Source organism: Bradyrhizobium prioriisuperbiae (assembly GCF_032397745.1).
Taxonomy (GTDB): Bacteria; Pseudomonadota; Alphaproteobacteria; order Rhizobiales; family Xanthobacteraceae; genus Bradyrhizobium_A; species Bradyrhizobium_A prioriisuperbiae.
The window spans coordinates 7,562,402-8,485,147 of the sequence record NZ_CP135921.1; the positions used below are offsets into that span (position 1 = coordinate 7,562,402).

Genomic DNA, 922,746 nt, shown 5'->3' on the forward strand with positions numbered 1-922,746 from the left:
TCCTGATGCACGGCTCCGGCGGCATCGGCCCAAATGTCGAAGTCTGGGCACGCCAGTTCAACGCCATGGGCATCTCGACCTTCGCGATCGACGGCTTTACCGGGCGCGGCATGACCGCGGTCAACACCAACCAGGCGGCGCTGGGCCGTCTCGCCTTCACACTCGACATCTATCGCGCGCTGGACATTCTCGCGAAACATCCGCGAGTCGATCCTAGCCGCGTGGTGCTGATGGGATTTTCGCGCGGCGGACAGGCCGTGCTCTACGCCAGTCTCACCCGCTTCCAGAAATTGTGGAACACATCGGGACTGCAGCCTGCGGCCTATATTCCGTTCTATCCCGACTGCATGACGACCTATGCCGGAGACACCGACGTGGCCGGCAAGCCGATCCGGATCTTTCACGGCGAGCCCGATGACTATAATCCGGTCGCGAGTTGCAAGGCCTACCTTGCCCGCCTCAAGGACGCCGGTCGCGACGTGACGCTGACCGAATATCCGGACGCGCAGCATGGCTTCGACACGCCGTTCCCGCTGGGCTCCCTCGTTGCCGCAAACGCACAGACCGTTCGCAATTGCCGCATCCACGAGGCCGACAGCGGCACGCTACTGAACGTGTCGACACAGCAGCCGTTCAGCTACACCGATGCCTGCGTGCAGTCCGATCCTCATGTCGGCGGCAATGCCGAGGCCGCACGCGCCGCGCACCAGGCGGTCGGCGATTTCGTGAGGCAGGTGTTCAAGCTGGACTAGTCTCCGGCCCGCGGTTCCGGCCGGGCAGCGACCACGGGCAGATCCGCCCGCTCCCATCCGTCGGTCCCTTCGGGATACCAGGCTACGTTAGGATAGCCGTAGGACAGCGCGCGCCGGGCCGCGTTCCACGACATCCAGCAGGCCTGCTGACAATAGAACACCAGGAGTTTCGCCTTGTCGCCGCTGCTGGCGCGCGCGAGTCCCTGCCGCAGATAGTCTTCGGTGGTGGCGGCCAGCGCACCGTAACCGGTGTCGGGCAGCCAGACGCTGCCGGGAATGTTCGAGCGCGGCGTCTCCCGCCATACCGTTCCCACAGGAAGATTTTTGGGTTTTGGCGGATGCGGCAGCACGTCGACAAACACAGCGGCCCGGGCGTCCCAGATCGCTTTCGCGGCCTGCGTCGTCAGCACGCGGGCGCCCTTCAGCGTCGCGGGCACGGGGGCGCGATAATCCTCCATCCGATAGCCGTCCGGCTCGGGCGCAGCATCGCCGGCCAGCGCCACCGTCACGGACAGCAGCATGGCCACGGCGACGCGCACGAGCCCCCCGGTCATGGAGGCTTGGTCGAGCTTTGTGCCGTGATCGGCCGGTCGTTGTCGTCGAGCAGCGGCACGCCGAAGTCGAGCAGTATCTTGTTGATGTCGCCCTGGCTGTCCTGGATCAGGCGGTTGAGCTGCCGTTTCCAGTTCTGATCGGCATAACGCACGCCCATGCCGATGCGATAGGCGAGTTTCGGCCCGGCCGTCTCCTTGACCAAAGGCACCACACGCAACGGCGGATCGGACTTCTTGGCATAGTAGCCCGCCATCGGCCCCCATAGCACCCCGGCATCGACCGCGCCCGACGAGATGTCCTTGATCATCGCTTCGGCCGATGAATCGATGCGTGTGTCGATCATCAAAGGATAAGGCCTGGCGTTACCCATCAGGCCGTTGGCGGCCATGTCGGTGCCCGGAGGCGTGCCGGCGACGATGCCGATGCGCTTGGTCTTCAGGCGTGGGTCACCGAGCGTGGTCACCTCGGCAAGATCGCTGCCGGATTTGGTGACAAGCGCATAGGCTGTACGGTAGTAGGGGTTGGTCACCTGCACCAGATCGTCGCCTTGCGGAAAGCCCATGATCAGGTCGCAGCGATGCGAGCCGAGAGTCACGCGGACAAATCCCGTGGCCTGCGGAAAGAACATGTAGTCGAGCTTCTTCTGCAGTTTCTCGGCGAACAGCTCGGCGATCTTGTTCTCGAACCCCTCACCCTTCTCATTTGAGAACGGCAGGTTGTGCGGGTCGGCACAGACCCGCAGCACTTTCGGATCAACCAATTCGATCGACAAATCGAGTCCGTCCTGCGATTGTCCCGATCCCTGCCCCTGTGCTTGTCCCGGCGCCTGTCGAAGCACTTCTCGCGGGACCTGGGCCCACGCAGCCTCACGATCGGACGCGACGACCAGGGCGATCGCCAGCACCGGAGGCGCCAGCCAGCGGCGGAGATGAGCCGGTGTCATTGCAGCCTCCTTAAGCTTGCCATGCGGCCACAATGATGCTGCCGCATGCGCTCCACCCTTTTGTGGCCCACCGGACCTCCGTCACTTATGTCCCATGCAGGTGTTCTCCGCTTTGGTGAAGGCTTCAGGCTTGCCTTCGTTTTTGGCGGGCCGCACGCGGCCGACGGCGTCATTGGCGCGAGCGCGCAGATAAATGTAGATATCGTCCAGGTAACAGACCACATTCTGATTGTCGCCGAACGCGGGCATGACATTCTCCTGCCCCGACGACACGTTCTTGCGGCCGCTCGCCACCACACCCAGGAAATCGCCGTAACTCATGGTCTTGAGTGAGTCCTTCAGCGCCGGCGCATAGGTCGAGCCCATGCCATCCGGGCCGTGGCACACATGGCATTCGGAATGATAGCGGCGGTATCCGGAGTACGTATACCAGTCGACGGTGCCGTCCGCGCCGACCTTGAACGTTGGATTCCCATCCTTGTCGAAATATTTGCCGTCTTCGGATTTGACCGCTGCCGGATCACCGCTGCCGTCGGCAAAAGCAATCCCACCGAATGCAACAACAGCGATCGCTGCAACCACACATATGGCGCGCAAGAGCTCACCCTCTAAGTTCGAATGAAAATTGGGCGCATAACTGAACGAACCGGCGCGTGGAGTGGTTCCACGCGCCGGAGCGATGATCGATCGTTCAGTTCGCGTTCGGCAGCGAGAACACCGTGAGTGTTCCGCCAAGAGCCGTATAGTTGCTCAGTGCCGCATAGCCGCCGACGGCGCCGAGGCCGGCGGTCGGATCGGTCAGCCCTGCTGCCAGGCCGATACCTGCCCAGCCACCAACACCCGAGAGAATGGCAATGAACTGTTTGCCGCCATGCTCATAGGTCGTCACGTTGCCGATGATGCCGGACGGGGTCTTGAACTTGTAGAGTTCCTTGCCCGTCTTGGCATCGACCGCCTTCAGGTAGCCTTCCAGCGTTCCGTAGAACACCACGCCGCCGGCTGTCGCAAGTGCGCCTGACCAGACCGAGAACTGTTCCTTGTTCGACCAGACGATCTTGCCGGCCTTGTTGTCCCAGGCAATGAAGTTACCCATGTGGGACTCGCCGGCGGGCGGATACATGGAGAGCGTCGCCCCGACATAGGGCTGGCCCGCCGTGTAGCTCACTTTGAACGGCTCATAGTCCATGCAGACGTGGTTGGTCGGCACGTAGAACAGTTGCGTCTCCGGCGAATAGGCCGCCGGCTGTTCGTCCTTGGTGCCAAGCGCCGCCGGGCAGATGCCCTTGACGTTGACATCTTCGCCCTGCTTGTCGGTCGAATACTGATCAAGAACCTTCGGACGACCATAGGTCGGCGAACTCTTGTTCATGTCGACGCCGCTGGTCCAATTGACCTTCGGGTCATACTTTTCGGCGACCAGCAATTCGCCGCTGGCGCGGTCGAGCGTGTAGGCCAGACCGTTGCGATCGAAGTGCGTCAGCAGCTTGCGGGCCTGACCGTTGACCTGCTGATCGGAGAGGATCATTTCGTTGACGCCGTCATAGTCCCACTCGTCGTGGGGCGTCATCTGATAGACCCACTTCGCCATGCCGGTGTCCGCGTCGCGTCCAAAAATGGTCATCGACCACTTGTTGTCGCCCGGGCGCTGCTTCGGATTCCAGGTCGAGGGATTTCCCGACCCATAATACACCATGTTCAGGCCCGGATCATACGACAGCCAGCCCCAGGTGCAGCCGCCACCGATTTTCCATTGGTCACCCTGCCAAGTGGTCAGGCTCGAGTCCTTTCCGACCGGCTTGCCGAGCGCCATGGTTTTTTCCGGATCGAACTTGATCTGATCGTCCGGACCTTCGGAGAAGGCACGCCAGACCTGCTTGCCGTCTTTCATGTCGTAGGCCGTGACATGGCATTGGACGCCGAACTCTCCGCCGGAGATTCCGATCAGCACCTTGTCCTTCACGACGAGCGGCGCGGAGGTGCCGGTTGCCCCCTTGCCGGGATCACCATTCTTTGTCGACCACGCAACCTTGCCGGTCTTGGCATCGAGCGCAACCAGCGTGGTGTCGGCCTGGTGCAGGAAGATCTTGCCGTCACCATAAGCGACGCCACGATTCACCGTGTCGCAGCACATCACCGGAATGACGTTCGGATCCTGCTTTGGCTCATACTTCCAGACGATCTTGTTTTCATTCGCCAGGTCGAGCGCATAGACCATGTTCGGAAATGGCGTATGCACATACATCATATTGCCGATGATGAGCGGCCCACCTTCGTGGCCGCGCAGCACACCAGTCGAGAACGTCCAGGCCACCTGCAGCTTGCCCACATTCGCAGCGGTAATCTGCTTGAGCTCCGAGTAACGCTGGTTGGCATAATTGCCAGCCGGCATCACCCACTCTTTTGGATTCTTCTCCATCTTGATCAGTTCGTCGTTGGCACTTGCAGCGCCGATCGTCAGCGCCGCGACAGCACCAAGACAGCTTGTAAGCATCACCTTGCGCATAGCGAATCCTTCCCACGGTTTATTTATTTGACTCAAACTTTAATTCGTCGCCGGGCTCTCATCCGCGTCCAGCGTCAACTCTTGGGGGATGGTCTTCCAACGGTGTGCAATCGCTCCGGCGAGATGAGAGACAACGCCCCTGCCTTCCACTCGCGAAGCTCGCCTGAACTTCAGCTATCCCAACCAATCTGAAATCCGGCGAACGACAACTCGATACTCAGGTCAGATATCCAGTCCAATATCCCGATGGATCTGAGATCAACATCCCGATGAACTCTGGTCCATTGTCCCGATGCTATGCTTGCGAACTTTGGCGTGCAACAAGAAATCAATCGCGATCAGATTTCGACACGCTCTCTCGCATCGAGCGAGCGTTTAACTCACGTGAATGCAAGTTTTCGCTGCAAATAAAGGGTTAAATCGGAACTGCGGAATGATCGATGTCGCGTTTTATTCGCTCATGCAGCGACGCAAACGCGGTTTGTGTTACACCAATACTACATTCGAACCCCGACGCCTGATGGTGCCTCCGATGATTCGTCGCCTTGCATTGCTTGCCGCGTTTGCAATCACCGCCGCACCATTGCTCGCACAGACGCAGCAATCCTCTCCTGCACTCCCCGTTTCTGAAATCGCGCCCGGTGTTTTCGTTCACGTCGGCGCAATGGAGCTGATGACGATGCGCAACGAGGGCGCCATCGCCAATGTCGGCTTCGTTGTCGGAAAAGAGTCCGTCGCCGTCATCGACACCGGCGGCAGCGTGCGCGAAGGGCGACGCCTGCTCGCGGCCGTGCGCGCCCATACCGACAAACCGATCCGCTATGTCGTGAACACCCACGGCCATCCCGATCATGCTTTTGGCAACGCTGCATTCGCAGGCGATGGTATCGATTTTGTCGGTCACAAGAATCTGCGGCGGACACTCGCCACGCACGGGCAGCTTTACCTCGACGCATTTCGCCGACTGATGGGTGACGAACTGATCGACGAGGTGAAGATCATTCCGCCGACGATCCCGGTCGATGGCGAACTTACGCTCGCTCTCGGCGACCGGCCGCTGATCCTGCGGGCCTGGCCCGCGGCACACACCGACAGCGACCTCACGGTCCTCGATTCCACCAGCGGGACCCTGTTTGCCGGCGATCTCGTTTTCCTGGAGCACATTCCCGTGATCGACGGCAGCATCCGCGGCTGGCTCGCAACCCTCGACCAGCTTGCCGGTATCTCCGCCCGGCGGGTGGTACCGGGACATGGCCCTGTCGCGGCCTGGCCCCAGGCCTTGAGTGACGAGCGCCGTTATCTCGAAAAACTGCGAACAGACGTCGGCACGTTGATCAAATCCGGCGTGCCGCTGGCGGCAGCGGTCAAAACCGCCGGAGCATCCGAACAAACCCGGTGGAACTTGTTCGGGGACTACAACGCGCGCAACGCAACTGCAGCATTCTCCGAAATGGAATGGGAATAGACGTCAACCTTGGATATGCTGATGATGACGCTTCGTTGATGGCAGGAGCACCCGACCGTGCGCCGAACAAGCTTCCACCTCTCGCCTCTATTCCGCTGGTCAGGTCTTCACTGGACCTGCCTGGCGGCTTGTCTGGCGGCTGTGCAGATCGGCGTCTCCGTCGCACGCGCCGAGACATCCACCCCGCCTACAGCAAGTGCAACACCCAGCGATGTTGCGCACAATGTCTGGCCGGGCCTGGTGCAAGACATCTTCAACAATCGCCCGATGCAGGATGGCGCGGGTGTGATTGCGATCGAGATGCCCTACCGCGCCGAGGATGCGGCGATCGTGCCGGTCACACTGCGCACCATGCTGCCATCCGGAGACCCCCGTCGCGTCGTCGCCATCACGCTGGTGATCGACCAGAACCCCGCGCCGATGGCGGCGCGGTTCGACCTCGGCGCCGACGCCGCCGTGTCCGAGATCTCGACCAGGGTTCGCGTCAACAACTATACCGACGTGCATGCGGTCGCCGAACTGAGCGACGGCAAGCTCTACATGACCAAGACTTATGTGAAGGCGTCAGGCGGCTGCTCAGCCCCGGCGGCGAAAAATGCTGACGAGGCCAGGAACCGGCTCGGCAAGATGCGCTTCAGGCAGTTCGCAAAAGCCCGCGACGCGCCGTCCAGCGGCGCCCGCGAAGCCCAGCTCATGATCGGACACCCGAACAATTCCGGGCTGCAGATGGACCAGATCACCCATCTTTATGTGCCGCCCTTCTTCGTCAACGAGCTGCGCATCTGGCAAGACGACAGGCTGGTGCTGGCGATGGACGGTGGCATCTCGATCTCGGAAGATCCGAATATCCGTTTCACCTACCGTCCTGGAGAGGCCAAAACGTTTCGCGTCGAGGCGAAGGACACCGATGGTCACGTTTTCCAGGGCGAATGGCCGGTCGAGTCGTCCGGGATGTAGCGAGGCGAAGCGGCCTGCGGCGAGAAGGCTGCGCTAGAAACACCGCACCTCGGCTTCCGCTTGCGCGCGGCGCAGGTCACTGACCGCGCTCGTCGCCTGTTCGGATGAGCGGAACTGACCGCCGAGATTGCCCTGCACCTGCGCCATGCTCAACACCGTCTCGGCGGTGACATAACGGTCGTAGGGCAACAGCGAAGCGACGACGTCGACGGAGCACGAGCACTGATCGAGCGAGCGTTGCGTCTCGCCGTTGGCCTTCATGCAGCCGAACACATAGTCGGCGCGCGCCGTCGTGGGATAGTCGTTGACGCCGGCTGCGTGGGCGACAACACCGTTCATGCAGTGCAGCACCAGCGCGCCAAGCAAAAATCGTTTCAATGCAATGCAAGTCACGATGTTTCTCCTGCTGCTGATGGTCGCAGCCCCACCACGATAGACGAGGACGGATGCAAAGTGAAAACTTCCCGGTTTGCGGGTTGACCTTTGCACCAAGATGCTCCGAAATATCCACGCATGAAAAATGCCGTCAAGTCCGCCGCCGGTTGCCTGCTCGCGGTCGTCATCATCGCTCTCGCCTCCGCTCGGCCATCGTGTGCCGCTGAAACTGTTCGCCTGGCGGTGCAGAAGACCGGTACGCTGTCCTGGGAACTTGCAGTTATTCGCGCCCGCGGGCTGGACAAGCAAGCCGACCTCATCATCGAGGCCGTCGAGCTGGCGAGCCCGGAATCCGGCAAGATCGCGCTGCGGGGCGGTTCCGCGGATGTGATCGTATCGGACTGGCTGTGGGTCTCACGAGAGCGTCAACTTGGCGCGAAACTGACGTTCTATCCTTATTCCAGCGCGCTCGGCGCCGTGATGGTGCCGGACGCCTCCCCGATCCGAACCCTGGCCGACCTGAAGGGCCGCAAGCTCGCAGTCGCCGGCGGCGCCATCGACAAGAGCTGGCTGCTGCTGCGCGCCTTCATGAAGCGTGACGGCATCGACCTGACATCGGACGCCACGATTGCGTACGGCGCGCCGCCGCTGCTGGCGCGCAAGACCATCAGTGGCGAAATGGACGCCAACCTGAACTACTGGAATTTTTGCGCGGCGCTGGAGGCCAAGGGCTTTCGCCGCCTGGTCGGGATGGAAGACATTCTGCTGAAGCTCGGCGCCAAGGGCCGCACGGCGATGATCGGGTATGTCTTCAACGAAACCTGGGCGGCCTCGCACCGCGAGGCGATCACACGTTTCCTCGCCGTGACAGGGCAGGCGAAAGAGATCCTCGCCACCTCCGACGCGGACTGGGACATCATTGCCCCCCTCACCGGCGCCACCGACGCCGCAACCTTGCGCGCCTACCGCGAGCGTTACCGCGAAGGCATTCCGCGCCGCCCGATCGCCGAAGAAGAGGCCGACGCGCGCACGCTCTACCGCGTGCTGGCCGGGATCGGTGGAGCCGAGATCGTGGGACCGGGCCAGGATCTCGACCCCGGCACCTTCTATCGCCCGGCGACCGGAGGCTGACATGCTCCGGCTCATATCGCTCGCCTTGTTCGTCGCCGCGTGGTGGATCGGTTCGCTGGTCGCGGGCAGCGAGCAACTGCCTTCGCCGCCCACCGTGCTCGCCGCCATCGTCACCGAGGCACGTTCGGGCGCGCTGTTCTTTCATCTCGCGGTCACGCTGGCGCGGGTCGCCCTCGCCTTCACGCTGGCGATGGCGCTCGGCACCGCCATCGGCTACCTGATGGGTCGGGTGCGGACCGCCGATCGCCTAGGCGATCCCTGGCTGATCGTGCTGCTCAATCTGCCGGCGCTGGTCGTCATCATGCTCGCCTATATCTGGGCGGGCCTGACCGAAGTCGCGGCGATCGCGGCCATCGCCATCAACAAGCTGCCCAATGCCGTGGTCACCGTCCGCGAAGGCAGCCGCGCACTCGACCCATCACTCGACGAGATGGCGACCGTATTCGCGTTTACGCGCTGGACCGCGTTCCGGCACGTGGTGCTGCCGCAGCTCGCGCCCTATATCGCCGCCGCCGCCCGCTCCGGCCTGTCGCTGGTCTGGAAAATCGTGCTGATCGCCGAACTATTGGGGCGTCCCAACGGCGTCGGCTTCGAGATCGGGACCGCATTCCAGCTGTTCGATATTCCCCGCATCCTCGCCTACGCCTTGTGCTTCTCCGCCATCGTGCTGGCGATCGAGATCCTGCTGGTGCAGCCCTTTGAAAAACGCGCGTCGCGCTGGCGGCAGCATGCCGCTTGAGGTTGCAATCGCGCAGAAGGTTTTTGTCAATGCCGCGGGCGAGCGGGTCAACGTGCTGCGCGATCTCGCCTTCACGCTGGACCATGGCGAACTGGTGGCGCTGGTCGGACCATCCGGCTGCGGCAAAACCACCATGCTGCGGATCGTGGCCGGCCTCGACCCCGACTATCATGGCCGTATCGCGCTCCCGCCGAACACCCGCATCGGCATGGTGTTCCAGGAGCCGCGCCTGCTGCCGTGGCGAACGATTGACGACAACGTGCGGCTGGCGGCGCCGCATATCGATGAAGCCAGGCTCGCCGCGCTGTTCGAAATCCTGGAATTGAGCGCGCACCGCTCCCATTTCCCCGGCGAACTCTCGCTCGGCCTTGCCCGGCGCGTTGCGCTGGCGCGCGCATTCGCGATCGAGCCCAATGTGCTCATTCTGGACGAGCCGCTGGTCTCGCTCGATGCGGCGCTCGCCGCCCGCCTGCGCGACGAGATCGCCGCTCTGGTCGAGCGTCGCCCGACCACGACACTGCTGGTGACCCATGACATCGACGACGCGGTCCGGCTGGGCGATCGCATCCTGCTGCTCTCGCCCCGCCCAGCCCGCATTATCGCTGACATCCCGATCCCCACGCCACGCGCGGCGCGCAATGCGGCGGAGATCGCCGCGATCAAGGCCGAGATCGCGCAACACAGCCAAAACGGCCATGACGCGCGGGAGGCCTCATAGCATGCGAAGCTGGGTCAAGATCCGTGCGATGATGCGACTGGTCGGAGCCGTTGCACTGCTCGGTTCCGGCTTTCTTGCGGTGGCCGTCGCGCAGGACATGATGCGCCATGTCGACCTGTCGTCACCTGACATGGTCTCGGCCGAATTGACCCGGGAGGATGTCGAAGCCGTGCTGGCCAAAGCGACGGTCGCTGCCCCCGCCGACTTCTCCGGCAAACGCCTGTCCGGTCTCGACCTGTCCCGGCTCGATCTGTCCGGCGCATCGTTTCGCGCGGCCAAACTCAACAAGACAAAACTTGTCGAAGCGAAGCTTGATCGCGCGGATCTAAGCCAAGCCTGGCTGATCGAAGCGGACCTCACCGACTCGAGCCTGAAAGGCGCAAGCCTGTTCGGTTCGCAGATGCGACGCGCGCGCCTCGATCGCGCCGATCTTTCGCAGGCACGCATTACGGCCGACCTCACCGGCGCGAGCCTCGTCGGCGCGTCTGTCGCGGGCGCAAATCTCAGCGCCGATATGCGCAACCAGTCGATGGGGTTGATGCGCGCGGTGCTAAAGTCGGCTCATCTGGAGCGACTGAACGCGCGCGGCGCGGATCTCTCCCGCGTCGACCTCGAATTCGCCTCGCTCAGCGGCGCCGACTTGACGGATGCCTCCCTGAAAGGAGCGCAGCTCGGCGGCGCCGACCTGACGGGCGTCACCCTTGTCGGCGCCGATTTCGATGGGGCCGATCTCGCCTCGGCGAAGCTGATCGCGCCGATCGGTCTCGACAATGCCAGGAATTTCGACGCCGCCAAAAATCGGGATCGCATGATAAAAGAATCACGGGAGTAACGGCCAACTTACAAATGGCCAGGATGACCAAGGGAGGACACAACAATGCAACGATGGATATTGGTTTCTACTGCCCTGCTGCTCGCCAGTTCGACCGGGGCGTCCGCAGCGGGCAAAGGCATCCGGTTCTGGAACCTGACGTCGGCGACGGTGTCGAACCTGCAACTCTCACCTGCCGGCAAGGACACCTGGGGATCCAACCAGACCCTGAACGACAAGGACAAGGAGGTCGATCATGACGAGCGCGTGCGCGTCACGGACATCGAACCTGGACGCTACGACGCCAAGGTCGGCTATCCCAAGGGCCGCATTTGCTTTGTGCGCAACATCGAGATCGCCGCCGACGCGGTGTTTTCGTTCGCCGATAAGGATTTGAAGGACTGCAACAAGAAGTGACGCCACGCCGGACGGTCCGACGGCACTCAGGCCGCCCGCACGCGTGGGATGGCTTCGGTCCTGTCCGGCGGGTGCGGATATTCGCAGCGCCAGCGCACCGCACTCCATTTCGGGTGGTCGCCGATCCACTGCGCAATATAAGGCGGCGCGGCATTGGCGCATTGCTGCAGCGAGCCACTCCACTGGAACTCGAGATGTTTCTCTTCACAGTTGGCAGGCGCGGCCAGCGCACACACGGTCACAACCAGATCGATCAGATCCATGGCGACACCCCTTTTCGCTGAGATGATCATATCAGCAACGGATGCGATCAGCTGAAGTTTCAAACGTACGCGAGATCAGGCCTGTTCAGCTGTTGCGCCCGAACCATATCGCAGCGCACCACCGCTCAGAAATTCACGCCAAAAATCAGCCGCGCCTGGTGGCGCTCGAAATCAACGAGATTCAGCGGCCCCGCCCCGCCCGCCGCACGCCCCCACGCCTGGAAGCTCCAGGCTGCGGTCAAGCGCGAGCGCTCGGACAACTTGATGAAGGCCGTGGGACCGACGAACAGCGCCTGACCGGCCAGTTCGTTCAAACCAAGGCCTTCATACTTGCGCAGATAACGCGCCTCGCTGCCAATGAAGAGCCCGGGCCGGACCTGCGCCATCAGTGATGCCGCAACACCGACCGTTGCATCCTGGTCTCCCGACCCAGACGCAACGACGTGGGTCCACTCCGGCTGATACATCAGATTGACCGCCGCCAGCAGCGTGTTCGGAATCAGCTCCCGATCGAATGCGAGGGTGAATTCCGTGCCGTACTGCCGGACCTTGGCGGCCGTGGTCTCGTCGATCCGCTCGGCGTGGGTCTCGACTCCAAACAAAAGACCAAACGGCGCGACCTCGCGATCCAGCAGGCGGTACCGCAGATCGAGTGAGAGGCCCTGCAACGCAAGCTGGCGGCGGTTTTCGAAACCGGACACGCCGCCGATGTCGTGGGAGGCAAACGCGCCGCCGAGTTCCAGACGAAAATTCGGGGCCGGCACGAACTCGAGTTCGAGCTCCTGGGAGACCGCCCGGTAGGTCCCGCCGCTTTTGCCAAACCGTCCCGTGGTCTGGCTCTGGAATTCACGCTCGCCGACGGTGCCGATATCGGATCCGAACATGAAGCCGAACAGGTGCTCGGTGTCGAATCCCTGATCAGATCTGTCGTTTGATCCGGAATTGACCCCCTGGCTGACGCCGCGATTGACGCTCCCTTTGACGTCGTCCGCATAGCCTGCGGCCGGCAGCAACGCCGAAAAACACAGCGCCACCGCCCAGATCAAGTGTGCGCCAGCAGGCATCTCGAACATCACAAGGTGTGAACAATGGTCGATCGAGACGGAAAGCTAGCACGATTTTTCGCCGGCCGTTCACCAGGCTTGGGTTCGGAGGCGGGTCATGTTGGATAAAAATGCCTTATGCGCCCGGCTGGTGGGCTTGCTGGCATCGCCGGCCGTGCAGCAGATCGATTTCAGCTTTGGGCAATATCGCGTCAATTCCAGCGGCTTCCGCGCGGTCAGTACGGCGTTATTGATGAAAACGCTGGGCTATGTCGGCATCGATATCGACATCGGAGGCGTGCCGATCGGCGCGGGAGCAGCTTATGATCCGAACACCGACAAACTTCTGTTTCCGACCGCGACCTTCGGCGGCACGCTGACGGAACAGATGATTATCGTCCACGAATGCGTTCACGCGATCTTCGACATCGAAGGCTTCAAGTTCACGGGCACTTACACCGAAAACGAAGGCGCCGCCTACGTCGCGGGAGCGCTGTATTATCGCCGTTCGAACGGCGGCGGGCACTTCGCCGACGAGCCCAAGAAAACGGCTGATAGAATCGCCAGATCGATCATCAATGCGCAAGGCGCCGTCGTGCCCTCCGACCAGGTCATCGCGTTGCGGAGTGTGATTGCGAACCACCCCGAATATCGCAAGCTCGGGGTCACCATGGGGACACTCGCCCTCGACAGCGGCCTGAAGCACTGAGTGCGGGGAGTTGATGCCGTGCTGGATGGTGCAGTGGGGGTATCCCTTGCCCAGACACGAGCGCTCGCGGCAACCCCAGGCTGGAGCCAAGGGCTTGAACAAGTGATTCGGTGTCAGCAGGGCCAATGCGAGGAATATGGTCGGAGCGAGAGGATTCGAACCTCCGACCCCTAGTCTCCCAGACTAGTGCGCTAACCGGGCTGCGCTACGCTCCGTGCCTCGCGGCCCGGATGCTGTAGCGTCGTTCCCGCCGGGACGCAAGAACCGTTCGAGAGCCGTTTGGGCGGTGGCCCCTTTTGCGGGAAACGCCCGTCATTTGCGGGGAAACATCTCGGCCGGGGCGCTCTTGAGCGCGTCATCGATCAAGCGTTTGCAGGCCATCAGTTCGTCCAGGGCACCTCTCAGTTTCCGGGCGTCCGCCCCGGACATCCCCTGTTGGCCCCCTGGAGCACGTTCCTGCGGTGCGCCGCCCGGCCGCGGCACGGTGATGGTCGGTTCCGGGCGCGCGGCGCCCTCGAAAGGATTGGCCGGCGGCCGGGTCGCCACCCGTTGCTGCGGGGGGATGGAGGCTGCCGTTTCCTCCTCCTCGTCGTCATCGTCTTCAAGGCCGGTCTCGTCCGGATCGAGTTCATCCAGAGCTTGCTCGTTCAAACCCGGCTCGTCCGAGTCGGCATCATCAATATCTTGATCGGGAAGATCGTCGTCATCCTCCGGCGCGGCATGGTGACGGTCCCCCACCACCGAGGGCGGCGCCGCGGCTTGATCCGCCAGCCCCTGCACGGCCTTGATGCCCTGCTCGCGCAGGATCCGCTGCACGCCACGGATGGTGTAGCCTTCGCCATAGAGCAGACGGCGGATGCCCCGCAGCAGATCGACATCGTCGGGGCGATAATAGCGGCGGCCCCCGCTGCGCTTCATCGGCTTGATCTGGGTGAACCGGGTTTCCCAGAACCTTAACACGTGCTGCGGGATATCGAGCTCGTCGGCAACTTCGCTGATGGTCCGGAATGCGTCGGGGGCCTTGTCCAATGCCTCATCCTTTCGAGGGAGCATGGCGCGCAAGACCGATGTCCGCAAAATTACGTACCGGCCTCGCGATCAGGACGCACGCTCACGCTTGAGACTTCCACAACGCTTGCGAATGGCACGTCCGGCGCAGACGCAGCCGGCGACGTCAGTCGGCTTTGGTCTCGACGCCGTTGCCGTTGATACGCTGCTTCAGGATCGCCGACGGCTTGAACACCATGACGCGCCGAGGCGAGATCGGGACTTCGGTTCCCGTCTTCGGATTGCGGCCAATGCGCTGGCCTTTCTTGCGCACCATGAACGAGCCGAACGAGGAGAGTTTCACGGTCTCGCCCTTTTCAAGGCAATCGGTGATCTCCTTGAGCACGAGTTCCACGAAAGCCGACGACTCCGTTCGCGACAGTCCTACCTTCTGGTAGACCGCCTCGCACAGGTCGACTCGTGTCACAGTCTTTCCGGTTCCAGTCATCGCCTGCCCCAATCCGGCGAACAATTCGCCCCTGAAATTAGGAGTTTAGCGCCCAAGGGTCAACTCTGCTTGAGCATCAAATTGCGACGCAGCCTACAAACAATTCGATTCAAATCACCAGCGGATCAGCGCGGAGCCCCAGGTAAAGCCACCACCCATCGCCTCCAGAAGCACCAGATTTCCTTTTTTAATCCTGCCATCCGCGACCGCGGTCGAGAGCGCCAGCGGGATCGAAGCCGCCGAGGTGTTGCCATGGCGATCCACCGTGAGCACAACCTTTTCGGGTGCGATATGCAACTTATGCGCGGATGCATCAATGATGCGCTTGTTGGCCTGATGCGGCACGAACCAGTTGATGTCGTCGGCGGTGGTGCCGGTCGCCTCGAACGCAGCGACAATGACATCGGTGATCATGCCGACCGCGTGCTTGAACACTTCGCGGCCTTCCATGCGCAGGTGGCCGACGGTCTGGGTCGATGACGGACCACCGTCGACAAACAATTTCGACTTGTGCTGGCCGTCGGAACGCAGGTGCGTAGTGAGCACGCCGCTGTCCGCCAGGGTGCCGGACTGCTGCTGCGCATCCAGCACGATAGCGCCGGCGCCGTCGCCGAACAGCACGCAGGTGGTGCGATCGTTCCAGTCGAGCAGACGCGAAAAGGTTTCGGCGCCGATCACCAGCGCGCGCTTGAACGCGCCGCTGCGCAGGAAGTTGTCCGCCGTCGCGACCGCGAAAACGAAACCGGAGCAGACCGCCTGCAGATCGAATGCCGCGCCGTGATGAATGCCGAGCGCGTTCTGAATCGCGACCGCAGTCGCCGGGAACGTGTTGTCGGGCGTCGAGGTGGCGCACACGATCAGGTCGATCGACTGGGCATCGACGCCGGCATGCGCCAGCGCTGCCTGCGCGGCCTTGGTTCCGAGATGCGACGTGAACTCGCCCGGCGCGGCGATGTGGCGTTGCCGGATGCCGGTTCGCTGCACGATCCATTCGTCCGAAGTGTCGATCTTCGCCGCCAACTCCGCATTGGTCAGAATCTGCTCAGGCAGATAGGACCCACAGCCGAGCACGACCGAACGCGTCACAGTCACGAGCTAACCTCCTGGGCGGCCGGCGCCAGTACAAGCGCTCCGCCTTCGCGATGAAGTGTCTGGTTGATCTTGGTCAGGAGATCGTATCTGACCATCTCATAACCAACGTCCACGGCCGACGCAAAACCCTCGGCATCGGCGCCACCGTGGCTCTTGATGACGATGCCGTTCAGTCCAAGGAACACCCCGCCATTGCCTTTGCCAGGGTCCATTTTATCGCGCAGTGCGCGGAATGCGCCTCTGGCGAAGATATAGCCGATCTTGGAACGCCACGTTCGCGACATAGCACTCCGGATGTATTCTGCAATCTGTCGTGCGGTCCCTTCTGCAACTTTCAGGGCGATGTTACCGGTAAATCCTTCGGTAACGATAACATCGGCGGCGCCTTTGCCGATTCCGTCGCCTTCGACAAAGCCGATGAAGTCGAGCTGCGGCAGGTTGAGCGCGCGCAACAGACTCGCGGCTGCCTTGACCTCCTCGACGCCCTTGATCTCCTCCTCGCCGATGTTCAGCAGGCCCACGGTCGGCCGTTCCAGATCGAATAGCACACGGGCCATGGCGCTGCCCATCAAAGCGAGCGCCGCCAGATGCTGCGCATCGCCGCCGATCGAGGCGCCGACATCGAGCACGATCGATTCCCCGCGCAGCGTCGGCCAGATCGCGCCGAGCGCGGGCCGCTCGATGCCCGGCAGCATCCGCAGGTGCAGTCGCGACATCGCCATTAGCGCGCCGGTGTTGCCCGCCGAGATCGCAACATCGGCCTCGCCACGCTTGACCGCATCGATCGCGAGCCACATCGACGAGGTCTTGCGGCCGCGGCGCAGCGCCTGGCTCGGCTTCTCATCCATGCGGATCGCAACGTCGGTGTGGACCACGCGGGACGCGGCCTTGAGCGCCGGATGGGCATCAAGCTGCCGCCCGATCAGGGCGCTGTCGCCGACCAACACGAATTCCGTCTCAGGGTGTCGGGTGAGCGAGATCGCAGCGCCGGGAATAATAACCGCAGCGCCGACATCGCCCCCCATGGCGTCCAGCGCGATTCGAACCTTTTGAGGCATGAATGTCCCGGCAATCCGATTCTGCGGCCCCTGGCCGCGAGCTTCAAGCAACTTACCGCTGGCGCGGCCTCACAGGGCCCTGTGTGACCCCCGCGGGCGGCGACAATACCGTGTCCCCGCACCTATTCAACATCTCGACGTGGCTTTTGCGCGGTTCGCTGCCCTGCGGTTTCGCGGTCCCCAACCAGCTTCCACGCCCCCTTGAGCTTCCAACCGTCGCTTCAAGCCTTTTTCAGTCCTTGGGCTTTTTCGGTTTGGGCGGCGGCGAATCACCTTTCAGTGCCTTCAGGGCGGCAAATGGGTGGCTTTCCGGATCCTCGGCGATCACGGGAGGCTCGAAAACCGCATCGGGCTTGCGGGGATAGGGATCAATTCCCAAAAACAGCGCATCTGCCGCCAGGTTACCGAGATCGATGGTGCCGTTGACGATGGCCTCCGGCGGATCCTGGACCTCGCCGTCGGTTTCAGCTTCCTCTTCCATGGCCTTGGCGATCGCGGCAACCTGGTCCTCAGGGGCAAACAGCAGGTCGACCGGTTCGTCGATTGCGACCTCGATGGGGTCCAGTGTCACGACGCAGGTCTGGCCGATACGTGCGGTGACCCGCCCGGTCACCAGCACCCGATTCCGGCCCGCGTGGCGAAGCTCGAATTCCGCACGCGCCTCGGAAAGATCGCGAAGTCCCGCCAGATCTCGCATTGCAGCGCGCTGGGATGGGTCGGCCTCAAACGCCCGATGCAAGCCGGCTTCCGGGATCTGGTCGACAATCACCTTCACACTCCAGGGATGGGGCGCGGCGGCGGCTTGTCCTTTGGCGTCGCTCGGGCCGCGCGTCATGCCAGCACCCGCGGGGCTGTAAACTGCCATTGTCCCACCTCCAGGGCGGCCCGTTCAACTGTCGCCATGCGCGCCACCGTCTCTTCCACATAGTTGCAGAGGCTGGCAGCCCGGGATGGATCGGGGCTGTTCAGGATATTGCGGGCCAAAGCATCCGCCAAGGCCTCCCGACCGGTGGCCAGTGCCTTGTCGTAGGCTGCGGTCCGCCCGTAGAAAGCCTCGCCGAATTTCTGCATCCGCTTGGGCACAGTCAGATCCCCGACACCCATTTCCCTCAAATTGGCGTCCATATCGCTGCAGAATCGGTCGAACAGGGCCTGACTCACCATCATTCCGCTCCCCCCGGCCTGCAGCGGCCGCAAAACCAGCCACAGATGCAGCACGACCATGTCAAAACGGCCGTTTACCGTATCCGGGACGTTGAGTGCTTGATAAAACACAGGTTCTCGCGCCTGCGCCACGATCATGCCATAGATGGCTTCAATGGTGCCGCGCGATGGTGTCTGGGGATTCAAAAAGCGTTTGAAGGGCCAAAGCATTACCGGTTCCGCGGGCTGATCCGAAAGGAGCTTGTCAGTTCGGGCTTGTCATCGACAGGCCTGTGTTGCAAGCCGGCGCCCTGCCCGGTACGTCAACGCCCCGCGCGATGCAAGAGGAAGGGGCAAGCCCCGGAATGACCGATTCGACTGCAGTGAACGTCCGGACCACCCCGTCCCGTACCGCCAAGGCGCGTCGGCGCGGCTTGAGCCTTGTTGTCGCAGCCGCCCTAGCCTGCGCCTCATTGGGCGCCTGCACCTCCGAGCAATATCAGAAGGGCTACATCCTGCCCGAGGGCGCGCTGGAGCAGATCCCGATCGGCGCCAGCCAGGACCAAGTGCTGATCGTGCTGGGTACGCCATCGACGGTCGCCACCCTGAACGGCGAGGTGTTCTATTACATCTCGCAGCGCGCCGAGCGCAAAGTCGCGTTCATGAACCAGCAGGTCATCGATCAGCGGGTGATTGGGGTCTATTTCGATAAAAATCGGCACGTGATCCGCCTCGCCAATTACGGCCTGCAGGACGGCAAAATCTTCGACTTCATCAGCCGCACTACGCCGACCAGCGGCCAGGAAATCAGCTACCTGACCCCGATCTTCAAGCTGATCTCGTTCCGCTAAAAATCACCGCCGCGAATCGCATCGGCGATCCGCGCGAGCGCCAGCGAGCACAGCAAAGCCGCACGCCGGTTTCCCAGCCTGCGACTTTGTGTCTGTGGTCTGGTGGAATCGTCCGGCTGTGCTTAGACGGCAGCCAGTCCCTGGTCGATGAATTTATATCCCGCCTCCCAGCGCGCATGCTGTTCGGATTCCTTGGGATAAGGATTGGTGTTGGATTCGCCATTGAATCTGGCGAGTTTTCCCTGCTCGAACGGATCGCCGTCGTCCACCGCCATTGCGTGCTCCCCTGCTGACGCGGGACGGATAACGCAGAACCCGTGATCGGGTTTCAGCCGGTGCCGTGAATTTTTCTCAAATATTGGTCTGAGGAATTGCGGCCGTTTACACACAACTGTCTTCAAATCGCAACAAAGGATCCGGCCGCCGGCTGTGCGGCGGCCCATCCCGCTACGCGATCCGAATGATAGAATCGGACCACTACTTGCCGAGGATTTTCTCGGCTGCGTTGACGATGCTGATGTTCGGATTGGTCGCGCAAAACGCGCCGAACTTCTTGGCGTTCTCGACGAACACGTTGGTGTCGATGATGGCTTCGTCGCTGTCGCCCTTGTACCAGCCGTCCATCCAGGTCAGCACCATCTTGATGCCGTCGTCCCCGCTCTCGAGGAATTGCTTGCAGCTCAAGGTCGACAGATCGATCGTCTCGGCGTGGCCGGTGGAGCAAACCATAAGGGTGGCTGCGGACAGAATGATCGCGAGTTTCTTCATGACGGTCTCCGATTGAACGCGGTTGCACATCAAGCAGTAACGATTCGCATCGGTGGTGTCGTCTCACCGGGCGCAAACACATCACCCGGCAAGTCTGTCGCGACACACGACAACGCCGACGTTCGACGATGGCGGCCAGCGGATTATTTTCGGTCGACGATTGCTTGACGGTAATCCATTGGTACCTCGCCGAAAGCTTTTCGAAACACCCGATAGAACGTCGCGAGACTGTCGAAACCGCACGACAGCGCAATCGTCGACACCGTTCTCTCGGCCGGCTGCATCAGCAAGACGCTTGCATGCTCCAGCCGATTCGACATGAGATAACGCGCGAAGCTGGTCCCGGTCGGCTCGAACAGCAGATGAAGCTGGCGAACCGAAATGCCGAGCATTCCCGCGATCATCGCCGGCGACAGCTCGGCGCGATGGAAATATCTGGCAATCAGATCCTGCGCGCACATCAGGCGGCCTGCGCGGACCGCCGAGCGCACCGGCTCCTCGTAGCTGGTGACGAGACCACGCACGGCAAGCGCGATCTGCGCCAGCGTCAGAACGCCAGCCTGCCGCTCGGCTTCGGTCAGTTGCGGTGCGCGCGCGAGAAATGCGGAAAAATAAGCCGACAGCAGCGCATTCAACCTGCCGTCGCGATGCAGCAACTGCGGCGACAGATCCTGCTCCTTACGCAGAAACGGCATACAGATCGTGAAAGGTATCTTCAAGACGCGAAGGTGGAAACCCTCGTCGGTGGTGGGGCGGGTCGCGTAAGGCAAGTCGGTATGGCTGGTCGCCACCGCTCCCGCCGGCACCGTGAACTCCGCATTGCGGGCCGTGCCGAACCAGGCTTCACCCCGAATTTGCTGATAGAGACAGACGCTGTTGCCGGGCGCGCTGGAGATATCAGCCGCTGTCCGCTTCACGGCGTAGGGCGATGCATGCAGCTCAACCAGCGTCGCCTCCGCAATCGGCTCGGCGGAAAACACGCCGTGGAATCCCGCACGTTTTGACGGCTCGAGTTCGGCCGACACGCCGAACAGGTGTTTGGAACGCACCTCGCGCCAGAACGAAAAACGATACGCCGCTGGCAAGTCCTCGGTGGACCAGGTTGGCATGAAAAAGCCCCGATGAAATCAGCTCGATCCAATACGGTTCGAACACTAACATCAATTTATCATTTCGAACGACAACACCGTGCATGGGATGTGAACGTCAGTTCACATCGAGATAGCGCCAGCACAAAAACCGAAAGGGCCCGCGCTGGTGCGGACCCTTCCTTATCCAACAGACGCCGAACGGCTTAGTGGGCGAGGATCGCCAGCAGCAGCAGCGCGACGATGTTGGTGATCTTGATCATCGGGTTGACGGCGGGGCCCGCCGTATCCTTGTAGGGGTCGCCGACGGTATCACCGGTCACCGCCGCCTTGTGGGCATCGGATCCCTTGCCGCCGTGATGGCCGTCCTCGATGTACTTCTTGGCGTTGTCCCAGGCGCCGCCGCCCGAGGTCATCGAAATCGCGACAAACAGGCCGGTCACGATGACGCCGAGCAGCATGGCGCCCACGGCCGAGAAGGCCGCCGACTTGCCGGCCACTCCGCCACCCGCGATCGCGTAGATCACGAAGTAGACAAAGATCGGCGACAACACCGGCAGCAGCGACGGAATGATCATTTCCTTGATCGCCGCCTTGGTCAGAAGGTCAACGGCCTTGCCGTAATCCGGCTTGTCCTTGCCCTGCATGATGCCCGGCTTTTCACGGAACTGGCGACGCACCTCCTCCACGATGGCGCCGGCCGCGCGGCCGACCGCCGTCATGCCCATCGCGCCAAACAAGTACGGCAGCAGACCACCGAACAGGAGGCCGACCACGACGTAGGGGTTGTTGAGCGAGAAGTCCGGTGCGACGCCGGCGAAGTAGGAGTTCGGTGCCGCGTTGGCCACGAAGAACTTGAGGTCTTCGTTGTAGGCCGCAAACAACACCAGCGCGCCGAGGCCGGCGGAGCCGATGGCGTAGCCCTTGGTCACCGCCTTGGTGGTGTTACCGACCGCGTCGAGCGCGTCGGTGGCCTTGCGCACTTCCTTGGGAAGACCGGCCATTTCGGCAATGCCGCCGGCATTGTCGGTGACCGGACCGAAGGCGTCGAGCGCGACCACCATGCCGGCCAGCGCCAGCATGGTGGTGGTCGCGATCGCAATGCCGAACAGCCCCGCAAGGCCGTAGGTGACCAGGATGCCGGCGATGATGACGATTGCCGGAAGCGCGGTCGACTCCATCGAGATCGCCAGACCCTGGATCACGTTGGTGCCGTGGCCGGTGACGGAGGCCTGGGCAATCGATTTCACCGGACGATAGTCCGTACCGGTGTAGTATTCGGTGATCCAGATCAGCAGACCCGTCACCGCAAGACCCGCGATGCCGCATTCGAACAGCGCCAAACCAGTGTAGTTGACGCCTGCCAGCGGACCGAAGCCGATCAGTTGGTTGATCACGAAGCCGACGCCGACCAGCGACAGAACGCCGGTGGCGATCAGTCCCTTGTACAGCGCGCCCATGATCGACTGACTGGCGCCGAGCTTCACAAAGAACGTGCCGATGATCGAGGTAATGATGCAGATGCCGCCAATCGCGAGCGGCAATGTCATCATGTTGACCAGCAATGCCGATTTGGCAAAGAAGATCGCGGCCAGCACCATGGTGGCGACCGCGGTCACCGCATAGGTCTCGAACAGGTCGGCGGCCATGCCGGCGCAGTCACCGACGTTGTCGCCGACGTTGTCGGCGATGGTCGCCGGGTTGCGCGGATCGTCTTCCGGAATACCGGCTTCGACCTTGCCGACGAGATCGCCGCCGACGTCAGCGCCCTTGGTGAAGATGCCGCCGCCGAGACGGGCGAAGATCGAGATCAGCGAGGCGCCGAAGCCGAGCGCCACCAGGGCGTCGATCACCGTGCGGCTGTTCGGAGCGAGATTGAGGAAGTGCGTCAGATAGCCGAAGTAGATGGTGACGCCGAGCAGAGCGAGACCGGCCACCAGCATGCCGGTGATGGCGCCTGCCTTGAAGGCGAGTTCGAGCCCGCCAGCCAGCGACTTGGTCGCCGCCTGCGCGGTCCGCACGTTGGCGCGAACCGACACGTTCATGCCGATGAAGCCAGCGGCACCGGACAGCACAGCGCCGATCAGGAAGCCGACCGCGACCGGCAGACCGAGGAAGTAAGCCAGCAGTGCGAAGATGACGACACCGACGATCGCGATGGTCGTGTATTGGCGGCGCAGGTAAGCCTGTGCGCCTTCGGCAACGGCAGCGGCAATTTCCTGCATACGGGCGTTGCCAGCGTCAGCGCTGAGGACCGACGAGGTCGCCCAGATGGCGTAGACAATGGAGAGTGCTCCAGCGAGCACGATCAACCATAGAGTTGTCATGAATTCAGCCTCAATCCTTATTTGTTTCCCCACGACGTCCCCTCACCCCGAAAGCCGGAGGACGTCAAAAAATAAGGCAGGCCCCGCCAAAAGGCAGAAGCTGCCTTAATTCGGCGCGAACAATGCCAAAATCGTCCCCCCGACGCAACGCCACGCGGCAGGCGCCGGGCGCGCGCCTCCCAACAATAGGTCAACGCTTGCGGTGAAGACCGGGAAACGCTCAGAAATGGCTATAGGACAAGCGTGAAAGGGCGATCGTGCGCCCCTGCCCGTCGACAAAGGCCGGGGCCGACGACCCTGCCAGCACGGCGCCGATCTCGGTCACGGCAACGCCCGTCCCGACCGCCTGGGCCAGGAAATCCGCCAGGCGATTCTCGGGCACGGTGCACAGCACCTCGTAGTCGTCGCCGCCGGCCAGGATGGTTTCCAGGGTCGCCGCCCCCTTCGCCAGCGCGGCCCGGGTCGCCGGCGACACCGGGACGGCATCGGCCTCAATCCTGGCGGAGACGCCCGACGCCGCGCAGAGCTTGGCGAGATCGCCGGCCAGACCATCCGACACATCCATGGCGGCGCTGGCATGATCGCGCACCACGACCGCAAGTGCATTCCGCGGCGCGGGCACCCGGTAGCGGCCGACCAGTGCGACACGGGACGCCGCATCGTCGGCCAGCGCCGCAGCGACCTTGCCGTCCCGCAGCACGTCAAGACCGAGCGCCGCATCGCCGATCGTGCCGGTGACGCAGATCCGGTCGCCGGCCTTCGCGCCGGTGCGGCGAACCATCCGGCCCGGCGGCACCCGGCCGAAGGCGGTGATCGAGATCATCAGCGGGCCTGGCGTCGACACCGTGTCCCCTCCCAGAATGGGACAGCCGAACGTGGCCGCGTCCTCGCCAAGCGCCCGCGCGAACGACGACAGCCAGGCATCGTCGGCGTCACGCAGCGCCAGCGTCAACACGAAACCGGCCGGCGCCGCGCCCTTGGCGGCCAAATCGGACAGGTTCACCCGCAGCGCCTTGCGCGCGATGGTGTCGGGCGGATCGGCGGCAAGAAAATGCACGCCTTCGACGACGGCATCGGTGGTGACCACCAGATCGTCGCCTAACGATGTCAGGATGGCGGCATCGTCGACCAGGTTGAAAGCGCCGGGATCGGTGGCGAGCGGCCGGAAATAGCGGGCGATCAGCGAATCTTCACCGGATGCGCTGACACCGGACGCGGTCATGGCTAGCCGCCGGCCCGCGTGAATTCCTCGGCGCGGAAGTGGCGGCCGAGCTGGTCGAGCACCGCATTGACGAGGCCGGTCTCGTCACGATCGACAAAGGCGTTGGCGACGTCGACATATTCCTTGATCACGACGCGGGCCGGAACGTCCTTGCGGTGCTCAAGTTCGTAGGCCCCTGCCCGCAGCACAGCACGCAGGATGGCGTCGATGCGTTTCAGCGGCCAGCCCTTGGACAGCGCATCATCCAGAAGCGGATCGATCTGGGCCTGGTCGCGGACCACCCCGGAGACGACGTCGCGGAAGAACGCGGCTTCGGCCGGTAAATAAGTGTCGCCCTCGATCTCGTTGCCAAGCCAGTGGCTTTCGAACTCGGCGAAGATATCGTTGATGCCCGCGCCGGCGATGTCCATCTGGTAAAGCGCCTGGACCGCTGCAAGCCGTGCGGCCCCGCGCCGGTTGGCTTTGCCATCGCCTTTCTTAGGGTCAGCTTTCTTCGAGTCAGTTTTCTTGGCGTCGGCTTTCTTCGGATCCGGCATGATCACGCCCTTGCCAAACGGCGCTTGATGCGCAGCATCGCCAGTGCCGCGCGCGCCGCGTCACCTCCCTTGTCGAGTTCGCCCTTGCGCGCCCGCGCCCAGGCCTGCTCGTCGGTGTTGACAGTGATGATGCCGTTGCCGAGCGGAATGCGGCGCGCCACTGACAGGTCCATCAGCGCGCGCGAGGATTCCATCGAAACGATTTCGAAATGGATGGTGTCGCCCCGCACCACGCAGCCGAGCGCGATCACCGCATCGTACGGCTTACCGGTCTTCTCGGCGGCATCGAGCGCGATCGCGATTGCCGCCGGAATCTCCAGCGCGCCGGGAACGGTCAGGATATCATGGGTCAGTCCAGCCGCATCCAGTTCGGCGCGCGCGCCGTCCAGCAGAGCGTCCTGAATGTCATCATAGAACCGTGCCTCGACGATCAGCGCGCGGGCGCCGCGAATGTCGGTCTGGTCTTTCAAAGGTGCGCGTCGGGCGTCGGCCATCGTTCGTTCCGGTCGTCTTCTGAATGGGGCTGGCGGGTTTTAGTCGCAGCGCAGCAGGAAGCCAAGCCTAATACTGCCCGACAATCGAGATCTGCGCGAGGCGGAGGTCGGATCGTCGGGCAGCCCCCCAGCATGGACCGCTTACCTTTCGAGCAGGCTCAATTTCAGGGCGCGTGCCATTCGGCTGGAATCTCCCCAGGTGGACAACCAGATCAGGCCGTCCGTCACCACCGCGATAGTTGCGCGCAAACCACGAAGAAACACCCCTGGCGACCGCAATTGCGCCTCGGCGTGATGCAGATGCGCCAATTCCTCCTCCCGGATCGACAGGATGATCTTGTGCAGTTCCGCGTCGCGGTCTTTCAGGAAATGAAGTTGATCGTCGAGATGACGATGCACGGCGGCCTCGACCGCTGCCGTACAGGCCCAGATCCCCTGCCGACCCAGACATGCCGTGAGGAAACCAAGCAACCAGCCGCCGTAACTCCAGAAGTGCATGACACGACATGGCCGCGATTGCCGGGACGGCATCGCCGCACCAAAAATCGCACAGTGATTGCGTTCGTGCCGAAGCATCTCCGACAGCGCGGGCCGACAATCAGGCCAGAGCCATCCGGAGACGACGATCTGGGCGGAATAAATTCTGATGGCACCGAATTCGCCGGCATGATTGACCTTGACGATGCGGGCGATGGTCAGTGCGTCACGGGCATCGATCGGCGGAATCTTGCGAGCCGCCTCCGGATGCGACCCGCTCACGGCAGCACTTTGTAATCAAACAGGTATCCTTCCAGCACCGCTTCGATGGCAGACCGCCTGGGTGCATGTTTGGCATGCAAGGTCACCGTCACATCGGTGCCACGCTTGCCACCGGCGGTGACCTCAATACCGACATCGCCGTCGCCGGCGGCCTCCGCGATCCGGTCCGCGAGCAGCCGCTGCACCGCATCGTTGCGCAATTGCGGCTTGAATATCTTGCCGACGCTGGTCATCGGGATCGCATCGATGACGAAGACTTGCTTCGGCCAGGCCGGCCGCTCCGCGATATGGGGCTCGGCGAAGGCCCTGAGGTCGTCGGCGCTCACCTGTGCACCGGGCTTCAGCGCCACATAACAGACCGGCAGCTCACCGGCATAGCGATCCGGCTGCCCCACCGCCGCCGCCATCGCCACCGCCGGATGCGCCAGCAGCGCGTCCTCGATCAGCTGCGGGTCGATGTTGTGGCCACTGCGGATGATCAGGTCCTTGGAGCGGCCGGCGATGAACAGCCGCCCCTGCTCGTCGGTATAGGCAAGATCGCCGCTGTTGAGCTGGCCGTCACGCAGCGAGCCGGCATTGTGGGCGGGGTCGCGATAGCCCGGCGTCACGTTCGGCCCCGATACGGTCAGCACACCGATCTCGCGCGGGGCACAGGCATCACCGAGCGTGCAGTCGGGATTGAGCCTGCGCACCACGACGCTGGTGTAGGGCAACCGGCAGCCGACCGAGCCCGGCACCGGCTCGGCCGCCGCCGGATCGATCGCCACCAGCCCGCCGGTTTCGGTCATGCCGAGAATTTCGTGCACCTTGGTGCCGGTGATCGCCTGGAATTTTTCCGCGACGGTGCGCGGCAGCAGCGATGCGCCGGAAATGCTGTAGCGCGCCGACGAGATGTCGGCATCGACCGGCACATTGATCAGGGCGGCCAGCGCCGTCGGCACGCCGCCGATCACGGTGGCACGATAACGCTCGACGATGCGCCAGAAATTCTTGATGACGACCGGATTGCGCATGCCAGCCGGCGACAGCACGAGCACATTGGCGCCGGCGATGAAGAACGACAGCCCGCACGAGATCGTTGCCGCGACATGGAATAACGGCAGGCCGTTGGTCAGCACATCGGTCTCGCTGAGATCCTGCAGGATGGTGCCGCCGAACGCCGCCGCGATCTGGTTGCGGTGGGTATGAACCACGAGCTTGGGCAGACCGGTGGTGCCGCCGGTGTGGAAATAGGCCGCAACATCGTCGCCGCCGCGCGGCTTGCCGAACGTAAGCGCGCTGCCGTCCTGCAGTTTCAGGGTCGATGCGAAGCCGATCACGCCGTCCGGCAACGGCGCATCGGACACCGCCACCTGCACCAACTTGAGGTCGGGCAGCAGCTTGCCGACGGCGACGGCTTTGTCCCAGATATCCAGCTGCGGGTGGGGTCCGAGCGCAACCAGAATGGTGGCGCCGGAGGCGCGGACCAGGTCGGCGATGTTCTGGGCCTGCAGCAGGAAATTGATCGGCACCGCGTAACCCGCGGCCTCCGCCCCCCACAGCGTGAAGTGGGTCTCCACCAGGCTCGGCAGAATGTAGGCCACGCCGGGCGCGGGGCCGCCGATCGCGCTGAACAGGTTGGCGGCGCGGGTGACGCCCTCGAGCAGTTGCCGGTAGGAGACGAGGCGCGGCGCCTCATCGTCGGCACCGGTCATCAGCATGGTGAGCGCGGTGCGGTCCGGAAAGCGCGCGGCGCCCTTCTGGAAGATCTCGTAGACGCTGTGCGCATCGAAACGCTGTTCGAGCGTTTTTTCGGTTTCGAAACGGACGATGTCGGCCAGCGTTGCAATCGGATAGTCGTTGAACGCCGACATGCAGTCCCCCCAAGGCGAGCCAGATAGAGGGCATTTTGAGCGACAGCGGCAGCGCTGTCTACACGCGCATCTCGGTCAGCCGTGCGGCATAGCGGGCCATTAGATCGACCTCGATATTGACCTCGCGGCCGGCCTGCCAGTCGCCCAGCGTGGTCACCGTCAACGTGTGCGGGATGATCAGCACGGAAAAAATGTCGTCCGCCACCGTGTTCACGGTCAGCGAGACGCCATCAAGGGTGATCGAACCCTTGGGCGCGATAAAGCGGGCGAGCTCCCGCGGCGCGCGCAGCTCAAAACGCGCCATATCGGGCAGATCGTCGCGCACGACGATGGTGGCGATGCCGTCGGCATGGCCGGCGACGATATGCCCGCCGAGCTCGTCGCCGATCTTGAGCGCACGCTCGAGGTTGAGCCGGGTGCCTTTGGTCCATTCCCGCGCCGTGGTCATGCGCAGGGTCTCAGCCGCGGCATCGACATCGAACCAGGTCAGGCCGTCCGTGACGCCGGAGGCGACCACGGTCAGGCAGACGCCGTTGCAGGCGATCGAGGCGCCATCGGCAATCGTGGTCTGGTCATAACGGCAGGTGATGCGCAGCCGGTGCAGCTGGCCTTGTGCCGTCGGCGAGAGGCTGGCGATGTCGCCGACATCGGTGATGATACCTGTGAACATTTAAGCGCGCTCGTAGATCGTCAGAGTGTCGGAACCGAGGGTTTCGGTAGCACGTGTCAGCCAGTCCAGCGACTGGGTGATGGCCGTCAGCGGCATTGCGTCCAGCGCAGGCACGCCGTCGTCACCGATGGCCCGGGGTCCGCGCAACAGCCAGATCTCGTCGACAAGGCCGGCGCCGACGAACGATGCCGCAACCCTGGCGCCGCCCTCCACCATCAGCCGCGTGATGCCGCGACGCGCCAGGTCGTGCAGGACGTCCGGAAGCGAGAGGCCAGCCGGCCCCGCCGGGAGCCTGACAATCTGCGCGCCCTCGGCGCCGAGAATGGCAGCGGCCGGCGCTTCGGACGACGGCCCCGTCACCACCCAGAGCAGCGTCTGGCGGGCGGTTTTGGCCAGCCGGCTCGCCGGCTTCAGGCGCAAATGGGTATCCAGCACTACCCGCACCGGGGATAGCCCCTCCATACCCGGCAGCCGGCAGGTCAGCAGCGGATCATCTGCCCGCACGGTGCCAATACCGACAAGGATGGCGTCGCTCTGCGCCCGCAGCAGGTGGACGCGGGCCTGTGCCGCGGCGCCGGTGATCGCCACCGGCGTGTGCCCGGCCGCGGCAATACGATCGTCGGACGAGACTGCGAGCTTGAGAATGACATGGGGGCGCTTGTCGCGGACGCGGCGGAAGTGCCCGGCATGGTCGCGCGCCGCCTCATCCGCGTACAAACCGACATCGACCGTGACGCCGGCGGCGCGCAGCCGCGCATGGCCCTGCCCGGCCACTTCGGGGTTAGGATCCTCGACGGCACTGACCACCCGCGCGATGCCGGCTGATATCACCGCGTCGCAGCAGGGCGGCGTCTTGCCGTAATGGGAACAGGGCTCAAGGGTGACATAGAGCGTGGCGCCTCGTGCAGCCTCGCCGGCCCGCGCCAGCGCCTGCGGCTCCGCGTGGGGCCGGCCACCCGGCGCGGTCCAGCCACGGCCGAGGATGACTCCATCCTTGACCACAACGGCGCCGACGGCGGGATTGGGCCAGGTGCGGCCGCGGCCACGTCGTCCCAGCGCCAGCGCCAGTTGCATATAACGCCGGTCGGCGGCTTTGGCGTCGTTGAACTCCTGCGCGACTCGACCCTCCAGGATGCGGAAGATCATTTTCGCACGAGCAGCGGGCGCGGCTCGTCGTCGCCTGAGAGTTCGCCGAGCACGGCCTCGAAATCCTTGGCTTCGCGGAAATTGCGATAGACCGAGGCGAAGCGCACATAGGCCACGTCGTCGAGCTGGCGCAGATGCTCCATCACGATCTCTCCGATCGCCTCCGAGGAGACTTCGGCTTCGCCGCCGCTTTCCAGCTCGCGGACGATGGTCGAGACCATCTTTTCCACCCGCTCCGGCTCGACCGGGCGCTTGCGCAGGCTGATCTGCAGCGAACGTACCAGCTTGTCGCGATCGAACGGCACCCGCCGCCCGTTGCGCTTGATCACGGTGAGTTCGCGCAGCTGCACTCGCTCGAAGGTGGTGAAGCGGAAATTGCAGGCCATGCAGACGCGCCGGCGCCGGATCACGGCCGAGTCTTCGGTCGGCCGGGAATCCTTCACCTGGGTATCGAGGCTGTTACAGCTCGGGCAGCGCATCCAGCAGGACCTTTACTTTTGACTCAGCCTTACTGGTAGATCGGGAAGCGATCGGTCAATTCCTTGACCCGCTCCTTGACCGAGGCCTCGACCAGCGGGGCCTTGCCGTCGCTGGACTGCGCCACCGCATTCAGCACTTCCGAGATCAGCGCGCCGACCTGCTTGAACTCCGAGACGCCGAAGCCGCGGGTGGTTGCCGCCGGGGTGCCCAGCCGGATACCGGAGGTCACGAACGGCTTCTCGGGATCGAACGGGATGCCGTTCTTGTTGCAGGTGATCGCGGCGCGAACCAGCGCCTTCTCGGACACATTGCCCTTCAGGCCCTTGGGCCGCAGATCCACCAGCATCAGATGGTTGTCGGTGCCGCCGGAAACGATATCGAAGCCATTTGCGCGCAGTGATTCCGCAAGCGCCTTGGCATTTTCCACGACATTCTTCGCGTAGATCTTGAAGTCCGGCCGCAGCGCTTCGGCAAACGCCACCGCCTTGGCGGCGATCACATGCATCAGCGGGCCACCCTGCAGACCGGGGAAGATCGCCGAATTCAGCTTCTTGGCGAGAACCTCGTCGTTGGACAGGATCAGGCCGCCGCGCGGGCCGCGCAGCGACTTGTGGGTTGTCGTGGTGGTGACATGGGCATACGGCACCGGCGAGGCATGGACGCCGCCGGCGACCAGACCGGCAAAGTGGGCCATATCCACCAGGAAGTACGCGCCGACGCTGTCGGCGATCTCGCGGAAACGCTTGAAGTCCCAGGCCCGGGAATAGGCCGAGCCGCCGGCGATGATCAGCTTCGGCTTGACCTCTTCGGCCTGCTTCGCCACCGCGTCCATGTCGATGATCTGGTCTTCGCGGCGCACCGTGTAGTGCACCGGCTTGAACCATTTGCCGGACATGTTGACCGGAGCGCCGTGGGTGAGATGGCCACCCGCCGCAAGATCGAGGCCCATGAAGGTGTCGCCGGGCTGCAGCAGCGCCAGGAACACCGCCTGGTTCATCTGGCTGCCCGAGTTCGGCTGGACGTTGGCGAAATTAGCACCGAACAGCCGCTTGGCGCGGTCGATGGCGAGGTTTTCGGCCACATCGACGAATTCGCAGCCGCCGTAATAGCGCGCGCCCGGATAGCCTTCCGCGTACTTGTTGGTCATCACCGAGCCCTGCGCCTCCAGCACGGCGCGGCTGACGATGTTTTCCGACGCGATCAGCTCGATTTCATGCCGCTGACGACCGAGTTCACCCTGGATGGCGGCGGCGATCTCCGGGTCGGCTTCAGCAAGCGAGGCGGAGAAAAACGAGTCGGTGATCGAGGTGTTGGTCGAGGGTTTGGCGGACGAGCTCATGGGCGGAAATATCTCCACCGCCGCGGCCCTTTTTGGCCAGGGCGCGAACGGTCACGGTTGCAATCGAAAGCTGTTTGCGCGGGATACCATATCTGGAAGGGATAACCAAGTTCCGGTGCCGCGTGGCTGTTATTATACCAGATATGGAGCTTTTCGGCCGGCTTTGGTGTCATTTAGCCGGCAAATCCCGTGTCCAGCCTACCAATGCCCCTTCCACCGATTCCAAGCGTAAAGCCCATCGGCGAAGCGATCGTAGCCGAAACGCGTGACCGAGCGAACCACCGGCAGGCCGAGCAGGCGCCCGAGCCATCCCTCGCCCGGCGTCCTCAGCCAGATGGCGATAGCGCAGTCGGCCCCGACATACAGCCGCCCCTCCGCGTCCACACCGTACAACCGGCGCCGGACATCCTCGAGCCGTGCGCCGAAGCGGGAGAGCGCTTCCGGTTCGAAATTAATGTCCTGGAACTCGATTGCACCGGCCCGCGCCGCACGCACCAGCCGGCTGCGCTGCCAATCGATACCGGCGTTACCGACCGGACATTTGGTGTTGTACCAGACGGTGAGCTTCGAAAGCGGTCCCGATAGGAGCATGACGACGTCCCGGTGCGCCGCGTGTTTGCGAGCATCAGGAGCTTAACGTGCGTCTCGACAAAAAAGCACCGACCCGGAGACCGGATCGGCGCATGGCAGGGGAAATTGTTGTTGTGTCGTGGGGCCACCCGTCTTGCGCCGGTGTGCCCGTAATTGTGGTTTGATCGAACTCAGAGCCGATACAGGATCTGGTCGGTCCAGAAGCGCTCCAGGCGATGCAGCGACTTGTTGAGGCTCGCGAACTCCTCGTTCGAGATGCCACCAACCTGCTCCACCGTCTTGACGTGCTTCTGATACAGCGCGTCGACGATGCGGCGGATTTCCTGGCCCTGGGCGGTCAGACGGATGCGCACGGAGCGACGATCAACGCGCGAACGCTGATGATCGAGGAAGCCCATCTCGACAAGCTTCTTCAGATTGTACGAGACGTTCGAGCCGAGATAATAACCGCGGGTGCGCAGTTCGCCCGCCGTCAGTTCCTTGTCGCCGATATTGTAGAGCAACAACGCCTGCACCGAATTGATGTCGGCGCGGCCGCGACGATCGAACTCGTCCTTGATGACGTCGAGCAGGCGGCGGTGCAGACGCTCTACCAAAGTCAGTGCTTCAAGATAGAGCGGCTGCACGGCCTGCTTGCCGGCGTCGCGTTCAACGGGTTCAACCGCCGTAGCTACGGCTTTAATCATGACACTTCCCCTGTCGTCGTTTTATCGACTTGTGCGACGAAACTTGTGTCCCGTCTGATAACGCGAACGTAAGGGTCGCTTTTGAAGATCAGCTTAAACAACAGCATAAAGAGATCATGAATTTAAGAGAGTGAATCCTCGATTAAGCCCGAAAACAAAGGGCTTTTTGTAATCTTTAATTGAGGAAAAGGTCGCTCTGTTCACGCTTCGTCTGACGCGCTGTCGCGTTCCGGAACAGGACCGTTCAAATTCGAAATATTGCGGTAAGACCTGTGCCCGTTCGCCGTTCAAAATTCGATAACTATGGCGGCCCGCATACGTAAAAAAACGAGTGTCATTTCGATACAATTGAAAAGTTCTTATTCCCCGCACCGCAAAAATCTTGCGGCCATCTCGCTTCGCGAGGTCGTGTCGCCAAGTTCTTGTCGCTCTATCACGCTCGCGTTCTCAAATTCCGCGTCGCGCGTTGCCTGCACCGCGCATCTCTATGGCGGCCGCTCCAGTGCTGCCATCCACGCCAACGCGAGATAGCCGAGCAGCAGAACGCCTTCGACCCCGATGATCGCGATGCTGCCGCCATAGATGGTGGGAAACATCAGCTCGATCACCGCCATCGACACCACGGAGGTCAGCCACACCACCGCGCCCCACGGTGTCGCGAGCCACAACCCGACCGCCGCGACGAGTTCGATCACCGCGAAGTAAACCGTCGCGGTCTGCCAGGCCATCGACTGATTTTCGAACGCCTCGTCTTCGCCGCCGATGAAGCCGGTGACCTGGGCCCAATGATAGAGGCCCTTGATGATGGCAAGCACCGCCATCACCCGCAGGAAAATCACCAGCCGCCGCGTCCAGGCGCCGTCGCCGGATTCGGATGCGTTCGCGGCCACCGCCGATGTCATCGGCATGGTGTCGCGCGCGGCGTGATCGTGCGTGGTCGGGTCACTCATGAAAGATCGCGGTCATCTCGATATCGGTCGATGTCGACGGCGGCATGGGCATTATGTCCACGCCAGTCGCCTTCATTGTCCCTATATACGACCAAAATCAACCCGCGATCGTCCGATGACGGCAGCGGCGTGGGATGCTAGATCTTGACGTCAAACGGAGACCTGATCATGGCGATTAAGTTTGGACGGCCGATCGAGATGCGCGGCGAGCAGCGGGACACCGCAGTTGCCGCCCCCACCCTGGATCTGGCCGTTCGCCCGCGCCGCAACCGGAAAGCCGAATGGGCGCGCCGGATGGTGCGCGAAAACGTGATCACCACCGACGACCTGATCTGGCCGATGTTCGTGGTGGACGGCAGCGACAAGCGCCTTCCGGTGGCGTCGATGCCCGGCGTCGACCGCCTGACCGTCGACCAGGCGGTGCGTGATGCGGAGCGCGCCGCCAAGCTCGACATTCCCTGCATCGCCCTGTTCCCCTACACCGACCCGTCGCTGCGCGACGATGTCGGCAGCGAAGCGCTCAATGCGGACAACCTGGTGTGCCGTGCGACGCGCGCCATCAAGAAGGAATTCCCCGACATCGGCATCCTGTGCGATGTCGCGCTCGACCCGTTCACCAGCCATGGCCATGACGGCCTGCTCCGTGACGGCACCATCCTCAACGACGAGACCGTCGCAGTGCTGGTGAAGCAGGCGCTGGTGCAGGCGGAAGCCGGCTGCGACATTATCGCGCCGTCGGACATGATGGACGGCCGCGTCGGCGCCATCCGCGAGGCGCTCGACCACGCCGGCCTGATCGATGTGCAGATCATGGCCTATGCCGCGAAATACGCATCCGCCTTCTACGGCCCGTTCCGCGACGCCATCGGTTCGTCGAAAACGCTGACCGGCGACAAGCGCACCTATCAGATGGACTCAGCCAATTCCGACGAAGCGCTGCGCGAGGTCGAACTCGACATCGCCGAGGGCGCCGACATGGTGATGGTAAAACCCGGCCTGCCCTATCTCGATATTGTGCGCCGCGTGAAGGACACCTTCGCGATGCCGACCTTCGCTTATCAGGTGTCCGGCGAATACGCGATGATCGCAGCCGCCGCCGGCCATGGCTGGATCGACGGCGACCGCGCGATGCTGGAAAGCCTTTTGGCGTTCAAGCGCGCCGGCGCCGACGGCGTGCTGACCTACTTCGCACCCAAGGTCGCCGAGATGCTGAAGGCGCATCGCTAATGTCTGTCTGATTTTTAATCCGGCGAGCCCGGGTTCCGGCCCGGACCTCCCTCTTGTGCCCCAATTTGGGGATATCCATCTTTCGGTGGTCCGGAGGGAACTTGAAATGTCCGACTCATCGCGTGGCAATGGCTATCAGACTGGGACGACTTGGCGCAGTGGCGGCGGCTTTGACGCACAGCCTCACGCGTATGATCCCGCGACTCAGCCGGAGCTGTTCCGCGGCGTGCTGATTCGCCGGGTCGTGGCCTTCATCATCGACCTGATCGTGCTGTCGATTCCGATCCTGCTGTCGATCATCTTCATTGCCATCTTCGGCGTGCTGACGCTGAGCCTAGGCTGGATGCTGTTCGGGCTGGTAACGCCGTTCTCGGTGATCTGGGCACTGATCTATTACGGCATGACATTGGGCGGCCCGCATTCCGCCACCGTCGGCATGCGGCTGATGGACCTGCAACTGCGTACCTGGTACGGCGCTCCCGGCTATTTCGTGCTCGGTGCAGTGCACCCCGTGCTGTTCTGGGTATCGATCTCGGTCCTGAGCCCGCTGGTCGTGCTGGTCGGCCTGTTGAACGGCCGCAAGCGCCTGCTGCACGACATCGTGCTCGGCACGGTGATTATCAACAGCTCCGCACGGGTCGCCGCGTTCCAGCCGGCCCGCACGGTGTGACGAATTCGAAACACGTTGACCGCTACACTCCGGGCAGCGATCATACGTTATCCGGAGGCCCCCAAGTTCCGTGACGCAGCATTCGCGCGATACCCCGCAATTCTATCTCACGGCGCCCTCGCCGTGCCCTTATTTGCCGGGGCGGCACGAGCGCAAGGTGTTTACGCACCTCGTCGGAGACAAAGCCGGCGATCTCAATGACCTGCTGACCCATGGCGGCTTCCGCCGCAGCCAATCCATCGCCTACCGGCCGGCCTGCGACAATTGCCGGGCCTGCGTGTCGGTGCGGGTGATCGCCAACGAATTCCGCCCATCCCGCAACTTCCGCAAGGTGCTGGCGCGCAACAGCGACATCGTCGGCGAACTGCGCGCCGCGGCGCCGACATCCGAACAGTATTCGGTGTTTCGCGCCTACCTGGACGAGCGGCATCGCCATGGCGGGATGGCCGACATGACGGTGCTCGATTACGCCATGATGGTGGAGGACAGCCACGTCCAGACCCGGCTGATCGAATACCGCACCCGCAACGCCGACAGCGGCATCACCGGACGCGGCGACCGCCTGATCGCGGTTGCGCTGACCGATGTCCTCAGCGACGGACTGTCGATGGTGTATTCGTTCTTCGAGCCCGACGAGCGCGACCGCTCGCTGGGCACCTTCATGATCCTCGACCACATCACACGGGCGCGCCGGATGGGGCTTCCTTACGTCTATCTCGGCTACTGGATCGAAGGCTCGAAGAAGATGGACTACAAAGGGCGCTTCCTGCCGCAACAGCGGCTGGCCCCGAGCGGTTGGCTCCGCGTCGACGCCAATGGCGGCATCGCGGAGCCGCAGGACTGACTTTCTGCCAATAAAATAAAATATTTAGCTGAATTTTCTCATTTTGATTATCAACGCGTGCCGATCGCGTCTCAGGCTGCGCGGAGGCTGGTGGCAGCCTGCAATGCCGCGGAGAGCGCCTTCTCGCGCTGCTCGGGGCTGATCTGGATTCCGTCGGCGCTGATGATCTCGAGATCGGTGACGCCGATAAAACCGAACACCCAGCGCAGATAGGTCTCCAGGTGCTCCCCCGCCGCGAACGGCGTATCGGCGCCGTAGAAGCCGCCGCGCGAGACAACGACGATCACCCGCTTGCCGCCAGCCAGGCCCTGTACGCCCTTCTCGGAATAACTGAAGGTCTTGCCGGCAACCAGGATGCGATCGATCCAGGCCTTGAGCTGGCTCGGAATGGTAAAATTGTACATCGGCGCGCCGATGACCACGATGTCCGCCGCCAGGAACTCATCCAGCACGGCTTGGCTGGCAGAAATGTCCTGTTCCATGGCGACAGTTTCGGGCACCGCCCCGTGGGCGGCGGCCAGATGGGCGCCCGAGAGATGCGACAGCGGCGCGGAGCCGATATCGCGGTAAGTCACGTTCAGCCTGGGCGATGCCTTGTGCAAGCGGTCTACGACCGCCGCGGAGAGCTGCCGGGAGACGGAATTGCCGCCAAGAATGCTGGCGTCGATATGCAGAAGTTTGGTCCCACTCATTAGTCACCTTTTGGTATTAGGTATAAAATTGTACCCTAGACTATATGAGTGACCGCGCTTATATCCCGCAAGAAGGCACATTTTTGAGACCCGGACACATCCGTTGAACCCGCGCACATCGACCAACCCAAGTAACCTCAATGTTCTCGGCCTGACCGAGGCACCCGAGCACAGTGATTGTCGTGCGGTCAGCACGGTCCTCGCCCGAGTGGGCGACAAATGGAGCGTACTGGTCATCATGCTGCTGGTTGACGGTACGAAACGCTTCAACGAGCTGAAGCGAATGATCGGCGGCATCTCGCAGCGGATGCTGACGCTGACCCTGCGGGGCCTCGAGCGGGATGGCCTTGTGACCCGAACTGTCTTCCCGACAATCCCGCCGCGGGTCGACTATGAACTCACCGACCTCGGTCGGTCACTGGCCGAGCCTGTGAAAGCGCTCGGCATGTGGGCGTTCGATAACATGCCGGACATCCAGGCCGCACGACAGCACTTCGACACCAAGAACGATTGAGAAGCGGCCGACGCGATGAACCTCGCCACCACATGGCGCCGCATCAGCCAGTCACGAAATCCAGCACCAGCTTGGCGTTGAGCGCGATGATAATGGCCGCGATCAAAGCCGCCGCCATGGTCAGCCAGCGCGGCGCCACGAACACGCCCATCTTGGCCCGGCTTGCGGTGAACATCACCAGCGGCACGATCGCGAACGGCAGTTGCAGGCTGAGCACCACCTGGCTGAGGATCAGAAGCTGCCCGGTGCCCTTCTCGCCGTACCAGACCGTCACCAGCGCTGCCGGCACGATGGCGATCATGCGAGTGATCATGCGGCGCAGCCAGGGCGCCACCTTGATGTTGATGAAGCCTTCCATCACGATCTGACCCGACAACGTCGCGGTCACGGTCGAATTCAGGCCGCAGCACAACAGCGCGATGCCGAACAGGGTCGGCGCCAGCGCCGATCCCAGCAGCGGCGCCAGGAAGGCATGGGCCTGATCCAGCTCGGCGACATCGGTCTTGCCCGCCTTGTTGAAGGTGGCGGCGGCCAGGATCAGGATCGAAGCGTTGATGGTCAGCGCGAGGCACAGCGCGATGGTGGAATCGATGGTGGAGAGCTTGATCGCCTCGTGCTTGTCCTCGTCGCTGTCGCCATAGCCGCGGGTCTGCACCAGTCCCGAATGCAGATAGAGATTGTGCGGCATCACGGTGGCCCCGAGAATACCGAGCGCAAGATAGAGCATGTCTTTGTTGGCGACGATGTCGACGGTGGGGGCGAAGCCGCGAATCACCGCGCCCCAGTCCGGATCAGCCATCGCGATCTGCACCGCGAAGCATGCGGCGATGACGCCGAGCAGCGCCACCACGAAGGCCTCGACCCAGCGGAAGCCGAGCCACTGCAGGCCAAGGATGACGAACACGTCGACCGCGGTAATCAGCACGCCGATTTCCAGCGGAATCCCGAACAGCAGATTGAGCCCGATCGCCGTGCCGATGATCTCGGCGAGATCGGTCGCCGTGATGGCGATCTCAGCGAACAACCACAGCGGCCATGACGCCCATTTCGGAAACGCATCGCGACAGGCCTGCGCCAGATCTCGGCCCGAACCAACGCCGAGCCGTGCGCACAGCGCCTGCAGGATGATCGCCATGATGTTGGAGATCAGCGCGACGGTGAGCAGCGCGTAGCCGAATTTGGAGCCGCCGGCGAGCGAGGTCGCCCAGTTGCCGGGATCCATGTAACCGACGGCGACGAGATAGCCAGGGCCGAGGAAGGCCGCCAGCTTGCGCCAGAACGAGCCGCCTTTGGCCACCCGGATCGAGCCGAACACATTGGCCAGCGACGGCTCGCCACGCGCGGTGCGCCAGCCGCGGTTCGGCATGATGTCATGGGGCACCGCCGGAATCGGTTCCGATGGCCCCAAGGGGGTTTTTGCATCCATGGTGGCAGAACACCACAGAACGCCCTTTGTTGCAAATAATTTGCAACTGCATCTGATCCCAAGGCCGTGTTCCCGCCCGCATGTCCGAAATCGGGTGGGTTGGCCCCTCGCCGTCCCCTACCGTCGGGTCATTCAACGATGAAAGACCGGACCCATGCCGATTCCCCTCACCCCGCAGTTGCCCTCCTCGTTCAATCGCCTGGCGTGGTCTAACCTCGCCGCGCAATCCGCGGAGCAGATCGCGCTCGCCACCGCCCCGATCGTCGCCGTGCTGCTGCTGGGTGTCGGCGAAGGAGAGACCGGCGCGCTGCAGACCGCACTGACGCTACCTTTCATGCTGTTCGCCATCCCCGCCGGCCTGCTGGCCGACCGGATGTCGCGGCGCTGGCTGATGACCGCGGCCGAGGCTCTGCGCGCCATCGCGCTGTTTGCCATCCTGGCACTGATCTCGCTGAAGCTCCTGACCATGCCGCTGCTGGCGCTGCTTGGTTTCATCTCGGTGTGCGGCACGGTGATATACAGCGTCGCGGCACCGGCGCTGGTGCCCTCGCTGGTCAATTCGGACACACTCGCCGCGGCCAACGCACGCATCGAACTGGCCCGCACCGTGGCGTTCGCCGCAGGCCCTGCGCTCGGGGGCGTGCTGGTGGGGTTTCTCGGGGCAGCGCCGGCGTTCGGTGTTGCCGCGGCTCTCTCGGTGATCGCAGTCGCGATGCTGATGCGGGTGCCGGAGCCAGCGCGGCAGCCGATAGCGCAGCGTCATCCGCTGCAGGAGATCAAGGAAGGCGCCGCCTTCGTCTTCACCCACCATCTGCTGCGACCGGTGTTCATCACCCAGTTCATCTTCAACACCTCGTCGTTCATCGTGCTCGCGGTGTTCGTGCCGTACGCGGTGCGCCACCTGCATCTGTCGGCCACGGGCGTCGGCACGACGCTGGCCATGTACGGCGTCGGCATGATCATCGGCGCGCTGCTGGCGACGCGGGTGCTGCGCAGACTGCCGTTCGGCACCGTGGTCGGGCTCGGACCGATCTCGGGCTTCCTCGCGGCCGCCATCCTGGCTTTGACCGTCCATGCACCGATCCCGGCGCTAGCCGGCCTCGGCTTCTTCTTCCTCGGGGTGGGGCCGATCCTGTGGGTGATCAGCACCACAACACTGCGCCAGGCGGTGACGCCGTCACGCCTGCTCGGCCGCGTCTCCGCCATCAACATCATGAGCTATGCCGCGCGTCCGCTCGGCGCAGGGATCGGCGCGATCACCGGCGCCGCCTATGGCGCGGAAGCCTGCCTCTACCTGGCGGTGGCCGGCTTCGGCCTGCAGGCGCTGGTCATCCTGATGTCGCCGGCCGTGGGGCTCGCCCGACAGCCGGAGATGTTCGACGAGCGCAAGGTGGCGTGCCAGAAATCATGACGGCAACGGGTCGGCGATGGCGATCACGTATCCCCGACCTGAAAGTCCCCCGGCTGCGGCGGCGCGATGGGGGTGAAGGCGCAGCGGTCCGGCTTCAGGTCCACCAGCGGCGTGCCATCGAGGCAATCCAGTCCGCGCACCAGCACGGTCGCCCCCTCGATGCCGACGAATTTGGCAATCGACGTCCCCAGCGGATTGGGCCGCACCGGCGAGCGCAACGAGAAGGTCCCGCGGGTATTGGTGTCGCTGGCCGGGCTCTGCAGCACCAGATCCCGGCGAGACTGGTGCAGCCAATAGATCACCTCGACCTGCTGGTACAGATCGAGGCCTTTCAGCGCCGGCACCCATGGATCGAAAATTTCGATGCGGCAGACCGGCCCATCCTGACGTCCCTGCCGCGGCGTCTCTAGCCGCGAGGTCCAGGGCGTGCGAATGCGGCCGATGAAGATCAGCCCGGCGTCGGTTGGCGGGGGCAATGCGACGGCGACTTCACCTTCGCGGATTTCATTTTCACGGACCATTCCCATCCCCTCGACCAGCAAGTGTGGGAGGAGTGTAACCGCCACCGCGCGTCGGGCAAATCACGACGCGCGGATATTATTAGGCGATCGGCTTGCTGAACTTGTTGGACTTCGGGAAGCCCTTCGGCGGCAGCCGGCCGGCGTCGGCGCGGTTGCCGCGCCAATCCGTCAATTCCTTGTTGGTCGCGCTGAATTCGCGGCCGGCGGAATCGCGCCAGGTCAAGCCATCCTTGGCAACGAACGTGACGATATCGGACAGGCCACCATCCTTGTATTTCTGCAGCCGCACGCCGCGCCCGCGCGCCATTTCCGGCACCTGGTCGAGCCCGAAAATCAGCATCTTTCGATTGTCGCCGATCACCGCAATGCTGTCGCCGTCGACCGTGGTCACCGCGCGCGCTTCGTTCGGTGGCGTGACGTTCAGCACCTGCTTGCCCTTGCGGGTGTTGCCGACGCAGTCGTCCTCGTTGACGATGAACCCCTGCCCGTCATGGCTCACCACCAGGAACTTGCGGCCACCGGTATTGACGAATAGCGAGACGATCGAGGCGTCCTGTTCCATGTCGATGAACATGCGGATCGGATCGCCATGGCCGCGCCCACCGGGCAGCTTGGCTGCGTCCAGAGTGTAGAACTTGCCGTTGGTCGAAAACAGCAGCAGCTTCGAGGTGGTTTCGGCGAAGAACACGTAGCCAAGGCTGTCGTCGGTCTTGAAGGTCAGGTTCGACAGATCCGCGACCTGGCCCTTCAGGGTGCGGACCCAGCCCTTGTCGGAGACAACAACCGTGATCGGCTCGCGCTCGACCAGCGCCTCTTCGATGGCCGCAAGATCGTGCTCCGGCGCGTCGGCAAACTGGGTGCGCCGCTTGCCGAGCAGGGTCTTGGGGCCGAACATGTCGCGCACGGTGCGGACCTGCTCGGCGACCTTGGCCCATTGCTCGGTTTCCGAGCCGAGGATCGACTTGATGCCCTTCAACTCCGCACGCAGGTCCTTGTCCTCGCGCCGGATCTCCATCTCCTCTAGCTTGCGCAGAGAGCGCAGCCGCATGTTGAGAATGGCGTCGGCCTGGACCTCGGTGAGCGTGAAGGTCTTGATCAGGACCGGCTTGGGCTCGTCCTCGGTGCGGATGATCTTGATCACCTTGTCGAGGTTGAGATAGGCGATGAGATAACCGCCGAGCACTTCCAGCCGATGCTCGATCTGGGTCTTGCGATAGTTGGAGCGGCGCAGCAGCACGTCGCGCAAATGATCGAGCCATTCGCGCAGCACTTCGGCGAGGCCGAGCACCTTGGGGATGCGGCCCTTCACCAGCACGTTGAGATTGAGCGGGATGCGGCTTTCGAGCTCGGTGAGCTTGAACAGCGATTCCATCAGCAGCGCCGGATCGACCGTGCGCGACTTCGGCTCGATGACGATGCGGACGTCTTCCGCGGATTCGTCGCGAACGTCGCCGACCAGCGGCAGCTTGCGCTCGTTGAGCAGCTCGGCAATCTTCTCGATCAGCCGCGACTTCTGCACCAGCCACGGAATCTGGGTGATCACCACCACCCAGGTGCCGCGGGCGCCGTCTTCCTGATTCCAGGTGGCGCGGGTGCGGAACGAGCCACGCCCGGTGGCATAGGCTTCCGCGATGCTTTCCTTGGAATCGACGATGATGCCGCCGGTCGGGAAATCCGGCCCCTTGATCCAGCGCAGCAACACTTTCGATTTGGCGTCGGGCTTCTCGATCAGATGCAGCGCAGCATCGCAAAGCTCAGCGGCATTGTGCGGCGGGATTGCGGTGGCCATGCCCACCGCAATGCCCTGTGCGCCGTTCGCCAGCAGGTTCGGAAACCCGCCGGGCAGCACCGAGGGTTCTTTCGACTGGCCATCGTAGTTGGGGCGAAACTCGACCGCGTCTTCGTCGATGCCTTCCAGCAGGAGGCGGGCGACGTCGGTCATCCGCGCTTCGGTGTAACGATAGGCGGCGGGATTATCGCCGTCGATGTTGCCGAAATTGCCCTGCCCGTCCACCAGCGGATAACGCGACGCGAAATCCTGCGCCAGACGCACCAGCGCGTCGTAGATCGACTGGTCGCCATGCGGATGGAAACTGCCCATCACATCGCCGACGATCTTGGCAGATTTCTTGAACGTGGTGCCCGGATCGAGGCGCAGCAACCGCATGCCGTAAAGGATGCGCCGGTGCACCGGCTTCAGGCCATCCCGCGCGTCGGGCAGCGCCCGGTGCATGATGGTCGACAGTGCATACGCAAGGTAGCGCTCCTCGAGCGCGTCGCGCAGAGCGACGTCCTCGATGTCCGCCGGCTCCGGTGGAATCAGTCTCTTTCCCATGGGATGGGGTTAACCGGTGCGCAGTCAATGGACAAGAAATGAATTCGCCGGTCATGCCTTGTTCGTCTTCGCCATGCCATAATTTCGGCCTTTCCGGATCATCACGGAACCGTAGGTGCAAGATCCAATGGTTCCGGGGTATTTTCCAAGGTGGCCGAGCCCTTATATTGTCGGCGGTCCTGACGGGATCAGAGGAGTGAAAGAGACATGCGTCGTTTGATGTTTGCTGTCGCGACCGTGGCGGCGCTGGCCGGGGCCGGGACGCTGGCCGGCGGGCGCGCCGAGGCGATGCCCCTGACAGGCGCCAGCCATCTCGCCGGCACCGCCGCCGAGCCAGTGTATCTGCGCTGCAGGCGGCTTTGGAATGGTTACCGATGGGAGCGCAGCTGCGTCGATATCATCCGTCCGGGATACGGCTACTATGGCGGCTACGGCCCGGGTTACGGCTACGGTTATGGTCGGGGCTACGGGTACGGCGGCGGCTATGGATATTACGGTGGCTGGCGTCCGCGCTACTACGGCTACTACTGATCGCGGATCAAACAACCGAAGGGCGGGACGGGACGTATCGGCCCGCCTTCGATTCAACGCGGTCCATCGGTCATTCGCGGCACCCTGCCGCGTGTCACCGCGGCAATGAATCCTTCGCGCGCGTCGGAATGCCGTTGCCCGCGCGGCTCCAGGACGTGACGGAGCAAGAACAGCCCGGTCAGTTGAAAGCCGTCCAGCAGGTCTCCCTCGGACCAGCCGGGGTCAGTAACGTCATCGCGCAAGAAGGCCGGCAGCCGCAACAGCTTGTCCTGCCACGGTTCGCCCGCCTGCCGTGACACGGCATTGCCTGACTTCGGCGAAACGTAGATCAGATCGTCGGTGGTGCCGGTCGCGGCGCAGTTCGCAAGATCGAGGCCGAAACCGAGTTCGGCGAGCATCGCCAGTTCGAACCTCACGGTGTGCACCGCTGCGTGCCCGACATCGTCGAAATCCTCGAGGATGCCTTCGAGCATCTCGTAGATCTCTTCATGTGGATCGCGTTCCGGCAACAGCCGCGCCAGCGATGCCAGATGGGTGATGCCATAGACCGCATGCGACGACGCCAGCATGGTCCCGGCACGCAGCCGGACGCCGTCGACCTGATAGTAACCGAGGTGTTCATCGAGCCGCGCGCGCCATACCGCGTTGACCGTATTGCCGGGCTGCAGGGTCGGTCGCATCCGCGAGCCACCTCCCCCGCGCACCATCCCGAGGTGACGACCGTGCCCGCGCGTCAGCAGCTCGACGATGGCGTTGGCCTCGCCATGCCGCCGCACCCCCAGCACGATGCCTTCATCAGTCCATTCCACGATGGATTTCGCTTGTCGTCCACGACAGTCCGCACACAGACCCGACGACGGACATGTGGCTCATTCCTTCGGAAATTCCAGCCCCATTTCGCGGTACCGTTCCGGATCGTCGCCCCAGCCGTCCCGCACCTTCACGAACAGAAACAAGTGCACCGGCTGGCCGACGATCTCGGCGATCTCCCTGCGCGCATCGGCGCCGATCGCCTTGATGGTGGCGCCACCCTTGCCGAGCACGATCTTGCGCTGGCTTTCGCGCTCGACAAAAATCGTCTGCTCGATCCGCACCGACTTGTCCTTGCGCTCGGTCCAGGTGTCGGTCTCCACCGTCGACTGGTACGGCAATTCCTGGTGCAGCTTGCGGTAGATCTTTTCGCGGGTGATCTCGGCCGCCAAGTGCCTGATCGGCGCATCCGACATCTGGTCTTCGGGGTAATGAAACGGACCGGGGGGCACCGCTTCAGCCAGCGCCCGGCGCAAGTCGTCGACACCATCACCGGACATCGCTGAAATCATGAAGGTCTGCTCGAACGGCAGTCGCGCATTCGCGGCCTGCGCCAGCAGCAACAATTTCTCCCGCGCGACGAGGTCGACCTTGTTGATCACCAGGATCTTCGGGTGCGCCACGCTGCCGAGCTTGTTCAAGATCGTATCGGCTTCCTCATCGATGCCGGCGCGCGCGTCCAGCAGCACGCAAACCAGATCGGCATCGTGGGCGCCGCTCCATGCGGTGGAGACCATGGCGCGGTCAAGCCGCCGCTTGGGCGCGAAGATGCCGGGGGTGTCGACCAGAATGATCTGCGACTGTCCCTCCACCACGATGCCGCGGATCAGCGCCCGCGTGGTCTGCACCTTGCGCGACACGATCGTGACCTTGGAGCCGACCAGCGCGTTAACCAGCGTCGATTTACCGACATTGGGTGCGCCGATCAGAGCCACGAAACCGCAGCGCGTGGAAATATCGTCGGCCGTCTCAACCATCATTATTGCCGCTCGGCACGCCTTCCTGTTTCAACATCGCCAGCGCTGCGAGCTTTTCCGCCGCGCGCTTGCTGCCGCCGACGCCCTCGGCCGGCGTCAACCCGGGTAATTCGACCGACACGCGAAATTGCGGATCATGGTGCGGGCCGGTGCGTTCGATCTCGCGATAGACCGGCGTCGGCAAGCCCTGCCCCTGCGCCCATTCCTGTAGCACCGTCTTGGCGTCGCGCAACGGTCGCACCGGTTTGCGCATGCGCTCGGTCCAGTTGGACTCGACGAAGTGCGCAGCAGCCGCGTAGCCCCCATCGAGGAACACCGCGCCGATCACCGCCTCGCAGATGTCGCCAATCACCGACTTGCGCAGCCGCTCGCCGACGCCGGGGCCGACGGTGCCGAGCTTGATCGCTTCATGCAGCCCCAGCGTCTTGGCTACGTCGGCGCAGGCTTCCTTGCGCACCAGATCGGCCAGCCGCTTCGATAGCTCGCCTTCGTCGGCTTTCGGAAAGGCGCGATACAGCATGTCGGAGACGATCAGCCCCAGCACGTGATCGCCCAGGAATTCCAGCCGCTGATAGCTCTCGGTCCGATTGCGCGACGACTTCAGCGCGGAGACGTGGGTAAACGCCGTGGCCAGCAGCGTGGGGTCGGCGAACGTGTGGCCGATGCGCTGCTCGATGGCCTTCGCCGCTGCCTTGGCGCTGACGCGCCGGCGCGGCTTCTTGGCCGGCGCCGCCTGCTGCTCAGCCGCGACCGTGCCAGCGTTGTCGTCAGCGTTAGACGGATGCGGAATGAGAGGCGTGTCGTCGCTCATCGCACAATGGAGAAGATGCGATTCCAGCGCACCGCAACCGGCCAGCGCCAGATCTGCCACGCTTGCTCGCCTTCTGCGATCGAGAAGAAGATCATCTGGGCCCGACCGACGACGTTCTCCAGCGGCACATAGCCCACCTGCGACAGCACGCGGCTGTCGGTGGAGTTATCGCGGTTGTCGCCCATCATGAAGAAGTGGCCGGGCGGCACGGTATAAACGGTGGTGTTGTCGTAGAAACCGTTGTCGACGCAATCGAGCGTCTCATAAGACACGCCGTTGGGCAGCGTTTCCTTCCAGCGCTTGACGCGCGCGGTCGCATCCGAGCCGCAGGGATCCTCGCCGACGAAATCCGACAGCCGCTCGCGCGGCACCGGCTTCTCGTTGATGTAGAGTTGCCCCTCCTTGACCTGGATGCGGTCGCCCGGAAGCCCGATCACGCGCTTGATGTAATCGGTGGTGTCGTCCTTCGGCAGCCGGAACACGACGATGTCGCCGCGCGAGGGTTCGGAGCCGAAAATCCGGCCGGAGAACAAAGGCGGCGACAGCGGGATCGAATAGTGGCTGTAGCCGTAGGAATATTTCGAGACGAACAGATAGTCGCCGACCAGCAGCGTCGCCTTCATCGAACCCGATGGGATGTTGAACGGCTGAAACAGGAAGGTTCGGATGACCAGCGCGATAATGAGCGCATGAATGACGACACGGACGGTTTCACCAACGCCGCCCTCGGTCTTGGTCCCAGATGTCACGCTCATTGCCGTTCTTCGTTCCTGTGGGAGCCGCAAAACGGCCCAATCAAAGCGCCCGCGGGCGTTGTAGACGGTTGTCCGGGCACGCGCAATCAAGGCACCCGAGAAAACTTGCTAATCATCTGACGAATCAGTGATTTTTAGTTTGAACTGCGATCGGGGGCGCCTGCCGCCCCGCGATCAGGCTTTGCCCACCTCGACCGCCGAAATTATGACAAAAGCCTGCGCCAGCGGCCAGTCATCGGTGATGGTGAGGTCGATGCGCGCCTCATGGCCCGGCGGGGTGAGCTGGTCCAGCCGCGCCTTGGCGCCACCGGACAATTTCATGGTCGGCCGGCCACCGGGCAGATTGACCACCCCCATGTCCCGCCACCACACCCCAAGCCGGATGCCGGTGCCGAGCGCCTTGCTGCAGGCCTCCTTGGCGGCGAATCGCTTGGCATAGGTGGCCACCACCAATTTTGGCACCTTGGCCCGCCGTTCGGCCCGGGCGCGTTCGGATTCGGTGAAAATACGGTCCAGAAACCGCTCACCATGCCGCTCCATCACCTTCTCGATCCGGCGGATATCGATCAGGTCCGAGCCGATGCCGATGATCATGCGGGGAGCCCAACCTTCTCACGGCCCCGGGTCATGGCCGCCCGCATGGTTCGGACGGTCTCACTGAGGCCGACGAACAGCGCCTCGCCCATCATGTAGTGGCCGATGTTGAGTTCGACGATCTGTGGCAGGCCGGCGATGGCCTCGGCGGTCGCGTAGTCGAGCCCGTGGCCGGCATGCACCTCGAGCCCCACAGACTGCGCCAGCGCCGCACCCGCGACGATTCGCTGCCATTCGGCCTCCGCCTTGTCCGGCTTGCCGTCGATCACCGCATGGCACCAGGCGCCGGTGTGGATCTCGATCACGGGGGCCTTCAGCCTCGCCGCGGTTTCAATCTGGCTGACATCGGCTGCGATGAAAAGCGAGACGCGGATGCCGGCGTCGTTCAAACGCGCGATGAACGGTGCCAGCACATTGTGCTGCGCGACCACGTCAAGCCCGCCTTCGGTGGTCACCTCTTCGCGCCGCTCGGGCACCAGACACACCGCGTGGGGTTTGGTCGCAAGCGAAATCCGCAACATTTCCTGGGTCGCGGCCATCTCGAAGTTCAGCGGCTTGGAAATCTCGGCCTTCAGGCGCGCCATGTCGTCGTCGCGGATGTGGCGGCGATCCTCGCGCAGATGCGCGGTGATGCCGTCGGCGCCGGCCTCGATCGCCAGCAGCGCCGCGCGCACAGGATCCGGCAGGCGGCCGCCGCGGGCATTGCGCAGCGTCGCGACGTGATCGACGTTAATCCCGAGACGCAGCGGAGGAGCTGTGGACATAAGACACTCGCATGAGGACCTGAAAAGGATTCAACCGTTGACGCGCTCGACCCGTGCCACCACGGCCTTGGCACGCAACTGGGCGATGATAGCGCTGAGATGCTTGAGGTCATAGACCTCGAGATCGATGGTCAGCTCGGTGAAATCGGGCGATCGGCGGCTCATCGAGATATTGTCGATGTTGCCGTCGTGCTCGGCGATGACGGTGGCGATCTGGGCGAGACTGCCGGGCTCATTGACGTTCTGCACGAACAGCCGCGCCGGAAACCGCTGCGGCGTGTGCTCGTCGACGTCCCAGCGCACGTCGAGCCAGCGCTCCGGCATCTCCTCGAAATCCTTCAGCGCCGGCGACTGGATCGGATAGATGGTGATGCCCTCGCCCGGCGCGACGATGCCGACGATCCGGTCGCCCGGCACCGCGCCACCGTTGGGTGCGAATTTCACCGGCAGATCGCTGTTGATGCCTCGAATCGGGATCGCGGCCTTGCCGGTGCCGACCGGGGCCGGCTTGACCTTCGCAGGCCCTTCCTTCTTGGCTCCGAACACGCCGAGCCGCTCTTCCTTGTAATCGGGGTACATCGCGCGCGCGACATTGGAGGCCTTCATCTCGCCGCGGCCCACGGCCGCCATCACATCCTCGATCGAGGTGCGGGCCAGACGCGGCAGCGCGCCCTTCAGCTTGTCGTCGGCGTAGGCGATCTTGGCGCGCAGGAACAGCCGCTCGACAATACGGCGTCCGAGACCGGCATACTGGTCGCGGACCGCGGCACGCGTGGCCCGCCGGATCGCCGCCCTCGCCTTGCCGGTGACCGCAAGCGATTCCCAGGCCGACGGCGGCGCCGATTGCGCCCGCGAAGTCAGCACCTCGACTTCATCGCCATTCTGCAATTCCGACGACAGCGGCGAGAACTTGCCGTTGATCTTGCAGCCGACCGCGCTGTTGCCGACGTCGGTGTGCACCGCATAGGCGAAGTCGATCACATTGGCCTTGCGCGGCAATGCGATCAGCTTTCCCTTCGGCGTAAAGCAGAACACCTGATCGTGGAACAGCTCAAGCTTGGTGTGCTCGAGAAACTCCTCGGGATTGGCGCTTTCCGACAGCACCTCGATGGTGTGCCGCAGCCAGGCGAACGCATTCGACTCGCGGTTGAGCATCTCCGTCGGCGATCCCACACCCTCCTTGTAGAAGGCGTGCGCGGCGATGCCGTATTCGGCGATGCGCTCCATTTCCTCGGTCCGGATCTGCAGCTCGACCCGCTGGTTGCCGGGGCCGATCACCGTGGTGTGGATCGAGCGATAGTCGTTCTGCTTGGGCGTCGAGATGTAGTCCTTGAACCGCCCCGGCACCACCGGCCAGACCGTGTGGACGATGCCAAGCGCGCGATAGCATTCCTCGACCGCCTGCACGACGACACGAAAACCGAAGATGTCGGACAACTGTTCGAAGCCGACGGATTTGCGCTCCATCTTGGTCCAGATCGAAAACGGCCGCTTGCGGCGGCCCACCACGCGGGCCGCGATGCCGTTCTGCTTCAGGTTCGCGGACAGCTGCGTCTCGATTTCGCCGATCAGATTGCGGTTGCGTTCGGCCAGCGCGCTGAGCCGCCCGTTGACCACCGCATAGGCCTCGGCGTCGAGTTCGTGGAACGACAGGTCCTCGAGCTCCTCGCGCATCTCATGCATGCCCATGCGGCCGGCGAGCGGCGCATAGATATCGATGGTCTCCTCGGCGATGCGCCGGCGTGACGCGGGCGGCACGAATTCCAGCGTGCGCATGTTGTGGAGGCGGTCGGCGAGCTTGACCAGCAACACGCGGACATCGTTGGCGACGGCCAGCAACAACTTGCGCAGGTTTTCCGCCTGCTTGGCCTCGCGGGAGACGAGCTCGAGGCGCTTCAGCTTGGTGAGGCCGTCGACCAGCGCCCCGATTTCGTGACCGAAGACCTGGTCGATCTCGGTGCGGGTCGCCTCGGTGTCTTCGATGGTGTCGTGGAGCAGCGCTGCAACGATCGTTGCATCGTCGAGCTTGAGGTCGGTGAGAATCGCCGCAACCTCGAGCGGGTGTGAAAAGTAGGGATCGCCGGACGCCCGGGTCTGCTCGCCATGGGCCACCATGGCGTAGACGTAGGCGCGGTTGAGCAGATCTTCGTCGGTATTGGGATTGTAGGCCCTGACCCTCTCGACCAGGTCATATTGGCGCATCATCCGGGTGGGCGAGCGCTTGGCAGGCTTTGCTACCGGCGCGGGCGGTGGCATTGCGGCGGCAGCAGTGCCGGCCGCGGCTTCCATTTGACGGGGACTACGGCGCCAGTACGCCATTTTTCATTACCTCAATGAGTTCCGCCACTTAAGGGGAACCCGCATTCCCATTCCAATCACGACCGAACCCTATCGCATCAAAACCTCAAAAAAAGTCAATAAATGCAAAGGCCCGGAGGATAATCCGGGCCTTTGACGAATTCGGCAGCGCCCGGTCGGGCTAACACGGTCGCGGATCGGCTTATTCTTCTTCTTCGGGCTGCTCTTCCGGCGGAGCCAGGCCCTCAAGGCCCTTCAGGAGCTCCTCTTCGGTCATCCGTTCGACGGCGACCTCTGTGTCGTCGGCATCCACGCTGGCCCCGGCCGAGCCGATCAGCGGAACGGTATCGGGCTCAGGCTCGTCGACTTCGACGAATTTCTGCAGCGAATGCACCAGTTCTTCACGCAAATCTTCCGGAGAAACCGTCTGTTCGGCGATTTCGCGCAGCGAAACAACGGGATTCTTGTCATTATCGCGGTCGATCGTGAGCTGCGAGCCAGACGAAATCATCCGCGCCCGATGCGCGGCCAAAAGAACCAGGTCAAACCGGTTGTCGACCTTGTCAATGCAGTCTTCCACGGTGACGCGCGCCATAGACTGTCGCTCCGTTAAATTGGGTCCGATGCTTCAGATTATGCACGCTAGGTATAGCGGACCCGGGTCATGCGCAAGCAACAATTGCATTGCAATTTGCATTTTTGGGGCCGTGAGAGCCTAATGGGCAGGCTGCGATTGCAGCACTTTTTGGTGAGCGATTGGTCGCATGGACACCAAAAGGCTTCATTGCTTCACCAGACTTCGATGCTTCGTTTATTTCCGCGCCTCGGACTGGCTTAAACATCGGACTGGCTTACACAAATGAATTCAAATTCGAAGCATTGAAACGACGACCGGACGTGCGGCTGGATGGGCCGCCACAACGTTCACAACAACAAAAATGCGGGACAACGACTAATGCCTTCTGCTGCCTCCAACAAGATTGCGCTCTTTATCGATGGGGCCAATCTCTACGCTACCGCCAAAACACTGGGTTTCGACATCGATTACAAAAGATTGCTGCGCGAATTTCAGGGTCGGGGGACATTGGTCCGCGCATTTTACTACACCGCGATTATCGAAGATCAGGAATATTCCTCGATTCGTCCGCTGATCGATTGGCTCGACTACAACGGCTACACCGTGGTCACCAAGGCGACCAAGGAATTCGTCGACCAGGCCGGCCGCCGCAAGGTGAAGGGCAACATGGACATCGAGCTCGCCGTGGATGCCATGGAGCTCGCTGAACATGTCGACCAGATCGTGCTGTTCTCCGGCGACGGCGATTTCCGCTCGCTGGTCGAGGCCGTTCAGCGCCGCGGCGTCCGCGTCACCGTCATCTCGACGATCGCCAGCCAGCCGCCAATGATCGCGGACGAGTTGCGCCGTCAGGCGGATGTGTTTACGGATCTGGTTGAATTGCAGTCCAAACTGGGACGCGATCCGGCGGAGCGCCCTGCTCCGCGCGACCATCGCGAGCCTCGTCACACGCCGCAGTTCCTCCAGCGTAGCACCAGCACGATTGCGCCCAGAGGCGATGAGGAAGAATTCGACGACTGAGGTGACGAAACAGAGCCGGCGGTCCTCCGCCGGCCCTGTTTCACATCGCGTTGCGCTCGAATCAGAACCCGGCCGAGACTGCCCGCTGTGTCCCCGGCTGGTGGCGTTTCGGGAGGAGCTTCGTGCACGTGAACCGCACTGGTTCAACGCCCCTGTCCTGCCGTTCGGCGACCGCGAGGCCGCACTCCTGATCGTCGGGCTCGCGCCCGGCCTGCAGGGCGCCAATCGCACCGGCCGCCCCTTCACCGGCGACTATGCCGGCGATCTGCTGTACGGCACGCTGCTCGAATATGGCTTTGCGCAAGGCGTCTATCAGGCCCGGCCCGATGATGGATTGCAGTTGGTCAATTGCCGGCTTGGCAATGCGGTGCACTGCGTGCCACCGCAGAACAAGCCACTGCCGATCGAGATCAAGACCTGCCGCCAGTTTCTCACCGCAACCCGCGACGGCATGCCAAACCTCCGTGCCGTGGTGATGCTCGGCCGCGTCGCTCATGATACGACGCTGAAAGCGTTTGGCATTCGCGCGGCGGAGGCGCCGTTCGGTCATGGCGCCGAACATCAGGCCGGCGAGATCCGCCTGTTCGACAGCTATCATTGCTCCCGATACAACACCAACACCGGTGTGCTGACACCCGACATGTTCAGAGCGGTGTTTGCCAGGGTGAAGGCCCATCTGGCCACGACTTAGTTAGAGCGCTTCAAATCCGTTCAAGGATAAAGTCACGCGCCGGCGTGATCGCCGGCGCGCGCACCTCACGGCCCGTACTCACGGTCCATATTGGGGGGCCGGCGTCTGGTTGAAATCATGGTCGTGATCGTCAACACAGCTAAAATTCGCCGCAACGGCGGTGCTGCCGCTCCCCTTGTATTTTGCAATCTTGGGGAAAACGCAGAGCGGCCGGGTCATCTGGACAGCGGGCGGCGTATCGTTGACGAATTTGGTGGCGAGGATCGTTTCCGGCGCCACGCCCGTCTCGACCCAGGTCACCAGCGGGGTGAGCGCGTCGAACACGTTGGGGCCCGGGCCGCCGGAACAGTGGTACATCCCCGGCATCATGAACAGTCGGGCATAGTTCTGCGTCCTGCGGAGCGCCGAATTTCCACCGAACGTGAAGCCCACCTGCTGGACGCCGCGACCGTCGTCGTTCTGTTGCAAGCTAGCCTCTTGAGAGCCGAAGCCATGCCCGTGGCGCTCTACCAACGCGTTGAAATAGTTGATGCTGCTCTGCGCGGGAATAAGCGGATCCGCCCAGCCGTGATACATGATGAGCTTGCCGCCCTGCTCACGGAATCTGCCGAGATCGGTGCTGGTCGCGTTCAGCACCGCGGCAAGCTGATTGTCCACGGTGCGGATGTCGCGATGGAAGTCGAAGTTCGCGAAGTTGGTGGCGCTGGCCGGATAACCAAAACTCGGGCCGAACACCCAGTAGAACAAGCCGTCGAAGGCCGGCTCCGGAAGCTTCTCCTGAAATGCGAGCCCCAGCGCCAGGACATTGTCGGTCTCGTTGCCGCGCGGGGAGCCGGGATTGACAAGCTCGCCGGTCACCGGGTCGATGGTCCCCCGATAATAATTCCGCATCGTCGTGACCTGATCGGCCGTCAGGCACGCCGGCGGCACGTTGCCACCCGTGCACTGCAGCACCTTGGGATCGAAACGACAGTCGCGCGGATCGGTCAGGAACGGATCGGTGCCGACCCCGCCGTCGCGGCCCGCGCATTGCGCGAGCACTGCCTTGTTGATCAGCGACATCTGGCCGGGCTGGATCAACCGCCCCGGACTGGCATGGGTGTTCTGCCACACTGAAAGCCCAGCCATGTGCAGGTGCGTGCGGTTGAACGCCGCCGCGCCGGCCAGGATGCCGTCATAATCGTCGGGGAACCGCTGCGCCTCCATCAGCGCGTTCTGGCCGCCGGTGGAGCATCCAGCGAAATAAGCCTTGCCGGCGTTCCGCCGATAGAACGCGTCGACGATCTTCTTGCCGTGCACCGTCATCAGGTGGATCGCACGGTAGCCGAAATCCTTGATCCGCTCGGGATGCCCGAACAGGCCGGTCGAAGGCGCCGCCTGGTCACCGAACTGGATTGCCAGGGGATTGCCCATGTTGCCGTTCGAGCCGCAATAAAGCGGGCTGCACCCGGAAACGCCGGTGCCGAGATCGCTGTTGGTGGAGGCAAATCCGCCCTGGATGCCGCTGGCGAGCGCGCTATAGCTGATGACACCCTGGAAGCCGCCGCCACCTGTGCCGAGAAAGCGCCCGTTCCAGGTCGTTGCCGGGAGCCACACCTCGATCTTGATCGAGGAGTCGGACATCGGCGTAAGGGTTGCCGTGACGCGACAGAACGCGGGCAGCCCGGTGATGGTTTGCGGCGGGTTGGAACCGGGCACCACGAACACGCCGGTCGTGTTGTCGGTGGCCGAGGTGATGGTCGCGTGTTCAAGAGCCAACGATTGCAGATTGGTACATGGGGTCGCCGCGGCGGGCGTGCTGCCAACAGCGAGAAAGGCAAGCAGGGTCATCGCCGCGCCGACAAGACAAGGTCGCTGACGCATCATATCTGTCCTCCCTGATTGTTATCTTTGTGGGGACCGACAGGCTAACCGATCGATATGACAACTCAAGGATGATCGCGTGCAAGGTATCAATATGGGTCAGCGTTCAACCGAAACGGGGATCTGACTTGCGACTGCCGCTGCAAGGCCCTCCGTCCGTGCTCAAACCTGTCCCAGCAAGCCCTTCAGCACATCGGCACCGAGTTCGGCACGCCACGGTGGATCGGCCCCGGGGCGGCTGCAGGTGAAGGCCGCGCAGGTGGCCGCGAACGACAGCACGCGGCGAAGCTCATCGGCGCTGGCGTGCGCCAGCGAGGCCGGACCGATCCGCCCGATCGCCTGCAAGGCGAACAGCAGCGCGGCCTGGAAACTGTCGCCGGCCCCGACGGTGTCGGCGACATCGACCTGTGGCGCCGCAACATCAACCGTGCCCGCCCTCTTGTGCCAGGCCTGGGCACCCCGGCTACCGCGTGTCACCACCACCAGACCGGCCCCGGCCGCAAGCAGCGCTTTCGCCTTGGCGGCGTGATCGCCGTCGCCATAAAGAAACTCGAAGTCGACATCCGACATGCGGACGATGTCAGCCGCCGCCGCGAACGCTTCCATGCGCTCAAGATAGCGTGCCTTGTCCTTGACCAGATCGGGCCGGCAGTTCGGATCGAATGAGACGGTCGCAGCCCCCCGCGCATCGCGGACCATGGCGAGCGTTTCCGCCGCTCCCGTCGAATCGACCAGGGTGGTCGAGCCGACATGGACGGCATCGATCTGTCCGAATGGGATGGCGTCGTGCCGGTAGGTCCAGCTGCGCGATGCCGTGTGCGCATCGTAAAACGCATACTGCGGCTCACCACCCACATGGCGCACGAACGCGAGTGTCGTCTGATGGTCGCTGCGTGTGGCAAAGCGCAGGTCGACGCCCGAGGCCTCCGCGTGGCCAGCGACCATGCGCCCGAACAGATCGGTGGAGATACCGCCGACGAATCCCGCCACTGCGCCAAGACGCGCCATGCCCACCGCGATATTCAGGCAGGAGCCACCGACCACGGGGACCAGCGCATCCCGCCCGTCCACGGCCGTCACCGGCAGGAAATCGACCAGAGCGTCTCCGCAACTCAGCAGCATCATACAGGCCCGGTTTCGTGTCAGCCCTTTGTCGTCCATGCTCGCATCGCGGTTCGGCCTGGATCGAGATTCCGCGTTAGTCGCGCGCTCTCCCGGCTCAGGATTAGCTCGAGTGCCGCCGACCTGAAGTTCCTGCATTCCTTGCAGCAAACTCAACCCAGGAACCTCAGATCGAAAAGCGGCACTCGAATCATAGACTTGCTAGTGCCCCTTATGCATCCGAAGTTCGTGTCAGAGGGTGCTGCGATGTATCACGAATTTCGGATGCGGGGCACTAGCCTACCAGCAAGTGTAGCCGCCATCGACCAGAACGACACTGCCGGTCATCAGGCTGGCGGCATCGGACGCCAGGAAAAGGACGACCGAGGCGATTTCATCCACCTCGCCCATCCGCGCCATTGGGGTGCCGCCGATCCAGGCCTCGTACATCTTCGGGCTGTTCTTGACGAACGCATTGAGAGGGGTCGCGATATAGGTCGGTGCCACCGCGTTAACGCGGACACCCCGGGCGCCCCACTCGGCCGCCAACGACTTGGTGAGGTGATGCACCGCGGCCTTCGAGGCATTGTAGTAAGCCTGTTCCTGCGGCTTGTTGACGATGAAGCCGGACATCGAGCCGATATTGACGATCGCGCCCGATTTCTGTCCCAGCATGTGCTTGCCGAAGGCGCGGCAGCACCAGAACGTACCATTGAGGTTGACATCGATGACGTTCAGCCAGTGCTCGTCAGTGACGGTTTCCGCTGGTGTCTCGCTGCGCGCGATGCCGGCATTGTTGACGAGGATATCGACCTTGCCGTAACGGGCGACCACTTGATCCGCTACTTCGGTGACGCGTTTGGAATCCGTCACGTCCATGATGATGATTTCCGGATCGTAGCCCGCCGCTTTCAGCTTGGCATGGCCCGCTTCCGCCATCGCCGGATCACGATCGGCAACGATCACCTTGGCGCCGGCCTCCGCCAGCGCTTCGGCGCTGGCCAGACCGATGCCCTGCCCGGCTCCGGTGACGAGGGCAACGCGGTTGCTGAGCCTGAATTTTTCCAGATACATTTTCTTGTTCATCCTGTTTGACAGATCGTCCAGCGGCAAAGCGCACGTCCCAGCCCGTGCGCGTTCCCCGTTCATCCAGCGGCATTCAAGACCAGAGCAGCGCGCCGCTCATGCGCGAATGGCCAATCCTTCCTTGTCGAAACGATGCAGGCGGTCCGGTTCCGGTGCCAGCACCACACGGTCGCCGGCGGCGAGCCCCTGCTCGCCGATGCAGCGCGCCGTCAGCAGCCCAAGCTCGCCGGCATCGACATAGATGAAGGTATCGCTGCCGAGATGCTCGGCAACCGAGATGGTACCGGGCCAGCCCTCGCCACCGCCCTTGCTGACCTTCAGATGCTCCGGCCGAATGCCGATGGTGGTGGCGCCATGGGCCGCCGCGGTCGCACTGGAGATGAAATTCATCTTCGGCGAGCCGATGAAGCCGGCGACGAACATGTTGGCCGGACGCTCGTAGAGCTCCAGCGGCGAGCCGTATTGTTCGATGCTGCCCCCGCTCAGGACCACGATCTTGTCGGCCATGGTCATGGCCTCGACCTGGTCGTGGGTGACGTAGATCGCGGTGGTCGCAAGCTGCTTCTGCAGCTTGGTGACTTCCATGCGCATCTGGACGCGCAGCGCGGCGTCGAGGTTGGACAGAGGTTCGTCGAACAGGAAGGCCTTGGGTTCGCGCACGATGGCGCGGCCGATGGCGACGCGCTGGCGCTGGCCGCCGGACAGCTCGCGCGGCTTGCGCTCGAGATACGGCGTCAGGTTCAGCGTCCCTGCGGCAGCCTCCACCTTGCGGTCGATGTCCTGCTTCGGCAACCCAGCCATCTTCAGGCCGAACGCGATATTGCCACGCACGCTCATGTGCGGATAGAGCGCATAGGACTGGAACACCATCGACAACCCGCGCTTGGCCGGCGGCACGTCGACCACGTTCTTGCCGTCGATCAGGATCTCGCCACCGCTGACGTCTTCCAGGCCCGCGATCATGCGTAGCAGCGTGGTCTTGCCGCAGCCCGAAGGGCCGACAAACACCACAAAGGACCCATCGGCGATCTCGAGGTTCGCCCCCTTGATGATGTTGACCGGTCCGAACGACTTGCGAACATTCTGAAGCGTAATCTGGCCCATGATCTGTCGCCTCCGCGTTGCTATTTGACGGCGCCAAAGGTCAGGCCGCGAACGAGTTGTCGCTGACTGAACCAGCCGAGGATGAGGATGGGAGCGATCGCGAGCGTGGACGCCGCCGACAGCTTCGCCCAGAACAGGCCTTCCGGACTGGAGTACGACGCGATGAAGGTGGTGAGCGGCGCGGCCTCCAGGGTCGTCAGGTTCAGGGTCCAGAACGCCTCGTTCCAGGCTAGAATGAAGTTGAGCAGCAGTGTCGATGCCAACCCCGGGACCGCCATCGGCGTCAGAACATACACGAGCTCGCGGCCGATGGTGGCGCCATCCATTCGCGCCGCTTCAAGGATGTCCTTGGGGATTTCCTTGAAGTAGGTGAACAGCATCCAGATCACGATCGGCAGGTTGCCAAGGCACAGCAGCATGATCAGACCGACGCGGCTGTCGAGCAGGCCAAAATACTTGAAGATCAAATAGATCGGCACCAGCACACCCACCGGCGGCATCATCTTGGTCGACAGCATCCAGAGCAGGATGTCCTTGGTGCGCTTGGTCGGCGAGAACGCCATCGACCACGCCGCCGGCACCGCAATCAGCATCGCAATCAGGGTCGAGCCGCCGGCAATGATGACGGAATTCAGCGCATGGTGGAAATAGTCGCTGCGCTCCTGCACGGTAGCGTAATTTTCGGTGGTCCAGTGGAAAACCAAAAACACCGGCGGCGTCGCGAAGGCGTCGAGTTCGCTCTTGAAGCTGGTCAGGATCATCCACAGGATCGGAAAGAAGATCATGAACCCGAACAGCCAGGCCGCCGCTGTCGACACCACCACCTGCCTTGTCGTCACCATCCGTGCCATGGGTCAGGCCTCCAGGTTCCGTCCGACGATCCGCACCAGGAAGAACGCCACGATGTTGGCGATCACCACCGCCACCAGGCCGCCGGCGGATGCATTGCCGACGTCGAACTGAATCAGCGCCTGGGAGTAGATCAGGAATGCGATGTTGGTGGTCTGCAGGCCGGGTCCGCCGCCGGTGGTGACGAAAATCTCGGCGAACACGGTGAGCAGGAAGATCGTCTCGATCAGGATCACCACCGTGATGGGACGCGCGAGGTGCGGCAGCGTCAGATAGATGAAGGTCGACACCGCTCCGGCACCGTCCATCTCGGCTGCTTCCTTCTGCTCCCCATCCTGCGACTGCAGCGCGGTCAACAGGATCAGTGTCGCGAACGGCAGCCATTGCCAGGCCACGATCAGGATGACGGCGAGCATCGGCGCGTCGGTGAACCAGTCGATCGCCGGCAGACCGAAAAGACTGGCGATCCAGGCAAACAACCCCGAGACCGGGTGCATCAGCAGGTTCTTCCAGACCAGCGCGCTGACAGTGGGCATCACGAAGAACGGCGCAATCACCATCAGCCGGACGATGTTGCGGCCGATCACCGGTTGATCCAGCAGCAAAGCAAAGGGCACGCCAAGCAGGATGGTAATGGCAAGCACCGCGCCGACCAGCACCAACGTGTTTTTCAGCGAGGCAAGGAAGGCGGGATCGGTGAGAAAGTACTGAAAATTCTCCAGCCCGACAAAACTTTCCGATCCCGGATCGAGCAGACTGTAATGCAAGGTCGAGAAATAGATCGTCAGCGCCAGCGGAACGATCATCCAGATGAACAGCAGGATCACGGACGGCGCCAACAGCATCCGTGCGAGACCTTGGGTCTGTTGTGTCGCCATCGCCACCTCCGTTTTCGGGAGAAAAGGCGGCCATCCTGTCCCGAGGGAACGGGACGACCGCTGAGTTTACGGCTCGGGAGGGTGAGCCGACGGGCAGATCGCTTATCGGACGCTTACTTGATGTAACCCGCGCGCTTCATTTCACGTTCGGCCGCGGACTGCGCAGCCGTCAGCGCCGCATCCACCGAACTCGACCCCGACAGTGCGGCGGAGAACTGCTGACCGACGGTGGTGCCGATGCCCTGAAATTCGGGTATAGCCGCATACTGCACACCGACATACGGCACCGGCTGCACGGACGGCTTGTTCGGATCGGCCGCATCGATCGAAGCTAGGGTGAGCTTCGCGAATGGTGCGACCTTCAGGTATTCGGGATTCTGGTAGAGCGAGGTGCGCGTGCCGGGCGGCACGTTGGCCCAGCCTTCCCTGGCGGCAACCAGTTTGGTGTAGCCCTTGCCGGTGGCCCAGGCGATGAACTTCACAGCCGCCTCGACCTTCTTCGATCCCGCCGGGATCGCGAGATTCCAGGCCCACAGCCAGTTGGCGTTCTTGCCGAGCCCGGCGTTCGGCGCGAGCGCAAAGCCGACCTTGTCGGCCACTTGCGATTCCCTCGGATTGCTGACGAACGACGCCGCCACGGTGGCATCGATCCACATCGCGCATTTGCCGGAGTTGAACAGCGCCAGGTTCTCATTGAAGCCGTTCGAGCTCGCGCCGGGAGGGCCTGCGGCTTTCATCAGATCGACGTAGGTCGACAGGGTCTTCTTCCATTCGGGTGAGTTGAACTGCGGCTGCCATTTCTCGTCGAACAAGCGCGCGCCGAACGAATTGGACATGGCGGTCAGGAATGCCATGTTCTCGCCCCAGCCGGCCTTGCCGCGCAGACAGATGCCATAGACGCCGGCGGTCTTGTCGGTGAGCTTCTTCGCCGCATCGATGATGAAATCCCAGCTCGGCTTTTCCGGCATGGTCAGGCCGGCCTTCTGGAACAAATCGGTGCGGTACATGGTCATCGAGCTCTCGCCGTAGAACGGCGCCGCATAGAGCTTGCCGGAGACGGTGACCGCCTCGCTGATCCGCGGCAGGAGGTCGGCGGCGTCGTAATCGGCGCCGAGCTTGTCCAGCGGAACGAGCCAATCCTTCTTGGCCCAGATCGGCACCTCGTAGGTGCCGATGGTCAGAACGTCGAACTGGCCGCCCTTGGTGGCGATATCCGTGGTGACGCGCTGGCGCAGCACGTTCTCCTCCAGCGTCACCCATTTGACCGTGATGTCGGGATTCTTGGCCGTGAACTCGCCCGCCAGGGCCTGCATGCGGATCATGTCGCCGTTGTTCACGGTGGCGACGGTGAGTGCCGTTTGTTGGGCAATCGAGGGGACCGAAACGATCAGCGTAGCCGCGCCCAGCAGAGCGCCAAGGACGTGTTTCACGGAGACCTCCCATTTTCGCGCCTTGAGCCCGTTTTGAGTATATGCTCACGCGTTGAAAATATGTTCACACCAGCCTATGGACTTGTCAAGGCGAGATCGCAGCCATCCGCAACCGCGCAAGGTCCCGCGGTGCGGCCGAACGCATTCCGCCAGGGGGTCGGTGGCCCGGCTTGCGGACATGATCAGTCCTTGAGGATGGCGCTGGCGGTTGTTTCGTCGGTGATCAAGCCATTGATCAGACGGCCTTTCAGGGCCGCGCGGATGGCGGGCACCTTGGCATGGCCGAGAGCCGCGCCGATGGTCTGGGCGGCAGCTGGAACGATGGGTGGAATGCTGGTCAGGCGACGATTGGTGCCACCATCGATGACGCGGCCGTCGGCATCGAAGGCCCAGCCGATCACTTCGCCGGTGGCGCCCAGCCGCCGCATCTCGAACAGTTCCTCGCGGCTGACGAATCCATCGACATGGACCTGCGCGCTCTGGTCCATCTGTCCGATGCCGATCAACCGCAGGTCGGCTTTGGCGGCAATCGCCCTCACCCGCTCCACCGACGAGATCCGCAACATCTGCGCACGCTCCTCTTCGGATGACATCAGGAACGGCAGCGGCATCGGGTAGTGGCGCGCCTTGGTCCGATCGGCGAGACGTCCCACGGTGTCGTAAAAGCTGGCAGAGCCGTCGGTCGAGATGTTGCCGACCAGCGACACGATCTCATGATGTGGGCAGTCGATTGGCGACACCCGCTCGACCGCGGCGCGCACCATGCGCCCGGTGCCCAGCGCGACGATGGTGGGCTGCTCGCTGCGCAAGGTCGCCTCCAGCACGGCCGCGGCCCGCTCCGCAATGCCGGCGGTCGACAATGGCGCCGCCGGATCGGCCGGCACCACCTCGCAAGAGGCCAGGTGAAACACATCCTTCAAACGCGCCGCGAGCTCCATGCAGGCGGCAATCGGATGTTCCAGGCGAAACGTGATCAGGCGCTCAGCCAGGCACAGCGACACCAGCCGTTGCGCCGACGCCCGCGACACTTTCAGCATTTTCGCGATTTCATCCTGGGTATGCCCGGCGATGAAATACAGCCAGCCGGCGCGCGCGGCCTCGTCCAATCGCGATTTGTCGCTGTCGGTCGCCATCGTGCCCTACCGATCCGCTCGCCAGAAATCCGCCATGCGGTCGAACACGCGATCCGCTCCCGCCTCGACCAGCGGGCCCCGGCCATCGTGCGAGCCGTAATGGCCACCGCCGACAAATCCCCAGACCTGCATGCCCGCGGCCTTGCCTGCCGTCACACCGCTGACGCTGTCCTCGATCACCAGGGTGTGGCGCGGCTCCGCGCCCATTCGCTCGGCCGCGTACAGAAACAGATCCGGCGCGGGCTTGCCGTGCTTCACCATCTGCGAGGTATAGAGCCTGCCGCCGAAATACGATGCAAGCCTTGTCAAGGACAACGACAGGGACACGCGATCGAGGGCACTCGACGACGCAAGACAGTACGGGATGTGGCGACCGTCCTGCTGCAGACCCTCCAGCACGCCCGCGATACCCTCGATCGGACGCAGCGCAGCCTGAAATGTCTCGCGCACCTTGGCCGCGAAGTCGTCGGGGAACGTCGAGGGAATGGGCCGGCCCGCGTCCGCGTAATGCTGCACCACTGCCGCGGTGTTGCGGCCGAGAAACAGACGAACGATCTCGGCCGTGCCGATCGTGATGCCGTATCCAGCCAACACTTCGGACAAACAGCGGCAGCTCAGGACCTCGCTGTCCACCAGCACGCCGTCGCAATCGAAAATAATGAGGTCTGGTGTGATCATCGCGGTTTCCGTTTGTCAGTATGATCATATACTCAATAGTTGGGCAATAACCCATTGATCGAACCGGAGGAATGCCTAATCATCTGCTCGGCGGCGCAATCAACGGCACGAGATGTGCACGTCTTTGACGGTGTTATTGCCATCCCAGCGACATCAAACGTGCCCAAGGATGTCGCTCCACGAAATGAGAGACCCGCGTGACCAGCCGGATTGTCCCCGTCAAACCCTTCGACCTCGTGATTTTCGGCGGCACCGGCGACCTCGCCTACCGCAAGATCTTCCCGGCACTGTTCCACCGTTATCGCGATCGGCAGTTCGGCGGCGATACCCGGATTGTCGGCACCTCGCGACGCGCCATGACCAGCGAAGCCTACCGCGCCGCCATCCGCGAAGCCCTGCTCGGCTTTGCCGGCGCGACCAGCGCCGACGCCGAAGAACTGGATGGCTTCCTGGCGGTGGTGGATTTTGTCGCGGTCGATGCGCAAACGGACCAGGGCTGGTCGGACCTGAAGGACTGGTTCGGGCCCAAGGCGCAGGAGGTGCGCGGCTTCTATCTCGCGACCGCGCCGGACTTGTTCGGAGGGATCGCGGCCAGGCTCGCCGCCCATGGGCTGGTGACACCGACCGCGCGCATCATTGTAGAGAAGCCGATCGGCACCGACGGCGCCTCCGCTGAACGGATCAACGACCAGCTTGGCGCCGTGTTCAAGGAAAGCCAGATCTTCCGCATCGATCACTATCTCGGCAAGGAGACCGTGCAGAACCTTTTGGCGCTGCGGTTCGCCAATATCCTGCTCGAGCCCCTGTGGAATTCCAACTACATCGACCATGTGCAGATCACCGTGGCCGAGGCGCTCGGGGTCGGCGGGCGCGGCGCCTATTACGATCACTCCGGCGCACTGCGCGACATGGTGCAGAACCATCTGCTGCAGCTGTTGTGCCTGGTCGCCATGGAGCCGCCCGCCTCGCTCGATGCAGACGCGGTCCGCGACGAAAAGCTGAAGGTGCTGCGCTCGCTGGAGCCGATCGATGCCGGCAATGCTGCGACGCTAACGGTCCGCGGGCAGTACAAGGCCGGCGCCAGCAATGGCGACACGGTGCCCGCCTATCTCGACGACGCCGGTGCGAGCGCCAGCACCACCGAAACCTTCGTCGCGCTCAAGGCCACCATCGCCAACTGGCGCTGGAGCGGCGTACCGTTCTATCTGCGCACCGGCAAGCGGCTGCACGAACAGCGCTCCGAGATCGTGGTGGTGTTCCGCCGCGTGCCGCATCTGCTATTCAAGGGCGTCAGCGGCCTGATGATGGACAACCGCCTGACCATCCGCCTGCAGCCCGACGAAGGCATCAAGCTGGGGCTCACCATCAAGGAGCCCGGTCCCGGCGGCATGCGGCTGCAGCACGTGCCACTCGACATGAGTTTCGCCGAGGCCTTCAATGCCCGCGCCCCGGAAGCCTATGAGCGGTTGTTGATGGACGTGATCCGCGGCAATGCCACCCTGTTCATGCGCCGTGACGAGGTGCAGGCCGCATGGAACTGGATCGACCCGATCCGCGAGGCGTGGTCGCGCACCTCGGACGCGCCGAGGCCCTATGTGGCCGGCAGTTGGGGGCCGGCAGGATCGGTCGCGCTGATCGAGCGCGACGGGCGGACGTGGAACGAAGAGTTCGCGTGACAGCGATGGCGCCGCTCATTCCGTCGCGGTGCTCGAGTCGCGCATCATCTGTGCGTAGACGTTGACGACGAGAGCGATCAGCAGAATGAGGCCACGGATCAGGATCTTCAGGAAACTGTCGATATTGACGTGATCGAGGCCGTTGTTGAGCACGCCCAACACCAGGAGCCCGATAATCGTGTTGCCAATGCCGCCCCGCCCGCCAAACAGGCTGGTACCGCCGACAACGACGGCGGCGATGGCGTCGAGCAGGAATGTGTCGAACTGATTCTGCTGCGCACTGCCGAAATAGGCGACGCCCAACATGCCTGAAAAGCCACTGAGCACCGCCGAAATCACCATCACCGCACCGATGATGAACTTGACGTTGACGCCCGAATACTCAGCGGCGTCGCGGTTGCCGCCGGTCATATACACGTAGCGGCCGAAACGCGTGTAAGTGAGAACCAGATGGGCAATCAGCAGCACCAGCATGGCGACGATAATCAGCCATCGCACGCCGATATATTGCCCCGAGCCGAGCACCTGGATGATGTCGGGAAATTTGTAGGCAATCTGTCCCCGCACCAGCATGGCGGAGATGCCCGCGGCGATCTGCATCATGGCAAGCGTCATGATGAAGGACGGAATGCCGATGCGCGTGACGCCAAAGGCCGTGACCAGGCCAAGCAAACCGCAGGTCGCGAGCGCCAGAATCACCGCGACCAGGCCCGGCAAGGGCAGATTCTGGATATTGGCGTAGGCCGGCTGCAACGTGAAGAAGGCTACGACAATGCCGGTGGCATTGGCGACGGCGGCGACCGACAGATCGATCTCGCCGGTGAGAATGACAAAGGTGAGACCGACGGCGATGATCGAGGTCAGTGACACCTGAGCCAGGATGTTGGCGAAGTTGTCCAGCGTCATGAACGACGGGCTGGCGATCGAGAAAAACGCGACCAGCGCAATCAGCGTGATCAACGGCGCGATGTTGCGCAACTGGTTGCGCAGCACATGGGCCAGATCGAGCGATTTGCCGGCGGGCTTGGCGGCGTCAGTCATGTCAGTCCTTCTTTTGCGATCGCACATCCGTTCACCGACAGGCGGCCCTTCCGCTCATCGTCTTTTGCCCCTCACAGGGAGGGGGTATTGCCTGGCGGCGGCCGCGGCGGGCCAATCCAGGACGACCGTCTCATTCCTCACGCCGCGGCCAGCAGATCCGCCTTCTCGACGCGCCCGTGTTCGAATGCCTTCACTACGCGGCCGCGCTTCATCACCACCACCCGATCGGCCAGCGTCAGGATGGTTTCCGGCTCCGTCGACAGCACGATCACGGCGACACCCTGATCGCGCAGGGCCTTGACGATGCGGATCACATCTTCCTTGGCGCCAATATCCATGCCGCGCGTCGGCTCGGAGAGGATGAGTACCTTGGGCCTGTAAGTCAGCCACTTCGCCAGCGCCACCTTCTGCTGATTGCCGCCCGAGAGCTGCCCTACCTGCATTTCGGCATTGGCCGGACGGATCTGCAGGTCGGCGATCTGCGTCCGGGCGATGTGCCGTTCGGCCTGCGGCTTGAGCCAGAGCCGATGGATGCGTTCCAGAATGGAAATCGAAATGTTCCTGTAGATCGGCTCCGTCCGGAACAGCATCATGCGCCGGTTCTCAGGCACATACGCAATACCGGCGCGGCGCGCGGCAACCGTGGAACGGAGCACCAGAGGCTTGCCCTCCAGCATGACGGTTCCATCATCCAGCGGAAATTTGCCGAACAGGCAGCGCGCAAGTTCGATCTGGCCGCAGCCCATGAAGCCGTAGATACCGAGAATTTCGCCGGCACGCGCCTCGAACGACAAGTCCTTGAGCACGCCGCCCTGGCTCAAGCCGCGCGCGGCCAGCACCACGGGCCTGGTTTCGCTGCCGGTCAACTCGGCGCTTTCGCCGGCCGACAATTCGCTCGCACCGCGGCCGATCATCTGCGAGATCAGTTGATCCTTGCTTGTCGTGGCGGCTTCGACCGCGGCTACCTTACGGCCGTTTCGAAAGATGGTGACGTGGTCGGAGATGGCGAGCACATCTTCCAGAAAATGCGAGATGAAGATCAGACTGCGGCCTTCCTGGCGCAGCTGGCGCAGCGCCTTGAACAACCGCTCGACCTCGGGCGGCGACAATGCGGATGTCGGCTCGTCGAGAATGATGATGCGCGCGCCGGAAAACAGCACGCGGCTGAGCTCGATCAACTGCTGAATGCCGACGGGCAGCGAGCCCATGCGCGTGCGCGGGTCAATATCGAGGCCGAGACTGGAAATCTGCGTGCGCGCGGCTTTCTCCATACGCGCCCAATCGACGATGACCCCTGCCTTTGTGGGCTGGGCGCCAAGAAACACATTCTCGGCCACCGTCAGGTCGGGAACCACCGACAGTTCCTGATGCACCATGCCGATGCCGACGGCGAGCGAGTCATGCGGACTGCGAAACCGCACCTCGCGTCCGTCAATCAACATCTGCCCCTGAAAATCATGGTGCACGCCTGCGATGATCTTCATCATGGTCGATTTGCCGGCACCGTTCTCGCCGACCAGACCATGAATTTCTCCCCGCGCCATGGAAAAATCGACATCCCGCAACGCGGCAACGCCGCCAAAGCTCTTGGAGACGTGCTTCAGTTCCAGCAGCGGCAAGGGGCTGGCCTGTACAATATCGGGCGGAGTCATTCTCTGCGCATCCCGGTCGTCCATCCTCCGTCCCTCCCCCTTAAGGGGAACCAGGACGGGGCGGAGTGTTTGCGGATTATCCGATCCCAAGGCTGGAGCGGGGACGCTGAGCCCCGCCCCAAACCAGTCCGATCGTCAGATCAGGAAGTGGCGCTCCATCCACGCGATGCCGGGGGCCGTTTCCTTGGTGATGACCGGGCCATCGGTGACGATGTTCTTGGGGATGCCCTTGCCGGTCTTTTCGCCGCTGACAACAGCGGCGACGCCCGCGGCAACGGCCCAGCCGTGAATACGGCAGGACGGGTTGCGCACGGTTGCCAGCATACGGCCGTCGATGACGGCTTCCAGCGCCGGCGGCATGGCATCGACGCCGCCGATGATGATGTCGGTCTTGCCCCGCGCCTTCATGACATTGGCGGCAGCCAGCGCCATGTCGTCATTATGGAAGAAGGCGGCCTTGATGTTGGGATACTTGGTCAAATGCGTATCCCAGATGCGGGCGACCTTGGTGACGTCCCAGTCGGCAGGATCGGTGTTGAGCACCTGTATCTTGGGATAGTTCTTGATGATCTTCTCGAAGCCCTTGGCACGGCCCTGGGCACCCGAGTGCCCCAAAGCACCCTGGGTCATGATGATCGTCCCCTCGCCGCCCATCGCGTCGACGATCTGCTGGGTCACGGAGGCGCCCATGAAGACGTTGTCCGGCGCCAGCATCGTATGGACGTTGATCGTGTCCAGCGGAGCGATCAGCGTATCGAGGTCGATGACCGGGATACCCGCGTTGATCATCTTATTGACGGGATCGACAAGCGTGCCGATGCCGAAGGCCTGGATGGCGACGAAGTCCCATTTCTGCGAGGCCATATTGTCGATGGCCGCACGCTGCTTGACGGCGTCGAGCTGACCGTCAAACCAGGTCACCTCCACATTCATCAGTTTGCCCCAGGCCTCCGCCGCCTGCTTGCCCTGGGCGCACCAGGTGGCCTGCAGGCCGGCATTGGAAAACGCCGCCTTCAAGGGCTTTTCCGATCTCAGCAGTTCATCGGCCATGGCCGGATTGAAACCGGCATTGGCCATATAGGCCCCGGCCATGCCGATCATGCTGGCGCTCAGCATGAAATCGCGACGGTTCTGTTCGATTTTGTTTTTGGCGTCAGACATTTGGGCTCCTTGGCGTGTGCAATACAGCCGTTGGCTTCAAGCAGCTTCCGTTCCCTAAAAAACGACCAGGTTGTTCCCGGTTCGCAGGCCTGCAGCATCGACGTGGACGATTGCGGATGTCAACAAAATCCAATGCGCCATGAACCGATGGTCGAGTTTGGCGTCTGGGGCGCGCAGAGCCTGAGCCGGTGATGGTGCGCTTTGCTCGCTGGAGGACGAGGAGCTGAAATCCCAGTTTCTGCACCATGAGCCCGTTATCCTAGCACTGCCTGACTGCACTCGGCACCAAAGCGCTGCGGCTGGCAGCGCTGAAGGGCGAGACATTCATCCTGTATCCGCGCGATCCACGCCCAAGCTTTGCCGATTACATCCTGAAGGTTTACCTGAATGAAGGATTCATGCCGAAGTCACCCGTGATGACACAGGACTATCAGACCACTGTCAGCCTGGTGTCTGTCGGCGTCGGCGTCGGCGTTTCAGTTGTGCCGTAGTCGGTGCCCCAATCGGAACGTCCGGGCGTTATTTTTCGCCCCCTTCTCCGGTCATAACCCGGGCACCTCGCTGTCACTGAACTATCGGCGCGACAACAGGACGCCGCACGTATTCAATTTCCTGAAAGTGACGCAGCAATTTCACCGGCAGCCCGAAGGCAAGCCTTGAGCGCCTTGCGTCGTCGAAGTGTTGCCGTGGGCGAAACACCGCCTTCGGAAGCGCCGCTGCCCCATGTGGCCGGCAGCTCGAGCCGGCAGGATCGGGCGCGCGGCGAGTGCATGTGGAACGAGCAGTTCACGTGAACTTGTGATTGCGTGACTTTCGGTCGACCGGACCAGTGTCGATGCTGCCCCCGTTTCACCGGCCATTTCGTAGCCCGTCCCATGGCGGGGGAGATTGGTGCGACATCTCCGTCACGGCCGCGGCAAGTTGTCTCCTTTGGAACTGCCGGGTTCGGCTAGGCGTAGTCTCTCCGGATGAATACGTGAGCAAGCACGATCCGTAAGACCTGCTGCTTCGTGGGCAACGGGGGGAATGAACAAAGGGAAATTCAATGACCATTAAAACTATCGGCGCGCTCCTGTTAGCCGTCGCGCTTGCATCAACATCTCCAGCACTGGCCCAATTTGGTGGAGGCGGCGGAGGTGGTGGTGGCGGCGGGGTGGAGGCGGTGGCGCTTCCGCCGGTGGGGGCTTTGGCGGCGGAGGTGGAGGTGGAGCTCCTTCAGGAGGGGCGGCAGCGCCGGCCGCGGAGGCGGCTTTGGCGGTGGCCAGATTGCCGGAGGCGGCGGAGGCTGGCGTGGCGGCGGCGGCGGTGGTGGATTTAGAGGCGGTGGCTGGCGTGGCGGCGGTTGGCACGGCCACCATCACCATCGTCACCGTGGTTACTGGCCAGGCATCGGGATCGGTGGAGCGTATGCCTCTCCGTACTATTACGACGACGACTATTACGACGATGACGTTGCGGTTGATGTCGCGCCCTCAGGCGGTTCGGTCGCCTACTGCAAGAGCCGCTTCAAATCCTATAATCCGGCAACGGGGACCTATCTCGGCTACGATGGCCGGCGTCACCCCTGCCCGTAAACGAGTACAGGCGTCTTAATGGAAAGGCCGCCGGCATGATCGCCGGCGGTCTTTCACTTGATAAGCAACGCGCGAGCGATTTTTTCAAGCCGCCGGAAGGATGATCTCAGTGCGCGGTCATCCAGACGCGAGCTTCCCGCTGCGCCAAAGCGATCTCGGTATCCGACATCATCGCGGCAACCTCCCGGCGCATCGCGATTGCGTCCACTCTGCCCTTGAGAGCCGCGAGATTGAACCATTTATGAGCCGCAACCAAGTCGACGATGCCCGAGCGCCCGCTCGAATAAACCATCCCGAGATCAAACAGCACGTCCGGATTGGCGCTCACCTCGACCGGCAAAGCCGTGTCGGTCTGAATATCGATCTGCAACATCTAACTTCCCCATCTTTGACGGCCGAAGTGCGAACGGACCGTGTCTCCGGTCGATGCACCGCCGCGGCTCCTGTCCAAATACGTCCAACGGCCTGCTATTCCCCACCGCCGTTGTGCCGGCGTGTTGGGATGATCATGACCCATCAAATTTGAAGAGCAGTTTAAGTATCGCGATGAATCGAAGATGAACGCCGCTCGGGTGAAAGCACCGACGAAGTGAGAAATTTGTTGTTTTTCAATAACTTTCGAGACAGGGCAGCAATTGATTTACCGTCGCGCTTGGCGGACCGATAACCATGCTCGAAAGCAGCGCCCCAAGCTCGCGAGGCCGTCCGACTTTATCGCCGGGCACGACAAAGCGCGGCATCAGTGGCGACAGGAAGCAAAATTTTGGAAGATGTCTTGGGGGGCCGGCTAGCTCGGCCGGTACGAGAACGAGGGCGTCGGTGAACACGTCAGGATCAAGATCTCACACAGGCGAAGCTGCCGGTAAAATTGCGGACCACTGATCCGCAACGATTGAAGATCGTTTTGCTCTTCTACCAGACCGACCTTCATCCGAGCGAACTCTGATGAGAGGAACGATCTGGCCGCCTGACCTGATGTCTCGCCGACACCCTCTTTCGTCGTTCAGAGCAGTCCGGTCGAACTCCGCGTCGCGGATATCTGCGGTGCTCTTATGACGATACCGGCAATGACTGCCGGCAATTCATAAGGCAATGCCTTACTTCTTCTTCTTGGCGACCTTGCGGGTCTTCTTCGCAGTCTTCTTCACTGCGGACTTCGCCTTCTTCGCCTTCTTCGCTTTCTTGGCCATGTTGCCCTCCATAAGATGTGAGATGGCTTAATCGCTGTGTGCACTCGGGAATCGAAATGCACTTCTCTTGGATTACACCAACAGATGGAAAAAAACAGTGTCTCGCTTAAGGAAGTGTTGACGTTCTCGACACGCGGCGTGTTGCGCACATTCAGCTTCGACAACGCAGCGAACGCGCGGCGTGATGCGGGTGACATGCGAGAAACCCAGACGCCATCGTGTCAACATCGACGAAGTGCCTTAATTAAAGGCCTATTCTTCATTCGTGTTGATTCAATTTTGCATTCGACAGTCGCCGAACCGAGTCGCGGAAGCATTCAAAATCGCGTTTCGCGGACTCTGAGTCGCCAAACTTGGCAATAAAATTATTTTCAAGGGTGTGGGTATAAAACGTCGCCGATGCTGGCCAACCGACCTGATTTGAGCGAATCGCTGATAGTGATTCGCACCCGGAGGTCGGCCCGTTTATCGTCTCGCGAGACCGCGAGGGTCGTGATCTCGCCCCCGCGTGCACCCGATTTTTCCAGAAACGAACTGCGACGATCGCGCGTCGCGCACTCGGTCAAAGGCCGAGTTTGGATTTCAGCAGGTCGTTCACCGCCTGCGGATTGGCTTTGCCACCCGACGACTTCATCACCTGGCCGACGAACCAGCCGATCATCGCCGGCTTCGCCGTAACCTGCGCCACCTTGTCCGGATTGGCGGCAATGATGTCGTCCACCACCTTCTCGATGGCGCCGAGATCGGTGACCTGCTTCATGCCGCGCGCTTCCACCAGCGCCCGCGGATCGCCGCCCTCGCTCCAGACGATCTCGAACAGATCCTTCGCGATCTTTCCGGAGATGGTTTGTTCTCCGATCAGGTCGACGATCGCGCTCAATTGCGTCGCCGACACCGGGGATGATGCAATGTCCTTGCTCTCCTTGTTCAGGCGCCCGAACAGTTCGTTGATCACCCAGTTCGCCGCCAGCTTGCCGTCACGCGCCTTGTCGGCGAGCGCCGCCAGCACCGCCTCATAGAAGTTGGCGCTCTCCTGCTCATTCACGAGCACACTGGCATCGTACGACGACAGGCCGAAGTCCCTGATGAATCGCGCTTTCTTCTCATCGGGCAATTCCGGCAGGTGCGCCTTCAACTCGTCGACGAAGCTTTGCGTGAACTCCAGCGGCAGCAGGTCCGGATCCGGGAAATAGCGATAGTCATGCGCCTCTTCCTTGGAACGCATCGACCGGGTCTCGCCCTTCACGGCGTCGAACAGCCGGGTCTCCTGGTCGATGCTGCCGCCGTCCTCGAGAACTCCGATCTGGCGGCGCGCCTCAAACTCGATCGCCTGACCGATGAAGCGGATCGAGTTGATATTCTTGATCTCGCAGCGGGTTCCGAACGGCTCACCGGGACGACGCACCGACACGTTGACGTCGGCGCGGAGGCTGCCCTTCTCCATGTCGCCGTCACACGTTCCGAGATAGCGCAGGATCGAGCGCATCTTGGTGACGTAGGCACAGGCTTGGTCGGAGGAGCGGATGTCGGGCTTGGACACGATCTCCATCAGTGCGACCCCGCACCGGTTCAGATCGACAAACGACAGGGCCGGGTGCTGGTCGTGCAGCAATTTACCGGCGTCCTGCTCCAGATGCAGGCGCTCGATGCCGACGCTGAAGCTCTCCCCGTCCTCGGTTTCGGCGATGACGATGCCTTCGCCCACGATCGGCGACTTGTATTGGCTGATCTGGTAACCCTGCGGCGAGTCGGGATAAAAATAATTCTTGCGGTCGAAGGTCGAACGCAGGTTGATCGCGGCCTTCAGACCGAGGCCGGTGCGAACCGCCTGCGCCACGCACTCCGCGTTGATGACCGGCAGCATTCCCGGCATGGCGGCATCGACCAGCGACACATGGGCGTTGGGGTCGCCGCCGAACGCAGTCGAAGAGCCGGAAAACAGTTTGGACTGCGACATCACCTGGGCGTGAATTTCCAGCCCGATCACCACTTCCCAGTCGCCGGTGGCGCCCTTGATCAGCTTCGACGGTTTGACGGGTGCGTTCATGACGGTATCCAATAACAGCGGCGTTCGACCATTTTCGAGCAATTTCGCCCTATCGCTTCGCCCAATGGATGAGGCCAGTCAAGCCCGGGACAGCCCGGCAGGACGGTTTACAAGCCCCTGCGGAAGGACTGAAAGGATTGGCTGCTGCGCAGAGCATCCGCCCCTCCCTGGATCAACAGATCGACCTGCTCCGCCGGCAGCGTCAGCCGCGTCGGAACGGCTTCCAGGATGCCGGCCCGCGCCGTACCCAGCCGATCGAAGCCGATCCGGTCGACGAATGCGCTGACGTCATTGCATTTCCAGCCCGCCGGCAGGCCGAGACGAGCCCGATCGGCCCCCGACAGCCCGCAGCGCCAACGGCGCACCTTCACGGTCCAGTCGTTCACGAGAGCGCTGAAGGCGGCGTAGCTCGAGCGCACACTCGCATCGATCGCGGTGTCGGCGGCGGCCGCGACCAGTTCGGGACCTGATGGCCCTTCAAGACGGTTAGCCCAGTCGCCCGACGGCCCGCGCCCGGCATCAACGACCAGGAACATGATCCGCCGCACGCGCGCAGCCTGGCGTTCGGTCATCGGCTCATAAGCGCGCTCCGCGGCCAGCATTCCGATGCTGAGACCGGAGAGCCCGTAATTGTCGACCAGGCCGCCATCGAGCAGCTTGACGTATTTCATCGAGCCATCGTGGTAGCGTCCCAGCGCCTGCGCGTAGGAGCGCAGCAGCGGCTGCACGTCGGGATTGTTGCGGGCCTTGTCCACCCAAGCCGGCAGACGCGCGCCGCATCCGCCCGGATACGTCTCCAGCACGATCGGCGCGAACGCCACCGGCACCGCGGCTGATGCGGCAACGGCATCGGCTAATCGGTACGAACCGATATTGCTGCACAGCGCATCGAACGTGGCTTTGCCGAACACGAACGGAACCCGATTGTAGATATCGGACGCATTGATCAGGATCTGCGGGCTGCGATCGCTCGGGAATGCTCCGAACGTCGCCCCGTCGAACAGATTTTGATCCAGCCAGCTCGGAAACTGACTGCTATTGACGCCGCCACCGAGCGCGCGACCAAGATTGCCGAGGCTGATCTTGGTGTTCAGCCCCTCCTCCGCATTGCGCAGCAGGAACCGCTCGCGGAAATCGTCGAGCGCGGCCCGGCGCTTCAGTCCGAAATAAGCTGCCGTGATCGAGCCACCGGACACCCCCGACACGAAGTCGACGCGATCGATCAGCGACCCTGACCCGGTGCGGGAGCGTTCGAGTTCGTTGAGCACACCGAACGAGAACGCGGCAGCGCGTGTTCCGCCGCCAGAGAACGACAGCGCCAGGAGCACGTCGCCGGTGAACACGGGATCCATTCCCGCGACGGTGTTGACGGGCTGGGCCGCGGAGAGCGGCTGGTTGGATGGCAGGTTATAGACCGAGGCGCAGCCGGACACGGCCACCACGCAGGCCGTCAAGACAAACGCCAAACCCCACGACCGCACACAACGCTCCCGACGACACGTCCCCGTGCCCATAATGTACCGCACTCCGGCGCCGTTCGATCAGCGTCGGCATCAGCGATACCTAATAAGGTTAATTGGGGTGGGATTACGGTCGTTACCACCATCTCGTGGGCGTGAAGCGCCCGGCCGCCTGCTCGATCACTTCACCGAGCGAGAACAGAGTGCTTTCTTCGAACGGGCGACCGATCAGTTGCAGGCCGAGCGGCAGCCCCTGCCCGTCCTTGCCGGCGGGGACCGCGATGCCTGGCAAGCCCGCCATATTCACCGGCACCGTGAAGATGTCGTTGAGGTACATCTCGATCGGATCGGCTTTTTCACCAATCCCGAAGGCGGCCGACGGCGTCGCCGGCGTCAGGATCGCGTGCACCCCCGTGGCGAAACAATCTTCGAAATCCTTCTTGATCAAGGTGCGGACCTTCTGCGCCCGCAGGTAATAGGCATCATAATAGCCGGCCGAGAGCACATAGGTGCCGATCATGACACGGCGACGCACCTCGGCACCGAAACCAGCAGCTCGGGTATTCTCGTACATCTCGATGATGTTGCGTCCCGGTTCGCGCAGGCCGTAACGCACGCCGTCGTAACGGGCGAGATTGGACGAGGCCTCGGCGGGTGCGACAATATAGTACGCCGGAAGCGCGTACCTGGTGTGAGGCAGCGAGACCTCGACAAGCTCGGCGCCTGCGGCTTTCAGCCACTCCGCACCCCGACCCCACAGTTTTTCGATCTCCGCCGACATACCGTCGAGGCGATATTCCCTGGGGATACCGATCTTCATGCCTTTGACCGATTGCCCGACCGCAGCTTCGAAATCCGGCACGGGCTGATTTGCCGAGGTGCTGTCCTTCGGATCATACCCGGCCATCGAGCGCATCAGGATCGCGGTATCACGCACGGTCCGGGCAAACGGGCCCGCCTGATCGAGCGACGAGGCGAACGCGACAATGCCCCAGCGCGAACAGCGACCGTAGGTCGGCTTGATGCCGACAATGCCGGTGAACGCCGCGGGCTGGCGGATCGAGCCGCCGGTGTCGGTGCCGGTTGCGCCCACACAAAGACCGGCGGCAACCGCCGCAGCCGAGCCGCCCGACGATCCACCGGGAACGAGTTTTGTGTTCGCGCCTTCGCGGCGCCAGGGATTGACCACCGAGCCGAGCGCGGAGGTCTCGTTCGACGAGCCCATGGCGAACTCGTCATTGTTGAGCTTGCCGAGCATCACCGCGCCGTCGCGCCAGAGCTGCGAGGTCACCGTGGATTCATAAGGCGGCACGAAGTTGCCGAGAATCTTGGAGCAGGCCGTTGTCCGCACCCCTTTGGTGGCGAACAGATCCTTGATGCCGAGCGGAAGGCCGCTGAGCGGACCGCCCTCGCCCTTGCCTATTTTGATGTCGGCGGCGCGCGCCATCATGCGCGCTTCGTCCGGTGTTTCCAGCACGAACGCATTGAGCGCCCGCGCCTGCTCGACAGCCGCGAGATGGGCGTCGGTCAGTTCGAGCGAGGTGAAGGCTTTGGCTTTCAGGCCGTCGCGGGCCTCGGCCAGCGTCAGCGACGTCAGGTCAGTCATTCGTCAACCGGATCACAGGAAAAAGGAGAACGAGGGGCGGACGGCGTGGACACCGCCGGTGTGTGAATCGAGAGCGTGGTGTCGGCGACCTTATTCGACGAGGTCAGGGCTGAAATAGCAGCATCCATCGCCTTGTCGGGATCGGCGCCCTTGCCCTGGCGCTGCATGTCATCGAGATAGGCCATGTACGCCTGATAGGCCTTCTCGTCATCGCAGAGCAGACACATCGCGGTTGGCTTCCTGGGCTCGCGTTCGACTTACTCGACGACTTTCGGCACCAGGAAGAAATGATCTTCCGTCGCCGGCGCATTTGCGATCACGACATCGGCGATTTCGCCGTCATTGACCAGGTCGGGCCGCTTTTTCATCTCCATCGGCGTCACCGAGGTCATCGGCTCGATACCATCCACATTGACCTCGGACAGTTGCTCGACAAAGGCTAGCATGGCGTTCAACTCGCCCTGCAGATGCGGAACCTCGTCGTCCTGCACCGCGATCCGCGCAAGATGCGCAATCCGGCGCACGGTGGCTGCATCGACTGACATGGCGACGGTCCCTAAGCTCCCAACCGCTGCCCGGCCCGGCCGGATCGGCCGCACCGCGTGCAACGGGTAAAAATGGGCGGCAAACGCCGCGTTCCGCTGCCGTATAGAGCATTTTTGAGCGGTTCGCCAATGTCAATTGGACCGGACAAATGCTCGCCGAACGGCTCATCCGCAGGCTGCCGGGGCCGTTGCATACCAGCCGCGCGAGGCCACGACCGCCCGGATCGCCTCCATGAGGCCGAAGGGGCATGATCGTCGCGACTCTCGTGGCCTCTGTCGCTTTGCGTCAATTGTATCGCGCGTGTTAAGCGATGACGATGCCGGCACAAATCCTTCCTCTGATCGACGCTGCAACCCATTGGCCGGATCGCGGACCGCTGATCGGCCTCGATCTCGGCACCAAGACCATCGGCGTTGCTGTGTCCGACCCTGATCGCAGGCTGGCGACCGGGGTCGAGACGATCCAGCGCAAGGCGTTCACGGCGGACGCCGCACGGCTGTTGGCGCTGGCGGGCGAACGGAAGGTGGTGGGGTTCGTGCTGGGGCTGCCGATCAACATGGATGGCAGCGAAGGTCCACGCGCCCAATCGACCCGTGCCTTCGCCCGCAACTTTGCCCGCCTCACCGATCTCGCCATCGGTCTCTGGGACGAGCGGCTCTCCACCGCGGCGGTGGAGCGCGAACTGATCGCCGCCGACGCCAGCCGCGCCAAGCGCGCCAAGGTGATCGACGAGCACGCCGCAATCTTCATTCTCCAGGGCGCGCTCGACCGGTTGGCGAGCCTGCGCCATTCCGGCGGAACAGCCTGACCATGCTGGTGGTACTCACGGCGCTTGTGCCGATCTTCATGCTGATCGTGCTCGGCTATGGCTTGAGCCGCACGCTGTTGTCGAACTCCGCCCAATGGGTCGGGATCGAGCAGCTCAGCTACTATGTGCTGTTCCCGGCGTTGCTGATCTACACTCTCGCCCGCGCGGATCTCTCGTCCGTACCGGTGTTCGGGGTCGGCGGGGCGCTGTTGCTTGCGGTGCTGGTGATGTCGGCTCTGTGCTTCGCCTTGCGCCCGCTGCTCGCAAACCGTTTGAACGTGGACGGCCCGGCATTTTCGTCGGTGTTTCAGGGCGCGACGCGCTGGCAGACCTACATCGCGCTCGCGGTCGCCGGCAATTTGTTCGGCTATCGCGGCCTGGCGCTGGCGTCCGTCGCCATGGTGGCGATGATCCCGATCCTGAACGTGATGTGCGTCTCGGTCCTCGCACATTATGCGTCGCCGCAGCGGCTGCCGCCGATGGCGCTGCTCAAGGCGATATCCGGCAATCCGCTGACCTGGGGCTGCGTGATCGGCCTTGCGGTCAATCTGTCTGGGGTGCCGATCCCGACCGCGCTGAATGACTTCGTCGATGCGCTGGGACGAGCATCGCTGGCCACGGGGCTGCTGACGGTCGGCGCCGGGCTCGATCCGAAAGCGCTGCTGCGCCCGACTGGTGCTGCAATCATTGCCGTCGCGTTGAAGCTTGTCGTGATGCCGCTGATCGCAATCGCGCTTGCTTTGCTGTTCGGCGTCGGCGGAGCGGGTCTCGTGGTTGTGGCCTGCTGCTCGGCGGTGCCGACGGCCTCGTCGGCCTATCTGCTGGCCAAGCAGATGGGCGGCGATGCGCCGCTGATTGCCCAGATTGTCACCCTGCAGACCGCTTTTGCAGCTATCACCATGCCGATCGCGCTGGCGCTGGTCCAATAACGTGCTTCAGAACTCCGGCAACGCCCGCGCCAGCAGGGCACGGCTGTCGTCAACAGACAGGTCAGCCGCGCCGTAGAAATGACCGGCGTCGCCGGTCAGGCGGGTGGCGGCGAACAGGGCGGCGTGGTCGGGTTGGACCATTTTTAGACCAGCGACTGCCGCGATCAGCGCGAGCTGTTCGACCGCGGCGCGTGCCAGACGCTCGGACTCCGACCCGCGCAAGGCCTTGCCGACAAAGGCAAATGCCTCGGCGATGCCGGGAAGCCCCCGGGTCTCGTCCGCCAGCGCCTGCAACACGGCTTGCGCAGCCTCCGGCTCACGGCCGAGCGCGCGGAGCACGTCGAGGCACATGACGTTGCCGGAACCTTCCCAGATCGCATTCACCGGCGCCTCGCGGTAATGGCGCGCCAGAATGCCCTCCTCGACATAGCCGTTGCCGCCCAGGCACTCCATCGCCTCGTAGAGGAAGCCTGGCGCACTCTTGCAGGTCCAGTATTTCACCACCGGCGTCAGCAGCCGCATCCGCGCGGCCTCACCGGCGTCGGTCGGCGCAAGATCAAACGAATGGCAGAGCCGCATCACCAGCGCAGTCGACGCCTCCACATGCAGCGCCATGTCGGCGAGCACGCTGCGCATCAAGGGCTGGTCCACCAGATGCTTCTGGAACACGCTGCGATGTCTTGTGTGATGCAACGCATGCGCGAGGCCCGAGCGCATCAGACCGGCCGAGGCGATGGCGCAGTCCTGCCGGGTCAGCGACACCATCTGGATGATGGTCGGCACACCGCGGCCCTCCTCGCCCAGGCGCAGCGCATGAGTGCCGGTGAACTCGACCTCGGACGAGGCATTGGAGCGGTTGCCGAGCTTGTCCTTCAGGCGCTGGAAGTGGATGGCGTTGACCTGACCATCGGGGGTGAAGCGCGGCATGACAAAACAGGTCAGCCCGCCCGGCGCCTGGGCCAGCACCAGGAACGCGTCGCACATCGGCGCCGACATGAACCATTTATGCCCGGTGATGCGATAGGCGCCGCTGCCGTCCGGCTCGGCCCGGGTCATGTTGGCGCGCACGTCGGTGCCGCCCTGCTTTTCGGTCATGCCCATGCCGATGGTCATGCCGCGCTTGGACGGCCATGGCGCAAAACTCGGATCGTAGCTGCGCGTGCCGAGTACCGGCATGACCTTTTCCAACACCGCCGAATCGACCGCCAGCGCACCGACCGCGGCGCGGGTCATGGTGATCGGGCAGAGGTGCCCGGTCTCAACCTGCGCGGCGATAAAGAATTTGGTCGCCCGGATCACCTCCGCGCCATCCCCCATGGACGCGCCCAAACTGGTCCAGGTCGAATTGTGCAGCCCGGCACGGGCGCTGTGCGCCATCAGCTCATGATAGGCCGGATGAAACTCGACCTCGTCGCGCCGAAAGCCCTTGGCGTCGAACAGCCGCAGCTTTGGCGTGTTCTCATTGGCAAGCCGGCCGCGCTGCGCCATCGCCGCCGAGCCCCAGTGGCCGCCGAATTCGATGAGTTCGGCGTCGGCCGCAGTCCCCGCGGTCGCCGCTACCGCGTCCCGCAGCGGCTGGTCCAGCGTGAACAGATTGACGTCCTCGAACGGCGGCGACTGGTTGAGGACATCGTGGGTGGCGAACGAGGCCTGCGTCATGGGACTTTTCCTGCCGAAACAATCTTCGCGCAAATCTATGCCCGCGCAGCGCCGATTTCACGCGGCAACGCACGCGACATCAGCGCGCAATCGGGAAATCGTAAGCTGCGCCGCCGATGCCGGGCAACGAGAAATGCCACCACTCCTTGGCGTAATTCACGAAACCCACTTTCGTCATCGCGGCCACCAGCGTCTGGCGCCGCTGCCGCTGCGCCGGCGTGATCCCGGCCGCGGCAGTATGTGCTTTGGTGTCCGAGCAGTCGTAGCCGGTTCCCATGTCCACGGCATCGTCGGGCGCGCGCTGCCGCACACCCGCGGTGCAATCCCCATAGAGTCGTCCCGGATCAAACGCCTCCACCTTCGGTGCCGGCACCTCCACCAGGGTCAGGTCGACGGCCGCGCCGGTCGAATGCCCGGAATGCTCGGCGATGTAGCCGAGCCGGAACAAATCCGCCTTGCGCATCCCGGGATTGTAAGTGTGCTGCGCCGGTGTCTCCCGGCCGTCTTTGGACCACACCACCATATCGTGCACCGCCCGCGCCGGCCGGTAGCAATCGTACATCTTCAGGGATAGCCGCCGCGGCGCAAGATCGCGCTGCACCTGCGCCAGCGCCCGGGCCACCGCCCGCTTCACCACACATTCGGCAGCGTCGTAGCCCGGCAGGCGTCGCCCGACAAAATTATTGAGTCCGGCATAGCGGATGTCCTGCCGGATGCTGGGATCGACGTCGCGCAGAAACACGAAATCGTCAGGCAGCCCCTGCGCCGCGGCGGCGGAACCCAGAACCAGCGCCAGCAGGCAACCCAATCCTGCGGCGATGAGGCTCTTCACGTCAGGCATCTCAACTTGAACCCTGTCTGGACCACCCGGGAGACCCACCGACACGCATCGTCCCATTTCAAGACTTTGCGAGGCCTGCCGGAATTGGCCGGGGATAAGTCCGCGGGGGGCGAATCCGCCTTGCCCTCCCCGGCAACTCTCCCTATAGCTCTTGCTTTAATGACTAGCGCACCAAAATCGTCCTTCGTGTTCGCCCATCGCCATCTGCTGGGGATCGAAGGCCTTTCCCATCACGATATTTCCGGCCTGCTCGATCTGTCGGAAGAATATGTCGAGCTCAACCGCCAGGTCGACAAGAAGCGCTCCGACCTGCGCGGGCGCACCCAGGTCAACCTGTTCTTCGAGGCCTCCACCCGCACCCAGTCCTCGTTCGAGATCGCCGGCAAGCGGCTGGGCGCCGACGTCATGAACATGTCGGTGTCATCGTCCTCCATGCGCAAGGGCGAGACGCTGATGGACACCGCCGTCACGCTGAACGCCATGCACCCGGACATCCTGGTGGTGCGGCATCACGCGTCGGGCGCGGTGGAACTGCTGGCCCGCAAGGTCGACGGCTCCGTGATCAATGCCGGCGACGGCGCCCATGAGCATCCCACCCAAGCCCTGCTCGATGCCCTGACCATCCGCCGCAACAAAGGCCGGCTCGAGGGCCTGCTGATTGCGATCTGCGGCGACGTGATGCATTCGCGCGTGGCGCGTTCCAACATCATCCTGCTCACCACCATGGGCGCGCGGGTGCGCGTGGTCGCGCCGTCGACGCTGCTGCCGCCCGGCATCGAGCGCATGGGCGTCGAAGTCGCCCGCGACATGCGCGAGGGATTGCACGGCGCCGACATCGTGATGATGCTGCGGCTGCAGCGCGAGCGCATGAACGGTTCGCTGATCCCCTCCAGCGGCGAATACTTCCATTATTATGGCCTCGACCAGAAGAAGCTGTCCTACGCCAAGCCCGACGCCTTGGTGATGCACCCGGGCCCGATGAACCGCGGCGTCGAGATCGACTCCATCGTCGCCGACGGCGCCCAGTCGCTGATCCGCGAACAGGTGGAAATGGGTGTGGCGGTGCGCATGGCGGTGCTGGAAGCCCTCGCCCGCAACCTGCCGAACGCGTGATATCATGCTGACTGACCGCCGCCCCATCCTGCTCGCCAACGCCCACATCATCGATCCCTCGCGCGATATGGACGGCCCCGGCGACGTGCTGATCGCCGACGGCGTGATCCGCGATGCGCGGCGCGGCATCGGCGCCGCCGGCGTCCCCGAAGGCACCGATATCGTCAACTGCGCCGGCAAGGTGGTGACGCCAGGCCTGATCGACATGCGCGCCTTTGTCGGCGAGCCCGGCGCCAGCCACCGCGAGACTTTTGCCTCCGCCAGCCGCGCCGCGGCGGCCGGCGGCATCACCACCATCATCTGCCAGCCGGACACCTCGCCTGTGATCGACAACTCGGCGACGGTGGACTTCGTGCTGCGCCGCTCGCGCGACACCGCCATCGTCAACATCCATCCGATGGCGGCGCTGACCAAGGGAATGCGCGGCGAGGAGATGACCGAGATCGGCCTGTTGAAGGCCGCAGGCGCGGTCGCCTTCACCGACGGCGCCCACAGCGTGATGAATGCGCAGGTGATGCGCCACACCCTCACTTACGCCCGCGACTTCGACGCGCTGATCGTGCACCACACCGAAGATCCGAACCTGGTCGGCGAAGGCGTCATGAACGAGGGCGAGTTTGCCTCGCGCCTCGGCCTGCTCGGCATTCCCAGCGCGGCGGAAGCCGTGGTGCTGGAGCGCGACATGCGCCTGGTGGCGCTGAGCGGCGGCCGCTACCACGCAGCTTCCCTCACCTGCATGGAATCCCTGGAGATCCTGCGCCGCGCCCGCGACGCCGGGCTGAACGTCAGCGCCTCGGTGTCGATCAATCATCTGACCCTGAACGAAAACGACATCGGCCCCTACCGCACCTTCCTGAAGCTGTCGCCGCCGCTGCGCACCGAAGAGCACCGGCTGGCGCTGGCCGCCGCCATCACCTCGGGCCTGGTCGATGTCATCATGTCGGACCACAATCCGCAGGACGTCGAGACCAAGCGGCTGCCGTTCGCGGAAGCCGCCGCCGGCGCGATTGGCCTGGAGACCATGCTGCCGGCCGCGCTGCGTCTGGTGCACAATGACGGCCTCAAGCTGAAAGACCTGATCCGCGCGATGTCGACGCGCCCGGCGGAACTCTTGGGCCTGCCTGGCGGCACGCTGCGCCCGGGCGCGCCGGCCGACCTGATCGTGATTGACACCGAGGTGCCGTGGGTGCTCGATCCGGCCGACCTGAAGTCGCCGTGCAAGAACACCCCGTTCGACGAGGCCAAGTTCTCCGGCCGGGTCGAGCGCACCATCATCGGCGGGCGCACGGTCTACGAACACGTGTGATCGACGATCGTTCGATCACGAATTGAGATGCAACTAGGTTGTCCGTCATCCTGAGGTGCGAGCCGTGCGGTGCACTGCACCGCAGGGTGAGCCTCGAAGGATGGACGGCCGGGGCCGTCGCCCTTCGAGGGCCGCGCTACGCACGGCCACCTCAGGATGACGGAACAACCGGCTTCGCGATTGGTGACTGACAAGGAACGCCGATGTCTCCTGAACTGATGCTGCTGCCGGCGCTTGTGCTGGGCTACCTGCTCGGCTCGATTCCGTTCGGCCTTCTGCTGACGAAACTCGCCGGCACCGGCGATGTGCGCGCCATCGGCTCCGGCAATATCGGCGCCACCAATGTGCTGCGCACCGGCCGCAAGGACCTCGCTGCGCTGACCCTGATCGGCGATATGCTGAAGGGCACCGCCGCCGTGATCATCGCAGGCCTCATCGCCGGGCCGCAAGCCGCCATGGTGGCCGCGCTCGGCGCCTTCCTCGGCCACCTGTTTCCGGTCTGGCTGAAATTCAAGGGCGGCAAGGGCGTCGCCACCTATATCGGCGTGCTGCTGGGCCTGTTCTGGCCGGCCGCGGTCGGCTTCTGCATCATCTGGCTCGCGACAGCTTTTGCCTCGCGCTACTCCTCCCTCTCCGCGCTGGTGGCCAGCGCGGTGACGCCGATCTCGCTGTGGTGGTTCGGCTACTATCCGATGTCGCTGCTGTTCCTGATCCTGACCGCGTTGCTTTGGTATATGCACCGGCCGAACATCCAGAGGCTGATGAACGGGACGGAGGGCCGGATCGGGTCGAAGGGCTGAGGCTCCCAACCGATTACAGATCAACGAAGGGGCGCCGGTCTTTCGACCCGCGCCCCTTCGGCCTTATCCCTGCCCCTTCGGCCTTATCGCCTACCTACCTTGCCAGCGTCCCGTAACCGCTCGCACCCTCAATGCCATGACGGCGCGATCACGGCGGGCACCGGCGGTTTCGCGGCATTGGCAGCTGCGATCGCGAGGAAGCCTGTATCGCTGACCGAGTGGGTTGCCATCGCCTGGACCAGCTGATTGAGCTCCGACTCGATGCCACTTTCCCAGTCGGAGCCCGCAAAGCCCTGGTGGGGCTCATCCGTATTTCGGTGACAGTGCATAAAACTATCCATCATCCCCCTCCACGTCCGTCCGCGGCTTCGGTCCACGCTTGCGCGGCTTGAGCTGGCGCTTGGTGGCGCGTTCGATGCGGCTCAGGAAGCGGTCGTCGCCCAGTGGCCGGCCGATACTCTCGGCGGCGCGCAGCCGGTCGAACACCTCGACGTCTGTTTCCGCCGCGAGCAGATCCGCAAAGCGGGGAAAGCGGTCACGAACAGGCTTGCGTTCCGTGATCCCGTCATCCTTACCCGACAGGTGCGCCCGCGTGCTCGCCCAGCGCCAGTCCTGCGCGCGGGCAACCAGCCGCGCCCGCACCAGATTGAGCGACACATAGCGCAATACGGCGGCGAGATGCGCCTCGTCCATGGCGACGGCGCCGAAGCGCCCCTGCCAGAAATGCCCGGTGCGCTTGCGCCGCGCGTGGATGATGCCGGCATAGCGGCGGTGTGCCGCCGCCAGCGCCCGGCGCAGCCCGTCGATATCGGACGGGACCAGGATGAGGTGCACGTGGTTGGGCATCAGGCACCAGGCCCACACCTCGACCCCGGCCTGGCCGCAATGTTCCGCCAACAGATCGCGATAGAGCGCATAGTCGGCGTCTTCGAAGAAGGTCCGCGCGCGGCCGTTGCCCCGCTGGGTGACGTGGTGCGGAATACCGGGAACGACGACGCGGGCGAGACGGGCCATGCCCCGACGATGACGCGAGGTGGCCGCGATGTCAATTTAGTGCACTGAAGATCATCTAGCCGGCCTTCGCAACACAGAAGGCGGTGGGGCTAATGTGAATTCGGCATCACCGAATCACTTTAGGCCACAAGGAGGCGAAGATGATGTACAGCGGGATTGATCTGCATTCCAACAACAGCGTTATCGCGATCATCGACGATGCCGATCGCGTTGTGGCGCAGAAGCGCCTGCCGAACGACATCACGAAGATCGTCGGATTTCTAACTCGATGGCAAGATGACTTGGCCGGCGTCGTGGTCGAGTCGACTTACAACTGGTATTGGCTGGTCGACGGGTTGCAGGACGCGGGACTCCACGTGCACCTCGCCAACACCGCCGCGATCAAGCAATACGACGGACTCAAGCACAGTGGCGACGAGACGGATGCGCAGCACCTGGCCCACCTGCTGCGGCTGGGTATCCTGCCGACGGGCACGATCCTGCCACGAGAGCACCGCGTCGTCCGCGATCTGGCGCGCAAGCGCATGCAGATGGTGCACTGCTGCACCACGCATGTCCTCGCGGTCGAGAACATCATGGCCAGGCAATTGGGTGGGCGGATGACCAGCAATCAGATCAAGCGCCTGACCGCCGACGCAATCGACAATATGCCGCTGGCGGCCGATGTCGGCCTGGCGATCAAGACCAACGTCGCGGTCATCGCGACCCTGCAGTCACAGATCTCGGTCCTCGAAAAGCGCCTGCAAGAATGCGTCAAACCCCGACCTCACTACGGCTTCCTGACTAGCGTACCCGGCATCGGCCCGACGCTCGCCACCGTCATTCTTCTGGAAACCGGTCCGATCGATCGGTTTGCCGGCGTCGGCAACTTTGCGTCCTACGCGCGCTGCGTCAACAGCGTGCACACCAGCAATCGCAAGAAGAAAGGCGAAGGCAACGTCAAGAACGGCAATAAGTATCTCGCCTGGGCGTTCGTCGAGGCGGCGAATTTTGCCGTGCGGTTTTGCCCAGAGGCCAAGCGTTTCCACGAGCGCAAGAAGGCCCGGACCAACAACATTGTCGCCACCAAGGCGTTGGCGCACAAGCTGGCGCGCGCCTGCTACCACATCCTGAAGGAGAGCAAACCGTTCGACGTAACGCGCTGCTTTGCCTGAAGGACGACGACGATCCGGCGAGCCACGTACGGTGACTGGGGTCGCAACCAGCTGCACTGAATTGGACGCCGGATCGCCGTCACCAGTTGCAGTGACGACGATCGCCCGCACCGCAAGCCATTCGGAGATTGGCGCCGGCACGCCGGTAGCCACGGTTCTGTGAAATTCTTTTGGATGCGGCTCGGTACCAACGTTCTTCTGGGGCGGCTATGCCGCCAGGGCGCAGGCCTCAATCGGGCCGATGCTTGATCCTCATGGGTGTCTGGCGCGATCCGTGATGCGGCGCAGCCACAAACCGAAGAAACGGGCGCGGCTCGAACACTATCGCTGGAACGACGAACGAAACATTGAGCAGCTCGCGCTGCTGAAAAGTAGTTTTGCACCCTTGACGAGGGGCCGGCTAATGGGTGTCACCGTAATTCTGTCACCGTAATTCCTTGTCGCCTATGTCGGGCTACTTGCACGACACCAGGATGTGCTGAAACCGGCGGTCCTGAGTGGACTCAATGTCCTCCCGCTTCCAGGGACGAAGCAAGGCTTCACCAACCCGCAACGACTGTATCGGCGTATCAAGTCGAAGAGTCATCACTGGGCTGCGATCTGTCGCCATTGACCTCCCCCAGAAAGGTACGGCGTTCCATGACGGGGGCTACCATGCCTGGAATATACGAGTCTGAGACGAAGCGGCGGCAATGTTCCTCGAAGACTGTGACCAAGCGAGACTTGCGGCTCTGCGACAACGTCAGCACGCCGATCACCATCGGCCTGTGGTCACCGGACAAGCGAACCCGGGAGACGCGCCGTCCGTCCAGCGCGAGTTCGCAACGCGGGCGAACGTTCGCCAGCGTGTAGCCGTAGCCGTTAGCTACCATCGTCCGAATCACATCCTGGTGGGTCGAGCGCGACGCAATGTTGGGCTCAAGGTTCTCCTTCATAAACATGCTGAGAAAATACTCGCGGCTGATCGGCAGATCCAACAGGATCATCGGCTCGCGCGCCAGTTCCTGCAGACTGACGGCAGAGTGTCGCGCCAAAGGCCCCGCCTCGCTGACTACGACGTGTGGCGGCAGGCTCGCCAATGGCAGAAACTCGAACTCGTCGGGAATCAACAGATCATAGGTGATCGCAACGTCGAGTTCGGCACTTAGCAGACGCTGCAGCAACTGCTCATGGTCTGCGACCGTCTGGACGATGCGCGATTCCGGATAGGTCGACGTGAACGAATGCGACAGCTCCGGCATCACCATCGGCGCGAGCGTGATGAAGCAGCCCAGCGACAATTGTCCACGGACGCGCTCCCCGACCTCGGAGGCGACTGAATAGACGTGTTCAGCCTGTTCGATCAGTTGCTTCGCCTCGACCAGCAAAAGCCGGCCGGCCGACGTGAGCGAGAGCCCTTGCGCATGGCGACGGATGAAGAGCTGTGTTCCGAGTTCCTCCTCGAGATGCGCGATCGCCGTCGAGATCGAAGGCTGCGATATGTTGACGCGCTCTGAGGCCAGAGTGATGCTTCCCGTCTCGGCCGTCGCGATGAAGTACTCGATCTGGCGTAGCGTGTATCTCATGTGGTGCTATTGATCCCTGCGGAACATGGCCGATAGCGACCACACCGTCTCGCTGGCATGGGCGCCAATCGCGTTTCTCCGGACTGAATATAGCAGGATTAACCGGGCTGAACCGGACCATCGGCCGTTCAGATCCGGCTTTCACCGGCCACACCAAAGCGGGGCGCTTCGGGCGGATCGCTCGCGACCGAATATGGTCTTCGACCTGGGGTTCGTAGCAGATCCAGGCCTCATCGAGCGCGGCGATCGGCCGGTCGCTCCAGTCGACCCGCAAGTCCACAATCGCCCAGAACAGATCTCGCACCACGCGAAGACCCGTGGAGCGGACCGGGCCAGCCTCCCCCTGGTCAAGCCCCGCCTGCAGGGCTGCGACCAGCCGCGTTGCAAACGGCTTGCGGGCGGTGGTTTGATAATCTTGGACCATCGCGGCCCGCACCTGATCATTGGCCAGCAGGTTGCCGGCAGCAATCACGCCATCGCCAGGATCGATGGCGTGGATGCCGAGCGTGTTGTGGATGCGCGTATGGGTCATCGGGCTGCCCCGGGTGGTCATTGGAGCGATAAGGCCTGACTGGCGGCACGACCTCGTGCCGCAGGCGGTTATGGTTACTTTGGCTCGGGTGAGACGATGCGCTCGGCTTTGCCATAGGCGCGGTCCGCGTAGATCAGCGCCGTGCCCAACCCCATCGTCACCGAACCCACCGCGCCGATGAAGATGTGATGTGTGCCAACCCGTTCGGCTGACAGCACGCGGCAGTCGAACGCTACGACCGCGTCAGCCAAACGCGGCGCCCGCGTGTCACCCTCGACCCATTTGCCACAAGCAAACTTGTCGGCATCCCCGAGCTTGCGTCCACCGAAGCAGTCGGCGATGCTAGATTGATCATCGCGCAGAATGTTGATGCAGAACACGCCGTTTTCGACGATCGCCGCCGCCGTCTTGCTCTGGTGGTGGATGCAAACCAGCACCGTCGGGCTGTTGCCGTCGGCGGAAATTGATGACATTGCCGAGACCGTAACACCGGCGCGGCCTGCCGGGCCGTCAGTCGTCACGACGTTCACGCAGAATGCAGCACGACTCATTCCATCGAGAAATTGCGCACGAATGTCCGGCGCGGCCTGTTCCCGGCTGATGGCTGACACGAAAGACCTCCTCTGCGTGTGTTGCTATTCGGCGGCGTCCCTGACCTGACCGAACCATTGGCTCACGGCGCGATCACCGGTCCGGCCGCCCTTCTCGTCGAGGACCTTTCTGGACAGTCCTGCGGATCTTCGGACGAAATCCAGCGGACCGTCCCAATCAAAATTGCGGTAGACCGCGGCAAGATGCGCAAACGGCGCCGATTGCGCGAACAACTGGAACGTCAGGCGATGACCACCATAGTCGGAGTTCAGGAGATCGCGCGCAAAGGCAAGCAGCCGCCGCCTGTCGTCGGCGATCCATTTATCATTGATCGTGTAGAATTTTTCGAGCCAGGGGCCGGCCTCGGCATCCTCGAAGGCCGCCTTGTCCGGGGTTACGCAAATCTGGCCTCCGCACAACTCGCGCGCAATGTGCATCATCTCGTGGAGCTGCGAGCAGGCCAGCACGCGTCCGGTATAGAGCAGCGACTGGTTCGGCATCATCAAGCCACCGGGACTGCGCTCGGGCAACGCGATCGCCGCGGTGAGATGGGCATTGATGCCCTCCCGATAGATGGCGAGCCGCGAGAGCTTTTCCTGCACCGCCTGCTGCTTCTCAAGCCCGGTTTGACGGACGTTGAAGAGTGCCGCGCCGATCAGCATGTCGGCGAGCTTGAGATTGCGCTGCACGAAAGCAAAGGCCGAATAGCGATGCAGCGTGGCGCGGATGAACACCGCGGCCTTGGTGTGCCGGTAGAACAGGACGTTCTCCCAGGGGATCAGCACGTTATCGAAGATGACGAGCGTATCGACTTCGTCGAACCGGTTCGACAACGGATAGTCATCGATCGGCGCGCGGCCGGCGAAGCCGGTCCGGCAGATGAATTTCAGTCCGGGCGATCCGAGATCGCAAATGAATCCGACAGCATAATCCGAATACGCGGCATCTCCCCAATTGGCGATCGTCGGTTTGGTGAAGGCCTGGTTGGCGTAGGCGGCGGCCGTTTCATATTTTGCCCCGCGCACGATGATGCCGGCATCGGTCTCCTTGACGACATGCAGCAACATGTCCGGATCCTGGTCCTGCGGCGCCTTCGAACGATCGCCTTTGGGGTCCGTGTTCGCCGAGACATGAAAGGGATCGGTATGGAGAACCTTGAAGATATGGTTGCGGATGTTCTTCGAGAACTGCGGATCGACCTCGTTGAGCACGTCCTGCCCGTCGAACAGTGACCACATTTCGCCGACGGTCTCGTCGCCGACGCGCGTGACCACGCCGCCGACATCTTCCAGCACTGTGTCAGTCGCGCGGCGCTTGTCCCACCAATCCTGCTGGCTCAGCGGCAGCTTATTGTTGATGGCATGGATTTCGCCATCCTCCCGATAGGTCATCAGGTGACGGGTCGCCGGGTCATGCTGGAGGTCGTAGATGCGGGCGCGGATATCGACCAGCGGCTTGAACGACGGATGAGTGGTGACGTCCTTGATCCTCTCACCGTTCATGTAGACGGCGCGGCTGTCCCGAATGGAAGCTTTGTATTCTTCACCAGTCCGTATCATGTCCGCTCCTGCTTCGTCTTCTCGGTGGCCTGGTTGGCACTATCGCGTGTCGGCAAAGAAAAAATAAAACTTTCCGGCGCTCTGCCTAGCGGCAGCCGAACCACAGCGCTCCGAGGCGTCCATGCCTCCGCCACAGCTCAGTGCGCGTACGACGGATCTTCGGCATCAAGAATGCGCTTCATCTCCTCGAAATGAGCAATTGAGAAGTCGGTGATCCGCTCCCAATCCTGCGCGGTGCTTTCGGCGACCTCGTCGGGCAGAACCTTGAGCGGCTGACCGGTTGCGTAGGCCTGCACCAGGATCTGACAGCTGCGCTCAAGCGTATAGATGTCATCGAAGGCTTCGCCGATGCTGCTCGCCGTGACGAGCACGCCATGATTCCCCATCATCAGCCGCGACTTGTTGCCGAGCAGCCGGGCCAGGCGGGCACCCTCCTGCTCGCTGTCGGCCATTCCGGCGTAGCTTTCGTCGATAGCGAGTCGGTTGAAGTAGCGCGCCGTATTCTGATCGATCGGCCTGACGCTCGGATCGGCCAGCGACGCGATCGTCGTCGCGAAGGGCGGATGCAGATGCATCACGACCCGGGCCTGGGGCAGTTGCTTGTGCACCTGGCCATGGATCGCCCATGCCGTCGGATCGACATCGGGCCTGTCTTTCACGCCCCTCGCATCATCGAGATCGAACAGCACCAGGTCGCTGGCCTTGATGCGGGAGAAATGGCGCCACTTCGGATTCATCAGGAATTTTCGGCCGTCGGCCGAGACGGCAGCGCTGAAGTGGTTCGCGACAGCCTCGTGCATGCCGAGTCTAGCGATGATGCGGAACGCCGCAGCGAGATCAATGCGGAGTTGCTGTTCATCCGGCGCTGCGGTGGAGGGGTTCATCTGTCGCTCCGAAAAATCTGAAGGCGTCTCGAATGGGGCAGCTTAGATCTACGGACTCCGCTCCATGGGGTAAAATAGGAAAATCGTGGCCGGTGATTACTGTGAAGCTATAGCTGCAAGTGCCGCCGCATCGGGCGCAAAGATCAATGCATAGCCAATCATCGCCCAATAATTCCGCACTCCAGCCGATTAGGCCTCGTCTAAGCAAAGGGCCCGGATTTCGTAATTTACACATTGCGGCTCGGGACCGCTTACTTTGCGCAAGTTGACCCGACAGGACCTGTCATGGACGCGATCCGCGCCTTTCCACCCCTTCGAAGCCGCCGTCACGATGCGTTTCGGATGTTGTGGCGATTGGCGCGTAACGACTTCGTTCCGGAGGTCGACGATGTGGCATCCGACCAGGCTCCGGCAGGTGAGCCCGCGCAGCAGTCATCGCGGGTCAAACTGCATGTCCGCGGCATCGCGAAGGCGTACGGCACCTCGATGGTGCTCAAGCCGCTCGAATTGAAGGTCATTGCCGGCGAGCTATTGGCCGTTCTCGGCCCGTCGGGCTCGGGGAAGACGACGTTGCTGCAGATCATCTGCGGGCTGGTCGAGCCGTCAAGCGGCCGTCTTGTCATCGACGGTCGTGATGAGACCGACAATCCCGCCGACAAGCGCGATATCGGCGTTGTCTTTCAAAGCTATGCGCTGTTCCCTCACCTCACCGTGCGGGAGAATGTCGCATTTCCGCTGCAGATGCGCGGATTGCCGGCAGACAAAGTGCGGAGCAGGGTCGAGGCGACGCTCGCAATGGTCGGACTATCCGAGTTCGCCAGCCGCTTCCCCCGGGAGCTGTCAGGCGGCCAGCAGCAACGCGTGGCGCTTGCCCGCTGCTTCGTTTACCGGCCGTCGCTGATCCTGATGGATGAATCGCTGTCCGCGCTGGACAAGAAGCTGCGCGACAGCATGCGGATCGAGATCAAGCGGCTGCATCGCGAGACCGGCGCGACCATCATCTTCGTGACGCACGACCAGGACGAGGCGCTGGCGCTGGCCGACCGCATCTGCCTGATGAACGACGGACGGATCGAACAGCTAGGCAAGCCCGAGGACATCTACGAGCGGCCCGCCAACACATTTGTCGCCGACTTCATCGGTGCGTCCAACCTGATCTACGGGACTATCACTGCGGGCGATCGCATCGAGACTTCCGATGGCGTCTTGCCGCTGCCCGACGGTTGCTCCGCGCCGGTGGGCGAACAGGCCGCACTGGTCGTCCGCCCTGAAAAGCTCGTGCTCTGCAAGAATGATGACGGCTTCCTGTCCGGCCGTGTCGAGGAGAGCATCTATGCGGGCTCGGAGACGAGACTTCTGGTCCGGCTTCCCAGCGACACCGTGTTGACCGTACGCCGTGGCGCCGGTTTGCCGCCGGTTGCTATCGGCGAAAACGTCTTCCTGCGCTGGGACCGCCAACAGGCCTGCCTGCTCGAGGGCCGCTCAGCCGCGGCGATCCTATGAGGAACACCTGCGAGCGCCGCCACGCGCTGTTTCATTACCGCGACAATTGCATCACGGAGAAAAATAATGTCTGCCATCACCACGATCACGCGACGCAAGCTTCTGAAGGCTGCCGGCGTGGCTGCATCGGGCGTTGCACTCCCCGCGGTCTGGAGCGGGCGGGCCGGCGCGGCCGAGCAGATCACGGTCGCCGACGTCGGCGGCGCGCCGGGACAGGCGCTGCGGACCGCCTTCTACGATCCTTTCGAGAAATCGACCGGCATCCGCGTCGAAGGAGTCGCCCATGAATCCGATCCCGTGACCCAGTTCAAGCTGGTCGTCGACACCGGCAGCAAGATCTGGGACGTCTGCATGGTGACGCCGGATGACGTGGCGCGGCTGACCGCGGACAAGAACTATCTCGAGCCGCTTGAGATATCCAAAGGCCCGGATGACGAGCTCATTCCGGGCGCGCTGTTGCCGAACTGGTTCGGCTTTTCGGCCTACGCTATCGTCATGGCCTATCGCAGCGACGTCTACAAGAAGGATGCCCCAACCGGATGGGCGGACTTCTGGGACATTGCCAAGTTTCCCGGGCGCCGCGGCCTGTATCGCAATCCGAAAGGCGTGATGGAAGCGGCACTGCTGGCGGACGGCGTGGCACCGAAGGATCTCTATCCGCTGGATATCGATCGCGCCTTCGCCAAACTGGACAAGCTTCGCTCGGATGTGGCGGTGTGGTGGACGAGTGGCGCCCAGAACACCCACATCCTGCAAAGCGGCGAAGTCGACATGGCCGATACATGGTCGGCACGCGCCTTTGCCGCGATCGATGCCGGCGCTCCCGTCAACATCGTCTGGAAGGGCCTCTATTCGATCGACGGCTGGTCGATCCCGCGCGGCACGCCGAAGCTCAAGCAGGCCCGCCAGTTCGTGCAGTTCTGCATGCAGCCCGAGCGGCAGGCTGCCTATTCGAACGTCGTCGCGAACGGTCCGAGCAATCTGAAGGCCTACAAATTCATCGCGCCGGAGCGCGCGAAGGTGCTTCCGACTCTTCCGGAAAATCTCGCCGGCCTCACCGTGCGCGACTACGCCTATTGGGGCAAGAACTACGCAGCGGTCTCCGATCGTTTCCAGGAATGGCTCTTGATGGGCGGAAAGCGCTGACGATCGGCGTCAGGCGGGCAAACAAAGATCGGGAGACGATTATGACGAAGAAGCAGATGGTGATCGGCGCGTTGATTCACGCCAATGGATCGCACGCGGCGTCCTGGCTGATGGACGAGGCGCGGCCAAACGCCTCGACCGATATCGACTATTTCCGCGAGATGGCGCAACTGGCCGAACGCGGCAAGTTCGACTTCTTCTTCATTGCCGACACCCCGGCGGCCCGGACTGAGAACCTCAAGGTCTGGAGCCGCTCCCCCCTGTTCATGAACGTGCTGGAGCCGATCACCCTGCTGTCGGCGATCGCCGGCGCCACCACCCGTATCGGCCTCGGTGCGACCGCTTCCACAAGCTTCTTCGAGCCCTACAACCTCGCCCGGCAATTCGCCTCGCTGGATCACATCTCGCACGGCCGGGCCGCCTGGAACGTCGTCACCTCCGCCAACGACTATGCGGCGCGCAATTTCGGGCTCGATCGTCTGCCCCCGCATGCCGATCGCTATGCCAAGGCAAAGGAATTCGTCGATGTCGTCGAAGCGTTGTGGGACACGTGGGAAGACGGCGCTTTCGTCTACGACAAGACGACCTGCCTGAGCTTCCTGCCCGAGAAGCAACACCTGCTCGACCACAAGGGCAAATATTTCACCGTGCACGGCGCCCTCAACCTTGAACGGCCGCCGCAAGGCAGGCCGGTCATCATCCAGGCGGGCGCATCCGATACCGGCAAGGATTTCGCGGCCGAATACGCCGAAGTGGTATTCGGATCGAGCGGCAATCTCGAAGGCGCCAAGGCATTCTATCGCGACCTGAAGGAGCGGGTCGGCAAGTTCGGCCGCCGGCCGGACGATCTGAAGATCGCCTCGGGCATTTCGGTCGTGATCGGCGAAAGCGAGCAGGAAGCCCGCGACAAGCTCGATAGCTGGCAGGATCTCATTCATCCCGATGTCGGCGTGATGCGGCTGGGGACGGACCTCGAAACCGATCTCTCGGATCTGCCGCTGGATGAGCCGGTGCCGAAACATCGAGTTCCGACATCGTCCAATCAGCACCAGGCCTATTTCAACGAGATCGCCGGGATGATCGGCGAGGGCCTGACTTTGCGCGAGATCGCGAAACGCTACAATCGCAACAAGGCGACGTTCTGCGGCACCGTCAAGCAGATCGCCGATCACATGGAACACTGGATCGAGGCCGGCGCTTGCGATGGTTTCATGATCTCGTTCGTCGCCCTGCCGAGCACGCTCTCTGATTTCGTCGAGAAGGTGGTGCCGGAGCTGCAGCGCCGCGGCGTCTTCCGCCAAGACTATGAAGGCCGCACGCTGCGGGAGCACCTGGGCCTGTTGCGTCCGGAAAATCGCTACGCCTCATCCACACCCGCATCGCCGGTCGCGAGGCGCGCGTAACCGGCGACGTCCAATTGTTGCAACGGATCGAACAGGGACACTGACCGATGGCCGAGATTGCTTCCCTCGGAATGGCCGAACGGTCGAGGCGTCGGAAGCTGAAGCTTGATCCGTTGTGGCTTGCCCTGCCCGGCCTCGCATTCCTGGCTCTGTTTCTAATCCTGCCGACGGCGCAGATGCTGTCGCTGAGCTTCTTCGACAGGATTACGGGCGCATTGAGCTTCTCGGCCTTCAGCAGGATCTGGAACGGGGGCCCCTACCTTGCCGTGCTGTCGACGACCTTCTCGGTCGCGCTCTGGACGACCGCATTGTGCGTCGGACTTGGTTATCCCCTGGCGTATTGGCTGTCGCGCAAGCCGCCGCGGCAGCAGCGAATAGCCGCGCTGTTCGTGCTGCTGCCGTTCTGGACCAGTGCGCTGATCAAGAACTTCTCCTGGCTTGTCCTGCTTGGACGCAACGGAATCATCGCAAAGACCATGGCGGCGATCGGCGTCAAGGGCGGCGACCAGTTGCTGTTCGGACGCACGACCGTCGTGTTTGCGATGGTGCACACCTTGCTGCCGCTCGCGGTCGTGACAATGCTGCCCGTGATGAACCAGATTGATCGCCGCCTGATGATGGCTGCATCCACCCTGGGCGCCAACAATGCGCGGGCATTCTGGCAGGTATTCTTCCAGCTCTCGATGCGCGGCGTGGCGGCTGCCGGCTTGTTGGTCCTGGTCGCCTCGCTCGGCTTCTTTATCACCCCCGCACTGGTGGGCGGCGCGAAGGATACGATGATCGGGCAGCTTATCATCCTGCAGATCAATGAGTTGCAGAACTGGCAGCTCGGCAGCGCGCTGGCCACGATCCTGCTGATCTCCACGATCGCCACCTGCTTCGCTTATGACCTGATCTTCGGCCTGTCGTCCGCGACCACAGGGGGCGAACAGCCGACGCGGCCGGATGGCCTGGTACGCCGGGCGGGGCTTGCAATCGTCAACCTCTTAGGGATGATCTGCGGGCGCGTCGAAGAGGTGTGGAAACGCAACATCCGAGGCCTCCGCGGCGGCGCCCTCCTCTCGATCTATGCCTGGGCCATGATCGCAATGCTGCTGGTTCCGATCATCGCCTTCATTCCGATGGCGTTTACCGGGTCGACCTTTCTATCGTTCCCGCCGCCGAGCTGGAGTGCGCGCTGGTTCGAGCAGTTTGCCGCCTCGCCGCTCTGGCTCGGCGCGATGATCCGATCCTTCAGCATTGGCTTTGCGGCCGCGGCGATTACGTTGCTGATCGCGGCAATGGCGGCCCTCGGCGTTGCACGAACGCGCAGCCGGCTTGGCAGTGTCGCGTTCCTGCTGTGCCTGTCCCCGATGATGGTCCCATCGATCGTGATCGCGATCGCCCTGTTCTACCTGTTCGCGCGGATATCGCTGGTGGCGAGCGACATCGGCATCATCATCGGCCACACCGTCATTGCCATGCCGGTCGTGTTCATGGTGATGCTGGCGACCTTCAAAGGATATGACTGGAATCTGGACGCGGCGGCCTCGACGCTCGGGGCAGGACGTCTGCGCATTTTCTGGCGCGTCACACTTCCACTGGTCACGAGCGGGTTGGCGGTCGGCTTCGTGACCGGATTCCTGCAATCCTTCGAAGAATTGACGGTCGCGCTCTTCATCGGCGGCGGTATCAAGACGACATTGCCCAAGCAGATGTGGGACGGGATTCTCCTTCAAGTCAGCCCGGTCATCGCCGCGCCGTCAGTCGTCGTCCTCATCGTCGTCATCGTCATGTTTGCGATAATAGAATTCGTTCAGAGCCGACATCCACGTTCTTCGCCGTGAGCTTCGAGGGTGAAGAGCTGACGAGGTTCGTCATTCTGACAATCTATAGGCATCTTCCGTTGCGTCGGCGCCGCCGTACCTCGTCCTGCTCGACGCACGAAGCCACCAATTCAAGGCAGCCGTAAAGCTACCGGCTGCCGGACAGCTTGATCGGAACATGCGGCGCCGTGCTCACCACCCTCGGCCCGCCGTCGGGGTAAGTCGCGCTCTTGTCCGACATGTGGCTCCTGATCGTTTCCAGAAGCAGAAAGAACTTCTCGGCAAGCATGGGGGTGCCTCCCTTGCGGCTTTGTTCTCTATCTTGTGTCGGAGCCGATCGATCAGAAATTCAATCACTTAAATGAGAGCGCAGGATACCCGGACAGGCGGGCCCTCGATATCCACCGATTGTCGGACGGGCAAAGTTAGGCGATGCTCCCTTTTGGGGGGCCGCTGCGTGGACACCAGATCGCCTGACACACATCAATTGACCAACGCCGAGCGGCTGGACCGGCTGCGGCTGATCCGCAGCGAGAATGTCGGTCCGCGCACGTTTCGTTCGCTGCTGCGGCATTTCGGCAGCGCGCGGGCGGCGCTCGAGGCCCTGCCCGACATGGCACGCCGCGGCGGCGCTGCGCGGGTCGGCCGGATCTGCACCGTGGCGGAGGCCGAGCGCGAGATCGCCCATGGCGCGCGGATCGGCATCAGCCTGAAAGCGCCGGGCGAGCGCGGCTATCCGGAGCGGCTGGCGGAGATCGACGATGCGCCGCCGCTGCTCGGCATCCGCGGCAGCGCAGACGCCTTGTTGCGGCCGATCATCGGCATCGTCGGTTCGCGCAATGCCTCCGGCGCCGGGCTGAAGTTCACCCAGACTCTGGCGCACGACCTCGGCGACGCCGGGTTCGTGATCGCCTCGGGGCTGGCGCGTGGCATCGACCAGGCGGCGCATCGCGTCACGCTGCAGAGCGGCACCGTCGCGGTGCTCGCCGGCGGGCATGACCGGATCTATCCGCCCGAGCACGAGGACCTGCTGGCGGCGATCGTGGCCTCGCCGGGATGCGCTGTCACGGAAATGCCGCTCGGGCATGTACCGCGGGCGCACGATTTTCCGCGGCGCAACCGGCTGATCTCGGGCCTGGCGCTCGGTGTCGTGGTGGTCGAGGCGGCGCATCGCTCGGGCTCGCTGATCACCGCCCGCTTCGCCAACGAACAGGGCCGCGAGGTGTTCGCGGTGCCGGGCTCGCCGATGGACCCGCGCTGCGCCGGCACCAATGCCCTGATCAAGCAGGGCGCGACGCTCACGACCGAGGCGGCAGATGTGATCGATGCGGTCCGCCCGATCATGGGGCGCCCGGTCGCGACATCACTCAGCGAACCCGACGACCTGCCGCCGCTCGGCAGCGATCCCGCCGAGAGCGATCGCGCTGCCATCATCGCCCTGCTCGGCCCCTCGCCGGTCAGTCTCGACGACATCATCCGGATGGCGGGAGCATCGCCCGCGGTCGTGCGTTTGGTGCTGCTGGAGCTCGAACTGGCCGGGCGGCTGGAGCGCCATGGGGGTGGACTGGTCTCGCTGGCCTGACCTAGCGAATGCCGCCGCAAATTTTCGCAGCAGACGTGCCGGCAATGCGGCCCAGCACCGTCGCCGTCAGCAGGCCATTGCCCGAAAGGTATCCGCTGGCCCGCGACCCGGAAACCCCGGCCGCCGCGCCACCGGCGGCGAAAAGGTTGGGCAATGTGCAGCCGTCCCGACCCAGCACGCGGGCCTGCCGATCGACGGCAAGGCCGCCCTGGGTGTGGAAAAGCGCCCCCGTCACACGAACAGCCTTGAGGGGAGGCGACAGCGGCGCGACGCCGGCGAATATCCGCCCGAATTCGTCGGTGCCGTCGCTTTGCTTGAGACGTTCGACCGCTGCGAACGTCTCTCCAAGGGCATCTGCCGACAGTTTGAGACGGGCAGCCAACTCCGCGATGCTATCCGCTTCGATCACCGCACCGCTCGCTTCCGCGTGCCTGAAATCCTCGAACTGGCGCGCGATAACAGCAATCCGCTGGTCAAAAATACTGAATGCAATCGCCTCCAGTTCGGCAATCACTGCAGCCGCCTGCTCGGAATAGCCGAGACTCTCGTTCGAGAAGCGCCGGCCGCTGATGTTGACCTGGAAGCCTCCTTCCATGATCGCGGCCCAGGTGATCAGAATGCCGTGGGGATGCGCCACCGACCCGTGCCCCTGATAGCCGGACATATGGGCAAGTCTTGCACCCAGCGCCTCGCCCCAGAGCACCGCATCGCCGCGGTTGCCCGGATGACCGAAATAGAGAGCGCCCTGCATCTCCGGGATGTGTTGCGCAACCAGGGCCGAATTGCCGCCATATCCGTTGCAGGCGAGGATCAGTGCATCGCAGCCGATCAAGTCCCGCGTTCCATCCGGTCGCGTCACCTCGACCCCGTGAATACGACGCTCAGTATCGCCAAACAGTGCGGTGACGGTCGCTTGCGTCATCAACGGCAAGCCGGCCTGCTCGACCGCCTGCCGGAGACGATCGATCAACTCGCCGCCGGAGCGGCTCGGCAGACCATGCATCCGGCGCGCCGCGTGGCCCGGATAGTCGAAATCATGCACCACGGAAAACGGCAGGCCGTAGCGATCGGCCAGCCACTCGACCGTGGGACCGGATTGCGCGGCGACCAGATCGACAACCGCGTCATCGGCTTCGCCATGAGCCTTCTTGCGGATATCCGCGGCAAAAAGCTCCGGCATGTCGACGATGCCGCGCGATTTTTGAAACCGCGTTGCCGCGGCTGGAATCAGCCCGGCTGATAGCGCGGTCGAGCCGCGTGGCAGGGGATCGCGCTCGAGAATCGCGACCTCCGCTCCGGCCTCATGGGCGGCGAGCGCGGCGCAAAGACCCGCCGCCCCACCCCCGACGACAAGAATGGGAATGGTCGACTCAAACTCCTCGGACGGCACCGGCTTGATGGTCACGGCGTCGTCTCCGCCAGCATGTCGGCAATGGCTGCCACGCGGGCCACCGGCTTCAGTGCCGCGATGGCGGTCTGGTGGGTGGCCTCATCGAAGGCGGCACAGCCGTCGGACAGCACGACGGCCTCGATGTCCCGCACATGCGCATCGCGCACCGTCGACGCCACGCCCCCATTGGTGACGATGCCGCCGACAACCAGCCTGTCGATGGCAAATTTGCGCAGAAGCCATTCAAGCCGCGTCATGTAGAACGCCGAGTAAGCGATCTTTTCGATCTGCAGGTCCGAAGGCTTGAGTTCATCGACCAGCGCATGACCCCAGCTGCCCGGCGCGAAATCGCCCTTGCGCAGGAACGGCCGCAGCGCTTTCAGATGCGGCGCGATCAGGGGCTCGCCATTCCTGCCCGGAACCAGGGTGAAATGCGTCGAGATGATCCAGCCGCCCGCCGCGCGGACAGCATCGGCAAGCGACCGTAGCTTCAGAGGCAACGCAGCGATCGAAGCGGCGCCATGCCCGCCGCGCGCATAGGCGCCGTCGGCATGCAAAAAATCGTTCTGCAGGTCGACGATCAGCAATGCCGTGCGCGCCATCGGAACCGGATCAACACTCATGCCGATTGCCTTTCGATGAGGAGATTGCCGAGGGTATCCACGCGCGCGACCAGGCCCGGTTCAACCACGGTGGTGGCGTCGCCTTGCTCCAGGATGGCCGGACCGGATATCACCGCGCCGCTCGGCAATTCGAGCCGCGACCAGATCGATGTTCGATGCCAGGCACCGTCGAACCAGACATTGCGGTCTTCGAGTCTCGCCTTGTCGATCGATGCTTCGGGAGACGGTGCCAGCGCGGCGAGGTCGAAATGCGGCCGACGGCCGATGGCGGCGGTGCGCAGCGTGACGATCTTGACGGCAATGCCCGGCAGCTTGCGGCTGAACTGCGCCTGATAGGACGCCTCAAAGGCCTGCCTGATCATCCCGGCATCGATACCGGTGGTCTCGCCGCCGAAAGCGGCCGGCAGCGGCACGCCGATGGTGTGGGTTTGCCCGACATAATGCATATCGAGTTCGTAAGTCACGTCGATGCGATCGACCTGCACGCCAGCCGACGCGACCACCGCATGCGCCGCCTTGCCTTCCGCGACCATGCGCTGGTCCAGCCCGGTTGCTTCGAGACCATCCAGCATCAAGTTGACGGTCTGCACCTGGTCATGCCGGAGATCGGCGATGACGCAGCCGAGCGCCGACGTGATGCCCGGAAAACGCGGAACCAGAGCCAGCTTCAGCCCGACCTCACGCAGCAGCGCGCCGGCATGAAGCGCGCCACCGCCACCGAACGGCATGATGGCGAAATTGCCGGGGTCATGACCGCGTTCGATCGACACCAGCCGGATTGCACCCGCCATGCGCGCATTGGCAATGCGCACGATGGCTTCCGCGGCCGCCATGGCATCCAGTCCCAGCGGGTCCCCGACATGGCGAAGAATGGCCGCTTTCGCGGCCTCGACGTCCAGTCGTGCAAGCTTGCCCCCGATCGGCTTGTCGGCGTTGATACGGCCGAGCACCACATTGGCGTCGGTCAGTGTCGGCCGGTCACTGCCCGCGCCGTAGCAGACCGGTCCTGGCACCGAGCCGGCGCTCTCCGGGCCGACCTGCAGCAACCCACCGCGATCGACATGCGCGATCGAACCACCGCCGGCGCCGATCGTCGTGATCTCGATCATCGGCGTGCGGATCACCACTCCGAAATCGATGGTGGTCTGCGCCGCAAGCGATGCCTGGCCGCCCGCGATCAAAGACACGTCGAAAGAGGTGCCACCAAGGTCGCCGGTGATGACATTCTCAAAACCGGCGGCGCGGGCAATCGCGCCGGCGGCAATCACGCCGGCGGCGGGGCCGGACAGCGCGGTGCGCACCGGGAATTTCCGTGCCATCGCCGTCGACATGACGCCGCCATTGGACTGCACGATATGAAACTGTCCATTGAAACCTTCGCCGGTCAGGGCATCCTGCAGCCTGCCGAGATAACGCCCGACCAGCGGCTGCAGATAGGCGTTGAGCGCGGTCGTGGAGGTTCTCTCGAACTCACGAATTTCCGGCAGGATTTCGCTGGAAGCCACCACGTCGCCGTTGGGCCAGACCGCGCGGGCGGCGAGCAGCGCCGCGCGCTCGTTGGCGGGATTGGCGTAGGCATTGATGAAGACGATCGCGAGTGCTTCGGCTCCCGCCGCCAGCAACTTGCGCGCCTGCACCTGAATTTCCGCAGGATCGACCGCGGCGCGAATGCTGCCATCGGCCAGCACACGTTCATCGACCTCAAGGCGCATATCGCGATCGACCACGGGCACGAAATCGCCCCACAGGCCCCAGGTGTGGGGACGGTCGCGGCGGCGCATTTCCAGCACATCGCGAAATCCCATGGTCGTGATCAGGCCGATGCGTGCGCCCTTGCGCTCCAGCAAGGCGTTGGTTCCGACCGTCGTGCCGTGCACGATGGCGCCGAAATGGCTGATCCGTCCAAAGGCCTCGAGGCCGAGCAGAAACCCTTCAGCCTCATTGCCACGCTGCGAGGGCACCTTGGCGGTGCGGAATTTGGCCTGGCCCTCATCATAGAAGAAGAGATCGGTGAAAGTCCCGCCGACATCGACGCCAATGATCGAGGAGCCGCTCATGACGTCTCTCCGGAGGCCAGATCTGCCGAGGCCAGATCTCCCGAGGCCACGGCATCCCTGCTGACGTAACCCAGACGGAGATCGCGCGCGACCTTTGCCGGATCCCGGCGAGCCGCGGGACCGAAGCCACCACCGCCCGGCGTTTCAAGCCTGACCCGCTGGCCTTTGGCGATCTTCACGTCGGTGATCTTTGACGCCAGCGGCGGCATCGCCTTGCCACCTGGCGTATCGAAGATGAAGCGGTTCAAGGCAGCCGCGCCGCCCCCGTTGACGCCAAAGGGCGCGAACCTTCCCCGCTCGCCCAGCAGGAACACGTCGGCGCCGGTCTCACCGAGCGCCTCGATCTCATAGATGGCTCCGAGGCCGCCGCGATGCTGGCCGGCACCGGCACTGTCCGGACGCAGCGCCCACTGCGTGAACATGACCGGATAGGACGCTTCCAGGATCTCGACGGGCGGAATGGTGGCCATCGAGATCGGATTGTTGCCGTGGTTCAATCCGTCACTGAGGGGATTGCCGCCGAGACCGCCGCCGAAAAACGAGAACATCACCCAGCGCGACCCGTCATTGCGATGGCCGGCGAGCGACAAGGCATTGATGGTGCCGAACGGCGCCGCCATGGCACGCTCCGGCGCCGCGATGGCGATGGCGCCGAAAACCACACCGATGACGCGCAGGATGGTTTCGGTATAGCCGCCGACCGGACGCGGCGCCTTGACGCCGAGCAGGGTCGTCTCCGGAATGATGAAGGTGATCGGCTCCAGGCAGCCGGCATTGGCCGGCACATCGGTAAAAACGTGCTTGAGCGCCACGTAGCAGCAGGCAGCGGCGGTCGCATAGGCGATGTTGAGCGGGCCGGCGCAAGGCGGCGACGACCGGGAGAAATCCAGCACCATGGTCTCGCCGGCGATGGTGAGGTCGAGCGCAATCTTCAGCGGCTGGTCGGTGACGCCGTCATTGTCGAGGAAATCCTCGAAACTGTAGACGCCATCGGGCAGAGCGCGGAGATTCTCGCGCATCAATGCCGACGCCCTGTGGGTGAAGACATCGAGTGCTGCCGAAATCGTGCCTTCGCCATAGTCGTCGAGAAGACTGGCAAGGCGGCGTTCGCCCAGCGCCAGCGCATTGAGCTGTCCGTTCAGATCGCCGAAATTCGATGTCGGCACGCGGCTGTTGGCGGCCAGGATATCGATCATATCCTCATTGATCACGCCGGCGCGAAACAGCTTCACTGGCGGAAAGCGCACGCCCTCCTGAAAGCTTTCGGTGGCGCGCGAATTGAAACCGCCGGGCACATTGCCTCCAATGTCCAGCCAGTGGCCGACCGAGGCGATCCAGCAGAAAACCCTGTTGTCACGATAGATCGGCCTGACCAGCCGGAAATCGTTGAGGTGCGTCCCGCCGTCATAAGGGTCGTTGAACAGGAACGTATCGCCGGGTTGCAGCGTATCGCGACCGGTGGCGGCATCGCGCGCGACCTTGTCGATCACGGCCTTGACGGCAAACGCCATGGCACCGACAAAGATCGGCAGGCCGGTTGTCCCCTGAACCAGCGTGGCACCGGTCTGCGCGTGATAGAGGCCATGACAGGCATCACGGGCCTCGGCGATGATCGGATTGAAGGCGGAGCGATAGAGCGTGGCGTCCATCTCGTCGGCAATCTGCTCGAGACGGCCCTTGAGCACAGCCAGGGTGACAGGATCGATCGTTTTGGTCATCTGTGCCGCCGTCATCCGGTTTTGCCGCTGGGGCCGTTCGCTGGAAATTCGTAGCTCTGTCCGAGTTCCAGCATCTGCGGCGTGCCGATGATCGCATTCAGCGCATCGAAATCGAACATGTCGTTGCGAAAGGCTTCGGAGGTGCCATCGCGCGCCAGCGTTTCGTAAAAAGCCCTGGCTGCCTTGGCGACCGCACGAACGATGCCGCCTGGAAAGATCACCAGCGAAAAGCCTAGCGCCTGAAGCTTGTCCTTGCCGAGGATGGGTGTCTGACCACCCTCGACCATGTTCGCCATCAAGGGCAGCCGGTCGCCGAGTTTCTGCGAGACCGCCAAGAGCTGCGCCTCATTACGTGGCGCTTCGACGAACAGCACATCCGCGCCGGCTTCCGCGTACCGCCCGGCGCGTTCGACAGCCTGCTCAAGCCCTTCGACCGCCACCGCGTCGGTTCGCGCAATCACCAGGGTTTCGCTGCTGAGGCGCGCATCGGTCGCCGCCCTGATCTTGCCGACCATCTCCATCGCCGGAATGAGACTCTTGTCCTGCAGGTGGCCACAGCGTTTTGGAAAGGTCTGATCCTCGAGCTGGATCGCGGTCGCGCCGGCGCGTTCGAACAGACGCATGGTGCGCTGGACGTTGAGGGCATTGCCATAGCCGGTATCGGCATCGACGATCACAGGCGTGGCGACACGGTCGCGGATCAGGTTCAGCGTCTCGACCACCTCCGACATGGTCACGAGCCCGATATCGGGGCGCCCCAGCCTGGTGTAGGCGATGCTTGCGCCGGACAGATACAGCGCACGAAATCCCGCATCGGTTGCCAGCGAAGCGGTCAAAGCATCGTAGATGCCGGACGCCAGCACGATGTCCGGCCCGTGCAGCATGGTCTTGAGAGACATCCGATCAGACATGATGCCCTCCCCGATCAAGCTGCGAGCAGACGGGACAGAGCGGCAAGATCGGGCGATCGGTCCAGATCCTCGACCGCTTCAAGAATCATTGAACAATGCTCGTCGTTCCAGATCGATCCTGCGACCTCGCGGAACTTGTCCCGGACTTCCGCTGCGCTGTACGGATCTTCGGTATCGCCCTTGTTGGTAAAAGCTTCGGCGCTGAGAACGCGACCGTCGACCAGCGTGATCTTTACACGCGCCGGTCGAAGGCCCGGCAACATCGCGGTGAGCGCCTTGTCCTCGCGCACCGTGATACGCCCCGCCAAAGCGAGCGTCGCGGCATCGCGCCGCGCGGCATCGCGAAAGGCAGCGATCGAGGCCGCGCCATTGACAACAGTCGTCGCCAGCGAAAACGGCAGCGAGAACTTGGCCGCCAGCATGTTGCGAGGCTGCTGACCATCGAGCTGCGCCGCCCAGATGTAGGTATCGACATCGATTGCAGCGATATCATCCGGCCTCAGAGCGCCGCCGGCCTCCGCGATCAGGCTTTGCAACGCATCGAGCGCACCGTGGTTGTAACGGCAGGCGGCGTGTCGCTTGAAATAGTTGCGCGTGATCTCCCAACGCGAGCCGAGATCGGCGATCATCTCCCCAGGCTGGAACTGGTCGGCGATGACGGTGCCGTAGACCGTGCCGATGCCGTCCGCCTCGCCGACAAATCCGGCATCCACCATCTCCCAGGCGCGCAGGCCGATTTCGTTCGAGAAGCCGGCGAAGCTGTTGCGCACGGTGCCGCCTTCCAGCATCGTCCGTCGACTTGTCGCCAGCCCGAGTGTCGATGAGACGTTGATCACTTCCGCCATCTGTTCGCGGGTGGCGTGACGCAGCCTGGCCACGGCCACAGCCGCACCCACCGTGCCCCAGGTGCCGTGCGGGTGCATCGTCACGCGCAGCTTCGATGCGATACCGACGCGCGAACCGATTTCATAGCCGAGCGCGATAGCCAGCAACACATCCGAGCCGCGGCTGCCAAGCTCTTCCGCGGCCGCCAGGACGGCCGGCACAACATGGATCCCGGGATGACCGCGCGCGAACTGATTGCCTTCGTCGATCTCCAGCATGGTGCCGGCGGTTCCGTTCAGGAAGGCCGCGAGACCAGCCCAGGCACGGCGGCCGGCGCCGATCACGGGAGCTGCGTCATCAGCGGACCCACGGCAGAGACGGGCCGTCAGCCGCTGCATCTCCGGCTCCTGCGCACCCGCGGCGATCGCCCCGATGCAATCAAACAGCACTTGCTTGGTGCGCACCACGACATCCCGGGAAACCGAGTCCGCCGTCACGGTGGCGGCGAACTCGGCCCATTGGTCGAGCCATTGCGGCCGCTTGGTCTGGAACGAAGCATTTTGCAACATCATCACATTCCCAAATAGGTCTTGGCCAATTCGCTGTTTCCGATCAGTTCGGCTCCGGTCCCGGACAGCACCAGGCAACCGTGTTCCATCACGTGGGCGGCATCGGCGAGCTCCAGCGACTGCATGACGTTCTGTTCGACGAGGAGGATCGTCAGTCCCGCTTCATTCAAGCGACCGATCAGTGTGAACATCTCCTCGACCAGAAGCGGCGCCAGCCCGAGCGAGGGCTCGTCCAGAATGAGCAGCTTTGGTTGCCCCATCATGCCTCGACCGATCGCGACCATCTGCTGTTCGCCGCCGGAGAGCGTTCCGGCGCGCTGGTCAAACCGCTCCTTCAGGCGTGGGAACACGCTCAGCACCTGGTCCATGGTCCGGGCACGCTGGGCTTTGCCGCGTCGGTAAGAGCCGAGTTCCAGGTTCTCGCGCACGCTCAGATCGGGAAACAGCTTGCGGCCCTCGGGCACGTGCACGAGACCTGCCGCGACGATATCGGCGGGGCTTTTTCGATCAATGCGCCGCCCGTCGAAGATCACCTCGCCGCGTTGCGGGCGAACAAGGCCCGACAGCACCTTGTTCAAGGTGGTCTTGCCGACGCCATTGGCGCCCAGCACGGCGACGATCGAACCGGCCTCGACCTTGAGGCTGATGCCACACAGCACGGAGGTGCCGTCATAGCCGGCCACGAGATCTCTGACTTCGAGCAGAGCCTCAGCCATGGCTGGTCGCCTCCGACGCGATCCGCGCAGCAGCGCCCGGCCCGAGATAGGCTTCGATGACCTTCGGCTCGCGCGTCACCTCGGCCGGGGTGCCCTCGGCAATCATCCGGCCTTCGGCCAGAACATAGACGTGATCGCACAGGCTCATCACCGCCTGCATGACGTGTTCAACCATGAGGATGGTGATGCCGTCGGCGACGAACGCCTTGATGACGGGAATGATATCGCGCACCTCGGAGGGGTTCAGCCCGGCCAGAACTTCGTCGAGCAGCAGCAGGCGCGGTCTGATCGCCAGGGCGCGGGCCAATTCCAGGCGTTTGCGCGCAGACACCGTGAGCCCGGCGGCCGGAGCCTCCAGCCGGGTTGCCAGACCAACGCGCGCGGCAATCGCAGCGGCACGATCCATCGCCTCGTCGCGGCGATGGCAGTGCAGATAGGCGCCGACGGCGATGTTCTCACGCACGCTCAGGCCGGCGAACGGCTGGACGATCTGGAACGTCCTCGCGATCCCGAGTGACGCCCTGCGATGGGGCGACAGGTGTGATATCTCCGCCTTGTCAAAGGTGATCGAGCCCGATGTCGGCGGCTCGGATCCGGAGATCAGGCTGAAAAGCGTGGTCTTGCCGGCGCCGTTCGGCCCGATCAGACCGGTGATGCCGCCGGCTTTCACCATCAGGCTGGCATTGTCGACGGCCAGGAGACCGCCGAACCGCTTGCTGGCATTGGCGACACTGAGAAGCGGAGCCATCATGCCGGTCTCCGGGTACGCCAGAACCGAGACAACCTGCTGAGAAGCCCCTGCAATCCATCACGCGCAAAGGCGATGATCAGCACCAGCAGGATACCGAACAGCGCCAGATCGATGCCGGGAACCCGGCCCGCGACGGCTTTGGCGAGTTCGCCAAGGAAATGCAGCGCGAGGGCGCCAAGCAACGGCCCGAACACGGTGCCCAATCCACCGATGATCGGCGCCAGCAGCGCCTCGACGGAAATCCAGGTGCCGAAGGCGATCGAGGAATCGACGAACAGGAAATACTGAACATAGAAGGCCCCCGCCAACGCTGTCATCGCCGCGGACAGCGTCATCGCCCGGAGTTTGACATCGAACGTATCGACGCCGAGCGCCGCGGCGGCATTTTCGTTCTCGCGCACGGCAACGAGGTAGGCGCCGAAGCGGCTCCGCTCGATGCCGCGCATCAGCAGCATGGCGGCGATGACCAGTGCAAGGATGATCCAGAAATAGAACGCCCGGCTCGCAAACTGAAAGTTCGCGGCAGCGACCTGCAGCTTGATCAAGGTGCCCGCGGCACCGCCTGTGGCCGGTGTGGCATTGGCGACGATCCGGAACACCTCGGCGAAAGCCAGCGTGATCAGGGCAAAATAGGAGCCGCGCAATCCCGATCGGAAACTCAAATAGCCGATGATGGCACCGACAAGCGCACCGATGGCCGTCGCGACCAGCATCGCCGCGTAGGCATTGATGCCGTAACGGGTTTGCAGAATCGCATTGCCGTAAGCGCCGGCACCGAAGAACGCGGCATGGCCGAAGGAAAATTGCCCGCCGTAACCCGCCAGCAAATTCCAGCCTTGCCCGGCCAAGGCGATGATCATCGCCGTGACCAGCGCATTGATGACCGTGTTGGACTGGACCACCACCGGCAGCAACGCCAGCAGCAGGGCCGTGATCGCAATCGCGCCGTAAGCCCGGACCGTGCTCATGCCTTTCGTGCTCATGCCTTGGCTCCGAACAGTCCGGTCGGGCGGATCAGCAGCACAAGGATGAAGATGACGAAAATGCCGAGCTGACCGAGGCTTTCACCAAACACGAGGCCGCAAAGGCTCTCGACGACGCCGACGAACAACCCGCCCGCGATGGCGCCGGGGATCGATCCCATGCCGCCGAGTACAACGATGGTGAAAGCCACGAGCACGTAGACGTTGCCGACGCGCGGATGCACATAATAGGTCGGCAGCAGCAGGCACGCCGCGATGGCAAGGCATGTCGCACCGAGCCCGAAGGTCACCGCATAGACATGAGCCACATCGATGCCGGCCAGGGACGCTCCAAGCTTTTCCCTGGCGACCGCGCGGATCGCCTTGCCGGTGTCGGTATGTGCCAGCAGAATCCAGAGCAGGACGGCGACGAGGCAGGAGACGCCGAAGGCAACCGCACGCGGCACGGCGAGGAATGTGAAGCCGAGGTCGAACGTCGAAAACCCGTAGGCGACATCGACGGTCCTGGTATCGGAATTGAAGACGGCAAGCAGACAATTCTCGATGACGATCGACAATCCAAGGGTGATGAGCAAGATGTTTCGATCATCGCCATGGCTGGCGGGCCCGATCACCAGGCGCTGCAAGCCATAGCCCAGCCCGAAAAAAACCAGCGCCAGCGGCACCATTGCGGCATAGGGATCGATCCCCGCCTGGAACGCCAGATAGGCCGCGAACATCGCCGCGCTCAGCATGGCGCCATGGGCGAAGTTGATGATGTGCAGCACGCCGTAGACCAGTGTCAGCCCCACCGCGATCAACGCATAGACCGCCCCGGACATCAGGCCGTTCAGCACGGCGGCAGCCAGTATATCGGGCGACATCATGAAACCTTAAGCCTTGTTGGGCCCCTGCTGGCCCTTCGCGAGAGCGACGGAATTGGCGACAAAGCCCGGGCGACCGGACTTGTTGCGCGATGCGGCTGAGACGATCAGGCCGGGACCGGGAACGCCGGCTTCGCGTCGGCAAAGCTCGACGGGAAGATGACCTTGATATCGTTGTCCTGAACCTGGGTGTTGACGGGCGCCGCACCGGTGTTCTGACCGCCGACGAATTGGGTCGGACCATAGGGCATGATGTGACCGGCAAAGGTCGAGGATGCCAGAGCCGCCACGATCGCCTTGCGGTCCGCGGACGCGGCGCGCTCGATCGCATCGGCAAGCAGCAGGACACCGGAATAATTCAGGGAAACGTTGTAGGTGAAGAATTTACCCGACGCCTCGACCTCCTTCTTCAGGGCTTGCGCCACCGCATTGCGCGGATCGTGCCAATGGTTGCAGTCCATGACGTTCTCAGCCGCTTCCGGAAATTCCTTGACGAAGCGGTAGTTGGACGCGGCGCCGTTGAGCACGCAGAACACCCCCTTCGGCTTGATCTTCTGCTGCTGCATGGTGCGCGCCAGCAGTACGAACTCGCCGTAATAGCTCGACGGGATGATGAGATCCGGATTTTTGGAGCGGATCTGCAGCGCTACGTTCGACATGTCGCGTGCCGGCGTCGGATGCGCGATGGTGTCGAGGATCTCGAAGCCGCGCTTGGGCAGCTCGGCCTGCATCAGCTTGGCAAGGCCCGAACCGAACAGGCCGTCCTCATGCACCAGGACCACGGTCTTCGCCGGCTTGCCGGCGGCATCATTGATGGTCACCAGATTGTCGAGCGCGCTCTTTGTGACGATGCCAAAGCCAGGCGCAAAGCGGAAGGTGTTGGTCAGGCCGCGCGAGACGATCTGGTCCGAGACGCCGACATCGACGATGTAGCCGAGATCATAGCGCGAGGCCGCCTGCGTTGCCGCAAGGCAGATCGGACTGGCGAAGCCGCCGACGATCGCCGCGACGCCTTCTGCCGCCATGCGCTCGACTTCCGCGGTGCCCCCTTCGGGGGTGGAGCGCGCATCGCCGAACACCATCTCCAGCCTGGCGCCTCCCAGCGATTTGATGCCACCCTTGTCGTTGATCGCCTTGATGGCAGCCACGGCACCGATCTGGCCTTGCGCGCCATCGAAGGCCAGCGCACCGGTGACCGGCTGCAGAATGCCGACCTTGACCGTCGTGCCCTGCGCCCGCAGATAGGCCGGCATCGCCACGGTTCCGGCGACCAGAGCCGCACCGCCCTTGAGGAGGCGGCGGCGCGACAAACCGGTTCTACCTGTCTTTGTCATACTGTTCTCTCCATCCTGTTGCCGCCGATGTGCGGACCAAAATCATGACGCTTTCCTGGTGATCTGATCGCCAGCCGCCGGCGCCAGCACGGTGGCCCAGCGGCGCACCCCGGCGGCTTCGGTGCGCACCATTTCCATGTGCAAGGCGTAGCGATCCGGCCGATACAATGCGCTGAGATGCTCGACGCCGCTGCCGTCGGCGGCAAAAACCGTCCGCGTCGTGCCGAGCAACGCCGAGCCGACTTCGACATCGAGCGCGGCCGCGACGTCGGGCGTCGCCAGCACCGCAGTCACTTCCTGTGTCGCGCGCTCGATCTGCACGCCGGAGCGCTCCAGCAGGGACAGCAGCGGGCGAGCGGCAAGATCAGCCTCGGTGTAAGTCAGGCCGATGCGCTGGGGAACGTGGGTGGTCAAATGCGAGAAGGGCTGGCCGTCGATCAGACGGACCCGCACCGAGAACTGGGTCTTCTCACCGGCGCCGAGCTTGAGCGTGGACGCAATCGCCGCCGACGGCTCGCGATAGTCGAAGGCAAGCAACCGAACCGCGGTTTCACGCCCCATCGCCACCAGGTTGGCCAGCACGTCGGAAAAATCCGCCACGATCGGCTTGGCCCCGCCTGCGCCAAGCACGAACGTCCCCGCGCCGCGGCGGCGGGCGATCAATCCCTCCTGCTCCAGCTCGGCCAACGCGCGCCTGACGGTGACACGCGACACGCCATATTCGGCCGCCAGCGCCTGCTCGGCCGGCAGCGTCCCCTCATGGTCGAGCCGGCCACCGGCGATCCGGTCGCGCAGCACCAGATAGACTTGTCGGGTCTTTGATGGCTCGACACCGGCCATGCGGCACCTTGTTCCTAATACATTTAAATGTATAATGCATAAGACAACTTGATACCGCAAGCCCCTTCGATCTGGCCGGACACAGGCGACACGAACCCGGATGCACCATGGCGCGCAGTCAACCGGCGATGACGATTATCGACAAGCTCTGGGATGCCCATGCCATCACCACGCGCGAGGATGGCCAGACGCTGCTGTTCATCGACCGGCACATTGTTCATGAAGGCTCGTTTCACGCCTTCAATCAGCTCAGGACTCGCGGCGCGACACTTGCACGACCCGACTTGACGTTCGGAATCGCCGATCATTATGTGCCGACCCGGCCGGCCTCCAGCGCCGCCAACACCGAGGCGGCGGGCATGATCGAACAATTGGAGCGCAACGCCCATGAACACGGCATCTTGTCGTTCGGTCAATTCGACCAGCGCCAGGGCATCGTTCATGTCGCGATCCCCGAGCAGGGCCTGACATTGCCCGGACTGTCGATCGTCTGCGGCGACAGCCATACCTCGACCCACGGCGCTTTCGGCGCTTACGCCTTCGGCATCGGCGCTTCGGAAGTCGCACATGTGCTGATGACACAGACCCTGTGGCAAAAGCGGCCGAAGCGGATGCGGATTGTCGTGGATGGGCAACTGCCCGCAGGAACCGGCGCCAAGGATATCGCGCTGACGATCATCGCAAGGATCGGCGCGGACGGCGCGCAGGGTCACGCCATCGAATACGCCGGCAACGCCATCGCAGCATTGTCGATGGAAGGCCGGATGACGCTGTGCAACCTCTCCATCGAGGCCGGCGGACGGCTCGGCCTGATCGCGCCGGACCAAACAACTTTCGACTATGTGCGCGGGCGTCCGTTCGCTCCCCGGGGTGATGATCTCGCGCGCGCCATCGAAGACTGGCGCTTGCTGGCCAGCGATGCCGACGCGGCGTTCGATCGGGAGGTCGTGCTTGATGGGCGCGAGATCGCGCCTGTCGTGACCTGGGGGACCAGCCCGGAACAGGCAGCTCCCATCGACGGGTCTGTACCGGATCCAGCGAGGATGGGCGATGAACACAAAGCCCAAGCTGCGCGAGAGGCCATCGGCTACATGGATCTTCGTCCGGGGCAGGCGCTGAACGAGATCCAGATCGATCGGGTTTTCATCGGCTCCTGCACCAACAGCCGGATTGAAGACCTGCGCGCCGCCGCCGCCATCCTCACAGGCCGGCGCTCGCGCGTGCCGGGCCTGGTGTCGCCGGGATCGTCGGCGGTGAAGCAGCAGGCGGAGCAAGAGGGCCTCGATCGGATCTTTCGCGACGCCGGGCTGGAATGGGTCGCCTCGGGCTGTTCGATGTGTGTCGGGATGAATGGCGATACGGTCCCGGCCGGCGAACGTTGCGCCTCCACCACCAATCGAAATTTCAGGGGACGCCAGGGGCGGGGCAGCCGGACCCACCTGATGTCGCCGGCCATGGTCGCCGCGGCCGCCGTCGCCGGTCACCTCGTCGATAGCCGTCTCCTTGCCCGGGAGTAGATTTCGGATGCGTCCGTTCACCACCATGGCCGCCCTCGCCTGCAAGCTGGCGATCGACAATATCGATACGGATCAATTGATCCCCGCCCGCTTCATGCGGCGCCCCCGCTCCGAGGGCTACGGCAACTTTCTGCTGCATGACCTGCGCTTCGACGCCGACGGTGCATCGAAGCCGCAATTTCCCTTGAACGATCCAAAACTGTCCGGATGCGAAGTGATCCTCGCCGGCCGCAACTTCGGATGCGGATCGTCCCGCGAGGCCGCGGTTTACGCACTCGCCGATTACGGCATCCGCGTCGTGATTGCGTCGAGCTTCGGCGATATCTTTGCCTCCAACGCAGTCAAGAACGGCGTTCTCCCGGCTCACATCAGCGAGGAAGATTCTGAGCGGCTGTTGCGCGCCGATGACCTGGTCGCTCACCGGCCCTTGACGATCGACCTTGGCGCGCAAACCATCACCGTCGGCAATCTCGTCGTGACCTTCGCCATCGACCCGGTCTGGAAGAAACAGTTGCTCAACGGTTGGGACGACATCGATATGACCCGGAGCGAAGCGGGGACCATCGCGCGGTTCGCCGAACAGGACGAAATTCGGCGTCCCTGGATGAAGCCTGCCGGTGTGCCTCCTCCAACCGCCCCGCGGGGCGGGAAGACCCGGTAGCAGCCTCGCGCCATCGGGACCCGCGCTGCGCCGGCACCCGCGATCGTGCGCATGGTGCTGCTGGAATCTGATCTGGCTGGCCATGCATACGCGACTGCCATAGCCTGTGACTTCCATAAATAAGAAACGGGGAAACATCGTGCCGGGGCTCATTCTTATTGTCATCGCAGCGCTGTTAATGGGCGGCCCGCAATCGGCCTTGGCCGCGAGCCAAAAATGGGTCGCGACCTGGGCGGGCTCGGCGCAGGGCCCCTATCCCGTCGGCAATCCATCGGCCCAGCCGGACCAGCAGTTTGCGTTTCCGTCGGCGGCGACCGGCGCCAGGGACCAGACCTTTCGCCTGATCCTGCGGCCATCCGTCTGGGGGCGGCAGGCCAGGATCCGGGTGACCAATGTGTTCGGCACGCAGCCGCTGAGCATCGACGGCGCGTTCGTCGGACTGCAGCTGGGCGGCGCGGCCCTGATGAAGGGAAGCAACCGTCCGGTCACGTTCGCGGGCAAAGCCAGCGTGACCGTGCCGGCAGGACAGTCGACATGGAGCGATCCGGTGACTTTAAGTTTTGTCCGCGATCCCGATGCCGCCGAATGGGCCGGGCGCAAGCTGGCCCTGAGTTTTCATGTCGCCGGCGACAGCGGCCCGATGACCTGGCACGCGAAAGCGTTGACGACATCTTTTGTCATCGAGCCCGGCGCCAGCGCCAAGGGACAGACGGAGGACGAAGCCGCCTTCCCCTTCGCCACCGCATCCTGGTTCTTCATCGATGCCGTCGAGATGAACATGCCGGCGGACAGTTTCGCCGTGCTGGCCTTCGGGGATTCGATCACGGACGGCACGGCGTCCACCATGAACGGCGACGACCGCTGGCCCGATGTGCTGGCGCGCCGGCTGCGCGCGGTCCACGGCAACCGCATCGCTGTCATCAATGCCGGCATCGGTGGCAACCAGATCGCGGGTCCGGCGGACTATGGCGCGTCGAAGCCGTTTCCGGGTGGTCCCGCAGCCGAACAGCGGCTCGATCGCGACGTGCTGGCGCTGTCGGGTATCTCCGCCCTGATCTGGCTGGAGGGCATCAACGACTTCAGCAGGAACGGCAACGCCTCGGTCGACACCGTGACGGGTGCCTTGAAAAGAAGTGTCGCCCGCCTGCGCGCCAGCCGGCCGGACATGACCATTCTCGGCGCCACCGTGGTCAGTGCGCTCGGCAGTTCAAGCGCGGCGCACGGTTTCCCGGAGCAGAACGACAAACGCAAGGCGCTGAACGAGGTCATCCGCACGTCGGGCCTGTTCGACGGGATCGTCGATTTCGACAAGGCGACCCTCGATCCACAAACCGGCGGTCTCAAGCCGGAATTCGTGCCCGACAGCACCACCGGCGGACCCGGCGACAAGCTGCATCCGAACCGGACCGGCTACCTGGCGATGGGACAGGTGATCGATCTCAGCCTGCTGAAGCCTCGGCCAGCCGCCCGCCGCTAGAGGCTTGTGGACGATCCGCGATCGTGCGCTGGGTTGGCGCCTGTCAGCCGATCTGGCGCCCGTCGTAAAAACCCTTATAAGTTGCAAAATACTACTTTTGATTGCACAAAAAGAGCAGAAAATTCCCCGATCTCTTGCGTCCCTGTTAAGCGATCACCGCTTGTCCATTTGACAGCGGGGGGCGATTTACCCATGTATCCGCCAATGCGGCCAGCGCGACTCCCGCTGACTCGGCCTGCTGTCTCCCCTTAAGTTATTGGAAAGACATGAATATCGTTATTGTCGAGTCGCCCGCAAAGGCCAAGACGATTAATAAGTATTTGGGCTCCTCCTACGAGGTTCTGGCCTCTTTCGGCCATGTCCGGGACCTTCCGGCCAAGAACGGATCGGTCGATCCGGAGTCGAATTTCAAGATGATCTGGGAGGTCGACCCCAAGGCGGCCAGCCGGATGAACGACATTGCCCGCGCCGTGAAGGGCGCCGACAAGCTGATCCTGGCAACCGACCCCGATCGCGAGGGCGAAGCCATCTCCTGGCACGTGCTGGAGGTCCTGAAGGAAAAGCGAGCCCTGAAGGACCAGCCGATCGAGCGCGTGGTCTTCAACGCCATCACCAAGCAGGCCGTCACCGACGCCATGAAACACCCGCGCCAGATCGATGGTGCGCTGGTCGACGCCTATATGGCGCGCCGCGCACTGGACTATCTGGTCGGCTTCAACCTTTCCCCCGTGCTCTGGCGCAAGCTGCCGGGCGCGCGTTCGGCCGGCCGGGTGCAATCGGTCGCGCTGCGGGTGGTCTGCGACCGCGAGCTCGAAATCGAAAAATTCGTGCCGCGCGAATACTGGTCGCTGCTCGCCACCCTGTCGACGCCGCGCGGCGACAGTTTTGAGGCCCGCCTGGTCGGCGCCGACGGCAAGAAGATCCAGCGCCTCGACATCGGAACCGGCGCGGAAGCCGAGGACCTGAAAAAGGCAATCGAGGCCGCGAACTTCACCGTGGCCACGGTGGAAGCCAAGCCCGCCCGTCGCAATCCCTATGCGCCCTTCACCACCTCGACGCTGCAGCAGGAGGCGAGCCGCAAGCTCGGCTTCGCGCCCGCGATCACCATGCGGATCGCACAGCGCCTGTATGAAGGCATCAATCTCGGTGGCGAAACCACCGGCCTCATTACTTATATGCGAACCGACGGCGTGCAGATCGCCGACGAAGCGATCGCCGAGGCCCGCAAGGTCATCGGCGAGGATTACGGCAAGGATTACGTGCCGGGCGCGCCGCGCCAGTATCAGACCAAGGCCAAGAACGCGCAGGAAGCCCACGAAGCCATCCGCCCGACCGACCTGTCGCGCCGTCCGCGCGATCTGGCCGGGAAACTCGATTCCGATCAGGCCAAGCTTTACGAACTGATCTGGCTGCGCACCATCGCAAGCCAAATGGAATCCGCCGAACTGGAGCGGACCACGGTCGACATCACGGCCAAGGCCGGCGCCCGCACACTGGAACTGCGCGCCACCGGACAGGTGGTGAAGTTCGACGGCTTCCTGGCGCTGTATCAGGAAGGCATCGACGACGCCGGTGACGACGACGACAGCCGCCGCCTGCCCGCCATGAGCGAGGGCGAAGCGCTGAAGCGCGAGGCGCTGGCGGTGAACCAGCATTTCACCGAGCCGCCGCCGCGCTTCTCGGAAGCGTCGCTGGTCAAGCGCATGGAAGAGCTCGGCATCGGCCGTCCCTCGACCTACGCCTCGATCATCCAGGTGCTGAAGGACCGCGGTTACGTCAAGCTGGAGAAGAAGCGGCTGTACGGCGAGGACAAGGGCCGCGTCGTCATCGCCTTCCTGGAGAATTTCTTCGCCCGTTATGTCGAGTTCGACTTCACGGCCAATCTCGAAGAACAGCTCGACCGTGTCTCCAACAACGAGATCTCCTGGCAGGAGGTGCTGAAGGATTTCTGGCGCGACTTCATCGCGGCTGTCGACGGCATCAAGGACGTGCGCGTCTCCGAAGTGCTCGACGTGCTCGACGAGATGCTGGGCCCGCACATTTATGCACCGCGTGAAGACGGTGGCGATCCACGCCAGTGCCCGACCTGCGGCACCGGCAAGCTCAATCTCAAGGCCGGCAAGTTCGGCGCCTTCGTCGGCTGCTCGAATTATCCGGAATGCCGTTACACCCGCCCCCTTGCCTCCAGCGGCGAAGGTGGCGGCGACCGCGTGCTGGGCCAGGATCCCGAGACCGGGTTCGACGTCGCGGTGAAGTCCGGCCGGTTCGGGCCCTACATCCAGCTCGGCGAGCCGAAGAACTATGGCGAGGACGAGAAGCCGAAACGCGCCGGCATTCCCAAGGGCATGTCGCCCGGCGATGTCGAGTTCGAACTGGCGCTGAAGCTGCTGTCGCTGCCGCGTGAAGTCGGCCTGCATCCGGAAGACGGCGAGCCGATCAAGGCCGGCATCGGCCGGTTCGGCCCCTACGTGCAGCACATCAAGACCTACGCCAGCCTGGAGGCCGGCGACGAGGTCTACACCATCGGCCTCAATCGTGCCGTGGCGCTGATCGCCGACAAGATCGCCAAGGGCCCGAGCAAGCGCCGGTTCGGCGCCGATCCGGGCAAGCCGATCGGCGAGCATCCGGAGCACGGCACCGTGGCGGTCAAGAGCGGGCGCTACGGCGCCTATGTGACCGCCAACGGCATCAATGCAACGATCCCCAGCGACAAGACGCCGGAGACGATCACGATCGGCGAGGCCATTGCGCTGATCGACGAACGCGCGGCCAAGGGCGGCGGCGGCAAGGCCAAACGCGCCGCGCCGAAGAAGGCCGCGAAGCCGAAAAAGGCCGCGGCCAAGGCTGCGGCAACGGACGCTTCCACGGAGCCGAAGAAGCCGGCCGCCAAACCGGCAGCGAAGGCGAAGGCCGCCACCAAAGCGACCAAACCGCGGGAAGCCGCGGCACCCAAGGCCGTCAAGGCGGCCCCCAAACCTGTCGCAAAGAAAGCCGCCGGCAAGGCCCGCGGCTAGCGGGATGAAATGAAGTTATCCCGTCATCCTGAGGTGGCCATGCGCAGCATGGCCCTCGAAGGGCGACGGGCCCGGGCGTCACGGGCCGTACATCCTTCGAGGCTCGCTTTCGCTCGCACCTCAGGATGACGGTTAACATGATCATGTTCCCGCATGCGCAACCATTAAAATGAGGCATGATCCACACAATCGGGAATCGGTTGTGGGGTCATGTCCAAACAAACGAAAGACAAAGACTCATTGAAGAAACCACATGACGCAGCCGATGCCTTCCCGAGCCGGGACAGCATCGTTGCGTTTATTCGCGCACAACCCGGCAAGGTCGGGACCCGCGAAATCGCCCGCGAATTCGGGCTCAAGAATGCCGCCCGCGTTGAATTGAAACGCATTTTGCGCGACTTGCGCGAAACCGGCGTCATCGCCAAAAAGGGCAAGGCGCTCCACGACAACGCAACGCTGCCGCCGACCATCGTCGCCGATGTCACCGGCAAGGATGCGGATGGCGAATTGATCGCCTCCCCCGCCGAATGGGACGAGGCGGACGGCGAACCACCGAAAATCCGGCTCTATCTGCCGCGCCACCCGCAACCCGGCACCGCCGTCGGTGTCGGCGATCGGGCGTTGCTGCGCATCGACAAGCTCGAGGATGACGATGATGCCGCCTATCGCGGCCGCGTCATCAAGGTGCTGGATCAGGCGAGACATCGCGTGCTCGGCATCTACCGCGCCAACCCACCGACAAGCCGACAAGGCGGAGGGCGCCTCATCCCCGTCGACAAGAAACAGGCAGGACGCGAACTCGCGATCGCGGAAGCCGATCGCGGCGGCGCGCAGGACGGCGATCTCGTCAGTGTCGACCTGTTGCGCGGGCGCGGCTACGGCCTGCCCGCGGGCCGGGTCAAGGAACGGCTGGGATCACTGAAGACCGAAAAGGCGGTCAGCCTGATCGCGATCCATGCGCACGAGATTCCGCAGGAGTTTCCGGCAGACGTGTTGCGCGAGGCTGACAGCGCCGAGACGGCAACGCTGGAGGGCCGCGAAGATTGGCGCGATGTGCCCCTCGTCACCATCGATCCGCCGGACGCCAAGGACCATGACGACGCCGTGCATGCGGAGCCGGACAGCGATCCCAACAACCGCGGCGGCTTCATCGTCAATGTCGCCATCGCCGACGTCGCATTTTATGTGCGGCCAGGCTCGGCGCTCGATCGCGAGGCGCTCAAGCGCGGCAACTCGGTGTACTTCCCCGATCGGGTGGTGCCGATGCTGCCCGAGCGCATCTCCAACGATCTGTGTTCGCTGCGGCCGTCCGAACCGCGCGGCGCACTCGCTGTGCGGATGGTGATCGCGCCCGACGGGCGCAAGAAATCGCACACCTTCCACCGCGTGCTGATGCGCTCGGCGGCGAAGCTGAGTTATGCCCAGGCACAAGCCGCGATCGACGGCCGGCCCGACGATATCACCGGCCCGCTGCTGACACCGATCCTCGAGCCGCTGTACGCGGCCTATGCCTGCGTCAAGCGCGCGCGTGACGAGCGCGATCCGCTCGATCTCGATTTGCCGGAACGCAAGATCCTGCTGAAGGCGGATGGTACCGTCGATCGCGTGGTGACGCCGGAGCGCCTCGACGCGCATCGGCTGATCGAGGAATTCATGATCCTCGCCAACGTGGCGGCGGCGGAGACGCTGGAGAAAAAAGCGCTGCCGCTGATCTACCGCGTGCATGACGAGCCGACCACCGAGAAGGTGCACAACCTTCAGGAGTTTTTGAAAACGCTGGACATGAACTTCGCCAAGTCCGGCGCGTTGCGTCCCGCGATGTTCAACCGCGTGCTGGCACAAGTGAAGGGACATGACGCGGAGCCGCTGGTGAACGAGGTTGTGCTGCGCTCGCAATCGCAGGCCGAATATGCATCGGAAAACTACGGCCACTTCGGATTGAACCTGCGGCGCTACGCCCACTTCACCTCGCCGATCCGCCGCTACGCCGATCTCGTGGTGCATCGTGGCCTGATCCGCGCGCTGGGGCTTGGCGCCGGCGCCCTGCCGGAAACCGAAACGGTGGAGACCTTGAGTGAAATTGCCGCAGGCATTTCGCTCACCGAACGCCGCGCCATGAAGGCGGAACGAGAGACCGCCGACCGGCTGATTGCGCATTTCCTGGCCGATCGCGTCGGCGCAACCTTCGAGGGGCGGATTTCCGGGGTTACGCGCGCCGGATTGTTTGTAAAATTGACTGGCACCGGTGCCGACGGTCTCATTCCGATCCGCACGCTGGGCAGCGAGTATTATAATTATGACGAAACGCGCCACGCCCTGATCGGCTCGCGCAGCGGAGCCATGCACCGTCTGGGTGACGTGGTTGAAGTTCGTCTGGTAGAAGCTGCCCCAGTCGCCGGCGCGTTGCGCTTTGAACTGTTGTCCGAAGGCACTATATTAACACGGGGCCGACGATCGGATCGCGGCCACAAAGCCGATCCCGCAAGCGGCGTGTTTCGCAAGGATGGTCCTCACAAGGAAGCTCCTTACAAGGACTCGGGCAAGCGCAAGGGCGGCAAGGGCAAACCCGGCCGACATCCATCGCGCAAGGGCAAGCCGAAGAAAGGCAAGAAGGGATAAGTCATGGCTCAGGATGCATTGACTCAAGATGCAGTGGCGACTTCGGAGCCGAAGGCCTGGACAGCGAACGACTCCGTGCAGCCGAAGCGCGATGTGTGGCAGGCGATGCGGCGCGGCTTTCGCGGCCGCTGCCCGCGCTGCGGCGAAGGCAAGATCTTTCGTGCCTTCCTGAAGGTCGCTGACAACTGCTCGGTGTGCGGCCAGGACTTCAGCCACCACCGCGCCGACGATCTGCCCGCCTATCTCGTCATTGTCATTGTCGGTCACATCATCGTGCCGCTGGCGCTGTGGATCGAGACCGACTATGCGCCACCGGTCGGCCTGCAACTCGCGGTTTATCTGCCATTGACGCTTGTGGCGTCGCTTGCTCTGCTGCAACCTGTCAAAGGCGCGGTTGTCGCACTGCAATGGGCGTTCCGGATGCATGGCTTCGAGGGCGAGGCCGACGGAAATTCCGGCGCGGGTGGTGCGGCGCCGACATAATTCCGCGAGACAAAAATAAAAGGCAGGGAATGAACGCACCAACATCTTTCTTCAAGGGTGAAAAAGAAGACGACAGTCATCCCTACTTCCGGCCGAAGGATGCAGCGACGCTGATCCTGATCGATCGCAGCGGACCAAAGCCGAAGGTGCTGGTCGGCCGGCGTCACGACAAGGTCGTGTTCATGCCAGGCAAGTATGTGTTTCCCGGCGGGCGTGTCGACAAATCCGACAACCGCATTCCGGTCGCTGCACCGATTCCGGCCGAACTCGAAGCCAGCCTGATGCGCGGCAGCCCGAAGATCGCGCCCTCACGCGCACGGGCCCTGGCGGTGGCGGCCATTCGTGAGGCCTGCGAAGAGACCGGGCTCTGCCTCGGACGCAAGAGCGACGCCGCCAGGTCCGCGAAACTCGACGGCGCCTGGAAGCCCTTTGCCGAGGAAGGTCTACTTCCCGATCCGTCCAGCCTGTTTCTGATTGCACGCGCCATCACCCCGCCCGGACGCGTGCGGCGTTTCGATACGCGCTTCTTCTCGGCTGAGGCGTCCGCTATCACCCATCGCGTTCCCAACGTCATCCACGCCGACGCCGAACTGGTCGAACTGGTGTGGGTGGAAATCGGATCGGAGCCGCTGGCGGCCGCGCACAACATGACCAAGGCGGTGCTGCACCAGCTCGACAAGCGGCTGGCCACTGGCCCCCTGCGCCACGACGCGCCGATCCCGTTCTTTCACTGGTACGGTGGCGCGATGCAGATGGATACCCTTGCGCCGGACGCCTGACGCCCTAGATCAATCCCCACGCCGGTTTGGCTCATGGTGTCGGGGGAATTGATCGATGGCCGAAAAAAAGCAGCTGCGCCTTGGCGCGTTCATGCGTCCGATCAGCCTTCATACCGGGGCGTGGCGTTACCCCGGCGCGTTTCCCGACGCGAATTTCAACCTGACGCATCTCAAACGTTTCATCCAGACGCTGGAACGTGGAAAATTTGATGCGTTCTTCATGGCCGACCACCTGGCCGTGCTGAACATGCCGATCAATGCGCTCAAGCGTAGCCACACCGTGACGTCATTCGAACCCTTCACCCTGCTCTCGGCGCTGTCCGGCGCCACCGAGCGGATCGGCCTGGTCGCCACCGCCTCTACGACTTTCGACGAGCCCTATCACATCGCCCGCCGGTTCGCCTCGCTGGACCATATCAGCGGCGGTCGCGCCGGCTGGAATATCGTCACCACCTCGAACCCGGACGCGGCGCTGAATTTCGGCCTCGACGACCATATGGAGCATGACGAGCGTTATGCCCGCGCGCGGGAATTCTATGACGTCGTCACTGGGCTCTGGGATTCCTTCGCCGACGACGCTTTCGTGCGCGATGTCGAGAGCGGGCTGTTTGTCGATCCCGCAAAGATGCACACTCTCAATCACAAGGGCAAATATCTTTCGGTGCGTGGCCCGCTGAACATCGCCCGCCCGATACAGGGCTGGCCGGTGATCGTGCAGGCCGGCGCGTCGGAAGCCGGCCGGCAGCTTGCGGCCGAGACCGCCGAGGTGATCTTCGGCGCCTCGGCCAATCTCGCCGCCGGCCAAGCCTTCTACGCCGACGTCAAGGGACGCCTCGATAAGCTCGGACGCCACCGCGACCACCTCAAGATCTTGCCCGGCGCGTTCGTGCTGGTTGCCGACAGCGACGAGCAGGCGCGCGAAAAACTCGCAGTGCTCGACAGCAAGGTGCATTATGAGAGCGGCGTCGCATCGCTCTCGATCGCGATCGGACATGATGCCTCCGGCTTCGATCCCGACGGCCCGCTGCCGGAGATTGCCGAAACCAACGCCAGCCAGACCAGCCGCGCCCGCGTGGTGGAAGCCGCCAAACGCGACAATCTCACGGTGCGCCAGCTCGCGCGCCGGCTCGGCGGTTATTCCGGACTGAAGTTCATGGGCACGCCGAAAACCATCGCCGACCAGATGGAGGAATGGCTGGTTACTGAAGGCAGCGACGGCTTCAACATCATGTTCCCGTATCTGCCCGAGGGCCTCGACGACTTCGTCGGCAAGGTGGTGCCGGAGCTGCAGCGGCGCGGCATCTTCCGTCGCGACTATGAAGGCACCACATTGCGCGAGCACCTGGGACTGCCGCGGCCGAAGAACCAATTTTTTCGCTGAGGCAAACCGCCATTTGGGCTATAACTTCATCCATCTGACGATGTGAGGTCGAGATGCTGGCGAAATCCGTTTCACCTGATCCGCAATGCTTCGACGCATTGCAGGGCGCCGACTTCGCCGATGCCTTTCGCCTGCAGACCACCGAGCCCGGCCTCGATGCGATGACTGCGGCCGAGCGCGTCATGAATGGCATTCCCAGCTGGATCACGGCACTGATCACCGTCCGTAATGCCCTGGTGGCTCCGTTCGGCCTGAAGAGCGGCCATGAGCCCCTGCCGCGCGGCGGCCGCCGCATCGGCCTGTTTCCCCTTGTGAGCGAGGCACCGGGACAGGTGGTGCTGGGAATGGACGACAAGCATCTGGATTTCCGGCTGGTGATATCCGCGCCCGGCACCGGCGCCATCACGGGGACCACCCTGGTGCGGACCCACAATCTGCCCGGCCGAATCTACCTGCAGCTGGTGCTGCCGTTCCACCGGCTGATCGTGCCCCGGATGATGCGCCAGATCCTTCTTCCCCGGGGTTAAGGGCCTGAAAACACCCGCTTTTACGGCCAAGCCGCTGAAAACGCGGGTTTTTCCCCGCACAAAAGCTTGACTTTGCGGCGTTCCCGGCTAGTTTGCCGCCCAAACGCGGGTCCGGCGTGGCTGGCCCGCTTTTCTCATTTTCAGATACCACGTTCAGGCATTCGAGGGTTTCGCCATGGCCAAAGCGGTCACCATCAAGGTCAAGCTGGTTTCCAGCGCCGACACCGGCTTCTACTACGTGGCCAAGAAGAACTCGCGCACGATGACCGACAAGCTCGTCAAGAAGAAGTACGATCCGGTCGCCAAGAAGCACGTCGAGTTCAAGGAAGCCAAGATCAAGTAATCACGCCGCAGATCGATGCGAGCGAAGCAACGGGGCCTCTGGGCCCCGTTTTTGTTTTTGGGCACACGAGATGCTCTACGGTCGCAGGCTTCGTTGCAGAAACCGCACCGCGTCAGTGATCGACTGGTCGCGGACCGCCGCATCGAACACCATCGAATATCCGGGAGCTTCAGCCATGCAGACACCGATGGAATTCGGGTCGAACGGCTTGGTCTGATCGCCGCTGAGGAACAGCGGCCGGTTCGGCCCCAGCAGAATGAGCGGACATTTTTTCGTGCTGACGTACTGCGGGTAGAAGCGCAAAGGCCCCAGGCTGGAAACCGTCCACGCATGGTAAGCACCCGGATAGGTCACGGTTTCGATCGGCGCCGGATGGCCCGCGGCCCGCGCGTAGGCCAGATAACTTCCGATCTTCGCCAGAGGCAGATTGTCGTCCTTTTCGCCGAGCAGCATCAGCACGGGCGATCCGGTGTAGGCACCGTGGTCGGCAATCACACCAAAGCTGCCGGCGGGATAGAAGGCGACATGGGCGGCAAATCGCAGCGGACCGGGATCGAGCGCCGATCGCAGCGACGCGAAGGCTGTCATATGAGCGATCTCTCCGCCAAACGAGAACCCCATGATGGCGATGCGATCGGCGTCGATCCTGGGATCGCTCGCCAGCCGCCGCAACGCGGCGTAGGCATCCGCCGTGCCGGCGATCAAATAGGCCGGGGACGCCGACATCTCCGCCCCCGAGCTTCCGCGGGCGGCGAAGCTGTCATAGGTCAGAGTCGCAAAGCCTGATTTGCGCAGCTCGGCGGCGACATAACCTTCATTGGCATCGCGATAGCCGCTGATCGTGTGAACGACAATAACAACAGGATAGCGATCCTTTTTCTGGTCCGGAAAGCCCAGCGACGCGTGAATCGTCACCGTTGTGGTTGCGGGCTCCCGCGCCAAAAGCTGACGAAAGTCGCCGTACGTGGACGATTGAAACGTGACCTCGGTCACCCCGGCTTGAGCGCTTTGGCAATGCGCTGTCGCCGTTCCATAGACGAGCGTCGCCACCAGGACGCAGAGCATCTGGTACATGGGGCATCCCTTGCTTTGTAGGTCGTGCAGACGACCATGGATGGAGGTTGCGGTTCACTCCGTCCGTGGCGCGATCACACTGGCGACCACCTGCAACGCTTCGGGCGCCCTGATCATGTCGGCGTGTTTCATGCGCGGCACCACCGTGACTGGAATGTTCAGCCCAAGGCGCCGCATCAGGGGCGCGAACTGATCCGCGATCACCTGCTCGTCGGCCTCTCCCACAAGCACCACAGCCGACCGGCGAATATGTCTGAGATAGCTTTCGTACTGGCGCCCGGCGCCGAAATTCAGCGACAGCCGGTAAGAGTAGCTGGCCGTCACCGATGACGACATCTCCGGAGACACCGCGTAGCTGAGGACGGGATATCCGTCGAACCAGTGAATGCCCAGGCGATCGAGCGACGCGATCGTCATGACGCGCGGGAGGGAGATGCTGGTCCAGCCGCCGGCACTCGGGCGCAAGGTCGGCGCTCCCGGCAGGATCGGAGCAAGACACACATAGCGGTCGAACAGCAGGCCATAGGGACCGCCGGCAAAACGAACGGTGAATCCGGCACCGGCGGAGAATCCGACGAGTGTGCGGATCTCGCCGCTCCTGGCCGGCCCAAGCTGGGCGACGAAATCAGCGAGATCGTCATCGATCTGTCCGATGTAATCGATGTCGCCGCGCCGGCCCGAACCGCCGTGGCCTCGAATATCCGGCACATAAGCCGTGATGCCCGCGGCGTGCAGCGCTTGCGCGAGGGCATGCATGCTGGTGGCGGGAAACGCCGAGCCGTGGATCAGAACGGCGACTTTGTCCGTGCCGGCGGGATAGGCATAGTATTGCAGGCTGGCGCCGTCCCGCGCCTGAAAGTGTCGGGGTGCCGGAAGGTCCGTGATGATTGGCCGGCTGGTCGCCACGGAGGCCATGGCCGGCGGAGCTATCGGTGCGCTGAACACGATGATGACCACGGGAGCGAGTGCGGCCGCAGTGAGCAGGCCCAGCAGTCCCAACAGCAGCTTGTACATCGGTCCCCTCCCTTCTCCGCGCTTCACGCGGCAGCTCAGGTGGCATCTCCGATCCAATGCCGATCGGCCGGCGCTCGCCCCGCATCCTGTTTCGGTTTGAGCAGGCGGTAATGCAGCCGTGCGTAGCGGCCGAGCATCTTCACCGCGCCGTTGAGCGCGAGCAGCAGCAGCACGCCGCATCCCGCGCTGGCCGCGATCAACCCGACGCCCGCCACGGCGCGCAGCACCATTGCGGTGATCGATGCGAAGTGTCCGACCTTGAAGAGGCTCAGCAGCAATCCGAAGCCGACAATGCCCAGAACGAAGACCACAAGGCCGATGACGAACACGATTAGCATCATGGCGAACAGCAGCGGCAGCAGAAACAGGATGTCGACGGTCGCCAGTCCGCCAAGCGCCAGTAGGACGGCCGCGGAATTGCCGAGACTGTGGTTGTTTTCCCAGCGGCGCAGCCCGGTTTCGGCGCGCAATTCCCGCGCCAGCCGCCGGGGATCGCCAAGCGCCGCGGCCACCTCCTCCTCGCTTCGCCCGAACGCACGTGCCTCGTCGAAATGAGCGGCGTAGTCGGCGAGGATGTCGTCGACGTCCTGCTCCGGAAGTCCGGCAAGCCCATCGCTGAGGATGCTGAGGAAGGCGAGACGATTCATTCGACTTCTCCGATCAGCTTGTTGACGGCCTCCGCGAACATCCGCCATTCGCGCTTCTGCGCCGCAAAGGCGGCCCGGCCGGCGGCTGTGAGCCGATAGTATTTTCGCGGCGGACCGCTGTTGGATTCCTCCAGACGGGTCGCGACCAGCCCGTCATTCTGCATGCGCCGCATCAGCGGATAGATCGTGCCCTCGCCCATGTCGACACCGGCCGCCAACGTGCTGGCGATCTCGTAGGCGTAGCTTTCCCGACGCGCCAACAGCGCCAGCACACACAATTCGAGTGTGCCCTTCTTGAGTTGAATCTGGATCGACTCGGTCATCCAGCCTGTGCGTTGAAAATGAGCATCTACAATGAAGATACCGCAAGGTACCAACTAATGCAAGATACCTGTCAATGCAATATTAGAACCCGCCGACCTTGCCTGCAAACTCAATGATCAGGAACGGGAGTTCGCAAAGTTCAGAACGCGCAAATCGCCGCGAGCACGGAGGATTTAAACCGTCCCTTCTCCTGAGTATGCGCCAGCATATTCTGCCGTTGGTAAACGCCGAGACGATGCAATACGCTGCGAGCCGCAAGCGTCAAGGAGTTCTTCGATGCCAGACGAGACCACAATGCGCGACCTATTCGACCGATGGGAGCGGGTTTGGCATGAAGGCCGATATGACCTCATCCCGAGCTGCGTCGGGGCGCACTACATCCGGCATGACGAAAACGGCGACCGGACCGTGACCCGGAACGTCTACGCCGCGGAGCTTGAGGCTGTCCATAAAGGGCGGCCGGGCATCCGTGTCGTGGTGTACGATCACTCATTCACGGATGACCGTGCGTGGTTCCGCTTTTCGTTCAAGTGGCCTGATCCCCAAACGGGTGAGCAACGCAGTCGGGCCGGAATGCAGAGCTACCGAATCGAGGACGGCAAACTCGCCGAGACTTGGATTACCTTGCTCCCGCTTGGCACTGCGTGGACGGACGCAGTTGCGCAAGAACACTGGACAAGTCCGTCGTCCATAAAATAGGGGCTGGCTGCATAAAGCATGCAGCCAAGGGTAGGTGGATTGCGCCTGCTATGGCCACGCCCCTCACCAAGCACGTATTCCGCCATTGATACGCCGAGACGGTGCAATACGCTGCGCTATTGCGCCCTTACAAGCTTCACACGCTCAAGTCTAATCCAGCTTCACCCCGGCCTCGGTCACAACCTTGCGCCAGCGCACGACTTCCGCCGACACCATGGTGGCGAACGCCGGGCCCGTCACATCGGGCACGTCGGAGCCGTTGCGCTCCCAGGCCTCCCTGACGGAGGCCGTCTGCAGGGCCTTCTGCAATTCGCTGGTCATGCGCTCGACGATCGCCGGCGGCGTGTTCTTGGGTGCGAACAGGCCGTACCAGGTCGCCACGTCATATCCCGGCAAGCCTGCTTCCGCGGCAGTGGGAAGATCGGGGAATGCCGCCACCCGCTTGGGGGCCGCGACCGCGAGCGCGCGCAAAGCACCGCTCCTGATCTGCGGCGCCGACGAGCCCAGACCATCGAACACCACCGGCACGTGGCCGGCGACGAGATCCTGCATCGCGGGCCCGGCTCCGCGATAAGGAACGTGGAGGATGCGGGTCTTGGTCAGCAGTTTGAACAGTTCGCCCGCAAGATGATGGGTGGTGCCGGCGCCCGCTGAGCCGTAGTGCAGTTTATCGGGATTGGCGCTGGCGTAGGCGATGAACTCCGCCAGCGTCTTGCGCGACCTTGTCCGGATTGACCACGACCACCTGGGGCGGCCGCGCGATCAGGGCCACCGCAATGAAGTCCTTCTCGATATCGTAGTCGAGGTTGGGATAGAGCGATGGCGCAATGGCTTGATGCGCCGCGCCCATGAAGAAGGTGTAGCCGTCGGGCGCGGCCTTGGACGCCTGCGATGCGCCGATCGTGCCGCCGGCGCCGGCGCGGTTTTCGATCAGCACGCGCGTGCCCAGCTGGGTGTCGAGCTGGGCCGCCAGCGGCCGCGCAAAGGCATCGGTGCCACCGCCGGCCGCAAACGGCACGATGACGGTGATCGGCTTCTGCGGCCACGACTGGGCTTCCGCCTGACCAGGCGCGACGGACAAACCCGCCAGCGTCAACAAAGCGAGCCGAACGATTTTGGAAATCACGGGTGTCCTCCTCCAGGATCGGTGACGGTACGGCCGCGTTGGCGGCGTTTTTTGTGTTGCCGCATGATCCTGTAAGTCGGTCCCCTCGGACAAGGCTCGACAACTGGGGCGTATGGTCGCTGCCAGCCGTTCGGAGCGGCGCAATGCGCTTGCGCCCTACGGCCTCATGAGCGCGCCGTCACCAGCGGCGGCTCCGAGGGGCGGATCAGCGCGTAGGCCACCTGGACGATGCCGGCCGCGAGCCCGGTCGCGACGCCAATGCGCCAGGCGAGGGAGTAGCTGCCGAGCGAGTCATACAGCACCCCTCCCCCGTAGGCGCCGACAAAACTGCCGACCTGATGGCTCATGAAGGCCAGCCCCTGGATCATCGCCTGCCACTTCAAGCCGAACATTTCGGCCACCGCGCCCGCCACCAGCGGACCGACGCCGAGCCACAGGAAACCCATCATGGCGGCGAACAGCAGCGTGGTCGCCGGGCTGGCTGCGTGCATGAAATACCACGCCAGCACCAGCGAGCGCGTGATGTAGATGCCACCGAGCAACGCCAGCTTGTTCCAGCGTCCGCCGGCCCAGCCGAAAAACAGACTGCCCAGCACATTGAAGCCGCCGATCACACCGAGCGCCTGCGCGCTCAGCATCGGATCCAAACCGCAGATCTGCAGATAGGACGGCAAATGCGTGGTGATGAAAACGAGTTGCATGCCGCAGACGAAATACGCACAGGTCATCACCACGAACGGCGCATTGGTGAACGCAGTGCGCACGGCCACGCCCGCCGAGGTGTTGCCGATCTCGTCGTTGGCCGGCTTCGGCAATGGGATATTGTCGACCCGGCCGGCAAACCAAGCGGCGGGCAACAGTACCAGCGACAACACCACAAAACCGACGAGACCTACACGCCAGCCGTAGTCCTGGTTCAGGATCTGGCCGAGCGGCGCCGCCATCAGCGCGCCGAGCGAGCCTGCCGCCGACACCATCCCGAGCACGGTGCTGCGCACCGTGACGGGCACCGAGCGCGTCGCCACCGACATGGCGATCGCCGCCGCGGTGCATGCCAGCGACACCCCGATCAGCACGCCGGCGCCGAGCAGAATGCCGAGCATGCCGTGCGCCGACGCCATCAGGACAAGGCCGGCGACATACAGCAGCGCGCCACCAAGCATGATCGGGCGGAAGCCGTAACGCACCGTCAGGGCGCCGGCCAGCGGCTGCAGGAAGCCCCAGGCGAGGTTTTGCACGGCAATGGCGAGGGTGAAGTCCGCAATCGAAATGCCGACATCATGGGTGAGCGGCTGCATGAAGATGCCGAGGCTCTGGCGCAGCCCCATGCTCAGACTCAGCATCAGCGAGGCGCCGATCAGAATGGGAAGCGCAGGACGCAGCGTTTGCAGAAGCGGGGTTCGCAGCACGGTCATTGGTCTTCTCCCGTTGTTCTTGGTCTTATTTTGCTTTTTGACCGCACCGGTCGCTTTGTGCAGGGCAGCCGCTTGATTACACCGATCTGAGTAATTATTCTCTTGTCGACCGCGACCGTCAAGTGAAAAGAACACAGGTCTGTGTAATGGCGCTCACCTCTAAATCCAGTGCGGACAAGCCAATGGCGAAGCCGACCATGAAAGAGCGGATCCTGGAGACAGCGGACCGGCTGTTCTATCTGGAGGGTATCCGCGCGGTGGGCGTCGATACCATCGCCGCCGAGATCGGGATCAGCAAACGCACGCTGTACAACCATTTTCCGTCGAAGGACGAGCTGATCGCCGCCTATCTCACGGGGCGCTCCAAGCCGATCCCGCCGTCCGACAAGCCGCCGATCGACCAGATCCTCGGCAGCTTCGACCGGCTCGCACGCAACTTCGGCCGGCACGAATTCCGCGGCTGTCCGTTCGTCAACGCGGTCGCCGAACTCGGCAGCGAGGATCAGGCCGCACGCAAGATCGCCCTCGCCTTCAAGGAAAGCCGCCGGCTGTGGTTTCGCGGGCTGTTGCTGCAACTCGGAGCCCGCGATGCCGACGGCGTCGCGACGCAGCTTCAGTTGCTGGTCGACGGCGCGATCGCCGCGGACCTCGTGCGCAAGGATCCGGCGATGGCGCGCGCGGCGAAGGCGGCTGCGCGGGTGTTGCTGATCAATGCGGGGGTGGGTGTGGATGGCGTGAAGGCGTGACCACGGTGCGCCCGACCGGCTTACGCCGCGTCGGAGACCACACGGTTGCGACCGTCGTGCTTGGCACGGTACAGCGCCTGGTCGGCGCGCTTCATCACATCGGCCAGCGGCTCGCCCTTGCGGTCCAGCACCGAGAGGCCGATGGAAATGGTGACGTCGATCCGCCGTGTGCCCTTTTCGATGGTGAAGGGCTCGCCGGCGATCGAGCGGCGCAGCCGCTCCGCCACCATGCCGGCGACATGCAGGTCGGTCTCCGGCATCACGATCACGAACTCCTCGCCACCGTAGCGGCAGGCGAGATCGATGCCGCGGATCGACTTGCGGATGCGCACGGCGAATTCCCTGAGCACGTCGTCGCCGGCGTCGTGGCCGTAGCTGTCGTTGATCGACTTGAAGAAGTCGATGTCGAGCATCATCAGCGAGAGCGGCTTGCCGCGCGAGGCCGCCTGCTCGGCCAGTGTCGCCAGATGGCTTTCCATGTAGCGGCGATTGTGCAGGCCGGTCAGCGCGTCGGTGATCGCCATCTCGATCGAGTTCTGCACATTGTCGCGCAGATGATCGGTGTAGCGGCGGCGGCGGATCTGGGTCCGCGCCCGCGCCAAGAGTTCGTTCTTGTCGACCGGGCGCAGCAGGTAATCGTTGACCCCGATCTCGAGGCCGCGCAGCAGCCGCGCGTTGTTGTCGGCATCGGCAATGGCCAGGATCGGCACCTGGCGGGTGCGCTCCAGCGAGCGCGCCTGGCTGCACAGCCGCAGGCCGTCGAAATTCTCAAGCCCCAGCGACACGATCAGGAGATCGTAGTTGCCCTCGGCCGCATGAAACAACGCCTCGCCTGGATCGGTCTCCACATCGACCGTGTGCTCGCCGCTCAGCACCGGCGCCAGCCGCTGGTAGGAGGACGGACGATCGTCGACCAGCAGGATCCGCCCGCCCTTGCCGACGTCGGCGACGGCTTCGCGTTCCGGACTCTGGATGCCGATTTCGAAAGAAGTAAGCGCGCGCATGCGCAGCTCGTCGGTCATCATCTTCAGCCGGGTGAGCGAGCGCACCCGCGCGATCAGCACCACGTCGGAGACCGGCTTGGTGAGGAAATCGTCGGCGCCCGCTTCCAGCCCCTTGACGCGATCGGACGGATTGTCGAGCGCCGTCACCATCACCACGGGAATGAAATGAGTCTTGGGATTGGACTTCAGCCGCCGGCAGACCTCGAAGCCGTCCATGTCCGGCATCATGACGTCCAGCAGCACGATGTCGCACTCGGCGCGCTCGCAGATTTCCAGCGCCTGCGCGCCGCAACTGGCGGTCGAGACGTCGAAATATTCAGCCGACAGCCGGGCTTCCAGCAGCTTCACATTGGCTGGAATATCGTCGACGACCAGAACACGCGCGGACATCGTACACCTTCATCCAATAAATTGCCGGACCGTCTCGATGAACTTCCCGACCGAGATCGGCTTCGATAAATAAGCTTCGCATCCGCCTTCGCGAATCCGTTCCTCGTCGCCCTTCATGGCGAACGCGGTGACGGCGACGACGGGAATGGCGCGCAGGTCGGGATCACCCTTGATCCAGCGCGTCACATCGAGACCGGAAACTTCGGGCAACTGGATATCCATCAGAATCAGATCCGGGCGATGCTTGCGCACCAGATCCAACGCATCAGTGCCTCGGTTGGTTGCAATCGTCTGATAGCCATGGGCTTCCAGCAGATCGCGGAAGAGCTTCATATTGAGTTCGTTGTCTTCCACGATCAGGACGGTTTTGGCCATCCCGTCCCTCCAATCCCCTTGTGACCCGCGACTGCCGCGAAAAACCCGGGCAGCACATGCTTGGCACGAACCGGATCCCGCTTCGCTTGATAACGCTCCGGTGACTCGGGCATGATGCCAGCCAAAATAGAGACGATAAGTTACGGAAAGGCAAATACCCCCGATGGCAAAGCGGTCGTACAATCCCCGGGAAACCGCTGAAATCGTGGCGATTCAGGCGCTTTCCTTTGTCGCAGGCGATCCCGAGCGGCTGGGCCAGTTCCTGGCTGAGACCGGCATCGGGCCCGAGACTCTGCGCTCGGCGGCCAAAGATCCCGGATTCCTCGTCGGCGTGCTCGATTTCCTGCTGCGTGACGATGCCATGACCAAGGCCTTCTCCGAATCATCGCACCTCGATCCCAAGATCATTTCCAACGCCCGCGAGGCACTGGGCGACCCTGCCTGGGAGCGCGATGTTCCGTGAGCCAATGTTCCGAAAGCAATGGCCCGCTATGCTTTTGCCGGGACTGCCTGACTGACCTGCCGCCATCTGCCGTCCGTTGCCGGGACTGCGGCTCGCCGCGGCTGGTGCGTCACGGGGCGCTGCCGAGCCTGACACTCGCGCACATCGATTGCGATGCGTTCTATGCTACCGTCGAGAAACGCGACAATCCGGATATCGCCGACAGACCGGTGATCATCGGCGGCGGCAAACGCGGCGTGGTCTCGGCCGCCTGCTACATCGCGCGCACCTATGGCGTGCGCTCGGCGATGCCGATGTTCAAGGCGCTGGACCTGTGCCCCTCCGCCGTGGTCATTCCGCCTGACATGGCGAAGTATGTCCGGGTCGGGCGCGAGGTGCGCAGCGCGATGCTGGCGCTGACGCCGCTGGTCGAACCCCTGTCGATCGACGAAGCGTTTCTCGATCTCAGCGGCACGCAGCGGCTGCACGGCATGATCCCGGCCAAGGTGCTGGCTCGGTTCGCCAAACAAGTCGAGCGCGATCTCGGCATTACCGTCTCAGTCGGGCTGTCGGTCAACAAATTCATCGCCAAGATCGCGTCCGATCTCGACAAGCCGCGCGGTTTCGCCACCCTCGATCAGGCCGAGGCCAGTGCGATGCTGGCGACAAAGCCCGTCAGCTTCATCTTCGGTGTCGGCCCCGCAACGGAAAACAAGCTCAAGCAACATGGCTTTCGCCTGATCAGCGACCTGCAGCGGGCCGATGAAATCCAGCTGATGAAGCAGTTCGGGCCGGAGGGGCGCCGGCTGTGGCGGCTTGCGCGCGGCCATGACGAACGGCGCGTGGTGGCCGACCGCGACGCCAAGACAATCTCCAGCGAAACCACCTTCGACGTCGATCCCAGGGATTTCCAGACCCTCGAAAAAGTCCTGTGGCGCCTCTGCGAAAAAGTCTCCGCGCGCTTGAAAAGTGGCGAGCTCGCCGGCTCCACCATCACGCTGAAACTCAAGACCGCCGATTTCCGCCAGCGCACCCGCTCGCAATCAATCAATTCGCCGACACAATTGGCCGGCCGCATCTTCGCCACCGCCCGCGACCTGCTGGCAAAGGAAATCGACGGCACCGCGTTCCGCCTGATCGGCGCCGGCGTCAGCGCGCTGAAGCCGGGCACGATGGCCACCGATGACGCCGACATGATCGACCGCCGCAATGCGCATGCGGAGCGTGCGATGGATGATCTGCGGAAGAAGTTCGGCACCGCCGCGGTCATCCGCGGCATCGCCTATGACGGGCCGACGAAGCAGGACTAGTCAGCCCTACCCGTTATTTACCCTACCCGTTATTTACAAGGCTTGGTGTCCTTGGCGTCGATCTTGCCCATGGCGCCGGCAATGACGAAATCGTTGTAGTCCAGCACCAGCGCGCGCGAGACACCGTTTTCATAAAGCTCGAACGACATCGCATAGACCGGGGTCTGCTCGCCGGTCTCCGACTTCGCGGCACGGTCGTAATAACTCACCGTGACCGGCCAGCGGGTCATGGCTTTCAGGGCGTCGCTGCTGCTGGAGGCATCGGGCTGCGGCGGTTTGCGGTCGCCGGGGATCGGCTGGCCGATCACCGTCAGCGTGTTGTAGACTTTCTCGCCGTCATCAGACCCGTCATAGACCACGAGCTCGAGCACCGACTTGCCCTCTTTGGCGGCGGCGATGATGCGCTTGACCTGTTCGGTCGGAAACACCGTGCCCTCGTCGAGGGTGAAGGTCTTCTGCTTCGGCTGTTTCAGCTTGACCGTGATGGTGTGGCCGCTGCGCTCGGCGATGCCATCAACGGCCGCTGGCGCACTGTCGTTCATGCGGGTTTCGATCTTGAAGCGGTAGCTCTTGCCGTCGGCATCTTCCCAACTGGTGGAGCGCAAGTCGCTCATCGTGGTCTTGCTCTCGCCGCTCTCGAGCTCGGACACCTGGCGGAAGTCGGTGGTGTAGCCTTCGCAGCTACTGCCGGTGAAACTATAGAGTATGCGGCCGCGCGCATTGTTGACCGAATTGCCGCGCGCCTTGCGCAGGCTGAGGTCGTAGACCGCCTGATGCGCCAGGAACGGCACGCTGGTCGCTGCGCCCGGCGCGGCCTTGGCCGCGCTCCCGGGACCAGCCATCAGTACAACCGCGAGGCCCCCGGCGAGAGCACACGACACGACTGCAAAGCGGGATAACAACTGCGAGCGACGCATGCCGCCTCCTTGGGAACAGACGAATCAAACCATAGTTGTCGCCTCACCACGCCGCAATCGGGACGGGCCCGGAAATGGCGTGAACAAGCGTCATAAATCCCCCGCCAAACCACAATTTCCGGAGGTTCCAGACCACTTGCATGCGGGCCCTTGATGGGCGAAATAAGGCCGCCCGGTCACTTCGGCTTGACCTTTTTTCGAGCACCCTCCGAACACCCCTTTGAGGCCGGCGCGCCAACCGGGCACGACACCCTTAATCCCGCAATCGACGACAGATATCGAGGACCCACCCCATGGCCGGAACAGTTGAACAGAAGCTCGCGACTTTGGGCATTACCCTGCACACGCCGCGCTCACCCGTGGCGAACTATGTCGGCTTCGTGCGCACCGGCAATCTGCTGATGGTGTCCGGCCAGGTCTGCTACGATCAGGACGGTCAGCTGGTGGCCAAGGGCAAGCTCGGCGCCGGCGTCACGGTCGACCAGGGCGCCGCCGCGGCGCGCGCCTGCGGCATCAACCTGCTGGCCCAGGTCAAGGCCGCGCTCGGCGATCTCGACAAGGTGACCCGCGTGGTGCGGCTCAGCGGCTTCGTCAATTCGGCGCCCGACTTCCTCGAAGGGCCGAAGGTGCTGAACGGCGCCTCGGACCTGATGGTCGAAGCTTTCGGCGACAAGGGCCGTCATGCGCGCACCACCGTCGGCGTGGCCGCGCTGCCGTCGGATGCCGCGGTCGAAGTCGAAGCCATTTTCGAAGTGGCCTGACGGATTCTTGCATAGGATTCTTGGATGCGCGCTCCCGATTGGCTGACGGCCCGGCCCGTGGCCCATCGGGGGCTGCATGACCGCAACAGAGCCATCATCGAAAACATGCCCGCCGCGGTCGTCGCGGCGGTCGCCGGCCGCTTCAGCATCGAGGTCGACCTGCAGCTGTCCGCCGACGGCGAAGCGATGGTGCACCATGATGCAAAACTCGGGCGGCTGACCGAGGGCGACGGCGCGCTGATCGACAAAACGGCCGCGCAACTCAAGCAAGTGGTGTTCCGCGACACGCCCGAGCGGATGATGACGCTGTCCGACCTGTGCACGCTGGTCGCCGGCCGCGTCCCGCTGGTGCTCGAGGTGAAAAGCCATTTCACCGGTGACCGCAAGCTGGTCCGGCGCATGGTGCAGGTGCTGGCGTCCTACAGCGGCCCGGTGGTCGCAATGTCGTTCGATCCGGACCAACTGCTGGCGGTGCGCGAGCTTGCCCCCGCTCTGCCGCGCGGCATCGTCGCCCAGCGCACCTACGACGACGATTACTGGACGTCGCTGTCGCCGGCGCAGCGCCAGAGCATGGTCGCCCTGCGCCATGGTTTTCAGACCCAGCCGCATTTCGTCGCCTACTGGATCGACCAGTTGCCGGCGCCGGCCCCCTGGATCGCGCGCAACATCTTCGGCTGCCCGCTGCTGAGCTGGACGGTCCGCACGCCCGAGCAGCGCGCCCGCGTCGCCCGGCTCGCCGACCAGATGATTTTCGAGGGTTTCGTGCCGGAGGCGTGACGGTTCACGCTTGCAAAACCGCGCGGGCGTCCCGATTTATGGTAGGGTTATTGCCATATCGAGCGATCCACGAACGGCTTGAATGAAACATGCGCTGATCATCATCGATATGCAGCAAGCTTCGTTCAGCAGGCCGCAACATGATTCCGGCGGCCTTGTCGAAAGGCTGAACAGGCTTGCACGTGACATCCGCGCCGCGGGCGGCATTGTGATCTTTGTCCAGCATGACGGTCCGGAGGGGGATCCGCAGCATCCGGATCTGCCGGGATGGCAGTTGCTACCCGATCTGAGTGTCGAGGCCTGCGACGTCATCGTGCGCAAGACATCCTGCGACGCGTTTCTCGACACGCAGCTCGACGCCCTGCTCAAGGCGCGCGAGGTCGAGCGGCTGATCATCACCGGATCCGCAACGGATTATTGCATAGACACGACGGTGCGCAGTGCCCTGGCGCAACGCTATCCGACCATCGTTCCCGTCGACGGACACACCACGGCCAACCGACCGCATCTGACGGCCGAAAAAATCATCGAACACCACAACGCGATCTGGGCCGACTTCATCGCGCCGGGCGGTCCCGCTTTGCAGTGTCCCTGTTCAGAGGTTCCGCTGTCCTGACGAAATTGGCCGCCGAACCATTGCGTGTTCAAACCGAGATTCGACTGAATGCCTGAGCCTGAAATTTCGCTGGAAGCCGTCCCCTCTGTTGCGAAAATCTCCGCCACGGACTGGGACGCCTGCGCCAATCCCGACAGCGCCAGCTTCAACCCGTTCGTATCGCACGCGTTCTTCTCCGCGCTGGAAACCTCCGGCTCCGCCGTCGGCAGGACCGGCTGGGGACCGCACCATCTGGTGGCACGCATCGATGGCGTCATCGCCGGCATCGTGCCCTGCTACCTCAAATCGCACTCGCAGGGCGAATACGTGTTCGACCATGGCTGGGCCGACGCCTATGAGCGCGCCGGCGGAAGCTACTACCCGAAGCTACAGGCCACCGTGCCGTTCACGCCGGCGACCGGGCCGCGCCTGCTGATCCATCGCGACGCCGACCGCGACACGGTCGCGGCGGTGCTGGCCAGGGGGCTGATCGCGCTATGCAACGCCACCAAGGCGTCCTCGGTGCACGTGACGTTCGCGCAGGAAGAAGAATGGGCCTGCCTCGCCGAACAGGGCTTTTTGCAGCGAACCGACCAGCAGTTCCACTGGCATAATGAAGGTTATGCGACGTTCGAGGATTTCCTGAACACCCTCGCCTCACGGCATCGCAAGGCGATCCGGCGCGAACGCCGCGACGCGCTGGGCAACGGCATCACCGTTCATCAGCTCACCGGCGACGCCATTACCGAAGACGCCTGGGACGCCTATTTCGAGTTCTACATGGAGACGGGCTCGCGCAAGTGGGGCCGGCCCTATCTGAACCGCAAGTTCTATGCGCAGGTCGGCGAGACCATGGCCGACCGCGTGCTGCTGGTGATGGCCAAGCGCGACGGGCGCTGGATCGCCGGCGCCATCAACTTCATCGGCTCGGATACCCTGTTCGGCCGCAACTGGGGCGCGATCGAGCACCATCCGTTCCTGCATTTCGAGGTCTGCTACTATCAGGCGATCGATTACGCCATCGCCAACGGCCTGCAATGGGTCGAGGCCGGCGCGCAGGGCCAGCACAAGATCGCCCGCGGCTACCTGCCGCAAACGACCTATTCGGCGCATTACATCCCCGACCCTGGATTCCGCCGCGCGGTGCGCGACTATCTCAAGCATGAGCGCGCCCATGTCGCCGAAGCGGTGCGCGAACTGACCGACGCCGGCCCTTTCCGGAAAACCGACGACGACACCTGAACGGCTTGACCGGCTCAAAGCCGGCGGCGACAGTGCGGACGAACCGGCGCCGAAAATACGTGCTGCCGCCAGGGAAGATCGTTCCATCAAGAGGTTTGCATGACCTACGACACCAACAACATTTTCGCGAAAATCCTGCGTGGCGAGATCCCCTGCTACAAGGTCTATGAGGATGACCACACCCTGGCGTTCCTCGACATCATGCCGCGCTCGCCGGGACATGCGCTGGTGATCCCGAAGGCCCCCGCTCGCAACATTCTTGACATCTCCGCCGACGACTTCGCCCATGTCGCCCGCACCGCGCACAAGATCGCAGGCGCCGCAAAAAGGGCTTTCAATGCCGACGGCATCACCGTGCAGCAGTTCAATGAGCAGGCCGGCGGCCAGGCGGTATTCCACCTGCACATGCACGTGATGCCGCGCAGCGCCGGCGTCGCCCTGCTGCCGCCGATGAGCAACAAGGAATCGCCGAAGGTGCTGGAAGACAATGCCACACGCCTGATCGCGGCGCTGTCCGGCTGACAGCCGCAGGCCTGCGCCTACTCACATTCGTGTGAGATGACGGCCTGCGCGGGCGAAAACCACCCCTGCCTTTTTGCAGACGAAGGCTCCGGAAACTGCATAGGACATTGTGAAGAGATATGCGCGAAACGTCGCAGGAAAACGTCTGTTCCGTTTCCGCCTGTCATTTCAGCGTCTTGTTCAAGGACGCGGCAGTACGCGTAAAATACGATTCTCTCGCCGCCGCCACAGAAAAGCCGGAACTTTTGAATGGTTCCACCAAATTTGAAAATATCATGACTTTTTCAAGGAGTTAGCGGTTCCGTTTTTCCGCATGAAGCCCGCCGGTGTTGCTGCTGCGTCACAGCATTCTTAATGGAATCCCTGTATCACCCGCTCATTCAAGCGCACGCAAATTAAGCAGGCGCTGGGGATGTAGTGGAGAATACAAATGAAGAAGATTTTGCTGGGTAGCGTGGCGCTGATCGCGCTGGGCACGGCATCGGCTTTCGCAGCCGACCTGCCGGCACGCAGCTACACGAAGGCTCCGGCCTACGTGCCTGCTCCGATCTATAACTGGACCGGTTTCTATATCGGTGGCCACGTCGGCGGCGCGTTCGCCGGCAACTCGGACTTCGGCAACAACGACGGCCGCTTCCTCGGCGGTGTGCAGGTCGGCGCCGACTACCAGTTCGCTCCGAACTGGGTGCTGGGCATCGAAGGCCAGTACTCCTGGACCGGCCGTGACACCCAATCGGCGGCGTTCGTTCCGCAGGGCTTCACGATCTCGAATCGCAGCAGCGACCTCGGTTCGGTCACCGGCCGTCTCGGCTACACTTGGGGCCCCGCCCTGCTGTACGCCAAGGGTGGTGTCGCGTTCCGCGAGAAGAACAACGTGAACGTGTTCAACACCGCGACCCTCGCGCCGGTTACCTTCTCGTCCTCGAGCGACGACGTTGGCTACACCGTGGGTGCCGGCCTGGAATACCTGTTCACTCCGAACTGGTCGGCCAAGGTCGAGTACCAGTATTACAACTTCGGCAACACCGACGTGACCGTGCCGTCGACCAGCACCATCGTCAGCTTCAAGAACGACGTCCACACCGTGAAGGCCGGCCTCAACTACCGCTTCAACTGGGGTGGCCCGGTCGTCGCCAAGTACTGAGATCGGAAGTCTGGACTAATCCAGTCCTGATCCGTCAGGACGACAGAAGCCCGGCCCTCGCGGCCGGGCTTTTTGTTTTTGCAGACCTGCAATGACTGGACCCGCCACCATGACCGACACTGCCCCCACGACCGAGCTTGTCCGCGACATTCATGGTGTGCGGATCCTGCTCTGCGCCACCGATGGACCGCGACTCGACGCCAACGATATCCTGAGCGCGGCCTGGAGTGCGGACGCGGCGATGGTCGCGATCCCGGTGCAGCGGCTGGACCCCGGCTTCTTCCGCCTCAGCACGCGCATCGCGGGCGAGATGCTGCAGAAGTTCGTCAATTACCAGATGCGGATCGCGATCGTCGGCGATGTCTCGATGTGGACCACACAGAGCGAGGCGCTGCGCGATTTCGTTTATGAAACGAACCGCGGGCGATCCGCATGGTTCGTGAACGACATCGACGAACTGGAGCGGCGGCTCGCCCATCAAACGACCTGACGAAAAAAAGCCGCGCCTCGAAAGGCGCGGTCTCAATTGTTTTCAAATGTTTCGGAAGCAACCGACAGCTATTTGCTTTCGCCGGTCGCGCCAGCATCCGGACTGTTGCCGGCTGGAGCACTCATCGCTTTTCCGCCCTTGTGAGCGGCCGAGCCGGTCGTGCCGGAATGCGCGCCTGTGTGCTTCGACTTGTCGGTTTTCGCCATTGTGCCTTTTTCGGAATTCGGTGTGGCGGCCTGCGCGAAAGCGACTGTTGGCGCGATCGCAATCCCGATGGCGGCCATGGCCGCAATCAATGAACGTGTCATGCAGAGGATCTCCTTGGAGCAAAGCGCCCGAGGGACGCGCGGCGAACCAATCGAATTCCCCCTGCGATCGTTCCTGGCATCGCCGATCACTCGCAGGTGATGCGAGGTTCGGTTGCAATCAACCCAGCCACCACTTGCCGAGCACGAGCACAAGTTCGCCACAGATGACACTGGCGAGCAGCGAACGGCGCGCCAATAGAAACACTGCGAAACCGACGATCACCGCGCCAAAACGCACCGGCGCGGAAACGCTCGCCAGCGCGCCGGGCGGCGTGATCAGGATTTGTGCGATGACGCCGGCGAGAATCGCGGTCGCGACCGCCCGCACCCAGACCAGAAACTCCGAGCTTTCATCGACGCTTTTGCCGACCCAGAACCCGAGCACGCGCCAGATCTCATTCGGCAGCACGCCTGCCAGGATCAGGACGACAAACGCATGCCAGTCGCCGAACACACTCATGCCGGCTGCCTCTGCCAGCGGTGACAGCCATAGGCGATCGAGCCGGCAAGAACGCCGGTGATCAAGAGATCGACGCCGGTCTGCGCCAGCGCCACCACCGGCGTGAGCACGAGCCCAAGCCCGAGCGCGATCTTGTCGACCGCCAGCCGGCTGTTGCGCGCGGTCGAGACCAGGAATGTCATCGGAGTCAGAAACAGTACCGCCGCGCCTAGCAGCGGCGGCAGATTGGCCGCGAGGACGAAGCCGATCGCGGTCGCGATCGACGACATCGCGACCAGGCCGCAACCGAGACCGTGAACGTAGGCGACCCGACGCGGCCGCGGCACATGCGGCAACAGACGAAAGCATTCCACCCACACCGTGATGGCGATGAAATGCGTTGGCAGGATCAGATGGCGTGAGCGGGTGTCGCGGTCGCGCATCATCGGCAGCAGCGTCACCACCATCGGCATCAGCCGGATCGCGCTGAGCGTGACGGCCAGCGCCGCCTGCACCAGCGTGCCGCCCGCCCCCAGCGTGGTCAGCAGAATGATCTGCGCCGGCGCGGCCCAGATCAGCACGGTGGCGAGCACGGCCCAGACAAACGAGAAATGCAGGTCGTGGGCCAGCGCACCGACGCCGATATAGGTCGCGAACAGCGTATAGGTGAGGACGGACGTCAGCGCCCCGCCCACGCCCCGCAGGAAGGCGGCGAACGAGGTCGGAAACCTGTCCGTTTCAGCGGTATGTGAGGTCACGAGGCGATTCGGCCGATCATTACGGAGGTGTCGCACATCAGGCTCAACCCCTCACCTACCGTCAAGTCCTGCTCACGCTTACCCCGGCCTGACCGGATTGCGCAGCACCAGGCAAGCCTGACCGGCGCGCCGGATGCGGCCGCAGAGTTCATCGGCGGCGGGGCGCGTGTCGACGCCGACCCGCACCTGGTAGAATGTGCGCGTGCCCCTGCTGCGCAGCACCGAGCCCAGGAGATTGGGATCGCGGTCGCCGATCACGCCGCTCAGGCGCTGCATCGCCCGCGCATACATCGACAGTGCGCGGTCTCGCGAAAAGCCGGCTCCGAGCTGCACGCCCCAGGGGCTGGCGGCGCCGAGTTTGACCCGCTGCTCGAGCTGAGCGACGAACGGGTTCGGCGCCCGTGTCAACAGCGCCATCAAGTCGCGACATCCCGGCGCGGCGCGCGGCGGCGCGCTGGGGTTGCGCCCGGCATCGCGCCAGTCCTCTACCGAGGTGCCGGTAATAACGAACACATAGTTCCGGGTTTCCGACGGCATGTAGCCGGTGCCGGCAAGCCATTCCTGCACCCGCCGCGGCCCGGCATTGTAGGCCGCCGCAGCAAGCCCGAGATTGCCGAACTGGCCGCGCAGCTCGGCGAGAAATTCCGCGGACTTGGGCAGCGCCTGCACCGGATCGAAGGGATCGAGCAGTTGCCGCTCGCTGGCGGTGCCCGGCATGAACTGCGCGATACCCTGGGCGCGTGCGCCACTGCGCGTCACAGGGCCCACGGCATCGGACTGGAAGCGGCTCTCCTGCCAGATGACGCGGGCAAAGAACTCGAGCGGCAGATCATGCGCCCGCGCCGCCGACTCGATCATCAGGCACATCGCTTCGCGGGTGTCGGGGTCGGGCTTGCTGCCAGCCTCAGTGTCAGTCTTGTCAGCGTCAGTCTTGGTGTCGACCTTGGTCTCGGTCTTGCCGTCGGGCGCCTTGTCATCGGCGGGCTTCTGGTCAGTTGTCTTTTGATTGGACGGGACTTGATCAGGCGCCTTTTGGTCGGACGTCTTCTGATCGGATATCTTCGGCGCGTCGATGATACCGGACGGCACCGGCTGGTCCTCGGCGATGGCCGGGATTATCCACGCGCCGCAGAGCCCGAGCACGGCGGCGATCCGGATGAACGCCATGATGTGACTGCGTATCGCCATGCTCTGCGAGAAGATCCCTTTTCGTTGGCCGGGCCCAACCTAGCGCATTATCATGTGGCAGATATCCGTATTGCGGCCTCGTGAGACACAGCGGAACCGGGCCATGACAGACACGACGAACGCCAAACCGACCGACGCCGCTTCCGCCTTCGCGCCCGATCTGGACGAGCCGATCCGCTACATGCAGCGCACCCGCGACTATTATCGGGCGATCGGCTATGACGCGCCCTATCGCTGGGCGCATCATGATGACGCACCGTTCCAGCGGCTACGCAAGCCGCTGGCACAATCGCGCGTGACCATCATCACCACCGCCTCGCGGTTCGATCCGGCCAAGGGCGACCAGGGACCGGGTGCCGCCTACAACTCCACCGCCAAATTCTATCAGGTCTATGATGGTGACACCGCGCAGGACCACGATTTGCGGATTTCGCACATCGCCTACGATCGCGTCCATACCAGCGCCACCGACAGCCGCAGTTGGTTCCCGCTCGCCGAACTCCGGCGGCGTGCGGCCGAGAGCCGCATCGGCGAGGTCGCCCCCCGCTTTTTCGGCGCGCCGACCAACCGCAGCCACCGCGTGACCAGCGAGACCGACGCCCCGGACATTCTGGCCCGTTGCCAGGCTGACAAGATCGATGCGCTGGTGCTGGTGCCGAACTGCCCGGTCTGTCACCAGAGCGTCAGCCTGATCGCACGGCATCTCGAAGCCCACGGGATTTCGACGGTGATCATGGGCTGCGCCAAGGACATCGTCGAACATGCCGGCGTGCCGCGCTTCCTGTTCAGCGACTTCCCGCTGGGAAATTCCGCCGGCAAGCCGCATGACGCGGCCTCGCAGGCGCAAACGCTGGAGCTTGCGCTGACGCTGCTGGAGACAGCCGGCGGCCCACGCACGACCATGCAATCGCCGCTGCGCTGGAGCGACGACGCCTCATGGAAGCTCGACTACAACAATGTCGCGCGCATAAGCGCGGACGAGCTCGCCCGGCGGCGGCGTGAATTCGAGGCGCAGAAGGTGATTGCCAAGCAGGTGCGCGACACCGCCGCGTAGATTACCCAGCGCTTTCCGTTCCAAGATCTGCGGCATTGAGCAGACCCGTCTGCCGATGGCAGTTGAGATACTCGAAATATTGCTCATCGGCGCGCACGACCGTGACCTCGTGGTAGAGCCGCAGCTTGGCGGCCGGACCAAGCGTCGACAGATACTTCATGGCGGCACCAAAAATCCGGACATGGGTGGGGTGCGATTCCGCCCAGCGCTCCAGCGCGGCGAGACTCTTCCACCAGCTCATGCCGTAGGATTTTTCGGTTTTGCCGCCGTCGGCCGCAACGACGTCGACATAACGGTTGGCATAACATCCAATCGCCGTGCCCTCGTCGCGCAAAAAATCCATCCCGTCGCGTAGCACCGGCTCGACATCGTCGAGATACATCGCCCGCTCGCCGCTCTCGGTGTCGCTCCAGTCCTGGCCCGAGCGGATCAGGCACAGATTGTCCGGCGCCAGCACGCGGATGCGCGAACCGTCACGGACGACGCGCACGGTGCCCTGGGGGGCCATCTCGCTGGTCTGCGACAAGGGAATGCGATCGCGCATGCCACCCCAGTACGCATGCTCCTGCACCTCGCCGCTCATGTCGTCGGCGAGAACCGCGATGCCCTCGGGGCGCCCGAGCGATGAAAACAGCGTCTCATAGGTGTCCACCGACGGCCGAATCACCTCGATGAAAAAGCCGCAGCCCTCGCCTGCACGATGATCGCCGAGCCAGCCGTCGCGCGCTGATACGAACCAGCGATCGAACGATGCGACGTCATCCCAGTAAGCGACCGAAATCACATTTGCATATCCGGCCTGGTCGACGTACTGCGCGCGGTCCCAGTGCGATGGAGCGTCGCCGGCGCCGAAACGCTCCCCGATCCATGTCAGCGCATGCGTCGCAACCGCCGGCGGCGCACCGCGATACTGCACGCCAAAATACGCCATCACGACCCGGCTGACGCTCGGCTTGTGCCGGGCGACGAACGACGGATAAGGCGGCTGATAGTCGTCCGGCACGCGTTTGTGCCTGGTGCGGGTGGTGCGCAGATGAAGCGGAATGGCCGAGTCCATGACGATGCTCCTCGCAGGTACGCTTCAACTCGTCGGCGCGACCGTCTCCGCCGCGGCCTCGCCGTCCACCGGCAGGGAAAAATGCTCGACGCGGCGGGCCGGAGTCTTGTTGAACAGCAGCCGCGTCACGTCCGGCCGTGAATAGTGCCCCGCGGGATCGGCGGCGTTTTTCGCCACACCGATCGCCCCGAGATCGATGTCCGCATACAGCAGGCCCTCCTGGTCCGGCGCGAGCTTTTCGGCAAGCGAGCTGCCGTCGGGGCCATAGATCGCGGCAAAACCACCGCCGGCGTGCAGCAGTGCGTGCTTGTCGGGGCGATCGCAGAGCTCGTCGACCATCGCCTGCGACACCGTCGCGCACGGCGCCAGCACGAAGCAGGAGCCTTCCACCGCATAGACGCGCGAGGCGGCATTGTTGACCTCCGCGCCTAGCGCAAAGGCGAACGGATCATACAGCGAGAAGCTGGGCCACGCCGCCACGTGCACCTGTTCGTTCTGGGCGTACATGGCGTATTTCGACAATGGCTGCAGGTGCTCCCAGCAGCAGAGAGCGCCGAGTCGGCCGATGCCGGGGCGATCGTGCACGGCAAGATCGCTGCCGTCGCCCTCGCCATAGACGGTGCGCTCGGCATGGGTCGGCCGCAGCTTGCGGCGCCTGACGATGGTCTCGCCGTCGGGCCCGAGCAGCCATTGGGCGAGATAGAGACTGCCGCCATCCCGCTCGGACAATCCGAGCACGGCGGTCAACCCGCTGCGCCGCACGGCGCTGCGCAGCTTGTCCGCCTGCGGGCTGTCGTAAGCCAGCGAGTTGTCGAAATAGCGCTGCACGAAGCCGCGGCCAATCGCCCAGGCCGGGGAATCCATCCAGATATGCCAGGGGTAACCGGGGATGAAGGCCTCCGGAAATGCGATCAGTTTTGCACCGTTTTCGGCCGCCTCCTCGATCAACCGAATTGTTTTGTCGACGGTGCCGTCTAGGTCGAGCCAGAGCGGTGCCGCCTGGACCACGGCGACCTTGTACTTCGGATGTTCGATGCCCATGCGGTAGCTCCCCTTGCCCAAAATGTCAGCGTTGCTGGCCGATCACCCGAGTTGATCTCGCCCCCTGCTCCATGACAGTTTTGCCGAGGGCGGGTTTTCAGGCTCGTCCCACAGGGAAGAAAAACTCGACTGCACGATCGGCAACGCAGCCGCATGAGGGATCAAGGCCTATGCCGGTTCAGCTCTCGACGGACAGTGCGCCGCAGCACCGCAAGCTCGCGTTCTGGCAGGACATCGTCTGCGACGTGTTCGTCGGGCTCGATTGCACGTCCGATCTCGGCAACCGGTTTCGCGGTTCGGTCAGCCGCTCGATGCTGGGCGGCGTCGCCTGCACCCAGGTCACCTCTGGCGCGCAGCATGTGTTTCGTACGCCCTCACGCATCGCCCGTGCGCACGAAGATTTCATCCTGGTGGCGCTGGGACGAGAGGGCGTCGGCGGCGTGGTGCAGGATGGCCGCGAGACCACAATCCATCCCGGTGAATTCGCGCTCTACGATACGACACGGCCCTACCAGCTGCTGTTCAGGGATGACTTCAGCCAGACGATTTTTCAGATCCCGCGCAGTGCACTGCTGAAGCGGATCGCGGGCATCGAAACCCTGACCGCCACCAGCTTCGACCGGCAGCGGCCGCTGGACCGGCTGGCGCTGGAATTCCTGACGGCGGTGTCCGGCATGGTCGACCAGTTCGACGACATCACAGGCGCCCGGCTGTCCGAACAGGCCCTCGACTTGCTAGCGCTGGCGATGAGCGAACGGTTGACGGGCAACAGGCTTCCACCCTCAACCCATCGCGCCGCGCTGTTGTACCGTTTGAAGGCCTATGTCCGGGCGCACCTGTCCGACCCGGAGCTGTCGCTGTCCGACACCGCGGCGGCGCTCGGCATCTCCTCGCGTTATGTCAACACGCTGCTGGCGGACGAGCAGACCTCGTTCCAGCGTTATGTGCTGAGCCAGCGGCTGGAGCAATGCCAGCGCGATTTGTCCGCACCGGCCCACGCCGGGCGGCATGTCGGCGAAATCGCCTTCGCCTGGGGCTTCAACGACCTCTCGCACTTCGGCCGGGCGTTCCGCGAGCAGTACGGCCTGTCACCCCGGGAGTGGCGGCGCAGCCAGTCGGGCATTTGAGCAGGTCCACCCGATCAACGAAAACGGCCGGATCTTGCGATCCGGCCGTTTCAATCTGTGGATTTGCGACAGCGATCAGGCCTTCACAAGGGGGCCCTTGCTGGCGCCCTTCGGGCCATCGTCATCCGAGCCACCTTTCGGCTTGCGTGCGGCCGCGCGCTTGCGCGCACCGGGCAGCTTCTCCGGCTTCGGCGTGACCGGCCCCTCGACAAAGTCGAAGCCGATCTTGTCCTGATCGTTCTCGTCCTTGATGAGCACGACGCGGACGTGGCCACCGCCCTTGAGCTTGCCGAACAGCAATTCGTCCGCCAGCGGCTTCTTGATGTGCTCCTGGATCACCCGCGCCATCGGCCGGGCACCCATCTGCTCGTCATAACCGTGCTGGATCAGCCAGGCCTTGGCGGGCTCGGACAGTTCGATGGTGACGTCGCGATCCGCCAGTTGCGCCTCGAGTTGCAGCACGAACTTCTCGACCACCATGCCGATGACTTCGGCGTTCAAGTGACCGAACGACACGATGGCATCGAGACGGTTGCGGAATTCCGGCGCGAACTGGCGATTGATGGCCTCTGCGTCGTCGCCTTCCCGCTTGTTGCGGGTGAAGCCAAACGCCTGACGCGCCAGATCCGCTGCACCCGCATTGGTGGTCATGATCAGGATCACGTTGCGGAAGTTGACCTGCTTGCCGTTGTGATCGGTCAGGCGGCCATGGTCCATGATCTGCAGCAGCACGTTGTACAGATCAGGATGCGCCTTCTCGATCTCGTCCAGCAGCACCACGCAATGCGGATGCTGGTCGACGCCATCCGTGAGCAAACCGCCCTGGTCGAAACCGACATAGCCGGGAGGCGCGCCGATCAGGCGCGAGACCGTATGCCGCTCCATGTACTCGGACATGTCGAAGCGCAGCAGCTCGACACCGAGCGAGTCCGCGAGTTGCTTGGCAACTTCGGTCTTGCCGACGCCGGTCGGGCCCGAGAACAAATAGGAGCCGATCGGCTTCTCCGGCTCGCGCAGGCCCGCCCGCGCCAGCTTGATCGCCGCCGTCAGGGCCTCGATCGCCTTATCCTGGCCGAACACCACGCGCTTGAGCGTCGATTCCAAGTGCTTGAGCACCTCGGCATCGTCCTTCGATACGCTCTTGGGCGGAATCCGCGCCATGGTCGCGATCGTGGTCTCGATTTCCTTCAGGCCGATGGTCTTCTTGCGCTTGTTTTCCGGCACCAGCATCTGCGCCGCGCCGGATTCGTCGATCACGTCAATCGCTTTGTCCGGCAGCTTGCGGTCATGGATGTAGCGCGCCGACAGGTTCACCGCGGCTTCGATCGCCTCGGCAGTGTATTTCAGCTTGTGATAGTCCTCGAAGTACGGCTTCAGCCCCTTCAGAATGCCGATGGCATCCGCGACCGACGGCTCATTGACGTCGATCTTCTGGAACCGGCGCACCAGCGCGCGATCCTTTTCGAAGTGCTGGCGGTATTCCTTGTAGGTGGTCGAGCCCATGCAACGGATGGTGCCCGAGGCCAGCGCCGGCTTGAGCAGGTTGGACGCATCCATCGCGCCACCGGAGGTGGCGCCAGCGCCGATCACGGTGTGGATTTCGTCAATAAACAGGATCGCATTCGGATGCGCTTCCAGTTCCTTGATGACCTGCTTCAGCCGCTCCTCGAAATCGCCGCGATAGCGGGTTCCGGCCAGCAGCGTGCCCATGTCCAGCGAGAACACGGTCGCGGCGCTCAGCACTTCCGGCACGTCACTCTCGACAATGCGCTTGGCGAGGCCTTCGGCGATCGCCGTCTTGCCGACGCCCGCTTCGCCGACGAACAGCGGATTGTTCTTCTGGCGGCGGCACAGCACCTGGATGGCGCGGTTGATCTCTGCGGTCCGCCCGATCACCGGGTCGATCTTGCCGTCGCGCGCCTTCTTGTTCAGGTTGACGCAATAGGTCTCGAGCGCGTCGCCCTTCTTCTTGCTGTCGCCGTCGTTCTTGTGCTCGGTCTCCTCGTCAACGCCGCGCACCGGGCGAGATTCCGAGACACCAGGACGCTTGGCAATGCCGTGGCTGATGTAATTGACCGCGTCGTAGCGCGTCATGTCCTGCTCCTGCAGGAAATACGCAGCATGGCTTTCGCGCTCGGCGAAGATCGCGATCAGCACGTTGGCGCCGGTGACCTCTTCGCGTCCCGACGACTGCACGTGAATGACCGCGCGCTGGATCACCCGCTGGAACCCCGCGGTCGGCTTGGCATCGTCGCCGCCCTCCGCCACCAGATTTTCGAACTCGGTCTCAAGATAGTTGACGAGGCTGGCGCGCAGCTTGTCGAGATCCACGTTGCAGGCGCGCATCACCGCGGCGGCGTCGGAATCGTCGATCAGCGAGAGCAGGAGATGTTCGAGCGTCGCGTACTGATGATGGCGCTCATTGGCGATCGCCAGTGCACGATGCAAGGATTGTTCAAGGCTCTGAGAAAAAGTCGGCATTCGCGTCCTCTGTGGCCCCCACAGTCGTAAGCCTGGATTTACGTAAGCTTGAATCCGCTTGAGCTTAATTTGTTATCTTGGCCGTCTTATTCAAGCTCTCGTATTCAAGCTCCCGTTTCAAACTCCGATCGTGAGGCCTTCGCTTCAAGCTCTCGATGGCCGGAACCACCCGACAGCCGATGCTACTTCTTTTCCATCACGCATTGCAAAGGATGTTGGTGCTTGCGCGCAAAATCCATCACCTGCGTCACTTTGGTCTCGGCTATTTCGTAAGTGAACACACCGCATTCGCCGATCCCATGGTGATGAACATGCAGCATGATCTGGGTCGCAGCTTCAACATCCTTGTTGAAGAAACGTTCTAAAACATGAACGACGAATTCCATCGGCGTGTAATCGTCGTTGAGAATCAACACGCGGTAGAGGCTCGGCCGTTTGGTGCGCGGCTTGACCTTGGTGATGACGGAAATACCCGGCACGTTGGGGCCGCCGGGGCGGCCCTCATCGCCGCTCATGCGAAAGGTCGATGCGACAGACGACGCGGTCGCCGCGGTTCCAGAATGTCCAGATGGATGCAGCATGGCTTAACGTTCGAAATTCCCCTTTTGCGACCGGGCCTGTGGCGCCCCTCGCGGCTTTCTGGCCGGGAGGACACGGATTTGGCCATTTTTCGGGTCCGCCGCCGATCTTGGCGGACTCGGAAAGGTCATATCTGCCGAGCGTTGCGAGATTGATGTGTCTCGTCAACACCGGCACCGCATCCCCATGTGAATTATTACCGATATGGGTCCACACCCCCACCCCCGCAAGGATGCGAAAAATGGGCCATTCCGGGCGTCCGGGGCCATCCAGCCACCCCGGTTCCCCGATCAGGCCTCCTGTCGCGGCCCCCTCGGCAGATCCGGCCCTCGGAAGGCCCCCTGCCCAAAGCGTGCACAAGGCTCGCCGCGATAGTTAACGAAAAGCTCCAGGATAGCAGAGGAATAGCGTGCAGGCGTTGAGGGAGCGTTGAGCATAATCTGACGAGAACTCATTAAATTACCACCGAATGCGGTTGTTTTACCAAGTTTCAGAGCATCACTTTACCCACTCTTCACCGCATAAACCCCACAACTCGCACCGGACCAGCGCTCTCGTCGCGAGAGCCGTTTTCGGTGGGAACCATGACCGCGCTGTTAAATATGACCGGGGTGAAGCGCCAGATTGCTCGTTTCGTCCGTACGGACGACGGCAGCATCCTCCCCATGTTCGGATTTACGTTGCTGATGCTGCTGTCGATGGTCGGCGCCGCCGTCGACTACGCCCGTGTCTACAACGCGCGCACCGCCATGCAGGCCGCGATCGACTCGGCCGCTTTGATGATCTCCAAGGATGCGTCGGCCGCGAATCCCCCGATGACCCAGGCGGACATCCAGACCAAGGCGGAGGGATACTTCAACACCCTCTACACCAACTCTTACACGCCCAAGACCGGCTTCAAAGCAACCTACACCCCGCCCAGTTCCGGATCTCCGGGGACCATCAAGCTGGAGGCGTCGGGAACGATGCCGACGGAACTCCTCAGAGTTGCCGGTATCACGAAAATAGACTTCAGCATCAGTTCCACGGCAACGTGGGGCAACAGCAGACTGCGCGTCGCGCTTGCCCTCGACAATACCGGTTCGATGAAGGACAACGGAAAAATTGGCGCCCTCCAAAAGGCGACAAACGATCTCATCACCAAGCTCAGCCAGCTCTCGACGGTCGACGGGGACGTCCTCATCTCGATTGTTCCCTTCGCCAAGGATATCAACGCCGATCCCACCAACTACAACCAGGCCTGGATCGACTGGACCGATTGGGAAGCCGAGCCCCCCGTTCTGGTGACGAGCAAACCCGCCTACTGGTCCAGCTATGGACCCGGATCTTCATGTCCGTTCACAAATCAGCAGGGCTTCGGCTGCATCGCCGGCCCCGCCAACTACACGACAGCATACACAATCCCCTCAAGCGGATTGATCTGTCCGGGTCAGGACGGCACTTACGCCAGCTACTACAACGGCTGCTACAATAGCGTCGGTACGACGACGTCGACGACCAACCAGGTCTGCTCCGGAAACTCCTGCAGTTGCGGCTCGCGCAGCAATTGCTCTTGCAGCGGAACCGGCAAAAATACTGTCTGCTCCCAAGTCGTGACAACGACCGGCGCACCTTACACGCATACGTGGATCCCCAACGATCACAGCACATGGAACGGCTGCATCACCGACCGCACCCAGCCGAATGACGTCAAGAACGTCGCCGCGACGAGCACGGCCACAAATTTTCCGGCGCAGCAATACAATGCCTGTCCGACGTCGGTCATGGGCATGAGTTCTGACTGGGCCACCCTCAAGAAGAAGGTCGGATTGATGACCCCGAACGGCGGCACCAACCAGCCGGTCGGAATGGCCTGGGCGTGGCAATCTCTGAGCAGCGAAGGTTCGGCTCAGAGCCAACCGATCAAAGCTCCCGCGGAAGAGTCCAATTATATCTACAAAAAAATCATCATCCTCTTGTCCGACGGGCTGAACACGCAGGATCGCTGGCCCGCGTACGGAAACGGCAGCAAACAGGTCGACGGCCAGATCGATGCCCGCCAAAAACTGCTGTGCACAAACGCAAAAGTGGAAGCAACGGTCTATACCATCCAGGTCAACGTCGGGAGCGTGGATCCGCAGTCGGCAGTTCTGCAGGGATGTGCAAGCGATACGAGCAAGTTCTACATGCTGACGGACCCCGATCAGATCATCACCACGTTCAACTCTATTCTCATCGACATCTCGAAACTGCGCATCGCCTACTGAACAGCCGTCCGCTCCCGATAGGACACAACAAAAAAACCCGGCGCGAGCCGGGCTTTTCGTATCCGCCAGGGATAAATAAAATCAGCGTGCCGCTAAATCAGTGCGACGTGGGCGGCGTGAACTTGGCGACGTAGCCTTCAAACGGCTTGTAGGCTTCCTTGGCAAGACCGGCATAGAGCTCGGTGATCTTCTTGGATTCCGCCACGAAGGTCTCATAGGCCGTCTTGGTGAATTCGGTCTGCAGTTCGATCGCCTTCTCGAGCGACTTCACGCCCGACAGCTTCTCGACATAGGCACTGGTGTCTTCGAACGACTTCTTGGAATAGTCAGCATAGGCGGTGGCGATCGCCTGGTAGCCTTTGGTGAAATTGTTCACCGACGCGAGCGCCGCTTCGTACTGCTCTTTGCCGAAACTCTGGAAGTCCTCAACTTTAAAAACCATGTTGGATCCTCTCCCGGACTGCTGCTGCTGAAGTCACCGGATTGTCCCGGCTCCCGATAACTACCTGAAGTTTATAGTGCAGCGCACAAAACAGTCAATCATCTTGTGCGTCGCACAAGATTTTCTCAAATTATGAGAAAAGTCAGGCGATGCCGGCAACGGTTGCTTAACCTTTTGGAAACTCCGTCGCCCTACTTTGGGTCCCTGCGTTGCTGACAGTCCGGAAGAATTCCGAAAAAGACGTTCAGGCACAGTCTCTTAGCCAGAATGGCAGCCCGCGGCCGCCTGTCTTTTTCGAGATTTGCCCCGTCAACGCGCAGCAGGCCGCTGATTTCCGGGCGTGCGGGCACAATTTCGCCTCACGGACCGGTGATCTAAGTGTCTTCGAGCGAAGTGGCTTCCAATTCGCATGAAGACGTTACGCGAATTGGAACATGGGGAGCGTCTCCGGGAAAGAAGCGGGTTTTCCAGGATGCGCTGTCGCTGGAAATCGGACGGGGTAGTCAATGTTTCGTGCAACCTCAGCGTCTTCGCGGACGCTACGCTTTTGCATCCTCGGGCTTGCGACGGTCACCGCAGCCGTCCTTTTCACCAACGATACAGCTGACGCCAGGCGGCGGCATCACCGCTCGCGCCATCACGTGCGGGTCTCCAGCTACGCGCCGCCGTTCTCCTCGATCATCGTCGACGGAAACTCGGGCGCCACGCTGCAAGCCAACAGCGCCGACGGTCCGCGGCATCCGGCATCGCTCACCAAGATCATGACGCTCTATTTGCTGTTCGAGCGGCTGGAGAGCGGCAAGATGACCATCGATACCCAGATGGCTGTCTCCGAACATGCCTCCGAGCAGGCGCCGACCAAACTCGGTCTGCGCCCTGGCCAGAGCATCCGGGTCGAAGACGCGATCAAGGGCCTGGTCACCCGTTCCGCCAACGACGCTGCCGTGGTGATCTCCGAAGCCATCGCCGGTGACGAAGACGACTTCGCCAAGCTGATGACGCGCAAGGCGCGCGCGCTGGGCATGAGCCGCACCACCTACAAGAACGCCTCCGGTCTCCCGGACGAGGACCAGGTCACCACCGCGCGCGATCAGGCCACCCTCGGCCGCGCCATCCAGGACCGCTTCCCGCGCTACTACCGCTACTTCGCGACCAACGATTTCCACTACCGCGGCAACGTCATCCGCAACCACAACCGCCTGCTCGGCCGTGTCGAGGGCGTCGACGGCATCAAGACCGGCTACACCCGCGCCTCCGGCTTCAACCTGGTCACCTCGATGCACCGCGGCAACCGCCATCTGATCGGCGTCGTGCTGGGCGGCCGTTCCGGCGGTTCGCGCGATGCGACCATGCGCAACCTGCTGGCCGAAAACCTGGAGCGCGGCGCTACCAAGCGCACCGTTGCCGCCATCACCGAACGCAACCCGTCCGACTACAAGGTCGCGAGCGCCGATGCTGACGATGCCCCGGCGGCCGCCCCCGCGCCGGAACCAAAAACCAGCCGCGCGATGTCCGCCATGCAGGTTCAGGGCGCGATCCAGACCGCTACTGCCGCCGCCGAGGTCGATGAAACCGCCCGCTCGGCCATGCCGATGCCGGTGGCGAGGCCCATCCCGCCCCAGCAGGTCGCTCAGGAGCAGCCCAAGCCGGCCCCGGCCCCGCTGACCTCCGGCGTGATTTCGCAGCCGCTGCCGATGATTCCCGGCTCCGCCGAGCCGATGACGCCGGTGCGGGTGAAGACGGTTCAGATCAAGTCGGGTCAGACCCGCATTGCCTCCGCAGCCCCGGTTGCCGGACCCGCCGCCACCGCCTCGATCCCCGCCCGCGCCGAAGTCGCCGAGACCTCCAACTCCATCGTGGCAAAGGCAGCCGACCTCAAGGCCGCGGAACTGCCGCCGCAGAACCCGAAATACGGCACCGGCCAGGGCATCCTGGGCACGCTGCCCGCCTCCGCCCTGCAGCAGCACTCCCAGACCATGGCTTACGCGGAGCCGGCTCGCATGCCGCAATCCCAGCAGGTCGCACTCGCCGCACCGACCCAGACGATGCAGCAGAACGGCGCCATCAAGGCCACGACGCGCTCGGGCTGGATCATCCAGGTCGGCGCACTGGAAACCGAGGGCGAAGCCAAGCAGCGCCTGGACGCCGCTCGCAGCAGCGCAGGCAGCCTGCTGGGCAAGGCCGACCCGTTCACGGAGACCGTCTCGAAGGGCGGCGGAAAGAGCCTGTACCGCGCCCGCTTCGCCGGCCTCGACAAGGACAGCGCCGAAGCCGCCTGCCGCACCCTGAAGCGCAACGACATCTCCTGCATCGCCATCAAGAACTGATCGCAGCTTCGATCACAACGAAAAGCCCGGCCTCAGTGCCGGGCTTTTTTGTATCCGCGAACGACACCGGCCGCGCTCGTTCGCCGGCATTTGAAACTTCTCGTCAACATTTGGTCGGTAAAAATAAACCATAACAGCGGCACCGCCGGTCAAGGCGGGCCGGTGCCTGTTTCCGGCCAACGGAGCATCAGGCGCCAGATTATCGGGATGCAGCTTCATGCACCCGGGGGCATCGATCAGAGAGACGAACAGCTGCTCGCAGTGAGTTGCGTAGTGTTGCGTGCTGGAGTTAGCTGTGATGAGTGCGAAGCAAGGTCTCCTTGGCCTCGTTGACACGGGCCGCGAGGTACGTCGACCCCCCCTGGTCGGGATGCAGTTTCTTCATGAGCGACCGGTGCGCACGCCCGATCTCGTCTCGCCCCGCTCCCGGCTGCAGGCCAAGGATCTGATAAGCCTCCTCCGCCGTCATTTTGCCGCTCGCCGCCTGGCCGCGCTGCCCCCCTGCCCCTGCGCCCTGCGTGTTCTGACGCCATCCGGCAAACCGGCGGTCAAGATAGCTTTCAAGTAACGCACAGCTCTCGGCATCGAAGGTTTGCATCATCGCCGCGAGTTGCGGCAGGTCGAACGCATCCAGCGACCGCCCGGCATGGGTGCCGGCGATGATGGTGCCCTTCAACTCGCCAGTGTCGTGATCCAGCGTCATGTCGAGAAAGGCGGAGCGGACCTGCGAGGCCTGGCCGCTGGACCGGCTGCCGCGGCCCCAGTTGCCGAAACCGCCCAAATTGCCGAACACGTTTGCCGCCGGCGACCAGCCGAGCAACCCCGCCCCGAACAGGCCAAGCGGAATGGCCACCGCGAGTTCGCCCTTGACGCCGGTGAGGGCGGCCACCGCAAGGCAGACAACGCCGCCGGCGAGCTTGACGCCGCGCGCCAGCAACGCCGGGTTCGCCGCGCGGAACATCTGCAGCAGCATATAGAGAACAAAAACGGCGACAGCGCCTGCGATCAGGGTTGGCATGGAACGATAGATAGTCGGTCACGCGCACCGGCGAAAGACGACCGGGTCGGACAGCCGCAGGCATCCACGGCAAAAACCGTAACCGGCTCTATTTGATCTGGCCCAGCAGCGCCGCCGCCCCGCTTGCCGTCGTCGACAGGCGCTGCAGCGCCTCGCGCCCGCCGGCTGCGTAAGCCGCGACCGCACGCAGTAGGTCACGCAACTGCGCCGCCGCCCCCGGATCGAACCGGCAATAGGCACCGCCCGACAGCCGCGCGATCTCGCGGAACGCCTGCTCGGTGACCGCGTCGTGTCCCTCCTGGAACATGAACACCGGGACCTTCAGCAGACCGAGCTCGCCAGCCTTGGCGCTGAGGTCATCGACATTCTCTTCCATCGCGTCGCCGACGAACACCAGCGCACGCACGCCGTGGGCCACCGCTTCCCGCCGGGTTTCCGAAAGCACCTTGTGGATCTGGGTATGGCCGCCCTCGACCGTGATCCGGCTCATCAGCCGCGCCAATTGGGCGGCGTCGGAAATCCACGGGCTGGCGCGGCATTCACCCAAGCCGCGGAAATACACCAGCCGCACATCGAGGCCGCCGATCGATCCGGCTTCGCGAAACATCTCGGCCTGAAGCTGGCAGGCCAAGTCCCAGGTCGGCTGGCGGCTCATGGTGGCGTCGAGCGAGAAAATCAGCCGACCGCGCGCGCCCGCCTGCGGCGTCATCACCCTCGCCTTGGCGACGAAGGCGGCGATGTCGGCCGATGTCGATGCCGCCTCCGGCAACGACCCGGCTTTTCCCGCCGTGGGTGATTTGCTGTCGCTCGACATCGTGGTTCGCGCTGCCTGCACTCCGCTGGTTGCTCTCGTTTATCTGGGAGCCACCTTGCGGCCGTCAAGCTCGGCCGCGAACCCGTCAAGGAGAGACCGCCCTTCGGCGGTCTCTCCGGACGCCGTCAACCCTTGATGAAGGCCAGCAGGTCAGCGTTGACCGTCGCGGCTTCCGTGGTCGGCATGCCGTGTGGAAAGCCCTTGTAGGTCTTCAGCGTCCCGTTCTTCAGCAGTTTTGCCGACAACGGCCCGGAGGCGACATAAGGAACGATCTGATCGTCTTCGCTGTGCATCACCAGCACGGGCACGGTGATCTTCTTCAGGTCCTCGGTGAAATCGGTCTGCGAGAAGGCGACAATGCCGTCATAGTGCGCCTTGGCGCCGCCCATCATGCCCTGGCGCCACCAGTTCTGGATGACGGCCTCCGAGACCTTGGCGCCGGGCCGGTTGAAGCCATAGAACGGCCCCGACGCCACGTCGCGATAGAACTGGGAGCGGTTGGCCGCCAGTTGCGTCTGAAAATCGTCAAACACTTCCTTGGGGAGGCCGTCGGGATTCGCCGCCGTCTTCACCATCAGCGGCGGCACCGCGCAGAGGATAGCCGCCTTCGCCACCCGGCTTTCGCCATGCCGCGCCAGATAATGCACGACCTCGCCGCCACCGGTGGAATGGCCCACATGAATGGCGTTCCGCAGATCGAGATGCGCCGTTACAGCCGCGAGGTCGTCGGCATAATGATCCATGTCATGCCCATCGGCCACCTGGCTGGAGCGGCCGTGGCCGCGGCGATCATGGGCGATGACGCGATAGCCGTGATTGAGGAAGAACATCAGCTGCGCATCCCAGTCATCGGCCGACAGCGGCCAGCCATGGCTGAACACGATGGGCTGACCCTTGCCCCAATCCTTGTAGAAGATCTCAATACCGTCTTTTGTTGTGACGACACTCATGCGACTGCTCCGGGGTGACTGCGCGACCGGGCCATTTCATACGCGCGAATATCGGTGTTGTCAGGATCGGCAATGTCGCGCCCGCGCCGGAACGCGACGGCTTTGAATTGAAACGTCACCGCCCGCTCGACTTTTGATTGACCATGCCGGCGCGCAGCGGTGATCGATCGCTGTTGAGGCCGTTGAGCCGATCTTGGGGCGATTCTGGAATGAAGGCGATCAGAGCTGCCGATGATGCCGCGCGATGACGGACGGCGGGCGCAGAACGTCAGGCTGGTTGATTTACGGCATCGCCATTTCAGGCAGCGATAGTGCGGCGGCGCGCTGCGACGCATCGTGGCCCGCCTTCGCGTCTCGCAGACCAGCGTCCTGCTGCTTGGCGTCCGGAGCTTTCCTGTTGCTGGAGATGGTCAGCTTGTCGCTCCGCGCCGGGCGCAGATCGCTGTCCTCGCCGAGGAACTGGTCCAGCGCTTTCTGAATCTTTTCCTTCACGACCTCGGGGCCGCGGTCGCTCATGTCGGTGTGCTGAGCACCGGTCTTGACGACCTCGATGCCGGTCTTTTCGCACTCCTCGTCGTCGGGCACGACGCCGGGATCGGGCACGAAGTGCTCATCCTTGGAGCGGAACGAGAGGATCTTGAACTTCGCCTCGGTAAGGAACGGAACGCGCAGATTGTCCAGGGTGACGACGCGCTTGATCATCTCCGGATGTTCCTTGGCGAAGAACATCGAGATATCGCCGCCATTGGAATGACCAACCATCATCAGCTTGTCATAGTCGGCGTAGGCCATGCGCTTCTTCATCTCGCCGACCGCAAACATGATGTTGGTGACGCCGCGTTCATAGACCGGCAGCCGCCCAACATAGAGCTGGCCGACCTTGGTCACCAGCGGCGCGTCGGTGGCGAGATCGTGCTGGATGCTGAGCACCAGATAGCCGCGCAGCGCGAGCACGTTGGCGAGGAAGGAATACTCGGTATTCTTGACGGTGTTGCCGTGATTGACGATGGCGACCGGCAGCGCCTTCATGCCGGCCATCGCCCGCATCTCGGAATCGCGCCGCACCGCAACATTGACCGCGATCACGCGGTCGCGCGACGCATCATAAAGCTCGACCATCTCATGCCGGACCGCCCATTTGCTGAACGAGAAATAGGCTGCGGCGACGAAGGCCACGGCAGCGACAGCAATGATCAGGCCACGTTTCATTCAAGTCCTCGGCGGGCAATCGCTCTTAAGCGGTAAGCGGGTCGGGGTCGGTGGTCAGTCTTCGGTCAGCTTTTCGAGTCAGTTCTCAGCGGTCAAATTCGTGTTGGTCCATGAAAGATAGACATAACATCGCTGTGACAACAGCCGAAATGTTGGGAAGTTTCCGTCTTTTAATTGTGCAAAGCACTATAAGATTGTGCAGTCGCACAAGAAGCAAACCTTCTTACCATGGCCTCGTGAACAGCAAGAGTTTGTCATCGGCCACCCTGATGGCAGGATGAAACCAGCGTTCAAGCCTTCGGTTGCATTTTCATAAAATTGAAAAACAACCGTCCAGCAAAGCTTTACAAGCGATCGCCCCTGTCGAATCGCCGCCCGCGAAACAAATCGCCGGCAGCGAATACGGATTCATTTTTCTGTCACAACGAAATGTGGATTCAGTTTTAGGAGCACTCAGGCACCGATGATGTCGTCCACCACCAGCGGCTGGTCGACCTGAGAAAACCACTCAGCCCGCGCCGCGGCCCGGCGGCGGCCGCGCTCGTCCAGCGGCAGCTTCAATTGCCGCAGCAGCCCGATCACCTCCTCGCGCGCCGTGACATGGCCCATGCTCGGCCGGGCGCCGAGCGTCGCCTCGTCGAGATTGTCGAGCGCCGTCAAACCGCGCGGGAAGAATTCGCGGTACACCACGCGCTCGGCAAAGCCATCGATGGCGCGGAAGCCGAGGCGGAACGACAACTGCTTCAATCCCTGCGCCACCAGTTGCTTGTTGCGCGAGCCGAGCATCGACAGACGGTTGCGCACCACGATCCAGTCTGTGGTCGCGCCGTCGAGCTGGCGACGCTGCTTGCGCGCCTCGCGCACCATGGTCGCGTAATGGCTCTCGCCGGTGCAGGCATAGGTCTGCGGATCGACGGTGCCGAGCACGTCGAAATCCAGAAAGCTGTCGTTGATCGGCGTCACCAGCGTATCGGCCATCGAGTGCGCAAGCCGCATCAGATAGCTGTCGGTGCCCGGCGTATCGATGACGACGAAGTCGAACGCGCGTTCGACGGCACTGACGGCCGAGGAGAACTGCTCGAGCTCCGACGCTTCGTTGTCCGCCACCATCATGCTGGTGCCGAGTTCGATGCAGCGATGATGCGGCAGTTCGAGATCGAGCCCGGTGCGGCGCGCCCAGGCGGCGCGGTTGGCGATGTAGCGGCTGAAGCTCTGTTGCCGGCAATCGAGATCGATGGTCGCGACGCGCTGACCGGCTTTCAGCAGCGCCACAGCAATATGCAGGCCGGTGGTGGACTTGCCCGACCCGCCCTTCTCGTTGCCGAGCACGATCACATGTGCCGTGCCGGAACGGCCCTGATCAGCCTGCCGCGCCATCTCAAAATATCCCCTCGCATTATCTTCAAATCGCGCACTGTCGCGGTCAAGCGAAATGCGCCTGACATGCACCTTGGGTCGTCATTCATCATGAACGCAGGGACATGCGGCAAAGCGCCGGCCAACGGGTTCCGCAACCGGCTTTACTCAGAACGCTGTCCCGCGCTACCACGGCATCCCGCTCCGCCAACGCCCTCGAGTACAAATGCCCCAAGCGCCCCTGATCGCCCGCACGCTTCCATCCCTGCATCGCGCGCTGGATCGCCTGCGCGCACGCAACGCGACCGTCGCGCTCGTCCCCACCATGGGCGCACTGCATGAGGGCCATATTTCGCTGGTCCGGCTGGCGAAGCGACGGGCCAAGCGGGTCGCGGTGTCGATCTTCGTCAACCCGACCCAGTTCGCACCCCATGAAGATCTCGGCTCCTATCCGCGCACCTGGAAAGCCGACATCGCCAAGCTGACGGCCGAAGGCACCGACCTCGTCTGGCATCCCGATGCCGGCCTGATGTATCCACCCGATTTCGCCAGCCGGATCGCCGTCGAGGGGCCGGCCACTGTCAACCTGGAGGATCGCTTCCGTCCGCATTTCTTCGGCGGCGTGGCGACCGTGGTGGCGAAGCTGTTCACCCAGGTGCGGCCGGACGTAGCGATTTTCGGGGAGAAGGATTTTCAGCAGCTCAAGGTGGTCACCCGCATGGCGCGCGACCTCGATCTCGGCGTCAAGGTCGTCGGTGCGGCGATCGTGCGCGAGCGCGACGGCCTCGCGATGTCGTCGCGCAACGTCTATCTCTCAGCGGAGGAGCGTGCGACTGCGCCGGTGCTCTATCGCGCGCTGAAAGACACCGCGAAGCGCCTGCGCGACGGCGACAGCCTTGCCGCCGCCCTCGCCGCCGGTGCCGGCAGCATCACCCATGCGGGGTTTGCCCTCGATTACCTCGAGGCCAGACATGCGGAAACGCTGGCGCCGATCGCGAGCGTCAAGGATGGACCCGCACGCCTGCTGGTGGCGGCCAAGATCGGCACCACGCGCCTGATCGACAATGTGAAGGTCTGAGTTGAAGGCCTGAGCTTTCAGCCGCGCCAGCCGCTATTACAGCAATCCGAGTTCGCGCAGCTCCCGCCGCAGCGGTTCGGGCATTGCGGCAATGCCGTCACTGGCGCGCTTGCCGAGATCGGCGGGCGCATCCTTCACCGTGAGATAGCGCCAGCCCTGGAACGCGCGCATCGGCCGCGGCGCCACCGGAATCAGCTTCGGTTCCATCACCAGGCGGCAACGGCCGATGCCATCCTTGTCGCGAAACGGCTCGATGCCGATCAGTTTTTCGCGCACCAGGATCTCGCCCTTGATCACCCAGAAGATCGACCCGCCGTCGAGCAACTCTGTGTCGCGCTTCGGGGTCATCCGGGTGATGTGGACGTGGCGATTAGCCTTGCTCTTCTTCATTCGCTCTTTGATCCAGCCGTCGAGATCCGCGATGGATTCGGCCCCGACGCTGAGTTTGATGAGATGAAGCGGCATGACGTGACGTGCAGCGTAAAAGTTCAGGAGAGATCAGGTCGCCGCCGAACCAGGACGGCCGCGGCAACCACGATCCGATGAGCGTCAGTTATCCTCGCTCGCGGCAGCAGGCGCAAGCGGGACAGGTGCAGCCGGCTGTGGAGCGGCGGCATTCTTTTTCGGCGCCTGTTTCTTTGGCGCGGCCGGAGGTGCCGGCGAAGGTGCCGCGGCCGTCCGTGGCACCGCGGCCTGTGCCGCATTCGGCGGCGATGCAGCAGGCCGTGGCGCGGCTATGGAGGCCGGCTGCTTCGGTGCGGCGGCGTTCGCCGCGGGCCTCGGCGGCGGCGCAGGCGTTGACGACTCCGGCGCCATAATGCTGACGGCCGGAATCGACGAGGAACTGGGAAAGTCGCCCGACAACGGCTTGCCGGTCGGGACCGACGGCGGCAGCCCTGCCAATCCCATGCCTGCGCCAGTGCCCACGCCCGTCGCCACCGGCACTGCCGACCCCGGCGTATTCCAGGCCAGCGCGTAGCGCCCGATCAGGTTCTGATAGGTCCGGTCAGACATGTTGGCCGCGATCACGTTGTGGTCGGACAACGACTTGTAGACGGCACAGTCCGATGGCGTGCAGCCATCACGGGTGACAAGCACATGGGCGACAAGACCGTAGCGGTCGCGCTCCACGGCGCGGCGAAGTGCCGACAGGTCGGAGGTCATCGCCTTGTCGGCGGTGGCTTCATCGCCGAAGCTCGTCAGACGGCTGATCTGGGCCGCGGTGTAGGACACCGCTGCCGCCGCGGAATCGGCGGATGCGAACAGCGCGCGTTCACAGGCCGCAGCGACGGCGTCGCCGGCGAGATCGTCAAGGCAGGACAGCGCTGGAAGCGAGGCCACCGGCCGCGGCGAACGTGTGTCCGCGGTCGTCTCGGCGTCGCCGAAGCTGCGCACCGTGGACGCCACCGCAATGGTGATCGCCAGCAGCGTGATGACGGTCAATGCGCCGTTCGCCACCGATTTCTCGGCGCGCAGCAGTGTGACCAACAGGACAAGGGCGAAAAAGAGTGCAGCCGCCAATGTGACCCACATTGGCAACGAAGGCGAACGCCAGAGCTGATCAAGCGACGTGGTCCAGGCCCAATTCATGCGAGACGCCCCTCAAGACAAACCCCCACAAGACAAACAATGAACGCGAACGCGTCCTGATCTGGAGGTTACTCGATCCCGGCTCGTCCCGCGCAGCGGCCTTCAGTGACCGATCGATGCGACATGAATAGGGCGAAAGGTCCGCTTATGCAGCGGCGAGCTGGCTTTCCTTGGCGACGCGCTCAAAGGCTTCGGTCGAACTCTTGATGCGGTATTGGCAATCGTCGCCATCCGTCGGCAGCTGGCGGATCACCTCATAGGTTCCGCTGGCCGCAGGACGCGCCACATTGCTGGCCGTGAAATAGACCGTCTCACCAACGACGAATTTGTGCTTCAACACCCTCTCCATCACGCGATACGAGAAAAAGCCGGCCTCAATGTCCCAAAAAGGCCTGACTGAATGCCCGGCAAGCCTATAGCACGGGGCGAGCAGGTTTGGCCAGCCATTTAACAAGATGGAAAATGCCAAAATATTTCAGCTTTATCAGTAAGATAGATCGAGTTTTTGGACCACAGGAAAGGGCCCGGGAAGCCTAAAACGTGTGCAGCGCGGCAAGGCGCCTGGCTATCGCGCAGGCGCCTTGAAAAGTCACTTTGGAAGGTCCCGGGACAGGCCGGAAAATGCCGCGACCGGCTCACGCCGACGGGGGCAGCGTGCCGTTCGGGCTGGCATGGTCCACGGTCGCCGGAAGCTGCTTGGCAAGCGCGTCCAGCACCTGGTCGATCGGAATGCCGAAGCTGGCCGCGAGCTGCTTGACCTGATCGCTGTTGAGCACCTGCTTGAGCTGGTCAGCCGAGATCGGAAGGTTCTCGCCATTGCCGAGCCAGGATTTGACCTGATCGCCCAATCCAGCCTGCTGCAGCTTGGCGAGAATAGTGGAAAGCCCGCCCTGCCCGCCGCCACCCAGAACCTGGTTCAGGATTGTCGGCAGCACACTCGCCTCCAACTGGCCCAGAATACCCTTGAGGGCGGGCGAGTTGCCGAGTTCATCGAGAATACCCATCGGCCGATGCTCCTGTTGATTCACAGTTCTGTTTTATAGACTTCAGTGGATCGCAGCGAGAGTATCGGGGGCCTCGCTGCCGTCTGCTGACAATTCCGTGATTTAGTCGTTCTCGAATTTTTCGATCACCAGCGTTTCCGCCAACCCCGCCTCAGTCCACTGCCGGAACGCGGGCAGCGCCTGCATGGCCTCCATGTAAGCACATACCGGCGGCGTGACGTTGACGGCGTAGATGCGCAACCGGTGCACCACCGGTGCGTACATGGCGTCCGCACCACTGAAGCCGCCGAACAGGAACGGGCCCTGCGCGCCATAACGTGCCCGGCAGTCGGTCCAGATCTCCTGAATCCGCGCGATGTCGGCCTGTGCCTGCACGGAAAGCGCTTTCGCCCGCACCGGACGATGCAGGTTCATGCCGCACTCGTTGCGCAGGGCGCCGAACGAGGAATGCATCTCCGCCGAAATCGAGCGCGCATGGGCCCGCATGGCGCGGTCCTGCGGCCAGAGTTTCGCTTCGGGAAAGCGCTCGGCGGCGTATTCGATGATGGCCAGCGAATCCCACACCGTCAGGTCGCCGTCCACCAGCGCGGGCACCTTGCCGGACCTGGTGACGTCGAGGATGCGCTGCTTGTCGGCGGCGTCGGTATAGAGCGGAATCACGATTTCGTCGAACGCAATGCCGGCGGCACGCAGCGCCACCCACGGCCGCATCGACCATGACGAATAGTTCTTGTTGCCGATGACCAGCGTCAGACTCATGTCCGGGACTCCGAGAGGATGCGCCACCTTGCACGCGCGGCGCGCGGCGATCAATCCGGCACGGCGACAAAGGCGTTGTGCGCCTTGCAGCCTCGTGGCGGATGCGTCATGGCAGTGCCATGACCCCATCCGATTCGACCGCTCCCCCCGCCCAGCTCGACAGCGCCATCCTGAAGGTCCTGAGCGAGGTCGGCAGCAAGACGCTGAGCCCGCCGGAGATCGCACACGCCATCGCCAGCGACGGTGACTGGCACGACCTGCTGGTGCCGATCCGGCGCGCCGCGGTGAGCCTGGCGCTGGCTGGGCGCCTGGTGATCTATCGCAAGGGCAAGCCGGCCGATCCCAACGACTTCCGCGGCGTCTACCGGCTCGGACTGCCGCGGCACGATTAGAGCTACCGGGCCTACTTGGTGGGCCTCGGAAACAGCTCCCGACTTTTCCCCGACAGCCAGTAGGCAATCAAACCGGTCCATTCGTGGCTGGCGATGTCGGCGCGGGCGAGGCCCCGCGTCAGCGTCTCGATCGGCACCGCTGCATCGATCCAGCCCCGGGTGCGCCAATCGACCGGATAGGCCTCGACCTCGAAGCCGGCGGCGCGGAACACGCCCATCGACCGCGGCATGTGAAAGGCCGACGTCACCAGCAGCCAGCGCTCGCCCGGCTTGGGCGCCACCAGATCGCGAGTGAAAATCGCATTTTCGTAGGTCGTGCGCGAGCGGTTCTCCAGCGTCACGCGATCGGGCGCGATACCGAAACTCGCCAGCAGCTTGCCGGCGATCGGCCCCTCCGGCACCGGAGCCGTGGTCAGATTGGCACTGCCGCCGCTGAACACGATGCGCGCCTTGGGATATTGCCGGGCCAATTGCAGCATCGCCAGCACCCGCTCGCCCGCCGCGTCGAGCTCGACGGTGTGGCGCGCCTCCGACGTCTCCGGATCAATCGCGCCGCCGAGGATGACGATGCCATCAGGGTCGCGTCCGCCGGCCTGCTGCCAGGCCGGAAAGCGCTCGGTCAGCGGCAACAGCGCGAGATTGCTGACCGGCCAGTATCCAACCAGCAGCAGGAGGATGATCGACGTCCCGATCACGCCCCTCGCCCCGCGCTTCAAGCCGACCACGTACAACAGCGCGCCGAACACCAGCAGCGACGCGATCAGGTTGGACGGCAGCGCGAAGAATCCCAGAACCTTGGACGCAATGAAGAACATTCGGTCAGCCTGACCTTTCCAGATGCTGGGCCTGCATGACCGATCGGCCGCGCAAGATCAATCGGTGACAAGACCGTGCTTGGGCTCGCGATCCTTTAAGCCGGCGGAGCCGGCACCAACCCGTGACGCAGCATCGTCTCCCTCATCTTCGTCGGATCGGGGGCACCGGTCGCCAGCAGGGCCGCCATTTCCCGGAAGTATCCGGGGTCGAGCGCCGCCGGAGTCAGGATGCAGAGACAGTTCGCCGGCACCTGGGTGTCGTTGCGGAAGCCGTGGACAACCCCACGCTTGATGAAGAGGTTTTGTCCGAGCTCAAGCGTTACGTCGCGCTCGCCGAGCTGCCAGGTCGTCACCCCGGCCAGCCCATAGATGGTTTCGTCCCAACTCTCGTGATGGTGAGCGATCGGCATCCGGGCATTCGGCTGCACGGTCATCTCGAACAGGCCGAGGCTGCCGTCGGTGCTGTCGCTGCTCAGCAGGAATCGCAATTCCAGGCCGCCGATACGCATGACTTCCGGCATGGTCATCTCTGGTCCTTCGTTCATGACTTGCGCAGGGATCTCAATCCCAGTTCGGTGCGAAGGCGAAGTTGGTGAGCCGGCCCTTGCCGGTCGCCATCGCAAAAATCTCATCCATCTCGCGATCGGACAAAACAAAATCGAAGATGGCGAGATTTTCCGACAGACGTTCGACCCGCGAGGTGCGCGGGATCGCCGCGACGTTCTGCTGCACCAGCCAGCGCAGGCACACCTGCGCAACTGTCTTGCCGTATTTCTTGCCGATACGCTCCAGCGTCTCGTTGCCCTTGATCCGCCCCTTCGCGATCGGGCTGTAGGCAACGAGTGCCATGCCGTGACGCCGGCAGGCATCGAGCACCTTCGATTGACTGAGGAACGGATGATACTCGACCTGGTCGCACACCAGCAGCTCCGGACACAACGCAATCGCCTGCTCGATCAGCGCCACCGTGAAGTTCGACACGCCGATGTTTCTCGCGAGCCCGAGTTGCTTGACGCGGGCCAGCGCGCCCAGCGTTTCGCTCAGCGGCACCTGCGGGTTGGGCCAGTGCAACAGCAGCAGGTCGACGTCGGCCAAACGCAGGCGCGCCAGGCTTTCCCGGGTCGAGCGCTCGAGTTCGGTCGGCGCGAAATGAGTGGTCCACACTTTGGTGGTGACGAAGATGTCGTCGCGTACGATGCCGGAGGCGCGGATGCCCTCGCCGACCTCGCGTTCATTGTCATAGACCTGCGCCGTATCGATGTGGCGATAGCCGAGCTTGATGGCCTGCTCGACCAGGCGCGCGCAGGCCCGCCCGCGCAGCTCCCATGTGCCGAGGCCGAGCGCGGGGATGGCCGCCCCGTTCGCTTCGATCATCTGCATGGGCGTCTCCAGAACAGGTTCAGGATGGCCGCTTACGCCGAGGCGTTGGCTCCGGCCAGCGCCGCAAACACCGTCTCGGGCGCATGTGCGATCACCGCAAGCAGCGCCCGCGCCGGGCCACGCGGCGAACGCTTGCCCTGTTCCCAGTTGCGAATGGTTTCGATGGGCACGCCGAGCTTGGCGGCGAACTCGGCCTGGGTCAGGCGCGCGCGCCGGCGCAGATCACGAACGGCGGGCACGGCCGCAACGGGCGGCATCGCCGGCGCCGGGAGCGGCATTTCGCGGCCCTCGCGCAACTCCACGATCCGTCCGTCGGCCTTCAATCTCAAACGCTGCATCTTCGAACCATGTCATAGCCGCGCATAGGTATTTTTGGGCTACTTCTCGATGCATATGGTCCGCTATGCGCGTTAAAGTCTGATGAAGATGCGTTTGCGCGCTACTTCAGGCCGAACCAGAGCGTCGCGATGCCGAGGAACGAGAAGAAGCCGACCACGTCGGTGATGGTGGTGACGAACACGCCCGAGGCCACCGCGGGATCACCGCGCACCCGCTGAATCGCAAGCGGGATCAGGATGCCACCGAGCGCGCCGGCGACCAAGTTGCACATCATCGCAAGGCCGATGACGATGCCGAGGCCGGGGATCCTGAACCAGGCCACCGCGACCACGCCGGTGATGACGGCGAAGCCGAGGCCGTTGAGCAGGCCGACCAGCCCTTCGCGCAGCACCACCCGCCGCGCATTGGCGGCGCTGAGGTCGCGGGTGGCGAGCGCGCGCACCGCCACCGTCATGGTCTGGGTCGCGGCATTGCCGCCCTGGCTTGCGACGATCGGCGCCAACACCGCGAGTGCCACCATCTTCTCAAGCTGGCCCTCGAACATGCCGAGCACCGAGGACGCAAGGAAGGCGGTGGCGAGATTGACCAGCAGCCAGTTGAAGCGGCCCTTGACGATGGTCCAGAACGTATCCGAAAGCTCTTCGTCGCTGGTGACGCCGCCGAGCGCCTTGATGTCCTCTTCGGCGTCCTGCTCGATGACGTCGACCACATCGTCGATGGTGATGACACCAACCAGTCTGCCGCCGTCGACCACCGGTGCCGCCACCAGATTGTACTTGCCGAACAGCCGCGCCACCTCGCTCTGATCGTCGGTCGGCGAAACGTGACGGGTGTCCTCGTGCATCAGGTCGGCGATGCCCACCGGACGGTTGGCGCGCAGCAACGTGTCCAGCGCGACCACGCCGCTCCAGCGGCCGGTCTCGTCCACCACATAGATTTCGTAGAACCGGTCCGGCAGGTCCGGCGTTTCGCGCATGTAGTCGATGGCCTGTCCCACCGTCCAGTCGGGCGGCACGGCGATAAACTCCGTCTGCATGCGACGGCCGGCGGAATCTTCCGGATAGTCGAGGATGTGCTCGAGCGCCGCCCGCTCCGATATCGGCAGCTTCTCGAGAATTTCGGCCTGGTCTTCTTCCGTCAGGTCCTGCAGCAGTTCGACGGCGTCGTCGGATTCGAGCTCGCGAACGCCCTCGGCCACGGTCTCCGGTTCGAGCTCTTCGAGGATCTCCTCGCGAACCGTGTCGTCGACTTCGTTCAGCGCCGAGAAGTCGAAATCCGCACCGGTCAATTCGACCAGCCGCGGCCGCAGATCGGCCTCCAGCGCCTCGATCAGATTGCCAAGGTCAGCCTCGTGCAACTCGGCGACCAGTTCGCGCAGGAATGCGGAATCGTCGGCTTCAACCGCCTCGGAGACGCGCGCCACGAACTCCGGCCGCACCACGCCGTCGTCGTCACGCATCGGGAAACGATCAAGCATGGATAACGCGGGCTCGGCCAGTTCCAGATCCTCTGCCATGCCGCGCCTCACATTGCGAAAGATTGCTCGAGTGGAGTCGAGGGAGGGCTTACCCAATCGTCGCCGGATCGCGCAATGACAATCTGGGTGGATTGTCGTAAACCGCAGGAAACCCGGACCCTGTCATGCTTCTGCTGCGAACTGCGTTGCTTGCACTGACTGCCCTCGCCGCCTCTGCCGCCATCGCCGAGGCCGCCGAGTGTCCGCGCGCGGACGCACTGGGGACGTCACGCGTTCTGCAGGTGGACCCGAAGGCCTGGCCGCGGGTCGGGACCAGAAGCTTTCCCCAGACACTGCCGCTGGCCGACAAGGAGGTGGTGCTGACCTTCGACGATGGCCCGAACCCGCCGACCACCAAAAAGGTGCTGGCGGCGCTGGCGCGCGAATGCGTGCAGGCCACGTTCTTCCTGATCGGCCAGAGCGCCGCAGCGCACCCGGGGCTGGTGAAAGCGATGGCCGCCGCCGGCCACACCATCGGGCACCACACCTGGTCGCATCCCAACCTCGGCCAGATCCCGGAGGCCGAGGCGCTGGCCAACATCAACCGCGGCATCGCGGCGGACGAGGCCGCGCTGAACGGCAAGCCGACGGAGACGCCGAGCACGCCGTTTTTCCGCTTCCCGTATTTCGAAAGCAGGCCGTCCCTGCTCGATACGCTGCAGGCCCGCGGCATCGCCGTGTTCGGCGCGGATCTGTGGGCCAGCGACTGGACCGAGATCACGCCCCAGCAAGAACTCAATCTGGCCACCGAGCGGCTTCAATCCGCCCGCAAAGGGATCATCCTGTTCCACGATACCAAGACCCGGACCGCGGCGATGCTGCCGGATTTCCTGCGCTATTTGCGCACCAACGGCTACCGTGTGGTCCATATCGTGCCGAAGCAACCGAACAGGGATGCCAGCGTCGCCCAATGAACCGACACCGTCCCTCCACCGACTCAAGAGTCGATGCTTGAGACGGCCGGCGGGTTAAGGCCTCGTTCATTGGCGGAGCGCTATTTTTGTCCGCCATCTGGATAGTGCGGTGAGATGATCAATTTCGTGTCGGTCGGCCATCGGGCGCGACCCTTGTCTGTTCTGGCGTCGGCCTTCGGCCTGGCGCTCCTTGCAACATCACTTCTGGTCCCGACGGCGGCCCGCGCCGACGGCTGCCCCGGCAATCCCGGCGCGCTCGGCACCTCGCGTACCCTGGTGATCGACCCGACCGAGCACACCAAGGTCGGCACCATGCAGTATAGCGAGACGCTGCCGTTGAAAGATCACGAGGTGGTGCTCACCTTCGACGATGGCCCGCTGCCGCCGCACAGCAACCAGGTGCTGGAGACGCTGGCTTCGGAGTGCGTCAAGGCGACGTTCTTCATCATCGGACGGATGGCGCACCAGTTTCCGGACGGCGTGCGCCGGGTCCGCGACGCCGGTCACACCATCGGCACTCACAGCGAAAACCATCCGCTCAGCTTCAACCGCATGCCGGTCGAACGCGCGATGCAGGAGATTAATGACGGCATCGAGCACACCGCCGCGGCGCTGGGTGATCGCAGCGCCATCGCGCCGTTCTTCCGCATTCCCGGACTGCTGCGGGCCGAAGGTGTCGAAGAGTATCTGGCTTCGCAGGGCATCATGACCTGGAGCGCGGATTTTCCGGCGGACGACTGGCGACACATCTCGTCGGCCCAGGTGCTGCATCTCGCTCTGACCCGGCTGGAGGCCAAGGGCAAGGGCATCCTGCTGCTGCATGACATCCAGGGCCGCACCTCGGCGATGCTGCCGACCCTGCTGCGTGAGCTGAAGGCGCGCGGCTATAAAATCGTCCACGTGGTGCCGGCAACGCCGGACCGGCCGAAAACACCGACCGAGCCGCGTGACTGGCTGCTGCATCCGGATGCCGCGCCCGCCGCGGCCGTCGCAAGCTGGCCCGCCGTGCCCCGCTTCGTCTACACGCAGACTGGCGCGATGGTGGCGCCCGGTCTCGAGGACACCCGCTACGCCGACGACATGACGGTTTTCCACAGGCCGCGCGACCGGGTCTTCCGGCCCGGCCGCTTTGCCGCCGACACCGTGCCGCTGCCACCCGAACCGTTGTGGCCGCGCTCCGCGCTGAAGGCCGTGTCGCCGGTCAACGACCTGCCGGCGCCCGACCGCTCGGTGTTTCGCGCACCGCCGATGCCGCGCGCCGAACTCAAGCTGATGGCCCGCCACGGCACCCAGCATGCGCAGCAGTCCCCGTCGGCCAAGGTCGACACCGCCGTCGAGACCACCGGTTCAATCCGGGTTCAGCCCACCACGGGCCACCAGCAACTGCCGGGAAGCTGGCCGGTGACACCGATCGGGCTGCACCGCGGGCCGCTGACACTGCGTTAAGAGCGTTTTCCAGCGAAGTGGACACCGGTTCGCGTCAAGAAAACGCGTCAAAATAAGAATCTAGAGCTCGCATCTCTCTCAGGCACCGCTCAGCTGCCGATGATCTTCACCAGGCAGAGCAGCACGATCAGGCAGAGAAACAGCAGGTCGATGTAAGACTTGACCTCGCCGTGACGGCGCAGAAGCGCCACCTCGCCGACGACCTGCTTGCGCTGGTTATCGGGTACCTTGGCGGCAACCGCGAGCCGGCGGGCTTCGATCTCCAGCCGCTCGATGCGCTGATAAAAATAGAACGAGCGCAGCGCCGAGACGGTGCGCATGGAGGCATAGACCAGCACCAGGATCGCGACGATCGCCTTCTGCTGATACTTGTCCATGAAGTTCAGGCTGAAATAGACCATCGCCATGAACAGGAAGTTCGAGACGAAGCGATAAGCGTAGCTCAGGAAGGTCATCTCGGTGTCCCGGAGTTCGATCGAGGCAGACACGCCGGAGCACGGCCCCGGCGCCAAAATCGCTATGTTTCAAGATATTTCCGACGATCGGTCGATCGCGGAACAGTCGACGTCAACGCAAATCACATCGGCGTCACGGACACACACTTTTTCGCGCTTCACGCCGCATTCACAACCTACGCACGAAAAATTCAATGACGTGATCATGCCCAGACGCAACGACCGAGCGTATGAATCCGTCCGCAAATTTCGGCAATCATGCCCGATTTGTGTTTAGGAAACATGAGGCACATCATGATCGGCAATCTCAGCAAAAATCTTTTTGGCGCCGTTGCGCTCGCGACCCTTGCTCTTTCCGTCGCGCCGGCCTCGGCCGCGTCCCACCACCGGGGCGGGATCAGCTGCGGAGGCGACACCATGGCCAAGGTCAACGACTACGTGTCCGGCCTGCCCGACGGCGATCCGAACAAGTGGGCTGCGGTCAAGGAGATCGCACTCGCCAACACCGCGCTCAGCGAATCCAAGGACGGTGAGTGTGCGGTGCACCTCAGCCGCGCCGAGCACATCGAGCCGATGCACTAGCAAGAATTGGCGCCAACGAGCTCGCGAATCGATGGGGCCGCAGCCGGTTCGGCTGTCGGCCCCCTTTGGGCCCCCCGGATGGAAACCACCCGCATGAAAAAGGGCACCCCTTGAAAACCTCGGCGGTTCTCAAGGGGTGCCCTTTTCCATTCAGGTATCAGGCTGGTGCGGTCGAAAGGACTCGAACCTTCACGATTTTACTCACTGCCACCTCAAGGCAGCGCGTCTACCAATTCCGCCACGACCGCAGGGATAAGGCGCTGAGCGTTGAATCAACGCCGGCCCGACCGGCGCTCCTGTAACAAATCAGCGATGCAGGGACAAGAGCCGAACCACTATCTGTGATCAGGAGTTCGGGGCAACATTTGCTTGACTTCGACCGCGATCCTGTTGCGATTGACCACAACCACCCCACTTGCAATCGGCAGGTTGTTGGCCAGGACCCTGACCTCGTCCTGCTCGGTGGCGTCGAGCTCGATGATGGCGCCGCGGCTCAACCGCATCACCTGATGGATGGGCATGGTGGTCGTTCCGAGGACGACCATCAGGTCGACAGAGACTTTATCGAGGGTTGTCACAGGGAATCCAGGCTCACGCTGAGGGGCGATGAGTGAGAGATCAACACGGTTATGGTTAGTTAATGGTTAATAGCCGCCAACAGCTTGATTTGACGGACTTTCGGGGCCCTGACGGCTCCCCGGTCGAATGGCTGATATCGGACGCCCCGGTGACCTATCCGGACGCCCTCGCCGCCATGGACCAGCGGGCGGCGGCGATCGCCGCGGCCGAGGCCCCCGAGCAGGTCTGGCTGCTGGAACACCCCCCGCTCTACACCTCAGGAACCAGCGCCCAGCCAGCCGACCTGCGGAACCCTCGATTCCCGGTGTTTTCCACCGGCCGCGGCGGCCAGCTGACCTATCACGGCCCCGGCCAGCGGGTGGTTTACCTGATGCTGGACCTCAAGCGCCGCCGCCCGGACGTCCGTGCCTATGTGGCCGCTCTGGAGGAACTCATCATCCGGACCCTGGCCGCCTTTAACGTGCGGGGCGAGCGGCGGGAAGACCGGGTCGGGGTCTGGGTGGCCCGGCCCGACAAGGGCCCGGGCCACGAAGACAAAATCGCCGCCATCGGAGTCCGGTTGCGGCGCTGGGTGGCCTTCCACGGCATCGCCATCAATGTGGAACCGGATCTCGGCCATTTCGCCGGGATCGTCCCCTGCGGCGTCGTGGACCCCCGCTACGGCGTCACCAGCCTGGTCGACCTCGGGCTGCCGGTAACCATGGCCGATGTGGACATTGCGCTCCGGCAGGCGTTCGAGGAGATTTTCGGCCCCGCGATGGTGCACCTGCCGGAAACCGTGGCCTGAATCTTTTTAGTTGAGCATGATCTTTCGGAAAACCGGTTCCCACTTTTCCGGATCATGCTCGCCTCAGGCCGCGACACTCTTCAGCGCCGCCAGCTTGCCGGCGATATAGCGCCGCTCCTGGGTCAGGCCCCCGTAGCCATAGGCGTCCCCGCGCACGTCATTGACGTGGACGTAGGTCTCGTTGTGCAGCGGCCCCAGCAGGTCGCCCATCCGCTTGAATGCGGCAGCGACGAAATCGGCCTTCTCGTCCTTGGTGTTGGTGCCATCGGTGATTCGGATGTCGAGCCAGAAGCTCGCCAGCTTCTGCTCGGCGAGTGAAGTGCCACCGGCAAACCAGTCGGCCGGATTGACGGTTTCCACGATCACGGCGGTGACCTTGGGATCCTTGTGCAGAATCTCGGCGGCAAGGCTGCTGGCGAGGCCAGCGACCTCGGCCTTCAGCGTGGGCGAGGTCTTCGAACTGGCGTAGCGAACGGTGATGAGGGGCATGGTCGTTCTCCTTGAGGTGCGTGACGCGATCGATCGCGTTGCCAGGAACCTAGTCTTGCCCTCACCATTCCGATATCTTATCTTTGTTGATATCAATAATAACTAATTCTGATGATGAGATGACCAGCCTCGACATTCCCTCCGTTCACGCCTTCCTGCTGGTCGCGGACCTGCAGAGCTTCACCCGCGCCGCGGAAGCGCTGGGCACGACCCAGGCCGCCGTCAGCATGAAATTGCAGCGGCTGGAGGCCCTGCTCGGCCAGCGTCTGGTCGAGCGCTCGCCACGCTCGGTGCGGCTGACCGCGGACGGCCAGGCCTTTCGCGACAACGCCCAGACGCTGATGCAGGCGCACGACCGCGCGCTGGCTGGCACCCATCCGGTGCGCCAGCAACTCAGCCTTGGCATCAGCGATCATGCCGCCGGCCCCGAACTGGTGCCGCTGCTGGAAAAGCTGCGATCGGTGGCGGCCACGCTGACGCTGTCGGTCAGCATCGGTTTCTCCCGCGACCTGATGGATGCGCTCGACGCCGGCAAACTCGAGGCGGTGATCGTGCGGCAGGAGGCCGGCCGGCGCGGCGGCGAAATGCTGGCCGATGACGAATTCGGCTGGTTCGCCACGCCGACATTTCAGGTGGCTCCGGACACCAAGGTGCCGCTTGCCGTGCTGGCGGCGCCCTGCGGCGTGCGTGCGCTGGCGGTCCGCGCGCTGGACAAGGCCGAGATGGATTGGACCGAAGCCTTCATCGGCGGCGGCGTCAGTGCGGTGACCGCGGCGGCGCAGGCCGGCCTCGCGATCGCGCCACTGGCAAAACGGATCGCCCCACCCGGCCTTGTCGATGTCGGCCCCGCCAACAAGCTGCCGCGCATCGGGAGCTCGAAGGTGATGCTGCATTCCCGCGTCAGCGACGCCGGCAAGCTCGCCGCGCTGCGCACGCTGGCGGCAACCTTCCGCAAGGTAGCGACGGCGGCGTAACTCAGAGCGTGGCAAGCACCGCAAACCGCTCGCCGGGCGGACGCAGGTTCAGCATATCGGCCGTGGCAGGCTGATCGTCCACGGCACTGACGTGGGCCAGCCGCGGACCGTGGCGGCAGTCGGCGATCATCTGCGTCACCTCATCGGCCTCACCCGCGAACACCGCTTCCACCGAGCCATCGCGACGATTGCGCACCCAGCCTTCGAGATCGCGCTGCCGCGCGGTGTGCGCGACCCAGGCGCGATAACCGACGCCCTGCACCCGGCCGCGGACCGCGGCGTGGCGAATGATCACAGCGTGTGTCTCACCCATGCTGATGTCCGGCTGTTGCCGCCCGATGACCTGCCGCTGCCCGCGTCAACGCGGTGAGGCCTCGGCCGCAGGCTGCTGTTGCGCCAGTTGGATAAGCGATTGCAGCGTGGAACGTGTCGGCGCGAAAAACGTCGTGCCCGTGTGCGGTGTCGAGAAGTCGAGCAGCCGGTCGTAAGCGCCGGGCGGATCACCGAGATACATGCGCTGAAGCATTTTCTCGATCACCCAGAGATAGCGGGAATAACCGATGAAATAGGTGCCGAATTCCCGGTGCCCCGGACGGCCGAAGGGCATGTTGTCGCGCAGGATGTCGTACTCGTTGCCATCGGCATCTTCGATGGTAGCCAGCGACTTGTGCGATTTGCGCGGCGCGTCGTCGTCATCGATCTCGATATTGTCGATTTTGGTGCGGCCGATGATCTCCTCCTGGAGCGGCGTCGGCGTCCGCGCCCATGCACTCAGATCATGCAGATATTTCTGAATGACGACGTAGCTGCCTCCGGCGAAATCGGCGTCTTCATCGCCGACAAGCGCCGATGCGGGCAGATCGAGGCCGGTCGGGTTCGCCGTGCCGTCGACAAAGCCGAGCAAATCACGCGCATCGAAATAGCGAAAGCCCGACACTTCGTCGACAACAGTCACGGCGGCGCCGAGATTGTCGAGCAGAATCCGTTCAAACTCAAAGCAGAGATCGGGACGCTCTGACCGGATATGGAACAGAAGATCGCCCGGCGTCGACGGCGCCGCATGAACCGGCCCCTCGATCGTTGCGAACGGCTTCAGCTCTTTCGGCCGAGCACCTGGACGCAGACGCCCCCAGAGATCGTGACCGATTCCGGCGATGCACGACAGACGGCCGGACAAATCACGAAAGCCGACGGTCTTGACGAGATCGTCAAGCCCATCGAGGACAGAGCAAACCTTCGCGAGATCCGCCGGTTCGCTCCCGACCGTCACCACAAGGAAGATCGCCGCCGTCGACAAGGGAGCATCGATGCTCTGCGCATCGATCGGCACTCTGTCCCAACTGTTCCCAGACATTCCGCCTCTCCGACAGGCCTCAGCGCTTCAAGCCGAGCACATCGGCGATTCGCTGCTTCACCACACCGTCGCGCATCACCCGCGCGGTCAGTTCAGCCGATGGCAATCCCTGCAGATCCTTCGGCCGCGTGCCCTCGCGCAACGCTTTCAGCGTGGCGTACACCGCTTGCGTCGCCGCGGCGATCGGCGCATGGCCCTGATTGGCGATCCTGACCCGCTGGCTCGCCAGAAACACGTCGTCGTCGAGATCACCGTCGACGGTGCCCAGCATGATCGGCAGTTTGGTGACTGCGGCGATCGCCTGCACCTCGGCGCGGCTCTTGATGCCGGTAAAGAACAGCGCGTCGACGCCCGCGGCCTCATAGGCCTTCGCCCGCGCCACGGTATCGTCGATGCCGCTGATGGACGCGGCTCCGGTGCGCCCGAAGATCACCAGCGACAGGTCGCTGCGGCCGTCGCGCGCGGCCTTCATCTTGCCGACGCCCTCCTCGATCGAGATCAGTTGCGGCTTCGCCTCGCCATAGGCCTGCGGCAACAGCGTATCCTCGATGGTCAGCGCCGCGGCGCCCGCGGCCTCGAGCTCCTGCACGGTCCGGCGCACATTGAGCGCATTGCCATAGCCGTGATCGGCATCGACCATCACCGGCAGCTTGCCGGCGCGGGTGATGCGCCGGACCTGCTCGGTGAGCTCGGTCAGCGTGATCAGCACCAGATCCGGGTCGCCCAGGATCGCCAGCGACGCGGCCGAGCCGCCGAGAATACCGATCTCGAAGCCGAGATCCTCGGCGATGCGCGCCGACACCGCGTCGTAGACCGATCCGGGACGGATCACCTTCTGTCCCGACAACACCGCGCGAAACGCTTCGCGCCGCTCCTGAGCAATCATGACAGCCTCACGCGAATTCGAGGATCAGCGCGTCAACCGCGAGCGTTGCGCCCGCCTTGGCATGGATCGACTTCACCACGCCGTCGCGCTCGGCGCGCAAGACGTTCTGCATCTTCATGGCCTCGACCACCGCAAGCGTCTCGCCGGCCTTGACCTCCTGGCCCTCGGCGACGTCGATCGAGATCACCAGGCCGGGCATCGGGCACAGCAGCTTCTTGCCGCTGTCGGCATTGGTATTGACCGGCATCAAGCGCGCGGCATTCGCCTCGCTCTCGGTGAAGACGCTGACCGCCACGTCGTAGCCCTGATGCGCCAGCTTGAACCCATTGGCGACCGGACGGACCTGGACGGCGATCGCAAGCCCGTCGAGGGTGCCATGCCAGACGCCCTCGCCGGGCTTCCAGGCGGAGACCAGATGATGCGGCTGGCCGAGCGAACCGTCGGCATCGACAAAGCGCACCGCGATCGCCTCGCCGTCTCGGGCGATCTCCAGTGGAATTTCCTGCCGGGCCAGCCACACCGCGCGCCGCCGCTCGCGCGACACCTCGCGGCCATTCATCTGCCCGGAAATCTTCCGTTTGCGCTCGCCGAGCACATGATCGATCGCGGCACCAACCGCGGCGATGCGGCGCGCGGCATTGCCCTCCGGCTCGCGCGCACTGAAGCCTTGCGGAAACTCCTCGGCGATAAAGCCGGTCGACAGCTCGCCCTTGCGCCAGCGCGGATGATGCATCAGCGCCGACAGGAACGGGATGTTGTGACGGATGCCGTCGATGTAGAACGCGTCCAGCGCTTTCGACTGGGCTTCGATCGCCGCCGCGCGCGAGGGGCCGTGGGTGACGAGCTTGGCGATCATCGGATCGTAGAAGATCGAGATCTCGCCGCCCTCCTCGACGCCGGTGTCGTTGCGCACGGTGATGCCGTCATGGCTCGCTTCCGCCGGCGGACGATACTTTACGAGGCGTCCGATCGAAGGCAGAAAATTGCGGAACGGGTCTTCGGCATAGACGCGGGATTCCACCGCCCAGCCCTTCAGCGTCACGTCCTTCTGCGCGAGGGTCAGTTTCTCGCCGGCGGCAACGCGGATCATCTGTTCGACCAGGTCGATACCAGTGACGAGTTCGGTGACCGGATGCTCGACCTGCAGGCGGGTGTTCATCTCCAGGAAATAGAAGCTCTTGTCCTGCCCTGCGACGAACTCCACCGTGCCGGCGGAGTCGTAATTCACGGCCTTGGCCAGCGCCACGGCCTGTTCGCCCATCTTGCGGCGGGTGGCCTCGTCGAGCAGCGGCGACGGTGCCTCCTCGATGACCTTCTGGTTGCGACGCTGCACCGAGCATTCGCGCTCGCCGAGATAGATCACGTTGCCGTGCTTGTCGCCCAGCACCTGGATTTCGATGTGCCGGGGATCGACAATGAATTTTTCGATGAAGACGCGGTCGTCGCCGAACGACGCTTTCGCTTCTGCGCGCGCCAGCTTGAAGCCTTCGGCAACCTCCGCCCTGCTGTGGGCGATGCGCATGCCCTTGCCGCCGCCGCCGGCGGACGCCTTGATCATGACCGGATAACCGATCTCGTCGGCGATGGTCACCGCATGCTTGTCGTCTTCGATAATGCCGAGATGGCCCGGCACGGTGGAGACGTTGGCCTTCGCGGCCGCCTTCTTGGATTCGATCTTGTCGCCCATCGCGGCGATGGCGCCGGGATTGGGACCGATGAAAACCACACCCGCCTCGGCCAGCGCCCGCGGAAACGCCTCACGCTCCGACAGAAAGCCGTATCCCGGATGCACCGCCTGCGCGCCGGTCCTGCGGCAGGCCTCGACGATCTTCTCGATCACCAGATAGCTTTCTGCGGCGGCGGGCGGGCCGATCAGCACGGCCTCATCGGCCATCTCGACATGGACGGAATCCTTGTCCGCCTCGGAATACACCGCCACGGTCTCGATCCCCAAACGACGGGCCGTTTTGATGACGCGGCAGGCGATTTCGCCCCGATTGGCGATCAGGATGCGTTTGAACATGAGATTTTTCTTGTGCTTTCTTCGACCCGGGCTGTGGATAACTTTCGGAGCTGCCAATCTGGCACGGGGCCGCGCCTGTAACAATTCCGTCGTAACGGAAATTTATACCTTGAAAAGCCTTCAACCGAAAAAGAGATTTTTTATGCGCACCTGGATCACGGCCCTCTCCGCAGGGTTTCTGGCGCTGTCGGCCCAAGCCGCATTTCAAGCCGCATTTGCACAGACCAATCAGCCCCGAAACGTCATTCTGTTCGTTCCGGACGGGTTGCGGGCCCTCAAGGTGACCCCGGAGACCGCGCCGACCATGGCCGCGATCCGCGAGAAGGGCATCAACTTCACCAATTCGCACTCGTTGTTCCCGACCTTCACCATGCCGAATGCCTCGGGCATGTCGACCGGCCACTATCTCGGCGACACCGGCATCTTCAGCAACACCATCAATACCGGCTATGCGGTCGGCACCGCCAACGGCAGCGTGACGCCGTTCATCGAGAACGACCCCGTGCTCGGCGACATCGACGATCATTTCGGCGGCAATTATCTCAATGAAGAAACCATCCTGAGGATGGCGCGCGGCACCGGCTATTCGACGGCGGCCGTCGGCAAGCTCGGCCCGACCCTGATGTTCGATCACAACGAGCGCACCGGCAAAACCATCATCATCGACGACCAGACCGGCAGCGCCGCGGGCGTGCCGCTGACCGACGACTTCAAGAAGGCCCTGACCGACGCGGGCCTGCCCACCACCGCGCCCTCGCGCGGCGACAACGGCAAGGCCGGCGACTTCAAGACCGCCGGCACGACCATCGCCAACGTCACCCAGGGCAAGTTCTTTGCCGATGCGGTGACCAAGGTCATCCTGCCGATGTTCAAAGCGCGCAACAAGCCGTTCATCATCGTGCTGTGGTCGCGCGATCCGGACGGCTCGCAGCACAATCAGGGCGACAGCCTGAACAGCGTAACGCCGGGCATCAACGGCCCGACCTCGCTTGCCGCGATCAAGAACGCGGACGACAATCTGGCGCAGGTGCGCCAGGCGCTGAAGGATCTCGGTCTCGAGGCCTCGACCAACGTCATCGTCTCCGCCGACCACGGCTTCTCGACGATTTCGAAGGAGAGTTCGACCAGCCCCGCCGCCAAGGGCAAATACGCCGACGTCAAGGAAGGATCGCTGCCGCCGGGCTTCGTCGCGCTCGATCTCGCCAAGGCGCTGGAGCTGCCGCTGTTCGACCCCGACAGCAAGAACGCGGCCGTGGCCGCCAAGGACGCGTATCCGCGTCTCGGCAACGGCCTGATCGGCAAGGACGCAGCCAAGCCCGACGTCATAATCGCGGCCAATGGCGGCTCGGACCTGATCTATCTGCCCAAGAACGATCGCAAGCTGGCGCGCCGCGTGGTCGACGCGCTGCTGGCGCAGGACTATGTCAGCGGCATCTTCGTCAATGACGATCTCGCACCGATCCGCGGCACGCTGCGGCTGTCGTCGGTCGGCCTCGACGGCAAGGCGCTGACGCCGCATCCCTCGATCGTGGTGAACTTCCGCTCCTATTCAACGGGCTGCGACCAGCCGGTGCTCTGCACCGTCGAAGTCGCCGACACCCGGCTGCAGCAGGGCCAGGGCATGCACGGCAACTTCGCCCGCTCCGATACCCAGAACTTCATGGCGGCGATCGGACCGGACTTCAAGGCGGGCTACGTCAACGCCCTGCCGGTCAGCAATGCCGACGTCGGCATGACCATCGCCCGCATCATGGACATGAAGGCGTCGCCGAAAGGCAAACTGGTCGGGCGGGTGATGACGGAAACCATGCCGAACGGCGTGACGCCAAAGGCCTACACCGGCACGCTGGCCTCGGCGGCGAGCTCGAATGGCTTGCGTACGGTGCTGCACTTCCAGCGCGTGCTGGAGCAGCGCTATTTCGATGTCGCAGGTTTCCCGGGCCGCACCGTCGGCCTCGAAGCCGACAAGACCGCCAAGCGCTAGACTTGAAGCGCAGGACTTAAAGCGCAGGACTTAAAAGCGCAAGACTTGCACTTATCGAAGAGGTTCGGTCCCCGAGGGATCTCACACGCGCGGTCGCGCTGGGCGACGGCCATCAGGACTGGTCAACGGCGCTCGCCCGGATCGCGCGTGGCACGACGCAGCGCCAGGACTAGATCATCCGCAGCGACTGGAAAAGTTCGATTTTTTTGAAAATGACGTCGCGCCCAACGGCCCGACGCCGGATCATCACATCCCAAGATCAAGCAGACCCGGCAGCGAGTGCGCCAGCGGCAGCGTGGTGGCAGCCCCGATCAGCGTTGCGACCAGCGACATCAGGAGACGGTTGTGACGGCGCTTGCCGCGCATCTGGGCGGCGATCCATTCCAGCACTTCGATGTTGACGCCGATGGCCTTGGTCGGGGCCCAGCTTTCGATGGCGGTCTCCGGCGACAGCGCCACAGCGCGCGGCGGCACCGGCAGGCCCGATGACGACGCGGCGTGATGAACGATGGCCTTGGCGAACAGGTCATCGAAACGACCGTCGTCCATGCGCTCGGTGGCGGCGTCGTTGATCTGGAACAGGGCTTCCGCTTCAGCACGGCTGACCGGTTGATGGTCGAGGGCTGCGGCGGTCAGGATACGCGCGCACCAATCGGCGTCGCCGGTATCGAGCGAACGGGAGAAATGAACACGCCCTGCTGCCGTGGGTCCCTCTCCGGTCAGAACGCCATCACGGACAAAAGCCAGTGCCTGCGCCGTTGTGTCGCGATCGACGATCGGCGAGGTTTCGATGGTACGGATCAGGTCGGTCAAAGTTCCAGCAGGGGCAGACATTTCACTTCTCGTTGGTTGGTCGGAGACCATTTTGGGTTGCTCGGAGGCCACCATTTTCATGCGGCCGTGAATCAAAAGTTAAAAAACTGTGTTTTCAACCGCTTGATTTGAACATGGTGTACATTGGTCGCATTTCAGCGGTTGAGGTTCATGTCCATCGCAATCCCTCCCGGCGGCGTTGGGGCGCGGATGCGGTAAAATCGGGGCATGACCAAACGGTTTCGTGAAGGGATGAATTTCCATTCATCGAGTCCGCGGAAGCGACGAAATGATGCAAATGGCCGCGCGCCAGCAAGGATTTTGTCCTTTTCCCGGAGCGGTTCCGCCTGTCGCGCGCGGGCTTTATATCAATCGTGGAGATTCGGTCCACACAGGAGGAGGTAAAAACATGACATTTCAGATTGGCGCGACGGCGCCGGACTTCGAGGCTGAAACCACCGAAGGGCCGATCCGTTTTCACGACTGGATCGGCAGCAGCTGGGCGCTGCTGTTCTCGCATCCGAAAGACTTCACGCCGGTCTGCACCACCGAGCTCGGCACCCTCGCCCGCCTGAAGGGCGAGTTCGACAAGCGCGGCGTCAAGCTGATCGGCCTCAGCGTCGATCCCGTCACCAAGCATTCGTTGTGGGCCGAGGACATCCGCGAGACCCAGGGCGTGGCACCGAACTATCCACTGATCGGCGACACCGACCTGAAGATCTCGAAGCTCTACAACATGCTGCCGGAAAGCACGTCGGGCGACGCCAACAACCGCACGGCCGCCGACAATGCCACGGTGCGCACCGTGTTCATCATCGGCCCCGACAAGAAGATCAAGCTGGCGCTGGCCTATCCGATGACCACGGGCCGGAACTTCGACGAAATCATTCGCGTGATCGATTCCCTGCAGCTCACCGCCAAACACCGCGTCGCGACACCGGCGAACTGGAGACAGGGCGAGGACGTCATCATCGCGGGCTCGGTCAGCGACGACGAGGCGAAGACGATCTATCCGAACGGGTGGAAATCACCGAAGCCCTACATCCGGATCGTGCCGCAGCCGAAATGAGGGCTGCCCGTCAGGCCGCATGAAAACAAGAAAGGCTCCGTTTTACGACGAAGCCTTTTCATTTTCGAAGCATCATAAAAGCGACCGTTAAGGACTTGGCCCGATGCGTCCTGCTCTCCGCAGGGGGCGTCGACGCGAAAATGAGATCGTCCGCCGCATAATCAGGCGCCCGACCTCACCGTCCGCCTCATAATCAGGCGCCCAACCGTCGCCGCCTGCCGCATAATCAGGCGTCCAACCTCAACGACTGACTCTATAATAGAGATTGTCGCGCTCGGTCGATCTGGCTCCGAGCGAGGGCCCGCTGTTTCCTAGACTCACGGAGCGAGAAATCGATTTTAAGAGTGAGGATCGCGATGTTGGATCTAAAGGCGCTCGAAACTTTCGTTTGCGTCACGGACCTCCAGAGTTTCCGGCGCGCCGCCACCAAACTCAACGCAACCCAGCCCGCCATTTCACAGCGCATCGCACAACTTGAACGCCTGCTCGGGCACAAGCTTTTGCATCGCGACGGCCGATATGTTGTGCCAACTCCGCACGGTCGCGAACTCCTCGATTACGCGCTACGCATCTTGGTTCTTCGCGACGAACTCATGCTGGCCGTTGGCGGAGCCGCATCGTTCACCGGCGTGCTTCGGCTTGGATCGTCGGAAACGCTTGTTCATACTTGGCTTCCCGATTTTATTCGCACAATCAATGAAAACTTCCCAAAACTCATTCTTGAGATAGAGGTCGATATCTCGGCAAGGCTTCTTGAGCGCCTGTTCAGCTTTGAAATCGACCTCGCCTTTATGGTCGGCCCAGTTGCCCTCCCGCAAATCCATACTCGGCCCATCTCACGCTACCCGGTCGCTTTCATTGCAAGCCCGTCTCTCGGCCTCGGCAAAACGCAGATCTCGATCGAGACGCTTTCCAAGTATCCCATCGTGACGTTCCTTCGTCGCACGCAGCCTTTCCATGCGGTTGAAACCATGTTTTTCGGCGGCACGCGCAGGCTTCCGATCCGGCTACATGCCAGCGCATCGCTTGCCACCGCCACCCGCATGGCACTCGACGGGCAAGCAGTTGCGGCGATTCCACCCGCGATCCTGCTGCCACACCTGAAAAGCGGTGAACTTGAAATCCTGGATGTCGATGCGGAGTTGCCCGATCTGCAATTCATTACGGCGTGGCATGACGCGAAAACCAGCCCAGCCATATTTGCCCTGGTGGACAAGGCCTCGAAGATCGCGAGTGAAAACAAAGGCTGTTGATCCGTCGTCGCGCTACCACGAAAACAACTGCGCGCATGACATCAAGATTCCGATGATCCGGCTTGTCCGCCTAGAGCCTCCGTTCTGGTTGAATCAGAACGGAGGCTCTAGCTTTTTGTTTTGACGCGTTCTCTTCACGCGAACCGGCATCCACCTCGCTCGAAAACGCTCCCGTTTCAGCAGCACCTGATCCAGAAGCCATCACCCGAGCGGGCTGAAACAACTGCTGCAAAAAACCACGCAATCTGTCGCTTACACAAATCAACCCAACCAGAACCAACAGGGTGCCGGCGAGGCCGAAGATGCCATATGACTCTCCGAAATAAACATACGATGCCGACATCGCTATGATGGGCACAAGTATAGCAAATTGAGAAATGACTGCTGGTGAGTATTTATGCACCATGTTCGCCCATATGCCGTATGCAACGATGGTCGACACTATTCCCGTGTAACCAACGGCAAGCATGCCTTTAAAATCCAAACTCGCGAGATTATCGATGATACGCCCTTCAAACATTTCGGAAGCCAAGAACAACGGAATGGGAGGGACCAGACACATCCACAATGCGAGTCGAAATCCATCTACTGTCTTGGCTGACCTCAAAATGACGTTGTAGCTTGCCCACGCAATACCGGCACCTAAAACCAAAGCGTATCCTAAGAAGTGGCCCCGCTCCGATCGATCAAATCCCAGGAATATCAGCCCGGCAGCGCAAAGGAATATCGAGACAGTCTGCCACCGGGACGGGTACTCCCTGAGCAGCAGTGCAGCAAGAATGATGGTGAAGAATGACTGACTCTGAAGAGCAATTGAAGCCAAGCCTGGAGCCAGGCCGATATACATGGCTATAAAAAGCAATCCGAATTGAACAATTCCGACAAGCGCTCCAGAAGCCAGAATAAGCCGCCAGGGAACATTATTTCTTCCAAACATAAAGGCCCAAGGCAACCCAGCAATCAAAAACCGCATCGCTGAAAACAGCAGCGGAGGAAGCTCACCCAGACCGATTTTGATGGCTAGAAAATTCAGTCCCCAGATCAGTGCAACAAGAAGGGTCAAACCGATGTCACGTATACTCATGTCACGTGCACTCATCCGTTCAGCGCTCTGTGGAAACGATTGACATTTTCGCCGCTCGCCAAATCACGACAAAGGTATTATTCGCCTCATCTTGCCTGTCTTCTTGTCCGGGCCAATCTCACGTTTGTGCTCCGTAGAAATCGATAACGCCCCGTTATCCTTCAGAAGTTTTCGGATCTCTGCTTCCAACACTAGCCCAACATGTGTTGGGTCACCCCCGAACGAAACTGAGTAGCCGATGTTGAGCGCATCGGGCCGTGTTTGATGTAGTTGATAGTTCGCGAGTCCGGGCACCGCAAAACCAGCCAACTCGCGTTCGCAAACTTCGAATACGGATCCGTCCACCTTGAATTTCAAGACGGTGGAATTTCTACCCATCAGAAAAGACATCGTCGGCCGACCGTCATCAGTGGGCAGCCAGCAGGCCTGATCGCCCAAGTCGTACCGCAGCAACGGCATGACCGTATTGTAAGTATTCGAGACAACAATTCGGCCATACTCATGAAAGCGAGTTATCGGAACGCCGCTTTCATCCACGATCTCAACGTAATTGAGAGCCGGATAGCAAGTCAGACTCTCAACATCAGGGTCGAGCTGGAAGCCTATTGGTCCGGTTTCCGTCGTTGAGAAGCTATTGTGAGGAAGCGTCTCAAAACAGCTCGATATCGACTGTGCATCGGGCGGGGTTAAGCCCTCTCCGACCGAGATCAAGTGGGCTCCCTTAAAGGTCAGTCTCCCCTGAGCTTTTCCGGACAATCCCAATTCGCGAAGCAGGTGCGGTCGAGTCAATATAACGCTGGGACAAAAACGGGAAATCTCGTGAAGCAGATGTTCGAGATCGTCAAACAGATCGAAGAGCGCAACATTTGCGTGACCACGAAGGTGGTACATCCATTGATTGCCCCCGTTATACCTGTCCAACAATCCCACATACGCCACGCGAGCAGGATTGCGGACATAGGGCTGCATGCACATCCCATAAAAGGCGGCAAGAGATCTTCCAAAGTCGAATAGGTTGTAAACGGAAATTGAACGATGCCCACTGGAGCCCGATGACTCGAAAGCCAAGTAGCGGTCATGAAGGCAATTGGATAAATCGAAGCGTTCGGCAAGATACCCTTCTACGATGGGCCGATTGATCCCTTGCGATACGACAAGGTCTTCAAACATTTTCGACACTATGATCTTGTCAATGATCGGCAGACTGTCCCATTCGTTGGGATTTTTGCCCGAATAGAGCTTTGCGTACATTGGATTTGTGCGACTTAAACGCAACGCCGCAGCCAACCGATCCTGATATAAAAACTCGCTGCGCTCGGTTACGGATAGATCGGCGACCCGCCTTTCCAACGACGACTGAAAGGCATAGCCGGCTTCAATGTAGGGGTCCGCAGCTCCCTCACTTGAATAATGGAATTTGAGCGACGTTTTCATGCGGCACGTGAATCGACGACGAATGAAAACTTGGAGAGCGCATCAAGCATTGTGCGCTCAAGAACCCCCCAATCCGGGTGCTGAAAGACAACGTGCGCGTTGCACCTCGACGAAAGCGGAGCCCGATATGCCATGTCTCCGATATCGTCGTAAATCTGGTGCTCAATGTAGGTGGGCGCCGTGACGAGGTGTGATTCTCCACGAATAGCGGTGATACGCCCGGTCGCCGGGGCAAACACAAGGGGAGAAATGGTCGGCACGGGGGCAGTCACACTTAATGTCAGAGTCTCGTTCCTTGATAGAGCAATGAGAATGTCAATGAAATCGTTGCGCGTTGATAGTTTCAGGGATCGATATACCGGTCCTCCACCGAGTCGAATGCCAAACTCCAGGAGAACCAATCTGTCGGCATATGATCGAAACTCGGTATGAAGAACAAATCCACCAGGACCAAGCCCGTTATGAATTCTGGTAACGTAGTCATGGGCCTGACGGACCAACTCGGCCGGCATCCTGGTCGGCGTAGAGATAACGACTTCCTCAAAATAAGGACCGTTTGCGGGCAGCGGCTTGTCGTGGATGGCGAGGACATGCGTACGACCTCCAAAGCTAACGCTCTCAACAGAGAATTCGCCCACAGCAGCCGGCATCAGAGTAGCGAACGTGTTGACACCTTCGACCAACTCTTCAACCATAAATGGATACTCGTCGTCCTTACTCAGCGTCTTCGAGATTTGAGAGTCCTTTCGATAGATCTCACGCGCATGAGCCTGCAATCTTTTGAAGTTGTCTTTCAGATCGCTGAAAGAATCGAACCGTTCTACCAACGTGGACCCGCCACCGACCACAGGCTTAGCAATGACCGGGAACTGGAAGCGCGCAACTTCGGCCAGAGACCGACTCGTAACTTTAGCAAAATTTGGTATCGGTATGCCCAAATTGCCGGCAAAGCGCCGCATGTTGTATTTGTCCCTGCCGACTTCAGCTGCTGCGCGCGAAGGCGCGCAGATCCCGAACTCCTCCCCCAACAAAACTTGAACCGGCAAGCACGGCTCAGAAAGATTGAGCAGCGCGTCGGGTATGCGATGATTACGGATCGATCTGACGATTTCCGCTTCGTGCTGATGCGTATTGGCGATTGGCAACCGCAGCACGTGATCGACGAATAAGGCCTGCCAGCCGACCGGCTGATCCTCGTCCATGACGAGCGTTATTTCAAAATCGCTTCGCAGCTCTCCAATCTTTCGAATATGTGCCAGTCGACTCGGATTATGAGAGTACAGGACGATGAGTTGGGGCTTTAGGGAGCGCATACTGTCGACCTCGAGTCAAATGAGGGATACGACGTTACTTTCAGGCGCAAACGACGGCGTTCCCAGCGGCCGAGACACGCCGATGGTATGTTGTGAAAGTTCAGCGACCTCGCACAATATTTTGCCGTATCTATTGCCCAGAAGATCTTCGAGCTTTGCATCTTCTTGTTTAACGAAACCCCGTCGGGGCAGAGCGCCCGTAAAGAGCAGCTCCACCATGGCGCAAACTCCCAGCGCCGTTGTCAGTTCAATTGCCGTCCAGATACGCCCTTTCCGCTCCCGGGACCGCACCTCCATCGAGTAGCTCGACTCTTCCAACCGATCGTCGCGCATGCCGGTTCCTGAAACGAGCAGAACTACAAAATCTTGAGTGATTCTAGGGATCGCTTTTTCCAGGATAGCGATCAACGTCGGGCGATCCTTCGACATCTGAAGATCACGGAGCAGGAATTTTATTCGGTCACGATGCCCAGGGTACCGCAGGGTCTTGTAGGACAGCTCGTTCAGACGCCCCAACCAGGATTCACATAACGAACCCAATCCTCCTGATGTGTTAAATGCTTCAAACTCGGTCCCGTTCACAACAATCCTCTCGACATCATTCAACGGTTCAACAGATGTGGAGACACCGTCAATAATCGCTTCGCAGGAGTTGCAGTACTCGTTAATCAAACCCTCCGTACTCCAAGTCAGTCCATATCCCAGAGAATTGGTCGAGTACTGCGGAAGCGCGCCGACTCTCAGTTGCAGACTTAAGGCGTCATCGAATTGTTGAGCAATTGTGTTGCCGATAACACAAACCAGGCCCGGCGCCAGTCCGCATTGGGGAACAAATGCGGAGCTAGCCCCAACAGCCAGCCGCTTGACCTCACGGGCTACCGCTACATCTTCCGTTAAGTCGAAATAGTGGACATCCGCACTGGCTGCCAATCGGGCGACGGTGATGTTGTGTCCAAATGGCAGGGCACTGATGACGGCGGCATGCCTTGAAATCTCGGCAGACAGAATCGTTTCATTGTTGATGTCAGCGACACAAACGTTGCAATTAAGGAATCCTAGCCGGCTCAGCGCCGCAGACTGGACATCCAATACCGTGACGCTATACCGCCCTTCGATCAATAATTCTGCAATTGCAGCGCCAATCTTTCCGGCGCCAAGAATGAGAACATCGGTTCTATTAGGCACTCGCATTTCAAGGTCTCCAGTTGATCGGAAGGATTGCAAAGACCAGTGGCCGCTCTTGGCAATCCAGATCTTGGCAATCCGAAGCCACCTGCCTGCTCTGGATCGAGCAAGACTAGATCGAGCAAGAGCAAGACATGCATTACGCGAGATCAAGTAACTAGATTCCAGATACCTGGATTTAAGGCTGGTCTTCGATTTAAGGCTGGTCTCGTCCGGGAATGGACCGCCATCCTCGCCAGCGCATCACACGCCGCGCTGGCGCTTCGCAGGTTCAATCGAACGAAATTCCACGTCGGCTTTGTCTCGTTGCTGTGAACGCAGAAAGCCGCAACAGTGACTGCCTTTTCAAGTTTCTACGACACGCGCCAACTTGCCCGCCAAACGGGCGAGCGCTTGGTTAACTATGCAACGTGCCAAGCCAAAGCCGCTTGAGCTCTCTGGTTCGATCTTGATATGCGTCCCTCGAGTGCAGTATCCGAAAGTTGTCCCAGATCAAGAAGTCGTTCTTCGACCACCGGATGTACTTATGATCCGTTTTGAACTGATCGACCATCTTCTCTGAAAAATCCTCTGCAATTTGATCTCCATTTCTCTCCATGCAGTTGTAACTAAAGCGCAGGATCGGGCGACCACCATTCCGCTTCTCGTATATTTTATGGCGCGCGGTTTTACCCAAACTTGACGCTTGAATGCCTGAGCTGGATACGAATGAGAACTCTCGTTCTGAAATATAGCTCTGCACCGAGGTATCGAGCTTGCCAACGAAATCGACCGCATCAAACAGTTGGGTTTTTCCACCATCATCCGCTGGCGGTTTGACGCAATACAAGACCAGATATTCCGGAGGCGTACCGTCAAATTCGTAGCACTCCGTATGAGGGTTGAGCGCTTTTGTATTCAACGAATGATAGTGTTCATCAAATTTCGGATCTGCCTTGATGGACCAAATGAATCTGCCATCGTATTGCGGTTGCAGCGGTGAGAACTGTTCCGCAAACATGACATGATCGAAATTATCCGGCAGTCCGGTGAGGTGCAGGTAACCTTGCGCGCGGAGAAGCTGTTTGTAGGTGGTCAGCACCGATGGCGACTGCAATTCTTCTTGGGACGTTGGAGTTGATGTAGCAGCTTGAGACACGGTTAAATCTCCTTGGTGCAGGAACATTTCACACGCCAGCTTGCGTGAATAACCCTCGCCTATCGCGGTCATGCTGTCCAATCGTTAGTTTTTATCCGTTGCGATAAACTGCACTGATCGGATTCAGCCGATAGACCCCAATCCCTCGACAGAACCCTGAGGTGGCGCCGGACTTCGAGGCTGAAACCACCGAAGGACCCATCCGTTTTCACGACTGGATCGGCAGCAGCTGGGCGCTGCTGTTCTCGCATCCGAAAGACTTCACGCCGGTCTGCACCACCGAGCTCGGCACCCTCGCCCGCCTGAAGGGCGAGTTCGACAAGCGCGGCGTCAAGCTGATCGGCCTCAGCGTCGATCCCGTCACCAAGCATTCGTTGTGGGCCGAGGACATCCGCGAGACCCAGGGCGTGGCACCGAACTATCCGCTGATCGGCGACACCGACCTGAAGATCTCGAAGCTCTACAACATGCTGCCGGAAAGCACGTCGGGCGACGCCAACAGCCGCACGGCCGCCGACAATGCCACGGTGCGCACCGTGTTCATCATCGGCCCCGACAAGAAGATCAAGCTGGCGCTGGCCTATCCGATGACCACGGGCCGGAACTTCGACGAAATCATTCGCGTGATCGATTCCCTGCAGCTCACCGCCAAACACCGCGTCGCGACGCCGGCGAACTGGAAACAGGGCGAGGACGTCATCATCGCGGGCTCGGTCAGCGACGACGAGGCGAAGACGATCTATCCGCAGGGATGGAAATCACCGAAGCCGTATATCCGGATCGTGCCGCAACCAAAATAAGGCCGCGACCAATCCAATTGACCGGGACAACACAAAGGCCGCGACAGCGGCCTTTGTCGTGAGGCAGGTTCGTTGCGGTAAGTTCCACTGTCACGACGGCTTTGCACGACGGCTTTGATTGAATCGCCGCTACGCTCTATCCTTGCGCGCTTCTGACAGGGATCGCGGAAACGATGAAGACGATCGGGCTGATTGGCGGCATGAGCTGGGAAAGCTCCGCGCAATACTACCGCATCATCAATCAGGAGGTGCGCGAACGCCTCGGCGGCGTGCATTCCGCCCGCAGCCTGATGTTCTCGGTCGATTTCGGCGAGATCGAACGCCTGCAGCACGACGGCAACTGGCCGGCGCTGACCATCGCGATGGTTGATGCCGCGGAGCGGTTGCAACGCGGCGGGGCCGACTTTGTCGTGATCTGCACCAACACCATGCACCGGATGGCCGACGAGGTGACGGCCAACATCAGCATCCCGCTGCTCCACATCGCGGATCCGACGGGCGAGGTGATCGCGGCCGCGGGGTATCGGCGAGTTGGCCTGCTCGGCACCGCCTTCACCATGGAGCAGGAGTTCTACAAGGCGCGCCTGGCCGGCAAGTTCGGGCTCGACGTGATCGTGCCCGACGACGCGGACCGCGCCGTGGTGCACGAGATCATCTACAAGGAGCTGGTGGCGGGCACCGTGTTGTCGCGCTCACGCGCCGCCTATCGCGCGATCATGGCGCGCCTGGTGGAACGCGGTGCGGAGGCCATCATCCTCGGCTGCACGGAAATCATGCTGCTGGTCGGCGCCGACGACAGCTCCGTTCCGCTGTTCGATACCACGACACTGCATGCGCAGGCCGCTGTCGACGAGGCGCTCGCCGGCGACACACCGGAGAGCATTTCCGGGTAAACTAGGCGCGCGGCGCGATCCTGTCGGCAATCATCAGGCCGAGCGTCGACGCCACCGCGGTCACGAACGTGCCCCAGGCCACATCGACCAAAACCACCGGCCATGTCCAGTGCTTCAGAAGCGACAATGCGGTCAGCTCGAACGTCGCATAACAGAATAGGCCGAACAGCGCGCCGTAAAGCAGGGTCGATTGCGGCGTCGCGGCCGCCGAGGCATTGACGAAGATCAGAATGCCCGCGACATAGAGCAGATAGAACAGCACAGCCGGCGCCAGGCGAATTGTGCCCAGCATGTCGCCCACCTGCGACGTGAAAAAACCCTTCGCCACCAGTCCCAGAAACAGGAAATCGATCGGTACGATCACGATCAGGGTGGCGAGATAGAGGATGGCATGGCGCTTCACGTCGACCTCCGCATCGATCTGTCGATCGAACTACGTGCCACACCTCTCGCGGGTTTCAATCCGCCTCCTCTGCCTCAGGCCGCCCGCACGCTGTCGAGAAACTTGTCGACCTCGGCCTTGAGATGCACGCTCTCGCCCGACAGTTCCTGCGCCGACCGCAGCATACGGCTCGAGGTCTCGCCGGTCTGGCCGGCGCCGGCCGCGACACGATCGGCGTTGTCGGCCACATCCAGCGTGCCGCTGGCGGCGGCCTGAACGCTGCCGGCGATGCTGTGGGTGGCGGTGCCCTGCTGTTCGACGGCCGCCGAGATCGACGTGCTGATCTGGCTGATGCGCTCGATGGTCTGGCCGATTTCCTTGATCGCCTCGACGGATTCGTTGGTCGCACGCTGCATGTTGACGATATGGCTGCTGATCTCGTCGGTCGCCTTCGCGGTCTGCCCGGCAAGGGTCTTGACCTCCTGGGCGACCACCGCGAAGCCGCGGCCGGCATCGCCGGCGCGAGCCGCCTCGATGGTGGCGTTGAGGGCGAGCAGATTGGTCTGTTCGGCGATCGACGTGATCAGCTTGAGCACGTCACCAATGCGGTCGCCGGCTTTGGACAACTCCGCCATCCGCTGGTCGGTGGCGGTGGCCTGGCGGACGGCATCGGCCGCGACGCCGTTGGATTCCTGAACCCGGCGACTGATTTCGGCAATCGAGTCCGACAGTTCGCCCGACGCGGCGGCAGCATTGCGGACATGCTCCGAGGCCTGCCGGGATGCGTTTGCGGACCGGCCCGACAGCGCAGCGGTCGATTCCGCTGTGGTTGAAAGTTGCTGCGCCACCGTCTCAAACTGCCTGGACGACTCCAGCACGCGTTCGATGACGCCGCTGATCTTGCCGCGAAACGCATCGACGAAGGTGCTCATGTCGGCTTTGCGCCGTTCCATCGCCAGCCGCTCGGCATTGACACGCTCGCTCTCGAGCTGATGGCGCTCAATCCGATTGGTCCTGAACACCTCGATGGTGCGCGCCAGCGCGCCGATTTCATCGTGACGTTCGGAATGGCGCACTTCGACATCGGTGCGGCCTTTGGCCAACCCGGTCAGGGCTTCGGTCACGGCCTGCAAGGGACGGGTGACGCGGCGAACGATCAGCATGGTCAGGCCGAGCACGAGCAGCGCGGCAATCAAGGCCGCGATCGCCATGGCTTGCAGCGCCTGCCACAGCATGGCGTCAAGCTGCGCCGTCGGGATCCCGACATAGACGATCCCGATCACCTTGCCGCCGGCATCGAAGACCGGCTGATAGGCCGTGAAGAAGCGCTGGCCGAACAGCACCGCCGGGCCCTTGTAGGCCTGGCCACGCCGCAGCACGGCCTGCGCGGGATGATCCCCCGCGAGTTGCGTGCCGACGGCGCGGTCGCCGTTTTCCTTTTTCAGATTGGTGGTGCGGCGGACGAACTGCTTCGACGCGTCGTCATAGACGAACAGCGTGGCGGTGCCGCCGACATAGGACGTGGCGCGATCGACAATGGCGTGATCCTTGAATTCGGGCATCGCCGGAATTTCGATGCGGTCCACCACCCCGTTGCGAACCGCGATCTTCGCGTCGCGAAAGCTCTCGCCGACCGCCAGGCTGAGGGTGCGGAGGTTGACGTCGATGTCGCGCTCGGCGCGGGCATCGAAATCCCGGGTCAGCGACCAATAGCCGGCCCCGACCACCAGCGCCGTGTTGATCGCAATCAGCAGCGCGGCGCTGAGGACGGCTTTTGTCCCCAGGTTGAAGCGCAGGAATGCGAAGGCACTTCCCTTGATGGCCTGGGCCATGCCAGCTTTCTCCGTGAATCGGGTGGTGATGAAAACGCCCGATTTTAAGAGTTCTTATTTACCGTCGGCTTAATTTGCGCTGGATGAGAGTTCCAAGGCCGAAGCAACCCAGGGCTTCATTTTTTGGTGCCTAAATACCGGAGTTGAATGATTTCGCCATCCGTCAAACCGGTACTGGTCTGGTTTCGCGACGATCTGCGACTGTCGGACCACCCGGCGCTGGCCGCCGCTGCCGCGCGCGGCGCCCCGCTGATCTGCCTTTATGTCCTCGATGAAGAGAGTGCGACGCTTCGCGTGCCGCAGGCCCGCCCGCTCGGCGGCGCCGCGCGCTGGTGGCTGGCACAATCGCTGCGCGCCCTCGCCCAGAGCCTTGCCGCGCATGGGCTACAACTCGTGCTGCGCAAAGGAGCAGCGGCCAAGGTGGTGGCCGAGGTCGCGCGCGAGGCCGATGTCAGCGACGTCGCCTGGAACGAAATCGACATTCCAGCCCATGCCCAGGTTGCCGGCGACGTGGCCCGCGAGATCGAGCGCGCGGGGCTCGCCTGGACGAGCTTTCGCGGCGACGTGCTGGTCGGCCCCGCCAACCTCCGCAACAAGGAGGGGTGCGGGCTGAAGGTGTTCACGCCGTTCTGGAATCGCGTGCGAGGCCTTGGCGATCCGCCGAAACCGCTTCCGGCGCCCAGGGAGCTTCGCCCTGGCCCCGCGCTCGGTGACGACTTGGAGACGACACTCGCGCGCTGGGGGCTTTTGCCGACACGGCCGGATTGGGCCGGCGGCCTGCGTGCCACATGGACACCGGGTGAAGCCGCGGCGCAGCGCCGGCTCGGCGACTTTCTCGACGGCGCCATCGCCGGCTACTCCAATGGCCGTGACCGCCCCGATCACGACGCCACCTCGCGGCTGTCGCCGCACCTGCGCTTCGGTGAAATCAGTCCGCGCCAGGTGTGGTATGCGGCCCGCTTCGCTGCGGCCGAGCGTCCCGCGATCGCCCCCGACATCGACAAGTTCCTCAGCGAACTGGGCTGGCGCGAATTCTGCCGCCACCTGCTTTACGATTACCCCGATCTCACCGAGCGCAACCTGCAGCCGTCCTTCGATGCATTCCCCTGGCGGCATGACGAGCGCGGACTCGCCGCCTGGCAGCGCGGACGGACCGGCTATCCGATCGTCGACGCCGGCATGCGCGAACTCTGGCACACCGGCGTCATGCACAACCGCGTCCGCATGGTGGCGGCCTCGTTCCTGATCAAACATCTGCTGATCGACTGGCGGGAAGGCGAGTGCTGGTTCTGGGATACCCTGGTCGACGCCGACCCCGGCAGCAATCCGGCGAACTGGCAGTGGGTGGCCGGCTCCGGCGCGGATGCCGCGCCCTACTTCCGGATCTTCAACCCGGTGCTGCAGGGCGAGAAGTTCGATCCCGACGGCGCCTATGTCGCAAAATGGGTGCCGGAACTGGCCAAGCTGCCGCCGAAATTCATCCACCAGCCGTGGGCCGCAATGCCGATTGAACTGGCGAGCGCCGGTGTCATGCTTGGGCAGACTTATCCCGAGCCGATTGTCGATCACGCCGCTGCCCGCGCGCGGGCGCTGGCGGCTTATGCGAAGACACGCGGCTAGGATTCGGCGCTAGTTCAGAGTCTCGAAATGGCGCAGAATCCACACCAGCAGATAGATCAGGCTGCCGATCACGAGCACCGCGTGAAAGCGGCGATTGGGCGTGATCATCGCGATCCCGCACAGCGTGAAATAGGCCGCGCCGCGCGCGACATACTCGACACCAAACCGGTCGATATGGCCGACACCTTTCACCAGCGTATCGGCGAGATCGAACACGAAGGTCAGCGCCAGCAGGCCGAAGAACCATTTTCGCCGCGAGAAGAAGTAGTCGTCATACCCGCGGTATTCCTTGATGTCGTCGGGAAACAGCAGGGTGCAGAGCAGATAGAGCACGATCGTGTAGCCGAACAGGACCAGGTAGATTTCGAAGGTCCACTGCTTGATGGCGGACAGCCAAAATTCCCACCACCAGAAATGGACCAGCGAGACCAGCATGAAAACCACCCATCCGAGGTGGATCCATGACAGCTTGGCCCCCGAGGGATGCTGGATGAAACGGGAGGCCCCGCTCAGCAGCCGCGCGATGCTCAACGCGACAACGACGCCCATGATGATCCGGACGTGAAGAAATATTTCCCAAGTGCTGTCGTGTGTTGCCATGAATGCGCCCCGAACCGGATATTTCCGAATTCACCCGATTCGGGCCAGCGTATTCTCCGCGCAAACGCTTCGCGTGTGCCGCGTGGGAAAACCGGTACTCACCCTCGGGTCAAGCCCGAGGGCATGCTTCGGCTGGAAAACGCTCTACTGCGGCGCCGCGCGATTGACGATGACCACGCCGATCGCGCACAGCACCATGCCGCCGATCGCAAGCGCATCGAGCCGCTCGTCGAACAAGACATAGCCGAACACGGCGGTGACCGCGGGCGTGAGATAAAACAGGCTGGCGACCGCGGTCGCACCGGATCTGCGGATCAGAAAGTAGAACAGCGACACCGAGCCCACCGACAGCGCCAGCGTCGCCCAGGAGACGGCGAGGATAAATTGCGGATGCCAGTGGATGGCGCGGGTCTCGAACAGCAGCGCGCCGATGCCGAAGAAAATGCCACAGGCGGCATACTGGACGATGTTGCCGGTACGCCAGTCGATGCGACTGGAAAACCGTTTCTGGTACAGCGTGCCCAGCGTGATGCCGATCAGCGACACGATGGACGCGACCCAGCCCCAGCCCGCCTGCCCGGTCAGCGAGCGGTTATGCAGCACCAGCACCACGCCGGCGAGGCCGAGCAGCAGGCCACCCCATTGCAGCGGCGTGACCCGCTCGCCGAGAAAGCGGCTCGCCAAGGTCGATGTCAGGATCGGCTGCAGCCCCGGGATCAGGGCCGAGAGCCCCGCCGGGATCGAATGGGCAATCGCGATGGTGACGCCAGCCAGATAGACGCCATGCACCAGCAGCCCGGCGACGGCGCTGTGAAAGATGCCGCTGCCCTTCGGCCAGGCCGGGCGGGTGAGCGCGACAATGATAAGCAGCAGACAGATGGTGATCGCCATCCGCAGCGCGAGCCAGGTGAAAGGCTCAGCGCCGGTCAGGGCCAGCTTGGTGGAGATGAAGCCGGTGCTCCAGAGCACGACAAAAATCGCCGGCGCCGCGCGCACGGCGAGATTCGCAATTGAAAGCTTCATGATGGCGCCTGATTGCCCGATGAGGCGCCCCCTCGCAATCACAATTCACGCAGGTCCGACCGGCCCAAAATGCTTGGCTGCAAACGCTTTGCGGATTGTGCACGCGCGAAGCCGTGCCGGCTGACGCCCGGACAACATTGCACCGGGAGCAATGTTCAGGTTGCACCGCACCGATGTCCTCGGTCATTGATGGAGAAGAGCCTCCGCAAAACGCGAGCCCCCGATGCCGAAGTTCCTCAATTTTACCACTCTCGACGTGTTCACCACCGACCAGTTCAAGGGCAATCCACTTGCCGTGGTGCGCGATGCCGTGGGCCTTTCGACGGCGCAGATGCAGGCGATCGCCGCCGAATTCAATCTGTCGGAAACCACCTTCGTGCTGCCGCCGAGGGATCCCGCGAACACCGCGGAGGTTCGCATCTTCACACCCCGCGCCGAGATGCCGTTCGCCGGCCACCCCAATGTCGGCACGGCGTTCGTGCTGGGGCGTGCCGGGGAAAGCTGCGGCAGGCCCATCGCCGGCGATCGCCTCATCTTCGAGGAGAAGGCCGGGCTGGTGCCGATCGATCTGATCCGGGATGGCGCGACCGTTGCAGGCGCCCAGCTGGCGGCACCGCAGACGCTCACCATTGGCAAGGAGATCGCGCCACTGGCGATCGCGGAGGCTTGCGCGCTTCCGCTCGAGGCGATCGAACTCGCCAACCACCGGCCCTGCGTCGCGTCCTGCGGCGCCGGCTTCATGTTCGCCGAGGTCCGGGACCTCGCAGCGCTGGCCGCGGCCACGCCGCGCATCGACGCATTTCATCGGCACGTCACCACTGGGCCGACCGGCGTCTTCCTCTATGTCCGCGTCGGAGACGGCGACGTCGATATCCGTTGCCGCATGTTCGCGCCGCGCCACGGCATTCATGAAGATCCGGCCACCGGATCGGCCAATGTGGCGCTGGCCGGCCTGCTGGCGCAGCTGCGCCCCGAGGCGGACCTGGCGCTGTCCCTCACCATCATACAGGGCGTGGAAATGGGCCGGCCAAGTCGGCTGGAAGCCCAGGCCATCAAGCAGGACGGACGGGTGACGCAGACCTCAATCGGCGGCCGCTGCGTGCCGGTGATGACGGGAACGCTGCAACTCGCCTAGGTCCGTGTGGGACAGGCTAGCGCGGGCCGCTCAAAAATCTTCCGGACAGGGATCGACGATCTTCCAGAGATCCATGCCGTTCTTGATCTTCTTCATCTCGGTGGTGAGACCGCCGTTGCGGCGGATCCAGTCCTTTACCGTGCTCGGGTAATAGGACATCAGGTCGGACGTGCCTTCGTAACTCGTCACCTTGATGCCGAAGGTGAATGACTTGTCGTAATAGGCCTGATGGAAACCGAGGCTGGCGCGCGGCGTGACGCAGATCTTGTTCATCGGCACGATGCCGAACACCATGGTGCAGGCCGAATTGCAGATGCCGTCAATGATGACGCGTTCGCCGTTCTTGCGGATCTGCTCGTACTTCGCCTTGTACTCTTCGACATAGCCGCCATGGTCGCGGGTAATGCGCAGGTTCGCATGCGCGCTGGTCGCAACAAGCAACGAGATCAGCAGGACGATGAATCGCATGGGCAGTTCGGCAACCGGATGGGTGATGCGGCCAGAGGAGCTGTGCCCCGAGACCTTAGCGAAGAGTCTGGCGTTAGTGTGTTTGAATTTCGTTAAGCATGGCAACGCTCATCGAAAATCTTCGAATATCCGAACAATTACCTGAAGCATAAAGATAAAATCAGACAGAGATCCAGACCTCAGAAGTTCGCCTGAAGGCCCACGAGCCCCCGGCGAACCACAATTCCAAGGCGCCCAAAGCCGAATCTGGCCGGTGTGACGGATGTCCGCCACACCGGCCCGTATCAGCTCATTTCGCCGGCGGAGCCGCGGCCTGGGGCCGGATCGCGTCGGCGGTGCCCTGGATGAAGGCGATGATCTTGACCACGTCACCGTCCGACAGCTTGCCAGTGAAGTCCGGCATGCCCTGCGACTTGAACGGACCGTTGAACACGATGTCCTTCAGGTTGGTGATGGTCTCGGGGCTGACATAGCCGAGGTTGCGGATGTTGCCGCCCCTGTCGACACCGGGAACGCCGTGGCAAGTCGCGCAGCTCGACACATAGAGCAGCGTCCCCGGGCCGACGTCGGCGGGATCGTATTTCACCCCGGCGAGCAGCCCCTCGGTCTGGTACTTCGTGAAGGCCGGCAGCGGCGCCTTGCCGCCGACTGCGAAGGTATAGACCGTGCCCGGACTGTTGAGTTCGGTGGCGCGCTGGCTGAGGCCGAACACGCCGCCCCACCCGACCGCGACCGAGACGTACTGCACGCCGTCGATCAGGTAGGTCGACGCCGCCGCAACCACGCCGGTGCCGGTCGCCGTTTCCCAGAGCTTCTCGCCGGTGGTCGCGTTATAGGCCACGAAGCGGCCGTCAGCGGTGCCCTGGAACACCAGGTTGCCGGCGGTGGTCAGCGTGCCGCCATTCCACGGCGCCACATGTTGCTGGCTCCAGACCTCCTTCTGCTTCACCGGATCCCACGCGATCAGCCGGCCGAACGGCAGGCTCTTTGGCGGCGCGACGTTGAGCGAGAAGCCGAGATTCCAGCCGGTGTTGCCGCCGAACTCGCCGGGCTTGTTGCCGTTGTGCTTCCATTTCGGCTGTCCGGTCAGATTCAGCGGCACGTTCTGCGCCGGCAGATACACCAGACCCGTGTTCGGGTTGAACGACATCGGATGCCAGTTGTGCGCCCCGAACGGCCCGGGAATGGAATCGAACGGTTTGTCGAACGAGCGCGCCTCAGCCACCTCGATCGGACGGCCGCCGGCGTCGTAACCGGTGGCCCAGTTCACATCGACGAAATTTTTCGCCGAGATGAATTTGCCGTTGGTGCGGTCGACGACGAAGAAGAAGCCATTTTTGGGCGCGTGCAGGATCACCTTGCGCGGCGCACCATCGATGGTCAGGTCAGCCAGGATCATCGGCTGGGTGGAGGTGTAGTCCCAATTGTCGCCGGGGGTTTCTTGGTAGTGCCAGAGGAATTTGCCGGTCTCCGCGTTCAACGCCACCAGCGAGCCGAGATAGAGATTGTCACCGCCGCCGGGGCTGCGCACGTCGCGGTTCCACGGCGAACCGTTGCCGGTGCCGATATAGACCATGTTGAGGTCCGGGTCGTAAGTGATGGTGTCCCAGGCCGAACCACCGCCGCCATTCTCCCAGTATTTGCCGGACGGATCCCAGGTCTTGGCGGCGGCCTCCATGGATTCATCTTCAAACGGCTTGCTGGGATCGCCCGGCACCACGAACCAGCGCCAGACCTGCTTGCCGGTGTCGGAGTCATAGGCGGTGACATAACCACGCACGCCGTATTCGGCGCCGCCATTGCCGATGATCACCTTGCCATTGGCGACGCGCGGTGCGCCGGTGATGGTGTAGGAATGGGAGCGATCGATGACCGTATCGGTTTCCCAAACCTTCTTGCCGGTCACCGCATCGAGCGCGATCAGCCGGCCGTCATAAGCGCCGACGAACACCTTGCCCTTGTAGAGCGCGACGCCGCGGTTGACGACGTCGCAGCAGCCCTTGTAGCCGATCTCGCGCGGCACGCCGGGATCGTAGGTCCAGATCTTCTTGCCAGTGCGCGCATCGATGGCATGGACAACGCTCCAGGAGGCGCTGACATACATAATGCCATCGACCACGATCGGCGTCGCCTCGACGCCGCGCGAGGATTCGAGATTGTAGGACCACGACAGGCCCAGATTTTTCACGTTATCAGTGCTGATCTGGTTGAGTTTGCTGAACCGGGTCTCGCCATAATCGAGCCCGACCGTCGGCCAATCCTTCGAGGTGGCGGCATTGGCGCGGATCGATGCGCCGTCGACCGCCGATGTCACCGCCTTGATATGCTCGGGCGAGCCCTTCGCCTCTTGCGCTGCAGCGCCCGAGCCGAACGCGAGAGCGGCCACGCCCAAGACCATCGCAGTCTGTACGCAAGGGGACAGTAACCTTCTGGAAACCGCGCTCAGAACATCACGCGCAAACGCAGCGCGAACGGCAACTCGATCGGAGCAAGCCATACATATCCTCCCAACAGTCTCTCACGGACTTGTCGAGATGTTGGCGTGCGTGAGGAGTCCCGTCAACAGATGCTCGCGTTACATCTGAAACATTCGGCTGATGCGTTTCGCACAGCGGGATTGGTGAAACGTGCAGCGACGATTATCGTCGTCCCAGCGTCACTTTGGGATGGCCCCGCAAGAACGACCGGGACAAATTCCCGACGTGTGCGCGGTGCTGCAACGCACCGCGCACACAACAATGCGCCATCAGAACGACAAGCTGTCCTTGGTCAGGACCCAGCGGCCGTTCTTGACCTGCTGCACCTGGGTGATGGTGCTGGCGAGATGATTGGTGCTGGAGAATTTGGTCGGCGGCGAACTGAAGATGTCCTGGAACACGTCGCCGGATTCCAGTGCGGTCAGCATCTTCTGTCCGGTCAGGTCCTTGCCGGCCTTGTTGGCATAATGCGCGAACGTCATGATCGCGTTGTAGCCGATGATCGCCTGGGTGTTGGCATCCACGCCGTACGCCTTCTTGTAGTTGATCAGCCAATCCTTGACCTTGCCCTTGGCGGTGTCCTCATAAGGAATCTCGAAGCCGGCGGCGGCATACAGTCCCTCAACCACCTCCTTGCCGAGCGCGGGCACCTCGAGCACGTTGGTCGGCGTGGCGCCGAGGAAGGTCACATCCCATCCCAGTTTCCTGGCTTCACCCATCGCGCCGATGGTCTCGCGAATGACAGTGCCGAGCACCACCAGATCGCAACCGTCGGCCTTCATCTTGGCGACCTGCGCGCTGAAATCCGATGCGCCGCGCTTGTAGCTCGTGACTGAAGCCGCCGTCAGCTTCATCGCCTCGACCTGCTGGGTGAAACCATCGAGCACGTTCTTGCCGTACTCGTCGTCCTGGTGCATCACGCACGGCTTCCCAGAGTTCTTCGCCTCGATGATGTATTTGACCGCGGCGCGCGTGCTTTCGACATAAGGCAGGAGATTATTGAACTTCAGCCGCTCCTGCGGCTTCGCCGCATCGAACTTGAAGGTGAATTCCGCCGCCGTCAGCGGAAACAGCTGCAGCACACCGGCGTCGAACAGGATGTCCTGGGCGGCCAGCACGGTGGGCGAACCCATCGGGCCGATCATCGCAAAAATCTTGTCGCGCTCGATCATCTTCTGCGAGGCCAGCACCGCGCGCTTGGGATCGTAGCCTGAGTCCTCCACGATCAGCTTGAGCTTGCGGCCCTGGACGCCGCCGGCGGCATTGAGCTCCTCGACCGCCATCTTCATGCCGTTGGCAACCGGCACGCCCCAGCCCTTGATCGGGCCGGACAGATCCTGGTGGCTGCCGAGGACCAGCTCCGCCGCCGAGATGCCGTCATTGGTGACCTTGGTTTGCGCCATCGCCGGCAGATGAGCCAGCGCAAGGGCGCCCGCCGCAAGGCCAAACGCCTTGAACGATTTCGACATGTCAGTCTCCTCTCCGTTGGCCCATATGGAGCGAAGGCCCGGGGCCGTCAGGCCTTCGCCATTTCGATCATCGTATGCCCACACACAGCGAAGATGATTGCGACCTTATGCCACCGCCTGTCCCGCATACATGGCGTCGATCTCGACGGCGTACCGCTTGTTCACGTAGTTGCGCTTCAGCTTCATGGTCGGCGTCAGCTCTTCGTCTTCAGGGGTGAGTTGTCGTTCGATCAGGAAGAAACGCTTGATGGTCTCGACCCGCGCGAAGTTGGCGTTGACCCCCTCGATCTCGCGCCAGATCAGGTCCTGCACTTCCGCCGCCCGACACAGGCTGGCGTAATTGGTGAAGGGAATGTCGCGGTCCTGGGCGAACTTCTCGACGTTCTCCTGGTCGATCATGACCAGGCAGGTGAGATAAGGGCGCTTGTCGCCGACCACGACGGCATCGGAAATATAGGGCGAGAATTTGAGCTGGTTCTCGATCTCCGACGGCGTGATGTTCTTGCCGCCGGCGGTGATGATGATGTCCTTCATCCGGTCGGTAATCCGGACGAAGCCCTCATTGTCGATCGAGCCGACATCGCCGGTGTGCAGCCAGCCCTTGGCGTCGATGGTCTCCGCGGTCTTTTCCGGCTGGTTGAGATAACCCATGAACAGGAAGTCGCCCTTGATCAGGATCTCGCCCCGCGGACAGATCTTGACCTCGCCCCACGGCGCGGCCTTGCCGACCGAGCCGAGCTTGATGCGGTCGGCCGGCATCACGGTGGCCACGCCGCAGTTTTCGGTCTGGCCATAAACCTCGCGCATGTCGATGCCGAGCGCCAGATACCAGCGGATCAGGTCGGGCGCGATCGGCGCCGCACCGGTGAACGCCAGCCGGCAGCGATCGAGCCCAAGCATGCGACGGATGTTGCGCAGCACCAGCCAATAGGCCATCCGGTTGGCGAGCTTGAGCGCCAACGGCGGTTCAACCCCTTCCACTTTGCAGTCGACCAGGCGATAGCCGGTGCCGATGGCGTAACGGTACATCCAGCGCTGGAACGGCGTCGCGTCCTTCAGCGCAATGGTGATGGCCGAGTAGAACTTCTCCCAGACCCGCGGCACCGCGAGGAACGCGGTCGGCTGCACCTCGCGCAGATTGTCCGGCACGGTCTCCGGGCTTTCGGCAAAATTCATCACCGAGCCCAGCGCCAGCGAGGTGTAGTAGCCGCCGATTCTTTCGGCCACATGGCACAGCGGCAGGAACACCAGCCGCTCCTCGCTGTCGGTGGACTGGAACAGGTCGCCGGCGTGGCGCATCTGATGGGTGACGCTGCGATTGGCGTGCATAGCGCCCTTCGGCGGCCCGGTCGTCCCCGAAGTGTAAACCAGGATGGCGAGATCGTTCGGGCCGCGGCTGGCAAGCATCTCATCCCACAGCGCGGCGCGGTCGTTCATGTGGTTGCGCCCAAGCGCAGTGAATTCCGCCAGCGACATCACCATAGGGTCGCTGAAGCCGCTCAGCCCCTCCATGTCGAAGACGACGATCTTTTCCAGTGTCGGACAACGCGCGCGGCACGCCAGCAGTTTGTCGAGCTGCTCCTCGTCCTCGACGAAGATCACACGGGTTGCGGAGTCGTTGACGAGATACTGCACTTGGGTCGCGGAATCCGTCGGATAGATGCCGGAGGAGACGCCGCCGGCGCACAGCACGCCCATGTCGGCGTAGAGCCATTCCGGCACCGCGGTGGCGATGATCGAAGCCACATCGCCCGGCCGAAAACCGATGGCGTGCAGGCCATAGGCGATCTCCCTGGCGGCCACCATCCATTGCCGCCAGCTGACCGGCTGCCAGATGCCGAACTTCTTTTCGCGGATCGCCGGGCGATCGCCGCGCGTCTCCACCGCGAGCACGAAGCTTTTCGCAATGGTGTCGGCGACCGTCAGCACTGCAGGTCCGGCCATGGATTGCATCCTCCTCCTCGTCGACGTGCCTTCCTGTTATCCGGGCCCGTTGATCGGGCCTCTCGTTTTGATGTCCTGTGGCTCTCTCAACGCCACGTCTTCTTTTTCTTCCAGCGGCGTTCGCCCCGCGCGCCTTGCTCCTTGGCACCGAGATAGAATTCCTGGATATCCTGGGAGTGCATCAGGCGCTCACAGTTATCGTTCATGACCACGCGGCCGATCTCCAGCACGTAGCCGTAGTGCGCCGTCTCCAGCGCTACCTTGGCGTTCTGCTCGACCAGCAGGATCGACATGCCCTGCTCTTCATTGACGCGCCGGATGATGGTGAAGATCTCCTTCACCAGCAGCGGCGACAGACCGAGCGAGGGCTCGTCCAGCAGCAGCAGCGCCGGCCGGTTCATCAGCGCCCGCCCGATCGCCAGCATCTGCTGCTCGCCGCCGGACAATTGCCCGGCGGGCTGATTGAGCCGCTCGCGCAGCCGCGGGAAATAACCATACACCCGCTCGAGATCATCGGCGATGGCCTCGCGGTCGCGGCGGGGAAACGCGCCCATCATCAGGTTTTCGCGCACGCTCAGGAACGGAAACACCTCCCGCCCCTCCGGCACATGGCTAAGGCCCAGCCGGACGATCTTGTCCGCCTCCATGCGCTGGATCGGCTCACCCTGGAATTCGATGGTGCCTTTCTGGGGATCGAGAATGCCGGAAATGGTCTTCAGCACCGTAGTCTTGCCGGCGCCGTTGGCGCCGAGCAGGGTCACGATCTTACCGCGCGGCACCTCCAGGCTGATGCCGCGGATCGCCATGATCGGTCCGTAATAACTCTCGATGTTGCTGAGTCTCAGGATGATGTCGGGTGCGCTCATGGTTTTCACCCCCTCAAGCGCCGAGATAGGCGGCGACGACATCGGGATGCGCCTGCACCTCGGCCGGCGAGCCCATCGCCAGCACCCGGCCGTAGTTCAGCGCGATCACCCGGTCCGACACCCGGTTCACCAGGGTCATGTCGTGCTCCACCATCAGCACGGTGACACCGAGCTCGTTCTTCATGTCGCGGATCCAGAACGACATGTCGTCGGTCTCCTCCACATTCAGCCCGGACGACGGCTCGTCGAGCAGGATCAGCTTCGGCTCGGTGCACAACGCCCGCGCCAGCTCGATCACCTTGCGCACACCGTACGGCAGGCCGGAGATCAGCTTGTCGCGATAGGCCTCGAGATCGAGGAATTCGATGACCTGCTCGACATGCCGGCGATGCGCCTTCTCGTTGCGGCGCACGTTCGGCAGGAACAGGAGCTCCTGCCACAGCCGGGTGGTGGAATGGCGGTGGCGGCCGACCAGAAGATTGCTGAGCACGGTGGCGTTCTCGAACAGCTCGATGTTCTGGAAGGTGCGCGCGATGCCAAGTCTCGCGATATCGCAGGCCGGCTCCTGGGTGATGTCGCGGTCCTCGAAAAACAGCCGCCCGGAGGTCGGGTTGTAGATTCGCGAAATCAGGTTGAAGATCGAGCTCTTGCCCGCGCCGTTGGGGCCGATGATGGACAGGATCTCGCCCCGCTCCACCGCGAAGTTGACGGCGTCGACCGCCTTCAGACCACCGAAATGCAGGGACAGGTTTTCGACGCGGAAATAACTCATCGGTTCCGCTCCGATTTCACATAGATCTTCTGCCGCTTGAAAGTGGCGCGCTTGTACAGCGGGAACAGCTGGAAGAAGAGCTTGATCTTGAGCCAGCGCCCGTAAAGGCCGAGCGGTTCGAACAGGATGAACAGCATGATGATCAGGCCGTAGATCGCGCCCTTCAGGCCGTTCGCCGAGGCGAACGCCGAGACCGCGTTCTGGATGCTCGTGGCGCGCGCGGAGCCAGCGCCGAACGCGGCCGCGACACCGGCGACCACACTCGGGATATCGTCCTTGAGGAAGGTCAGGAACGGATCGACCATCACGATGAAGATCGCCCCCAGCACGGCGCCGTGCAGGCTGAATACGCCGCCGATGATGATCACCATGATGAATTCGATCGACAGCTGCAGGGTGAACATTTCCGGGCTGATGAAGGAGAGCTTGTGGGCGAACAGGCAGCCGGCGAAACCGGTGATGGTGGCGCTGATGGCGAACGACTTCACCTTGTAGAGCGACACATTGATGCCCATGCTGCGCGCCGCCGTCTCACTGTCGCGGATGGCGACAAAGGCGCGCCCCGTGGGCGCGCGCAGCAGGTTGAGCGCGCCGACGATGGTCAGCACCAGCACCCCAAGGCACAGGAAATAGAAGGCGGGACTGTCGCGCGGCACACTGGTGCCGAGCAACTGGATGGTCTTCACCCGCATGCCCTCGTTGCCGTGGGTGACGCTCTCCCACCGCGCCAGCACCTCCTCGATGATGAAAGCGAACGAAATCGTAGCGATGACGAGGTAGATGCCCTGCAGCCGCAGCGCCGGAAAGCCGACCATCGCGCCGATCACGCCGGTCAGAACACCCGACGCCAGGAAATACACCGGGAACGACACGCCGAGCTGTTGCAGGTAGGCGGTGGTATAGGCGCCGATGGCAAGGAAGGCCGCGTGACCCAGCGACGCCTGGCCGGTGAAGCCGGTCAGGATCAGCAGTCCGACGCCGACGGTGGCGTAGATGCAGACGAACACCAACTGGCTGACCAGGTAGCTCGACAGCACGAACGGCGCAATCAGCAGCAGCGCGAGCAACACGCCGTAGGACACCACGTAGCCGCTGTGCGGCACCAGCCGGATGTCGTCGTCATAGTCGGTCTTGAACTTGAACCGCATGGACGCGCCTCAGACTTTCTTGCGCGCATGAAGGCCGAACAGGCCTTCGGGCTTGAGCAGCAGCGCCAGCAGCAGCACGATGTAGGGCGCGACATCCTTCCAGCCCTGGGGCAGGTAGAAGCCGGCCATGCTTTCGATCACGCCGATCAGCACGCCACCGACCACGGCGCCGGGGATCGAGCCGAAGCCGCCGAGCACCGCGGCGGGAAACGCCTTCAGCCCGAGCACCAGGCCGACATTGGAATGGATGAAGGTGATCGGCGCCAGCAGCACGCCGGCGCAGGTGGCGACCGCGGCGCTGATTGCCCACACCATCGCCACCACCCGCTTGACCGGGATGCCCATGTAATAGGCGGCAAGCATGTTCTCCGAACTCGCCCGCATGGCGGTGCCGAGCGTGGTGCGGTTGAAGAACAGATACAGCAGGGCGCAGAGGATGATGGTGGCGGCGATCACCGAAAGCTTGTCATAGGCCAGCACCAGCGAACCGATCCGCAGCACACCCTGGCTGAACGGCGTCTCGATCTTGAGATCGTCGGTGCCCCAGATCATGCCGGCGATCGAGCGCAGGAAATAACCAAGCCCGATGGTGGCCATGATGATGGAAAACTGCGGATAACCCAGGATCGGGCGCACCACCATCCGCTCGGCCAGCATGCCGAACAGCGCCATGGCGGCGACTGCGCCGGCAAAGCCGATCCAGTAATTGAGGCCGAGAATGCTGATGAAGGTGAAGGCGAAAAAGCCGCCCAGCATCATCAGATCGCCCTGGGCGAAATTGACGACCTCGGTGGCTTTGTATACCAGGACGAAGCCGAGCGCGATCAGGCCATAAACGCAGCCGAGCGCGACGCCGCTCACCAATTGCTGAACGAAGTCCAGCATGAACGATATCCCTCCCCCTGATGCACGGCAATTCTGACGACCGCCTTTTGTGCATCTTGTGTTTAGTCGCTATCCCACCTCACGCGGACGAAAAACCGAATAACCAACGCCAATCATACAGCCGAAATCGTTGGGGCGTGTCAACAAAACGCTGGTTGCCCATGGTGTTGAGCCACAGCGTAAATCGAGCAGCCGCCGATGCCGTCAAGTCAATGCGGCATGATGCATCGCCCGTCATCTCCCGGAGCGTCCCGGACGGTGACCGCCCCGGTCACAAAGCCCGTTGCGTCATCGCGGCCGCGGCTGTGTAAATAGACGTATGATTCCCGGACCCGGCGACAGACGGATCGTGCTGATCAATCCGAACAGCGCACAGGCGACCACCGACATGATGGTGGCCATCGCCCGCGGCGCGGCGGGCGATCGTGCCCCCGTCGTCGGCGTGACGGCGACCCGCGCGCCGGCCATGATCGTGACGCCGCACGAACTGGATGCCAGCGCCGGTGAGGTCGTTGAGCTCGGGCTCGCGCACCGGCCCGGATGTCTCGGTTTCATCGTCAGCGCGTTCGGCGATCCCGGCCTGGAGGCCTTGCGCGAACAAACCGGCCTTCCCTGCACCGGTCTGTGCGAAGCCTCGATGCGGGCAGCCCATGCGGACGGCCGCCGCTTCGGCGTGGCCACCGTGACCCCCGAACTCACCGACGCCATTGCGGCGCAGGCCCGACACCTCGGATTTGCGGCAACCTATACCGGCCTGCGCAGCACCCAAGGCGACCCCAGAGCCCTGGCGGCGGATGCCGGACGGCTGCGCGCGGAGCTGGCCGACGCGGTCAGGGCCTGCATCGCGCTGGATGGCGCCGAGGCCGTCATCATCGGCGGCGGCCCGCTGGGCGACGCCGCCTCGGATCTGCAGAGGATGTTCTCCGAGCCGATCATCGCGCCGATCCCGAGCGCGGTGAACCAGCTTCTCGGCATGATCAATCGACCGTGAACGTGCGGGTGGCTTTTTCGCCCAGCCGGAGCTCTGGAACACCCCCAAAAATCCTTTCGCAGAGCAACATTAAGACTGGAAATCATAAATCGCCGGGCTATGGTGGCGCCGCGCGCACTCGTAGCTCAGCTGGATAGAGCATCGGATTTCGATTCCGAGGGTCGGGAGTTCGAATCTCTCCGAGTGCGCCAATCCCACCGTCGCCGCTCTTCACATCCCATTGCCGCCGTTCGCGACAATATGCAAAAAGCCCCAGTGCCGCAGGGGCTTTTCGCATCGCGGACGGCCGCATGCGGTCGCCGGCCGTCGGTAGCCACCTGCAGAGCAGCTGCCCTTCAGCTGCCCCTTCAGCTGCCCCTCGATTTGAGTTAGAATCTCCACCCGGGCCTCCGCCAGCTCAGGCCCTTATGGAAGACCATGGCCAAGTCAACCAAACCGAAAATCAACGGGAAGAACTACCTGACCGTCCCAGCCGGCGAATACCCCTGCGGCAACAACCTCTATCTCACTGTCGCAGAGACCGGCGGCCGGCGCTGGAGCTTCCGCTATCAGCGCCGTGGCATCGTCAAAAGAATGGGCTTGGGGTCGGCCAGGATCGTCAAATTCGGCGATGCCAAGACCCTGGCCCTCAGTGCTTTGCGCGATCTCGCTCACAACATCGACCCCAAGGAACAGCGCGACGAAAAGCGCCGCACTGAGTGCTCACGTCTGTTCGGGGAGTTCGCCGACGAATGGCGGGAGACCTTCGAGACGGGACTGAAGCACCCCGCTGCACGTCGCAAGCTGAAGCGCATCGTCGAGGTGATCTGCAGGCCGCTTCGCAAGCTTCCGCTCGACGAGATCCAGACCCAGCACGTCGTCGCGGCGCTAAAACCGGTTTGGCACCAGCGCGAAACCTCACGCGACGCACGCCAGCGCATCAAGAAAATCCTCGACGCGGCCATCGCCCACAATTTTAGGCCGAAAGACAATCCGGCGGATTGGGATAGCCGCCTCTCACCGATCATGCCAAAGCAACCGCGACGCGGCACCACGCGCGGCAGCCACAAAGCGATGGACTATCGCGACCTGCCCGCCTTTATGCAGACGCTCGCCACCATTCCTGATCAGAGTGCGCGGGCGCTCGAGGTCACCATTTTGACCCTGGCGCGCACCAATGAGGTGCAAAACATGTGTTGGACACACCTCAACTTCAACGAGCACCTCTGGGATCAGACCCACCGTGACACCAAAAACGAGCGCGCCAAGCGCACGCCGCTACCGAAGCAGACAACAAGCTACCTGCGCGCAGCTCACGAGGATCGCATCAGCGATTTCGTCTTCCCCGGCCGCAGCCTTAAACGGCCAATATCCAATATGACCATGCTCAAGCATTTGAAGGAAATCGCCGGCGACAAGAAGCTTACTGTGCATGGCTTCCGCTCCACATTCCGCACATGGGCGCAGGAAGAAACGGACTTTGAGGAGGAGATCATCGAGCATTGCCTCCATCACATTACAGGTGATGAGACCGAAAAGGCCTATAAGAGGGGCGAGGCCATAAAGAAGCGTCGCATCGTCATGCAGGCCTTTGCCGATTTTGCAACGCGAGCCCCTAAAGTAAAGACGATGCCGGTTAAGGCGGCCTGACGACCAAGTGGTTATCGAGACTTTGGATCAGCCGATCCCGAAACTCTTCCTTGCGAGGGCAAGCTGTCGAGAAACGAAGCGAGATCGGCACGGGTGATGATCGTCCGCGTACCGTATTTGCGGTGACGCAAGCGTCCCTCGCGAATCGCCTTGTAGATCGATGTCTGCCCCAGCGATGACAGCTGCGCGGCTTCTCGAATCGTCATGGCAAGTTTTTCCAGTGGAAACTCAAGCACAGAATCGTGTCTCGTTATGCCTCTCATGGTGGGCCATCTCGCGTTGCTTTCCGATCCCATGTGGCTGCTCGCCTCAACATGCGTGCCATTGGTCGACGAGATACCGACATAGCCGCGCGAAGCTTTTGAAGTGGACGTATAGACTTGCTTTCCCTCTATTCAGTCCCGAAGGCACAGAAATTCAATCCTTGTTCGAAATGCAAATCAGCGATGAGCCACAGTTAGATCAATGCCCTTCTGTCGAGTGCTAGTGCGACGCAATCAAAGCCATCACCGAGAGATGCTTCAAAAAGACGTGAAGCATCATTCCATGTTGCATTACTTTTCCATACCGCCGCACCGGGCCTCGAAGTCGATTTGACCTAAACCCTTAGGCCAACGTTCGGCTCAATCGTCTTTTGCGCGATAAGAACTCGATGAGGCGTCGCCCCCAAGAACACGGGGTCATCACTTACTCCAGCCTCAGGACAATTCCGAAAACTCGCGCGGCAATTAGGGTCAGGATTCGTCCATCCGATGCGATTATGGATCGCGCAAGTCCCCGCGCCCGCCGGGTGCAATCGGAGTGAGCGACCCCCTGCGTCCTGAACGCAGGGGTTGCCAGCCAAGTATTGTTGCAAGCCGTGTTATCCCGTTTTGTTCATGCTCGTTCGGGATTGAAGCTCGAGTGCTTGCCTCTCGGCACGCTGCTTCACATGGGAAACACGGCGAGCGTTGAATTGACCGGTCTGCGAACACCCTGCGTTTTGATCGACCGATTCAAGAAAGGCCTGAAGCAACACATGATCAACAATGAGAATGGACCACCGTACAGATGTGGCGTGCTAGCTGTCGCGCTCCGGAGGTTCCGTTGGCGCGGGCGATCGAGGGTTCCCTCCCCGGTGAACGGTGAGTGCAGCGTTCACCCGGGCATGCGAGAAGCTAAAGATCGACAACCTGCATTTCCACGATCTGCGTCACGAGGGAACAAGCCGACTGTTCGAGGCGGGACTCCCGATTGAAAAGGTCGCACTCGTCACGGGTCACAAAGATTGGCGGCAACTGCGGCGCTATACAAATCTCATGGTCGAAGATCTTCTCAAGCTGCAGAATGCGTCGCAGCCGTCGATGGAAGAATTCCTGGAGGCGTTGGTTGCTTCGTGAGAGGTTGTCGCCGAACGAATCGCCCTCTGACACAGACACAGAACTGTTTGCATCAAATTATTTGTTAAATTTTAGGATATCAAGAAACTTTCTGCTCTCTATGGTCCCATGATGATCTCGCTTACATTAAGCGGAAAATGCTCAGGCTCCCTTCCTTGCTCAAGCCGTTGCTATAGGGGTTATACGACGGTTCGAAGCTCACAATCTCCGCGTCGACTTACTCGCGCTAGACACACAACAACAGAAAACATTCTTTCGTATAGATTGTAAGTCATATTTACAGCGCAATCTATAATTGTAACTTAGATAATATTCTCAAAAATAAGATTATGGCGAGTGGCGTTAGTGGGGTGAGCAATGTCGTTGGGCACCACGGTCTCGGCCAGCCTCTGTGGGGCTGGTGAACATCAGCTTAAAGTGACTTCGTCTAACGTTTATGATTATTTGAAGGGGCGCCTCATACGTTATCAGTTTCGACCGCGAGAACGGCTCGTCGTTGCGGAGCTTGCTGACAGCATAAAGGTCAGCAGCACACCAGTCAGAGAGGCTTTAAGCCGCCTTTGTGTGGAGGAATATCTAGTCTCCGTGCCAAATCGAGGGTTCTTCGTCCGCCCCCTAAGCGTTAAGGAAATGCGCGATTTGCTTGAGTTTGGATGGTTCTTGCTTCGAGATTCGATCGAGCTTAGCAGCAAGAAACGCGAAAAGATGCCGCTTAGTGACCGTCCCGAGATGCTCCCGATCGAAAGCGCAAGCTGCGATAGTGCCGCAGCTGTTGTGTATATCGAGACAGCCTACAAGCGGATTTCTGCGCTGACACCAAATTCCGCACTGAGTCGAGCCCTCTCTAATTTTGTCGACCGGACGCATTACATTCGGTCTCTAGATATCGAGGACTATGGGTCTCGGGGCAAACTCGTCACGGACATCGGCGAGATTGACCAGCTACTTCACCGGGGAGAGATCTCACCGGCGATCTCGTGCCTGGAACTCCATTTTGAAGAACAATACGAGCGGTTGCCAAGCCTCGTAAAAGAAGGCATCAGCAGACTTTACGCTGGGACATCTGCCGATCAATAGAATGCGGAGCCTGCAGGCTTTGCGGTAATCGCGCCGCTGTGGAATTTCCCACAGGCGTCGAATTGTCGTTGATGGCGTGACCACTAAACAAATCTCGTCATTATTTGAGGCCCGTTGACGCCAGTACTTCGATTTCGCTTCGAACGTTTTTTGCTTCGACGGCTAGGCAGGCCAGCGTGTTTGGCAGACCTTGCGTTCGCTGACCGACGCGGTTTACAGGTCGCGGCGGTTCGCCGGCTTCAAGGCGGGTGCGCCCCCCGTACAAATTTTGCTCTGAACGGTGCCGCGCACGGTTGCGATCTGGCACTTATCGAACCGATCATCCACTGCAGGTGCGCTGTCCGGGTCTCGCTCGCAAACACTGCTGTGTCTTCGTGCATAGGGACCCCGCGTAGAATGCAAGCAATGGATTGTCGTACGCATTCTTTTTGGCATCGTACTATGTACTCGCCACATCTCGAACCTTGCTGCTTTACTGCGAGGCGCACAAACGCGCCGATCGTGGCATCTCCCCAGTTCATGCGAAGCATCGCTCGGATTACGTCCTTGTGCGCGGTCCTACCGGAGAATCAGCATGGCCGTCACCGAGAGCAGGCAGCGTGCGTCGTCCGATCAGCTAAGCGCGTCTAATGCCAAGTCCCTTAAACCAGAATACCCAATGCTCGGACTCTTGAGAGACGCGTTTCCATATCGGATCCCAGGCCCGAGATTTGGACGATATGCATCTTTGGTGATGGTCGCCCCATGCAATATGGCGTGTCCCTATTGTGATGTCGGTGGATACGCCAAGGACGACGATCACAATCTACCTGGCTGGTCTCCCATTTCTCTTAGGGAAATCGAAGCTTTCGTCGACGAAGAGGTCGACCGCGGACGGATAATCTATCTTACCGGAGGCGAGCCTCTCATGTTTCCCGAACTCGTAGCTCATATTGGCGCGAAAGTGCGAAGGCGCGGCGGCTATACCAGCGTGGCTACCAACGCAAGTGCGCGCCAACGACTTCGTATGGTCAGCCCTCACGTCGACGAGTTTAGCGTCAGCCTTAAGGGCACACCACAGACGGCAGCGAGCACATCAGGCGTAACCGGACGCCTGGCATTCGACCTGCCTCATCAAAACACACTTGGCCTTCTGAATACTCCTGGCATTACCCTTGAGCTCGTGGTCGTTCTGTTTGATGCGCTCACGTACGAGAACTTCTGCGAGATCTATCGCCCATTCTTTGGCCGGGCCTATCTCACGTTGAAGCAATACCGGCCGAAGATTACGACCGTTCACAAGGAACATTCATACACTACCGTTCTCCTTGAGGATCGCGCGCACGCTGAGGTGCAGCCTATGTCGCTGGATCGCGCGCACGACCTCTTCAGGCGGTTGGTGAAATCGTACCCGGAGCATGGCGCGTATTTCGGTCTTGTTACCGGTGGTGGCGGCGATCAACACGTATTCAGGGGTGACGAAGAACATTTTTTTCAGCGCTAGTGGAGAGCGCAATGTTAAATCATGTGTTTATACGTCTGCTCGATACCTGCAATCTTGAATGTGCGCATTGCTACGCATCTTGCGGGCCGAAGGCCCCTGACCGTCTTCCGATGGAGGCCGTCCTCGGTCTTACTAGACAGCTCGGGTCGTTGCAGCCACGGCACGTCCACCTAGAGGGTGGTGAGGCGTTTGCTTATCGAGGCTTCTGGGATGTGCTCGACGCGCTGAATTTGAACAATATCAAGCCCGCGATCACGTCGAATGGCCTGATCGTCGACGAGCGTTTAATCGCAAGACTTGTCGGACGCGTGAGCAAGCTGACCTTCAGTATCGATGGACATACTGCGGAGGTGCACGACCAGATTCGACGACGCAAGGGATCGTTCGATCGAGCGGTAAATGCCGTCCAGCTTTCGGTGCAGGCCAAGATACCAACACATATGATTTCGGTCGTTTGGAAGAAGAGCGTCGACCATGCCGACGATCTGGTTGCCCTTGCCGAACGTTTGGTGGTCGAAAGGCTATTGCTCTTCAGCTGCGGGCGCATTGGCGCGGCTGTGCACCATTGGGAGGAGCTTAGCTGCGACTTCGAGGCCTGGACTCGATACCTGAAGCGAGTAAGAGTGCTGGCAAGGACACGGCCTTGGATCTGGTTTGAGGTCGATCGTGTGCGCCGCGAAGAACTGGGTTCCTATATCGACGACGACTACCGTCCGATCTGTGTTCGCGCACCACGGGACTCGGTGACTATCGACCCACGTGGAGATGTCTATCCCTGTGGCTATTTCATCCCGCTCAAGAAATCCCTTGGAAGCATCCTGGAAGCACCGCTTGCCGAAATTGTACGGCGTGAACAAGACGGCGAGCGATACAGCGGCGCCTGCAAGGACCCTTGGAAGGTCCGCTCCGACGGTATTGTGGAGCTCTGCAAGCTATACTCAGTGAACTATGCCGGGTTGCCCGATGCGTCACGGCCGGCAGGGCAGACTGCAGAATAATCACGTTACATTTGGAGAACCGCGAGCTGAAATGGAGATAGATATGCGGGACACATCTAAATCAAATAGATCATTGGTCGATCAGGAACGAGTGCTAGAATATGCAGAACATGGCTTCACGCTCGGTGACCAGCTTTTGACTGACGACGAGGCCGATGAGCTTTTTGAGATCATCAGCTCCGTAGTGACCGATGAGCACAACCCCCATCATCAAAGGGTACACGACTTTCGACATGGAGGGCGCCCCCTCCTACATATTCGCAATATGTGGCAGAGATTCGAGCAGTTCAACCGGCTGCATAAAAACGCACGGCTCATCAACGCTCTGAGCGACCTGACCGGAGCTGAAAGCTTCAATCTTTGGCAAGATAGATTCTTCTACAAGCCGGCGGAATCTGGTGGTTTTCACACGTGGCACCAGGATGCTGCGTATTTACCCTTCATGCACCCATACAACCAATTGACGGCCTGGATCGCGTTAAATGACGCCGACGAAGAGAACGGAGCCATGTCTATGGTTCCTGGATCGCAGAATTGGGGCGACGCCAGCGAGTTTATAGAGGAGATCGCCTCTTACGCGGGCGACGACCGTCCTTTGCCAAACAACTATGGCGGTCGCGCTGTCGATGTTGAGCTGTGCCCAGTAAAGAAAGGCTGTGTGCATTTCCATACCGGCCTGACTTGGCATGCATCAGGCCCAAACTGGAGCTCACGTCCACGCTGCGGAATTGCACTCCATTATGTGGTTGCGCCGGTGCGGTTCGATGCAACGCACAAATTTGCGAAGGACTACGGTGGCGCGCATGGCAATCTGCTGGATCCGGAACTCTATCCACTTGTCGCGATCAGTCACCCGGCAGTGGCCTAGCTCGGATCGTTTTTGCCATATTCGATCTTCGGAGTGACGGTATCATGCACTCAAGTTCACGCGCATCTCGAACAGCGACGGCGGAGGAGATTCCAATTCTGGATCTCGCGCTGAGTTCTCAGTCCGGTGGTTTTGCCTCATTAGCTCAGAAACTCAGGAGCGCGTGTCAAACTTATGGCTTCTTCTACGTTTGCAATCATGGAATTCCGCGGGAAATATCCGACGCCGCTTTTGCGGCGTCGCGTCGGTACTTTGCACTTCCGTTCGAAGAAAAGCTCAAAGATAAGATAGACGAGAGGTTTCGACGCGGGTTCATGCCGCAGGGCATCAATCAGCATGCGGGCCACGTTCCAGATCTGCATGAGAGCTTTGACTTTATGATCGATCTGCCGGTCGACGATCCGGACGTAGCTGCTGGCCTCCCTCTACATGGCCCAAATCGATGGCCGAGCGCCCACCCGTGGTTACGCGAAGCTTCGGAAGCGTACCTCGTGGCAACTATCGGACTTGGTCAGAGGCTCCTGAAGTTATTTGCAGCCAGCCTCAGCATGGACGATGAATTCTTTCTACGCTTTTGCAGAAAGCCGATGGTCGCCGCACGACTGCTCCATTACCTGGCACAGTCGGCAGAAGACAATGGCTTTGGCGCTGCACCGCATACCGACTTTGGCATGATCACGATTCTGGCGCAGGATGATGTAGGAGGATTAGAGATACAAAAACGAGACGGAAAATGGATCGGCGCGCCATTTATCCCGGATACGTTCGTCGTAAATCTTGGCGATCTATTCAAGATATGGACAAACGACGTGTATGTCTCGAATCCTCACAGGGTGATAGCTCCTGGCGGGAGAGAGCGCTTCTCGATCCCGATGTTCTTCAACCTTGACTATCGTACACCCGTTCAATGTTTGGATGTTTGCCTGCGTGAGGGCGACGTGCCGAAATACAAACCTACAACGTCCGGCGACTATCTCCTCGGCCGATATAGGGAGGTCTTGAAATACGACTGAAAGATTAGTCAAGTCATCGGACTAACGACCCAGCAGCTAGCAAGACGCGGCCCCCGGAAATCAGCATGAGGTAGCTCCGGGTGTCCGTTTTCCACCTGGTGAAACATGACTCAGCTAACGATCATCGGTAGCGAAAAATCTCGCACAATGCGTGTGTTGTGGATGGCCGCCGAGCTCGGTCTGGAATTTCGGCATATTCCCTGGGGAATCGAAGACGATGCATTGAGAGACGACCGCTTTCTACGTATAAACCCGAATGGGCGCGTCCCTGCGATCATTGATGGCAGCTTTAGTCTATGGGAGTCGCTGGCGATCAATATGTATCTCGCCAAGAAATATGGAACAGTAAGCGACGATTCTGCGCCGCTCTATCCTAGGTCGCTTGAGGGAGAGGCACTCGCCTGGCAGTGGACCCTTTGGGCAATGGCCGAGCTTGAGAAGCCGCTTGAAGCGATTCGATTTCACCGGTCCTTACAATCGGCTGATTGCAACGAGGCCGCTGCAATAGCGGCAATTCGTGAGCTGGACAGGCCCATGGCAGCCCTTGAGTCTGTGCTGATCCACCAGGAATATTTGCTGGGCAGAGATTTTTCCGTCGCGGATATCAATGTTGCTGGCGTTCTATCGCCCTCGCGTATCATCGAGCTACCGACGGACCGATATCCCGCCATCCAGGCATGGACGCGTCGCTGCCACGGTCGTGACGCGGCGGTTCGTGTCCGTCGAAATGGTGGACGACACGACGCGCCTAGGTCCTTTCACCGAAAATAAATTGGCACCGGCTGAGCGCATAGACCGTGACCGAAGATTAAGTGGCCAAGTGACCTGACCAAGTAATTGTCGTGATCACTTTACGCCTATGTTACTGCGCGACGGCGAGCGCGGATTTACCTACAAACACCGACTAACTCATCGCACCGAGTGGACACCTTGGAAAGCTCGCGTGCTTTGCAAGCGGGACGATAGTCACGGATAGCCGGAACCGGGAGCTTCGACCTCAAGGAGGTCGATCCGAGCAGACGACCTTCCGTGTTTGAGCTCTTGAGGAGAAGTAGCAGCACTTAGGCAAAACAGTGTTTTTCTATCATCACCGCCGAGAGCGCAAGCGACGCCTCGCCGTCCCGGAAGGTTAATTCTTCGCCGCTCTCTTCCCTCGCTGTCCAGCTGGACAAAGGCGCCCTCGCCAAATGAGGCGACCCAAATCGATCCGTCACGATCCAAACAAATGCCCGTGGGTCCTTCAGCGCATTCGAAACCTCGATTGAAGCGCAAGCCGCCGTCGGTATCGATGTCATACTCAGCCAGATATGCGCGATCCATCTCGGCAATCGTGAGCCGGCGGTGATCGGCGGAGACCGCGATTCCGGTAGGAAAGTGTAATCCCTCGGCTACGACGCGCATCTTGCCATCTGGCATGACCAAAATGATACGACCCGTAGCTCCTCGCTTTAGGGCTAGCGGCCAAGCGATGCCAAGGTCGCCGACATACGCGCGCCCCAATCCGTCGACGACCATATCGCCCAGCGTGCCGGCGGCAATGTGGGACAAATCCGCATAGAGCGATAGTTGCTCATTAGAGAAAGCGAGCAAACGCCTGCGAAAAGTTGTCAGAACCACAAGCCTACCGTCAGGCAGGACACCCATGCCGCAGGGAGCATCGTTAAACGTTGCATGTTGCCGAAGGTCTCGTGAAGGGCCAATACTCAACAACTTTCGGGCGAGGCAATCGACGAACCAAAGTCGCCCTTGATGCCATCGCGGCCCCTCAAAATATTTCCCTCCATCGATCGCAGCTGTCATTCTCGATTTCGTCAAATCGGTCAAGGCCCGCCCCCTTCTCTCCGCTTTTCGGCTTGTATGAACTCAGCGCAATCATCGACGCTGTGTCGAACTTGGCGTGGTCGCGATGCAACCGCGAGAATATTCTGCTCTGTAAAACAAAGTATGCTGGCACCGCGTGCTCGGCTTGGCGCTATATTGAAGCATCCATGCGAGAGACCGAGATTCAGTCTTTTACAAGAATTAAGGGAGAAGTTCTTGGAAGCGCATATCTGGGAGAAATCATATCCCGTTGGCACTCAGTGGGGAGCTCCGTTGCCTCCAGCCGCGACTATCGAGCACTTCCTCGAGAAGGCAGCAGATAAGCTGCCGGAAAGGGCAGCAGTCACATTTTATGATCAGGTCTTGACCTATTCAGAGTTATGGCAGCTTGCAAAGCGAGCGGCCAGGGGATTGCAGCAGCAGGGAGTGGGTCCGGGCGTGCAAGTCGGCCTACATCTTTCGAATTGTCCGCAATTGGTCATTTGTTTCTTCGCGATTCTGGTAGCCGGCGGACGTGTCGTGCTGCTTAATCCAGAACTGGCTGAAGGCGAAATACGCAATCAAGTGGCGGATTCAGAGATCCGTTTAGCCATTACATTTGCAGCGACCAAAATCTCCGAACGCATCGCTCCGCTGCTGAAAAGTGGAGATCTAGATACACTAGTCGTTTGCACGGCGGAGGACCTGCCCTGCAGAGGGATTCTCTCCGTATCGCCCTCGTTTTACCGCACGCCCGAGCCGCGCGAGATGAAATTCAAGGACCTCATCGCCAATGACGGCTTGTTCGTTTACCATCCCCGGGGGGCACTGGATCGAGAGATTGCAGTCATTCTTTACACGGGCGGGACGACAGGGCTACCGAAGGGAGTGATGCTTTCACATGCAGGCCTATGTGCGATGGTCAATATTGACCTCGCCTGGACTGGCAACTGCCGACGCTACGGAAAGGACACGACGTTGGTCGTCCTGCCTCTCTTCCACGTCTTTGGCATGTCGATTCTTATGCTTTCTTCAATAGCTGCAGCTGCGCACATAGTTCTGCACGTGCGTTTCGATCCCGAACAGATTTTACTCGACATCAAGCGAATGCGCGTCACCACTTTTGCCGCTGTTCCAACCATGTACGCCGCGATTATTGATCTGCTTGAAAGCAAGATATCTGACCTGTCCTCGCTAAGATATTGCACCTGCGGCGGCGCACCTATAGCCGCGGATATGCTTGCCAAGTTTGAGACGCTAACGGGGCAAATGCTGAGAGAGGGCTACGGCTTGACCGAGACCGCGGCAGTGGCAGCAATGCATCCCCTCGAAGGTCCGATACGGCCCGGCACCGTTGGCGTCCCTCAACCACACACCGTAATAGAAATTGTCGACTTTGAAACGGGTATGACTGTTCTGCCTCACGGCGAGCAAGGAGAGGTCTGCATTCGTGGCCCTCAATTGATGAGCGGGTACTGGAAGCAACCGGATGAGACGGCTTTTGTCTTTCGCGGTAACCGCTTCCACACGGGCGACATAGGCTTCCTCGACCAGGATGGCTACCTTACTCTTGCTGATCGCAAGAAGGATATGATCATCTCGCTTGGCCACAAGGTCTTTCCTCGGCAGATTGAGGCGGCCATCTACATGCATCCCGATGTCAACGAAGTAATCGTGATCGGCATTCCGCACCCCGAACTTGGCCAGGCCGCCAAAGCATTTATTGCGTTTAAACCTGGCCGACCAGAATTGAGCTTAAGGAAGGTCGCAGCCTTTCTGTCAAATAAGCTAGCCTGGTTCGAGATACCGGTTGCTGTGGAGATTCGGCCTAGCTTGCCGAAAACTGCTGTCGGAAAGCTCTCGAAGAAGAAGTTGCTAGACGAAATAGACGTAGCAACACGGCTTTCATCCGCATCAGATGCTGCCTATTAGTGGCCACCAACTCTGGACAGTCCCTTCTGGTGAGGAATCCTGCGCGTGACGTGGGTTAATTGAGATGATTCGTGAGCATTCACGCGCGGCCAGAGCACAGCCAGAGAGGCCAAAATGGATATCTTCCTGGACGCTATTCACTACAAGCTCGGCGATATTCTGCCTATTGACGAGTTACCCGAATTTGAAAACAGAGCCAAGGACCTCGACCTTCTGAAGACGGTGGGCCACCAATCGTGTTCGGTCTATCAGGGGAGCGCTGAGGATCTTTTCGCGCAAATGTGCGGCCAATTTAGTGATGCAGAACCTGAAAAAATTCGCAAAGTTGATACGCTTATAACGACAGCTAAGATTGACAGTCGATTCTTCTATCGGACCCTGCTGTCCCTTGGAGTTAACGACGTATCTGTAATTGAGATCGGCGGCAGCCACTGCTGCAGCACGCTAACTGCTATTAAAATAGCCTCCAGTCTTATAAAGGCTGGAAGGGCGGAAAACGTACTTTTACTCACCTGCGATGTATGGCCGAACACCAAGCCTAGAGGCTTTTTGGGGGGCTTCGCATTATTCGGCGACGGCGCCACCAGTTGCCTGATCTCAAAAGACGTCGGCGCTTACCGTATTCTGGATGAAGAAGATATTGTGCACTGGAAACTTGTAAAGAGTGACCCTAACAGGGACTTCTCAGAAAGATTTCCAAAACTCTGCTATGAAGCTCTAAGCAACGCGCTTGTCTCCCTAAAGAAAAAAATGTCGGGGCGACTTACATTCGCGAACAGCAAAACAGCTTTGATTACAGTCAACGTTGGTATCGTAGCACAAACCCAGCATTTAGGGCTTGGCGTTCCGGTGATGCCGGCGTTCGTCAAGAACATCGAGCGGACTGGACATATTCTATGCGGCGACTACCTGCTCAATCTAAGGGACTACAGCCAGGAGCAGGCTGCGCAGCCGGTCGAACGGATTCTTCTCGTGGGAACTGGCATGTCGACAGCCACGTTTCCTTCGCAAGACGAGGCAACCGTAGCGGGCGCGCGCGGCATTCTCGTGTTGGAGCCGACCTAGGAAACGGCGAACCAATTATCGTATCAAGCACTTTGGGTTCGGGAGATTGGTCGTGCGCACTGAAGCGGAAATTGGAAACTGGCTAGTTGCGCAAATCGCAGCGCGGTGTAGTCTCGAAAAATCTCAAGTTGATCCAGATCGAGATCTTGCCGAGTATTGTTTGGAATCAAGTGAAGCCGTCGACCTTGCCCTTGCGCTGGAGCTTTGGTTGGACAGAGAAATCGATCTGACGCTTTTTTGGGAAGAAAAGACCGTCAATGACTTCGTAAGAGCCATCTGCCGACAAGCTTGATCGATCCTTTGAAGGTCGAGCTTCGATCGAGGGCTGGGAGCAGCTTAAGTGACTGATATGGCGCCATCGTCCCGCGGTGCACCGGCTGACGAATTCCGGCGTGGATGGCCAGTCGTGGCTGCCTGCTTTTGCGTTGCAACATTCGCCTGGGGTTTCGGCTTCTATGGTAAGTCTGTGTATGTCGGTGTCTTGCATGACGCGCGTGGCTGGCCACTTTCGTTGATTACGACGGCGACGACGATTTTTTATTTCGCGGGCGGTGTTGCACTCATCTACGTTCATCGCGTCATTAGAACCTTAGGACCTCAGTTCCTGCTCTTTTTGGGTATTGTGATCCTCGGTGTCGCGACCATCGGCTTCACCTGGTCGCAGTCTCCCTGGCAGCTTTTCGCCTGGAGCCTTCTCATGGCCGTCGGTTGGGCCTGCACGACTGTCACAGCGATTGCGATTACAATTTCGTACTGGTTTGACCGCCGCCGTGGGTTTGCCTTGAAGATGGCATTAAATGGCGCAAGCGCTGGCGGCTTTACGATAGCGCCGTTGATGGCCAGCGCCATTGATCGCTTTGGCCTCGAGAACGGAGTTGCGCTACTGGTCATTGCATGTCTCGTCCTCCTCGTCCCAACGATCTTCATCGGAATAAGGCGCAATCCGCCCTCGGCTGTTAGCGTTGTCGGGCCAGAGCAGGCTTCAGCAAAGCACGATGATCGTCCGGCTCTTCAGAATGAGGGAGAGGCATTCCGCAGCCTGCATTTCTGGTCGATTGCCCTGCCTTTCGCATTGTCACTTACGGCGCAAGTTGGCTTCATCATCAACCAAGTTGCTCTGTTGTTGCCCCATCTCGGCATCGACGGCGCTGGCATCGCGATCGCACTTACCGCAATCGCAGCAGTTGTGGGGCGGTCCGCCTTGGCTCCGTTTATCGACAGGCTGAACCAGCGACGCGCATCATCTATCGCTTTCGCTTGGCAGGCGGCGGGCCTCGCCGTGATAATAATCATGCCGGATAGTACGGCCGCTCTCTACATTGGTTGCATCATTGTTGGACTTTCCGTTGGAAATATTGTCTCTCTGCCGATACTTGTCATCCAGCACGAGTTTGCTCCCCGTTCGTTTGGTCTCGTCGTTGGCCTCAACTCTACTGTGATTACGCTGATCAGCGCCGCGGGACCGGCCCTCTTCGGTCTCGCGCATGATTTGAGTGGAACCTATGCGGCTTCGCTTTGCCTTTGCATTGGCCTACAAATGGCAAGTTGCCTTACAATTCTGTGCTCACCGCGGGCTGTTCGTAGTTCAGCGGCGGTAGCTGAAACCGGCTAGCCTACGCTCCAGATGTTCGCACTTTGAGCCCATGTCCTTTACGATGCGATGAATGGTAGGCCGCACTGCACCGCGAGAAATATGCAGACTGCTGATGGAGGATCTCATGAAAGGGACGCCCCAATGACGTCCGCGGACGTGGACCCGAACTCGGCGAAGCGGGTCAGACAGGTGACGGATGTCGAATTGGTCAAGGTTTGGGCAGAAACATTGCAGCTTGAGCACGTGGATATGGATGCAAATGTGTTCGAGCTTGGTGCGGATTCTCTCGCTATTGTGCAGGTATGTATGAAACTGCGCGAGATATTCGATCAAGAAATCCGCGTGTCGACATTATTTCGGTTCCCTACGATTCGTAGCCTTGCGGAGCATTTAAGGCAGCAGAGTGACCGACGCGCGTCGCGATATTAATCTACCGCGCTATCAGAGGCTCCAAGTGCGATTGAGCCTTGCTGATAACCCGTAGCGATGTTTTTGCGTCAACCACCCCCAGGAGAACGACGATAAGGTGGTGACGACAATCGACCTCGTCCAATGTGCGATCGCGGATCAAAATAACCATCCGTCGAGAATCGCGGATTGGACGAGCGCCGCGCGACGGCCGCCCCTCAAGTGGATTCACGCCGGCTTGCTCCAGTTCTTGCGTTGCCCAGCGGGATGTAGCGCGCATTTAAGGTGATCCATCAGACCTATCGAGCTGGACCGAGCGAACCCCAGTGTTGCGCCCGAGTCGACGCAGATCATCTGATGCTGCACAACAGCATGTCCATCCTTGTGTGTACGGAGAAGAATTCGCGTTCGTGCACGATCGAATGGATTGGCAGGCCCGCGCCGCGCTTGTTCTAATGGCCTCAAGCAAGGCTGAAACCAGCAAGTCAGTTAGAGTCAGATCGCCTAGAGCGCCTCGAAGTATTCCGATTGCATCCAAATGGGCTAGCCTGCCCTACTTTACGAGAGGTCATATGCCAGTTCCGAGCCGCCTCCAGTATCCCGCAGACATCGAGCCATTGGTAAATTTCATCGAGGAGACGCCGACAGAAGTGGTCGTTGAGCGTTTGTTGGAGAAGCTGCGTAACGGGCTTCCGCTCCAGACAGCATTAACGGCCTCGGCCCTGGCGGTGACTCGCTCCACCGATATGCCATCACAGCATCACGGCGGCCCTCTGCATTCGTTGGCGGGACTCTACGCGACCTCTAAGTTAGCTCATCGGCTCGACGGTGAGCGACGCTTCATCCCGGTGCTGCAACACGTAGTGCTTTCCAACAAAAATATCCGACACCCCGCGATGGGGCCATACCAGTTGCTCGAGTTCGAACCTCTTGATGCTGGCGGTGTCGAGGCTACCAAGTCCGCATTCCAGGCCGCCGTTGCGTGGGGCGACTACAACCATACAGATCATCTGTTTCTTTCACTCTGGAGCCAGATGCCAACCATAAAAGCCTTCGATCTCCTCATTAGCGTGGCGATTCGAAAGAATTTCCATGATGATCATTATTTCATCTTGCCGGGCCTCCTGTGGCGCGCGTTTGAAACAGGCGTAATCGACAAGAGATACTTACCGCTGCTGATGCGGCCGGTCGTGCGCTACGTGACACGGCATCCGATTGTTTCCGATGATACGATCGCCTCGCCAATGCCGGCAATAGACGCACTAATCGAAAAGCACGAACTTTTGACCCGTGTCCTGCGTCAGAAGACGGGGGACGATGAAACCCACGAAATCGGTCGCCTCGGCGAGGCCCTTGGCCGATGCGATGACTACGGCGATATTCCGCCGATGATCGCCGACGCGCTGGCTCGAGGATTGTCAATAGAGGGCGCTGGCGAGGCTCTCTCCATCGGTGCTTGCAGCCTATTCCTGCGCTCGCAGACCGGCAACCCAATGGACGTTCATCTTCACACCAGCGCAAATTTGCGACGCTACTTACTTGGTGTCGACGGTCTCAGCGTGAGCAACAAATTACTGCTGCTCTTAACCTGGCATACCGGACCAGAGATCCGTTTGACGCAGAGCCGAATGGATCCTGCGCAGCGGTCGACCCAGCCAACGGCCCCGTCCGAGCCTGGGCGCTCGCAGGCAGGCCTCCTGGACGCTATAATTCAGAGTATTCATGCTCAGCCGCCGACCGATTGGTCAAAGGTGGTAAGCCAAGACCTCATGCTAGCCGTACCGGAAGTCAAGACGACTGTTAACCTGACGCAATATTACGTCCAGCATGGCTACAATTCGGAGGCGCTTATCGGAAAGCTAGCTGAAATTGCGTGTCACGATGACTTTACGGAAACCCACGCCGTCAAGCACCATCAATCTATCGTCGAAGAGTTTCATACTACGCGCGAACCTTGGCGATGGATGCATTTGGTATGCGGCGCGAAAGCAGCAGCGATCTCTTTCGGCAAGAGCACGGCCGTCTACGAGGAGTACCTGAAACTGGCGACGGCGGCTTAGCTGCCCCGCGAGCAAGCCACCCATCTCCCTCGCAAAATACTCAACTCGTCAGCAACGCCGGCGAATACTATCGGCGATTACGAACCAGCGCAACGGACCTGATCCGACCTGGCCCGTGCGAAGAAACGTTCTTGGCTTGACTTCATCAGAACGACAACACCGGGCCAACAGCAGCTCCAACGGTCGGATCCGAAGCATTCGACGAAGTAGCTCGAGCATTTGTTTTTCGTATCAGCCGGCCTGCCGACGTTGCCGTGCGCTTGAGGAGAACTGTCAATCCAATCAGCTTGCAGCTCAGTTCGCAGCCCTGTTTTGTTTGGAGTAAGGCCTCATGATCCGGCGAAGATTGGGAAAGTCCGATCTCCATATCACACCCCTCGGCATCGGGACATGGGCGATGGGTGGTCCCATCAAGAACTGGGGTCGAGGTCCTCAGTCCGACCACGACTCGCTCGCTGCGATGGAACGAGCACTTGATATGGGCGTGAATTGGATCGACACCGCACCGGTCTACGGCATCGGTCATGCCGAAGAGCTTGTCGGTACCCTGCTCAAACGTAGGGCCGGCGGAACTAGGCCACTCATCTTCACAAAATGCGGAATACGCTGGGACAAGGACGAGAACTATACCTTAAGCCTCAGCGAGGCGTCACTGCGGCGCGAACTCGAGAAAAGCCTCCTAAGGCTCGGGGCGGAGGTCATTGATCTTTACCAGATCCATACTCCGTCTTATCCGCGGCGTTCACCGTACAAAGGTGGAATCGAAGAGGCGATGGTCGCTATGTCACGGTTCCGCGCGGAGGGCAAGGTCCGTGAAATCGGTATCTCAAATTGCGACGTGCCGCAAATCCAAGCCGCATTGTCGATCGCCGAGATCTCATGCCTGCAGCCACAATATTCGCTGCTGCAGCGCGAGGTTGAGCAGCAGGTGCTACCCTTCTGCGCCCAGAAAGGAATCGGCGTAATAGTCTATTCGCCCATGCACTCAGGACTGCTTAGCGGCACGACATCAAAAGAGAAGTTGGCAAGCTTGCCTGAGGATGATTGGCGGCGGCGCCAGCCTGACTTTCAGGAGCCGAAGCTGTCTGTAAATCTAGAGCAGGCCGAACGGGTGAAGCGGGTCGCGAGGCGATATGGCTGCACGGCCGCGGAGATCGCGGTAGCTTGGACGCTGCGTACAAATTCGGTCACAGGTGCAATTGTTGGTCTACGAAAACCTGAACAGGTGGACGCAGTGTTCGGGGCCGCGAGCCGCATCCTAAATAATAATGACATTGCTGAGATTGAGGGGGATCTGATTAGGTCGCATAATGACCGATGAGCCAGCACACCTATTTTGTCGCCCCGACGCCGGGCACAACGGTCGACGGACACAGGTGAGAATAATGTCTTACAATGCTTCGATAGCAGTGTTCTGCGGAGGAAGGCCCGGAGTTGACCCCTCCTTCTCGGTTGCGGCCGCCGAGCTCGGGCGAGGAATAGCAAAATTGGGCTTCCGCCTAGTATACGGGGGTGGTGGCGCTGGCATCATGGGTGCTCTTGCGGAGGCGGCCTTGATGGCCGGGGGCGATGTCGTAGGCGTGATCCCGGAATTCTTTATGATGCGCGAGTCGGTGAACAGGCGCTGTACAGAGTTGATCGTGACACCAAACATGCACCTGCGGAAACGCCGCATGTTTGACATCGCGGATGCCTTCGTCGCAATGCCAGGCGGGTTAGGCACTCTGGATGAGACGTTCGAAATGTTGACGTCGCGTCAGCTAGGTCTTCACGACAAACCAATTCTTATCTGCGACGTAGCAGGATCGGCAGCTCCTCTGCTTGATGCGATCAGCGATCTAACCCGCATGGGCTTTGTTGCGGCGCCGGAACGCCTTTTCGAGGCGTTCCCATCCATCGACGCACTGCTTACCCGACTTCCCGCCATTTGGCCCCAAGGGCTGTTGGAGGCGCCCTAATGCGAATCTTCGCGTAGGCGCTCAAACGCGGCCCCCATATACCAACTCCATTCAGAGCGTTAAGATACGAATCTCGAAGCATCCGGACGAACTTGCATATTTCCCGCTGAATCCGTTCCAAGAAGAAAGCACGCCTGTTAGCCCGATAGGAGTTAGCATATGGCAGAATGGCACCTGCTTCAGCTTGGGTCGGCAATGCCGGGACCATACGCAACGGCACTAGATAGAGCCGGTCGGATCTTATCTGAATTTGTGCCCACGCAGGTAATTCCCCCCTGTAGGGGCGGCCTCCTTCACCAAGCGGGGTCCGCGCGCGCGCGGGCGGCGCTCCTTACGCGGACCCTGTCCAGCGGCGCCGTTGCGGTACTTTCCGGCGGATGCGGCTTCAATGGCATGTCACTCGGCGATGCGATGCTCGCTGAAATCCTGCCGCATCTTCCGCAGGCTATGACGGGAACCATCGTTGGTGCAGCGGCGCATGCGCATGTATTGAGCGTACTAGCAACGCGTTTTCCAGGGCTGAGGGTCTTGGTTGGGACGCCAGTTGTGGAGACCATCGGTATGCCTGAGGATAGATCGTCAGCAGAAGCTGCAGCGCAGCAGTTGGTTAAGCTCTACCGAAATGGACCGCCGTTGCGCGAACTGCTCAAGAGAGCGCCGTGTGTTGCCTCCCACACCTGCAATACAAACGAATTAGAGTCGGGCGAGGCGCAGATTGTTCAAGCAGAGATACTCCGGGCGGGAAACGCCACCGGCGTGGCGATTGCGGGAAACATCTCCGCACTGAGCTTGCTTTCTGGCGGTCCCGACTGGCCCGAATCGACAGGCGCGATATTGTTTTTACAAAGCGCCGAAGCACGCCGACGAGATCTCGATCGGGCAATGAGCCGGCTCAAACTTCTCGGCGTTTTGGAACGTGCCGGCGCCATCATTGCTACGGTTCCGATTGCCGAAATTAGGACTCCGTTGGATCCATCACTCAGTAAGCTCTTTTCCGACGTCATGGAGGGCACGACATGCCCTGTCGTGATTAACGTGTTCGACGGACCCGGAGTTCAATCGTTGGAACTTGCGCTCGGCCGCCGCGCAATCATTGAAGTCCATCCAAGTCATGGGATCTTGAAATGGGAGGCAGATGGATGACGGCGAACTCGGTTTCACTCGAAGTGGCTGGTTCAGGCTTCGATCTTCGGCGCGCACCACACCTGTCGGTCGGAGATACCATCCGGGTTGTCTGTCCCGGATGGCCGGCGCTAGCACTTATGAGCGAAGCGCGACGCGAGCGCGCGGAAGCCGCGCTCAGGGCTTTGGGCCTCAAGGTTAGTTATGGTAAGAATGCATTCGCGCCTGTTGCACACGCCGCCGGCTCGGCGGCTGAACGCGCATCAGACATCAACGACGCTTTCAGAGATCCATCCGTCGCTGGCATCCTGTGCGCGATCGGCGGCGTTCATTCGCTCGATCTGCTGCCGCTGCTTGACTACGACTGCATCGCTAGTAATCCAAAAATTTTCATCAGTCATTCAAACAATGCATCTCTCAACCTCGCGATCCTCGCAAAGGCGCGGCTAATCTCCTTTCAACCGGTGTGCTTCACCAATCACTTTGGTGAATTTCCCGCACCAGCCCCAGAGACACTGCAGAACTTTCAAATCGCTTGCATGAGCTGTGATCCAATTTATTTGCGACCGGTTGGGACAAGGACTGATGCGCCGTTGCCGTTTCTATTCGACCCGAGCCATGATATGGCTGGCCGACCACGAAACCTGTCCGGCGGATGGCGTTGGCTCAGGCACGGTTGTGCGAGCGGCCCTCTTATCGGCGGCCTTCTTTCAACGCTTGTCGATGTAGCTGATACCGATTGGGCTCCATCTTTCGCGCGAGCAATTCTTTACTGGGACCTCACCCATTACAACGGCAATGTCGTGGCAGCGGATGCTTACCTTGCGGCGATGGCAAGACGAGGTATCCTTGCGCAGCTCTCAGGTATGATCGTCGGTTATCCGTGCCGGGTGCCTCGCCACGATTCGATGGCCTCACTCGATGAAATAGTTGTGAAATGGTGCGCTGAGTTTGACGGGCCTATACTTGTGGATGCCGACTGTGGTCACACCGATCCGACCTGGGTGCTTCCACTCGGATCAGATGGCCATCTCGATTCGCGCGCCGATGCGTTCTGGTGCGCCCCGGGCACAATGCCCACGTCCAGCCGGCCAGATCGCTCGCTCGCTAGGTAGCTGTTCAATGGACACGTTGACGGACATGATCGACTTTTACGCCGACACCTCCCCTGAGGCGCGAGCTCTCGTCTTTCTCAACAATGGCGAAGAAGTCGAGGCTTCGCTGACCTACCGCGAATTGCGGACGCGCTCTATGTTTTTAGCCTTGACTATGCGACGTTATGTTTCACGAAATTCACGAGCCGTATTGCTGTTCCCGCCCGGGCTAGACTTCATCGTGGCGTTCTTCGCGGCCCTTTACGCTGGTATTATTGCTGTTCCTCAGCCGCTGCAGCGACGCCACCTCAAAAAGCTGGAAGCCGTGATCTGGGATAGCGGCGCGTCCATGGTGATTGGACCAGAGTCAGCGCTAGCCCGGGTCCAACGAGAGTTGCAGATGCAGCGCCCAATGTATTGGATTCCCTATCCGGCGCCCCCCCCAACACAGGCTTCGGATGATGCTCTTGAGCCCCGCATGCGCTCCGACATTGCTTTGTTGCAATACACGTCGGGTACGACCGGCGGGTCGAAGGGAGTAATTCTGACGCACGGCAATATCATGGCCAATCAACGCCACATCAGCGACTGCTTCGGTCACCAAGCCGGTCTCGTTGGTGTCAGTTGGTTGCCTGCTTATCACGATATGGGCTTGATCGGTGGAATCCTGCAGCCGCTATTTAAGGGAGGAGTTGCCGTCCTGATGTCGCCTACCGCATTCTTGCAAAAGCCGGTGCGGTGGCTAGCTGCCATTTCCAGATTTGAAGCGCATTCTTCGGGCGCCCCGAACTTTGCTTACGATATATGTGTAGACCGCATTTCTCTGGAGCAGGAAGATTGTATCGATCTCCGTCACTGGCAGGTGGCCTTTGTAGGCGCAGAGTCCGTGCGATCCGAGACGCTCGAGCGCTTCGCGCAACGATTCGCCCGTCGAGGACTAAGCGGCGGCGCTCTTTACCCCTGCTATGGCCTAGCCGAGGCAACCCTTTTCGTGACCGGCGCGGAAAAAGGGCATGGGCCTACTATCAAATCGTTTGATTGGGGAAGCGTTTATGGGCTTCGCAATGAGACAAACGAGAGGGGGGAGCGACCGCTCAGATTGACCAGTTCAGGTCGTATCACCAGTCACGTCCATGTCACCATAATTGATCCGTCTTCTCGTTGTGTTCTTCCAGAACGTACGCTCGGGGAGATCAAGGTCGATGGCCCTAGCGTATCGCCTGGGTATTGGAGTGCAGATGCAGACAGCGGAAGAAACGCATATCCTCACATAGATGGGGCTCTACCTCGCACGGTTCTAACGAAGGATCTTGGTTTCGTCTGCGACGGAGAATTATTCGTAGTCGGACGCAGCGATGACGCCATCGTCTTTGACGGCCGCAATTTCTATCCGCAGGATTTCGAGGTAGCGTTGTCGGCGTTCGACGAACTATTAAACCAGAGCCGGGCTATCGTATTTGCCACCCTGTTGACTGGGCGTCCAGAACTGGTACTTGCCGTAGAGCTAAACGCTCATTGCAACTCTGAGCCTGCTCGGCTGAGCGACATCATCTTCGACGTTCGCCAAGCCTTTGCAGACGAAATGAACGTCATATTAAGCGGCGTTCAGGTGCTTCCCAAGGCAGCGCTGCCGATGACGTCCAGTGGCAAAGTTAAAAAGCTCGAGTATCGGCGGCTTTTCGAGATGAATGCCTGCAATCCGCTTGCAGAATGGGTCTCGCGTGGTTTGCGAAATAAACTTGATCAAGGCTCTGGAGTCAATGCGCCCGCGCATCCCTAATGACTATCGATGCGATTCCGGGCAGGAGCGAGGATGACTCTGTTCGATAGACATTTCTTGCATGATCCGTACCCAGAGTACGCACTTTTGCGCGACACAAAACCGGTAATGCAGCTAGGTTCGCTCAGCGGAAAGATTTGGTTCGTGACGCGATACGAGCATGTGCGGGAGGTACTCGAAAGCGACTCTTACGCTGAATACGACCTGCCAGCGATTATAGAGGCCAAGGTTGATCGCACGTCGGGCCGCGACAACGGTGAACTTGGCAAACGGCTTAGTAACTGGCTTTTCTTTATGTCACCTCCAAAGCATGCGATCATGAAGCGTTCTTTGGCTCCGCTTTATGCCTTGAGAAATCTTGATCTCGCGCGGAATGCGGTCTGGTCGTATGCGCGAAGAATAGTGTGCAAGAGCACGCTAGAAGGCCCATGTGACACGATCCGTCAACTAGCGTCGCCGCTGCCGGTGGTTGCTACATCCACTCTTCTAGGCATATCGATCAACGATCGTGAGCACATCGCAAATCTTGCGTCCCAAGTACTAAGAGTGTTTGAACCACTTCAGCGCATGAGCATCTATGAAAGCGTTCAGGGCGGCTTAAACGGCCTTGACGTCGCGTTGTCATCACTTTCTCACGCTGAGGAGAGCCTGCGTACACTGGCCCGCCGAGCGGAGGCTAGCGCTTCACTTGCCAACTTGCCATCCGACGAGCTGCGTGCACTAGTCATAATGTTATTCGCTGCTGGACAAGACACCATATCCGCATCAATCGGAAACGCTGTATTCACTCTTGCAGCATCTCCCGAGTACTTCCGTTGCCTTCGGAAACACCCTGACATCATACCAAATGCAGCGCGGGAGCTAATTCGATTCGATCCTCCAGTGCAAATTGTCGCTAGGGTGGCGAACAGCGATCAGGATCTGGGGGGGGCGTTCATACGAGTTGGCGAGCGTGTTTGCGTCGCACTCGGATCCGCCAATCGAGACGAGCGTCACGTTCCAGATGCAGGCACTTTGAATCTTGAACGCAGCGGCCTTGCTCACGTGTCGTTCGGACTTGCTAGGCACTACTGTCTCGGCGCGCAACTCGCTTTAACGGTCCTTGAGGCCTTTCTTACCGCCCTTGTAGAGTGCGCAAGCAGCATCCAGTTTGCCGGACCCTACCGCCGGCGCAGCAGCTACGTGTTCCGCGGGTTTGCAGAACTGCCAATTAAGTTTGCTCCATGAAACTGTCGACGTTGTCATTCAGCGCGCAACGGTATTATTCCTCCACATGGAGCCCATCTCCATGAACATACCAATCAGCTCGCGATGACCAATGAGCATGTTGCTCGGGAGCAGCGCCAAGCGGTTCATCGAATCCCCCTGCATGAACGATCGCCTCACGGCCGCTGCGTGTCAGATGCGGCATTGGGCTTCCGCAGTTCTTGCAGAACGCCGTTGCAAAGCTTCGGGCTTGCGGCAGGTCGAAACGCACAACAGACGCCTCCCCCCGAAGCCATCGAAACGCCGCCGTTTTGACAATTACCTCGCAAGAGTGAGCCGTCCCTGTTGCTTTCCGGCAACGCGAACAATGGCAGTTTAGGAAGCGATCAAATGGTCCATCAACCTCAAACGCCACCTCTCCACACAGGCAGCTTCCCCGAAATGTCGGCATTTTTGTCTCCTCTTCTGGTATTGTCCCCGCAACTCACTATCGAAGGCCGGCTCTTAAGGAAGCGGCGAAACTCTGCTCAAAGCCTTCCGATACTTCCGTGGATATCAGCCGCGTCATGCCCGACGAACCTGAGCCCAAAACTTCTGCGCAACGAACGCTTCAATGCCACTGAGCGAGCCCATGGACGCGAAGGATTCGAACCTTGGTGAAGCGCTTCACTTTCCCGACAATGCCGAAATTTCTATACGAATTTCAAGATGTTACGATTTTGGAACACTTTAGTGTTGGACGTTTGGTTGAACACTTTTGGCCTGCTCGTTGTGACGCAGACGCCCAGACCTACCTCTTGTTAGGCACCGTTACCTTCGTTGCTCTAGTTTGTTCGACTATTGCCTCCGGCTGCTTGCGGTCGGCGCGAATAGGATCCCACACCCCCAAATCGACAGATGACCTACCTCAACTGCCAGCCATTAAATTCGATCGTGCCGAGATGAGTAAGCCGCGTCTGAGAGACCAGCAGGCCGACGCCTGGACCCGTGGCGGACTCTGTCTCCGCCAAGCACCCCAATTCTTTCGGTTTTATCAAGCGGTTTCAATTACTTAATAAACGTCGCGTGTGACGCGTGTGCCGAATTGTGTGACGTTTTGTGTCACGTTCAGCCCATTTTTGAGCTCTCCCACACGCCGGTTTTCCACGGATTTCACAACCACAGAAGCGGACGCAGTACGCGCTGAAACGAGCAGTCAGCGCACATGATTCTCAACACCTTCATGCTTCGCAATTTGCGCGCACCGGCCTCCTCTCAGCACGTCAAGATCTGCGGTCCCGATCTATTCGACTTATCGTCAACTCGATCTGCGGTTGACCTTGCCCCCCGGGCTTAATCCAGTTTGAAGTTCGCTCTGGCCCATGACAAGGACCAGAGCATGAAGCGCAGCCGTTTTACGGAAGAGCAGATCATCGGGATTTTGAAGGAGCACGAGGCCGGCGTCTCGGTTGCGGATTTATGCCGCAAGCATGGCGTCAGTGACGCCAGCATCTACAAGTGGAAGGCGAGGTTTGGCGGGATGGAGGTCTCGGAGGCCAAGCGGCTGAGGATGCTGGAGGATGAGAACACGCGGCTGAAGCGGTTGCTGGCCGACGCCATGCTGGACAATGTGGCCCTGAAGGACCTTTTGGGAAAGAAGTGGTGACGCCCGCGGCCGAGCGGAAAGCTGTCGCCCATCTCGTGGATGCCCACGGAATGAGCGAACGGCGGGCGTGTAAAGCCATCGGCTGCTGCCGTATGACCATGAGATACCGTTCGACCCGAACGGACGATGCGGGCCTTCGCCAGCGCATGAAGGTGATCGCCCATGAACGCCGCCGCTTCGGCTATCGGCGCCTGCATGTCCTGCTCAAGCGGGAAGGCTATGCGATCAATCACAAGAAGCTGTTTCGGCTCTACCGGGAGGAGAGGCTTGCGGTGCGCCGCCGTGGCGGCCGCAAGCGGGCGATCGGGACCAGAGCACCGATGCTGGTGCCGATAGCGCCGAACGAACGCTGGTCGCTCGACTTCGTGTCGGATCAACTCACCGACGGCCGTCGCTTCCGCATCCTGACCGTCGTGGACGACTGCACGCGCGAATGCCTGGCGCTGGTGGCCGACACCTCACTCTCCGGCGTCCGTGTGGCGCGGGAACTGGACCGCCTGATAGTCGAGCGCGGCAAGCCGAAGATGGTGGTCAGCGATAATGGCAGCGAATTGACCAGCAACGCCATCCTGACCTGGGCTGACCAGAGCCGCGTCGCATGGCACTACATCGCGCCGGGCAAACCCATGCAGAATGCCTTCATTGAGAGCTTCAATGGGCGCCTGAGGGATGAATTGCTGAACGAGACGCTGTTCACGTCGCTTGCCCAGGCTCGCGTCATTCTCGAATGCTGGCGGGCCGACTACAACGACGCTCGACCACACTCGCAACTTGGATGGAGGACGCCTTCCGAGTTCGCCTTCACCTTCCACCCGCGCCGGGATCTGACGCTGCGCTATATCGATGGCTCCGCGCCAGCTCCCGTCGCTTCCACCGCCCACACGGGCAAACCCAACAGCCAGAGCGAACTCAGAGTTGGATAAATCTTGGGGGCAACGTCAGCACCTCAGCCGTGACAGGGAAGGCCGATCGATCAGGCGGTTCGCTACCCCTTCGCTTTTCAGCCTCCCAAGATCATTGTGATCATCGTAATTGCGCCAGACGCGATGAGACTACCAGCAGCGCCAGATAGCGCATTTCTTAGATCAGCCAACGCGCCTCGCGCAGCCTTCTGGTCCGGGGCTTCCGATTTCACCTGTTTCGCAAGCTCAGACAGGGATTCGTCCATAGCGCTACTATCGGCACCTGCCACCTTTAAGGCGGAGAGATGCGGCGTGATCTGTTTGATGAGCTCACTAAGATCGTTGACAGAAATTCCTGCCGCCGATATCTCGCCGGAAACATTGTTAGCTCCTAGATTTCCAACCATCGAGCCAATTGAGCCCACGTTAATTGTGGTGGATGCAACTTTTGCCAACTGCTTTTCCTCTCGATTGAAACTCATGCCCTCGCCGTTGATACCTGCTCGTTCTAATTTCAGCGCCCATTCTAAAACTAAATTTCTAACAGCATCGAGCAGTCCATGAATTTGGCTGATCGAAAGGTGGACGGCCATCGTACCGAAATTTATTCCCATTATTCTGTTGATTTCGATAATCGTTCCAGGCGCGATCGGAAATTGAACGAAACTATTCTGATTTCTCTGTATCAAAGCCTCCAAAGAAGCGACCGATTGTCGAACACTGCAAGACGAAAGCCCTTCATTGAGTTCTTGTTCGTCAAATATGATGGGAATCCATCCTCTAAAGGGGTTTAGAGCTTTTGGATGTCCTTTCAACTCTCTGTATTCTGGCGGCGCCTCATTGTAACCGCTGAGCTCTTGTTCAACCCATTTTTCCGTTGGAGCCAAGTTTAGTTTTGAGGCAGCCACTTTGACTTTGCGAAGAAGTGCAGACACCTGCACCTTAGGGTCAATCGCGTCACGTTGAATTTCATCAATCAAACCTGACATCGGTTACTCTCGCGTGATTACCGACACTCTGGCAAAGCCAACAGATTGTCGTTCCAATAGCCATCTGCGTAGGTCCGTAGGTACTTCCCGTTCGGACCATCAACGACGCCAATGTCGGCTCTCTTTCCGCCGACATACGTAAAGAACGTATGCGACCTAAGTTCAATCCATTCGACGACTTGCTGACGTGTCCACTTTCCGGTCGAATTTCCAAGATGAGTGATACCCTCATGCGGGTCGTTGCGCGGTTGCTTGTTGATGCAGGTGATCTGAACGTCTGACATCGCCTATTCTCCTATCCAACCGATTGGCTGGGCGGACATATATAGAACAAAATGTGGCGAATTGACTATACGTTCCGCAACTTACGCACGATTCCCACAGATGGTGAGCTATCGGCCGTTTCTAAATATTACAGGAACTGACACTCAACAGGCGCAACGGCAAAGAAAACTTTCGCCATTATTACAATTGCTTAGATAACACAACGGTTCGATGCGAACTTCTCGATCTACCCCCTGAACGCTCACTCTAAACACGACGCCTGCGACGAAACAGCTCTTCGGCGTCAACCCTAAGCGCTGCAGCTATCCGCTCGAGAACGGCCACGGAAGCATTTCTCTTTCCGGTCTCGACGCCGCTCAGGTAGGTCTGATGAACATTGGCAAGATGGGCAAGCTCCTCTTGGCTGAGCTTCTTTGCTCGGCGCAAGTCCTGAATGTTTTGTCCGACTCGGTCCTGCAAACGCATTCAGGCAAAGCAAAAGAACCGGTCGCTTTGGCCCATAGACTATGAGTCATAAAATCACTAACCTCTAATTGGCGATTTCCTGGTTTGAGCACAGTGACAGTGTATACCGCTTCACAAGTAGAGCCGTTTGCTGAGCGCTGCGGCGCGACGTACCGAATCGGATATCGGGGCACATCTGGGGGAGAAACAATTACGTCAGTGGAGGTTCCTCTCGAATTGCTTGAACAGACAATTGCGTCGAACAATTCATTGGAGCTTTCCATCTCATGTGACGGAAGCATCGTAGCTTGTCATACTTGCGCTCGACCGAGTGTTGTTCCACTGGACGAACTTGTGCAGATTTACCTAACCGCGGACAGCCTCAGGATGGAAGAAGCAACAATCATCGAATTGCAATCTTTTTCGGAGCGTCTTCAACGATCTGTCCTTGCAGTTAATCAAGCCATCGAATTTTTGAAAGCGACGCAGATCTGAATTATGAAGATGGATCACCTTTTGTCCGTGTTAGTCGCCGAAAATCCGCGTCGCCATCCATAAACGACTCAAGCATAAACGGCACGAGGTCCGCGACCTCCTCCCGGCTGCCATAAGTCTCAGCATAAAACTCCGCATAACCCTGCAACCGCGCCGCAAGCTGAGGCCGCACAACGATCGTGAACTTGACGGGAGCTCGGTCCGGCAGTTTGGACAGCTTCATGCTCTCACCTTGCTTTGGCGGCGGTCTGCACCGCGTCGTACGGCTTCAGCACCAGATCCTTTGAAACAATCACCCGCAGCGGCCAACCAGGCCGAACCGTGATCGTCGGCTGGACGTCCATCTCGCGCTCGACAAGTCGCTGTCCCGCCCGATTGGTGGTCTGCTGAACGCTCTCCCGTAGGGCCTTCACCAGATCACTTTCATCTGTCCCGAGCGAAAGCTGCGTCCCTACCCCCAGCAGCGTCGCCATCGCGATCCCCTTCAGCAATTGCCAGGTGTGCATATCAACCTCGTCCTCGAGGCCGGCATAACCCGCGACGTCGGTCGCCGGCAGGTTATCGATGACGATGGAATTTCCATCGGGCAGGATGAGCCGGGTCCAGATCACCAGCGCCCGCTTCTGACCATAAGCAACGACGCTATCGTATTTCCCGATCAGCCGCGTCCCCTGCGGGATCAGAAGATACTCGCCGGTGACGGTGTCGTAGACGTTCTCGGTCACCTGAGCGATCGTCGCACCTGGCAGATCCGAATTCAGGCCAGTGATCAGGCTCGCCGGGATGATCGACCCCGCCATCACCGAATATGGCGACGGCGCGGCCGCGAGGCTGTGCGGATTGGTGGTTTCCTTGTCCGGCTTGGTGCTGACAAACGCCAGCTTGCGCGCTTGCGACGACGGGATGATTTCGCTGGAGCGATCCGTCAGGCCCTGAGCGGCCTTGGCCGCGAGCTCAGCCGCCGATGGACCGCCGTCCGCCGAAGCCGGCCGGAACGGCGAGGCTTGAACTGTAGCCTTTTCCGCGGACGCCGGTTGCTTGCGTTGGCTCTGCTTCTCCGACAGGCGAACAAACAGGCCGGACTCCTTGGCCTGCTGATTGATCCGGCCCTGCCGAATCCGCTCCGCCCGCTCGGCATCCTCCTCCGGGTCCGCCCGGAATGGCGCCTCTGACGTCCCGACCTTCTTTTCGCTTTGGACGAAAGCGTGGCCAATATCTCCCGGCGACGGAGGCCCAAGCTTCGGCACGTCCTCATAGGATCTCGGAAGTTTGGACAGCCCTTCGGCGGTTTGCTTACGGTCCGTGTTGTAAAGCTCGGATCGATCACCCTGCTTGAAGATTTGGCCTGGACGGAGCGCCACAATCGCGGCGCCCGCGACCAATAGTGCGACAATCGAACAACCGAGCATTAACGCACGCCTGTTCAGCCTGCGAATTGCCCGCGGCCGGGCGCGCAACTCGAGCCGCTCCGGTTCGACCTTGCCAAAGTCGTCCGTCACGATCCGCCTCCGATGTTGAACAACTGCGAGACCGGCCGGGCGTCGGTGCGGATGATGCGAACGGTGCGCTGGGGGTTTTCTCCGAGGCGGAGCTCGGCAGCGCCAAACATCCGGTCGACGATGTAGTACGTGCCCCGCACCCGGTAATTGACCAGATTGGGTCTGCCGTCCGCCCCCGCCACGAACAGCGGCGGCGCCTCTCCCTGCGGCAGACCCGACGGCATCTGGATGTAGACCTTGCGACCGTCGTCGAAGGCGCGAAGCGGCCGCCACGGCGGGGCATCCCCCTCGATGCGGTAGCGGAAGTTCAGATTATCCAGCCGCACGCCACGATCGGCGACACGCTCCTCCGCTTCACGTGCGACAATGTTCTGCTTGTGCAAGGCGACCAGACTATCGCTGGGATAATTCCAGGATATCGAGGCCATGTAGGTCTGCTTGGTCGACACCAACTCGATGTGATAGGTGCGCCGATCCGTGAGAACTACGAGATTGGTCTGGATATCCGGCAGGGTTGGCTTGATCAGAATGTGGACACGCCGTGTGCCTCCCTGCCCGCTTGCGGTATCGCCAACCACCCAGCGCACCGTGTCGCCGGTCGAGACATCGATCAATTCCTCGCCGGCCTGCAGCGCGATGGTCGAGACTTTTTCCGGGCTCGCGTAAAGCCGATAGAGCGCCCCGTCTGTCCAGGGATAGACCTGAATCGCATTGAGATAGCCGGCACGCGATGGCTCGACCCGAGCCGCCTTGTTGGCCTTTGCGATAGCTTGTTCCGGAGGGAGTTTCTCCTCCTTGGCGATTTTCGGCGGCCACGGTTTGAGCTGCCCGGGCAACGGCAACACCTTGGGCACTTCCACGACTTCCACCGGCTTCGGGGGATCAGCCTCCGGACGCGCCTGCTCAAAGGTAAAGTCGTCGAGGGGGGCTTCCAGGTTGAACTTGGTCGCGCATCCGCCAAGCGACAAGGATAGTACGAGCACGCTCGCCGACGCTTTGCACTTCATGCCACAGGACATCATTTCGGGTCTCCGATCAGGTCGCGCGACCAGTTGAGGGAATGGACGTAGAGGCCGAGGGGATTCTTCCGCAGCGTCTCGGCCGTGATGGGGGATTTGAGGATGACGGTGACGACGCCCGTGAAACGCTCGGTCTTGGCCACCGCACCGTTCTCGTAGGTGCTTTCCTTCCAGCGGATCTCGAAACTGTCTCCGGAAGCGCGAACCACCGAGGTGACCTCGGCGGTGGCCGTCTTGGCACCGATCTTGGTGAAGGGATCGGCTTCACGGGCATATTCATTAAGCGCCTGGGCGCCGCGATCGGTCACAAAGTCATAGGCGTGCAGCCAGTTCGTGCGGACGATCACCGGGTCGATCGAGAGCGAACGAACATTTTCGATGAAGCGCGCAAGAAAGTGCGCGATCTGCGCGTCGGAAGGTTGGTAGGCCGTGGCCGCCGGACCGACTGCGCGCACCTCGCCGAGCCGGTCGACCTCGACAACATAGGGAACGACGCCCGAGCGTCCGATCTCGACCGCCAGTGTTCCTCCCAGCAGGCTCGAGAGCCCGATTGCCGCTAACGCGGCCAAGCGCCAGTTGCGGGCCTGGACGCGAGCCGAGCCCAATCGCTCGTCCCAGACCTGTGCCGCCTTCTGGTAGGGCGTCACCGGCTCCGGCATTTCGCCGTACCGAACCGAGGGACGTCGGAAAGGATGATCCATCGCTCAGTCCTCCCCCAGTTTCGGGCCCGAGGAGTGGCCGCCCTTGTCACCCTCCTTCAGGGTGTGACCAGCGACATGCAGCGCTTCCTTCACCTGCTGGCCGTGTTGCGGACCAGCTGCGGCCCGGGACGCTCCACCGCTCGACGTTGGGTTCGTCGCCGCGGCGCCAGCAGAGCCTGCCGGCGAACCTGCGGCAGCGCCGGCCCCCGCCGCAGACGCTCCTGCCGCCCCGCTCCCAGCGGACAAACCTGTCAGCGAGGCCGCGGCTCGCACCGCACCCATTCCGCCACCGGCCGCCGCCCGCAAACCACCCATCGCGAGGGCACCGCCGCCGATTCCAATTGCGGCCGCGCCAGCCACCGTCCCGGCTGCGGCGCCGGCGCCAAGTTGAGGAGCACCGGACACCAGACCCGCTGCAATGCCTGGAGCGAAGATCCCCAGCCCGAACAGCGAGAGCGCGGCGAGCAGCAGGCTCATGGCTGAAGCAACGTCGATCGGCCGGGTCAGCGTTGTCGCAAGCTGTCCGAAGATGGTCGAGCCGATGCCGACCACGATCGCCAACACCATGACCTTGACGCCGGACGCCACGACATTGCCCAGTGTCTTTTCAGCGAGGAAGGCGGTTTTGCCCCACAGCGCGAACGGCACCAGGATGAAGCTTGCCAGTGTCGTCAGCTTGAACTCGATCAAAGTGACGAACAGCTGAACGGCGAGCACGAAGAACGCCAGCACGATCAGGAGCCAGCAAATCAGCAGGATCAGGATCGTCGGCAGGTTGGTGAGGACGTCAAAACCCGAGAACTGGCCGGTTTCTTCCAGCAGCGGATGGGCCGCCAGGAAACCGGCGGAGGCGACAAACCCGGGCCGGGTCAGATCGGCCGCCGTCAGCGTCCCACCACCGGTCTTCAGCCCGATGCTGGAGAACGAGGTGAAGACGATGTCGGCAAGCGACTTGAAGTTGCCGATGATGAAGGCGAAGACACCGACATAGAGCACCTTCTTTGCCAGCGTCACGAACAGATGGTCATCAGCCCGCATGCTCCATGCGAGCCCGGCCAGGGTGATGTCGATTGCGATCAGCGTCGAGGCGAGGAAGGAAACGTCCCCACCGAGAATACCGAATCCGGAATCGATGTAGCGCGAGAATGTCTCAGTGAAGCGATCGATAACCGAGAGATCAGCCATGTGCCCTCCCTCCTCTACTTGCCGGCCGAATATGCGCGGCCATTGCCGATGAACCGGGTGAAGCGCTCTTGCGCGGCGGCGGCCGAAGATTGCTGCTCAACGGCCCGCAAGGCATCGGCGCGAGCCTGGGTGGCGATCAGTGCCTGGGTCTGCAGCGACTGCTTGATCTGGAGGGCGAGCAGCTCGTTGCTCGATTGAAGGGCCTGCAGAGATCCAGTGGCGCCGGAAGAGCCCGCCATCAGGGTCTTGAGCGTCTGACCGTCCTGCGTGAGGTTTGAGGCGATGGTCGCCTGGGTCAGAAGCGTTTGCCGGAACGCCTGATAGGTGTTGTCCCAACGGCTTGTGGCGTCCCGCACCATGCGATCCGAGGACACTGCGGCGCTGTATTGGCGCGGATAAAGCCGCTCAAAGTCGCTGGAGGTGTTCTGGATATCGAAGGTGATGCCCTTGGCCTGGGCAATCAGGCTGTTGATCTCGTTGATGTGGGACGTCAATTGGCCGACGACACTGCTCGGCAGGCTGGCCAGGTTCTTGGCCTGATTGATCAACATCTGGGCCTGGTTCTCGAGGGACCTGATTTGATTGTTGATCTGTTCGAGGGTCCGTGCGGCGGTCAGAACATTCTGGCTGTAGTTCGATGGATCGAACACGATCTGGGCGCCGAGCCGCCGCGATCCGTTCACGGCGATCACAAGGACGAGCAGGATGATGGCCACGATGGTCAACGGGTTACGCAAGGACACTTTGCTGATGAGTTTTCGAAGCATGGCGAGACTCCAAGTTTATGGGGAAGTCGGTTGGTTCGGGCGACGACATCAGGCGTCGCGGGTTCTCTCGAAAGCGGACAGCAGGTTGGCCGCCCATGGCAGCCCGCGTTCGATGAAGTAGCGTTCGAGAAATCGTCTCTCGCCAAAGCCGGCCAGGATCGCATCGATCTGTCGCTGATCGTCCGGTGAGGCGGCGGCCGCCAGCGCAAGCGCGACCGGCCCCAGGCCGAGCTCGAACATCCGATTGCCGGCGCGGGATTGCAGGTAGTAGTCGCGCTTTGGCGACGCTTCCGAGATCAGCCGGATCTGAGCCTCATTCAGACCGAAGCGGCCGTAGGTGTCCGACTGCGTCGGCTCCTGCGCACGCGGGTTCGGCAGGAAGATCCGGGTTGGGCAGGATTCAATGATCGCCGGCGCGATGTGGCTGTTGGCGATATCGGAAAGCGACTGCGTCGCGAACACGACTGCCACGTTGCGTTTGCGCAGCGTCTTCAGCCATTCGCGGATACGGCCGGCGAACAGCGGGTCGTCGAGGAACAGCCAGGCCTCATCAAGAACCAGAAGCGTCGGCCGGCCATCAAACCGCGCATCGAGCGCATGGAAGAGATAGGTGAGCACCGGCGCCACCAGCCCCGGCAGCGCCATCAGCTCGTCCATTTCGAAAGTGAGGACGTCGGCCCCCGACAGCCGATCGGCATCCGCATCCAGGAAGCGGCCGTACGGTCCTTCCAGGGTGTAGGGATGCAGAGCCTGCCGCAGGGCATCGCGGGCGAGCAACGCGACCAGCCCGGTCATCGTTCGCTCCTGCACTGGCGCCGAAGCAAGACTTCTCAGAGCGGACCAGATCGTCTCCTTAACCTCGGGTGTGATCGCGACCCGCTCGTGGGACAAGACCCCGCACAGCCAGTCAAGCGCCCAGAGCCGCGCGCCCTGGTCGTCGACATCCCGCAGCGGCTGAAACGACAACCCTCCCCTGACCCCGAGTTCGTACCAGGCGCCACGCAGCGCCAGTGTCATGACCCGGGCGGAGCGTCCCTTGTCGAAGACGATCAGCTGAGACTGTTCATACCGGCGGAACTGAAGTCCGAGCACCGCCAGCAGGACCGATTTGCCGGCGCCGGTCGGCCCGACAACCAGGGTGTGGCCAACGTCGCCTGCATAAAGCGAAAGCCGGAACGGGGTCGCACCTTTGGTTTTCGCGACAAGCAGCGGCGGTCCGTCGAGATGATCGCACCATTGCGGGCCGGCCCACACCGCCGACAGCGGGCACATGTGAGCCAGGTTGAGGGTGTGAACGATCGGTTGGCGGATGTTGGCATAGACCTGCCCCGGCAGGCTGCCGAGCCAGGCTTCCACCGCGTTGATGCTCTCACGGATGGTCGTGAACCCGCGATTATTGATTGCGCGTTCGACAAGACGAATTTTCTCGTCCGCACGATGGCTGTCCTCGTCAGACACCGTGACGGTGACCGTGATGTAGCCAAAGGCGACGAGATCGTCCCCGAGCTCCTGAAGGGCCGCGTCCGCATCGACCGCTTTGTTGTCCGCATCGGTGTCGAGCAAGGCAGCCTGCTCGTTGAACATCACCTCCTTGAGAATGGCGCCCAGCGACTTGCGCTTGGCGAACCACTGTCGTCGGTAGCGCGTCAGGGTCGCGGTCGCCTGGGTCCGGTCCAGTGGCAGGAAGCGTGATGTCCAGCGATAGGCAATCCCGAGGCGATTCAGATCGTCGAGCAGTCCCGGATAGGTGACAGCCGGAAAGCCCAGCACCGTGACCGTGCGCAGATGGCTGCGGCCGATCGCCGGCGAGAGCCCGCCTGTCAGCGGCTCGTCGCTGAGGAATGCGTCCAGATAAGCCGGAACGTCAGGCACCCGCACCGGATGACGCTTGGTGGAGATGCAGGCGTGCAGATAGGTGAGCGTGTCCTGGTCGTTGAGCGGCGCGATCTCCGGCAGCACCGACGCGAGCAGATCGATAGCGCGGTCTGTCTCCTGGATGAACCGGTCAAGTTGTTCCCGGTAAGGCGTCCTCGGTGTGGGGGTTGTCTCGTCCTCCGGCGGTTCGGTCGCATCCACCTCCTGCGGTGACAGACGCTCCGCCCCACCGGACGCGCGTGGCTGACGATTCCCCCAAGGGAGTCGCAAGTCGTCTTGCTCGGCTGCGCCACGGCTCGGAGTTTCCAGGAAGAAGCCCTCCAGACGCGAGACCCGCTCGGCCGGCGGCAGATAGGTCCATGTCAGGTAAGACAGGCTCTCGAAATGCTGCGCGAACGCAGTTGCCGGCTCATCTGTTGAACCATCGCCCTCGAAACTGGCGCGACGCTCCTCGTCAACCAGCCACGACACCGCGTCCGGGAACGTCGAACGCGGATAGTCCGAGGCCGGTATCCGAGTGGCATCGAACAACAGCGACCAACCGGATCCGAACCGTTTCAGGACGTTGTTGACCCGCGACACCGCGCTCATCAGCTCGGCCTCGGTGGCGCTGTCGAGGTCTGGTCCGCGATAACGCACCGTCCGCTGGAAACTGCCGTCCTTGTTCAGGACGACGCCGGGCGCGACGAGGCAAGCCCAGGGCAGCCAGTCCGCAAGATGATGGGCACTGGAGCGAAACTCGCGCAGGTTCAGCATGCGAGCCACCCCTTGTGCTTGGTGTGCCTGATAGCGACGTCGACAAAGGCGGGATCGCGTTTTGCAAGCCAGACCGCGAGTCCGTGTCCCGCAATCCACAGGATCAGGCCCGCGATCCACAGGCGCAGGCCAAGCGCCAGCACCGCGGACAGTGTCCCGATCAGAATGGCCGCCGCACGCGGCGCCCCACCGAGCAGGATTGGTTCGGTCAAAGACCGATGGAGAACAAGTTCGAAGCCGGGGCTGCGCATCAGATCAGCGCTCCCCCACCGAACGAAAAAAACGACAAGAAGAATGAGCTTGCAGCGAACGCGATCGACAGGCCGAACACCACCTGGACCATCTTTCGGAAGCCGCCCGACGTGTCGCCGAACGCGAGCGAGATGCCCGTGACCGTGATGATGATCACGGCCACGATTTTCGCGACGGGCCCCTGGACGGATTCCAAAATCCGTTGAAGCGGTGCTTCCCACGGCATCCCCGAGCCTGCGGCGGACGCGCTGGAGATCGGCAACAGCACCATCAGCGCCACCATCCCGGCATCGATAATGAAGGGGACGGCGATGTCGTAGGCTCTTTGAAATTTTGACAGCCGGAAGCGTTCCGGGAATCCCAGGTTCATGACGATCTCCAATGATGGTTCGATGGTTGGCTGGTGTTCAGAGCCCGGGTGGCGTCTCCAGCACGTAGTCGCCGCTCGAATTCAATCCCTTGACCTCAAGGATGCTCTCGACCCGGCGTGCCGGACCTCGCCCCTTGATGAAGACGACCAGGTTGATCGCGTCCGCAATCAGCCGGCGCGGAACGGTCGCCACCGCCTCCTGGGTTAATTGTTCAATGCGATAGAGCGCGGCGCGCGCTGAATTGGCATGGACCGTGGCGATGCCACCGGGATGGCCGGTATTCCAGGCCTTGAGCATATCGAGCGCCTCGGCGCCCCTGACCTCACCCACGATGATCCGGTCGGGCCGCAGGCGCAGCGTTGAGCGCACGAGGTCGGCCAGCGAGACGACGCCGGGTTTGGTCCGCAGCATCACTGCATCCCTGGCATCGCAGCGCAGCTCCCGTGTGTCCTCGATGATGACGACGCGCTGGTTGAGGGCAGCGACCTCCGCCAACAAGGCGTTGGCAAGCGTGGTCTTGCCGGACCCGGTCCCGCCGGCCACAAGGATGTTGCGGCCCTCTTCGACAGCCGCGGCCAAAACCTTCGCCGCGTGGCGAGAGAGGGTTTGGGCCGTGATATAGTCTTCTAGTCGAAATGTGGTCGTGGCCGGCTTGCGGATGGCGAAGCACGGACCGAGGACGACCGGCGGCAGCAGCCCCTCAAAGCGTTCGCCAGTTTCCGGCAATTCTGCCGACACGACCGGCGCGCCACTGCCCGCCTCGGCGCGAACGTGACTCGCCACGAGGCGGATGATGCGTTCCACCTCATGCGGAGTGAGTACCACGCCGGTCTCAGAACGTCCTGAGCCATGTCGGTCGAGCCAGAGGTGACCATCGGGATTGACCAGGACCTCGACAACGTCGGGCTCATCCAGGGCAACGGCAATGGCCGGGCCCATGGCCGTGCGCAGCATGCCGCGGCGTCGCTCGCGGGTCTCGGACGAGAGGAGATCAGACATGGTCGACCCCCTCCCGTCCCGCCGGAGACGGCCCCGGCGCCCGACCCGTCGCGTCCTGCGACCGGGTTTCCGCGTTGACGTTAGGCTCCGTCGCGCCATGGGAAGTTCCCTCCTCGAACTGCCGGACAAACAGGTCAGGGTTGGTGGCACCGAGACGGTCCATCACATCGGCGACAAGCCGGCCACCCGATGCAATTCGCTTGGCGACCTGGGCCACAAAGATTTCGAACCGTTCGCGGCCGAGCGCACGCGCCGCGTCCTGGTCGCTGCCCGGCAGGGGCGGCGTGATGGTCAGGTAATAGCGAACATAAAGCGCGACGGTTTCGGCGGTGACGGCAAGGTCGCGGTCGATATGCCCGAGTTGCCGGCTCATGCGGTCCAGGCGTCGCAGCAGCGCGGCATCGCCCGCTTGATCCCGCTCAGGATTGAGAAAACGGTCGAGGGCTGCATCGACGATCGCCGACTTGTTGCCGCCGGGGCGTTTGGCGGCCAGCACAAGGCGCTCGGCAACACTGTCGGACAGATACACGGATATCTTCATTTTCATTGACTGAACTCGTCAAAAGGAGGGAAGAAGATCGTCGCCGTCACGGGTGACCGCGTGAGCGCGGCTGATCGTTTGAGGGCCTTGCGCCGCGCGCTGAATCTGCTTGCGATCAGCGGCCGCGTCGCTGTCATCATCGAACAGCCGCTCCTCGGCGAGAGCTGCGTCGATGGGCTCTTGGGACGGTTGGTCGAGCGGCACGAACTGCTGCCTGAGCCCGCCCTCCTCATCGGTGGCTTGAACAAGATCGCGGTAAGGCAGTGCCGCGAGCCGCAGGTCGATCAGCCTGACCTGATCGCACCAATCGTCGACGCGGGGGCTTGGAAGATCAGGGTACGACCGGCCAACGAGTTGCGGCGGTGCAAGGGCACGGCCAGCAAAATTGGCGTCCTCGTAGTGACGCAGTTTTTTAGCGCGAACCGGTGCAAGGCCGGACACCAGCACGATCGCCTCATCCTGCGGCAATTGCATCACTTCGCCGGGCGTCAACAGCGGCCGCGCGGTTTCCTGACGGCTGACCATGACATGACCGAGCCACGGTGCCAGCCGATGGCCAGCATAGTTGCGCTGGGCCCTCAGTTCGGTTGCGGTGCCCAGTGCATCCGAGATCCGCTTGGCGGTGCGCTCGTCATTGGCCGCGAATGCGATGCGGACATGACAATTGTCCAGGATGGAATTGTTCTCGCCATAAGCCTTGGCGATTTGATTGAGCGACTGCGCGATCAAATACGCGCGAATGCCATATCCCGCCATGAACGCGAGCGAGGTTTCAAAGAAATCCAGGCGACCAAGGGCTGGAAACTCGTCCAGCATCATCAGAAGCTGACGTTGCGACACCCTGCCGACGGTCGTGTTCAAGGTTTCGGTCAGCCGGCGGCCAATCTGATTCAAGATCAGGCGGATCAGCGGCTTGGTCCGGCTGATATCAGATGGCGGCACCACAAGGTAGAGCGTGACCGGCTTGTCGGTGGAAATCAGGTCCGCAATCCGCCAGTCGCACGCCGCGGTGTTTCGGCGAATGGTCGGGTCCCGATAGAGCCCAAGGAAACTAAGGGCCGTCGACAACACGCCGGATCGTTCGTTCTCAGACTTGTTGAACAGCTCCCGTGCAGTCGAGGCGACAACCGGATGAACTTTTGGGGCCTCCGGCGTACCCAGATGATTGGTCGCCATCATATCGCGCAGGGTCTTCTCAAACGTTTGCGCGGGATCGGCGAGGATCTCGGTCACCCGCGCCAGCGTCTTTTCCTGCTCGGCGTAAAGGACGTGAAGGATGACACCGACAAGCAGGGAATGGCTGGTCTTCTCCCAGTGACTCCGGCGTTCCAGCGCGCCTTCGGGATCGACCAGAATGTCCGCGATGTTCTGCACGTCCCGGACTTCCGCCGGACCCTTGCGCACCTCGAGCAACGGATTGTACCGGGCGCTTCGCTCGTCGGTCGGATCGAACTTGAGGCAATGCGAGAAGGACGCCCGCCAGCCGGCTGTGAGATGCCAGTTCTCGCCCTTGATGTCGTGAACCACAGCGGACGACGTCCATGACAACAGCGTCGGGAGCACCAGGCCGACGCCCTTGCCGGAGCGCGTCGGCGCAAAGCACATCACATGTTCCGGCCCATCGTGGCGCAGGTAACGGTGATCCACACAGCCGAGGAACACCCCTCTCGGTTCGAACAGCCCTGCTTTCGCAATCTCCTTCGAACTGGCCCAGCGCGCAGAACCATAGGTCGTGACGAGTTGGTTCTGCCGCGCACGCCACACCGAGTTGACGACAGCGAACAAAGCACCGGCGATGCCACCGCCCGCGGCGATCGCACCCGCACGCTCAAAAATCTCGGGCGCATATGCGTCGTAAGCATACCACCACTCGAAGACGCGCCATGGCAGATAGACGGGATAGCTTGAAACGCTGAACCACGGCGAGCCAAGACCCGCCTGATAACCCAGCGCATGGGCAGCCCATTGCGTCGCGCTCCACGTCGATGTGCTGACGATGCCGAACACGACGGCAATCTGGCCTACGTAGATTTTTGCCGGAAACATCCCCGCCCCACTCACATTTCGTGAATGACGCGATGAAAAGGCCGAGAACGATTTGCGTTCAATCGAATTAAATTTCGCAGTTCGCAACGAAATCCACGCCAATCAACCATCCTGACGCGAGATCTTGCGCGCGCCAATGTCGGCGAACGTCAGGAGGTAGCTCAATAGAATGTGAGCGGTCTGACCAAATTTGACGACGTTGCCAGAGTGATCCGAGCCGCGTCTGATCATCGGCACATGGGACACGCTAGGCCACAATTCGACTCGCACACGCGTTGGCCGCCCCGGATTTCGAGGTCAGCACTCCAGCGTCGAGAGCTCCAAACCGTATGCAAACGCGGATCCACGCGTCATTTTGTGCGCGGCGTCGATGCATCGGCTGGCTGATCGACAAGATCGTACTTGGCGGGGTCGGAGCCGAGCTCTGTCACACCCTTCGCAAGTTCGGTTCGGAACGAGTTATGGACGTCGTTGTCGTAGGTCGCAAGGCTGGTGCGGATTGCGGCCTTCCAATGATCGCCGCGATCCCACGCTTCCATGAACACCGAGGCGAGATCAGCGTGCTGCCGGTTCGCGATCATCACCTCGATGATTGATTTGGCCTGCAGCCGGTCCTTCGAACTCTTTGCGGTCGCATCGCGTTCCTCCTTCCGGCGGGATCCAACGATGAGTTTGTGGATGGCGTACCGTTCCGGCGACGGGATGAGCAACGGCACGCCGGCACCGTACAGCAGCACCGCGCGGATCGGTTGGTAGATCAGGTAGTCGAGGAAGCGTAGCGGGAACGCCGCGGCCCCGCCCAATGCGGGCATCGGGACTGGCTTCCCTTCCTGGTCGTCGGTCCCCCGGTTCGGTGTCAGGAATTCCACCTTGAATTTGCTTCTCGCGACGAACTGGGTGGAGACCCTGCCGTCGGTCTGGCTCGGCACCTCGCGAAAGGTCGGATCGGCCTCACGAAGCACCCCTAGGATGGGCGGTATGGAATCCTTGATTGCCACCGAGGTTTCATGGAATTGCGCAAAATCGGCGTCGCCGGTTTGCATGGCGACCGCGTCCAGGCGTGTACCGAGCACGGCAGAGTAACATTGGTAGGCAGCGGTGCCGACGAGCACGCCACGCAAACGAAATAAGCCGGCCTTCGCCAGTGCTTCCACCACCTGGCCAGCGATCGGGAGGGGCCGCGGCAGATACGCCTCGCGCGTCAACGTGGAGACGAGACGGCGACGCCCCTTCAAGTCGGCCTTCAGATCCTTGAACGCCTCGACCCTTTCGGTGATTTCGGGATCGTCCACCGGTCCGACGTAACGGCGATCCTGACCGCCGCCCTCAGACTTGGGCGTGTCGAAGTACCAGTATTTCTTGTTTTTGACCTCCACGGCCACGAACCGGCCGTCCGCGCGGAACTCGGAGGTAAAGCTCTCGTCGAGGCTACGCTGGACCAGCTCGGAATAGAGCGTCTGGTAGACCATATCGAGACGGCGAGTGGGAGCCATGATCAAATACCCGTTATACTATTTTTGCGAATATAGTATAACGATGAAAACCAGCAGAACAAGTCGGTTATACTACAGTCGCAAAAATAGTATAACACATTGTATTTCAGCTACTTGAAGCGCACCCCCCTCCTTAGGTGAGCTACAAACCCAAGCCGCGCTTTTGCCCGATCGACCACGAAATTCCCTCCCCTCCAACGATCCCGGTGACGCTCTGGCCCTTGGCGCGTTCGAGAACAGGCCGCCATGGGACCAGGCTGAACTCCTGCGCGCCCTCGATCAGGGCAAACCGTCCGCTGTTCAGTGTCAGCGTTCGCCGATAAGTCCCGGTTAGCCGGCCTCCCCGCTTAGTCTCAGCAAACCCAAGACCGGTTTCGCCTGCGATCCGCGCGCCGACCTCTGCAACCTCGCGCCGTTCCAGAACTTGCAGCAGATTGCGTGCATAGATGAGGCGGCCGCCGTGCTCGCGCGCAAGCCCCTGCTCAAGCAGCCATTGGCGCCGAGCCCGAAGGGCCATACCGATCTCCGCGCCCAGTCCTGTGGGCGCGAACACCTCTGGCTCCTTGCCGACGAGCTGCCGATCGAGCCACGTCGCACCGACGGCGCCCGGTAGGTCACCGAGGTTCTGCCAGGATAGCATGGTCACTCGCACCGGTCGTTGCGATCGGTTGATCTCCTCGAAACGCGCCGCCCGGTCGAGATGATCTGGCCCGACCTGCCATTCTCCCTCCGGCAATCTTTCAGCGAGGCCCTCCCGCCGCATTGCCTCGAGGCGGCGGACATGGCTCTGAATAAATTCAGCGGACGCGCGCGGATCGGCGTTCCGATGAAGGTCGGCGCTGTAGCGACCCTGATTGCGGTACGCGATCTCCGTGACCGTGCGGTCGACCGCTTTCGGGGCGACGTCCCGCCCGCGCAGTTCCACGATCGTGTTGCGGACGAACGGCTCGTCATCCACTTGACGCGACCTAAGCTCGGCATAGTGCGTCCGACCATCGACCCCGTCGACGATCACGTAGCGCCGCTCGTTCAATTCGTCCGAGAACCCTTGTGCGATCAGCCGGCCGACGATCCGGCCTCCTCCCGCCGGATCGAGGATCGAATGCCCGCCGGCGGAACGATCGATTCCCGCGGCCTTGAGGTCGCGGTGCATGGTCTTGATGATGTCGCCGCGCTCACCCATCCGCCGCAAGGTCGGCTCCAGCTCGGCGTCGAGCCGCCAGAGACCGGGCGTTGTCTCCTCCGCAAGTCCCAAACGTTCGAGTGTCCGCAGACGCCCCATTCGAGTTGCATGTCGCATGGGATCGCGCTCCGGCTTGGCCGCCAGGGCAAGTACCCCTTCCTCAGCGTCGCGGAGGATCGCGCGATCGAGCCGGGTTAACCTCTCAGCGCCAACCTCGTGTTCCAGCTTGCGGGCAGCCTCGATCTCGGTTTCGGGACCGAGCTCGCGGGTGATGAGGCCGCCCGCCCGCGCGCGTATGCCGTGGGCGATGTAATCGCGCGCGATCACCAGATCCTTGCCCAATTCATCCTTGCCGCGCACCACGATGTGGCTGTGCGGATGCCCCGTGTTGAAATGATCCGCCGCCACCCAATCGAGCTTCGTGCCGAGATCCGTCTCCATCTGTCGCATCAGGTCGCGAACAAATGGCTTCAGGTCGGCCAGTTCGTCGCTGTCCTCCGGCGCGACGATGAACCGGAACTGATGGCGATCCGCGCCGCCCCGCGCGGCGAACGCATTACCGTCGGCGCGGTCCGTGTCCGCATCATACAGTTCCCCCGGCGTGCCTTCGCGGGTCACGCCATCGCGTTGAACGTAACGCAGATGAGCCCGAACGGCGCCGGGATCGCCGGCCTTGACCCGAACGAGGCGTGCCTTGACCACGACGCGCCGCTGACCCGCTGTCCCGTGGCGGGCCGCGGAGACCGCGCCCTGGGCTCGCCCCCGACCGAGGCGCGCACCAGTGAATGCAGAGCCGCGTTCAGCGCGCGCCCGTCCGGCTCGTTCTGTGGCTTGGCGGATTCGGTTGAGATAGCGGGACTCAGTGCGGCCTTTGCGATTGCCGATCCGGCCCAGCTTGACGCGAAACTCATCCTCCGGGTCCGACATGACCGCGTCCTTCCATGACAAGGCGCGGATATGTGCGCGGTTCTTCCAATCACAAGGCGCAGACGCTCTTTTTCAGCATTGCAAAGGACCTGCGCGCTGCATGGCGACAGCGCTCACGGCCGTGGCGCTAATTCTTGGATGTGCAGACAACCACTTACACCGCGCATGGCGCCGGTGCTTTTATCTTGCCCTCCCGCTGACTGTTGCTTGCTTCAGATCGGCAATTCGCGACACTATGGCGATCAGGCTTCATATCGCGGCACGATCGCATGACCAAGGCGAACCAAGACTGGTTTTTGGCCTATTCAGATCACGAACTGATCTCAAGATCGATCAGGGGCCGACGCCGTCGTATCCATGATCTTGAGCTTCGGCTCAATGACGCTCTTCTCTACCAGGCACGCAACTGGACCGGCGATTTCGACGTTGTCTCTCGCATTTCCCAGGCCGATAATGCGCCCCTGCTTCTGACGGGCAGCATGACCGAAATAGAACAAAACAACGGAGCAAAAGCAGGGAAAGCTCACAAGCCCTTCTGCGCCATTCCCGTCCAAACCCATTTTGCCCAACGCGGTTGGGTCCCTCCCGACGAAAGGCGCCGACAGGAAGATGCCTATCTCTTGGCCCACGAAATGTCGGTCGATCGGATTCCAAATATCCTGGCTGAGGGCCAGGATTTTCCTTCCTGTTACTATTGCCAACATGCCATGCGGGTCATAGGCGAAGCCACCATTCCCTACCGTTACGTCCATATCGAGGAAGATATCCCCAACGGATGCGCGGTTGCCGAAAGAGGGTTCGAATGCCCCAATTGCGGATGGTGGGCCCTCGAAGCCGAGGGGCAGCATGAGTACGCAAACGGCGGCGACGGCGATGGCAGCGACTACTCGAACCACTACCGTCTCATATGTGGCGTCGCCCGAAAATTTCCTTTGTCCGCCTCCGAAGTACCCGTCGCCGAACTGCGCCGTTGGATCACCAAACATCCCGACCATGTGGCTCTGGTCGACCCGTTCGTCTTCGAAGAAATCATTGCCGATTGTTTCAAGGATCATTTTCCGAATTCGCAGGTCACCCGCGTCGGCGGCCGGAAGGACCGCGGTATAGACATCCACATCATCCATAACGATGACGAACAGATCCTTGTGCAGATCAAGCGCCGCTCCAACCTGCTTTCGACGGAAAGTGTCACTGTTGTTCGTGAACTGAATGGTGTCCTGTTTCGCGAGCGGATTCCCAAGGGAATTGTTGTCACAACGGCGAAAACATTTTCTCCCGCGGCCAAGGAGGAGATTGCCCGTGCGGCGGCCATGAACAGGGATTCGTCCCATTTCGAGCGCTACGACGTAGAGCTTTTCGATCACCAGGCCGTGATCGAACTGCTTAATCTGAGATCGCAACGACGTCCCGCTCCGTGGGCGGGACCCTACGCAAGCAGGGGCGCGCTGCCTGAAGACGAGGTCATGGGCAGCGTACCCTCTCGTGTTGGATGACCCAAACCCGAGAGATCTCGGTTTAGGTATTGTCGAGCTGAGGGCTAATCTGGCGGATTCCACGTCCAGATCGGATGTGCCACCCCCAGAATGTCGCAGCGGAGCATCGGCCCGAAATAACGACTGTCGAACGAATGCGGATGGGGCTGTAGCAGAAAGAACTCGCCAGCGATGAGGCGCAAACAGCCGTCCCATGATGGCAAGGCACGCTCCAGCCGATCCTTCTCATAGGCCTCCGCGACGACGTGCCCGTTGATTGTCACGATTCCGACCTCGCCGATCCTGGAGCGGCAGACGATGTCGCCCCCGATAGCAGCGACCTGCTTCACCAGCGGGACGTGCGCTGGAAGCAGTCCCCGTCCGACCAGCATGAGTTCGATGGAAGGTGGCGGTTCCACCACCGCCATCTCCCCGCGTCCAGGCAGCCGAAGCTCGACCCAATAGAACCCCAGGGGCGCGCTTCCCGAACCATTGTAAACAACCAGGGGAACACGGACGTTGAACGTGACAAGTGTTGCCACGAACACGGCCGAGATGACGGCAAAGATGACTAGCTTGGGACGCAAACGGTCAAAGTCATTTCGCATCGGAGGTCGACCTCCGCTTGCTGGCTTCCGACCAGGCCTCCAGGTCTTTCTCGTGGTAGCGGACGTAGCGTCCGTGTTTGCGGTAGTCCGGCCCTGTGCCGTTGACCCGCATTTTCTCAAGGGTGTTCTTGCTCAATCGGAGCCAGGCCGCAGCCTCTTTGGTGTTGAGGAACGGCTCACTGGGAGGATTTGTCGGATCGCTTGTCATTGTGCGCCACCATCGCGCCGGAGGATTCCGGCAAGAGGGGCAACGTCGTCAGATTCGTGGAAACATCAGGAGTGGCGATGTTTGTCGGGCGGATTCCGCCACCCTGGTCATCTTGCGGTGGGTCTCTCTCAAAGCAAGTCGCGATAGCCGCCCCGCATCAGCTCCCTGCCCTTTGCGACCAGGCGCCTGGCACGATCCTTCAGAGATTCGTCGCCACCGCGTAATGCCTCGGTCACGCGCCGCTCGCCGTAGATGGCAATCGCGATCTGCCGATAGGTTCTCCCGGCCAAATCGCCATCGAGCGCTATCAGCGTGTGCCGGAGCCGGTGGTCGTGCCCGAAAGCCGGTTCCGGCGGCGGATCGTCGGGACGCAATTGCATGAAATGATGCAGCGTCTTCAAGGCGTCCGCATGCCCGCCGAGATCGTCAAGGCGATCGAGTTCGACGATCAGAGGCACCGGCCGCGCCAGCGCCGGCACGTCCCTAATATCGAGAGATACATAGGCCGCGGGACCTTTCAGGGTCACAATCTGAGTGCCATCGACCCCGATAACGGCCGTTCGTCTCACGCGAAAACTTGCAAGCTTCAGCCGCGACGGAGCATCACGTTCTCCGCTTGAGACACCTCGCATCCGGATCATTCTGCGAGCCAAAGTCGGAAGCCAGAAGACCGGCTTGAAACGCGCCGCCTTAAAGGGATCAGCGAACGCGTAGAGACCCCAGCGCTCCGCAGCTGGATATCGTCGACGTAGACGCAGCAACTGCGTGCCGTCATCCAGATGCACGATGGGCAGCGATCTGGGTACGGCGGCACGCCAGTCTCGCCGGTAATCCGGATGCCGGCGCAGAAATTCCCAGGCCCAGTCGCTCATATCATAGGTGCTGTCGCCGCCATTCAGATCGGTGCGTCCCGTGCCTTCCACTCTGCCACCATCGACGTCGTTCAAAGTCCGCCCTCGTGCCGATCAACGCGGCGTCGTGATCGTCCGAGCAATTGAGGCACAAGAATGGCTCCCGCGCCATGCGCGGGAGCCGGTGCGGAGGTGTCAGTCCTGGGGATTCCAGATCAGGGCGAACACGTTCTCGTCGTCCTGGCCTGCGGCGCGGCCGAGGTTCGCGTAGATCTTGCGCGGCCCGAACTCAGGAGCGGCGAGCGCAAGGCTGACATAGCCCTTGCCGCTGGTCTCGCCCCGCCGGATCCAACCCGCGCCGATCTCGACGCCTTGCGTGAGGACCCGGAAGTCCGGCTGGGTGTCGGCGCTCTTGTCGCGGTTCGGGACGATGTCGATGTCGGCCCGGATCGAGACGGTCTTCAGCTGGCCCTTGTAGCCGTTTTCGGTCTTGGTGACGTGTCCGATGGCAGTCATGGTCTGTCTCCTTTTTGAGGCCGCAAGGGTCGATCCCCTGCGATGGCGAGACCGTGATGGGGCGCGCAACGCCACCGAACCCGCTTGGGGCGAAGCGCAGCGGCGCACCCGAGTGAGCGGCTTTTTTGCAGCGAAGCGGCCGCGAGGAGCCGGCCCCGGCCGGCGGGGAAAAAAGTTGATGGCGAGGGTTTCGGTGGCGGGGCGCGTCCCATAGGTCGTCACGCCCATGAGCAGGTGATCGTCCCATGAGGCACCGGCGGGAAAGACAATGACTGGTGTCGAACCGGCTTGCCGAAGAACATCCGACCCAGGGCCCGGCTCCATCTCTTCGCCGCCCATCACTTGTTCTGACCGCGACAGCCGCGCCGACGCTCGGCCGGACTTCCGGGTTCTCACCCGGGGCGTCGAGATCGGCGCGGGCTGGGTCCGGCGCGGCGAGACCAGCGGCGGGGACTATGTCAGCCTCTCGCTTGCTGCCGTTATGTTCGCTCTGCGTGAGATCAACGCAATCTCGGCTATGTCGCCCCCGCCGACGACAAGAACGTGTTTGCTTTGATTTGGAATACCGTGGACTGACGCACAACCGTGCACCTTGCTCCGCATGAAGCACGTTCGGATGCACATCTCACGACGCGATCGTGCACAACGTCGTCGCGATTGCACGAGGCAGTATTCAGTTTGCAAATTCTGTGTATGCTGACATTGCGTCCGCCTTGAAGTGGCGCGCGCTTTGATCCAACCCACAGAAGCAAGAGGACGACATGGCTAAGAAAGCGAAGAAGGCAAAGAAGGCGGCACCGGCAACCAAGAAGGTCGCAAAGAAGACCTCTGCCAAGAAAAAGAAGTAAGCGCGGACCAGTCCGCCAAACGACGACCGCCTGGAGACATCACCTCTCAAAGGATGTGCGGTCGCCCAAGCCCTTCGCTCCGAGCTCCATTTGAAGAGCGGAAGGCACGACGACAATGAAACCGGACCCATGTGCACGTGGCGGGGGCAGCCAGAAATGATGCGCATGGGTCCGGTTTTCAGCGGTCAGCATTCGATCTCCAGGCGCCCTTGCTGCCTGCAAGACGACATCATCTGCGTGGGGCCGTCCGTACCGCCGCGAGCGCGAGGACGCATCCCCTGATCTAGTATGTTCCGGCAAGTAAATCCTGAGCAAGCCGGGACTGCACAAGACCTGGACTTCCTCAGGGAGCGCCCACAGTCCAAAACGCCATGACCTGGGCCAACACCACGACGGTCGCAGTGAGCGTCGAAGCTCCAACAAGGAGCTGGGCGAGGCACCGCTTCAGCATCGCGCTGCTGTCAACAAAGACGTTGAATGCGTATTGCATCGATCCGCTCCGTAACGTTCGTCCCGTCCACCCCAAGGCAGATATAAGCCGAGTCGCGGCGCGGCCGCCGCAGGCTTATTTCTTCGGGAGTTAGGGTTTGATTCACGACTCGGGACTCAGCGGACCCGGCTGCGGCACCTACCACCGCAGCCGAGTCCATTCAATTATTCGATACAAAACAGAAACTTAACCTCCTCCCAGTGACGTGCTGCTTGAACCGTCTTGGCGCCGTCGTAAGGACTCGCAGGAAAAGCCATGTAGCGGGGCACCCAGCCCTCGACCTTGTCACGGCCTTCGCCCCGGACGCAGTCGCCAATGATCTTGCGCTGAACCTTGGCGGCTTCCGATACGTTCGCGTCTGCACTCTCACGGCCGGCGACCTCGGCCAGCATGGCATTGATGGCGGCCCGATCATGGACGAGATCGAGGAAGGTGTCGTCAGCTGTCCACCACCGTACCACGTCGGGTTTCAGGCGGGCGCCTGCCGCCTCGACCAGCGGCGATCCCGCGCACAGGCTTTCCGCCATGGCGAGGGTCAGCACACGCAGCACCGTCTCATCCGGTAACGTCAGCAGCCGCGCCAGTAGCGCGGCGGCCCATAACGCATCGCCATAGGTTCGGGTGAGCGTCCCATAGTGGCTGCGCTCGACCTGCAGCAGTTCGAGAATGGCGCTTCGTTCGGCCTCGACGCATTGCTGCGCCTTCGCCGAGGCAACGCTCAAGGCGATGGCTTCCTTCTCGGCGCGCTGCGGGTCCGGCTTGACGCTCCACAACGGCGAACCGGCGATCATGTGGACGACCGCAAGCCGCAAGGCGAGAGCCGGCCGCGACAGGAGTTCGGCGCGAACGATGGCGTGGCGATGCAGCGCCATGTAGTTCTCGGCCGCCTTGGTCAGTTCCGCCTGCGCTGGCACTGCTTGTTTTGCAGGATCGCCCTCATCCGCCCCGACCTCGTCAGTCCGGGCCTCCTCCTCCCCGGACTCATCTTCGTCGCGGTCCCGGTAGCCTTGGTGCACATCGACCTCTCCGTCATTGCGGACCTCGATGAATACGCGGCCCCCATCCTCCATCGTCACTTCCCGATACTGCCACTCAGCGAAACGGCGGCCCCGTTCCATGATGGAGACCTGCTGCCATCCCTTGGCCAGCAGGTCATCGCGTAGCCGGGCGACAGCCAAGTTTTGCAGCCGCCAGAATGCATCGCGGTCCACGAAGTATCCGGTGTCGCCGAACAGATCGGTGATGATCGCGCCGTGAAAGTCATCGAGCGGGAACCGCGCCGCTTTGGTCGCGATCTGGTCGGTTCCGAACAGCCAGCGCTTGAGGTTGAAGCCCCTTGGCGCGCCTTCGCCGTCACGATCCCCGTCGTCATCGCCTTGGGCTTCCAGCGCGAAGGACTCCAGCCATTCTTTCTGCTGCCCCTTGGTCGCTGACGTCAGCAGCCGCAAGTCGTCCGCCTCGATGCGCCCGGAACGGAAGGCGTCCTTGATCTTCGGCTGCAGGCCGGCCAGGGCAAGGCGCTGCTTGACCCGAAGTTCGGTCACGGCGAAGACCTGCGCGATCTGCTCGACCGTGCGCCCCTGCTTGAGCAGACGGGCATAGGCCTCGTATTCCGAGAGCTCGTCCATCGGGGCGCGGGCCACGTTCTCGATCAGCGACGCCTCCAACGCCGCGACATCGTCGCCCTCGGCTATGACCGCGCACGGCAACATGGCCTCATCCGGCGAAAGACCCTGCTCCTCGGCAGCCTGGTTGGCCGCGAAATAGCGACGCCGTCCGGCGACGACCTCAAAACCCTCGCCACAGGGGCGCACCAGCACTGGCTGCAGCACGCCGCGTGCGCGGATCGACGGCAGGATGTCCGAGACATCGGGCGCTTTGCGCCCGTGCCGGACATTGAGGGTGGCGATCTTCAACTTATTCAGGGGAATATGTTTCAGGTCCATGGAGACCTTCTCCTTGAGGCTTAAGAGCCCGGTCTGACGTCAGGACCTCGCGACGGGCCCGATCCGCGAGGCCAAACGCGACCGAGGGCGGGGGCGTGAGCCCGGAGCCCCGGTCGCGAATGCCGCGCTAGGCCGGATCGCCTTCGCTTGAGACAGCTGCTGTGGGTGTCGGAGACTGATCGGGTTGCGGCCGGAAGGCGAGCAGAACATCCGCCGCCTTCGAGGCCTTGCTGGCCGCGCGAAAGATTGCGCGGCTATCGCCACGCAGCACGCCGAGCCACATACCGAGGTAATCCGCGTGCCGCACCGTCGGCACGATCCCGAGCGAGGCGCAGACGAACGCCGCCGTCATCTCGGCCACCAGCTCCTCGAAAGCGTATGGCGTCGAGCCGAACGCACCGCTCTGGTCGCGGTTCAGCCGCCGGGGGTGGCCTGTCCAGTGGCCAAGCTCGTGAAACAGCGTGCGGTAATAATTGATCTGGTCGAAAAACGCGGGCTGATGCGGCAGGCAGATGGCATCCGCGTCGGGGGCGTAGAACGCCGCGTCTCCACCATGGCGAATATCTGCGAGCGTGGCCCGCGCCAGCGCCTCGGCCTCAGGCACGATCTCGCGATCCGGCAACGAGGGAGCCGGCACCCCGCATGTGGCGGGCAGCCCCTCGCATTGCGCAACGTTGAACACCGTGTAGCGCCGCAGAAACGGCACGGGCTGACGCTCCTGCGCATCACCCTCGCCTTTGCCCCCGCCCCGGCGTGGCTCCTTCGGCACATAGCGGTCCGCATAGAAGACGCCGACCCCGCACTCGCCCTTTGTGACCGTGCCGCCGAGCGCCTTCGCCTGCCGGAATGTCAGCCAGCATTGCGAGAGATAAGCCGCGTCAAACAGGCGCCCCCACAGGATCAGGATGTTGATGCCCGCATAAGTGCGCCCGGTCACGGCGTTGCGCGGCAAGCCAAGCGCCGCGCCCTCTAACGCCCCCCACGGCCGCACCCAAGGCACGATGCCTTGCCTGAGATCGCCAACAATACGGTCGGTGATTTCTTGATAGAGACTGACGCGCGGCTTCTCCGCGCTCTCCGGTTCTGTATGTGGCACTTGCCTTCTCCGCTCTTTCTTTCCCGCCGCAGGTCCCCGGAAGGCGGGGTGGGCGGCGAAGAGCGACCGGACAGCCCCGAACGCAGAGGCAGGCCGCACCGGAACGGCCGGAGCGTCAGCGGAGGACCGCGGGAGAGAACGTTGTGGGAGATGTCGAACTGAACGGCCCGCGGTTGCGGCTTGCCGGTTCGGGGCTATACGGGAGCGCCGCCCATCCTGCCGACGTGGGACCAAGCAATAACGTCGGCCGCTTGGCGGCCGTCCACAGACGAGCGCCATCGGCGATCATCCGCACTCAAACGCGATCCATCATGCCGATGATGGGAACAGCCCTCGGAAAGATGAGCATATGGCCGAGAGCGTCAGCGGACGGCCATTCGCGCGACCCAAGACCGGTTAAAAGGGCAGCCGCAGGAGCGTCAGCATAGCGCCGCCGCCAGGCGGGACGCGGGACCGACTGCCCCCGGCGAGAGTCTCATTACCCCTTGCTTCCGCCAGGTATCGAAGCCGAAGGCCGCAGACCGCGCCAGCGGGCTCGGTTCACGAGAGACCGACCGGCGGCCAATCAGGTCAACAACGCCCGCACCTGCGCAATCGTCTTCCGGTCGTCGCTATAGGCCGCCCACTCCAGCAGAGCCTGTCGGAGCGTCACCATCAAGATGCCGTGCATGGTGGCCCGATCTGTTACCAGTTGACGATCGGCCTCCCGCCGACACCGGGACATATCTGTCAGAATCCGCACATCATAGCCATCCGAAGCAGCGCGGATAGCTGCGATCAATACGTCTTCCTCGAGCCAGGCGCCTCCAAAAAACAAGGCCGCAGCGGCATCCAATTGGACCGGCGGCAATTCACTGGATCGCCACATGACCAGGGGATCAACATCCAGGACAACATATCCGCTTTCGGACACATCCGTGATTCCCAAAGTCGCATCTCGTTCTCCGATCAGAATGGGACTCATTGCAAACATCGATTGTAACACGGGCAACAGCGACGCACTTTCGCGCCACCCTGGTAAGCAATCGTCTCTGTTACCTGCGACGCAGCGGTCTGGATTGATCAGCAGAACCCGACTTCGATTGGGATCCGCCAGCAAGATACGGCCTCATCGCGCCGCACGCATAACGGGAGGCAGGCTGAGAACTGGACGCTCAAGACGCGCGTATTGGCATATGGTGGTCAGCGCGGCTTCACTTCGATGCAGGTAGCCCGCGAGCGCCATCGTCTTTCCGATAGGTTGCGGTGCTGCGATCCGCTCCAACGGCCAACCTGCGCGTCGCAGAATCCGTTCCATGCGCAAGTCGGTCACTGTCACGATCGACATTGCATCGACGGTATGAAGATGCTCGATCATCGCGGCGAACAAGAGGAATGTTGCCCTGTTCAGGCCTTGACCACCTACTTTTCCGGCGATTGTCGTATCAACGCAGAAGCGCGAACTTTCGAGAACGGTCGCGCTGTGCGGAACTGGACCGCCGTCTAGCAGCGCGGCGAATGTTTCGGCAAGCATGGTTGGCCCTGTCGTTGGCAGCAACCGTACGCTTCCCACGACATCACCGTCGTCAGACAGCACCAGGAGATAGCACGGATTCAATATGTCGAAGATATCGAGCTCAAAGCCGTCCGATATTGCGACATTCCAATCGAGCCGATCCCGGAACACCTGCCGACGCAGACGATACATGGCCTCAAGCAAGTGAAGCTGGCTGCCGAAGTCCTCTCTCTTGAGCACAATTGCCCTCATGATCCCCCCGCGATGCCGAGAGGGTCACAAAAGCAGACTGCAACCGCTGCTTCACCTAGCGGATTCTACAGGGAGCAGAATGTCGACAAGCCATAATGCATACGGGATACGACCTAAAGGCCCGCCTGCGAGCCGGATGAGCCCATTACCAGTTTCGAACTGTTAGCAGGGTCTGGCAGAGATCAAGTTCGTCAGGTCAGAAGCCCGCGACGCATGGCTTCGCCGACGCAATGCGCGATCGATACCGCCTCAAGTTTCCGCCGGGCATTCTCAAGATGGAATGAGACCGTGCTTGGTGCGATACCGACTAGACGAGCGGTCTCGGGCACAGTCTTACCCTCCGCTATCCAAACCAGACACTGACGTTCGCGCTGTGTAAGGACATCTTTTGTTGGCCGCTTCGCGCCGTGCCCTGCACTAAGTCGCGCAGTTGCGTGCGCGTGAAAGTGCACTCCAGCCGACTGCACAATCTCAAGCAGCTCTCTTGCGGGTGTCCCAGCTAGCGAAATCGATTCATCATGGGCGAGTGTGAATGCGATCGTGCTGCCAAACGCTCCCTTGATCGGCACTGTAATTCCGGATCTGACCCCGAAGACCATTGCCTCATCGAAAAAGCGACCTTGCTCGCGAGTTGATGGCGGCTTTCGGATGCGCCCGTCCCAACTGAACAACGTCCGCTCTCGTCCGGCGCGGCGCACAACCGGATCGACCAAGGCGTAACCGCGTTGCACATAGCGGCGCACCCAATCACTTGGATAGGCCGACAGGATAAAGGGATCCCCTCCGGAGATGCTCAGGTAGGCAAACCACCTGAATCCGAGCTGGCGCGCGAGCCGCGTTCCCACTCTACGAAGGCCCGCAGCGTCGCCCGCCGTCTGGATCGCGTCCGTAAATTCAAGAAACGCGTTCTCAATCCTACTCATCAGATTCTAGCTATATCGCCTCGGTATCGAGCCAATTGTGCGGTGTCGAGCAAGCTACGTTGTTCAGCCACAGCGAACCGAGGACCGTTACACGGGTAGCGAGGTTGCTAGATCTTGAGGCAAGCGACGACCGCAGGTAGCATAGACGAGCATGATCACGTCATCATCCTGCCCGGCACATTCGGTCCGAAACAGGGCACGCATCCTAAAGGGATCTATTAGCTACGCTTTCGAATGGGCTACTTATTCAAAGCCGTCGCCAGTCCATATTGTCGGACTGACCACCAAGCCGAGCAGTCAAGGCCGTGGTGCATCGTGAAGGACACGAGGCAAATGCGAAGCCAAATAGTCAATGAAGCTACGCACCTTCAATGTGACTTTCTGCCTGGAAGGATGGACGGCAAATAATCCTGGCCGATCGACTTGAAACTCCTCCAGAACCGGGACCAACCTTCCGGCCCCCAGATCTTCCTCAACCTGATACCGTGGTGCGAGCACAAGGCCCAAACTTCTGTTGGCCGCCACCCGCAAGAGTTCTCCATTCGATGCCCTTAAACGCCCCGATACGTCGACGGATTCGCGCTCACCACTTCGCGATACAAACGTCCAGCGCCCCTTCGGCAAGCGCAATGTGTACACAAGGCACTGATGGCGAATAAGATCATCCGGCCTCTGCGGATGGCCATATTGCTTCAAATAGGCTGGCGAAGCGCAGAGAATAAGCGGGACGTCGGCGATCCGTCGCACGATCAAACTTGAATCGGCCAGGTTCCCGATCCTGACCGCCACATCGTACCCCTCCTGAAGCAGATCGACGGTCTGATCGCTGAGCGTCAAGTCGATCTGCATCTGGGTGTTCTCGGCGAGGTAATCGGCGACCACTGGGGCGAACTTGAGCATACCGAACGTAATTGGCGCCGTGATGCGTAAGACACCGCGTGGCGTTCCCTGAAGTTCAACAGAAATGAGCTTCGCTTCCTCCGTCTCGTTCAAGATTCGTCGAGCCCGTTCGAGAAAGAGTTCGCCCGCCTCGGTCAACGCGATCCGACGCGTGGTGCGATGGAGAAGCCGTGCGCCCAACCACTCCTCCATGGCACGGATGTGATTTCCCACCGCAGCGGGAGACAAGCTGAGATCGCGCCCCACAGCGGAGAGGCTGCCGCGTTCCACGACGCGAACGAACACTTCTATGCTGGCCAGCCGATCCATTCACGACCTTTTAGCGACACTCACAAGTCAAGTTAGCTTTCACAGGATTATGTGGCAACCGAAATGAGGCATTCCTGGATCAGGGCGACGAAGTGAACATATCCACGGAGATCTAGCGATGAGTTTTGATGGAAAGGTTGCGCTTGTCACAGGCGCATCTCGCGGTATCGGCGCAGCTGTGGCAAGGACACTGGCTGGGCGCGGCGCCAACGTGGCAATCACCTACAAGGAGAACCGTCGGAGCGCAGAAACGCTCTCATTGGCTATCTGCGATGGTGGAGGAACGGCCACCACATTCCAGGTGTCGATCGAAGACAGCGATTCCGTCCAACAGTTGATAGCCAACGTCGTGGAAAGTTACGGGCGCATCGATATCCTGGTCAACAATGCCGGTGTCGCGGGTGCCAGAGCGTTCAGCGAGATCGACTTCTCGTTCTACGCACAACAGTTTCATACCAATGTCTGGGGCACGATCCAGGTCACCCAGGCGGCTGTCCCGCATTTTCCCGTTTCGGGCGGACGGATCGTCAACCTCTCGTCGCAACGGGCGTTCTCGCCTCGTGATGGCATGGGCGTTTACGCGGCGAGCAAAGCTGCGGTTTCGACGCTGACGCAGGCCATGGCGATCGAACTCGGGCCAAGGAATATCACCGTCAACGCAGTAGCGCCGGCGGTCACGGAGACCGACATGACAGCGAAGATGCCGGCCGAAAAAAAAGCGGCTTTCGCCGCGCTCACGCCGTTGAAGAGACTGGCTGTCCCCCAAGACGTCGCCGACGTCATAGCCTTCCTGGCATCTGACGAAGCGCGCTGGATTACCGGACGAACGATACTGGCTGATGGCGGCCTGACGTAATCCATATTTCCAACTTCGTCCTCGCACTACGGACTCGGCAATGAAAATTAATGCCATCTTTGAGAAGACGATTCAGGTCGAAACCTCTCTGCGGAACTCTCGCGTCGACTTCAGCAAACTGACGGCGACAATTGTCGCCGTCGCCACCGACGTCATCATTAATGGGGAACCAGTTGTCGGATACGCCTTCAATTCTATCGGCCGGTACTCATGCGGCGCTCAGCTACGGGAGAGATTTATCCCTCGCCTGCTTGGTGCCAACGCCGAAGATATCCTGGACGAGGAACGCGCCAATTTCGATCCGATACGAGCTCGAAAGGTGCTTGATCGGAACGAAAAGCTTGGAGCGCATGCGGAACGCTCGGCGGCGATCGGGACGCTGGAAATTGCGCTCTGGGACGTGGTCGCGAAAATCGAACAGCGGCCTCTCTACGCCGTTCTTGCGGAACGGTTCGGAGTGTCACCGGTCACTGGTTTATTGCCCTGCTATGTCGGGGGCGGATTTTACCAACCCGGAGGCACGCCGAACACGCTGCGCGACGAGATCAGGGGCCACTTGGACGCGGGTTACGCGTTAGTCAAGATCAAGGCTGGCGGACTTCCAGTTAAAGCAGACCTTGAACGTATCGAAGCCGCAGTCGACCTGCTCGGCTCTGGCGAGCAGCTTGCCATCGACACCAGCTGCTGTTTCGATCAGAACTCGGCAATCCCGTTTGCAAGAGCTATTGAGCCATTTGGCCTGCGCTGGTGGGAGGAACCCTGCGCACCCGATGATTTCGACACTTACCGCGCAATCGCAGAGCAATACGACGGCACTCTGGCGGGTGGTGAAAATCTGTTTGCCGCTCAGGAAGTCGATAACTTCCTTCGTTATGGCCGCTTTGACGGCAAGATCGTCGTACAACCCGATCCACCTCTGGCCTATGGTCTCGGCGAATTCCTCAAAATTATCGCGGTGGCGGACTCCCACGGCGTTCCGCGCGCCAACATCATCCCTCATGGCGGCAACATGATGTCGCTCCATATCGCGGCCGGCCTGGGCCTGGGAAGTGTCGAGTCCTATCCGGGCCTTTTCGGAGTCCTGGGCGGTTTCAGCCGAGAAGTTGAGATCGTCGATGGCAAGGTCACTCTGCCAACCGCGCCGGGCATCGGATTTGAAGAGCAACCTCGGCTGATCGACGTCATGCGAAGCGTTCTGGCCGATGGCAAGTAACGGGAGCTACCGGCATCATGCGTACTGCAACAACGATCTTTGTGGGCTCCGACTTTGTCTTGGATCCAGCGCTCGATGAAGTCGCTCAGGCGCTGTACGATCGGGGGCATCGGATCATTCGCGGTCCCAAAGCGGTTCCCGGTAAGCAAACGATTTTCGCGCCGGGCGATTACGAGCGATATTTTGGCGATATTGATGTCCTTGTAATCAGTTCTCGCTCATTGGTGACGGCCGGCATGCTCGCGGCCTCACCAAGGCTCAGAGGGATCGTGTTTCCGTCGATTGGCACGGAATCGCTCGACCTCTCCCTTGCCAAAGCGCGGGATCTGATTGTTGCAAACGGCGCCACACCAGAGAATTTCGAAAGCGTGGCGGAGGCAACCGTCATGCTGATGCTAAATCTCTTTTACGATCTCAAGGGTACCGAGCACGTTTTGCGGGCGCAGCTGCCGCGCCCGCGCGATCTCAAAGCAACGATGCTGAAGGGCAAGACTGTCGGAATTATCGGCTTCGGGCGGATCGGCAGGGGTGTGGCGCAACGGCTCAGCGGCTGGGATATCGATATCCTCGTTAACGATCCCGGACTTCGCGAGCAACCGTCGAACAACGTCACGCTTGCCCCGCTCGACGAGCTTCTTCGCAGCAGCGATATCGTCACGGTTCATGCCACGCCCGCCGCCGACGGAACGCCCATTATCGGCGCCGGTGAAGTATCAAGGATGAAAACGTCCGCCTTCCTGGTGAACACATCGCGCGGACGCTGTCTCGACGAAACGGCCGTCTTTGAGGCACTCAGGGATAACCGCATCGCCGGTGCTGCCCTTGATGCCTTCCTCGTCGAGCCCCTGCCCGCACACAGCCCGTTGCGGGATCTAGATAATGTTATTTTAACCCCGCATATGATTGCCCACACCCGAGAGCTGTTCGCGTCCTTTGCTCCGACTTGCGTCGAAAATGTAGAGCGTATTCTGCAAGCAAAGCCGCCGCTCTATATCAGAAACCCGGATGTACTGGAGCGCTGGCAGCACCGCGTCAAAATTTGCAGGCTTGCTGCTCAAGGCGATGACCCCGCGTGAAACCGCCTCTCTCCTCGGCGGCTGCAGAAACCACACGCAACGACTTGGAAAGGCTTGCCGAGGCATTGCTCATATGGAACGGGCTTGACTCGCAAGCCGCCGCCGCGGCAGCGGCTACCCTGGCCGCCGGCATGGCCACGCAGCGGGTGAGAGTCCAGAGGACCTACGACGACCTTCCATTGTCCTCCGAGCCTGATTGGTTTGCCGTCGAATTGACGAGAGTGCAATGATGGCAGCCGCTCATATCCGCCGCGAGCTGAACCGGCTCGACCTGAGGGAAATCGCCACGGCACTACGGACCGGCCAGACATCAGCGGCTGCACTGATGGAATTGACGCTGGATCGCGCGAAAGCACTTAATCCAAGGCTGAACGCAATCGTCTCTCTTTGGGAAGAACGCGCACTGGATGATGCAAGGAAAGCCGACAAGGAACGTGCGCTAGGCTTTTTTCGGGGCCCCCTACACGGCGTACCACTCGCGCACAAAGACATGTTTTATCGAGCTGGAGTGCCCTGCTCGGTCGGTCTTTCGGTGCCTTTTGCGATACCGACCGACACGGCTGCAGTCCTGGAACGTCTCGATAGCGCCGGGGCCATACAATTTGGTGCGTTAAACCTTGCGGAACTGGCCTACGGTCCGACAGGGCACAACTATCATCTGGGCCATTGCCGCAATCCCTGGAATACGGACTACATCAGCGGTGGATCGTCCAGTGGTTCTGCGGTCGCCGTCGCGGCCCGACTGTCGTTTGCGGCGCTTGGCTCGGACACGGCAGGCTCGATCCGGCTTCCGGCAGCCGCTTGTGGTGTGACTGGCCTTAAGGTCACGCAAGGTCGTATCAGCCGCACCGGCTCGATCCCGGGATCCTTTTCGATGGATACCGTCGGCATCATTGCACGCAGCGCCGCGGACTGCGCCATGCTACTCGACATTCTTGCGGAACCAAAAGCCGGAGGTCGCATCCCAAGCGGCAACCTGGCAGGCGATCATGTCGGAGTATCGAACCGGAAACCGCCGGTGTTGCGCATCGGCGTGCCGAAGCTGAGCTCCGATGACGTTTCCCCGGAGATTGGCCTCGCAATCGAAGAAGCGCTGAATATGCTGGGTGAGCTCGGTTGCAAGGTTGTGCCTGTCGTCCTGCCGGACCTAACTCGCTATGACGTCGCCGGCTTTCAGGTCATGGCTTCCGAAATCTCAGCGACGTACCGAACCCAGCTCACTCAGTCTCCGCACACTTTTTCCGATCAAATGCAGGCACGGCTTCAGCGTGGGCTAGTAATCCCGGCGACAACATATATCGACGCCCTGCGCTTTCGCGGTGTCGCCCTTCGCGAGTTTCGAAGCCAGGTTTTCGGATCCGTCGACGTTCTCGTGTTGCCTTGCCTCACCCTGCCAACGCCGACGATCGCGGAAACGGACATAGGCGGAAGACCGGACATTGACCAAATGATCTCCAGGCTGGTGACGTATTTGCGGCCCATCAGCTTTCTCGGGCTTCCCTCTCTATCGATCCCAATCGGTTTCCAGGCCATTGGCCTGCCGATTGGGATGCAACTGGTGGGCAGACCTTACGATGAAGCGACGCTCTTGAGCGTCGGTGAAGCCTTCCAGTTCCAGACGGATTGGCATCGCCGGGTTCCACCGCTCTGCTGATCGCCGTCTTCGAGCGGCTTCGTTTGCCGAATCCCTCCAAAGGCAGGGCAACAGGCAGGCGTATGCGGACAATTCTCGGTGCGAGACCCCCTCTCTTCGACGAGGCGATCGGGCCTGACCGAACTTCAAAGCGCCACTAACAAATCCAGTTAGAGCGCCCTGCTTTTTCGGCTCAAACCGACCGGGCAAGATCACCACCAGCGTCATAAAAGTAAAAAATACAGGGAGAACATAATGCCCGGGCCTCCGAGCCCGCCCACAAACCCTCGCAAAATCTTCCCTGAGCCGCGGTGGGATCCCAGGACACGGATTCCGCGCCGCGCCCTCGTAGTGCGGTGGCATCCGAACCGCGATCCCTAGATCAATCGTATCGGCATCTCCGCGCCGACAGTCACTTCTTGTCGAAAGAAACCTAAATGCTGCCAACTCACGATCGCTTTCCCTATTCCGCCATCGCCAATCGGCCAAACTTCTCCTGGCCGGAGGGCCGGAGACTCGCGTTTTACGTTGCACTGTGCGTGGAGAGTTTTGCGTACAATTGCTCCGGTCTTGGTACGCCGCTCACTCCGAATCATGGTCACCCGAACAAGTTCAACTGGTCATGGCGAGAGTATGGAAATCGGGTCGGCGGCTGGCGCTTGATTGACTTGTTCGATGAATTTCGACTTCCACTGACGGTACTGCTTAACAGCGCATGCTATGAGCATTGCCCCGAACTCATTGCCGTGCATCGTGGCCGTGGCGATGAAATCGTCGGCCACGGTCGCACCAATTCTGAGAACCAGAATGGCTTGTCACTCGAAGAAGAGCGCCGTCTTATCCAGGAAGCAACAGAAGCCTTTCGTCGGCATGAGGGTGGGTCTCCCCGCGGCTGGATGAGCCCTGGCGCCAACGCAACCATACAAACAGAAGATCTGTTGGCGAAGGAAGGTTATCGCTACACCCTCGACTGGCCGATCGACGACCAGCCCGTATGGTTGACGACCGACGCCGGCCCGCTTCTGAGCGTGCCTTATGCGCATGAACTCAACGACATCCCAATGGTGATCTTCCACGACGCGACCGCTCAACAATTCGCTGACAGCTCGATCGACAATTTCGACGAATTGCTGTGTCAATCGAAGCAACAGCCGCTTGTGTTCGGTATCACCATTCACAATTTCATTTTCGGTCAACCGTTTCGGCTGAAGCAGCTCCGACGATTGCTTGAGCACGTAACGAAGCACCGCGATACGGTTTGGTTCACAACGTCCGGCGCCATCGCCGATCACTTTGCGTCGGTCGTGCCGCCGCCGGAACCTGCGATGCTATAAACTGGCCGATGAGTTGCCGGATCACGCTGCTTTTAATCGGCGCGATCCAGAGCGAACCGCCTCTCGATTAAGCCTGTTGTGTGCGCGGTCGAACGATCGCGCGCGCCTGGCATCGGGCACAAACCGACTGCGGAGTCCGCATGACCATACATCGCTCACATACGTCCAGCGTGGCCACGTTGCCAGACCCGCCGCGTCATCCCCTGCTCGAGCTCCACAACATCTGCAAGAGCTTTCCAGGTGTGAAGGCCCTCGATCACGTCAATCTGTCGATTTGGCCGGGCGAGGTTCACATGCTCCTGGGGGAAAACGGAGCTGGCAAATCCACCCTTATGAAAGTTCTTTGCGGTGCTTACGCACGCGATGCCGGCAGCATCTTGAATGGGGGGAAGTCGGTTGAACTGCGATCGGTCGCAGATGCACGACAACTGGGTGTCGCCGTCATTTTTCAAGAATTCTCCCTCGTCCCTTGTTTGGACATCGCGCACAACATCCTCTTTGGCGAAGAGCCTGCGGGCCGCCTGCCGGGATCGATCGACCACCATGCCTTGTACTCAAAGGCAAAGCGCGTTCTCGATCGTATCGGGTTCGATATAGATCCACGCACACCAATACATCGGCTTGGTGTCGCACAACAGCAGATGGTTGAGATCGCCAAGGCGCTATCCCGAGACGCTCGCATTCTCGTCATGGACGAACCGACCGCCGCCCTATCGGATCGCGAGTCCGAGCAGTTGTTCGCGATCATGCGCCAACTCAAGGCGCGGGGCGTTGCCATCGTCTACATTTCCCACCGCATGGCCGAGGTTTTCGACCTGGGCGATCGCGTGACTGTCCTTCGGGACGGTAAAAATGTCGCCAGCATGATGGTCGGCGACGTTACAGCGGAGGAACTGGTCTGCCTAATGGTCGGACGGCTCGTGGATGCGAGTTATACCCGCTCGACACGAGCGGTACCGGGTAAAGCTGTCCTCGAGGTCGAAAACCTGTCGTCATCCAATGGAATTCGCAACGCCAGCCTGGTCGTGCGAGCCGGCGAGATCGTCGGTTTATGCGGTTTGGTTGGTTCCGGCCGTACCGAACTCGCTCGGGCAGTCTTCGGGGTTGATCCGGTGACGTCGGGCGAAATCCGAATTGCGGGCGCGAAGAAGGCCAACAATCCGCGATCGTCCAGCTCCATGGGAATAGCCTTCATTCCGGAAAACAGGAAATTGGAAGGTCTGTTGCTGACCCATAGTGTCAAGGACAACCTCCTTGTCGCCGCGCTCGAGAAGCTCTTCCCCACGCGCGTCCTCAATGTCGCCAGGGCCAACCGTGTTGTCAGTGAACTCGTTGAGCGCCTGCGTATTGCAACGCCGTCGATTGCCAAACCAGTGGGCGAACTCTCCGGGGGTAACCAGCAAAAGATTGTCATCGGCAAGTGGATTGCCAACGGTCCGCGGCTCTTCATTTTCGATGAGCCGACACGCGGAATCGATATTGGTGCGAAATCAGAGATCTTCGCCCTGTTGTACGAACTCGTCCTAAACGGAGCTGCTGTGCTGATGATCAGCTCCGAGCAATCGGAGATAGTCAACGTCTGCGATCGAGCCTACGTCATGAAAGGTGGGCGCATTGTCGGAGAGCTGTTGCATCCAGCTCTGTCCGAGGAAGCTATCGTTCGACTGGGAATGCATCATGTCTAAAGTCCTTGCCGTGAACAGGCGAAACTTCGCTGCTTCAATTCCTGGCGCTTCGGTCATGCTTATCGTTCTTACGATAGTATTTGCGTTTGTGAGTCCGGACTTCGCAACGCGCAGCAATCTCACCAATATTCTGGCTCAGTCCACAATCCTGCTTGTCGTCGCCCTTCCGATGACATTGGTGATCCTGACCGAGGGGCTGGACCTTTCAGTCGGCGCGGTCGCTTCCCTCGCGTCGATGGTGATCGCAAGCGTTGCCGTCGTGACGGGCTCGCTCAGCGCAGCAATCGGCGCGGGCCTACTCGTGGGGCTGGGGTTCGGATTGGCGAATGGCGGATTGATTGCGGTGCTCGGGATCCCCCCCTTCGTCGCCACACTTGGCACGCTCGGGGCGGCGCAAGGGCTCGCCCTTGTCATAAGCGACGGACAGAGCGTCACGGGGTTTGGGAGTGACCTGAGCGATCTGTATTACGGATCGATCGGCCCGCTTGCATTGCCGATTATCTATTCGGTCCTGCTCTACCTCGCCTTTCACTGGCTGCTTGACCGCTCTCGTTTCGGCGTAGCGGTGCGAGCATTAGGTGGAAATCGTCAAGCACTAGCGTTGAGTGGACGCAGCGTCCGATTGCCGTTAATCGCCGTCTATGGCCTAAGCAGCGTAATGGCGGGCTTCACCGCACTCCTGATGACCTCACGCATGAATGCGGGGCACCCAACAGCGGGGCTCGGCCTCGAGTTTGACGCGATTGCGGCAGTCGCGCTGGGTGGAACCTCATTCGAGCGGGGACACGGTTGGCTGGCCGGAACGTTACTCGGCGTTCTGACGATCAGCATCCTACGCAACGGCATTACACTCCTGTCGATTCCTGCGGCGGCCCAAGTCACAAGTGTTGGATTGATGGTGATCATCGCCATGATCATCGATCGGCATGGACGGGGCGTGCAATGACCATCCTAGATGCACAATCGGTGGCGCCTTGGTCCAACAACACCAGGCGGCTGGGCTATCGTTTCCTCACGATCGGCATGGTCATACTCGCCCTAACTACCCTGTCGGATACGTTCTTCACGGCGAACAACGTCCTCAATATCTTGCGCCAAGCCAGCTTGCTGTTTCTTCTCTGCTCCGGCTTGACGCTCGTCATCCTCGCCGGCGGCCTGGATCTGTCCATCGGTGCCAATATCGCGCTGTCGGGATGTCTCGCTGCAATGGTGATCAAGGCCACCGGCACACCTTGGCTCGGCGCTATCATCGGTTTCGGCGTCGGCACGATTATTGGCCTTCTGAATGGCTTCCTCGTCACATCGCTTCGCTTGCCGGCCTTCATCGCGACCTACGGGATGATGTGGGTTGTCAATGGTTTGACCTATTACGTCATGGCGGGCCGCACGATCGGCGACTTCCCCGCCGCGTTTCGCCAACTCGGCAGCGGGTATGGCTTCGGCATTCCAATCCCAGTCTACCTAATGGCCGCCTCCCTGCTCATCGGCGTCGCCTTGATGCGCTGGACGATCTACGGCAAACAGATCTACGCGATCGGAGCCAATGCCACAGCCGCAGAGCTTTCCGGCATCCCAGTGAGACGACGTCTGCTGTTCGTCTACGCAACGTCGGGCGCCATGGCTGGTCTCGCAGCCCTCGTGTTCCTCGCGCGGCTCAACTCCGCTGACGCGAACATGGGCTCGACACTCCTGCTGCCCGGCCTCGCTTCCGTGCTTGTCGGCGGCGCATCACTGTTCGGCGGCACGGGCTCCATTTTTGGAACGTTCACCGGGGCGGTGCTGCTCACCCTCATTCTAAACGGAATGAACATCCTTTCAGTTAGTTCGAATTGGCAGCCGCTGATTACGGGACTGATCATCGTCGTGGCCGTTTTCGCGGACGCGACACTGCGTAGAGAGTCCAACACAAAATAGGGGGAAATACACAGATGAAGAAGATTGCCCACTTTGTTGCAGCTTTTGCCGCGATCGGCGGAACAACGCAAGCTTCCGCGGACGGAGAGCGGATCGCGGTTTTTACGAAAAACCAGGTCGCATCATTCCATCAAGTTGTCCGCGCCGGTGCAGATGCCGCAGCCAAACAGATGAATGTCGTCGTTTCCCATTACATCCCAAATCAGCCCGACAGTATCATTGAGCAGATGTCGCTGATCGAGGCTGCAATCATCAAGCGGCCCGATGCGATCCTGTTCACGCCAGTCGATTATCGGGCCATGGTCCCAGGCGTTCGCAAGGTCAACAATGCCAACATTCCCATCGTCAACGTCGACGACCGAAGTCCTGACGGTAATTTTGTCACCTATGTCGGTGCATCAAGCTATGAAATCGCATTGGAGACCGGCCGCTACTTGCTCCGCGCCATGAACGGCAAAGGAAATGTTGTGATTATCGAAGGCGTCAAGGGCGCCGTCACGAGCGTCGAGCGGGTCCGAGGCTTTAGGGATGCAATCAAGGAATTTCCCGAAGTAAAGCTCCTGGCCTCCCAGGCCGCGAATTACCAGCGCCTGGAAGCTCTTCAAGTGACCGAAAACCTGCTCCAGGCCCACTCCAACATCAACGGCATCATGGTCGCCAACGACGGAATGGCGACCGGCGTGATCGAGGCACTGAAGGCTGCCCAACGCAAGGCCTTTGTCGTCGGGTTGAATGGCGATCCCGAAGGCATCGCCGCAGTTAAAAAGGGGGACATGCTGGCTACGGCCGCGTATGACGGTTTTCTGATGGGGTGCATCGGCGTTATGGCGGCGGTTCGTCAGCTTCACGGTAAGCCAGTCCCCACGGAGATTGTCCTCGATACACCGATCATCGACAAGTCCAGCTATCAAGCTTACGACGTGTCGCTTAGAGATCGGCAGTGCCCCAAGTGGGAAAGCGTGGTGCCCGGTATAGCGCGGAAATAGATCCTCCCCGTCATAGCTCCCAGCCCAAGCGTCTAGCTGTAAATGGCGGATCGAACCGTTGCATTAACGCGTAGCCGGTCCGCCCTCTCCAGTTGGTCGAACTCTAACCAGTTGTGTCGGGGAGGCCACGTAAGGGCATAGCGACGACGCCCCATGTAGCAAATTGGACCTCCAACGACGTCATTCGTCGGGCGCCAGAATTAGCCAAGGCACTCCAAAGCGGTCTGTGACCATTCCGAACAGCCTAGCCCAGTCAGCCTCGGCCAGAGGTGTTGCGAATGTTCCGCCTTCCGCCAAGCCACCGAAGATCCGTTTGGCCTCTTCAGTGCTATGAACATGCAGCGATACATTGAAGCCACTCATCTGGACGAATGCGTCGTCATTCAGGTCGTTACCGCGCAACAGATTGTCGCCAAACCGAACTTCCGCAAAACGAACATTCCCCGCTGGGCCAGCCACCGATCCTGACGGCAGGGCGCGATCTTCGCTCCCACCGAACGTGTTCATAATCATGATCTCGCCACCAAGCAGTTTTGCGTAAAATTCAAAGGCCGCTCGGCACTCCCCTCGAAAGGTAAGCTGAGGTGCAATATTCGTTGTGTGGCCTCCTGATACATCCTTACTTAAAATCTGTATTTAAGGGCGATGTTCCCGCCATAGTCGTTGCCGGAGCTTCGCGCAAAGATCGTTGCTGCTCCCAGAGCCACCGTCGCCTGGTCGCTGAACGCGGCACTCAGGCCAGCCTGCACCGCGCCATAGGTTTCCCCGCCACGGCCGGGAACCGGCGTATAGATCGAAAGCAACGGCGACTGCGTGAGCGTCGCCAAAATTGTCGGCCCGCCGCCACAGAAGTCATGCTCGGCGGTTAGATTGACATAAGGCGAAAGCGGCTGATTATTGATCATCAAGGGGAACCGGAGCTGCACGCCTGCGCTGCCTGTGAGACTGTCCAGCTTTTGGCCACCAACTTCAAAGGTCAGGAGTGGATCGCCAGTCTCGGCGAATCCTCGAACGCTTGTGCGGGCATAAGTCAGCCCGGCCAAAGGCCCGACCTGCATTCGGGGCATCACATCGAACAGGTAAGCCGCCCTTACGCCGATTGCGAAGCTATCGGATTTGGTATCGCCGTAGACGGTGTCGATCACCCCGGGCCGTTCGATCTTCAGGTTGCCGCGGCTATAGAGTGCCATCACGTCGGTGAACCAGCGCGAATACGAGAATGAGGCATATGCACCATACTGGTATGCGTCTTGATCGATCTTGCCACCGCCCTGCCGCAGCGAGAATTCACCCGTGGAAAAGTTGAACACCGCACCGAGTTTGACGTTGGGGGTGAGCCGATATTCCGCTCCGATCTGGCCGCCGCCCATACCATAACGCATGCCAAGTGCATCGGTCAGATTGGTGGTCTTACCCGCGACGCCGGTCGCCCCGAGGTAGATCGAGATGGGATTGACCGGCGCGAATGTGCTCGCCGGCATATTGGTCATCATCGCCATTGTCGCGTTCGTGGCGCCGAACCCGGCTGAGCGGCTGGAGTCCAATTGCGAGAAGATTAACCGGCCGAAACCGGTTGCCGCAATGTGAGCAACGTCCGCTTGCGCCGGATATGTCGACGGCGCCCGAAGCAAATTGACGAGATAACTCGCCGTAAGCGCAAAGCCCTCGGTCGACCAGTGCACGTTATCATATATGAACAGGCTCTTTAGCCCCGGGACATAAGCTGCCGATTCGAGTCCATAGGCCCTGGGGTTCGCTGCCACCCGATCAATGAGCCGCGTCTCGTCAAACAGGAATATCCGCGCTCCTGCTTGGGATAGCGGTCGCATCTGCTGCTGCAGCGTCGCATAATAGTTCGCGCTGAATTTCTGGGCCGCCGGCCCTGCTGCGGGTCCAAATCCTGGGTACAGCGGGGGACCGAATCTCGCGTCAAAGATCGGCGCCCGACTGGCATCCGAGAAGCCGACAAAGGCGATCGTGCGCGCGCCGGCCTGCACAAATCGTCTAACAGCGGCCGCGGCGTTCGCCCCTGCCTCTATTCCGGACGGAACGGGCAATCCTTGTTCCAACGGGGAGGCAAGATCATTCAGGCCGATATGGATCGTAACCAGATCGCGGTTTCCGAACGGGCGCCCGCCCCAGGCATTCAGCTGATAGGACAACCCTGCACCGGGCAACGCGATGTTATAATCGGAGGTCGTCGCGCCACCCACTGCATAGTTTGTGAGTTGGTTATTTGCGAGCCCAAGTTTTGATTGAAGTGGATAGGGAAAACCAACGTAGCCGAGAGGTGCTGTGCGATTGAGATTTGCAAGATCACCGCCGTGGCTCGGGTAATTTGACTTGTCGCCTGCAAACAGCGGAAGGATGTTCAACCCGTGGTCCGCAAAGCTGTCGCCAAAGGCCGTCACGGACGTGAATTGCGACTGTGCTTGCAGTGGAGCCGGTACTGCCACAATCGCGCTGACAGCGATCATGCACGTCAACAATGCGCGGCGTTTGGCGCACACCCGCTTCTCAAGAACTGTCGTCTCCATGAATCCCCCCAATTATTTTTTGCTGCGCAGCAGGCCTTCTTGCTGCCCACCGACACTACGGATTCGGTCGAGAGGGAGAATTCACCGTTAGTCGGCGTTTCTTGTCGCTCCATGCATTTTGCTTGTTCTCGCACGCAAGCGCCCGCCGACAATCAGTGGCGCTCTGGCAAACCATTCGATAATCGTGCGCGGCCGCTCCGGGGGTAGACGCCATCTCGCAGGAGTCGCACGCGCATCGCGTGGGCTATAGCCGAACTCGGCGCGAAAGGCCTTGCTGAATTGTGCCGGGTCCGAAAAGCCGTAGCTATATGCGATTGTTTGGATACGTCGAGGTTCGTGCGGGTCGGCGATCGCTGCATGGCAGGCTTGTAACCGCCGCCGTCGAATGTATTTGACGACGCCACCCTGGCATTCGAAGAGATAATAGAGCTGCCGTAACGAGACGCCGGCCGCTCGCGCCACCAGAGCCGGAGTCAGTGTGAGGGAACTCAGATGCTCGTTGATGCATTTGCAGGCGAGCTTGAATTGTGTGGCCCAGATAGTCACCCGGGGGTCCGTCGTTCTTGCCGCCGACTGAGCGAGACATGCATCGATAAATGCGGCTATTGAATTAACAATAGTTGGGGCATCGGCAGCGGACAAATTTGGAAGTTGCAGCACGATACTGCTTAGAAAAGCGCCTATGAAAGACGACATTCGGTCAGACAACACCGTGTTCGTAAAACGGTCTATCGTTGCTGCCAGCTCCGGACATGCGTCACGCTCAAAGACAATCGAGATCACCTCGGTGGAATCGATCGACAGTTCAAGTGGCGATGCCAAAGATCCAATCAGCCCTGTCCCCGCTGACATACGAATAGATTCACCCGCGAGTTTACCAATGATGGATCCCTGCCGAAGGAAAACCAAAAGCAAATGGTCAAAGCAGCCTTGACGAATTGTATCCTTCGATCTTCGAGCGAAGACTCCGTCGAATCTCCCCGCAACAATCAGCAGCGGCCCGAGATCGAATGTGCCGGCGTCAACGACGCAAGTATCAGAAGGTGATCGGGCCGCAGGCCAGTGAAGCTCCATGAGCGGCGCCATGGCGTTCTGCCATTGCCGGAACTGATCTTTTCCAGCAACGACGCGAGTTGTAAATCGTCTGTGAGGGATCATCCGACCGGCGTCGCTCAATCAATGCTCCCGATCCAGCGTTACCCACGGCGATAGACGCCTCGCGGCTTCGACACGGATTAATCGGAATTTTTCGCGCCGCCGCTGCTCAACCAAGCCGTCGGCACGCATGGCGGACGAGCCCGCTTCACCATGAAGCATGTATGCTCGACGCCATCCGATGAGCCCCGGCGATCACGACCTCCGAAATGTCAGGATGCGCCGTATGTGGCGAATGTTGGCGGGCCCGCCTTCTCATACGTATGAATAGCCAAGCCACCGACTGTCCGCTCCACGTTTGCCAGCTTGAATCCGGCCGGAGCTCCGCCATCAATAAAGAGCTTTCTGCCCTGCCCGAGGACGACCGGAGCGATCACGAGCCGGAATTCATCAATCAACTCTTTAGTCAGAAGCGAGTGTGCGAGGCGCGCGCTTCCATGGATTTGTAGTTCGCGACCAGGCTTTGCCTTGAGTTCAGCGATCTCTGCTCCGACATCTCCGGAAAGGATTGTGGATGGCGACCAAGAGGCTTCCTTGAGCGAATTCGAAGCCACATACTTCGGCAACCCGTTCATCTTGCTCCCGATCGGGTCATTCGGATCATTCATCTTCGGCCAATCGCGCGCGAAGTTTACGTAGGTTCGACGGCCAAACAGAAATCCGTCCGCCTGCCCGACCCAAGTCGCGACCGTCTCCATAAAACCTTCTTCCAGGTAGGGAACGAACCAGCCGCCTCGAATGAATCCATCGGTCGTGTCTTCATCCGGCGCCCCTGGGCCCTGGCTCACCCCGTCGAGTGTCAGGAATTGCATCAAGACAAGCTTCATCTTGCAACCTTTCGCTGGTTTTGTTTCGCGTTAGCGCGCTCTCGTTACTTAGCGCAAAAGCTTACTATTTTAAAAAACCACTTACCGCAACAGCTAAGTTATTGACGCAGCGAGGCACAAAAGCACCTATTTTTACGAATTTTCAGGCCGACGCGTCCGCAACAAAGATGTATTGAACTAAGTAAATCAGAATGATAGTTAGCTTCATGGAACAAACAAAGGCTGATTTGGACGGCATTTTCCAGGCCCTAGCCGATCCCACCCGCCGCGCCGTTTTGGCGCAGCTTGGAAACGGGCCGGCAAGTATCAGCGACCTGGCAAAACCGTTCGATATGGCTCTGCCGTCGTTCATGAGACATATCCATTTTCTCGAAGAACAGGGGCTGATCAGCAGTCGCAAGGAGGGACGCGTGCGGACATGCGCGATCGAGAAATCTGCCGTTGAGGCCGTCGAGAGCTGGCTAACCACTCAAAGAGCGATTTGGGAAGCCCGCGCCGATCGACTTGAGGCACTGGTAACAAGTATGCAGGCAGAGGGGAAATCGCGATAACAGAGACGTCCGCAATTGTAATCGATCGTCTCAAAACGGCGCCCTCGCCTTTGCTAGCCATGACTCGTCGAACAACTCCCCTTGCGTCGAGCATTTCTCAAATTTGACGCCTGCTCTTGCCACCGCCTTGATGTGATCGACGACAGCATTTTGCCGATCCACTGGGATGCCGTGATCGTTCCACAACGCACGAAGCTCAGTCTCCGCATCGGGCGATGAGCGGTTCTTGTTGCGTGGCATGTCTTCAAAATTGGCGCAGACGATCTCGACGCTCGGCGCAATGCCTCTCCATTGATCGCGATAGTAGCTGCAATCCACCCCGCACCCAGCCTCCAGATGAATTCCAGTTTGCTGCGTGAATTTCAGGTAATCCGCGCTCGGGCGCTCCCGATAGCATTGCACGCCGCTGTACTGAAACGGCGCCGACGTCTGTGGGATAATGAACGTGCCGTGATCAGCGATATCGGATGCCAAATCGATCAGATGAAACTCAAACGCGCGCCCGGTGTAGCGCGGCCCTGCTCCGGTCCTGGCCGTCGCCCCAAACGGTGGATTGGCAATTGCCGTCCGAAATTGGCCGAGGCTCGCAAAATCGAAGCCGAAGACATCGGCACAGATCCAGGTCGCTTCCGGCAGAACCTTGCGGCCAACATCCACATAGGCCGGGTTGATCTCGATACAGAGGATCTCAGGGGATGGCATGTTGCGCTCTCGTCCGTAAAATCCGCGCCAATGGACATGGAACGCCAATGCTCCAATTCCGGCGCACAGATCGATTGTCCGTCCACCGCCGGCATCGATTGCAAAATCACCGGCAAGCCCCACTGGCGTGAAAAACGCGCCTGCCACGCCGTTGATATGGTTTGCCCCCTCGTTCCAGTTCTCCAGAACGAACAGGCGTTCGTCATACGTCAAGACGTCCTTGTCCAGCAGCTCCAGGGCCCGGGCATGCGCCCTCGCCTCCGCCTTCGTCAATTTAGCCATTGTGAGTGTCTCGCCTCTGAAGCCCATCGAAGGGCGTGCCATCGGCAAGGGCGCACATGGCCCTCGCCATGCCGCCTGCCCGTCGGCGAGACCGGGGTTTTGGGGCAAGATCTTGTTTCGGCGGCGGCATCGCCGGCGCGCAGCCGAGGATGCGCAACGCGGTCGCATCGAGCCACCACCCGCGACGTGCGACCGACTTGCTGCAGAGGAGGACGAAAGAAGATCTTGCTGGGGAAAGGGGCAGCGCCCCTTAAACCCCCTGGACTTTAGCGCGATATCGTTGGACCTGCAGGCGCTTCAAAAATCAGGCGCGGGTTCCGCAAGTCAGAGAACCACGGAACTGAAAGTCGTTGCCTGAGATAGCTGGGCCTCACGCGGCCGTCAGCCCGCGTGGCTAAACGTCACTTGGGGAATTCGCCAGCTGTCACACCGAGATGTCGTGTCTTACCTGCGCGGCTGCGTCGTACAATCGAACTTGCAGAATGGGAAATCGGCGCTTCAGCTCGAGCGCCACCTGCTCGGCACCCTCTTTGGTCGCAAACTCGGTTTTCAGTCGGCCGTCCACTTCCAACGCATAGGGAAGTTTCGGCAGTTCGATCGAATGGCGCCCCATCTCAAATCCCGAGTCAGCTGCTTTATGCTCTTGGCTAGCGTGAGTCTGGGCCAGCGGGCAAGCCGCGACACGATGGAATACCGACGTCTAAACTGCGGCGATAAGCTGCTTAATACCGCTTTCCTGCGTAGCCTTTCCCGAAGCAGGGGGCCGGGTTTACGAGAATCCGGCCCGCTTACGCCGGTGCACGATTGCAGTTCACGTGCCCGACGGCCAACGTCGCGGGTCTCCCTGCCGCTCGGAATTCGGGTGACGGGTGAGAGAGAGGCTCACCACTGATACTTCACGCCGCCCTTCCCCGCATAACTGCGGGTCACATCCGAGAACTCGCCCTCGAAGGTTGCCGAGACCGACCAACCGCTCAGCCAACTCATCTCGACGGCGGCCGTTGTCAACGCAGCATCGGCGGCTTGCGACGCGCCGTTGACGACGAAGCTTGCGCCGGGCAGCGCCTGGAATGTTGCGGCGACCGACCGGTCCGTATTGAAATCATGCGCCCAGGCAACACGGCCACGCAGCCCGAGAATACCGTCGGCGAATACAAAAAGTTTTTCCGTCCGCAGACCGAGCTCGCTGCGGGTGTTCGTCACACTCCTTGATCCATAGGCCAGTACGAAGGTCGGCGTGCCCGAGAGAACCTTTTCCGCATAAGCCGGAAGATCGAGGGTCGTGAACTGCCCGGCCGCATATGGCGTCACCGCGAGCCCGCCCAGCACCGGCGCAACAAGGCGGTAACCGCCTTCAATCCGGCCGGAATAGGTGTTGGCATTGAACCGCGCCTGCAGCCGGTCGACACCACTGATGGTCACCGTGCGATTGGTTGTGACGTCCTGCCAGCCGTACGCCAGCGCCGCCTGGACGTAGGCTTGGCCGTGGGCCTGGCGAACGAAGCCTCCCGCCTGAAACAGATCAGATCGGCCCGAGCCGAGATTGCTGACACCGAAGCTGGAGCCACCGCCAGCGAGCGCAAAACCCAAGGTGGTGCCCGGAAGAAGCCGGTAGTCCGCCCCAACCGCGGTCCCGTAGATTCTGCTGGTGGTGTCGCTCGAGCCGGCTGCAGCGTTGCCATCGGTTGACTGGGATCCGCCGAAGCCCGCCGCCCAAACGCTCCAGCGACGCGCGACAGCCGCAGCTGGCGGAGCCTTGGTGAACATCGCGAAAGCATCAGTGCGTGCGTTTCCGGTCCCGGTGTAGGTGCTCGCTGCCTCTTCTGCCAAACCGGTTGCGCCCCCTGGCCAGCTCCCGCTTTGCCCACGACCTGAGAAGGGATCGGTCAGGATCCCCATGAATTGGTTCATCGCATTGAACGAGGTCTGCTGCGAGCTCGTTCCGGACTCACCGGAGGCCTGTGCCAGACCGCTCGCGGTCAGACCACTATAGACCAGCGGAATGCCGCCATTGCGATCGAAAAAGCCGGCAATGGCGTTGCCGACCGATTGCTGGTTGCCGCTGAGGCCGCTGCCGGGCGGTGCAACGAACTTCAGTGATAGATCGAGATAGGCGTGAGTGGCGTCGTAACTGAGATCCGTCTTGAAGTTGGCCGGCAGGTTGCTGCTCGTCACGGCCGGCGCAAACGTGCCGGTCACGCCATCGCTTGCCGTCAGGATCGTGTATTTCTTCTGGACATAGCTCCCCGACGCAAACGCCGCGTTCACCGTTGCCCCACCCAGGGACGCCGTTCCGGTCACACTCGCGAACGACGCTGTGGCCGGATTGACCTGTACCAGATAGAGAGCGCCGGCCTGCAAAGCGAGATTGCCGACGATGTTGATCGACGAGCCCGGTGTTCCGTTGCCAGGGGCAAACCTGCCCGAGGATGCGACGGTGACGGCGACTGGATCGATCGTGCCCCCTCCGGTGAGAGTCCCACCGCTGTCCACATTCACTGCAGACGTCCCGATCAGCGTGCCCGCGACGTTGAGGACACCACCGTTGACGTTGGTGGCCCCGGCGTAGGTGTTGACGCCGCCAAGCGTGGTCAAACCGGCGGTGGTGGTGAGGCCAGCGCTGCCGCCAATGCCTGTGATCGTGCCACCGGTAGACGTCACCGATCCGTTCAGGTTGCCGTTTTGCAGGACGCCCCCAATCAGCATCACCGCGGACTGCTGCTGGCTGGTCCAGCCGAGATCAAGTGTGCCGGCAGCGTTGATCGTTGTTGACCCGGCGGCGGCACCCAATGTTCCGGCGCCGACAAGCAGCAGCTTGCCGGCATTGACGGTAGTCCCGCCCAGATAGCTGTTTACGCCCGTGAGCGTCGTGCTGCCGCCGCCGATCTGCCGGAAACTGCCTGTACCCGAAATCTGTCCCGCAAACGTCACGCTATCGGACCGGTTGACAGCGAACGTGCCGTTGTTGACGACGTCACCGAGGATAGATCCCGCAGTGCCCCCATTTCCCAACTGAAGGGTGCCGGCCGCGATCGTGGTGCCCCCGCCATAAGTATTGGTGGCGGTGAGAATCGTCGTGCCGGGACCGGCCTGGCGAAAACTGCCGCTCCCCGAGACAGCATTGTCAAAAACGAAGGCGTCGGAGCGATTGACGACGAGACGGCTGTTGTTGGTCACATCGCCGAGGATCGAACCGCTGGCGCCGCCATTGCCAATCTGCAGGGTCCCCGCGGTGATGGTCGTTTCACCACGGTAGGTATTCTCGCCGGACAAGATGAGCACGCCTGTCCCCACCTTCTCGAGCACGCCCGCGCCATCGATCTTGCCACTGACCTCGACATTCAAGTTGTTGCCGCCGGTCGAGAGACGGCTGCCAAAAAGAATAAACCGGCCCGCTCCTTCGATCGAGCCGGCCGCGATCGGCCCCGTGGTTGCAAAGCCGAACGTTCCGCCGGCATTGCTGACGAGGCGCGCGTTTCCCGCGCTGCTGCTGTCATAGAAATACGTCTTGCCGCCGCTGTTGCTGATAATCGTGGCGTCGGCAGCAGTGCTCGTTTCAAGAAAAGCCGTAGTCCCGCCGTCGTTGTTGGTGATGGTTGCCTGCGCGGCTGAGCTCCCCCCTATAAAGCCCGTCGAGCCGAACTGATTGTTCGTGATGGTGGCACTGCCGGCGCTTGAATTGCCTGTGAACAATGTGCCGGAATTCCATTGGGTGCCCTCGTCACGTCCGCTGTTGGTGATCGCCGCGCTACCGGCGGTGCTGTTCTGACCGAAGTCAGTACGTGCTCCGGCCGTGTTGGCAATGACGGCGCTGCCGGCGGTGCTGCTGTCTCCGAACGATATTGCCGTTTGTGTTTGAACGACACCGAAGCTGAACACGCCGGCGTTATTGATGGTCGCAGATGCCGCCGTGGCTGTGTCGGTAAACAGCGTGCGGGCGCCGTTGCTGCTGCTCAACATTGCGGATCCCGCCGAGCTCCCGCCGGCGAACGATGTCAGCCCCCCGGTGCTGAAATACAAAAGCGACGCATTGATCGTCGCGTTTGCCGCAGTCGCGGTGCCCGAGAAATATACCCCGCCGGTCGATGTAATCGTCGCCGAGCTGGCGCTACTGGTATCACCAAACGCGACAGAACTGAATGCACCGCCTGATTCAGCGTAAGTGACAATGGTCGCATTTGCAGCCGTGCTGCCGTTATGGAAACTGAGCGCTGCGAACGGCGCAAAGATGACTGGTCTACTCGAATTATTGACGATGCCGACATCTGTGAACGTAAGGTAGCTCGGTTTGAAGGTATAGTCAGGACTACCGGCGTCGATCCGGATCGTCCCGACAGAAACGGGATGAAAGAAATCATTGTCTGAGAACGTAATCGTCGTCCGGCTCGAAGCTCCGAAGATTGCCGTCCCTGTGGGCTGGGCCGCCGGGCTCCAGTTCGCCGCTGTCTGCCAGTCTCCGGACGTTGCACCAGTCCACGTCGCGTCCTGGGCGTTCGCCGCCGTTGCTGTAGCAACGAACAGCGTCAGGCCAGAAACCAGGCGGCTTGCCGGTGACAAATACCACCTTCCACCCAGCCCTGCGTTGAATTGAAATGACAACGATGAACGACCGCCACGGAAAGCGGCGATCAACAACGCGATACACTGCACCACCAGGCCCCCGCCCTTAGAATTCCAAGTCAGACGGCGGCTGAGTTTGCACCCACCAGCGACCTTGCTTCCGCTTGTCATTCTGCGGAGAGACGAGGCCGGTCTCGCTCCCGACTGTGTCTGTATATTTCCAAAGGTTGCCGACGCGGGCAACCTCAACCTACAGGCGCAGCAAGGCTTTTCACCCGATGTGTCTGCATTGCAACACCCGGATGCAGACGAACTGCTGCAATGTGAATTGAGAGACTGCGAGAGGGATCGAAGCCGGAAGGCCGGGACGCGAAGCGGCCCGGTTCACGAGAGCCCGGCCCGCGTCCGCGGGCGCGCCACGGCCTGTTCAATTGCCCGTGTCTTCCTTCGCTTCGCCTCGCATCAACTCCACCACCCCCTCATCCGGCAACGGTTTCTGCAGCTGCTTCGCCTCGTCCCACGGCGCCCGCATCCAGACTTCATGCTCTTCCCTCGTGGTCAGGACAACCGGCATCGCCTTCTTGTGGACCGGCTTGACCACGGCGTTCGCTTCACACGTCAGGAACGCGTAGATCAAATGCGGTCCAGGTACGGGATTGGACTTCGTGCCACGCTCCCCTCCCCATTCCGTCCAGATCCCAGCGAATGAAAACATCGGCCGCGAGCGATCCAGTGCAAACCAGACCACATCCTTCTTACCCGCCATCGGATGTTTCGAGCCATCGGGATTCTTCAAAGACCTCGGATTCGGCTCGTCGTTGTATTCAGAAAAACTGGTCGCCGGCACGAGGCAGCGATTGGAGGGCTGCGTCCACCGCCGCCAATGCGGTGAGTCAGCGTTGCGCACGTTGGTGTTGATGCCTGGAATTCCCGCCGGGTTCGGCAACCCCCATCGCATCTTCAGAAGTTCGCGACCGCTCGAATGATTGCGGATCACCGGTGCTTCCCAATCCGGAAACACCGCCGGCATGCTCGGCAGATTGCCGGCGCTGTCCAGCGTCACGCCGAACAGTGCGCGGATCGCTTCCTGGTTGGTGGTGATGCTGTAGAGCGTGCACATAACAGTCTGTTCCCAGGCTGGACCGGCGCGACAGGCCAAAGGCGGGAGTATGGCGGACCGGGCGCCCCACGCAACGGCATTGAATCAACTCAGGAATTTCAGCCGTCAAAAGGATGAGTTGACTCTGCCTGCGCTTTGGATGTTCTCTTTTTGTTCTAATCATTTCTGCAAGGGAACTCCGACCATGCGCAGCACCATGACCCCATTGTCGGACGGGCCCGCCCAAGGCGGATCCGCCCCACCGCAAGACAACTTCAGGTTGGAAAGTGACGCTTCATCCGAGCGCGAGATCGCGATCGAAGCCGAGGCACGGCAGATGCTGCCGGTATATCGCCTGCATCCCGAGACGGGCATGCCGGCCGAGACACAGATGCGCTGGGGCCTGATCCAGCACTACGCCGATAAACGGCCGCATGTTCAGCCGACCCATGCGCGCTCTGAGACCATCTTCGAGCAGCGGCTGTTCTGCGACGCTTATCACAAGCGGCGCTGCATCGTGCCGATGAGCGAGTTTTATCTGAAGGACGCGCGCAGCAAACGCCACGCCATCAGGCGGAACGACCGCCAGCTGTTCGGCGTCGCCGGCATCTGGGAGAACTGGCGCGAGCCGGGAACAAACCAATGGCTGCGCACCTTTGCCATCGTCACGGTCGAGGCCAACGAGGTCGTGAGGCCGATCCACGACCGTATGCCGCTGATCCTGGCGCAGAACGATTTTCCGCGCTGGATGGGTGGAGAGCACGATCCGCGCGACCTGCTGAACAAGCCTCTTGCTTCATCGCTGCTGTCGATCTCGCCCGGCCTTGGCAAATCACGACGCGCGACCGGTTGAGGGGCGATGCCACCGCCCCTCACCGCTTCGCCGGCCCTGCTCGCCGAGCTCAGGCAGACGATGGAGCGCGTCTCCAGCAAACGCCGGCGCCGCGAGGTGCTGCCGTTCGGCATTGCAAGTGTCGACGTGGCGCTGCCGTCCGGCGGCCTTGCGCTCGGCGCCGTCCACGAGATCAGCGAAAGCGGCGTGCGCGGAGCCCAGGCGGCTGTTGCGCCATTGTTTGCGGCCGGCATCCTGGCGCGGATCGGCGGCCCGGTGCTGTGGTGCCTGCACAGCCGCGACCTGTTCGCGCCAGCGCTGGCCCGGGTGGGCCTGCATCCGGATCGCGTAATCTATTGCGAGACCTGGAAGGACTCCCAGATCCTTCCCGCCATGGAGGATGGCCTGCGCCACCGCGGCCTCGCCGGTGTGGTCGGCGAACTGGTGCGCCTGCCTTTGACGCCATCGCGCCGGTTGCAACTCGCAGCCGAGGATTCCGGCGTGGTCGCCCTGGTCATCCGCCGCTCATCGCAACATCTCGAGGAGACCAACGCAGCCTTCTCACGTTGGCGCGTCTCGCCCTCGCCCTCCGCCGCCAACCAGCCACTCGAACTGGGACGCGCCCGCTGGAATGTCGAACTGCTGCGCTGCCGGGGCGCCGAACCACACTCCTGGCTGCTGGAGGCTTGCAATGCGAAGGGTCGTCTCTCTGTTCCTGCCGACGTACGCGACGGATCGCGTCCGGCGGAAGAACAAGAGCGCGCCAGCGCATGACCGGCCCATGGTCACGCTGGTCCAGGACGGCAACCGGCGCCTGATCGCCACCGTCGACGACGCCGCGCGCCGGCAGAACCTGCGTCCGGGAATGACCGCGGCTCATGCCCAGTCGCTGATCCCGGACCTGGTGCTGATCGATGCGACGCCCGACGAGGATGAAGCCGCGCTGACAGAGCTGGCGTTGTGGTGCACCCGCTATTCGCCGTTGGTGACCCCAGATCCACCGGCCGGCGTCTTCATCGACATTGCGGGGTCCTCCCACCTGTTCAAGGGCGAGGCCGCGGTCATGAGCGATCTCTGCGCACGGCTCGAGGCCGCGCGATTTTCCGCGAGGGTCGCTGTAGCGGATACACCCGGCTGCGCCTGGGCAGTGGCGCGGTTCGGCCGTCAGGACATCGTCCCACCGGGCAAGATGTCGGACGTGCTTGGCCCATTGCCGGTCGCTGCGCTGCGTCTGCCGGCTCACACGGTCGAAAGCCTGGCCGATGTCGGGATCGAGCGTATCGCGCAGCTCGCCAGCAAGCCGCGCGCATCGCTGCAGACCCGCTTCGGCGGCGATCTGCTGCTGCGCTTCGACCAGGCACTCGGCACGGCCACCGAGGCGCTCGTCTCGTTGCAGCCCCCGGAGGTCCCCTTCGTCACCTTCGCCTTTGCCGAGCCCATCGGCGATCCCGCGGATCTGCAGCGGATCATCGTTCGGCTCTGCCGGATGCTGGCAGACGCGTTGGAAACAAGAGGCATCGGCGCACGCCGGCTCGATCTGGTGTTCCAGCGGGTCGACAACATTGCCCAGGCCGTGCGCATCGGCACCTCGCGGCCGACCCGCGACGCCAAGCATCTCGGCAAACTTCTGTCTGAACGGCTGGTGCTGGTCGATCCGGGGTTCGGCATCGAGCGCGCGACACTCACGGCATCCTGGGTCGAGGCCCTGAGCGAGCGGCAAACCATCGGGCGTCACGTCGCCGATGATGAGAGCGACGCGGACCTGGGGATGCTGGTCGACACACTGCGCACCCGCCTTGGCCCGGGACGCGTCTATCGTCTGGCGCCGGTCGAGAGCGATATTCCGGAGCGCGCGGTCGAACGTGTAGCCCCCGTCGCGCCGCCCAAGGGCCTGTCCTGGCCTGACGATCTGCCGCGCCCGGCCCGGCTCTTGTCGCCACCCGAGCTCGTAAACGCCATCGCGCAAGTCCCCGACGCGCCGCCGGCCTTCTTTGTCTGGCGCAAGAACCGCCATCGCGTGATCAAGGCCGACGGGCCGGAACGCATCCTTGGCGAGTGGTGGGTGTCGGACAAGGATATCGGCCTGCAGCGCGACTATTACAGGGTCGAATGTGCTGACGGAGAACGTTTCTGGCTGTTCCGTGATGCGCCCGCGCATGCCGGCGGACGCTGGTGGCTGCACGGGTTGGGTGAAGCATGAGTTATGCCGAACTCCAGGTCACCTCTCAGTTCTCGTTCCTGCGTGGCACGTCGCGCGCCGAGGAGTTGTTTGCGACAGCTGCCGTCCTCGGCATCTCCGCGCTCGGCATCGTTGATCGCAATTCGTTGGCCGGCATCGGGCGGGCCCATGAGGCCGCCAAGGTCACCGGCGTACGCCTGATCGTCGGGTGCCGGCTCGATCTTGAGGATTTCCCTTCGCTGCTCGTCTACCCCACCGACCGTGCGGCCTACGGCCGGCTGTGCCGGCTGCTGTCGATCGGCAAGGGACGCGCCGGCAAGGGCAAATGTTCGCTCTCGATCACCGACGTGGAGGCCTGGTGCGAGGGCCTGATCGCCATTCTTGTGCCCAACACCGCAGACGACGCCCTCCCCACAAATCTCCAGCGGCTCAAGGCGGCGTTCGGCAATCGCGTCTATTGCAGCCTGACACGACGGTTCAGGCCGAACGATGCGGCGCGGCTTCGCGCCATCGCTGAGGTCGCCCAAGCCGCCGGCGTCCCAACGGTCGTCACCGGCGATGTGCTCTATCACACGCCGGAGCGGCGGATGCTTCAGGACGTTGTGACCTGCATCCGACTCAAGACCACGATCGACAAAGCCGGATTCCTCAAGGAAAAACACACCGACCGTTTTCTGAAGCCGCCCGCGGAGACCGCGCGGCTATTCCGGCGCTATCCCGACGCGGTCGCCCGCACCCTCGATATCGCACGCCGCTGTACGTTCTCGCTGGACGAGCTCACCTACAGCTATCCCACCGAGAGCCTGGACGGCCTCTCCGCACAGGACCGCCTGGAAAAGCTGACCTGGGAGGGCGCAGCCCAACGCTACCCCGATAGCGTGCCCGACAATGTGGCGATGCAGCTTCGCCACGAGCTGAGCCTGATCGAACGAATGGGGTATGCGCCCTACTTCCTTACGGTGCATTCCATCGTCCGCTTCGCCCGCTCCAAGGACATTTTGTGCCAGGGCCGCGGCTCGGCGGCCAATTCCGCGGTTTGCTTCGTGCTCGGCGTCACCGCTATCGATCCGGTGCGTCAGGGCCTGCTGTTCGAGCGTTTTGTCTCCGAAGAGCGCCGTGAGCCACCGGATATCGACGTGGATTTCGAGCATGAGCGGCGCGAGGAAGTGATCCAGTGGATCTACGAGACCTATGGCCGGCACCGCTCGGCGCTGACCGCCACCGTCTCCCGCTATCAAGCGCGCGGCGCTGTCCGCGAGGTTGGCAAGGCGCTGGGTGTGCCGGCAGACATCACCGGCAGCCTTGCGCGGCTGGTCTGGGGCTGGAGCGAGGACGGGGTCACCGAGGCCGAACTCAAGGAGTTGAACCTCAATTCTGAGGATCGGCGCCTGCGGTTGACCCTTGAGCTGGCGCAGCAGCTGATCGGCACGCCGCGCCATCTCTCCCAGCATCCAGGCGGGTTCGTGCTGACACTGGACCGCCTTGACGAGATGGTTCCGATCGAGCCCGCCGCGATGGACGACCGGCAAGTCATCGAATGGGACAAGGACGACATCGAGGCGCTTGGCTTCATGAAGGTCGACGTGCTGGGCCTCGGCATGCTCAGCTGCATGCGCCGCGCCTTCACCCTGCTCAAATCGGCCAAGGGCATCGACCTCGATCTCGCAACCATCCCGGCGGAGGATCCGCAAACTTACGCCATGATCCGCGAGGCGGACACGGTCGGCGTGTTCCAGATCGAAAGCCGGGCACAGATGGCGATGCTGCCGCGCCTTGCGCCGCGGCACTTCTACGACCTGGTCATTGAGGTTGCGATCGTGCGCCCCGGTCCGATCCAGGGCGATATGGTGCATCCCTATCTGCGCCGCCGCGAAGGCCGGGAGCCAGTCGCCTTCCCCAAGCCCGAGCTGGAAAAGGTGCTCGGCAAGACCCTCGGTGTGCCCCTATTCCAGGAGCAGGCCATGCAGGTGGCCATGGTGGCCGCGGGATTTTCCGCCAGCGAAGCCGATCAGTTGCGCCGCGCCATGGCGACCTTCAAGTTCACCGGTGGCGTCAACAAGTTCCGGGACAAGCTGGTTGCCGGCATGATCGACAATGGCTACACGCCCGAGTTCGCAGAGCGCACGTTCAAGCAATTGGAGGGCTTCGGTTCCTACGGTTTCCCGGAGAGCCATGCGGCGTCGTTCGCCCTGATCGCCTACGCTTCGAGCTGGATGAAATGCCATCATCCGGATGTGTTCTGCGCGGCCATCGTCAATGCCCAACCCATGGGGTTCTACGATTCCTCACAGCTGGTCCGCGATGCCCGCCAGCATGGCGTCGAGATCCGCCCGATCGATATCAACGCCTCCGATTGGGACTGCACCCTTGAATCCCTGGACGACAAACGCCGTGCCGTCCGGCTCGGTTTGCGCCTGACCCGCGGCCTTGCTGAAAAAGATGCCCGACGGATCGTCACGGCTCGCAACGCCCCCTACGCCAGCGTGCTCGATCTGTCGCGCCGTGCCCAGGCGCCAGTCGCCGCCCTTGTCCAACTGGCGAAAGCGGATGCATTCGGCTCCCTGGGCTTGGGCCGTCGGGAGGCGTCATGGGCCATCAAGGTTGTGCACAATGACCCCTTGCCGCTGTTTCGCGAGGCCGACCGGCGCGAAGGACAGTTCAAGCCAGAAGTTATCGAACCAGCGGTGGCATTGCCCTCCATGACCGAGCGGCGCGAGGTGGTTGAGGACTACCGATCCCATGGCCTGACCTTACGAGCGCACCCGCTCTCGTTCGTCCGCGATCAGCTCAGCCAGTCCGGCATCTCGACCTGCGCACGGCTGCGCGACGCGCCGGACCGCTCTCGCATCACCGTGTCGGGCCTGGTGCTGGTGCGCCAGCGCCCCGGCTCGGCCAAAGGCGTCATGTTCATCACGCTGGAAGACGAGACCAATATAGCCAACCTCGTGGTGTGGCCGTCGCTATTCGACAAGCAGCGCAAGATCGTCCTGGGCGCGCAGATGATGGCCTGCCGGGGCACAGTGCAAAGCGTTAGCGGCGTGGTTCACCTGGTCGCTGAATATCTGATCGACCAATCCGACCTGCTGCGCAGCATCAGCGGCATCGACGCGTTCACCCTGCCGGCCGGCCGCGGCGACGAAGCCAAACACGGCGGCAGCGGTTTCGACAGCCGCGAACCGAAACTGTCCCCCACGGTCAAACCGCGGGACATCTATATTCCGGATCTCCACATCGACACGCTGACTGTCAAGGCGCGGAATTTTCGGTAGAAGTCTCTAGATCATGAAACTCTGTTCGATCTGGCGGCCGCCTTCCGAAACGGCGCGATCGGTACTCTCAACATGCTTATCCTAGCTGACCTCAATCAAGCGCTCAACGAGAAGTGCGCCCGCTGTGCCGAACGACGAATTGGGTTAAAATTCACCAAACCGGCGGTGGGTACCGCCGCAGGCGCCGAGCACACTCGGATTAACGCACAACTACCCCAAGTATTTCTATTATTTGCTACTCTTCGAAATCGTTGACTTCCCAATGGACCTGACTGCTACCCGCTCATTTGATGATGGGAAAGTACCATTCAGAAATCGATCTATGAGCGACGTAAGATGAGCATATTGCAGATCCTGGGCATAATGCCCTGCTCCACTTATCTCTGCCAACGTCACGTCATTTCCCCAAACGTCCAACACGGATGACACGTACTCGCTATTCACGATGTTATCGTGATCACCAGTGATCAATAGAATTGGCGCAGCAACACGTTTCAACGCTTCATGGATCTGATACTCGCTATCTGAAAGATCTCGTGCTGCATAATTGCGCAGAAATTCGCAATCCAACATTGACGCGACAAGCGCACCGGCGCGTCTCTTCGCTGGCAGCTTAAACAGAGCAGCGCCACGCTTGATGGGATCGTGCAAATTTCTCGCCCAATCACCTGACTGCGCAAGCTTCTCGATACTTCGAACGAAAAAATTTGCTGCGGCTGGATTTTGACGCACCGTGGTGCACATCTGCCCTATTCCACTCTCGAAACCGGTTAACTGCGGCCCGACCCCTGCTGCACCACAGAATGATGGAGAGACGAGTACGAGGAAACTCACCTGATCGGCACCTCTAACCGCCAACTCTGTGGCCGCCCGACCTCCGCTACACCAGCCCAAAACGGAGAATTGACCGATCCGTTCTCGAGAAAGAGCGCTGTAAATCTCCTCCACATCGGAGCCAAGGTCCACATACCTCCTCATGCCTCCATTAAACAAATCAGCACACTGACTCTCGACGATAATGATACGAAGGTCGTGAGATCGGTCCGCGATCAACTGAGACCATGGATCCAGCGGCGCACCAATCGCATTCACTAGAACGACCGGGATGCTGCCATCGCGCCGCACGAAATATCGCGATCCTCGCCGTGTGGTGCCTTCCCGATAATCGACCCGTATACACGACATTAGGTCAAGTTCATCAGCATGCAGGCATATCTCGGAAAGCGGGCGACGACCCGCGAGTGCAGTCTTGAGTATCATGTCGGCGACAGGATCACGGGCAGAGACATCTTGTCGTATCGTCGCGCCTCGTGCGCGACATTGCGACACCGTGGTGGCGAGGATCTCAGCCGTCTCTGTGTGACTTGACGAACTCAAGCCATTCTCACTCTCGGCCGGCAGCCCCTCCGACACGGGAAACACCAGCGGAAAGCGCTCGAAATAGGTTGAGTCTCTCCGTAGTATCTCAGCTATCGCGTCGTCGATCCAACGGCAGAGCCTACCAGACATCCCGCCCCCAAACTTTCCAAGATCCGATGCCGGGACTATCGGCGAGCCGCGAACGTCAGCATCGTGACGTCTCGCGGTGGCTCAAAGATCTTGTTGCCTGTTCCCTTGCAATTTGTGATTGTATCTCAACCTTGGCGGAGAATGAAGCGACAGGGTAGGTGCGCCGCCCGCCTGGACAAATAGGATTAGGCGAATGGCAGCCCGGTACGACGCTATTATCGTAGGCGCCCGTTGTGCCGGATCGTCCGCAGCGATGCTACTGGCTCGCCGCGGTTGGCGAGTTTTGCTGCTTGACCGGGTGGCCTTTCCCAAGGACACCATCTCAACCCATCTTGTGCAACCGCAGGGCGTTGCCCGATTGGCCGAATGGGGGTTGCTGGACAAGCTTACGGCCTCTGGATGTCCTCCCATCCACACCTATTCATTTGATTTCGACAAAATCCAGATTTCCGGCTCTCCGGGAACGCCGGAGATGCCGGTGGCCTTCTGCCCTCGGCGAACCATTCTCGATAAGCTCTTGGTGGACGCAGCGGCTGCATCGGGCGTCGAGATTCGAGAAAACTGCACGGTCGAAAACCTCCAATTTGGAGATTCCGGTGTCATTGGTGTCAAAACGATCATGAGCGGAAAGCAACATTCGGAACGGGCCCAGATTGTTATCGGAGCCGACGGTCGCAATTCGGTTGTTGCGAGGCTCGTAAGAGCGGAACAGTACAACGAACAACCCCCTCTCTCCGCTCTGTATTACGCGTACTGGAGTAACGTTTCCAAGATCGATCGTTTTGAAGCCTACAATCGCCCCAACCGGATGATCTCCGCGGCTCCGACAAACGACAATCTTACAATCATATCGGTCGCTTGGCCGTTCCATGAGCACGAAAAAAACCGTATCGACATCCAGAGCACATACTTGGACGCCCTTGCCCAAGTACCGGAACTGGCCGACCGCCTCAGTTCGGCGCACCGAGATACAAGAATCACCGGGATGGCCGTTCCTAATTATTTCCGAAAACCGCACGGAAACGGATGGATGCTAATCGGAGACGCCGGATACAGCAAAGACCCAATGACCGCGCAGGGGATTGCCGATGCATTTATTGACGGAGAGCGCGGCGCTGACGCCTTGCACCGCGCATTTGGAAACCCCGACGAGAACCAGGCCCTAGAAGCCTATCAGCGACTTCGCGACGAGCGCGTTATCCGAATGTATGAACTCACGTGCCGAACGGCAAAACTCGACCCTTTGCCCGAAAGGATGCGGCAGGTCTTCGAGGCAATTCGAGAAGATTCCGATTGCATGGATGATTTTGTTCGGATGAGTGCCGGAACCATACTCCCGACGGAATTTTGGTCACCTAAGATAATGCAGATGTTGGTCGCCGCACGCCGATCCCGCACATAGCGATATTCCGATGCGAATCCAAGACGCCACGGTCGTTAGTTGAGGAGCACTAGGATGCTCCAGCCTGAGCAAGCCCCGCCCAGTGAGCCAGAGATTGCCGCCTTATTTCGATCAATCCTGCCTTACGGAGTATTCGTTCACGGTGGACCGATCGCTGCACCGCTCACAACGCTATTTGATAGCGAGTATGAACTGGTGCGCTCAGCAGTCACAAAGCGTCAGCGGGAATTCGCCGCCGGCCGGCACTACGCTCACCTGGCATTGGCGTCCGCGGGTTTCCGACCCGCGCCTATCCATCCCGCGCCTGATCGGGGCCCGATCTGGCCAAGCGACATAGTTGGCAGCATATCACACACCGACTATTGTGCCGTCGCTGCAGTTGCCAGCGCGAGCATCCTGACAGCTCTTGGAATAGATCTGGAGCACCGTGTTTCTCTCGCGCCTAACGTAATTGCACTCATTGCAGACCGTGATGAACGCGCGTTATGGAACGACAACAAGTTGCCTATCGAGCTTCGAGACAGCACTGCACCGCTCACATTCTCGGCGAAGGAAGCTGTTTTTAAAGCATACTATCCCAAATTTCGCAGACGAATATCATTCGGCGATATACAAATTCGATACACGGGCGTCCCTAGCCGCTTTTGCGTGCAGGCTCCCCAGCTACCTGACCCGGATCAATCCTTTCTTGCTTCAGTGGAGGGGCGTTTTGCGATCACGACCAACTATATAGCGACTGTCGCGCTAGTCCTCCGCTGCACTTAAAACCCGCATTCTTAATCTTCGGGAAAGAACCCAGCAACGGCCGATCCTCCCAGATCACGACGGTACTTATTGTAGATCACACGGCCTACGGCGAGATCCAGAATTCCAAGCCCGAACGGTGAAAACAGTCGAGGGCGATCATTGTCTGCGCGCATCTCGCCCGCAATTAGTTGAGAAATTGTGCCGCTAACGAACTTGCGATGACCGAGGCATTGCTCTGTGAGATGGACCGACGTGTTCGCTTTCAAGCAATGCTCCACGTCATCGACGATGTTCTGGCACGACAAAACATTTTCAATCGAAAGATCTCTAAGCGAAAGGTGCAGGACAGTTGGATTGTGCCGGAACAGCTCGACATCATTGATGTAAGGCGCAGCCGCCGTCGTCGCAAACAGTACCAAATCGCTGGCTGAGAGCACGTCTTCGTAACGATCATACACCGCAGCTCGCTGATCACACGACGTCAACTGATCCGCAAATACTTCTGCGCGCGCCTTCTCCAGATCCAACACACGGAACTCACCAACTTTCCATCCTGTACGAATGAGATATTCACAACTTGTTCGTGCGATTGGGCCCGCACCAATTACTCCCATCCGACTGACAATCTTTCCCGACGGATGTAGCAGCTCCGCAGCACATACAGCCGAAGCGGCTGTTCGCGCAGCACTGATGTTGGATCCTTCCATGCAAGCCAAAGGATAACCGGTCGCATAATCATTGAGGATTAATACGGCCGACGCCCTATTCAATCCATAGGAGAGGTTCTCCGGAAAACTCGATATCCATTTCAAACCAACGATTGGCTCCTGATCCTTAATTGCTGCTGGCAATGCAATAATGCGCGCTGACGGTCGCCCCGGAAATCGAAGAAAATAGCTATCCGGATTGATCGTCTTCCCCTCTCCATGAATTCGATAGGTCTCTTTGACCAAATCAACAATTTGAGCAACGTTTTCAGTAGTGAATTGCTTGATGTAGTCGCTACCAATAACGGAGAATGCTCTGGCCGACACCTCTGCCATGAGGCTACCTCTTACAATGTCAGTCTATGCACGGATCAGCGGCGCATATCAAAGTCCGGATATCTCTCTTTGACCCACTGGTCCGCATAAAGAGTGCCAGCATAGCGCTCGCCAAAATCGGGGCTAATCGCAACGATGGACGAGCCAGGCGGTATCTTATTCGCGTAGAGACGTATTCCCGCCAGTACCGTCCCGGTCGACGCACCAATCAAAAAGCCATGTTCTCGCCGAAAATCCCAACAAGCGCGCACGGTATCGATCTCCGGAACCATAACCTTGTCGTCCAATAACTGCGGGTCAAACAGTTGCGGCTTCTGGCTGGCCCCCAAGCCTGGCAGATAACGTCGTTGCGGCTCGGCGCCAAACGTCACAGATCCGACACTGTCAACCCCGATCACCTGCGTGACCGGAGCATGCGCCCGAAAATACTCCGCACAGCCCATGGCCGTGCCAGACGTTCCAACACCAACGAACAAGAAATCTATCTTCTGAAACCGTCGCGAGATTGCCGGCCCTGTCCATCTGTGATGAGCCCACTTCGCGGCTGGATTCGCATACTGGTTTGTCCACACGACTTCGGGAGATCCTCTCCTGAGTTCTTCAATTCGAGCAAGCCGCGTGCCCAGAAAGCCGCCGTTGTTGTCGGTGCTCGTAACTTGCTCGAGCGCACCTCCGTGTGCCTCGATTAAGTGCCGCGTATCAGGAGAAATATTCGGGTCGCAAACACAGATGAACCGAAGGCCGAGCGATCCGCTTAAGATCGCCAGAGCAAGACCTAAATTGCCCGAAGATGACTCAACTATCGTCGACCCGGCGCGCAAGCTGCGAGCACGTTGAAGATCTGACATGATAGCTAATGCGGTTTTGAATTTAATCGACCCAGCGGGATTGAACGCTTCGATTTTCAACTGCACTTCTATCGCGGTCCTAGGAAGATGAATTGAATAAAACACATCGTCCTGGATCATTTTTTCAAATTTTTCCAGGCCGGCAAGGCTGGGCGGGACACGAAACGGTGGAGCGATGCTCGGAGACCGAGTGCGGACGGGGATCCTACTCTTGATAGTAATCAGATCGTCAGGCATGGACGCCTCGCAGTCGCTCGACCAGCTCCACGAGAGATCCAAAGCTGTCAAACTTGGATGGATCTAGATACTCATCTGGCAGTACAATCTCGAATATTCGTTCGACCTCTCCTAAGATTACGACAAACTGCAAGGATGACAGTACGATATCATGCAGCGATGCCGCCATCGGGATCTCGCTATCGATATGCTTCGATCCGATCGCCTTAAGGATGATCGCTCCTAGTTTCTTTCGCGTGTCCATCTTACACCACCGCCGAGAGTTCAACCGCAACTGATGTCAATTCCCGATCAGTCGGGTCGGTGCCAAGCCTCCGGAGAGCTCGAACGACTATATCTGCCGCCTCCTTCGGTCGCGTCTTGATGAAGTAGTGCCCTCCATTTTTGAGAACCACCAAACCGACGCGGTCCGAAAACATTCTCCAGTTTTCATGCCGCTTACGGTAACTTCTCGTCAATGGATCGTCCCGCGTGACAACCGCGAGGATCGGCGACTTAACCTTTGTCGTCGATGGGTATGTACTAGCCCGATCAAAGAACCGCGCAGCGGCGACAGCATCTTGCCGGAACGCCTCAATAATGATCTGCGCTTCTGTTTCACCCAGGCTGTCAAAGCCATCGAACCCGGATCTATAGATCATCCAACGTTTAATTTGCTTGGGAGACATGGTCTCGGCTGAAACGGGCAATAGCAACGACAACGCTTGTTTCAGATGCCGCCGAATCTTCGATACAACGGGCGTGTTAATCAGCTTCCCGCCAAGAATCACCAGGCGGACGTCAACTTGATAACTCTCCAGTTGCCTCGCAACCTCCAGCGCGAGTGCTGCACCGGAACAGTGTCCCCACAGCACAACCGGGACTCGAATATTTTCCTGAATCTCTCTTGCACACCGCTGCGCAACCGCCGTGACATCCTCCACGATCGGTACCTTGCGCGGCACTTCTACTGCGTAACAGCTGAGATCCGTTCGTTGGGCGCTAATCGCATCGAATAAGGGCTTAAAATTTGCAGCGTGTCCACCAGCATAAGTAAAACCGATTATCGCGACACGTTCGGCGCTGGACGCGTAAAATTCGATGAGCAGTCGTTCTTCATCTTCACCGAAATTATACTCAATTCGCCGCGCCAATTCATCGAGCTCCGGATACTTGAATACATCATTTATCGAGAAACGGTCTTGAAGCCGCATCACCAGCTCCATAGCTTTCAACGAGTTTCCGCCAAGTTCAAAGAAGTTACTGTTACGATTGATCCGCTTAGCATCGACCTCGAGCAGCTCCGACCACACTGTGCTCAATTCCAGCTCCAATGCAGTTGTGGGAGGCGAAATTGGGACGATCTCGTCTTCGAGACCCTGCAGCAGATCGCTTAGCTTCTGTTTAGCGATTTTACCATTCTCCGAGAGAGGCAACTCATCAAGTTGAATGATACGACTAGGAACCATGTGCTCTGGCAGATTGAAGGATAACTGTCTTCGGACTTCACGTGGTCGCACTTGCCATTGCGCCACGACAAATGCAGCCAACGACTGCCTAACCTCGTCATGAACCGCGGCTGCCCCAACGACCCCAGGGCACCTCAGGAGATTCGCTTCAACGTCACCCAACTCGACCCTGTTACCTCTGACCTTCACTTGTTCATCGACGCGACCCACGAGTTCCAACGTTCCGTCGGGGTTCCAACGTCCCAAGTCTCCCGTTTTGTACATTGGCTGTCCTGGCTTAAATGGGTCTTCCACAAAGACAGCCGCCGTTCTCGCCGGGTCATTCACGTATCCCGCTCCCACACCTATGCCCGACACACAAACCTCCCCCACAGTCCCAATCGGGACGATCTCCCGGCGCAGTTGGTGCAGCACATAGACGTTCAAATTGGGAAGTGGACGCCCAACCGGCACGCGCTCCCCCGGCGGCGGGCTGATCATGACGTGATGGCAGATATCATCTGACGCTTCAGTTGGCCCGTAAGCGTTCACAATCGGGATCCGAGGGAATTTGCCGAACCATCGCTCCAATACGCGCGCGCGCACGTGCTCTCCCGTGACAAGGAGCCAACGAAGACTATCGAACTCAACCTGTCCGGATTCGCAGTGATCCAACAGCACTGCTAGGTATGATGGCACAACCTCCAGAACAGACACCTCTGTCGTCCGAAGCCTCGCTATGAAACGTCGGATGTCGAGCAACTCATCCTGCTCGACAATGACAACTCGGGCGCCCACCAGAAGCCCTGCCAACATTTGCCAAAGCGAGACGTCGAAACTCTGCGAGGCATTCTGACCGATGACATCGCCCTCAGACATCCCAAGGCAGGACACCTTCGCGAACAGATGGTTCAACATACCGCCGTGCCGAACCATCGCACCCTTTGGCGACCCCGTCGACCCGGACGTGAACATCAGATACGCCAAATCATCGTGCGACACATCGACCACCGGCGCATGAATCGTCCCAGCGCCGATTTGATGTTCCGCAAAAATCACCAATATTCCGCCGCGGCCAACCACCGTTCTTATAAACTCACTCCCCTCTTCTTCAGAAATGGCGACAATCACCGTCGCACCGCTCTTCGAGAGCATTTCCTCACGTCTCTGCAGCGGATAGCTGTCATCTATCGGCAGATAAGCACACCGTGTTTTGAAGCACGCGATAACAGAAGCCACCCACATCGCACTGCGTTTCATCGACACGCCAACGACTATAGCTTCTCCTCTGGTACGTGCGTAAATTGCTCCGGCGATACGGTTTGCTGCTTGATCAAGCTCCGAGTATGTCCATTCGTTACGACCACAGACTATTGCAATGCGATCAGGGTGCGATGCCGCCCTTCGCTCAAATAACGTGTGGAAGCATTCACGCGGAATCGACTGCTTTTCTCGATTGAACCCGGACAGCTGCTCCTGACATTCAACCGCACCAATAACTTTGCCGGCGTCGGGCAGTAACGCTGGATTGTGAACGATCTCCTCGAGGCAGCGCACATAGTACTGGCCGATCCGTTCGATTTGCGTCTTTTCAAAGACGTCTGCATGAAAGTGAATCCACAAGAGGATAACATTGGTGAACGGGTGAATTGAACATTCGAACCTGAAGGGAAATTCCGTCTCTGCCCGCACCATCACATCCATCATTTTAAAACCGGGCAGATTTTGGAGCTCCGTCAAAATATGGAAGTGGGTAAAGTTGAACACAGTCTCAAAGAGCGGCCCTCTGCTTTTCCGATCCTCCTTGATTTTAGCCATCGGATAACGTCGGTACGCAATAAAATCGACCTCTGTGCGATACGCAGACAAGATTATATCCTGCCAAGTCATCCCTTCTTTCACTTCCATACGGAAGGGAAGCGTATTGAGAAAAAGCCCAATAACGTTCGCGCTATCTTGCAGCTCCGGCCGCACTCCGTACTCGTAACCCGTTACGATATCTCGCTCACTTGTCAGCAACGACAACACGTAGACATGCGCGGCGAGCAGCACGGTCTTTACGGGAACGCCTAAACGAGCTGCAACTTTTTTGATGTCATTGGACAATCCGACGTCGTCGGAAACGTGGTGCACGTTGACCTTTGTCGAAGCCGCGCGCTTCGCATTTCCCCACCTAGGGAGCCGCAAGCAACTACTTCCGGCCAGAACACTGTCCCAATATGCCTTGTGTTGCCGGTCCTTCGAGACACTCCTCTCTATCGCAATGAATTGACGAAACGTCGATGCCGGGCGACCGGGCGGATCGACTCTTCCGTCGAGGGCGGCATAATAGTATTTGAATAGATCACGGTGAATAAGATTGACACTCCATCCATCGAGAGCGGAATCGTGGAAGTCGATTGTGTAGGTATATTCGCTCTCGTTGAGAACATGGATATGGAATCCAACCAAGCCCGTATTTTCCCAATCAAAGTTCTTATCGCGGATGGAACGGATATCCGCCTCAATGATCTCGCCTTGTTGCACGGCCGCTAGACCACGAAGGTCACGAATGGTGAGCGGCAACGGAATGTTGGGATGAACGATTTGTATCGGCTCGGAAACTCCGCTTAATCGATAACTTGTGCGGATGATTGTGTTAGCTTGGCACAATTTCGACACAGCGACCTCGAAGGCGCCTCTGTCAAAAACTCCCTTGATCTGATAGCTGAACACATCGTGATACAGCGGGCTTTCTCTTATGAGGTGAGATTGAAAGATGAGGCCATGCTGAAGCCATGACAGCGGGTAAGCGTCTTCTGCCCAGCCAGGCACCCGCGCGCGATCCTCCGCCCGCAACAGGGCGAATGGACTCTCATTGGATTGGATGGAATTCGTAGTTGCTTCGCGAACAACCGATGCAAGCTCTCGAACCGTGGGATTCCGATAAACGTCTTCCGCAGATACCGCTTTGCCGTATAACTTCACTTTCGACACCACCGAGAGAACCTTGATAGAGTCCCCTCCGGAAGCAAAGAAGTTGTCGGAAACACCAATTTCGGGCGCCTCGAGCACATCTCTCCAGACCTGGACCAAAAGGCCCTCCAGAGGCGTCGATGGCTCCTCTCCTATTGATGTGGGTGATAGCCCCAGTAGCGCGACTCGATCTGCCTTGCCGGACGGCCCAACAGGGATGCTTTTGATCTGACTGATCGATGTCGGCACCATGAATGAAGGAAGGCTCGCGGTCAGAAACTCTTGAAATGCCCCCTCAGAGCATTCTGACTTAAGTACGACGAACCCATGGAGACTGTCGGTCCCCAGATTCGACTTTCGAACGGCCACCACGGCATCCTTGACTGCCGGATGGTTGCGGAGCGTAGATTCGATTTCTCCGATCTCTATTCGATACCCGCGAACTTTAACTTGATCATCGTTCCGCCCAAGATACTCAACTTCCCCGTTAGGAAGCCACCGCGCGACGTCACCGGTGCGATATAGCCGCTCCGTTGGTGAGTAAGGATCGATGATAAAGCGCTGCGCGGTCAGTTCATCGCGATGCAGGTAACCACGCGCCACCCCAATGCCACCTATGTAAAGTTCTCCCGGCGCATGAATAGGCTGCAGTTTACATCCAGGACTGAGGACACGTAGGTAGGTATTATCGATCGGCCGACCAATCGGAACGCGATCGCAGGGACCCGTTCCCGAGCAATCGTGATAGGTTACGTCGATCGTTGCCTCCGTCGGACCATACAGGTTCGTTAAACTAACGGAACCGCCGAACAGGCGATTGAAGGCGCCGACTTGATCTGGTCCCAGCGCTTCGCCGCTGGCAAACACCCGCCGCAAGCTTCGCAACGGATGCAGGTCCGCCCAGGATTCGAGATGATTCAAAAACGCCTGCAGCATTGAAGGAACGAAATGAATGACCGTCACGTGAAATTCGTCAATCCGCTTCACCAATTCTTCTGGGTTCCTCTCGTCTCCCTGCTTGGCAAGACAAAGTGAAGCACCCGCCAGGGCCCACCACAGCAATTCCCACACGGAGACATCGAACGAAATAGATGTCTTCTGCAGCAGCACGTCTTTGTGGGTCAGAGGGTATTTTCTCTGCATCCAGTGCAGTCGGTTGACAAGTGATCGATGCTCGATCATTGCGCCTTTCGGTTGTCCGGTGGACCCCGAGGTGTAGCAAACATAGGCTAGATCACGGGCGCCGGCCATTTCATCGACCGGCCCAACCGTCTCTTCGTCTAACCCCACTTCGACGAGGTCAAATCCAACCAGGTCCGCGGTCGAGCCGACACGGGACACAAGGCAAGCTGCACTGCAATCTGCCAATATGAACTGAATACGGGCCACAGGATAACTCGGGTCGATAGGAAGGTACGCTGCTCCGGCTTTCAATATTCCGAGAATACCTATTAGCAGCTCAGCTGATCGCTCCAACATGATTGGAACGATCGCTCCTCGTCTAATGCCGCGATCGCGCAACAGACGAGCGAACCCATTTGCTCGACGATGCAGCTCTGAATACGATAGGGTTGCCGTGTTCGAGTATATTGCCGGTCGATCGGGATTCCGAGCAACCGCGGCATCGAATAGCTGCACAATGGTTTGATCTTCAGGATACGCTGCGTCGGTGGAGTTGAACGCGTCGAGCAAGAGCTGCTTTTCGCTCTCACAGACGACCTCGACTTCCGCGATCACCGCCGCAGGGCTTTCCGCGACCATGCGCAAAACGTGAGCCACTCTTGCGCATATTCGGGTCGCCTCAGCTTGATCGTACTGCGATGCGTCGAAGTCAAGTTGAGCAAATTGTTGGCCGATCTCAACCGTAACGCTCGCATTAACTTGATCAGGCCTCTGTGTTGCCTCATAACCAAGATCAACGATAACCCCGTCAAATCCAACAGGACAGAGATGGGAAACACCTTGCACAATTTGCGCCCTGACCTGGTCTACCACCGATCTGATGCTTGCATCCTGCTTCACGATTATTTTCAAAAGACCATCGCGCGACTCATCCTTATCGATTCCGCGAATTCCAAGTAGAACTTCATCCGCGGCACATGCGCGGCTTAGAAGAATTCCTAGTGCGCTCAGTACCGAGACGCCGCGGTCTGCAACTGAGATAGTCGGGTATAAGGCCCACGCAATTTCCAGAATGTTCGGCAATGGGCGCCTTTCGCCTCGAACGCAGGGCTCCCTGGGCCGACGACGCCCGTCACTCGGGAATTTACCGACTTGCGGATTAGGTTGGAGCTCTACATCGATGGAAACTGGCACCTCCGGCCATGTGCGCCGAACCAGTTGCTCACTCACGCAAGAGTCTGCCGCGTCCTCACCTTCCCCCTGAGATAGGCCGCTGGCTAAGATCGACACCAGATGGTCGACGTCGGCATCCGAATAGTGCGCACGCTTGTAATTGATATCGAGCTCAATCGCCCCTGCCGCCGACCATTCTTTCACAACGACGTAGAGAGGAAACAGCTGGCAGCCGACGTAACATTCTTCAACTGACGGGCCATGATCGCCAATCCGCGCTGCTTGCGTTAGGTCCGTGTTGTATACGTTTATGCAAGCTTGAAACAACTGCCCGCCTGCTCGACTGTCTGACAGCTCCCGGACGAGAAGATCGAACGGAAATCGTTGATGTCGATAGCATTTAGCAACGGTGCCTTGAACCCGTTGATACAATGCTGCGATGGACTCACCCGCTTTGAACTGAATTCTAACCGGCATGGTGCTAGTGAACATACCAAAGGAGCGTTTCTGAACGCCAACACGATTTAATACAGGCATGCCGATTACAATATCGGTGGCCTTTTGAAATTCCGCCACATACAGAAAGAGCTTGGCTGTAAGAAGCGAGCCCAATGACACCTTGAGATCGCGCGCCGCCTGCCGCAGAGCCCGCGCACGCTCCGGCGCTATCGACACCTTTCGCTGCACTCCGAGGATCCCTGCGCGATCGACAGGACAGAGCTGAAACCCTTTGAGTTCACGTAACCAGAATATTTTGCCCTCTTGGCATTGCGGCGACTGCAGATAACTGAGTTCCTTGCCTGCAAATTCGAAATAAGACGGGCCCTTCTCTATTTGATCGCCTGAGCCATTGTAAGCCGCCGTCACAAAGGACGCCACGAGCTGCATCGACCAACCGTCGCAAATCAAATGATGGCAGTTGACCAAATAGCCACACACGTCCTCCGAAATTCGGAAGAACGAAACGCGCATTAAAGGAGACTCAATAAGCTCGAATGGACGCCGAGCCTCAATGTCGCGCCACCTTTCGAAGGCCAGCCTGGAGTTCTCGATTGCGGAGAAGTCGACAATATTAATCGCGAGCGCTGCGCAATCGGCGACGTACTGCTTTGGCTCGCCGGCATCGGATCGAACGAGCCGTATCCTGGTTGTCGCATACACGTCGGACAGCTGATTGAAGGCCAATCTCAATCGTTCAAAATCCAGGCTGATTGCGTAGGTGACTGACCCGGCCAGATTGTGGATCGGCGTTCCGGGATACAGTTGCTCCACCAGCCAGATGCGCTTTTGTGGATGCGTAAGAGAACGCAACGAAGCCTGAGGCTGTCCAATCATCGGTGTCCCAACGTAGTGCGACCTAGAAAGAAAAGACGCGAAAGCACGTCCGTTCTAACGAACAGCTCACCGCACGCCACAGATATCCGCCCCGCACGGCTCTGAAGCCGTGCGCTAGCGGGCAAGAACATGAAAGCTATTGCTTCAAAGCGCCTGGTTCGATTGAGGGAAGCTCGACCACAGAGTTTTTAACGAAGAGATAGTCAATATCTCGCGTCTCTCGGAACGTTAGATCGAAATTGCTATTACGGCTCTCTCGATTAAACGCTGTTCGCTTTTTTAACGTTCTTGTGAGGCGATACCAGCGCGCAGCAATCTCCGCTGGCTGGACTTGCGCTTCGAACTCAGCAGCAGGCGCGCCAGAGATTGCGCTGTATCCGTTGTGTTGCACGTTGTCTATGTAAGGCTCGTCTTTGAAGAACGCTTGAAGATCATTGAACATGGCCTCCGTCTCTCCTGGGAAGCCAACTATGATGTCGACACCCAGGTATAACTCAGGGCACGCCTGCTTTAATCGTACGACGGCTTCATAGATCCTGGAGAATGGGATGCCTCCCCTTCCCATTCTGACCAGCAACTCATCATTATTGTGTTGCATGCCAACATGAAGCTGCTGAACCAAGCCGCGATTGCACATCGAAATGATTGCATCCGTATATTCGACCAGCCATCGATGGTCGAGATTGCCGAACTGGAATTTGAGCTGCGGATGTCGGGCAGCAATTTCTTCCACAAACTCAATGATTGTGGTTCCCACATCAGTCCCGTAAGCGAAGGTATCCTCGCCCATCAGGAATATGGTCTTGTAGCCTGCGGCGACGCCGGCATCTATCTGCCTGTATAAGTCGGCCGCCGGAATGCTGCGAATCTTTCCTTTCGCCTTATGAATCACACAGAACGTGCATTTGCGGATACATCCATCAGCGACCTTGACGTGAAGGATGCGATCCTCCTCTCTGACGATGGTGTCGTGATGCGGCTTCAGAATGTTAACTGGTTGAAGCTTCTTAAACGGCACCTGGGCCTTGATAATTTCATCTAATGAGGCCTCGCCGCTGAGCTGCACTAGCGTTCCTCGAAAGCCCTTCTTCCATTCCGCCGCATGCGTCGTAGGAATGCATCCTGTCATCACCAGTTCGCCGGCAAAATTGGCTTCGTCGAGATCTCCGAGCAGCTTTTTCACTTTTTCCAGCATCATATTGTGGAAACCGCATCCACTGATGACAACCATATCGACGTCAAACGTATCCGAGATGATCCAATTGTTGGCCATGAAGTACTTTTCTAGGGTCGAATAGTACTGAACGTGGCGCTCACAGTTGGTGTTGTTGGTAATAATGGCGACAGTTCGTGGCACCAAGACGCTAGACAGCTCCGCTTCTTGTTCACCTCGGATTTCAACTGCAGGCATCGGCCTTCTCCCTTGCGTGACAACTCGATCACTGGCGGCACTGGCTCAGCGGCGGATTAGAATTCACACGGTGTGGGCTCCTGCACCATGGCAGCTCACCTCCGCAACGGGGTTAAAAGCCACCGCGCAGCGTTTGCACACCATGGCGCAGAACTGATTAGCCTGCGCGAAGCAACAATTCCTCAGAGCTCGACAAACAAAATCGAGATAAAGCGAAAAACATTCAATCGGGATCGGGAGGCGCCAAAGCGCGTCGAAAGCGAAGAGCTCGCACTAGGAGATCAGTGCCCTCCATCTTCCCGGCAATAACGCAAGGGACATGCCTTCTAGATCGAAACGCACCGTCCCCACCCAAAGTAGCCACTTTTCGCGTCGAGGTCGTTTCTCTTGAAAGTATACATCTCATATTTTCTCACTTTCAAGTTGATTCCCGTCATGAGCGAGATATTATTTTGGTACAAGCCGTCAGATGGAAATGCATCGCTCTCAGATCCTCATAGAAAAGTGCGGAGCCAAGGGAACTCATGGCTGAGAGTGCTTTGAGGATAGGATTGGTTGCAGCTCCGTTTCCAGCGTCGTTCGAACAAGCGCTTAAATACGTTGAGCGCTACGTTCACATGGCTGCGAGAGGAAACGCAAAAATTGTCTGTTTTCCAGAGTCATACGTTCCAGGCATGCGAGGTATAGACGAGCCGGTTGAAGCTCACGCGCCTGACAAACTCTTATATGCCATCAGCTTCGCCCAAGACCTCGCACGAGAGACAAATACGGCTTTGATCTTACCGATGGATCGGGATTGCCGAGGCTCAATCCAGAATGTTGCCGCGGTGATCTCACCTCACGGTGAGTTGCTGGGATACCAGACAAAGAACCAGCTTGATCCATGCGAGGACGATATTTTTGTGCCGGGCACGGACCGACGCGTTTTCGACCTGTTCGGCATAACCATCGGTATCAGCATTTGTCATGAAGGCTTCCGCTATCCCGAAACCGTGCGTTGGGCCGCTGTGCGCGGTGCGCTCATCGTATTTCATCCGCATTGTACGGGGAGTAACAAGACCGGAATCCGACCAACTGAATGGCAAGGTCGGGATAACGATTACTATGAACATGCAATGATGTGTCGCGCGTTAGAGAACAACGTCTATTTTGCCAGCATAAACTACGGATTCACGTTTCCGCAGTCTGCGACCTGCGTGATCGCGCCAGATGGCAGATGCATCGCGCAACAGCCCTACGGCGAACCCGGCTTACTGGTTGCAGATATCGACCTCGAAGCCGCCAGCCGGCGGCTCGCACTTCGATATAGTCCAAGGACTTACCCTGGGGAGCCGTAACGTTATCGCCTCTCACCCTAAGCAGTGACGTAAAGCCAGAGGTGAAGATGCCCTTTGAGGTCGACCTGAACAACGTGATCCCCGCCCTTCGCGCGGGCGGAGATAACTACATTGAGTTCTATGAACCGGGCGGCGTTCTTCGGAAAACAATTAGCGAGATCAGCATCGACGTCATAACGGCGGAACGCTCGCTCGATTTTCTTGCCCTACCTCCGCGAGCTCGTATCGGAATTACCGGTGCGACCAATTACCAGTGGCTGGTCACCGACCTAGCATGTCTTGCCAAAGGTAATATCACGATTCCTTTCGATCCGGACGTCACCTGGGATCGCCATCGGATAACGGAGCAACTCCAGCTAGACGCACTGTTCACTGATCGCCCCGAATATATTCAAGGCAATCATCGCGCGCACACTTTCGCAAGCATTTGCGGGGACGACATCCAGCAAACGGAGACCTCCGTGCCTGCGTTCTGGGATGCTGACGAACCATTCACGGCTACATTTACATCTGGGACAACCGGAAGCCCAAAGGGAATTCTCGTCAAAAAGCGATGTTTTGATGATCAGTTTGTCAATGCAGTGCAGATGTTTTCGGTCGATGAGAATGACAAAATGCTCGTGTTCTTGCCATTCCACATCTACCTAGAGAGATGTTTCGTCTATCTTGCGATTCTACGCGGTTTTAATGTCGTTTGTGCGCCGCCGCGCTTTATCCCAAAGGTACTGAGAACCGCTGGTTTCACATTCTCGGTTGGCGTTCCACAATTCTTCTCCAGCCTGCGAGATCTGTTCCTCGCCCAGGCAAGAGAGAATGGACGACTTCGTCTTCTCTTCGAACTGCGTATGCTCGCCCATCGCTTCGGACTTGGCGGACTTTTAAGGAGGCCTTTTCCCCCTTTCCAAAGGATGTTGGGAGGACGTGCACGTTTCTTTCTCACGGGGTCGGCATCATGTCCACTTGATGTACTGGCGTTTTTTCGCGACGCTGGAATCCCGCTCTACGAGGGGTACGGTATGAGCGAGATCGCTGGGCTGATAGCTCTGAATTATCCCGGAAACGTCAGGCTAGGAACTGTCGGAAAGCTTTTTCCAAACAAAGAGCTCAAGTTCACGGCTGACAATCAAATACTGGTTCGCGGGCCGAACGTAGCAAATTCACAATATTGGCTCGCAGACGAACAAGAGAACGCAAGCACATTTCTGCCGGACGGATGGGTCGCTACCGGAGATGTCGGCCATATCGATCGTGACGGTTACCTGACACTCGACGGCAGGGTCAAGGACGTCATCGTCCTCTCTACTGGTCAGAAGGTGCAACCCGCTCCGATAGAGGCTCAGCTCAACCAAATCGTCGGTGTGGACAATAGTGTAGTACTCGGTACCGCAAGGCCCTACTTGGTCGCACTCATCGCAGCAAAGAGAGACCAACTTGACGAGCACGCAATTGAAGAGCGAATTCGGCGGATCAACGAAACAAGACCAGACAGCGAACGGGTTAAGCGATTCCGGATTCTAAATGATACATTTAGCGCCGAAAACGGCTTGCTAAATGCCTCGCTGAAGCTCGATCGAAAAAGAGTTGTGTCAACGTATACAAATCTCATACAGCAGTTGTATGAAACATGATCATAGATGCTCATGCGCACGTCGCCGACCTCTCGTTGTTCCCAACGCATTTTCTGAATGGCATGATGGAGGTTTTGCGACAGCGGGCCCTCGACGAGCAGGGGGTTACGTTGCAAACAACTCTGTTGGAGCGGATCGCCAAGCATCAACTTAGCGATCCTGAGTGCACAAAACTACTTTCGGAAATGAAAATTGCGCGAATAGATAAGACTGTTTTGCTCATTGCTGATTTCGGCTTCGGCGAGGAAGATAGTGGGTCGTCCTTGAAAAGCCTCTACCATCAATACTCGAAGGTCCTTCAAGCCAATCCGGACAAATTTGTCGTCTTCGGCGGAACAGATCCGCGGCGAGGACAATGGGCCGTGGATCTGTTTGAACATGGAATTACACAATTAGGCTTTCGCGGCCTAAAGCTGTATCCCCCATGCGGATACGATCTCGACGATCCGTCTTTGGATCCATACTATGAGTTGTGCCGTGCGCACGGGATTCCTGTCCTGGCCCACACCGGCCCCTCCCTCAGATCGATGCAGGGAGATCAGCGATATCCCCTCTCGATCTTGCGAGCGGCTGATCGGTTTCCAAGCGTCAAGTTTATTTTGGGGCATGCAGCGTTCCAGAGCTTTGAAACGAACCCTTCGATCGCGGTGCAACGACGGAACGTGTATTTAGAAACCTCTGGATTCCAACGTCTCCTCGATAGTGTAGAAGCTATTCGCAATCACCTACGGACGCTTTTCGACACTATTCCACATCAGGTCGTCTTTGGCACCGATTGGCCCGTGTTCAACATCCGGGCAACGCAACGCGATTGGGTCTTATTTTTTGAGAACCTCAATGTTCTTAGTCGTGCCGAGAAAGAGCGCTTCTTTTATCTCAATGCTCAAGAGGCACTCGGTCACTAAGCGGGTTTGTGTCCAGTTAACAGGCCCTAACAAGTCAATCCACCGTCTACCGTCAATGTCTGACCTGTCATGAACTGCGCCTCATCGCTAAGCAAAAAGCGGACAACTGGCGTAACATCACTAACGTTGCCGAGCCGGCCGATCGGTGTTCGTCGCTCGATCTGAGAACGCTGTGATGACGACAAATTATCAGACATTTCAGTAACCAGGTAGCCAGGCGCAATCGAATTGACCGTAATCTTCCGCGGACCCACCTCACGGGCAAGGGATCGCGTCAAGCCGTCTATTCCAGCTTTAGATGCCGAGTACGCGGCCAAGCCCGAATATCCTCTTGATCCAATGATCGACGAGATGTTGATGATTCTACCCTCCGTACGGGAATGCAAAAAGCTTCTGGTCATTAATCGTGCTACTCTCAACGCGCCAAGCAGATTGACCTGAATTACACGCTCTAGGTCTGCCGTCGGGAATGTCGCTAAGATTCCCTCGGCGGCTATCCCAGCGTTGTTTACCAAGCCATAGGGCGTCGCAATAGACGCCCACTCGAAAAACTGCGAAACGGCTCGATTTTCTGAATTAGGTAGCCCGATCTCGCACTCCGTCCAGAGGAAACGTTCTTCCGAGAACTCGGTTTCCAGCCCCACCAGTTCGGGAGAACGATTTCTGCTACACGCGGCCACGCAGTATCCAGCGAGAAGGAGGTCACGAACGATCGCCAATCCAAGCCCGCGGCTTCCACCGGTCACTAGTACTGCGCGCTTTTTGTTAGCCATGATGCATCTTCACCCGGCGCAGCTTACCCGCAACACTGCGATCTACCGATGTGACTTCATTGAAACGTACCGGTAGCTTGTGACGTGGTAGAGTTTTACTTAAATTTCTTAGCGCCAACTCTCGAAACGTCGGTCGATCAACTGTACTATCCAACATCAAGTCGGCTACGACCACTGATCCGAGGAGCGCGCTCGGGTGTGCATAAACGAAGGCGTCCAACACACCTGGCACATCCAGCAACGCCAATTCAACTTCTTCTGGATTTATCTTGTGTCCACCGACGTTGATCATGCTATCTGCACGCCCCTTGAATAAGATCCTCTCATCACGAAGTTCAACTAGATCCCCGGTATCGGCAAGCACAATTCCTTCCGACAAATGGCCCGCCGTGTCCTTCGCACAATGCTGGCTCGCGCGCTTTCCTCCAACGTACAGATGGCCATCAACTATGGCGATTTGGAATTCCATATCCTTGCGCTCAAGCCAGTCTGCCGGCAGACCTGCCTTTCCATCATCCACAGGAGCAAGCGCTCCAAACTCTGTTGTCGCATAAATATGACGGATACGCGTCTCGGGATATCTAGAGCGAAGAGCATCTAATATATTTTGGTCAACAATCTCACCTCCAAGGGTAACGTTGCGTAGCGGAAGAAGCGCTGCCTCCTTCCCCATCGCGAGCAAGAACGCGCGCCAGAAGCTCGGTGTTCCGCTGATCACATTTGGAGGAAAGCGGTGCGCAAAATCAGCCAGCGACGAGATACTATTCTGTTCAGTATAGCAAAGCTCCGCTCCCGCAGTCATTGCCGAGAGCAGAAACTGAATCCCCGCAAAGGTCGCAACATGAAATGACATCAAGAATTTGGAGCCGGCTAACGTCGACGACTTTACTTCTGCTGAACTGAGAAGTGCCTCAAGTGAATGCGTGACCCATTTTGGAGTGCCTGTGGTGCCCGACGTTGGAATCAGAAGCCCAAACGTACTTGGCGCTCGACTTCCGCTCTGCGTGCTGTGCACCCTCTCTCCATCAAACCAGCCGTTAACTCCTAAATCCTTCAATTCGTCGACTAGCCCACGACCAGAAGGCAGTTGTCCACGATGAACCAAAACCTCTCCACCGATCTGGTGCAACGCAACGAGGGCAATCGATAGTGATATTGGATCATGGCCAACCACAGCGAGCCGTCCAATCTTAAGCTTCAGGCAGATTTCGGCCAATTCACGGCTGTGGCGAAGCATCGACTTGGCATTTAGAGTCCTCCCATTGCAGTTCAAGGAGAACTCGTCCCTGAGGGGGAATTTAGGTCGGGCGTCATTCATCGCCCTGTTGCCGCGACATAGAGGTTGGCTAACTCGGCGGCTGTTCTGAAATCTTTAAATCCGTCAGCAAACGGATCAACATCGCAAAAGAGTTCGAGTTCAACCAGAAGTGCCGCCAAGTCCAGTGAATCGATTCCCGTATCCCCTTTCACAAGGATAGTCGTAGGGCCCAGCAAGGGTGGATCCAGGCCTTTAGCAAGCAATAAATCCCTGACGCCGCTCAGGATGCGATCCAAGAGCATTGCGTGATCGAACTGCTTTCTGTCAGGTTCCTCCGGCAAGTACGTCCTCCCGTGGCGTTCGATCTGCGTGCCCAAGGCAACTCAGGCTCACTCATCATGCATCGATAAGCATTCGCTTCTCGAGCCACCTCATAATTGGCTCGATATGTTCCTTCGAACGAAGATGAGGAAAGTGTCCACACCCGTTTAGCGTCAGGCCGTCACAGGCAGGGTTCACGTCTCTCATTTTTTCAACGGTTGACTCACTCAGCCATTGGGATTCCTTCCCACGAACAACAAGGGTCGGGCAACGGACGGAGTTCCAGCAATCCCAGAGGTCGAGATCGCCCCGCTCTTCACCCAAGAACTGCCGCGCAATGTTAGGATCATAACTTAATCTATATTGATCTCCGTCCGCCGCTTCGATGCTATCGAGCGTGAATGCATGCCATTCCCTGGCAGTCAGATAGCCAACCGATCGGAAGGCAAATTTTATAAACTTCTCGGCGTGCGCCAAGTTAAGGAATTTAATTTCAGATGCCAGCGCCTCATTGAATCCGATAAAATTTTCCCGACAGCAGAATGCACCTATATCGTTCAAAATGAGTGTCGAGATCGGAGTGTTGGGTTGAGCCGCTAAAAGGATTCCGATAACGCCGCCAAATGACGTACCGAGGAAAGTAACCGTCTTCGCTCGCAGGTGCGCTAACAACGTAACGACACAGTTGACCTGGGCATCCCATCCCGCCGCACGATAGGCCTCGGCCGACGGCAATCGATCGCTCCGGCCCATTCCCAGCAGTGTCACACCAATCACCCGAAATCGCTGGCTAGCGATCTCTGCGACATCACGGAAATCCTGATAATTCCTTGTGATACCGGGCACGCATACCAAAATCGGCTTGGTCGAATATCTGTCCGTATCCCCGTAGACGATCGTTCGCAGCCCGCTCGGTGTCCATACCGGCAACGCAAACTCGTCAAAGGAACTGCGATCGACAGAAATTTCTGTTGGGCGATTCATCAAATCATCGCTCACTAGGCTGACCAATACGCCCAAGCCATTTTGAGAACGTCTTGATGGCAAAGGTCAGACGATCAAGCACATTTGTGGCGCTCGCGATCGATACGATAATCAGGAGACCTCCCAACATCTGCATGGGGGTCAATCGTTCGCCAAGCAACAAAGACGCCCAGATCACCCCGAAAAGCGGAATGAAGAACGAAACGAATGTAGCATTCAAAGGTCCGGCAACCTTCACAAGTCGATAGTATAGGAAAAGTGGCAGGGCGGTCGAACAGGCACCCAGCAAACAAACCAGTCCAACGATCGCGGGAGAAAGATTCGAGAGGGCAAACTCATTAGCGGCTGGAATGATCAATAAAATTGCCGAACATAGGGACGGCCACATTGCGAGGTCGGCGGTGTCTGTAGTCGACATCCGCGCCTTAACATAGATCGCCCCGCTCGCGTAGAACGCGCTCGAAAGAAGCGCAATTAACAAGCCAAACAAGCTACTTCGCATCTCTCCAAAAGACGCAGCAATGAGCACAACACCCGCAAACGCAATAGGCATACCAATCAGTCGCCTAAGACCGATGCTGTCCTTTAAAAACAATTTGGCATAGATTGCGGCAAAGAATGGAACGGTCGCATTCGTGAGGGCAAGCAGCGAAGCGGAAATCTCTTTTGCAGCCAAGCCAGCGAGCACAAAGGGAAGCACGAGCCCAATGACTCCGAGGGTAATGTAGTCAACAATGCGTGCCGGTGGTTTGTCAGCATTCGCCCTCATACGCAGAAGAATCACATAGATAATCAGGGCGACCAATATTCTCCCCTCTGCAACAACAAATGCGCCTAGAACAGGCGCTGTGGCTCTTAAGAGCACGAATGACAAGCCCCAGAGCGCTCCCAGCAGAGGAATCTGAAGAAAAACACCCAGCGTCATATTCGGACACTCGCCTGACCAATGGTTGATTCAGTAACTGATGGTTCAGGCGACCGTATAGTCTCTCCTTCGGTCTTGAAAAATTGCGCCACTTCTTCTGCGATGTCAGGTTCTCTAAAATGAAAATAGTGGTCTCGATCCGAGTAGATCTTGCTACGACCATTCGGCAAAGCTTTGGCCACCAACTCTGTCTCGTCGGGGTCGGCAATAAGATCCCTGCTTCCAGCCATCATCAGCACGGGCTGTCGAATCTTACCAATCCAGGTCTTCGGACTCACATCTGCGAGCGAAACAACTAGCCGACTATACATATAGAGATTTTTCACAGATTCGAACGGCCTAGAAACAAGTGGAGCGACATCAGCAGGAACTCGACCGCCAGCAATACCGATTACATTCTGTCCATCCGGAAGCGACGTTCCAAATAGGGAGTTCATTAGATCGCGATGCGCTGTTGCGTGTCGCAGGCTCCTGCTAATTCCGCCCATCAGAACGCGATAGCTCTTCTGATAAGAATTCGGCGCCAACAGATTATATGAGCCTGCAAGCAGTACAGCTTTCGCTATCGCATTAGGCTCAAGCAACATCGCCCTGAGAGTAACCAACGGGCCGGTACACCAGCCAACCACGTTTACCGTTTCAGCCCTGCAGAATTTCACGACTTCCAACAGATCCTGCACTTGCAGATCAAAGGAACAATCTGTCTGTTCTGAATAGATGTACTTGTCTGTGGTAATTCCCGCAGTGTTCCAAGATACGACCCTGAGGTCGCGTTGCTGCAACGCATTTACAACAAAGCGCCAAATACCGGGGGGCATAGCATATGCATTAGCCAAGACCACCACGCCTGGCGCTGGCCTACCCCAATCATAGATAAGAATTCTTTCCCCGGGGCGATGCGGCACCGGCAGCGCCGAGACCGACGCCATTTCGAGCACGTCAGACATATCAGCTCTGCCCCTCCACGAAAGCGGTCGCGGTTACGATCTGTCGGGAAGCCTAGAACAAACGTTGCAACTCCGTTGCAAAAAACGTTTTCTCGATAACCGCTAGCGATTTAAATGCCTCCGGCACGATCTCTTCGAGAGCAATCGGCTCTCCTCTCAATTCCTCCACGAGGAAGATGAAAGACGTAATCTGTAGGGAATCTATCAGCTGGTTTTCAAACAGATCCGTTTCATAATCGAGCGAAGCAAGGTCTTCGTTCTGCTGGAAGATCCATTCGGCGATCTTCTGAATCTTACCCTGCCCCCCCTCCTTGTCGCGAATGAAAAGCACAGCTGGTCCTCCCCTCAGTGCGCCGACAAACCGCTCTTTGCAACAAACTGGCTTGCTCGACTAAGTGCTTCCGCATGAAAGTTAGCTCGCCCGGGATCCAGCAGCAGAGCCGAGCGTAGCTTGTAAGGCTCGGCTATCCCGGCATCATGATAAACCTCGGGATTGTAGAAGAGCTGCATCATGGACGACATAAATTTCTGAAGATAACGCGCCACTCCTTGAACTGACTCTTCTCCGCAGGCTTGCTTTGCTCGCTCTGTGAGTTGGGTAAGCAGCGAATGGCCCATCGCAATGTGGCGCGACTCATCCAAGTGATGAAGACGATTCAGTGAACGCACGACAGCAGGAAGCCGCTCGTCCGTCATCATAAATTTATTAAAGTGGTCACCGACGGATTCGAAAATCAAGATTTGAGCAAAGGCGATGATCGCAACGAGCTCTTTTTCCGCGAACGGCATCGTTCCAATACTGAGCCCTTTGGGTTGGTATATTTTCTGGCCATAGCGGTTACAGAACTGAGCGAACAACCACATATGTTTCGTCTCTTCCTCGACGAAATGGTGGAAATATTCGGCCGCCTCGGCGCAAAAGGGTTCATGCATGTGCTTCAGAACGGACAGGATTAAGTCGCGCTCGCCGTAGACACTTGCGCTGTACATGTTGATGCTTTCCCACTTACTGAGACGCATCAACCCTTCTGTTCCTAGTTGGTCGTAGTGCACAGTTCCGTAAACGCTGAGCAACTCTGGACTAAACCAAAAGCAATCGTCCGCAATCTTGTCCGGCCACTCAAAATCTTTATACGGATTGTAGTAATGTTGAACTGACAGGCTTGAAAGCCGCCCCATCAAGGCTTCCAGAGCCCCCGCGTCGGGCAGCGATTTTCCATGATTTTCGACAAAGCCAGCCATCGTCGCGCCGCCCTTGCTGACATCTCGTATTGTCACTCAACTTAAACGAGCATATCGATAACTGATATTGTTTACAATCGCTAGTTTGCCATTGGAGAAATGTTGGGTCTCAAAGGGACCCACAGGCTCGGGGAACATTATGCAAGCTTCATTTTGCCATTCGGCGATTTTGTATAATCAACCGGCTTGGCGCTCTGGATCTCCGGAGGACGCCACCGAGCAATTCGCTCGGGAGCCGAAGTCTCGGCGCTAAAGCACTCGCTGACCGTAGGTTAAAGGCTTCGCGAAGTCGGTGGACATTCTTGCCGGTTATAAGGTGCAAGCTAAGTCTATCGAGGGGCCTGCCACGGACATCAAGCTGCAGATACGCGATCGGTGACGCCAGCGAAGTATCGACGCGTAACGCACGCGCCACCGATCGCGACACTTGGCCGATATGCGTTTTCTTCCATGATGCCAGACTATCGGGATCGCCCGGGAAGAACGATCCTCGCAGGCTTGCTTTAGGAAACCAGAGCGCTGCGTCAATATTCGGCCAGCGCTTTTGAGATCTCGACCTCGAACGGTGCAGGCCTTAACGCTGGTGAAAGACTGTCGCTCGTTCAGCCCACGGCAAGTTGGCGAGCCGAGTCCTGCCAAATGCATCGCGTGAGGGCGAACGTGCGCGTCAAGAGCGTTATGCCTCGTATCCATCCGGTGAAGGCCGCGGTCAGGTTCGTCGCCAGAGTGTTTGTCGCCCGTTCATATCGAGGAATCGAGAATGACGATCGAGGATGGCTCGCAGCTGGGGCGCGACTCGATCATCAGGTATCGGTTCGAATCCATGTCGATGGAATCATGGTCCATTCCAAGGTGGCGTTCGAAAAGTAGCCAAGGTTACGGCTGAAGCTCCAGCCCTAGTCGCCCGTAAGAGCGAGTGCGTAAGCAGGTCAGCACCAATCCCGCGGCCGCGTACTTGGGGAATTACAGAGATGTTGGCGAGGTAAATAGTATCGCCATGCGATTGTAGCAGGACGAATCCGACAAGAGCCTCATCGACTTGGGCAACCCAAACTTCGCCTGTGGCAAACCGTCAATCGGGAGCGGTTGATCGAGTTCGGACGAAAACGCGCCAAGGAAGAAGCCGGTCCGGCAACCCTCGCCATCGACATGTCCTTCATCCGGACGATCATCACCCACGCGGCGGCGGTCCACGGCATTGAAGTTTCAGCTGAAGAAGCCCTCTTGGCGCGCGTTGCGCTCAAGCACCTCAATCTGGTTGGAAAGGGCAAAGAGCGGGACCGGCGGCCCACCCAAGACGAAGTCGACGAGCTCATCGAATACTTTGAGACCAACCGGCGGCGGCCTGCCCGTACATGTTGCGACTAGAGATAAACACTAAGAGGAGGAGAGGAAACGCTTGTGCCAATCAGAGACGACATTAGGGACTGGGCGCGACGAAGTGCCGAAGCGAACATCTTGGACGCCACTACAACTGACTACCGCAAAATGTCAGCGGCCTATTTAGCCATCGACCGCTAGTTGTCGGTAGCTAGGACCGCGCTGGTGGCGGTGAAAGTAGTTCAGGCCAAAATCAAAGCGTGGCGCGCAAATGGAGTTGGCTTGGAGCAGCGGAAGGTCATCGAGGATGCGATGGACGCCATAAGCATATAGATACTTCTACTTCTGTCATGAAGTTACATGAACCAAATCATGGCCTATTGCGACCAATCGCAACGTCCCCGCCCCGGATTGGGACATTAAGGTGGGAAGCCATGAATTCATTGCCAGGTTTGATAGTTGCCGCCACACTGTTAGGCGTTATGCCTGCCGCCATCGCCGCACCGAAAGACCCAGTCGCGTCCGCAGAGGTACAGAAGGAGTTCGCCGCCTTCATCGACAAATTCCGTGCTGCACTGAAGGCAAACGATTTAGAAGCCGTCGTCAATTTGAGCAAAATGCCCTTCTTGAGCCACACCGACGAGTACAGCGCTGAAGCGTTCCGCACTAAGGTCTACAAGAGAGAATTTACAGCGAGGACTCGCGCGTGCATCCAGAGCAAAAAAGCCACCTACGATCACTCGCCGGACAACACAGAAAGTTACTCTATCTTCTGCGGTGATGAGATATTCATGTTCACGAAGATGCCTGCGGGCTTCCTGTTTACGGAAATCGGCGTCAACGACTAATCGCAGCTTCCGGCGAGCTGGCACCATGCCAAACGTCGACCCCTGCAAGATAAGTAAGCCGCTGGAGACCCGCCCTTAGGGTGTGTTAGCTTTTGGTGGGTTCGGCGCCTCCTCCCCACCCATCGGCGCGAACAAGGCCCCCTTCGGGGGCTTTTGTTTTGGTAGCAGGTCTAAAATATCACACGCAGGGGGCAAAATGGACTCATTGAAGACCATCGAAGAGGCGCTCGACGTTCTGAGCAAAATCGCGAAGGAATACCCCAAAGACGAGGTTGGTCTTTGGGCTGGCCCAATGAGCTTGGCCGTACGCCCCGATATCCAGAACATGGTGACAAAGAACTTCCCGGCCGACCGCAAGGCGGCAGTGCTGAAACGGGAACGAGAACTTGAGAAAGTGCCGGCGCAGTTTGTCGAGGCCGCAGAGAAAGCCGTGGCGAAGAAATCTCCGACCTACAAGACACCGGTCTTCAAATGCCTTGAACACTTCGATAAGTGCACTAAACACCGAGCCCACGGCAAACACGTCTGCAGAGCCCCATTTGGCCATATTGACGTTGCCCCCAAGATTTATCCAACTCTGAGTTCGCCCTGGCTGTTGGGTTTGCCCGTGTGGGCGGTGGAAGCGACGGGAGCTGGCGCGGAGCCATCGATATAGCGCAGCGTCAGATCCCGGCGCGGGTGGAAGGTGAAGGCGAACTCGGAAGGCGTCCTCCATCCAAGTTGCGAGTGTGGTCGAGCGTCGTTGTAGTCGGCCCGCCAGCATTCGAGAATGACGCGAGCCTGGGCAAGCGACGTGAACAGCGTCTCGTTCAGCAATTCATCCCTCAGGCGCCCATTGAAGCTCTCAATGAAGGCATTCTGCATGGGTTTGCCCGGCGCGATGTAGTGCCATGCGACGCGGCTCTGGTCAGCCCAGGTCAGGATGGCGTTGCTGGTCAATTCGCTGCCATTATCGCTGACCACCATCTTCGGCTTGCCGCGCTCGACTATCAGGCGGTCCAGTTCCCGCGCCACACGGACGCCGGAGAGTGAGGTGTCGGCCACCAGCGCCAGGCATTCGCGCGTGCAGTCGTCCACGACGGTCAGGATGCGGAAGCGACGGCCGTCGGTGAGTTGATCCGACACGAAGTCGAGCGACCAGCGTTCGTTCGGCGCTATCGGCACCAGCATCGGTGCTCTGGTCCCGATCGCCCGCTTGCGGCCGCCACGGCGGCGCACCGCGAGCCTCTCCTCCCGGTAGAGCCGAAACAGCTTCTTGTGATTGATCGCATAGCCTTCCCGCTTGAGCAGGACATGCAGGCGCCGATAGCCGAAGCGGCGGCGTTCATGGGCGATCGCCTTCATGCGCTGGCGAAGGCCGGCATCGTCCGTTCGGGTCGTCCGGTATCTCATGGTCATACGGCAACAGCCGATGGTTTTACACGCCCGCCGTTCGCTCATTCCGTGGGCATCCACGAGATGGGCGACAGCTTTCCGCTCGGCCGCGGGCGTCACCACTTCTTTCCCAAAAGGTCCTTCAGGGCCACATTGTCCAGCATGGCGTCGGCCAGCAACCGCTTCAGCCGCGTGTTCTCATCCTCCAGCATCCTCAGCCGCTTGGCCTCCGAGACCTCCATCCCGCCAAACCTCGCCTTCCACTTGTAGATGCTGGCGTCACTGACGCCATGCTTGCGGCATAAATCCGCAACCGAGACGCCGGCCTCGTGCTCCTTCAAAATCCCGATGATCTGCTCTTCCGTAAAACGGCTGCGCTTCATGCTCTGGTCCTTGTCATGGGCCAGAGCGAACTTCAAACTGGATTAAGCCCGGGGGGCAAGGTCATCTCCCATCTTCCTCATTGTTGATAACGTTTGTTGGCAAGCCCACGATGCTTCTTTCTCAGCCATCGGCGCCCGTGCACGAGGGTCAGGCCGGATAGTGTCCTTCCCCAGACACCAGAGCATTCGCGATTGATTCAGCCATACCGCCCCACCTCAGGTTCTAAGTTCTTGAGGCGAGGAGCCGTTCGAAACACGAAGGTAATCAGCCCAAAGCGAGGCATATCGGCTTGAATTCTGAAGAAGATCATCGTGACGGCCATCACCAACAAGACGGCCTCCATCAAGCACCAGAATTCGTTCCAAATTCCGAGTGGCCGCAAGATTATGGGATACGAGGACCAGCAGTCGCTCCTGCCCCCAACTCGCGAGTTTACGCTCCAGGGCAATCGCTGCTTCAGCATCCAAGAAAGCGGTCGGCTCGTCGAATAACGCAATCTTCGGGTTTCTAATAATCGCCCTCGCGATGGCCAACCGCTGACGTTGCCCCCCAGACATCGTCCGCCCATACTCGCCTATTTCAGCGTCCAACCCACCAGGTAGGCTTTCGACACAATCCAACGCACCCGAGAATCGCAGACCTTCCCGTATCGCCGCGTCGTCCACCACTCGCCCGCCAGCGAGATTCTCCCTAATGGTTCCGGAAAAGAGCACCGTATCCTGATAGACGACGCCGAAATTTTTGCGAAGCGCTCTCGGGTCGTAATTTTTCAGATCGTGCCCTGAAATTTCAACCCGCCCGGAATAGTCGGTGCAAAGCCCCAGCAATACCTTGATCAAACTGGTCTTACCGGAGCCATTCCGGCCGACGAGAGCGACGATGCCACGTTCAGGCAAAACAAGATCAATATTGTCCAGCGCAACCTGGGTAGATCCAGGATAAACTAGGGTGACGCCACGAAAGGCAATTTCTCCTGGGCGAAGCTGGCTTAGTGGCGGGTGAATTGCAGCCCGTTCGCGAGGGCTTGCCAAGAATGCATCGATTTGCCCGATCGCTACATTTGCCTCCTGGTACTGATCCAGGAAGTTGCCACTCTGAAGCAAGGGGTCCGCAATCCTACTTGCGAGCAGCTGAAGAGCCAGGAGATCGCCTACCGAAATTTGTCCTTGGTAAAGCCGCAAACATCCGAGAATCAGAACGAATAACAAAAGCGAGCGCGAACCCAACTGGGATCTTACGGCAAATGTACGATTCAGCCGCAACAACCTACGCAATGTGCCCAATGTTGTTTCGGTTGAAGCGATCCACCGACGCATGCGCGTACTTTCGTCGGCCAGCGCCTTGATAGTGGCAATGCCATTTACAGTTTCCGCAGCAAGGTTATGGCGCCTTCCGACATCTTCGTAGTACGCCTCGGACGCTCCATAAAGTTCATCCAATGGCTTCCGTATGGCGGCCATAGATAGCAGCGCTATGACAAGGAAACCGCATGCAATACCAAAATCGTAGTAGAACATTACCAATAACGAAACGGACGCACTTCCAACTTCAAATACGATGTTAGGCAGATGAAAGATAACGAAGTCTCGAATCTTCGTAACTTGCTGAAAGTGATTAATCGTCTCTCCCGACGGAAGCTCGCCAAATCTCGTCTTAAGCCTTAATAGGTAAGCAAAGACCCGCCTGGCCATACGTCGATCAATGAAGGTCGCGAGCTCTATTGTTAGGGTTTGCCTATAGTAAGACAGTGCAGACTCAGCAAGTATCGAGGCCGCAACAACCAAGACCAAACCAATCAGCCATCCGACAGCTTGACCTGCGACGATTACATCCAATGCCTTCTGCGCACTGATAGGCAGCACGAGAGCTGTTCCGTATGTCGATAAGATTACGAAACACAGCAATACTATTTGGCGTTGGCGCAACAAAAGCGAACGAGCAATCCAACCCCAACTAAAGTGAGCAGCTCCGGCTAACCTCATTGATGCGCTCGAACCCGACATTCCCAATTCCCAACACGCGGCGCTTCGGCCAATTTCTGAATTCTCACTTAAAAACTGTTATTGCTTTGCCTCTGGCTACCTTATTCGATGCTGGGAATCGTCCTGGTCATTTGGGCCTGGCGCCCCCAATGAGGATTTTCCAACACCACTTTCTCCCAATACGGGAACAAGCCGCCGCTTCAAACTGTGTTGTAGGGCTCTCCTAGATAGCTCAGCAAGCTGTGGTCCGCGCCCCAAAATACGGGCGCGCGTTCAGGGTCGTAAGCGGCAGGTCCATAGGAACCTTTGCATGGCGATCACAGAAAGAACAATTGATCGAAGGTGCACACGGACATCGCGTGCAGTTTTCACAATTTCGGTATTTTTCGTCGCATGACTGCAAATGCTTGCGCGCGCAGCTTGACAGAAATAAGCTCGCTCGTCGCTTGGCATGCGAATGCTTGGATTGGAGAGTCAGTTATGAATAGCGATGATGACGATGCTGACGTGCTCTACTACGTCGTAGTCAACGCCGAGGAGCAATATTCAATTTGGCGCGCCAGCAAGAAGGTCCCAAACGGCTGGTCCATTGTTGGCGAGAAGCGCAAGAAGCAGGAATGTCTATCTTATATCAATGAGGTCTGGACAGACATGCGACCGCTCAGTCTTCGAAAACAGATGGCTTCGTAGGTCGAGCTGGCGGTCATCGCTCGACCGAGAGCAGGAATGCAGGGTCGTGCGGGGGCGTCCGAAAAGCAAGCGGTATCATCCCAGTTCAAGTGCGGGCGAGGCGCTGCAAGAGGCATGGCACCGCCACCAAGACCGAAATATTGCTGAATCAGCCAACCGCTGAAACGCACGAAGCTTTCGGCTTTGGTTTGATTACACTTTACGTTCAAATCCATCATCGCTCCAGTCTTCGCTGCCGACTCCATGGTGGACCAGGAACAGACAATCGGGATCATGGCGACGCTTGACTTCGCGTAGTCGCTGATAATTGTCACCCCAGAATGCTATCTGCCAATCTTCCTGCCAAGACGCCACGGAAAATTCTGATGGTAAACTCCGGAATGATGACGGCTCCTGAACGGTGCCAACCATTCGCCAGCAACCATTTGAACCTCCACGGGCTCATGTCGCTAGAGAGAATCCTGAGCCTTTGCTCGCTATATGTAGCTGGCTTAATCGCCCTTGACCATTTTCGGCGCCTTCGGCTGGTGGACGGTCGATGCGCCTTGTGAGGAGAATCGCCGCACACGTGTCGAGCGACCGTTCTGATCGCCGTCGACGGTCCTTACCGAGATCCGTTCGTCAAATGCGCGACTTGAAATACGTTCAAATGATCATTCCGATATTCGATGGCATTGAAGTGCCAGACCTTTCGCGGTTGCGGAAGCCGCCGCACGCGCCTTCCGCTGGTTCTGACCGTATCGTGGAATGAAAATCAGTATGCATCCCTAGCAATTTCAATGGGTATTCCGACCGGATCGCCAAGTGGGCCCCTAGACTTATCAACAAATTTGCCATTCGGTCAGAATGAAAATTGCTGCGACTATAGGCGGTCAACCTGTTGTCGGGGATTGGTAGCGGGGGACGCTACCGCTTTTCCACACACCAAACGAACCTCCGATATTCCGGCCGTTCGTCTACCGACGGGCTGGACGAAGCCCGCGTCGCGCGACCGATACCTTCTTCCGAAGCCGAAGATCGCTGGGCCCACAGATCGGACTATTTTCGCAGCTTCTCGCGTGCGACCGAACTGATCGTCACTTGTGTGGCGCGCATGACACGAGGAATGAAGGCTGCCGCGTGGAGTGCTGCCGGGAGCATCATCGGCGGCCCACGCGTCACGGGCTTGTAACTGGCGATGCCGCATGGTTCGCAATAAGGTCCGCCGCCCGTTCCGCGATCATGAAGGTCGCGGCATTGGTATTGGCGCTAACAATCGTCGGCATCACGGATGCGTCGACCACTCGAAGTCCGTTCATCCCATGAAGCTTGAGATCTGGCGCGACGACGCTGAGCGGATCCGTCCCCATGCGACAGGTCCCCACGGGATGGTAAATGGTTTGGGCGCTTGCGCGAATCCAAACGTCGAGTTCTTCGTCGCTCTGACGACCGACGCCTGGCGCGTGTTCGGGTCCCCGAAATTGCGCGAAGGCCGGTTGTGCCACGATTTCCCGCATAATTCGGACCGCGCGCCGCAGAACGGCGACATCCTCCGGATCATGCAGGTAATTGGGGTCAATAAGAGGTGCAGTTTTGGGATCGACGGAAGCGAGCTTTACCGTTCCAACACTACGTGGCCGGGTGCCGTAGATCGCTGCCGAAAATCCTTTTTTTTGGACAATGTCTCGGCCATGGTCATTGAACATCAGTAGCGGGAAATGCACCATGAAATCAGGCGCCTCAAGGCCGGTCAGCGTTTTCAGAAAGGCGATGACCTCCAATCCGTTGCTCGTCGCCGGACCGGTCCCCTTCAGTAGATATTCAAAGACGTCTTGGAGCCCTTTCAGAGGTCTCGTATGTGAGAGCACAGAATACGGCTTGGTCATCTCCTGTTGGAGCATCACGTCGACATGATCTTGCAGGTTCTTCCCCACGCCGGGCAGTTCGTGAACAACCTTCATGCCCGCAGGTGCCAAAATCTTCGGATCCCCGATGCCGGAAAGTTGCAGAATGTGCGGTGAGCCAATGGTGCCGCCACACAAAATGACTTCCCCGCCCGTGCGCAGGGTATGCCGCTGCTTTTTTCGTTCGTACTCGACGCCAGCCGCTCGCCCATTTTCGACGAGCAGCCGGGTTACCTGTGCGCCCATGATAACTTGCAGGTTCTTCCGATCTAGAGCTGGGCGGAGGTATGTGGCCGAGGCGCTTTGTCGCCTGCCGTTTGCGATCGTGCTATCCCCGCGACTAAATCCTTCCTGGTGAGCGCCATTGGAATCCTCGCTGATCGGATATCCGCCACTCGCTGCAGCTTCCATCCACGCGCGACTTACCGGCGTCATCTGCGAAACCGGTGGCGCCCTCAGGACGCCGACTGGTCCATCACCACCACGATATTTGTTTGCGCCAGCGGACCAGGTCTCCGACTTACGAAAGTATGGTAAGCATGCTTCGAAAGACCAGCCGGTCGCACCCATCTGCGTCCACCCATCGAAATCAGCCGGATTTCCGCGAGCGTAGACGAGGCCATTGATAGAACTTGAGCCGCCAAGCACCTTGCCCCGCGGAAAATAAACGACTCGTCCATTCAATCCAGCCTGAGGCGTCGTCGAGTAGCCCCAGTTTCCGCGGCCGGTTCGCATGAGAACGGAGAAACCCGCCGGCATGCGGTAGAACAGGCTTTTGTCAGATCCACCGGCTTCCAGCAGCACGACGTTGCAAGCTGGATCAGCGCTGAGGCGGTTTGCCAACACGCACCCGGCGGTGCCAGCTCCTATGATGATGTGGTCCGACATCATTTCCCCGCGCGCTGACGGATGCTGCTGTTCTAAGAGCGTCAGCGGCTCCGAATTTGCAGAACGCTTTTTCCAGAGGTCTTCCTGCTCGCAAGGACGTCCATTGCGGCGCACACCTGCTCAAGTCGGGACTCGGCTGTGACACGAGGCTTGAGGTTTCCCTGACTGATCCGGCCGAGCAGGTCTGCGTGTATCTTGGCTGTGGCCGTGAGGTCTCGATCCTGCCCGGCTCCGTATTTCACTCCGATCAGCGAACTCTGCATTGCTGCCAGACCGACGCCGCCTGCAGCACCCATGACAACCAGCCGCTCGCTTGGGATCAACCGCACCCGCGTGTTCAGCGCGTAAAGCGTGGAGCAGTACGGGGCACGATAAGCGGCCGCGGAACGAAGGTCAACATCTTCAGGCAAGCGCACTGCTCTCGTTGCGAGCGAGATCATCTCTTCGGCGAAGGCTCCCCGTCGTGCTGCCCTTAAGCTGCCGTTGGCATCATCAAATCGCGGAGACGAAATCGCGCGTGGCTGTATGGCCATTGGGAGGGCCGGCGCTGGAGGTATGTTATTCAGGCGGCAGGACCAATACTTCCACGCGACCTCATACGCTTCCGTTTCCGCCAACTTTTGCTCCGCCACTCCATGCATCGCACAAAATAAGATCGATACCAAAATGAATTCTAGCTCGATCGCTTGGTAGAAGGCTGACTTGCAGCGTGAATAGCGGCCAAACATCCGTGCGCATGATCTGGTGCGACAACTGCTTGCGAATGCCATCTAGCCGCTCACCCGGGTCCGCAATGTCACTTAAGTCGTTGATAGCGCAGCAATGTCGTGTGGTGGACTTCTCTAAGATTTTTTGTTGCCCATCGGGAAGAACTACCGCGCGCAACATATCATGTCGATCGATCAGGGACTGTCATGCCAGGATGAATCTGCTTACATCAAAGTGCTCGGCATCAAATTCAAAGTACGTATACGCGACCGACCCAATCTGTCTTCTCCCGTCCTCGCCGCGAAATCTCCGGCAGACTTTCGTTCGTCGCCACTCCTTGCGCCGACAGCACTCGCTCGAGCAGGTACCTGGCGATCGCCGCCGGTGTCTGATAGTCGAAGGCCAGCGTCGCCGGCAGCCGCGCCCCGGCACGCTTGCCCAGCGCATTGCGCAGCACCACCGCCATCAGCGAGTCGAGCCCCAGCTCCTTCAGCGGACGTTCCGACTCCACGGCATCGGCCGCACCCAGCGACAGCACACGCGCGACCTCGCCGCGCACCACCTCAATCACCGCCGCCGCTCGATCCTTCTCCAAAAGCAACGCCAGCTCGGCGGCCCAGCCGCCACGCCGCGGCGCCGCCGTTGCCCGCCGCGGTGAGCGCACCAGCTCCCGCCACAACGGCGGAACGGTCCCCTCAAACGACTTGCGCAGCACTCCAAGGTCAAGCGGCACCGGCAGAAGCTGCGCTTCGCTCCGGCCGAGTGCCGCCTTGAACAGCGCGATCCCGTGCAAGGGATCTACCGACCCCAGCCCGCTCTTGGCCAGACGGACCTGCCGCACTCTGTCCAACCCGGACGCCAGACCTGCCGCCTTCGACGACGCGTCGGTCCACGGGCCCCAGGCCAGGCTCTGCCCCGGCAGCCCCGCCGCTCGGCGACGCGCCGCCAGCGCGTCCAGACACGCATTCGCTGCCGCATAGCCACCCAGACCGGCCGGAACGATGGTGCTGGCCACCGACGAGAACAGCACGAAGACGTCCAGATCCAGTCCGCGCGTCTCGGCATCCAGATGACAGGCGCCGCCAACCTTCGCCGCCATCACCCGGGCGAACCGCTCCGCGCTCTGCTGCACAAGCATCCCGATGTCTGAGATTCCCGCCGCATGCACCACGCCGCGCAGCGGCAGCTCCGACGGGATCGCCGCCAGCAACCCGTGCACCGCAGACCTCTCCGACACGTCGGCCGACGACACCGTCACCCGCGCACCCAGCGCCTCAAGCTCTTCCACCGCCTCCGCCGCACCCGGCGTCGCAAGTCCGCGACGGCCCGTCAGAACAATGTGCTTGGTCCCGCGCTGCGCCAGCCAGCGCGCCACATGCAGCCCAAGCGTACCCAGACCACCGGTAATCACCACCGTCCCGTCTGTCCGCACCTCGCGCAGAACCGCGCTCTCCAACGCCCGCCTCAGGCGCGCCACATGCCGCTCGCCGGCGCGCCAGGCGATCTCCTGTTCATCGTCTGCCGAGCTCAGCTCGCGCACGATCTCCTCGGCCATGTCCGCCGTGGCCTCGACGTCGACCAGCGTGCAGCCCAGCTCCGGGTGCTCCTGCATCACCGTGCGCCCAAGGCCCCACAGCGACGCCTGCGCCACCTCCGAAGCCTCCGCCGCCGTCACCGACACCGCACCGCGCGTCACCCACCACAGCCGGGGCGCCCGCTCCTGCTGCGCCAGAAGCTGCACCATCGACAGGCCCGCGCTCGCAACCCGTTGCGCCGCTTCCGCGTCTTCGACCTCCGCGCCGCGGCCCCACAGGCACACCACGTGATCGGCAGGCAACGCCGCCGACAGACCCGAGACATCCACGCAGGTACACTCGGCACCCGCCTGCCGAAGCCGATCGACCACAGCCGCCGACGCTTCGTCCTGACCCGCCACTACGACCCACCGACCAGAAGGCGCCGACACCTGCGGCGACGGCGACGGCGACCAGCCGAGCTGGTAAAGCGCGTTCGCAGTACCTTCCGAGCGCGGCAGAGAGCTCTCCTCCGCAGCACGGCTGCGCAGGCCAACCACCTCCACCAGCACATCGCCCTGCGCATCGCTCAACGTCACATCCACCAAAAGCCCTTCGCTCGCCTCGCCCGCCGCCTCCGGCCGCGCCCGCACATGGACCCACGCCGCTGCCGCGCCCTGCGCGTGCACCACCACCCGGTCCATCGCAAACGGCAGATGCAACGATGAGACTTCTCCAATCCTCAGCAGCGAGTGGAACGCCGCATCGAGCAGCGCCGGGTGGATGCCGTAGCGCTCCGCCCCCTCGACACCGTCCGGCAGCACCACCTCGCCAAGCGCCTCGTCCGTCCCCACCCACAGCGATTGCAGGCCGCGGAACGCCGCCCCATAGTCCAGCCCGAGCGATGCCAGCGTCTCGTACGCCTGCGCCACCTCGACACGCTCGGCGCAGCGCGCCCGCACCGCCGCCAGATCGAGGCGCGGCACCGCCTCCAGGCGCAGCCGCCGCACTTCGCTGCTCGCGTGCAGCGTCCACTCCGTGGCCGCAGAGGCGTCCGACGGCTGGCTGTAGACCGAGACCTCCGTCCGGCCATCCTCTTCGCTCACCAGAACCTGCACCCGACGGCCACCATGCTCGGGCAGCACCAGCGGCGCCTGCAGCACCAGCGACAACACCTCCACCGCCTCGCCAAGACAATGCTCGCCGCCCGCCCGCACCAGCTCGCACAGTCCGGCCCCCGGCATCAGCGCCGCTTCGCCTACCCGATGGTCGTAGAGCCAGCCATGCTCCCCGCGCGACAGCACCGTCTCGTACATCACCTTGCCGCCGGCCAGCGACACCCGAACTCCCAGCAGCGGATGGCCCGTCGCCTCCCCGGCACGACCCTGCAGCGCAGAGCCCTCGAGCCAGTACCGCTGCCGATCCCACGCATAGGTCGGCAGTTCCACACGCTTCCCGCCGCCCGGGAAGACACCCTCCCATTGCACCCGCCCGCCTCGGGCATGGTGGGCACCCAGCGCCTCCAGGATCGTCACCGCCTCCGCCCGTTCCGAACGAAGGCTGGACAGCAACACCGGTTCGTTCGCACCCATGGGCAAGCACGCCGGCACCAGCCCCAGCAACGTCGGCCGCGGACCAAGCTCCAGGTATTCCATCACTCCTGACGCATGCAGCGCGCCAATCCCATCGGCAAAGCGAACCGCTTCGCGCACATGCTTCACCCAGTACTGGGCCGTCGACAGTTCGTCGCCGGCCGCCTGGCCGCTGACGTTGCTCACCATCCCGATCCGCGCCGGCTGATACGCAACCTGCTCCGCAACCCGACGGAACTCCTCCAGCATCGGTTCCATCAGCGCCGAGTGGAAGGCGTGCGACACCGCCAGCCGCTTCGCCCGCGCGCCCAGCGCCGCAAACACCGACGACACCGCCTGCACACTCTCTTCAACGCCCGAGACCACGATCGACGACGGACCGTTCACCGCCGCGATCGACACCCGGCCATCCTGGGCCTCGACCGCCCGCGCGACCTCCGCTTCCGGCGCCTCGATCGACACCATCGCCCCGATCCGCGGCAGCGCCTGCATCAGCCGGCCGCGCGCCGCCGCCAGGCGCGCCGCATCCGCCAGCGAGAACACCCCCGCCACATGCGCCGCCGCCAGCTCGCCGATGCTGTGGCCCGCCACCACGTCCGGCTCCACGCCCCACGAGCGCCACAGCGCCGCCAGCGCAACCTCCAGCGCGAACAACGCCGGCTGCGTCCAGCCCGTCTCGTCGAGCAGAGACGCGCCAGGGCGAGCCTCCCACATCACCTCGCGCAGCGGCGCCTCGAGGTGCGGATCCAGCGCCGCACACGCCGCATCGAACGCCTCGCGGAAGGCCGGCCATTCCTCCCACAGCCCGCGACCCATGCCGACGTATTGCGAGCCTTGACCCGTGAACAGCCACGCCGTCTTGCCGCCCGCCCGCGCAGCTCCTCGCGCCGACCCAATCGGCAATTCGCCGTGCGCCGCCGCGGCCAGGTCCGACACCAGCGCCTCGCGCGTCGCCGCCACCACTGCCAGCCGGTGCTCGTGCTGGCTGCGCGTCGTCGCCTGGCTGTAGGCAACGTCGCCCAGGCTTTGCTCGGGCCGCGCCTTAACATGCGCCGCCAGACGCTGCGCCAGCGCCGCCAACGCCGGCGCGCTCCGCGCCGACAACACCACCAGCTCCGCAGACCGCGCCGCCGACGGCACCGCCTCGGCCGCCTCTGCCTCTTCCGGCGCCTCCTCGATCACCACATGCGCGTTCGTCCCGCTCATCCCGAACGAACTCACCCCGGCGAGCCGCGCCACGCCATTGCGTTCCCAGGGCACAGCCTCCGATGCCACCTGCACCGGCAGCTCGTCCCAGGCGATATGCGGATTGGGCGTATCGAAGTGCAGGCTCTTGGGGATCCGACCGTGCTGCAGCGACAGCACCACCTTCATCAGCCCCGCAACCCCGGCCGCCTCTCCTGTATGGCCGAGGTTGCTCTTCACCGAGCCGATGATCACCGGACGGCTCCGCTCCCGACCCTCCGCCAGCACCGTGCCCAGCGCCTGCACCTCGATCGGATCGCCCAGCACCGTCCCCGTGCCGTGGCACTCCACGTAGCCCACCTCCGACGGACGAGCCCGTGCATCCGCCAGCGCCCGACGAATGACGTCCTCCTGGGCCAACCCGCTCGGCACCGTCAGTCCCTGCGTCTGCCCGTCGTGATTGATGGCGCTTCCACGTATAATCGCCCAAACACGATCTCCGTCCTGTTTCGCCATGCTAAGTCGCTTGAGGACAATCATCCCGCAGCCGTCACTACCCACGATCCCATCTGCCGTCGCATCGAATGGCCGGCACCTCCCGCGACTACTGATGTGGCCCAGCATTCTCCATGGCTCCGCTCCGCGCGACATTCGAGGAATCGCTGCCACTCCGCCAGCCAGCGCCAGTGAACATTCGCCCGCACGCAGCGCCTTCATCGCCACATGCACTGCAACCAATGACGATGAGCACGCCGTATCGATGGTCATCGCAGGGCCGCGAAGCCCCAGCAAGTAACTCACTCTCCCGGCGATCATGCTCGCAAGCGATCCCGTCACGTCGTAGGCTTCCGCCCGAATATCGGACCGAAACCAATACGCAGCATAATCGCTACTAGACGCGCCAACATAAATGCCGACGCGGGCTCCTTTTAGCGTTTCCGCGGGTATACTTGCTTGTTCCAGCGCCTCCCAGCTCGTCTCCAGCAGCACCCTCTGCCGCGGATCCATTCGCTGCGCCTCTCTCGGTGATATCCCAAAAAAATTTGCATCGAACTCCGCTATCGTGTCGATCACACCGCAATCGGCCCAAACCCCATCATACACAATGCTCGTAATAAGATCGTTGCCGCTATCCAGCAGCCGGAAAAACTCCTCCACAGTTTCGCTTCCAGGCATTCGGCAGGCCATGCCCACGATGGCGATCGGCTCAGTGCGCTCGTATTCGACTTTTTGGTTCTGAGCTTTCAGTTTTTCGATGGCAATCAGCGCATCGCGTTCCAAACTCATTGGCTGGACTCCCCGGCGAGCACTCGTCGTAAGTTTTCGCGTAGCTCACGTTGCAATTCTGTCGGAGATAGCTCGTCGATCTCTCGAATGCGGTCCCGCAGCGCCTTGTCGTGTTCGAGCGCGTCAGTTTCCTTCGTCGTATGCTCGAGCTTCCCATCCGCCCGTCCGATGTATTGTGCAAGATTCTCTATGGTTGGATATTTGAAGAGATCCGCTGCGGCGATCCCCATCCCCAGACTCACGCGAATTCGTTGCTGGACTTTTAGGAGCCGAAGCGAAGTCCCGCCTTGCTCAAAGAATGTCCTTTTGGTGTCGACGGCCACAACATTGAGGACATCCTTCCAGATCTCGGCCAGCGCTTGCTCCAACCCCTCCCTTGGGGCTATGTGAGATTCTCCAAGGTGCGGCAGATCATGCGCGGCAAGAGCCTTCCGATCTATCTTGCCATTGAGTGTAAGCGGCAGATCGGTCAGTGGCACGAAGACGGCTGGCACCATATGTTCAGGCAGCGATAATCGCAGATACTGACGGAGTTCGTGCGGATCGACCGCATCCCCGGAGGCGACATAAAACGCAATCAGCTGTGAATCGGCCTCCTGAGGGCGGGTAGTCACGGCGCATCGGCTGAGCCGCAGATGGGTTGACAGCACCGCCTCGATCTCCCCCAGCTCGATGCGATGACCTCGCACCTTAACCTGGTCATCCAGCCGACCCAGATATTCTAAGTTCCCATCCGCCAGCCAGCGTGCCGCATCCCCCGTCCGGTACAGCCGCTCACCCGCCCCGAACGGGCTCGCCACAAAACGATTCGCCGTCAGATCGGGCCGGCCCAGATAGCCCCGCGCCAGTCCCACGCCGCCGATGTAAAGCTCACCACGCACCCCGATCGGCACAGGCTCCAGCAGCTCGTCCAGCACATAAAGCTGCGTGTTCCAGATCGGCCGGCCGATCAACGATGCCGGCGAGGCCGCATCGCAGGCCCAGAACGAGACGTCGACCGACGCCTCGGTTGGTCCGTATAGATTCTCCAGACGACCCGGCAGCTTGCTCGTACACTCCCGAATCAGTTCGATCGGCAATGCCTCGCCACTGCAAATCACCTCCCGAAGACTGGTGCAGTCCGAAACCCGCGGCTGCTGCAGGAACAGCCACAGCATCGACGGTACAAAATGCACCACCGTGATGCCCTGCTCGATGATCAGGTTCGCCAGATAGTCGCCTTCGCGATGGCCCTCGGGCCGGGCCAGGACCAGTCGCGCTCCCTTCAGCAACGGCCAGAAGAACTCCCATACCGATACGTCGAAGCTGAAAGGCGTCTTCTGCAGAACGCGATCCGAGGCAGCCAATCCATACGCATCGTCCATCCACGCTATGCGGTTGACCACACCGCCATGGCCGATCATCACCCCCTTGGGCCGGCCGGTGGAGCCCGACGTGTACATCACGTAGGCCAAATTGATCGGCGTAACGTTGCCGGTAGGCGGGCCGTCCGGCTGCCGGGCGATGCTCCCCCAGTCGTCATCCAGCCGCACCACGTGCACATCGGCCGGCAGCAACCCCTCCAGCGAAGTGAGCGTCAGCAGCACCCGCGCTTCGGCATCCTCCACCATGTACGCCAGACGCTCCGCCGGATAGCTCGGATCGAGCGGAAGGTAGGCTCCCCCCGCCTTCAGGATCCCCAGCAACCCAACCACCATTTCCAGCGACCGCTCCACGCACAGCCCCACGATCACCTCTGGCCCTACGTCCAGACCGCGAAGGTGATGCGCAAGTTGGTTGCTGCGACGCTCCAGCTCGCCGTAACTCAGTTCCCGGTCCTCGTGGACCACTGCCACCGCCTCGGGTGTCCGCGCCGCCTGCTCGCCAAACAGCTCGTGCACGCAGCGATCCCGCGGATAGTCCGCTGCCGTCGCATTCCACTCGACCAGCAGCTGACACCGTTCCCGTATCGTCAGGAGCGGCAGCTCCCCAATAGGTCGATCCGGCTCTCGCGGGGCCGCGTCCAGCATCGCCACCAGATGCGCCGCCATCCGTTCTACTGTCGATGCATCAAACAAATCCGTTGCGTACTCCAGCGTTCCGAATAGATGTTCCTCAGTCTCAAGAAGCGTCAACCCCAGATTGAACTTCGCCGTTGCCTCTACGCCTCCGTCTGCACGGACACCCTCTATCCAATCCCACTTCACTCCCTTCGTTGCCATCACGCACGGCGCGCGAACAAAGTCGAAGTTGGCTTGAATGAGCGGATTCAAATCTCGGTCACGCTCGCCTCCGTGCTCCTGTACTATCTCGCCGAACTCCACTTCCTGGTGCTGAAGCATCTCGACCACTGACTCTCCCATCTGATGGGCAAGTGTCCGGAACGTCGGCCTTCCGGACACGTCGCAGCGCACCACCATCGTGTTTACAAAGAAGCCCTGAACATCGTTGAATTCACTCCGGTCTCGGCGGGCCACCAGCGTCCCGATACCGAAATCCGTCTGCCCTGAATAACGATGCAGCACGCACGCCCACGCCGTCAGCAGCGTCACAAACAGCGTGCAACCTTCACGACGGCAAAACTCTCGTAACCGCTCCGTCAGCTCCGATGAGATCTCAATCGAAATCGCGTCCCCTTTGTGCCTGGGCATTACACACGGCCGGCTGCCGGGCAGATCAAGCCGCGGCAGACCCTCGAGTCGCTCTTTCCACCACGCTAAGTTCTGGCGGTGCGTCTCCGTTTGACGCAGCGCCCGCTCATAGCGCACAAAGTCCAAATAATCATACCCGAGCTTCCTAAGCGCCGAGTCTTGAGCCCCCGACTCGTACAGACTTGCGAGTTCCTCCATCAGCCTTACTGTCGACCACCCATCGGTGATGAGGTGATGCTGGGTGAACAGCAACAGATGCCGCTCCTCCTCCAGCGTTATCGCCAAGCTCCGCCACAGCAGGCCGCGCTTGAGGTCGAACGGCTTCGTTCGATGCTCGAACGCCAATCGTGCCGCCTGCACCTCCTTGTCGGATGTATCCCTCAGGTCCACCACCTCCAGCGGAACTGGGCCCTTTGACATGATCAGCGCCCGCGCCGTCTCCACTTCTTCCGGCCACACCGCCAGTTCCTGGATCGTCGTGCGAAGCACTTCGTGACGCTTCACCAACTTCGAAAGGCATGCGCGCACAAGATCCGTGTCAAGCCGTCCCGAGATCTTCAGCCCAAAATGTACATTGTACAGCGCACTGCCCGGCGTCAGCCGCTCGATGAACCACAGTCGCTGCTGGCCAAGCGACAACTCGGCGAGGCGCCACTCCTGCTCGTCCGCCTGATCACTTCGCTGCGGTATCGTCAATGGCCCACTATTCGTTGTGAGCGCCTCCCCTATCCACATTGTCTCCAGCAGGTACTTTGCGATGGCGGTTGGCGTCGGGTAATCGAACGCCAGGGTGGCCGGCAGCGAGGTGCCGGCGCGCCGGCCCAGCGCGTTGCGCAGCTCCACCGCCATCAGCGAGTCGAGCCCCAGCTCTTTCAGCGGACGCTCTGACCCCACCGCATCAGCCCTGCCCAGCGACAGCACCCGCGCAACCTCGGCACGGACCGTCTCGACCGCCGCCGCCAGCCGATGCTCCGCCGACAGCGACGCCAGTTCGCTCGCCCAGCCGCCACGGCGCACCGCTGCCGCCGCTCGCCGCGGCAGCCGCACCAGCTCCCGCCACAGCGGCGGCACCGTCTCATTGAACCTCCGCCGCAGCGCGCCCAACTCGAGCGGCGTCAGCATCAGCTGCGTCTCGCTGCGCGCCAGCGCCGCCGCGAGCAGCGCCGTCCCCTGCACCGGATCGAGCGCACCTATCCCACTCTTCTTGAGGCGCGCCTGCTGCACCTGGTCCAACCCCGACGCCAGACCCGCCGCTTGCGAGGAGTCGTCGACCCACAGGCCCCAGGCCAGGCTCTGCCCCGGCAGCCCCGCCGCTCGGCGACGCGCCGCCAGCGCGTCCAGACACGCATTCGCTGCCGCATAGCCACCCTGGCCCGCCGAGCCCAACGTCCCCGCAGCCGACGAGAACAGCACGAAGACGTCCAGATCCAGTCCGCGCGTCTCGGCATCCAGATGACAGGCGCCGCCAACCTTCGCCGCCATCACCTGGGCGAACCGCTCCGCGCTCTGCTCCGACAGCACACCGTCGTCCAGCACGCCCGCCGCATGCACCACGCCGCGCAGCGGCAGCTCCGACGGGATCGCCGCCAGCAACCCGTGCACCGCAGACCTCTCCGACACGTCGGCCGACGACACCGTCACCCGCGCACCCAGCGCCTCAAGCTCTTCCACCGCCTCCGCCGCACCCGGCGTCGCAAGTCCGCGACGGCCCGTCAGAACAATGTGCTTGGTCCCGCGCTGCGCCAGCCAGCGCGCCACATGCAGCCCAAGCGTACCCAGACCACCGGTAATCACCACCGTCCCGTCTGTCCGCACCTCGCGCAGAACCGCGCTCTCCAACGCCCGCCTCAGGCGCGCCACATGCCGCTCGCCGGCGCGCCAGGCGATCTCCTGTTCATCGTCTGCCGAGCTCAGCTCGCGCACGATCTCCTCGGCCATGTCCGCCGTGGCCTCGACGTCGACCAGCGTGCAGCCCAGCTCCGGGTGCTCCTGCATCACCGTGCGCCCAAGGCCCCACAGCGACGCCTGCGCCACCTCCGAAGCCTCCGCCGCCGTCACCGACACCGCACCGCGCGTCACCCACCACAGCCGGGGCGCCCGCTCCTGCTGCGCCAGAAGCTGCACCATCGACAGGCCCGCGCTCGCAACCCGTTGCGCCGCTTCCGCGTCTTCGACCTCCGCGCCGCGGCCCCACAGGCACACCACGTGATCGGCAGGCAACGCCGCCGACAGACCCGAGACATCCACGCAGGTACACTCGGCACCCGCCTGCCGAAGCCGATCGACCACAGCCGCCGACGCTTCGTCCTGACCCGCCACTACGACCCACCGACCAGAAGGCGCCGACACCTGCGGCGACGGCGACGGCGACCAGCCGAGCTGGTAAAGCGCGTTCGCAGTACCTTCCGAGCGCGGCAGAGAGCTCTCCTCCGCAGCACGGCTGCGCAGGCCAACCACCTCCACCAGCACATCGCCCTGCGCATCGCTCAACGTCACATCCACCAAAAGCCCTTCGCTCGCCTCGCCCGCCGCCTCCGGCCGCGCCCGCACATGGACCCACGCCGCTGCCGCGCCCTGCGCGTGCACCACCACCCGGTCCATCGCAAACGGCAGATGCAACGATGAGACTTCTCCAATCCTCAGCAGCGAGTGGAACGCCGCATCGAGCAGCGCCGGGTGGATGCCGTAGCGCTCCGCCCCCTCGACACCGTCCGGCAGCACCACCTCGCCAAGCGCCTCGTCCGTCCCCACCCACAGCGATTGCAGGCCGCGGAACGCCGCCCCATAGTCCAGCCCGAGCGATGCCAGCGTCTCGTACGCCTGCGCCACCTCGACACGCTCGGCGCAGCGCGCCCGCACCGCCGCCAGATCGAGGCGCGGCACCGCCTCCAGGCGCAGCCGCCGCACTTCGCTGCTCGCGTGCAGCGTCCACTCCGTGGCCGCAGAGGCGTCCGACGGCTGGCTGTAGACCGAGACCTCCGTCCGGCCATCCTCTTCGCTCACCAGAACCTGCACCCGACGGCCACCATGCTCGGGCAGCACCAGCGGCGCCTGCAGCACCAGCGACAACACCTCCACCGCCTCGCCAAGACAATGCTCGCCGCCCGCCCGCACCAGCTCGCACAGTCCGGCCCCCGGCATCAGCGCCGCTTCGCCTACCCGATGGTCGTAGAGCCAGCCATGCTCCCCGCGCGACAGCACCGTCTCGTACATCACCTTGCCGCCGGCCAGCGACACCCGAACTCCCAGCAGCGGATGGCCCGTCGCCTCCCCGGCACGACCCTGCAGCGCAGAGCCCTCGAGCCAGTACCGCTGCCGATCCCACGCATAGGTCGGCAGTTCCACACGCCTGCTATCTTCACCGTACAAGCGCTCCAGCCGCAGCAGACCGCCCACCACATGAAGCTTGCCCGCCGCGGCCAGCATCGAGGCGCGCTCCGGACGCTCGCGGTAGAGCGAGCCGGTCACCGTTCCCGCTATGCTGCTGTCGCCGACAAGCTCGTCCAGCGCCGGCAGTAACACCGGATGCGGGCTCAGCTCCACGAAGATGCTGTGTCCCTGCCCCAACAGGGCCTCCACTACCTTCGCAAACCGAACCGGTTGTCGAACGTTGTCCATCCAGTACGCTGCATTCAGCTCACCGTCACCGACCGGCTGGCCGGTCACCGTCGAGTGCATCGCCAGTGCCGGCGCCTGCGGCGACAGATCCGACAATGCAGTCAGCAGATCCTCGCGCAGCACATCCACCTGCGGACTGTGGCTCGCAACGTCCACCTTCACGCGCTTGCAGAAGATGCCCTGGCCCTCGAGCCTCGACAGCACCGCACCCATGGCTGCAGGCTCTCCCGACAGCACCGTCGAGCGCCGGCTGTTGCTCACCGCAACGCTCACCTGCGCCTCATAGCCAGACAGCGCCGCCTGCGCCTCGTCCGCCGGCAGCTGCACCAGCGCCATCTCGCCCTGGCCGCTGATGCTCTTGAGCAGGCGGCTGCGTCGGCAGATCACCTTCGCCGCGTCCGCCAGCGTCAACCCACCTGCCACATACGCCGCCGCAACCTCGCCCATGCTGTGGCCGACCACCACGTCCGGCTCCACTCCCCACGACCGCCACAGCTTCGCCAGCGCAACCTCCAGCGCAAACAATGTCGGCTGCACGACCTCAATGCTCTCCAGACGAGACGCCTCTGCGGCTCTCTGCAGTTCTTCAATTACCGACCAGCCCGTCTCCAACGCGATCGCCGCCGAGCACTCCTCCAGTGCCTCTCGGAACACCGGCTCCTCTGACAGCAGCTCTCGACCCATCCCAAACCACTGCGAGCCCTGGCCGGGGAACACGAACACAACCTTTGGACGGCCCACGCTCGCCCGATCCCGGCTCAGTCCTTCCACCGGCTGGTCGCGCGATGCCGCTTCAAGCCCCGCAACCAGCTCCGCGCGCGTGGCCACCGCCAGCGCCAGCCGGTGCTCGTGATGGCTCCGCGTCGTCGCCAGGCTGTATGCGATGTCGCCCAGCGCCTGCTCCGGATGCGCCTGAACATGCGACGCCAGACGCGATGCCGCCGCATCCAGCCCCGCCGTACTCTTCGCCGACAAAACAACAAGCTCCGCCGAGCGTGGTGGCGGCGACGGCAATGTGACCTCGGCCTCGCGCGGCGCCTCTTCCACCACCACGTGCGCGTTCGTCCCGCTCACCCCAAACGAGCTCACCCCGGCAATCCGCGCCACGCCGTTGCGCTCCCACGCCACCGGCTCCGACGCCACCTTCACCGGCAGCTCGTCCCAGGCAATGTGCGGGCTCGGTGCATCGAAGTGCAGGTTCTGCGGGATCCGCTCGTACTGCAGCGATAGCACCACCTTGATCAGGCCCGCCACCCCGGCCGCCGCATCCGTGTGACCGAGATTGCTCTTCACCGATCCGATGATCACCGGCCGGCCGCTGTCACGTCCCTCCGCCAGAACCGATCCCAGCGCCTGAACCTCGATCGGATCCCCCAGTACCGTTCCGGTCCCGTGGCACTCCACGTAGCCAACCTCCGACGGCTTCACTCTCGCCTCAGCCAGCGCTCGACGGATGACATCCTCCTGGGCGAGCCCGCTCGGAACGGTCAATCCCTGCGTCTGCCCGTCATGATTGACCGCACTCCCGCGGATCACCGCCAAAATACGATCGCCATCTTGCTGCGCCGTGCTCAGGCGCTTGAGCACAACCACACCGCAGCCGTCGCTGAACACGGTTCCGTCCGCGGACGCATCGAACGTCCGGCACTTCCCACGCTTGCTGATGTGACCCATCGCGAATCCCGACTGGGCGTCTCTCAGTATTCGAGACAACGTCGAAACACCGCCGGCGAGTGCCACCTCACACTCGCGCGCGCGCAAAGCCTTTATCGCCACATGCACGGCGACCAGTGACGACGAGCACGCCGTGTCGATCGTCATCGACGGGCCGCGAAGCTTCAGAAAATAGCTCACCCGGCCGGCAATCACGCTCGCGAGTGAGCCTGTCACATCGTAGGCGTCTGCCTCGGTATCTGGCCGGCGCAAATGCGCTACGTAACCGCTGCCAGACGCACCGACATAAACGCCGATGCGCTCTCCATCAAGCGACGCCGCCGGAAGCCCGGCATGCTCCAACGCCTCCCAGCTCGTCTCCAGCAGCAGACGCTGTCGCGGATCCATCCGCTGAGCCTCTCGCGGCGATATCCGGAAAAAGTGCGCATCGAACTCCGCCATCGTGTCGATCACGCCACATGGAACCAAAGTTCCGTCCCACGCGAAACTCGCGATCGGATCGCCCCCCGCCTCCAGCATGCCCCACAGACCTTCCGGTCCTTCGCTGCCAGGCATCCGACAAGCCATCCCAACAATCGCAATCGGCTCGGCCTCCCCAACCGCTGCGAGGCGCTTCCTCAGATTTTGGATGACGGCAGCAGCTTGCCGGAGGTTCTCCTCTCTCTTATCAGAGCCGGCCATCGCTCCTCTCCTCATACTCATAGTCGACTGACTGACGTTCGCGTCGTGAGCCACCAGCATTGAGTGTCGCATATTCGTCTTCGATCAGCCGTTGTACCTCTTCGACGGACATTTGCGTCGCTGGACCCGAGCCATGCGTTATTCCGTCGCCCGCTTCGACTGCGTTGCGCTCTGCAGAACGCATGCGGTCTATTCGGCGCCGTCCAAGATAGCTCGCAAGGGTATCAATGGTGGGGTATTTGAAGAGGTCGGCGGCGGCGACGTTCATCGCCAAGTTCGCTCGAATGCGTTGCTTGACACGGAGGATCGTCAGCGAATTACCGCCATGCTCGAAAAAGGTTCGACTGGCGTCAACAGTGGGGACGTTCAAGACATCTTTCCAGATCTCCGCGAGCGCTTGTTCCAGCCCCTCCCGGGGCTCTACCCGCGACTCTTCAAGCTGCGGCGCATCACGAGCGGCGAGAAGCTTGAGATCCACCTTGCCGTTGGGCGAGAGAGGTAGATCCGCTAACGCTACGAACGTCGCAGGTATCATGTGTTCGGGCAGTGACACTCGTAGATGTTGGCGGAGCTCGCGCGGAGCCACTGCGTCGCCGGCCGGAATGTAATACGCCACCAATTGTGAATCGCCGTTCTCGGTGCGAACAATCACGGCGCATTGGCTCACCCTCGAATGAGCCGTTAGCATTGTCTCGATTTCCCCGAGCTCAATACGATAACCGCGAATCTTTACTTGTTGATCCGCACGACCGAGATATTCGAGTTCGCCATCAGATCGCCAGCGAGCAATATCCCCGGTCCGATACAGCCGGCCACCGCTCCCCCCAAAAGGATCTGGTACGAACCGCTCCGCCGTCAGATCATTTCGACCCACGTAGCCCCGCGCCAATCCAGCACCGCCGACATACAGCTCGCCGGAGACGTCCACCGGTACCAGATGGAGACTTTTATCAAGCACATAAAGTTGCGTGTTTGCTATCGGGCGACCAATCGGAACGACGCCTCCCTTCCACCGTTCAGCCAAAAAGCAGGTCGCGTCTGCGGCAACCTCCGACGAACCATACAGGTTTATGAAGCGACACTTTGGAAGAACGTTCAAAAGCTGTCGAAGCAAGTCTTCGCTGAGGGCCTCGCCACTCAATGTCCAGCTACGGAGCCCAACCACAGAGTTCTTGATTTGCGGTTCCTCAATCAGCGCCGATGCGAGCGACGGTACGGTGATAAGATGGGTAATGCGCTCGCGCGCAACAATCGAGATAAGCTCGCTCGGATCTTTGCTGGCGTCGTCGCGGACGATCACCAAAGGCACGCCCCTTGTTAGAGGGCCAAGCAGTTCGAAGACCGCGTCGACAAACCCAATTGAAGTCTTCTGGCAACAGACATCGTCATCACTGAGCACCGCAATCCCGGTCTGCGCCGCGATTCGGTTCACGACCCCACGATGAGTTGCCATCACGCCCTTCGGCCGACCCGTTGATCCGGACGTGTAGATCACATAGCAAAGGTTCTCATGGGCCACTCCACTCGCTGGCAACGTCGCAGGCTGTTTCGCGACATCTGTACGATCTCGGTCCAGCAGAACCACGCGTGAGCAATGCGTGGCCAGATTTCCTTCCACATTAGACTGCGTCAGCAGCACCGAAACAGCCGCGTCTTTCAGCATATAGGCAAGCCGCTCTTGAGGATAACTCGGATCCAATGGCAGATAGGCCCCACCTGCCTTTAGGATGCCGAGCACGCCCACCACCATCTCGATCGATCGCTCGACGTAGATGCCTACAACCACCTCCGCGCCAACCCCGAGCCCGCGGAGATGATGTGCCAGCTGGTTTGAGCGTCGGTCCAACTCGCCGTAGCTCATACGACAGTCCTCATAGAGAACGGCCACCGCTTCTGGCGTCCTAACCGCTTGGTCAGCGAAAAGCTCGTGAACGCACTTGTCCCGCGGATAGTCTGCCGCCGTTGCATTCCATTCAACAAGAAGCTGATGTCGTTCCTCAGCGGTTAGCAGAGGTAGCTCTCCCACGCATTGCTCTGGCGTCAGCATCGCCGCTTCCAACGTCACCTTCAGGTGTTCCGCCATCCGCTCCACAGTCGACGCATCAAACAGATCCGTGGCGTACTCCAGCGTTCCAAGCAGGCCCCTCTCCGTTTCCTTCAACGCAAGCCCAAGATTGAACTTCGCCGTTCCCTCCACACCTCCATCTGCACGCACAAAATCTACCATATCCCATCTCGCTCCATTCACCTCCAGCGCTTGCGGCTCGGAATTGAAATCGAAGCTCGCTTGAATAAGTGGATTCAAATCCAGATCACGACGGCCCGAGTGCTCCTGCACGATCTCACTGAATTCCACGTCTTGACGTGCCAGCGCCCCGAGAACCATCTCTCCCATTCGGTGCGCCAGTGTCTTAAATGTCGGCTCCTCAGACAGGTCACAGCGCAGCAGCAGCATGTTTATGAAGAAGCCCTGCACATCGTCGAACTCGGCTCGGTCTCGCCTTGCCACCATGGTCCCGATCGCAAAGTCCGTTTGCCCCGAATAACGATGCAGCACGCATGCCCAGGCCGTCAGCAGCGTTACGAAAAGCGTGCAGCCCTCGCGTCGACTAAACTCCCGCAGCCTTTCCGTCACTGCGGCCGGGATCTCGATCCGAACCGCGTTGCCCTCGTGCCTTGGCATCAGCCGCGACCGGCTGCACGGCAGATCCAACCGTGGCAACCCCGTAAGTCTCTCTTTCCACCACGCCACGTTCTGACGATGTTCGTCCGTCTGACGCAGCGCCCGCTCATACCGCACAAAATCCGAATAATCGTACTCACGCTTCCCAAGCGCCGCATCCCGAGCTCCCGACTCGTAGAGCGCAACCAGATCTCTTATCAATCTCATCACTGACCAAGCGTCCGTGATGAGATGATGCTGCGTGAACAGCAACAGATGCTGCTCCTCCTCCAGCGTTATCGCCAAGCTCCGCCACATCGGGCCCCCTGCGGCCTCAAACGGCTTCGTCCGATGCTCGAATACCAATTGCGTCGCCTGCGCCTCTTTGTCCTCTGCCTCCCCGAGGTCCACCACCTCCAGCACAACAGGACCCACCGGGCTGATCAACGCATGTGCTGTCTCCATCCTCTCCGGAAATACGGCAATCTCCACAAACGTCGTCCGCAGAACCTCATGACGCTCCACCAACTTCGCCAGGCATTCGCGCAAAAGCGCGATATCGAGCCGTCCCGAGATCTTCAGACCGAAGTGCACATTGTATAGCGCGCTGCCAGGCCTCAGCCGCTCGAAGAACCACAGCCGCTGCTGGCCAAGCGAAAGCTCCGTCATCCGGCACTCTTGCGCGTCCCAATCTGTCTTCTCCCGTCCTCGCCGCGAAATCTCCGGCAGACTTTCGTTCGTCGCCACTCCTTGCGCCGACAGCACTCGCTCGAGCAGGTACCTGGCGATCGCCGCCGGTGTCGGATAGTCGAAGGCCAGCGTCGCCGGCAGCCGCGCCCCGGCACGCTTGCCCAGCGCATTGCGCAGCACCACCGCCATCAGCGAGTCGAGCCCCAGCTCCTTCAGCGGACGTTCCGACTCCACGGCATCGGCCGCACCCAGCGACAGCACACGCGCGACCTCGCCGCGCACCACCTCAATCACCGCCGCCGCTCGATCCTTCTCCAAAAGCAACGCCAGCTCGGCGGCCCAGCCGCCACGCCGCGGCGCCGCCGTTGCCCGCCGCGGTGAGCGCACCAGCTCCCGCCACAACGGCGGAACGGTCCCCTCAAACGACTTGCGCAGCAATCCAAGGTCAAGCGACACCGGCAGAAGCTGCGCTTCGCTCCGGCCGAGTGCCGCCTTGAACAGCGCGATCCCGTGCAAGGGATCTACCGACCCCAGCCCGCTCTTGGCCAGACGGACCTGCTGCACTCTGTCCAACCCGGACGCCAGACCTGCCGCCTTCGACGACGCGTCGGTCCACAGTCCCCACCCAAGGCTCTGAGCTGGCAAACCCGCTGCGCGGCGGCGCGCCGCCAGCGCGTCCAGACACGCGTTCGCCGCCGCATATCCGCCTTGGCCGGCAGACCCCAGCGCCCCAGCAACCGACGAGAACAGCACGAAGAAGTCCAGATCCGAGTCCCGCGTCAGCGCATCCAGATGACACGCCCCACCCACCTTCGCCGCCAGTACACGCGCAAACCGATCCGCGCTCTGCTCCGACAGCACACCATCATCCAGCACACCGGCCGCATGCACCACGCCGCGCAGCGGCAGATCCGAGGAGATCGCCTCCACCAACGCGCGCACCGCATCGCCGTCCGATACGTCCACCGCCGCTACCGTCACCCGCGCACCCAGCGCCTCAAGCTCCTCCACCGCCGCGGCCGCGCCCGGCGTCTGCTGGCCGCGACGCCCCGTCAGCACAAGGTGCTTCATTCCGCCTTGCGCCAGCCACCGCGCCACATGCAGCCCCAGCGCACCAAGCCCGCCGGTGATCAGCGCCGTTCCATCCCAACGCAGCTGCCGCACCTGATCAGCGGCAGCCGCCGCACGCTTCAATCGCGCGACGCGCCGTTCGCCTGCCCGCCAGGCGATCTCCCGCTCCTCGTCCGCAGAACACAGCGCGCATAGGATCGCATCGTTCATATGCGGTCCGTCCGCGACGTCGAGCAGCGTGCAGTCCAGCTCCGGGTGCTCCTGCATCACCGTGCGTCCGAGACCCCACAGCGAAGCCTGCGCCACCTCGGCCGGCTCCTCGGCCGTCACCGCCACTGCCCCGCGCGTCACCCACCACAGCCGCGGCGCTCGCTCCTGCTGCGCCAGCAGCTGCACCATCCCCAGCCCGTCGCTCGCCATCCGGTAGGCAGCCTCTGCCGCGGCCGCTTCGTCGTGGGGACGACCCCACAGGCACACCACGTGCTCCGCCGGCAACGCCGCAGCCAGATCTTCAAACGCGACTAGCTTGCAGCCGGCGCCCGCCGCGAGCAGGCGCTCAACGAGCGCAACGGACAGCGCATCGTCTGCAGCGCCAACCACAATCCACCGCCCCGAAGGCGTCGACGCTGGCGGCGCCGGCGACGCCGGCCAGCCAAGCTCATAAAGTGCGTTCGCAGCCTCTTGCCGCTGGTCGAGAGCTTCGCCTGCAACAGGACGGCTGCGCAGCCCAATCACTTCGACGAGGACATCGCCTCGGTCATCCGCCAGCGTCACATCCGCTGCGCCGTTCTCGCCGCCGGCCTGCTCCGAGCGCCGCACATGGACCCACGCAGCAGACGCTCCCGACGCGTGCACGGTCACCCGGTCCATCGCAAAGGGTAGATGCAGACCCTGCTTCTCCGCAGCCACCCCGGAGAGCGACTGGAACGCCGCATCGAGCAGTGCCGGATGGATGCCATAGCGCTCCGCGTCCTCGACCTCCTCGGGCAGAGACACCTCGGCCAGCGCTTCGTTCGTCCCGCGCCATAATGTCTGCAGTCCCTGGAACGCAGGGCCGTAGTCCAGGCCTACCGACGCAAACGCCTCGTAGGCTTGCGCCACCTCGACACGCTCAGTGCAGCGCGACCGCACCGCGTCGAGATCGATGTGTCCAGCCTCACCCGCACTCGATCGGCGCACCTCGCCGCTCGCGTGCAGCGTCCATCCCGCTTCCGTCGATGTATCCGACCTCTGACTGTGAACCGATACTTCCCTTCGGCCGTCATCGTCCTCGCGCACAACCACCTGCACGCGCTGACCGCCATGCTCCGGCAGTACCAGCGGCGCCTGCAGCACCAGCGACAACACCTCCGCCGCATCGCCGTCAAAGCAGTGCTCGCAAGCCGCCCGAACAAGCTCCGCCACTCCGGCTCCCGGCATCAGCGCCAGCTCGCCGACCCGATGGTCGTAAAGCCAGGAATGCTCCGCCCGCGACAGCACAGACTCATACACAACCGCGCCGCCCGCCAGCGACACCCGCACGCCCAGCAGCGGATGGCCCGTCGCCTCGCCGGCCTGGGCCCGCAGCGACGCCTGTTCAATCCAGTAGCGCTGTCGCTGCCACGCATATGTCGGCAGATCTACACGACTGCCGCCGTTCGGAAAGACCCCGTTCCACTCGACCCGGCCGCCCTGCGCAAAGTGCCTTCCCAGCGCCTCGAGCGCCGCTGCAGGCTCGGCCCGCTCAGCTCGCAGGCTCGCCACCAGCACCGGATCCTTCGCTCCCGCAGGCAAGCACGCCGGCACCAGCCCGAGCAGCGTCGGCCTCGGCCCCAGCTCGACATACTCCGTCACCCCCGCCGCATGCAGCGCGCCAACGCCAGCCGCAAAGCGCACCGCCCCCCGCACATGCCTCACCCAGTACTCGGCACTCGACAGCTCACTCCCCGCCACCTGACCGCTGACATTGCTCACCACTGCAATCTGAGCCGGCTGATGGGCAATGGACTCCGCAACCCGCCGGAACTCGTCCAGCATCGGCTCCATCAGCGCCGAGTGGAATGCATGCGACACCGTCAACCGCTTCGTCGGCGCGCCCTTCGCCGCAAACGCCTCCGACACCGCTAGCACGCCCGCTTCCGCGCCCGAGATGACCAGCGACGACGGGCCGTTCACAGCCGCAATCGACACGCGGCCCGCCTGCGCCTCAACCGCATCCGCAACTTCCGATTCCGACGCCTCAATCGACACCATCGCGCCGCCCCGCGGCAGCGCCTGCATCAAGCGCCCGCGCGCCGCCACCAGACGTGCTGCATCTTCCAGCGAGAACACGCCCGCCACATAGGCCGCCGACAGCTCCCCGATGCTGTGGCCCGCTACAACGTCCGGCGCCACTCCCCACGACCGCCACAGCTTCGCCAGCGCAACCTCAAGCGCAAACAGCGCAGGCTGCGTCCACCCTGTCTCATCGAGCCTCGACGCACCCGATGGCTCCGCCCACATCACCTCGCGAAGCGGGCGCTCAAGGTGCGGATCCAGCGCCGCCCACGTCGCCTCCAGACCCTCGCGGAACACAGGCCATTCCTCGTAAAGACCTCGCCCCATCCCAACCTGCTGCGAGCCCTGACCCGTGAACAGCCACGCCGTCTTGCCGCGAGCGCGTGCCTTCTGCCCTCGGGCGAGCGCCATCTCGCCGCGCGATGCCGCTTCAAGCCCCGCAACCAGCTCCGCGCGCGTGGCCACCGCCAGCGCCAGCCGGTGCTCGTGATGGCTCCGCGTCGTCGCCAGGCTGTATGCGATGTCGCCCAGCGCCTGCTCCGGATGCGCCTGAACATGCGACGCCAGACGCGATGCCGCCGCATCCAGCCCCGCCGTACTCTTCGCCGACACAACAACAAGCTCCGCCGAGCGCGGTGGCTGCGACGGCAACGTCACCGCGGTCTCATGCGGCGCCTCTTCCAGCACAACATGCGCGTTCGTCCCGCTCACGCCGAACGCGCTCACTCCGGCGATCCGCGCCACGCCGTTGCGCTCCCACGCCACCGGCTCCGACGCCACCTTCACCGGCAGCTCGTCCCAGGCAATGTGCGGGCTCGGTGCATCGAAGTGCAGGTTCTGCGGGATCCGCTCGTGCTGCAGCGACAGCACCACCTTGATCAGACCCGCTACCCCGGCGGCGGCTTGCGTATGCCCGAGATTGCTCTTCACCGACCCGATCATCACCGGCCGGTCGCTGTCGCGGCCCTCCGCCAGAACCGCGCCAAGCGCCTGAACCTCGATCGGATCCCCCAGTACCGTCCCGGTCCCATGGCACTCCACATACCCAACCTGGTGCGGCTGCACTCTGGCCTGCGCCAGCGCACGGCGGATCACCGCCTCCTGCGACGGACCGTTCGGCGCCGTCAGCCCATTGCTGCGGCCATCCTGGTTCACCGCAGAGCCGCGGATCAGCGCCAGCACGCGGTGGCCGTTCCGCCGCGCCTCGCTCAGACGCTCCAGCACGACCATCCCGCAGCCTTCAGACCAGCCGGTACCATCCGCGCTCGCTGCAAAAGTCTTGCAACGACCGTCCGCCGCAAGCCCGCGCAGCCGGCTGAACTCCACGAACGAGCCCGGCGTCAGCATCACCGCCACGCCACCCGCCAGCGCCATCGAGCACTCTCCCTGGCGCAGCGCCTGGCACGCCAGGTGCACCGTCACCAGCGATGACGAGCACGCCGTGTCCACCGTCATGCTCGGACCCTGCAACCCAAGCGCGTAGCTGATCCGGCCCGACGCCACGCTCGCCGCGCTTCCGGTGCCGACATAGCCGTCGAGCCGCTCGAGCCCGCCGCCCAACATCCCGTACTCCTGGTATGTCAGCCCGACGAACACCCCGGTGCTGCTGCCCATCAGCTGCCCTGCTGCAACGCCAGCGCGCTCCAGCGCCTCCCAGCTCGTCTCCAGCAAGAGACGCTGCTGCGGGTCCATGCTCACCGCCTCGCGCGGCGCGATCCCGAAGAATCCGGCATCAAAGCGATCGATCTCCGGCAGGAACCCGCCACTCCGCGTCGTCATCTTGCCCGCCGCATCGGGATCCGCGTCATAAAGCGCATCGACGTCCCAGCGCTCACGCGGCACTTCGCTCACCGCATCGACGCCTTCCTCCAGCAGACGCCAGAAGCTCTCGGGATCGGCAACGCCGCCTGGATAGCGGCAACCGATCCCCACAATCGCGATCGGCTCCTCAGCTGGACGCGCCACTACCGCAGTCGCCAAGGCCGACGGAGCCTCCGACAGCAGCAGCACTCGCTCGAGCAGGTACCTGGCGATCGCCGCCGGTGTCGGATAGTCGAAGGCCAGCGTCGCCGGCAGCCGCGCCCCGGCACGCTTGCCCAGCGCATTGCGCAGCACCACCGCCATCAGCGAGTCGAGCCCCAGCTCCTTCAGCGGACGTTCCGACTCCACGGCATCGGCCGCACCCAGCGACAGCACACGCGCGACCTCGCCGCGCACCACCTCAATCACCGCCGCCGCTCGATCCTTCTCCAAAAGCAACGCCAGCTCGGCGGCCCAGCCGCCACGCCGCGGCGCCGCCGTTGCCCGCCGCGGTGAGCGCACCAGCTCCCGCCACAACGGCGGAACGGTCCCCTCAAACGACTTGCGCAGCAATCCAAGGTCAAGCGACACCGGCAGAAGCTGCGCTTCGCTCCGGCCGAGTGCCGCCTTGAACAGCGCGATCCCGTGCAAGGGATCTACCGACCCCAGCCCGCTCTTGGCCAGACGGACCTGCTGCACTCTGTCCAACCCGGACGCCAGACCTGCCGCCTTCGACGACGCGTCGGTCCACAGTCCCCACCCAAGGCTCTGAGCTGGCAAACCCGCTGCGCGGCGGCGCGCCGCCAGCGCGTCCAGACACGCGTTCGCCGCCGCATATCCGCCTTGGCCGGCAGACCCCAGCGCCCCAGCAACCGACGAGAACAGCACGAAGAAGTCCAGATCCGAGTCCCGCGTCAGCGCATCCAGATGACACGCCCCACCCACCTTCGCCGCCAGTACACGCGCAAACCGATCCGCGCTCTGCTCCGACAGCACACCATCATCCAGCACACCGGCCGCATGCACCACGCCGCGCAGCGGCAGATCCGAGGAGATCGCCTCCACCAACGCGCGCACCGCATCGCCGTCCGATACGTCCACCGCCGCTACCGTCACCCGCGCACCCAGCGCCTCAAGCTCCTCCACCGCCGCGGCCGCGCCCGGCGTCTGCTGGCCGCGACGCCCCGTCAGCACAAGGTGCTTCATTCCGCCTTGCGCCAGCCACCGCGCCACATGCAGCCCCAGCGCACCAAGCCCGCCGGTGATCAGCGCCGTTCCATCCCAACGCAGCTGCCGCACCTGATCAGCGGCAGCCGCCGCACGCTTCAATCGCGCGACGCGCCGTTCGCCTGCCCGCCAGGCGATCTCCCGCTCCTCGTCCGCAGAACACAGCGCGCATAGGATCGCATCGTTCATATGCGGTCCGTCCGCGACGTCGAGCAGCGTGCAGTCCAGCTCCGGGTGCTCCTGCATCACCGTGCGTCCGAGACCCCACAGCGAAGCCTGCGCCACCTCGGCCGGCTCCTCGGCCGTCACCGCCACTGCCCCGCGCGTCACCCACCACAGCCGCGGCGCTCGCTCCTGCTGCGCCAGCAGCTGCACCATCCCCAGCCCGTCGCTCGCCATCCGGTAGGCAGCCTCTGCCGCGGCCGCTTCGTCGTGGGGACGACCCCACAGGCACACCACGTGCTCCGCCGGCAACGCCGCAGCCAGATCTTCAAACGCGACTAGCTTGCAGCCGGCGCCCGCCGCGAGCAGGCGCTCAACGAGCGCAACGGACAGCGCATCGTCTGCAGCGCCAACCACAATCCACCGCCCCGAAGGCGTCGACGCTGGCGGCGCCGGCGACGCCGGCCAGCCAAGCTCATAAAGTGCGTTCGCAGCCTCTTGCCGCTGGTCGAGAGCTTCGCCTGCAACAGGACGGCTGCGCAGCCCAATCACTTCGACGAGGACATCGCCTCGGTCATCCGCCAGCGTCACATCCGCTGCGCCGTTCTCGCCGCCGGCCTGCTCCGAGCGCCGCACATGGACCCACGCAGCAGACGCTCCCGACGCGTGCACGGTCACCCGGTCCATCGCAAAGGGTAGATGCAGACCCTGCTTCTCCGCAGCCACCCCGGAGAGCGACTGGAACGCCGCATCGAGCAGTGCCGGATGGATGCCATAGCGCTCCGCGTCCTCGACCTCCTCGGGCAGAGACACCTCGGCCAGCGCTTCGTTCGTCCCGCGCCATAATGTCTGCAGTCCCTGGAACGCAGGGCCGTAGTCCAGGCCTACCGACGCAAACGCCTCGTAGGCTTGCGCCACCTCGACACGCTCAGTGCAGCGCGACCGCACCGCGTCGAGATCGATGTGTCCAGCCTCACCCGCACTCGATCGGCGCACCTCGCCGCTCGCGTGCAGCGTCCATCCCGCTTCCGTCGATGTATCCGACCTCTGACTGTGAACCGATACTTCCCTTCGGCCGTCATCGTCCTCGCGCACAACCACCTGCACGCGCTGACCGCCATGCTCCGGCAGTACCAGCGGCGCCTGCAGCACCAGCGACAACACCTCCGCCGCATCGCCGTCAAAGCAGTGCTCGCAAGCCGCCCGAACAAGCTCCGCCACTCCGGCTCCCGGCATCAGCGCCAGCTCGCCGACCCGATAGTCGTAAAGCCAGGAATGCTCCGCCCGCGACAGCACAGACTCATACACAACCGCGCCGCCCGCCAGCGACACCCGCACGCCCAGCAGCGGATGGCCCGTCGCCTCGCCGGCCTGGGCCCGCAGCGGCGCCTGTTCAATCCAGTAGCGCTGTCGCTGCCACGCATATGTCGGCAGATCTACACGCGCACTACCCGCCGCATACAAGCGCTCGAGATGCAGCGGACCACCGAGCACGTGAAGCTTGCCAGCTGATGCCAGCATCGACCTGCGCTCCGGACACTCGCGATAAAGCGAACCGACCACCGCACCACCCGCCTCGCTGTCGCTGCATAGCTCCTCCAGTCCAGCCAGCAGAACCGGATGCGGGCTCAGCTCCACGAAGATGCTGTGTCCCTGCCCCAACAGGGCCTCCACTACCTTCGCAAACCGAACCGGTTGTCGAACGTTGTCCATCCAGTACGCTGCATTCAGCTCACCGTCACCGACCGGCTGGCCGGTCACCGTCGAGTGCATCGCCAGTGCCGGCGCCTGCGGCGACAGATCCGACAATGCAGTCAGCAGATCCTCGCGCAGCACATCCACCTGCGGACTGTGGCTCGCAACGTCCACCTTCACGCGCTTGCAGAAGATGCCCTGGCCCTCGAGCCTCGACAGCACCGCACCCATGGCTGCAGGCTCTCCCGACAGCACCGTCGAGCGCCGGCTGTTGCTCACCGCAACGCTCACCTGCGCCTCATAGCCAGACAGCGCCGCCTGCGCCTCGTCCGCCGGCAGCTGCACCAGCGCCATCTCGCCCTGGCCGCTGATGCTCTTGAGCAGGCGGCTGCGTCGGCAGATCACCTTCGCCGCGTCCGCCAGCGTCAACCCACCTGCCACATACGCCGCCGCAACCTCGCCCATGCTGTGGCCGACCACCACGTCCGGCTCCACTCCCCACGACCGCCACAGCTTCGCCAGCGCAACCTCCAGCGCAAACAATGTCGGCTGCACGACCTCAATGCTCTCCAGACGAGACGCCTCTGCGGCTCTCTGCAGTTCTTCAATTACCGACCAGCCCGTCTCCAACGCGATCGCCGCCGAGCACTCCTCCAGTGCCTCTCGGAACACCGGCTCCTCTGACAGCAGCTCTCGACCCATCCCAAACCACTGCGAGCCCTGGCCGGGGAACACGAACACAACCTTTGGACGGCCCACGCTCGCCCGATCCCGGCTCAGTCCTTCCACCGGCTGGTCGCGCGATGCCGCTTCAAGCCCCGCAACCAGCTCCGCGCGCGTGGCCACCGCCAGCGCCAGCCGGTGCTCGTGATGGCTCCGCGTCGTCGCCAGGCTGTATGCGATGTCGCCCAGCGCCTGCTCCGGATGCGCCTGAACATGCGACGCCAGACGCGATGCCGCCGCATCCAGCCCCGCCGTACTCTTCGCCGACAAAACAACAAGCTCCGCAGAACGGGTCGCCGCAGCCGCTGCGCCCACCTCCGTCGTGGCTGGCGCTTCCTCTAAGATCATGTGAGCGTTGGTGCCAGAGATGCCAAAGCTACTCACGCCGGCACGCCGCGTCCGCTCAGCACGACGCGACCACGAGCGCGACTCTCGCAGCAGCGACAGGCCACTGCCCTGCCATGCGATGTGTTCACTCGGCGTTTCCACATGAAGCGTCTTGGGCAGAAGCTCGTGCTGCAGGGCCAGCACTATCTTCATCAATCCCAACACCCCCGCGGCAGCGCTCGCATGGCCCAGGTTGGATTTGCTCGAACCGAGATACAGCGGCTGATCTTGCTGTCTTGTCGGACTAAATACCGCAGTCAGTGCTCCTGCCTCGATCGGATCGCCCAGCATCGTGCCCGTGCCATGCGCCTCCACCGCATCGATGTCGTCCGCCGCAAGACCGCTCACAGACAGCGCGCGCCGGATGACCCGCTGTTGGCTCGGACCATTGGGCGCCGTCAGGCCCTGACTCCAACCATCCTGGTTGACCGCACTGCCGCGCACTACAGCCAGCACCCGATCGCCGTCCCGCTGTGCATCCGACAAGCGCTTAAGCACCAACACTCCGCAGCCCTCAGACCAGCCGACCCCGTCGGCGGACGCCGAAAACGATTTGCACCGACCGTCAAGAGCCAAACCACGCAATCGGCTGAATTCGACGAAGAAGGCCGGTGTGCTCATCACCTGTATGCCCCCCGCCAGCGCCAGGTCGCACTCCCCTTGCCGCAGACCCGTACATGCCAGATGCAAAGCCACCAGCGACGACGAGCACGCCGTGTCCACCGTCATCGCCGGGCCTTGCAGGCCGAGCACATAAGACACGCGCCCGGAGATCACACTGCTGGCCTGCCCGGTGCCAAAGTGGCCGTCCATCGCCTCAAGAGAGGCATTCAGCTGGCCATAGTCCGAACCCATCGAACCGAGATACACTCCCGTCATCGATTCACTGAGTGCATCCGGCCGGAGCCCCGCTCGCTCCAGCGCCTCCCACACTACTTCGAGCACCAGTCGCTGCTGCGGATCCATAGCAATCGCTTCGCGCGGCGAGATTCCGAAAAAGCCCGCGTCGAATTGGTCCACATCCTGCAGAAATCCTCCCTCGCGCGTGTAGCTTTTGCCTGCCGCATCAGGGTCCGGATCAAAGAGTGCGTTGGCATCCCAGCGTTCGGGGAACGGTCCAATAACATCCCGCCCCTCCTTCAAAAGCGCCCAGTAGCTCTCAAGATCAACTACGCCTCCAGGAGCGCGGCACCCCATCGCTAGAATCGCGATAGGCTCTCGCGATGCCGTAGCCTTATCCAGAACTGTGCGCAGCCGCTGAACCTCAAGCAGACTCTTGCGCAAAAGCTCGCTGGCACTCCTACTGGTCATTTGCCTAGGATCCTCTCCGCGAGAGCGAGCAGATCATCTTCCCCGATTTCGCGAATCATTTTGGAAATGCCCGTTGACTCTTCCGTCTCCGGCGGGGCCAAGGCGCGCACGATGGCCGCCACTGAGGGGTAGTCGTACGCCAGCGTCACGGGCAGCGGACGGTTCAGAGCACGCCCGAGCCGATTCCGAAACCGCAACGCCAACAGCGAGTCGGCTCCCAGATCAATGAACCGAGTCTCGATAGGCACTTCTTTGACTTCAAAGGTCTCGGCCGCCACCCGCGACACAATCTCCGTCAGTTCGATGATCGACTGGGTGGATTTTCCGCCCAGCGGAGCGGCGGGTGTGCTTGCCCTTGCAGGCACATGCCAGGCTTGTTTGCTCAGGACCGCTCGATCCACCTTGCCATTGGCATTCAGCGGCAATGACTCTCGAATCTGGAATTGCACCGGCACCATGTACGCCGGCAGCACCTTCTCACAGTACGCGCGCATTGCGTCGCCGTCGGTGACATGTGATGGAGCTGGCAAGGCTTCCGCAAGGAAAGGCCACCCTCGCTGCTTCCCTGACCACTCTGCGACCCCACCGACCAGAGCGTGCACGTACAACTCGGTGGGACTCAGATCGAATGCGGCCTCCAGCCCTCGAAAGTTGAACGAGGCTTGGCACAGACCGAGGCCGTGGATTGAAGCTTCATCCTCGAGGCTCTGACAGAGCCGGCCGGCTTCTAACCGGCACACAAGCTCACTCTGACTGCCGCAGAGCGGAGCTATGCGTTCCATCTGGCCTACGACAAGCAGCACGAACGCCGCTGCTTCGAACATTTCCCGGTTGGCGGGCGGGATCCGTTTGGTCTCGAGGGATACGGGCCCACCCACCTGGATGAGAGCGTGTGCGACGGGATCGTAGCGGTATGTTCCGCTCTCAAGCTCCTCGACCCGGCCAGCCTTCACTGACACGTACAGATGTACCGGATACAGATGGCCTGAAACAGCTGCACCGTTTCGCGACCCTTCGTGCATCCGGCGCAAGGTACCTAACAGCCCGGCCAAGCTCTCGAGCGGTACCGCACGCGGCAGGTAGGTCCGAAAGCTGCGACGACTCACCCAGTGCTGTTCTATCTCCTCGTCCGACCGCCAGCGCGGGAGTGCGATCGACGGTGCAGCGATGCGTCGAATGCTTCGATGATCCACCTTGAATTGCATGCGCTCCGCTGCGCTCTGTAGCGGCGCAAACTCCAAGAGGTTAGCGCTTGGCTGGGCGCGCTCCGCGGCGGCAAGCACGACGGACCAGCCCTCCCCGCAGGGGACTGCCAGCTCGCTCCCGCCCACCAACGCGTGCAAGCAAACATCTCCCGGCGCGAGCCCAAACACTGAGGCGAGACCATCGAGTTGAAGGCCCACAAGAGAGTGCAATTGCACCCCCTCCTCCGTCGCAGCGCGCTCCAACAGATGACTCATCTCGCCCGCTTCCAACGCGCAGAACGGCTCGCTCAGCCGGCCGTACGCAGGAGCGATGGCCGCCAAGTGCCCGATCAGCAGCAGAGTGAACGCGGACGACTTCAGCAGATCTTCCTGCTCAGAGACTCGCCCGGACAGAGGAGACACTCGATTGGAGAGCTGTACCAACGTGTGCTCGATCGGATGGTAGTAGTACACGCCTCCGGTCAGCCCATCGATCCGATCTGGCGCCACACACACCAGGACTTGCACGGGATACAGGCTTCCTGGCGACGCATAGCGGGCTTTCGGTAGCGGCGAGTAATCGTTCGGCACCCGTCGCAGGGTCTCCAGCATCCTGGCCAGCGATGTCACATCGATTGCCGCGCCAGTTGCTCGACGCTTCGGGGACGTGCAGGTGGGCGCAGGTTGCCCTTCCGACAACCCCACGACGGGTACATTTTGTCGTCGCGCCAGCGGCGTCGAAAGCATCGTCTCGACTAAGGCACGTCGTGCTGCTGAATCTTGCACCAGCGCCAGCTCACGCCACCGTGCGCTGCCTGGCTCGGCAAGAAAATCATCCTCCGAAGCGCCCAGTACCACATGCGCCACCAGGCGCTTTTCTCGCTCTCCTACTGCAACCACCACCGCCTGCTGGACATCGGCATGACGCTCGAGCACCGCTTCGATTTCGCCTAGTTCAACCCGATAGCCATGCACCTTCACCTGTTGATCGCGACGGCCCAGAAACTCGATATCTCCGCTAGGTAACCAGCGTCCCCAATCTCCCGTGCGATACAGCCGCTCCCCGGTGCGAGGGTGCAAGATGAAGCGCTGCTGGGTCTGCTCCTCATCACGCCAATACCCCTGGGCCAGACCAACGCCGCCCACATGGATCTCTCCCGCTACGTAGGTCGGACATGGCTCCAGGCTCGGACTGAGTATCCAAGCCGTTTGATTGGCCATGGGTTTGCCCCAAGGAATACTTGGCCAGTCCGGCTCTACCCGACCGATGTGATACAAGACTGCATTGATGGATGTCTCAGTGGCGCCGCCGACGCTGATGACAGTCGAATTGGAAACCTGGGAGCGGAAGGCGTCGGGCAGACTTACGGGTATCCAATCCCCGCTGAGCATGACCTTCTGCACACTGCCCATGGCCTCCAGCACCTCGGGACGCTTCTCCGCATGATCCACCAGCAGCCCAAGCAATGCCGGCACCGAGTTCCACACCGTCACACCTTGACGAAGATACTGCGCCCAGAATGCGGGATCTCTCGCCTCTCCGGCCTCAGGCAACACCACAGCGCCGCCGGCCGCAAACATCCCGAACATGTCGTAGACTGACAGGTCGAAGGACAAAGACGACAAACCGAATGCGCGGTCCGTCGATCTCACGTCCAGATGGGCATTGATATCGAGCAGGTAGTTTACCGGACCGCGATGGTCGAGCATGACCCCCTTGGGTTCGCCCGTGGATCCAGACGTGTAGATGATGTAAGCCAGATCAGCAGGTGTTTGAACGAACTCCAGCGCCGGAGCCTCGTTGTCAGCGAGCAAATCGCAATCGATCACCAAGCGCTGTACTTCGGCGAGCCCATCCAGCTCCACCCAAGGCTGAATCAAGGCCAGGCTCGCCCCGCTTCGCTCCAGAAGCGATCGGCGGCGGGCCGGAGGAAGGCCGGCATCTATCGGCAGGTACGCCGCTCCGGAGTACAGAACACCCAACACCGCGGCCACCTGCTCCCAGCCCTTGTCCATCACAATGGCGACGGGTGTATTGGGCTTCGCACCCAGCTCGCGCAGGCGATGCCCGAGCTGCCGCCCTATCGCGTCCAGCTCTCCATAGGTAAGCGTGCGCGCCTTGGCGATCACCGCAGGCTGATCGGGTTGAGCAACCGCCTGAGCCGCAAACAACCCGTGTAAGGTCTGCGACGACGCGGGGCCGGTCGTGTCGTTGGCGGATGCGATGCGCGACTGCTGGTCTTCGGCCAAGAGCGTCGGCCAGCACGTATCCCAGGCCGTCGGCTCTCGCGCCAGCGACGTGATCCGCGCCGTGTATGCGGCCGTCATCTCCTCGACCATGCCTTCGGGGAACAATCCCTCGATGACATCCCAGCTGTACCGTAGCTCCCCTCGCACCTCCTGGATAATGTGATCCAGCCAGACCTGCGGGGTCTGAGTGAGTTCGAAGATTAACTCCCCTAACCATGCATCCGCCGCTTCAACGGCGGAGATTGGCAGTCCCAACAGGCTTGTGAACACCACGGGCGCCATCACCTCTCGGCCCGCTCGCCGCCAGGCGCGCAACACATCGACCCCATCCACTGCGCTATGCTCCAGGTGCTGATGGAGCTGCCGCTGCAGGGCAGCAGCCCACGTCCGCAACGGTGTCCCCGCCGGCGGTTGGCATTCGAGGAACAGCAGGTTGGTGAAGTCGCCCGCGATATCGTAGATATTCTGGTGGATCGGCGGACGCGTGAAGTGCGTCAGGTTCAGGAGGAAGGGCGCCTCATTCGACCAGCGGCTCAGCACTTCTGCAAACGCACTACACAACGCCATGGTCGGCGTGATGCCTCGGCCTCGTGCTTCGGCGCCAAATCGCTCCCAGTCTGCCGCGTTCAGGCGGCCATGGTACCGGATGTTACGGTGGCGCTTCACCCGTTCCTGGGATTTGGCAAGCGGAAATTGCGGGACAGGATCGAAGCTCGGGCAACGCCCCTTCCAATACGCCAAGGCGTTCCGATGCGTCTCGGTATCGCGCGCCGCGATGCCCGTTCGAACGATCGCCTCGAACCCTCCAGGCATGAGTGCAGGTAGTTTTGCTGCTGGATTCTCGTAAAGACGCTGCCAATCGTGAAGGACGATCTGTAGACTCGCGCCATCCAGGCACAAAAGGTCGAAGTCCAGGCAGTAGCGAACGCGTCCCTCGGGCAGCAAGAACACGCGAAACTCGAACAACGGCCACTCTTCAAGCGAGCGAAACGCGCCCGACAATTCTGCCCGCACCTGAGTCAGGCGCCCCTCTCGCGCCTCATCGTCCACGGTACGCAGATCCTCGACAGGCAGCAAATAGTCGGGCACCTTCGGAAGCACCCGCTGATGCCCATCCGGGGTGAAGACCATTCGCAACGCCTCATGACGTTGTATCACCGCACGCCATGACGCCTCCAATCGCGGCAAGTCGACGAGTGATCCTTCGATCTCGCGGTACCAATGATACGCTACAGCTCCCGCGGAACCGGTTTGCCGTCCCACCCAGTACGCCTGCTGAATCGGTGAGAGCGGAAAGGGCTTGTAAGCAGATTCTGGGTCCCCGTTGACTTTGGATGCTTCGGGCGGACTTGCGGCGGCGCAATTTCCTCGCGCTCTCCGTCCAATTGCGACGACGAGGCCGGCGATTGTCGCAGCGTCAAAAAATTCTTCGAGCGTCAGATTGATCCGCAGTGCCTGACGAAGATCGGTGAGGATTTCGACGGCGCGCAGCGAATTGCCTCCAACGTCGAGGAAGTTTTCCGACACTGATGTCGTTTGCCGCCGGAGCCGCCGATTCCAAGCGGCGGCGACGAGGAGCTCCAGAGATGTCGGCACTGCAACGCTCTTGCCTCGCGTTGGTGTCTCGTCGGCGTGCTGCTGCTCGTTCAGCAACTCCACCATCAGCTGTTCATGCTCTGAGCGCGCCGCTGCCACAAGTTGCTGGAACAGCACATCCTCGGCCGTGGATTGTGATCGTTTCGTTGCTCCTTGCTCTTCGTGGCCTGACCCGACGGCGCCTTCGAGGTCGTTTATCTCCTCCAACCTCCGTTTCAAAGCGCTCAGGAACCGCATTGCCTCCGCGCCGTTTATGACACGGTGGTCGTATGCCAGGCCGACTGTGGTCACACGCCGACGCGTCACGCGTCCGTCATCGCGCAACGCCAGCTCTTCTTCGACAGCCGCCAGCGACACCATGCATGTTTGATTTGGTACAACCAATGGAAGCGAGAAGACGATCCCGCTTTCGGGATTCAGCGAGATCGATATGTTGCCGCCGCCGAACTCACTTTCTTCAAATCCATCAGACATTGCCTTCGTCTTGTACGCCATCAATTTAGCTGCGATGTCGGAGAGCGACATGGACGCGGCGTTCTTGATGACTGGAATGAACAACCCATGTCCTGCGTCGAGCGTGACGCCGACGTGAGCTCTCTTCGCCGAAGAAACCCTCTCGCCGTCCACAAAGTTAGCGAGCACCGCCGGCTGCTGTTCAGCGACTACGGCGACCGAATGGACGATGAGTTCAGTCAGCTCTACCGCGCGCCTGGTTCGCGCGCGAATTGCCGCAAGCGCGTCCAACGCTTGATCGCAGCTGATTTTGACCGCGAGAAACGCCTGTGGGATCGTTGCGTGCGATGTCGAAACAACCCGTGCCACTGCGGCCTGCCGCTTCGACAACGGTTCGGTTACCGAGCCTTGGGCAGACGATGATCCTCGACGGCGAAGTAGCTCTTCCACGTCGTTGCGCTTGATCAGCGACCGGCCAAGAGATTCGACCTCCCTCGCATCAAGCCCGTTTGCGGCCATCAGCGCTTGCGCATCCCTTGTCACCGTTACGGCATGTTCTCCTCCAGATGAGGCGGTGCGTCGGTTCCCGTCGACTGTTCCTCCAAGCTCTTCTAAATCTGCATGAACGTACGCAGCCTCTGACCCGACGGGACAAACGCTGTCGACCTGAACTGCATGACGAAGAAAACCATCAGTGGTGGAGACGAGCTCGAATGCTGCTTTTGACGTCTCCAAGAGAGCGATTACCTCGTCGGCACTCACCCGGGCGCCGTCAGCGACAATCCACTCTTTGAGAACACAACTATCGTCGTTGCTCGTGAATTTTGGGATTTGAATCGACTGCACAAGCCGCCTCCCGAACGATGCGGTAGATACCCTCTTTTTGTATCAGTACCTGCCTCTCTAGATGACGCGCGGCAGGGATAATGCTCGGCTCCGAGCATATGATTCCGATCGGATTCCTCAGCTTGCCCCATAAGGCGCCGTACAACCCCGCGGCCACCTCGTTTCCCCATCCACCTCCCCGCACGCCCTCTTCGACGGTGAAGATGAACTCCGATGTCGCAACTGCGTTTGCCAAGGGCGCCAAGGCAATCGGATAGAGTCGCGACGCCACGATGATCTGACATTCCACCTCGACGTCGATGATGAGATCCCGGATCGCGTCAATGCATCGCAGCGCTGCGCCTCCCGTCGTGATAATCGAGCAGCGCACTTTCCGGAAATCCGCGCAGTAAATCCGCGCGTATATCTGGTCTTTGTCGATGTATTCGAACGAGAAGACATCGTCGACACGACCGTCGCGAAACATCTTGTTCGTGTAGAGGACCTTGTCCTCAAAAAAAAGACAGGGCCGACCGGCGTTTAGAAGCTTGAAGAACACTTCTCTGTTGTCCACGAAGGGAGATAATTCGTAGAGATCGAGGTTCGGAATTCCAATGAAGTGTTTCTGCAGAGACTGACTGTGTGTAGGGCCGTAACCACGACCGCCACCAATCGGGACTCGCACTACACAGTTCAATTCGCAAGGCTCACCGTACATCGTCACAGACTTCGAGAGGAAATTGACGATTTGGTCGTATGCGAGTGTCACGAAATCACCGAACATGATCTCGACGATCGGCTTCTGTCCCATCAGCGATAGTCCAGCGGCGAAGCCGACGATGGCCGCCTCGCTTATTGGGGTCGTTAGCACGCGGTCACCGAACCTCGTTGACAATCCCCGAGATACGCCGAACGCACCGCCATACGGATCGAGAACATCTTCTCCAATGAACGACACACGCTCATCGTGTGCGAGAACCTCGTGCAACGCGCGATTGAGATTTTCTGAGACGCGCTCAGGTTGCAGTGCGTTCATGCGCAAAGCCCCTTCCACGTACTTGGCGGCCGATCGAGCACACGTCGAGCGAGGGTCGTGATCTCATCGTCGACACGAGCTCGTATCGCGGCATACTGCTCGGGAAACTTCACTTCGTAACATGTGAGGACGTCGCGTTGTCGGGCCCGCGCAATCTCGTCGGCCGTACGCGTATCGTCCCCTTTGCTATGTGGGCCGAGACGCATGGTCTCGAACGTGATGACGACTGGGCTTCGCTGCGTTCGCGAGAGCAAAAACGAAGGCGAGAGAAGCCTGCGGATCTCAGTTATGTCGGTGCTTGTAACTTCTTCGTATTCTATGCCGAATGCTCGGACGCGGGCTTCGATATTACCCGCCATCTGCAGCGCTGTTGGTGTCGATTGGGCAATGCCATTGTTCTCAACGATCAGCGCCAAAGGAAGTTGCCAAAGAGCAGCTAAATTCAATACCTCGTATACAATTCCTTGGCCCCAAGTACCGTCACCTACATACGCGATCGCCAGTTCATTAGAGCCAAATCGTTTGAAATGGCCCGCAACACCTGCAGCAATCCCAAGACCTTCACCTTGAATACCCGTCGACAGATAAGACCCACGCCGATAGATGTGCTGACTGCCCCCGACGCCATGACAGATGGCGCCCTGCCGTCCCGTTATTTCCGCTAGCAGGCCCTCAGCGTCGTCGAACCTCGCAATGTAGTGCCCGTGCCCTCGGTGATTGCTGAATACAAAATCACCAGGCTCGATCAAAGTGCGCAAAGCCACCGGGATGTACTCTTGCCCGAGGCAGGTATGCGTCGTTCCACTCAACTGACCTTGAGAGAAGAGTTCTAGTAAGCAGGTCTCGAAGAGTCTAATGCGGAGGAGACACTCAAGATCCTCGTCGCTCAGCTTTCCAAGACGACTCGACATCTTAAACGACACCTCGGTCGGAGCAACGAGAAGTGTGACCGGAGCTAGGCGGCTACCGTCAACACACTTAATAGTACAGTTGTGAATAGGACACAATTGTGACGAGTATTGCTAGTCGTCGATTTATTTGATCGGCGGCAGCGCCCAGTCACTAGTGTGTTCGCAAGACGACCGACTTAGGACGGTTCTTCAATTGTCTTCAATTGCTTTCGTGAATCAGCACATTGTGAGCAACGCGATGGCCAGTGCAGCGAGAACACCTCATGCATCTACTCTCGCACAGCAGGCACTTGTCCAAGGTCAGCCGCGTGTTGGTCAACCAATCCACCCGCCTTGGAAATACTGGTAGCGTTGAAAACGGAATGCCCTTCTCGGTGATGTTGTCCCGCGGAATGCAGGGGGGGCTCTACGATTACTGAGAATGTCAACTGGCACCATTTTTTGAATTATACTTGGATCTCCGAGCCAATCGCGCGGGCCAGGCCTCGTTTAAAAGAGCTCTTTGGGCGCCATTGGCGGGATTGTTGACGCGCTATACGAAGCTCGATCTTTGGGCCGAGCTGGCGAGCGACCTCACCCGCTTTTGAACTCAGAAGAGTTTTCAGAGAAACCTCATGAGTTCGGGCAGCACAGCGCTCTGGCGCTCCCTTGGGCAGGCTAAATTCCATATCGTCCGTTACGCGAACAAAAAAGACTTGCGGAGGAGCCGCGCTTACTCTTGTTTCAAATAACCAGACGACGCCGAAGGTAGCCGTTTCTGACACCTGAGGGCGATCATCGGATCCAAAAGCGATCAGAGGAGCAGGAGTGAATGGATACTGACGGCACTCAGGAAATTCTGGCGCGGTACCAAAAGATGCGCAAAGCGCTCGTTGGTGCATCCGCGGTGCTCGAAAATAATGCCGATCAACGTCGGTCGGCATTTACTATCTCCCTTGGGGGCGTCCATGACTTTCTGATCGCGTTTCCTGGGCTGAATGACCCAAAGCCCTTATTCGCCTTTCGTAAATTGATGAGTGCTCTCTGGGATCTTGACCAGGGCACCACGGTCCCGCTTTTGCGAGCAAACGTCATCGGCCGCCGCATTCGATTGCCAAACAGGGATTTTTTGTATTGGCGGGAGCCGTGATGGAATTACTGCGGAAGGGTCAGGTCAAACGCTCAGAGGCGGCATACCGGGTCACTATCGTCACCACACATCGCGCTTGTCATGGCGCTTCAACAATGAGTTTTTGGGGTCCTCGTCATGGAAACTCCCTGGATTTTTCGGCTAGCACCTCGCCCGGATTCCAAGCTCCGATTAATTTGCTTTCCGCATGCAGGCCGCGGACCTTCGATGTTTAATTCTTGGGCGCGGGAACTCCCAGACGCCATCGAGGTGTGCGCCGTACACCTTCCCGGACGCGAGAGCCGCATCCGAGAGCCAAGCCTCAAAGCGATGTCTGACCTCGTCGAGAAACTCGTTGATGGTCTCGACAGCGCGATCGGTGGCCCCTATGCGATTTTTGGACATAGCGTTGGAGCCTTAATGGCTTTTGAGTTCACACGCGAGCTTCGGCGACGGGAAAAGCCGCTGCCTGTACATCTGTTTGTCTCCGGACGTCGGGCGCCGCAGTGCCCGCCAGGCCCTGCCACTCACCAGCTGAACGATCAAGATTTTTTGGCCGACGTTACCAGCCGATACGGAGAGATGCCTGGCTCAGTCCTTGCTGATCCGGAAATTCTCGCCGTCTTCTTGGACATTGTCCGCTCTGATGTGCGCGTAATGGACACGTATAAATACAAGGAGGAGCCCGCCTTCCCCGTGCCGATTTCCGCATACGGCGGCAGCCTCGATCAAATGCTTACCCGTCCGATGCTCGAAGCATGGCAGACACATACCAATTTGACGTTCCGGCTGCGCATGTTTGACGACGGACACTTTTTCCCAGATCTACTGCGCGCCCAGCTTCTTCGCGCCGTCATCGACGATCTTGGACTCCTGACCTCATAACCGACAATTGTTTCGCACTCTGTCTGACGGAAATGGCATCTCAAGGAAATGGCCCAACGTTCGTGGGTCGCTCAATCATCAAAGCCACTCCCGATCGCAGTTCGTCCGGCAAATGGAACAGGCGTTCGCCAGACCGTCAGATTCCTTGGCTGAATTTCCATACGATTTCGACTGCTGCGCGACTATTGAGCATCGCGAAAGTTAATGGAATTCTATTCTTCTAAACAGCGGTGCGGCAACACGAAGCTACTAAGCTCACGCCGAGATCGAAAAACTTTCTAGTTGATGTCCAGAGCCGTCCGCCGGGTTACGGCCGCGCATGAACGCTGCTTTGGCCGGAATCTGACCCCCGCTGGCACATCTCGGGGCGGGCATCGCGGCCAAGCCGCGCCAGCACGCCGGGGAATCTTGCCGCGAGCCGCACCACTGCAAAGACGAACGCGAGCGCAATGCCGATCCAGATTCCGCTGCCGCCAAATCCAAGGCCGAACGCGAACAGCACGGCGCCGCCGAGCCCGACGCCCCAGTAGCCGAGCATGACGCGCCATAGCACGGAGTTGGCGTCGCGGAGCCCGCGCAGGATGCTGCCCATGACGATAACGAGTCCCGACAACAACTGGACCGCCGCGCAGAAGCGGAAGAAGCCGCGCGCGGTTTCGATCACGGCCTCGCTGCCCGACGACCGTGACCACAGCAAGAGACGGACCAGGGTGTCAGAGCACGTGACCAGTACGACGCCGACCGCAATCGATGCGGCACTGCCGGCAATGAGCGCCACTGTTATGGCGTGCCTGATGGCGCCGACATCGCGCTGACCGAGCAGCAGCGAGATCCGCGCCATGGCGGCCTGCGAAATCCCGATCGGGATCATCAAACAGATGTTGAGCCACAACACGACGATGCCATGGGCACCGAGTGCGACCTTGCCGAAATAGCCCATCAGCATGGTTGAGGCTGTGAACATCGATGCTTCGGACAAGAAGATAGCGCCAACCGGAATGCCGATTCCAAGCACCTCGCGCACGGCAAGCCCGGCGCGGCGATCGCGCAGGCCTTTCGGAATGCGCGGCGCATGCCACATCGCGATGGCGAGCAAGCCGAACATCAGCCAGTTGGTCAGCGCAATAGTCAGACCGATCGCCATCAAGCCGTCGATGGCCGAGGCGCCGCCGGCAAGCAACAGATTGCAAGCGAAGTTGAAGGCCGTGCCCGCGATGATGATAGGGTTGAGCCATTTGAGATCGTTCGCCGCGATTAGGAAGAATCTCAGCGCGACCACGATGATGCCCGGCAAATAGCCGGGCAGCAGTCCCCAAATGAAACGCTGCGCGAGCACGACCAGCGCCGGGTCCTGACCGGTGCGCGCGAGACACCATGGCACTCCCGCCATGATCGCGGTCGCGCCGAGGCCCATCATGACGGCGAGGAAAAGACCGCCGCGGATGGCGCGCGTGGCCGCCGCATCGTCACCGGCTCCGATGCCCATGCTGACGAGCGGGACCAGGCCTTGCAGCACGCCAAGGGCGGTGATGAACAACAACAGCCCGATGCTGCCGACAAGGCTGCCAGCGGCCAGCGCGTCGACGCCAAGCCGTCCGGTCATGCTCGTTGTCACGAACGGGATCGCGAGCTGCAGCAGCTGGTTGAATGCGAGCGTCAAGCCCGAACGACCGAGGTGACGGGCTTCCTGCCGCCACAAGGCGTCGCGTGGTGCAGAGGGGACTTGCATGATAGGCGCCCGTTATAGCGGACCGACCGGAAGACACAGCTCGCAATGGAGTTGCCCCCCCACGGCGCGCAGGCCCGCGCCGCCGGCGCCGACCACGACGACGTCGTAGGTGTGGTCTTCGATCGGATAGGCCTTGCCGTTGGTGGCGGGGCCATTGGATTTGATCGAGTTGCCGGTACCGTCAGCGGCCATGGATCACACTCCCGACAACAATCGAACATTGAGAGGGCCGCCAAAATTGGAGGTTGCATGAACCTATATCCTCAATCCTTCGCCAATGGTAGCCCGCGAGCCGTGAGCCAGTGCGATAAGTTCCTCTGACCGGGCGTGCGGGAAGAAATGGTCCCCGGAACCACCATGGAAATCGAACGTTCGAAGCGCGTAGTCACTCCAAAGCGCCACCGCCTCGGGCGGCGCCGCACTGTCCCGTTGGGCTGCGACCGCCGCGAGGGGAATACTGACCCCGCGTGGCCGTCCGCGGTCTGCCAGTTCTCGGCGATGCTGAGGTCGGCCTGTATCAGCGGCAGGATGGCATCCAGCACTTCCTCATTTTCGAGGACCCGATCGGCCAGTCCCCCCAATGTCTTCAACCGGTCGATGAGTTCGGATCGTGACAGAAGATGCCACGGCGATATTCTTCCGCTGCTGGGCGGGCGTGCCCCGCAAAGCACCAGCCTGGTGGGAACCCCGCCTTTGATTGATTCCAGACGTTGAGCCAAGCTGAAGGCCACCAGTGCGCCCAATGATCGAATAAGGCGCAGCCTCCAGCCACCCCCGCAGGTCGCGTGCCAGTCCGCCCGCCAAATCCTCGATGGACGTTGCCAGCGGCTCGTCATGCCGAATGCCGCGACCCGGATATTCGATCGAACAGATCACCAGACCCGGACCGTTAAAGCGACGGTCGTACCGCTGACGCTCTGTCACATTGCTAGTCTCAGCGCGATCAACCAACTGGCGTTGGTGGCCGGTTCTGTCAGACGCCGTAAGGGTCCAACCGCCGCGCCCCGATTGCCCTTGGGAAAGTACTTCGCCAGGAATTCGTCGAAGCGGCGGATACCGGAATCGTCATTCCATTGGGCATCGGCGGCATCCCTCAGATAAGCAGCAGAAACGATGCCCTGGCCGTTCTCCAGACCGGCCGGCTCCATTACCCACCACCGGCGCTTAAGGTCTTCACGACGCGAGAAATCCCGCGACAGTCGGCAATGCCGGTGTGTCCAATCATTCCGCCTGCCCTGCTCAAGTTGGCTGTTGCAAGATTTTTCCCGATCTCCCGGTGCACACGCCGCCCTCTAATTCATTGAAAATTTGAACTTTCTGTCCAATCCATCAGCCAAGACGTCGGGTTGCTCTCTGCCGAGGTCGACCAAGTTTGACGCCACGCTACTCCCAAAGACTCGCCCCTCATCTTGTCCCTCGGGCAAGGTTACAGAAAAAATCAATAGAGATTTCAGAACATTATACGAACTGTTCGAATCTCTCCGAGTGCGCCAGTCGAGCGGTTTCGTGCAGCCATTCTCAACGCATTGCATTGCGCCAACCGCCAGATCGCTCGTTCTCAAAACGCGGACATCAGGCGACGATGCCCCGTCCATCGCGGGCATCACGAAACGATGATCCTGCAATTTAAAGCGTTTGGTGCGACCGCCGCGACAATCTTGAACCGGAACGCACAGCCTCTATCTGCATTCCATACCAGCACGTCGGAGGTGTCCCATGCGTATCCTTGCGGCTATCGGTGCATTGGCAATCGCGATCGGCCTTGCCGCCGCGGCATTCTTCTTCGGCGGGTTTTATAGCATTGCAGGCACCACGGAAGATCCCGCTGTTGTCACCTGGGCGCTGACGCGCGTGCGCACGGCGTCCATCAATCGCCACGCGACCGCAACAGCGCCCGCCTCCTTCAATGACCCCGCCACGGTGCAGTCCGGCGCTCGGGCTTACGCAACGTTCGGCTGCGCGACCTGCCACGGAGCGCCCGGCGTCAAATGGCAGAAATTCTCCGAAGGCCTGCATCCTGATCCGCCGGACCTGAAGGAGGTCGCCGGCGAGCTCTCCCCTGCCCAGTTATTCTGGGTCATCAAGAACGGCATCAACATGACGGGCATGCCGAGTTTCGAGCAGGCCGGCGCCACGGACACCGAGATCTGGTCGATCGCGGCGTTTGTCAAAAAGCTGCCGGTCGTTTCCGATGCCGACTACAAGACCTGGACCGCGTCCCTCGATCCGGCCTCGCCCGCGAAATAGTAGATTTGATCTCGGCAGGCGCTGGTTCAAGTCTCCAGGGAGTCGCCGCTGCGCCAACCCGACGCGGCGACAAAGGCACCGGCGATGCCGGCGATCACCGCCCAATAGCCATAACGAAAGTCGGGCGCCACACCGACGAAAAGGAAGCTCAGGATGTAAATCGTCGCGGACCCGCACAATCCAAGTGCGAAGACGCCTTCGCGCGTGTCACGTCGTCGCCAGCCCACACCGCAGACGACGAGACACAGCAACAACCACGCGCCGAGACGAAACAAGGGTGTCGGTTTCAACCAATCATGCACCGAGACCAGAGCGTTGAACGCCGCCCGATCAGGGAAAACCGTCTGATTAGGACGTTCGATATCAGCGAGCCACATCGTCAGATTGCCGGCGGTGAGGAAATTCCAGAAGTATGCAGACCGATGTTCGAGATAGGCGACCGGATGCCGCCCGATCGCGCGCAGCCACGCGTTGGAGATCGCGGACGTTCCGAACAGGCCTTCTTCCCGCTCGATCTTTCGCATCACAAAATCGCAGGGAGCCAGCCGCCAATAGACGTCCCACTGGCTGGCGTCATAGCAGGTGTTGAGCAACTGGGTGTTTTCCGACGCACTCCATGTGACCGGATACTGGTTCTCCTTGGCAAAGTGGCTGATGCCGCCGAGATCGAAGATCATGATCGATTGCAATGGATGCTGCCGCGTTGCTCCCAGCACGCCATAATAGACCAGTTGTACCGTGGCGAAGAGGCCGATCGCCGCCGGCACGAAGAGGATGGCCGTCCGGCGCAGCGACATCCGCTGTGGCCAGATCACATAGGCGATGAGGATCGGCGCAGCGAGCAGCGCATTCGGCCGCAGCAGCACGCCCAGGACAACCAGCGCAAACGCCAGCCATTGCGCCGGTCGCCGAGCCGACGACGGCCTCCCACATACCGCACACACGATGCTGGCAGCGAGCAACCAGCAGCCGGCCAGCAGCACGTCCCGCCAGATGATCCCGACGAAGACCAGTGCGGGCGGCAGCAGAGCCAGAATCGGCAGCACCAACGCGCTGCGCTTGCCGCGGCTCGCCTCGACAACCGACAGGACCCCAAAGCCAAGCCAGTACAATGCGGCCGCCAGAAGAAAAATGCTGGCTGCACCGGGGGCGATCGGATCGATCACACCCCACAGCCACGTCATGACCGGCGACTGCCAATCGCCATACGTGCCCTTGGCGATGTCCTCGTAGACGTATTTGGCATCGAAGGTCATGATGCCGGGGTAGAAGATCAGCAGGGTCAGGCCGTAGCCCGCGGCGACAAGCGCACCAACGGCCCCGACCAGACGCCATTGCGATTCCGGCCGGTCAGTCCGTGACGGCATAGATATCCCCGGAATTGGCCTCCTGCGGCAGATCGAGCAGCCAGCGCGAGACGTCTGCAGCGCTCATCCAGGCGCCGACAAAGGCCTGGCTTTCACCGAGTGCGGCATTGAACCTGTCATAGCCCAGTGCCGAGCAGCGCGTGATGCAGGCAAGCCCGACCTCGCGCTGAATGGTCGTGAACTCGAACGACAATGCGCGTACCGCGCGGGACAGTCCGTGCAAGGCCTCTGCCTCAAAACCTTCCACATCGAGTTTGATGAAAGTGGGAGCGCCATGCTTGGCGATCAGTGCGTCGAGCGTGGTGACGGGAACGTTCACGCTTGCGGTCCAGCGTTGCGATGTCCAGCCTGGCGCGTCGCGCGCCGCGGCAATGAACGCGGCTGATATCGACGACACCGTAGGATTGTCGGTGTTGATCGTCATCGGTGCCGTCCCCGGTTCGCGTCCAACCGCCACGGCCTCGATGGAAACCGAGCGGCTGCGGCCATACAGGAGCTTGAGAACCCTGACCATCGCAGGCTGCGGCTCGACCGCGACGACCCGGGCGCCAAGGCGCCGAAACGAGGCCACCCGGTCGCCAACATGCGCACCGACATCAAACACCAGGTCTCCGGGCCGGACAAAATCGCCGTAAAGCCGGTCCATGGCGGCGGTGCGTGCTTTGTCGCCGTAATAAATCCGCAGGGAACGAACGGCGGCGCGTACGGTCCGGAGAGCCCCGAGCACCGCTTACACCGAAGTCGGCACGACCGGCCGAACCGCCGATTGAAGCGCAGGCAACGACAGCGCCAGCAAATCCTGCGGAGTTGTCGTCTCTTCTGGAAGCCGGCCAACACCGATACGTGCCGCAAGTGCGCCGAGCCGCGGCCATGACGTCACCATCGCAAAGGGGACGGCCAAAGCCGGACCCGCGGCCAGCAGCAGGATGTAAGGCAACGCCGCCGGTTGTGTCGCGGCGACCGCGCCGATCGCGGCCCATCCGATCAGTGTCTGCGGCCACAAATTGCGGAACGCCAATGTCAGGGGCACGGCGTGATCGTCGCGAACCTGGCCGATCCAGCCGATCTCGCGGTTGAACAGCAGGCCGAGGAGAAAGATCGTGTGACTGATCCAGAGGATCGGGCACAGCAGCAGCGAGTACACCGTTTCGATGGCGAAGTTGACGAGAAAGCGGCCGGCCCCGCCGAAGGCATGGCGCGCATGTGGCCGAAGCAGAATGTCGACGGCGCTGGCGATTTTCGGCGCAAACCACATCGCCAGGATCCAGGCGAACAGCACGCTGCCGACATCGGCGCGAATGATGCTGGCCGGAGTGTCGCACAGCGCCAGCGCGATGGTCGCGAGTCCAAGCAGGCCGATCCAGGCTGGAGAGCCGATGAACATCAGAATGGCCAGCACCAGCTGATAGCGGCTCACCGGCCGAAGATTAGGAAGCGAGAGGAACGGCCAATACTGCATGTTGCCTTCGCACCAGCGCAGATCGCGGCGCATGAATTCGAGCAGGGTCGGCGGATTTTCCTCCCACCCCAAATCCTCCTGCGCGACCACGCGCACGTGGTAGCCGGCGGACCGCATCAGCGCGGCTTCGATCTGATCGTGGCTGAGGATATGCCGCTCCTCCTCGCCATCTGTGGACAACAGAGGCAGCCGGCAGTGCGTCATGAAGGGGTCGAGACGCAGAACCGCATTGTGCCCCCAGTAAGGGCCGCAATCGGATTGCCACCACGCACTGCCGACGGTGTAGGAGCGCATGCCGAGACGCATGCCGAACTGGAAGATGCGGGCGAACAGGCTTGTCGACGGCAGGCCGACGATCAGCCCCTGCAGGATGCCGAGCCTGGGGTCAGCCTGCATGATGCGCACCAGGCGCAGGATCGCGTTGGCCGTCATGAAGCTGTCGGCATCCAGCGTGACGGCGAATTCGTGATCGCGGCCCCAGCGCTCACAAAAATCAAAGACATTGCCGGCCTTGTAACCGGTATTGACGGTGCGGCGCCGGTAAGTGATTTCGATGCGATCACGCCACCGCTGCGCCAGGGCGGCGAAATGTTCTTCCTCCCTCGCTGCGACGTCGGCGGAATCGCTATCGCTGAGCACGTAGAGATGGAAGCGCCCGCCATACCCCGATGCGTCGAGGCCCGCGAGCATCGGCTCGAGATTCCTGAGGATTCGATCCGGCAGTTCGTTGCGAATACACAGCAGAATGGCGGTCGACGCGGTCACGGCCTCGTCCCCGCGAATCCGCGCCTCGGCCGGCAGCACCGCGACCGCTGGATCCATGGCGGACCGCAGCAGGACAAAACCGATCACGGCATTCCAGAAGCCCGCGACCATCCATGGCAATGTGACGGCAAACAGCATAAGCGCCACACAATCGAGCAGTCCGAAGCCACCCGGCGCGAGCGTCAGCACCGCAAGCCACAGCGATACAGCGATCGTCACCACAAAGAGCAGCGCGAACATCACGCGCCGGGCGAGCACGCTCTTGTCGGCCACATGATTTTGTATTGCCTGGGGTGCGGTTTGCTCTAACACGAGGGGGAACGACTTCTCTTTCATCGGCGGGCGGTGCAGACTGCACCTATAACACGTCAACCTGTCGGGAATTCCAGTCCGAGATGGAAAAAATGGCTCTGAACGGGACCGGCGATGTTGCCTCGGCGCTCTGGTACTGTGGACCGGAACAGGTCGAGATTCGCCAGGACATTGTCGGACCGCCAGGACCAGACGAGGTGCGTGTCAGGGCACTTTATAGTGCGATCAGCCGCGGCACCGAGTCGCTGGTATTTGGCGGGCGCATCCCCGAAAGCGAGTTCGAACGAATGCGTGCGCCTTTCATGGCCGGCCGCTTTCCGTTTCCCGTAAAATATGGCTACGCGACCGTTGGCCGGATCGAGGACGGCGTCGAAGCATTGCGCAACCGGACGGTGTTTGCACTCTACCCGCACCAGACCCTGTTCAACATCGCCGCCGGCTCCGTCGCGATACTGCCGGACAATGTGCCTCCGCAGCGGGCGGTGCTCGCCGCCAACATGGAAACCGCCCTCAATGCCGTCTGGGACGCCGCACCCGGGCCATCCGACCGCATCGCGGTCATCGGCGCCGGCGTGGTCGGTTCTCTCGTCGCCTACCTCTGCGGGCAGCTTCCGGGGACCGACGTCACACTGGTCGACATCAATCCGGCCCGGGCGGAATTAGCGCGCGCGCTCGGTGTTGGTTTCGCAAGGCCGGGGAATGTCAAAGGCGATTGCGATCTTGTTGTTCATGCCAGCGGCGCGCCCGAGGGGCTGCGCACGGCTCTCGAACTGGCCGGCGAAGAGGCCACGGTGCTAGAGATGAGCTGGTATGGCGACACTGCGGTGACAGCAATGCTGGGCGGTCCCTTCCACAGCCGCCGGCTTCGCCTGGTCTCGAGCCAGGTCGGACAGATCGCGCCATCGCACCGGCCGCGCTGGACACATCAGCGACGGCTTGCTGCGGCCATTGCGCTGCTGAGGGATCCACGGCTCGACGCGTTGCTGGCGCCCCCGGTCGCGTTTCCGGATTTGCCTGAGCGCCTGCCAAAGATCCTCGCTGCTGGAAGCGGAATCCTCTGCCAGCCCATCGCCTACTCTTAAGGAGCTGACTTGTTCACCGTCGAAGTTCGTGACCACATCATGATCGCTCACTCCTTCAGGGGCGCGGTTTTCGGACCCGCACAGGCGCTGCACGGCGCGACATTCGTCGTCGACGCGGCGTTCATCGCCGAGACCCTCGACGACAACGGCATCGTTATCGACATCGGCCGTGCGCACGACGCGCTGCGTGCCGTGCTGTCGCCGCTGAATTACCGCAACCTCGACGACATACCGGAATTCAAGGGCAAAAACACAACCACCGAATTTCTCACCAAACATATCCATGACAGCCTCGCCAAGGCGGCGCGCGCGGATGAACTGGGACGCAACGGCCGGAAGCTCAAGGCCATCCGGGTGTCGATTTCGGAATCCCACGTCGCCCGCGCCCACTACGAGGCGCCTTTGTGGTGAAGCGTGTTGCCTTTGCCGTGCCGGGCAGTCTCGAGACCCCGACCGGCGGCTACGCTTATGACAGGCGCATGATTGCCGAGATCGAACGACTGGGCTGGCATGTCGAACTTGTCGATGTGGGCGAAGGATTTCCATGGCCGAGCGAGGCCATCCGATCCACCGCCCGTGCCCGGCTCCTGACGGTGCCGGCCGGCTGTCCACTCATCATCGATGGTCTTGCGCTGGGCGTCTTGCCGGAGGTGGCGGCAGAGCTCGCCGGCCATCATCCGTTGCTCGCGCTGGTGCATCATCCTCTGGCTCTGGAGATGGACCTTTCCACCGAGCAGGCTGATATCCTGCGCCGCAGCGAACACTCTGCCCTGGCTGCGGTCGCGCAGGTCGTCGTAACCAGTCCGGCCACCGCGCGGATCATTGCCACCGATTACGGTGTGTCGGCCGACCGCATCACAGTCGCACGGCCCGGCAATGACCCTGTCCCGCGTGCGCGCGGGAGCGGGCAGGATACGCTTCATCTGCTTTCAGTGGGTAGCGTGATACCCCGCAAAGGATTTGACGTGCTGGTCGGCGCGCTTGCTCCACTTGCCAGCCTGCCTTGGCGCCTGACGATCGCCGGCGATCTCACGCGCGATCCAGCGGCGGCTGCAAAGCTTCGCACCGATATCACCCACTACGGGTTGAGTGACCGCATCGCTGTTCTCGGAGCCGTACCGTCCCAACAGCTGGCCACGCTCTATGATAGAGCCGATCTGTTCGTCCTTGCATCGTCCTTTGAGGGATACGGAATGGCCTATGCGGAGGCCCTGGCGCATGGCCTGCCAGTCATCGGCACCACGGGCGGGGCGATCCCGGAGACCATTCCCCCTGACGCCGGCCTGCTTGTCCCTGCAGGTGATATCGCCGCGCTAACGGAGGCTTTGCGGCGCACCATCACGGATAGCGCTCTGCGGCTGCGCCTGTCGGTGGCCGCACTTGCCGCGGCCAGACGGCTGCCGACGTGGCCGCAATCCGGAGAGATTTTCGCCTCCGCCCTCGCGAGGCTGGCATGACTGGGTTCTCGGCTGAGTGGCTCGCCTTGCGGGAACGCCATGATATCGCAGCGCGGAATCCGGACGTTCTTGCCGCCGTCACGGCTTCACTGGAATCCGCGCCTTCAGTTCACGTCACCGATCTCGCGTGCGGGGCCGGCTCCACCCTCCGCACTCTCCACGCCCGCCTCCCGGCCCAGCAACACTGGGATCTGATCGACAACGACCCGGCCCTGCTCGCTATCGCGGGCCGCACCAGTGTTCCTGAGGATATCGAACTGAATACGGTGCAGTTCGACCTCAGTCGCGATCTGGACACAGCCCTCGACCGCAAGACCAACCTGATCACAATCTCGGCGTTGCTGGATCTGGTCTCCCTGGCGTGGCTGGACCGGTTTCTGCGCCAAGTCGCTGTGCGGGCGTTACCGGTCTACGCCGCGCTGACCTATGACGGCCGCGTCGATCTCTCACCGATCGATCCGTTCGACACAGCTATGATTGCCGCTGTGAACGCACATCAGCGCACCGACAAGGGCTTCGGCCCGGCGCTCGGTCCCACGGCGGCTCAGGCGGCCATCGGCGGCTTCGAGGCGCAGGGCTACGCTATTATCCAGGGACAATCCGATTGGATGATTGGGCCAAACGATCATGCCATGCAGATCGAATTGCTTGCCGGTTGGGCTGGCACCGCACGCGAGATGGGAACGCTATCCGACGCCGATATCACAGGCTGGCTCACGCGGCGCAAGGCTGCTGTCAGCCAGAAACCTTCATCGATCCGTGTCGGTCACGTGGATGTCTTTGCGACGCCGAGGGCGATGCGCTGAGCGGTCAAGTCGCAGTCGAACAGCACGTCTTCCGCGATCCTGTGCACACGTACCGGCATGCGTGGTGCTTCGTCGGCTCGCTCCAGTGACGGCAGGGCGATGCCCGGTCCACCGGACCCCAAGATGACGGGCGCGACGGTCACGTGCAGCCGGTCCAGGCATCGGGACACCAGGAAACGCGAGACCGTATCGGCACCACCCTCGATCAAAATCCTTCGCATCCCGGCGCGGGCCAACGCGCCAACGATGTCCGCCGGGGCAATGTTGCCCTCATGGGCCGGCAAGGCGACGATCTCGACGCCAGGAGGCGGCGTGCAGCGCGTGCCCTCTGCGGTGATCAGGATGCGGCGAACGCCGTCATCCCGGAACAGCTTCGCACACGGCTTCAGGCGCCCCTGCGGATCAATCACGGCACGCACAGGTTGCGGGCCGGCGACCTGCCGGACGGTCAATTGTGGATCATCCGCGATCGCGGTGCCGACACCGACAACAACGATATCGACCAATGCGCGCAACCGATGCAGGTGATCGATGCCGGCGGGACAATTGATGTATTTTGAATGCCCCGATGCGGTCGCGATCCGACCGTCAAGCGACTGACCGACCTGGCCGACGATCACCAGATCGTCGACCGCGCCCTTGCGCAGGGGACCGAACACATCCCCCCACACCTGCGGAAGCGTCTGCTGCCCTCTGCGAAACAGATGGACGAACTCTTCCCAGTGGTCACCGGGTGCGAATTTGCTGGTGGGAATGCTGCTGAGCTGCACGGGTGAAATCAAAGTCGGGGTTCGATCCGATAAAAATGCGCCGATGGCCCAGTTTGCCATAAAAATCATTGGGTTTCGACCGGAATGATTTGGGACTAATGGTGTTTGTGCGGGTGCGGCCAGCAAAAGAGAGCACGCGCGAACAGACGCAGCGATGCGTTTCGGACATCACATCCTGAACAAAAGGTCTCAGTCACCGGAAAGTCCGGGAATAGTTGACCGCGAGAGGCTGGACGCCTTTATTCGCGTTGAGCGGCTTGGTGCCCTGCGCGGAAGGTCGGTGGAATGTCGGGCTCCTCCTTGTCCCGTTTCGATGCACACACATTGCGACTTCTGATTGTTACGAGCGCTTTATGCTGGTCCGCCGCGTTCGTTATCGTTGCGATGCTCTATCAGCTCGAGCTCTATGGCGACGGCGCCATGTTTTCCTATGCCGTTGCCGTCCAGGACGCCTGGGCGTTCCACTGGCACAACATCTCCGGCCGGACATCGGTTTACCTGCTCTGCCTGCTCCCGGCCGAGATGATCGTCGGACTCACCGACAAACCGTGGGCAGGAATCCTGGCCTATGGGTTTCTTTTTTATGTCACTCCCCTGGCCAGCTTGATCCTGACCTTTGTCATCGATCGCTCGCGCGGCCGCTTCCTCTTTCTTGGCGCCTGCTGCTCCACCACCCTGCTCTGCCCGCTTGTTTTCGGTTTCCCGACGGAGATGTGGGTCGCCCATGCGATGTTCTGGCCGGTACTGGCGATCTGCCATTACGCCAGACGGACTTGGACCGGAGCCGCGCTGGTTTTTATCGCCCAACTCGGCCTTGCCTTCACGCACGAGGGCGCCCTCATCTTGCTGGTCGCCATTGTCGTGACGCTGGCCCCGCGCGGCCTCAGGAACGGCCCGTTCGTGCGCGCCGCAACCAGTCTGGTCGTCGTGGTCGTGCTGGCCGTGATTTCAAAACTGATTCTCCCGCCCGACGACTATTATGCCAGCGCCCTGCTGCGGGCCGCCCTGCACGTCTTCGACCCTGCAATCTTCAAAGTGGAGGTCGTGCTGCTGTTGCTCGTTTCACTCACGTCATACGGTGTATTGTACGCCGCGGTTCGTTTGGTGGCGCCGGCCCGCGCTCATGTTTATTCGCTGGGCGTGCTCCTGATGGCCCTCATCATGTACTGGCTCGCTATCGACCACGCCGTGCTTGCGAACAATCGCTACTACCTGAGAACGCTCATGGTGATCGGCACGCCGATATTCGGCGTGCTGGCCGCGCTGGCCGCCCTGAGCAGCGACGGCATCGTGGTCCGTGGTTTCGCCAGACTGCAGTTTGGTTTGACCTCACCAACCGACAACACCATTCGAGCATTTGCCGCAGTGCTGCTGCTGACAACAGCAATCCATGTGGTCGAAACCGGAAAATTCGTCAGCGCGTGGACCCGCTATCGCGCGGCGATAACGGCGCTTGCGACGGGACAGAACTCCGACCCGCAGCTCGGGAATTCGAACTTCGTATCGTCGTCGCGAACGCCGCCAGGCCTTGCTCCCTTGGCATGGTTCTCGACCATTCCGTATCTGTCAGTTATGGTCGCCAACTTTTCGCCCAGCCGCCTCGTGATCGATCCGGCGGGGAATTATTTCTGGTTATCGTGCGAGACGGCGACGACAAACAGGAATGCCGCGCGTGCGGCTCCGGTCGAGGCGCGCGAGTTCGTTCGTATCTATTCATGTCTCCATCGGTAACCTGTAAGGTCCAAGGTATTTTCACGTGAAGCTGATCATCTTCGATTTCGACGGAACGCTGGTGGACAGCCGCCCATTGATCTGGGAATCCCATCGCATCGTATTTTCCCAATTCCAGCTGCCGCTTCCTCCGCCAGACATCAGCCTCGCTCTGGTCGGGCAATCCCTCAACGTCATCCTGGCCCAGCTTGCGGGTGCGTCGGCGCCGATACAGGACATGGTAAGAGCCTATGATCTGCTGCTGCCGCAGCTCCGAGCGAACCCTGCCTTTGCCGAGAAGCCGTTCGATGGAGCGGATTCCCTGTTGTCCGATCTGAGTAGCAGGCCGGACACGATCCTGGGACTGGCGACCGGACACAGCTCCCTCACGGTCGCCCCGGCGCTGGAGGCGCTGCACTGGCGCGACCATTTCCGCACGGTACAGGCCGCCGACATGGCGCCGTCCAAGCCACATCCGGCAATGCTGTTTCAGGCGCTCGCGGCGACGGGCGTGACAGCAGACAACGCCATTTTCATCGGCGATACGACGTACGACATGGACATGGCCCGAGCAGCCAATTTGCGATCGATCGGTGTCAGCTGGGGATACCACAGCAAGGAGCGGCTCATTGCGGCAGGCGCGCAGCGTATTGCCCATACCATCGACAAGCTGAGAAATCACCTCCAGTCAGTTTAGCAATCGAAAGCGCACTGCACGTGACGTTGACTATGCGCGCCCAGTGGCAACATCGAGCGCAGCCGAAAGCGCGCCGATCTCGGCCGCAGTCGCGGCGTGCTGCGGCGGGCGCAGCGTATCACTCTCAAGATGGCCGAGAAGCTTCAGGCAGGCCTTGAGTCGCGCCGTCGCCCGCCCGCCGGGCGCGTCACGGTAGACCGCGACGGAGAGCGGATAGAGCTTGTCGTGCACCGCACGCGCTTGCGTCCAGTCGCCGGCTTCGGCCGCGGTCCAGAGCGCGACCACGAGTTCCGGCACCACGGCTGCAAGACTGACCTGGCTGCCGGCGCTGCCGACGATGTAGCTCGTCAGCAGATGCTCGTCGCCGGAGCCCAGCACACGGACATCGGGACGCAGCGCCCGGATCAGCCGCACATTCTCCTCATAGGCGGCGACCTCCCAGCTGCCCTCCTTGATGGCGACGACCCGCAGATCACCAGCGAGATGCTCCAGCACGGACCGCGGATACGCCATGGCGCCCGCGTCCACCGGCGCGCAATAGAGCATCAGCGGCACCGTCGTCGCGTCGCGCACCCATCGATGATGCGCGATCACGCAGGCATCGTCATGCCCCAGCGCCCAGCTGTTCGGCGGAAACACCAGTAACCCGTCCGCACCCGCCTCTTCCAGCGTTGCGGCCTCGCGCGCGGCCTCGAGACTGGCTTCATGGTTCACGCCGGAGACAATCAGGCAATCCATGGGGCTGCTTGCGCGGGCGATCTCGACAACACGACGTTTCTCGGCAAGCGACAACACGAAGTTCTCGCCGGCATGGCCGTTGACCAGAAGGCCGTTGATGCCCCGCACTGCCGTGACGCGCGAGATGTGCGCCGCCAGCGCCTCCTCGTCGATCGCGAAATCGGGCCGCATCGGCACAATGGTGGCCGCATGGATACCGCACAGGCGGTCGACAAATGATCCGGACATGCATCGCCTCGGGAGATCTTGGTGACGACGGCCGATCTAGTGAATGATCTGCTCGAGGAACGTCGCGGCGCGCTCGGACGCCGGATGATGGAAAAAGTCCTCCGGCTTGGCCTGCTCGAGAATCCTGCCTTGGTCCATGAAGACAATGCGATCGGCCACTTCCCGTGCGAAGCCCATTTCATGGGTCACGCAGAGCATGGTCATGCCCTCTTCCGCCAGCTTCTTCATGGTCTCCAGCACCTCCTTGACCATTTCCGGATCGAGCGCCGAGGTCGGCTCGTCGAACAGCATGATTTTGGGCTGCATGCAGAGTGCGCGCGCGATCGCGACACGCTGCTGCTGTCCACCGGACAATTGCCCGGGAAACTTAGCGGCCTGGTCCGGAATCCGGACCTTGGTCAGGAAATGCATCGCGAGATCTCTGGCTTCCGGCTTTGCCAGGCCGCTGACCGTCATCGGCGCGATGATGCAGTTCTCCAGGATCGTCATGTGCGGGAACAGGTTGAAGCTCTGGAACACCATGCCGGTGTCGCGCCGGACCAGGTCGATATTCCCGGGCTGATGGTCCAGTTCGACGCCGTTGACGTAGATCAGCCCCTGGTCGTGCTTTTCAATGTGATTGATGCAGCGGATCAGCGTCGATTTTCCCGAACCGGACGGGCCGCAGATGACGATCTTCTCGCCCTTGGCCACGCTGAGATCGATCTCGTTCAGGGCGGTGAAATCGCCGTAGTATTTGTAGACCGCCTCCATCCGAACCGCGGGCACCGCGCGCGCGCGCGACTGTCCCTCGACGCTGTCGATCTCGGTCGTCATCGATCCCGGGGTTCTCATGCTCTGGCCTCGAGGGCCGCCTTGGGCAGTGGCGCCTTCGCGACCGCTCTCGGCGCTCTCGCCGTGCTGGAGCGGCCAAAGTGCTTTTCCAGACGGCGCTGAGCCACGTCCCAGACCGAGGTGAGGATCAGGTAATAGGCGGTGGCGGCCGCATAGACTTCGAGAATCTGAAAATGCTCCTGCATCAGCATGTCGCTTCGGCGCATGATTTCCTCCACCGAGATGACGGAGGCGAGCGAGGTCGCCTTCAAGAGCGAATTGATGGAGTTGCCGAGCGGCGGGATCATCAGGCGAAAGGCCTGCGGCAGCGTGATGCGCCAGAACGTCACCCATGGCGACAGGCTCAGGGCCCAGGCAGCTTCCCGCTGTCCGGCCGACACCGCCAGGAAACCGCTGCGAACGATTTCAGCCAGATACGCCGCTTCATTGAGGATCAGCCCGACCAGGGCGCAGGTGATCACGCCGAACTTGATGCCCAGTTGCGGCAGGCCGCTGTAGATCACCACAAGCTGGATCAGCAGCGGCGTGCCGCGAAAGAACCAGATGTAGAACCTGGCAAAGCCGCTGAGTACGGGATTGGACGACATGCGCATCAGCGCAATGCCCATCCCGAGAATTAGTCCGCCGACCACGCCGGCAGCGGTCAAGCCGATGGTGACGAGCACGCCCCTCATCAGGAAGTAATTGAAGAAGTAATCGACGCAGGCCGCCGGACTGAAGTGACTCATCGGCTTGTCTCCATCTGTCAGGCCGGGCCGGGACCGGCGATCGCGAGCGGCTGATCGGCGGGCATCGTGGTCAGACCGAACTTGTCGAACAGCGCCTGATAGCTGCCGTCCGCGCGCATGGCATTGAGCGCCTTGACCACTGCCTCGGCCGCCGTCTTGTTGCGGAAAGTGAGCGTGGTGCGGGCGAGGCCAAGACCGGTCAGAACCTCCCTGACGCGACCGCGGCCGACAAGATCGCGCGCCACGCTGTCGACGAGCAGCGCGTTATCGACCTGCTTGGCGAGCAGCGCGCTGACGACGTTGGTGGCGGTCGGAAAGGTCCGCATCTCCACCGCCGCGCCGCCCTTTGCGACGCTGGTGTCGCTGAGTTTCTTGAGCCAGTTCATCTGATAAGTGCTGACCTCGACAGCGGACGTTTTTCCGATCAGGTCCTGTTCACTGGCAATTTTCGTGCCGCTATCAGGAGGAACCACCACCGAAATCGCCTGGATAGCGTAGGGCACCATGTACATCAGCTTTGAACGTTCCTCGGTCCAGAACATGCCGGTGTCGGTTCCGTCGATGCGCGCTGCAGTCATCGCAGGCATCATCGCAGGAAAATCCATCCGGACGAGTTCCACCGGAAGACACATGCGCTTGCCGAGCTCCTGGGCGAGCTCGACATTGAGCCCCTGCAACTGACCATCCTTGTCCACAAACTGCTGCGGCGGATTGGTCGGATTGATGGAGAGCTGCAATTTCCCCGGCGCAACCAGGTTGTCATCACCAATGGCGGGCGTGCACGCGGCATGCGCCGCAACCGACGAGAGAGAAAAGATGACCGCGCCAAAAGCGCTCGCGCGGAGCAGTGTCGAGACCATGTGATACCTCCAATAAGACCCCAAATGACCGATGCAATCCCTCGCCCTAGCTTCCCCATTCCACTATTTTTGGATGCAGTGCATTGCGATCTAGGCGATCGCGCCGCAACGCATCGTCAGCCCGGCGAAGACGATCCCGACATCGGCTTCAACTGGATACGCGCAAAGTTTTTCACGAGAGGCGCGAACGGACCAAAGCCCGCGACCTTCTGGAATTCCGGCGTTTCAAACGCCCAGCGCCCGGCGACCTCATACACAGCCGCATACTTCGGTCCGTCGCCGATGGAGACAAAGCGCTTCGCTGACAGCCAGCCGGGACACGCCAGCAGATCGGGAAAATGCGTATCCTCGTACCAGGCGTTGAAAGCAGCCTCATGCTTCGGATCGATGTCGACCCGGACGATATGGATGAAGGCATCGTCGGACATCGCGGCGCTCCCTAAGCCAGCCTGATGTCGCCGGTGCGATGCGTGGCGCGGACCGTGGCGGAAATCGCCTCGCAGAGGTCCGGCGTGACCGGCATCAACGGCGGCCGCGGATCGGCGTTGGCGATGACGCCGAGCGCCTTGAGCCCGACCTTCATGCGCGTGTGCATATCCATGATCGGAGCCGGCCCGTAGATGGCCCGCACGATCGGATGCAGGCGCTCGTTGACGGCGCGCATCGCCTTGAGATCATCGGCCAGGGACGCCTGCCAAAGTTCGACGAACAGCTGCGGCACCAGGCTGATCAGGCCGGACAGAAGACCGTCGCCGCCGAGCGCGAGCTGCGGCAGGAACCAGTTGTAGTTCGACGGCAGGATCGCAACATCCGGATTGGCCTGCTTCACGGCGCGCCGGTTCTCGTCATAGGCCAGCATGGTGTCGCTGCCCTCCTTGATGGCGACGACACCGTCGATCGCCGCAATCTCGGCCAGCGTTTGCGGCGAATAGCCGAGACCCGACGCCACCGGATACTGGAAGATCGACACCGGGATATCGATCGCCGCGCTGACGGCACGCACAAATGCGACCGGTGCGCGCGACGTGGCCGACGCACCACCGCCGAGCGGCGCGGGCGGAAACAGCACGGCGCAGGCGGCACCTGCAGTCTCGGCGAGCTTCGCCTGCCGGATCGCCTCCGCGGTGGAATGCGCAATGATTCCGGCCAGCAGCGGCCTCGCGCCGATATGGGCCCGGGTCCGCGTGATGACCGCATGGCGCTCTTCATCCGACAATGATCCGCCCTCGCCGGCATGGCCATTGACGAACACGGCGGCGATCCCGTCCTGACAGGCGCAGTGATCGAGAACGCGGGCGTAGCCGTCCCAGTCGATCGCAAGATTTTGGTCGAAAGGAAGCACGGTGGCGACGGTAACGCCGCGAAGGTCGAGTTGTTTCATCGGGCCGCTCATGAGGCTTTCCGGCGCGGAAATTTCAGGGTGGCGCGCGCCTTCAGCACTTCGAGGCTGTCCTCGTTGCGGGCGCTGGCTTCCCAGACAATGGTGCGGGTGTCGTCGTGCTGCTCGGCAATCCACACTTCGAAGGTGACGGTATCGCCGTAAAACACCGGCCCGGTGAACCAGAAGCGATCCTCGATCGACACGCCGATGGTGCCTGCGAGTTCGCTGGTGAGGATACTGGTACAGAGACCGGCCACCATGATGCCCGGCGCCAGACGGCGACCGAACCGCGTTGCGCCTGCATAAACCTCGTCGACATGGACGGGCCCGAAATCGCCGGTCGCGGCGATATAGAGCGCACCGTCCGCCTCCGTAATGGTCTTGCTGAGACTGACCTTGTCGCCAACCTTGAGGTCGTCGAACGATTTTGGCTCATACATGGCTCAGCCCTTCGGCTCGAACGGAACCAGCGTCGCGCTGCCTTCCACGACCGTGTCGCCGGACGAGGACAGCGTGCAGACGATGCGGCAGAGCGCCTCATCGCCATGGACGGACACGATCTCCGCCTTCGCCTCCACCGAATCGCCAACAATGACCGGGGTCGCGAAGTTCAGCGCGATGCTGCCGATCCGGCGGGTGGGGCCGCCGAGCTGGCTGAGGCAGGTGGTGGCGAGGCTGCTCACCGCAAGCTCGAACGCGACCATGTTGGACGCGCCGGCCTTCCGAGCCCGCACCGCATCGACATAAAGTCCGCCGAGGTTGCCGCTGATACCGGTGAACATGGCCTGCTCGGCCACCGTCATGGTCTTGCGAAATGAAAATGCCGCGCCGGTCTTCAGGGTTTGGGCTGAGGTCATCGAAACAGGTCCTAGAGTTGCAAGCCGTTCTTGATGGTGCTGCGCGCGATCAGCATGCGGTGAATCTCTGAAGTGCCGTCATAGATGCGAGTGACGCGGGCGTCGCGGTACATGCGCTCCAGCGGCAGGTCCTTGCTGAAGCCCATGCCGCCGAACACCTGGATGGCGCGATCGACCACGCGACCCTGCATTTCCGAGGCCGCGACCTTGATCATCGACACCTTGTCGCGCGGCTCCAGACCCTGATCGATCTCCCATGCGGCATTCGTCACCATCATCTTGACACCAAAGATCTCGGTGGCGGAATCGGCGATCAGCTTCTGCACCATCTGGAAATCACCGATGGCCTGGCCGAACTGCCGCCGCTCGCCGGCATGCTTGCGCATCATCTCCAGCGCCCGCTGTGCCATACCGACGGCGCGGGCACCGATGTGAGCGAGACGGATCTGCAGCACGCTCTGCATGATCAGCTTGAAGCCGGCGCCGACCTCGCCGAGAACGGCGTCCTTTGGGATGCGGCACTCCTGGAATGTCAGTTCGGCATGGCCGTAACCGCGGTGGCCCATCATCGGCTGGGTGCGGGCGACCTTGAAGCCCGGTGTGCCCTTGTCGACCAGAAACAGCGTAATGCCGCCGCGGGCGCGCTTGTCCTTATCCGTCAAAGCCATCAGGATCACATAGTCGGCGATGTCGCCGTCGCTGATGAAGTGCTTGGTGCCGTTCAGCACCCACGCATCACCCTCAAGACGGGCCGTGGTGCTGATCGACGCCGCATCGGACCCGGCATCGGGCTCGGTGATCGCCATGGCACAGATCTTGTCGCCCCTCACCGTCGGCAGCAGATACTTGTCTACCTGCTCGCCCTTGCAGGCCATCAGCATCGGATAAACCTGCCCGAACACGCGGCGGATCAGTGCGTCCGAAGTCTTGCCGAATTCTTCTTCCACCAGGCAGTGCTCGACGCAGGACAGCCCACCACCGCCGACAGCGGTTGGCATGTTCATGGCGTAAAGGCCGAGCTCTTTGGCCTTGGCCTTGATGCGCTTCAGGGCGTCGGCCGGCACGGCAGCCGTGCGCTCGACCTCGTCCTCGAGCGGCTGCACTTCGGTTTCGACAAAGCGGCGGACCGTGTCGACCAGCAGGCGGGCATCATCAGGCAGCGAAAAATCGATCATCGCGACACCCCGACAGCTCTGCCGGCAATCATTGCTTCGATGTCAGTGGAGCCGTACCCGGCTTCCGCAAGAACTTCGCGCGTCTGCGCTCCAAGCGGCTGTGGCACCAATCGGATGTCCGGGGATTGGCCATCATAGCGGGCGGGATGCATGACCATGGTGATGGGCGCGCCGCGCGCCCCTTCAGTGTCCCTGAAAACACCGAGATGTTTGAGTTGGGGGTCCGCCTGAAGGTCCGAATAGTCCTGCACCGGCGCATGCCAAATGCGCGCGGCTTCCAGAACCGGAAGCCACTCCGCCGTCGGCTTCTGCCTCAGCCGCTCGGCGACGAACCGCGTGATGTCCTCACGCCGCGAAAAACTGTCGGCTTCGCCGAACTGCTTCAGGTCATCGCTGTCGAGCGCAGCCGCCAGCGCCTTGGGCGAGGCCATGGAGATCGCCATATGGCCGTCGGCGGTTGCGTGAATGCCGTAGGGACCGGGACTGAACCAGGCGGCGATGCCCGAGGGGGCGCGCGATGACGGCGACGGCGCGCCGTTCAGCCACGCGGTCAACGGTTCGACCTGGAGATCGATGGCCGCCTGGTAGAGATTCACCTCCACCAACTGACCCTTGCCGGTTTTCGTGCGAGCGAACAGCGCGGCGAGAATGCTCATCGCATAGAGCGACGCCGCATGCTGATCGACGATCACGGCGCCGACCGCGGTCGGTTGGCCGTCGGCCCGTCCGGTCCGCATCGCAAGCCCGGACAGCGCCTGCAGCAACAGGTCCTGGCCCGGCCGATCCTTGTAGGGACCGTCGGATCCGAACCCGGTCGCGACCGCGTAGATCAAGCTCGGATTGAGCGCTTTCAGCGTGTCGTAGCCGAGGCCGAGCTTGGCCATGGTGCCGGGTCGGAAATTCTCCATCACCACGTCGGCGGTCGCCACCAGCTTCTTCACCGCGGCAACACCGTCGGGATGCTTGAGATCAACCGCGAGGCTGCGCTTGTTGCGTCCCGTCGCCAGGTGATTGACGCTGTCACCCGCAACGAAATGGTTGGCGACCGCCCAGTTGCGCTGGAATGCACCCTCGATCGGTTCAACCGCGATGACATCGGCGCCGAGATCGGCGAGCGTCTGCGCGGCCAGCGGTCCTGCGAGGTAGTGGTTGAAGCTCAGAATTTTGATGCCATCGAGCAGATTCATCGGGTCACACCATTCTTGAGCCGTGCGACGTGTGCCCTCCGGGCAGGCACCTTTGTCGCCAGGCATTCTTGTCGGCTCGAACCTTGGCCGTTGATTTCACCGCGGACAACATCACGATCAATTATTTTGCAAGCCAAGTTGATAACCGAAATCTATGATGCGCCTTCACATCGCTGACCATTTCAGGATCGCCCCTTATGAATCTTCGCCAGCTTGAAATCCTGCGAGCCGTGATGCGAACACGCTCCGCCGTTGCCGCCGCGCAAGATCTCGGCATGTCGCAGCCAGCGATCAGCAACGCCATCAAGCACGCCGAATCCTCGCTCGGCTTTCTTCTGTTCGACCGGGTCAACAAGCGCCTGATCCCCACCCAGGAAGCGCAGATCCTGCTTGCGGAAGCCGAACCGCTGTTTCTGATGCAGGACCTGATCAGCCAGACCGCCGCTCACCTGCGGGCCGGCAGCAAGGGACGCATGCGGATCGTCGCCACCTCGGAGCTGTCGGAAACGCTGCTGCCGCAGGTCGTCGCCAGATTCAGCCGGGATCACCAAGGCGTTGAGGTGTCGCTGGAAACCATGACGATCGACAGGCTTCTGGAGTATGTCGAGATCGGCATCGTCGATGTCGGCTTCGCCATGGAGCCGAATCCGCGCCAGGCGCTGGACTGTCTGCCACTGGCGCAGCTCGACATGGTCTGCGCCTGTCACGAGGACAGCCCGCTCACGCAACTGAGCTTCGTTTCGCCGACCGATCTGCGCGATCTTCCGCTGATCAGCGCTCCACCGTCCGGCAGCAGGATCAACACCCTCGTCCGGGAGGCCTTTCGGCGCAGCGCCACCGACTACGCACCCGCATTCCATGTCCGCTTCATGAATGTCGCCGGACACTTCGTCGAAGAGGGATTGGGAGTCGCGATCATCGACGAATTGACCGCCTCCTCCAAACGCTACAGCCGCCTGAGAAGCCTGCCGTTCAAGCCGAAGACACAGATCACGGTGTCGGCGATCGTGGCCTCCGAGCGACCGCAACAGCGGCTGACGCAGGCGCTGATCCGGCATGCCCGCGAAGAGATCGCGGCCCGGCTCACAGCGTCGACCGCGTGACGCCATCATGCGTACCGCCTTGAGACCGCCGACGCTCCCGGCCAGGCCAGGCCGAGCTTCTCAACCAGCGCGCGTGCCGCGGCATCCTGCTCAGCCGGCAATGGCAGGCGCGGCGGCCGCGGGTGACCTGCGGCAAACCCCATATGGCTCAGCAGCGCCTTGGTGCCGGCAACATAAGCCTGGCCGCCGACGAACTCGATCAGCGGCAGGTACTCCAGATAGAGGTCACGCGCCGGCTTGATCGCCCCCTCGTCGGCCACAAGTTCGAAGATGCGCGCCATTGCCGCTGGCGCGACGTTGGAGGCGACCGCGACCCAGCCCTGCGCGCCTTCCACGAAGGATTCGAAACCGAGGATGCCGCCGAACACCGTCATCCGGTCGCCGCACAGCCGGATGATGTCGCGCACGCGCGTGACTTCGAGCGTCGATTCCTTGATGTAGAGGCAGTTGTCGATCTCGGCGAGCCGCGCCACCAGCGGCGGCTTGAGATCGACATTGGCGGTGGCGGGATTGTTGTAGACCATGATCGGCAGCGCGATCGCGTCAGCCACCGTCTTGTAATGATGAACAAGCTCGTCGTCGGTGGGCGTCGAATAGAACGGCGGAATGATCATGACGCCGTCCGCGCCCAATTTTTCAGCACGACGGCTGCGGCGGACCACCTCGCGGGTGTCCTCCGCGCCGGTTCCGATCAGCACGGGCACGCGCCCCGCCGCCTGGGCGATCACCGTCTCGGCCACCAGGGCGTTCTCATCGTCGTTGAGCGAGAGGAATTCACCGGTCGAACCCAGCGGAATCAGGCCATGGATGCCCTGCGCGATCTGCCAGTCGACAAAGGCGCGCAGCGCTGCGACGTCGACATCTCCCGCCGGCGTGAAGGGCGTGATCATGACGGTGTAGGTGCCGCGAAACGTCTTCATCAGGGACTTCCGTTTAGTCAGGGTGAATTTCGGACAGCAGCGACCGCCTTGCGGCTGCGCCGCAAAGTTTATGGAAACGTTTCCAGTATTGTCGCTGCATTGAGCAGCGATGATCCATAATTTAAGCTTGCACAGCGCATATTATGCCAATAGCGTTTTGCAATCGTTTCCAGTCTATCGGCAGGTTTGATGAGCGTCACGCTCAAAGATGTGGCAAGGGCAGCACGCGTTTCGGTCAGCACGGCGTCGCGCGCGCTGGGCGGCGGCGGACTTGCCAGCGAGCGCACGCAGCAGCGTCTGGCCCGCATCGCACGTGAACTCGGATATCGTCCCAACCCCATCGCGCGCGGACTGAAGACCGGACAATCGCGGCTGGTGGGGCTCTTGGTGCATAACCTCACCAACGCATCGTTCCAGGTGATGGCCGAGGTGGTGCAGGCGCGGTTGAAGGCACTCGGCTACCAGATGCTGCTGTGCATCGGCGGCGACGATCCGCAGCAGGAGAGCGACACGCTGACCACCCTCGCCGATCACCGCGTCGACGGGCTGATCGTCGTTCCCACCGGCAAGAACGGCGCGCAGTTGACGGCGCTGGCGCAGGACATTCCGATCGTCTGCCTGGTACGCCGCGACAATGACACCGACCTCGAAACCGTGCTCGCCGACGACCCGCAGGGGGCTTATCTCGGCACACGCTACCTGATCGAGCTCGGGCACCGGCGCATCGGCTTCATTGTCGGCCGTCCGGACGCGACGTCCGGACGCGAGCGGTTATCGGGTTATATCCGCGCCATGCGCGAGGCCTCGCTTCCCGTGGACAACAGCTTGATTCATCCCGGCCATTTCGTGCCGGAAACCGGCGCCACCGCCTGCCGCAAGCTCTTGGACCTCGCAGAGCCGCCCAGCGCGATCTTCGTCGCCAATCATGAGGCGACGCTCGGCGTGCTGCGCGTGACGGCCGAACGGAACCTGTCGATTCCCAATGAGCTCTCGCTGCTCTGCTACGAGGACATGCCCTGGTTCGAATGGCATCGCCCGGCCATCAGCATCGTGGACAACGGCGCACGCGATCTCGCCAACCTCGCCGTCGACCGCTTGCTGCAACGCATGGATGCCAAGGGGAACGGCAATGACGGCGTGCGCGAATACCGGGTCGGTGCCCGGCTGGTGAAGCGCGACTCCTGCCGCCCGTTCGAGCCCTCCGCAGCGGATGCATCGAAATCATTGCAACCATCAAAATCATCCAAGTCCAGATCGTCCAAATCGAAATCTTTGTAATCCAGATCTTCCCAATTCAAGGCTGACCGCATGCCCTATGTCGAAGTTCTCGCACCATCCGCCCCGCCTGAACACAAGGCCGCGCTGGCGAAATCCGTCACCGACAGCCTGATGTCGGCCTTCAATGTCGGCGCCGAGACCGTCACGCTTTATTTCCTGCCGATCGTGCCCGGCGACTACGCCCATGCCGGCGAGATGGGCGCACAGGGCGCCGGCCAGCGCATCCTGCTCAAGGTGCATGCCTTCCGCCGCACCGAGGCCGCGCGCCGCGCCGCCGCCGCGGCACTGACGCGCAGCGTCTGCACCGCCTATGGCGTGCCGGCCGACGACGTCGCCATCTACTTCCTCGACCGGGACAAGAACGAGGTCGCCCACGCTTCCATTCTTGCCAGCGACTGAGGACAGCGACACGCCATGGACCGTTTCTATACCGACGACCAGAAGGCGCTGCGCGACACCGCACGGCGCTTCGCCCAAACCGCGATCCTGCCGCGCGCCGCCGCGATCGACCGCGACGACCGTTTCGACCGCGCGCTCTACAAGGGCATGGCCGACCTCGGCCTGTTCGGCATCTGCCTGCGCGAGGGCGCGGGCGGCGCGGGCCTCGATGCCGTTGCCGCCTGCATCGCCATGGAGGAACTGGCGCGCTGCTCCGGCGCGGTCGCCAATGCCTTCGCGATCCCCGTCGAAGCCGTGCTGTTCTTCGACCAGCACGGCACCGAGGCGCACAAGGCGCTGATTCCGCAGATCCTCAGCGGCGACATCATTCCCGCCACCGCCGTCTCCGAGCCCGACCACGGCTCCGACGTCGCCGGCATCCGGACGACGGCCACCCGCGACGGCAATGGCTGGCTGCTCAACGGCACCAAGGCCTGGGTGACGCTGGGCGGCGTCGCTGACCGCATCATGGTGTTCGCCCGCACCAGTGCGGACGCCGGGCACCGCGCCATCTCCTGCCTGCTGGTCGACGGCGCGCTACCGGGCATCACGCGCGGCAAAAACGAAGAATTGCTGGGCATGCACGGACTGGAGGATTGCCAAGTCACCTTCTCCGACGTGCGGCTGCCGGCCGATTGCATCATGGGCCCGGAGAACCAGGCCTTCAAGATGGCCATGAGCAATTTCAATTTCAGCCGGCTGATGATGGCCGCGATGGCGCTCGGCATGGCGCAGGCCGCGTTCGAGGATGCCACCGCCTATGCCAAAACGCGCAAGCAGTTCGGCCAGGCGATCATCGGCTTCCAGGCGGTGCAGTTCATGCTCGCCGACATGGCCACCGACATCGCCGCCGCACGCCTCCTGATCCACCACGCCGCACGCCTGCACGACGCCGGCCATCCCATCGCCAAGGAGGCCGCGCAGGCCAAGCTGTTCACCACCGACATGGCCATGAAGCATGTGTCGAACGCACTGCAGATCCACGGCGGCAACGGCTATTCGCGCGAATACCGCATCGAGCGCCTGTTCCGCGATGTGCGCCTTGCCCAGATCTACGAGGGCACCAACCAGATCCAGCGCCTGATCATCGCCCGCCAGGTCGAAAAAGAGGCTGCGTGATGGGGAGCCGACGCGCATGCTGAGTATCATCACCGCAGCGGAGGCCGCGGGCCTGATCCGCGATGCCGACACGCTGATTGTCGGCGGCAATGGCGGCACCGGCGTGGCGGAAGCCGTGCTCGATGCGCTGGAGCAGCGTTTCCTCGGCGGCGCGGGACCACACAGGCTGACGCTGATCAACATCACCGGCGTCGGCGCCGTGACCGAGAAAGGCCTGTGCCACCTCGCCCATGAGGGCATGATCGCGCGGGTGATCGGCGGCAATTTCGGGCTGCAAGTGCCGTTCATGCGGCTGGTGCGCGACGAACTGATCGACGCTTACAACTTTCCGCAAGGCGTGATGAGCCAGCTCTGCCGCGCCATGGCGGCCAAACATCCCGGCGTGCTCACTCACGTGGGCCTCGACACCTACATGGATCCGCGCCAGGACGGCGGCCGCATGAATGCGCGCACCACCGCGCCGCTGGTCGACCTGGTCGAATTGCAGGGACAACAGTGGCTGCTGTATCGCGTGCCGGCCTCGCCTGACGTCGCCATCATCCGCGGCACCTCGGCGGATGAGGACGGCTACATCAGCATGGAGCACGAGGGCACCACGCGCGAGGATCTCTCGATCGCGCAAGCGGTGCACAACGCCGGCGGCACGGTGATCTGCCAGGTGAAGCGGATCGTCGAGCGCGGCTCGATACATCCGCAGATGGTCAAGATTCCCGGCTTCCTGATCGACCATGTGGTGCTCGAGCCCGACCAGATGCAGACCTATGGCACCGCGCACGATCCCGCCCGCTGCGGCGAGACGCGGGTGCCGGTGGCGATGATCGCACCCGATCCGCTCACCCAGCGGCGGGTGATTGCGCGGCGCGCCGCCTTCGAGCTGCGTCCGCGCGACGTGGTCAATCTCGGCGTCGGCATTTCGGCTATGATCCCCAATGTCGCGGCGGAGGAAGGCATCGAGGACCTGATCACGCTGACGGTGGAATCGGGCGTGGTGGGCGGCGTGCCCGGACACGCGCGCGAATTCGGCACCGCCATCAATCCGCGCGCCATCCTCGACCAGGCCTACCAGTTCGATTTCTACGACGGCGGCGGGCTCTCCTGCGCCTTCCTCTCGTTCGCGGAAGTCGACGAGGGCGGCAACGTCAACGTCACCCGCTTTGGCGACCGCCGGGACGGCTCGGGCGGCTTCATCGACATCACGCAAAATGCCAGGCGGCTGATCTTCAGCGGCACCATGACCGGCGGCAAGTTCGATATCGGCGTCGAGAACAGCCGCCTCGCCATACGCCGCGACGGCGCCTTCCGCAAGTTCGTGCCCCAGGTCGGCCAGATCAGCTTCAGCGCAGCGCTGGCGGCGCGGCGCGGCCAGGACGTAACCTTCATCACCGAGCGCGCCGTCTTCCAGCTGGAAAACGGCGGCATCACCCTGACCGAAATCGCGCCGGGCGCACGGCTGGAAGAGGACGTGCTCGCGCACATGGGCTTCCGTCCCTGCATCAGCCCGGACCTCCGTGACATGGACTCGCGCATCTTCCGGCCCGGACCGATGGGCATCCGCCAGAGCTTCATCGCCCTGCCCGCGCGGCAGCGCAAGGTGGCGTGAGGGACGATGCCATGAGCGATACCCGCACCGCATCGATCAACCTCCGCTACGAAGACATCGAACTGGGCATGCAGTTTCAGAGCGCGGAGCACACCGTGACGCCGGCGGATATCGCAGGCTTCGCCGACGTCACCCGCGACCATCATCCACTGCACCTCGACGATGCCTACGCCCGCTCGCGCGGCTTTCCGGCCGTGATCGCGCATGGATTGTTCGGCCTGTCGCTAATGGAAGGGCTGAAGTCGGAGTTGAAGCTTTACGAGGAAACCTCGGTCGCCTCGCTCGGCTGGGACGAGGTCCACTTCAAGGCCCCCGTCGTCGCCGGAGATCGATTGCGCGTGCGCTTTCAGTTTGTCGAGAAGCGGCCGACCCGCAATCCGGCACGCGGGATCGTCATCGAAGCGCTGGACTTGATCAACCAGCGCAACGAGGTGGTGACGGAAGCCCGCCACACCTCACTGATCCTGACCCGGCAGCCGGATCACGACGCAAGCTAAGGCGACAACGAAAAAGACTGCGAGAGCGGAGAACGCCTCCTTTAGCCATCCACGTTTTTGCACAGGAGTTCACGCATGCGATTGCTTACAACCTTCTCCACTTTGGCTGTCCTGATCGGCCTTGCCGGCGCGGCGCAGGCCCAGAGCTGCACACCGAAAGTGCCGGCCTCCAGCCTGATCGAGGCCGGCAAGTGGCAGATGTCGATCAATCCGACGCTGCCGCCGCAGCAGTTCGTCGACGACAAGGGCGAACTGCAGGGGCTCAATGTCGAGCTCGCCAGGGAAATCGCCAAGCGCATCTGCCTGGAGCCGGTGTTCTTGCGGATGGACTTCCCGCCGATGATTCCGGCCTTGCGCAGCGGCCGCTTCGACGCCATCAACACCGGTCTCTTTTGGACCGAGGAGCGCTCGAAGATGCTGTACCTCGTGCCCTATGCGATCCAGGCGATCAGCATCTACACCGATCCCGCCTCCCCCCTGAAACTCGAAAAATTCGAGGATCTCGCCGGCCGCATCGTCGGCGTCGAGTCCGCCACCTACACCGAGCGCAAGGCGCGCGAGTTCAACACAGAGATGGTAGCGAAAGGCCTCAAGGGGATCGACCTTCGCACCTTCACGACCGTGACGGCGACCTCGGCGGCGTTGCGTGCCGGACAACTCGAGGCGGCGCTCAACATCAATGAGACCGCCAACTCGCTGGAGCAGCGCGGCATCGCCAAGATCTGGGTCAGGGACATCGCCGGCACCGACATCACCTTCGCCTTCCGCGACAAGCTGCTTGCGCAGGCAGTGGCGGACGCGCTGACCGCAATCCGCGCCGACGGCACCTACGACAAGCTGTTCGAGAAGTTCGGCATGACCAGGCTGAAAGCCCCGGCCTTCGCCATCCGCGGTGACGGGCCGACCAACTAACGGACCGCAGCCGCTTCCATCGGTCAATCGCCCCCCGCCCCCAGGCTACGGCCTGCGCGGCGGTGCGGCATATTGCGAGGCCTCGCGCGCCAGATGCTGCCCGGCCCCCTTGCGGCCGACCAGTTCGCCATCCACCACCACGACTTCACCGCGCACCAGTATCGTGACCGGCCAGCCGGTGACGCGCAGTCCCTCATACGGCGTGTAGTCCGCGCCGTGATGCAGGATGTCCTGGCCGATCGTGACCTCGCGGGTCGGATCCCAGATGGCGATATCGGCGTCGGAGCCGACCGCAATGGTCCCCTTGCGCGGATAGAGGCCGTAGGTCTTGGCATGGTTGGTCGCCGACAGCGCGACAAACCGGTTCAGATCGATGCGGCCCTTGACCACGCCTTCCGAGAACAGGATCGGCAGCCGCGTTTCCACACCGGGAATGCCGTTCGGCACCCAGCGGAAGCTGGTGCGCCCCTTGGGAACGAGCTTGCCGGTGGTGTCGTAGCGGAACGGGCAGTGATCCGAGGAGAACACGCTGAACACACCTTGCTGCAGCCCTTCCCAGCAGGCGACCTGGCTCGCGGCATCACGCGGCGGCGGGCTGCAGACATACTTGGTGCCCTCCATGTTGAGCCCCTCCATGTCCTTCTCGGTCAGCACGAGATATTGCGGACAGGTCTCGCCGAACACTTTCAGGCCGCGCTGCTGGGCCCGGCGGATTTCCTCCATGGCCTCGCGGTTGGAGACATGGACGATCATGACAGGCACGTCGATCAGCTCAGCCAGCGCGATGGCGCGATGGGTGGCTTCGCGCTCCACCGGGATCGGCCGCGACGCGCCGTGGTAGTGCGGCGCGGTCTTCCCTGCCCGCTCCAGCCGGTCGGTGAGAAAGCGGATGGCATCGAAATTCTCGGCGTGCACCATGACCAGCGCCCCGGTCTCGCGGGCAACCGACATCACTTCGAGAATTTGCCGGTCGCTCAGCGCCAGGTCCTCGTAGGTCATGAACACCTTGAACGAGGAGTAGCCGTCCTTGATCAGGGCCGGCAGTTCCTGTCCCAGCACCTGCTCGGTCGGATCGGAGATGATGAGGTGGAAGCTGACGTCGACATAGCAGTTGCCGTCGGCCTTGGCGTGATAATCGATGACCGCCTGGCGCAGGCTTTGGCCACGCTCCTGCATGCAAAACGGCAAGAGCGTGGTGTTGCCGCCGAACGCGGCCGCGCGCGTGCCGCTCTCGAAATCGTCGGCCATGACGATGCCGGGTCCGCTGGGCTGGGCAATATGCACATGGCTGTCGATGCCGCCGGGCAGCACCAGCCGGCCGGTGGCGTCGATAACCTGGCGGGCAGCGCCGAGATCGTGTCCGAGGGTGGCGATGCGGCCATCGGTGATGCCGACGTCGCAGGTGAAGGTGTCAGACGCCGTCGCTACAGTGCCGCCGCGGATGATCGTGTCGAATGTCATATCTGGGTCCAGAGATTCCAAGTTCAAGTGGATGCCGGTCATCCGGCGACTGAGGGATTATCGCGGTGTTCGATCCGGATCGCCAGCTTGTCGACGAGGCCGCGGGTCGGTTTTGCCGCCGGCCGCCGGAAGGTGCCTGCAATCGCCTTGCGCGGCGCCAGCGTCACGATCGCTTCCGCCTGCTTGACCGCAGCCGCGATCGGATCGACCAGCGGCACCGCCACACGGTCGCGGATCTTTCCGGCGAGGCCCGCGAGCGGCGCACCACCGAGAATGACCACCTCAGCGTCATCCTCGGCCACAGCCTTGTTGGCGAGCGCGACTAGCAGCTCTTCCTTCTCGTCCTGCACGTCCGCGATCGAGGTGAACGACTGATCGAGCATGCGCACCGAACAACAGCGATCGCGCAGGCCATGCATCTCGACGCAGTCGCGATACCAGCCGCCCAGCGCCGCGGCGAAGGTGACGATGGCGAAGCGCCGGCCAAGCATGCAGGCGGTCAGCATCGCCGCCTCCGACATGCCGACAACAGGAATGTCGAACAGCTCGCGCGCGCCGAACAGGCCGGGATCGCCGAACGCCGCGATGATCGCAGCGTCGACGTCGGTATGATGCTCGGCCAGCATCTCCAACGCGATCGCGCCGCCGATCTGCGCTTCAGCCAGTGTCGCGATATAGGGAACACCGCGGGTCGCGGTCAGCGGCACAAGCTCGGTGCCGGGCGCGGCCGCGGCCTGCGCGGCGCCGGTCAAGCGCTCGGTCACAGCCTCAGTGGTATTCGGGTTCAGGAGCAGCAATCGCATCGGATTCCTTTCAGGCAGCGTCGGTGCGGGCCGTCGCCGGCGGCTGTTGCGCCAGCGCCTGGACGACCTCGCGACCGGTGTTCATGACATGATTGGCGAGCAGCCGCCCGGCCGTCGGCGCATCCTGCGCCTGCAGGGCGGCCAGGATATCGCGGTGCTCCTGCACCGATTCATCCCAGCGCCGCCGCGAATCCAGCGCCGCATAACGCGCCCATTCCGCGCGCGCGATCAATCGCTCATGGGTTTCGCGCAGCAGCGGATTGCGGGCGCCGGCGACGATCGCCTGGTGCAGCGCCTGATTGAGCTGGAAGTAGGCGTCGATGTCGTTGCCGGCAAAGTGGCGCTCCATCTCGTCCTGCATCACGCATAGCCGCTCGATCTCGGCGGCGCTCATGCGTTCGGCGGCCAATTCGGCGGCGTGACGCTCGAGCCCGCTCAAGGTCTCGAACAAGGCGACGATCTCCTCGCTGTTCATCACGGCGACGCGAGCGCTGCGGTTCTGGCGCAACTCCACAAGGCCGGCGGCAGCAAGCAGCTTGAGCGCCTCACGCAGCGGCGTTCGCGACACGCCGATCAGCGCGCACAGCTCGGCTTCGACAAGTTCGGTGCCCTGGGCCAGTTCGCCGCCGATGATCAGCCTGCGCAGCCGCTCGACGGCGCGTTCGTGCAGGCTGACGCGGCGCAGCCGCAGATGCCGGCCGGCAGCCGTGCCGATGAGGCCCGCCTTGCGCGGACGACCACGTTTCTTGGGGGAATGTTCGCTCACGGGTGGGCGCTCCAGGACGTGCATTATGGCAGCGCAGAAGCTGCATCTTGCGCCCTTATAATAGACAATTACTGTTTGTTTCATAGCCACTTGGCGTAAATTGTATGCAGCATTCAAAAAATGCTTGCGGCCCGAATTTTCCCCTGCGAGGTTCACGCACAAGCTGGCCCCACGTCCTCGTTTCGGAGGTTCGCATCGTGCGACACAAGCTCTTCGCCTCACTTATTCTTGGATCTTTTTTCGCATCGCTCGCCGTCCTGACACTGCCTGCCCGGGCTGCGGACGCCGCGCCGCTGAAGCTCGGCTACGCCAAGTGCGCGCACTGCCTACCGATGGCGCTGACGCCGGGTCTCGCGCAAGGCGTCACGATCGAGGCCACCGGTTTCAATTCCGGCAATGATGTGCTGACCGCACTCGTCTCCAAGAGCATCGACGTCGCGCAGGTGACTTATCTCCACTACGTCACCGCGCTGGATAAAGGTTTTGACGTCGTCGCCATCTCCGGCCAGGTGAACGGCGGGTCCGAATGCCTGTCGACGCCGGCGCTTGACCTGCCCAAGGACAACTGGACCGCCTTCAAGGCCCAGGTCGAGAAGGCGAAGGCCGCGGGCACCCCGCTCAAGATCGCCGCGTCACGCGGCAACGCGCAGGACATTCACATGCGCGGCGCGTTCGCCAAGCAGGGTATCGACGTCAACAAAGACCTGCAGTTCGTCAACATCCCCAACCCGTCCGACCACATCGCGGCATTGCGCCGGGGCGAGATCGACATGGTCTGCACCGTCGAACCGTTCGCCTCGCAGATCCGCCTGGCCGGCGCGGGAAAACCCTTCATGCTGCCCTACGACCAGGCCGCCGGCAAGCTGACCAACCTCATCGTGACCCGGTCCGACGTGATCGCGGCGCGCCGTGCCGACGTGCAGGCGACGGTGGCGGCGGTGGTCGCGCTGGTCGACAAGCTCAAGGCCGACAAGAGCGTGTGGACCGACGCCATCGTTAAGCAGACCGGCCTCGACAAGAGCATCGCGGAATCGGCGCTCGACAACGCCTTTCCGGACTACGCCATCCACAAGCCGGAGACACTGGCGATCGCCCGCATGATGAAGGACCTCAAATACATCAGCAACGACGTGACGCCGGCCATCGACAAGACGCTGGACTATTCCTTTCTTGAAGCTGTGACCAAGAGGTCAAAGAATGATCTCGGCTACTGAATCAGCCGGACACATCGCGGCCCAGCCCGGAATCGGCAAGCGACTCCGCAAGCAGATCGGCCGGCGGCTCGACCGGTTCGTGGTCCCGCTGCTGTTGTTGCTCGGATGGGAAGCGTTTGCCCGCTCGGGCGTCCTGCCGCCAGCGCTGCTGCCCGCGCCCTCGGCGGTGCTGCATGCGCTCGCCGACTGGATGCTCGGCATCGACGAGACAACGCAAAGCTATTCCGGCCTCTGGCTGCGCGATGCCTTTTCCAGCGCCTGGCGCGTCGCGTTCGGCTTCGCCATCGCGGCAGCGACGGGGGTGATAGCCGGCACGGCGATCGGCTGGTGGCGCACCGCCGAGACCATGCTCGAGCCGACGCTGCAGATGCTGCGGCCGATCCCGCCGGTGTCGTGGATTCCACTTGCGATCATCTGGTTCGGCATCGCCAACAAACCGGCGATCTTCCTGGTGTTCCTCGGCGCGTTCTTCCCGATCCTGATGAACACCATTCATGGCGTAAAGGGCGTCGACCGCAACCTGATCCGCGCCGGCGCCATGATGGGCGCGAGCGAGCGGCAGTTGCTTCGGCACATCGTGCTGCCGGCCGCCCTGCCCTCGATCTTCGCCGGCCTGCGCATCGCCATAGGCTCCGCCTGGATGCTGACAGTTACTGCCGAGATGGTGGCCGTGAAAAGCGGCCTCGGCTACGTGCTGTGGGATTCCTATTATTTCCTGCGCTACGACATCGTGCTCGCGGCAATGATTTCGATCGGACTGCTCGGCTTCATCTCCGACCTCGCCATCAAGCGGCTGATGAATTGGGTGCTGCATTGGCAGAAGGCGACCACCGTCGCCGGGCGCCAGGGCTGAACCGGGGAGCACATCGTGGCCGAGATCAACATCGAAGCGATCACCAAGACCTTCCACGACAGTTCGCGCGGGCGTGAGGTCGCGGCACTCGACGACATCAATCTGTCGATCGCCGCCAACGACTTCGTCTGCCTGCTCGGCCCATCCGGCTGCGGCAAGTCGACCCTGCTCAACATCATCGCCGGCTTCGAGACACCGACCAAAGGCCGGGTCACCGTCGACGGCAAGGCGGTCGAGGCGCCCGGCGCCGACCGCGGCGTGGTGTTTCAGCAGCCGACCCTGATGCCGTGGCTGACGGTTGCGGAGAACATCGCGTTTCATCTCAGGCTCAAAGGCATCGCCAAGGCGGAGCGGCGTGAGCAGGCACAGACGTTCATCGACCTTGTCGGCCTGAAGGGCTTCGAGACGCACTACCCGTCCGAATTGTCCGGCGGAATGAACCAGCGGGTCGGAATCGCGCGGGCGCTGATCATGAATCCACGCGTGATCCTGATGGACGAGCCGTTTGCCGCGCTCGATGCCCAGACCAAGAGCGAGATGCAGGAGGAACTGGTCGCGATCTGGCAGCGCCATCGCGGCACCATCGTGTTCGTGACGCACAGCGTCGATGAAGCCTTGGTGCTCGGCAACAGGATCGTGGTCATGACCCGGCGGCCGGGGCGCATCCGGGAGCTGATCGAACTCGACCTGCCGCGTCCGCGCGACGTGACCGGCGCTGATTTCAACGATATGAAACGGCATGTGCTGAACCTGATCAAGGAGGTGGCCGCGCAGCCGGCGGCGGCCTAGATCTTCCGTTCCGATAGAATCGGAACGGAAGATCTAGATTCTTGTTTTGACGCGTTTTCTTCACGCAAACCGGTATCCACTTTGCTCGAAAATGCTCTGCACACCGCGGCCCAGCCGGACACTTCGCAACTCTTGCACGAGACCGACCAAATGCCCTCTTCCGCGCGCCTCGGCATGCTGACACCGTCATCCAACACCGTGCTGGAGCCGATGACGAGCGCCATGCTCGCCGGGCTGCCCGACATCACGGCGCATTTTTCCCGCTTCAAGGTCACCGAGATCGCCCTGTCCGACCAGGCGCTGCGGCAATTCGACGACACCGAGATCCTGCGCGCGGCGGAACTGCTGGCGCATGCCAAGGTCGACGTCATCGCCTGGAACGGAACATCGGCGGCCTGGCTGGGGTTCGATCAAGACGAGCGCCTGTGCGAGCGTATCCGCGCCGCGACCGGAATCCCCGCCTGCACTTCGGTGCTGGCGTTCCGCGATGTCTTCGCGCGAACCGGCGTCAACCGCGTCGGACTGGTGACGCCTTATCGGGACGACGTCCAGGCCAAAATCATCGCCAACTGGTCGGCGGTGGGCTTCGCCTGCCCGGCGGAACGCCACCTACGCCTGCAGGACAATTTTTCGTTCGCGACCGTCGACCCTGATGAGATCGCAACCATGGCCCGCGCAGTGGTCAGCGAAGGCTGCGATGCGGTCGCGATCGTCTGCACCAACATGCGCGGCGCCGCGATTGCGGCCCCCCTCGAAGCCGAGCTCGGCGTGCCGGTCTACGACTCGGTGGCCCTGACCTTGTTTCAGAGTCTGCGCGTTGCCGGACAGGATCCCCGCATGATCAAGGGCTGGGGCTGCCTGTTTCTCAGCTAGCCCCCGCCGTCTCTTCAACGGCCGATGCAAAGACGTCGATCAGGGTTGCGGCGGGCCCACGGCTGCCGAAAACACCCACTGCGCGGGCGTATTTCGGATCCGGGATCGGCACCATGTGAATGTCGCGGCCGACCGGAGGCGTGATACCCCAATCCGGCAGCAGCGACACACCGACGCCCTCGGCGACCAGGATGACGATGGTCTCCGGCGCGTCGAGTTCAAACAGCTCGCGCACGGTGATGCGCCGATCGTGAAGGAAACGGCTCACCAGTTGGCCGGTCCAGGCATTGCGATCCATCCGGATGAATGGCGCGCCGGCAAGCATGGCGCCGATGGGCTGCCGTTCGGTCGTCGACGGAGCGATCATCACCAGAGGCTCGTCGCGCACCAGGCGCCAGGACAGGCTCTTGGGCAACCGGAATGGTGGACGCACCGCCAGCGCGCAATCGATCTCTCCGGTTTCCAACATCTGTAGAAGTCCCGCCGACGTTCCCGGCACGACCTTGATCTCGATGTCCGGATGCTGCTGCGACAGGGTCCGCAGCGCCGCCGGCATCATCGCGATCAGCGCCGTGGAAATCGCGCCGACCCGCAACCGGCCGGTCAGCCGCCGCGCCTGCGCCAGATGCCGCAAATGGTCCGCCTGCACCACAATCTGCCGGGCCGCGCCGAGCACCGCCTGGCCGGCATCGGTCAACGCGACGCCCTGCCCGCGTCGAACGACCAGCGCCGTGTTCAGCTCGGCTTCGAGGGCGCGAATCTGCTCGGCGACCGAGGCATTGGCCAAGCCTAAGTGCCGCGCGGCAGCCGCCAGCGATCCCCGGTCGGCAACCGTGCAAAAGGTGCGCAAAAAGCGTGTATTCACAGTGCTATCAGCCCGATTTCCAGGCTCCCATAATGACGGATATTCCGGCATTTGAAAACGGAAATATTACGGTTTTACCGAACGCAGGGATTGCGTAGGGATGGCATATGTCAACAACAGACCGGATTTTGCCCATGCGCCTCGATAACACCGCGAAGGGAGTATTCCCCATCGCCCCGACGCCGTTCACCGCCGACGGCCAGATCGACATGGCCTCGATCGACCGCCTGACCGACTTCTATCTGTCCTGCGGCAGCACCGGTCTCACCGTGCTCGGTGTGCTGGGCGAGGCCCCGAAGCTCGATAACCAGGAAGCGATCGATGTCGCCGTTCGCTTCATCAAGCGTGCGCGTTCGCTACCGGTGATCGTCGGTGTGTCGGCACCCGGCTTCGCCGCCATGCGCACACTGGCAAAGGCCTCGATGGATGCCGGCGCCGCCGGCGTCATGATCGCGCCGCCGAACTCGCTGCGCACCGACGACCAAATCGTCACTTATTATCGCCAGGCTGCCGAAGCGATCGGCGCCGACGTGCCGTTCGTGATCCAGGATTACCCGCTCAATTTCACGGTGGTGATGACACCCGGCGTCATCCGCAAGATCGTGACGGACAATCCGTCCTGCGTCATGCTCAAGCATGAGGACTGGCCCGGACTGGAGAAGATCTCGGCCCTGCGCAAATGGGAATCGAGCGGCGAGATGCGGCACATCTCGATCCTCTGCGGAAATGGCGGGCTGTTCCTCGACTTCGAAACCGAGCGCGGCGCCGACGGCGCCATGACCGGATACGCCTTCCCGGACATGCTGGTCGACACGGTGCGGCTGGCGCAGTCCGGCGAGCGCGACGCCGCCCACGACCTGTTCGACGCCCACCTGCCGCTGCTGCGCTACGAACAGCAGCCGGGCGTCGGCCTGTCCGTGCGCAAATATGTGCTGGCGCGCCGGGGGTTGATCAGCTCGGACGCGCTGCGCGCCCCGGGCGGCTCGCTCAGCGCAACGGCGAAGACGGAAATCGAATATCTGCTCGCCCGCGTGGCGCGAACCGACAAACGCGCCCTGCAGCGCGTCGCCTGATAACAGGCGACAACAGCTCTGGAATGATGACACACCCGGCAGCGATGCCGGGTGTGTTGTTTTTTGGCCTCAGCTCAACTTGCTGCAGGCCTCCGCGATGCGCGTGCAGGCTGCCTGCAGACGCTCGGTCGCCGTGGCGAAGGAGATGCGGAAGAACGGCGCGAGGCCGAAAGCCGAACCGGGAACGACGGCGACATTGGCCTCCTCCAGCAGGAAGGTCGCGAAGTCGACATCGGTCTCGATGATCCGGCCATCGCTCCGCTTGCGCCCCAGCACGCCCTGGCAGGACGGAAACAGATAGAACGCGCCGTCCGGCGTGCGGCAGCTCAATCCGTCGGTGCTGTTGAAGGCCGCAAGACACAGATCGCGGCGCTGGCGGAACACCTCGTTGCGCTCGGAGAGGAAGTCGAGCGGACCGGTGAGCGCCGCGACCGCGGCCGCTTGCGACACCGAGCTCGGATTGGTGGTGCTCTGCGACTGGATCGTCGCCATCGCCTTGATCAGATCGGCCGGGCCGCCCGCATAACCGATGCGCCAGCCCGTCATCGCATAGGCCTTGGAGACGCCGTTGCAGGTCAGCACGCGATCAAACAGCTTCGGCTCGACCGCGGCGATGGTCGTGAACTCCCAGCCGTCGTAGCGGATGTGCTCGTACATGTCGTCGGTGAGGATCAGCACCTGCGGGTGATCGAGCAGCACGGCGGCGAGCGCCTTCAGATCGGCAGCCGAATAACCGGCGCCGGTCGGATTGCTCGGCGAGTTGAGCACCAGCCACCTGGTGCGCGGGGTGATCGCCGCGCACAGCGATGCGGCGGTGAGTTTGAATCCATCAGCCTCGCCGCACGGCACGGTCACCGGCACGCCACCGGCCAGCAAAACCATATCGGGATAAGACACCCAGTAAGGCGCCGGGATGATCACCTCGTCGCCGTGGTCGAGGGTGGCGCACAGCGCGTTGTAGAGCACCTGCTTGCCGCCGGTGCCGACGCTGATCTGCGAGATGTCATAGGACAGCCCGTTCTCCTTGCTGAACTTGCCGACGATCGCCTTCTTCAACTCCGGTGTTCCATCGACGTCGGTGTATTTGGTCGCGCCCGCATCGATCGCGGCCTTGGCGGCATCCTTTACATGCTGTGGCGTGTCGAAATCCGGCTCGCCCTGCGACAGCCCGATGACGTCGCGCCCCTGGCGGCGCAATTCGTTGGCGAGCCGGGTGATGGCGATGGTCGGCGACGGGCGGACGGCCGACAGTCGCGACGACAGCGGGGTCGGCTTGGTATGGGCGTTCATGTGAAAGGCTCCTATGGATAGCTTGCGATGGCTTGCTCGGTCGAACTGACGACGCCGTCGATCAGGTTCAGGCCGAGCAGGAATTCGGACGAGAATTGCGTGCGCACCAGCGGCTCGACGACGGGGCCGCGCGCCAGAACGGCCGCTTCGTTGCGTCGCGCCTCGACAGCGTCGGCGATCGAGATCGCGGCGAAGCGGAATGTCGTCCCTGGCCGCGCCTGGGCCAGCCTGCCGAGGTCGGGGCCGATGACGGTGGCGATCTTGGGATAGCCGCCGGTCGACTGGCGATCGGCCATCAGCACGATCGGCTGGCCGTTGCCCGGGACCTGAACCGCGCCCATGGCAATGCCGTCGGAGACGATGTTGTAGCCGCGGATGTGGGTGAGTTGCGGCCCTTCGAGGAAGTAGGCCATGCGATCGGCCTTGTTGGAGAGGATCCATGGCCCTGCCAGAAACGCCGTGATCTGGTCGTCGCTGAAATAATCGTCCTGCGGTCCGAGCACGACACGAATGACACCGAGCGGCCGATCGAGCCATGGCGCCGCGATAACGCCGAACGACGGCGCCGACAGATGCGACGGCTCGACACGCAAAACGTCGCCGGCCGCCAGCGCACGGCCATCCACGCCGCCAAAGCCGGTCCTGGTGTGCGTGGCGTTGGAGCCGAGCACCTGCGGCACAGCAAGATGGCCGGCGATGGCGAGGTAGCACCACGAGCCGCTCTGCCCCGCGCGGATTTTCAGCACGGCACCGGGCTCGAGGATCAGGAGAACGGCTGATGGCAATGGACGGCCGTCGAGCGTGATGGCGAAATCGCCGCCGGCAACGGCGACGGTGAGCGGCCTCGCTTCCGCCGTCAGCTCAACACCCCCCAGGGAGACTTCGATGGCGGTTGCGCCCGGCGCATTGCCGACGGCCAGATTTGCCGTGGCGTGTGCCAGCGGATCCATCGGCCCCGCAGCGGTGACGCCATAGCGCAGATAACCATGGCGGCCGGCGTCCTGCAGCGTGGTGCCGGGACCGACGGACAGGATGCGAAGGGCATGCGAAGCAGACATCACGCACTCATCTTTCGGGCGATGATCTCGCCGCTGGCGGACCGCCGCTCCAGCGCGGTGAAGGTCGTGGTGTCGATCGCCTCAAAGTGCATGATATCGCCGGCCTGGACCATGAAGGCGTCGGCCCGCTCGGCCGCATAGAGACGCTCGGGCGTGCGGCCGATGACGTACCAGCCGGTCGGCATGGCAAACGTCGAGACGCCGCAGAGCCCGCCGCCGATCAGCACCGCGCCAGCCGGATGCGGGGGCCGCGGCGACAGACGCCGCGAAATGGCGAGCGGCTTCGGCAATCCGCCGAGATAGATATAGCCCGGCACAAAGCCGTACATGTAGACACGAAAGGTGGCCGCGACGTGCTGAGCGACCAGTTCGTCCCGCGTGATGTCGAGCAGGTGCGCCGCCTCGTCGATGTCCTCGCCGAGTGCGGGGTCATAGCAACAGGGGATGATCCAGTTGGTCGGCTTCGCCGCCCATGCCGCAGATGTCGCCAATACGTCGCGGACGGTGGCGACGAGCACATCGCGATCGATCTGCAGGGGATCGTAGTGGATCATCAGCGAGCGATAGGTCGGCACGAACTCCTGTGCCCCCGCAGGCGGGTTGTCACGCAACGCCGCATCCAGAGCCAGGACTCTGTCGTTAAGCGCGGGATCGACGGTGTCGCCGAACTCGACCACGAGCGCGGCTTCACCGGCGTCCAGAAAGCGTGGCACGGCCGGCGCGGTCCCCGCCTCCGACCCGGTTTGCAGCATCATGTGGCGTTCGGTCCGAAGGGCTTGAGCGTGATGCCGGCCTCATCCAGCCGCTCTCGGATGCGCTGGGCGGTGGCAACGGCGTGACTGGAATCGCCATGGACGCAGATCGAATGGATCGCCGTCGGCAGACGCGTGCCCTGCGCGGTGATCACGGTCCCGCTCTGGACCATGTCAAGCACGCGCGCCGCTGCCTCTTCCGATTCCTCGATCATCGCGCCCGGCAGGCCGCGCCGGATCAACTGCCCCGTCTCGGTGTAGCCGCGGTCGGCATAGATCTCCTGATAGACGTCGAGGCCGACGGCGTCGCCGGCGGCGACCAGTTCGGTCAACGCGGTGGCCAGCAGTCCAAGGCTCGGATCGACCGCCCGCGTCGCCCGCGCCACCGCATCCGCCACATCGCGCTCCTCGCAGGCGATGTTGCCGAGCGCACCATGGGTCTTCACATAGGTGATGCGATGGCCGGCATAGGCGGCGAGCGCCGCGGCGGCGCCGATCTGGTAGGCAACGAGGCGCTCGATCTCGCCGGTCGAGAACGGCAGGCGGCGGCGACCAAACCCCCACAGATCCGGGAATCCCGGATGGGCGCCGACGGCAACGCCACGCTCGCGGGCGATGGTGAAAGTTTTCGCCATCACCTCGGGATCGCCGGCATGGAGGCCGCAGGCGACATTGGCTGATGTGACGATCGACAGCATGGCGTCGTCGTCGCCGCAGCGATAGGTGCCGAAGCCTTCGCCAAGATCGGAATTCAAGTCGACGGATGGCATGGGGCCTCCTTGGTCTTGTTGTGGCACGACATGTGATTCAATGAGAGTATAGTTCACATCCCGAGGTAAATCCGCCTCACCTCCGGGTTATCGCGGATCTCGCTTGCGGGGCCGCTCATGACGATGCGGCCGGTCTGCAGCACATAGGCGCGGTCGGAAATCTCCAGGCTCTCCGACAGCCGCTGCTCGACCAGCAGCACGGTGACGCCGGTGTCGCGGATCTTCTGCACGGCGGCAAAGATCTCGTCGACCAGCTTGGGCATGATGCCTTGTGACGGCTCATCCAGCATCAGCAGCCTGGGACGGGTCATCAGGGCACGGGATATCGCCAGCATCTGCTGCTCGCCGCCCGATAGCGTCGCCGCACGCTGCTCCAGCCGCTCTTGCAGCCGCGGAAACAGCTTGAACACGAACTCCAGCGGCGCATCACGATCGGGCTTGTCGCGGAACAAATAGCTGCCGAGCCGCAGATTGTCGGCCACCGACAACCGCGGGAACAGCCGCTTGTTCTCCGGTACATAGGCCAGGCCCCGTGCCGTGATCTGGTGGGCCGGCACGGTGTCGATGCGCTCGCCGGCGAAGTTCACGGTGCCAGAACGGGCCTTTTCCATCCCGGCGATCGACTTCAGCAGCGTCGACTTGCCGGCGCCATTGGCGCCCGCCACCGTCACGATCTCGTTGGCGGCAACCGAGATCGAGATGTCGGAGATGGCAACCAGGCCCCGATAAGCGGTGGTGATATTTGCGACCTCAAGCAGCACGGTGGCGATCTCCGAGATAGGCGGCAATAACGCCGTCGTCCTTGACCACGTCCTTGGGATGTCCCTCCGCCAGCACCCGCCCCAGATTGAGCACCACGGCGCGGTCCACCAGCGGCATCACCACCTCCATGACATGCTCCACCATCACAATGGTGATGCCGCTGTCGCGGATCTTGCGCACCAGTTCAGCGCCGGCGCGGGATTCCGCCGGCGTCAGTCCGGTCAGCACTTCATCGAGCAGCAGCAATTTGGGTTCGGTGGCGAGCGCGCGCGCCACTTCCAGCCGACGCTTCTGCGGCGGGGTCAGGTCACCGGCCGAGACATTGGCTTGCGCAGTGAGTCCGACATAGTCCAGCACCTCCAGCGCCTTCAGCCGGGCCTGGCTGGCCCTTGGATGGCGGACGAAGGCGCCGACAATGACATTCTCCACCACCGACATCGAATCGAAGGAGCGCGGCACCTGGTAGGTGCGGGCGATGCCGAGGATGCAGCGATCCGCGGCCGGCATGGTTGTGACGTCACGGCCCTCGAAGTGGATCGATCCCGACGACGGCGGAAACGCACCGGCGATCAGGTTGAACAGCGTGGACTTGCCGGCACCGTTCGGCCCGATGAGTCCCAAAATCTCGCCCCGGTTGATGGTCATGTCGATGGATTCGTTGGCCACCAGGCCGCCGAAACGGCGGGTCACCTTGTTGCAGATCACCAGCGTCTCGCTCATGACGCCGCCCTCTTCCGTCCGAAGCCGTCGAAGATGCTCATGATGCCCTCGGGACGGGTCAGCGACACCACCATGATCAGGGCGCCATAGACCGCGAGGTCGAGTCCCGAGCCGCTGCCGCCCATGTAGGAGCGGGTGAACTCGGCCAGCGGGATCAGGATCAGGGCGCCGACCGCCGGCCCCCACAGCGAGCCGATGCCACCCAGCACCGCCGGCAGCGCCATCAGCAGCGAGAAGCGGAACTGCATCACGCTTTCCGGGTCGATGTAGGAGACGAACGCCGCGTAGAAGCCACCACCGATGGCGGTGAAGAAGGCAGAGACGCCCGCCGCCGCCATCTTGGAATGGAACACGGTGACGCCGAGGCTCTCGGCGGCTTCCGGGTTGTCCTTCACCGCCCGCCACCAGTAACCCCAGCGCGACTCCACAATGGCGAAGGTGACCAGCCACACCACCGCAAACAAGCCCAGCACGAAATAGAAGTACGGCGCCTTGTCGCGGGCGAATTGCAGTGTCCACCAGCTGTCGGGGCCGAACGGCCACTGGATGCCGAGCGCAGCCCCTGCATAATCCCAGTTGTGCACCAGCAAGAGGCCCATCTCGGCGATCACGATGGTGGCGATCGAGAAATAATGCCCCTTCAGCCGAAAACAGGGATAGCCCAGCGCCAGCGCCAGCAGCGAGGCCAACACCCCGCCGGCGGCCAGGCCCACCCAGGGCACGATGCCGAACTTCACGAACAGGATGCTGGTGACATAGGCGCCGATCCCGAAATACAGCGCATGCCCGAGCGAGACCTGGCCGCAATAGCCGCCGAGGATGTTCCAGCTCTGCGACAGCGCCGCGAACAGCAGCGTCAGGATCAGCACATTCATCAGATAGACGTCGGAGATCAGCTTGGGCACCAGCGCCAGCGCCGCAAACACGATCAGCGCCGTGATCAACTGGCGGCGGCGGGCGGTGAGATGGCCGGCGATCGGAGACAAACTGACCGGCGTTGGTGTCGTTGCAGGTGTGGCCACTGGTGTGGTCATGGCATCGTCGCTCATCACAGCCTCCCGAACAGGCCGCTCGGCCTGATGAACAACACACCGAGATAGAGCGTGTAGATGCCGACCGACTTCAGCGCCGGCGGCAGGATCACCGTGGTCAGCGCCTCGACCAGCCCGACAACGACACCGGCGACCAGCGCGCCGAAGATGCTGCCGAAACCGCCGAGCGCCACCGTGACATAGGCGATCAGGCCGAAGGTGCTGCCTACATTGGGATGGATGTAATAGAAGACCGCCAGCACCGCCCCGGCAAGTCCGACAAGCGCGGCACCAAGCCCCCAGCCCAGCGCGAAGACGCGGTTGCGGTCGATGCCGACCAGGGCCACGGCGCCCTGGTCCTCACGCGTCGCCTCCAGCGCCTTGCCGAAATCGGTGCGGGTGATCAGCAGGAACAGGCCGCCGAAGGTCGCAAGCGAAATCAGGCCGCCATAGATCTGCGGCCAGGGCAGGAACACGCCGCCAACATCGAGGGTGCGGCCGCCGAGCCAGGAGTGCTGGATGCTCTTGAAGTCAGGCGTGAAGAAATACTGCGCCAGGCCCTGGATCAGGATGGCCAAACCAAAGGTGGCGAAGATCTGCACCATGCCCTGGTTGGTGGTGGCGCGCATCGCATAACGCACCACGCCGGCATAGGCCGAGACCCCGACCGCGAACATGACCGCGACCACCAGCGGCATCAGCAGGATCGGATCGAGCGTGGTGGCCAGCACCAGGCCGAAGGTGGCGTACATCGCCAGCATCAGGAACTCGCCATGGGCGAAGTTCACCACGTCCATCAGCCCGAAGATCAGCGACAGCCCCACCGCGATCAGGGCGTAGATCAGCCCCATCAACAGCCCGCTCGCCAGCACTTGCAACAAAGCCTGCGTGGTCATGAACACAACATCCGGAAACACCGTTTCAAAGCAATGTGAAAACAAAGACTACTCGAAAAGCGGGGAGGTATCGATGGATGCCGATACCTCCCCGCTCACGATCATCAGGCGTTCATCGGCCAAAGCGGTTCGGCGACGGCTACCGCCGAGGGGAAAATCGTGACGAACGTACCGCCGATGTACTGGATCAGCACGGGATCGGCGTCGACGTTCTGCCCGTCGGCGCCGAAGCCCACCTTCTTCCACGGCATGATGGTGCGTTCGCCCGGGATATCGGTCGCCGCCAGCGCTTCACGCATCTTCTCGCCGTCGGTCGACTTGGCACGGTCGATGGCGTCCGCGAGAACGAGCAGCCCCATCAGCTCACGCGACGTGCTGTCATTGAGATCGCGGTTGGAGCGCGCCTTGTACATGGCGTTGACCTTGAGGATCGAGGGCCGCTTCTGCGCCATGTCCAGCGAGAAGCTGGCGCGAGAAATGACGCCGACCGCCTTGTCGCCCAGCGCGTCGAAGAACGCCTTGTCGGAAAAGCCGCTGGCCTGGGCGACGATGTTCTTCGGCTTGTAACCGAGCTCGTCCATGGTCTTCATCAGCAGGATGGCGTCGGTGGTGTAGCTCGACGGCAGCAGCACGTCCGGATTGGCCGACTTGAGCTGCTGCACTTCGGCGGTCAATGACGGCGAATTGGACTTGTACTTGATATCTGCCACGATCTTGTAGCCGCGATCAGTCGCCAGCTTGCGCTGGATGTTCGCGGAATCGGTGCCGAAGATGGTGTCCTCGAAGAAAATGCCGACAGTCTCGACCTTCTTCCCCGCTTTCTTCTGCGCATCGAGGAAATCGAACATCGCGGCCGAAAACATCTCGTCCTGGGCGGCGGGGCGGAAGAAATACTTCAGGCCGCGGCGCGCCAGGCTTGGCGAGGAAGAATCGCAGCACAGGAACGGCAGGCTGTAGCGTTCAGCGACGGCACTGACGGTGGCCGATACCGATGACATATAGCAGCCGTACAGGGCACAGACCTTCTCCTGGGTGATCAGCCGCTCGGCTTCGGCACGGCCCTTCTGCGGGTCGGACTGATGATCGGCGAACACCAGCTTGATCTTGGCGTTGCCGAGCCCGGCAAGGCCGGCGTTCTTCGCCATCGGCAGGTCGAGGTCGTGGGCGTTGTTAATGATGTCGGCGGCCGTCTCCACGGCGTGGCGCGCATCGACACCGACCTGCGCATTGGCGCCGGACATCGGGAACAGCACCCCGATGACGACCTCCTGTCCGCTCTGCGCAATGGCCGGTCCGGTCAGACTCGCCGCGGCGGCGAACGAGAGAATGGACGCGCCGCTCATCAACAACTGCCTGCGATTCATTTTTTGACTTCTCCTGCAAATGATCTGTGTGTGCCGTCATCACGCGTCGTTGTCGTTGCGCGTGTTAGAATCAGGCGGCCAGCGCAACGCTGGATCGCCGGTCGGCGGCCAGCTCTTGCAATACTCGGGCCACCGCCGCGATGTTGGCGGCGCCGAGATCGCGCAACGGCAGGCGCACCGAGCCGCCGTCGAAGCCGCGCAGGCTCATAGCCGCCTTGGTGGTCTGCGGCTGCCCGAACTCGCGGGCCAGGGCCCGGAACGGATACCAGAGCCGATGCAGATCGCGCGCGGTAGCAGCATCACCAGATTCCAGCGCGCGATAGGCCGCGAGAATGAGCTCCGGCAGCGCACAGCTGTTGGTCGAGCTGATGCCGTCAAAGCCGCACATCATCGGTCCGAGAAAGGCGAGGTCCGAGGCACAGAACAAACGGATACGTCCACCGATGCGGTTGGCGATCTGGTCGATCGCCGTCGGCGACAGGTCACCCTGCTTGACGCCGACCACGCCCGGAATCTCGGCAAGCTGCTCCAGCGTCGAAGGAGACAGAGTGATGCCGATGCCCGGCGCATTGTAGACCAGCACGCCGGTGCGCGAGAGCGGGATCATGTCGCGGAAGAACGCGACGATCTGCGCATCCGTCACCTCCGAGACGAAGGGCGGCGTCACCATCGGCAGTCCGCCGAGATCACCGGCCAGCGCCGTCAGTTCGCGGACGACGCGCACGTCGGAGCCGGCGCTGCACAGCATCACCGGCACCCGATCGCCGACGATATCCATCACCCGCCGGAACAGATCGGCGCGTTCCTGGGTCGACATCGCCGGAAACTCGCCGTAGGTGCCGCCGATCAAAATGCCATCGAAGCCGAGACCGATGACCCGTTCAATGTTGCGGGCCAAGCCCGCATGGTCGAAGGCGCCGTCAGGCTTGAACGGCGTGACGGTGATGTTGAACAGACCGCGCAGCCGCGCGTGACATTCCCCGATATCTTTCATGATTCTTGCCCTTGCAAAATGAATGGCGTTCAGGCGGCGATGCGCAGGATCGGACGATCGATCGCGCTGAGCGCACGGCAGCCGGTTTCGGTGACGACCACGGTCTCGCTGACGCCGACCGTGAACTGGCCGAACACGCGCAGCGCCACCGGGATGTGGAAGGTCATGCCCGGCCGCAGCTCGGTGGTGACGCCGGTGTAGAGACTGAGGATGCCGCCCTCGCCCCAGTCCGGTGCAAAGGCGATGCCGATGCTGTAGCCCGCGCGCTTCCTGAAGTTGTCGGTATAGCCGGCGCGATCGATCACCTGTTGGCAGGCGATGTGCGGCGCCTCACATGCAGCCCCGGGGCGAATCGCCTCCATCGCCGCGCGAAGGCCGTCCTGGCAGGTCTTTTCCATGTCGACGGCCTGCTGCGGCATGGCGCCGAGCCAGGCGCAACGCATCAGCGCGGCGTGATAGCGATCGTGGCAGGCGGCCATTTCAAGAAACACCGGCTCATCTGCAGCGAGTTTGCCGCGACGCCAGGTGCCGTGCGGCACGCCCGAGCGGCGGCCGGCGGACACCAACGGCTCCATGCCGACATATTCGGAGCCGGCGGCGATCGCCGTGCCCACCATGGCGGAGACGAAATCGTTCTCGCTGGCACCGGCTTTCACCGCGGCAAGCCCGGCGCGCATGCCGGCTTCGACATAGGAGGCAGCGGTCGCGATCTTTTCGAGTTCGGCCGATGACTTCACGATCCGCAGCTGCTCGATGATCCCGGCACCGTCGAGAATCGCGCCGAGCTTGTCACGCAGCGCCTCATAAGTGGCGACCGGAAGGAACCAGCCGCGCTTGTCGATGGCAATGCGCTTCGACGCCCAGCCGCGCGCCTTGATGACGTTGACCAGGAAATTCACCGGCTGGTCGCCGTCCTGGTAGATTTCCGCATTGGTGATGAAGGTGTTGGCGATGAAGTTGAAATATTCGAGCTGCCGGACAACGAACGCCGGCTCGCCCTCCACCGGCAGCACCAGCGCCTGGAAGGTGTAATAGCCCGGCGTCTGCTGGCCGGTGAGGTAAAAGATATTTTCCGGCCCGGTCACGACCATGACGTCGATGCCGGCGGTAGCCAGAAGCTTGCGCGCGCGTGCCACGCGCTGGTCGTATTCCGTCTTCGGGAAGGCTGATTCCGCGCCCTGGCGAACGCCGACGTTATCCATGTCCGTAGTCTCCGATAAGGTGAGTGGCCGCGGCGTCGAAGACGACGCCAAGGCCGGATGCATGGGCCACCCGCACGGCGCCCGCCGTGTACGAAAGGCCCGAAACAGGGTCGTTGACGAGGCCGTCGGCGCCGTAGAGTTCGGCGAAAGCGGGCGACGTCGCGCAGGCCACGTGAAGCGTTGCCGCGGTGGCAGCAGCGCCTTCATTCATCTGGCCGATCATGAAGGGAACGCCTGAAGCCGACAGCCGCCGCGCCGCGACAACCGTCGGCGCGATGCCACCGAGTTTCACCAGCTTCAGATGCGCGAAAATGCGACCGCCATAGCCACAGATCCGCGCAATGTCGTCCTCCGCAGCAACGCTTTCGTCGAGCATCACGGGTATCGGACTTCGGTCGGCGAGACGGTCGATGGCGTCCCAGTCTCCTGGCGGAATGGGCTGCTCGACATAGGCAAGATCGTAACGAGCCAGCGCATCGAGCTTCTCGAGCGCCTCCGTCGCCGACCAGCGGCCATTGGCATCGGCCGCAAGCTTGACCTGCGCGCCGAAGCGCGCACGCAACGCCGCGACCCGGCGCAGATCCTCGGCGAAATCAGCGACGGCAATCCGCACCTTGAGATCGGTGAAACCGCGATCAACATAGGCTTGCGCTTGCGCAAGAAACTCGTCGAAGGACGACCAGAACAGCGTCTGATTGGTCGGTCGGACCACATCCGGTTCGGCCGCACCGAGCCAGGCTGCAACGCTCAGACCCTCGCGACGGGCGATAAAATCATGCAGCGCGCAGTCGATCAGGGTCCGCACCGGCGCAATGAATGGCGCGCTCCATTCCGTCATGGTCGCGATCAACTCGGCCGGATCGCGCGCCCAATCCACGGTTCCGACTGCGGCGGCAGCGCTCTCTCTCACCTCGCCCACGGCGAAACCATTGAGGTAGGCGATGTTGGCCCGGACTTCGCCGATGCCGATCGTCTCGCCATCGTCGAGCCGCAGATAGATTTCCGCAAGATATGGAATGCTGCCCGACGACGCCGTGTGCAGCAGGAGGCCGCCGCCGTAATGCAGATCCGACTGATGCAGCGAGACGCGCAACGGCTCAGCTCCCGTTCCGCAGCATGGCTTTCGCCACATCGCGATAGATCAGGCTGGCGGCGATAAACTCATCCACCGGCACGAACTCGTCGGGCTTGTGGGCGACGGCGAGGTCGCCCGGGCCGATCACCGTTCCCTGCGCCCCGATGCCACGGAAATGGACGAGATCGCAGCCCCCCTGGAAACCGAAGGGGCCGGGCTTGGCGGCGCCATGGGCGCGGCTTGCAGCCAGGCTTGCCTGCACGATCGGGGTGTCGAGCGCCGTCTCGGTCGCGCCGCCGGTGGTCGCCTTGTAGTCGACGATCTCCGCGCGCAATCCGAAGCGCTCGCGAGCGAAGGCGAGAAGGTCGCCGATCTCACTCTTGACGACCTCCTCGTCCTCTCCCGGCACCATCCGGCGATCCAGCAGCAGATCGCAGGCGCCGGGCAGCACGTTGTCGGCATGGCCACCGCTGATGCGGGTGACCGTCAGGCTTGCGGCACCGACAAGCGGATGCGTGCGATGGCGCACGACCTTGTCGTGATGCTCGGCGACAAGGCCCAGAAGTTCGCCGGCCCGATAGATCGCGTTCTCGCCGAGATGCGGCGTGCCGGAATGGGCCGACACGCCGTGCACCCGCACCACTGGACGCAGGCTGCCCTTGTGCGCGGTAAAGGTGGCGTTCGAGGTCGGCTCGCCGACCACGGCGGCGTCGATCTTCGGACCGCCGGCGGCATAAAACTTGGCACCTTCGCTGGCGATTTCCTCGTCTGCAACGAAGACCCCGAGCAACGTGCCCGACCATGCGGCGCGATCGGCCGCGAGCATCCGCATCGCCTCCAGCATCGCCGCCAGCGGCCCCTTGCAGTCGCAGGCGCCGCGGCCATAGAGCCGCCCATCGGATTCCTTGAGAACGAAGGGATCCGACGACCAGCCGTCGCCCACGGGCACGACGTCCATGTGGGTGTTGAAAGCGAACACCGGGCCGGCGCCGTTCTCCAGCCGCGCAATCACGTTGACGCGCGCCGGCTTATACTCCTGCAGCGCGACGTCGAAGCCCGCGCCAGCAAGCAGACTGTGCAGGTATTGCGCGGCGCGAGCTTCGTCACCGGGAGGATTTTGCGTGTCGATCGCGACGAGACTCGCCAGTTCGCGCTTCATGCGGGCGACGTCGGGTGACTGGGACATTCAGCAGGCTCCAGGCATCGGGCTCAATGAAGGATCTGGTCAAGAAATCGCCGCGCACGATCGTTGACCGTACCGCCGAAAAACTGATCGCTCGGCGCGCTTTCGATGATCTCGCCGTGCTCCATGAACACGATCCTGTCGGCAGCGCGGCGGGCAAACCCCATTTCGTGGGTCACGACAATGCTGGTCATGCCCTCTGCGCTGAGCTCGGCCATGACGTCGAGCACTTCACGGATCATTTCCGGATCGAGCGCGGAGGTCGGCTCATCGTAGAGCATCAGCTTGGGACGCATGGCGAGCGCGCGGGCGATCGCGACGCGCTGCTGCTGGCCGCCCGACAGTTCGTCGGGAAAGGCATCCGCCTTCTCCGGGATCTGAACCTTGCGCAGCAGCTCGACGGCGATGTCGTGCGCATCCGCCCGGTCGACGCCAAGGATCTTCACCGGCGCCAGCATCACGTTCTCGACCGCCGACAGATGCGCGAACAGCTCGAAATTCTGGAACACCATGCCGATCTGCTGGCGCAGCAGATGCGCCTTCTTGCGCTCGCGCGTGATGTTTTCGCCCGCAAAAAAGATATCCCCGCTGTCGACGGGCTCCAGCAGATTGACGGAGCGCAGTAGCGTCGACTTGCCGGAGCCGGACGGGCCGATGACCACAACGGTCTCCTTCGCCGCCACCGTCATGCTGCAGGTCTTCAGCACCTGCACCGATCCGAAACTCTTGTTGATGCCGACGATTTCGAGAAGGTGCTGCATGACCGCTTCCCCCATTTATCGGACGGCAAACGTTTTGGAGGTGCCGAGCATCCGCTCGGTCAGCGACAGGCGCCGCATCCGCTGGCGTTTCTTGGGATCGAGCACCGTCTCGATCAGGATCTGCAGGCCCATGAAAGCCGTCGTCATCGCGAGATAGTAGATGCCGGCGGCGGTCAGCGCCTCGAAGTAGCGAAAGTCGGCGCTCGCGGTCTGGTTGGCGACCAGCAGCAGTTCCTCGACGGCAATCACCGAGACCAGCGCGCTCAGCTTCAGCATGCCGATCATCTGGTTGCCGATCGGCGGCAGCACGATCCGCGCCGCCTGCGGAACGACGACATGACGCATCATCTGGCCGCCGGTCATGCCGAGCGCGAGGCCGGCGGTGCGCTGGCCCTTCTTCACCGCCTGCAGGCCCGAGCGCAGGATTTCCGCCATGTAGGCGCCCTCGTTCAGGGACAGCGCCAGCACGGCACACACAAAGGCCGACAGCTTGATCCCGAACGACGGCAGTACGTTGTAGATGAAGATGACCTGGAACAGCACCGGCGTGCCGCGGAACAGCCAGAGATAAACGAGGGTTACAACCTGCCCGACGCGCGTCTGGCTCTCCTGGATCAATGCCAGCACGAGGCCGATCGCGACACCGAACAGCAGCGAGGTCGCCGTCAGCAGCAGGGTCATCCCCGCGCCGCGGATGAAGTTCGCCGAAAACAGATACTGCAGGACAAGCTCAACGGACATGGCAGCGCCTTTTTCAGTTGAGCAGTGACACCGAGGCGGGAAACTTCCAGGTTTCGATCAACGTCTTGTAGGTGCCGTCGGCGACGACCGCTTTAAGCGCGACTTCGATCGCCGCCTTCATCGCCGTATCGCCCTTGCGCACCGCCATGCCGATCTGGGTGTTGGCTTCGAACTCGGGCCCGACCATGGCGTAGACGCCCGGCAGCTTGTCCATCAGCTCGACGGCGCCCGGCGTGGAATTGAACAGAGCGTCGGCGCGACCCTGCCGCAGGGTCAGCGCCGAATCCTGCGCCGTCGGCAGCGTCAACACCGTGATGCCCGCGAGCCCGCCGTCGCGGCAGCGCTTGTCATCCTGCCGGGCGTAGCTCTCCTGGATGCCGCCGAGCGTAACGGCGATGGTCTTGCCGCACAGCGAATTATCGCGGCCGGTGATCTTCGCCGGATTGGCCGCCTGCACCATGACCAGGCTGCCGATCTTCAGATACGGGATGAACTCGACCTGTGCGGCGCGCTGCTCGTTGATGTACATCGCCGAATTGATGAGATCGATGCGCCCGCCCTGGAGCGCGGGGATCAGGCCCTTGAACTCCATGTTCATCGGCTTTGCTTCAGCACCGAGCTTCTTGCCGAGGGCGACGATCAGGTCGATGTCGAAGCCGGTCAGCTTGCCGTCCTTCTGAAACTCGAACGGCGAGAAGGTGCCGGCCACGCCGTAGGTCAGCGCGCCCTTCTCCACCAGCGTGGCCGAGGGCAGATCGCCCGCCATCGCCGGCCCGGACAGACAGAGCGACAGCAGTCCGCAGACAATCCGTAAACGTGACGTGGGCGACTTAGGTGAGGACGACATGGGTGAGGACGACATGGGTGAAGGCAACATGCGTGAAGACATGGGGTGACACCTGTGTCTGATTGTTTTATTAACTATTAATGTACAATAATTGCCCTTAGTTTCGTCAAGCCCTATTCGCAGGCAGCGCCTGATTAAGCTTTGATCAGGCGATTTTTGACATGTTCCCTCGGAATGCTATTGTATGAAAAATACCAAACTGTACTTTTGATAGATCTTTCCGGTTCCCTTCCCCCATGGCGCGGTCGACCCAACAAAACCGTTTCCGGCTGGCCAATCAGATCCTGGACGTGATCCGGGACGCCAAGCTGGAGCCAGGCCACCACTTGCGCGAGCAGCAGCTTGCCGACCTGGTCGGCGTTTCGCGCACGCCGATCCGCTCTGCACTCGATCTTCTGGCAGAGCGTGGCATCGTGGAAACGCGGAAGAATCACGGCTACTTCCTGCGCAAGCCGTTCGATACGTTGCACCGCATCGAAATCGAGGTTCCCACCACGATCGAGGAGGAGCTGTATCTGCAACTCGTGCGCGATCGCCTCGATAATGTCCTTCCGAATTCCATCACGCAGAGCGAAATCGCACGCCGGTACGATGTCGATCGCGTTGCTCTGACGCGCATCCTGTCACGGCTTGCGGAGGACGGCCTGATCGCCCGCAACAAGGGCCATGGCTGGACCTTCCTGCCGACGCTCGACTCCCTGGTCTCGCTCCGCGGCAGCTATGAATTCCGCCTGACGCTCGAGCCCGCCGGCTTCCTGCTGCCGACGTTCAAGGCGGATCACGCCGCGATCGAGCGGATGCGCCTGCAGCATCTCTATCTCATCGCGCACCCCGACATTACATCCGTCAGCAACACACAGTTGTTCGAGACCGATGCGGCGTTTCACGAAATGTGTGCCGAATTTTGCGGCAACGCTTTTTTTGCCCAGGCGATCCAGTACCAGAATCGCCTAAGACGATTGCTGGAATTCGGCAGCTACTTCGACAGCCGCCGCGTACGCGAGTGGTGCCGCGAGCATCTTGCCATCATCGAAGCCGTCTCGGCCGGGGACCTCGCCGTGGCCTCCAGGCGGATGCGCGCGCATCTCGAGCAAGCCCTGATCTCCGCACAGGCTGTGGCGCGCTGATAGTGTGAACCCGGACATGACATTTGAGGATTTCAAGCGCGACGGAGCGGCGCGCACTGCAACGAGCCGCGTAACCGGCGAGCGCCTGGGGGACTGCCTGATCGTGCAGCCGATCCACGCCGCCGGCCTCGATCGTCTCGAAAGGGCCGGGCTGCGCCCACGCCTTGCCACCGCGACTGACGCCGTCACCCTGGCGCGAGAGGCCGCCGGCTGCATCGCCGTGGTGACACGCAACATCGGCTTTCCTGCGGATGCGATCGCCGCGGCCCCGCATCTGCGGGTCATCGGCGTCCACGGAGCCGGCACCGATCCGGTGGCGCTGCCGGAGGCGAGCCGCGCGGGCATAGCCGTGGTCAACACGCCTGGCGCCAATGCCCGCTCGGTCGCCGAGCATGCAATCGCGCTGATGTTTGCATTGGTCAAGGCTCTGCCGGCCGCGGACCATGCCGTCCGCACCGGGAATTTCGGCTTCAAGTACAACGCCGGCCTGTTGGAGCTGCAAGGCCGCTGCTTCGGCGTGATCGGCTTCGGCCAGATCGGCCGGGCAACCGCGCGTCTTGCGGCGGGGCTGGGCATGCGGGTGATCGCGTACGGTCCAAGCCGGCCCGAGGCCGACTTCGCCGCCGTGCCGGCCGAACGCGCTGAAACCATCGCCGCGGTGATCGAGCGCGCTGATGTCGTGTCGCTTCATTTGCCGCTGACCGCGCAGACCCGCGGACTGATCGGGCTCACCGAGCTGGCCAGCATGAAGTCAGATGCTTTTCTCATCAACACCAGCCGCGGGGGGCTGATCGACGAGCCGGCGCTGATCGCGGCGCTGGAGGCCGGACGCATCGGCGGCGCCGGGCTCGACGTCTTTGCCAGTGAAGACATGCCGGCCGATCATCCGTTGCTGCGCCAGCAGCGCGCGATCCTCACACCGCATGTCGCCGGCTCGACCACGGCCTGCCTGGTGCGAACCGCCGAGGCGGTGGTGGAGCAAGTCATCGATGTGCTGGCCGGACAACGGCCGGCGTCTCTCGTCAATCCCGACGTCTGGGCGCACCGGCGCCTGCCATGAGGATGCTTTCAGCATGACTCAACGCCTCGAAGCCGACCGCGAATTGTCCGAGCGGCTGTTTGCCGGGTTGATGGATTTCAGCCGCGACGATCCCGGCGTCACCCGGGCGCCCTATGGCGACGGCGAGCAGCGCGCCCATGATTTGATGCGCAACGCCGGCCTCGCGCTCAGGCTCACGCCCGAGATCGACGCCGCCGGCAACATGTTCCTGACCATGGCCGGCCGCGATCCGTCATTGCCTGTCTGGATGGTCGGCTCCCATGTCGACACGGTGCCGCATGGCGGCAATTTCGATGGCGCCGCTGGTGTGATCGGCGGCCTCGCAGCAGTTGCGAGCCTGCGGCGGGCCGGTATCGTTCCACGACGCTCGATCACAGTCGCGGTGTTCCGCGCTGAGGAGAGCACCTGGTTTCCCGCATCCTATATCGGCAGCCGCGCCGCATTCGGGCTGTTGCCAGCCGACGTGCTAGATCTGCCCCGATCCGATTCAGGCCAGAGCCTGCGCCATCATATGACGCAGCTCGGCCTGCGGCCCGATGCGGTAGCCGCTGGTGCGGCGCACCTGTCGCCCGCGCGCATCCACGGCTTCGTCGAACTGCATATCGAGCAGGGGCCGGTGCTGGACACCCAGGCCATCCCGGTTGGGCTCGTGACCGGCATCGCCGGCAGCTTCCGCTATCGCAAGGCCGTCTGCCACGGCACCTATGGGCACTCGGGCGCAGTCGCCCGGCCCTACCGGCATGACGCCGTCTTCGCCATGGCCGATCTCATCACCGATCTCGACGCGCTCTGGGCCGAGATCGAAGCGGAAGGGCAACGGGCGACGATCACTGTCGGCGAGTTCTTCACCGATCCGACCATGCACGCTTTTGCAAAGGTGCCGGGCGAAGTGCGCTTCTGTCTCGACGTGCGCAGCGAGAACGTGGCGATCCTGGACCGGATCGAAACCCATCTCGACCGTCTCGTCGGTGCGATCGAGGCGAAGCGCGGCGTGCACTTCAGGCTCGGCAAGCGCACCGGCAGCACGCCGGCGGTCATGAGCCGCCCGCTTCATGACGCCCTCGCCGCCCATGCCACCCGTCTCGGAATTGCCCACCAAAGCCTTGCCAGCGGCGCCGGACACGACACTGCTGTGTTCGCCAATCAGGGCGTGCCCAGCATGATGCTGTTCATCCGCAACCAGAACGGCAGCCATAATCCGGACGAGCAGATGCGCATGGAGGATTTCCACGACGCGGTGACGCTACTCGCGCATCTGCTGGCCGACGACGAGGCTTAGAGCGTTTTCGAGCGAAGTGGATACCGGTTCGCGTGAAGAAAACGCGTCAAAACTAGAATCTAGGGCTTCCATTCCGATTCTATCGGAACGGAAAAAGCTCTAGTCTCTCACATCATACCGATACGACTTCGACACGATACGCCAGCCATCCGAAAGCTTCATCGCGACCAGATAGTCGGTGAAGTAGCGCGGCGGCAATTGACAGCGCACTTTGACAAAGGCCGTGGAGTCATCCGACCGATCGATGGTCACGATGAAATCCTCGCGCGCCTGTCCGCTCGCCTTGCCGGATGTCCGTTGCTTCACGCGATCGAGCCAGTCCGGCACGGTCAGGATCTGCAGCTCGCCCTTCTCCGTCGCGCGCAAGTCCGCGGATGGATGAAAGGCGGATCTCAACTTGTCCGCATCCGCTTCGTACAGGCCATCGAAATAGAGGTTGATCACCGCTTCAACGGTTGAGCGATCGTATGCCACGGCGCTTCTCCTTGTGTTCTTGCTGTTGTGGTGCGTGCATCGCGGTCGCGACTATTGCGCACGCATCCTGATCGGTCAACGTATCCGCCCGATGACGATCTGGTGAATTAACCCCTTCATAGGATTGTCTTTTTCAGCGATGCACGAAGGGGCCCCGCGGCGTTTTGGCAGAGCCAGGTCGCAAGAAGATTGTCAGATTCCGCGCGGATATTGTCAGATACTTCTTTTGCGTCGTCACACCGGACGACGTAGCATCGACATATTCGCTATCAAAACATCAGCTCAACGGCCCACGCTGCGAGGCGCTTATGAACGAGCATCTTCAGGCTGCGAAGGCGGAACCACTGTTCAACCCGCTCGCGCCGGATTTCATCCGCGATCCCTATCCCGCTTATGCGCGACTGCGCACCACCGATCCCGTGCACCTGACGCCACTCGGAATTTATCTTGCCAGCCGGCACGCCGAAGTCAGCCTGGTGATGCGCGACAAACGCTTCGGCAAGGATTTCGTCGACCGGATGACGCGGCGCAGCGGCGCGCAAATCCTGGAGGAGCCGGTGTATCGCAGCATGCGGCACTGGATGCTGGTGCAAGATCCGCCGGATCACACGCGGTTGCGCGGCCTGGTGGTCAAGGCGTTTACGGCGCGCCGGGTCGAAGACATGCGCCCGCGCATCCAGCAGATCGTCGACGAGACACTCGACCGGATAGAGCCGCAGGGACACATGGACCTGATCGAGGACTTCGCGTTCCGGCTGCCGGTGACCATCATCTGCGACATGCTCGGAATCCCCGAAGACCATCGCGAGGCCTTCTACAAGAGCTCGCGCGACGGCGGACGTCTGCTCGATCCGGTGCCGTTGACGGCGCAGGAAATCGAGGAGGCCAATGCAGGCAACGAGATGGCCCAGATGTATTTCCGGCAGCTGTTCGAGCTGCGGCGACGCAGCCCCGGCGATGACCTGACGTCGCAGTTGGTGCACGCCGAGGAAGACGGCAACAAGCTCAGCAACGAGGAATTGACCGCCAACATCATCCTGCTGTTCGGAGCGGGACATGAGACAACGGTCAACCTGATCGGAAACGGCCTGCTTGCGCTCTATCGCAATCCCGATCAGCTCGCGCTGCTCAAGGCCAATCCATCGCTGATCACCAACGCGGTGGAAGAATTCCTGCGTTACGATTCATCGGTCCAGTCGACTGGGCGCGTGGCGCTGGAAGACATCGACGATCTCGGCGGCGTGCGAATCCCCAAGGGCGAAAACGTGCTCTGCCTGCTGGGTTCGGCCAATCGCGATCCCGCAGTTTATCCCGACCACCCCGATCGCCTCGACATTGCCCGGCCGAACGTACGTCCGCTGTCCTTCGGTGGCGGTATTCACTTCTGTCTCGGCGCCCAGCTTGCGCGCATCGAAGCCGAGATCGCGATCGCGACGCTGTTGCGGCGGCTGCCGAATCTGCGGATCGACGATGTCGACAATCCGGAATGGCGGCCAACCTTCGTGCTGCGCGGCTTGAAGCGGCTGCCGGCAAGCTGGTGACCGGACGAATATTCTGCTTGAACGGCGCCAGACGGAACGTTTCCGCCGGAGAGATCTGTCTGGGAGGCCGAGGACGTTGTCGTAACGTCCGCGATTGCAACACAACATCGAATGAGGTTACGTCGGCCTGGTGAGATGCTTGAGGTCATCGGCCGTGACAACACAAATTCGCTTCAACGCGTTCGCCATGAATTGCGTCGGACACCAATCGCCGGGGCTATGGACCCATCCACGGGATCGCTCCAGCGACTACAATCGCCTGCCCTATTGGCTGCATCTGGCGCGGACATTGGAACGCGGACGGTTTGACGGGCTGTTTCTTGCCGACGTGCTGGGAGTCTACGACGTCTATGGCGGAACCCCAGACGCCGCATTGCGAAACGCCACCCAGGTGCCGGTCAATGATCCGATGCTGCTGGTTTCGGCGATGGCTGCGGTCACCGAACATCTCGGCTTCGGTGTGACCTGCACGCTGTCCTATGAGCCGCCCTATCCGTTCGCCCGCCGCATGTCGACGCTGGACCATCTCACCGAAGGCCGCATCGGCTGGAATGTGGTGACGGGATATCTGGACAGCGCGGCGCGCGGCATGGGCAAGGACAACCAGAAGGCCCATGACGACCGTTACGATGTCGCGGATGAGTACATGGACGTCGTCTACAAGCTTTGGGAAGGAAGCTGGCAGGATGATGCCGTGGTGCGCGACCGCGCGCGGGGGATCTTTGCCGATCCCTCCAAAGTCCATCGTGTCCAGCATGAAGGCGAGAATTACCGACTGGATGCGATTCACCTGAGCGAACCCTCTCCGCAGCGAACGCCGCTGCTTTACCAGGCCGGCACGTCGCCGCGCGGGCGGGCGTTCGCGGCGCGGCACGCCGAGTGCGTGTTCATGTCCGGCCCCTCCGCCAAGATCATTGCGGCACGCGTCGCGGCGATTCGCGCGGCCGCTGCCGAAGTCGGGCGCAATCCGGCCGAGATCCTGATCTTCAGCCTGATGACCGTCATTCTCGGGGAAACGGAGGCCGAAGCCGCGGCCAAGCACGCCGAGTATCGCCGCCATATCAATCATGAAGGCGCCCTCACGCTGATGTCCGGATGGACCGGGGTCGACTTCTCGACCTACGACCTCGATCAGGAGGTGCGTCATGTCCAGAACGAGGCCGGGCGCTCCGCCATGGACAACATCAGCCGCGCCGATCCCGACCGTGTCTGGACGGTGCGGGAGATCGCCGAGCATGTCGGCATCGGCGGTATTGGCCCGTTGCTGGTCGGCACCCCCGACAAGGTCGCCGACGACATCGAGACCTGGATTGAGCAAACCGGCGTCGACGGACTGAATCTCGCCTTCGCGGTGTCGCCCGAAAGCTTCGAGGATATCGCGGATCTTCTGGTGCCGGAACTGGTTCGACGTGGCCGCTACAAGGAGGCCTATCAACCGGGAACGCTGCGCCAAAAGCTGTTCGGCCGGGGACACGCACGTCTCACCGCGCCTCATCCCGCGGCCCGCTTCCGCTGCTGACGCCCGCTGTATCCGTCGTAATTGAAAGAGACGTTCCGTGCGACCGCGCACGTCTTCGATCACAAAGCACCGCGAATAGAGTTTTCCGTCTTCCAGCTGGAATAGAAATTTCCACCACGATATCGTCGATTGATCGGGGTCAGGCCGGATTGACCTTGCTGCGCACGGTCGCCTGGGTGACGACGCTGTTGGGCGGCACGTCCTCCGTCAGCCACACATTGCCGCCGATGGTCGATCCCCGCCCGATCACGATGCGGCCGAGGATGGTGGCGCCTGCGTAAATCACGACATCATCCTCGACAATCGGGTGGCGCGGATTGCCCTTCACCACCCGTCCCGTCTCGTCCGTCGGGAAATGCCGGGCGCCCAGGGTGACGGCCTGATAGATCCGCACGCGCTCGCCGACAATGGCGGTCTCGCCAATGACCACACCCGTTCCATGGTCGACAAAGAAACTGGCCCCGATGGTGGCGCCGGGGTGAATATCGATGCCGGTCCTGGTATGGGCAATCTCCGCTATCAGCCGCGCCAGCAGCCTGGCACCGAGCTGATAGAGCACATGGGCCAGCCGGTGATGGATGATCGCGGTCATGCCGGGATATCCAATCAGGATTTCCGGAAAGTTGGTCGCCGCAGGGTCGCCGACAAACGCGGCGCGCAGGTCACTGACCAACAGCCCGCGGACATCCGGCAGCTTCGAGGCAAAGGTGCGGGTCAGATCGATCGCATCCTGAAACTGCTGATCGGACACGGGCTGCTCGGATACGAACAGCGTTCCACGATGGACCTGTTCGAGCAGCGAATTGAGGGCCACACTCAGGGTGTTGCCGACGAAATAATCGATGTTGTCGGGATCGAGATCGGACTGCCCATAATGGCGGGGAAACAGTGTTTCAGTCAGCCCATTCAGAATGGCTTCAAGGGCGGTCCGGGACGGCGGCCGCCGGAAGGGCCCGTCCTGCCGGATGTTGTGGGTGACGTCGCGGGATCGCCGCAGCTCGGACACGATGGTATCGAGGCGCCATCGCGACGGCGCATTGTCGCCGTAACCATCGGCCGCCTCGGCAAGATCCTTCAGAATGACGCTGGCGTTCATTGTCGTCCCCGATGCCCATGGCGTGAGGCGATCAGGATGTCGCAACCGGCTGCGATATTGAATTCCAAATCTTCCGAACGAGGAGAAAGCGTTTCCTCCTTTGAGGTCCTTGGTAGGATAAAGCCGGCGCGGCGGTCTCAGGGGCCCGCGTGACGCTCCCGCGCATAACGGACAAGGGCGGCAAAACGATAAAGGCCGTGCACAAACTTGCCGTAGGGCATGGTGATGAACAGGCTGAACACGACGCCGAGGTGCAACGCCAGCAACAGCCCCATCGCGGCCGTCTCCCGCAGCAGCAGCAGGGCCAGTCCCGTGGCGCTGGTCAGAAACAGCATGGCCAGGAAGCCGACGTCCATTCCAAGGCGTGTCCGATCGGCCATCATGGGGTCGCGCTTCAGCTTGGCCTGCAGCAGGCCGATGGGACCAACGATGAGCCCCAGGCCGCCGAGCGTCCCCAGCAGCACCGGCAGGTCGTACCAAGGGTACGGCGCCTCCCGGTGCAGCAGGTAGTGGTGGAGCGTCGCAACCGTGGTCGACGCAAAACACAGCAAGAAGCCGTAGAATGTCAGGTGATGAAACAGGCGGCGGCGGTCGTTGGGCCGGTCGTCCTCATTAAAGCATCCGTCCTCGCCGCCATCGAGATAACGCAGGCGGCCGGCGTCTTTCATCGCCTGCCATAGCGGCAACGGCGCCGCGAGAGTTTGCGGCGCCTCGCCGATGTCGCGCCAGAACAAGCGCAATCCCATGGCCATGGCGACCAGCGCGTAAAGCAATGCGGCCGAGAACAGCAGCGCCATCGCGTTGTGGGGCATCAAACGATAGAACGCGCCCGGACCACGATGCGTAGCGAACAGCACCGAACTGTCGTTGGCGGCAGCAAAGCCGAAGATGAAGATCGCCATGCTGAGCGCCGCGGCCACGCTGATGACCAGCCCGTTGCGCGCAAACAGGCCGGAGAAAGCGCGCGGCCATGCATAGGCCGCGTAGGAGTCGTTGCGGGCGACGGCAAGGACCTGAGGAACGTTGACGTTGAACGCGTGCGGCGGTGAAAATTGGCAGTCGACATAACAGGCGCCGCAAGCATGGCAGAGATTGGCGAAATAGTTCAGATCGCCGTCGGAGAACGAACGCCGCATTTCCATCGCCGGAAACACCGCGCACAGTCCCTCGCAATAGCGACAGGAGTTGCAGACGGTCATCAGCCGATCGGCTTCTTCCAGTGTGCTAGTTGCGTGCATGACGCGCCGCCTTCTCTCCCGCGATCCGGCCGAACACGCTGCCGATGGTCATGCCGATGCCGGCGGCATACCCCTGCCCCAGCACATTGCCAGCCATGATCTCGCCGGCCGCGAACATGTTCACCGAGGGACGGCCATCGTTCATCATGATCCGGGCATCTGCATTCACGCGGGTGCCAAGATAAGTGAAGGTGATCCCGGGCCGAACCGGGTAGGCATAGAACGGCGGCTGCTCGACCCGCCGCGCCCAGTGCGTTTTCGGCGGCGTCAGCCCCTCGGTCCGGCAATCGTCCAGAACGGTGTGATCGAAGGTCCCCGGCTGAACCGCGCCATTGAAATCCGCGACGGTCTTGCCGAGCACCGCCGGATCCAGTTGCAGCTTGCCGGCCAGTTCCTCGATCGTGCCGGCGCTGATCGGCGGATAGAGCGAGGGCATGAACAACTGCAGCGATGAGGCGTCGAAAATGATATAGGCGATCTGATCCGGCTGCGCCGCCACCAGCCGGCCCCAGATTGCATAACGCTTCGGCCAGACATCCTCGCCTTCATCGTAAAAACGTTGCGCAAGCTTGTTGACGACGATTCCGAACACCACGCAATCCAGCCGGGTGATGATGCCGCCGTCGAATTTCGGGGCACGGGCATCAATGGCCACCGCATGGCATTGGGTCGGATCACCGATGGTCTCCGCGCCATGCTCCATCAGCAAACGCAGCACCGTTCCACGATTGTAAGGCGTGCCACGGATCAGGAAATTCTCGGCGGGCTCTCCCCAGCCCTGCTTCAGCCATTCGATGTTGGCTTCGAAGCCGCCGGATGCAGCAATCAGCACACCCGCCCGGATAACCTCGCCACCGGCGATTGTCGCCGACAGGAACATACCATCCTCGATCTCAAGCGTGACGACCTCAGCATCGTAACCGACCTCGACACCGAGCGCTTCCGCGGTCCGGTACAGCGCATTGAGCATGGCGCGGCCACCGCCGAGAAAAAACGAGTTGGTGCGCCCGAGGCTGAGCGTGCCGCCCAGTGAGGGCTGGAAACGGACGCCCTGGTCGACGATCCAAGACAGCATCTCCTTGGACTGGCGGATCATCAAACGCGACAACGCCTCGTCGGTCTTGCCGCCGGTGACGCGCATCAGATCGTCCCAGAACTCATCCTCGGTATAAGGACCGGTCAGGGTGCCGGTTGCCGTGTCGTGGGCACAGCGCATGTTGCGGGTATGGCGGGTGTTGCCGCCCCGGTAGAATTTGGGCGCCGCCTCCAGCACCAGAACAGACGCCCCCGCGCGACGCGCGGCGATGGCCGCACACAACGCCGCGTTGCCGCCGCCGATCACCAGAACATCCGGCCTCTGGCCGGGGTCGGGGGTCACGCGCGTCCCCCATATAGAGTGAGCACCGGTGTCTGTTTCATTGTTGTATACAATTGCATGCAATTACTTCAGACGCAAGGACGCTTATCCGATCGGCCACCCCTCAGCTTCGGTCATTCTCGAACATCATCGCCAAACGAATGCGGCCGGCATTGCGAATATGGGTTCGGGCCAATTGCTCCGCCCTGGCCGCGTCCCGGCCGGCAATCGCCTCGACCATCTCGCGATGCTCCCGATGAGCCTCGAGCGCCCGGCCTTCGGTCTGGAAGGTCGTGCCGGGCAACAATGCGAGCGAGTCGGACAGCTGTTCCAGCGCCCGCGCCAGGTAGCGGTTGTGCGCGGCTTCGTGGATCGCCGCATGAAACGCGCGATTGTGCCGGGCCAGGTCGCCGGTCGACAGGCCTTTGCGCTCAAGAATTTCCAGAAGGCTCCTGATATTCGACAGTTCGTCAGCCGACGCCGACTGGGCCGCCAGTGCAGCGGCGCTCCCCTCCAGGTTTTCCCGGAGCGCGTAGAGTTCGCGAACCTGCTGCTTGTCGAGGCGCGTGATCATCACGCCACGCGACGGGGCCAATTCCACAAGGCCTTCCGACGCAAGCCGGCCGATGGCCTCGCGGATCGGCGTCCGGCTGACGTCGAGCCTTTCCGCCAGGTCGATTTCGCGCATGCGATCTCCCGGCTTCAGCTCGCCGCGCGCAATCATGTCCTTGAGACGCCGGTACGTCGAATCCGCACGGGACCAGTTGGGATCGTCAATCATGCCCGATCATACGATGGGACGAGGCCCGCCCGCCACAGGGGCAAAGCCCCACCTGAAAGCCTACTTGGCCGTATCGACCGGCATCTTGAAGTCGGGAAAACGCGACAGCAGCGCGGCTTTCAGAAACTTGAAATGCTTGATGCTCTGGGACAGCTGTTCCAGCCGGCGCTGCCCGTTGGCAATTTCCTTGTCGAACAGATTGTGGTGATGGGTGTCGAGCGGTTCGCGGGTCAAGTATTCGTCGCTGTCGTTGCCCAGTGTGACGGCAGCCCGCGCCAATACATCTTCGATTCGCAAGCTCAGCCCCGACCACTCGGCTTCAGCCGCGGCCACCGCATCGTCGATCGAGCGCGCGATCGACGCGATGCGCGACACGTCGGTCTCGGCATCACGATTGGCCGAGCGCGATTTGAAATAGTTGTTGGCCCGCGCACGCAGAAAAAGCTGAAACATTTTTCGCTCTGCCCCGAAACATCGCCAATATCAGCCGATAGCCCTGCCAACACTTAAAAATGCTTTATTAATGCTAACAATTGGTAAATTTCGATCCCGGCGCAAGTCCGAAGGCACCGGATCTCACAAGATCCGGCTGCTCAATCCCGGAACGAGCTGTGCAAGGCATCCGACAGCGGAGACATCATGTACTCCAGCGCCGTTCGCTCGCCGGTCGCAATCACCACATCGGCCTGCATGCCCGCCACCAGACGGTCCCGATAACGGTCGTCGATGGTCGCTTGTGACAGATTTATGAGGCCGAGAAAATAGGGCTGCTTGGTGATGTCGTCGACCAGCCGATCCCGGGACACCGAGGCGAGCGTTCCTGTCATCATCGGCAGCCGGCGCGAGTGGAAGCCAGGAAACCGGATTTCCGCCGTCTGCCCGACGCGAAGATGTTCGATCGAATTGACGGGGAGCTGGGCGTGAACGACCAGCGTCTCGCGCGTCGGCACGATCTCCATCAGCGACTCGCCGGAGCGAACGACCTGACCCACGGTGAAAACTTTGAGGTTCTGCACCGTGCCGCTCCGAGGCGCCCGGATATCGAGGCGTGACAGCAGATCCCGCGCCACCACCAATTTTTCCCTCGCGGTGTTGATCTTCTGCCGGGCGTCGAGCAGCTGGGCCGATACCTCTTCCTGGAATTTCTGATTGAGCTGGGTGATCTGCAGCCGCGCCTCATTCATGCCATTGGCGGCCTTCGCGGTATCAGCCACCGCCCGCCCGACGATCCCCTCGAGGCGAACCCGTTCCCTTTCCATGGTGAGGACACGTGTAACGGGAATCAGGCCATTCTCTTTCAGGTAACGCAGACCGGACAATTCCTCGTCGATGAAGCCGATCTGCTTCTCGGTGGATGATTTCTCGACGGCAATGCCTTCGGTTTCGGTCTGCAACTGCTGGACCTTGGCCTCGATCAGCGTCACCTGGGCGGAACGCGAACGTTTGCGTTCGTCGAACTGAAGCTTCTGGTCTTCGATGATGCGGGCCAGCACCGGCGAGACGGCCTGCCGCGACAGCAGCTCATCGGGGAATGTAATGCTGTCGCGCCGATCCAGCTCCGCTGCGAGCGACGCCTCGAGTGCCAGCGCGCTGTCGAGCTGGCTGCGAATCGTATCGAGATTCGATCCGGCCTGCAGCGGCGACAATCTCACCACCAGCGCGCCCTCCGTGACCGTCTGTCCTTCCTTGACCAGGATCTCGCTCACCATGCCGCCTTCGAAATGCTGCACGACCTTGCGGCTGTCCTCGATCATGACAATGCCCTGGGCAATCACGCCGCGGTCGAGCGGCGCTACCGCGGCCCAGCCGCCCATCACCCCGAAGGTCAGGACGATCAGCGCATAGCCCGCAACTGTCGCGCGACGTTGTCCCGTGGCCGGCACGATCGCATGAAGGATGCTCTTCAGCATGGCGCGGCCCGTTGATCGAGCGCCGGGCGAACCGGGCGGGGCGCAGTCAGCCGTTTAAGCACCTCCTCGCGGCTGCCAAAGGCCTGGACCACACCGTCATCGAGAACGACGATCTTGTCGGCGGCCGCCAGCACGTTGATCTTGTGGGTGATCAGCACAATGGTGCAACCAAATGATCGATAGCGGCGGATCGCTTCGATCAACGCCTCCTCACCGCTCTGGTCGAGAGAGGCGTTCGGCTCGTCAAGCACGACAAGAGAGGGCCTGCCGAAAAATGCGCGGGCCAGGCCAATGCGCTGGCGTTGACCGCCGGACAGCGCCGCTCCACCCTCGCCGATCGCCGTGTTGTAGCCGTCGGGCAGCAGCTGAACCATATCGTGGCAGCCACAAAGACGTGCAGTCTCGATAATGGAATCGGATTCGACCTGCTGGAAGCGCGCGACGTTCTCCGCGACGGTCCCGGAAAACAGCTCAACGTCCTGCGGCAGGTAGCCGACATACTGCCCGCGCTCCTGCGCATCCCAATGCGCGAAATCGGCTCCGTCAAGCCGCACGTGCCCGGAGAACTGCGGCCAGACCCCGGTGATGACTCTTGCCAGAGTGGATTTACCCGCGGCGCTGGGGCCGACGATTCCCAACACCTCGCCCGGCATCACCTCCAGCGAAACGTTTCGCAGTGTCGCACGGGATTGCTCGGGCGGCCCTGCGAAGACGGTGTCGAGTTTCAGGTGGCCCAGCGGTCGCGGCAGCTTGACCTGCTGCTTCGGCTCGCCGGCAACGGCAAACAGCTTGGCGAGCCTTGCCCAGCTGTTGCGCGCGTTGGTCATGCCTTTCCAGTTTCCGACCACACCCTCGACCGGGGCCAGCGCACGCCCGACGAAGATGGATGCCGCAATGATCATACCGGCGGAGATCTGATTGTGGATCGCGAGATAAGCGCCGAGTCCCAGGATCATGGTCTGGAGGAACATGCGCACGAATTTCGATGCCGCTGAGATCAATCCGGAGCGGGCCCCCGCCGCCGCCTGCAGGTCGAGCGCCTCGCCATGCTGCTCGAGCCACGCCTTGCGCAGGACGCCGAGCATCCCCATCGCCTGAATCACCTCCCCATTGCGAAGCGCGGAAACGGCGCGCTGGGTGGCGCCGATAGAAGCGCGTGATGCGAGGCCGAGGCGTTTGGTGGTCGCGAATTCACTCGCCAACGTCAGCGCGAGGATGACGACGGCACCACCGATCGCGATGGCGCCGAACCATGGATGAAGAATGAAGCAGGCTGTTATAAAAATCGGCATCCACAACAGATCGCACAGCGCAATCAATCCGGGACCGGCGACGAACTCTCTGACAGCATCGAGATCGCGCAGTGACTGGCCCTGTGCAAGACGCGGAAAGTGCAAGCCGGCGGAATGCGTTGCATCGAACACGGCGCCGGCGAGCTTGCCGTCGACGGCGACGCTTGCGTGAACCATGATACGGGCCCGCAGCATTTCCAGCAGGGCATTGATGATCAAAAGATAGCCGACCAGCAGCGTGATACCGAGCAAGGTCGTCTCATTACGACTGCCGATCACGCGGTCGTAGATCTGCAGCATGTAAAGCGGACTGGTGAAGGCCAGGAGATTGATGAAGAAGCTGAAGACCACCGTGGTGGCCAATGCCGAAAAGCACGGCTGCAGGCTTGAGCGGAGAACAGCGCTGATTTTTGCTGGACCGAAAACACTCATTGCCACAATCCTGCACTCAAGGAACTCGGTCCACCTTCCCGATAAGATGAGAATGTGTGTTTTATGCGATCCCGTCGCGCCGGCGAACAGCATCGCGGCACGGGTGTCTACATCACACCAAACTCGTTTCCCAAATTTGGCCGCGATGCGTCGAATTCGAACGACACGATCGTTCGCGCGCACTTGTATTTAATGGGGCCTTAATTTCGACGAGCCCTGCGTTCAAACAACAACGTCGCACGTCGTCGACGTCGCGAATCGTTCAGTTGTCCACAACGCACCCGGCAAACGAGATGGCACGATCCTTGTCTTACTGGTTTCATGCAATCCGGGATATTCCCGAGGCGCGTCCACGTGCAACGGATCGATCCAATCTGCCTGCGAATAAGGCAACATCTCACAACAATTGAAGAAGATTGCCTTGAAGATTTTCATCAACGGCCGATTTCTTTCGCAATCCCTGACCGGCGTGCAGCGTTACGCCGCCGAAATGGTCAGGGCGATGGATCGGCTGCTGATTTCAAGCGAAGCGCCCCGCGCGCTGGTAGACGCCGAATGGCAACTTCTGCTGCCGCCCGATGCGAACGTCACGATTGACCTCAAACGGATCGAGAGCGTGAAAATTGGTCGACGGTCCGGACATGCCTGGGATCAGATCGATCTTGCACAGCACGCTCGCAACGGCCACCTGATCAGCCTGGCCAATTCCGGACCGGTGTTTCATCCCAGACATCTGGTTGTCATTCACGACGCCCAGGTTTTCCAGCGACCGGAGTTCTTCAGCTGGACATATCTGACAGCACATCGCAGCCTCGGTTATCTGCTGGCACGGACCGCCACAATTGCGACAGTCTCCGACTTCTCGCGGCATGAGCTCGCGTCCGTGCTGCGGCTTACCCCGACCTCGATTCCGGTTTTTTCCAACAGCGCCGAACATTTTGCTGCGACGGTTCCGGATCTCAGCGTGATCGAGCGGTTGAAGCTCAGGCCGTACAATTTTTTTCTCTCTGTCGGCTCGATGACGCGAAACAAAAATATCGCGCTGGCCGTGCAAGCCGCCAAGCAGCTCAACCGACCCGATATGCCACTGGTTGTTGTCGGCGGCGGCAACAACAAAGTATTTCAGGGCGAATCGACCTCAGCGGATGACAGCGTCATCATGGCCGGCCGCCTCACTGACGAGGAAATCGCAGCGCTCTACAGCCGTGCGGCGGCATTCGTATTTCCCAGTCTTTACGAGGGTTTCGGTGTCCCTCCACTGGAGGCCATGACATTCGGATGCCCCGTCATCGCCACAACCGCGGACGCCGTTCGCGAGACCTGCGGCGACGCGGCCAGCTATTTCGACCCACATAATGCCGATGCACTGCGTCAGCGCATGATGGAACGAATCGTGGCGGGACGAATTTCCGACGACGAACGGCGACGACAGCAGGCACGACTGACGACTTTTTCGTGGCGCAGGTCCGCCAGCGCAATGCTGCAATTCCTTGACAAAAAAACAGACAGGGCAGGAACAACCATCGAGGTGGAGGATCACAACTCGGCCTAATTTGTACTTCAGAGGCGACAGCACCATGCTGCACGAACGAATAACGATCCCAAAAAACGTGTCGACGCCGAGCAGCGAGGCTGCGGCGTTGAAGGTGCTACACGTCGCCGAGACCGTGCGCGGTGGAATTGCGACCTACCTCAACGAGCTGCATCCTCATCAGCGTATGGCCTTCGGGCGCGGCAATGTGCACTACGTTATTCCGTCCGATCACCGAAAAGACCTCAACGGTGTCGAGGACGACGAGATCTCGACATTCAGGCGACAGGATAGAAGCGTTCTAGGCCTGTTTCGAATGGCCGTCACAACACTGCAACAAATTCGCCGAATCCAGCCTGATATTGTCCACATCCATTCAACTTTCGCAGGTCTCGTGTTGCGGCCTCTGCTGCTGCTGAAGCGCAACAGGCCGCGTGTGGTCTATTGTCCCCACGGTTGGGCGTTCTCGCGCGAAACGTCCCAACTCAGTCATCAGACTACGAAACTGGTGGAGCGACTGCTCGCGAACACGAGCGACCAGATCATCTGCATTTCCAGCGACGAGCTACGGGAGGCCCTCCGCGCCGGCATCTCCATCGAGCGACTGGTGATGGTGAACAACGGCATTTCGTCCAGCCGCCCGCCGCTCGACAGCACCGCGACCGCCTGGACGACTCCCAAAACCAAGGTTCTTTTTATCGGCCGTCTTGACCGACAGAAGGGCTACGATCTCCTGGTGGACAGTGCACGAAAGCTGGCCGACGTCGTCGATGTCCGCATCATCGGGTCATCGGTGGTCGGAAAGCACGAGAAGCTCGATGTCCCTGCCAACGTTTCCTTGCTGGGCTGGATGAATCGTGGCGAGATCGAGGCGCAACTCGAGAAGGCCGACCTCGTTGTCATTCCCTCGCGCTGGGAAGCATTTGGACTCGTGGCGGTCGAAGCCATGCGCGCAGCCAAACCCATCGTCGCCTTCCGCATCGGCGCCCTGCCGGAGATCGTGGAAGACGGCGTGACCGGCGTGTTGTGCGGACCGGTGTCGGCTGCGGAGCTGACAACAGCGCTTCAGCGAGCCGCCACACTCGATCTGCCTGCAATGGGTCGTCGAGGCCGTGATCGTTTCAGACAGATGTACGACATCGAGAAGACGCATCGCGCGTTGAACAGAGTTTATCTGGGGCTTGGCCATCATCATCAAACGGAGGCTGAGCGCCAGGTGGCGGTGTAGTGAAATTACCAAGTCATTTTAGTGGCATAGGGGAACTTTGCGTTGCAATAAGGTCACAGCATGTTTGTTCCGACAATCACAGGAGCAATCGAACGTGACTCGATCCAATCCGCGTTGGTACGGTTGCGATGCAAGAGGGGGAGAGTTGAGTTGAGTGGGCGCGTGTATTTGGAAAAAACCTCTCGCTATCGTGCGGCATTGCGCCTCGCGGTTGTTGCAACATCCGCATCGCTAGCTGGGTGCGCGGGCCTAACTCCGCAAGATGCTCCGAATGCGGTTTCGATCAATTCAAATGCAGCACTGTTGACGCCGCAAACAGCGCGACTGCCCTATGCACTCGTTCCGATCAATCCAGATGTGCTTCGTGCCTCAAATTCGATCACGGAGACTCCGGCTGAATCGTTCGCAAAGCTCCCCGGTGGAAACTATCGCGACGTGACGATCGGGGTCGGCGACATCATTGCGGTGACGGTGTTCGAGGCACAGGCCGGCGGACTGTTCATTCCACGCGAAGCCGGTGTTCGCGCCGGCAACTTCGTCGATATTCCCCGCCAGCAGGTGGACCAGTCCGGCAATATCGTCATGCCTTATGCCGGCACCGTCAAGGTCGCCGGCCTGACCACGCGCGCGGTCTCCAGCATCATCCGCGACAAGATCAAGGATCGCGCCGTCGATCCGCAGGCCGTGGTTTCGGTGGTCGAGCAGCGTGGCAACCAGGTTGCCGTGCTCGGTGAGACCAATTCGCCGCTGCGTTTTCCGATCGATCCCGGTGGCATCCGCCTGATGAGCGCGATCGCTCGCGCCGGTGGTCCGAAATATCCGGCTTATGAGACGAACGTCAATCTCAAGCGTAACGGTCGGACTTATGTTCAATCGATGAGCAGTGTCGTGCGTCGGCCGAACGAAGACGTGCTGCTCTCACCCGGCGATGTCGTCTATCTGTCACGTGAACCGCGCGTCTACATGGTGTTCGGCTCCACCCCCTCGCCCGGCTCGGTCGGCGGTATCAACAATCGCCGCTTCACCTTCGAAAACGACAGCATGACTCTGGCCGAGGCCCTGGCGAAATCCGGCGGACTGGATGGTGCCCGCGCCGACTCCAGATCGCTTTATGTGATGCGATTTGAACCAAAGCCCCTGCTGGAAAACGCCGGGGTCAACGTGTCCCAGTTCCCCACGGCTGCAGCGCCGACGGCCTATGCGTTCGACCTGAGCAAGCCGGACGGTCTGTTTTATGCGGATTCCTTCAAGATGCGCGATCATGACGTGATCGTGGTTGCGGAATCGCCGTCGACGGAATTCATCAAGCTGATGAATCCGATAAATGCGGCGACGACCAACGTCTACAATATCAGCCAGGCGACGCGCTGATTTTCCGCGAGCACGTAACGTAGGCAGGGTGCCTGTTATTTGTCACCCTGCGAACGGAACACAGCCAAAATTCGAACACCTCGATCGCTTATTCGCAGCTTGAAATCAACACGGCTGCCGGAATGAGACACACATGATCGGACGCGATCACGCGACGTGGTTTGGAAAAATATTGCTGGCTGCAGTCGTCGCGTCTGGCTTCGCTACCCAGGGTGTCCACGCTCAAGGGGCTCAACCGCTGGAGTCCCGCCTGATGCTCGGCGTCGGCACACATCAAGGCATGGGCGGCCCCACCAGCAAACGTGGCTATGTGCCGGCCACCAATATCGATCAAATTCGAGAACTCGGCGCGACCTCGTTTCGTGACGATTTCTCCTGGTCGGATTTCGAACAGCCAGGCCGACGCATGGGCTTCGCGGCCCCCCTGAGCCGGCTCGAAACGCAGATCAAGTCCGACGTGGCCAAGCCGGTTCTGATTTTTGGGGCCGGCCATCACCTGGTCCCAAACTCCAATCCACCGACAACGGACGAGGCGCGTCAACGCTTCGTCGACTATGCTGTCGCGGCCGCGCTGTCGGTCTCCCATCGCGGGCCGATCTTCGAGCTCTGGAATGAGTGGAATATCGCGGCCAGGAAAAACCCCGACTTCAACGCCGAAAATTATCTGGCTTTGGCGCAAGCCACCTACCCCGCCGTCAAACGCGTGATGCCGAATGCCCCATTCATCGTGGGAGCGATTGGCGATGATCCGGACTGGCGCTGGACCGAGAGCCTATTGAACGGCGGGGTCCTGAAGTACGCGGACGGCATCTCGATCCATCTCTATAACCACTGCGCACGCCCACAACGGCGCACGGCGGCCGAGATTGTCGAACGCCTCACGGCATTTCGTCATCTCGCTGCCAAGGCCAGCGGCAACCCGAATTTTCCGATCTATCTGACCGAGACAGGCTGGCCCACCTCGACTGGTAAATGCGGCGTCAATGAGCAGGCTGAGGCGGACAATATGGCCCAGCTGATCCTCTGGAGCTCGACCGCGGCGTCCTGGTTGAAGGGCATTTGGCTCTACGAACTCAAGGACAGCGGGACCAATTCAGGGGAACTCGAAGATAACTTCGGCCTCTACCATTTCGACAATTCGCCGAAGCCTGCGGTTTGCGCGGTACGCGATAGTTGGGCATTCATCCGCTCGAGTGTTCATGCGGAGATGGCGAAACTATCTGATGGTGTTACGATCATCAAAAGCGCTTCGACCTCCGGCCCGCAAGTCGCCGTATGGTCTGAGGACGCAACCAAGCGTTATGAAATTCGCTTGAAGGGAGGCACGCCCAAGGTCGACTTCGACACTCCGTGCAACCGGTCGCCCAAGCCAGCGTCCGGAGCGTGGATGACCGTTTCGAGCACCCCATTGCTGCTGACCAGCACTGATGGATCCGTCATTCCCGATTTCGAGATTCGATCGGCGAAATAGGTTCGGGTCCCAATGCTGCCAGCATTTGAAATGCGAGGCGACCGTTGAAAATACTGTTCGTCAATACTCTCTACCCTCCCGAGATCGTCGGGGGAGCCGAAGTGTCCGTATCGCTGCTCGCGGAGGCGCTGGTTCGCAGCGGCCATGAGGTCGCGACCGTGTGCCTGCACAAGGGCACCGATGCCATCATCAGCGAGGAAAAGGGCGTTCGCGTCTACCGGCTGCCGATCGACAACATCTATTGGCCATTTGGCCACAACCGCAAGGTATCGGCGCTGCAGCGGCTGAGCTGGCATCTTCGTGACACCTGGAACCGCAAGGCCGGCCGTCGTTTCGGTGCGATACTCGACGTCGAGAAGCCGGATGTGGTGCACACCAACAACCTGACCGGGTTTTCAGTCTCGGTATGGTCGGAGGCGCGGCGGCGCGGCATCCGGGTGGTGCACACCCTGCGCGACTACTCGCTGATCTGTAAACGCTCCACGCTGTTCAAGAACGGCGAGACCTGCTGGAAACGATGTGCTGCTTGCGCGACGATGACTGCGCCTCACATCTATACCTCCCACATGGTCGACGCGGTCGCGTCCAACAGCCAGTTTGTTCTCGACCAGCACCAGAGGCTCGGATACTTCGCCAACATCCCCGACAAGGTCATCTACAATATCGCCGACACCACCAGCCTGGCGGCACCGATGCCGACCGCGGACAGCGACCTGGTTTTCGGCTTTATCGGCCGCGTGGAGTCCGAGAAAGGCATCGACGTCGTCCTCAAGGCCACCGAGCTGCTTCCCGATCACGGCTGGCGCCTCAAAATCGCCGGCAAGGGCGTCGAGGCTTACGTTCACGACCTGAAGACCACCTATACAAGCGAGCGGATCGAATGGCTGGGGTTTGCCAAGTCGCGCGACTTCTACGCTGGCGTCGACGTCTGCCTGATCAGCTCCGTATGGCCGGAGCCCCTGCCCCGCACATTGATCGAAAGCATCAGCGCCGGCCGAGCCACTATTTGTTCGACCGCCGGCGGAATTCCGGAAATTTCGGATCTGTCGTCGCTGATCGGTTCTTATGAACCGCGCGATCATCACAAACTGGCGGAGCTCATGAACAAGGCGATCGCCGATTCCTCCCGCTGGAAAAAGGCGCAGCCGCTGCAGCCGGACTTTACCGACAAGTTTTCACCTGCCGCCATCGTCGGCGGATACCTGGAGCTTTATGCCGGCCGGGAAAAGGCCGCGGCAAAGTGATCGCCCATCAAGCGAGGTCGTGAATTTTCAACAAGGGGATATTTGACTTGATCCGAGAGAGACCCTCCCGATGCGAGTCCTGATTATCAGCTCGATCTATCCGACGCCGGACGCGCCGAGAATTGTCGGTGGGGCGGAGATCTTCGCACGTCGATTCGCAGAGTCCCTGCTGGAGCGAGGCGACAACGTCGAAGTGATCCGCGCGGCCCCTGCCCCCGGCCAGCAGACCGAAACCAGCGACGGCATACAGGTGCATTCGGCACCGGTCCATAACATCTACCTGCCATTCACCCAGCAGCGCAGCGCGCCAATGCGCGGTGTCTGGCATGCGGTGGAAGATTGGCAGCAGACCGCGTCCCTGGTGTCCGAACGCATCCGGGCGTTCAAGCCCGACGTCATGCATTCCAACAATTTGTCGGGGCTGACCACCGCGGTCTGGAAGGCCGCCTCCGATCTCGACGTTCCCATCGTTCACACCCTGCATGACTATTATCTGACCTGCCCGCGCTGCTCGCGGTTTGCCGGCGGGCGGGCCTGCGTGCAAACCTGCGTGGGCTGCAAGATCCTGACGGTCAACCGGCGCAGGGCCGCCAGTCGGATCAACGCCGTCGTCGGCGTCAGTCAGCGCATTCTTGATATTCATACTGATCTCGGCCTTTTCCTCGACACGCCGCTACGCACGGTCATTCGCAATGCGCCCACCATTGCACCGATGTTCCCGGACACCGAACGCTCCGACCGCACCCTCACGCTCGGCTTTATCGGGCGGCTGGTGGAAGAGAAAGGCATCTACAATCTGATCAAGGCCATAGCAGCGGTGCCCAGCGGCGCCGTGCGGCTCCTGATCGCGGGGCGTGCAAGCGAGGACGAACAGCAGCGCATTCGCACTATGGCGCCGGCCGCACGTATCGAATTCCTGGGATTTGTCGCACCCGCCGAGTTCTACAAGCAGGTGGACGTCGTTGTCGTGCCGTCAATCTGGGAAGAGCCGGGTCCAATCGTCGTGGCTGATGCGCAGGCGGCAGGCAAACCGTTTCTTGGCACGAGCTTCGGAGGAATCCCCGAGGCCATCAAGAACGGCGCCGCCGGATGGCTCACCGGATCGGACCCGGACTCGCTGGCCAAAAGCATCCTGCAGATCGTCGCGGACCCGCAGCGGGTGAAAGACATGGCGCGGGAAAAGACCAGCAAATGGACTTTCTCCAAAGTCGTCGCCAGCTATCGCACGGTGTTCGAGGACGTTACGCAGGTCCGCCAGGCGGCCTCGTCGTGACGGCATGATCCGCTTCCTGGCGCTCGGCAGCTACGTCTATCAGAGCGCGACGGCGATCGCGCTGATTTTCGCGATCAGTCATATCCTGCCCCCAGAAGGCTATACCGCATTCTCGCTGGCCCTCGCCTCGAGCCAGCTGCTTTGTGTGCTGATGTTCGAATGGCTGCAACTGGCGGGCGTTCGTTTCCTGTCACCCGCGCGCGGGGACGACGTGACCCGAATACGCTCGTCACTGTTCACTGCGGCCTCGCTCAGCACCATTGCACTGCTCCTGGTCGGCGGCACCGTCGCGCATTTCGGGAAGCTGCCGATCCCGGTGATTGCGCTCGGCCTCGCACTCGCGGTGCTGCAGGGCTGGACAGACCTGCATTTGATGGTGATCCGCGTGTCCGGCCGCCTTGGCACGGCGGCCCTTCTGCTTGCCATCCGTGCAAGCCTGCTGCTGATCGGCGCAAGCGCCGGAGCGCTGCTCTACCGGAATGCCGAGGCCACGCTTGCCGGGCTTCTCACTGGTTACGGATTTGGCTTTCTGCTCAGTTCGCTGAGCGACCGCGCGCTTCTGCAATGGAAGCTGCGCCGAACAACACGCGTCGATCTCATCGACTTCTGCCGCTATGGCATGCTGGCGGCAGCCGCTTCGGTCATCCATCTGTCCGTGCCAGTGGCACTCCGCTTTATCGTGGTCGGTCGCCTCAATGGCAGCAGCTTCGGTCCTGCAGCCAGTGCCGGCTTTTCACTGGCGCTCGATCTGCTGCAGCGGCCATTCACGGTGCTGGTATCGGCCATCCATACGGTGAACTACCCCGACGTGGTGGTGAAGTTCGATCACGGCAGCAGCCAGGATGCAAAGCAGGCAACCGCGCGATTGTTCGAGTTCATCATCTGCTCCACCGCAATCATGCTGGGTGGACTGATCGGATTCATGCCTGATGCCGGACGCATTTTCGTTCCCGGCGACATTCTGACCAGTTTTCTGGCCGCTGCGCCGGCCGCGGCCGCATTCTATTTTCTGCATCTTCAGTTGCAGAGTACGGTGGCCATCATTCCGCATCTGCGCAAGGTCGCGCTGCGGCTGGTGATCATCGCCGCACTTCAACTGCTCGCCGTCTCGGCCATCTCGGCATTCGCCATCGCCGCGGGAGCGTCACCTCCAGGCGTCATCGCCGGAGCTGCGCTTGCGACTGCAGTCATTGTGCTGCTTGCAAGCGGGCCGACAATCCGGTTTGGCGCCTTCCCGCGGATCAGTCTGGTTGCGACAACAGTGATCGGCGCTTTGCTGATCGGATCACTCTGCGCCATACCGTCGGAGCCGTGGATCTGGCTGATCGGCAAAATTGCCGTCGCCGCGGCGATTGTGGTGCTGATCGCCTGGCAGGGTGATTTCCTGATGGTGTCGCGACGCGCGAGCCATCGTGAAGGCACTCATCTTGACGTTGCAGGTTTGTCCTGAAACGCGTCGCCGCGCGCGATCCTGCTATCGAGGTTCAGGCTGAATGATGCCGGTCGTTCAACCAGAAGCCGAAGAACAGAATTTTGGACAGCCTTACTGACCGTCCATCCCGAGGTTCGCCGGAGGCGCTAGCGACAGCGTTGTTCGGCGATTTGCGGGTCGGCCTGAAGTACATGCCCAAAGCAAAAACGGCGTTAAAAATGAACCAGGCTGCCAACGCATAAAGAAATGTAGCCAAAATGAAGCCTCCCGAAGGCACTTTTGGAGTCTTTATAGCCATACTGTGGGGGAATCATCGTTAATTCGACATTGCACTGCAGCACAGATCGCCTCGCCACCCGCCCGCCAAATCGCCGAAATCCTGACCCGGCAAGGAGGTAGGGTGTTAAGCACACCTTGTGATCGGCAGCTCTAACTCCTTACAAAGACGGCTATTCCCGGCTATTGTCCGGCCCATAAGGGAGGTCCCGAAATGGGTGTTTTGCCGATGGTACTTGCATTTGCAGCAGGATTTCTGACCTGCGCCGGCTTGGTGATTGCGACTATTTACTGGTCCTTTGCTGACGAACGCGTCCGCGATACCGCGATCGACGAACGGCGAAATCAGCGAACGGCTTGAACAACCGGTTCCGGGCTGGAACACGATCCCGGAGCCCAACCGCGACAGACACATATATAAAGTGTCGGTGTATAGAGTGTCGGCGTAGATCTTCGCCGGCCCCGCGCAGCCCAGGTGCCGATTAAACCAATGCTCTCGCACCATTGCTTTCGTGCACGGCGATGAGCAACACAAGCGCCCACCAATCCGCCAATCTATTACATTAAGACGTCGAGCACATTGAGACGTCGAGCCCGATCGTTAGCTCGCAAGCCTGTGGAGCGCTCGTCGCGCAATGGCCGCTGTAGCGATCAGCGCTCGCAAAAACATGTCGACGCAACTTCGTGGCGCATGTCACGCAGACATCTCCCTTCCCGCGGCAACACGCCACCCATGATTGTCAGTGGCGGATCACACGTCCACGCTGATCATGCCAGTAACATCAGCGCCTGAATTGAGCAGCGGCATGTCTGCCGCAATTCGTTTACGAAAAAAATCATCATCTCGTTCGCAGACATTCAGGGATGATCTTTCGCGAACGATCTACCGTTCGCATGCGAAGTTCCACAGATGTCGCTTTGAAAAAACAGTCTGCGTTCTGATTGTGCAGAAGGCATCTGTACTCGTCACAGGCAGATCAAAGAATCATTCCAAGAAAAACAAAACGCCATACTGCAGCCAAATCGCACGTGCATTGAAGCACACGAGCAGCAGCGACTCGATGTCGTGATCGGCAGGAGCTTCAGTTCCAAGCTTCGATGCTGTTGTCTCAATTTTTACCTGCCATCAAAACTCAACGATAGAGTTTGGATGCTAGGGCTCGCACTCCTCCAACCTTCGAGGCTCAACCGATGAGCACTACGACTGTCGACCAGCCCGTTCTCTCTGCCCATTCCTTCATCGGTTCCATCGGAGTCAATGCTCACGTCGGGTACTCGTGGGGCAGCTACGATAATCTCGCCCTCGTCATGGACGACCTCAAATATCTGGGGGTGACGACGATCCGCGATGCGCTGGCAACCAGTCCGGGTGCTCAACCCGCTCTCGCAGGCCTGGCGGCAGCGGGATACAAATTCGACTTTCTCGTTCCCTCGAATCTGCCGGCTTCGGGCAGCGCCGGCCTGCAGCACTACCTGGCGGAGCTCGACGCATTCCAGAAAAGCCATCCCGGCAGCATCATTGCGCTCGAGGGGCTCAACGAAGCCAACATCCAGCACTTCAGTTACAACGGCAGCTCATCGATTGCCGCAGCGGCCGAATATCAAAAGCTGTTCTATTCGGCGATCAAGGGCGATGCGAACCTGGTCGGCGTGTCGGTCTACAATCTCACCCTCGGCCACAACAATCCGTCCGCCTACTCCCAGCTCGGCGACCTGTCGAGCTACTCCGACTATGCCAACGCGCATTCCTATCTGAATACGAGCACCACCACCGACACCGCGTTGGGATCGACCATCAACACGGCGAGCGGAGGCGCTGCGGGAAAGCCGATCGTCATCACCGAGACCGGCTATACGACACAGGACAACACGCCGCTGATCGGGGCCAGTGAAAGCGTTCAGGCCAAATCGATCCTCAACACCCTGGTCGATGCCTACAAGGCAGGCGTCAGCAAGACCTATCTTTATGAATTGCTGGATCGTGACTCGAGCAGCAGCAATACAAATCCCGAGGCGAATTTCGGGCTGTTCAATTCCGACGGGACGCCAAAGCTGGCTGCAACCGCCATCCACAACCTGACGACCATCCTCGCCGACGATGGAACCGGCGGCCATCAGCCGACAGGATCGCTGAGCTACTCGCTCGACAACATGCCGACCACCGGCGAAAGCATGGTGCTGGGCAAAAGCAACGGCGCGTACGAAATCGTGGTCTGGGCAGAGCCCCGTATCTGGGACGACGCAACCGATACCGAGATCAGCAACCCCGCGCAGACTGTCACGGTTCATCTCGGCAGCGTGCATCATTCGGTCAAAGTGTACGACCCGATGAGCGGCACCACCCCGATCGCCGTCTACACCGACGTCAAGGATATTCAGATTTCGGTCAGCGACCATCCGATGATCATCGAGATCGATGCACCGGAGACCACGACTCCGCCGCCGGAACCCGCCGATGTGAGCGGCACCGCCGCCAGCATCGTGCTGCAGCTCGGGACGCTCAACACCTCCGATACGCTCAAGACAATCACCCTCACCGACACGCCTACCCTTCCGGTCGCGTCGGACTCGACGATGAAGTACATCATCTCGCACTACAGCAAGGCGCTTGCGGCGATCCAGGGCGGCTATTCGTTCGCCATCACGGTCTCGGACGACACCTGGACCAATACGCGAACCTTCGATTCCACCGGCGTGCTGCAGTCGACAACCAACATCGCCTATACCGGCGGCGTCATCATCAGCAAGGTAACGGTTTACGCGGATCACTCCACCGACAGCGTGATGTATTCAGCGGGTGTCATTGCCCAGGAAGTGATCGTCAAGGCAGACGGCACGAAAGAAACCAAGGCTTTCGATGCCGGCGGCCATCTGACGACCGACACCATCAAGCACACTGACGGTTCGTCATCGACCACCCTGTATTCCGCCGGCGTCAAAACCAAGATGTATGTCGCCAACGCCGACGGCTCGCACGACACCTACGCCTACAACATCCAGGGAAAAACCTACACCACCGAGGTGCAGCATGCGGACGCGACCGGCAAGGTCGTCGCTGTTACGCGGACCCATGCCGACGGCTCACTCGATTACACCCAGGTGATCAACTCCAACGGTACCAAGATCACGACGCTTTACGATTCCGTCGGCCGAAAAACCGCCGTCATTACCGCGAGCGCAACCGCCACGACAACGGATCAGTACGACACCTCCGGAACGCTGACCAAGGAGATCATCCACAACGCCAATGGCAATGTGACGACCGCGGTGTATACCGCCGGCACGCTGTCTGCATTCTACATCGCCAATGGTGATGGCTCGACCGAAACCCGGCTCTACGATGCCAGCGGCAACCTCAAGACGGATGCCATCCAGGACACCGATGGCTCGTCCTCGACCACGCTGTATTCCGCCGGCGTCAAGACCAAGATGTATGTCACGAATGCCGACAGGACCCACGACACCTATAGCTATAATATCCAGGGCCAGAGCTACACGACCGAGAAGCAACATACGGACGCAACCGGCAAGGTCATTTCGGTGACGCGGACCCACGCCGACGGCTCGCTCGACTACACCCAGGTCATCAAGGACGACGGCAGCAAGGTCACGACGCATTACGACGCCACCGGCCACAAGACCACGGCGATCACGATCACCGCGGTCGCCACCACGACAGACAGCTACGATGCCTCTGGAAGACTGACCAAGGAGATCGTTCAGAAGGCCGACGGCACTGTCACGACGGCGGTCTATACAGGCACTATCTTGTCGGCGTTCTATACCACCAATCCAGATGGCTCGACTGAGACCCGGCTCTATGACAGCACCGGCAGCCTCGCCAGCGACGCCGTCCAGCACACCAACGGCTCGTCAACGACCACGCTGTATTCCGCCGGCGTCAAGACCAAGATGTACGTCAACAATGCCGACGGCACCCACGACACCTATGCCTACAACATCAAGGGCCAGAGCTATACCACCGAGCTGCAACATACGGATGCGAGCGGCAAAGTCATTGCGGTGACCCGAACCCATCCCGACGGGACGCTGGACTATACCCAGGTCGTGACCGCCGAGGGCACCAAGGTCACCACGCATTACGACGGGTCGGGACGCAAGATGACCGTCGTTGCCGCCAATGCGGCGGCCACCACAACCGACAGCTATGACACGTCGGGGCACCTGACAAAGGAAGTTGTTCAAAAAGCCAACGGCACCGTCACAACGGCTATCTATACAGGCACGGTGTTGTCAGCATTCTATATCGCCAACCCGGATGGATCGACCGAGACCAAGCTTTACGATGCGGGTGGCCATCTCACCAGCGACGCCATCCAGCATACCGACGGATCGTCATCGACCACGACGTACGCCGACGGCATCAAGACCAAGATGTACGTCAACAATGCCGACGGCACGCACGATACCTACGCCTATAATATCCAGGGCCAGAGCTACACCACCGAGGTGCAGCACGCAGATGCCAGCGGCAAGGTCACCTCGGTGATCCGGAGTCATGCCGACGGCTCACTGGATTACACCCAGGTGATCCAGGGCGACGGCACCAAGGTGACCGACCTCTATGATGCAGCCGGCCACAAGACCAGCGAAATCATGCTGCATACGGATGGCTCGAGCAATACCGCGTCCTACAACACGTCGGGCGCCCTGCTGCAGTCCGTCGCCAAAACGACTGATGGCGACACCACGACCACCCACTATGCGAGTGGCGTCAAGACATCGATCAACATCGCCCATGCCGATGGATCGACCGAAAGCCAGTTGTTTGATTCCGCTGGCCATCTCACCAGCGATGCCATTCAGAACACCGACGGCTCATCATCGACGACGCTGTATACCGCCGGCGTCAAGACCAAGATGTACGTCGACAACGCCGACGGCACGCACGACACCTATGCCTACAATATCCAGGGGCAGAGCTACACCACCGAGCATCAGCATGCCGATGCATCCGGCAAGATCACCGCAGTGACACGGGCCCATGCCGACGGCTCGCTCGATTACAGCCAAGTGATTCAAACCGACGGCACCAAGATCACCGACAACTACGACAGCGCCGGCACCAAGACCCAGGAGATCGTCTCCCATCCGTCGGGTGCGACGGATGTCTACAAATACGCCATCGCCGGGTCACCCGGCGCAATCCAGCACGAGGTCTACAATACAGCCGGGAATCTGACGCTGATCGACTTGCTGAACAGCAACGGGACGCACAAGGTGACGGCGGTGACGGCCGGCCTGACGATCTCCGGCGGCAACGGCAACGACCTTTTCGCCTCGGCGGGATCCACGACCATCACCTACGATCACGGCAACGACCAGATCAACAACTTCCGGGCGGGAGATGCCAGTAATCACGACACGATCCGGATCGCGCAGTCGCTGGTGGCCGACTACAACCATCTGCAGCTCGAACAGGTGGGATCGGATGCTCTGGTGCATATCTCATCGACCGATTCGATCCTGCTGAAGAACATCAACGTGCACAATCTGGATCACAGCAACTTCCTGTTTGCCTGATCGATGCGAGGACGTTGAATCCGGCATAACCGATGGCGCGACCGCCCTCGACGGGCGTGCCTTGACGCGTGGATCTTACGAGGCGCGGAGCACCCGCCCCGGAACACCCGCCACTACTGCCTGGGGCGGCACCTCACGATTGACCACGGAATTGGCGGCAACTGTCGCGCCCTGCCCGATCGTGATCGGGCCGATGATGACCCCGCCGGCATACACCGTGACGTTGTCCTCAAGCTGCGGATAGCCGGGCCTTTGCGCGGTATGCCGGCCCAGGGTCACGTTCTGGTACAGCGTCACCGAGCGGCCGAGCCGGACGCCATCGCCAACCACAATGCCTGTCGGATGCGGGAGAATGAGGCCCGGCCCGATCTCGGCAAGCAGCGAAATGTAGCAACCGCGCTGCATCAGGCAGCAGCGCAGGATGAGCCAGGAGATTGCCCGTCCGGGGCGTCCGCTCGACCGCAGCCATTTGGCCAGGCGCCACCATGTGATCACGACAAAACCGGGGCATGTGATCCAGGCAACCAATGCGGCCTTGAGCCCCGAACTGCCGGTGTTTGCGATCAGATCTTCACGCCATTGCATCGACTGGTTCCGTCCTCAGCACTGTTCCAATGTCGCTCATCACGAAGCCGATGCCGCTTCCAGGGGCTGTCCTTCGGGCAGCGGCCGGCGCAACAGCGACTTCAGGCTGCCACGGATCTGGTGCCTGAAGAGGACATAACACCCCAGCACCACGAGGATGTAGACCCCCGTCGCGAGCAGCCAATTTACCAGCGTGGTCACCTGGCCCAAGGTGACCGCCAGGACGGCTGCCATACCTGCAAGGGTTGCGATCGAAGCCGGCAGCAGCGATTTGAGGATGGATCCGTAAGGCAGCCCGGTACTGCGCGCTCCGATCATCACCATCGCGATGCAGACGATGATTGCAGTGATCACATATATAACCGCGACCGCCTTGAGACCGAACGGAAGCGCCACCACAAAGGACAGGATCATGGCAACGCTGTTCGCACTGCTGACCCAGAACTGCAGGCGGGCCTTGCCGCGCGCCAGCAGAATTGGGCCGCTATAGGCAGCAATCGATTGTGCGGCGCCCGCCGGTGCCAGCACCGCGATCAGCGGCAAAACCTCGCGCCAATGCGGCGAGAGGAAGGCCGTGACCGGATAAGTCAATCCGAAGGTCAGATAGATCATGGCCGGAAATGTCACCATCGCCGTCATGCCGAGCACCGCGCAGATGGCGGTGTTTTGCTCGGCGCGAAACTCATCGCCGGCCATCCGGCTCAGCGTCGCCATCAGCACGCCGCCGCCGGGCCAGGAGAAGATCATCAACGGGAGAATCATGAACTGATACGCCAGTCCATAGAGACCGACCGCCGCGGCTCCCAGTTTTGCACCGATCAGCAGGTTGCCGACATTGCGCGCGGCAAAATTGAGGATGTTGGTGGCCAGAACCCAGCCGCCGAACGTGAGGATCGATGATACGCGGCGCCAGCCGAAGTTCGGGCGGATCTCGCGGCGCGTGATGACTGCAAAGGCGACCGCGCGAATGACCTGGACCAGAACGTAATAGGAAATCAAGGCCCAGATCCCCCAGCCGCCCACCGCACCGCCAACGCAGACAATAGCGCAGATCACGGCGGCGGCGGTCTCCACGGCGGCGACCGTCTGATAACGCAGCTTGCGCTCGAGGACCGCCCGCGGCCCGAGTGCTGCGATCGACAGCACGACCGAGACGGACAGCGCGGCCAGCACCGTCGACAGGCCCTGCATCCTCACCGCGCCGGCCAGCGGACTGGCCATCCCGGCGAGCAAAGCCGCACAGGCGACGCCGATCAGGAGCATCAACGTGACTGCGGCCCCCGCCTCGTCCGGCGTGAGCGTCTTCCGCTGCACCATTGCGCTCGACAGGCCCATATCAGTGAGCAGCGCTATGAACGCGACAAACGGCAGGGAGAACGCGACCAGGCCGAATTCCGCCGGGCTGACGAAATAGGTCATCAGCAGCGTCATCAGGAATTGCAACACCGACTTGACGATGTTGACGCCGGACATGGAAAGCAGATTCTTCAGGATCATGATGTCATCCGCTGGTCACTTGCAGTCCGGCATTGGCAGAACGCGCTCGCAAGCGCCTCTGATGAAAATCAGGCGTGATGCCCCACCCCGCCGATCGGTCGGAAAAACGCATGCCGGAAGGTATTGTCCAGCAGGCGCCGCAGCCGCACCTCGATCAGCTCGTAACTCACGGCACCGGCGAAGAGTGCTGCGGCAAGTCCGAGCACAGCGAAGGCCCCCCACAGCAACCAGAGGTCCATTCCTCGCGCTGCGAACTTCACGCCCATCACCTGCAGGGGGAAAAGGGCGAAAGGATGCACAAGATACAGGCTGTAGCTGATCTTACCGAGGTATTGCAGCACAGGCGCGCTCAACGCCCTCGCCACGCCGGACTCCGGCGCGAGCACCATTGCGAACAGCAGAAAACCCGGTATCAGGCCAACGAATGGATGGATGTATTCAAGACAGGCATACATCGCGATCCCGCAGACCACGCCAGCGAGCACTCCTCCCCAGCCGCCGAGCCGAATGCGGAAACTGATGCCGCTGAACAGCATGCCCACGGCGAAATAGGCCGCAATCGGCCAGGTGAAAACAGCGATCAGCCCCACTACCAGCAGCAGAGCCCCCAGCATCCATTTCCGCAGTTGAGCGATAACAACGAAGGTGGCGGCAAACCAGATGTAGAAGGCCCACTCATAAGTCAGTGTCCAGGCGTTCTGCTGACCGGCCGGAAGACCGAACATATCAGGCACAAAGAACAGGTTGGCGAGGAACACCTCGATGTAGGACAGGATGGTGATGTCCTTGAAGAACTTGTAGCCGACCAGCGGGCCGACGGTGAACAGGACCAGATGCAGGACCACAAACACCGGCAGAATACGCAACGCCCGATCATAGAAGAACTTCGACACCGAGGCGTGGCGAACCAGACTGGCCGGGATCAGGAAACCGCTGATCATGAAGAACAGCTCGACCCCACGCCCTCCCATATTGATGGTGCCGTGGAACCAGGACGGGAGGCCGGGCAGAAAGCCGGCAAGAAGCGGCATGTCATAGAGGTGGACCACCAGCACGCTCATGGCGGCAAGCCCACGCAGGCCCTGCACCGCCGGCACAAACCCCTGATGACTGGTCATGGACACGCACGCCTCCAACAGCACAACGGCAACAGCCGAACAAATGATTCACGTATAAGGAGCATCGCCGCTTGGCTGCTCGCGTCCAGCAACGGGGGCGAACGCCCGCTCACGCCGGCCGCGGCGCCAGCGTGACGGCATCGCTCGGGACCAGCGCGGTACTGCTCCCGGCCGAGTCGTCGGCGAGCTTGCCGCGAAACACCTCGCTGAACGCAAAGCCCAGCATCAGCAAACCACTAGCAGGGCCATAGGCAAGCACCGTCACCGCGAACAAATTCATCACCACGGCGGCGGTCAATTTGTAGATGTCGGTCGTCTTCGCCACAGCATAGACTACGCACACCATGAACGCGACGAAGATGGGCCCAAACATCAGATACGTGCCGATGTAGAAATTATCGACCGGAACGTAATAACTCACGCTGTTGGAAAACAGCTGCTGCGGATAGTTGAAACAGCCGAGGCCACAGCCCGTCAGGTATCCCAATGGCATCAGCTGGCCCATATAGACGAACGGCAGCTGCCAGCTGTTGTTGATGCGATCCTGCATGCTGTAGAGCGCCGGATACGATCTGTGCAGATCGATACCCGAGAACAGGATCATCAGGATGATCGGAATCAGGATGGTCAGGAACGAAAGGCAAGCCATGCGACGCAGCATGGGAAATTTGTGACGCTCCGGCAGCAGCCGGATGATGATCAGGCACACCAGATAGATCGCGATCAATCCGATGGTGGTTTTGCTGGTCGTCAGCTTGATCGCATAGATGCCGAGCGGCGCCCAGAACAGGCACCAGCCGAGGCTGCGACGAATCGAGGTCAGCACGAACGTGATGAAAACAAAGAACGCGGCCATGGTGCTGTCGGCGGCAAAGCCGGCCAGCCGCGGATTGGCGTCGGTCCACCATAGCTTCCCCGCTTCCCGGGTGGCGCCGAACGATTCATAGGCAAAACCAACCCATGGCAAACGCATGTGCGCTGAAGCGATGATGCCCAGGATCGTGACATAGAAAATGATATGAATTGATGCGAGCAGCTTCTTGTAGGAACCCGTATCGCGCGCGCAGAAGCAGAATCCGACGAACACCGGCGCGATCATCTTGAGCGACGACGCCATTCCCGCTACGCGGCCGAGGAAAATGTAACCGATATAGAGCGCGAATGCCATGTACAGGATGGTGAGGATTGCAATCAGGCTTTTGCCTTGGATGACATAACGCTGCACAAACGCGAGGATGCAGACCATCGCCAGCAGATCTGGGATGAACCACAGCCCGTCCAGCTTGGTGATGCTGAAATAGTAACGCAGCGCGCCGGCGAAGGCGTCGCGATAGAAATACAGGAACAGCGCGAAGGCTTCGAGATTCCACAGCGAGAATATCGATAGGCCGGGCTCGCGCGGCTGCGCCCCGACAAAATCGGAGCCGATTGGACTGGCGTGAATAACAGCCGTCATTGGCTGATCGCCCCTCCGTGAGCGGATGCGAGCTTCTCCGCCGGCGCGCGATTGAAGAACCTCAGGACAGCTTTCGAACCGGGAATCTCGACATGCAGATAGGTCAGGTTGGACACCACGAACACCGCCGCGAGGAAAACCAGCAGCAATCCTGTCCCCGCCAATCCCGGCGCGAGGCCATCAATCCCCTGGAGTTTCTTGGTCCCAACGGCGCGCACGAAATACTCGAACAGCATGAGCACCAGCGAATGCACCATGTAGATCGAGTACGACCGCTTGCCGAGCCAGACCAGCGGCCGGATGGACAGAATGTTCGGCAGCACACGATTGGGGAATGCCATGAGCGAACCGAGCAGCGCGGCAAAAATGAACGGAGCGACAAAGCTGATCTGAGGCATCATCGCAACCAGGCTCATCACCACGATCGCCGCGGCAACGCTGCCAAACTGAACAATCGTCTGGATGGCCGGACTCACCTGCTCCGGCAGCGAAGCGACGATGCGGACAGTCAGCACGCCCAGGAAGAAGCTGAAGACACAGCGGACAATTCCGAAAGCATAGTGGAAATCGATGCTGGTCCGGCGCATCACAAAGACCATGATCAAGGCACTCGCCAGCATCAACAGCGCCGACAACACGTAGACGATGCGAACGTTCCGGCGCCACTGCGCAAACACCAGCACGACGCCGAAGATCAGGTAGGTGTAGAATTCCGCACTGATGCTCCAGCTCGGCGCATTCCAGCTGAGATAGTCAACGAAGCCGAGCGCATGAAGCAGAAAGACGTTGACGAAAAAGGAATAGACATTGTTGACCTGCATCTCGGCCGGCATGACCTGCAGGAGACCGAATGCGACCACACCCAGCTTCAGCAGCCGGAACATCAGCGCTGCGGCCAATGTGACAACGTGAAGCGGATAGATTCGCGCCAGCCGGCGCACCACAAAATCGCGGAATGAAAACGCTCCGAAATCGGATCGCGTGTAGTTCAGCGAAATGACGATGCCGCTCAGGACGAAAAAGAGATCAACGAAAAGCCAGGCGTTATGAAAGAAAGCAACGTCAATCCAGGCCTTGTTTGGAAAGATTGCAACGAATGCGGCCGAGATGACGAAATGATGAACCACGACGCACGACGCCGCCAGTCCGCGAACGCTGTCGAGCGGCAGATAGTGAGCTTTGTGACGATGGATCGATATGGAATTGATCGATGTGGACAAGACGAAGAACCCAACCTTTGCCGCAAAATTTTCTATATCGGTTCACGCGGGTTTTTCAACGTGGGACTTTCGCGTGGCGGATGTGTGTCAACGATCGAACTCAATCAATCGCGATATTGCCACCATGCTGCCTACACGCTGAGCTAACTTTGCCTTCAAGTCGAGCAATACAAGCCGCTCAAACAGACAGATCCTTCAAACGGACACGCTTTCAATTCCCGCAAATTCTCCTCATTGCAGACATGTGCACGTCATCTGTTGTGAGGTATGCGGAGCGGAATGCTGCTCATCGAGTGATCACGGCGCACAGTAAATGTGGATTGAGTTGAGAGTGCGGCCATGCCTACAGTCGACGAGGAAGACAGGAGTCACTTGATGAAGCGAGTTGCAGCAACCGCTATAAACTCGATCAAGGATTGGTTTTCCGGACCCAGCGCCAAGGACGTCATGGATGCGCACAACGGCGCCGGTCCTGGCTTCGACCTGCTGCGAATCGGGCTGTCGCTGCTGGTGATTCTGCTGCATTCGTTTCACACCGCTTATGGCGTTCCTCAATCGCGCTTTCTTGCCACGGGATGGTCACATCCGATCTGGGCCGCCACCCTGCCGATCTTCTTCGGTTTGAGCGGCTTTCTGGTTTCCGGCAGCGCCCTGCGATCACACAGTTTGAAAGTCTTCCTGTCGTTCCGCGCGCTTCGTATCTTTCCGGCGCTGACGGTCGAGATCACCTTGTCCGCACTGATTCTCGGTCCCCTGCTGACTACACTGCCGATCTGGGACTACGTCAGCGACACGAGATTCCTCAAGTATTTCGGCAACATCATCGGCTGGATTCATTTCGAATTGCCAGGTGTGTACGAACACAATCCCTCCGCCGGCATCGTCAACCGCAGCCTCTGGACCCTGCATCCGGAACTGCTCTCCTATGTGCTGATGACCGCTCTGATGTTCTCCGGCATCGCTTACAGCCGATGGAAGACCACGCTGTTGTGGATTGGCGCCACAATTGTTCTCGCCACCTACAATCTGATGACCGGCAAATACGAGCTGACTGGCATCTATAATGGCGGCGTTCTGATTTATTACTTTCTCACCGGAATTTTGGCCTACCACTGGCGCCATGTCGTCGTGATCAACGCGCGGTTATTCGTCATCGCGCTGGTGGGTGCCTACATTTTGACCGAACTGCCGCAGACGACGTTTCTGGTGCTGCCGCTCGTGAACGTCTACATCATGGTCTACATCGGCATGATGAAGCTTCCGCATGTGAAGTTCCTGCAAAGCGGGGACTATTCCTACGGTCTCTATCTCTACGCATTCCCGATCCAGCAGGCGATTGTGCAGTTTCTTCCGGACCATCGAAACTGGTGGACCGTGTTCGTGCTTGCGGTTGTCATCACCTACGGCGTGGCGGCTCTCTCCTGGCATCTGATTGAAAAACCGGCACTGCGGCTCAAAAAATGGGTGCAGAATGCACCTCGACCGATTCCAAGCACCACCGAGCCGTCTCGCGCGTAACGGCACGAGCCATGATCCGCATCGCTCCAACATCGCGGCAAGGGAACAACAAAACCGCCCTTGTTTTTCATTCGGATGCCCTTGGGAACCGCTTTATTGCACCGCACAAAGATTTGACATACTCTAGTACTAGCTTCGTGACCGATTTCCTTCGCCACACAGACAACCTGCAACTTGAGGTGGACGGCGTCTCGATGGTCACGCTCCGAAAATGTCTGGCGAACCGCGCGACGATTGCGGCATTCCTGCTCGTCGCGATCGGAACTGGTGCCGGCCACGCGCAATGCGTGCCGTTCAGCGAGCGCATACCGCTGGCCGAGCGCGAGATGTTTTCCACAGAGCCGACCTCGCTGTTGCAGGCCGTCCGCAATGACAACGACAAACTCGAGACCCGAGTGACTGGCTATCTGGCGACCGACCCGACGCTGTTACCTGCGGTCCGCAAGCTGGTTGCCGACGCACCTTCGGCCAATCGGCGTGCGATCGGCGCGGGCCTGCGCCGTGCTGTGTTGCTGTGTACAGCCATACAGCCGCAGTCTGCGCGCAAGATCATCGATTTCGTGCGCGATCTCGGCGACAAGACCGTGTTGGCTGGTTACGTCTCCGTAAGCGAGGAGCTCGATTCGCCATCTACAGGTCCCCAGATCACACGCCCTGCGGCACCACCGGTCAAAGCCACCACCAGCAGCAGACTGTTTTCCGGGGAGTTCAACACCGAACTTGCCGATCCTTTTGCCAGCATGCCCCTGCCGCAATAATCATCATCGGACACACTGAATTCACCCATGTACCAACCCCGAGTCGAATTTCCGTCACCGCAGAAACAGGGCCTCGTGATCGGCACCACGGTGCTGAGCGTCGATCGCATTCTGGATATCCTGCGCCGGCAATGGCCGTTGATCGCTTCCATCGCGGGCGGCGCGCTGCTGCTTGTGGTCGTCTACCTGCTGCTGGCCTCACCGATGTATACGGCGTCCTCGCGCATCCTGATGGATACGCGCCAGACCCAGGTGGTGGATAAGGACAGCGGCATCCCGAACACCCTCATCGATCCCGGCTTCGTCGATAGCCAGGTCGAGATCCTGACGTCGGATGACCTGATCCTCTCGGTGGTTCGCAAGCTCAAGCTCACCCAGGACCCGGAGTTCATCGGCTTCAATACTGGCCTCATGCCGTTCATCATGAATATGGTGAGCTACGTCATCGGCAGCGACGGGCCGCCATCGGCCGGTCGACTCGAACGCACCGCGGTCCAGGCGCTGCAGAAGAATCTCAAGGTCGACCGCGTGCTGGCGACCTATGTCCTCTCGGTGGCCTTCAAGTCGCTCGATCCAGACAAGGCCACGCTTGTCACCAACGCCATTACCGATGCCTACGTTGTCGGCGCACTGGAAGCCAAATATCAATCCACAAAACGGGCCAGTGAATGGTTGCAGCAGCGCAGCGCCGAACTGCGTGATCAGGCCACCGAAGCCGACCGTGCCGTGCAGACCTTCAAGGCCGAGAACAACATCGTCGGCACCAGCCGCGGCCTGATGAGCGAACAGCAGCTCAGCGACGTCAATACGCAGCTGATCCAAGCGCGCGCCGCGACTGCCGAGGCCAAAGCCCGCCTCGACCGAATCGACGCCATCTCCGACAAGGATCTGGCCCAGCCGACCGTCACTGACGCCCTCAACAACACCGTGATCACGCGGCTTCGGGCTCAGTATCTCGACCTCGCCGCGCAATATGCGGACTGGTCGACCAAGTATGGCAAAACCCATCAGGCCTCGGTCAATCTCGCCAATCGCATGGAAGAGGCCCGCAAATCGATTGCGGACGAGGTCCGGCGCATCGCCGACTCCTATCGCAGCGAGTACGAGATCGCCAAGAGCCGCGAGAACTCGCTTGAGAGCAACATGAACAATCTCGTGACCCAGGCCGGCAGCAACGGTCAGGCCCAAGTGAAGCTGCGCAATCTGGAAAGCGCTGCCGATACCTATCGCAATCTTTACAATACGTTCCTGGACAAGCTGCAGCAGGCGACCCAGAAGGAGAGCTTTCCGATCAGCGAATCGCGCGTGATCAGCACCGCCACCAAACCGGACAAGAAGAGCTCGCCGAAAACCCTGCTGTTTCTGATCGGCGGCATCGTCGGCGGCTTCTGTTTCGGCGTTGGCGCTGCTTTCGCCCGTGAATTGCTGCACGACGTCCTGCGAACGCCGGCCGACATCGAGGATGAACTCGGCGTCAAGTGCCTCGGCACCCTGCCCGATCTCGCTCCGGACCGCTCGGGCGTCCAAAAGGCGCGCGCGCTGATGATGGCGCCCGACAAGGAAGCCGCGAAGCAGCAGGTGTCGCTGGCGCGTTATGTCATCGACCACCCGTTCTCGCGCTTTGCCGAGACGCTGCGCAACATCAAGGTATCGATCGACGTGACTCGGCTAACCCGCGACGTTCGGATCGTTGGCATCGTCTCGTCGCTGCCGAAGGAAGGCAAGACCACGATCGCGGCAAATCTGAGCCACCTGACCGCCCTGACTGGCCACCGCACTCTGCTGATCGACGGCGACCTGCACACCCGTTCGCTGACGCGGGAACTTGCTCCGAACGCCAAGACTGGCCTTCTGGACGCATTACGCGATCCGAGGGAACTGGCCCGGCACGTTCAGCGCAGCAAGGAAACCGGTCTCGACTTCCTGCCGTCGTTCGTGGTCTCGCGCATGGTCAATTCCGCCGACGTCATGGCCTCGAAGGCCATGGCCGACGTGCTTGCAATGGCCCGCGAACACTACGAGTACATCTTCATCGACCTCGCCCCCGTCATGCCGGTCACCGATGCCAAGGCCGTCAGTCACCTGCTCGACGGGATGGTCTATGTGGTCGAGTGGGGTCAAACCACCCGCAGCGCTGTCCAGGAATCGATCTCCAGCTCCGAGGCGATCCAGAAAAAGATCCTCGGTGCCGTGCTCAGCCGTGCAAACCCGAAGATGCTCAAGCGTATCGAAGCCTACAAGGGCGCGCATTATAACCGCTATTACGTCGAGACCTGAGGACGAGAGCCCGCTCCTCGGGCCGCCTTCTCGGGTGGCCGCGACCAATCATCCTCGGTCCGCGCGATCCCTGACGTGTTGAAGAGCTGTCCGATCAGTTCGCCCTCCATAAGGCGCGACGTCCATCGAGAACGTCACCGGCATTGCTCTGTACTATTCTGAAGCAAAGATGGGGCTGCGCCCCCAGAGCACCGAGCCCTTCGTGCCGGCACCGGGGCAGCCAACCTTCCCCCAGCCCCACCCATTCTCAGATAGCCCTGAGAGCGTCTGTCGAGCCCGGAGGCGCGCGATCGATGAAGGATGAGCGGAGAGGCTGTCATGGGAAGGGCACAGGCCGCGTGATTGGCCGGAACAAGCGCGGCCACGGCGAGCGGCGGAATGGATCCTGGCAGCGCAGGATCTTGGAAGGCTGAGTTTTGGAAAGCTGCTGGCTAAATTACCCTTGAGATCAGCAAGGGAACTGCGACCTATCGAGAGGGCTTCGCTTGTGAGCAGAAGCCCGTCGCGCGTTCCGCGCCCTCAGTAAGCTTCCTGATACATCAGGGACAGCGCGGTCCTGAGAATGATCTTGAGATCCAGCCAGATGTTCCAGTTACTGACGTACCAGACGTCGTATTCGACGCGCTTTTCCATCAGGTCGATGGTGGGGGTTTCACCGCGGAAGCCGTTCACTTGCGCCCAGCCGGTCAAGCCCGGTTTCATGTGGTGACGATAAACATACTTCTCGATGACCTGGTCGTAGTAGTTGTCGTGGGCCAGTGCATGCGGACGCGGACCGACCAGGGACATCTCCCCGCGCAGCACGTTCCACAGTTGCGGCAGCTCATCGATGCTCGATTTGCGCAGGAAACGGCCGACTTTGGTGACGCGCGCATCGCCCTTGGTAGCCTGGGTCACGGTGGCGCCGTTTTCGGCAACCGTCATGCTGCGGAACTTCCAGATTTCAAAAGGCTTTCCATTAAAGCCGCGGCGCGATTGCCGGAAGATCACATTCCCCACAGAATCGAGCTTGACCAGGACGGACACCGTCGCCAGCAGCGGCGCCAGCATCAGCAAGGCGATCGACGCGAGCCCAATATCAAGGCAACGCTTCTGAGCCCGTTCGAACACGCTCAGCGGCGGCCGCTGAATTTCGATCGCCATGGTGCCACTAACCGGCAAGAACGGCCGCGACACGAGGTCAGCGATGGGGAAATCCGGCAAAAGTCGGATCGGCTGCGGAACCACGCGAAGGCGTTGGCTCAATTTCTGCAAAATAGGCAATTCATTCCAATCGATAGCCAGCAGGAACTCGTCCACGTCCGTCGCCCGTGACTGGCGAATCACATCGCGGATCTCTTGTTCCCAGGCGTCGCTGTCATGGGGCGCGCTGAGAACGAAGTGGCGCACGACATCGAAGCCGTTCTTGTGCAGGTCCTTGAACCGGCTCGATGTGAAATCGAGCGATTTCAGACTCAGCAGCACCACCTTGCGGCCGATCAAGCGCTCCCTGGCGAATGCCGACGCAAAGCCGAAACGCCACATGACGCGATGCCCGCACAGCCCGACCAGGCCGGTGAGCGCAAACAACAGAATGGTTCCACGCGACAGGTCGGCTGTCGACTTCAGCAGGAATGCGGCGGCCGCCAGGATTGCGAGCGACAGCATCCAGGTGAACGAAACCTTGCGCAGCTGCCATGTGACATTCAGCAACCGATGAGCGCCGTAAACATCCTGCAGATAGGCCGCAACAATAAACACCGTGGCAACGATCAGCCCCGCACCTGCAGAGATATCGCGCTCCGCGCCCGTTGCGACTTGATACAGAGCATTTGCGATCAGATAGCTCAGCGAGATGAGAAAGAAATCGCCCAGAATGATGAAAATCTGGAACGGACGATGCATCGCCGCGTTGCGACTGGCTATCGTCGAATAGGAACTCTCAGAACCGTAAGTGACCGCAGACATCTCTCGCCTCTCTCCAAATGCACAACCGTCCATCTATCGAACGAAAGATTGCTCCTTTAACGAGAATTGCTGTGAGGGAATCCCAGTCGACGATCTGTGCGATCGCGAGGGAAAACTATGCGGTGATCGCAGCGATAATGTGGCACTGCACACCGAAAGATTATTCTTTTTCGCATTGCGGTGTTGCGACGCGCGCATGTAGTTCGCGAGCCTGTCACAAAATTTGCTAGCGAATGAAAAATACTCTTCGCTGCGCATGTTTGTGGCAAGCGCGTGCGTTGTTTGCGACAAACAAACCGCATGCTCAAAAAAATATCGATGAAGCGATCACCAAACGAGCAATGCGCTGGAGAAGCGCGCACACATCGAATCAACGAATCAGTTTTCAAGTTTCAGAACGATTGATTTTTAGTGAAGGTCTCAACGCTCGCACATCGGCGGCGGATTCCAGCATTCGACATTTTCTAAAAAGAAGCAGCTTCGCGAAAAGAAACCACTGGTCGGCGCTTCGAGGCATCGACCGGTGGCATGTTTTCGGCAACGGTAAAGAAAGATTATCTCGCGACAGGCTCGCTGGCGCGGCCGATGCTCTGATACAGGAAGCCGCGCTTGGTCAGTTCGTCCGAATTGTAGATGTTGCGAAGGTCGATAACGATCGGACAAGCCATCTCACGCTTCAGGCGATCGAGATCGAGCGCTCGAAATTGCTCCCATTCGGTCACGATGACCAGCGCGTCGGCCCCCTCCGCGCACCGATAAGCATCCTCACAATAACGAATATCCGGCATCTCGAGGCGAGCCTGCTCCATTCCCACGGGATCGAACGCGCGAACGGTCGCCCCCATGTCCTGCAGCGCCGTGATCAGCGGGATCGACGGCGCCTCGCGCATGTCGTCGGTGTTGGGCTTGAACGTCAAGCCGAGAACGGCAATCACCTTGCCGCGAAGATTGCCGCCGAAAGGAGCAGCAACCTTGCGTGCCATCGCCCGCTTGCGCGCATCGTTGACGGAGTTGACGGCCTCGACAATTCGCAATGGCGCATCGTAGTCCTGCGCGGTCTTGATCAACGCGCGGGTGTCCTTCGGGAAGCATGAGCCGCCAAAGCCCGGGCCCGCATGCAGAAATTTCGACCCGATGCGGTTGTCGAGGCCGATGCCGCGTGCGATTTCCTGCACGTCGGCGCCGACCTTCTCCGCCAGATCCGCGATTTCGTTGATGAAGGTGATCTTGGTGGCCAAAAAGGCATTGGCTGCATATTTGATAAGCTCGGCCGTGCGACGTCCCGTGTACATGATCGGCGCCTGGTTGAGATAGAGCGGCCGATAGATCTCGCTGATCACCTTGCGTGCACGCTCATCATCGGTCCCGACCACGATGCGATCCGGGTGCTTGAAATCACGAACCGCGGCGCCTTCGCGCAGGAACTCGGGATTCGAAGCCACCGCGATATCCGCGGATGGATTGACCTGCATGAAGATCCGCTCCACCTCGTCGCCGGTGCCGACGGGCACGGTCGATTTGGTGATCACCACCGTAAAGCCCTTCACCGCTCCCGCGATTTCGCGTGATGCAGCATAGACATAGCTGAGATCGGCATGGCCATCGCCGCGGCGCGACGGCGTGCCGACTGCGATGAAGATCGCATCGGCCTCGCTGACATGGCTCGCAAGTTCAGTGGTGAAGACGAGCCGGCCTGCTTGCGCATTGCTTTGAACCAGGCGTTCGAGATCGGGTTCAAAAATCGGAATCTCACCACGCTTCAACGATGAGATCTTTTTTTCATCCTTGTCCACGCAGGTGACGTGATGTCCGAAATCCGCAAAGCAAGCGCCTGACACCAGCCCGACATAACCTGTTCCAACAACAACTATGCGCATGAATTGAGCACCTTCTTGATCGAGCGTCGACGCTTCGTCAGACGCATGACGCAACGCAGAGATTAAATCAATGAGAGAGAGGGGTCAAAATTCGCTCTCTCATCGATGATCGATATCGTGATCCGTGCACGACACAATTGCTGCCCACATTGAACACAAACGAACTGCAGTGATCACAGATTCAGTCGCCCCATTTCACATCCTCGCCACAAACAAAATGTTCTGCACGTCAATGCACTCCACATCACGACGCGCTCACGTTTCAATTCGACAACATCGCGTTGAAGCTGGACATCGATCGACAAAATCGTCTCCAGCAGAGTCGCAAATACGACGATGCAACAATGAGTCCACAACGGCTGTGCGGATGTTCAGGCTGCCGATGCGTGACGACAACCGGCTGACCAGCCCCGGGGAACAACCGAGCAGGAGATCGACCTGAAAGGTAGGTGGATGCCGAACTGAATGATGGTTACCCCGATCTCCAATTTTCAAAGGATCGCGGTGATAATCTGTAAAGGATTGATCTTAAACTCTTTTTATCTTTCAAGGAGCACTCTCTCGACGTTTTCAGGGGCGTGAGAGATGGTCGTTCTAGCAGTTTGCAGTGGGTTGGTCGGGGCGCTTCTCGGCCTGCGGTTCAGGGTTATCGTCCTGTTTCCGTTCATTTTCATCGGATCGGCCATCCTGATCGCCATCATGCCGGACGCGACCTGGCCGCGAACCATCCTGGCCATTGCGGTGTTCGCCTCCGCGCTTCAGCTCGGCTATGTCTGCGCCCTGCTTCTGCGGCCGGCCTTTTCAGCGCTCGGCAGCCACGTTCGCTTGCCATTCCTGGGCAGCCCCAAGCTCCGCTAACAAGCTCCGCGCTCACTGCTGCGAATACCGCCGAAACGGGCGGTATGAAGGCCCTGTCGGCCCGGCAGCCTTGAGCCGATGCCCATCGGCTGGCTGCACCTCGCGCCCAAAACTCCTGCTCGCTGTTGAAAAGCGAATTCGTTAGAGTAGCAGCGCTGGAATGCCTTGTTGGGAACCAGTTCTTCTCGAACCATTGTCTTGAAATCATTGTGCCGTTGAAATGATGTGCCGTTGAAATCATTGTTCCGGCTCCGGCCTGTCGAGAATCCAACTCTAAATGCGATCAATCCTGCGACCACGCGAACCCAAGGCCAAGCCAAGGCTGCCGGACGGCGTCCGAATCTACGCACTCAGCGACATTCACGGTTGTTCGGATCTGCTCGCGCAGATGCTCAGGGTCATCGATGCCGACATCGCGCACAGCAAGCCGCATCGCGCGATCGAAGTTTTTCTGGGTGATTACATCGACCGCGGGCCGGACAGTCGAGCCACCCTCGATCTTCTGATCGAGCGCGACCGTCGCGGCAACGCGATGTTTTTGAGAGGCAACCATGAGGTCTTTCTCGCCGAGGTGTTTCGCGATCCCTCACGCCTCGACAATTGGCTCCGCATCGGAGGACTGCAGACCTTGATGTCTTACGGCCTGACGCCCTCACTTCATCCGGACGCTGAAGAACAGGCTGCGCTGGTGCGGCAATTGATGGCCGCCATGCCACCGCAGCATCATTCGTTCCTCAAACGCCTGCGCCTGACATTCACCTGCGGCGATTTCTTCTTTACCCATGCCGGCGTTCGACCGGGCATTCCGCTCGCGGAACAGCAGGAGTCGGATCTGATCTGGATCCGCGACGAGTTTCTCCGAAGTCAGGACAATTTCGGGAAATACGTGGTGCACGGACATACACCGGTGCGCACCCCCGAAATTCTGCCCAACCGCGCCAATATCGACACCGGAGCCTACGCCACCGGCAATCTGACCCTGCTGACGATCGAGGGCACCCGCCTGCTCGCGGTTTGACCCACCCCTCGGCCGACTGCGAAAAGCCAACGCCCGGTTCCGGCTTAATCCCGTCAGGCGGGCAAAACTCACCAAAACCCGCTGTAAACCATTGAAAAATAAGTCATTTGCTTTGTGACTGCACTCTCGCTACAACACGCGGCGAGAGCGCGATGCGTTTGGGTGAATCGTCGTCGCGCCCCACCCTTTGCTGGCGCATGATCCCTGTCGGAAAACCGGTACCCACCTCTCCGGATCATGCTCTGGAAGCGGCACAGTAGACGAGGACACGATGGCGCACACCTTTTCAATCAACGAGGACGTCCATCACCAATTGCAAAGGCCACAAGGTCGTTCTGCGAACGGTGACCGAAACATCTACACGATCGTCACCTGCCTGCCGATCGAGGCAGACGGCCGTCCCCGGTACCGCATCAAAAGCAAGACCGAGAATTTCGAGCGCGTGGTCACTGAAGACCAACTCAGCAGATTCTAACGCTTCACGCTCCCCTCAGCTTTGGCTCCACCGCCTGTTGGCGATATTCATGGTCTCGCGTAACGCGCCAGACCAAGATCTGACGTATCGATATCCGGCTCCTTACCGCTGATCAGATCGGCCACGACGCGTCCGGATCCGCAGGCCATGGTCCAGCCGAGCGTGCCATGCCCGGTGTTGAGCACCAGATTGCTGATGCGTGTGCGACCCACGACCGGTGTTCCATCGGGAGTCATCGGCCGCAATCCGGACCAGAAGGTGGCGGCAGCGACATTGCCGCTTGCCGGAAACAGATCGTTGACCGACTGTTCCAGCGTGGCGCGTCGCGCGAGCGGCAGATCACCATTAAAGCCGGAAATTTCCGCCATGCCGCCGACCCTGATCCGGTCGCCCAGCCGCGTGATCGCCACCTTGTAGCTTTCATCCATGATGGTCGAAACCGGCGCGCGCGCCGCATCGGTGATCGGCACGGTGATCGAATAGCCCTTCACCGGATAGACCGGCACGCTCAGCCCCAACGACTTCACCATCAACGGCGTGAAGCTGCCAAGCGCCACGATATAGGCGTCAGCGACGATCTCGCCGGCGCTGGTCCGCACACCGGCAACAGCGGTGCCTCTGAGATCGATGTCCTGAATACGAACACCATAACGAAATTTGACTCCAAGGGCCGTCGCAAGCTCCGCCAACTGGGTCGTGAACTTGAAGCAATCGCCGGTTTCATCGTCAGGAAGCCGCAGGCCGCCAGCGATCAATTCGCGCACATGCGCAAGCGCCGGTTCAGCGGCAACGCAGCCTGCGGGATCGAGCACTTCGAAACGGACACCGTCGCGACGGAGCACCTCGATGTCCTTGGCTGCGGCGTCGACCTGCTTCTGGGTGCGAAATAGCTGCAGCGTTCCCTGCTGCCGTTCGTCATAACGGATGCCGGTATCGGCGCGCAGCGCGATCAGGCGCTCCCGACTGTATTCCGCGAGCCGCATCATGCGGCGTTTGTTCACCGCATAACGCTCTGGAGTGCAGTTGCGCAACGTTCGGAGCAGCCACGCCAGCATCGCCGGATCCGGCTTCGGCCGCAGAACCAGCGGAGCGTGCTTCATGAATAGCCACTTCAGGGCCTTCTGCGGAATGTCGGGCGCGGCCCACGGCGACGCATAGCCCGGCGAAATCTCCCCGGCATTACCAAAGCTGGTTTCTAGCGCAGCGCCCGGCTGCCGGTCCACCACGGTGACCTCGTGGCCAGCCTTGGCAAGATAGTAGGCGGACGTCACGCCGATGACGCCACTGCCGAGAACCGCAACTTTCATCATGACCCCGATCGAGGAGAATTGAGAGCCTTCACTTCGCGTCGATCGGAGCGAAAGCTCGCTTTGCTTAGCGCGTGTTTTTCAACCGAACCGGCATCTACCGGTATTCACCGATACGCGCGCCATCAGTCCGCGGTGGCGCGGGCGAACTCCACATAGATCTCGCGCAGACGGAGTGAGACCGGACCGGGTTTGCCAGAGGCGATCGTTTGACCGTCCAGAGTCACCACCGGTTGCACGAAGCTGGATGCACTGGTGATGAAGACTTCCTTCGACGCCAAGGCTTCAGCGACGGTGAAAGGTCGCTCCTCGATGCGGAGCTGGAGCTCCTCAGCGAGCGCCATCACGGCCTTGCGGGTGCAGCCCGGCAGGATTGCGCTGGAATTCTGTCGGGTCACCAGCACGTCGTCCTGGGTCAGGATAAAGGCCGACGACGATGCCCCCTCGGTGATCGCGCCATCCTCGATCATCCATGCTTCCTGGCATCCGGCTTCCGCTGCGGCCTGTTTGGCGAGCACCTGCGCCAGTAGCGCAACGCTCTTGATGTCCCGCCGCGCCCAGCGGATATCCGGCAACGTCTTGACCGCGATGCCGTTCTTTGCGGCTGCCGAATTGACGATGTCCTTCACCATGGTGAACATCACCAGCGTCGGCTTAACGCCTTTCGGAAATACGAAATCCCGTTCGGCCGCACCACGCGTCACCTGGATATAGACCAATCCCTCGATCACACTGTTGCGCGCGATCAGCTCCTTCTGGATCTCCTTGATGCGCGCCAGCGTTTCCGGCAACGGCAATTCGATTTCACCAACAGAGCGCTGCAGCCGCGCCAGGTGCGCCTCGTTGTCGATCAGGCGGCTGCCCAGCACTGCGGAGACCTCATAGATGCCATCGGCGAACAGGAATCCGCGATCGAGCACCGATACCCGCGCCTCCTCGAGCGGAACGAACGAACCGTTGACATAAGCAATACGACTCAAAGCGACGTCTCCTCGATGGCAGTCAGGCCGGCACATATAGAGCCGACAGATAAGCGTTCAGTGCGACAGGATCTTGGCAAGAAAATTCTGGGCGCGATCGCTGCGCGGGCTTCCGAAGAAATCCTCCTTGCGCGCGTCTTCGACGATTTCACCCTTGTCCATGAAGACGACGCGGTTTGCGACCTTGCGTGCGAACCCCATCTCGTGGGTGACGACCATCATGGTCATGCCTTCGCGCGCCAGTTCGACCATGACGTCGAGCACCTCACTGATCATTTCCGGATCGAGCGCCGATGTCGGTTCGTCGAACAACATGGCGATCGGATCCATCGCAAGCGCTCGCGCGATGGCGACGCGCTGCTGCTGGCCGCCCGAAAGCTGAGCCGGAAACTTGTCCGCATGGGCATTCAATCCCACCCGATCGAGCAGCTTCATGCCCTTCGTCATCGCCTCGCCATGCTTGCGTCCCAGCACCTTCTCCTGGGCCAGGCACAGGTTTTCGATGATCTTGAGGTGCGGAAACAACTCGAAATGCTGGAACACCATGCCGACCCGCGAACGCAGCTTCGGCAGGTTGGTCTTCGGATCATTGACCTTGATGCCGTCAATTGAGATGTCGCCTTCCTGAAAGGGCTCGAGCGCATTGACGCACTTGATCAGCGTCGATTTTCCGGACCCCGACGGGCCGCAAACCACCACCACCTCGCCCTTGGCGACACTGGTGGTGCAATCCTTGAGGACCTGGAAAGCCGGTCCGTACCATTTATTTACATGGCTGATTTCGATCATGACGTGAACTCGCTATCGGGCAATGCTGATACGCGCCTGAAGCCGCCGGACGGCCGTGGACGCAATGAATGAAATCGTGAAGTAGACGACCGCGGCGAACAGATACATTTCGACAAGCCGGCCATCACGTTGCGCCACCTTGCTGGCGGCACCGAGAAAGTCGGGAATCGAAAGCACGTAGACCAGCGAGGTGTCCTGGAACAACACGATGGTTTGGGTCAGCAACACCGGAAACATGTTGCGGAAGGCCTGCGGCAGCACGACATAGCGCATGCTCTGAGCATAGGTCAGGCCGAGTGCTTGCGCTGCGGCCGGCTGCCCCTTGGAAATCGACTGGATTCCGGCGCGCATGATTTCGGAGAAGTAAGCCGCCTCGAACATGATGAAGGTCACGAGCGAGGAGGTAAACGCACCGACGCGGACTGGTCGCGACGCGCCCGTCAGCCATTGTCCGATATAAGGCACCAGGAAATAGAACCAGAAGATCACCAGCACCAGCGGCAGCGACCGCATCATGTCGACGTACAGGCCCGCGATCCGCGCCGCCAGCTTGAAACTCGATAGCCGCAACAACGCAATCAGCGTGCCGAAAATCAGGCCGCCGAGCGCAGCAAGTGCCGTCAGCGTCAGTGTGAAGGTCATTCCATCGAAGAATAGATATCCGAGCGAGCGACGAATGACATCGAAATCAAAATTGGCGAACATGGCCGTTACTTCCCGGTCATGTAGCCGGGGATCGCCACAGTGCGCTCGACATAGCGCATGGCGGTCACGACCACGATATTGACGATGAGATAAAGCATGGTCGCCGCAGTAAACGCTTCAAAGACCTGAAACGAAAATTCCTGCATGGCGCGGGCCTGGGCGGTCAGCTCGATCAGGCCAATGGTAATGGCCACCGAAGTGTTCTTGATGGTGTTGAGAAATTCGGACGTCAGCGGCGGCAGGATGATCCGAAACGCCATCGGCAACAGGATGTAGCGATAGGTCTGCGCCGTGGTCAGGCCAAGTGCCGTGCCCGCCATCTTCTGCCCGCGCGGCAGCGAATTGATGCCGGCCCCCAACTGAACCGCCACACGCGCCGACATGAACAGGCCGATGCCAAGCACGGCGGTGTAGAACGGTGCATTGGGCAGTTGCTTCAACCACAAGCCCCAGGACCGCGGCAGCAGTTCCGGCAGCACGAAGAACCACAGGAACAGCTGCACCAGCAGCGGCATATTGCGAAAGAGCTCGACATACCAGAAACCGAACCTGTTTGCCCCTCGTGACGGCAGCGTGCGCAGGACGCCGACAAGCGATCCGCAGATCAACGCGACGATCCAGGCACAAATCGCCGCTTCGATGGTCAGAACGAGACCCGAGAGCAACATATCAAGGTAGTTGCCGGTGCCGTTCGGTGACGGCTCCCAGAAAATACGCCAGTTCCAGTTATAGTTCACGGTGCCCCCTGCCCGCCCATGGTCTCAAGCCGAGAATAGGCCCACGCAATGGTCGTGCCACCGCGTGGGCCTATCAGTCTCACATCGCGGTATAAGCGTCGGGTTCCGGCGAGTCGGACGGCTGGGCAAATGCCTTCTTCTGCTCAGGTCCCATCGGCACATTCAGATTCAGCCCCTTCGGCGGAACCTTCTGCATGAACCATTTGTCGTACAGCTTGGCGCCTTCCGGGCTCTTGTAAAGCTCGGCGGTTGCCGCATCGACCACTTTCTTGAACGGAAGATCGTCCTTGCGCAGCATGATGCCGTAGGGTTCCGGCTTCGAGAACGCATCCTTGGAAATCACATAGGCATCCGGATCCTTCGATCCCGCAGCAAGGCTTGCCAGCAGGATGTCGTCCATCACGAAGGCGACCGCACGGTCGGTTTCGACCATCAGAAACGCCTCGGCGTGATCCTTGGCGGGAATGATGTTGATGCCGAGATTGCGCGCGGCGTTGGCTTCGTTGAGCTGCTTGATGTTGGTCGTGCCCGACGTCGACACCACCGTTTTGCCCTTGAGGTCGTCGATCGAGTTCAGCTTGCTGGACTTCTTCGAAACGAAGCGGCTGGCGGTGAGAAAGTGAGTGTTGGTGAAGGAAATCTGCTTCTGGCGGTCGGCATTATTGGTGGTCGAGCCGCATTCGAGATCAACGGTGCCGTTCGCTAACAGCGGGATGCGGGTCGACGAGGTGACCGGGTTGAGCTTCACCTCGAGCTTGTCGAGCTTGAGTTCCTTCTTCACCGCATCGACGATGCGATAGCAGATGTCCATCGCGAAGCCGACCGGCTTCTGGTTGTCGTCCAGATAGGAAAACGGAATCGACGAATCGCGATAGCCGATGGTGATCGCGCCGGTCTCCTTGATATTCTTGAGCGTGCCGGTGAGCTCCTGCGCCAGTGCCGAGCCTGCACTGAGTGCGCCGGCCAACGCGACGGCCATCATTTTTCCGATACGGGGATTATATTTCATCTACTCTTTCCTCCTCTAAGAACTCTCAAACGATTAATGGCTCGCTTGCCCAGTTAATCCAGCGACCGACTTGGCAGCCGGCTTGGCGAGCGAACCCGCGGACGATCGTCGAAAACCGTCTGCGCCCTGGTCGGCGTCGTGCTTGCATAATTCGGACCAGAATAAATTCAGCGACCGATGATCGTGGGTGCGATCCCTGAATGCGACCAAGGACAACGGCAACGCCCATGCGTCGCCGCCGATCGCGATCAATCCCGCGCGGCCGGCCGCAGCCACCGTACTCTCGGGCAGCCAGGCGATGCCGTGATCGGTAAACGCCATGTCACGCAACACGTCGGACATATCGCTTTCCATCACACGGCGACCGAACACCGGAGCATTTTCCAGAATCAGATCGACCAGGCGGGCGAGATAAACGCCACGCGAATACATCAACAAGGGCACCGGATGCGAGGGCCGGCCGGGCAACGAGACATCGGCACTCGCCGCCAGTTTCTCACTGACGTAAGGGCGCAGGAATTCGGTGCCGACCACGACGCGCTCATAGCGGCTCGGATCGAGCTCGATCGGTTGCTGGGCATTGTGATAGCAGACCATCAGATCGGCATTCTCCGACACCAGCGACGTCACCAGATCGTGGTTGTTGCCGACGATCACCGAACAGCTCAAACGCTTATTCTGTGACCAGATAGGCCACCAATGCGGCAACTGGGCGGTCGCCAATCCGAACGGCACGGCTATCCTGATATGATCGGGGCGGCGAACGGGCTTGCCACCGAGTTCGTTTCGCGTGTCCAGCATTTGCCGCAGCAGTTCGCTCGCATGCTCGCGAAAGTGCTCGCCCTGGGGGGTGAGCTTTGTCGGATAGACCCCGCGATCAATCAGATCGAAACCGAGCCATGATTCAAGGGATTTGATGCGGCGGCTGAACGCAGCCTGGGAGGTATTCCGCTTCTCCGCGGCGCGCGTGAAATTGCCGGTCTCGGCAACCGTCAGGAAATCCTGAAGCCAACGCAACTCCATTCAATCGCCCCCACCCGTCCGCGCCGGGCATTCGCCCGTTGTCTGCGGTATCGGGTCCCATCCGCAAATGTACCGAAATGGCGCGGCTTCTAGCCAATGCAAATTTTGCATTACGCGGATGCTAGCCCAAAATGGCGAGGTGTTGCCATCAGTCGTTCGTGGGGGCCCCAGCGGCAAAGTGCCCTCGGGCGGCGATGCAGCGCCCGGCCAAATTATCGGATTTACGGGAGTTTGAGCCTAAACTAGGTCCTCGGGCTGCTTGACTTCGATTTCGACGAACGCGATCGGGTGCGGCGAGCCGTTCATGACGTCGTGTTCCACGCCTGCCTGACGCCGGTAAGACTGGCCGGCGGCCAGCGGAACGTCTGTGACCTCAGTCCCATTATGAATGCGCAGGGTGCCGTCGGTCAGCATGATCACGAAATAAGGCCAGCCGTGACGATGCCAGCCGGTCGCAGCGCCCGGCTCGAAGTCCCAGCGCGTGATGCGCACCACCGCGTCGTCCTGCTGGACGGTGGGGACGGCCGGCGTCTGACATTGGAAAGTCATCGAGCGGGACTACGTCTCGGGATTACAAAACGCGCTTGCGGCGGGCGGATTTCTGCTCGACGACCACGACGCGCGGGCCCCGGCGGGGGCTCTCGATAATCTGCCGGACCGGTTCGACGACGATTTTGGTCTTCATCACTTGAGGCCGGACCTCGTCCAGCGGCAGGCCCATCAGGGCGGCTGCGATCTCGGCCTGGCCCTCGCGATCATCGGTGATGCCCGACGCCGCAAAAATAGCTTCCTCAAGGGTCGGCAGATCGACCTTGAGCCGCCGTGACCCGAATTTCGTATTCCAAGTGGTACTCAAAGCCGTCTCCATGATCCGCAGGTCGTTTTTGCGGCGCACGCGCTGGGGCAGGACATAGTCCGAATTGGCCCCGCTGGCGAGGGCGAAATTGGGACAAAATGTCCAATCCGGTCGCTTGGCCGCAGCCGCCGGGCCGTTCTCGCGCACAGTTGAACACCCCCTCGTCATTCTGCCTCCAGCAGGGCCACGACATCGCCGGCGCGCAGGGTCTGGCCCAGTTTGATCCGGATCTGCGACACCCGGCCGGCCATCGGGGCCTGGACGCTGATCTCCATTTTCATGGATTCGATGATTGCAATGATATCACCGGCGGCGACTTCAGTGCCTTCGTCGACCAGAATCTTCCAGACGTTGCCCGGTACCTCCGAAAACACCCCCGCAAGACCGTCGGGGATATCTTCGACCATTATTGCACCAGCGACTGCCTCATCCTGGACGTCGTCGATGCGCAGTTCTTTCCAGCGCTGGCGCTCGGCCTCGAAGGCGGACTGCTGACGCTGCTTGAACGCGGCGATCGAGCCGCGATCGCGCTCCAGCCCCTTGGCATAGTCGGCGTAGGAAAATTCAGTCGCCTCGATCCGCAGCGGATAGGCGCCGTGCGGAAACGCGGCACGTGCCTCCAGCAGCTCGTCCGCGCTGACCGGAAAGAAACGGATCTGATCAAAAAACCGCAGCAACCAAGGGTGCCCCTGTTCGAACACCGGCGTGGTGCGCCACGTGTTCCACATCTGAATGGTCCGACCGAACAATTGATACCCGCCGGGCCCCTCCATGCCATAGATGCACATGTAAGCGCCCCCGATTCCCACAGCGTTCTCCGGCGTCCAGGTGCGGGCGGGATTATACTTGGTCGTCACCAGCCGATGCCGCGGATCGACTGGGGTCGCGACCGGCGCGCCGAGATAGACGTCGCCGAGCCCCAGCACCAGATAACGCGCATCGAACACGATCCGCTTGACCTCGTCCTCGCTGGCAAGGCCGTTGATGCGGCGGATGAATTCGATGTTGGACGGACACCAGGGCGCGTCGGGCCGCACCAGTTCCTGGTACTTCTGCATCGCCAGCACCGCCTGCGGATCGTTCCAGGACAGCGGCAGATGGATGATGCGGCTCGGCACCGTCATGGCATCGACCGGCGGCAGATCTCGCTCCAGCTCCTGCAGCACATCGAGCAGCCGTTGCCGCGACAACACCGTGCCGTCGTAATGGATCTGCAGCGAACGGATTCCCGGCGTCAGATCAATCAGGCCCGGCAGCCGCGCCGCCTCGACCGCCTGCGCCAGCACATGCACACGCAGGCGCAGCGCGATGTCGAGCTCCATCGGCCCGTACTCGACCAGCAGGTTGTCGTCCCCGGCCCGCCGGTAAACCACCGGCAGCGGGCCATCGTCGCTGCGGCCGACAATCGCCGATCCCAGCTCCGGCGCCCCCCGGAGCACGAGCGGTCCGGCGACGGGATCACTCTCGCGCCGCACCGCTTCGAAACGCACCTTGTCACCGGGCTTGAGCTGGCCGGTCTTCCACAACTCATCCCGCGCCACGACGGCGGGACAGACGAAGCCGCCCAGGCTCGGACCGTCGGGACCGAGAATGATCGGCATGTCCCCGGTGAAATCGATCGAACCCACGGCGTAGGCGTTGTCGTGGATGTTCGACGGATGCAATCCGGCCTCGCCGCCGTCGGGCCGCGCCCATGTGGGCTTCGGTCCGATCAGCCGCACCCCGGTGCGTGCGCTGTTGAAGTGCACTTCATAATCCGTCGCGAACAGCGTCTCGATATCCGCATCGAGAAAGAAATCCGGCGCACCGTGCGGCCCATAAATCACCCCAATGGTCCACGCGCGCGTGAGTTCGGGCAACTCGTCGTCCTGCAGCGCCCGTGGCGCATGAGTGCCCGCGGCATTGCCGATATGCAGCACCTCGCCGGCCTTCAGCGCCCCGGTGGCATGACCACCGAACGCGCCCAGTGTGAACACCGCGCGGGAGCCCAGAATCTCGGGCGCATCGAAGCCACCACGAACCGCGAGATAACAGCGCTGCCCTGCTCCTTCGATGCCGCCGATCGCCAGCACCTGGCCGGCCCGCACCGCAACCGGCGCATGATGCGCGATCGGGACGCCGTCGAGCTTGGCCGTCATCCGCGCGCCCGCAAGCCCGATCACGGTATCGGTGTTGAAACGCAGCGTCGGACCGTTGACGGTCAGTTCGAGCGCCGCGGTCACCTCGGGATTGCCGACAATGATGTTGGCCAGCCGGAACGAGCGCGCGTCCATCGGGCCGCTTGGCGGCACGCCGACATGCCAGAGGTTGAGACGCCCCGGCAATTCCTGCAATCCCGACTGCGCGCCGGGCGCCAGCACATCGACGGTGCGCGGCGCAAAGGCAAAACTTCCGAGCACATTGGTGGCGACCCGGCCGCTATGGAACACCTCCGAGCCGGCAATGGCACGGAGATAATCGAGATTGGTCTCGATCCCGGTGACCGTGGTTGCGGCCAGCGCCTGCTGCAGTTTGGCGATCGCCGCTGGGCGGCTTTCCGCCGCAACGATCACCTTCGCCAGCATCGGATCGTAGAACGGCGTTACCTCCACACCGGTCTCGATCCAGCCATCGACCCGCGCATCCTCCGGAAACGTCACGCAGGTCAGGCGTCCGGCGCTGGGCCGGAATCCCGCATTGGGATTTTCCGCATAGAGCCGCACCTCGATGGCCGCGCCCTGCGGCGCCAGCGCCCCGGCATCGGCCAGCACATCCTCGCCGGCGGCCTGCCGCACCATCCACTCGACCAGGTCGACGCCGAACACCGCTTCCGTCACCGGATGCTCGACCTGCAGGCGGGTGTTGACCTCGAGAAAGTAAAAGTCCTGCCGTTCGACATCGTAGATAAATTCGACGGTGCCGGCGGATTCGTAGGCCACGCTGCGGCCCAGCGCCACCGCGGCTTGATGCAGCCGCGCCCGCATCGCCTCGCTGAGCCCGGGCGCCGGCGTCTCCTCGACGACCTTCTGGTTGCGACGCTGCAACGAACAGTCGCGCTCGCCGAGCGCCACAACGCCCCCTTTGCCGTTGCCGAAGATCTGCACCTCGATGTGGCGGGCCTCGGCGACAAAACGCTCGAGATAGACCCGGGCATCACCGAAGCTTGCCCGCGCGGTCCGTTGCACCGTGGCAAAACGTTCCCGCAGCGTACCGGCATCGTGACACAGCTGCATGCCGATGCCGCCGCCACCGGCGGTGCTTTTCAGCATCAGCGGAAAGCCGATCCGTTCGGCTTCCTGCATGGCCTCCTCGATGGTCTCGAGCAGGTCGGAGCCCGGCAGCAGCGGCACATGGCTGAGTCTGGCGATCTCGCGCGCCTTGTGCTTCAGCCCGAACGCGTCAAGGTGTTCCGGACGCGGCCCGATGAAACGGATGCCGTGTTCGGCCAACCGCTCGGCAAAGCCGCGGTTCTCCGACAGAAAGCCATACCCCGAATGCACGGCCTGCGCGCCGGTCGCAAGGCACGCGTTGATGATGGCGTCGACATCGAGATAACTTTCTGCCGCCGGCGCGGGACCGACCCGCACCGCCTCATCCGCATCGAGCACCGAGCGCGTGAAACGATCGGCGTCGGAATAGACCGCCACCGAGGCAATCCCCATCCGGCGCAGCGTCCGGCCAATCCGCCCCGCGATCTCGCCGCGGTTGGCAATCAGAACCTTGCTGAACATGGCTCAGTCCTCGTCCGCTTCAAACACCACAACCTGCACCGGCGTCGGAAAGAAGCCGTTGCAGGGGTTGTTGATCTGCGGGCAGTTGGAGATCAGGCAGAGCACATCCATCTCGGCGACCATCTCGATGTAGTCGCCGGGCTTGGAGACGCCGTCGACCACGGTGAAATTGCCTGAAGCGTCGATCGGCACGTTCATGAAGAAGTTCAGGTTGGGCACGATGTCGCGCTTCGACAGGCCGTGCTTGGCCGCCTCGATCAAAAAATTCTCGCGGCAGGCATGGAGATATTTGGTGCCGTGGCCGAAACGAACCGTGTTGCTTTCGCAGGAGCAGGCCCCCGCCGAGGTGTCGTGCAGGCCGCAGGTGTCGGCGACAACGCGCAGCATGGCGCGCCCCTCGCTGGACATGATGCGGGTGCCGGTGGTGACATAGGCAGAGCCCTGCGCGCGCAGGGTGTCCTGGCCGCTGTAACGCTCCTGCAGGTCGGACGCGTTGTAAAACAGCGTATCGACCGCCTGCTGACCGTGGCTGTCGACAATGCGCAGCCTCTGGCCCTGGCGAACGATGGTGGACCAGGGCGCGCGCGCGGGAATTTCGGTGTCCAGCACGATGCGGGCCGATGACGGAATGGAATGTTTGGTCATGACGCTCACCCCGCCACGCTGGAATCGAAGAAGAAGGCGTTGTTCTCGAAGGCGCGGATCGCTTCCGCACTTGCCGTCCGGCAGAGATCGTCGGCGCCGGCAGGCGCGGCGCGATACCGAATGATTTCGACCGGATCCTCGGCATAACGGGGCGACGGGTCGAGCGGATGCGGACAGTTTGACAGCGCGATCAAGAGATCCATTTCGGCGCGCAGGTCGACGAAATCGCCGGCCTGGCGGCGGTCCGCCAGCCATTGAAAGCGCCCCTCGGCATCGACACTGACCGGTGCAAAAAAGCTGATGCACGGCATCACGTCGCGCCGATCGAGCCCGAGCTTGCCGGCGGCAAGGATGAAATTGTCACGGGTGTTGCGATGAGCACCGGCCCCATAGCGGGCTGCGTTGGTCGCTGCCGTCGAGCCGCCGGCAAGGGTGTCATGGCCGGCGCCGGTGTCTTCGATGATGCTGAGCAGCGTGCGGCCCATGTCGGAGAGGATCACGCGTCCCTTCCGCAGGCTCGCTGCCCACTGCACCTTGATGGTGTCGGCATGGTTGAGCCGCTCGCTGGGGTCGGTTGCGCTCCACGCCAGCAGGCTGACACAGGATGCGCCGCTGGTGTTGATCAGCCGCAGCGCCTCGCCGCGGTTGAGGCGCGTGGTCCAGTACCAGCCGCCGGGAATGATTTCGCGGTGGACGACCGCGCCGGCTGCGATCGGCGCGCCGTCACGCGATGTCGGCGGCGGCAGCGCGCGAGGCGCCTGCCCCTGGCCGGCGGCCTTCAATGCCTCGTAGCGCGTCTTGTAGGCCGCGATCTCGGCCTGCTGTTGTTCCGTCAGGATCATGGTTTGCCCTTTCTCAGACAAGCGCGCCGGGTCGTCCCGGCTCATGCTCCTTGTTTGGCCGGGTCGTCCCGGCCAGAGCGAAATGTCGACAAATGACGCACGTCGGCGACGCGGCGTGGGTAGATCTCGAGATCGCGCGAAATGGTGGCGCCGTAGCGTTCACGCTCTTCAGGACGATTGCGGTTACGCTCAAACGCGATCACCCGCGTCGCCAGCCGGAACGCTTCGCTGAGGTCATGGGTCACCATCACCACGGTGAGCTCGGTCTCATTCCAGAGCCGTTTCATCAGCACATGGATGTCGGCGCGGATGCCTGGATCGAGCGCGCCGAACGGCTCGTCCAGCAGCAGAATTTTTGGGCCGCGCATCACGGCCTGCGCCAGCGCCAGGCGCTGCTGCATGCCGCCCGACAGCGAGGCCGGATATTTGTCTTCGTGGCCGGCGAGGCCAACCTCGGCGAGCAGCGCCATGGCCTGCTCCACCGCGGCGCGTTTGGCCGCACCGAACAGCCGGCCCGTCACCTTGGCCTGCTGCAGTTCGCGCCCGAGCACGACATTCTGCAGCACCGTGAGATGTGGAAACACCGAATAGCGCTGGAACACCACGCCCCGGTCGGCGTCCGGCTCCGGCTTCAGCGACTTGCCGTCGACCAGGATTTGCCCGCGGGTCGGGCTTTCCTCGCCCAGCAGCATGCGCAGGAAGGTGGTCTTGCCGCAGCCCGATGGCCCGACCAGCGCGATGAACGCGCGCGAGGCAACATCGAGCGTGATCCGCTCCAGCACGATGTGGTCATCGTATTCCTTCCAGACGTCGTCGAAATGGATCGCGCTCATTCCGCCCTCACCGATGCGAACCAGGGAAAGGCCTTGCGCTGCAGCAGGCGCAGTGCCGCGTCCATCAGGAAGGCGAGCAGCGTGATCCAGATCACGTAGGGAATGATCACGTCCATGGCGAGATAGCGCCGCACCAGGAAGATGCGATAGCCAAGACCGGAATCCGAGGCGATGGCTTCCGCGGCAATCAGGAACAGCCAAGCCGGCCCCAATTGCAGCCGCAACGAGTCGATCAGCCGCGGCAGGATCTGCGGCAGCACCACCCGCAGCGCCACCTGCCAGGTCGAGGCGCCGAGTGTCTGCGCCTTGATCAACTGCTCGCGCGGCAATTCCAGCACCTTCATGGTGAGATCGCGGATGATGCACGGCAAGGTGCCGATCACGATCAGCGCAACCTTGGAATTCTCGCCGAGCCCCATCATGATGAACAGAATGGGCAGCAGCGCCAGCGGCGGCACCATGGAGGTGACGTTGACGAACGACGCCAGCAAGGCGTTCGCCGACGGCAACAGCCCGATCACGATACCGAAGATCAGGGCGGCGACGGTCGAGATCGCCAGCGCCGACACCAGCCGCCCGAGACTCGCGATGGTGTCGGACAGCATCAGGATGGTGCCGGTGCGCACATCGACCTCAAAGCCCATGCGCTTGACAGCCTGCGCCATGCTGGACAGCGCAGGCAGCAACTTGTCGTTCGGATTTTCCGCCAGCCGCATGCTGGAGCCGGTGAAATACGCAATCAGGAGCAACACGAACGGCAGCATGGCGAGATAAAATCCCACCTGCCGACCGGGCTTGATGTTCATGAGGCGCATGGCCGTCTCCTGCAGCAGCTTTCAGAGCCGTCTCAGAGCTTGCTCTTAAAGCTTACCTTTGGCGGCGGCGTCCATGTAGGTCGCGTCGAAGCGCAGCTTGATGTTGCTCTTGTCGCCGAGCACCTTCTTGTCGCCGAGTTCGATGCCGACGGCGTCGGCAGACTTCGCATCCTTGCCGAGCAGCGCCTTTTCGAACAGGAACTTGCGCACCCGGTCCATGGTGGTACCCACTGCCGCGCTCTTGGTGAAGGCTTCCGCGTCGGCTGCCTTGTCGAACAGCTTGGTCGAGGCGAGCTGGCTCTCAAAGCCGGCGAGATCGGTGCCGGAGGCTTTCGCCATGGCTTCCTTCGCCGCCTTGCCCTCTTCGCCAGCGGCGGTCATCTTGGCAATCGTCTCATACCAGATGCCGACCAATGCCTTGGCGAAATTGGGATTATCCTTCAACACTGCGGTGTTGGCCACCATCAGGTCCATGATCTCGCCGGGGATCTGCGAGGAATCGAACACCTTCTTGGCGTCCTTGGATTCGAGAATTTCGGAGACGATCGGATTCCAGGTCACCACGGCGGTGACGTCGGCCGTCTTGTAGGCGGCGGCGAGATCGGCATCGGAGGTGTTGACGACCTTGATGTCTTTTTCGGCCAGATGCTTGCTCTCCAGCGCCCGCGCCAGCAGGTAATGCGAGACCGAGAACTCGACGAGGTTGATCTTCTGGCCCTTGATGGCGGCGAGATCGGCCTTGTTCTTCAGGATGACGGCGTCATTGCCGTTGGAGAAATCGCCCATCACCACAGCCGTGGTATCGACGCCACCCGCGGCGGGAATCGACAACGCATCCATGTTGGTGATGGTCACGGCGTCGAACGCACCGGCGGTGTATTGATTGACCGATTCAACGTAGTCGTTGAACTGCTTCACCTCGATGGTGAGGCCGTATTTGTCCGCCCATTTCTTGACGATGCCGGTATCGGCCGCATAGCCCCAGGGCATCCAGCCGACATAGATCGACCAGGCGACCTTGAAGTCCTTCTTCGGCGCGGCCTGGGCGGGCGCCGCGATCACGGCGCTCAGCGCGGTGACGACAGCGACGGAACGGAGAAATGATGTGAGCTTGTTCATGACAGATCCCTCTTGCAAATTTACAAAAAGGGATCGGCGACAGACCATCGCTTTGCCAATCCCTTGGCTAACGAGGTCTCCCGGGCTTTTGTCCCGCCGTGCACCTGCGAGGATGTCTCCCCCGCAAGCGGCTGCTCTCGGACCAGCGCTCTGCCAAAGCAGAGCCGGAACCCTAGCGGCCAACTCGGAAAAAGAGATGCATGCAACGTGCCACATCCCGGCCGATTGAAAATCAAGGGATTTTGGCCAGAGCCCAGTGGTTCACCGCGAACGCTTGCTCAACAAATATGCAGCCGCGCATTTTATTGAAGCTTTCCTTTTCCGGACGTCGAGGCACCTTTGGACAGCGTCGATGATCGACGCGAACACAGGACAGACGTCGGATGAAATGGCTGCGGAGTGGATTGCGCCTGTTGCTCGCCGGGCTGTATGGCCGGTGCGGTCTCAGCGCAAGTCCAGATCACAAATGCGCACGATGACATCGGCGCAGCCGACGGCGGGTACTCTTGATACGAGCCCGGCGGCCGGAGTTGCCGAGCGTTGAGCGGCGAAGGCAACAAAAAACTCCCGCGGGCGATTTGCGAACGCGCCCCACTCCAAACTAGTTTTGCATTGGAGGCGCTAGTCGCAGAGGATCCAAAATCCAACTAGAGAACCGACTGATTGCGATTGTAGAGTTTCCTTATCAGTTTCACAGACTTACTCCGTTTAACAGAACGTTATCAGTCAGCAAACTGACTCCTGTTCATGCCAAACCTTATCAGTTGCGAACTGATTTCATTTTGGCGCGGAACCGCATCACCTAAACAACTGATCATGCCTCGGTGACGCCCGCCCGCAACCCTCTCATCGTTCTGAAGATCCCCGTCAGGCGCGTCAATGCAACTCTGTTCCGGAGCACCGCCGCGAGCGTTCGCGAAATCCTACGCGAAGACTATCCCGATGCTCCCAGTCGGCGTCCTGCGACCCACTAGGTGTTTGGTCCCAAGCTTTGATGGTGCGTTCTTATCGCACGATTCGAAGGATGGGCTATGGGACAAGTTTTACACGGCTGCGCCACCACGACGGAGGCAGTCCGTCGAGCAATACAAAATAGTCAAGAGAGCCTGAGGGCGCTGACCAGGCGCTACGGGATCAACCAGAAGACTGTCGCGAAGTGGAAGGAGCGCGAGACTGTCGCCGATATCCCGACAGGCCCCAGGGACGCCAAGTCGACAGTGCTTTCCATCGAGGAGGAGGCGATCATTGTCGCTTTCCGGCGGCATACGCTATTGCCGCTCGACGATTGCCTCTATGCGCTCCAGCCAACCATCCCGCATCTGACGCGATCCTCCCTGCATCGCTGCCTCCAGCGCCACGGCATCAGCCGATTGCCGGAGGTCGAAGGCAGCAAGCCTCCGAAGAAAAAGTTCAAGGCTTACCCGATCGGTTACTTCCACATCGACATTGCTGAGCTTCAGACCGCTGAAGGCAAGCTCTACCTGTACGTCGCCATCGACCGCACGAGCAAGTTTGCCTTCGTACAACTGGTCAGGAAGACGGGAAGAACCTCCGCCTCGGCCTTCCTTGAAGCTCTGATCGCGGCTGTCCCCTACAAGATCCACACGGTTCTCACCGACAATGGGATCCAGTTCACTTTCCCGCCGCGCTATGCGGACGGCCCGACGGCACGATACGTGACACATATGTTCGATATGCGCTGCCAAGAGAATGGCATCGAACATCGGCTGACCAAGATCAAGCACCCCTGGACCAATGGCCAGGTCGAGCGCATGAACCGCACGATCAAGGAAGCGACCGTCCAACGCTACCATTACGATCGACACGACCAGCTTGAAGCTCACCTCGCCGACTTCATCAACGCCTACAACTACGCTCGACGGCTGAAGACCCTGAAGGGCCTCACGCCTTACGAATACATCTGCAAATGCTGGACTTCCCAACCGGACCGATTCAAACTTAATCCGCTCCAGCAAATGACGGGACTAAACACCTAAGGCCCCTCACCTAATCGCGGGCGACGAGATTACCAAGGTCACGCAGAAAGGTGAGCAGTTTGTCTAGCCCCTCAGGGGATCCGTCCCACACCCTTGCGGCTGCTTTGGCAAGCTGCTCCCTTCCGCTCTCCGCGTGTTCCGCGGCGTTGTTGGAAAGACACTTTTTTGCATAATTGCATAACTCGGCGAGAGTCGGAGTGAGCCGAGGCGGCCTTCGGTTCAGCGCACGGTGGACGCTCGACTGGTTCACGCCGACCAACTCCGCCAGCGCAGCATCCTTTAGTCGTAGGGAATTTTTGAGTTTAACGACCAGGGCCACGGCCTCGACCGCGCCCTCTTCCGGACTGACGGGCCGCCCTACAGAATTCTGAATTTCATCTTTTCTGCGCGCCACGTTTATGTAATAATGCAAAAATTAAATCTTCACAAGGGGTCGGCGATGAAGGAAATCCGCTTTTATCGTGCAAGCGAAAAGCCTTACGGCGTGTTCAGCAATCTCTACAGGCGGCCGATCACATTTGAAAAGTGCGTCTATCCGACCTCCGAGCACGCCTACCAAGCCGGGAAAGCACGCAAAGAAGAAGTGCGCGATTGGCTTATGGCCGCGCCCTCCCCGGCGTTACTCGCGATGGCGGCGCATGGCCTCTATCAGTGGGACATCACCCCCGATTGGTCGAGAATTAAGTTCGACCGCATGAGAGCTGTACTCAGGGCGAAGTTCACCCAGCACCCCGATCTGGCAGCTATCCTTCTCGACACCAAGGATGCAGTGCTGATCGAGACCGCGACCGTCGATAACGCCGTCAACAGGCTTTGGGGCGAGGTGCCCGGCAAGGGCGGAAAGAACATGCTCGGGATAATGCTGATGGAAGTTCGCGAAAGTATCCGGCAAAACAGCAACAAGCGGCGACGCAAGATCACCATGCAGGCGGCTGAATAGACTTCAGTCGCGGCTACAACGCCCGAGCGTTGTCACATACGAGGTGGACGACTCGTCGATACCTCGATCAAGCATCGCGCGAACGCGGCGTGCACCGGCCGCGAGAAACAATCCACGAGCACCGGTAAAACCGCAATTCAGTGCTGCAAGGCGTTGCCCGAGCTGGATACCATCGAAGATATCTTCGACCTTCCAGCTTCCTTCGTGATACCAGCGCTTCAGGACGAGATCCAACAGACCAGTCGTCACCATGTCTCCCGATCCGCACGTGTCAACGACGCGCGGAGCAAAGCTGGACGGAAAATGACGCCGAACGTTTCCGTTCGAAACTGTCAATCCGTGAACCCCATGAGTCCTGATGATTATTGTTTCAGGATCAAGCTCGTCGTCAGCAATGTGTTTTCCAGCCGTCTCATCGGACAGCTTGATGACTGTAGCGCAACGAACGGCCCTAGTGAACAATTCGTCGTCAACCGACGCCGGCTCGAAGAAGATTAGAGCCCCTGCTCGTTTTGCCTCTTCCATCGCGAGCATGATCGATTCCGAAACACGATCTGCGTAGAAAATTGACACCGACTTCAATGTCTCGGCAGCCTGCCAAACGTGGTCATGATTAATCGATCGCCACTTTGGAAAGCGGACGAACGTCTGAGGACAAGTTGAAGTGAATCGGTGAGTTGCGTTCACCGTATCAACGATTTCTACAATGACAGGAGAGCTTCCCGTGTTGGCCCGAGACACATAGCGCGTCTCGCATCCAGCCTTCTCGAACTCGTCAAAGAGGAAACGGCCATGATCGTCGTCGCCGAGATTGACCACTGGGAAGACCGGGTGCCCCAGCAACGCAAGCGATAGCAGAACATTTCCACATGATCCGCCTAGAGCTTCCGTCGGAGCGGTATAGGAATCGGCATAGATCCGGTCGACAGCTGTCAGACCGGTGCCTGCGACGGCAGGGCGCGCCGATTGCAGCGTGAACTCTCTCGACCTCAATTGGACCATAACATGAACACTTTATCAGAGCCGCCGCAGAACGGATACATCTAGTTGCGCTCTACCGGTACTTATCAGGCGCATGCCGCCGAGTATCCTTAACAGACCATCAGGACCCGAGACGTTGCCCGGCAGTAGATTCCAACAGGAAATCTCACGCGCGCACACCCGATCCACACTCAAGCCGAAGTCTTCACCAAGGAGCTCGTAGTCGTTGCCATAGCGATCCCCACTATCGCCGATCGCGAGCATTTGAAGCTGACCACCGACCATCCTGGCCCGAATCGCATCAAGGACGCGCGGCTTGGCCGCCCACACGGGACAAATATCGATCGAGTGCCCGGAGCGGACCATTTTCAATGCCGGACGCGTCCCCACGATCTCCCGCAGCTTGCGTTGACCGTCGGGCGACGACACCAGTTTGTCGATACCGATCGTGATCTGGAGAGCGTTCGCTTTCGGAAGCCACCCGTTTAGGAACAGCCCCGCTTCGGCCTGGATGCAAGCGAAAGCGTCCGCTATTGCGGCATCCGACTTCAGACAAGTCTTTCGAATATCTTCCGAGAGCGGAGCGATGTAGGCCCCGTTGTAGTATCCAACCAGCACCCGATCCCAATGCTCAGCCGAAAGACACTCTCGCAATTCCTCGCCGACTGATCCTCCTCGGCCGGTCGCCAGCGCAACGGCAAGGCCACCATCCAAGAGCTTTTTGAGACTCTCTATGACAGGCTCGGTGGGTAATTTGCCTCTTTTGTCCGTTGCCACCACAGTTCCATCGTAATCGAGGATGAGGGCACCGAACTCTGCGGCTCCGAGACGCTCGATGAACTCGTCGCGTCGCGAACTCCAAGCTGCAGCCGTTCTGTTTGGTTCATCGACTTTCTGCTCAGACCGCCTCTTGCGGCGTGTGGAAGCATCCTCGCTCTCGATTGCAACGAGCAGATCTTGACCGTCGTAGATTAACCGTCCGAAATCTGGAATTATGGGCTTTCCAGGGTCGATACGCGCCGCCTCTCCAAGGCCTTCGACGATCCCGAAGGAGGTTATAACCGCGTCAAAAAGGGTATGCCGGCCAGCAGCGCCGAAACCAAAGTGAATCTGTGGTATCGTCGACGGGATACACGATCTGATCGACTCCCAAAACATCCGGCTGCGATCGCAGGTCAACGCAAGCAGGACCGTACGATCGGGATGCTTACCGAGCCAAACGTGCCGTCCGTGCCCAAAATTACGGAAATCTGTCCGCTGTACCCTGCAGAGCCCCGCTTCCCAGCAACTGGTTTCGATCATGACAGCCGCGGCGCTCAAAGCAGGATCATGCAGGATGATCAGCGTGTCACGTCCGGCATCCCAAGCGCTCGCAACTTCTTCCATGGTGCGAGTTCGGCTCGAAGAAGACAGCAACGTCGCTGATCTCAGTTGAACCTGATCGCTTCTTTCAGTGACATCATGCCCCGCAACTTGATCACTTGCAAGAAGTAGCGACGTCACGGTTGAAGTGAGGGAGTGCGTCGCGAGGAATCCATCCTTCTGATCGGTCACGGGAACAACGTGGAGTCTGACATCGCGACTATCCGCGCCAGCAACTAGGCTTCCGCCGCGCGCAGTGACGACGTCGATGCGGCGAGCATGTTCCTTCACCGAGGTCTGGAATGCTGCCCGGATATCGGCGTTCTCGCCCCCCGCGGTGAACAGCCACACTCCCCACATCGGCAACACGGGATCGAGTGCAAACGCCATCGGCGTCGTCACAGCCGTCGCTGACTGGAGCAGCCACGTCCTGCAAGACGACAGGAATTCGGCTCCAACGGCGGATCCTCCGCTTCCAACTGCCGCCACGGGATAATCGGCAGAACGCTCGAGAGCCTCGGCCAATGCATCCAACTCGCTTCCGCAGGCCGCCGAGATAGTGCTCTGCAAACGACTTACCTTGGCTGTGAAGACTGTAGTCATCCATCTACCGAATTTGTTCGCCTGCAGGTGCCACGCCACCTACGTTGCATTTGATCATAAACCGAATCGAGAACTTGTCTCTTGCAACTTTCCGGTGGATAACCAATTTTGAGCACGCTTAACGCATTAGCTGACGACGTCTTCGGGCTCGACATCGTAGCTTCCATAGACGGGCCCGTGAAGCCAAACGTGAACGGCCATGTCGGGCGGCGCATCCAACTCCTTCGTGCCGGTCGGCTCGAACTCGTAGCGCAGCGTCTCGACATACTGAACCGAAAGATTGTGTTCGATTGCAGCCATCATTGCGCCGACCGCGATCACCTTGCTGCCGAACGGAGAAAGAATGAGTTGCGGGAAGAATACGCCTTCTACGGTTTGATCATATCGCGATTTCAGCGTCGAAATCGTTCGATAGCAATCGAGTGGATTGCGCTCCGACACATAAATCAGATCCCGCGCGTCAACCTGCCATTCGTTCAGGAGCTGCCCTTGATATTCGGCAAGAAGTTCATCGGCCCGCCTCGGGTTTCTCGCAGGAAAAGGCACTACTGGGCACACTTTGTACACGCTATCGAGCGTGTTCCTTATCTTGCGCAGCGTCTCAACCCGACCGCGTCCCAACTGGGGTAACCAGATGCGAGCCACGGGAAGCGGCTCATAGCCACCGGAAGGACCCGAGTAGCCGCGGACGGACTGCACTTGCGGCGACGGTTCCCCAATGATCCGGTCATCAAGCTCAGGGTTCGAAACAACCATCACGTGCAGACTCACACTGGGGTGCGCCTCAGCATATTCTAGCAGGAGCTTTGCCAAAGGAAATCCGATCCCTGTCGACAGCGCACTCATATCAAGCACGATATCGGTGATATTCTTCGGCCAGTCGTACTTTTCCAAAGCGGCACGAACGCCGTGGCCCCCAATGGGAGCCTGGTCATCTGCGGAGAATATCTGGATGTAAGCAATCCTGGCGTCCGCAATGACGCCTTTAAGTTGCGCCTCGGTCTCGTCAGCAAGTTTCTGAAGATTGGCAGCTGGATCGCCGCGCTCCTCTCGAATGAAAAACCCGTGCACACGAGAGCCCATCGCTGCCGAAAGCCGATGAGCGATACGCTTAGCTCTCGGATCAAACCCAGCACCAGCCACAAGGACGCAATGGCGGGAAGGCCGAACAAAGTAATCGTCGATGAACTGGTAAACGCCTTCATCGAAATGGGTGACGCAGTTCTCCCAATGCCGACGCATGACTCTCAGACCTCTTCTTCGACCAAGGCGAGATCAGAAGCCCGACGCTCCAGGAACCCGCCGCGATTAAGAGTCAAACCGTAAGCAAGACAAACGGGGCCAGACAATTCGAGCAGACACCAAATCTTCCCTCCTTGACCGTAGTCGCGGATGGCCACGATTGCTCCGTAGGCGATCGCATACTTAAGGATCAGAGCAGTCTCGCTTTCGCTCGCGAGCAGATCCTTCATCTCGGCCTCAAGAACTCCGACTGCATTAGCACCTGCTCCCAAGGACGCGTTTGGCTCCGTAGATACGGTTCGGCAGTCGGCGGCAAACCGATCGGCCAAGGCGCGCACCCTTCGAGCGAACGGAAACCTCCAAGAATCCATCATTTCCTGCGACTTTTCGCGGAGGGCGTTTTGCTGCTGCGCGGGCGTCAATGCCGGATCTTGATTTCTGATCGCCTTTGTCTCCATCCGCTCGACGAGAGCGCCTGCCAGCTGCAGAAAAACCTCCGCATTCTCGTTGCTAGCATCGCAAAGATCATCCAATCCGAAGTGAAACGGGCGCTTGAACTTGTCGTTGAGAATCAAGCGCGCTGCGTCGGCGATTGTGCTTTTCACCCTCAACGGCTGGCGGGGCTCCGGGTCGTCCGCGAAGAGACTGCCGGTCAGACCGGTGGTACGGACGATATAGCGATGCAGCAAGACGCGATACATCATGAGTCGGACATCTTCGCCAAGATCGACCGATTTCGCCCCCTTAACGTAGCGATCAACGATTTGCTCGATTTTCGTCTGACGGTCCTGCGAGATCCCGTGCTCTCTCTGTTCGCGATCGATAAGCGCTCGCAATTCGTTCAACTGACCGGCCGTGAGCCGAGGCGGTTCTTCGCTTAAAAGGTCCTTGAACCGGTTGTAGTTTCGATCGCGAAGCGGCTGCACGAGACGGAGGTAGCGATCCGCCATATCGGTTGCCATCCTGCGAAATTGACGGCGCTCGTCGAGACGAACGCTATCGGTCTGCATGAAGATGTCCAGATAATCGCGCTCCACCTTAAGACCAGGTAACGCATCTGCGTCCGCGGATCTAAAGACCGCATTGGGCGACAACGCATCCATCCTCATCATCATCCACCGCGCGAATCGGATTTCCCGCCTCGCGAGAGCTCGAAAGAGCGCTTCGAACTGCTCCGGATGCAGTGTGTGCACATCGTCGAGTATCGTCAGGGGACGCAGACGGCAGGGACTTCCATCCCAATCGATTTCGATTTCTTGAATCGCTTCGAAAGGCTGATAAGGCTCGCTCGCCTCCTTTGGAATATTCTCAAGGAAGGGAGGAAGTAGACTCGCCCCGATGGAATATACGGCCCTCTCGACGCTGCGAGCACGCTCGACAATATCCTGCGCGTTCGACCCGCCGATTTGTTCGAGCTGCGCTCCCGCGCCATCACGAGGAATGAATTTTATTTCAGTCACGCGACGCCGCCGATTTGCGGTAATGTTACGCACTAATTCGAGAATAGTGCGAGCCTGGATGAGAGCCAGAACGAGCTTGGTTTTGACCCCGGGCTCATAGGGCAGCTCCCAGAAATCGCGATATTCCGACTCCATCGGTATCCTGACCCCGGCAATCCTTGGCCGCTCATCCGCCGTAAAGCCACAGCTTGCGAGGACGGAGGCCAGCGACCGGTTGTTCTCGCTACTCTGGTCGCGGAGGATAGATTCGATAAGCCGAAACTCGACCAGGCTGGCCATCATGGTCTTACCGCTTCCCGGCGTGCCAATAACCCGGACTGGATGATCGAACAGAAGCTCGCGCTTCTTATGTTTGGCTACAAACGTAGTCAGCGGCTCTGGGCTAACGATCGCAAGAAAAGCAGAGTCGTCTCGGATGTATTCCGTAGCGCGCCTGAGGAAGGGATTGGTCATTGCAGGGATCCGTGCCTATCTCGTCGATAGAAGAGCGAACGCATCTTGTGTACGCCGCCCTTTCCTTCCGTCTCTGCCCACAGCAATGGGATGCTGTTGTTCGGCGTATTGTGCTCGAGAACGATGGGCAGAGCACAATCGGCATAGCCGAGCTTCATGTCTGTCTGACCAGCCTCGCGGCAATGCTTCTCGGCTCGGGTGAAAATTTCGTGGTCGTAATACTTGGCGCCAAGATCGAGCATGCGCCCATCGCCCGGCCGCAATAACCGCAGGGACATCGGAAGAAGGAGGCTCTCGGTGACAGTGTACTCCGAGCAAGTCCACTCGCTCCATTCCACTTTGGCATATTCCAACCGCTCTACCAGCGCACCGCGGGCTTGAGTACTCGAAATGTAGTGATGGATATGGAGAGTATAATCTTCCGCTATCGGAAATCGATCTTTGAGCTCATTGCGGGCATTACGAATAAGGTCGTTGAACTTCTTCAGTTTGCCCTTCCAAGCACCATTAACGTTGCGGATGAACGTCGTGCCGGACGCGGTAAAATCGTCAATCAGGTAGACGCAATCGAATCTCTCGGACGGTGCCATTCCTTGGACCTCCCTGAGGTTCTTGCTCAGATCAAGCCATTTCTCGGAGTCGACGTTCATCATCGGCACGACCTGCTCGGTCGAAATGCGACCTGAGTTTGCGCGTCTCAGCATGTCGATGCGACTTCCGTCGCTCATCCCTACGAAGAGCGTCTTTCGCAGACACTTCTTAAACGCGTCCGCGCCCCGTTTGTCGGTCCAGACCTCGTAGGGCTTGATTCCAAGCTTGAGCGCGACCGTTCGCCGCAGATGCGGGGTAACGACCTCGGGGACGAAGGTTTCGACGAGGCGCTGCATTTCTGGCAGGGAAATGTAGACGAGGCGCCGCTTTATAAAATCGTACGCTGTGGCTCGATCTTCCGGATCGAACTGCTTCAGCCAAGTCGCCAAACTCTCGAGAAACCGTACGCCGGCGCGGAAGTACGAGTAACCGTCGTACTTCACCGCGGACATCATGCGTAGCCAAGCGTACTCGTGAGTTGCTACTGTCTGATCATCCTCTGGCCATCCTATGATTTCAGCCAGAAGACTGAGCGCCATCCTGTCGTTCAAATGAGCCTCTTCAATAGCAGGTCGTATCTGAAAATGTTGCGAATCGCCGCGAGCACGATGAACTGTTCGCAACCTGTTATACTAGTAGTAGACGATTGATCAACCGGCGGTGGAAGGATTGCGCCCTTCTGTAGGAGCCGGCGCAATACTATTCGACCTGCCAGCGCTCAGCCTTAATGGCCCGGCAAGCGCGCCGCCGAAGCGCCGGGGTACCTGACGTGGCAGACGCCCTCGAGGCTGTCGGCCACGATATCGTCCCGGCCCAATGTCTGGCTCGGATCGACATCATCACCGACAGAACGCACTTGGCGCCATCGTTCAAATCTTGGTCAAGGCCATTCGGATCAACCATCATGGCAAGCGCCGTCGCCAGTACTCGTATCAGCATCACTGCGGTCAGCGCGCCACACAGGTCGACGATCGCCTGATGCTTCGCGAAGCTCCAGCCACAAATGGTCGGCGACCAAGCTTAAAACCCGATATGATATTAAGAGTTGACACTTACGCCCGACCGACGGTTTCCATCAGTTCGAGATTGACCGCCGGCTTGACCATGGCCGCGTCTCCGACGGCAGCCAACATCGTTTCGATATCCCGCTCCGATGTCGGCTGCCAGCCACATGGACACGACTGATTCTGGTGCGCTGCCGCCACCTGCCGATACACCGACCCGAGCGCTTCAGCCATCATCCGCATGACGGCCATCGGCGGCAGTCGCGATCCATCGAGCACACGGCAGAACGTCGTCATCAACGTTCGATCGAGATCGGCCTGAGTCGTTTGGGAATCGTCACCGTCCGATACGACCTTGCGCTGCTCGAGCATTCGCATCTCCATCGCCGACACCAGCCGATATTGCCGCTGGTCGCAGCAACGTCTAGGCCCTCGCGGTGCCACGCTCAATATGTCCGGGCGGCGGTGGAACTAGAAGGCCTCAAAGGTCACGGCACCGAGAACGGACCGCAGCCCAGTCTCGAACGATTCTAACCCGTAACCAGAACCTTGGCTTCGGCGGCCGACGCAGCTTTGCGAAAACCGAGCGAGCCGATGGTGCAGGCTGCGATCAACGCGGCGCCACCGATAGCCCAGAACACCGCGTCGGGTCCTCCGGTCGCTTGCTGCAGCAGTCCGGCGACAAAAGGACCGAGGATGGCGCCGACACGGCCGACACCCAATTCCATGCCCACGCCGCTGGCACGCACATCGGTGTCATAGGATCCCGCGGTAAAATTGTTCAGCACATGCTGCGCGCCGATGATGCAAAAGCCCGCAACGGTCACGACGGCAATATTGACGATATGATCGTTGGTGAACACCAGTGCGATAATCGCCAGCCCGCCGATACACCACCACGCCGCGAGATAGCGCGGGGCCTGCGCAAAACGACGATCGGCCAACACCGCCAGCACGAGCCCACCCACGAATGAAGCTGCCTGCATCAGCGCGCCGAAACCGAATGATGCCGCAAACGTCTCGCCGCGTTTCATCATCACGGTGGGAATCCAGCCGGTGAGCCCGAAGATCGCGAACAGGCTGAGAAAGGCGGTCAGCCAGATCGTCAGCGACACTCGGCGATAACGCGGTGCCAGCAGGATCTTGTAGGTGTTGCCCGCGGCCGCCGGTTCGACCGCGCGCAACGCCGTGCCGGCATAAGCCTCGCGCCGATCCGGACGCAAGCGCACCAGCAACTGGCGCAATTCCTCCACCCGCCCCCGCGCCGCGAGAAACTTGGGGCTTTCCGGCAGCACCGATTGCACGATGAAGGTCAGCGGAATCGACAGGGCGCCGATGTAATAGAGCACTTCCCAGCCGAAGCGCGGCGTGAGGAACACCCCAACCAGGCCGGCGAGCATGCCGCCCGCGGACCAGCCCAGCGCCACGCCCCACAGCGAAAACACGTTGCTGACCCGGCGCGGCGCGAGTTCGTTGATGTAGGTGGTCGCCAGCGGCAGGATGACGCCAAGCCCGATACCGGTCAGCAGCCGCAACACGCAGAAGCTCCAGAAGCCATCGGCCAGCAGCGCGGTGAGAACCGTAAACACGTTGACGATCCACAGACCGGCCAGCAGCGTTCCCCGCCGCCCGAACCGATCCGCCACCACACCGTGGCCGGCGGCCCCGAACAGGAAGCCGATCAGACCGGAACTGACGAGAAGGCCGGCCTGCCCCGCCGCCAGCCCCCAGGGCTGCGCGACATAGTGGATGACATAGGCCGGGTTGAAGGTGTCGTAACCGTCGAACATGGTCATCAGCGCGACGAGAATGCCGAGACGGCGATGGAAAGGTCCAACCGCCGCGCCCGACAGCTCGTCATGGATATCGATCTCGGATGCCGAGCTCATGGTGTCCCTCCCTGATGTTTTTCCCGGTGTGCCGTCTGCTCTTCGGGCAGATGCGGCTCAGCCTAGCTTGAACAGCGACCAAGCGTTGTCCCGGCCGATCTTGGTGCGATCGCCTTCCGCAATCGGCGCGGCATCGAACCACTGCGAGGCATGGTCGATGTTCTCGAACGGCCAGTCGGCCGAGAACAGAATCCGGTCGGAGCCGATCTCCAGCATCGCGTCGATCAGGGTCTGGCTGCGGAAATTGCCCGATGTGGTGATGTAGAAATTCTCGCGAAAGTAATCGGCGATCTTGCGTTTGGCGGGATAGCGGTTCTGCTCGCGCATCCATTTGTTGTGGTTGTCGATCCGCCACATCGAATAAGGCAGCCCCTCGCCCATGTGGCCGAGGATGATGTTCAGCCCGGGATAGGCATCGAACAGTCCCGAGCCCATCAGCCTCAGTGCGTGAACGGCGGTTTCCTGTCCGAACGCCCAGGTGGGCCCCATCAGCCAGCGATGCCCCTCATAGATCGCGGCGTCCTTCGGCAGCGGGTTGCGCGGGTGCAGATAGAAGGGAACGTCGAGGCGCTCGACCTCCTCCCAGAACGGCCAGTACGACTTCAGATCATAATACACCGCGGCATCGCTGCCTTCGATCTGGGTAAAGCCATTGGTCAGCGCGCCGCAAAATCCGAGCTCCTTGACGCAGCGGATCAATTCCCGCGTCGCTGCGATCGGACTTTGCATCGGCAGCGCGGCAAGGCCCTTGAACCGACCGGGGCGGCGCTGCACGTGTTCCGCCAGATAATCATTGGCACGGCGCGACAGCTCGGTGGCGGTCTTCAGATCGGGAATCGCCTGCACGGCCGGTGCATTCAGCGACAGCAGCATCATTTCGATGCCGTTCGCGTCCATCTCCCGCAACCGCCGGTCCTGGATATCGAGCAGGCGGACCTTCAGTTCGGGCCAGTCGGCCTCGGGGGCGAAGCCGGCGCTGTCCTGAAGCGTCTCCTCGAGCGCGAAATGCTCCTCAAGCGCCACTTTTCCCTGCATCGCAATCCTCCAAATGTCCGTTGCTCGCTTGACGGCAACAGACATCGGGAGCCGTAAATTGTCAACGATAATGTTGCTAATGCAAATAATGTGAACACAAATATTGCGCATGACAGGGCGCGTGATAAGCCGGGACCAGCAGCCATCGCTCAGGACCAAGCCCGTGTACCGACTATCGAATTCCCTGCCCTACCTGCTGGCCCGCCTCGGCGTGCGGATGGGTGACCTCTTCGTCAGGGTGGTCAGAAAAGAAGGCCTCACCCTGCCGATGTACCGGGTGCTGGCGGCGCTGGCGGAACAGGAGCGCCCGCTGCGGCTGGGGGAGCTGGCGGCCCTGACCTCCGCCGACATGTCGACGCTGTCGCGCCTCGTCGCCGACATGCATCGCGAGGGCATTCTCACCCGCGAACGTCCGGAACACGATCAGCGCAGCCTGCAGGTCGCCCTGACGCCCAAGGGCGCCGCGCTGGCCGAGCGCTTCATGCCAGTCGCCGCGTACTATGAAGAGGTTGCCGCCGGCAGTCTCACCGCGAAGGAGGTCGACGCGCTGAAGGCCACGCTGCTTCAGCTCTACGACAACCTCGACCGGCTCGAACGCGAGGTCGAGAGCGGCGAGGTCGCGAAGCTGATCGGATCCTCGCCACGCAAACGCTCCGAGCGATCGCCAACCGAACGGCCAGCAGCAAAGCGCCGCAACAAAACCTCCGGTTGATGCTGACTGCACCGCCAACGGTCCAGGGAAGAGGACCCGATCAGCTTTGGCCGCCATCCGCCATTTAGAAGCAATCCAGGCCGTTGCGTTTGCGCGCGGGGTTTCCCTGGGATATTTGCTTCCTTGTAGTCAGTTCCGTGCCGGACCGCTGCTCACCCGCATGGCGCAGATGGTTTCGCAATGGCGAGTTGGCGCAACACAATTGAATCCCTCTTCCTGACGCATCGGCGTCAGCTGGAATCAATCGTGCGCAAAAGCGTCGTCTCATCGCGGGTGAAGAGCAAGGCTTATTGGGCGCCGGGCAAGACCGGGCTGGATTAAAGCGCGAGATGCTTTAGCCCAGCTTGTGCCTCACGCATACAGGCCCGCGATGATCGGCATCCGTGCTGCGCGCAGCGCCGGAAAGAGACCGCCGATCAATCCGACGATCAACGCCAGGCCCACGCCCTGCCCCATCAGCGCCGGGCTGAGCTTGAAGTCGAACACCACCTGGGTGAAGTTGCCGCCGAGCGTCGATGCGGTCAGTCCGTCGAACGCCAGATACGTTGCCGCGGCACCAAGCACGCCACCGATGGCCGCCAGTGTCAGGGATTCCACCAGCGTGCCGACGAAGGCGGGAAAGCCGCCGAATCCGATCGCCCGCAATGTGGCGATCTCGACGGCGCGTGCCGCCACCGACGAGTACATGGTGTTGAGCGCGCCGGCGAGCGCGCCGAACGCCATGGCGATGGCCAGCGGCCAGCCCAGCTTCTGGATCAGGTCCGAGGTCTGCGAGGCCTGTTCGGCGAAATAGGCCGCCTCCGACTTGACGTCGAGCTTGAGGCGCGGATCGGCGTCGTTGAAGGCCTTCAACTCGTTCAGCGCCGCCGGGCTGGTCAGAGCGACGCGCACGGTCTGGACGATGTTGTTGCGATTGAACAGGCTCTGCACGACCGGCAGGTCGGCCCAGATCTCAGATTCGAAGACATTCCCGGCCGCCTCGAAGATGCCCACCACGGTCCAGCGCGTGGCGCCGAACGCCACCGTGCTGCCGAGATCGAAGCCCGCGAACTCGCGCACCAGCGCCTTGCCGACCACGATCTCATTGGCGCCGCGGCTGAACATGCGGCCGGCGCTGATGGTGATGCCCTTGCGCAGGGCCGCGCCCTGCTCGCCGATGCCGCGCAGCGGCAGGTTGGCCTTGGTCATGGTGGTGCGCTTCAAGCCGTCGACCACGAGATAAAGCTCGGGCGAGAGCAGCGGCTTGCCGTCGCTGCCCTTCGCGATACCCGGGCCGTCCTCGATCAGGCGCACCTGGTCGCGCGAGACCGTGCTGTTGATCTCGGCTTGCGAGCCCGCACGCAGCACGATGGCAATGTCGGCGGCGCCGGATCCGGCGATGGTGCGCTGGAAGCCGTTGGCCATCGCGAGGAACGCCAGCAGCACGACAACGACCAGCGCCACAGCGACCACGGTGGACAGCGACAGCCAGCGCCGCTGCGGCAGGCTCTTCAAGTTAATGGAGGTGACCGCGGCCACCTGGAGCAACAGCGAGCGCATGACTTAACCTCGTCCGAGCGCCGCGGCGATTTTCAGCCGCATGGCGTTGAGTGCGGGAATGATTCCGGTGATCAGGCCGAGCGCCAGCATCAGCACGAGGCCGAGCAGCGCGATCTCCGGCGACACCGCAAAGGACGGCGCCATATTGGCGACACTGTTGCGCAGGGTCCGTGCGATCAGGGCCGCAATCACCAGCCCGGGGATGCCGCCAAGCAGCGCCAGCAGCACCGACTCCCCGAGCACGAGTTTCAGAATCCGTGGACCAGGAAAGCCGAGTGTCTTCAGCACACCGATTTCACGGGTCCGCTCGCGAATGGTCAGCGCCATGGTGTTGCCGACGATCATCAGGATCGTGACAAAGGCGGCGCCGACGACTAGCAGGACAATCAAAGCGATATTGCCGAACTGGGCTGCGAATGCCTTGCCGAACGCCTTTTCGGTGTCGGTGGACGTCTCGGCGCTGGAGTTGGCGAACATCGCGTCAATGGTCTTGGCCACGCGGTCATTGTCGGCCGGCGCATTGGTCTGCAGGATCAGCCAGCCGATGGTATCCTTGGCGATGGTCCGGGTCTCGTCGAAATAGGCATACTGGAACAGCATGAAGTTGGTATCGACCTGCTCGGTCCCGGCCTTGACGATCCCGGCGATGGTGACGTCCCAGGACTGCCCGCCATTCTTCTGGGTAAAGATGTTGCTGGAGATCGGGACGCGATCCCCGACTTTCCAGCCCCATTTCTCCGCCATCTTCTCGCCGACCACGGCGCTGGTGCGCTCACGGATGAAGGCCTGCAGCTGGTCCGGTGGAAGAATAAACTCACGACTGTAGAGGCTGAAATAGCTGGCCGGCTCCACCGCAAGCGTCATCAGGAAGTTCTTCGGATCCTGGTAATACCCGCCGAACCAGTTGGCGAAGGTGACCTGCTTCACCCCCTCCACCGCTTTCACCCGGTTGAAATAGGCGATCGGCATCGGCTGGGTGAAATTGATCTTGTTAACCGTGATCATGCGATCGGCGGCCGCCTGATCCTCGCCCGAGGTGAAGGCCCGATAGAAGCCCGTCAGCACGCCGAAGATCATGAACGCGACAAGGATCGACACGATCATCAGGATCGCGCGCAGCTTGCGGCGGAACAGGTTTTTCCGGATCAGGTCGAAATCGTTCACGCGGCGAGCTCCTCTGCGACAAAGCGGCCCTTGTCGAGATGCAGCGTCCGCTTGGCATAACGGGCCGCGGCGGGATCGTGGGTCACCATCACGATGGTCTTGCCGAGATCCTTGTTGAGCAGCTGCAGGATGGACAGGATTTCATCGGCCGAGTTGCGGTCGAGGTCGCCGGTCGGCTCGTCGCACAGCAGCAGGTTCGGGTCGGACACGATGGCGCGAGCAATTGCGACGCGCTGCTGCTGGCCGCCGGACATCTCGCGCGGATAATGCTTGACGCGATCGGCGAGATTGACCACCGACAGCGCGGTCTGAACGCGGGTGGCGCGCTCCTTGCCGCGAAGACTGGTCAACAGCAGCGGCAGTTCGACATTCTGTGCCGCCGTCAGCATCGGCATCAGATTATAGAACTGGAAGATGAAGCCGATGTTCTGGGCGCGCCAGTGCGCCAGCTGGCCTTCGGACAGACCGTCGATGCGGCTGTCGGCGATGTTGACTTCGCCCTTGTCGGCGCGATCGATACCGCCCAGCAAATTGAGCAGCGTGGTCTTGCCGGAGCCCGAAGGGCCCATCACGGCAACGAAATCGCCGCGCGGAATCACCAGATCCAGATGATCGAAAATCGTGATGGTTTCCTTGCCCTTGGTGAAGCCCTTGCTCACGCCGGCCAGACGGACCATTGGATTATCAGTTGTCACGCGTCTCTCCTGTCCAATCTCAATCAGTTCGCACGGCCGACCGGCTCGGGTCGGCTTTTGCTGAATCTTTCTGCCCATCCTGGGGTTTCGCATCCCGCAGGAACGTCACCTTCACCGCCATGTCCGGCAGGATGCGCGGATCCTTCTGCAGCAAGCGGATACGCACCTTGACGGTCGCCTTCTCACGATTGGCCGTCGGCACGATGGCGATCACCGACGCAGGAATCTGCCAGTCGGGATAAGCATCGAGCACCGCCGTTACCGGACCGCCCGCGACCACGCGGCCGATGAAGGCTTCGTTGACATCGACCTCGATCTCAATGGAGTCCATGTCGACCACGGTGCAGATGCCGGTGCGGGTGAAGCCGCCGACCGACATCGGTGAGATCATTTCGCCCGGCTGGGCGCTGCGATCGACCACCACGCCGGCAAACGGCGCGCGGATCTGATGCTTGTCCAGCACTGAGGCCGTGCGCTGCGCATCGAGCTTGGCCGTCTCCCATTGCGACTGCGCCTGACGCATCTGCGCGGTCAGCACCGCCACGCGCGCTTCCGACTTGGTGAGATCCGCTTCAGTCGCGAATTTGTTCTGTGACAGGCTCCTGATCCGCGACAGAATCCGGTGGGCGTCATCGAGGTCGGCAGAGACGGCGGCGACGGCAGCCTGGGCTGCCTCGGCGCGCGACTGCGCCAGCGCCAGATCTTTTTCCGCGAGCACGCTGTCGAGGCGCGCTGTCACCTGGCCGGCCGCAACCGTCATACCTTCCTCGACCAGCACCTCCACCACCTTGCCGGTGATTTCGGCGGCGATGGTGGCGCGCCGCCGCGCGACGACATATCCCGACGCGGCCAGGGTGCCCGGCTCCTTGGGCGCGACCGCCTGGGGCTGCGCGTCCTGACGCGGCGCAGGCGGCGGCGACTGCACGGCCACCTGCTCGGCACGGTTCGGCGAACCGATGCGAAACGCGAACACGGCAGCCAAGGCCGCCACAACAATGACGGCGGCGACGACGATCGGCAGCTTCCAGCGGTTTGCGGACGACGGCGGCGCCGGGTTCGGGCTGCTTCGGTCGATCGCCAGGGAGCGCAACAATTTGGTTTTGTCTTCAGTCATTTTTCGATGGATCCCACCGTGTGTACATCCGGCCGGTGCGTCGTTTCACCATGCCGCGCCGCACGTGCGCGATAGTCCCGTTCGCAGGTTGCCTGGATGTTGCGCCACACATCGACCGGTCCCCATCCCTCTTCGGTGATGCGGCGGACGAGGTCGGTGACGAACGCAAGCTCGGCATTGAGCAGCGCCAGGCGATACTCGCTCTCCACCAGGAAAATTGCCGGAAATTGCTGGCTTAACAAAGGCGCTTCGAGCTGTTCATCGGGACCCGCCAGCGCCGACAGCGGCTGGCCGAGCACGGACGCGAGCATCGCCTTGGCTTGCCCGATCATCTCGTCGATCCGTGCGGCGCGCTGGCGCAGCAACCTCACGGCCTCATCGGGAGGCAGCACCGCCAAAAGGCTTAAGCCGGCCTCGAACTGCGAGAACTCCTTCGCCGGCGTGGCCAGCAGATCCCCCATCCAGTCGCGCAGATGCGCATGGCCAGCAGGTGTCAGGGTGTAGACCGTACGCTCCGGCCGCCGGCCGCCCCGCGACGTTTCCATCGGCTCGATCAGCCCCTGGGCACTGAGCAGGTCGATCACCGTATAGAGCGACCCATACCGCAGCTTGATGCTCTCATGCTTGTGGCGCTGCTTCAAAAGCGCAGCCATTTCATAGGGATGCATCGGCCGCTCAAATGTGAGCGCCAGCACCGCCAAGGCCAGGGGATTGGAGATTCGCCGTTTCATCGACGCCCCGATTACCCCAGCTCGATATATTCGTCAACGGATATACGGGTGAGGAATAATGCCGCACCCTTACCGAGGGCCGGGAAACGGATTGAGACGCCGGGACGGCAAGCGCAAAAATCCCCGGCAGCCAGAGGCTGACGGGGATGCGGGGATTACGCCGTAGTCTCAGTGGGAGCTAGTCCGGCCGGCGCCGCATGTGCGCCCTCGGATGTGTCACGTCAGCGCGCACCGAACGTGGTGTCGCCGAACAGGGCTTTCTGCGTGGACGGCTGCGAGCGCCAGTATTGCGGCGGCGCATTGACGGACGCGCCGAGCTGGGCTGCGGCGTGCCAGGGCCAGCGCGTATCGTAGAGCATGCCCCGCGCCAGCGCGACGAAGTCGGCCTTTCCGTTCACAACGATGTCCTCGGCCTGCTGCACTTCCGTGATCAGGCCGACGGCGATGGTGTTGACGCCGGTCGCCTGCTTGATCGCCTGCGCAAACGGCACCTGATAACCCGGCTCGAGCTTGATCTTCTGCAGCGGCGAGACGCCGCCGGACGAGGCATCGATCCAGTCGACGCCGCGCTTTTGCAGCTCGCGGGTGAACGCGATGGTCTGTTCGAGATCCCAGCCGCCGTCGACCCAATCGGTCGCCGAGACGCGGACGCCCACCGGCTTGTCGTCCGGGAAGACGGCGCGCACCGCATCGAACACCTCAAGCGGAAATCGCATCCGGTTCTCGAGCGAGCCGCCATATTCATCGGTGCGACGGTTGGCGATCGGCGACAGAAACTGATGCAGCAGATAGCCGTGAGCGCCATGGATTTCCAGCGCATCGATCCCCAGCCGCGCGGCTCGCTTCGCCGCCACAACGAACGCCTCGCGCACCCGTGCGAGCCCCGCTGCATCCAGCGCCAGCGGCGGCGCCTCGCCCTCCTTGTGCGGCACCGCCGACGGCGCATGGGGCACCCAGCCGCCTTCGGACGGCGGAATCAACTGCCCGCCACGCCATGGCACATTGCTCGACGCCTTGCGCCCGGCATGCCCGAGTTGCATCGCCACCGCGATTTTTGAATGCTGGCGGATCGCAGCCAGCACCGGCTTCAGCGCCGCCTCGGTAGCGTCATCGTACAGACCGAGATCGCCGGGGGTGATGCGCCCATCGGCTTCCACCGCCGTCGCCTCAATGCACAGCATGCTGGCACCGGACAGCGCGAGGCTGCCGAGATGCATCATGTGCCAGGCATTCGCGGCCCCATCTTCGGACGAGTACTGGCACATCGGAGAGATGACGATGCGGTTCGGCAAGATGACGCTGCGCAGCGTGAACGGAGAGAACAAGGCGCTCATGAGGTTTTTCCGAAGGCGGGAGGAGATCGATCGCAGGGAAGGCCGGCCCGACGCTGGCCAGCGCGATCCGCAGAAAATAGGATCATCGCGGATTTCCGCCAGAGCGACAATCGTCTGAGCGCCCCGCAAGCGCCGGCCAATCGCAGCCGATCTAACCCAATTTATCGGGTTTTTCAGCTTCCTGACGGCACCGGCATGGCTGACCTGCGGCGCCTGCCCGGCCCGCATTCACGGCCGTCTCGTGTCCCAATTCCATGTGATGGCCATACCGCGCGTCCGATGTATCCTCGACAGGCTCAAAGCACAGCGATGCGATCAAGCATCCATGGGGGAGGACTCACGTGCCGTTCTGGAAATTTGTCGCTGTTATTGGCGCGTGTCTCGGTTTGACGTGGCAGGCCCACGCGCAGGAGCCCTACCCCAACCGCCTGGTCACGCTGGTGCACGGCTTTGCCGCCGGCGGCAACGCCGATGTCATTGCCCGGATCGTTGCCGACGGACTGGCGCAACGCCTGGGCAAGCCGGTGATCGTCGAGCCCCGTGCCGGGGCCGGCGGCACCCTTGCCTCCGACTATGTGGCCAAGGCGACGCCTGATGGACACACCCTGATCATGCTGACCGGGGGCCACTCGGTGTCCGGCGCACTGTACAAGTCGCTGCCGTTCAAGCCGGTCGACGACTTCCAGATGCTCTCGACGGTGATCTTCTTTCCGTTCGTCATCGCGGTGAACACCAACCATCGTTTCAAGAGCCTCGCGGACCTGATCGCCGAGGCCAAGGCCAAGCCCGACACCCTGACGTTCAGCTCGGTCGGCGTCGGCAGCACCCAGCATCTGGCCGGCGAACTCTTGGCGTCGATGGCGGGGATCAAGCTGGTGCATGTGCCCTATCGCGGCGGCGGCGGCCCGATCAACGACGTGCTCGGCGGCCAGATCGATATCCTGGTCGATACGCTGACCATCGCAGCCCCACAGCTCGCCGCCGGCAGCATTCGCGGCCTCGGCATCACCAGCGCCACGCCGTGGTTTTCCCTGCCCGGCATTCCCACGGTTGCCGCCACCGTGCCGGGTTACGAAGTCCGCTCCTGGCTCGGCATCGCTACCGCGAAGAACGTGCCGCAGCCGATCGTGGAGCGGCTCAACCGCGAAATCCGTGCGGTGCTCGAGTCATCGGCGGTGAAGGAGAAGCTGCAAGCGATGGGCAACGAGGTGCGCGCCAGTTCGCCGGAGGAAATGCGGACCCTGGTTGCGAGTGAGATCGAGCGCTGGAAAGGTGTGATCAAGGATGCAGGGATTCCGCAGCAGTGATCGGCGATGTAGCCCGGGTGAGCGCAGCGACACCCGGGACTAACGCAGCGGTGCTCTCCCGGATATCGCTGCGCTCATCCGGGCTACTCTCTGAGCGGAAGGCTACTCTTCGCCATCAAACGCCGGCCGCACCACCGAGCCCGGCGCCAGGCGGCGGATCAGGATGTAGAAGATCGGCGTGAACACGAGGCCGAACAGCGTCACGCCGAGCATGCCGAAGAACACGGCAACACCGACGGCCTGGCGCATCTCGGAGCCCGATCCGGATGAAATCACCAGCGGCAGCACGCCAAGGATGAAGGCGAACGAGGTCATCAGGATCGGCCGCAACCGCAGCCGGCAGGCTTCGATCACCGCATCGAGGCTGTTGCGTCCCTCGAGCTCGATGTCGCGCGCGAACTCGACGATCAGGATGGCGTTTTTCGCGGCCAGCCCCACCAGCACGACAAAGCCGATTTGCGTCAGGATATTGACGTCCTGTCCCATGACGCGCACGCCGATGGTGGCGGCAAGCAGGCACATCGGCACGATCAGAATGATCGCGAACGGCAGGCTCCAGCTGCCGTATTGCGCGGCCAGCACCAGGAACACGAACAGCACGCAGATCGGGAAGACATAGAGGCCTGAATTGCCGCCGGTCACCTGCTGATAGGACAGATCCGTCCATTCATACGTGAACCCGCTCGGCAGGGTCGTATCCGACAGCTTCTTCATGATGTTGATGGCGGTCGCCGAGCTGGTTCCGGGCAGCGTGTCGCCCTGCAGCTCGGCTGTCGGATAGAGATTGTAGCGCGGCACCCGGTCCGGCCCCGCAGTGTCCTGGAAATTGACCACACTGCCAAGCAGGACCATCTGGCCCGCGGCGTTGCGGGTCTGCAGCCGGGCGAGATCGGAGGTTTCCTTGCGAAATTGATAATCCGCCTGCGTGGTGACGTGATAGGTTCGGCCCAGGATGTTGAAGTCGTTGACATAGGCCGAACCGAAATAGGTCTCGATCGCCTCGGTCACGTTCTGCATGGGCACGCCAAGCATCTGCGCCTTCTGCCGATCGATATCGACAAACACCTGCGGCGTGTTGGCGGAGAACGGCGAGAACACCGATGTCAGCCCCGGCGCCCGGCGCGCCGCATTCACCAGATCGTCGGTCGCCGCCGCCAGGATCTCGGGGCCACGGCCCTGACGATCCTGGATGCGCATGGCAAAGCCGCCGCCGGTGCCGATGCCGGGCACCGCGGGCGGCGGGATCACCACAATGAAGGCGCTCTCGATGCTGGCGAGACGCTTGCGCAACTCGGCCGTGATGGCGTTCGCCGTCTGGCCTTTTTTCGCCCGAACCTCCGGTTCGTCAAACACCGGGAACAACGCCGCAGCGTTGCCCTGCTGGGTTCGCGTCGCACCCGAGAAGCCGGCAAACGCCGGTACCCGCACCACGCCCGGAACAGTGAGCGCGATCTTTTCGATCTGGCGGACGACTTCGGTGGTGCGCGCCAATGACGCCGCACCGGGCAATTGCACGGAGACGATGACATAGCCGCGATCCTGCGCCGGGATAAAGCCCTGGGGGGTGGTCATCAAGAGCCAGCCGGCCGAGCCGATCAGCAGGACATAGACCCCCAGCATCAACACCGTATGGTGGATCACGAAGCCGGCCACAGTGCCATAGGCATGCGCCAGCCGGTCGAACACCCGGTTGAAGGCGCCGGTGAAGCTTTCCCATGCGCGGGCAACGATGTTCCAGCTCGGGGTCGGCTTCTTTTCGTGATGCGGCTCCAGGATCATCGACGCCAGCGCCGGCGACAGTGTCAGCGAGCAGAAGCAGGAGATCGCGGTCGCCACCGCAATGGTGACGGCGAACTGCTGGAAAAACTGGCCGGAGATTCCGCCCAGGAACGCGGTGGGCACGAACACGGCACAGAGCACCAGCGCGATCGACACCAGCGCACCGCCGACCTCTTCCATGGTGCGCAGCGCGGCGTCACGCCGGCTTTTGCCCAGGCCCAGATGCCGCTCGACGTTTTCGACCACCACAATGGCGTCGTCCACCACGATGCCCACCGCCAGCACGAGGCCGAACAGCGTCAGGTTGTTGATGGAGAAGCCAAGCGCCGCCATCACCGCAAAGGTGCCGACCAGCGAGACCGGAATGGCCAGGATCGGGATGATCGCCGGCCGCCAGCCCTGCAGGAACACCAGCACCACGATCACAACCAGCGCCATCGCTTCATAGATGGTCTTGATCAGCTCGCTGATCGACTGGGCGATGAATTCGGTCGGGTTGTAGCCGATGTTGTATTCGAGGCCGCGCGGAAAATCCTTTTTCAGCGTCGCCATGGTATCGGAGATGCCCTTGGCGGTGGCGAGCGCGTTCGATCCCGGACGCTGCGTCACCACCATAGCCACCGCGGATTTCTGCAGCAGGAAGCTGTTGGTGGAATAGGACAGCGCGCCGAGCTCGATACGCGCGACATCGCGCAGCCGCACCGTGCGCCCGTCGGCATCGGATTTCAGCACGATGTTCTCGAACTGCTGTGGATCCTTTAAGCGGCCGGTGAAGGTGAGGTTCGGCTGCAGAGCGCGATCGGCGATCGGCGGCTCGGCGATCTGGCCGCCGGCGATCTGCAGGTTCTGGGCGCGGATCGCGGTCAACACGTCGCCAGCCGTCATGCCGAGCTGGGCGATCCGGTCCGGATTGAGCCACAGCCGCATGGAATAGTCGCGCGCGCCGAAGATCTGGATGTCGCCGACGCCGTCAAGCCGCAGCAATTGGTCACGGACTTGCCGCAGCGCATAGTTGCTGATGTAGAGCTGGTCGTAACTGTCGTCCGGCGACAGCATAAACACCACCAGCAGCAAATCGGGGCTGTTCTTGCGGGTGACAACACCATTGCGCTGCACTTCTTCGGGCAGCCGCGGCTGGGCGATCGCCACGCGGTTCTGCACCAGCACCTGCGCCTTGTCGAGGTCGGTGCCGAGCTTGAACGTCACGGTGATGGTGAGCTGGCCGTTCGAGGTGGCCTGGCTGTAGAGGTACAGCATGTCCTCGACGCCGTTGATCTCCTGCTCGATCGGCGTCGCCACCGTATCGGAAACGGTCTGCGCCGACGCGCCGGGATACTGCGTCGTGACGGTGACAGTCGGCGGCGCGACCTGCGGATATTCCGAGATCGGCAGCGTGGGATAGGCAATCGCGCCGACGATCAGGAGCACGATGGACAGCACCATCGCAAGGATGGGCTGGTTGATGGAAAGACGACCGAGGTTCATGGCTTGGCGCCACCGCTGGCGGCCGCCGCATGCGGAGCGACCTTGGCGCCGACGCGGGCGCGCTGCAGGCCGTCGACGATCACCTTGTCCTCCGGCTTCAGCCCTTCCTTGATGACACGAAGGCCCTCGTCCAGCGGACCGAGCACCACCGGCTTCGCCTCCACCGTATTGTCGTCCTTGACCACGAACACGATCTTGCGCGACTGATCGGTGGCAATCGCGGTATCCGGCAGCAGCAGAGCCTCATAAGGCGCGCTGCCGATCACGCGGACCCGGGCGAATTGCCCCGGCAGGATCGAGAGGTCCTGGTTCGGGACAAGTGCGCGGCCACGCAAGGTGCCGGTGCTGACATCGAGACGATTGTCGAGGAAATCCACCGAGCCCATGTGCGATGGCTTGGTCTCGCCCGACAGCAGGATCTGCACCGGATTGGCGGTGTCACGCGAGCTCGGCCGCTTGCCTTCGAACCACAGCCTGCTGTTACGCTGATAGATCGATTCATCCATGTCGAAATAAGCATAGATCGGATTCATCGAGACGATCGAAGTCAGCAGCGTGGCGCCGCTCTCGCTGCCCTGCACGAGGTTGCCGACCGTCACCAGATGGCGGCTGATGCGGCCGTCGATCGGCGCCTTGACCTTGGTGAATTCGACATCGAGCTCGGCGCGCTTGAGCGTTCCCTCGGCCTGCAGCACCGAAGCCTGGGCCGCCTGCAGTGCCTGCTTGCGCTGGTCGACCACGCTTTCCGAGGCGAACTGCGACCTGTTCAATTCGGTAGCGCGGGTGAACTCCCGCTGTGCCAGATCGACCCTGGCCTTGGCGTCGGCCAGTTGCCCCTGGGCTTGCTCGGCGACCGCCTCATACTGCCGGGGATCGATCACATAAAGCAGATCGCCGGTCTTCACCATCGCGCCGTCCTTGAACTCGACACTGGTCACGAAACCGGTGACGCGGGCGCGGATTTGCACCTGCTCGATGGCATCGAACCGTCCGGTGAACTCATCCCAGTCGGTGACCGTCCGCTTGGTCGGCTGGGCAACGGTGACCGGAGGCGCAGGTGGCGCCGCCTGCTGGGTGGCGTTCTCGCCGCACCCGGCAAGGGCCAGCAGCGCGGCAAAGGGGCCTATTTTCGCGATTCGACCAAGGCGTGACGGTGCTATCGTGTTCAAAATCGTCCCCCTGAAAGAACAGCAAGTGATGTCATTAAAGCACAACCTGTCGACGCAAGGCAAAACCACACCGGTGAAGCCGTGTGGGTTCAGTAGATGGGCGGGCGCTGGATTTGGCGATGCAATATCGAATTTGCAAGGTGTCGCAGGCCTGACCAAACATTGGCTCGACTTTATGATAAAATGACAGCCTGATGTCGGTCGAACACCGTCATATGACTGACAAGCACTTGACAGGCTCGGCACGCAACGTGTGCTACGCGCTTCTCAGCAGCGAATCGCTGATCTTCTCAGCGATCATGATGGTGGGCATGTGGCAGTCGGTAGACGTGGCATCCCTGAGACATCGGCCACATCGATGTTGCCGATGCCGATTACGTTGCCAACGGGATCGACGACCGCCTGCGGATCCGACGCGTCGCCTATTCGGCGGGCGCCGAGCGGCTGCCACACGCCGAACACGGCGCGGCGAATGAACTGTTCCAGCGCATCATCCTTGGACATGACGTCAGGGAAAGCGCGCCGGTTCAACAGCAACGACCTGACAACGCGATGCCGGACTATCGCGAGGCACCCATCCGCGTCGTGCGGCATCCGCGGCGATGCTGGCGGGCATGGAGATCATCGCGGCCGATCTCAAAAGGGCGGCGGCATCCGCAGTTGCACCGGCCCGGCGTTGAACACCCAATAATCCCATGCCACGGAAAACCAACACCAGAATCCGCCCGAGAGTCCCGCTTCGATAAACCGAAACGGGACTCTCGATTTTGTTTGACGCATTTTCTTCACGCGAACCAGCATCCACTTCGCTCGAAAACGCTATAGCCACGCCGCGAGCCGGATGAAATACTCACAGCCAAGGCCGGCGCAGTCCTTCAACGTCCGGCCACTGGGAAGGAACAGCTTGCAATGGCGGGACAAGGTGTGTTGAGCGGCAAGGTGGCGCTGGTGACGGGTGCCGCCGGTGAAATCGGAGCAGCCACTATCAAGCTGCTGGCTGAGCGCGGCGCCCGCATTGTGGCTGTTGACCGTGATGCCGACGGCCTCAAGCGCGCCACCCAAGCGCTACCGGCGTCGGCCGAGGTGCTGCCGATCGTCGCCGATGTCACCCGCGAGGACGAGGTCGCTGCCTATGTGCAGCGGACCGTGGAGCGGATGGGCGGCCTGCATATTTTCTTCAACAATGCCGGCATCGAGGGCGATATCACCCCGATCACCGACTATCCGCTGGAGACATTTCGTCGCGTGCTCGACGTCAATGTGGTCGGCGTTTTCCTGGGCATGAAATACGTGATTCCGGTGATGAGGCGGCAAGACGGCGGCAGCATCATCAACACCGCCTCGATCGCCGGCATGATCGGCAGCCCTCTGATCGCTGTCTACAGCGCCAGCAAGCATGCCGTCATCGGCCTGACCAAGAGCGCTGCGGCGGAATGCAGCGACACCAAGGTCCGGATCAATTGCATTTGTCCGGGACTGATCGAGAGCCGCATGCTGAGGTCGATCATCGACGGGCGGAATTCCGGCACACCGGTGCCGCTGGAGAAAATCGTCGACCGCGTTCCTGCCCGCCGTCTTGGTCTCGCGTCCGAGGTGGCCGCGGTCGTCGGCTTCCTCGGCTCCGACGATGCAAGTTATGTGTCGGGATCGTCCTATCCCGTCGACGGCGGCCGCACAACGACCTGACGATCCCGTTCAAGGGCGCAACCATTAGACACGACCAACAGAGACCATCCCATGCCAATCAAGCTCGATCCCGATGCCGCCGCGGTGCTTCAGGCTTTTCGCGAGGCCGGCCGCCCGCCCTATGAGACGCTGACGCCTCAAGAAGCCCGCGAGTACTATCTGGCGGCCCGCCTGGTCACCAACCCCGACCCGCCACCGGTCGCATCCGTCGAGACGCTCGCGATTCCCGGACCTGACGGCTCTATCCCGGCGCGCCTCTACAAGCCGCAAACGCTGCGGCAAAGCGGCGGTCAATCGCCCTGCCTGGTGTTTTTCCATGGCGGCGGCTGGGTGATCGGCAATCTGGACTCCCATGACGTGGCCTGCCGGACGCTGGCCAATGAAGGCCAGCTTCTGGTGATCTCGGTGGACTATCGCCTGGCGCCCGAGCACAAGTTTCCTGCCGCCGCCGACGATGCCATCGCGGCGACCAACTGGATCGCAGACAATGCGAAGCAACTCGGCATCGATACCACGCAGCTGTTCGTGGGCGGCGACAGCGCCGGCGGCAATCTCGCCGCCATCGTTGCCATCACCGCGCGCGAGGCCGGCCCGAAACTCGCGGGTCAGGTGCTGATCTATCCCGCCACCGATTTCGCCATGACCCATCCGTCTCACAGCGAACCGGAAACCGACTGCCTGCTGACGCATTCGGTGATCCGCTGGTTTCGCGACCACTATCTCAACAGCCCGGCCGATATCGAGAACTGGAAAGCATCTCCGCTGCGGGTCAAGACGTTCGCTGGCCTGCCGCCCGCCTTTGTCCTGACCGCCGGCGGCGATCCCCTGCGCGACGAGGGCGACGACTACGCGAAGCGTCTTGCCGAAGCAGGCGTGACCGTGACGTATCAGACCTATCCCGGCCAGTTCCACGGTTTCATCACCATGGGCAAATTGCTGCCGAAAGCGGGAGTCGCACTTGCCGAGATCGGTGCCTGGCTGAAAGTGCCGAAATAACGCAGGGCTGATCGCAGCGGGCCATCGCAACAGGTCATGGCATCGCTTGTCTCGTCTGCAGTTTTGCGTATTGCCGGCTGGCAATCCGCATAGAATGCTGAGCGAACCAAGACAAAAAGCATATCCGGGAGCGAGATGCGATGGACGCCATGCAGAAGTCCGCCACCAGCGATCGCTACGATGCCGTCGTGGTCGGCGCCGGTTTCGCCGGACTCTACATGCTGCATCGCCTGCGCGGTCTCGGCCTGTCGGTGCGGGTCTATGAGCAAGGCGGCGACGTCGGCGGAACCTGGTACTGGAATCGTTATCCCGGCGCCCGCTGCGATGTCGAAAGCATGCAGTACTCCTACTCCTTCTCGGAGGAACTGCAGCAGGAATGGGACTGGAGCGAGCGCTACGCGCCGCAGCCGGAGATCCTGCGATACGCCAATCACGTCGCCGACCGTTTCGATTTGCGCCGCAACATCCAGCTCGACACCCGCGTCGACACTGCAGCGTTCGACGAGGCAACCAACCGCTGGTCGATCCATACCTCAGACGGCCGAACGGTCTCAGCCACCTATTTCATTCTGGCAACCGGCTGCCTGTCCAACGCCCGGGTTCCGGCGTTCAAGGGCCTCGAAAATTTTCGCGGCAAGACCTATCACACCGGCCACTGGCCGCATGAGACTGTCGATTTCACCGGCCAGCGTGTCGGGGTGATCGGCACCGGATCTTCCGCGATCCAGTCGATTCCCCTCATCGCCGAACAGGCGGATCATCTCCATGTCTTCCAGCGCACGCCGAATTTCAGCGTCCCCGCCCACAACGCGGCACTGACGCCCGATATCACCCAGCCGTGGAAGGCCGACTATGCCGAGCGACGCCACCGCGCGCGCACGGAATCGCGCAACGGCATCCTGATGCCGATCCCCGAAAAAGGGGCACGCGACGATACCGAGGACGCGCGGCAGCGTGTGTATGAGGCCGGCTGGTTGCGCGGCGGCATCAGCTTCATGGCGACGTACAACGACCTACTGTTCGACAAGGCATCGAATGACACCGCGTCGGATTATGTCCGCGGGAAAATTCGTGACATCGTTCGTGACCCCGCCGTCGCACAGCTGCTGCAGCCGCACGACCACCCGATCGGCGCGAAACGCATCTGTGTCGATACCGACTATTATGCAACATTCAACCGACCCAATGTGACGCTGGTCGACATCCGCTCAACGCCGATCGATGAAATCCTGCCGCACGGACTGCGCTCGGGCGACAAGGGCTACACACTCGATGCCATCGTGTTCGCGACCGGCTTCGATGCCATGACCGGCTCGGTCGCCAAGATCGACATCACCGGCCCAGACGGCCTCACACTCAACCAAAAATGGGCCGAGGGCCCGCGCACGTATCTCGGCCTGATGAGCGCCGGCTTTCCCAACCTGTTTCTCATCACCGGTCCCGGCAGCCCCTCGGTGCTCAGCAACATGATCGTGTCGATCGAGCAGCATGTCGACTGGATCACTGCCTGCATCGACACTTTGCGCGCGCGTGGCCTCGACCGCATCGAAGCGACGCGCGCGGCCGAGGACGAATGGGTCGATCACGTCAACGAGGTCGCGCACCGTACCATCTATCCGCAGGCTAATTCCTGGTACATGGGCGCCAACATTCCCGGCAAGCCACGGATCTTCATGCCCTACATCGGTGGCGTCGGCGCCTATCGCCAGATCTGCGACGATGTCGCCGCCAGCGACTACGAGGGGTTTGCTGTGTCTGCGCGAACGCCGGCGGCATCTGCTGCCGAATAGCGGGAAGCCGCCACATCGGCGCGGGATCAGCGCTGAATATTGAAGCGTCTCATCACTCTCAGTGTCATCGCCCGGTTTAGTGATCTGTCCGGGCTAAACATTTAACCGGGCGATCCAGTACTCCCGGTGTGTTTGGTGCGTGATGAATTCACGAATATCGGCCGGCACCCCGCCGTTTCAACGTCATCGTTCCATCAACGGGCCTTGCCGCCTACTGGATCGTCCGGTCGAGCCGGACGATGACACCGAGGGTGTCGAACCGCCCCGTTTCTTAGCACCGTGGGACAACAGCGCTGCTGGCGATATTCACATCACCGCAAATCCGGCTTGCGCTTTTATGGTTTTTTGCCGTATTAGATCGATTTAAATCGGGCTCCCTCGAATGGGGCCATCGGGAGACAACATGCCTGCGGAGAAACCCAAGGTCGCGTTCATCACCGGCGCCGGGCGCGGGATCGGCCGCGGGATTGCGCTGGTGCTGGCGGAGAAAGGTTTCCGCATTGTCGTCAATGATATGCAGGCGTCAGCTGACCTGGACGAAACCCTGGCGTTGCTTGCCGCGCGCGGCGCCGAGGCAAAGGCCGTCGTCGGCGACATCGCTGCGATCGACCATCATCAGGACCTGATCGAGACGGCGTGGGCGGAGTTCGGCCGGATCGACTGCCTGGTCAACAATGCTGGCGTGTCGGTCGCGACCCGCGGCGACATTCTCGATGTGACATCGCAAAGCTTCGACCGGCTGATAACCATCAACCTGCGCGGGCCGTTCTTCCTGACCCAGGCCTGTGCCCGGCGCATGGTGGCAACGCCCACTGCGGGCTTTCGCAGCATCATCACCATCTCGTCCATGAATGCCGAGGCCGCCTCCCCCGACCGGGCCGAATACTGCATCTCGAAAACCGGCCTCAGCATGATGACCAAACTGTTCGCGCTGCGGCTGGCCGGTGAAGGCATTCACACCTATGAAATCCGTCCCGGCGTGATCCGGACCGCCATGACGGCGGTGGCGAAGGACAAATACGATCGCATCTTCGCCGACAATGGCGCACCGCTGTCGCGCTGGGGCGAGCCCGAGGATGTCGGACGCGCCGTCGCCACGCTGGCCAGCGGCGCCTTCCCCTATTCGACCGGCGAAGTCGTCCATGTCGACGGAGGACTGTCGCTTCCGACATTGTAGAGGTGGATATGAATGCGACTCTGACGGACGCCCCATCGCGACGGCTCGGACCGGGTGAATACTGGTTCGAGGATGTCGCTGTTGGCGACCACTATGACACCGGCCATATCGTGGTGACCGAATCCCATATCGTCGGTTTCGCCGGCCTGTCAGGCGACCTCTTCGATGTGCACATGGACGACGAGTTCGCCCGCACCCAGGGCTTTCCCGCACGCATCGCCCATGGGTTGCTCGGGCTCGCGATGGCCGACGGGCTGAAGAACCGCTCCTCGGTGCGGATCATGGCGGTTGCGTCATTGGGCTGGAACTGGAACTTCAAGGGCGCGATCATCGCCGGCGACCGGATCGGCGTCGCTGTTGCCGTCAAGGCCAAGCGGCTCACCAGCAAGGGCGACCGCGGCATTCTTACCCTCGGCTTCACGGTTCGCAATCAGCGCGGCGAGATCGTGCAGGACGGTGAAACAGCGCTGCTGACACGAAAGAAACCGACGGAATTGGCCTCCGGCTAGCACTTGGCCGCATTGACGAACCGACCGACGGCACCGCAAACTACGCGACATCGACGACATCCGATTTTCGCACCTGATTTAGATCGATCCAACAACACCCCGACAACGACTAGCCAAAACAAGCCGAGCGACCAGATCACTGGCGCAACACAACACTGGGAGGAGCAATATAATGACGGTCAACCACGGGTGGCTGAGCCGCCGCGACATCGCGAAACTGCTCGGCATCGGAGGTGCGGCGATCGCGGCCGGCCTGCCCGATCGCGTGTTCGCTCAATCGCGAAAGAGCACCCTCGTCATCGGTCTCGACATCAGCGACACCATCACGCTGGATCCGGCGCGACAGGCGCAGTACACGCCGCCGATGACCCTGCTCGCCGCCTACGACATGCTGGTCACCATGGCGCCCGGCGACTACATCACCATTCGCCCGGCACTGGCCACCAAATGGGAGCGCACGCCGGACGGCAAGGGCTGGCGCTTTACGCTGCGCGAAGGCGTGAAGTTCGCCAGCGGCAACCCGATGACGGCGGAAGACGTGAAGTGGTCGCTCGACCGCGTGCTGTATCTCGGCGACCAGACGTCACAGTACATCTCCCACGTCGACCGCACCGAGATCGTCGATGCCAAGACGGTGGACGTGATCCTGAAGGATCCGTCACAACCGCTGCTGACCATCATCGCCGCGCCCGGCTTCGTGATCTATGACCGCAAGCTGGTGGAACAGAATGGCGGCGATGCCAGCAAGGAGGCCAAGACCAAGGACAAGGCCACCACCTGGCTCAATTCCAATTCCGCCGGCGCCGGCGCCTACAAACTGGTGGCGTGGGAACGCAACGCCCAGATCCAGTTCGTGCGCAACGACAACTACTGGCGCGGCAAGCCGCCGTTCGATCGGGTCATCATTCGCCATATCGGTGACAGCGCGGCGCAACTGCTCTCGATCCGGCGCGGCGACATCGACATCGCCTTCAATTTGATCCCGGAACAGATCGCGACCATCAAGTCCGACGCCAACCTGCGGCTGGAAGCCTTGACCAGCCTCGATTTCGTCTACATGGCGCTGACCCAGGAGGCGGAGTACAACAAGGCCCTCGCCGTGAAGGAAGCGCGCCAGGCGATCGCCCATGCCATCGACTATGACGGCATCATCAACAGCCTGCTCGGCGGCGCGGCGGTGCGCCCCGCGAATTTCCTGCCGATCGGCGTGTCCGGGTCGACCGACGCGATCGCCAAGCAGATCGGCTTCCGTCAGGACCTCGACAAGGCGAAAAAGCTGCTGCAAGGCGCCGGCCTTGCCGAAGGTTTCGAGTTCGACATCGCCTATGGCAACGCGGCCATTGCGGGGGTGACCTATCAGACCCTGGCGCAGAAAATCCAGGCCGACCTCGCCCGGGTCAATATTCGCGCCAAGCTGACGCCGATGGACCAGGTCAACCTGCGCACCACCTACACCGGCAACAAGGCGCAAGGCGGCGTGCTGACGTTCTGGAATCCGCCGGCGGTGGAAAACCTGCTGTGGGCCGCGGCGACCGTGGAACGCGTCGCCAAGCGGGTGCACTGGACGGTGCCGGAGGATGTCACCAAATTGGTGCGCAGCGCCGCCGGCGAACAGGATCCCAAGAAGCAGGCCGAACTCTGGGTCGACTACCAGAAGCGCGTGGTCGACCAGGCCAACTACATCATTCTGTTCCAGCCGATCTACCAGATTGCGGTCCGCAACACCCTGGACAAGCTGCCGTTGACGGCAGCTGGCTGGCAGATCGACATGTACGACACCAAACCGAAGGCGTGAAACGCAGAGACCGCGGAGGAAGAACTTCCTTGTCGTTGCCGGGCTTGTCCCGGCAACCTCGCTTAGGGGCGCACTGCCTCCCTAAGCGGGATCACCGGGACAAGCCCGGTGATGACAATGTGGGTGGGATAACTTCATCTCTTAAACGGTAACGCCCAAAGATGGGTGCACGCCGATGGAATTGCTTCACGCGATGCTGACCGGCGCTCCCGTTGCCGAGGACTGCAGCAGCGCTTCGATCAGAAGGTGGACCTTCAAGGCTTCCTGGCCACTGACGGCCGGCTCGCGCCCCTCTTCGATCGCATCGAGGAAGTCGGCAATCAGCGCCTTGTGGGCCTGGTTGGAAAACGCCATCGGATCGGCGCCGCCGCTCTTCGACTCTCCGCCATCGAAGCGTTCGGTGCGGCCATCGTGGTAGAACACCGCGAGCGATTCCGCCTCCAGCACGGCGGTGCCCTTCTCGCAGGCGAGCTCGATCTTCTCCGAGAAGCCGGGAAACGCCACCGTGGTGGCATCGATGGTGCCGATCGCGCCGTTGCCGAAGCTGACGGCAGCCGCGACGATGTCTTCGGTATCGATCTTGCGCAGTGGTGACGTCCTCACCATCGCCGCGACCCGGCTGACCGGTCCGGTGAGGCTCTGGAACATATCCAGGGTGTGGATCGCTTGCGTGATCAGTACACCGCCGCCGTCGCGCGCTTTCATGCCACGGCCCGGCTCCGCGAAATACTCCGGCGAGCGCCACCAGCGGACCGAGGCCGAGCCCGACACCAGTTCGCCGAGTTCACCGCTTTGCATGATCGCGGCAAGCTTGCGCGACGCCGTCCGGAAGCGATGCTGCAGCACCACGCCGAAGCGGCGATCGGCCTTGCGCATGGCCTCGACGGATTGCCGGGCACGCTCGGACGTCACGTCGAGGGGCTTTTCCAGCAGCACATGCTTGCCAGCCGCGGCGCACCGGGCCACCAGATCGAGATGGCTCATCGGCGGCGTCAGCAGGATGACGGCGTCGACAGCGCGATCACCGAGAACCGCATCGAGATCACCGGTCACCGGGAGGTCCGGATGAAGTTTCGCGAACGATTGCTGCCGCGCCACGCTGGGCGTCTGGCACGCAATGACCCGGACCCGGCCGGACAATTCGCGCAGGCTCTGGATATGCGGCTTGTGGGCCATCCCCAAACCGACGACGGCAACACCAAGGGTCATTGCTTGAACTCCGCATCCCGTTTTTGCTGGAAGGCACGAATGCCCTCCATGTGATCGCCCGCCGCAAAGCAGAGTGTGTTCATTTCATTCTCATATCTAAGACCGGCCGGAAGTGTCGACGTCAATGCCATGCGGACGGAGGCCTTGACGGATTCCACGGCCACCGGGCTGAAGCCCGCGAGCTTGCGGCAAAGACCCCTCGCCGTATCCAGGACCTCCTGATCGTCCACCAGGTATTCGACAATGCCCAGCCGATGGGCCTCCTCGGCGCTGATCGGATCGCCGGTCAGCAGCAAGCGCATGGCCTGGCCGTATCCGATCAGCCGGGGCAGCAACTGCGACGCGCCGCCGCCGCCGACCCAGCCGCGCTGCACCTCGGGAAAACCAAGACGGGCGCTGCGTCCCATCACCCGGATGTCGGCCGACAGCGCCATCTCGGCACCGCCGCCAAGTACCCAGCCATGCAGCGCAGCGACCACCGGCTTGCGCATGTCGCGCACGAAGGTCGCGTATTCCCGGCGGTTGCGAAATTTCCAGGCGGTCGGATATTCCGCCAATGCATTCAGATCGCTGCCCGCGCAGAAAGCGCGCTCCCCCGCCCCTCTCACCAGCACCACGCGCACGCTGTCGTCGCGGTCGAGATCGCGGCAGAACTGCTCGATCGCGGCCGACATCTCCGGGGTGACGGCATTCATCTTGGCCGGGCGATTCAGGATGATTTCGGCGACGGCGCCGTCCTGTTTGAGCAATACCTCATCTTCCATCGGGATGTCCTCTCACGTAATCACAGTTTGACGAAGGGTGGGAAAAAGGTGCACGAAGCGGGCATGAAACGTCCCAGCAAAAGCCGGCAGCCCGCGCAGCGCGTCACCCTGCACGACCTGGCGCAACACGCCGGCGTGTCGCGGGCAACGGTGTCGCTGGTGCTGCGCAAGAGCCCGCTGGTGGCGGACAAGACGCGGGAGAACGTGCTCGAGGCGGTGACCGCGCTGGGCTATGTCTACAATCGCGGCGCGGCGAACCTGCGCACCCAGCGCTCCCACACCATTGGCGTCGCGATCAACGACATTACCAATCCCTATTTCGCCGAGCTGACGGCCGCGATCCAGCGTGCCTTTTTCGATCTCGGACGCACGGTGTTCATTGCGAACTCCGAGGAAGACCCGGCCCGGCAGGACCAGTTCATCGCCACCATGCGCGAGTACAATGCCGACGGGCTTGCGATCTGCCCGTCGCAAGGCACCACGCGCCAGACGCTGAAGCGGCTGAAGGAGCAAGGCATTCCCTGCGTGCTGATTTCGCGCAATGTCGCGGGCTGCGGCCTCGACTATGCCGGCCATGCCAACCAGGCCGGCATGCAGATGGCGACCGAACATCTGATCGAGCTGGGGCACCGGCGCATCGCCATGATCGGCGGAACCGACCTGATTTCCACCGGTGCGGAGCGGCGCAAGGGCTATCGCGACGCGCTGGCTAAACACGGCATTCCAATCGACGAAGATCTGATCGTGCCGGGCACGGCGCCGACCCGCAGCTTCGGTGCGAGCACCGTGAAGGCCCTGCTGCAGATCAAGAATCCGCCGACTGCCGCTGTCTGCTTCAACGACGTCATCGCCTTCGGCGTGATGCTGGGACTGCGTCAGGTCGGCCGCGAACCGGGGCGCGATTTCGCTGTCGTTGGCTATGACGATCTCGCCGAAGCTGAGTTGTGGACGCCCGCGCTCTCTACGGTTGCAATCGATTCCGTCGGCATCGGCGCCGCGGCGGCACAGCTGCTGCTGCAGCGCATCGAACATCCCGACGCACCGCCGCGCCGCATGGTGTTCGAGCCGAAGCTGATCCTGCGCGACTCCAGCTGCCCGCCGCGTCGATAAGCGAGCCGGCAACGGGGTTTGTTCCCTGGCATTCCCACGCGTGCGCGCTCGCAGCAAACCTGCTGAACGCGATCTCTCCTCCCTGCGGAACAATTTTTTGCTCGCGACGTCCATGATTTGACCGCGACCATAAATGACAATTGACATGGCGTCACCCAGAATTTAGAACGATCTAATACGGCAAATAATGAAAATAAACGACATCGGGAGGGATTCATGGCTGTTCGCAATCGGCGCACGATGCCGGCCCCGGCTGGCACACACATCGCCCGCATCAGTGACCTGCAGCGGCACTGACGGAGCTGGCCATGCTGCGCTTCCTGGTTTCGCGTTTAGGATTGACCGTCCTGATGGCGCTGCTGGCGACACTGGTCATTTTCCTGATCGCCAACATGGTGCCGGGCGATCCGATCCTCGCACAGCTCGGCGACGTCGCCGCCTCCAACAAGGAGTTCGTGGCGGAGTGGCGGGCCAAATGGGGCCTCGATCTGCCGCTGTGGGAGCGCTACTTCATTTTCCTGAAAGGCCTGCTGCACGGCGATCTCGGAATTTCGATCTCGTCGCAGCGGCCGGTGCTGCAGGATATCGCTCAGTTCGCACCCGCGACTCTCGAGCTCGCGACTATCAGCTTTCTGCTCGCACTGGTGATCGGAATTCCACTCGGCATCATCGCAGCCGTTCGGCGTGACAGCTGGATCGACCATGTCGCCCGGCTGGTGTCGCTGGTCGGCGTGTCGTCGCCGACCTTCTGGCTCGCCTTCATCGTGCTGGCGATCTTCTATGGCGGACTCGAAATCGCGCCGGGCCCCGGGCGGCTGGATGCGGTCGCCTTCCCGCCGCAATCCATCACCGGCTTGATGCTGATCGACAGCCTGCTGGCCAGCGACTGGGACACCTTCCGTGATGCGGCCGCGCATCTCGTGCTGCCCTCCATTGTGCTGGCCGCCGCGACACTGGGACTGATCACCCGCACCATGCGGGCCAGCATGCTGGAGAGCATCCAGCAGGACTATGTGCGCGTCGCCCGCGCCAAGGGCCTGAAGCCATCTGCCATCATCCTCGGACACGTGCTGCCGAATGCGCTGATCCCCGTGGTCACGCTCGGCGGCCTCGCCTACGCCAACCTGCTCACCGGCGCGGTGATGACCGAGACCGTGTTCTCCTGGCCGGGCCTCGGCCGCTATACCTTCCGCAGCGCCGCGACCCTCGATGTGCCCGCGATCATGGGCATCACCCTCATCGTTGCGATGGTCTATCTGCTGGTCAATCTCTTGACCGACATCAGTTACGCCCTGCTTGATCCGCGCGTGAATCGATGAGGCTGAATCGATGACCATCGCCTTCGATCAACCAACATCGACCGCGCTTCCGATCGCCGCCGTTCCGACCGCGACGCAACGCTGGCGCCGGCGGTATGGCCTTGCAGCCTTCGGCACAGCCATTGTGGTCGGCTGGATCATCCTTGCGACCGCCGCTCCCCTGCTGACGCCGTACCAGCCGGATCTGGTCGACGTGACAAACCGGCTGCAACCACCCACCTGGGCCCATTGGCTCGGGACTGACGTTCTCGGGCGCGACGTGCTGACCCGCCTGCTGTATGGCGCGCGGGTGTCGCTGCTGACCGCCCTGGTCGTGGTGATCGCCGGTGCCCTGTTCGGCACGCTGGTGGGCGGCATTGCCGCCTATGCGCGTGGCACGACCGAAAACATCATCATGCGTCTGACCGACCTGGTGCTGTGTTTTCCGCCAATCATCCTGGCACTGGCGATTGCCGCGGCGCTCGGGATCGGCGCGCTCAACACCATGATCGCCATGCTGGTGGTGTGGTGGCCGAAATTCGCTCGCCTCGCCCACTCCCTCGTGCTGGTGCAGCGCTCGCAGGAATATGTTGAGGCTGCCACGGTAATGGGCTTCGGCCCCGGACGTATCCTGCTGCGCCATATCATCCCCAACTCCGTGGGGCCGCTGGTGGTGCTTGTGACGCTCGATCTCGGCAACGCCATCATGACCTTCGCCGGCTTGTCGTTCCTCGGTCTCGGCGTGGTGCCGCCGACACCGGAATGGGGCTCGATGGTGGCCGAGGGACGCGAGCTGGTGCAGCAATGGTGGGTCGCGACCTTTCCGGGACTGGCGATCCTGACCGTGGTGCTCGGATTCAACTTCCTCGGCGACGGCGTGCGCGACTGGCTCGATCCGAAAGCAAGGATGCGGTGAGCAGGCCCATGAACATGCATATCGACACATCGGACGTCGTTGCGTCGCGGCCGGCGCTGGAAGTCAGGGACCTGAAGACGCAGTTCTTCACCGATGACGGCGTGGTGCGCGCCGTTGACGGTGTCAGCTTCACGGTCGGCGCCGGCGAGACGCTCGGCATTGTCGGGGAGTCCGGGTCCGGCAAGAGCATCACCGCCTTGTCGCTGATGCGGCTGCTGGACGAGCCCAGCCGGATTGTCGGCGGGGAAATCCGCTTCCAGGGCCGCGACATGCTGCGCGCCAGCCCGGAGGAGTTGCGCAATCTGCGCGGCGACCGGCTGGCGATGGTGTTCCAGGATCCGATGACCTCGCTCAATCCGGTGCTCAAGATCGCGCGGCAATTGACCGAGACTATGGTGGTGCACGGCCGCTACACCACCGAAGAAGCCGGCAAGCGCGCCGTCAGCCTGCTCGGCCGCATGGGCGTCAGCGCGCCGGAGCGCGCCATCGACAGCTATCCGCATCAATTCTCCGGCGGCATGCGTCAGCGGGTGATGCTGGCGCTGGGCATGAGCAACGAACCGGCGCTGCTGATCGCCGACGAACCGACCACGGCGCTGGACGTCACCATCCAGGCGCAGATCCTGGAACTGCTGCGCGAGCTCAATCGCGATTTCGGCACCGCCATCGTGCTGATCAGCCACGACCTCGGCGTCATCGCCCGGGTCTGCGCCCGCACCATCGTGATGTATGGCGGCGAAGTGGTGGAGGAAGGCCCGACCGAGGACCTGCTCGCCGATCCCCGCCACCCCTACACCTGGGCCCTGATCAACGCCGTTCCCCGCGTCGACGAAGCAACTTCAGACAACCGGCGCCTCACCACCATCGAAGGCCAACCGCCGGATCCCCTCAACCACCCCACCGGCTGCCGCTTTGCTCAGCGCTGCCCGTTCCGGATCGAGAAGTGCGATGAGCATCCCGCTCTCGACGACGTGCTGCCCGGGCGCAAGTCGCGGTGCTGGGTTACGCAGTCGGGCCAGAAGCTCGACGTGAAACGGCGCGCGCCGGTGTCCGCGACGGTCGCACCGGCATCGGCTGCCCCCAAAACCGCGGCGTCGGCCGCGCCACCGGTGCTGATCGTTCGCGACATCGTCAAACGTTTCGCGCTGCCGAAGCGTGGCTTCTTCGAAGCGCCGCGATTCGTTCACGCCGTCGATCACGTCGATCTCGATGTCCGCCGCGGCGAGACGGTCGGCTTGGTCGGGGAATCCGGCTGCGGCAAATCCACCCTGGCGCGCACCATCGTCCGCATCCACAAGCCGGACGCTGGCGAGATCCTGTTCGACGGACATGACATCGCAACGCCTTCGCTCAGCGATATCCGCCCGCTGCGAAAACGTATCCAGATGGTGTTCCAGGACCCCTACGCCTCGCTCAACCCGCGCATGAGTGTGGCGGACATTCTGGGCGAGCCGCTGCGGTTTCACGGCCTGACCACCAGCAAGGCCGAGACCCGCGAGCGCATCGAGGAGCTGCTCAGCATCGTCGGTCTCAGTCCCAAAGCGGCGCAGCGTTATCCGCACGAATTCTCCGGCGGCCAGCGCCAGCGCGTCTCGATCGCACGCGCGCTTGCGGTGAGGCCGGATTTCATTGTGGCTGATGAGCCGATCTCCGCGCTTGACGTCAACATCCAGGCCCAGATCATCAATCTGATGCTCGACCTGCAGGACCGCTTCGGGCTGACGTATCTTTTCATCGCCCACGATTTGGCGGTGGTCAGGCACATCTCCGACCGGATCGTGGTGCTCTATCTCGGCAAGGTGATGGAGATCGCGCCGGCCGGCGCCATCTTCGCCCGGCCGTTGCATCCCTACACGCGCTATCTCATCTCGGCGGTGCCGATCCCCGACGCGGCGGTCGAGCGCCAGCGCACCCACGTCCAACTCACCGGAGAGCCGCCGAGCGCGATCAATCCGCCGTCCGGCTGCCGCTTCCGCACCCGCTGCCCGATCGCAAAGCCGGTGTGCGCCTCAACACCGCCGCCTTTGGTCGAATATGCGTCCGACCATTTCGCGGCCTGTCATTTCCCGAACCAGCTGTCCTAGGAGGCCCCCGTGCAACGCGTCAGTGCCGACGAAGCCGTCAAACTCATCCGTTCCAACGACACCATCGTGATCGGCGGTTCGGGCGGTGGCCATGCGGTGCCGGAAGCGCTGATGGCCGCGCTGGAGCGTCGCTTTCTCAGCGAGGGACAGCCGCGCAATATCACGGCCGTGCATCCGGTCGGGCTCGGCGACGGCGCAACGCTGGGCGCCAATCACTTCGCTCACGAAGGCCTGCTCAAGCGCATTGTGTGCGGCACTTTCGTCAACTCGCCGAAGATTTCCGACCTCGCGATCGCCAACAAGATCGAGGGCTACACCCTGCCGCAAGGCGCACTGTCGCAGCTGATGCGGGAAATCGCGGCCGGACGTCCCGGCCTGATGACCAAGACCGGTCTGCATACGTTCGTCGACCCCCGCCATGGCGGCGGGCGGCAAAGCGAATGCGCGCCCGAAGGCGTGGTTGAGCTCATCGACTTCCGCGGCGAGGAGTATCTGTTCTTCAAGCCGTTCCACATCGACGTCTGCTTTATCCGCGGCACCACCGCCGATGAAGACGGCAACATCACCATGGAGCAGGAAGCAGTGTTCCTGGAGATGCTGTCGGAGGCGCAGGCCACCAGGCGCTGCGGCGGCCTCGTGATCGCGCAGGTCAAGCGCATGGCCAAGCGCGGCACCCTGCCGCCCAAGGCGGTGAAAATCCCCGGCATCCTGGTCGACCTCGTGGTCGTCGAACCCGGCCAGTGGCAGACCTATGACGTCGAATACAGCCCCTCCTATGCCGGCGAATTACGGATGCCGTTGTCGGACATTCCGGTGTTGCCGCTCGATGCCCGCAAGATCATTGCCCGGCGCGCCGCGCTCGAACTGTTTCCCGGCGCAATCTGCAATCTCGGCTCGGGCATCTCCACCGGGATCGCCAATGTCGGCGCCGAGGAAGGCGTCCTGGACGAAGTCTGTTTCACCAACGAGCAGGGCCTGGTCGGCGGCGCGCCGGCGTCCGGCGGCGATGCCGGCGCGGCACGGAATTATTCCGCCATCATCGACCAGCCTTACCAGTTCGATTTCTATGACGGCGGCGGCCTCGACCTCGCCTTCCTGTCGTTTGCTGAAGTCGATGCCACGGGCAATGTCAATGTCAGCCGCTTCGGCAACCGCATTGTCGGCCCCGGCGGCTTCATCAACATCAGCCAGAATGCCAAAACCGTGGTGTTCAGCGGCACCTTCACCGCCGGCAAATCCGAGATCGCCTGGCCGGACGGCAAGATGAATATCATCAGCGACGGCAAACAGCCGAAGCTGGTCGAGACAGTCCAGCAGATCACTTACAGCGGCCCCTATGGCGCGCAGCGCGGCCAGCGGGTGCTCTATGTCACCGAACGCGCGGTGTTCCGCCTCACCGAGCGTGGCGTCGAACTGATCGAATTGGCGCCGGGCGCCGATGTCGAGCGCGATGTCATCGCGCGCATGGGCTTCCGGCCGCAGATCTCACCGGCGCTCAGGACCATGGATGCCAACCTGTTCCGGCCCGAACCGCTGCGGCTCGACCGTCATCTCGCCGGCAAATCCCGCCGCCCCGGCCCGGCCCACCTGAACACCCCCGCGGATCTGATGACCGCCGCGCAATAACGGAAACAGGAAAACCATGACGAACACCGACATCCAGCAGGTCACCATCGACGGCGAAACGCGACTGCTGGCCATTATCGGCGATCCCATCGGCCAGGTGAAATCGCCGCGCACACTCAATCCGCGGTTTGCCGCGGCCGGCATGGACACGGTGCTGCTGCCCGTGCATGTCAAACCGGAGCTGTTCGATATCACGGTGCAGGGACTGATGGCCGTCGGCAATCTCGACGGCATCATTGTCACCGTGCCCTACAAGGCGCGAATCCTGCCACTGATCGACGAGGTGCTGCCGATGGCAGCCCAGGTCGGCGCGGCGAATGCGCTGCGCCGACAGGCCGACGGCCGCTGGTGTGGCGACATGTTCGACGGGCGCGGCCTGGTGCGCGGGCTGCGCAACGCCAAGATCAATCCCGCGGTGCGCCGCGTCATGCTGATCGGCGCCGGTGGCGCCGGCAGTGCGGTCGCGGTGGCGCTGGCCGATGCCGGCGTATCCGTGCTCACCATTTTCGATGTCGACAGCAACAAGGCTGACGCATTGGCCCGCCGTGTCGCCGTGGCGTTTCCGGCCTGCAGCGTTCGTACCGGGCCGGTCGATATTCCGGGTCATGACACGCTGATCAACGCCACGCCGATCGGCATGGCGCCGGGCGACGGACCGCCCGCTCCGCTCGACGGGCTCACCTCGGAGGTGCTGGTCATCGACGTCATCATCAAGCCGGACACGACGCCGTTCCTCGATGCCGCGCGGGCCACCGGCTGTCGCACCTTCAATGGCCGCCTGATGCTGGACGGCCAGGCGGAGGAGTTGGCTGCCTTCTTCGGCGCCGGAGAACGGAGATGACGGACACCCATCTTGCGGTCGGAGAGACGGCAACTTTTTCAAAGACCATTTCCGAGGCCGACGTGGTGCTGTTCTCGGGTCTCACCGGCGACTTCGATCCGATTCATGTCAATGAACAATACGCCAAAACCACGCCGTTCGGGCGCCGCATTGCCCATGGCGGACTGGTGATGGGACTGCTGTCGACCACCGCCTCCATGATGTCGCGACGCTCGGTGGAGCGTGGCTCGACCGCGACATCGGTTTCACTGGGCTATGACAAGATCCGTTTCATCCGCCCGGTGTTCATCAACGACACCCTCACCGCCCGCTACACCATCGAAGAGATCAATGCCGCGGCCGGGCGCAGCCGCTCCAAAGTGGAAGTCATCAATCAGGCCAATGAGCTGTGCCTGGTCGGCACGCATGTCATGAAATGGATTCCGGCCAAAGCCTGACATCGCCTGCGCTCGCCTCCGTATCAACGATTTGAAAGTTTCTCTCCATGCAGCTCTCGGACACCCACCAGGAGATCCGCCAGACCACCCGCCGCTTCGCCGAAGACGTCATCCGGCCGCAAGCCGAAGCGCTGGACCGCGACGAGACCTTTCCCGGCGAGATCTACAAACAAATGGGCAAGCTCGGGCTGTTCGGCATCACCACGCCGGCGGAGCTGGGCGGAGCCGGTCTCGACGTCGTCGCCTATGCCCTGGTGATGGAGGAATTGTCGCGGGGCTACTCATCGGTGGCCGATCAATGCGGGCTTTACGAGCTGATCGGCACGCTGCTGTCGGTGCATGGTACGCCCGAGCAGCAGACCAAATGGCTGAAGCGCCTGCTCAGCGCCGAACTGCGGCCGGCCTATTGCATCACCGAGGCCGATGCCGGCACGGATGTCTCCGGGATCAAGACCACGGCCGAGCGGACGCCGTCCGGGTGGCGGCTGAACGGCTCGAAACTTTGGATCCACAACGCGCCGGTCGCCGACGTCGGATTCGTGCTGGCGCGCACCGACAAGGCCGCCGGCAAGCGCGGCATGAGCATCTTCATTGTCCCGTTCGATCGCCCCGGGGTGTCGCGCGGGCTGAAAGAGCACAAGATGGGACAGCGCGCCTCTCAAGTCGGCGCGCTGCACTTCGAGAATGTGGAGTTGCCGGCCGACGCGCTGCTGGGCGCGGAAGGGCGTGGCTTCCAGATCATGATGGGCGCACTCGACAAGGGGCGGGTCGGGATCGCGGCACTTGCGGTCGGCATCGCCCAGGCCGGCCTCGAGGCCGCGCTGGACTATGCCGGCACCCGCAAGCAGTTCGGCCAGCGCATCGCCGATTTCCAGGGCCTGCAATGGATGCTGGCCGACATGGCCAAGGACATCACCGCGGCACGGCTGCTGGTTCATCAGGCCGCAAGCGCGCTCGATACCGGACGATCGGCCACCATCTACTGCTCGATGGCGAAATGTTTTGCCGGCGACATGGCGGTGGCGCAGACCGCCAACGCGGTGCAGATTTTCGGCGGCAGCGGCTACATCAGGGGATTCGAGGTGGAGCGGCTTTATCGCGACGCCAAGATCACCCAGATCTATGAAGGCACCAACCAGATCCAGCGCTCGATCATCGCCCGTGAGCTTTTGGCCAACGGCGTGCCGGCCTGATTAACGGTCGAGTCGGAACACCATCTGGGTCGGCCGCACGAAACGCAGCGCCACCAGCAGCAGCGCCATCACCATCACCATGTAGATCACGGCCATGGCATCGATCGAATAGACCGGGCGCACGCCGCCGGCGAACATGTTGTAGAACAGCGCCACCACCAGGGTCTGGGAGCCGCCGCCGCCCAGCAGGAACGCCAGCTCGAAGTTCGAGATGGTATTGACCAGGATCAGGATGCCGGCGGTGAGAATGCCCGGGATCATCAGCGGAAACAGGATGCGCCGGAAAATTTGCGCCCGGCTGGCGCCCAGAACCTGGGCGCTGCCCTCAAGATTGACGCTGATCTGCTCAAAGAACGGCATCAGGATAAAGACCGCGAGCGGCACCATCGGCACCATCACTGCCAGAATGACCCCGAGCACTGATCCGCCGACGCCGTAACGATACAGCGTGGTCGCCAGCGGAATGCCGTAGGTCATCTGCGGGATCACCATCGGCAGGAAGTACAAAAGCAGCAGCAGCGACTTGAAGCGGAAATTCCGCCGCGCCAGGATGTAGGCTGCCGGAAACGCGATCAGCAGGGACAGCACCACCACCGCGACCGCTACGAACAGCGTGACGCTCAGCACCTGCCCAAGGTCAAAATTCTTCCAGGCATAGCTGAACCAGTCGGTGGTGAAGGCCGGCGGCAGCGGGTTGCCGAACCAACGCTTGGCAAAGGCGCTCACCACAACGTGAGAAACGATGCCAATCATGTTCAGGATGAAGCCCAGGATAAAGAGATACAGCGCCAGGTTCCACAATCGTCCACGCATCGTATGTCCCCGCTCTGCCGCTACCGTTTCCCAACACCCATCGTCGCCGCCGGCGACAGCCTGCGCCGAAACAAGATGATGACGACCAGCGCCGCCAACTGGCAGAGCCCCATCACCACTGCAATCGCCGAGGCATAGGACATGTCGTATTGCTCGAATGCCTGCTGATAGGCAGCGATCGAAATCGTGCGTGTCGAGCCGGATGGCTGGCCCAGCATCATGGCCGACGGAAACACCGCGAAACTCATCACGAACACCAGCGCGAACGCGATCGCCAGCCCCGGTGCGATCAACGGCAACATCACGCGCCGAAACACCACCCACGGCGTGGCCCCCAGCATCCGGGCCGAACGCTCGAGGCTGGGATCGATGCCGGAGATGTAGCCCAGCAGCATCAGGAAGCAGAACGGAAATTGCTGCATGAACAGCGCCAGCGTCACGCCGATATAATTATGGGTCAGGATGAAGGGATCGCTGACCAGACCGAGCGCGATGACAATTTGGTTGAACCAGCCCTGCGAGCCGTAAAAACCGAGAATACCTTCCGACAGCAGGATCACGCCGAGCGAAATCGGCAGGATCAGAATCGTGGTGACGGTGCGCTCCATGAAGAAGCCGCGACGCATGCCGTAGGCCAGCACGAGCGACAGCACCAGAACAATGATGGTGCATGGCACCGCCAGGCTGAAGGTAATCCAGATGGTGCCGTACTGATAGGGATCGCTAAAGAACGTCAGATAGTTGGCGAGGCTGAACCCCGCCATCTTCTGCGGCCGCAGGCTGAGATAGAGCCCGTACAGGAACGGGTACACGAACATGCACAGCACATAGAGCAGCGACGGCAAGATGCAGAGCATCGCAAAGACGTCGAATTCGCTTCGTTCGCGGGGTGTCGTTGCGCGCATGGGATTCTCGATCATTCGCTGGGCAGCACCACGACCTTGTCGACGGGAAAGCCGAGGCTGACGGTGTCCCCGACCTGCATGTCCGTGGCTGTGCGCAACCACACCCGCGTGCCGTCGTCGAGACGGACGGCGGCTTCCTGCTCGCGCCCGAGATATTCCACGATCTCGACCCGCCCGCGAACGGCCCCCTCGCCGATCAGCACGTCTTCAGGACGGATCGCCATGATGGCGCTGGCTCCGACCCCAAACGCGGGATCGGTGGTCTTCCCCCCGCAGCCGGACACCTGCGGTGTCCGCCTCAACAACTCCGTCCACAACCGCAACGATCTTGCCCCTGAAGAAATTCCGGAAGCCCATGAAATCGGCCACGAACATGTTTCGCGGACGGTCATGGATCTCCTGTGGTGAGCCGGATTGCATCAGCACACCATCCTTCAGCACCACGATTCGATCGGACAGCGACAGCGCCTCCGCCTGATCGTGGGTGACGTAGATCGAAGTCAATCCAAGCTCCGAATGGATCTGCTTGATCTCGGCGCGCATCTCGACCCGCAGCTTGGCATCGAGATTGGAGAGTGGCTCGTCGAACAGCATGAGACGGGGACGCAATACGAGGGCGCGTGCGATCGCCACACGCTGCTGCTGTCCGCCGGACAGTTGCCCGGGGTAGCGATCTTCATATCCCAGCAACTGGACCAGACGCAGCATGTCCTGCACCCGCCGCTTGATCTCATCCTGCTGAAACGATTTCAGAGTGAGACCGAACGCGACGTTGTCGAACACGGTCATATGCGGGAACAGCGCATAGTTCTGGAACACCATGCCGAAGCCGCGCTTTTCCGGCGGCAGCTCGTCGGCGCGCTTGCCGTCAAGCCAGATTTCGCCCGCGGTGGCGGGCGTCAATCCGGCGACAATCGACAGCGCGGTCGACTTGCCGCATCCGCTGGGTCCCAGAAACGTGACGAACTCGCCGCCACGGATTTCAAGTTCGAGGTTATCGAGAACGGTCTTGTTGCCGTAGCGCTTGGTGATGCCCATGCGCAGGGAATTCAACGACGTGATTGGTTCCGGCATGTACCCCGCCTGTGGGACAGATCAGCCGGGTCGCCGCAGGGGCGGCCCGCATTGAACGGATACTTGGAATGGATGTCGGGCTGGCTTATTTCTTGACCTGGTCCGCGCCGATTTCGCGATCCCACCGATCCATGGCGTAGCTCAGTTCCTTGACCGCCAGTGTCGGTGCCGTCTTCCACTTGGTGCCGATCTGGTCGTACTCGGGGCGCCAGAACTCCTTGACCTGGTCCTGGATGTCCTTCGGCGCCTTGTCGAGCGTCGCGGCCTTGATCGAGGGTCCGATGAAAGCCGGCCAGGTCAGTTGCTGCTGCTCGGGCGTGCGCATGAACTTCATCAGGTCGAGGATGACGTCGATCTGATCCTGCGGAACGCCGACCGGAATTGCCCAGTAATGGCCGTCGATCACGAAGGTGGTCTTCTCCATGATGGAGATTTTCGAGTCCGGCGGAATGACGCTCTGCGCCCGGGGCTTCATGTCCCATTCCATGATGCCGGCGATGATCCAGCGCTGGCCCTGCGCGAATTCCTTCAGGGTGATGGCCGTGCCGGTGGGATAATATTCGACCGACTTGCCGAGCTCCTTCAGATAAGCCCAGGTCTTGTCCCAGCCCTTTTCCGGATCGAGCGGTTTTGAATCGCCGAGGATATAGGAGATGCCCTGCACGATGGAGCGGCCCGGGCCGCTGTTGGCGGGACGCGCATACATGAACTTACCCGGGTTGGCCTTCGCCCACGCCAACAATTCCTCCGCGGTCTTCGGCGGGTTCGGCACCTTGCTCGGATTGTAGATCAGCACCGGACCGCCCGGGCTGACCACCGACGGCAGGAGATAACCACCGCCCTCGTCCTGCAGCTCCTTGCCGGCTTCCGTCAGTTCGTCGCGCGGAAACATCTTGTCGTAGGTCGGAAACAGTTTGATCAGCTGATTGTTGGCGGCGAGCACCGAGCCGCCGTCCTGTCCTGTCAGGATCAGATTGATGTCAAGACGGCCGGCATCCTGCTGCGCCTTGATCTTGGCCGGCACTTCGGGCGCCGGGGCACGCTGCAGCTTGATCTCCTTGACCTTCTGCGGATTGGCTTTCTTGTAGTTTTCGATGATGGCCTGCGTAGAGGCGAGATCGCCGCCGGTGTCGATGATGGACAACGTGATCGGCTCGGCGAGCCCAGACCGGGGCAACAGCGCAGCTGCGGCAACCGCAGTCAGCACAAAGACAGGCAGCCGCAACCATGCAACCGGACGAGTCCGCATGTTCAGTCCCTCCCTGAATTTTTATAACGGCCGCGACTGATGCTGCGGCCGCTTTATTGGATCGTTCCAAGAACACGGCGTGCCGTGAGGAGTGTCAAGGCAGCTTTACAATTTTTAACAACTTTGAAAAGTCGTTTGTGTCAATTGCGCTGCGATATAATCGCGCGTGACAGCCACGCGGAACGCGTCAACACACGGACCGCTTCGCGCCGCACGGCAACCGCGCCATTGATGCGCAGCCACCGATTTGACTCGGTACGGCTCATCGAGAAACGCTATGGTTTCAGCGTCGAGCGATACCTCCAGCGCAGACATCGCGTCGTCGAGATGCGACATCCTGGTGGCGCCCCCGATCGCTGAGGTCACGCCCGGCGAACGACAGTTCGCCCCAGGAACTTTCGACCGAACAAAATGGGGAGAAGCCCGAGCACAAGCAGAATCACACCGACCTGATAGCTCATGCCCAGCATGAACGCATAAGCGTGATCGGCCGTGTCGGGTGAATCGACCGGAACGGAAACTCCAAAATAGAACATGTTGACAATGGCCACGCCGAACGCGCCGCCGACTTGCTGGCAGGTCGCGACCAAACCCGCGGCTGACCCGGCATGATCTTTTCTCGTGCTCGCCAAAACCGCATTGAGAAGCGGCGGCAAAAACAGCCCCTGCCCAACTCCGACAGCCAGAAGTACGGGAACAAGACCCCAGCCGTTGGCGACATGGTGCGTCATCGCGATGACGATGCACCCACCATAACCGAGCGCCGTGAGAAAGCCCCCGGTCAACATGGCAGCAAGCGATCCGTAGATTTGAGGCTGTCGATTGGCGATGAGTGAAGTGACCAGGAAGGCGGCCGGAATTGGCACGGTGACCCATGCCGTTTGCCACGGCGAATAATGGAGCCCGACCTGAAGAAAGAGTGCCAGCGCGAATAGAAATCCGACAAGTGTCGAATGAAACAGGAAGGCGATCGCCGTTCCGCTTGAAAATGCCGGGATCGCAAACAGGTCGGTCTGAATCAGTGAATTGGTGCAGCGACGTGCCTTACCGCGTTGATCGAGCAGGAACACGACAAGCATTCCGCCGCCCGCAATCATGAAGCCGACGATCCAGCCCGGCCAACCGGCGTGGCGCCCCTCAATCAGTGCATACAGCAGCAACCCGAGGCCACAGGCGCAGAGCAATGCGCCGGTGACATCGAGGCGCGCAGCCCGGTCCGGCCGTGTTTCGGGGAGCCACCTTATGGCACCCGCGCAAGCAGCAAAGCCTATCGGAACACTGACCAGAAACACCAGGCGCCATCCCGTCCCGAACAGATCTGCCGCGATCAGCGCACCGCCGATCAGCGGGCCGGAAATTCCGGACAATCCCAAGGCGACACCGAAAGCGGCGAAGGCCCGGGCGCGGCGGCCCTCGTCTCCAGCCGTCACACGAATGATCGAGAGAATTTGCGGAAACATCATCGCCGCGGCCAGGCCCTCGCCGATACGTGCAGCGATCAGCATCGCAGCCGACGTTGCCAAACCGCAAACAAGAGCCGTTGCCGTGAATCCGGACAAACCCCAGACAAACATGCGTCGGCGACCATACAGATCGCCAAGACGTCCGCCGGTGATGAGCATGCAGCCATAGGCAAGACCATAGAACGCAACGACGGCAGATATCTCTGATGGCGAAGCGCCGAACTCCCGTTGGATGCTCGGGATCGCAACATTGACGATGAAGGTGTTCATCACCGCGAGAAAGACACCGCTGAGGAGAACGACAAGCCCCATCGGGCTCAACTGAGCCTGATCTGGAGCTGATACGAGCGAGGACATGGCAAACGCTTTCGATGTGGGGCAAACGTGCGCGATCGGTATCGATCGCCGCGCGCTACATCGAGCCATGTGTTATGATTGGACCAGAGAGCATCTTATCCAGGTATTAGAAGTATCAGGTTCGGCATGACCACCCGCAGCCGTGTCCCGCAACGCACTGAACTCGCTGCTTTCCTCAAAAGCCGGCGCGCCGGGCTGTCGCCTGCGGACGTGGGATTGCCGGCCACGCCGCGACGGCGAACACCCGGGCTGCGGCGGGAGGAAGTCTCACACCTCGCGGGCATCGGGATCGCCTGGTACACGTGGCTGGAGCAGGGTCGCGAGATCGATGTCTCGACTCACTTCCTGGAGCGAATTGCGCAGGCGCTGCGGCTTGATTCGACCGAACGCGCACATCTCTTCACCATGGCCCACAATCGCCCGCCACCGATCGCGCCAAGCGACGCGATCGAAGTGTCCCCCACCTTGCGCCGGATGCTCGAGACGGTCGCCGGCCCGGCTTATCTCGCAACTCCCTCCATGCATGTGCTGGCCTGGAATACAGCACTGTCGGCTGTGTTCGGCGACATGAGCGTGATCCCGGTCGAAGATCGAAATATGCTGTGGCTGGTGTTCGCAAGCCCCTCGCACCGGGCCACCATTCCGGATTGGGAAACCGATGCGCGTGCGATGCTTGCGCGCTTCCGGGTGGAATTCGGACGCCACCGCGACGACCCGGCATTTCTGACGATCATCGAGCGCCTGCAGCGCGCGAGTCACGAATTTCATCGCTGGTGGCCGGAGCAGAACGTCAGCTCACGCGCCAACAAAACCAAACGGTTCGAGGCTCCCGGTGTCGGCCAGATGGAGCTCGAGCAAAGCACATTCCTTGTCGAAGAAGCCGTCAACCTGCGACTTGTGACCTACACGCCGGTCGACGAACAAAGTGCAGGGAAAGTGAAACAGCTTCAAAAGGAATGGAAGACGCGCCAGCGCCTTCGAAGCTCCAGAAGCAAACCACGATCGGACAGCGCCGAAACCATCAGCGCAATGCAAGACGGCTACCGCGTGCCGTAGGCACGGTCGCCGGCATCGCCCAATCCGGGAACGATGAAGGCCGCGTCATCCAGCCCCTCGTCGATGCCCGCGGTCCACAGCGGCACATCGGGATGCAGGCCGCGCACCCGCTCAACGCCTTCCGGCGCGGCAAGCAAACAGACCAGACGGATGTCCTTGGCGCCGCGTTCCTTCAGGCGATCGATGGCGGCGACTGCCGTGTTCGCGGTCGCCAGCACCGGCGACACCACGATGGCCAGCCGCTCCTGCAGATCGGAGGGCGCCTTGAAGAAATATTCCACCGCCGTGAAGGTCTGGGGGTCACGATAGAGACCGATGTGGGCGACGCGTGCGGTGGGGACCAGATCAAGCATGCCATCGACAAAAGTCACGCCGGCGCGCAGCACCGGCACGAATACCAGCTTCTTGCCCGCGATCTTGGCGGAATGCATGCGGGCCAGCGGCGTCTCGACCTCGACGTCGGTCAGCGGCAGATCGCGCGTGACCTCGTAACACAGCAGCATTCCGATTTCCTTGAGCAGTTCACGGAATGACTTGGTCGAGATGGTCTTGTCGCGGATGAGCGTCAGCTTGTGCTGGACCAGCGGATGACCGACAACCGTGACGCCTTCCATGGCCTCTCTCCTTCAATATCTCTTGATACTCAAAATACAGTGCCGTCGCTAATAACCCTGACCGGCGGCGAGCCGTCGGGCCGACGCTCGAACGCAAGCTTGCGGCCCGCGGCCCAGCTGCCACCTTCGAGAATTCGGGCCAGCGGCAGGCTGGTCGCATCCTTACTCAGCCGTTGCCGCACGGTTTGCGCCAGCCGATCGAGCAGCGCGACGGTCAGCGCCCGCCATTCCACCACCAGCGGCGACGCCACATCGTGCTCACGCGTCGCATCCGCGGGATCGCGGAACGACAGCACGCCGGCGTCGACGAACAATCCGCCGTTGCGGTATTCCGCAAGCCCGGTGAGACCATCGATGTCGGTCACGGTGAGGCCGGCGCGCTGCAGCGGCTCAATCAGTGAATAGGTCAGCCATTGCGACAGTTTGTGCAATGGCACCAATCCGGTCGTCGCGTCATCGGTCACCAAGGAGGGATGACGCCAGCAATCGCCGAGAGGGACGCCGTCGAGGGACAGCCGCGACGGCCAGATCGCGCCGAGCTGACGCAGCACTTCGGAGAGAACATGTGGCGCGGCAATCGTGTTGTGATCGGCTGACGATACCAGACGGTCGACCAGCCCGCCAGGGCGCGGCGTGTCGTTGCGGCCGAAGATCTCGGGCTTCACCGCAAGCAGCGCACCGAGACGGCGCAGCAGATCGACCCTGCCCTCCAGGCCCACCAGCGGATTGGCGTCGGTCACCTGAAAACCGCGACACAGATCGGCGACCGAAAGATTTATCAGTGCTTCTGCGTCGACACGCAGCGGCTCCGTCTGTCGGGTTGAGAACGCGCCGGCGGCAAACATGTCGAGGCTCGCCAGTGCAAGGCCTTCGGAGCGGCCGATGGCGACGCCGCTCGCGTCATCACGATAACGCCACGCCGGACCCGCCCCCGCATCGAGCAGCACGCTGACAATGGCGAGATCGAATTCGGCGCGCGCCCGTGCGATCGGATCAGGCCAGGCCGCAGCGTCGGCAATCCCTGCCCATCGATCGGCCCCGCCGACCACGAAGTGACGCCAGCGCGAATGGAACGGAACATCGCCGGTGGGATAATTCTTTTGCGTGACGGCCAGCACAAGATCGACGGCGGCGTCGAGCCGGGGCAGATCAATGCGGAAGTGCGGAAGCTTATCCTCCAGCCCGATCGCCAGCAGGCGGTGCGCGCGATCGCGAACCGCCTGGGCGGACAAAAGGGACAACGCATCGACGGTGTCGACTGCCACGAGAACGCTCCGGCCGGGATCAGTATTTGTCGAGGGAACGGCCGACCGAGTCGGTCAGATCCTGCGGCTTCGGCTGCTCCGGCGAGAAGTATCCGGCGGCTTTCTTGGCTGCGATCTCCACATGCGCGTCGGCCGGGATCAGATCGTCGGGGATCGGAACCCGCTCGACGATGTCGACGCCCTGTCCAACAAGTGCGTCATACTTCATGTCGCTCATGGAGACGAAACGATCGATCCGCCGCAAGCCGAGCCAATGGATCACGTCTGGCATCAGCTGCTGGAAACGCGCGTCCTGCACGCCGGCCACGCACTCGGTGCGTTCGAAGTAGGCCGCAGCCGCATCGCCGTCTTCCTGGCGCTTGCGTGCATTGTAAACCAGGAACTTGGTGACTTCGCCGAGTGCACGGCCTTCCTTGCGGTTGTAGACGATCACGCCCAGGCCGCCGGTCTGGCCGGTGCGCGCGCATTCCTCGATGCCGTGGATCAGATACGGACGGCAGGTGCAGATATCGGAGCCGAACACATCCGAGCCATTGCATTCGTCATGCACGCGGCAGGTGATCAAGGTGCGATGATCGGGCAGCTTGTTGACGTCGCCGAACAGATACACGGTGGTGCCGCCGATCGGCGGCAGGAAAACCTGCAAATCGGGCCGCGTCACCAGTTCGGGGAACATGCCCGCGGTCTGCTCGAACAGCGCACGGCGCAGATTGGTCTCGCTGGTGCCGAAGCGTTGCGCGATGCCCGGGAGATACCACACCGGATCGATCGCGATCTTGACCACCGACACGCTGCCATTGGCATGCACGACATCGCCGTCCGCCACCAGGCGCTTGGCCGCCAGCGCGGCCTGCAACTCCGGCAGGTCGAGCCGCGCCCGCGTGATCGCAATGCTCGGCCTGATGTCGACGCCCTCGGCGATCTCGGTGCGGAAATTCTCCGCAACCAGATGTCCCCATGGATCGAGCGCGACAATGCGGCCGGGTTCGCCCCACTGCGGAAACGGACCGACGGTGGCCGCCGGATAGGTGTTTGTCAGGTCCGGGCGACGAATGGGATCGAGCGCGCCCGATGAGACCGCGAGTGCGCGATACACCGCATAGGATCCACCGTGGCTGCCGATCACGTTGCGATCCTGCGGACGGGAGACGGTGCCGATGATCGGCCCGCGCTCGCGTGCGGTCGCGGCGCCCCAGGTAATAGGGAAATCGTGCTTCGCTCCCGGCACGGGGTGCGACGTCAGGCGGATATGATCAGTGCGATTCGAACGGGTCATCGGTAACCCCAAAGTCGGCGGGTCCTAAAACGGCGACGGCCCGCCTGAACGACGGGCCTGACCAGCAAAACCAAATGAAACACGCGAGCCGTTAAAACTCGCTTACAAACAATATAGGCCATCCAGATGTACTTACAATGACCTAAAACGTTGAACTTGGTCGCCTTTTGGTGATGCCAAAGCCGTTGGCAACGCGGCTGTCCGTGATATAGTAGGCTGTTTCTTCTCGCGCCTCGAGGGAGGGAACATCTTGGGCGAACTGCATAACTGGCTCGTCAGCCAGCACCCGGGTCTGCGGACCTACAAATCCTTTCAACACAAGGCCTTGGAGCTTGCGTCGTCGGACGCGGAGCATGGCGCGCTTTATCGCCTGCTCGCATCGATGGTGGGACGCTATATCGAGTCCTTCGACGAAGAACCGCTTCCCGTCGACGTCGCCAAGCAGGCTTATCAGCGCCTGCTCAGCATTGTCGACGACGCGGAAAAGTCGACCACCGCGCCGGCTCTCGAGCAGGTGAAAACACTGAACAGGGTGGCCGCGACCGAACTGTTCTGAACGGCCCTCCGTCATTCGGCGGAGGACTTTTCGCATACGCAAATCAGCATCAATCAGCTGCCTTCGTTCCGACCGAAGGCAGGGTTGAAAAACTGCGAATTGCGCCCGCGCGTCACCGGGGCCACGATTGCGTCACGTCGACACAACGACGGCCTGCATCGGACCACGACGATGACAACCACAACTCAGACCTCAAGCCACCTGCTCGAAACCGCAGCGATCGGTCTTGCCTGCCTGCTGTCGCTGAGCATCCTGATCCGCTTCCACGACGCGGATGACGCGGCCATCCATCACGCCTCGCCGCCGGCTTTCGGTCCGGCATACGCTCAGCGCAAAACGGCCACCCCGCCTGCTGTCGATCCGAACGACGAGGTCCGCAAGTTGATCGCCGAGATGAGGTTGCACGACTAAACACGCATTTCGGCATCGAAGCCCTCCCCTTGCCGGCCACGACTCGCTATACCGTTCGATGCATGAGAGAGGCGTCGAACGGATGAAAGTGGAAGGGCGCGGCGTACAGTCGATCGAAGTCGGGGGCCGGATCCTGACCGCGCTGATCGAACTGGGACAGCCGACCATGCTGCGCGATCTCGCGGCGCGCGCGGGGATGACCTCGGCGCAGGCCCACGCTTATCTCGTGAGCTACCGAAAGCTCGGCCTGGTCGAACAGAATCCTGCCAACGGCCACTACTTTCTTGGCCCCCTGGCGCTGCAGCTCGGTCTGGTGCGCATGCGCGGCTCCGATCCCCTGCGCATGGCCAGCGACACATCGATCGAGCTGTCCGAAGCCACCGGCTACATGGTCACCGTGACGGTGTGGGGAACGCACGGACCGACCATCATCCAGGTGCATGAGGCGGCTTATCCGGTGCACGTCAATCTGCGCGCCGGGGCGCTCTACACCCTCACCGGCACCGCCACCGGCCGGCTGTTCGCGGCGATCTATCCGTTCGAAGTGGTTCGCACACTGCTGGCGCGGGAGATGCGGGCCGAGCAGAAGGCGCAGCATCTGCCGAGCGGAAAATCCCGCGAGGCCTTTACGGAGGATTTCGACGAGATCCGCCGGCTGGGCTACGCCACCACCGAAGGCGTGCCGGTGCCGGGCATCAACGCCGTCAGCGTTCCGGTGTTCGACCAGAGCCAGAAGATGCAGTTTGCCCTGACAGCGATCGGACCGACGTCCGCACTCGACGTGCGCACGGGAAGCCGCGATGTGGCTGGTGTGGCCGAAGCGATCAACCGGTTGTCTGAGAAGCTGGGTTATCGGCCCGATCTCGCTGCCAATCCCGCGCCGGCCAAGCCGAGAATGCGCCCACGGCGGGGTTAGACGGAAAGCCCTCTCGCCATATCTCCTCATGGTGAGGAGCGCGGCACGCGCGTCTCGAACCATGTGGCCCGTGACGCCTTGGCCTCGTCCTTCGAGACGCAGGCTTCGCCTGCTCCTCAGGATGAGGGTGTAAGTTGTTTATGACGCAGTTGAACTAATGCGCGCTGCCCAGATAGGCCTTGCGCACGTCCGGATGCGCCAGAAGCTCGGCGCCGGTGCCGCTCATGGTGATGCGACCGCTGTCGAGCACGTAAGCGCGATCGGCCAGCCGCAAAGCGAGGTTGGCCATCTGCTCGATTAAAAGGATGGTCATGCCGCGCGCGCGCAGATCGCGGATGATGGCGAAGATTTCCTTGATAATAAGCGGTGCGAGCCCGAGCGACGGCTCGTCCAGCAGCAACAGCCGCGGCGCGCCCATCAAAGCGCGGCCGATCGCCAGCATCTGCTGCTCACCGCCCGACAGTGTGGCGGACATCTGGTCCTGGCGTTCGCGCAGACGCGGAAACAGCCGATACTGTTCTTCAAGAGCTGCCTCCAGATCGGGGGCGCTCAAGCGCCGTGCATATGCACCGAGTTCGAGATTGTCCCGGATGGTCTGATCGGAGAAGACCTGGCGCCCCTCCGGCGACAGCGCGATGCCGAGTTGCACGCGGCGATGCGGAGCGGAGGCGGTAATGGCGTTGCCTTCGAACCAGATTTCACCCGTCCGCGGTTGCATCAGGCCGGCGATGGCCTTCAGCAGCGTGGTTTTGCCGGCGCCATTGGCGCCGACGATGGCGACAACCTGGCCCTGCTCCACCTCGATGGATGCGTTGGACACCGCCTCGATCGGGCCGTAGGACACGCTGACATTGTCGAGCCTCAGCATCGTCATGCGCCGTCTCCTACGAGGCCGTGGCGGCAACGACCGGATGGTCGTCGGCCTCGTCGACACCGAGATAGGCTTCAGTCACCCGTTTGTCGCTCTGCACCACGGACGGGGGCCCTTCCGCGATCTTCTCGCCATAGTCGAGCACGATGACATGGTCGGCGATCTTCATCACCAGATCCATGTGATGCTCGACCAGCAGGATCGTGATGCCCTGGTCGCGGATGCGCACCAGCAGCCGGCCCAGTTCTTTGGTCTCCTGCGGATTGAGCCCGGCAGCTGGCTCATCAAGCAACAACAGTTCCGGCTCGGTCGCGAGCGCCCGCGCCAGCTCGACGCGCCGCTGCAGGCCGTAGGCCAGATCGCCGGCCGGTTTCTCGGCGTGTTCCGACAAGCCGACAAACTGCATGATGGTCTCGACCCGGCGAAACGCCAGATCCTCCTGTTGCCGGGAGCGCGGAAGCCCGAGCAGCGAGATGAAGAAACCATTCGTCATGCGGCGATGTTGGCCGACCAGGATGTTGGTCCGGACGCTGAGATCCTTGAACAGCCGCAGGTTCTGGAAGGTACGGGCAATACCTTTGCCGCAGATGGCATGCACCGGCTTGTGGGTGATGGTCTCATCACGAAAGGCGATCTCGCCCTGGTCGGGCTTCACGATGCCCGACAGGATGTTGATGAAGGTGCTTTTGCCGGCGCCGTTCGGGCCGATCAAAGCGTGGATATGTCCCGCGGTCAGAGTCGCACTGAGGTCGCGGGCCGGCCGCACGCCGCCATAGGATTTCGAAATGCCGGAGGATTGCAGCAGCGTCGTGTTCTTCTCGCACGCCGCCTTGCGCTGAAGCAGAGCCGGGACGACGCCGGGGGACTCGACGCACGGCAGTGGCGCGGGCTTTGTGCGAAAGCGCGCGAAAAGCCCGGTGGCGACACCGGCGAGACCTTTGGGCATCACATAAAGCGCGAACAACAGCAGCGCGCCATTGGCGAAATGCTCGGCCCAGCTCCAGCGCGCGAGAAAACTGCCGAGCAACGTCAGCGTCACGGCACCCAGCAACGGCCCCGCCAGCGAGCCGCTGCCGCCGAACATCACCAGCAGCAGGATAAAGACCGACAGATTGAAATTGATGAAATCGGAATTGATGTACTGGTTCTGCTGGGCCACCAGCGCACCCGCCAAGCCACAGGTCGCGGCCGCAATGACGAAGGCGGCGACCTTGTAACGAAGCACCGGCACGCCCATCGAGCCCGCGGCAACTTCGTCGGCCTGGATCGACAGCAATGCGCGGCCGAACCGTCCGGTCAACACGTTGCGCAGCAGCAGGTGGACACCCAGCGCAAGCACCAATGCGAACCAGACCCAGTGCTTCATCTCGAACGGCGCGCCGTTGAGCGTCAGCGGCTTGATGGCATAGATGCCCATGGCACCGCCGAAGATATCGGAGGCTTCAGTGACCAGCTTCTCGACCACGATGCCGAACGCCAGTGTCACCATCGCCAGGCTCGGTCCCTTCACCCGCAGCGAGGGGGCTGCGATCAGCACGCCGAACAATGCGGACACCACCGTCGCCACCAGCAGCGCCAGCCAGGGATTCATGTCCCAGGTCGTGGTCAACAGCGCCACCGCATAGGCGCCGGCCGCGAACAATCCCGCCTGCCCCAGCGACTTCTGGCCGGCGAAGCCGACCAGCACGTTCATACCGCTGGCACACAGAAAATAGACGCAGATCGAAAACAGGATGCGGAGATAGAAATCGTTGCCGGTGGCCAATACCAGGGCCGCACCGATCGCCGTCACGCCGATGGCCACGAACGTCCCGCGCATCGGCTCAGACCTTGTCCATCGCGCGCGAACCGAACAGGCCATTGGGCCAGACGGCAAGCACCAGGATGATCAGGACAAAGATCACGATCTCCCGCCACTGTGCCTGCCACAGCGCGATCCCCTGCTCCAACAGCCCGAGGATAAAGCCGCCGAAGATGCAGCCACGCGGATTGTCGAGACCGCCCATGATGGCGCCGGAAAACGCCTTCAACGCGATGCCGAGCCCCATGAACAGCGAGGCTGAGGCAATCGGTGCCACCAGCAGGCCGCCGAGCCCGGCCAGTGCACTGGACAACACGAACGCGCCGATCATGATGGCGGCGACATTGATGCCCATCAGTGATGCCACCGCCGGATTGTGCGCCACCGCCCGCATCGCCTTGCCGATGCGCGTGCGCCGCATCACCAGGTCGAGCGCAATCATCACCGCGACCGCAACCGCCAGCACCAGCAGTTCCTGCGGCCGCACGCCAACGCCGGCGAACCGCAGTACGTCGTCGCCGAACGGCGACGGCAGCTTGACCGGTGCCGGCCCCCAGACCGCAAGCCCAATGCTCTGCAGGATGATGCCGAAACCGATGGTGCTCATCACCCAGGACATGCCGGGCTTGCCGGCAAACGGCCGGACCGCGGCAACGAAGATTGCGATCCCGAGCACGCCGGTGACACAGCCGACCACCAGCGCCGCAACCGGATAATTGAAGCCGGCCGACGCGCGATCGGTCAGGCCTGCGATGCCGGTGCTGCCGCTGTGTGCGGACATGAAATAGAGCGTCGCCACCCCGACAAAGGCGCCGAAACTGATGAATTCGCCTTGCGAGAAATTGAGGGTCTTGGTGGTGGTGAAGGTAATACTGAAGCTCAGCGCGATGAGCGCGTAGATGCCACCGACCGCAAGGCCGCTTACCAACACCTGCAGATAGGTCGCCAGCACCGCGAATAGCCCTCCCGACACCGCCGCGTCCCGCCCGGAGACGACCGGACGGGACGGCGCGTGATTATCCCTTGAAGTCTTCCGGCTTCAAGCCGTCGACGATCGAATCCTTGAACGCCGCGAGCTTGCCGCCGCGCCAGCAGGTCCAGCGCTGGTCAGCCGCCGTCAAGGCATCGTGCTCCGTCTTGCTGAACGGCTTGTTGTAGGATTTGGCATGGCCTTCGAACGGGCTCTTGAGATCTTCCAGAGCCTCGCGGACTTTCGACCCATCGGTTGTTCCCGCCTGCTTGATCGCCAGCGCCAGCAGCATGGTGGCGTCATAACCGTGCACCGCGAACGAAAACGCGGAGTCGGCGTCGATCTTCGACCTGATGCGATCGAAGAACTTCTGCTGGGACGGCGTGCGCGATTCCGAGACCGTGCGCAGGAAGATCGGCTTTTCCGCCAGCGCCGGCCCCGAAGCGTTGATGAAGCTGAGATTGTCGGCGGCCCAGCTGGTCAGCACCACCGGGAAATAGTCGATCTTTTCCATGCTGCGCATCAACTGCCCGATCGGGGTGCCCTGCGCCCAGACCAGTGCGGTGTCGACGCCCGCCGCCTTCAGCTTGCCGAGCTGTGAGGTCATATCGGTGTCGTTGACATTGAACTTTTCGTTGGCGACCACATTCAGGCCCTGCAGCGCAGCAATCTCCTGCAGATCCTTGAGACCGCCCTGGCCATAGCCGGTGGTCTCGGTCAGGAATCCGATCTTCTTGGCATTCGGGCTCTTCTTCGCATAAGCCAGCAGAGCCACCACCTGGGTCCGGTCCACGCTGCCGACGCGGAACATGTAGTTGTCCGCGGTCGCGCTCACCGGCTTGGTGATGTCGGTGGCCGAACCGATGCAGCCCATCACCGGAATCTTCTTCTGGTTCGGAATCTGTTTCCAGGCCAGCGCATTGCCCGAATTGGTGGGGCCAAACACGGCCACCACCTTCTCGTTGTCGATCAGGTCCGACATGTTCTGGATCGACTTCGGCGGCTGGGACAGGTCATCGCGAATGACCAGCGAGAAGGTCTGGCCTTGCCCCTTCAGGTCTTCCATCGCCGCCTGGATGCCAACCACCGCGGCCCGCCCCGATTGCGCTGAAGGAGACGCGGACAAATCGCCGTTGAAGCCGATCTTGATGTCGTCCGCCCGCGCCCGGCCGGCCGAGAGCGGGGCAACGGACGCGGCCAGCAGGCCGGTCAGCGCAGTCTGGTTGAAGGTTCGGCGGCTCAGTGTCTTGATGCGTGTCATTGTTCCTCACCCGGTTGAGAGCGACCCATGCTTGCAAACGCTTCTGGCGAACACCCGCACAGATCGTTTCAATCAGACCGTCTCGTCGCCGCTTTTTGGATCGGCTTGATGCTGAAATCAGCGTGTTTTCGATTAGCAAGTGGCGAACTTATACGCAATAGGCAAACCCGATGGTCCTCAAGAATATTTGTCATAAGCGAATAGACTCGTTATAGTCTAATCGTGCGGGGACGGTCGCGGGTCGCTCTCCTGGGGAGCCTCGCACCACCGGACGCCCCGAAAAACAGATGTTCAAAAACAAACAGACGCTTTAAAAAACAAAGGTCGGGATGAGATGCTGCTGCAAGGACGACTAGCGCTGGTCACCGGCGCGGGACAGGGAAACGGCGCGGCAATTGCCGTCGGCCTCGCAAACGAAGGCGCTGACGTCATCGTGACCGACATCGCAGGCCCCTCCGCCGAGGCGACGGCCTCCCGCATTCGCAGCAACGGCGGCAAGGCGTGGGCGTTCGTACTAGATGTCGCCGACAGTGCCGCGTGCAAAACGCTCGCGTCCGAACTCACCGCAACCATCGGTGACGTCTCCATCCTGGTCAACAATGCGGGGATCTGTCCGCGGCATGCCATCGACAGTCCTGAGCTGGCGAAGCAATGGAATGCCGCACTCGATATCAATCTGACTGGCACGCTGAATGTGTCGGTGGCCCTGCTCGACGTCCTGCGCAAGACCCGGGGGACCATCATCAATATCGCCTCGATCGCATCCTTCGTGTCGACGGCGACCTCGGTCAGCTATCCGGTGTCGAAAGCCGGTGTGAAGGCACTGACCCAAAGCCTGGCGCATGAGCTCGCCAAGGATGGCGTGCGGGTCAACGCGATCGCGCCGGGCACGTTCGCGACCGCGATGACGGAAGCCACGCGCTCCAATCCCGAGCGCTCCGAGCGTTTTCTCGCCCGGATTCCGATGGGTCGCTATGGCGAGCCGGAAGAGCTGGTCGGCCCGGTGGTCTTCCTGGCATCAAACATGTCGAGTTATGTCACCGGCACGACCCTGGTGGTCGACGGCGGCTATCTCGCGCTGTGAGGACGTGATGATCGTTCGCATGGGGCTCCTGAAAAAGAGAGCCGATATCAACACCGACCAATTCCGCCGGCACTGGCGCGAGGTGCACGGCCCGCTTGCGGCCAAGGTGCCGGGACTGCGCGCCTATCACCAAAATCATGTCGTCGACAAAACCCAGCTTGCGATCGACCACGCCCGCGGCAGCTGGGATCTCGACGGCATCTCGGAGCTGTGGTTCGACGACATCGACAGCATGAACAGCGCCATTGCCTCGGATGCCTACAAGGCAGTTGCCGCGGATTCAGCGAATTGCATGGCCGCGACAAGTGTCATCGTCGCCAAACAGACCGACGTCGTGCCACACGACCGGGCCAATGCCACCATCAAACGCATGTCGATCCTGGAGCGCAAGCACGGCCTCACGCCGGACGATTTCCGCCATGAGTGGCTGGACAAGCATGCGGCCATGGTCGCGAAATTTCCAGCCATCGCCGGGTACAGCCAGAATCTGGTGACGCAACGCGGCGCGACGCCTGGCATCGACTCAGATGACGGCGATCTCGCCGCAGACGGCATTGTCGAGATGTGGTTCCGCAACACAGAGGACCTGACCGCAGCTTTCCGCTCGCCGGCGGCCGAGGTGTCGCAGCGGCACGCGCTGGACTTCCTGCAGAACATCACAACGTTTCTGGTGGATGTCCATGTCGTTGTCTGACACCAGCAACGCGGACACGCCAAAACTATTCTCGCCGCTGACGCAGCGCGATCTCACCTTGTCCAACCGCATCGTGATCTCGCCGATGTGCCAGCACGCAGCCGACGACGGCCGGGCGACCGACTGGCACCTGGTGCATCTCGGCAAGTTCGCGCTCGGCGGCGCCGGTCTTGTTTTTACCGAAAGCACCGCGGTGTCGCCGCATGGCCGTATCGGTTTCGCCGATCTCGGCCTGTGGCGCGACGACCAGATCGCTCCGCTCAAGCGGGTGGTCGATTTCGTCCAGGCGCAGGGTGTTCCGATCGGCGTGCAACTCGCCCATGCGGGACGCAAGGCCGGCTCGCAGCCGCTGTGGGATGGCGGGCGCGCCTTCACAAGGGATCAGTTGCGTTTCCAGGATGGATCGCACTGGCGCAGGTTAGGCCCCAGCGCCCTGTCCGCCGGTCCGGGATGGAGCGTACCCGACGCGCTCCAGAGCGACGAGATCGCCACCGTGGTCGAGCAATTCGGCGCTGCCACCCGGCGCGCGCAGGCCGCAGGCTTCGATGCCATCGAACTGCATTTCGGCCACGGCTATCTGATCGCGAGTTTTCTGTCGCCGATCTCCAACCAGCGCACCGACGGCTATGGCGGCGATCTTAGGGGGCGCATGCGATTGGCGTGCGAAGTGGCGCAGCGTGTCCGAGCGGGATGGCCTGACACCAAACCGCTGTTCTGCAGGATCTCCGCGGTCGACGGCGCGGAAGGCGGCTGGAGCGTCGACGACTCGGCTGCTCTCGCCCGCGAGTTGTCGCGCTGCGGCGTCGATGTGATCGACGTCTCCTCGGGCGGCCTCACGGAAGAAACCCGCAAGCTGACGGTGCCGCGCGGGCTCGGCTTCCAGGTCGACTTCGCGCGGCGCATCAAGCAGGAGGCCGGCGTGACCACCCAGGCGGTCGGCATGATCGTCGACGGCAACCAGGCCGAACAAATCCTGCAGTCTGGCGCCGCGGACCTGATCGCCATCGCCCGCGAGGCGCTCAACGATCCCTACTGGCCGCGGCGCGCGCGAGAAGATTTGCTGTTGCCGTCGGACTACAGCACATGGCCGAAACGCCACGGCATCTGGCTTGCCAAACGTGACGAGCAGATGGGCGACATCTTGCGCGAGCGACGCGACGCGGTCGCCCGGCAACGACATCAGACCGGCCACGACAAAGCCGGCATCGACAAAGGAAGCAATTGAGATGGCGAAGACCGTAACCTGTGATGTTCTTGTTGTCGGCTCCGGCGCCGGGGGGCTGGCGACCGCGGTGGCGGCGCAGGCCCGCGGGCTCAAGGTCATCCTGGCCGAGAAAGACAAATGGGTCGGCGGCACCACGGCGGTGTCGGGCGGCTTCATGTGGGTGCCCAACAATCCGATTTCCAAGGCCGACGGCATCGAGGATACGGTCGATGCCGCTCGCACTTATTTGCGGCACGAGGCCGGCAATCATTTCAATGCCGAGAATGTGGAAGCTTTCCTGCAGCAGGGACCGGAAGCTATCGACTTCTTCCACAGCAAGACCGCGCTGCAGTTCGAGCCGGCGTCGGCATTCTCCGATTATCATCCGGATGCACCGGGCGGCCGCCCCGGCGGCCGATCAATCAAGGCTCTCCCCTATCGCGCCCAAGGCCTCGGCAAGGAACTGAACCGCCTGCGGCCGCCGCTGCCGGAACTGACCTTCGTCGGGCTGATGATCGGCTCCGGCCCCGAACTGAAGCATTTTTTCAATGTGACGCGTTCGCTGACGTCGGCGGTTTATGTCGCAGGTCGCCTGCTGTCGCACGCCCGCGACCTCGCGCTCTATCGGCGCGGCATGCTGCTGACCAACGGCAATGCGCTCGCGGCCCGGCTGTTTCGCAGCGCGCTCGATCTCGGCGTCGATGTCTGGACCGATGCGCCGGTGGCGCGCCTCATCAGCGAGAACGACACCGTGACCGGGGCCGTGGTGAAGACGGCAGACGGCGATGTGATCGTCAACACACGCCGCGGCGTGGTGCTCGCGGCCGGTGGCTTTCCGCAGGACATGCCACGACGGCGCAGCATGTTTGCCCATGACCGCGACAATACCGGGCATCATTCGCCGGCCCCCAAGACCAACACCGGTGACGGGCTGCGTCTCGGCGAGGACGTTGGCGCGGTGGCGGAAAAGGGTTATCCGAATGCGGCGGCCTGGGTACCGGTGTCACGGGTGCCGCGCCGGGATGGCAGCTACGGCGTGTTTCCGCACTTCATCGACCGCGCCAAGCCGGGGTTGATCGCCGTGCTCCCCAACGGCAAGCGCTTTGTCAACGAGGCCAATTCCTATCATGACTTCTGCCAGGCGCTGTTCGCGGCGAATGGCACCGACACGACGGCCAAAGCCTTCCTCATTGTCGACAAGCCATTCCTCACCCGCTTCGGCCTGGGATTCGTCAAGCCGTTTCCGGTGCCGGTCGGTCCCAACATCCGCTCCGGTTATCTCAGGAGCGGTCGCACCATCACCGAACTCGCCCGCGCCGCGGGCATCGATGCGGCCGGCCTGGAACGCACCATCTCGGAGTGGAATGCCGATATGGCCAAAGGTGAAGACCGCGCCTTCGGCAAGGGATCGACATCCTACAATCGCTTCAACGGCGATCCGGAGTTTCAGCCCAATCCATGCCTCGCGCCGATTTCCACCGGCCCGTTCTATGCGGTCGAGGTGGTGGTCGGCGATCTCGGCACCTTCGCCGGGCTGCGCACCGACCACCACAGCCGCGTGATCGACGACCATGGACGGCCGATTCCGGGCCTCTATGCCGCAGGCAACGACATGGCCAGCATCATGGGCGGCAATTACCCCGGCGGCGGCATTACGCTGGGCCCGGCGCTGACGTTCGGCTATATCGCCGCCAAGCATCTGGCCGAGCGCGATGCGGAGGTGAAGACGGCCGCGGCCTAGGTCGACTTCAGCAGACCGAGGATGACTGGCACCGGCCGGACGGGATACTATATCTGGGAGGACCAAAGAGCCCGTATCCCCACCGTGAGACGCCTTTTGATCCTGATCCTATTGCTGGTTCTCGCCCCGATCAGTGTGTCGGCGGCGTCCTATTGGCTGGGCGAACGCCGGGGCAACTGGCAGACCGCCGATCGATCGAGCGCAGGCCTGCTGCCCGCTCCGGCCCAACATCCCGATGCCATGATCCGCGTGTTTGCGGCGCGCACGGTGAGCTGGCGCGGCATCTTTGCCGTGCACACCTGGATCGTGATGAAGCCGGAGAACGCGACGCGCTACAGCCGATACGACTACACGGCCTGGGGCGAGCCGATTCGTGTCAACGGCTTCGCGGCCGATGGCCGCTGGTTCGGGGCGTTGCCCGAAACCATTATCGCCATAGATGGCGACCGGGCCGCGCAGCTGATCCCCAAGCTGCAACAGACCATCGAAACCTACAAATTTCGACGCTACGGCGATTACAGCGCCTGGCCGGGACCGAACTCCAACACCTTCGTCAAGGCGGTGCTCGACACCGTGCCGGAACTGAACGGCGTGCTACCGCCGACGGCGATCGGCAAAGACTATCCTTATGACGACTCGTGGTTCGGCTGGACGCCTTCGGGCACCGGCTTTCAGGTTTCACTCGGCGGCTATCTGGGCTTGACCGTCGGCTGGATCGAAGGCGTCGAACTCAATCTGTTCGGCGCGGTGCTAGGCTTCGACCTGCGCCGGCCGGCGTTGAAACTTCCGGGATACGGCCGGCTCGGCCTGCCGCAGACTTGCGCGTGCTGAAGATCTGCGCATGCTGATTTCGGAGTATCGGAGAACGGGAATGCCTGACGCCGGAGACACCAACGCGGGCGGCCGACTGAGCCGGCAGATGCTGCCGGTCGGTGAGGGACACGAGATTTATTTTGAGACCGTCGGCAATGCGGAGGGTGTTCCCGCCGTCTATCTGCATGGCGGACCCGGCAGCGGCTGCCAGCCCGATCATCGGCGGCTGTTCGACCAGCAGCGCGTTCATGCCGTGCTGTTCGACCAGCGCGGCGCCGGCCTCAGCCGTCCCAAGGGAAGCCGCGACGCCAACACCACGGCACACCTGATCGCCGACATGGAGAAGATTCGCACGACACTCGGCTTCGAACGCTGGCTGGTGGTCGGTGGCTCCTGGGGCGCGACCCTGGCGCTGGCCTATGCCGAGCGGCACCCGGAGCGGGTGCTTGGACTGGTGCTGCGCGCGACATTCCTCGGCACCCGCGCCGAGCTGGAATGGGCGTTCCTCGGCGGACTGCGCACGCTTTATCCCGGCCTCAACGACGATTTCCTGAGCCTGCTGCCGCCGGACGAACGGGCGCAGCCGCTCGAAGCCTATTGGCGCCGCATTCTCGATCCCGATCCCGCCGTACATACCCCAGTTGCGCGCGCCTGGCACGACACCGAACGCATCCTGTCGGAGCACAAGCCAAGCCGGACGCGGCTCGACCTCGACGCCATCCGGACCGGCACGCGCCCCCTGCCCGCAACGCCGTTCATGGAGGCTCACTACTTCCGCAATCAGTGCTTCTTCTCGCCGGGGCAATTGCTGGCGGAGGCCGACAAGTTGCGCGGCATCCGCGGCATCATCGTGCAGGGCCGTTACGACCTGCTTTGCCCGCCCTCGACAGCCCATGCCATGGTCAAGGCGTGGCCTGATGCCGAGCTGCGCATCATCGAGAGCGCCGGACATTCGCTGTACGATCCCGGCATCACGGATGCGGTAACAACGGCGATCGCCGATCTGGTCGCGGCCGAAATACAGCGAGCTAGTTGATCCCCGCAGCCTTGATCAGCGCCACATTGGCCTTGATTTCCCGGGCCACGAGGTCGTCGATCTCAGCGGGCGTCATCGGCCACGGCGTGATCGCGAGCTTCTGCAGGCTCTTCTGCATCTCCGGGCTCGCCAGCACCTTCACGCCGGCGGTATGGAATTTTTCGACAATGTCCCGCGGCGTTTTGGACGGCAGGAAGACGCCGAACCAGATCGAGCTCTCCGCATCGGGAAAGCCGATGTCGACCGGTGTCGGGATATCGGGCAGCTCCGCGGCACGCTTTGCGGTCGACACCAGCAGCGCCCGAACCTGGCCCTCGCGGATCAACGGAAGCGCTGTCGCGAGCGGACAGAAGTAAAAATCGATCCGGCCGCCGAGAATGTCCGTGATGACTTCGGAGCCGCCGCGATACGGAATGTGCGTGGCCTTGAAGCCGGCAGCCAGCCGGAATTTTTCACCGCTGATGTGGGTGGCCGTCCCGACGCCGACCGAGCCGAACGAAATCGTGGACTCTTTGGCTTTCGCCGCAGCCAGAAAATCCTGAATTGTCTTCCAGGGGCGCGACGGCGGTACGATCATCACATTGGCGCTGTATCCGATCATCAACGCAGACACGAAATCCTTGTGCGGATCGTATTGCAGATCCGGGTAGATCGCCGGTGCAATGGAATGCGCGGAGGATTGTGCAAGGACGGTATAGCCGTCGGCCTCGGCGCGCGCGACCACACCGGAGCCGATCGTGCCGCCGGCCCCGGCACGGTTTTCGATCACGATCGGCTGGCCGAACTCGGCGGAGAGCCGATCAAACACAACGCGGGGAACGACATCCGCGGCACTGCCGGCGCCATAGGGAATCACCGCCTTGATCAGTTTGGATGGCCAGGTGTCAGCATGGGCTGAACCGGACATCAGCATGGCCGTCAAAACACCAATCCATCGAAGGCGCATCATCACATGCTCCAGTTCTCACCAACCGGAGCATTGCAAGTTCCATCGCGAAATCAAGCCTGAAACGCATCCTGCCGCGGGCTGACTTTCCAGATGATCGCCAGCAAGGCCATTGTCATGAGCGCGGTGATCGCCGCCAGCACCGGCAGGGCCAATGCGAGGCCCGCGGTCGCGGCCCATCCAATCGACGCAAAAGCTTCCGCGAATGTCGCCAGACGCGACGACGTCTGGCGGCGACGGAACTGGCTGCGCCGCGCCTGGACGCGGAACCAGAGCTGGATTGCGGTCGCCGACATCGCCGCAATCATCACACTGAGAGCGGTGACGATCGCCTGCAGCGGCGCAACGAACAGTAATGGAAGGACCAGGGGAGCGCAGACAGCACAGACGGCGAGCAGGACTACCTCGATTTTGGCACGGATCACCTGGCTACGAGACAATGGCGCCGTGGCGACGAGATCGGCCGCGTCCTCGCCTGAGATCGTCAGCCAGGCGAGGCCGCCCGACAACTGCCCGGCCGCCATCACGATCACCGGAGTCACCAGCACGATGGCGGTGGAGCTGTCGGCAAAGCTTCGCCACAGCATCAGCGCCGGCGGCAGCAGATAAAGCAACTGCATCAGGGTCTGCGACACCAGCCACGGGTCGCGGCGAAGCAGCACGAACTCTTTGCGGCGCAGCGCCTGTTTTTGCGACACCTTGGGGAAGCGCCTGATAGCATGACCTTGCCGCGTTGCCGATGTGGCCGCGGTCGACGCCGTGATGACATCGTCGCCAAAGCGCGGCGAAAACACCGCGATGGTCAAACCAAGCAACACGAGACTGCCGGCGAGGAGCGCCAGCAAGGCTGTGCCGTCTCCGAGCAGCGCCCTCACCGGCCACCAGACGAGACTGTCGGCGCCTGGAGCAAACGCGAGTGCTGCGTCCGACGTCAGCACCGCAAATCGCGACAGGGTGCCGCTGGACAGGACCGCCGCAACCTGCAGGCCGATGACGAAGCCCGCGCCGATCACGGCGGCCAGGATCTGCGCCACCAGCCGCGTTCGTTTGGGCCCGATGGTCCGAAACAGCGCGATGGTGAGCGAAATCCCCACCGCGGCCGCCGACAACCCGATAGCCGCCACCACGCCGAATGCCGCCAGCCATCGCCAGCCGCCACTGATCACGAGGACATCGACGAAAGGCAGCGAAAGCAGCAACGCCATCACGGTGATGGTCAGCGCGATGGCCGCCATCCGGATCGAGAACACGTCGGTGAGTGCGATGGGCGACGACATGATCAGATCGAGGTCGGCCCGCGCATAGAACACCCGCGTCACCGATTCCATCGCCTGCGACAACATCAGCGCCCAGGCCAACAGGATGCTGGCCATGATGACGATCAGCGTCGCTTTGTCCGGCTCTGCCATGACACCGGCAAAGCGCCCGACCACGGCATAGGCCGGCAGATGCATGAAGGCCGCGAAGGCGATCAATCCGATCACAACGTTGCGGGCACGGCCGCGGCGGCCACCGGTCAGCATCGCGATGAAATCGCGCCGCGCCAGCCGGATTTCGTGGCGCGCAACCCAGGCCAAACTCGCTGTCGACGTCATGCGGCGGCGGCCTCGCCGTCGACCAGCGCCACGAACATGTCTTCCAGGCTGGTGTCGCCTTCGCCATTGCGATGCCGCAACTCGGCGAGCGTGCCTTCCGCAACCAGCCGGCCGGAGACGATGACGCCGATCCGGTCCGCCATGCGCTCGGCGACTTCGAGAATGTGGGTGGTCAGGATCACCGTGCAGCCGGCGCGGACGCGCTCCTGCAGCAGCCCCTTGACGTGGCGGGCCGAGACGGCGTCGAGGCCGGTCAGCGGTTCGTCCAGGATGATCAGGCGAGGATCGTGGATCAGCGCTCCGGCAAGCGCCACCTTCTGGCGCATGCCTTTGGAAAATCCCTCGCAGCGCTCGTCCTGATGAGGCGCCAGCCCAAGTGACGCGAGCAACTCGTATGCCGACCGCTCCGCACGTGATGGATCGCATCCCCACAGGCCGGCGACGAATTCAAGGTATTCGAGCGGGGTCAGCTTGTCATAGATCATCGGCTCATCGGAGACCCACGCCATGACCTGCTTGGCGCCGACGGGATCACCGAGCGCGTCGATGCCCCATACCGAAATCGAACCGGCGTCCGGCCGCAGCAGGCCGGCCACCATGCGCAGTGTGGTGGTCTTGCCGGCGCCGTTCGGTCCCAGCAGCGCGTAGAATTCGCCGACACGCACGTTGAGGTCGAGCGCGTCGACCGCAGGCCGGTCAAAACGCTTCGTTAACCCTCGCACCGCCAGTGCGGATTGAAACTGATCCATGAACGCCATCCGATGTCGGCCGCAGCATGGCGGCAAGGGGTTTCGGTGCGGTGAATCGGGTGAACGAAACCCGCTTCATTCCCGGAAAAATCGCGCCGATTTTGGTTGCTTAGGCAACCAATTCATGTCACCTTGCCGTCATCGGGGCCGATCGGAAGAGCAGTAGAACTGCCGAGGCTCCTTCAGGGAGATACGCATGCCCGAGACCTCCGCCATGGCGGATCTCCAGGACGTTGTAGTGGTCGGTGCCGGCCAGGCCGGGTTCCAGGCCGCAGCCTCGCTGCGCGACAACGGTTTTGCCGGCCGTATCAGCCTGATCGGCGACGAGCCGGGATTGCCCTATCAGCGTCCGCCACTGTCGAAGGCCTATCTCACCGGCGCTACCGATCGCGTGGCGCTCAATCTGCGCCCCGAAAGCTTCTTCACGCAAGCCGCGATCGATCTTCGCACCGGGCAGCGTGTCATGTTTATCGATCGCGCGCGCAAGTGCATCCGGCTCAGCAATGAGACCACCCTGCCCTATGATCACCTCGTGCTGGCCACCGGCGCGCGCAACCGCACGCTGGATCTGCCCGGGGCAGATCTCGACGGGGTGCTGCAGCTGCGGTCTGCCGGCGATGCCGACGCTTTGCGCAACCGCCTGCCGGATATCAAGCGCATTGCCATCATCGGCGCCGGGTTCATCGGCCTGGAGTTGGCGGCGCTGGCGAGCTCCATGGGGATTGCGGTCACCATCCTGGAAGCGTCGACGCGGCCGATGTCGCGCGCGCTCTCGGAGACCATGTCGCGTTTCTTCCTGGAGGCGCATCAGGCAACCGGCGTTCGTTTTGTGTTTGACGCGGTCGTCACCCGTATCAGAGATCATCAGGGGCGAGCGATCGCGGTCGACACCGCCGACGGCCAGACTCATCCAGCCGACCTTGTGCTGGTTGGTGTCGGCGTCGTGCCCAACGTCGAACTCGCTGCAGATGCCGGACTGGCTGTCGCAAACGGCATCGTGGTCGACGCGCATCTGGCCACAGCAGATCCGTCGATTTCAGCGATCGGCGATTGCGCCGCCTATCCGCAACCGTTCGCCGGCGGCGAGCGCAGACGGATCGAGTCGGTGCAGAATGCGGTGGATCACGCCCGCTGTTTGGCCGCGCGCCTGACCGGAAAGCCGCAGCCCTATCGTGCGGTGCCGTGGTTCTGGAGCGACCAGGGTCCGTTCAAGCTGCAGATCGCCGGGCTTCCGGCGCCGCATGATCATCATGTCGTGCGCGGCGATCCCTCATCCAGCGCTTTTTCCGTGTTCTGCTTTCGCGATGGACGACTGGCGGGCGTGGAATCGGTCAACAAGGCGGCCGATCACATGATCGCACGCCGGCTGTTGAGTTCGGGCGCCGCGCTCAGCCCTGACGAAGCAGCCAATCAAACATTCGACTTGAAGGCGCGGGCCACTGGATCCCTGGCCGCATGAGCGCGTTCATCCCAACCGAAATCGACTCAATCATCGCCGGCCTCAGAACCGTCATGATCGGTCACGGCGCCGAGATTGCCATGAATCCGCAGCAGCAGCTTGATCAGCGTCTCCTGCTCGTCCTTGCGCAGGCAGCCGAGCAGCCGGCGCTCGCGTTCCAGCGCAACGACAATGACGTTGTCGTGCGCCGCACGCCCCTTGGCGGTGAGCGAAATCGAATGGCTGCGGCCGTCCAGCGGATCGGTCTTGATCGCGACCAGATCGCGCTTCTGCATCACCGCCAGCGTGCGGCTCACTGGTCCCTTGTCGAAGCCGATCACATGGCAGATGCGCGCCGCCGGGATTCCCGGCTCCAGCGCCAGCAGCGACAGGATCCGCCATTCGGTGACGCTGACGCCGAAATGGGACTGATAGTAGGTCGTCGCGCTGCGGGACAGCTTGTTGGCAATGAAAGTGATAAGCGCTGGAACATAACGCTCGAGGTCAAGCAACTGGCCGCCCTTGGTGGCCTTCTGCACCGTCGCCGGCCGAGACACGTTCGCCACTCTGCTCTTGCTCATGCCCTGAAACATCCCTGCCCGAAGCGACCTGTCGCGAGGTCCCGCGGCTCGACCAAATCAGCCTGACGACAGAGATAGATACAACACACGGCTCAAAAGACCAATGTTCGGGAGGTTTCCATGGTCCCAACGGTTTCAATCCCAACACCGTCCGGCGACAGCACCGCCGCACAGGTTCCGATTCCAAGTCTCGATGTCGATCCATTCTCGATGGAATTTTTCGCGAACCCGCATCCGGTCCATGAGGTGCTTCGCGAGGCCGGTCCGGTGGTGCGGCTCGACAAATGGAACGTGTTTGCGGTGGCCCGCTATGCGGAAGTCCATGCGGTGCTGAACGATCCGCAGACGTTCTGTTCGAGACGCGGCGTGGGCCTCAGCGATTTCGCCAAGGAGACGCCGTGGCGGCCGCCGAGCCTGATCCTGGAGGCCGATCCACCGGCGCATACCCGCACTCGCGCGGTGCTCAACCGCGTGCTCTCGCCGGCAGTGATCAAACAGATTCGCGATCGCTTCACGGCGGCTGCCGAAGCCAAAGCCGACGAACTGGTGGCCAAAGGCAGTTTCGATGCGATCACGGACCTGGCCGAAGCCTATCCGCTATCGGTGTTTCCCGATGCGCTCGGTCTCAAGCCAGAGGGACGCGAGCACCTGATTCCTTATGCCAGCCTGGTGTTCAACGCGTTCGGCCCGCCGAACGAACTGCGTCGGAATGCGATCGAGCGCTCGGCACCCCACAAGGCCTATGTCGAGGCGCAATGCCAGCGCGAAAATCTCGCGCCCGGCGGCTTCGGCGCCTGCATCCATGCGCGCGTCGACGAAGGTGACATCACCGCGGCCGAGGCGCCACTGCTGGTGCGCTCGCTGCTGAGTGCCGGTCTCGACACCACCGTCAATGGCCTGGGCGCCGCGATCTATTGCCTGGCGCGGTTTCCCGAGCAATGGGAGCGGCTGCGCAACGATCCGTCGCTGGCGCGCAACGCATTCGAGGAGGCTGTCCGATTGGAAAGCCCGGTGCAGACCTTTTTCAGAACCACGACCCGGGAGGTCGACATCAGCGGCTTTCGTCTCGATGAAGGCGAAAAAGTGCTGATGTTCCTCGCCGCCGCCAACCGCGATCCGCGGCGCTGGGACAATCCGGACAACTATGACGTGACGCGCCGGACCAGCGGCCATGTCGGCTTCGGCTCCGGCATCCACATGTGCGTGGGACAACTGGTGGCCCGCCTGGAAGGCGAAGTGATGCTGACGGCGCTGACGCGCAGGGTCCGCACCATCGCGATCACCGGCCCGGTGAAACGCCTCTTCAACAACACGCTGCGGGGGCTCGAGAGCCTCCCCGTCACTCTCACACCAGCCTGAGCGGATCGCCATGCCAAGCCTGACTTTTGTTCACCCCGACGGCCGCCCCGAGACGCTGGAAACCGGCAACGGCGAAAGCGCGATGATGGCCGCCACCCGCCATGGCGTCGACGAGATCGTCGGCGAATGCGGCGGCAACGCCATGTGCGCGACCTGCCATGTCTATGTCGACGACACCTGGATCGACCGCCTGCCCGCGATCAGCGACGATGAAGACGCCCTGCTCGACGGCACCGCCGCCGAGCGGCAAAGCACCAGCCGGCTGTCCTGCCAGATCAAGATGACGCCCGAGCTCGACGGTCTCGTGCTGCGTCTGCCGGACCGGCAGGTGTGACGGGCAAAATTGAGCCAAAGCGAAGCTCGCAACAAACAAGGCCCGCGGCCAAACCGGGGGAGACACATCACACAAAAGGGAGGTTTTAATGAAAGTCTTGAACAGTTGCCTTGTGCTCGCAATGTCGTGCATCGCATGCGGGTCGGCTCGCGCCGACATCTCGGACACCGTCGTCCGGGTCGGCGTCCTCAACGATATTTCCGGCATCTTCCAGGATACCAATGGCATGGGATCGGTGGAAGCCGCGCGCATGGCGGCGGAGGATTTCAACGGCGGTGGCAAAAACATCAAGGTCGAGATCGTCTATGCCGATCACCAGAACAAGGCCGATGTCGGCACCGCCATCGTGCGCAAATGGATCGATGTCGACAAGGTCGATGCAGTGGTCGACGTGCCGAACTCGGCGGTCGGGCTCGGCGTCAATGCGCTGCTGCGCGGCACCCCGGTGACGTTCCTGGCCTCCTCCACCGCAACCTCGGACCTGACCGGCAAGGATTGCTCGCCCAACACCATTCAGTGGGTCAATGATGCCTGGTCCACCGGCAACGCCACCGCCGCGGCCATGATGCAGCGCGGCGGCAAGGACTGGTATTTTCTCACGGTGAACTACGCCCTCGGCCAGGGCATCGAAGCCGAGGCCACCAACTACATCCAGAAGCACGGCGGCAAGGTGCTGGGCGCGAGCCGCCATCCGCTCGGCACGTCGGATTTCGCCTCGCTGCTGCTGCAGGCGCAGGGGTCGAAGGCCAAAGTGGTTGGCCTAGCCAATGCCGGCGCCGACACCATCAACGCGGTCAAGCAGGCCGGTGAATTCGGCCTGAAGGATGCGGGACAGTCGCTGGTCGCGTTCCTGCTGTTCATCAATGACGTGCACGGCATGGGGCTGAAAGCCGCCCAGGGCCTGCTGCTGACCGAGGCCTTCTACTGGGACATGAATGATGACACCCGCGCCTTCGCCAAACGCTTCGCTGCACGCCCCGGCATGGGCGGCAAGATGCCGAGCGGCAACCAGGCCGGCGTTTATGCGTCGACCCTCGCTTATCTGAATGCAGTCGCGGCCACCGGCAGCGACAACGCCAAGGACGTCGTGCCGCAAATGAAGACGTTGAAGGGCAAGGACAAGCTGTTCGGCGATCTCGCCATCCGCCAGGACGGCCGCGTGATCCACCCGGTGCACCTGTTCGAGGTCAAGAAGCCGGAGGACTCGAAATACGCTTACGACTACTACAAGCTGGTCACGACCATCCCTGCGGAGCAGGCGTTCCGCCCGCTTGCCGAGGGCGGCTGCCCCATGATCAAGTAACTCTGGTCCACCTGTCACCCGGGTGAGCAAAACGACACCCGGGGACCTCTTCACATCATCCCCCCCGATATCGCGGAGCTGCTGCGCCCAGCCAAGCCGCGCGCAGCATTCCGTCAAAGTCCTTCGCGATCGGATGGAGGTATCAGCGGCCGCCTTCGCCACGGCCATCATCATCATCGTCGAAATCGTGATCACCGCCCGACCTGAACTGCGGATCGACACATGCAAAATTGGCCGCGTCGTTGGTCATGCCCTTGCCCTTGTAGGTCGAAATTTTCGGATAGGCACAGAGCGGCCGGGTGCCTCCCGTCGGGAAGTTCATCGCAATCCGCGGATCGAAGAGTCCGCCGACCGGATAGGGCGAGGCGGTATTGGTGTTGGCCGCCACGATACGTTCCGGCGCGATGTCTTTTTCCACCCAGTTCGTGATCGCCTTGAGTTCATTTTCGGCGAAGCTGGTGGTGGCAGCGCCGCCACCGCAATGCGCCATGTTTGGCACCATGAACAGCCGTGCAAAATCACCTGCACGGCCGCCCATGTGCTGATTCATTTTTCGGTACCAGCGGGCGATCGCGGCGCCCGAGAAGATGCCGTCATTGACCGACGAGGAAATGATCAACTTGCCACCACGCGCCCTGAACGGATGCAGGTTGGCTGACACCGCAGCCATGAAGTCCATCGCGCTTTCTGGGTAGTCCCGCGTCCTGGCGAAGATCTTCGGCGCGTCGGTGTCGAAGTTGAAGTGGAACACGAAGGCCTCCTGGCCGGTCGGGCCATTCACCGGCGTGACGGCGGGAGGAGTCTGGAAGATCATCGGCAGCGCGCCCGCACCCAACGTCAGATTGATCGCTGTGTTGACCCCGGGCACCGGCGCAGTGACGACGTTCCAGGCCGCCCAGCCCGCGCCGCTCGCGGTGGGGGGTGTCCAGATGCCGGCATCCCAGAACCAGTTCGAATACAGCCGCCTGCCCCTTGAGTCGGTCGGGCCGGCATAGATCTTCTTCAGTGTACTCACCTGCGCGCTGGTCAGACAGGTCCCGCCATGCGGCGTGCTGCCGTGGGTGCCGGTGCCGCAGGTATAGCTGGCGAGCGCCGGAAACACCTTCTTGGCCGTGCAGGTGTGATAGTTGTCAATGATTCCGTCGACCAGTCCGTCAAGCGCGTCGCAGGCGCCCAGGATTGCCGCGGAGGCCACCTGAAGGTCCTGCGACGGAAACGTATCGGGAATGAACGGCTGCCCATTGACGTCCGTTTTGGTTGCGAGCTTGCCGAGCACTTGCTCGTTCCAGGCCTCCGCCAATCCCGCCTGCGGCAGGTTGAAGCCGGGGTTCTGAGAAATCACCCCGTCGAACAGCCAAGGAAATCTCTGCGACGCGACCATCGCGTCACGGCCACCATTCGAACATCCCATGATATAGGAATAGACAGTGTCCAGGCCGTAGTAGGAGGAGATGATCTGTTTCGAGATCGTCGCGGTCTTTTCGATGCCGTTGTAGCCGTAGTCCCTGCGCGCCTGGGCGTCGATCGCGAAATGGGCCGTGCCTCCGGCGTTGGGGTCATCGTCCTGATGTCCGCCGACCATGTTCTGGGCGCTGTCTTCGTGGCCACCGTCATTTGCAGCGACCGCCCAGCCCTGTCCGAGCTCGACGCCGGCGGCACCCTGCGGGTCGCTCTGCAGGCTGCCGTCGGTGCCGCCTCCGCCCATCATCTCGAAACGGCCATGCCAGGTGTTGGGCAGGTTGAGGGCGAAACCGATCCCGTAGGTGAAATGATTGGGATCCTGCGTGCTGATACGCTTGTTGATGATGCCGATCACATTGCAATAGCCCGGCTTCTGCGTCGCGTTCAGGATTTGCGTGTTCGGCAACGTGAGGTTGGCCAAGCCCGTACAGGACGAACGCGGGGCCACGCCGCTCACCGGAAGTGGACTCGCCGTTGCCGGTGAGCCGAGATACACCCAGCCAATCAGGATCGTTGACGCGAGGAATAGCCGCTTCATGTCCTTCCCTCCCTTGTTGCATCACGGATGATTGTCAGAGCAGCCGCAACCTCATGCGACACCATGCGCCTTGTCATAGGGCGCGGCGCCAAAGCCACCGGCAATGTTGCTGCTGACTGAAGGGCCGATCCATCGAGATGTCCCGCGGGCCTGCCGTGCATATCCTGACGCGTGGACCGCGGCGCGCTCATGCCTGTGCGCGAGACCATTTCGCCGCAATGCGTCATGGCATACGGACCGACGGCCACCCTTGATGGAGCCACGGACGTCTCTCCCGGTGTGGACCACTCGTGATGCCGAAGGCTTTGGCGGTCCGTTCGATCGATGTTGTCATCACAACATGAGCGATGTTGCCGTGTCAACATGACTCCAGACGAGGTCGCGGAACTGTCGAACTGGCGCTCGTAATCCTCAACCGCGGCGCTAGACTTGTGGCCGAATCTCCGAAAGGCCGCGTCGATCAACACGGGCCCGTGAAAGATGGGTGACAATGGAGTCAGGAAAAGCCGGGATCAGAAAGCGGATCGCCAAAAAGCCGCGCCGGACAGAAGGTGTTGTGAGGCCGTCGCGATCACTGCCTCGGTCGACGCAAGCCGGAAAGCCGCCGCTGGTGACATCGCCTGGCTTGGGTGACCTGTCGCTGTTGCTCGGCTATCGCATCCGCCGGGCGCAGCTTTGGGTGTTCAAAGAGGTGCGCCGGCAACTGGCTGACTTTGACATCAGCCCGGCCCAGTTCTCCGTTTTGTGCGTGATTGACGCCAATCCCGGCATCAACCAACTCGCGATCGCACATCTGCTGTCCATTGAACGGGCCGGCTTGGGAAGGCTGGTGGATCATTTGCAGGGCCGAGGCCTGGTGCGGCGCACCGCCTCCTCGATCAATCGGCGCTACTACCTGCTGTACCTGACAGACACTGGCCTCGCGTTGTTGCACCGACTGAGGCCGGCGGTCGCCAGCAGCGACAAGGCCCTTGCCGCGAAAATTGGACCACGCGCCTACCGCGAACTGCAGCGGGCCCTGTCGATCTTTCTGCAGGAATCCTAAAGCTCTAGATTCTTGTTTTGACGCGTTTCTTCACGCGAACCGGTTCACTGGAAAACGCGCTGAATTGCGGTGCCAGGAGGCTTCGCGATCGTGATGCCCGTATCCGCGGGGCACGCGCGTCACCCGCGCCCCTCGAGGATATCCCGCACCCATGTGGTCACGGCCTCCGACAACAGTTCCCGCACGGCATCCTGCGCCGTGTGGGAGGACGCATCGCCGACAACGACCGCTACGATGAGATCGCAGCTTTGCGAGAGTGCAATCCCCTCCGCGGCGCGAACCGATCCATCGGCTTTTGTCAGCTGATAGTTGCGTGCACGCCCTTTCAGGTCGGCAACCTGGATCGCCGCCCCCTCCGCCATCGGACTGAACCGCGTGGAGATCAGATCGAGATCGGTGACACGATCGACTTCGTCGTCGTCGGCTACGCCGGTGGCGCAATTGCTGCAGAAGCCGATCTTCGGCCGAATATAGACCTCGACATCGCTGCCGCAGCGCGTTGCCGGACACCGGTAGGCGCGCCCGGCCGGCCAGGCGTCGCGCGGGAATGGCCACGCGATCGTCTGCCAGCCGCCCCCATCATGCGATGCCGCCTGCTGCCGGGCCGGGGCTGAAATCAGCCCCAGTCCGGCCACCAGCGCAAGCATCAGGGAATAACGGACGCTTCCCATCGGCGGACCACTCTATTTGGATTTGGACGCGGCCCCCGATGTCGCCCCGGACAATCCCGCCACCGCCCGGGCACTTCCGGTCAGTTCCAGAATGTGTAGCCCGGTGTTGGCGCGGTCGACGATATAGATGTAGCCGCGATCGTCGGTTTCCACATTGTTGGTCTGAATCGCGACCCTGCAACGATCCTTACCGTCGACCTTGACGCAGCGCTTGTCGGTAGCCGCGGTGATCGACGGGATGAAGTAGCCGACCTCCTTGGGATGATAGGGATCGCGGATGTCGAGGGCACGGACCCCGGCATTGAAGAAGGAGATGAAGGCCATCTTCTTGTAGTAGATCGGATCCATGCTCTCGTTGGAGGAATGCGATCCGAACCGGCCGCCGCGCTCGCAGAACGAGCCGCTCGCCTCCGGCACGGTGTAGCTGGAGACGATCATCGGATGGGTCTCGACCGACACGTCGGCGAACCACACCATCTGGCGCGGCTCGTTGCACTCGTTCAGGATCGCCTCATCCACCAGCATGACGATGTCGCGTTTGCTGCCTTCCTTGTCCTTGGCGAACTCGGCCACCGGCATCTGCAGCATCGGGAACGTGGTGTGCGCACCATTCCACGACGACATCATGAAGCGCGAGATCTCCGGATAACGCAGGTTCTCAGGCGTCGGCTCCTTTGGCCCGTTCAGGAGCTTGTCGCGGTCGACAATCTGCAGCATGCCGCCCTTGTTGGTGCCGTAGCCGAAATAAACACGATTGCCTTTCGGTCCCGTCGAGATCGGCCCGTGCAGTTCGGTCGGCACAGCACCGGTCGCGCCCGGCTCCTGCCCGGGCAGGCCGAAGTCGCGGATCTTCACCGGGTGAGCGGGATCGCTGAGGTCATAGATCTGCGTCATGCGGCGGACGCGCCAGTCCGGCGCGCCGGATACCAGAAACGCAATGCCGGTGTCGCATTCCCACCAGCTCTTGTGGGTGTCCTTGAGGCCGCCGATCCGGGTGATCAGCACCGGATTGGCCGGGTCGGCCACGTTCCAGATTTCATGTGCCTCGCTGCCGAAAGTGCGCAGCATGTAGACCGCAGACGGATCGCCCTTGGGCAGGCTTTTGCCGTCGCAGACGCGGACCATCTGGCCGCCACCGCCCTCGTACTTGCCCTCCTGCCCCGGAATATGACGCAGATATTTTGGATGTGCGGGGTCGGTGACATCGACGATCGAGGTGCCGTTCGGCTCCGCCTTGCCGGTCTGTGGATTGACCGGAGTGGGGATCTCGTCGGAGCCGCCGTGGTGGCCGATATAGGCAATCCAGCGATTGCCCTGATGATGAATGGTCGGCTGATAGCCGCTGCGGGCCTGCAGATCGTTAGCTCCCACCAGCCGCATGTTGGAGGCTTCCGGCGGTGCGCCGATTTTTTGTTGTTGCGCGATCGCGGCACTGAGACTGCCGGCGATCGCTGAAACGCAGATCAAGGTCGCAAGCTTGAATTTCATCATCATCCTCCCTGGGCGGGTTGTTCTTGTTGGGCGACGGATCGTCGTCCGAATTATTCTATCTTGTTGCATCGACGTCGGGGCAATCAACTCAACGGAATTTGAGCCCCGCGTTTCAGTGTTTTCTCTCTGGTCCTCCTGTTTTCATCGTTGTGTCAGGAATCGCGCCGACACGCAGATCAACGCGTGCCCGGATTGGCCGACAGCGCCTCGCTGACGAAGACGCCGGTCTTGCGATAATGCGCGACAAGGCGATCGACGGCTTCATCCGCGCGCCGCTCGGTCGCCGATGTCATCAACGCTTCATGTTCGTGCTCGGCCTCGCGCTGGCGCCACGCGACGGTATTGGACAGGTTGCGGAAACGCGTGGCACGGTGGTGCATGGTTTCGCAGATCTCGCGCACGGTCGCAGCCGGGCACGCGCCGATCAGCGCATTGTGGAACGCAAGATGCAAGGCGTCCCATTCCGGGTTCGGAATGAAGTGCGTGGACGCCAGCGACCGCGGCACCCGGGACAGCCGACGGTGCGCGATGAGGACGCCCTCTTCCCAGGCTTCATCACCCGCCGCAATCGATGCCCGCAACGCCGCGCCTTCGATCAGGCAGCGGCTTTCGATCAGGTCCTGCAATTCCGAGGCATCGGCAGTGGCGACACGAAAGCCGCGCTGATCAAGCCTGTGAACCAGGCCTTCGGCCGCGAGTTGGCTGAGCGCCTCGCGCAACGGGGACGCGCCCATGCCGAACCGCGTTCGCAATTCCTCCATCCGCAGCCGGCTGCCGGGCGCAAGCGCACCGTCCAGAATGTGTTTTCGCAACGCATTGACGGCATGGGTCGCCAGCGTCTTGGCGGAGTCGCCCGCCATGGACGGCAACGAGGCGGCGTCCTGAATTTCGACCATCCCGGGAATAATCCAAATTTTGTCGACAAAAACTTGATAGGCGACAAAATATCGACTAATGGAGCGTCGTCAAGCGGGAGCTTCCGTTCGGACAGGATCGGGACGGAAGCTCCAGATTTTTGTTTTGACGCGTTTTCTTCACGCGAACCGGTATCCACTTCGCTCGAAAACGCTCCAGGGGGACAGGCATTCATGCGATTGATTTCATTCCGGAAGGACGGCGGCTGGTGGCCGGCGTTGCAACGTGGCGACCAAGTTGTGGAGATCGGCGGCGCGGGATCCGCCTCCCCGCAGGATCTGCTGCGGTCTGTCCTACTCGGACAGTCGTTCCGCGAGGGCACCACACACAAGGTGGCTGACGTCACGCTGGGATTGCCGATCCCTCATCCCGGCAAGATCGTCTGCCTCGGCCTGAATTATGTCGATCACGCCAAGGAAGGCGGCAATCCGATCCCGGACTATCCGGCGATTTTCCTGCGCGCGACCTCCTCGCTGATCGCCCATGGACAGCCGCTGCTGCGGCCGGCTTGCTCGGACAAGTTCGACTATGAGGCCGAACTCGCCGTCGTGATCGGCAAACCGGCGCGTCATGTGTCCGAGGCAGATGCGCTGTCGCATGTGTTCGGCTACGCCTGCTTCAACGACGGTTCGATCCGCGACTACCAGCGCAAGTCGACGCAATGGACCATCGGCAAGAATTTCGACGGCACCGGCGCGTTCGGTCCGAGCGTGGTCACGTCAGATGAATTGCCCGCGGGCGCCAAAGGACTGCGCATCGCCTGCCGCTACAACGGCGAGACCATGCAGGACGGCAACACCGGCGACATGATCTTCCCGACCGCCCGCACCATCGCGATCCTGTCGGAAGCCATGACCCTGGAAACGGGCGATGTCATTATCACCGGCACGCCCGCCGGCGTCGGTTATGCCCGTAAGCCTCCGGTGTTCCTGCGCGCCGGCGACATCAGTGAAGTCGAGATCGAAGGCATCGGCACCCTGCGCAATCCCGTGGTTGACGCGTAGACATCGGCTGCAAAAGCCAAACAATATTTGGGGAGAAGGCCGTGACTTCTGAACGCAACATCCGCCGGCTCGGCGACACCTTTCGCTGGCCGAACGGCGCCCGTGTCGGCATCATCTTCAACGTCGCCTATGAGGGTTGGTCCGAGGGGCAGACGCCGGGCATCGGCCCGATGGGAAATCCGCTGAAACCCGGCTTCTTCGATTCCAACGCCGCGTCCTGGGGCCTGTACGGGCCGACCCGCGGCATCTGGCGGGCACTGGAGATTGCCGGCCGCCACAACATCAAAACCAGCGTGATGACCAACGGCGTGCTGGCAGAGAAATGGCCCGACACCGTGCGTGCCATCCATGACGGCGGCCACGAGATCATCGCCCACTCCTATGGCATGGACGTGATCCCGATCTATCTCGACGAAGCCGGCCAGCGCGAAAACATCCGCCGCACCACCGGTCTCATAGCCGACCTGACCGGCACCGTGCCGACCGGCTGGATCAGCCCGCGCGGCACCGGCAGCCCGATCCACGCCCGACTGCTGGCGGAATCCGGCTACAAACATCACGGCGACTGCAATGACGACGATCTGCCCTATCTCGAAACCCATGGCGCAGCCGATATCATGGCGATCGCGCTGACCATGGACATCAACGACCTGCCGAGCGCGATCCGTTACGGCAACAATGCGCGCGCCATGCTCGAACAGTTCGAGGATGCGCTCTCCGCTGCGCTGACCCGCGAAACCAAGCCGATCTTCTTCGACGTCACCATCCACACCCATGTCTATGGCCGCCCGGCCGGCGCCTGGGTGTTCGATGAAATCATGAAGCAGACCCGTGCCGCGTCAGGCGTGTGGATCGGCACGCGTGAGCAGGCAGCGGCGCATGCACGGGCGGCGCTTAGCTAGCAAAGTGGATTTATCAGCGCGTAGCACCCACGCTCATATCTGATCGGACTCCTAGAGCTCCGTTCCGATAGAATCGGAACGGAGCTCTAGCATTTTGTTTTGACGCGTTTTCTTGATGCGAACCGGTGTCCACTTCGCTGGAAAACGCTCTTAAGGCGGACTTTGTAAGAAGTCCGCCTTACCGTTTGCGCAGTCCGTCGACGAAAACATCCACGAGGCGCTGCGCGGTCGGCTGCCAGTCGCTCGTGCCCTGGGAATAGAAGATTCCGACAAGGGTTCGCAGCAAGTCTTCCGGTGTAATGTCGGAGCGGAATTCGCCCACAGCTACTCCGCGATCGAGCAGCAGGCCAATCGCACCAGTCAGTCGCTCGAACGAATAGGCTTTCAGCTCGGTCGAGCCGTGCGCGACGATCTGCAGACCTTCGACCATGCCCTTCTTGGTGGCCACGAGGCGGACATTGGCGTGCAGCCATTTGCGCAGCGCCTGGACCGGCTCAGCGTCGTGCGAAAGTCGCTCGGCGAGCTCCCCCAGCTGATCGACCTCGTGGCGGTAGACCGCTTCGAACAGCGATTCCCGCGTGGGAAAATGGCGATAAAGCGTGCCGATTCCGACCCCGGCCTGGCGCGCGACGGCTTCAAGGCTCGCCTGCGGGCCGCCGGCGCTGAAGACCTGCGTTGCCGCCTCGAGCAGAAGTTCGCGATTGCGGATCGAATCCGCGCGCGGCTTGCGGTTTGCTTTTGCGGTTTTCGTTCCCATCTTTTTTCCAGACAGGGCCTGGTCTCCCTCTTGATAAACGGAGGCATCCTCCGTATAATATAGCCTGCAGATCGGGATTGCACACCAACGTCAGCATTCCCGCTCAAGGCCGACGGACCGTTCGCGTCAGACCTCTCCGCGCGCCCGCATACCTCCCGCCGCCAATCGCGGCTTCGATCCATACATCACAATCCCTGAATGGAGTACCTCGATGTCACTCTCCATCAGCCTCACCGTCAATGGTCTGCCGCGCACGGTTGCGCTCGATGACCCACGGGTGACGCTGCTCGACCTGTTGCGCGAGCGGCTTGACCTGCCGGGCACCAAGAAAGGCTGCGACCGCGGACAGTGCGGCGCCTGCACCGTGCTGGTCGACGGACGGCGCATCAATTCATGCCTGTCGCTGGCGGCCAGCCTCGACGGAGCCGAGGTCACCACCATCGAGGGGCTCGCAGACGGCGACACGCTGCATCCAGTCCAGGCCGCCTTCATCGCACACGACGGATTCCAGTGCGGCTACTGCACGCCGGGCCAGATCATGAGCGCCGTCGGCCTGATCGCGGAAGGCCACGCCGGAGACGATCCGGAACGCATCCGCGAGCTGATGAGCGGCAACATCTGTCGATGCGGTGCCTATCAGGGCATCACCGAAGCGGTGCTGGACGCGCAGAAAACCAACGCTGACTCACATCGGAAGGACGCGGCATGAATCGTTTCGACTATATCAAGCCGGCCAGCGTGCCGGAGGCCGTCGCGGCCGCGGCCCTTCCGGGATCGGCGTATCTCGCAGGAGGTACCAACCTGCTCGACCTGATGAAGGGCAGCGCCGCACGGCCCGCGCGGATCGTCGATATCACCCGCCTGCCCGGCCTCGACCGCATCGAATGGTTACTCGACGGCGGCGTGCGTTTCGGCGCGCTGGTTCGCAATTCGGATCTCGCCTATGACACGCGCTTTTCGCGAACGTTTCCGGCCATCGCTGAAGCGCTGCTGTCGGGAGCCTCGGCACAACTGCGCAACGCGGCGACCGTCGGGGGCAACCTGATGCAGCGGACGCGCTGCGCCTATTTCCACGACCAGGCCAGCGCCTGCAACCGGCGGACGCCGGGATCAGGCTGTGATGCCCGCGACGGCGAGAACCGTTTGCACGCCGTACTGGGCTGGAGTGACAACTGCATCGCTACCCATGCCTCCGATCTCTGCGTACCGCTGGTGGCGCTGGATGCGGTTGTCGAGGTCGAGGGCCCGCAGGGCGCCCGCGAGATCCCGTTGGATCAGCTGCATCTGCTGCCCGGCACAACACCGGACCAGGAAACCACGCTGGCGCCGGGCGAACTCATCGTCGCTGTCCGGCTTCCTGCGAGCGCCGCAGCCTTCGCACACCATACGCGTTATCTGAAGCTGCGCGAGCGCACCTCCTATGCCTTTGCGATTGTCTCGGCTGCCGCGGCACTGGAGATCGAAGGCAATGTGATCCGGGGCGCGCGCCTCGCACTGGGCGGCGTTGCCGCAAAGCCATGGCGCGCACGAGAGGCGGAAGCTCTGCTGATCGGCGAACGCCTCACGGCGACGGCCTTCGCAAAAGCGGCTGATCTCGCGCTCGCAGAAGCGCGGCCGTCCGGTGACAACGCTTTCAAGATCGAACTGGCGCGCCGCATCGTCGTGCGCTCCTTGAACCTCGCAACGGAAGGCACACCAGAGGTCATGCCCGCACTGCCGGCCTCGCCCTTCTCCACGATTCCCGGAGCGCAGCATGTCGCCTGAGACCTCATCCTCAACCAGCCACCGCCGGCACGGATCCAACGCCGGCCAGCCGCTGACGCGCCGTGACGGCGTGCTCAAGGTCACCGGACGCGCAACCTATGCCGCTGACAACCATCCCGAAGGCATGCTCTACGCCGTCACCGCCGTCAGCACCATTGCACGCGGGCGCGTCATCGCGCTCGATGTCGCAGCGGCGAAGGCCCATCCCGGCGTGGTCGAGGTGCTCACCCCGGCCAACCGGCCGCCGCTAGCGCACGACCCGGACGAGAAGCTGCCGATGTTCGGTTTCCGCGTGGAAGTGCTGCAGAACGATCGCGTGCGTTATGTCAACCAGCCGATCGCGCTGGTGATCGCCGAAACGCTGGAGGCGGCGACGGAAGGAACCGCCCTGCTCAATCCGCGTTACGAGGTCGAGATCGCCCGCACCGGGGTCGAGAACGGCGAGCGCTTCCCACTCGCGTCCGTCGGCGTCGGTGCGCCGCCGCGCACGGCCCACGGCGATATCGAGGCTGGTCTTGCGGCCGCTGCCCGCGTGACAGAAGCCGACTACATCACGCCGGCGCAATACCACAACGCGATGGAGCCGCACGCGGTGGTCGCCGAGTGGGACGGCGACCACCTCACCCTCGACATGCCCAACCAAGCGCTTGCTCTGAGCTGTGCGTCCTACGCGGCCTTTTTCGGTATCCCACCCGGGAACGTGCTGATCCGCTCACCGTTTCTCGGCGGCGGCTTCGGCTCGAAGGCGATCCTCAATGGACCGCAGATTCTTGCCATCGCTGCGGCGCGCATGCTGAAGCGGCCGGTCAAGCTGGCTCTTACCCGGGGGCAGATGTATGGCCCGGTCGGGCATCGTGGCCAGACCTGGCAGAAACTGCGGATCGGCACGGACAATGACGGCCGACTGACCGCGCTGCATCACCATACGCTGGCCGCCACCTCGAGCTTCGACGAATTCATGGAGCCAGCCTCCAACGCCTCGCTGCCGCTCTATGCCAGCCCCGCCATTCTCGCCGAGCATGAAGGCCTGCGGCTGGACATCGGCACGCCGGGACCGATGCGTGCGCCCGGCGAGGCCTCTGGATCAGCGGCACTTGAAGTCGCGATGGACGAGGCCGCGGATGCCTGCGGCCTGGATCCCCTCGCGTTTCGTTTGGCCAACTACGCCGAGACCGAGCCCGGCACCGGCCGGGCGTTTTCATCGAAGACGCTGCGCGAATGTTACGCAGAGGGCGCCAAACGTTTTGGCTGGGCGGGCCGGCCGCTGCAGCCGCGCCAGATGCGGGATGAGAACGGTTTCCTGGTCGGCTGGGGCATGGGCACCGCGGTGTTCCACTGTCCGCATTTCCCGGCCGAGGGGCGTGCCACCTTGCGGGCCGACGGCACTGCGCTGGTGGAGACCGCCGGCGCCGACATGGGACAAGGCGCCTGGACGGTGCTGGCGCAGATCGCGGCGGAAACACTGGGCCTCGAGCCTGATCAGGTCGAGCTGCATTCCGGCATCTCAAGCCTGCCCGACGGCGGCATCGCTGGTGGCTCCGGCCACACCGCGAGTGCTGGTCTCGCGCTTCACAATGCCGGCGAGGATGCGATCGCGAAGCTTGCCGAACTCGCCACCTCCGATCGCGCCTCCCCGCTGTTCGGCACCGGCAACATCGGCGTGATCGCGCGCGGCGGCCGGCTGCATTTGCGCAGCGACGAAACCCGCAGCGACAGCTTCGTCGACATTCTCGCGCGCGCCGGCCGCAGCGAGGTGGTCGGCACAGCCAAGGCCATGCGTTCGCCGGAAGTAACCGCAGCGCATGCGATGTTCTCGCACGGCGCCGTGTTCGCCGAGGTGAAGGTCGATCCGGATCTCGGCCAAGTGCGGGTGACGCGCCTGGTCGGTGCCTTCGCGGCCGGCCGCATCATCAATCCCCGGCTGGTGCGCAGCCAGTATTTCGGCGGCATGATCTGGGGCCTGTCGTTCGCACTGCAGGAGGAAGCGATCGCCGATCACCGGACCGGCAGGATCATGAACGCCGATCTTGCGGAGTATCACGTGCCGGTCAATGCGGACGTGCCTTCACTCGATGCGATCCTGATCCCGGAGGACGATGCCTATGTCAATCCACTCGGCATCAAGGGCGTCGGCGAAATCGGCATCACCGGCACGGTCGGCGCGATCGCCAATGCGGTCTGGCACGCCACAGGCGTACGTGTCCGGCGCTTCCCGATCCGCATCGAAGACCTGCTCGTCAGCCGGGAGTCGGCCTGACAGCAGGAGCGGCAAGGCATCACCGCCTTGCCGGTCTTCAGACTGACGGCCTGAGAGCGCGCGTGCGCATGATCCCAGCCGCGCTCCCTTGGCTTACTTCCGGACCAGTGGAATCTGCAGGTTGGTGGGACGGTTCTGCTCCGTGTCGAAACCGCGGCCGTCGATATTGCGGGCGCCCCAAAACAGCAGATCTCCTCGGAGATAGACGAGGTCATACTCCATGAAGTTCGTCCCTTCCTTGAGAGCGAAGGGAGCGAACGCCTTTCCGAAGATACTCTGGGACGCGTTGACCGCCCATGGGGCGTATCCCACCGATGCGATCTTGTTGAGGACATCGGCAAATCCCTGCGCAAGCGGCGTGACCTCGTAGCTCTCATCAGCAACGAAATCGACCTTCTGTGCGCCCGGGGCGATCGGATGAACTCCTTGCCACAACATGTGGCCGCCGATCTTGATCCGCGCCAGCGGCACGGCGCCATAGGGGTCGGCCGAGTTGACGATCTCGAGCTCGAAGCGATCGGACGGCAAAGACTTGAAAGTGCGCTTGAGATAGAATGGCTTGAGCGAACCGTCCGGGCCCTTGCTCGCACTTGGCCGCACCTCCGGAGCGATGCTCTCCCAGTTTCCGAGCAACGCCTGCTTGATATTCGATAGGTCCGTTTCCATACCGCTTGCCTTCGGTTGATTGCTGGGGGACTGCGCTTTGGCTCCGTCGAATCCTGTCATCACCAGAAGCAACACCAGCGACGCTCTCAAGCCTCTGCACATGCGCACGCTCCAGCGGGAGGACGCGCGGGCTCTGCCTGTCAGGCAGCCCCCGCGTCATGTGCTTTTCGATATAGAAGCCACTGGTCGGCCTGAAAAAGACTTTGTAAGCTGGCCCCATGCCTGCCAGGCATGGAGAAATATGATGGAGCTTCGGCATCTTCGCTACTTCATCGCCGTGGCCGATGCCGGCAGCTTGACGGTCGCCGCCGAGCAGAAGCTGCACACGTCCCAGCCCTCTCTCAGCCGGCAAATCCGCGATCTCGAACAGGAGGTCGGCGTTGCACTGATGAATCGCAGCGTTCATGGTGTCGAGCTGACGCCGGCCGGCAAGGCGTTTCTCGACCATGCACGCATGGCAATTCACCAGGCAGAGGCCGCAAAGGAAGCAGCACTAAGCGCCGCCCAGCCGGCGAAACCGACATTCGCGCTCGGCTTTCTGTCGGGGGCCGAAATCGATTTGCTGCCCGAAGTGGATCGCGTGCTTCGCGCCGCGTTTCCCGGCATCGACATCCGCCTGTCGAGTGACTATTCCCCGGCGCTCGCCAAAGCCTTGATGAGGCGCAAGCTCGATGCAGCCTTCATCCGGCGGGAAGAGACCATGGGAGAGCTGGCCAGCAGGCGTGTGCGGACCGACCCGCTTATTTTCGTGCTTCCGAGCGACCATCGCCTGGCCTCACAAACGGCCATCGCACCGGAAGAGGTCTTGAACGAAATGTTCTATCTTCCGTCCAAATCTGCGCCCGCGGTTCGCCGTATCGTTCTGGAGTATTTCAACCGCGTCGGCATCGATCTCAAGCCGGAACATGAAGTGCACAATGTCGTCCATGCCATATCGATGATCACATCGACGCGCGCGGTGATGTTGCTGCCGGCTTACACAAAACGGTATCTGCCAGAAACGATAACCACTCGGCCGGTGATGGGGGAAGCGCCGACACTCGACCTGGTCCTCGCCTATCATAAGGCGAACACCTCTCCGGTCTTGAAGCTGCTTCTTTCCAGAGTCGGAAAGCTGGCTGGGACGCCATCCTAGTACCCGGAATCATAGCCAAGTGACACGAGCAAACACTGTACGTGCCCACCGATTCTGAATCACGTTTGATCAAAAGTGGGTACTAGCTAGTCCGTGCGACGACAGCGGATCTTCCACAATTTTATCCCTCCGACTTGTGTGTCGCTTGAAGACGACATTTCAAGGCAGCAGATATCGGATCACACTTGGAAATTTCAGGGATCATCAGCCGACACCTCGCGGCCTTGTCACTGCGACGTCATATGCGTCGCTCAAGCGTCACATGTGTGTCGTCAGCCAAGCCCGATACTCGCGGTCTCGAACATGGGGCGTCCACATGAGCTTGAAGATCCTTCTCTCCCTGATGTCGGCGATGTCGCTCGCTGCATCGCCGATCGGCGTTGCGCGTGCCGATCAGAATGGCAGCGATCGCGACCCTGGCACCAGCAACTCCCGCGATGACAACCGTGATCGCGATCACGACGGCGACCGTCGTGGCCGCAAGCCGCGGGTGGTGATGATCTCGCTCGACGGCGCCAAGCCTGATTTTATCCAGAAATTCATCGACGAGGGCGTGCTGCCGCGAGACGGCGGCCTGGCGCGGCTGAGCCGCCGCGGCGCGGTGGCGCTGCAGAACGTGACGGCGTCGCCGTCGCTCACGGCGGTGTCGCACATCGAGATCGCCACCGGCTCGACGGCGGTCCACAACGACATCCCGTCGAACACCTTCCAGGCCATCGTCGGGCCGATTTCATCGAGTCTCAGCGGCTTCGCGGCACCGATCGGCGGCTATCGCCAGAACCCGCTCGGGCCTTCGCCGCGGCCGACAGCATTGCCGCTGTGGGTGCAGCTGCGCCAGCAGGGAAAGAAGGTGGTCACCGCAACCTGGCCGGGCGGCGACGGCGCCGACATCTCGATCAACAACACGGTGGTGCAGCCGGCCCAACCGACCCGCGTGACCGACTACACCGTGCCGTTCGGGGCATTCGGCGGCATCGGAGCCCAGGGCTTCACACTATCCCGGGGAGACTTCGCGCCTGATCCCGCGGTTGTCGCAGCGCTCCAGGCGGCTGGCCGCTTCTCGTACAGCCCGGTGCTCGCGACATCGGTGCCGATCGAAACATTCTCGTGCTCCTCGGCACCGACCGCGACCTGCAGCAATGCGGCGACGCTCGACCTCAAATACGCGATCCGGGTGGCGGCGCTAGACACCACCAACGACAAGAAGGTGAACTACGACACCCTGGTGTTTTTCGACACGACGCGCGGCATCACGGCGGGACCGTTTCACGCGCCATCGACCGGACCGGCCTACGCCAAGTTCGGCCGGGAGAATGCACCGTTCTTCTTCGAAGGCAGCGGCGCCAAGGTCGGCACAGCGTACTTCGTCTCGGCGCTGTCGCCGGATCTCTCAACGGTGCGTTTCGCCCGCTACGGCGCCAACTTCATCCCGCGCAATGCGCCGGTGCTGGCCGATGTCGACGACATCAACACCAACATCGGGTTCTGGCGTCCGCAAGCCGACTTCCGCATTCCGGAACGGCTGAGCCCGGGCTTCACCAACTTCCCCGACATCGAGATCGAGACGATGTATGAGGACATGGTGAAGACCTTCGCACGCTATCAGGCTGATATCGGCGAACGCGCGATCCGGAGGAATCCCGACGCCGACCTGGTGATGGTCTACATCGAGCAGCCCGACGGCTCCGAGCATCAGTTCCTGCTCACCGATCCCCGCCAGGGCACCAAGCCCACCGATCCGAATTCGATCGGCGCCGGCCAGGATCGTGCCAAGGTCGCGCGCTACGCGTCCTACATCCGCTTCGCCTATCAGACCGCCGACAAGGCGGTGAAACAGATCACTGACGCGGCCGGCCGCGACAGCAACGTCATCGTGGTGTCGGACCACGGCTTCGCGCCGTTCCACAGCTCGGTCAGCATGACCAACATCCTGCGCAATGCCGGTATCGACACCTCCAAAGTGGCGATCCGCACCTCGGGTCCGGCGGTCAATATCTACATCAACCTGCAGCAGCGCGAGCTGGGCGGCACCGTCGATCCCGCGACCTACAATGCACTGGTGACCCAGATCACCGACGCCGCGAAGAACGCGGTCGATCCCAATCCGAAGTTCAACTTTTCGCTCAAAGGCGGGAAGCTCTTCACCGTGGTCGAGACCCGGCCGCTGCAGTGTGACGCGGGGACCGGGCAGTGCACCAGCAAAACCATCGGCCAGGATTTCGGCGATGTGTTCGCGCTGATGGCGCCGGGCTATAACTTCGACGGCATCCAGAATCCCGGCGTCGCCCGATCAGGCGATGCGCCGTTCAATACGGCGACGACCACGCTGTCGATGCCGAACTTCTATGGTGCCCATGGCCACGATCCCGAGCTGCCGGTGATGAGTGCGACCTTCATCGCCGCCGGCCCGCAGATCCGCGACACCACGATCCGGCGCATGCGCAACATCGACGTGGCGCCGACCATCATGCAGATCCTGGGCGTCAGGCCCCACCGGGTCGATGGCGAGGTGCTGCACGAGATCCTGCGCTGATAGCCAGCGTCGAGGACCCGGCCCTCGGCCGCAAGTTCAGAGCATGAAAAAAAGCGCCGACGGATCACGCCGGCGCTTCCTTCCCGGTCTCATGGCGACCGGATCAGCCCGGCCCTGCGCCCTGCGTCGCAGTATACACGGCGTAGAGCGACTGGCTCGCGGCCATGAACAGGCGGTTGCGCTTGGGGCCGCCGAAGCAGATGTTGCCGCAGACCTCGGGCAGACGAATCCGGCCGATGAGCTTGCCGTCCGGCGACCATACGGTCACGCCGTTATAGCCGACGCGGCGGCCGGCATTGCTCGAGAGCCAGACATTGCCGTTGACATCGCAGCGCACGCCGTCGGGACCGCACTTCACACCGTCAATCACGCAATCGCTGAACTTCTTTTGATTGCTGAGCTTGTTGTCGGTGCCGACATCGAACACAAACATGTCGCCTTTGCCGCCCGCACCGCTGTCGCCCGGCCCTTTGCCGGTGCTGGCGACGTACAGCTTCTTGTAGTCGGGCGAGAACGCCAGGCCGTTAGGATCCGGCACCTGGTCCTCGGTCACCACGAGATCGGTGCGCCCGCTGGGATCGACGCGATAGCAGTTGGTCGGAAGCTCGCGCCTGCCGGGCACGAAGCCCGCCGGCTGGCCGATCCTTGGATTGAGCTTGCCGCCTGCATTGCTGGGGCCGCCCGCAACATCCGGCTCGCCTTCATAGAGCTGGCCGCCATAAGGCGGGTCGGTGAACCAGTAGCTGCCATCCGGATGAGCGACCACATCGTTGGGCGAATTGAGCTTCTTGCCGTTAAAATTGTCGGCAAGCACGGTCGCCGTGCCATCGTGCTCGTAGCGCACGACTCTGCGGGTGAGATGCTCGCAGGAGAGCTGCCGGCCCTGGAAGTCGAACGAATTGCCGTTGGAGTTGTTGGAGGGCGAACGAAATACGGAAACGCGGCCGTCGTCCTCCGACCATCGCATCTGCCTGTTGTTGGGAATGTCGCTCCACAGCAGATAACGGCCCTGTGCGCTCCAGGCCGGCCCTTCGGCCCATAACAATCCGGTGTGCAGACGCTTGATCGCTGCGTTGGGCTGAGCGAGGTCATTAAAGGAGGGATCGACCGCGATGATGTCGGGGTCCCAGAAATAGGTGGTCGGGGCGCCGCCAGGGCCGAAGTCACGCGGCGGGCTGGTGATCGTCGACGGCGGCCCCAGTTCGCCCCCCTGCTGGGCCAGCGCGCCGCCGGCTGCGAGAGCAGTAGCACCGGCAGTAATCGCCAGGCCGTGGACGAGCGTTCGTCGTGACATCGTTGATTGCGGATCGCGCGGCACTTCGCGTGTCATCACATCCTCCCCATGTACGCGCCGGCGGTTGATCCGGCCCGGCGGCCGCCAGACTAATCCGGCTTCGGAAAGGTTGCGAGAGGCGCTTCGCTTCACCGCGCAGGCGAAGCGTGCAGTGCGAAATGGATCGCCTCGCTCAGGACCCATCTATCGGGATAGCAGACAGGTGTTGCCTGTCCCCGCTACTCCGCCGTCCAGCCGCCGTCGATCACCAGTGACGATCCCGTCATCAGCGATGACGCGTCGCTGGCGAGGAACAGGATTGCGCCCATCAAGTCTTCGACGCGACCGAGACGCCCCAGCTTGATTTTCGCCACCACGCTCGCCTTGAACGCTTCATCCTCTAGGAAGGGACGCGTCATCGGGGTTTCGATGAAGGTCGGGCACAGGGTGTTGACCCGGATGCCATGCGGCGCGAGGTCGAGCGCCATGGCCTTGGAGAACCCCTCCATCGCCCATTTCGACGCACAATACAGCGAACGGTTCGGTCCGCCGACATGTCCCATCTGCGACGACATGTTGATGATCGAGCCGCGGAAGCCCCCCTCTATCATCCGGCGGCAGACCGACTGCGCCGCGAAATAGGCGGCGCGGACGTTCAGGTTCATCACCACGTCGTAGTCTTCGAGCGACACGTCGGTGACCGGCTTGGGCCGGTTGGTGCCGGCATTGTTGACGAAAGCGTGGTACGGCTCGCGTCCGTCGATGGCAGCCCGAAACGCCTCGACGTCGGTGACATCGAGCGCCAGCGTATCTGCGGCAAGACCCTTGTCACGCAGTCCCGCGGCAGCGGCGTCGATCTCACTCGCCGTGCGCGCGCACAGCGTGACATGCGCGCCTGCCTCGGCAAGCGCACAGGCGGCGGCCAAGCCGATGCCCCGCCCTGCTCCGGTAACCAGGGCGCGGCGGCCATCAAGCCGCAGTGAGGGGGTCTGCGGCAGAGGTTGCGTGTTCATTCAGCGGCACTCGCATAAGGCACATTGCGTCCACCATAACGGCGCACCCGCACGTTAGCCTGTTCGGCATGGCCGGCAAAGCCTTCGAGCATGCACAGACGCGAGCAGTATTCACCGATCATGGCGGACGCCTCATCGGTCAGCACGCGCTGGTAAGTCACGGTCTTGAGGAATTTCCCGACCCACAGTCCGCCGGTGTAGCGCGCCGCCTTCTTGGTCGGCAGGGTGTGGTTGGTGCCGATCACCTTGTCGCCATAGGCGACATTGGTGCGCGGCCCCAGAAACAACGCGCCGTAGTTGGTCATGTGGGTGAGGAAATAATCCGGATCGCGGGTCATCACTTGCACGTGCTCGGAGGCGATGCGGTCGGCCTCGCGCACCATCTCCTCCTCGGAATCGCAGACGATGACTTCACCATAGTCCTCCCAGGCCTTGGCAGCGACGGCCGCGGTCGGCAGGATCTTCAAGAGACGCTCGATCTCGGCCATGGTTTCGCGCGCGAGCTTGTCCGAATTGGTCAGCAGGATCGCCGGCGAGTTCGGCCCGTGCTCAGCCTGCCCCAGCAGGTCGGTCGCGCACATCTCGCCGTCGACAGTGTCGTCGGCGATCACCAGGGTTTCCGTCGGTCCCGCGAACAGATCGATGCCGACCCGGCCGAACAGCTGGCGCTTGGCTTCCGCGACAAAGGCATTGCCGGGGCCGACCAGCATGTCCACCGGCGCAATTGATGGCGTTCCCAGCGCCATCGCTCCTACCGCCTGGATACCACCGAGACAGTAGATCTCGTCGGCGCCAGCAAGGTGCTGCGCCGCCACGATGGCCGGCGCCGCCTTGCCGTGGAACGGCGGCGCGCAGGTGACGATCCGCTGGACGCCTGCGACTTTCGCCGTGATCACCGACATGTGCGCTGACGCCAGCAGCGGATACTTGCCGCCCGGCACATAACAGCCGACCGAATTGACCGGGATGTTTTTGTGCCCGAGCACAATGCCCGGCAGCGTCTCCACCTCGATATCTTTCATCGAGTCGCGCTGGTGCTGGGCGAAGTTGCGCACCTGCTCCTGGGCGAACTTGATGTCATCGATGTTTCGCTGCGAGAGCTCGCCGAGACATTCTTTGATCTCGGCGTCGGTGAGCCGATAATCCTTGCGATCCCACTGGTCGAACTTCACCGACAGCTCGCGCACGGCGGCATCGCCGCGCTGCTCGATGTCAGTGAGGATCGCCTCCACCGTCGCGCGAACCTTGGAATCGTCCTCGGCGCGCTGGGCCGCATCGCGGCTCTGTTTGAGATAATTGGCCATCACAGGTCTCCGCGATTATTTGATCGCCTGAGGATTGATCGGCGATCCAGCCGCACCGGGCAGGTGCAACGGCGGCGCCGTGAAGAAGAATTCATACACCTTGTCCTGCGCGCAATCCTCGGCCAATTCCTTCAGGTAGAAGATTTCGCCCATCGAGATTCCGATAGCCGGAATCACGACCCAATGCCATGGCTGATTGGCCTCATTGGTTTCGTTGGGACGAACTTCGCAGCCCCAGGTGTCGGTGCAGATGGCGGCGATGTCCTTTTCACGGATCCAGTAGCAGGTTTCGAACGCCACGCCGGGGGCGTTGCCGCCGCCGTAACCGCTCCAGTCCTTTTTCGCCAGGCAGCGCTCCTGGTGGCCGGTGCGGACGATGACGAAATCCCCCTTACGGATCTCGACCCCCTGCGCCTTGGCGCAGGCATCGAGGTCCGCGTTGGTGATGGCATAACCGTCGTCGAGGGAATCGACGCCCTTGAAGCGCGCGACGTCGAGCAGCACCCCGCGTCCGGCCATCTTGTTGCGGACATGCTCGATGCCGAGCTTCTTGGCGCCGCGGGCGTCGACCAGCTTGGCGTCGAAACCATTGTACATCTTGTCATCGAGGAAGATGTGGCAGAGCGCGTCCCACTGGGTCGAGGCCTGGCAGGGCATGTTGATGGCGTCGTCGGCGTAACGCAGGTACGGCGACGGGTTATCCTGATTGCCGGCGGCGGCATCGGTGCCGGTGGCCAGCATGGTGTGGATCGGATTCCAGCGGCCGCCGAACAGGCCGGACTGGATCGGCTCCTTCAGCGACAGGCCCAGTGCGAACACCTTGCCCTTCTTGATCAGCTTGCCGGCATTGATGACATCCTCGGGCGTCACATTGTTGAGGGTCCCGATCTGGTCGTCCTGGCCCCAGCGGCCCCAGTTCGACAGCTTTTTGGCGGCTTCGTAGATGGCGGCGCGGTCAACTTTCATGTGGTCTTCCTTTCCTTTAATTTATCACTTGATCATTTAAACGGCATGACGAATTGCGAACCCGTCCGCCGGATGTCATACGGAACAGTAACGCTCCTTGATGTCGTCGTCGGCCAGCAGGGCACTAGCGGTGGCATGGTGCACGACCGCCCCTTGATCGAGCACATAGGCGCGATCGGCAATGTCGAGCGCCAGCTCGACATTCTGTTCGACCAGCAGGATGGTGGTGCCCTGGGTCTTCATCTTGCGGAACAGTTCGAACATCTCGTCGACCAGCACCGGCATGATGCCCTCGGAGGGCTCATCCAGCATGATCAGATCGGGGCTTGCGATCATCGCGCGCGCGATTGCCAGCATCTGCTGCTCGCCGCCAGACATGGTCACGGCTTCCTGGTCCAACCGCTCGGCGAGGCGCGGAAAAATCTCGGCAATGCCTGCGATCAGCTCCGTCTCTTTCTTCTTGTCGGGCGACGCGACCAGGCCGAGCCGCAGGTTCTCCCGCACCGTCAGGCCCTGAACGATGCGGCGCTCCTCGGGCACGTAAGCAAGCCCCAGCGCAAAGCGCACGTGGGCGGGCTGTGCGAGTATCTCCTTGCCCTTGAAGGCGACGGAGCCACGCCGCTTGTCCAGCAGGCCCATGATCGACTTCAGGGTCGTGGTCTTGCCGGCACCATTGCGCCCGATCAGGCAGACGATTTCGCCCTTGTTCACCTCAAGGCCGATGTCCTGCAGCACATGGCTCGCGCCATACCAGGCATTGAGATTTTCGACCCGCAACATGGCCTGCGACATGCCTCAATGCTCCCGCTGGCCGAGATAGACACGCTTGACCTGATCGTTCTGGCGCACGTCGTTAGGTGTCCCCTGCGCCAGCAGTTCGCCGTGATGCAGCACCAGCACCCGATCGCTGATCCCCATCACCAGCTTCATCTTGTGCTCGACCAGGATCACCGTGCGTTCTTTCGACAGCTTGACGATCAGATCCATCATCACCCGGGTTTCTTCCGGGCTCATGCCCGCGGTCGGCTCATCGAGCAGCAGCAGACGCGGATCGGCGGCCAACGCCATGCCGATTTCCAGTGCCCGCTGTTCGCCATGGGCCAATTCCTTAGCCAGCCGTTCGCGCCGGTCCCACAATCCGACCAGCGCCAGCAGCGCATCCGCCCGCTCGACAAGACCCGCAAGCTTGGCCCGCGGCTGCCAGATGTCGTAACGCGAGACGAACGCCTGCAGCCCGACCCGAACATTCTCCCGCGTCGTCAGTTGCGGAAAGATGTTGGTGATCTGAAACGACTTCGCGATGCCCATGTGGGCGAACTTGTGCTGCGGGACGTTGGTGACGTCGCGCCCCTCGAACTCGATCTTGCCGCCGGACGGCGGGAACGCTCCCGACAGCAGATTGAAATAGGTGCTCTTGCCCGCGCCATTGGGACCGATGATCGAGGTGATGGCGCCGCGGGAAAACTCCGCCGAGATGTCGTGCAGGGCCCTGAACTTCCCGAACGTCTTGCTGACGCCGCTGGTGCGCAGGATCACATCTGACGAGTTGGCCTGTGAAGATGCCATAGCAGTCGTCATGGCTTGATCCGCTTCAGAATAGTGCCCCAGATGCCGGCCGGGAAGAACAGCACGCAGATCACGAACACAGCGCCGACGATCAATTGCCAGTGCACCGTCCACAGCGACACCAGGTTTTCCAGGAGCAGGAACACCGCCGCACCGACGAACGGGCCGAAGAAGGTGCCCATGCCGCCGAGCAGCGACATCATCACCACCATGCCCGAGGTCTCGTAGTGCAGGATTTCGATCGGGACGATCGACAAATGCAGAGCGGCAAGCGCCCCGGCCAGCCCGCAGAAGCCGCCGGATAACACGAAGGTCAGAAGACGGGTCGCAGTCACGTTGTAGCCGGACGCCCGCGCCCTCGCCTCGTTCTCGCGCACCGCTTCGATCACCGCGCCAAACGGCGAGGCCAGGATGCGGGACAGCATGAAGAAGGCGGCAATGACAAACGCCGCCACCACATAGTACCGCGTCAGCGGATTGATGAAATCGAACTTCAGCCCGAAAATATCGATGGCACGCACGTTGATGCCGCGCAGGCCGTTCTCGCCACCGGTCCAGTCGATCGCCTGATAGAACAGGTAATAGACGCATTGTGCCAGTGCCATGGTCACCATGGCGAAGTAGATGCCGCGGGTGCGGATGGCGAGGCTGCCGATCAGTGCCGCCATGACAAGGCCACCAAGGACGCCAATCGCGATCGCCGCATACCAGGGCAAGCCAAAATGCACGATGGCGATGCCGCAGAGATAGGCGCCGGTGCCGAACAGCGCCGCATGGCCGAACGACAGCAGGCCGAGATAGCCGAACAGCAGGTTGAAGCCGAGCGCATAGAGCCCATAGATCAGAATGTTCACCGCCAGCGCCGTGAACGGCATCACCAGCGGGAATACCAGCACGAACAGGCTGGCAAGGATCGCACGGTGGCGCCGGGCGAATTCGAACCAGCTCGCCGGTTCGACGCGGGCCTGGGCGACGGTTTGGGAGAGATCGTTCATTCGGTCAGCTCATCAATCCGGCGCGGCCGAAGAAACCCTGCGGACGGATCAGCAGTACGATTGCCATCAGGGCAAAGATCGACACCTTGGCCATTTCCGGGGCGAACAGCGAGGTCATGCTGACCACGACACCCACCAGCAAACCTGCGATGACGGCGCCTCCGATCGAACCCATGCCACCGACCACCGTGACGACAAAAGCTTCCGCCAGAATGGTGGCGCCCATTTCCGGGATCACGCCCTGCAGCGGCGCGGCCAGCAGGCCCGCAAGACCGGCAATCGCGGTGCCGATGCCGAACACCACCAGCCACACCCGCGACACGTCGACGCCGAGCACGCGCACGATCTGTGGATCGCGCGCACCGGCGCGGATGATCAGGCCGAAGCTGGTGCGCTCGAGAAACAGCCAGAGGCCCAGCAGCACGACCACGGCCGCACCGATGACAAAGAGACGATACAGCGGAAAATAGCCGACGCCGATGTCGACGGCGCCCTGCAGCAGTTCCGGCGTCTCGAACGGATAGCCGCTGGTGCCGAACGCGATACGTACGAGTTCGACCATGATGTAGCTGAGGCCGAAGGTCAGCAGCAGTGGATAGTCGACGCCGCGGCCGTACAGGGGCCGCACCAGGAAGCGCTCCACCATCATGCCAACGCTGCCGACAATCAGCGGAACGGCAACGATGCAGAGCCAGAAATTGCTACCCATCGACAGCAGGAACAGCCCGACATAAGCGCCGACCATGTAGAACGCGCCGTGGGCGAAGTTCACCACCGTCAGCATGCCGAAGATCAGCGAGAGGCCGATGGCGAACAGCACATAGATCGCGCCCAGCGCCAGCCCGGTGAACAGCTGCAGAGCGATCAGGTCGAAGCTCAAACCGGCCATGTCAAATCAACCATCAGGAAACTCTCCGGAGAGATGCGCGCCCCGAACGAGGGCGCGCATGCTTGATTCAGGCCTTGTGGCCCAGCGCCTGGCAGGTGCGCAGGTTGGTTTCGTTCGGCGCTTCGGTCTCGATCACATTGAACACATCGGCGTCGCCCTTCTGCGGGGTCACCTTGGATTCGATGATCAGCACCGACTGCACCGACTGGTGATCGCATTTGCGATAGTATTGCGGCCCCTTGTAATAGTCGTATTTCAGCGCTTCGACCGCGGCGATCACCTTGTCGGGGTCGAGGCTGCCGGCGGCTTTGGCGCCCATCAGCAGCGTCTTGACGCCGCCATAACCGAGCGCGCCGTAGTCCGACGGCACCTTGCCGCCATGCAGCTTGCGGAAACGATCATTGAACGCCTTGGCGGAGGCGATCTTGTCTTCGATGCCCCAGTAATACGATGTGCCGCCGATCACGCCTTCGAATGCCTGCGCGCCCGCCGCGACGCGGCCGGTGTAGAGCACGATCGGTGCCACGATCTTCATCGACTTCTTCATGCCGAAGTCCGTCGCCTGCTTCAGCGCGATCTGCTGGTCACGGCCGAAATTGCTGATGCAGAGGATGTCCGGCTTCAGCGCCTGGATGCGCGGCAGCAGTGTCGAGAAATCCGTGGTGCCGAGCGGATGGCGGATATCCACCAGCGTCTCGACCCCGAAGGCCTTGCCGGCCTCCTGGAAGCCTCTGACCATTTCATGGCCGTAGGCATAGTCGGCGGTCAGGAACGCGACCTTCTTGCCGAATTTCGGGAAGGCGTAACGACCGACCGCACCCGCGGTCATGTGCGGATTGAGTGCCTCGTGGAAGGTGTATTTGCTGAAGTCGGCGACTTCATTGATGGTGTCGGACTGGCTGATCGAATTGAAGATGATACCTCGCTCCTTGGTCACGTTGTTGACCGCGAGCTGGACAGCGGCCGACAGGCTGCCGACGATGAAGGAGACCTTTTCCTTTTCGATCAATTCGAGGGTGCGGGTGGCGGCTTCGCCGGGATTGAGCTTGTCGTCGCGCACCAGCAATTCGGCTTTGCGGCCGTTCAGACCGCCGCCTTCGTTGAATTCGGCGATGGCGACTTCGGCGGCGCGCACCTGGTCCTGCGCCTCAGTGCCATAGGGGCCGGTCAGCGGCACCGGAAAGCCGACCTTGATGGTCGCTTCCTGCGCCTGCGCGAGATTGATGCGGAACGGCGACGCCGCGAGCACCGCACCGGCACTTGCCGTGGCCAGAAGCTTTCGGCGTGAGATCAGCTTGGTCGTCCTGGTCATGAATTCCTCCGTAAACAACTCTGATTTTTGGTTCTTGCGTTGGTTCGTTACGATTGCAGTATCAATGGTCAGACACGTCCGAGCGCTTCGAGAATAAGCCGTGGTGTCAGCGGGATTTCCGTGATGGTAACATCGAAAGGTGACAAGGCATCATTGACGGCATTGGCGACACAGGCGGCCGCACCGGCGGTGCCCGCCTCGCCCGCGCCCTTGGCGCCGAGTTCGGTTTCCAGTGTCGGAGAAATCACGTGCGCGACCTCGATGTCCGGCATCTCGCCCGACATCGGCACGAGATAGTCCGCCATGTTGGCGTTGGTCAGTTGGCCCCGCTCATCGTAGATGCAGTGTTCGTAAAGCGCCGCCCCCAGCCCCTGCACCACGCCGCCGCGCACCTGCTCGTCGACCAGTTGCGGATTGATCACCGTGCCGCAGTCCTCCACCACCCAGTGATTGAGCAGCTTGATGAAGCCGGTTTCGGTGTCGACTTCGAGCCATGAGGCCTGGATGCCATTGGTGAAGGCGAATGGATATTCGCGCGGCACATAGTGGCGCGTCGCCATCAGTTCCGGCTGAAAGCCCGGCGGCAGGGTATCCGGCCGGAAATAAACAATCCGCGCCAATTCCTGCAGTTCGATGCGCTGCTGGCCGCCCTGTGCGTCGACCACCGCATTGTCCACGATATCGAGATCGCTTGGCTTGGACTGCAGGATCGCCGCCGCGACATTGAGGATATTGCCACGCAGCACCTTGGCGGCCTGCAACGCGGCCTCGCCGCCGATGCCGGCGCCGCGCGAGGCCCAGGTGCCGCCGCCATAAGGCGTGTTGTCGGTGTCGCCGAGAATAACCCGCACCCGCTCCATCGAGACGCCGAGCACACTGCCGACGATCTGCGCGGTCAGCGATTCCGACCCCTGCCCCTGCTCGGTGATGCTGGTCTGGCAAATCACAAAGCCGGTGGCGTCGAGCCGCACGGCAACGCCGTCCTGGGACGAAATCCGCGCGCCGCCAACGCCGTAGAACGCGGCCCCGGGATTGGTAATCTCGATGAAGCTGGCGATGCCAATGCCGCGGTAGATGCCTTGCTTGCGCAGCGCCGCCTGTTCGGCTCGCAGCTCGTCGTACTTCATCATCGCCAGCAGCTTGTCGAGCGAGGCATGGTGCGACAGCGCCTCGAATTTCAGTCCGGCCGGCGAGCTGCAGGGATAGGCATCATCACGAACGAGGTTGCGCCGGCGGATCTCCACCGGATCCATCCCGATCCGCTTTGCGGCCAGATCGACCAATCCCTCGGTGACCGAGCAGGCGATCGGATGGCCGACGGCCCGGTACTGGCAGGTGACGTTCTTGTTCTGGTACACGACGCGCGCCCGCGCCCGGTAGTTCGGCGTGGCATAAGGGCCGCCGACCAGATTGACCACCTGGTTGGCCTCCACAGCACTGGTGCGCGGATACATCGAATAGGGGCCGACGCCTGTGAGATCGTCGATCGCAAACGCCGTGATGGTGCCGTCCTTGTTGACGCCGATGCGTCCCTCGCAGACATGATCGCGGGCGTGGATGTCGGTGTTGAAGCTCTCGACCCGGTCGGCAACGAACTTGATCGGACGGCGCAACAGCTTCGACAGCGCAGAGGTCGCCATCTCGTCGGCATAGATGTGAACCTTGATGCCGAAGGAGCCGCCGACATCCTTGCACACCACCCGCACCTGCGCCTCATCGAGGCCGAGGTGCTTGGCGGCGATATTCTGCACCATGTGCGGCGCCTGGGTGCCCTGATAGATAGTCAGCCGCCCCTCGCCGGCATTCCAGTCGGCGAGCACGGCGCGCGGCTCCAGTGTCACGCCGGTGTGTCGGCCGAACACGAACTCCGCTTCCACAACCTCGTCGGCTTCAGCGAATGCCTGGTCGACAGCACCGGCATCGAGATTACGCTCGAACGCCAGATTATCGCCGAGGTCAGGATGAATCACCGGCGTTTCCGGATCAAGCGCGGTGCGCATGTCCGTCACCGGCGCAAGCTCAGCGTACTCGACCACGACATGCTCGGCCGCGTCCTCGGCCAGCGCGCGGCTGGTCGCAACAATGGCAGCGACGGCTTCGCCCTGCCAGCAGGCCCGATCGACGGCGATCGCGTGCTGCGGGGCCGACTTCAGGCCCTTGAGATGTGTCAGCACGCCGACCCATGGGGTGATGACCTCGGCCAGCTCACGCCCGGTAACCACCGCAATCACGCCAGGCTTGGCCTTGGCTACCGTTGCATCAATCGCAACAATCCGCGCATGCGCATGCGGCGAGCGCAGATACACCACATGCGCCATCCGCGGCAGCGTCATGTCGCTGACATACTGGCCGCGCCCCTGCAGCAAGCGCGCCAGATTTGGCCGCGGCACGGTCTTGCCGATGTAGGAGTTGGGGCGGTCCAGCACCGATAGCCCGCTCGGCCGGTCGGACACGCTGCTCATGCGCGCCCCACCCGCTTGCGCGCCGTCGCTTCCACCGCGTCGACGATGGCATGATAGCCGGTACAGCGGCAGTAATTGCCCGACAGATGCTCGCGGATCTGCTCACGATCCGGCTGCGGCATCTGCTTCAGCAGATCCTGCGCCGTGATCAGCATGGCGGGCGTACAGTAGCCGCATTGCAGCGCATTGCGGGTATGGAATGCCGCCTGCAGATCAGCGATTTCACCAGTGTCGGACAGCCCCTCGACGGTCTCGACTGACGCGCCATCGAGCTGGACCGCCAGCAGCAGGCAGGCCCGCACGATATCGCCGTTCAGCCGCACCGTGCAGGCGCCGCAGACACCATGTTCGCAGCCGACATGAGTGCCGGTCAGCCCGAGATGCTCGCGCAGGAAATCGGCGAGGTTCAGCCGCGGCAGCACATGGGCCTCGATCAGCTCACCGTTCACCTTCAGCGAGATCGGCAGCGGCGCCGTCATGCGAACTTCCTTGTCCGCAGATCGGGACGCTGCAGCAATGTCGCGACGCACTGCTCCAGCAATTGGCGTGCGAGATAGCGGCGCATTCCGGCTGACGCCTGCTGATCCTCCTGGGGATCAAGCTCATCATCCAGGGCCGCCTGCGCAGCGGCCAGCGTCGACGCGGTCACCGGCCCACCGACAAGATGGGACGACGCATCTGCAAGCAATGGCCGGTCGCCGACCGCGAAGAACGCCAGCCGCAGATCGACGAAGGCATCGCCGGTTATGGCCGCGCTGGCGGCGAGGCCAACGATGGCGTAGTCGCCCTTGCGGCGGGCGTGCTCATGGAAAAAGTGAATGCTCTCCGGCTTGAGCGGAATCTCGACTGCCGTCAGCAGCTCTTCCGGCGTCAACGCCGTCTCATAGATGCCCTGGAAAAAGTCCGCCGCCGGAACGCGCCGCTCATAGTCCTGCCCCCTGACCACGATGGTGGCATCCAGCGCCAGGACGCAGGCCGGCAGCTCCGAGGCGGGATCCGCATGCGCCAGACTGCCGCCAAGCGTGCCACGGTTGCGTATCGCGGGATGCGCGACATGGGCGATCGCCTCGGTCAGCAGAGGTGCATGCCGCGCAATCTCCGCTGACGCCTGCACATCGGCATGGCGAGTCAGCGCGCCGATCCGCAACATGCCGTCGCTGACGGAAATCCCGCGTAACTCCGCAAGCCCGCCAATATCGACAATCCATTCAGGCGCCGACAGACGCAGGTTCAGCGCCGGCATCAAGCTTTGTCCACCCGAGAGCACCTTGGCCTGCTCACCATGCACGGCAAGCAGTTCGAGCGCATGGTCCACGCTCGATGCACGCGCATAGCTGAAAGCCGAAGCTTTCATTCGTCCCGCCTCCCTGCCTCATTTTTATGGATGAGCCTCAATCCCAATTAGAGGGTGGCCCGCGACAAAGGTCAAGCTTGTTTATCGAACGATTATTTACTCGTCCTCAGTTTCGCGAACCGATTACCGCGGGGATCACGACGGGTTGAACCAACCGAACCAAGCGAAAGCCGATACGAAGTCATTGGGATACTACTGACTTCACAGTTCTTCTCGCATCGCACAAACGTGCGGCGATCAGCCGCCTTTCCGGCGCGAACCGGCCGCGTTGCCCGCAATGCGCTTGCGGAAAACCTGCTGCGCCAACGCGGCCTCCGCTTTCAACAGACCGGCAAACAGCGCCGCCGCCGGCGACATCACCTTGCGCGAGGGCTCGATCAAGACGAATTCGGAATAGAACGGCGGCGCATCCAGCGGGCGGATCTCGAAACGCCCGTCATCGAGATCCGCCAGCATCATGACGAACGGCAGGATCGCGACCCAGTCCCCGGCCGCGACAAATTGCAGCGTGCCCATCATCGCGTCGAGATCGAGCCGCTGCGCGACGGTCACCGCATTGGTGCTGAAATAGGTCTCGATGGTGCGGCGCCGGGTGTTCTGCTTGCCGGGCAGCACGACCTTCAGCGGACCGAGCTCTGATAGCCGCACCGGCTTCAAATGGCCGCGATGACGGCCCTTCGCCCGCACCAGCATCTCGCGGTCGCGCACCAGCAGCCGCTGCGATACGCCGGTCGCGCCCTCAAACGCCGGCACCACGGCAAAATCCAGTTCACCTTTCTGGGTCATCTCGGTCAACACACCGGAATAAGCCTCGATCACGCTGATCACAGCGCCCGGCGCCGCGGCAAGAAACTTGTCCAATGCCGGCGCCAGCAGGGAGCGCGTGAACGTCGGCATCAGGCCGATCCGGATGGCGCCGCGCACCGAATTGCCGACAACTCCATGCCCGGCGGCATCCAACCGCTTCAGGACCTCAAGGCACTCCTTATAATAGAGTGTTCCGGCGACCGTCGGCGCGACCTCCCGCCCCTGCCGTTCCAGCAGCGCGGCGCCGAGCTCGGTCTCCAGCTGCTTGATGTGCTGCGACATCCCGGACTGGGTGGCCCCTTCCCGCGCGGCGGCGGCGGTAAAGGACCCGGCTTCATAGACGGCCACGAACGATCTGAGCTGGCGGAGCGAAATCATGATCCATCATACTTTCTAATGCGAGAAAGTAAGAATAATGATTTTTCTAATAGCGTCCAATCACGCATATTGAGCGCAACGACAAACATGCAGGGACGCGCGATGAAGCTGGGCTTTTTCACCATGCCAATCCATCCTCTCGACAAGGACTGGCGGCAGTCGCTTGCGGAAGACCGCGAAGCCTTCCTGTTGGCCGACGAGCTCGGCTTCAACGAGGCCTATGTCGGCGAGCATGTCACCGACAAGGCGGAGAACATCACCTCCTGCGTCGCCTTCCTTGCCTGGATCGCGGCCGCGACCAAGCAGATCCGCCTGGGCACCGGCACCGTGAACATGCCGAACAGCCACCCGGCCGCGGTGGCCGCCAGCATCGCGATGCTGGACCACATGCTGGATGGCCGCTTTATCCTCGGCATCAGCCCCGGCGGATTGCTGTCGGACGCCGAGCTGTTCGGCAACCTGGATTTCAACCGCAACGAAATGTTCCTGGAGGCGATCAACCAGGTGCTGGCGATCTGGGCCGGCGAGCCGCCCTACAACCTGCAGGGAAAATACTGGACGGTGTCGACGGCCCGCACCCTGGTGAAGGAGATCGGCCAGGGCTACATCCCGCGCCCGCTGCAGCGTCCGCATCCGCCGATCGTGGTGACGGCAGTGGCGCCGTTTTCCAAGGGCGTGACTGAAGCCGCCGCCCGCGGCTGGGATCCGATCTCGGCTAACTTCCTGATGCCGGCCTGGGTCAAAAGCCACTGGCCAAACTATGCCGAGGGCTGCACCCGTGCCGGGCGCGCGGTGGACGCAGCCAACTGGCGTGTCGCCAAGAGCGTGTTCGTCGCCGAGGACGCCGCAACCGCCAAAGCCTACGCTACCGATCCGAACGGGCCCTATGTGTATTATTACCGGTCGCTGTTCACAAAACTGAAAAAGAACGGCCGTATCGACCTGTTCAAGACTCGCCGCGACCAGCCCGACGATGAAGTCACGCTGGAGATGGTCTGCGACAAGCTGATCATCCATGGCACGCCCGACAGCGTCGCCGACCAGTTGCTCGCGTTCCAGGACGAGGTCGGACCTTTTGGCACGCTGCTGTACGCGGGCAAGGACTGGAAAGACCGCGAGCTCGGACGTCGCTCCATGATCCTGATGGCGGAGAAAGTGATGCCGCTTATCAATGCGGGCTTGCCTCGCGAGAGCAACGCTGCAGAATAACGTCTGGCCGCACACGGCGCGGCATCAATCAACAATAACAAACAACAGGAATGTGCCTTGGCTCTCTCCGACCGAATTCCCTATCAAGCCATCGTCGATCGTCCGAAACTCGTGCTGCCCGGCGGTAAGAAGCTCGCCGTCTGGGTGATCCTCAATGTCGAGGAATGGCGCATCGAGAACGCCATGCCGCGCACGGTACTCAGCCCGCCCATGGGGCAACCGCTGCTACCCGACGTGCCGAACTGGTCATGGCATGAATACGGCATGCGGGTCGGCTTCTGGCGCCAATTAAAGGCGCTGACGGATCGCAACATCCCCGCGACGCTGGCGATCAACGGCAATGTCTGCACGTCGTATCCGCGGGTGGCGGCGGCGGCGCGCGACGCCGGCTTCGAGTTCATGGGGCATGGTTTCCTGCAGGGGCCGATGCACAAGCTGGACAACCAGGGTGATGCGATCAAGCGTGCCGTCGACACTATCGCCACGTTCGCCGGCAAGGCGCCACGTTCCTGGGAAAGCCCGGGCCTGACGGAAACCGAGACGACCCTCGATCTGCTGCGCCTGAACGGCATCGAGTATGTCGCTGACTGGGTGATCGACGACCTGCCGCAGGACATCGACACGCCGCACGGCTGGGTGACGACCATTCCCTATACGGTCGAGACCAACGACATCGTGGTCCATGCCCTGCAGCATCTGCCGTCGGATCAATTCCTGCGCCGGAGCATCGATCAGTTCGACCGGCTCTATCTCGAGGGCGCCGAGAATGCCCGGGTGATGGCGATCTCGATCCATCCCTACATCACGGGCGTGCCGCACCGGATCAAATACCTCGAGCAGCTGCTCGACTATGTCACCGGCCATGACGGCGTGGCCCTGATGACCGCGAGCGAGATCGGCGACTGGTATCGCGGCCAGCTCGCTCAATCATAACGCGCGGAATGACGTCGATGATCAAAGCAGCCATCGTCGGCCTTGGATGGTGGGGCCAGACCATTGCCAGAAGCCTTGCGACCAGCGATGTGATCCGTCCGGTGCTCGGCATCGATCCGCAGGAGTCCGCGCGTGCAGCCGCTGCTGCGACCGGCCTCGAGACTTCTGCGCGCTTCGAGGATGCGCTGGTGCGGCCGGATATCCAGGCCGTGATCCTCTGCACTCCGCAGCAGCATCATGCCGCGCAAATCGTGGCGGCCGCCAACGCCGGCCGCCATGTGTTCTGCGAAAAGCCGCTGTGCACCACCGCAGCCGATGCTGAACAGGCGGTCGCCGCTGTCGTCAGCAATAACGTGCAGCTCGGGATCGGCCACGAGCGGCGCTTCGAACCGGCGGTCATCGAGCTGCGCAAGCGGTTCGCGGACGGCGAATTCGGCACGGCGCTGCTGCTGGAAGGCAATTTCAGCCAGGACAAGTTTCTCAAGCTGCCGGCGGACAATTGGCGGCTGTCGACTACTGACAATCCCGTCGGCCCGCTGTCGGCCACCGGAATTCATCTCGTCGATCTCGCGATTGCAATCCTTGGACCGCCGACACAGGTATGGGCGCGGCTTGCGACACTGGGTAGCGGCTTTGCCAATGGCGATACACTGGCGATTACGCTCGCTTTCGCCAATGGTTCAACCGCACTCTTGACGGCCGTGCTTGCCACCCCGTTCATGGGCCGGCTCGCTTTGCTCGGCTCGCAGGGATGGATGGAAATCTGCGACCGGACTCATCCGGAGAATCCCACCGGCTGGGATGTCACGCGAACCTATCGCGACCAGGAGCGGCTGACGGCCTATTATCCGCCGCACCCGGCGGTGCGCGACAATCTCGAGGCCTTCGGCCGCGCCGCGCTTGGCGCCACCCCCTATCCGGTCACGTATCCGGAAATGCTCGCCAACGCGCGGACGTTTGCGGCCATCCAGCGCTCAGCTGTCAGCGGCCAGATCGAGGCGGTTTGATTTTTTCGCGACGGGCTCAGCGCCGTGCTCGAAGATTTTGTGAACACCCGCCAGATACACATCGATGGCGTCCGCGATCATCTGCTCCTTGTCGTCGAGCACCACCGCCTCGTAGATGAACTTTCTGATCCCGTAATAGAAGATGCCGCCGTGGAACACCCAGGCCATTTCCAGCTCGGCCGCTGTCGGTTTGCTCTGCGCGGAGAAGCCAGCTTCAAACCGGCATTCCCTGACGATGCGAGTCAAGATCTTGTCACGGACAACGCTGACGTACCAGCGGTTGATGTCGAGGCCCTTTAGGCCTGAGAACAGATAGATCCGCAGCCAGGTCCGGGTGAAGATCGCATCGGTATAGGCGTTGTAGAACTGCTGCAGCCGTTCCCGGATCGGACGCGAGCGGTCGGATAAAGGCTTTTCCCAGCCGCTCTTCAGCGGCTCCAGATACACCTTGTTGTAGACCTCCTTGATCAGGTCGTCCTTGCTGGGAAAGTAACGATACAGCAAGGGCTGGGTCACGCCGAGGCGGCGCGCAAGTTCACGGGTGCCGCCGTTAAAGCCCTCGTCGGCAAAAAACTCGGTGGCTTTGCGGATGAACTCTTTGCGCCGGTCGTCCGGCGACAGGCGCTTCTGCTTCACACGCGCGGGAGCTGATGGCTTCTTTTTTCTCATGAACTCATGAAGACCTGTCGGGCACCGGCCCGGAGCTGAAACGACCGAAACCGCCACGTGCAAACAGCAGCGGCTCAGTCTCGTTGTAAGCGTAGGCTTCGACAGCTCCAAGGAAAATGACGTGATCACCGCCATAATAGCGGTCCGCGCTGCGGCACTGGAAAGTGGCGACGGTACCGGCCAGGACCGGAGCCTGGCCGAGGCCCGGCTCCCAGGCAACGCCGGCGAACTTGTCGTCGGACCGTTTGGCAAACTGCAGCGCAAGATCGCGCTGCGATGCACCGAGCACATTCACAGCGAAATGGCTGGCGTTCTGGAAAATGCCCAAACTCGGGGAATAGACTCCGAGGCTCCAGAGCACCAGCGGCGGATTGAGCGAGACCGACGCAAATGAATTACAGGTCAGGCCCACGAGTTTGCCATCGGGGCCTGCCGCCGTGATGACGGTGACGCCGGTCGCGAAGGTCCCCAGCGCATTGCGAAAATCCCGGGGATCGATCAAGGAATTGTTGCTTGAATACTCGTCGTCCGGTCCGTTTGAAGTCTGCGACGCAGCCACCATCGGTCTGCTCCCTTACAAGGTGAGATTCTCCGACGGCAGATCAAGTGCCACCCGGCCGTAGTTGGTTCCGGCGGCATCGAAACTAAATGCAATGTGCGCATTGACGGCGTGGGCATCACGGAATTGGCGCTGCAGGGCGCCGGTGGTGTAGAGCCCGCGGGCGCCGCTGGCGGAAAACAGCAGGGAAACCGCTTCGGTGCAGAGATTGACGGAGAAGGCGCCGTCGCGGCGGTATCTGGTTTTCTCTGGGATTGGCGGAATGTAGCCGCGGCGAACGTCCGCCATGGCATCAATGCAGGTCCGCCGCATGATCATGCGTGCGGCGTCGATCTTGGCCGACGCCTCCGCGATCTTGATCTGGGTCGTCTGCAGGTCGCCCAGTTTGGCGCGGTTATAGGTCGAAGCGCGATGCCGGGCGATGTCGACATAATCGTCGAGACAGGCCTGGGCATTGCCGAGCGCCGTGCCCGACAGCACATAAGGAAACAGTCCAAACACCGGAAGTGCGTAGAGCGGGCCCGGATTGACCACACTGCCCGGGCTCGGCCCACCGGCCACGTCCTTGACCGCAAGGGTCATGTGATCAGGCACGAACACATCCTTCGCCTCAACGTCGTTGGAGCCGGTGCCCTTGAGCCCGGTGGAGGTCCAGGTATCGATGATACTGTAGTCATCTTTTTTGAGCAGGAATACGCGATACTCGACGCCATCCGCTTCGTCGTCGGATGACACGATGCCCGCCAACATGTTCCAGGTGCTGGAATCGACACCTGACGAAAACGGCCAGCGCCCGGACAAGGTGTAGCCACCCGCGACCTTGCGGGCACGGCCGGCTGGAAACACAAACGACGAGGCGATCAGGGCATCGACGTCGTCGTCCCAGATCAGGTCCTGAGCGCGCTTGTCGAACATTCCCAGCATCCAGTGGTGACTGGCGAGATTGGCCAGGTTCCAGCCGACGGAGGCGTCCGCAAGCGACACCACGTCGGCGAAATCGACCAGCGCGACATAATCGAGCTCGAAGCCCCCGACCCGCTTGGGCTGCAGGATCCGAAACAGGCCAGCCTTGTGCAGGTCCTGTTCGGTCTCCGGCGGCAGCCGGCGCATCTCCTCGGTTTTGGCCGCGCGTTCACGCAATTTCGGCAGCAGCGCGTAAGCCCGCTCCAGCATGCCGGCATACGCCGCATCCTGGCCATTGGCGCGCTGATGGAGATCGAGCCTGTGAACGACGCCTGACATCACGATCTCCCTCAGTTTCAGCGCGCAGTGGTGCTTTTCGGAGCGACTCGCTTCATGTGCGGGCGATCGAGATACAGCGACGCCTTCAGCCCCTCGTCGTCCTGGGTCGCGAACTCCGACAGCAATTTCAATTCCGGAATCCGGGAGCGGTCAAGCGTCCCGACATCGGGCCAATCGATCTCGAGGAGATTGCCGGCGGGATCACGCAGGTACATCTGCACGCATCCATCCGGCAGTTCATTCACGGCATTGCGAAACGTCGTTTCATCGAGCGCGCCAACCGCTTTTGCCTTGTCGTAAGCGGCATGGAAATCGTCAACGTCGACCGCGAAGTGCTGATAGTGCGGAACATGATCGTCGAGTTCGAACAGATGCAGCTGAAGATCGCCGCAGCGCAGATACTTGGTCTCGAAGCCGAAATTATAGGTCGGGATCAGTTCCATGCCGAGCACGGCCTGGTAGAAGCGCGCCGACTCTTCGAGATCCCTGGCGCCGACGGACAGGTGATTAAAGCCGAGAACCTTCATGCTGCACTCCCATGATCCCGTGAGGGCCTATGATTTATCGATCGATAAATAAACCCATCCGATCAGGATTGCAAGCCAATCCGCGCGCGTGCGCGGCACAAGAGACTGAGCACTTGCACAACGCTATGCCGATCACGGCAAGACAATGAAGGATGCGCCGGCGACTAGTCCGGCCGCCCCAGCGCTCGCAACACCTCAGCGCGCGAGGCGCGCGGACGGCGAACACCATGCAGAGACGCTCGCAGATCGGCGAGCCGCTCGGCGTTGCTGTTGGCACGGCTGCCATCCGCATTGAAGAAACTGTTTTCAAATCCAATTCGGCAGTGGCCGCCGAGCGCAGCGGTCGCGACCAGCGACGCGGTTTCCGCAGCACCGAACGCGCAGGTCCACCAGGTGAAGCGCTCGGCGCCACCCTGCTCCCGCACCCTGGCGAGGAACGGCACGAGCTCGGCCGGATCGCTTTCCTGGGCCGTGGCATAACGACCGAGCGGAAAGATCAGCGAGTGATGCTGCCCGGGAACGATGCCGCGCTTGATGAGATCCAGCAGGTTGTCGAGTTCTTCCGCGGCGTAGACGATGTGCTGGACGGCGATGCGCTGCTGATACGCCCATTGATAGAGATCCGCCGCGGCAGCCTCCGCACTCGGATCCGGGATCAGCTCCTTGGTGGCAATGCTGACCGCCTCCGGCTGCACCGCCCGCACCACCGCGATCTGTTCATGGGAATTGTACTGGCCGACGGCTTCGGTGGTGATCTGCACGATCAGCTCTGAACCGGCCGCCCGGCGCACGGCATCGGTTGCGGCCAGATAGCGATTCGCGTCGAGGCTGTGACGCCCCTGATCGTCGCGGACATGCATATGGATGGCCTGGGCACCAGCGGCTTGGCACGCCACGGCCTCTTTCGCGATGGCATCGACCGTGATCGGCAGATTGGGATGTTCCGCGTGCCCTTTGCGCGCGCCATTCGGCGCCACCATGATTGCCAGACCGGTCATATCGTCCTTTGCTCCAGATGCTTTTGATGTGGTGTTTATTCCGCAGCGGTTCCGCCAAAGCAACAGATCTCGCACCGCCCCACCGCGATCTCATGGCGAACCCCCGCCGGCACGCCTCCCTCTTCCCGAATGCTTGAATTGACTTGGCGCATTGCACTGTTTATCGATTGATCATTATAAACAAGAACATGCGGTCAGCGAGACCGACGGAGATACGGCGTTGAACGAGAAAGTCGCAGGCATCATCGGGCTGGGCATCATGGGCGGTGCGATCGCCAAGAACCTGGTCGAACGGGACTGGACTGTCATCGGTTACGATGTCGATCCAGCCCGCCGGACCGAAGCCGTCTGCAACGGCGTGATCACCGCCGACACCATCCGCGAAATCGCCCATGGCACCAGTGTCATCATGACCAGCCTTCCCAATCCCGCTGCCGCCCACGCGGTGGCCGGCGACATTGCCGCTTCCGGCCAGCGGCAGCGGACCGTGATCGAACTCAGCACCTTCACCCTTGCCGACAAGCTGCGTTTCAAGGACATCCTCGATCAGGCTGGCCATATCGCGCTGGATTGCCCACTCAGCGGAACCGGCGGGCAGGCCAAGACCCGCGATCTCGTTGTTTACGCCAGTGGCGACAGCGCCGCGATCGCACGCTACACGTCCCTGTTCTCCGATTTTGCCAAGCAGACCGCCGACCTCGGCGTCTACGGCAACGGCAGCCGGATGAAATTCATCGCCAACCATCTGGTGGCGATCCACAATGTCGCCTCGGCCGAAGCCATGCTGCTGGCGGAATCCGCCGGCCTCGATCTCAAGCAGGTAATCGACATCGTGGCTCCCGGCGCCGGCGGCTCGCGAATCCTCCAGCTGCGCGGGCCGATGATGGCGGAGCGCGTCTATGAACCTGCCACCATGCGGGTTTCGACCTGGAAGAAGGACATGGCGATCATCGCCGAATTCGCTGATGATGTCGGCTGCGACACACCACTCTTCACCGCGACACAATCAATCTATACCCAGGCCATGGCCATGGGATTGGGCGACCAGGATACCGCGGCGGTGTTCGAAGTGTTGAAGGCGACGAACAGCGGACACCGCGACAGCGACTGAGCTGCGACGATACTTCGCGGCGGACGCGGCACAGCTTTCGCGGTGCATCAAAAGTTGCGGTGGCCTGCGCCGATCCCATCAATAGTTATCGCTTGATAATTACCGTTTTTCAGATGATAAATTAATCCACCGTGCCGAGCGCATTTCGGCGCACGGCTTTTGCGAAAGGAGAAACAGGATCACTTCGACGACCGGACGGGACGTACATAATCAATAAGAACGCCTGCAAAAAAGGCATTCGAAAAACAAAACGCCTGACAGGAAACATCGGGGAGACAACATGACATTATCGCGACGAGAGTTCGTCGGCGCCGCGACCGGTGCCGGTATCGCAAGCATGGCCGCGCCCGGCCTGCTGTTTGCTCAAAGCAACGGCCCATTCCGCATTGGTCTTCTGGCCGCCAAAACGGGTCCGCTAGCATCCGGCGGCATCGACATGGAATTGGCGCTGAACATGTTCCTGAAGGAAAGGAACGGCGCCCTCGCCGACCGCAAGATCGAGTTGATCGTCGCCGACACCGCCGGTGTCCCTGCGACCGCGCGCACCAAATGCCAGGAACTGGTCGAAAAGAACAACATCGACTGCCTGATCGGCCCGCTTGCCGCGTTCGAAGCGCTCGCGATCAACGACTATGTGGTGCAGAAGGAAATCCCGACCATCGGCGTCGCCGCGGCTGAAGACATGACCCAGCGCCAGGCTAATCCGTGGTTCGTGCGGGTGACCGCCACCGCGGCGCAGTGCGCCTATCCACTGGCCGAATACGCGGCCAAGGAATTGAAGTACAAGCGCATGGTCACCATGGCCGATGATTTCGCCTATGGCCATGAGATGTGCGCGGGCTTCCAGCGCGTGTTCGAGGACAATGGCGGCAAGATCATCCAGAAGATCTTCCCGCCGCTGACGGCGCCCGACTACGGCAGTTATGTCGCTTCGATCAAGAATGCCGACGCTATCTTCCTCGGCACAGCCGGATCGAATGGATTTCGTTTCCTGCGCCAGTTCATCGAATACGGCCTGAAGGACAAGATGGCTGTGATCGGCGGCATGACCGCACTCGACGAATCCGTGCTCCGCAACATGGGCGACGAGGCGCTGGGCATCGTCACCACCAGTTTCTATTCGGCAGAACTCGACAACAAGGCAAACCAGGCGTTTGCGCCGGCGTTCCGCAAGCAGAACAAATACGACCCCGGCTATTATGCCGCGAGTACCTATATCGCCGGCGAAGTGCTGGAAGCAGCCCTCAAAACAACGACCGGCAAGGCGCGCGACAAGAAGGCGTTGATCGGATCGATCCGCGGCGCCAGCACCGACACCATCCGCGGCGTGGTCAAATTCGACGAATTCGGCAACATCATCGGTAACGCCTATATCCGCAAGGTGACGCGCAAGGATGGCCGTCTGGTGAACTCCGTGGTCAAGACCTATCCGGACGTCAGCCAGTTCTGGACCTATGACAAGACCGCGTTCCTGAAAAACCCGGTCTATTCGCGCGACTATCCGCCGGCCAAGAACCTCGAACCCTGATCGCTTCGTCACAACAGCCGCGAGGCTCTCGTGCCACGGGGCACTGGACCTCGCGGCCTTCTCGACCGCATGGATTGGGTATGCAGTTCTGGATCATTCAGGGCCTCAACAGCCTGTCGCTCGGCGGACTGCTGTTCTTGCTGGCGTCGGGCTTCTCGCTGATCTTCGGCCTGATGCGGCTCGCCAACCTGACTCATGGCGCTTTCTTCATGCTCGGTGCTTATTTGGGAGCGACCGCACTGCGCGCGATCGACGGCCTCAATCTCTGGGTCGCGGCACTCGGGAGCGGCCTTGTCGTTGCCGCGCTGGGCGGCGTGTTCGAACGGCTCGTGCTGACGCGCCTGAAAACCAACCCGCTGGGCCAGGTGCTGGTGACGCTCGGCATGTCGTTCATCATCGCTGACGCCTGCCTCGTGCTGTGGGGCGGCGATCCGATCCCCGTCCCTACCCCCTCCGCCCTGCAATCGCCGACCGGCGTGTTCGGATACGCCTTTCCCACCTATCGCCTGGTGCTGGTCGGCTGCTCGATCGCGGTCGCGATCGGGCTTTATCTGCTGCTGGAGCGCACCCGGGTCGGCGCCATGATCCGGGCCGGCGTCGACGACCGGCAGATGGCGCGCGCCGTCGGCATCCCGGTGTCGACGCTGTTCACCGCGGTGTTCTGCCTCGGCGCGGGCATCGCCGGCGCCGGCGGTGTGCTAGGTGGACCGATCCTGTCGGCCTATCCCGGGCTTGATGCGGATATGCTGCCGCTGGCGTTGATCGTGGTCATCCTCGGCGGTGTCGGCAGTCTGCTCGGCGCCTTCATCGGCAGTTTCATCATCGGCTTCATCTACACGTTCGGGACCGCGCTGTTGCCCGAATTCGCTTACATCATTCTGTTCCTGCCGATGATCCTGGTGATCGCGTTTCGCCCGCAAGGGCTGTTTGGACGGGTCGGCGCATGACCCGGATCGTGCTTGGGCTGTTCGCCGCCTTTTTGCTCGCGCTTCCCTTCGTCGCGGGAGACTTTTACGTCAATCTCGCCAGTCAGATCCTGATCGCGATCATTTTCGCGCTGAGCCTCAATCTGCTGGTCGGCTTCGGCGGCATGACCTCGCTCGGCCACGCCTCGTTCCTCGGTGTCGCCGCCTACATCGCGGCGTTGGTGACCACCCGATGGGGCTTTGGCCATGGCGCGGCGGCGCTGATCTCGATCGTCGGGACGACCCTGACGGCCGCACTGTTCGGCCTGATCGCGTTGCGTGCCACCGGGCTCGGCTTCCTGATGATTACTCTGGCGCTGTCCCAGGTGCTGTGGGGGCTGGCTTATCGAATGTCGTTCATCACCAATGGCGACAATGGCATCTCCGGCATCACGCGTCCGATGCCGTTCGGCCTCTCCATCGAGGGCGCGTTCGCGTTCTACTGGTTCGCGCTGGGCGTGGCGGTCATCGCCTTCGCCCTGATGACGGTGTTCGTCTCGTCCGCGTTCGGCTCATCGCTGAAAGGGGTTCGCGACCAGCCGCGCCGGATGGCGGCGCTCGGCTTCAATCCCTGGCTGATCCGCTGGATCACCTTCATCTATGCCGGCTTCTGGAGCGGCGTCGCAGGCCTGCTGTACGTCTATTACAACAAGTACATCCACCCCACCTCGCTTTCGATCACGAGCTCTGCCGAAGGCCTGCTCGGCGTGATCGCCGGCGGCTCCGGAACGCGGGGCGGCCCGATCGTCGGTGCCACGCTGGTGATGCTGCTGAAGAACTATGCCTCGGCCTATGTCGAGCGCTGGAACATGCTGCTGGGGCTGGTGTTCCTGTTCATCGTACTGGTGATGCCGACCGGGATCGTGCCGGGTGTCCGCAGCCTTGCGGCCCGCATTCGCGGAGATGCGCGATGAGCGGCACCGCCTATGCGCTCGAGGTCAGGCACCTCAAGAAGGCCTTCGGTGGCCTCCCCGTCACCCAGGACGTTACGCTGCTGGTGCGCCCCGGCGAGCGCCGGCTGATCATCGGCCCGAACGGCGCGGGCAAGACCACGCTGTTCAACCAGATCACCGGCGACTTTCTGCCCAATTCCGGCCAGATCAAGCTGTTCGGACAGGATGTCACCTATCTGCCGCCGCACCGGCGCGCGCACTGCGGCCTGTCGCGCACCTACCAGATCATCACGCTGTTCGCCGACGACACACTCGAACACAACGTCACGCTGGGGCTCCTGGGCCTGCGCCCCTCACGCTGGCAGATGTGGCGGCCGCTGTCGTTCTATGGTGATCTTGCCGAGGAGGCCAGACGCGTCCTGCAAATGGTCGGGCTCGACCATCTCGCCGGCCATCCGGTCTCGGAGATTGCGTACGGCGAGAAGCGGCGCGTCGAGCTGGCCATGGCGCTGGCACAGAAACCGAAGGTGCTGCTGCTGGACGAGCCGCTGGCCGGACTGTCGGGCAGCGAACGCGCGACCGTGAAAGCGCAGATCGCTTCAATTCCGCGCGACACCGCCGTGATCATGATCGAACACGACATGGACACGGCGCTCGATCTCGCCGAGACCGTCACACTTCTGAACTACGGCCGCGTCATTGTCGACGGCGAACGCGATGCGGTGATCGCCGACGAAAAAACCCGCGAGGTGTATCTTGGCAACTGATGCGCTGAGATTGACCGAGGTCAATTCCTTTTATGGCGACAGCCATGTGCTGCACGGCGTAAGCTTTGCGCTGCAGCCGGGCTGCGTGCTCGCACTGCTGGGGCGCAATGGCGCCGGCAAGACCACCTGCATCTCGACCATTGTCGGTTTCCTGACACCGCGTGACGGCGACATCAGCCTGTTCGGCACGTCGATCCGCGGCCTGTCGCCGGAACGGATCTCGAAATCCGGCATTGGCCTCGTGCCGCAGGGACGGCGGATCTTTCCGTCGCTATCAATACGCGAAAATCTCGAGGTGGCCCGGCAGCGGCAGAGTGGCAGCGACAAACCTTGGACGCTGGAGCGGGTCTACGAGCTGTTCCCGCGGCTGCGCGAGCGCCACACCCAGCTCGCAGGCACCTTGTCGGGCGGGGAGCAGCAGATGCTGGCGATCGGCCGGGCGCTGATGGGCAATCCGCGCGTCCTGCTGCTGGATGAGCCATCGGAAGGCCTCGCGCCCCTGATCGTCGCCGAAGTCGGCCGTGCCATCCATCGCCTCAAGACTGAAGGACAATCCATTGTCCTGGTCGAACAGAATCGCCATCTCGCGCTCGAAGTGGCGGACCAGGCGGTGATCCTGAACACCGGCCGCTGTGCCTTTGTCGGCCGCGCGGAGGAAGTTCGCAACAATGACGACCTCGTGGCGCAAAACCTCGGCGTCTACCACGCCCCTTGACGATCCGGAATTCAGCCATGACTGACATCGATCAACACAGCGAAACTTGGACCTCTAAGACTTGGGCCTTCAAGGTCAACGGTGCCGACGTTCAGGTCGCTGTTGGCGGCGACACCTCGCTGCTGACGGCGCTGCGGCATGATCTCGATCTCAGGGGCACGCGGATCGGTTGCGCGGAGGGCAATTGCGGTGCCTGCACCGTGCTGGTCGACGGGCTGCCCGTGCAATCCTGCACCACGCCGCTGTGGTCGGTGCAGGGCCATAGCGTGCGAACAATCGAAAGCCTCGGCGCGGACGAATTGCCCGCGACGTTCCTGGCCGAACAGGCGGCCCAATGCGGCTATTGCATCAACGGCATCATCATGACCGTGACGGGGCTGCTGGCCCGGACCCCGCCGGCCAGCCGCAGCGAAATCGTCGCCGTGCTGGACGAGCGGCATCTGTGCCGATGCGGCGCCCATGTCCGGATCCTGCGCGCGGTCGACCGCGCCATTGCAGAACGGGCCGTCTCATGACCGACCTCCCTATCAGCCTCAAAGCCAATCCGCGCCTCGATCAATGGGTATCGTTCGACACCGATGGCGTCGTTACCCTTCGAACCGGCAAGGTAGAGATTGGCCAGGGCGCCGTCACCGCGATTGCGGCAATCGCGGCCAAGGAGCTCGGTATCGACCTCGACCACATCCGGATGACGCCGGCGGACACCGCGGTTTCTCCAGATGAAGGCTATACCTCCGGCAGCTTTTCGGTGGAGCACAGCGGATCCGCCATGCGCTGGGCCTGCGCGTTGGTTCGCACGCTGTTCGAAGAGCAGGCCCGCGCCGTGCTCGGCGATGGAGAGCTGGTGGTCCGCTCCGGTGTCTTCATGCGCGCGGCCCGTAATGAAGGCGTCAGTTATTGGCAGCTCGCCGCCAAGGTCGATCTGGATCGCTCCTGCGCCGAGCTGCCACCGCCAAACCAGTACGGTGGCAGCATCGATCACGACCGCCTGCGGCGGCTCGACCTCGACGCCAAGCTGCATGGCGCGGCCTTCATCCAGGACATGACCCTGCCCGGCATGCTGTACGGCCGGGTGCTGCGCCCGGCCCATCCGCACGACCGGCTGCAATCGTTCGACCGCGCAAGCGTTGCTGCCCTTCCCGGTGTCGTCGATGTCGTCACGGATGGAAGCTTCATGGGCGTGGTCGCCCGGCGTGACGACCAAGCCCTCAACGCTATCCGGACCGCGGACAAGAGCGCGGAATGGACCCGGGAGCGTGCGCTTCCAGCGATCACCGATCCGGATGCGTGGATGGAGGGCCTGACAGCGCAGAGCACTACATTCATCGCCGACGAGACTGCCGTGCCAGACGATGTGCAGCGGCACGAGGCGCGATACTCCCGCCCTTATCTCGCCCACGCCTCGATCGGCCCGAGCTGTGCTGTAGCCCAGTGGGAAGATGGCGCACTCACCGTGTGGTCGCATACCCAGGGCGTGCATCCGCTACGCCGGACACTGGCACGCGCTCTTCGCATCTCGCCGGAGAACGTCCGAGTCATTCACGCGCAGGGGTCAGGCTGCTACGGCCACAACGGCGCCGACGATGTCGCGCTCGATGCCGCGCTGCTCGCACGCAACAGAAATGCCCCGGTCATGTGCTTGTGGAGCCGTGCCGACGAACTGAGCTGGTCACCGTTCGGGGCGCCGATGCGGATCGCACTCGGCGGTGCAATCGACGATACCGGCTCCATCGTGGAATGGACCCATGAGGTCTGGAGCCCGTCGCACAACAGCCGGCCGGGGTCCGGCGGCGACGGCGTCAATCTGCTGGCGGCGTGGAGCCTCGAGGAGCCGCACCCATCCGCGCTGCTCAACGATGTGCCGCGCCCCTATGGCGGCGGTGACCGCAATGCGGTGCCGCTCTACAGGCTCGGCAAACGCAGCGTCACCCGTCATCTGATGCCGCAGGGGCCGTTGCGCAGCTCGGCGATGCGTTCGCTCGGCGCCCACGGCAATGTGTTCGCGATCGAAAGCTTCATGGATGAGCTCGCGGCCGTGGCGCAGGTCGATCCCGTCGAATTCCGGCTGCGGCATCTGGACGATCCCCGCGCCATCGCAGTGATCAAAGCAGCAGCCGAGCGTGCCGGCTGGGATCCCGCCGAGCCCGGCGGCGAGGGTATTGGCCGCGGTATCGCCTTCAGCCGCTACAAGAACGTGGGCGCTTATTATGCCGCGGTCGCTTTTGTCGAGATCACCGAAACGGTGCGATTGCGCCGGGTGGTCGGCGCGGTCGATGCCGGCGAGGTCATTCATCGCAACGGCCTGCTCAATCAGGTCGAAGGCGGCGTCGTGCAGGCCGCAAGCTGGGCCCTGAAGGAAAAGATCGGCTGGACCGACGACGGGTTCGCGGTTCGCTCCTGGGCCGACTATCCGATCCTGAATTTCTCCGAGACGCCCGAGATCGACACGGTGATCGTCGAGCCCCCCAGCCAGGCAGCTCTGGGCGCGGGCGAATGCGCCGCCGGCCCGATCGCAGGAGCGATCGGCAACGCCATTGCCCATGCGCTCGGCGTCCGGGTGCGCGACCTGCCGCTCACAGCCGAGCGGATCGAACAAGCCATCAATGCATCGGTTAACTGAGAGTCACATCATGAAAATTGGCGTCTGTGGAACTGGAAAAATGGGATCGGCGATCGCGCTGCGGCTGATCGAGGTCGATCATGAGGTTGCGGTCTGGAATCGCAACCCGGACAGGACAAAGCCGCTGATCGATGCGGGCGCAAAACAATTCGGCACACCAGCCGAACTTGCCGGCGCCTGCGAGATCGTCATCTCGATGCTGCTCAACGATGCCGCTTCCGACGCGGTCTACAATGGTCCCGATGGGCTGCTGACTGCCGAGCTCAACGGCAAACTGCTGATCGACACCAGCACCGTGCTCCCCGAGACCAACGTCAAACTCGGCAGCGCCGTCGTTGCGGCCGGCGCCGGTTTTGTCGAATGCCCTGTTGGAGGCACCGTAGGTCCGGCCCGCCAGGGCAAGCTGCTCGGCTTCGCCGGCGGCACTGCCGCCGATGTCGCCCGCGCCAAACCGGTGCTGGAGCAGCTCTGCCGCCGAGTGGAGCATGTCGGCGCGGTCGGCGCCGGCGCCACCATGAAGCTCGCGGTCAACCTGCCGCTGCTGGTCTACTGGCAGGCGCTTGGCGAGTCGCTGGCGATCTGCAAGTCGCTCAATCTGCCGCCCGAGAAAGTCATCGACATCCTGTCCGATACGTCGGGAACGCCGGTCGCGATGAAAGGCCGTGGTCCCGACATCGCAAAACTGCTCGCGGGCGAGACCATTGGCGCACCGGCGTTCGCCATCAGCGCCGCGAAGAAGGATCTCGCGACCGCGGTACGCTTTGCCGAAACGCAACATACCACACTGCCGGTCGCAGCCAGCGCACTGGCCTGCTTCGAGAAGGCCGAAGCCGCGGGACTTGGGGACGCCGATGCCGTTGCCGTGCCCGTGTTCTGGGCGAATAGCAGCGCAACATCTCGTCCCTGACCCCATACACGCAACTGGTCCACCCAAAACAAGAGAGTAAAAAAATGATCGAATCCAAGAACCGCTATGGTCTGACCGCCGCACGAATCCATGATGCGGATGGCCGCGCGCGGCGCCCGTCCTCGCCGACCATCGACGTGCACGCCCATGTGGTGATTCCGCAGGCCGCCGCGATCGCGCAGCCGCATCTCGACATCAAGCGCATTCCACTGGCTCACTTTGCGGATGCTGCCACCAAGGAGATCAACGCGCAGCAGGACAAGAACATCACCGGCGTGATGTTCAAGGACGTCGAAAAACGTCTCAGGGATCTCGACCGGATGGGCATCGACGTCCAGGTCGTCGCCCCTGCCCCGGGCCAGTGCTATTACGCCGTTCCGGCCGAGATCGCGGAAAAAGCCCACCGCCTCGCCAATGACGGCGTTGCCGAATACTGCGCACGCCATCCGGACCGTTTCGCCGGCCTCGGCGTGGTGACGCTACAGGAACCGGAGGCCGCGGTACGCGAGCTCGACTACATCATGGGGCATCTGAACCTCAGGGGTGTCGAGATCCTGACCAATGTCGACGGCCAGGAGCTGTCCGATCCAAAATTCCGGCCGTTCTTCGCCAAGGCGGAAGAGCTCGGCGCCTTCATCATGATGCACCCGAACGGGTTCACCCATGGCGAGCGCCTGACCCATTTCTATTTCAACAATGTCATCGGCAATCCGTTCGAGACCACACTGGCGCTGCACAACCTGATCTTCAGCGGCACACTGGCGCGTTTTCCGGACATCAAACTGATGGCCGTGCATGGCGGCGGCTATCTGCCTGGATACTCCGGCCGCATCGATCACGCCTGGGGTGCCCGGCAGGATTCCCATGGCGACCTGCCGCTGCCGCCGACGACCTACCTGCGACAGGTCTATCTCGACACCGTCGTCTTCAGCTATCACCAGCTGGCTTATCTGCTCGACGTGTTTGGCCCGGATCGCATCCTGATGGGGACCGACTATCCCTTCGACATGGCCGAATATAATCCGATCGGCCACATCGCAGGCGTCAACGGCATGGATGAGAGCACGCTGGCGCAGCTCACCGGGGGCAATGCGATCCGAGTTCTCGGGCTCGATCTCTGAGTTGATACGCATCCGGCCGGGAGCGTTCGCGTTCCCGGCTTACTGCGTCGTCTTGCTCCGGTTTTGACGCGTCGGCGCGGCCACCGCGGGCTCGCCGGTGCCATAGACCTCCGCGATGCCTTTCAGGAAAACATCGAGGGTCGTAGCGATGAACTGCTCCTTGTCGCGGAGCACCGGCGCCTCATAGATCACCTTGCGCACGCCGTAGTAGAAAATGCCGTCGTGAAAGGCCCACGCCAGCTCGATCTCGGCTTGCGTCGGCTTCTTCGCCGGCAGTCCGGCCTGGTGGCGGTACTCATTGATGATCGGCACCAGGATTTTCGGCTGCACCACGTTCTTGAGGTACCAGCGATTGATATCGAGGCCCTTCAGTCCCGAAAACAGATAAATTCGCATCCATTTCCGAGTGAAAATCACGTCGGTATAGCCGCGATAAAATTCCTTCAATCGCTCGATCAGGGGGCGCGAACGATCTGTCAGCAGATCGCCCCATGCCGGGTCCCAGCGCTCCAGATAGACCGTGCGATAAACCTCCTTGATCAGATGCTCCTTGCTCGGGAAATAGCGATAGAGCAGCGGCTGCGCGATCCCAAGTTGACGGGCCAGTTCGCGTGTCACTCCGCTGAAGCCGTGCTCCGCGAAAAACTCCGTCGCCTGCGCGATGATCTCCCGTCGGCGCTCGTCCGGCGCCAAGCGCCGGCGCTTCGATCGCACCGCGGGGCGAGACGGTTTGGTGGCTTTGCTCATGAATGGTGTTGTGAACTCTGGAGGAAAGCGAACCGGCGATCAGTGAGCTTTGGCGCTCTGATAGCCGGGCTGTTTGAATGGGTGAGACGCCGCGAACGCCGGATGTTCAAAGCAGCGCTCGCCGAGCTTGTTCACCGCGGGAAAGGTCTTCACATCGACCTTGAAGTAACCCGCACTGATGATCTGGCCGGCGATGCAGATATCGGCAATGGTGGGCGCTTCACCCAAAGCGAAAGGCTTGGCGGGTCGGCGCGACAGCAAGCGCTCATAGGTCGCAAGCCCCTCCGCGGTCCAATGCCCTGCCCAGGCTTCGATGGCCGCAGCATCGGCATTAAACGTCTTCGCCAGATGATTGCGCACCCGCGGCACGATGAAGGGATGAGCATCGGCGATCGCCACCAGTCCAAGGGATCGCGCATAGGCGCGCTCCTTGGGGTCAACAGGCAACAGCCGCGGCTCCGGGCTGATGTCGTCGAGATATTCCATGATCGCCAGCGACTGAAAGATCGTTTGGCCATCGTGGACAAAGGTCGGCACCACGTGCTCGGCATTGACCTCGTCATAGTCCGACTTGAATTGTTCGCCGGATAGAATATCGACCGAGATTTCCTCGAACGGCAGCTCTTTCAGAGCGAGCGCCGTTCGCACGCGAAACGACGCAATCGACCGCCAGAAGCCGTAAACCTGTATCGCCATCGGACACATCCCGCAGGGCCACGTTGTCGCAGCTTTAGCCCGGCTGGATTCCCATGACAATAAAGATACGGGACGGCCACGGACCGAACCCGAGCCGTCATTCTCAACCCGGGATGTGAGCAGTTCCTCTCAGCCTTGCGATCAGCCCGCCGGGATCTGCGGGCTGATCATGGCCGCGCCAAGCGACATGCTGATCCGGCCGTGCCAGCACCAGGGGATAGCCGTACACTTCGGTTCGGCAAGCATCGGGAATGTCGAGGATCATGAACGGCATGCCGGCTTTGAACGCCGCTGCTGCCAGACTGGAGACATCCATGCCGGGGTCGAACCGCAGCAGCGTATAATAAGGCCCCATCGCGTCATACAGCGAGCCGCCATCGGCAAGCCAGATATGGGGAACGCGCGCGCCGGGGACGGTCGAGGGCGTGAAATCGCCCATGGTGTAAGGCGGCGGCGTCTCGCCGTCATAGGCGATGATCGGCGAGTCCTGGTAGAAGTAGCCGAAGTTCAGGCCGGCGCAGCAATACTGCTGGACGTTGAGGTCGTAGACCGATTGTCCGATCGCCGCGCGAACCGCGTCGCCTTCCGGACCTTCGGCCTCGATCGCGGGCGGGACTATCTTGCGCGCCTTGGCCATGGCTTCCGCATGGTTCATGGCGAAATGCGAGACCTGTGCGGTGATCGGAAGCCGCTCCGCCTCATAGGCATCGAGGATCCCCTCGCCTGCCCACCCCTCAAGCCGCGCGGCCAGCAGCCAGGCGAGGTTGGCGGCATCGGCAATACCGGCATTCATGCCATAGCCGGCATATGGCACCCACAGATGACAGGCATCGCCGCAGATGAAGATCCTGCGGTCGCGAAACTTGTCGGCGATCAGGCGCCGGCCGATCCAGTCTTCCTTGGCCAGCAATTCATAACTGAAATCCTTGCCGACGCCGAGCACAGTGCGGATCGCGCCGTCGCGCTCAACCGCCTCGAAGTCCGTCACGCCGGTATTCAGATAGACATGGACGAGCCATGTCTCCCGGCCATCGATCGCATACACGTTGCCGGACTGGCGCGGATTGAGTGCAAACGATCCCCAGGCCGGTGTGCCTCCCCGCTCGCGCAACAGTCCAAGCAGCTTCGGCGCCCGGATAAAGCTCGATTGCACCCGCTGCAATTCAGGATCACCACTCAGTGTCGCGCCGATCTTGCCGCGCACCAGCGAGCGGCCGCCATCGCAACCGATCAGGTAACGGCAGGATATCTCGATCTCTGTCACCGCCGCGCCGTCCTGCGCCAACGCCATGACTCCGTCGGGCGTCTGAGTGACATCGACCAGCGTCGTTCCGTTGAGGATGCGAACATTGGGCATCTCCGCGAGATGCGCCGACAGTACGGGCTCAAGATAGATCTGGTTGATCCGGTGCGGCGGCTCCGGCGTCGGCCACCAGGTGTCCGGCCCATCTGTCGCCGTATAACGCTCCGCGCGGCAGGGAATCGGAATGCGGGTCAGTTCACACCCCAGGAACGATGTGCGGTAAGCCACATCATTGGGATAATCCGCCGGCAGGCCGGCATCGCGCACCTTCCGTGCAACACCCAGTCGGCGGAAAATCTCCATTGAGCGCGCCGAGACATGGTTCGACTTGACGCTGGGCGGCACGCCGCGTTTGCGGCTTTCGAGCAGGATAACGCTTTTGCCGCGCCAGGCCAGATCCATCGCCAGCGTCAACCCGACCGGGCCGGCGCCCACCACAACCACATCAGCTTCCAGCTTCTGGACCATCTCGATCCGGCTCACTGTTCGATCTTGATGTTGCCGGCGCGGGCAACCTCGGTCCAACGCGCGATGTCGGACGCGATGATCCGGGAGAACTCTTCCGAGGAGTTTCCGACCGAATTGATCGTCAGCAAATTCAACCGCTCCACCACGTCCGGGATTCGCGCGATCCGCATGAATTCGTCCTGCAACTTCTTGACGATCTCGGGCGGCGTGCCTTTTGGGGCCAGGATTCCGCTCCAAAGCACCGCGTCGACATCGGCACCCGACTCTTTCATCGTCGGCACATCGGGAAATTCGGCCATCCGCTGAGGCGCTGCAACCGCAAGCGCGCGAACCTGGCCGCCTTTCACCTGGCTGGATACCGGGCCGGCATCGGCAATGGTTGCCGTCACTTCGCCGGTGATCACCGCGACCACCGAGTCGTTGGCGCCCTTATAAGGAATCATCTGCATCGGTGCGCCGGTCTTCTGCTTGAACATCTCCGTCGCCAATTGAAATGCCGCCGACGAGCTCGAATAGTTGGCTTTGTCGGGATTGCTCTTGGCGTAGGTCACGAGGTCGGACACCGACTTGAACGGCGACTTCGCGTTGACGACCAGGATCAGCGGAAACGATCCCAGTGTGGAGATCGGGATAAAATCCTGCACCGGATCGTACGGCAGCTTGGCGTACACGGCCGGATTGATGACAATGGCACCGCTGGCGCCGACCAGCAGCGTGTAACCATCAGGCGCGGACTTCGCGACATAGTCCGTTGCCAAGATCGCCCCCGCACCGGGCTTGTTCTCGATGATGACCGGCTGTCCCAGGCTTTCCGACAGCTTCTGCCCGACAATCCGCGCAATGATGTCGTTGCCACCACCGGGCGTGAAACCGACAATGATGCGGATCGGTCGCGATGGATATTTTGTGATGTCTTCAGCCGCCCAGGCAGATGAGGCCATCGTGACTGCAATAACGGCAATAGCTCCCAAACACGCATAAACCCAAAGCTCTTTGCTCAAGCGTTTCATGTTTCAACCCTCTCAAAAAACAAGGCCGTTGCGATCGGCTCTTTGTTTGGTCGTCAATTTATCCGGGCATCAAAGCGGAGTAATCTGGACATGCAGGACGGCCGCCTTGCCGTCATCCAGCGCGGCCAGGCATCGATCGATGGCTGCGGCCAGATCTTCGGGATTGGCCACGTTTTCACCGTGGGCGCCGAATGCCTTCGCCACGTCGGCGAAACGACGCTGCTCGCCCTGGCGACCGGAGGTCAGGCGGGACTGGAATGAATTTGTCTCCGCCGCGACGCCCTTGGGATAGACCCGCTGGACGGCCGATTTCACCGCCTGCCAGCCGCCATTGTCGAGCACCACGGTCAAAATGGGAATTTGATACTGCTGCGCCGTTGCATAGACGGAGTCCGGCGACGAGAAATGGAAACCACCGTCGCCGATGACCTGAACGACGCGGCGATGCGGCTGTGCAAGCTTCAACCCCAGCGCCATGCCACCGCTGAAACCCAGCCCGCCACCGGCCAGCCCGACATAACTGCCGGGCTGCGTGCGATGGAATTGGTCCTGCAGCAGAGGCGCGTTGCGGATCGCCTCGTTGACGATGATATCGTCCTGCTTGAGCTTGGTGTTGAGGACAGAAAACAGATGGCTGGGATTGATCGCGCCCGATATGCCGGGATTGGCCGATGCCGCCGCACGCCGCTTGGCGAGGGCTTCGCGTGCGCCGCCCCAGCTGGCGATCCGCTCGGCGACCTGCCGGCGCCAGGCATCATCGGCCCGCGCCTCCACCGCATCGAGCACCTGCTGCAGCACCATGGCGCAATCGCCCTGCACACGGATATCGGTCGGGAATCCCCACATCGGGAAATCCGCCTTCAAGGGGTCGATATCGATCTGGATCCATTTGACGGCCTCGACGCGCTTGGCATATTGCGGCACGAACGGCACATCGGTGTCCAGCAGCAGTCCAAGGTCGGCCTGCTCCAGCAGAGGCAGCGGATCGAAGCCGGCGAAACACGGCGAATCCTGCGGGATGTTGAGATCGATCGAATTGAACTCGGCAACCCGGATGCCGCAGGTGCGCGCCAGCCGATCGAGCACGGCCACCGCCTCGGGCTTACGCCCGAGATAGGCTGTGAGCGCAATTGGATTTTTCGCTGCCATCAACTGATCGGCAATCGCGTCAATGCGCGCCTGATCGACGCCGCCAGACTGAACACTGCCATAGCGGGCCGGATCGTAGGACGGCATCGCCGCCTCGTCCCACTGTTCGGCCAGGGTCTCACGCGGCAGCATCATATAGACGGGCCCGGGTGGATCGCTGTGCATGAAGGCATTGGCGCGCGCCAATGCTTCTTTCACCACAACCCCCGACGGCAGCGAGTATTCCCATTTCACGTAAGGACGAACGATGCTGGCGATGTCGAAGGGATCCTGCACGAAATGCACATAGGTATCGCGCGAACCCGGCAGTTCACCATGCAGCGTGTAGGGCGCACGCCCGGCAAACAGCATCAACGGCAGGCGATAACGAAACAGGTTCTGGATCGCCATGCAGGCGTTCGCGGTGCCGGCATCGACATGCACGAACACCGCCTGCCCCTTGCCTGTCGCCAGCACATAGCCACCGGCCATATGAACGGCGACGATCTCATGCGGACACAGGATAATCTGCGGATGCTTGCGGCCCTGCTTGTCCCACAGCGCGATCTCTTCGATCAGGGAGACATGATCGGTGCCGAGATTGGCGAAAATATACTCCACGCCGAGATCAACGAGACCCTCGAGGAAGTAATGCGCGGCGCTGTGAGAACTCATTGACGTTTCCCTCGATGTTTCATGCCGGTGTCCGGCTTTTGTTGTTTTCTTCTGTCATCCGGGCAGACTGGAAGTTCAGGGATCCGCACCTACCGCGCGCTTGAGGATATCAGCCGGATTGCCGCTGGTCCGATCGGAGGCCCAGGCGACGAACTGGTCGGGGCGAACGAGCACCAGCAGCGCGCCGTAACGTTCCCGTCCGCCGGCACGGGTGTCGCTGATGACCTTGAGGGGAACGCGCAATCCGTCGGCCGCGCGCCTGAACTCCTGCGCGAATGCAGCCGGCGCACCGAGATCGAGCAACGTGAAGCCCTCGCCGAGCTCGTCGAAGATATTGCGTCCAGAGGACAAAGGCTGCGGCGCCAAATGATGGCCGGCCCGCGCGGCAAACTCGTGCGACCCGATCGCGCTGGGCTGACCGGTCATGCCTGCCACAATCGATGAGCCCTCGTAATGTGGCTCAAAACCGCTGACCTCGGAGCGCGCGCCCGACTGACGCTCGGTCCAGGCGTGTTCGAACGCGGATTTGTCCTGCTGCGGATTAAACCGTTCCAGGAAATCGCGATCGCTGTGGATCGCCTTCTCGATGAAGTCGCGCGCGGTCGACGCGAACACCGGCCGGCGCTCTTCGCCATATGAGTCCAGCAGCCGCCCCCCGGCCCACCCCTGCAGCGTCGCCGTCAGCTTCCAGCCGAGGTTCGCGGCATCCTCGAGCCCGGTATTGATGCCGTAGCCGCCGTAAGGCGGATGGCTGTGCGCGGCATCGCCGGCGATGAAGACGCGACCGTCATTGTAACGATCGGCGGTCGCGACCCGCAGATCCCAGAAGCCGATGTGATCGAAGTCGACGTCGAACTCGGCGCCGACGGCGGCGTGGAGACAGCGGCGGAAGTCGAAATTATCCTTGGTGGTGTCAGGCGGCACCGGCGCGTGGAAAAACCAGGTGGTGCCGAGATCGACGCGTCCGAAGAACTGCCAGTAGCCTTTCAAGTCGGGATGCAGCACGTTGTAGAACGACTTGCCGGGGAAGCGCTCCAGCAGGCGGTGCAGGCCAGTCGAGCGGAATACCAGCAACACCATCAGCCGGTCGTGATCCGATCGCGTCTGGGTGATGCCAGCCAACTCACGGATGGTGGATCGGCTGCCATCGCACCCGACGACATAATTGGCGCGCAGCGCGCGCCGCCCGTCGCCCTTGCGCGCGGCGATGTCGACACGCACGCCATGCTCATCCTGCGCAACATTTTCGGCGCTCCAGCCGTAGGCTGTTTCGATCGCCGCAATCTCGCTGGCGCGCTGGCGCAACACGGCTTCGGTGGCGTATTGCGGCAGGCGTTCGTTGTCAGTGAAATAAAACGGACGTACGAGCTCGCGCTGCAGCCAGTCGTGGTGGTAGCCGCTCAGCAGCGTGCCGTAGGCGGTCAAACCGCCGATGCCATAGTCCCGCGGAATCGTGCGCGCCGCGCGCAGCTGCTGTTCAGCGCCCCAGAAATGAAAATGCTCCAGGGTGCGCTGGGTGAGATTCTGTCCTTTGGGGATCGGCTGCGGCTCGGTGTAGCGCTCGACCAGGCAGCAGCGGATGCCGCGCTGGCCGAGATCGATCGCCAAGCCCGTGCCGACGGGACCGCCGCCGACAATCACAACCTGGGTGTCGAGGTCGTTCGATGAGGTCATTCTCAGTGGATAGCCGACAGTGAAACCGGCATATCCCGGCGGCGGGATGATGGAATACGCGCCAAGATTGAGTCAAGAATAATCTCAATATATGAGATTATTCGACCGGAAAGCTGTCCGCCCCGATCTGCATGGCCACCTGCTGCACCTCGGGTCCGATCAGATCGATCTGCGCCCCGGTGACCAGGTGGCCGGCCATGGTCAGGCACAGGCTCGCGATCGGATGGCCGCCGGCGTCGAAGATCGGCGCGGCGATGCCGACCGCGCCCGGCGTGACCTCGCCATGGGCGACGGAGAAGCCGGCTTTGCGCACCTTCTTGAGGCTTTTGTAGACCTCCTCCGGCGTCGTCCCGAGACCGACTGCACTGAGATCCGACAGGTTGCGCTCGATCAGCGGCATCAGCCGCTGCCGCGGCAGAAAGGCGATGATCGAACGCGCGATCGCGCCGCGCCCGAGCGGCATCGGGCGGCCGCGCGGATAACTGCTCATGGGATTTTTTGCCGAGGATTCCGAGGCAACGCAGAGGATCTTGTTGCCATACCAGCGCACCAAAAGCGCGGTGCAGGCATGCTTCGCGGTCAATTCCCTGAGATACGGCAGGCCGTTCGCCACCAGCGCATCGGACTTGCGCATCAGGTAGTCCATCTCGACCACCTTGGGGCCGAAGGTGAAACCGGCATTGCGGGTGGGCATCAGGAAGCCGGCTTCACGCAGGGTTTTCAGGTAGCGATAAAGCGTCGGGCGGCTGTAGCCCAACTCCTTCATCAGCTCCTCGGGAGTCCACTCCAGCCGCTGCTCGGAAAACACCTCGAGCACCGCCAGCACCCGTTCCAGACTGTTTGTCGTCTTCATGCCCCTCGACGCCCTCGCCGGCGCCACCCCGAATCCAGCCCCATCATCCCCTCTACACCGCTGCTGGCCGAACCGCGCACAAAAGGCCTTGAAAAGACCGAGGAGATCGAAGAAACATAGAATAATCTCATAATAAGAGATTTTGTAAAATAAAAGCGGGGAGCCTATGACAGCGGTTTCGGCACATTCAGACGCCCCATCCAGCGTGGTGGACGTCGCCGACTTCATCGACCGCCAGCCGGTGGCCGGCTTCCAAATTCGGCTGCTGCTGTTATGCGCGGCCGTGCTGTTCATCGATGGCTTCGACACCCAGGCGATCGGTTATGTCGCGCCCGACCTCGCGCGCGACTGGACTCTGCCGCGTGGCGCGCTGGGGCCGGTGTTCAGCGCCGGCCTGTTCGGCCTGATGATCGGCGCCTTGATTTTCGGCCCGGTCGCGGACCGCATCGGGCGCAAGCGGATCATTGTTGTCAGCACCTTCGCCTTCGGCCTGGGCACGCTGCTGACGATTTTCGCGCAGGACATCTATTGGCTGATCGCTCTGCGTTTCCTCACCGGCCTTGGCCTGGGCGGCGCCATGCCGAACGCCGTCGCGCTGACCTCGGAGTTCAGTCCGCATCGCCGCCGCGCCACCATGGTGATGACCATGTTCGTCGGCTTCTCCGTGGGCGCGGCACTCGGCGGGCTATTGGCCGCAGCCCTGATCCCGGCCTTCGGCTGGCGCTCGATCTTCCTTGTCGGCGGTATCGTTCCGATCCTGTTCGTGCCGGTGCTGGCAAAGCTGCTGCCGGAATCCATCCGCTTCCTGGCGCTGACCGGCCGCGACAACAATCGCGTCGCTGCGCTGCTCGCGCGAATTGCGCCATCGGTCACCTTCCCTGCTGGTACCCGCTTTGGCGTGCATGAGCCGAAGCTCGAGGGACTGCCGGTCGCGCACCTGTTCACCGAGAGCCGCACCACAACGACCCTCTTGTTCTGGGTGGTGTTCTTCATGAGCCTGCTCGACCTCTATCTGCTGTCGAACTGGCTGCCCACGGTGCTCAACGACCTCGGCGCGTCGATCTCGGTCGCGGCAGCCGTCGGCGCCATGCTGCAGGTCGGCGGCGTGGTCGGCACCTTCACGCTCGGACAGGTCATCGACCGGTTTTCGTTTCGCGCGCTTGCGCTCACCTATCTGTTCGCCGCGGTCGCCGTAACGGCGATCGGCTTTTCCGGGCACTCGATCGCGCTGGTCACGATCGCAATCTTCTGCGCCGGCTTCTGTATCGTCGGTGGCCAGATCGCCTCCAACGCACTGACGGCGACTTATTATCCCACCGCGATGCGCTCCACCGGCGTCGGCTGGGCGCTCGGCATCGGACGCGTGGGCTCGATCGTCGGACCGCTGATCGGCGGAATCATGCTGTCGCGTCATGTCGGCACGGAAACGCTGTTCATGGCGGCAGCGGTGCCGGCGCTGGTTGCCGGCGTTGCCGCATTTGCATTGAGCAGGACTACGCTCCACAGTGCATCGACGACCAAATGACTCCTGTACATTTGCAAACGCTAGTACCGCCGATCTGAAGTTCCTGCACCACTTGCCGCAAACTCATCCCAGGAACTTCAGATCGAAAAGCGGTACTAGAATCATAAAGTTGCTAGTGCCCCTGATGCATCCGAAGTTCGTGTCAGAGACTGCTGCGACGTATCAGGAACTTCGGATGCGGGGCACTAGTGTGACTGCCGCGTGCACTTGGATTCTTGCGGTGGCGTTGCTAGAGTTGATCCATCCGAGGCGCAACAAATGAAAAAACTCGCACTGGTCCTCGCTTCTCTTGTGATGGCAACCTTTCCCACCATGGCCGCAGACATCAACATCATGAGCGGCGGCGCGCCGAAAGAGGCGCTCGCCGTGCTGATCCCCCAATTCGAAAAACAGACCGGTCATCACATCAAAATGGCCTACATGGTCATCTCGGCCCTGCAGCAGAAACTGGCTGCGGGCGAGACCCCTGACATGGTGTTTATGCCAACCACGGCGATCGCCAATCTTGCCAAGGAAGGCAAGCTGCGGGCCGAGGGCAGCGCACCGTTCGGCATCGTCAAGATCGTCACCATCGTCAAGGAAGGCGCACCGCGCCCGGATATCTCGACACCGGAGGCGTTCCGCGCCACGCTGCTGAAGGCACAGTCCGTGGTGTATTCGACGCCGACGGCCACACCGAGCGGCGCCCACATGGCCAAGGTGGTGGCGCAGCTCGAGATCGCCGACGCGGTTGAAAAGAAAGTGACCTATCGCCCCGCGCTCGATGGCGGCGTCGAGATGGTCGCCGACGGCAAGGCCGAGATCGGCATCTATCCCTCCAGCGAAGTGATTCACGTGAAGGGTGTCACCCAGGCGGGCCCTCTGCCGGACGCTTTGCAGATGAACCTGATCTATGGCGCGGCGACGACGGTTGCGAATCCAAATCCTGAGCCGGCGCTGGCCTTCATCAGGTTTATGACCAGCAAGGACAATCTCGGCGTGTGGAAAAACGCAGGCTTCGAGCCGCCGGCAAACTAGCCGGCCTCGCCAGATCCCGTCGTTGTTGCTGGAACCTCTCGATCGATAAGCTGCTGCATGACCAAGCTCTGCCTCGCGCCCGATCCAAATCCCAAGCCGCCGGCTTTCACGCTGCCGGACAACGCGACCGACTGCCACATGCATCTGTTCGGCACGGCGCCGGCTTTTCCATACGTCGGAGAGCGCGACTACACGCCGGCGGAAGCGAGCGCCGAGGCGGCGCGCGCGCTCTACAAGACACTCGGCATCCAGCGCTTCGTGGCAATCCAGCCGAGCGTCTATGGCACGGACAATCGCTGCCAGCTCGACTTCGCCACCGCGGTCGGGCTGCCATTCCGCGCCATCGTGGTGCTGTCTCCGGACACCTCCGACCAGGAGATGACCAGGCTGCACGACCAGGGCGTGCGCGGCATCCGCTACATTCTCGCCCATCCCGGCGGCCTCGACATCGCGACACTGGAACGCACGGCCGACCGCGCCCGCGCTTTCGGCTGGCATCTCGAATTCCTGATCAAGCCGGCGCAACTGGTCGAACTCGCGCCGCGCTTGATGAAGCTCTCCTGCCCTGTGTCATGCGATCATCTCGGCTTCATCAAGCCGGAGCTCGGACTGGAGCAGCCCGGCTTCCAGGCCCTGCTGCGCCTGCTGCAGAGCGACCATGGCTGGGTGAAATTCTCCGGCGCCTATCGTGTTTCCGGCAAAGCCGATCACTACGACGCCGTGCTGCCGTTCGCGCGCAAGCTCGCGGAGACGCGTCCCGAGCGCATCGTGTGGGGCAGCGACTGGCCGCATGTCGGCCAGATGCAGGTGATGCCTGCCACCACGCCACTTTTGAATCTACTGCAGGACTGGGTGCCGGATGAGGGACAGCGTAGGCGGATTCTGGTCGACAATCCGTCAGAGTTTTACGGGTTCGAATAAGGGTTGCCGATCCAAACTGGTGCGCGCATCCGCCGCGCTTTCTAGACGCAACGCTCATCTCTGCGGCAGCGCTTGAGAATGCTTCCGAATAAACGCCACCCGCGAGACGCAATGGAGAGTTTGCCTGTTATCTCATTAAGTATTACTTTATAATACACGAGGAGATCGCATGGCCACCAGCTACACCATCGGCAAACACTATGAGGGCTTCATCAAGCAACTGGTGGAGAGTGGCCGCTACAGCACCGCCAGCGAAGTGATACGTGACGGTCTCCGGCTCGTCGAAGAACGCGAAGAGCGACGCCAAGCCAAGCTCGACGCTTTGCGAGCCGAGATTCAAAAGGGTCTCGATAGCGGCACGGCTGAGCCCTTGGACATCGAAGAGGTCATCACCGAAGCCAAACGACGCAAAGCCACTGGCACGCATGCCAAATAGTCAAACGCGCCGCCCACAAGCACGCGAAGACTTTCTCGATATTTGGCGATACATTGCCGACGACAACCAAACGGCAGCGACCGGATTTCTGTCCGCTCGCGTCGCGTCAGCGAGTTGAACTAGTCTGATTAGGCGCTGAGAACGGGTCGTTACGCAGTCATCGCGCTTCCACTGAACAGGCGACGGCTTACACCGAGCTCTGTCACCCAGAACCTTTGGCTTGACTTGCAACTCAATCAAGCTGAGAGTGTATGATGGACAAAAAACAACTCATGCTGGCAAAGATGATGGCTATTGTCCGCGCGAGCTTGATTGCAATTGCTACCGGCTGCTTCATTTCATTGGCATCGCAGCCGGGTTATGCTCAGACATCGTTGCCCCCTGCCATCGACGCCTTCGTGACGGCATCAACCGCGCTTGTTAAAGCCGCGGGGGAGCGTGTGGATCTTGGCCGATCAAGCGATCGGATGAATTTGATCCGAAGTTCGCTTTCGGCAAGCCTGCTGGCGAGGCCGCTACAGGCCAAGATTACCGTACCGATAGATGTGGCGAAGATGCTTTGCGAGGCGAGAGTCAATAACATCGAAGTCGCAGCACGCCGAAATTATTTACAATCCGTCGCGGCGCGTGTTGATGAGGTTGGAAAGCCAGCCAAAATCGACAACCTTGAAACAGCCTTCCAGTCTCTCTTCAATAGCCAGAGTCTGGACATCAGCGTGACTGGTCTACCCACAGCGGATGCGCTTGCAGCAGCTAAGACGTCAATCAGGCAGAGATGCGAGCAGGATTTGCTGACGTTCCCGCGGGCTTACTACGGAAACAACCTTGGCATTGCTGAACTTCCGTCGAATGCAGCCCCCGCTGAGATGGTACCGGTTTTTATAGCTATTGGCGCACTGATCGACACGATCACGAAAATCATCACCCCAGTTGTTGTTGAGGGCGCCAAAATCGTCGACGAACAACGTAGGCGCGATGCCATCCTTTCGTTTCTGACAGCGCCTGGCAATATTGCCCGCATTCAGGATTCCGGCATCGCGCTGTCCAAACAGATTTCGTTGTACATTTGGGACAAACGACTGAAATTGGCCGGCAATATCACAGAACTTTCAACGGTTGTGCGAAATGCGCAGATTGATCTGACAAAGGATGAAGCCTGCAAGAAGCTCACTGCGGCAAGCGGACCGCTGACCGCTGACGGCAAGTCGGCTTCGGATGACTACATTATGTGTTATCGATTTGCTTGGTCGCAGATCGAGTCATCCGTTGCAGCGCTGCTCAAGGCGGCGGACCAATTTGACCAATTGGCAGATGCTGGCGACACCGACAATGCGCGCAAAGCTTTTGAGCCCTTGGCAAAATCTCTTCAGGCCGTCTCGGCACCAGGCGATGATGGCCTCATCAAGTTCTGGAATTGGGCTATCAGACTTGTCGGCTTTGCGCAGAAAGTTGAGACCGCCTTCAGCAGCGATAGCCGCACCAAGATCAGTCAGGCAATTGATGACCTTGTAAAAAATAGATGATTGAAGGGCATTCCAGATGCTGAGCCGCCGTAGTTTCGTCGCAGGATCGTCAGCGTCTGCGTTTGGATGTTTATGCCACACCAGGAATGCCGCGTCGCAGGCCTTTGGCAGCAACCCCATTCGCTTCTGTACTGAACTCGTAATGACGGATGTCAAGTTGGCGCAGTCGCTGGCAGTCGATGAGAACCCACGAAACCAAACTGTAGAAAGCCGCGGCGCCAATGCTGAGGCCCTATCTCTGACCGAGAAAAAATGGAATCCAGACCGTCGGACGCTTAGCGTTGATTTTATAGACAGTCCGCCCTTCATCGATAAGGTGATTAAAGCTGCGGTCGGTTGGCACGACACGATGTCTCTACGATTCCAATTCGGGAAGGGCTCGCCCGATATTCTCGTAAGCTTTGTCGACGGTGGCGGCTCGTGGAGCTACATTGGAACCGACAGCAAGTACTACGCCGGCAAGTCTATTCCGTCGATGAACTTCGGGTGGTTTAACAGCACTACACCCGACAACGAGTTTCGCCGCACCACGCTCCATGAATTTGGGCATGCACTTTCTCTTATCCACGAACATCAGCATCCTGGCAGCTCAATCTCATGGAAAAAAGATGCTGTATACGCGTACTATAGCAATCTCGGATGGGATTCCGCGAAGGTCGATCAGAACATCTTCGGCAAATACGACATTACCCAGGTGAACGGTAGCGCCTACGATCGTACGTCGATCATGCACTATCCCATTCCTGCCGAGCTGGTTATGAACCCGACCGACGTCGTGGGTTGGAACGACAATCTTTCACCAAACGACCGCGTCGTGATGGCCTCTTTGTACAAGCGCACTCCGGGAAAATTGCCTACATGACTCGCAAAAGCTCATTCAAAGTTTGGCTTTGCGCATCAGCGTTCGCTATGCTGGCCAGTCATCTTGCGCCAATCAGCGACGCACATTCGCAAAGTTTTGTTGGACGAGGCTCCCCCACTCAGTTACCGACCGGATGTGGGGGGCTTTGCGCGGACGAGCCGCTTGAGATTCGTAAGATCGAACCAGGGAACAATCCAGTTGAAACTGGTTGCGGAGGTTTATGCGACAACGAAGCGCTCGAGGTTCGTCCAAGCCGTGACACCAGCCCGGTTCAGGCGCCGGTAGGCTGCGGAGGTGTCTGTTTAACCCTTTCGCCACCGCCAGTGAAGCTGGTCGTCGATACACCGGTCGGCTGTGGTAGTTTTTGCAACATAGACGATGACAACTTCGAGGAGCAGGTCAAAACCTTCAAATTTCCCTTGAAGACTTATCTCGGGACAGAATCTCTCGAGATTGCTTCACCACCCGCTGATAAAAATGCATTCACTAACACGTCCTTCAAGCTCGCACGATCGATGCTTGAGGATCAGAAGACTCATTTCGATGATGATTTTCGGATTTGTACGTCTCGCGCTGAAGCTCCCCAAAGCGTCTGGAGAGAAGCTCTTGTTCAGAGGTCCAAGCTGCTTGCATGTCAAAAGGCCGCTGAACTGGTTCTTGAGCAACGCGGCGATAATGCCGTAACCTATTTCCGGTTTCTCAACGGTCAATCTACAGGGCAGTCCGGTTCGCTCGCAGAATTGGCTAGAAATTATAAAGAAGCATGTTTGCAACCGTTGAGCGATTACTACACCACTGCGCCATTTCAGTCTCTTTTCGGTGCCGAGTTCGGCAATGCATTGCTCGACAATGTCGGAGGCTTATCAGGCAGGGCAGGCGCAGTGACTTCGCTCTGCACAGCCTCGATCGTGGCTGATGGCGCGGGAAAACTAAGTCTTTTGACTGCTGCGCACTGCATCGGCTCCATACGCACCATGGGCCAAGGGCAGCAGGTTGCGTCTTTGTTTGACGAATTGGTTTTTACATCGCTTTCAGGAAAAAAAATGCGAGTTGAAGTCGATCAGGATGTGAAGGGCTGGCTTTTCATGCCCGGACGAGATCTTGTTCAGATTCCAGCTTCAGCTGACGTGGAAGCCGTAACCAAGGGCCTCGAGTTCGGTAATCCCAAAAGTCTGCAGGCATGGGATCCTTTGTATATCGTTGGCTTAAATCCAATGTTATCGGCTGTTGCACGCGCAGACCAGTCTGTCACCAATATTCAGCCTTTGCAGGCGGCAACGATTACCTTCTCTGCGCCGTGCCGGGTCATCGGAATTTCAGGCGCGTTGCTGTCTCACAACTGCGAAACGGAAAAGCAAATGTCCGGAAGTCCTGTTTTCGCGATGATTGGCGGAAAACCCGTCGTCGTAGCGGAGCACACTGGCGGAGATAACCAGCCATCGCCCATTGCTGCCTGCGGTTTGAACAGCTTTGCTGCCAGCAATCGCGCAGTCATTCTTCCAAGCAAGAGCTAGCTATCGACGTTTATTTATAGTCGATTCAAAGGAAAAATATCTGCTCGATTTAGATCTATTCACTTAGAAGCGGTCAACACACATAGGGCTGCCGAGACTACATGATCAGGCTGTGCACTCTTGCCGTCTTTTTACTGGCCTTCTTTGGCCTTCCTACGAGCTCACGTGCCGCGCAGAGCTGCGGTAACGAATTGGGTCAAGGATGGACACAGTGCGATCGTGATTGGTGGTACACCGTCACACAAGGCTCCAGGCTTCTTCCGCTCGCTTGGATGAAAGTCTTGGAAGAGCCCGACGGTCCAGGCAAAATCCTCTCCGACACTAACATCACCCGATTCAACTATCTGCTTAACCCTAAGTCCAAACGCAACCCCGAGGGTCTCCCTGTTGGTTTCGCTGTCGACAACGGCGGGAGCGGATCGCCTCAGGCGATGTGTCGGACCTTTGGCAAACTTTGCGAAAGCGGAACGATGACGAAGCCCTGGGTCGGCTTCAACTGTTCTGCGTGCCATACGAACGATATTGCATACAAAGGCAAAACTATTCGGATCGACGGAGCGCCGACGCTTGCCGATTTTCAAGGATTCACCAACCAAATCTTGGCGTCGCTCATCGCAACTTCGTCGAACGATGACAAGTTCCGACGCTTCGCACTGGCGGTTCTTGGGTCCTCGGCCACAGAGGTTGAACGTCAGCACCTCAACGAAGAGCTACAGCAAGTCGTAAGTTGGGAAAAAACGCTTCACAATCAGAACGGTGATTCCATTCAATATGGGTTCGGACGACTGGATGCGCAGGGTCACATCCTTAATAAGGTCTCTTTGATCCTAGACGTAACATCTCAGCTTCATTATCCTGCCGATGCGCCAGCTTCCTACCCTCACATCTGGAACGCTCCTCAGCACGACCTGGTGCAGTGGAACGGCCTCGCCCCCAATAAATTCGAATATCAACTCGGGCCTGGTCTTAAAACGAACATCGGTTCTCTAGCGCGCAATACGGGAGAAGTTATCGGCGTTTTCGCTCACGTCGATGCATCGAACGCTGATTGGCTTGGCGGATACAAGTCGAGCATCCAGTTGGCAAACTTGATTGATATTGAAAGGCACCTCGGCAAGCTACAATCGCCAAGGTGGCCAGAAGACATTCTGGGGAAGATTGACGTCGCACTCGCAAAGCAGGGAGAGATTAAATTTAAAGCCATTTGCGCCGAGTGCCACGCACCGCTTGCGAGAACAGATCTCAAATCTGTTGTTAAGGCTGAGATGCGACCGCTCACGTCAGTAGGTACCGACCTTGCGTTGGCTTGCAACACTTTTGCCCACACCTCGAAAACCGGAGAGACCGAAGGCCGCAAAGTTCTCGTTGTTCTCGGAGACACCATCAAAGCGACTGAACCTACCGCGACCCTACTTCGTCACATGATTGCAGGTTCTATCGTTGGCGAGCGAAGCGAATTGGCAAAGAAGGCAATTAAAGACCTTTTCACGCCATCCGCGCCGCCAACGCCGTTGGAAGCGACAATAAGCGCGGCCGCACCCGTGGAATATCTGCCTGGTGTCTCTGATCCTGCCACCAAAAAGCGCGCCGAAAATTGCCTACGAGCAACAGGCCCAGATTTTAAAGGCAAAAGTCTGGCGTACAAAGCGCGGCCGCTCAATGGCATATGGGCAACCGCTCCGTATCTTCATAATGGCTCGGTACCGACGCTCTATGATCTCCTTTTGCCAACCGACTTACGCAACACCGCGCCGCTAGCAAACGCTGTGATTGCAGATAGCAACGGCGAATCTACGAATGGTGTCAACAAGAGACCAATTTCGTTCTACGTCGGAAGCAGAGAGTTCGACCCAAAGAACGTTGGTTTCGTAACTGCCAAATCAGAAATCAGCTTTGAATTTCGAGTTCGTGACCAATCCAACACTCCGATTTTTGGAAACTACAATTCCGGCCACGAATACGGCACGTTATTGAATGATGAGGATCGCAGAGCACTTGTCGAATACCTCAAGACGCTCTGATATGCGATGATAAACCTTCGCAGTTGGCGCCGCGCCACTTCAAGCCCACGAATTCTGAGCCCCAATCGAGAGCGTGATCGTAACGGCCTTCCCGAGCGTCTCAATCCAACAACCCACCTCTGAATGAGATAACGGGGACAAGCGTTGGCGAGTTAGGCTGAAGCACAAAAGCAATCGATCAGACGGAATACGCTCTGATGTCCTTCGTCAAGCGTATTTTGCATGCGAACTCGGCTCCATGCGATTTCCGCTGGAGTGATGGGAGTGATGATCGTGCAAGGGTGGAGGCGAAGCCTGAAGACGTCGGTGATTAAGCTCTGATGCGCGGGTTCTGATTCGCAGTTCCGAGATTTCGTCCGGGGCTGTCCGTCGTCTACGCGCGCGCGTCGATCAACTGATCGGCTACAAGGCGTAATCGGGAATTCCCCTGCCGTGGCTTCGCCTCCGCCGTTACACGATATCTGCCGGATTGCAGCCCGGATCTGCCGCACGGCCAGCAGCATCTCCTCGAAGACGATACGCTGCTCGCGGTGTGCGAGCTTCTGGCTCACCAGCCAGTTCATATGGGCTCTGGTCCAGGTTCGTTTGCCCGGATAATGCCGTCCGATCCGCAGCAGCAGCGACAACACCTGCTGCCGTTTGGATTTGAGGTCATCGACCGCCGCCTCCCGCCCCCGCACTAGGTCCCGCATCGCCTCATGCCGCTCATCGGGAACCCAGACCGCCGTCAGTTCGCCCGCACGCAACAGTTTGGCCAGATTGAGCGCATCGCGCCGGTTGGTCTTCACCCGATCGCCCGGCTTCTTCGGGATCAGCGACGGAGCCACCACCACACAATCGTGGCCGAGACTCCTGATCAACCGGTACAGCCCGTACCCGGTTGGGCCGGCCTCATAACAGAACGTCAATTGCCGATGCTGCGCGGCAAGCTTCTTCACCAGTTTGCGCGTCGCCGCCTCGGTGTTCTCAATGTCGCCGAAAAAGCGTACCTCGCCGTTCCGCCCACCTTGTGCAATTCGCACTGAATTGCGCAGCTTCGACGTATCGAAAGCCACAAAAGCTTCGCTATGATCCGTCACGACTCGTCCTCCTTGCTTTGAGGCTCTACCCGGGACAATCCGGGCAACCCTCGCTCAGCATCGATGGCGAGTCGCCTCAAGGGAAAGACATACGGTCTACGCTAACTAATCCGCCATACGGTCAGCAGGCTACTCGTCCGTCCCCGCCATGAAATCGAAGTCACATCCCTCGTCCGCCTGCAAAATCGCTTCCGTGAACAGCTTGGCATAACCACGCTTCGGCGTTTTCGCCGGCGGCAACTTCGCCAGCGCTTCACGTCGCTTGGCCAGTTCGGCGTCGTCGACCAGCAATTCGATGCTGCGTGCGGGAACGTCCAGCTTGATGCGATCGCCGCTCTTGACCAGCGCCAGCGGGCCGCCGTCGGCGGATTCAGGCGTAATGTGCAGCACGATGGTGCCGAACGCGGTGCCGCTCATGCGCGCGTCGGAGATCCGCACCATGTCCTTGACGCCCTGGCTGCCGATCTTCTTGGGGATCGGCAGATAGCCGGCTTCCGGCATGCCGGGTGCGCCTTTCGGGCCGGCGTTGCGCAGTACCAGCACGTCGTCCGCGGTGACATCAAGATTCGGATCATCGATCCGCGCGGTGAGGTCTTCCACGGATTCGAACACAACGGCACGGCCGGTGTGCTGCAGCAGCCTCTCGCTCGCCGCCGAATGTTTGATGACGGCGCCGCGCGGCGCGAGATTGCCGTGCAAAATGGCCATCGCGCCTTCCGGCTTGATCGGTGTGCTGCGCGGACGGATCGCGTCCTGGTTCGGCACCTCCTCGGCGTCCCTGACGATGTCGCGGAGCGTGCCGCCGGCCACTGTCTTGGCGTCGAGGTCGAGCAGATCGCCGAGCTGCTTCATCAGCTTGGGAACGCCGCCGGCGTGATGGAAGTGCTCCATGTAATGCGCGCCGGACGGCTTGAGGTCCACCAGCACCGGCACCTCGCGCCCGAGCTTGTCGAAGGCGTCGAGATCCACGCGGTGCGTGGTGCGATTGGCGATGGCAGTCAAATGAATCAAGCCGTTGGTCGATCCGCCGATCGCCTGCAGCACCACCTGGGCATTGCGGAACGCGGATGGCGTCAGCAATTCGCTCGGCTTCGGACCACCTGTCACAGCCATCTCGGCGGCGCGTTTGCCGCTGGCCTCAGCACAGCGCACGCGCTCGGCATGGGGCGCGGGAATGGTCGCGCTCATGGGCAGCGACAGGCCCAGTGTCTCGGTGATGCAGGCCATGGTGCTGGCGGTGCCCATCACCATGCAGGTGCCGACCGATGGCGCAAGACGTCCATTGACCGCGGCGATCTCCTCCTCGTCGAGCTCTCCCGCGCGATGCGCACTCCACAGACGCCGGCAATCGGTGCAGGCGCCGAGCACTTCGCCCTTGTGATGGCCCACCACCATCGGTCCGACCGGAAGCACCACCGTGGGCAGATCGGCGCTGACAGCGGCCATGATCTGCGCCGGCAAGGTCTTGTCGCAGCCGCCGATCACGACCACGGAGTCCATCGGCTGGGCGCGGATCATTTCCTCGGTGTCCATCGCCATCAGGTTGCGCAGGTACATCGAGGTCGGGTGTGCGAAACTCTCGTGAATCGAGATGGTCGGAAACACCATCGGCATCGCGCCGGCCAGCATCACGCCGCGCTTCACCGCCTCCACCAGCACCGGCACATTGCCGTGGCAGGGGTTGTAGTCGCTGTAGGTGTTGGTGATGCCGACGATCGGCCGCTCCAGCGCGTCGTCGGAATAGCCCATCGCCTTGATGAAGGCCTTGCGCAGGAACAGCGAGAACCCGGCGTCTCCGTAGCTGGTCAGCCCTTTTCGTAGACCCTTGGTCATCTGCGTGTTCCTCGTTTCGCTTGCTTCTGGACCAGTCTGGAAATGATTGAAAGTGGGATTATTGTCAATAATAATGGCTTTATCGGCCACGATCCGGCGATAATTCCCCAATGTCCAATAGAATTATTGACAATCTTGATCTCAGTGCGATTAATGCGCCCCAAGCAAAAAACGGAGGGAGCGCAGATGAGACATCAACTGGCTGTAACAGGGGCGGTTCTCGGCCTGGTTTTGACCGGCGCAAGCGCGCTGGTGTCACCGGCCAAGGCCACAGAGATCGTGATGTGGAGCAACTGGCCGGACGAGCCGGCCAAGAAGGACTGGGTCTCCGCGCGGGTGAAGGAGTTCGAGGCGAAGACCCCGCAATGCACCGTCAAGCTCAGCTTCATTCCGAAGGCCGATGAATACGCCCAGGCCAAGTCGGCGGTGCGCACCGGGCAGGCTCCCGACATCTTCTACATGGAGCCGGACCAGCCGGAATTCCTGGCCGGCGGTTATCTTGAGCCGCTGGACAGCTACATCGACCTCAACAATCTCGAAGACTGGGCGAAGCCGGCCTGGACCTCGAAGGGCAAGGTCTACGGACTGCCGGTCGAGGCCTACACGGTCGAGCTCTATTACAACAAGAACCTGCTGAAGAAAGTCGGCGTCAACGTTCCGGACACTGCGCAGCTATCGCAGGCCGAGTTCACCGACCTCGTGAAGAAGGGCGTCGCCGCCAACATCACCCCGGTGGCGCAAGGCGTCGGTGACCGGCCCTTCCCCGGCGGTTTCCTGCTGTTCGAATCGCTGCTGCGCAAGCTTGGCCCCAACGATTACGGCAAGCTGCTCAATGGCGGCCTCTCGTTCAAGGATCCGCGCGTGATCGAGGTCATGACCTGGGTCAGGCAGCTGGTCGATCTCGGCGCTTATCCGAAGAGCTTTTCGACGCTGAAGCTCGGCGAGTCGCACTTCTATTTCTATAACACGCCGGGCGCGCTGACCTTCCCGGATCCGAGCTGGTTCACCGGCCGCGCCTTCGCGCCGCCGGAGAGCGGCGGCATGCCGAAGGAGTTCGCGCTCGGCATCATGCAGTTTCCGAAGATCGACGGCGGCACCTGCCCTGAGTGCAAGACGCTCGCGATCGGCGGCAGCTTCGTGATGTATTCCAAAAGCAAGAACAAGGACTGCGCCGGCGCACTGCTGAAGTCGATGGCCAACGTCGACAACGGCACCAAGTGGATGGAGCAGGTGTCGCTGCAGACCGGCATCAAATCCGACGCCAGCAAGATCCAGAGCGCCCACGCCGACTATTTCACCGAGCTGAACGCACGCAACAGGGGCGCCAAATACTTCTTCGGTACGCCGCTGCTGTACTACCGCGCCAAGTGCGCGGAGACCTACACCCAGGTGATGAACAATGCATTTCCCGCTGGCCTGATCAGCGTGAACGATGCGGCGGACAAGATGGATGCGGCCTGTCACAAGGGCTGAACAAGCGAAAGCTGACAAAGAATGACATCCGTCATGACTCCAAAACTGGCGGCGGCGCGCGATCCAAGCGCGCCGTCGCGCACTTCCTTTACCGACCCGCGCCGCGCCACGTGGCCGATCATCGCGATCTTTGTCGGCCCCGCGCTGCTGGTCTATTTCGGCCTGACCGCCTATCCTGCTTTCCGCACCATCTTCGACAGCTTCTTCACCATCGACGGCCCCGGCGCCATCTCCTTCACCGGCCTGTCGAACTACAGGGATCTGCTGACCGACGAGACATTCTGGGCCGCGGTGCGCAACACCTTCATCTGGTCGTTCGTCGCCCCCGTGCTTGATGTCGCCACCGGCCTGCTGCTAGCCGTCGCGCTGTATGCCGGCGTGCCGTTTGCGCGTTTTTTCCGCGTCGCCTGGTTCACGCCGGTGCTGCTGTCCTATGTCGTGGTCGCCATCCTCTGGATGTGGATCTACAACTATGACTGGGGCGCGGTGAATATCGGCTTACGCGCGATCGGCCTCGATTCCTGGACCCAATCCTGGCTCGGCAATCCCAACACCGCGCTTGGCGCGCTGATCGTCACCCACGCCTGGAAATGGGCCGGCTTCAACATGGTGGTGTGCCTCGCCGCCATCCACTCCTTGCCGTCCGAAGTGCTGGAAGCCTCCGAGCTTGATAACTGCGGCTGGTGGGACAAGCTGCGCTTCATCATCGTTCCGATGCTGCGCCCGACGCTGCTCAACCTCTATATCCTCGCCTTCATCGGCAAGATGAAGATCTTCGACCTGGTCTGGATCATGACCCAGGGTGGCCCGCTGTGGTCGACCGAGACCGTCTCGACCTATGTCTACAAGCGCGCCTTCAACTGGAACACATTCGACCTCGGTTATCCCTCGGCCATCGCGGCGGTGTGGTTTGGCGTGGTCTGCGCGGCGGTGATGCTGCTCAACCGCCTGCTCGCCTCGCGCGAACGCCTGGAGTTCTGATCATGGCCGCCTTCTCCCTTCCCCGGCTGGCCAGCCGTGGCGCGCTGAGCGGGATCATTGCGCTCTATACGTTCTACGCACTGGCGCCGTTTGTCTGGCTCGCCACCATGTCGGTGCGCACCACCGGCGAAATCAGCCTCAATCATTATGCCTGGCCGAAGCCGTTCCATTGGGAGCAATTCCGCAGCGCCTGGGTGGATTCGGACTTCGCCACCTATTTCTGGAATTCCACCGTCGTGGTGGTGGGCGCCGTCATCGTGGTCACCCTGATCGGTGCGGCCGCGGCGCATTGCCTCGCCCGTTTCCAGTTCAGGGGCAACCGCCTGATCTACGGCATCCTGTTCTCGTCGATCATCTTCCCGCCGCAGATCACGCTGATTTCGCTCTACCAGATCCTGGTCGACTACAACCTCTACAACAGCCTGCTGGGCCTGACGCTGGTCTACATCTCGCTGCAGCTTCCACTCACCGTCTATCTGCTGGAAGGCTTTTTCGCGCGGATTCCGCAGGACCTGTTCGATGCTGCCAAGATCGACGGTTATGGCGACCTGGAAATTTTCTGGCGGATCGCGCTGCCGGTCGGCATGCCGGCGATCGCCACCACATTGATCCTGAACTTCATCCAGCTCTGGAACGAATTCCTGTTCGCCGTGGTGCTGATCACCGATCCGGAGAAACGGACTTTGCCGATCGGCATCCGCGCCTTTATGGGCGATCACTTCCAGGACATCGGCATGATCGCCACCGGCGTGATGATTTCGGTGATCCCCGTCATTATCGTCTATGTGTTTTTCTCGGAAAAACTCATTCGCGGCATGACGGCGGGCGCCATCAAATAGAGGACTCCCAAAGGAACCCACATGGCCGTCGTCACCCTCGAGAACATCAGCAAGCGTTATGCGGGACCGTCGGGTCATCTCGCCGTGGACAATGTCGACATCACCATCGCCGACGGCGAGTTCATGGTGCTGCTCGGTCCCTCAGGCTGCGGCAAGTCGACCACGCTGCGGATGATCGCGGGGCTGGAGTCCATCACCTCCGGCACGCTGTCGATCGAAGGCCGGGTCATGAACGATGTGGCGGCGAAAGACCGCGACATCGCCATGGTGTTCCAGTCCTATGCGCTCTACCCGCACATGAGCGTCGAGCAGAATCTCGGCTTCGGCCTGCGCCGGCGCAACATCGCCAATGCCGAGATCGACCGGCGGGTGAAGGAAGCCGCCCAACTGCTCGGGCTCGATACGCTGCTGCAACGCAAGCCGAGCGCGCTGTCGGGCGGCCAGCGCCAGCGGGTGGCGCTGGGGCGCGCCATGGTGCGCGAACCGATGGTGTTCCTGTTCGACGAGCCGCTCTCGAACCTCGATGCAGCGTTGCGCGTCAACACCCGCAACGAGTTGATCAAGCAGCATCATCGTCTGAAATCGACCATGATCTATGTGACCCACGACCAGGTCGAGGCGATGACCATGGGCACGCGGATCTGTGTGATGAACGGCGGCAAGGTGGCCCAGATCGGCGCGCCGCTCGATGTCTACTGGAATCCGGCCGATACCTTCGTGGCGCGCTTTCTGGGATCGCCGCCGATGAACCTGTTCAAAGCCAGCATCGCCGGCGCAGCCGACGGCGCCCAGGCCGCAACCGGCTTCCTCCGCGCTTCGCTGAAACGATGGTCGCCGGAGACGCTGCACCGGCTGGCGAACAAAGCCATCACCATCGGCGTTCGCGCCGAGGATTTGCATCTTGACCAGGCCGCGGTGCCTGTGACCGATCGCGGCTCGATCCGCGGCCGCGTGGCCGCCGTCGAGCCGCTGGGCGCGGAAACCCTGCTGCTGGTGGAGACCGCACCCGGCGTGGAATGCACGGCACGCCTGCCGCGCAATCTCAAGGTTTCACCCGGCGAAACCGTCGAACTGTTCTTCGCGCCCTCCGCCGTCTTCCTGTTCGATCAGGAAACGACGCGCGCCATCAGGAGCGACCTGCAATGACCAAGCCGCTGCATATCGGCCTGATCGGCGCCGGCATGGTCAGCCGGCACCATTTGATCGGTTGGCGCGAGCTCGCCGGCCAGGCAAAGGTCGTGGCGATCGCCGATCCGTCGGAGGACAATGCCGGACAACGCGCTTCAGAGTTCGACATCCCGGCAATTTTTCCCGATGCCGCGGCCATGCTCGACAATGTCGACCTCGGCGCTGTGGATATCGCAGCGCCTCGCGCCCTGCACGCGCCACTGGTGCGTTTGGTCGCGGAAAGAGGCATCCCCATCCTGTGCCAGAAACCGCTGGCGCCGACGCTGCGCGAAGCTGAGCAACTGATTGCGGATGTCGGGACGCGAACCCGGCTGATGGTGCACGAGAACTGGCGGTTTCGTGGTTATTACCGCGACGCGGCGGCGTGGCTGCATGCCGGCAAGATCGGCCGGATCAAGCAGGCGCAGCTCACGCTCATGACCTCCGGGGTATTGGCGGGGACCGACGGCAAGCGACCGGCGCTGGAGCGGCAGCCGTTCATGCGACACGAGAAACGCTTGCTGGTGGCGGAGGTCCTGATCCATCATCTGGACACCCTGCGCGTGCTGCTGGGTGAGATGCAGGTGAGGAGCGCCGGCTTGAGCAGGACCTATCAGGAGCTGGCCGGCGAAGACGGCGCGGTGATTCAGCTCGAAACCGGCGACGGCGCGGCCGTCTCAGTGTTCGCCAGCTTCGCGGCCCATGGCCATCCGGCGACGCAAGTGGACCGGCTCGATATCCTGGGTGAGACCGGCGCGATCCGGCTGGACGGCGATATGCTGCGATGCCTGAGCACGTCGCCGGAAGACCAGCGTTACGATCTGGCCACCGAGTACCAGGGCTCCTACACCGCCACCATCCGGCATTTCATCGACTGCCTGACCCATGATCGCCCGTTCGAGACCTCGCCCGAGGACAATTTGAAAACGCTTCGGCTGGTCGAGGATTGCTACCGCCTGTCCGGATGGGAGGGCGCATGAAGATCTCATCCACCGCCAGCAAGGCCGAGACGGTCGCCTCGTCCCGCGACGACGAACAGACCCAGGTGATCCGGCGGCTGGAGGAAGACATCATCTTCGGCCGCTTCGCGCCGGGCTCGCGCCTGGTCGAGGACACGCTGATGGCGCGTTACGAGGCCAGCCGGCATTCCGTGCGCCAGGCGCTGTTCGAGCTCGAGCGGCAGGGCATCGTGCTGCGCGAGAAAAACATCGGCGCCACCGTGCGCTCCTACAGCAGCGACGAGGTCCGTCAGATCTACGAAGTGCGGGAAATGCTGACCCGGCAGGCGGTTCTGATGATCCCGCTGCCGGCGCCGCCGGCCTTGATCGAACAGCTGCGCGCCCTGCAGGCGCATTATTGCTCGTTCGCCGACAAGGGTGACCTGCGCGGCATCCACGAGGCCAATGATGCGTTTCACCTGGCCTTGTTCGGCGCCTGCGGCAATCCCTATCTGGTGCAGTCGCTGCTCAACTACATGAAGCTGACCCTGCCGATCCGGGCCAAGAACCTGGCCGACGCGGAAGGCCTGCGTATCTCCCAACAGCAGCACGACATGATGATCGACCTGCTGCAGCGACGCGACAGCTGGGCTCTGGCGCAGCTCTGCGTCGAGCACATGCGTTACAGCAAAACCGATTACCTGGAGCGGATCGCTGAAAACCTGTAGCCCGGATGAGCGCAGCGATATCCGGGTCCAGACTCTCCGTGTAAATCCCGGATATCGCTGCGCTCATCCGGGCTACATGTCTCATGGTTCGAGACGCGCGTACCGCGCGCTCCTCACCATGAGGAGATATGACGCGGTACCGATCGCTATCTCACTCCGCTCGGCCGCCGATGGCTGACCGAGACTTCGATGCCGTCATCGTTGCGCAGGATCTGCAAGGAGACATTCTCGCCATAGCGATACAGCGCCATGTCGATTTTGGCTTTGCCGAGCTCGAGATTGCACAGCACCACCATGTCGATGAACGGCGGCGGCAAGTCGACGCTGCTGACGCTGTTGCAACGTTTTCATGACGTCGATGGCGGCCGCATCCTGATCGACGGCCAGGATGTTTCGCGGATCACCCAGAACAGCCTGCGCCATGCGATTGCGACGGTGCCGCAGGATACCGCGCTGTTCAACCGGACCCTGCTGGAGAACATTCGCTACGGTCGCCCGGACGCCTGTCCACCTTGCGCAGCTTCGACCGCATCATCGTGCTCAATTCGGGCAAGGCGGTCGAGGACGGTCCCCCCGATTCGTTGATCAAGCGGGACGGCCATTACCGCCGGCTGATCGAACAGGAAGCGCGGCGCCTGGCGATCCGGGCGGCCTGATTTTCAGCCTCCCGTCGCTCGATCGGAAAAACCAACAGATGGTCGAAAGATAGTCGCGGGAACGACTCATTTCCGACACATCAGGCGTGAGAAACAGGGGCCCAAAGTCATTTTCAAACATAAAAAGAGGTGCCGTGTGTCGCGCGCATTCCTCCCTCTCATCGCCGCGATCTGCCTGGTGTTTTCGCAGCCGGTCCTCGCCCAACCCCAGGCCGCATCATCAACCAAACCGGCCGCTCCCACATCCGACGCCCTGACGCCGGACCAGGCGCGGCGCGCGCTGGAAACACTGCAGGATGACGCCAAGCGCGCCCAGTTGCTCGACACGTTGCGCGCGGTCGCCAAGGCCTCCGCTGCCCCGCAGGCACAGAACCAACCCGCCGCCCCAGCTCCATCGTCCGCCCCGGCACCCGCGACCGAACCTGAGCAAGCCTCGCTGACCGCCGACGGCCTCGGTGCGCAGCTGCTGCTGTCGATCTCGGAACAGCTCGGTGACCTTTCGCGGGAGATCAGCGACGCCGCGCAAAGCGTCACCCGCTTTCCGCTGCTCTGGTACTGGCTGGTGCAGACCGCCTCCGATCCCGTGACCTACAACATCCTGCTCGACATCGCGTGGAAGCTCGCGCTGGTGATCGGCTGCGCGCTGGTGGCCGAATGGCTGGTGGCCCGCGCCATCCGGCGTCCCTACGCATGGCTGGAAACCCATGTGTCGCGCACGACTGAGGCGGCCCACACCGTCATTGTCAGCGAAGGCGCACCGACGGCTGCAATCCGGGCTGGCGCCCCGTTGCGCCGCCGGCGCATCGTCCTGACCCGGGCCTGGCAATCCATGGTTCGCCTGCCGTTCATCACCGGCGGATTCGTGCTGGCACTGCTGCCAATCGTGGCCTTCGCCGCGGTGGCGACACTTGTGCTCAGCTCCAGCATCGACCGCGTGCCGACCACGCGGCTTGCCATCCTTGCCATCGTCAACGCCTATGTCATCAGCCGCGCGCTGATCCGCATCGCCAGGACCATCGCTTCGTCCGGCCCGCTCAGCCTGTTCACCGTCAGCGAGGAGACCACCGCCTACATCGATATCTGGATGTGGCGGATCACCACCGTGGGCGCATTCGGTTTTGCCATTGCCAATATCGCGCTGCTGCTCGGCCTGTATCGTCCCGGATATTTCGCGCTGCTGCGCCTGGTGATGCTGGCGGTGCACTTGTTCGTGGTGATCATCATCCTGCAGTGCCGCCGGCCGATCGCGCGCGCCATCCGCTCCTCCGACGGCGCGAGCGGCCTCATCTCCTCGATGCGCAATCGCCTTGCCGGTCTCTGGCACTATTTTGCCATCGCGCTGGTGCTCGCGGTGTGGGCGATCTGGGCCTTGAACATCCGCAACGGCTATTCGCTGCTGCTGCAGTATTTCGCGGGCACCGTCGCGGTGGCGGTGGCGACGCGGGTGGTTTCGATCATCCTGCTCGGCACCATCGACCGTGTGTTCCGCATCCATCCGGACCTGGTGCAGCGTTTCCCGGGTCTCGAGGCACGCGCCAACCGCTATTTGCCGCTGCTGCGCAAGATCGTGTCCGGAATCATTACAGCCGTCGGCTTCGTGGTGCTGCTCGAGGTCTGGGGCATCGACGCGATGTTCTGGTTCTACAGCGGCCAGATCGGCAGCCGGCTCCTGTCGGCCGTGATCACCATCGGTATCGCCGTGCTGGCCGCGGTCGCGCTGTGGGAGGTCGCCAATGCGCTAATGGATCGCCAGCTCGCCAGTCTCAGCCGCGACGGCCATTATGTGCGAGCGGCGCGGCTGCGGACCTTCCTGCCGATGCTGCGCACCTCGCTGTTGTGCGTCATCGTCACCGTGGTGGCGCTGACGGCGCTGAGCGAGATCGGCGTCAATGTCGCGCCGCTCTTGGCCGGCGCCGGCATCGTCGGCGTCGCGATCGGTTTCGGCTCGCAGAAGCTGGTGCAGGACGTCATCACCGGGCTGTTCCTGCTGCTGGAAAACATGGTCCAGGTCGGCGATACCGTGACGGTGTCGGGGCTGACGGGAACGGTCGAAAATCTGTCGATCCGCACCATCCGCCTGCGGGCCGGCGACGGCGCGGTCCACATCGTGCCGTTCAGCGCCGTGACCAGCATCACCAACTCAAGCCGCGGCGTCGGCAATGCCGCCGTCAACGTCAACGTCGCCTACAATGAAGACACCGACCGCGTCGGCGACCTGCTCAAGCAGATCGCCGCCGAGATGCGCAAGGAGCCGGCATTCCAGCATCTGATCCGCAGCGATCTGCAGCTCTGGGGTGTCGACAAGGTCGATGGCGCGATGGTCACCATCGTTGGCCAGATCCCCTGCATCGATTCCGGCCGCTGGCCGGTGCAACGCGAGTTCAACCGGCGAATGAAACGCCAGTTCCAGGAGAACGGCATCGAGATCGCCAATCCCGGCCAGACGATTGTGATGCAGGTGCCGGCGAATGCTGCGGAGAGTGAGCGGGAGCAGCCGGAGGAGCGGGAGCAAGAGCAGGATCGGGAGCAAGAGCGCGAACCGGTGCGGCGCAAGGCGAGCGCTTAAGCCGCTACATGCTCTGATACGGTTCTTCTCTCTGAGTCATTGCCGGGCTTGACCCGGCAATCCAGCTTGGTCCCAGCACGACGTAACTTTTCAAGAAAGCTGGATCCGCGGGTCAAGCCCGCGGATGACGCAGAATATGACGAGCCATCACCGCAACTTCCCCCGCGCCGCCACCGGCAGCGTGCCGATGATGTCGTCGCCGCGCACCATCAGGATCTCGTCGACCATGTTGACCACCACGCAGACGTGGTTGGGAACGATGCGCACGATGTCGCCGACATTGGGGCGGGTGTTGCTGCGCGTCAGATCGAGGAAGCCGTGCTCCTCGGCAAAGCGCGCGATCTTGGCCTCCGGGTGCTCGAGGATCAAACCGTGGCCGTCGAGACCGCCGGTGTCTGACGTCAACGTCTTCGAGCCGGCATCGAGGATGCCGCGGTCGGGACCGGCGCGGCTGACCACGGTGGCATAAACATACAGCGCACAATCGTCCCAGCCGGCGACGCCGGCGTCGACCTGCATGCGATCGTTGTAGATATAGGTGCCCGGGCGATGCTCGGTGGCGCCCTTCAGCTGTCCCAGATTCTTCAGGTTCGGCGAGCCGCCGGTCGACACGATCGACGGCTCGAGCCCGAGCGCGCGCACGCCGGCCAGTGCTTCGTCGAAAAAGCGCTGCGCCTGCGGCCAGCCGTTCTCGGTCGGATACAGCATGAAGCCGGCAAAGGTGACACCCTTGAGTTCGGTCATCGCCTTGGCCAGCGCAATGGCCTCCGCCGGCGTCTCGACGCCGGCGCGCTTGCGGCCGGTGTCGCACTCGATCACCACCGGCACAGGGCGGCCGGCAACATCGGCCGCCTGCGACAATTGCGATAACACCACCGGATTGTCGGCGGTGACCGTGATCGACGCCCGCTGCAGCAGTGCGCCAAGCCGCTGCATCTTCTCGTCGCCCAGCAGATTGTAACTGATCAGGATGTCGTCGAGACCGCCCTCCACCATCACTTCGGCTTCGCCGAGCTTCTGGCAGGTGATGCCTTTCGCACCGGCATCGCGCTGCAGCCGGGCGAGAAATGGGCTCTTGTGGGTCTTGATGTGCGGACGGTTGGCGACGCCTGCGGCATCACAGGCCGCCTGCACCCGCGCAATGTTGCGCTCCACCCGGTCCATGTCGATGACAAGCGCCGGCGTGCCATAGTCCCGGGCGATCTTTGTAGCCAAAACAGTCGTCATCGATATCTTTCTGGAACGGTCATTGAGCTGGCATGATCAGTCGACGACCTCTCGATTGATCACGTTGTCGCGGATCGGCGCGCCGTCGAGCACGCTGAGGATATTGCGCGCGGTCTGCAGGCCCATGCGATACAGCGCCTCGCTGGTGACTCCTGCCAGATGCGGCGCGGTGATGACGTTGGCAAGCTTGAACAGCGGATTGTCGCCCGGCGCCGGCTCCTTCTCGAACACGTCGAGGCCCGCACCCGCAAGCTGGCCGCTGGTCAGGGCCGCATACAATGCAGCTTCATCGACGATGCCGCCGCGCGCGGTGTTGACGAGATAGGCCGAAGGCTTCAGCCGCTGCAGCCGCGCGGCGTCGAACATACCCACCGTCTGCGACGACTTCGGGCAATGGATGCTGACAAAATCCACTTGTGGCAGCGCGGCGTCGAGATCCGCCACATGCTTGCAGCCGGCTGCTTCGATCTCGGCCTTCGACTTGAAGGGATCATAGACCAGCACATTCATTTCCATGGCCACGCAGCGTTTCGCGGTGCGCGAACCGATCCGGCCGAAGCCGACCACGACCACGGTCTTGCCCAGCAGGTCGAACGGGATCGCCCCCAGCCGCTTGGCCCATTGCCCGGCCTTGACCATGGCATCAAGCTCGGCGGCACGCTTGGCCAGCCACAGCATCATGAACAGCGCCGCCTCAGCCACCGACGGCGAATTGGCGATGCCGGTGGTCATCAGCGGGACCTTGATTTCGGTGAGCGCCGGCACGTCAACCGCATCATAGCCGACACCCATGCGGGTGACGACCTCAATGCCGTCGGCCGACACGATCTCGTTGCGGCCAAAGGCGGTGGCACCAAGTGCCACGCCATGCACCGGCGCATGCTGGCGCAATAGCGCATTGAAATCGGCGGCCGAGATGGCGTTGGAGAATTCGATGGCCTCGATATCGCCCCGCTCCCGGAACAGCGCCCAGCCGTCCTGCGGCATCGTCTCGACAATCAGCAGCTTCTTCTTGTTGGTGGCCATCATCAATCCCTTGTTCTTCCTTGTTATCCATCCCCTGGGACGTCCCGATCGAACCCGGCGAACGTCCATTGTTGTGCCTATATCAGACTGCGCATGGCAGCAATATTCAGGCCATGATAGGCCGCATGCAATGGGACATGTTGCGTTGCGTTTAAGGCTTGGCGTTTGAGGCTTGCCGCTCACGCCGCGACAGGGCAATCTCGCGCTCCCTCCCACAAGCAACAATCCCAAAAGCCGGAGACCTTGTCGTGACCCATCCCGCAACCGAGCCGCTGCCGTCGTCCGTCCTGCAGGCGCTGACCCGCTACGACACGCCGACCATCTGCAATGCGATGGAGGTCATCGCCCCCGAGCGCCGCCTCAATGGCTACACGGTCAAGCCGCTGGTGTGCCCGTTCCCGGACCTGCCGCCGATCGTCGGATATGCGCGCACCGTGACCATCCGCGCCACCACGCCGCCATCCTTGTCGGCGGCCGAGCAGCGCGCGGCGCGGATCGCCTATTACGAGTATATCGGCACCGGCTCGGGGCCGCGCATCACCGTGATCCAGGACCTGGACGGCGCCAATGTCGGATATGGCGCATTCTGGGGCGAGGTGCAGAGCGCCCTGCACAAGGCGCTGGGCTGCCTTGGCGTGGTCACCGACGGCTCGATCCGCGACATCCCGCAATGGGCGCCCGGTTTCCAGGCCCTGGCCGGCTCGATCGGCCCGTCGCACGCCTATGTGCACGCCGACAGTTTCGGCGGGACCGTCAATGTGGCGGGCATGACGGTGCGTTCCGGCGACCTGGTCCATGCCGATCGCCACGGCGCGGTGGTGATTCCGTTCGACCTGGCGGCCAAGCTGCCGGAGGCCGCCGAGCTCTGCGCCCGCCGCGAGGAGGTGATTCTGGAGGTGGCCCGCAGCCCGTCCTTCAGCCTCGACAAGCTCAAGGCGGCGCTGGCCCGCGCGGCTGAAATCCACTAGATCCGCCGTCCCGCACCGGGATAGGCATGGAGGGCGGCGTCGGCTAGCATGGCGCCGCCGCCCTTGTCCTGACCGGAGCGGCCAAGACACTTCCTTGCCGGACCCCATCGATGACCGTCACCGATATCGCGACACGCACCTACAACCACGGCTGGCGGCTCGACCCCATCATCCGCAGCATCATCGATACGGATTTCTACAAGCTGCTGATGCTGCAGATGATCCGGGAGCTGCACCCGGATGTCCATGTCACATTCTCGCTGATCAACCGCAGCAAGAACGTGCGGCTCGCCGAGGTGATCGACGAGAAGGAACTGCGGGCCCAGCTCGACCACGCCCGCACCGTGCAGCTTTCAAAAAAGGAATACATCTGGCTCGCGGGTAACAGCTTCTACGGCAAGACCCAGATGTTCTCGCCGGATTTCATGGCCTGGCTCGCCGACTTCCGCCTGCCGGACTATGACCTGCGCAAGGTCGACGGCCAGTACGAACTCCATTTCGAAGGACCGTGGACCCACACCACAATGTGGGAAATCCCGGCGCTGGCCATCGTCAACGAGCTGCGCTCGCGGCAGGCCATGAAGGGCCAAGGGCGCTTCGCGCTGGACGTGCTTTATGCCCGCGCGAAGGCCAAGCTGTGGACCAAGGTGGAGCGGCTAAAGAAACTCGACGGCCTTTTGCTGTCGGATTTCGGCACCCGGCGCCGGCACGGCTTCCTGTGGCAGCGCTGGTGCGTCGAGGCGGTGAAGGAAGGGCTCGGCAAATCCTTCACCGGCACATCGAACGTGCTGCTGGCCATGGACAACGATCTGGAAGCCATCGGCACCAACGCCCACGAGCTGCCGATGGTCGCGGCCGCGCTCGCCCGCAATGACGATGAGTTGCGCCAGGCGCCCTATCGCGTGCTCGACCAGTGGCGCAAGAGTTATGCCGGCAACCTGTTGATCGCCCTGCCCGACGCCTTCGGCACCACCGCCTTCCTGCGCGATGCGCCGGACTGGGTGGCGGACTGGACCGGATTCCGTCCCGACAGCGCACCCCCGATCGAGGCCGGCGAGCAGATCATCCGCTGGTGGAAGGACAAGGGACGCGATCCCGCAAAGAAGATCCTGATCTTCTCCGACGGCATGGATGTCGACACCATCGAACAGACCCACCGCCACTTCGCGGGACGCACGCGCACCAGTTTCGGCTGGGGCACCAACCTCACCAACGATTTCACGGGATGCGCGCCGGATGGCACCGCCGCGCTCGACCCGATCTCGCTGGTCTGCAAGGTCACCGAAGTCAACGGCCGCCCGGCGGTCAAGCTCTCCGACAACACCGAGAAGGCCACCGGCGACCCCGAGGAGATCGCGCGGTATTTGAAGGTGTTTGGTGATGCGGACCGGGTGACGAGCGCGGTGCGGGTGTAGCAACGCGTCCCGGTTCGCCAGCTGTCATCGCCCGAGGAAAACCTCGCCAAGCAGCGACGAATTCGACCAAGGGACCTGCTTGCCGTTGGTGCTCGCGACCACATCCGCGCGCACGCGGGTCAACATCTGCTGGACGTCGACCCGAGGCGTCTTGATGTGCCTGACAAGCGCAAGGGAAAACGGGCTGTTGGCGCCGTTGCCGTCGAGCGCGACCTGCCCGGGCGCGGTGGCGAAGACCAGCAGGGTGCCCGCCCCGAGCGTTGCACCGGAGCCGAGCCCGGACGGCTGCGCAAGCCCCGACTGCAGCACAATGGATCGGCCGGCCTCTGCCGCTTGCGCGTCCTTGTCTTTTTGCGCAAACGGATTATCCCGGCACGCATCCAGGATGATGATGTTCGTTCGCAGCCGATCATCGAGCCCGGCGAGAATGAAATTGAGGTCGAGCACCTCCGTTGACAGCTCTCTGGCCTTGAGCGGATCGACATCCACCGGCAGCAGGAAGTTTCGCCCGTCGATCTGCATGCCATGCCCGGCATAGAACAGCACGACGAGAGACGCCGAGGCTGTGCGTTGCACGAATTGCAGGATCGTCCGCTTCAGCTCGGCCTTGTCCAGGTCGATTCCTTCGGAGACCTGGAAGCCGAGATCGGTGAGATTCTTTGCCACCAACCGCGCATCGCTGGCGGGATTCGGAAGCGCGGTCACCCGGCGATACGCCGAGTTGCCGATCACCAGGGCAATGCGCTTTTCGGACATTTGCGCGGCCGGACCCAGGGATGGGCCGGCATCGACCGACAGCGCGGTCAGGCGGGCGCGTGCGATCTCCTTCTCGCGGGATGAATCGTCGACAAAGGTCTGGCTGTAGCCCTTGGTGCTGGAATAATCCGCCAGCGCGAGTGCCGCCTTGTAGTCCTCCCGCGCGCCTGCGGCATTGCCCCTCGCCTCCAGGATCAGTCCACGGGAGGTGTGCAGCTTGGCGAGGTCGGGATTGAAGCGGAGCGCGTCGTCGGCATCCTGCTGGGCACGTTCGAGATCGCCCTTGGCGCGCCAGACGTCCGAGCGCTCGCTCAGCGCGCCGGCATTCTTCGGATCAAGCCGGATCGACTGGTCGTAGTCCGTGAGCGCGCGGTCGAGATTCCCCATCTTGAAATACACCGTCGCCCTGTTCTGATAGCCGCTCGCGGCATTGACAAGGGCGGGATTGCCGAGCGCGATGGCCTGCGTGCAATCGGCAATCGCCTCATCGAACGATGCCATCCCTTCGAGCACGTGGCACCTCAGAGCGTAGGACAGGCCATCCTTGGGCTGCAGCTTCACGATCTGGTCCGCATCAGCGAGAGCGAAGCGAAGCTCCTTCTTCTTGATCCAGAGATCCGCCCGCGCGGCCAGGGCGGCCGTGAGCTTCGGATCGACCCGCAGCGCGACGTCGAGCGCCGCCAGCGCCTTGTCGAGTTCCTTCTTTCGCGCATAGGCATGACCAAGCACGACATAAGCGATCGTCAGCTTCGGATTCAATTCGCTCGCGCGTGTCGCGTCGCGGATGATGTCGTCATCCTTGCTGAGGAAACTGTTCGACAGCGCACGCTCGACATAGGCCAGCACGAACGTCGGATTGAGGCGGATCGCCTCGTCGAGGTCCGGAACCGCGAGTTCCGGGCGGCCGGTTCGGTTGTAGCCCTGTGCGCGCTGCCAATAGGCAGCGGATCGGACCACAGGGGGCAGTCCGGCCGTCTCGATAAGCCTGGTGCATCCCGTGACTCGCGCCTGGTAGTCATCGGTCCGATCACACTCCTGCGCCGTCGCCCTGTCGGGCCTTCCCTTGGCCGCGGCCCGGGCCTCGGAGGTGCAGGCGATTGCGACAGCGACCCACAAAAGAGCGGCGAACATCCCGGTCAGGATCGGACCGACCGGTTTCCAAAATCCAGAATTGCCCACCACGACACTCCTCGCTTTACCCCACGATCTACGTCTGGCGGGATGAGCCAAAGGTTCACGTCGATTGCGCAATGCCGGTCTGCGGATGTTGCAGAGGTGATCCAGGCAAGCGATATCCGCTGTCAGGATACACGCCGCAACCTGGAGCATCTGTTGAGATAACCGGCCCCGACAACGAGAGAAGACTCCCGAATTCACCGGGATTGACTATGCTTGCGGCATCATTGCAAAAGAGTGAAGTGCCGCCAGGCAGATCCCATTATCATTGTCTGAACCACAGAAGCCGGATTTGCGACGGGCACAGGAGCGTTTCATGTCCGAGACTGCAGACGTCATCGTTGTCGGCGCTGGCGGATTGGGCGCAGCCACCGCATATTATCTGACGGCGCGCCATAGCCTGAACGTGATGTTGCTCGACCGGCACGGCATCGGCTCGCAGACCTCGCCGCGCGCCGCCGGCATGGTCAGTTGCCTGCGCAAGGGCGAACTGATGATCACCCTGATCAAGGATGCCTGCAGCCGGATCGAGAATTTCACCGCGGAGACCGGACAGCCGCTCGACTGGGTGCATTCCGGCAGCCTGAAAATCGCGCGCCGCCCGCAGGACGTGGCCGTGCTGGAGACAGATCTGGCGCGCGGCCGGCACATGGCGCTGGATGTCGAGCAGGTCTCCCCAACTGAGGCTTGCGATCTCAACCCCTTCCTGAAGCCTGATGGCATCGTCGGCGCGCTGCGGATCGGCGACGACCGTTATTTCGATCCGGCGCAGATTGCGGTCGGCTTCGCGGCGGCGGCGGCGGAACGTGGCGCGCGGCTGCGCCCCGACACCGCCGTCAGCTGCGTCGCCGTCGCGGGCGGACGTGTCACCGGCGTCATCACCGCAGATGGTGCCATCACTGCTCCGGTGGTGGTCGATGCTGCCGGTGCCTGGACACGGCAGGTGGCGGAAGAAAGCGGCCTGCGTGTGCCGCTGGTGCCGACACGCCAGCAGTTGATCGTGACCGAGCCCATCGAGGGTGCCGCCGCCACGCTGCCGATGGTGCGCATCATGGATGCCGCAGTCTATGTGCGGCCCTGCCGCGGCGGCTTCCTGTGGGGCGTCTATGAGGAGGAGCCGCGCTTTTTCGACATGACCGCGCTGCCGGTCAACTTCGACATCGCCGATATGCCGCTGGATATGGCCGTCCTGCAGGCGGCAGCGGTTGCGGTCGCCGACCAGTTACCGGTCCTGAGCACGGCTGCGATCGACGAATTCCGCGGCGGCATCCCGACCATGACGGCCGACGGCCATCACATTCTCGGGCCTTCACCCGACATCACGGGCTTTTATTTCGCAAGCGGTTGCAACGTCGCCGGCCTGTCGATTGCACCAACTCTCGGCGCGTTGCTGGCGGACTGGATTGTCGACGGCAAGCCTGCGCTCGATCTGTCGACGATGGCCGTGACACGCTTTGCCGGCACCGAATGGACCGAGCAGCAGCTCCGACGCGAGGCGGCATGGCAGTATCGCCACTTCTATGGCGCGGTCTGACGGTGGCCGGCAGCGGGGCTACAGGGCCCCGAGCAGCCGCCACCACAGATAATTGAGAGGCACCAGCAACACCAGCGACACCAGCGCGAGGATCAGCGCCAGGCGTGTCGCCGCCGCGATGCTGACGCCGCCAAGTTCGATCGCCACGATGATCGGCGGGGCCTGATAGGGAAAGATCACGGTGGAAAATCCGATGACCTGCGTCATCACCACGGTGGAGAGATTAAAGCCGGTGATGGCGCTGATGTGCCGCGCCATCGGCGTGAACAGCGCCGGCTCGCCGTTCGCGGTGCCCACCAGCGACAACGACGACGCAAGACCGACCAGCGCCGCGAAATTGGCGAACGGAGCGTCGGGGCCGAGCGGCACCACATTGAGCAGGAACCGGCCGAGCAACTGGCCAAGGCCGGTATGATCGACGGTCGCCACCAGTCCGAGCAGCCCGGCCACGTAGAACACGGTGCGGAAGTTGATATTGGCGAAGCTCTCAGGCTCGATGACACCGATCCGCGGCATCAGGCACACCACCGCGGAGGCAAGTCCGATCCACGCCGGCTGAATGTGATGGATCGCGTCAGTCATCCACAACACGAGCGTGATCGCGAGGATGCCGACCAGCCTGATCTCCTTTGCGGTGATCGGTGCCGGCTGTGCCACCGTCTCGAGCTCCCGCACCGGCGACAGCCGGTCCGGAAACAGCCAGAGGATCAGCAACACCAGCACAACGCCTTTCAGCAAGCCGAGCACCGGCGCATGCAGCAGCAGATAAGGCAGGTAGGAAAAATGCAGCCCGTAGATCGTTTCCGCGGCGCCTGCCATCACCAGGTTCGGCACATTGGCGGGCAGGATCGAGGTGGACAGCATGAAGGTGGCAAAGCCCACCGCCAGCACCACGCCGGTGCGGCCGGGACGGCCAGGCCCGAGCCCGACATGATCGGCCAGCGCCAGCATGATCGGAATCAGAAGTGAGATGCGGCCCATGTTCGAGGGCATCAGGAAGGACAACCCATAGCTCAGCGCCACCACACCCGCGATCACCGACGCATAGGACTTCGACAGCGCCTGCGCCAGCGGCTGGGCGATGCGCACGCCAAGCCCGGTCTTGCTGATGGCGAGACCGACGATCATGCCGCTCAGCACCAGCCAGAACGCCGACGAGGCGAAGCCCGAGAACACCACAGGTGCGGGCGCAACCGCCGTCAGCATCGCCAGCGCAAAGAACATCAGCGTGGTGAGGATCTCGGGAATGGCGCCAGTGGCCCAGCAGCCCATGCAGAGCAGGCCGATGCTGGCGGCCAGCGCCACCTGCGGCGTCAGGTTGATGCTTTGACCGGCGAGCAACAGCAGCGCGGCAAGGAATGCCAGCAGCAGGAAACGCCAGGAGATGGCCTGGCCGGTACGGGGAGCGGGCACGGTCATGGTCATATCAACGCCGTCCTTCAAGACTATAACACGCCGAGGCTCCTACAGCGCCGGCGTTTCATCGCTCGCGACCGGCAGAGGCTGCTGTGCCGGCGGTCCGGCATCGCGCCGTAGCGGAAACGGCCCCTCGCCGGCCCGTGCCCGAATCCATCGGCGGTACTCGACGCCGAGCCGGTCGCTGCGCAGGTGCATCTCATCCTTGGGATGCAGCGGCAGCCACTTCGGCCGTTGCGACTCGACGATCTGGCGGTCTTGTCCGAACACCTTGTCCTGGCGCGCGTGGATCTGCGCCACCGTGAGATCCCAGCCGAAATTGATCGCCACCGTCAGGTGCACGATGCAGGTTTCGAGATCGATCGGCGTCACCGCCATAAAGGTGCAAAACCGCTCGGTCTCGCCGGTCTTCTTGTTGAAGTAGGCCGTGGTCGGGCAGAAGCACCAGTATTGATAACGCGCCGTCACCGGAATGCCGCGGTGATCGCCGAACGGCTGGAACACCGAGATCTCGCTGGTGGTGAGGCCGCCGTCGGTCAGGACCACCTCATAGTCGTCCAGTTCGTCCGGATTGTCCGGATTGCCATTGAGATTGGCATGCACGAATGGAAAGTGAGCCGCATCGAGGAAATTCTCGACCGCGCGCAGCGCGTTCGCCTCATAACGATAAGGTCCAGCCTGCACCTTGCGGAAGGACGGATCGTCCCACATGGGAAACGGCGGAATGCCCGCCGACGGCTCACCCATGCAGACCCAGATGTAGCCGTAACGCTCTTCCGCATGGTGGACGAATGCGGTGGCGCGCGGCGACGGCTTCATCGCCGGATGCGCCGGATAGCGCCGGCACGCGCCGTCCGCACCGTATTCCCAGCCGTGATACGGACACACCACGCAGCCGTCCTTGACCCAGCCGAGCGACAACCGCGCGCCGCGGTGGCGGCAATAGTCCTTCCACGCATGAATACGGCCGTGGTCGCGCCACAGGATGATGTCCTCGCCCATCAAGCGGGCCGGGACGATGGCGCCTTCGGCCACCGTTTCGCTCGGTGCCACCACATGCCAGTCATCGATCAGGGCGCGATAGTCGGTGCGCCCGCAATCCCAGGTCGGAGGTATGGTCATATCCGTCCTCATTGCCGAAGGTCAGGCGGAAGGGTTGATCCAGGCCGGATTGGTCCATCCGGACAGGTCGTAGTCGCTCATGCAGGCTCGCACCATGTCGAGCGAATGATCGACGATGCCCTGCTTGGCGGAATGACCAAGCAGATCGAGACGCACCTGCTCGTTGTTACCCGCATAGTTGTATTCGTAGAGTTCATGGCGCCCGCCGAATTCGCTGCCGATCGCATCCCAGATCAGTTTGAACAGCTTGACGCGTTCTTCGGCACCGGAATCCGAACCCCGGTAGAAGCGATCGATCAAGGGCCGCATTTCCGGCGACAGCAGGTCGGCGGCGCTGGAGGGCATTGCGATCGGAGCCCCACCCAGCGTCGTCTCGAAGATCTCCTTGATCTTCGAGTTGAGATAGGTGCCGAAATAGCGCGCGGTGGCGGCAACTTCCAGCCGCGGCAGCACGGTGCCGTTCGGTCCCAGATCGGGCTCGGCGCACATCGCCGTGGTCAGCGACCACATCAGGTTGCGCCATCCGGCGACCTCGGCGACCTTGGTCTGCACACCGCGAAAATCGTAGGTGCCGTTGGAGCGCAGGCCGAGGATCAGCAGACCAAGCAGGAAGTCGAGCTTGACCGCGATCTTGCTGGTCGACTGCAAGGCGTAGCGATTGAGGAACCCGGAGGCCGCATAGAACGAGCGCGCCTTTTCAATGTTGCGGTAGATCAGCACGTTCTCCCAGGGCACGAACACATCGTCGAAGATCAGGATGGAATCGTTCTCGTCGAACCGGCTCGACAATGGATTGTCGAACGGGCTTTGCGCCGATTCCTCGTAGGAGCGCCGGCACATCACCTTCAGCCCGCTGGCATCCATCGGCAGAATAAACACCAGCGCAAAGTCCTCGCCCTTGCCCTTCTCATAGGACACCGCACTGTTCTGGGCGACGAACGTGGCATTCGACAGCGCCGCGCTGGTGCCGACCATCTTGGCTCCGCGAACGATGATGCCGTCATCGCGCTCACGCACCACGTGGACGAACACATCCTCAGCCTCATGTACCGGACGGTTGCGGTCGACCGGCGGGTTAACGATGACATGGTTGAAGAACATGGCCCGCTCGGCGGCGGTCCGATACCAGCGCTGCGCGTTCGCCTCAAAAGGGTTGTAGAATTCGGGATAGGAGCCAAGGGTGGCGATGAAACCGGCCTTGTAGTCCGGGCTGCGGCCCATGAAACCGAACGTCATCCGGGCCCAGTGCGCCAATGCATCGCGCGCCTTGAACAAGTCCGCCGACGAATAGCTCGATGTAAAGTAGCGATGAGTGCGGATACCTTCGGGACTGGTGGTGAGCATCATGTCCGAGGTGGCCGGATCATGCAGCGCATCGTACAGCTTCGCCATCGAGCGGGCGGAATTTCGGAATGCCTTGTGGGTGGTGACGTCGCGCACCCGTTCGCCGGAGATAAAGACCGTGCGCCCGTCCTTCAGGCTATCGAGATAGGACGCGCCGGTCATGAGCATATTGCTATCGGCCGTACACGCGGGCATGTCTTCAGCTACGAGATTCTGCATTGCTGCTGCTCCTTCAGAAGATGATAAGGCGAGGCGGTGGCGGTCAGATCGCAACCTCTAGTTGTGGCACAGAAGTTTCGGCAGCCACCGCGTCGGCAATGCGGTCGAGCCCTTGCGCCAGCGCCTTGTCGGGAATGGTCAGCGGCGGCATCACCTTGAGCACCTGGTCCCATGCCCCGCAGGTTTCAACGATGACTCCAACCGGGAATGCACGCTGCGCGATCCGCCGCGCCATGCCGCGGTCGGGCCAGGCCAAACCCTGCAACAGGCCGAGACCACGCACCTGCGCACCACTCGTCTGCGCAATCTCACTGAGCCGCGTGCGCAGCAGCCTTGCCTTGCGCAGGGTGGCGGCCTCGAACGCCGGATCGCGCCACAGCCGCAACGCCGCCGCGCCAGCGACGAAGGCGAGGTTGTTGCCGCGGAATGTGCCATTGTGCTGGCCCGGCTCCCAGACATCGATATCGGGCCGCATCAGCACCAGCGCCATCGGCAGTCCGAAGCCGCCGATCGACTTGGCGAGACAGACGATGTCGGGCTTGAGGCCCGCCCGCTCAAAACTGAAGAAAGGCCCGGTTCGGCCGCAGCCCGCCTGAATTTCATCGACAATCAACAGCGCCCCGTGGCGATGTGCGATATCCTGCAACCGCCGCAGCCAGGTCACGCTTGCCTCGTTGAGCCCACCCTCGGCCTGCAGGGTCTCGACGATAAAGGCTGCAGGAAGATCGATGCCGCTGCCGGGATCGCCCAGCACATCTTCCAGGTAGTCGAGGGTGTCGACGCCGGCCCCGAGATAGCCGTCGAACGGCACGCGATCCACGGCCGTGAACGGCATTCCGGCCCCGCTGCGCTTGCGGCGCGCGCCCGATACCGACAGCGCACCGAGCGACATCCCGTGGAAGCTGTTGGTGAAAGCGATTACGGTCTGCCGCGACGTCGCGCGACGCGCGAGTTTCAGCGCCGCCTCGACTGCATTCGCCCCCGTCGGCCCGGTAAACTGGATGCGGTATTCGAGTTTGCGCGGAGCGAGGATGGTATCTTGAAACTCACGGATGAAGCCGCGCTTGGCTTCGGTATAGAAATCCAGCGAGTGCGTCACGCCATCCGAAACCATGTAGTCAATGATGGCACGCTTCAACTCTGGATGGTTGTGGCCATAATTCAGCGCACCGGCGCCAGACAGGAAATCAATGTAGGACACTCCGCTTTCGTCGGTCAGCACGTGGCCAGAGGCCTTGCGGAATACAACCGGAACATCACGGCAGTACGATCGAACTTTTGACTCGTACTGTTCAAAAATCCTCACGCTCTCCATCGCGTTCTCCTCATCTTCGGGCCGTGAATACTCGGCGAGTGACGGCCCTCTATCCGGGTCTTGTCACCCGTGTTATGAAACACGTATCATGAGATTTAGGGGGATGTCCACGTCATCCCGCGGGGATCGTCGTCCATGGGATTGCAGGCAGGACAGCACGACGGCAGCAGCGATGGTGCGGACGCACAACCACACGGCCTTGAACCTGCGCATCACCTTATGATTGTCATCGCGCTGTCGCGGATGTTTGCCGCATTGAACCGCCTCGCCGCCCGCGCGCCGCTGGCCGCGCGCGAATATGCGGCGGTGCCGTCGTCCCGCATCGCGCTGCTGCACGCCGAGCTCGCAGGCGAATGCTGGCGACAGGCGCGCGCAGAGACCGCGACGTCAAGCGGCGCAATTCATGTCGCCCGCTGCATCGACGGCCTCGCCGAGGCCGCGGCGATGCTGACCGAGCGCCGTTTCCGCGTCGTCAACTGGGCGGCGGAAGCCGGCGTGATCTGGCTCCAGCTCCAGGCCCTTGCCGTGTGCCTGCGGCCGCTCGTGCCTGGCATCGCGCAACGCCTGTCCGCAGCGCTGACCGGCCAGCCGCCGGCCTGGCCTCAACTCGGCGGCCTGCAGGGTGTGCGCCTGCATATCATTCCGCGCAGCGTGCTCGCCGACGGCGATGCCTCTCATTCCCTCCTACCTATCGTCCACCACGACCGGACCAGCGAAGAAAGCCACCGCACATGACGCGACAGATCTTCGACATCATCGGCATCGGTTTCGGCCCCGCCAACATCGCGCTGGCCGCGGCGCTGGAAGAGCGGCGGGACCGGCACTCCGTGTTGTTCCTCGAGAAGGCCGACGAACCCGCATGGCAGCCCGGCATGCTGCTCGGCGGCTCGGACATCCAGAACAATCCGCTGCGCGACCTGGTAACGCCGCGTAACCCGCGCAGCCGCTATTCATTCACGAACTTCCTGCATGAGCAGGGTCGGCTGTTCGAATATCTCAACCTCGGCATCGAGTTTCCGCTCCGCAAGGAGTATGCGCAGTACGTGGTGTGGGTGGCGCGCAATTTCGACCGCTGGGTTCGTTATGGACGCGATGTCGCTGACATCAGCGTCGATGTCGCGGACGGCCGCGCGATCTTCATCGTCTCCACGCACAGCGGCGAGACCTTCGCGGGCCGCAGCCTGATTGCAGCGCCGGGACGCACGCCCCTCATCCCCGAGCAGTTTACGCAGTTGATGGGAGATCGGGTGGTGCACCTGACCGGATACTTGCCCACGCTGCAGAAATTGACCCGCAACGGGCCTCTGGCGCGGGTCTGCGTGGTGGGAGGCAGCCAGAGCGCGGTCGAACTCGTGCTCGATCTGTCGGCACGGCTTCCCGGCGCCGAGATCGTCAACGTGCAGCGCGGCTTCGGTTTCGCGCTGAAGGACACGAGCCCTTTCAGCGATCACGTCTATTTTCCGGAGCATGTGGACTACTATTTCAACGCCTCGCCACGCAGCAAAGCGATCATCGACGCACAACTCAAACGCACCAACTATTCGTCAGCGGACGGCGACGTCATCCATCGCCTGTATCTCACCATGTATGAGCAGAAGCTCGACGGCGATCCGCGCATCAAGATCCACGCCAACACCCGGATTACCGGCGTTACACAACACGCCGACGAACTCGTCCTCGGTCTTGAGGAGGTGCATCGGCACGATCGCAGCGAACTGCGAACCGATCTGGTGGTGCTCGCCACCGGCTTTCGCAATCTCGGCCCAGGCATCTCGGAAGAGCGCCTGCCGCAACTGCTCGCCCCGATCGCCGACCGGCTTGCAACCAACGAGGCCGGCGTCCTCAACGTCGCTCGCGATTACCGACTTCACCCAAGCAGATCGGACGCAACATTGCCGCCGATCTATCTCAACGGCTTGTGCGAAAGCAGCCATGGCATGGGCGACGCCGGTTCGTTCAGCCTGCTGTCGCTGCGCGCCGAACTGATCGCGCAATCGCTCGATGCGGCCCTCGCCGGTGCCGGGCACGACGCATCACTGCTGCAGGCCTCGTAGGACCGCCCATAGGACCGCCCATGTATCACTACCCGAGCTATCTCGAGACCGATCTGCAACGGCTGATCCCGGTGATGAAGGCCTATCCGCTCGGCCTCATCGTCACCTCCGACGGCACGCAATTCGGCGCCACCCATATTCCGCTGATGATCGAGCCCGCAGCGGACGGCGGGGTCAGGCTGCTCGGGCATATGGATGCGGCTAATCCGCAGCTCGCCGAGCTCGACAATCGGCCCGTTTATGTGGTGTTTTTCGGCCCCGACACCTACATCTCGCCCAGTGTCTACGTCACGCGGCAGCTCCCGACCTGGAACTACGTCACGATCCATGCCGAGGGGCGCAGCCGTGTCGAAGCTCCCGGCGTCGGCATCTTCGACGACATCGCACGCCTCGCCGAACAGTCCGAGCCGCCCGCAGGCTGGACATTCGACAAAAGCGAACCGGCTATCACCCGGCTCGCACCGCTGATCCGCCGAGTCATCATCGACGTCACGCGCATCGAAGGCCGCTTCAAGCTCTCGCAGGAAAAGAGCGCGGCCGACCAGCAGGCGGCGGCCAATCACCTGATCGCCCAGAGCGCGCCGGAGCGGCGCGCGCTGCTCGACGATCTCTGTCGACGGAGGACGAACAATGACCCTGGCTAGCCCTTCCAGCTTTCCTATTCCCCAGACCGTCGCCCCGCCATTCGAAACCGCCGTGATCGCGCGGGTCACCCGCCGGCTGGTGCCATTTCTCTGCCTGGTCTATTTCGCGGGTTTCCTCGACCGGGTGAATGTAGGCTTCGCGGCGCTGTCGATGAACGCCGATCTCGGACTCACCGCGACGATGTTCGGCTTCGGGACCGGGGTGTTCTTCATCGGTTACGTGCTTTTCGAGATTCCCTCTAATCTCGCGCTGCAACACTTCGGCGCACGGCGCTGGCTGGCGCGGATCATGATCGTATGGGGGCTGGTGTCGGGCGCCACCGCGTTCGCCTGGAACGACTGGAGCTTCTACACCATCCGCTTCCTGCTCGGCGCCGCCGAAGCCGGACTCTTGCCCGGCGTCGTGCTCTATTTGACCTACTGGATTCCGGAAAAGGAGCGCGGCCGCATCCTCGGCCTGTTCATGGTTGCGATCGCGCTGTCAGGACTTATCGGCGCCCCGCTCTCGGCACTGCTGTTCAAGCTCCACGGCTTGGCCGGACTTGCCGGCTGGCAATGGATGTTCCTGATCGAAGCAGCGCCGGCGGTGCTGCTTGGCCTGATCACACTGCGCTATCTGGTCGACCGGCCCTCCATGGCGCCATGGCTCGCTCCGGACCAGCGTGAGTGGCTGCAGGCCCGGATGGACCGCGAGGAAGCCGAACGCGCGACGCTGTTCCCCTCCTCGCTGCGGCGCACCTTCGCAAGCCCGAAAGTGTGGGCGCTCGGCCTGGTCAATTTCGGACTGCTGGTCGGCCTCTACACCATCAATTTCTGGATGCCGCAGATCATCAAGGACGCCGGCGTCGCCGATACCATGACGATCGGCCTGATCGCCGCTCTGCCATCGCTGGCAGGTGCCTGCGGCATGATCGTCTGGAGCCGGCATTCGGACCGCACCCGCGAGCGGACATGGCATCTCGTTATTGCCATCACGATCGCCATCGCCGGCTTCGCCGCAGCAGCGATGTCACCCGATCCGATGGTCAGTATCGCCTTCCTGGTGGTGGCTGCGCTCGGAATCTATTCGGCGCTGCCGCTGTTCTGGACGCTGCCGACCGCCTTCCTCAGTGGCACCGGCATGGCCGCCGGTCTCGCACTGATCAACTCGATCAGCAATCTCGGCGGCTATGTCGGGCCGCAGCTGATGGGCTACATCAAGGACCAGACCGCGAGTTTCGCCCCGGCATTCGGCTTCATCGCACTGGTGCTGCTGTCGACCGCGATCATCGTGCTGGCCATCGACCCCGAGGCGGTCCGGCGCCTGGTGCGACGACAGGCGGGAGTGTCAGGCATGCCGGGAACATGACCATGGCCGAGCGCGACAGCTTCCGCGGCGCCATGCGGCGGATGGCGGCAACGGTCTGCGTGCTGTCGACGCAGCACCACGGCGGACGGTTCGGAATCACGGTCTCCTCGGTCGCTTCGCTCACCCTCGAACCGCCGACGCTGTGCTTCGGCGTTCGCCGCACCTCGCCGTTCTGCCAGCCGATGATCGACAGCGGATGGCTTTGCGTCAATGTTCTGTCGCGCGAGCAGGAAGCCATCGGGCGGGTGTTCGCGACACCGCCGGCCGGCGAACATCGCTTCGAAACCGGAGAATGGTTCATCCACGACATGGTCAGCGAGACAGCGGTCGAAGCCATGGTTCGACTGCCATGCCTGGTCCGTGCCCAGGCCAATCTGGTGTGCCGGCTGGACCGCACCATCGCGCACGGCACGCATTACCTGTGCCTCGCCGAGGTCGAGCACGTGCTGGCTCAGGACCGCATCGCGCCGCTGCTGTATTGCGACGGCGACTATCACGAACTGGCCCCGCCGAGCGGTCAACCGCCCGCCTCGGCCCATCACCTCTCATCGCGGAACAGGGCCTGATCGTGGCGCTCCTTGCCGATGAACACGCAACCCATCTGCGCTCCTCCGGGGTTGTCGGCTCGGCTGCGACCGGCAGCCTGTGGCAGGCGGTGACTCCGCACCCCGAGGCGTTGCCGCCACTCTCGGGCCAGCGGCAAGCCGATGTGGTGGTGATCGGTGCTGGCTTCACAGGTCTTGCGGCCGCGCTGGAACTGCGCCGCCGCGGGGCCGACGTCGTCGTGCTGGAAGCGGCGCAACCGGGCTGGGGCGCATCGGGGCGCAACAGCGGCCTCGTCATTCCGACATTGACGCGGCCCGACCCCGACGACATCGTGGCCCGCCATGGCGAGAGCGGCGAGCGTTTCGTACATCTGCTGCGCGACAGTGCCGATCAGTTGTTCGCACTGGCGCGCTCACTCGGGCTCGGTGCGGAGGCAGAGCGGAACGGTTGGCTGCAACCGGCCCATACACCGGGACGCGTCGCGCTGCTGGAGCGTCGCGTTGCGCAGTGGCGCAAATGGGGTGCGCCGGTGCGGATGCTGGACCGCAACGAAGTCCGTCAGGCGCTCGGCTCCGACGCGTGGCAGGCGGGTCTGTTGAACGACAGCGGCGGCACAGTGAATCCGCTGGCCTTGCTGCACGCCATGGTCGCGGCATCCCGCGCCGCAGGCATCACGATCCACGGCCACAGTGCGGTCACATCGTTCCGCCGCAACGGCGATCGCTGGCTCGTGGCGACAGCGAACGGCATGATCACGGCGCGCGGGCTGCTGCTCGCCACCAATGCCTATTCGGCTGAATTCACACCACAGCTCGCGCCACAGATCGCGCGCGAGATCGTTCCAGTCGTATCATGGCTTGCGGCAACCGAACCGCTGCCCGAGCGATTGCGCCGCGATGTGATCCCGCGCCGCGTCGCAATGTCGGACACACGGGGGGACCTGCGTTTCGCGCGCTACGATGCAGACCATCGCCTGATCAGCGGAGGCGCGCTGATCAATCCCGTCGACAGGCCTGCTCGCCTGCGGACGCTGGTCGCGGCGCGCCTGGCGCGGCTGTGGCCGCAGCTCGATACGACCAGAATTGCCTTTGTCTGGAATGGGCTGATTGGAATCACCCCCGATCGTTTTCCGCGCTTCCACCAACTCGGGCCCGATGCTTTTGCCTGGGCCGGCTGTAACGGCCGCGCGGTCGCTCTTTCCCTCGCGGTCGGCCGGGAGTTCGCGCGGGCGTTATCCGGCGAGCGCCTCGGCGATCTCGCGCTGCCGTTCACAGATCCCACACCGCTTCCTGCACATGGGGTCCTGCGGCGGCTGGCTCCCCTGGCACTGCTGAACTATCGCTGGCGCGATGCCCGGGAGATCTAGCCGATATCGATGCTGCGGATTAGGGTATAACAGCCAGGACCGTAAACCGTGATCGATCCGAAGCCTCGAATGCCCCCAGCGGCGGCCCCACCCCGCATCGTGACCATGTTGGTCGATCCGGAGCCGACGACCCTGCTTGCGCTCAGCAATTGTGCCGACCCCACGATGCTGGTGTCGGGCAAAATCCACGAGGGACTGCTGAGTTATGATTTCGACCTGACGCCGCGTCCCCAGCTCGCGCTTGACTGGTCAACCGAACCCTCGGGGCTGCAGCTGACGTTCCGCCTGCGTCCCGGGGTGCGTTGGCACGACGGCACGCCCTTCACGTCGGAAGATGTCGCCTTCTCGCTCATGTTGCTGAAGCAATTGCATCCGCGCGGCCGCTCGACCTTCGCCAATGTCACCGAGGTGGAGACGCCCGATCCGCTGACAGTGGTGATCCATCTGTCTCGGCCCGCTCCCGCGCTGCTGCGCGCGCTGGCAGGAGCGGAATCACCGATGATCCCTCGACACCGCTACGCCGATCGGCCGCCGTCCGCCAGCGACGACCGCCCACCGATCGGCACCGGGCCTTTCGTCTTTCTCGACTGGGTGAAGGGCAGTCATGTGACACTCGCCCGCAATCCGGATTATTGGGATGCGCCACACCCTGCCATCGACCGGTTGGTGATCCGCTTTATCGACGATCAGGCGGAGCGGCTCGCGGCGATCGAAAGCGGCGCCATCAACATTGCCCCCGCCACCCCGGTGTCGGTCACCGCGCTGGACCGACTCTCGCGCAATGAACGCCTGATTTTCGAGACCAATGGGTACCAGTACACCAACCAGGTGATCCGCCTGGAGTTCAACCTCGATCATCCGGTCGTCGGCAAATACGAAGTGCGACGAGCGATCGCGCACGCCATCGACCGCAACGTGCTGGTCGCGCAAGCCTGGATGGGTTACGGCAAGGTCGCGTATGGCCCGATCAGTCCCGACCTGAAGCCCTATGGGGAAGACATTCCGGCCGTGCCGCACCTCGACCACGGTGAAGCGGATCGTTGGCTTGATGCGGCCGGCTTTCCCCGCAATGACAACGGCTTGCGTTTCGCCCTGCCGCTCGATTTCGTGCCGGCCGGCGATGGCTATCAGCGCACCGCCGACACAATCGCCACAGCGCTTGCGGAGATCGGCATCGATGTAACGGTGCGGCAGCAAGACTTCCCGGGCTATGTCCGCCGTCTCTACACCGACCGAGACTTCGCGTTCGCAGTGGCGCGCAGCAACAATATGTTCGATCCTTCGGTCGGCGTGCAGCGCATCTACTGGTCGCACAACTTTCGCAAGGGCGTGCCATTCTCGAACGGCTCACACTATGCCAACAGCGAGGCCGATCGTCTGCTCGAGCAAGCGTCCGTGGAGCAGGACGCAGCGGAGCGCCGAAGGCTATACCGGGATTTCCAGGCCCGAGTGGCGGAAGATCTGCCGGATATCACCCTGCTGGCACCGACACAGATCACCATCGTTGACCGCCACTTGACCGGTCATACCCTCTCAGCCGATGGCACCAACGGGAGTTTCGCGGAGCTGCGAATCGTCGGCTAGTACCCACTTTTGATCAAACGTGATTCAGAATCGGTGGGCACGTACAGTGTTTGCTCGTGTCACTTGGCTATGATTCCGGGTACTAGAGCATGATCTGGAAAGTGCATATCGCTTCGTCGAAAAATTCACGCAACGAAATCCAGAACGCGATGCCGCTTCAACCTGAACGGATCGCTTTCTAGCCTCGCACCGGATGCGATTGATCGGGGTGATCGTCTTGCTGCGGGGGTCGGTGCGGCATCTGCCCCGGCCTATCGCCGACACTCGCGGCGCGGCGATGAGCGACATGCAAACCCTTGCCGACCGGCAGCATCGTCGACTGGAAATCTGCACGCGCAGCCAGCATCTCGAAATAGGCGTGAAGTTCAGCCGCATGGGACTGCGCATTGTCGGCGATCAACAGACAGTCGGCGGCAAGCTTTGGCAGCAGCGCCTCCAGCTGATGATGCGCCCCGATGCGATCTGCATCGAAGAATACACAGTCGATCGGCCCATCCAGTGTGCGGACGACATCGATCGCATCGCCAAGTCTGAATTCGACGACAGCTTCAAGACCAGCACGACGTACATTTTCCATCGCAGCCACCTGCTTGCTGCGCATCCGCTCGATGGTGATGAGGTGGCCCTTTTCGGCAGGCTCGTTCAATGCCATCGCCAGCCAGATCGTACTGAAGCCGTTGGACGTACCTATTTCGAGAACTTCCGTTCGATGCGCGGCCCGCACCAGCAGATACAGCACTTCGGCGGCGGCACGATCCAGGTTCAAGAGACGTCGAGCATGATCCGGTTCAGCCGCATCGAAGGCCACACCCCCGGTTTCCAGCTCGGCCAACACCGCTCTGGCCACATCGGGGTTGCTCATGATGTCGACTCCACGTCAAAACAATCAAAAAAGGCAATTAAACACCGCGAAAACAGACCAATACGAGCAACTTACAGTTGCATGGAATAAGCAGATACCGATGGGGTATAACAGCACTCTCTCCCATCAATCCATCTAATAAATGATCATTCGATATATTATGTAATGGATTCGTCAACGAATTCAGGTCCTCGATGCAACCGAACCAGATGCCCAAACTCCGTCGTAGCACGCTGACTAGCGACGCATATGATGTGGTCCGCGCCATGCTGCTCGACAGCGGCCGCTTTCAGCCGGGTGAGAAGCTCAGCATCGAAATGATCTCCCGCGAATTGGGAGTCAGTCGATCGCCGGTGTGGAGCGCGATTGCCCGCCTTGATGCGGAAGGCCTTGTCGACGTGGCGCCGCGCCAGGGGGTCTATCTCGTCGCCTTCGACGTGGATCGGCTGCGCGGCCTGTTCGAAACGCGGGAGGCTCTCGAAGGCATGGCGACGCGCCTTGCCGCAACAAGGATGACAGAAGCCGAACTCGACGCCCTCGGCACAACGGTCAGACACCAGAAGACACTGTTGTCCGAACGCCACGAAGGCGACTTTGCGATATCCGCGCTCGAATTCCACGAACGGATTCTCGCGGGAGCTCGCAATCCGATGATCGCGCAGCAGCTCAGCGGCATCTACGCGCGAACCAGCGCCATGTGCAGAGGCCGCGCCAGCGAGCGCACGGTGAGGGTGCTCACCGCCAACTACAGGGATCACAACGAGATCCTCAATGCGCTGCGCCGGCGTGACATGGATGCTGCGGAACACCTCGCCCGCCTCCATGTCCAGCGGCTGAGGACAACAATATTGCAGGAAGACACACAGCCGAGCAGACGACCGGTACGGGTCAAATGACGATTGCCAGGGGCCGCCCACCGGCCCCCGCAATTGCTCCGGAGGCACGGCTTTGAGCACGCGCCCCGTGAAGAGTGGCCTTAGCCAGTTGGGCTAGACCTCCAGCTTGTCGCCGCCCTTGAGATCGAGAATCTCGCGCGCCTCGTCCGGCGTCGCAATCTCGAGGCCGAGGCCTTCGACGATCTGCCTGGCGAGGCGCACCTGTTCGGCGTTGGATTCGGCGAGCTTGCCGGGACCGCTCCACAGCGAGTCCTCCAGACCCACGCGGATGTTTCCGCCCATCGCTGCCGCCATTGCCGCGATCGGCAGCTGGTTGCGGCCAGCGCCGAGCACCGACCATTTGTACTGGTCGCCGAACAGGCGATCGGCGGTGCGCTTCATGTGCAGCACGTCTTCCGGATGCGCGCCGGTGCCGCCCTGCAGGCCGAACACGGTCTGCACGAACAGCGGCGCCTTCACCAGGCCCTGATCGAGGAAGTATTTGAGATTGTAGAGATGGGCGGTGTCGTAGCATTCAAACTCGAAGCGGGTGCCTGATCCGGACAAGGTAGTCAGCACATACTCGATGTCCTGGAAAGTGTTGCGGAACACGATGTCCTTGTTCTCGACATGCTTGCGCTCCCATTCGTGCTCGAATGTTTTGAAGCGGTTGAGCATGCCGAAGAACGCGAAGTTCATCGACCCCATGTTCAGCGAGGCGACCTCGGGCTTGTAAACAGCCGCCGGACGCACGCGCTCGTCCACGGTCATGGTCGGCGCGCCGCCGGTGGTGAGGTTGATCACGCAGTTCGAACGCTGCTTGATCACCTTCAGGAACGGCGCGAACGCCTCGGGGCTCTGGTCCGGCTGGCCGGTCTTCGGATTGCGCGCATGCAGATGGACGATGGCGGCGCCGGCTTCCGCGGCCCCGATCGCGGCGTCCGCGATTTCCTGCGGCGTTACCGGCAGGGCTTTCGACATCGACGGCGTGTGAATGGCGCCGGTGACGGCGCAGGTGATGATGACTTTTCGGCTCATTGCTTTGCTCTCTTTGCTGGACAAGATTCTGATATCAATCTTTCTGCCGCGACTTGTGCGCGGCCAGCGCCGCAAGACGCTCGTTGCGCCGCTGCGTCAATGTTGCGATCCGCTCGGGGGTGGCCTGATGCGGCCAGGCCGCGATCACCTGATCGACGTTCGGGCTCTGATACACCTCCGGCCCGGCGGCGGATGCCGCCAGTTCCTTGTAGAAGCCGGTATAACGCGCGCAGTAATCCGGAATGCCGCCGGGCGCATTGAGCTCGATGGTCTCGAACGGTCCGAGGAACGACCAGCGCAAGCCCAGGCCGTCCTTCACGGTGTGGTCGAGGTCTTCGGCCGACACATAACCCTCGCCGACCAGACGAAACGCCTCCGCCAGCAGCGCGCCCTGCAGGCGGTTGAGGATGAAGCCGTTGATCTCGCGCTTGACGGTGATCGGCACCTGGCCGACGGCGCGGTAGATCTCGCGGGCGCGGTCAATCGCCTCCGGCGATGTCCAGGGCGCGCCGCAGAGCTCCACCAGCGGCACCAGATGCGGCGGGTTGACGGGATGGCCGATCAGGCAGCGTGCCCGCCCCGCCAGCCCTTCAGTAAAGCGCGAGGCGACGATGGCCGACGTCGATGACACCAGGAGCGTGTCCGGCGCAGCCAGCCGATCGAGCTCGGAAAAAATCGCGAGTTTGGCGTCGACGGTCTCCGGCCCGTTTTCCTGGACCAAATCGGCGCCCTCGATCGCCTCACCAACACTGGCCGCAACCGACACCCGCGCGGCCGCTGCCTGCGGATCGGCCACCAGTCCATGGCGCGCCAGCGTCTGCAATTCGTCCCTGATCAAAGACGGCGCCGCCTGCAAGGTGGCCGTGTGCGGATCGGTCAATCGCACCGTCCAGCCCGCACGCGCAAACACCATGGCCCAGGCGCGGCCGATCAATCCAGCGCCGACAATGGCCGCAATTCCTGTCTTTTCCGTCATCCGCCTAACGCTTCCTTCGCTTACAGCCACAACACTTTCCGGCGCAGATCGAGATCGTCCCGCAGCGCTTTGGATGGTCCCTGGTGGATCACCTGGCCGCGCTCCAGCGCCACCGTGGTGTCGGACAATGCGAGCGCGAGATCGAGATTATGGTCGACAATGATGATGGCGACCTCCCTGCGCAGCCGGTCGAACGCCTCGAACAGCTGCTCGACCACCGCCGGGGCCAGGCCTTCGAACGGCTCGTCCAGCAGCAGCACCCGCACGTCGCCGGACAGCGCCCGCGCCACCGCCACCATCTGCTGCTCACCACCCGACAGATAATCCGCCGGACTGTTGAGACGTTCCTTGATGCGGGGAAAGTAGTCGTAGATCCGCTCCCGGGTCCAGTGGATGCCGTGGCCGGTTTGGCGCTTCAGTCCGCCGAGTTCGAGATTCTGGTCCACGGTCATGCCGGCGAACAGACCACGCCCCTGCGGCACATACCCAATGCCGAGCCTGGCGATCTCGGCGGAGCTGCGCCCGACCAGCTCGCTGCCGGCGAGAGCGATCGAGCCATTGGTCGCAGGCGCAATGCCGATCAGCGTCTTCAGCAGGGTCGACTTGCCGGCACCGTTGCGGCCAAGCAAGGCGATAATCTCGTTCTGGTGCAGCGGGAAGTCGACGCCCTTGAGGATATGGCTCTTGCCGTAGAACGTATCGACGCTTTTCACCGCCATCAGCAGGCTCGGCGTCGCCGCCGTCTCCCGCTCCTGCGCCGCGATCGCCGCCGTTCCGGAGCCGATATAGACCTCCTGCACTTTCGGGCTGGAGCGTGCGTCTTCCACCGAGCCGTCCAGCAGCACACGTCCCTCGTTCATGACGGTGACATGATCGGCCAGTTGGAACACGCGGTCGATGTCGTGCTCCACCAGCAGCACCGGAATATCCGCGGAGATACGCTTGATGATGGCGCCGATGCGCTCGCGCTCCGCCGCGGCGAGACCGGCCAGCGGTTCGTCCAGCAGCAGGATCCGCGGTGCGGTGGCGAGCGCCACGCCCATGTCCAGCAGACGTTGGCCGCCGTAGGACAGCGAGCCCGCCTCCGCATGCTCGATTCCTGCAAGCCCGAGGTAGCGAATGATCTCGTCGGTATCCGCGTTGATTTCCGAAATCGACAGTGCGGACGTGTAGGGATCGGCGCGGCGCGGATGGCGCGCCTGAACCGCCAGACGGACATTCTCGGCCACCGTCAGTGTCGGGAACAGGTTGGTGATCTGGAACGACCGCCCGATCCCCGCCGCGGTGATATCCTCCGGCGCGCGGCCGGCAATCGAGCGCCCCATCAGGGTCACCGATCCCTGGTCCGGCACGAACATGCCGGACAGGAGATTGAACGCCGTGGTCTTGCCGGCGCCGTTGGGACCGATCAGCGCATGCAGTGTGCGGTCGGCGATCGAGATGTCGACGCCCTGTACGGCCTTGATGCCACCGAAGCTCTTGACGATTTGGTCGGCGACCAGCACCGGCCCCTGATGCGCATCCCTGGGTTTCAGAAATTCGGGCAGCGGCAGCGACTCGATCCGGCGCGCCGACATCGCCGCATCTTCGACCTGCTTTTTCCGGAACGGCGCAATCAGGCGTTCGGCAACACCGGTCAGGCCCGACGGCGAAAAGATGATGAAGCCGACGAACACCAGGCCCAGCCAGAACAGCCAGTTCTCGCTGTAGATGCTGAGAAACTCGCGGAACATGATGTAGAACAGCGCACCGAGGGCGGGCCCCAGGAAGCTGCGCATGCCGCCGATCACCACCATCGCCAGCAGTTCGCCGGAGAAGCTGACCGAGATCGGATCGGCCGAGGTCATGCGGTTCTTGTAAAGCAGGAGAATGCCGGCCAGACCCGTGATGGTCGCCGACAGTGTGAAGGCCGCCAGTTTATAACGATTGGTGGCGTAGCCGAGAAACCGCGCGCGCTGCTCGTTCTCGCGGATCGCGACCAGCACGGTGCCGACGGTGGAATTGTGGAAGCGCCACAGCGCAAACAGCACCACCAGCGCGATGACGGCGACGAACCAGTAATAATTGGTCGACGATTCCAGGTCGAAACCAAACAGCGCCGGACGGGTGATGCCGCCGAGGCCGTTCTCGCCGCCGGTCACCTCGGTCCAGCGGAACGACACCACATACAGCATCGCCGCCAGCGCCAGCGTCAGCAGCGAGAAGTAGACGCCGCGCCGGCGCAGGATGAGGTAGCCGAACGCAGCCGCGAGTGCTGCGACAACGACCAGCCCGAGCAGCGCCGGGCCGAAGAATGAACCCGGCATCAGATTGCGCTGAGCGATCGCAGCGGCATAGGCGGCGAGCCCGAACCAGGCGCCATGGCCGAATGACACCAGGCCGGTGTGGCCGACCAGGATGTTCAGAGCCATGCAAGCCAGCGCATAGACGACGACTTCCGTCGCCGAGGTCATGGTGAGACCCATCGCCAGCAGAACCGGCGGCAGCACCAGCAGGCTGACAGCGGCGACGATGAGCTGATACGGAATCCTGTTCGACATGCGCATCACTCGAAGCGCATGATGCGTTCGCCGAACAGGCCGCGGGGCCGAAACAGCAGCACAAGCAGCATCAGCAGGTAGATCGCGGCAGTAGAAGCCGCGGAATAGCCGACCGCGACCATTACGCCTTTCACCAGGCCAACCAGCAGCGCCGCAACCACGACGCCCCAGAACGAGCCGAGACCACCGATCACCACGACCACGAACGCCGGGGTGATGATCTCGTTGCCCATGGCGGGGTGCACCGAATAGATCGGCGCCAGCAGCACACCGGCGAGGCCCGCAAGCCCGATGCCCAATGCGGCGACGGCGGACATATAGGGCTGCAGCGAAATGCCGAGCGCGCCGACCATGTCGGGGTTCTGCACCCCTGCCCGAACCACGCGGCCGAACGAGGTCCTCTGCAGCAGCACCCACAAGGCGGCCACGCAGACAATGGCAATGCCAAGCAGCACGGTGCGGTAGAACGAATAGATGAACGACCCCATCACGACCTGGCCGCGCAATATCGGCGGAATCGAATACGACAGTGGCGGCGCGCCGAAGATCATGCGCAGCGCCTGCTCGGCCACCATGGCGAGCCCGAATGTCAGCAGCAGCGACAGGATCGGATCGGAGCGATAGAAGCGGGTGAACAGCACACGCTCGATCAGCACGCCGAACAGCGCGACCGCGACCGGTGCCACGACAAACGCGCCGCCGAAACCGAGATAGGGCGACAGCACAAGCGTCAGATATGCGCCGATGGCAAAGAAAGCGCCGTGCGCGAGATTGACGATGCCGCCGAGGGAGAAGATCAGCGACAGTCCCAGCGCGATCAAAAGATAATAGACGCCGTCGAGCAGCCCATTGAGAACCTGCTGTGCGAAAAGCATTGCGGTCAAGCTGTTGGTCCCGTCGGATGACGCGCTGAAGCGCTGAAAGATGCCGGAAAGAAAAACATTCCCCCGGGATTGGGCCCCGGGGGAATGTGGAAGGTTGCACGCTCAGGTCGCGAACGTGCAGGTGTTTTCTTCCTTGGTAGAGGCGATGACTTCCAGATCCTCGTTGGGGCCCGGCACCGGTCCGCTGGACGAGAAGATGTCCCACTGGTTCTTGACCTTGTCGGCCGGCAGCGCCGTGATGGCGTACATCTCGTGCATCAGCTGGTGGTCCGACGCGCGGAAGTAACCGGGACGGGTTTTCAGCACGTCGAACTTGGCGCCCTTCTCGAAGTATTCGACGACCTTGGTCGAGTCCGGCGACTTCAATTCGTTCACCGCCTGCGCCACGATCTTGGCCGCGATGTAGTCACCCCAGGCCTGGTTCTCCGGCGGCTTGTTATACTTCTTGCTGAAAGCGGTGACGAAGGCCTTGGTCTGCGGGGTGTCGATCAGGTGATGCCAGACGCAGGGCCAGGTGCCGACGAAGTTGCCCTTGCCGGCCGCCCATGCCAGCGCGGTGTCGAAGCCGAAGCCGCCGACGGGGAATGTCAGGCCGAACTCGGAATACTGCTTGAGAAAATTGGTGATCTGCGCGCCCGCCAGGTTGAGCACCACCAGATCGGGCTTCGCCGCGCGGATCTTGAGCAGATAGGCGGAGAAGTCGGTCGCGTCGGTCGGCACCAGGTCGTCGCCGGCGAACTGTCCGCCATTGCCTTCCATGAAGCGCTTGGCGACCTTCAACAGGTCATGCCCGAACGCATAGTCCGCCGTCAGCGAATACCATTTCTTGCCCTTGACCAGCCCGTCCTGCAGGAAAGAGCGGCCAACCGATTTGACGTACATCGAGTTCTGCGACTCGACATGGAACATGTAGCGCTTGCAGTCCGAGCCGCGCAGCGCATCCGAGTTGGCGCCGGTGTTGATGAACAGCGTCTTGTTGCGCTGGGCCACCTGCGCAATGGTCAGCGCCGACGCCGACGAAATCTCGCCGATGATACAGGCGACCTTGTCGCGCTCGATCATGCGCTCGGCCTTGGTCGAGGCGGTCTGCGGATTGACGGAGTCCTCTTTAAGAACCTCGAGCTTGCGGCCCGCCAGACCACCGCCGGCGTTGATCTCTTCCACGGCGAGATCAATCGCCATCACGGCGTATTCGCCGAGCGGCCCGAGAAATCCCGTACGCGGCGTCAGATGGCCGATCCGGATCACTTCCGATGTTTGTGCAAGCAGCAGCGATGGGGCCGACAGGCCGGACACGACCGCAGCTCCAGCGGCCCCCTTCAGCAACGCGCGGCGCGTGAAACGACCTTCCTTCAACATAGGCTTTGCCTCCCTGGCGATATCCCGCGTGACGCGGTTGTTGTTTGTCCCGGCAAGCCCGCATTGTGATCGGCGGTTGATATGTCTTGCCGTGATCTGTGATCACAGTTAGAGTGGCAAAACGAAACGGGGTTGTCCAGTCCCTTTATCCAGCCGCCGGAAGCGGATGCTGGCTCGGACCGGGAAAACCCGGCAAACAAGATATCGAAAGGCCCGTTGAGTCCGGCACAGTCCGGACCGAGAGCCACGAGGAAGCAGTCTGCAGGAGTTTGGGCGTGGGTCCCTCCACCACCGCACTGAGCATCGTTGAACCGCTCGACCGCCAGACGCTGGGCGAACGCGCCTATGCGAAGCTTGCGGACTTGCTGATTTCCGGCCGCCTGGCGCCTGGCGAAAAGCTGTCGCTGCGCGGCGCCGCCGAAGTTCTCGGCGTCTCCATCATGCCGGTGCGCGAAGCGGTGTCGCGCCTGATCGCCGACAAGGCGCTCGAAGTCGCCCCCAATCGCGCCGTCCGCGTTCCCATCATGTCGGCGACGCAGTTCCGCGACCTGACGAAAATCCGCATCGAGATCGAAGGTTATGCAGCGGCGCAGGCCGCGACACTGCGTAGCCCGAACGATCTCGCGACCATTGCGGCCGCGGAAGAGGCCATGCGCAGTGAAAGCGAGACGGCCGATCCGGATCTCCCGCGCGCAGTCGAACTGAACAAAACCTTCCACTTCGCCGTCTATGCCGCGGCACAATCGCCGACGCTGGTCGAAATCATCCGCGCGCTCTGGCTCAAGGCCGGCCCGGTCATCAACCTCGATCTGCGCGCCAACCCGAAGCGGCTGGCGACCAGCGGCGTGGTCGCCAAGCACGCCGCCATCCTGCAGGCGATCACGGACCATGACGGCGACGGCGCCCGCGCCGGCATTGCGGCCGACATCGCCGGTGCGTCCAACTTCATTCTCTCGCGCGGCGGTCTCCCCGACTGATACGCCGGCATCTTCCGGAGTTTCCATGGATCTCGATATCAAGGGTTTGCGCGTTCTGGTCACGGCCGGAGCCAACGGAATCGGGCTCGCCATTGCGCGGGCCTTTGCCGCCGAGGGCGCGCGGGTGTTCGTTTGCGACATCGACCAGACGGCGCTGGCGGGCCTCGGCAGCAGCGATCCGGCGCTCAAGACCACGGTGTGCGATGTGTCCAACCGTGCCTCGGTGTCCCAGTTGTTCGAGAGTGTCACGAGCACGCTCGGCGGCCTCGATGTGCTCATCAACAATGCGGGAATCGCCGGGCCAACCTCCAAGGTCGAGGAGATGAACCCGGAAGACTGGGACCGCTGTCTCGAGATCTGCCTCACCGGCCAGTTCAATTGCGCGCGCCTTGCGGTGCCGATGCTGCGCGGGAGCACCAACGCCTCGATCGTCAACATCTCGTCCGCCGCGGGGCGGCTCGGCTTTGCGTTGCGCACGCCCTATGCGGCCGCCAAATGGGGCGTGATCGGTTTCACCAAATCGCTGTCGATCGAACTGGGGCCGGACAACATCCGGGTCAACGCCATCCTTCCCGGTCTGGTCGCCGGTGACCGTCAGCGCCGCGTACTCGAAGCCAAGGCGCAGCAGCGCGGCATTTCGTTCAAGGAGATGGAAGAGACTGCGTTCTCCTTCACCTCGATCAAGGAGTATGTCACCCCGCAGCAGATCGCCGACCAGATCGTTTTCATGTGCAGCCCGCGCGGGCGCACCATCTCCGGTCAGGCGATTTCGATTTGCGGCGACACCCGCATGCTGGGCTGACGGTCAGCGTTCGATGATGTTCAGCGCTCGATTTGGCCAAACCCGATGCTCTCGCGCAACGCAGCGTGCCGCGGATCGACCATGATATCGATCAGCTGCTGCGCGGCACCGGCCGCGGACGCGCCGGTAGTGATCGCGGCGGTATAAACCGTCGCAAGATCATGGCCAGGCGGCAGCGGTCCGACCAATGTCACGCCGGACGTGTTGAGAATCTCGGTCACCTGCGTGCAACCGATCGCGCGCCGCGCGGATGAGACCGACAGATGGCGCATGGCCGTCATCCCGTTCGGAAACATCCGGAGTCGTTTTGTCACCCGGTCCGCGATACCCAAATCCACCAGCACCTTTGCAAAATGAATTCCAGCCGTTGCGGCCTGGGTGTCAGGAGTGAAGATCTCGTCGGCCGCAAGCAGTGCGGTGCGCAGATCATTGGCCGTACCGACGGCGATGGTCGCATCGCCCACCCGCACCGCCACCGCGGTCTCGACACGACCGATGTCGGTCGCGGTGCTTTTGATCACGAGGCCCTGTCCCGCCAGTTCATCAACGACGGCCCGGCTGAGGATGACGAGATCGGCGGGCGCGCCCGCGCGCAGGTTCGCGGCCATGGCACCAACCGCACCAAACTCGCCTGCCACGTCCAGTCCCGACACCACATTGAACGCCGCCACAAGCCGCTCCACGAGGCCCTGAGCGGCGCCTCCGCTCAGAATCTTCAGATCAGTCATGAGTTTTTATTCCATTGCCGCAGCTCGGCAGCCTGCCGACCGGTAAGACCCTTATTGTGTTTTCTCGACAAAACGTTTGCCGACGTCGCCCCATTTGGTGATATCGCCGCGGAGATACTTGTCGAACTCCGACGTGCTCATGGACATCGGCTCGGCGCCTTGCGCCGCCCACAGCGCCTTGATCTCAGGCTGCGCGACCGCATCGTTGATGGCCACATTCAGCTTCTCGACAATGCCCGGTGGCGTTCCCGCCGGCGCCATGACGCCGAGCCAGATGGTCGCCTCGTAGCCGGGAACGCCCGCTTCCGCAACCGTCGGGACATCAGGCAGCACCGCCGGCCGCGCCTTGCCGGTGGTGGCCAGCGCCCTCACCTGCCCGGCATTGATGTTGGGCGCCATGGTGGTGATGGCGTCGATCATCATCTCGACCTGACCGCCGATCACATTGTTGCGCGCTTCGCCGCTGTTCCGGTGCGGCACATGGACGATATTGGTCCCGGTCATGGCTTTGAACAGCTCGCCCGCCATGTGATACGGCGTGCCCTGGCCGGACGACGCATAGTTGAGCTTGCCCGGCTGCTGCTTGGCAAGGGCGATGAACTCCTGCAGCGTCTTGGCGCCAACCGCCGGACTGACCACGATCACCAGATCCGACGAATTCACCGGCGCCACCGGGACGAAGTCCCGCATCAGCTCATACCCCCGGTTCGGCAGCAACGTCTCGTTCGCGGTCTGGGTGTTGGACATCATCAGCAGGGTGTAGCCATCCGCCGGGGACTTCGCGACTTCGAGGGTGCCGATCACCCCGCCCGCACCCGTCCGGTTCTCGATCACGAACGGCTGCTTGAAGCGTTCCTGCAGCGCCTTGCCGATCAACCGCGCCGTCACGTCGGCCGGTCCGCCGGCGCCGAACGGCACGATGATCTTGACCAGCCGCGACGGATAATCCGGATCGCTCTTTTGGGCGCTGGCGCCGGACATAAAAAGACTCGCGACCAGAGCGATCGCAACACCCAACCGATTCATCCCACTCCTCCGATTTTCTTGGTTTTGCAATTTGTTGTTCGGGCTATTGATCACCTGCTCACTCTATCATCCTCGGGCGGATTTTTGCGACCGAAATTGCAGCAGAGACCGGCGTGCGCGCATCTTTTCCGCTTACCGGGAATGATGCTATTCCCGGAGGCAGCACCAGCGTCAGCCCATCAAGGAAAGCCGCCCCAATGGCCAAAAATACCTCGAATCTCCAGATCGATTCCGCCCGGCTCTGGGGCACCATTCACGATACCGCGAAGTTCGGTGCGACACCCAAAGGCGGCGTCCGGCGGCTGACGCTCGGGCCCGAGGACAAGCAGGTGCGGGACTGGTTTCGGACCGCCTGCGAGGCGGCCGGCTGCGAGGTCCATATCGATGCGCTGGGCAGCATGTTCGGCATTCGCCGGGGGCGCGACATGTCGAAGGCCCCGATCGGTCTCGGCTCGCATCTCGACACCCAGCCGACCGGCGGCAAGTATGACGGCATTCTCGGCACGCTTGCGGCCCTCGAAGTTGTGCGCACGCTGAACGACGCCGGGATCGAGACCGAAACTCCGCTCTGCATTGTCAACTGGACCAATGAAGAGGGCTCGCGCTTCCAGCCCGCAATGATGGCCTCCGCCGCCTATGCCGGCGACTTCACCACCGACGACATCCTGAGCCGGACCGACGCCGAGGGTGTCAGCGTCGGCCAGGCGCTCGACAGCATCGGCTATCGCGGCGCCGAGCCGGTCGGGCAGATCAAGCTGAGCTCGTTCGTCGAGCTGCACATCGAACAGGGACCGATTCTGGAAGCGGAGAACAAGACCATCGGCGTCGTCGACCACGGCCAGGGCATCATCTGGTACAACGGGACCATGACCGGCTTTGCCAGCCATGCCGGCTCGACCCCCATGCCGCTGCGGCGCGATGCGCTGGCGACCTTCTCGGAGGTCGTGCTGGCGGTGGAGAAGCTTGCCAGGGATCACGGCCCCAACGCGGTGGGAACGATCGGGGAAGTCGTGGTCGCCAATCCCTCGCGCAATGTGATCGCCGGCGACCTCACCTTCACGATGGAATTTCGCAGCTCCGATGAAGCCACGCTGGCCAAGCTCGACCGCGCGCTGCATCCCGTGGTCGCGGAGATCGCCGCACGCCGCAAGGTGGCGATCGACCTCGACACGCTCTGGCGCAAGGAGCCGACCCATTTCAATGCAGATGTGATCAAGGCTGTGGAGACGGCGACCAACATGCTGGGCTATTCCAACCGCCGCGTGACGTCGGGCGCCGGACACGATGCCTGCAACATGAACGGTGTGATGCCGACCGCCATGATCTTCGTGCCGTGCAAGGACGGTGTCAGCCACAACGAACTCGAGGATGCCACGCAGCCGGACTGTACCGCCGGCGCCAACGTGCTGTTGCACACGGTGCTGTCGCTGGCCGGCGTCGCGCAATAGCGCGAAGCCGTTAAAGCGCGAAGATTTGCACAACCTGATTTGCGAAGCGGATTCAGCAATGCTGGATCCGCTTCAATTTTTAGGGAGAGGCGTTCAGGCGCGCTCGAGCACCAGCCGTCCCTTGACCTTGCCGGCGCGCAGCCGATCCAGAGCCGCATTGGCCTGCGCCATCGGCACCGCTTCGACCGGCATGGCGCGGACACGGCCCTGCTTGACGAGATCGATCAGCTCTTTCAGCTCGCCGAGATTGCCGACATAGGAGCCGCGCAGATTGATGGCGCGCAGCACCAGCAGCGGAATCGACAATGTGATATCGCCGCCGAACAGGCCGACCACCACATAGGTGCCCGCCTTGCGGATCGCAGCGATACCGAACTCAGCGGTGGCATGGGCGCCGACAAAATCGATCGCCGCTGCAATCCCGCCGGTCTTGGCCTGCAGCGTCGCCAGCGCGTCACTGTCACGCGGATCCACCACCAGGCTTGCGCCGGATGCCAGCGCCAGCTCGCGTTTGGCCGGATCGATATCGGCCACCGCGATATTCTTGTAGCCAAGGCCCCTGGCGATCTCCAGACCGCTCAATCCGACCCCGCCGACCCCGAGGATTAGCAGCCAGTCGCGATCAAGCGCGATGTTGATCTTTTTCAGCGCGCTAAATGCCGTCAATCCCGAACAGGCGTAGGTGGCCGCGAGCGTCGGATCGATGCCGGTGACGTCGACCAGATAACGGGGGTGCGGCACCAGGCATTGTTCGGCATAACCACCGGCGCGATGCACGCCGATCGAACACGGCTTGGCGCAAAGATTCTCCTCGCCGCGCTGGCAGATCTCGCAGGTGCCGCAGCCGAGCCAGGGATAGACCACGAAGGTCTTGCCGATCATGTCGTCGCTGACAGGCGCATCCGGTCCCTTGGCGACGAGCCGCCCAAGCACTTCATGTCCCAGCACAACCGGCGGCGTCACGCCGCGATCGGCGAGACTCAGCTTCTTGCCGCCACCGAGATCGTAAAACCCCTCCTGCAGATGCAGGTCGCTGTGGCAGACGCCACACCGCGTGACGTCGATGACGACCTCGGTGCCTTTCGGCTGCGGATTGGCCACCTCGATCTCGGAGATCGGCTCACAGAACAGTTTCACGGCATAAGCGCGCATGGGTTTCCTCTGTTGTTATTGCCGGAGGCGACGCTCCGGGTGTTTCTTGAAACTCGCTTGTTGACCTGCGAAAGTCCGCAGGCCGCAGCTCATCGATCGGAGTATGACGAGATTTCGATCAGACTGCCATCGGGATCGCGGCAATACACCGATGCCAGAACGCCGCGGGCACCCTGCTTGGCGACCGGCCCCTGCTCGATCGCCACGTCGCAGCTTTTCAGATGGCGCACCACCTCGTCGGGCGAGGCCGTGGTCAGAAAACACAGGTCGTCGCTGCCAGCGGCTTCATGGTCGGCGGTGAACCACTCGACCTTGTCCGCCGATACCGGACGCAGATTGATTTTCTGAGCACCGAACGACACCGAAGTGCGCTTCGCCTTGCCCTGCCCAGGATCGAAATCCCGGCGCTCCATGCCGAGCACGCGCTGATACCAGTCCGCGGCAATCTCGACATCCCTGACATTGATGACCAGATGGTCGAGGGCTGTGACGACGACGCTCATGGCGAGTTGCCTCAGGCCTGCTGGTCGCGGAAATAAGGTTCGACGGATCCGCTCAGTTTCATGGTCAGGGGATTGCCATGCCGGTCCTTCGACGTGCCCACCGGAACGCGCACCCAGCCCTCGCTGACGCAATATTCCTCGACATTGTCCTTTTCGACGCCCTTGAAGCGAACACCGATGTCACGCTCGAGCACTTGCGCATTGTAGTGTGGGCTTTTGGGGTCGACGGACAGGCGGTCGGGCAATTGGTCGCTCATGATGGATTTTCCATTTTTCTGGAACCTGATGGACTGCATAACCCGGCGGATCAGGGCTGACAATGTCAGCCTCCCGGCTCAGGCCGGCCCGTCACCCGCGGCCCGTAGCGCGGTCAATCCCTCGCGATAGGTCGGATAGCGCAGGGTCACCCCGAGCTCGTCGAGCAGCAGCCGGTTGCGGACCCGCTTGGTCTCCATGAAAAAACTGCGGCCCATCGGTGTCAGTTCCGCGTCTTCGAACGCAATCTCCGGCGGCGGTTCCACCCCACACAAGGCCGCGGCGAACGACACCACGTCCTGCGGCGGTGCAGGCTCGTTGTCCGCTCCGTTATAGATCGCGCCGGACCGAGGCTTATTGAGCGATGCCGCAACCATCTGCGCGATATCATCGACATGAATCCGGTTGAAGACCTGGCCCGGCTTGATGATCCGCCGCGCCTTGCCCTCCGCCAATTGAACCAGCTGATTACGTCCTGGGCCATAAATGCCGGAGAGCCGAAAGATCTGCACGGGAATGCGATGCGCTTGACCCAAGGCAAGCCACTGCTGTTCCACCACGAGCCGATTGCGAGAGCGACCGTCCGTTGGCGTCGGCACCGTCGTTTCATCGACCCATGCCCCCTCGTGATCGCCATAGACGCCGACCGTCGACAGGTAACCGATCCAGCGCAGCCGGGATGCCTTCGCCAGATCGTCCGCATAGGCCCTGAGCACCGGATCCTCCTGCCCATCCGGCGGCACGGATATCAAAACGGCGTCACTCTCAGCCAGGTCAAAGGCAAGGGCTGCATCGCGGCCGCCCCCCGCAAACACGCGTGCTGAAGCACCGGACTGCGCGACAAGATCGGCCTTCGCCTGCGTACGTACTGTCCCCACGACTTGCGCGCCGCCGGCCGCAAGATGCTGGGCGACGTAGTGTGCGGAATATCCCAGTCCGAAAATGAAAAGCTTCATGCCCTGAGCCCGGCTTTTTGCGTGCAACAGGCCTGATATGGCAGGAATCGCCGTGGGGCGCGATAGGTTCAAGCAAAGCTCGGAGAAGCCGTCAGCTGGACGCCGCCGTCTTGAGCGGATGCGCCCGGCGATGCCAGGCCCAGGCGGTGCGGATAATGGTCGGCAGATCCGAGTGAGCGGCTTCGAACGACAGGACGTCGCGGGCCGCGCCGGGGTTCGCCACCAGCATCGCCGGATCGCCGGCACGCCGCGGCTTCATCACCTGCGGCACCTCGCGACCGGTTTCCTGCGCGATTGCCGCGAGAATCTGCCGGACCGAAAACCCATGTCCGGTTCCCAGATTGAAGCTGCCACCACGATGTCCCTGCATCAGAAGTTTCAACGCCAGGACGTGAGCGGCGGCGAGATCGGTGACATGGATATAGTCACGGACCGCGGTCCCATCCGGAGTGTCGTAGTCGTCGCCGAATATCGAAAAGTCCGGCACATGCCCTTGCAGAGCCATCATCGCACGCGGAATCAGATGGGTCTCGGGATCGCGCTGCTCGCCGATCACGCCTGATACATCGGCGCCGCTGGCATTGAAATAACGAAGACAGAACGCGCCGAAACCATAGGCGTCGCGGTAATCGGACAGAACGCGTTCGATCATCCATTTCGACGTGCCGTAGGGATTGATCGGCTCGCAGCGATCGGTCTCGTTGATCAGCTCGCGCCCGGCATTGCCATAGACCGCGCCGGTGCTGGACAGGATAAAACGGAAGCAGCCGGCCTCCCTCATGCCCTGCAGCAGAGCGAGCGTGCCGGCGAGATTGTTCAGATAATATTTTTGCGGGTCCGCGACCGACTCGCCGACAAGGCTGAAGGCGGCAAAGTGCATCACGGCAACGACATCATGCGTGCGCAAGGTCGCGGTGACTTTGGCGGCATCGCGGATGTCGCCGGCCACGAACGGACCCCATTTGATGTAATCGCGATGTCCGGTGGACAAATTGTCGTAGCAGACCGGATTGTAACCGGCCTCAAACAAAGCCTTGCAGCAATGCGAGCCGATGTAGCCCGCCCCGCCCGTCACCAGCACTGACGGCCTGTCATTCATCGTGGCCCCGCCGCGTCCATCCATCGTGGATAAAGCGTGTTACGCCAAACCGGATTTCATTTCCAGAGATTGCTTAGCCTGAAATCCGATCATGGTTGAAGCAAGCTTGAGCGCCCTCGCCGCTTTAAGCATGACTTTTCGATCAGACTTGAACGGCCGTGTTTAGTGGCGGCGCGTCGAGGCCGGCTCGCCTTCGCCGGCGAACAGCAGATAGATGGCGCGCGGATTGGTGGTCGCATAACGCCAGATCAGGCGCCGCGGCTCCTGCGCGATCCGCCACACCCACTCGAACCCGGTCGCCTGCATCCATTTCGGCGCCCGGGCGCGGGTGCCGGACAGGAAGTTAAACAGGCCGCCGGAGGTCTTGATGACGCCGACGCGATCGAGGCGGCCCGAGAAATCCTGGACGAACTTCTGCTCGCGCGGCACGCCCAATGCGATCCAGAGGATGTCCGGCGCCAGGGCATTGATCTCGTCGATCTTGTCGCTCAACTCCTGGCCATGCAAAAACCCGTGGGAGTGGCCGACGATCTTCAAGCCCGGATGCTGCCGGCGAACATTTTCAACGGCAGCCCGGTTCTCGTCCTCGCTCGCCCCGAACATGTAGAATGTCAGGCCCTGCTCCACCGCCTTCTCGGCAACGACATGAAACAGATCGGTGGTCGCGACCCGCTCCGGCAGCGGCAGCGGCGTGCGCAGGCGCGAGGCCATCACCAAAGGCTGACCATCCGCGCTGATCAGATCAGCGGAGCGGAACAATTGATCCAGATCGGGATCGGTGGAACAGCGCGCCAGCACCTCGCCATTGGCCGAGGTGAGATACAGCGGCCGCCCCCCACCCTTGTGCCGCACGGCGGCATCAATCATGAATTTGGCAGTCTGTTCCATGCCGAGCACGGCCAGCCGCAGGCCACCGAGCGAGATGCGGGGAATGCCGGCAGTTGCAGCACGGCCGATCGAATTCTGACGTCGCTCAAGCATATTCGCGTTCCTGCACTTCATTGGCCCCGTCCAGTTCGTTGAGAACGACGCCCAGTAATTTCCGCTCCGCACCGCTCAGCGCGGCGAGAAGGCCTTCCATCGCCTGATTGATGTCGAGACTCGCGGGCAGCACGGCGAGAAGGCCGTCCGCGACATCCAGCAGGGTTCGATCCCAGGCTGCAAAGGGCGCCGCGGGCCCATCGAGAATGATCAGCCCGCACTCATCGCTTGCGCGCGCGTCGTCGACGATCATCCGCACGGCTTCGGACATGATGGCGGCATCCGCCTGCCTGGAAATCGGTAGCAAGGTGACCCGATTGACGGTTTCGACCGGCGAACACAGCCCGCTCACCGACACCTGGACATCGCCGGGAGCGCCCTGCACGCCGAGCGCTGTGAGACGGCGCGACAGCTCGCCATGAGAGAAGTCCGCATCGATCAGCAGCACATCGATGCCGTCATGAGCCGCCGCCAGCGCAACATTCAGCGCCGCGATCGAACGATCCTCGGTCCGCCCCTGGTCGATCAGCGCCAGCACCGGTGCCTGATGGGACGACGAGCGCCTTGCGGCCGCCACCCGAATCTCGCGCATCGCCTCGGCGAACGGACCCGGAGATCCGCCAATCCGCAGCGTCGGCCATCCCACCCGATTGAGGTCGATCGCGCCATGGCGCGGCGTGTCCGCGTTGCGCCGATAGACGTCGGTGTCACCCAACTGGGTAATGAGCGGCTTGTCCATCAATGCAAGCACAGGCTTCGGCGCGGCCGGCTGCAAGTCTGGAGCCGGCACCCACGGTTGTTCCGGCTCGACCACCGGCGCAGGTGCCACAACCGGCGTGACGACCGGCTCGGCAGCGACCGGCGTCGCAGCGGCTGGAGCAACATCGGTTGGCACAGCGGCAGTGGCTGGTTTCGCGGCAGCTGGTTGCGTAACCGGTGCAGCAGCGGCATCCATTGACGCAACGGGAGCGACGGCCGGTTCTTGAACCCTTGCCTTTGCCGGTGCCGGGGTCATGACCGGCTTCGCCTTCAACCGATCCGCAAGGACAATCAACGCAGCCGATGCAAGAGCCCCAAAGATGAAGCCCAGCATCATCAGCGACGGCATACCCGGCGGGAAGCTGCGCGTCCGTGGCACATTGGCTTCGCCGACAATGCGCGCATTGGAGGTGGTCAGGGTTTCCTGTTCCTCGGTCTCGCGCGAGCGCTTCAGGAACGACTGATAGACGGCGCGATTGGCCTCGACGTCGCGCTCCAGTTCGCGCAGCCGCACCGAAGCCTGGCTCATGTCCACGCTCTGCCGCTTCAGCGCGTCCAGCGAACGCACCAGGCTGTTCTCATACTCGCGCGCCCGGGTCAGGTCGTTCCTGGCCGACTGGGCGAACCGCATCACCTCTTCATTAATGTTCTTCTTCAGGTCGGCGACCTGGGTCTCGATCGACCTGATCGCGGGATGCCGCGATCCAAACTCATTGGCAAGCTCGGCCTGGCGACGGCGGGCTTCCGCATACTGGCCGCGCAGGCTCGCCAGGGTCGGCGACCGCAGGGCTTCGGACGTGGCGCCGCCGTCGGCGGTTGCCGCGATGCCGGCGGTGATCTGGTCGTAACGGGCCTGCGCATCCAGCGTTGCGGCGCGCGCCGATCCAAGCCGGCCGTTGACTTCCGACAGCTGCTGATCGCTGACCAGTGTGTCCTGGGTCCCGACGAAATTGTTCTCAGCCTTGTAGGCGGCAACACGGTTTTCCGATGCGCGCAGGCGCTGCTCGAGCTCCTTCAGGCGGCCCGACAGTTCGGTGGTCGCACGGCGAGCGGATGACGATTGAACCTCGATCGCCTGGGCCAGATAGGCCGCCGCAACCGCATTCGCGAGCATCGCCGCCTTGGCGGGATCGTGGGACCAGACATCGACATCCACGATGAAGGTGCGGTCACTGCGCTTGACGGTGATGTGACGATAGAGCGCTTCGAGTGCCGCCAGGCGAGCCGTGTTGGCCGCGCCCGATTTGGCACCGGAACCGAAGAAACCCATCAGCGACGAGAACAAGCCACCGGCCTGCCCGCCGCCGAACTCGGGATCGGTCTCCAGCTTGGCGCTGTCGATCACCCGGAACAGCACGCTGCTGGAGGTGAGCAGGCGAGCCTGGCTTTCGGCAATCATCGACACACTGGTCGCATCCTGGGTGCGCGGCGCCAGTTCGCGGTCGACCAGCTGCAGTTCGCGCGGGTCGACATAGAGCTGCGCAGTGGCGGTGTATTTCGGTGTCAGGCTCTTACCGATCACGAGCGCCAGGACCGTGCACAGAAGCGCAGCCACCGCGATCCAGGCCAGCCGACGCCACAACAGAGCGGCCATCTCGAGCAGATTGAAGCCGACGGCCCGCAGCGAGCGCTCCGGCTGCGGGTCCATTTTCAAGTCGACGGTGGGGTGATCGTAGGCCAGCATCAGAAACGCGCCTCCGTACGCACCGATCTGGCAGCGATCCGACGCGCGGCGACACCTCGCCTCGCGGAACAATCACACATCGACATTGCCGGACCCTTACGCATTTACCAACTCTTAACCTTACTGATCCCTTAAGCTTTGACTAAAAAGACGAAGAAACGGTTTAAATACCGCCGCTTCTCAACGCTTTACCTATGTTGTGGTGTCGCATCCCTCAGCTCCTGCGCAGCACGAGGTGATAGTCGCCGCGACGCACATCACTCTTGCTGAAGATGTTCAGGATTGCCGCGCCGGCATCGATGATGGCCCCGAGCCACGGCTTGCTATCGCGCAATTCGCCGTACCGCGGACTCTCGTAGGTCCGCTCGAACAGCACTTCCAGACCCTGCCCGCGCGCAAACGCCTTGAGGTGATCGAGCCACACCAGCGGATGATAACAGACCGGGAACGGCGCGTGGCCCGGCTGGCCTGCATCCTTTATGCCCCGGATATGCCGGTAGTACCAGACGTGGAACCAGTGCGGCGAAAACCTGGTCACCACGCCTGACAGCGACGCCGGATTCGGTGCGCCGATCAGGATGACGCCACCACGACGCAACGATTCACTGAAACGCCGCAACGCGGCTTCGACATCGGGAAGATGTTCGATCACATTGTAGCAGATCACCAGATCGAAACAGTCGTGCGGAAAGCGATGAGTCTGGATATCGGCCAGGATCTTGTGCTGAGCGTAATCATTATTCGCCAGCTGATCCTTGTCGATGTCAACCACCGTCACGTCGGCGCGCCGGAGAAGCGATGGCGGCAGGAAGCAGGTCGATCCACCGCCGGCCTCGTAGATGGCAAGCGTCGGTTGAGCGAGCGCATTGTTCAACACCGCATGAACGGCGCGCAGGCTCTCCTTCGCATCGCCGTCCGGCAAGTCCAGCAAGGCTTGCGGTTGATCGGCGATCTCTGTCGTCGGCGCATCCGCCTGCGGCTGCAACCCCTGCCGCAGCGACGACATTCGGTAGGAAGGCATCATATCCATACTCAATCCGGTTCCTGATAACCGCTGGCCCCTTTGCCAAGCGAGACGATGGTTGCGTCTCGATCTGAAGCATGTGGCCCCGTCACCTCAGGGTATCAGCAAGAACGGTGCCGGATAAGGAAACCGCCGACGTAAGTGGTCTTCGCAATTCGTTAACCATTCGCCGCGCGGCGGCCGTCAACATCAACAGGCGATTTCTCCCGGGAGAGTTGCTGTTTCCGCCGTCACGGATGCCGCTGTTCGCATTCGTTACAAGCGATCCTTCGACGGTAAGCAAATATTGGCCCGGAACTGGCATCGTCGGCGTCATGAGCAATCCATCTGACATCGATCAGCCGTCAGTGTCCCGTCCTGAGACAACCTTGTCGCCGAACGTGGACACACTTTGGCACACGCCCGACACCGAGGTGTTCCATCCTTCGGGCTTCGCGCGCGATGTCGTCGCCAGGTCCAGGACGCTGGACGTCGCGGTGGACGCCGTCGTGTGCATCCCGACATTCCGGCGGCCGGAGCACCTGCGCCTGACGCTCAGTTCAATCGCGGCGCAATTGACGCAACGTCGGTTCGCCGTCGTCATTGTCGAGAACGACGCGGCGCAACGCGGCAGTATTCCCGAAGCGATACGCTTCTTTACGGAACATTCCATCCCCGGCCTTTGTGTCGTCGAGACACGCCAGGGCAACTGCCAAGCCATCAATGCGGCGTTCGAAACCGCCCGGGCGGTGTTTCCGAGCGCGACGAAATTCCTGATGATCGACGACGATGAAATCGCATCGCGACACTGGCTGGAGCGGATGGCCGGTGCATCGGAGGCAATGGACGCGGACATCGTCGGCGGCCCCGTGCTGCCGCAGTTCATCGATCACGAAGACGATTACCTCGCCGAGCACCCTGCGTTCCGGCCGGCCTATGCCGCAACCGGTCCGGTCTCGATGATCTATGGCAGCGGCAATTGTCTGATCCAGCGCCGTGCGTTCGAGCGCCTGGCCTCTCCGTCCTTCGACCTTCGGTTCAACTTTCTTGGTGGCGGCGATACCGATTTTTTCATGCGTTGCCGCCGGCAGGGCATGACATTCCACTGGACGGCAGACGCCGTCATCGTCGAAACGGTCCCGCAAAGCCGCACCACCCTGAAATGGCTGATGTCACGCGGACTGCGGATCGGGGCCATCAACTATCATGCCCAATCCAAGGGAGCCCGAACCACGGCCTCGGTCCTGAAGCTATGGACCAAGCTTATCGCATTGCTGCCGCTCTCCGTGGCCCGCGCCGGCGTGCTTGCGGCCCGGAAGGCACCGGCCGCCATTGCGCTGCATCCGATGATGGTGGCGATCGGCGGCGTGCTGGCCGCGCTCGGAATCGAGCAGCAACCCTACAAGGGTTCGGCGGTGGCGCGGGAGCGCCTCAGCCTGTCCTGACTCAGGACTGGGCCATCATGAGGCTGGCCGCGATCTCGTAATATTCTCGCGCGCGCAGTTCCAACGTCATGTTATCGAGAATGTATTGCCGCGGCTGGAATGCTCCCGCCGCGTTGCGCTCGCGGAATTGCGGCCAGGCCGCCTCGAACGCCTGGTAATCGGAAAACGCCATGCCGCAGCGATCGTCCCAGTACGGGATCGATGTCACCGGGCCATATTTGACGCGATCGGGGAAGAAATTTTTATCCTGCCAGAACCCGCTGGGATTCCACGCCAGGATCGGCACCCCAGACGACAACGCCTGCTGGTAGGCAATCCCCTGACTTTCATTCTGACACAGGAAGATCATGGCGCGACTGGACGCCAGCGCGGCCCGATAATCCTCTTCCTGGTAGGATCCGTAGCGAATCTCGGTGACCGCGCATCCGGCTTTTTTCAGATAGGCGCGGATCGGCTGGACCAGATCGGCGACATGACTGTCACGATTCCAGTGCACCTTGTCATACAGCAGGACATCGACTGACTTTCCCTGCTGCGACGGACACCATCGATCCGTATCGATTCCAACCGGCCAGGCCTGGGTGTTCGGCCAATAGGACCGGAACATGTCGGCGACCCACTCGCCGGGAACCAGAATCTTGCGGACATCGCGCCGCTGCAGCAGCGTCGGGTCCTGCAGCGGATGATCGTATCCGGCGACACCGATCATCAGTGGATTTTTCCACTTGATCTTGTCGAACACAAACGACCGGCCGATGATGCAGGCCAGCTCATTCGGATGTTTTCGGATGTAATCGTAGTCATTCACACGATAACGAATGCCGAGCCTGTCCAGGCCGGCACAGAGATTGAGGAAGACCCGGACCTGACCACTGGGCTGTGGCTTGCCGAGCACCAGGCGCCGAACGAACGTCCTGACATAGCGATCCCCGGGCAGCCACCGGTCGTCCTTATCTTCAAAGAAAAGATTAAGGATGAGGCGCCGATCGGCTCGCGTAAGATTTGCTCCAGAATGCACCGCCGATAACTCCGGACGTATCAGGGTTGGTGAGGCAATCTGAGACAGGTTTTGAACATGGGCATAACGCAGATGCTGAAACAACCGGACTCTCGTTCTGAATGCCGGTTTTAGCCCGAAAATTCTTTATTTTATCTTCGCACCTGCCACCCAATTATCTGGCAAGCGTCTTGCTCACAAAGACACGGTATGCCCCATTTCGAAACGACTTTCGATCCACCCGAAAAGCCAGTGACGCAGAAAAGACCGACCTTGTCTGAAGCCTACCTTAACGATATTGCAGAAAAGCGCCGTCGGACCTCCGGCTTTCGGCCGGCGACGATCTATGGTCGGACCGCGCCCCAGACACGTGCAGCACGCCAAGCCTGCGCAACACCAGGAAACAAATCGCGGCTCGATCGATCCGGGGGCGCATCCTACGGTCCGTCGCTGATCTTGTCCCGAGCGTCCGCATGCTGAACCGGCATTTCTCCATCTATCTCGGCGCACACCTGGTGCCGGCGGTGATCGGATTCTTCGCGATCACCATCTACACCAGGCTGCTGAACCCGCACGAATACGGTGTCTATGTCATCGGCATGGGCGTCGCCGGGATTCTGGGCGCGGTCTGCTTTGCCTGGATCCGGCTATCGGTGGCGCGCTATCAGGCGACCTCAGCCGATGTCGACTTCCGAGGCACGGCACTGCTCGCATTCGGCCTCACGATCTTCGCGATCTCGAGCCTTGCGCCCGCGGCTCTGCTGCTGTTCCAGTTCGACGTCAGCATCGACGTCATGATCGCCAGCATTTTTGTAGCTGTGGCAGTCGGCGCCTTCGATATCTCGCAGGAATTTCAGCGCGCCACCTTGCGGCCGATGCGGTTTGCCGTGATTGCGGTGGCGCGAAGCGCCCTCACTTTGATCTTCGGCGTGCTCGCAATCCACTTCGGTTACGGCGGTTTCGGCTTGATCATGGCGCTCGCCTCCGGCGCGCTGATCTGCGCCGTTCTGAACATGGCCGGCAGCAGCCGTGGCATGTCCAGATGGCAAGGCGACCAACTCAAGCAGTTCGCCCGTTACGGACTTCCATTGTCGATCGGCGGCCTCTCGAACGCCATTTACACCACCAGCGATCGCCTGATCGTCGCCTATCTGCTCGGAGAGGGCGCCACCGGACTGTTCGGCGTCGCCGCGGACCTGCCGCGACAATTCCTGGTGATGCTGGGATCGAGCGTCGCCGCCGCGACGGTCCCGATCCTGTTCCGGACCCTGGCCAAGGACGGACGGGCCGCGACGCGGGAACGGTTGAACGACAATGCCGAGCTGCTGCTCGCCGTCGTCTGCCCGGTGGTGGTCTGGCTTGCGCTGGCGGCCGACCAGGTCGCAGGAACATTCGTCGGCCCGGAATTTCGCGACAGCGTATCGTTGCTGCTGCCGGTGCTGGCGCTGGCGCGACTCTGCGGCGTGATCAACCAATTCTACGTCCAGATCAGTTTCCAGCTCGCCGAGCGGCCGCTGCTGTTGCTGCTCCAGGCCTGCTTCACTATGCTGATCAGCATCGCAGCGATGTTCCCGCTGATCCTGTATTTCGGCCTGCTCGGCGCCGCGCTGGCAACCCTGTTCGCGGAGGCCGTCGGCCTCGTCCTCGCCATCTATCTGGCCCGCCTGGCCTTCCCGGTTCCGTTCGACATCCGCCGGCTTCGTGGTGTGCTCGCGGCCACGCTCGCGATGGCCGGTGCAATCTCGCTCGCCAGGATGAGCATCAACGGCACGGGATTTATCTCGCTGGCGGCCGTCAGCGTGATCGGAGGCACGGCCTACGCCACGGCCATCTGGTGCTTTGACGTCGCACGCGTGAAGACGCTTACCCTCACCGCGCTTCGCCGACACCGGCTGCTGGTTCCCGCCCTCGCCGACCGCAAGATCTGAGAGGCACAGTTACGATGTCGGTCTCGGTTGTGATGCCCGCCAAGAACGCCGCCGCCTATATTGGCGAAGCCATCACAAGCGTGCTCACGCAAGGGAACCACCTGCACGAATTGATCGTTGTCGATGACGGCTCGAGCGATAACACCATCGCAATTGTGCGCGGCTTCGATGATCCCAGAATCCGTCTGCTGACCAACGCCGGCACGGGCGTCTCCTCGGCCCGCAATGCCGGCGCACGATCGGCGACCGCCGATTGGCTGATGTTCCTGGATGCCGATGATCGCCTGCGCATCAACGCCCTGGAGATCCTCGTGGGCGCGACGACAACGCGGCCGGACGCCGTGGCGATATACGGCGACTATGACCGGATCGATGGCAATGGCCGGCCGATCGGCAAGCGAAGCCTGCTGCGATATCGGCAGAAGCCTTCGGGCAACGTGCTCGAAAGGCTGGTGGCCGGAAACTTCATCGTCAATGGCGGCATCATGATCGCTCGTTCCAGCGCCTTCGCCGCGGTCGGCGGGTTCGATGAAGCTTTGCGTTATTGCGAAGACTGGCATTGCTGGTGCCGGCTTGCTGCGCTCGGCGAACTCCACTTTGTGCCTGGCTGCCTGATGGACTATCGCGTTCACGGCACCAACACCATGAGTGCGGCGCGCACAGCACAGGACTTCATGCCGGCCGTCGAACGCATCTTCAACGATCGGCTGATTTCACCCCGCCTCCCGGCCCAACGCGTGCCGACGCTTCGCCGCATGGCGGAAGTTCATCTGATGATCTATGCGGCGGCACAAGCCGTCCGTTTCGGCAGATACGCGGCGGCGCTGTCTTACGTATCGATGATCGGACGGACATCCCCGTCTGCGGTGCCTCGCGCCATCACCACGGTCGGCCTGGCCTATTTCGGAACATGAGGCGGCAAGCTGCATCCGGCGGCCTGGGCATACGACGTTGCACCGCACAGGCATGCCGCTTGCAGGAGTTCCAATGCAGATTGGCTGCAGTCCCAATCCCGGGCATTCACGTACCGGACTGGTTCATCTCAATCACGAGCGAGACGGTATGACCAAACCAGGCCTTACAACCAAGCCAAGCCTTGTCGCCGAACAAGGCCTTGTCAGCAAGCGAGCCCCTGGGACCGTATCTCTGATCACGCCGAGCCATCGCAAGGATCTCGAGCGTGCCACCTTGCTGATCGAGAGTATCGACCGCTACGTCACGTCGTTTGAGCGGCATTATGTCATCGTCCACGACGAAGACCTCGATATCTTCAAAAAATTCCATGGCGGACGCCGGGTGGTGCTGCCTGTCTCGCAATTCCTGCCACCATGGCTGCACCAGATTCCGCATCTGCGCTGGCGTGGCCGGTCCTACTGGTGCTCGTTCCGCGCCAAACCCGTCAGCGGCTGGCATACGCAGCAGCTGGTGAAGATCAAGGCGGCCGCGTCACTGCCTGAGGATCGCTATTTCCTGATCGATTCCGACAACGTTTTCTTTCGCGATTTCGATGTCTCGACGGTGGCAACCCCGAACGCACTGCCCGTGCATATCTACCGGGACGGCGTCACCACCAACCATACACTTCATGTGGATTGGGTCCACGCAACCCACCAGTTGCTTGGGCTGGAAGAGCCCACTTTTCCGACCGACGACTACATCGATCAGATCATCGTATGGGATAAATCGACCGTCAACGCGATGATCGCGCGGATCGAAGCGGTGAGCAGCCGTGACTGGGATGAAGCCCTGTGCCGTGTCCGCAAAATCTCGGAATACACGATCTATGGAATCTTCACCATGCGCGACATCGCGACCAAGCCGCCATTCGCGATCACGACCGACAGTTTCAGCCTCACCGAATGGGGGTCAACGCTCCTGAGCAAAGCGGATATTCTCGCCATGCTGGATTCCACCACCCATGAAGTCGCGATCTGCATTCAGTCGTACAACCCGACATCTCTCGCGACCATTCGTGAAAGCCTCAATGAGTTCCATGCCCGCAACGAGCAATCGCCACGGCGGCTGGAGGCCGTTTGATCGATACAGCCCACGCAAAACGGTGTGCCGTGCAGCGTGCGGTGGCAGCGCGTTCAACGGGGCTTGAATCTGGAGAGATAATGTAACCCCGCCACGGCGACCAGGAAGATGAACCAGGTCGGATTTTGCCGCTCGAGAATGAACGTCTCCGTGGTCGCGAGATAAATACCGAACAGCCATATCACTAGAAACAGCCGGGCCAGCGGTCCGTTCTGTCCCTGCGCCTGGATCCTGTGAAAATTGTTAAGGGGCACCCAGACGAAAATCAGAAGTCCCAGGATCATCCCCGGCACGCCGATGTTCAGCGCGAGCTCGATATAGCTGTTATGGCTGTGGGAGGCTTCAACCGCCCACTCAGATCCCTGAGCCGCGATCCTGTCGGAGGCGTTGTCCCAGAAAACAGCGAAGCCGTGGCCAAAGATCGGCTTTTCCCAGACCCCATCCAGGGCAACCCCCCAGACGTCGGTTCGACCGGTAAAGGTCGCGTCGATTGGCAGCTGCGCGGTGATGCTCTTGAGGGCGTCGCTCATGACCGTGCCGACGGTCAGGCAGGTCATCGCGATCAGCGGCACGAAGCAGACGACGCGCTTGAGCCAAAGCCCCTTCGTCGCATTGGCGACCTGAGCGAGAGCAAGCATCACGAGGCAGAGCCCGCCCGCGCTTTTTCCTCCGGCAAACACCAGGAAGACGCCGGCGAGGACCACGATCACGGGCCCGGCCAGGACCGCGCCGGCAAACGTCAGATAGATCCCGATATATGCCAATATCACCATCGTCGGCGCGGCGACGTTCTTGTGAGAGAACGTTCCTCGCCAATCCCCGGCCAACTGCGGTTCGACGATATCGTGGACGCTGTGGATCGCCAGATCGGGAACGATCAGCAGGCCCAGATAGCACAGGGCAAGCAGGGCCAGCGCCGCCGTACCGAGACATGTGTTGAAGTGACGTTGCGTCGGCGGCAGCAGCGGCGTCATCATGGCCAACGCCATGATGCTGGCGGTCAGGGTAAACCGCTGCAGCGAGACCCCCGGGCTCTCGGACATCACGATATTGACGGCCATCCAGCCGGCGAAGCAAAGATACAGCGGCGTCCACAGTGTCTTGAGAGCGGGAGCGTTGTCATGGATCGACAGCGCGACCGCGGCGATCGCAAGCAGCCCGAACGCAATATAGGTCACCGCCAGCTGTCCCGAGACCGCGTCGCGTGCATCCAGATTCCCGAGATAAGGGAACGGTGCCAACGTGACCCAGATGCACAGCAGTCCGGCGACAACCGTCAGACAGCGGCCGGCGACGAGGACATTGACGGTCCTCAGCCGATCCTGGACAGCGCCCGCAAGGGCCAGTTGACGAATGCCGATCATGGACTTGGCGAGAACATGGTTAAGAAAACCTGATGGGAAGCCCGTTTGGTCTGCATCAGGAGGAAAACCGCTTCCTCCCCGATACAGCCAACACGTTAGTGTCCCGTAAGCGGGCAGGACGAATGTACCGGCATCACTCTTGCAAAACAGAGGCCAGAGCCTTCGTCGGCGTCTCACAATGAGACATCGAGAGCACAAACGGATCGCAAGAAACAACGGCAGGAGCGTCGACATGGACAACAAGGACATGGACAACAAGCACGTTTTCACCGCCTGGGACGACACGCACTCGTCATTGTGGGGCAACCAGCCGATCCGCCTGGACCACCGGCTGCATCAATCCGCGCTGTTTTCCCGTGACCAGCTCGCCAGGCTGATCGAAACCTATCCGCGTGAGCATTACAGCCTGGTCCACACCGGCGCGCGGGAAAGCCGACGGTTGTGGCGCGAAGGTGAAATCGGCAATCTGTCCGGCAACCAGGTGATCGACGCGATCTCCCGCGGCCGGCTCTGGCTCAATCTGCGCAATGTCACCGGTGTCGACACGCGTTATCGCGACGTGGTCGACCAGATGTTTGAAGAGATCGCGGCGAAGGTGCCCGGATTCACCGCCCCCACCCACGAGGCCGGCATCCTGATTTCATCCCCGGATGCGCAGGTCTATTATCATGCCGACATGCCCGGTCAGGGCCTGATCCAGATCGCGGGCCGCAAGCGGGTTTATCTCTATCCAGCTTCCGCGCCGTTCATCACGCCGCAACAGCTCGAGGACATCGCGTTGTTCGATGTCGAAGTCGATATGCCCTATGCCGACTGGTATGACCGACACGCCATCGTGTTCGACCTCGAACCGGGACAGATGCTGAACTGGCCGCTGAATGCGCCTCATCGCGTCGAGAACCTCAGCACGGTCAACATCTCGATGACGGTGTCCTACGTCAATCAGGACATCCGCCGCGCCCAGATGGTGCATCTCGCCAACGGCCTGCTGCGCCATCGCTTCGGTTATCAACCCAAGAGTCGCGCCATCAAGGGCGCCTCGTTCTGGAGCAAGGCGGTTCTGCAAAAGCTGCTGCGCAACAGTGCGTGGGTCAAAAAGGAGCGCAGTGCGCGCCGTCCCATCGATTTCAAGCTGGATGCGCATCAGCCCGGACACATCCTCGACCTCGCGGCCTGACATGTCCCTTGTGATGCCCCACATCGTTCAGGCGATGCCGTCGCGACAGCCGGCGACGGCGTTCCTGGTCGACGTCAGCTCCGACTGGCAATCGCCGGCATGGAACACCATGATCGCCCAGGGGCGCGCACTTCCGTTCCAGCATACCGGCTGGCTCGAGGCCTGGTACGCGGCCTTTGCACGGACCTCCCATCTCGAGCCGCTGATCGTCACGATCCGGGACCGTGAGACCGGAGAACTGGCGCTGGCGCTGCCATTGATCGTGCGCAACGAGCGTGGCCTGCGGGTGGCCGAGTTCGCGGATCTCAATCTCACCGACTACAACGCGCCGGTGCTCGGCCCGGCCGCACCGCGCGACCCCGAAGCTGCCGAACATCTGTGGCGTGCGCTTTGCGCCGCGCTCGACGGCATCGATCTCATTCGTTTCAAGAAAATGCCCGTTGCGATCGGCGACCGGCCGAATCCGCTGGCGCTGATTGCCGGCACTCATCCCTGCCAGGTCAACGGCAACCTGGTCACGACCGGTGACGACTTCGACGCCTATCGTTTTTCGCTGGAACGCACGGTGCGCAAGGAGCTGGAGCGCAGCTGGCGGGTTTTCACCCGTCATCCCGAAGCCGGCTTTCGCGCTGTTACCGACACCGACGAAGCTTTGCGCCTGCTCGCCGTGCTGGAGACCCAGCAAAGCACCCGGATGCACGATCTCGGCCAGACCTATCTGCTGAACGAGGACACGTCGGCATCGTTCTATCGCAATCTCATCGTCGCGGGCCTGCATGACGGCTCCACCGTGATGACGGCATTGACCTGCGGCGACGAGATCGTCGCAACACTGCTCGGCGTCAGGAGCGAGCAGCACTACATCATGATCCGGATCAGCAATGCCGGCGCCCAGTGGTCGAACTGCTCTCCGGGCCGGCTGATCATCGCGCAAACGATGGCTCACCTGCACGCCCAGGGCGTTCGCCTGTTCGATTTCAGCATTGGCAACTACGCCTACAAGCGCCGCTTCGACGTTGCCCCTGTTGCTCTGGTCGACAAGACAGCGGCGCTGGGCTGGCGCGGATTACCCAACATCGCCCGTGAAGGTGCGATCCAGTGGCTGCGCCGTCATCCCGCGCTGGACGAGCGCATGCGTCGGGCGTTTGGAAAAGTGCTTCACACCCGCGAGGCCTGAGCGTTTTTGATCGACTCAGGCAGTCGCGGCGATCAGGCGGCGCGCCGACGGTAGCGATCGATCACCGCCATCAGCGGCTTCGGCTTCATGGCATCGTCGAGCGGCAGCGGCCGGTTCAGCCGTCCATCCGCACGCTTGTTGTAAGTCGGAACCCATGTGTACCGGTCGCTCAGCCCCCAGGTGATGATGGTTTCCGGCCGGCAGGCGGCAAACACGGCTTCCAGAAAATCGTCGGCCTTCGCCGCCACCGCGGCGTCCCTCGCCTGCTCCGGTCCCGGCAAGGTGTCGTCGATCACATCGAGTTCAGTGATGAGGATCTTCAGGCCCCATCCCTTCAGTTCCGATACGAACGCCTGCAGCCCGTCGCGGTCGATGGCGCGATCGGCATAGAGATGGGCCTGCAATCCGACCGCATGAAGCGGCACATTGCGATCCAGCAGCCTGCGCACGATATGACGCAGGGCATCGCGGCGCGCCCGGAAGCGCGCGCCGACATATTCAATATCGTATTCGTTCAGCACCAGCATCGCTTTCGGATCCGCCGCTGCCGCGGCGCGAAACGCGATCGGGATATAGTCCTCTTCCAGAAACCGCGACCAGACGAACGGGCGCAGATCCGTGACCCCCACAGGTTTGTCCGGGATCGGCTCGTTCACCACATCCCATGACGACACGAGGCCGCGATAACGCGACACCACCGTGTGGATATGGCCCGTCAGCTCCCGCTCGGCCTCCGCGGCGGTCGAGATGGTGTTGACCCATTCCGGCATTGCGCCATACCAGGCGAGCGTATGGCCGCGCAGAGCGAGATGGTGCTGTCGTGCGAAATCGGCAATGCGATCGGCGTTCTCGAAATGATACTCGCCCCGGTTGCGGTGCAGATCGTCCCATTTCATTTCGCTTTCCGGAACGATGACCTGGCAATAGGTCGCGACGGCGGCCCGGTACGCGGGGTCATCCTGCAGCGCGTAGGACGAGATCGCGGCGCCATATGGCACCTCTGACGTCGGCCCGGCGGCCGGAGCGGCTACGCCGGATCCCTGCCACATGGCCTCCGCTGCGGTGCCGGCGAGCAGACCAAGAGCCGCACGTCGGGTGAGAAAGCTGTCTGTCATCGCGCACCTGTCTCGAACCGGGACTGTCCCGTCCAACGATCACGTGCTGCAATATCGATGCCCAGATATCGATACCTTCGCGGCCTGCCCGAGCGCAAACATGGTTAACGCTGGGTTAAGACATGTCCGGGCCGGGTCAATTGCCGCGGGCGGTGCGCTTCGAGGCGGCCCCATCATCCTGATCATCGCGAACGAGCGGAAACGCCATCCGGAAGCAAGCGCCTTTCGACGTCTCGCCGAGCACCACAATGCGGCCGTTGTGACGACGAACGATCTCCCGCACGATATTGAGCCCCAGGCCCACGCCGCGATTCTGAGCCTGCAGCCGATGAAACGGCTCGAAGATCTGTTCACGGTGCTCCGGCCGAATGCCCGGGCCTTCGTCGGACACAGCGATCGCTCCGGATTTTTCGACCGCCACGCTGATGGTGCCCTTGCGGCCGCCATGGGCGATGGCGTTCTGGACGAGGTTGATCAACGCCCGTTCCAGCGACGCCTGATCGCCAAGCACGGTGATGACAGGCGCTTCTGCAGCGAACGACACCTCGTAACCCGCAGCGATCGCAAGCGGTGCGAGATCGGAGGCCACCCGTCGCGCGAGGTCGACCAGGTCGACCCGCCCCATCTCATCCGGATGCAGATCGAGACGCTGCAGGTCGAGCAGTTGCTCGGCCAGAGTTGCCAACCGCGAGACATCCTCCAGCAGCCGGCTTTTATCGGCGCCATCGGGGAACGATTCCAGCCGGGTCTGCACGATCGCAACCGGTGTCCGCAGTTCGTGGGCCGCATCAGTCAAAAAACGCTTATGCCGCTCATAACCGTGATCGAGCCGGCGCAGGGCGCCGTTGAAAGCCGTGACCAGCGGCCCGATCTCCAAGGGAACGTTCTGCAGCGACACCCGCGCCCCTCGCCGATCGATATCGACACGTCCGGCTTCCGACGCCGCCTCGTCGAGGCCGGCAAGCGCACGGCGAACCACGGCCGGCGTCGCGAACAGCGTTGCGAGTGTCATGAGAAGCAGGCACGGCAAGCCGATCACCGCAAAGATCAAGGCCGCGGCCAGCGCCGCCTTGCCCGCCGGCATCGCCCCTTGCGTCGCCGTCAGGATTTGCACACTCCCCGCCGCCGTATCCACCCGCTTGAAACGCGCGGCAAACCGTTTGGGATCGTCGCTGATCTGCCATCCCAGCCGCCCCTGATTGATGTGATCCAGTGAATGGCCGATGCGCGCGAAGTCCGGCGGCACCGCCCCCTCCGACAGGAGATATCCCTGTGCATCCGTGACAACGAACCAGAGGTCAGGCACATCCGCGCGCACCCTGGCAAGTTGCGGCGTCTGGCGCAGCATCAATCCGCCGTCGGCGCCGCGCTCCACCGCCTTCTGCACCACCTCGATGGCATAATCCTCGTCCCGGTCATCGATCAGATAACCGGATGCCCACAGGGCGCCGACCACCAGCAGCACCAGCAGCGTCAGCAGGATCGCCTGCAGGGCAACCAGCCGTCCGACCAGGCGCGATTTGAGGGACCGCAGCGGAGGCGCGGTCATGGCACGTGCTTCATGAGATAACCGATGCCGCGAATGGCATGGATTTCGAGGCCTGCTTCCGTATCGATCAATTTGCGGCGCAGCCGGGAGATGTGGGTGTCCAGCGCATTCGACTGGATTTCATCGTCGAAGCTGTAGACCGCCTCCTCCAGCGATGAGCGCTGCACGGTCCGGCCGATCCGGCGCAGCAGCGTCTCCAGCACCAGCAATTCCCGCCGCGGCAGATTGAGCGGTTCGCCGGCAACCGACGCAACGCGGTTGTCGAAATCGAAGGTCAGCCGCCCGGCCTGCACCAGATCCGACACCACATCCGCCGGCCGGCGCAGCACCGCGCGCAGCCGCGCGAGCAGTTCCTCGATCGCGAACGGTTTTGCCAGGTAGTCATCGGCGCCGACATTGAGGCCGGCGACGCGATCGGCAAGGTCGCCGCGCGCGGTCAGGACGATGACGGGAATGCCGGTCCGCTTCGCCCGCAATACCGGAATGAGCTGCAGGCCGTCGCCATCGGGCAGCTGGCGGTCGAGCAGGATCGCGGCATACACGTCGGACGAGACCGCCTCGGTTGCATCAACCAGGGTCGAGACATGATCGACGACGATGTCATAACGCTTGAGAGCGGCGGACAATGCCGCCGCCATTTCAGGCTCGTCCTCGACCAGTAGAATACGCAATTTGGTGCACTGCCGTTTTGATCCGCGGACAGACCTTTCACATTCGCATTACGGTAACATTGCGGAGTGGACATTTCGACCTCGCGGCGGCAAAGTCCGCGAAATTGTCAACCTGGATTTCAAACACGATCTGGCAAAACCCGGAAAAAAGCGGGCCCGGCCAGCGGGCCATGAGCTATCCCACCTGCCCAAATCTCGAATGTCCAGCACCCGAACTCCGGGTATGCCGACCCCCCGGCCTCCGAACGTCACGGCAACCATGCCGCCAGCACTCAGGACCTCAAACCATGGATCTCCATCTGCGCGGTCAACGCATCCTCATCACCGGCGCATCCAAGGGAATAGGCGCGGCCGCGGCGGAAACGTTCGCCGAGGAAGGCTGCCATTTGCACCTGGCCGCGCGCAATGCGGACGCGCTCGAAGCCCTCGCGCAGCGCTTGCGCAAGGCCCACGGCGTCGAGATTTCCACCCATGCCGTCGATCTGCGGCAGTCGGACCAGTTGGCCAAACTGGCTGATGCCGCCGCCGACATCGACGTGCTCGTCAACAACGCCGGCGATATCCCCGGCGGCTCGCTCGACAAGATCGACGAGCAGACGTGGCGGCATGCGTGGGATCTGAAAGTGTTCGGTTACATCAACCTGACCCGGCTGGTCTACGCCCGGATGAAGCAGCGCGGCCACGGCGTCATCGTCAATGACATCGGCGCCGCCGGCGAATGGTTCGATGCCAATTATATCACCGGCAGCGCGGGCAACGCCGCTCTGATGGCATTCACCCGCGCGCTCGGTGGTCAGAGCCTGAAGGACAACATCCGCGTCGTCGGCATCAACCCGGGTCCGGTGGCAACCGATCGCTCCATTGCCTTGTCGAAGCGGCGGGCGCTCGATCGCTTCGGCGACGAAGGCCGTTATCAGGAGATCATGGCCGACTTTCCACTGGGACGCGCGGCCAAGCCGCGCGAGATCGCCGACATGATGGCTTTCCTGGCCTCGGAGCGGTCCGGCTACACCAGCGGCGTGATCATGACCATCGACGGCGGCCTCACCGCCAGCGGCCGACGCTGAAACAGACCTGAAGGACAATCCCATGAAGGCCTATCTCTACGGCGCCAATGGCGCGGCCATCGCGGAAGCACCGAAGCCGACACCACAGGGCGTCCAGGTTCTGGTGCGCGTGCACGCCTGCGGGCTCAATCGCGCCGACATCGGCATGACCAAGGGCCACGCCCATGGCGCCGCCGGTGGCGTCGGCACCGTGCTCGGCATGGAGTGGGCGGGCGAAGTGGCCGCGGTCGGTCCCGATGCGCAAGGCGTCAAAATCGGCGACCGGGTGATGGGATCGGGAGCGGCGGCGTTCGCGCAATACACCCTCGCCGATCATGGCCGGCTGTTCCAGATCCCGGGCGGCATGAGCTTCGAGGATGCCGCCACGCTGCCCATCGCGCTCACCACCATGCATAACGCGCTGGTCACCAACGGACAGCTGCAGGCCGGTCAGTCCGTGCTGATCCAGGGCGCAAGCTCCGGTGTTGGCCTGATGGCGCTGCAGATCGCGAAACTGAAAGGCGCCAAGCTCGTCGTCGGCTCATCGACCGATCGCGACCGCCGCGAGCGGCTGAAGGAGTTCGGCGCGGATCTCGCCATCGATTCCAGCGATGCCGGCTGGGTCGACCAGGTGCGCGAGGCCACTGACGGCAGAGGTGTCGATCTCATCATCGACCAGGTCTCCGGCAAGGTCGCCAACCAGAACCTGCGCGCCACCAAAGTGCTGGGGCGTATCGTCAACGTCGGGCGGCTCGGCGGCAGCCATGCGGACTTCGATTTCGACACCCATGCGGCGCGGCGCATCCAGTATATTGGCGTGACATTCCGGACCCGATCGATCGAGGAAGTCCGCGAGATCTTCCGGCAGGTCCGCGCCGACATCTGGCCGGCGGTCGAGGCCGGAAAACTCAAGCTGCCGATCGACCAGGTCTATCCGTTCGGCGACATCGCCAAAGCCTTCGCACACATGGAAGCCAACAAGCATCTCGGCAAGATCGTGGTGAAGCTTTAGGCCGGACCACATCCGGGCAGACGGGTAGCGGCAGGGTCCACCGAGGACGGCACGACTTCAGTGCGACGTGGCTCCTGGAGGGCATTGCTGTCCGCCCCCACTGGCCCCGGTGCATTTCGCAGCGCCGAAGGTAATCGCACCGGTGCTTCCAGTCGCGCTGGGGATGGGGACGATTTCGATCTCGGCGGTGTTGTTTCGCACCAGTTCCGCGGCCGGATTGGGCGCGACGACGCCACACATGCCGCTGCCGGCACCAAGGAGAGAACACGCGCCCAAATCCCTCGGAGCCCAGACACTCGCCGTCGCTGTCGCCGTGGTCGTCGTGAGGATGTAGTTGCCCGCGTCCGCACCGCCCAGCGTGAGGCTGGTGATGTTCACCGTCTTGTTCGGTCCGATATTGGCGTCCGTGAAATTGCCGACGGCGCTGCCGATCGTCAGACTGTCGCCTGCCACAAGGCCAGCGAACATCGCACCGGATGTATTCAGCGTCGCCACCGTGGCGCCGTCATAGAACTTGTTCAGGGCTGTGATGCCGGAGACCGCGGAGATCACCGCTTTGTTGATCGTCAGCGCGCCATCGACCCAGGTGATCGCATAGTTCTGGGCGGAGAGGCCGGACGCGGCGATGCTGTAGCTTCCGGCGTTGCGCGCGCCTTGCGCAGTGCCACCGTAGCTGAGCGCGCCGGAGAGCACGCTTGTCCCCTCGCCGTTCACGAGGCCGGAATAGCTGACGCCGTTGCCGCCGGAGAACACCAGGCCATCGTAGGTCCTGGATGCATTGTTGGCGGTGATGACGAGCGGGGCCTTGTTGATGGTGAGCGCGCCGCCGACATAGCTGATGTCGTAATTGCTCGAGGACAAGCCTGACGCTGTCAGGGTATAGCTTCCGGCATTGACCGCGCCCTGCGCCGAACCGCCGTAGGTGAGCGTTCCGGAGAGGACGCCTGTTCCCTCCCCATTGACGAGACCGGCATAGCTGACGCTGCCGCCGGAGAATGCCAAACCATCATAGGTCCTGGACGCGTTGTTGGCGGTGATGACGAGTGGCGCCTTGTTGATGGTGAGCGCGCCATCGACATAGGTGATGTCGTAATTGCCCGAGGTCAGGCCCGACGCGGTCAGGCTATAGCTCCCGGCGTTCACAGCGCCCTGCGCCGTGCCGCCATAGGTGAGCGTGCCGGACAACACGCTCGCCCCCTCGCCATTGACAAGGCCGGAATAGCTGACGCTGCCGCCGGAGAACGCCAGGCCGTCATAGGTCCTGGACGCGTTGGCGGTGATGGTGAGCGGCGCCTTGTCGATGGTCAGCGTGCCCGCGATCGATCCGACATAGACCGCTCCGCTGGTGCTTGTTGGATCGAGAACACCGGGATCGCCCAGGTTGTAGGTCCCGGCCCCCGTCGCGGTGGTGACGGCGCTGCTCCAGTTCAGCGTGACGTTGCCGGCGTTCACGCCCGTGACTGTCAGTCCGCCCAGGGACGCCAGCGTGCCATAGGTGGTGCCGGCCGCGCCTGAAACGTTGACATAGGAGTTGTAGACGGTGTCGCCGAACACCCGCAGCACCGGCATGCCGTTGTTGGCGCCGCTGACGGATTTGCCCCAGACGGTGGCAAAGTCAAAGCCGTTATTGATGAAGGTGAAGGGATCGCGCAGCTGGGCCGTGGTGAGCATGCTGCCATCGCAGATGTTGCGGCTATCACCAGATCCGCCACAGGCGGAGCTCTGTCCCGATGTCTCCCTGTTCGCATAGCTTTGGATGACTTGGCCGCCATCCCAGTTCAGCCCCACAATCGCGCTGACATTGCTGGTCCCCGACACCGTGCCCGCGAAGTAGCTCCGGTTCACGTGGCTTTCCTGATTCATCCCCACCAGCCCGCCGACCACGTCATTTCCTGAAACCGCTCCCGTCGCGTAGGAATCGAGCACCCAAACGGCTTCATTGCTGTGCCCGACCAACCCGCCGACGAACCTCGTCCCGGACACATTGCCAGTCGCGTAAGACTGGCTTGTCACAGCGCCGTACCAGCTGGCTCCCACCAGCCCGCCGACCGAATCGACACCGGACACGTTGCCGGTGGCGTAAGACCGATCCACCCGGCTGTACTGGTTGAACCCCACCAGTCCGCCGGCAGATGTGCCTGTGCCTGCATTTGAACCTGTGCCCGAAACATTGCCGGTGGCGTAACTGTCGCTGATGAAACTGAGGTTGCTGTACCCCGCCAAGCCACCGACAAAGGTGCTGCCAGATACCGTACCCGTGGCATAAGAGTGGCTCACCGTACTCAGGATATAGTCTGCGTCGCCCGGTCCCACCCACGTGCCAATAACAGCAGCGATCAGTCCGCCAGCATTTTTGTCGATGACGGACACATTGCCGGTGGCATATGAGTTGGAGACGGACGTGCCGACGATACGCCCTGCCAGCCCGCCGGCAGCGCCATAGCCCGCAATCGTGCCGGTGGCATATGAGTTGCTGATCGTGGCGAGCCAGGTGTCGCCGACCACGCCGCCGACCAAGGAGCCGCTGCCGGTCACATTGCCCGTGTTGTAAACGTTGCTGAAGGTGTTGTGACCGGCGCTGCTGGTGCCTTCGTAAACCCAGGTACCGCTCGCCCCCACCAGCCCGCCGACGGAATTGTCACCCGTCACGCTGCCGCCTTGCAGGCCGACATTGCGGATAGTCGCGCCATCGATGTAGCCGAACAGGCCGACGTAATTGGTGGTCGGCCGGTTAATGGTCAGGTTGCTGATGCTGTGACCGAGCCCGTCGAAAATGCCGGAAAAGGCAGTGCTGGTATCGCCGTTGCCGCCGATCGGCGTGAAGCCGGCGCCGCCGTTCCAGCCGGCCGTGGCGCTGGCATCGATGTTCGCGCCCAGCACATAGTTGCCGATGAGATTGCTGTTGATGTTCTGCAGGGCATTCAGATCGGTGATCACCGCATAGGTGATGGCGGCGTCGGATCCCTTCTGGGTCTGGAACAGGCTTCCCGCCGCAAGATTGACCGGCGCATTGATGGCGTAGGTGCCGGTGGCCGTGCTCTGCGCGTATTGCAGGACGAGACCGTCACTGCTCGTGGTGCCAGTCGACGTCAGCGGCGCATTGATGGCGATGCTGTTGTCGGCCCGCAGCGTCAGGATGTGCGAGGCCCAGCTGACGGCGGAGTTAACCGTGATGTTGCCCTCATCGGTGCCGGTGCCCGCGGTGGTGACGGTGACGTCGCCGGTTGACAGCGCCGTCTGCAACGCCGCCGCATAAGTGCTGTCGATGGTGATGTTGACGGGGTCGATCAGCCAGCGCCCACCTTGCGTGTCGACTTTCAGATCCTTAGTGAGCTTCACCTTGGCGGCAGACGTTTCAACCGCGCGCGCTCGCAGCGTTCCGCCGGCATTGACCTCGCCGTATTTCATATCGCCGAGCAGCAGGATGCGGCCGTTCTTCTTGCCGATGCTTGCGACCTGCACGGTGCCGGAATTGTTGACGACGCCCTTCATGGCGTCGCTCGCGCCTTTGGCGGTGAGGATGGCCACACCGCCGTCGGCCCGGATCAGCCCCTTGTTCTCGACCAGCGTCTTGACGGTGGAGGCCTTCACCTCGACTGACAGCAGCCCGTCGCCGTTGAAATCGAGCAGCACGTCGGTGCCGGCTGCGAGCGCGGTGCTGCCGGTGATGGTGCCGGCATTGCTGACGGTCGGCGCGATCAGCGCCACCACATGGCCGGAGATGCTGCCCTCATTGACGATCGTGCCGCCGCTGCCGGTGAAACGATAATTGCCGGCGAGGAAATTCTCGTTGCTGATGCCGAGGGTGGAGGCGACGAAACCGCCGGTCTGCACGCTGCCGCTTTTGCCGATCGCAATGCCGTTGGGATTGATCAGGAAGACCTGGCCGTTGGCGTTGAGGCTGCCGAGGATCTGGGACGGGTCCTGCCCGACCACGCGGTTCAACGCGACCGAGGACGCCCCCGGCTGGTTAAAGGTGACGGAGTTGCCGGCGCCGATCGAGAAGCTCTGCCAGTTGGCGATCATTCTGCCGGTGGACTGATTGATGGTCATCCCATTGCCGGACTGGCTGATGGTGGCCTGCCCGGACACGACCTGTCCGCCGGTCGGCAAGGTCTGGCCCGGCGCAGGCGACGTCAGCAGGGCTGCCGCCACCAGCAGGGCAGCCGCCACCAGGACGTACGCCGCGCGTCCCAGTGCTTTCTGCTGGCGAACTCGTATCGCGGACTGAGTTTTTCGCCGTGGCCACGTTGCGCTCACGCGGCTCTTCGGGTCCGGATCATGCTCTCGATTCATGACGTGCCCCTTCGACTTCAGAACCGAACGGCTGCTTGCAGCCAGACTTGATCGTGCCCCGTGCCGCCGTCGGCATTGGTGCCGGTGACGATGGAACGGCCGGGATTGTCTCCCAGGGTGTGCGCCCAGGTGACGGAGACGTTCAGGTTTTCGCGTGTCCACCGCGCAGCAAGGCCGGCGCTGGCGATCCCATAGTCGTTGCAGCCGCAGACCGTGGTCGGAGGAATGCCGTTCAGGCTGGTGTTGATCCAGACCTGGCCGGCATCGACAAAGCCCGCGAGTTGCAGATTGCCTGCGACCGCGGGCACCGGCGCGTTGTAGCGAAGCTCGACGGTGCCGAGCACGCCCATGTCGCCGCGGGCTTCGCCGACGGGATAACCGCGCACGCCGTAGGGCCCGCCCAGCGCGAAATCCTCCGAGGAGTCGAGGTTCTTATCAGCCCACTGTCCATAGAGGCGGCCGAACAGTGCGAAGTTGCCCGGCAAAGTCTGGAGCCTGGCGATCATCGCATTGAGGCGTTGAAACTGGCCCTGGGTCCGCAGTCCCGCCTGATCGGCGGCAAGCGCACCGGCTTCGCGGGAGAGATCGAGATCGCCATAGGTCCAGCCCAGCGACCAGCTGGTGATGCCGCCGCCGATCAACGCGTCACGCATGTCACCATTCAGGCTGAGCGTGCCGGACACGGACCGCTTGTCCTGCAGCCGGCCCACGACGCTGTCGTCGACCAGCGCCTTCCAGTTCAGCGCGCCGCCGAGCTGCAGATTGAGATCGCGCGAGCGCACCAGGGTGTAGTCCAAGCCACTGCTGACGAAATCGGCATGACCTTCGAGGCCGAGCAGGCGACTGGTGTCATCGACGTTGCGGTACTCGAGATGGCTGTAGGTGGCGTTGGCCACGAACCCGCTGGCCCACAGCGGCATGCTGGTGTTCAGCGACCCGAACTGCTGTCCCTGCGAATACACACCGGAGAGCCTTGTCAGGTCGCCATAGCCCGTCACATCGGTGAGCGCGACCAGGGCATTGCCCTGGGCCCGGCCGACGCTGCGGCTGCCGTAATTGTCGCCCCACACACTGGCCGAAAAGATCGGCGCCTGGTCGACGCCGACGACGAGCTTGCTGGTATTGGGCGCGGCCCCCGGCGTCAGCTTCGCCCGCGCCGAGACACCCGGCAGATCGTTGATGCGCAACAGACTGTCTTCCAGATCCGCCTTGGTAACGCTGTCGGCCCGCACGCGTCCCTCGGCGATCGCCCGCAGCAGAGCTTCGCGCACGCGCGCGCCCTTGCCTCTCTCGAACGCGATCTTTTCGAGCGCACCTTCGACGATGTCGAGGGTGACGACACCAGCGGTGATATCCTGCGGCGGCAGGATGGCGCGGGCGAGCAGCCGCCCCTGTCGCTGCAGGCTGGCGGTCACCTGATCGGCCAGCGCGTAAAGCCGCCGGATACCGAGACGCTTGCCCCTGACCGACGCAACCAGCCGTTCACGCTCCGCCGATGGCAACAGTGCCGTCTTGCCGGTGAAGCGCAACGTCCGCACGATGATGGTTTCGCCGCGCTCCGGGATGGCCGCCGGCCGCTGTTGCGGGCGGATGTCGTCCGGCTTTGGAAGTTGCTCCTGCCGCTGCAATTCCTGCTGCCGCTGCTGTTCGCGCAACAGCGACCCGGCATCCTGCGCCAAAGCCGGCTCCACACCACCCAGCAGGAGACCGACGAAAATAGCTCTGCCCCGCACCGCCCTCACCCCAAGTATTGGCCCCAACAGCCTGGGCACAACCTTCAGGCGCATTCGACGAGATGTGACGCCAAGAAGCTCAGCGCCGCATGCGTTGTCTGCGGATATAACGTCAGGCAGTCCCGGCTGGAGCCATGCCACGGGGCTTTCCGCGGCACCAAGGAAAGTTGCCGGCCCAAACTCGATTTCACCTTGCGCGCAAAAATCGGCCTGGAAACTTCACCCTATGCGCAACCGGCCCTGAGTCATGTCCCGGTTTCGGTGATCAGGCGCCACCATGTCTCGCGCGACACTGTCTGTGCGTCCCATTTGTGACGGTCGCGCGCGAGGCTCCGGAATTCCCGCGGGGTCAGGCCGTGCAGCCGCTGGAAGGCGCGGGTGAAGCTTTGCGGATGCACAAACCCGTATCCTTCGGCGATATCCGCGATCGACCTGCCCTTTTGCGTGGAATCCGCCAGGGCAACGCGCGCATGATGCAGGCGCTGCTCCTGGATATAATTCGAGATGCCGCCAGCATTCTGAAACAGGTAAGACAGCTTGCGCGGCGAGATCCCAAAGTGTGCCGCGATGCTGTCGGGCGTCAGCGCCGGGTCCAGCACGCGCTCGATGACATGGCGGCAGATCATATCGAACAGGGCCAAATGCACGCCGGCCGCCGTGTCCTCGCGCACCGAACCGTTGATCACCGCCGCCGCCAATTCCAGTGTCGGCCGAGCCAAGGCCGCGGCCTCGCTGGCGGTCAGGAAAGCGGCCCGCCGGTACAGCGCTGCCAGATGATCCCGGAACATGCCGACCAGTGCGCCACCGCCGGAGAACACCCGCATGTTCTGTTCGTCCGGCGCATTGAGCAGCGGCGCCAGCGACTGGCGCGGGACGAACAGATGAATGCAGGTATAGTCGGGCGTTTCCGTCATCTGCGGCTGCGCGCAATCGAACGTCATGAAATCGCCGCGGCTGCCCAGCGCCTCCTGCCCCGCGAACCGGGCGCGACATCCGCCGTCGATATAGAACTGCAGAACATAATGGCTGACGCCGTCGCGGCCGATCTGATAGCGGGACCGGTCGAAGCTCTGGGCCTGGGTTTTCGCCGTGCCCAGCACCAGTTCGCCAATCTGATAGTATTCGACACGAGCCTCGAAGCGCTCGGGTGATGAATCCTTGAGCCGCGTCTGCCCCAAGAGGCCTACCTGCTCGTGCCAGAGCGCGAGTGCCTGTTTCGACGGCATGCCCTGCGTATCGATCACAAAATGAGGGACCGGCAATCGATCCGTCGTTTCTTCCTTCGATTCCTGTCCCATTCACAACCCATACCGCCCAAGAACCACCACTTGGATAATAATGGGCGCGCGATTGAAAATTCCAGATATTTCGCAGCGGCGTTATTGCGCATGCGGAAGGTCATGCTCTCGCATCGAAAGGTAAAAGCCGACCTCGATCAAGAATAAGTCGCAAGAGCAATCATTGCTGTGATTGTAGGTCGTTAGCGGCTTTGAAGCGGGCTGAGGGGCTGCTAAACCGGCTGCCATGAGTGCCATCGTCCCCACCGTGAAATCCAGGGTCGCCGCCATTTCCATCGCCGCCAGCGCAAGCATGGCGGCGATCAAATTCATCGTCGGCGTCGCGATCGGCAGCATCGCGCTGATCTCCGAAGCGCTGCACAGCTCGATCGACCTGATCGCAACCATTATCACCTGGGCCGTGGTCCGCGTCTCCGACAAGCCGGCCGACGCGGAGCATCATTACGGCCATGGCAAGCTCGAAAGCCTGTCCGCGCTCGGCGTCATCGCCATGCTCTATATTCTCGCCGGCGGTATCGTCGTCGAGTCGTTCAGCCGCCTGCGCGAAGGTGTCGTGCCTACAACGATTTCGGCGCTGCCGTTCGTGGTGCTGGTGGTCGACATCGCGGTGAACCTCTGGCGCGCCCGCGCCCTGCACAGGACGGCACGGGAGACAAGAAGCCAGGCGCTGGAAGCCGACGCCCTGCATTTCACCTCGGACGTGTTCGGCTCGATCGCCGTGATCGTCGGTCTCGGGCTGTTTGCGCTGGGGTACACATGGGGGGACGCCGCCGCCGCCATCGGCGTCGCCGTGATGATCTCGCTGCTCGGACTGCGGCTGGCGCGCTCCACCATCGAAACCCTGCTCGACCAGGCCCCCAAGGGCGCCACCGAAGCCGCAGAAAAAGCCATCCGCGCGGTTCCCGGCGTCATCAACATCGACCGCCTGCGGGTGCGGCTGGTTGGCGCCACCCATTTCGTCGATGCCACCGTCAAGGTGCCGCGCACCTATCCGATCGACAGGATCGACGGCATCAAGCAGAAGGCCGAGCAGGCCGTCGCCGGCGCCCTGCACGACGCGGATCTCACCTTCACCGCCGTGCCGGTGGCGCGCGACAGCGAAACCGTGCGGGAGCGCATCATGGTGATCGCGCGCAATCGCGGCCTCGCCATCCATCATGTCACAGTGCACGACCTTGGCGAGAAACTGACCATCGGCATCGACCTGGAAGTCGACGGCGACATGTCGCTGGTCGATGCGCATGGCGTCACCCAGCAACTCGAGCATGCGATCCGCGACGAGTTCGGTGCCGACGTCGAGGTCGACACCCATATCGAACCGCTGGAACCGGAACTGCCCCATGGCACCGACGCAGTTCCCGAACAGATCGAAACAATTCAGCAGGCGCTCACACGCATCGCCGCGGACTCCGGCACCATCAGCGATATTCATAACGTCAGGGTACGCGACAGCGACGCCGGGTTGATCGTGAATTTTCACTGTCGGGCGAAGCCAGCAATGAGCGTGACTGAAGTTCACGAGAACGTCGACGCGATCGAACGCGCGTTGCGGCGTTCGTTCCCCGGCGTGAAGCGGGTGATCAGCCACGCCGAGCCCGAGCGCTGACGATCCAATGTCGTCGTTCGACCCGACGCCGTTCCTGTTTCGGACTCATTCCAGACCGTTTTCAAATACCGATTCTCCTTGGGACAAGAAATTTTTTGCATTAACGAATCGTTGACTCTCGACAGGGTCGGCAAACTGGATTCATAATGACTTCGATTCGGAGTGATGCTGCACATCCTTCGGTCAAGGGGCGGCTGGCATTCCGGGGGAGTTAAGGCATGGTGCGCGCACACGCGACGAGCGCGTGCGTCCAATCCGATTCGATCAAAGGATTGGCGCAGTCGATCGCGAAACCGGCCTATCACCGCCTGCTGATTGCCGAGCCCGCACTGCGGCGCGCAGTCCCCACTTTGATCATCGCCTTCCTGTTAACCATCTGCATCGGCGCCTTCGTCCAGGTCGTCGATCAGACCCGGCAGAAGCGCGCGTCCATGAAGCGCGACCTCGCCGCTTTGGCCGATCTGCTCGCCGAACGCCTCGACCACACGGCCGTGACGCGATCGGATCGCGCCTCGCTCGACCGCGCGCCATCGTCGGAACGTTTGCAGAGCCTGCTGCCCGGCCTGATCCCGGCCTGGGGCGTGGCCGGCGGACGGCATGTCATTATCGCGAATGCCGAGCGGCGCCTGCTCGCCCACGTCCCGATCGATGTCGCTACCGACGAGATCGGCAGCATTCTCGAAACCATCAGCGCCCTGCAAGCCCCGGCAGATTCCGGAAGCCAGGCGCCGATCATCGAGCTCACACTGTCCAGCGGCACCAAGGCCCTCGCTACCCAGCGCGCCATCAAATCGATGTCGGGCCAGGTTGTCGTCGTCCAGGAGCAAAACGACTCGCTGTGGCGGTCGGATGCCGCGCTGTCGGTCACGCTGTCGGCGACGACCGGTTTTGTCGTCCTGATCCTGGGCTTTGCCTTCCACTGGCAATCCACCCGCGCCCGTGAAGGCGACATCATCAATGACGCGGTGCGCGGCCGGATCGACACCGCGCTCAATCGCGGCCGTTGCGGACTGTGGGACTGGGATCTGTCGCGCGGCAAGATCTTCTGGTCGCAATCGATGTTCACCTTGCTGGGCCTGGAAAGCCGCAACGACCTCCTGACCTTCGGCGAGGTCAATGCGCTGGTCAATTCCGATGACATCGACTTGTTCGAAATCGCCAATCAGCTGGTGTCGGGACAGATCACCTCCATCGATCATGCGTTCCGGATGCGCCATGTCAGCGGCCACTGGATCTGGCTGCGGGTGCGCTGCGAACTGGCCACTGGCGGCGAAGGCGAAATCCACCTGATCGGGATCGCGGTCGACATTACCGAACAGAAGAGCCTCGCGGAAAAAACCATCGAAGCCGACCTGCGGCTGCGCGACGCCATCGAAACCATCCCGGAAGCCTTTGTGCTGTGGGACGCCGACAACCGCCTGGTGCTCTGCAACTCCTACTTCCAGCGCCTGCACAAGCTTCCTGACTCCGCGATCATTCCCGGCACCTCATTCGAGACCGTCAGCGAGGTCGGGCGGATGCCGGAGGTCCGGACCCGGCGCCGCGAAACCAGCGCACTGGCCCCGGGTGCGCGGACCTTCGAAGCCCAGCTCGACGACGGCAGCTGGCTCAACATCAGCGAGCGGCGCACCAAGGACGGCGGCTATGTCTCCGTCGGCACCGATATCTCGCAGATCAAGCATCATGAACAGAAGCTGGTCGAGAACGATCTGCGTCTGCGCGCCACCGTCGAAGATCTCAAACGCACCCAATCGACGCTGGAGCGGCAGGCCCAGGAGCTGGCCGATCTCGCCCAGAAATATGCCGAGGAAAAGTATCGCGCCGAGGAAGCCAACCAAACCAAGTCCAAGTTCCTCGCCAATATGAGCCACGAACTGCGAACCCCGCTCAATGCCATCATCGGCTTCTCCGAGATCATGGGCAGCGGCATGTTCGGCACCCTGGGATCGGACAAATATCAGGAGTACTGCCAGGACATCCTGATGAGCGGCCGTTACCTGCTCGAAGTGATCAACGACATTCTCGACATGTCTAAGATCGAAGCCGGCCGCATGAAGCTCGACCTGGAGCCGATCGATTTCGAACAGACACTATCGGAGTCGCTGCGGGTGGTGTCCGGACGCGCCGAGAACAAGGGACTGTCGCTTCAGGCGCAGCTCGCCAGCGACGTCACCGTCACGGCCGACCGGCGCGCCATGAAGCAGATCGCGATCAACCTGCTCTCGAACGCAGTCAAGTTCACGCCGGATGGCGGAACAATCACGGTTCGCAGCCGGGCACTGAGCGACTCCGTCGTGTTGATGATCGCCGACACCGGCATCGGCATCACCCGGCAATCCCTGCTGCGGCTCGGACGCCCATTCGAGCAGGTCGAGAGCCAGCTCACGAAATCCTATCACGGATCAGGCCTGGGTCTCGCGATCGCCAAGTCGCTGACGCGCCTTCACGGCGGATCGATGCGGCTGCGCTCGAAGATCGGCCGCGGAACCGTGGTGTATGTCACGATCCCACGCAATTGCACTGAAGCCCCCGCGATCGTTTCCGTGGCTGCCTAGACCTCGCTGCCCAGCAGTTCCAGAAAAATCTGCCGGACATCGACCTGGATTTCGCGTACGCGCGCCTCGAGCACGGAGAAATTCGGCGCATCGCCCGCGCGCGCCAGGATCCGCAGCAGATCCTCACCGGCCGTGGCAGGCTGGAATTTCGCGCTGACGCACAGCCGCAGGATCTGGGTCAAATCCTGATAGAGCCGCACGGCCGAGCGCAGGATATCGGCGGCCGCCGACGACAGCAGACCAAGCCGTGCCGCATTTTCCAGCACCTGCAAGGTGCTGACACTCAGGATTTCGGGTTTCGTCGCAGCGTGGACGAGCTGCAGGTATTGCGCGATAAATTCGATATCGACCAGGCCGCCGGACGCGTATTTCAAATCCCAGATATCGCTCTCGCCCTTTTCTTCGCCGATGGCGCCGCGCATTTCCAGCACGTCGTTGGCGATGATGTCGCGTTCGCGCGGCCGGGTCAGCACGTCGCTGATGGTCTTTTCGATCCGTGCCTTCAGCGCCGGAGACGAGGAGATCACGCGCGCGCGGGTCAGCGCCATGTGCTCCCAGGTCCAGGCTTCGCTCTCCTGATAGTCGGCGAAGGCCCCCAAACGCGACGCCACCGGTCCGGCGCGTCCGGACGGCCGCAACCGCATGTCGACGTCATACAGCACGCCGTAATTGGTCCGTGTCGTGAACGCGCTGATCAAGCGCTGCGTCAGACGGGCGAAATACTGCGCACCATGCAGTGAACGGCTTCCGTCGGAATCCGGATGATCGTCGTCGAAATCGTAAATCAGGATCAGATCGAGATCGGACGACGCCGTCATCTCGCGGCTGCCGAGTTTGCCCATGGCGAGAATGGCGGTTTCCTGCCCCCTGATGCGGCCATACTGGTTGGCGAACAGGGCGGACACCAGGTCATGCACGGTCCGGACGATCCCCTCCGCCACGTCGGCGAACGCGACGCTGGCATGCTGCGCCGACACCGTTCCCGACAAGATCCGCGCACCGATCAGAAACAGGCTTTCCTGCCCGAACAGCCGCAGACGGTCGAGAAACTCCTCGTAGGACGCGGCATCGCCGAGCGTCGCGACAAGCCGCTCTGAAATCTCGCGCTGGTCGGGCATCGCGCCGAAAAAGCGCGGGTCGATCAGGCCATCCATGATCTGCGGCTGTCGCGCCAGCATGTCGCCGAGACGCGGCGCCGCGCCGAGAATCAGCGCAACCAATTTGACGAGGTCGCTGTTCTGGCTGAGCAGCGCGATCAGCCGGCCACCGCGCTGCAACGCCTGCAGGAAACGGTCGAAGGCGGTAACCGCCGCGTCCGGATCTTCGGCCTTGGCGAGTCCCGCGATCAACGCAGGAACGAACTCCGCGAAGGCACGGTGCGTGGCTTCCACCCTGAACGCACGATAGTCACCCCGCAGCCAGTTCTGGATGCTTTCGGCAACCATGCGCGGCTTCTTGAAGCCCAGCCCGACAAGGTGCTCGAGCAGACGCGTGTCATCAGGGCCTGTGCCATAGTCGACCGACGGCAGCTTGGCGGTGCCGGTCGGGTCGCCCTCGAACAGCTTGCTGTAATGCCCCTGCACGCAGTTGAGATGCGCCAGCAAGTCCTCGGAAAATCGGTCGCGATTTTCATAACCGAAGAACCGCGCAAAGCGTTCGATCGCCTCGACATCCTCCGGCAGCGAATGGGTCTGCTCATCGGCGATCATCTGCAGCCGATGCTCGACGCGCCGCAAGAACTCATAGGCCACGGTCAATTCGTCCCGCGCCTCGAATGTAATCCAGTTCCGCTCTGCCAGAATATTGAGGGCTTCGAGGGTCGGCCGGACCCGCAATTCCGGATGCCGGCCGCCGGCGATCAATTGCTGGGTCTGGGCAAAAAATTCGATTTCGCGGATACCGCCCCGCCCGATCTTGACGTTGTGCCCCTCAACGGCGATCTCGGCGTGTCCCTTGAACGCCTGCATCTGCCGCTTCATGTCGTGCACATCGGTCAAGGCGGCAAAATCGAGATGTTTGCGCCAGACGAAGGGAGCGATTTCGGCGATCAACGCTTCTCCCGCTTCAAGATCCCCGGCACAGGGCCGCGCCTTGATCATGGCGGCGCGCTCCCACGTCCGCCCTTCCCGTTCGTAGTAATTCAGGGCCATCGCGGTGGAAATCGCCACCGGTGTGGAGGCCGGATCGGGCCGCAGCCGCAGATCGACCCGGAACACATAGCCGTCGGCGGTGCGCTGCTGCAGCATGCGGGACATTCCCTGGGCCACGCGAACGAAGAACGGCTGCGGCTCGATGTCGCGCGCCAGGGTCGGCGCATCGAGATTGAAAAACACGATCAGGTCGATATCGCTGGAGTAATTGAGTTCGCCCGCCCCCATCTTGCCCATGGCCAGCACGACCAGACCACTGCCCTCCTCCGCGCGATCGGAGTTCGGCGGCAGCAGGCGATCGCGGCCGGCCTCCTGTGCCAGCAGAAAGCGCAAGGCGCTTTGCACGGACATGACGGCGATATCGGTCAGCGCCTGGGTGACGCGCATCACCGGCCAGACGCCGCCGATGTCACAAAGCGCCGTCAGCAGAGCTGCTTCCGACTTCATCCGCCGCAGCAATTGCATCACGTCGGCTTCGCTGTCCGCATGAGCAATCGCGGCGGCGGTTCCCTCGATCAAAGTCGCAAGACGATCGTCCGGCTCGCAGACCAGCAGGCGCGTCACACGCTCGGCGTCAATCCGCACCAGATCAAACAGGTAAGGTGACGCCTCGGCGATGCCGGCAAAGATTGTCTTTGCGTTCGGATAACGTTCGAACAGGGCGCGGATCGAAGCCGCCTGTTCCGGCGTGACATCGCCAAGCCAGTCATCGAAACGTCGCAATGCGGCGTCCGGCGCAGACAAATACGGCACGCTGACAAGACGCGCCGCAAGGATCGAAGCGTCCGCGTCGCCCTTCGCGGGTGAGATCATGCGATCTTTTGTTCCAGCGGCTCCGGAATTGCAAGTCTCGAAGCGGGCTGGCTGGGAAGCGCCAGGGTGGCCCGCAATCCCGGCTGGCCATCGCTGAGCCGCAGATCGCCGCCGTGCAGGGTCGCCACCGCTGCGGCCAGGCTCAAGCCCAGGCCCAGGCCCGAACCGGGCTGGGTGCGGCTGGCCTCGAGACGCACAAAACGTTCCACGGCGCGCTGCCGATCCGCTTCCGGAATTCCGGGTCCATGGTCGGTCACACTGAGAAGCACGGTATCGCCGCTGCGCTGAGCTTCGATCAGAATATCAGGCTTCAGCGGCGCAACGGTCCGCGCCGCCTCGCCTTTGTCCGCCGGAATCCCGTATTTGATGGCGTTCTCGACCAGATTCGCCAGCGCCTGACTGATCAACTCCCGGTTCCCGTGCACGGTTGCGGACACGGCTTCGACGGTCAGGGTCAGCCCCTTGTCTTCCGCCAGCGGCTCGTAGAGCTCCTGGATGCCGTGGGCGACTTCGGCAACGTCGAAATCCACCATGTTGTCGCGCGCCTGGCCGGATTCCGCGCGCGCGATCATCAAGAGCGCATTGAAGGTCCGGATCAATCCATCGGATTCATCGATCGTCCGCTCCAGCGCCGCCCGGTATTCGCCTTCATTGCTCGATTTCGCCAAAGCCTCCTCGGCGCGGTTGCGCAAGCGGGTCAGCGGCGTTTTCAGGTCATGGGCGATGTTGTCGGACACTTCCTTGAGCCCGGCCATCAGCGCTTCGATGCGCTCCAGCATGGCATTGAGATTTTCCGCCAGGCGGTCGATCTCGTCACCGCTGCGCCCAACCGGAAGACGCTCGCTGAGATCGCCCGCCATGATCCGCTGGGTGGTGCCGGTCATCGCGTCGATCCGCCGCAGCACGCGACGGGCGACGAAGACCCCGCCTGCAAGGCCCAGCACCACCACAATCAGAACCGACCACTGCGCGGCCGAGGCGACAATGCCGAAAATTCGGCGCCGCTCCTCGAGATCGCGCCCGATCAACAGGCGGAAGCCGCCCGACATTTCGGATACCCGGACCAGCGCGCGGTGGTCGAACTTGTCCCGCTCGTCCAGGCGACGGTACACCGCCTCCGACCAACCGATGTGATTCATGACGCCCGGCGCCAACGAACCGACATTGCCCGCCAGCGCCTGCCCCGCAGCCGTCGTGATCAGATAGAGATTGGCGCCCGGCCGCAAAGCGCGGTTTTCAATCGCATAGACGAGGCCGCGCAGGCCTCCCCGCGAATACTCGTCCCCCATCTCGATGAATTCGGAATTCACCGTCGTGGTGATCTGCTCGGTGACCAGCCGGCGCGTATTCCAGGCGAAATAGCCCAGCAGCGAGGCTGCAAACAATGCGAACAGGAAAAGATAGACCAGGGTCAGCCGGAACGCAGTGGTCCGGATCAGTTTACCGAAGGCCGTCACGGATCATGTATCCGGCGCCGCGAATGGTGTGGAGCAAGGGCCGGGCGAACCCCTTGTCGATCTTCGAGCGCAATCGCGAGATATGGACGTCGATGACATTGGTCTGCGGATCGAAGTGATAATCCCAGACGTTCTCCAGCAACATGGTGCGCGTCACCACTTGGCCGGCGTGTTTCATCAAATACTCGAGCAGGCGAAATTCACGCGGCTGCAGGGTCAGTTCATCCTGGCCACGCACCACCCGGTGTGACAACCGATCGAGCTCGAGATCACCGACCCGGTAACTGGTTTCCTCGGACGGTCCGCTGTTGCGACGCGACAGCACTTCGACACGGGCCAGCAGCTCCGAGAACGAATAGGGCTTCGGCAAGTAATCATCGCCGCCCGCGCGCAAACCCTTCACGCGGTCATCGACCTGGCCGAGCGCAGATAGAATCAGCGCCGGCGTCCGGTCGCCCTTGCCGCGCAGCGTACCGATGACAGACAGTCCGTCACGCTTGGGCAGCATGCGATCCACGATCAGCACGTCGTAGTCGCCGGTTTCAGCCAGCGACAAGCCTTCTTCGCCATCGGCAGCGAGCTCGGCAACATGGCCTACCTCGCGAAAAGCTTTCACGAGATAGTCCGCCGACTCGCGGTCATCTTCAATAATCAGCAGACGCATCTGTTTATCTGTCGGGGTCAAGAACGCTTCGCCTTCTTCACCATGGCGCGAGGATGATCCTCATGCAAGGCCATGACAGGTTTCCATTGCAGCAGAACGGGCGACGAAGCTGGGGAAACCTCGCCGCCCGCCTAGTCCTTCCGACGGAGGGGGGCATGAGTCCACCGGAAGGTAACCTCAGCGCGCTATCGAAACCGCGCTCTCTGTAGGTGGGGGACGGGCTTTAGGCCCGCCCCCCGGAAAGGACCGTCGGCGGGGGCGACATTGCCGGCGATACTCTCCAACTCGTCAACTATGATCAGCCACGGCCCAGCGGCAGTGCGACAAAGCGCGAGCCGTCACCGGAGCGAACCCTGACCAGCACACTGTTCTTGTTGTCCTTGCGCGCGTCAGCCAGCGCATCGCGGACCTCGTTCGGTGTGGCCACGGTCTTGCCGGCCACTTCGAGAATGACATCGCCTTCCTTGAAGCCACGCTCGGCCGCGGTGCCGCGCGGGTCGACATTGGTCACGACCACGCCGTCCTTGCCGGCCCCTGCGACGGAGCTGGCCGGAGCAATGTTGAGGCCGAGCTTGGGCAACTCCGTGCCGCGCGTGGCGCTGCCCCGGTCGTTGTCGGTGTCCGGATTGGCCTTGGCTTCCTTGGCGTTCGGCAGCTCACCGAGCGTCAGGTTAAGTGTCTTGTCCTGGCCCTTGTGCAGCACGTTGAGCTTCACCGTGGCACCCGGAGCCAGACCGCCGATGGTGCGGGCCAGTTCACGCGCATCGCGCACCGGCTTGTCGTTGACCGCGGTGATGACGTCACCGGATTCGACGCCGGCCTTCGCCGCCGGACCATTGGCCTGCGGCTCGGCGACCAGAGCACCTTCCGCTTTCTTCAGGCCCAGGCTATCGGCGATCTCGGCCGTCACCGGTTGAATCTGGACGCCGATCCAGCCGCGGCTGACCGTGCCCTTGTCCTGCAACTGCTTGATCACGGTCTTCACGGTGGACGCCGGGATCGAGAAAGCGATACCGACGCTGCCGCCCGACGGCGAATAGATCGCGGTGTTGACGCCGACGACCTCGCCCTCCGTGTTGAAGGCCGGACCGCCCGAGTTGCCCTTGTTGACCGGGGCATCGATCTGGATGAAGTCGTCATAAGGACCGTTGCCGATATCACGGCCGCGCGCAGAGACGATGCCCGCGGTCACGGTGCCGCCGAGACCGAACGGATTACCGACGGCGAGCACCCAGTCGCCGATCCGCGGCTGCGCCTCGGACAATTTGGCAAACGGAAAATCATTGCGGCCTTCGACCTTGATCAGGGCCAGATCGGTGCGTGCATCGGTGCCGATCACCTTGGCGGTGTAGGTCTTGCCGTCATCGGTCGTAACCTCGACCTTGTCGGCGCTGTCGACGACGTGGTTGTTGGTCACCGCAAAACCGTCAGCCGAGATAAAGAAGCCCGAGCCCTGCCCGGTCACCATGCCGCGGCCGCCCCGCGGACCACGTCCGCCGGGGAAACCATCGGGACCGCCGAAACGACGGAAGAAACGCTCCATCGGCGAGCCCGGCGGGAACGGCGAGTCCTCGCTGTTGTCGTTCGAGGCCACCTTTTCGTTGATCTTGACGCTGACCGAGATCACCGAGGGTTTCACGTGCTCGACGATATCGGCAAAACCGATCGGCTGCTGAGCGTTGCGGATGGTATTGTTGACCTGCGCATGCGCGGTCGTGGTCAGGACATCGACATCACGCAACGCCGGTCCGAAACCATAAGCGGCAACACCGAGCCCGGTCACAACCGAAGCCATCAGTGCAAGCTTGCGCGCAGAGAACAGCGAGCGGCGCGGCGGCGTGTAAGACGGCAGCGATGAAAAATCGGTGGGGCGATCGGTCATTAATATCTCCAGAGCCTCGGCTGGGGGTGCGGAAGTGCACCTTGGATGGCCTGAAGATGGGGAGTTCGCCCTTACCGCGCCGTGTCGGCGGAATTAATCTTTTGTAATAAACAACGGGTGCGACAAACTGTCAGATTAGACCGGAGTTTCCCGCGGTTTTTCAGCGGCCATCAGCTGTTCCAACTGGGCCTCTTCTTCGGCCGTCAGTTTAGAACTGGTTTCAGGATCCGCACCCGGCGCAGCTTTGGTTTTTCGCCGCCCATGCGTCCACAGCACGATACCGCCACCGACCAGCGCCAGCGGCGGCAGCAGCCAGAGCAGAAGGGTCTCGCTCCTGAACCGCGGTTTCAGCAGCACGAATTCCCCGTAACGCGCCACCAGAAAATCGATCACCTGCGCATTGCTGTCGCCGGCGGAAATCCGCTCGCGCACCAATAACCTGAGGTCGCGCGCAAGCGAGGCTTCGGAATCGTCGATCGACTGGTTCTGGCACACCATGCAACGCAGTTCGCGCGACAGTTCGCGCGCGCGTGCTTCCTGCGCCGGGTCGGCCATGATCTCGTCCGGCTGGACCGCATGTGCCACCGGACACGCCATCAGCCAGGCTGCGACGACGGATCCAACAAGGCGCATTGTCACCGTGCGCAAAGTCTCACTCCGCCGGTTGCAGGACGCGCACGGCCTTGGCCGGCTTCGGCGCACCGACCCGCAGCCGACGGTCCGACAGTGACAACAAACCGCCGCACGCCATGATCACCGCGCCAAGCCAGATGAAGAGCACCAGCGGCTTGTGATAGATGCGTACTGCAATCGAGCCGTCGGCATTGGCGTCGCCGAGCGAGATATAGAGCTGGCTGGCGCCGCGCGTCAGCAACGCGGCTTCGGTGGTGGATGATCCGCGGGTGGTGAAGTTGCGTTTCGACGGCGTCATCACGCCAATGGTCTTGCCGTCGAGCGTCACCGTGAAACGTCCGATCATCTCGCGGAAGTTCGGTCCCTGCTGCTGACCGACCTCATTGAGTGTCGCGTTGTAGCCGCTGATGACAGCGACATCGCCGGGCTTCATCGCAACGATGCGTTCGCTGCTCCACGTGGTCTCGCAGACGACCCCGATCAAGGTGACCCCGAGACCGGCATGCGCCACAACCGTGCCCCAGGCGGACCGCGGCAATCCACGCGCCCGGCGCAGCGAGATCGACATCGAGCCGCCGAACAGAGCAGTACGCTCCGCCAGGTCACTCAATGCGCCGAGAATGACGAACACTCCGAGCCCGATCGCAAGCGGCGCAAACACCGCGCCGCCACGGGTCCAGGCCAGCACCACCGCCACCGCAACAAGACCGGCAACGCCGGCGACGATCAGGCGCTGCGCGGCGCCCAGCAGATCGCCGCGCTTCCACGCCAGCAACGGCCCGAACGGGACGGCGAACAACAGCGGCAGGAACAGCGGTGCGAAGGTCAGGTTGAAGAACGGCGCGCCGACCGAAATCTTGTCGCCATTGATGGTCTCGAGAACCAGCGGATAGAGCGTGCCGATGAACACGGTCGCGCAGGCGGTGGTCAGGAACAGATTGTTGAGCACCAGCGCGCCTTCACGCGAGATCGGCGCGAACAGCCCACCCTGCTTCAGTGTGGATGCCCGCCACGCATACAGTGTCAGGCTGCCGCCGATGAAGAAACACAGGATCAGCAGGATAAAGACGCCGCGCGCCGGATCGGTGGCGAAGGCGTGGACCGAGGTCAAAACCCCGGAGCGCACCAGGAACGTCCCGAGCAGAGACAGCGAGAAGGTCAGGATCGCCAGCAGGATGGTCCAGATCTTGAGCGCGTCACGTTTTTCCATCACCAGCGCGGAATGCAGCAGCGCGGTGCCGGCCAGCCAGGGCATCAGTGACGCGTTCTCGACCGGATCCCAAAACCACCAGCCGCCCCAGCCGAGTTCGTAATAGGCCCAATAGGAGCCCATCGCAATGCCGAGGGTCAGGAAGATCCACGCCACCAGCGTCCAGGGCCGCACCCAGCGCGCCCACGCGGCGTCGATGCGGCCTTCGATCAAGGCCGCGACCGCGAAGGAGAACGAAATCGAGAAGCCGACATAACCCAGATAGAGCATCGGCGGATGCACCGCGAGGCCGATGTCCTGCAGCAGAGGGTTGAGATCGCGGCCTTCGATCGGCGGATTGGCAATCCGAGCGAAGGGATTCGACGTGATCAGGATGAAAAGATAAAACGCGGACGCGATCCAGGCCTGCACTGCCAGCACATGCGCGCGCAGCGACAGCGGAAGGTTGTTGCCGAACGCCGCGACCATGCCGCCGAACAGCGCGAGGATCAGCACCCATAGCAGCATCGAGCCTTCGTGGTTGCCCCACACACCACTGATTTTGTAGATCAGCGGCTTCAACGAGTGGGAATTCTCGTACACGTTGACCACCGAAAAGTCTGACGTCACGTGCAGCGCGACCAGGGCGCCGAACGCCCCCAGGGTAAACACCATTTGCGCAAGCGCGGTCGAGCGGGCGACATCCATCAGCGCCGGATCGCGCAGCCGCGCTCCGAGGATCGGCACCAGGGCCTGGATCAGCGCGAGCCCGAGTGCGAGCACCAGGGCATAGTGGCCGGCTTCAGCAATCATTTCGCCGCTCCCTGCGTGTCGGCGGATTTGCTGCCGACCGGTTTCGGGCCGTAGTCGTCCTTCCAGTGGCCCTGCTTCTTCAGCGCCTCGGCGACGTCCTTGGGCATGTAGGTCTCGTCATGCTTGGCCAGCACGGTGTCGGCCCGGAACACGCCGCTCGCATCGATCGCGCCTTCCGCAACCACCCCCTGCCCCTCGCGGAACAAGTCCGGCAGGATGCCCTGATAGGCGACGGGCAGCGTCGCAGCGCCATCAGTCACGTCAAAGGTGGCGGCGAGATGATCGCCGCGAACCACCGATCCCTGTCGCACCATGCCGCCGAGACGAAACCGCTTGCCCGCCGGAATGTGTTTTTCCGCGGCCATCGACGGTGTCGAGAAGAACACGATGGAGTCGCGCAGCGCATTGAGCACCAGTGCCGCGGCGATCGCGAGCACGGCGACCGCGCCTCCGATCAAGGTCAATCGTCGCTGCTTGCGGGTCATGAGCGGTTTCCGCGGAGACGTGTCTGGTTAGCCATCAAGTCCAAGGCCTTTCAGTCCGTCGTTCAGTTGTTTCAGCCGATCCGCATCGCTCGCAACAGCCGCCCGCGCATCGACCAGTGCCGCGCGCGCCTTGTCGGCCTCGCCCAACACCATATAGGCGCGCACCAGACGCAGCCACCCCTCGACGTCATTGCCGTTCTGCTGCAGGCGCGTTGCCAGCCGATCGACCATGCCGCGGATCATTGCATTGCGGTCGTTCTCCGCCATGCCTTTGACCGACGCGATGTCCTGGTCCGACAGCGCCGGCGCGACCGCCCCCGAACGCACGCCGGGATTTGCCGCTGGACTTGTCGCGTTACCTGCGCCCGCAACACGCGTCAGCGCCGATTGAACCAGCGGACGCCATGGCGCATCGGCCGGCGCGCTCGCGAGCATGGCCTGCCATATTGCAGCAGCGTCGGTGGCACGGCCGTCCTGCTCGGCGGCAAGACCAAGAAAATAACGTGCCTTCACCTCGTCAGCGCTCAACGCAACTGCGCGCTCGAATTCCACCTTGGCTTCGGCGGTGACCACACCATTGGCCGCCGCCGCGATGGCTTCGCCGAGATCGGCCCGGCTTGCGGCAGTCTCGCCGCTGTAGGTGATGGAGCGCCGGAACGCCTGCACTGCATCGTCGAAACGGCCGAGTTTGATCAGGACCGGCGCCAGCACCTGCCAACCGCGGCCATCGGTGGGATTCTTCTCCAGGTGCGCTTCGACCTGCGCCACGAGATTGTCCAGCGACGCCGTTGCCGCCGGCTGCCGGGCGCGCTCCGCAAGCGGAAAATCCGGCAACTGCGGCGATCCCAGCGAGAGATAGAACGTAACAGCGATGAGCGGCAACCCGATCAGGGCCACGATCGACACGGCGCGGCGGAAAGCCAGGCGCGGCGCGGCGAGGGCCGCACCCTCAGAATCGGATGCCGCAATCAGCCGCCGTCCGATTTCGACCCGCGCGGCCGCAGCCTCCGATGCACCAATCAGCCCGGCGCTCTTGTCGCGGTCGATCTCAGCCAGTTGATCCTTGTAGACCACAGTCTCGCTGCCGCCGCGATCGGACTCGTTTCGACGTCCCAGCGGCCACAGCACGGCGAAAACCGCCGCCACCGTCATCAAGGCGAGAACAAACCAGAGCGACATCAGTCAAGTTCCGCGGCGCGCATCACCGAGCTTCGAGGCCCGGGTTACAACATGACTGGAACCGCGGCGCAATTGACTTTTCCGGTAGATAAAGCCCTGAAAAATCAAGAAATCGGCTCAACCCGCGCGGGAACTCTTGCGCTCGCCGGCAATCGCCACATCGGCGGCTTTTCGCATCAAGGACGCGTAGTCGTGGCCGAACAGCACATCGCAGAAGCGCACCGCAGCGTCCATCTGCATCTGCCGGAACGGGCGCGTTTTTGCGTCGCTCGCTCGCAGGGAATCCACCAGCGCCTCGGTCGCTGCTTCGATGTAGTGCTGCAGATCGGAGAACGTCCGCAGCGTCATTTCGTTGATGGCGAGTTCACTGGCGTAAGTGCGACAAACCGCGACGAAATCGATCAGCGCGACGGTCTCCTCGATTTCGGACGGATCGAGCTTGGAGCCGGCATGGATGTCCTTGTCGGGCCGCTGACGCAGCAACCGCCTGACACGGCCGGGCACGCTCTCGATTTCCGACTTGAGCATGCTGGAAATGTCCACCCGGATCGCCGAAAGGCCTTTGCCCCAGGCCGATTCGGTGCGGATGTCGAGTTCGGCCCGCAGACCGCGCACGCCGTCGTGAATGGTCTTGAGATGATGCGACAGGCTGTCCAGGCGGCCCTGCTTCATATCCAGCCGCAGATCGGCGACCATGCGCGACAGATCGTGGAGCACCATGGTCACCGCGATGCTATAGGTCGTGGCCGCAACACGGATCTCGTCATCGGAGCCCGCAACCGCAATCGCAAGCCGGATCACCTGCCAGGGCAGTGCCAGTCGCTTCATCAGCAGCGACAGCGTGAAAGGCAGCACCTGCGGCGTCTGCAGCGAGGGGACATTCATCGCGGTCTGCACCGAAGCGAGGTGAGAGTCCGCCAGGTTGCGAAGGTTGCTCTGGATACGGGCGCCGAATATCTCCAGCGCGTCCCGGCTTTTGAGCACCGCCGCGATCGAGTGCAGATCCTCCATCACGCTCGGGCCGCCGATTCGGCTCGCGCTGCGCTGATCGGCACCACCTCCCGCAGGAGACGTCATCTTGTCGATTGCCGCCACCGTGGCAGCCTGGATCTTGCGAACGGCCTGCTCGACCGCCGGCCCCGATGCGGGCGCCGGCTGGCTCCTGATCGTCGATTCGAATTCCGCGACGTCGCTCACGATCGCTTCGCGCGCCAGCCAGTTCCAAACTGAAGCGAGCGAGCCACGCCGGATCTGGCCTGGTCGCACGGCGGCATTGGTGTCCACCAGAAAGGCTTCAAGGGGACGAAACACCAGCCGGGACGGCTCATCGCCGCTTCGGGGACGCTCATTGTCATCAGAAGCGCGCACGATCAGACGCAGTTGCTCCAGCACCAGCGAAGCAACGGCAACATCGGTGCCGCGCTCGATGGCGCGCTCGAACTCCCGCATCAGCAGCGCCTGGGATTTGGGCGGAAGCTGCGCGAGATAGCCCCTGAGCCGCTCAATCGCCGATGTCGTTAGTCCCATAAGCCGATGATCCGGTCGAATGCCTGTTCACATGCGATGGCCCAAGCGGGCCCGCCCGGGTTTCATACCAGCCCCGGTGTTAAGAACGCGTTGAGGAACAACGGTTTGGGCGCGACGGAAGACCTGTAACGCCTCAGCCCTGCCGCCGCTTGCGGAAGGCCGCGACCTTGTGGCGGTTGCCACACACCGCCATGCTGCACCAGCGTCGCCGGTGTGACTTGGTGCGGTCGTAGAACCACAATGTGCAGGAGGCATCCTCGCACTTGCGGACGAGGTCGAAGTTCCCATTGGCCAGCAGATCCGCGGCCGCTTCGGCCACCGGTGCGAGCAACTGCGCAGGGGTATCCTGCCCGCGCCGGCGCTCAAGGCGCATCCCGGCGCCGTCCACGACCAGCTCAGGATGGCTCGCAGCCTGCGCCATCAGTCGGTTGAGCGGCGACGGATCAATGGCTTCCCCGTTCTTCCGGCGGGCCACCAGGTCACGGACCGTCTCGCGCAACGACCGGCCCGCGTCCAGCAAGCCCACCGTCCGCGCATTGTCCAGGACCTGCTTCGACCACCAGCGCCCGTGGATCAGCCACGCTCCGACATCCGCGTCGGACATCAGGGCATCCCGCGGTTGACCATCGATCTGGGCAATCGTGTTCAGCAGATCCAACGCAGGGTGATCCGCTTCGATCAAGGGATGAAAGTTTCGGTGGCCGTCGTCATCGGCGGATGTGGTTGTTTTCATAGCCAGAAATGTAACCCTTAAAATATCATTTGACAAGTTACAATGTAACCTTAAAAAATACATTTAAAGGTTACAAAGGAGATCTCGATGCCGATCACTTCTCAACTGCCTTCTATTCCCCGTGCCGCACTGCGGACCGTCGAGGCTGACGGAGTCAGCGTGTTCTATCGCGAGGCCGGGCCAGCCGACGCACCCGTCATCCTGCTGCTGCATGGCTTTGCCAGTTCGTCCCATATGTTCCGGGAGCTGATCCCGCGGCTTGCCAGCCACTACCGGGTCATCGCTCCCGATATGCCGGGCTTCGGATTCACCACGGTGCCGGCCGCGCGCAACTACACCTACACGTTCGATGCACTGGCCAAGACCGTGCAGGCGTTCGTAGAGCAACTCGGACTGAAGCGCTATGCGGTTTATGTGTTCGACTACGGTGCCCCGGTCGGATTTCGGCTGGCACTCGCGCAGCCCGAGCGGATCAGCGCGATCGTCTCTCAGAACGGCAACGCCTATGAAGAGGGCCTGGGCGATGCATGGGGACCGGTTCGACGCTACTGGGCAAACCCCATAGCGGAAAACCGCGAGACTCTGCGCGCCGCCTTCACCCTTGAAGGTCAGCGCTCCGACTATCTCGCCGGCGTCAGCAATCCGCAGAGCGTCGCGCCTGAAGCCTATTTTCTCGATACCGCGCTGCTGCAGCGTCCAGGCAACGCCGACATTCAGCTCGACCTGTTCCTCGACTACGCGTCCAACATCAAGCTTTACCCGGACTTCCAGGCCTACTTCCGCGCAGCCAAGCCGCCGCTGCTGGCGATCTGGGGCAAGCACGATCCCTACTTCATCCCACCGGGCGCGGAAGCCTATCGCCGCGACAATCCCAATGCGCGGATGCAATTTCTCGACACCGGACACTGCGCACTGGAGACCCATGTCGATGACATCGCCGGCGCGATCCACGAGCTTTTGAGCGACGGCGCTTCGCAGAGCTGACAGCATCACAAACAAAACCCGCCCGGTGCAAACCGGGCGGTTCATTTTCGGAGACGATGGACCGCGACGTTACGACAGCGCCGTCCAGGTGCCGTCGGGATTGCGGCAGGCGGTGCCGCGCGCGATCTGCGGCTGGCCGTCCATATAAATGGTATGACTGAACGAGCGGCACTTGGTGCCGCGCTGATCGTAAGCCGGGCCCGGAACGATGTTGCCATAGCGGCCGGAATCCGGATTGCGCCAAGCCACCGGCGCGCCCGACCGTCCGGTCTCCAGGGCATTCATCTGTGCCTCATAGGCATAACGCTTGTCGTCGTCGTCCATCGCGGCGCCAATCCGGTTGCCGATCAGGCCGCCGATCGCCGCACCCGCAAGAGCCGCGCCCACCCGCTCACCCGGCCCCTTGCCGATCGCAGACCCGATCAGGGCGCCAGCCAATGCGCCGCCGGCGGTGCCGGCATTTTCTTTCGGTCCGCTATTGGCGGCGCATCCCGCCAGCGCGAACGCCGTGACCGCCAGAACAACGGCTTTGGATTTCAACATGTGTCCCCTCGTGTTGAAGCGTCATTCCCGGCACAACCACATCCCCGTACCGCGAACGTCGCTTAGCGGGCTCAAAACCCGCAGCCAGCAGGAACGAAACGATTCGGGCGGAAGTCCGACAGGTATTGTGGCGAAATTCATGCGGCCGGCAGGATCAGCTCGGCGCGCAGGCCGCCGATCGGCGACGTGCCGAGCGACAGGTTTCCCTGATACAGCGCCGCAAGCTCGACAATGATGGACAAGCCAAGGCCGGACCCTGGTTTCGACTCGTCGAGACGCTGGCCACGCCGCGCGACCTGCGTCCGCTCCGCCGGCGACAAGCCCGGACCATCGTCGTCGACGATGATATGCAGCATCGGCGGCCGGTCCGCGGTCAAAACATTCACCATCACCTCGATGAACACGCGCGACCGCGCCCACTTGCAGGCGTTGTCGACCAGATTGCCGACCATCTCTTCCAGGTCCTGGCGCTCGCCACGAAATTTCGCCTGCTCGTTCCCCTCAACGTCGATGGCGATATCCTTGTCGCGATGAATCTTTTCCATGGTCCGGCGCAAGCCCTCGATGACGGGCGTGACGTCGGTAATGGTCCCCACCACGGTAACCCGGGCGGCGATGCGCGCGCGCTCGAGATGGTGGGCAACCTGATCGCGCATCACGTCGGCCTGCTCCAGCACCTTGGAGGCGAACGGATCGGCGCCGTGCACATTGGCCTCGTTGACGATCACCGACAGCGGCGTCTTGATCGCGTGGGCGAGATTTCCGACGTGGGTTCGTGCCCGTTCGACGATCTCCCGATTGGCGTCGATCAGCGCATTGGTCTCGCGCGCCAGCGGCGCGATCTCCACCGGAAATTCGCCCTCGAGACGTTCGGCGCGACCGGAGCGGATCGCCGCCAGAGAATCCGAAATGCGCTTGAGCGGCGCGAGGCCAAACCGGACCTGGAAGATGGTGGTGAACACCAGGACCAGCGTCAGGGTGAGAAAGGTGCCGCCGAGATAGTAGTCGAAGGTCCGCGTCTCATCGACAATCTCGGTGGCATCGCCGGCAACCGTCACCAGGAACTTGCCGTCGCTGCCGAAATCCACCTGCCGCTCGACAATGCGCAGGCGCTGGTCTTCCGGCCCGCTGACGTAGCCAATGCGAACACCGGCCGGCGTCAGAGTGCCGGTGGTATCGTCGAGCTTCGTGAGCTGCTTGTCCCATAGCGAGCGGGACGAACGGACGTCCACCTTGTCGGAATCGACGCGGGCGATCTGCCAGTACCAGCCGGACAGCGGGATCTCGAACAGCGGCTCGCCCAGCGACTGGAAGGGATGGTCGGCGCCGGGTTCATCCGGCGTCGCGGCTTCGGCGATCAGGGTGCGAAGATAAAGATTGAGACGGCGGTCGAAGGACCGCTCGACCGCCTGACGATAGACCGACGACAGTACGAAGCCGGTGATGACCAGAATAACCACCACCCACGCGGTTGCCGAAAGGAACAGGCGGGTGGCGAGCGAGCTGGTGCCCCGCTTCCGAAGCTCGTGATCCATCGCGGCAATCTCTCACACGAGGTTCGGAAGCAAAAGGGGCACGAGCAATTTTATGCCCCCTCGCGCCGCCTTAGAAGCGGGCGCAATACTAGCGTGCGTCGACCGGGGGTGTGAGCAAGTAGCCGAGCCCGCGCACGGTCTGGATGATGTCGACATCGAGCTTCTTGCGGATCCGTCCGACAAAAACCTCGATGGTGTTGGAGTCGCGGTCGAAGTCCTGATCATACAGATGCTCGACCAGTTCGGTGCGCGACACCACCCGGCCGGAGTGATGCATCAGATAGGCCAGCAAGCGATATTCATGGGAGGTCATCTTGATCGGATTACCGTCGACGCTGACGCGGCCGGTCCGGGTATCGAGCCGCACCGGCCCACAGGTCAATTCGCTTTGCGCATGCCCGGTCGAGCGGCGCAGCAGCGCACGGATGCGCGCCAGAACCTCTTCGAGATGGAAAGGCTTCGGAACGTAGTCGTCGGCGCCGGCGTCGAAGCCCTGCACCTTGTCGCTCCAGCGATCCCGCGCGGTCAGGATCAGCACCGGCATCGCGCGCCCATTGCGCCGCCACGCCTCCAGCACCGAGATGCCATCCATCTTCGGCAGACCAATGTCGAGCACGACGGCATCATAGGGCTCGGTGTCTCCGAGGAAGTGGCCTTCTTCGCCATCGAACGCGCGATCGACCACATAGCCTGCATCGGTCAGCGCGGTGGTGAGCTGACGATTGAGATCGGGATCATCTTCAACGACAAGAAGGCGCAAGATCGTCTCCGCAACATTCGATCGGCAATATCGCCGCGTCCTACATGACCTTTTTTGGAGTGAATGTCCGATGAACGGGCGATTGCGGGCAACCTTACATTTTCTTCACCCGCATTGTCCGGACTTTCGAGAGCGCAGCAAAGCATCCATCCAGCCCATCGAGATCCATCGCAATATCGTCCAGCAACCGAAGCCCGGGCCGACACATGTCACCGGCGACGTCCGTCCGCCGACCGGCACGGACGGACATCGCGTCATTGACAGCCGACGCACGGCAATGCTCTCTCCCGGCATGATCCGCCGCATGTTGCAAGCTGTCCATGTGACTATCGTCATGTTGCTGCCGCCCCAGCCGGCAGCCGCGATGGTCGGCGGCGCGCCCGCGGATGCCTCCGCGACAGCGGTGGTCACCATTGTCGGTTCGCGCGGCAATTTCTGCACCGGCGCGCTGATTGCGCCCGACCTGGTGCTCTCCGCGGCTCACTGCACCATGCCGGGCGCGACCTACAAGATCGTCGACTATGACGCCAACCGGCAACCGCGCCTGCGCGACGTGAAACAGGTGGTGTCGCATCCGCAATTCAACGTGCAGGGCATCCTGGCGCACCGCGCCAGCGCCGATGTCGCACTGCTGCAATTGGCGGCGCCGATGGCCGGACACGCTGTCGCACCGCTCGGCGTTCCGCGCGCGCCCCTGGCGACCGGGAATGCCTTCTCGGTGTCGGGGATCGGCGTCACCGTCCGCGGCGACGGCCGCAGCGGCGGCGTGGCGCGGACCGCAGCGCTTGTGGCCACCGGCCAGCCCGGCTCGCTGCAGATCCGGCTGGTCGACCCCGCAACCAACAATGCCACGGCGGGCCTCGGCGCCTGCACCGGGGATTCCGGCGGTCCGGTGTTTGAGACCCAGAACGGACGGCCTGTGATCATCGGCGTGGTCAGTTGGTCGACCGGGGCCAACAACACCGCCGGCTGCGGCGGCTTGACCGGCGTGACGCCGCTGACGCTCTATCGCGACTGGATCATGCAGACATCACGCAGTTGGGGCGCCGGCCCGGCGGGCACGCCCTAACAGCCGGTCAGGCTCACGCCTGCGGCTTCTGCGACGGCATCGAGGCCGCCTTGGCCTTAAACGCCTTGGACAGGGTTTCCAGGATTTCGCGCGTGGCAACGAACATGAAGGGCCCCTGCTCGGTTTCCAGCGCAATACCGACCAGTGTCGGATCGAGCGTGTTGTCGACCAGTTGATAGCCCTTCAGCGGAAGGGCCAGCCTGTCTTTCGGATTGTCCTGCACGTGTCGCTCCCCGCGGGCTGATGAAATGCGGCTGCGGGCTTAGACAAGAAACCGATCGCCGCCAAGCCCTCAAATGAAGCCCTGAATAGCCGATCAAAGCAGAGCCGGCGAAGTGCCGGCCTCTCGCCTTACTCGGCCATGTCGACCGAGGGCTTTGGCGCCTCGCCGAGCGAGCGCTCCTGCATGCGTGCGATCGACAGCGCGCCGGTGGCGAGCAGGATGGCGGCGGCAATGAACACATAGCGGAATGCCGCGATCATCTCGACGCTCGAGGTCGATCCAAGATCGGGATGTTCAAGCGTGCCTGATGAGTTCGTACCCAGCGCCGCCAGCAGGATGGCGGTGAACAGCGCCACCGAGACCGCAGCCATCAGCGACCGGAAGAAATTCATCGCGCCGGTGACGGTTCCCACCAGATGCCGCGCAACCGCGGCCTGCACCGACACCACCGAAACCGGGAATGCTGTGCCGAGACCGAGCGCCAGCACCGACAACAGCGTCAGCACCGCCCACAGCGGCAGCGGCGTGAGAATCGCGAGCAGCGCCGCCGCGGTGGCGCCGAGCGACAGTCCGAGCATCGAAATCCACTTGTAGCGTTTCATGTACATCATCACCCGGCCGGCCGCGGTGGCGCCCGGCACCGACAGCGCCACGATCGGGATCAGCGCCAGTCCTGCCTCGCTCGCCGTGAGATGATAGACCGCCTCGTAATACATCGGCATGTGCACGGTCAGGCCGACCATCACACCGATGGCGCAGGCCGCAGCGGTGATCGCGTAGGGAACCACCGGGCCGGTCAGCAGCGGCAGCGGCAGGAACGGTTCGTCGGCCCGGCGCGCGTGCCAGATGAAAACACCGGCGAATGCCAGCACCGAGCCCGCCAGCGCCAAGAGCGTCGGCGACAGCCACGCGAACTTGTTGCCGCCCCAGGTCAGCACCAGCAGGAAGGTAATGGCCGCGGCCATCAGCAACAGCCCGCCCAGCAGATCGAGTTGGCGCGGCTTGTGATGGATCGGCAGCTTCTTCAGTTTCGGCAGCAAAATACCGACGGCCAGCAACACCAGCGGCACGTTGATCCAGAAGATCACCGACCAATGCAGATGCTCGGCAATGACACCGCCGAGCACAGGACCGCCGATGCCGGCAGACACCCACACCGTGCTGAAGAACGCCTGGTACTGCGCCCGCTGCCGCGGCGTGATGATATCGGCCAGCACGGTCTGCACCAGCGGCAGGATACCGCCACCGCCGAGTCCTTGCAGGAAACGGGCGAGAATCAGAATGAGCAGGTTGGGCGCCAGCGCGCACAACACCGAGCCCACCAGGAACAGGCCGAGCGCGGTCATCATCATGGCGCGGCGGCCGTAGATGTCGCTGAGCGAGCCGAACACCGGCGCCACCGAGGTCGACGACAGCAGGTACGCGGTGATCACCCAGGACAAATTGGTAACGTCGAAGAACTGCCGGCCGATGGTGGGCAGCGCGGTCGCGACAATGGTCTGGTCGAGGGCCGTGAGGAACATCGCGACCATCAGGCTGAGCACGATGGTGCGGACTTCCTTGTGAGACAGCGAATGCAGCGATGGCGCGGCGCCCTCCGTCACCGGAGGCGGCGTCACCGCGATCTGCGCTTCGAGCGTTTCCTCGTTGACGTCGTTTACGGCAATGCCTGATACGTCCGCGGGAGCGCGGTTGGTGCGTGCAAGGTTGTCCATGGAACTCCGCAGCCTCACGGGCCGCAAATCGCGTTAGAATATCGATCTATTTAACAGAGCCCCGGCGCACCAATAAGGCCGTTTGAAGCATGGGCCTATCCCGCAACGGCATCCCGAACACCCGAATGTGATCGTGTGAATGCCGGCCGACTCACGATTTCGGCCTGACCCGGCCCCGCGCGCGTTTCGGCAACAAAGCGGGCCAGCGCACGATGTGGTCTTCGAGGTCAGCATCATCGACCTCGTCCTCGCTGGCGACGACACGCCCGCGGACCGAGACTCCCGCTTCATGAACGGTATTGGGGTCGCCCGAGACCAGCGGGTGCCACCAGTAAAGATCGCGCCCTTCCGCGACCAGGCGGTAGCCACAGCTCGGTGGCAGCCAGTTCAGGGTGCGGACGTTCTCCGGGGACAGGCGCACGCAGTCCGACACCTTGGCGGAGCGGTTTGGATAGTCCTTGCAGGCGCACAGACCCGCATCCAGCAGGGTGCAGGAGACGTGGGTGAAATAGATCTTCCCGGTGTCCTCGTCCTCGAGCTTTTCCAGGCAGCAGCGGGCGCAGCCATCGCACAGGCTTTCCCATTCGGCGTCGGACATCTCTTCCAACGTCTTGGTTTTCCAAAAGAAATCTGCTTGAGCCGAGGCCGGCCCGGATCGTTCGGCCATAATGCCTCAAACCGGTGATTGCGGGTGCATAGTCTCACTTCTAGGCATCCGGGCAGCCGAGGGGAAGTGGCAAGCCTCGAATCCCAGCTGAAAAAGCCGGGGAACAGCATTAGCCGTTTTCCCGGAATCTCAAGTGGAGCATTGGTTTATGCCCTATGCTCGGCTAGAAGGTGGCCGAGTCCCAAGCGGCGAATTACCGTCGCCATAGGGTTGCCTTATCGCATCCGCATCGTCTCACCGGCGCGCCGTTGGGCTGCCTGAGCGGCGCGAAGTTGGTCGAAGGTTCCGGTGCGCAACGAAACGCCGAACAACTGGACAACGAAAATCCGGCATTTCCTGCTGGATCTCGACGCGCGCATCGATTCCACCCTGTTCTCGTCCGGCGCCGGCATCCGCGAGCTCTATGAGCGGTTCTCGACCTTCATGGACCGCTTCTATGTCGGCCGCTGGAAGCGCTGGGTCTTTATCGAGCCGCTGTCGGAAGCCGCCACCATCGGCCTCGGCGGCCTGATCCTGATGCTGGCGCTGGCGGTGCCGGCGTTTCGCGAGACCGCCGACGAGGACTGGCTGAAGAAGTCCGATCTCGCCGTCACCTTCCTCGATCGTTACGGCAACGTGATCGGCAGCCGCGGCATCAAGCACAACGATTCCATTCCGCTGGAAGAGTTTCCGGACCATCTGATCAAGGCGACGCTGGCCACCGAAGACCGTCGCTTCTACGACCATTTCGGCATCGACATCGCCGGCACCGCCCGCGCGCTGGTGACCAACGCCCAGGCCGGCGGCGTGCGCCAGGGCGGCTCCTCGATCACCCAGCAGCTCGCCAAGAACCTGTTCCTCTCCAACGAGCGCACCATCGAGCGCAAGGTCAACGAAGCGTTCCTGGCGATCTGGCTGGAAACCCGGCTGACCAAGAACGAGATCCTCAAGCTCTATCTCGACCGTGCCTACATGGGCGGCGGCACTTTCGGCGTCGACGGCGCGGCGCATTTCTATTTCAACAAGTCGGCGCGCGACGTGAACCTGGCTGAGGCCGCCATGCTCGCCGGGCTGTTCAAGGCGCCGACCAAATACGCCCCGCACATCAACCTGCCGGCCGCCCGCGCCCGCGCCAACGTCGTGCTCGACAACCTGGTCGAGGCCGGGTTCATGAGCGAAGGCCAGGTGTTCGGTGCCCGGCGCAATCCCGCCACTGCGGTGGACCGGCGCGACGAGAATTCGCCGAACTACTATCTGGACTGGGCGTTCGATGAGATGCGTAGGCTCGTCAACACCCTCCCGAAATCCTACACCGAGCGGGTGTTCGTGGTCCGCACCGCGATCGACATGAATGTGCAGCGCGCAGCCGAAGGCGCGATCGAGAACCAGTTGCGCCAGTTCGGCCGCGACTATCATGCGACCCAGGCCGCAACGGTCGTCTCGGACCTCGATGGCGGCATACGCGCCATGGTCGGCGGCCGCGACTATGGCGCCAGCCAGTTCAACCGCGCCGTCGACGCCATGCGCCAGCCCGGCTCCTCGTTCAAGCCCTATGTCTACACCACGGCGCTGCTGAACGGCTACAAACCGACATCGATCATTGTCGACGGCCCGGTGTGCATCGGCAACTGGTGCCCACAGAACTATGGCCGCTCCTATTCCGGCTCGGTGACGCTGACCCAGGCCATCACCCGCTCGATCAATGTTGTGCCGGTGAAGCTGTCGATCGCGATGGGCGGCAAGGAGGGCCCGAAGGCCGGCCGCGCCAAGATCATCGAGACGGCGCGGAAATTCGGCATCACGGCGCCGCTGCCCGACACGCCCTCGCTGCCGATCGGCTCCGACGAAGTCAGCGTGGTCGAGCACGCGGTGGCGTACGCCACCTTCCCGAACAAGGGCAAAGCCGTGAAGCCGCACGCGGTGCTGGAAGTGCGCACCGGTGCCGGCGACCCGGTCTGGCGCTGGGACCGCGACGGCAAGAAGCCGAACCAGGCGATCCCCGCCTCGGTCGCCGCAGACATGGCCGGCATGATGAGCCATGTGGTCGAAGAAGGCACCGCGCGGCGCGCGCAACTCGACGGCATTCCGGCCGCCGGCAAGACCGGCACCACCAACAATTTCCGCGACGCCTGGTTCGTCGGCTACACCGGCAACTTCACCTGCGCGGTCTGGTACGGCAACGACGACTATTCGCCGACCAACCGCATGACCGGCGGTTCGCTGCCGGCACAGACCTGGCACGACATCATGGTGGTGGCGCATCAGGGCGTCGAGATCCGCGACCTTGCCGGCGTCGGCGCCGGCAAGAAGCTGCCGCAGGACGCTTCGGCCGCCGCATCGAAGACGCCGGAAATCATGCCGGGACCACCGCCGATTCTGACCCGTCGCGGCGCCGATATCCTGGTGCGAGTCGAGAAGCTGCTGGACGATGCCGCAAAGACTGCATCGAAGACGTCGGCAAACGATCCGCCCAAGCCGGGCGATCCCACAAAAAAATCCTCGTCGAGTGCGCCGGCCTTCCCGGATAGTTTTGCTGCGGCAACGCCGGAGCCAACGACCGGCAGCGCCTCCTCAGCGGCGCCGCGCAAGAATTGATCCGGACCAGATGCGGCTGATCCTGACCTCAGTGCTGGCGCTGGTGATCGCAACCGCGGTCGGCCTCGGCGTGACCTGGGTCACGGCCACGCGTGGCGTCAATATCGGAACCCTGACAATCGGGGCTTGGAAGGCCCGCCCCCGCACCGGCAGCAGCGATATCGACCCCTACGCCCGCGCCTCGGTGGCGCGCAGCGGCGAACTTCCCGTGGGCACCGGCGACGGCATCGCCTTCACCGCGACCACCGATGACAGCAAGCGCCCGCTCGACGGCCGCTGCGATGTCGTGGTCAGCGGCGTCACGCCGGCCGCACGATTCTGGACGCTGACGCTGTACGACCCCAAAGGCCAACTCGTCGCCAACGGCATGAATCGCTACGGCTTCACCAGCCAGGAGATCGTGCGCGGCTCCGACGGCGCCTTCGAGCTGCGCATCACTTCGCGCGCCCGCGCCGGCAACTGGCTGCCGACCGGGGGCCTCGACCGCTATATGCTGATGCTGCGGCTGTACGATACGCCGGTCGGGGTTGCGACGCGGACCCAGCGCGACGCGCCGATGCCGACAATCGCCACGGTGGGGTGCCCATGATCCGGCTTGTGCTCACCATTCTCGGCGGCATCCTGCTTGGCGGGATCGTGCATCTGGTCAGCGTGCTGGCCTTGCCGCGCATCGCCAGCCTCGACGCCTATTCGCGGCTGGTGCCGCTGACGACATCAAACGCCGTGACGCAGCTGCCGTCCGCAGAGCCCGGCACCACCACCATGCCGTTCATGGATCCAGCCTTTGCCACCGCGGTGTGCCGCTATGACCTGGCGAAAGGGCCGATCAAGCTCACAGTGCCGGTGAGCCAGGCCTACACGTCAGTGTCGTTCTACACCCGCAGCGACGTCGCCTATTACGCGATCAACGATCGTTCAGCCGGCCGCAAGGTGATCGAGCTCGACCTGATGACCGAAGCCCAGCACGCCGAAGTGCCCGACGACGAGGAAGTCACCGCCGCCGACCGGCTGATCATCGACTCGCCCACCGCCACCGGGTTGATCGTGCTCAAGGCGCTGGCACCCGAACCCGGCTTGATGCCGCAGGCGCAGGCGTCGCTTGCGGCCGCGACCTGCAAGCTGCAGGCCTCACCGGTGGCGGCGCGCTGATCGCGGAAGAGCTCCGCGTCCCTTGTGCAAAGCGCCTGCCGATCTCTCCGCTCCGGCTACGGCGTGCTGGTGTCGATCTTTGTGGTGGCAAAGCTCTGACGCAGCCATTTTGCGGCCGGTCCCGCGGGACGCTGCTTGTGCCACACCACGTCAAGCGCGACGGGGTAAGCACCTTCGTCAAATTCAAGCGCAGGGATCGCAAGTTCCGACGCGATGGAGGAATGCGCGATGATGTGCGCCGGGATCAGCGCCCAGCCGATGCCGTTCTTGAGGATCTGCAGGATCACCCAGTGGCTCTCCACCCACCACACCTCCGCGGCAACGCGGAGCCTGTGGCGTTCAGTGCCTTCGGTTCGGACCGTGACCATGATCTGCCGATGCCGCTTCAGCTCCTCCCAATCCACGCGCGCATTCGCGAGCGGATGGTTTTTGCCGCAGACGAGTTTCAGCGGCACCCAGCCGATGGTGTGGAAGCCGAGTTCCGTCGGCAGGCTCTCCTGGCGCCACATGACGCCAAGGTCGGCCTTTCCATCCAGCACCAGACGACTGACGTCCTCCATGATCGGAAACAGCAGTTCGAGTTCGACATGCGGAAAGCGCGCGGCGAATTCTGCGAACAGTTCTCCGACTGTGGTTTCCGGGTAAAGCTCGTCGATCGCCACCACCAGCCGCTTCTCGACATGGGCCTCGAAGCTGCTGGCCACGCCGATCAGATGCTCGCGCCGATCGAGGATCACCTTCGCTTCCGGCAGCAGCCGCGCGCCCGCCTCGGTCAGGGTCGGATTGCGACCTGCGCGGCTGAACAGAGCGACGCCGAGATCCTCCTCCAGGTTCGAGACGTGGGTACTGACTGCCGACTGCGCCTTTTTGAGACCGCGCGCCGCCGCCGAGAACGACCCCTGCTCGGCTGCCGCGACGAACGCCTCCAGCTGATCCATCGAAATGGCCATCTATCTATTTTCCAGATATTATCTAACTTTATACTAGCAAAAAATCAGATAGAAACCAGCCACAACACCAAGAAAGGGTTTCATCATGTCTATGCGTTCCACATCCGACCGGATCCGGCACGCAGTCCTGTTCGAGCTGGTCGGCATCGCCATTTTCACGCCGTCGGCTGCCTGGCTGTTCAATCAGCCCATCGCCCATATGGGCGTCATCGGCATCGTGTCCGCGACCGTGGCGACGGCCTGGAACTTCGCGTTTAATCTGGGTTTCGACCATGCCCTGGTTCGGTTCACCGGCCACGTCGCCAAGACCATGCCGGTCCGGGTCGCTCACGCGGTGCTGTTCGAGGCCGGACTGATCATCGTGCTGATCCCGATGATTGCCTGGTATCTCGGCATCTCGATGCGGGCTGCGCTGATGATGGATCTGAGCATCGTGGCGTTCTATCTGGTCTACGCGTTCGGCTTCAACATCGCCTACGATCGCGTCTTCCCGGTGCCCCAGCCGAAGCGCCAGCTTCGCCTTGCGCCGGCGAGATGAGCTGGCGACATGCAGTTGCCCGAGCGCGTTCGTGAATCAATTCAAAGCGAACGCGCTCGCCGGTCATCAATGCCGGCCACACCGACAGCGCTCGTAATCCGCCGGGTCGTGGCTGTTGAAGATCGTCACCTCGGCGCGATGCGAGGCATTGAGCACGCGCAGCCGCTCCTGATTGGCAACGCGGGCGGCACGGTCCATATCGGCCTTGCGCTGGAAATAGCCGAGCGCCAGCGGTGCTCGCCGTGGCGGATTTTCGATCTGGCCGTGGAAGAAATAGCTATCGCCGGCGTGCAGCAGCCACTTGTCCTGGCTGCGAATCGCGATGCCGCAATGGCCCGGGGTATGTCCGGGCAACGGGATCATCAGGATGTCCGGCTCGCGGTCGCCCAGCGCCCGCACGCCTTTGAATCCGAACCAGTCCTCGCCGCCCTCGCCATAGAATGACCAGTCGGGCCCGTGCTTCCATTGATCGGTGATGTAACGGCCCTTGGGCGCGGGGATTTGATGCGTCACCGCCATCTCGTATTCCCGTCGCTGCACGTGCACTTTCGCCTTGGGAAAATCGGGAATGCCGCCGGCATGGTCGCGGTCGAGATGGGTCAGCAGCAGGTGCCGCACGTCGTCAGGTGAATAGCCCAGCGCCTTGATCTGCTGAACCGCGGTCTCGGCCGGATCGAGCCGCGGTTTGGTCTGCCGGACCCACTTGAGGCCGAGCCGTGGCGGTTCAGCAATATCGTCAAGGCCGATACCGGTATCGACCAGAGCAAGTCCGTCTGAGGTCTCGATCAGCAGGCAATGGCAGACCATCCGCGCCCGCTGGAAAATGCTGCCGGTGCCGTTCACCAGCCGCCGGCCGATCGGGCACATGGTGCCGGTGTTGAGATGATGCACGCGCATGGTGAGCCCTTTGCCTGACCTGAACTCCCCTTGGCTTGCCATCTCCTGATACATAGGTAAAATATTGTTATCTGATAATCGTCATAGGTCATGACTATGGATATCCGCGAGTTGCGCTACTTCGTGGCGGTCTATCAGGAGCGCAACCTGACGGCGGCGGCGAAGCGCTGTTTCATTTCGCAGCCTTCGGTCTCAGCCGCCATCACTGGCCTGGAAGCGGAGCTCGGCACCGCCCTGTTCATCCGCCACAAGAAGGGCGTGGTGCCGACCGCCGCGGCGGAGGCATTTCACGCGGTGGCTCGGCGCATTATCGACGAGGCAGATGCTGCGCTGAAACTGTTCCGGACACCGGCAACGCGTTCGATACTGACCCTCGGCCTGATGCGCACGCTCGACATTCCGCGCATTATCGCCCTGCTCAAACCGGTGACCTCCGACAGGGATCTGCAGCTGCGGCTGGTCGGCGCGAACGACACCGCCGATGCCCGCATCGTCTCGAAGGGCCTGCTGAAAGCCGGCGAACACTTCGTTCCGCTGTGGATTGACCGCTACGTGGCCGCGCTGCCGCCGTCCCATCCGCTGACGCTGAAGGACCGGCTGCGCGCCGCCGATCTCGCTGATGTGGCGATGATCGACCGCTGCCATTGCGAGCAGAGCGAGTTTTTCCGGCGCGCCGGCGGCAGGCGGAAGTCCGTCGCCATCGCGGAGTCGGAAGACTGGGCGATGGCGCTGGTGGCGGCCGGCGTCGGTGTCGCCATCGTTCCCGAAGGCGTCGCCCGCGCCAATCCGGATGTCGCGATCCGCGACATCGTCGACAGCGATGTCAGTCGGCAGGTCGGCGTGGCCTATAGCGAGGCGAAAGCCCCCTCGCCCGCGCTGCAGGCTTTCCTGGCGACGCTGGCGCCGGTGCACAAGCCGTCACGCCGCACCAAAGCGGCCTGATCAATCACCAGCCGGAGCCGCCACCACCGCCTCCGCCGTCGCCGGACGAGCCGCCACCACCGGAGCCGCTGCTCGAGGAATCGCTGCTGCTGCTGCTCGAGCCGCTGGAGCCCGGTGGCGTCGAGGCCGACGAAATCGTCTGCGAGAGGCTGTTGCCGAGATAGGTCGCGAAGCCAGCCGGGTCGCTGGTGCGATCATAGCTGCTGCTGCTGTTGCTGTACCAGCTGCTGGCGACGGCTGCGACCGACGCCGCGGCGAGCACATCGGCAAAGCGCCTGGCCCACGCATTCTCGACATCGAGCGCGATCGCATAGGGCAGGAAACGTTCGAACAACTCCGGCGTCTTCTCCGGCGGATTGAGCGCATTCAGCCGGTCTTCCTCGGCGACGCCGAGATACTGGCGAAAGCCCTCGATCTGATCGGTGATCTGCCGCCCCTCGACGGTGTGCGCCTTCATCCATGTGAACGCCGATGACGCCAGCGGCACCAGCACCAGCGGCAGCGCAGCCGGCAGCGCCTGGGCCCAGCCATGATGATTATCGGTGACGATCTGATAGCCGTTCACCCCGACAATGGCGGAGAACAAGCATCCAAACGCAAGCAGGGCGAACATGCCAATGCTGTGCGGCCGTCCCGCAGTCAGCAGCAAGGTGAGAACGATCAATGCCGGCAGGAACGACAGCATCCCGATCACGGTCGTGACACCCCGGTCGTTGCCCCAGCCGGCAAACACCGAGATCAGGACCGCGACGATGACCGCCAGCGACGCCTGCAGACCCCGGACCGACCAGGATTTGTTGTCGTGGAACATGCGATCCGCATAGGCCTTTGCCAGCGACTCCGTCAGTGCGGTTTGCGCACGCTGCAGGATCTTGCAGTTCGACTGATCGAGATCGAGCGGCGAGCTGCGTTTGCCGAACAGCGATTTTGCGACCGCCTGCTCGTCGGGATTGAGCAGCTTGCCGCCAGTGCGCGGCACCATCTGCAGCCCATTTTTCCGCTCCGCCAGCTTGAGATGTCCCTGCACGCCGAGGCCGACGATCGCGGCGGTGAATGCCTTGTCGTCCATGCCCATCTGCGACACGTAACGCACCGCCGCCGGCGACATGCCTTTTGGCGGCCCGAACAGCGGAATGATGGTGCCCCCCTGCGGATCATGTCCGACGCGCCGCCATGCGGAGAGATAGTAGCCAAGGATCAGCAGCAGACCCAGTCCGGCGGCCGCCAGCGGCAGGTTGTCCTGTAACCACAAGCCGAGCAGCCTCGACTGGCTCGGCGGTTCGATCACGCCCTTCTGCCAGCCGGCCGCGACCGTCAATCCCTGGTTCGGCGGCAATGCCTGGGTGGTACGGAAGACAATCAAGCCCGGGCGTTGCTCGAACACATAGGCGTTCTTGTCCTTGGCACCTTGCGGGCCGGTGTAAAAAGCGCTCTGCCGAAACGGCACCGCTTCCGGCAGCCGGATGCGGGCTTCCGCCGCATCGATGGGAAACGTCCAGCCATTGCCGGTCGCATTCCAGTACAGCTCATCGAAATCGGCAAAGAAACCAACCTGCCGGGAGGTCCGGTACTTGATCACGAACTCATGCGGGCCACGGTCGAGGATCTTGTCGGCGCTGCCGATCCGGACCCGCACGCCATTCGTGAGCCGTTCGGTCGCGTAGCGTTCGCTCGCTCCGTCCCGCGTCACCGATTGCACGTCGAAGGCGACCTCGACATGGGTGCCGTTCCGGTTGGTGTAGCTGGTGGGAAAATCGCGCAGGATGCCGCGCTTGATCACATTCCCTTCGGCCTGGACTGCGATGGTTTCCGTCACCAGCAGATCGCCGTCGTGCTGCACGTCGACGTCGCTGACAAAACGCGTAATACGCTCGTTCGCGCTCGCCGGCACGATCAGGGACGCCAGGACAACGACAGCCAGCCCCGCCCGCTGCAGATATCTCATCACTCAGCTCCCCGACAAATTGACGGCGGGCGCGGCGGCCGACGCCTGGTCGATCTCGAAGAAATGCTCCTCATGCCAGCCGAGCAAACGCGCCAACAGCACGTCCGGAAACGACTGCACGCCGATATTGAAATCACGGACGGTGCCGTTGAAATAGCGGCGCGCCATCTGCAGCTGATCCTCGATCTCGGCGAGCTGATCCTGCAGGGCGCGGAAATTCTGATCGGCCTTCAGTTGTGGGTAGCCCTCGGCCACGGCGAACAGCCGGCCGAGCGACCCCTGCAGCGCCTGTTCGGCGACGGCCTTCTGCATCGTCTCGGTCACCGCCAGGCTGGAGGCGCGCCTGGCGGCGATGTCCTCGAAGAGGCCCCGCTCATGTGCGGCATAGGCTTTCACCACCTGCACGAGATTGGGAATGAGATCGCTGCGCCGGCGCAGTTGTACATCGATGCCACTCCAGGCCTCGCGCATCATGTTGCGACGGCGGATCAGGCGGTTGAAGGCAAACACCGCATAGCATGCCGCCGCCACGACGATGGCCAGCACGATCCACTCGATTCGCATCGGAAAAGCTCTCGCAGGTTCTCGCCCGCCAGGGTGCGCATGGAGGCGCGACCGCGGGACTGGCCGGGGTATGCGAGACATTAGTTATCAGGTGCGACAAAAAGGTTCAGTATCTGTCGCGCGGCGCACCAAAAAAATGAAGAGGTCAGCCCTTGACGGTCAGAACCTGGCCGACGACCGGTGTCGCGCCGAGCGACGCACCCGATCGCGCCGCAAGATCAGCGATGAAGCGGTCGACCTCCGCCGCCATGCCGTCGGGGGCATGGATCACCAGCCGCTCCAGCGCCCAGCGATAGGACGCGATGCGCTGCTGCAGGCAGATCCCGACCCACTGCACGATCAGGGCGTTTTCCTTCATCCGCGCCAGCGCATCGGCGCGCTCGCGCGGTTCCAGATCGGAGATGTAGCGCATGCTGGCGCCGCGCTTCTGATCGAGATCGGCCACCCGCGCAACCGTCGAAAAGAACGGATCGAGCTGGGTGATGTCGTTGCGCACATCCTCAAGCAGTTGAGCATAGCGCGAGGCATGGGAGCGATGCGGCTCGTCGAGCAACAGGCGGCCGTAGGCGGTCCGGTCGAACCGCGGAGCCTTCTGCCGCCAGGGCGACGGCATCGGCTCATAGTCGCCGAACACGTTCTTCCAGGACGGGCGCGAATGCGGCGCCTCGATATAGAAATAGGCGCGGTCGCGCAGCGCCCGCTCGTAGTCGGTCAGCTGGAAATCCGAGGGACGACGGCCGATGCTGCCGGTCGCTTCCTCGCCGACCCAGCGATGCATGTCGTCACTGCGGGCCGAATCACGGGTCCGGCCGAAATCGCCGCTCGCGCAGCCGCCGAGTCCCGCCGTCAGCAGAACCAGCCCTATTCCTGAAAGCGATGAGATGAAAAGCCGAAGGCTCAAAGCGCTTCGGTGTCGGTCGGCGAGCATGGTGCAGCCAGATATCAGGATCGTGCGCGTTTGCGGCGGCGACGTCCGGTTGCCGTTCCCTGTTCGGGATCGCTGCCACCGGTGGTTTCATCGGCGTGGCGTTCGATCCGGACCACGGGAAGAATCACCACGGTCCCCATGCCTTCGCGCGGCGCTTCATCCAGCCATGAGCCCAGACGGCGCGACACAGCTCCCGTCGGAAAATCGATGATGGTGCCCATAGTTCTCGCCTCCCACCGCATCCTCATCCGTCTCCCAGCGGCGCACGGTCATAAGAACGGTTCATGGTTAATGGGCTCTTAATGGACGTCGCGGTTCGGCGGAAGCGTCGCAAAGTGTGGCGCGCGAGGCGCAATGCAAGCGATCGCACACGACGATACGCGAGAGCATCCGCATATCCTCAACGCATTCAATCGTTAACAGTCCGTTTTCCTTAAGTGCCTGTTAAAACGACGCAGCTAAATTCGTGACAATTATCCCTGTTGCGTATGAGCTATGACGACAATTCCAGCGATCCCCGGTCTCGATGGGTTGATGACGCTGTCGCGCCGCGAAGGCGTCGACATCCGTCCCACATTGCTGCGGGTTCTCACCGACCTCTATGTCCAGACGCCCGCGCACTCGCTCGATGAGGAGCGCCAGTTCGTGGCGCTGACGTCGCGGCTGATCGACGAGGTCGACGATGCCACCCGTGCGGCCGTTCGCGCCCGGCTGTCGGTCTATGCGCCGACCCCGCCGGAGATCGCGGAGAAGCTGGCACTGACATCGGCCGCTCCCTCGTTTACGCTGCCGCGCAGCCTGCGGCCGCAGCTTGCCGTGGACGCAGCCAATCAAAGCCATGTTGGAATGCCCCGCCGCGCCACGCCGCTGTCGATGCAGCCCAACGAGGCGTCCGAACTCAGCACCATGTTCTTTGCCGCCGATGCCAAGGAACGTGTGCTGATCCTGCGCAATCTCGAAAGCACGCGGTTGAAGCCGGCGATGCCGATCGAGACACGCCGCGCCACCCGCGCCGTCGCAGCGTTCGATCAGATGGCACGGGACGCGGATCTGATCGGCTTCATTGCGGAACTGGCTGATGTCCTGGTGCTGCCGACCCGCATGGCGGACCAGATCATCAATGATCCCGGCGGCGAGTCGCTCGCCTGCGCCTGCCGGGCGATCGGCATGCCCGGCGACGCGTTCCAGCGGGTGCTGCTGTTTCTCGATCCCGAGCTCGGCGCCTCGGTGACACGCGTCTATCGGCTATCGCGCCTCTTTGACACTCTGAGCGAACGCCTCGGGCTGATCATGCTGGCCGCATGGCGCGGCGCGAGCATTGCGGCCACCCGCGCCAGGCATCGTCCCCTGCTCCACGACGACGAGCGGCAACGCGCCCGCGTCACGCCTTCGCAGGCCAGGCCTGTTTCGCAGCCCGCCGCGGTGCCGATGCCCGGTTCGGCGAGCCGCAACATCGCCAAGACCTAACGGCTCCAAAAGCTGACAGCGCTACTTCGATGTCAGATCCAGCAGGTGGCGCCCCTGCTTGTCCTCGATTTCGACGATCCAGACATCGGGGTCGAAGCGGATTTCCTTGGTCAGCCGCTCTTCCACCGCCTGCTCGGGCACCGGCTCGGCTGACAAAGGCGTGAACACCCGCTCCACCGGACGGCTGTTGTCATAGGCGGTCTGCGGTGCGGGGGTGAACAGCAACGCATTGCCGTCGAGCAAAGCGAGCTTGACGAACACGGCGCCGGCTTCTTCCGAGCCACGCCGGCGCACCGCGCCAAAGATGCCGTTGACCTGGCAGCGGCGCAGATAGGCCGCCACCCAAATGTTGGATTTTAGACGCACAGCTAAACCATTGATTTATTTGGGTTTGAACATGAAGAAAACCACGAACATACACGGAACTGACGGGGGTTTGATTACCATAGAGTTACCCAAAGGGCGGGCTCTATTTCACCGCCAAACTGGTGGATTGACCAGTCAGGGATTTGGCTCAAACTTACGGAGGAGATGATGGCCACCCCCACTCGCGAAGAACTGCACCTGGCCCTAATTTGGGCCTTCGACAGGCTGTCAACCTATTCGGGATTGGATCGAGCCGAGCAGCGACAAACCGCCCGTGAGATCGGCAAAGTCCTGCTTGGCCAACCACCCCATGCGACGCGATACAAACCGAACTATGACGACGATTCGCAGAAACTGCTGAGAGACACCTGACATGGCGGCGGAAATGATAGAGCGACTTGCCCGCATCTTGGAGCCGCAGGCATGGGCCGCGCTTGGGACTGGCGGCGATACGCTGGCCTATCAAAACCGACGGACGTCGTCGCTGCGAAAGGCTCGATTGTCTATCGAAGCGATGCGAGAGCCGCTGAACGATATGGTGATCGCTGGCATGCAAGCTGGCGGCGAGTTCAATAGGCAATTCGTCGAAGGGCTGTCTGATGAACCAAGGGCTTTTGCCGCATCTCTCGTTGCAGCAGGCGACGGGCGACTTTACCGCGAGGCGTACCGCGCCATGATCGACGAGGCCCTTCGATGACCAAACAGCGGTGCCCAAGTGTGCTGCCAGGCCTATGGCGCGAAGCCGGTGGCCTCGCGGGCCTCGTGCGGCTTTATATTCCTGCGCCGAAAGTCCGGCATTAGGTGGCAAACTCTGAGTTTGCTACCTAATGCCGCGAAAGTCGATATGTTCGACTTTTGCCCTTGACGCCACTATATCAATGTCCTATATTTAGGACACGGATGGGGATGGCCCCGCCGCACTGGGTAGGAGACCCGACGATGACAACCATAGCCGACTTCCACGCCGCCCTCGCCGCCGCAGGCATCTCGTCACAGCAGCCACGCATCGAAACTGACGGCGACTACAAGTACGAATGCTTCGACGATGCCGAGGGGGCAGAGATCGCGTTCATTTCTTGGCACGCTGGTGAGCCGACCTACGTCGTGCGTGACCGCGCGCCTCAGGCAATCACGGCTCGCGATGTCCGAGAGCACTACACCGCCCAGGGCTACGAGGTTCGGATTGGCGACGATGGGCACATCGAGTTTCGTCTCGATGGCGGCGAATGGCGCGAAGGCCGCTATCTCTCGGAGTACCGCATGGTCGACGGCCAGGTGGTGTTGGTATAGCGATGACGGCCTTCCGGAAATTCACCGCCACAATCGAAAGGCTGGCCGCCGAGAACGGCGGCTGGCCCTGCTCGGTCAGCCTCACCCTCTACCGCAGTGCAGATAGGTTTCATCGCTCGTTTCCCGGCGATGACTACCAAGATCACATTCGCCAGCGAGAGATGGTCGTCGCCTGGTGCACAGAGCGAAAAATTGAAGTGATCGACGTCAGACCGGCAGATCTCGATAGGCCAGAAGATCGCGCCATTGCTGCGGCGCGGCCTCCCTATAGGATCGGGCTCGAACTCTGGAGCGACCCTGGTGGTGGCGAGATGGGGGTGGGCTGGACCGTGGTCAGCTTGGCAAAAATCGAATCCGGCAAACTGTGAGCGAGGTCCAGCATGTCCGTCATCAAGTCAGCCAGGTTCGTGCAACCGCACTCACGGCACTCCGTCGTGATCGAAATGCAAGTCGATCACGAGGGCGCCGCGGCCGAATACGTATCCTGCCGCGCCAACACCCAAACATATGCGCTGCGTGAATTCGCCGGCGTTAAGGATGGTCCGCTCGGAGACGACTTAATCAATTATCTCAATGCCGCCGTGCGAGGATCCGGCCGGCTGCGCAGCGCGATCGATTCTGCCAGATCAATGGGCTTTTAGGCGATGAGCAGCAAGCTCCTCAGCAACGTCGGCGAGGCTCTCTACGGGCCTCGCTGGCAGACCGAACTTTCGCGCCGGATCAGCGTATCTGATCGCACTGTGCGGCGCTGGGCATCAGGCGCGGACGACGTGCCCTCTGGCGTCTATTACGAGCTTCTTGGCGCTCTGACAGAGCGCGCGGTGGAACTCGACGACGTGATCGCCGAGGTCAGCGCCATGCTTAAGCTGCCCGCAGGCGGCGAACAGGCACGCAGCATCCCCGTCCCCCAAATCGAGATGAGGCCACGGCGGGATAAGGAGAGTGGAAAGTGACGGTTGCTACTCGCAGTGCGCTCTCACGGCAGATAAGGAAGCATAGAATGATAATTCTGGAGATTCTTTGTGCCGTGATCTACATAGCAAATTTTATCACAGCTTTAATATGCGGCTGGAATGGAAATATTATTTTCAGTCTTCTGTTTACACTGAATTTAGCGCTGCTGGGGGCAATTCTCGAATTGAAGATTTTCAGATGACGCGCGGTGTTTGTTGTGTGGGCATTAGGTTGATGGAGTAGCCACATGGACCGGGAAAAGCGTTGTAATCGCTGCGGGCGAAGTGAAACGGTTATTGAGGTCCAAGACCGTAGTCATGACCGAACAATCTTCGTTTGCATGAATTGCGATTGGTGGGGGACGGAACCTAACCATATGACCCAGCCGCTCCCAGAAAAAGCGCGCATCGAAATAGTATGGCCGGACACCACGAACGTTACGCCGTTAAGGAAATAGCCGGTTATGGCCGATGTGAAGCTGATCCGCCATGCTGAGAGCTACGAAGTCCGCCTAGCGGACGGCACCAGCAAGTATTGGTACTACGACGATGACGATCCGATCAGGCGCGTGCTGATGGGTCGCATGACGGGCAAGGAGGCTGAGGAAGCGGCTAAGGCGTTTGCGCGATTGGCGCGAGACGGGAAGACGGATGGCTAAAACCGGATGGAGCCAGAAATTCTTCATGGAAGAAACCTTCACCACTCCTAAAGGCCGGAAACTCGCCACTCTCGCGGACGCACGAGACTACATTCTCAGCCTGCCAAAATCAGAACAGTCCAAGCCTCATTGGCAGCACGCAGCAGAGAACTTAATCCAGCAAGCAGAGCTTGGACCAGCGTTCGCTCTGTTTACGAATATCGGGATGAGCCAGGCTCTGCAGTTCGGCGAGTCACCGGAGCCGAAGCGGGAGAAGAAACGATTGAGGATCGGGAAGCGATTGCCGCCGAAACTGCCGACACGAAGGAAAATACGCTGATGCGTGAAGCTGGATTCTATTGGGCAAAACGAAAAGACGACGGAGTGCTGACCGTAATCGAACTCGTCACACGCCAGGGCTCGCCATATTGGCAACTGATGGGAACTCTGAGTATTCCCGATGAGGCAGAGATCGACGAGTGGCTTGACGTCATGGACAGAATAGCCGCGCCGCCGTCTCGCGTCGACGCCATCATCAAGTGCTTAGCCGAGATGGATGAGCCGCTATGTGACAGCTTATTTGGGGACAGTATTTGCGGGCTTTGTTCGGCCGTTAGGCCCTACGACGAGCATGACGCGGACTGTCCGTGGGCGAATGCCCAAAAGCTTTCCCCGGCCAAATAAAAAGGCCGCCAGCTCAAGGCGTTGAATAGAGCCGGAAGAATCCGACCCACCCCGAAGGGTCTGCGATGGCGACGAGCGCCAGATTAGCTGAGAGTCCCCTGCACGAAGCACAGAACCGCGCCGCCGGCAGTCAGGAATATGACGCTATGACCTGTGGGGTTGCCAGAGTCATATTTAAGTTTGCGATCCGGAATTTCGAACTCGCTGCCAACCGGGAACGTGAGGTCGACCTAACGGAGCATCCGGCCTGTCATCTGTAATTCGTGCGTAGGTCTTGCCGTTGCGGACGAAAATCTCATCAGCCCAATATCCATCAGCTTCACCGCAGCATGGAATGGCTGGATTGTCGGGCTGCATCAACGAACGATACCATTCACGGATCTTCGGATCTGACGCCTCCCATTGCCCGACGTCGCGAGGCGTCTGCGATAGACGCCGCGCAAAGCAGCGCCAGGGCCACAATAAATCGGATCATGATTATTTACCTACAAGGGTCTTGAAGCCTAGCCAGCAGGCCCCGACAATCCCGGAGACGATCGCAGTCACGACCACCTTGATCGTCAGGCTTTGCGTTTGTTCGACACTCTTTCGCCACTTACGCAGATGCACGAAGTCGGCCCGCAATTCGACGCGATCCTCTTCCTCGATTCCGAACGAGGTCAGCATCGTAACTATCGTCCTGAGAACAATGTCGTCGATGTCGTCCTTGTGTAGCCGCTTCTGTTCGGCCAGCACGGCTGCAACGATTTCTGTTACCTCTTGTTCGGTCATTTCCCATTCCCATTAACCGAGTTGAAATTGCTGGTGCTCTCAAATCGGTTCCAGCCATTGTGAAGTTCACGCTTCTCAGTGGTCAGGGTCGTCGCTGCTCGCCAACGCAACGGCGGCCCGCCTAACGCTTTATGATGTTTGCGATGCCGGAGAAGAACATCCCGGAGACAACAATCATTGCGATCTCCGCAGTGCCCCCAGTCAGAGGGTCGGTCCTCCAGCTATAACCCAGGGCAGGCCCTATCACTTTGTCGCAAGCCGTCGCCTTGAAAAACCAGATCGCCACCCCGTAACAGCAGATCGATGGTGGCGAGAGTGGATGACCAATCCATGCCGTCATTGCCTGCGCTTGCGCGGCAGCTATCCCGGTTGCCGACTGGATCGCAGTGATAGAAACGTCTTTCGATTTATTGTAGGCGGTGATGATCCCACCCGCGAGCGTCGTGAGACCATTAAAGATAAGGCCCAACATCACTCTGCATCCCTTGCAATTCCGCGAAACCGCGCGGCCAGAGTAACGACCGAGATGAACATCAGCACGTAGCCCAGAATCTTCGGGTTCGCGCCCAGGGTCTCGGTGATCTGTGCGCGGAGATCCGGGTCACCCAAGGCGCTGGCAATCGGGTCGATCCATTGCAGCAGTTGGCCGATGCCCTGAAGTGCGAGCCCCCAAACCACGGTGACCGATCGGCCGCACAATGCCCAGACCTTGGCCCAGAAGCCGTCAGCTTCGTCATAGAAGGACTTGAGTGCCGGGATGGCGTGAAGCATCGGACGAACAAAGAGCGCATAGGCGACCACGAGTCCCGGCAGGATGAGAATGGCCCAGATCATGGAGACACCTCGGTCTTAACTGCTGGCGGCGTAACGTCGCCTATGACTGGAGTATTGACGGATGGCGCCACGGCGTCCGGATGCGGCAAGTCCTGCTCGGGTTTCCTCGGCCAGAATTTCCAGGCCAGGAAGACCGCCACCGCTATACCGACTCCGATCAGGACCGCGGTGCCCATCCCCATCCCGGCCTGCGTGGCCGCAGCCGTCGTGGCCGCGGTGCTGGTGGTAACCGACACAACCGCCTTCTTGACGGTGTTCGCGGTCGGGACGCCGGATAGAACGCGCTTCTGGGCTGCGAGCCAGTCAGCATCCGGCGCCGGATATACCTTTCCCGCCTCGTGCCAAGCCTGCGCCTTGAGAAAGGAAATCCCCATTGCGCTCTTCCAGAACGCGTCGTTCATGACCGTATTTTCGGTCAGGCCTGGGACACGCGCCTTGCAGAACGCGATGTACGACGGGACATTGTTGTGCCCAGACCAGGTCGCGATCGCATCGGCAAAACGCTTGTTCCGGTAGTTCTTGGAGGTCCGCCAGAGATCGAGCTGGGCGCAGATCCCGGCCACGAAGGTCGGAAAAACCGCGATGTTGTTGCCCTGCCCCTTGCCATCGTTGAGGGTCACGGCCTTCTTGGCTGCTCCCCACTTGATGGCAAGGGCATTCCCCCACATGGCGCCGGGGTTGCGATAGCGGATCGATGCTGGTTCCATAGGTTCTCCTTGCCGGAAGATGGCTGTTAGTTGTTGGCTTTAATGATGTTTTGGATTTGCCAATTAGGTGCCACCGAGGCGGCCTAGAAGCCGCTGAGGTTGTATGCTAGATCGGTCGAATGAAAATGACCGCAGGCAAGATCCACGCATCTCAAATCGACGACTATGTAGCCGAGTGCGACGCTAGATTTGGCGGTATCCAGACCCCCGAATGGCTCGCCTTTGTCAGTGACTTCGAACTGGTCTGCGACACTAAGGTAGACCTGACCCTCGACCCTTTCTCGGATGACTATTTCCAGCAGCAGCTGGCGCTGCATGGCGAATTAACCGGCAGAGACTTCAACCAAGAGCTCAACGAGCTCGTGCCAATCAACATCAGTGCTAATGCGGCGGGCCAGAACCCCTACAACTCCACGAATATCGCATTGATCAGCCATCATGCCGCCACGCTCGCCATCGCATTGCGGCTTGCTGCGCCGCCAAGCGGCGCGAAGATTCTCGATCTCGGCGTCGGAACAGGAATGTCATCAGAACTTATGGCCTATTGCGGTGCTACCGTCACCGCTGTCGACATCAGCCCGAGCTTTATCGATTTGATCCGAACGCGTGCCGATAAAAGCGGACTTCCCATCACCGCCAAGTTGTCCAGTTTCGATGCGTATGACGATGTTCCAGAGACATACGATATGGCGATGTTCTTTGCGTCGCTCCATCACGGAACGCGGCCCTGGGACATCCTGCGGAAGATCGCGCGTCTAGTAAAACCCGGCGGCAAGATTGTGCTAGCGGCCGAACCGATTCAGAAACTATGGTGGCCATACTGGGGTCTGCGGCTTGATGCCGAGTCTGTCTATGTCGCGCGCAAATACGGATGGTTCGAAAGTGGATGGAGCGAACTGTTCCTGCGCAAGATGTTTCACGATATCGGGTTCAAGCTTGACGTGTCCTATATCGATCCGAATTTGATCGAGGGCGCGGCCATCGCGGTCGGATATAAATCGAACGATATTCCGCCGGTCTTTTCGATCGATCTCCCCGTGATACCGAGGAGATCAAAACTGCAATTCGGTGCGTCCGCCAAAGGTCTACAGTATCTCACTCACGGCTGGTCGGCGGCTTCCGACATATGGGGGACATGGTCGAGCGGATCGAATTCTGGATTTCTGCTCGCGCTGCCTCCTGGTGACGCGTGGACTTTTAACGTTGAAGTCCATCCGATGGTCGGTCCAGACCACCCGAAGCAAGATGTCGAGATCGTGGCAAACGGCGTGCCGATAAAATCGGTCTCCATTGCCGGCAATAATCGCTCCTTCACGATGCAGGAAACGTCGATCTTCCAATTCGATTTCACCCGGCAGCAGATATCGCTGCGGCACAGCTGCCGCACGGTAGAGATGATCTTTCGCTACCCTGATGCTACCAAAGCTCAAAACATCGGACGCGGTTCAGATCCCCGATTGCTCGCTATCGGATTAGTGTCCCTGGAAATAGTCTAACGCTTCTCCAACGCTTCGATTCGCTTGAGCGCCGTCGCCAGCCGCATTTCCAATTCGACCACGCCTACATGCAGCAGCGGAGAGACCTGATCAGGACGCAGCGCTAGGCGGCTCTCGGGATCTGTCGGATCATTCTTTACCAGCAGGCCGATATCGAGCCCGTGCTTAGCAAGGACGTCGCGCCAGACCTGCGCCCCCCATCCTGCATGCCGACGACGGCCCTCGCGTTCAACAGGGAGCAGTTTTTTGATGGTGACAGTACCCATTCGGGGTTTTTTATAGGTGACGCTGACGATCTCCTCCGGTTGCAAAACCTTGATGACCGCGCCAGACAGATCATGCAGTACGCGAGCGGGGATTGTCTCGGTGATTTGCTGCCCGTACTGATCGGTCACCGGAACCACGTCATACAAAGGACGCTGAACGATCCGCGTCTTTTCCACGCGACCGCATGAGCCGTCCGGGCGCTCCTCGATATCGAAATACGTCTCGGTCACATTTTCGCTGAGGTGCCGTTCTTCATCAACCTCATGCTCGACCATTTCATTGCCGCCGATCTTCCAGCGGAAGGAAATGACACCATCCGGATCGGCCGCAACATCCTTCAAAATTGCGAGCGCAATTTCACCAGTTATCGGCGCGCGGTCGTCCTTATCTTTCAAGTCAGACGTCTGAATGGTGCCGTTCGCGGCGTAAATTGCGGACCAGCGATTTGAGACATTACCCATCACAAACGAGTTGTCGACAGACGGGAGAATTGCTTGATTGGCGTTGATGTAGCCAATGCCAGCCCCACCCAAATTGAGCAGATTCGCGTTATCCAGCCAGATCATGCTGCGCAGCGTGCCGCCCGTATCTTTCGACTGAATGACGTGGCTATTGCCTAGGGCAATGCCAACGCTCGATATGAAGGATGCTCCGGTAAAATCGATACCGGCTGAGTGGAGATTGGTCGCGCGCAGGACATGAATCGCATTGCTCTGATCGAGGAAACCGGCTTCCTTGTGTTCACCTACGGCGGCAAAGCCGAAATTCCACGCCTGATAAGACTGCGTCGCAGTGGACTGAAATCCGACCGTCCCGCGCTTTGAACTGCCCGTGCTCACCAAGCAGCCGATAACCTGACCCGTATCGCCGATCGTGTCCGCATCTGCGCCATTGTTATTTACGTCGGATTCAAAGCCGACAATCGTCTTGCCGCCTGTGCCTCCGACACCCGATGCATTGGTGTTTCCGCCGTACAGGTCGCCGTGACCAAGGGTGCCGTAGACGCCCCCATAAATTCCAACCGTGAAAACGTTGTGTGGATCCGAACCACCCTTGTTAGTGCGAACCAGGAATTGGCCGCCGATCGTCGGGAGAGTTGTGCTTGACGCATCACCGGTCAGATCGAGCCAGAACTTGGCCGGCAATCCACCGCCGCCGAAAGTGCCGCTGATAGGCGCTGCCCCGCTCATCGAAATGCCGTTAAGAAAGTACGGAACAATCTTGAACCGCCTACCATCAGCCGAAACGATGCAGTTCACGCCGTCGTCGGGAGTCGATGTGTCGGCGGTATCCTGAAGATAGACATAGCCCGACGTATTCAAGGAGATCATCAGTTGACCGGCAAGATTGGTATTTCGGATCTCCGTCACACTGGCCATGACCTGCGGCACGCGCGCCTTTGCCCACGCCACGAAATCCGGCTTGACGACATCCGTCGCCGTCACGATGCCGGTTATTAGTTCAACTGGATTTGCGGTCATCAGACGGATTCCTCAAGCATGATCTGCCGGCGCGCGAGAACGCTGGCAATTGGATAAACCGGGAAATGCCATCCGCGCGTGAGAACGGAATCAATCATCATTTTCCGACCACAGTCCATGCACTGCCATTACTCCGCACCTGGACGCTATTCGCACCGCCACCTGTCACCGTCGCGCCCCAAGTCGTCGTTGTGCTATCGGTTACATTGGCCAAGGCACCATTATTGGTTGCGCTAGCAGCTGGCAGCGACGCAAATGTTTGAGGCGTGGGAAGAACCGTCCCCGAACCACCATCGGCCGTCGTAGACGTCCCCACAATCAGCGATCCACTTGAATGAAATTTTGCTGCCTGGACTAGATTCCCGCCCGAACCACCCGTTCCACTCGGCGTTACTGATATCGTGATGTATGTAGAACTATCGGTCGTCGTCTGGTCGTTCCGTGCAAACATTGCAATGCGAGCGCCGGGATTATTATAGGCTGATGAATTATTGTAGGCTTGCGCTGAAAGATTGAATAGTTGAGTGCCAGCCGTTACTTGTGTTGGTGACGCTGCGCTACCGAGCGCCTGAAGCGCACGGAAGATACCGCCTTGCGCAGCCCCACCAAACGCCTGCAAGACCAGCATGGCCTGGCCGCCGTCAGCAACTCCGCGAAGCACGGGATTCGTCCCGCTTGGCGCGGACAGTGAGGTCGACGTTGGATTGATATCAAAATTTACGCCCGTAACCGGAGCGTTCGGACCAATCGAGACTAGCCCGTTCGTGTCGATCGTTGCGCGAACAACCTGCGATCCTGTTTTGGCTACAATCTTATCGGACGTGCCGGTACCAGATGTACTTTCGAGAGTGAGGGAATCGCCCGCTGCCGTTCCGCCAATAAGAATCGGCGCGATCAACGATGTGCCGAAATATCCTGTACGCGGTCTGGTTGCTCCACCGGCGCCGATGTCCAGTGTATTGTCGGCGGAGAACAGGAGCGCTCCCGTTAACGTTCCGCCAGTCAAGGCGAGATCTAGCGAAGCGTGGCCGGTCAGAGATGCAGTGACAGTCCCTGCGGCGAAATTTCCGGAGGCGTCTCTGGCAACTAGAGTACTGGCCGTATTTGCTGTTGCAACACCCGTTCCGGTTGGCAGCCCGGTAAAGACCGGAGTCAGAAGCGTGGGAGTGTTATTAAAAACGGCCAACCCACCCGAAGCGCTACCGGTTTCGTCAGACAATACACCGGCGAGTAGCGCGGACGATGTCGCGGCGAACTGCGAAAGATCCGAACCCTTATAGGCTACGGTCCCACCAGCACCGAATGCCGCGGTCGACCCGTCCGTACCAGTAAATGTCAGCGTGTTGTTAACGGTGAGAGTTTTGCCCGCACCAAGCGTCAGAACGCCAGTTCCTGCCGTCCAGGTGTTGCCGTTATAGGTCTTGTTGGTGAGAGCCTGCGAATCCGAAGTGCCAACAATCGCGCCGCTCGGCAGCGCTTTGCCTCCGTCCTGAATCACCTTTCCGCCGGTTCCGTTGAACGTCGCGACATTGCCCGATGTTGACGATGCCGGACCTGTGACGGCGCCATCGATATTCGCCTGGACAATATTCCATTGAGCACCAACGGTCGCCTGATTGCCGCTTGCTGTACCATCGGTAATGCAAAGAAGAGTATCGCCAACTTCGACATTGATACCTGATGCGCCGCCGATCTTGCCAGCGACTGATACCTTGTAAGTCCAGCCGCGATCGGCCGCCGGATAGTTCGGGTTCGCCGAGCAATCAATGACGCCCTTGAATATCATGGCGTCAGCGGCAGCAATCAGCGCGTCCGCGTATGCCTTGACAGCAGCTTGCGTGGGAACGCGCGTCGAACTGTTGGCAGTGAGCGCCGTATCATTATCTACGACATTGGCCGCGAACATGGCCAGGGTCATGCCAGTGATCGTCGGTGCTGTGCCGAGAACTACAGCACCTGTGCCGGTCACACCATCGGAAAGATTGCTTGCTGAGGGCTGCGCAGCGATCGGCAGACCATCGGTCCCGATACCGGTGAGGAACTTATTGGACTGCGGCGCGAAAGACTTGACCCCTCCGAGCGTGGATGCGGTTGGAAGCGGGATCTGGGACGGTGGCAGCGTGCCGAGAATGTCGGCATAGGTCAGTCCGGAAAATCGCAGCGGATCGGCGAGCTTGTAGCGCTTGCCGTCGAACGAAACGAGGCAGGTGACGCCATCGTCGGCCGACGTGGTGTCAAGCGGATCGAACTGCAGCAGGTTGCTTTCCAGCAAAAGATATAGCGGAATGGTCCCATCTGCCGGATCCACGGCAATTAGATTGCTTGCCTCCGATGCGCTAGTGATGGCGTAAGCATAGCGCTGAACAACCAGCTTCCGCTGCAATTCCTTGACGGACTGGCCGCCAACTGGCCACGCAGCTACCGCGTCATGATTGGTAGACATTAAGCGGATTCCTCGATCATGAATTGACGACGAGAGAGAGCGCTTGCGTAGTGATACTGATCATTGCTCGCGCCGGTAAAATCGTTGATGCCGGCCAATAGAACAATCTTGTAAACGTGCGCCGCCGTGTCAGGCGCTGTTACCAAGAACTCTTCATTCACGAAGGGCAAGTCGTTGAATGTTGCTGCGAACGTTCCTGGATCGACGAATGTAATGTTGTTGACCGTGCACCAAGCAATTGCGTTGGTTACAGAGTCTCGGAAAACGGCCAGCACTGCCGGAATATTGGACGTATAGGAACTTGTCCCTGTGTTGCCGGACGCCCATGTGACCCGAGCGCGGTAAGAGATGCGAAGAAGCGCGCCGGCGCGCTTGGCCGTATGAGTGATGGTTGCGGGATCGGGAGTTGCGGTAGCGGTGTTAACAGGGGGCACCGTGTCAGAGTACAGACTCGTGCCGCCGCCCCCAGCAAACCCAGTCGACCCCGTCGTAAGTACAGGACCACTGATCGCAACCCACGAGCCGGCTGCCGACAGCCAAACAGATCCGTTGAATTTTATATCGGCCTTGAGTGACTTATCGTAAACCTCGTCCCCTTCATCGGGATTGATGATCGTGAATGATCCGGTCACGAGGCAAATTGCCAGCTTGCCGGATTGGCCAGACCACGAACCGGTCGGTGACGGCCCTATAATGTAAGCCGTCGGCACAACGGGCGAAGAAGGCGGCGCATTGATTGTCTGGTTTTCTACCTTGAGAAGCGTCGAAGCCTTCGCGCCGATAATCGACGTGATCGGAATGCTGGAAGCGACGAGAGCAATCGTTCCGACACCAGCTATCCAAGACCCATTTTGGTCGCGGTGATAAAACGCGCCCTCGTCCTCAATGAAGATGAGGCGCCCGATCGGATAGATGGCAAAATGCCATCCCGACTCCAGATAGATGGCAATTCGCCCGTCCTTCCCAGACCAATCCACTCCAGTTGCGGCCGGTGGCACCAAGAGCCTGTCGCCAACCTCGGGGCCTGATGGCTGATCTGATATGGATCTCGTGAGAACAGAATCGAACATAAATCAGCTCACATCCAGCGGAGCAAGGACGAACGGCTGTTCGTCGACATTCGGAACCCAATTGAGTTCAATGGAGGGGTCATATTGTGTGAGGGTCACATCTATGGACGTGAAGCCGTCGGCAAAGCCCCAGTCGGTCACGAAGTAGACCCCATTAGCCTGGGCAAAAAGAATGCTATCGAACTTGATGGAGCTGCCGACCAATTCCTCCGACGACTCGGCCAACAGAGAGACATCACATCGAACGACAAGCTGTGCACCAAGCCGCCCACTCTCCAAGAATGCTTTTTGTAGTCGCTGCGCCCGGCGGTCATCTAGCGTGAACGGGAGGTTGAGCGTGGCGTCAAGAATTTCACCGTCCTTGGACTGCAGATCAGTTCTGGAAAGAACCGGCCCATCAACCTGCTGGTACTCACGATCCGGCGCGATAAAGCGATTTTTGATACGGTTTACAAGGTCGCGCTTAGGCTTTGCGGCGCGGTAATCGACATTTCCCGTCAAAATGCCGTCGTGGATAGCAACGACTGGATAGCGAGGCTTGGACGACGACACCCATACCCGACCGGCGCTCTCAAGCACGAACCCGCGGTTCGCCGAGATCATCCCCGAGATCACATCGACCGGGGACTGGTTGAGCGTGATCAAACCATCGATTGTGTAGCGCCTCTGGAAAGTCCCATCCAAGCATCCAATAATGTCGTCGTCGTATTCTGCGGCGGCGGCGACTTTATCCCAATCCATTCGGCCTGGATCGATGCGGCCGCCGAACCTTTGAGTGAGATAGTGGGCTTGCACCAGAGATGAATTATTGCTGAATGACCATGACGCCTCGGCCTCAGCCACGGAATCCGGATCATTCGGATTCCAGTTCAGGATATGGCCGGCGCGTCGAGGGTCGGGGACGGACACGCCCTGCACCAGGAATAGCGGATTTGGTCTCTGGACCTGCCCCCACAACGATGTGAATTCAGTGTAATCACCACCATAGTGATATCGACAGACCGCAGTCGCGATGCCTTGCTGCCGAAACGACGCATCCAGGTTCGGAAAATCGTTGTGGAGGAGCGGGTCGATTGCCTGCGTCGCAGACCCGAGCCGAAAGCATATCTGCAGCCGCCCAGGATAGTTCGGCTGACCTGACACTCCAATCGGCGTCAAGATCGTGTTCGGAACGAGAGAGTCGAAAAATATCTCGTTCGTTCCGATCCACATCTTTTGAATCGCGGTGATCTGCTTCGCCGATAGCAATATCCCTTGATACAAATATGGAGGTTTGACGGATTCGAAGAACAGCGCCCCGCCCTGCTGGACATAGCCATAAGGGATTCGCTTTGACGGGATGGCTTGACGTTCGTTGTACTTGACGGCAGGCGAATTCAAGGCCGCCGAATTGTCGTTCCCGGTGATCGGCGCCTGCCCTCGCTTCTGGAGCGCCTGCGCCGCGTAACTCAAACCGATTGAAAGGCCAATTCCAATAACGGCATTCGTGATAGCTGCGGACGTAAACAGCGACCCAACCAAAGCAATGCCGCTGGTGATCAGCGACACAGGATCGGCTCTCAGAACTTCCCGGTCCTCTCCATTCTTAGTAATAATATCCCTGAGAATCCGCTCACATGCCTCAAACTCCGGTGACGAGCGAGGATCTACCCTGGAGCGCCTAAGCGCATCGGCTGCGATGAATGTTGGTATTTTCATTTTTAGATTACGGACCAGGCGATCCTGACCGAGGACGCCTTAATGGCAGTCCATCCGGATTCGTTCCGCCCGACATACCAGCCAGCCGCTCGGCAAATCACCGTCACAAGGACGCCTCCGATATCGGTGAGTCCCACATCTCCAACTTGCTCTGCGCCTTCGTTGATGCGGCGCCACTTGTGTTTTCGTGCGCAACTTCGACCTATCGCAGCGAGGCCGCCTTTACCCATCTTGCGCTTTGCGCCTATCTTCGTTTTGTATCGCCCACGGAAGTCGGCGGCGGGATCATACCCGCATGCTTCTCGGATGATATTTCCGACCCAAAGCGCACAGTCGTCACGGCCCCACTTCATCTCATGAGCCATCGCGTCGATCATGGCGACCAAGATTGCAGCCTCAAGCCTGGACCGGACCTCGCACATTCAACTAGGCTGGAGATGCCGGGAGAGGCAGGATTTCAAGTCCGCCTGGACCATCAGAATCCTTTGCGGATTCCAATGCGTCCATCTCCTTCTGATGGACAGTCTCAGCCTCGCGGATCAGATCATCGATTGCTGCAATCGCGCCAGCCGCTGCGTTTGCATTTGCGATTGCCTGTTCTCGCTGTGCCGCATAGGCCGCGCGTTTCCGCTGAAGATTCTCGATAACGGTCATGTTGGCGTCCACTGAATGTCCTGATTTTGAAGCGCTGGGATGAGATCAAGCCCAGAGTCATTCGGGAATGTCAGGTGCTGTTCTTCTGTCGTCCACGCCTCGTCGATTGCTCGCTCCAGCGTATAGAAGCCAGTCCGCGCCGTGATCGAGATAGAGACTGTCCCATCGTCTTGAGCCGAGAACGATTGATAATCGAGTTGCGAGTCTACGATCTGGTACGGATTTCGGATGACCGAGTTGCCGACATTGATCCCGGCCAACCACGCCTTTCCAGAGCGATTCCGAACATCGTCATCCAGCATCGCCACGACATCCGGAGGGAGTCCGGCAAGCTGAAACTGGATCTCTTGAATGATGAGATCGGAGGTATGCTTAATTGGGGTAATGGTCCCCAAGGTCGACGAACCGGTCCAATCGATTCCATTCCAGCGAAGTTTTCCTATGCCGGTCCAGAAATATGCATTCCCGCTGGGATGCTCGATCGACGCCAATAGCGCCAACGGCTTTCGCTTGCGGATATGTTCCGCCATCCGCGCGGTCATTGGCGGGGGCATTCAGACGTTCTCGATCGCTTCGATGAGTTGGAAACCGAACGTCCCATGATTGGGGACGGTCATCTCAACATCGGCCTGCGTGTCATCGACGAGATGGAAGACCGATGTTGGAAAATCCAAAGCAACCATGTCGCCGGCAGCTAATCCAGCCCGCAGCGGCGGACGAATTTCGACGCCCGTGCGACCGGAACTATCTGTGTTGCCGGTCACGACAACCTCATGCAGACGAGGCACGCCATCGGCGATGCCGTTCGGTCGGAACTCTAGCAGATCTCCAGGCCGCAAGACTGCCGTCAACGAAACGGGTAACCCGCCGATGGTCACTGATTTGTCGCCACGTCGCGCCGAAGCTGCCATGAAGACCTGAGGAGGCAATAATCCGCTGACGAATCCTGTCCCATCTGTGAATCCTGTCCCGTCCGAGAAAAACTCCGTGGTTTTGTTTGCTGCACGGCTATATTGGGGCCTGAGACGGATCGAATGACCGATGCGCAAAAGACCCGCCTGCCCCCCAAGTCGCGAGAAGAACGCCGACACCTTTTGCCAGAGAAACTTGTCAGTGACGGTTGTGGCAAAAGACGGCATCCATATTTGAGCGTGCGGCCCATAGATACTATTCCCGCCAGCCCACGGCCGCGCAGAGACCTGCGACTTCGACCTGAGAGGGAATGTTGTCATTGTGAATTTGTACCACTCTCGCGGCCACTCATAGATTGGTGTCGTCATCGCAAAAGGCCGGGACTGTTGCGCTGTGTCTTGACCATGATGGCCTGAACATTGCGTTCGAAGTTACGACGATCGTTGGCGACGACGGTTGCCAGTGTTCCGATCTGCTTCGCATCAACACCGCGCGCATCAATCTGGGGCGCGTAGGTGACAACAGCACCGCCCGCGCTGAAAGGGCGCGTCACATCGTTAGGCATAGGCATCCCTACCGGGCCGCCAAGTGCGTACCCACGCTGCAAGCGAACCAAATTATCGATCCCGATGCGCCGCACTGCGTCCTGGTCAAATACATATTCGCCCTTGTGGACGATGCCGGCGGGTTGGTAACGACCGCCTGAGCCCGTGTAGCCACCCCCATCATAAAGACCGCCCGTGCCGGTCAGTGAAAGCCCCGTACCTACTGCACCACCACCAGAGAAGCCAAACAGACCACCCAGTCCACCAAGACCGCTCTGAAGGCCCCTCATAAGAGGCCCAACGATGGTGATTTTGATAATCGCCTCTTCAAGAGCGCGAAGAACGGTCTTGCCGAACGCTGCGAACGCCTCGCCAGCTGTTTTTGTGCCGTCAACGATGTCCGCAAGACTTGTAACAAGATTGCCGGAGATCGTGGAGGAGATATCGCGAACGGTATCATTGAAGCGGATGGCCGTGGCCTGGCTGCTGGCTAGAGCGGCCGGGACGTCATTTCCAAAAATCGACCGCAACTGCTGTGCAATCTGCACGTCCTCCGGCGACAAAAGAGAGGTTTGGCGCCCAAAGCTGATGTCTCCGGCCACCCTGGCTTTGGCCAACGCGTCAGCCGCAGAACCCGCCGCCAGAGATAGGTTCCTGATCTTCTCTGCGACGGCAGCCGAAGCAGGATCGAGACCTGCCGTTATCGCCGCCGTGGTAAGTTGGGCTGACGCCCGCAGCTCCTCAAGCTTGCCGGAGCCCTGCCCCACAGCTTGCGTATCAGCCTCTGTTCTTGCGGTATGCTTCTGTATCGCCTCAACGGCCCTGTCATAGGCATCGTTGACGTCAGCAATGGCCTTAGCTGGATTTTTCGAACTGTCGCCCCTTATGGCCGACTGAACATCTGTCGTCTGCTGCATTGCCCGCTGAATCGCGGCAGGATTGCGCAACCCGGCCTGAAGTTGATTGAAAGCCGGAGAACCGTTGCTTGTGCTGTCAAACCCAGGCTCGCCTCGTAAAATTAGCCCGTCTGGGCGCCCAAATACAGACTCCGAGGCCCTGGCGATCTTGTCCCAGAAACTCGAGTTGCCTGCGGCAGCCAGCACGTCCGGTGTTTTCTTGATTGCATCATAAAGTTGATTTGCATAGCCAATCGCAACAGCGATATTCTGATAAATATCGACCCAGCTTTCCTGATATTGCACACCAAGCTTAGCGAGATCGTCCTGAATAGGCTTGAACTTCTCAGCAATGACTTTCTGTGCGTCCTCCAACCTGGTCTTAAGGTCGATAGCCTGCCCGATTTGCTCGTCAGAAATGATTTTGTTCTTGTCGAATTGCTTTGCGGTATCCAGCATTTTGTCGAGATAACCGGAGTCAGCCCGCAAGTTGTCGGCAACTTTCGATCCGAATGCTCTCTCCGCCAAGTCGATGGCAGCTAGTCGCTCTCCTTTCTGCAAGGCCTGATCGATGAGCGAGACCATTGCCTGCAACTTCTGTTGGTTGTCTGTCGACGCACCGAATGCAGCAACGCCGGTATTGCCTGAGAAATTTCCTGCCTTGACCAACTCATCGAGTCTCTGCTGCAATCGGCTTCCGCCCAAAGCAGCCTGCGACGCGCTAGAGAATTTGTTTAGCGCCTCTGTCGCCTCGTCGACAGTGAGCTTAAGTTGCTCGCCGCCCTTAACAAAGCGCTGAAAGAAATCGTTTGAGACACCGGCCTCGCCGGCTTTCGATGCAATATCGTTGAACTCTTCGATCTTATCCTTTGCGAGTTCTGTCGCGTAGGACATCAGTTTGAATGCCCCGACAATCGCAGTTACCGCACCCGTAGCGAACCCGATGGTCCCCACGAGCGAACGCAGGCCGAGCGCAGCCGAACCAGCAGCACCGCTGGTTGCCAGCACTGAGGCGTTCATGTCCACGAATTTCTTCGCGATGAACTGAGTGACCTCCGACGTCGTCGACTTCGCGCTCTGGATGCCTTTGTTAAAGTCATCCATATTGAGCCCGAGCGGAATTCGGAGCTTTGGAGCGGCCATGTCTTTTGGCTATCCTTTATGCGTGTCCAGGCTCGACGCCATGAACTGCGCAGAGAGCATCGAAATCATCGTTGCTCATGGCCTCTGGTTTAGCGTTATTGAAGCTGTTGTGACCGTCGATATAGGCGACGATCTCCCAGAGGGTGAAATCCTCGATCTGCCGCGGCGAGAAATGGAGCGCGGCCCCGATCCTGATTAGTTCAGAGCGTCGGAGGCGCCCGTCATCGTGGAAGAGCCGGGCTTTTGCGCCTCCGCCGGCATCTCTTTTCCCACAGGATCGTCCGGAACACCGATCATGACGGCCTGCAGTACGCTATAGGCAACCAAAACGCTATGAGCCAATGGATTTTGGTCGACATGGTTCTTGACCGCCTCAGCAGCTTTGGCCGGGGACATACCGCCACCGATCAAGCCGAGGCGAATTGTCTCCCGGATATCGCTAAGTCCCCATGCCCCGGCCTCGATCCGCGCCATGATGACGGCGATACCAGCCTTGCACTTGTCCTCAAGGTCCAGGATCAGACCTACCTTTGCGAGGCAGAAAGTGTCCTCGCCATGAGCCCACTCTATTACTCGAGTTCCGTTTGCGCTCATTTATCTCACGCCTTTGAAATTACTTCTTCAACAGCATCTTCAATATTGCTTTGGATCTCTGGCATAAGCCGACGAGCCGTCGAATAAAAGAACGGCTGCGCAGGCTCGTCTCGAGTTCCATATTCTTGGGCCATAGCGTAATCGTAGCTTACGCCAGAGCCGTCCTTTTGCTTCTCTATACCTTCGGTGTCGCCGCTACCTATGACGACTTCACGCTTGTAGCCCGTGCTTCGATTGTAAAACTTTGTCGTCAAATCGCCGCCGGCAGTTACCTCAAAATCAAGCTCATTGCGCTTGCGCCTGACAACGACCGACTTTGCGAGATTTCCAGTATCACCGCGCGGAGCGGCATCTTGTATCTCACTCTTGAGATAATCTGCCTGCTCTTTAATCTTGGTCGCGATCTCTCGCTTAAGCTTATAAGGAAGTTCATCAAACCAACTCTGAACGTCATCGTCAGGGCCGCCCGCCATCAGGGATTATCGACCCACGGCACGGCGCCGTTGTTCACCATGGTCACGTCAACGGTCACCTTATTGCCGCGGACGCCGCCGAATTTAAGATTCGACAGAATGAATTGACCTGCCCAATGACCGAGAGATGCATCATCCAGTTTAACCTGGACGTCCTTTGCCTCGGCGCTTTGGAACCATTCGTTCCATTTTGCGAAGGACTCGACAGCCATCACCCCATTTCCGGTCACCGTCGCAGAAAGTCCGTTGATGTCCTTTGCCTCCCATGCGGGGGCCTCCGGGTCATCACAATCCGGAATCAGCGTCGTATTCGTGGACGCACTGAACTCAATGCCAGTCGTTGTCAGCCCGCATGGAGCGGCGAAGACTTCAGGGCTCATGCCGTCACCCACTAAAATCAAAAGTTTCGTTCCGGGCAACACTGTCGGCTGTGCCATTGCAGTAGTCCTTTCATAGCAACGGGATCCGGCCGATAGCGGACGGACTGAGGAAATGCGCCGAAGCGCGGGTTAAACTGGGTTGATGAGAGTCCGGAACGTGATGGACACCCGACGAGTTATGCCATCGGGATCCCGGAGCGGCTGATAATTACTTAACTCGAATACGATGACATTGAAGCCGGCGACGGTCAGATTTTGCGGCTTATCGTCCAGCTTGGCGAGGATCGCTGCGGCAATCTCTTTCGCTTCCTTGTAGCCCTTGTAAACCGACCAAACGTCGATAATCGGAAAACACTCCGCACCGTCGATGCACTCGGCCTTGTCCGGAAGCACTTGGCAGTCACCCATGCTTAAGTAGGGCATAGCCGAGTTCTGTACCCGCTCGTCATACACGCGCCCACCCACAACGGCAGGTAGCGCGCCAGGCGCGGTGAGGGCAGCGAAGATTGCCGTTTGCAGCGGGAAGGACGGGTCAAGCATTATTCACTCGGCCCATACGAAACTGGTTTTGGTTCCTGCACGATGCGGCCAGCATCCGCGGCCAAAATAGACCGAACGGCAGCCTCCGGTACGCGGGCGTATACCCGACCTGCTTTGTACTGCACGAACACCCGCGGCTTGGCCCGGTAGCTGTGATCTTTGGTGATCTCGACGTCCTTCATGACGGCGTCGATCCATCCGTCTCGATGATCATTACGATGTCTTTGTTTCGCTGGTCTGGATTTGCGACAGACCTGACATTGAAGGTCTTCCCATCAAGCAGGACTCGAAACGTATCGTTGACCTGGCGCATGGCATCGGACGATCTGACCCACAGCGTCCCAGCCGCAGCATCGGCAATTCGCCCTTGCTGGATCTTCTCTTTCGCATTCTCTGGGGAGAACCGTGCCCAGACCGTTGCATGGTCGACCCAGCTTTCCGAGCCGCCGCCAGCGCCATCCGGGACCGTCTGGAGCAACTGGAATGTTGCCCGCTTGTTGGCTGGCCCGGCGCGCATGGTTAGTCATAGACCCGGTATGGGCCAAGGAGAGCCTGCACTGCCCACGGCAGTTCGATAGCGGTCACACCGACAACCACGCTCTCACGGTTCTCATAGAGTGCGCCAACCATAAGCTTGATGGCGGAGAGAATTGGGCCAGGGACATTCGGTGCCGACGGGCTGACGCCCCCGTCAATATAGCCAGCTCGGAACCGAATCTTGACTGGCTCTGGCCCAGTCCCGATCGCTGGCCACGTCTTCCCGTACCCCAAGACGACCCGACCGTTGTTCGTGCCCAACCCCGTTACGGAATAATTCGCGCCATCAAAGGTCTGCTCAGACCCGGCTGCGTCAGTATATGCCACCGAGACAACTTCGATGAGCGGCGGAAGCGGCAGCGGCACAGACCCGCCGCCGGGGAACCAAGACAGTCGCAATTCCCAGGTCTGCTCGCCGATGGACCGGCGAAGATAGCCATCGCGCCCATCGAGATGCTGTGTAATGGCCGTGGTGTAGGCCTCGATCAGTTCGTTGTCATCCTCGGCATCGACGCGAAGATGCTTCTTCATGTCCGCTAGCGATATCACCTCATCCGGCGCAACAATCAAATACAAATCTGACGTCGGCTCGTCATGTCGATGATGATGGCAATGACGGATCATGCTCAACCTACGCCAAATGACGGAATAGAGTGCCGTCGACCATCTCGCGTTCGTTCACTTGGCTATAGGCCAGCGAGTGCAGCCACTTTTCACGATCCGGGTAGATCGGTTCCTCAATCTTCTTCACGTCCGTTTGGCCCACAAGAGCAGCCGCGCTGTCACGATGGACAAATACAGGGCACCCGAGAACAACACTCTCAACAGCCGCGATAGAACCGTGAGTAACCAAGGCATGGGCTCCTTCGATATCCGATTGGAGCGAACGCTTTGATTCCTTGTCGCGGATGACGAGTTGACGGTCTGTGACGCGCGCCAAGGCATCGATCGTGTCCGCTATCCAGTCGCGTGTGTCGTGAAATCTAGAATAGGTGCGCGTCGGCGCCGCTATGACTATGTGTCGGCCGCCCTTCGCCCACGACTTGACGACGTGTTGTAGTTTCAGAGAATCCCACCGGTCGCTCGGAACGTCACGCACTTCCGTCATCTGAAAACTGCCGATGTGGAAGCGATAGAAACTCTGCTCGATGCTCGGCGCCTTCGGAAGCCACGTTGCAAAAACCCTCAAGGCGTAACCACGGTCCCAATACGCCCAACGCCTGCCGGAACCTCGCCACCCCGCTATCATCTCCCTGAGTTCCGGCGAGCACCCGACGAGCGGCAGGGTATCTGACGGCAAGGCAGCCATCTCGGCAACATTGCCGCGGACAACTCGGCCCACCTTCGCGCCTAGTCGCTCGAAAAGGGATTTTTTGAACGAACTAAGCCCATTCGGAACGTAAAGACAGCACCGCTTAGGATCGATCATGCCGCCCAGTTGTCCCTGACCCAGTCGAGACGCGTGAACTGCGACGGGTCGCGATGGCCAGGGAAGGCAACAATCCGCGCCACCGACGGCAGAGCATCTGACTTCGGCCACGACCTCTTGCGGAATGCATAAATTCCACTTTCAGAGCCGCACTTCCATCCTGCGGCGCCGGGCAGTTTATGAGCCAACCAGCCCTGATCGTCGGGAAATGAATCAAAGGGCACGCCGCGCGCCGCGTCGACACTGAAGTCTGACCAGACCTCGGGGTGCGCGCCTGCCCGCAGCATCATAACCGAACCGTTGAACGGGCACGGGTTTGACTGGTTCGCTCCCTGCAGGATGACGAATGGCTCAGGCCTATCGAACAAATCGTCGAGCGGGCCAGTGATGACCATGTCCAGGTCCATGCAGACGAGACGGTTTGTGATCTCATTTGCCGCCTGCCACGACCGATCAAACATGCGGAGCCTAGCGAAGCAGCCAGGGATTTTAGTGAGGTGAAGATCCTCTTCCTGTGGTGTGAAAACCCGAAATCGGAACGGCTGCCTGAGGTGGCGCGCGACGCCAGCAGCGAGCCGCTTAATGTATTCGGGACCGTACTTGTCGCCCCATGTCCATGCGCAGACTGTCAGGATCTCCACAGGACACCAATCCCGTTGTTCTTGCCTGTCGGGCAGGCCTTGATTTCCTCGTGCCGATAGTTGCCCTTGATGCTGTCCCAGAACTCCGGAACATCGATCCGAGTGCCAACCCAGTCCGGCGCGCGCTTCCAGGCGATGTCGTGGAAGGCCACAATGCGCCCCATCGGGCCGTAGTTGCGCCAGTCCGCCGTGACACCGGCAAGTCTATGGTCCGCATCGAGAAGAACCGCGTCAAACGGCCCGGCGGCCTTAACTTGGCTGATGGCGTAGGGAGCCGTGCTGTTATCCCAGATGACGCGGGCATCATAGCCCAAGCGATTGAGTTCTGTGATGCAGTCACGCAGCGAAGAGCTGCTTTCCTTCCACCGCTTCGTACCATTCGGCATATCCACTGAAACAATGCGTGAACCAAGCGGCAGCGCGCGAGCGATCGTCCAGAGCGAGCCGCCGAACTTCGACCCGATCTCAAGATAAGACCGAACGCCTTCGGACTTCACGATCTCCGCAAGCCGGTTGATCTCTTCCGGGACCTGGAGCGCTTCGGTTTCGAAAAGTCTGCTCACACCCTGCCCCAAATTGCTGCAACTCCCAAAATTTCGCTGATGTAACTGGTGTGGATCCGCTTCAGACCAGCCAGTCCAAGATCGTGATCGAGGTTGGTGATTTCCTTCTCGTTTTCGGCCGGCTTGTCGGACGTGCCCCGCCAGCCGAAATACCGGATCGTCCTCTTGCCGAAATCCACCATCAATTCCGACAGCGCCGCCGCCGGCATGATTCTCCTCAGCTTGTGATAGGTGGCGAGACACAGGACGATGTCGTACCGGCTATTTCCGAAAACCCGGGAGACAGCAGCGACCCCGCCGGTCAAGTCCAGCACCTCAAATCGGGTCTCCACGGCTCGCAGATCGGCGAACAACTCCCGTGCCGTGCCAATGCCCTGCTCGAAATTATCGCACCCATGGCAGACCGTGGCGCCGTTGTTTGCCATCTCGAATGCTACCAAGCCGCGGTTGCATCCTATGTCGAAAACACTAGAGCCTTTGGCCCGAAGAACGAGATCGGTCATACCATCCATGCGGATGTCGTGATATCCGGCGACACGCCGCTGCAATTTGTATTCCGATTCCTTCACGCCGCCACCGCCAGACGTTTACGAGCGGCACTCACTACGTCATCCACGCTGATCTTCTCCATTGCCCTGATGCAGTGCGCGCAGCGCTTGAGCGACCCGCACGCAGTTGCACCGCCCGTTAAATTCGTGTGGGTCGGATACCCCGTGACTTGAGGCGGAATGAACCCGCCAAACAAGACGACCGCCGGAATGTTGACCGCCGCAGACCCGTGATGAAGACCACCTTCCGGCCCAATGTAGAGAGAGGCGTTCCGCAACACCGCCAGCGCGTGCCGAAAACTCGGAGCCTTGATCCTGGCGACATCACGGACAAGAGACGCGCCCGGATACTGAAACTGCCTCACGTCGCGTCCGGAGCGCTTCAGAAGTTCGGCTACGCTGCTGTATCTGAATGAAGACCATTGCTTGTTCGGAGCGACAGATTTGTTTTGAGGAACGCCAGGCTCGATCAAGACGAAGTCCCGGCCTTGCCGATCAGCGAACTCAAATTCATCATCGCTGAAGAACACCTCGCCTGGCACCGGCCGGAATTCGGCATTCCAGACCCACCGGTCACCCTCGCGCCGATTATAGATGCGATGGCCCTTATAGAACTGGACCCACTCCAGATCCGCTGCGCCCTCGCTCCCGGGAGCCGCTATGTTCGGATTGCCGCGGAAGATCTGCGGACTGTGATGGTCCCAGAGGATCTGTCGTCCATCACCGAAAGCCACCCGCTTGCCGCGGGCTGCGGCACCCCGGGCCATGCCCGTGGCCATTAGATTGTCGCCCAAACCCACTCAAGCCGCCCAGTTATTCAGCTGGGCCCGCCACTCGTCGCTGTATGCTGAACGCTCATACCCGGCCATGTCGGGCGTCCCGAGCGTGAAGTGAACAACCTTCGGGTCATCGACTGGCTTGCTGCATCCGGCAAGCCAGTTCCATTCAATCCCAAGTTCCCCAATCTGACCGTCTTCAAGCCAGCAGAGCCGGTGAAGGTCTCGCCCAGGAAGAGTGTTGACCAGATCAAGCGTTAGCGCCCGGTTGGCTTCGTGCTGCGCGTTGAAGACCAGGAACGAAGACCAGTTTTTCCGCGCGTACCGCGTTTGCTGCTGTCCATCCATCTTCATGCCGGCGGACGGCTCATGCTTGTGCTTCACGCAATAGACGGCGTATTTCGGGTTCAGACTGTCGAACAGCCTGGCTACGTTTCCGCGAAACATAACGTCGCCATCGCAGAATAGCGCCCATCCCTCTTTCGCGATATGAGGCACCAGGAACCGCGCGTTGGCGTGCTGGGTCGCGACACGCCCGTCATAATCCTCCCGGATCGATAGGATGTCGACCATTTCGAAACGTCCCTCGCCATTTACCTTGCGAGTCGTCGGCCTGGTGTAGAGACCTGAAGAAATCAAATCATCCAACACAAGCCCGCGAACGGGGATTGGCTGCGTCAGGTGACGCTTGAGCGAGCTGCGCGCCACGGCAAACGCCGCCGCCTCGCGAGGATCCCAGCCTATAAAAACGCTCCGCTGCAACTATAAGCCCCACTGCTGCAAGATTTCTTCGACAGTTTGGATTTTGAAGCACCGGAGAGCGCTATCTGGAGACGCGTTCACAACCTCGATGCCCATTCGCTCAAGCTTGGGTGCCTGCGTGGTAAAAGCGTCTCGCCACCGCATCAGATTAGAGTTCGCCGGGTTGTTCGCTGCATGCCACTTGTTCGGCCCATACCAGTGAACGCCGTTTCCGACGTGCATGTCGAAACCAATGAGCAAGACACGCGACGCGCCGAACTGCGCCGCCAAATTCAGCGCCTGAAAACCGGAATTCCCGCCAGACCCGACGATGCCTGGCCGATCGAACATGAAGACGTCTTGCTGCTCAATTCCGACCCGATGGACATTGGGATATTCGGCGCAAACAGCAGGGTCATGCGCCAGCTTTAAGCCTTCGAATTCACCGAGGCCCTTGCGACCTCGCCACCACGGTCCATCGCATCCGTAAACAACGTCAGCCCACGGCGCGAGACGGTAATTCTCCTTGATCGCTAGGACCGGGAGCCTGCCCCGGAGCGAAGCGATAGGCGCGGACGCTGCTGTCGGCCCTGACGCGATGATGGCGCAGGCGCCACCGCGCCAGTCGCGCCACCAGCTGAGGGCAAAGGGCCTTCACTCGACGCCTTGTTGTCCGGAGACACTTGAACAGTTGCCGCTGCAGGCGCAACGGGCTTGACATGCAACCTATAGGCCAGACCGTGAGCCTCAAGATCCTTGGCGCGGCGCTCATCCCTTGCGCTGAACTCGTGACCGCGAATGATCGCCCCCTCATTGGCGCCCGGATAACCGAAAGACCGCAAGGCTTTCATCTTGATCATGCAGATAAGCCCCTTGAAACGCCGCCTCGCCACGAATGGCGAGGCGGATTTTTGTAGAAGCGAGATCAGGTCGCGGTCGAGAACGCGCCGGTCACCAGCGCTTCGGGCCGATACACGGCGAGCGCCAAGCGCTCTTCGGCGCGAAGGGTCACCATGTTCTTTTCGAAGTCGACCGAGTTCTCGGTGGACAGCAAGATCTCGATCTCCATCCGATCGAAGATCTGCGCCGCCATCTTGAAGGCGCCGACCAGGAAGTTATCGACGGTCTCCGACTGGGTTTCGACCACGGGCAGGTTCCACAGCCGCGGCGCATTGCCATCCTGGGGATTGCCGATGATATAGCGGTTCTGCGAATCTTTGGTCAGTTGGATCCCTGCCCAGTCGGTCGGGTGCAGCACAATACCAGTCGCCGGCCATTCGGCGAGCATCACCTGCAGGATGGCCAGGCGGATGACGTCGATCTTGGTCTGCGCTGTCGGCACGAACGCCGCATTGAACGGCGTCGCGTAAGGCACCAGACCCTTGATGTGAGCACCGGTACCGTCGCCGTTCAGAAGCTCGGCCTCTTCCGCATAGTTGAGGCCGTACCGAGCCCGCGCGTCGATGTAGGAGCGCAGCGCCGGAGCATCGTCCAGAATCTGGCGCGACGCCTTGAACAGATGCGCGATGGTACGCACCGGGGCGTTCTTCAGTTCAAAGGTCAGATCGCTGTAGGGCTTCGACTGTCCTTCGGTAACCACTGCTGCACTGTTGGTGAAGCCGGTTTCCTGGACGTACTCGATCACGCCCTGGCTGGTCTGGCCCGGGGCAATCAGGTCGCGGATGGTCATCGGGCGCTCTGCCGGCGTAATGATGCCGGGGACACGCATCGAACTCACCAGCGAGTTGGCCGGCGACGTGTTGTTGCCGACGGTGCCGGTGACATTGGTGATGTCGGCACGATCCATCGACACCCGGACATTACCCTTGCCGTCGAACTTCTGGAACGCCGCGCTTTCGACGAACATCTGGCCGAGCGATTTCGCTTCGACGATATCGTTTTTCTCGCGCTTCGCCGCCAGCGCCTGCTCGATCTCCGTCAGTCGAGACGCGGTCTCGGTGTGCTTCTGAGCAAGCTCACCGTGCTTGGCCAAAGCCTCGTCGACCTTAAGCTTGGTCTCGGAAGTGGCATTCCCGAGGTTCTTCATCTCGGTCTGCAGGGTTTCGCCGTTCTTCTTGACGTCATCGGCGGCCGACTTCATGTCGACCTCGATCTTGCTGAGCTGCTTGGTGATCGCGCCGATATCTTCGGCACTCACCGCCGCAGTTCCGGCCATGGCCATGGTGAGGCCGTGGCCGATATCGTGCGGCGCAAGGCCGCTGAAAAGAATCGCGCCGACCACAAGGATCGCGACGAGGGCCAACGCCCCCGCATAATAGTTCCGCTTCATGAGAGGAGTCCTTAGATTTTGGGGATGGTGAAGCTGTCGACCCTCTGCCGGAGTTCGGCCAGAGCATTCGCAACAGCGGTTTCAGCCTCATTTTCCCCGGACTCACTCCGGAGAACCGCATGCATTCGCGAGGCAATGCGAGCACGCTGGGTTTTCGAAACGCCGGCATCACGCAGGATCGCTTCGAATTCCGATGGAGGCGGCAGGTCGTTGTCGCCAATGCTGCGACCCCAATCCTGCAACCTGCGCAATTTCAACGCGTCGTCTGACGCATACTGGACCGGATCCCCTCCCATCGCTTTAGCGCGGGAGAGCGCGGGATTGACGTTGACGCCGAAGCGCTCGAGGGTTTCTGACATCGGAGCGACTTTGTCAGCCATACCACGGTCGACGAGTTCGGCGGCGCCGAACATCTGACCCTGGCCGAACCGATCGTTGACCTCTTTGAGACTTACGCCTCGCCCGCGAGCCACAGAGCGAACGAAGGACGACGCCAATTCGTCAACTCGCTGCTGCATAATGGATTTTGCCTCGGCGCCGAGCGGTTCGAAGCTGTTCCCCATAACCTTGTACTCGCCGGAATAGATCAGGGTTTCCTTGATCCCTTCCTTGGCCAGCATCTCGGAGACATCTTCATGGATCGTGTAGACACCAATCGAACCCGCCTGTCCCGACGGCGTCACAACGACCTCCTCGGCCTGAGCGGCGATCCAATACGCCGCGCTGGCCGCGCAGGTGTTGATCTGAGCAACGATGGGCTTGATGCCGCGAGCTGCGTAGATCTCATTGCCGACCTCTTCGACGCTCCTGGCAACGCCGCCCGGGCTGTTCACGTCGAGAATGATTGCCTTGCAGGCGCTGTCGTTGAGCATCGAGCGAAACTGCTTGGTGATGAGTTCGCTGGACGTCCCGCCGCTGAAATCGTCGATGAGATTCATGCGCTCGCCGATAACGCCGTGAATTGGAAGGATACCGATCGATCCCTCTGTCCTCTGAGCTTCACGTTCCCGCTTTTGAGTGATCTTCGCGACTTCCTCTGCGGAATACTGGCCGCCGGATGCCTTGAAGCGCAGGAAGTTCGCAATCGAGACCAGCTTGGTCTTTTCCAGCGCCCACGGCTCCGCTGCGCATTCCAAGAGGATGTTCATGTATTTCATGGCGCGGCCTATTTTGCTGCAGGCGGGCTTGTCGGGGCATCGGGCGTTGGCAGAGAACGAGTCAACCTGCCGGCGTCAGTAAGCGGGATCAGTGTTGAGTTGACGAGCAGGACATCTCCGCCCGGCATCGGCAGCTTATTGTCTGTGCGCCGGCCTTCGTTCGGCGTCATCTGCGCGTTCTGGATCATCTTCGCGATAAACTCAGCCCGCGCCTGGCTATCGATGCGCAGCAGCGCGTTTCGTTCGAACTCAGCGAAGTAACTAGACCGCTCTACGGGGGAGAGCACCCGCTTATTGATAGACCGTTCGATGCTGGTGAGAAACGAATTCAGACCGAGCGTGAGCCACATATTGATGATGGATTCAACGCCGGTGCCCCAAGCGGTCATGCCCTCTGCGTTGTGCCCCACCAAGATCGGAGGCACGCCCATGAACCGGCAGATTTCCTCAACATTGAAGCGCCGCGAAAGAAGCATCTCTGCGTCTTTGGGAGCGATATTGACCTGCTTGAAGTCGAACCCGTTTTCGAGAATGCCGTAATGCGCGCTGGCATCATTCCCCAAGATCGGATCGATAAACGTCTTCGTGAACTGCGTGCGCTGGTCCGGGGTGAGCTTAGGCCCAGTGAAGAAGCCAGACGCCCGCATGCCCTGGGAGAACGTTTTGCCGGCCGATTCCTCCGTGGCAAGCGCGATGCTCAGACCCTGGCGCCCAGCTGCGAGCGGAGACAGCCCCTCATCTGCCCTGCCGAGCGTAAACCCCCGAACCTGAAAGACCTTGTCGCGCGGCAGCCACTCGGTTTTCCCGCGGTCGTTAAACCGAAATTCAAGATCCCCGTCTGGGTTGTTGCAGCGGTCAGGTCGAGTATCGAGCGGCATTGGCTCCAGAGCGGCAAGCGTCTTACCGACGAAACGCTTCTCGGCGTACCCATTGCCGAGCATGGCGAGGCCGCCAGATATTCCACTCCAGAACTCCTGCGACGTCTGTTCCTGATTTGGGTCTGAACCGATCAGATTGGCGATGGGGTGATCGGCGATCTGCTTACGATCGCCGTTGCTGGACTTTTCGTAGAACTTTAGCGGCAGCGCACCGACAACATCCGCATATAGCCGGACAGCCCTCCACCATGCGGATAACTGGAGCGAATTAACCTCATTGACAGGCTTACCGGCCCACGTATCACCGCCGCCATAGACACTCCAGAACTGTCCGTCCCTGAGGCCTATCACTTTGCCGACCCACGAAAGAAGGCTCATTCACAAACACCTTCTGAGTGGGGCGTCACTTCATGACCGCTTCCGAGAGCCAACCGTCGAGATCGGCACCAGCCTTTTCAGTCATAGTTGCCGCACCAGTAGCCATCGCTATCGTCACTAGACCGTCGATTCGACCGCGCGACCGCTTCTTATCGAAAGCCCTATTTTTTTGACCGTCAGCTATCAGGAGCGCATTACCTGCACACCAATAGGTGACAGGCGACGCATCGATCGTGATGCCCTTGTTCAGAATTCTGTCCTCAAGCCGCTCTATCGAACGAGGCATGCAAAGCTGCTTGTCTTCGAAAATAATTCTGGTTCCTTGAGCGTGGCTCACGAGTTTGAGCCCGAACCCCTCCGGTTCTTCAGGGCCCTCCCACTTCCAGACCGGGAAACCGATCTGTTCGCAGGCCGCAATGAAGTCGCCAATGCCCGCCGGGTCGAACGCCAAGAACTCGATGTTGTCATTCTCTGACAGAATCTCTTTGACCTTCGCTGCGACAAACGTCTTGTCGATTACAGCGCCGTTCACAGCCTCTAAATCTACCGTCGGATCCTCAGCCCATTCTTCGTAAGGCGCATTGTCTGACTTCGCTCGATCGGCGAGCCCGTCCTTTGTGGTCCAGTACCAAGTCTTCGCCCAAAGGTGCCCGCTCTCGTCGATCCACACCGCAGTCAACGCGGTCAGGTCGTTCTTCTGCGAAAGATCAAGAGACAGCCAGCATTTGCATTTGCGTAGCGCGGGGAAGTCAACCTTACCTTGAACAGCCGCCCACGCCTCTTCAGCAATCCAGAAGTCAACGGAGCCGGTCGGGATGCCGAAATACAAGCGCTTCACTGACATGGCCGTCGAAAGCAGTGATCTGGCCGTATTCACTTCGCCGCGAACATTCTCGATCGGGAAAGTTATCCCAAGAGCCGGGAGCGCCTTCTTCCAACACGCCTCGTTGTCGAAAACCTTCTCACGGTCCGCTTTGTCGACGCGCGCAATGAACGCGAAGGCCTGATCGTCTATTACCTCGCCCTTCGCGACCTTCTGATACCAGTCCGAGTATTGCGTCCCGACGATCTGCGTCGATGCCGGCGTGTTCGTCCCCAACAACATCAGCGCATCGCCGGGCATTTTAGCGATGGCGCGCTTCCAGGTCTCGATCGACGAATTGCTTTTGAACTCGTGGATTTCGTCTGCTGAGACCAGCGTCGGCTTCGGCCCCGAGATTGCCTCGCCGTTCGCCAGCGACTGAAAAACTGAATTGGTGCTCGGGTGCTCGATCTTGAAAGCGTTGTCCAGAAACCCGCGGATAATTACTTCGCCGCGCGACTCCAGAGTGTCCACGTCCTCCGGATCGGTGCCGGGGATCGGAGCCCGGCACATCGCCGCAGCATCTTTGAACAAGACGTTCGCCGTCGCCTTGTCCTGACCGATGGCGTAGACCTTGGCGCGCTGGATTCCGTAGTAGCCCATCATGTACAGGCCGATGGCGGCCATCAGAGGACTTTTGGCCTGACCTTTGCCGGTTTCCAGCCAACCCGACCGGAACCTCATCCGGCCGCTCTCCATCCTCCATCCGAACAGACTGCCAATGCAGAAAGTGTGCCACGGCAGAAGATCGAAGGGCTTCCCGACCTTTGCGCCTTCCGTGATCGTCAAGACACCAGGGAAGAATCCGAAGGCATGTTCAGCCCGATCTGGCGACCAGTAGATGCCGCGCGTCGCGCCGTCGACCAGATCCCTTAAATGCCTCTCAGCCGCATAGCGGACAATCTCTCCGACGAGAGCCTTCCCATCAACCGCGTCCCTCGCCCATCGCGTGGTCGGGTCACTTGGCAACCGGCTTGAGGTACCCACCGCCGATGAGCGACGGTTTTTGCCGTTGGACTTTCCCGCCATTATTGCGCCGCCGCGGCGTGATCGTCAGTTCCGCCTCGGCAGCTGACGCCATCGCGTTCGCGTCCTTCAAAACTGTGAACCACGGGTTGTACGCCGGCTGCTTCTTGCCCTTGCGCGGGAATACCGCCCCCTCATCCGCGACGTGGCGCATCGCGATCTCGTAAAGCACATAGGAGTCGATGAGGCGCTTAACCTGGCGCTCGTTGGCGTTGGCGAGTTTTTCGGAGCTGCGCAACTCGCCAATGATGATCCGCCATTGTCTTCCAGCGAGGTCCTGATCCAACTCGTCGGTGAACTGCGCCGCCCAATTCGGTTCGGCCAAACCGTCAACGACGGACAGCACCGGGCGCGGAACCTGCTGTGACCTTTGCGGCTGAACAGGTGCCGCTTGCGGCTTGGGCTTGCGGCCCGCTCCCTCACGCTTACCGCCTCGTGGCATCGGTGTTTGATTTCCAAAAAATCAAACAGCAAAAATTACTGAGTGATTTCAATTATCGTAAGCCGGCATCGCAGCTGGCTGGTCTTTGATTGCGATGGGTCACCTCTGATTTTTGGTCCCATTGCGTAGGCACCTTGGCCACCGGTCTTTTAAGGAAAGAAACTGAGACTTTTTCCTACCCCCCCGGTGGGACCTGACCGCGTGACGTTCCATGGATGATCCGAAGCAGTCGGCCGACCATTGATGTCACAACCAACCTCAAAGCCTCGGGCCTCGATGCCCTGCTCTATGGTGTCGTGACAGTCCTTGCAGGACGAAGCCAATGCACCCTCCCAGAACAACACAGCATCACCTTTGTGGGCAACGACATGATGGGCAACGGTGGCCTCGACTACCAACCCCTTGACAGTACAGCGTTGGCACAACGGCTCAGCCTGAAGTTGCCGTGCCCTACGATCACGCCATCGCTTGGTGGAGTACCAAGCCCTCCAAGGCTTGGCATGGCGTCGGGTGGCATCACTCTCCCGATTGCGGATGCGGCGCTCTAGTGGCTTAGGCAAACGCTTCAGGCCAACACGAGATTGGCGACCTTAAAGGTTTCGCGGTGTAGATGGTTTTCGATATCAAACCAGCAGCACTCAACCACCTTTTCGCCAGCAACAACGATAGTCATTGCGGCACCGCCAGACTTCAAACGAACAACGTCTCCGACCTTCATGGAGCCCTCAGCCACAGTCACACGGAGGAGCGACACGGTCTTCCGGATCTGCCTGCAGCATCAGGAGGGAGTCGCCTTCGACTGGTTCCGTTGAGATGGGTGGGCAGCGAAAGCGGCAAATGCGAGCCTTGCCGCCATCCTCAGCCTTAGCCCGAACCGTCGGAAAGGCCACGACCTCACCCATCAGTGTGCTCCGGCAGACCGAAGCAGAGCGTTGCCAGTCTTGATGATGAGGGACCAGAACATGCGCTTCATGGGTTACCTCGTTGTTTTGGTTGCAGGGGCGGGATTCGAACCCGCGGTAACTCGGTTATGAGCCGAGGGCCTTACCGGACTTGGCGACCCTGCGATAATCAGTTTTGCCAAGACCATGGGCTGACACAAGCCGCCCTGCGGGTGAAATGCGGCTCACCGGCATGTGAGCATAGATATCGATTTTGTTCCGTTCGTCGATTAACCACGGGTTAAATTCCTCAATTTCTTTCCCATATCCAGTTCGTACTGGAGCACATCCAAACACGAATTCCCTCTCAGCTTGATCCCGAGCCGCCGACCCTCAGCCAGCAACTCTTGTCTTTTTGCTTCAACCTGAGGATTTCTTGATTTTGGACCTTTGGCCCCACCGCGAGCGCGATTGAACTTCGGATTCTCTTGCCGGATGGCAACGTCCTCAGCCCAAAAAGCCGCCTCGCGCGAGGCGAACCAAGTAACCTCAATTCTCACGATCTTCTCGAACCAATGGGAGTTGGCGCGGTGAGAGAGCGTCCGACTTAAGAATGTATTAGATATACCGACATATAGTAGCGTTCCCGCTTTATCGAAGTGCCTATAGAGCGCACATTTTTGTTCGGTCACCCTGGCGTCTACTCCAAAGATGCCCGCACCGCGCGGATAGCGACCTTCCATGCCTTGCGGTACAGATCGTTGCCATCAAGGGCCTCGATACGCCGCACAGCCTCATTCACAGCTCGACGCGCGGCGTCTGCACGCTCAAGATCGATGCGGCGCTTTAGTTCGTCATCGACCGCATCTCCCGTCACGCAGCCCTCACACTGCATTGGTTCATCTTGGTGTACTGGTTGCTGCCGAGGAGTTTCAGGTCAACACGATGGCCTTTCGAGCTAGTCACCGTGGCGTATTGTTCTGCGAATTCGCCTTCAATAATCTTGATGCGGGCGCCAACGGGAAGTTTGCCGTGCGTGACCTCGTCCCATTCGCCAGCGATATAGCGGCAAAGCATTTTCTCGACCCAGTGGGAGGGGAAGGGTGTGGGATTTCCAAGATTCGATACCATACTTTCGATATCGAACAACGAGCTTACCGAGTTGAACGATTGGCGAGGATGATCGACCTCAACGAATAGATACCGACCCAGGATCGGCCTCTCCTTGGCCCGCTTGACGCGAGCATGTGAAATCCACCTGCGGGACTTCGGATAGAACGATCGGAATCCCATCTGCGCCAAATCAAGTTCAGCGGCTCGGTGGGCATTAGGCCGAACGACTGCACAATACCACTTCGCAGTCTCCGCCAGAACAATCTGTCCACTGCCGGGAGCGTCTGGCGTGGAGCGCTTCAAATAGTCCACAACCTGCCCGACCTTCACATCCAACCAGTTTATCGCGCTCATTGCTTCAGTTTCCCCAATCACATCTGCGCCGATCGACGCCAGCGCGTCTGGCGCTGCTCTTTCCACGAACGCTGCGTGCTACGCCACAAATCGTCCCAGAGACTGGGAAGCGTTCGAGGTCCGCGCGAGCGTCGAAGCTTTGCCTCGCCGACATCGGCGAACCACCTGCGCCTCTCCTGTGTTGTTTTCATGTGCCGCAGCATTGGTGATTTTCCTATGGCAACGTTTCTTCGACGAGAACGCGAAGCATCTCATACGCCTCGTCAGTCAGCAGGTCGCGCAGGCCTTGAAGTCGCCGAGTGAATGGATTCTCGGCCGCGAGCTTATTGAGGAGTTCAGCAATCTGCTCATCGGTCATATTTCCTGGTCCTCGTGCTCTTCGATGCCGAACGCTCCGCCTTCGATGCAATTGAGAAAGGCTTGGTCGGCCATCTCGTGGATCATCGTTGTACCCCGCTCATCCTCGGCGTTTAGCGCATTCACGAAATCCTTGGAGAACTCCGTCATGTCGGTGATTTTGTATCGGGTGTCTACCTTGCCCATGAACCACCATCCATCCAGCGCGGACTGCAATGCTGACATATGAAAAGTGATGACAATCGACTTCCCTTTGATCACCGCTCGTCCGCCGTTTTTGTTTTTCATAGTCAGGCCTCCGTTAGATGTCCCTCTTGCCCGGCTCAGGCCCGACACGTCCGCCCGCGTTCCATTTGATCCACTCGCGAGACCAGTTCAGTCGCGCGCCCTTTTCATCCATCCCTGCAATCACCCGCCCCGGATTCTCAATAGCTGGTAGCTGAGGTTTTGGGACCTCATCTGTTGATCCGTCGGCTGGGTTGCGGATTGGGGTCATGTGAATTGCTGACTTGGACTACAACGGATGAAATTGCTCTGACCGACGGACTCGCCTTTGACGTAGATCGCCAAGTCGTTCACGGACTCCGCTACGGCCCTGACAGATACCTCAGGACCATAGATGCCGATGTACGACGCAAAACCAATTTCGTCGACGCGCAGGTCGCGGCCGGGGCCGTATTCTCCCGACTCCGGATTGTTCTGAGTGACAACAAGCAGCCCCTTACCGTCCGTCCACCTGAACATTTTCCCGTCGCGACGGTCGAACCACAGCCCGTGTCGCCAACAGAACTCTGGCCAGCGGTCACCGAAATCCGTAATATCGAATCCGTGCTCGCTCATGCCGTCACCTTCTCGCTATCGCGCGGACTGGAGGAATTTCCATGCCGAATGTGTTCTTGATCACCTCAAGACGAACGGGCTCAGTGCACCGTCGCCACTCGCTTATGCCGTCAAACTTGACCCACCTCTGCTCAAGTCGCAGTCCAAAGAAGCTGGGAGCCAGACGAAACTCATCCGTTATCGCCCATCCGAGGATAACGAAGTCCCTCGGCGGGGGCGGGCATTCGCGTTCAGTTGGCATCGGCCGTCACCCTCTCGCTATCGAGCGCCGCTCTGTGACAATTCCATGCACACCCAACCCCCGTCGCGCGTGGGATTATAGCCGCTACAGACCTTGCTTTTGTCTTGTTTAAATTTTTCGAGTTTGACCACAATGTCGGAGACGATGTGGCCGGTCCCGTTGAACCAGTCCAAGAAATCTCGCAGGAAGCCCCAGAGCCCATCAATGTCATCGAAGTCGACGGTCCCTTCCCAGAGCCCATGCTCGACTGACTTCATTTGCAAGTGGCATCGATTACCAATTATTGAGACCTCCAAATCAGTCCTATTCCCCTTACGGTTTGCCCTTGGGATAAGGGCCTCTCTGGTTCTACGCAGGTCTTTCTCAAGCTCTGATATACGATCTCGTAATTGCTCTACTTCGCTCATACAGCATCCCCATCTTCGTTGATGTAAGCGCCGGCAAGCCTGTTTGAGATTTCCTCGGCGGAGATGCGAGCACACAACTCTTCGAACGAAGATCCTATTTTGAACTTGATAGGCTGTGTGAATTCGCCATCGTATACAATACATTCATGCCAGCCAGCCGATAGAGCATCAACGCCAGGTTTGGAAAAATAGAAGCCGGGCTTGCGAACGACCATGTCGCCAATGTCTGCTGTGATTGCCGACAGACTATCGACGCTAAGCTTGGCGGCATAGGCTACCCTCAGGTCAGTCGATGCGATGGCCGCTTTCGCAAGTGCAGGACCAGCCAATGGTATAGTCGCCATCAGCCCCAAAAACCCACGCCTCGATTTCGAAACCTCGGTCATCGCCCGTCCCTCGCCTTGCGGCGCCCATAACGAAAGCTTGGCCACTCACCAAGCCGCCCAGGCGATGATTGCGAAAGCCAACGCGTTGCCGCAACGCGCAGATGTGGCAAAAACTCCATTCGCGACCGCGCCCGCAGACCACGTCGATGGTATTTCACAATTTCATATTTCGGCTCGTGCTCGTCAAACTGCACCATTCGCATTGGCGCTAGACGATCACGACTAGACCATGCATATCCCATCACTTCCTCGCCTTCTCTGCCATCAGCCGCCTATCCCACCCCACAAACTCAGCAATGAGTGGATGCTGCTTCACCAATCTCTCAACTTCAGCCCGTGATAGTTCTTCGTAGTGAGCGAACATGGGCCATTGGGTTTCGGTAGCTGAGGTCATAACGCCACATCGCGTGACGCTGCCGGCATTTCGTAGCCCTCACCCCAGCGTGTCAGGATTTCAATCTCGTACTTGCTGACCGCCTTGCGGAGATGGCAAATTCGCACGCCTGCATATCCAGATGGATTGTCTGATATCGTGCTGGGCAAGCAGACGATATCAACAACCTGTGCCTGCGTCAGAAACCCGCCTGGAGCCCTCGAAAAGGCAACCGCGAGTCGGGCTAGCGAGCGCGGCAAGCGCCATTCAGCCGGCATCAGCGTCGACGGTCGAACAGTCTCGTTGGCCTGACGCAGCGCCTCTTCCAACTCCGAAATCCGTTCGCGCAATTGCCGCTCGACGTTCATGCCGCATCTCCAGCTTTCGGACACAGCTCAGCATCTGCAATCATCTTCGCTGAAAGCCGCTCCAGTTCCAGCATCTCGCGATGAAACCCGTCGTCAACCTTCTCGGACCAGTACGTGTCATATTTTGCAGCTTGAGCTATGGCTTTGAGCCTACCTGCGGCGGTGAGCGCTTCTTTGGCAGTGACGACGTCGGCCATGATCACCCTAGCCCTATCAGCCAAACCTACGCGGCCAAGAACCGCGCCAGCAGATCGCAAGCGCTTCGACCACTTCAAGGCAAGTATGCTCATGTCTCGTCGCGCTCCTGACCTACCACCTGCGTTCCTGATACGAACGAGTGAAACATCTCAGCCGCAAGCACGACCTGAGCGGCAAGTTTCTCTGGGGCGACTTGCTTTGGAATGAACAGCGTCACCGCGAGTTTGAGGCATTCAAGCCGATCTTTTTCCTGAGCGATCACGCTGCATTTTCCTCTGCCGATGATGTCTGAAGCTTCTCGCCGAACCCGTTGTAGCCAGGCGGCCACTGCGTTTCTGCCCAGCAGACCGTTTGCTCGCACCCATCGATCGTGAGGGTGTAGACCTTGGGCTCGCGCATGCGGTTGGATTGTCGATACTCAACCAAGGCCGTCATCTCGTCGGTTGTGGAGACGATCTTGACCAGCTTCGATATCCGTTCGCCCGAGCCGGGATCGATGCCAGCGGCAATCAAGATCTCCGGAGGGCAACGGCACGACGTTGAGCGCGGATCATTGCCGGCCCATCGCGGCCACTGCGACTCGTCGGCCATCCATCGCCTTACCGCACCTTCCCAATCCTTGGCCTGTGGGTTTGTAGCCCGCTCTGCCGCGACGAACGCGACAGCCGCGATATCGGCCCAACGCTGCTCACTGAGCCACTTCAGCGCGTGAGCGATGTACTGGGTGCCAACCTGCTGTTTTTCGGTCGCATTGGCCGCGTACCGCTTGGCACCAGCAATCATCAAATCCGGATCGACGCCCGATTTGACCAACGCGTCGAATTTGATCTTGGCTGGGAGTTTGGGGTTGTCGCCGTCTCGGGCTGGATATTCCTTCCAGAAGTCTTCGAAGAAATCATGCACACCCGGCGGCGCATCAGCGGCGGCCGCGGTATGTGGTAGTAGGTCCAAGGTAAAGGTAGAAGGTCCAAGATCAGCATCGATTCCTCGCGAATCCTCGCGAGAGGGCTCCGATCTTTCGCGATATTCCGGCAACCGCGAAGCTGATGGTCTGTCAATCTTCTGATGTTCCAGCCACTTAACGATTTCTAGGTACTGAGACCCATCCACTTCGTATCGCCTAATGCACCTCTTGCCTTCAAGCTCACCAAGCCACCCATCGATAAGGGCCGCTGCATCGTGGTCATATGGGTAGAGAAGGCTCGCGAGCAATCGCGAGGCTGCGCGAGCCCTCCCAGCATCATCCGCAATCGTGAAAAGCTGAATGAAAAGCAGACGCGCGTCACGCGACAAACCCCCAATCGTCTCCGACTGCGGTAGCTCAGGTTTTATGGTTCGAATGCGAGCCATCAAATGCCTTTTTCAGCCCAGTCCATGACCTGTTTGGCGCAACCCATCGGATCTCTCCAAAGCTCAGACCCGGTAAATCGAAATATTTCAAAACCGCTCGTTTGAGCCTCGCGATCCCTCCCGCGGTCTTTCGATGCCTGCTCTTTGGTTCGCTCGTGAAAGTCGTGTCCATCGCATTCCACGATCAGCTTGCGCCAGCCTGGAATGCCGCTATTGGGTTCTCGAATACGACCGCCGTACACATTAAAAATGTAATCGACGCGCCAGCCTGGTAGCTGGGCCTGCTTCTGAATAAATATCCATTCCTTCGCGTCACGGCGGCGCTTTACCGCTTCGGCCTGCACTGCGGTCACGAACATGACCTGCTTGAACCAGCTATCTCGTACATGCCTTGTGTGAAGCACGACGGCCGCACCAAAAAGGCGCTCGATCGGCGTTGTGCCGTAATTGTCGATACGTTCCATTGACGCGCATTCGTATGCGATCTCAGCGGAAACATGCTCGGTGACCTGCTCCTGAAGCAGCGCAAAACCGAAAATGTTTGACATTAGATCATTCCCAAACTCTGCATGTAAGTTTCCAGGATGGTTTCCTGCTCCTGGCGCTCGTTGGCGTCCTGCTTGCGCAAGCGAACGATCGTTCGCAGCGCCTTGACATCGAAACCGTTGCCCTTGGCCTCGGCGTAGACATCGCGGATATCATCGCTGATGGTCTTTTTCTCCGATTCCAACCGCTCTATCCGTTCGATAACGGACTTCAATTGGTCTTTTGCAAAGCTGGTCGATGTGACGGCTTGGCTGTTGTGTCCCATCTCTGAGGTCATTCTGCTGGCTCCCTCGCGTCGCTTGGCACTGAACGCCAAGTTCTGTTTTTCTTGACCAAGCTGATGGTGGAGACGGACACTCCGAAATCTCGTGCGATTGACGGGTACCGTTCGCCGGACGCTATTCGACTGCGGATTTTGGGAATGTCGGATTCCACCAGCTTGGCCCCGATCACAGCGCTGCCGCATATCCTCGTACCGTGCCGCGCTCGGTCCTTCTGGTTTTCCAGTCCACTAGCCCATCGCAGATTGTCGACCCGACAATTCGAGGTGTTGCCGTCATTGTGGGCCACCATGGCCCCAGCAAACGGCGGAGGTCCTAGAAATGCGTTCGCAACTAACCTGTGGACCCGCGCCGTTTTGGTTTCTTCCCCCACAACAATAGATACGTGCGGGTAATCAGCCTCCTCCGCCGGCTGCAGCAGCGCGCGAGGCCCTTGGATGTTGCCCCATGAACTAACGCTGTAGTTTGGAGCCCAAGAGATCGGCCGCCAGGTCTCGGTCTCGACCAAACCCATCAAGAATTCGGCTACGGAGGATGGGAAATGTGCGCGCTCTGGCTTCATTCCGCCCTCCCCGCGCGCAAAACCTCAGCCCGCGCCAGATCCCGCTCAATGGCCTCCGCAGCCTCACCGGATAGACCGCGATGGGCTGCGTCGGCAGCGGCTTGAAGCGCAGCAAACGTCTCACAGCGCAGCGTGACGCTGATACGGCGCGAGCCGGGACCGGCGCCTGCCTGTGTGCCGATACGGGTGGATGCCAAATAGGTCGTGTTGGTCATGTTTGGTCCTAAAACGCGTCGTTTGCAAAACGTGAAACGGGAATTAGCTCGCTTTGGCCTCCCAGGCCGAAATACACACAGGGACGATCGCGCGCGCCAAATCGCGCATCGCGTCGGCATAGACACGGATTTCATATTGAGCGTGGCTATCGCAGCGGAGCGTCAGAAACTTCAACAAGTTCAACAGGTCTACCGTTGCAAACATGTGGCTATACGTGGCCACGGGCAGCACGGATCGCGCCAACTCACGAGGAACGCCACCTGCTAGCAACTTGCGGTATGCAGCAAAGCTGGCAACCGCGGAGGCGCGGAGTGTTTCAACGCACTCGTGCACCAGCGGGTTGAGCCCCCCGACGTCGCGGCCTTGCTTGTTGTCCTTAGACTGGACGCCGATCAATTCTGGTGCCGGTACGTAGAACTCTTCTGGCAGTTCCCGATACCGCGCCGAAAGTTCATTGAACGACCATGTACGATGTCGGTGCCACTGTCGGAAAACAAAAATTGGCGCCTTGACTTCAAAGGTGAATGTCACCGCCTCAAACGGCGTGGTGTGGTGGTTTTTCCACAGGAAGTTGATTAGCTTAGCGTCCGAGCCATTGTCTTCTCCCGCGCGCCACGCGGCGTCGTAGGAAACACGAGCTGCACGCGAGACGGAGAGGTCGCTGCCCATGCTGTCCACGAGGCGGACAAAGCCATGATCCAGTACGCTCCGGAATGTTCGATCTTCATGCACTGCGGCTGCGTGGCGCGCGTCTGCGCCGGTCAAATTTGTCATTGCGGAACCCTTTTCACGAAATCTGCGAGATAGGCCGCATACCAAGCGGCCTTGGCATAATCTTCCGCCCCGTTCTTTTTCAGAGCACGCGCGTTGTATTTGTGGACGTTGAATTTCATCGCGCCGATGAATTCTTCGCGCGTCAGCCAAGCCTCCATGACCTTGATCACCTCGAACGGATTCCCAACACCGCCATAGTGGGCGGGATTATTGACGGCATCCGGCGCGGTCCGCGACGCTGTGCTGGTGGCAACTTGCTCAGCGCTGTCCCCATGCTCTGGTGTGTTCGTTGCGTTGGCGTTCATGCGGGCTCTCCCATGAGGTCTACAAGCGCACCAATGGGGCCAGATGGCGTCCCGTCCGAGTTGCGCGTGATGGCGTGGCTGATGGTTTCGATGGGGACGCCGTGCTGCAGCGCCAGGCTCAACAGTACCGCCGAGTCCCGGGCGAGCGTTTCCGCCTGCGTCCCCGACTTGGCGCAGTTGATGAACACCTCCTGAATCGGAGCGCTGCCGTGCGCGCGGCCGAGGCCGACGATATAGCGTTGTCCCCAATGCTCAAACCGAACGGTCTCGTGTGATCGTCGATTTGGAAGAGTTGTTCGGCTCATTTCCCGCTCTCTGCGCTGCCCGTGCTCTACGGGCTGTGTTGGCCTTGTTGCGCTTGCGCGCCCTGCGTTTCTTCCCGGACTTGAAACGGCTCAAGCCGCGACCTTGCGTCCTTTGAGGATGCCGACGGATTCCAGCGCTTCCGTTGCGATGGTTCCTGCAAAATCTTCGTGCGAATCTTCGGCGATCTTTTGAAGCGCGGCGATCAGCACCTTGACGTTGCCCGCAGTGGGCTGGAATTCGCCAGTCGTGGCCCTGACGTGAGCGTTGGTGACCTTGGTTTTGCCTGCTGCGGCAGCCCTGGCCTTGGCCTCGACGAGAGTCTGTTCGGCCGCGTCGCCGTGCTTCTTGACCACGCTGATGGCAGTGGAGGACGAGACCTCGTCGTTTCTGACCATCTGCTGCACTGCCTGGGGCGCTGAGAGAAGCGTCAGGTAGCCGTCAACGGTTTGTGTGGAGGACCAGCCGAAGCGTTTGGCGATCTTGCCGATGTCCCAGCCGAAGCCGATCAGCCGCTTGATGACACCTCCCATCTCCAGTGACGTCAGCGGCTCGCCCGAATTCGACACGACGAGGTCCGCACAACGGTCAGCTTCGGATGTGCCCTTGGCCTCCGCTATGCACGGGATGGCATCAATCTCGGCCCCCAGTTGCTCGATTGCGATTATGGTAGCGGCGCGGCGGCGATGCCCGGCGACTACAAACACCTTCTCGTCCTTCATCCGGACGGTGATGGGCTGTTCGATGCTGAAACCGTTGTCGGCGATAGACCGGGCCAAATCGTGCAGCTTCGCTTTCGCGTCAGCCGTGGTCAGGTCTCGGATGTTGTAACCGTCTTCGACCAAGATAATGCGCGGGTCGATCATCAGCATGTCGCGCTTGCTGGTGGCGAGTTCACGAAGTTTCATGGTTCGGTTCCTGCAAAAGGGGTTTGCGTCTATTCTGCGGCTTGGATCAGAGAAAACAGATCGCCCGAATTGAACGGGTCCGGCCTATCTTGCGTGGCAATGATGGACACCTTTTTGGGGACCGGCTTCGACGGCGCCTGCGGAATAGTTTCGCCTGCCGCGGCCCGCTCACAGTTCTGGGCGGCCTGACGCCAATACGACGGCTTCAGTTCAGCCCCAATGGCACGTCGCCCCATCTGCAGCGAGACGTAAGGCTCTGACCCGATGCCAGCGAACGGCGAGAACACGGTATCGCCTGGATTGCTCCACAACTCGAGACAACGGCGAATTGGCGTCAGCTGAAGCGGGGCGATGTGTGCTTCGTCCTGCTCTTCCCGAGCTTCCTTGCGGGACAGAACGTCGCTCTGCGCAATGTCCATCCACACCGGTTCGGCGTAGCGCTGCCACACGGCGACGCTGTAGCCCGGCTCGCCAGGGTGGACGATGCACGGAACCATCTTCTGCTGTTGCTCGTCCCACGTCCGACTTTCGAGCGGACCATCCGGCGTCGTCTCGTCACCATAATAGGCGTCGAACTCACCGGACACGGGCTCCGGGTTAACGCCATGTTTGCGCATCGTGACGATGTAATCGGGCACAGCCATCCGAGAGATGGCGGAGTCCTTCTTGATCTGCTTGTGCAGCAGGCCGATGGCCTTGGTGCGCTGCATGGCCGACACCGGGTCTTTCCGGATGACGACTTCCGAGTGGAAATGGAAGCCGACTTCCTGATGGGCCTTGATAATGTCGCCGCGGAAGTCGCGCAGGCCAATGAACCCGTCGCGCAGCTTCGACGTCGGCAGGTTCATGCAATGGATGGATGTGAGTCGCCCCGGCTTTGTGACGCGATAGATTTCCGCGATCAGAAACTTGTAGTGCTGCCAGAACTCGCCATCTGTTCGGCAATTGCTCATGTCCCGCGGATCATCGGAGAACGTGTATAGGCTGATAAAGGGCGGACTATAGATCGTATAGTGCACGGACTCATCCGGCAACGACTTGGTCACGGCAACGCAATCGCCGTTCCACAGATGCCAGTTCTCGCCTGATGCCTGATTGATAATGCTGGTCATGCTGCCCCTTTGAGCCAAGACGGGATGATGATGGACGTCTGGTGCGGGACAGGCGCACGAGCTCCACGGAGGGTCCGGGTCGTCAGATCCCGGGTATGCTTGGACATCTGCTCCGCCATATGCTCGGCCGCAGCTTCCTTGGCTGCGAGGTTATCGACGACGGCGCCCTCAGCGGTCGATGCGATGAACCACGCGTTCACGGGGAGCGCTTGACCGAACCGCCAACACCGCCGGATGGCCTGGAAAAGCTGTTCAAAGCTGTCATTGAGGCCGACAAAGACCATGTCCGCGCAGCGCTGGAAGTTCATACCCCAGCCGGCGATCGATGGCTTGCTTACAAGGACCCGAACAGACCCGTTGACGAATCCCATAAGGCGCTGGGTTTTCAGTTCAGGTGAGTGACTGCCTCGGACCTCGATGGCATCATGGATGGCCTCGGTGAGCATCTCCGACTCGGCATTGGAGTTGCACCAAACCAGCCATGGACGATCCGGCATGGAGTTGACCAATGCAGCGGCGGCGCGGACCCGGTCCACGGTGCTGTCACGACGGGCACGGAGCCGCTCGGAGAGCGTATGTGCGACCGGCAGATCCGACGGGACCGTGATGAATTCCTTATTGAGCGCCGGCAGGTCATAGCCCGGCTCGTCATATCCCAACTCGCGCGGATGTCGCAGCATGACCGACCACGTCGACAGCCATGCCCAGAACTCTTGCTCAGCATGCCCCTTGAGTCGCCATTCGTCGACCGGCTTGCTGCCGTGGTTCTTGACGTTCGTTGCCTTCAACGACCCGTCATGGACGAACCACGTAGCCAGCATTTCCTTGGCGCTGCATACCCCGAGGAATTCGGCGTGGTTGCCGAGTTCGACGTAATCGTTCGGCGCCGGCGTTGCGGTGCACGGCAGTCGGAACGGAATGTCTTTGGTGAACTCGATGAGCTTGGCCCGGGTCTTGCTATCGTGGGCCTTGATGATGCTGGACTCATCCAGCACGATCCCGGAGAATTTGGACGGATCGAAATTGTCGATGCGATCGTAGTTTGTCACGACGATTTTTGATCGCGCATCGTCCTGATGGGCGGCATACTCGACGGATTCGATGTTGAATTTCTGGGCCTCCTGCACCGTCTGGTGGGCCACAGCCAACGGTGCTAGGGCAAGAACGGGCCTCCGTGCATCACGACGAACAGCGTCGGCCCACGAAAGTTGCTGGAACGTCTTTCCCAAACCCGTGCCAGCGAACACCGCGGCGCGGCCTCGCTTGAGGCCCCATGTCACGATATCGCGCTGGAATGGGCGGAGAGCGCCGGGCAATTCGGAGATGACCGACAGCCCGACGGGCGCCGCTTCGATCGATTTGCGGGCGATGAAGTCGTCGTAATTCATGCCGCCTCGGCCCTTCGGTTCTTCGAGATGCAAACCGTCTGGACGTTGATCGCCGATGATTCCCCCGGATCGACAATACGAACCGGGTCCATCGTGCGGCGCAGATAGAAGCGCAACTTTTCTCCCCGCATCATCTGGCATGCACCAAGAAGCTGGCGAACAGGCATGCAGAACGATTTTCCGGCGGCACCAGAAACGTCGCATTCGATTGTCTCGGTGCCATCCCCCGCGCCGACAATCGAGGCCGAGATTTCATCTTCGCCCACTACGACGTCCATCAGTCTTTCGTCGGCAAAGTCGGAGATGACAGCGAGGCGCGACAGGCATTCTGAAAATTCTTCGCTGTCGACATCGAAGAAACTGCCGCCGATTTCTGGGATCACGCTTCGGTATTGCTCAGGGTACTTCCCGTCGATGAGTTTCGAGCAATACGAACGAGAGCCGGACGAAATCCGCAGAACGTTGCTCGCCAAAGTGAGTTCCCCGGCCCCGATCTTGCCTATTTCATCGACGGCTGCTCTTGGAACGATGACGCCCGAAAATCCATCTGCGGGGACGTCGGTGGAAAATCGGACCAAATTGGCCGTAGAATATCCGCCCGAACAAAGCGCGCCCTCGTCGTCGTGGACATACACGCCGGAATAAACCGGCCTGGTGTCCTTGGGGTCCAGCATCGCTGCAGGGCGAACGAAGAGTTGTTCAATGTCAGCCTTCGTAATCTTGAAGGTCTTTCCGTCTCGCGGCTCAAGCCGCTGAGGAAATATGTCCACCAGAAGAACGGGCAGCTTGTAGCGCGAGCGTCCGCATTTGACGGCAGCGAAAAGCCCGTCGACTTCGACCGCGACCGAGGCGCCCGACGGCATTCCGGTGACCAAGCGAACAAGCGGCTCGGCTGGCAGCGCGTATGCGCCCGACTGCAGGACATCAGCCGCAATCTTGGCCTCGCTGCACGAGTCCATGTCGTGGCCAAGCACGGTCACAGCATCGCCATCCGCGTCAACCCGGATGTGGTTGAGTATCGGAAAGTTAGCGTTGTTCTTGGTGCGGGCCTGGACCATCCGAAGCACGGACAGGAATTCGCCGGCGGGGAGTGAGAACTTCATGCGATCCTCCCGATGGCATCATAGAGAGCGATGATCGCCCGACTGGGGCGATCAGTCTGCGGCACGACATAGCGCTGCACGCCAACCCGCTCGCATTCATCGAGGAATGTGGCGATAGCGTCGACCGGGTCGCCTTTATATTTGTCTTCGAGTTCGCTGACCCGGCTCTCCGCCTCGGACAGCTCGACGCTGAGCCTGTCCCGATCCGTCGTCATCTCGGTCAACTCGCCCTCCGTCGCCCTAAGCGTGTCATTGAGACGTCCGATCTCTTCCTCAGAGTCGGCGAAATCCTCCAGGCGCTTGCTCAGCTTCTTGATTTCTTCCAAGGCGGTAGCGAGTTCGCCAAGATCGGATAGATTCATGACTTCCTCCAAAAATTCGGGTGCAGCGAATTCCAAAGCGGCGTGCTGGATTGGTGGCGTCGGTTGCTGATCCCGAAGCCAATGCGTTTGATGACCAGCTTTTTGGCCGCCTTGCGGAATGGATGGCCCCACGCACGCGCGTCATGGGCCTCAGGGAGACCCGCCGCATGGGCCGCAGCGGTGCACTCCTCGCTTATAAAAGTCGAATGGCTCTCGGCATATTTGCAAATCCAATCAAACGCGCGATCAGTCCAGCGCGGACTATTCTCGTCCGCATGGTTCGCAACTGCGGTCATGCCAAAGTCGCGTGCCGCCTTGTCCTGCTGGATGAGGTCAAATAGGCCCGTCATTCCGCAGCCTCGCAAACAGGCCGTGACCATCGCCCGTGTTGCGCCCGTCGATCAGAAACCGGAGGCCAGCACTTCTCAAGGTGATATGGACACCAACTACGACCCTTTACGACTTGATGTCCGCAGTAGCGGGCATCACGAGCTTCGCCGTCGATCCATTTGCAGTTGGAGTCGGCCACATCGTAGATGGTGAGGTTGAGGGATTCGACGCGACTTGGCTTCGTTGTCATTGGGCGCCCTCGGCTTGCATTGCAGCGGTTCTTTGCATCGCTTGAGCGAGAAAATCGCGAGCCTGACTTTTGGTCATTTCGGGAGCGCGACCGAGCTTGTTGCGGTAAACAGCAGACGTTTTGCTCTGTCCCGGCATCAGTTTGATTGTCTTCGGGAGCGCTTGCGGCTTTGCCCGGCTGGCGGACCAGTCTCGAATCTTAGCTGTTGCCGCATCGCGCTGCTCTTGCGTCCATAATGCGCGCGTTTCTTTCTGGCGCTCTGCTGACTGCTGTTTGCGCGCAGCAACAACGATAGGATCAAAAAGAGATTCATCAGTCCGATCAGGCAAGCCAAGGCGCCGAGCTTTCCCGATGACCTTGTTTTTGCCAAAGCCGAGTTGCTCCCCGATCTGCTCGCAGCTTAGCGGCCCGAGCCATAATTCCTTGAGGATCTCGACTTTCTTATCAGTCCACCCAGCGGGGTGGCGGACGCGAAGCCCCATCGTCCTCGCCTTGTCGCGGACCCTGGACTTCGATGTTCCGCCCATAATTGCCGCGATATCGCGACAGCTATTTGTGTCCCAGAGATCGCGGAGTTGAGCCTCGCGCTCTGGCGTCCAACTGATAGGCTTCCTTGATTCAAGGCCGAGCCGTTTTGCAATCTTGCAAACCGTAGAAGCTACGATCCTGTCACCAAAAGCCGCCGCGATTTCTGGGGTGGTGACGCCCTGCTTCCATAGGTCGGCGAACCGAACCAGATCTTCGTCATCAAGTATCGCCGCGCGACCTTTACCGGGCATCACTTATTACCTTCTCATTGAAAGAATTGCGCGCAGATCCGCAAGCTGCTGTCTTACGAGACCGACATCCCGCCGCTCCAAATCTGCAATTTTCCGACAAGCATGAAGGACGGTCGTGTGATCACGACCCCCGTGACGCCTTCCAATCTCCGGGAGGGATCGCATCGTCTTCTCTCGGCAAAGAAACATCGAAAGCTGGCGCGCTCGGACAATTGGGGAGTTTCGCCGATGAGAAAAAAACTCATTTCTGCTTGCTTGGAAGTACCTGATGACAACGCGCTGAACGTCGGCCATTCGGAGCGACGAATTCGCGCCTATTTCGATCGGATCGTCAGATTCCGGCTGCCGACCATCGATAATTGCGTGCGCAAGACTCATGGCCTCATTCGTGACTGATCCCGAGATCGGAGAGGGAGCGGACTTTTTAAGTTTGGGGAGAATGGGCTTTGGTGCCCACCTTGTTACCTGCTCAGTCTTTCGGGCATTCGCTCCACGAATAGGAGTGTCCGGCACGGCTGGTCCGCCCTCTCCGAACCTGGCCATGCGGTGGTGCAAGATCGCCGATCTGAGATCGGGCATTATCGATCCCCCATCTTGCTTGCGCCACCGACGTGCCAGAACCGGCAGTATTTGCAGCGATATGCGACGGTCCCGCGGCGGGCGGATTTCCCCGCCGCTACCTTGGTTGCGAATGGCGTCTTGCCCTCACAGCTTGAACTTTGCGACCCGAACGACTTAGGGTTGATATTCGTCCGCCGACGGATCGGCACGACGCCGACTTCGCGGATGATGTCGTCAGCGTTGTTCATTTCGTTGCGGGTGAGGGCTGGCGCCATCATGGCTACGAACCTCCTGAGGCGGAGCGGCGCGTTTCGCTAACCACACGAAGCCTTGCGCTATCGCCAGCAGCAATTGGCTGGCCGAAGTCCTCGTCAGATCCATCAATGACCGCCTTAAGTCTGGCGATCTCGATTTCCATCTGGTGGATTGCATTCCAGACCGCTGCCTTTCTCTTCTTGCTGAGCGCGCCTGCGATGCGCGCGAGTTCGTCCGCTTCAATTCGACGCGCCTTGCCATACCAAATGTCCCCGGCGCGGGTCGGCGATAGGCCGACATGCGGGGCGATGCGGGCGATAACGTCCTTGACGAATTCGCCCGGACGCCACGGCTGAGAGAACTCTTTCAGCATGATTGCCGCGTCAGTCATTGCCTCCTCCCAAGGAAATGGGATCGGCCAAGGTTTTGAGAGGCGATTGGGCTTTAGCTCCCAAGGCCGTGAGCGCAAAAAACAGCATGAACTTCTCCTTCAGATTTCAGGCGGTTGCGATGTTGGTGGATGCGGACGAAAACTGGATCATGCTCGGAGCACGCATCCGCGACGTGCTGGCGTTCTTGGAAATCACGAGCGAGTCCGCTGCGTATTCAAGAAACGGTTCGGTCAGGAAGCTGGGCAGCGGATCGCAATGGAGCGAGGCGTTGATCTCGGCAACGAAGTCCGAGAGATCGTCCGCCAGCTTCGAAAGGGTAACGGCTGCGTCAAAGCCTGGGGCATTAGGCTCTGGGGACGACGCAGCCGTGTCCGCCGGGAGCGGCGGATTGGTGATTGAATCTCGCGGGCCGGACGCTATCCCGGCTCCTTCTTGGTCGTTGGACCTGTTGGGGCCGCTTCTTAGGCTGGCATCCCCTAGGGGGCTTTCGCCCGCGTGTCTGCTTTCCACGCCGCCGCAAGAACTGGATTCGCCCGACGGCCAAGCCGCCGTCACTGACGGCTCACTCTCTCCGTTACGGCAGAGAGCCCTACACCTGTCGGGCGAAACTGAATTGGTTGCGGCACTCTCTCCGCCCGTCACGTCCATAAACTCAGACGTTGTAGTCAGGCCCGCGCCTGACACGCCTACTCGCAACCCCGTTCCGGCGGTGGTCTGTCTTACGGGACCCTGGGCCCCAGCCGTTCCGGCTTTGCCTTTGGTTGCTTTCGCTTGGGATTCCAAATTCAGTTGCGGGATGCCCCCCGCAATCCGCGCAAGAGCCTCCAGCGCGGAACAAGAGTCGGTCGCTTCGCTGGTCACAGCCACGTTTAACGGCGAAGCGACCGACAGTTTGCCCGCAGAACGCCGAGGGGAGGCAACTGCGGGGCCGGAAACATCCATGAATGAGTTGGGCAAGGCCGCTCGCATTAGCGCCTCCCCGGGAACATGAAAGAGATAAGGATGATGAAACCGCCGGCACTGATCATGCCGGCCAGAGCCGTGAACAGCATGACGGCTGCACCCAGCAACGCAGATGTCGTCCAGACCTCAGAAATTGTGTTGATGGTCTGGGTCATGCGCCGCCCCGAGTCCGGTGCGGATATTCTTCCCAAAGCAGTCGTCCGCGATGGTGCCGAAGGGCTGGCGTCTGGAAATCCTCATCGCCGAAGCCGGATGAGGACTGCATCTCCTGCGAGCGATCGCATGTTTGACGGCGCCAAGCGCTTTTCTCGACTGATTGGGCGATTTTGTCGCGAGTCGCTGTCGTCTGAGCATGCGGCTCGAAATGCTTCATGCGGCGCTCTCCGATTCCGAGATTGCGGCATCGCGAGTTCGAATGAAGTCCTGGACACGGCCAACAACTCCGAGCGTCGGCTGGCGCCCTTTATTCTTCAGGTCACCAACAAAGCTGGGGTCTTTCAGAGATTCCCAGCCGAAGGCAGTGGGGGTCATCCCACTGCGCTCAAGGAACGCGTCGATTTCTGAGATGAATTGCGAGGTGGGGTCCATAAACAGGACGATATAGTACGCTTCCTATTCTGTAAATAGGGATATTCCTCGTTCCCTAAAATATAGGTACTATCCTAAAGAGGTGCATGGACGTGGTTCGACAACTGATTCTCGACAAACTTGAAGAGAAGGGCCTGACAATGTCGGAGGCCTCGCTCAAAATCGGGAAGAATCATGCCTATTTGCAGCAGTTTCTAAAGCGGGGCTTTCCCATAGAATTGCCCGAAAAGTCACGAATCCCCCTTGCCGAGCTACTGGGCCTGTCCGAGGACCAACTCCGCGGGCCTTCGTCAAAATTGCCTAAAAGGGAATACGTTAAGAATAACCCTACCCCCCACGAAAGTCAGGTTGCCGGTTTGGACAATCGTCATAAACTGATACCCAATCAACAAGACGCGCCCGGCCATATGTCGGCGGCGCTATTAGTGGGGGAACGTGATCTGCCGGTCTTTGGGATCGCGCAGGGAGGTAGCGGGGCTTTAATCGTGACATCCGAGCCGGTGGACTATGTTGTCCGCCCGGACCCGCTTCTCAGGGTCAAGGACGGGTACGGTATAATTGTCACAGGTGACTCAATGGACCCTGTCCACAAGCATGGGTCTACAGCCCTCGTGAACCCTCACATTCCTTGGAAAACCGGCGATACATGCGTTTTTCGGTCTCACGCTGATGATGGCTCCGTACATGTCGCCATCAAGGAAATCCGCAGTGCAACCGACGATCTTTGGCGCGTTCGACAATACAACCCCGCCAAGGATTTCACCTTGAGGCGGTCTGAATGGCAGATTTGCCACGTCACTGTCGGTAATTACTTCAGCCGCTAACCACTACCCCATGATAGGTAGCATTGCCCTGTTACGGTCAGGAACATAATATTTTTCCTCAATCTCGGTTTTTTCCTATAGACGAAATAGGTTTCGTACTATAAGTTTCTCCCATCACCCCGACCTTTCGGGGGATGCAATGGGAGAGCGGGAAATGGTTCGCAAATCCAAAAAACTTGAAGTCTCGTTTGATTGCCCCGAGACTGAACGAAAGATTATTCGCGCCATTAGCCGCCGCGCTCGCGACCTTTATCTTGAGAACGGCGTCGATCGCGCTGCCCTCGACATCGCCATGGACATCACTGCCGTTCATTGCAACGGAAACCCTATCCGTCTGAACGACCTGCTGGCGGCCGACGATTTCAATCTGCTGCACGACGTTTCGAAGATCGCGAGCCATCTCGATCGTGAGACAGGCAAGCTCAGCGGCTTCTTCCGTCCCCGCTTTTCGCGGCCAGCCCGACAGGTCGCGTGATGGTCAAGGCCCCAACCAAGAAGTCTATCCGCGAAGCGCTTGCGCCGATGTCGCGCGAGCTTCTGGCCGGAAAGTATCCGCGACCGATCGATCTGATGGGTCTGAAGATCACTTGCGAGCGTCTTTACAACGCGCGCGGGTGCCCCGGCTACGCTTGGAACGTTTCATTCAGCGCTCTTGACCCGAAGATCAACGCTCCGATTGGCCGCATCGTTCACGGCGGCAACCTTTCCACCATCGTCGACCAACTGTATCGCCGCGTCTCACGCGAGCTGGAGTCCACCCAATGAGCCGCACATCAATGTCAGAAGTGGCGGCGCGCGGCGGCGGCCAATGCTCGGCCACTCCTCGCCGATTTTCGCCGGACATGAAGAAACGTTGGCTGCCGACGATCGACGGCAAAGTCGTCACTGACTCACGCTTTCCCTTTTCTGGCTTTGCGACCCGGTCGGAAGCAATCGAGGCTGCGCGGACCTCGCGCCAGAATACCAACGGAGAAAAGAAATGTCGCGTTTAGCTGAACTGGCGGCGGATGTAGAGGTTGCGGGGCGGATTGCTGCTCAGACGAACCCGCAGTGGCAGGATCGAGGCTTTGGCGACAGCCGCGAACTCGACCTGGGGACGCTACGACTCGCAATCACAAACCAGAGCGACCGCCACTGCGGATGGTGCTGGCATGTTTCCGTCGGCGGAATCTATGGCGGCGACACGATCGAGCAAGGCGGCGGGATGGCCTCTGCCGATGAGGCGAAGCGCGCCGTAGAAGCATGGACCCGAACCTTCTGCGAGAAGACACTGGCTGCGATTGTTGCTGCGGAGCGCGCGTGATGGCCACCGAAGAAACCCGTCGCGCTGCAGCCTGCCGGTCATTCTGGTCTGATGATCCGCTGAATGTTCGATTTCGGTCGGCTGTTGGTGGACGTCCATTCAGCCTCAAGGAGTTCATTTCGTTCGTGCTTGCGATGCCTGCGGCTGAGTTCGCCCGCGTCGTCGGCAGATCGGAGGTCGCGTGATGTCGCAACAACTTTTGAAGGCAATCGGCTCCGAGGGCTTGATCCAATATTTTCAGGAACTGGATGCGGCCGAACTTAACGGCAAACTCGTCGACCAGACGGCAATTGCTCATTTGGCCATCGAGCATCGCGGCATGAGCCTCCGTGAGGCTTTCGTCATCGCGAAGGCTTGGCGCGTAACGCACAGCATCGCCCTGCCCGCCGAAGACCGAGCAATGAACGCCCTGGAGGATTGATGACCACCAGATTCGAACTCATCGCCAAGGCCTTCCCGCTTCATGCGCAGAGGATTGCGGAGTGCACATTTGAGTGCGGCGGTGACGCGCGCCTGAATTGGCTGATGGCTGAGTGCAGCGCTAACAGCAAGGCCGCCGCCATCATGTCGGCCTTATTCTATTTCGACGCGACGACTGAGGGCTTCAACTATTGGTTCGCACTCCAGCGCGGCGGAGGCTTTGCCTGATGGGCTACCGTCCACTCCCCAACTGTCAGCATCTCGATAACTGGGGCCGGTGTCGCGTTCACACTGCGCCGCGTTTCATTCGATGGCTGTTTCCGAAGGGTCGCCCGCTCTGTGTGCTCACCGGTCCCGAACTGCAAGACGGCCGCTTGTCCTGTCCAGATCAAGTCAAATTTCCGAGACTGGCGTCACCAGCACCAATGCCGAGGAAAACGTGATGGCCTATCCCAACACCAAACCTCGCCGACAGCGCGACCCCGGCGCAGAGATGATCTGCATGGCGCTCGTCGTGCGCAGCGACGCGCGGCCGGGATCGATTGGAGTGGCTGTGGATGATGATCCCACTAGCCCGACAGTCTGGCTACCGAGGAAGTGCATCGAGATCGAAGCCCGGACCTTTCGAAAGTGGGCAGCAATCGATGTTCCGCGCTGGCTTCGCCGAGATCGCGGCCTGTTCAATGCCAGCACTGGCAACAGCTTCCGTGCCGAGCCTGAGTTCTGTCGGGACAAATCAAAGCCCGAAACCCGGACGCCTGAACAAGTCTCGTCAGACGCCGAACGCGACTTGGTCGAGTTCGCCTGTCGGCAAGCAAACAAGTATCGCGTTCTTCTTGGGCAGCTTCGTCCGATCGGCGGCGGTGATGTTGATGGTGGGAGGCAGAGACGAGCATGAGCAACATTGTCCAATTTCCGTCCGAGCGGGTCACGACTGAATGCTCTGGCTGCACCATGCCAGGCATCACCCAGGATCATCTGCGGCGCAACGCCTGGAACAACTTCTATACCGAGTGCCGCCACCAGCAGATTGACCCTCTGACGTCGCACGAACTCGCTGATGCCTTCATGGCGGACATCGAGCGACGAATCATGACTGCAATGAAGGAGCCGAACCATGCCTGAGCTCATCGCCGTTTTCATCTTCGGAGTCATCGCCGGGGCACTGGTGATGTACGCAGCGATCATCGACCGTTTCGCAGGCCCCGGGCCGGGGCCTACTACCGATCCGACGGAGCATGGGGAATATCCTCTTTGACCGAACTCCGGCAGCGAGAGCCGAGGCGCGAGGACGCCAAGCATCTTGCTTACGTCCGACAGCAGCCATGCTGCGTCACGTTCTGCAACCGGCCCTCGGAGGCGGCCCATATCCGGATGGCCTGCATCTCGATCGGAAAGCCCCCGACAGGGATGCAGGAAAAGCCCGACGATAAATGGACAGTCGGGCTTTGCGCCTACCATCACCGGACCGGCGTCTCGTCGCAGCATAATGTCGGCGAGGAATTATTCTGGCAGACGCACGGCGTGAACCAATTCGAGATTGCCGCTCGACTCTGGATCGAATCCGGCGGCGCCGCTCGGGCTAGCGAATCTCAGCCCGTCAAACGCCCGCGAAAGATTGCAGCCCGGAAGCCTCGCGAGAAGCGGAAGAAAATCCAGGGCGGACAGAGGATCAAATCCAACCCTGTCATTCAGTCGCACGGGTTTAAGCAGCGACCGTCTCAGCTATCGACGTCGGGGGCGCGGACATGAGCCTCGTCCATATCGTCAACTCAGTCATCGCCGCTCTGTTCGTCCTGGGACTCGCTATCTGCGGCATAGCGGTCTGGGGAGACAAGGCCAACGTTGCGACAGGCTCAAGCCCTCAGAATTCGCAGCCCTTGGAAGGTGACGGCAAAAGATGAGCCGGTCAGGTTATAGCGACGATTGCGACCAATGGCAGCTTATCAGATATCGCGGAGCCGTCGCGAGTGCATTTCGCGGCAAGCGTGGCCAGTCCTTTCTGAAAGAGACGCTGGCCGCACTCGATGCTTTGCCGGTCAAGCGCCTGGTCGCTAACGAACTCGCGGCGCCAGACCTTATCTCTTGCTCTCACTGGGGTATCCATGAGGGGGAATCGGTTTGCGCTATTGGTGCAGTCGGTCGCTCTCGCGGAATCGATATGGCAAAGCTGGACCCGGAAGATGCTGAAGCCGTCGCTGGAACGTTCGGAATTGCCGAGGCGATGGCGCGGGAGATCGTTTACGAGAATGACGAGTATTCACGCAGCGAGACGCCAGAGGCCCGCTATGCGCGAGTGCGCGCATGGGTTGTCGGTCAGATCATCCCCACTACAGCGCGAGGCACGGAGAGATGAGTAAGATCAAATGGCCAAGGCGATATCGCACGTTCTGGTGTGTGATCGATGGAAATGGCGCCGCGTTTTTGGCAAGCGCTAATATGAATCGCTCAGGATCGATTATCGCATTTCTCAACGATGCGGATACGAAACATGGCGATTGGCGATGGTGGAAGCGCCATGGCTATTCGTGCCAGCGCGTTGACGTCAAAGTTCGTAGTGCGGTGGCAAAGCCATGACCGCCTCCCCCACCGAGTTACTGGCGTTGGCGGCTAGGGTTGAGCCAATGGTTCTTCAACGGTCCGATTTGGTCCGCAAGTTTGACCAAACTCTAGCCGAGCAATTGAATGGCGAACCAACTTCAGAAGAAGTAAAGGCCGCCGCCGCATTGAAGGCCCTCGCCTCTCTCGCTGGCGAGGTGGGTGGTGGGAGGGGTGCAAAGTGACCCGTCCATTAGCGCTAGATCTATTCTGCTGCGCTGGTGGCGCTGCTGTCGGCTTACAGCGTGCCGGATATCAGGTTGTTGGCATCGATATCGATCCACAGCCGCGGTATCCGTTCGCCTTCATACAGGCAGATGTAACGCAGATTTGCTTCTCCAGGTTCGCTCTGGTTTGGGCATCGCCGCCGTGCCAGCAATTCTGCCGGCTGCGGACGCGGGAAGACCTGTCAGGATACCCAGATCTAATCGAGCCAGTCCGCGCAAAGCTGATCGCTGGCGGCGCCCCCTACGTTATTGAGAACGTCCACGAAGCTCCAATCCGCAAAGACTTGATGTTGTGCGGCGCGATGTTTGGACTCCGAAGCTACCGCCATCGACATTTCGAGTGCTCGTTCCCGATTCAGCAGCCAGCGCACTCGAAACATACAGTCTGCGTGAACCGTCGCGGCGAGAACCGCAGGGAGCATTGGGCTAACGGCGGTTTCATAACGATCACGGGCGATGTCGGCACTTACTGCGGGCCCGAGGCCATGGGGATTGATTGGATGTCGGGTCACGAAATGTCCCAGGCTATACCGCCTGCTTATGCCGAATACATCGGCCGCGCTGCTATCTCTCATTTCAAACCAAAACTTGCACAGGCCGCCGAATGAACTCTTCATCCCCGGAGCCCGCGATGAAGGCAGCTAGTCTTGACGCCATCGTTGCCGAGTACGCCATGCTGTATGGCGAGCCCGAGTATCAATATTTCAAGAAGCATTCAGCTTGGGTCAAGGAGCCCAGAAAGAAAGGAAGCCACTTTACCATTATTGGAAAGGGCGAACCTATTTCGCGCGAAGAGTTCGAAGCAAATATTGCTGAGGGCGAACGCATTCGCGGTGAAGCATTCATGGGACGCTATCCGCAAGTTACTGGCGTTATGAGCGCAAGATGATCAAAGACGGCTGGCGCGAACATTTGATCAAAGACATTAAGAATTACGACACCCCCGCCGGCCGCCGTGCGCTGGCGGATGCGACAAAGCAGGAGTACCGCAAGCCATGACCACCCCAAGCAATCCAGGCGCTGAGATGCTGGCGCCATGCCCGTTCTGCAAGAAGTCGCCTGCACAGAAAGTTGGGCCGCCAGCCTTGGCGCGGTGCATTACGCCCGGCTGTGAGGGAAAGAAGCTTCGCGCGTATACCATGGTGGAATGGGCAGAGCACACCCGCGCCGCCGCGCCTGCTGCCGGGGTGGAGCATGCTCCGGCCAATTGCTCTTGGCCGGCCGGTAGATTGTTTTCCTTTCACAATGAGCCGGGCGAGCACGACCCCTGTTATGTGGTCATGCCTGATGGAGCGATGTTGGCACTGAACCACCACGCGACGCCTGGAATCGACATAGCAAGGTCTCACTTCATCATTTCAGCATGCAATACAGCACTGACTGCCGGGGTGGAGCGTAATGCAGAAGACGAGGCTTACGAGACCGGCGAGCGCGACGGGTACGAAAGCGCCGTGCAAGATTTTGATCTGGCGACGGGCGGCGATGGCGAGTTCAAGGGCAGCACAATCCCTGGCGAGACTATAGACGTTCCCGCGATGAAGGCGCGGGTAATCGCTAGATTTGCTGCCGGGGTGGAGCAACAGCACATCGGCTATATCAGCCCGTCTGACCTCTATGCGCTCAAAGACGCGCATGGTGTCGCGCTGGTCGTTGCTTGCGCTGGATATGACACGGTGATCCCGGTCTATATCGCATCCCTCCCCGCGACGCCTGTCGTCGCCGCTCTCGCGCAGTCAGACAAGGAGGAGTGAGGAATGGCTGACCGCAAGGGCGACGAAACAAAACGGCCTTCGAATTGCGGGCGCCGTGACGGGCAATGGAAACCGTGTCCAAACCTCAAAGAAATAGATCCACGCAATATGAGCGGAGAGACGTATTCCTGCAATGTTTGCGGCGAGCACTACTATCTTGATTACGAGGAAATGCGATGACCACCACCCCGCGCGACGCCATCGCCATTGATGGGCTGAGTGACCCTGAGCACATTTGGCTTCAGAATGACAACGATGCAATCCACCAAGGCTATGGCCGCATGTGGTGTGAAAATAAGGTGTGGCCCGAAGATCCAGAAGACGGGGAGCCGACGAAATATGTCCGGGCAGATATAGCCGCCGACACCATCGACGCTCTCACCGCAAGGGTGAAGGAGTTGGAGGGCGACCGCGATTCATGGAAATTGCAATTTGATAGCGCGTCAGCCGCTGCTTCTGAATACAGCGAGTTCTGGGAAGAGCATCATGGAGACTTTGACCAGTTCGGCAACTACATTCCTTACAGCCAAATTGATGGCGATTTGAGAGCCGCGAACGCCCGCGCCACCCGCCTCCAGCAAGAGCGCGATGAGGCGTATGAACGGGCAGCGAAGATGGCTGAGCAGTTTGCCGAACCATATGCGCTATATTCAAATACTGGCGCGATGATGTTCCGCGCGGTTACAGACAAGATCGTGGCCGCCATCCGCCAACTCGCGTCCAGTCACAACGAGGAGAAGCAGGGATGAGCAGATCTGGATATAGCTATGATCACGATGACGAGAACGGCGCGCTTGCTATGTATCGCGGCATGGTTGCGAGCGCCACACGCGGGAAGCGTGGGCAGGCTCTGCTCAAAGACATCCTGATTGCCATGAACGGGATGCCGATAAAGCAATTGGTCGCAGATGATTTAGAGCGCGCGAACGGCTCTGTGTGCGCGATCGGGGCGGCTGGTCGACTCCGAGGTGTTGATATGTCGATCCTTGATCCGGAGGACGCGGAATCCGTCGCGGGAAAATTCAACGTCGCTGACTGCCTCGCTCGTGAGATCGTTTACATGAACGACGAATTTGGCTTCTCGGGCGAATACGAGTTTGTTGAGGGCGTCAATTATTGGGGCCAGCGCGGACCATACAGAAGGATGCGCAAGGAAACGCCAGAAGAACGCTTCAGCCGCATGCGGAAATGGGTGCGATCGCAAATCAAGGACCCATTGTTCGACGTGATCTGGTGCTGACATGACCCCCATCACACAGCAAGCCGTAGAGGCGGCGGCAAAGCAGTTGGTGCGTTTTGCTCCAATGTATCAGAAGAAAAACGGAGAGCCCGGCAATTCGGCAATGATCGTTGCGAGAGGCATACTCACCGTAGCGCTTGCTGTAGATGACGCGACATCACACGGGTGGTTGCCGATCGAGAGCGCGCCGAAGGATGGGACACACATCCTAGCCTATCGGCGTCCGATTGGCATTCGCGTGACGAACATGACGAACCCGCCAACGGTCGTTCATTGGTTCGATGATCCAGACGAGCCGGGATTCTACACCAGTGTGAATGAGATCGCGCCCGAGCACCCATTTCGGCCCACCTACTGGCAACCGCTCCCCTCCCCACCACTCAAGCCTGAGGCGAGTAGAGGGATGGCACCTGTCCGCATTCAACGCAAGCGCTCCAAAGGATGGCGCAAGCCCGCCGACGCCGCTATCGTCGATCGAACAACGAATTGGGGAAACCCATATTCAGAGCGCGACCGAGGCGGCTGTGACCCGAAGATACTGGTCGAGCTTTACCGCGACTGGATCACGAAAAGCGACGACCCACACGCCGCCAGAATGCGCGCCCGACTAGACGAATTGCGTGGCAAGCGGCTGGTCTGCTGGTGTGCTCTCGACCAACCTTGCCACGCCGACGTCTTGCTCGAACTGGCCAACGCCCCCAGGGAGGGCACGGTGTGAGAGAAGACCAGCCCATCAGCCTGGAAGACGCTTGCCGTGTCTATTTCGGCGGCCGGATCAAGGTTGCGACATTGCGGGCTGAACATGCCCGCGGCAGGCTTGAGATCTCCAAGATTGGTCGGGCATACTTTACGACCATCGAAAAGCTGAAGGACATGGAAGCCAAATGCCTCGTAGATCCGCCGGGCCGCGCCTCTGGTTTGATAAAAAGCGCGGGACATGGACGATCATCGACGGACGCGGGCGACGCCGCACAGGCTTCCGCGCTGAAGAGATTGGAGCAGCGCAAAAGGCTCTTGGGGATTACATCGCGTCGCAGCACGTAATCAAGGACAGTGATTGCCCATTCATTTCTGACGTTCTCACGGCCTACGCCGATGAGCATTTGGCTGGGAAGTTAAGCGAACAGCACGTCCTCTACGATATCAGGAACCTCACCTCATGGTGGGGCGCCAAGCCGGTATCGGACATTACGGCGGCAAACTGCCGGGCCTATGTGAAGCATCGGAAAGCAAAGACCTGCGCGAGACGCGAGTTGGCATTCTTGAACGCCGCAGTGAAGCACTGGCACAAGGAGCACGGCCCCCTGAAGGTCGTTCCGATTGCAACGCTGCCGCCAGCCCCGGCCCCGCGATCGCACTGGATGACCAGGCAGCAGGCCGCCGCGTTCCTATGGCAGGCACGCAAGGCGCCCTATCTGGCGCGGTTCTTTATAATCGGATGGTACACAGGGTCGCGGAGATCGGTCATAGCCGGCCTGCGCTGGTCTATGGTGGATTTCAAGACCGGCATCATGCTGCGGAAGATGCCCGGTGCTCGGCAGGCGGCCAATAAGAAGGCTCCACCGATGCGTATGGGCAAGCGCCTGATGGCGCACCTGAAGCGCTGGAAGCGACTGGACGGAAAGAAAGCCGACTACATCGTTACGTTCCGCGGCAAGCCCATACGGCGCCCGGAGAAGAGCTGGGAGCGGGCTCGCAGGGACGCGAAGCTACCGATCTACATCACCCCACACATTCTAAGGCACACCAGAGCGACGAACATGATGCAGCAGCGCAAGGATCCATGGGAGTCGGCAAAGGCCCTAGGTATGTCCCTGGACATGCTGACGAAGGTCTACGGACATCATCACCCGGACTGGCAAAAAGATGTGTCCGAAACACGTTGAGTTACCGTAGGATTACCCAAAGCACAAAAAAATGCTATATAATACGGTGAAATCTAGCATGCGACTTGGATGTTGGATTTCAATCGCATGCGGCAACGATAAAGCAGCCGACCGGCGGGACAAAGCCGTTTCTGGAGTGTGATCCGGCGCGATAGACCGCGTTAGTCGATCGCCCGGCCGGTGACGACGCCGAGTTCGCGCACCACCCGATCCGAGATCTGGCCGGTGACCGGAAGTTTGCGCTCGCGCTCGAACTTCTGGATCGCCGCCTGCGTGTCGGTTCCGGCAACGCCGGTCGGCTTCAACTGGCCGTAACCGAAATCGGTCAGCGCCCGCTGCACGGATGCGATCCGGCGCGTGGACACGATCAGGTCACCGACCGGATCATTGCGCGTGGAAGCCGGGATCGAAGCCGGCGGACGCATCACACCGGACGCGCCATGCGCCGGCACGGCCCTGGTCGCGGGTTCCGCCGCGGCCTTGAGCTCCATAGGCCGCGCTTCCGCCTCGACAGGACGCGGCCGGGGCAACGGACTTGCGAGCGAACTCGGCGGCTGACTGGGCGCGACCATCGGCGACGGACTTGACGAGGAACTTGCCGATGCACTGGGCGGCGAAGCGGGCAGCGCGCTCAGCGGCGTGGGCTTCGGCATCGATGCCGGCGCAACCGCCGGAAACGGCATGTTGAACATCGGTGCCGGATGCCGGCCGGCCTGCATGAACATGGCATTGCCGACAATCGCAATCACCGCGGCCAGCGCAACGCCGCCGGCCAGCGTGTCCTTCGGACTGTGCAGCAGGACACGCATCACCAGATTGCGCTCGACGTCGACATCGACCACCTCGGCCGGCTTGGACCGGCCACGGCGGCGGGGCGGCTCATCATCGTCGATTACAATAGCTTTAGGCACGCTTCTTCACCTGGATATCTTGATGGTCGGTGCGAGGCGCCGGTGTCAGCGCCGTCACATTGGATGATTTGTGCGGAGTCGGCGTTGCGATCAGCGGCAGCAGAACGGTGACCGTCGTGCCCTCGTCGATCCGGCTCGCCACTTTCATCTCGCCACCGTGCAATGCCACGAGGCTTTTGACAATCGATAATCCGAGACCGGTGCCCTCATGGCGACGCTGATAGGTCGTGCCGGCCTGGAAGAACGGATCGCCGATGCGCTTGAGATCATCACTGCCGATACCGACGCCGGTATCGGCCACCGACAGTATCAGGCGCGCCCCTTCGACCCGCGACGATACCGTCACCGAACCGCCACGCTCTGTGAACTTGATGGCATTCGACACCAGGTTCAGCATGATCTGCTTGAATGCACGCACATCGCCGGTGATCTCCGGCAGGTCGTCCGGCACCCTGGTCCGCAGATCGAGGCCATTCTCCCGCGCTTTCAGCGCCATCAGATTGCAGCAGCTCAGGATGGCTTCGCGCGGCATGAACGGGTGCAGCAGGATTTCGAAGTTGCCGGCCTCCATCTTCGAGATGTCGAGGATGCCATTGACCACCGAAAGCAGATGCTGACCGGATTCATTGATCAGGCCGGCATATTCCTTGCGTCGCTCCGCCGTGATCATCAGGTCATTTTCGCGGACGATCATCTCCGAAAAGCCGATGATCGCATTGAGCGGAGTCCGCAACTCGTGGCTCATGGTGGCGAGGAAACGGCTCTTGGCGGCATCCGCCCGCTCCGCCTCGATACGCGCCGCCTGCAGCGCCTGCTCCTGAAGCTTCCGCTCGGTGACGTCCCGCATCACGGCGACGACCTCGGCCTCCTGGTCGGACGCGTCCGCCCGTGAGCGCTCCAGCGGACGACAGCGCATTTCAACCCAGATCCAGACAAAATCAGCCCCGCTTTGTTCGCCGGTTCGTGGCGCATCGCGGCGGATTCGAAACTCGACACTGGCGGCTTCGCCGCCGCGGGCCGCTTCCGACAGTGCGGTCAGATAGGCCGGACGATCGGCGACATGGACACGATCGAACAAGCCGTGGCCGGCCAATCGCGCCAACGGCACGCCCAGCAACGTTTCAGCGGCCGGGGAAATGAACTGCACCGCGCCGTTGCGCCGATGCCGGGAGATGACGTCGCTCATATTGAGTGCAAGCAGCCGGAAGCGCTCTTCTTCGACCATCAACAGCTTGCTGCTGGTCCGCGCCAGTGATTCCGCGCCAAAGGCCAACACCGCGGCGAACAACGTCGCCGACGCGATGCCGATGGCTTCAAACGCCATGCTGTTCTGCGGTTGAACCTTCGAGGGCGGCAGAACATGAAGCACGTCCATCAACACCAATGCGGCCGCACAGCCCAGCGCAAGCATCACCGCAAACCCAACCGCGCGGCGTGACGCCGACAGGCCAGCTTCGAGTGGAACCGCCACCAGCCAGATCGCCGCGAAAGATGCGATGCCGCCGGTGTGAATCGACACCGCCATGACCATGGTCGCGAGCGCCGCCGACGACAGCATATGCGCGCTCTCATAGCGCCCGGTGCGCGAAAGGTAATAGGCGACGAGAATCGGCGCGATCAGCCAGGCATAAACAGCGACTTCGATTCCGGCAGGCGCGCCGCGAAACGCCAGATAGATCGGCAGCGACGCCAGCGCCGCGAGGCTGCCCAGCAGACGCGGCGCGATAAACGCACGATGCCGCGCGCTCGTCATTGCGTTATAACGCGCAGACGGGTGCAGCAAGGCATCCAGGTGTTCGCGAACTCTGCTCAGAACAATCACGTTAGTCTCGCGCTTTGGCGTGCTCGTCATATAAAGACGCGCCAGAACGCCCCCAATTTTTCGTTGCCGGATCGTGTCAGAGCGAACTTAAGCGAACGCTAAAACCCACCCGTGACCGCGGCCCGGCCTGGTGGCAATCACCCATTCGGCGCCCGGAAACGGCGTATTCAGGCGGAATGGTGAACGCAAAGTTTCCGTTTGCCGCCTGATATGGTTTCGAAAGAGTGCATATTCGAAGCAGCCAGACGATCGCCGCCAACGCAGACCACTTGGCGCATCGCGCATAATGCCGACAAATTGCGATTATTTTTTCCGGAAATTGTCCCGCGCCGGTCAATCGAAAATTTACGGCAAACCAAATCATTCAAATTTTCTGCAATTTGAGCGGATCGTTCAAACGGGGGATTTATCGGCGCCTGCTACTGCTGCTCGGGAAGATTGCGAGATCAAATCGCAACGGGGTGAAACAGTACGACGGGTGGCGAGATGTTTTTTCTGCTTCGCATGGCATTCTGGCTCGGGCTTGTGCTCGTGCTGCTGCCGACAGACAAGTCGCAGGACATGGACAAGGCTGCGACTCCGCAGGTTGGGGCCGCGGATGCGATCTCTGCGGCGACCGCCGCGGTATCCGACATGACTCAATTTTGCACCCGGCAGCCCGGCGCCTGTGCGGTCGGCGGCCAGGCAGCCACCGTGATCGGACATCGGGCACAGGCGGGCGCCAAAAAGCTCTACAACATGATCACCGACAAGCGGCCACCCGATCACACCGGATCGGTCGGGTCGGTCGAGAGCCTTCGCGCCGCGAGCGGTGATACGCTGACGGCCGAGGACCTGCAGGTGGAGTGGCGCGCGCCCAACACCTCGTCCCAGCGGCGAGGCTGAGCCCAACTCCAGCCCACGCCGTCATGACTCCAGGGAACCTCGAGGCCGCCGATACGGCCCGGTACGGCCTGTTTTTTCAGGATCGGCTACCCCGGTTATCGCTTTCGGTGCCCCGCGATCTCATATAAAGCCTCGGGCGACTGAGATGCGGGATGCGATGACGATCGACGAGATCAAGGACAATTTTGCACTGCTGGATGAGTGGGATGACCGCTACCGGTACGTGATCGAGCTCGGGCGCATGCTGGCACCCATGAGCGAGGCCGACCACTCCGCCGAGAACAAAGTGCAGGGCTGCGCCAGCCAAGTCTGGCTGGCACGAACTCTGACGCACGACGGCGGAGGTGCCCAGATCCTGCACTATGTCGGCGACAGCGATGCCCATATCGTGCGCGGACTGATCGCCATTCTGCTGGCGCTGTACTCCGACAAACCGCCGCAGACAATTCTCGAGACCGACGCGGTGGCCCTGTTCGAGGAGCTCGGGCTCGGCGAACACCTGACGCCGCAACGCTCGAACGGCTTTCGCGCCATGGTCGACCGCATCCGCCGTGATGCGCGCGAGACCCTCGCCGCCGCGTAGGCCGCTGTCCTATCGCCGCCGCCGTCGCTGCTGGCCGAGGCCCATCTTCTTTGCCAGTTGCGAGCGGGCCACCGCATAGTTCGGTGCGACCATCGGATAATCCGGCGGCAGCCCCCATTTTTCCCGGTACTGCTCCGGGGTCATATTGTACTGTGTCCGCAGGTGCCGCTTCAGCGACTTGAATTTCTTGCCGTCCTCGAGGCACACCAGATAGTCCGACGTCATCGATTTCTTGACGGAAACGGCGGGTTTGGCCGGCTCGGCCACCGCTTCGCCCTGCCCGGACGCCACCCGTACCAGCGCGCCATGCACCTGGCTGATCAGGCCGGGCAGCTCCGACGCCTGCGTGACATTGTTGCCGACAAAGGCCGACACGATCGTGGCCGTCAGCTCGATGAGGTTTTTTCCCGCGGCGTCGCTCATGGCTCGGATCTTTCGTGAGAGCCTGGATCCGACGCAATCCGCAAGGTCAACAGGCCGATCAATCCGGTCGAATCTGGAAGCCAGCACCGTTTGACTTGCGGATTATGAGGCGATTGCTGTGGCTGTGACAAGAACAACGCTGGCGATGGCAGGATTTATTTCGACGCCACAGCAATTCAACGATCAGTAGCCTGCTACGCACCGCGCTGGTCGAGATGCTGGCGGAGCTCGTCGATGGAGGCAAAGCGGATCATGCCTTCCGGCATCTGCGCCTCGATCGAGCCGTCGGAATAGAGCGAATAGGCCATCCCGTCGACCACGCCGGACTTCAGGACCGTGACCGGTGGCGCTTCGGCGGGCCGGCGGAGCGGCGGCGGAGCAGGCCTCACGTCCTCGGTCGCTGCTGGATCCGAAGCTCGCGGCGTGCGGCGCAACGGGTCGGAGCGTGTCCGCTCGGCGGCCGGCCAGGCATCCTCGAATGACACCTGCGGTTCCGGCGCCGGCGCCTCGCTGGCCGGAACCATGTCATCCGGCTGGGCGGCATCGGCCGGCTCCTGAGCCCGATCTCGTTTGGACGACCTGAACAGCAGATTTCTGCGTTTTTTGGCCGGTTCCGGTTCTGGAACAGATGAGGCGGCGGCGGCTTCCGGTTCAAGCGCTGGCTCCGGGAGGCGTGTACGGTCTCGCCCGCCCGCCTCGTTTTGCCATGGCGGCGGGCTTGGCGCTGGAGACGTCACGCCTGACGCCCCAGCAAGTGTGGGGCTTTGGGCGGCAAACGGATCCGGGTCTTCCTGAGGACGGGCCGGTGCAGCCGCCAGTGCCTGCGAGATGGCTTTGAGTTCCCGCACAACCAGCGCGAGTGCAAACAGCACCAACCCGGTGCAAGCCCCCAGCACGCCGGTAACGATCAGGGTGTTGCCGAAGCTGAATTCCTTGACCGGAAAGCCGAATCCGATCGCCAGCAGCCCGACGACAAAGACGACCAATCCGGCAACCAAGAGCCCAATCATCCGCCACTCCCCGCCCTGCCGCCATCCTGCAGCAGCGCCCCATGCCACGATAACGTCATATTGTCGCAACCGACAATCGACAACGACTGATCGACCCCACGTCCCGGTTCCCTGACCGGGAGCGAATCCCATTGATTCGACTTAACGTCGCGCGATTTTGCGGTGTGAATCGTAACAGGCTGTTAATTCTTTACCGTGCCGCAAATGTTGCACTGCATCAGGGAAATTGCGCCACAATTGACAATTACTTGAAACCAATACCGCGCTATATATGGCCCCTGGGGAAGATGAAGGCCTACAGCGCAAACGCGAGGCCGACGGGGGTCGCTGGGTTAAACAATATCATGTCATCGATAACGACTTCAGTCGTTGAGACGCCACAGCGGCGCTCAATCGAGCAGATTTGTGACGATCTTGCATGGGTCGCGCTCGGCATCGTCATCATTGTCGCCGGGCTGACGTTCGAGGATTACGGTCTCGGCTGGGACGATTACACCCACGCCGAATACGCCGATCTGTTGCTGAAGATGTACGGGTCCGGGTTCAGGGACACCGGCGCGCTGTCGTTCGCCAATCTCTTCATGTACGGCGGCGGCTTCGACATGGCGGCGGCGCTGCTGCACAAGATCGTGCCGTTCGAACTGTTCGAGACCCGCCGCTTGCTCGGCGCGATCGTCGGAGTCATCGGTCTTGCCGTAACCTGGCGGGTGGGACGACGGGTCGGCGGCCCGATCGCCGGCCTTGCGACCTTGCTGCTGCTGGCGCTATGTCCGACGTTCTACGGCCATATGTTCATGAACCCGAAGGATGCGCCCTTCGCGGTGGCAATGATGGTGCTGATGCTGGGACTGGTGCGGCTGGCGCAGGATTATCCCAAGCCTTCCGCCCACACCGTGCTGATCATCGGCATCGGCGCTGGCCTGTCGATCGGATCGCGCATCCTCGGCGGCCTGGCGCTGGTTTATGCGCTGGTCGGATTCATTCCATTGCTGCTGGCCGATGTCCGCGCGCAAGGCTTGCGCGAGGCCGTGCATCGCTTCGCCCATGTCTGCTACGTGCTGCTGCCCGGCCTGCTGCTGGGCTACCTGATCATGGGGCTGATCTGGCCCTGGTCGATCATGGAGCCGGCCAATCCGTTTCATGCCCTGACCTACTTCTCGCATTTCTTCGAGAAGCCCTGGAAGGAAATGTTCGACGGCGCATTGGTGTCGGTTCCGGACATGCCATGGTCCTATCTGCCGACCCTGTTCGCCCTGCAATTGCCGGAAATCCTGATCGGCCTCGGCGTGGCGGGCATCGCCGGCACCTTCATGTCGCTGTCACGGCCGAATGTTGCGCCGAATCGCAAGACCATTCTCCTGATGCTGACGCTCGCCGCCACGCTGCCGCTCGTCATTGCCATGGTCAAACGTCCGGCGCTGTACAACGGCATCCGGCACTTCATCTTCGTCATTCCGCCGATGACGGTGCTGGCCGGCGCAGCATTCGGCTGGCTGTACAACTGGCTCAAGGATCATGGCCGCGGCGCGCAGAGCGCGGCGGTCGCGGTTTTCATATTCGGACTGTTGCTGCCGCTGAACGAGATGATCCGGCTGCATCCGTATCAATACACCCACTTCAACCATATCGCAGGAACGGTGCGCGCCGCGGATGCGCGCTACATGCTTGATTACTGGGGGCTGGCCTTCAAGCAGGCCTCGGACGAGCTGCAGGAACTGCTGGACGAACGCGACGAAGAACCCACCAAGGGCGGCAAGTGGAAGGTTGCGGTGTGCGGACCGCAGCGACCGGCGCAGGTCGCACTCGGCCAGGATTTCAGCATCGGCTGGGACAGCAAGGGCGCCGACTTCGCCATGACGCTGGGCGAGTTCTACTGCAAGGGCCTCACCGCGCCGGTGCTGGTGGAGATCAAGCGCGACGACGTGGTGTTCGCGCGTGTCTACGACATTCGCGGCCGCAATATCTCCGACCTGCTGGCAATCCCTGCGCCCTGACAATTTCTTCTCCTGATCGCATATCGCGCGCGTCAGGCATGACGTTATGGGCGAGCTTGTGGTGTTGCCGCAAGCCGGACCCGCGGATACGCTTGCCTCAATCGGATCAGCGGAACACAAGGGAAAAGCCAGATGTCACCGGCGGAAGCACGCCTGAAGGAAGTTCGCTCCGACATGACCGAGGCGGAATGGACGCAGCGCGTCAATCTCGCCGCTGCCTATCGCCTGGTGGCGTTCTATGGCTGGGACGATCTTGTCGACACCCACATCTCCGCCCGCGTGCCGGGGCCGGAACACCACTTCCTGATCAATCCGTACGGATTGATGTTCGATGAAATCACCGCATCCAGCCTGGTCAAGGTCGACCTCGACGGCAACCTGCTGACCGAGAGCCAGTACAGCATCAATCCGGCGGGATTCACCATCCACTCGGCGATCCATGAAGTCCGCGAGGATGCTGGCTGCGTGCTGCATCTCCACACCCCCGACGGCGTTGCGGTCGCGAGTTGCCTCGAAGGCCTGCAGCCTCTGAACCAGACCGCCCAGCTCGTCACCGGCGATCTCGCTTATCACGACTATGAAGGAATCGCGCTCGACCACGACGAGCGCCCGCGCATCCAGAAGGACCTCGGCGACAAGAACCATCTGTTGCTGCGCAATCACGGCACCCTGACAGTGGGACGCTCGGTCGCGTCCGCGTTCGAGCGCATGTTCCACCTGGAGCGGGCCTGCACCATGCAGGTGCGCACCCGGATGCTGGGCCCGACCGCCTACCCAGTAGAGAAATTCGTGATCGAAAAGAACGAAAATCTGGTCGCGGACCGCGACCGCGCCGAGCGCCGGGCCAACCTGCTGGTGTGGCCACCACTGCTGCGCAAGCTGGATCGTCTCGATCCCAGCTACAAAACCTGAGTTACAACGACGGAATTCGATGCTATAAGAGCTGCATCACCCTCTACACGTCACATCAAAACGCCGCCCAATTCCGGACGGCGTTTTTTACTGTTGCAATCCGCTCAAGCTCGAGGCTCAGGCACGCGGTGCGGCTGCGAATGCCGCGAGAATGCGCGCCCATGAGCGAATGCCCTTGTGGAAGCTGCGCAGGTCGTACTTCTCGTTCGGCGAGTGGATGTTGTCGTCGTCGAGCCCGAAGCCGATCAACAGCGAATCGAGACCGAGCGTCTTTTTGAAATCCGCGACGATCGGAATCGAGGCGCCAGAGCCGATCAGCACCGCGTCCTTGCCCCACTCTTCGGTCAGCGCAACCTTGGCCGCCGCAAGCGGCTTCATGGTCCAGTCCAGTGCAATCGCCGGCGCGCCGGCATGGTCGATGAATTCCGCCGTGCAGTCGGCCGGCAGCAGCTCCGTGACAAAAGCGCGGAATGCGGCGCGGATCGTCGCGGGATCCTGCCCTTCGACCAGCCGGAACGACACTTTCGCGGAGGCCTCCGCCGGAATCACGGTCTTGGAGCCCTCGCCGGTATAACCACCGAAGATGCCGTTGATGTCGCAGGTCGGGCGCGAGATCGCCTGCTCGATCATCAGCCGATCGTTCTCGCCGGCCGGTATCGACAAGCCGATCGGCTTGAGGAACGTCTCCGGCGTGAAATCGAGCGCCGCCCATTGCGCGCGGATGTCGGCCGGCAGATCCTTCACGCCATTATAGAAGCCGGGGATGGTGATGTGGCCGTTGTCGTCGTGCAGACCGCCGAGAATCCGGGTCAGCACGCGGATCGGATTTCGCGCGGTGCCACCGTACACGCCGGAATGCAGGTCGCGATTGGCGGCCTTGATGCGCACCTCGTCATAGACGAGGCCGCGCAGCGACGTCGTGATCGCCGGCGTGTCGCGATCCCACATCCCGGTATCGCACACCAGCACGAAGTCAGCAGCGAGGTCGGCCTTGTGCGTCTCCAGGAACGGGCCGAAATTCTTCGACCCGATCTCTTCCTCACCCTCGAGCAGAATGGTGACATTCAGCGGCAGCGAGCCGGTGACGGACTTCCAGGCACGGCAGGCCTCGACGAACGTCATCAGTTGGCCCTTGTCGTCCTCGGCGCCGCGCGCAACGATGATCTTGCGGCCGTCGGCATGATCGGTGACCACCGGCTCGAACGGCGGCCGGTGCCACAGATCGAGCGGATCGACCGGCTGCACGTCATAGTGGCCATAGAACAGCACATGCGGGGTATCATCGCCGTGCCCGTTGCTCTTGGCCACGATGGCGGGATGGCCCGCGGTCGGCCGCACCTCGGCGGTGAAGCCGAGCGAAGCGATATCCCGCGCCAGATGTTCCGCCGCCGTCTTGCAATCGCCGGCGAAGGCCGGATCGGCGGAGATCGACTTGATCCGCAGCAGGGCGAACAGCCGCTCCAGGCTGTTGTCGAAATCGGCATCGATACGTTCGAGGACAGCAGACAGTTGACCGGTATCAGGCATTTCAATTTTCCTTGCAGATTTTCCTTGTCGCAGCCGACGAGCGCCGCACGCTGCTCATCACAAGCCGAACTTGATGGAATCGCGGCAGCACGCGTGCCGCCGCAACGAATTACCTTCGCAACATGCTGCCGAGCGCTCCACGCACGATTGCGCGACCGACCGAACCGCCGAGCGCGCCGCCGACCGACTTGCCGAGATCGGCCACAACGCCCCCGACGACCTTGTTGGTCACCGAGCGCGTGACGTTACGGGCGATGACCTGTCCGGTGGACATCTTGCCGCGTGGCACGTTGGTTCCAAAGATCGTGCCGACGATCGAGCCGATCTGACCGAGAATGCCACCACCTCCGCCACCGCCGTCCGCGGTTGCCGCCGTACCGGCGACGCGCTTCTGCAACACCTCGTAGGCGGATTCGCGATCGATCTCGGTATCGTATTTGCCCTTCACCGGACTGGCGGCGATGATCGCCTTGCGTTCGTCTGATGTCACCGGCCCGATCCGCGCCGACGGCGGGCGGACCATGACCCGCTCGACCATTGCAGGCGTGCCGTTGCCTTCGAGGAAGGAGACCAGCGCCTCACCTTTGCCGAGCTCGGTAATGATCTTGGCGGTGTTGAGTTTCGGATTGGGGCGGAAGGTCTCCGCCGCCGCAGCGACCGCCTTCTGGTCGCGCGGGGTGAACGCACGCAACGCGTGCTGCACCCGATTGCCGAGCTGGGCCAGCACCCGGTCGGGGACATCGATCGGATTTTGCGTGACGAAATAGACCCCAACCCCCTTGGAGCGGATCAGGCGCACCACCTGCTCGATCTTGTCCATCAGCGCCTTGGGCGGATCGTTGAACAAGAGGTGCGCCTCATCGAAGAAGAACACCAGCTTCGGCTTCGGCGGATCGCCGACTTCGGGAAGCTGCTCGAACAGCTCCGACAGCATCCACAGCAGGAACGTGGCATACAGGCGCGGGCTCTGCATCAGCTTGTCGGCGACCAGGATATTGACCATGCCGCGACCATCCTTGTCGGTGCGCATGAAGTCCTTCAGGTCGAGCGCCGGTTCCCCGAAAAACTTGGTGCCGCCCTGGTTTTCCAACACCAGGAGCTGGCGCTGGATGGTTCCCACGGTCTGTTTCGACACGTTGCCGTACTGGGTGGTCAATTCGTCGGCATGCTCGGCGATGAAGACGAGGATTGCGCGCAGGTCCTTCATGTCGAGCAGCAACAGGCCCTGCTCGTCCGCCACGCGAAACGCGATGTTGAGCACGCCTTCCTGGACGTCGTTCAGGTCCATCATCCGCGACAGCAGCAGCGGTCCCATCTCCGAGACGGTGGCGCGCACCGGATGTCCCTGCTCACCGAACACGTCCCAGAAAATCGTCGAGAACTGATCGGGCTGGAACTTGAGACCCATCTCCTGGGCCCGCTTGACGATGAAATCCTTGGCTTCGCCCACCTCGGCGATCCCCGAGAGATCGCCCTTGATATCCGATGCAAAAACTGGAACACCGGCGCGGGCAAACCCTTCCGCCATCACCTGCAACGACACCGTCTTGCCGGTACCGGTTGCGCCAGTGACCAGACCGTGGCGGTTGGCAAGTGATAATGTCAGATAAGCGGCCTGCTCTTCCTTGCCGATGAAAATCGAGTCGTTGGTATCAGCAGCCGTCCCAGTCGCCATCGTTCTGCCTCATGAAAATGCCGGCTCGAAATTCCCGTTGACCGACCGGCGTTTGTCGGGGTCGATCTTACTGCATTCCACGACGGTAATGAAACTCTCAAACCCAAATCGGGCCGAGGAAATCCATACCGTTGAAACCCGAATACGGAAATCTTCGTATTTTCAGGTTGGGCTGCGAAGTCATCGTGACGGCAGGCCTGCGACATTCCGCATCAATCTTGCGAGCCATCTTGCAAAGCCGCAACACTTTGGAGGCGTTTGGGACGAATCAATGTTTTCGAACACGTACGTCGCTTGAATTTTGCCGCTCGAAAGCTCAAGATGAATTTCATAAGCAAGCAGCCGGCGAGTAACCGGCAGGCGGGGCAGTTATGGACGAGTTGATCGAGCAGCTATCTGCAAAAGTTGGTATTGATAAAGCGGTTGCTGAAAAGACGATCGGCATCATTCTGGGCTTCCTGCGGACCGAAGGCCCGACTGACACGGTTCAGACACTGATCGACAAAATTCCCGGCGCTGCAGCCGCGGTCGAAGCCAACGGCGGCAGCCGTGGCGGACTTTCAAGTGGACTTGGCAGCTTGTTTGGCGGCGGCCTGATGGCGCTTGGTGGCAAGCTGATGGGCCTTGGTCTCGGCATGGGCGAGATCCAGGCAGTGGCGCGTGAGCTGTTCAGGTTCGGGCGGGAGCGGGTTGGCGCGGACAAGATCGACGAGATCATTGCCGGCACGCCGGGCCTGAGCCAGTTCGCCTGATTTCCACTCTCCAGTTCACGTGTCCCCAGTTCAGTTGTCATGACATATCCCATTGCCAAGATTGATGGCCTTTCCGCCCAGGCCGCCGCGAAGCTGAAATCGGTTGGAATTCGAACAACAGAAGGTCTGCTGGACGCCGCCCACACGGTGAAGGGCCGCAAGACACTGGCGGCCGATACCGGCCTCAGTGAACAGCAACTGCTGGAATGGGCCAATATCGCCGACTGCATGCGGATCAAGGGGATGGGCAAGGCCAAGGCCGAACTGCTGCGCGCCGCCGGCGTCACGACTGTCCGGGAGTTCGTTCACCGCAATCCGGAGCGGCTGGCGCAGGCCATGAAGGAGGCCAACGCCAAGCGCAAGCTCGTCAGCGTACTGCCTTCGGAGGCCTCGGTGAAGCGGCTGATCGAGCACGCCCGCAAGCTGCCCTTGAAAATTTCCTACTGAGCCGCCCTCCGTACGGCACCTTATCTTGACTCCTTGGGGCAGACCGCGCAAAGCGACCGCATGATGTCCGCCACCCGTCGATCGTCCAAACCGACCGGTCAGCCGCAGGGATATGACCTCCGGCGGTTGCTGGAACGCCGCACACCGGCGGTCATGGGCGTGCTGAACATCACCCCGGATTCGTTTTCCGACGGCGGCCAATTCGATACACCTGAGCGCGCTTTGGCGCAGGCTGGCCGCATGATCGCGGAAGGCGCCGATATCCTCGACATCGGGGCGGAATCGACCCGTCCTTACGGTGGGCAGCAAGCGGTTTCGGCCGAGGAGGAGATGCAGCGGCTCCGAGCAGTATTGGCGGACGTGGTGGCGCTGGGAACGCCAGTGTCGATCGACACCATGAAGGCGAGGGTCGCGGATTGGGCCCTCGGCCAGGGCGTTGCGATGGCCAACGATGTCTGGGGGCTACAGCGCGATCCGGACATGGCAGCGGTGGTCGCCAGTCATGGCGTGCCGGTCATCGTCATGCACAACCGCGACACCGTCGATCCCGCTCTTGATATCATCGCCGATATCCGGGCGTTTTTCGACCGGACGCTCGAGATCGCCACAAAAGCCGGCATCTCCGGGGACAAGATCGTGCTCGATCCAGGCATCGGCTTCGGCAAGACGCCTGAACAGAGCATGACGGCGCTGGCGCGGTTGACCACACTGCAAGGCTTCGGCTGCCCGATCCTGGTCGGCGCTTCACGCAAACGCTTCATTGCCTCGGTGGTCGCATCCGAACCGCAGCAGCGCCTCGGCGGCTCGATCGCCGCTCACCTGCTGGCGGGGCAAAATGGCGCCAAGATCATCCGCGCGCATGACGTCGCCGAAACCGTGCAGGCTTTGCGGGTGGCGGCCGCGATCGAGGACAAACGATGACGGACACGATTTTCATCCAGGGTCTTCTGATCCATGCTCGCCACGGCGTGCTGGAACACGAGGCGGAGGTCGGCCAGCGCTTTGTCATCGACCTTGAATTGACGACCGATCTGTCGGAATCGTCGCGAACCGACAAGCTCGCGGACACGGTCTCCTATGCCGATGTGGTCAAGGCAGCGACCGCCGCCTTCGCCGACAAGAACTACCGGCTGCTCGAGCGCGCCGCCGGCGCCGTGGCGGAAGCCATCCTCGCGGCCTTTCCGCGCATCAGCGCGGTCAAGGTGACGGTGCACAAGCCGCACGCGCCGATCGCCGCCATCTTCCATGATGTCGGCGTCACCATCACCCGTACCCGATCGTCTCATGACTGAAGTGTTGATCGCGCTGGGGGGTAATGTCGGCGATGTCCGGCAGACCTTCGGTCGCGCGATCCCGACGATCTGCGGCATGGCACAGGCGGGGCTGCTGGCGCGTTCGTCCGACTACCAGACGCCGGCCTGGGGCAACGAAGAGCAGCCTCCCTTCATCAACGCCTGCATCCTTATCGACACCGATCTCGACCCGCACGCACTGCTGTTCAGCCTGCATAAGGTTGAAAAGAAGTTTGGCCGCGACCGAGCGAAAGAGACCCATTGGGGGCCACGCACCCTCGACCTCGATATCCTTGCCTATGGCGATGAACGGATCGACCAGCCGGGGCTGACAATTCCTCACCCGCGCCTGTTTGAGCGGGCGTTCGTGCTGGTCCCGCTGGCCGAAATCGCGCCCGATCGGGTGATCGGCAGCCAAACCGCTCGCGAGGTGCTGAAAAACCTCTCGGTCGAAGGTATCAGCCGGCTACCGGACCGGAACTGATAGACCAAACCGGTCATTGGCAGCGTCCGTCTGGCATGGCATTTTCCTCCCATAACAATCCGTGTGGGAGTTGAACCCCTTAGATGCCGTCCGAGACCGACGATTTACCACTGGCGCGCGAGTTTCCACCCGCCACCCACGACGACTGGAAGAAACTGGTCGACAGCGTGTTGAAAGGTGCAGCCTTCGAAAAGCTGGTCGGCAAGACCTATGACGGCCTTCCCATCGCGCCGATCTATTCCCGCGCCAAGGACAGCCCGGTGGTGGCCGGGCGCGCCAATTCCATGCCATGGCAAATCATCCAGCGGGTTGATCATCCCGACGCATCGGCCGCCAATACCCAAGCCCTGACGGATCTGAAGAACGGCGCCAATGGGCTCGCGCTGAGTTTCGCCGGCGCCAATGGAGCCTATGGCTTTGGGCTGGAACCGTCGGCAGCCGCATTGGAGCGTGCGCTTGAAGGCATCTATCTCGATGCCGGCATCGCTATCGAATTCCAGATCGGGCCGCAGACACGTGACATACCGCAGCACTTCGCGGCGCTGCTGGCCAGGCACAACGTTGCACCGGCAAACGTGGACGCCCGGTTTGGCTTCGATCCGATCGGCGCCGGTGCAGTCTGGGGCAATAGCCCTTACTCATGGGCGGAGATTGCGAAGTTCTTCGGGCCTTCGGTGGCGCAGTTCGCGACCCTCGGCTTCAAAGGCCCCTATGCGGTGGCCGATGGCCGCATCATCCATGATGCCGGCGGATCGGAAGCGCAGGAACTCGCCTTCGTGCTGGCGGTGGGCGTTGCCTATCTCCGCGCCCTCGAAGAGGCCGGCGTCGGCCTCGAGACCGCACAACGGATGATTTATGCGCGGCTGAGTGCGGACGCCGATCAGTTCCTGACGATGGCGAAATTCCGCGCACTGCGGGTGTTGTGGGCCCATGTCGCGCGCGCCTGTGGTCTCGTCCCGCAGCCGCTGTTCATTGCCGCCGACACCGCATGGCGGATGCTGACGCAGCGTGATCCCTATGTGAACGTGCTGCGCGCCACGATCGCGACATTCGCCGCCGGCCTCGGCGGCGCCAACAGCATCACCGTACTGCCGCACACGTTGGCTTTGGGATTGCCCGATCCGTTCGCGCGCCGCATCGCCCGCAACGCCCAGATCATCCTGCTGGAAGAATCCAACCTCGATAAAGTCACCGATCCCGCCGCTGGCTCCGGCGGCATCGAAAGCCTCACTGCCGAGCTTTCGAAGGCGGCATGGTCGCTGTTCCAGGAAATCGAAAAGACCGGCGGCGCATTCGCCGCGCTGGAACGAAATCTCATCCAGGACAAGGTCGCCGCGGTTCGCGCGGCACGCGACAAGAATATCACGCGGCGCAAGGATGTGCTGACCGGCGCCAGTGAGTTTCCAAATCTGCACGAAGCCCCGGTCACGTTGCTGGACGCAAAGCCGGCCACGCTCGCACCTTATGGCGAAGCCAAATTCACCTTCAAGGCTCTCGCTCCCGTCCGCCTTGCGGAGCCGTTCGAACGTCTGCGCGACAAATCGGACACGCTGCTGGCAGCACGAGGGGCGCGGCCAAGGGTTTTCCTCGCAAACCTCGGAACCGCAGCGGACTTCACCGCACGTGCGACATTTGCGAAGAGCTTTTTCGAGACCGGCGGCATTGAGGCCCTCGACGGCGACGGCGGTTCCGATCCCGCTGCCATCGCCGCCGCGTTCAAGGCCTCCAAGGCCGAACTGGTCTGCCTGTGTTCGTCCGACAAGATCTATGCGGACCTCGCGGCGACCACCGCGCAGGCCCTTCAAGCCGCCGGCGCCAGGCATATCTATCTGGCAGGCCGCCCGGGCGAACTGGAAGCCGCGTGGCTTGCGGCAGGTGTCAGTGAGTTCATCATCGCCGGCGGCGACGCGCTGGCGGCGCTAAATGCGGCCTATGACTCGATCGGATGAACAAGATGGCCGACAGATCACCGTTGCTGACTGGTGGATGCCAATGCGGCGCGGTGCGCTTTGCGCTCTACGCCGCGCCGGGAAAGATCAGCATCTGCCATTGCCGGATGTGCCAGAAAGCCGTGGCCGGACCGTTCGCATCGCTTGCGGAAATCCCGCATGGTGATTTCGCCTGGACACGCGGCACGCCGGCAACATTCCGCTCCTCGTCCCGCGCGGACCGCGATTTCTGCGCAGCCTGCGGCACGCCGCTGAGCTACCGCCAAATCGGCGGGCCCATAATCGAGCTCCTGACAGGCTCGTTCGATCGGCCTGACATGGTGACGCCGACCTACGAGGTCGGCATCGAGTCGAAGCTCGCCTGGATCGCGCATTTGCCGGCACTCCCCGGCAAAACGACATCGGAGAACAGCGGAGCCGCCAAGGTTGCCGGCATTGTCAGCTATCAGCATCCGAACCATAATACGTAGGCTGAATACAAAGCACTTTGAGGAACGATGACCAGCATTCCCGATTTCACCCGCGTTGCATTTGGCGAGCCAGATCTGGCGAAAACCATCGCAGCCACCGCGTCATCGGGCGATGCGTGGCTGACGCCGGAAGGCATTTCGGTGAAGCCGGCCTATGGCGAGGCTGATCTCAAGGGCATCGACTTCCTCGACACCTGGCCCGGCGTCGTGCCGTATCTGCGCGGCCCCTACCCGACCATGTACGTCAATCAGCCCTGGACCGTGCGTCAGTACGCCGGCTTCTCCACCGCGGAGGATTCCAACGCGTTCTATCGGCGCAATCTTGCGGCTGGACAAAAAGGCCTGTCGGTCGCCTTCGATCTCGCCACCCACCGCGGCTATGACAGCGATCATCCGCGCGTCTCCGGCGACGTCGGCATGGCCGGCGTGGCGATCGATTCCATCTACGACATGCGCACGCTGTTCGCCGGCATCCCGCTCGATCAAATGAGCGTATCAATGACCATGAACGGCGCCGTGCTGCCGATCCTGGCGCTGTTCGTGGTGGCCGCCGAGGAACAGGGCGTGCCGCCGGAAAAACTGTCGGGCACCATTCAGAATGATATTCTGAAAGAATTCATGGTGCGCAACACCTACATCTACCCGCCCACAAGTTCGATGCGGATCATCTCGGACATTTTCGCCTACACGTCGCAGAAGATGCCGAAATTCAATTCGATCTCGATCTCCGGCTACCACATGCAGGAAGCCGGCGCGACCCAGGACCTCGAGCTCGCCTATACGCTGGCCGACGGCGTCGAATACGTCCGCGCCGGCATGAATGCCGGCCTCGACATCGATCGCTTCGCGCCGCGGCTGTCGTTCTTCTGGGCGATCGGCATGAACTTCTTCATGGAAGTCGCCAAGATGCGCGCGGCACGGCTGTTGTGGGCCAAGCTGCTGAAGCCGTTCAACCCCAAGGACATGCGCTCGCTGTCGCTGCGCACCCATTGCCAGACCTCGGGCTGGTCACTGACCGCGCAGGATGTGTTCAACAACGTGGCGCGCACCACCATCGAGGCGATGGCGGCGACGCAGGGCCACACCCAATCGCTGCACACCAACGCCCTCGACGAAGCCCTGGCGCTGCCGACCGACTTCTCCGCCCGCATCGCCCGCAACACCCAATTGTTCCTGCAGCAGGAAAGCGGCACCACCCGCATCGTCGATCCCTGGGGCGGATCCTATTATGTGGAGAGGCTGACCCAGGATCTGGCGAAGAAAGCCTGGGGTCACATCCAGGAGGTCGAGGCTCTGGGCGGCATGGCAAAAGCCATCGAAGCCGGCATTCCCAAGCTGCGCATCGAAGAGGCATCCGCCAAGACCCAGGCGCGCATCGACGCGGGCCGCCAATCCGTGATCGGTGTGAACAAGTATCGGCCTGCGAATGACGCCCAGATCGACGTGCTGAAGGTGGAGAACTCCACAGTCCGTCGTCTGCAGCTCGACAAGCTGGCGCGGCTGCGCAAGGAGCGCAACCAGGCCGACGTCACCGCCGCGCTGGAGGCGCTGACCCGTAGCGCGAAAGACGGCACCGGCAACCTGCTCGCGCTGGCAATCGACGCCGCGCGCGCCAAGGCCACCGTCGGCGAAATTTCCGATGCGATGGAAAAAGTGTTCGGCCGCCACCGCGCCGAAATCAAATCCATCACCGGCGTCTACAAACGCGAGGCGGCCACCATGTCCGACACCGTCGAGAAGCTGCAGGCGCTGATCGAACAGTTCGAAGAGGCCGAAGGCCGCCGCCCGCGCATCCTTGTCGCCAAAATCGGCCAGGACGGCCATGACCGCGGCCAGAAAGTGATCGCCTCGGCGTTCGCCGATGTCGGATTCGATGTCGACATCGGGCCGCTGTTCGCCACCGCCGACGAAGCCGCGCGCCAAGCCGTCGAAAACGACGTCCACATGCTCGGCGTCTCATCGCTCGCCGCCGCCCATCTGACCGCGGTGCCGGAACTGAAAGCGGCACTGAAGAAGCAGGGCCGCGAGGACATCATGATCATCATCGGCGGCGTGATCCCGCCGCAGGATTATGAAGCGCTGTACAAGGCCGGCGCCGAAGCAATCTTCCCGCCCGGCACGGTGATCGCGGAGGCCGCAGAAGAGCTGATCCGCAAGCTCAACATCCGCCTCGGCCACACCAGCGCCGCGGCGGAGTAAGAGGCAAGGCTAACCGGCCAGCCGATTATCCTTGGAGATCCCAAGCACGGACTGCCCTTCCGCGTCATCGACGCACACCCGATTTCGCCCGAGTCGCTTGGCCAGATAGAGCCGCCGGTCGGCCTTGGCAACGAGGCTGTCCCAATCGTTGGAGCCGGGCTTGCAGACCGCCACGCCGAAACTCGCCGTGACGGTCAAGTCTGGCGCATCCGGGACAACCATCTTGCGCAGGACATTGAGAAGGCTCTCGGCAATCCGTCGGCCTTCATCCGTGCGATCGGCCTGAACGAGAACGACGAATTCCTCACCCCCGTGGCGCGCGAATGAATCGCCGATCCGCAGCCGCGACTGTATCGCCGCCGCCACGCATTTAAGAGCGACATCCCCGACGCCGTGTCCATAGGTGTCGTTGATCGACTTGAAATAATCGAGATCAAACATGATCAGCGCCAGCGGCTTGCCGCTCCGGTCGGCCTCCGCAACCGCCTTGCGGCCCAGATTGTCCAGGGCCCGCCTGTTGAGCAGGCCGGTCAGCGGGTCGGTTTCGGACAATCGTTTCAGTCGGGCGGCCATCTTCTCCTGATCGAGCTCGAAATCCTTCTTGATCCGCTGCTGCTCGCGCAGCATCTGCAGGCTGTCGAACAGTTCCGCCATTTCTTCGCTGCCTTGCGGACGCCGCGGCGGCTCGGTCAGGATGTCCTGCGCAAGCGCAATCACCTGCTCTCGTGCCACCATCAGCGGCTTGAACAGCAGGTGGTGCAGCGCGAGGCCGACCATCAGCAAGACCACCCAGACCGACAGCATCAGCGACGCGGTCAGCACCAGCATGCGATAGGTCCGGTCCTGGGCCTGCAACACCCTCTGCTGCGACACCCGGCTGATCAGCTCGCGCAGCGCTTCGACCGGCGCCATGCCGGGCACGTATTGCCGGGTGAAATCCGCCAGGCTCATCTGGCCGCTCATGGCGACGGCGTTGTCAGCCACATGGCGGGCAAACGGCAACGCCGTCATGAAATATTGCCGATCGACCTCGGCCAGCAGATCACGGACGGACGCGTCGTCCCGCAGAGCACTTGCGTAGTTCGAAGCCAGAGCACGCAGTTCCGTCAGCCGTCCTTCCGTGCTCGTGATCCGGTCATAAAGCTCACGATTCGGCTGATCCGATGATGCGAGCATCATGACGACATAGGATCCGAGCCGCCCGGCATATTCCCGCATGCTGCTGCAGATCGTGCTCAGGATGACTTCGGTTCCGATCGAGGGATGGCTCCGGATGATGGTCTGACCGAGATCGTCACGCAGCGACGTCGCCCGGTCGGCCGCCGTGAACATGGTTTCGATTGCCGCACGCACCCGTGCGCCGTCGCGATGTTCCTGCGGCTGCGACGAGACGGTGTCGATGGCATCGCGCCCGCTCCTGAGCTGCACGCGCACCGCATCGAGGTGTTGTTTCTGGTTCGTCCCATATGAGGACGCGCCATGGAGTGCATTTTCCAACGCTGCAAGCGATTCATCGGTCCGTCGCCGGGCTGCATCAAGCGCCTCCGCAAGTTGCACTTCGGTGGCCGGTCCCGCGCCCATCCGGCTGTTGGCCGGGCCGCGTTCCGCCGAAATCATGTTGGCGGCCAGCAGAGCGAGATGGAAACGCTGCAGTTCACGCGCGCCCGCGCGATCGCGCTGATAGACATCGAGGTTGGCTGCGAACAGCAGGCCGCCGAGCAACAGGCAACCGGCGGCCGTGATCCAGCCGGCCAGTCGGTAAAGTTTTCGGAGGCGAAGCGACGTCATGAAATTGCGCTCGATACGAAATGATCGAGGCAACCAAGCATGATGACCGATGAGAGCCCAATTAATCTCTTTGCTGCAACGCCAGAGAGTTCAGCGGGTGGTAAAAAATTTATGAGTCACGCCGTCCGATATTCATCAACCGATATCACAGGACGCTGGTATACTGTGGATGCTGGGATTTCCGCACCAAACAGATGATCATGAATAACCATTAGCTCGCGGAAGCCGGCTGTTGGATCCCCCTCAGCGCACTTCCGCTTCTTTGGCCGGTGCCTTGTCGAGAACGGCGCGGACGTGACGCACCACATGATCGGCGACAATGGCGTGTCCCTCCGCGGTCGGATGCACGGCGCCACTGTACATGCCGGCATAGACCGGCTGCAAAATGTCGAACAGCGAGAAGCCGGGCGAATGCACATTGGCAGTCAGGAACGCGTCGTTCGGCGTGCGGAACAACCGCCAGCGATGCTGGTATGGCAAATAGGCCGCCGGCGAATACGGTGAGAAATCATCACTGCCGGCCAAGCGCCGCGGCATCGCCATCATGTCACCGTCCGCCTGCGCGCGTTTGGGCTCGCGCGCACACAGGCCGCGCCTGGCGAACTCCGGCTGATGATCGGCAACGAGCTGGAAGCCGGTGCCGCTGCCGGTGGCCAGCGCCGGGCAGCCGCCCGCTTTGGCGTTATCGATGCAAGTCATCCGCGCAAAAAAATCCTTGAGAAAATCGACGGTTTCGCCGAGCCTGACGCGATCGAGCCGCAGTTTCGGATGAACGTCGAGCCCGAGCGCCGGCTCCTTGCCGCACATCGCTCCGCTCTCGTCGAACTGGATCGGCTCGTAGGCGGTCTGCAGCACCCGCGTGGGCGGCACGCCAAAGCCATCCTGCAGCGCGTCGCGCAGGGCTTTCATGCGCTCATCCAGTTGCTCAAGGTAGACCCGCGCCACCTGCGGCGAGAAGCGGATCTGCTGCCCGATCGCACCGGCAATCGGCGCGAGATCGCTGGCGCCTTCGGTCATGGCGTAGAGCATCAGCGCGGAGAAGCCGACATCGTTGCCACCGATCGACAGCAGTACGGTATCGATGGGGCGCTTGCGGTTTTGCGGCGCGCACCAGGATTTGGCGACTGCACGTGTTGAAATCTGGGTGCTGCCACTCGCATAGACCGGCAGGTTGTAACTCGCGGCCATGGTGCGGCCGCCGCGGCACATCAGATCGGCGAGTTGGTCGAGCTGCGCACGCACGGTGCCGTTGGCGACGCCTTCGCGGGCCTTCTTGTCCAGGAACAGGCCTTCGGTGACTTCCGAACCGGTGCAGGCAAGGCTCACCAGGGTAATCGAGCGGTGCGGATTTTCGAGCGCCAACTGCAAGCCGACACGGAACGGATAGCCATATTGGGAGCGGTGGCAGTCGGGGCTCAGCCAACGAGGTCCGGCTTTATCGAAGGCAGCGGTGAACTCCGCCGAGCCCAGGCGATAGCTCAGTCCCTTCGATTCATCCTCGAGCAGCCGGCGCGGCAGCACTTTTGGATCGAATCCCGGCGACGACGCGAGCCCATATTTTGGCGCTTCGTTCGCCGGCAAGCCGCGCATGGCGACCTGATCGTCACGCGCCTGGGCCGGATCATAGACCATCTGCCGGGACGCGCTGAAGGTGACCGGACGATCGGGGTTGCTCTCGCCGGAGGCGAAGGAGTCGCCCATTGCCACGATCATCAGATCGTCGACCACGACCTGCGGATCCGACAATTTACGCCCGTCCGGCAGCGTCACCTCGACCTTGACGCCGGAGGCCGCGCGCTCCAGCGAGAACGGCACGCGGGCAATGACGAGTGTGGCGTTGCAGGCGAGCTTGCGGGTCTCCGTCTTGCCGCCGACCTTGCGCGGGCTCCAGCTCCATCCACAGTCGCCCTGCGGCACCTCCGCGAGACGCTCCGGCGCGAGCTTGATCGCGACCGTATGCGCGTCCGGCAGGATGTAATCCTCCTTGGCGATGCCCCAGGAGTAGCGCCGCTCACAGGTCGCGAGATAACGCCCCTGCTTGCTGTCGTAGCAGACCGCGTCGATGGTTTGTGCCGCCCAGCCGAGCCGCGCGGCGGCATAGCGCCCGCGCGCTGTCGCAGCGCAGGTGTCCGGCGTGCTGGCATCGCGGCAATCGGGATCATTGAGACGGCGCTCGGTGCGCCAGATCACATCGGCCGCCGGCTGCGTGGCCCCGTCGCGCACGGACGGATAGCCGCGCTCATACATGGCAAACGAAGCGGCATTCTTGAAAAACCGGAACGGGCTTTCGACCTGCCAGACCAGGTCCGCGGCCAACGCTGGAGTGCTCGTCTGAACGGCGCCAAGAACGGCAAAAGCAGCCGATAGCCAAATTCGTGCGACGGCCCGCCCCATGCCTGTTCCTCCAGCCCACTGATCCTTGTTGTTAGTGGCGCCTGCACGCCGGAAAGTTCAGGCGCCGTCAACAAATTACCGAGGCTCCGCCAAAGCAATCAAACTATTGAAAATAAACAATAAAATACCCATCGCAAGGATTGAGCCGGCAGCTTTTGATCTACAGGCAGCCGCCACTTCAGACATCAATTCGGTGTGGTCAATGCCGATGCCGGGCGTGACGTGCGCGGCCGTGTCGACTATTGAACAGCATGCCCACGCGTGATCCGGCCATCAACCTGAAGAGCCTCAGTAAGGAGATCGTTGCTGGCCATCGCGCGGCACTCGCCCGCGCCATCACCCTGATCGAAAGCCGCCGCGCGGATCATCAGGCCGCCGCCCGTGAACTGCTGCAGATGCTGTTGCCGGCAACCGGCAGCGCGATGCGCGTCGGCATCACCGGATCGCCCGGCGTTGGCAAGTCGACCACCATCGATGCGCTCGGTATGTATCTGCTCGAGCACGGGCACAAGGTGGCGGTGCTGGCGGTCGATCCATCGTCGGCGCGCACCGGCGGCTCGATCCTGGGCGACAAGACCCGGATGGCGCGGCTGTCGGCGGAAAGCGCCGCTTTCATTCGCCCGTCTCCGGCGGCAGGCACGCTCGGCGGCGTCGCCGCCAAGACCCGCGAGGCGATGCTGTTGTGCGAAGCCGCCGGCTTCGATGTCGTGCTGGTGGAGACTGTCGGCATCGGCCAATCGGAAACCGCGGTTTGCGACATGACGGATTTTTTTCTCGCCTTGATGCTGCCGGGCGCCGGCGACGAGTTGCAGGGCATCAAGAAGGGCCTGGTCGAACTCGCCGACATGATCGCGGTGAACAAGGCCGACGGCGACAACCTGACGCGTGCCCAGGCGGCCGCCGCGGAATACAACGCTGCGCTGCATATCCTGACGCCACGCTCCGAACACTGGTTTCCGCCGGTGCTGACCTATTCGGCCCTCACCGGCACCGGTATCGACCAGCTCTGGCAGAAGGTGCTGGACCATCGCACCGCGATGAATGCCTCGGGCGATCTCGCGGCGCGGCGGCGCACCCAGCAGGTGAAATGGATGTGGTCGATGCTCGAGGACCGGCTGAAGGCACGGCTGCGCGCCGATCCCACCATTCGCGCCCAAGTGAAGCAGACGGAGGCCTCCGTAGCGGAAGGTGGCATGACGCCAGCGATCGGCGCCGACACCATTGCGCACCTGCTCGAGAGCAGCCGGCAAGACCCCAAATCGAGACCCCGCGAATAAGGGACCCGACATCAATGAGCCGGCCGCTGCGCATCCTAATCACCGGCTTTGGCCCCTTCCCCGGCGCGCCGCACAATCCGACGCCGCGCCTGGTGGCACGGCTGGTGGGGCTGCGCCGTCCGGCGCTGGCTGATGTCTCCTTGAGCAGCCACGTCTTCCACGTAAGTTACGGCGCGGTGGACCGCGACCTGCCCACATTGCTGGCACGCCACAAACCGGACGCCCTGCTGAGTTTCGGCCTGGCCCAAAGCACCCCGTTCATCCGGGTCGAGACCCGCGCGCGCAATACCATCACCACGCTGTGGCCCGACGCCGATCACACCCGTGTCGGCCAGGCCCATATCGCGCTTGATGCGGCGACAAGCCGCCGGTTCGGGCCGCACACGGCGCAACTGCTGCGGGCTGGCCTGCAGAGCGGCGCCTGGGTGAAATCCTCGCGCGACGCCGGACGCTATCTCTGCAATTACCTGTGCTGGCGTTCGATCGAAGCGACCGAGACGAACAGCGGCCCGCGGCTCGCCGCGTTCATTCATGTGCCGCTGGTGCCGCGCGATGGCGTCGGCCGCCTGCGCACAACGCAGCGTCATGTCGGCTTCGAGGATCTGGTCGATGCCGGCGAGGCCATGCTGATGACCATGGTTAAACTGGCACGGCAACGCGCAACAACCTTCGTGCCCGATTAACCACGCCCACAACAATCGATCCCGGCCAACGCCCGCCCGTAACCGGCAGCGGGTTATCCTGCGTCACCGGGAACCGCATCATGGACATCGATCGCCGCCGCCTATTCAACGCCTCCGCAGCCGGGCTTGCGGCGGGCGCGCTCGCGCCGTCGGTGGCGCAGGCCGCGCCCTTGCCGTCCGCACTCGGCCGCGACGCCACGCAATACGGCGTGCGCCCCAACAGCCCCGATGATCAGACCCGCGCCCTGCAGCGCGCGATCGATGAGAGCGCACGCGCCCAGGCGCCGCTGGCACTGCCGCCCGGGACCTATCGCACCGGACGGCTGCAACTGCCGAATGGCGCGCAGATCGCCGGTGTTCACGGCGCAACCCGGCTGCAACTCATCGGCGGCCCGTCGCTGTTCGAGAGCCAGGGCAGCAACGGCGTGGCCCTGACCAATCTTGTGATCGACGGCGGCAGCATCGCGCTGCCGCAGCGTCGCGGCCTCGTTCACTTCCTGCAAGGCCTCGATGTCCGTATTCTCGATTGCGAGATCGCCGCGAGCGGCGGCGCCGGCATCTGGCTGGAAAACGTCGCCGGCGAAGTGAGCGGCAACCAGATCCACGACATCGCGACCACCGCGGTGATTTCCTTCGACGCGCTCGGCTTGCTGGTCGGTCGCAACACCATTCGCAACACCGCGGTCAACGGTATCGAGATCCTGCGCAGCGCGATCGGCGACGACGGCACGCTGGTGATCGACAACCGCATCGACGGGATCAAGGCCGGTCCCGGCGGTTCCGGGCAGTATGGCAACGCCATCAACGCGTTTCGCGCCGGCAACGTCATCGTGCGCGGCAATCGCATCACCAATTGCGATTATTCGGCGGTGCGCGGCAATTCAGCCGCCAACATCCAGATCACCGGCAACAGCGTCAGCAATGTGCGCGAAGTGGCGCTGTATTCCGAGTTCGCTTTCGAAGGCGCCGTGATCGCCAACAACACCGTCGACATCGCGGCCGTCGGCGTCTCGGTCTGCAACTTCAATGAGGGCGGACGGCTCGCCGTCGTGCAGGGCAATATCATCCGCAACCTGCTGCCGAAACGCCCGATCGGCACCGCGCCGGACGATGACGCGGGCGTCGGTATCTACATCGAGGCCGATACCGCGGTGACCGGCAATGTGATCGAGAATGCGCCGGCCTGCGGCATTGTCGCCGGCTGGGGCAAATACCTGCGCGATATCGCCATCACCGGCAATGTGATCCGCAACGCCTTTGTCGGCATCGGAGTCTCCGTGGTGCCGGGTGCGGGTTCGGCGCTGATCAATGGCAACATGATTTCGGGAGCGGGCCGGGGCGGCGTAGTCGGCTATGATCACGCCAAACCGGTGACCGGCGATCTCACCCGTGACGGTGCGTCACGCTTCGCTCAGATCGCGCTCGGCACCAACACCGTTCGCTGAGAACAGCACCGGCGGCAGCAGCGAGGGCCGCCGCGGTGGCACCGCTGCAGGCGCAGGCGACGGCCTTTCGCCGGCGAAACTCTGAAGCAGCGAAATCGCCTCCGCTGCATCCTTCGCGGCCGGCGGCTCCGGCGGCATCAGCGGGACATTCGCAGGTGGCACCAGCGGCAATGGCGGCTTGGCGATCGGGTTGAATTGCTCGATCCGGCGCCAGGCATCGACCGCTGCGCGGGACTCCCGCACGTTCATCAGAAAGGCTTCTTCCGTGTGAAAACGCCGCCACCGTCCGGTATCGTAGAGTTCGGTGAGGTAAGCCAGCCGCTGCTCGGCGAGAGCGCGTCCGCGAGCTGCGAAATCTTGGCTGAAAGCAATTCCGGGCCGTCGTGTCATATAAAAGTCCGCAAAGAGTAAAACGGACGCAAGACGCAACGGACGAATCAGTTTTTAACTCCTGCGACTATTTTGTGGAAAGTCGATTCGTTGTCCAGCCCCCGCGGTTGACAACGCGATAAAAAATTACGATTCGATGCCGCAGATAACTTGACGTTCTGCGTCCGGCGTCAGGGCGGACTCAATTTATCGCACGCCGTTCATCGCACCCGCAGCTTGATCGCAGCCCGGAATGATCCACGCACGGCTGAAGATGCGGGCATCAGCGGTCCTGACGAGACGGGCACGCCGGCCGTGGCGACGCCCGACGACGCTGGCGCCCCGGCCGGCGCCGGGATTACGGCGATCGAACGCGACAGCGCCTGGGTGTAGTCGCCGACCGGCGTAAAGGCATTGCGGCTGAAGTCGTGACGGATGGCGTCGCCGCCGTCGGAACGCACCGCGCACACCGCGACCACCGTCTCGATGCCCCGGTCCTTCATCTGAAACTGAAATGGCGCGCCGGTGCCCGGAAACTGGATGGGCACGCCGGCCCGGATGCGGTTGTCCTGCTGATACTTGTTCGGCAGTAACACCGTGCCCTCGCCCTTCTCGTCGACGTCGGTCAGCGTCAGGAAGCAATCGCGCGGGGCGACGATCGTGAACACCGGGCTGTCGCCCTGGCGATAAGTGTCCGCATCCGATGTCAGCGACAGGTCGGTGGTGGAGATCGGCTGCGCCAGCGTCTCGGCGAAGGCCTGCGGCTGCCGGGCGTTGGCGATAAGCACCGGCTGCAGATCGGTCATCTCAGAAGCCAGCTCGCGGAACATCACCTCGAACTGATCCCGTGGCACGGAGCCCTGCTGCAGCCGGCGGACCAGCGGCTTGGTTTTCCGGGTTGCGTCAGTGGACGCCTCCTTGAAGCCCTTGGTATCGACGCCGAGTTCGGCGGCCGCCAACGTCAGGTCCAGATCGTCCTCGTAACGCTTGAACAGCGCGTTGATGGTCTCGACGCCGTTGAGCTTCAACGTCGGGTCGAGCCCGGCGCGCGCCATTGCATCGGCGAAACGCCTGGCATCGCCGTCGATCACGGCGTCCATCTTGTCGTGCGGCGGGTACAAGCCATCCACCGCCTCGCGCGTCTCGCGCGGGAAGGACCTGGTGGCGAGCACGCTGTCGCGGATATCGTCCTTGGCCTTGCGCATGCCCTGGTCGTGGCAGCCCATGCAGGAGATGCCGTTGGTGACGGCGAAGTCCTTGCGAGAGGCATCGCGAACGATCGTTGTCGGCCCCTTGTCGAGCCGCTCACCACTGGCCTTGTTCAGATAGTAGCCCTGAAAGCCGTTCGGCAGGCTGAACACAGTCTCGCCGCCGTCGTGATGGAAACCGTTGCCGTCAGGCCCGAGTGGAAACGCGAACAGATTCTGCCGGTCGCGGTTGCCAGCAAAATCATACGAGGTCCAGAAATAGCCACTGCGCGAGGGATGCCGCTCGATCAGGCGATTGTTCTGGCTGACGCCGGACTTCTGGAAACCGGCACGCTGGGCGACAAAATTGCGGATGTTGCTCTCGACGTTGACGCCTTGATCGCGCGCCAGCGCCTGGAACGTGGGCGGCAGCCGCAGCAGCGCGTCGTAGAGCGGCGGTTGCGATGCTGCGAAGGCGAACCAATCCGCCCGGATATAAGCGAGCGGCGTCTGCGTGGCACCGGACACAGCCCCATTGATCCGCGCATCGGGCTGGACGTTGTAGGGATAGACCGCGAGCAGGTCGCTCCAGTCAGCCGCAGTCCAGCCGAGATCGGCGAGATTGAACCGCAGGATCGTGGCCTCCGGATCGACCGTCTCCAGTTTCACCACGTTCGACGAGCGGCTGAGCGAATTGAGAAGCTTGATGGCGCCCTGGCGATACACCTTCATCGCCGCGGGATCTGCGCAGGTGTTGGCGAGATGGGTCAGCGTCAGATACCGCGTGGTCGCGCGGCGCGGCGCCAATTGCTTGTCGAGGTCGGCGACCATGAAACCGACCATCGTCTCCGGCGTGATTAGTTTGTGACTTTCGCACGACGCGACCGCCTTGCTGCCGAGCGCGGCGATCCAGGTCTCCAGTGCTTTGAGATCGGCCTCGGATAATGTTCCGTATCTGGTTTCGCCTTCATAGTTAACGTCGTACGGCATCTCCTTGTCCGCGATCTGGCGGAACAGCTTCGATCCCAACGGATTGCCGGGCAGCACGTAACTGGGATTAGCGGCGATCTGGTCGAGCTTGAGGATGTTGCCGAAATTCTTCGCCGGCCGCTCGCGATTGATCAGCTTGCCTTGCTGATGGCAACGAGCACAATGCCGGTCCAGCACGTTGAAGGCGGCCGCGGCAACGGGATCCGACGGCGGGAGGATCGCCTCCGGCGCGGCATTCGAGGCGGAGGCGTCCTGTCCCATGGCGCTCCGCGACATCGTGCCACCGCCGAGCAGAACGACCAAGCCGGCCACCAGCGCGAGCCCGAGGGTTTCGCGACGTGTCCTTTCAAGGCGTCCAGACATCAGTATTCCTCAAGACAATCAGCAGTGAGTTCACGACTTGGCGGGATTGAAAGCCATCATGTCGTGATGGCGAGGGCTCGGCAATGCGGGGAAATGACCGGGCCATATTCCCTCAGCTATCTCGGATCAGCTCCGTTGGCGGGCTTCGCACGGGGGCGGTGGCAGAAAAAGACCCGCCCGGGGGGACAACCGGGCGGGTCCAGCCGTATCGGCACGTGGGTGGATGGGCGCTCGCGCCGAACAGCCCGGGAAGGTTTCCCTTCCCACACATGTAAGTCGTGGGAGCCTGCCGAACCGTTCAAAGCCGAAGTGATTTTTTTTGCCTCCCCTGGACGAATAAAAATCCAGGCTGGCCGGCATCGAAAAACGAGCTTTCGCGTTCGTTTTTAGTCCGAAGGAGCTGAAGAATACCGCGTGCCGAAATATCGGCAGGACTACCAAACGGCCTGCAATGGCACTACGAATAACCCGTCATGCTCAACATGACGGGTTTACATCAATGGCAACAATGCACGCTCGGTTGCGCCGCTCAGCGCGGCGTCGACGGACTGGCGCCGGTGGTTGCGGCAGGGCGACCGGACGCCGTTGCAACCGGCGCTCCGGCTGCGGTGACAGCATTGAACGCATCAGCTTTTCCGGCGCCGAACATGTCATCCCGTCCCGGAGTCCCGAGGTCCTGCGCGGTCTTGGTCAGGATGGATCGCACATCGTCCGGCGTCAGCGCCGGATTGCGCTCGATCATCAGTGCAATCAGCCCGCTGATATAGGCGGCGGAGAACGAGGTTCCCGACGTGACCTGATATTTCCCATCGGGGGCCGGAGTAAGGATATCGACGCCGGGGGCTGCGATCGCGATATGGCGACCGCGGTTCGATGCAGGGAACAGCTTGTCGGATGCATCCGTTGCGCTCACCGCAATGACATTGCGATCCGCGGCCGGAAACAGCGGCGGCGACTTCGGGCCCGCATTGCCGCTGGCGGCGACCAGGACCACGCCCTTGGCAGCGGCCGCTGCGAGAACCTTGCCGATCAGCGGGTCTTCAGGGCCAGCGAAGCTCATATTGATGATCCGCGCGCCGCGCGACACCGCATAATCGATGCTCTTGATGATGACGAACGACGTGCTCTCGGCGCTGCTGCCGGACACGCCAAAGGCGCGGATCGCCAGCAGGCTGGCGGACGGCGAACTTCCCATCAGGCGTGAATGCGATGCAATCACCCCGGCAATACCGGTGCCGTGCACATGGGGACCTTCGTTGCTGCCCAGCGCATCGTAGGTGCCGTCGATAACACCGGCGAGTTCGGGATGGCTGACGTCGATCCCGGAATCGATCACCGCGATGGTGACATTATCGCCCTTCGCCAGCGTGTGAGCCTCCGGCAGGCGCAACCGCGACAGCGCATACTGGGCCGGATCGCCCTCAGTGGGCGCCACCACCTGCTGCTGCAGAGTGAAGCGATAGTTCGGCTGCGCCGACTTGATGACGTTGTCGGCCACCAGTTCCCGGATCACGGCACTCACGGACCGGCTGTCCGAAATTCGCCAGCGGTACATGGTGCTGCCGACCAGGGGGAAATTCTGCGACTGGACACGGGTCAACCGATGCCGCCGGGCAATGGCATCGGCTTCCGCGTTGCTTGGATTGCCGTCGACCTCGATCAGGACTTCCTTCGCCACGAAGCGCTGGTCATTGGCGGCGGGCGCATTTTTCTTCGCCTTCCTGACCGATCCATCGCCGCTGGCTTGGCCCTGCGGCGAGCTGGACTGCGTCAATCTGGTCCGGCTCTGGGTGCGGATCGACTCGTCGTCGGAATTCAGGTTCGGCGAATAACGAACCGTCGGGCTGATGCTCGGGCTGATGTTAATGTTAGGCCCACGCGGCCCGACATTGATGTTGTTGATGTTGGGGCCGCGGTTCATCGCCTGGGCAAGCACCGCGGGAGTTGAGATGATCAGCGCAGCGGCACTCACCAGCAACAGGCGGACCGGACGGCGCGCATGCCACCAGCCGCAATTGCCGTCATTGCGATGTTTTGCCATCCGCCCTCTCCGCTATTCGCCCGCTTTGCGCATCCCGGCACGACGATGGCCGGTTTTCGCAAGGACTCGCTTATTCCGCGATTGCGGCGAAACCTACGATCTTCTCGGACTGGATCTGCGTCATCAGGCGCGCAACGTCATCCTTGGACAGGATCTTGTCACCAATCCGCACGCGGAAGGTGCCGGCTTTCGGGCCGTCGACGATCGACGCCTTATAGGTGCCGAGGAAGCTGTTGATGTCGGACATCTTCGCATCCGGCGCGAAACGGACCAGCGCCGTCACGCCGCCGAGCCCTCGTGTCGATCCCTGCTCGGACGCAACCACGATCGGCCCTTTGTTACCGTCAATCACGCGATCATTAACAAGGACCGTGCCGATCACACCCGCCTGCAGCAGCACCAGAGCAGCGCCGGCGGTCGCGGAATATGCCAGCGCCCGCGGGGTCAGGCTGGCAAAGAATGCCGAGATACGGCTCGACAGGCTCTGCGCCATCGACGGCTTGCGCGCCGGCTCGGCGTCGATCGCCGCGAACAGCTTCTGCATCGCCCGCGCCGACGGCGCGCCGAGGCTTTCGTTCAAATGAATGGTCGCGGCGTATTCATCCTGGATGACGGCATACTGCTTTGCCAACACCGGATCGCGCGCCAGCGCTTCGTCGACACGTCGCGCATCGCGCGCATTCAGCGTGCCGGTGGCGTGCCACGGCAGCAGCGCTTCGAGCTCTTCAGGCTCGCTCTCCGGAATTTGCTTGCTTGTCGCGGTCATGGCCAACCTCGTTCGATACCGGCTGCTTTCAGCAGCTCGGCTAACTTCTTTCGCGCGTAAAACAGGCGCGTCTTGACTGTGTTCTCTGGAATACCAACGATCTCCGCCACCTCCTCCACGGACTTTTCGTGGTAGTAGACGAGATCGACGATCTCCCGATGCTCCGGCGAAAGTGCGGTCAAACATTTCTTCAACGCCTCGCCCGTGTCCTTCTTCTGAACAATGACCTCGGGGTCGTCGGAGGTATCCTCGATCGAAGCCGCAGTTTCGTCGTCCAGTTCCACGTCTTTCCGCTTGCGCAGCGCAGAGAGCGCCTTAAAGCGGGCGATCGCCAGGAGCCAGGTCGATACCGCCGAGCGGCCTTCGAACTTGCCGGCCTGACGCCACACATCGAGAAAAACCTCGCTGATGAGATCTTCCGCAATCTGCTCGTTACGCACGAGCCGCAGCGAGAAGCGAAACACCCGCACATGGTGCCTTCCGTAAAGCACCTGCATGGCAAGCCGGTCGCCAGAGGCGATCCGAGCGATCAGGACTTCGTCCGAAGCCGCCTGGGCCGTACTCAACGTCCAACTCGCAAGGTTGGTCGGGTCGATTTGGGAGTAGGTTCGAACGTCACGGGGAAAATCTTCGCTAAATAGTTGTAGATGCCGCACCGGTGGGTGGTGCCGGCGCAAATTGCCCCTGAATCATGAGTCAGGGCAAGGCGTTAAGCTCAAATCGCCAAAAAGGTAAATTAGCACCACAAACCCAATTAATGGGATTCACCGTCCCGCCGCTAGTTCCCCGGAGCGATGCCGTACTCGTGCGGGCCGATCAGGCACAGCTAGAAGCGCAGGACACGCGAGCCCGCCAAGGCCCCTACGGCGGCCACCAGCGCGGTTGCGAGGGTGTACCAGGTGGCGACGAACAGCGGCGAGTCGTCCGTGCAGTGCGCTGCGTAGAGTGTGGCGGCAAGGCCGGCCGAGAAGAGACCGGCGACGGCGCCAGTCAGCGCGGGACGCGTCGGCGCGCCGTGACGCAACGCGATCAGGGATGCGGCCAGGATCGGCAGCGACATTGCCGGGATCGCGGTCATGCAGACCCGCGAATTGTTGCCGATCATCCGCGCACTCCATGACAACCGCTGCGGCACCAGACAATCGGCGATGATGCCGAGCACCAGCAACCCGACAGGAACCACAAGCAACCAGATCCGGCCTCCGACCGGAGCCGCCGGATGGGCCAGGCGCAGGCCGATCGCAATCGCCGGGATGGCAAGCCCCAGGGTCACCACGAACTTGAGATCGAAAAACGGGTTGTGCATGGCGGTGGCGACATCGGGACGAACATGGAGCGCCATCATGAACATCATCGAGGAGACCGCGCCCGCGATGATCAGGCCGACGGCGAGCCACATGCTGACGGAACGGGCGCGCCACTCATTGTCGGCGGCGAGGGTGCGGATGAGATGATCGGTATCCATGCTCAATCCTTCCGAAGCCTGCTGGCAAGGCTTGCAAGTCCACGATGCAGGGCAACGCGAACGGCCCCCTCACTCATCGCGAGCTTTTTCGCGGTGTCCTTGATCGATACGCTCTCCACTGCAATCGACTGCAGTACATCGCGCTGACGCGACGGCAAACCTGCGAGATGAGAAGCCACTTCGCCGGACGGCAGCGTGTCCTCCACCTGTTCCCCGGGAATGATCTCCGCGAAGTCGTCGATATTGACAAAGATCCGCCGGCCACGCCGACGCAGCGCATCGATCAGCTTGTTGCGGGCAATCGTGAACAGCCACGGTGCGAACGGCGCGTTCGCGTCCCAGGTGTGTTTCTTCAAATGCACCGCAAGAAGGATCTCCTGCACGATATCCTCGGACTGGTCGACCGGTTGGCCCGCGCGCGCCAATCCACGGCGTGTCGCGGCCCTCAGGACCGGCGTTACGGCCTTGAGCAGATGGTGGTAAGCGGCGTTGTCGCCCGCATTGGCCGACCGCATCAGGTCGGTCCACTCGTCTTCACGTCCCCGCACGGGCGCTCCCACGTCGATATTCGCGTCCCCTCGTACTTTGTTACGAGCCGGATTTGCAATCACGCAATCGTGAACGCCCTGGATTTCACCGATTCGCGCGGAAGTTAGGCGGCCCTCGGCGGGACGCCCAGCTTTTGCCCTGTAGCAGACGAAAGATTCCCTTTTTTCGCCCACCTGCAGACACGGCGGCGGCGCTCCTTGCCGGTTTGCCGGGGACGGCAAACGGGGAGATTTGCCAATGCAAACCAAGGCCAACGGGCGCTCGGCCTTTATCGTCATCACCGCGGGACTTCTGGCACTGACCACGATGCCTGCGCGTGCCTGCAACACATCCGATTGCGGACGGATCTTGCTGGCGCAGAATGCCGACCCGCAAGGGCAACAAGAACAGCAGGTGCAGCCCGACGCGGCCGCCGCGCCGGAACCGGCAGTCGAGACCAGCAAGGCCAGCAAGAAAAAGTCACGCCACACCAAGGCATCGTCCGGCTCGGAGAAAGCGGCCGAAAAATCCAACAAACTGGCGTCCAAGACGACCGTCTCGGAAAAGAAAAGTCCGGACAAGATGTTCGGTGCCGACAAGACAGCCGATCAGGGCGACCGCGCCTCCAGCAAGGTCGAACCCGGCAAGTCTGAAGCTGCCAAATCTGAAACTGCCAAGTCTGAAACTGCCAAGTCTGACGACAACAAACCGAACGCGACGCCGTGGGCCAATGCCAACGCGCAAATGGGAGCTAGGCCAACGGGAGCTGCAGCCACGACTGTTACGGACAGCCCGCGCCCCGTGACGACGATGGCGGTACGGGTCACACCGCAGGCCGCAACCGCCAATCCGGCACTGACCACCGAGGACGACGCACAGGTCATCGCATCCGATCAACTGAACGAGCTCGATCGTGCGGCGGAAACCGATCAGAAGCCGGCCTCGAAAACCCTCCGGCCGACCTCCCAGACCGTACAGACGGCGAGCGCAAGCTCCGACGATGCGTGGAGCCAGACCTCGCTGATCGGCAAGATCTTCATCGGCTTCGGCGGCCTGCTGACACTGGCCTCCGCCGCACGCATGTTCATCGCCTGACGGCAACATGATATTTGCCAAAGCCGGTCCGCGCCGCGGGCCGGCTTTTCGTATTGCGGTCTCTGTCACCCTCAAGTCTTGCCGCCGATCCCCCGAGCGGGCACATTGCACGCCTGTCAAAGGCTGATCAGCAGCCCCACACCACACATAATTCCGGGACGGATCATGAGCACATTCGAACACATCATCGTCGAACACAAAGGCGCGGTCGGCATCATCCGGTTGAACCGCCCGAAAATGCTCAATGCGCTGTCATTCGGGGTGTTTCGCGAGATCGCCGCCGCCGTCAACGATCTCGAGGACGACAACGCCATCGGCTGCATCCTGATCACCGGCAACGAAAAGGCCTTTGCCGCCGGCGCCGACATCAAGGAGATGCAGCCGAAGGGCTTCATCGACATGTTCAATTCCGATTTCTCCAGCATCGGCGGCGGACGCGTGGCGGAGTGCCGCAAGCCGACCATCGCCGCGGTGAGCGGATATGCGCTGGGCGGTGGCTGCGAACTCGCCATGATGTGCGACATCATCGTCGCCTCGGACACCGCCAAGTTCGGCCAGCCGGAGATCACCCTCGGCACCATCCCCGGCATCGGCGGCACCCAGCGCCTCACCCGCGCCATCGGCAAATCCAAGGCGATGGACCTCTGCCTCACCGGCCGGATGATGGACGCGGCGGAGGCCGAGCGCGCTGGCCTGGTCAGCCGCATTTTCCCGGTGGACAAGCTGATGGACGAGGCGCTCGCCATGGCGGAGAAGATCGCCGCCATGTCGCAACCGGCCGCCGCGATGGCCAAGAGCGCCGTCAACCGCGCACTGGAAACCACCCTGGCGGAAGGCATGAGTGTGGAGCGCGACTTGTTCCGCTCGACCTTCGCGCTTGAGGACCGCTCCGAAGGCATGGCGGCCTTCATCGAGAAGCGCCCGGCCAAGTTCAGCAATCGCTAAAGGACGCCCCCTCAAGCCGCGCGCGTCAGTTCATACATCTCGCCTCGAGCGCGTCGATGAACGAGCGATCCCATCGGCCCTCGCGCATCGCTGCCATGGTGGCTTCTTCCTTGGCGCGCTGGGCCTCGGCTTTCTCGATCAAGGCGGACGCCATTTCGGGCGCGAACGCCAGCAAGCCGTCCTGGTCGCCGACCACGAGATCGCCCGGCTGAACCGTCATGCCGCCGACCGTGACCGGAATATTGATGGCGCCGGGGCCGTCCTTATAAGGCCCGCGGTGATTGACGCCGCGGGCGTAGACCGGAAAGGTACGCTCGCCGATCTCCGCCACGTCGCGGATCGCGCCATCGATCACCATACCCGCCAGCCCGATGGTGGCGCCGTAATAGGACAAAATGCCGCCGATCACCGCATTGGTGACGTCACCGCCCGCATCGACGACCATGACATCGCCGGGACGGCAGAATTCGAACGCGCGCAGGATGGCGAGGTTATCGCCACCGCGGGTGAGCACGGTCACTGCCGTTCCCGCAAGCGGAGCCGGCTTGTGATAAGGCTGCAGGCCCACCGCACCGCGGTTGCGCTGCATGTTGTCGCTCAGCAGCGCGACGGGAATGTCGCGGAGCCTCGTCACGATGTCTGCGGGCGCTTGCGGCACGGATGGATTTTTCTTGAGACCAGAGAACTGCATCAGAACGATTCCTTGGATAGCGATGAGATCAACGCAGATCCGCCACGGCGCGTGCAATACGCCCCGCGCCCTCGGTCAGCGTCTCGATGTCGGTGGCGATCGACAGCCTGAAATAGGGTGACAGCCCGTACGCGGTGCCGGCAACCAATGCGACACCGGCGCGTTCCAGGAAATACAGCACGACGTCGCCATCGGCCTCGAGCAGCTTGCCGTCCGGCGTGGTCTTGCCGATCAGGCCGGCGCAATTGACATAGAGATAGAAGGCGCCGTCGGGCGCCTTGCAGCTCAGGCCGGGAATCGCATTGATCAGGGGCAGCATTGCGTCGCGTCGCTGCCGATAGATCGCAACGCTTCGGTCCACGAAACTCTGGTCGCCGTCGAGCGCGGCGGCAGCCGCGGCCTGGCTGATCGAACAACAATTGCCCGACGACTGCGACAGCAGCGTATTGATCGCCTGGATGATCGGACGCGGGCCGGCGATCCAGCCGATCCGCCAGCCGGTCATGGCGTAAGTCTTGGACACACCGTTGATGGCGAGCGTGCGATCGCGCAGCTCGGGAGCCGCCGTCAGCAGATGCGGGGCGCGCGTGCTGCCATAATGGATGTGCTCATAGATGTCGTCGGTCATGACCATGACCTGCGGATACCTGGCGAGCACACCGGCAAGCGCGCGATATTCATCGGCGGTATAGCTTGCGCCGGTCGGATTGCTGGGCGAATTGATCAGGAGCCAGCGGGTTTTCGGCGTGATCGCGGCCTCCAGCTGCGCCGCTGTCAGCTTGAAACCCTGGGCTTCGCCACAAGACACGGACACGGGCGTGCCGTCGCATGCGAGCGTCATGTCGGGATAGGACACCCAGTACGGCGCCGGGATGATCACCTCGTCGCCGGGCTCCAGCGTCGCCGCGAGCGCGCTGTAGATCGCGCTCTTGGCGCCGTTGGTCGCGATGATTTCATCGAGCTGATAGGTCAGTCCGTTCTCGCGCTCCAGCTTCGCCGCGATGGCACGCCTGAGATCGACGGTGCCTGCCATCAGCGTGTAGCGGGTGGCGCCCTTTTCCATGGCCGCAGCCGCAGCCTGGCGGACATGTGGCGGCGTATCGAAATCGGGTTCGCCGACGACCAGGCTGACGATCTCCTTGCCTTGCCGTCGCAGTTCGTTGGCGCGGTCCGCCGCAGCGGTGCTCGGCGACGGCTTAATGCGTCTGACGCGTTCAGCGATATGGAAAGAAGTCACATCAAACCCCGGTCTTGCTGTCGGGGCGGCAAGCTAGCGTTCGTCCCGGGCGAAGGCCAAGACGAGTTCGGTCTGCCTAGATAGGAAACTCTTATGGGTTGCAGCCATTTCGGGTAGTGTGTGGCAAACTTCTTGCACGACTTCTGCACATGCCGGCCGCGCAACTGCCAGAGCGTGTGCAGCGGGAGGGAGCCACCGGGTGAATCTGAGACGGCTGCAGTATTTCGTGAAGATCGTCGACATCGGCAGCCTGACTCAGGCCGCCGACCTGCTGCATGTGGCGCAACCGGCGCTCAGCCAGCAATTGGCGACGCTGGAAGGCGAGGTCAAGCAGCAGCTGCTACTGCGGACCAAGCGCGGCGTCTCACCAACGGAAGCGGGCAAGGTGCTCTATCGCCACGCCCAGCTCATCCTTCGCCAGTGCGAACAGGCGAAGGTGGACATGACCGCCGCTGGCCGCGGCCTCTCGGGCGCGGTGTCGGTCGGGCTGGCCCCGGGCACCGCGGCGGCGAAACTGGCGCTGCCGCTGTTGCGAACCGTGCGTGCACGTCATCCCGGCATCCTGCTGTACCTCAACGAAACCTATGGCAACACGCTGTCTGAGCTGATCATGAACGGGCGCATGGACCTTGCGGTGCTGTATGGCGGACAGAGCGTGGTTTACGGCCTGTCGTTCATCCCCCTGCTCAAGGAGCAGTTGTTCCTGGTCGGCTCCGAGCAAATGTTGGCGCCGCCGGACGAAGTGCCGCTGCGCATGATCGCAGAGTTGGAGCTGTACCTGCCGCGGCCCTACAATGTGGTGCGCCGCATGGTGAACGACGCGTTCGCCGGCGCCGGGATGACGCCCCGGGTGCTGGCCGAGATCGAATCCGCAGGCACACTCACCGCCGTGATCGCCGACGGCCTCGGCGCAACGATTCTGCCGGAATCGATGGCGCGCGAGGTGGCGGCGTCCTGCAATGCATGGCTGTCCAGGATCACGGACCCGGTGATCGAAGCGCCGCTCGCACTGTGCCAATCCGACCATCTGCCGTTGTCGGAACCGGCCCAGGCGATCAAGGACATTCTGCTGGAGCTCGTCACCGTGCTACCCGGCAGCACGGCCGCAACGGATGGCGGACACGCTGCGGATACCAAGGCTTCATAAGCGCGCCTTATCGGGACAAAGCCATATTGTCTTGGCGCCATCGCCGAGGGGTCGATAGCGTTTGCACGATAACTTTTGCACGCTGCCTGCGTGTCCGCGCGAAAAGCCAAACCCCGGTACCACCGATGGAATTGCAGCAGATCAAGGCTTTCATCGATGCCATGGCATCATCCGACCTGACCGAGCTGGAAGCCAGCAAGGACGGCTGGACGCTCCGGCTGGTGCGGCGGGCGGCGCCCAATCGCGCCGCGAAGGAATCGACGCCGTCGCGCGGTGAGTTGCAGGCGCCGGCAGCCTCCACGACAGCGGAGGATGCCGGCACCGCCGTCCGCGCGCCGCTCTCCGGCATCCTTTATCTCAACCCATCGCCGGACGCGGCGTCATTCGTGGTTGCCGGCCAGGCCGTCAAGGCCGGCGACACGCTGTGCATCATCGAAGCGATGAAGGTCTTCAACACCATCCGCGCCGAGCGGGATGGCATCATTGAAGCCGTGATGGCGAGTTCGGGAGACGAGGTCGACGCCGGGGAGTTGCTCATGCGGTTTGCCCCGCGGTGACCATGTTCCACTCCGTGCTCATTGCCAACCGCGGCGAGATCGCGCTCCGCATCCAGCGCGCCTGCCGCGGTTTGGGACTGAAGACCGTCGCCGTCTATTCCGAGGCGGATCGCGACGCCACCTATGTGCGCCATGCGGACCAGAGCCTGTGCATCGGCCCGGCGGCGGCAAGCGAAAGCTATCTGAACCAGGCCGCGATCATCATGGCTGCCAAACTCACAGGCGCCGGGGCGATCCATCCGGGATACGGCTTCCTGTCGGAAAACGCGGGGTTTGCCGAGCGCGTGGCGCAGGCCGGCCTCACCTTCATCGGCCCGAGCGCCGCTTGCATCCGGGTGATGGGCGACAAAGTCGCCGCCAAGCGCGCGATGCGATCCGCCGGCGTGCCCTGCGTGCCCGGGCCAGATTCGGCGCTGCCCAACGATGCCGACGCAATCCGTGGCCTCGCGCGCGCCATTGGCTATCCCGTGATCGTCAAGGCGGCAGGCGGCGGCGGCGGACGCGGCATGCGCGTGGTGGAGACGGAAGACGCGCTTGCCGATGCCCTGTCGGTCACCCGGGAAGAAGCCCGCCGGTCGTTCGGCAATGCCAAAGTCTATATCGAAAAATTCCTCGGCTCCCCCCGGCATGTCGAGATCCAGGTGCTGGCCGACATGTATGGCAACGTGGTGTGGCTCGGCAGCCGGGATTGCTCACTGCAGCGTCGCCACCAGAAGGTGCTGGAAGAAGCGCCCGCGCCCGGCATCCCGGATGCCCTGCTGGCGGAGGTGGGCGCGCGCTGTGTCGAGGCCTGCAAGCAGATCGGTTATCTGGGTCTCGGCACCTTCGAGTTCCTTGTCGAGGACGGCGCGTTCTATTTCATCGAGATGAACACACGGCTGCAGGTCGAGCATCCGGTGACGGAGATGACGACCGGCATCGATCTGGTCCAGCAGCAGATTCGCGTCGCCGGCGGCGAGCGCCTGGGCTTCTCACAGGCCGACATAAGCTGCCGCGGCCATGCCTTCGAGTGCCGAATCAATGCCGAGGACACCGAGCGGTTCATGCCGTCGCCCGGCCTGATCACGCGATGGGAGCTGCCCGGCGGTCCTGGCATCCGCATCGACAGCCATGCCGGCGCATGCTACCGGGTGTCGCCGCATTACGATTCGATGATCGGCAAGCTGATTGCGCACGGCGAGACGCGCGCGGATGCGCTGGCGCGCCTGCGCATCGCGCTCGACGAAATGCAGGTCGAGGGCATTGCGACCAATCTTCCGCTGCACCGTCGCCTGGTGCGGGACGAGGCCTTCGTCGCGGCAGATGTCGACATCCATCATCTGGAACACAGGCTGCGGGACGGAGGTCGCGGGTGACATCCGACCAGCCCCGCATCAGCCTGCTCGGAACCAGCGCTCTGCTGTTCGAAGCGCCGGGCGAGACCGAGCTTGCGACGCAGCAGCGCATCTGGGCGCTGACGCGCGAAGCGGAGAGCTGGCCAGAAATCGCCGAAGCGGTGCCCGGCATGAACAATCTCATGCTGAGTTTCGCGCGGCCGCCGAAGCACACCGAGGCGATCGAGACGCGATTGCATGCGGCCTGGGATGCCGCGATGCCGCTTCAGGTCGACGGACGGCTGATCGAGTTGCCGGTGGTGTATGGCGGCGCCGGTGGTCCGCACATGGCTGATGTGGTGGCTCACACCGGCCTCGCCATCGACCAGATCGTGGCGCTTCACAGCGCGCCGACCTATGTGGTGTACGCACTGGGAAGCCATCCCGGCTATTGTTATCTCGGCGGCATGGACCCGCGGATCGCGACGCCACGGCGCCAGACGCCGGTCGTCAGTATCCCGGCCGGCGCAGTTTCGATCGGGGGCGCGCAAACCGGTGTCTCGGCTTCCGATGGCCCGAGCGGCTGGAACACCATCGGCAGCAGCACCATGCGCTTCTTCGATCCCGCGCGCGATCCTCCGGCCCTGTTTCGCCCGGGCGACCAGCTCCGTTTCAGGATCGCCGAGGTGATCCGATGATCGAAATCCTCATCACCGGCGCACTCAACACCGTGCAAGACCAGGGACGACGCGGCGCGCTGAAATGGGGCGTCGGCACATCGGGCGCGCTGGACGATCTCGCGCTCTCCGCGGGCAACATCCTGCTGGGCAACGACGCGCACGCTGCCGGCATCGAGATCCAGGTTTTCCCGTTTCAGGCGCGCTTCACCGCGGATTGCGCCTTCGCGATCACCGGCGCCGACTGCCAGGCGCTGCTCGACGACAGACCGTTGCCGCCATGGTGGGTCCAGACCGCGCGCGCCGGCCAGATCCTGAATCTGCGCATCCCGCAGCAGGGAGCATGGCGCGCCAGCCGCAGCTATCTCTGTCTTGCCGGCGGCGTCGACGTCCCCGTGGTGCTGGGCTCCCGCAGCACGCAGCTCCGCGGCGCCTTCGGCGGCCTGGATGGACGCGAGCTTCGCAATGGCGACCGGCTGCAGACGGGAGCTGCGTCCAGCGTCGCGCGCCGCACGAACTTCGGCCTCAATCCGCCGGCCCTCGATCTGCCGCTGATGGTGAACGATCTGCCCGCGGTCCGGGTGCTGCCGGCCGCCGAATACGCGCACTACACCGAAGCAGCCCATCACGCGCTCTGGAACGAGGCCTGGAAGATCACGCCGCACAGCAACCGGTACGGCTTTCGCTTGCAGGGAACGCCGCTCGACCGCCTGGCGCCGATCGAAACCCGCTCGCACGGCATCGTGCCCGGCGTGATCCAGGTGCCGCCGAACGGGCAACCCATCGTGCAGATGCGCGATGCGCAGCCGTCCGGCGGTTATCCCAAAATCGGCGTCGTCATCGCCGCCGACCTCTGGCGGCTTGGCCAGGCGCCGATCGGAAGCCGCATCCGCTTCATCAAGACATGCTGGAGCGAGGCGATCGCCGCCGAAGAGCAGACGACACGCTGGCTGGCGGACGCACGATATCTGGCGGATCTTCATGGCGACCGAGCGGGGGGCCGTTGACGATGTTCGGCGATCAGCTCCGCGACTTGTCGGCCTGGATGGCCGCGGCCGGCATCGACACGCTCGAACTCACGGGCCCCTCCGTCCGGTTGCGTCTTGTCGGCGACGGCGGAGATCAGGCGACGAAGCAGCAGGTCGATGCCCCTGAGCCAGCCTCTGTCGTGACGGCACCGGTGGCTGGGCACTTCCTGCATCATCACCCGCTGCACACGACGGCGCTGGCGCCGGCGGGCACGCAGGTTCGCGCCGGGCACATCGTCGGGCTGCTGCGGATCGACATGCTTGTTGTTCCGGTGCTGGCGCCTCGGGACGGACGCATCGGCGCAACACTGGTTCCGCACGACACTCTGGTCGGTTTCGGCACCGGACTGATCGAGCTTCAGCCGATCGAACGGGAGGCGCAGTAAACGATGGACATCGATCTCAACGCCGATCTCGCCGAGGGCTTTGGCCCGTGGCGCATGGGGGACGACGCCGCACTGCTCGACGTGTTGTCCTCAGCCAATCTCGCCTGCGGCTTTCATGCCGGTGACCCGCCGATCATGCTGCGCACCATCGAACAGGCCCGCGCGCGGGGCGTCGATATCGGCGCCCATGTCGGCTTTCCCGACCGCCAGGGTTTTGGACGGCGCTTCATGCAGATTGATCCGTCCGAGCTCACCGCGATGGTGATCTACCAGCTCGGTGCGCTGGAGGGCATGGCGCGCTGGGCTGGCGCGCGCATGAGCCACATGAGCTTCCATGGCGCGCTCGGCAACATGGTCGCCGCCGATCACGCGCTGGCCGCGACACTGGTGCGAGCAGTTGCACAATTCAACCCGCAGTTGCTCATCATCTCGTCCAGCAGCCGCGCCATCGAAAGCGCGGCCGCCGACTGTGGCCTTCAGGTCGCCATCACCTTCCTCGCGGACCGCGCCTATGACGACGAGGGCCTGCTTGTTCCGCGGTCCCTGCCCAACTCGGTGATCCATGACCAACACCATGTGATCGCGCGGGTGCGGCGGATGCTCGAACGCCAGGAGGTCGTGACTTACAGCGGCAAGCCCTTGAAAATGCAGCCGCGGAGCATCCTGCTGCATGGAGATACGCCCGGCGCGCTGGAGCTTGCGAAAACCGTAAGATGGGAGATCGAGGCCGGTGGCGGCCGGATCGTTCCGGTGTCGCGTCTGCTGGGTTAGAGCGTTTTCCAGCGAAGTGGATACCGGTTCGCGTCAAGAAAACGCGTCAAAAAAAGAAGGCATAAGACCGCCTTATCCCGCCACAGACATTCCATCTTATCGCATCCTCCCGTGGGAGGATAATCTTCCTCAACGATCAGGAAAACCGCGATGCCTTTTTCTGACTACAGAACCGCTCTGGTCACCGGCGCCTCGTCCGGCATTGGCGCCGCCGTGGTCGAGCGCCTGCGCCGCGAGAACCTCGAAGTCCATGCCCTGGCGCGCAGCGCAAAGGCGCTTGAGGAGCTCGCCGCGCGGACCGGCTGCATTCCCCACGTACTCGACGTGACCGACCTCAAGGGCGTGACCGAGCTCACCCAAAAGGTGGCGTTCGACATTGTCGTGAACAACGCCGGCGTCGATCGCCCGACCCCCTTCCTGAAGGCCGATGCCGAAGACATCGACCTCCTGGTCGACGTCAACCTGCGCGCCGTGCTGCATTTGTGCCGCCTGACCGTGCCGGGAATGGTCGCCCGCGACCGCGGGCATGTGGTCAATATCAGCTCGATCGCCGGCGCCTACCATTTCGGCGGCAACACGTCCTATCATGCGACCAAGGCAGCGATCAGCATGCTGTCGCACCAGTTGCGCATCGACGCGTTCGGCCGGCGCGTGCGCATCACCGAGATCTGTCCCGGCCGCATCGCCACCGACATTTTCGCCCATGTCCACGGCGACTCGCCGGAAACGCGCCAGCGGTTCATCGAGGGATACGAGCTGCCGGAGGCCTCCGACGTCGCCGACGCCATCGCCTTCGCGATTTCGGCGCCGGTGGCCGTCAACATCGGCCATATCGAGATCACGCCAACGCTGCAGGTTCCCGGCGGACTGATGACCGCGAAGCCGACGACACGGCCTCCTGAGTGACAGTGATGCAGGGCCTCGACATCACCGCGATCCTGCTCAACCCACAGTTCGCGGCGATGCTGGCCCACGGCTTCCAGATCACACTGGTCGTGGCCATCGGTTCCTGGATCCTCGCCATGAGTCTGAGCCTGCTGCTGCTGGTGATCCGCCTGACGCCAAGCCGGATCGCGGATCGCGCCGTCGGCGCCTACGTCTCCTATCACCGCAACGTGCCGACACTGGTGCAGTTGATGCTGTGGTATTTCGGCATCTTCAGCCTGCTGCCATCGGCCCTGCAGGACTGGCTGAGCACGCATTATGCCGAGGCAACGTTCGCGATCATCGGCCTCGGCCTCTGCCAGGCGGCCTACTTCAGCGAAGACCTTCGGTCCGGGCTGCGATCGGTCGCGGCCGGGCAGGAAGAAGCGGCGCGCGCGCTCGGGCACAGCTACATCGGAACCATGCGCGACGTGCTGTTGCCGCAGGCGTTCCGCAATGCGCTTCCGGCGCTGATCAACCACACCGTGTCGCTGTTCAAGAACAGCAGCCTCGCCATGGCGATCGGCGTCGCCGAATTGACCCATGCCGTGCGGGAAGTCGAGAACCAGAGTTTCCGCACCTTCGAAACATTCCTGATCGCGACCCTCGTCTATCTCGCCTGCTCGCTCGTCCTGATGGCGATCGGCGCATGGCTGGGCCGGCGCGCCAGGCCGGCGGGAGCACACTGATCCATGCTGGTCGAGATCATCCGCATCGTGCAGGAGAACTGGCTGCTGCTGCTGGTGGGGCAGTATCCCAACGGTCCGCTCGGCGGCATCGCGGCAACGCTGCTGCTGTCGGTGCTCGGCATCGCGCTGGCGTTTCCGCTCAGCGTGCTGATGGCGCTGGCACGAATTTCGCCGTGGCGGATCCTGCGCGCGCCAGCCACCGCGCTGGTCTACACCATGCGCGGCGTCCCGCTTCTGATGATCATCTTCTGGGGCTACTTCCTGGTGCCGCTGCTGATCGGACGCGCCGTGCCGGGTTTCGTCACCATGGTCTGCGCGCTGGTGATCTACGAAGCCGCGTTCCTGAGCGAGGTAGTGCGCGCCGGAATCCAGGCTCTCCCCGCGGGACAGATGGATGCGGCCCGCGCGCTCGGCCACAGCAATCTCAGCGCGATGCGCTACGTCATCCTGCCGCAGGCGCTCTACAACATGATGCCGAGCATCCTCAGCCAGTTCGTGTCCACCATCAAGGAAACCACGCTGGGTTACGTCATCAACGTGCCAGAGCTGACTTTCGCGGCGAACCAGATCAACAATCGCCTGCTGACCAAGCCGTTCGAGGTCTTCATCATCCTCGCCATCATCTATTTCATCGTCTGCTGGAGTCTCACGCAGCTCGCGAACTGGCTCGAGCGGCGGATCGCCACAAAACGCGCCGGCCCGGGAAGCGCACAAGGAACCGACTTCGCCCTGCCCGGCGGCAAACCGCTGGCGGCAGAGCCATGAGCCAATCCGGGACCAGCCGTTCGGGAGAACCGCACATGATCGAATTCTCGCACGTCAACAAGCAGTACGGCAATTTCAACGCCCTGATCGACATCAATGCGGCGGTCCGCAAGGGCGAGGTCGTGGTGGTGTGCGGCCCGTCGGGATCGGGAAAATCCACGTTGATCCGCACCGTCAACCGCCTGGAGGAAATCCAGTCCGGCACGCTGACGTTCGACGGGCAGGACGTTCACGCCAGGATGAGCAGCCGGGATCTCAACCGGCTGCGCAGCCGCATCGGCTTCGTGTTCCAGAGCTTCAATCTGTTTCCTCACATGTCCGCACTCGACAACGTCATGCTGTCGCCAATCCGCATCCGGGGGCTCGGCCGCGCGGAGGCGCACGACAAGGCCATGCTGCTGCTCGACCGGGTCGGTCTCGCCGCCAAGGCGCGCTCGTTTCCGGCGCAATTGTCGGGTGGCCAGCAGCAGCGTGTCGCCATCGCCCGGGCGCTGGCGATGGAGCCGCCGGCGATGCTGTTCGACGAGCCGACCAGCGCACTGGACCCGGAAATGGTCGGCGAAGTTCTCGCCGTCATGCGCAGCCTGGCAGCCGACGGCATGACCATGATGTGCGTCACCCACGAAATGACGTTCGCCCGCGAGGTCGCCGACCGCGTCTGGTTCATGGATGCCGGCAGCATCCTGAGCATGGACGAACCGAAGCACTTCTTCAGCAATCCGGACCACCCGCGCGCGCAGCGCTTCCTTGCCGATCTTCGCGCCCGCTAACGCATCACCAGCCATCGGAGACATGTGATCATGCGACTTGAAAGTTCGTTTGGATATCCGGCCATTCGCGTCATGCTCATCGCCGCCGTCGGCCTCGGTACGACGGCCACCGCCCGCGCCGATCAGTTGCAGGACATCGTGCAGCGAAAGGAATTGCGCTGCGGCACCTTTGCCGATGTGCCGCCGTTCGCGGCCCCCGACACAAAAACGCGTGAGATGGTGGGCTTCGACGTCGACCTCTGCGGCGCGATTGCAAAATCCCTGGGCGTGACGGCGAAGGTCACCCCGCTGTCGGTCGATGCCCGCGTGCCCGAGGTCAAGCTGGGACACGTCGACATCACCGTCGCCAATCTCGCCTACACACTGGGCCGCGCCGAGCAGATCCAGTTCAGCGATCCCTATTACATCGCCAAGGAAATGCTGGCCGTCAAAGCGAGCGATCCCGGCTCCAGGAAGGCCGACTTCAGCGGCAAGCGACTGGCGTCGACCAAGGGTTCAACCTCCGAACTTTCGATCAAACTCAACGGCTCGGATCCCCTCACCTTCCAGGACACCGGCTCGGCCTTCATGGCCGTGCAGCAGAACAAGGCCGTCGGCATGGTCGCCAACACCATGACCATCACCAAACTGGTCAACGAATCCAAGACGGCGGGCGTGCAGCTCAAGATGATCGAGGAACCGATGATCCTCCAGCCCATCGGCATCGGCATGAAGAAGGGCGAGCCGGCGCTACTGGCGAAAGTCAACGAAACGCTGGTGGCGCTGGACACGAGCGGCGAGATTAACCGGATCTGGGACAAGTGGCTGGGGATGAGCACCGAATACAAGATGGTGCGCACCGACAAGGTTGCTCCACTCGGCGAACTGAGGTTCACGCCGATTCCTTAAGGCAGCTTCGAGGGGCAACCATGCTTGTCGATACGCGGCAGATCAAGGCAGCGCGCTCGCTCCTGAGATGGAGACAGCTTCGACTGGCTCAGCAAACAGGATTGGCGCTTTCGACCATCCGCCGGCTGGAACGCGCGGAAGGTCGTATCGAGGCCAATTTCGATACCGTGGAAAAGATTCGCCAGGCGTTCGAGAACGCGGGAATTGAATTCATGGGATCTCCTAATCTGGGGGTTCGCATCTGGACCCAGCCGGAGGAGCGCTAGATCCCGGCCGAAAGCTTCGCTCCTGATCCAATGCTGCTTTGCCCCATACACGCGACACACATGACCCCACTGTGGATAACCACACAGTGGGGTTTTTTACGCGGTCATCGTCACGCACGCGCACGCCAGCTCTCGGCTGTCGCAATACGCACGAGTTGGTTTCTCAGAACCGCGAGCGCACAACGTTTGCGCGCACATCAGCTTGAAATGAAGGCGCACGTGCAAACAAAACAGGCGCGCGAAGCGACGGCGACGAACAAAAAGGATCAGTTTTGTCACCAAAGATACTTTATGCATCAAGAAAAATATCCCGTTCGGACTCAGTGTGTTAGCGACGATACAAACGTCGTTTCTTTTGCGCGACACAGCGATATCGGATTGTGAATGTTGTCCGATTGTCATCCCATCAAGATGCGACGAGGGGGCACCTCAAGTCGTTTCGCCCGGGGCTTCGCGGCATGCAACGCGTGACGCGAAGGGGCGGATTCAGCGGGCAAGGAGCTCGATCACACGCGGGCGCGCGTGATCGCAACTCTCCCGGCAACGCAAACTTCGAGGTTTTACACATGACAACAGCCAAGAGTATTCTGTTCGGCACGACGGCGGCGTTCGTCGCGCTGACCGGCGCGCAGGCTGCCGATCTTCCGGTCAAGGCCAAAGCGGTCGAGTACGTGAAGATCTGCTCGCTGTACGGCGCAGGTTTCTATTACATTCCAGGCACCGACACCTGCCTGCGCATCGGCGGCGCACTGCGCGTCGACACCGCGTTCAACGGCGGCAGCTACGATGCCCCCTACTGGGGTGGTGGCGCCAACAGCGCCAATGCCTACAACCGCGGCTACTTCGCGACACGTTCGCGCCTGAACCTGTTCATGGACACGCGCACGGCCACAGAATACGGCGTTTTGCGCACGTACGCCAACATGCAGTTCGACTTCCTGCAGGGCCGCGAGAACATCGCGGGCGGCTTCGTCGAGAACGATCTGCTGTTCATCCAGTTTGCCGGCTTCACCTTCGGCAAGGCGGTCTCGCAGTTCGATCCGCAATGGGCGCTGTCCAAGCCGACGATCACATCGGGCTTTTTCTATGGCTCGAACAATGCCACCGGTATCCCACAACTGGCCTATACGGCGTCGTTCGGCAACGGCGTGTCGGCGTCGATCTCGCTCGAAGACGCTTATCCCTACCGCGCGGCAGGTGTCGTCAACACCTCGCTGGCGGGAGCGACCACGGCGCTGGTCGGCCCGTTCGGATCGACCACCTCTGCCTACGGGACCACGGGCAACACCTTCCAGGGTAATGCGCAGCTCGGCGACCATGTACCGGACATCGTCGGCAACGTACGTGTCGACCAGGCCTGGGGATCGTTTCATGTCGCAGCCGCGGCGCACGAAGTGCACGGCACTTATTACACCCCGAGCGACAGTTCGAGCGGCAAGCCCGACGCCACCTGGGGCTTCGCGGTCAGCGGCGCATTCGAGCTGAAGAACCTGCCCACCGGCACCGGCGACAGCCTGAAGGTGGAAGCGAGCTTTGCCAACGGTGCTGCCAAGTATGTGTTCGGCGGCACCAACGACACCACCGGCGCCGGCCGTCTGGTGAAAATCGGCAGCGGCGCGCCCGGCTTCGCCGGCAGCATGGCGTTCGGCTACATCCTGGACGGCGTCTACGGCGCCGGCACCGGCATTCAGAAGAGCAATGCCTGGGAGGTCAGCGGCTTCTACGAACACTACTGGACGCCCGCATGGCGCACATCGGTCTTCGCCAACTACAGCCGTATCTCCTATGGCTCGACCGGCGATGCGCTGCTGCTCGCGATGGCCAACGGCACCTCCGGCGCGTTCACCACGGGAACCACGCATTCCTCCACCGGCGCAGGCCTGGCCACCGGCAGCTTCGCCATCAGCACGGCGCAGGTCGGGACGCGGACAGCCTGGACTCCGGTCCAAAACCTGACCCTGTCGGCGGAATTCGTCTACAGCCGCCTCAACCAGAACCTGAACGGGACCTTCACCAGCGCCGCGGCCGGAACACCCCCTGGCTACGCCGCCGGCTCGACGTTCCAGCTCAAGAGCCAGAACCTCTACAACGGAGCCGTCCAGATCCTGCGCAGCTTCTGACGCGCAACCAGAGAAAGGGGGCCTTGATCAGCTCTTGTGAATCTCCAGCGACCTCCGGCGATGCCCCGCCGGAGGTTTTCTCTTGAGGCTTTTTCATGCTCGGAATTATCACCGATGTGCACCATGGGTTGACGATCAACCGCTGTCCTGGCGAACGCGAAAGCTACCAGGAGCCTGCAATCGTAAGCCTGACCGCCAGCGGCTCGACCGGATGCACGATCGAATCCATCACACCGTTCTGGCACACTGCGGCCGGCGCGATCTGGGCCGGATAGCAGAGATTGTACAGGCTGTCGGTCTTGATCAGCGAGCCGTAGGCGTAGGAGATCTGGTTGGTCTTGGTGTTGAGCAGGTTGAGCACATCGAGCTGGATTCGCCAGCCATTGTCAGTACGGTAACCGACGCGCCCATTGAACAGGCTGGTGGCCTGGGAGCGGAAGGCATTGTCTTCGGTCAGCGGCGTCGAGGCCAGATAACGCCAGCGCAGCCCACCGAACCAGCCGGTCTTCTCGCCAAGCGTGATGCCGGCGGATGCCACCATCGCCGGCGCGTTGGGAATGTAGTTGCCCGGCGCATTGCCGATCTGAGCCTGCGGATATCCCGCCAGCGATTCAAAGACCTCGGCCTGCTCGCTGTTGTATCCGACAAACCGGGCGTGGGTCAGCGCGAGATCCGCGTCGAGTTCGAGCCACCGCCGTGGACGATAAGTATTGGTCCATTCGATCCCATAGCGCCGGCTCGCCCTGCTCGGCGAGGTGTCGCCGGCATCGCCGGCGAAGAGAATCTCGGAGGCCTGATCGAGCATGAACAGGCTGATGGAGGAGTCGAGGCCCGGAATGATCTTGGTGCGAACACCGACCTCCGCACCTTTCGTCCGCACCAGCAGCGGCGACGCAGACAATTTCGTGGATGGATCGGTCGGAGATTCCGTGATCGTGGTGCCGCGCGCATCATTGCTGTGCATGCCCATGCCGGCGCCAATAAACACTTCGGTCTTGTGGAATGGGCCGAGCACCATGGTGAATTTCGGACTGCCGATTCCGGCACTGGAGTTTCCGGAGTTGTTGGCATTGAACAGCGAGTTGACCCTGGCGTCATAATAATCGCCGCGCCAGCCGAGCGTGGTCCGCAGCCAGTCGGTCCAGCGCAATGTGTTCTCCGCATAGACGCCGACGCTGGCTTCCCGCACCTTGTCGCTGCGGACGTTGGCGAGGAAGGTTCGCTGATAGGTATTGGTCAGAGCAAGGCTAATATCGTCATAACGGGTCTGAATGCCGAACGTCGTTTCCATGGGACGGCCGGCGAACGATCCGTTGAAGCTTCGCGACGCGTTGACGCCGGCGACGATGCGGTCATCGTGCTGATGAAACTGATCGCCGAAAACCGGATCGGCGAGAAAATAAGTGAAGTTGTTGTACAGATTGAGACTGCTCTTGACCGCGAAAGCATTGGCTTTCCACGAACCGGCATCATCGGTGCCAGCAATGCGCGCCGACAACGCAAAACGATCGGTGTTGCCGCCGTCGCTGGGGTCCACCGCACCAAAGCGATCGAGCTCGCCCGACGTGATGGCGCGCTGCGGAACCTGATCGGTCGAATTCCATTTGTTCGAATAAGCCATGCCGGTGATGGAAAAACCGTCCAGCGCCGTGCCCTGGGTGTAGCGCACGAGGCCGTTCAACTTGCGCACGTCATCGGGATTGGCCCAGGGACCATCATAGGTGCCGACTTCGCCGGCAATCAGCAGGTTGCCCTCGCCGAGTTTCGTCGACCCCATGCCGAACAGCCGCCTGTAACCAAAGCTGCCGACGGTAACCTGGGCCATGCTTTTCTCGGTCCGGTCGATCAGGCCGATGTGAAGATGTCCCACCGAGGCGAAATCGCCCTCGTCCGCGAAATAGGGACCCTTCGCGACATCCAGGCTATTGACCGTCTCCGGCATCAGCCAGTTCAGGTCCGCGTAGCCCTGGCCGTGCCCATGGGTGCGCATGTTGACCGGCACATCATCGACATAGATCGCCAAGTCCGTGCCATGATCGAGATTGTAACCGCGCAGAAAATATTGGTTGGCTTTGCCCTCGCCGCTGTGCTGCGTCACGATCAGCCCCGGTACGGCCTCCAGCACCTCCCCCGGCCGCGTGGCCGGGCGCGCGTTCAATGTTTCGCCGCTCACGGTAATTTCGCTGGCCATGTTCGGCGAACCCGCTGGGCCTGAGCCGACATTCGGCGCACTGGACACTGTTGTCGCGGCCTCGACGGCGGGGCTTGGTGGCGACCGCCGCTCCCGCGACGGCGCGGCGGTTCGGGCGCGTCGCTTGCTTGCCTGACGCTGCTTCAATTGTTGTTTGGGCGCCTCGACCGTGACGGCTGGAAGAGCGGTCTCCGAGCCGGACGGCGTATGAGCCTCTGCGGTTTGTGGAAGGACAAGAATCAGGCCCCCCGCGATGGACAGTCTACGCACACCACTCAGCACACCACAGTCCCACAACACCGATTTGCCCCAAGGTTCACTTTTACGACACTGACGTTCATCTAGACAACGGACGACGACGATTTATGACATCGACCTGATCCTGGATCTAATCTTCGACCTCAAACATAACCGTTCGCTCTCGCTGTCAAATGAGCGTCATACGTCCTGAGTAATTCTGCCACAAGGTGAATGCCCCGGTGCGGATTGTCGCTGCGCATCGGGATTTCACGCAATCAGTCAGATCGAAACGTCGCATCGATCTTGCGTTTGCACTGCGTTCCTCCCCTCGACGCGGAACGAAGGCGCTGCCCGGCGCAGTTGTGCCTATCTTCAAGGCAGGGAAAACGATCATGCAATCCGACCAGGACAGCGGTGCAGCGGCTTCGGTCGAGCGATTGTCCGTGAAACCTCGAACTCGGTCCGGCTGGCTGCTGATGCCGATCGTGGCCGCATCCGGCTTTGCGGGGCTTGGCTACGAAATCGTATGGACGCGCCAGCTGAGCCTCGCGCTTGGTTCGGAAATGATGGCCGTGCTGGGCGCGGTCGCGGGATTCTTCGCCGGGCTGGCGCTGGGGGCGTTTGCCCTCGACCGGCCGATCCGGCAGGCCCGCTCCCCGCGAACCGTGTACGCCGTGCTGGAGGCCGTCATCGGGCTTTGGGGCCTGATCTGCATCTGGCTCCTGCCCGCCACCGGCCGCGCGTTGGCGCCGCTGCTCGGCACCGAGCCCGCACCGGCGCTGCTGTGGGCCGCGAGCTTCGCGCTTCCGACACTCGTGCTGCTGCCGGCCACCGCGGCCATGGGCGGAACGCTGACCGCGCTCGAGCGGATCGTGCGGGAGGCCCGCAGCCATTCCCGTGTCAGCGCCGGCGTGTATGGCGCCAATACCGCCGGCGCTGTCGCAGGCACGTTGCTCGCGACGTTCGTCCTGCTTCCCGCGTGGGGACTGTCCGGCACGCTCGCTTGCCTGGCCGCCGTCAATGCCGTGTGCGCGCTCGGTGTGCTTGCGCTGGAACCGGCGACGTCTAGTCAAACACCGGTGCCGGCCGATGAGCCAAAGCCGCAGGACATCGCAGACCTGCGATTGACCATCACCTTGTTCGTCACCGGCCTGCTCGGGATCGTGTTCGAGGTCCTGATCATCCGGCTGGCGGCGCAGGTGATGCAGGACACGATCTACACATTTGCCGGCTTGCTGGCGGCCTATCTGCTTGGCACCGCGATTGGAGGCCTCGCCTGGCAGCGGGCTGGACGCGGTGTCCAGGACACGAGCCTCGGCTGGCTTCTCGCCGCCACCGCGCTGGCCTGCCTGACCACGGCATTTCTCACGCCTCATATTGCCGGCATCGCCGAGACCGCGACCGAGACAGGAATTGTCGGAGAACTGGCTGTCGCGCTGGCATTGTTTCTCATTCCATCCGCCGCCATGGGCGCCCTGTTCGGCCTGCTGGCGCAACGGGTGCGCGACCAGCGCGGATCGCTGGGGTCGGCCGTGGGCATCAACAGCATCGGCGCCGCAATGGCCCCGCTGCTGACAGCGCAATTGCTCATCCCGGGCCTCAGTGCATGGACGGCGCTGATTCCGGTCGCGCTGGGCTATCTGCTCTTGATGCCGTTCCGGCGCGCTGCGCTCGCGTGGTCGGCGCTGCCGCTGGCCGCCGCCCTTGTGCTGTGGATACGCCCGGCGCCGTCGCTCACAAAGGTGCCCGCCGGGGGCCAACTGCTCGCCGTCCACGAAGGGCCGATGGTGACAGCCAGTGTGGTCGACGACGCCTCAGGTGCGCGGTATCTCGAGGTCAACGGCCGTTTTCGTATGGGCGGCACCAGTTCGGCTCGATCCGACACCCGCCAGGCCATGCTGCCGCTGTTGCTGCATCCGAAACCACGCAGCGCGTTGTTCCTGGGGATCGGCACCGGCGCCACTTTGGTCGGCGGATCGCAGATGCCCGGCGTCACGGTGCATGGTGTCGAGCTCTCGCAAGAAGTCGTCGCGCTGCTGCCATGGTTCGCGAATCCGCAAGTCACGACTCCGCCACCCCGGGTGACCGTGGCCGATGCGCGACGCTATGTCGTTGCCGACACCAGCCAATACGACGTGATCATCGCCGACCTGTTTCATCCGGCACTGGATGGCAGCGGCGCACTCTATACCGCCGAGCACTTTGCGGCCGTGCGACAACGACTGGCGCCCGGGGGCGTGTTCTGCCAGTGGCTGCCGCTGTATCAGCTCGATCTGCCGTCTTTGCGCGCGATCATCCGCACGTTTTTGGAGATCTATCCCGGAGGCTCGGCCTGGCTCAACCATTACAGCGTGCGCACGCCGATGCTCGCATTGATCGGCCCGCGGGATGGCGGCACGCTCGATCTGGACAAGCTCAGTGCGCGGCTCGGCGACCCCACGATCAGAGCCGTCGCACGTCCCATCGGGTTCGAGACGCCGATCGACCTGCTCGGGCAATACTTGGGAGGTCCCCGCGTTTTGTCGGCCTTTGCCGGCTACGGTCCTCGCAACACCGACGATTATCCCTTCGTCACCTTCGATGCGCGCCGCAACGTGCAGGCGCTGACGGCGCCGCCATGGACCCTGCTGCTTTCTGTGATGCGCGCCATGCAGCCCGATGCGGCCGAGCTTCTCACCGAGCCCAAACGCGAAACGCTGAGCGAACGGCTCACCGCCTATTGGCGCGCACGCAACCGCTTTCTCGAGGCTGGCGCTGCGCTGCCTGGCGACCCGCGCGGTCAGGCCCTGATCGAAGCGGCGTCGCCAGGACTGCTCGATACGATTCGTCTCAGCCCCGAATTCGATCCGGCGTATGGACCGCTGATCGGCATGGCCCATTCGCTGCTAACCTCCGACCGCGCAGCGGCCGCGCGCCTGCTGCACCGGATCAATGATGCCGCGCCGTCACGCGGCGAAGCACGGCAGTTGCTGTCACGCGCGTTCGGCGAGTGACAGACCGTTCATGGTGCGAACTTGATCCGATAGCCCCAGCAATCCAGGCTGTCCGGGATCGCGTTGAAAGACACCGTGATCCGCTGGTCGCCCTGGTTTCTCGGGACTTCGTGATAGAGATAGCTGGGAAATAGCACGAGATCTCCCGGCTCCGCCTCGGGCAGCAGGTACTTGCCTGCATTGTACGGTCCCACCGCGGCGCTTCGGGTGTGATGGCGAAAGGAAAAATCATATCCGCCGGGTGGCCGCACGAACACCGTTTTGCAGGCGGGATGTGACGGCGTCAGGTAGAAGATGCCCGAAACAAAACTGTTGGCATGGGAGTGCAGCGCCTGGCTGCCTCCCGTCTCCAGCATGTTGGTCCACATTTCCTTGACGGTCCAGCGCAGTTCCTCGCCGAACAGCAGTTTGCCGAAATCGACCAGCTTCGGCACGGCCAATTCGGCGATCTCCCGAAACAGCTTGTTGTCACGGGGATCGGCGACCTCGGTGTGGAACAGCTGATCCGAGCGCAGATTGCTTTCGATCTTGGCATTGCGGATCGCCGCCACCGCAGCGGCATTCAACTCCGGGCTGAGCAGCCCCGGCGACCGCAGCAAGGGGATCGGGAAAAGCGGCTCGATCTCGTCCATGTTTCAAGTCCACCACGTTTTGGGAATGGGGCGGACAATGCGCGCGGGAGCATGACACTGCGATGACAGCAGACGCAGGCTCGACAACAGCCTACTCGTGGGCCTGCAGGACTTTCAGCGTCTCGCCCGGTTGCAACGTGTGACGACGTTCCCGCATTTCCACAGTCGCGCGTGCCGCCGCCTCCAGGCAATCATCGAATTCACCGTTGCCGGCCTCAACCATGGCTTGATGCAGGTCCCGTTCGGCGAAATAGCGGGAGAGATCGTCTGCGGGCAATTCGGCCGTCAGCGCACGCGCCTGCTCCACCGCCGTCACGCAATCGTCCCTGGTCGGTTCGGAATCTGCCCAAACCTGCGTACTTCCGCCCAAAAAGCCGGCGAGGAGCACGAAGGTGAGAGGAATGCTTCGACGCAAGAACGTGTCCGCTTGGTACAACATAAGAAACTTACAGCGAAATTTCAAAAATAGGTGTCTGGCGGGGCGACACCGCCCCGCCAGACATGATTGACCTTAGTCCCGGTCGTGGTCGCCATGGTTATCGGCCCACTTTTCCCACGGGAAGTGGTGGTGATCGTCGGCGAGCTTCCGCGCGAGTTCCGCATTCTTCTCGACCAAGAGCCTGGGCGACCCCTCCGGCCGAATGAAGATCGGGTTCGCATAGAACCAGACGTTCGAATAGGCCTGAACGTCATAGGTCACCCGCTTGACGCCGTTGACCGTCTGAAGATGCGCCGGACAGGCGGGGTCCGAGCAGTTCACCAGCGCGTTGTTCAGGTCGAGCAGCGGGTTTCCGGCGCTGTCGGTGACGTTCGGCGTTGCAACGGGAATGTTCGTGCCGCGGGCACGGATATAGCTCGGGGTCTGGCCCGCGATGAACGTGGTGGTGAAGCTCAGCCGCGTCGCACCATCCTTCAGTGGCCAGCTTCTCATTTGCGTGGCGGGGATCTGCTGAGCGATCACCGTCGTGGGATTGTAGACGATCGCCGCTCCGGCAACGCCGGCCGCGTTGGGCACGGCGTAACCCGGGCCGCCCGGCTGGATGACGCCGGTGATCTTGCCTGAGATCAGGTCGACATGGTCGAGCGACGGCTTGTTCAGCGGCTTCTTCAAGCCGACCGGCACCAGCAGCGGATTGTTGAAGCTGTACGGGCTGTTGTTCTTCGCCGGGATGGTCATTTCCATCTCGACCGTGACCCGTTCGCCCGGCCGCACGACCAGCGTTTCGCCCATCGTCTTCCAATCCCAGTCGCCGCGTCCACGGGCGCGGAACACCAGATCCGGACCGATAAGGTCGGCGTTGACGGAGTAGGAGTTGCCCGACCGCATGCCGTCGACAATCGACTGCGCGCGGAAGCGTTCGGTGTTCGGAACGTAGAGCCTGGTGTACTCGCCCGGGATGAAGTCGGACGTGGTGAAGGAATCGCGCGCGCCGCCGGCTCCGCGATTGTGCCAGTCGGAGCTGACATACATGAAGAAATTGCGGCCTTCGCCGAGCAGGCCGTCCCACATCCCGCCGACCTTCGCGGTGTAGACGCCGCTCATCCCGTAGGTGCCGCCGCCGACCGCGCCGGATCCATAGGACCCCGAACCGCCGCTGGTGGTACCCTGCGCCATATGGCCGGGCGATTCGATGCCGAATGCGACGGTCGGGCCGGCGTTGTTGAAGTTGCGGAAATGCTCGATATTATAGCCGGCATTGCCGCCGGGATTGAACGGACCCTGACGTTCGGTATGGGTCGGGATGGCATAGGACTGCAGTGGGTGGTTCGCCTGCAGCCACGCAATGCCGGCGAGCGCCTTCTGATGGCCCGCCGTGCCGCTGTTGTTGACGTTGTCCTTGCCGGTCCAGAGCTGATTGTTCTTGGGGTCCAGCGGACCAATCGCATCGGTGTCGGCGCGGTCAAAGCGGAATTCGTACTCCGCCATCTTGTCGGCGCTGCCGTGGCCGCGCGGATTTTGCCCGGCGATGACGGCGACGTCGGTATGTTCGTGGCCGGGGACGATCCATTCGAGACCTTCCACCAGCACCTTATTGTACATCGGCGTACGGTTGACGATGATCGGATACTCGACCTCCTTGATCGACTGCCATCGCCACATCGTGGCGCTGCTGCCGGTGCCGTTCGGCGTGCCCTTCAGGCTGGTGATGGTGATGCCGTCGATGGTCTTGCCGAGCGTCTGGTTCCAGGTGGTCGTGGTATCGCCCGGCAGGTTGGCGCTGGTGTCGCTGAAGCGACAGTCGCGATTGCCGGAACCACCGTGGTTTCCGAGGGTGAACCAGTCGAGATCGAAGTTCCTGCCGCCGCCGGCGGCAACGCCGCTCGCGACAGCGCGATCGATCGAATAGCCCGCCGAAACGGAGCCGTCGGTGCAGGTGTTGTGATTGTGCATGTCACCGGCGACATAAGGATTGCCCCGGGGTCTTTCGCCACGCCGATCGTTGTTGTCGGCGCTGGCGGTCTGCGTCAAGGCCAGCGAGACCGAAGCCGCAGTCAGTAGAATTGTCTTGGTGGACGGAAACATGCAGTCGCCCCTCTTGAAGATTTCCGATGCAAGCCAAAAGAAAAACAAAGCACGGCGCCCGGCGCGCAATTGCGCGGACGTTATGCCGCAGCCGACACAATCAGAAATGCGAGACAGTTCGGTGAACGTTTTGTGTTGGCGCCAACACCCCACAACGAAGAATTCCGAATTGCAGGATTTTTTCGTTTTGATTTTTTTTCGATAGACGACTTCATCGCTGAATGGCAGACGAGGTGCTGCATTGCATAAATTTGCCTGCATCGCGGGCCGCAAGAGTTTGTGAAAGAAATATGTCAACGTCAGCGCTGCCGAACGATATGCCCAACCTTCAGGCATCGCCCGTCGATCGTGCCGAACACAGCGCGACTCCGGCGGATCACACAAAGCCCTCTTCCCGGTCCCTCCTGTTTACCGCACTGGACTTTCTGAAGCGCGAACCGTTGCTGCATTTCGTTGTGCTCGGAGCGCTGATTTTCAGCATCGACGCTGTCCTGCATCCGCCGCCGAAAGATGACAAACTCATCACCGTGACCAAGGCGATGCGCCAGTCTTTCATCGACAATTTCGATGAGGACAAGGAGCGCGTTCCCTCCGATGCCGAGCTCGAGAAAATGATCGAGAGCTGGGTCGCGAGCGAAATCCTGTATCGCGAGGGCAAATCGCTAGGCGTCGATCGCGGCGACGACATGATCCGCGACCGCGTCGCCTTCAAGCTGCAATTGCTTATTTTCGATCAGATCCGCGTCCCGCAACCGACTGAAGAGCAGTTGCGCGCCTGGTTCGCCGACAATCACGCCCGGTTCGACGAGCCGGAGAGCGTCGGGTTCTATTTGACGCCGCCGACCGACGAAGCCACTGCGCGGCAGCGACTCGACGACATCGTAAAGCAGCACGAAACCGAGGAACTGCAGAAGCAGACGCGCGCCGTTCTCGGACGCCCGGTGACGAGTCTCGCCGCATCGTTCGGCGACGGCTTTCGCGATGCGCTGCTGGCGATGCCGCAGGAGCAGTGGAACGTCGTGCAGTCAAAGGACGGCTGGCATGTAGTTCGCCTCGATTCCCGGCAGCCGGGCACGCTCGCCAGTTTCGACAGCGTCCGCGACCAGGCCGCCAAGATCTGGCACACCGATGAAACGCGCAAGCGGGCATGGGAAGCCGTCGGCCGCCTGAAGGCCTCCTACAACATCCGGTACGAGCAGTGACGTCTCTCCGACATTGGCCGGCGATCTTGCCTGTGATGGCGATGCTGGTGTTGGCTGCGCTGATCCTGCCCCGCGCGGCGCGTGCGCATGAAGCAACGCTGGGCGTGCTCGAGTTCCGCGAGGTCCGGCCCGGCGCATTCATCGGCCGCTGGACCATGGAGCCGTCAATCGGAGCTGCGCGCGTCGACCTGCGCGTGCCGCCACACTGTTTCCTTCGGCTGCCAGAGATGAATTGTGGCGACAAGGGACTGGTCGGGTCGATCACCATCACCAATCTCGGTGCCGACATGTCGGCAGTGCTGATCAAGATCATTCCGATCTCGGGTGAGCCACGCAGCTACACGATCTCGACCGCGAACCCGGTCGTCTCGCTGCTCGGCGCCGGCGCCCCGACGCTGGAGACCTGGGTCGAGTTGGCCAGGACTTATGTCAATTACGGGATCGACCACATCCTGCTCGGAATCGACCATCTGCTGTTCGTGCTTGGGCTGATCTGGATCGTCGGCAGCGGGTGGCGGCTGGTCAAGACGATTACCGCCTTCACTATCGGGCACAGCGTCTCGCTCGCAGCCGCGGCCTTTGGATTGATCGGCGTGGCGGAACGGCCACTCAATGCCTGCATTGCGCTGAGCATCGTGTTCGTCGCCGTCGAAATCATCAAACAGCAACGTGGCGAGGCCGGATTGACCGCCCGTTATCCCTGGGCGGTCGCATTCAGCTTCGGCCTGGTCCACGGCATAGGGTTCGCAAGCGCGCTGGCCGGGCTGGGACTGGAGCGGCGCCTGCTGCCCGCCGCCCTGCTGTTCTTCAACGTCGGTGTCGAGATCGGACAGCTCTGTTTCGTGCTGCTGGTGCTGGCGTTGTTCTGGGCGCATCGGCGCCTTGGCGCCGTGCTGCCACGCTGGGGCGACGCCCTGCCGGCCTACGCCATCGGCTCGGTATCGATGTTCTGGTTTCTGGGTCGTCTCTTGCGCGTTCTCGCCATCCCCTGACAGGAAGTCGTCGAACCATGTCGTCCCGCGCCGTTTCTCTCCTGATCGTGCTTGCAGTTCTCGCCTTGGCGCAGCCGGCTTTCGCTCACGAGCAAGCCGGCGTCGGCGGCGGTCTTGTCAGCGGTTTGCTGCATCCGCTGACCGGAATGGATCACCTGATCGCCATGGTCGCGGTGGGGATCTGGGGCGCGCAGCTCGGCGCGCCAGCGATCTGGGTGCTTCCGATCACATTTCCCCTGGTGATGGCGTTCGGTGGTGTCTTGGGCGTGCTGAAAATCCCGCTTCCGATGCCGGAAGTGGTGATCGCACTATCGGCGCTGGTGCTCGGCGTGGCGGTCGCGCTGCGTCTGCGCTTACCATTTGCGGCCGCCGCCGTTGTTGTGGCGGTGTTCGCGATCTTTCACGGCCACGCCCACGGAGCCGAGCTTCCGGGCTCCGCCAACCCGCTGGCCTATGGCGTGGGCTTTGTCGTCGCAACCGGTCTGCTCCATCTGTGCGGAATCGCGATCGGCACGCTGACCCGCTGGCCCACCGGCGAGCGAGCAATCCAAGGTCTCGGCGCAGTGATCGCAGTGCTCGGCTGCTACTTCCTCGCGCAAAGCCTGGGGGTTGCCGCATGAAGTTCCGGCTCGCAAGCGTCGCTGTCGCAGCCCTCGCGCTGGTCGCATCAGCGACCACGGCACAGGCGCACATCATCGCCTCGCGTCTCGGCGACTTCTACACCGGCGCTCTGCATCCGCTGACCGATCTGCAGGATCTCATTCTGTGGACCGCCATCGGCGTGCTGGCGGGTTCGCTCGGCGCAGCGCGTGGACGCTGGCTTGTCCCGGTGTTCCCGCTGGGCCTTCTGACCGGACTGGTCCTGGCTGATGGTCTCGGCTTCGTATCCACCCGGCCGGCAATCGACGCCGCGATGATTTTGGTGCTGGGCCTGTTGCTGGTGGCGGCATTGCGGATTCCAGCGTCCTTGCTCTGCGCCATCGCATTCGGACTGGCGGTGATGCGGGGCGCGGCGAACGCGAGTGATCTCGCACCCGAGGCCAATCGGCTGTTGTTCGCGGCGGGGCTTGCTTGCGCTGGCTACGCTGCGATTACGCTCACCATGGCCGTGACACTCGCTTTCCGGCGGGCGGATGCCGGCCCCTCAACGTCCTGGCGGGGTATCGCCATCCGCGCGTTCGGCGGCTGGATCGCGGCGATCGGGTTGATGATGGTGGGATTCGCTCTCGCTTCATGAATGGGCAACGACGAAAAGCGTCATCAACGTCGCCCTAGAGCTTCCGTTCCGATACAATCGGAACGGAAGCTCTGGATTCTTGTTTTGACGCGTTTTCTTCACGCGAACCGGTATCCACTTCGCTGGAAAACGCTCTAATCGTGACAAGCGCCCCTGGGCGTCCTTCACACGATCAGATTGAGGCCGCCACCGCCGACGTCTTGGGAGCGGAGCCGACAAGCTCCGCCCAGCGCCTGACCAGATAATTGTGCTCGTCCATGGTCGTATTCCAGACGGCGATGCGGCTCGCGCGCTGGCGATAGGCGCCGCCGCTGCGGGTCTCACCCTTGCTGATGGTTGTCTCACCATCCGGGCCCGGCAGATCCTGTGCCGCAGGCTCGCCTTCATACCAATAATTCCACTCCGCCGGCGAAAGATGCAACCGCACGCGTTCGGAAACGGACATGTAATACCCCTGCCGGGCCATCACCGCGCCGACCCAACCGTCGAGCCACCAGTTGAGATAGTCATAGGCGATATCGAGGGTGCGCCCAGACAGATGAGCCGACAGGCACATGCCGCCGTGCCAGGCGCGATAGCCTTCCTGTGGCACAGTTTCGCGCACCGGAAAGCCGCGCCGCCGCAGCGCGCTCACACCCGGTGACCACATGCTCTGGATCACCGCTTGCCCCGTCAGCATCATGTCGGCCGACTCCAGCGCCGTCTTCCAGAAGCCGCAGAAATAGCCAGCGCGTTTGCGCTCGCTCAAAATCCCCATCAGGTGGTCGATCTCGGTCGTCGACATGTTTCCGATATCGTCGAAACGCACTTCACCGCGGGCCTGGGCAGCAAGGGCCGCATCGAAGACGCCGATTGCCGGCTCGTCGACGAGAGCAACACGGCCGGCCCAGCGATCGTCGAACAGCGCGCCCCAGGACGCGCTCGGCTCAAGATGTCCGTTGACGATCTCGGTGTTGTAGGCGAACGAATCCAGATTGTGGACTGCCGGCAACATGCTGATATGACCGCTCGGTGCGGAGCCCAACGAGCGGTTCGGTTGCGTATAGAGCTTCGTCACCGGCGCATCGCCGTGCCCGATGGCGGCGCCGGGATGGATACGCCCGGTCTTGGTGAGATCGCTGACCTCACTCCAGCGTGCGATCCGTTTGAGGTCGATTGACTGGATCGCTCGCCAGAACCAGACGATGTCGAGATTGTGGAAGCATTGATCGTAGACGTCGTAGGCCGTCGGTTGCGCGGCGGCTTTGCGTTGCGCGCTGATGAAATCGAGATTTTCGAAGCACAGCGTGATGCCAAGGTCCGCCTCGGCGCGCTTGCGGACCGATTCCAGCAGGGTGATCTCGGTGCCGAGAACGCGCAGCACCGGCCGTCCGTGCAGATGAAGCGCCGGCGCGGCGGGCTGGGACAACCTGGCTTTCGATTTGCGCATCGGCGGCTCGTCAACCTCAATGAGAAGAGGGTATCGAAAGATCGCAGGTCCCGGAAGCGCCCAGTCGCGCGAACACCGCGAAAGATCGCTGGATCAGCTCGGGGTCGATCCCTTCGACGATAAAGACAAGCCGAGACCGGCGATCAGAATCGGGCCAGCAACTGAGATGCGTGGGCGCATGCACAAGATGCTGCACGCCGTGGACAGCGACCGGCCGCGCCTCGCCCTGCAAAGCCAAAATTCCCTTGACCCGCAGAATGCTCGCGCCGTGACGGTTGAGCAGCATGGTCAGCCAGATGCCGAAGGTGCTCCAGTCAAGCGGCTCCTCCACCACGATGGAGAAGGCGTGCGCCTTCGCATGCGCGGCCCCCTCCGGCTCGGCGACGGCCTTGAACAGGCTGCCGCCAGCGGCCAAAAGATCGTCCGCCGAAAGCGGCCCTTCCGCGACCCGCAACAGCTGGGCCGCAGGATTGATCGCGCCGAGCCTCGCCACGAGGGGCGAGATGTGCTCTTCCTCGGCAAGGTCGGTTTTGGTCAGTGCGATGACGTCGGCAACCGCCGCCTGCCGCATCGATTCGATGTGACGATCGAGCTGCGCGAGGCCGTTGACCGCATCGACCGTGGTCACCACGCCCGCAGCGCGAAAGTGATGTCGCAGCACGGGATCGGCCCGCAGCGTCGAGAGGACAGGAAACGGATCGGCAAGCCCGGTGCTTTCGATCACCAGGCGCCGGAACAGCGGTACTGCTCCACGCTCGCGCCGGGAATGGAGATCGCGCATTGCGCTCGCAAGCTCGCCGCGCACGGTGCAGCACAGGCAGCCCGAACTGAGCAGCACTGTCTGTTCATCTAGACGCTCGACAAGGAGATGATCGAGCGCGATCTCGCCGAACTCGTTGATGATCACCGCCGTGTCGTGCAGCGCCGGATCAGCAAGCAGCCGGCGCAGCAGCGTGGTCTTGCCGGAGCCGAGAAATCCCGTCAGCAGCGTCACAGGCGTGAAAGCCGGCGGCTCCCTAAGCATGATTTGCATCGAGGCGGGCGAGAAAATCGGGATCGAGCGGATCGCAGAGCCGGCCCGACAGCCGCTCGGCGGTGGACCAAAGATGGCCGAGATCTCCGACGATCTCGCTTTTGCCCGTCAAGGTGGTCAGGAGAAAGCTTGCGCCCTGCCAGTCGGCAAGGCGCAGGCCAAAGGGTTTCAGCGCGCGATTGGCGACGCGCACACGAAGGGCGCGTTCGCGGCGGCGCTGCACCGGATCCGCGTTTCGCGTGTAGACACCCTCACGCGCAACGGCGTCAGTCCAATGCTCGTCCCCGCCAAGACCGCCACATAGCGCGCACATCGTCCGCCTGCCCTGCCTTATTTCTTGCGCGGAAAGCGCCTGGCGAAATCATCGGCCATTTCGTTCATGGTAACGAACTTCACGCCGGGATGCGAGGCGATGTGATTGTAAAGTCGCTCCAGCATCAGGAGCACCTGCGGTCGCCCGGAGACGTCGGGGTGAATCGTCATCGGGAAGACGGCGTAGTCATATTCGCGATAGACCCAATCGAACTGGTCGCGCCAGATCTCCTCGAGATGGCGCGGATTGACGAAGCCGTGACTGTTCGGGCTCTTCTTGATGAACATCATCGGCGGCAAATCGTCGAGATACCAGTTTGCCGGAATCTCGATAAGATCGGTCTCGTGGCCACGCTTCAGCGGAACCATCCATTCCGCCGGCTTCTTGGAATAGTCGATCTTGGTCCAGCTATCGCCGACCCTGACATAATAGGGCTGGAAGTCGTTGTGCATGAGCGAATGGTCGTACTTGATGCCGCGCTCCAGCAGCAGCTCGTTGCTGACGGTCGAGAATTCCCACCACGGTGCGACATAGCCGGTCGGACGCTTGCCGGAAAGCTGGGTGACCAGGTCGATACATTTGTCGAGCACCGCTGTTTCCTGTTCGCGGCTCATTTCGATCGGATTTTCATGGCTGTAACCGTGAATGCCAATCTCGTGACCCGCGTCCGCAACAGCTTGCATCTGCTCGGGAAAGGTTTCGATGGAATGGCCAGGGATAAACCAGGTGGTCTTGATACCGAGGCGCTTGAACAGTCTCAGCAGGCGCGGACTTCCCACCTCGCCGGCAAACAGGCCGCGGGAAATGTCGTCCGGCGAATCCTCGCCGCCATAGGAACCGAGCCAACCCGCGACGGCGTCGACGTCGACACCGAATCCGACGAGAATTTCTTTGGCCATGGGGAGCTTCCTCTCACAGTTGTTGCGGTCAGGTCCGCAGCTTCGAAAATCAGGGATGGGAGGATCGCGAGCGCAACCCGCTTCACGCCGCGATGACAGTCGCGTTGTGCGGCTGCCAGGCGATCCAGACATTGGACGACGGAACCAGATCCTCCCTTTGGTACTTGTCGACATGAGCCTCGAGCGTCACGCTGCCGCCTTCGCTCAAGGAGATTCCAATCTGCACCAGATGGCCCACCACATCGGCCCGCTCTATCACGCCGGACAGCACATTGCCCTGATACTCGGTCGCCAGCGCCTCACGGGACCCGCGCGTGGACGGGAATATGTCGAGCGACTCCGAGGGAATGACGATCTTCGCCGCCCGGCCGATCTCCGGCCGGTTGTTTGGCGCGCCGACGAAGGCGCCGAACCGCGTCGACAACGTCGCGCGGTCAGCTTCGATCTTGCTCAGCGCGCCATCGATGATGGTGTTGCGCCCGATAAACTGCGCCACGAACGGCGTCTGCGGCCGCGTGTACAATTGCAGCGGGCTCGATATCTGCTCGATCCGGCCCTGGTTCATCACCACGATGCGGTCCGACAACGTCAACGCTTCGGACTGCGCATGGGTGACGAACACGAAGGTGATGCCAAGATTGCGCTGCAGAAGCTTCAATTCGGCCTGGATCGCCTTGCGCAGGTTGGCGTCGAGCGCACCCAGCGGCTCGTCGAGCAGAAGAATGTCGGGTTCGACGACAAGCCCGCGCGCCAGCGCGATGCGTTGCCGCTGACCGCCGGACAATTTATGCGTCAGCGAGTTCGCAAGCCCGAACAGGCCGAGCTTGTCCAGGATGCGGTCGACCTTGGCGTCGCGCTCCGCCTTGGGCAGGCCTTTCACGTCAAGGCCGTACCTGACGTTTCCCCTGACCGTCATGTGAGGAAACAGCGCATAGTTTTGAAAGATCATCGACGTCGGCCGACGTTCCGGCGGAATGTCGTTGATCCGTCGTCCGCGGATCAGGATGTCACCGCTCGTGATATCTTCGAAGCCGGCGATCATGCGCAGCGTGGTGGTCTTGCCGCAGCCCGACGGGCCGAGAAAGCCGATGAACTCGCCCTTCTCGACGTTGAGATTGAAGTCGACGACTGCGGGAGCACCGTTGTCATAGACCTTGCCGACATTTTTCAGCTGGAGATCGAAAGCCACCGCCCTTGTACTCCCACTTGCGCTCACCTCACCGCACCAAACGTCGGGCCGGCTCGCACCGGCCCCTCGCGTCGCGCAGGCGATCACGCGCTCAGGAATTCGTCCCATTTCTGGATCACGAAATCATATTCGTCCGGCCATTGATGCCAGTAGGCGACATTGGCGGCGCGCGTCTCCAGCGACCCGCCGTCGCGCAGGTCACCCTCCTTGATGCCGTTCTCGCCTTTGCCCGCCCACGGCTTGCCCTCGTACCAGAAGGCATATTTTTCCGGCAGCATGACGTTCTTGATGTTGGTCGATGGCGAATAGTAGCCCTGCTCGGACACCGTGATCCCGGGCGGTCCCGACAGCCAATAATCGGCGTAGGCGTAGACGGCCTCCTTGTTCGGCGAGCCGACGATCAGCGAGGGGCCGATCGACCAGGCGCGATATCCTTCCTTTGGAACGGCGTATTTGGCGGGCTTGCCCTGCGCCTTGACCGCCATGACCGCGGGCTGCCAGGCATCGCAGACCACCATTTCGCCCGACGCCATCAGGTTGACCAGCTCGCCGAAATCACCCCACAACGCCCTGAACTGGCCATCCTTCTTTTTCGCGATGAGGAACTTCATCGCCTCCTCGATCTGCTTTTTCGAGGGATTGCCGGGATTCTTGACGTCGGACATGCCGAGCGTGTTCATCGCCATCACCGCCTGTCCCAGCGCAATCAGCGGATCGGTGTTCAGACCGGATTTGCCCTTCCATTTCTTGTCGAAGATCGCAGTCCAGGTGTTGGCTTCCTCGTCACTGAGCACCGTCGGGTTGTAACCGATGGAGTCATAGTTATAGACCGCGGGCACCATCCAGAGTTTGGCCTGGGCGTCGTCGGCCCAGATCTGGCCGGTGATCTGCGCCCTCTTGTCGAATTTCGGCGATGATTTCGTAAACGTGTCGCGGATATTCGCCCAGTTCTTGAGCGCGGTGGCGGGAACGGGCTCGATATTGTTGGTCTGCGTCACCGCGGGCAGGCGTTCGCCGATGGTTTCCCAGCAGTCGAAATCCTTCGAGCCGGACAGGATTTTGGTCTGCGCATCCGGGAAGGTCGCGGCCGTGCCCGATGTGCCTCCCACGCCGGACTTCGCCTTGAAGTCGGCCAGAATGCGATCCTGGACGGTGACGGATAGACCGATCGTGCGAAGCTGTTGCTTCGCGACATCGGCCGCCGCGGCATAAGCGGTCCGCGAGGACAGAAACGGTGTGCCTCCGCCAAGCGCGAGCGCCAGCGCGCCCGTCGTTCCCTGCAACAATTTGCGTCGTGACACTTCCAGCCTATCGACCATGACTCACACCCTCCATTTGAACGTCGGTCAATTTCACGCAAGCAATCGCCCCGCGCTCAATAGCGGCCCACCAGAAGGCCGCCATCGACCACCACGGTCTGGCCCGTCATGTAACGGGCCGCCGACGATGCAAGGAACAAAACGACGTCGGCGATGTCTTCGGGCTCGCCGATCCGCCCCATCGGAATGAATTCGCCGGCCTTTTGAGCGGCGGCCGGTCCGAGCGAATGCTGTTCGGACAAGAGTTGCGCGGTGCGGATATAGCCGGGCGCAATGCCGTTCACGCGGATGCCGCTTCGCGCAAGCTCAACCGCAAGCCCACGAATCAGGCCGACGACGCCCGCCTTGGCGGCGGAATAGTGCACATGCTCGTCCCAGCCATAGGCGATGCCCATGATCGAGGAAATGCAGACGATCGTGCCGGATTTGCGGGCCTTCATCGGAGGAAGCGCAGGCCGCAGCACGCGGATCATGCCCTTGAGATCGACATCGAACGTCTCATCCCACTTCTCATCGGTCAGATCGTCCAGCGGGACCTTACGCGCGATGCCCGCATTCGCGACGATGCAATCGAGCGCACCGAATTCGGCATTCAGGTCCGAGACAAGCCAATCGGCTTCGGCAGTCGAGCGGACATCGAGAAGACGGAACTGCGCCGAGCCGCCGGCGGCCACGATCTCGGCGGCGACCGCTCCCCCCTCCGCCGCCAGCACGTCGGTCGCGACCACATGGTAGCCGGCTTTGCCGAACGCATGGGCGGTGGCCCTGCCGATGCCGATCCCCGCGCCGGTGACAAGGACTGTCGGCTTCTTCGCGGTTGCGCCATCCATCACAGCATCACATCTCCGGAGTTGGGGCCCAGGGTCTGGCCGACGAACAGCGCGGCCTCGGACGAAGCAAGAAAGGAGACCGCGGCGGCAACTTCATCCGGCTCGCCGAACCGGCCGAGCGGCAGTTCCCGCGCCTTCGCCCTGCGCCAGTCCTCCGACAGGGCCATGACCAGCGGCGTATTGATTGGTCCGGGCGCCAGCGCGTTGACTCGCACGCCTTGCGCGCTCACCTCGCGGGCCAGTGCCTTGGTCATGCCCATGATTGCCGCCTTGGCCGCGCTGTAGTGAACGAGTTCAACGCCGCCGATCTGTCCAAGCTGCGAGGCGATATTGACAATGACGCCGTGCCGCCTTTCGAGCATGGGGCTGAGCACCGCGTGCGTGCAGAGAAAAGTGCCGCGCACATGGACCGCAAACATGCGGTCGAAATCCTGAGGCGTCAGATCGATGAATTTCGCTTGATGAACGAAACCCGCATTGTTCACCAGCACGCCGCAATCACCGAAAGCGGCGCGTGTACCCGCGACGATCGTCGCCACGTCTTCCTCGCGCGACACGTCGCCGGCGATCGCCTTGGCCGCATGACCCGCGGCGACGATCGCCTCGGCGACCGCTTGCGCACGCTCGCCGGACAGATCAGCAACCATCACCGCCATGCCGCCGGCGGCAAGCCGGTGCGCAACGGCGCGGCCGATGCCGGAACCAGCCCCCGTAACGATCGCAACTTCACCAGCCATCAGCTTTCCTCCTGGACGGCGACGCGCTTCGCGCGCCGTACCGAAAGCGCCATCAGGATCGCGTAAACAGCGAGCAGCGCGAACGAGAACAGCGTGGTCAGAACGCCGAAGGCGAAAATATTGGGATGAATCTCGATCGAAAACGTGCCGTAGATCGCCAGCGGCAGCGTGAGATCGCGGCCGGACGAGAACAAGGTGCGCGAGAACTCGTCATAAGACAGCGTGAAGGCGAACAGCATCGCGGACAGGACGCCCGGAAAGATCAACGGAAACGTCACCTTCCGAAACGTCCTGATCGGCGAGACGCCAAGCGACCACGAGGCCTCTTCCACCGAGGCATCGAAGCGATTGAAGATCGCAAGTATCACGAGGAAGGCAAACGGGAAGGTATAGACGACGTGCAGGACGAAGGCCGTGCCCCACCACGTGCGGTCGACACCCAAGGCATTGGCGACCAGCGCAAGGCCGAGGCCGACAAGGACACCAGGCACCATCATGCCGAGCACGATGAGATAGAAGACCACGCCGGATCCCTTGAAGCGCGTCCGGAACGCCTGGGCGGACAGGACGCCGAGCACGGTCGACACCACCATGGTCATGGAGGCCAGCATCAACGAGCGTGTCAGAGACTGCTGGATCGGCAGCGGTGCAATGCGCGAGGGTGGCGTTAGGCCGAAAATGTCACGGTACCAGTAGGTCGACCATTCGATGATCGGGAACTGCGGGCCACCATTGGGGCCGGTCTGGAACGACAGGATGGTCAGAACGAGCAGCGGCCCATACAGAAAAACAAGGAACAGCGCGGTGTAGATCGCGAGAGCCGGCTTGATCAGGGGCGCCTGCATGACCTCAGAGCTCCCGCTTGAGATCGACGACGCGCAGGAAGGCCGCAACGACGATCCCCATCAGAACGGTCAGCACCACGCCGACCACCGCGGCGAAGGCCCATTTGAGCGAACCGACCTGGGTGACGATGATATTGCCGAGCATATTCACCTTGCGGCCGGACAGCGCCGAGGCGGTGGCGAATTCGCCAAGCACCATGACGGAGACGAAGATCGCGCCGACGATGACGCCGGGCATGCTGAGAGGCAGAATGATGGTGCGGAAGATCCGAAAGAAGCCGGCACCGAGATCGCGTGCCGCCTCGATCACATTGGGATCGATGCGGCCGAGCATGAAGGCGATCGGCCCGACCATGAAGACGCAATAGATCTGCGTCATCCCGATGATTACCGACAGCTCGGTGAAAAGCAGCGCGTCGATCGGCGCAGAGGTAATGTGGAGCGCCTGCAGAATGATGTTGATTGCGCCCTCCTTGCCGAGCATCGGCCGCCAGGCAAGAACGCGGATCAGGAACGAGGTCCAGAACGGAATGACGCAGAGAACCAGAAGAGCCGTCGACAGCGTCTTGTTCCTGACGAAAAGACCGACGAACAGCGCGGTCGGATACCCCACCACCAGCGTCGTGCACAGCACGATCAGCCAGATGCGGATCGTGGTCCAGAGCGCGCCGACATAGGTGTCGCTGCCGAAGAACGCCTCCCAGCTGCGAGTCGTCAACACCGGCTCGATCTTGAAGGTGCTTTGCGTCCAGAACGACACATAGACGATCATCAGGATGGGGATCACGAGGAATAGCGTCATCCACACCACGCCCGGCGCGATCAACCAGTACGCGGTCGGAAACCGGCGGCGCCGCGGCGGCATCACCGGCGCAGCAACCTCCTCGGCCGCGGCGGACGATAGCACCGTCATGCGCGGCCTCGACCGCGCGATGCCTGACGAAGGCGGTCAGCCGAAAACCAGTGCATGGCTCGCTTTCCAGGTTAGCGTGTACTTCTCGTTGATGGTCAGATCCTGCATGGCACGATGGCTGAGGTGGTTTTCCACCTCAACAATCGATCCGCCCGGCAGCTCGAAGAAATACATCAGCGCCGACCCGGTATATTCGCTGGCGAGATAGCGGCCGCTGACGCTCTCCTCGTCCGGCTCCGGAATCACATCGCAGTCCCGGATCGAAATCATGCCCTGACGTATGGCGTAGGCGGCCTCGGAACTGCTGTTGATCGTCGAGGCGATTTTGAATCGGTGATCGCCGGTGGCGAAGACCTCGGCTTCGATCCTGCCCGGGAAGAGGTTGTAGCAGTTCAGCGACTTGGCGACGCTTGGCGAGGTCGGGCGATTGAACACATCGTCAGGAGCGTCATATTGGGCTACGCGACCGCGATCGAGCACGACGACGCGATCGCCCATCGCCAGCGCCTCAGTCTCGCTTCCGGTGACATGCAGGAAGGTGACGCCAAGACGGCTGCGAATGCGGCGCAGTTCGCCGCGCATCCGCATGCGCAGATTGGCGTCCAATGCGCCGAACGGCTCGTCGAGCAGGACCAGCCGAGGCTCCGTCACCAGCGTGCGGGCGAGCGCCACGCGCTGCCGCTGGCCACCGGAAATCTCCCGGACGCCGCGCGTCGCGAGGCCCGAGAGACCGACAAGCCCGATCATCGCCTCGACACGATCGCGCAACTCACTCTTGCCCAGTGACTCGCCCTTGTTCCGGTTTTTCAGACCGAAGGCGATGTTCTCGTAGACCGACAGATGCGGGAAAAGCGCGAAATTCTGGAAGACGAAGCCGATCCCGCGATCGAAGGCCGGCACGCCGATCATCGGCCGGCCGGAAAATGCAATCGCCCCCGCGTCGGGCTGCTCGAACCCAGCGATGAGACGCAACAGCGCGGTCTTGCCCGAACCGCTCGCGCCCAGCAGGGCCACGTAGCAATCCTGCGGCACGGCGAGACTGACATTATCCAGCGCCACCACGTCGCCGTAGCGCTTGGTCAGTCCGACGATCTGCAGCACCCCGTTGCCCACTGACACACTCACCGGTTTTGTCTGGCTATGAGCTTAAATAATTGGCTTTTGTGTTCAAGAGTAATCTGTAAGCAGCTTGGCGAAAAGATTTGCTGCGCTGCAGCCGACGAATTAATGTCTTCGTTTGAGCACCAACAAAACCGCGCGGCAGGCACAAATTTTATCTATATATTTGAAAACAAGCAATATTTCATGCAGAAACGCAAACGCCATCGCTGCCACAAAACCGTCTGCTGCTGCGACGGCCGGCACTAGGGTGAGCTTCACAGCCCAAGAATAAATGTATTTCGTATTCAAACAACGTTATACAAAGAGCATTTCTGGCCCAGTGCGAGCGAGCTATAAGGCCGTGATGCGATCCTTTTGGCGGCCCCCCCGAGTCGGCGGCGAACAATGAAACGATCAGCCAACGCGCGGCCGGCCTCGCGGCGCTACGAAATGGTCGAGCAAGTGCTGCGCGCGAACATCCTCGGCGGCCGTATTCCACGCGGCCTCGTCCTGCTCGAGGGGCCGATCGCGTCGCTGATGCAGACAAGCCGCGCCCCCGTGCAGACGGCGCTGCTGCGTCTTGAGGCGGAGGGGTTGGTGCGACGCTTCGACGGCCGCGGCTTCATGGTGGCGCGGCCGGGCGAGGCGGTAGAGCCGACGCGACGCGATCTGCGCGAAATCGGGCTGCACATTCCCAAGATGATCGACGACGCCCTGCAGAGCCGGGCTTCCTGGGAACGCATCTATGAAACGGTCGAGACCGACGTCGCGGCCTGTCTGGTGTTCGGGCGCTACCGGCTGATCGAGGCAGAACTCGCCGAGCATTTCAGCGTGAGCCGCACGGTGGTGCGCGACGTGCTGGGCCGGCTGGAAGAGCGTGGCCTGGTCAAGAAGAACCAGAGCTCGCACTGGATCGCCGAGCCGCTGACCGCGCAATCCATCCGCGAGCATTTCGCCCTGCGCCGGATCCTCGAGCCTCAAGCCCTGGTGAGCGCCGCGCCGTTGCTCGAGCATGCGCATCTCGCCGGCGTGTTCGCGCGCTTCCGCCAGGCCGAGGCGGCGTTCGACGGCCGCGGCGAAGACGCAGCGATGCGCGATCTCGAAGCCTTCGAAACCCTGTTGATCGACACCTGCGTGCTCGCCACGCCCAACGATCGATTGCGCGAGCAGATCCGCCACAATCTCCTGCCCGTGCTGGCGGCGGAGCGCGTGCTTCGCCAGCTCGGCCTGCCCGACGACCGCGCGGCGATCACCGAGCATCGACTGATCGTGGAGCTGCTGCTGCTCGCTGCGGTGCCGGCGGCGGCGGCCATGCTGGAGGCGCATCTGGCGGCGGCCGAACGCCGCAGCATCGCCCAAATCAAGATCGTCGCCGTGCTTCCCGAACCGCGATCGATCGCCCCCTATCTGACACAGCTCGAATGAGGTGGGCGCGCGGAGCATGATGCTCAGCCCAGACTGTCGCGGATGTCTTGCATGAACCGCCGGCGGTCGCGCCGCGCCGCGAGCGCCTGATCCATGCCGACCTGCACGAAACGCGTCGGCGTGTTGGGCTGGAGCTGGCCGATGAGATCCATATCGGCCGAGACGACCGTGCCAACCATGAAGTAGCCGCCTCCGGACACCGCATCGCGATGCAGGATGATCGGCTCCTTCCCGCCGGGCACCTGGATCGAACCGTAGGGATAACAGCTGTCGACGATGTTGGATGGGTCTGATCCGGCACCGAACGGTTGCTCGCGTTCCACGAATTCGAGCGGCCGACCACCGCGGAAGCGGTACCCCATCCGGTCCGCCTCGGGGGCGACTTTCCACTGATCGTCGAAGAAGTAGCGATGCGATTCTTTGACGAGACGGTGCCAGTAGAGCCCAGGCAGAACGCGCAGCTCCGCGGGGTTCGCCAGGCGCCGGCGCAACGCCACCGGTACGCTGCGGCCCGCCTTCCCGCGCGTCGTCGTTCCGAGCGGCAGGTCGTCGCCCGCGGCGAGCGGCCGTCCCTTGAAGCCGCCGAGACTGCCGATCGCATAGGTGGAGCGACTGCCAAGCGCGACGGGCACGTCGATGCCGCCGGCAACGGCGATGCAAATGCGCGCACCCGCCTGCAGATAGCCGAAGCTCAGCACCTGTCCTGCCTTCACCTCGAGCGCCGTCCAGCTCGGCTGCTGGTCACCGTCGATCTTGATCGGCATGTCCGCGCCGGTGACCGCGATCAGCGCGTCGATATCGAACGCAAGCTGCGGTCCGATGAACACCGCTTCGAGGCAGGCGGCACCCTCGTCGTTGCCAACCAGGAGATTGGCCGCGCGGAGCGACAACCGATCCATCGCTCCGCCGATCGGAATACCGAGGTGGAAATATCCGGGGCGTCCGAGATCCTGCACGGTGGTCGACAGGCCGGGATGGAGAACCCTAATGGCCATGGAGCGCCTCCTGCAGCTTGGCGTTGTAGCTGTTCATGTCCTGCTGGAAGGCCCGCAAATCGAACGTCACATCGCGGATCGCCGGCTCGAAGCGGCCGGCGGCCACCGCCTCAAGGGCTGCATCGTAGTCGTCGCGGCCAATCGGCTTGAACTTGACGATGTCGCCGGGGCGGAAGAACACCATGAAGTCGCGGAGGTAGCTGGTCTTCTGCTCGGGATCGAAAATCGGCATCGGCGTGATGCCGAACATCTGGTAGCCGCCGGCGCCGCGCACCGAATAGATGCAGGAAAAGCAACCGCCATGACCGATGGTGTGCTTCGGCGTATCGGTGCGCGGCCGCAGATATTTCGGCACCTCGAGCTGACGCGCGCGGTCGACCATCTGATACATGAACGGCAGTCCGGCCACGAAGCCGACCATCGATACGAACCATGGTGAACCGCTGTGAGCAGCAACGAAAGCGTCGACGCCGTCGAGACCGTTCACTCGCGCGGCATATTCAAGATCGCTGCCCGTCGGATCCTGGTGGCGCTCGCGAAAACGCATCAAGGTTTCGTGGGTCCAGGGATCGCGATAGAACACAGGAATCTCGATGATGCGCGTCCTGATGACCGGTTCGGTCTTGTCGGCCGCGCTCTCGATCGCCTTGACCTCCCGCAGCATGTCGGCGGGCGCAATGACGTCGGGATCGAACTTGATCTGGAACGACGCGTTGGCAGGACAGATTTCCGTAACACCCTTGATGCGGCTATTGCGCACCGCATTGGTCATGGACAGGCTTTTGAAGAAGGCCTCGAGCGACATGGCTTCGTCGCATTCGACGAAGAGATGCTCGTCCCCGCCGAAGGAATACCGGTTCTGCATCACGCGACCTCCTTCGCGCCGGCCGGCGCCGTGAACCTGTTTTCCAGCCAGCGTTCCAGGAAGCGGGTGTCGACCCGGCCATAGGCGACATCCGGATCGACGGCGAGCGCCGCATGCAGCGGCAGCGTCGTCGGGATGCCGGTGACCAGCAATTCGTCCAGCGCCCGGCGCAGCTTCATCAGGCACGCGCGCCGGTCGATATCGTGGACGATGAGCTTGCCGAGCAGCGAATCGTAGAAGGGCGGCACGGTGTATCCCGCGTAGAGCATGGTATCGAAGCGGATGCCCTCACCTTCCGGAACGGTCAACGCGTCGATGCGGCCGGGCCAGGGCATGAAATTCTTCAGCGGATCTTCCGCATTGATGCGGCATTCGATCGCGTGTCCATTCACGCGCACGTCGTGCTGTCGGATCGACAGCGGCTCGCCGCCAGCGATCCGCAGCATTTCCTGAACCAGATCAAGCCCCGTGATCATCTCCGTGACCGGATGCTCGACCTGGATACGCGTGTTGACCTCGATGAAGTAAAAATCGCCGCTGGCCTCATCGTAGAGATATTCCACCGTGCCGGCGCCGCGATAGCAGACGGACCGCACCAGCGCCACCGCGCTCGCGCACAGCCGCGCGCGAACATCCTCCGGCAATCGGATCGCGGGGGCTTCCTCCCACACCTTCTGCCGCCGCCGCTGCAGCGAGCATTCGCGCTCGAAACAATGAATGAAGCTCTCGCCGTCGCCGAGGATCTGCACCTCGATATGGCGCGCCTCAGCGATGACCTTCTCAATATAGAGGCTGCCGTCACCGAAGGCGGCGGCCGCCTCGGCCGAAGCTTGCGGAAACTGGCGTTCGAATTCGGCAACGCTTTCGATAATTCGGATGCCACGACCGCCGCCGCCGGCCGCGGCCTTGATCATGACGGGAAAGCCGATGCGGGCCGCAATCGCCGTCGCTTCCGCGATGTCGGAGACGCGGCCTTCGCTCCCAGGCACCGTCGGCACGCCGGCCCTGGCCGCCGCCTGGCGCGCGGCGACCTTGTCGCCCAGCAACCGGATCGCAGCGGCGTCCGGGCCGACAAACGTCATGCCCGCCGCCGTTACCGCCTCCGCGAACGCGGCGTTCTCCGACAGAAAGCCGTAGCCGGGATGCACCGCATCGACCTTGGCAGACGTTGCAGCCGCAAGCACAGCCTCGATATTAAGGTAGGATTTCTTTGCCGCTGGCGGCCCGATGTCAATCGCCTCGTCAGCGAGCCGGACCGCAAGCGAATCGGCGTCGGCCTGGCTGTGGATCTGCACGGTTCGAAGCCCCAGGGCTTTCGCCGCGCGGATAATCCGCACGGCGATCTCGCCGCGATTGGCCACAAGGACCGAGCGGATGTTCATTGCTGGACCTCGGCGATGGTCTGCCCTGCCATCACCGCGTCGGCATCGTCGATGACAAAGCGGATCGCCGTGCCGGCGACCTCCGCCCGCACTTCGTGGAACGACTTCATCACCTCGATGATGCCGATCACGTCATCCGTGACGACCGGGTCTCCGTCGCTCTTGAACGGTGCGCTGTCTGGCGACGGCCGCCGGTAAAACACGCCGGGCAGCGGCGATCTGATATCGGCCTTGGTCATTGTGACACCTATTCGAGATGGGATTTTCGCGTGACTATCTCCGAGACAGGCGCGATACGGATGCCGTTCGAGATCAGCGTCTCGCGCAGGGCGCCGGCGATTTCGAGCGAGCCCGGGGTATCCGAGTGGAAGCAGATGGACTCGAACGCGACCCGGATCTCCTCGCCTTCGATGGTGCGGACCATGTTCGTCTCGCACGCGCGCAGCACCCTGTCCGCGACCGCGCGCGGGTCGAGTTTGTTGGCGTGGCGCGTGAACACAATCGATCCGGAGCGCTGATAATCGCGATCGGCATAGAATTCACGGATCGTCGGCTGGCCTGCTTCCATCGCGACGCGGTAGGTTTCCGAGATGTCCATGCAGAACACAAACGCATTCGGCGCCACGGTCTGCATCAGCCGGACGAACGACCTGGAGAGCGCCTCGTTCGCCGCAAGCTCCATATAGAGGGCGCCATGCGGCTTGACGTGCTGCAGATGGGCACCGTAGCGTCGGGCAAATTCGCGCAACGCGCCGATCTGGTAGACGATGTCATTGATGATCTCGTCGCCATTGCTGTCGATCCTGCGACGTCCAAAGCCCTGGAGATCGCGATATCCGGGGTGCACCCCGATGCCGACGCCGCATTGGGTGGCCAGGCGCACGGTGGCGTCCATCAAGGTGGGATCACCGGCGTGGAAGCCCGCCGCGATGTTCGCGGAGCTGATCAGTTCCATGATCTTGCCGTCGTCGGTACCACTGAGCTGCCACTGACCGAAGCCTTCGCCCATGTCGCAATTGATGTCCACGGCGGTGACTGACACGCAGTAAACTCCCCTCGACCTCGCCTCGCAGCGAACCGCAGCGGCTTCTTTTCGCGACCGATCGAAGGCTAGTCCTCGCAGCAAGCATTGAAAAATACTATTATCAGAACTCTATATTCTGATTATTTGATGCCACCGCTTATCCCAAGACAAATCCGGAAGCATTGAAAAGATGAGATTTTATTTGATGTTTCCTGTTCACTTCTTGGGCGGCACATGCGCAGCAAATCAGCATAATCTGATTTCCAGAATATGAAACGATCAAAAATCGATTGAGCAGAAGGACATCTCCCGACGTGTCGATCAGCTTCCGGCAAATCCGTTATTTCGTCGCAACCGCCGAGCAGGGCCAAATCACCCAGGCGGCAATCGCGCTTGCCGTTTCGCAGTCGGCCATCACGACCGCGATCAAGGACCTGGAGGCCACGGTGGGTGTCGACCTGTTCGTCCGCTCCCCACAGGGCATGGAGCTGACGGAAGCGGGCCGTCAGTTCATGTTTCACGCCTACGACATCCTCAACAAGGTGCAGGAGGTAACGACACTCACGATCCCGACCGACAGCGTTGAGGGAAGCCTGACCGTCGCGGCGACCTATACCGTGATCGGCTATTTTCTTCCCAACCACCTCGAAAAGCTGAAACGGCATTTTCCGAAGCTCGACATCCAGCTTATCGAACTCAACCGAGAGGCGATCGAGGAAGGTCTGTTGACCAACCGATACGACATGGCCGTATTGCTGACGTCCAACGTGCTGAATCCGGATTTGTCGACGGAAACGCTGCTCAGCTCCAAGCGAAGGCTGTGGGTCGCCTCCAAGCACCCTCTGCTTCAGCACGAGTCGGTCGGCCTGAAGGAGGTTTCGGCAGAACCTTACATCATGCTGACGGTGGATGAGGCCGCGCACACCGCTCTCAAGTACTGGAGCAAGACACCGGATCAGCCACGCGTGACGCTGCGCACCTCCTCCGTCGAGGCTGTACGATCGATGGTCGCGAATGGACAGGGCGTCGCGATTCTCTCGGACATGGTGCTGCGCCCGTGGTCACTGGAAGGACGGCGCATCGCAACAATCGTGCTGCGCGATCTCGTTCCCGCTATGGACGTCGGCCTCGCATGGAAACGCAACGCCAAGTTCACCCCCCCGATGGAAGTGTTCCGTTCCTATTTCCGGCAGGCCTTTTATTTGCCCACAGAGCGCTAGCTGGATTTACGATCAGGCTGCGCGCACGCGCCGCAGCGCCGCGCCAACCAAAGCGCGCATGGCCCGCTCGCCAAAGGTCTTCGGCCGGTCAAGTCCGAGCCGCGCCAGGCAATCCTGATCGTCACGCGTCATGCCGCGCCCCGACAGCCCCTGCCAGCCCAGTTCGGCCAGCGCGAGCGGTGATGCGGATGCCTCCCTCAGAAGCTTCAAGGCCGGGATCAACCGCTGTTCGACGTCGGTGAAATCCGTGCCGAACGGAAATGTTGGCAACAGGCCCGCGTCGCGGGCCGGCCTCAACGCCGCCGCGATCCGCTCCGGCGTGTTGTCGCGATACGCGGCGGGAATCTCGTAGCCGCGCGGCAGCTTGCCTGCGTCCTTGGCCTGGGTCATCAGCATACCCTGAAACCGTGAATCCGCGACCGACAGCATGGCGGCGATCACCTCGGCGTCGGACTTGCCGCGCAGATCAGCTACGCCGTATTCGGTGACGATGATGTCGCGCAGATGCCGCGGAATGGTCTGGTGCGCATAGGACCACAGAATGTTCGATGTCGCCTTGCGACCCGTGCCCCGCGCTGCCTCCAACGTCAGGATGGAGCGAGCGCCATCCAGTGCAAAGGCCTGCGCCACGAAATTGTACTGGCCGCCGGCGCCGCTCACCACCTGGCCGCTGTCGAGGCCGTCGGAAATCACCGCTCCCATCAATGTCGCCATCATGGCATTGTTGACAAAACGCGCATCGACCCGCGCCCGGCGCTTGGCCGCCTCGTCACCGTAAAGCTCGTTGGTGAACGACACCGGCGTCATGCGGATCTTGTCGAGATCGTTCGACGACATCTCACGCAACGCGCGATAGAAGGATTTTGGTCCGAGGAAGAACGCAGCATGCAACAGCACACCATCCACCTCGCGATTGATAATGCCGGCCTCGATCAGCGCCAGAAACGCCTCGAAGAACATTTCGCTGACGCCATAAAGTCCATCAGTGAAAGCGCCCGTCTCCCGCGGAGACAATTCCGGCGACAATTTTTCGACAAGGCCGCGAAACGCCTCGGGCTGGCGGTGACGCACGATCAGGCTTTGCGCCAGCGCATCGCCGACCTGGCCGATGCCGATCTGCAGGCTGCCGCCGTCGCGGACCAGCCCCGCGGCATGGAGGCCGATGGCATACTTGGTGTCGCTGATCGGCTCGGACGGCGGCGCGAACAGCGGAAAGTCGCAATCACTGCTGTCCAACACTGCATGAAATTCTTCTGCCGCGAGATCGCCCTCGCCCGGCATGAACGGCAATTCGGTATTCACCTGCGCGATCAGCTTGAACGCCGCGTGGCCCTCGCGCCGCGCCCGCAGCACATCGAGGGTGGTGTCGGTGTTGCAGCTCAGGCTGTAGCGTGGCACCCCATCGACGACTTTCTTCGCGACCAGTTGCGCCACCACATTGAGGCCGCGCGCCAGCAGGTAGGACGACGCATGGGTGTAGTTGGCGGAGATATAGCGCTGCTGCGCCGGCGCATTGTGGATCCATTGCCCCGCGAGAAAGAAGAACTCGATCACCTCGATGTTCGGCGGCAGTGTCCCTGCATGCAGGGCCCGCGCATAGGCGAGGTCCGGATAACCGCCGAACAGCCTGTCGATCACCGGCGCGATGAAACGACGCTCGAGGTCGACGCGGGGCCGCGGCTTCTCCAGTGTCAGTGCAGTAAAGATCGTCAGCCGGATGCTGCGGTCGGCAACGGCACGCGCGAACAATGCATTGATGACGTGGTTGGCCTTGCCGAGTCCCAGCGGCAGCCCGACGACGAGATTGGGACCGACGTCCCGGATGATCTCTTCCGCGATCGTATCGGCCTCGGAAAAGAATTTGGGCATCGGTCTCTCGTGCTGGGATTGCGAACGCGGCTAGCTTAGGCGCCGACGACCCCGACCGTCATGCCGCCACAGACATACAGCACCTGCCCGGTGATGAAGCCGCTGTCCTTGTGCAGGAAGAACGCAACGGAGTTGGCGATGTCCTCCGGCGTTCCCAAACGACGGACCGGCACGGCCTCGATGATGGCCTTGGTGCGCGGACTGTCGGCCGGATTGACCCGGTCGAACAGCTCGGTCTTGATCGGTCCCGGGCCGATCGCATTGGCGGTGATGCCATGCTGTCCCAGCTCGAGCGCCCAGACCTTGGCCAGTCCCTGCAGCGCCGCCTTGGAGCCAGCATAGACCGTGCGCAGCTCCTTGCCGAGTGCCGCGCGCGAGGAGACGTTGACCACGCGGCCGAAGCCTGCGTCCTTCATGCCGGGCAGCACAGCCTGCAGGCACTGCATGGCGCAGCGCACATTCAGGCGCATCACCACGTCGAAATCCTCCAGCGTCTGTTCTTCGATGGAGGCCGGACGCACGGTGCCGACATTGTTCACCAGACGCGTGATCGGACCGCCCTTCAGCGCCAGCGCAAGCGCCTCGGCGGTCTGATCGGCATCGGCAAGGTCGGCGATAATGCCGTCGCCGACACGGTCGATGCTGACAACATCGTAGCCATCGGCCCGGCATCGCTCCACGGTGGCCAGGCCGATTCCCGCCGCGCCGCCGGTGACCAGAACGCGTTCACGTGCCATTGCTGTGTCTCATCGTTGTTTCCTCCACGTCGGACTGCCATGCCGTCCGTGGCGGATTTGCAACGGAGAATGCTTTGTGAGAGCCAGCAGGCACTTGTAACTTTTCTACCCGCCAATTTCACCGTAGGGCTTTGAATGGTCAAGCGATTAGCTGAAATCACAAACCCTTGACTACAGTTCCGTGACACAGATTGTCACAGCGACAAAATTTCTCCACCGGATGGTTTGCTAGAGCTGCCAACCGTCTCTAAAGAGGTCCAGTATCAGGGGCATCGGCGGGGGCGGATGGATCCCTGCAGAGTCTGTTTGGGGTCAATACGGGACAATGGTCAGGCGTGCTTTGAGGAACGATCCCCGCAAGGGAGCCGTGCTTGGATTCGGCGTGGCTTTTGTCGTGCTCTCGGCGGCCGGGCTTGACGCCGCCTCCGCAGAGACCCTGCCCGAGGCGCTGGTGAAGGCGTATCAGGCCAATCCACAGCTGAACGCGGAGCGTGCTCGCCAGCGGGCTACCGACGAGAATGTGCCGCAGGCGCTGGCCGGCTACCGGCCCCAGATCATGGCAAGCCTGAGCGCCGGCCTGCAGCAGGTCCGCGACCTCCTGCCCGGCAACAGCGTCGCCAACGTCACGCTGCGCCCCTGGACCATCGGCGTGACCGTGACGCAGGTGCTGTTCAACGGCTTCAAGACCGCCAACAGCGTTCGCGTCGCGGAATTCCAGGTCAAGTCCGGCCGCGAGGCCCTGCGCAATGTCGGCCAGGGCGTGCTGCTGGACGGCGTCACCGCCTACATGAACGTGCTGGCCAACCAGGCGCTGGTCGAGGCGCAACGCGCCAACGTCAACTTCCTGAAGGAAACCCTCGCCATCACCAAGCGGCGACTCGATGCCGGCGACGTCACCCCGACGGACACCGCCCAGGCTGAGGCGCGGCTGAGCCGCGGGCTGTCGGACCTCAACGCTGCGGAAGTGGCCTACGCCATCAGCAAGGAAACGTATGCCCAGGTGATCGGCCAGTCGCCGGGATCGCTGATTCCGGCCGAAACCGTCGACCGGCTGTCGCCAGCCACCCTTGCTGCATCGAGCACCGCGGCCCGCAGCGAGAACCCGGCCGTGATCGCCGCCAGCTACGACGTGGAGGTGGCCACCACCACCATCAGCGTGGCGGAAAGCAGTTTGTTGCCGCAAGTTTCGGTGCAGGGCGGCGTCAGCCGCAGTGTCGAGAGCGACACGACGCTGGGGTCGTTCCGCACCGACCAGGCCTCGATCGTCGGCGCGGCCAGCATACCGATCTATGACGGCGGCACGGCGGCGTCGCAGACGCGGCAAGCCAAGGAACTGGCATCCCAAAGCCGGATGGTGCTGGAGCAGATCCGCAACCAGGCGCGCACGGCGGTGGCCAGCGCCTGGGTCAGCAACGAAGGCACCAAGGTGGCGCTGCGCGCGGCCGAATCAGAGGTGAAGGCAGCGGGCGTTGCGCTGGACGGCGTGCGGCGCGAGGCACAGGCGGGCCAGCGCACCACCGTCGACGTGCTCAACGCACAGCAGGACCTGATCAACGCAAAAACCCGCCAGATCGTGGCGCAGCGCGACCGGGTCATCGCATCCTATACCCTGCTCAGTGCGGTGGGCCGGCTCGACGTCCGCACGCTGAACCTGAACACACCGGATTATCTGCCCGAGGTGCATTACCACCAGGTTCGCGACGCCTGGCATGGGCTGCGCACACCGGACGGGAAGTAACAGCCCTCAGCGCCCGCGGCGCGAGAACGCGGCGATCAGCACCGGCAGCGTGACCAGGATCATGATCGGCGCCAGCAGCATGCCGGTCACCACCACCACGGCCAGCGGTTTCTGCACCTGCGAGCCGATGCCGCCCGACAAGGCAGCCGGCAACAGGCCGATGCCGGCCACGGCGCAGGTCATCAACACGGGACGCATCTGCAACTCGCCGGTGCGGATCACCGCCTTGATGCGCTCATAACCCTCGTCGATCAGCTGATTGTACTGCGACAGGATGATGATGCCGTCCATCACCGCGATGCCGAACAAGGCGATGAAGCCGATCGCGGCCGAGACGCTGAACGGAATGCCACTGAGCAGCAGGCCGAGCACGCCGCCGAACACCGCCATCGGGATCACGCTCATCGCGAGCAGCGTGTCTCCCATCGATCCGAAATTGAACCACAGCATGGCGGCGATCAGCGCCAGGCTGATCGGCACCACGATGGACAGGCGCCGGATCGCGTCCTGGAGATTGCCGAACTCGCCGACCCACTCCAGCCGCGAACCAGGCGGCAACTGCACCTGCTCGTTGACCTTGTCCTGGGCTTCCTTGATCGCGCTGCCGAGATCGCGCTCGCGCACCGAGAACTTGATCGGCAGATAGCGTTCCTGCTGCTCGCGGTAGATGTAGGCCGCGCCCGACACCAGCTGGATGGTCGCGACCTCGCTGAGCGGAATCTGCGTCACGCCGCTCGGCCCCTGCGCGCCGATCCGCAGGTTCTGAATCGCTTCCGCGCTCTTGCGATACTCCGGCGCGAGGCGGACGATGATCGGGAAATGCCGATCGCTGCCCGGCTCGTAGATATCGCCGGCGCTATCGCCGCCGATCGCGACCCGGATCGTCGCATTGATGTCGCCGGGCGACAGCCCGTAACGGGCGGCGCGGGCGCGGTCGACGTCGATCTGGATGGTCGGCTGTCCGAGCGACGTGAACACCGACAGATCGGTGACACCGCGCACCGTGGACAGCACCGACTTGATCTTGTTGGCGGTGTTGGTGAGCGCGACCAGATCGTTGCCGTAGAGCTTGATCGAGTTCTCGCCCTTCACGCCGGAGACCGCCTCGGCGACGTTGTCCTGCAGATACTGCGAGAAGTTGAATTCGACCCCCGGAAACTTGTCCTGCAGTTTCGCCAGCAACTGGCCGGTCAGTTCGTCCTTGTCCTTGGTGCCGGGCCACTGGCTCGCCGGCTTCAAGGGCGCGAAAAACTCCGCATTGAAGAAGCCGGCGGCATCAGTGCCATCGTCGGGCCGGCCATGCTGGGAGACCACGGATTCGACCTCGGGCCGCTCCTTGATCATCTTGCGCATCTCGTTGACGTAGGTGTTGCCCTCTTCCAGCGAGATCGTCGACGGCAGCGTGGCGCGGATCCAGAGATTGCCTTCTTCCAGCTTCGGCAGGAATTCGAGCCCGAGCAGCCGGATCGCCAGCGCGGTCAAAAGTACGAGGCCGACGGCGGCCCCGAGCATGATCTTCTGGTTGCCGACCGCCCAGCGCAGCAGCGGCATATAGAGGCGATGCAGGAACGCGACGATCCGCGTCTCGGTTTCATGCATGTGCGCCGGCAGGATGATGGCGCTCAGCGCCGGCGTGATGGTGAAGGTGGCGATGAGGCCGCCGGCCAGCGCATAGGCATAGGTGCGCGCCATCGGGCCGAAGATGTTGCCCTCGACACCGCTCAGGGTGAACAGCGGCAGGAAGGCCGCAATGATGATGGCGGCGGCAAAAAAGATTGAGCGGGCCACGTCGGCGGAGGCGCTGTAGATCGCGTGGCTCTTCATGCCCATCATGGTCTCGGGCGAGATCGCGGCCTCTTCGTCGCTGGACAGCGCCGTGGTCTGCGACAACCGGCGGAAGATCGCCTCCACCATGATCACGGTGCCATCGACGATCAGGCCGAAATCGATGGCGCCGACCGACAGCAAATTGGCGGATTCCCCGCGCAGCACCAGGATGATGACGGCGAAGAACAACGCAAACGGAATGGTCGCGCCGACGATGATGGCGCTGCGCAGGTCACCGAGGAAAATCCACTGCAGCAGAACGATCAGCAGAATGCCGACCACCATGTTGTGCAGCACGGTGTGGGTGGTGGTCTCGATCAGGTCCTTGCGGTCGTAGATGCGTTCGATCCGCACGCCCGGTGGCAAGATGCTGGAGCTGTTGATCGAATTGACCAGTTGCTCGACGCGCGCGATGGTCGGCGAACTCTGCTCACCGCGGCGCATCAACACGATGCCCTGCACGATATCGTTGTCGGCGTCCTTGCCGGCGATGCCGAGCCGCGGTTTCTCGCCGATCGTCACCGTCGCAACGTCCCTGACCAGGACGGGGTTGCCGCCGCTCTGCGAGATCATGGTCGAGCCGAGGTCGTCGACGGAGCGGATCAGGCCGACGCCGCGCACCACCGCAGACTGGCTGCCAATATTGACGGTGTTGCCGCCGACATTGATGTTGGCATTGCCGACCGCCTGCAGCAGCTGCGGCAAGGTCAGGCCATTGGCGACCAGCTTGTTGAAGTCGACCTGAATTTCATAGGTCTTGGTCTTGCCACCCCAGCCGGTGACGTCGATCACGCCGGGCACGGCGCGGAATCTGCGCTGCAGCACCCAGTCCTGCAGGGTCTTGAGGTCCATCACGCTGTAGTTGGACGGCGGCCCCACCAGCCGGTAGCGGAAGATTTCACCGATGGCGCTGAGTGGCGAAATCTGCGGCTGCACGTTGCCGGGCAGCGGCGCCAGCTGGCCGAGACGGTTGAGTACTTGCTGCTGGGCTTCGTCATAGGTGTAGTCGAACGAGAACTGCAGTTTGACGTCGGACAGGCCGTACAGCGAGATGGTGCGGATGGTGCGCAGGTTCTTGATGCCGGCGAGCTGGGTCTCGATCGGAATGGTGATGTAGCGCTCGATCTCCTCGGCCGACAAACCCGGACTTTGGGTCACGATGTCGACCATCGGCGGGGTCGGATCCGGATAGGCCTCGATGTTCAGTTGCCGGAAGGCGATCAGGCCGCCGATGAAGACCACGGCGAACAGGCCGAGCATCAGGAAGCGGCGCTTGACCGAAAGGGCAACGAAGCGATCCATTTAGTCAGGATCTTTCAGAATATTGCTGGAGTTTTCCGACGAAACGAACGTCTCGCCGCCACGGCTGGGACTAGCTGCCAGACGCCGCGCGGTCAATGAACAAGCTGCCCTTGGTCACGATCTTCTCATCGGGGGTCAGGCCGCTCTTCACTTCCACCAGGTCGCTGTTGGCAAGACCGACCTTGATGCTGCGCAGCTCGATCGACTTGTCGTCGTGTACGACCCAGACCCGCACCTGGTCGCCTTCATAGATCAGCGCCTGCTTCGGCACGCCGACGGCCGGCCGGTTGCCGCCGGAATAGATCGTCACATTGGCGAACATTTCCGGCTTCAGCGACGCATCGGTGTTGTCCACGGTGGCGCGCACCAGAAGCCGGCGGGTCGCCGGATCGATCGCCGCCGCGACATAGTCGATGCGGGCTTTGTAGGTGCGCCCGGGCGCCGACAGCACCGAGAAGGCGAGATCCTGGCCGACGCTGACGGAAGCCACCTCGCTCTCGCGCACATAGGCCGTCAGCCAGACCGTCGACAGATCGCCGATCACGAACACCGGATCAGCAGCGCCGGTGTTGATGTATTGGCCCGGTCCCACCTTGCGCTGCACGACGGTGCCGGCGAGCGGCGCATAGACCTTGGTCTCGGGATTGATCCGACCCTTGTCCTGAAACGTTGCAATCGCCTCGTCGTTGAAGCCGAGGATGCGCAGCCGGTTACGCGACGCCTCCAGCGCGGTCTCGGCCGAACGCATGTCGTTCTGCGCGCCGATCAGCGTCGCCTGCGACTGCTGATAGTCCTTCAGCGGCGCCGCCTTGCCTTCGAACAAGTCTTTGGCGCGCTTATCCTGAAGCTGCGCCAGCTCGAGCTGGGATTTGGCTTTATTGACCGCAGCGGCCGCCGCGACGAAATCATTCTGGCCCTGCACGGTGTCGGTGGCTTCGATGATCAGCAGCGACTGCCCCTGCACCACCTGATCGCCCGGGCGCGCCAACAGCTTGGTGACCCGGCCGGCGTAGGGCGAGAACACCGGGGTGGAGCGATCCTCATCAACCGCGATCTTGCCTTCGGTGACATTCTCGGCCCGGAATGCACGCTCGCGGCAGGGCTCGACAGTCAGGCTCGCCCATTCCGCAGCGCTCGGCGTGTAGCGCAGCAGGCTGCCCCTGCGGGACTGGCTCGACACCTCGAGCTGGCCATGGGAATTCGCGGCCATGCGCGTCAGGCCCACAGCCGTACCTGCTCCAAGCACAAGCAATGCGCCACCGACCAGCAACCGTTGCCGGTTCAGGCGCTTCAGCCTGTCGCCAATCTGCAATATGAACGAACGTTTATCTTGCACGGGCCGGTCTCTCGCAGGGCTGTTCAGCCCGCTAATAGGGCCGATTTGATGGTGCAGACAATCGAAAAAACACGGGGCAGGAAAGTAATTCGGCTAATGCTTACCGGACCAGCCTGAACCGCACCTGAACCACCTCCGAAGCGTCGCCAAACGGGCAAAACAGCGGATCGCTCACCCGCGCGTCGGCCACTGTGGTGGACTGCTGCCGAGCGGGACAGCGGGCCGCGACCAGGCCGCCGGCGTTTGTGACAGAATCGCGGAATGCCGGACCGCGACCAGCCGGCCGAACCCCGATTCAGCCTCCTCAACCACCGGCCTGATCGCCTCGCTTGTGAGGTCCGCGGTCGCAAGACCCTGCGGGAGCCGGCCCAGATCCCACTGCCAGCGTCCGGTCTGGGCCAGCGACACACGAACGTGCCAGCTGCCGCCTTCGCGCGACTGGCGCAGCCGCGCCATCATGGCACCGAAAGCCATCAGGTATCCGCTGGCGTGATCGAGGATCTGCATCGGCAGTTCCTTGGGTCCAGTTGTACCGGCCGCCACACCCTCGGCATGGTTGAAACCCGCCGCAGTCTGCACCAGAGAGTCGAACCCGCGGCGCCTCGACCAGGGACCGACATGCCCATAGGCCGACAGCGACACATAGACGATGCCGGGGCTGGCCTGCGCCACCTGTTCCGGCGAAAAACCGAGCGCCGCCAGGCCCTGCGGGCGATAGCCCTGGGAAAACACATCGGACTCCGCGAGCAGGCCGCGCAACGTGGCACGGCCCTCCTCCGTCGTGAGGTCAGCGGACGCCGACAGCTTGCCGCGTCCGGTATCGATCACCAGCCACGGGATCGCCGGCAGCTTCGGGCTCGACATCAGCATGACATCAGCGCCGTGCGCCGCCAGCGTGCGGCCGGCCACGGGACCGGCAATCACGCGCGACAGATCGAGCACGCGCAATCCGGACAGCGGACGATCGCCTGCGGGCCACGGGCGCGGATCGGCTTCACCGATTTTTTCGATGGTCAGGACCGGCAAGGACGCGAGCGCCTGGGCCTGTCCTGTGGCCGACCACTCATCATGGGAGCGCATCAGCGACACCACACAGCCGCCGGCATAGGCTGCGGTCTCGAAGGCTTCACCCTGCCACTGCATCAGGGCGCGCTGCACATCATCACGCTCCGGCTTGCAGGCAAGCACCTTGCAGACGGCGTCGCGGTGATGGGGGAAATTGGTGTGCAGCCGCACGAAGCGTCCGTCACCGGTGGTGTAGACACCGGCGATCGCATCCCACGCCGGCGGTGGCGGCTTGCCGTCGACGCGCAGGTAACGTTCACTGCGGCATTCAATCGCCGCATGCTGCAGATCAACAGCAACATTCTGCATTCGCCCAGAACGCGCCTGCCAGATGGAGGCGGCGGCGAGGCCCGCGGCTGCGATGGTGACTTGCGCCGCAGTGTCGACCCGGAACGACGACGGCAGCACCGACTCCGCCCCGCTCAGTGTGATCGAGCCGAGCACTGACGGATCACCGCCGGCCAGCGCCCAGAGCTCAGCGAGGATATCGCGATTGGTTTTCATGTCGTGTCGAGGATAACACGAACGCATCGAATCGGGTGAGCGAGCGGTGGACAAGTCACCAAAAATTGCAAACCAGGTCGTGTCCCTCGCTTAGTGGAAATCACGCGAATTCGGCAGAATGCGAACGTTGCGCGGATGGCGATGCTTTGGTGCGGGCATCGCGGGATCCTCTGGGCGGACCTGCTTCGGCGGATCGGCCAGCCGCGCGCCGGCCGGCAAGACCGGCCGCACCAGGGCATCGTTGGCGAGCGCGACCAGATCCTGCGAGCGGTCGATCAAACGTTCCGCCACCAGATGCACGACGCCCTCGGAGCTCTGGATCCGTCCCTCGATCAGCACCAGCCGCGCGCCCATCACCTCCTTGCGGAAGCGCTCCATGGTCTTGGACCACACCACGATGTTGGCAATGCCGGTTTCATCCTCGATGGTAAGGAACACCACGCCTTTGGCGCTGCCCGGCCGCTGCCGCACCAGGATAACGCCGGCGCAGCGGGTGAAACTGCCGTTGCGCAGGGCCGTCGCATCCTCGCAGGACAGCACCCGCTCCTGCGTAAAGCGCGCGCGCAGGAACTGCATCGGATGGCCCTTCAGCGACAGACGGATGGTCTGATAATCCGCCACCACATGCTCGGACAGCGGCATCGCCGGCAGCGGCTGCGCTGCTTCATCGGGCAACTCGCGCGCAATCGCAGCGGAGAACAGCGGCAGCGGAATATCATCCGGCAGCCGCCGCACCGCCCACAGCGCGGCCCGGCGATCGAGCCCAAGCGAGCGGAACGCGTCCGCATCCGCCAGCAGGATCAGCGCCCGCTTCGGCAGCGCAGTGTCGCGGGCGAAATCCTCCAGCGAAGCGAAGGACCGCTTTGCACGCGCATCGATAATCCGCTGATCCCAATCGTCCTGCGACCATGTTTTTGGATCATCGACATCGCGCACATGGAAGCCGTCAATCTGCCGGAAGCCGAGCCGCAACGCATGATATCGTCCGCAGCGCTCTTCCAATGTGTTTTGTCCCTCGCTGAAGGACACATCGATATCGCGCACGGTGACGCCGTTCTTGTGCGCATCGGCAACGATCTGCGCCGGCGCGTAAAATCCCATCGGCTGTGAATTGAGCAGGCCGCAGGCGAAAGCATCGGGGTGGAAGTGCTTGAGCCAGGACGACACATAAACCAGTTGCGCAAAACTCGCCGCATGACTTTCCGGAAAACCGTATTCGCCAAAACCCTTGATCTGGTTAAAGCAGTTCTTCGCGAACTCTTCCGGATATCCGCGCTCCGTCAGATTGCCGACCATCTTCTGTTCAAAAGTATGAATCGTTCCCATATGGCGGAAGGTCGCCATGGCCCGGCGCAACTGATTGGCTTCGTCCGGCGTAAATTTCGCGGCTTCGATCGCGATCCGCATCGCCTGTTCCTGGAACAGCGGCACGCCCAAGGTCCGACGCAGCACCTTCTCGAGTTCATCGGCAGGGCCATGATCGGGTGACGGCGATGGATAGACGACTTTCTCGATGCCGTTTCTCCGTTTCAGATACGGATGCACCATGTTGCCCTGGATCGGGCCGGGGCGAACAATGGCGACCTCGATCACAAGATCATAAAATTCCTTCGGCCGCAGGCGCGGCAACATGTTCATCTGGGCGCGGCTTTCGACCTGAAACACGCCGAGCGATTCCCCGCGCGACAGCATGTCGTAGACAGGCTTCTGCTCGGCCGGGATGGTCGCCAGTTCCCAGCGTTCGCCCTTGTGGAGATCGATCAGATCGAGGCACTTGCGGATGCAGGTCAGCATGCCGAGCGCCAGCACGTCGACCTTCATCATCTTGAGCGCGTCGATGTCGTCCTTGTCCCATTCGATGAAGGTGCGGTCGTCCATGGCGGCGTTGCCGATCGGCACGAAAGTATCCAGCCGGTCCTGAGTCAGCACATAACCGCCGACATGCTGGGACAGATGCCGCGGAAAGGTGATCAGCTCGGAGGCAAGTTCGACGGCGCGGCGGATCATGGGATTGGTGGGATCGAGCCCCGCCTGTTTGATCTGCATGTCACTGAGACCATCGCCCCAGCTGCCCCACACCGTGTCGGCCAGCGCCGCGGTAACGTCTTCGGTTAGGCCCAGCGCCTTGCCGACATCGCGGATGGCGCTGCGCGGCCGATAATGGATCACGGTGGCGACAATGGCCGCGCGATGGCGGCCATAGCGCCGGTAGACATACTGCATCACCTCTTCGCGCCGCGAATGCTCGAAATCGACATCGATGTCCGGCGGTTCGCTACGCTCCTGGGACAGGAACCGCTCGAACAGCAGATCCACCTTGGTCGGATCGACCGATGTCACGCCGAGCACATAACAGACCGCGGAATTGGCCGCCGATCCCCGGCCCTGGCACAGGATATGTTCTGAACGCGCATAATGGACGATGTCGTTGACCGTCAGAAAATAGTGCGCGTATTCGAGTTTCCGAATGAGATCGAGTTCCTTCCTGAGCGTCGCCGCAAGTTTGTCATCGATGCCGCCAGGATAGCGCCGCTCTACCCCCTCCCTCACCAGATCTTCCAGGTGCTGCTGCGCGGTCTTGCCCGGCGGCACCGGCTCGTCGGGATACTGGTACTTGAGTTCGCTGAGCGAAAAAGTGATGCGGTCGGCAAACCGCATGGTCTCGGTTATCGCGTCCGGGAGTTGCTGAAATAGCCGAACCATCTCGGCCGCAGGCTTCAGGTGCCGTTCGGCATTGGCCTCAAGCCGCCGGCCGACAGCCTCGATGGTGGTTTTTTCGCGCACACAGGTCAGCACGTCCTGCAGGACCCGGCGCGCGCGATGATGATAAAGCACCTCGTTGGTGGCCAGCAGCGGCACCTCGGCGTCTTGCGCCAGATGCCACAGCCGTGCCAGCCGGCGCTTGTCGTCGCCGCGATACAGCACGCTGGCGGCGAGCCAGACGCCGTCCGCGTCACTCTGCTGCAGTGTGCTCAAGACCTTGAGACCCTCCGCGGTCTCGAAGCGATGCGGGAGCGCCACGACGAGAAGCTGTCCCTCGGCAAACCCCAACAGATCCGGAAGCGTCAGATGACACTCACCCTTCTCGGCCCTGAGCTTGCCAACGCTCAGCAGCCGACAGAGCCTGCCATAGGCCGGGCGATCGCGCGGATAGACCAGAATGTCCGGGGTATCATCGCTGAAGACCAGCCGCGCCCCAATCAACAGCTTCGGCTTGTGCTCGACCTCGTCATTGTCGAGTTCGCTGTAGGCGCGCACAACGCCTGCCAGTGTGTTGCGGTCGGCAATTCCAATCGCTGGCAACCGAAGCTCGCTCGCCTCATGAACATACTCCTGCGGTTGCGAGCCGCCGCGCAGAAACGAAAAATTCGTGGTGATGCCGATCTCGGCATAATCAGGCGTGCTCATGCGAACAGACCGTGCATGAACCATTTCGGGGATACCGGCTTGCCGTCGTCGTCAACCGTCTCGGTGCCGTAAAGCCCATCCCGATAGAGCCAGAAGCGCAGACCGGCCTCATCTTCCACCCGGAAATAATCCCGCGTCAGCGCCTGCCCCTGAATCCGCCACCATTCCATGGCGATGCGCTCGGGGCCTTCCGCACGCACCACCGCATGGGTGGCGCGCCGCCATTTGAACCGCGCCGGCGGACCATCCGGCACCTGTGCAATCACATCGATCGCTTCGGGCTTTTCGAACAGGCGCAGCGGCCGCAGCGGCGGCTCGGCCGAAACTCGTTGTGGCCAAATGGCTTGCGATGCGGCCGTGAACTGGTGCTGCGCCGGAACGGCAAGAGACGCCCGCTCCGGAATATGCGTGTCTTGCGGCAGATATACCAGAATGCGCCGGCCGCCGATCCGCGCCGCGATCCGGTCGATCAGCGCCGACACCTCGTCATTATCCTGGGCATGGGCGTCGAGATCGCGCTGCTCCTGGACCACGGTCTCGACATGACTGGCCGACAGCCGGATCAGATCGAAGCCGAAGCCAGGGTCGAGCGGATCGGCCAGCGCATCGAGCTTCTCCCGGAACAATCGCTCCACCATCTTCGTTCGCGTCACCGGCCGGCCGGCTTCGACCGCGATCAGGCGCACCGCGCCGTCGGTGCGGAAAAAACTGGCTTCGAGCCGGCGCGCGCCCTTGCCATGGCGCTCCATCGCCGTCATCAGCATTTGCGCCAGCCGGTCGAGGGTGGCGGTGATGGCGAGATCGGTGGCGATCGGTTCCGGAAAACGCTTCTCCACCATATAGTCCGGCAGCAGCTTGCGCGGCGAGATCGGCGCATCGCCCTGCCCCAGCGCCTGCTGCAACGTCGCCACAAAAGCCGCGCCGAACCGGGCCGCGATTTCGTGCGGCGCGCGCGCAGCGACATCGCCGATGGTCTTGAGACCGGCACGGCGCAGCCCGCGCGTGATGGCGTCGTGGGCTCCCAAGGCATAAACCGGCAGGGAATGGACGGCAGCGGCCTCGCCACCCTCGGGAATCACATGGCCGCGTGTCGCCATCGCCACCGCGCGCGCGCAGCCCGGCGTGCCGGCAATCGCGGCGTTGACCACAAAGCCCTGGCGGTCGAGCGCCTCGCAAAGACTGCGCATCATCGCCGCCTCGCCACCGAACAGATGCGCGCAGCCGGTAACATCAAGGAACAGCCCATGCGGTGGATCGAGCGCCACCAGCGGCGTGAAGCGGTCGCACCAGTCGGCGATGGCGTTCAGCGCCTGCCTGTCAGCCGCATCATCGACATCGAACACCCGCACGTCCGGGCAGATGGCGCGTGCATTGGCGAGCGGCAGTCCGACTTCAAGCCCGAGATCGACCGCAACATCGTTCAGCGCCGTGATCTGCAATGCGTTGCTCTGCTTGCCGACAACCACCCAAGGTTCAGCAGCAGCCTTGGTAGCAGCAACCTTGGTCACCTCAGCCGGCGCGGCGCCTGAGCGTTGCAACTGGCGCTTGATACGATCGGTCGGCAGGCGCGGCAGCCGCAGGCTGAGGATGCGCCGCCGGTTCACGGAAAAGGCACTCATCACATTTCCATTCCATGATCCACTGGCCGGTCTGGCCATGGCGATTACGAACCAATTCAGCGTCGAACACCGGATCGCCCCAAACGCTCCACACCGAGCCGGGTGGAGAGGGAGCGGCGCGAATGACCCAGCGGGTTTCGGCCGTGCTCACCGCGGGCTCCGCCGCGCTGCGCAACACCAGGCAGGTGACACCGGAGGTTTGCGCTGTCAGCGTCAGCTTGCGGCTGGCAACGAGATCGAACTGCCGCGCCCCGCCCCAGACATCCAGCACCACGGCGCCGAGCGCATCGCAGGCGAGCGCATCCGCTGTCACCCGCAGGGCCATGTCGATGTCGGCGGCGGCGACCGTCACGATCAGCCGCGGATCGAGCCCGAGCTGGGCGAGGCCGTTCATCGACACCGGGCCGGTTTCCAGCCCGACGAAATCCTGCCGCACCCACATCACCGGGCGCCGCCGCGCGCTGCGCCAGGCGAGGCCCGCAATGAAGCCGGTGGCCGACGCCGCATGACGGCCTTCCGAGGCGAACACCTCGTGCAGCGCACCGCGCGCAAGGCCGCCCTTCAGCATCGCGTCCGCGCCGCCATGGCCGAGCGCAATACGGTTCACATCGTCATGCTGGCGCGTGGCGCCTGCCTCCAGGCGTCCGATCGCACCCCGCAAATGCGCAAGCGTACTCATGCGTGCGCCGCTCATGCGTCGCTCCTCAAAAATCCCGGCTTCGTCATCGTTGCGGATTGAACGAATGACCGCCGCATTTGTTCATGATATGTTCCAGTAAAGCGGACCGCGTCCCGGGAGTCAATGCCGGGCACCGGACTTTCAATTTTCCACAATCAAACCAATGGATTAAAAGATGGACGTGCAGGGCAAGCTGGAAATCCTCGCGGATGCGGCGAAGTACGATGCCTCCTGCGCCTCCAGCGGCACCGAGCAGCGGGACTCCCGCGACGGCAAGGGAATTGGGTCGACCGATCCGGGCATGGGCATCTGCCACTCCTATGCCCCCGACGGCCGCTGCATTTCGCTGCTCAAGATCCTGCTGACCAACGCCTGCAACTACGACTGCCTGTATTGCATCAACCGCGCCTCCAGCAACGTGCCGCGGGCGCGTTTCACCGTCAGCGAGGCGGTCCAGCTGACGCTCGACTTCTATCGGCGCAACTACATCGAGGGGCTGTTTCTCTCGTCCGGCATCATCCGCAATCCCGACTACACCATGGAACAGGTGGTGCGCGTGGCGAAGAGCCTGCGCGAAGAGCATCACTTCCGCGGCTACATCCATCTCAAGACCATTCCCGACGCCAGCGACGACCTGATTGCCGAGGCCGGCACATACGCCGACCGTCTCAGCATCAATATCGAAGTGCCGACCGAAACCAGCCTCGCCCGGCTTGCGCCCGAGAAGGACGTGCGCGCCATCCGCCGCAGCATGGGCCGGCTGCGCCTGAAACTCGACGAGGCAACGGACTCGTCAGCGAAACATGGCCGCGCAGCGCCGCCTCGCTTTGCTCCCGCCGGGCAGAGCACGCAGATGATCATCGGCGCGGATGCCTCGAACGACCGGACCATCCTGGAGACCAGCGCCAATCTCTACGGCTCCTACAATCTGAAGCGGGTGTATTATTCGGCGTTCAGCCCGATCCCCGACGCGAGCCGCGCGCTGCCGCTGCCGCTGCAGGCGCCACCGCTGGTGCGCGAACATCGGCTCTACCAGGCCGACTGGCTGATGCGGTTCTACGGTTTCGACATCGGTGAACTGACCGAGCCGCTGGAAGACGGCATGTTGCCGCTCGACATCGATCCCAAGCTCGCCTGGGCGCTGCGCCATCGCGATCGTTTTCCGATCGACGTCAACAGCGCCAGCCGCGAACAGCTGCTGCGCGTTCCAGGATTCGGCACGCGAACCGTGAACAGCATCCTCGCGGCACGCCGCGTGACGCATCTGCGTGCGGCCGACCTGGCGCGGCTGCATGTGCCGCGCAAGAAGGCTTTGCCGTTCATCGTGCTGTCCGACCATCGGCCGGCCCCGGCCCTGCTCGACAGCAATCGCCTGCTGCAGTTGCTCCGCCCGCGCCCCGCGCAACTCGGCTTCGGCTTTTAGGGGACTTCAATGCACCACGTGAAACTCGCATCTGAAACCGACTTCGACGGCTGGCGCACCGCTGCACGCGCGCTGGCGATCAACCAAATCGAGCCGGCAGCCGTCAGTTGGTGTGTCGGCGGAGACGCACCGGAGCTGTTCGCGCCATCCCCGCTTCCGGATATCGCCGGACAGCCGGCGTTTCATGTTCCGGCGGCCTTCATCGAGCTCGCCCGCGCCGCAGTCCTGAACCGCGATCCGCAGCGCTTCGGCCTGCTGTACAGGCTGCTGTGGCGTCTGCGATCACACCCCGCATTGATGTCGCTTGCGACCGATCCCGATGTGGCCCGTATCGGCAGCCTTGCCCGCGACGTGCATCACGCTGAGCACAAGATGCACGCCTTCGTCAGGTTCCGGGAGGTCGGCCGCGACCGCGATTCACGCTTCATTGCCTGGTTCGAACCGCCGCATTATATCGTTGAAGCTGTTGCGCCATTTTTCGAGCATCGGTTCGCCGACATGGCCTGGTCGATCCTGACGCCCGATCGCTGTGCCCATTGGGACGGGTCGAAGACCACCTTCACCGAAGGTGTTTGCCAATCGGACGCACCATCGGACGATCGGCTGGAGGATCTTTGGCGCACTTATTACGCCAGCATCTTCAATCCCGCACGACTCAAGGTCAAAGCCATGAAGGCCGAGATGCCGGTGAAATACTGGCGGAACCTTCCCGAGGCGTCTTTGATCAATCCCCTGATCGAACAGGCTGGCCGGACCGCGCAAACCATGATCGAGAGCGCGCCGTCGGAGCCGCGCGCGACACAACAGCGAAGGGAACCAGCAATGGTCCCGACAAAACCCCATGCAGACACGCTGGAGCATCTGCGAACCGAGGCGATGGATTGCCGTGCCTGCCCTCTCTGGAAAGACGCGACCCAGACCGTATTCGGAGAAGGTCCGCGCCATGCGCCGATCATGATGGTCGGCGAACAACCCGGCGACAAGGAAGACCTCGCGGGCAAGCCGTTCGTCGGGCCTGCCGGGCAAATGCTCGATCGCGCGCTGAAGGAGGCCGGCATCGACCGCGGCAAGGTGTATGTCACCAATGCGGTCAAACACTTCAAGTTCGTGCCGCGCGGAAAAATCCGCCTGCACCAGAAGCCGAACACGGCGGAGATCAAGGCGTGCCGCCCCTGGTATGAGCGCGAACGCGCGACCATCAAGCCCGCGCTCGTGGTCGCGATGGGAGCTACTGCGGCGCAGAGTGTGTTCGGCAAGATCACGCCGATCAACACGAGTCGTGGCCGGCTGATCGACCTCGATGACGGGGCCAAGGCGCTCGTCACCGTGCACCCGTCTTACTTGCTGCGGCTTCCCGATGAAGACGCGAGGGCGAAGGAGTATGAACGGTTCGTCGACGATTTGCGGATGGTGGCGGACTTCCTCCGCCACGCGCACGCGGCGTGAGTTGCGAAAACGCGCCGACCGAAGATGGCACAACGCGGAGACCTAGGCGGTGTGAGGCGTCGGTCCCCTGATGATCCCGGTATCTTCCGCGCCCATCGGCTTGAAATCGACGCACATGTCGGCGCCGGGGATCGCGGCCGCACCGGCCCGGGCGACAGCGAGATCCTGCGTGCCGGACCCGGAGCCCGCCGCCACTGCGCCGAGAATGAAGCCATCGACGCGGATGGGAAGACCACCGATCAAATTGGTCCAGCGGTTTCCATGCGCGAGAGTGACCTGGATTTCCACGTCCGCGTGAGCGCCACCGGTCGGCGAGCCCGACAGCGCCGACGTCCGCGCCTTGTTGATGGACGAAGTCACGCTCAGTCCCTTCGAGCCGTCCATGCGTCCGAACGCCAGCAGATTGCCGCCGGTATCGACCACCGCGATACACATCGGCTGCCCGATGCGGGTCGCCTCGGCGATTGCCCCGTTCAGCACCTTGAGCGCGCCTTCGAGCGTCAGCGTCCTGGTGTCCTTGATGTCGGTCATGGTCGCTCCCCGAACAGCCCAATCGAGAACTCCCGTGCCAGGGTGCGCGCCGCGGCGACCAGCGGCGCATCGCCGCCGCGCCAGCCGATGAGGGACAGCCCGACCGGAATCGAACCAGCTGTCGAGACGGGCAGGCTCACCTGCGGAAGGCCCGTCAGGCCGGCGATACCGGTCAGGTCGACGATCCGGTGCACCGCCGCGCGGATGTCCGACAGGCGCGCGTCGCGGCGGATCGGCAGAATGGGCGAGGTCGGCAGGCACAGCATGCGCCGCCCGTCGAGCAAACCGTCAAGCCGCTTCGATGCGCATGCGCGGACAATTTTGGCGGCCGCGAGGTCGCTCGAGGGAATGCGGCCGTCGTCGGCGAACGCGCCGGCCACCTCCGAGGAGAAGCGCGGGTTCACCCGATCGATCCAATCCCGAAAGGTGGCGTGGAATTCGCTCTTCTGCAGGATGCGCTGGTGGCGCGCCCAGTCGAGAAGCTCGCCTTCGGCCAAAGGTGGCACGGTGATCGGCACGGCTTGGCGCAGCCGATCGACGACGGGCTGCAAGGCGCGCCGTATCGGCTCGTCGGCGAGCGCGAAGCAGTCCGCCGCAACGACGATCTCGGGGAGCAAAGCATCGGGAATTTGTTCTCCGAGCAGCACGGCGCCGACCCGGCCGAACGTCAGCGCGTCGCGGGTGAAATAACCGACGGTATCGAACGAGGGCGCCTGGGTCATCATGCCGGCGACCGAGATGCGGCCGTGTGTCGGCCGCAGGCCGTAAATCCCGCAGAAGCTCGCGGGTATGCGCACCGAGCCGCCGGAGTCAGTCCCCAAAGCGACATCGACCAGGCCGCCGGCAACGGCGGAAGCGGAGCCGCTCGACGAGCCGCCCGGTACGTGGTCCGGCGCGCGCGGGTTGAGCGGCGTACCGTCAAATTTATTGATGCCAAGCAGCCCGAGCGAGATTTCGTCGGTGATTGTCTTGCCTGCCAGCGCGGCGCCGGCGCCAAGCAGGGTGTCGACGGCCCAGGCGTCGACCTCTGCCGCCTGATGGGTGGCGGCCCAGTCGGGATTGCCGCAGCCGGTCACGCCGCCCGCAACATCGAACAGGTCCTTGACCGCGAAGGTCAGGCCCGATAGCGGGCCTGACCGGTGCGGCGCCCGGTGAACGATGGTGCCTGGAACGAAGGCGCCGAGGGTGTCTTCGAGCGTATCTTGCACGATGTTGTCCCGATGAAAGCTTGCCGCCGTCTCACTCCTTGTAGAGCTTGCGGAAGTCCGGATGGGTATGAAACCAGTACTCGAAGCCCTGGACGTTCTTCTGCACCGCATAGTCGGCGAAGCGGGTATAGAGCGGGATGCGCGGCAGATCGGTCATGACGATGTCGACCATCTTGTTCAGGCTGGTCTTGTAGATTTCGGGATCGCGGGTGAAGCGCGCCAGGTCAATCACCTTGTCGAGGTCGGGATTGACGTAGTTGGCGGTGTTGAACACCGAATTATTGCCGCCGTGGAAGGTCCAGAAGAAGAAGTAGTCGGGGTAGTCGAGCCAGCCGTAGAATTCGGCGATGACCATCGGCATCGTCTTGCTGGCCATCTGGGCAAACCAGTTCGAGCCCGGAACCTTCTCGATCGTGAGTTCGACGCCGATCATCTTCAGCGCCTCCTGGATCAGGATGGCGGTCGGTTCGCGCACGGTGGATTCGCTGAGATCGATCGACAGCGTGGTCTTGAAGCCGTTGGGGAAGCCGGCCTCGGTGAGCAATTGCTTGGCTTTCGCGAGATCCTGGCCATGCTTGATCGGAACCGGCCATGTCGCGTCGGGGTAGGGTTTTGCGGGGTCGCCATCGAACATCGGCTTGGCGCGGTTATAGAGAGCGGAACTAACGATCTCCTTGTAGGGGATGGCGTAGGAGATCGCTTCGCGCACCTTGGGATTGTCGAACGGGGCGATCTTCACATTCATGTCGACGAACACGAGGTCGTTCTGCACCGGCACCCCGATGATCTTGACCTTCCCCTGCTCCGCCAGTTCGGCGTAGTCCTTCGGCGGCAGGCCGACCGACATGTCGACGTCGCCTTTTTCCAGCAGCGCACGACGCGTGCCGGCCGAGGCGATCTGCCGATAGACGACGCGCTTGAGTTTGGGCAAGGGGCCGGACTTCCAGGCGTCGAACCGGGTGAAAACAGTCTGCTGGCCGGGTGACCAGGATTCCACCTTGTAGGCGCCGCCACCGCAATCATTCCGTGACACCCACTCGAACGCCCACGGGTCCTGGGGCGTCGCATGTTTCTTGGCCAGTTCGGAATTGACGATGACGGGCACCGGCACAACGAGGTCAGGCATCGTCAGCTTGTTGAATTGATCGAACGTGGCCTTGAAGGTGTGATCGTCGACCACCGTGAACTGTTCGGGCTTGACCAGCGATCCCGCCGCCATTTGCACCGCCGGAAAGCCGCCGGCGGCGATGGCGCGGTCGAACGACCATTTGACGTCCTTGGCGGTGACCGGGCTGCCGTCGTGGAACGTCGCATCCTTGCGCAGATGGAAAATGTAGGTCTTGCCGTCGTCGCTGGCTTCCCAGCTCTCGGCCAGTTCCGGGGTCATGACCTTGGCGTCGTAGGACACCGTGCCATCAGCCAGTTTTTTCTCGCCGTGGCTGACGAGCCGGTCATAGGCCTGCCACACCACCATGCGGCTGTGATCGTTGGCGGTCGGCACCATCGTGTCGAGGCCGTTGGGGCCCATTTCGGACACGATGACCATGGTGTCCTTGGCAATTTCAGCCGCGCGCGCGGCAGCGCCGGGCAAGACAACGGACGCTGTGAGCAGCGCCGCCGTAACAAGACTACGATCGAGCTTCATATCGTGCATCCTCTTGGATTTGCGGGGTGGGAAAGCGGAGGCGGTGTCAGAGGCCGAGGTCGCCCAGCAGTTTCGGCCATTTGTGAGCCCACGGACGCGCTTGTTCGAAGGCGCCGGAGGCGGCGAGCACGGTACGGTCCGCCAGATGGCGGCCGATGATCTGCATGCCGACAGGCAGACCGGATTTGGTAAAGCCGGCAGGAATGGTCGCCGCCGGCTGGCCGGTCAGATTGCAGATGAAGGTGAAGCAGAGCCAGTCGCCGGTAGAGACCATCTTCTCTTCGATGATCTCGGGCCCCTGCATGTAAAGCGGGAAGGCCGGCACCGCGAGCGTCGGTGTGATCAGGAGGTCGTAGTTGGCCATGAACCGCCACATGCGGTTGCAGACCATCTGCCGGATCATTTTGGCGTCGGTGAATTCTTCCGCCGTCCACTGCCGCTGCAGCATGCCGACGAGGTGCGGCGACATTTCCTTTTCGCGCCCCTTCATCATGCGGCGCATGCCGGTGAGATCGGTGTCGCCGGCGACGATGGTCCAGAAATGCGGGAACGGATCTTCCCAACCGAGGTGGGCGCGCTCGACCGTACATCCAAGATCGGTCTCGAACACGCGCACCGCTTCGGAGACGACGCGGCGGACTTCCGGGTCGACAGGCGCATAACCCCAGTCTTCGCTGTAGGCGATGCGAAGGCCCTTGATGCTCTCTTTCGTGGCATCGACATAATCGAAGTCGGCGGCCGGGATGGAATAACGATCGCGCGGATCGGGTCCGGTGATCGCCTTGAGCATCAGGGCCGAGTCGGCCACGGTGCGGCTCATCGGGCCGACATGTTCGAGCGATTCCCAGCTCGATACGCCGGGATAGCGTTCATCCCGGCAACCCGGGTAAAGCGGCACCCGGCCCATCGAGGCCTTGATGCCGTACAGTCCGCAAAGTGCGGAGGGAATGCGGATCGATCCACCGCCATCGGAACCGATCGCGAACGGCGCGACGCCGGCCGCGACCGAGGCGCCAGAGCCGGCGCTCGATCCGCCGGACGTCATGTCGAGATTCCAGGGATTGCGCGTCGCCGGAAAAACAGGGTTGTGGCCGACGCCGCTGTAGCCGAATTCCGGCACGTTGGTCTTGCCGATGATGATCGCGCCGGCGTCCTTCAGCCGCTCGACCACGATGTCGTCCTCGTCCGGCACGAAGTCCCGGTAGAGCGGCGAGCCCATCACGGTCAGGATGTCCTTGGTGGCGACGAGGTCCTTGATTCCGATCGGCACGCCGGCCAGCAGGCCGGGATCTTTGCCGGCCGCGATCTTGGCGTCGACCGCGGCGGCGGCGGCTCGCGCCACGTCGGGCGTCGGCGTGCAGAAGGCATGGATGTGCGGCTCGAGTTTCTCCATGCGGCGCAGAACGGCTTCGGTGACCTCGGCAGCGGAAAGCCTCTTGTCTCTGACTTTCGCCGCGACGGTGACGGCGTCCATGCGGCAGATCTCATTGTCAGCGCTCATCGGTTCCTCCATGGGGTGCAAGAGCGAAGTGGCAGGCCGCAAAATGATCCGGGCCGACCTCGCGAAGCGGAGGCATGGCTTTGGCGCACAGATCAGCGCCGTCAGGGCAGCGGCCGTAAAAGCGGCAGGCGTTCGGGTCCGGATCGATCGGGCTGGTCGGGCTGCCATCGAGGCGCGGGCGCGCTTCACCGCGCCGAGCGGGATCGGGGATCGCGGCAACCAGCGCCCGCGTATAAGGGTGGCGGGGCGCGGTGAAGAGAGCCTCTGCCGGCGCGATCTCGACGATCTTGCCGAGATACATGACGACCACGCGCGAACATAAAAGCCGTACCACGTTGAGATCGTGCGACACGAACAGGTAGCTCATCGACAGTCGGGCGCGCAGGTCGGCGAGCAGCCGCAGGATCACGGCTTGCACCGATACGTCGAGCGCCGAGGTCGGCTCGTCGAGGATCAGCAGCGAGGGTTCGACCGCAACGGCGCGCGCGATGCCCACGCGCGCGCGCTGGCCGCCCGACAATTGATGCGGATAACGCTGCAGCAGTTCTTCCGGCAACCCGACCAGTGCCGCGGTGGCAAGGACGCGCTTGTCCATCTCAGTGCCGTTGCTCATGCCGAGCAGCCGCTTCAGCGGGTCGGCGATCGCCTGAAAGGCGCGGAACGACGGATTCAGGCTTTCGGTGGCGTCCTGGAAGACGACCTGGATCCGCCGCCGGCTCGCCGAGGACGCGAACTTCACCTGCGTCATCGCGGTGAGATCCTCACCGCCGAGCAGGACCTGGCCCGCCGTGGGATCGATCAGCCGGCCAAGCAGACGAACCATGGTGGATTTGCCGCAGCCGGATTCGCCGACCAGGCCGACGCTTTCTCCCGCTCCGATCGTGAGATCCACATCGTCGACGGCGTGGAGCCTGGCGCCGCGCGCCGCCCGCTTGATCGGGTAGAATTTAGTCAATGAGCGAACTTCGAGCAGCGGCGTCATGACAGCGGAAACCGGCAGCGCACGACATGCGCGGGCGACAATTCGGTCCAGGGCAGTTCCGCCTCGTCACAGATCGGCTGCCGCCGCTCGCAGCGGCCGCTGAAGCGGCATGGCGGCAACTCGCCGCGCAGATCGGGCAGATGGCCGGGAATGGAATTGAGGTCGTCGAGCCGCGATTCCGGGACCGGCGTCGCGGCGAGCAACTGGCGCGTATAGGGATGGGCCGGACGATCGAGCAGCGCCTCGGTCGACGCGATCTCGACGATGTGCCCGGCATGCATGACGGCGATCCGGTCGCAATATTCGCCGGCAAGGCCGAGATCGTGGGTGATCAGCAGCGTCGACATCCGCGTCGAGCGGCTCATGTCCCTGATCAGGTCCATGATCACCGCCTGGGTTGTCACATCGAGCCCTGTCGTGGGCTCGTCCGCGATCAGGACTGACGGTGTGCAGGCCAGCGCCATGGCGATCATCACGCGCTGGCACATGCCGCCCGAGAGCTCGAACGGGTAGGCTTCCGCCCGGCGTTCGGGATCGGGAATGCGGACTCGCGCCAGTGCCGCGATCGCCGCTTTCCTGAGATCACGACCCGGCAGCCCGGCATGCTCCTGCAGCACGTCTTCGATCTGCTTGCCGACCTTGCGGATCGGATTGAGCGCGGTGCGGGGGCTCTGGAAGATCATCGCCATCTCGCGTCCGCGCAGTTCGCGCATCGCTTCCGGCCGCGCCGCCAGAAGATCGATGCCGCCCATGGTGATGTTGCCTTTGGTGATCTGCGCGGCCTCATCGTTGAGGCCCATGACGGTGTAGGCGGTGACGGACTTTCCGGATCCACTTTCACCGACCACGCCGACGATCTCGCCGCGGCTGACCGACAAGCTCACGCTGTCCAGCGCCCGCACCACACCGTGACGGGTGCGGAACTCCACAGACAGATTGTCGATCTCGAGCTGCGCCATTACACGCGTTTCCTCGGATCGAGCAGGTCGCGCAGTCCGTCGCCCAGCATGTTGAAGGAGAACACCGCGAGCACGAGGGCGGCGCCCGGGAACAGGAAGGCCCACCACTCGCCGGAAATGATGTAGCTGGCGCCTTCCGAGACCATGATGCCCCATTCCGGCGTCGGCGGCCGGACGCCGAGCCCGATGAAGGACAAGCCGGCGGCGTTGAGGATCGCCCATCCCATGTTGAGCGAAGCCTGCACCATCATCGGCGGCAGAATGTTCGGGACGATATGGTTGAGCAGGACCCGCAGCGAGCCGTTGCCGCCCATACGCGCCGCCTCGACATAGCCGAGCTCGCGCCGCACGTTCACCTCGGCGCGCGCGAAGCGGCAATAGAACGGCAGATTGATGATCATGGTGGCGATGATGATGTTGGCTACGCTGTTGCCGAGCGCCACCACAATGCCCATCGCCAGCACAAACAGCGGGAACGCCATGATGGTGTCCATGGCGCGGCCGATGATGCGGTCGGTCCAGCCGCCGAAATAGCCGGCGAGCGAGCCGAGCGTCAGGCCAAGCACGAAGGACAGCAGCACCGCCGAGACCGCCATCCCAAGGTCCAGGCGCGCCGCGACAATGACGCGGCTGAGGATGTCGCGTCCCAGCGCGTCGGTGCCGAACGGATGCAGCGCACTAGGGCGCGCCAGTTTGGTGACGGCGGAGGTGACCAGAGGATCGTATGGCGCGATGTAAGGTCCGAAAATCGCGCACAGCGCCAGCAGCGCCAGGATGATCACGGCCACCAGTGTCAGGCGATTTTCGCCGAAAGCATAACCGGTGTTGCGAGCGAGCGTGACCAGACTCATCGCTCAGCCCTCGAACCGGACGCGGGGATCGACCAGTGTCGCGAAAATGTCGACCGCGAGGTTCAGCAGCACGTAAAGCGTCGCCATCATCAGGACGAAGCCCTGGACCGCGGCGTAGTCGGAGGCGATGACGGCGGACACCGCATAGGCGCCGACACCCTGCCAGCCGAACACCTGTTCGATCAGGACGTTCGAGCCCAGCAGGAAGGAGAACACCATGCCGAGCACGCTGCTGACCGGCAGCAGCACGTTGCGGAATGCGTAGGTCATCAGAATCTTGCGCACCGGCAAGCCACTGGCGCGCGCGGTCCGAATGAAGTCGCTGCTCAGCGCCTCCAGCATGGCCGCCCGCGTGATACGCGCGATCGGCGCCAGTGCGAACAGGCCGAGCGACACCGCAGGCAGAATCAACTGGGCCAAAGAGGCGCGGAGCACGGGCCAATCCCCCGCAATGAGGGCATCGACCGTGTAAGCCCCGGTGACATGCGGCGGCGGTGAGAAGGCAATTTCGTTCAGGCGGCCGAGCGGCTGTGGCGCCCAGTCGAGCAGGAAATAGAACACGTAGACGAACAGCAGGCCGACGAAGAAAGTCGGGAAGGCGGCGCTGACGGAGACCAGTGCACGGCAGACATGATCGACCGGCCCGTTGATGCGGGTCGCGGCCCACACGCCCATCGGGATGGCGATGCTGATCGCGAACAGGAGGGCGAAGGACGACAATTCCAGCGATGCGGGCAGCCGTTCGAGCAGATCGGTCAACACCGGCTGGCCGGTGGTGAGCGAACGGCCGAGATTGCCCTGCGCGAGGTCCACGACGTAGTGCAGAAACTGCACTGGAAGCGGACGGTCGAGTCCCAGAGTGGTGCGGATATTCTCGATCGAGGCGGCGTTCGCGGCGGGTCCGGCGAAATACGCCGCGGGGTCACCCGGCAGGGCGTGGGAAATGAAGAAGGTGAGAACGATCACGCCGACCAGGCTCGGGATGGTGCCAAGCAGACGTTTCCAGACGAAAGTCATCAGCGGCTTGCCTGCCGTTATTCGTCGGTACGACGGCTTTGCCGAAGCGCATCGACGTGTTCGGGCCCCATCGACGTCGGACGCAGCCAGGGGCAATTGGCATGCATCACAGTCACGTCAATCTAAGCAAGCACTATGCCAGCCCTGTTTTTGGGACCTTTGAATGCGGTAGGGACAATAAACAGAGCGTTAGCAGCTCAAGCTGCTGTTACGACAACATCTGGAATTGCGGTGATCTTAATCGTCGCCGCTTCACTTTTCGCCACATGCATGAAATTCATGCACTGCGAGCCCGATCTTTCGGCTCAGTGAACTTGCGGGGTGTTGACCCAGACAATCCGCGCTTCGTCCGGTCCGACATTGCGGTAGCTGTTGGTCAGATAGGCTTTGAAGAAGAAGGAATCGCCCGCCGTCATCAGGTAGGCGGTGTCGTCGATGGTGAGTTCGATGGTTCCTGACACGAGATAGCCGACCGCTTCGCCCTGATGGGTGATGAGGTCGATCTTCTCGCCTCCCGGGGCCACCACATGAACATTCGCTTCGAGCAGGTTGCCGGCCGCCACCGGCACCAGCCGCTCATACATGACCCCGGTTCCGCCGCGCAGCGCATCGACATGCACCTTGAGCCGATCCGCGGGTTTCTGCACCAGCTTGTATTCGCCGATGGTCAGACCAAAGAACGAGGCCATGTCGCGGTCGAGCGCCTGGACCATCTTGTCGAGCATCGGCAGCGACGGCATGACCTTGCCGGCCTCGATCTTGGAGATCATGCTCTCGTCGCATCCGACGGCCTGCGCCAGGTCCCGCATCCGCAGCCCCTTGGACAAGCGGGCACGCCGGAGACGCGGACCAATACTCAAGGTGCTGTTTTCAGAACTCACGCAACTTTTTCCAGCGATTTCGACCGAACAAGTATATGCATCGTAATCACATGATTTACCAGCATGTTCTGGCAAATCGAGAGGGGAAGCTGGGAAACCGGACCTTTCGCCGCGCAAAGGCGAGGCTCGCCCTCGACGTGACGAGCGAGAGTCGTTGGCTTCTATCGTCCAGGGGGCCTTGGGTCTCACCACCGTCAACCGCTTTGCCTCGAGCGGCTGCCAATCAAGTCAGGGGCTCGCGAGCCAAGTCAAACAGGCCGGGTGCACGAGCGGTAAGTTGCCAAGTCAGCTTGTGGCCCGTTGCAGACATTCATTCAGTGGAACGGCTTTGCTCGGTCAGCACCAGAAGGCGACGACGGCGGCTAGCGAGACCGCCGAGGCGTAGTTGCGTGCGAGCTTGTCGTAACGGGTGGCGACGCGGCGCAAAGCTTGTTCAGCAAGATCACGCGCTAAGAATTGAAGCGTCTCACCACTCTCAGTGTCGTCCCCGGCTTGACCGGGGACCCAGTATACGCAAGCGTTTGTGATATGCTCCGCGCTTACGCCACTCACACCGGGCGTACTGGACGCCCGCGTTCGTTCGCGGGCATGACAGCAGAATGTGGGAAGACACCTCGGCACACAAACAGGGAATCTTAGTGCCTATGGGACAAGCCCGGTGATGACAATGTGGGTGGAGTGTCTTCCGGTAGCTAAGCCGCCAGCGTTCCTTCGACCAGCTTCACCCAATACGACGAGCCGTGGACGATCGCGTCGTCGTTGAAATTGTAGGCCGGGTGATGCAGCCCCGCGCTGTCGCCATTGCCCATGAAGATGAAGGCGCCGGGGCGTGCTTCGAGCATGTAGGCAAAATCCTCGGCCCCCATGATCGGCGTTGTATTGGCGTCGACGTTCGCCGCACCGACAATGTCCGTGGCGATCTTCAGCGCGAAGTCGGTCTGGTCGGGATGATTGACCACGACCGGATAGCCGCGGTTGTAATTCAACTCGATGCGGGTGCCGGTGGCCTGCGCCACGCCTGCCGCAACGTCCTTCATGCGCTGCTCCACGAGATCCCTCACCTTGGGCTTCAACGTGCGGACCGTTCCCAGCATGTCGGCCGTCTGCGGAATCACATTGCTGGTGTGACCGGCGTGGAAACTGCAGATCGACAGCACAGCCGATTCCAAGGGATCAATGCTGCGCGAGACGATGGATTGCAGGGCGACGACCAGTTGCGCGCCGGCCAGCACCGGATCGACGCCCTTGTGCGGCATCGCCGCGTGCGCACCCTTGCCCTCGACCTTGATCACCAGCTTGTCCATCGAGGCCATCAGCGGAC

At 61.9% G+C, this 922,746-nt stretch carries 843 protein-coding genes, 4 tRNA genes, 4 pseudogenes and 1 riboswitch (2 of these 852 only partly in view); of the genes and pseudogenes, 334 read left to right on the plus strand and 517 right to left on the minus strand.

What is annotated here, in order from left to right:
- Positions 1-752: the 3' portion of a dienelactone hydrolase family protein gene (locus RS897_RS35165; RefSeq protein WP_407654363.1), read on the plus strand. Its footprint begins 235 nt before the window's first position; only the last 752 of its 987 coding nucleotides appear in the window; the start codon falls outside the window, past its left edge; it ends in the stop codon at positions 750-752.
- Here the strand turns inward: RS897_RS35165 and RS897_RS35170 are convergent.
- The 4 genes from RS897_RS35170 to xoxF5 form a co-directional block, all read right to left on the minus strand.
- Positions 749-1,306: a PQQ-dependent catabolism-associated CXXCW motif protein gene (locus RS897_RS35170; RefSeq protein ID WP_315833265.1), complete on the minus strand. Its 558-nt coding sequence runs from the start codon at positions 1,304-1,306 to the stop codon at positions 749-751. The genes RS897_RS35165 and RS897_RS35170 overlap by 4 nt on opposite strands.
- Positions 1,303-2,250, minus strand: coding sequence for a substrate-binding domain-containing protein (locus tag RS897_RS35175; RefSeq protein ID WP_315833266.1), 948 nt, complete (start codon positions 2,248-2,250; stop codon positions 1,303-1,305). Before RS897_RS35175 ends, RS897_RS35170 begins: the two co-directional genes overlap by 4 nt.
- Positions 2,251-2,331: 81 nt before the next feature.
- The gene (locus tag RS897_RS35180) at positions 2,332-2,847 is read right to left on the minus strand and encodes a c-type cytochrome, methanol metabolism-related (RefSeq protein ID WP_315833267.1); all 516 of its coding nucleotides are present in this window, start codon (positions 2,845-2,847) and stop codon (positions 2,332-2,334) included.
- 94 nt (positions 2,848-2,941) lie between these two features.
- Positions 2,942-4,753: a lanthanide-dependent methanol dehydrogenase XoxF5 gene (xoxF5, locus tag RS897_RS35185; RefSeq protein WP_315833268.1), complete on the minus strand. Its 1,812-nt coding sequence runs from the start codon at positions 4,751-4,753 to the stop codon at positions 2,942-2,944.
- A gap of 532 nt (positions 4,754-5,285) precedes the next feature.
- Between xoxF5 and RS897_RS35190 the strand changes: the two genes are divergently transcribed.
- Both RS897_RS35190 and RS897_RS35195 read left to right on the plus strand, forming a co-directional pair.
- Entirely contained in the window at positions 5,286-6,218 is a 933-nt protein-coding gene (locus tag RS897_RS35190) for a quinoprotein relay system zinc metallohydrolase 2 (protein WP_315833269.1), read from the plus strand.
- A 57-nt stretch (positions 6,219-6,275) separates the two neighbouring features.
- On the plus strand, positions 6,276-7,175 hold the full coding sequence (locus tag RS897_RS35195; protein ID WP_407654364.1) for a quinoprotein dehydrogenase-associated SoxYZ-like carrier: 900 nt from the start codon (positions 6,276-6,278) through the stop codon (positions 7,173-7,175).
- Between the two features lie 33 nt (positions 7,176-7,208).
- Here the strand turns inward: RS897_RS35195 and RS897_RS35200 are convergent, their stop codons facing one another.
- Positions 7,209-7,514, minus strand: a complete 306-nt coding sequence (locus tag RS897_RS35200; RefSeq protein WP_315838845.1) for a hypothetical protein — start codon at positions 7,512-7,514, stop codon at positions 7,209-7,211.
- A 174-nt stretch (positions 7,515-7,688) separates the two neighbouring features.
- On the opposite strand from RS897_RS35200, the gene RS897_RS35205 reads away from it, so the two are divergent.
- From RS897_RS35205 to RS897_RS35225, 5 genes are read left to right on the plus strand one after another with little or no spacing between them, the layout of a single operon-like run.
- Positions 7,689-8,681: an ABC transporter substrate-binding protein gene (locus RS897_RS35205; RefSeq protein ID WP_315833270.1), complete on the plus strand. Its 993-nt coding sequence runs from the start codon at positions 7,689-7,691 to the stop codon at positions 8,679-8,681.
- 1 nt (position 8,682) lies between these two features.
- On the plus strand, positions 8,683-9,420 hold the full coding sequence (locus tag RS897_RS35210) for an ABC transporter permease (RefSeq protein ID WP_315833271.1): 738 nt from the start codon (positions 8,683-8,685) through the stop codon (positions 9,418-9,420).
- Positions 9,410-10,138 carry an ABC transporter ATP-binding protein gene (locus RS897_RS35215; protein ID WP_315833272.1) on the plus strand — a complete coding sequence of 243 codons (729 nt, stop codon included), beginning with the start codon at positions 9,410-9,412 and terminating at the stop codon, positions 10,136-10,138. Before RS897_RS35210 ends, RS897_RS35215 begins: the two co-directional genes overlap by 11 nt.
- 1 nt (position 10,139) lies before the next feature.
- A complete protein-coding gene (locus tag RS897_RS35220; RefSeq protein WP_407654365.1) occupies positions 10,140-10,970 on the plus strand; it encodes a pentapeptide repeat-containing protein in 831 nt (276 codons plus the stop codon).
- A 45-nt stretch (positions 10,971-11,015) separates the two neighbouring features.
- On the plus strand, positions 11,016-11,366 hold the full coding sequence (locus RS897_RS35225; RefSeq protein ID WP_315833273.1) for a hypothetical protein: 351 nt from the start codon (positions 11,016-11,018) through the stop codon (positions 11,364-11,366).
- 26 nt (positions 11,367-11,392) lie between these two features.
- Here the strand turns inward: RS897_RS35225 and RS897_RS35230 are convergent, their stop codons facing one another.
- Positions 11,393-11,629, minus strand: coding sequence for a hypothetical protein (locus tag RS897_RS35230; protein WP_315833274.1), 237 nt, complete (start codon positions 11,627-11,629; stop codon positions 11,393-11,395).
- 125 nt (positions 11,630-11,754) lie between these two features.
- On the minus strand, positions 11,755-12,693 hold the full coding sequence (locus RS897_RS35235; RefSeq protein WP_315833275.1) for a hypothetical protein: 939 nt from the start codon (positions 12,691-12,693) through the stop codon (positions 11,755-11,757).
- A 97-nt stretch (positions 12,694-12,790) separates the two neighbouring features.
- On the opposite strand from RS897_RS35235, the gene RS897_RS35240 reads away from it, so the two are divergent.
- Positions 12,791-13,381 (plus strand): hypothetical protein, encoded by a 591-nt coding sequence (locus RS897_RS35240; protein ID WP_315833276.1) that lies wholly within the window; start codon positions 12,791-12,793, stop codon positions 13,379-13,381.
- Between the two features lie 137 nt (positions 13,382-13,518).
- Here RS897_RS35240 and RS897_RS35245 read toward each other — a convergent pair.
- The 7 genes from RS897_RS35245 to RS897_RS35275 all read right to left on the minus strand — a co-directional run bounded on the left by RS897_RS35245 (position 13,519) and on the right by RS897_RS35275 (position 18,400).
- Positions 13,519-13,596 (minus strand) — tRNA-Pro (locus tag RS897_RS35245).
- Positions 13,597-13,693: 97 nt separating this feature from the next.
- Complete coding sequence (locus RS897_RS35250) at positions 13,694-14,410, minus strand: MerR family transcriptional regulator (protein WP_315833277.1); 717 nt, start codon at positions 14,408-14,410, stop codon at positions 13,694-13,696.
- 145 nt (positions 14,411-14,555) lie between these two features.
- Positions 14,556-14,876 carry an integration host factor subunit alpha gene (locus tag RS897_RS35255; RefSeq protein WP_315833278.1) on the minus strand — a complete coding sequence of 107 codons (321 nt, stop codon included), beginning with the start codon at positions 14,874-14,876 and terminating at the stop codon, positions 14,556-14,558.
- Between the two features lie 114 nt (positions 14,877-14,990).
- Positions 14,991-15,968: a beta-ketoacyl-ACP synthase III gene (locus tag RS897_RS35260; protein ID WP_315833279.1), complete on the minus strand. Its 978-nt coding sequence runs from the start codon at positions 15,966-15,968 to the stop codon at positions 14,991-14,993.
- Entirely contained in the window at positions 15,965-17,026 is a 1,062-nt protein-coding gene (plsX, locus tag RS897_RS35265; protein WP_315833280.1) for a phosphate acyltransferase PlsX, read from the minus strand. Before plsX ends, RS897_RS35260 begins: the two co-directional genes overlap by 4 nt.
- A 232-nt stretch (positions 17,027-17,258) precedes the next feature.
- On the minus strand, positions 17,259-17,861 hold the full coding sequence (locus RS897_RS35270) for a YceD family protein (RefSeq protein ID WP_315838847.1): 603 nt from the start codon (positions 17,859-17,861) through the stop codon (positions 17,259-17,261).
- The gene (locus tag RS897_RS35275) at positions 17,858-18,400 is read right to left on the minus strand and encodes a ubiquinol-cytochrome C chaperone family protein (protein WP_315833281.1); all 543 of its coding nucleotides are present in this window, start codon (positions 18,398-18,400) and stop codon (positions 17,858-17,860) included. Before RS897_RS35275 ends, RS897_RS35270 begins: the two co-directional genes overlap by 4 nt.
- A 134-nt stretch (positions 18,401-18,534) precedes the next feature.
- On the opposite strand from RS897_RS35275, the gene RS897_RS35280 reads away from it, so the two are divergent.
- Complete coding sequence (locus RS897_RS35280; RefSeq protein ID WP_315833282.1) at positions 18,535-19,020, plus strand: outer membrane protein assembly factor BamE; 486 nt, start codon at positions 18,535-18,537, stop codon at positions 19,018-19,020.
- Positions 19,021-19,142: 122 nt separating this feature from the next.
- Here RS897_RS35280 and RS897_RS35285 read toward each other — a convergent pair whose 3' ends face one another.
- From RS897_RS35285 to RS897_RS35360, 16 genes are all read right to left on the minus strand, one after another.
- Positions 19,143-19,295 (minus strand): hypothetical protein, encoded by a 153-nt coding sequence (locus tag RS897_RS35285; protein ID WP_315833283.1) that lies wholly within the window; start codon positions 19,293-19,295, stop codon positions 19,143-19,145.
- A gap of 202 nt (positions 19,296-19,497) precedes the next feature.
- Positions 19,498-19,788, minus strand: a complete 291-nt coding sequence (locus tag RS897_RS35290; protein WP_315833284.1) for an HdeA/HdeB family chaperone — start codon at positions 19,786-19,788, stop codon at positions 19,498-19,500.
- 143 nt (positions 19,789-19,931) lie between these two features.
- Positions 19,932-20,897: an AraC family transcriptional regulator gene (locus RS897_RS35295; protein WP_315833285.1), complete on the minus strand. Its 966-nt coding sequence runs from the start codon at positions 20,895-20,897 to the stop codon at positions 19,932-19,934.
- Between the two features lie 185 nt (positions 20,898-21,082).
- Entirely contained in the window at positions 21,083-23,203 is a 2,121-nt protein-coding gene (locus RS897_RS35300) for a sodium-translocating pyrophosphatase (RefSeq protein ID WP_315833286.1), read from the minus strand.
- Positions 23,204-23,423: 220 nt separating this feature from the next.
- Positions 23,424-24,425, minus strand: coding sequence for a thiamine-phosphate kinase (thiL, locus tag RS897_RS35305; RefSeq protein WP_315833287.1), 1,002 nt, complete (start codon positions 24,423-24,425; stop codon positions 23,424-23,426).
- 2 nt (positions 24,426-24,427) lie between these two features.
- On the minus strand, positions 24,428-24,961 hold the full coding sequence (gene nusB / locus RS897_RS35310) for a transcription antitermination factor NusB (RefSeq protein WP_315833288.1): 534 nt from the start codon (positions 24,959-24,961) through the stop codon (positions 24,428-24,430).
- 2 nt (positions 24,962-24,963) lie between these two features.
- Positions 24,964-25,455, minus strand: coding sequence for a 6,7-dimethyl-8-ribityllumazine synthase (gene ribH, locus RS897_RS35315; protein ID WP_315833289.1), 492 nt, complete (start codon positions 25,453-25,455; stop codon positions 24,964-24,966).
- 141 nt (positions 25,456-25,596) lie between these two features.
- Positions 25,597-26,214, minus strand: a complete 618-nt coding sequence (locus RS897_RS35320; RefSeq protein WP_407654366.1) for a demethoxyubiquinone hydroxylase family protein — start codon at positions 26,212-26,214, stop codon at positions 25,597-25,599.
- Positions 26,211-28,067, minus strand: coding sequence for an acyl-CoA synthetase (locus RS897_RS35325; protein WP_315833290.1), 1,857 nt, complete (start codon positions 28,065-28,067; stop codon positions 26,211-26,213). Before RS897_RS35325 ends, RS897_RS35320 begins: the two co-directional genes overlap by 4 nt.
- A 58-nt stretch (positions 28,068-28,125) precedes the next feature.
- On the minus strand, positions 28,126-28,737 hold the full coding sequence (locus RS897_RS35330; RefSeq protein WP_315833291.1) for a riboflavin synthase: 612 nt from the start codon (positions 28,735-28,737) through the stop codon (positions 28,126-28,128).
- Complete coding sequence (gene ribD, locus RS897_RS35335; protein WP_315833292.1) at positions 28,738-29,883, minus strand: bifunctional diaminohydroxyphosphoribosylaminopyrimidine deaminase/5-amino-6-(5-phosphoribosylamino)uracil reductase RibD; 1,146 nt, start codon at positions 29,881-29,883, stop codon at positions 28,738-28,740.
- Entirely contained in the window at positions 29,880-30,362 is a 483-nt protein-coding gene (nrdR, locus tag RS897_RS35340) for a transcriptional regulator NrdR (RefSeq protein ID WP_315833293.1), read from the minus strand. The genes ribD and nrdR overlap by 4 nt, the downstream gene beginning before the upstream one ends.
- Before the next feature lie 29 nt (positions 30,363-30,391).
- Positions 30,392-31,702: a serine hydroxymethyltransferase gene (glyA, locus tag RS897_RS35345; RefSeq protein WP_315833294.1), complete on the minus strand. Its 1,311-nt coding sequence runs from the start codon at positions 31,700-31,702 to the stop codon at positions 30,392-30,394.
- Positions 31,703-31,900: 198 nt separating this feature from the next.
- The gene (locus tag RS897_RS35350; protein ID WP_315833295.1) at positions 31,901-32,293 is read right to left on the minus strand and encodes a thiol-disulfide oxidoreductase DCC family protein; all 393 of its coding nucleotides are present in this window, start codon (positions 32,291-32,293) and stop codon (positions 31,901-31,903) included.
- A gap of 170 nt (positions 32,294-32,463) precedes the next feature.
- Positions 32,464-32,979, minus strand: coding sequence for a transcriptional regulator LdtR (gene ldtR, locus RS897_RS35355; protein WP_315833296.1), 516 nt, complete (start codon positions 32,977-32,979; stop codon positions 32,464-32,466).
- 485 nt (positions 32,980-33,464) lie between these two features.
- Positions 33,465-33,929: a DUF6163 family protein gene (locus RS897_RS35360; RefSeq protein ID WP_315833297.1), complete on the minus strand. Its 465-nt coding sequence runs from the start codon at positions 33,927-33,929 to the stop codon at positions 33,465-33,467.
- A 168-nt stretch (positions 33,930-34,097) separates the two neighbouring features.
- Between RS897_RS35360 and hemB the strand changes: the two genes are divergently transcribed.
- The 3 genes from hemB to RS897_RS35375 all read left to right on the plus strand — a co-directional run bounded on the left by hemB (position 34,098) and on the right by RS897_RS35375 (position 36,670).
- Complete coding sequence (gene hemB, locus RS897_RS35365; protein WP_315833298.1) at positions 34,098-35,156, plus strand: porphobilinogen synthase; 1,059 nt, start codon at positions 34,098-34,100, stop codon at positions 35,154-35,156.
- Positions 35,157-35,262: 106 nt separating this feature from the next.
- Entirely contained in the window at positions 35,263-35,826 is a 564-nt protein-coding gene (locus RS897_RS35370) for an RDD family protein (protein WP_315833299.1), read from the plus strand.
- A 70-nt stretch (positions 35,827-35,896) separates the two neighbouring features.
- Positions 35,897-36,670, plus strand: a complete 774-nt coding sequence (locus tag RS897_RS35375; protein WP_315833300.1) for an arginyltransferase — start codon at positions 35,897-35,899, stop codon at positions 36,668-36,670.
- Positions 36,671-36,741: 71 nt separating this feature from the next.
- Here the strand turns inward: RS897_RS35375 and RS897_RS35380 are convergent, their stop codons facing one another.
- On the minus strand, positions 36,742-37,362 hold the full coding sequence (locus RS897_RS35380; protein WP_315833301.1) for an FMN-dependent NADH-azoreductase: 621 nt from the start codon (positions 37,360-37,362) through the stop codon (positions 36,742-36,744).
- 103 nt (positions 37,363-37,465) lie between these two features.
- On the opposite strand from RS897_RS35380, the gene RS897_RS35385 reads away from it, so the two are divergent.
- On the plus strand, positions 37,466-37,876 hold the full coding sequence (locus RS897_RS35385; RefSeq protein ID WP_315833302.1) for a winged helix-turn-helix transcriptional regulator: 411 nt from the start codon (positions 37,466-37,468) through the stop codon (positions 37,874-37,876).
- A gap of 43 nt (positions 37,877-37,919) precedes the next feature.
- On the opposite strand, the gene RS897_RS35390 is transcribed toward RS897_RS35385, so the two are convergent.
- The gene (locus RS897_RS35390) at positions 37,920-39,302 is read right to left on the minus strand and encodes an Nramp family divalent metal transporter (protein ID WP_407654367.1); all 1,383 of its coding nucleotides are present in this window, start codon (positions 39,300-39,302) and stop codon (positions 37,920-37,922) included.
- Positions 39,303-39,456: 154 nt separating this feature from the next.
- On the opposite strand from RS897_RS35390, the gene RS897_RS35395 reads away from it, so the two are divergent.
- Positions 39,457-40,713: an MFS transporter gene (locus tag RS897_RS35395; RefSeq protein ID WP_315833303.1), complete on the plus strand. Its 1,257-nt coding sequence runs from the start codon at positions 39,457-39,459 to the stop codon at positions 40,711-40,713.
- A gap of 23 nt (positions 40,714-40,736) precedes the next feature.
- Here the strand turns inward: RS897_RS35395 and tsaA are convergent, their stop codons facing one another.
- Positions 40,737-41,234 carry a tRNA (N6-threonylcarbamoyladenosine(37)-N6)-methyltransferase TrmO gene (gene tsaA / locus RS897_RS35400; RefSeq protein ID WP_315833304.1) on the minus strand — a complete coding sequence of 166 codons (498 nt, stop codon included), beginning with the start codon at positions 41,232-41,234 and terminating at the stop codon, positions 40,737-40,739.
- A gap of 79 nt (positions 41,235-41,313) precedes the next feature.
- Complete coding sequence (gene parC / locus RS897_RS35405) at positions 41,314-43,569, minus strand: DNA topoisomerase IV subunit A (protein WP_315833305.1); 2,256 nt, start codon at positions 43,567-43,569, stop codon at positions 41,314-41,316.
- Positions 43,570-43,776: 207 nt separating this feature from the next.
- Here parC and RS897_RS35410 point away from each other — a divergent pair, with 207 nt between their 5' ends.
- A complete protein-coding gene (locus RS897_RS35410; protein WP_315833306.1) occupies positions 43,777-44,100 on the plus strand; it encodes a hypothetical protein in 324 nt (107 codons plus the stop codon).
- Between the two features lie 53 nt (positions 44,101-44,153).
- Here the strand turns inward: RS897_RS35410 and recO are convergent, their stop codons facing one another.
- The 8 genes from recO to rpoZ all read right to left on the minus strand — a co-directional run bounded on the left by recO (position 44,154) and on the right by rpoZ (position 51,704).
- Positions 44,154-44,909, minus strand: a complete 756-nt coding sequence (recO, locus tag RS897_RS35415) for a DNA repair protein RecO (RefSeq protein ID WP_315833307.1) — start codon at positions 44,907-44,909, stop codon at positions 44,154-44,156.
- A 60-nt stretch (positions 44,910-44,969) separates the two neighbouring features.
- On the minus strand, positions 44,970-45,890 hold the full coding sequence (gene era / locus RS897_RS35420; protein WP_407654368.1) for a GTPase Era: 921 nt from the start codon (positions 45,888-45,890) through the stop codon (positions 44,970-44,972).
- Positions 45,880-46,698, minus strand: a complete 819-nt coding sequence (gene rnc, locus RS897_RS35425; RefSeq protein ID WP_315838851.1) for a ribonuclease III — start codon at positions 46,696-46,698, stop codon at positions 45,880-45,882. Before rnc ends, era begins: the two co-directional genes overlap by 11 nt.
- Positions 46,695-47,453, minus strand: a complete 759-nt coding sequence (gene lepB / locus RS897_RS35430; RefSeq protein ID WP_315833308.1) for a signal peptidase I — start codon at positions 47,451-47,453, stop codon at positions 46,695-46,697. Before lepB ends, rnc begins: the two co-directional genes overlap by 4 nt.
- A gap of 174 nt (positions 47,454-47,627) precedes the next feature.
- Positions 47,628-48,047 (minus strand): holo-ACP synthase, encoded by a 420-nt coding sequence (gene acpS, locus RS897_RS35435; RefSeq protein WP_315833309.1) that lies wholly within the window; start codon positions 48,045-48,047, stop codon positions 47,628-47,630.
- On the minus strand, positions 48,044-48,811 hold the full coding sequence (locus RS897_RS35440) for a pyridoxine 5'-phosphate synthase (protein ID WP_315833310.1): 768 nt from the start codon (positions 48,809-48,811) through the stop codon (positions 48,044-48,046). Before RS897_RS35440 ends, acpS begins: the two co-directional genes overlap by 4 nt.
- A 30-nt stretch (positions 48,812-48,841) precedes the next feature.
- Entirely contained in the window at positions 48,842-51,130 is a 2,289-nt protein-coding gene (locus RS897_RS35445) for a RelA/SpoT family protein (RefSeq protein ID WP_315833311.1), read from the minus strand.
- 181 nt (positions 51,131-51,311) lie between these two features.
- Entirely contained in the window at positions 51,312-51,704 is a 393-nt protein-coding gene (gene rpoZ, locus RS897_RS35450) for a DNA-directed RNA polymerase subunit omega (protein ID WP_315833312.1), read from the minus strand.
- A 360-nt stretch (positions 51,705-52,064) separates the two neighbouring features.
- On the opposite strand from rpoZ, the gene RS897_RS35455 reads away from it, so the two are divergent.
- On the plus strand, positions 52,065-52,706 hold the full coding sequence (locus RS897_RS35455; RefSeq protein WP_315833313.1) for a LabA-like NYN domain-containing protein: 642 nt from the start codon (positions 52,065-52,067) through the stop codon (positions 52,704-52,706).
- Entirely contained in the window at positions 52,684-53,397 is a 714-nt protein-coding gene (locus tag RS897_RS35460) for a uracil-DNA glycosylase (RefSeq protein WP_315833314.1), read from the plus strand. Before RS897_RS35455 ends, RS897_RS35460 begins: the two co-directional genes overlap by 23 nt.
- 78 nt (positions 53,398-53,475) lie before the next feature.
- Here the strand turns inward: RS897_RS35460 and RS897_RS35465 are convergent, their stop codons facing one another.
- The 9 genes from RS897_RS35465 to RS897_RS35505 form a co-directional block, all read right to left on the minus strand.
- The gene (locus tag RS897_RS35465; RefSeq protein ID WP_315833315.1) at positions 53,476-55,263 is read right to left on the minus strand and encodes a tannase/feruloyl esterase family alpha/beta hydrolase; all 1,788 of its coding nucleotides are present in this window, start codon (positions 55,261-55,263) and stop codon (positions 53,476-53,478) included.
- Positions 55,264-55,422: 159 nt separating this feature from the next.
- Positions 55,423-56,382 carry a carbohydrate kinase family protein gene (locus RS897_RS35470; protein ID WP_315838852.1) on the minus strand — a complete coding sequence of 320 codons (960 nt, stop codon included), beginning with the start codon at positions 56,380-56,382 and terminating at the stop codon, positions 55,423-55,425.
- A gap of 279 nt (positions 56,383-56,661) precedes the next feature.
- Complete coding sequence (locus tag RS897_RS35475; RefSeq protein WP_315838853.1) at positions 56,662-57,435, minus strand: SDR family NAD(P)-dependent oxidoreductase; 774 nt, start codon at positions 57,433-57,435, stop codon at positions 56,662-56,664.
- 108 nt (positions 57,436-57,543) lie between these two features.
- Positions 57,544-58,551, minus strand: coding sequence for an ABC transporter ATP-binding protein (locus RS897_RS35480; RefSeq protein WP_315833316.1), 1,008 nt, complete (start codon positions 58,549-58,551; stop codon positions 57,544-57,546).
- A gap of 20 nt (positions 58,552-58,571) precedes the next feature.
- The gene (locus RS897_RS35485; protein ID WP_315833317.1) at positions 58,572-59,402 is read right to left on the minus strand and encodes a carbohydrate ABC transporter permease; all 831 of its coding nucleotides are present in this window, start codon (positions 59,400-59,402) and stop codon (positions 58,572-58,574) included.
- Positions 59,403-59,405: 3 nt separating this feature from the next.
- Complete coding sequence (locus RS897_RS35490; RefSeq protein ID WP_315833318.1) at positions 59,406-60,278, minus strand: carbohydrate ABC transporter permease; 873 nt, start codon at positions 60,276-60,278, stop codon at positions 59,406-59,408.
- A gap of 113 nt (positions 60,279-60,391) precedes the next feature.
- The gene (locus RS897_RS35495) at positions 60,392-61,708 is read right to left on the minus strand and encodes an ABC transporter substrate-binding protein (RefSeq protein WP_315833319.1); all 1,317 of its coding nucleotides are present in this window, start codon (positions 61,706-61,708) and stop codon (positions 60,392-60,394) included.
- A gap of 182 nt (positions 61,709-61,890) precedes the next feature.
- Positions 61,891-62,841 carry a sugar-binding transcriptional regulator gene (locus tag RS897_RS35500; RefSeq protein WP_315833320.1) on the minus strand — a complete coding sequence of 317 codons (951 nt, stop codon included), beginning with the start codon at positions 62,839-62,841 and terminating at the stop codon, positions 61,891-61,893.
- A 6-nt stretch (positions 62,842-62,847) separates the two neighbouring features.
- Complete coding sequence (locus tag RS897_RS35505) at positions 62,848-63,519, minus strand: HAD family hydrolase (RefSeq protein WP_315833321.1); 672 nt, start codon at positions 63,517-63,519, stop codon at positions 62,848-62,850.
- Between the two features lie 197 nt (positions 63,520-63,716).
- Between RS897_RS35505 and zwf the strand changes: the two genes are divergently transcribed.
- Entirely contained in the window at positions 63,717-65,195 is a 1,479-nt protein-coding gene (gene zwf / locus RS897_RS35510; protein WP_315833322.1) for a glucose-6-phosphate dehydrogenase, read from the plus strand.
- Between the two features lie 15 nt (positions 65,196-65,210).
- Here zwf and RS897_RS35515 read toward each other — a convergent pair whose 3' ends face one another.
- From RS897_RS35515 to RS897_RS35525, 3 genes are all read right to left on the minus strand, one after another.
- Positions 65,211-66,236 carry an ABC transporter permease gene (locus RS897_RS35515; protein WP_315833323.1) on the minus strand — a complete coding sequence of 342 codons (1,026 nt, stop codon included), beginning with the start codon at positions 66,234-66,236 and terminating at the stop codon, positions 65,211-65,213.
- A 137-nt stretch (positions 66,237-66,373) separates the two neighbouring features.
- Positions 66,374-67,888: a sugar ABC transporter ATP-binding protein gene (locus RS897_RS35520; protein ID WP_315833324.1), complete on the minus strand. Its 1,515-nt coding sequence runs from the start codon at positions 67,886-67,888 to the stop codon at positions 66,374-66,376.
- A gap of 135 nt (positions 67,889-68,023) precedes the next feature.
- The gene (locus RS897_RS35525) at positions 68,024-69,049 is read right to left on the minus strand and encodes a sugar ABC transporter substrate-binding protein (RefSeq protein ID WP_315833325.1); all 1,026 of its coding nucleotides are present in this window, start codon (positions 69,047-69,049) and stop codon (positions 68,024-68,026) included.
- Between the two features lie 1,088 nt (positions 69,050-70,137).
- Between RS897_RS35525 and RS897_RS35530 the strand changes: the two genes are divergently transcribed.
- The gene (locus RS897_RS35530; RefSeq protein ID WP_315833326.1) at positions 70,138-70,623 is read left to right on the plus strand and encodes a BA14K family protein; all 486 of its coding nucleotides are present in this window, start codon (positions 70,138-70,140) and stop codon (positions 70,621-70,623) included.
- 106 nt (positions 70,624-70,729) lie between these two features.
- On the opposite strand, the gene RS897_RS35535 is transcribed toward RS897_RS35530, so the two are convergent.
- The 6 genes from RS897_RS35535 to gatC form a co-directional block, all read right to left on the minus strand.
- On the minus strand, positions 70,730-70,996 hold the full coding sequence (locus tag RS897_RS35535; RefSeq protein WP_315833327.1) for a hypothetical protein: 267 nt from the start codon (positions 70,994-70,996) through the stop codon (positions 70,730-70,732).
- Between the two features lie 1,379 nt (positions 70,997-72,375).
- Positions 72,376-73,860, minus strand: coding sequence for an Asp-tRNA(Asn)/Glu-tRNA(Gln) amidotransferase subunit GatB (gatB, locus tag RS897_RS35540; RefSeq protein ID WP_315833328.1), 1,485 nt, complete (start codon positions 73,858-73,860; stop codon positions 72,376-72,378).
- 107 nt (positions 73,861-73,967) lie between these two features.
- Entirely contained in the window at positions 73,968-75,341 is a 1,374-nt protein-coding gene (locus RS897_RS35545) for a patatin-like phospholipase family protein (protein WP_315833329.1), read from the minus strand.
- A 115-nt stretch (positions 75,342-75,456) separates the two neighbouring features.
- Positions 75,457-76,926 carry an Asp-tRNA(Asn)/Glu-tRNA(Gln) amidotransferase subunit GatA gene (gatA, locus tag RS897_RS35550; protein WP_315833330.1) on the minus strand — a complete coding sequence of 490 codons (1,470 nt, stop codon included), beginning with the start codon at positions 76,924-76,926 and terminating at the stop codon, positions 75,457-75,459.
- Positions 76,923-77,153: a hypothetical protein gene (locus RS897_RS35555; RefSeq protein WP_315833331.1), complete on the minus strand. Its 231-nt coding sequence runs from the start codon at positions 77,151-77,153 to the stop codon at positions 76,923-76,925. The genes gatA and RS897_RS35555 overlap by 4 nt, the downstream gene beginning before the upstream one ends.
- A gap of 30 nt (positions 77,154-77,183) precedes the next feature.
- On the minus strand, positions 77,184-77,471 hold the full coding sequence (gatC, locus tag RS897_RS35560) for an Asp-tRNA(Asn)/Glu-tRNA(Gln) amidotransferase subunit GatC (RefSeq protein WP_315833332.1): 288 nt from the start codon (positions 77,469-77,471) through the stop codon (positions 77,184-77,186).
- A 317-nt stretch (positions 77,472-77,788) separates the two neighbouring features.
- On the opposite strand from gatC, the gene ruvX reads away from it, so the two are divergent.
- Together ruvX and RS897_RS35570 are read left to right on the plus strand one after the other, a co-directional pair.
- On the plus strand, positions 77,789-78,280 hold the full coding sequence (gene ruvX, locus RS897_RS35565) for a Holliday junction resolvase RuvX (protein WP_315833333.1): 492 nt from the start codon (positions 77,789-77,791) through the stop codon (positions 78,278-78,280).
- Positions 78,281-78,282: 2 nt separating this feature from the next.
- On the plus strand, positions 78,283-79,209 hold the full coding sequence (locus RS897_RS35570) for an AEC family transporter (RefSeq protein ID WP_315833334.1): 927 nt from the start codon (positions 78,283-78,285) through the stop codon (positions 79,207-79,209).
- Between the two features lie 6 nt (positions 79,210-79,215).
- Here the strand turns inward: RS897_RS35570 and RS897_RS35575 are convergent, their stop codons facing one another.
- Positions 79,216-80,868 carry an acyl-CoA dehydrogenase family protein gene (locus RS897_RS35575; RefSeq protein ID WP_315833335.1) on the minus strand — a complete coding sequence of 551 codons (1,653 nt, stop codon included), beginning with the start codon at positions 80,866-80,868 and terminating at the stop codon, positions 79,216-79,218.
- A gap of 79 nt (positions 80,869-80,947) precedes the next feature.
- The gene (locus RS897_RS35580; protein ID WP_315833336.1) at positions 80,948-81,709 is read right to left on the minus strand and encodes a M15 family metallopeptidase; all 762 of its coding nucleotides are present in this window, start codon (positions 81,707-81,709) and stop codon (positions 80,948-80,950) included.
- Between the two features lie 159 nt (positions 81,710-81,868).
- On the opposite strand from RS897_RS35580, the gene RS897_RS35585 reads away from it, so the two are divergent.
- From RS897_RS35585 to plsY, 3 genes are all read left to right on the plus strand, one after another.
- Entirely contained in the window at positions 81,869-82,822 is a 954-nt protein-coding gene (locus RS897_RS35585) for an aspartate carbamoyltransferase catalytic subunit (RefSeq protein ID WP_315833337.1), read from the plus strand.
- A 4-nt stretch (positions 82,823-82,826) separates the two neighbouring features.
- The gene (locus RS897_RS35590; RefSeq protein ID WP_315833338.1) at positions 82,827-84,128 is read left to right on the plus strand and encodes a dihydroorotase; all 1,302 of its coding nucleotides are present in this window, start codon (positions 82,827-82,829) and stop codon (positions 84,126-84,128) included.
- A 203-nt stretch (positions 84,129-84,331) separates the two neighbouring features.
- A complete protein-coding gene (gene plsY / locus RS897_RS35595) occupies positions 84,332-84,928 on the plus strand; it encodes a glycerol-3-phosphate 1-O-acyltransferase PlsY (protein WP_315833339.1) in 597 nt (198 codons plus the stop codon).
- Positions 84,929-85,056: 128 nt separating this feature from the next.
- Here plsY and RS897_RS35600 read toward each other — a convergent pair whose 3' ends face one another.
- Positions 85,057-85,257 carry a hypothetical protein gene (locus tag RS897_RS35600; protein WP_315833340.1) on the minus strand — a complete coding sequence of 67 codons (201 nt, stop codon included), beginning with the start codon at positions 85,255-85,257 and terminating at the stop codon, positions 85,057-85,059.
- Positions 85,258-85,261: 4 nt separating this feature from the next.
- A complete protein-coding gene (locus tag RS897_RS35605) occupies positions 85,262-85,942 on the minus strand; it encodes a transposase (RefSeq protein WP_315833341.1) in 681 nt (226 codons plus the stop codon).
- Between the two features lie 140 nt (positions 85,943-86,082).
- Between RS897_RS35605 and RS897_RS35610 the strand changes: the two genes are divergently transcribed.
- Positions 86,083-87,096, plus strand: a complete 1,014-nt coding sequence (locus RS897_RS35610) for an IS110 family RNA-guided transposase (RefSeq protein WP_315832213.1) — start codon at positions 86,083-86,085, stop codon at positions 87,094-87,096.
- A gap of 569 nt (positions 87,097-87,665) precedes the next feature.
- Here RS897_RS35610 and RS897_RS35615 read toward each other — a convergent pair.
- From RS897_RS35615 to RS897_RS35635, 5 genes and pseudogenes are all read right to left on the minus strand, one after another.
- Complete coding sequence (locus RS897_RS35615; protein WP_315833342.1) at positions 87,666-88,661, minus strand: LysR family transcriptional regulator; 996 nt, start codon at positions 88,659-88,661, stop codon at positions 87,666-87,668.
- 295 nt (positions 88,662-88,956) lie between these two features.
- A pseudogene (locus RS897_RS42380) lies at positions 88,957-89,214 on the minus strand (DUF1028 domain-containing protein); the annotation flags it as partial.
- Positions 89,215-89,267: 53 nt separating this feature from the next.
- Complete coding sequence (locus tag RS897_RS35625; RefSeq protein WP_315833344.1) at positions 89,268-89,804, minus strand: flavin reductase family protein; 537 nt, start codon at positions 89,802-89,804, stop codon at positions 89,268-89,270.
- Positions 89,805-89,828: 24 nt separating this feature from the next.
- On the minus strand, positions 89,829-91,343 hold the full coding sequence (locus RS897_RS35630) for a 4-hydroxyphenylacetate 3-hydroxylase family protein (RefSeq protein ID WP_315833345.1): 1,515 nt from the start codon (positions 91,341-91,343) through the stop codon (positions 89,829-89,831).
- 137 nt (positions 91,344-91,480) lie between these two features.
- Positions 91,481-92,227, minus strand: coding sequence for a class II aldolase and adducin N-terminal domain-containing protein (locus RS897_RS35635; RefSeq protein ID WP_315833346.1), 747 nt, complete (start codon positions 92,225-92,227; stop codon positions 91,481-91,483).
- Between the two features lie 342 nt (positions 92,228-92,569).
- Between RS897_RS35635 and RS897_RS35640 the strand changes: the two genes are divergently transcribed.
- The 4 genes from RS897_RS35640 to RS897_RS35655 all read left to right on the plus strand — a co-directional run bounded on the left by RS897_RS35640 (position 92,570) and on the right by RS897_RS35655 (position 98,105).
- The gene (locus RS897_RS35640; protein WP_315833347.1) at positions 92,570-93,730 is read left to right on the plus strand and encodes an ABC transporter ATP-binding protein; all 1,161 of its coding nucleotides are present in this window, start codon (positions 92,570-92,572) and stop codon (positions 93,728-93,730) included.
- Positions 93,731-93,796: 66 nt separating this feature from the next.
- Positions 93,797-94,876 carry an ABC transporter substrate-binding protein gene (locus tag RS897_RS35645; protein WP_315833348.1) on the plus strand — a complete coding sequence of 360 codons (1,080 nt, stop codon included), beginning with the start codon at positions 93,797-93,799 and terminating at the stop codon, positions 94,874-94,876.
- A gap of 41 nt (positions 94,877-94,917) precedes the next feature.
- Positions 94,918-96,279, plus strand: coding sequence for an LLM class flavin-dependent oxidoreductase (locus RS897_RS35650; RefSeq protein ID WP_315833349.1), 1,362 nt, complete (start codon positions 94,918-94,920; stop codon positions 96,277-96,279).
- Positions 96,280-96,326: 47 nt separating this feature from the next.
- Complete coding sequence (locus RS897_RS35655; RefSeq protein ID WP_315833350.1) at positions 96,327-98,105, plus strand: ABC transporter permease subunit; 1,779 nt, start codon at positions 96,327-96,329, stop codon at positions 98,103-98,105.
- A 127-nt stretch (positions 98,106-98,232) separates the two neighbouring features.
- Here RS897_RS35655 and RS897_RS35660 read toward each other — a convergent pair whose 3' ends face one another.
- Entirely contained in the window at positions 98,233-98,373 is a 141-nt protein-coding gene (locus tag RS897_RS35660) for a hypothetical protein (RefSeq protein WP_315833351.1), read from the minus strand.
- 168 nt (positions 98,374-98,541) lie between these two features.
- Here RS897_RS35660 and dprA point away from each other — a divergent pair, with 168 nt between their 5' ends.
- Positions 98,542-99,666: a DNA-processing protein DprA gene (gene dprA, locus RS897_RS35665; protein WP_315833352.1), complete on the plus strand. Its 1,125-nt coding sequence runs from the start codon at positions 98,542-98,544 to the stop codon at positions 99,664-99,666.
- A gap of 1 nt (position 99,667) precedes the next feature.
- Here dprA and RS897_RS35670 read toward each other — a convergent pair whose 3' ends face one another.
- The 12 genes from RS897_RS35670 to RS897_RS35725 form a co-directional block, all read right to left on the minus strand.
- Positions 99,668-101,071 carry an FAD-dependent oxidoreductase gene (locus RS897_RS35670; RefSeq protein ID WP_315833353.1) on the minus strand — a complete coding sequence of 468 codons (1,404 nt, stop codon included), beginning with the start codon at positions 101,069-101,071 and terminating at the stop codon, positions 99,668-99,670.
- Complete coding sequence (locus RS897_RS35675) at positions 101,068-101,679, minus strand: cysteine hydrolase family protein (protein ID WP_315833354.1); 612 nt, start codon at positions 101,677-101,679, stop codon at positions 101,068-101,070. Before RS897_RS35675 ends, RS897_RS35670 begins: the two co-directional genes overlap by 4 nt.
- The gene (locus RS897_RS35680) at positions 101,676-103,736 is read right to left on the minus strand and encodes a hydantoinase/oxoprolinase family protein (RefSeq protein ID WP_315833355.1); all 2,061 of its coding nucleotides are present in this window, start codon (positions 103,734-103,736) and stop codon (positions 101,676-101,678) included. Before RS897_RS35680 ends, RS897_RS35675 begins: the two co-directional genes overlap by 4 nt.
- Entirely contained in the window at positions 103,733-105,454 is a 1,722-nt protein-coding gene (locus tag RS897_RS35685; protein WP_315833356.1) for a hydantoinase B/oxoprolinase family protein, read from the minus strand. Before RS897_RS35685 ends, RS897_RS35680 begins: the two co-directional genes overlap by 4 nt.
- Before the next feature lie 11 nt (positions 105,455-105,465).
- On the minus strand, positions 105,466-106,353 hold the full coding sequence (locus RS897_RS35690; protein ID WP_315838854.1) for an isocitrate lyase/PEP mutase family protein: 888 nt from the start codon (positions 106,351-106,353) through the stop codon (positions 105,466-105,468).
- A 26-nt stretch (positions 106,354-106,379) separates the two neighbouring features.
- The gene (locus RS897_RS35695; RefSeq protein WP_315833357.1) at positions 106,380-107,759 is read right to left on the minus strand and encodes an MmgE/PrpD family protein; all 1,380 of its coding nucleotides are present in this window, start codon (positions 107,757-107,759) and stop codon (positions 106,380-106,382) included.
- Positions 107,760-107,761: 2 nt separating this feature from the next.
- The gene (locus RS897_RS35700) at positions 107,762-108,463 is read right to left on the minus strand and encodes an ABC transporter ATP-binding protein (protein WP_315838855.1); all 702 of its coding nucleotides are present in this window, start codon (positions 108,461-108,463) and stop codon (positions 107,762-107,764) included.
- A gap of 4 nt (positions 108,464-108,467) precedes the next feature.
- Entirely contained in the window at positions 108,468-109,226 is a 759-nt protein-coding gene (locus RS897_RS35705) for an ABC transporter ATP-binding protein (RefSeq protein WP_315833358.1), read from the minus strand.
- On the minus strand, positions 109,223-110,194 hold the full coding sequence (locus tag RS897_RS35710; protein ID WP_407654589.1) for a branched-chain amino acid ABC transporter permease: 972 nt from the start codon (positions 110,192-110,194) through the stop codon (positions 109,223-109,225). The genes RS897_RS35705 and RS897_RS35710 overlap by 4 nt, the downstream gene beginning before the upstream one ends.
- 11 nt (positions 110,195-110,205) lie before the next feature.
- Entirely contained in the window at positions 110,206-111,075 is an 870-nt protein-coding gene (locus RS897_RS35715; protein WP_315833360.1) for a branched-chain amino acid ABC transporter permease, read from the minus strand.
- 104 nt (positions 111,076-111,179) lie between these two features.
- Entirely contained in the window at positions 111,180-112,406 is a 1,227-nt protein-coding gene (locus RS897_RS35720; protein ID WP_315833361.1) for an ABC transporter substrate-binding protein, read from the minus strand.
- Positions 112,407-112,448: 42 nt separating this feature from the next.
- Positions 112,449-113,246, minus strand: coding sequence for a GntR family transcriptional regulator (locus tag RS897_RS35725; protein WP_315833362.1), 798 nt, complete (start codon positions 113,244-113,246; stop codon positions 112,449-112,451).
- 107 nt (positions 113,247-113,353) lie between these two features.
- Here RS897_RS35725 and leuC point away from each other — a divergent pair, with 107 nt between their 5' ends.
- The 10 genes from leuC (at position 113,354) to rpmG (ending at position 126,047) form a co-directional block, all read left to right on the plus strand.
- Positions 113,354-114,763: a 3-isopropylmalate dehydratase large subunit gene (gene leuC / locus RS897_RS35730; protein WP_315833363.1), complete on the plus strand. Its 1,410-nt coding sequence runs from the start codon at positions 113,354-113,356 to the stop codon at positions 114,761-114,763.
- 7 nt (positions 114,764-114,770) lie between these two features.
- Positions 114,771-115,424, plus strand: coding sequence for a 3-isopropylmalate dehydratase small subunit (gene leuD / locus RS897_RS35735; RefSeq protein ID WP_315833364.1), 654 nt, complete (start codon positions 114,771-114,773; stop codon positions 115,422-115,424).
- A gap of 139 nt (positions 115,425-115,563) precedes the next feature.
- On the plus strand, positions 115,564-116,901 hold the full coding sequence (locus tag RS897_RS35740; protein ID WP_315833365.1) for a GDSL-type esterase/lipase family protein: 1,338 nt from the start codon (positions 115,564-115,566) through the stop codon (positions 116,899-116,901).
- Positions 116,902-117,167: 266 nt separating this feature from the next.
- Entirely contained in the window at positions 117,168-119,915 is a 2,748-nt protein-coding gene (gene topA / locus RS897_RS35745; protein WP_315833366.1) for a type I DNA topoisomerase, read from the plus strand.
- A 240-nt stretch (positions 119,916-120,155) separates the two neighbouring features.
- On the plus strand, positions 120,156-122,534 hold the full coding sequence (gene rnr / locus RS897_RS35750; RefSeq protein WP_315833367.1) for a ribonuclease R: 2,379 nt from the start codon (positions 120,156-120,158) through the stop codon (positions 122,532-122,534).
- 3 nt (positions 122,535-122,537) lie between these two features.
- Positions 122,538-123,017 carry a DUF983 domain-containing protein gene (locus RS897_RS35755; protein WP_315833368.1) on the plus strand — a complete coding sequence of 160 codons (480 nt, stop codon included), beginning with the start codon at positions 122,538-122,540 and terminating at the stop codon, positions 123,015-123,017.
- A 29-nt stretch (positions 123,018-123,046) separates the two neighbouring features.
- The gene (locus tag RS897_RS35760) at positions 123,047-123,796 is read left to right on the plus strand and encodes an NUDIX hydrolase (protein ID WP_315833369.1); all 750 of its coding nucleotides are present in this window, start codon (positions 123,047-123,049) and stop codon (positions 123,794-123,796) included.
- Between the two features lie 55 nt (positions 123,797-123,851).
- On the plus strand, positions 123,852-125,177 hold the full coding sequence (locus RS897_RS35765; RefSeq protein WP_315833370.1) for an LLM class flavin-dependent oxidoreductase: 1,326 nt from the start codon (positions 123,852-123,854) through the stop codon (positions 125,175-125,177).
- Positions 125,178-125,230: 53 nt separating this feature from the next.
- Positions 125,231-125,704 carry a DUF2867 domain-containing protein gene (locus RS897_RS35770; protein WP_315833371.1) on the plus strand — a complete coding sequence of 158 codons (474 nt, stop codon included), beginning with the start codon at positions 125,231-125,233 and terminating at the stop codon, positions 125,702-125,704.
- Positions 125,705-125,879: 175 nt separating this feature from the next.
- Positions 125,880-126,047, plus strand: coding sequence for a 50S ribosomal protein L33 (gene rpmG / locus RS897_RS35775; RefSeq protein WP_315833372.1), 168 nt, complete (start codon positions 125,880-125,882; stop codon positions 126,045-126,047).
- A 75-nt stretch (positions 126,048-126,122) separates the two neighbouring features.
- Here the strand turns inward: rpmG and RS897_RS35780 are convergent, their stop codons facing one another.
- The 4 genes from RS897_RS35780 to RS897_RS35795 are packed head-to-tail and all read right to left on the minus strand — an operon-like array spanning position 126,123 to position 129,105.
- The gene (locus RS897_RS35780) at positions 126,123-127,121 is read right to left on the minus strand and encodes a dienelactone hydrolase family protein (RefSeq protein WP_315833373.1); all 999 of its coding nucleotides are present in this window, start codon (positions 127,119-127,121) and stop codon (positions 126,123-126,125) included.
- Between the two features lie 54 nt (positions 127,122-127,175).
- Complete coding sequence (locus RS897_RS35785; protein WP_315833374.1) at positions 127,176-128,135, minus strand: alpha/beta fold hydrolase; 960 nt, start codon at positions 128,133-128,135, stop codon at positions 127,176-127,178.
- Positions 128,136-128,170: 35 nt separating this feature from the next.
- Positions 128,171-128,782, minus strand: a complete 612-nt coding sequence (locus tag RS897_RS35790) for a DUF1700 domain-containing protein (protein ID WP_315833375.1) — start codon at positions 128,780-128,782, stop codon at positions 128,171-128,173.
- Positions 128,779-129,105: a PadR family transcriptional regulator gene (locus RS897_RS35795; RefSeq protein ID WP_315833376.1), complete on the minus strand. Its 327-nt coding sequence runs from the start codon at positions 129,103-129,105 to the stop codon at positions 128,779-128,781. The genes RS897_RS35790 and RS897_RS35795 overlap by 4 nt, the downstream gene beginning before the upstream one ends.
- Before the next feature lie 277 nt (positions 129,106-129,382).
- Between RS897_RS35795 and RS897_RS35800 the strand changes: the two genes are divergently transcribed.
- Positions 129,383-129,805: a nuclear transport factor 2 family protein gene (locus RS897_RS35800; protein ID WP_315833377.1), complete on the plus strand. Its 423-nt coding sequence runs from the start codon at positions 129,383-129,385 to the stop codon at positions 129,803-129,805.
- A 150-nt stretch (positions 129,806-129,955) separates the two neighbouring features.
- Here RS897_RS35800 and RS897_RS35805 read toward each other — a convergent pair whose 3' ends face one another.
- The 3 genes from RS897_RS35805 to RS897_RS35815 form a co-directional block, all read right to left on the minus strand.
- Entirely contained in the window at positions 129,956-130,537 is a 582-nt protein-coding gene (locus RS897_RS35805; RefSeq protein ID WP_315838856.1) for a Bug family tripartite tricarboxylate transporter substrate binding protein, read from the minus strand.
- Positions 130,473-130,931, minus strand: a complete 459-nt coding sequence (locus tag RS897_RS35810) for a Bug family tripartite tricarboxylate transporter substrate binding protein (protein WP_315833378.1) — start codon at positions 130,929-130,931, stop codon at positions 130,473-130,475. The genes RS897_RS35805 and RS897_RS35810 overlap by 65 nt, the downstream gene beginning before the upstream one ends.
- Positions 130,932-131,095: 164 nt before the next feature.
- On the minus strand, positions 131,096-132,346 hold the full coding sequence (locus tag RS897_RS35815) for an MFS transporter (protein ID WP_315833379.1): 1,251 nt from the start codon (positions 132,344-132,346) through the stop codon (positions 131,096-131,098).
- Positions 132,347-132,543: 197 nt separating this feature from the next.
- Between RS897_RS35815 and RS897_RS35820 the strand changes: the two genes are divergently transcribed.
- Complete coding sequence (locus tag RS897_RS35820) at positions 132,544-133,092, plus strand: TetR/AcrR family transcriptional regulator (RefSeq protein WP_407654590.1); 549 nt, start codon at positions 132,544-132,546, stop codon at positions 133,090-133,092.
- Between the two features lie 20 nt (positions 133,093-133,112).
- Here RS897_RS35820 and RS897_RS35825 read toward each other — a convergent pair whose 3' ends face one another.
- The gene (locus tag RS897_RS35825; RefSeq protein ID WP_315833381.1) at positions 133,113-134,486 is read right to left on the minus strand and encodes a PleD family two-component system response regulator; all 1,374 of its coding nucleotides are present in this window, start codon (positions 134,484-134,486) and stop codon (positions 133,113-133,115) included.
- Positions 134,487-134,495: 9 nt separating this feature from the next.
- Positions 134,496-134,861 (minus strand): response regulator, encoded by a 366-nt coding sequence (locus RS897_RS35830; protein ID WP_315833382.1) that lies wholly within the window; start codon positions 134,859-134,861, stop codon positions 134,496-134,498.
- Between the two features lie 163 nt (positions 134,862-135,024).
- Here RS897_RS35830 and RS897_RS35835 point away from each other — a divergent pair, with 163 nt between their 5' ends.
- Both RS897_RS35835 and RS897_RS35840 read left to right on the plus strand, forming a co-directional pair.
- A complete protein-coding gene (locus RS897_RS35835; protein ID WP_315833383.1) occupies positions 135,025-135,324 on the plus strand; it encodes a DUF3572 domain-containing protein in 300 nt (99 codons plus the stop codon).
- Positions 135,321-136,613, plus strand: a complete 1,293-nt coding sequence (locus tag RS897_RS35840; RefSeq protein WP_315833384.1) for a DNA polymerase IV — start codon at positions 135,321-135,323, stop codon at positions 136,611-136,613. Before RS897_RS35835 ends, RS897_RS35840 begins: the two co-directional genes overlap by 4 nt.
- Before the next feature lie 29 nt (positions 136,614-136,642).
- Here the strand turns inward: RS897_RS35840 and RS897_RS35845 are convergent, their stop codons facing one another.
- Positions 136,643-137,455: a cell envelope integrity EipB family protein gene (locus RS897_RS35845; RefSeq protein ID WP_315833385.1), complete on the minus strand. Its 813-nt coding sequence runs from the start codon at positions 137,453-137,455 to the stop codon at positions 136,643-136,645.
- Between the two features lie 368 nt (positions 137,456-137,823).
- Between RS897_RS35845 and RS897_RS35850 the strand changes: the two genes are divergently transcribed.
- From RS897_RS35850 to RS897_RS35880, 7 genes are all read left to right on the plus strand, one after another.
- Positions 137,824-138,291 carry a RidA family protein gene (locus RS897_RS35850; RefSeq protein WP_315833386.1) on the plus strand — a complete coding sequence of 156 codons (468 nt, stop codon included), beginning with the start codon at positions 137,824-137,826 and terminating at the stop codon, positions 138,289-138,291.
- Positions 138,292-138,315: 24 nt separating this feature from the next.
- Positions 138,316-139,068, plus strand: coding sequence for a glycerophosphodiester phosphodiesterase family protein (locus RS897_RS35855; protein WP_315833387.1), 753 nt, complete (start codon positions 138,316-138,318; stop codon positions 139,066-139,068).
- An 82-nt stretch (positions 139,069-139,150) separates the two neighbouring features.
- Entirely contained in the window at positions 139,151-139,684 is a 534-nt protein-coding gene (locus RS897_RS35860) for a cysteine hydrolase family protein (protein ID WP_315833388.1), read from the plus strand.
- Positions 139,685-139,732: 48 nt separating this feature from the next.
- The gene (locus RS897_RS35865; protein ID WP_315833389.1) at positions 139,733-140,905 is read left to right on the plus strand and encodes a GNAT family N-acetyltransferase; all 1,173 of its coding nucleotides are present in this window, start codon (positions 139,733-139,735) and stop codon (positions 140,903-140,905) included.
- Positions 140,906-141,004: 99 nt separating this feature from the next.
- Positions 141,005-141,427 carry an HIT family protein gene (locus tag RS897_RS35870; RefSeq protein ID WP_315833390.1) on the plus strand — a complete coding sequence of 141 codons (423 nt, stop codon included), beginning with the start codon at positions 141,005-141,007 and terminating at the stop codon, positions 141,425-141,427.
- A 430-nt stretch (positions 141,428-141,857) separates the two neighbouring features.
- Positions 141,858-142,571, plus strand: coding sequence for an outer membrane protein (locus RS897_RS35875; protein ID WP_315833391.1), 714 nt, complete (start codon positions 141,858-141,860; stop codon positions 142,569-142,571).
- A 109-nt stretch (positions 142,572-142,680) separates the two neighbouring features.
- A complete protein-coding gene (locus RS897_RS35880; protein WP_315833392.1) occupies positions 142,681-143,061 on the plus strand; it encodes a DUF4180 domain-containing protein in 381 nt (126 codons plus the stop codon).
- Between the two features lie 68 nt (positions 143,062-143,129).
- Here the strand turns inward: RS897_RS35880 and RS897_RS35885 are convergent, their stop codons facing one another.
- The 4 genes from RS897_RS35885 to RS897_RS35900 form a co-directional block, all read right to left on the minus strand.
- Complete coding sequence (locus tag RS897_RS35885; protein ID WP_315833393.1) at positions 143,130-143,369, minus strand: hypothetical protein; 240 nt, start codon at positions 143,367-143,369, stop codon at positions 143,130-143,132.
- A 118-nt stretch (positions 143,370-143,487) separates the two neighbouring features.
- Entirely contained in the window at positions 143,488-143,829 is a 342-nt protein-coding gene (locus tag RS897_RS35890; RefSeq protein ID WP_315833394.1) for an AzlD domain-containing protein, read from the minus strand.
- Positions 143,826-144,566, minus strand: coding sequence for an AzlC family ABC transporter permease (locus RS897_RS35895; protein ID WP_315833395.1), 741 nt, complete (start codon positions 144,564-144,566; stop codon positions 143,826-143,828). Before RS897_RS35895 ends, RS897_RS35890 begins: the two co-directional genes overlap by 4 nt.
- A 78-nt stretch (positions 144,567-144,644) precedes the next feature.
- Positions 144,645-145,754, minus strand: coding sequence for a lytic transglycosylase domain-containing protein (locus RS897_RS35900; RefSeq protein ID WP_315833396.1), 1,110 nt, complete (start codon positions 145,752-145,754; stop codon positions 144,645-144,647).
- A gap of 103 nt (positions 145,755-145,857) precedes the next feature.
- Here RS897_RS35900 and RS897_RS35905 point away from each other — a divergent pair, with 103 nt between their 5' ends.
- Complete coding sequence (locus tag RS897_RS35905; protein ID WP_315833397.1) at positions 145,858-146,808, plus strand: glycine/sarcosine/betaine reductase selenoprotein B family protein; 951 nt, start codon at positions 145,858-145,860, stop codon at positions 146,806-146,808.
- Between the two features lies 1 nt (position 146,809).
- On the opposite strand, the gene RS897_RS35910 is transcribed toward RS897_RS35905, so the two are convergent.
- Together RS897_RS35910 and RS897_RS35915 are read right to left on the minus strand one after the other, a co-directional pair.
- Positions 146,810-147,865, minus strand: a complete 1,056-nt coding sequence (locus tag RS897_RS35910) for a phenylacetaldoxime dehydratase family protein (protein WP_315833398.1) — start codon at positions 147,863-147,865, stop codon at positions 146,810-146,812.
- Positions 147,866-147,889: 24 nt separating this feature from the next.
- On the minus strand, positions 147,890-148,906 hold the full coding sequence (locus RS897_RS35915; protein WP_315833399.1) for a carbon-nitrogen hydrolase family protein: 1,017 nt from the start codon (positions 148,904-148,906) through the stop codon (positions 147,890-147,892).
- 170 nt (positions 148,907-149,076) lie between these two features.
- Here RS897_RS35915 and RS897_RS35920 point away from each other — a divergent pair, with 170 nt between their 5' ends.
- Complete coding sequence (locus RS897_RS35920; RefSeq protein WP_315833400.1) at positions 149,077-150,033, plus strand: AraC-like ligand-binding domain-containing protein; 957 nt, start codon at positions 149,077-149,079, stop codon at positions 150,031-150,033.
- A gap of 75 nt (positions 150,034-150,108) precedes the next feature.
- On the opposite strand, the gene clpA is transcribed toward RS897_RS35920, so the two are convergent.
- Both clpA and clpS read right to left on the minus strand, forming a co-directional pair.
- Positions 150,109-152,514 (minus strand): ATP-dependent Clp protease ATP-binding subunit ClpA, encoded by a 2,406-nt coding sequence (gene clpA, locus RS897_RS35925; RefSeq protein ID WP_315833401.1) that lies wholly within the window; start codon positions 152,512-152,514, stop codon positions 150,109-150,111.
- A gap of 182 nt (positions 152,515-152,696) precedes the next feature.
- The gene (clpS, locus tag RS897_RS35930; protein WP_315833402.1) at positions 152,697-153,029 is read right to left on the minus strand and encodes an ATP-dependent Clp protease adapter ClpS; all 333 of its coding nucleotides are present in this window, start codon (positions 153,027-153,029) and stop codon (positions 152,697-152,699) included.
- A gap of 648 nt (positions 153,030-153,677) precedes the next feature.
- On the opposite strand from clpS, the gene RS897_RS35935 reads away from it, so the two are divergent.
- Entirely contained in the window at positions 153,678-155,339 is a 1,662-nt protein-coding gene (locus RS897_RS35935; RefSeq protein ID WP_315833403.1) for a TadE/TadG family type IV pilus assembly protein, read from the plus strand.
- 97 nt (positions 155,340-155,436) lie between these two features.
- On the opposite strand, the gene RS897_RS35940 is transcribed toward RS897_RS35935, so the two are convergent.
- Entirely contained in the window at positions 155,437-155,781 is a 345-nt protein-coding gene (locus RS897_RS35940) for a phasin family protein (RefSeq protein WP_315833404.1), read from the minus strand.
- Between the two features lie 506 nt (positions 155,782-156,287).
- Here RS897_RS35940 and RS897_RS35945 point away from each other — a divergent pair.
- Entirely contained in the window at positions 156,288-158,108 is a 1,821-nt protein-coding gene (locus tag RS897_RS35945; RefSeq protein ID WP_315833405.1) for a D-alanyl-D-alanine carboxypeptidase, read from the plus strand.
- 289 nt (positions 158,109-158,397) lie between these two features.
- On the opposite strand, the gene RS897_RS35950 is transcribed toward RS897_RS35945, so the two are convergent.
- The 5 genes from RS897_RS35950 to RS897_RS35970 form a co-directional block, all read right to left on the minus strand.
- Complete coding sequence (locus tag RS897_RS35950) at positions 158,398-159,126, minus strand: DnaJ domain-containing protein (protein ID WP_315833406.1); 729 nt, start codon at positions 159,124-159,126, stop codon at positions 158,398-158,400.
- Positions 159,127-159,214: 88 nt separating this feature from the next.
- On the minus strand, positions 159,215-159,940 hold the full coding sequence (locus RS897_RS35955; protein WP_315833407.1) for a VWA domain-containing protein: 726 nt from the start codon (positions 159,938-159,940) through the stop codon (positions 159,215-159,217).
- A gap of 125 nt (positions 159,941-160,065) precedes the next feature.
- Positions 160,066-160,890: an alpha/beta fold hydrolase gene (locus tag RS897_RS35960; RefSeq protein ID WP_315833408.1), complete on the minus strand. Its 825-nt coding sequence runs from the start codon at positions 160,888-160,890 to the stop codon at positions 160,066-160,068.
- A 282-nt stretch (positions 160,891-161,172) separates the two neighbouring features.
- Positions 161,173-162,099 carry an alpha/beta hydrolase gene (locus tag RS897_RS35965; protein ID WP_315833409.1) on the minus strand — a complete coding sequence of 309 codons (927 nt, stop codon included), beginning with the start codon at positions 162,097-162,099 and terminating at the stop codon, positions 161,173-161,175.
- Between the two features lie 453 nt (positions 162,100-162,552).
- Positions 162,553-163,476: a division plane positioning ATPase MipZ gene (locus tag RS897_RS35970; protein WP_315833410.1), complete on the minus strand. Its 924-nt coding sequence runs from the start codon at positions 163,474-163,476 to the stop codon at positions 162,553-162,555.
- Between the two features lie 205 nt (positions 163,477-163,681).
- Between RS897_RS35970 and panC the strand changes: the two genes are divergently transcribed.
- Positions 163,682-164,533 (plus strand): pantoate--beta-alanine ligase, encoded by an 852-nt coding sequence (panC, locus tag RS897_RS35975; protein ID WP_315833411.1) that lies wholly within the window; start codon positions 163,682-163,684, stop codon positions 164,531-164,533.
- A gap of 36 nt (positions 164,534-164,569) precedes the next feature.
- Here panC and RS897_RS35980 read toward each other — a convergent pair whose 3' ends face one another.
- The 5 genes from RS897_RS35980 to RS897_RS36000 all read right to left on the minus strand — a co-directional run bounded on the left by RS897_RS35980 (position 164,570) and on the right by RS897_RS36000 (position 167,886).
- Positions 164,570-164,998 (minus strand): DUF1489 family protein, encoded by a 429-nt coding sequence (locus RS897_RS35980; RefSeq protein ID WP_315833412.1) that lies wholly within the window; start codon positions 164,996-164,998, stop codon positions 164,570-164,572.
- Between the two features lie 84 nt (positions 164,999-165,082).
- Entirely contained in the window at positions 165,083-166,123 is a 1,041-nt protein-coding gene (locus RS897_RS35985; RefSeq protein ID WP_315833413.1) for a hypothetical protein, read from the minus strand.
- A 145-nt stretch (positions 166,124-166,268) separates the two neighbouring features.
- Positions 166,269-166,472, minus strand: a complete 204-nt coding sequence (locus RS897_RS35990; protein WP_315838857.1) for a hypothetical protein — start codon at positions 166,470-166,472, stop codon at positions 166,269-166,271.
- Between the two features lie 286 nt (positions 166,473-166,758).
- Complete coding sequence (locus RS897_RS35995; protein WP_315833414.1) at positions 166,759-167,127, minus strand: YidB family protein; 369 nt, start codon at positions 167,125-167,127, stop codon at positions 166,759-166,761.
- Positions 167,128-167,229: 102 nt separating this feature from the next.
- Positions 167,230-167,886, minus strand: a complete 657-nt coding sequence (locus RS897_RS36000) for a glutathione S-transferase family protein (RefSeq protein ID WP_315833415.1) — start codon at positions 167,884-167,886, stop codon at positions 167,230-167,232.
- Positions 167,887-168,005: 119 nt separating this feature from the next.
- Here RS897_RS36000 and RS897_RS36005 point away from each other — a divergent pair, with 119 nt between their 5' ends.
- On the plus strand, positions 168,006-168,278 hold the full coding sequence (locus RS897_RS36005) for a DUF3253 domain-containing protein (protein ID WP_315833416.1): 273 nt from the start codon (positions 168,006-168,008) through the stop codon (positions 168,276-168,278).
- A gap of 11 nt (positions 168,279-168,289) precedes the next feature.
- Here RS897_RS36005 and RS897_RS36010 read toward each other — a convergent pair whose 3' ends face one another.
- The 5 genes from RS897_RS36010 to mgtE form a co-directional block, all read right to left on the minus strand.
- The gene (locus tag RS897_RS36010; protein ID WP_315833417.1) at positions 168,290-169,093 is read right to left on the minus strand and encodes a YdcF family protein; all 804 of its coding nucleotides are present in this window, start codon (positions 169,091-169,093) and stop codon (positions 168,290-168,292) included.
- A gap of 95 nt (positions 169,094-169,188) precedes the next feature.
- A complete protein-coding gene (locus RS897_RS36015) occupies positions 169,189-169,620 on the minus strand; it encodes a cupin domain-containing protein (RefSeq protein WP_315833418.1) in 432 nt (143 codons plus the stop codon).
- A gap of 34 nt (positions 169,621-169,654) precedes the next feature.
- A complete protein-coding gene (locus RS897_RS36020) occupies positions 169,655-170,473 on the minus strand; it encodes an aldo/keto reductase (protein ID WP_315833419.1) in 819 nt (272 codons plus the stop codon).
- A 32-nt stretch (positions 170,474-170,505) separates the two neighbouring features.
- Positions 170,506-170,811, minus strand: coding sequence for a helix-turn-helix domain-containing protein (locus RS897_RS36025; protein ID WP_315833420.1), 306 nt, complete (start codon positions 170,809-170,811; stop codon positions 170,506-170,508).
- A 101-nt stretch (positions 170,812-170,912) separates the two neighbouring features.
- Positions 170,913-172,328: a magnesium transporter gene (mgtE, locus tag RS897_RS36030; protein WP_315833421.1), complete on the minus strand. Its 1,416-nt coding sequence runs from the start codon at positions 172,326-172,328 to the stop codon at positions 170,913-170,915.
- Positions 172,329-172,453: 125 nt separating this feature from the next.
- Between mgtE and RS897_RS36035 the strand changes: the two genes are divergently transcribed.
- Together RS897_RS36035 and RS897_RS36040 are read left to right on the plus strand one after the other, a co-directional pair.
- A complete protein-coding gene (locus tag RS897_RS36035; protein WP_315833422.1) occupies positions 172,454-173,242 on the plus strand; it encodes a polysaccharide deacetylase family protein in 789 nt (262 codons plus the stop codon).
- A gap of 114 nt (positions 173,243-173,356) precedes the next feature.
- On the plus strand, positions 173,357-174,688 hold the full coding sequence (locus tag RS897_RS36040; protein ID WP_315833423.1) for a polysaccharide deacetylase family protein: 1,332 nt from the start codon (positions 173,357-173,359) through the stop codon (positions 174,686-174,688).
- Between the two features lie 89 nt (positions 174,689-174,777).
- Here RS897_RS36040 and RS897_RS36045 read toward each other — a convergent pair whose 3' ends face one another.
- Positions 174,778-175,143, minus strand: coding sequence for a hypothetical protein (locus RS897_RS36045; RefSeq protein ID WP_315833424.1), 366 nt, complete (start codon positions 175,141-175,143; stop codon positions 174,778-174,780).
- A gap of 294 nt (positions 175,144-175,437) precedes the next feature.
- Here RS897_RS36045 and RS897_RS36050 point away from each other — a divergent pair, with 294 nt between their 5' ends.
- Complete coding sequence (locus RS897_RS36050) at positions 175,438-175,725, plus strand: hypothetical protein (protein ID WP_315833425.1); 288 nt, start codon at positions 175,438-175,440, stop codon at positions 175,723-175,725.
- A 163-nt stretch (positions 175,726-175,888) separates the two neighbouring features.
- Here RS897_RS36050 and RS897_RS36055 read toward each other — a convergent pair.
- Positions 175,889-175,973 (minus strand) — tRNA-Leu (locus RS897_RS36055).
- A gap of 87 nt (positions 175,974-176,060) precedes the next feature.
- A complete protein-coding gene (locus RS897_RS36060; RefSeq protein WP_315833426.1) occupies positions 176,061-176,303 on the minus strand; it encodes a FliM/FliN family flagellar motor switch protein in 243 nt (80 codons plus the stop codon).
- A gap of 62 nt (positions 176,304-176,365) precedes the next feature.
- Between RS897_RS36060 and lipB the strand changes: the two genes are divergently transcribed.
- On the plus strand, positions 176,366-177,091 hold the full coding sequence (lipB, locus tag RS897_RS36065) for a lipoyl(octanoyl) transferase LipB (protein WP_315833427.1): 726 nt from the start codon (positions 176,366-176,368) through the stop codon (positions 177,089-177,091).
- A 63-nt stretch (positions 177,092-177,154) separates the two neighbouring features.
- On the opposite strand, the gene RS897_RS36070 is transcribed toward lipB, so the two are convergent.
- A complete protein-coding gene (locus RS897_RS36070; RefSeq protein WP_315833428.1) occupies positions 177,155-177,580 on the minus strand; it encodes a tautomerase family protein in 426 nt (141 codons plus the stop codon).
- Positions 177,581-177,699: 119 nt separating this feature from the next.
- Here RS897_RS36070 and RS897_RS36075 point away from each other — a divergent pair, with 119 nt between their 5' ends.
- Positions 177,700-178,554: a LysR family transcriptional regulator gene (locus RS897_RS36075; RefSeq protein WP_315833429.1), complete on the plus strand. Its 855-nt coding sequence runs from the start codon at positions 177,700-177,702 to the stop codon at positions 178,552-178,554.
- Between the two features lies 1 nt (position 178,555).
- Here the strand turns inward: RS897_RS36075 and RS897_RS36080 are convergent, their stop codons facing one another.
- From RS897_RS36080 to RS897_RS36095, 4 genes are read right to left on the minus strand one after another with little or no spacing between them, the layout of a single operon-like run.
- Positions 178,556-178,867: an acylphosphatase gene (locus RS897_RS36080; RefSeq protein WP_315833430.1), complete on the minus strand. Its 312-nt coding sequence runs from the start codon at positions 178,865-178,867 to the stop codon at positions 178,556-178,558.
- Positions 178,868-178,912: 45 nt separating this feature from the next.
- Positions 178,913-179,908, minus strand: a complete 996-nt coding sequence (locus RS897_RS36085; RefSeq protein ID WP_315833431.1) for a Dyp-type peroxidase — start codon at positions 179,906-179,908, stop codon at positions 178,913-178,915.
- A gap of 19 nt (positions 179,909-179,927) precedes the next feature.
- A complete protein-coding gene (locus tag RS897_RS36090; RefSeq protein WP_315833432.1) occupies positions 179,928-180,794 on the minus strand; it encodes an isocitrate lyase/PEP mutase family protein in 867 nt (288 codons plus the stop codon).
- Between the two features lie 7 nt (positions 180,795-180,801).
- Complete coding sequence (locus tag RS897_RS36095) at positions 180,802-182,817, minus strand: acetyl-CoA carboxylase biotin carboxylase subunit (RefSeq protein WP_315833433.1); 2,016 nt, start codon at positions 182,815-182,817, stop codon at positions 180,802-180,804.
- A gap of 142 nt (positions 182,818-182,959) precedes the next feature.
- Between RS897_RS36095 and RS897_RS36100 the strand changes: the two genes are divergently transcribed.
- Positions 182,960-184,801 (plus strand): alkaline phosphatase family protein, encoded by a 1,842-nt coding sequence (locus RS897_RS36100; RefSeq protein ID WP_315833434.1) that lies wholly within the window; start codon positions 182,960-182,962, stop codon positions 184,799-184,801.
- A gap of 246 nt (positions 184,802-185,047) precedes the next feature.
- On the opposite strand, the gene RS897_RS36105 is transcribed toward RS897_RS36100, so the two are convergent.
- On the minus strand, positions 185,048-185,635 hold the full coding sequence (locus RS897_RS36105; RefSeq protein WP_315833435.1) for a hypothetical protein: 588 nt from the start codon (positions 185,633-185,635) through the stop codon (positions 185,048-185,050).
- Positions 185,636-186,023: 388 nt separating this feature from the next.
- Between RS897_RS36105 and RS897_RS36110 the strand changes: the two genes are divergently transcribed.
- Both RS897_RS36110 and RS897_RS36115 read left to right on the plus strand, forming a co-directional pair.
- Positions 186,024-186,683, plus strand: a complete 660-nt coding sequence (locus tag RS897_RS36110) for a peroxiredoxin (protein WP_315833436.1) — start codon at positions 186,024-186,026, stop codon at positions 186,681-186,683.
- A 356-nt stretch (positions 186,684-187,039) separates the two neighbouring features.
- Positions 187,040-187,936 carry a LysR family transcriptional regulator gene (locus RS897_RS36115; protein WP_315833437.1) on the plus strand — a complete coding sequence of 299 codons (897 nt, stop codon included), beginning with the start codon at positions 187,040-187,042 and terminating at the stop codon, positions 187,934-187,936.
- A 70-nt stretch (positions 187,937-188,006) separates the two neighbouring features.
- Here RS897_RS36115 and RS897_RS36120 read toward each other — a convergent pair whose 3' ends face one another.
- The 5 genes from RS897_RS36120 to RS897_RS36140 form a co-directional block, all read right to left on the minus strand.
- Positions 188,007-189,020: an EamA family transporter gene (locus RS897_RS36120; protein WP_315833438.1), complete on the minus strand. Its 1,014-nt coding sequence runs from the start codon at positions 189,018-189,020 to the stop codon at positions 188,007-188,009.
- Positions 189,021-189,083: 63 nt separating this feature from the next.
- Positions 189,084-190,454, minus strand: coding sequence for a phenylacetate--CoA ligase family protein (locus RS897_RS36125; RefSeq protein ID WP_315833439.1), 1,371 nt, complete (start codon positions 190,452-190,454; stop codon positions 189,084-189,086).
- Positions 190,451-191,656: an ATP-grasp domain-containing protein gene (locus RS897_RS36130; protein ID WP_315833440.1), complete on the minus strand. Its 1,206-nt coding sequence runs from the start codon at positions 191,654-191,656 to the stop codon at positions 190,451-190,453. The genes RS897_RS36125 and RS897_RS36130 overlap by 4 nt, the downstream gene beginning before the upstream one ends.
- A gap of 126 nt (positions 191,657-191,782) precedes the next feature.
- Positions 191,783-192,958, minus strand: a complete 1,176-nt coding sequence (locus RS897_RS36135; protein ID WP_315833441.1) for a saccharopine dehydrogenase family protein — start codon at positions 192,956-192,958, stop codon at positions 191,783-191,785.
- A 391-nt stretch (positions 192,959-193,349) separates the two neighbouring features.
- Positions 193,350-194,162, minus strand: a complete 813-nt coding sequence (locus tag RS897_RS36140) for a TauD/TfdA family dioxygenase (protein ID WP_315833442.1) — start codon at positions 194,160-194,162, stop codon at positions 193,350-193,352.
- A gap of 68 nt (positions 194,163-194,230) precedes the next feature.
- Between RS897_RS36140 and RS897_RS36145 the strand changes: the two genes are divergently transcribed.
- Together RS897_RS36145 and RS897_RS36150 are read left to right on the plus strand one after the other, a co-directional pair.
- Positions 194,231-194,890: a peroxiredoxin gene (locus tag RS897_RS36145; protein ID WP_315838858.1), complete on the plus strand. Its 660-nt coding sequence runs from the start codon at positions 194,231-194,233 to the stop codon at positions 194,888-194,890.
- 173 nt (positions 194,891-195,063) lie between these two features.
- On the plus strand, positions 195,064-195,783 hold the full coding sequence (locus tag RS897_RS36150; RefSeq protein WP_315833443.1) for an aspartate/glutamate racemase family protein: 720 nt from the start codon (positions 195,064-195,066) through the stop codon (positions 195,781-195,783).
- Between the two features lies 1 nt (position 195,784).
- Here RS897_RS36150 and RS897_RS36155 read toward each other — a convergent pair whose 3' ends face one another.
- Together RS897_RS36155 and RS897_RS36160 are read right to left on the minus strand one after the other, a co-directional pair.
- Entirely contained in the window at positions 195,785-196,186 is a 402-nt protein-coding gene (locus RS897_RS36155) for a DUF2177 family protein (protein ID WP_315833444.1), read from the minus strand.
- Positions 196,187-196,260: 74 nt separating this feature from the next.
- Positions 196,261-197,997 (minus strand): methyl-accepting chemotaxis protein, encoded by a 1,737-nt coding sequence (locus RS897_RS36160; RefSeq protein WP_315833445.1) that lies wholly within the window; start codon positions 197,995-197,997, stop codon positions 196,261-196,263.
- A 147-nt stretch (positions 197,998-198,144) separates the two neighbouring features.
- On the opposite strand from RS897_RS36160, the gene RS897_RS36165 reads away from it, so the two are divergent.
- Entirely contained in the window at positions 198,145-199,617 is a 1,473-nt protein-coding gene (locus RS897_RS36165; protein WP_315833446.1) for a cryptochrome/photolyase family protein, read from the plus strand.
- Positions 199,618-199,626: 9 nt separating this feature from the next.
- On the opposite strand, the gene RS897_RS36170 is transcribed toward RS897_RS36165, so the two are convergent.
- Together RS897_RS36170 and RS897_RS36175 are read right to left on the minus strand one after the other, a co-directional pair.
- On the minus strand, positions 199,627-200,217 hold the full coding sequence (locus RS897_RS36170; RefSeq protein ID WP_315833447.1) for a hypothetical protein: 591 nt from the start codon (positions 200,215-200,217) through the stop codon (positions 199,627-199,629).
- Between the two features lie 144 nt (positions 200,218-200,361).
- Positions 200,362-201,240, minus strand: a complete 879-nt coding sequence (locus RS897_RS36175) for a DMT family transporter (RefSeq protein ID WP_315833448.1) — start codon at positions 201,238-201,240, stop codon at positions 200,362-200,364.
- A 223-nt stretch (positions 201,241-201,463) separates the two neighbouring features.
- Here RS897_RS36175 and RS897_RS36180 point away from each other — a divergent pair, with 223 nt between their 5' ends.
- Entirely contained in the window at positions 201,464-202,375 is a 912-nt protein-coding gene (locus tag RS897_RS36180; protein ID WP_315833449.1) for a PhzF family phenazine biosynthesis protein, read from the plus strand.
- A gap of 30 nt (positions 202,376-202,405) precedes the next feature.
- Here RS897_RS36180 and RS897_RS36185 read toward each other — a convergent pair whose 3' ends face one another.
- From RS897_RS36185 to RS897_RS36220, 8 genes are all read right to left on the minus strand, one after another.
- A complete protein-coding gene (locus tag RS897_RS36185) occupies positions 202,406-202,843 on the minus strand; it encodes a hypothetical protein (protein WP_315833450.1) in 438 nt (145 codons plus the stop codon).
- Between the two features lie 289 nt (positions 202,844-203,132).
- On the minus strand, positions 203,133-205,241 hold the full coding sequence (locus RS897_RS36190) for a PQQ-dependent dehydrogenase, methanol/ethanol family (RefSeq protein ID WP_315833451.1): 2,109 nt from the start codon (positions 205,239-205,241) through the stop codon (positions 203,133-203,135).
- A 348-nt stretch (positions 205,242-205,589) separates the two neighbouring features.
- The gene (locus RS897_RS36195; RefSeq protein ID WP_315833452.1) at positions 205,590-206,789 is read right to left on the minus strand and encodes an ABC transporter substrate-binding protein; all 1,200 of its coding nucleotides are present in this window, start codon (positions 206,787-206,789) and stop codon (positions 205,590-205,592) included.
- Positions 206,790-206,894: 105 nt separating this feature from the next.
- Positions 206,895-208,733 carry an AMP-dependent synthetase/ligase gene (locus tag RS897_RS36200; protein WP_315833453.1) on the minus strand — a complete coding sequence of 613 codons (1,839 nt, stop codon included), beginning with the start codon at positions 208,731-208,733 and terminating at the stop codon, positions 206,895-206,897.
- 86 nt (positions 208,734-208,819) lie between these two features.
- Positions 208,820-209,599: an ABC transporter ATP-binding protein gene (locus RS897_RS36205; RefSeq protein ID WP_315833454.1), complete on the minus strand. Its 780-nt coding sequence runs from the start codon at positions 209,597-209,599 to the stop codon at positions 208,820-208,822.
- A gap of 13 nt (positions 209,600-209,612) precedes the next feature.
- A complete protein-coding gene (locus RS897_RS36210) occupies positions 209,613-210,371 on the minus strand; it encodes an ABC transporter ATP-binding protein (RefSeq protein WP_315833455.1) in 759 nt (252 codons plus the stop codon).
- The gene (locus tag RS897_RS36215; RefSeq protein ID WP_315833456.1) at positions 210,368-211,519 is read right to left on the minus strand and encodes a branched-chain amino acid ABC transporter permease; all 1,152 of its coding nucleotides are present in this window, start codon (positions 211,517-211,519) and stop codon (positions 210,368-210,370) included. Before RS897_RS36215 ends, RS897_RS36210 begins: the two co-directional genes overlap by 4 nt.
- A gap of 9 nt (positions 211,520-211,528) precedes the next feature.
- Complete coding sequence (locus RS897_RS36220) at positions 211,529-212,404, minus strand: branched-chain amino acid ABC transporter permease (protein WP_315833457.1); 876 nt, start codon at positions 212,402-212,404, stop codon at positions 211,529-211,531.
- Between the two features lie 319 nt (positions 212,405-212,723).
- Here RS897_RS36220 and RS897_RS36225 point away from each other — a divergent pair, with 319 nt between their 5' ends.
- The 3 genes from RS897_RS36225 (at position 212,724) to RS897_RS36235 (ending at position 215,024) form a co-directional block, all read left to right on the plus strand.
- Entirely contained in the window at positions 212,724-213,395 is a 672-nt protein-coding gene (locus RS897_RS36225; protein WP_315833458.1) for an aspartate/glutamate racemase family protein, read from the plus strand.
- Between the two features lie 114 nt (positions 213,396-213,509).
- Positions 213,510-213,586, plus strand: a tRNA-Arg gene (locus tag RS897_RS36230).
- A 226-nt stretch (positions 213,587-213,812) separates the two neighbouring features.
- Entirely contained in the window at positions 213,813-215,024 is a 1,212-nt protein-coding gene (locus tag RS897_RS36235) for a tyrosine-type recombinase/integrase (protein ID WP_315833459.1), read from the plus strand.
- Positions 215,025-215,035: 11 nt separating this feature from the next.
- Here RS897_RS36235 and RS897_RS36240 read toward each other — a convergent pair whose 3' ends face one another.
- On the minus strand, positions 215,036-215,230 hold the full coding sequence (locus RS897_RS36240; protein WP_315833460.1) for a helix-turn-helix domain-containing protein: 195 nt from the start codon (positions 215,228-215,230) through the stop codon (positions 215,036-215,038).
- 915 nt (positions 215,231-216,145) lie between these two features.
- On the opposite strand from RS897_RS36240, the pseudogene RS897_RS36245 reads away from it, so the two are divergent.
- The 7 genes and pseudogenes from RS897_RS36245 to RS897_RS36275 form a co-directional block, all read left to right on the plus strand.
- A pseudogene (locus RS897_RS36245) lies at positions 216,146-216,403 on the plus strand (tyrosine-type recombinase/integrase); the annotation flags it as partial.
- Between the two features lie 357 nt (positions 216,404-216,760).
- Positions 216,761-217,480, plus strand: coding sequence for a GntR family transcriptional regulator (locus RS897_RS36250; RefSeq protein ID WP_315833461.1), 720 nt, complete (start codon positions 216,761-216,763; stop codon positions 217,478-217,480).
- 574 nt (positions 217,481-218,054) lie between these two features.
- On the plus strand, positions 218,055-218,963 hold the full coding sequence (locus RS897_RS36255) for a radical SAM protein (RefSeq protein ID WP_315833462.1): 909 nt from the start codon (positions 218,055-218,057) through the stop codon (positions 218,961-218,963).
- An 11-nt stretch (positions 218,964-218,974) separates the two neighbouring features.
- Complete coding sequence (locus RS897_RS36260; RefSeq protein WP_315833463.1) at positions 218,975-219,961, plus strand: radical SAM/SPASM domain-containing protein; 987 nt, start codon at positions 218,975-218,977, stop codon at positions 219,959-219,961.
- Positions 219,962-220,004: 43 nt separating this feature from the next.
- Entirely contained in the window at positions 220,005-220,829 is an 825-nt protein-coding gene (locus tag RS897_RS36265; protein WP_315833464.1) for a phytanoyl-CoA dioxygenase family protein, read from the plus strand.
- Between the two features lie 44 nt (positions 220,830-220,873).
- Positions 220,874-221,842, plus strand: a complete 969-nt coding sequence (locus tag RS897_RS36270; RefSeq protein ID WP_315833465.1) for an isopenicillin N synthase family dioxygenase — start codon at positions 220,874-220,876, stop codon at positions 221,840-221,842.
- Positions 221,843-221,947: 105 nt separating this feature from the next.
- A complete protein-coding gene (locus RS897_RS36275) occupies positions 221,948-222,613 on the plus strand; it encodes a glutathione S-transferase family protein (protein WP_315833466.1) in 666 nt (221 codons plus the stop codon).
- A gap of 195 nt (positions 222,614-222,808) precedes the next feature.
- On the opposite strand, the gene RS897_RS36280 is transcribed toward RS897_RS36275, so the two are convergent.
- The gene (locus RS897_RS36280; RefSeq protein WP_315833467.1) at positions 222,809-223,666 is read right to left on the minus strand and encodes an SMP-30/gluconolactonase/LRE family protein; all 858 of its coding nucleotides are present in this window, start codon (positions 223,664-223,666) and stop codon (positions 222,809-222,811) included.
- Between the two features lie 213 nt (positions 223,667-223,879).
- On the opposite strand from RS897_RS36280, the gene RS897_RS36285 reads away from it, so the two are divergent.
- The 12 genes from RS897_RS36285 to RS897_RS36340 all read left to right on the plus strand — a co-directional run bounded on the left by RS897_RS36285 (position 223,880) and on the right by RS897_RS36340 (position 237,882).
- Positions 223,880-225,574 (plus strand): AMP-binding protein, encoded by a 1,695-nt coding sequence (locus RS897_RS36285; protein ID WP_315833468.1) that lies wholly within the window; start codon positions 223,880-223,882, stop codon positions 225,572-225,574.
- Positions 225,575-225,688: 114 nt separating this feature from the next.
- A complete protein-coding gene (locus RS897_RS36290) occupies positions 225,689-226,639 on the plus strand; it encodes a beta-ketoacyl-[acyl-carrier-protein] synthase family protein (protein ID WP_315833469.1) in 951 nt (316 codons plus the stop codon).
- A gap of 52 nt (positions 226,640-226,691) precedes the next feature.
- The gene (locus RS897_RS36295; protein WP_315833470.1) at positions 226,692-226,931 is read left to right on the plus strand and encodes an acyl carrier protein; all 240 of its coding nucleotides are present in this window, start codon (positions 226,692-226,694) and stop codon (positions 226,929-226,931) included.
- A 57-nt stretch (positions 226,932-226,988) separates the two neighbouring features.
- Complete coding sequence (locus RS897_RS36300; protein ID WP_315838859.1) at positions 226,989-228,251, plus strand: MFS transporter; 1,263 nt, start codon at positions 226,989-226,991, stop codon at positions 228,249-228,251.
- A gap of 123 nt (positions 228,252-228,374) precedes the next feature.
- Positions 228,375-228,662 carry an acyl carrier protein gene (locus RS897_RS36305; RefSeq protein ID WP_315833471.1) on the plus strand — a complete coding sequence of 96 codons (288 nt, stop codon included), beginning with the start codon at positions 228,375-228,377 and terminating at the stop codon, positions 228,660-228,662.
- Positions 228,663-229,213: 551 nt separating this feature from the next.
- Positions 229,214-230,701 (plus strand): hypothetical protein, encoded by a 1,488-nt coding sequence (locus tag RS897_RS36310; protein ID WP_315833472.1) that lies wholly within the window; start codon positions 229,214-229,216, stop codon positions 230,699-230,701.
- Between the two features lie 331 nt (positions 230,702-231,032).
- On the plus strand, positions 231,033-232,022 hold the full coding sequence (locus RS897_RS36315) for an aldo/keto reductase (RefSeq protein WP_315833473.1): 990 nt from the start codon (positions 231,033-231,035) through the stop codon (positions 232,020-232,022).
- Positions 232,023-232,086: 64 nt separating this feature from the next.
- Positions 232,087-232,659, plus strand: coding sequence for an LOG family protein (locus RS897_RS36320; protein WP_315833474.1), 573 nt, complete (start codon positions 232,087-232,089; stop codon positions 232,657-232,659).
- Between the two features lie 393 nt (positions 232,660-233,052).
- Positions 233,053-233,802, plus strand: a complete 750-nt coding sequence (locus tag RS897_RS36325; RefSeq protein WP_315833475.1) for a S66 peptidase family protein — start codon at positions 233,053-233,055, stop codon at positions 233,800-233,802.
- Positions 233,799-234,896, plus strand: coding sequence for an LD-carboxypeptidase (locus RS897_RS36330; RefSeq protein WP_315833476.1), 1,098 nt, complete (start codon positions 233,799-233,801; stop codon positions 234,894-234,896). The genes RS897_RS36325 and RS897_RS36330 overlap by 4 nt, the downstream gene beginning before the upstream one ends.
- A 7-nt stretch (positions 234,897-234,903) precedes the next feature.
- Positions 234,904-236,655 (plus strand): fatty acyl-AMP ligase, encoded by a 1,752-nt coding sequence (locus RS897_RS36335; protein WP_315833477.1) that lies wholly within the window; start codon positions 234,904-234,906, stop codon positions 236,653-236,655.
- A 33-nt stretch (positions 236,656-236,688) separates the two neighbouring features.
- The gene (locus RS897_RS36340) at positions 236,689-237,882 is read left to right on the plus strand and encodes a cytochrome P450 (RefSeq protein ID WP_315833478.1); all 1,194 of its coding nucleotides are present in this window, start codon (positions 236,689-236,691) and stop codon (positions 237,880-237,882) included.
- Positions 237,883-237,916: 34 nt separating this feature from the next.
- On the opposite strand, the gene RS897_RS36345 is transcribed toward RS897_RS36340, so the two are convergent.
- Positions 237,917-238,312, minus strand: a complete 396-nt coding sequence (locus RS897_RS36345; RefSeq protein WP_315833479.1) for a GFA family protein — start codon at positions 238,310-238,312, stop codon at positions 237,917-237,919.
- A 927-nt stretch (positions 238,313-239,239) separates the two neighbouring features.
- Here RS897_RS36345 and RS897_RS36350 point away from each other — a divergent pair.
- A protein-coding gene (locus RS897_RS36350; RefSeq protein ID WP_315833480.1) for an IS3 family transposase occupies positions 239,240-240,429 on the plus strand; the annotation gives its coding sequence in 2 pieces (ribosomal slippage) (positions 239,240-239,489 and positions 239,489-240,429; 1,191 coding nt in all).
- 77 nt (positions 240,430-240,506) lie between these two features.
- Here RS897_RS36350 and RS897_RS36355 read toward each other — a convergent pair.
- The 17 genes from RS897_RS36355 to rlxS form a co-directional block, all read right to left on the minus strand.
- Positions 240,507-241,397 (minus strand): AbiTii domain-containing protein, encoded by an 891-nt coding sequence (locus RS897_RS36355; RefSeq protein ID WP_315833481.1) that lies wholly within the window; start codon positions 241,395-241,397, stop codon positions 240,507-240,509.
- 17 nt (positions 241,398-241,414) lie between these two features.
- The gene (locus tag RS897_RS36360; protein WP_315833482.1) at positions 241,415-241,681 is read right to left on the minus strand and encodes a DUF3892 domain-containing protein; all 267 of its coding nucleotides are present in this window, start codon (positions 241,679-241,681) and stop codon (positions 241,415-241,417) included.
- A gap of 247 nt (positions 241,682-241,928) precedes the next feature.
- Complete coding sequence (locus RS897_RS36365; protein WP_315833483.1) at positions 241,929-242,147, minus strand: helix-turn-helix domain-containing protein; 219 nt, start codon at positions 242,145-242,147, stop codon at positions 241,929-241,931.
- Positions 242,148-242,622: 475 nt separating this feature from the next.
- Positions 242,623-242,844: a DUF2274 domain-containing protein gene (locus tag RS897_RS36370; protein WP_315833484.1), complete on the minus strand. Its 222-nt coding sequence runs from the start codon at positions 242,842-242,844 to the stop codon at positions 242,623-242,625.
- 4 nt (positions 242,845-242,848) lie between these two features.
- On the minus strand, positions 242,849-244,120 hold the full coding sequence (locus RS897_RS36375; RefSeq protein WP_315833485.1) for a TraB/TrbI/VirB10 family type IV secretion system protein: 1,272 nt from the start codon (positions 244,118-244,120) through the stop codon (positions 242,849-242,851).
- Positions 244,117-245,142, minus strand: coding sequence for a P-type conjugative transfer protein TrbG (gene trbG, locus RS897_RS36380; RefSeq protein ID WP_315833486.1), 1,026 nt, complete (start codon positions 245,140-245,142; stop codon positions 244,117-244,119). Before trbG ends, RS897_RS36375 begins: the two co-directional genes overlap by 4 nt.
- A complete protein-coding gene (gene trbF, locus RS897_RS36385) occupies positions 245,139-245,840 on the minus strand; it encodes a conjugal transfer protein TrbF (RefSeq protein ID WP_315833487.1) in 702 nt (233 codons plus the stop codon). The genes trbG and trbF overlap by 4 nt, the downstream gene beginning before the upstream one ends.
- A 3-nt stretch (positions 245,841-245,843) precedes the next feature.
- Positions 245,844-247,025 carry a P-type conjugative transfer protein TrbL gene (gene trbL / locus RS897_RS36390; RefSeq protein WP_315833488.1) on the minus strand — a complete coding sequence of 394 codons (1,182 nt, stop codon included), beginning with the start codon at positions 247,023-247,025 and terminating at the stop codon, positions 245,844-245,846.
- A 14-nt stretch (positions 247,026-247,039) separates the two neighbouring features.
- Positions 247,040-247,792 carry a P-type conjugative transfer protein TrbJ gene (gene trbJ, locus RS897_RS36395; RefSeq protein WP_315833489.1) on the minus strand — a complete coding sequence of 251 codons (753 nt, stop codon included), beginning with the start codon at positions 247,790-247,792 and terminating at the stop codon, positions 247,040-247,042.
- 48 nt (positions 247,793-247,840) lie between these two features.
- The gene (gene trbE, locus RS897_RS36400; RefSeq protein WP_315833490.1) at positions 247,841-250,423 is read right to left on the minus strand and encodes a conjugal transfer protein TrbE; all 2,583 of its coding nucleotides are present in this window, start codon (positions 250,421-250,423) and stop codon (positions 247,841-247,843) included.
- Entirely contained in the window at positions 250,417-250,674 is a 258-nt protein-coding gene (locus RS897_RS36405) for a VirB3 family type IV secretion system protein (protein WP_315833491.1), read from the minus strand. The genes trbE and RS897_RS36405 overlap by 7 nt, the downstream gene beginning before the upstream one ends.
- Positions 250,674-250,958, minus strand: a complete 285-nt coding sequence (locus RS897_RS36410; protein ID WP_315838860.1) for a TrbC/VirB2 family type IV secretion system protein — start codon at positions 250,956-250,958, stop codon at positions 250,674-250,676. The genes RS897_RS36405 and RS897_RS36410 overlap by 1 nt, the downstream gene beginning before the upstream one ends.
- A 124-nt stretch (positions 250,959-251,082) precedes the next feature.
- On the minus strand, positions 251,083-252,045 hold the full coding sequence (trbB, locus tag RS897_RS36415) for a P-type conjugative transfer ATPase TrbB (protein WP_315833492.1): 963 nt from the start codon (positions 252,043-252,045) through the stop codon (positions 251,083-251,085).
- Positions 252,038-252,586, minus strand: a complete 549-nt coding sequence (locus tag RS897_RS36420; protein WP_315833493.1) for a CopG family transcriptional regulator — start codon at positions 252,584-252,586, stop codon at positions 252,038-252,040. The genes trbB and RS897_RS36420 overlap by 8 nt, the downstream gene beginning before the upstream one ends.
- 18 nt (positions 252,587-252,604) lie before the next feature.
- Entirely contained in the window at positions 252,605-254,632 is a 2,028-nt protein-coding gene (locus tag RS897_RS36425; RefSeq protein ID WP_315833494.1) for a conjugal transfer protein TraG, read from the minus strand.
- Between the two features lie 350 nt (positions 254,633-254,982).
- Entirely contained in the window at positions 254,983-256,125 is a 1,143-nt protein-coding gene (locus RS897_RS36430; protein WP_315833495.1) for a nucleotidyltransferase family protein, read from the minus strand.
- A 142-nt stretch (positions 256,126-256,267) separates the two neighbouring features.
- Positions 256,268-258,235, minus strand: coding sequence for a relaxase/mobilization nuclease RlxS (rlxS, locus tag RS897_RS36435; RefSeq protein WP_315833496.1), 1,968 nt, complete (start codon positions 258,233-258,235; stop codon positions 256,268-256,270).
- Positions 258,236-258,504: 269 nt separating this feature from the next.
- Between rlxS and RS897_RS36440 the strand changes: the two genes are divergently transcribed.
- Entirely contained in the window at positions 258,505-259,728 is a 1,224-nt protein-coding gene (locus RS897_RS36440) for a restriction endonuclease (protein WP_315833497.1), read from the plus strand.
- 44 nt (positions 259,729-259,772) lie between these two features.
- On the opposite strand, the gene RS897_RS36445 is transcribed toward RS897_RS36440, so the two are convergent.
- The 4 genes from RS897_RS36445 to RS897_RS36460 all read right to left on the minus strand — a co-directional run bounded on the left by RS897_RS36445 (position 259,773) and on the right by RS897_RS36460 (position 261,890).
- On the minus strand, positions 259,773-260,315 hold the full coding sequence (locus RS897_RS36445) for a S26 family signal peptidase (RefSeq protein ID WP_315833498.1): 543 nt from the start codon (positions 260,313-260,315) through the stop codon (positions 259,773-259,775).
- Entirely contained in the window at positions 260,305-260,523 is a 219-nt protein-coding gene (locus tag RS897_RS36450; RefSeq protein WP_315833499.1) for a helix-turn-helix transcriptional regulator, read from the minus strand. The genes RS897_RS36445 and RS897_RS36450 overlap by 11 nt, the downstream gene beginning before the upstream one ends.
- Positions 260,524-260,651: 128 nt before the next feature.
- Complete coding sequence (locus RS897_RS36455) at positions 260,652-261,470, minus strand: DUF2285 domain-containing protein (RefSeq protein WP_315833500.1); 819 nt, start codon at positions 261,468-261,470, stop codon at positions 260,652-260,654.
- 99 nt (positions 261,471-261,569) lie between these two features.
- Entirely contained in the window at positions 261,570-261,890 is a 321-nt protein-coding gene (locus tag RS897_RS36460; RefSeq protein WP_315833501.1) for a DUF736 domain-containing protein, read from the minus strand.
- A gap of 268 nt (positions 261,891-262,158) precedes the next feature.
- On the opposite strand from RS897_RS36460, the gene RS897_RS36465 reads away from it, so the two are divergent.
- Positions 262,159-262,446 carry a DUF736 family protein gene (locus RS897_RS36465; protein ID WP_315833502.1) on the plus strand — a complete coding sequence of 96 codons (288 nt, stop codon included), beginning with the start codon at positions 262,159-262,161 and terminating at the stop codon, positions 262,444-262,446.
- Between the two features lie 946 nt (positions 262,447-263,392).
- Here the strand turns inward: RS897_RS36465 and RS897_RS36470 are convergent.
- The 6 genes from RS897_RS36470 to RS897_RS36495 all read right to left on the minus strand — a co-directional run bounded on the left by RS897_RS36470 (position 263,393) and on the right by RS897_RS36495 (position 270,149).
- Positions 263,393-265,174, minus strand: a complete 1,782-nt coding sequence (locus RS897_RS36470) for a ParB/RepB/Spo0J family partition protein (RefSeq protein WP_315833503.1) — start codon at positions 265,172-265,174, stop codon at positions 263,393-263,395.
- Positions 265,175-265,301: 127 nt separating this feature from the next.
- Positions 265,302-266,270: an ArdC family protein gene (locus RS897_RS36475; protein ID WP_315833504.1), complete on the minus strand. Its 969-nt coding sequence runs from the start codon at positions 266,268-266,270 to the stop codon at positions 265,302-265,304.
- A 565-nt stretch (positions 266,271-266,835) separates the two neighbouring features.
- Positions 266,836-267,369 carry a hypothetical protein gene (locus tag RS897_RS36480; RefSeq protein WP_315833505.1) on the minus strand — a complete coding sequence of 178 codons (534 nt, stop codon included), beginning with the start codon at positions 267,367-267,369 and terminating at the stop codon, positions 266,836-266,838.
- 9 nt (positions 267,370-267,378) lie between these two features.
- Entirely contained in the window at positions 267,379-268,017 is a 639-nt protein-coding gene (locus RS897_RS36485; protein WP_315833506.1) for an acyl-homoserine-lactone synthase, read from the minus strand.
- A gap of 191 nt (positions 268,018-268,208) precedes the next feature.
- Positions 268,209-268,940 carry a helix-turn-helix transcriptional regulator gene (locus RS897_RS36490; RefSeq protein WP_315833507.1) on the minus strand — a complete coding sequence of 244 codons (732 nt, stop codon included), beginning with the start codon at positions 268,938-268,940 and terminating at the stop codon, positions 268,209-268,211.
- A 297-nt stretch (positions 268,941-269,237) separates the two neighbouring features.
- A complete protein-coding gene (locus RS897_RS36495; protein ID WP_315833508.1) occupies positions 269,238-270,149 on the minus strand; it encodes a LysR family transcriptional regulator in 912 nt (303 codons plus the stop codon).
- Positions 270,150-270,267: 118 nt separating this feature from the next.
- Between RS897_RS36495 and RS897_RS36500 the strand changes: the two genes are divergently transcribed.
- From RS897_RS36500 to RS897_RS36540, 9 genes are all read left to right on the plus strand, one after another.
- The gene (locus tag RS897_RS36500; protein WP_315833509.1) at positions 270,268-271,005 is read left to right on the plus strand and encodes an SDR family NAD(P)-dependent oxidoreductase; all 738 of its coding nucleotides are present in this window, start codon (positions 270,268-270,270) and stop codon (positions 271,003-271,005) included.
- Positions 271,006-271,045: 40 nt separating this feature from the next.
- Positions 271,046-272,218 (plus strand): enolase C-terminal domain-like protein, encoded by a 1,173-nt coding sequence (locus RS897_RS36505; RefSeq protein WP_315833510.1) that lies wholly within the window; start codon positions 271,046-271,048, stop codon positions 272,216-272,218.
- A gap of 17 nt (positions 272,219-272,235) precedes the next feature.
- On the plus strand, positions 272,236-273,294 hold the full coding sequence (locus RS897_RS36510; protein WP_315833511.1) for an NAD(P)-dependent oxidoreductase: 1,059 nt from the start codon (positions 272,236-272,238) through the stop codon (positions 273,292-273,294).
- 226 nt (positions 273,295-273,520) lie between these two features.
- Complete coding sequence (locus RS897_RS36515; RefSeq protein WP_315833512.1) at positions 273,521-274,948, plus strand: amidase; 1,428 nt, start codon at positions 273,521-273,523, stop codon at positions 274,946-274,948.
- A gap of 416 nt (positions 274,949-275,364) precedes the next feature.
- Positions 275,365-276,261, plus strand: coding sequence for a polysaccharide deacetylase family protein (locus tag RS897_RS36520; RefSeq protein ID WP_315833513.1), 897 nt, complete (start codon positions 275,365-275,367; stop codon positions 276,259-276,261).
- 140 nt (positions 276,262-276,401) lie between these two features.
- On the plus strand, positions 276,402-277,946 hold the full coding sequence (locus RS897_RS36525; RefSeq protein WP_315833514.1) for a sugar ABC transporter ATP-binding protein: 1,545 nt from the start codon (positions 276,402-276,404) through the stop codon (positions 277,944-277,946).
- Positions 277,939-278,892 (plus strand): ABC transporter permease, encoded by a 954-nt coding sequence (locus tag RS897_RS36530; protein ID WP_315833515.1) that lies wholly within the window; start codon positions 277,939-277,941, stop codon positions 278,890-278,892. Before RS897_RS36525 ends, RS897_RS36530 begins: the two co-directional genes overlap by 8 nt.
- Positions 278,889-279,860, plus strand: coding sequence for an ABC transporter permease (locus tag RS897_RS36535; RefSeq protein ID WP_315833516.1), 972 nt, complete (start codon positions 278,889-278,891; stop codon positions 279,858-279,860). Before RS897_RS36530 ends, RS897_RS36535 begins: the two co-directional genes overlap by 4 nt.
- A gap of 14 nt (positions 279,861-279,874) precedes the next feature.
- A complete protein-coding gene (locus RS897_RS36540; protein ID WP_315833517.1) occupies positions 279,875-280,846 on the plus strand; it encodes a sugar ABC transporter substrate-binding protein in 972 nt (323 codons plus the stop codon).
- Positions 280,847-281,026: 180 nt separating this feature from the next.
- On the opposite strand, the gene RS897_RS36545 is transcribed toward RS897_RS36540, so the two are convergent.
- The 4 genes from RS897_RS36545 to RS897_RS36560 all read right to left on the minus strand — a co-directional run bounded on the left by RS897_RS36545 (position 281,027) and on the right by RS897_RS36560 (position 285,365).
- Positions 281,027-281,482, minus strand: a complete 456-nt coding sequence (locus RS897_RS36545; RefSeq protein WP_315838861.1) for a VOC family protein — start codon at positions 281,480-281,482, stop codon at positions 281,027-281,029.
- Positions 281,470-283,383: an autotransporter domain-containing protein gene (locus RS897_RS36550; RefSeq protein WP_315833518.1), complete on the minus strand. Its 1,914-nt coding sequence runs from the start codon at positions 283,381-283,383 to the stop codon at positions 281,470-281,472. The genes RS897_RS36545 and RS897_RS36550 overlap by 13 nt, the downstream gene beginning before the upstream one ends.
- Before the next feature lie 87 nt (positions 283,384-283,470).
- Positions 283,471-284,559, minus strand: a complete 1,089-nt coding sequence (locus tag RS897_RS36555) for a helix-turn-helix domain-containing protein (RefSeq protein WP_315833519.1) — start codon at positions 284,557-284,559, stop codon at positions 283,471-283,473.
- 191 nt (positions 284,560-284,750) lie between these two features.
- Positions 284,751-285,365: a dihydrofolate reductase family protein gene (locus RS897_RS36560; protein ID WP_315833520.1), complete on the minus strand. Its 615-nt coding sequence runs from the start codon at positions 285,363-285,365 to the stop codon at positions 284,751-284,753.
- A 206-nt stretch (positions 285,366-285,571) separates the two neighbouring features.
- On the opposite strand from RS897_RS36560, the gene RS897_RS36565 reads away from it, so the two are divergent.
- A complete protein-coding gene (locus RS897_RS36565; protein WP_315833521.1) occupies positions 285,572-285,916 on the plus strand; it encodes an ArsR/SmtB family transcription factor in 345 nt (114 codons plus the stop codon).
- A gap of 30 nt (positions 285,917-285,946) precedes the next feature.
- On the opposite strand, the gene RS897_RS36570 is transcribed toward RS897_RS36565, so the two are convergent.
- From RS897_RS36570 to RS897_RS36585, 4 genes are all read right to left on the minus strand, one after another.
- Positions 285,947-286,900 (minus strand): class I SAM-dependent methyltransferase, encoded by a 954-nt coding sequence (locus tag RS897_RS36570; RefSeq protein ID WP_315833522.1) that lies wholly within the window; start codon positions 286,898-286,900, stop codon positions 285,947-285,949.
- A 424-nt stretch (positions 286,901-287,324) separates the two neighbouring features.
- Entirely contained in the window at positions 287,325-287,513 is a 189-nt protein-coding gene (locus RS897_RS36575) for a hypothetical protein (RefSeq protein WP_315833523.1), read from the minus strand.
- A 269-nt stretch (positions 287,514-287,782) separates the two neighbouring features.
- Positions 287,783-291,553, minus strand: coding sequence for an autotransporter domain-containing protein (locus RS897_RS36580; protein WP_315833524.1), 3,771 nt, complete (start codon positions 291,551-291,553; stop codon positions 287,783-287,785).
- A 334-nt stretch (positions 291,554-291,887) separates the two neighbouring features.
- The gene (locus RS897_RS36585; RefSeq protein ID WP_315838862.1) at positions 291,888-292,580 is read right to left on the minus strand and encodes an SOS response-associated peptidase; all 693 of its coding nucleotides are present in this window, start codon (positions 292,578-292,580) and stop codon (positions 291,888-291,890) included.
- A 49-nt stretch (positions 292,581-292,629) separates the two neighbouring features.
- On the opposite strand from RS897_RS36585, the gene RS897_RS36590 reads away from it, so the two are divergent.
- The 4 genes from RS897_RS36590 to RS897_RS36605 are packed head-to-tail and all read left to right on the plus strand — an operon-like array spanning position 292,630 to position 298,839.
- Positions 292,630-293,412 (plus strand): SOS response-associated peptidase, encoded by a 783-nt coding sequence (locus tag RS897_RS36590; protein WP_315833525.1) that lies wholly within the window; start codon positions 292,630-292,632, stop codon positions 293,410-293,412.
- A 6-nt stretch (positions 293,413-293,418) separates the two neighbouring features.
- Positions 293,419-294,165, plus strand: a complete 747-nt coding sequence (locus RS897_RS36595) for an ImuA family protein (RefSeq protein ID WP_315833526.1) — start codon at positions 293,419-293,421, stop codon at positions 294,163-294,165.
- A 7-nt stretch (positions 294,166-294,172) separates the two neighbouring features.
- Positions 294,173-295,591 (plus strand): DUF6504 family protein, encoded by a 1,419-nt coding sequence (locus tag RS897_RS36600; RefSeq protein ID WP_315833527.1) that lies wholly within the window; start codon positions 294,173-294,175, stop codon positions 295,589-295,591.
- Positions 295,588-298,839, plus strand: a complete 3,252-nt coding sequence (locus tag RS897_RS36605) for an error-prone DNA polymerase (protein WP_315833528.1) — start codon at positions 295,588-295,590, stop codon at positions 298,837-298,839. The genes RS897_RS36600 and RS897_RS36605 overlap by 4 nt, the downstream gene beginning before the upstream one ends.
- Before the next feature lie 228 nt (positions 298,840-299,067).
- Here the strand turns inward: RS897_RS36605 and RS897_RS36610 are convergent, their stop codons facing one another.
- Positions 299,068-300,348, minus strand: a complete 1,281-nt coding sequence (locus RS897_RS36610; protein ID WP_315833529.1) for an alpha/beta fold hydrolase — start codon at positions 300,346-300,348, stop codon at positions 299,068-299,070.
- Between the two features lie 193 nt (positions 300,349-300,541).
- On the opposite strand from RS897_RS36610, the gene RS897_RS36615 reads away from it, so the two are divergent.
- Both RS897_RS36615 and RS897_RS42385 read left to right on the plus strand, forming a co-directional pair.
- Positions 300,542-301,750 (plus strand): NAD(P)/FAD-dependent oxidoreductase, encoded by a 1,209-nt coding sequence (locus RS897_RS36615; protein ID WP_315833530.1) that lies wholly within the window; start codon positions 300,542-300,544, stop codon positions 301,748-301,750.
- Between the two features lie 54 nt (positions 301,751-301,804).
- A complete protein-coding gene (locus RS897_RS42385) occupies positions 301,805-302,515 on the plus strand; it encodes a 4'-phosphopantetheinyl transferase family protein (RefSeq protein WP_407654370.1) in 711 nt (236 codons plus the stop codon).
- 11 nt (positions 302,516-302,526) lie between these two features.
- Here RS897_RS42385 and sbnB read toward each other — a convergent pair whose 3' ends face one another.
- The 5 genes from sbnB to RS897_RS36640 all read right to left on the minus strand — a co-directional run bounded on the left by sbnB (position 302,527) and on the right by RS897_RS36640 (position 314,048).
- Entirely contained in the window at positions 302,527-303,540 is a 1,014-nt protein-coding gene (gene sbnB / locus RS897_RS36620; RefSeq protein ID WP_315833531.1) for a 2,3-diaminopropionate biosynthesis protein SbnB, read from the minus strand.
- A 35-nt stretch (positions 303,541-303,575) separates the two neighbouring features.
- Entirely contained in the window at positions 303,576-304,625 is a 1,050-nt protein-coding gene (gene sbnA / locus RS897_RS36625; RefSeq protein ID WP_315833532.1) for a 2,3-diaminopropionate biosynthesis protein SbnA, read from the minus strand.
- Positions 304,618-304,869: an acyl carrier protein gene (locus RS897_RS36630; RefSeq protein ID WP_315833533.1), complete on the minus strand. Its 252-nt coding sequence runs from the start codon at positions 304,867-304,869 to the stop codon at positions 304,618-304,620. The genes sbnA and RS897_RS36630 overlap by 8 nt, the downstream gene beginning before the upstream one ends.
- Position 304,870: 1 nt before the next feature.
- Entirely contained in the window at positions 304,871-312,637 is a 7,767-nt protein-coding gene (locus tag RS897_RS36635; protein ID WP_315833534.1) for a non-ribosomal peptide synthetase, read from the minus strand.
- A 136-nt stretch (positions 312,638-312,773) separates the two neighbouring features.
- Entirely contained in the window at positions 312,774-314,048 is a 1,275-nt protein-coding gene (locus RS897_RS36640; RefSeq protein WP_315833535.1) for a radical SAM protein, read from the minus strand.
- 524 nt (positions 314,049-314,572) lie between these two features.
- Here RS897_RS36640 and RS897_RS36645 point away from each other — a divergent pair.
- From RS897_RS36645 to RS897_RS36655, 3 genes are read left to right on the plus strand one after another with little or no spacing between them, the layout of a single operon-like run.
- Complete coding sequence (locus tag RS897_RS36645; RefSeq protein ID WP_315833536.1) at positions 314,573-315,385, plus strand: carbon-nitrogen hydrolase family protein; 813 nt, start codon at positions 314,573-314,575, stop codon at positions 315,383-315,385.
- Between the two features lie 47 nt (positions 315,386-315,432).
- Positions 315,433-317,013 carry an AMP-binding protein gene (locus tag RS897_RS36650; RefSeq protein WP_315833537.1) on the plus strand — a complete coding sequence of 527 codons (1,581 nt, stop codon included), beginning with the start codon at positions 315,433-315,435 and terminating at the stop codon, positions 317,011-317,013.
- On the plus strand, positions 317,010-317,918 hold the full coding sequence (locus tag RS897_RS36655) for an amidohydrolase family protein (protein ID WP_315833538.1): 909 nt from the start codon (positions 317,010-317,012) through the stop codon (positions 317,916-317,918). The genes RS897_RS36650 and RS897_RS36655 overlap by 4 nt, the downstream gene beginning before the upstream one ends.
- Positions 317,919-317,944: 26 nt before the next feature.
- Here RS897_RS36655 and RS897_RS36660 read toward each other — a convergent pair whose 3' ends face one another.
- From RS897_RS36660 to RS897_RS42390, 9 genes are all read right to left on the minus strand, one after another.
- Positions 317,945-318,691: an SDR family NAD(P)-dependent oxidoreductase gene (locus tag RS897_RS36660; protein WP_315833539.1), complete on the minus strand. Its 747-nt coding sequence runs from the start codon at positions 318,689-318,691 to the stop codon at positions 317,945-317,947.
- Positions 318,684-319,928: an AMP-binding protein gene (locus RS897_RS36665; RefSeq protein ID WP_315833540.1), complete on the minus strand. Its 1,245-nt coding sequence runs from the start codon at positions 319,926-319,928 to the stop codon at positions 318,684-318,686. Before RS897_RS36665 ends, RS897_RS36660 begins: the two co-directional genes overlap by 8 nt.
- 77 nt (positions 319,929-320,005) lie before the next feature.
- A complete protein-coding gene (locus RS897_RS36670; RefSeq protein ID WP_315833541.1) occupies positions 320,006-320,290 on the minus strand; it encodes a hypothetical protein in 285 nt (94 codons plus the stop codon).
- Positions 320,291-320,345: 55 nt separating this feature from the next.
- Complete coding sequence (locus RS897_RS36675; protein ID WP_315833542.1) at positions 320,346-321,269, minus strand: alpha/beta fold hydrolase; 924 nt, start codon at positions 321,267-321,269, stop codon at positions 320,346-320,348.
- Complete coding sequence (locus tag RS897_RS36680) at positions 321,259-322,179, minus strand: DMT family transporter (RefSeq protein WP_315833543.1); 921 nt, start codon at positions 322,177-322,179, stop codon at positions 321,259-321,261. The genes RS897_RS36675 and RS897_RS36680 overlap by 11 nt, the downstream gene beginning before the upstream one ends.
- Positions 322,176-323,126 carry an alpha/beta fold hydrolase gene (locus RS897_RS36685; RefSeq protein WP_315833544.1) on the minus strand — a complete coding sequence of 317 codons (951 nt, stop codon included), beginning with the start codon at positions 323,124-323,126 and terminating at the stop codon, positions 322,176-322,178. Before RS897_RS36685 ends, RS897_RS36680 begins: the two co-directional genes overlap by 4 nt.
- A 52-nt stretch (positions 323,127-323,178) precedes the next feature.
- Positions 323,179-323,457: a hypothetical protein gene (locus RS897_RS36690; RefSeq protein ID WP_315833545.1), complete on the minus strand. Its 279-nt coding sequence runs from the start codon at positions 323,455-323,457 to the stop codon at positions 323,179-323,181.
- Between the two features lie 14 nt (positions 323,458-323,471).
- Entirely contained in the window at positions 323,472-324,368 is an 897-nt protein-coding gene (locus RS897_RS36695) for a diiron oxygenase (RefSeq protein ID WP_315833546.1), read from the minus strand.
- 835 nt (positions 324,369-325,203) lie between these two features.
- Entirely contained in the window at positions 325,204-325,380 is a 177-nt protein-coding gene (locus tag RS897_RS42390) for a GNAT family N-acetyltransferase (RefSeq protein ID WP_407654592.1), read from the minus strand.
- A 74-nt stretch (positions 325,381-325,454) separates the two neighbouring features.
- Here RS897_RS42390 and RS897_RS36700 point away from each other — a divergent pair, with 74 nt between their 5' ends.
- A complete protein-coding gene (locus RS897_RS36700) occupies positions 325,455-325,736 on the plus strand; it encodes a hypothetical protein (protein ID WP_315833547.1) in 282 nt (93 codons plus the stop codon).
- A 386-nt stretch (positions 325,737-326,122) separates the two neighbouring features.
- A complete protein-coding gene (locus tag RS897_RS36705; protein ID WP_315833548.1) occupies positions 326,123-326,536 on the plus strand; it encodes a hypothetical protein in 414 nt (137 codons plus the stop codon).
- A gap of 202 nt (positions 326,537-326,738) precedes the next feature.
- Here the strand turns inward: RS897_RS36705 and RS897_RS36710 are convergent, their stop codons facing one another.
- The 3 genes from RS897_RS36710 to RS897_RS36720 all read right to left on the minus strand — a co-directional run bounded on the left by RS897_RS36710 (position 326,739) and on the right by RS897_RS36720 (position 330,297).
- Positions 326,739-327,083, minus strand: a complete 345-nt coding sequence (locus tag RS897_RS36710) for a hypothetical protein (protein WP_315833549.1) — start codon at positions 327,081-327,083, stop codon at positions 326,739-326,741.
- A gap of 20 nt (positions 327,084-327,103) precedes the next feature.
- Positions 327,104-328,293 (minus strand): IS3 family transposase gene (locus RS897_RS36715; RefSeq protein WP_407654372.1). Its coding sequence is split into 2 segments (ribosomal slippage): positions 327,104-328,044 and positions 328,044-328,293, totalling 1,191 coding nucleotides; the frame shifts between segments, so codons are not numbered across the junction.
- A gap of 216 nt (positions 328,294-328,509) precedes the next feature.
- Positions 328,510-330,297: a peptidase domain-containing ABC transporter gene (locus RS897_RS36720; RefSeq protein WP_315833551.1), complete on the minus strand. Its 1,788-nt coding sequence runs from the start codon at positions 330,295-330,297 to the stop codon at positions 328,510-328,512.
- A gap of 459 nt (positions 330,298-330,756) precedes the next feature.
- On the opposite strand from RS897_RS36720, the gene RS897_RS36725 reads away from it, so the two are divergent.
- On the plus strand, positions 330,757-330,966 hold the full coding sequence (locus RS897_RS36725) for an MbtH family protein (protein WP_315833552.1): 210 nt from the start codon (positions 330,757-330,759) through the stop codon (positions 330,964-330,966).
- Positions 330,967-331,158: 192 nt separating this feature from the next.
- Here the strand turns inward: RS897_RS36725 and RS897_RS42395 are convergent, their stop codons facing one another.
- The 9 genes from RS897_RS42395 to RS897_RS36765 all read right to left on the minus strand — a co-directional run bounded on the left by RS897_RS42395 (position 331,159) and on the right by RS897_RS36765 (position 370,865).
- Positions 331,159-331,377, minus strand: coding sequence for a BBE domain-containing protein (locus tag RS897_RS42395; protein WP_407654373.1), 219 nt, complete (start codon positions 331,375-331,377; stop codon positions 331,159-331,161).
- Between the two features lie 746 nt (positions 331,378-332,123).
- Entirely contained in the window at positions 332,124-333,737 is a 1,614-nt protein-coding gene (locus RS897_RS36730; RefSeq protein ID WP_315833553.1) for a GMC family oxidoreductase, read from the minus strand.
- 41 nt (positions 333,738-333,778) lie between these two features.
- Positions 333,779-334,507, minus strand: coding sequence for an MDR/zinc-dependent alcohol dehydrogenase-like family protein (locus RS897_RS36735; protein WP_315833554.1), 729 nt, complete (start codon positions 334,505-334,507; stop codon positions 333,779-333,781).
- 188 nt (positions 334,508-334,695) lie between these two features.
- Positions 334,696-340,023 carry a type I polyketide synthase gene (locus RS897_RS36740; protein WP_315833555.1) on the minus strand — a complete coding sequence of 1,776 codons (5,328 nt, stop codon included), beginning with the start codon at positions 340,021-340,023 and terminating at the stop codon, positions 334,696-334,698.
- A complete protein-coding gene (locus RS897_RS36745; RefSeq protein ID WP_315833556.1) occupies positions 340,020-348,626 on the minus strand; it encodes a non-ribosomal peptide synthetase/type I polyketide synthase in 8,607 nt (2,868 codons plus the stop codon). The genes RS897_RS36740 and RS897_RS36745 overlap by 4 nt, the downstream gene beginning before the upstream one ends.
- Positions 348,613-362,610, minus strand: a complete 13,998-nt coding sequence (locus RS897_RS36750; protein ID WP_315833557.1) for a non-ribosomal peptide synthetase/type I polyketide synthase — start codon at positions 362,608-362,610, stop codon at positions 348,613-348,615. Before RS897_RS36750 ends, RS897_RS36745 begins: the two co-directional genes overlap by 14 nt.
- Positions 362,607-368,939 (minus strand): non-ribosomal peptide synthetase, encoded by a 6,333-nt coding sequence (locus RS897_RS36755; RefSeq protein WP_315833558.1) that lies wholly within the window; start codon positions 368,937-368,939, stop codon positions 362,607-362,609. The genes RS897_RS36750 and RS897_RS36755 overlap by 4 nt, the downstream gene beginning before the upstream one ends.
- Complete coding sequence (locus RS897_RS36760) at positions 368,896-369,954, minus strand: alpha-ketoacid dehydrogenase subunit beta (protein ID WP_315833559.1); 1,059 nt, start codon at positions 369,952-369,954, stop codon at positions 368,896-368,898. The genes RS897_RS36755 and RS897_RS36760 overlap by 44 nt, the downstream gene beginning before the upstream one ends.
- Positions 369,951-370,865 (minus strand): thiamine pyrophosphate-dependent dehydrogenase E1 component subunit alpha, encoded by a 915-nt coding sequence (locus tag RS897_RS36765; RefSeq protein WP_315833560.1) that lies wholly within the window; start codon positions 370,863-370,865, stop codon positions 369,951-369,953. Before RS897_RS36765 ends, RS897_RS36760 begins: the two co-directional genes overlap by 4 nt.
- Positions 370,866-371,676: 811 nt before the next feature.
- Between RS897_RS36765 and RS897_RS36770 the strand changes: the two genes are divergently transcribed.
- Together RS897_RS36770 and RS897_RS36775 are read left to right on the plus strand one after the other, a co-directional pair.
- Entirely contained in the window at positions 371,677-371,994 is a 318-nt protein-coding gene (locus RS897_RS36770) for a hypothetical protein (RefSeq protein ID WP_315833561.1), read from the plus strand.
- A gap of 117 nt (positions 371,995-372,111) precedes the next feature.
- Positions 372,112-372,858, plus strand: a complete 747-nt coding sequence (locus RS897_RS36775) for a thioesterase II family protein (RefSeq protein WP_315833562.1) — start codon at positions 372,112-372,114, stop codon at positions 372,856-372,858.
- Between the two features lie 307 nt (positions 372,859-373,165).
- Here RS897_RS36775 and RS897_RS36780 read toward each other — a convergent pair whose 3' ends face one another.
- From RS897_RS36780 to RS897_RS36790, 4 genes are all read right to left on the minus strand, one after another.
- A complete protein-coding gene (locus RS897_RS36780) occupies positions 373,166-374,587 on the minus strand; it encodes an MATE family efflux transporter (RefSeq protein WP_315833563.1) in 1,422 nt (473 codons plus the stop codon).
- A 12-nt stretch (positions 374,588-374,599) separates the two neighbouring features.
- On the minus strand, positions 374,600-374,779 hold the full coding sequence (locus RS897_RS36785) for a hypothetical protein (RefSeq protein WP_315833564.1): 180 nt from the start codon (positions 374,777-374,779) through the stop codon (positions 374,600-374,602).
- A gap of 71 nt (positions 374,780-374,850) precedes the next feature.
- The gene (locus tag RS897_RS42400) at positions 374,851-375,423 is read right to left on the minus strand and encodes a thioesterase II family protein (RefSeq protein WP_407654374.1); all 573 of its coding nucleotides are present in this window, start codon (positions 375,421-375,423) and stop codon (positions 374,851-374,853) included.
- Between the two features lie 84 nt (positions 375,424-375,507).
- Positions 375,508-375,735: a hypothetical protein gene (locus RS897_RS36790; RefSeq protein ID WP_315833565.1), complete on the minus strand. Its 228-nt coding sequence runs from the start codon at positions 375,733-375,735 to the stop codon at positions 375,508-375,510.
- Positions 375,736-376,303: 568 nt separating this feature from the next.
- On the opposite strand from RS897_RS36790, the gene RS897_RS36795 reads away from it, so the two are divergent.
- A complete protein-coding gene (locus RS897_RS36795) occupies positions 376,304-376,834 on the plus strand; it encodes a c-type cytochrome (RefSeq protein ID WP_315833566.1) in 531 nt (176 codons plus the stop codon).
- A gap of 26 nt (positions 376,835-376,860) precedes the next feature.
- Here RS897_RS36795 and RS897_RS36800 read toward each other — a convergent pair whose 3' ends face one another.
- Genes RS897_RS36800 through mdoH form a run of 3 tightly spaced genes read right to left on the minus strand, consistent with a single transcriptional unit; the run spans position 376,861 to position 380,761 of the window.
- Positions 376,861-378,201: a hypothetical protein gene (locus RS897_RS36800; RefSeq protein WP_315833567.1), complete on the minus strand. Its 1,341-nt coding sequence runs from the start codon at positions 378,199-378,201 to the stop codon at positions 376,861-376,863.
- Entirely contained in the window at positions 378,185-378,928 is a 744-nt protein-coding gene (locus RS897_RS36805) for an FkbM family methyltransferase (RefSeq protein WP_315833568.1), read from the minus strand. The genes RS897_RS36800 and RS897_RS36805 overlap by 17 nt, the downstream gene beginning before the upstream one ends.
- Positions 378,929-378,931: 3 nt before the next feature.
- Positions 378,932-380,761 carry a glucans biosynthesis glucosyltransferase MdoH gene (gene mdoH, locus RS897_RS36810; protein ID WP_315833569.1) on the minus strand — a complete coding sequence of 610 codons (1,830 nt, stop codon included), beginning with the start codon at positions 380,759-380,761 and terminating at the stop codon, positions 378,932-378,934.
- Between the two features lie 68 nt (positions 380,762-380,829).
- On the opposite strand from mdoH, the gene RS897_RS36815 reads away from it, so the two are divergent.
- The 4 genes from RS897_RS36815 to RS897_RS36830 all read left to right on the plus strand — a co-directional run bounded on the left by RS897_RS36815 (position 380,830) and on the right by RS897_RS36830 (position 384,082).
- Positions 380,830-381,819 carry a zinc-dependent alcohol dehydrogenase gene (locus tag RS897_RS36815; protein WP_315833570.1) on the plus strand — a complete coding sequence of 330 codons (990 nt, stop codon included), beginning with the start codon at positions 380,830-380,832 and terminating at the stop codon, positions 381,817-381,819.
- 9 nt (positions 381,820-381,828) lie between these two features.
- Positions 381,829-382,230, plus strand: coding sequence for a 6-pyruvoyl trahydropterin synthase family protein (locus tag RS897_RS36820; RefSeq protein ID WP_315833571.1), 402 nt, complete (start codon positions 381,829-381,831; stop codon positions 382,228-382,230).
- A gap of 68 nt (positions 382,231-382,298) precedes the next feature.
- On the plus strand, positions 382,299-383,276 hold the full coding sequence (locus tag RS897_RS36825) for a glycosyltransferase family 4 protein (RefSeq protein WP_315833572.1): 978 nt from the start codon (positions 382,299-382,301) through the stop codon (positions 383,274-383,276).
- A complete protein-coding gene (locus tag RS897_RS36830) occupies positions 383,225-384,082 on the plus strand; it encodes a class I SAM-dependent methyltransferase (protein ID WP_315833573.1) in 858 nt (285 codons plus the stop codon). Before RS897_RS36825 ends, RS897_RS36830 begins: the two co-directional genes overlap by 52 nt.
- Here the strand turns inward: RS897_RS36830 and RS897_RS36835 are convergent.
- The gene (locus RS897_RS36835) at positions 384,043-384,978 is read right to left on the minus strand and encodes a RibD family protein (protein ID WP_315833574.1); all 936 of its coding nucleotides are present in this window, start codon (positions 384,976-384,978) and stop codon (positions 384,043-384,045) included. The two genes, RS897_RS36830 and RS897_RS36835, sit on opposite strands and share 40 nt — an antisense overlap.
- 159 nt (positions 384,979-385,137) lie before the next feature.
- On the opposite strand from RS897_RS36835, the gene RS897_RS36840 reads away from it, so the two are divergent.
- Together RS897_RS36840 and RS897_RS36845 are read left to right on the plus strand one after the other, a co-directional pair.
- A complete protein-coding gene (locus RS897_RS36840; protein WP_315833575.1) occupies positions 385,138-386,583 on the plus strand; it encodes a hypothetical protein in 1,446 nt (481 codons plus the stop codon).
- Between the two features lie 25 nt (positions 386,584-386,608).
- Positions 386,609-387,259 (plus strand): HAD family hydrolase, encoded by a 651-nt coding sequence (locus tag RS897_RS36845; protein WP_315833576.1) that lies wholly within the window; start codon positions 386,609-386,611, stop codon positions 387,257-387,259.
- A 30-nt stretch (positions 387,260-387,289) separates the two neighbouring features.
- Here RS897_RS36845 and RS897_RS36850 read toward each other — a convergent pair whose 3' ends face one another.
- From RS897_RS36850 to RS897_RS36895, 10 genes are all read right to left on the minus strand, one after another.
- Positions 387,290-388,225 (minus strand): dihydrodipicolinate synthase family protein, encoded by a 936-nt coding sequence (locus RS897_RS36850; protein ID WP_315833577.1) that lies wholly within the window; start codon positions 388,223-388,225, stop codon positions 387,290-387,292.
- A gap of 36 nt (positions 388,226-388,261) precedes the next feature.
- Complete coding sequence (locus RS897_RS36855) at positions 388,262-389,059, minus strand: amino acid ABC transporter ATP-binding protein (protein WP_407654375.1); 798 nt, start codon at positions 389,057-389,059, stop codon at positions 388,262-388,264.
- On the minus strand, positions 389,056-389,787 hold the full coding sequence (locus tag RS897_RS36860; protein ID WP_315833578.1) for an amino acid ABC transporter permease: 732 nt from the start codon (positions 389,785-389,787) through the stop codon (positions 389,056-389,058). Before RS897_RS36860 ends, RS897_RS36855 begins: the two co-directional genes overlap by 4 nt.
- 17 nt (positions 389,788-389,804) lie before the next feature.
- Positions 389,805-390,647 carry an ABC transporter substrate-binding protein gene (locus tag RS897_RS36865; protein WP_315833579.1) on the minus strand — a complete coding sequence of 281 codons (843 nt, stop codon included), beginning with the start codon at positions 390,645-390,647 and terminating at the stop codon, positions 389,805-389,807.
- A gap of 116 nt (positions 390,648-390,763) precedes the next feature.
- Positions 390,764-391,075, minus strand: coding sequence for a DUF4286 family protein (locus tag RS897_RS36870; RefSeq protein WP_315833580.1), 312 nt, complete (start codon positions 391,073-391,075; stop codon positions 390,764-390,766).
- 11 nt (positions 391,076-391,086) lie between these two features.
- The gene (locus tag RS897_RS36875) at positions 391,087-392,040 is read right to left on the minus strand and encodes a dihydrodipicolinate synthase family protein (protein WP_315833581.1); all 954 of its coding nucleotides are present in this window, start codon (positions 392,038-392,040) and stop codon (positions 391,087-391,089) included.
- The gene (locus RS897_RS36880; protein WP_315833582.1) at positions 392,037-392,468 is read right to left on the minus strand and encodes a MaoC family dehydratase; all 432 of its coding nucleotides are present in this window, start codon (positions 392,466-392,468) and stop codon (positions 392,037-392,039) included. Before RS897_RS36880 ends, RS897_RS36875 begins: the two co-directional genes overlap by 4 nt.
- Before the next feature lie 3 nt (positions 392,469-392,471).
- Complete coding sequence (locus RS897_RS36885) at positions 392,472-392,885, minus strand: MaoC/PaaZ C-terminal domain-containing protein (protein WP_315833583.1); 414 nt, start codon at positions 392,883-392,885, stop codon at positions 392,472-392,474.
- 11 nt (positions 392,886-392,896) lie between these two features.
- On the minus strand, positions 392,897-394,060 hold the full coding sequence (locus RS897_RS36890; RefSeq protein ID WP_315833584.1) for an acyl-CoA dehydrogenase family protein: 1,164 nt from the start codon (positions 394,058-394,060) through the stop codon (positions 392,897-392,899).
- Positions 394,057-395,247, minus strand: a complete 1,191-nt coding sequence (locus tag RS897_RS36895; protein ID WP_315833585.1) for a CaiB/BaiF CoA transferase family protein — start codon at positions 395,245-395,247, stop codon at positions 394,057-394,059. Before RS897_RS36895 ends, RS897_RS36890 begins: the two co-directional genes overlap by 4 nt.
- A gap of 197 nt (positions 395,248-395,444) precedes the next feature.
- On the opposite strand from RS897_RS36895, the gene RS897_RS36900 reads away from it, so the two are divergent.
- Complete coding sequence (locus tag RS897_RS36900) at positions 395,445-396,350, plus strand: LysR family transcriptional regulator (protein WP_315833586.1); 906 nt, start codon at positions 395,445-395,447, stop codon at positions 396,348-396,350.
- A gap of 5 nt (positions 396,351-396,355) precedes the next feature.
- Here the strand turns inward: RS897_RS36900 and RS897_RS36905 are convergent, their stop codons facing one another.
- The gene (locus RS897_RS36905) at positions 396,356-397,273 is read right to left on the minus strand and encodes a dihydrodipicolinate synthase family protein (protein WP_315838864.1); all 918 of its coding nucleotides are present in this window, start codon (positions 397,271-397,273) and stop codon (positions 396,356-396,358) included.
- A gap of 186 nt (positions 397,274-397,459) precedes the next feature.
- Between RS897_RS36905 and RS897_RS36910 the strand changes: the two genes are divergently transcribed.
- From RS897_RS36910 to RS897_RS36935, 6 genes are all read left to right on the plus strand, one after another.
- Complete coding sequence (locus RS897_RS36910; protein WP_315833587.1) at positions 397,460-398,548, plus strand: LacI family DNA-binding transcriptional regulator; 1,089 nt, start codon at positions 397,460-397,462, stop codon at positions 398,546-398,548.
- Positions 398,549-398,578: 30 nt separating this feature from the next.
- Entirely contained in the window at positions 398,579-398,947 is a 369-nt protein-coding gene (locus tag RS897_RS36915; RefSeq protein ID WP_315833588.1) for a tautomerase family protein, read from the plus strand.
- Positions 398,948-398,962: 15 nt separating this feature from the next.
- Entirely contained in the window at positions 398,963-400,105 is a 1,143-nt protein-coding gene (locus RS897_RS36920) for an acyl-CoA dehydrogenase family protein (RefSeq protein ID WP_315833589.1), read from the plus strand.
- 16 nt (positions 400,106-400,121) lie between these two features.
- Positions 400,122-401,705, plus strand: a complete 1,584-nt coding sequence (locus RS897_RS36925) for an acyl CoA:acetate/3-ketoacid CoA transferase (protein WP_315833590.1) — start codon at positions 400,122-400,124, stop codon at positions 401,703-401,705.
- Positions 401,706-401,716: 11 nt separating this feature from the next.
- Positions 401,717-402,202 (plus strand): MaoC family dehydratase, encoded by a 486-nt coding sequence (locus RS897_RS36930; protein WP_315833591.1) that lies wholly within the window; start codon positions 401,717-401,719, stop codon positions 402,200-402,202.
- Positions 402,203-402,277: 75 nt separating this feature from the next.
- Complete coding sequence (locus RS897_RS36935; RefSeq protein WP_315833592.1) at positions 402,278-403,114, plus strand: ABC transporter substrate-binding protein; 837 nt, start codon at positions 402,278-402,280, stop codon at positions 403,112-403,114.
- A 45-nt stretch (positions 403,115-403,159) separates the two neighbouring features.
- Here RS897_RS36935 and hydA read toward each other — a convergent pair whose 3' ends face one another.
- From hydA to RS897_RS36950, 3 genes are read right to left on the minus strand one after another with little or no spacing between them, the layout of a single operon-like run.
- Entirely contained in the window at positions 403,160-404,575 is a 1,416-nt protein-coding gene (gene hydA / locus RS897_RS36940) for a dihydropyrimidinase (RefSeq protein WP_315833593.1), read from the minus strand.
- Between the two features lie 38 nt (positions 404,576-404,613).
- Positions 404,614-405,378 (minus strand): aspartate/glutamate racemase family protein, encoded by a 765-nt coding sequence (locus RS897_RS36945; protein ID WP_315833594.1) that lies wholly within the window; start codon positions 405,376-405,378, stop codon positions 404,614-404,616.
- Between the two features lie 10 nt (positions 405,379-405,388).
- Positions 405,389-406,144, minus strand: coding sequence for a GntR family transcriptional regulator (locus tag RS897_RS36950; protein WP_315833595.1), 756 nt, complete (start codon positions 406,142-406,144; stop codon positions 405,389-405,391).
- A 257-nt stretch (positions 406,145-406,401) separates the two neighbouring features.
- Between RS897_RS36950 and RS897_RS36955 the strand changes: the two genes are divergently transcribed.
- The 4 genes from RS897_RS36955 (at position 406,402) to RS897_RS36970 (ending at position 409,873) form a co-directional block, all read left to right on the plus strand.
- Positions 406,402-407,358 carry an ABC transporter substrate-binding protein gene (locus RS897_RS36955; RefSeq protein ID WP_407654593.1) on the plus strand — a complete coding sequence of 319 codons (957 nt, stop codon included), beginning with the start codon at positions 406,402-406,404 and terminating at the stop codon, positions 407,356-407,358.
- Positions 407,342-408,211 carry an ABC transporter permease gene (locus tag RS897_RS36960; protein WP_315833596.1) on the plus strand — a complete coding sequence of 290 codons (870 nt, stop codon included), beginning with the start codon at positions 407,342-407,344 and terminating at the stop codon, positions 408,209-408,211. The genes RS897_RS36955 and RS897_RS36960 overlap by 17 nt, the downstream gene beginning before the upstream one ends.
- Positions 408,212-408,226: 15 nt before the next feature.
- Positions 408,227-409,000 (plus strand): ABC transporter ATP-binding protein, encoded by a 774-nt coding sequence (locus RS897_RS36965; protein ID WP_315833597.1) that lies wholly within the window; start codon positions 408,227-408,229, stop codon positions 408,998-409,000.
- 150 nt (positions 409,001-409,150) lie between these two features.
- The gene (locus tag RS897_RS36970; protein WP_315833598.1) at positions 409,151-409,873 is read left to right on the plus strand and encodes a maleate cis-trans isomerase family protein; all 723 of its coding nucleotides are present in this window, start codon (positions 409,151-409,153) and stop codon (positions 409,871-409,873) included.
- Here the strand turns inward: RS897_RS36970 and RS897_RS36975 are convergent.
- A complete protein-coding gene (locus RS897_RS36975; RefSeq protein WP_315833599.1) occupies positions 409,866-410,738 on the minus strand; it encodes a LysR substrate-binding domain-containing protein in 873 nt (290 codons plus the stop codon). The genes RS897_RS36970 and RS897_RS36975 overlap by 8 nt on opposite strands.
- A 134-nt stretch (positions 410,739-410,872) precedes the next feature.
- Between RS897_RS36975 and RS897_RS36980 the strand changes: the two genes are divergently transcribed.
- Complete coding sequence (locus RS897_RS36980) at positions 410,873-411,811, plus strand: dihydrodipicolinate synthase family protein (protein WP_315833600.1); 939 nt, start codon at positions 410,873-410,875, stop codon at positions 411,809-411,811.
- A 69-nt stretch (positions 411,812-411,880) separates the two neighbouring features.
- Here the strand turns inward: RS897_RS36980 and RS897_RS36985 are convergent, their stop codons facing one another.
- From RS897_RS36985 to RS897_RS37060, 16 genes are all read right to left on the minus strand, one after another.
- On the minus strand, positions 411,881-413,101 hold the full coding sequence (locus RS897_RS36985) for a pyridoxal phosphate-dependent aminotransferase (protein WP_315833601.1): 1,221 nt from the start codon (positions 413,099-413,101) through the stop codon (positions 411,881-411,883).
- Between the two features lie 11 nt (positions 413,102-413,112).
- Entirely contained in the window at positions 413,113-414,159 is a 1,047-nt protein-coding gene (locus tag RS897_RS36990; protein ID WP_315833602.1) for a 5-oxoprolinase subunit C family protein, read from the minus strand.
- A complete protein-coding gene (locus RS897_RS36995) occupies positions 414,159-414,914 on the minus strand; it encodes a 5-oxoprolinase subunit B family protein (RefSeq protein ID WP_407654376.1) in 756 nt (251 codons plus the stop codon). The genes RS897_RS36990 and RS897_RS36995 overlap by 1 nt, the downstream gene beginning before the upstream one ends.
- Positions 414,911-415,681 (minus strand): 5-oxoprolinase subunit PxpA, encoded by a 771-nt coding sequence (locus tag RS897_RS37000; RefSeq protein ID WP_315833603.1) that lies wholly within the window; start codon positions 415,679-415,681, stop codon positions 414,911-414,913. Before RS897_RS37000 ends, RS897_RS36995 begins: the two co-directional genes overlap by 4 nt.
- Positions 415,682-415,734: 53 nt before the next feature.
- Positions 415,735-416,442 carry an ABC transporter ATP-binding protein gene (locus tag RS897_RS37005; RefSeq protein WP_407654377.1) on the minus strand — a complete coding sequence of 236 codons (708 nt, stop codon included), beginning with the start codon at positions 416,440-416,442 and terminating at the stop codon, positions 415,735-415,737.
- A complete protein-coding gene (locus RS897_RS37010) occupies positions 416,432-417,163 on the minus strand; it encodes an ABC transporter ATP-binding protein (RefSeq protein ID WP_315833604.1) in 732 nt (243 codons plus the stop codon). Before RS897_RS37010 ends, RS897_RS37005 begins: the two co-directional genes overlap by 11 nt.
- Entirely contained in the window at positions 417,160-418,212 is a 1,053-nt protein-coding gene (locus tag RS897_RS37015; RefSeq protein WP_315833605.1) for a branched-chain amino acid ABC transporter permease, read from the minus strand. Before RS897_RS37015 ends, RS897_RS37010 begins: the two co-directional genes overlap by 4 nt.
- Positions 418,212-419,090 carry a branched-chain amino acid ABC transporter permease gene (locus RS897_RS37020; RefSeq protein WP_315833606.1) on the minus strand — a complete coding sequence of 293 codons (879 nt, stop codon included), beginning with the start codon at positions 419,088-419,090 and terminating at the stop codon, positions 418,212-418,214. Before RS897_RS37020 ends, RS897_RS37015 begins: the two co-directional genes overlap by 1 nt.
- A gap of 104 nt (positions 419,091-419,194) precedes the next feature.
- Positions 419,195-420,454: an ABC transporter substrate-binding protein gene (locus tag RS897_RS37025; protein WP_315833607.1), complete on the minus strand. Its 1,260-nt coding sequence runs from the start codon at positions 420,452-420,454 to the stop codon at positions 419,195-419,197.
- Between the two features lie 70 nt (positions 420,455-420,524).
- Entirely contained in the window at positions 420,525-421,448 is a 924-nt protein-coding gene (locus RS897_RS37030; RefSeq protein ID WP_315833608.1) for a dihydrodipicolinate synthase family protein, read from the minus strand.
- A 29-nt stretch (positions 421,449-421,477) separates the two neighbouring features.
- Positions 421,478-422,650: a M24 family metallopeptidase gene (locus tag RS897_RS37035; protein ID WP_315833609.1), complete on the minus strand. Its 1,173-nt coding sequence runs from the start codon at positions 422,648-422,650 to the stop codon at positions 421,478-421,480.
- Positions 422,643-423,743, minus strand: coding sequence for a mandelate racemase/muconate lactonizing enzyme family protein (locus RS897_RS37040; RefSeq protein ID WP_315833610.1), 1,101 nt, complete (start codon positions 423,741-423,743; stop codon positions 422,643-422,645). The genes RS897_RS37035 and RS897_RS37040 overlap by 8 nt, the downstream gene beginning before the upstream one ends.
- Before the next feature lie 4 nt (positions 423,744-423,747).
- Positions 423,748-424,911 carry a M20 family metallopeptidase gene (locus RS897_RS37045; protein WP_315833611.1) on the minus strand — a complete coding sequence of 388 codons (1,164 nt, stop codon included), beginning with the start codon at positions 424,909-424,911 and terminating at the stop codon, positions 423,748-423,750.
- A 23-nt stretch (positions 424,912-424,934) separates the two neighbouring features.
- Positions 424,935-425,669 (minus strand): amino acid ABC transporter ATP-binding protein, encoded by a 735-nt coding sequence (locus tag RS897_RS37050; RefSeq protein ID WP_315833612.1) that lies wholly within the window; start codon positions 425,667-425,669, stop codon positions 424,935-424,937.
- A 15-nt stretch (positions 425,670-425,684) separates the two neighbouring features.
- Entirely contained in the window at positions 425,685-426,410 is a 726-nt protein-coding gene (locus tag RS897_RS37055; RefSeq protein ID WP_315833613.1) for an amino acid ABC transporter permease, read from the minus strand.
- A 13-nt stretch (positions 426,411-426,423) separates the two neighbouring features.
- Entirely contained in the window at positions 426,424-427,176 is a 753-nt protein-coding gene (locus tag RS897_RS37060) for an ABC transporter substrate-binding protein (RefSeq protein ID WP_315833614.1), read from the minus strand.
- A 317-nt stretch (positions 427,177-427,493) separates the two neighbouring features.
- Here RS897_RS37060 and RS897_RS37065 point away from each other — a divergent pair, with 317 nt between their 5' ends.
- From RS897_RS37065 to RS897_RS37075, 3 genes are read left to right on the plus strand one after another with little or no spacing between them, the layout of a single operon-like run.
- Positions 427,494-428,384 (plus strand): GntR family transcriptional regulator, encoded by an 891-nt coding sequence (locus RS897_RS37065; protein WP_315833615.1) that lies wholly within the window; start codon positions 427,494-427,496, stop codon positions 428,382-428,384.
- A gap of 16 nt (positions 428,385-428,400) precedes the next feature.
- On the plus strand, positions 428,401-429,444 hold the full coding sequence (locus RS897_RS37070) for a hydroxyacid dehydrogenase (RefSeq protein ID WP_315833616.1): 1,044 nt from the start codon (positions 428,401-428,403) through the stop codon (positions 429,442-429,444).
- 13 nt (positions 429,445-429,457) lie between these two features.
- Positions 429,458-430,723, plus strand: coding sequence for a Zn-dependent hydrolase (locus RS897_RS37075; RefSeq protein WP_315833617.1), 1,266 nt, complete (start codon positions 429,458-429,460; stop codon positions 430,721-430,723).
- A 99-nt stretch (positions 430,724-430,822) separates the two neighbouring features.
- On the opposite strand, the gene RS897_RS37080 is transcribed toward RS897_RS37075, so the two are convergent.
- A complete protein-coding gene (locus RS897_RS37080) occupies positions 430,823-431,197 on the minus strand; it encodes a nuclear transport factor 2 family protein (protein WP_315833618.1) in 375 nt (124 codons plus the stop codon).
- A gap of 308 nt (positions 431,198-431,505) precedes the next feature.
- On the opposite strand from RS897_RS37080, the gene RS897_RS37085 reads away from it, so the two are divergent.
- Positions 431,506-432,738: a cytochrome P450 gene (locus RS897_RS37085; RefSeq protein WP_315833619.1), complete on the plus strand. Its 1,233-nt coding sequence runs from the start codon at positions 431,506-431,508 to the stop codon at positions 432,736-432,738.
- Between the two features lie 154 nt (positions 432,739-432,892).
- Positions 432,893-434,257, plus strand: coding sequence for an LLM class flavin-dependent oxidoreductase (locus RS897_RS37090; protein ID WP_315833620.1), 1,365 nt, complete (start codon positions 432,893-432,895; stop codon positions 434,255-434,257).
- Positions 434,258-434,396: 139 nt separating this feature from the next.
- On the opposite strand, the gene epsC is transcribed toward RS897_RS37090, so the two are convergent.
- The 7 genes from epsC to RS897_RS37125 form a co-directional block, all read right to left on the minus strand.
- Positions 434,397-435,353 carry a serine O-acetyltransferase EpsC gene (gene epsC / locus RS897_RS37095; protein ID WP_315833621.1) on the minus strand — a complete coding sequence of 319 codons (957 nt, stop codon included), beginning with the start codon at positions 435,351-435,353 and terminating at the stop codon, positions 434,397-434,399.
- 137 nt (positions 435,354-435,490) lie between these two features.
- Positions 435,491-436,591, minus strand: coding sequence for a tricarballylate utilization 4Fe-4S protein TcuB (gene tcuB / locus RS897_RS37100; protein WP_315833622.1), 1,101 nt, complete (start codon positions 436,589-436,591; stop codon positions 435,491-435,493).
- Positions 436,578-437,969 (minus strand): FAD-dependent tricarballylate dehydrogenase TcuA, encoded by a 1,392-nt coding sequence (tcuA, locus tag RS897_RS37105; protein ID WP_315833623.1) that lies wholly within the window; start codon positions 437,967-437,969, stop codon positions 436,578-436,580. Before tcuA ends, tcuB begins: the two co-directional genes overlap by 14 nt.
- Positions 437,970-438,072: 103 nt before the next feature.
- Positions 438,073-438,729, minus strand: coding sequence for a GntR family transcriptional regulator (locus tag RS897_RS37110; RefSeq protein WP_315833624.1), 657 nt, complete (start codon positions 438,727-438,729; stop codon positions 438,073-438,075).
- A 60-nt stretch (positions 438,730-438,789) separates the two neighbouring features.
- Positions 438,790-439,182: a hypothetical protein gene (locus tag RS897_RS37115; RefSeq protein ID WP_315833625.1), complete on the minus strand. Its 393-nt coding sequence runs from the start codon at positions 439,180-439,182 to the stop codon at positions 438,790-438,792.
- A 140-nt stretch (positions 439,183-439,322) separates the two neighbouring features.
- Entirely contained in the window at positions 439,323-440,639 is a 1,317-nt protein-coding gene (locus RS897_RS37120) for an HlyD family type I secretion periplasmic adaptor subunit (protein ID WP_315833626.1), read from the minus strand.
- Positions 440,633-442,456 carry a type I secretion system permease/ATPase gene (locus RS897_RS37125; protein WP_315833627.1) on the minus strand — a complete coding sequence of 608 codons (1,824 nt, stop codon included), beginning with the start codon at positions 442,454-442,456 and terminating at the stop codon, positions 440,633-440,635. Before RS897_RS37125 ends, RS897_RS37120 begins: the two co-directional genes overlap by 7 nt.
- A 328-nt stretch (positions 442,457-442,784) precedes the next feature.
- Between RS897_RS37125 and RS897_RS37130 the strand changes: the two genes are divergently transcribed.
- From RS897_RS37130 to RS897_RS37170, 9 genes are all read left to right on the plus strand, one after another.
- Positions 442,785-443,915, plus strand: coding sequence for a glycosyltransferase family 4 protein (locus tag RS897_RS37130; RefSeq protein WP_315833628.1), 1,131 nt, complete (start codon positions 442,785-442,787; stop codon positions 443,913-443,915).
- A gap of 25 nt (positions 443,916-443,940) precedes the next feature.
- Positions 443,941-445,122: a glycosyltransferase family 4 protein gene (locus RS897_RS37135; RefSeq protein WP_315833629.1), complete on the plus strand. Its 1,182-nt coding sequence runs from the start codon at positions 443,941-443,943 to the stop codon at positions 445,120-445,122.
- A gap of 435 nt (positions 445,123-445,557) precedes the next feature.
- Entirely contained in the window at positions 445,558-446,493 is a 936-nt protein-coding gene (locus RS897_RS37140; RefSeq protein ID WP_315833630.1) for a polysaccharide biosynthesis/export family protein, read from the plus strand.
- 133 nt (positions 446,494-446,626) lie between these two features.
- Positions 446,627-447,964, plus strand: coding sequence for a cellulase family glycosylhydrolase (locus RS897_RS37145; protein ID WP_315833631.1), 1,338 nt, complete (start codon positions 446,627-446,629; stop codon positions 447,962-447,964).
- 44 nt (positions 447,965-448,008) lie between these two features.
- Positions 448,009-449,208: a glycosyltransferase family 4 protein gene (locus RS897_RS37150; protein ID WP_315833632.1), complete on the plus strand. Its 1,200-nt coding sequence runs from the start codon at positions 448,009-448,011 to the stop codon at positions 449,206-449,208.
- A 70-nt stretch (positions 449,209-449,278) separates the two neighbouring features.
- A complete protein-coding gene (locus tag RS897_RS37155) occupies positions 449,279-450,481 on the plus strand; it encodes a glycosyltransferase family 4 protein (protein WP_315833633.1) in 1,203 nt (400 codons plus the stop codon).
- 4 nt (positions 450,482-450,485) lie between these two features.
- Complete coding sequence (locus tag RS897_RS37160; protein WP_315833634.1) at positions 450,486-451,931, plus strand: polysaccharide biosynthesis protein; 1,446 nt, start codon at positions 450,486-450,488, stop codon at positions 451,929-451,931.
- A 472-nt stretch (positions 451,932-452,403) separates the two neighbouring features.
- Positions 452,404-452,550 carry a hypothetical protein gene (locus RS897_RS37165; protein ID WP_315833635.1) on the plus strand — a complete coding sequence of 49 codons (147 nt, stop codon included), beginning with the start codon at positions 452,404-452,406 and terminating at the stop codon, positions 452,548-452,550.
- 830 nt (positions 452,551-453,380) lie between these two features.
- Positions 453,381-457,733: an RHS repeat protein gene (locus RS897_RS37170; RefSeq protein WP_315833636.1), complete on the plus strand. Its 4,353-nt coding sequence runs from the start codon at positions 453,381-453,383 to the stop codon at positions 457,731-457,733.
- A 75-nt stretch (positions 457,734-457,808) separates the two neighbouring features.
- Here RS897_RS37170 and RS897_RS37175 read toward each other — a convergent pair whose 3' ends face one another.
- From RS897_RS37175 to RS897_RS37195, 5 genes are all read right to left on the minus strand, one after another.
- The gene (locus RS897_RS37175; protein WP_315833637.1) at positions 457,809-458,318 is read right to left on the minus strand and encodes a serine O-acetyltransferase; all 510 of its coding nucleotides are present in this window, start codon (positions 458,316-458,318) and stop codon (positions 457,809-457,811) included.
- A gap of 39 nt (positions 458,319-458,357) precedes the next feature.
- Positions 458,358-459,815: a lipopolysaccharide biosynthesis protein gene (locus RS897_RS37180; RefSeq protein WP_315833638.1), complete on the minus strand. Its 1,458-nt coding sequence runs from the start codon at positions 459,813-459,815 to the stop codon at positions 458,358-458,360.
- 68 nt (positions 459,816-459,883) lie between these two features.
- Positions 459,884-460,933 carry an acyltransferase family protein gene (locus RS897_RS37185; RefSeq protein WP_315833639.1) on the minus strand — a complete coding sequence of 350 codons (1,050 nt, stop codon included), beginning with the start codon at positions 460,931-460,933 and terminating at the stop codon, positions 459,884-459,886.
- 109 nt (positions 460,934-461,042) lie between these two features.
- A complete protein-coding gene (locus tag RS897_RS37190; protein ID WP_315833640.1) occupies positions 461,043-462,389 on the minus strand; it encodes a hypothetical protein in 1,347 nt (448 codons plus the stop codon).
- On the minus strand, positions 462,386-463,609 hold the full coding sequence (locus RS897_RS37195) for an acyltransferase family protein (RefSeq protein WP_315833641.1): 1,224 nt from the start codon (positions 463,607-463,609) through the stop codon (positions 462,386-462,388). The genes RS897_RS37190 and RS897_RS37195 overlap by 4 nt, the downstream gene beginning before the upstream one ends.
- A gap of 375 nt (positions 463,610-463,984) precedes the next feature.
- On the opposite strand from RS897_RS37195, the gene RS897_RS37200 reads away from it, so the two are divergent.
- From RS897_RS37200 to RS897_RS37210, 3 genes are read left to right on the plus strand one after another with little or no spacing between them, the layout of a single operon-like run.
- Positions 463,985-465,127, plus strand: a complete 1,143-nt coding sequence (locus tag RS897_RS37200) for an acyltransferase family protein (RefSeq protein ID WP_315833642.1) — start codon at positions 463,985-463,987, stop codon at positions 465,125-465,127.
- 11 nt (positions 465,128-465,138) lie between these two features.
- A complete protein-coding gene (locus RS897_RS37205; RefSeq protein ID WP_315833643.1) occupies positions 465,139-465,885 on the plus strand; it encodes a hypothetical protein in 747 nt (248 codons plus the stop codon).
- Between the two features lie 27 nt (positions 465,886-465,912).
- Positions 465,913-468,162 carry a GNVR domain-containing protein gene (locus tag RS897_RS37210; protein WP_315833644.1) on the plus strand — a complete coding sequence of 750 codons (2,250 nt, stop codon included), beginning with the start codon at positions 465,913-465,915 and terminating at the stop codon, positions 468,160-468,162.
- 519 nt (positions 468,163-468,681) lie between these two features.
- Here the strand turns inward: RS897_RS37210 and RS897_RS37215 are convergent.
- A complete protein-coding gene (locus RS897_RS37215; RefSeq protein ID WP_315833645.1) occupies positions 468,682-470,142 on the minus strand; it encodes an undecaprenyl-phosphate glucose phosphotransferase in 1,461 nt (486 codons plus the stop codon).
- Between the two features lie 521 nt (positions 470,143-470,663).
- Entirely contained in the window at positions 470,664-471,986 is a 1,323-nt protein-coding gene (locus RS897_RS37220; RefSeq protein ID WP_315833646.1) for a UDP-glucose dehydrogenase family protein, read from the minus strand.
- Between the two features lie 585 nt (positions 471,987-472,571).
- Here RS897_RS37220 and RS897_RS37225 point away from each other — a divergent pair.
- From RS897_RS37225 to RS897_RS37235, 3 genes are all read left to right on the plus strand, one after another.
- Positions 472,572-472,844: a hypothetical protein gene (locus RS897_RS37225; RefSeq protein ID WP_315833647.1), complete on the plus strand. Its 273-nt coding sequence runs from the start codon at positions 472,572-472,574 to the stop codon at positions 472,842-472,844.
- 277 nt (positions 472,845-473,121) lie between these two features.
- The gene (locus RS897_RS37230) at positions 473,122-473,862 is read left to right on the plus strand and encodes a metallophosphoesterase (RefSeq protein WP_315833648.1); all 741 of its coding nucleotides are present in this window, start codon (positions 473,122-473,124) and stop codon (positions 473,860-473,862) included.
- Between the two features lie 271 nt (positions 473,863-474,133).
- Positions 474,134-474,337: a hypothetical protein gene (locus RS897_RS37235; RefSeq protein ID WP_315833649.1), complete on the plus strand. Its 204-nt coding sequence runs from the start codon at positions 474,134-474,136 to the stop codon at positions 474,335-474,337.
- Positions 474,338-474,384: 47 nt separating this feature from the next.
- On the opposite strand, the gene RS897_RS37240 is transcribed toward RS897_RS37235, so the two are convergent.
- The 15 genes from RS897_RS37240 to RS897_RS37310 form a co-directional block, all read right to left on the minus strand.
- Entirely contained in the window at positions 474,385-475,644 is a 1,260-nt protein-coding gene (locus tag RS897_RS37240; protein ID WP_315838868.1) for a D-amino acid dehydrogenase, read from the minus strand.
- A 125-nt stretch (positions 475,645-475,769) separates the two neighbouring features.
- Positions 475,770-476,624: a D-amino-acid transaminase gene (locus tag RS897_RS37245; protein WP_315833650.1), complete on the minus strand. Its 855-nt coding sequence runs from the start codon at positions 476,622-476,624 to the stop codon at positions 475,770-475,772.
- Positions 476,625-476,681: 57 nt separating this feature from the next.
- On the minus strand, positions 476,682-477,413 hold the full coding sequence (locus tag RS897_RS37250) for an amino acid ABC transporter ATP-binding protein (protein WP_315833651.1): 732 nt from the start codon (positions 477,411-477,413) through the stop codon (positions 476,682-476,684).
- Between the two features lie 12 nt (positions 477,414-477,425).
- Positions 477,426-478,118 (minus strand): amino acid ABC transporter permease, encoded by a 693-nt coding sequence (locus RS897_RS37255; protein WP_315833652.1) that lies wholly within the window; start codon positions 478,116-478,118, stop codon positions 477,426-477,428.
- Positions 478,119-478,123: 5 nt separating this feature from the next.
- Positions 478,124-478,855: an amino acid ABC transporter permease gene (locus tag RS897_RS37260; RefSeq protein ID WP_315833653.1), complete on the minus strand. Its 732-nt coding sequence runs from the start codon at positions 478,853-478,855 to the stop codon at positions 478,124-478,126.
- A gap of 79 nt (positions 478,856-478,934) precedes the next feature.
- Complete coding sequence (locus RS897_RS37265; protein ID WP_407654378.1) at positions 478,935-479,864, minus strand: amino acid ABC transporter substrate-binding protein; 930 nt, start codon at positions 479,862-479,864, stop codon at positions 478,935-478,937.
- A 33-nt stretch (positions 479,865-479,897) separates the two neighbouring features.
- Positions 479,898-480,887 (minus strand): LysR family transcriptional regulator, encoded by a 990-nt coding sequence (locus RS897_RS37270; RefSeq protein WP_315833654.1) that lies wholly within the window; start codon positions 480,885-480,887, stop codon positions 479,898-479,900.
- A 237-nt stretch (positions 480,888-481,124) separates the two neighbouring features.
- Entirely contained in the window at positions 481,125-481,436 is a 312-nt protein-coding gene (locus tag RS897_RS37275) for a cupin domain-containing protein (RefSeq protein WP_315833655.1), read from the minus strand.
- Between the two features lie 22 nt (positions 481,437-481,458).
- Positions 481,459-481,743, minus strand: a complete 285-nt coding sequence (locus RS897_RS37280; protein ID WP_315838870.1) for a hypothetical protein — start codon at positions 481,741-481,743, stop codon at positions 481,459-481,461.
- Between the two features lie 164 nt (positions 481,744-481,907).
- Positions 481,908-485,453 (minus strand): urea carboxylase, encoded by a 3,546-nt coding sequence (uca, locus tag RS897_RS37285; RefSeq protein WP_315833656.1) that lies wholly within the window; start codon positions 485,451-485,453, stop codon positions 481,908-481,910.
- A gap of 3 nt (positions 485,454-485,456) precedes the next feature.
- Positions 485,457-486,098, minus strand: a complete 642-nt coding sequence (locus RS897_RS37290) for an urea amidolyase associated protein UAAP2 (protein ID WP_315833657.1) — start codon at positions 486,096-486,098, stop codon at positions 485,457-485,459.
- 5 nt (positions 486,099-486,103) lie between these two features.
- Positions 486,104-486,940, minus strand: coding sequence for an urea amidolyase associated protein UAAP1 (locus RS897_RS37295; protein ID WP_315833658.1), 837 nt, complete (start codon positions 486,938-486,940; stop codon positions 486,104-486,106).
- A 41-nt stretch (positions 486,941-486,981) separates the two neighbouring features.
- A complete protein-coding gene (locus tag RS897_RS37300) occupies positions 486,982-487,773 on the minus strand; it encodes an ABC transporter ATP-binding protein (protein WP_315833659.1) in 792 nt (263 codons plus the stop codon).
- Positions 487,770-488,588 (minus strand): ABC transporter permease, encoded by an 819-nt coding sequence (locus RS897_RS37305; protein ID WP_315833660.1) that lies wholly within the window; start codon positions 488,586-488,588, stop codon positions 487,770-487,772. Before RS897_RS37305 ends, RS897_RS37300 begins: the two co-directional genes overlap by 4 nt.
- Before the next feature lie 45 nt (positions 488,589-488,633).
- Complete coding sequence (locus RS897_RS37310) at positions 488,634-489,707, minus strand: putative urea ABC transporter substrate-binding protein (protein WP_315833661.1); 1,074 nt, start codon at positions 489,705-489,707, stop codon at positions 488,634-488,636.
- A 75-nt stretch (positions 489,708-489,782) separates the two neighbouring features.
- A riboswitch (guanidine-I (ykkC/yxkD leader) is annotated at positions 489,783-489,894 on the minus strand.
- Positions 489,895-490,738: 844 nt separating this feature from the next.
- On the opposite strand from RS897_RS37310, the gene RS897_RS37315 reads away from it, so the two are divergent.
- Both RS897_RS37315 and ybiA read left to right on the plus strand, forming a co-directional pair.
- Positions 490,739-491,704, plus strand: coding sequence for an IS481 family transposase (locus tag RS897_RS37315; RefSeq protein ID WP_315833662.1), 966 nt, complete (start codon positions 490,739-490,741; stop codon positions 491,702-491,704).
- A gap of 439 nt (positions 491,705-492,143) precedes the next feature.
- Entirely contained in the window at positions 492,144-492,644 is a 501-nt protein-coding gene (gene ybiA / locus RS897_RS37320; RefSeq protein WP_315833663.1) for a riboflavin biosynthesis intermediates N-glycosidase, read from the plus strand.
- A 3-nt stretch (positions 492,645-492,647) separates the two neighbouring features.
- Here the strand turns inward: ybiA and RS897_RS37325 are convergent, their stop codons facing one another.
- From RS897_RS37325 to RS897_RS37360, 8 genes are all read right to left on the minus strand, one after another.
- Positions 492,648-493,646, minus strand: coding sequence for a PfkB family carbohydrate kinase (locus tag RS897_RS37325; protein WP_315833664.1), 999 nt, complete (start codon positions 493,644-493,646; stop codon positions 492,648-492,650).
- A gap of 15 nt (positions 493,647-493,661) precedes the next feature.
- Positions 493,662-495,590 carry an HAD hydrolase family protein gene (locus RS897_RS37330; protein WP_315833665.1) on the minus strand — a complete coding sequence of 643 codons (1,929 nt, stop codon included), beginning with the start codon at positions 495,588-495,590 and terminating at the stop codon, positions 493,662-493,664.
- Between the two features lie 126 nt (positions 495,591-495,716).
- The gene (locus RS897_RS37335; RefSeq protein ID WP_315833666.1) at positions 495,717-496,832 is read right to left on the minus strand and encodes a hypothetical protein; all 1,116 of its coding nucleotides are present in this window, start codon (positions 496,830-496,832) and stop codon (positions 495,717-495,719) included.
- Positions 496,833-496,837: 5 nt separating this feature from the next.
- Positions 496,838-498,745 carry a hypothetical protein gene (locus tag RS897_RS37340; protein WP_315833667.1) on the minus strand — a complete coding sequence of 636 codons (1,908 nt, stop codon included), beginning with the start codon at positions 498,743-498,745 and terminating at the stop codon, positions 496,838-496,840.
- Positions 498,742-499,887 (minus strand): phosphoribosyltransferase-like protein, encoded by a 1,146-nt coding sequence (locus RS897_RS37345; protein WP_315833668.1) that lies wholly within the window; start codon positions 499,885-499,887, stop codon positions 498,742-498,744. The genes RS897_RS37340 and RS897_RS37345 overlap by 4 nt, the downstream gene beginning before the upstream one ends.
- Before the next feature lie 501 nt (positions 499,888-500,388).
- Positions 500,389-500,712, minus strand: a complete 324-nt coding sequence (locus RS897_RS37350; protein WP_315833669.1) for a hypothetical protein — start codon at positions 500,710-500,712, stop codon at positions 500,389-500,391.
- A 158-nt stretch (positions 500,713-500,870) separates the two neighbouring features.
- Positions 500,871-502,229 carry an MFS transporter gene (locus RS897_RS37355; protein ID WP_315833670.1) on the minus strand — a complete coding sequence of 453 codons (1,359 nt, stop codon included), beginning with the start codon at positions 502,227-502,229 and terminating at the stop codon, positions 500,871-500,873.
- Positions 502,230-502,286: 57 nt separating this feature from the next.
- The gene (locus RS897_RS37360; RefSeq protein ID WP_315833671.1) at positions 502,287-503,264 is read right to left on the minus strand and encodes an amidohydrolase family protein; all 978 of its coding nucleotides are present in this window, start codon (positions 503,262-503,264) and stop codon (positions 502,287-502,289) included.
- A 163-nt stretch (positions 503,265-503,427) separates the two neighbouring features.
- Between RS897_RS37360 and RS897_RS37365 the strand changes: the two genes are divergently transcribed.
- The gene (locus RS897_RS37365) at positions 503,428-503,976 is read left to right on the plus strand and encodes a MarR family winged helix-turn-helix transcriptional regulator (protein ID WP_315833672.1); all 549 of its coding nucleotides are present in this window, start codon (positions 503,428-503,430) and stop codon (positions 503,974-503,976) included.
- 351 nt (positions 503,977-504,327) lie between these two features.
- On the opposite strand, the gene RS897_RS37370 is transcribed toward RS897_RS37365, so the two are convergent.
- From RS897_RS37370 to RS897_RS37395, 6 genes are all read right to left on the minus strand, one after another.
- Complete coding sequence (locus RS897_RS37370; protein WP_315833673.1) at positions 504,328-505,515, minus strand: ABC transporter permease; 1,188 nt, start codon at positions 505,513-505,515, stop codon at positions 504,328-504,330.
- A 3-nt stretch (positions 505,516-505,518) separates the two neighbouring features.
- Positions 505,519-506,679 carry an ABC transporter permease gene (locus RS897_RS37375; protein WP_315833674.1) on the minus strand — a complete coding sequence of 387 codons (1,161 nt, stop codon included), beginning with the start codon at positions 506,677-506,679 and terminating at the stop codon, positions 505,519-505,521.
- Positions 506,676-507,356 (minus strand): ABC transporter ATP-binding protein, encoded by a 681-nt coding sequence (locus RS897_RS37380; protein ID WP_315838871.1) that lies wholly within the window; start codon positions 507,354-507,356, stop codon positions 506,676-506,678. Before RS897_RS37380 ends, RS897_RS37375 begins: the two co-directional genes overlap by 4 nt.
- Before the next feature lie 37 nt (positions 507,357-507,393).
- Positions 507,394-508,488, minus strand: a complete 1,095-nt coding sequence (locus RS897_RS37385) for an efflux RND transporter periplasmic adaptor subunit (protein WP_315833675.1) — start codon at positions 508,486-508,488, stop codon at positions 507,394-507,396.
- Positions 508,485-509,183, minus strand: coding sequence for a PadR family transcriptional regulator (locus tag RS897_RS37390; protein WP_315838872.1), 699 nt, complete (start codon positions 509,181-509,183; stop codon positions 508,485-508,487). Before RS897_RS37390 ends, RS897_RS37385 begins: the two co-directional genes overlap by 4 nt.
- 257 nt (positions 509,184-509,440) lie before the next feature.
- Positions 509,441-510,553 (minus strand): NADH:flavin oxidoreductase/NADH oxidase, encoded by a 1,113-nt coding sequence (locus tag RS897_RS37395; RefSeq protein WP_315833676.1) that lies wholly within the window; start codon positions 510,551-510,553, stop codon positions 509,441-509,443.
- A 341-nt stretch (positions 510,554-510,894) separates the two neighbouring features.
- Between RS897_RS37395 and RS897_RS37400 the strand changes: the two genes are divergently transcribed.
- A complete protein-coding gene (locus RS897_RS37400; protein WP_315833677.1) occupies positions 510,895-511,860 on the plus strand; it encodes a Bug family tripartite tricarboxylate transporter substrate binding protein in 966 nt (321 codons plus the stop codon).
- A 102-nt stretch (positions 511,861-511,962) separates the two neighbouring features.
- Here the strand turns inward: RS897_RS37400 and RS897_RS37405 are convergent, their stop codons facing one another.
- From RS897_RS37405 to RS897_RS37415, 3 genes are all read right to left on the minus strand, one after another.
- Positions 511,963-515,124: an efflux RND transporter permease subunit gene (locus tag RS897_RS37405; protein WP_315833678.1), complete on the minus strand. Its 3,162-nt coding sequence runs from the start codon at positions 515,122-515,124 to the stop codon at positions 511,963-511,965.
- Positions 515,121-516,284 carry an efflux RND transporter periplasmic adaptor subunit gene (locus RS897_RS37410; protein ID WP_407654594.1) on the minus strand — a complete coding sequence of 388 codons (1,164 nt, stop codon included), beginning with the start codon at positions 516,282-516,284 and terminating at the stop codon, positions 515,121-515,123. Before RS897_RS37410 ends, RS897_RS37405 begins: the two co-directional genes overlap by 4 nt.
- 306 nt (positions 516,285-516,590) lie before the next feature.
- Positions 516,591-516,797 (minus strand): GMC oxidoreductase, encoded by a 207-nt coding sequence (locus RS897_RS37415; protein ID WP_315833679.1) that lies wholly within the window; start codon positions 516,795-516,797, stop codon positions 516,591-516,593.
- 405 nt (positions 516,798-517,202) lie between these two features.
- On the opposite strand from RS897_RS37415, the gene RS897_RS37420 reads away from it, so the two are divergent.
- The 6 genes from RS897_RS37420 (at position 517,203) to RS897_RS37445 (ending at position 524,246) form a co-directional block, all read left to right on the plus strand.
- The gene (locus RS897_RS37420; RefSeq protein WP_315833680.1) at positions 517,203-517,979 is read left to right on the plus strand and encodes an SDR family NAD(P)-dependent oxidoreductase; all 777 of its coding nucleotides are present in this window, start codon (positions 517,203-517,205) and stop codon (positions 517,977-517,979) included.
- Positions 517,980-518,030: 51 nt separating this feature from the next.
- Positions 518,031-518,975 (plus strand): alpha/beta hydrolase, encoded by a 945-nt coding sequence (locus RS897_RS37425; RefSeq protein ID WP_315833681.1) that lies wholly within the window; start codon positions 518,031-518,033, stop codon positions 518,973-518,975.
- A 140-nt stretch (positions 518,976-519,115) separates the two neighbouring features.
- The gene (locus RS897_RS37430; protein ID WP_315833682.1) at positions 519,116-520,765 is read left to right on the plus strand and encodes a flavin-containing monooxygenase; all 1,650 of its coding nucleotides are present in this window, start codon (positions 519,116-519,118) and stop codon (positions 520,763-520,765) included.
- Between the two features lie 403 nt (positions 520,766-521,168).
- Positions 521,169-521,942, plus strand: a complete 774-nt coding sequence (locus RS897_RS37435; protein WP_315833683.1) for a 3-ketoacyl-ACP reductase — start codon at positions 521,169-521,171, stop codon at positions 521,940-521,942.
- Between the two features lie 8 nt (positions 521,943-521,950).
- Positions 521,951-522,451 carry a MaoC family dehydratase gene (locus RS897_RS37440; RefSeq protein ID WP_315833684.1) on the plus strand — a complete coding sequence of 167 codons (501 nt, stop codon included), beginning with the start codon at positions 521,951-521,953 and terminating at the stop codon, positions 522,449-522,451.
- Between the two features lie 172 nt (positions 522,452-522,623).
- A complete protein-coding gene (locus RS897_RS37445; protein WP_315833685.1) occupies positions 522,624-524,246 on the plus strand; it encodes an ABC transporter substrate-binding protein in 1,623 nt (540 codons plus the stop codon).
- A gap of 186 nt (positions 524,247-524,432) precedes the next feature.
- Here the strand turns inward: RS897_RS37445 and RS897_RS37450 are convergent, their stop codons facing one another.
- Positions 524,433-525,455: a Gfo/Idh/MocA family protein gene (locus RS897_RS37450; protein WP_315833686.1), complete on the minus strand. Its 1,023-nt coding sequence runs from the start codon at positions 525,453-525,455 to the stop codon at positions 524,433-524,435.
- Positions 525,452-526,219, minus strand: a complete 768-nt coding sequence (locus RS897_RS37455; RefSeq protein WP_315833687.1) for an enoyl-CoA hydratase/isomerase family protein — start codon at positions 526,217-526,219, stop codon at positions 525,452-525,454. Before RS897_RS37455 ends, RS897_RS37450 begins: the two co-directional genes overlap by 4 nt.
- Before the next feature lie 63 nt (positions 526,220-526,282).
- Between RS897_RS37455 and RS897_RS37460 the strand changes: the two genes are divergently transcribed.
- From RS897_RS37460 to RS897_RS37495, 8 genes are all read left to right on the plus strand, one after another.
- Positions 526,283-527,329, plus strand: a complete 1,047-nt coding sequence (locus RS897_RS37460; RefSeq protein ID WP_315833688.1) for a LacI family DNA-binding transcriptional regulator — start codon at positions 526,283-526,285, stop codon at positions 527,327-527,329.
- 308 nt (positions 527,330-527,637) lie between these two features.
- On the plus strand, positions 527,638-528,648 hold the full coding sequence (locus RS897_RS37465) for an ABC transporter permease (protein WP_315833689.1): 1,011 nt from the start codon (positions 527,638-527,640) through the stop codon (positions 528,646-528,648).
- Between the two features lie 10 nt (positions 528,649-528,658).
- On the plus strand, positions 528,659-529,543 hold the full coding sequence (locus RS897_RS37470) for an ABC transporter permease (protein WP_315833690.1): 885 nt from the start codon (positions 528,659-528,661) through the stop codon (positions 529,541-529,543).
- An 8-nt stretch (positions 529,544-529,551) separates the two neighbouring features.
- Complete coding sequence (locus tag RS897_RS37475) at positions 529,552-531,627, plus strand: ABC transporter ATP-binding protein (RefSeq protein ID WP_315833691.1); 2,076 nt, start codon at positions 529,552-529,554, stop codon at positions 531,625-531,627.
- A 9-nt stretch (positions 531,628-531,636) separates the two neighbouring features.
- Positions 531,637-533,253: an acyl CoA:acetate/3-ketoacid CoA transferase gene (locus RS897_RS37480; RefSeq protein ID WP_315833692.1), complete on the plus strand. Its 1,617-nt coding sequence runs from the start codon at positions 531,637-531,639 to the stop codon at positions 533,251-533,253.
- Positions 533,254-533,269: 16 nt separating this feature from the next.
- Positions 533,270-534,094, plus strand: coding sequence for a shikimate dehydrogenase family protein (locus tag RS897_RS37485; RefSeq protein ID WP_315833693.1), 825 nt, complete (start codon positions 533,270-533,272; stop codon positions 534,092-534,094).
- Positions 534,091-534,531, plus strand: coding sequence for a MaoC family dehydratase (locus RS897_RS37490; RefSeq protein WP_315833694.1), 441 nt, complete (start codon positions 534,091-534,093; stop codon positions 534,529-534,531). The genes RS897_RS37485 and RS897_RS37490 overlap by 4 nt, the downstream gene beginning before the upstream one ends.
- 47 nt (positions 534,532-534,578) lie before the next feature.
- Positions 534,579-535,724, plus strand: coding sequence for an acyl-CoA dehydrogenase family protein (locus RS897_RS37495; protein WP_315833695.1), 1,146 nt, complete (start codon positions 534,579-534,581; stop codon positions 535,722-535,724).
- Here the strand turns inward: RS897_RS37495 and RS897_RS37500 are convergent, their stop codons facing one another.
- The 6 genes from RS897_RS37500 to RS897_RS37525 form a co-directional block, all read right to left on the minus strand.
- Positions 535,725-536,537, minus strand: a complete 813-nt coding sequence (locus RS897_RS37500; protein WP_315833696.1) for an ABC transporter permease — start codon at positions 536,535-536,537, stop codon at positions 535,725-535,727. It lies immediately after the preceding gene.
- A 20-nt stretch (positions 536,538-536,557) separates the two neighbouring features.
- Positions 536,558-537,442 (minus strand): ABC transporter permease, encoded by an 885-nt coding sequence (locus RS897_RS37505; RefSeq protein ID WP_315833697.1) that lies wholly within the window; start codon positions 537,440-537,442, stop codon positions 536,558-536,560.
- Positions 537,443-537,453: 11 nt separating this feature from the next.
- Entirely contained in the window at positions 537,454-537,666 is a 213-nt protein-coding gene (locus RS897_RS37510; RefSeq protein ID WP_315833698.1) for a TOBE domain-containing protein, read from the minus strand.
- Positions 537,650-538,516 carry an ABC transporter ATP-binding protein gene (locus RS897_RS37515; RefSeq protein WP_315833699.1) on the minus strand — a complete coding sequence of 289 codons (867 nt, stop codon included), beginning with the start codon at positions 538,514-538,516 and terminating at the stop codon, positions 537,650-537,652. Before RS897_RS37515 ends, RS897_RS37510 begins: the two co-directional genes overlap by 17 nt.
- An 85-nt stretch (positions 538,517-538,601) precedes the next feature.
- Positions 538,602-539,765: an ABC transporter substrate-binding protein gene (locus tag RS897_RS37520; protein ID WP_315833700.1), complete on the minus strand. Its 1,164-nt coding sequence runs from the start codon at positions 539,763-539,765 to the stop codon at positions 538,602-538,604.
- Between the two features lie 362 nt (positions 539,766-540,127).
- On the minus strand, positions 540,128-541,654 hold the full coding sequence (locus RS897_RS37525) for an MFS transporter (RefSeq protein ID WP_315833701.1): 1,527 nt from the start codon (positions 541,652-541,654) through the stop codon (positions 540,128-540,130).
- 57 nt (positions 541,655-541,711) lie between these two features.
- On the opposite strand from RS897_RS37525, the gene RS897_RS37530 reads away from it, so the two are divergent.
- Complete coding sequence (locus RS897_RS37530; protein ID WP_315833702.1) at positions 541,712-542,641, plus strand: helix-turn-helix transcriptional regulator; 930 nt, start codon at positions 541,712-541,714, stop codon at positions 542,639-542,641.
- On the opposite strand, the gene upp is transcribed toward RS897_RS37530, so the two are convergent.
- The 3 genes from upp to RS897_RS37545 are packed head-to-tail and all read right to left on the minus strand — an operon-like array spanning position 542,626 to position 545,796.
- Complete coding sequence (gene upp / locus RS897_RS37535; protein WP_315833703.1) at positions 542,626-543,255, minus strand: uracil phosphoribosyltransferase; 630 nt, start codon at positions 543,253-543,255, stop codon at positions 542,626-542,628. The two genes, RS897_RS37530 and upp, sit on opposite strands and share 16 nt — an antisense overlap.
- A 29-nt stretch (positions 543,256-543,284) precedes the next feature.
- On the minus strand, positions 543,285-544,520 hold the full coding sequence (locus RS897_RS37540; protein ID WP_315833704.1) for a URC4/urg3 family protein: 1,236 nt from the start codon (positions 544,518-544,520) through the stop codon (positions 543,285-543,287).
- A gap of 19 nt (positions 544,521-544,539) precedes the next feature.
- Positions 544,540-545,796 (minus strand): GTP cyclohydrolase II, encoded by a 1,257-nt coding sequence (locus tag RS897_RS37545; protein WP_315833705.1) that lies wholly within the window; start codon positions 545,794-545,796, stop codon positions 544,540-544,542.
- 250 nt (positions 545,797-546,046) lie between these two features.
- Between RS897_RS37545 and RS897_RS37550 the strand changes: the two genes are divergently transcribed.
- The 3 genes from RS897_RS37550 (at position 546,047) to RS897_RS37560 (ending at position 547,679) form a co-directional block, all read left to right on the plus strand.
- Complete coding sequence (locus RS897_RS37550) at positions 546,047-546,352, plus strand: hypothetical protein (protein WP_315833706.1); 306 nt, start codon at positions 546,047-546,049, stop codon at positions 546,350-546,352.
- Positions 546,353-546,523: 171 nt separating this feature from the next.
- Positions 546,524-546,763 (plus strand): hypothetical protein, encoded by a 240-nt coding sequence (locus tag RS897_RS37555; protein ID WP_315833707.1) that lies wholly within the window; start codon positions 546,524-546,526, stop codon positions 546,761-546,763.
- An 82-nt stretch (positions 546,764-546,845) separates the two neighbouring features.
- Positions 546,846-547,679 (plus strand): IclR family transcriptional regulator, encoded by an 834-nt coding sequence (locus RS897_RS37560; protein WP_315833708.1) that lies wholly within the window; start codon positions 546,846-546,848, stop codon positions 547,677-547,679.
- Between the two features lie 154 nt (positions 547,680-547,833).
- Here RS897_RS37560 and RS897_RS37565 read toward each other — a convergent pair whose 3' ends face one another.
- From RS897_RS37565 to RS897_RS37580, 4 genes are read right to left on the minus strand one after another with little or no spacing between them, the layout of a single operon-like run.
- Positions 547,834-548,547, minus strand: coding sequence for an ABC transporter ATP-binding protein (locus tag RS897_RS37565; protein ID WP_315838874.1), 714 nt, complete (start codon positions 548,545-548,547; stop codon positions 547,834-547,836).
- 16 nt (positions 548,548-548,563) lie between these two features.
- Positions 548,564-550,369 (minus strand): branched-chain amino acid ABC transporter ATP-binding protein/permease, encoded by a 1,806-nt coding sequence (locus RS897_RS37570; RefSeq protein ID WP_315833709.1) that lies wholly within the window; start codon positions 550,367-550,369, stop codon positions 548,564-548,566.
- A gap of 4 nt (positions 550,370-550,373) precedes the next feature.
- A complete protein-coding gene (locus tag RS897_RS37575; RefSeq protein ID WP_315833710.1) occupies positions 550,374-551,324 on the minus strand; it encodes a branched-chain amino acid ABC transporter permease in 951 nt (316 codons plus the stop codon).
- 43 nt (positions 551,325-551,367) lie between these two features.
- Positions 551,368-552,582 (minus strand): ABC transporter substrate-binding protein, encoded by a 1,215-nt coding sequence (locus RS897_RS37580; RefSeq protein ID WP_315833711.1) that lies wholly within the window; start codon positions 552,580-552,582, stop codon positions 551,368-551,370.
- Between the two features lie 334 nt (positions 552,583-552,916).
- Between RS897_RS37580 and RS897_RS37585 the strand changes: the two genes are divergently transcribed.
- The 6 genes from RS897_RS37585 to pip all read left to right on the plus strand — a co-directional run bounded on the left by RS897_RS37585 (position 552,917) and on the right by pip (position 559,154).
- Positions 552,917-553,666: an SDR family NAD(P)-dependent oxidoreductase gene (locus RS897_RS37585; RefSeq protein ID WP_315833712.1), complete on the plus strand. Its 750-nt coding sequence runs from the start codon at positions 552,917-552,919 to the stop codon at positions 553,664-553,666.
- Positions 553,667-553,673: 7 nt separating this feature from the next.
- Positions 553,674-554,360, plus strand: a complete 687-nt coding sequence (locus RS897_RS37590; RefSeq protein ID WP_315833713.1) for an EthD domain-containing protein — start codon at positions 553,674-553,676, stop codon at positions 554,358-554,360.
- A complete protein-coding gene (locus tag RS897_RS37595; protein WP_315833714.1) occupies positions 554,347-555,585 on the plus strand; it encodes an NADH:flavin oxidoreductase/NADH oxidase in 1,239 nt (412 codons plus the stop codon). Before RS897_RS37590 ends, RS897_RS37595 begins: the two co-directional genes overlap by 14 nt.
- A 1-nt stretch (position 555,586) precedes the next feature.
- Complete coding sequence (locus RS897_RS37600; protein ID WP_315833715.1) at positions 555,587-557,305, plus strand: FAD-dependent oxidoreductase; 1,719 nt, start codon at positions 555,587-555,589, stop codon at positions 557,303-557,305.
- Between the two features lie 75 nt (positions 557,306-557,380).
- Positions 557,381-558,136, plus strand: coding sequence for a DUF3750 domain-containing protein (locus tag RS897_RS37605; RefSeq protein WP_315838875.1), 756 nt, complete (start codon positions 557,381-557,383; stop codon positions 558,134-558,136).
- A 40-nt stretch (positions 558,137-558,176) separates the two neighbouring features.
- Complete coding sequence (gene pip, locus RS897_RS37610; RefSeq protein WP_315833716.1) at positions 558,177-559,154, plus strand: prolyl aminopeptidase; 978 nt, start codon at positions 558,177-558,179, stop codon at positions 559,152-559,154.
- On the opposite strand, the gene RS897_RS37615 is transcribed toward pip, so the two are convergent.
- The 3 genes from RS897_RS37615 to RS897_RS37625 are packed head-to-tail and all read right to left on the minus strand — an operon-like array spanning position 559,147 to position 562,444.
- The gene (locus RS897_RS37615; RefSeq protein WP_315833717.1) at positions 559,147-560,103 is read right to left on the minus strand and encodes a Bug family tripartite tricarboxylate transporter substrate binding protein; all 957 of its coding nucleotides are present in this window, start codon (positions 560,101-560,103) and stop codon (positions 559,147-559,149) included. The genes pip and RS897_RS37615 overlap by 8 nt on opposite strands.
- Before the next feature lie 50 nt (positions 560,104-560,153).
- Positions 560,154-561,695, minus strand: a complete 1,542-nt coding sequence (locus tag RS897_RS37620) for a permease (RefSeq protein WP_315833718.1) — start codon at positions 561,693-561,695, stop codon at positions 560,154-560,156.
- On the minus strand, positions 561,692-562,444 hold the full coding sequence (locus tag RS897_RS37625; protein WP_315833719.1) for an ABC transporter ATP-binding protein: 753 nt from the start codon (positions 562,442-562,444) through the stop codon (positions 561,692-561,694). The genes RS897_RS37620 and RS897_RS37625 overlap by 4 nt, the downstream gene beginning before the upstream one ends.
- 196 nt (positions 562,445-562,640) lie before the next feature.
- Here RS897_RS37625 and RS897_RS37630 point away from each other — a divergent pair, with 196 nt between their 5' ends.
- Entirely contained in the window at positions 562,641-563,903 is a 1,263-nt protein-coding gene (locus RS897_RS37630) for an NAD(P)/FAD-dependent oxidoreductase (RefSeq protein WP_315833720.1), read from the plus strand.
- A gap of 26 nt (positions 563,904-563,929) precedes the next feature.
- On the opposite strand, the gene RS897_RS37635 is transcribed toward RS897_RS37630, so the two are convergent.
- Complete coding sequence (locus tag RS897_RS37635) at positions 563,930-564,463, minus strand: MarR family winged helix-turn-helix transcriptional regulator (protein ID WP_315833721.1); 534 nt, start codon at positions 564,461-564,463, stop codon at positions 563,930-563,932.
- Positions 564,464-564,583: 120 nt separating this feature from the next.
- On the opposite strand from RS897_RS37635, the gene RS897_RS37640 reads away from it, so the two are divergent.
- The 3 genes from RS897_RS37640 to RS897_RS37650 all read left to right on the plus strand — a co-directional run bounded on the left by RS897_RS37640 (position 564,584) and on the right by RS897_RS37650 (position 567,459).
- On the plus strand, positions 564,584-565,822 hold the full coding sequence (locus tag RS897_RS37640) for a cytochrome P450 (protein ID WP_315833722.1): 1,239 nt from the start codon (positions 564,584-564,586) through the stop codon (positions 565,820-565,822).
- Between the two features lie 10 nt (positions 565,823-565,832).
- Positions 565,833-566,156 (plus strand): 2Fe-2S iron-sulfur cluster-binding protein, encoded by a 324-nt coding sequence (locus RS897_RS37645; protein WP_315833723.1) that lies wholly within the window; start codon positions 565,833-565,835, stop codon positions 566,154-566,156.
- Between the two features lie 88 nt (positions 566,157-566,244).
- Positions 566,245-567,459, plus strand: coding sequence for an ABC transporter substrate-binding protein (locus RS897_RS37650; RefSeq protein ID WP_315833724.1), 1,215 nt, complete (start codon positions 566,245-566,247; stop codon positions 567,457-567,459).
- A 142-nt stretch (positions 567,460-567,601) separates the two neighbouring features.
- Here the strand turns inward: RS897_RS37650 and RS897_RS37655 are convergent, their stop codons facing one another.
- Positions 567,602-569,458 carry a tannase/feruloyl esterase family alpha/beta hydrolase gene (locus RS897_RS37655; RefSeq protein ID WP_315833725.1) on the minus strand — a complete coding sequence of 619 codons (1,857 nt, stop codon included), beginning with the start codon at positions 569,456-569,458 and terminating at the stop codon, positions 567,602-567,604.
- A gap of 625 nt (positions 569,459-570,083) precedes the next feature.
- Here RS897_RS37655 and RS897_RS37660 point away from each other — a divergent pair.
- Positions 570,084-570,503 carry a MarR family winged helix-turn-helix transcriptional regulator gene (locus tag RS897_RS37660; RefSeq protein WP_315833726.1) on the plus strand — a complete coding sequence of 140 codons (420 nt, stop codon included), beginning with the start codon at positions 570,084-570,086 and terminating at the stop codon, positions 570,501-570,503.
- Positions 570,504-570,622: 119 nt separating this feature from the next.
- On the opposite strand, the gene RS897_RS37665 is transcribed toward RS897_RS37660, so the two are convergent.
- From RS897_RS37665 to RS897_RS37675, 3 genes are all read right to left on the minus strand, one after another.
- A complete protein-coding gene (locus RS897_RS37665) occupies positions 570,623-571,174 on the minus strand; it encodes a hypothetical protein (RefSeq protein WP_315833727.1) in 552 nt (183 codons plus the stop codon).
- A 12-nt stretch (positions 571,175-571,186) separates the two neighbouring features.
- Positions 571,187-572,662, minus strand: a complete 1,476-nt coding sequence (locus RS897_RS37670) for an LVIVD repeat-containing protein (protein WP_407654379.1) — start codon at positions 572,660-572,662, stop codon at positions 571,187-571,189.
- A gap of 179 nt (positions 572,663-572,841) precedes the next feature.
- Positions 572,842-573,561, minus strand: coding sequence for a GntR family transcriptional regulator (locus RS897_RS37675; RefSeq protein ID WP_315833729.1), 720 nt, complete (start codon positions 573,559-573,561; stop codon positions 572,842-572,844).
- A gap of 192 nt (positions 573,562-573,753) precedes the next feature.
- Here RS897_RS37675 and RS897_RS37680 point away from each other — a divergent pair, with 192 nt between their 5' ends.
- Positions 573,754-574,584, plus strand: coding sequence for a fumarylacetoacetate hydrolase family protein (locus RS897_RS37680; protein WP_315833730.1), 831 nt, complete (start codon positions 573,754-573,756; stop codon positions 574,582-574,584).
- A gap of 41 nt (positions 574,585-574,625) precedes the next feature.
- On the plus strand, positions 574,626-575,486 hold the full coding sequence (locus RS897_RS37685; protein ID WP_315833731.1) for a polysaccharide deacetylase family protein: 861 nt from the start codon (positions 574,626-574,628) through the stop codon (positions 575,484-575,486).
- Positions 575,487-575,664: 178 nt separating this feature from the next.
- On the opposite strand, the gene RS897_RS37690 is transcribed toward RS897_RS37685, so the two are convergent.
- Positions 575,665-576,243, minus strand: coding sequence for a TetR/AcrR family transcriptional regulator (locus RS897_RS37690; RefSeq protein WP_315833732.1), 579 nt, complete (start codon positions 576,241-576,243; stop codon positions 575,665-575,667).
- Positions 576,244-576,454: 211 nt separating this feature from the next.
- On the opposite strand from RS897_RS37690, the gene RS897_RS37695 reads away from it, so the two are divergent.
- Genes RS897_RS37695 through RS897_RS37705 form a run of 3 tightly spaced genes read left to right on the plus strand, consistent with a single transcriptional unit; the run spans position 576,455 to position 580,264 of the window.
- Positions 576,455-576,952 (plus strand): (2Fe-2S)-binding protein, encoded by a 498-nt coding sequence (locus RS897_RS37695; RefSeq protein ID WP_315833733.1) that lies wholly within the window; start codon positions 576,455-576,457, stop codon positions 576,950-576,952.
- The gene (locus RS897_RS37700; protein ID WP_315833734.1) at positions 576,949-578,007 is read left to right on the plus strand and encodes an FAD binding domain-containing protein; all 1,059 of its coding nucleotides are present in this window, start codon (positions 576,949-576,951) and stop codon (positions 578,005-578,007) included. The genes RS897_RS37695 and RS897_RS37700 overlap by 4 nt, the downstream gene beginning before the upstream one ends.
- Positions 577,997-580,264, plus strand: a complete 2,268-nt coding sequence (locus RS897_RS37705) for a xanthine dehydrogenase family protein molybdopterin-binding subunit (RefSeq protein ID WP_315833735.1) — start codon at positions 577,997-577,999, stop codon at positions 580,262-580,264. The genes RS897_RS37700 and RS897_RS37705 overlap by 11 nt, the downstream gene beginning before the upstream one ends.
- A 93-nt stretch (positions 580,265-580,357) precedes the next feature.
- On the opposite strand, the gene RS897_RS37710 is transcribed toward RS897_RS37705, so the two are convergent.
- Positions 580,358-580,993 carry a hypothetical protein gene (locus RS897_RS37710; protein ID WP_315838876.1) on the minus strand — a complete coding sequence of 212 codons (636 nt, stop codon included), beginning with the start codon at positions 580,991-580,993 and terminating at the stop codon, positions 580,358-580,360.
- A gap of 181 nt (positions 580,994-581,174) precedes the next feature.
- Between RS897_RS37710 and RS897_RS37715 the strand changes: the two genes are divergently transcribed.
- Both RS897_RS37715 and RS897_RS37720 read left to right on the plus strand, forming a co-directional pair.
- Complete coding sequence (locus RS897_RS37715; RefSeq protein ID WP_315833736.1) at positions 581,175-582,065, plus strand: LysR substrate-binding domain-containing protein; 891 nt, start codon at positions 581,175-581,177, stop codon at positions 582,063-582,065.
- 316 nt (positions 582,066-582,381) lie between these two features.
- The gene (locus RS897_RS37720) at positions 582,382-584,598 is read left to right on the plus strand and encodes an alkaline phosphatase family protein (RefSeq protein ID WP_315833737.1); all 2,217 of its coding nucleotides are present in this window, start codon (positions 582,382-582,384) and stop codon (positions 584,596-584,598) included.
- A 103-nt stretch (positions 584,599-584,701) separates the two neighbouring features.
- Here the strand turns inward: RS897_RS37720 and RS897_RS37725 are convergent, their stop codons facing one another.
- The 13 genes from RS897_RS37725 to RS897_RS37785 all read right to left on the minus strand — a co-directional run bounded on the left by RS897_RS37725 (position 584,702) and on the right by RS897_RS37785 (position 598,917).
- Positions 584,702-585,928: an SMP-30/gluconolactonase/LRE family protein gene (locus tag RS897_RS37725; RefSeq protein WP_315833738.1), complete on the minus strand. Its 1,227-nt coding sequence runs from the start codon at positions 585,926-585,928 to the stop codon at positions 584,702-584,704.
- A 182-nt stretch (positions 585,929-586,110) separates the two neighbouring features.
- Positions 586,111-586,884: an SDR family NAD(P)-dependent oxidoreductase gene (locus RS897_RS37730; RefSeq protein WP_315833739.1), complete on the minus strand. Its 774-nt coding sequence runs from the start codon at positions 586,882-586,884 to the stop codon at positions 586,111-586,113.
- Positions 586,881-588,188 (minus strand): histidinol dehydrogenase, encoded by a 1,308-nt coding sequence (gene hisD, locus RS897_RS37735; RefSeq protein ID WP_315833740.1) that lies wholly within the window; start codon positions 588,186-588,188, stop codon positions 586,881-586,883. Before hisD ends, RS897_RS37730 begins: the two co-directional genes overlap by 4 nt.
- A gap of 15 nt (positions 588,189-588,203) precedes the next feature.
- Positions 588,204-589,154 (minus strand): cyclase family protein, encoded by a 951-nt coding sequence (locus RS897_RS37740; protein ID WP_315833741.1) that lies wholly within the window; start codon positions 589,152-589,154, stop codon positions 588,204-588,206.
- A 75-nt stretch (positions 589,155-589,229) separates the two neighbouring features.
- Positions 589,230-589,934, minus strand: a complete 705-nt coding sequence (locus tag RS897_RS37745) for an ABC transporter ATP-binding protein (protein WP_315838877.1) — start codon at positions 589,932-589,934, stop codon at positions 589,230-589,232.
- Positions 589,935-589,949: 15 nt separating this feature from the next.
- Entirely contained in the window at positions 589,950-590,732 is a 783-nt protein-coding gene (locus tag RS897_RS37750) for an ABC transporter ATP-binding protein (protein ID WP_407654380.1), read from the minus strand.
- Positions 590,729-591,715, minus strand: coding sequence for a branched-chain amino acid ABC transporter permease (locus tag RS897_RS37755; RefSeq protein WP_315833742.1), 987 nt, complete (start codon positions 591,713-591,715; stop codon positions 590,729-590,731). Before RS897_RS37755 ends, RS897_RS37750 begins: the two co-directional genes overlap by 4 nt.
- Positions 591,716-591,719: 4 nt before the next feature.
- Entirely contained in the window at positions 591,720-592,604 is an 885-nt protein-coding gene (locus RS897_RS37760; RefSeq protein ID WP_315833743.1) for a branched-chain amino acid ABC transporter permease, read from the minus strand.
- A 67-nt stretch (positions 592,605-592,671) separates the two neighbouring features.
- Positions 592,672-593,916, minus strand: a complete 1,245-nt coding sequence (locus tag RS897_RS37765) for an ABC transporter substrate-binding protein (RefSeq protein ID WP_315833744.1) — start codon at positions 593,914-593,916, stop codon at positions 592,672-592,674.
- Positions 593,917-593,984: 68 nt separating this feature from the next.
- The gene (locus RS897_RS37770) at positions 593,985-596,378 is read right to left on the minus strand and encodes a xanthine dehydrogenase family protein molybdopterin-binding subunit (protein ID WP_315833745.1); all 2,394 of its coding nucleotides are present in this window, start codon (positions 596,376-596,378) and stop codon (positions 593,985-593,987) included.
- Positions 596,375-596,857, minus strand: coding sequence for a (2Fe-2S)-binding protein (locus RS897_RS37775; protein WP_315833746.1), 483 nt, complete (start codon positions 596,855-596,857; stop codon positions 596,375-596,377). Before RS897_RS37775 ends, RS897_RS37770 begins: the two co-directional genes overlap by 4 nt.
- Positions 596,854-597,732 (minus strand): FAD binding domain-containing protein, encoded by an 879-nt coding sequence (locus tag RS897_RS37780; protein WP_315833747.1) that lies wholly within the window; start codon positions 597,730-597,732, stop codon positions 596,854-596,856. The genes RS897_RS37775 and RS897_RS37780 overlap by 4 nt, the downstream gene beginning before the upstream one ends.
- Positions 597,733-597,969: 237 nt before the next feature.
- Positions 597,970-598,917 carry a LysR family transcriptional regulator gene (locus tag RS897_RS37785; RefSeq protein ID WP_315833748.1) on the minus strand — a complete coding sequence of 316 codons (948 nt, stop codon included), beginning with the start codon at positions 598,915-598,917 and terminating at the stop codon, positions 597,970-597,972.
- A gap of 102 nt (positions 598,918-599,019) precedes the next feature.
- Between RS897_RS37785 and RS897_RS37790 the strand changes: the two genes are divergently transcribed.
- The 3 genes from RS897_RS37790 to RS897_RS37800 are packed head-to-tail and all read left to right on the plus strand — an operon-like array spanning position 599,020 to position 602,066.
- Positions 599,020-600,126, plus strand: a complete 1,107-nt coding sequence (locus RS897_RS37790; RefSeq protein WP_315833749.1) for an LLM class flavin-dependent oxidoreductase — start codon at positions 599,020-599,022, stop codon at positions 600,124-600,126.
- A 57-nt stretch (positions 600,127-600,183) separates the two neighbouring features.
- Positions 600,184-601,059, plus strand: coding sequence for a polysaccharide deacetylase family protein (locus RS897_RS37795; protein ID WP_315833750.1), 876 nt, complete (start codon positions 600,184-600,186; stop codon positions 601,057-601,059).
- Between the two features lie 17 nt (positions 601,060-601,076).
- A complete protein-coding gene (locus tag RS897_RS37800; protein WP_315833751.1) occupies positions 601,077-602,066 on the plus strand; it encodes a Gfo/Idh/MocA family protein in 990 nt (329 codons plus the stop codon).
- Here the strand turns inward: RS897_RS37800 and RS897_RS37805 are convergent.
- The 5 genes from RS897_RS37805 to RS897_RS37825 form a co-directional block, all read right to left on the minus strand.
- A complete protein-coding gene (locus RS897_RS37805; RefSeq protein WP_315838879.1) occupies positions 602,034-602,735 on the minus strand; it encodes a TetR/AcrR family transcriptional regulator in 702 nt (233 codons plus the stop codon). The two genes, RS897_RS37800 and RS897_RS37805, sit on opposite strands and share 33 nt — an antisense overlap.
- A gap of 4 nt (positions 602,736-602,739) precedes the next feature.
- A complete protein-coding gene (locus RS897_RS37810) occupies positions 602,740-603,297 on the minus strand; it encodes a flavin reductase family protein (RefSeq protein WP_315833752.1) in 558 nt (185 codons plus the stop codon).
- A gap of 12 nt (positions 603,298-603,309) precedes the next feature.
- Positions 603,310-604,536: an acyl-CoA dehydrogenase family protein gene (locus RS897_RS37815; protein ID WP_315833753.1), complete on the minus strand. Its 1,227-nt coding sequence runs from the start codon at positions 604,534-604,536 to the stop codon at positions 603,310-603,312.
- Positions 604,537-604,553: 17 nt separating this feature from the next.
- Positions 604,554-605,063 carry a VOC family protein gene (locus RS897_RS37820; RefSeq protein WP_315833754.1) on the minus strand — a complete coding sequence of 170 codons (510 nt, stop codon included), beginning with the start codon at positions 605,061-605,063 and terminating at the stop codon, positions 604,554-604,556.
- Between the two features lie 164 nt (positions 605,064-605,227).
- A complete protein-coding gene (locus RS897_RS37825) occupies positions 605,228-606,061 on the minus strand; it encodes a beta-keto acid cleavage family enzyme (RefSeq protein ID WP_315833755.1) in 834 nt (277 codons plus the stop codon).
- 151 nt (positions 606,062-606,212) lie between these two features.
- On the opposite strand from RS897_RS37825, the gene RS897_RS37830 reads away from it, so the two are divergent.
- The 10 genes from RS897_RS37830 to RS897_RS37875 all read left to right on the plus strand — a co-directional run bounded on the left by RS897_RS37830 (position 606,213) and on the right by RS897_RS37875 (position 616,688).
- On the plus strand, positions 606,213-607,172 hold the full coding sequence (locus RS897_RS37830; protein ID WP_315833756.1) for an NAD(P)-dependent oxidoreductase: 960 nt from the start codon (positions 606,213-606,215) through the stop codon (positions 607,170-607,172).
- A gap of 280 nt (positions 607,173-607,452) precedes the next feature.
- Complete coding sequence (locus RS897_RS37835; RefSeq protein WP_315833757.1) at positions 607,453-608,700, plus strand: ABC transporter substrate-binding protein; 1,248 nt, start codon at positions 607,453-607,455, stop codon at positions 608,698-608,700.
- Positions 608,701-608,780: 80 nt separating this feature from the next.
- Positions 608,781-609,647 carry a branched-chain amino acid ABC transporter permease gene (locus RS897_RS37840; protein ID WP_315833758.1) on the plus strand — a complete coding sequence of 289 codons (867 nt, stop codon included), beginning with the start codon at positions 608,781-608,783 and terminating at the stop codon, positions 609,645-609,647.
- Positions 609,644-610,579 (plus strand): branched-chain amino acid ABC transporter permease, encoded by a 936-nt coding sequence (locus RS897_RS37845; RefSeq protein WP_315833759.1) that lies wholly within the window; start codon positions 609,644-609,646, stop codon positions 610,577-610,579. Before RS897_RS37840 ends, RS897_RS37845 begins: the two co-directional genes overlap by 4 nt.
- Positions 610,576-611,325, plus strand: a complete 750-nt coding sequence (locus RS897_RS37850) for an ABC transporter ATP-binding protein (protein ID WP_315833760.1) — start codon at positions 610,576-610,578, stop codon at positions 611,323-611,325. Before RS897_RS37845 ends, RS897_RS37850 begins: the two co-directional genes overlap by 4 nt.
- Positions 611,315-612,040 (plus strand): ABC transporter ATP-binding protein, encoded by a 726-nt coding sequence (locus tag RS897_RS37855; protein ID WP_315833761.1) that lies wholly within the window; start codon positions 611,315-611,317, stop codon positions 612,038-612,040. Before RS897_RS37850 ends, RS897_RS37855 begins: the two co-directional genes overlap by 11 nt.
- Before the next feature lie 17 nt (positions 612,041-612,057).
- On the plus strand, positions 612,058-612,555 hold the full coding sequence (locus RS897_RS37860; protein ID WP_315833762.1) for a (2Fe-2S)-binding protein: 498 nt from the start codon (positions 612,058-612,060) through the stop codon (positions 612,553-612,555).
- A complete protein-coding gene (locus tag RS897_RS37865; RefSeq protein ID WP_315833763.1) occupies positions 612,552-614,660 on the plus strand; it encodes a xanthine dehydrogenase family protein molybdopterin-binding subunit in 2,109 nt (702 codons plus the stop codon). The genes RS897_RS37860 and RS897_RS37865 overlap by 4 nt, the downstream gene beginning before the upstream one ends.
- Before the next feature lie 10 nt (positions 614,661-614,670).
- Positions 614,671-615,567: an NAD(P)-dependent oxidoreductase gene (locus RS897_RS37870; RefSeq protein ID WP_315833764.1), complete on the plus strand. Its 897-nt coding sequence runs from the start codon at positions 614,671-614,673 to the stop codon at positions 615,565-615,567.
- 44 nt (positions 615,568-615,611) lie between these two features.
- Entirely contained in the window at positions 615,612-616,688 is a 1,077-nt protein-coding gene (locus tag RS897_RS37875; protein ID WP_315833765.1) for an amidohydrolase family protein, read from the plus strand.
- Between the two features lie 39 nt (positions 616,689-616,727).
- On the opposite strand, the gene RS897_RS37880 is transcribed toward RS897_RS37875, so the two are convergent.
- From RS897_RS37880 to RS897_RS37910, 7 genes are all read right to left on the minus strand, one after another.
- Positions 616,728-617,435, minus strand: coding sequence for a TetR/AcrR family transcriptional regulator (locus tag RS897_RS37880; RefSeq protein WP_315833766.1), 708 nt, complete (start codon positions 617,433-617,435; stop codon positions 616,728-616,730).
- Positions 617,436-617,474: 39 nt separating this feature from the next.
- Positions 617,475-618,131, minus strand: a complete 657-nt coding sequence (gene maiA / locus RS897_RS37885) for a maleylacetoacetate isomerase (protein ID WP_315833767.1) — start codon at positions 618,129-618,131, stop codon at positions 617,475-617,477.
- A gap of 103 nt (positions 618,132-618,234) precedes the next feature.
- Positions 618,235-619,917 (minus strand): FAD-dependent oxidoreductase, encoded by a 1,683-nt coding sequence (locus RS897_RS37890; RefSeq protein ID WP_484481516.1) that lies wholly within the window; start codon positions 619,915-619,917, stop codon positions 618,235-618,237.
- Complete coding sequence (locus RS897_RS37895) at positions 619,914-620,843, minus strand: Bug family tripartite tricarboxylate transporter substrate binding protein (RefSeq protein WP_315833768.1); 930 nt, start codon at positions 620,841-620,843, stop codon at positions 619,914-619,916. Before RS897_RS37895 ends, RS897_RS37890 begins: the two co-directional genes overlap by 4 nt.
- Before the next feature lie 138 nt (positions 620,844-620,981).
- Positions 620,982-622,715, minus strand: coding sequence for a thiamine pyrophosphate-requiring protein (locus RS897_RS37900; RefSeq protein WP_315833769.1), 1,734 nt, complete (start codon positions 622,713-622,715; stop codon positions 620,982-620,984).
- 75 nt (positions 622,716-622,790) lie between these two features.
- Complete coding sequence (locus RS897_RS37905) at positions 622,791-624,389, minus strand: FAD-dependent monooxygenase (protein WP_315833770.1); 1,599 nt, start codon at positions 624,387-624,389, stop codon at positions 622,791-622,793.
- Between the two features lie 97 nt (positions 624,390-624,486).
- Positions 624,487-625,242 (minus strand): IclR family transcriptional regulator, encoded by a 756-nt coding sequence (locus RS897_RS37910; RefSeq protein WP_315833771.1) that lies wholly within the window; start codon positions 625,240-625,242, stop codon positions 624,487-624,489.
- Positions 625,243-625,408: 166 nt separating this feature from the next.
- Here RS897_RS37910 and RS897_RS37915 point away from each other — a divergent pair, with 166 nt between their 5' ends.
- The 8 genes from RS897_RS37915 to RS897_RS37950 all read left to right on the plus strand — a co-directional run bounded on the left by RS897_RS37915 (position 625,409) and on the right by RS897_RS37950 (position 635,061).
- Positions 625,409-626,767 (plus strand): MFS transporter, encoded by a 1,359-nt coding sequence (locus RS897_RS37915; protein ID WP_315833772.1) that lies wholly within the window; start codon positions 625,409-625,411, stop codon positions 626,765-626,767.
- A 258-nt stretch (positions 626,768-627,025) separates the two neighbouring features.
- Complete coding sequence (locus RS897_RS37920) at positions 627,026-627,784, plus strand: molybdate ABC transporter substrate-binding protein (protein WP_315833773.1); 759 nt, start codon at positions 627,026-627,028, stop codon at positions 627,782-627,784.
- 57 nt (positions 627,785-627,841) lie between these two features.
- The gene (locus RS897_RS37925; RefSeq protein WP_315833774.1) at positions 627,842-628,705 is read left to right on the plus strand and encodes an amidohydrolase family protein; all 864 of its coding nucleotides are present in this window, start codon (positions 627,842-627,844) and stop codon (positions 628,703-628,705) included.
- A gap of 169 nt (positions 628,706-628,874) precedes the next feature.
- Positions 628,875-629,141, plus strand: coding sequence for a type II toxin-antitoxin system ParD family antitoxin (locus tag RS897_RS37930; protein WP_315833775.1), 267 nt, complete (start codon positions 628,875-628,877; stop codon positions 629,139-629,141).
- 251 nt (positions 629,142-629,392) lie between these two features.
- Positions 629,393-630,664: a hypothetical protein gene (locus RS897_RS37935; RefSeq protein WP_315833776.1), complete on the plus strand. Its 1,272-nt coding sequence runs from the start codon at positions 629,393-629,395 to the stop codon at positions 630,662-630,664.
- Between the two features lie 157 nt (positions 630,665-630,821).
- A complete protein-coding gene (locus tag RS897_RS37940) occupies positions 630,822-631,526 on the plus strand; it encodes a M12 family metallopeptidase (RefSeq protein ID WP_315833777.1) in 705 nt (234 codons plus the stop codon).
- Positions 631,523-633,040, plus strand: a complete 1,518-nt coding sequence (locus RS897_RS37945; RefSeq protein ID WP_315833778.1) for a trypsin-like serine peptidase — start codon at positions 631,523-631,525, stop codon at positions 633,038-633,040. The genes RS897_RS37940 and RS897_RS37945 overlap by 4 nt, the downstream gene beginning before the upstream one ends.
- 101 nt (positions 633,041-633,141) lie before the next feature.
- A complete protein-coding gene (locus tag RS897_RS37950; protein WP_315833779.1) occupies positions 633,142-635,061 on the plus strand; it encodes a di-heme-cytochrome C peroxidase in 1,920 nt (639 codons plus the stop codon).
- A gap of 152 nt (positions 635,062-635,213) precedes the next feature.
- Here the strand turns inward: RS897_RS37950 and RS897_RS42405 are convergent, their stop codons facing one another.
- Both RS897_RS42405 and RS897_RS37960 read right to left on the minus strand, forming a co-directional pair.
- On the minus strand, positions 635,214-636,140 hold the full coding sequence (locus RS897_RS42405) for an IS110 family transposase (RefSeq protein ID WP_407654381.1): 927 nt from the start codon (positions 636,138-636,140) through the stop codon (positions 635,214-635,216).
- Between the two features lie 129 nt (positions 636,141-636,269).
- Entirely contained in the window at positions 636,270-637,973 is a 1,704-nt protein-coding gene (locus RS897_RS37960) for an IlvD/Edd family dehydratase (RefSeq protein ID WP_315833780.1), read from the minus strand.
- A 186-nt stretch (positions 637,974-638,159) separates the two neighbouring features.
- Here RS897_RS37960 and RS897_RS37965 point away from each other — a divergent pair, with 186 nt between their 5' ends.
- Genes RS897_RS37965 through RS897_RS37990 form a run of 6 tightly spaced genes read left to right on the plus strand, consistent with a single transcriptional unit; the run spans position 638,160 to position 644,099 of the window.
- The gene (locus RS897_RS37965) at positions 638,160-639,446 is read left to right on the plus strand and encodes an ABC transporter substrate-binding protein (RefSeq protein ID WP_315833781.1); all 1,287 of its coding nucleotides are present in this window, start codon (positions 638,160-638,162) and stop codon (positions 639,444-639,446) included.
- Between the two features lie 33 nt (positions 639,447-639,479).
- Positions 639,480-640,427 (plus strand): carbohydrate ABC transporter permease, encoded by a 948-nt coding sequence (locus RS897_RS37970; RefSeq protein ID WP_315833782.1) that lies wholly within the window; start codon positions 639,480-639,482, stop codon positions 640,425-640,427.
- Positions 640,428-640,429: 2 nt separating this feature from the next.
- Positions 640,430-641,266 (plus strand): carbohydrate ABC transporter permease, encoded by an 837-nt coding sequence (locus tag RS897_RS37975; protein ID WP_315833783.1) that lies wholly within the window; start codon positions 640,430-640,432, stop codon positions 641,264-641,266.
- A gap of 21 nt (positions 641,267-641,287) precedes the next feature.
- Complete coding sequence (locus tag RS897_RS37980; protein ID WP_315833784.1) at positions 641,288-642,412, plus strand: ABC transporter ATP-binding protein; 1,125 nt, start codon at positions 641,288-641,290, stop codon at positions 642,410-642,412.
- On the plus strand, positions 642,409-643,413 hold the full coding sequence (locus RS897_RS37985) for a Gfo/Idh/MocA family protein (protein WP_315833785.1): 1,005 nt from the start codon (positions 642,409-642,411) through the stop codon (positions 643,411-643,413). The genes RS897_RS37980 and RS897_RS37985 overlap by 4 nt, the downstream gene beginning before the upstream one ends.
- Positions 643,410-644,099: a GntR family transcriptional regulator gene (locus RS897_RS37990; protein ID WP_315833786.1), complete on the plus strand. Its 690-nt coding sequence runs from the start codon at positions 643,410-643,412 to the stop codon at positions 644,097-644,099. The genes RS897_RS37985 and RS897_RS37990 overlap by 4 nt, the downstream gene beginning before the upstream one ends.
- A gap of 146 nt (positions 644,100-644,245) precedes the next feature.
- Here the strand turns inward: RS897_RS37990 and RS897_RS37995 are convergent, their stop codons facing one another.
- A complete protein-coding gene (locus tag RS897_RS37995; protein WP_315833787.1) occupies positions 644,246-644,416 on the minus strand; it encodes a hypothetical protein in 171 nt (56 codons plus the stop codon).
- Here RS897_RS37995 and RS897_RS38000 point away from each other — a divergent pair.
- Both RS897_RS38000 and RS897_RS38005 read left to right on the plus strand, forming a co-directional pair.
- Positions 644,403-644,755, plus strand: a pseudogene (locus RS897_RS38000) (ATP-binding cassette domain-containing protein); the annotation flags it as partial. The gene RS897_RS37995 and the pseudogene RS897_RS38000 sit on opposite strands and share 14 nt — an antisense overlap.
- Before the next feature lie 136 nt (positions 644,756-644,891).
- Positions 644,892-647,321 carry a mechanosensitive ion channel domain-containing protein gene (locus tag RS897_RS38005; protein ID WP_315833788.1) on the plus strand — a complete coding sequence of 810 codons (2,430 nt, stop codon included), beginning with the start codon at positions 644,892-644,894 and terminating at the stop codon, positions 647,319-647,321.
- A 147-nt stretch (positions 647,322-647,468) separates the two neighbouring features.
- Here RS897_RS38005 and RS897_RS38010 read toward each other — a convergent pair whose 3' ends face one another.
- Entirely contained in the window at positions 647,469-648,548 is a 1,080-nt protein-coding gene (locus tag RS897_RS38010) for a D-TA family PLP-dependent enzyme (RefSeq protein WP_315833789.1), read from the minus strand.
- A gap of 36 nt (positions 648,549-648,584) precedes the next feature.
- Entirely contained in the window at positions 648,585-649,574 is a 990-nt protein-coding gene (locus RS897_RS38015) for a hydroxyacid dehydrogenase (protein WP_315838881.1), read from the minus strand.
- 248 nt (positions 649,575-649,822) lie between these two features.
- Here RS897_RS38015 and RS897_RS38020 point away from each other — a divergent pair, with 248 nt between their 5' ends.
- Positions 649,823-650,542 (plus strand): RraA family protein, encoded by a 720-nt coding sequence (locus tag RS897_RS38020; RefSeq protein ID WP_315833790.1) that lies wholly within the window; start codon positions 649,823-649,825, stop codon positions 650,540-650,542.
- Between the two features lie 110 nt (positions 650,543-650,652).
- On the plus strand, positions 650,653-651,957 hold the full coding sequence (gene pncB, locus RS897_RS38025; protein WP_315833791.1) for a nicotinate phosphoribosyltransferase: 1,305 nt from the start codon (positions 650,653-650,655) through the stop codon (positions 651,955-651,957).
- Between the two features lie 24 nt (positions 651,958-651,981).
- Here the strand turns inward: pncB and RS897_RS38030 are convergent, their stop codons facing one another.
- Positions 651,982-653,892, minus strand: coding sequence for a caspase family protein (locus RS897_RS38030; RefSeq protein WP_315833792.1), 1,911 nt, complete (start codon positions 653,890-653,892; stop codon positions 651,982-651,984).
- A gap of 313 nt (positions 653,893-654,205) precedes the next feature.
- Between RS897_RS38030 and RS897_RS38035 the strand changes: the two genes are divergently transcribed.
- Complete coding sequence (locus tag RS897_RS38035) at positions 654,206-655,423, plus strand: NAD(P)/FAD-dependent oxidoreductase (protein ID WP_315833793.1); 1,218 nt, start codon at positions 654,206-654,208, stop codon at positions 655,421-655,423.
- Between the two features lie 18 nt (positions 655,424-655,441).
- Here RS897_RS38035 and RS897_RS38040 read toward each other — a convergent pair whose 3' ends face one another.
- The 4 genes from RS897_RS38040 to ectB form a co-directional block, all read right to left on the minus strand.
- On the minus strand, positions 655,442-656,848 hold the full coding sequence (locus RS897_RS38040; protein ID WP_315833794.1) for an SLC13 family permease: 1,407 nt from the start codon (positions 656,846-656,848) through the stop codon (positions 655,442-655,444).
- Between the two features lie 39 nt (positions 656,849-656,887).
- Entirely contained in the window at positions 656,888-657,961 is a 1,074-nt protein-coding gene (locus RS897_RS38045; protein WP_315833795.1) for an aromatic ring-hydroxylating dioxygenase subunit alpha, read from the minus strand.
- Positions 657,962-657,982: 21 nt separating this feature from the next.
- Positions 657,983-659,473 (minus strand): 4-hydroxyphenylacetate 3-hydroxylase family protein, encoded by a 1,491-nt coding sequence (locus tag RS897_RS38050; protein ID WP_315833796.1) that lies wholly within the window; start codon positions 659,471-659,473, stop codon positions 657,983-657,985.
- Between the two features lie 94 nt (positions 659,474-659,567).
- Positions 659,568-660,839, minus strand: a complete 1,272-nt coding sequence (ectB, locus tag RS897_RS38055; protein WP_315833797.1) for a diaminobutyrate--2-oxoglutarate transaminase — start codon at positions 660,837-660,839, stop codon at positions 659,568-659,570.
- A 135-nt stretch (positions 660,840-660,974) separates the two neighbouring features.
- Between ectB and RS897_RS38060 the strand changes: the two genes are divergently transcribed.
- The 7 genes from RS897_RS38060 to RS897_RS38090 all read left to right on the plus strand — a co-directional run bounded on the left by RS897_RS38060 (position 660,975) and on the right by RS897_RS38090 (position 668,381).
- Positions 660,975-661,574, plus strand: a complete 600-nt coding sequence (locus RS897_RS38060) for a hypothetical protein (protein ID WP_315833798.1) — start codon at positions 660,975-660,977, stop codon at positions 661,572-661,574.
- A complete protein-coding gene (locus RS897_RS38065) occupies positions 661,571-662,893 on the plus strand; it encodes a lysine N(6)-hydroxylase/L-ornithine N(5)-oxygenase family protein (RefSeq protein WP_315833799.1) in 1,323 nt (440 codons plus the stop codon). The genes RS897_RS38060 and RS897_RS38065 overlap by 4 nt, the downstream gene beginning before the upstream one ends.
- Positions 662,894-662,913: 20 nt before the next feature.
- Positions 662,914-663,537 carry an FMN-binding negative transcriptional regulator gene (locus RS897_RS38070; RefSeq protein WP_315833800.1) on the plus strand — a complete coding sequence of 208 codons (624 nt, stop codon included), beginning with the start codon at positions 662,914-662,916 and terminating at the stop codon, positions 663,535-663,537.
- Positions 663,524-664,885, plus strand: coding sequence for an MFS transporter (locus RS897_RS38075; RefSeq protein ID WP_315833801.1), 1,362 nt, complete (start codon positions 663,524-663,526; stop codon positions 664,883-664,885). The genes RS897_RS38070 and RS897_RS38075 overlap by 14 nt, the downstream gene beginning before the upstream one ends.
- 2 nt (positions 664,886-664,887) lie before the next feature.
- The gene (locus tag RS897_RS38080; RefSeq protein ID WP_315833802.1) at positions 664,888-665,451 is read left to right on the plus strand and encodes a flavin reductase family protein; all 564 of its coding nucleotides are present in this window, start codon (positions 664,888-664,890) and stop codon (positions 665,449-665,451) included.
- A 35-nt stretch (positions 665,452-665,486) separates the two neighbouring features.
- Positions 665,487-666,797 (plus strand): NAD(P)/FAD-dependent oxidoreductase, encoded by a 1,311-nt coding sequence (locus tag RS897_RS38085; protein ID WP_425476425.1) that lies wholly within the window; start codon positions 665,487-665,489, stop codon positions 666,795-666,797.
- A 69-nt stretch (positions 666,798-666,866) separates the two neighbouring features.
- Positions 666,867-668,381: an ABC transporter substrate-binding protein gene (locus RS897_RS38090; RefSeq protein ID WP_315833804.1), complete on the plus strand. Its 1,515-nt coding sequence runs from the start codon at positions 666,867-666,869 to the stop codon at positions 668,379-668,381.
- A 178-nt stretch (positions 668,382-668,559) separates the two neighbouring features.
- Here RS897_RS38090 and RS897_RS38095 read toward each other — a convergent pair whose 3' ends face one another.
- Positions 668,560-669,243: an O-methyltransferase gene (locus RS897_RS38095; RefSeq protein WP_315833805.1), complete on the minus strand. Its 684-nt coding sequence runs from the start codon at positions 669,241-669,243 to the stop codon at positions 668,560-668,562.
- Positions 669,244-669,452: 209 nt separating this feature from the next.
- Between RS897_RS38095 and RS897_RS38100 the strand changes: the two genes are divergently transcribed.
- Positions 669,453-670,139 carry a GntR family transcriptional regulator gene (locus tag RS897_RS38100; protein ID WP_315833806.1) on the plus strand — a complete coding sequence of 229 codons (687 nt, stop codon included), beginning with the start codon at positions 669,453-669,455 and terminating at the stop codon, positions 670,137-670,139.
- Positions 670,140-670,232: 93 nt separating this feature from the next.
- Here the strand turns inward: RS897_RS38100 and kce are convergent, their stop codons facing one another.
- The 5 genes from kce to RS897_RS38125 form a co-directional block, all read right to left on the minus strand.
- Positions 670,233-671,156, minus strand: coding sequence for a 3,5-dioxohexanoate:acetyl-CoA acetone transferase (kce, locus tag RS897_RS38105; RefSeq protein WP_315833807.1), 924 nt, complete (start codon positions 671,154-671,156; stop codon positions 670,233-670,235).
- A 34-nt stretch (positions 671,157-671,190) separates the two neighbouring features.
- A complete protein-coding gene (locus RS897_RS38110) occupies positions 671,191-672,132 on the minus strand; it encodes a 3-hydroxyacyl-CoA dehydrogenase (protein ID WP_315833808.1) in 942 nt (313 codons plus the stop codon).
- 20 nt (positions 672,133-672,152) lie between these two features.
- A complete protein-coding gene (locus RS897_RS38115) occupies positions 672,153-674,672 on the minus strand; it encodes a branched-chain amino acid ABC transporter ATP-binding protein/permease (protein WP_315833809.1) in 2,520 nt (839 codons plus the stop codon).
- A gap of 5 nt (positions 674,673-674,677) precedes the next feature.
- The gene (locus RS897_RS38120; protein ID WP_315838882.1) at positions 674,678-675,547 is read right to left on the minus strand and encodes a branched-chain amino acid ABC transporter permease; all 870 of its coding nucleotides are present in this window, start codon (positions 675,545-675,547) and stop codon (positions 674,678-674,680) included.
- A gap of 111 nt (positions 675,548-675,658) precedes the next feature.
- Positions 675,659-676,915, minus strand: coding sequence for an ABC transporter substrate-binding protein (locus RS897_RS38125; protein ID WP_315833810.1), 1,257 nt, complete (start codon positions 676,913-676,915; stop codon positions 675,659-675,661).
- Positions 676,916-677,190: 275 nt separating this feature from the next.
- Here RS897_RS38125 and RS897_RS38130 point away from each other — a divergent pair, with 275 nt between their 5' ends.
- Positions 677,191-677,892 carry a GntR family transcriptional regulator gene (locus RS897_RS38130; RefSeq protein ID WP_315833811.1) on the plus strand — a complete coding sequence of 234 codons (702 nt, stop codon included), beginning with the start codon at positions 677,191-677,193 and terminating at the stop codon, positions 677,890-677,892.
- 25 nt (positions 677,893-677,917) lie between these two features.
- Positions 677,918-678,694, plus strand: coding sequence for an SDR family oxidoreductase (locus RS897_RS38135; protein ID WP_315833812.1), 777 nt, complete (start codon positions 677,918-677,920; stop codon positions 678,692-678,694).
- Positions 678,695-678,714: 20 nt separating this feature from the next.
- On the opposite strand, the gene RS897_RS38140 is transcribed toward RS897_RS38135, so the two are convergent.
- Together RS897_RS38140 and RS897_RS38145 are read right to left on the minus strand one after the other, a co-directional pair.
- On the minus strand, positions 678,715-679,422 hold the full coding sequence (locus RS897_RS38140; RefSeq protein WP_315833813.1) for a molybdate ABC transporter substrate-binding protein: 708 nt from the start codon (positions 679,420-679,422) through the stop codon (positions 678,715-678,717).
- Positions 679,423-679,473: 51 nt separating this feature from the next.
- Positions 679,474-680,448 carry a Bug family tripartite tricarboxylate transporter substrate binding protein gene (locus RS897_RS38145; protein WP_315833814.1) on the minus strand — a complete coding sequence of 325 codons (975 nt, stop codon included), beginning with the start codon at positions 680,446-680,448 and terminating at the stop codon, positions 679,474-679,476.
- A gap of 197 nt (positions 680,449-680,645) precedes the next feature.
- Here RS897_RS38145 and RS897_RS38150 point away from each other — a divergent pair, with 197 nt between their 5' ends.
- Positions 680,646-681,896 (plus strand): Zn-dependent hydrolase, encoded by a 1,251-nt coding sequence (locus RS897_RS38150; RefSeq protein WP_315833815.1) that lies wholly within the window; start codon positions 680,646-680,648, stop codon positions 681,894-681,896.
- Between the two features lie 93 nt (positions 681,897-681,989).
- Here RS897_RS38150 and RS897_RS38155 read toward each other — a convergent pair whose 3' ends face one another.
- The 8 genes from RS897_RS38155 to RS897_RS38190 form a co-directional block, all read right to left on the minus strand.
- Entirely contained in the window at positions 681,990-683,048 is a 1,059-nt protein-coding gene (locus RS897_RS38155; protein WP_315833816.1) for an alcohol dehydrogenase, read from the minus strand.
- 89 nt (positions 683,049-683,137) lie between these two features.
- Positions 683,138-683,551 (minus strand): VOC family protein, encoded by a 414-nt coding sequence (locus tag RS897_RS38160; protein ID WP_315833817.1) that lies wholly within the window; start codon positions 683,549-683,551, stop codon positions 683,138-683,140.
- Between the two features lie 11 nt (positions 683,552-683,562).
- Entirely contained in the window at positions 683,563-683,808 is a 246-nt protein-coding gene (locus RS897_RS38165; RefSeq protein ID WP_315833818.1) for a DUF3297 family protein, read from the minus strand.
- Between the two features lie 78 nt (positions 683,809-683,886).
- On the minus strand, positions 683,887-684,762 hold the full coding sequence (locus RS897_RS38170; RefSeq protein WP_315833819.1) for an SDR family oxidoreductase: 876 nt from the start codon (positions 684,760-684,762) through the stop codon (positions 683,887-683,889).
- A 91-nt stretch (positions 684,763-684,853) separates the two neighbouring features.
- Complete coding sequence (gene galE, locus RS897_RS38175) at positions 684,854-685,861, minus strand: UDP-glucose 4-epimerase GalE (protein WP_315833820.1); 1,008 nt, start codon at positions 685,859-685,861, stop codon at positions 684,854-684,856.
- Positions 685,862-686,023: 162 nt separating this feature from the next.
- Positions 686,024-686,842 carry a WecB/TagA/CpsF family glycosyltransferase gene (locus tag RS897_RS38180; RefSeq protein ID WP_315833821.1) on the minus strand — a complete coding sequence of 273 codons (819 nt, stop codon included), beginning with the start codon at positions 686,840-686,842 and terminating at the stop codon, positions 686,024-686,026.
- Positions 686,835-689,285 (minus strand): exopolysaccharide transport family protein, encoded by a 2,451-nt coding sequence (locus RS897_RS38185; protein WP_315833822.1) that lies wholly within the window; start codon positions 689,283-689,285, stop codon positions 686,835-686,837. Before RS897_RS38185 ends, RS897_RS38180 begins: the two co-directional genes overlap by 8 nt.
- Before the next feature lie 214 nt (positions 689,286-689,499).
- A complete protein-coding gene (locus RS897_RS38190; RefSeq protein ID WP_315833823.1) occupies positions 689,500-690,315 on the minus strand; it encodes a class I SAM-dependent methyltransferase in 816 nt (271 codons plus the stop codon).
- 458 nt (positions 690,316-690,773) lie between these two features.
- Here RS897_RS38190 and RS897_RS38195 point away from each other — a divergent pair, with 458 nt between their 5' ends.
- On the plus strand, positions 690,774-691,733 hold the full coding sequence (locus RS897_RS38195) for a glycosyltransferase family 2 protein (RefSeq protein WP_407654595.1): 960 nt from the start codon (positions 690,774-690,776) through the stop codon (positions 691,731-691,733).
- A 1-nt stretch (position 691,734) separates the two neighbouring features.
- Here RS897_RS38195 and RS897_RS38200 read toward each other — a convergent pair whose 3' ends face one another.
- Positions 691,735-692,628: a glycosyltransferase gene (locus RS897_RS38200; protein WP_315833824.1), complete on the minus strand. Its 894-nt coding sequence runs from the start codon at positions 692,626-692,628 to the stop codon at positions 691,735-691,737.
- A gap of 575 nt (positions 692,629-693,203) precedes the next feature.
- Here RS897_RS38200 and RS897_RS38205 point away from each other — a divergent pair.
- The 3 genes from RS897_RS38205 (at position 693,204) to RS897_RS38215 (ending at position 696,695) form a co-directional block, all read left to right on the plus strand.
- Positions 693,204-694,658 (plus strand): lipopolysaccharide biosynthesis protein, encoded by a 1,455-nt coding sequence (locus RS897_RS38205; RefSeq protein ID WP_315833825.1) that lies wholly within the window; start codon positions 693,204-693,206, stop codon positions 694,656-694,658.
- A gap of 14 nt (positions 694,659-694,672) precedes the next feature.
- Positions 694,673-695,572, plus strand: a complete 900-nt coding sequence (locus tag RS897_RS38210) for a glycosyltransferase (protein ID WP_315833826.1) — start codon at positions 694,673-694,675, stop codon at positions 695,570-695,572.
- A gap of 148 nt (positions 695,573-695,720) precedes the next feature.
- Positions 695,721-696,695: a DUF6492 family protein gene (locus RS897_RS38215; protein ID WP_315833827.1), complete on the plus strand. Its 975-nt coding sequence runs from the start codon at positions 695,721-695,723 to the stop codon at positions 696,693-696,695.
- A gap of 53 nt (positions 696,696-696,748) precedes the next feature.
- Here the strand turns inward: RS897_RS38215 and RS897_RS38220 are convergent, their stop codons facing one another.
- Positions 696,749-698,293, minus strand: a complete 1,545-nt coding sequence (locus RS897_RS38220) for an O-antigen ligase family protein (RefSeq protein ID WP_315833828.1) — start codon at positions 698,291-698,293, stop codon at positions 696,749-696,751.
- On the opposite strand from RS897_RS38220, the gene RS897_RS38225 reads away from it, so the two are divergent.
- Together RS897_RS38225 and RS897_RS38230 are read left to right on the plus strand one after the other, a co-directional pair.
- The gene (locus RS897_RS38225; protein WP_315833829.1) at positions 698,292-699,236 is read left to right on the plus strand and encodes a cupin-like domain-containing protein; all 945 of its coding nucleotides are present in this window, start codon (positions 698,292-698,294) and stop codon (positions 699,234-699,236) included. The genes RS897_RS38220 and RS897_RS38225 overlap by 2 nt on opposite strands.
- A gap of 1 nt (position 699,237) precedes the next feature.
- Positions 699,238-700,413, plus strand: coding sequence for a GNAT family N-acetyltransferase (locus RS897_RS38230; protein WP_315833830.1), 1,176 nt, complete (start codon positions 699,238-699,240; stop codon positions 700,411-700,413).
- A 32-nt stretch (positions 700,414-700,445) separates the two neighbouring features.
- On the opposite strand, the gene RS897_RS38235 is transcribed toward RS897_RS38230, so the two are convergent.
- The 3 genes from RS897_RS38235 to RS897_RS38245 all read right to left on the minus strand — a co-directional run bounded on the left by RS897_RS38235 (position 700,446) and on the right by RS897_RS38245 (position 703,748).
- Entirely contained in the window at positions 700,446-701,528 is a 1,083-nt protein-coding gene (locus tag RS897_RS38235; RefSeq protein ID WP_315833831.1) for an endo-1,4-beta-xylanase, read from the minus strand.
- A gap of 136 nt (positions 701,529-701,664) precedes the next feature.
- Complete coding sequence (locus RS897_RS38240; RefSeq protein WP_315833832.1) at positions 701,665-703,077, minus strand: sensor histidine kinase; 1,413 nt, start codon at positions 703,075-703,077, stop codon at positions 701,665-701,667.
- The gene (locus RS897_RS38245; protein WP_315833833.1) at positions 703,074-703,748 is read right to left on the minus strand and encodes a response regulator transcription factor; all 675 of its coding nucleotides are present in this window, start codon (positions 703,746-703,748) and stop codon (positions 703,074-703,076) included. The genes RS897_RS38240 and RS897_RS38245 overlap by 4 nt, the downstream gene beginning before the upstream one ends.
- A gap of 287 nt (positions 703,749-704,035) precedes the next feature.
- Here RS897_RS38245 and RS897_RS38250 point away from each other — a divergent pair, with 287 nt between their 5' ends.
- Positions 704,036-704,815 (plus strand): SDR family oxidoreductase, encoded by a 780-nt coding sequence (locus tag RS897_RS38250; protein WP_315833834.1) that lies wholly within the window; start codon positions 704,036-704,038, stop codon positions 704,813-704,815.
- 22 nt (positions 704,816-704,837) lie between these two features.
- Positions 704,838-705,806, plus strand: a complete 969-nt coding sequence (locus RS897_RS38255) for a zinc-binding dehydrogenase (protein WP_315833835.1) — start codon at positions 704,838-704,840, stop codon at positions 705,804-705,806.
- 57 nt (positions 705,807-705,863) lie between these two features.
- Here the strand turns inward: RS897_RS38255 and RS897_RS38260 are convergent, their stop codons facing one another.
- From RS897_RS38260 to RS897_RS38275, 4 genes are all read right to left on the minus strand, one after another.
- Positions 705,864-710,066, minus strand: coding sequence for a beta strand repeat-containing protein (locus tag RS897_RS38260; protein WP_315833836.1), 4,203 nt, complete (start codon positions 710,064-710,066; stop codon positions 705,864-705,866).
- A gap of 53 nt (positions 710,067-710,119) precedes the next feature.
- Positions 710,120-711,835, minus strand: coding sequence for a ShlB/FhaC/HecB family hemolysin secretion/activation protein (locus RS897_RS38265; protein WP_315833837.1), 1,716 nt, complete (start codon positions 711,833-711,835; stop codon positions 710,120-710,122).
- A 245-nt stretch (positions 711,836-712,080) separates the two neighbouring features.
- A complete protein-coding gene (locus RS897_RS38270) occupies positions 712,081-713,133 on the minus strand; it encodes an AraC family transcriptional regulator (protein ID WP_315833838.1) in 1,053 nt (350 codons plus the stop codon).
- Positions 713,134-713,214: 81 nt separating this feature from the next.
- Positions 713,215-713,445 carry a hypothetical protein gene (locus tag RS897_RS38275; RefSeq protein WP_315833839.1) on the minus strand — a complete coding sequence of 77 codons (231 nt, stop codon included), beginning with the start codon at positions 713,443-713,445 and terminating at the stop codon, positions 713,215-713,217.
- Between RS897_RS38275 and RS897_RS38280 the strand changes: the two genes are divergently transcribed.
- Positions 713,360-714,739 carry a cation diffusion facilitator family transporter gene (locus tag RS897_RS38280; protein ID WP_484481517.1) on the plus strand — a complete coding sequence of 460 codons (1,380 nt, stop codon included), beginning with the start codon at positions 713,360-713,362 and terminating at the stop codon, positions 714,737-714,739. The genes RS897_RS38275 and RS897_RS38280 overlap by 86 nt on opposite strands.
- Positions 714,740-714,957: 218 nt before the next feature.
- Positions 714,958-717,294, plus strand: coding sequence for a PAS domain-containing sensor histidine kinase (locus tag RS897_RS38285; RefSeq protein WP_315833841.1), 2,337 nt, complete (start codon positions 714,958-714,960; stop codon positions 717,292-717,294).
- On the opposite strand, the gene RS897_RS38290 is transcribed toward RS897_RS38285, so the two are convergent.
- From RS897_RS38290 to RS897_RS38335, 10 genes are all read right to left on the minus strand, one after another.
- Positions 717,291-720,257: a bifunctional [glutamine synthetase] adenylyltransferase/[glutamine synthetase]-adenylyl-L-tyrosine phosphorylase gene (locus RS897_RS38290; RefSeq protein ID WP_315833842.1), complete on the minus strand. Its 2,967-nt coding sequence runs from the start codon at positions 720,255-720,257 to the stop codon at positions 717,291-717,293. The two genes, RS897_RS38285 and RS897_RS38290, sit on opposite strands and share 4 nt — an antisense overlap.
- Positions 720,254-721,714 (minus strand): ATP-binding protein, encoded by a 1,461-nt coding sequence (locus tag RS897_RS38295; RefSeq protein WP_315833843.1) that lies wholly within the window; start codon positions 721,712-721,714, stop codon positions 720,254-720,256. The genes RS897_RS38290 and RS897_RS38295 overlap by 4 nt, the downstream gene beginning before the upstream one ends.
- Positions 721,698-722,378: a winged helix-turn-helix domain-containing protein gene (locus RS897_RS38300; protein ID WP_315833844.1), complete on the minus strand. Its 681-nt coding sequence runs from the start codon at positions 722,376-722,378 to the stop codon at positions 721,698-721,700. The genes RS897_RS38295 and RS897_RS38300 overlap by 17 nt, the downstream gene beginning before the upstream one ends.
- A gap of 298 nt (positions 722,379-722,676) precedes the next feature.
- Complete coding sequence (locus tag RS897_RS38305; RefSeq protein ID WP_315833845.1) at positions 722,677-724,260, minus strand: Do family serine endopeptidase; 1,584 nt, start codon at positions 724,258-724,260, stop codon at positions 722,677-722,679.
- A 135-nt stretch (positions 724,261-724,395) separates the two neighbouring features.
- Positions 724,396-724,893: a cytochrome c-type biogenesis protein gene (locus tag RS897_RS38310; protein WP_315833846.1), complete on the minus strand. Its 498-nt coding sequence runs from the start codon at positions 724,891-724,893 to the stop codon at positions 724,396-724,398.
- 19 nt (positions 724,894-724,912) lie between these two features.
- A complete protein-coding gene (locus RS897_RS38315) occupies positions 724,913-726,895 on the minus strand; it encodes a heme lyase CcmF/NrfE family subunit (protein WP_315833847.1) in 1,983 nt (660 codons plus the stop codon).
- Entirely contained in the window at positions 726,892-727,380 is a 489-nt protein-coding gene (gene ccmE / locus RS897_RS38320; protein ID WP_315833848.1) for a cytochrome c maturation protein CcmE, read from the minus strand. The genes RS897_RS38315 and ccmE overlap by 4 nt, the downstream gene beginning before the upstream one ends.
- Positions 727,381-727,407: 27 nt before the next feature.
- Positions 727,408-728,559 carry a c-type cytochrome biogenesis protein CcmI gene (gene ccmI / locus RS897_RS38325; RefSeq protein ID WP_315833849.1) on the minus strand — a complete coding sequence of 384 codons (1,152 nt, stop codon included), beginning with the start codon at positions 728,557-728,559 and terminating at the stop codon, positions 727,408-727,410.
- Positions 728,560-728,676: 117 nt separating this feature from the next.
- Positions 728,677-730,086, minus strand: coding sequence for a hypothetical protein (locus RS897_RS38330; RefSeq protein WP_315833850.1), 1,410 nt, complete (start codon positions 730,084-730,086; stop codon positions 728,677-728,679).
- 133 nt (positions 730,087-730,219) lie between these two features.
- The gene (locus RS897_RS38335) at positions 730,220-730,819 is read right to left on the minus strand and encodes a CGNR zinc finger domain-containing protein (protein ID WP_315833851.1); all 600 of its coding nucleotides are present in this window, start codon (positions 730,817-730,819) and stop codon (positions 730,220-730,222) included.
- Positions 730,820-730,906: 87 nt separating this feature from the next.
- Between RS897_RS38335 and RS897_RS38340 the strand changes: the two genes are divergently transcribed.
- A complete protein-coding gene (locus tag RS897_RS38340) occupies positions 730,907-731,803 on the plus strand; it encodes an alpha/beta fold hydrolase (protein ID WP_315833852.1) in 897 nt (298 codons plus the stop codon).
- A 69-nt stretch (positions 731,804-731,872) separates the two neighbouring features.
- On the opposite strand, the gene RS897_RS38345 is transcribed toward RS897_RS38340, so the two are convergent.
- The 3 genes from RS897_RS38345 to RS897_RS38355 form a co-directional block, all read right to left on the minus strand.
- On the minus strand, positions 731,873-732,346 hold the full coding sequence (locus tag RS897_RS38345; protein WP_315833853.1) for an RT0821/Lpp0805 family surface protein: 474 nt from the start codon (positions 732,344-732,346) through the stop codon (positions 731,873-731,875).
- 137 nt (positions 732,347-732,483) lie between these two features.
- Positions 732,484-733,881, minus strand: a complete 1,398-nt coding sequence (locus RS897_RS38350; protein WP_315833854.1) for an ATP-binding protein — start codon at positions 733,879-733,881, stop codon at positions 732,484-732,486.
- Between the two features lie 88 nt (positions 733,882-733,969).
- Entirely contained in the window at positions 733,970-734,641 is a 672-nt protein-coding gene (locus RS897_RS38355) for a response regulator transcription factor (protein ID WP_315833855.1), read from the minus strand.
- Positions 734,642-734,945: 304 nt separating this feature from the next.
- On the opposite strand from RS897_RS38355, the gene RS897_RS38360 reads away from it, so the two are divergent.
- The gene (locus RS897_RS38360; protein ID WP_315833856.1) at positions 734,946-735,710 is read left to right on the plus strand and encodes a S1 family peptidase; all 765 of its coding nucleotides are present in this window, start codon (positions 734,946-734,948) and stop codon (positions 735,708-735,710) included.
- Positions 735,711-735,723: 13 nt separating this feature from the next.
- Here RS897_RS38360 and RS897_RS38365 read toward each other — a convergent pair whose 3' ends face one another.
- The 3 genes from RS897_RS38365 to RS897_RS38375 form a co-directional block, all read right to left on the minus strand.
- Complete coding sequence (locus tag RS897_RS38365) at positions 735,724-735,933, minus strand: hypothetical protein (RefSeq protein ID WP_315833857.1); 210 nt, start codon at positions 735,931-735,933, stop codon at positions 735,724-735,726.
- Positions 735,934-736,061: 128 nt separating this feature from the next.
- Positions 736,062-737,648 (minus strand): MFS transporter, encoded by a 1,587-nt coding sequence (locus tag RS897_RS38370; RefSeq protein ID WP_315833858.1) that lies wholly within the window; start codon positions 737,646-737,648, stop codon positions 736,062-736,064.
- Positions 737,649-737,799: 151 nt separating this feature from the next.
- The gene (locus tag RS897_RS38375) at positions 737,800-738,315 is read right to left on the minus strand and encodes a YcgN family cysteine cluster protein (RefSeq protein WP_315833859.1); all 516 of its coding nucleotides are present in this window, start codon (positions 738,313-738,315) and stop codon (positions 737,800-737,802) included.
- Positions 738,316-738,603: 288 nt separating this feature from the next.
- Here RS897_RS38375 and RS897_RS38380 point away from each other — a divergent pair, with 288 nt between their 5' ends.
- From RS897_RS38380 to RS897_RS38390, 3 genes are read left to right on the plus strand one after another with little or no spacing between them, the layout of a single operon-like run.
- On the plus strand, positions 738,604-740,889 hold the full coding sequence (locus RS897_RS38380) for a transglycosylase domain-containing protein (RefSeq protein ID WP_315833860.1): 2,286 nt from the start codon (positions 738,604-738,606) through the stop codon (positions 740,887-740,889).
- A 10-nt stretch (positions 740,890-740,899) separates the two neighbouring features.
- The gene (locus tag RS897_RS38385) at positions 740,900-741,478 is read left to right on the plus strand and encodes a DUF1214 domain-containing protein (RefSeq protein WP_315833861.1); all 579 of its coding nucleotides are present in this window, start codon (positions 740,900-740,902) and stop codon (positions 741,476-741,478) included.
- Entirely contained in the window at positions 741,475-742,038 is a 564-nt protein-coding gene (locus RS897_RS38390; RefSeq protein WP_315833862.1) for a DUF1254 domain-containing protein, read from the plus strand. The genes RS897_RS38385 and RS897_RS38390 overlap by 4 nt, the downstream gene beginning before the upstream one ends.
- Before the next feature lie 56 nt (positions 742,039-742,094).
- On the opposite strand, the gene RS897_RS38395 is transcribed toward RS897_RS38390, so the two are convergent.
- Entirely contained in the window at positions 742,095-742,988 is an 894-nt protein-coding gene (locus RS897_RS38395) for a LysR family transcriptional regulator (protein ID WP_315833863.1), read from the minus strand.
- 85 nt (positions 742,989-743,073) lie between these two features.
- Here RS897_RS38395 and RS897_RS38400 point away from each other — a divergent pair, with 85 nt between their 5' ends.
- Positions 743,074-743,526 carry a PACE efflux transporter gene (locus RS897_RS38400; RefSeq protein ID WP_315833864.1) on the plus strand — a complete coding sequence of 151 codons (453 nt, stop codon included), beginning with the start codon at positions 743,074-743,076 and terminating at the stop codon, positions 743,524-743,526.
- 66 nt (positions 743,527-743,592) lie between these two features.
- Here the strand turns inward: RS897_RS38400 and RS897_RS38405 are convergent, their stop codons facing one another.
- Complete coding sequence (locus RS897_RS38405) at positions 743,593-744,423, minus strand: MBL fold metallo-hydrolase (protein ID WP_315833865.1); 831 nt, start codon at positions 744,421-744,423, stop codon at positions 743,593-743,595.
- 96 nt (positions 744,424-744,519) lie between these two features.
- Between RS897_RS38405 and RS897_RS38410 the strand changes: the two genes are divergently transcribed.
- Positions 744,520-745,365, plus strand: a complete 846-nt coding sequence (locus RS897_RS38410) for a LysR family transcriptional regulator (protein ID WP_315838884.1) — start codon at positions 744,520-744,522, stop codon at positions 745,363-745,365.
- A 4-nt stretch (positions 745,366-745,369) separates the two neighbouring features.
- Here RS897_RS38410 and RS897_RS38415 read toward each other — a convergent pair whose 3' ends face one another.
- The 4 genes from RS897_RS38415 to RS897_RS38430 all read right to left on the minus strand — a co-directional run bounded on the left by RS897_RS38415 (position 745,370) and on the right by RS897_RS38430 (position 749,023).
- A complete protein-coding gene (locus tag RS897_RS38415) occupies positions 745,370-747,310 on the minus strand; it encodes a DUF2207 domain-containing protein (RefSeq protein ID WP_315833866.1) in 1,941 nt (646 codons plus the stop codon).
- A gap of 3 nt (positions 747,311-747,313) precedes the next feature.
- Positions 747,314-747,874, minus strand: a complete 561-nt coding sequence (locus RS897_RS38420; protein ID WP_315833867.1) for a LemA family protein — start codon at positions 747,872-747,874, stop codon at positions 747,314-747,316.
- Between the two features lie 145 nt (positions 747,875-748,019).
- A complete protein-coding gene (locus RS897_RS38425) occupies positions 748,020-748,802 on the minus strand; it encodes a hypothetical protein (protein WP_315833868.1) in 783 nt (260 codons plus the stop codon).
- 14 nt (positions 748,803-748,816) lie between these two features.
- On the minus strand, positions 748,817-749,023 hold the full coding sequence (locus RS897_RS38430) for a hypothetical protein (RefSeq protein ID WP_315833869.1): 207 nt from the start codon (positions 749,021-749,023) through the stop codon (positions 748,817-748,819).
- A 274-nt stretch (positions 749,024-749,297) separates the two neighbouring features.
- Here RS897_RS38430 and RS897_RS38435 point away from each other — a divergent pair, with 274 nt between their 5' ends.
- A complete protein-coding gene (locus tag RS897_RS38435; RefSeq protein ID WP_315833870.1) occupies positions 749,298-750,269 on the plus strand; it encodes a DUF2336 domain-containing protein in 972 nt (323 codons plus the stop codon).
- A 21-nt stretch (positions 750,270-750,290) separates the two neighbouring features.
- Here RS897_RS38435 and RS897_RS38440 read toward each other — a convergent pair whose 3' ends face one another.
- Entirely contained in the window at positions 750,291-750,635 is a 345-nt protein-coding gene (locus RS897_RS38440) for a DUF1491 family protein (protein WP_315833871.1), read from the minus strand.
- A 168-nt stretch (positions 750,636-750,803) separates the two neighbouring features.
- Between RS897_RS38440 and RS897_RS38445 the strand changes: the two genes are divergently transcribed.
- The 9 genes from RS897_RS38445 (at position 750,804) to RS897_RS38485 (ending at position 754,200) form a co-directional block, all read left to right on the plus strand.
- Entirely contained in the window at positions 750,804-751,007 is a 204-nt protein-coding gene (locus RS897_RS38445) for a hypothetical protein (RefSeq protein ID WP_315833872.1), read from the plus strand.
- 1 nt (position 751,008) lies between these two features.
- Positions 751,009-751,332, plus strand: coding sequence for a hypothetical protein (locus tag RS897_RS38450; RefSeq protein ID WP_315833873.1), 324 nt, complete (start codon positions 751,009-751,011; stop codon positions 751,330-751,332).
- A gap of 242 nt (positions 751,333-751,574) precedes the next feature.
- Entirely contained in the window at positions 751,575-751,925 is a 351-nt protein-coding gene (locus tag RS897_RS38455; protein ID WP_315833874.1) for a hypothetical protein, read from the plus strand.
- Between the two features lie 2 nt (positions 751,926-751,927).
- Complete coding sequence (locus tag RS897_RS38460; RefSeq protein WP_315833875.1) at positions 751,928-752,293, plus strand: hypothetical protein; 366 nt, start codon at positions 751,928-751,930, stop codon at positions 752,291-752,293.
- Between the two features lie 12 nt (positions 752,294-752,305).
- On the plus strand, positions 752,306-752,566 hold the full coding sequence (locus RS897_RS38465) for a hypothetical protein (protein WP_315833876.1): 261 nt from the start codon (positions 752,306-752,308) through the stop codon (positions 752,564-752,566).
- A 3-nt stretch (positions 752,567-752,569) separates the two neighbouring features.
- Positions 752,570-752,878, plus strand: coding sequence for an SPX domain-containing protein (locus RS897_RS38470; protein WP_315833877.1), 309 nt, complete (start codon positions 752,570-752,572; stop codon positions 752,876-752,878).
- Positions 752,879-753,342: 464 nt separating this feature from the next.
- The gene (locus tag RS897_RS38475; protein WP_315833878.1) at positions 753,343-753,537 is read left to right on the plus strand and encodes a hypothetical protein; all 195 of its coding nucleotides are present in this window, start codon (positions 753,343-753,345) and stop codon (positions 753,535-753,537) included.
- Positions 753,530-753,856: a hypothetical protein gene (locus RS897_RS38480; RefSeq protein ID WP_315833879.1), complete on the plus strand. Its 327-nt coding sequence runs from the start codon at positions 753,530-753,532 to the stop codon at positions 753,854-753,856. The genes RS897_RS38475 and RS897_RS38480 overlap by 8 nt, the downstream gene beginning before the upstream one ends.
- Positions 753,856-754,200 carry a hypothetical protein gene (locus tag RS897_RS38485; protein ID WP_315833880.1) on the plus strand — a complete coding sequence of 115 codons (345 nt, stop codon included), beginning with the start codon at positions 753,856-753,858 and terminating at the stop codon, positions 754,198-754,200. Before RS897_RS38480 ends, RS897_RS38485 begins: the two co-directional genes overlap by 1 nt.
- Positions 754,201-754,677: 477 nt before the next feature.
- Here RS897_RS38485 and RS897_RS38490 read toward each other — a convergent pair whose 3' ends face one another.
- From RS897_RS38490 to RS897_RS38505, 4 genes are all read right to left on the minus strand, one after another.
- The gene (locus RS897_RS38490; protein ID WP_315833881.1) at positions 754,678-754,971 is read right to left on the minus strand and encodes a hypothetical protein; all 294 of its coding nucleotides are present in this window, start codon (positions 754,969-754,971) and stop codon (positions 754,678-754,680) included.
- Between the two features lie 121 nt (positions 754,972-755,092).
- Positions 755,093-755,443: a hypothetical protein gene (locus RS897_RS38495; RefSeq protein WP_315833882.1), complete on the minus strand. Its 351-nt coding sequence runs from the start codon at positions 755,441-755,443 to the stop codon at positions 755,093-755,095.
- Positions 755,443-755,805, minus strand: a complete 363-nt coding sequence (locus RS897_RS38500; RefSeq protein WP_315833883.1) for a hypothetical protein — start codon at positions 755,803-755,805, stop codon at positions 755,443-755,445. The genes RS897_RS38495 and RS897_RS38500 overlap by 1 nt, the downstream gene beginning before the upstream one ends.
- Positions 755,802-756,512, minus strand: a complete 711-nt coding sequence (locus RS897_RS38505; RefSeq protein WP_315833884.1) for a hypothetical protein — start codon at positions 756,510-756,512, stop codon at positions 755,802-755,804. The genes RS897_RS38500 and RS897_RS38505 overlap by 4 nt, the downstream gene beginning before the upstream one ends.
- A gap of 119 nt (positions 756,513-756,631) precedes the next feature.
- Here RS897_RS38505 and RS897_RS38510 point away from each other — a divergent pair, with 119 nt between their 5' ends.
- Positions 756,632-758,008 (plus strand): class I SAM-dependent methyltransferase, encoded by a 1,377-nt coding sequence (locus RS897_RS38510; protein WP_315833885.1) that lies wholly within the window; start codon positions 756,632-756,634, stop codon positions 758,006-758,008.
- Here RS897_RS38510 and RS897_RS38515 read toward each other — a convergent pair.
- From RS897_RS38515 to RS897_RS38550, 9 genes are all read right to left on the minus strand, one after another.
- Entirely contained in the window at positions 758,005-759,756 is a 1,752-nt protein-coding gene (locus RS897_RS38515; protein ID WP_315833886.1) for a hypothetical protein, read from the minus strand. The genes RS897_RS38510 and RS897_RS38515 overlap by 4 nt on opposite strands.
- A 97-nt stretch (positions 759,757-759,853) precedes the next feature.
- Entirely contained in the window at positions 759,854-762,199 is a 2,346-nt protein-coding gene (locus tag RS897_RS38520) for a beta strand repeat-containing protein (protein WP_315833887.1), read from the minus strand.
- Positions 762,199-763,269, minus strand: a complete 1,071-nt coding sequence (locus RS897_RS38525; protein WP_315833888.1) for a DUF2793 domain-containing protein — start codon at positions 763,267-763,269, stop codon at positions 762,199-762,201. The genes RS897_RS38520 and RS897_RS38525 overlap by 1 nt, the downstream gene beginning before the upstream one ends.
- Positions 763,270-763,272: 3 nt before the next feature.
- Positions 763,273-764,817 (minus strand): phage tail protein, encoded by a 1,545-nt coding sequence (locus RS897_RS38530; protein ID WP_315833889.1) that lies wholly within the window; start codon positions 764,815-764,817, stop codon positions 763,273-763,275.
- A gap of 152 nt (positions 764,818-764,969) precedes the next feature.
- Complete coding sequence (locus RS897_RS42410) at positions 764,970-765,389, minus strand: DUF6950 family protein (protein ID WP_407654382.1); 420 nt, start codon at positions 765,387-765,389, stop codon at positions 764,970-764,972.
- A 4-nt stretch (positions 765,390-765,393) separates the two neighbouring features.
- Positions 765,394-765,621 carry a hypothetical protein gene (locus RS897_RS38535; protein WP_315833890.1) on the minus strand — a complete coding sequence of 76 codons (228 nt, stop codon included), beginning with the start codon at positions 765,619-765,621 and terminating at the stop codon, positions 765,394-765,396.
- A complete protein-coding gene (locus RS897_RS38540) occupies positions 765,618-766,163 on the minus strand; it encodes a hypothetical protein (RefSeq protein WP_315833891.1) in 546 nt (181 codons plus the stop codon). Before RS897_RS38540 ends, RS897_RS38535 begins: the two co-directional genes overlap by 4 nt.
- Positions 766,164-766,175: 12 nt before the next feature.
- Entirely contained in the window at positions 766,176-766,760 is a 585-nt protein-coding gene (locus RS897_RS38545; RefSeq protein WP_315833892.1) for a hypothetical protein, read from the minus strand.
- A gap of 137 nt (positions 766,761-766,897) precedes the next feature.
- On the minus strand, positions 766,898-769,117 hold the full coding sequence (locus RS897_RS38550) for a phage tail tape measure protein (protein WP_315833893.1): 2,220 nt from the start codon (positions 769,115-769,117) through the stop codon (positions 766,898-766,900).
- Between RS897_RS38550 and RS897_RS38555 the strand changes: the two genes are divergently transcribed.
- Positions 769,116-769,316, plus strand: a complete 201-nt coding sequence (locus tag RS897_RS38555; protein ID WP_315833894.1) for a hypothetical protein — start codon at positions 769,116-769,118, stop codon at positions 769,314-769,316. The genes RS897_RS38550 and RS897_RS38555 overlap by 2 nt on opposite strands.
- Here RS897_RS38555 and RS897_RS38560 read toward each other — a convergent pair.
- The 13 genes from RS897_RS38560 to RS897_RS38620 form a co-directional block, all read right to left on the minus strand.
- Positions 769,313-769,711: a gene transfer agent family protein gene (locus RS897_RS38560; RefSeq protein WP_315833895.1), complete on the minus strand. Its 399-nt coding sequence runs from the start codon at positions 769,709-769,711 to the stop codon at positions 769,313-769,315. The genes RS897_RS38555 and RS897_RS38560 overlap by 4 nt on opposite strands.
- A 5-nt stretch (positions 769,712-769,716) precedes the next feature.
- Positions 769,717-770,184 (minus strand): HK97 gp10 family phage protein, encoded by a 468-nt coding sequence (locus tag RS897_RS38565; RefSeq protein ID WP_315833896.1) that lies wholly within the window; start codon positions 770,182-770,184, stop codon positions 769,717-769,719.
- A complete protein-coding gene (locus RS897_RS38570; protein ID WP_315833897.1) occupies positions 770,184-770,621 on the minus strand; it encodes a phage tail tube protein in 438 nt (145 codons plus the stop codon). Before RS897_RS38570 ends, RS897_RS38565 begins: the two co-directional genes overlap by 1 nt.
- Positions 770,622-770,693: 72 nt before the next feature.
- Positions 770,694-771,104, minus strand: a complete 411-nt coding sequence (locus tag RS897_RS38575) for a DUF3168 domain-containing protein (protein WP_315833898.1) — start codon at positions 771,102-771,104, stop codon at positions 770,694-770,696.
- Complete coding sequence (locus RS897_RS38580; protein ID WP_315833899.1) at positions 771,104-771,286, minus strand: hypothetical protein; 183 nt, start codon at positions 771,284-771,286, stop codon at positions 771,104-771,106. Before RS897_RS38580 ends, RS897_RS38575 begins: the two co-directional genes overlap by 1 nt.
- On the minus strand, positions 771,283-771,621 hold the full coding sequence (locus tag RS897_RS38585; protein ID WP_315833900.1) for a phage head closure protein: 339 nt from the start codon (positions 771,619-771,621) through the stop codon (positions 771,283-771,285). Before RS897_RS38585 ends, RS897_RS38580 begins: the two co-directional genes overlap by 4 nt.
- 2 nt (positions 771,622-771,623) lie before the next feature.
- Positions 771,624-772,265, minus strand: coding sequence for a head-tail connector protein (locus RS897_RS38590; protein ID WP_315833901.1), 642 nt, complete (start codon positions 772,263-772,265; stop codon positions 771,624-771,626).
- Between the two features lie 7 nt (positions 772,266-772,272).
- On the minus strand, positions 772,273-773,070 hold the full coding sequence (locus RS897_RS38595) for a hypothetical protein (protein WP_315833902.1): 798 nt from the start codon (positions 773,068-773,070) through the stop codon (positions 772,273-772,275).
- Positions 773,067-773,711, minus strand: coding sequence for a hypothetical protein (locus RS897_RS38600; RefSeq protein WP_315833903.1), 645 nt, complete (start codon positions 773,709-773,711; stop codon positions 773,067-773,069). Before RS897_RS38600 ends, RS897_RS38595 begins: the two co-directional genes overlap by 4 nt.
- Positions 773,699-774,274: a class I SAM-dependent methyltransferase gene (locus tag RS897_RS38605; protein WP_315833904.1), complete on the minus strand. Its 576-nt coding sequence runs from the start codon at positions 774,272-774,274 to the stop codon at positions 773,699-773,701. The genes RS897_RS38600 and RS897_RS38605 overlap by 13 nt, the downstream gene beginning before the upstream one ends.
- Positions 774,271-774,843, minus strand: a complete 573-nt coding sequence (locus tag RS897_RS38610) for a class I SAM-dependent methyltransferase (RefSeq protein WP_315833905.1) — start codon at positions 774,841-774,843, stop codon at positions 774,271-774,273. The genes RS897_RS38605 and RS897_RS38610 overlap by 4 nt, the downstream gene beginning before the upstream one ends.
- A complete protein-coding gene (locus tag RS897_RS38615) occupies positions 774,840-775,601 on the minus strand; it encodes a glycosyltransferase family 9 protein (RefSeq protein WP_315833906.1) in 762 nt (253 codons plus the stop codon). The genes RS897_RS38610 and RS897_RS38615 overlap by 4 nt, the downstream gene beginning before the upstream one ends.
- Positions 775,602-775,622: 21 nt before the next feature.
- Positions 775,623-776,360: a glycosyltransferase gene (locus RS897_RS38620; protein WP_315833907.1), complete on the minus strand. Its 738-nt coding sequence runs from the start codon at positions 776,358-776,360 to the stop codon at positions 775,623-775,625.
- 198 nt (positions 776,361-776,558) lie between these two features.
- On the opposite strand from RS897_RS38620, the gene RS897_RS38625 reads away from it, so the two are divergent.
- The gene (locus tag RS897_RS38625) at positions 776,559-776,771 is read left to right on the plus strand and encodes a hypothetical protein (protein WP_315833908.1); all 213 of its coding nucleotides are present in this window, start codon (positions 776,559-776,561) and stop codon (positions 776,769-776,771) included.
- A gap of 493 nt (positions 776,772-777,264) precedes the next feature.
- Here the strand turns inward: RS897_RS38625 and RS897_RS38630 are convergent, their stop codons facing one another.
- The 5 genes from RS897_RS38630 to RS897_RS38650 are packed head-to-tail and all read right to left on the minus strand — an operon-like array spanning position 777,265 to position 783,276.
- Positions 777,265-778,629, minus strand: a complete 1,365-nt coding sequence (locus RS897_RS38630; RefSeq protein ID WP_315833909.1) for a phage major capsid protein — start codon at positions 778,627-778,629, stop codon at positions 777,265-777,267.
- An 11-nt stretch (positions 778,630-778,640) separates the two neighbouring features.
- Positions 778,641-779,786 (minus strand): S49 family peptidase, encoded by a 1,146-nt coding sequence (locus RS897_RS38635; protein WP_315833910.1) that lies wholly within the window; start codon positions 779,784-779,786, stop codon positions 778,641-778,643.
- Positions 779,787-779,794: 8 nt separating this feature from the next.
- Positions 779,795-781,042 carry a phage portal protein gene (locus RS897_RS38640; RefSeq protein WP_315833911.1) on the minus strand — a complete coding sequence of 416 codons (1,248 nt, stop codon included), beginning with the start codon at positions 781,040-781,042 and terminating at the stop codon, positions 779,795-779,797.
- Positions 781,043-781,067: 25 nt separating this feature from the next.
- Positions 781,068-782,933: a terminase large subunit gene (locus RS897_RS38645; protein ID WP_315833912.1), complete on the minus strand. Its 1,866-nt coding sequence runs from the start codon at positions 782,931-782,933 to the stop codon at positions 781,068-781,070.
- Positions 782,863-783,276 carry a P27 family phage terminase small subunit gene (locus RS897_RS38650; RefSeq protein WP_315833913.1) on the minus strand — a complete coding sequence of 138 codons (414 nt, stop codon included), beginning with the start codon at positions 783,274-783,276 and terminating at the stop codon, positions 782,863-782,865. Before RS897_RS38650 ends, RS897_RS38645 begins: the two co-directional genes overlap by 71 nt.
- 17 nt (positions 783,277-783,293) lie before the next feature.
- On the opposite strand from RS897_RS38650, the gene RS897_RS38655 reads away from it, so the two are divergent.
- Positions 783,294-783,461 (plus strand): hypothetical protein, encoded by a 168-nt coding sequence (locus tag RS897_RS38655; RefSeq protein WP_315833914.1) that lies wholly within the window; start codon positions 783,294-783,296, stop codon positions 783,459-783,461.
- A gap of 476 nt (positions 783,462-783,937) precedes the next feature.
- Here the strand turns inward: RS897_RS38655 and RS897_RS38660 are convergent, their stop codons facing one another.
- The 29 genes from RS897_RS38660 to RS897_RS38795 form a co-directional block, all read right to left on the minus strand.
- Positions 783,938-784,090 (minus strand): DUF2158 domain-containing protein, encoded by a 153-nt coding sequence (locus RS897_RS38660; protein WP_315833915.1) that lies wholly within the window; start codon positions 784,088-784,090, stop codon positions 783,938-783,940.
- A gap of 272 nt (positions 784,091-784,362) precedes the next feature.
- A tRNA-Ile gene (locus tag RS897_RS38665) sits at positions 784,363-784,439 on the minus strand.
- A gap of 104 nt (positions 784,440-784,543) precedes the next feature.
- Positions 784,544-784,996 (minus strand): GIY-YIG nuclease family protein, encoded by a 453-nt coding sequence (locus tag RS897_RS38670; protein WP_315833916.1) that lies wholly within the window; start codon positions 784,994-784,996, stop codon positions 784,544-784,546.
- A 130-nt stretch (positions 784,997-785,126) separates the two neighbouring features.
- A complete protein-coding gene (gene nusG / locus RS897_RS38675; protein ID WP_315833917.1) occupies positions 785,127-785,786 on the minus strand; it encodes a transcription termination/antitermination protein NusG in 660 nt (219 codons plus the stop codon).
- Positions 785,787-785,934: 148 nt separating this feature from the next.
- Positions 785,935-786,078, minus strand: a complete 144-nt coding sequence (locus RS897_RS38680; protein WP_315833918.1) for a hypothetical protein — start codon at positions 786,076-786,078, stop codon at positions 785,935-785,937.
- The gene (locus RS897_RS38685; protein WP_315833919.1) at positions 786,075-786,365 is read right to left on the minus strand and encodes a hypothetical protein; all 291 of its coding nucleotides are present in this window, start codon (positions 786,363-786,365) and stop codon (positions 786,075-786,077) included. Before RS897_RS38685 ends, RS897_RS38680 begins: the two co-directional genes overlap by 4 nt.
- A gap of 204 nt (positions 786,366-786,569) precedes the next feature.
- The gene (locus tag RS897_RS38690) at positions 786,570-786,917 is read right to left on the minus strand and encodes a hypothetical protein (protein ID WP_315833920.1); all 348 of its coding nucleotides are present in this window, start codon (positions 786,915-786,917) and stop codon (positions 786,570-786,572) included.
- A gap of 644 nt (positions 786,918-787,561) precedes the next feature.
- Positions 787,562-787,951 (minus strand): hypothetical protein, encoded by a 390-nt coding sequence (locus RS897_RS38695; protein WP_315833921.1) that lies wholly within the window; start codon positions 787,949-787,951, stop codon positions 787,562-787,564.
- A 390-nt stretch (positions 787,952-788,341) separates the two neighbouring features.
- The gene (locus tag RS897_RS38700) at positions 788,342-788,692 is read right to left on the minus strand and encodes a hypothetical protein (protein ID WP_315833922.1); all 351 of its coding nucleotides are present in this window, start codon (positions 788,690-788,692) and stop codon (positions 788,342-788,344) included.
- Positions 788,689-788,982: a hypothetical protein gene (locus RS897_RS38705; protein ID WP_315833923.1), complete on the minus strand. Its 294-nt coding sequence runs from the start codon at positions 788,980-788,982 to the stop codon at positions 788,689-788,691. Before RS897_RS38705 ends, RS897_RS38700 begins: the two co-directional genes overlap by 4 nt.
- Positions 788,979-789,152 carry a hypothetical protein gene (locus RS897_RS38710; protein ID WP_315833924.1) on the minus strand — a complete coding sequence of 58 codons (174 nt, stop codon included), beginning with the start codon at positions 789,150-789,152 and terminating at the stop codon, positions 788,979-788,981. Before RS897_RS38710 ends, RS897_RS38705 begins: the two co-directional genes overlap by 4 nt.
- Positions 789,149-790,000: a hypothetical protein gene (locus tag RS897_RS38715; protein WP_315833925.1), complete on the minus strand. Its 852-nt coding sequence runs from the start codon at positions 789,998-790,000 to the stop codon at positions 789,149-789,151. The genes RS897_RS38710 and RS897_RS38715 overlap by 4 nt, the downstream gene beginning before the upstream one ends.
- Positions 790,001-790,239: 239 nt before the next feature.
- Complete coding sequence (locus tag RS897_RS38720) at positions 790,240-790,788, minus strand: DUF559 domain-containing protein (RefSeq protein WP_315833926.1); 549 nt, start codon at positions 790,786-790,788, stop codon at positions 790,240-790,242.
- Entirely contained in the window at positions 790,788-791,051 is a 264-nt protein-coding gene (locus RS897_RS38725; RefSeq protein WP_315838885.1) for a DUF2312 domain-containing protein, read from the minus strand. Before RS897_RS38725 ends, RS897_RS38720 begins: the two co-directional genes overlap by 1 nt.
- 8 nt (positions 791,052-791,059) lie before the next feature.
- Complete coding sequence (locus RS897_RS42415) at positions 791,060-791,629, minus strand: HNH endonuclease (protein WP_407654383.1); 570 nt, start codon at positions 791,627-791,629, stop codon at positions 791,060-791,062.
- Positions 791,626-791,844 (minus strand): hypothetical protein, encoded by a 219-nt coding sequence (locus tag RS897_RS38730; protein ID WP_315833927.1) that lies wholly within the window; start codon positions 791,842-791,844, stop codon positions 791,626-791,628. The genes RS897_RS42415 and RS897_RS38730 overlap by 4 nt, the downstream gene beginning before the upstream one ends.
- A 43-nt stretch (positions 791,845-791,887) precedes the next feature.
- On the minus strand, positions 791,888-792,619 hold the full coding sequence (thyX, locus tag RS897_RS38735) for an FAD-dependent thymidylate synthase (RefSeq protein ID WP_315833928.1): 732 nt from the start codon (positions 792,617-792,619) through the stop codon (positions 791,888-791,890).
- Entirely contained in the window at positions 792,616-792,924 is a 309-nt protein-coding gene (locus RS897_RS38740) for a DUF3310 domain-containing protein (protein ID WP_315833929.1), read from the minus strand. Before RS897_RS38740 ends, thyX begins: the two co-directional genes overlap by 4 nt.
- Positions 792,921-793,229, minus strand: coding sequence for a TSCPD domain-containing protein (locus RS897_RS38745; protein WP_315833930.1), 309 nt, complete (start codon positions 793,227-793,229; stop codon positions 792,921-792,923). The genes RS897_RS38740 and RS897_RS38745 overlap by 4 nt, the downstream gene beginning before the upstream one ends.
- Positions 793,230-793,319: 90 nt before the next feature.
- Positions 793,320-794,135: a ParB/RepB/Spo0J family partition protein gene (locus RS897_RS38750; RefSeq protein WP_315833931.1), complete on the minus strand. Its 816-nt coding sequence runs from the start codon at positions 794,133-794,135 to the stop codon at positions 793,320-793,322.
- Between the two features lie 29 nt (positions 794,136-794,164).
- Positions 794,165-795,247 (minus strand): DNA-methyltransferase, encoded by a 1,083-nt coding sequence (locus RS897_RS38755; RefSeq protein WP_315833932.1) that lies wholly within the window; start codon positions 795,245-795,247, stop codon positions 794,165-794,167.
- Positions 795,244-796,635, minus strand: a complete 1,392-nt coding sequence (locus RS897_RS38760; protein WP_315833933.1) for a helicase-related protein — start codon at positions 796,633-796,635, stop codon at positions 795,244-795,246. Before RS897_RS38760 ends, RS897_RS38755 begins: the two co-directional genes overlap by 4 nt.
- Positions 796,632-797,738 carry a DNA polymerase III subunit beta gene (locus RS897_RS38765; protein WP_315833934.1) on the minus strand — a complete coding sequence of 369 codons (1,107 nt, stop codon included), beginning with the start codon at positions 797,736-797,738 and terminating at the stop codon, positions 796,632-796,634. The genes RS897_RS38760 and RS897_RS38765 overlap by 4 nt, the downstream gene beginning before the upstream one ends.
- Positions 797,735-798,100 carry a hypothetical protein gene (locus RS897_RS38770; RefSeq protein ID WP_315833935.1) on the minus strand — a complete coding sequence of 122 codons (366 nt, stop codon included), beginning with the start codon at positions 798,098-798,100 and terminating at the stop codon, positions 797,735-797,737. Before RS897_RS38770 ends, RS897_RS38765 begins: the two co-directional genes overlap by 4 nt.
- Positions 798,097-798,450 carry a hypothetical protein gene (locus RS897_RS38775; RefSeq protein WP_315833936.1) on the minus strand — a complete coding sequence of 118 codons (354 nt, stop codon included), beginning with the start codon at positions 798,448-798,450 and terminating at the stop codon, positions 798,097-798,099. Before RS897_RS38775 ends, RS897_RS38770 begins: the two co-directional genes overlap by 4 nt.
- A gap of 226 nt (positions 798,451-798,676) precedes the next feature.
- Positions 798,677-799,459 (minus strand): GcrA family cell cycle regulator, encoded by a 783-nt coding sequence (locus RS897_RS38780; protein WP_315833937.1) that lies wholly within the window; start codon positions 799,457-799,459, stop codon positions 798,677-798,679.
- A 6-nt stretch (positions 799,460-799,465) separates the two neighbouring features.
- Positions 799,466-800,038, minus strand: coding sequence for a helix-turn-helix domain-containing protein (locus tag RS897_RS42420; RefSeq protein WP_407654384.1), 573 nt, complete (start codon positions 800,036-800,038; stop codon positions 799,466-799,468).
- Positions 800,038-800,298: a hypothetical protein gene (locus RS897_RS38790; RefSeq protein WP_315833939.1), complete on the minus strand. Its 261-nt coding sequence runs from the start codon at positions 800,296-800,298 to the stop codon at positions 800,038-800,040. The genes RS897_RS42420 and RS897_RS38790 overlap by 1 nt, the downstream gene beginning before the upstream one ends.
- Before the next feature lie 2 nt (positions 800,299-800,300).
- Entirely contained in the window at positions 800,301-800,666 is a 366-nt protein-coding gene (locus RS897_RS38795) for a hypothetical protein (RefSeq protein WP_315833940.1), read from the minus strand.
- A gap of 1,003 nt (positions 800,667-801,669) precedes the next feature.
- On the opposite strand from RS897_RS38795, the gene RS897_RS38800 reads away from it, so the two are divergent.
- The 21 genes from RS897_RS38800 to RS897_RS38900 all read left to right on the plus strand — a co-directional run bounded on the left by RS897_RS38800 (position 801,670) and on the right by RS897_RS38900 (position 812,467).
- Entirely contained in the window at positions 801,670-802,194 is a 525-nt protein-coding gene (locus RS897_RS38800; RefSeq protein ID WP_315833941.1) for a hypothetical protein, read from the plus strand.
- Between the two features lie 110 nt (positions 802,195-802,304).
- Positions 802,305-803,042: a S24 family peptidase gene (locus RS897_RS38805; protein ID WP_315833942.1), complete on the plus strand. Its 738-nt coding sequence runs from the start codon at positions 802,305-802,307 to the stop codon at positions 803,040-803,042.
- Between the two features lie 154 nt (positions 803,043-803,196).
- Positions 803,197-803,517, plus strand: coding sequence for a DUF6874 family protein (locus RS897_RS38810; RefSeq protein ID WP_315833943.1), 321 nt, complete (start codon positions 803,197-803,199; stop codon positions 803,515-803,517).
- Positions 803,514-803,807, plus strand: a complete 294-nt coding sequence (locus RS897_RS38815) for a hypothetical protein (RefSeq protein WP_315833944.1) — start codon at positions 803,514-803,516, stop codon at positions 803,805-803,807. Before RS897_RS38810 ends, RS897_RS38815 begins: the two co-directional genes overlap by 4 nt.
- Positions 803,804-804,034, plus strand: coding sequence for a hypothetical protein (locus RS897_RS38820; protein WP_315833945.1), 231 nt, complete (start codon positions 803,804-803,806; stop codon positions 804,032-804,034). Before RS897_RS38815 ends, RS897_RS38820 begins: the two co-directional genes overlap by 4 nt.
- Positions 804,022-804,345, plus strand: a complete 324-nt coding sequence (locus RS897_RS38825; RefSeq protein ID WP_315833946.1) for a hypothetical protein — start codon at positions 804,022-804,024, stop codon at positions 804,343-804,345. The genes RS897_RS38820 and RS897_RS38825 overlap by 13 nt, the downstream gene beginning before the upstream one ends.
- Entirely contained in the window at positions 804,345-804,530 is a 186-nt protein-coding gene (locus tag RS897_RS38830) for a hypothetical protein (RefSeq protein WP_315833947.1), read from the plus strand. The genes RS897_RS38825 and RS897_RS38830 overlap by 1 nt, the downstream gene beginning before the upstream one ends.
- Positions 804,530-804,766 (plus strand): hypothetical protein, encoded by a 237-nt coding sequence (locus RS897_RS38835; RefSeq protein WP_315833948.1) that lies wholly within the window; start codon positions 804,530-804,532, stop codon positions 804,764-804,766. The genes RS897_RS38830 and RS897_RS38835 overlap by 1 nt, the downstream gene beginning before the upstream one ends.
- The gene (locus RS897_RS38840) at positions 804,766-804,993 is read left to right on the plus strand and encodes a hypothetical protein (RefSeq protein WP_315833949.1); all 228 of its coding nucleotides are present in this window, start codon (positions 804,766-804,768) and stop codon (positions 804,991-804,993) included. The genes RS897_RS38835 and RS897_RS38840 overlap by 1 nt, the downstream gene beginning before the upstream one ends.
- Before the next feature lie 214 nt (positions 804,994-805,207).
- The gene (locus tag RS897_RS38845) at positions 805,208-805,663 is read left to right on the plus strand and encodes a hypothetical protein (RefSeq protein ID WP_315833950.1); all 456 of its coding nucleotides are present in this window, start codon (positions 805,208-805,210) and stop codon (positions 805,661-805,663) included.
- Positions 805,660-805,890, plus strand: a complete 231-nt coding sequence (locus tag RS897_RS38850; RefSeq protein ID WP_315833951.1) for a hypothetical protein — start codon at positions 805,660-805,662, stop codon at positions 805,888-805,890. The genes RS897_RS38845 and RS897_RS38850 overlap by 4 nt, the downstream gene beginning before the upstream one ends.
- Positions 805,883-806,023, plus strand: coding sequence for a hypothetical protein (locus RS897_RS38855; protein ID WP_315833952.1), 141 nt, complete (start codon positions 805,883-805,885; stop codon positions 806,021-806,023). Before RS897_RS38850 ends, RS897_RS38855 begins: the two co-directional genes overlap by 8 nt.
- A 642-nt stretch (positions 806,024-806,665) precedes the next feature.
- Positions 806,666-807,121: a hypothetical protein gene (locus RS897_RS38860; RefSeq protein WP_315833953.1), complete on the plus strand. Its 456-nt coding sequence runs from the start codon at positions 806,666-806,668 to the stop codon at positions 807,119-807,121.
- A 423-nt stretch (positions 807,122-807,544) separates the two neighbouring features.
- Positions 807,545-808,198, plus strand: a complete 654-nt coding sequence (locus RS897_RS38865) for a DNA cytosine methyltransferase (protein ID WP_315833954.1) — start codon at positions 807,545-807,547, stop codon at positions 808,196-808,198.
- Between the two features lie 23 nt (positions 808,199-808,221).
- Positions 808,222-808,479, plus strand: a complete 258-nt coding sequence (locus tag RS897_RS38870; protein ID WP_315833955.1) for a hypothetical protein — start codon at positions 808,222-808,224, stop codon at positions 808,477-808,479.
- 106 nt (positions 808,480-808,585) lie between these two features.
- A complete protein-coding gene (locus tag RS897_RS38875) occupies positions 808,586-809,341 on the plus strand; it encodes a hypothetical protein (RefSeq protein ID WP_315833956.1) in 756 nt (251 codons plus the stop codon).
- Positions 809,342-809,344: 3 nt separating this feature from the next.
- Positions 809,345-809,521 carry a hypothetical protein gene (locus tag RS897_RS38880; protein ID WP_315833957.1) on the plus strand — a complete coding sequence of 59 codons (177 nt, stop codon included), beginning with the start codon at positions 809,345-809,347 and terminating at the stop codon, positions 809,519-809,521.
- Positions 809,518-810,090, plus strand: coding sequence for a hypothetical protein (locus RS897_RS38885; protein WP_315833958.1), 573 nt, complete (start codon positions 809,518-809,520; stop codon positions 810,088-810,090). Before RS897_RS38880 ends, RS897_RS38885 begins: the two co-directional genes overlap by 4 nt.
- A complete protein-coding gene (locus RS897_RS38890; RefSeq protein ID WP_315833959.1) occupies positions 810,087-810,581 on the plus strand; it encodes a hypothetical protein in 495 nt (164 codons plus the stop codon). Before RS897_RS38885 ends, RS897_RS38890 begins: the two co-directional genes overlap by 4 nt.
- A 1-nt stretch (position 810,582) precedes the next feature.
- Positions 810,583-811,299: a DUF4326 domain-containing protein gene (locus RS897_RS38895; RefSeq protein ID WP_315833960.1), complete on the plus strand. Its 717-nt coding sequence runs from the start codon at positions 810,583-810,585 to the stop codon at positions 811,297-811,299.
- Between the two features lie 166 nt (positions 811,300-811,465).
- Positions 811,466-812,467 carry a tyrosine-type recombinase/integrase gene (locus tag RS897_RS38900; RefSeq protein ID WP_315833961.1) on the plus strand — a complete coding sequence of 334 codons (1,002 nt, stop codon included), beginning with the start codon at positions 811,466-811,468 and terminating at the stop codon, positions 812,465-812,467.
- A gap of 161 nt (positions 812,468-812,628) precedes the next feature.
- On the opposite strand, the gene RS897_RS38905 is transcribed toward RS897_RS38900, so the two are convergent.
- Together RS897_RS38905 and RS897_RS38910 are read right to left on the minus strand one after the other, a co-directional pair.
- Entirely contained in the window at positions 812,629-813,378 is a 750-nt protein-coding gene (locus tag RS897_RS38905; protein ID WP_315833962.1) for a peptidoglycan-binding domain-containing protein, read from the minus strand.
- Positions 813,371-815,230 carry a PAS domain-containing sensor histidine kinase gene (locus tag RS897_RS38910; protein ID WP_407654385.1) on the minus strand — a complete coding sequence of 620 codons (1,860 nt, stop codon included), beginning with the start codon at positions 815,228-815,230 and terminating at the stop codon, positions 813,371-813,373. The genes RS897_RS38905 and RS897_RS38910 overlap by 8 nt, the downstream gene beginning before the upstream one ends.
- A gap of 456 nt (positions 815,231-815,686) precedes the next feature.
- On the opposite strand from RS897_RS38910, the gene RS897_RS38915 reads away from it, so the two are divergent.
- Both RS897_RS38915 and RS897_RS38920 read left to right on the plus strand, forming a co-directional pair.
- A complete protein-coding gene (locus tag RS897_RS38915) occupies positions 815,687-816,085 on the plus strand; it encodes a DUF5330 domain-containing protein (protein WP_315833964.1) in 399 nt (132 codons plus the stop codon).
- A 157-nt stretch (positions 816,086-816,242) separates the two neighbouring features.
- Positions 816,243-816,668, plus strand: a complete 426-nt coding sequence (locus RS897_RS38920) for a SufE family protein (RefSeq protein ID WP_315838886.1) — start codon at positions 816,243-816,245, stop codon at positions 816,666-816,668.
- A gap of 9 nt (positions 816,669-816,677) precedes the next feature.
- On the opposite strand, the gene RS897_RS38925 is transcribed toward RS897_RS38920, so the two are convergent.
- Positions 816,678-817,091 (minus strand): Ros/MucR family transcriptional regulator, encoded by a 414-nt coding sequence (locus RS897_RS38925; protein ID WP_315833965.1) that lies wholly within the window; start codon positions 817,089-817,091, stop codon positions 816,678-816,680.
- A 194-nt stretch (positions 817,092-817,285) separates the two neighbouring features.
- Positions 817,286-818,149, minus strand: coding sequence for a DUF308 domain-containing protein (locus RS897_RS38930; protein WP_315833966.1), 864 nt, complete (start codon positions 818,147-818,149; stop codon positions 817,286-817,288).
- A gap of 296 nt (positions 818,150-818,445) precedes the next feature.
- On the opposite strand from RS897_RS38930, the gene RS897_RS38935 reads away from it, so the two are divergent.
- Positions 818,446-820,095 carry a glycosyltransferase family 39 protein gene (locus tag RS897_RS38935; RefSeq protein WP_315833967.1) on the plus strand — a complete coding sequence of 550 codons (1,650 nt, stop codon included), beginning with the start codon at positions 818,446-818,448 and terminating at the stop codon, positions 820,093-820,095.
- Between the two features lie 132 nt (positions 820,096-820,227).
- Complete coding sequence (locus RS897_RS38940) at positions 820,228-821,007, plus strand: class II aldolase/adducin family protein (protein WP_315833968.1); 780 nt, start codon at positions 820,228-820,230, stop codon at positions 821,005-821,007.
- 117 nt (positions 821,008-821,124) lie between these two features.
- Here RS897_RS38940 and RS897_RS38945 read toward each other — a convergent pair whose 3' ends face one another.
- Both RS897_RS38945 and RS897_RS38950 read right to left on the minus strand, forming a co-directional pair.
- A complete protein-coding gene (locus RS897_RS38945; RefSeq protein ID WP_315833969.1) occupies positions 821,125-822,534 on the minus strand; it encodes a M20/M25/M40 family metallo-hydrolase in 1,410 nt (469 codons plus the stop codon).
- A gap of 109 nt (positions 822,535-822,643) precedes the next feature.
- The gene (locus RS897_RS38950) at positions 822,644-824,209 is read right to left on the minus strand and encodes a helicase HerA-like C-terminal domain-containing protein (RefSeq protein ID WP_315833970.1); all 1,566 of its coding nucleotides are present in this window, start codon (positions 824,207-824,209) and stop codon (positions 822,644-822,646) included.
- A 371-nt stretch (positions 824,210-824,580) separates the two neighbouring features.
- On the opposite strand from RS897_RS38950, the gene RS897_RS38955 reads away from it, so the two are divergent.
- The 8 genes from RS897_RS38955 (at position 824,581) to scpA (ending at position 831,802) form a co-directional block, all read left to right on the plus strand.
- Positions 824,581-824,961 carry a DUF2267 domain-containing protein gene (locus RS897_RS38955; protein WP_315833971.1) on the plus strand — a complete coding sequence of 127 codons (381 nt, stop codon included), beginning with the start codon at positions 824,581-824,583 and terminating at the stop codon, positions 824,959-824,961.
- Positions 824,962-825,000: 39 nt separating this feature from the next.
- Complete coding sequence (locus RS897_RS38960) at positions 825,001-825,408, plus strand: DUF4332 domain-containing protein (protein ID WP_315833972.1); 408 nt, start codon at positions 825,001-825,003, stop codon at positions 825,406-825,408.
- Between the two features lie 60 nt (positions 825,409-825,468).
- Entirely contained in the window at positions 825,469-826,329 is an 861-nt protein-coding gene (folP, locus tag RS897_RS38965) for a dihydropteroate synthase (RefSeq protein WP_315833973.1), read from the plus strand.
- Positions 826,326-826,700 carry a dihydroneopterin aldolase gene (gene folB / locus RS897_RS38970; RefSeq protein ID WP_315833974.1) on the plus strand — a complete coding sequence of 125 codons (375 nt, stop codon included), beginning with the start codon at positions 826,326-826,328 and terminating at the stop codon, positions 826,698-826,700. Before folP ends, folB begins: the two co-directional genes overlap by 4 nt.
- The gene (folK, locus tag RS897_RS38975; protein ID WP_315833975.1) at positions 826,693-827,184 is read left to right on the plus strand and encodes a 2-amino-4-hydroxy-6-hydroxymethyldihydropteridine diphosphokinase; all 492 of its coding nucleotides are present in this window, start codon (positions 826,693-826,695) and stop codon (positions 827,182-827,184) included. Before folB ends, folK begins: the two co-directional genes overlap by 8 nt.
- An 83-nt stretch (positions 827,185-827,267) precedes the next feature.
- Positions 827,268-829,133, plus strand: a complete 1,866-nt coding sequence (locus RS897_RS38980) for a methylmalonyl-CoA mutase family protein (protein WP_315833976.1) — start codon at positions 827,268-827,270, stop codon at positions 829,131-829,133.
- A 5-nt stretch (positions 829,134-829,138) separates the two neighbouring features.
- On the plus strand, positions 829,139-829,603 hold the full coding sequence (locus RS897_RS38985; RefSeq protein WP_315833977.1) for a GFA family protein: 465 nt from the start codon (positions 829,139-829,141) through the stop codon (positions 829,601-829,603).
- 27 nt (positions 829,604-829,630) lie between these two features.
- Entirely contained in the window at positions 829,631-831,802 is a 2,172-nt protein-coding gene (gene scpA / locus RS897_RS38990) for a methylmalonyl-CoA mutase (RefSeq protein ID WP_315833978.1), read from the plus strand.
- Positions 831,803-831,811: 9 nt separating this feature from the next.
- On the opposite strand, the gene RS897_RS38995 is transcribed toward scpA, so the two are convergent.
- Together RS897_RS38995 and RS897_RS39000 are read right to left on the minus strand one after the other, a co-directional pair.
- Positions 831,812-833,590, minus strand: a complete 1,779-nt coding sequence (locus RS897_RS38995; protein ID WP_315833979.1) for a GGDEF domain-containing protein — start codon at positions 833,588-833,590, stop codon at positions 831,812-831,814.
- Positions 833,591-833,833: 243 nt separating this feature from the next.
- Positions 833,834-835,906, minus strand: coding sequence for a hypothetical protein (locus RS897_RS39000; RefSeq protein WP_315833980.1), 2,073 nt, complete (start codon positions 835,904-835,906; stop codon positions 833,834-833,836).
- A gap of 329 nt (positions 835,907-836,235) precedes the next feature.
- Here RS897_RS39000 and meaB point away from each other — a divergent pair, with 329 nt between their 5' ends.
- The 3 genes from meaB (at position 836,236) to RS897_RS39015 (ending at position 839,389) form a co-directional block, all read left to right on the plus strand.
- The gene (meaB, locus tag RS897_RS39005; protein ID WP_315833981.1) at positions 836,236-837,261 is read left to right on the plus strand and encodes a methylmalonyl Co-A mutase-associated GTPase MeaB; all 1,026 of its coding nucleotides are present in this window, start codon (positions 836,236-836,238) and stop codon (positions 837,259-837,261) included.
- Between the two features lie 14 nt (positions 837,262-837,275).
- Complete coding sequence (locus RS897_RS39010; RefSeq protein ID WP_315833982.1) at positions 837,276-837,944, plus strand: pyroglutamyl-peptidase I; 669 nt, start codon at positions 837,276-837,278, stop codon at positions 837,942-837,944.
- Positions 837,945-838,024: 80 nt separating this feature from the next.
- Positions 838,025-839,389 carry a TIGR03808 family TAT-translocated repetitive protein gene (locus RS897_RS39015; protein ID WP_315833983.1) on the plus strand — a complete coding sequence of 455 codons (1,365 nt, stop codon included), beginning with the start codon at positions 838,025-838,027 and terminating at the stop codon, positions 839,387-839,389.
- Here the strand turns inward: RS897_RS39015 and RS897_RS39020 are convergent.
- From RS897_RS39020 to RS897_RS39050, 7 genes are all read right to left on the minus strand, one after another.
- Entirely contained in the window at positions 839,345-839,779 is a 435-nt protein-coding gene (locus tag RS897_RS39020) for a TIGR03809 family protein (protein WP_315833984.1), read from the minus strand. The genes RS897_RS39015 and RS897_RS39020 overlap by 45 nt on opposite strands.
- Positions 839,780-839,979: 200 nt before the next feature.
- The gene (locus RS897_RS39025; RefSeq protein WP_315833985.1) at positions 839,980-842,298 is read right to left on the minus strand and encodes a DUF4384 domain-containing protein; all 2,319 of its coding nucleotides are present in this window, start codon (positions 842,296-842,298) and stop codon (positions 839,980-839,982) included.
- A 529-nt stretch (positions 842,299-842,827) separates the two neighbouring features.
- Positions 842,828-844,339, minus strand: a complete 1,512-nt coding sequence (locus RS897_RS39030) for a S8 family serine peptidase (RefSeq protein WP_315833986.1) — start codon at positions 844,337-844,339, stop codon at positions 842,828-842,830.
- A gap of 70 nt (positions 844,340-844,409) precedes the next feature.
- Positions 844,410-845,105 carry a hypothetical protein gene (locus tag RS897_RS39035; protein WP_315833987.1) on the minus strand — a complete coding sequence of 232 codons (696 nt, stop codon included), beginning with the start codon at positions 845,103-845,105 and terminating at the stop codon, positions 844,410-844,412.
- Complete coding sequence (locus RS897_RS39040) at positions 845,102-845,671, minus strand: sigma-70 family RNA polymerase sigma factor (protein ID WP_315833988.1); 570 nt, start codon at positions 845,669-845,671, stop codon at positions 845,102-845,104. The genes RS897_RS39035 and RS897_RS39040 overlap by 4 nt, the downstream gene beginning before the upstream one ends.
- Before the next feature lie 260 nt (positions 845,672-845,931).
- The gene (locus RS897_RS39045; RefSeq protein ID WP_315833989.1) at positions 845,932-846,570 is read right to left on the minus strand and encodes an NrsF family protein; all 639 of its coding nucleotides are present in this window, start codon (positions 846,568-846,570) and stop codon (positions 845,932-845,934) included.
- Between the two features lie 2 nt (positions 846,571-846,572).
- The gene (locus RS897_RS39050; protein WP_315838887.1) at positions 846,573-847,118 is read right to left on the minus strand and encodes a sigma-70 family RNA polymerase sigma factor; all 546 of its coding nucleotides are present in this window, start codon (positions 847,116-847,118) and stop codon (positions 846,573-846,575) included.
- Between the two features lie 238 nt (positions 847,119-847,356).
- Between RS897_RS39050 and RS897_RS39055 the strand changes: the two genes are divergently transcribed.
- Both RS897_RS39055 and RS897_RS39060 read left to right on the plus strand, forming a co-directional pair.
- Entirely contained in the window at positions 847,357-848,193 is an 837-nt protein-coding gene (locus RS897_RS39055; RefSeq protein ID WP_315833990.1) for a hypothetical protein, read from the plus strand.
- A gap of 165 nt (positions 848,194-848,358) precedes the next feature.
- Positions 848,359-849,138 (plus strand): enoyl-CoA hydratase, encoded by a 780-nt coding sequence (locus RS897_RS39060; protein WP_315833991.1) that lies wholly within the window; start codon positions 848,359-848,361, stop codon positions 849,136-849,138.
- Positions 849,139-849,163: 25 nt separating this feature from the next.
- On the opposite strand, the gene RS897_RS39065 is transcribed toward RS897_RS39060, so the two are convergent.
- Positions 849,164-849,829, minus strand: coding sequence for an RraA family protein (locus RS897_RS39065; RefSeq protein ID WP_315833992.1), 666 nt, complete (start codon positions 849,827-849,829; stop codon positions 849,164-849,166).
- 28 nt (positions 849,830-849,857) lie between these two features.
- A complete protein-coding gene (locus RS897_RS39070) occupies positions 849,858-851,066 on the minus strand; it encodes an aspartate transaminase (RefSeq protein WP_315833993.1) in 1,209 nt (402 codons plus the stop codon).
- A gap of 199 nt (positions 851,067-851,265) precedes the next feature.
- Here RS897_RS39070 and nac point away from each other — a divergent pair, with 199 nt between their 5' ends.
- The 14 genes from nac (at position 851,266) to RS897_RS39140 (ending at position 863,367) form a co-directional block, all read left to right on the plus strand.
- The gene (gene nac / locus RS897_RS39075) at positions 851,266-852,213 is read left to right on the plus strand and encodes a nitrogen assimilation transcriptional regulator NAC (RefSeq protein ID WP_315833994.1); all 948 of its coding nucleotides are present in this window, start codon (positions 851,266-851,268) and stop codon (positions 852,211-852,213) included.
- 125 nt (positions 852,214-852,338) lie between these two features.
- Positions 852,339-852,770: an acetyl-CoA carboxylase biotin carboxyl carrier protein gene (locus tag RS897_RS39080; RefSeq protein WP_315833995.1), complete on the plus strand. Its 432-nt coding sequence runs from the start codon at positions 852,339-852,341 to the stop codon at positions 852,768-852,770.
- Positions 852,771-852,772: 2 nt separating this feature from the next.
- The gene (gene accC / locus RS897_RS39085) at positions 852,773-854,125 is read left to right on the plus strand and encodes an acetyl-CoA carboxylase biotin carboxylase subunit (RefSeq protein WP_315833996.1); all 1,353 of its coding nucleotides are present in this window, start codon (positions 852,773-852,775) and stop codon (positions 854,123-854,125) included.
- Positions 854,122-854,781 carry a 5-oxoprolinase subunit PxpB gene (gene pxpB / locus RS897_RS39090; protein ID WP_315833997.1) on the plus strand — a complete coding sequence of 220 codons (660 nt, stop codon included), beginning with the start codon at positions 854,122-854,124 and terminating at the stop codon, positions 854,779-854,781. The genes accC and pxpB overlap by 4 nt, the downstream gene beginning before the upstream one ends.
- Positions 854,778-855,767 carry a 5-oxoprolinase subunit C family protein gene (locus RS897_RS39095; protein ID WP_315833998.1) on the plus strand — a complete coding sequence of 330 codons (990 nt, stop codon included), beginning with the start codon at positions 854,778-854,780 and terminating at the stop codon, positions 855,765-855,767. The genes pxpB and RS897_RS39095 overlap by 4 nt, the downstream gene beginning before the upstream one ends.
- Positions 855,768-855,769: 2 nt before the next feature.
- Positions 855,770-856,174, plus strand: coding sequence for a hypothetical protein (locus RS897_RS39100; RefSeq protein ID WP_315833999.1), 405 nt, complete (start codon positions 855,770-855,772; stop codon positions 856,172-856,174).
- A gap of 3 nt (positions 856,175-856,177) precedes the next feature.
- Complete coding sequence (locus RS897_RS39105) at positions 856,178-856,945, plus strand: LamB/YcsF family protein (protein ID WP_315834000.1); 768 nt, start codon at positions 856,178-856,180, stop codon at positions 856,943-856,945.
- Between the two features lie 150 nt (positions 856,946-857,095).
- The gene (locus RS897_RS39110) at positions 857,096-857,851 is read left to right on the plus strand and encodes an SDR family oxidoreductase (protein ID WP_315834001.1); all 756 of its coding nucleotides are present in this window, start codon (positions 857,096-857,098) and stop codon (positions 857,849-857,851) included.
- Positions 857,852-857,856: 5 nt separating this feature from the next.
- Positions 857,857-858,558 (plus strand): amino acid ABC transporter permease, encoded by a 702-nt coding sequence (locus tag RS897_RS39115; RefSeq protein ID WP_315834002.1) that lies wholly within the window; start codon positions 857,857-857,859, stop codon positions 858,556-858,558.
- Between the two features lie 3 nt (positions 858,559-858,561).
- Positions 858,562-859,323, plus strand: coding sequence for an amino acid ABC transporter permease (locus RS897_RS39120; protein WP_315834003.1), 762 nt, complete (start codon positions 858,562-858,564; stop codon positions 859,321-859,323).
- Positions 859,320-860,093, plus strand: a complete 774-nt coding sequence (locus tag RS897_RS39125; protein WP_315834004.1) for an amino acid ABC transporter ATP-binding protein — start codon at positions 859,320-859,322, stop codon at positions 860,091-860,093. Before RS897_RS39120 ends, RS897_RS39125 begins: the two co-directional genes overlap by 4 nt.
- A 72-nt stretch (positions 860,094-860,165) precedes the next feature.
- The gene (locus tag RS897_RS39130; protein WP_315838888.1) at positions 860,166-860,981 is read left to right on the plus strand and encodes an ABC transporter substrate-binding protein; all 816 of its coding nucleotides are present in this window, start codon (positions 860,166-860,168) and stop codon (positions 860,979-860,981) included.
- Between the two features lie 20 nt (positions 860,982-861,001).
- Positions 861,002-861,247, plus strand: coding sequence for a helix-turn-helix domain-containing protein (locus RS897_RS39135; protein ID WP_315834005.1), 246 nt, complete (start codon positions 861,002-861,004; stop codon positions 861,245-861,247).
- A gap of 566 nt (positions 861,248-861,813) precedes the next feature.
- Positions 861,814-863,367, plus strand: a complete 1,554-nt coding sequence (locus RS897_RS39140) for a porin (protein WP_315834006.1) — start codon at positions 861,814-861,816, stop codon at positions 863,365-863,367.
- Between the two features lie 163 nt (positions 863,368-863,530).
- Here RS897_RS39140 and RS897_RS39145 read toward each other — a convergent pair whose 3' ends face one another.
- Positions 863,531-865,558: a TonB-dependent receptor gene (locus tag RS897_RS39145; RefSeq protein ID WP_315834007.1), complete on the minus strand. Its 2,028-nt coding sequence runs from the start codon at positions 865,556-865,558 to the stop codon at positions 863,531-863,533.
- Between the two features lie 716 nt (positions 865,559-866,274).
- Here RS897_RS39145 and RS897_RS39150 point away from each other — a divergent pair.
- On the plus strand, positions 866,275-868,791 hold the full coding sequence (locus tag RS897_RS39150) for a spermine/spermidine synthase domain-containing protein (RefSeq protein WP_315838889.1): 2,517 nt from the start codon (positions 866,275-866,277) through the stop codon (positions 868,789-868,791).
- An 8-nt stretch (positions 868,792-868,799) separates the two neighbouring features.
- Here the strand turns inward: RS897_RS39150 and RS897_RS39155 are convergent, their stop codons facing one another.
- The 3 genes from RS897_RS39155 to RS897_RS39165 all read right to left on the minus strand — a co-directional run bounded on the left by RS897_RS39155 (position 868,800) and on the right by RS897_RS39165 (position 871,947).
- The gene (locus RS897_RS39155) at positions 868,800-869,423 is read right to left on the minus strand and encodes a putative 2OG-Fe(II) oxygenase (RefSeq protein ID WP_315834008.1); all 624 of its coding nucleotides are present in this window, start codon (positions 869,421-869,423) and stop codon (positions 868,800-868,802) included.
- Positions 869,424-869,514: 91 nt separating this feature from the next.
- A complete protein-coding gene (locus tag RS897_RS39160) occupies positions 869,515-869,838 on the minus strand; it encodes a hypothetical protein (RefSeq protein ID WP_407654386.1) in 324 nt (107 codons plus the stop codon).
- Between the two features lie 96 nt (positions 869,839-869,934).
- Positions 869,935-871,947: a CehA/McbA family metallohydrolase domain-containing protein gene (locus RS897_RS39165; protein ID WP_315834009.1), complete on the minus strand. Its 2,013-nt coding sequence runs from the start codon at positions 871,945-871,947 to the stop codon at positions 869,935-869,937.
- 440 nt (positions 871,948-872,387) lie between these two features.
- Between RS897_RS39165 and RS897_RS39170 the strand changes: the two genes are divergently transcribed.
- Genes RS897_RS39170 through RS897_RS39185 form a run of 4 tightly spaced genes read left to right on the plus strand, consistent with a single transcriptional unit; the run spans position 872,388 to position 875,378 of the window.
- A complete protein-coding gene (locus RS897_RS39170; protein WP_315834010.1) occupies positions 872,388-873,149 on the plus strand; it encodes a peptidyl-prolyl cis-trans isomerase in 762 nt (253 codons plus the stop codon).
- A 35-nt stretch (positions 873,150-873,184) separates the two neighbouring features.
- Positions 873,185-874,141 carry a HupE/UreJ family protein gene (locus RS897_RS39175; protein WP_315838891.1) on the plus strand — a complete coding sequence of 319 codons (957 nt, stop codon included), beginning with the start codon at positions 873,185-873,187 and terminating at the stop codon, positions 874,139-874,141.
- 17 nt (positions 874,142-874,158) lie between these two features.
- Positions 874,159-874,761 (plus strand): HupE/UreJ family protein, encoded by a 603-nt coding sequence (locus RS897_RS39180; RefSeq protein WP_315834011.1) that lies wholly within the window; start codon positions 874,159-874,161, stop codon positions 874,759-874,761.
- Positions 874,758-875,378: a HupE/UreJ family protein gene (locus RS897_RS39185; RefSeq protein WP_315834012.1), complete on the plus strand. Its 621-nt coding sequence runs from the start codon at positions 874,758-874,760 to the stop codon at positions 875,376-875,378. Before RS897_RS39180 ends, RS897_RS39185 begins: the two co-directional genes overlap by 4 nt.
- 172 nt (positions 875,379-875,550) lie before the next feature.
- Here the strand turns inward: RS897_RS39185 and RS897_RS39190 are convergent, their stop codons facing one another.
- From RS897_RS39190 to RS897_RS39240, 11 genes are all read right to left on the minus strand, one after another.
- The gene (locus RS897_RS39190; RefSeq protein WP_315834013.1) at positions 875,551-876,807 is read right to left on the minus strand and encodes an ABC transporter substrate-binding protein; all 1,257 of its coding nucleotides are present in this window, start codon (positions 876,805-876,807) and stop codon (positions 875,551-875,553) included.
- A 16-nt stretch (positions 876,808-876,823) separates the two neighbouring features.
- Entirely contained in the window at positions 876,824-877,831 is a 1,008-nt protein-coding gene (locus RS897_RS39195; protein WP_315834014.1) for a CobW family GTP-binding protein, read from the minus strand.
- On the minus strand, positions 877,824-878,153 hold the full coding sequence (locus tag RS897_RS39200) for a hypothetical protein (protein WP_315834015.1): 330 nt from the start codon (positions 878,151-878,153) through the stop codon (positions 877,824-877,826). Before RS897_RS39200 ends, RS897_RS39195 begins: the two co-directional genes overlap by 8 nt.
- A 17-nt stretch (positions 878,154-878,170) precedes the next feature.
- Positions 878,171-879,052 (minus strand): polysaccharide deacetylase family protein, encoded by an 882-nt coding sequence (locus tag RS897_RS39205; protein WP_315834016.1) that lies wholly within the window; start codon positions 879,050-879,052, stop codon positions 878,171-878,173.
- A gap of 82 nt (positions 879,053-879,134) precedes the next feature.
- Complete coding sequence (locus RS897_RS39210; protein ID WP_315834017.1) at positions 879,135-880,241, minus strand: ABC transporter ATP-binding protein; 1,107 nt, start codon at positions 880,239-880,241, stop codon at positions 879,135-879,137.
- Between the two features lie 83 nt (positions 880,242-880,324).
- The gene (locus RS897_RS39215) at positions 880,325-881,560 is read right to left on the minus strand and encodes an ABC transporter substrate-binding protein (RefSeq protein WP_315834018.1); all 1,236 of its coding nucleotides are present in this window, start codon (positions 881,558-881,560) and stop codon (positions 880,325-880,327) included.
- A 56-nt stretch (positions 881,561-881,616) separates the two neighbouring features.
- Positions 881,617-882,390, minus strand: coding sequence for an SDR family NAD(P)-dependent oxidoreductase (locus RS897_RS39220; protein WP_315834019.1), 774 nt, complete (start codon positions 882,388-882,390; stop codon positions 881,617-881,619).
- Complete coding sequence (locus tag RS897_RS39225; protein WP_315834020.1) at positions 882,390-883,127, minus strand: SDR family NAD(P)-dependent oxidoreductase; 738 nt, start codon at positions 883,125-883,127, stop codon at positions 882,390-882,392. Before RS897_RS39225 ends, RS897_RS39220 begins: the two co-directional genes overlap by 1 nt.
- Positions 883,127-883,972, minus strand: coding sequence for an ABC transporter permease (locus RS897_RS39230; protein WP_315834021.1), 846 nt, complete (start codon positions 883,970-883,972; stop codon positions 883,127-883,129). Before RS897_RS39230 ends, RS897_RS39225 begins: the two co-directional genes overlap by 1 nt.
- 4 nt (positions 883,973-883,976) lie before the next feature.
- Positions 883,977-884,837, minus strand: coding sequence for an ABC transporter permease (locus RS897_RS39235; RefSeq protein WP_315838892.1), 861 nt, complete (start codon positions 884,835-884,837; stop codon positions 883,977-883,979).
- An 84-nt stretch (positions 884,838-884,921) separates the two neighbouring features.
- Positions 884,922-886,010, minus strand: a complete 1,089-nt coding sequence (locus tag RS897_RS39240; protein ID WP_315834022.1) for an ABC transporter ATP-binding protein — start codon at positions 886,008-886,010, stop codon at positions 884,922-884,924.
- 426 nt (positions 886,011-886,436) lie between these two features.
- Here RS897_RS39240 and RS897_RS39245 point away from each other — a divergent pair, with 426 nt between their 5' ends.
- Positions 886,437-887,411 carry a GntR family transcriptional regulator gene (locus tag RS897_RS39245; RefSeq protein ID WP_315834023.1) on the plus strand — a complete coding sequence of 325 codons (975 nt, stop codon included), beginning with the start codon at positions 886,437-886,439 and terminating at the stop codon, positions 887,409-887,411.
- A gap of 23 nt (positions 887,412-887,434) precedes the next feature.
- Here RS897_RS39245 and RS897_RS39250 read toward each other — a convergent pair whose 3' ends face one another.
- From RS897_RS39250 to RS897_RS39270, 5 genes are read right to left on the minus strand one after another with little or no spacing between them, the layout of a single operon-like run.
- Positions 887,435-888,406, minus strand: a complete 972-nt coding sequence (locus RS897_RS39250; protein WP_315834024.1) for a 5-oxoprolinase subunit C family protein — start codon at positions 888,404-888,406, stop codon at positions 887,435-887,437.
- Positions 888,396-889,271 carry a 5-oxoprolinase subunit B family protein gene (locus RS897_RS39255; RefSeq protein WP_315838893.1) on the minus strand — a complete coding sequence of 292 codons (876 nt, stop codon included), beginning with the start codon at positions 889,269-889,271 and terminating at the stop codon, positions 888,396-888,398. Before RS897_RS39255 ends, RS897_RS39250 begins: the two co-directional genes overlap by 11 nt.
- A complete protein-coding gene (locus RS897_RS39260; RefSeq protein WP_315834025.1) occupies positions 889,271-890,653 on the minus strand; it encodes an acetyl-CoA carboxylase biotin carboxylase subunit in 1,383 nt (460 codons plus the stop codon). Before RS897_RS39260 ends, RS897_RS39255 begins: the two co-directional genes overlap by 1 nt.
- Entirely contained in the window at positions 890,650-890,892 is a 243-nt protein-coding gene (locus tag RS897_RS39265) for an acetyl-CoA carboxylase (protein ID WP_315834026.1), read from the minus strand. The genes RS897_RS39260 and RS897_RS39265 overlap by 4 nt, the downstream gene beginning before the upstream one ends.
- Before the next feature lie 8 nt (positions 890,893-890,900).
- A complete protein-coding gene (locus RS897_RS39270; protein ID WP_315834027.1) occupies positions 890,901-891,695 on the minus strand; it encodes a 5-oxoprolinase subunit PxpA in 795 nt (264 codons plus the stop codon).
- Between the two features lie 296 nt (positions 891,696-891,991).
- Here RS897_RS39270 and RS897_RS39275 point away from each other — a divergent pair, with 296 nt between their 5' ends.
- Entirely contained in the window at positions 891,992-892,897 is a 906-nt protein-coding gene (locus RS897_RS39275; RefSeq protein WP_315834028.1) for a LysR family transcriptional regulator, read from the plus strand.
- Between the two features lie 12 nt (positions 892,898-892,909).
- On the opposite strand, the gene RS897_RS39280 is transcribed toward RS897_RS39275, so the two are convergent.
- On the minus strand, positions 892,910-894,766 hold the full coding sequence (locus RS897_RS39280; protein ID WP_315834029.1) for an acetyl-CoA hydrolase/transferase C-terminal domain-containing protein: 1,857 nt from the start codon (positions 894,764-894,766) through the stop codon (positions 892,910-892,912).
- 35 nt (positions 894,767-894,801) lie between these two features.
- The gene (locus RS897_RS39285) at positions 894,802-895,503 is read right to left on the minus strand and encodes an SDR family oxidoreductase (RefSeq protein WP_315834030.1); all 702 of its coding nucleotides are present in this window, start codon (positions 895,501-895,503) and stop codon (positions 894,802-894,804) included.
- Between the two features lie 325 nt (positions 895,504-895,828).
- Here RS897_RS39285 and RS897_RS39290 point away from each other — a divergent pair, with 325 nt between their 5' ends.
- Positions 895,829-897,241 carry a TolC family outer membrane protein gene (locus tag RS897_RS39290; protein WP_315834031.1) on the plus strand — a complete coding sequence of 471 codons (1,413 nt, stop codon included), beginning with the start codon at positions 895,829-895,831 and terminating at the stop codon, positions 897,239-897,241.
- A 6-nt stretch (positions 897,242-897,247) separates the two neighbouring features.
- Here RS897_RS39290 and RS897_RS39295 read toward each other — a convergent pair whose 3' ends face one another.
- The 6 genes from RS897_RS39295 to RS897_RS39320 all read right to left on the minus strand — a co-directional run bounded on the left by RS897_RS39295 (position 897,248) and on the right by RS897_RS39320 (position 908,996).
- Positions 897,248-900,370 (minus strand): efflux RND transporter permease subunit, encoded by a 3,123-nt coding sequence (locus RS897_RS39295; protein ID WP_315834032.1) that lies wholly within the window; start codon positions 900,368-900,370, stop codon positions 897,248-897,250.
- 70 nt (positions 900,371-900,440) lie between these two features.
- The gene (locus RS897_RS39300; RefSeq protein WP_315838894.1) at positions 900,441-901,580 is read right to left on the minus strand and encodes an efflux RND transporter periplasmic adaptor subunit; all 1,140 of its coding nucleotides are present in this window, start codon (positions 901,578-901,580) and stop codon (positions 900,441-900,443) included.
- 297 nt (positions 901,581-901,877) lie between these two features.
- On the minus strand, positions 901,878-903,275 hold the full coding sequence (locus RS897_RS39305; protein WP_315834033.1) for a CoA transferase: 1,398 nt from the start codon (positions 903,273-903,275) through the stop codon (positions 901,878-901,880).
- Between the two features lie 90 nt (positions 903,276-903,365).
- Complete coding sequence (locus RS897_RS39310) at positions 903,366-906,683, minus strand: error-prone DNA polymerase (RefSeq protein ID WP_315834034.1); 3,318 nt, start codon at positions 906,681-906,683, stop codon at positions 903,366-903,368.
- A complete protein-coding gene (locus tag RS897_RS39315) occupies positions 906,680-908,302 on the minus strand; it encodes a Y-family DNA polymerase (protein ID WP_315834035.1) in 1,623 nt (540 codons plus the stop codon). The genes RS897_RS39310 and RS897_RS39315 overlap by 4 nt, the downstream gene beginning before the upstream one ends.
- On the minus strand, positions 908,193-908,996 hold the full coding sequence (locus tag RS897_RS39320) for an ImuA family protein (protein ID WP_315834036.1): 804 nt from the start codon (positions 908,994-908,996) through the stop codon (positions 908,193-908,195). Before RS897_RS39320 ends, RS897_RS39315 begins: the two co-directional genes overlap by 110 nt.
- 160 nt (positions 908,997-909,156) lie before the next feature.
- On the opposite strand from RS897_RS39320, the gene RS897_RS39325 reads away from it, so the two are divergent.
- Together RS897_RS39325 and RS897_RS39330 are read left to right on the plus strand one after the other, a co-directional pair.
- Positions 909,157-910,404, plus strand: a complete 1,248-nt coding sequence (locus tag RS897_RS39325; RefSeq protein WP_315834037.1) for a putative DNA modification/repair radical SAM protein — start codon at positions 909,157-909,159, stop codon at positions 910,402-910,404.
- 9 nt (positions 910,405-910,413) lie between these two features.
- Positions 910,414-911,850 carry a UdgX family uracil-DNA binding protein gene (locus RS897_RS39330; protein WP_315834038.1) on the plus strand — a complete coding sequence of 479 codons (1,437 nt, stop codon included), beginning with the start codon at positions 910,414-910,416 and terminating at the stop codon, positions 911,848-911,850.
- Between the two features lie 42 nt (positions 911,851-911,892).
- Here RS897_RS39330 and RS897_RS39335 read toward each other — a convergent pair whose 3' ends face one another.
- From RS897_RS39335 to RS897_RS39385, 11 genes and pseudogenes are all read right to left on the minus strand, one after another.
- Complete coding sequence (locus tag RS897_RS39335; protein ID WP_315834039.1) at positions 911,893-912,381, minus strand: GlcG/HbpS family heme-binding protein; 489 nt, start codon at positions 912,379-912,381, stop codon at positions 911,893-911,895.
- The gene (locus RS897_RS39340; RefSeq protein ID WP_315834040.1) at positions 912,378-913,589 is read right to left on the minus strand and encodes an amidase; all 1,212 of its coding nucleotides are present in this window, start codon (positions 913,587-913,589) and stop codon (positions 912,378-912,380) included. The genes RS897_RS39335 and RS897_RS39340 overlap by 4 nt, the downstream gene beginning before the upstream one ends.
- A gap of 31 nt (positions 913,590-913,620) precedes the next feature.
- Positions 913,621-915,234: an ABC transporter substrate-binding protein gene (locus RS897_RS39345; RefSeq protein ID WP_315834041.1), complete on the minus strand. Its 1,614-nt coding sequence runs from the start codon at positions 915,232-915,234 to the stop codon at positions 913,621-913,623.
- Between the two features lie 46 nt (positions 915,235-915,280).
- The gene (locus RS897_RS39350; RefSeq protein ID WP_315834042.1) at positions 915,281-916,735 is read right to left on the minus strand and encodes an amidase; all 1,455 of its coding nucleotides are present in this window, start codon (positions 916,733-916,735) and stop codon (positions 915,281-915,283) included.
- On the minus strand, positions 916,725-917,717 hold the full coding sequence (locus RS897_RS39355) for an ABC transporter ATP-binding protein (RefSeq protein WP_407654387.1): 993 nt from the start codon (positions 917,715-917,717) through the stop codon (positions 916,725-916,727). Before RS897_RS39355 ends, RS897_RS39350 begins: the two co-directional genes overlap by 11 nt.
- Positions 917,714-918,676: an ABC transporter ATP-binding protein gene (locus RS897_RS39360; protein ID WP_315834044.1), complete on the minus strand. Its 963-nt coding sequence runs from the start codon at positions 918,674-918,676 to the stop codon at positions 917,714-917,716. The genes RS897_RS39355 and RS897_RS39360 overlap by 4 nt, the downstream gene beginning before the upstream one ends.
- A complete protein-coding gene (locus RS897_RS39365) occupies positions 918,676-919,527 on the minus strand; it encodes an ABC transporter permease (RefSeq protein WP_315834045.1) in 852 nt (283 codons plus the stop codon). Before RS897_RS39365 ends, RS897_RS39360 begins: the two co-directional genes overlap by 1 nt.
- Before the next feature lie 3 nt (positions 919,528-919,530).
- The gene (locus RS897_RS39370; protein WP_315838895.1) at positions 919,531-920,547 is read right to left on the minus strand and encodes an ABC transporter permease; all 1,017 of its coding nucleotides are present in this window, start codon (positions 920,545-920,547) and stop codon (positions 919,531-919,533) included.
- Positions 920,548-920,849: 302 nt separating this feature from the next.
- Complete coding sequence (locus tag RS897_RS39375) at positions 920,850-921,425, minus strand: cupin domain-containing protein (protein WP_315834046.1); 576 nt, start codon at positions 921,423-921,425, stop codon at positions 920,850-920,852.
- 336 nt (positions 921,426-921,761) lie between these two features.
- A pseudogene (locus RS897_RS39380) lies at positions 921,762-921,848 on the minus strand (IS5/IS1182 family transposase); the annotation flags it as partial.
- Positions 921,849-922,117: 269 nt separating this feature from the next.
- Positions 922,118-922,746 carry the 3' portion of a M20 aminoacylase family protein gene (locus tag RS897_RS39385; protein WP_315834047.1) on the minus strand. Its footprint extends 547 nt past the window's final position, so only the last 629 of its 1,176 coding nucleotides appear in the window; the start codon falls outside the window, past its right edge; its stop codon occupies positions 922,118-922,120.

Coding starts and splice junctions, on each gene's coding strand:
- RS897_RS35170 (WP_315833265.1), bottom strand. CDS start 1,306: ATGACCGGGGGGCTCGTGCGCGTCGCCGTGGCCATGCTGCTGTCCGTG.
- RS897_RS35175 (WP_315833266.1), bottom strand. CDS start 2,250: ATGACACCGGCTCATCTCCGCCGCTGGCTGGCGCCTCCGGTGCTGGCG.
- xoxF5 (WP_315833268.1), bottom strand. CDS start 4,753: ATGCGCAAGGTGATGCTTACAAGCTGTCTTGGTGCTGTCGCGGCGCTG.
- RS897_RS35190 (WP_315833269.1), top strand. CDS start 5,286: ATGATTCGTCGCCTTGCATTGCTTGCCGCGTTTGCAATCACCGCCGCA.
- RS897_RS35200 (WP_315838845.1), bottom strand. CDS start 7,514: ATGAACGGTGTTGTCGCCCACGCAGCCGGCGTCAACGACTATCCCACG.
- RS897_RS35205 (WP_315833270.1), top strand. CDS start 7,689: ATGAAAAATGCCGTCAAGTCCGCCGCCGGTTGCCTGCTCGCGGTCGTC.
- RS897_RS35210 (WP_315833271.1), top strand. CDS start 8,683: ATGCTCCGGCTCATATCGCTCGCCTTGTTCGTCGCCGCGTGGTGGATC.
- RS897_RS35215 (WP_315833272.1), top strand. CDS start 9,410: ATGCCGCTTGAGGTTGCAATCGCGCAGAAGGTTTTTGTCAATGCCGCG.
- RS897_RS35220 (WP_407654365.1), top strand. CDS start 10,140: ATGCGAAGCTGGGTCAAGATCCGTGCGATGATGCGACTGGTCGGAGCC.
- RS897_RS35225 (WP_315833273.1), top strand. CDS start 11,016: ATGCAACGATGGATATTGGTTTCTACTGCCCTGCTGCTCGCCAGTTCG.
- RS897_RS35230 (WP_315833274.1), bottom strand. CDS start 11,629: ATGGATCTGATCGATCTGGTTGTGACCGTGTGTGCGCTGGCCGCGCCT.
- RS897_RS35235 (WP_315833275.1), bottom strand. CDS start 12,693: ATGCCTGCTGGCGCACACTTGATCTGGGCGGTGGCGCTGTGTTTTTCG.
- RS897_RS35240 (WP_315833276.1), top strand. CDS start 12,791: ATGTTGGATAAAAATGCCTTATGCGCCCGGCTGGTGGGCTTGCTGGCA.
- RS897_RS35255 (WP_315833278.1), bottom strand. CDS start 14,876: ATGACTGGAACCGGAAAGACTGTGACACGAGTCGACCTGTGCGAGGCG.
- plsX (WP_315833280.1), bottom strand. CDS start 17,026: ATGCCTCAAAAGGTTCGAATCGCGCTGGACGCCATGGGGGGCGATGTC.
- RS897_RS35270 (WP_315838847.1), bottom strand. CDS start 17,861: ATGACGCGCGGCCCGAGCGACGCCAAAGGACAAGCCGCCGCCGCGCCC.
- RS897_RS35275 (WP_315833281.1), bottom strand. CDS start 18,400: ATGCTTTGGCCCTTCAAACGCTTTTTGAATCCCCAGACACCATCGCGC.
- RS897_RS35280 (WP_315833282.1), top strand. CDS start 18,535: ATGACCGATTCGACTGCAGTGAACGTCCGGACCACCCCGTCCCGTACC.
- RS897_RS35285 (WP_315833283.1), bottom strand. CDS start 19,295: ATGGCGGTGGACGACGGCGATCCGTTCGAGCAGGGAAAACTCGCCAGA.
- RS897_RS35290 (WP_315833284.1), bottom strand. CDS start 19,788: ATGAAGAAACTCGCGATCATTCTGTCCGCAGCCACCCTTATGGTTTGC.
- RS897_RS35295 (WP_315833285.1), bottom strand. CDS start 20,897: ATGCCAACCTGGTCCACCGAGGACTTGCCAGCGGCGTATCGTTTTTCG.
- RS897_RS35300 (WP_315833286.1), bottom strand. CDS start 23,203: ATGACAACTCTATGGTTGATCGTGCTCGCTGGAGCACTCTCCATTGTC.
- thiL (WP_315833287.1), bottom strand. CDS start 24,425: ATGACCGCGTCCGGTGTCAGCGCATCCGGTGAAGATTCGCTGATCGCC.
- nusB (WP_315833288.1), bottom strand. CDS start 24,961: ATGCCGGATCCGAAGAAAGCCGACGCCAAGAAAACTGACTCGAAGAAA.
- ribH (WP_315833289.1), bottom strand. CDS start 25,455: ATGGCCGACGCCCGACGCGCACCTTTGAAAGACCAGACCGACATTCGC.
- RS897_RS35325 (WP_315833290.1), bottom strand. CDS start 28,067: ATGTCGGCGTTCAACGACTATCCGATTGCAACGCTGGCCGACATCGTC.
- RS897_RS35330 (WP_315833291.1), bottom strand. CDS start 28,737: ATGTTCACAGGTATCATCACCGATGTCGGCGACATCGCCAGCCTCTCG.
- ribD (WP_315833292.1), bottom strand. CDS start 29,883: ATGATCTTCCGCATCCTGGAGGGTCGAGTCGCGCAGGAGTTCAACGAC.
- nrdR (WP_315833293.1), bottom strand. CDS start 30,362: ATGCGCTGCCCGAGCTGTAACAGCCTCGATACCCAGGTGAAGGATTCC.
- glyA (WP_315833294.1), bottom strand. CDS start 31,702: ATGAGCTCGTCCGCCAAACCCTCGACCAACACCTCGATCACCGACTCG.
- RS897_RS35350 (WP_315833295.1), bottom strand. CDS start 32,293: ATGCTCCTATCGGGACCGCTTTCGAAGCTCACCGTCTGGTACAACACC.
- ldtR (WP_315833296.1), bottom strand. CDS start 32,979: ATGATTAAAGCCGTAGCTACGGCGGTTGAACCCGTTGAACGCGACGCC.
- RS897_RS35360 (WP_315833297.1), bottom strand. CDS start 33,929: ATGAGTGACCCGACCACGCACGATCACGCCGCGCGCGACACCATGCCG.
- hemB (WP_315833298.1), top strand. CDS start 34,098: ATGGCGATTAAGTTTGGACGGCCGATCGAGATGCGCGGCGAGCAGCGG.
- RS897_RS35370 (WP_315833299.1), top strand. CDS start 35,263: ATGTCCGACTCATCGCGTGGCAATGGCTATCAGACTGGGACGACTTGG.
- RS897_RS35380 (WP_315833301.1), bottom strand. CDS start 37,362: ATGAGTGGGACCAAACTTCTGCATATCGACGCCAGCATTCTTGGCGGC.
- RS897_RS35390 (WP_407654367.1), bottom strand. CDS start 39,302: ATGGATGCAAAAACCCCCTTGGGGCCATCGGAACCGATTCCGGCGGTG.
- RS897_RS35395 (WP_315833303.1), top strand. CDS start 39,457: ATGCCGATTCCCCTCACCCCGCAGTTGCCCTCCTCGTTCAATCGCCTG.
- tsaA (WP_315833304.1), bottom strand. CDS start 41,234: ATGGTCCGTGAAAATGAAATCCGCGAAGGTGAAGTCGCCGTCGCATTG.
- parC (WP_315833305.1), bottom strand. CDS start 43,569: ATGGGAAAGAGACTGATTCCACCGGAGCCGGCGGACATCGAGGACGTC.
- RS897_RS35410 (WP_315833306.1), top strand. CDS start 43,777: ATGCGTCGTTTGATGTTTGCTGTCGCGACCGTGGCGGCGCTGGCCGGG.
- era (WP_407654368.1), bottom strand. CDS start 45,890: ATGATGGTTGAGACGGCCGACGATATTTCCACGCGCTGCGGTTTCGTG.
- rnc (WP_315838851.1), bottom strand. CDS start 46,698: ATGAGCGACGACACGCCTCTCATTCCGCATCCGTCTAACGCTGACGAC.
- lepB (WP_315833308.1), bottom strand. CDS start 47,453: ATGAGCGTGACATCTGGGACCAAGACCGAGGGCGGCGTTGGTGAAACC.
- acpS (WP_315833309.1), bottom strand. CDS start 48,047: ATGATCATCGGCATCGGCTCGGACCTGATCGATATCCGCCGGATCGAG.
- RS897_RS35440 (WP_315833310.1), bottom strand. CDS start 48,811: ATGTCCACAGCTCCTCCGCTGCGTCTCGGGATTAACGTCGATCACGTC.
- RS897_RS35445 (WP_315833311.1), bottom strand. CDS start 51,130: ATGGCGTACTGGCGCCGTAGTCCCCGTCAAATGGAAGCCGCGGCCGGC.
- rpoZ (WP_315833312.1), bottom strand. CDS start 51,704: ATGGCGCGCGTCACCGTGGAAGACTGCATTGACAAGGTCGACAACCGG.
- RS897_RS35455 (WP_315833313.1), top strand. CDS start 52,065: ATGCCTTCTGCTGCCTCCAACAAGATTGCGCTCTTTATCGATGGGGCC.
- RS897_RS35460 (WP_315833314.1), top strand. CDS start 52,684: ATGAGGAAGAATTCGACGACTGAGGTGACGAAACAGAGCCGGCGGTCC.
- RS897_RS35465 (WP_315833315.1), bottom strand. CDS start 55,263: ATGATGCGTCAGCGACCTTGTCTTGTCGGCGCGGCGATGACCCTGCTT.
- RS897_RS35470 (WP_315838852.1), bottom strand. CDS start 56,382: ATGCTGCTGAGTTGCGGAGACGCTCTGGTCGATTTCCTGCCGGTGACG.
- RS897_RS35475 (WP_315838853.1), bottom strand. CDS start 57,435: ATGTATCTGGAAAAATTCAGGCTCAGCAACCGCGTTGCCCTCGTCACC.
- RS897_RS35480 (WP_315833316.1), bottom strand. CDS start 58,551: ATGGGCCAGATTACGCTTCAGAATGTTCGCAAGTCGTTCGGACCGGTC.
- RS897_RS35485 (WP_315833317.1), bottom strand. CDS start 59,402: ATGGCACGGATGGTGACGACAAGGCAGGTGGTGGTGTCGACAGCGGCG.
- RS897_RS35490 (WP_315833318.1), bottom strand. CDS start 60,278: ATGGCGACACAACAGACCCAAGGTCTCGCACGGATGCTGTTGGCGCCG.
- RS897_RS35500 (WP_315833320.1), bottom strand. CDS start 62,841: ATGGCGACCGACAGCGACAAATCGCGATTGGACGAGGCCGCGCGCGCC.
- RS897_RS35505 (WP_315833321.1), bottom strand. CDS start 63,519: ATGATCACACCAGACCTCATTATTTTCGATTGCGACGGCGTGCTGGTG.
- RS897_RS35515 (WP_315833323.1), bottom strand. CDS start 66,236: ATGACTGACGCCGCCAAGCCCGCCGGCAAATCGCTCGATCTGGCCCAT.
- RS897_RS35520 (WP_315833324.1), bottom strand. CDS start 67,888: ATGACTCCGCCCGATATTGTACAGGCCAGCCCCTTGCCGCTGCTGGAA.
- RS897_RS35525 (WP_315833325.1), bottom strand. CDS start 69,049: ATGTCTGACGCCAAAAACAAAATCGAACAGAACCGTCGCGATTTCATG.
- RS897_RS35535 (WP_315833327.1), bottom strand. CDS start 70,996: ATGTTGCAGATCGATATTCAGACCGACACGGCTTTGCCGGTCGAGGTG.
- gatB (WP_315833328.1), bottom strand. CDS start 73,860: ATGAACGCACCCGTCAAACCGTCGAAGCTGATCAAGGGCGCCACCGGC.
- gatA (WP_315833330.1), bottom strand. CDS start 76,926: ATGACTGACCTGACGTCGCTGACGCTGGCCGAGGCCCGCGACGGCCTG.
- RS897_RS35555 (WP_315833331.1), bottom strand. CDS start 77,153: ATGTGTCTGCTCTGCGATGACGAGAAGGCCTATCAGGCGTACATGGCC.
- gatC (WP_315833332.1), bottom strand. CDS start 77,471: ATGTCAGTCGATGCAGCCACCGTGCGCCGGATTGCGCATCTTGCGCGG.
- ruvX (WP_315833333.1), top strand. CDS start 77,789: ATGCCGGCACAAATCCTTCCTCTGATCGACGCTGCAACCCATTGGCCG.
- RS897_RS35570 (WP_315833334.1), top strand. CDS start 78,283: ATGCTGGTGGTACTCACGGCGCTTGTGCCGATCTTCATGCTGATCGTG.
- RS897_RS35575 (WP_315833335.1), bottom strand. CDS start 80,868: ATGACGCAGGCCTCGTTCGCCACCCACGATGTCCTCAACCAGTCGCCG.
- RS897_RS35580 (WP_315833336.1), bottom strand. CDS start 81,709: ATGCCTGACGTGAAGAGCCTCATCGCCGCAGGATTGGGTTGCCTGCTG.
- RS897_RS35585 (WP_315833337.1), top strand. CDS start 81,869: ATGACTAGCGCACCAAAATCGTCCTTCGTGTTCGCCCATCGCCATCTG.
- RS897_RS35590 (WP_315833338.1), top strand. CDS start 82,827: ATGCTGACTGACCGCCGCCCCATCCTGCTCGCCAACGCCCACATCATC.
- plsY (WP_315833339.1), top strand. CDS start 84,332: ATGTCTCCTGAACTGATGCTGCTGCCGGCGCTTGTGCTGGGCTACCTG.
- RS897_RS35600 (WP_315833340.1), bottom strand. CDS start 85,257: ATGCACTGTCACCGAAATACGGATGAGCCCCACCAGGGCTTTGCGGGC.
- RS897_RS35605 (WP_315833341.1), bottom strand. CDS start 85,942: ATGGCCCGTCTCGCCCGCGTCGTCGTTCCCGGTATTCCGCACCACGTC.
- RS897_RS35610 (WP_315832213.1), top strand. CDS start 86,083: ATGATGTACAGCGGGATTGATCTGCATTCCAACAACAGCGTTATCGCG.
- RS897_RS35615 (WP_315833342.1), bottom strand. CDS start 88,661: ATGAGATACACGCTACGCCAGATCGAGTACTTCATCGCGACGGCCGAG.
- RS897_RS35630 (WP_315833345.1), bottom strand. CDS start 91,343: ATGATACGGACTGGTGAAGAATACAAAGCTTCCATTCGGGACAGCCGC.
- RS897_RS35635 (WP_315833346.1), bottom strand. CDS start 92,227: ATGAACCCCTCCACCGCAGCGCCGGATGAACAGCAACTCCGCATTGAT.
- RS897_RS35640 (WP_315833347.1), top strand. CDS start 92,570: ATGTTGTGGCGATTGGCGCGTAACGACTTCGTTCCGGAGGTCGACGAT.
- RS897_RS35645 (WP_315833348.1), top strand. CDS start 93,797: ATGTCTGCCATCACCACGATCACGCGACGCAAGCTTCTGAAGGCTGCC.
- RS897_RS35650 (WP_315833349.1), top strand. CDS start 94,918: ATGACGAAGAAGCAGATGGTGATCGGCGCGTTGATTCACGCCAATGGA.
- RS897_RS35655 (WP_315833350.1), top strand. CDS start 96,327: ATGGCCGAGATTGCTTCCCTCGGAATGGCCGAACGGTCGAGGCGTCGG.
- RS897_RS35660 (WP_315833351.1), bottom strand. CDS start 98,373: ATGCTTGCCGAGAAGTTCTTTCTGCTTCTGGAAACGATCAGGAGCCAC.
- RS897_RS35675 (WP_315833354.1), bottom strand. CDS start 101,679: ATGAGTGTTGATCCGGTTCCGATGGCGCGCACGGCATTGCTGATCGTC.
- RS897_RS35680 (WP_315833355.1), bottom strand. CDS start 103,736: ATGAGCGGCTCCTCGATCATTGGCGTCGATGTCGGCGGGACTTTCACC.
- RS897_RS35685 (WP_315833356.1), bottom strand. CDS start 105,454: ATGACCAAAACGATCGATCCTGTCACCCTGGCTGTGCTCAAGGGCCGT.
- RS897_RS35690 (WP_315838854.1), bottom strand. CDS start 106,353: ATGTCTCTCAAGACCATGCTGCACGGGCCGGACATCGTGCTGGCGTCC.
- RS897_RS35695 (WP_315833357.1), bottom strand. CDS start 107,759: ATGTTGCAAAATGCTTCGTTCCAGACCAAGCGGCCGCAATGGCTCGAC.
- RS897_RS35705 (WP_315833358.1), bottom strand. CDS start 109,226: ATGATGGCTCCGCTTCTCAGTGTCGCCAATGCCAGCAAGCGGTTCGGC.
- RS897_RS35710 (WP_407654589.1), bottom strand. CDS start 110,194: ATGAGCACGGTCCGGGCTTACGGCGCGATTGCGATCACGGCCCTGCTG.
- RS897_RS35715 (WP_315833360.1), bottom strand. CDS start 111,075: ATGATGTCGCCCGATATACTGGCTGCCGCCGTGCTGAACGGCCTGATG.
- RS897_RS35720 (WP_315833361.1), bottom strand. CDS start 112,406: ATGACAAAGACAGGTAGAACCGGTTTGTCGCGCCGCCGCCTCCTCAAG.
- RS897_RS35725 (WP_315833362.1), bottom strand. CDS start 113,246: ATGGCCGGTGTCGAGCCATCAAAGACCCGACAAGTCTATCTGGTGCTG.
- leuC (WP_315833363.1), top strand. CDS start 113,354: ATGGCGCGCAGTCAACCGGCGATGACGATTATCGACAAGCTCTGGGAT.
- leuD (WP_315833364.1), top strand. CDS start 114,771: ATGCGTCCGTTCACCACCATGGCCGCCCTCGCCTGCAAGCTGGCGATC.
- topA (WP_315833366.1), top strand. CDS start 117,168: ATGAATATCGTTATTGTCGAGTCGCCCGCAAAGGCCAAGACGATTAAT.
- RS897_RS35755 (WP_315833368.1), top strand. CDS start 122,538: ATGGCTCAGGATGCATTGACTCAAGATGCAGTGGCGACTTCGGAGCCG.
- RS897_RS35760 (WP_315833369.1), top strand. CDS start 123,047: ATGAACGCACCAACATCTTTCTTCAAGGGTGAAAAAGAAGACGACAGT.
- RS897_RS35765 (WP_315833370.1), top strand. CDS start 123,852: ATGGCCGAAAAAAAGCAGCTGCGCCTTGGCGCGTTCATGCGTCCGATC.
- RS897_RS35770 (WP_315833371.1), top strand. CDS start 125,231: ATGCTGGCGAAATCCGTTTCACCTGATCCGCAATGCTTCGACGCATTG.
- rpmG (WP_315833372.1), top strand. CDS start 125,880: ATGGCCAAAGCGGTCACCATCAAGGTCAAGCTGGTTTCCAGCGCCGAC.
- RS897_RS35780 (WP_315833373.1), bottom strand. CDS start 127,121: ATGTACCAGATGCTCTGCGTCCTGGTGGCGACGCTCGTCTATGGAACG.
- RS897_RS35785 (WP_315833374.1), bottom strand. CDS start 128,135: ATGTACAAGCTGCTGTTGGGACTGCTGGGCCTGCTCACTGCGGCCGCA.
- RS897_RS35790 (WP_315833375.1), bottom strand. CDS start 128,782: ATGAATCGTCTCGCCTTCCTCAGCATCCTCAGCGATGGGCTTGCCGGA.
- RS897_RS35795 (WP_315833376.1), bottom strand. CDS start 129,105: ATGACCGAGTCGATCCAGATTCAACTCAAGAAGGGCACACTCGAATTG.
- RS897_RS35800 (WP_315833377.1), top strand. CDS start 129,383: ATGCCAGACGAGACCACAATGCGCGACCTATTCGACCGATGGGAGCGG.
- RS897_RS35815 (WP_315833379.1), bottom strand. CDS start 132,346: ATGACCGTGCTGCGAACCCCGCTTCTGCAAACGCTGCGTCCTGCGCTT.
- RS897_RS35820 (WP_407654590.1), top strand. CDS start 132,544: ATGAAAGAGCGGATCCTGGAGACAGCGGACCGGCTGTTCTATCTGGAG.
- RS897_RS35825 (WP_315833381.1), bottom strand. CDS start 134,486: ATGTCCGCGCGTGTTCTGGTCGTCGACGATATTCCAGCCAATGTGAAG.
- RS897_RS35830 (WP_315833382.1), bottom strand. CDS start 134,861: ATGGCCAAAACCGTCCTGATCGTGGAAGACAACGAACTCAATATGAAG.
- RS897_RS35835 (WP_315833383.1), top strand. CDS start 135,025: ATGGCAAAGCGGTCGTACAATCCCCGGGAAACCGCTGAAATCGTGGCG.
- RS897_RS35845 (WP_315833385.1), bottom strand. CDS start 137,455: ATGGCTGGTCCCGGGAGCGCGGCCAAGGCCGCGCCGGGCGCAGCGACC.
- RS897_RS35850 (WP_315833386.1), top strand. CDS start 137,824: ATGGCCGGAACAGTTGAACAGAAGCTCGCGACTTTGGGCATTACCCTG.
- RS897_RS35855 (WP_315833387.1), top strand. CDS start 138,316: ATGCGCGCTCCCGATTGGCTGACGGCCCGGCCCGTGGCCCATCGGGGG.
- RS897_RS35860 (WP_315833388.1), top strand. CDS start 139,151: ATGAAACATGCGCTGATCATCATCGATATGCAGCAAGCTTCGTTCAGC.
- RS897_RS35865 (WP_315833389.1), top strand. CDS start 139,733: ATGCCTGAGCCTGAAATTTCGCTGGAAGCCGTCCCCTCTGTTGCGAAA.
- RS897_RS35870 (WP_315833390.1), top strand. CDS start 141,005: ATGACCTACGACACCAACAACATTTTCGCGAAAATCCTGCGTGGCGAG.
- RS897_RS35875 (WP_315833391.1), top strand. CDS start 141,858: ATGAAGAAGATTTTGCTGGGTAGCGTGGCGCTGATCGCGCTGGGCACG.
- RS897_RS35880 (WP_315833392.1), top strand. CDS start 142,681: ATGACCGACACTGCCCCCACGACCGAGCTTGTCCGCGACATTCATGGT.
- RS897_RS35885 (WP_315833393.1), bottom strand. CDS start 143,369: ATGACACGTTCATTGATTGCGGCCATGGCCGCCATCGGGATTGCGATC.
- RS897_RS35890 (WP_315833394.1), bottom strand. CDS start 143,829: ATGAGTGTGTTCGGCGACTGGCATGCGTTTGTCGTCCTGATCCTGGCA.
- RS897_RS35900 (WP_315833396.1), bottom strand. CDS start 145,754: ATGGCGATACGCAGTCACATCATGGCGTTCATCCGGATCGCCGCCGTG.
- RS897_RS35905 (WP_315833397.1), top strand. CDS start 145,858: ATGACAGACACGACGAACGCCAAACCGACCGACGCCGCTTCCGCCTTC.
- RS897_RS35910 (WP_315833398.1), bottom strand. CDS start 147,865: ATGGACTCGGCCATTCCGCTTCATCTGCGCACCACCCGCACCAGGCAC.
- RS897_RS35915 (WP_315833399.1), bottom strand. CDS start 148,906: ATGGGCATCGAACATCCGAAGTACAAGGTCGCCGTGGTCCAGGCGGCA.
- RS897_RS35920 (WP_315833400.1), top strand. CDS start 149,077: ATGCCGGTTCAGCTCTCGACGGACAGTGCGCCGCAGCACCGCAAGCTC.
- clpA (WP_315833401.1), bottom strand. CDS start 152,514: ATGCCGACTTTTTCTCAGAGCCTTGAACAATCCTTGCATCGTGCACTG.
- clpS (WP_315833402.1), bottom strand. CDS start 153,029: ATGAGCGGCGATGAGGGCCGCCCCGGCGGCCCCAACGTGCCGGGTATT.
- RS897_RS35935 (WP_315833403.1), top strand. CDS start 153,678: ATGACCGCGCTGTTAAATATGACCGGGGTGAAGCGCCAGATTGCTCGT.
- RS897_RS35940 (WP_315833404.1), bottom strand. CDS start 155,781: ATGGTTTTTAAAGTTGAGGACTTCCAGAGTTTCGGCAAAGAGCAGTAC.
- RS897_RS35945 (WP_315833405.1), top strand. CDS start 156,288: ATGTTTCGTGCAACCTCAGCGTCTTCGCGGACGCTACGCTTTTGCATC.
- RS897_RS35950 (WP_315833406.1), bottom strand. CDS start 159,126: ATGCCAACCCTGATCGCAGGCGCTGTCGCCGTTTTTGTTCTCTATATG.
- RS897_RS35955 (WP_315833407.1), bottom strand. CDS start 159,940: ATGTCGAGCGACAGCAAATCACCCACGGCGGGAAAAGCCGGGTCGTTG.
- RS897_RS35960 (WP_315833408.1), bottom strand. CDS start 160,890: ATGAGTGTCGTCACAACAAAAGACGGTATTGAGATCTTCTACAAGGAT.
- RS897_RS35965 (WP_315833409.1), bottom strand. CDS start 162,099: ATGAAACGTGGCCTGATCATTGCTGTCGCTGCCGTGGCCTTCGTCGCC.
- RS897_RS35970 (WP_315833410.1), bottom strand. CDS start 163,476: ATGGCGCGGCAGGCTGATCAGGGCCGTTCCGGCACGGCACATGTGATC.
- panC (WP_315833411.1), top strand. CDS start 163,682: ATGCCCCAAGCGCCCCTGATCGCCCGCACGCTTCCATCCCTGCATCGC.
- RS897_RS35980 (WP_315833412.1), bottom strand. CDS start 164,998: ATGCCGCTTCATCTCATCAAACTCAGCGTCGGGGCCGAATCCATCGCG.
- RS897_RS35985 (WP_315833413.1), bottom strand. CDS start 166,123: ATGAATTGGGCCTGGACCACGTCGCTTGATCAGCTCTGGCGTTCGCCT.
- RS897_RS35990 (WP_315838857.1), bottom strand. CDS start 166,472: ATGGAGAGGGTGTTGAAGCACAAATTCGTCGTTGGTGAGACGGTCTAT.
- RS897_RS35995 (WP_315833414.1), bottom strand. CDS start 167,127: ATGGGTATTCTCGATGAACTCGGCAACTCGCCCGCCCTCAAGGGTATT.
- RS897_RS36000 (WP_315833415.1), bottom strand. CDS start 167,886: ATGAGTCTGACGCTGGTCATCGGCAACAAGAACTATTCGTCATGGTCG.
- RS897_RS36005 (WP_315833416.1), top strand. CDS start 168,006: ATGACCCCATCCGATTCGACCGCTCCCCCCGCCCAGCTCGACAGCGCC.
- RS897_RS36010 (WP_315833417.1), bottom strand. CDS start 169,093: ATGTTCTTCATTGCGTCCAAGGTTCTGGGATTCTTCGCGCTGCCGTCC.
- RS897_RS36015 (WP_315833418.1), bottom strand. CDS start 169,620: ATGACCATGCCGGAAGTCATGCGTATCGGCGGCCTGGAATTGCGATTC.
- RS897_RS36020 (WP_315833419.1), bottom strand. CDS start 170,473: ATGCAGATGATCGAAGCGAACGGGGCGGCCATCCCCGCGCTCGGCCTC.
- RS897_RS36025 (WP_315833420.1), bottom strand. CDS start 170,811: ATGCAGCGTTTGAGATTGAAGGCCGACGGACGGATCGTGGAGTTGCGC.
- mgtE (WP_315833421.1), bottom strand. CDS start 172,328: ATGGCAGAGGATCTGGAACTGGCCGAGCCCGCGTTATCCATGCTTGAT.
- RS897_RS36035 (WP_315833422.1), top strand. CDS start 172,454: ATGCTTCTGCTGCGAACTGCGTTGCTTGCACTGACTGCCCTCGCCGCC.
- RS897_RS36040 (WP_315833423.1), top strand. CDS start 173,357: ATGATCAATTTCGTGTCGGTCGGCCATCGGGCGCGACCCTTGTCTGTT.
- RS897_RS36045 (WP_315833424.1), bottom strand. CDS start 175,143: ATGACCTTCCTGAGCTACGCTTATCGCTTCGTCTCGAACTTCCTGTTC.
- RS897_RS36050 (WP_315833425.1), top strand. CDS start 175,438: ATGATCGGCAATCTCAGCAAAAATCTTTTTGGCGCCGTTGCGCTCGCG.
- lipB (WP_315833427.1), top strand. CDS start 176,366: ATGGTTAATAGCCGCCAACAGCTTGATTTGACGGACTTTCGGGGCCCT.
- RS897_RS36070 (WP_315833428.1), bottom strand. CDS start 177,580: ATGCCCCTCATCACCGTTCGCTACGCCAGTTCGAAGACCTCGCCCACG.
- RS897_RS36075 (WP_315833429.1), top strand. CDS start 177,700: ATGACCAGCCTCGACATTCCCTCCGTTCACGCCTTCCTGCTGGTCGCG.
- RS897_RS36080 (WP_315833430.1), bottom strand. CDS start 178,867: ATGGGTGAGACACACGCTGTGATCATTCGCCACGCCGCGGTCCGCGGC.
- RS897_RS36085 (WP_315833431.1), bottom strand. CDS start 179,908: ATGTCTGGGAACAGTTGGGACAGAGTGCCGATCGATGCGCAGAGCATC.
- RS897_RS36090 (WP_315833432.1), bottom strand. CDS start 180,794: ATGATTGCTCAGGAGCGGCGCGAAGCGTTTCGCGCGGTGTTGTCGGGA.
- RS897_RS36095 (WP_315833433.1), bottom strand. CDS start 182,817: ATGTTCAAACGCATCCTGATCGCCAATCGGGGCGAAATCGCCTGCCGC.
- RS897_RS36100 (WP_315833434.1), top strand. CDS start 182,960: ATGCGCACCTGGATCACGGCCCTCTCCGCAGGGTTTCTGGCGCTGTCG.
- RS897_RS36105 (WP_315833435.1), bottom strand. CDS start 185,635: ATGTCTGCCCCTGCTGGAACTTTGACCGACCTGATCCGTACCATCGAA.
- RS897_RS36110 (WP_315833436.1), top strand. CDS start 186,024: ATGACATTTCAGATTGGCGCGACGGCGCCGGACTTCGAGGCTGAAACC.
- RS897_RS36115 (WP_315833437.1), top strand. CDS start 187,040: ATGTTGGATCTAAAGGCGCTCGAAACTTTCGTTTGCGTCACGGACCTC.
- RS897_RS36120 (WP_315833438.1), bottom strand. CDS start 189,020: ATGAGTATACGTGACATCGGTTTGACCCTTCTTGTTGCACTGATCTGG.
- RS897_RS36125 (WP_315833439.1), bottom strand. CDS start 190,454: ATGAAAACGTCGCTCAAATTCCATTATTCAAGTGAGGGAGCTGCGGAC.
- RS897_RS36130 (WP_315833440.1), bottom strand. CDS start 191,656: ATGGACGAGGATCAGCCGGTCGGCTGGCAGGCCTTATTCGTCGATCAC.
- RS897_RS36135 (WP_315833441.1), bottom strand. CDS start 192,958: ATGCGAGTGCCTAATAGAACCGATGTTCTCATTCTTGGCGCCGGAAAG.
- RS897_RS36140 (WP_315833442.1), bottom strand. CDS start 194,162: ATGACCGCGATAGGCGAGGGTTATTCACGCAAGCTGGCGTGTGAAATG.
- RS897_RS36150 (WP_315833443.1), top strand. CDS start 195,064: ATGAAGACGATCGGGCTGATTGGCGGCATGAGCTGGGAAAGCTCCGCG.
- RS897_RS36160 (WP_315833445.1), bottom strand. CDS start 197,997: ATGGCCCAGGCCATCAAGGGAAGTGCCTTCGCATTCCTGCGCTTCAAC.
- RS897_RS36165 (WP_315833446.1), top strand. CDS start 198,145: ATGATTTCGCCATCCGTCAAACCGGTACTGGTCTGGTTTCGCGACGAT.
- RS897_RS36170 (WP_315833447.1), bottom strand. CDS start 200,217: ATGGCAACACACGACAGCACTTGGGAAATATTTCTTCACGTCCGGATC.
- RS897_RS36175 (WP_315833448.1), bottom strand. CDS start 201,240: ATGAAGCTTTCAATTGCGAATCTCGCCGTGCGCGCGGCGCCGGCGATT.
- RS897_RS36180 (WP_315833449.1), top strand. CDS start 201,464: ATGCCGAAGTTCCTCAATTTTACCACTCTCGACGTGTTCACCACCGAC.
- RS897_RS36185 (WP_315833450.1), bottom strand. CDS start 202,843: ATGCGATTCATCGTCCTGCTGATCTCGTTGCTTGTTGCGACCAGCGCG.
- RS897_RS36190 (WP_315833451.1), bottom strand. CDS start 205,241: ATGGTCTTGGGCGTGGCCGCTCTCGCGTTCGGCTCGGGCGCTGCAGCG.
- RS897_RS36195 (WP_315833452.1), bottom strand. CDS start 206,789: ATGTCGAAATCGTTCAAGGCGTTTGGCCTTGCGGCGGGCGCCCTTGCG.
- RS897_RS36200 (WP_315833453.1), bottom strand. CDS start 208,733: ATGGCCGGACCTGCAGTGCTGACGGTCGCCGACACCATTGCGAAAAGC.
- RS897_RS36205 (WP_315833454.1), bottom strand. CDS start 209,599: ATGAGCGCACCCGACATCATCCTGAGACTCAGCAACATCGAGAGTTAT.
- RS897_RS36210 (WP_315833455.1), bottom strand. CDS start 210,371: ATGAGTTATTTCCGCGTCGAAAACCTGTCCCTGCATTTCGGTGGTCTG.
- RS897_RS36215 (WP_315833456.1), bottom strand. CDS start 211,519: ATGCGGTTCAAGTTCAAGACCGACTATGACGACGACATCCGGCTGGTG.
- RS897_RS36220 (WP_315833457.1), bottom strand. CDS start 212,404: ATGCTGGACTTCGTTCAGCAATTGGTGAGCGGCGTCGCGCTCGGCTGC.
- RS897_RS36225 (WP_315833458.1), top strand. CDS start 212,724: ATGATTCCCGGACCCGGCGACAGACGGATCGTGCTGATCAATCCGAAC.
- RS897_RS36235 (WP_315833459.1), top strand. CDS start 213,813: ATGGCCAAGTCAACCAAACCGAAAATCAACGGGAAGAACTACCTGACC.
- RS897_RS36240 (WP_315833460.1), bottom strand. CDS start 215,230: ATGACGATTCGAGAAGCCGCGCAGCTGTCATCGCTGGGGCAGACATCG.
- RS897_RS36250 (WP_315833461.1), top strand. CDS start 216,761: ATGTCGTTGGGCACCACGGTCTCGGCCAGCCTCTGTGGGGCTGGTGAA.
- RS897_RS36255 (WP_315833462.1), top strand. CDS start 218,055: ATGGCCGTCACCGAGAGCAGGCAGCGTGCGTCGTCCGATCAGCTAAGC.
- RS897_RS36260 (WP_315833463.1), top strand. CDS start 218,975: ATGTTAAATCATGTGTTTATACGTCTGCTCGATACCTGCAATCTTGAA.
- RS897_RS36265 (WP_315833464.1), top strand. CDS start 220,005: ATGCGGGACACATCTAAATCAAATAGATCATTGGTCGATCAGGAACGA.
- RS897_RS36270 (WP_315833465.1), top strand. CDS start 220,874: ATGCACTCAAGTTCACGCGCATCTCGAACAGCGACGGCGGAGGAGATT.
- RS897_RS36275 (WP_315833466.1), top strand. CDS start 221,948: ATGACTCAGCTAACGATCATCGGTAGCGAAAAATCTCGCACAATGCGT.
- RS897_RS36290 (WP_315833469.1), top strand. CDS start 225,689: ATGGATATCTTCCTGGACGCTATTCACTACAAGCTCGGCGATATTCTG.
- RS897_RS36300 (WP_315838859.1), top strand. CDS start 226,989: ATGGCGCCATCGTCCCGCGGTGCACCGGCTGACGAATTCCGGCGTGGA.
- RS897_RS36305 (WP_315833471.1), top strand. CDS start 228,375: ATGACGTCCGCGGACGTGGACCCGAACTCGGCGAAGCGGGTCAGACAG.
- RS897_RS36310 (WP_315833472.1), top strand. CDS start 229,214: ATGCCAGTTCCGAGCCGCCTCCAGTATCCCGCAGACATCGAGCCATTG.
- RS897_RS36315 (WP_315833473.1), top strand. CDS start 231,033: ATGATCCGGCGAAGATTGGGAAAGTCCGATCTCCATATCACACCCCTC.
- RS897_RS36320 (WP_315833474.1), top strand. CDS start 232,087: ATGTCTTACAATGCTTCGATAGCAGTGTTCTGCGGAGGAAGGCCCGGA.
- RS897_RS36325 (WP_315833475.1), top strand. CDS start 233,053: ATGTCACTCGGCGATGCGATGCTCGCTGAAATCCTGCCGCATCTTCCG.
- RS897_RS36330 (WP_315833476.1), top strand. CDS start 233,799: ATGACGGCGAACTCGGTTTCACTCGAAGTGGCTGGTTCAGGCTTCGAT.
- RS897_RS36335 (WP_315833477.1), top strand. CDS start 234,904: ATGGACACGTTGACGGACATGATCGACTTTTACGCCGACACCTCCCCT.
- RS897_RS36340 (WP_315833478.1), top strand. CDS start 236,689: ATGACTCTGTTCGATAGACATTTCTTGCATGATCCGTACCCAGAGTAC.
- RS897_RS36345 (WP_315833479.1), bottom strand. CDS start 238,312: ATGCCGACATTTCGGGGAAGCTGCCTGTGTGGAGAGGTGGCGTTTGAG.
- RS897_RS36355 (WP_315833481.1), bottom strand. CDS start 241,397: ATGTCAGGTTTGATTGATGAAATTCAACGTGACGCGATTGACCCTAAG.
- RS897_RS36360 (WP_315833482.1), bottom strand. CDS start 241,681: ATGTCAGACGTTCAGATCACCTGCATCAACAAGCAACCGCGCAACGAC.
- RS897_RS36365 (WP_315833483.1), bottom strand. CDS start 242,147: ATGCGTTTGCAGGACCGAGTCGGACAAAACATTCAGGACTTGCGCCGA.
- RS897_RS36370 (WP_315833484.1), bottom strand. CDS start 242,844: ATGAAGCTGTCCAAACTGCCGGACCGAGCTCCCGTCAAGTTCACGATC.
- trbG (WP_315833486.1), bottom strand. CDS start 245,142: ATGATGTCCTGTGGCATGAAGTGCAAAGCGTCGGCGAGCGTGCTCGTA.
- trbF (WP_315833487.1), bottom strand. CDS start 245,840: ATGGATCATCCTTTCCGACGTCCCTCGGTTCGGTACGGCGAAATGCCG.
- trbL (WP_315833488.1), bottom strand. CDS start 247,025: ATGGCTGATCTCTCGGTTATCGATCGCTTCACTGAGACATTCTCGCGC.
- trbJ (WP_315833489.1), bottom strand. CDS start 247,792: ATGCTTCGAAAACTCATCAGCAAAGTGTCCTTGCGTAACCCGTTGACC.
- trbE (WP_315833490.1), bottom strand. CDS start 250,423: ATGCTGAACCTGCGCGAGTTTCGCTCCAGTGCCCATCATCTTGCGGAC.
- RS897_RS36405 (WP_315833491.1), bottom strand. CDS start 250,674: ATGCGCAGCCCCGGCTTCGAACTTGTTCTCCATCGGTCTTTGACCGAA.
- RS897_RS36410 (WP_315838860.1), bottom strand. CDS start 250,958: ATGGTGGCGCTGATGGTGCTGTTGCCGATCTCCAGCGCGTCCGCCGCA.
- trbB (WP_315833492.1), bottom strand. CDS start 252,045: ATGTCTGATCTCCTCTCGTCCGAGACCCGCGAGCGACGCCGCGGCATG.
- RS897_RS36420 (WP_315833493.1), bottom strand. CDS start 252,586: ATGAAGATATCCGTGTATCTGTCCGACAGTGTTGCCGAGCGCCTTGTG.
- RS897_RS36425 (WP_315833494.1), bottom strand. CDS start 254,632: ATGTTTCCGGCAAAAATCTACGTAGGCCAGATTGCCGTCGTGTTCGGC.
- RS897_RS36430 (WP_315833495.1), bottom strand. CDS start 256,125: ATGGCTCCCACTCGCCGTCTCGATATGGTCTACCAGACGCTCTATTCC.
- rlxS (WP_315833496.1), bottom strand. CDS start 258,235: ATGTCGGACCCGGAGGATGAGTTTCGCGTCAAGCTGGGCCGGATCGGC.
- RS897_RS36440 (WP_315833497.1), top strand. CDS start 258,505: ATGACCAAGGCGAACCAAGACTGGTTTTTGGCCTATTCAGATCACGAA.
- RS897_RS36445 (WP_315833498.1), bottom strand. CDS start 260,315: ATGCGAAATGACTTTGACCGTTTGCGTCCCAAGCTAGTCATCTTTGCC.
- RS897_RS36450 (WP_315833499.1), bottom strand. CDS start 260,523: ATGACAAGCGATCCGACAAATCCTCCCAGTGAGCCGTTCCTCAACACC.
- RS897_RS36460 (WP_315833501.1), bottom strand. CDS start 261,890: ATGACTGCCATCGGACACGTCACCAAGACCGAAAACGGCTACAAGGGC.
- RS897_RS36465 (WP_315833502.1), top strand. CDS start 262,159: ATGACTGGTGTCGAACCGGCTTGCCGAAGAACATCCGACCCAGGGCCC.
- RS897_RS36470 (WP_315833503.1), bottom strand. CDS start 265,174: ATGGACCTGAAACATATTCCCCTGAATAAGTTGAAGATCGCCACCCTC.
- RS897_RS36485 (WP_315833506.1), bottom strand. CDS start 268,017: ATGAGGGCAATTGTGCTCAAGAGAGAGGACTTCGGCAGCCAGCTTCAC.
- RS897_RS36490 (WP_315833507.1), bottom strand. CDS start 268,940: ATGAGTAGGATTGAGAACGCGTTTCTTGAATTTACGGACGCGATCCAG.
- RS897_RS36495 (WP_315833508.1), bottom strand. CDS start 270,149: ATGGATCGGCTGGCCAGCATAGAAGTGTTCGTTCGCGTCGTGGAACGC.
- RS897_RS36500 (WP_315833509.1), top strand. CDS start 270,268: ATGAGTTTTGATGGAAAGGTTGCGCTTGTCACAGGCGCATCTCGCGGT.
- RS897_RS36505 (WP_315833510.1), top strand. CDS start 271,046: ATGAAAATTAATGCCATCTTTGAGAAGACGATTCAGGTCGAAACCTCT.
- RS897_RS36510 (WP_315833511.1), top strand. CDS start 272,236: ATGCGTACTGCAACAACGATCTTTGTGGGCTCCGACTTTGTCTTGGAT.
- RS897_RS36515 (WP_315833512.1), top strand. CDS start 273,521: ATGATGGCAGCCGCTCATATCCGCCGCGAGCTGAACCGGCTCGACCTG.
- RS897_RS36520 (WP_315833513.1), top strand. CDS start 275,365: ATGCTGCCAACTCACGATCGCTTTCCCTATTCCGCCATCGCCAATCGG.
- RS897_RS36525 (WP_315833514.1), top strand. CDS start 276,402: ATGACCATACATCGCTCACATACGTCCAGCGTGGCCACGTTGCCAGAC.
- RS897_RS36530 (WP_315833515.1), top strand. CDS start 277,939: ATGTCTAAAGTCCTTGCCGTGAACAGGCGAAACTTCGCTGCTTCAATT.
- RS897_RS36535 (WP_315833516.1), top strand. CDS start 278,889: ATGACCATCCTAGATGCACAATCGGTGGCGCCTTGGTCCAACAACACC.
- RS897_RS36540 (WP_315833517.1), top strand. CDS start 279,875: ATGAAGAAGATTGCCCACTTTGTTGCAGCTTTTGCCGCGATCGGCGGA.
- RS897_RS36550 (WP_315833518.1), bottom strand. CDS start 283,383: ATGGAGACGACAGTTCTTGAGAAGCGGGTGTGCGCCAAACGCCGCGCA.
- RS897_RS36560 (WP_315833520.1), bottom strand. CDS start 285,365: ATGAAGCTTGTCTTGATGCAATTCCTGACACTCGACGGGGTGAGCCAG.
- RS897_RS36565 (WP_315833521.1), top strand. CDS start 285,572: ATGGAACAAACAAAGGCTGATTTGGACGGCATTTTCCAGGCCCTAGCC.
- RS897_RS36570 (WP_315833522.1), bottom strand. CDS start 286,900: ATGGCTAAATTGACGAAGGCGGAGGCGAGGGCGCATGCCCGGGCCCTG.
- RS897_RS36575 (WP_315833523.1), bottom strand. CDS start 287,513: ATGGGGCGCCATTCGATCGAACTGCCGAAACTTCCCTATGCGTTGGAA.
- RS897_RS36585 (WP_315838862.1), bottom strand. CDS start 292,580: ATGTGCACGCTCTACAGCATCACCACCAACCAGGAAGCGATCCGCGCA.
- RS897_RS36590 (WP_315833525.1), top strand. CDS start 292,630: ATGGCGGACCGGGCGCCCCACGCAACGGCATTGAATCAACTCAGGAAT.
- RS897_RS36595 (WP_315833526.1), top strand. CDS start 293,419: ATGCCACCGCCCCTCACCGCTTCGCCGGCCCTGCTCGCCGAGCTCAGG.
- RS897_RS36600 (WP_315833527.1), top strand. CDS start 294,173: ATGGTCACGCTGGTCCAGGACGGCAACCGGCGCCTGATCGCCACCGTC.
- RS897_RS36605 (WP_315833528.1), top strand. CDS start 295,588: ATGAGTTATGCCGAACTCCAGGTCACCTCTCAGTTCTCGTTCCTGCGT.
- RS897_RS36610 (WP_315833529.1), bottom strand. CDS start 300,348: ATGTCTGGTAGGCTCTGCCGTTGGATCGACGACGCGATAGCTGAGATA.
- RS897_RS36615 (WP_315833530.1), top strand. CDS start 300,542: ATGGCAGCCCGGTACGACGCTATTATCGTAGGCGCCCGTTGTGCCGGA.
- RS897_RS42385 (WP_407654370.1), top strand. CDS start 301,805: ATGCTCCAGCCTGAGCAAGCCCCGCCCAGTGAGCCAGAGATTGCCGCC.
- sbnB (WP_315833531.1), bottom strand. CDS start 303,540: ATGGCAGAGGTGTCGGCCAGAGCATTCTCCGTTATTGGTAGCGACTAC.
- sbnA (WP_315833532.1), bottom strand. CDS start 304,625: ATGCCTGACGATCTGATTACTATCAAGAGTAGGATCCCCGTCCGCACT.
- RS897_RS36630 (WP_315833533.1), bottom strand. CDS start 304,869: ATGGACACGCGAAAGAAACTAGGAGCGATCATCCTTAAGGCGATCGGA.
- RS897_RS36635 (WP_315833534.1), bottom strand. CDS start 312,637: ATGATTGGACAGCCTCAGGCTTCGTTGCGTTCTCTTACGCATCCACAA.
- RS897_RS36640 (WP_315833535.1), bottom strand. CDS start 314,048: ATGCCTGCAGTTGAAATCCGAGGTGAACAAGAAGCGGAGCTGTCTAGC.
- RS897_RS36645 (WP_315833536.1), top strand. CDS start 314,573: ATGGCTGAGAGTGCTTTGAGGATAGGATTGGTTGCAGCTCCGTTTCCA.
- RS897_RS36650 (WP_315833537.1), top strand. CDS start 315,433: ATGCCCTTTGAGGTCGACCTGAACAACGTGATCCCCGCCCTTCGCGCG.
- RS897_RS36655 (WP_315833538.1), top strand. CDS start 317,010: ATGATCATAGATGCTCATGCGCACGTCGCCGACCTCTCGTTGTTCCCA.
- RS897_RS36660 (WP_315833539.1), bottom strand. CDS start 318,691: ATGGCTAACAAAAAGCGCGCAGTACTAGTGACCGGTGGAAGCCGCGGG.
- RS897_RS36665 (WP_315833540.1), bottom strand. CDS start 319,928: ATGCTTCGCCACAGCCGTGAATTGGCCGAAATCTGCCTGAAGCTTAAG.
- RS897_RS36680 (WP_315833543.1), bottom strand. CDS start 322,179: ATGACGCTGGGTGTTTTTCTTCAGATTCCTCTGCTGGGAGCGCTCTGG.
- RS897_RS36685 (WP_315833544.1), bottom strand. CDS start 323,126: ATGTCTGACGTGCTCGAAATGGCGTCGGTCTCGGCGCTGCCGGTGCCG.
- RS897_RS36695 (WP_315833546.1), bottom strand. CDS start 324,368: ATGGCTGGCTTTGTCGAAAATCATGGAAAATCGCTGCCCGACGCGGGG.
- RS897_RS36705 (WP_315833548.1), top strand. CDS start 326,123: ATGAATTCATTGCCAGGTTTGATAGTTGCCGCCACACTGTTAGGCGTT.
- RS897_RS36710 (WP_315833549.1), bottom strand. CDS start 327,083: ATGGCCAAATGGGGCTCTGCAGACGTGTTTGCCGTGGGCTCGGTGTTT.
- RS897_RS36720 (WP_315833551.1), bottom strand. CDS start 330,297: ATGTCGGGTTCGAGCGCATCAATGAGGTTAGCCGGAGCTGCTCACTTT.
- RS897_RS36725 (WP_315833552.1), top strand. CDS start 330,757: ATGAATAGCGATGATGACGATGCTGACGTGCTCTACTACGTCGTAGTC.
- RS897_RS42395 (WP_407654373.1), bottom strand. CDS start 331,377: ATGGTTGGCACCGTTCAGGAGCCGTCATCATTCCGGAGTTTACCATCA.
- RS897_RS36730 (WP_315833553.1), bottom strand. CDS start 333,737: ATGTCGGACCACATCATCATAGGAGCTGGCACCGCCGGGTGCGTGTTG.
- RS897_RS36735 (WP_315833554.1), bottom strand. CDS start 334,507: ATGGCATTCGCAAGCAGTTGTCGCACCAGATCATGCGCACGGATGTTT.
- RS897_RS36740 (WP_315833555.1), bottom strand. CDS start 340,023: ATGAGTTTGGAACGCGATGCGCTGATTGCCATCGAAAAACTGAAAGCT.
- RS897_RS36745 (WP_315833556.1), bottom strand. CDS start 348,626: ATGGCCGGCTCTGATAAGAGAGAGGAGAACCTCCGGCAAGCTGCTGCC.
- RS897_RS36750 (WP_315833557.1), bottom strand. CDS start 362,610: ATGACCAGTAGGAGTGCCAGCGAGCTTTTGCGCAAGAGTCTGCTTGAG.
- RS897_RS36760 (WP_315833559.1), bottom strand. CDS start 369,954: ATGAACGCACTGCAACCTGAGCGCGTCTCAGAAAATCTCAATCGCGCG.
- RS897_RS36765 (WP_315833560.1), bottom strand. CDS start 370,865: ATGTCGAGTCGTCTTGGAAAGCTGAGCGACGAGGATCTTGAGTGTCTC.
- RS897_RS36770 (WP_315833561.1), top strand. CDS start 371,677: ATGGATACTGACGGCACTCAGGAAATTCTGGCGCGGTACCAAAAGATG.
- RS897_RS36775 (WP_315833562.1), top strand. CDS start 372,112: ATGGAAACTCCCTGGATTTTTCGGCTAGCACCTCGCCCGGATTCCAAG.
- RS897_RS36780 (WP_315833563.1), bottom strand. CDS start 374,587: ATGCAAGTCCCCTCTGCACCACGCGACGCCTTGTGGCGGCAGGAAGCC.
- RS897_RS36785 (WP_315833564.1), bottom strand. CDS start 374,779: ATGGCCGCTGACGGTACCGGCAACTCGATCAAATCCAATGGCCCCGCC.
- RS897_RS42400 (WP_407654374.1), bottom strand. CDS start 375,423: ATGACGAGCCGCTGGCAACGTCCATCGAGGATTTGGCGGGCGGACTGG.
- RS897_RS36790 (WP_315833565.1), bottom strand. CDS start 375,735: ATGGAGCCGGCCGGTCTGGAGAACGGCCAGGGCATCGTTTCTGCTGCT.
- RS897_RS36795 (WP_315833566.1), top strand. CDS start 376,304: ATGCGTATCCTTGCGGCTATCGGTGCATTGGCAATCGCGATCGGCCTT.
- RS897_RS36800 (WP_315833567.1), bottom strand. CDS start 378,201: ATGCCGTCACGGACTGACCGGCCGGAATCGCAATGGCGTCTGGTCGGG.
- mdoH (WP_315833569.1), bottom strand. CDS start 380,761: ATGAAAGAGAAGTCGTTCCCCCTCGTGTTAGAGCAAACCGCACCCCAG.
- RS897_RS36815 (WP_315833570.1), top strand. CDS start 380,830: ATGGCTCTGAACGGGACCGGCGATGTTGCCTCGGCGCTCTGGTACTGT.
- RS897_RS36825 (WP_315833572.1), top strand. CDS start 382,299: ATGATTGCCGAGATCGAACGACTGGGCTGGCATGTCGAACTTGTCGAT.
- RS897_RS36840 (WP_315833575.1), top strand. CDS start 385,138: ATGTCGGGCTCCTCCTTGTCCCGTTTCGATGCACACACATTGCGACTT.
- RS897_RS36850 (WP_315833577.1), bottom strand. CDS start 388,225: ATGTCCGGATCATTTGTCGACCGCCTGTGCGGTATCCATGCGGCCACC.
- RS897_RS36855 (WP_407654375.1), bottom strand. CDS start 389,059: ATGAGAACCCCGGGATCGATGACGACCGAGATCGACAGCGTCGAGGGA.
- RS897_RS36860 (WP_315833578.1), bottom strand. CDS start 389,787: ATGAGTCACTTCAGTCCGGCGGCCTGCGTCGATTACTTCTTCAATTAC.
- RS897_RS36865 (WP_315833579.1), bottom strand. CDS start 390,647: ATGGTCTCGACACTGCTCCGCGCGAGCGCTTTTGGCGCGGTCATCTTT.
- RS897_RS36870 (WP_315833580.1), bottom strand. CDS start 391,075: ATGTCCGACGATGCCTTCATCCATATCGTCCGGGTCGACATCGATCCG.
- RS897_RS36875 (WP_315833581.1), bottom strand. CDS start 392,040: ATGAGCGGCCCGATGAAACAACTCGACCTTCGCGGCGTTACCGTCGCC.
- RS897_RS36880 (WP_315833582.1), bottom strand. CDS start 392,468: ATGTATGAGCCAAAATCGTTCGACGACCTCAAGGTTGGCGACAAGGTC.
- RS897_RS36885 (WP_315833583.1), bottom strand. CDS start 392,885: ATGACCTCAGCCCAAACCCTGAAGACCGGCGCGGCATTTTCATTTCGC.
- RS897_RS36890 (WP_315833584.1), bottom strand. CDS start 394,060: ATGATCGATTTTTCGCTGCCTGATGATGCCCGCCTGCTGGTCGACACG.
- RS897_RS36895 (WP_315833585.1), bottom strand. CDS start 395,247: ATGAATCTGCTCGATGGCATCAAAATTCTGAGCTTCAACCACTACCTC.
- RS897_RS36900 (WP_315833586.1), top strand. CDS start 395,445: ATGAATCTTCGCCAGCTTGAAATCCTGCGAGCCGTGATGCGAACACGC.
- RS897_RS36910 (WP_315833587.1), top strand. CDS start 397,460: ATGAGCGTCACGCTCAAAGATGTGGCAAGGGCAGCACGCGTTTCGGTC.
- RS897_RS36915 (WP_315833588.1), top strand. CDS start 398,579: ATGCCCTATGTCGAAGTTCTCGCACCATCCGCCCCGCCTGAACACAAG.
- RS897_RS36920 (WP_315833589.1), top strand. CDS start 398,963: ATGGACCGTTTCTATACCGACGACCAGAAGGCGCTGCGCGACACCGCA.
- RS897_RS36925 (WP_315833590.1), top strand. CDS start 400,122: ATGCTGAGTATCATCACCGCAGCGGAGGCCGCGGGCCTGATCCGCGAT.
- RS897_RS36930 (WP_315833591.1), top strand. CDS start 401,717: ATGAGCGATACCCGCACCGCATCGATCAACCTCCGCTACGAAGACATC.
- RS897_RS36935 (WP_315833592.1), top strand. CDS start 402,278: ATGCGATTGCTTACAACCTTCTCCACTTTGGCTGTCCTGATCGGCCTT.
- hydA (WP_315833593.1), bottom strand. CDS start 404,575: ATGACATTCGACACGATCATCCGCGGCGGCACTGTAGCGACGGCGTCT.
- RS897_RS36945 (WP_315833594.1), bottom strand. CDS start 405,378: ATGCGATTGCTGCTCCTGAACCCGAATACCACTGAGGCTGTGACCGAG.
- RS897_RS36960 (WP_315833596.1), top strand. CDS start 407,342: ATGATCTCGGCTACTGAATCAGCCGGACACATCGCGGCCCAGCCCGGA.
- RS897_RS36970 (WP_315833598.1), top strand. CDS start 409,151: ATGCCCTCTTCCGCGCGCCTCGGCATGCTGACACCGTCATCCAACACC.
- RS897_RS36980 (WP_315833600.1), top strand. CDS start 410,873: ATGCGCCTCGATAACACCGCGAAGGGAGTATTCCCCATCGCCCCGACG.
- RS897_RS36985 (WP_315833601.1), bottom strand. CDS start 413,101: ATGAACGCCCATACCAAGCCGACCCCGCTGTCGTCGCGACTGTCGGCC.
- RS897_RS36990 (WP_315833602.1), bottom strand. CDS start 414,159: ATGTCTGCTTCGCATGCCCTTCGCATCCTGTCCGTCGGTCCCGGCACC.
- RS897_RS36995 (WP_407654376.1), bottom strand. CDS start 414,914: ATGATGCTGCAAACCGGGTCGGAGGCGGGGACCGCGCCGGCCGTGCCA.
- RS897_RS37000 (WP_315833603.1), bottom strand. CDS start 415,681: ATGCCATCCGTCGACTTGAATTCCGATCTTGGCGAAGGCTTCGGCACC.
- RS897_RS37010 (WP_315833604.1), bottom strand. CDS start 417,163: ATGAGCGAGACGCTGGTGATCTGCAACAAGGTGACCCGCCGTTTCGGC.
- RS897_RS37015 (WP_315833605.1), bottom strand. CDS start 418,212: ATGAGCGACGATGCCATGACCACACCAGTGGCCACACCTGCAACGACA.
- RS897_RS37020 (WP_315833606.1), bottom strand. CDS start 419,090: ATGACCACGCAGGCTTTGTTGCAAGTGCTGGCGAGCGGGCTGTTGATG.
- RS897_RS37025 (WP_315833607.1), bottom strand. CDS start 420,454: ATGAATCGCAGGCAGTTGTTGATGAGCGGCGCGTCCATTCTCTCGTTC.
- RS897_RS37030 (WP_315833608.1), bottom strand. CDS start 421,448: ATGAAAGATATCGGGGAATGTCACGCGCGGCTGCGCGGTCTGTTCAAC.
- RS897_RS37035 (WP_315833609.1), bottom strand. CDS start 422,650: ATGGATAACGTCGGCGTTCGCCAGGGCGCGGAATCAGCCTTCCCGAAG.
- RS897_RS37045 (WP_315833611.1), bottom strand. CDS start 424,911: ATGTCCCAGTCACCCGACGTCGCCCGCATGAAGCGCGAACTGGCGAGT.
- RS897_RS37050 (WP_315833612.1), bottom strand. CDS start 425,669: ATGCAGCACCTTCTCGAAATCGTCGGCATCAACAAGAGTTTCGGATCG.
- RS897_RS37055 (WP_315833613.1), bottom strand. CDS start 426,410: ATGTCCGTTGAGCTTGTCCTGCAGTATCTGTTTTCGGCGAACTTCATC.
- RS897_RS37060 (WP_315833614.1), bottom strand. CDS start 427,176: ATGGCGGGCGATCTGCCCTCGGCCACGCTGGTGGAGAAGGGCGCGCTG.
- RS897_RS37065 (WP_315833615.1), top strand. CDS start 427,494: ATGGCGCGGTCGACCCAACAAAACCGTTTCCGGCTGGCCAATCAGATC.
- RS897_RS37070 (WP_315833616.1), top strand. CDS start 428,401: ATGACATTTGAGGATTTCAAGCGCGACGGAGCGGCGCGCACTGCAACG.
- RS897_RS37075 (WP_315833617.1), top strand. CDS start 429,458: ATGACTCAACGCCTCGAAGCCGACCGCGAATTGTCCGAGCGGCTGTTT.
- RS897_RS37085 (WP_315833619.1), top strand. CDS start 431,506: ATGAACGAGCATCTTCAGGCTGCGAAGGCGGAACCACTGTTCAACCCG.
- epsC (WP_315833621.1), bottom strand. CDS start 435,353: ATGAACGCCAGCGTCATTCTGAAGGATCTTGCCGAGGCGGCCGATGGT.
- tcuB (WP_315833622.1), bottom strand. CDS start 436,591: ATGCACGCAACTAGCACACTGGAAGAAGCCGATCGGCTGATGACCGTC.
- RS897_RS37110 (WP_315833624.1), bottom strand. CDS start 438,729: ATGATTGACGATCCCAACTGGTCCCGTGCGGATTCGACGTACCGGCGT.
- RS897_RS37115 (WP_315833625.1), bottom strand. CDS start 439,182: ATGTTTCAGCTTTTTCTGCGTGCGCGGGCCAACAACTATTTCAAATCG.
- RS897_RS37120 (WP_315833626.1), bottom strand. CDS start 440,639: ATGCTGAAGAGCATCCTTCATGCGATCGTGCCGGCCACGGGACAACGT.
- RS897_RS37125 (WP_315833627.1), bottom strand. CDS start 442,456: ATGCTGTTCGCCGGCGCGACGGGATCGCATAAAACACACATTCTCATC.
- RS897_RS37135 (WP_315833629.1), top strand. CDS start 443,941: ATGCTGCACGAACGAATAACGATCCCAAAAAACGTGTCGACGCCGAGC.
- RS897_RS37145 (WP_315833631.1), top strand. CDS start 446,627: ATGATCGGACGCGATCACGCGACGTGGTTTGGAAAAATATTGCTGGCT.
- RS897_RS37155 (WP_315833633.1), top strand. CDS start 449,279: ATGCGAGTCCTGATTATCAGCTCGATCTATCCGACGCCGGACGCGCCG.
- RS897_RS37160 (WP_315833634.1), top strand. CDS start 450,486: ATGATCCGCTTCCTGGCGCTCGGCAGCTACGTCTATCAGAGCGCGACG.
- RS897_RS37165 (WP_315833635.1), top strand. CDS start 452,404: ATGGGTGTTTTGCCGATGGTACTTGCATTTGCAGCAGGATTTCTGACC.
- RS897_RS37170 (WP_315833636.1), top strand. CDS start 453,381: ATGAGCACTACGACTGTCGACCAGCCCGTTCTCTCTGCCCATTCCTTC.
- RS897_RS37175 (WP_315833637.1), bottom strand. CDS start 458,318: ATGCAATGGCGTGAAGATCTGATCGCAAACACCGGCAGTTCGGGGCTC.
- RS897_RS37180 (WP_315833638.1), bottom strand. CDS start 459,815: ATGATCCTGAAGAATCTGCTTTCCATGTCCGGCGTCAACATCGTCAAG.
- RS897_RS37185 (WP_315833639.1), bottom strand. CDS start 460,933: ATGACCAGTCATCAGGGGTTTGTGCCGGCGGTGCAGGGCCTGCGTGGG.
- RS897_RS37190 (WP_315833640.1), bottom strand. CDS start 462,389: ATGACGGCTGTTATTCACGCCAGTCCAATCGGCTCCGATTTTGTCGGG.
- RS897_RS37200 (WP_315833642.1), top strand. CDS start 463,985: ATGAAGCGAGTTGCAGCAACCGCTATAAACTCGATCAAGGATTGGTTT.
- RS897_RS37205 (WP_315833643.1), top strand. CDS start 465,139: ATGATCCGCATCGCTCCAACATCGCGGCAAGGGAACAACAAAACCGCC.
- RS897_RS37210 (WP_315833644.1), top strand. CDS start 465,913: ATGTACCAACCCCGAGTCGAATTTCCGTCACCGCAGAAACAGGGCCTC.
- RS897_RS37215 (WP_315833645.1), bottom strand. CDS start 470,142: ATGGACGGTTGTGCATTTGGAGAGAGGCGAGAGATGTCTGCGGTCACT.
- RS897_RS37220 (WP_315833646.1), bottom strand. CDS start 471,986: ATGCGCATAGTTGTTGTTGGAACAGGTTATGTCGGGCTGGTGTCAGGC.
- RS897_RS37225 (WP_315833647.1), top strand. CDS start 472,572: ATGGTCGTTCTAGCAGTTTGCAGTGGGTTGGTCGGGGCGCTTCTCGGC.
- RS897_RS37230 (WP_315833648.1), top strand. CDS start 473,122: ATGCGATCAATCCTGCGACCACGCGAACCCAAGGCCAAGCCAAGGCTG.
- RS897_RS37235 (WP_315833649.1), top strand. CDS start 474,134: ATGGCGCACACCTTTTCAATCAACGAGGACGTCCATCACCAATTGCAA.
- RS897_RS37240 (WP_315838868.1), bottom strand. CDS start 475,644: ATGAAAGTTGCGGTTCTCGGCAGTGGCGTCATCGGCGTGACGTCCGCC.
- RS897_RS37250 (WP_315833651.1), bottom strand. CDS start 477,413: ATGATCGAAATCAGCCATGTAAATAAATGGTACGGACCGGCTTTCCAG.
- RS897_RS37255 (WP_315833652.1), bottom strand. CDS start 478,118: ATGTTCGCCAATTTTGATTTCGATGTCATTCGTCGCTCGCTCGGATAT.
- RS897_RS37265 (WP_407654378.1), bottom strand. CDS start 479,864: ATGAAATATAATCCCCGTATCGGAAAAATGATGGCCGTCGCGTTGGCC.
- RS897_RS37270 (WP_315833654.1), bottom strand. CDS start 480,887: ATGGAGTTGCGTTGGCTTCAGGATTTCCTGACGGTTGCCGAGACCGGC.
- RS897_RS37275 (WP_315833655.1), bottom strand. CDS start 481,436: ATGACTTTCCAATGTCAGACGCCGGCCGTCCCCACCGTCCAGCAGGAC.
- uca (WP_315833656.1), bottom strand. CDS start 485,453: ATGTTCAGCAAGGTTCTGATTGCCAACCGCGGCGAGATCGCGGGGCGG.
- RS897_RS37290 (WP_315833657.1), bottom strand. CDS start 486,098: ATGACCAAACATTCCATTCCGTCATCGGCCCGCATCGTGCTGGACACC.
- RS897_RS37295 (WP_315833658.1), bottom strand. CDS start 486,940: ATGATCCTGACGGAACAACAGCAGGCCGAGATCGCGGCCTACAAGACG.
- RS897_RS37300 (WP_315833659.1), bottom strand. CDS start 487,773: ATGAGCGCGATCCATTTCGACGACGTCTGGAAGGAATACGATGACCAC.
- RS897_RS37305 (WP_315833660.1), bottom strand. CDS start 488,588: ATGCGCCTCATGAACATCAAGCCCGGTCGGCAGGTGGGATTTTATCTC.
- RS897_RS37310 (WP_315833661.1), bottom strand. CDS start 489,707: ATGAACAAGCTCACATCATTTCTCCGTTCCGTCGCTGTCGTCACCGCG.
- RS897_RS37315 (WP_315833662.1), top strand. CDS start 490,739: ATGGGACAAGTTTTACACGGCTGCGCCACCACGACGGAGGCAGTCCGT.
- ybiA (WP_315833663.1), top strand. CDS start 492,144: ATGAAGGAAATCCGCTTTTATCGTGCAAGCGAAAAGCCTTACGGCGTG.
- RS897_RS37325 (WP_315833664.1), bottom strand. CDS start 493,646: ATGGTCCAATTGAGGTCGAGAGAGTTCACGCTGCAATCGGCGCGCCCT.
- RS897_RS37330 (WP_315833665.1), bottom strand. CDS start 495,590: ATGACTACAGTCTTCACAGCCAAGGTAAGTCGTTTGCAGAGCACTATC.
- RS897_RS37335 (WP_315833666.1), bottom strand. CDS start 496,832: ATGCGTCGGCATTGGGAGAACTGCGTCACCCATTTCGATGAAGGCGTT.
- RS897_RS37340 (WP_315833667.1), bottom strand. CDS start 498,745: ATGACCAATCCCTTCCTCAGGCGCGCTACGGAATACATCCGAGACGAC.
- RS897_RS37350 (WP_315833669.1), bottom strand. CDS start 500,712: ATGCTCGAGCAGCGCAAGGTCGTATCGGACGGTGACGATTCCCAAACG.
- RS897_RS37355 (WP_315833670.1), bottom strand. CDS start 502,229: ATGAGCTCGGCATCCGAGATCGATATCCATGACGAGCTGTCGGGCGCG.
- RS897_RS37360 (WP_315833671.1), bottom strand. CDS start 503,264: ATGCAGGGAAAAGTGGCGCTTGAGGAGCATTTCGCGCTCGAGGAGACG.
- RS897_RS37370 (WP_315833673.1), bottom strand. CDS start 505,515: ATGCGCTCGCTGTTGCTCCAGGTGGCCGCGGTCACCTCCATTAACTTG.
- RS897_RS37380 (WP_315838871.1), bottom strand. CDS start 507,356: ATGGTCCGTCTGGCCGGCGTGAGCAAGGGCTTCACCAAGGGCAAGGAA.
- RS897_RS37385 (WP_315833675.1), bottom strand. CDS start 508,488: ATGACTGAAGACAAAACCAAATTGTTGCGCTCCCTGGCGATCGACCGA.
- RS897_RS37395 (WP_315833676.1), bottom strand. CDS start 510,553: ATGAGCGCCTTGTTCTCTCCGTTCACGCTGCGCAGCGTCATCTTGCCG.
- RS897_RS37405 (WP_315833678.1), bottom strand. CDS start 515,124: ATGAACCTCGGTCGTCTTTCCATCAACCAGCCCATCCTTGCGATGGTG.
- RS897_RS37415 (WP_315833679.1), bottom strand. CDS start 516,797: ATGTCCAAGGATGATGCGCTGGAACAGTTCATTCGCCGCGCCGTGTTC.
- RS897_RS37420 (WP_315833680.1), top strand. CDS start 517,203: ATGGCGGGACAAGGTGTGTTGAGCGGCAAGGTGGCGCTGGTGACGGGT.
- RS897_RS37425 (WP_315833681.1), top strand. CDS start 518,031: ATGCCAATCAAGCTCGATCCCGATGCCGCCGCGGTGCTTCAGGCTTTT.
- RS897_RS37430 (WP_315833682.1), top strand. CDS start 519,116: ATGGACGCCATGCAGAAGTCCGCCACCAGCGATCGCTACGATGCCGTC.
- RS897_RS37435 (WP_315833683.1), top strand. CDS start 521,169: ATGCCTGCGGAGAAACCCAAGGTCGCGTTCATCACCGGCGCCGGGCGC.
- RS897_RS37440 (WP_315833684.1), top strand. CDS start 521,951: ATGAATGCGACTCTGACGGACGCCCCATCGCGACGGCTCGGACCGGGT.
- RS897_RS37445 (WP_315833685.1), top strand. CDS start 522,624: ATGACGGTCAACCACGGGTGGCTGAGCCGCCGCGACATCGCGAAACTG.
- RS897_RS37450 (WP_315833686.1), bottom strand. CDS start 525,455: ATGACCCTTGGTGTTGCCGTCGTCGGTTTGGGGATGGCCCACAAGCCG.
- RS897_RS37455 (WP_315833687.1), bottom strand. CDS start 526,219: ATGGAAGATGAGGTATTGCTCAAACAGGACGGCGCCGTCGCCGAAATC.
- RS897_RS37460 (WP_315833688.1), top strand. CDS start 526,283: ATGAAACGTCCCAGCAAAAGCCGGCAGCCCGCGCAGCGCGTCACCCTG.
- RS897_RS37465 (WP_315833689.1), top strand. CDS start 527,638: ATGCTGCGCTTCCTGGTTTCGCGTTTAGGATTGACCGTCCTGATGGCG.
- RS897_RS37470 (WP_315833690.1), top strand. CDS start 528,659: ATGACCATCGCCTTCGATCAACCAACATCGACCGCGCTTCCGATCGCC.
- RS897_RS37475 (WP_315833691.1), top strand. CDS start 529,552: ATGAACATGCATATCGACACATCGGACGTCGTTGCGTCGCGGCCGGCG.
- RS897_RS37485 (WP_315833693.1), top strand. CDS start 533,270: ATGACGAACACCGACATCCAGCAGGTCACCATCGACGGCGAAACGCGA.
- RS897_RS37490 (WP_315833694.1), top strand. CDS start 534,091: ATGACGGACACCCATCTTGCGGTCGGAGAGACGGCAACTTTTTCAAAG.
- RS897_RS37495 (WP_315833695.1), top strand. CDS start 534,579: ATGCAGCTCTCGGACACCCACCAGGAGATCCGCCAGACCACCCGCCGC.
- RS897_RS37500 (WP_315833696.1), bottom strand. CDS start 536,537: ATGCGTGGACGATTGTGGAACCTGGCGCTGTATCTCTTTATCCTGGGC.
- RS897_RS37505 (WP_315833697.1), bottom strand. CDS start 537,442: ATGCGCGCAACGACACCCCGCGAACGAAGCGAATTCGACGTCTTTGCG.
- RS897_RS37510 (WP_315833698.1), bottom strand. CDS start 537,666: ATGGCGATCCGTCCTGAAGACGTGCTGATCGGCGAGGGGGCCGTTCGC.
- RS897_RS37515 (WP_315833699.1), bottom strand. CDS start 538,516: ATGCCGGAACCAATCACGTCGTTGAATTCCCTGCGCATGGGCATCACC.
- RS897_RS37520 (WP_315833700.1), bottom strand. CDS start 539,765: ATGCGGACTCGTCCGGTTGCATGGTTGCGGCTGCCTGTCTTTGTGCTG.
- RS897_RS37525 (WP_315833701.1), bottom strand. CDS start 541,654: ATGGCTCGATGTAGCGCGCGGCGATCGATACCGATCGCGCACGTTTGC.
- RS897_RS37530 (WP_315833702.1), top strand. CDS start 541,712: ATGACCACCCGCAGCCGTGTCCCGCAACGCACTGAACTCGCTGCTTTC.
- upp (WP_315833703.1), bottom strand. CDS start 543,255: ATGGAAGGCGTCACGGTTGTCGGTCATCCGCTGGTCCAGCACAAGCTG.
- RS897_RS37545 (WP_315833705.1), bottom strand. CDS start 545,796: ATGACCCGTTCGAATCGCACTGATCATATCCGCCTGACGTCGCACCCC.
- RS897_RS37555 (WP_315833707.1), top strand. CDS start 546,524: ATGACAACCACAACTCAGACCTCAAGCCACCTGCTCGAAACCGCAGCG.
- RS897_RS37560 (WP_315833708.1), top strand. CDS start 546,846: ATGAAAGTGGAAGGGCGCGGCGTACAGTCGATCGAAGTCGGGGGCCGG.
- RS897_RS37565 (WP_315838874.1), bottom strand. CDS start 548,547: ATGCTGAGGCTCGACAATGTCAGCGTGTCCTACGGCCCGATCGAGGCG.
- RS897_RS37570 (WP_315833709.1), bottom strand. CDS start 550,369: ATGCGCGGGACGTTCGTGGCCATCGGCGTGACGGCGATCGGTGCGGCC.
- RS897_RS37580 (WP_315833711.1), bottom strand. CDS start 552,582: ATGACACGCATCAAGACACTGAGCCGCCGAACCTTCAACCAGACTGCG.
- RS897_RS37585 (WP_315833712.1), top strand. CDS start 552,917: ATGCTGCTGCAAGGACGACTAGCGCTGGTCACCGGCGCGGGACAGGGA.
- RS897_RS37590 (WP_315833713.1), top strand. CDS start 553,674: ATGATCGTTCGCATGGGGCTCCTGAAAAAGAGAGCCGATATCAACACC.
- RS897_RS37595 (WP_315833714.1), top strand. CDS start 554,347: ATGTCGTTGTCTGACACCAGCAACGCGGACACGCCAAAACTATTCTCG.
- RS897_RS37600 (WP_315833715.1), top strand. CDS start 555,587: ATGGCGAAGACCGTAACCTGTGATGTTCTTGTTGTCGGCTCCGGCGCC.
- pip (WP_315833716.1), top strand. CDS start 558,177: ATGCCTGACGCCGGAGACACCAACGCGGGCGGCCGACTGAGCCGGCAG.
- RS897_RS37615 (WP_315833717.1), bottom strand. CDS start 560,103: ATGATGCGCCTTCGATGGATTGGTGTTTTGACGGCCATGCTGATGTCC.
- RS897_RS37620 (WP_315833718.1), bottom strand. CDS start 561,695: ATGACGTCGACAGCGAGTTTGGCCTGGGTTGCGCGCCACGAAATCCGG.
- RS897_RS37625 (WP_315833719.1), bottom strand. CDS start 562,444: ATGGATCAGTTTCAATCCGCACTGGCGGTGCGAGGGTTAACGAAGCGT.
- RS897_RS37630 (WP_315833720.1), top strand. CDS start 562,641: ATGCCCGAGACCTCCGCCATGGCGGATCTCCAGGACGTTGTAGTGGTC.
- RS897_RS37635 (WP_315833721.1), bottom strand. CDS start 564,463: ATGAGCAAGAGCAGAGTGGCGAACGTGTCTCGGCCGGCGACGGTGCAG.
- RS897_RS37640 (WP_315833722.1), top strand. CDS start 564,584: ATGGTCCCAACGGTTTCAATCCCAACACCGTCCGGCGACAGCACCGCC.
- RS897_RS37645 (WP_315833723.1), top strand. CDS start 565,833: ATGCCAAGCCTGACTTTTGTTCACCCCGACGGCCGCCCCGAGACGCTG.
- RS897_RS37650 (WP_315833724.1), top strand. CDS start 566,245: ATGAAAGTCTTGAACAGTTGCCTTGTGCTCGCAATGTCGTGCATCGCA.
- RS897_RS37655 (WP_315833725.1), bottom strand. CDS start 569,458: ATGAAGCGGCTATTCCTCGCGTCAACGATCCTGATTGGCTGGGTGTAT.
- RS897_RS37665 (WP_315833727.1), bottom strand. CDS start 571,174: ATGGGAAGCGTCCGTTATTCCCTGATGCTTGCGCTGGTGGCCGGACTG.
- RS897_RS37670 (WP_407654379.1), bottom strand. CDS start 572,662: ATGAAATTCAAGCTTGCGACCTTGATCTGCGTTTCAGCGATCGCCGGC.
- RS897_RS37675 (WP_315833729.1), bottom strand. CDS start 573,561: ATGGTCGAAATTCAGGACGCCGCCTCGTTGCCGTCCATGGCGGGCGAC.
- RS897_RS37680 (WP_315833730.1), top strand. CDS start 573,754: ATGCGATTGATTTCATTCCGGAAGGACGGCGGCTGGTGGCCGGCGTTG.
- RS897_RS37690 (WP_315833732.1), bottom strand. CDS start 576,243: ATGGGAACGAAAACCGCAAAAGCAAACCGCAAGCCGCGCGCGGATTCG.
- RS897_RS37695 (WP_315833733.1), top strand. CDS start 576,455: ATGTCACTCTCCATCAGCCTCACCGTCAATGGTCTGCCGCGCACGGTT.
- RS897_RS37700 (WP_315833734.1), top strand. CDS start 576,949: ATGAATCGTTTCGACTATATCAAGCCGGCCAGCGTGCCGGAGGCCGTC.
- RS897_RS37705 (WP_315833735.1), top strand. CDS start 577,997: ATGTCGCCTGAGACCTCATCCTCAACCAGCCACCGCCGGCACGGATCC.
- RS897_RS37715 (WP_315833736.1), top strand. CDS start 581,175: ATGGAGCTTCGGCATCTTCGCTACTTCATCGCCGTGGCCGATGCCGGC.
- RS897_RS37720 (WP_315833737.1), top strand. CDS start 582,382: ATGAGCTTGAAGATCCTTCTCTCCCTGATGTCGGCGATGTCGCTCGCT.
- RS897_RS37725 (WP_315833738.1), bottom strand. CDS start 585,928: ATGACACGCGAAGTGCCGCGCGATCCGCAATCAACGATGTCACGACGA.
- RS897_RS37730 (WP_315833739.1), bottom strand. CDS start 586,884: ATGAACACGCAACCTCTGCCGCAGACCCCCTCACTGCGGCTTGATGGC.
- hisD (WP_315833740.1), bottom strand. CDS start 588,188: ATGGCCAATTATCTCAAACAGAGCCGCGATGCGGCCCAGCGCGCCGAG.
- RS897_RS37740 (WP_315833741.1), bottom strand. CDS start 589,154: ATGAAAGTTGACCGCGCCGCCATCTACGAAGCCGCCAAAAAGCTGTCG.
- RS897_RS37745 (WP_315838877.1), bottom strand. CDS start 589,934: ATGTTGCGGGTCGAAAATCTCAATGCCTGGTATGGCGCGAGCCATGTG.
- RS897_RS37750 (WP_407654380.1), bottom strand. CDS start 590,732: ATGACGACTGCTATGGCATCTTCACAGGCCAACTCGTCAGATGTGATC.
- RS897_RS37755 (WP_315833742.1), bottom strand. CDS start 591,715: ATGAACGATCTCTCCCAAACCGTCGCCCAGGCCCGCGTCGAACCGGCG.
- RS897_RS37760 (WP_315833743.1), bottom strand. CDS start 592,604: ATGGCCGGTTTGAGCTTCGACCTGATCGCTCTGCAGCTGTTCACCGGG.
- RS897_RS37765 (WP_315833744.1), bottom strand. CDS start 593,916: ATGACCAGGACGACCAAGCTGATCTCACGCCGAAAGCTTCTGGCCACG.
- RS897_RS37770 (WP_315833745.1), bottom strand. CDS start 596,378: ATGAGCAGCGTGTCCGACCGGCCGAGCGGGCTATCGGTGCTGGACCGC.
- RS897_RS37775 (WP_315833746.1), bottom strand. CDS start 596,857: ATGACGGCGCCGCTGCCGATCTCGCTGAAGGTGAACGGTGAGCTGATC.
- RS897_RS37780 (WP_315833747.1), bottom strand. CDS start 597,732: ATGAAAGCTTCGGCTTTCAGCTATGCGCGTGCATCGAGCGTGGACCAT.
- RS897_RS37785 (WP_315833748.1), bottom strand. CDS start 598,917: ATGATTTCGCTCCGCCAGCTCAGATCGTTCGTGGCCGTCTATGAAGCC.
- RS897_RS37790 (WP_315833749.1), top strand. CDS start 599,020: ATGAAGCTGGGCTTTTTCACCATGCCAATCCATCCTCTCGACAAGGAC.
- RS897_RS37800 (WP_315833751.1), top strand. CDS start 601,077: ATGATCAAAGCAGCCATCGTCGGCCTTGGATGGTGGGGCCAGACCATT.
- RS897_RS37805 (WP_315838879.1), bottom strand. CDS start 602,735: ATGAGAAAAAAGAAGCCATCAGCTCCCGCGCGTGTGAAGCAGAAGCGC.
- RS897_RS37810 (WP_315833752.1), bottom strand. CDS start 603,297: ATGGTGGCTGCGTCGCAGACTTCAAACGGACCGGACGACGAGTATTCA.
- RS897_RS37815 (WP_315833753.1), bottom strand. CDS start 604,536: ATGTCAGGCGTCGTTCACAGGCTCGATCTCCATCAGCGCGCCAATGGC.
- RS897_RS37820 (WP_315833754.1), bottom strand. CDS start 605,063: ATGAAGGTTCTCGGCTTTAATCACCTGTCCGTCGGCGCCAGGGATCTC.
- RS897_RS37825 (WP_315833755.1), bottom strand. CDS start 606,061: ATGACCGGTCTGGCAATCATGGTGGCGCCGAATGGCGCGCGCAAAGGG.
- RS897_RS37835 (WP_315833757.1), top strand. CDS start 607,453: ATGACATTATCGCGACGAGAGTTCGTCGGCGCCGCGACCGGTGCCGGT.
- RS897_RS37840 (WP_315833758.1), top strand. CDS start 608,781: ATGCAGTTCTGGATCATTCAGGGCCTCAACAGCCTGTCGCTCGGCGGA.
- RS897_RS37845 (WP_315833759.1), top strand. CDS start 609,644: ATGACCCGGATCGTGCTTGGGCTGTTCGCCGCCTTTTTGCTCGCGCTT.
- RS897_RS37850 (WP_315833760.1), top strand. CDS start 610,576: ATGAGCGGCACCGCCTATGCGCTCGAGGTCAGGCACCTCAAGAAGGCC.
- RS897_RS37860 (WP_315833762.1), top strand. CDS start 612,058: ATGACTGACATCGATCAACACAGCGAAACTTGGACCTCTAAGACTTGG.
- RS897_RS37865 (WP_315833763.1), top strand. CDS start 612,552: ATGACCGACCTCCCTATCAGCCTCAAAGCCAATCCGCGCCTCGATCAA.
- RS897_RS37870 (WP_315833764.1), top strand. CDS start 614,671: ATGAAAATTGGCGTCTGTGGAACTGGAAAAATGGGATCGGCGATCGCG.
- RS897_RS37875 (WP_315833765.1), top strand. CDS start 615,612: ATGATCGAATCCAAGAACCGCTATGGTCTGACCGCCGCACGAATCCAT.
- RS897_RS37880 (WP_315833766.1), bottom strand. CDS start 617,435: ATGAGCAAAGCCACCAAACCGTCTCGCCCCGCGGTGCGATCGAAGCGC.
- maiA (WP_315833767.1), bottom strand. CDS start 618,131: ATGGCGATACAGGTTTACGGCTTCTGGCGGTCGATTGCGTCGTTTCGC.
- RS897_RS37895 (WP_315833768.1), bottom strand. CDS start 620,843: ATGGCCTCATCTGCCTGGGCGGCTGAAGACATCACAAAATATCCATCG.
- RS897_RS37900 (WP_315833769.1), bottom strand. CDS start 622,715: ATGAGTTCTCACAGCGCCGCGCATTACTTCCTCGAGGGTCTCGTTGAT.
- RS897_RS37905 (WP_315833770.1), bottom strand. CDS start 624,389: ATGACCTCATCGAACGACCTCGACACCCAGGTTGTGATTGTCGGCGGC.
- RS897_RS37910 (WP_315833771.1), bottom strand. CDS start 625,242: ATGAAGACGACAAACAGTCTGGAACGGGTGCTGGCGGTGCTCGAGGTG.
- RS897_RS37915 (WP_315833772.1), top strand. CDS start 625,409: ATGACAGCGGTTTCGGCACATTCAGACGCCCCATCCAGCGTGGTGGAC.
- RS897_RS37920 (WP_315833773.1), top strand. CDS start 627,026: ATGAAAAAACTCGCACTGGTCCTCGCTTCTCTTGTGATGGCAACCTTT.
- RS897_RS37925 (WP_315833774.1), top strand. CDS start 627,842: ATGACCAAGCTCTGCCTCGCGCCCGATCCAAATCCCAAGCCGCCGGCT.
- RS897_RS37930 (WP_315833775.1), top strand. CDS start 628,875: ATGGCCACCAGCTACACCATCGGCAAACACTATGAGGGCTTCATCAAG.
- RS897_RS37935 (WP_315833776.1), top strand. CDS start 629,393: ATGATGGACAAAAAACAACTCATGCTGGCAAAGATGATGGCTATTGTC.
- RS897_RS37945 (WP_315833778.1), top strand. CDS start 631,523: ATGACTCGCAAAAGCTCATTCAAAGTTTGGCTTTGCGCATCAGCGTTC.
- RS897_RS37950 (WP_315833779.1), top strand. CDS start 633,142: ATGATCAGGCTGTGCACTCTTGCCGTCTTTTTACTGGCCTTCTTTGGC.
- RS897_RS37960 (WP_315833780.1), bottom strand. CDS start 637,973: ATGACCAAGGGTCTACGAAAAGGGCTGACCAGCTACGGAGACGCCGGG.
- RS897_RS37965 (WP_315833781.1), top strand. CDS start 638,160: ATGAGACATCAACTGGCTGTAACAGGGGCGGTTCTCGGCCTGGTTTTG.
- RS897_RS37970 (WP_315833782.1), top strand. CDS start 639,480: ATGACTCCAAAACTGGCGGCGGCGCGCGATCCAAGCGCGCCGTCGCGC.
- RS897_RS37975 (WP_315833783.1), top strand. CDS start 640,430: ATGGCCGCCTTCTCCCTTCCCCGGCTGGCCAGCCGTGGCGCGCTGAGC.
- RS897_RS37980 (WP_315833784.1), top strand. CDS start 641,288: ATGGCCGTCGTCACCCTCGAGAACATCAGCAAGCGTTATGCGGGACCG.
- RS897_RS37985 (WP_315833785.1), top strand. CDS start 642,409: ATGACCAAGCCGCTGCATATCGGCCTGATCGGCGCCGGCATGGTCAGC.
- RS897_RS37990 (WP_315833786.1), top strand. CDS start 643,410: ATGAAGATCTCATCCACCGCCAGCAAGGCCGAGACGGTCGCCTCGTCC.
- RS897_RS38010 (WP_315833789.1), bottom strand. CDS start 648,548: ATGACGACTGTTTTGGCTACAAAGATCGCCCGGGACTATGGCACGCCG.
- RS897_RS38015 (WP_315838881.1), bottom strand. CDS start 649,574: ATGGCCACCAACAAGAAGAAGCTGCTGATTGTCGAGACGATGCCGCAG.
- pncB (WP_315833791.1), top strand. CDS start 650,653: ATGACCGTCACCGATATCGCGACACGCACCTACAACCACGGCTGGCGG.
- RS897_RS38035 (WP_315833793.1), top strand. CDS start 654,206: ATGTCCGAGACTGCAGACGTCATCGTTGTCGGCGCTGGCGGATTGGGC.
- RS897_RS38040 (WP_315833794.1), bottom strand. CDS start 656,848: ATGACCATGACCGTGCCCGCTCCCCGTACCGGCCAGGCCATCTCCTGG.
- RS897_RS38045 (WP_315833795.1), bottom strand. CDS start 657,961: ATGACCATACCTCCGACCTGGGATTGCGGGCGCACCGACTATCGCGCC.
- RS897_RS38050 (WP_315833796.1), bottom strand. CDS start 659,473: ATGCTCATGACCGGCGCGTCCTATCTCGATAGCCTGAAGGACGGGCGC.
- ectB (WP_315833797.1), bottom strand. CDS start 660,839: ATGGAGAGCGTGAGGATTTTTGAACAGTACGAGTCAAAAGTTCGATCG.
- RS897_RS38060 (WP_315833798.1), top strand. CDS start 660,975: ATGGGATTGCAGGCAGGACAGCACGACGGCAGCAGCGATGGTGCGGAC.
- RS897_RS38065 (WP_315833799.1), top strand. CDS start 661,571: ATGACGCGACAGATCTTCGACATCATCGGCATCGGTTTCGGCCCCGCC.
- RS897_RS38070 (WP_315833800.1), top strand. CDS start 662,914: ATGTATCACTACCCGAGCTATCTCGAGACCGATCTGCAACGGCTGATC.
- RS897_RS38075 (WP_315833801.1), top strand. CDS start 663,524: ATGACCCTGGCTAGCCCTTCCAGCTTTCCTATTCCCCAGACCGTCGCC.
- RS897_RS38080 (WP_315833802.1), top strand. CDS start 664,888: ATGGCCGAGCGCGACAGCTTCCGCGGCGCCATGCGGCGGATGGCGGCA.
- RS897_RS38090 (WP_315833804.1), top strand. CDS start 666,867: ATGCCCCCAGCGGCGGCCCCACCCCGCATCGTGACCATGTTGGTCGAT.
- RS897_RS38095 (WP_315833805.1), bottom strand. CDS start 669,243: ATGAGCAACCCCGATGTGGCCAGAGCGGTGTTGGCCGAGCTGGAAACC.
- RS897_RS38100 (WP_315833806.1), top strand. CDS start 669,453: ATGCCCAAACTCCGTCGTAGCACGCTGACTAGCGACGCATATGATGTG.
- kce (WP_315833807.1), bottom strand. CDS start 671,156: ATGAGCCGAAAAGTCATCATCACCTGCGCCGTCACCGGCGCCATTCAC.
- RS897_RS38110 (WP_315833808.1), bottom strand. CDS start 672,132: ATGACGGAAAAGACAGGAATTGCGGCCATTGTCGGCGCTGGATTGATC.
- RS897_RS38115 (WP_315833809.1), bottom strand. CDS start 674,672: ATGTCGAACAGGATTCCGTATCAGCTCATCGTCGCCGCTGTCAGCCTG.
- RS897_RS38120 (WP_315838882.1), bottom strand. CDS start 675,547: ATGCTTTTCGCACAGCAGGTTCTCAATGGGCTGCTCGACGGCGTCTAT.
- RS897_RS38125 (WP_315833810.1), bottom strand. CDS start 676,915: ATGTTGAAGGAAGGTCGTTTCACGCGCCGCGCGTTGCTGAAGGGGGCC.
- RS897_RS38135 (WP_315833812.1), top strand. CDS start 677,918: ATGGATCTCGATATCAAGGGTTTGCGCGTTCTGGTCACGGCCGGAGCC.
- RS897_RS38140 (WP_315833813.1), bottom strand. CDS start 679,422: ATGACTGATCTGAAGATTCTGAGCGGAGGCGCCGCTCAGGGCCTCGTG.
- RS897_RS38145 (WP_315833814.1), bottom strand. CDS start 680,448: ATGAATCGGTTGGGTGTTGCGATCGCTCTGGTCGCGAGTCTTTTTATG.
- RS897_RS38150 (WP_315833815.1), top strand. CDS start 680,646: ATGGCCAAAAATACCTCGAATCTCCAGATCGATTCCGCCCGGCTCTGG.
- RS897_RS38155 (WP_315833816.1), bottom strand. CDS start 683,048: ATGCGCGCTTATGCCGTGAAACTGTTCTGTGAGCCGATCTCCGAGATC.
- RS897_RS38160 (WP_315833817.1), bottom strand. CDS start 683,551: ATGAGCGTCGTCGTCACAGCCCTCGACCATCTGGTCATCAATGTCAGG.
- RS897_RS38165 (WP_315833818.1), bottom strand. CDS start 683,808: ATGAGCGACCAATTGCCCGACCGCCTGTCCGTCGACCCCAAAAGCCCA.
- RS897_RS38170 (WP_315833819.1), bottom strand. CDS start 684,762: ATGAAGCTTTTCATTTTCGGACTGGGATATTCCGCACACTACGTCGCC.
- galE (WP_315833820.1), bottom strand. CDS start 685,861: ATGAATGACAGGCCGTCAGTGCTGGTGACGGGCGGGGCGGGCTACATC.
- RS897_RS38180 (WP_315833821.1), bottom strand. CDS start 686,842: ATGCTTGAGCGACGTCAGAATTCGATCGGCCGTGCTGCAACTGCCGGC.
- RS897_RS38185 (WP_315833822.1), bottom strand. CDS start 689,285: ATGCTGGCCTACGATCACCCCACCGTCGACTTGAAAATGGACCCGCAG.
- RS897_RS38190 (WP_315833823.1), bottom strand. CDS start 690,315: ATGGATATGATGCCTTCCTACCGAATGTCGTCGCTGCGGCAGGGGTTG.
- RS897_RS38205 (WP_315833825.1), top strand. CDS start 693,204: ATGCTGAACCGGCATTTCTCCATCTATCTCGGCGCACACCTGGTGCCG.
- RS897_RS38210 (WP_315833826.1), top strand. CDS start 694,673: ATGTCGGTCTCGGTTGTGATGCCCGCCAAGAACGCCGCCGCCTATATT.
- RS897_RS38215 (WP_315833827.1), top strand. CDS start 695,721: ATGACCAAACCAGGCCTTACAACCAAGCCAAGCCTTGTCGCCGAACAA.
- RS897_RS38225 (WP_315833829.1), top strand. CDS start 698,292: ATGGACAACAAGGACATGGACAACAAGCACGTTTTCACCGCCTGGGAC.
- RS897_RS38220 (WP_315833828.1), bottom strand. CDS start 698,293: ATGTCGACGCTCCTGCCGTTGTTTCTTGCGATCCGTTTGTGCTCTCGA.
- RS897_RS38230 (WP_315833830.1), top strand. CDS start 699,238: ATGTCCCTTGTGATGCCCCACATCGTTCAGGCGATGCCGTCGCGACAG.
- RS897_RS38235 (WP_315833831.1), bottom strand. CDS start 701,528: ATGACAGACAGCTTTCTCACCCGACGTGCGGCTCTTGGTCTGCTCGCC.
- RS897_RS38240 (WP_315833832.1), bottom strand. CDS start 703,077: ATGACCGCGCCTCCGCTGCGGTCCCTCAAATCGCGCCTGGTCGGACGG.
- RS897_RS38250 (WP_315833834.1), top strand. CDS start 704,036: ATGGATCTCCATCTGCGCGGTCAACGCATCCTCATCACCGGCGCATCC.
- RS897_RS38255 (WP_315833835.1), top strand. CDS start 704,838: ATGAAGGCCTATCTCTACGGCGCCAATGGCGCGGCCATCGCGGAAGCA.
- RS897_RS38270 (WP_315833838.1), bottom strand. CDS start 713,133: ATGGGACAGGAATCGAAGGAAGAAACGACGGATCGATTGCCGGTCCCT.
- RS897_RS38280 (WP_484481517.1), top strand. CDS start 713,360: ATGAGTGCCATCGTCCCCACCGTGAAATCCAGGGTCGCCGCCATTTCC.
- RS897_RS38275 (WP_315833839.1), bottom strand. CDS start 713,445: ATGAATTTGATCGCCGCCATGCTTGCGCTGGCGGCGATGGAAATGGCG.
- RS897_RS38285 (WP_315833841.1), top strand. CDS start 714,958: ATGGTGCGCGCACACGCGACGAGCGCGTGCGTCCAATCCGATTCGATC.
- RS897_RS38290 (WP_315833842.1), bottom strand. CDS start 720,257: ATGATCTCACCCGCGAAGGGCGACGCGGACGCTTCGATCCTTGCGGCG.
- RS897_RS38300 (WP_315833844.1), bottom strand. CDS start 722,378: ATGCGTCTGCTGATTATTGAAGATGACCGCGAGTCGGCGGACTATCTC.
- RS897_RS38305 (WP_315833845.1), bottom strand. CDS start 724,260: ATGACCGATCGCCCCACCGATTTTTCATCGCTGCCGTCTTACACGCCG.
- RS897_RS38310 (WP_315833846.1), bottom strand. CDS start 724,893: ATGCGCCTTGTTGGATCCGTCGTCGCAGCCTGGCTGATGGCGTGTCCG.
- RS897_RS38315 (WP_315833847.1), bottom strand. CDS start 726,895: ATGATTGCTGAAGCCGGCCACTATGCCCTGGTGCTCGCACTCGGGCTC.
- ccmE (WP_315833848.1), bottom strand. CDS start 727,380: ATGACCCGCAAGCAGCGACGATTGACCTTGATCGGAGGCGCGGTCGCC.
- ccmI (WP_315833849.1), bottom strand. CDS start 728,559: ATGTCGCTCTGGTTTGTTCTCGCCTTGATGACGGTGGCGGCGGTTTTC.
- RS897_RS38330 (WP_315833850.1), bottom strand. CDS start 730,086: ATGGGACTAACGACATCGGCGATTGAGCGGCTCAGGGGCTATCTCGCG.
- RS897_RS38335 (WP_315833851.1), bottom strand. CDS start 730,819: ATGAAAACAACCACATCCGCCGATGACGACGGCCACCGAAACTTTCAT.
- RS897_RS38340 (WP_315833852.1), top strand. CDS start 730,907: ATGCCGATCACTTCTCAACTGCCTTCTATTCCCCGTGCCGCACTGCGG.
- RS897_RS38345 (WP_315833853.1), bottom strand. CDS start 732,346: ATGTTGAAATCCAAAGCCGTTGTTCTGGCGGTCACGGCGTTCGCGCTG.
- RS897_RS38350 (WP_315833854.1), bottom strand. CDS start 733,881: ATGGATCACGAGCTTCGGAAGCGGGGCACCAGCTCGCTCGCCACCCGC.
- RS897_RS38360 (WP_315833856.1), top strand. CDS start 734,946: ATGTTGCAAGCTGTCCATGTGACTATCGTCATGTTGCTGCCGCCCCAG.
- RS897_RS38370 (WP_315833858.1), bottom strand. CDS start 737,648: ATGGACAACCTTGCACGCACCAACCGCGCTCCCGCGGACGTATCAGGC.
- RS897_RS38375 (WP_315833859.1), bottom strand. CDS start 738,315: ATGGCCGAACGATCCGGGCCGGCCTCGGCTCAAGCAGATTTCTTTTGG.
- RS897_RS38385 (WP_315833861.1), top strand. CDS start 740,900: ATGCGGCTGATCCTGACCTCAGTGCTGGCGCTGGTGATCGCAACCGCG.
- RS897_RS38390 (WP_315833862.1), top strand. CDS start 741,475: ATGATCCGGCTTGTGCTCACCATTCTCGGCGGCATCCTGCTTGGCGGG.
- RS897_RS38395 (WP_315833863.1), bottom strand. CDS start 742,988: ATGGCCATTTCGATGGATCAGCTGGAGGCGTTCGTCGCGGCAGCCGAG.
- RS897_RS38400 (WP_315833864.1), top strand. CDS start 743,074: ATGTCTATGCGTTCCACATCCGACCGGATCCGGCACGCAGTCCTGTTC.
- RS897_RS38405 (WP_315833865.1), bottom strand. CDS start 744,423: ATGCGCGTGCATCATCTCAACACCGGCACCATGTGCCCGATCGGCCGG.
- RS897_RS38410 (WP_315838884.1), top strand. CDS start 744,520: ATGGATATCCGCGAGTTGCGCTACTTCGTGGCGGTCTATCAGGAGCGC.
- RS897_RS38415 (WP_315833866.1), bottom strand. CDS start 747,310: ATGAGATATCTGCAGCGGGCGGGGCTGGCTGTCGTTGTCCTGGCGTCC.
- RS897_RS38420 (WP_315833867.1), bottom strand. CDS start 747,874: ATGCGAATCGAGTGGATCGTGCTGGCCATCGTCGTGGCGGCGGCATGC.
- RS897_RS38425 (WP_315833868.1), bottom strand. CDS start 748,802: ATGCTCGCCGACCGACACCGAAGCGCTTTGAGCCTTCGGCTTTTCATC.
- RS897_RS38430 (WP_315833869.1), bottom strand. CDS start 749,023: ATGGGCACCATCATCGATTTTCCGACGGGAGCTGTGTCGCGCCGTCTG.
- RS897_RS38435 (WP_315833870.1), top strand. CDS start 749,298: ATGACGACAATTCCAGCGATCCCCGGTCTCGATGGGTTGATGACGCTG.
- RS897_RS38445 (WP_315833872.1), top strand. CDS start 750,804: ATGGCCACCCCCACTCGCGAAGAACTGCACCTGGCCCTAATTTGGGCC.
- RS897_RS38450 (WP_315833873.1), top strand. CDS start 751,009: ATGGCGGCGGAAATGATAGAGCGACTTGCCCGCATCTTGGAGCCGCAG.
- RS897_RS38455 (WP_315833874.1), top strand. CDS start 751,575: ATGACAACCATAGCCGACTTCCACGCCGCCCTCGCCGCCGCAGGCATC.
- RS897_RS38460 (WP_315833875.1), top strand. CDS start 751,928: ATGACGGCCTTCCGGAAATTCACCGCCACAATCGAAAGGCTGGCCGCC.
- RS897_RS38465 (WP_315833876.1), top strand. CDS start 752,306: ATGTCCGTCATCAAGTCAGCCAGGTTCGTGCAACCGCACTCACGGCAC.
- RS897_RS38470 (WP_315833877.1), top strand. CDS start 752,570: ATGAGCAGCAAGCTCCTCAGCAACGTCGGCGAGGCTCTCTACGGGCCT.
- RS897_RS38475 (WP_315833878.1), top strand. CDS start 753,343: ATGGCCGATGTGAAGCTGATCCGCCATGCTGAGAGCTACGAAGTCCGC.
- RS897_RS38480 (WP_315833879.1), top strand. CDS start 753,530: ATGGCTAAAACCGGATGGAGCCAGAAATTCTTCATGGAAGAAACCTTC.
- RS897_RS38485 (WP_315833880.1), top strand. CDS start 753,856: ATGCGTGAAGCTGGATTCTATTGGGCAAAACGAAAAGACGACGGAGTG.
- RS897_RS38490 (WP_315833881.1), bottom strand. CDS start 754,971: ATGACCGAACAAGAGGTAACAGAAATCGTTGCAGCCGTGCTGGCCGAA.
- RS897_RS38495 (WP_315833882.1), bottom strand. CDS start 755,443: ATGTTGGGCCTTATCTTTAATGGTCTCACGACGCTCGCGGGTGGGATC.
- RS897_RS38500 (WP_315833883.1), bottom strand. CDS start 755,805: ATGATCTGGGCCATTCTCATCCTGCCGGGACTCGTGGTCGCCTATGCG.
- RS897_RS38505 (WP_315833884.1), bottom strand. CDS start 756,512: ATGGAACCAGCATCGATCCGCTATCGCAACCCCGGCGCCATGTGGGGG.
- RS897_RS38510 (WP_315833885.1), top strand. CDS start 756,632: ATGAAAATGACCGCAGGCAAGATCCACGCATCTCAAATCGACGACTAT.
- RS897_RS38515 (WP_315833886.1), bottom strand. CDS start 759,756: ATGACCGCAAATCCAGTTGAACTAATAACCGGCATCGTGACGGCGACG.
- RS897_RS38520 (WP_315833887.1), bottom strand. CDS start 762,199: ATGTCTACCAATCATGACGCGGTAGCTGCGTGGCCAGTTGGCGGCCAG.
- RS897_RS38525 (WP_315833888.1), bottom strand. CDS start 763,269: ATGTTCGATTCTGTTCTCACGAGATCCATATCAGATCAGCCATCAGGC.
- RS897_RS42410 (WP_407654382.1), bottom strand. CDS start 765,389: ATGTGCGAGGTCCGGTCCAGGCTTGAGGCTGCAATCTTGGTCGCCATG.
- RS897_RS38535 (WP_315833890.1), bottom strand. CDS start 765,621: ATGACCGTTATCGAGAATCTTCAGCGGAAACGCGCGGCCTATGCGGCA.
- RS897_RS38540 (WP_315833891.1), bottom strand. CDS start 766,163: ATGACCGCGCGGATGGCGGAACATATCCGCAAGCGAAAGCCGTTGGCG.
- RS897_RS38545 (WP_315833892.1), bottom strand. CDS start 766,760: ATGCCGTCTTTTGCCACAACCGTCACTGACAAGTTTCTCTGGCAAAAG.
- RS897_RS38555 (WP_315833894.1), top strand. CDS start 769,116: ATGTCTTTTGGCTATCCTTTATGCGTGTCCAGGCTCGACGCCATGAAC.
- RS897_RS38550 (WP_315833893.1), bottom strand. CDS start 769,117: ATGGCCGCTCCAAAGCTCCGAATTCCGCTCGGGCTCAATATGGATGAC.
- RS897_RS38560 (WP_315833895.1), bottom strand. CDS start 769,711: ATGAGCGCAAACGGAACTCGAGTAATAGAGTGGGCTCATGGCGAGGAC.
- RS897_RS38565 (WP_315833896.1), bottom strand. CDS start 770,184: ATGGCGGGCGGCCCTGACGATGACGTTCAGAGTTGGTTTGATGAACTT.
- RS897_RS38570 (WP_315833897.1), bottom strand. CDS start 770,621: ATGGCACAGCCGACAGTGTTGCCCGGAACGAAACTTTTGATTTTAGTG.
- RS897_RS38575 (WP_315833898.1), bottom strand. CDS start 771,104: ATGCTTGACCCGTCCTTCCCGCTGCAAACGGCAATCTTCGCTGCCCTC.
- RS897_RS38580 (WP_315833899.1), bottom strand. CDS start 771,286: ATGAAGGACGTCGAGATCACCAAAGATCACAGCTACCGGGCCAAGCCG.
- RS897_RS38585 (WP_315833900.1), bottom strand. CDS start 771,621: ATGCGCGCCGGGCCAGCCAACAAGCGGGCAACATTCCAGTTGCTCCAG.
- RS897_RS38590 (WP_315833901.1), bottom strand. CDS start 772,265: ATGATCCGTCATTGCCATCATCATCGACATGACGAGCCGACGTCAGAT.
- RS897_RS38595 (WP_315833902.1), bottom strand. CDS start 773,070: ATGATCGATCCTAAGCGGTGCTGTCTTTACGTTCCGAATGGGCTTAGT.
- RS897_RS38615 (WP_315833906.1), bottom strand. CDS start 775,601: ATGGCCACGGGCATGGCCCGGGGTGCCGCAGCCCGCGGCAAGCGGGTG.
- RS897_RS38630 (WP_315833909.1), bottom strand. CDS start 778,629: ATGAAGCGGAACTATTATGCGGGGGCGTTGGCCCTCGTCGCGATCCTT.
- RS897_RS38635 (WP_315833910.1), bottom strand. CDS start 779,786: ATGAAATACATGAACATCCTCTTGGAATGCGCAGCGGAGCCGTGGGCG.
- RS897_RS38640 (WP_315833911.1), bottom strand. CDS start 781,042: ATGAGCCTTCTTTCGTGGGTCGGCAAAGTGATAGGCCTCAGGGACGGA.
- RS897_RS38645 (WP_315833912.1), bottom strand. CDS start 782,933: ATGGCGGGAAAGTCCAACGGCAAAAACCGTCGCTCATCGGCGGTGGGT.
- RS897_RS38660 (WP_315833915.1), bottom strand. CDS start 784,090: ATGAAGGTCGGAGACGTTGTTCGTTTGAAGTCTGGCGGTGCCGCAATG.
- RS897_RS38670 (WP_315833916.1), bottom strand. CDS start 784,996: ATGGAAGGTCGCTATCCGCGCGGTGCGGGCATCTTTGGAGTAGACGCC.
- RS897_RS38680 (WP_315833918.1), bottom strand. CDS start 786,078: ATGACCGATGAGCAGATTGCTGAACTCCTCAATAAGCTCGCGGCCGAG.
- RS897_RS38685 (WP_315833919.1), bottom strand. CDS start 786,365: ATGAAAAACAAAAACGGCGGACGAGCGGTGATCAAAGGGAAGTCGATT.
- RS897_RS38690 (WP_315833920.1), bottom strand. CDS start 786,917: ATGAGCGAGCACGGATTCGATATTACGGATTTCGGTGACCGCTGGCCA.
- RS897_RS38695 (WP_315833921.1), bottom strand. CDS start 787,951: ATGACCGAGGTTTCGAAATCGAGGCGTGGGTTTTTGGGGCTGATGGCG.
- RS897_RS38700 (WP_315833922.1), bottom strand. CDS start 788,692: ATGAACGTCGAGCGGCAATTGCGCGAACGGATTTCGGAGTTGGAAGAG.
- RS897_RS38705 (WP_315833923.1), bottom strand. CDS start 788,982: ATGAGCATACTTGCCTTGAAGTGGTCGAAGCGCTTGCGATCTGCTGGC.
- RS897_RS38720 (WP_315833926.1), bottom strand. CDS start 790,788: ATGTCAAACATTTTCGGTTTTGCGCTGCTTCAGGAGCAGGTCACCGAG.
- RS897_RS38725 (WP_315838885.1), bottom strand. CDS start 791,051: ATGGGACACAACAGCCAAGCCGTCACATCGACCAGCTTTGCAAAAGAC.
- RS897_RS42415 (WP_407654383.1), bottom strand. CDS start 791,629: ATGAAGCCAGAGCGCGCACATTTCCCATCCTCCGTAGCCGAATTCTTG.
- RS897_RS38730 (WP_315833927.1), bottom strand. CDS start 791,844: ATGACCAACACGACCTATTTGGCATCCACCCGTATCGGCACACAGGCA.
- thyX (WP_315833928.1), bottom strand. CDS start 792,619: ATGACAAATTTGACCGGCGCAGACGCGCGCCACGCAGCCGCAGTGCAT.
- RS897_RS38740 (WP_315833929.1), bottom strand. CDS start 792,924: ATGAACGCCAACGCAACGAACACACCAGAGCATGGGGACAGCGCTGAG.
- RS897_RS38745 (WP_315833930.1), bottom strand. CDS start 793,229: ATGAGCCGAACAACTCTTCCAAATCGACGATCACACGAGACCGTTCGG.
- RS897_RS38750 (WP_315833931.1), bottom strand. CDS start 794,135: ATGAAACTTCGTGAACTCGCCACCAGCAAGCGCGACATGCTGATGATC.
- RS897_RS38755 (WP_315833932.1), bottom strand. CDS start 795,247: ATGACCAGCATTATCAATCAGGCATCAGGCGAGAACTGGCATCTGTGG.
- RS897_RS38760 (WP_315833933.1), bottom strand. CDS start 796,635: ATGAATTACGACGACTTCATCGCCCGCAAATCGATCGAAGCGGCGCCC.
- RS897_RS38765 (WP_315833934.1), bottom strand. CDS start 797,738: ATGAAGTTCTCACTCCCCGCCGGCGAATTCCTGTCCGTGCTTCGGATG.
- RS897_RS38770 (WP_315833935.1), bottom strand. CDS start 798,100: ATGAATCTATCCGATCTTGGCGAACTCGCTACCGCCTTGGAAGAAATC.
- RS897_RS38775 (WP_315833936.1), bottom strand. CDS start 798,450: ATGACGGGCCTATTTGACCTCATCCAGCAGGACAAGGCGGCACGCGAC.
- RS897_RS38780 (WP_315833937.1), bottom strand. CDS start 799,459: ATGCCCGGTAAAGGTCGCGCGGCGATACTTGATGACGAAGATCTGGTT.
- RS897_RS42420 (WP_407654384.1), bottom strand. CDS start 800,038: ATGCCCGATCTCAGATCGGCGATCTTGCACCACCGCATGGCCAGGTTC.
- RS897_RS38790 (WP_315833939.1), bottom strand. CDS start 800,298: ATGATGGCGCCAGCCCTCACCCGCAACGAAATGAACAACGCTGACGAC.
- RS897_RS38795 (WP_315833940.1), bottom strand. CDS start 800,666: ATGACTGACGCGGCAATCATGCTGAAAGAGTTCTCTCAGCCGTGGCGT.
- RS897_RS38800 (WP_315833941.1), top strand. CDS start 801,670: ATGATGAAACCGCCGGCACTGATCATGCCGGCCAGAGCCGTGAACAGC.
- RS897_RS38805 (WP_315833942.1), top strand. CDS start 802,305: ATGGACGTGGTTCGACAACTGATTCTCGACAAACTTGAAGAGAAGGGC.
- RS897_RS38810 (WP_315833943.1), top strand. CDS start 803,197: ATGGTTCGCAAATCCAAAAAACTTGAAGTCTCGTTTGATTGCCCCGAG.
- RS897_RS38820 (WP_315833945.1), top strand. CDS start 803,804: ATGAGCCGCACATCAATGTCAGAAGTGGCGGCGCGCGGCGGCGGCCAA.
- RS897_RS38825 (WP_315833946.1), top strand. CDS start 804,022: ATGTCGCGTTTAGCTGAACTGGCGGCGGATGTAGAGGTTGCGGGGCGG.
- RS897_RS38830 (WP_315833947.1), top strand. CDS start 804,345: ATGGCCACCGAAGAAACCCGTCGCGCTGCAGCCTGCCGGTCATTCTGG.
- RS897_RS38835 (WP_315833948.1), top strand. CDS start 804,530: ATGTCGCAACAACTTTTGAAGGCAATCGGCTCCGAGGGCTTGATCCAA.
- RS897_RS38840 (WP_315833949.1), top strand. CDS start 804,766: ATGACCACCAGATTCGAACTCATCGCCAAGGCCTTCCCGCTTCATGCG.
- RS897_RS38845 (WP_315833950.1), top strand. CDS start 805,208: ATGGCCTATCCCAACACCAAACCTCGCCGACAGCGCGACCCCGGCGCA.
- RS897_RS38850 (WP_315833951.1), top strand. CDS start 805,660: ATGAGCAACATTGTCCAATTTCCGTCCGAGCGGGTCACGACTGAATGC.
- RS897_RS38855 (WP_315833952.1), top strand. CDS start 805,883: ATGCCTGAGCTCATCGCCGTTTTCATCTTCGGAGTCATCGCCGGGGCA.
- RS897_RS38860 (WP_315833953.1), top strand. CDS start 806,666: ATGAGCCGGTCAGGTTATAGCGACGATTGCGACCAATGGCAGCTTATC.
- RS897_RS38870 (WP_315833955.1), top strand. CDS start 808,222: ATGAAGGCAGCTAGTCTTGACGCCATCGTTGCCGAGTACGCCATGCTG.
- RS897_RS38875 (WP_315833956.1), top strand. CDS start 808,586: ATGACCACCCCAAGCAATCCAGGCGCTGAGATGCTGGCGCCATGCCCG.
- RS897_RS38880 (WP_315833957.1), top strand. CDS start 809,345: ATGGCTGACCGCAAGGGCGACGAAACAAAACGGCCTTCGAATTGCGGG.
- RS897_RS38885 (WP_315833958.1), top strand. CDS start 809,518: ATGACCACCACCCCGCGCGACGCCATCGCCATTGATGGGCTGAGTGAC.
- RS897_RS38890 (WP_315833959.1), top strand. CDS start 810,087: ATGAGCAGATCTGGATATAGCTATGATCACGATGACGAGAACGGCGCG.
- RS897_RS38895 (WP_315833960.1), top strand. CDS start 810,583: ATGACCCCCATCACACAGCAAGCCGTAGAGGCGGCGGCAAAGCAGTTG.
- RS897_RS38900 (WP_315833961.1), top strand. CDS start 811,466: ATGCCTCGTAGATCCGCCGGGCCGCGCCTCTGGTTTGATAAAAAGCGC.
- RS897_RS38910 (WP_407654385.1), bottom strand. CDS start 815,230: ATGACGAGCACGCCAAAGCGCGAGACTAACGTGATTGTTCTGAGCAGA.
- RS897_RS38915 (WP_315833964.1), top strand. CDS start 815,687: ATGTTTTTTCTGCTTCGCATGGCATTCTGGCTCGGGCTTGTGCTCGTG.
- RS897_RS38920 (WP_315838886.1), top strand. CDS start 816,243: ATGACGATCGACGAGATCAAGGACAATTTTGCACTGCTGGATGAGTGG.
- RS897_RS38925 (WP_315833965.1), bottom strand. CDS start 817,091: ATGAGCGACGCCGCGGGAAAAAACCTCATCGAGCTGACGGCCACGATC.
- RS897_RS38935 (WP_315833967.1), top strand. CDS start 818,446: ATGTCATCGATAACGACTTCAGTCGTTGAGACGCCACAGCGGCGCTCA.
- RS897_RS38940 (WP_315833968.1), top strand. CDS start 820,228: ATGTCACCGGCGGAAGCACGCCTGAAGGAAGTTCGCTCCGACATGACC.
- RS897_RS38945 (WP_315833969.1), bottom strand. CDS start 822,534: ATGCCTGATACCGGTCAACTGTCTGCTGTCCTCGAACGTATCGATGCC.
- RS897_RS38950 (WP_315833970.1), bottom strand. CDS start 824,209: ATGGCGACTGGGACGGCTGCTGATACCAACGACTCGATTTTCATCGGC.
- RS897_RS38955 (WP_315833971.1), top strand. CDS start 824,581: ATGGACGAGTTGATCGAGCAGCTATCTGCAAAAGTTGGTATTGATAAA.
- RS897_RS38960 (WP_315833972.1), top strand. CDS start 825,001: ATGACATATCCCATTGCCAAGATTGATGGCCTTTCCGCCCAGGCCGCC.
- folP (WP_315833973.1), top strand. CDS start 825,469: ATGATGTCCGCCACCCGTCGATCGTCCAAACCGACCGGTCAGCCGCAG.
- folB (WP_315833974.1), top strand. CDS start 826,326: ATGACGGACACGATTTTCATCCAGGGTCTTCTGATCCATGCTCGCCAC.
- folK (WP_315833975.1), top strand. CDS start 826,693: ATGACTGAAGTGTTGATCGCGCTGGGGGGTAATGTCGGCGATGTCCGG.
- RS897_RS38980 (WP_315833976.1), top strand. CDS start 827,268: ATGCCGTCCGAGACCGACGATTTACCACTGGCGCGCGAGTTTCCACCC.
- RS897_RS38985 (WP_315833977.1), top strand. CDS start 829,139: ATGGCCGACAGATCACCGTTGCTGACTGGTGGATGCCAATGCGGCGCG.
- scpA (WP_315833978.1), top strand. CDS start 829,631: ATGACCAGCATTCCCGATTTCACCCGCGTTGCATTTGGCGAGCCAGAT.
- RS897_RS38995 (WP_315833979.1), bottom strand. CDS start 833,590: ATGACGTCGCTTCGCCTCCGAAAACTTTACCGACTGGCCGGCTGGATC.
- meaB (WP_315833981.1), top strand. CDS start 836,236: ATGCCCACGCGTGATCCGGCCATCAACCTGAAGAGCCTCAGTAAGGAG.
- RS897_RS39010 (WP_315833982.1), top strand. CDS start 837,276: ATGAGCCGGCCGCTGCGCATCCTAATCACCGGCTTTGGCCCCTTCCCC.
- RS897_RS39015 (WP_315833983.1), top strand. CDS start 838,025: ATGGACATCGATCGCCGCCGCCTATTCAACGCCTCCGCAGCCGGGCTT.
- RS897_RS39020 (WP_315833984.1), bottom strand. CDS start 839,779: ATGACACGACGGCCCGGAATTGCTTTCAGCCAAGATTTCGCAGCTCGC.
- RS897_RS39025 (WP_315833985.1), bottom strand. CDS start 842,298: ATGTCTGGACGCCTTGAAAGGACACGTCGCGAAACCCTCGGGCTCGCG.
- RS897_RS39030 (WP_315833986.1), bottom strand. CDS start 844,339: ATGGCAAAACATCGCAATGACGGCAATTGCGGCTGGTGGCATGCGCGC.
- RS897_RS39035 (WP_315833987.1), bottom strand. CDS start 845,105: ATGACCGCGACAAGCAAGCAAATTCCGGAGAGCGAGCCTGAAGAGCTC.
- RS897_RS39045 (WP_315833989.1), bottom strand. CDS start 846,570: ATGGATACCGATCATCTCATCCGCACCCTCGCCGCCGACAATGAGTGG.
- RS897_RS39055 (WP_315833990.1), top strand. CDS start 847,357: ATGCAAACCAAGGCCAACGGGCGCTCGGCCTTTATCGTCATCACCGCG.
- RS897_RS39060 (WP_315833991.1), top strand. CDS start 848,359: ATGAGCACATTCGAACACATCATCGTCGAACACAAAGGCGCGGTCGGC.
- RS897_RS39065 (WP_315833992.1), bottom strand. CDS start 849,829: ATGCAGTTCTCTGGTCTCAAGAAAAATCCATCCGTGCCGCAAGCGCCC.
- RS897_RS39080 (WP_315833995.1), top strand. CDS start 852,339: ATGGAATTGCAGCAGATCAAGGCTTTCATCGATGCCATGGCATCATCC.
- accC (WP_315833996.1), top strand. CDS start 852,773: ATGTTCCACTCCGTGCTCATTGCCAACCGCGGCGAGATCGCGCTCCGC.
- RS897_RS39095 (WP_315833998.1), top strand. CDS start 854,778: ATGATCGAAATCCTCATCACCGGCGCACTCAACACCGTGCAAGACCAG.
- RS897_RS39100 (WP_315833999.1), top strand. CDS start 855,770: ATGTTCGGCGATCAGCTCCGCGACTTGTCGGCCTGGATGGCCGCGGCC.
- RS897_RS39105 (WP_315834000.1), top strand. CDS start 856,178: ATGGACATCGATCTCAACGCCGATCTCGCCGAGGGCTTTGGCCCGTGG.
- RS897_RS39110 (WP_315834001.1), top strand. CDS start 857,096: ATGCCTTTTTCTGACTACAGAACCGCTCTGGTCACCGGCGCCTCGTCC.
- RS897_RS39115 (WP_315834002.1), top strand. CDS start 857,857: ATGCAGGGCCTCGACATCACCGCGATCCTGCTCAACCCACAGTTCGCG.
- RS897_RS39120 (WP_315834003.1), top strand. CDS start 858,562: ATGCTGGTCGAGATCATCCGCATCGTGCAGGAGAACTGGCTGCTGCTG.
- RS897_RS39125 (WP_315834004.1), top strand. CDS start 859,320: ATGAGCCAATCCGGGACCAGCCGTTCGGGAGAACCGCACATGATCGAA.
- RS897_RS39130 (WP_315838888.1), top strand. CDS start 860,166: ATGCTCATCGCCGCCGTCGGCCTCGGTACGACGGCCACCGCCCGCGCC.
- RS897_RS39135 (WP_315834005.1), top strand. CDS start 861,002: ATGCTTGTCGATACGCGGCAGATCAAGGCAGCGCGCTCGCTCCTGAGA.
- RS897_RS39140 (WP_315834006.1), top strand. CDS start 861,814: ATGACAACAGCCAAGAGTATTCTGTTCGGCACGACGGCGGCGTTCGTC.
- RS897_RS39145 (WP_315834007.1), bottom strand. CDS start 865,558: ATGGCCAGCGAAATTACCGTGAGCGGCGAAACATTGAACGCGCGCCCG.
- RS897_RS39150 (WP_315838889.1), top strand. CDS start 866,275: ATGCCGATCGTGGCCGCATCCGGCTTTGCGGGGCTTGGCTACGAAATC.
- RS897_RS39155 (WP_315834008.1), bottom strand. CDS start 869,423: ATGGACGAGATCGAGCCGCTTTTCCCGATCCCCTTGCTGCGGTCGCCG.
- RS897_RS39165 (WP_315834009.1), bottom strand. CDS start 871,947: ATGTTTCCGTCCACCAAGACAATTCTACTGACTGCGGCTTCGGTCTCG.
- RS897_RS39175 (WP_315838891.1), top strand. CDS start 873,185: ATGGCGATGCTGGTGTTGGCTGCGCTGATCCTGCCCCGCGCGGCGCGT.
- RS897_RS39180 (WP_315834011.1), top strand. CDS start 874,159: ATGTCGTCCCGCGCCGTTTCTCTCCTGATCGTGCTTGCAGTTCTCGCC.
- RS897_RS39185 (WP_315834012.1), top strand. CDS start 874,758: ATGAAGTTCCGGCTCGCAAGCGTCGCTGTCGCAGCCCTCGCGCTGGTC.
- RS897_RS39190 (WP_315834013.1), bottom strand. CDS start 876,807: ATGCGCAAATCGAAAGCCAGGTTGTCCCAGCCCGCCGCGCCGGCGCTT.
- RS897_RS39195 (WP_315834014.1), bottom strand. CDS start 877,831: ATGCTTAGGGAGCCGCCGGCTTTCACGCCTGTGACGCTGCTGACGGGA.
- RS897_RS39200 (WP_315834015.1), bottom strand. CDS start 878,153: ATGTGCGCGCTATGTGGCGGTCTTGGCGGGGACGAGCATTGGACTGAC.
- RS897_RS39205 (WP_315834016.1), bottom strand. CDS start 879,052: ATGGCCAAAGAAATTCTCGTCGGATTCGGTGTCGACGTCGACGCCGTC.
- RS897_RS39215 (WP_315834018.1), bottom strand. CDS start 881,560: ATGGTCGATAGGCTGGAAGTGTCACGACGCAAATTGTTGCAGGGAACG.
- RS897_RS39220 (WP_315834019.1), bottom strand. CDS start 882,390: ATGGATGGCGCAACCGCGAAGAAGCCGACAGTCCTTGTCACCGGCGCG.
- RS897_RS39225 (WP_315834020.1), bottom strand. CDS start 883,127: ATGGCTGGTGAAGTTGCGATCGTTACGGGGGCTGGTTCCGGCATCGGC.
- RS897_RS39230 (WP_315834021.1), bottom strand. CDS start 883,972: ATGCAGGCGCCCCTGATCAAGCCGGCTCTCGCGATCTACACCGCGCTG.
- RS897_RS39235 (WP_315838892.1), bottom strand. CDS start 884,837: ATGCCGCCGCGGCGCCGCCGGTTTCCGACCGCGTACTGGTTGATCGCG.
- RS897_RS39245 (WP_315834023.1), top strand. CDS start 886,437: ATGGTCGAGCAAGTGCTGCGCGCGAACATCCTCGGCGGCCGTATTCCA.
- RS897_RS39250 (WP_315834024.1), bottom strand. CDS start 888,406: ATGGCCATTAGGGTTCTCCATCCCGGCCTGTCGACCACCGTGCAGGAT.
- RS897_RS39255 (WP_315838893.1), bottom strand. CDS start 889,271: ATGCAGAACCGGTATTCCTTCGGCGGGGACGAGCATCTCTTCGTCGAA.
- RS897_RS39260 (WP_315834025.1), bottom strand. CDS start 890,653: ATGAACATCCGCTCGGTCCTTGTGGCCAATCGCGGCGAGATCGCCGTG.
- RS897_RS39265 (WP_315834026.1), bottom strand. CDS start 890,892: ATGACCAAGGCCGATATCAGATCGCCGCTGCCCGGCGTGTTTTACCGG.
- RS897_RS39280 (WP_315834029.1), bottom strand. CDS start 894,766: ATGCCCAAATTCTTTTCCGAGGCCGATACGATCGCGGAAGAGATCATC.
- RS897_RS39285 (WP_315834030.1), bottom strand. CDS start 895,503: ATGGCACGTGAACGCGTTCTGGTCACCGGCGGCGCGGCGGGAATCGGC.
- RS897_RS39290 (WP_315834031.1), top strand. CDS start 895,829: ATGGTCAGGCGTGCTTTGAGGAACGATCCCCGCAAGGGAGCCGTGCTT.
- RS897_RS39295 (WP_315834032.1), bottom strand. CDS start 900,370: ATGGATCGCTTCGTTGCCCTTTCGGTCAAGCGCCGCTTCCTGATGCTC.
- RS897_RS39300 (WP_315838894.1), bottom strand. CDS start 901,580: ATGGCCGCGAATTCCCATGGCCAGCTCGAGGTGTCGAGCCAGTCCCGC.
- RS897_RS39305 (WP_315834033.1), bottom strand. CDS start 903,275: ATGAAAACCAATCGCGATATCCTCGCTGAGCTCTGGGCGCTGGCCGGC.
- RS897_RS39310 (WP_315834034.1), bottom strand. CDS start 906,683: ATGAGCACGCCTGATTATGCCGAGATCGGCATCACCACGAATTTTTCG.
- RS897_RS39315 (WP_315834035.1), bottom strand. CDS start 908,302: ATGAGTGCCTTTTCCGTGAACCGGCGGCGCATCCTCAGCCTGCGGCTG.
- RS897_RS39320 (WP_315834036.1), bottom strand. CDS start 908,996: ATGAGCGGCGCACGCATGAGTACGCTTGCGCATTTGCGGGGTGCGATC.
- RS897_RS39325 (WP_315834037.1), top strand. CDS start 909,157: ATGGACGTGCAGGGCAAGCTGGAAATCCTCGCGGATGCGGCGAAGTAC.
- RS897_RS39330 (WP_315834038.1), top strand. CDS start 910,414: ATGCACCACGTGAAACTCGCATCTGAAACCGACTTCGACGGCTGGCGC.
- RS897_RS39335 (WP_315834039.1), bottom strand. CDS start 912,381: ATGACCGACATCAAGGACACCAGGACGCTGACGCTCGAAGGCGCGCTC.
- RS897_RS39345 (WP_315834041.1), bottom strand. CDS start 915,234: ATGAAGCTCGATCGTAGTCTTGTTACGGCGGCGCTGCTCACAGCGTCC.
- RS897_RS39350 (WP_315834042.1), bottom strand. CDS start 916,735: ATGAGCGCTGACAATGAGATCTGCCGCATGGACGCCGTCACCGTCGCG.
- RS897_RS39355 (WP_407654387.1), bottom strand. CDS start 917,717: ATGACGCCGCTGCTCGAAGTTCGCTCATTGACTAAATTCTACCCGATC.
- RS897_RS39360 (WP_315834044.1), bottom strand. CDS start 918,676: ATGGCGCAGCTCGAGATCGACAATCTGTCTGTGGAGTTCCGCACCCGT.
- RS897_RS39365 (WP_315834045.1), bottom strand. CDS start 919,527: ATGAGTCTGGTCACGCTCGCTCGCAACACCGGTTATGCTTTCGGCGAA.